This is a genomic window from Burkholderia sp. JP2-270 (assembly GCF_003233675.1).
GTDB classification, from domain to species: Bacteria; Pseudomonadota; Gammaproteobacteria; order Burkholderiales; family Burkholderiaceae; genus Burkholderia; species Burkholderia pyrrocinia_C.
In genome coordinates, this window is the sequence record NZ_CP029824.1 from 2387432 (window position 1) to 3310177 (window position 922746).

At 66.7% G+C, this 922746-nt stretch carries 799 protein-coding genes, 9 tRNA genes, 1 other RNA gene, 20 pseudogenes and 4 riboswitches (2 of these 833 only partly in view); of the genes and pseudogenes, 358 read left to right on the top strand and 471 right to left on the bottom strand.

Features of this window, described 5'->3' with window-relative positions:
• Together DM992_RS11340 and DM992_RS11345 are read right to left on the bottom strand one after the other, a co-directional pair.
• Positions 1 to 928, bottom strand: the 5' portion of a protein-coding gene (locus tag DM992_RS11340) for a glycosyltransferase family 39 protein (RefSeq protein WP_111016869.1). Its footprint begins 749 nt before the window's first position; the window shows 928 of its 1677 coding nt (coding positions 1-928); it begins with the start codon at positions 926 to 928; its stop codon lies beyond the left edge, outside the window.
• A gap of 123 nt (positions 929 to 1051) precedes the next feature.
• Positions 1052 to 1426: an Mth938-like domain-containing protein gene (locus DM992_RS11345; RefSeq protein WP_034181247.1), complete on the bottom strand. Its 375-nt coding sequence runs from the start codon at positions 1424 to 1426 to the stop codon at positions 1052 to 1054.
• A gap of 315 nt (positions 1427 to 1741) precedes the next feature.
• On the opposite strand from DM992_RS11345, the gene DM992_RS11350 reads away from it, so the two are divergent.
• The 6 genes from DM992_RS11350 (at position 1742) to DM992_RS11375 (ending at position 8127) form a co-directional block, all read left to right on the top strand.
• Positions 1742 to 2980: a pyridoxal phosphate-dependent aminotransferase gene (locus DM992_RS11350; protein WP_034181248.1), complete on the top strand. Its 1239-nt coding sequence runs from the start codon at positions 1742 to 1744 to the stop codon at positions 2978 to 2980.
• Positions 2981 to 3033: 53 nt separating this feature from the next.
• Positions 3034 to 4362, top strand: a complete 1329-nt coding sequence (locus DM992_RS11355) for a homoserine dehydrogenase (RefSeq protein ID WP_111016870.1) — start codon at positions 3034 to 3036, stop codon at positions 4360 to 4362.
• Between the two features lie 10 nt (positions 4363 to 4372).
• Positions 4373 to 5824, top strand: a complete 1452-nt coding sequence (gene thrC / locus DM992_RS11360; protein WP_111016871.1) for a threonine synthase — start codon at positions 4373 to 4375, stop codon at positions 5822 to 5824.
• 276 nt (positions 5825 to 6100) lie between these two features.
• Complete coding sequence (gene glp / locus DM992_RS11365) at positions 6101 to 7348, top strand: gephyrin-like molybdotransferase Glp (RefSeq protein ID WP_111016872.1); 1248 nt, start codon at positions 6101 to 6103, stop codon at positions 7346 to 7348.
• A 19-nt stretch (positions 7349 to 7367) separates the two neighbouring features.
• Positions 7368 to 7625, top strand: coding sequence for a molybdopterin converting factor subunit 1 (gene moaD / locus DM992_RS11370; protein ID WP_011352296.1), 258 nt, complete (start codon positions 7368 to 7370; stop codon positions 7623 to 7625).
• Between the two features lie 25 nt (positions 7626 to 7650).
• Positions 7651 to 8127 (top strand): molybdenum cofactor biosynthesis protein MoaE, encoded by a 477-nt coding sequence (locus DM992_RS11375; protein WP_111016873.1) that lies wholly within the window; start codon positions 7651 to 7653, stop codon positions 8125 to 8127.
• Between the two features lie 64 nt (positions 8128 to 8191).
• Here the strand turns inward: DM992_RS11375 and DM992_RS11380 are convergent, their stop codons facing one another.
• Complete coding sequence (locus DM992_RS11380; RefSeq protein ID WP_111016874.1) at positions 8192 to 8752, bottom strand: group III truncated hemoglobin; 561 nt, start codon at positions 8750 to 8752, stop codon at positions 8192 to 8194.
• Between the two features lie 251 nt (positions 8753 to 9003).
• Between DM992_RS11380 and DM992_RS11385 the strand changes: the two genes are divergently transcribed.
• Both DM992_RS11385 and clpB read left to right on the top strand, forming a co-directional pair.
• Positions 9004 to 9522 carry an Rrf2 family transcriptional regulator gene (locus DM992_RS11385; RefSeq protein WP_111016875.1) on the top strand — a complete coding sequence of 173 codons (519 nt, stop codon included), beginning with the start codon at positions 9004 to 9006 and terminating at the stop codon, positions 9520 to 9522.
• A gap of 141 nt (positions 9523 to 9663) precedes the next feature.
• Positions 9664 to 12261, top strand: coding sequence for an ATP-dependent chaperone ClpB (gene clpB / locus DM992_RS11390; RefSeq protein WP_111016876.1), 2598 nt, complete (start codon positions 9664 to 9666; stop codon positions 12259 to 12261).
• A gap of 115 nt (positions 12262 to 12376) precedes the next feature.
• Here clpB and DM992_RS11395 read toward each other — a convergent pair whose 3' ends face one another.
• A complete protein-coding gene (locus tag DM992_RS11395; protein ID WP_111016877.1) occupies positions 12377 to 12808 on the bottom strand; it encodes a YidB family protein in 432 nt (143 codons plus the stop codon).
• Between the two features lie 88 nt (positions 12809 to 12896).
• Positions 12897 to 13496, bottom strand: coding sequence for a helix-hairpin-helix domain-containing protein (locus tag DM992_RS11400; protein ID WP_111016878.1), 600 nt, complete (start codon positions 13494 to 13496; stop codon positions 12897 to 12899).
• Positions 13497 to 13782: 286 nt separating this feature from the next.
• On the opposite strand from DM992_RS11400, the gene DM992_RS11405 reads away from it, so the two are divergent.
• Both DM992_RS11405 and DM992_RS11410 read left to right on the top strand, forming a co-directional pair.
• Positions 13783 to 14244, top strand: coding sequence for a MerR family transcriptional regulator (locus DM992_RS11405; RefSeq protein WP_111016879.1), 462 nt, complete (start codon positions 13783 to 13785; stop codon positions 14242 to 14244).
• Positions 14228 to 14662 carry a carboxymuconolactone decarboxylase family protein gene (locus tag DM992_RS11410; protein ID WP_111016880.1) on the top strand — a complete coding sequence of 145 codons (435 nt, stop codon included), beginning with the start codon at positions 14228 to 14230 and terminating at the stop codon, positions 14660 to 14662. The genes DM992_RS11405 and DM992_RS11410 overlap by 17 nt, the downstream gene beginning before the upstream one ends.
• Before the next feature lie 19 nt (positions 14663 to 14681).
• Here the strand turns inward: DM992_RS11410 and DM992_RS11415 are convergent, their stop codons facing one another.
• On the bottom strand, positions 14682 to 16598 hold the full coding sequence (locus DM992_RS11415) for a sigma-54-dependent Fis family transcriptional regulator (protein WP_111016881.1): 1917 nt from the start codon (positions 16596 to 16598) through the stop codon (positions 14682 to 14684).
• Positions 16599 to 17135: 537 nt separating this feature from the next.
• Here DM992_RS11415 and DM992_RS11420 point away from each other — a divergent pair.
• From DM992_RS11420 to lipA, 6 genes are all read left to right on the top strand, one after another.
• On the top strand, positions 17136 to 18194 hold the full coding sequence (locus DM992_RS11420; RefSeq protein ID WP_111016882.1) for an NAD(+)/NADH kinase: 1059 nt from the start codon (positions 17136 to 17138) through the stop codon (positions 18192 to 18194).
• A gap of 59 nt (positions 18195 to 18253) precedes the next feature.
• On the top strand, positions 18254 to 19030 hold the full coding sequence (locus tag DM992_RS11425) for an SDR family NAD(P)-dependent oxidoreductase (RefSeq protein WP_111016883.1): 777 nt from the start codon (positions 18254 to 18256) through the stop codon (positions 19028 to 19030).
• Between the two features lie 77 nt (positions 19031 to 19107).
• Positions 19108 to 20091: a thiamine pyrophosphate-dependent dehydrogenase E1 component subunit alpha gene (locus DM992_RS11430; RefSeq protein WP_111016884.1), complete on the top strand. Its 984-nt coding sequence runs from the start codon at positions 19108 to 19110 to the stop codon at positions 20089 to 20091.
• A gap of 54 nt (positions 20092 to 20145) precedes the next feature.
• Positions 20146 to 21150, top strand: coding sequence for an alpha-ketoacid dehydrogenase subunit beta (locus DM992_RS11435; protein WP_111016885.1), 1005 nt, complete (start codon positions 20146 to 20148; stop codon positions 21148 to 21150).
• Positions 21151 to 21154: 4 nt separating this feature from the next.
• Positions 21155 to 22270 carry an acetoin dehydrogenase dihydrolipoyllysine-residue acetyltransferase subunit gene (locus DM992_RS11440; protein ID WP_111016886.1) on the top strand — a complete coding sequence of 372 codons (1116 nt, stop codon included), beginning with the start codon at positions 21155 to 21157 and terminating at the stop codon, positions 22268 to 22270.
• Between the two features lie 2 nt (positions 22271 to 22272).
• On the top strand, positions 22273 to 23238 hold the full coding sequence (gene lipA, locus DM992_RS11445; RefSeq protein WP_111016887.1) for a lipoyl synthase: 966 nt from the start codon (positions 22273 to 22275) through the stop codon (positions 23236 to 23238).
• A gap of 12 nt (positions 23239 to 23250) precedes the next feature.
• On the opposite strand, the gene DM992_RS11450 is transcribed toward lipA, so the two are convergent.
• From DM992_RS11450 to trxA, 8 genes are all read right to left on the bottom strand, one after another.
• Entirely contained in the window at positions 23251 to 24609 is a 1359-nt protein-coding gene (locus tag DM992_RS11450; protein WP_111016888.1) for an MATE family efflux transporter, read from the bottom strand.
• A 2-nt stretch (positions 24610 to 24611) separates the two neighbouring features.
• Positions 24612 to 26444, bottom strand: coding sequence for a glycosyltransferase family 39 protein (locus tag DM992_RS11455; RefSeq protein WP_111016889.1), 1833 nt, complete (start codon positions 26442 to 26444; stop codon positions 24612 to 24614).
• 144 nt (positions 26445 to 26588) lie between these two features.
• Complete coding sequence (locus DM992_RS11465; RefSeq protein WP_006753671.1) at positions 26589 to 26849, bottom strand: type B 50S ribosomal protein L31; 261 nt, start codon at positions 26847 to 26849, stop codon at positions 26589 to 26591.
• Positions 26850 to 27006: 157 nt separating this feature from the next.
• The gene (locus DM992_RS11470; protein ID WP_111016890.1) at positions 27007 to 27840 is read right to left on the bottom strand and encodes a M90 family metallopeptidase; all 834 of its coding nucleotides are present in this window, start codon (positions 27838 to 27840) and stop codon (positions 27007 to 27009) included.
• Positions 27841 to 27878: 38 nt separating this feature from the next.
• Positions 27879 to 29435 (bottom strand): MFS transporter, encoded by a 1557-nt coding sequence (locus tag DM992_RS11475; protein WP_111016891.1) that lies wholly within the window; start codon positions 29433 to 29435, stop codon positions 27879 to 27881.
• Complete coding sequence (locus tag DM992_RS11480) at positions 29432 to 29932, bottom strand: MerR family transcriptional regulator (RefSeq protein ID WP_111016892.1); 501 nt, start codon at positions 29930 to 29932, stop codon at positions 29432 to 29434. The genes DM992_RS11475 and DM992_RS11480 overlap by 4 nt, the downstream gene beginning before the upstream one ends.
• A 131-nt stretch (positions 29933 to 30063) precedes the next feature.
• Positions 30064 to 31326: a transcription termination factor Rho gene (rho, locus tag DM992_RS11485; protein ID WP_006478662.1), complete on the bottom strand. Its 1263-nt coding sequence runs from the start codon at positions 31324 to 31326 to the stop codon at positions 30064 to 30066.
• 194 nt (positions 31327 to 31520) lie between these two features.
• A complete protein-coding gene (gene trxA, locus DM992_RS11490) occupies positions 31521 to 31847 on the bottom strand; it encodes a thioredoxin TrxA (RefSeq protein ID WP_006402348.1) in 327 nt (108 codons plus the stop codon).
• 387 nt (positions 31848 to 32234) lie between these two features.
• Here trxA and ffs point away from each other — a divergent pair.
• From ffs to DM992_RS11540, 10 genes are all read left to right on the top strand, one after another.
• Positions 32235 to 32333: signal recognition particle sRNA small type (ffs, locus tag DM992_RS11495), an RNA gene on the top strand.
• 127 nt (positions 32334 to 32460) lie between these two features.
• Positions 32461 to 34815, top strand: a complete 2355-nt coding sequence (locus DM992_RS11500) for a DNA polymerase III subunit gamma/tau (protein WP_111016893.1) — start codon at positions 32461 to 32463, stop codon at positions 34813 to 34815.
• A gap of 98 nt (positions 34816 to 34913) precedes the next feature.
• Positions 34914 to 35240, top strand: coding sequence for a YbaB/EbfC family nucleoid-associated protein (locus DM992_RS11505; protein WP_006482124.1), 327 nt, complete (start codon positions 34914 to 34916; stop codon positions 35238 to 35240).
• Between the two features lie 31 nt (positions 35241 to 35271).
• Positions 35272 to 35868 (top strand): recombination mediator RecR, encoded by a 597-nt coding sequence (gene recR / locus DM992_RS11510; RefSeq protein WP_034181272.1) that lies wholly within the window; start codon positions 35272 to 35274, stop codon positions 35866 to 35868.
• 48 nt (positions 35869 to 35916) lie between these two features.
• Positions 35917 to 37122 (top strand): CaiB/BaiF CoA-transferase family protein, encoded by a 1206-nt coding sequence (locus tag DM992_RS11515; RefSeq protein ID WP_111016894.1) that lies wholly within the window; start codon positions 35917 to 35919, stop codon positions 37120 to 37122.
• 106 nt (positions 37123 to 37228) lie between these two features.
• Positions 37229 to 37990 carry a 5'/3'-nucleotidase SurE gene (gene surE / locus DM992_RS11520; RefSeq protein WP_111016895.1) on the top strand — a complete coding sequence of 254 codons (762 nt, stop codon included), beginning with the start codon at positions 37229 to 37231 and terminating at the stop codon, positions 37988 to 37990.
• Positions 37987 to 38916 (top strand): protein-L-isoaspartate(D-aspartate) O-methyltransferase, encoded by a 930-nt coding sequence (locus DM992_RS11525; protein WP_111017887.1) that lies wholly within the window; start codon positions 37987 to 37989, stop codon positions 38914 to 38916. Before surE ends, DM992_RS11525 begins: the two co-directional genes overlap by 4 nt.
• A gap of 5 nt (positions 38917 to 38921) precedes the next feature.
• A complete protein-coding gene (locus DM992_RS11530; protein WP_111016896.1) occupies positions 38922 to 39812 on the top strand; it encodes a peptidoglycan DD-metalloendopeptidase family protein in 891 nt (296 codons plus the stop codon).
• A gap of 11 nt (positions 39813 to 39823) precedes the next feature.
• A complete protein-coding gene (gene rpoS, locus DM992_RS11535) occupies positions 39824 to 40912 on the top strand; it encodes an RNA polymerase sigma factor RpoS (protein WP_111016897.1) in 1089 nt (362 codons plus the stop codon).
• 3 nt (positions 40913 to 40915) lie between these two features.
• A complete protein-coding gene (locus tag DM992_RS11540; protein WP_111016898.1) occupies positions 40916 to 41692 on the top strand; it encodes a 3'-5' exonuclease in 777 nt (258 codons plus the stop codon).
• Positions 41693 to 41729: 37 nt separating this feature from the next.
• On the opposite strand, the gene DM992_RS11545 is transcribed toward DM992_RS11540, so the two are convergent.
• The gene (locus tag DM992_RS11545) at positions 41730 to 42584 is read right to left on the bottom strand and encodes an endonuclease/exonuclease/phosphatase family protein (RefSeq protein WP_111016899.1); all 855 of its coding nucleotides are present in this window, start codon (positions 42582 to 42584) and stop codon (positions 41730 to 41732) included.
• Between the two features lie 218 nt (positions 42585 to 42802).
• Here DM992_RS11545 and rlmD point away from each other — a divergent pair, with 218 nt between their 5' ends.
• Positions 42803 to 44200 (top strand): 23S rRNA (uracil(1939)-C(5))-methyltransferase RlmD, encoded by a 1398-nt coding sequence (gene rlmD, locus DM992_RS11550; protein WP_111017888.1) that lies wholly within the window; start codon positions 42803 to 42805, stop codon positions 44198 to 44200.
• A gap of 63 nt (positions 44201 to 44263) precedes the next feature.
• Here rlmD and DM992_RS11555 read toward each other — a convergent pair whose 3' ends face one another.
• Positions 44264 to 44962, bottom strand: a complete 699-nt coding sequence (locus DM992_RS11555) for a Bax inhibitor-1/YccA family protein (RefSeq protein ID WP_006761414.1) — start codon at positions 44960 to 44962, stop codon at positions 44264 to 44266.
• Between the two features lie 249 nt (positions 44963 to 45211).
• Between DM992_RS11555 and ndk the strand changes: the two genes are divergently transcribed.
• The 17 genes from ndk (at position 45212) to DM992_RS11650 (ending at position 63919) form a co-directional block, all read left to right on the top strand.
• Positions 45212 to 45637, top strand: a complete 426-nt coding sequence (ndk, locus tag DM992_RS11560) for a nucleoside-diphosphate kinase (RefSeq protein ID WP_006478674.1) — start codon at positions 45212 to 45214, stop codon at positions 45635 to 45637.
• Positions 45638 to 45692: 55 nt separating this feature from the next.
• Positions 45693 to 46832 (top strand): 23S rRNA (adenine(2503)-C(2))-methyltransferase RlmN, encoded by a 1140-nt coding sequence (rlmN, locus tag DM992_RS11565; protein ID WP_034181281.1) that lies wholly within the window; start codon positions 45693 to 45695, stop codon positions 46830 to 46832.
• Between the two features lie 164 nt (positions 46833 to 46996).
• Complete coding sequence (locus DM992_RS11570) at positions 46997 to 48010, top strand: helix-turn-helix domain-containing protein (protein WP_111016900.1); 1014 nt, start codon at positions 46997 to 46999, stop codon at positions 48008 to 48010.
• 112 nt (positions 48011 to 48122) lie between these two features.
• The gene (gene ispG / locus DM992_RS11575; RefSeq protein WP_111017889.1) at positions 48123 to 49430 is read left to right on the top strand and encodes a flavodoxin-dependent (E)-4-hydroxy-3-methylbut-2-enyl-diphosphate synthase; all 1308 of its coding nucleotides are present in this window, start codon (positions 48123 to 48125) and stop codon (positions 49428 to 49430) included.
• 16 nt (positions 49431 to 49446) lie between these two features.
• On the top strand, positions 49447 to 50787 hold the full coding sequence (gene hisS / locus DM992_RS11580) for a histidine--tRNA ligase (protein WP_111016901.1): 1341 nt from the start codon (positions 49447 to 49449) through the stop codon (positions 50785 to 50787).
• 55 nt (positions 50788 to 50842) lie between these two features.
• The gene (locus DM992_RS11585; RefSeq protein ID WP_111016902.1) at positions 50843 to 51472 is read left to right on the top strand and encodes a tetratricopeptide repeat protein; all 630 of its coding nucleotides are present in this window, start codon (positions 50843 to 50845) and stop codon (positions 51470 to 51472) included.
• Between the two features lie 41 nt (positions 51473 to 51513).
• Entirely contained in the window at positions 51514 to 52659 is a 1146-nt protein-coding gene (gene bamB / locus DM992_RS11590; protein WP_111016903.1) for an outer membrane protein assembly factor BamB, read from the top strand.
• A 247-nt stretch (positions 52660 to 52906) separates the two neighbouring features.
• On the top strand, positions 52907 to 54244 hold the full coding sequence (der, locus tag DM992_RS11600) for a ribosome biogenesis GTPase Der (RefSeq protein ID WP_111016904.1): 1338 nt from the start codon (positions 52907 to 52909) through the stop codon (positions 54242 to 54244).
• Positions 54245 to 54399: 155 nt separating this feature from the next.
• Complete coding sequence (gene hfq, locus DM992_RS11605; protein ID WP_006399927.1) at positions 54400 to 54639, top strand: RNA chaperone Hfq; 240 nt, start codon at positions 54400 to 54402, stop codon at positions 54637 to 54639.
• 72 nt (positions 54640 to 54711) lie between these two features.
• Entirely contained in the window at positions 54712 to 55887 is a 1176-nt protein-coding gene (hflX, locus tag DM992_RS11610) for a GTPase HflX (RefSeq protein ID WP_204356116.1), read from the top strand.
• Positions 55888 to 55934: 47 nt separating this feature from the next.
• Positions 55935 to 57275: an FtsH protease activity modulator HflK gene (hflK, locus tag DM992_RS11615; RefSeq protein WP_111016906.1), complete on the top strand. Its 1341-nt coding sequence runs from the start codon at positions 55935 to 55937 to the stop codon at positions 57273 to 57275.
• 14 nt (positions 57276 to 57289) lie between these two features.
• On the top strand, positions 57290 to 58189 hold the full coding sequence (locus DM992_RS11620) for a protease modulator HflC (protein ID WP_034181289.1): 900 nt from the start codon (positions 57290 to 57292) through the stop codon (positions 58187 to 58189).
• Positions 58190 to 58225: 36 nt separating this feature from the next.
• Entirely contained in the window at positions 58226 to 58417 is a 192-nt protein-coding gene (locus tag DM992_RS11625; RefSeq protein ID WP_006478685.1) for a DUF2065 domain-containing protein, read from the top strand.
• Between the two features lie 99 nt (positions 58418 to 58516).
• Positions 58517 to 59665, top strand: a complete 1149-nt coding sequence (locus tag DM992_RS11630; protein ID WP_111016907.1) for an ATP phosphoribosyltransferase regulatory subunit — start codon at positions 58517 to 58519, stop codon at positions 59663 to 59665.
• A gap of 113 nt (positions 59666 to 59778) precedes the next feature.
• The gene (locus DM992_RS11635) at positions 59779 to 61125 is read left to right on the top strand and encodes an adenylosuccinate synthase (protein WP_072437237.1); all 1347 of its coding nucleotides are present in this window, start codon (positions 59779 to 59781) and stop codon (positions 61123 to 61125) included.
• A 6-nt stretch (positions 61126 to 61131) separates the two neighbouring features.
• A complete protein-coding gene (locus DM992_RS11640; protein WP_034181292.1) occupies positions 61132 to 61728 on the top strand; it encodes a phosphoribosyltransferase in 597 nt (198 codons plus the stop codon).
• A 274-nt stretch (positions 61729 to 62002) separates the two neighbouring features.
• Entirely contained in the window at positions 62003 to 63919 is a 1917-nt protein-coding gene (locus DM992_RS11650; protein ID WP_111016908.1) for a potassium transporter Kup, read from the top strand.
• Positions 63920 to 64184: 265 nt separating this feature from the next.
• Here the strand turns inward: DM992_RS11650 and DM992_RS11655 are convergent, their stop codons facing one another.
• The gene (locus DM992_RS11655) at positions 64185 to 66509 is read right to left on the bottom strand and encodes a Tex family protein (protein WP_072437239.1); all 2325 of its coding nucleotides are present in this window, start codon (positions 66507 to 66509) and stop codon (positions 64185 to 64187) included.
• Between the two features lie 159 nt (positions 66510 to 66668).
• On the opposite strand from DM992_RS11655, the gene DM992_RS11660 reads away from it, so the two are divergent.
• The 3 genes from DM992_RS11660 to DM992_RS11670 all read left to right on the top strand — a co-directional run bounded on the left by DM992_RS11660 (position 66669) and on the right by DM992_RS11670 (position 70018).
• A complete protein-coding gene (locus DM992_RS11660) occupies positions 66669 to 67421 on the top strand; it encodes a hypothetical protein (RefSeq protein ID WP_111016909.1) in 753 nt (250 codons plus the stop codon).
• A 76-nt stretch (positions 67422 to 67497) separates the two neighbouring features.
• Positions 67498 to 67713, top strand: a complete 216-nt coding sequence (locus tag DM992_RS11665; RefSeq protein ID WP_034181296.1) for a YdcH family protein — start codon at positions 67498 to 67500, stop codon at positions 67711 to 67713.
• A 55-nt stretch (positions 67714 to 67768) separates the two neighbouring features.
• On the top strand, positions 67769 to 70018 hold the full coding sequence (locus tag DM992_RS11670; protein ID WP_111016910.1) for an ATP-dependent DNA helicase: 2250 nt from the start codon (positions 67769 to 67771) through the stop codon (positions 70016 to 70018).
• A gap of 121 nt (positions 70019 to 70139) precedes the next feature.
• Here DM992_RS11670 and DM992_RS11675 read toward each other — a convergent pair whose 3' ends face one another.
• Positions 70140 to 70964 (bottom strand): outer membrane protein assembly factor BamD, encoded by an 825-nt coding sequence (locus DM992_RS11675; RefSeq protein ID WP_021163132.1) that lies wholly within the window; start codon positions 70962 to 70964, stop codon positions 70140 to 70142.
• A gap of 41 nt (positions 70965 to 71005) precedes the next feature.
• Between DM992_RS11675 and DM992_RS11680 the strand changes: the two genes are divergently transcribed.
• The 6 genes from DM992_RS11680 to phaR all read left to right on the top strand — a co-directional run bounded on the left by DM992_RS11680 (position 71006) and on the right by phaR (position 78107).
• Positions 71006 to 72208: an RluA family pseudouridine synthase gene (locus DM992_RS11680; RefSeq protein WP_111016911.1), complete on the top strand. Its 1203-nt coding sequence runs from the start codon at positions 71006 to 71008 to the stop codon at positions 72206 to 72208.
• 6 nt (positions 72209 to 72214) lie between these two features.
• Positions 72215 to 73054, top strand: coding sequence for a peptidoglycan editing factor PgeF (pgeF, locus tag DM992_RS11685; RefSeq protein WP_111017890.1), 840 nt, complete (start codon positions 72215 to 72217; stop codon positions 73052 to 73054).
• Positions 73055 to 73413: 359 nt separating this feature from the next.
• On the top strand, positions 73414 to 75279 hold the full coding sequence (gene phaC / locus DM992_RS11690; protein ID WP_111016912.1) for a class I poly(R)-hydroxyalkanoic acid synthase: 1866 nt from the start codon (positions 73414 to 73416) through the stop codon (positions 75277 to 75279).
• A 99-nt stretch (positions 75280 to 75378) separates the two neighbouring features.
• A complete protein-coding gene (locus DM992_RS11695; RefSeq protein ID WP_111016913.1) occupies positions 75379 to 76560 on the top strand; it encodes an acetyl-CoA C-acetyltransferase in 1182 nt (393 codons plus the stop codon).
• Positions 76561 to 76680: 120 nt separating this feature from the next.
• Positions 76681 to 77421 carry a 3-ketoacyl-ACP reductase gene (locus DM992_RS11700; RefSeq protein WP_111016914.1) on the top strand — a complete coding sequence of 247 codons (741 nt, stop codon included), beginning with the start codon at positions 76681 to 76683 and terminating at the stop codon, positions 77419 to 77421.
• Positions 77422 to 77540: 119 nt separating this feature from the next.
• Positions 77541 to 78107 carry a polyhydroxyalkanoate synthesis repressor PhaR gene (phaR, locus tag DM992_RS11705; protein WP_111016915.1) on the top strand — a complete coding sequence of 189 codons (567 nt, stop codon included), beginning with the start codon at positions 77541 to 77543 and terminating at the stop codon, positions 78105 to 78107.
• Between the two features lie 284 nt (positions 78108 to 78391).
• Here phaR and DM992_RS11710 read toward each other — a convergent pair whose 3' ends face one another.
• Positions 78392 to 78646, bottom strand: coding sequence for a hypothetical protein (locus tag DM992_RS11710; RefSeq protein ID WP_111016916.1), 255 nt, complete (start codon positions 78644 to 78646; stop codon positions 78392 to 78394).
• Positions 78647 to 79057: 411 nt separating this feature from the next.
• Here DM992_RS11710 and rimO point away from each other — a divergent pair, with 411 nt between their 5' ends.
• The 5 genes from rimO (at position 79058) to DM992_RS11735 (ending at position 84462) form a co-directional block, all read left to right on the top strand.
• Positions 79058 to 80419, top strand: coding sequence for a 30S ribosomal protein S12 methylthiotransferase RimO (gene rimO / locus DM992_RS11715; protein WP_034181306.1), 1362 nt, complete (start codon positions 79058 to 79060; stop codon positions 80417 to 80419).
• 3 nt (positions 80420 to 80422) lie between these two features.
• Positions 80423 to 81349: a sugar kinase gene (locus tag DM992_RS11720; protein ID WP_111016917.1), complete on the top strand. Its 927-nt coding sequence runs from the start codon at positions 80423 to 80425 to the stop codon at positions 81347 to 81349.
• A gap of 67 nt (positions 81350 to 81416) precedes the next feature.
• Positions 81417 to 82607 (top strand): beta-ketothiolase BktB, encoded by a 1191-nt coding sequence (bktB, locus tag DM992_RS11725; protein ID WP_111016918.1) that lies wholly within the window; start codon positions 81417 to 81419, stop codon positions 82605 to 82607.
• 18 nt (positions 82608 to 82625) lie between these two features.
• Complete coding sequence (locus tag DM992_RS11730) at positions 82626 to 83168, top strand: hypothetical protein (protein WP_111016919.1); 543 nt, start codon at positions 82626 to 82628, stop codon at positions 83166 to 83168.
• Positions 83169 to 83280: 112 nt separating this feature from the next.
• Positions 83281 to 84462: a cystathionine beta-lyase gene (locus tag DM992_RS11735; RefSeq protein ID WP_111016920.1), complete on the top strand. Its 1182-nt coding sequence runs from the start codon at positions 83281 to 83283 to the stop codon at positions 84460 to 84462.
• Between the two features lie 89 nt (positions 84463 to 84551).
• Here the strand turns inward: DM992_RS11735 and serB are convergent, their stop codons facing one another.
• Positions 84552 to 85397, bottom strand: a complete 846-nt coding sequence (gene serB / locus DM992_RS11740; RefSeq protein ID WP_111016921.1) for a phosphoserine phosphatase SerB — start codon at positions 85395 to 85397, stop codon at positions 84552 to 84554.
• A 202-nt stretch (positions 85398 to 85599) separates the two neighbouring features.
• Positions 85600 to 86541, bottom strand: a complete 942-nt coding sequence (locus tag DM992_RS11745) for a LysR family transcriptional regulator (protein WP_111016922.1) — start codon at positions 86539 to 86541, stop codon at positions 85600 to 85602.
• A 123-nt stretch (positions 86542 to 86664) separates the two neighbouring features.
• On the opposite strand from DM992_RS11745, the gene DM992_RS11750 reads away from it, so the two are divergent.
• The 3 genes from DM992_RS11750 to DM992_RS11760 all read left to right on the top strand — a co-directional run bounded on the left by DM992_RS11750 (position 86665) and on the right by DM992_RS11760 (position 89221).
• Positions 86665 to 87681 carry a zinc-binding alcohol dehydrogenase family protein gene (locus DM992_RS11750; protein ID WP_111016923.1) on the top strand — a complete coding sequence of 339 codons (1017 nt, stop codon included), beginning with the start codon at positions 86665 to 86667 and terminating at the stop codon, positions 87679 to 87681.
• A gap of 264 nt (positions 87682 to 87945) precedes the next feature.
• Positions 87946 to 88497: a DUF6013 family protein gene (locus tag DM992_RS11755; protein ID WP_111017891.1), complete on the top strand. Its 552-nt coding sequence runs from the start codon at positions 87946 to 87948 to the stop codon at positions 88495 to 88497.
• Positions 88498 to 88747: 250 nt separating this feature from the next.
• Complete coding sequence (locus DM992_RS11760) at positions 88748 to 89221, top strand: PliI family lysozyme inhibitor of I-type lysozyme (RefSeq protein WP_111016924.1); 474 nt, start codon at positions 88748 to 88750, stop codon at positions 89219 to 89221.
• Positions 89222 to 89269: 48 nt separating this feature from the next.
• Here the strand turns inward: DM992_RS11760 and fetB are convergent, their stop codons facing one another.
• Entirely contained in the window at positions 89270 to 90073 is an 804-nt protein-coding gene (gene fetB, locus DM992_RS11765) for an iron export ABC transporter permease subunit FetB (RefSeq protein WP_111016925.1), read from the bottom strand.
• Complete coding sequence (locus DM992_RS11770; RefSeq protein ID WP_111016926.1) at positions 90070 to 90771, bottom strand: ATP-binding cassette domain-containing protein; 702 nt, start codon at positions 90769 to 90771, stop codon at positions 90070 to 90072. The genes fetB and DM992_RS11770 overlap by 4 nt, the downstream gene beginning before the upstream one ends.
• A 152-nt stretch (positions 90772 to 90923) precedes the next feature.
• Between DM992_RS11770 and DM992_RS11775 the strand changes: the two genes are divergently transcribed.
• Positions 90924 to 93173 carry an AsmA family protein gene (locus DM992_RS11775; protein WP_111016927.1) on the top strand — a complete coding sequence of 750 codons (2250 nt, stop codon included), beginning with the start codon at positions 90924 to 90926 and terminating at the stop codon, positions 93171 to 93173.
• Between the two features lie 132 nt (positions 93174 to 93305).
• Complete coding sequence (locus tag DM992_RS11780; RefSeq protein WP_111016928.1) at positions 93306 to 94898, top strand: ABC-F family ATPase; 1593 nt, start codon at positions 93306 to 93308, stop codon at positions 94896 to 94898.
• 579 nt (positions 94899 to 95477) lie between these two features.
• On the opposite strand, the gene DM992_RS11785 is transcribed toward DM992_RS11780, so the two are convergent.
• The gene (locus DM992_RS11785; protein ID WP_111016929.1) at positions 95478 to 95744 is read right to left on the bottom strand and encodes a hypothetical protein; all 267 of its coding nucleotides are present in this window, start codon (positions 95742 to 95744) and stop codon (positions 95478 to 95480) included.
• 317 nt (positions 95745 to 96061) lie between these two features.
• Between DM992_RS11785 and DM992_RS11790 the strand changes: the two genes are divergently transcribed.
• Together DM992_RS11790 and DM992_RS11795 are read left to right on the top strand one after the other, a co-directional pair.
• Positions 96062 to 96397 (top strand): hypothetical protein, encoded by a 336-nt coding sequence (locus tag DM992_RS11790; protein ID WP_111016930.1) that lies wholly within the window; start codon positions 96062 to 96064, stop codon positions 96395 to 96397.
• A 120-nt stretch (positions 96398 to 96517) separates the two neighbouring features.
• Complete coding sequence (locus DM992_RS11795; protein ID WP_111016931.1) at positions 96518 to 97105, top strand: recombinase family protein; 588 nt, start codon at positions 96518 to 96520, stop codon at positions 97103 to 97105.
• Between the two features lie 24 nt (positions 97106 to 97129).
• Here DM992_RS11795 and DM992_RS42670 read toward each other — a convergent pair whose 3' ends face one another.
• A complete protein-coding gene (locus tag DM992_RS42670; RefSeq protein ID WP_275427576.1) occupies positions 97130 to 97348 on the bottom strand; it encodes an HNH endonuclease signature motif containing protein in 219 nt (72 codons plus the stop codon).
• Positions 97349 to 97351: 3 nt separating this feature from the next.
• On the opposite strand from DM992_RS42670, the gene DM992_RS42675 reads away from it, so the two are divergent.
• Positions 97352 to 97531, top strand: coding sequence for a hypothetical protein (locus DM992_RS42675; protein ID WP_162631561.1), 180 nt, complete (start codon positions 97352 to 97354; stop codon positions 97529 to 97531).
• Here DM992_RS42675 and DM992_RS11805 read toward each other — a convergent pair.
• Entirely contained in the window at positions 97512 to 98780 is a 1269-nt protein-coding gene (locus tag DM992_RS11805; protein WP_081938342.1) for an IS256-like element ISBcen18 family transposase, read from the bottom strand. The genes DM992_RS42675 and DM992_RS11805 overlap by 20 nt on opposite strands.
• A 272-nt stretch (positions 98781 to 99052) precedes the next feature.
• Here DM992_RS11805 and DM992_RS11810 point away from each other — a divergent pair, with 272 nt between their 5' ends.
• From DM992_RS11810 to DM992_RS11830, 5 genes are read left to right on the top strand one after another with little or no spacing between them, the layout of a single operon-like run.
• Positions 99053 to 99802 carry an FkbM family methyltransferase gene (locus DM992_RS11810; RefSeq protein WP_111016932.1) on the top strand — a complete coding sequence of 250 codons (750 nt, stop codon included), beginning with the start codon at positions 99053 to 99055 and terminating at the stop codon, positions 99800 to 99802.
• Positions 99803 to 100807 (top strand): phosphotransferase, encoded by a 1005-nt coding sequence (locus DM992_RS11815; protein WP_111016933.1) that lies wholly within the window; start codon positions 99803 to 99805, stop codon positions 100805 to 100807.
• A 1-nt stretch (position 100808) separates the two neighbouring features.
• Positions 100809 to 101687, top strand: coding sequence for a 4Fe-4S cluster-binding domain-containing protein (locus DM992_RS11820; RefSeq protein ID WP_111016934.1), 879 nt, complete (start codon positions 100809 to 100811; stop codon positions 101685 to 101687).
• On the top strand, positions 101684 to 102751 hold the full coding sequence (locus DM992_RS11825; protein WP_111016935.1) for an asparagine synthase-related protein: 1068 nt from the start codon (positions 101684 to 101686) through the stop codon (positions 102749 to 102751). The genes DM992_RS11820 and DM992_RS11825 overlap by 4 nt, the downstream gene beginning before the upstream one ends.
• A gap of 7 nt (positions 102752 to 102758) precedes the next feature.
• Entirely contained in the window at positions 102759 to 103964 is a 1206-nt protein-coding gene (locus DM992_RS11830) for a glycosyltransferase (RefSeq protein WP_111017893.1), read from the top strand.
• Here the strand turns inward: DM992_RS11830 and DM992_RS11835 are convergent.
• Positions 103921 to 104610 (bottom strand): CmcI family methyltransferase, encoded by a 690-nt coding sequence (locus DM992_RS11835; RefSeq protein ID WP_111016936.1) that lies wholly within the window; start codon positions 104608 to 104610, stop codon positions 103921 to 103923. The genes DM992_RS11830 and DM992_RS11835 overlap by 44 nt on opposite strands.
• 25 nt (positions 104611 to 104635) lie before the next feature.
• On the opposite strand from DM992_RS11835, the gene DM992_RS11840 reads away from it, so the two are divergent.
• Positions 104636 to 105595: a phosphotransferase gene (locus DM992_RS11840; protein WP_111016937.1), complete on the top strand. Its 960-nt coding sequence runs from the start codon at positions 104636 to 104638 to the stop codon at positions 105593 to 105595.
• Between the two features lie 18 nt (positions 105596 to 105613).
• On the opposite strand, the gene DM992_RS11845 is transcribed toward DM992_RS11840, so the two are convergent.
• The 5 genes from DM992_RS11845 to DM992_RS11865 form a co-directional block, all read right to left on the bottom strand.
• Positions 105614 to 106189, bottom strand: a complete 576-nt coding sequence (locus DM992_RS11845; protein ID WP_111016938.1) for a polysaccharide deacetylase family protein — start codon at positions 106187 to 106189, stop codon at positions 105614 to 105616.
• A gap of 147 nt (positions 106190 to 106336) precedes the next feature.
• Positions 106337 to 107146 (bottom strand): ABC transporter ATP-binding protein, encoded by an 810-nt coding sequence (locus tag DM992_RS11850; protein ID WP_111016939.1) that lies wholly within the window; start codon positions 107144 to 107146, stop codon positions 106337 to 106339.
• Positions 107139 to 108203, bottom strand: coding sequence for an iron ABC transporter permease (locus DM992_RS11855; protein ID WP_111016940.1), 1065 nt, complete (start codon positions 108201 to 108203; stop codon positions 107139 to 107141). The genes DM992_RS11850 and DM992_RS11855 overlap by 8 nt, the downstream gene beginning before the upstream one ends.
• Positions 108200 to 109120, bottom strand: a complete 921-nt coding sequence (locus DM992_RS11860; protein ID WP_239511269.1) for an alpha/beta hydrolase-fold protein — start codon at positions 109118 to 109120, stop codon at positions 108200 to 108202. Before DM992_RS11860 ends, DM992_RS11855 begins: the two co-directional genes overlap by 4 nt.
• 22 nt (positions 109121 to 109142) lie before the next feature.
• A complete protein-coding gene (locus DM992_RS11865; RefSeq protein ID WP_111016942.1) occupies positions 109143 to 110264 on the bottom strand; it encodes an ABC transporter substrate-binding protein in 1122 nt (373 codons plus the stop codon).
• Positions 110265 to 110425: 161 nt separating this feature from the next.
• Here DM992_RS11865 and DM992_RS11870 point away from each other — a divergent pair, with 161 nt between their 5' ends.
• From DM992_RS11870 to DM992_RS11915, 10 genes are all read left to right on the top strand, one after another.
• Positions 110426 to 111397 (top strand): helix-turn-helix domain-containing protein, encoded by a 972-nt coding sequence (locus tag DM992_RS11870; RefSeq protein ID WP_111016943.1) that lies wholly within the window; start codon positions 110426 to 110428, stop codon positions 111395 to 111397.
• A gap of 117 nt (positions 111398 to 111514) precedes the next feature.
• A complete protein-coding gene (locus DM992_RS11875; protein WP_111016944.1) occupies positions 111515 to 113722 on the top strand; it encodes a TonB-dependent receptor in 2208 nt (735 codons plus the stop codon).
• A 49-nt stretch (positions 113723 to 113771) separates the two neighbouring features.
• A complete protein-coding gene (locus tag DM992_RS11880; protein WP_111016945.1) occupies positions 113772 to 114956 on the top strand; it encodes an isochorismate synthase in 1185 nt (394 codons plus the stop codon).
• Positions 114953 to 116566: a (2,3-dihydroxybenzoyl)adenylate synthase gene (locus DM992_RS11885; RefSeq protein WP_111016946.1), complete on the top strand. Its 1614-nt coding sequence runs from the start codon at positions 114953 to 114955 to the stop codon at positions 116564 to 116566. Before DM992_RS11880 ends, DM992_RS11885 begins: the two co-directional genes overlap by 4 nt.
• 48 nt (positions 116567 to 116614) lie before the next feature.
• Positions 116615 to 117490 carry an isochorismatase family protein gene (locus tag DM992_RS11890; protein ID WP_111016947.1) on the top strand — a complete coding sequence of 292 codons (876 nt, stop codon included), beginning with the start codon at positions 116615 to 116617 and terminating at the stop codon, positions 117488 to 117490.
• Positions 117487 to 117813 carry a DUF2218 domain-containing protein gene (locus DM992_RS11895; protein WP_034181402.1) on the top strand — a complete coding sequence of 109 codons (327 nt, stop codon included), beginning with the start codon at positions 117487 to 117489 and terminating at the stop codon, positions 117811 to 117813. The genes DM992_RS11890 and DM992_RS11895 overlap by 4 nt, the downstream gene beginning before the upstream one ends.
• Positions 117814 to 117857: 44 nt before the next feature.
• Positions 117858 to 121772, top strand: coding sequence for a non-ribosomal peptide synthetase (locus DM992_RS11900; protein ID WP_111016948.1), 3915 nt, complete (start codon positions 117858 to 117860; stop codon positions 121770 to 121772).
• Entirely contained in the window at positions 121769 to 122563 is a 795-nt protein-coding gene (locus tag DM992_RS11905; protein ID WP_111016949.1) for a 2,3-dihydro-2,3-dihydroxybenzoate dehydrogenase, read from the top strand. The genes DM992_RS11900 and DM992_RS11905 overlap by 4 nt, the downstream gene beginning before the upstream one ends.
• 34 nt (positions 122564 to 122597) lie before the next feature.
• Entirely contained in the window at positions 122598 to 122735 is a 138-nt protein-coding gene (locus DM992_RS11910) for a hypothetical protein (protein WP_204356078.1), read from the top strand.
• Between the two features lie 35 nt (positions 122736 to 122770).
• A complete protein-coding gene (locus DM992_RS11915) occupies positions 122771 to 124009 on the top strand; it encodes an MFS transporter (RefSeq protein ID WP_111016950.1) in 1239 nt (412 codons plus the stop codon).
• A gap of 46 nt (positions 124010 to 124055) precedes the next feature.
• On the opposite strand, the gene DM992_RS11920 is transcribed toward DM992_RS11915, so the two are convergent.
• Together DM992_RS11920 and DM992_RS11925 are read right to left on the bottom strand one after the other, a co-directional pair.
• On the bottom strand, positions 124056 to 124607 hold the full coding sequence (locus DM992_RS11920; RefSeq protein WP_111016951.1) for a hypothetical protein: 552 nt from the start codon (positions 124605 to 124607) through the stop codon (positions 124056 to 124058).
• A gap of 206 nt (positions 124608 to 124813) precedes the next feature.
• Entirely contained in the window at positions 124814 to 125179 is a 366-nt protein-coding gene (locus DM992_RS11925) for a hypothetical protein (protein WP_034181339.1), read from the bottom strand.
• A 346-nt stretch (positions 125180 to 125525) separates the two neighbouring features.
• On the opposite strand from DM992_RS11925, the gene DM992_RS11930 reads away from it, so the two are divergent.
• The 3 genes from DM992_RS11930 (at position 125526) to DM992_RS11940 (ending at position 128988) form a co-directional block, all read left to right on the top strand.
• Positions 125526 to 126962: an aldehyde dehydrogenase family protein gene (locus tag DM992_RS11930; RefSeq protein ID WP_111016952.1), complete on the top strand. Its 1437-nt coding sequence runs from the start codon at positions 125526 to 125528 to the stop codon at positions 126960 to 126962.
• A 122-nt stretch (positions 126963 to 127084) separates the two neighbouring features.
• A complete protein-coding gene (locus DM992_RS11935) occupies positions 127085 to 128275 on the top strand; it encodes a nitronate monooxygenase family protein (protein WP_111016953.1) in 1191 nt (396 codons plus the stop codon).
• Between the two features lie 65 nt (positions 128276 to 128340).
• Positions 128341 to 128988, top strand: coding sequence for an OmpW family outer membrane protein (locus tag DM992_RS11940; protein ID WP_111016954.1), 648 nt, complete (start codon positions 128341 to 128343; stop codon positions 128986 to 128988).
• Positions 128989 to 129063: 75 nt separating this feature from the next.
• Here the strand turns inward: DM992_RS11940 and DM992_RS11945 are convergent, their stop codons facing one another.
• On the bottom strand, positions 129064 to 129267 hold the full coding sequence (locus DM992_RS11945; protein WP_006493160.1) for a DUF1289 domain-containing protein: 204 nt from the start codon (positions 129265 to 129267) through the stop codon (positions 129064 to 129066).
• A 519-nt stretch (positions 129268 to 129786) separates the two neighbouring features.
• Between DM992_RS11945 and DM992_RS11950 the strand changes: the two genes are divergently transcribed.
• From DM992_RS11950 to DM992_RS11965, 4 genes are all read left to right on the top strand, one after another.
• A complete protein-coding gene (locus DM992_RS11950) occupies positions 129787 to 130881 on the top strand; it encodes a polyamine ABC transporter substrate-binding protein (protein WP_047900781.1) in 1095 nt (364 codons plus the stop codon).
• Between the two features lie 87 nt (positions 130882 to 130968).
• Entirely contained in the window at positions 130969 to 132129 is a 1161-nt protein-coding gene (potA, locus tag DM992_RS11955; RefSeq protein ID WP_111016955.1) for a polyamine ABC transporter ATP-binding protein, read from the top strand.
• Positions 132126 to 133052 (top strand): ABC transporter permease subunit, encoded by a 927-nt coding sequence (locus DM992_RS11960; RefSeq protein WP_111016956.1) that lies wholly within the window; start codon positions 132126 to 132128, stop codon positions 133050 to 133052. The genes potA and DM992_RS11960 overlap by 4 nt, the downstream gene beginning before the upstream one ends.
• The gene (locus DM992_RS11965; protein WP_111016957.1) at positions 133049 to 133870 is read left to right on the top strand and encodes an ABC transporter permease subunit; all 822 of its coding nucleotides are present in this window, start codon (positions 133049 to 133051) and stop codon (positions 133868 to 133870) included. Before DM992_RS11960 ends, DM992_RS11965 begins: the two co-directional genes overlap by 4 nt.
• Positions 133871 to 133975: 105 nt before the next feature.
• Here DM992_RS11965 and DM992_RS11970 read toward each other — a convergent pair whose 3' ends face one another.
• On the bottom strand, positions 133976 to 135589 hold the full coding sequence (locus tag DM992_RS11970) for a DUF3472 domain-containing protein (RefSeq protein WP_111016958.1): 1614 nt from the start codon (positions 135587 to 135589) through the stop codon (positions 133976 to 133978).
• A gap of 151 nt (positions 135590 to 135740) precedes the next feature.
• A pseudogene (locus DM992_RS11975) lies at positions 135741 to 136034 on the bottom strand (TSUP family transporter); the annotation flags it as partial.
• Between the two features lie 191 nt (positions 136035 to 136225).
• On the opposite strand from DM992_RS11975, the gene DM992_RS11980 reads away from it, so the two are divergent.
• Genes DM992_RS11980 through DM992_RS11990 form a run of 4 tightly spaced genes read left to right on the top strand, consistent with a single transcriptional unit; the run spans position 136226 to position 141184 of the window.
• Positions 136226 to 136477 (top strand): PAAR domain-containing protein, encoded by a 252-nt coding sequence (locus tag DM992_RS11980; protein ID WP_111016959.1) that lies wholly within the window; start codon positions 136226 to 136228, stop codon positions 136475 to 136477.
• A gap of 19 nt (positions 136478 to 136496) precedes the next feature.
• Positions 136497 to 139577 (top strand): type VI secretion system Vgr family protein, encoded by a 3081-nt coding sequence (gene tssI, locus DM992_RS11985; protein ID WP_239511270.1) that lies wholly within the window; start codon positions 136497 to 136499, stop codon positions 139575 to 139577.
• Entirely contained in the window at positions 139546 to 140352 is an 807-nt protein-coding gene (locus DM992_RS42680; RefSeq protein ID WP_239511271.1) for a hypothetical protein, read from the top strand. Before tssI (DM992_RS11985) ends, DM992_RS42680 begins: the two co-directional genes overlap by 32 nt.
• Before the next feature lies 1 nt (position 140353).
• On the top strand, positions 140354 to 141184 hold the full coding sequence (locus DM992_RS11990; protein ID WP_111016960.1) for a hypothetical protein: 831 nt from the start codon (positions 140354 to 140356) through the stop codon (positions 141182 to 141184).
• Between the two features lie 267 nt (positions 141185 to 141451).
• On the opposite strand, the gene DM992_RS11995 is transcribed toward DM992_RS11990, so the two are convergent.
• The 3 genes from DM992_RS11995 to DM992_RS12005 are packed head-to-tail and all read right to left on the bottom strand — an operon-like array spanning position 141452 to position 144862.
• Positions 141452 to 142258 (bottom strand): sulfite exporter TauE/SafE family protein, encoded by an 807-nt coding sequence (locus DM992_RS11995; protein WP_111016961.1) that lies wholly within the window; start codon positions 142256 to 142258, stop codon positions 141452 to 141454.
• A gap of 18 nt (positions 142259 to 142276) precedes the next feature.
• Positions 142277 to 143947, bottom strand: coding sequence for a bifunctional protein tyrosine phosphatase family protein/NAD(P)/FAD-dependent oxidoreductase (locus DM992_RS12000; protein ID WP_111016962.1), 1671 nt, complete (start codon positions 143945 to 143947; stop codon positions 142277 to 142279).
• A 30-nt stretch (positions 143948 to 143977) separates the two neighbouring features.
• On the bottom strand, positions 143978 to 144862 hold the full coding sequence (locus tag DM992_RS12005; RefSeq protein ID WP_111016963.1) for an MBL fold metallo-hydrolase: 885 nt from the start codon (positions 144860 to 144862) through the stop codon (positions 143978 to 143980).
• A gap of 249 nt (positions 144863 to 145111) precedes the next feature.
• Between DM992_RS12005 and DM992_RS12010 the strand changes: the two genes are divergently transcribed.
• The 4 genes from DM992_RS12010 to DM992_RS12025 all read left to right on the top strand — a co-directional run bounded on the left by DM992_RS12010 (position 145112) and on the right by DM992_RS12025 (position 148162).
• A complete protein-coding gene (locus DM992_RS12010) occupies positions 145112 to 146509 on the top strand; it encodes a sigma 54-interacting transcriptional regulator (protein ID WP_162631639.1) in 1398 nt (465 codons plus the stop codon).
• 135 nt (positions 146510 to 146644) lie between these two features.
• Entirely contained in the window at positions 146645 to 147208 is a 564-nt protein-coding gene (locus DM992_RS12015) for a DUF2975 domain-containing protein (RefSeq protein ID WP_111016965.1), read from the top strand.
• 8 nt (positions 147209 to 147216) lie between these two features.
• Positions 147217 to 147441 carry a helix-turn-helix transcriptional regulator gene (locus tag DM992_RS12020; RefSeq protein ID WP_006488139.1) on the top strand — a complete coding sequence of 75 codons (225 nt, stop codon included), beginning with the start codon at positions 147217 to 147219 and terminating at the stop codon, positions 147439 to 147441.
• Positions 147416 to 148162, top strand: coding sequence for a hypothetical protein (locus tag DM992_RS12025; RefSeq protein ID WP_111016966.1), 747 nt, complete (start codon positions 147416 to 147418; stop codon positions 148160 to 148162). Before DM992_RS12020 ends, DM992_RS12025 begins: the two co-directional genes overlap by 26 nt.
• A gap of 71 nt (positions 148163 to 148233) precedes the next feature.
• Here DM992_RS12025 and DM992_RS12030 read toward each other — a convergent pair whose 3' ends face one another.
• The 4 genes from DM992_RS12030 to DM992_RS12045 all read right to left on the bottom strand — a co-directional run bounded on the left by DM992_RS12030 (position 148234) and on the right by DM992_RS12045 (position 155213).
• Positions 148234 to 149262 (bottom strand): MerR family transcriptional regulator, encoded by a 1029-nt coding sequence (locus DM992_RS12030; RefSeq protein WP_111016967.1) that lies wholly within the window; start codon positions 149260 to 149262, stop codon positions 148234 to 148236.
• Between the two features lie 121 nt (positions 149263 to 149383).
• Positions 149384 to 150940, bottom strand: a complete 1557-nt coding sequence (locus DM992_RS12035) for an efflux transporter outer membrane subunit (RefSeq protein ID WP_111016968.1) — start codon at positions 150938 to 150940, stop codon at positions 149384 to 149386.
• Between the two features lie 2 nt (positions 150941 to 150942).
• Positions 150943 to 154107, bottom strand: a complete 3165-nt coding sequence (locus DM992_RS12040) for an efflux RND transporter permease subunit (protein WP_111016969.1) — start codon at positions 154105 to 154107, stop codon at positions 150943 to 150945.
• Positions 154104 to 155213 carry an efflux RND transporter periplasmic adaptor subunit gene (locus DM992_RS12045; protein ID WP_111016970.1) on the bottom strand — a complete coding sequence of 370 codons (1110 nt, stop codon included), beginning with the start codon at positions 155211 to 155213 and terminating at the stop codon, positions 154104 to 154106. The genes DM992_RS12040 and DM992_RS12045 overlap by 4 nt, the downstream gene beginning before the upstream one ends.
• A 178-nt stretch (positions 155214 to 155391) precedes the next feature.
• Here DM992_RS12045 and DM992_RS12050 point away from each other — a divergent pair, with 178 nt between their 5' ends.
• The gene (locus DM992_RS12050) at positions 155392 to 156012 is read left to right on the top strand and encodes a TetR family transcriptional regulator (RefSeq protein ID WP_111016971.1); all 621 of its coding nucleotides are present in this window, start codon (positions 155392 to 155394) and stop codon (positions 156010 to 156012) included.
• 84 nt (positions 156013 to 156096) lie between these two features.
• On the opposite strand, the gene DM992_RS12055 is transcribed toward DM992_RS12050, so the two are convergent.
• Together DM992_RS12055 and DM992_RS12065 are read right to left on the bottom strand one after the other, a co-directional pair.
• Entirely contained in the window at positions 156097 to 157830 is a 1734-nt protein-coding gene (locus tag DM992_RS12055; RefSeq protein ID WP_204356117.1) for a ClcB-like voltage-gated chloride channel protein, read from the bottom strand.
• A gap of 103 nt (positions 157831 to 157933) precedes the next feature.
• The gene (locus DM992_RS12065; RefSeq protein WP_111016974.1) at positions 157934 to 159001 is read right to left on the bottom strand and encodes a YeiH family protein; all 1068 of its coding nucleotides are present in this window, start codon (positions 158999 to 159001) and stop codon (positions 157934 to 157936) included.
• Between the two features lie 112 nt (positions 159002 to 159113).
• Between DM992_RS12065 and DM992_RS12070 the strand changes: the two genes are divergently transcribed.
• The 8 genes from DM992_RS12070 to DM992_RS12105 all read left to right on the top strand — a co-directional run bounded on the left by DM992_RS12070 (position 159114) and on the right by DM992_RS12105 (position 167019).
• Positions 159114 to 160007: a LysR family transcriptional regulator gene (locus tag DM992_RS12070; protein ID WP_111016975.1), complete on the top strand. Its 894-nt coding sequence runs from the start codon at positions 159114 to 159116 to the stop codon at positions 160005 to 160007.
• A 161-nt stretch (positions 160008 to 160168) separates the two neighbouring features.
• Positions 160169 to 160933, top strand: coding sequence for a TIM barrel protein (locus DM992_RS12075; protein ID WP_111016976.1), 765 nt, complete (start codon positions 160169 to 160171; stop codon positions 160931 to 160933).
• A 28-nt stretch (positions 160934 to 160961) separates the two neighbouring features.
• The gene (locus tag DM992_RS12080) at positions 160962 to 161954 is read left to right on the top strand and encodes a sugar kinase (protein WP_111016977.1); all 993 of its coding nucleotides are present in this window, start codon (positions 160962 to 160964) and stop codon (positions 161952 to 161954) included.
• Positions 161955 to 162112: 158 nt separating this feature from the next.
• Positions 162113 to 163393 carry an MFS transporter gene (locus DM992_RS12085; RefSeq protein WP_111016978.1) on the top strand — a complete coding sequence of 427 codons (1281 nt, stop codon included), beginning with the start codon at positions 162113 to 162115 and terminating at the stop codon, positions 163391 to 163393.
• A 5-nt stretch (positions 163394 to 163398) separates the two neighbouring features.
• On the top strand, positions 163399 to 164364 hold the full coding sequence (locus tag DM992_RS12090) for an NAD(P)-dependent oxidoreductase (protein WP_111017894.1): 966 nt from the start codon (positions 163399 to 163401) through the stop codon (positions 164362 to 164364).
• A gap of 392 nt (positions 164365 to 164756) precedes the next feature.
• Positions 164757 to 165800, top strand: coding sequence for a LacI family DNA-binding transcriptional regulator (locus DM992_RS12095; protein WP_111016979.1), 1044 nt, complete (start codon positions 164757 to 164759; stop codon positions 165798 to 165800).
• A gap of 54 nt (positions 165801 to 165854) precedes the next feature.
• Positions 165855 to 166643, top strand: coding sequence for a YhfC family intramembrane metalloprotease (locus DM992_RS12100; protein WP_111016980.1), 789 nt, complete (start codon positions 165855 to 165857; stop codon positions 166641 to 166643).
• A gap of 13 nt (positions 166644 to 166656) precedes the next feature.
• Positions 166657 to 167019 (top strand): DUF3022 domain-containing protein, encoded by a 363-nt coding sequence (locus DM992_RS12105; protein WP_111016981.1) that lies wholly within the window; start codon positions 166657 to 166659, stop codon positions 167017 to 167019.
• A gap of 33 nt (positions 167020 to 167052) precedes the next feature.
• On the opposite strand, the gene DM992_RS12110 is transcribed toward DM992_RS12105, so the two are convergent.
• Both DM992_RS12110 and DM992_RS12115 read right to left on the bottom strand, forming a co-directional pair.
• Complete coding sequence (locus tag DM992_RS12110; RefSeq protein ID WP_111016982.1) at positions 167053 to 167484, bottom strand: PGDYG domain-containing protein; 432 nt, start codon at positions 167482 to 167484, stop codon at positions 167053 to 167055.
• 130 nt (positions 167485 to 167614) lie between these two features.
• Positions 167615 to 168160, bottom strand: coding sequence for a Spy/CpxP family protein refolding chaperone (locus DM992_RS12115; RefSeq protein ID WP_111016983.1), 546 nt, complete (start codon positions 168158 to 168160; stop codon positions 167615 to 167617).
• 392 nt (positions 168161 to 168552) lie between these two features.
• On the opposite strand from DM992_RS12115, the gene DM992_RS12120 reads away from it, so the two are divergent.
• Together DM992_RS12120 and DM992_RS12125 are read left to right on the top strand one after the other, a co-directional pair.
• Positions 168553 to 169017, top strand: a complete 465-nt coding sequence (locus DM992_RS12120) for an Lrp/AsnC family transcriptional regulator (RefSeq protein ID WP_006481526.1) — start codon at positions 168553 to 168555, stop codon at positions 169015 to 169017.
• A gap of 456 nt (positions 169018 to 169473) precedes the next feature.
• The gene (locus tag DM992_RS12125) at positions 169474 to 170574 is read left to right on the top strand and encodes a saccharopine dehydrogenase C-terminal domain-containing protein (RefSeq protein WP_034181371.1); all 1101 of its coding nucleotides are present in this window, start codon (positions 169474 to 169476) and stop codon (positions 170572 to 170574) included.
• A 100-nt stretch (positions 170575 to 170674) separates the two neighbouring features.
• On the opposite strand, the gene DM992_RS12130 is transcribed toward DM992_RS12125, so the two are convergent.
• Both DM992_RS12130 and cydX read right to left on the bottom strand, forming a co-directional pair.
• Positions 170675 to 171292 carry an ATP-binding protein gene (locus tag DM992_RS12130; protein WP_034181372.1) on the bottom strand — a complete coding sequence of 206 codons (618 nt, stop codon included), beginning with the start codon at positions 171290 to 171292 and terminating at the stop codon, positions 170675 to 170677.
• A complete protein-coding gene (cydX, locus tag DM992_RS12135) occupies positions 171289 to 171435 on the bottom strand; it encodes a cytochrome bd-I oxidase subunit CydX (RefSeq protein WP_111016984.1) in 147 nt (48 codons plus the stop codon). The genes DM992_RS12130 and cydX overlap by 4 nt, the downstream gene beginning before the upstream one ends.
• A gap of 179 nt (positions 171436 to 171614) precedes the next feature.
• Between cydX and corA the strand changes: the two genes are divergently transcribed.
• A complete protein-coding gene (corA, locus tag DM992_RS12140) occupies positions 171615 to 172592 on the top strand; it encodes a magnesium/cobalt transporter CorA (protein WP_111016985.1) in 978 nt (325 codons plus the stop codon).
• 13 nt (positions 172593 to 172605) lie between these two features.
• On the opposite strand, the gene DM992_RS12145 is transcribed toward corA, so the two are convergent.
• Together DM992_RS12145 and DM992_RS12150 are read right to left on the bottom strand one after the other, a co-directional pair.
• Entirely contained in the window at positions 172606 to 172893 is a 288-nt protein-coding gene (locus DM992_RS12145) for a YciI-like protein (protein ID WP_034181375.1), read from the bottom strand.
• Between the two features lie 324 nt (positions 172894 to 173217).
• Complete coding sequence (locus tag DM992_RS12150) at positions 173218 to 173706, bottom strand: adenosine-specific kinase (RefSeq protein WP_111016986.1); 489 nt, start codon at positions 173704 to 173706, stop codon at positions 173218 to 173220.
• Positions 173707 to 173833: 127 nt separating this feature from the next.
• On the opposite strand from DM992_RS12150, the gene DM992_RS12155 reads away from it, so the two are divergent.
• The 3 genes from DM992_RS12155 (at position 173834) to DM992_RS12165 (ending at position 177225) form a co-directional block, all read left to right on the top strand.
• Positions 173834 to 174820, top strand: a complete 987-nt coding sequence (locus DM992_RS12155; protein ID WP_111016987.1) for a cysteine synthase A — start codon at positions 173834 to 173836, stop codon at positions 174818 to 174820.
• A gap of 100 nt (positions 174821 to 174920) precedes the next feature.
• The gene (locus DM992_RS12160; RefSeq protein ID WP_111016988.1) at positions 174921 to 175409 is read left to right on the top strand and encodes a YbaK/EbsC family protein; all 489 of its coding nucleotides are present in this window, start codon (positions 174921 to 174923) and stop codon (positions 175407 to 175409) included.
• Positions 175410 to 175734: 325 nt separating this feature from the next.
• Entirely contained in the window at positions 175735 to 177225 is a 1491-nt protein-coding gene (locus tag DM992_RS12165; protein ID WP_111016989.1) for an ISNCY family transposase, read from the top strand.
• A 157-nt stretch (positions 177226 to 177382) separates the two neighbouring features.
• Here DM992_RS12165 and DM992_RS12170 read toward each other — a convergent pair.
• From DM992_RS12170 to DM992_RS12215, 11 genes and pseudogenes are all read right to left on the bottom strand, one after another.
• Positions 177383 to 177796 (bottom strand): annotated as a pseudogene (locus DM992_RS12170) (IS3 family transposase); the annotation flags it as partial.
• A gap of 44 nt (positions 177797 to 177840) precedes the next feature.
• Positions 177841 to 179109 carry an IS256-like element ISBcen18 family transposase gene (locus DM992_RS12175; RefSeq protein WP_081938342.1) on the bottom strand — a complete coding sequence of 423 codons (1269 nt, stop codon included), beginning with the start codon at positions 179107 to 179109 and terminating at the stop codon, positions 177841 to 177843.
• A gap of 63 nt (positions 179110 to 179172) precedes the next feature.
• Positions 179173 to 180303, bottom strand: a pseudogene (locus DM992_RS12180) (IS3 family transposase); the annotation flags it as partial.
• A gap of 182 nt (positions 180304 to 180485) precedes the next feature.
• Positions 180486 to 183137 (bottom strand): ATP-binding protein, encoded by a 2652-nt coding sequence (locus DM992_RS12185; RefSeq protein ID WP_239511272.1) that lies wholly within the window; start codon positions 183135 to 183137, stop codon positions 180486 to 180488.
• The gene (locus DM992_RS42685; protein WP_239511273.1) at positions 183131 to 183409 is read right to left on the bottom strand and encodes a hypothetical protein; all 279 of its coding nucleotides are present in this window, start codon (positions 183407 to 183409) and stop codon (positions 183131 to 183133) included. The genes DM992_RS12185 and DM992_RS42685 overlap by 7 nt, the downstream gene beginning before the upstream one ends.
• Before the next feature lie 83 nt (positions 183410 to 183492).
• Entirely contained in the window at positions 183493 to 184155 is a 663-nt protein-coding gene (locus tag DM992_RS12190; protein WP_105393592.1) for a LuxR C-terminal-related transcriptional regulator, read from the bottom strand.
• Positions 184156 to 184381: 226 nt separating this feature from the next.
• Entirely contained in the window at positions 184382 to 185341 is a 960-nt protein-coding gene (locus DM992_RS12195) for a fimbrial protein (RefSeq protein WP_204356079.1), read from the bottom strand.
• Positions 185342 to 185438: 97 nt separating this feature from the next.
• Positions 185439 to 187976, bottom strand: a complete 2538-nt coding sequence (locus DM992_RS12200; protein ID WP_239511274.1) for a fimbria/pilus outer membrane usher protein — start codon at positions 187974 to 187976, stop codon at positions 185439 to 185441.
• Positions 187977 to 188065: 89 nt separating this feature from the next.
• The gene (locus DM992_RS12205; RefSeq protein ID WP_343212382.1) at positions 188066 to 188941 is read right to left on the bottom strand and encodes a fimbria/pilus periplasmic chaperone; all 876 of its coding nucleotides are present in this window, start codon (positions 188939 to 188941) and stop codon (positions 188066 to 188068) included.
• A gap of 138 nt (positions 188942 to 189079) precedes the next feature.
• Entirely contained in the window at positions 189080 to 189577 is a 498-nt protein-coding gene (locus tag DM992_RS12210; protein WP_239511275.1) for a fimbrial protein, read from the bottom strand.
• A gap of 271 nt (positions 189578 to 189848) precedes the next feature.
• Complete coding sequence (locus DM992_RS12215) at positions 189849 to 190526, bottom strand: response regulator transcription factor (protein ID WP_111016992.1); 678 nt, start codon at positions 190524 to 190526, stop codon at positions 189849 to 189851.
• Positions 190527 to 190810: 284 nt separating this feature from the next.
• Here DM992_RS12215 and DM992_RS12220 point away from each other — a divergent pair.
• Positions 190811 to 192284 (top strand): annotated as a pseudogene (locus tag DM992_RS12220) (ISNCY family transposase).
• 243 nt (positions 192285 to 192527) lie between these two features.
• Here DM992_RS12220 and DM992_RS12225 read toward each other — a convergent pair.
• Together DM992_RS12225 and DM992_RS12230 are read right to left on the bottom strand one after the other, a co-directional pair.
• The gene (locus DM992_RS12225) at positions 192528 to 192878 is read right to left on the bottom strand and encodes a chaperone modulator CbpM (RefSeq protein ID WP_111016993.1); all 351 of its coding nucleotides are present in this window, start codon (positions 192876 to 192878) and stop codon (positions 192528 to 192530) included.
• A gap of 6 nt (positions 192879 to 192884) precedes the next feature.
• Positions 192885 to 193805, bottom strand: a complete 921-nt coding sequence (locus tag DM992_RS12230; RefSeq protein ID WP_111016994.1) for a DnaJ C-terminal domain-containing protein — start codon at positions 193803 to 193805, stop codon at positions 192885 to 192887.
• Positions 193806 to 194265: 460 nt separating this feature from the next.
• Here DM992_RS12230 and DM992_RS12240 point away from each other — a divergent pair, with 460 nt between their 5' ends.
• From DM992_RS12240 to DM992_RS12255, 4 genes are all read left to right on the top strand, one after another.
• Positions 194266 to 195999 carry an ABC transporter permease subunit gene (locus tag DM992_RS12240; RefSeq protein ID WP_111016996.1) on the top strand — a complete coding sequence of 578 codons (1734 nt, stop codon included), beginning with the start codon at positions 194266 to 194268 and terminating at the stop codon, positions 195997 to 195999.
• Between the two features lie 98 nt (positions 196000 to 196097).
• On the top strand, positions 196098 to 197348 hold the full coding sequence (locus DM992_RS12245; RefSeq protein WP_239511332.1) for a nitrate/sulfonate/bicarbonate ABC transporter ATP-binding protein: 1251 nt from the start codon (positions 196098 to 196100) through the stop codon (positions 197346 to 197348).
• A 142-nt stretch (positions 197349 to 197490) separates the two neighbouring features.
• Positions 197491 to 199236, top strand: a complete 1746-nt coding sequence (locus tag DM992_RS12250) for a bifunctional aminoglycoside phosphotransferase/ATP-binding protein (RefSeq protein WP_239511276.1) — start codon at positions 197491 to 197493, stop codon at positions 199234 to 199236.
• Between the two features lie 369 nt (positions 199237 to 199605).
• On the top strand, positions 199606 to 199980 hold the full coding sequence (locus DM992_RS12255) for a DUF3564 family protein (protein WP_111016998.1): 375 nt from the start codon (positions 199606 to 199608) through the stop codon (positions 199978 to 199980).
• Between the two features lie 127 nt (positions 199981 to 200107).
• On the opposite strand, the gene DM992_RS12260 is transcribed toward DM992_RS12255, so the two are convergent.
• Complete coding sequence (locus DM992_RS12260) at positions 200108 to 200419, bottom strand: hypothetical protein (protein WP_162631674.1); 312 nt, start codon at positions 200417 to 200419, stop codon at positions 200108 to 200110.
• Here DM992_RS12260 and DM992_RS41640 point away from each other — a divergent pair.
• Positions 200414 to 200848, top strand: a complete 435-nt coding sequence (locus DM992_RS41640) for a hypothetical protein (RefSeq protein WP_162631640.1) — start codon at positions 200414 to 200416, stop codon at positions 200846 to 200848. The genes DM992_RS12260 and DM992_RS41640 overlap by 6 nt on opposite strands.
• Before the next feature lie 130 nt (positions 200849 to 200978).
• Here the strand turns inward: DM992_RS41640 and DM992_RS12265 are convergent, their stop codons facing one another.
• The 7 genes from DM992_RS12265 to DM992_RS12295 all read right to left on the bottom strand — a co-directional run bounded on the left by DM992_RS12265 (position 200979) and on the right by DM992_RS12295 (position 210290).
• Complete coding sequence (locus DM992_RS12265; RefSeq protein ID WP_111017000.1) at positions 200979 to 201911, bottom strand: carbamate kinase; 933 nt, start codon at positions 201909 to 201911, stop codon at positions 200979 to 200981.
• A gap of 13 nt (positions 201912 to 201924) precedes the next feature.
• Positions 201925 to 202929: an ornithine carbamoyltransferase gene (locus DM992_RS12270; protein WP_111017001.1), complete on the bottom strand. Its 1005-nt coding sequence runs from the start codon at positions 202927 to 202929 to the stop codon at positions 201925 to 201927.
• 61 nt (positions 202930 to 202990) lie between these two features.
• A complete protein-coding gene (locus DM992_RS12275) occupies positions 202991 to 204214 on the bottom strand; it encodes an arginine deiminase (RefSeq protein ID WP_111017896.1) in 1224 nt (407 codons plus the stop codon).
• Between the two features lie 137 nt (positions 204215 to 204351).
• Positions 204352 to 205845: a basic amino acid/polyamine antiporter gene (locus DM992_RS12280; RefSeq protein WP_111017002.1), complete on the bottom strand. Its 1494-nt coding sequence runs from the start codon at positions 205843 to 205845 to the stop codon at positions 204352 to 204354.
• 478 nt (positions 205846 to 206323) lie between these two features.
• Complete coding sequence (locus tag DM992_RS12285) at positions 206324 to 207802, bottom strand: PAS domain-containing protein (RefSeq protein WP_111017003.1); 1479 nt, start codon at positions 207800 to 207802, stop codon at positions 206324 to 206326.
• Positions 207799 to 208251, bottom strand: a complete 453-nt coding sequence (locus tag DM992_RS12290; protein ID WP_111017004.1) for a response regulator — start codon at positions 208249 to 208251, stop codon at positions 207799 to 207801. Before DM992_RS12290 ends, DM992_RS12285 begins: the two co-directional genes overlap by 4 nt.
• Positions 208252 to 208262: 11 nt before the next feature.
• Positions 208263 to 210290 carry a PAS domain S-box protein gene (locus tag DM992_RS12295; protein ID WP_239511277.1) on the bottom strand — a complete coding sequence of 676 codons (2028 nt, stop codon included), beginning with the start codon at positions 210288 to 210290 and terminating at the stop codon, positions 208263 to 208265.
• Between the two features lie 385 nt (positions 210291 to 210675).
• Between DM992_RS12295 and DM992_RS12300 the strand changes: the two genes are divergently transcribed.
• The 5 genes from DM992_RS12300 to DM992_RS12320 all read left to right on the top strand — a co-directional run bounded on the left by DM992_RS12300 (position 210676) and on the right by DM992_RS12320 (position 217944).
• Positions 210676 to 211281: a LemA family protein gene (locus tag DM992_RS12300; protein ID WP_162631641.1), complete on the top strand. Its 606-nt coding sequence runs from the start codon at positions 210676 to 210678 to the stop codon at positions 211279 to 211281.
• Between the two features lie 165 nt (positions 211282 to 211446).
• Positions 211447 to 212946, top strand: a complete 1500-nt coding sequence (locus DM992_RS12305; protein WP_111017006.1) for an efflux transporter outer membrane subunit — start codon at positions 211447 to 211449, stop codon at positions 212944 to 212946.
• On the top strand, positions 212943 to 214016 hold the full coding sequence (locus DM992_RS12310; RefSeq protein ID WP_111017007.1) for an efflux RND transporter periplasmic adaptor subunit: 1074 nt from the start codon (positions 212943 to 212945) through the stop codon (positions 214014 to 214016). Before DM992_RS12305 ends, DM992_RS12310 begins: the two co-directional genes overlap by 4 nt.
• A complete protein-coding gene (gene rbbA / locus DM992_RS12315) occupies positions 214013 to 216817 on the top strand; it encodes a ribosome-associated ATPase/putative transporter RbbA (protein WP_111017008.1) in 2805 nt (934 codons plus the stop codon). The genes DM992_RS12310 and rbbA overlap by 4 nt, the downstream gene beginning before the upstream one ends.
• 2 nt (positions 216818 to 216819) lie before the next feature.
• Positions 216820 to 217944 carry an ABC transporter permease gene (locus tag DM992_RS12320; RefSeq protein WP_111017009.1) on the top strand — a complete coding sequence of 375 codons (1125 nt, stop codon included), beginning with the start codon at positions 216820 to 216822 and terminating at the stop codon, positions 217942 to 217944.
• A 40-nt stretch (positions 217945 to 217984) separates the two neighbouring features.
• Here DM992_RS12320 and DM992_RS12325 read toward each other — a convergent pair whose 3' ends face one another.
• Positions 217985 to 218506, bottom strand: coding sequence for a hypothetical protein (locus tag DM992_RS12325; protein WP_239511278.1), 522 nt, complete (start codon positions 218504 to 218506; stop codon positions 217985 to 217987).
• 440 nt (positions 218507 to 218946) lie between these two features.
• Between DM992_RS12325 and DM992_RS12330 the strand changes: the two genes are divergently transcribed.
• On the top strand, positions 218947 to 219459 hold the full coding sequence (locus DM992_RS12330) for a lecithin retinol acyltransferase family protein (protein WP_111017010.1): 513 nt from the start codon (positions 218947 to 218949) through the stop codon (positions 219457 to 219459).
• A gap of 101 nt (positions 219460 to 219560) precedes the next feature.
• Here the strand turns inward: DM992_RS12330 and DM992_RS42690 are convergent.
• Both DM992_RS42690 and DM992_RS12340 read right to left on the bottom strand, forming a co-directional pair.
• Positions 219561 to 219668 (bottom strand): annotated as a pseudogene (locus tag DM992_RS42690) (BON domain-containing protein); the annotation flags it as partial.
• 145 nt (positions 219669 to 219813) lie between these two features.
• Positions 219814 to 220263 (bottom strand): hypothetical protein, encoded by a 450-nt coding sequence (locus DM992_RS12340; protein WP_111017011.1) that lies wholly within the window; start codon positions 220261 to 220263, stop codon positions 219814 to 219816.
• A 319-nt stretch (positions 220264 to 220582) separates the two neighbouring features.
• On the opposite strand from DM992_RS12340, the gene DM992_RS12345 reads away from it, so the two are divergent.
• Positions 220583 to 221986 (top strand): MBL fold metallo-hydrolase, encoded by a 1404-nt coding sequence (locus DM992_RS12345; protein WP_111017012.1) that lies wholly within the window; start codon positions 220583 to 220585, stop codon positions 221984 to 221986.
• 84 nt (positions 221987 to 222070) lie between these two features.
• On the opposite strand, the gene DM992_RS12350 is transcribed toward DM992_RS12345, so the two are convergent.
• The 4 genes from DM992_RS12350 to DM992_RS12365 all read right to left on the bottom strand — a co-directional run bounded on the left by DM992_RS12350 (position 222071) and on the right by DM992_RS12365 (position 226313).
• Positions 222071 to 223111, bottom strand: a complete 1041-nt coding sequence (locus tag DM992_RS12350) for a zinc-dependent alcohol dehydrogenase family protein (RefSeq protein WP_111017013.1) — start codon at positions 223109 to 223111, stop codon at positions 222071 to 222073.
• A gap of 157 nt (positions 223112 to 223268) precedes the next feature.
• Positions 223269 to 225083 (bottom strand): alpha/beta fold hydrolase, encoded by a 1815-nt coding sequence (locus DM992_RS12355; RefSeq protein ID WP_111017014.1) that lies wholly within the window; start codon positions 225081 to 225083, stop codon positions 223269 to 223271.
• Entirely contained in the window at positions 225080 to 225826 is a 747-nt protein-coding gene (phbB, locus tag DM992_RS12360) for an acetoacetyl-CoA reductase (RefSeq protein WP_111017015.1), read from the bottom strand. The genes DM992_RS12355 and phbB overlap by 4 nt, the downstream gene beginning before the upstream one ends.
• Complete coding sequence (locus DM992_RS12365) at positions 225816 to 226313, bottom strand: hypothetical protein (RefSeq protein ID WP_111017016.1); 498 nt, start codon at positions 226311 to 226313, stop codon at positions 225816 to 225818. Before DM992_RS12365 ends, phbB begins: the two co-directional genes overlap by 11 nt.
• A gap of 210 nt (positions 226314 to 226523) precedes the next feature.
• Between DM992_RS12365 and DM992_RS12370 the strand changes: the two genes are divergently transcribed.
• From DM992_RS12370 to DM992_RS12380, 3 genes are all read left to right on the top strand, one after another.
• Entirely contained in the window at positions 226524 to 227363 is an 840-nt protein-coding gene (locus DM992_RS12370) for a universal stress protein (protein WP_111017017.1), read from the top strand.
• A 177-nt stretch (positions 227364 to 227540) separates the two neighbouring features.
• Positions 227541 to 228044, top strand: a complete 504-nt coding sequence (locus DM992_RS12375) for a universal stress protein (protein WP_111017018.1) — start codon at positions 227541 to 227543, stop codon at positions 228042 to 228044.
• A complete protein-coding gene (locus DM992_RS12380) occupies positions 228041 to 228874 on the top strand; it encodes a universal stress protein (protein WP_111017019.1) in 834 nt (277 codons plus the stop codon). Before DM992_RS12375 ends, DM992_RS12380 begins: the two co-directional genes overlap by 4 nt.
• Before the next feature lie 51 nt (positions 228875 to 228925).
• Here the strand turns inward: DM992_RS12380 and DM992_RS12385 are convergent, their stop codons facing one another.
• Positions 228926 to 229384 carry a universal stress protein gene (locus DM992_RS12385; RefSeq protein WP_111017020.1) on the bottom strand — a complete coding sequence of 153 codons (459 nt, stop codon included), beginning with the start codon at positions 229382 to 229384 and terminating at the stop codon, positions 228926 to 228928.
• Between the two features lie 346 nt (positions 229385 to 229730).
• Between DM992_RS12385 and DM992_RS12390 the strand changes: the two genes are divergently transcribed.
• Entirely contained in the window at positions 229731 to 230378 is a 648-nt protein-coding gene (locus DM992_RS12390) for a response regulator transcription factor (protein WP_111017021.1), read from the top strand.
• 304 nt (positions 230379 to 230682) lie between these two features.
• A complete protein-coding gene (gene fnr, locus DM992_RS12395; protein ID WP_111017022.1) occupies positions 230683 to 231456 on the top strand; it encodes a fumarate/nitrate reduction transcriptional regulator Fnr in 774 nt (257 codons plus the stop codon).
• A 34-nt stretch (positions 231457 to 231490) separates the two neighbouring features.
• Here the strand turns inward: fnr and DM992_RS12400 are convergent, their stop codons facing one another.
• Complete coding sequence (locus DM992_RS12400; protein WP_111017023.1) at positions 231491 to 232480, bottom strand: zinc-dependent alcohol dehydrogenase family protein; 990 nt, start codon at positions 232478 to 232480, stop codon at positions 231491 to 231493.
• A gap of 175 nt (positions 232481 to 232655) precedes the next feature.
• Here DM992_RS12400 and DM992_RS12405 point away from each other — a divergent pair, with 175 nt between their 5' ends.
• From DM992_RS12405 to DM992_RS12425, 5 genes are all read left to right on the top strand, one after another.
• The gene (locus DM992_RS12405; RefSeq protein WP_111017024.1) at positions 232656 to 233657 is read left to right on the top strand and encodes a nitroreductase family protein; all 1002 of its coding nucleotides are present in this window, start codon (positions 232656 to 232658) and stop codon (positions 233655 to 233657) included.
• A 42-nt stretch (positions 233658 to 233699) separates the two neighbouring features.
• Entirely contained in the window at positions 233700 to 234035 is a 336-nt protein-coding gene (locus DM992_RS12410) for a c-type cytochrome (RefSeq protein WP_111017025.1), read from the top strand.
• Between the two features lie 27 nt (positions 234036 to 234062).
• The gene (locus tag DM992_RS12415) at positions 234063 to 235001 is read left to right on the top strand and encodes an LOG family protein (protein ID WP_111017026.1); all 939 of its coding nucleotides are present in this window, start codon (positions 234063 to 234065) and stop codon (positions 234999 to 235001) included.
• Between the two features lie 144 nt (positions 235002 to 235145).
• Positions 235146 to 235406: a hypothetical protein gene (locus DM992_RS12420; RefSeq protein WP_111017027.1), complete on the top strand. Its 261-nt coding sequence runs from the start codon at positions 235146 to 235148 to the stop codon at positions 235404 to 235406.
• 171 nt (positions 235407 to 235577) lie between these two features.
• Positions 235578 to 237326 carry a SulP family inorganic anion transporter gene (locus DM992_RS12425; RefSeq protein WP_111017028.1) on the top strand — a complete coding sequence of 583 codons (1749 nt, stop codon included), beginning with the start codon at positions 235578 to 235580 and terminating at the stop codon, positions 237324 to 237326.
• Between the two features lie 86 nt (positions 237327 to 237412).
• Here the strand turns inward: DM992_RS12425 and DM992_RS12430 are convergent, their stop codons facing one another.
• Both DM992_RS12430 and DM992_RS12435 read right to left on the bottom strand, forming a co-directional pair.
• Positions 237413 to 237652 (bottom strand): hypothetical protein, encoded by a 240-nt coding sequence (locus DM992_RS12430; RefSeq protein WP_111017899.1) that lies wholly within the window; start codon positions 237650 to 237652, stop codon positions 237413 to 237415.
• A gap of 55 nt (positions 237653 to 237707) precedes the next feature.
• Positions 237708 to 238358, bottom strand: a complete 651-nt coding sequence (locus tag DM992_RS12435) for a BON domain-containing protein (RefSeq protein WP_111017900.1) — start codon at positions 238356 to 238358, stop codon at positions 237708 to 237710.
• 230 nt (positions 238359 to 238588) lie between these two features.
• Between DM992_RS12435 and DM992_RS12440 the strand changes: the two genes are divergently transcribed.
• Entirely contained in the window at positions 238589 to 239254 is a 666-nt protein-coding gene (locus DM992_RS12440; protein WP_111017029.1) for a nitroreductase family protein, read from the top strand.
• 101 nt (positions 239255 to 239355) lie between these two features.
• Here the strand turns inward: DM992_RS12440 and DM992_RS12445 are convergent, their stop codons facing one another.
• From DM992_RS12445 to DM992_RS12455, 3 genes are all read right to left on the bottom strand, one after another.
• Positions 239356 to 239790, bottom strand: coding sequence for an Hsp20/alpha crystallin family protein (locus DM992_RS12445; RefSeq protein WP_111017030.1), 435 nt, complete (start codon positions 239788 to 239790; stop codon positions 239356 to 239358).
• A 192-nt stretch (positions 239791 to 239982) separates the two neighbouring features.
• Positions 239983 to 240258, bottom strand: a complete 276-nt coding sequence (locus DM992_RS12450; protein WP_111017031.1) for a DUF1488 domain-containing protein — start codon at positions 240256 to 240258, stop codon at positions 239983 to 239985.
• Between the two features lie 49 nt (positions 240259 to 240307).
• Complete coding sequence (locus DM992_RS12455) at positions 240308 to 240781, bottom strand: universal stress protein (RefSeq protein ID WP_111017032.1); 474 nt, start codon at positions 240779 to 240781, stop codon at positions 240308 to 240310.
• A gap of 244 nt (positions 240782 to 241025) precedes the next feature.
• Between DM992_RS12455 and DM992_RS43505 the strand changes: the two are divergent.
• Both DM992_RS43505 and DM992_RS12465 read left to right on the top strand, forming a co-directional pair.
• A pseudogene (locus DM992_RS43505) lies at positions 241026 to 241527 on the top strand (phospholipid methyltransferase); the annotation flags it as partial.
• Positions 241524 to 242399: a lipid A biosynthesis lauroyl acyltransferase gene (locus DM992_RS12465; protein WP_111017033.1), complete on the top strand. Its 876-nt coding sequence runs from the start codon at positions 241524 to 241526 to the stop codon at positions 242397 to 242399. The pseudogene DM992_RS43505 and the gene DM992_RS12465, both read left to right, overlap by 4 nt.
• A 361-nt stretch (positions 242400 to 242760) precedes the next feature.
• On the opposite strand, the pseudogene DM992_RS12470 reads toward DM992_RS12465, so the two are convergent.
• From DM992_RS12470 to DM992_RS12490, 5 genes and pseudogenes are all read right to left on the bottom strand, one after another.
• Positions 242761 to 243210 (bottom strand): annotated as a pseudogene (locus DM992_RS12470) (DDE-type integrase/transposase/recombinase); the annotation flags it as partial.
• A 269-nt stretch (positions 243211 to 243479) separates the two neighbouring features.
• Positions 243480 to 243908, bottom strand: a complete 429-nt coding sequence (locus DM992_RS12475; RefSeq protein ID WP_111017901.1) for a hypothetical protein — start codon at positions 243906 to 243908, stop codon at positions 243480 to 243482.
• A 59-nt stretch (positions 243909 to 243967) separates the two neighbouring features.
• Entirely contained in the window at positions 243968 to 245506 is a 1539-nt protein-coding gene (locus tag DM992_RS12480) for a DHA2 family efflux MFS transporter permease subunit (protein ID WP_111017034.1), read from the bottom strand.
• Positions 245503 to 246870: an efflux RND transporter periplasmic adaptor subunit gene (locus DM992_RS12485; RefSeq protein ID WP_111017035.1), complete on the bottom strand. Its 1368-nt coding sequence runs from the start codon at positions 246868 to 246870 to the stop codon at positions 245503 to 245505. The genes DM992_RS12480 and DM992_RS12485 overlap by 4 nt, the downstream gene beginning before the upstream one ends.
• 9 nt (positions 246871 to 246879) lie before the next feature.
• The gene (locus tag DM992_RS12490; RefSeq protein ID WP_111017036.1) at positions 246880 to 248379 is read right to left on the bottom strand and encodes an efflux transporter outer membrane subunit; all 1500 of its coding nucleotides are present in this window, start codon (positions 248377 to 248379) and stop codon (positions 246880 to 246882) included.
• Between the two features lie 103 nt (positions 248380 to 248482).
• On the opposite strand from DM992_RS12490, the gene DM992_RS12495 reads away from it, so the two are divergent.
• Complete coding sequence (locus DM992_RS12495; RefSeq protein WP_111017037.1) at positions 248483 to 249319, top strand: helix-turn-helix transcriptional regulator; 837 nt, start codon at positions 248483 to 248485, stop codon at positions 249317 to 249319.
• A 120-nt stretch (positions 249320 to 249439) separates the two neighbouring features.
• Complete coding sequence (locus DM992_RS12500) at positions 249440 to 249802, top strand: hypothetical protein (protein ID WP_162631643.1); 363 nt, start codon at positions 249440 to 249442, stop codon at positions 249800 to 249802.
• Between the two features lie 680 nt (positions 249803 to 250482).
• Here the strand turns inward: DM992_RS12500 and DM992_RS12505 are convergent.
• The gene (locus DM992_RS12505) at positions 250483 to 251178 is read right to left on the bottom strand and encodes a hydrolase (protein ID WP_111017039.1); all 696 of its coding nucleotides are present in this window, start codon (positions 251176 to 251178) and stop codon (positions 250483 to 250485) included.
• Positions 251179 to 251358: 180 nt separating this feature from the next.
• Here DM992_RS12505 and DM992_RS12510 point away from each other — a divergent pair, with 180 nt between their 5' ends.
• Complete coding sequence (locus DM992_RS12510) at positions 251359 to 251916, top strand: TetR/AcrR family transcriptional regulator (RefSeq protein ID WP_204356119.1); 558 nt, start codon at positions 251359 to 251361, stop codon at positions 251914 to 251916.
• 370 nt (positions 251917 to 252286) lie between these two features.
• Here DM992_RS12510 and DM992_RS12520 read toward each other — a convergent pair.
• Both DM992_RS12520 and DM992_RS12525 read right to left on the bottom strand, forming a co-directional pair.
• Positions 252287 to 253263: pseudogene (locus DM992_RS12520) on the bottom strand (IS110 family transposase); the annotation flags it as partial.
• A gap of 65 nt (positions 253264 to 253328) precedes the next feature.
• Entirely contained in the window at positions 253329 to 254597 is a 1269-nt protein-coding gene (locus DM992_RS12525) for an IS256-like element ISBcen18 family transposase (RefSeq protein ID WP_081938342.1), read from the bottom strand.
• Between the two features lie 197 nt (positions 254598 to 254794).
• On the opposite strand from DM992_RS12525, the gene DM992_RS12530 reads away from it, so the two are divergent.
• From DM992_RS12530 to DM992_RS43390, 4 genes and pseudogenes are all read left to right on the top strand, one after another.
• Positions 254795 to 255442: a glutathione S-transferase family protein gene (locus DM992_RS12530; RefSeq protein ID WP_111017042.1), complete on the top strand. Its 648-nt coding sequence runs from the start codon at positions 254795 to 254797 to the stop codon at positions 255440 to 255442.
• A 92-nt stretch (positions 255443 to 255534) separates the two neighbouring features.
• Positions 255535 to 255754 (top strand): annotated as a pseudogene (locus DM992_RS12535) (transposase); the annotation flags it as partial.
• 49 nt (positions 255755 to 255803) lie between these two features.
• Complete coding sequence (locus DM992_RS43385; RefSeq protein ID WP_204356080.1) at positions 255804 to 256430, top strand: SLC13 family permease; 627 nt, start codon at positions 255804 to 255806, stop codon at positions 256428 to 256430.
• Complete coding sequence (locus DM992_RS43390) at positions 256318 to 257073, top strand: SLC13 family permease (protein WP_204356081.1); 756 nt, start codon at positions 256318 to 256320, stop codon at positions 257071 to 257073. The genes DM992_RS43385 and DM992_RS43390 overlap by 113 nt, the downstream gene beginning before the upstream one ends.
• Here DM992_RS43390 and DM992_RS12545 read toward each other — a convergent pair.
• Positions 256994 to 258154, bottom strand: a complete 1161-nt coding sequence (locus DM992_RS12545; RefSeq protein WP_111017043.1) for an IS30 family transposase — start codon at positions 258152 to 258154, stop codon at positions 256994 to 256996. The genes DM992_RS43390 and DM992_RS12545 overlap by 80 nt on opposite strands.
• A gap of 554 nt (positions 258155 to 258708) precedes the next feature.
• On the opposite strand from DM992_RS12545, the gene DM992_RS12550 reads away from it, so the two are divergent.
• A complete protein-coding gene (locus tag DM992_RS12550) occupies positions 258709 to 259416 on the top strand; it encodes an SDR family NAD(P)-dependent oxidoreductase (protein ID WP_111017044.1) in 708 nt (235 codons plus the stop codon).
• A gap of 31 nt (positions 259417 to 259447) precedes the next feature.
• On the opposite strand, the gene DM992_RS12555 is transcribed toward DM992_RS12550, so the two are convergent.
• The gene (locus DM992_RS12555; RefSeq protein ID WP_111017045.1) at positions 259448 to 260413 is read right to left on the bottom strand and encodes a LysR family transcriptional regulator; all 966 of its coding nucleotides are present in this window, start codon (positions 260411 to 260413) and stop codon (positions 259448 to 259450) included.
• A 214-nt stretch (positions 260414 to 260627) separates the two neighbouring features.
• Between DM992_RS12555 and DM992_RS12560 the strand changes: the two genes are divergently transcribed.
• The 4 genes from DM992_RS12560 (at position 260628) to DM992_RS12575 (ending at position 263142) form a co-directional block, all read left to right on the top strand.
• On the top strand, positions 260628 to 261092 hold the full coding sequence (locus DM992_RS12560; protein ID WP_111017046.1) for a RidA family protein: 465 nt from the start codon (positions 260628 to 260630) through the stop codon (positions 261090 to 261092).
• 275 nt (positions 261093 to 261367) lie between these two features.
• The gene (locus DM992_RS12565; RefSeq protein WP_111017902.1) at positions 261368 to 261787 is read left to right on the top strand and encodes an organic hydroperoxide resistance protein; all 420 of its coding nucleotides are present in this window, start codon (positions 261368 to 261370) and stop codon (positions 261785 to 261787) included.
• A 63-nt stretch (positions 261788 to 261850) separates the two neighbouring features.
• Positions 261851 to 262180 carry a DUF4148 domain-containing protein gene (locus DM992_RS12570; protein ID WP_111017047.1) on the top strand — a complete coding sequence of 110 codons (330 nt, stop codon included), beginning with the start codon at positions 261851 to 261853 and terminating at the stop codon, positions 262178 to 262180.
• A gap of 245 nt (positions 262181 to 262425) precedes the next feature.
• Positions 262426 to 263142: a GNAT family N-acetyltransferase gene (locus tag DM992_RS12575; RefSeq protein WP_111017048.1), complete on the top strand. Its 717-nt coding sequence runs from the start codon at positions 262426 to 262428 to the stop codon at positions 263140 to 263142.
• 48 nt (positions 263143 to 263190) lie between these two features.
• Here DM992_RS12575 and DM992_RS12580 read toward each other — a convergent pair whose 3' ends face one another.
• The 4 genes from DM992_RS12580 to DM992_RS12590 form a co-directional block, all read right to left on the bottom strand.
• Positions 263191 to 263646: a MarR family transcriptional regulator gene (locus DM992_RS12580; RefSeq protein WP_111017049.1), complete on the bottom strand. Its 456-nt coding sequence runs from the start codon at positions 263644 to 263646 to the stop codon at positions 263191 to 263193.
• A 128-nt stretch (positions 263647 to 263774) separates the two neighbouring features.
• Complete coding sequence (locus DM992_RS43395; protein WP_275427569.1) at positions 263775 to 263903, bottom strand: hypothetical protein; 129 nt, start codon at positions 263901 to 263903, stop codon at positions 263775 to 263777.
• On the bottom strand, positions 263900 to 264271 hold the full coding sequence (locus tag DM992_RS12585) for a GFA family protein (RefSeq protein WP_111017050.1): 372 nt from the start codon (positions 264269 to 264271) through the stop codon (positions 263900 to 263902). The genes DM992_RS43395 and DM992_RS12585 overlap by 4 nt, the downstream gene beginning before the upstream one ends.
• Before the next feature lie 184 nt (positions 264272 to 264455).
• Positions 264456 to 265556 carry a nitronate monooxygenase gene (locus tag DM992_RS12590; protein ID WP_111017051.1) on the bottom strand — a complete coding sequence of 367 codons (1101 nt, stop codon included), beginning with the start codon at positions 265554 to 265556 and terminating at the stop codon, positions 264456 to 264458.
• 438 nt (positions 265557 to 265994) lie between these two features.
• Here DM992_RS12590 and DM992_RS12595 point away from each other — a divergent pair, with 438 nt between their 5' ends.
• Positions 265995 to 267464: an MFS transporter gene (locus tag DM992_RS12595; RefSeq protein ID WP_111017052.1), complete on the top strand. Its 1470-nt coding sequence runs from the start codon at positions 265995 to 265997 to the stop codon at positions 267462 to 267464.
• A gap of 72 nt (positions 267465 to 267536) precedes the next feature.
• On the opposite strand, the gene DM992_RS12600 is transcribed toward DM992_RS12595, so the two are convergent.
• The 5 genes from DM992_RS12600 to DM992_RS12620 all read right to left on the bottom strand — a co-directional run bounded on the left by DM992_RS12600 (position 267537) and on the right by DM992_RS12620 (position 272208).
• Positions 267537 to 268430, bottom strand: a complete 894-nt coding sequence (locus tag DM992_RS12600) for a LysR family transcriptional regulator (protein ID WP_111017053.1) — start codon at positions 268428 to 268430, stop codon at positions 267537 to 267539.
• Between the two features lie 94 nt (positions 268431 to 268524).
• Positions 268525 to 269352: an alpha/beta hydrolase gene (locus DM992_RS12605; protein WP_111017054.1), complete on the bottom strand. Its 828-nt coding sequence runs from the start codon at positions 269350 to 269352 to the stop codon at positions 268525 to 268527.
• Between the two features lie 267 nt (positions 269353 to 269619).
• Positions 269620 to 270003: a VOC family protein gene (locus tag DM992_RS12610; protein ID WP_111017055.1), complete on the bottom strand. Its 384-nt coding sequence runs from the start codon at positions 270001 to 270003 to the stop codon at positions 269620 to 269622.
• A gap of 22 nt (positions 270004 to 270025) precedes the next feature.
• Positions 270026 to 270988 (bottom strand): hydroxymethylglutaryl-CoA lyase, encoded by a 963-nt coding sequence (locus DM992_RS12615; protein ID WP_111017056.1) that lies wholly within the window; start codon positions 270986 to 270988, stop codon positions 270026 to 270028.
• Positions 270989 to 271017: 29 nt separating this feature from the next.
• Positions 271018 to 272208 (bottom strand): CaiB/BaiF CoA-transferase family protein, encoded by a 1191-nt coding sequence (locus tag DM992_RS12620; protein WP_111017903.1) that lies wholly within the window; start codon positions 272206 to 272208, stop codon positions 271018 to 271020.
• A 269-nt stretch (positions 272209 to 272477) separates the two neighbouring features.
• Between DM992_RS12620 and DM992_RS12625 the strand changes: the two genes are divergently transcribed.
• A complete protein-coding gene (locus DM992_RS12625) occupies positions 272478 to 273443 on the top strand; it encodes a D-2-hydroxyacid dehydrogenase (RefSeq protein ID WP_111017057.1) in 966 nt (321 codons plus the stop codon).
• A 301-nt stretch (positions 273444 to 273744) separates the two neighbouring features.
• Here the strand turns inward: DM992_RS12625 and DM992_RS12630 are convergent, their stop codons facing one another.
• The 16 genes from DM992_RS12630 to DM992_RS12700 all read right to left on the bottom strand — a co-directional run bounded on the left by DM992_RS12630 (position 273745) and on the right by DM992_RS12700 (position 293350).
• Positions 273745 to 273957: a hypothetical protein gene (locus tag DM992_RS12630; protein ID WP_006497261.1), complete on the bottom strand. Its 213-nt coding sequence runs from the start codon at positions 273955 to 273957 to the stop codon at positions 273745 to 273747.
• A gap of 166 nt (positions 273958 to 274123) precedes the next feature.
• Positions 274124 to 276706, bottom strand: a complete 2583-nt coding sequence (locus DM992_RS12635) for an EAL domain-containing protein (protein WP_111017058.1) — start codon at positions 276704 to 276706, stop codon at positions 274124 to 274126.
• A gap of 57 nt (positions 276707 to 276763) precedes the next feature.
• Positions 276764 to 280468, bottom strand: coding sequence for a response regulator (locus DM992_RS12640; RefSeq protein WP_111017059.1), 3705 nt, complete (start codon positions 280466 to 280468; stop codon positions 276764 to 276766).
• A 45-nt stretch (positions 280469 to 280513) separates the two neighbouring features.
• On the bottom strand, positions 280514 to 281647 hold the full coding sequence (locus tag DM992_RS12645) for an ABC transporter substrate-binding protein (protein WP_239511280.1): 1134 nt from the start codon (positions 281645 to 281647) through the stop codon (positions 280514 to 280516).
• A 360-nt stretch (positions 281648 to 282007) separates the two neighbouring features.
• Positions 282008 to 282226, bottom strand: a complete 219-nt coding sequence (locus DM992_RS41650; RefSeq protein WP_162631645.1) for a hypothetical protein — start codon at positions 282224 to 282226, stop codon at positions 282008 to 282010.
• A gap of 82 nt (positions 282227 to 282308) precedes the next feature.
• Positions 282309 to 282746 carry a hypothetical protein gene (locus DM992_RS12650; protein WP_111017060.1) on the bottom strand — a complete coding sequence of 146 codons (438 nt, stop codon included), beginning with the start codon at positions 282744 to 282746 and terminating at the stop codon, positions 282309 to 282311.
• Between the two features lie 151 nt (positions 282747 to 282897).
• The gene (locus DM992_RS12655; protein WP_111017061.1) at positions 282898 to 283821 is read right to left on the bottom strand and encodes an ABC transporter permease; all 924 of its coding nucleotides are present in this window, start codon (positions 283819 to 283821) and stop codon (positions 282898 to 282900) included.
• Positions 283821 to 284690 (bottom strand): sugar ABC transporter permease, encoded by an 870-nt coding sequence (locus tag DM992_RS12660; protein WP_111017062.1) that lies wholly within the window; start codon positions 284688 to 284690, stop codon positions 283821 to 283823. The genes DM992_RS12655 and DM992_RS12660 overlap by 1 nt, the downstream gene beginning before the upstream one ends.
• Before the next feature lie 37 nt (positions 284691 to 284727).
• The gene (locus tag DM992_RS12665) at positions 284728 to 285807 is read right to left on the bottom strand and encodes an ABC transporter ATP-binding protein (protein ID WP_111017063.1); all 1080 of its coding nucleotides are present in this window, start codon (positions 285805 to 285807) and stop codon (positions 284728 to 284730) included.
• A gap of 49 nt (positions 285808 to 285856) precedes the next feature.
• The gene (locus tag DM992_RS12670; protein ID WP_111017064.1) at positions 285857 to 287032 is read right to left on the bottom strand and encodes an extracellular solute-binding protein; all 1176 of its coding nucleotides are present in this window, start codon (positions 287030 to 287032) and stop codon (positions 285857 to 285859) included.
• A gap of 303 nt (positions 287033 to 287335) precedes the next feature.
• Positions 287336 to 287899, bottom strand: coding sequence for an alpha/beta hydrolase (locus tag DM992_RS12675; protein WP_111017065.1), 564 nt, complete (start codon positions 287897 to 287899; stop codon positions 287336 to 287338).
• A 17-nt stretch (positions 287900 to 287916) separates the two neighbouring features.
• Positions 287917 to 289245 (bottom strand): MFS transporter, encoded by a 1329-nt coding sequence (locus DM992_RS12680; protein WP_111017066.1) that lies wholly within the window; start codon positions 289243 to 289245, stop codon positions 287917 to 287919.
• A 156-nt stretch (positions 289246 to 289401) separates the two neighbouring features.
• Positions 289402 to 290457 carry a 3-keto-5-aminohexanoate cleavage protein gene (locus tag DM992_RS12685; RefSeq protein ID WP_111017067.1) on the bottom strand — a complete coding sequence of 352 codons (1056 nt, stop codon included), beginning with the start codon at positions 290455 to 290457 and terminating at the stop codon, positions 289402 to 289404.
• A 117-nt stretch (positions 290458 to 290574) separates the two neighbouring features.
• On the bottom strand, positions 290575 to 291423 hold the full coding sequence (locus DM992_RS12690; RefSeq protein WP_111017068.1) for a TauD/TfdA family dioxygenase: 849 nt from the start codon (positions 291421 to 291423) through the stop codon (positions 290575 to 290577).
• A 10-nt stretch (positions 291424 to 291433) separates the two neighbouring features.
• Positions 291434 to 292414 (bottom strand): quinone oxidoreductase, encoded by a 981-nt coding sequence (locus tag DM992_RS12695; RefSeq protein WP_111017069.1) that lies wholly within the window; start codon positions 292412 to 292414, stop codon positions 291434 to 291436.
• Between the two features lie 18 nt (positions 292415 to 292432).
• Complete coding sequence (locus tag DM992_RS12700; RefSeq protein WP_111017070.1) at positions 292433 to 293350, bottom strand: universal stress protein; 918 nt, start codon at positions 293348 to 293350, stop codon at positions 292433 to 292435.
• Positions 293351 to 293599: 249 nt separating this feature from the next.
• On the opposite strand from DM992_RS12700, the gene DM992_RS12705 reads away from it, so the two are divergent.
• The 3 genes from DM992_RS12705 (at position 293600) to DM992_RS12715 (ending at position 298674) form a co-directional block, all read left to right on the top strand.
• A complete protein-coding gene (locus DM992_RS12705; RefSeq protein ID WP_111017071.1) occupies positions 293600 to 296293 on the top strand; it encodes a LuxR C-terminal-related transcriptional regulator in 2694 nt (897 codons plus the stop codon).
• Between the two features lie 353 nt (positions 296294 to 296646).
• A complete protein-coding gene (locus DM992_RS12710; RefSeq protein ID WP_111017072.1) occupies positions 296647 to 297771 on the top strand; it encodes a porin in 1125 nt (374 codons plus the stop codon).
• A 198-nt stretch (positions 297772 to 297969) separates the two neighbouring features.
• Entirely contained in the window at positions 297970 to 298674 is a 705-nt protein-coding gene (locus tag DM992_RS12715) for a glutathione S-transferase N-terminal domain-containing protein (RefSeq protein ID WP_111017905.1), read from the top strand.
• A 111-nt stretch (positions 298675 to 298785) separates the two neighbouring features.
• Here DM992_RS12715 and DM992_RS12720 read toward each other — a convergent pair whose 3' ends face one another.
• Positions 298786 to 299310, bottom strand: coding sequence for a MarR family transcriptional regulator (locus DM992_RS12720; RefSeq protein WP_111017073.1), 525 nt, complete (start codon positions 299308 to 299310; stop codon positions 298786 to 298788).
• 129 nt (positions 299311 to 299439) lie between these two features.
• Here DM992_RS12720 and DM992_RS12725 point away from each other — a divergent pair, with 129 nt between their 5' ends.
• Positions 299440 to 300618, top strand: a complete 1179-nt coding sequence (locus DM992_RS12725) for an MFS transporter (RefSeq protein ID WP_111017074.1) — start codon at positions 299440 to 299442, stop codon at positions 300616 to 300618.
• Positions 300619 to 300721: 103 nt separating this feature from the next.
• Here DM992_RS12725 and cobM read toward each other — a convergent pair whose 3' ends face one another.
• The 4 genes from cobM to cbiE are packed head-to-tail and all read right to left on the bottom strand — an operon-like array spanning position 300722 to position 304554.
• A complete protein-coding gene (gene cobM, locus DM992_RS12730; RefSeq protein ID WP_111017075.1) occupies positions 300722 to 301450 on the bottom strand; it encodes a precorrin-4 C(11)-methyltransferase in 729 nt (242 codons plus the stop codon).
• 43 nt (positions 301451 to 301493) lie between these two features.
• Positions 301494 to 302225 carry a cobalt-precorrin-6A reductase gene (locus DM992_RS12735; protein ID WP_111017076.1) on the bottom strand — a complete coding sequence of 244 codons (732 nt, stop codon included), beginning with the start codon at positions 302223 to 302225 and terminating at the stop codon, positions 301494 to 301496.
• Positions 302222 to 303310, bottom strand: a complete 1089-nt coding sequence (locus DM992_RS12740; RefSeq protein WP_111017077.1) for a cobalt-precorrin-5B (C(1))-methyltransferase — start codon at positions 303308 to 303310, stop codon at positions 302222 to 302224. Before DM992_RS12740 ends, DM992_RS12735 begins: the two co-directional genes overlap by 4 nt.
• The gene (gene cbiE, locus DM992_RS12745) at positions 303310 to 304554 is read right to left on the bottom strand and encodes a precorrin-6y C5,15-methyltransferase (decarboxylating) subunit CbiE (RefSeq protein ID WP_111017078.1); all 1245 of its coding nucleotides are present in this window, start codon (positions 304552 to 304554) and stop codon (positions 303310 to 303312) included. Before cbiE ends, DM992_RS12740 begins: the two co-directional genes overlap by 1 nt.
• 202 nt (positions 304555 to 304756) lie before the next feature.
• A riboswitch (cobalamin riboswitch) is annotated at positions 304757 to 304949 on the top strand.
• 107 nt (positions 304950 to 305056) lie between these two features.
• On the opposite strand from cbiE, the gene cobG reads away from it, so the two are divergent.
• From cobG to cobJ, 4 genes are read left to right on the top strand one after another with little or no spacing between them, the layout of a single operon-like run.
• Positions 305057 to 306421 (top strand): precorrin-3B synthase, encoded by a 1365-nt coding sequence (gene cobG, locus DM992_RS12750; RefSeq protein ID WP_239511333.1) that lies wholly within the window; start codon positions 305057 to 305059, stop codon positions 306419 to 306421.
• Positions 306414 to 307040 carry a precorrin-8X methylmutase gene (locus DM992_RS12755; RefSeq protein ID WP_111017080.1) on the top strand — a complete coding sequence of 209 codons (627 nt, stop codon included), beginning with the start codon at positions 306414 to 306416 and terminating at the stop codon, positions 307038 to 307040. Before cobG ends, DM992_RS12755 begins: the two co-directional genes overlap by 8 nt.
• Positions 307037 to 307771, top strand: a complete 735-nt coding sequence (locus tag DM992_RS12760; protein ID WP_034184173.1) for a precorrin-2 C(20)-methyltransferase — start codon at positions 307037 to 307039, stop codon at positions 307769 to 307771. Before DM992_RS12755 ends, DM992_RS12760 begins: the two co-directional genes overlap by 4 nt.
• On the top strand, positions 307768 to 309483 hold the full coding sequence (cobJ, locus tag DM992_RS12765; RefSeq protein WP_111017081.1) for a precorrin-3B C(17)-methyltransferase: 1716 nt from the start codon (positions 307768 to 307770) through the stop codon (positions 309481 to 309483). Before DM992_RS12760 ends, cobJ begins: the two co-directional genes overlap by 4 nt.
• Positions 309484 to 309489: 6 nt before the next feature.
• Here the strand turns inward: cobJ and DM992_RS12770 are convergent, their stop codons facing one another.
• Positions 309490 to 310692, bottom strand: a complete 1203-nt coding sequence (locus DM992_RS12770) for an MFS transporter (RefSeq protein ID WP_111017082.1) — start codon at positions 310690 to 310692, stop codon at positions 309490 to 309492.
• Between the two features lie 95 nt (positions 310693 to 310787).
• On the opposite strand from DM992_RS12770, the gene DM992_RS12775 reads away from it, so the two are divergent.
• A complete protein-coding gene (locus tag DM992_RS12775; protein WP_111017083.1) occupies positions 310788 to 311690 on the top strand; it encodes a LysR substrate-binding domain-containing protein in 903 nt (300 codons plus the stop codon).
• A gap of 194 nt (positions 311691 to 311884) precedes the next feature.
• Here the strand turns inward: DM992_RS12775 and DM992_RS12780 are convergent, their stop codons facing one another.
• On the bottom strand, positions 311885 to 314140 hold the full coding sequence (locus DM992_RS12780; RefSeq protein WP_111017084.1) for an Ig domain-containing protein: 2256 nt from the start codon (positions 314138 to 314140) through the stop codon (positions 311885 to 311887).
• Between the two features lie 502 nt (positions 314141 to 314642).
• Positions 314643 to 314966 (bottom strand): H-type lectin domain-containing protein, encoded by a 324-nt coding sequence (locus DM992_RS12785; RefSeq protein ID WP_162631646.1) that lies wholly within the window; start codon positions 314964 to 314966, stop codon positions 314643 to 314645.
• A gap of 391 nt (positions 314967 to 315357) precedes the next feature.
• On the opposite strand from DM992_RS12785, the gene DM992_RS12790 reads away from it, so the two are divergent.
• Entirely contained in the window at positions 315358 to 316713 is a 1356-nt protein-coding gene (locus DM992_RS12790) for a chitinase (protein ID WP_162631647.1), read from the top strand.
• A gap of 166 nt (positions 316714 to 316879) precedes the next feature.
• Here DM992_RS12790 and DM992_RS12795 read toward each other — a convergent pair whose 3' ends face one another.
• The 4 genes from DM992_RS12795 to DM992_RS12810 form a co-directional block, all read right to left on the bottom strand.
• Positions 316880 to 317623: an IclR family transcriptional regulator gene (locus DM992_RS12795; RefSeq protein WP_111017087.1), complete on the bottom strand. Its 744-nt coding sequence runs from the start codon at positions 317621 to 317623 to the stop codon at positions 316880 to 316882.
• A gap of 53 nt (positions 317624 to 317676) precedes the next feature.
• Positions 317677 to 318843: an acyl-CoA dehydrogenase family protein gene (locus DM992_RS12800; protein ID WP_111017088.1), complete on the bottom strand. Its 1167-nt coding sequence runs from the start codon at positions 318841 to 318843 to the stop codon at positions 317677 to 317679.
• Between the two features lie 112 nt (positions 318844 to 318955).
• On the bottom strand, positions 318956 to 320257 hold the full coding sequence (locus DM992_RS12805) for a citrate:proton symporter (protein ID WP_111017089.1): 1302 nt from the start codon (positions 320255 to 320257) through the stop codon (positions 318956 to 318958).
• 122 nt (positions 320258 to 320379) lie between these two features.
• The gene (locus DM992_RS12810; RefSeq protein WP_111017090.1) at positions 320380 to 321543 is read right to left on the bottom strand and encodes a CoA transferase; all 1164 of its coding nucleotides are present in this window, start codon (positions 321541 to 321543) and stop codon (positions 320380 to 320382) included.
• Positions 321544 to 321781: 238 nt separating this feature from the next.
• Here DM992_RS12810 and DM992_RS12815 point away from each other — a divergent pair.
• Positions 321782 to 322182 (top strand): annotated as a pseudogene (locus DM992_RS12815) (transposase); the annotation flags it as partial.
• 172 nt (positions 322183 to 322354) lie between these two features.
• Here DM992_RS12815 and DM992_RS12820 read toward each other — a convergent pair.
• The 6 genes from DM992_RS12820 to DM992_RS12845 all read right to left on the bottom strand — a co-directional run bounded on the left by DM992_RS12820 (position 322355) and on the right by DM992_RS12845 (position 329471).
• Positions 322355 to 322612 carry a hypothetical protein gene (locus DM992_RS12820; protein WP_111017091.1) on the bottom strand — a complete coding sequence of 86 codons (258 nt, stop codon included), beginning with the start codon at positions 322610 to 322612 and terminating at the stop codon, positions 322355 to 322357.
• The gene (locus DM992_RS42275) at positions 322609 to 323007 is read right to left on the bottom strand and encodes a colicin E3/pyocin S6 family cytotoxin (protein WP_111017092.1); all 399 of its coding nucleotides are present in this window, start codon (positions 323005 to 323007) and stop codon (positions 322609 to 322611) included. Before DM992_RS42275 ends, DM992_RS12820 begins: the two co-directional genes overlap by 4 nt.
• Positions 323000 to 323425: an SMI1/KNR4 family protein gene (locus DM992_RS12830; RefSeq protein ID WP_111017093.1), complete on the bottom strand. Its 426-nt coding sequence runs from the start codon at positions 323423 to 323425 to the stop codon at positions 323000 to 323002. The genes DM992_RS42275 and DM992_RS12830 overlap by 8 nt, the downstream gene beginning before the upstream one ends.
• Positions 323422 to 327054 (bottom strand): RHS repeat-associated core domain-containing protein, encoded by a 3633-nt coding sequence (locus DM992_RS12835; RefSeq protein ID WP_111017094.1) that lies wholly within the window; start codon positions 327052 to 327054, stop codon positions 323422 to 323424. Before DM992_RS12835 ends, DM992_RS12830 begins: the two co-directional genes overlap by 4 nt.
• Positions 327055 to 327144: 90 nt before the next feature.
• Entirely contained in the window at positions 327145 to 328413 is a 1269-nt protein-coding gene (locus tag DM992_RS12840; RefSeq protein WP_111017906.1) for an IS256 family transposase, read from the bottom strand.
• A 17-nt stretch (positions 328414 to 328430) separates the two neighbouring features.
• Complete coding sequence (locus tag DM992_RS12845; protein ID WP_111017095.1) at positions 328431 to 329471, bottom strand: hypothetical protein; 1041 nt, start codon at positions 329469 to 329471, stop codon at positions 328431 to 328433.
• Between the two features lie 334 nt (positions 329472 to 329805).
• Here DM992_RS12845 and DM992_RS12850 point away from each other — a divergent pair, with 334 nt between their 5' ends.
• The gene (locus DM992_RS12850; RefSeq protein WP_111017096.1) at positions 329806 to 330063 is read left to right on the top strand and encodes a hypothetical protein; all 258 of its coding nucleotides are present in this window, start codon (positions 329806 to 329808) and stop codon (positions 330061 to 330063) included.
• Between the two features lie 150 nt (positions 330064 to 330213).
• Positions 330214 to 330636 (top strand): NUDIX hydrolase, encoded by a 423-nt coding sequence (locus DM992_RS12855; RefSeq protein ID WP_111017097.1) that lies wholly within the window; start codon positions 330214 to 330216, stop codon positions 330634 to 330636.
• A 21-nt stretch (positions 330637 to 330657) separates the two neighbouring features.
• Here DM992_RS12855 and DM992_RS12860 read toward each other — a convergent pair whose 3' ends face one another.
• The 8 genes and pseudogenes from DM992_RS12860 to DM992_RS12895 all read right to left on the bottom strand — a co-directional run bounded on the left by DM992_RS12860 (position 330658) and on the right by DM992_RS12895 (position 340037).
• Complete coding sequence (locus tag DM992_RS12860) at positions 330658 to 330984, bottom strand: low molecular weight protein tyrosine phosphatase family protein (RefSeq protein ID WP_111017907.1); 327 nt, start codon at positions 330982 to 330984, stop codon at positions 330658 to 330660.
• A gap of 32 nt (positions 330985 to 331016) precedes the next feature.
• Positions 331017 to 331589, bottom strand: a complete 573-nt coding sequence (locus tag DM992_RS12865) for a DUF1993 domain-containing protein (RefSeq protein ID WP_111017098.1) — start codon at positions 331587 to 331589, stop codon at positions 331017 to 331019.
• Between the two features lie 172 nt (positions 331590 to 331761).
• Positions 331762 to 332214, bottom strand: a complete 453-nt coding sequence (locus DM992_RS12870) for a YaiI/YqxD family protein (protein ID WP_072440986.1) — start codon at positions 332212 to 332214, stop codon at positions 331762 to 331764.
• 91 nt (positions 332215 to 332305) lie between these two features.
• Positions 332306 to 332758, bottom strand: coding sequence for a magnesium chelatase (locus DM992_RS43510; RefSeq protein WP_343212419.1), 453 nt, complete (start codon positions 332756 to 332758; stop codon positions 332306 to 332308).
• 231 nt (positions 332759 to 332989) lie between these two features.
• Positions 332990 to 334060: pseudogene (locus DM992_RS12880) on the bottom strand (ATP-binding protein); the annotation flags it as partial.
• The gene (gene cobN / locus DM992_RS12885; protein WP_111017099.1) at positions 334057 to 337866 is read right to left on the bottom strand and encodes a cobaltochelatase subunit CobN; all 3810 of its coding nucleotides are present in this window, start codon (positions 337864 to 337866) and stop codon (positions 334057 to 334059) included. The gene cobN and the pseudogene DM992_RS12880, both read right to left, overlap by 4 nt.
• Before the next feature lie 6 nt (positions 337867 to 337872).
• The gene (gene cobW / locus DM992_RS12890; RefSeq protein WP_111017100.1) at positions 337873 to 338952 is read right to left on the bottom strand and encodes a cobalamin biosynthesis protein CobW; all 1080 of its coding nucleotides are present in this window, start codon (positions 338950 to 338952) and stop codon (positions 337873 to 337875) included.
• A gap of 26 nt (positions 338953 to 338978) precedes the next feature.
• Positions 338979 to 340037: a HoxN/HupN/NixA family nickel/cobalt transporter gene (locus DM992_RS12895; RefSeq protein ID WP_111017101.1), complete on the bottom strand. Its 1059-nt coding sequence runs from the start codon at positions 340035 to 340037 to the stop codon at positions 338979 to 338981.
• Between the two features lie 186 nt (positions 340038 to 340223).
• A riboswitch (cobalamin riboswitch) is annotated at positions 340224 to 340488 on the bottom strand.
• Between the two features lie 125 nt (positions 340489 to 340613).
• Positions 340614 to 340851: riboswitch (cobalamin riboswitch) on the top strand.
• Positions 340852 to 340960: 109 nt separating this feature from the next.
• On the opposite strand from DM992_RS12895, the gene cobA reads away from it, so the two are divergent.
• From cobA to DM992_RS12915, 4 genes are read left to right on the top strand one after another with little or no spacing between them, the layout of a single operon-like run.
• Positions 340961 to 341770 (top strand): uroporphyrinogen-III C-methyltransferase, encoded by an 810-nt coding sequence (cobA, locus tag DM992_RS12900; protein WP_204356083.1) that lies wholly within the window; start codon positions 340961 to 340963, stop codon positions 341768 to 341770.
• Positions 341767 to 342144 carry a cobalamin biosynthesis protein gene (locus DM992_RS12905; RefSeq protein ID WP_111017102.1) on the top strand — a complete coding sequence of 126 codons (378 nt, stop codon included), beginning with the start codon at positions 341767 to 341769 and terminating at the stop codon, positions 342142 to 342144. The genes cobA and DM992_RS12905 overlap by 4 nt, the downstream gene beginning before the upstream one ends.
• A 34-nt stretch (positions 342145 to 342178) precedes the next feature.
• The gene (gene cobO / locus DM992_RS12910) at positions 342179 to 342781 is read left to right on the top strand and encodes a cob(I)yrinic acid a,c-diamide adenosyltransferase (RefSeq protein WP_034184156.1); all 603 of its coding nucleotides are present in this window, start codon (positions 342179 to 342181) and stop codon (positions 342779 to 342781) included.
• Between the two features lie 2 nt (positions 342782 to 342783).
• A complete protein-coding gene (locus DM992_RS12915) occupies positions 342784 to 344088 on the top strand; it encodes a cobyrinate a,c-diamide synthase (RefSeq protein WP_111017103.1) in 1305 nt (434 codons plus the stop codon).
• A 37-nt stretch (positions 344089 to 344125) separates the two neighbouring features.
• Here DM992_RS12915 and DM992_RS42700 read toward each other — a convergent pair whose 3' ends face one another.
• From DM992_RS42700 to DM992_RS12930, 3 genes and pseudogenes are all read right to left on the bottom strand, one after another.
• The gene (locus DM992_RS42700) at positions 344126 to 344347 is read right to left on the bottom strand and encodes a type II toxin-antitoxin system RelE/ParE family toxin (RefSeq protein WP_239511281.1); all 222 of its coding nucleotides are present in this window, start codon (positions 344345 to 344347) and stop codon (positions 344126 to 344128) included.
• A gap of 125 nt (positions 344348 to 344472) precedes the next feature.
• Positions 344473 to 344715: pseudogene (locus DM992_RS12925) on the bottom strand (type II toxin-antitoxin system ParD family antitoxin); the annotation flags it as partial.
• 98 nt (positions 344716 to 344813) lie between these two features.
• On the bottom strand, positions 344814 to 345977 hold the full coding sequence (locus tag DM992_RS12930) for a M20 aminoacylase family protein (RefSeq protein WP_111017104.1): 1164 nt from the start codon (positions 345975 to 345977) through the stop codon (positions 344814 to 344816).
• A gap of 342 nt (positions 345978 to 346319) precedes the next feature.
• On the opposite strand from DM992_RS12930, the gene DM992_RS12935 reads away from it, so the two are divergent.
• Positions 346320 to 347393 carry a type IV toxin-antitoxin system AbiEi family antitoxin gene (locus DM992_RS12935; protein ID WP_111017910.1) on the top strand — a complete coding sequence of 358 codons (1074 nt, stop codon included), beginning with the start codon at positions 346320 to 346322 and terminating at the stop codon, positions 347391 to 347393.
• On the top strand, positions 347362 to 348267 hold the full coding sequence (locus DM992_RS12940) for a nucleotidyl transferase AbiEii/AbiGii toxin family protein (protein WP_111017105.1): 906 nt from the start codon (positions 347362 to 347364) through the stop codon (positions 348265 to 348267). The genes DM992_RS12935 and DM992_RS12940 overlap by 32 nt, the downstream gene beginning before the upstream one ends.
• Positions 348268 to 348315: 48 nt before the next feature.
• Here DM992_RS12940 and DM992_RS12945 read toward each other — a convergent pair whose 3' ends face one another.
• From DM992_RS12945 to DM992_RS12985, 9 genes are all read right to left on the bottom strand, one after another.
• The gene (locus DM992_RS12945; protein ID WP_111017106.1) at positions 348316 to 348732 is read right to left on the bottom strand and encodes a PIN domain-containing protein; all 417 of its coding nucleotides are present in this window, start codon (positions 348730 to 348732) and stop codon (positions 348316 to 348318) included.
• Positions 348729 to 348992, bottom strand: coding sequence for a type II toxin-antitoxin system VapB family antitoxin (gene vapB, locus DM992_RS12950; protein ID WP_111017911.1), 264 nt, complete (start codon positions 348990 to 348992; stop codon positions 348729 to 348731). The genes DM992_RS12945 and vapB overlap by 4 nt, the downstream gene beginning before the upstream one ends.
• A 252-nt stretch (positions 348993 to 349244) precedes the next feature.
• Entirely contained in the window at positions 349245 to 350264 is a 1020-nt protein-coding gene (locus DM992_RS12955) for a GNAT family N-acetyltransferase (RefSeq protein ID WP_111017912.1), read from the bottom strand.
• Positions 350264 to 351103 carry a formyltransferase family protein gene (locus DM992_RS12960; protein ID WP_111017913.1) on the bottom strand — a complete coding sequence of 280 codons (840 nt, stop codon included), beginning with the start codon at positions 351101 to 351103 and terminating at the stop codon, positions 350264 to 350266. The genes DM992_RS12955 and DM992_RS12960 overlap by 1 nt, the downstream gene beginning before the upstream one ends.
• Positions 351104 to 351189: 86 nt before the next feature.
• Positions 351190 to 353490, bottom strand: coding sequence for a TonB-dependent siderophore receptor (locus tag DM992_RS12965; protein ID WP_111017107.1), 2301 nt, complete (start codon positions 353488 to 353490; stop codon positions 351190 to 351192).
• 22 nt (positions 353491 to 353512) lie between these two features.
• Positions 353513 to 354889 carry a lysine N(6)-hydroxylase/L-ornithine N(5)-oxygenase family protein gene (locus DM992_RS12970; RefSeq protein ID WP_111017108.1) on the bottom strand — a complete coding sequence of 459 codons (1377 nt, stop codon included), beginning with the start codon at positions 354887 to 354889 and terminating at the stop codon, positions 353513 to 353515.
• A 32-nt stretch (positions 354890 to 354921) separates the two neighbouring features.
• Positions 354922 to 355956: a GNAT family N-acetyltransferase gene (locus tag DM992_RS12975; protein WP_111017109.1), complete on the bottom strand. Its 1035-nt coding sequence runs from the start codon at positions 355954 to 355956 to the stop codon at positions 354922 to 354924.
• Positions 355946 to 360946, bottom strand: coding sequence for a non-ribosomal peptide synthetase (locus DM992_RS12980; protein WP_111017110.1), 5001 nt, complete (start codon positions 360944 to 360946; stop codon positions 355946 to 355948). Before DM992_RS12980 ends, DM992_RS12975 begins: the two co-directional genes overlap by 11 nt.
• Before the next feature lie 9 nt (positions 360947 to 360955).
• Positions 360956 to 370618 (bottom strand): non-ribosomal peptide synthetase, encoded by a 9663-nt coding sequence (locus DM992_RS12985; protein ID WP_111017111.1) that lies wholly within the window; start codon positions 370616 to 370618, stop codon positions 360956 to 360958.
• 270 nt (positions 370619 to 370888) lie between these two features.
• Here DM992_RS12985 and DM992_RS12995 point away from each other — a divergent pair, with 270 nt between their 5' ends.
• Complete coding sequence (locus DM992_RS12995) at positions 370889 to 372634, top strand: cyclic peptide export ABC transporter (RefSeq protein ID WP_111017112.1); 1746 nt, start codon at positions 370889 to 370891, stop codon at positions 372632 to 372634.
• 179 nt (positions 372635 to 372813) lie between these two features.
• Here the strand turns inward: DM992_RS12995 and DM992_RS13000 are convergent, their stop codons facing one another.
• From DM992_RS13000 to DM992_RS13050, 11 genes are all read right to left on the bottom strand, one after another.
• Positions 372814 to 373836, bottom strand: a complete 1023-nt coding sequence (locus DM992_RS13000) for an iron-siderophore ABC transporter substrate-binding protein (protein ID WP_111017113.1) — start codon at positions 373834 to 373836, stop codon at positions 372814 to 372816.
• Complete coding sequence (fhuF, locus tag DM992_RS13005; RefSeq protein WP_111017114.1) at positions 373833 to 374633, bottom strand: siderophore-iron reductase FhuF; 801 nt, start codon at positions 374631 to 374633, stop codon at positions 373833 to 373835. The genes DM992_RS13000 and fhuF overlap by 4 nt, the downstream gene beginning before the upstream one ends.
• Positions 374630 to 376720: a Fe(3+)-hydroxamate ABC transporter permease FhuB gene (gene fhuB / locus DM992_RS13010; RefSeq protein ID WP_111017115.1), complete on the bottom strand. Its 2091-nt coding sequence runs from the start codon at positions 376718 to 376720 to the stop codon at positions 374630 to 374632. The genes fhuF and fhuB overlap by 4 nt, the downstream gene beginning before the upstream one ends.
• Positions 376717 to 377565, bottom strand: a complete 849-nt coding sequence (locus DM992_RS13015) for an ABC transporter ATP-binding protein (RefSeq protein ID WP_111017116.1) — start codon at positions 377563 to 377565, stop codon at positions 376717 to 376719. The genes fhuB and DM992_RS13015 overlap by 4 nt, the downstream gene beginning before the upstream one ends.
• Positions 377555 to 378574: a TauD/TfdA family dioxygenase gene (locus DM992_RS13020; RefSeq protein ID WP_111017117.1), complete on the bottom strand. Its 1020-nt coding sequence runs from the start codon at positions 378572 to 378574 to the stop codon at positions 377555 to 377557. The genes DM992_RS13015 and DM992_RS13020 overlap by 11 nt, the downstream gene beginning before the upstream one ends.
• Before the next feature lie 44 nt (positions 378575 to 378618).
• Entirely contained in the window at positions 378619 to 378861 is a 243-nt protein-coding gene (locus tag DM992_RS13025) for an MbtH family NRPS accessory protein (protein WP_006753776.1), read from the bottom strand.
• Between the two features lie 88 nt (positions 378862 to 378949).
• Entirely contained in the window at positions 378950 to 379618 is a 669-nt protein-coding gene (locus tag DM992_RS13030; protein WP_111017118.1) for an RNA polymerase factor sigma-70, read from the bottom strand.
• A gap of 205 nt (positions 379619 to 379823) precedes the next feature.
• Positions 379824 to 380846 carry a fimbrial protein gene (locus DM992_RS13035; protein WP_111017119.1) on the bottom strand — a complete coding sequence of 341 codons (1023 nt, stop codon included), beginning with the start codon at positions 380844 to 380846 and terminating at the stop codon, positions 379824 to 379826.
• Complete coding sequence (locus DM992_RS13040) at positions 380843 to 381589, bottom strand: molecular chaperone (RefSeq protein WP_111017120.1); 747 nt, start codon at positions 381587 to 381589, stop codon at positions 380843 to 380845. The genes DM992_RS13035 and DM992_RS13040 overlap by 4 nt, the downstream gene beginning before the upstream one ends.
• A gap of 16 nt (positions 381590 to 381605) precedes the next feature.
• Positions 381606 to 384059, bottom strand: coding sequence for a fimbria/pilus outer membrane usher protein (locus DM992_RS13045; RefSeq protein WP_111017121.1), 2454 nt, complete (start codon positions 384057 to 384059; stop codon positions 381606 to 381608).
• A 122-nt stretch (positions 384060 to 384181) separates the two neighbouring features.
• Positions 384182 to 384694 (bottom strand): fimbrial protein, encoded by a 513-nt coding sequence (locus DM992_RS13050; RefSeq protein WP_034184132.1) that lies wholly within the window; start codon positions 384692 to 384694, stop codon positions 384182 to 384184.
• Positions 384695 to 385285: 591 nt separating this feature from the next.
• On the opposite strand from DM992_RS13050, the gene DM992_RS41655 reads away from it, so the two are divergent.
• Positions 385286 to 385429, top strand: coding sequence for a hypothetical protein (locus DM992_RS41655; RefSeq protein WP_162631648.1), 144 nt, complete (start codon positions 385286 to 385288; stop codon positions 385427 to 385429).
• Positions 385430 to 385546: 117 nt separating this feature from the next.
• On the opposite strand, the gene DM992_RS13060 is transcribed toward DM992_RS41655, so the two are convergent.
• Genes DM992_RS13060 through DM992_RS13070 form a run of 3 tightly spaced genes read right to left on the bottom strand, consistent with a single transcriptional unit; the run spans position 385547 to position 391374 of the window.
• Complete coding sequence (locus DM992_RS13060; protein ID WP_111017914.1) at positions 385547 to 387016, bottom strand: efflux transporter outer membrane subunit; 1470 nt, start codon at positions 387014 to 387016, stop codon at positions 385547 to 385549.
• Positions 387016 to 390153 (bottom strand): multidrug efflux RND transporter permease subunit, encoded by a 3138-nt coding sequence (locus DM992_RS13065; RefSeq protein ID WP_111017122.1) that lies wholly within the window; start codon positions 390151 to 390153, stop codon positions 387016 to 387018. Before DM992_RS13065 ends, DM992_RS13060 begins: the two co-directional genes overlap by 1 nt.
• 15 nt (positions 390154 to 390168) lie before the next feature.
• Positions 390169 to 391374, bottom strand: coding sequence for a MexX/AxyX family multidrug efflux RND transporter periplasmic adaptor subunit (locus DM992_RS13070; RefSeq protein ID WP_111017123.1), 1206 nt, complete (start codon positions 391372 to 391374; stop codon positions 390169 to 390171).
• A gap of 149 nt (positions 391375 to 391523) precedes the next feature.
• Here DM992_RS13070 and DM992_RS13075 point away from each other — a divergent pair, with 149 nt between their 5' ends.
• Together DM992_RS13075 and DM992_RS13080 are read left to right on the top strand one after the other, a co-directional pair.
• Complete coding sequence (locus DM992_RS13075; RefSeq protein ID WP_111017124.1) at positions 391524 to 392171, top strand: TetR family transcriptional regulator; 648 nt, start codon at positions 391524 to 391526, stop codon at positions 392169 to 392171.
• A 338-nt stretch (positions 392172 to 392509) separates the two neighbouring features.
• Positions 392510 to 393775: a M23 family metallopeptidase gene (locus DM992_RS13080; protein ID WP_111017125.1), complete on the top strand. Its 1266-nt coding sequence runs from the start codon at positions 392510 to 392512 to the stop codon at positions 393773 to 393775.
• A 153-nt stretch (positions 393776 to 393928) separates the two neighbouring features.
• Here the strand turns inward: DM992_RS13080 and DM992_RS13085 are convergent, their stop codons facing one another.
• From DM992_RS13085 to DM992_RS13185, 19 genes are all read right to left on the bottom strand, one after another.
• Entirely contained in the window at positions 393929 to 394654 is a 726-nt protein-coding gene (locus DM992_RS13085) for an amino acid ABC transporter permease (RefSeq protein WP_111017126.1), read from the bottom strand.
• Positions 394655 to 394656: 2 nt separating this feature from the next.
• Positions 394657 to 395379, bottom strand: a complete 723-nt coding sequence (locus DM992_RS13090; protein ID WP_111017127.1) for an amino acid ABC transporter permease — start codon at positions 395377 to 395379, stop codon at positions 394657 to 394659.
• 94 nt (positions 395380 to 395473) lie between these two features.
• Positions 395474 to 396289: an ABC transporter substrate-binding protein gene (locus DM992_RS13095; protein WP_041489925.1), complete on the bottom strand. Its 816-nt coding sequence runs from the start codon at positions 396287 to 396289 to the stop codon at positions 395474 to 395476.
• 541 nt (positions 396290 to 396830) lie between these two features.
• Positions 396831 to 398135, bottom strand: a complete 1305-nt coding sequence (locus DM992_RS13105; protein WP_111017129.1) for an MFS family transporter — start codon at positions 398133 to 398135, stop codon at positions 396831 to 396833.
• A gap of 234 nt (positions 398136 to 398369) precedes the next feature.
• A complete protein-coding gene (locus DM992_RS13110; protein ID WP_111017130.1) occupies positions 398370 to 400049 on the bottom strand; it encodes a SpoVR family protein in 1680 nt (559 codons plus the stop codon).
• Entirely contained in the window at positions 400046 to 401314 is a 1269-nt protein-coding gene (locus tag DM992_RS13115) for a YeaH/YhbH family protein (protein WP_111017131.1), read from the bottom strand. Before DM992_RS13115 ends, DM992_RS13110 begins: the two co-directional genes overlap by 4 nt.
• Before the next feature lie 125 nt (positions 401315 to 401439).
• On the bottom strand, positions 401440 to 403362 hold the full coding sequence (locus DM992_RS13120) for a PrkA family serine protein kinase (RefSeq protein WP_111017132.1): 1923 nt from the start codon (positions 403360 to 403362) through the stop codon (positions 401440 to 401442).
• A gap of 555 nt (positions 403363 to 403917) precedes the next feature.
• Positions 403918 to 405699, bottom strand: coding sequence for a methyl-accepting chemotaxis protein (locus tag DM992_RS13130; protein ID WP_111017133.1), 1782 nt, complete (start codon positions 405697 to 405699; stop codon positions 403918 to 403920).
• 292 nt (positions 405700 to 405991) lie between these two features.
• Positions 405992 to 406921, bottom strand: a complete 930-nt coding sequence (gene rbsK, locus DM992_RS13135; RefSeq protein WP_111017134.1) for a ribokinase — start codon at positions 406919 to 406921, stop codon at positions 405992 to 405994.
• The gene (locus tag DM992_RS13140; RefSeq protein ID WP_111017135.1) at positions 406918 to 407949 is read right to left on the bottom strand and encodes a LacI family DNA-binding transcriptional regulator; all 1032 of its coding nucleotides are present in this window, start codon (positions 407947 to 407949) and stop codon (positions 406918 to 406920) included. The genes rbsK and DM992_RS13140 overlap by 4 nt, the downstream gene beginning before the upstream one ends.
• Before the next feature lie 35 nt (positions 407950 to 407984).
• Positions 407985 to 409004, bottom strand: a complete 1020-nt coding sequence (locus tag DM992_RS13145) for an ABC transporter permease (RefSeq protein ID WP_111017136.1) — start codon at positions 409002 to 409004, stop codon at positions 407985 to 407987.
• On the bottom strand, positions 409001 to 410614 hold the full coding sequence (locus DM992_RS13150) for a sugar ABC transporter ATP-binding protein (protein ID WP_111017137.1): 1614 nt from the start codon (positions 410612 to 410614) through the stop codon (positions 409001 to 409003). The genes DM992_RS13145 and DM992_RS13150 overlap by 4 nt, the downstream gene beginning before the upstream one ends.
• Before the next feature lie 145 nt (positions 410615 to 410759).
• Complete coding sequence (locus tag DM992_RS13155) at positions 410760 to 411710, bottom strand: sugar ABC transporter substrate-binding protein (RefSeq protein WP_111017138.1); 951 nt, start codon at positions 411708 to 411710, stop codon at positions 410760 to 410762.
• Positions 411711 to 412025: 315 nt separating this feature from the next.
• Positions 412026 to 412208, bottom strand: coding sequence for a DUF805 domain-containing protein (locus DM992_RS41660; RefSeq protein WP_162631649.1), 183 nt, complete (start codon positions 412206 to 412208; stop codon positions 412026 to 412028).
• 98 nt (positions 412209 to 412306) lie between these two features.
• On the bottom strand, positions 412307 to 413233 hold the full coding sequence (locus tag DM992_RS13165) for a CysB family HTH-type transcriptional regulator (protein ID WP_034184116.1): 927 nt from the start codon (positions 413231 to 413233) through the stop codon (positions 412307 to 412309).
• 75 nt (positions 413234 to 413308) lie between these two features.
• Entirely contained in the window at positions 413309 to 414367 is a 1059-nt protein-coding gene (locus DM992_RS13170; RefSeq protein ID WP_111017139.1) for a sulfate ABC transporter ATP-binding protein, read from the bottom strand.
• 13 nt (positions 414368 to 414380) lie between these two features.
• Positions 414381 to 415331, bottom strand: a complete 951-nt coding sequence (gene cysW / locus DM992_RS13175; protein ID WP_111017140.1) for a sulfate ABC transporter permease subunit CysW — start codon at positions 415329 to 415331, stop codon at positions 414381 to 414383.
• A complete protein-coding gene (gene cysT, locus DM992_RS13180) occupies positions 415328 to 416221 on the bottom strand; it encodes a sulfate ABC transporter permease subunit CysT (RefSeq protein ID WP_111017141.1) in 894 nt (297 codons plus the stop codon). The genes cysW and cysT overlap by 4 nt, the downstream gene beginning before the upstream one ends.
• 122 nt (positions 416222 to 416343) lie before the next feature.
• The gene (locus DM992_RS13185) at positions 416344 to 417381 is read right to left on the bottom strand and encodes a sulfate ABC transporter substrate-binding protein (protein ID WP_111017142.1); all 1038 of its coding nucleotides are present in this window, start codon (positions 417379 to 417381) and stop codon (positions 416344 to 416346) included.
• Between the two features lie 264 nt (positions 417382 to 417645).
• Here DM992_RS13185 and lexA point away from each other — a divergent pair, with 264 nt between their 5' ends.
• From lexA to DM992_RS13205, 3 genes are read left to right on the top strand one after another with little or no spacing between them, the layout of a single operon-like run.
• On the top strand, positions 417646 to 418293 hold the full coding sequence (gene lexA / locus DM992_RS13195) for a transcriptional repressor LexA (protein WP_009689103.1): 648 nt from the start codon (positions 417646 to 417648) through the stop codon (positions 418291 to 418293).
• A 26-nt stretch (positions 418294 to 418319) separates the two neighbouring features.
• The gene (locus DM992_RS13200; RefSeq protein WP_034184111.1) at positions 418320 to 418655 is read left to right on the top strand and encodes a hypothetical protein; all 336 of its coding nucleotides are present in this window, start codon (positions 418320 to 418322) and stop codon (positions 418653 to 418655) included.
• A gap of 29 nt (positions 418656 to 418684) precedes the next feature.
• Positions 418685 to 419389: a DUF2939 domain-containing protein gene (locus DM992_RS13205; protein ID WP_111017143.1), complete on the top strand. Its 705-nt coding sequence runs from the start codon at positions 418685 to 418687 to the stop codon at positions 419387 to 419389.
• Between the two features lie 87 nt (positions 419390 to 419476).
• Here DM992_RS13205 and DM992_RS13210 read toward each other — a convergent pair whose 3' ends face one another.
• Entirely contained in the window at positions 419477 to 419974 is a 498-nt protein-coding gene (locus DM992_RS13210) for a universal stress protein (protein WP_111017144.1), read from the bottom strand.
• A gap of 331 nt (positions 419975 to 420305) precedes the next feature.
• Here DM992_RS13210 and nodI point away from each other — a divergent pair, with 331 nt between their 5' ends.
• On the top strand, positions 420306 to 421220 hold the full coding sequence (gene nodI, locus DM992_RS13215; RefSeq protein ID WP_111017917.1) for a nodulation factor ABC transporter ATP-binding protein NodI: 915 nt from the start codon (positions 420306 to 420308) through the stop codon (positions 421218 to 421220).
• Between the two features lie 6 nt (positions 421221 to 421226).
• Positions 421227 to 422060: an ABC transporter permease gene (locus tag DM992_RS13220; RefSeq protein WP_105393106.1), complete on the top strand. Its 834-nt coding sequence runs from the start codon at positions 421227 to 421229 to the stop codon at positions 422058 to 422060.
• Positions 422061 to 422097: 37 nt separating this feature from the next.
• Here DM992_RS13220 and DM992_RS13225 read toward each other — a convergent pair whose 3' ends face one another.
• The 4 genes from DM992_RS13225 to DM992_RS13240 form a co-directional block, all read right to left on the bottom strand.
• Positions 422098 to 422520 (bottom strand): hypothetical protein, encoded by a 423-nt coding sequence (locus DM992_RS13225; protein WP_162631650.1) that lies wholly within the window; start codon positions 422518 to 422520, stop codon positions 422098 to 422100.
• Positions 422521 to 422621: 101 nt separating this feature from the next.
• Positions 422622 to 423680 carry a permease gene (locus DM992_RS13230; protein WP_111017145.1) on the bottom strand — a complete coding sequence of 353 codons (1059 nt, stop codon included), beginning with the start codon at positions 423678 to 423680 and terminating at the stop codon, positions 422622 to 422624.
• Positions 423677 to 424804 carry a tRNA 2-selenouridine(34) synthase MnmH gene (gene mnmH / locus DM992_RS13235; protein ID WP_111017146.1) on the bottom strand — a complete coding sequence of 376 codons (1128 nt, stop codon included), beginning with the start codon at positions 424802 to 424804 and terminating at the stop codon, positions 423677 to 423679. The genes DM992_RS13230 and mnmH overlap by 4 nt, the downstream gene beginning before the upstream one ends.
• A 64-nt stretch (positions 424805 to 424868) precedes the next feature.
• Entirely contained in the window at positions 424869 to 425822 is a 954-nt protein-coding gene (locus DM992_RS13240; protein WP_111017147.1) for a LysR family transcriptional regulator, read from the bottom strand.
• A 166-nt stretch (positions 425823 to 425988) separates the two neighbouring features.
• On the opposite strand from DM992_RS13240, the gene DM992_RS13245 reads away from it, so the two are divergent.
• Both DM992_RS13245 and DM992_RS13250 read left to right on the top strand, forming a co-directional pair.
• Positions 425989 to 427407 (top strand): M20 family metallopeptidase, encoded by a 1419-nt coding sequence (locus tag DM992_RS13245; protein WP_111017148.1) that lies wholly within the window; start codon positions 425989 to 425991, stop codon positions 427405 to 427407.
• A 35-nt stretch (positions 427408 to 427442) separates the two neighbouring features.
• On the top strand, positions 427443 to 428729 hold the full coding sequence (locus DM992_RS13250) for an MFS transporter (protein ID WP_111017149.1): 1287 nt from the start codon (positions 427443 to 427445) through the stop codon (positions 428727 to 428729).
• A 66-nt stretch (positions 428730 to 428795) separates the two neighbouring features.
• On the opposite strand, the gene DM992_RS13255 is transcribed toward DM992_RS13250, so the two are convergent.
• Entirely contained in the window at positions 428796 to 429848 is a 1053-nt protein-coding gene (locus DM992_RS13255; protein ID WP_111017150.1) for an NADP(H)-dependent aldo-keto reductase, read from the bottom strand.
• A gap of 184 nt (positions 429849 to 430032) precedes the next feature.
• Positions 430033 to 430470, bottom strand: a complete 438-nt coding sequence (locus DM992_RS13260; RefSeq protein ID WP_111017151.1) for a PaaI family thioesterase — start codon at positions 430468 to 430470, stop codon at positions 430033 to 430035.
• A 176-nt stretch (positions 430471 to 430646) separates the two neighbouring features.
• On the opposite strand from DM992_RS13260, the gene DM992_RS13265 reads away from it, so the two are divergent.
• Both DM992_RS13265 and DM992_RS13270 read left to right on the top strand, forming a co-directional pair.
• Positions 430647 to 431135 (top strand): helix-turn-helix domain-containing protein, encoded by a 489-nt coding sequence (locus DM992_RS13265; protein WP_111017152.1) that lies wholly within the window; start codon positions 430647 to 430649, stop codon positions 431133 to 431135.
• 338 nt (positions 431136 to 431473) lie between these two features.
• Positions 431474 to 432097 (top strand): phospholipase D family protein, encoded by a 624-nt coding sequence (locus DM992_RS13270; protein WP_034201824.1) that lies wholly within the window; start codon positions 431474 to 431476, stop codon positions 432095 to 432097.
• Between the two features lie 150 nt (positions 432098 to 432247).
• On the opposite strand, the gene DM992_RS42705 is transcribed toward DM992_RS13270, so the two are convergent.
• Positions 432248 to 432475 carry a hypothetical protein gene (locus DM992_RS42705; RefSeq protein ID WP_111017153.1) on the bottom strand — a complete coding sequence of 76 codons (228 nt, stop codon included), beginning with the start codon at positions 432473 to 432475 and terminating at the stop codon, positions 432248 to 432250.
• Positions 432476 to 432729: 254 nt separating this feature from the next.
• Between DM992_RS42705 and DM992_RS42710 the strand changes: the two genes are divergently transcribed.
• Positions 432730 to 432948, top strand: a complete 219-nt coding sequence (locus tag DM992_RS42710; RefSeq protein WP_239511282.1) for a hypothetical protein — start codon at positions 432730 to 432732, stop codon at positions 432946 to 432948.
• Between the two features lie 65 nt (positions 432949 to 433013).
• On the opposite strand, the gene DM992_RS13285 is transcribed toward DM992_RS42710, so the two are convergent.
• The 4 genes from DM992_RS13285 to DM992_RS13300 all read right to left on the bottom strand — a co-directional run bounded on the left by DM992_RS13285 (position 433014) and on the right by DM992_RS13300 (position 435131).
• Complete coding sequence (locus DM992_RS13285) at positions 433014 to 433487, bottom strand: VOC family protein (RefSeq protein ID WP_111017154.1); 474 nt, start codon at positions 433485 to 433487, stop codon at positions 433014 to 433016.
• A gap of 165 nt (positions 433488 to 433652) precedes the next feature.
• The gene (locus tag DM992_RS13290) at positions 433653 to 434192 is read right to left on the bottom strand and encodes an aspartyl-tRNA synthetase (protein WP_111017155.1); all 540 of its coding nucleotides are present in this window, start codon (positions 434190 to 434192) and stop codon (positions 433653 to 433655) included.
• 185 nt (positions 434193 to 434377) lie between these two features.
• Positions 434378 to 434617, bottom strand: a complete 240-nt coding sequence (locus DM992_RS43515; RefSeq protein ID WP_111017919.1) for a hypothetical protein — start codon at positions 434615 to 434617, stop codon at positions 434378 to 434380.
• Between the two features lie 205 nt (positions 434618 to 434822).
• A complete protein-coding gene (locus tag DM992_RS13300; protein WP_111017156.1) occupies positions 434823 to 435131 on the bottom strand; it encodes a phosphatidylserine/phosphatidylglycerophosphate/cardiolipin synthase in 309 nt (102 codons plus the stop codon).
• 197 nt (positions 435132 to 435328) lie between these two features.
• Between DM992_RS13300 and DM992_RS13305 the strand changes: the two genes are divergently transcribed.
• Complete coding sequence (locus DM992_RS13305) at positions 435329 to 436072, top strand: DUF695 domain-containing protein (RefSeq protein ID WP_111017157.1); 744 nt, start codon at positions 435329 to 435331, stop codon at positions 436070 to 436072.
• 722 nt (positions 436073 to 436794) lie between these two features.
• On the opposite strand, the gene DM992_RS13310 is transcribed toward DM992_RS13305, so the two are convergent.
• Positions 436795 to 437190: a hypothetical protein gene (locus tag DM992_RS13310; RefSeq protein WP_111017158.1), complete on the bottom strand. Its 396-nt coding sequence runs from the start codon at positions 437188 to 437190 to the stop codon at positions 436795 to 436797.
• A 314-nt stretch (positions 437191 to 437504) separates the two neighbouring features.
• On the opposite strand from DM992_RS13310, the gene DM992_RS13315 reads away from it, so the two are divergent.
• Complete coding sequence (locus DM992_RS13315) at positions 437505 to 437969, top strand: hypothetical protein (RefSeq protein ID WP_111017159.1); 465 nt, start codon at positions 437505 to 437507, stop codon at positions 437967 to 437969.
• Positions 437970 to 438064: 95 nt separating this feature from the next.
• On the opposite strand, the gene DM992_RS13320 is transcribed toward DM992_RS13315, so the two are convergent.
• The 9 genes from DM992_RS13320 to ssuD all read right to left on the bottom strand — a co-directional run bounded on the left by DM992_RS13320 (position 438065) and on the right by ssuD (position 444332).
• On the bottom strand, positions 438065 to 438580 hold the full coding sequence (locus DM992_RS13320; protein ID WP_111017160.1) for a GNAT family N-acetyltransferase: 516 nt from the start codon (positions 438578 to 438580) through the stop codon (positions 438065 to 438067).
• A gap of 642 nt (positions 438581 to 439222) precedes the next feature.
• A tRNA-His gene (locus DM992_RS13325) sits at positions 439223 to 439298 on the bottom strand.
• Between the two features lie 56 nt (positions 439299 to 439354).
• Complete coding sequence (gene dusA, locus DM992_RS13330; protein ID WP_239511335.1) at positions 439355 to 440341, bottom strand: tRNA dihydrouridine(20/20a) synthase DusA; 987 nt, start codon at positions 440339 to 440341, stop codon at positions 439355 to 439357.
• Between the two features lie 130 nt (positions 440342 to 440471).
• Positions 440472 to 440720: a hypothetical protein gene (locus DM992_RS13335; protein WP_111017162.1), complete on the bottom strand. Its 249-nt coding sequence runs from the start codon at positions 440718 to 440720 to the stop codon at positions 440472 to 440474.
• Positions 440721 to 440775: 55 nt separating this feature from the next.
• Entirely contained in the window at positions 440776 to 440973 is a 198-nt protein-coding gene (locus tag DM992_RS13340) for a hypothetical protein (protein WP_011351863.1), read from the bottom strand.
• Positions 440974 to 441116: 143 nt separating this feature from the next.
• Positions 441117 to 441332: a molybdopterin-binding protein gene (locus DM992_RS13345; protein ID WP_006400187.1), complete on the bottom strand. Its 216-nt coding sequence runs from the start codon at positions 441330 to 441332 to the stop codon at positions 441117 to 441119.
• A gap of 56 nt (positions 441333 to 441388) precedes the next feature.
• On the bottom strand, positions 441389 to 442348 hold the full coding sequence (locus tag DM992_RS13350; RefSeq protein WP_111017163.1) for an ATP-binding cassette domain-containing protein: 960 nt from the start codon (positions 442346 to 442348) through the stop codon (positions 441389 to 441391).
• Positions 442345 to 443157, bottom strand: coding sequence for an aliphatic sulfonate ABC transporter permease SsuC (gene ssuC / locus DM992_RS13355; protein WP_111017164.1), 813 nt, complete (start codon positions 443155 to 443157; stop codon positions 442345 to 442347). Before ssuC ends, DM992_RS13350 begins: the two co-directional genes overlap by 4 nt.
• A gap of 17 nt (positions 443158 to 443174) precedes the next feature.
• On the bottom strand, positions 443175 to 444332 hold the full coding sequence (ssuD, locus tag DM992_RS13360; protein ID WP_111017920.1) for an FMNH2-dependent alkanesulfonate monooxygenase: 1158 nt from the start codon (positions 444330 to 444332) through the stop codon (positions 443175 to 443177).
• Positions 444333 to 444672: 340 nt separating this feature from the next.
• Here ssuD and DM992_RS13365 point away from each other — a divergent pair, with 340 nt between their 5' ends.
• Positions 444673 to 445101, top strand: coding sequence for a hypothetical protein (locus DM992_RS13365; protein WP_111017165.1), 429 nt, complete (start codon positions 444673 to 444675; stop codon positions 445099 to 445101).
• A gap of 107 nt (positions 445102 to 445208) precedes the next feature.
• Here the strand turns inward: DM992_RS13365 and DM992_RS13370 are convergent, their stop codons facing one another.
• From DM992_RS13370 to DM992_RS13380, 3 genes are read right to left on the bottom strand one after another with little or no spacing between them, the layout of a single operon-like run.
• A complete protein-coding gene (locus DM992_RS13370) occupies positions 445209 to 446363 on the bottom strand; it encodes an enoyl-CoA hydratase/isomerase family protein (RefSeq protein WP_111017166.1) in 1155 nt (384 codons plus the stop codon).
• Between the two features lie 31 nt (positions 446364 to 446394).
• Complete coding sequence (locus DM992_RS13375) at positions 446395 to 446733, bottom strand: multidrug efflux SMR transporter (RefSeq protein ID WP_111017167.1); 339 nt, start codon at positions 446731 to 446733, stop codon at positions 446395 to 446397.
• 3 nt (positions 446734 to 446736) lie between these two features.
• A complete protein-coding gene (locus DM992_RS13380) occupies positions 446737 to 447234 on the bottom strand; it encodes a heme-degrading domain-containing protein (protein ID WP_011351856.1) in 498 nt (165 codons plus the stop codon).
• Positions 447235 to 447431: 197 nt separating this feature from the next.
• Between DM992_RS13380 and DM992_RS13385 the strand changes: the two genes are divergently transcribed.
• The 7 genes from DM992_RS13385 to DM992_RS13415 all read left to right on the top strand — a co-directional run bounded on the left by DM992_RS13385 (position 447432) and on the right by DM992_RS13415 (position 452720).
• Positions 447432 to 447508 (top strand) — tRNA-Met (locus DM992_RS13385).
• A gap of 181 nt (positions 447509 to 447689) precedes the next feature.
• Positions 447690 to 448235 carry an NUDIX hydrolase gene (locus tag DM992_RS13390; RefSeq protein WP_111017168.1) on the top strand — a complete coding sequence of 182 codons (546 nt, stop codon included), beginning with the start codon at positions 447690 to 447692 and terminating at the stop codon, positions 448233 to 448235.
• Between the two features lie 10 nt (positions 448236 to 448245).
• Positions 448246 to 449010 carry a leucyl/phenylalanyl-tRNA--protein transferase gene (gene aat, locus DM992_RS13395; protein ID WP_034184077.1) on the top strand — a complete coding sequence of 255 codons (765 nt, stop codon included), beginning with the start codon at positions 448246 to 448248 and terminating at the stop codon, positions 449008 to 449010.
• A gap of 33 nt (positions 449011 to 449043) precedes the next feature.
• The gene (locus DM992_RS13400) at positions 449044 to 449874 is read left to right on the top strand and encodes an arginyltransferase (protein ID WP_111017169.1); all 831 of its coding nucleotides are present in this window, start codon (positions 449044 to 449046) and stop codon (positions 449872 to 449874) included.
• Between the two features lie 97 nt (positions 449875 to 449971).
• Complete coding sequence (locus DM992_RS13405; RefSeq protein WP_111017170.1) at positions 449972 to 451009, top strand: quinone-dependent dihydroorotate dehydrogenase; 1038 nt, start codon at positions 449972 to 449974, stop codon at positions 451007 to 451009.
• A 101-nt stretch (positions 451010 to 451110) separates the two neighbouring features.
• Positions 451111 to 451905: a cystine ABC transporter substrate-binding protein gene (locus DM992_RS13410; RefSeq protein WP_111017171.1), complete on the top strand. Its 795-nt coding sequence runs from the start codon at positions 451111 to 451113 to the stop codon at positions 451903 to 451905.
• A 122-nt stretch (positions 451906 to 452027) separates the two neighbouring features.
• Positions 452028 to 452720 carry an amino acid ABC transporter permease gene (locus DM992_RS13415; protein ID WP_047900564.1) on the top strand — a complete coding sequence of 231 codons (693 nt, stop codon included), beginning with the start codon at positions 452028 to 452030 and terminating at the stop codon, positions 452718 to 452720.
• Positions 452721 to 452772: 52 nt separating this feature from the next.
• Here DM992_RS13415 and DM992_RS13420 read toward each other — a convergent pair whose 3' ends face one another.
• The 6 genes from DM992_RS13420 to rnr form a co-directional block, all read right to left on the bottom strand.
• Positions 452773 to 453759 (bottom strand): Gfo/Idh/MocA family oxidoreductase, encoded by a 987-nt coding sequence (locus DM992_RS13420; RefSeq protein WP_111017172.1) that lies wholly within the window; start codon positions 453757 to 453759, stop codon positions 452773 to 452775.
• A 101-nt stretch (positions 453760 to 453860) separates the two neighbouring features.
• The gene (locus DM992_RS13425) at positions 453861 to 454577 is read right to left on the bottom strand and encodes an FCD domain-containing protein (protein ID WP_034184071.1); all 717 of its coding nucleotides are present in this window, start codon (positions 454575 to 454577) and stop codon (positions 453861 to 453863) included.
• Positions 454578 to 454850: 273 nt separating this feature from the next.
• Positions 454851 to 455552, bottom strand: coding sequence for a ribose-5-phosphate isomerase RpiA (rpiA, locus tag DM992_RS13430; RefSeq protein ID WP_111017173.1), 702 nt, complete (start codon positions 455550 to 455552; stop codon positions 454851 to 454853).
• A 92-nt stretch (positions 455553 to 455644) separates the two neighbouring features.
• Positions 455645 to 456517 (bottom strand): N-acetylmuramoyl-L-alanine amidase, encoded by an 873-nt coding sequence (locus DM992_RS13435; RefSeq protein ID WP_111017174.1) that lies wholly within the window; start codon positions 456515 to 456517, stop codon positions 455645 to 455647.
• A 97-nt stretch (positions 456518 to 456614) separates the two neighbouring features.
• Positions 456615 to 457358 (bottom strand): 23S rRNA (guanosine(2251)-2'-O)-methyltransferase RlmB, encoded by a 744-nt coding sequence (gene rlmB / locus DM992_RS13440; RefSeq protein WP_034184068.1) that lies wholly within the window; start codon positions 457356 to 457358, stop codon positions 456615 to 456617.
• Between the two features lie 148 nt (positions 457359 to 457506).
• Positions 457507 to 459984 (bottom strand): ribonuclease R, encoded by a 2478-nt coding sequence (gene rnr, locus DM992_RS13445; protein ID WP_111017175.1) that lies wholly within the window; start codon positions 459982 to 459984, stop codon positions 457507 to 457509.
• 249 nt (positions 459985 to 460233) lie between these two features.
• Between rnr and DM992_RS13450 the strand changes: the two genes are divergently transcribed.
• The 9 genes from DM992_RS13450 (at position 460234) to DM992_RS13495 (ending at position 468581) form a co-directional block, all read left to right on the top strand.
• Positions 460234 to 460320, top strand: a tRNA-Leu gene (locus tag DM992_RS13450).
• A 287-nt stretch (positions 460321 to 460607) separates the two neighbouring features.
• Positions 460608 to 461597 (top strand): aliphatic sulfonate ABC transporter substrate-binding protein, encoded by a 990-nt coding sequence (locus DM992_RS13455; RefSeq protein WP_111017176.1) that lies wholly within the window; start codon positions 460608 to 460610, stop codon positions 461595 to 461597.
• A gap of 110 nt (positions 461598 to 461707) precedes the next feature.
• Positions 461708 to 461794 (top strand) — tRNA-Leu (locus DM992_RS13460).
• Between the two features lie 407 nt (positions 461795 to 462201).
• Positions 462202 to 462288 (top strand) — tRNA-Leu (locus DM992_RS13470).
• Positions 462289 to 462631: 343 nt separating this feature from the next.
• On the top strand, positions 462632 to 463879 hold the full coding sequence (locus tag DM992_RS13475; protein ID WP_111017921.1) for an ROK family protein: 1248 nt from the start codon (positions 462632 to 462634) through the stop codon (positions 463877 to 463879).
• Complete coding sequence (locus DM992_RS13480) at positions 463866 to 465419, top strand: sugar ABC transporter ATP-binding protein (protein ID WP_111017177.1); 1554 nt, start codon at positions 463866 to 463868, stop codon at positions 465417 to 465419. Before DM992_RS13475 ends, DM992_RS13480 begins: the two co-directional genes overlap by 14 nt.
• 42 nt (positions 465420 to 465461) lie before the next feature.
• Complete coding sequence (locus tag DM992_RS13485) at positions 465462 to 466499, top strand: ribose ABC transporter permease (protein ID WP_034184063.1); 1038 nt, start codon at positions 465462 to 465464, stop codon at positions 466497 to 466499.
• A gap of 84 nt (positions 466500 to 466583) precedes the next feature.
• Complete coding sequence (locus DM992_RS13490; protein WP_111017178.1) at positions 466584 to 467528, top strand: ABC transporter substrate-binding protein; 945 nt, start codon at positions 466584 to 466586, stop codon at positions 467526 to 467528.
• Positions 467529 to 467648: 120 nt separating this feature from the next.
• The gene (locus tag DM992_RS13495) at positions 467649 to 468581 is read left to right on the top strand and encodes a carbohydrate kinase (RefSeq protein ID WP_111017179.1); all 933 of its coding nucleotides are present in this window, start codon (positions 467649 to 467651) and stop codon (positions 468579 to 468581) included.
• 14 nt (positions 468582 to 468595) lie between these two features.
• Here DM992_RS13495 and DM992_RS13500 read toward each other — a convergent pair whose 3' ends face one another.
• From DM992_RS13500 to DM992_RS13510, 3 genes are all read right to left on the bottom strand, one after another.
• Positions 468596 to 470326: a SulP family inorganic anion transporter gene (locus DM992_RS13500; RefSeq protein ID WP_111017180.1), complete on the bottom strand. Its 1731-nt coding sequence runs from the start codon at positions 470324 to 470326 to the stop codon at positions 468596 to 468598.
• A gap of 24 nt (positions 470327 to 470350) precedes the next feature.
• Entirely contained in the window at positions 470351 to 470977 is a 627-nt protein-coding gene (locus DM992_RS13505; RefSeq protein WP_111017181.1) for a ParB-like protein, read from the bottom strand.
• Between the two features lie 130 nt (positions 470978 to 471107).
• Positions 471108 to 471650 (bottom strand): GNAT family N-acetyltransferase, encoded by a 543-nt coding sequence (locus DM992_RS13510; RefSeq protein WP_111017922.1) that lies wholly within the window; start codon positions 471648 to 471650, stop codon positions 471108 to 471110.
• A 279-nt stretch (positions 471651 to 471929) separates the two neighbouring features.
• Here DM992_RS13510 and DM992_RS13515 point away from each other — a divergent pair, with 279 nt between their 5' ends.
• From DM992_RS13515 to DM992_RS13530, 4 genes are all read left to right on the top strand, one after another.
• Positions 471930 to 473150 (top strand): MFS transporter, encoded by a 1221-nt coding sequence (locus DM992_RS13515; RefSeq protein ID WP_111017923.1) that lies wholly within the window; start codon positions 471930 to 471932, stop codon positions 473148 to 473150.
• A gap of 215 nt (positions 473151 to 473365) precedes the next feature.
• Entirely contained in the window at positions 473366 to 474184 is an 819-nt protein-coding gene (locus DM992_RS13520) for a TetR/AcrR family transcriptional regulator (protein ID WP_111017182.1), read from the top strand.
• A gap of 157 nt (positions 474185 to 474341) precedes the next feature.
• Entirely contained in the window at positions 474342 to 476096 is a 1755-nt protein-coding gene (locus tag DM992_RS13525; protein WP_111017183.1) for an AMP-binding protein, read from the top strand.
• Positions 476097 to 476125: 29 nt separating this feature from the next.
• On the top strand, positions 476126 to 477040 hold the full coding sequence (locus tag DM992_RS13530) for a DUF1571 domain-containing protein (RefSeq protein WP_111017924.1): 915 nt from the start codon (positions 476126 to 476128) through the stop codon (positions 477038 to 477040).
• A 27-nt stretch (positions 477041 to 477067) separates the two neighbouring features.
• On the opposite strand, the gene DM992_RS13535 is transcribed toward DM992_RS13530, so the two are convergent.
• Entirely contained in the window at positions 477068 to 477352 is a 285-nt protein-coding gene (locus DM992_RS13535) for a PXPV repeat protein (RefSeq protein ID WP_072441647.1), read from the bottom strand.
• Between the two features lie 296 nt (positions 477353 to 477648).
• Between DM992_RS13535 and hfq (DM992_RS13540) the strand changes: the two genes are divergently transcribed.
• Positions 477649 to 478230, top strand: coding sequence for an RNA chaperone Hfq (gene hfq / locus DM992_RS13540; protein WP_111017184.1), 582 nt, complete (start codon positions 477649 to 477651; stop codon positions 478228 to 478230).
• Positions 478231 to 478309: 79 nt separating this feature from the next.
• On the opposite strand, the gene DM992_RS13545 is transcribed toward hfq (DM992_RS13540), so the two are convergent.
• From DM992_RS13545 to DM992_RS13610, 14 genes are all read right to left on the bottom strand, one after another.
• Positions 478310 to 479017: a DUF2968 domain-containing protein gene (locus DM992_RS13545; protein WP_111017185.1), complete on the bottom strand. Its 708-nt coding sequence runs from the start codon at positions 479015 to 479017 to the stop codon at positions 478310 to 478312.
• A 56-nt stretch (positions 479018 to 479073) separates the two neighbouring features.
• Positions 479074 to 480465, bottom strand: coding sequence for a sigma-54 dependent transcriptional regulator (locus tag DM992_RS13550; RefSeq protein ID WP_111017925.1), 1392 nt, complete (start codon positions 480463 to 480465; stop codon positions 479074 to 479076).
• Positions 480466 to 480470: 5 nt separating this feature from the next.
• On the bottom strand, positions 480471 to 482282 hold the full coding sequence (locus DM992_RS13555; protein ID WP_204356084.1) for a TadG family pilus assembly protein: 1812 nt from the start codon (positions 482280 to 482282) through the stop codon (positions 480471 to 480473).
• A 12-nt stretch (positions 482283 to 482294) separates the two neighbouring features.
• Positions 482295 to 482612 carry a DUF3613 domain-containing protein gene (locus tag DM992_RS13560; RefSeq protein ID WP_111017926.1) on the bottom strand — a complete coding sequence of 106 codons (318 nt, stop codon included), beginning with the start codon at positions 482610 to 482612 and terminating at the stop codon, positions 482295 to 482297.
• Positions 482613 to 482635: 23 nt separating this feature from the next.
• The gene (locus DM992_RS13565) at positions 482636 to 483463 is read right to left on the bottom strand and encodes a pilus assembly protein (RefSeq protein ID WP_111017187.1); all 828 of its coding nucleotides are present in this window, start codon (positions 483461 to 483463) and stop codon (positions 482636 to 482638) included.
• A 29-nt stretch (positions 483464 to 483492) separates the two neighbouring features.
• Positions 483493 to 484491, bottom strand: a complete 999-nt coding sequence (locus tag DM992_RS13570) for a type II secretion system F family protein (RefSeq protein ID WP_111017188.1) — start codon at positions 484489 to 484491, stop codon at positions 483493 to 483495.
• A 4-nt stretch (positions 484492 to 484495) separates the two neighbouring features.
• On the bottom strand, positions 484496 to 485476 hold the full coding sequence (locus DM992_RS13575; protein ID WP_111017189.1) for a type II secretion system F family protein: 981 nt from the start codon (positions 485474 to 485476) through the stop codon (positions 484496 to 484498).
• Entirely contained in the window at positions 485469 to 486797 is a 1329-nt protein-coding gene (locus tag DM992_RS13580; protein ID WP_111017190.1) for a CpaF family protein, read from the bottom strand. Before DM992_RS13580 ends, DM992_RS13575 begins: the two co-directional genes overlap by 8 nt.
• Before the next feature lie 3 nt (positions 486798 to 486800).
• Complete coding sequence (locus DM992_RS13585) at positions 486801 to 488039, bottom strand: fimbrial protein (protein WP_111017927.1); 1239 nt, start codon at positions 488037 to 488039, stop codon at positions 486801 to 486803.
• Between the two features lie 72 nt (positions 488040 to 488111).
• On the bottom strand, positions 488112 to 489443 hold the full coding sequence (locus DM992_RS13590; protein WP_111017191.1) for a type II and III secretion system protein family protein: 1332 nt from the start codon (positions 489441 to 489443) through the stop codon (positions 488112 to 488114).
• 44 nt (positions 489444 to 489487) lie between these two features.
• On the bottom strand, positions 489488 to 490387 hold the full coding sequence (gene cpaB, locus DM992_RS13595; RefSeq protein WP_111017192.1) for a Flp pilus assembly protein CpaB: 900 nt from the start codon (positions 490385 to 490387) through the stop codon (positions 489488 to 489490).
• 95 nt (positions 490388 to 490482) lie between these two features.
• Complete coding sequence (locus DM992_RS13600; RefSeq protein WP_111017193.1) at positions 490483 to 490974, bottom strand: TadE family protein; 492 nt, start codon at positions 490972 to 490974, stop codon at positions 490483 to 490485.
• Complete coding sequence (locus DM992_RS13605) at positions 490974 to 491468, bottom strand: prepilin peptidase (RefSeq protein WP_111017194.1); 495 nt, start codon at positions 491466 to 491468, stop codon at positions 490974 to 490976. The genes DM992_RS13600 and DM992_RS13605 overlap by 1 nt, the downstream gene beginning before the upstream one ends.
• A gap of 92 nt (positions 491469 to 491560) precedes the next feature.
• Positions 491561 to 491734 (bottom strand): Flp family type IVb pilin, encoded by a 174-nt coding sequence (locus tag DM992_RS13610; protein WP_111017195.1) that lies wholly within the window; start codon positions 491732 to 491734, stop codon positions 491561 to 491563.
• Between the two features lie 677 nt (positions 491735 to 492411).
• On the opposite strand from DM992_RS13610, the gene DM992_RS13620 reads away from it, so the two are divergent.
• From DM992_RS13620 to DM992_RS13635, 4 genes are all read left to right on the top strand, one after another.
• The gene (locus tag DM992_RS13620) at positions 492412 to 494157 is read left to right on the top strand and encodes a collagen-like triple helix repeat-containing protein (RefSeq protein ID WP_111017196.1); all 1746 of its coding nucleotides are present in this window, start codon (positions 492412 to 492414) and stop codon (positions 494155 to 494157) included.
• 40 nt (positions 494158 to 494197) lie between these two features.
• Positions 494198 to 495547 carry a collagen-like triple helix repeat-containing protein gene (locus DM992_RS13625; RefSeq protein WP_111017197.1) on the top strand — a complete coding sequence of 450 codons (1350 nt, stop codon included), beginning with the start codon at positions 494198 to 494200 and terminating at the stop codon, positions 495545 to 495547.
• A 144-nt stretch (positions 495548 to 495691) separates the two neighbouring features.
• The gene (locus tag DM992_RS13630) at positions 495692 to 497377 is read left to right on the top strand and encodes a ShlB/FhaC/HecB family hemolysin secretion/activation protein (RefSeq protein WP_111017198.1); all 1686 of its coding nucleotides are present in this window, start codon (positions 495692 to 495694) and stop codon (positions 497375 to 497377) included.
• A gap of 165 nt (positions 497378 to 497542) precedes the next feature.
• On the top strand, positions 497543 to 498004 hold the full coding sequence (locus DM992_RS13635) for a DUF2147 domain-containing protein (protein ID WP_111017199.1): 462 nt from the start codon (positions 497543 to 497545) through the stop codon (positions 498002 to 498004).
• Between the two features lie 102 nt (positions 498005 to 498106).
• Here the strand turns inward: DM992_RS13635 and DM992_RS13640 are convergent, their stop codons facing one another.
• The 6 genes from DM992_RS13640 to typA form a co-directional block, all read right to left on the bottom strand.
• Entirely contained in the window at positions 498107 to 498517 is a 411-nt protein-coding gene (locus DM992_RS13640) for a transposase (RefSeq protein WP_162631652.1), read from the bottom strand.
• 144 nt (positions 498518 to 498661) lie between these two features.
• Complete coding sequence (gene zapE / locus DM992_RS13645) at positions 498662 to 499759, bottom strand: cell division protein ZapE (RefSeq protein WP_034184039.1); 1098 nt, start codon at positions 499757 to 499759, stop codon at positions 498662 to 498664.
• Between the two features lie 97 nt (positions 499760 to 499856).
• Complete coding sequence (lpdA, locus tag DM992_RS13650) at positions 499857 to 501287, bottom strand: dihydrolipoyl dehydrogenase (RefSeq protein ID WP_111017201.1); 1431 nt, start codon at positions 501285 to 501287, stop codon at positions 499857 to 499859.
• Positions 501288 to 501368: 81 nt separating this feature from the next.
• Positions 501369 to 502640, bottom strand: a complete 1272-nt coding sequence (gene odhB, locus DM992_RS13655) for a 2-oxoglutarate dehydrogenase complex dihydrolipoyllysine-residue succinyltransferase (protein WP_111017202.1) — start codon at positions 502638 to 502640, stop codon at positions 501369 to 501371.
• Between the two features lie 135 nt (positions 502641 to 502775).
• A complete protein-coding gene (locus tag DM992_RS13660) occupies positions 502776 to 505640 on the bottom strand; it encodes a 2-oxoglutarate dehydrogenase E1 component (protein ID WP_072441703.1) in 2865 nt (954 codons plus the stop codon).
• 320 nt (positions 505641 to 505960) lie between these two features.
• A complete protein-coding gene (typA, locus tag DM992_RS13665; RefSeq protein WP_034184035.1) occupies positions 505961 to 507787 on the bottom strand; it encodes a translational GTPase TypA in 1827 nt (608 codons plus the stop codon).
• Positions 507788 to 508114: 327 nt separating this feature from the next.
• Here typA and DM992_RS13675 point away from each other — a divergent pair, with 327 nt between their 5' ends.
• From DM992_RS13675 to DM992_RS13690, 4 genes are all read left to right on the top strand, one after another.
• Positions 508115 to 508606 carry a MarR family transcriptional regulator gene (locus DM992_RS13675; protein WP_111017203.1) on the top strand — a complete coding sequence of 164 codons (492 nt, stop codon included), beginning with the start codon at positions 508115 to 508117 and terminating at the stop codon, positions 508604 to 508606.
• An 87-nt stretch (positions 508607 to 508693) separates the two neighbouring features.
• Positions 508694 to 510190: an efflux transporter outer membrane subunit gene (locus DM992_RS13680; protein WP_111017204.1), complete on the top strand. Its 1497-nt coding sequence runs from the start codon at positions 508694 to 508696 to the stop codon at positions 510188 to 510190.
• A 52-nt stretch (positions 510191 to 510242) separates the two neighbouring features.
• Positions 510243 to 511460, top strand: coding sequence for an HlyD family efflux transporter periplasmic adaptor subunit (locus DM992_RS13685; protein WP_111017205.1), 1218 nt, complete (start codon positions 510243 to 510245; stop codon positions 511458 to 511460).
• A 29-nt stretch (positions 511461 to 511489) separates the two neighbouring features.
• Positions 511490 to 513049, top strand: a complete 1560-nt coding sequence (locus tag DM992_RS13690; protein WP_111017206.1) for a DHA2 family efflux MFS transporter permease subunit — start codon at positions 511490 to 511492, stop codon at positions 513047 to 513049.
• 101 nt (positions 513050 to 513150) lie between these two features.
• Here DM992_RS13690 and truB read toward each other — a convergent pair whose 3' ends face one another.
• From truB to DM992_RS13735, 9 genes are all read right to left on the bottom strand, one after another.
• Positions 513151 to 514083 (bottom strand): tRNA pseudouridine(55) synthase TruB, encoded by a 933-nt coding sequence (truB, locus tag DM992_RS13695; RefSeq protein WP_111017207.1) that lies wholly within the window; start codon positions 514081 to 514083, stop codon positions 513151 to 513153.
• 13 nt (positions 514084 to 514096) lie between these two features.
• Positions 514097 to 514495: a 30S ribosome-binding factor RbfA gene (rbfA, locus tag DM992_RS13700; RefSeq protein ID WP_034184029.1), complete on the bottom strand. Its 399-nt coding sequence runs from the start codon at positions 514493 to 514495 to the stop codon at positions 514097 to 514099.
• Between the two features lie 115 nt (positions 514496 to 514610).
• Positions 514611 to 517547, bottom strand: coding sequence for a translation initiation factor IF-2 (gene infB / locus DM992_RS13705; RefSeq protein ID WP_111017208.1), 2937 nt, complete (start codon positions 517545 to 517547; stop codon positions 514611 to 514613).
• Positions 517548 to 517638: 91 nt separating this feature from the next.
• On the bottom strand, positions 517639 to 519114 hold the full coding sequence (nusA, locus tag DM992_RS13710; RefSeq protein WP_034184027.1) for a transcription termination factor NusA: 1476 nt from the start codon (positions 519112 to 519114) through the stop codon (positions 517639 to 517641).
• Positions 519114 to 519572, bottom strand: a complete 459-nt coding sequence (rimP, locus tag DM992_RS13715) for a ribosome maturation factor RimP (RefSeq protein ID WP_011351796.1) — start codon at positions 519570 to 519572, stop codon at positions 519114 to 519116. Before rimP ends, nusA begins: the two co-directional genes overlap by 1 nt.
• 460 nt (positions 519573 to 520032) lie before the next feature.
• Positions 520033 to 521796, bottom strand: coding sequence for a 23S rRNA pseudouridine(2605) synthase RluB (rluB, locus tag DM992_RS13720; RefSeq protein ID WP_111017209.1), 1764 nt, complete (start codon positions 521794 to 521796; stop codon positions 520033 to 520035).
• A 60-nt stretch (positions 521797 to 521856) separates the two neighbouring features.
• Entirely contained in the window at positions 521857 to 522912 is a 1056-nt protein-coding gene (gene scpB / locus DM992_RS13725) for an SMC-Scp complex subunit ScpB (protein ID WP_111017210.1), read from the bottom strand.
• Between the two features lie 272 nt (positions 522913 to 523184).
• Positions 523185 to 524387, bottom strand: coding sequence for a pyridoxal phosphate-dependent aminotransferase (locus tag DM992_RS13730; RefSeq protein WP_111017211.1), 1203 nt, complete (start codon positions 524385 to 524387; stop codon positions 523185 to 523187).
• 75 nt (positions 524388 to 524462) lie between these two features.
• On the bottom strand, positions 524463 to 525365 hold the full coding sequence (locus DM992_RS13735) for a LysR family transcriptional regulator (protein ID WP_111017212.1): 903 nt from the start codon (positions 525363 to 525365) through the stop codon (positions 524463 to 524465).
• A 431-nt stretch (positions 525366 to 525796) separates the two neighbouring features.
• Here DM992_RS13735 and DM992_RS13740 point away from each other — a divergent pair.
• Positions 525797 to 526183: pseudogene (locus tag DM992_RS13740) on the top strand (transposase); the annotation flags it as partial.
• A 210-nt stretch (positions 526184 to 526393) separates the two neighbouring features.
• Positions 526394 to 526645: a hypothetical protein gene (locus DM992_RS42715; protein WP_111017213.1), complete on the top strand. Its 252-nt coding sequence runs from the start codon at positions 526394 to 526396 to the stop codon at positions 526643 to 526645.
• Positions 526646 to 526841: 196 nt separating this feature from the next.
• On the opposite strand, the gene DM992_RS13750 is transcribed toward DM992_RS42715, so the two are convergent.
• Positions 526842 to 527159 carry a hypothetical protein gene (locus tag DM992_RS13750; protein WP_111017214.1) on the bottom strand — a complete coding sequence of 106 codons (318 nt, stop codon included), beginning with the start codon at positions 527157 to 527159 and terminating at the stop codon, positions 526842 to 526844.
• 157 nt (positions 527160 to 527316) lie between these two features.
• Here DM992_RS13750 and DM992_RS13755 point away from each other — a divergent pair, with 157 nt between their 5' ends.
• The 3 genes from DM992_RS13755 to DM992_RS13765 all read left to right on the top strand — a co-directional run bounded on the left by DM992_RS13755 (position 527317) and on the right by DM992_RS13765 (position 528932).
• Positions 527317 to 528033 (top strand): YdcF family protein, encoded by a 717-nt coding sequence (locus DM992_RS13755; RefSeq protein ID WP_111017215.1) that lies wholly within the window; start codon positions 527317 to 527319, stop codon positions 528031 to 528033.
• Positions 528034 to 528253: 220 nt separating this feature from the next.
• Complete coding sequence (locus DM992_RS13760; RefSeq protein WP_034184020.1) at positions 528254 to 528538, top strand: hypothetical protein; 285 nt, start codon at positions 528254 to 528256, stop codon at positions 528536 to 528538.
• Positions 528539 to 528674: 136 nt separating this feature from the next.
• Entirely contained in the window at positions 528675 to 528932 is a 258-nt protein-coding gene (locus tag DM992_RS13765; protein ID WP_034184019.1) for a hypothetical protein, read from the top strand.
• A gap of 40 nt (positions 528933 to 528972) precedes the next feature.
• Here the strand turns inward: DM992_RS13765 and DM992_RS13770 are convergent, their stop codons facing one another.
• From DM992_RS13770 to DM992_RS13790, 6 genes are all read right to left on the bottom strand, one after another.
• Entirely contained in the window at positions 528973 to 529263 is a 291-nt protein-coding gene (locus DM992_RS13770) for a putative quinol monooxygenase (RefSeq protein ID WP_111017216.1), read from the bottom strand.
• Between the two features lie 546 nt (positions 529264 to 529809).
• The gene (bamC, locus tag DM992_RS13775; RefSeq protein WP_111017217.1) at positions 529810 to 531018 is read right to left on the bottom strand and encodes an outer membrane protein assembly factor BamC; all 1209 of its coding nucleotides are present in this window, start codon (positions 531016 to 531018) and stop codon (positions 529810 to 529812) included.
• A gap of 419 nt (positions 531019 to 531437) precedes the next feature.
• Complete coding sequence (locus tag DM992_RS13780) at positions 531438 to 531722, bottom strand: PAAR domain-containing protein (protein WP_111017928.1); 285 nt, start codon at positions 531720 to 531722, stop codon at positions 531438 to 531440.
• Positions 531723 to 531738: 16 nt separating this feature from the next.
• Positions 531739 to 532650: a hypothetical protein gene (locus DM992_RS41670; RefSeq protein ID WP_162631653.1), complete on the bottom strand. Its 912-nt coding sequence runs from the start codon at positions 532648 to 532650 to the stop codon at positions 531739 to 531741.
• Between the two features lie 37 nt (positions 532651 to 532687).
• Positions 532688 to 533842 (bottom strand): hypothetical protein, encoded by a 1155-nt coding sequence (locus tag DM992_RS13785; protein ID WP_162631654.1) that lies wholly within the window; start codon positions 533840 to 533842, stop codon positions 532688 to 532690.
• 10 nt (positions 533843 to 533852) lie between these two features.
• A complete protein-coding gene (locus DM992_RS13790; protein WP_111017219.1) occupies positions 533853 to 536525 on the bottom strand; it encodes a type VI secretion system Vgr family protein in 2673 nt (890 codons plus the stop codon).
• 540 nt (positions 536526 to 537065) lie between these two features.
• Here DM992_RS13790 and DM992_RS13795 point away from each other — a divergent pair.
• Positions 537066 to 538049 carry a hypothetical protein gene (locus DM992_RS13795; protein ID WP_111017220.1) on the top strand — a complete coding sequence of 328 codons (984 nt, stop codon included), beginning with the start codon at positions 537066 to 537068 and terminating at the stop codon, positions 538047 to 538049.
• 371 nt (positions 538050 to 538420) lie between these two features.
• Complete coding sequence (locus tag DM992_RS13800) at positions 538421 to 539821, top strand: site-specific integrase (RefSeq protein WP_162631655.1); 1401 nt, start codon at positions 538421 to 538423, stop codon at positions 539819 to 539821.
• Positions 539822 to 539965: 144 nt separating this feature from the next.
• Here DM992_RS13800 and DM992_RS13805 read toward each other — a convergent pair whose 3' ends face one another.
• The 4 genes from DM992_RS13805 to DM992_RS13820 form a co-directional block, all read right to left on the bottom strand.
• Positions 539966 to 540742, bottom strand: coding sequence for a nucleotidyltransferase (locus DM992_RS13805; RefSeq protein ID WP_111017222.1), 777 nt, complete (start codon positions 540740 to 540742; stop codon positions 539966 to 539968).
• 331 nt (positions 540743 to 541073) lie between these two features.
• Entirely contained in the window at positions 541074 to 541700 is a 627-nt protein-coding gene (locus tag DM992_RS41675; protein WP_162631656.1) for a hypothetical protein, read from the bottom strand.
• A 133-nt stretch (positions 541701 to 541833) separates the two neighbouring features.
• On the bottom strand, positions 541834 to 542697 hold the full coding sequence (locus DM992_RS41680; protein ID WP_162631657.1) for a nucleotidyltransferase: 864 nt from the start codon (positions 542695 to 542697) through the stop codon (positions 541834 to 541836).
• A 551-nt stretch (positions 542698 to 543248) separates the two neighbouring features.
• The gene (locus DM992_RS13820) at positions 543249 to 544520 is read right to left on the bottom strand and encodes a nucleotidyltransferase (protein ID WP_111017224.1); all 1272 of its coding nucleotides are present in this window, start codon (positions 544518 to 544520) and stop codon (positions 543249 to 543251) included.
• A 957-nt stretch (positions 544521 to 545477) separates the two neighbouring features.
• Here DM992_RS13820 and DM992_RS13825 point away from each other — a divergent pair.
• A protein-coding gene (locus DM992_RS13825; protein ID WP_111017225.1) for an IS5 family transposase occupies positions 545478 to 546295 on the top strand; the annotation gives its coding sequence in 2 pieces (ribosomal slippage) (positions 545478 to 545826 and positions 545826 to 546295; 819 coding nt in all).
• A 113-nt stretch (positions 546296 to 546408) separates the two neighbouring features.
• Here the strand turns inward: DM992_RS13825 and DM992_RS13830 are convergent.
• On the bottom strand, positions 546409 to 547758 hold the full coding sequence (locus DM992_RS13830; protein ID WP_091925825.1) for an ATP-binding protein: 1350 nt from the start codon (positions 547756 to 547758) through the stop codon (positions 546409 to 546411).
• On the bottom strand, positions 547758 to 548420 hold the full coding sequence (locus DM992_RS13835; RefSeq protein WP_091925822.1) for a response regulator transcription factor: 663 nt from the start codon (positions 548418 to 548420) through the stop codon (positions 547758 to 547760). The genes DM992_RS13830 and DM992_RS13835 overlap by 1 nt, the downstream gene beginning before the upstream one ends.
• 163 nt (positions 548421 to 548583) lie before the next feature.
• Here DM992_RS13835 and DM992_RS13840 point away from each other — a divergent pair, with 163 nt between their 5' ends.
• Genes DM992_RS13840 through DM992_RS13850 form a run of 3 tightly spaced genes read left to right on the top strand, consistent with a single transcriptional unit; the run spans position 548584 to position 550194 of the window.
• The gene (locus DM992_RS13840; RefSeq protein ID WP_091925819.1) at positions 548584 to 548958 is read left to right on the top strand and encodes a cytochrome b562; all 375 of its coding nucleotides are present in this window, start codon (positions 548584 to 548586) and stop codon (positions 548956 to 548958) included.
• A 43-nt stretch (positions 548959 to 549001) separates the two neighbouring features.
• A complete protein-coding gene (locus tag DM992_RS13845; RefSeq protein WP_091925816.1) occupies positions 549002 to 549568 on the top strand; it encodes a cytochrome b/b6 domain-containing protein in 567 nt (188 codons plus the stop codon).
• 23 nt (positions 549569 to 549591) lie between these two features.
• On the top strand, positions 549592 to 550194 hold the full coding sequence (locus tag DM992_RS13850) for an NUDIX hydrolase (protein WP_343212383.1): 603 nt from the start codon (positions 549592 to 549594) through the stop codon (positions 550192 to 550194).
• Between the two features lie 52 nt (positions 550195 to 550246).
• On the opposite strand, the gene DM992_RS13855 is transcribed toward DM992_RS13850, so the two are convergent.
• Positions 550247 to 550723, bottom strand: coding sequence for a hypothetical protein (locus tag DM992_RS13855; protein WP_162631658.1), 477 nt, complete (start codon positions 550721 to 550723; stop codon positions 550247 to 550249).
• 326 nt (positions 550724 to 551049) lie between these two features.
• Between DM992_RS13855 and DM992_RS13860 the strand changes: the two genes are divergently transcribed.
• Complete coding sequence (locus DM992_RS13860) at positions 551050 to 552000, top strand: universal stress protein (protein WP_111017227.1); 951 nt, start codon at positions 551050 to 551052, stop codon at positions 551998 to 552000.
• 12 nt (positions 552001 to 552012) lie between these two features.
• On the opposite strand, the gene DM992_RS13865 is transcribed toward DM992_RS13860, so the two are convergent.
• Positions 552013 to 554304 (bottom strand): heavy metal translocating P-type ATPase, encoded by a 2292-nt coding sequence (locus DM992_RS13865; protein WP_111017228.1) that lies wholly within the window; start codon positions 554302 to 554304, stop codon positions 552013 to 552015.
• A 228-nt stretch (positions 554305 to 554532) separates the two neighbouring features.
• On the opposite strand from DM992_RS13865, the gene DM992_RS13875 reads away from it, so the two are divergent.
• The gene (locus DM992_RS13875) at positions 554533 to 555150 is read left to right on the top strand and encodes a hypothetical protein (RefSeq protein WP_091925804.1); all 618 of its coding nucleotides are present in this window, start codon (positions 554533 to 554535) and stop codon (positions 555148 to 555150) included.
• On the opposite strand, the gene DM992_RS13880 is transcribed toward DM992_RS13875, so the two are convergent.
• Positions 555116 to 556081, bottom strand: coding sequence for a cation diffusion facilitator family transporter (locus tag DM992_RS13880; protein ID WP_239511336.1), 966 nt, complete (start codon positions 556079 to 556081; stop codon positions 555116 to 555118). The two genes, DM992_RS13875 and DM992_RS13880, sit on opposite strands and share 35 nt — an antisense overlap.
• Before the next feature lie 153 nt (positions 556082 to 556234).
• Positions 556235 to 556582 carry a carboxymuconolactone decarboxylase family protein gene (locus DM992_RS13885; protein WP_091925802.1) on the bottom strand — a complete coding sequence of 116 codons (348 nt, stop codon included), beginning with the start codon at positions 556580 to 556582 and terminating at the stop codon, positions 556235 to 556237.
• A gap of 211 nt (positions 556583 to 556793) precedes the next feature.
• Here DM992_RS13885 and DM992_RS13890 point away from each other — a divergent pair, with 211 nt between their 5' ends.
• Positions 556794 to 557186, top strand: coding sequence for a hypothetical protein (locus DM992_RS13890; RefSeq protein WP_091925799.1), 393 nt, complete (start codon positions 556794 to 556796; stop codon positions 557184 to 557186).
• A 97-nt stretch (positions 557187 to 557283) separates the two neighbouring features.
• Here the strand turns inward: DM992_RS13890 and DM992_RS13895 are convergent.
• From DM992_RS13895 to DM992_RS13920, 6 genes and pseudogenes are all read right to left on the bottom strand, one after another.
• Positions 557284 to 557538, bottom strand: a pseudogene (locus DM992_RS13895) (ATP-binding protein); the annotation flags it as partial.
• Between the two features lie 22 nt (positions 557539 to 557560).
• Positions 557561 to 558058: pseudogene (locus DM992_RS13900) on the bottom strand (response regulator); the annotation flags it as partial.
• Between the two features lie 24 nt (positions 558059 to 558082).
• Positions 558083 to 558820, bottom strand: coding sequence for a cytochrome b/b6 domain-containing protein (locus DM992_RS13905; RefSeq protein WP_091925797.1), 738 nt, complete (start codon positions 558818 to 558820; stop codon positions 558083 to 558085).
• Positions 558786 to 559307, bottom strand: coding sequence for a diheme cytochrome c (locus DM992_RS13910; protein ID WP_091925794.1), 522 nt, complete (start codon positions 559305 to 559307; stop codon positions 558786 to 558788). The genes DM992_RS13905 and DM992_RS13910 overlap by 35 nt, the downstream gene beginning before the upstream one ends.
• Before the next feature lie 12 nt (positions 559308 to 559319).
• On the bottom strand, positions 559320 to 559682 hold the full coding sequence (locus DM992_RS13915) for a DUF1924 domain-containing protein (protein WP_239511337.1): 363 nt from the start codon (positions 559680 to 559682) through the stop codon (positions 559320 to 559322).
• Positions 559683 to 559956: 274 nt separating this feature from the next.
• Positions 559957 to 560433 (bottom strand): hypothetical protein, encoded by a 477-nt coding sequence (locus tag DM992_RS13920; protein ID WP_091925788.1) that lies wholly within the window; start codon positions 560431 to 560433, stop codon positions 559957 to 559959.
• 231 nt (positions 560434 to 560664) lie between these two features.
• Here DM992_RS13920 and DM992_RS13925 point away from each other — a divergent pair, with 231 nt between their 5' ends.
• Positions 560665 to 561156 (top strand): CreA family protein, encoded by a 492-nt coding sequence (locus DM992_RS13925; protein ID WP_091925838.1) that lies wholly within the window; start codon positions 560665 to 560667, stop codon positions 561154 to 561156.
• An 81-nt stretch (positions 561157 to 561237) separates the two neighbouring features.
• Here the strand turns inward: DM992_RS13925 and DM992_RS13930 are convergent, their stop codons facing one another.
• The 4 genes from DM992_RS13930 to DM992_RS13945 form a co-directional block, all read right to left on the bottom strand.
• Complete coding sequence (locus DM992_RS13930) at positions 561238 to 561711, bottom strand: universal stress protein (RefSeq protein ID WP_091925785.1); 474 nt, start codon at positions 561709 to 561711, stop codon at positions 561238 to 561240.
• A gap of 102 nt (positions 561712 to 561813) precedes the next feature.
• Positions 561814 to 562980, bottom strand: coding sequence for an efflux RND transporter periplasmic adaptor subunit (locus DM992_RS13935; RefSeq protein WP_091925782.1), 1167 nt, complete (start codon positions 562978 to 562980; stop codon positions 561814 to 561816).
• Positions 562977 to 565346: an FtsX-like permease family protein gene (locus DM992_RS13940; protein WP_111017230.1), complete on the bottom strand. Its 2370-nt coding sequence runs from the start codon at positions 565344 to 565346 to the stop codon at positions 562977 to 562979. Before DM992_RS13940 ends, DM992_RS13935 begins: the two co-directional genes overlap by 4 nt.
• Positions 565340 to 566044, bottom strand: coding sequence for an ABC transporter ATP-binding protein (locus DM992_RS13945; protein WP_111017231.1), 705 nt, complete (start codon positions 566042 to 566044; stop codon positions 565340 to 565342). The genes DM992_RS13940 and DM992_RS13945 overlap by 7 nt, the downstream gene beginning before the upstream one ends.
• Positions 566045 to 566458: 414 nt before the next feature.
• Here DM992_RS13945 and DM992_RS13950 point away from each other — a divergent pair, with 414 nt between their 5' ends.
• The 7 genes from DM992_RS13950 (at position 566459) to trxC (ending at position 574903) form a co-directional block, all read left to right on the top strand.
• A complete protein-coding gene (locus DM992_RS13950) occupies positions 566459 to 566794 on the top strand; it encodes a metalloregulator ArsR/SmtB family transcription factor (RefSeq protein WP_091925774.1) in 336 nt (111 codons plus the stop codon).
• A gap of 386 nt (positions 566795 to 567180) precedes the next feature.
• Positions 567181 to 568215, top strand: coding sequence for an efflux RND transporter periplasmic adaptor subunit (locus DM992_RS13955; RefSeq protein ID WP_239511283.1), 1035 nt, complete (start codon positions 567181 to 567183; stop codon positions 568213 to 568215).
• Between the two features lie 21 nt (positions 568216 to 568236).
• A complete protein-coding gene (locus DM992_RS13960; RefSeq protein ID WP_091925771.1) occupies positions 568237 to 571440 on the top strand; it encodes an efflux RND transporter permease subunit in 3204 nt (1067 codons plus the stop codon).
• Positions 571441 to 571450: 10 nt separating this feature from the next.
• Positions 571451 to 571660 (top strand): DUF2892 domain-containing protein, encoded by a 210-nt coding sequence (locus DM992_RS13965; protein ID WP_091925768.1) that lies wholly within the window; start codon positions 571451 to 571453, stop codon positions 571658 to 571660.
• A gap of 40 nt (positions 571661 to 571700) precedes the next feature.
• Positions 571701 to 573071, top strand: a complete 1371-nt coding sequence (locus DM992_RS13970; protein ID WP_239511284.1) for a TolC family outer membrane protein — start codon at positions 571701 to 571703, stop codon at positions 573069 to 573071.
• Positions 573072 to 573163: 92 nt separating this feature from the next.
• Positions 573164 to 574435, top strand: coding sequence for an FAD/NAD(P)-binding oxidoreductase (locus DM992_RS13975; protein WP_111017232.1), 1272 nt, complete (start codon positions 573164 to 573166; stop codon positions 574433 to 574435).
• A gap of 48 nt (positions 574436 to 574483) precedes the next feature.
• Positions 574484 to 574903, top strand: a complete 420-nt coding sequence (gene trxC, locus DM992_RS13980) for a thioredoxin TrxC (protein ID WP_091925759.1) — start codon at positions 574484 to 574486, stop codon at positions 574901 to 574903.
• A gap of 381 nt (positions 574904 to 575284) precedes the next feature.
• On the opposite strand, the gene pstS (DM992_RS13985) is transcribed toward trxC, so the two are convergent.
• Both pstS (DM992_RS13985) and DM992_RS13990 read right to left on the bottom strand, forming a co-directional pair.
• On the bottom strand, positions 575285 to 576310 hold the full coding sequence (gene pstS / locus DM992_RS13985; RefSeq protein WP_091925756.1) for a phosphate ABC transporter substrate-binding protein PstS: 1026 nt from the start codon (positions 576308 to 576310) through the stop codon (positions 575285 to 575287).
• A gap of 815 nt (positions 576311 to 577125) precedes the next feature.
• Complete coding sequence (locus tag DM992_RS13990; RefSeq protein ID WP_091925752.1) at positions 577126 to 578310, bottom strand: acetyl-CoA C-acetyltransferase; 1185 nt, start codon at positions 578308 to 578310, stop codon at positions 577126 to 577128.
• Between the two features lie 532 nt (positions 578311 to 578842).
• On the opposite strand from DM992_RS13990, the gene DM992_RS13995 reads away from it, so the two are divergent.
• The 6 genes from DM992_RS13995 to DM992_RS14020 all read left to right on the top strand — a co-directional run bounded on the left by DM992_RS13995 (position 578843) and on the right by DM992_RS14020 (position 583836).
• Complete coding sequence (locus tag DM992_RS13995) at positions 578843 to 579388, top strand: aspartate carbamoyltransferase (protein ID WP_091925749.1); 546 nt, start codon at positions 578843 to 578845, stop codon at positions 579386 to 579388.
• 18 nt (positions 579389 to 579406) lie between these two features.
• Positions 579407 to 579886, top strand: coding sequence for a GNAT family N-acetyltransferase (locus tag DM992_RS14000; protein WP_091925746.1), 480 nt, complete (start codon positions 579407 to 579409; stop codon positions 579884 to 579886).
• Positions 579883 to 580251 carry an arsenite efflux transporter metallochaperone ArsD gene (gene arsD / locus DM992_RS14005; protein WP_091925743.1) on the top strand — a complete coding sequence of 123 codons (369 nt, stop codon included), beginning with the start codon at positions 579883 to 579885 and terminating at the stop codon, positions 580249 to 580251. The genes DM992_RS14000 and arsD overlap by 4 nt, the downstream gene beginning before the upstream one ends.
• A gap of 9 nt (positions 580252 to 580260) precedes the next feature.
• Positions 580261 to 582024, top strand: coding sequence for an arsenical pump-driving ATPase (gene arsA, locus DM992_RS14010; RefSeq protein WP_111017233.1), 1764 nt, complete (start codon positions 580261 to 580263; stop codon positions 582022 to 582024).
• Positions 582025 to 582105: 81 nt separating this feature from the next.
• Positions 582106 to 582345, top strand: a complete 240-nt coding sequence (locus DM992_RS42720; RefSeq protein WP_239511285.1) for an FAD-dependent oxidoreductase — start codon at positions 582106 to 582108, stop codon at positions 582343 to 582345.
• 657 nt (positions 582346 to 583002) lie between these two features.
• Complete coding sequence (locus DM992_RS14020; protein WP_111017234.1) at positions 583003 to 583836, top strand: DUF932 domain-containing protein; 834 nt, start codon at positions 583003 to 583005, stop codon at positions 583834 to 583836.
• Positions 583837 to 584049: 213 nt separating this feature from the next.
• Here the strand turns inward: DM992_RS14020 and DM992_RS14025 are convergent, their stop codons facing one another.
• The 3 genes from DM992_RS14025 to DM992_RS14035 all read right to left on the bottom strand — a co-directional run bounded on the left by DM992_RS14025 (position 584050) and on the right by DM992_RS14035 (position 586628).
• A complete protein-coding gene (locus DM992_RS14025) occupies positions 584050 to 584754 on the bottom strand; it encodes a protein mobD (RefSeq protein WP_111017235.1) in 705 nt (234 codons plus the stop codon).
• Between the two features lie 9 nt (positions 584755 to 584763).
• A complete protein-coding gene (locus DM992_RS14030; protein ID WP_080938721.1) occupies positions 584764 to 585225 on the bottom strand; it encodes a hypothetical protein in 462 nt (153 codons plus the stop codon).
• 1061 nt (positions 585226 to 586286) lie between these two features.
• The gene (locus tag DM992_RS14035; RefSeq protein ID WP_111017236.1) at positions 586287 to 586628 is read right to left on the bottom strand and encodes a helix-turn-helix transcriptional regulator; all 342 of its coding nucleotides are present in this window, start codon (positions 586626 to 586628) and stop codon (positions 586287 to 586289) included.
• A gap of 142 nt (positions 586629 to 586770) precedes the next feature.
• Between DM992_RS14035 and DM992_RS14040 the strand changes: the two genes are divergently transcribed.
• Positions 586771 to 587145, top strand: coding sequence for a hypothetical protein (locus DM992_RS14040; RefSeq protein ID WP_111017237.1), 375 nt, complete (start codon positions 586771 to 586773; stop codon positions 587143 to 587145).
• Positions 587146 to 587267: 122 nt separating this feature from the next.
• Positions 587268 to 587753, top strand: a complete 486-nt coding sequence (locus DM992_RS14045) for a hypothetical protein (RefSeq protein ID WP_111017931.1) — start codon at positions 587268 to 587270, stop codon at positions 587751 to 587753.
• A 225-nt stretch (positions 587754 to 587978) separates the two neighbouring features.
• Here DM992_RS14045 and DM992_RS14050 read toward each other — a convergent pair.
• Together DM992_RS14050 and DM992_RS14055 are read right to left on the bottom strand one after the other, a co-directional pair.
• Positions 587979 to 588055, bottom strand: a tRNA-Pro gene (locus DM992_RS14050).
• Between the two features lie 160 nt (positions 588056 to 588215).
• Positions 588216 to 588929: a methyltransferase domain-containing protein gene (locus DM992_RS14055; RefSeq protein WP_111017238.1), complete on the bottom strand. Its 714-nt coding sequence runs from the start codon at positions 588927 to 588929 to the stop codon at positions 588216 to 588218.
• Between the two features lie 94 nt (positions 588930 to 589023).
• Here DM992_RS14055 and DM992_RS14060 point away from each other — a divergent pair.
• Positions 589024 to 589215: pseudogene (locus DM992_RS14060) on the top strand (tyrosine-protein phosphatase); the annotation flags it as partial.
• Between the two features lie 349 nt (positions 589216 to 589564).
• A complete protein-coding gene (locus DM992_RS14070; RefSeq protein WP_111017932.1) occupies positions 589565 to 591775 on the top strand; it encodes a hypothetical protein in 2211 nt (736 codons plus the stop codon).
• An 81-nt stretch (positions 591776 to 591856) separates the two neighbouring features.
• Here the strand turns inward: DM992_RS14070 and DM992_RS14075 are convergent, their stop codons facing one another.
• From DM992_RS14075 to DM992_RS14140, 13 genes are all read right to left on the bottom strand, one after another.
• Positions 591857 to 592273 carry a MerR family transcriptional regulator gene (locus DM992_RS14075; RefSeq protein WP_111017239.1) on the bottom strand — a complete coding sequence of 139 codons (417 nt, stop codon included), beginning with the start codon at positions 592271 to 592273 and terminating at the stop codon, positions 591857 to 591859.
• 62 nt (positions 592274 to 592335) lie between these two features.
• Positions 592336 to 592722 carry an integration host factor subunit alpha gene (locus tag DM992_RS14080; protein WP_006486093.1) on the bottom strand — a complete coding sequence of 129 codons (387 nt, stop codon included), beginning with the start codon at positions 592720 to 592722 and terminating at the stop codon, positions 592336 to 592338.
• Between the two features lie 72 nt (positions 592723 to 592794).
• On the bottom strand, positions 592795 to 595224 hold the full coding sequence (gene pheT, locus DM992_RS14085) for a phenylalanine--tRNA ligase subunit beta (RefSeq protein WP_111017240.1): 2430 nt from the start codon (positions 595222 to 595224) through the stop codon (positions 592795 to 592797).
• Positions 595225 to 595320: 96 nt separating this feature from the next.
• Complete coding sequence (gene pheS / locus DM992_RS14090) at positions 595321 to 596334, bottom strand: phenylalanine--tRNA ligase subunit alpha (protein ID WP_162631676.1); 1014 nt, start codon at positions 596332 to 596334, stop codon at positions 595321 to 595323.
• A 283-nt stretch (positions 596335 to 596617) separates the two neighbouring features.
• Positions 596618 to 596977, bottom strand: a complete 360-nt coding sequence (rplT, locus tag DM992_RS14095; RefSeq protein WP_004192938.1) for a 50S ribosomal protein L20 — start codon at positions 596975 to 596977, stop codon at positions 596618 to 596620.
• Positions 596978 to 597007: 30 nt separating this feature from the next.
• Positions 597008 to 597205, bottom strand: coding sequence for a 50S ribosomal protein L35 (gene rpmI, locus DM992_RS14100; protein WP_004191477.1), 198 nt, complete (start codon positions 597203 to 597205; stop codon positions 597008 to 597010).
• A 190-nt stretch (positions 597206 to 597395) separates the two neighbouring features.
• The gene (infC, locus tag DM992_RS14105; RefSeq protein ID WP_071734130.1) at positions 597396 to 597920 is read right to left on the bottom strand and encodes a translation initiation factor IF-3; all 525 of its coding nucleotides are present in this window, start codon (positions 597918 to 597920) and stop codon (positions 597396 to 597398) included.
• A gap of 49 nt (positions 597921 to 597969) precedes the next feature.
• Complete coding sequence (gene thrS, locus DM992_RS14110; protein ID WP_111017241.1) at positions 597970 to 599877, bottom strand: threonine--tRNA ligase; 1908 nt, start codon at positions 599875 to 599877, stop codon at positions 597970 to 597972.
• 271 nt (positions 599878 to 600148) lie between these two features.
• Positions 600149 to 600225, bottom strand: a tRNA-Val gene (locus DM992_RS14120).
• 85 nt (positions 600226 to 600310) lie between these two features.
• Positions 600311 to 602542, bottom strand: coding sequence for a bifunctional (p)ppGpp synthetase/guanosine-3',5'-bis(diphosphate) 3'-pyrophosphohydrolase (locus tag DM992_RS14125; RefSeq protein WP_111017242.1), 2232 nt, complete (start codon positions 602540 to 602542; stop codon positions 600311 to 600313).
• A gap of 59 nt (positions 602543 to 602601) precedes the next feature.
• Positions 602602 to 602955 carry a RidA family protein gene (locus tag DM992_RS14130; protein ID WP_111017243.1) on the bottom strand — a complete coding sequence of 118 codons (354 nt, stop codon included), beginning with the start codon at positions 602953 to 602955 and terminating at the stop codon, positions 602602 to 602604.
• Between the two features lie 80 nt (positions 602956 to 603035).
• Positions 603036 to 603932, bottom strand: a complete 897-nt coding sequence (locus DM992_RS14135) for an alpha/beta hydrolase (RefSeq protein ID WP_111017244.1) — start codon at positions 603930 to 603932, stop codon at positions 603036 to 603038.
• Positions 603933 to 604064: 132 nt separating this feature from the next.
• Positions 604065 to 604970: a LysR family transcriptional regulator gene (locus tag DM992_RS14140; RefSeq protein WP_111017934.1), complete on the bottom strand. Its 906-nt coding sequence runs from the start codon at positions 604968 to 604970 to the stop codon at positions 604065 to 604067.
• A gap of 137 nt (positions 604971 to 605107) precedes the next feature.
• Here DM992_RS14140 and DM992_RS14145 point away from each other — a divergent pair, with 137 nt between their 5' ends.
• The 3 genes from DM992_RS14145 to DM992_RS14155 are packed head-to-tail and all read left to right on the top strand — an operon-like array spanning position 605108 to position 607439.
• Positions 605108 to 605665: an ester cyclase gene (locus DM992_RS14145; RefSeq protein WP_111017245.1), complete on the top strand. Its 558-nt coding sequence runs from the start codon at positions 605108 to 605110 to the stop codon at positions 605663 to 605665.
• Positions 605666 to 605676: 11 nt separating this feature from the next.
• The gene (locus DM992_RS14150; RefSeq protein ID WP_111017246.1) at positions 605677 to 606687 is read left to right on the top strand and encodes a polysaccharide deacetylase family protein; all 1011 of its coding nucleotides are present in this window, start codon (positions 605677 to 605679) and stop codon (positions 606685 to 606687) included.
• Between the two features lie 35 nt (positions 606688 to 606722).
• Positions 606723 to 607439 carry an SDR family oxidoreductase gene (locus DM992_RS14155; protein ID WP_111017247.1) on the top strand — a complete coding sequence of 239 codons (717 nt, stop codon included), beginning with the start codon at positions 606723 to 606725 and terminating at the stop codon, positions 607437 to 607439.
• A 141-nt stretch (positions 607440 to 607580) separates the two neighbouring features.
• Here DM992_RS14155 and DM992_RS14160 read toward each other — a convergent pair whose 3' ends face one another.
• Entirely contained in the window at positions 607581 to 608222 is a 642-nt protein-coding gene (locus tag DM992_RS14160) for a CoA transferase subunit B (protein ID WP_047900502.1), read from the bottom strand.
• Between the two features lies 1 nt (position 608223).
• Positions 608224 to 608928, bottom strand: a complete 705-nt coding sequence (locus tag DM992_RS14165; RefSeq protein WP_111017248.1) for a CoA transferase subunit A — start codon at positions 608926 to 608928, stop codon at positions 608224 to 608226.
• A gap of 223 nt (positions 608929 to 609151) precedes the next feature.
• Here DM992_RS14165 and DM992_RS14170 point away from each other — a divergent pair, with 223 nt between their 5' ends.
• Positions 609152 to 609697 (top strand): PAS and helix-turn-helix domain-containing protein, encoded by a 546-nt coding sequence (locus tag DM992_RS14170; protein ID WP_111017249.1) that lies wholly within the window; start codon positions 609152 to 609154, stop codon positions 609695 to 609697.
• A gap of 117 nt (positions 609698 to 609814) precedes the next feature.
• Here the strand turns inward: DM992_RS14170 and DM992_RS14175 are convergent, their stop codons facing one another.
• Together DM992_RS14175 and DM992_RS14180 are read right to left on the bottom strand one after the other, a co-directional pair.
• A complete protein-coding gene (locus tag DM992_RS14175; RefSeq protein WP_111017250.1) occupies positions 609815 to 610255 on the bottom strand; it encodes a thioesterase family protein in 441 nt (146 codons plus the stop codon).
• Positions 610256 to 610287: 32 nt separating this feature from the next.
• Positions 610288 to 611070 (bottom strand): SDR family oxidoreductase, encoded by a 783-nt coding sequence (locus tag DM992_RS14180; RefSeq protein WP_034184000.1) that lies wholly within the window; start codon positions 611068 to 611070, stop codon positions 610288 to 610290.
• A gap of 179 nt (positions 611071 to 611249) precedes the next feature.
• On the opposite strand from DM992_RS14180, the gene DM992_RS14185 reads away from it, so the two are divergent.
• Positions 611250 to 612923, top strand: a complete 1674-nt coding sequence (locus tag DM992_RS14185) for an electron transfer flavoprotein-ubiquinone oxidoreductase (RefSeq protein WP_111017251.1) — start codon at positions 611250 to 611252, stop codon at positions 612921 to 612923.
• Positions 612924 to 613073: 150 nt separating this feature from the next.
• On the opposite strand, the gene aroC is transcribed toward DM992_RS14185, so the two are convergent.
• The 3 genes from aroC to DM992_RS14200 all read right to left on the bottom strand — a co-directional run bounded on the left by aroC (position 613074) and on the right by DM992_RS14200 (position 616960).
• Positions 613074 to 614174: a chorismate synthase gene (gene aroC / locus DM992_RS14190; protein WP_111017252.1), complete on the bottom strand. Its 1101-nt coding sequence runs from the start codon at positions 614172 to 614174 to the stop codon at positions 613074 to 613076.
• A 253-nt stretch (positions 614175 to 614427) separates the two neighbouring features.
• Entirely contained in the window at positions 614428 to 616362 is a 1935-nt protein-coding gene (locus DM992_RS14195) for an MFS transporter (protein ID WP_111017935.1), read from the bottom strand.
• A gap of 142 nt (positions 616363 to 616504) precedes the next feature.
• Entirely contained in the window at positions 616505 to 616960 is a 456-nt protein-coding gene (locus DM992_RS14200) for a CBS domain-containing protein (RefSeq protein ID WP_006488504.1), read from the bottom strand.
• 157 nt (positions 616961 to 617117) lie between these two features.
• Between DM992_RS14200 and DM992_RS14205 the strand changes: the two genes are divergently transcribed.
• Entirely contained in the window at positions 617118 to 617435 is a 318-nt protein-coding gene (locus DM992_RS14205) for an Mpo1-like protein (RefSeq protein ID WP_111017253.1), read from the top strand.
• Between the two features lie 15 nt (positions 617436 to 617450).
• Here DM992_RS14205 and DM992_RS14210 read toward each other — a convergent pair whose 3' ends face one another.
• Positions 617451 to 618779 carry a YihY family inner membrane protein gene (locus DM992_RS14210; protein ID WP_111017254.1) on the bottom strand — a complete coding sequence of 443 codons (1329 nt, stop codon included), beginning with the start codon at positions 618777 to 618779 and terminating at the stop codon, positions 617451 to 617453.
• A 144-nt stretch (positions 618780 to 618923) separates the two neighbouring features.
• On the opposite strand from DM992_RS14210, the gene wrbA reads away from it, so the two are divergent.
• From wrbA to DM992_RS14230, 4 genes are read left to right on the top strand one after another with little or no spacing between them, the layout of a single operon-like run.
• Positions 618924 to 619544, top strand: coding sequence for an NAD(P)H:quinone oxidoreductase (wrbA, locus tag DM992_RS14215; RefSeq protein ID WP_111017255.1), 621 nt, complete (start codon positions 618924 to 618926; stop codon positions 619542 to 619544).
• Positions 619541 to 619933, top strand: coding sequence for a DUF2069 domain-containing protein (locus tag DM992_RS14220; protein ID WP_111017256.1), 393 nt, complete (start codon positions 619541 to 619543; stop codon positions 619931 to 619933). Before wrbA ends, DM992_RS14220 begins: the two co-directional genes overlap by 4 nt.
• Positions 619934 to 619951: 18 nt before the next feature.
• Positions 619952 to 621373, top strand: a complete 1422-nt coding sequence (locus tag DM992_RS14225; protein ID WP_111017257.1) for an FAD-binding oxidoreductase — start codon at positions 619952 to 619954, stop codon at positions 621371 to 621373.
• 25 nt (positions 621374 to 621398) lie between these two features.
• Positions 621399 to 622229, top strand: a complete 831-nt coding sequence (locus tag DM992_RS14230) for a metallophosphoesterase (RefSeq protein WP_111017258.1) — start codon at positions 621399 to 621401, stop codon at positions 622227 to 622229.
• 58 nt (positions 622230 to 622287) lie between these two features.
• Here DM992_RS14230 and DM992_RS42290 read toward each other — a convergent pair whose 3' ends face one another.
• Complete coding sequence (locus DM992_RS42290; RefSeq protein WP_165948056.1) at positions 622288 to 622452, bottom strand: hypothetical protein; 165 nt, start codon at positions 622450 to 622452, stop codon at positions 622288 to 622290.
• A 117-nt stretch (positions 622453 to 622569) separates the two neighbouring features.
• Entirely contained in the window at positions 622570 to 623511 is a 942-nt protein-coding gene (locus tag DM992_RS14235; protein ID WP_111017259.1) for a LysR family transcriptional regulator, read from the bottom strand.
• A gap of 156 nt (positions 623512 to 623667) precedes the next feature.
• On the opposite strand from DM992_RS14235, the gene DM992_RS14245 reads away from it, so the two are divergent.
• From DM992_RS14245 to DM992_RS14260, 4 genes are read left to right on the top strand one after another with little or no spacing between them, the layout of a single operon-like run.
• Positions 623668 to 625236 (top strand): efflux transporter outer membrane subunit, encoded by a 1569-nt coding sequence (locus tag DM992_RS14245; RefSeq protein ID WP_162631677.1) that lies wholly within the window; start codon positions 623668 to 623670, stop codon positions 625234 to 625236.
• A gap of 15 nt (positions 625237 to 625251) precedes the next feature.
• Positions 625252 to 627456 carry an FUSC family protein gene (locus DM992_RS14250; RefSeq protein ID WP_111017261.1) on the top strand — a complete coding sequence of 735 codons (2205 nt, stop codon included), beginning with the start codon at positions 625252 to 625254 and terminating at the stop codon, positions 627454 to 627456.
• Entirely contained in the window at positions 627453 to 627656 is a 204-nt protein-coding gene (locus DM992_RS14255; protein WP_011351756.1) for a DUF1656 domain-containing protein, read from the top strand. Before DM992_RS14250 ends, DM992_RS14255 begins: the two co-directional genes overlap by 4 nt.
• A gap of 12 nt (positions 627657 to 627668) precedes the next feature.
• Entirely contained in the window at positions 627669 to 628544 is an 876-nt protein-coding gene (locus DM992_RS14260; RefSeq protein ID WP_111017262.1) for an HlyD family secretion protein, read from the top strand.
• Positions 628545 to 628565: 21 nt separating this feature from the next.
• On the opposite strand, the gene DM992_RS14265 is transcribed toward DM992_RS14260, so the two are convergent.
• Positions 628566 to 630239 carry a methyl-accepting chemotaxis protein gene (locus tag DM992_RS14265; RefSeq protein WP_111017263.1) on the bottom strand — a complete coding sequence of 558 codons (1674 nt, stop codon included), beginning with the start codon at positions 630237 to 630239 and terminating at the stop codon, positions 628566 to 628568.
• 403 nt (positions 630240 to 630642) lie between these two features.
• Here DM992_RS14265 and DM992_RS14270 point away from each other — a divergent pair, with 403 nt between their 5' ends.
• Complete coding sequence (locus DM992_RS14270; protein WP_111017264.1) at positions 630643 to 631881, top strand: MFS transporter; 1239 nt, start codon at positions 630643 to 630645, stop codon at positions 631879 to 631881.
• Between the two features lie 66 nt (positions 631882 to 631947).
• Here DM992_RS14270 and DM992_RS14275 read toward each other — a convergent pair whose 3' ends face one another.
• The gene (locus tag DM992_RS14275; protein WP_111017265.1) at positions 631948 to 632745 is read right to left on the bottom strand and encodes a 5'-methylthioadenosine/adenosylhomocysteine nucleosidase; all 798 of its coding nucleotides are present in this window, start codon (positions 632743 to 632745) and stop codon (positions 631948 to 631950) included.
• Positions 632742 to 635105 carry a UvrD-helicase domain-containing protein gene (locus DM992_RS14280; RefSeq protein ID WP_111017266.1) on the bottom strand — a complete coding sequence of 788 codons (2364 nt, stop codon included), beginning with the start codon at positions 635103 to 635105 and terminating at the stop codon, positions 632742 to 632744. The genes DM992_RS14275 and DM992_RS14280 overlap by 4 nt, the downstream gene beginning before the upstream one ends.
• Before the next feature lie 213 nt (positions 635106 to 635318).
• On the opposite strand from DM992_RS14280, the gene DM992_RS14290 reads away from it, so the two are divergent.
• Both DM992_RS14290 and galU read left to right on the top strand, forming a co-directional pair.
• Positions 635319 to 638186, top strand: a complete 2868-nt coding sequence (locus DM992_RS14290; protein ID WP_111017267.1) for a valine--tRNA ligase — start codon at positions 635319 to 635321, stop codon at positions 638184 to 638186.
• Positions 638187 to 638273: 87 nt separating this feature from the next.
• Positions 638274 to 639158, top strand: coding sequence for a UTP--glucose-1-phosphate uridylyltransferase GalU (gene galU / locus DM992_RS14295; protein ID WP_111017268.1), 885 nt, complete (start codon positions 638274 to 638276; stop codon positions 639156 to 639158).
• A gap of 52 nt (positions 639159 to 639210) precedes the next feature.
• Here the strand turns inward: galU and DM992_RS14300 are convergent, their stop codons facing one another.
• From DM992_RS14300 to DM992_RS14330, 7 genes are all read right to left on the bottom strand, one after another.
• A complete protein-coding gene (locus DM992_RS14300; protein WP_111017269.1) occupies positions 639211 to 639825 on the bottom strand; it encodes a DUF4136 domain-containing protein in 615 nt (204 codons plus the stop codon).
• A 35-nt stretch (positions 639826 to 639860) separates the two neighbouring features.
• Positions 639861 to 642248: a CHASE2 domain-containing protein gene (locus DM992_RS14305; RefSeq protein WP_111017270.1), complete on the bottom strand. Its 2388-nt coding sequence runs from the start codon at positions 642246 to 642248 to the stop codon at positions 639861 to 639863.
• A gap of 10 nt (positions 642249 to 642258) precedes the next feature.
• On the bottom strand, positions 642259 to 643620 hold the full coding sequence (locus DM992_RS14310; protein ID WP_111017271.1) for a FecR domain-containing protein: 1362 nt from the start codon (positions 643618 to 643620) through the stop codon (positions 642259 to 642261).
• Positions 643617 to 644321 (bottom strand): response regulator transcription factor, encoded by a 705-nt coding sequence (locus DM992_RS14315; protein ID WP_006490421.1) that lies wholly within the window; start codon positions 644319 to 644321, stop codon positions 643617 to 643619. The genes DM992_RS14310 and DM992_RS14315 overlap by 4 nt, the downstream gene beginning before the upstream one ends.
• A gap of 267 nt (positions 644322 to 644588) precedes the next feature.
• Entirely contained in the window at positions 644589 to 645011 is a 423-nt protein-coding gene (locus DM992_RS14320) for a peptidase (RefSeq protein ID WP_111017272.1), read from the bottom strand.
• Between the two features lie 228 nt (positions 645012 to 645239).
• The gene (locus DM992_RS14325; protein ID WP_006402122.1) at positions 645240 to 645467 is read right to left on the bottom strand and encodes a sulfurtransferase TusA family protein; all 228 of its coding nucleotides are present in this window, start codon (positions 645465 to 645467) and stop codon (positions 645240 to 645242) included.
• A gap of 116 nt (positions 645468 to 645583) precedes the next feature.
• Positions 645584 to 646519 (bottom strand): LysR family transcriptional regulator, encoded by a 936-nt coding sequence (locus tag DM992_RS14330; protein ID WP_111017273.1) that lies wholly within the window; start codon positions 646517 to 646519, stop codon positions 645584 to 645586.
• A 109-nt stretch (positions 646520 to 646628) separates the two neighbouring features.
• Between DM992_RS14330 and DM992_RS14335 the strand changes: the two genes are divergently transcribed.
• Positions 646629 to 648149, top strand: a complete 1521-nt coding sequence (locus tag DM992_RS14335; protein ID WP_111017274.1) for a CoA-acylating methylmalonate-semialdehyde dehydrogenase — start codon at positions 646629 to 646631, stop codon at positions 648147 to 648149.
• A 57-nt stretch (positions 648150 to 648206) separates the two neighbouring features.
• Here the strand turns inward: DM992_RS14335 and DM992_RS14340 are convergent, their stop codons facing one another.
• From DM992_RS14340 to DM992_RS14375, 8 genes are all read right to left on the bottom strand, one after another.
• Entirely contained in the window at positions 648207 to 649091 is an 885-nt protein-coding gene (locus DM992_RS14340; RefSeq protein ID WP_111017275.1) for a MurR/RpiR family transcriptional regulator, read from the bottom strand.
• Positions 649092 to 649383: 292 nt separating this feature from the next.
• Positions 649384 to 650556: a Gfo/Idh/MocA family oxidoreductase gene (locus DM992_RS14345; RefSeq protein WP_111017276.1), complete on the bottom strand. Its 1173-nt coding sequence runs from the start codon at positions 650554 to 650556 to the stop codon at positions 649384 to 649386.
• A gap of 60 nt (positions 650557 to 650616) precedes the next feature.
• The gene (locus tag DM992_RS14350) at positions 650617 to 651552 is read right to left on the bottom strand and encodes a TIM barrel protein (protein ID WP_204356086.1); all 936 of its coding nucleotides are present in this window, start codon (positions 651550 to 651552) and stop codon (positions 650617 to 650619) included.
• A 61-nt stretch (positions 651553 to 651613) separates the two neighbouring features.
• The gene (locus tag DM992_RS14355) at positions 651614 to 652627 is read right to left on the bottom strand and encodes a Gfo/Idh/MocA family oxidoreductase (protein WP_111017277.1); all 1014 of its coding nucleotides are present in this window, start codon (positions 652625 to 652627) and stop codon (positions 651614 to 651616) included.
• A 59-nt stretch (positions 652628 to 652686) separates the two neighbouring features.
• The gene (locus tag DM992_RS14360; RefSeq protein ID WP_111017278.1) at positions 652687 to 653598 is read right to left on the bottom strand and encodes a sugar phosphate isomerase/epimerase; all 912 of its coding nucleotides are present in this window, start codon (positions 653596 to 653598) and stop codon (positions 652687 to 652689) included.
• A gap of 43 nt (positions 653599 to 653641) precedes the next feature.
• Positions 653642 to 654667: an ABC transporter permease gene (locus DM992_RS14365; RefSeq protein ID WP_111017279.1), complete on the bottom strand. Its 1026-nt coding sequence runs from the start codon at positions 654665 to 654667 to the stop codon at positions 653642 to 653644.
• Between the two features lie 27 nt (positions 654668 to 654694).
• Positions 654695 to 656290 carry a sugar ABC transporter ATP-binding protein gene (locus DM992_RS14370; RefSeq protein ID WP_111017280.1) on the bottom strand — a complete coding sequence of 532 codons (1596 nt, stop codon included), beginning with the start codon at positions 656288 to 656290 and terminating at the stop codon, positions 654695 to 654697.
• A gap of 67 nt (positions 656291 to 656357) precedes the next feature.
• Positions 656358 to 657284 (bottom strand): sugar ABC transporter substrate-binding protein, encoded by a 927-nt coding sequence (locus tag DM992_RS14375; RefSeq protein WP_111017281.1) that lies wholly within the window; start codon positions 657282 to 657284, stop codon positions 656358 to 656360.
• Positions 657285 to 657590: 306 nt separating this feature from the next.
• Here DM992_RS14375 and iolC point away from each other — a divergent pair, with 306 nt between their 5' ends.
• The 5 genes from iolC to DM992_RS14400 all read left to right on the top strand — a co-directional run bounded on the left by iolC (position 657591) and on the right by DM992_RS14400 (position 663912).
• Entirely contained in the window at positions 657591 to 659546 is a 1956-nt protein-coding gene (iolC, locus tag DM992_RS14380) for a 5-dehydro-2-deoxygluconokinase (RefSeq protein ID WP_111017282.1), read from the top strand.
• A 46-nt stretch (positions 659547 to 659592) separates the two neighbouring features.
• Positions 659593 to 661476, top strand: a complete 1884-nt coding sequence (iolD, locus tag DM992_RS14385; RefSeq protein ID WP_111017937.1) for a 3D-(3,5/4)-trihydroxycyclohexane-1,2-dione acylhydrolase (decyclizing) — start codon at positions 659593 to 659595, stop codon at positions 661474 to 661476.
• A 61-nt stretch (positions 661477 to 661537) separates the two neighbouring features.
• Positions 661538 to 662467 (top strand): myo-inosose-2 dehydratase, encoded by a 930-nt coding sequence (gene iolE, locus DM992_RS14390; RefSeq protein WP_111017283.1) that lies wholly within the window; start codon positions 661538 to 661540, stop codon positions 662465 to 662467.
• 52 nt (positions 662468 to 662519) lie between these two features.
• Positions 662520 to 663338, top strand: a complete 819-nt coding sequence (gene iolB / locus DM992_RS14395; protein WP_111017284.1) for a 5-deoxy-glucuronate isomerase — start codon at positions 662520 to 662522, stop codon at positions 663336 to 663338.
• A 79-nt stretch (positions 663339 to 663417) separates the two neighbouring features.
• On the top strand, positions 663418 to 663912 hold the full coding sequence (locus tag DM992_RS14400; protein WP_111017285.1) for a heme-degrading domain-containing protein: 495 nt from the start codon (positions 663418 to 663420) through the stop codon (positions 663910 to 663912).
• A gap of 61 nt (positions 663913 to 663973) precedes the next feature.
• Here the strand turns inward: DM992_RS14400 and DM992_RS14405 are convergent, their stop codons facing one another.
• The 8 genes from DM992_RS14405 to DM992_RS14440 form a co-directional block, all read right to left on the bottom strand.
• Entirely contained in the window at positions 663974 to 664720 is a 747-nt protein-coding gene (locus DM992_RS14405) for a glucose 1-dehydrogenase (RefSeq protein ID WP_111017286.1), read from the bottom strand.
• 161 nt (positions 664721 to 664881) lie between these two features.
• The gene (locus DM992_RS14410) at positions 664882 to 665589 is read right to left on the bottom strand and encodes an ABC transporter ATP-binding protein (protein ID WP_111017287.1); all 708 of its coding nucleotides are present in this window, start codon (positions 665587 to 665589) and stop codon (positions 664882 to 664884) included.
• Entirely contained in the window at positions 665586 to 666338 is a 753-nt protein-coding gene (locus tag DM992_RS14415) for an ABC transporter ATP-binding protein (RefSeq protein ID WP_111017288.1), read from the bottom strand. Before DM992_RS14415 ends, DM992_RS14410 begins: the two co-directional genes overlap by 4 nt.
• On the bottom strand, positions 666335 to 667564 hold the full coding sequence (locus DM992_RS14420) for a branched-chain amino acid ABC transporter permease (RefSeq protein ID WP_111017289.1): 1230 nt from the start codon (positions 667562 to 667564) through the stop codon (positions 666335 to 666337). The genes DM992_RS14415 and DM992_RS14420 overlap by 4 nt, the downstream gene beginning before the upstream one ends.
• A complete protein-coding gene (locus tag DM992_RS14425; protein ID WP_111017290.1) occupies positions 667557 to 668492 on the bottom strand; it encodes a branched-chain amino acid ABC transporter permease in 936 nt (311 codons plus the stop codon). The genes DM992_RS14420 and DM992_RS14425 overlap by 8 nt, the downstream gene beginning before the upstream one ends.
• 9 nt (positions 668493 to 668501) lie before the next feature.
• Positions 668502 to 668939, bottom strand: coding sequence for a thioesterase family protein (locus DM992_RS14430; protein ID WP_111017938.1), 438 nt, complete (start codon positions 668937 to 668939; stop codon positions 668502 to 668504).
• A gap of 139 nt (positions 668940 to 669078) precedes the next feature.
• Complete coding sequence (locus DM992_RS14435) at positions 669079 to 669615, bottom strand: NUDIX domain-containing protein (RefSeq protein ID WP_111017291.1); 537 nt, start codon at positions 669613 to 669615, stop codon at positions 669079 to 669081.
• Between the two features lie 121 nt (positions 669616 to 669736).
• Positions 669737 to 670990, bottom strand: coding sequence for a YbfB/YjiJ family MFS transporter (locus tag DM992_RS14440; RefSeq protein ID WP_111017292.1), 1254 nt, complete (start codon positions 670988 to 670990; stop codon positions 669737 to 669739).
• Between the two features lie 123 nt (positions 670991 to 671113).
• On the opposite strand from DM992_RS14440, the gene DM992_RS14445 reads away from it, so the two are divergent.
• Positions 671114 to 672028, top strand: a complete 915-nt coding sequence (locus DM992_RS14445) for a LysR family transcriptional regulator (RefSeq protein ID WP_111017293.1) — start codon at positions 671114 to 671116, stop codon at positions 672026 to 672028.
• Between the two features lie 232 nt (positions 672029 to 672260).
• On the opposite strand, the gene alaS is transcribed toward DM992_RS14445, so the two are convergent.
• Positions 672261 to 674885, bottom strand: a complete 2625-nt coding sequence (alaS, locus tag DM992_RS14450) for an alanine--tRNA ligase (RefSeq protein ID WP_111017294.1) — start codon at positions 674883 to 674885, stop codon at positions 672261 to 672263.
• Positions 674886 to 675139: 254 nt separating this feature from the next.
• On the opposite strand from alaS, the gene DM992_RS14460 reads away from it, so the two are divergent.
• Entirely contained in the window at positions 675140 to 676360 is a 1221-nt protein-coding gene (locus DM992_RS14460; RefSeq protein ID WP_111017295.1) for a CaiB/BaiF CoA-transferase family protein, read from the top strand.
• Between the two features lie 36 nt (positions 676361 to 676396).
• Here DM992_RS14460 and DM992_RS14465 read toward each other — a convergent pair whose 3' ends face one another.
• Positions 676397 to 676945 (bottom strand): alpha/beta hydrolase, encoded by a 549-nt coding sequence (locus DM992_RS14465; RefSeq protein ID WP_111017296.1) that lies wholly within the window; start codon positions 676943 to 676945, stop codon positions 676397 to 676399.
• A 166-nt stretch (positions 676946 to 677111) separates the two neighbouring features.
• Positions 677112 to 677321 (bottom strand): ornithine acetyltransferase, encoded by a 210-nt coding sequence (locus DM992_RS14470; protein ID WP_006497729.1) that lies wholly within the window; start codon positions 677319 to 677321, stop codon positions 677112 to 677114.
• Positions 677322 to 677573: 252 nt separating this feature from the next.
• On the opposite strand from DM992_RS14470, the gene DM992_RS14475 reads away from it, so the two are divergent.
• Positions 677574 to 679283, top strand: coding sequence for a glutamine--tRNA ligase/YqeY domain fusion protein (locus tag DM992_RS14475; protein WP_111017297.1), 1710 nt, complete (start codon positions 677574 to 677576; stop codon positions 679281 to 679283).
• A gap of 86 nt (positions 679284 to 679369) precedes the next feature.
• Here the strand turns inward: DM992_RS14475 and DM992_RS14480 are convergent, their stop codons facing one another.
• From DM992_RS14480 to DM992_RS14500, 4 genes are all read right to left on the bottom strand, one after another.
• Positions 679370 to 680590 (bottom strand): ISL3 family transposase, encoded by a 1221-nt coding sequence (locus DM992_RS14480; RefSeq protein WP_111015365.1) that lies wholly within the window; start codon positions 680588 to 680590, stop codon positions 679370 to 679372.
• Between the two features lie 142 nt (positions 680591 to 680732).
• A complete protein-coding gene (locus tag DM992_RS14490; RefSeq protein ID WP_111017298.1) occupies positions 680733 to 681203 on the bottom strand; it encodes an NUDIX hydrolase in 471 nt (156 codons plus the stop codon).
• Between the two features lie 11 nt (positions 681204 to 681214).
• Positions 681215 to 681601 (bottom strand): RT0821/Lpp0805 family surface protein, encoded by a 387-nt coding sequence (locus DM992_RS14495; RefSeq protein WP_111017939.1) that lies wholly within the window; start codon positions 681599 to 681601, stop codon positions 681215 to 681217.
• A gap of 108 nt (positions 681602 to 681709) precedes the next feature.
• Positions 681710 to 683050, bottom strand: coding sequence for a cytochrome c peroxidase (locus tag DM992_RS14500; RefSeq protein WP_111017299.1), 1341 nt, complete (start codon positions 683048 to 683050; stop codon positions 681710 to 681712).
• 221 nt (positions 683051 to 683271) lie between these two features.
• On the opposite strand from DM992_RS14500, the gene DM992_RS14505 reads away from it, so the two are divergent.
• Positions 683272 to 684858 carry an acid phosphatase gene (locus tag DM992_RS14505; RefSeq protein WP_162631659.1) on the top strand — a complete coding sequence of 529 codons (1587 nt, stop codon included), beginning with the start codon at positions 683272 to 683274 and terminating at the stop codon, positions 684856 to 684858.
• Between the two features lie 106 nt (positions 684859 to 684964).
• On the opposite strand, the gene DM992_RS14510 is transcribed toward DM992_RS14505, so the two are convergent.
• From DM992_RS14510 to DM992_RS14535, 6 genes are all read right to left on the bottom strand, one after another.
• Positions 684965 to 686419, bottom strand: a complete 1455-nt coding sequence (locus DM992_RS14510) for an alginate export family protein (protein ID WP_239511286.1) — start codon at positions 686417 to 686419, stop codon at positions 684965 to 684967.
• A 101-nt stretch (positions 686420 to 686520) separates the two neighbouring features.
• On the bottom strand, positions 686521 to 687216 hold the full coding sequence (locus DM992_RS14515) for a YoaK family protein (RefSeq protein ID WP_111017301.1): 696 nt from the start codon (positions 687214 to 687216) through the stop codon (positions 686521 to 686523).
• Entirely contained in the window at positions 687213 to 688127 is a 915-nt protein-coding gene (locus DM992_RS14520; RefSeq protein WP_111017302.1) for a glyoxalase, read from the bottom strand. The genes DM992_RS14515 and DM992_RS14520 overlap by 4 nt, the downstream gene beginning before the upstream one ends.
• A gap of 26 nt (positions 688128 to 688153) precedes the next feature.
• Positions 688154 to 688615 (bottom strand): DoxX family protein, encoded by a 462-nt coding sequence (locus DM992_RS14525; RefSeq protein ID WP_111017303.1) that lies wholly within the window; start codon positions 688613 to 688615, stop codon positions 688154 to 688156.
• Position 688616: 1 nt separating this feature from the next.
• On the bottom strand, positions 688617 to 690506 hold the full coding sequence (locus DM992_RS14530) for an amidohydrolase (protein WP_111017304.1): 1890 nt from the start codon (positions 690504 to 690506) through the stop codon (positions 688617 to 688619).
• An 18-nt stretch (positions 690507 to 690524) separates the two neighbouring features.
• Positions 690525 to 690692 (bottom strand): DUF1427 family protein, encoded by a 168-nt coding sequence (locus DM992_RS14535; protein WP_111017305.1) that lies wholly within the window; start codon positions 690690 to 690692, stop codon positions 690525 to 690527.
• 126 nt (positions 690693 to 690818) lie between these two features.
• Here DM992_RS14535 and DM992_RS14540 point away from each other — a divergent pair, with 126 nt between their 5' ends.
• Positions 690819 to 691742, top strand: a complete 924-nt coding sequence (locus tag DM992_RS14540; protein WP_111017306.1) for a LysR family transcriptional regulator — start codon at positions 690819 to 690821, stop codon at positions 691740 to 691742.
• A gap of 65 nt (positions 691743 to 691807) precedes the next feature.
• On the opposite strand, the pseudogene DM992_RS14545 reads toward DM992_RS14540, so the two are convergent.
• Both DM992_RS14545 and DM992_RS41685 read right to left on the bottom strand, forming a co-directional pair.
• Positions 691808 to 692493, bottom strand: a pseudogene (locus DM992_RS14545) (hydrolase).
• Positions 692474 to 692752, bottom strand: a complete 279-nt coding sequence (locus tag DM992_RS41685; RefSeq protein WP_162631660.1) for a hypothetical protein — start codon at positions 692750 to 692752, stop codon at positions 692474 to 692476. Before DM992_RS41685 ends, DM992_RS14545 begins: the two are co-directional and overlap by 20 nt.
• A 22-nt stretch (positions 692753 to 692774) precedes the next feature.
• On the opposite strand from DM992_RS41685, the gene DM992_RS14550 reads away from it, so the two are divergent.
• From DM992_RS14550 to DM992_RS14565, 4 genes are read left to right on the top strand one after another with little or no spacing between them, the layout of a single operon-like run.
• Positions 692775 to 693035 carry a XapX domain-containing protein gene (locus tag DM992_RS14550; RefSeq protein ID WP_072435775.1) on the top strand — a complete coding sequence of 87 codons (261 nt, stop codon included), beginning with the start codon at positions 692775 to 692777 and terminating at the stop codon, positions 693033 to 693035.
• Positions 693036 to 693060: 25 nt separating this feature from the next.
• Positions 693061 to 694641 (top strand): sodium:proton antiporter, encoded by a 1581-nt coding sequence (locus DM992_RS14555; protein WP_111017307.1) that lies wholly within the window; start codon positions 693061 to 693063, stop codon positions 694639 to 694641.
• Between the two features lie 46 nt (positions 694642 to 694687).
• The gene (locus DM992_RS14560; RefSeq protein WP_034183342.1) at positions 694688 to 695080 is read left to right on the top strand and encodes an OsmC family protein; all 393 of its coding nucleotides are present in this window, start codon (positions 694688 to 694690) and stop codon (positions 695078 to 695080) included.
• A 32-nt stretch (positions 695081 to 695112) separates the two neighbouring features.
• Complete coding sequence (locus tag DM992_RS14565) at positions 695113 to 696006, top strand: pirin family protein (RefSeq protein ID WP_111017308.1); 894 nt, start codon at positions 695113 to 695115, stop codon at positions 696004 to 696006.
• A gap of 54 nt (positions 696007 to 696060) precedes the next feature.
• On the opposite strand, the gene DM992_RS14570 is transcribed toward DM992_RS14565, so the two are convergent.
• Genes DM992_RS14570 through bcsB form a run of 9 tightly spaced genes read right to left on the bottom strand, consistent with a single transcriptional unit; the run spans position 696061 to position 710794 of the window.
• The gene (locus DM992_RS14570) at positions 696061 to 696258 is read right to left on the bottom strand and encodes a hypothetical protein (protein WP_111017309.1); all 198 of its coding nucleotides are present in this window, start codon (positions 696256 to 696258) and stop codon (positions 696061 to 696063) included.
• Positions 696240 to 697805 carry a cellulose biosynthesis protein BcsG gene (gene bcsG, locus DM992_RS14575; protein WP_111017310.1) on the bottom strand — a complete coding sequence of 522 codons (1566 nt, stop codon included), beginning with the start codon at positions 697803 to 697805 and terminating at the stop codon, positions 696240 to 696242. The genes DM992_RS14570 and bcsG overlap by 19 nt, the downstream gene beginning before the upstream one ends.
• Positions 697806 to 697832: 27 nt before the next feature.
• Entirely contained in the window at positions 697833 to 700370 is a 2538-nt protein-coding gene (gene bcsA / locus DM992_RS14580) for a UDP-forming cellulose synthase catalytic subunit (RefSeq protein WP_111017941.1), read from the bottom strand.
• Positions 700367 to 701146 (bottom strand): cellulose biosynthesis protein BcsQ, encoded by a 780-nt coding sequence (gene bcsQ, locus DM992_RS14585; protein WP_111017311.1) that lies wholly within the window; start codon positions 701144 to 701146, stop codon positions 700367 to 700369. The genes bcsA and bcsQ overlap by 4 nt, the downstream gene beginning before the upstream one ends.
• Complete coding sequence (locus DM992_RS14590; protein ID WP_111017312.1) at positions 701143 to 701364, bottom strand: hypothetical protein; 222 nt, start codon at positions 701362 to 701364, stop codon at positions 701143 to 701145. The genes bcsQ and DM992_RS14590 overlap by 4 nt, the downstream gene beginning before the upstream one ends.
• On the bottom strand, positions 701361 to 703328 hold the full coding sequence (bcsE, locus tag DM992_RS14595) for a cellulose biosynthesis protein BcsE (RefSeq protein WP_111017313.1): 1968 nt from the start codon (positions 703326 to 703328) through the stop codon (positions 701361 to 701363). The genes DM992_RS14590 and bcsE overlap by 4 nt, the downstream gene beginning before the upstream one ends.
• 9 nt (positions 703329 to 703337) lie before the next feature.
• Positions 703338 to 707246: a cellulose synthase subunit BcsC-related outer membrane protein gene (locus DM992_RS14600; RefSeq protein ID WP_111017314.1), complete on the bottom strand. Its 3909-nt coding sequence runs from the start codon at positions 707244 to 707246 to the stop codon at positions 703338 to 703340.
• A complete protein-coding gene (gene bcsZ / locus DM992_RS14605) occupies positions 707231 to 708460 on the bottom strand; it encodes a cellulose synthase complex periplasmic endoglucanase BcsZ (RefSeq protein ID WP_111017315.1) in 1230 nt (409 codons plus the stop codon). The genes DM992_RS14600 and bcsZ overlap by 16 nt, the downstream gene beginning before the upstream one ends.
• 3 nt (positions 708461 to 708463) lie before the next feature.
• Complete coding sequence (bcsB, locus tag DM992_RS14610; protein WP_111017316.1) at positions 708464 to 710794, bottom strand: cellulose biosynthesis cyclic di-GMP-binding regulatory protein BcsB; 2331 nt, start codon at positions 710792 to 710794, stop codon at positions 708464 to 708466.
• Between the two features lie 485 nt (positions 710795 to 711279).
• On the opposite strand from bcsB, the gene DM992_RS14615 reads away from it, so the two are divergent.
• Positions 711280 to 712302 carry a sensor domain-containing diguanylate cyclase gene (locus DM992_RS14615; RefSeq protein ID WP_111017317.1) on the top strand — a complete coding sequence of 341 codons (1023 nt, stop codon included), beginning with the start codon at positions 711280 to 711282 and terminating at the stop codon, positions 712300 to 712302.
• Between the two features lie 77 nt (positions 712303 to 712379).
• Here the strand turns inward: DM992_RS14615 and DM992_RS14620 are convergent, their stop codons facing one another.
• From DM992_RS14620 to DM992_RS14635, 4 genes are read right to left on the bottom strand one after another with little or no spacing between them, the layout of a single operon-like run.
• The gene (locus DM992_RS14620; RefSeq protein ID WP_111017318.1) at positions 712380 to 712832 is read right to left on the bottom strand and encodes a hypothetical protein; all 453 of its coding nucleotides are present in this window, start codon (positions 712830 to 712832) and stop codon (positions 712380 to 712382) included.
• On the bottom strand, positions 712832 to 714232 hold the full coding sequence (locus tag DM992_RS14625) for a phosphatase PAP2/dual specificity phosphatase family protein (protein ID WP_111017319.1): 1401 nt from the start codon (positions 714230 to 714232) through the stop codon (positions 712832 to 712834). Before DM992_RS14625 ends, DM992_RS14620 begins: the two co-directional genes overlap by 1 nt.
• Positions 714229 to 715998, bottom strand: coding sequence for a bifunctional alpha/beta hydrolase/class I SAM-dependent methyltransferase (locus DM992_RS14630; protein ID WP_111017320.1), 1770 nt, complete (start codon positions 715996 to 715998; stop codon positions 714229 to 714231). The genes DM992_RS14625 and DM992_RS14630 overlap by 4 nt, the downstream gene beginning before the upstream one ends.
• Positions 715999 to 716057: 59 nt before the next feature.
• Positions 716058 to 716663 (bottom strand): CDP-alcohol phosphatidyltransferase family protein, encoded by a 606-nt coding sequence (locus tag DM992_RS14635; RefSeq protein ID WP_072436404.1) that lies wholly within the window; start codon positions 716661 to 716663, stop codon positions 716058 to 716060.
• 463 nt (positions 716664 to 717126) lie between these two features.
• Between DM992_RS14635 and DM992_RS14645 the strand changes: the two genes are divergently transcribed.
• Together DM992_RS14645 and DM992_RS14650 are read left to right on the top strand one after the other, a co-directional pair.
• Positions 717127 to 717756 (top strand): lysophospholipid acyltransferase family protein, encoded by a 630-nt coding sequence (locus tag DM992_RS14645; protein ID WP_111017942.1) that lies wholly within the window; start codon positions 717127 to 717129, stop codon positions 717754 to 717756.
• Positions 717757 to 717793: 37 nt separating this feature from the next.
• Entirely contained in the window at positions 717794 to 718723 is a 930-nt protein-coding gene (locus DM992_RS14650; RefSeq protein ID WP_034183328.1) for a phosphatidate cytidylyltransferase, read from the top strand.
• A 44-nt stretch (positions 718724 to 718767) separates the two neighbouring features.
• Here the strand turns inward: DM992_RS14650 and DM992_RS14655 are convergent, their stop codons facing one another.
• The 3 genes from DM992_RS14655 to DM992_RS14665 all read right to left on the bottom strand — a co-directional run bounded on the left by DM992_RS14655 (position 718768) and on the right by DM992_RS14665 (position 722395).
• Positions 718768 to 719592 (bottom strand): topoisomerase IV, encoded by an 825-nt coding sequence (locus DM992_RS14655; RefSeq protein WP_111017321.1) that lies wholly within the window; start codon positions 719590 to 719592, stop codon positions 718768 to 718770.
• A 56-nt stretch (positions 719593 to 719648) separates the two neighbouring features.
• On the bottom strand, positions 719649 to 720416 hold the full coding sequence (locus DM992_RS14660; RefSeq protein WP_239511287.1) for a hypothetical protein: 768 nt from the start codon (positions 720414 to 720416) through the stop codon (positions 719649 to 719651).
• A gap of 149 nt (positions 720417 to 720565) precedes the next feature.
• Positions 720566 to 722395, bottom strand: coding sequence for a methyl-accepting chemotaxis protein (locus DM992_RS14665; RefSeq protein WP_111017322.1), 1830 nt, complete (start codon positions 722393 to 722395; stop codon positions 720566 to 720568).
• A gap of 274 nt (positions 722396 to 722669) precedes the next feature.
• Between DM992_RS14665 and DM992_RS43400 the strand changes: the two genes are divergently transcribed.
• The gene (locus tag DM992_RS43400; RefSeq protein ID WP_275427570.1) at positions 722670 to 722804 is read left to right on the top strand and encodes a hypothetical protein; all 135 of its coding nucleotides are present in this window, start codon (positions 722670 to 722672) and stop codon (positions 722802 to 722804) included.
• Between the two features lie 34 nt (positions 722805 to 722838).
• On the opposite strand, the gene DM992_RS14675 is transcribed toward DM992_RS43400, so the two are convergent.
• The 3 genes from DM992_RS14675 to DM992_RS14685 are packed head-to-tail and all read right to left on the bottom strand — an operon-like array spanning position 722839 to position 725846.
• Complete coding sequence (locus DM992_RS14675) at positions 722839 to 723150, bottom strand: hypothetical protein (protein ID WP_111017944.1); 312 nt, start codon at positions 723148 to 723150, stop codon at positions 722839 to 722841.
• Positions 723150 to 724508: an acyclic terpene utilization AtuA family protein gene (locus DM992_RS14680; protein ID WP_111017323.1), complete on the bottom strand. Its 1359-nt coding sequence runs from the start codon at positions 724506 to 724508 to the stop codon at positions 723150 to 723152. The genes DM992_RS14675 and DM992_RS14680 overlap by 1 nt, the downstream gene beginning before the upstream one ends.
• A gap of 39 nt (positions 724509 to 724547) precedes the next feature.
• Positions 724548 to 725846: a citrate:proton symporter gene (locus tag DM992_RS14685; protein WP_111017324.1), complete on the bottom strand. Its 1299-nt coding sequence runs from the start codon at positions 725844 to 725846 to the stop codon at positions 724548 to 724550.
• A gap of 97 nt (positions 725847 to 725943) precedes the next feature.
• Between DM992_RS14685 and DM992_RS14690 the strand changes: the two genes are divergently transcribed.
• The gene (locus DM992_RS14690) at positions 725944 to 726840 is read left to right on the top strand and encodes a LysR family transcriptional regulator (RefSeq protein WP_111017325.1); all 897 of its coding nucleotides are present in this window, start codon (positions 725944 to 725946) and stop codon (positions 726838 to 726840) included.
• A gap of 39 nt (positions 726841 to 726879) precedes the next feature.
• Here DM992_RS14690 and DM992_RS14695 read toward each other — a convergent pair whose 3' ends face one another.
• Together DM992_RS14695 and DM992_RS14700 are read right to left on the bottom strand one after the other, a co-directional pair.
• Complete coding sequence (locus tag DM992_RS14695; protein ID WP_111017326.1) at positions 726880 to 727464, bottom strand: flavin reductase family protein; 585 nt, start codon at positions 727462 to 727464, stop codon at positions 726880 to 726882.
• A gap of 131 nt (positions 727465 to 727595) precedes the next feature.
• Positions 727596 to 728021, bottom strand: coding sequence for a VOC family protein (locus DM992_RS14700; RefSeq protein ID WP_034183320.1), 426 nt, complete (start codon positions 728019 to 728021; stop codon positions 727596 to 727598).
• Positions 728022 to 728133: 112 nt separating this feature from the next.
• On the opposite strand from DM992_RS14700, the gene DM992_RS14705 reads away from it, so the two are divergent.
• The 3 genes from DM992_RS14705 to DM992_RS14715 all read left to right on the top strand — a co-directional run bounded on the left by DM992_RS14705 (position 728134) and on the right by DM992_RS14715 (position 732266).
• On the top strand, positions 728134 to 729024 hold the full coding sequence (locus tag DM992_RS14705; protein WP_111017327.1) for a LysR family transcriptional regulator: 891 nt from the start codon (positions 728134 to 728136) through the stop codon (positions 729022 to 729024).
• Between the two features lie 431 nt (positions 729025 to 729455).
• Positions 729456 to 730616 (top strand): porin, encoded by a 1161-nt coding sequence (locus DM992_RS14710; RefSeq protein WP_111017328.1) that lies wholly within the window; start codon positions 729456 to 729458, stop codon positions 730614 to 730616.
• Positions 730617 to 731027: 411 nt separating this feature from the next.
• Positions 731028 to 732266 carry a transglycosylase SLT domain-containing protein gene (locus tag DM992_RS14715; RefSeq protein WP_111017329.1) on the top strand — a complete coding sequence of 413 codons (1239 nt, stop codon included), beginning with the start codon at positions 731028 to 731030 and terminating at the stop codon, positions 732264 to 732266.
• An 84-nt stretch (positions 732267 to 732350) separates the two neighbouring features.
• Here DM992_RS14715 and DM992_RS14720 read toward each other — a convergent pair whose 3' ends face one another.
• The 12 genes from DM992_RS14720 to DM992_RS14775 all read right to left on the bottom strand — a co-directional run bounded on the left by DM992_RS14720 (position 732351) and on the right by DM992_RS14775 (position 751004).
• Positions 732351 to 734474 carry a DUF2235 domain-containing protein gene (locus tag DM992_RS14720; protein WP_111017330.1) on the bottom strand — a complete coding sequence of 708 codons (2124 nt, stop codon included), beginning with the start codon at positions 734472 to 734474 and terminating at the stop codon, positions 732351 to 732353.
• Positions 734475 to 734479: 5 nt separating this feature from the next.
• On the bottom strand, positions 734480 to 734959 hold the full coding sequence (locus DM992_RS14725) for a DUF3304 domain-containing protein (RefSeq protein ID WP_111017331.1): 480 nt from the start codon (positions 734957 to 734959) through the stop codon (positions 734480 to 734482).
• Positions 734956 to 735276 (bottom strand): DUF805 domain-containing protein, encoded by a 321-nt coding sequence (locus tag DM992_RS14730; protein WP_239511288.1) that lies wholly within the window; start codon positions 735274 to 735276, stop codon positions 734956 to 734958. The genes DM992_RS14725 and DM992_RS14730 overlap by 4 nt, the downstream gene beginning before the upstream one ends.
• 62 nt (positions 735277 to 735338) lie before the next feature.
• Positions 735339 to 736229 (bottom strand): DUF4123 domain-containing protein, encoded by an 891-nt coding sequence (locus DM992_RS14735; protein WP_204356087.1) that lies wholly within the window; start codon positions 736227 to 736229, stop codon positions 735339 to 735341.
• A 5-nt stretch (positions 736230 to 736234) separates the two neighbouring features.
• Positions 736235 to 739024 (bottom strand): type VI secretion system tip protein VgrG, encoded by a 2790-nt coding sequence (gene tssI / locus DM992_RS14740; RefSeq protein WP_111017334.1) that lies wholly within the window; start codon positions 739022 to 739024, stop codon positions 736235 to 736237.
• Between the two features lie 232 nt (positions 739025 to 739256).
• Positions 739257 to 739475: a hypothetical protein gene (locus tag DM992_RS14745; RefSeq protein ID WP_162631661.1), complete on the bottom strand. Its 219-nt coding sequence runs from the start codon at positions 739473 to 739475 to the stop codon at positions 739257 to 739259.
• Between the two features lie 31 nt (positions 739476 to 739506).
• Positions 739507 to 740433 carry a hypothetical protein gene (locus DM992_RS14750; protein WP_111017336.1) on the bottom strand — a complete coding sequence of 309 codons (927 nt, stop codon included), beginning with the start codon at positions 740431 to 740433 and terminating at the stop codon, positions 739507 to 739509.
• Positions 740430 to 744167 carry a type VI secretion system Vgr family protein gene (locus tag DM992_RS14755; RefSeq protein WP_111017337.1) on the bottom strand — a complete coding sequence of 1246 codons (3738 nt, stop codon included), beginning with the start codon at positions 744165 to 744167 and terminating at the stop codon, positions 740430 to 740432. Before DM992_RS14755 ends, DM992_RS14750 begins: the two co-directional genes overlap by 4 nt.
• A gap of 61 nt (positions 744168 to 744228) precedes the next feature.
• Entirely contained in the window at positions 744229 to 746628 is a 2400-nt protein-coding gene (locus tag DM992_RS14760) for a DUF2235 domain-containing protein (protein WP_111017338.1), read from the bottom strand.
• Positions 746625 to 747227, bottom strand: coding sequence for a DUF3304 domain-containing protein (locus DM992_RS14765; RefSeq protein ID WP_111017339.1), 603 nt, complete (start codon positions 747225 to 747227; stop codon positions 746625 to 746627). Before DM992_RS14765 ends, DM992_RS14760 begins: the two co-directional genes overlap by 4 nt.
• A 121-nt stretch (positions 747228 to 747348) precedes the next feature.
• Positions 747349 to 748206, bottom strand: a complete 858-nt coding sequence (locus tag DM992_RS14770; protein WP_111017340.1) for a DUF4123 domain-containing protein — start codon at positions 748204 to 748206, stop codon at positions 747349 to 747351.
• Between the two features lie 2 nt (positions 748207 to 748208).
• The gene (locus tag DM992_RS14775; protein ID WP_111017341.1) at positions 748209 to 751004 is read right to left on the bottom strand and encodes a type VI secretion system Vgr family protein; all 2796 of its coding nucleotides are present in this window, start codon (positions 751002 to 751004) and stop codon (positions 748209 to 748211) included.
• A gap of 493 nt (positions 751005 to 751497) precedes the next feature.
• On the opposite strand from DM992_RS14775, the gene DM992_RS14780 reads away from it, so the two are divergent.
• Positions 751498 to 751761, top strand: a complete 264-nt coding sequence (locus DM992_RS14780) for a PAAR domain-containing protein (protein ID WP_111017342.1) — start codon at positions 751498 to 751500, stop codon at positions 751759 to 751761.
• Between the two features lie 38 nt (positions 751762 to 751799).
• Positions 751800 to 753197 carry a hypothetical protein gene (locus DM992_RS14785; RefSeq protein ID WP_111017343.1) on the top strand — a complete coding sequence of 466 codons (1398 nt, stop codon included), beginning with the start codon at positions 751800 to 751802 and terminating at the stop codon, positions 753195 to 753197.
• 36 nt (positions 753198 to 753233) lie between these two features.
• Here DM992_RS14785 and tssF read toward each other — a convergent pair whose 3' ends face one another.
• The 3 genes from tssF to DM992_RS14800 form a co-directional block, all read right to left on the bottom strand.
• Positions 753234 to 755087 carry a type VI secretion system baseplate subunit TssF gene (tssF, locus tag DM992_RS14790; protein ID WP_111017344.1) on the bottom strand — a complete coding sequence of 618 codons (1854 nt, stop codon included), beginning with the start codon at positions 755085 to 755087 and terminating at the stop codon, positions 753234 to 753236.
• A 295-nt stretch (positions 755088 to 755382) separates the two neighbouring features.
• On the bottom strand, positions 755383 to 755712 hold the full coding sequence (locus DM992_RS14795; RefSeq protein WP_111017345.1) for a hypothetical protein: 330 nt from the start codon (positions 755710 to 755712) through the stop codon (positions 755383 to 755385).
• Positions 755713 to 756034: 322 nt separating this feature from the next.
• Positions 756035 to 756781: a MipA/OmpV family protein gene (locus DM992_RS14800; protein WP_111017346.1), complete on the bottom strand. Its 747-nt coding sequence runs from the start codon at positions 756779 to 756781 to the stop codon at positions 756035 to 756037.
• 246 nt (positions 756782 to 757027) lie between these two features.
• Between DM992_RS14800 and DM992_RS14805 the strand changes: the two genes are divergently transcribed.
• Together DM992_RS14805 and DM992_RS14810 are read left to right on the top strand one after the other, a co-directional pair.
• Positions 757028 to 757753, top strand: coding sequence for a response regulator (locus DM992_RS14805; protein ID WP_034183314.1), 726 nt, complete (start codon positions 757028 to 757030; stop codon positions 757751 to 757753).
• A complete protein-coding gene (locus DM992_RS14810) occupies positions 757754 to 759130 on the top strand; it encodes an ATP-binding protein (RefSeq protein WP_204356088.1) in 1377 nt (458 codons plus the stop codon).
• A 64-nt stretch (positions 759131 to 759194) separates the two neighbouring features.
• On the opposite strand, the gene DM992_RS14815 is transcribed toward DM992_RS14810, so the two are convergent.
• The 10 genes and pseudogenes from DM992_RS14815 to wecB all read right to left on the bottom strand — a co-directional run bounded on the left by DM992_RS14815 (position 759195) and on the right by wecB (position 772180).
• The gene (locus DM992_RS14815) at positions 759195 to 760235 is read right to left on the bottom strand and encodes an iron ABC transporter permease (RefSeq protein WP_162631662.1); all 1041 of its coding nucleotides are present in this window, start codon (positions 760233 to 760235) and stop codon (positions 759195 to 759197) included.
• On the bottom strand, positions 760232 to 761224 hold the full coding sequence (locus DM992_RS14820) for an ABC transporter substrate-binding protein (RefSeq protein ID WP_111017347.1): 993 nt from the start codon (positions 761222 to 761224) through the stop codon (positions 760232 to 760234). Before DM992_RS14820 ends, DM992_RS14815 begins: the two co-directional genes overlap by 4 nt.
• The gene (locus tag DM992_RS14825; protein WP_204356089.1) at positions 761221 to 761997 is read right to left on the bottom strand and encodes an ABC transporter ATP-binding protein; all 777 of its coding nucleotides are present in this window, start codon (positions 761995 to 761997) and stop codon (positions 761221 to 761223) included. The genes DM992_RS14820 and DM992_RS14825 overlap by 4 nt, the downstream gene beginning before the upstream one ends.
• Positions 761998 to 762017: 20 nt before the next feature.
• A complete protein-coding gene (locus DM992_RS14830) occupies positions 762018 to 764108 on the bottom strand; it encodes a TonB-dependent siderophore receptor (RefSeq protein ID WP_111017946.1) in 2091 nt (696 codons plus the stop codon).
• A gap of 231 nt (positions 764109 to 764339) precedes the next feature.
• On the bottom strand, positions 764340 to 765329 hold the full coding sequence (locus DM992_RS14835) for an NADPH:quinone oxidoreductase family protein (protein ID WP_111017348.1): 990 nt from the start codon (positions 765327 to 765329) through the stop codon (positions 764340 to 764342).
• A 148-nt stretch (positions 765330 to 765477) separates the two neighbouring features.
• On the bottom strand, positions 765478 to 767307 hold the full coding sequence (locus tag DM992_RS14840; RefSeq protein WP_111017349.1) for an acyl-CoA dehydrogenase: 1830 nt from the start codon (positions 767305 to 767307) through the stop codon (positions 765478 to 765480).
• A 102-nt stretch (positions 767308 to 767409) separates the two neighbouring features.
• A pseudogene (locus DM992_RS14845) lies at positions 767410 to 767553 on the bottom strand (class II aldolase); the annotation flags it as partial.
• 70 nt (positions 767554 to 767623) lie between these two features.
• Positions 767624 to 769948: a xanthine dehydrogenase family protein molybdopterin-binding subunit gene (locus DM992_RS14850; RefSeq protein WP_111017350.1), complete on the bottom strand. Its 2325-nt coding sequence runs from the start codon at positions 769946 to 769948 to the stop codon at positions 767624 to 767626.
• Positions 769945 to 770406: a (2Fe-2S)-binding protein gene (locus tag DM992_RS14855; RefSeq protein ID WP_111017351.1), complete on the bottom strand. Its 462-nt coding sequence runs from the start codon at positions 770404 to 770406 to the stop codon at positions 769945 to 769947. Before DM992_RS14855 ends, DM992_RS14850 begins: the two co-directional genes overlap by 4 nt.
• 556 nt (positions 770407 to 770962) lie before the next feature.
• Positions 770963 to 772180: a UDP-N-acetylglucosamine 2-epimerase (non-hydrolyzing) gene (gene wecB, locus DM992_RS14860; protein WP_111017352.1), complete on the bottom strand. Its 1218-nt coding sequence runs from the start codon at positions 772178 to 772180 to the stop codon at positions 770963 to 770965.
• A gap of 1326 nt (positions 772181 to 773506) precedes the next feature.
• On the opposite strand from wecB, the gene DM992_RS14865 reads away from it, so the two are divergent.
• Positions 773507 to 774601 (top strand): hypothetical protein, encoded by a 1095-nt coding sequence (locus tag DM992_RS14865; protein WP_111017353.1) that lies wholly within the window; start codon positions 773507 to 773509, stop codon positions 774599 to 774601.
• A 49-nt stretch (positions 774602 to 774650) separates the two neighbouring features.
• Entirely contained in the window at positions 774651 to 776468 is a 1818-nt protein-coding gene (gene glmS, locus DM992_RS14870; protein ID WP_111017354.1) for a glutamine--fructose-6-phosphate transaminase (isomerizing), read from the top strand.
• Between the two features lie 152 nt (positions 776469 to 776620).
• Here glmS and DM992_RS14875 read toward each other — a convergent pair.
• Positions 776621 to 776837: pseudogene (locus DM992_RS14875) on the bottom strand (transposase); the annotation flags it as partial.
• Positions 776838 to 777398: 561 nt separating this feature from the next.
• Positions 777399 to 777728, bottom strand: coding sequence for a DUF1330 domain-containing protein (locus DM992_RS14880; RefSeq protein ID WP_111017355.1), 330 nt, complete (start codon positions 777726 to 777728; stop codon positions 777399 to 777401).
• 63 nt (positions 777729 to 777791) lie between these two features.
• On the opposite strand from DM992_RS14880, the gene DM992_RS14885 reads away from it, so the two are divergent.
• Both DM992_RS14885 and DM992_RS41690 read left to right on the top strand, forming a co-directional pair.
• The gene (locus DM992_RS14885; protein WP_111017356.1) at positions 777792 to 778250 is read left to right on the top strand and encodes a MarR family winged helix-turn-helix transcriptional regulator; all 459 of its coding nucleotides are present in this window, start codon (positions 777792 to 777794) and stop codon (positions 778248 to 778250) included.
• 36 nt (positions 778251 to 778286) lie between these two features.
• On the top strand, positions 778287 to 778499 hold the full coding sequence (locus DM992_RS41690) for a hypothetical protein (RefSeq protein ID WP_162631663.1): 213 nt from the start codon (positions 778287 to 778289) through the stop codon (positions 778497 to 778499).
• 98 nt (positions 778500 to 778597) lie between these two features.
• Here the strand turns inward: DM992_RS41690 and DM992_RS14890 are convergent.
• Both DM992_RS14890 and DM992_RS14895 read right to left on the bottom strand, forming a co-directional pair.
• Positions 778598 to 778674 (bottom strand) — tRNA-Arg (locus DM992_RS14890).
• Positions 778675 to 778852: 178 nt separating this feature from the next.
• Positions 778853 to 779683, bottom strand: coding sequence for an undecaprenyl-diphosphate phosphatase (locus tag DM992_RS14895; protein ID WP_111017357.1), 831 nt, complete (start codon positions 779681 to 779683; stop codon positions 778853 to 778855).
• A 479-nt stretch (positions 779684 to 780162) separates the two neighbouring features.
• On the opposite strand from DM992_RS14895, the gene DM992_RS14900 reads away from it, so the two are divergent.
• From DM992_RS14900 to DM992_RS14920, 5 genes are all read left to right on the top strand, one after another.
• On the top strand, positions 780163 to 781074 hold the full coding sequence (locus DM992_RS14900; protein ID WP_111017358.1) for an aldose epimerase: 912 nt from the start codon (positions 780163 to 780165) through the stop codon (positions 781072 to 781074).
• 132 nt (positions 781075 to 781206) lie between these two features.
• Complete coding sequence (locus tag DM992_RS14905) at positions 781207 to 781908, top strand: peptidoglycan DD-metalloendopeptidase family protein (protein WP_111017359.1); 702 nt, start codon at positions 781207 to 781209, stop codon at positions 781906 to 781908.
• Positions 781909 to 782275: 367 nt separating this feature from the next.
• The gene (locus tag DM992_RS14910) at positions 782276 to 783895 is read left to right on the top strand and encodes an acyl-CoA synthetase (protein WP_111017360.1); all 1620 of its coding nucleotides are present in this window, start codon (positions 782276 to 782278) and stop codon (positions 783893 to 783895) included.
• A gap of 71 nt (positions 783896 to 783966) precedes the next feature.
• Positions 783967 to 784290 carry a DUF2288 domain-containing protein gene (locus DM992_RS14915; protein ID WP_111017361.1) on the top strand — a complete coding sequence of 108 codons (324 nt, stop codon included), beginning with the start codon at positions 783967 to 783969 and terminating at the stop codon, positions 784288 to 784290.
• A 10-nt stretch (positions 784291 to 784300) separates the two neighbouring features.
• Positions 784301 to 785671 (top strand): MATE family efflux transporter, encoded by a 1371-nt coding sequence (locus tag DM992_RS14920; RefSeq protein ID WP_111017362.1) that lies wholly within the window; start codon positions 784301 to 784303, stop codon positions 785669 to 785671.
• A gap of 19 nt (positions 785672 to 785690) precedes the next feature.
• Here the strand turns inward: DM992_RS14920 and DM992_RS42295 are convergent, their stop codons facing one another.
• Positions 785691 to 785867: a hypothetical protein gene (locus tag DM992_RS42295; protein WP_204356090.1), complete on the bottom strand. Its 177-nt coding sequence runs from the start codon at positions 785865 to 785867 to the stop codon at positions 785691 to 785693.
• Between the two features lie 136 nt (positions 785868 to 786003).
• Between DM992_RS42295 and DM992_RS42300 the strand changes: the two genes are divergently transcribed.
• On the top strand, positions 786004 to 786174 hold the full coding sequence (locus tag DM992_RS42300; protein WP_174419115.1) for a hypothetical protein: 171 nt from the start codon (positions 786004 to 786006) through the stop codon (positions 786172 to 786174).
• Positions 786175 to 786385: 211 nt separating this feature from the next.
• Here the strand turns inward: DM992_RS42300 and DM992_RS14930 are convergent, their stop codons facing one another.
• Entirely contained in the window at positions 786386 to 787192 is an 807-nt protein-coding gene (locus DM992_RS14930) for a GNAT family N-acyltransferase (protein WP_111017363.1), read from the bottom strand.
• 170 nt (positions 787193 to 787362) lie between these two features.
• Positions 787363 to 787824 (bottom strand): phosphohistidine phosphatase SixA, encoded by a 462-nt coding sequence (sixA, locus tag DM992_RS14940; RefSeq protein WP_162631664.1) that lies wholly within the window; start codon positions 787822 to 787824, stop codon positions 787363 to 787365.
• 161 nt (positions 787825 to 787985) lie between these two features.
• On the opposite strand from sixA, the gene DM992_RS14945 reads away from it, so the two are divergent.
• The 3 genes from DM992_RS14945 to DM992_RS14960 all read left to right on the top strand — a co-directional run bounded on the left by DM992_RS14945 (position 787986) and on the right by DM992_RS14960 (position 790965).
• A tRNA-Pro gene (locus tag DM992_RS14945) sits at positions 787986 to 788062 on the top strand.
• A gap of 1068 nt (positions 788063 to 789130) precedes the next feature.
• The gene (locus DM992_RS14955; protein WP_111017366.1) at positions 789131 to 789757 is read left to right on the top strand and encodes a glutathione binding-like protein; all 627 of its coding nucleotides are present in this window, start codon (positions 789131 to 789133) and stop codon (positions 789755 to 789757) included.
• Between the two features lie 95 nt (positions 789758 to 789852).
• On the top strand, positions 789853 to 790965 hold the full coding sequence (locus tag DM992_RS14960) for a pyruvate dehydrogenase (protein WP_111017367.1): 1113 nt from the start codon (positions 789853 to 789855) through the stop codon (positions 790963 to 790965).
• Positions 790966 to 790988: 23 nt separating this feature from the next.
• Here the strand turns inward: DM992_RS14960 and DM992_RS14965 are convergent, their stop codons facing one another.
• Positions 790989 to 791714 (bottom strand): LuxR family transcriptional regulator, encoded by a 726-nt coding sequence (locus DM992_RS14965; RefSeq protein ID WP_111017368.1) that lies wholly within the window; start codon positions 791712 to 791714, stop codon positions 790989 to 790991.
• 1248 nt (positions 791715 to 792962) lie between these two features.
• On the opposite strand from DM992_RS14965, the gene DM992_RS14970 reads away from it, so the two are divergent.
• The 8 genes from DM992_RS14970 (at position 792963) to DM992_RS15005 (ending at position 799570) form a co-directional block, all read left to right on the top strand.
• Positions 792963 to 794093, top strand: a complete 1131-nt coding sequence (locus tag DM992_RS14970) for an aromatic ring-hydroxylating dioxygenase subunit alpha (protein WP_239511289.1) — start codon at positions 792963 to 792965, stop codon at positions 794091 to 794093.
• Positions 794094 to 794122: 29 nt separating this feature from the next.
• Positions 794123 to 794599: a cupin domain-containing protein gene (locus DM992_RS14975; RefSeq protein WP_111017370.1), complete on the top strand. Its 477-nt coding sequence runs from the start codon at positions 794123 to 794125 to the stop codon at positions 794597 to 794599.
• Positions 794600 to 794795: 196 nt separating this feature from the next.
• A complete protein-coding gene (locus tag DM992_RS14980; protein ID WP_111017371.1) occupies positions 794796 to 796001 on the top strand; it encodes an aminotransferase class I/II-fold pyridoxal phosphate-dependent enzyme in 1206 nt (401 codons plus the stop codon).
• Complete coding sequence (locus DM992_RS14985) at positions 795994 to 796509, top strand: DUF6190 family protein (protein WP_239511290.1); 516 nt, start codon at positions 795994 to 795996, stop codon at positions 796507 to 796509. The genes DM992_RS14980 and DM992_RS14985 overlap by 8 nt, the downstream gene beginning before the upstream one ends.
• Positions 796499 to 797305: a dihydrodipicolinate synthase family protein gene (locus DM992_RS14990; RefSeq protein WP_111017372.1), complete on the top strand. Its 807-nt coding sequence runs from the start codon at positions 796499 to 796501 to the stop codon at positions 797303 to 797305. The genes DM992_RS14985 and DM992_RS14990 overlap by 11 nt, the downstream gene beginning before the upstream one ends.
• Positions 797302 to 798141 (top strand): iron-containing redox enzyme family protein, encoded by an 840-nt coding sequence (locus tag DM992_RS14995; RefSeq protein WP_239511291.1) that lies wholly within the window; start codon positions 797302 to 797304, stop codon positions 798139 to 798141. Before DM992_RS14990 ends, DM992_RS14995 begins: the two co-directional genes overlap by 4 nt.
• Positions 798142 to 798290: 149 nt before the next feature.
• Positions 798291 to 798551 (top strand): Rieske 2Fe-2S domain-containing protein, encoded by a 261-nt coding sequence (locus DM992_RS15000; protein WP_111017373.1) that lies wholly within the window; start codon positions 798291 to 798293, stop codon positions 798549 to 798551.
• A 263-nt stretch (positions 798552 to 798814) separates the two neighbouring features.
• Positions 798815 to 799570 carry an inositol monophosphatase family protein gene (locus DM992_RS15005; RefSeq protein WP_239511292.1) on the top strand — a complete coding sequence of 252 codons (756 nt, stop codon included), beginning with the start codon at positions 798815 to 798817 and terminating at the stop codon, positions 799568 to 799570.
• Between the two features lie 27 nt (positions 799571 to 799597).
• On the opposite strand, the gene DM992_RS15010 is transcribed toward DM992_RS15005, so the two are convergent.
• The gene (locus DM992_RS15010) at positions 799598 to 800062 is read right to left on the bottom strand and encodes a MarR family transcriptional regulator (RefSeq protein WP_111017375.1); all 465 of its coding nucleotides are present in this window, start codon (positions 800060 to 800062) and stop codon (positions 799598 to 799600) included.
• Positions 800063 to 800245: 183 nt separating this feature from the next.
• On the opposite strand from DM992_RS15010, the gene aceE reads away from it, so the two are divergent.
• From aceE to DM992_RS15040, 5 genes are all read left to right on the top strand, one after another.
• Positions 800246 to 802918: a pyruvate dehydrogenase (acetyl-transferring), homodimeric type gene (aceE, locus tag DM992_RS15015; RefSeq protein ID WP_111017376.1), complete on the top strand. Its 2673-nt coding sequence runs from the start codon at positions 800246 to 800248 to the stop codon at positions 802916 to 802918.
• Between the two features lie 183 nt (positions 802919 to 803101).
• Positions 803102 to 805057, top strand: a complete 1956-nt coding sequence (dxs, locus tag DM992_RS15020; protein WP_111017377.1) for a 1-deoxy-D-xylulose-5-phosphate synthase — start codon at positions 803102 to 803104, stop codon at positions 805055 to 805057.
• Between the two features lie 107 nt (positions 805058 to 805164).
• Positions 805165 to 806133 carry an HPP family protein gene (locus DM992_RS41695; protein WP_162631665.1) on the top strand — a complete coding sequence of 323 codons (969 nt, stop codon included), beginning with the start codon at positions 805165 to 805167 and terminating at the stop codon, positions 806131 to 806133.
• Between the two features lie 429 nt (positions 806134 to 806562).
• Positions 806563 to 807480 (top strand): hypothetical protein, encoded by a 918-nt coding sequence (locus tag DM992_RS15035; protein ID WP_111017380.1) that lies wholly within the window; start codon positions 806563 to 806565, stop codon positions 807478 to 807480.
• A gap of 375 nt (positions 807481 to 807855) precedes the next feature.
• Positions 807856 to 808290 (top strand): hypothetical protein, encoded by a 435-nt coding sequence (locus DM992_RS15040; protein WP_111017381.1) that lies wholly within the window; start codon positions 807856 to 807858, stop codon positions 808288 to 808290.
• Positions 808291 to 808401: 111 nt separating this feature from the next.
• Here DM992_RS15040 and ppx read toward each other — a convergent pair whose 3' ends face one another.
• A complete protein-coding gene (gene ppx / locus DM992_RS15045) occupies positions 808402 to 809916 on the bottom strand; it encodes an exopolyphosphatase (protein ID WP_111017382.1) in 1515 nt (504 codons plus the stop codon).
• 279 nt (positions 809917 to 810195) lie between these two features.
• Between ppx and ppk1 the strand changes: the two genes are divergently transcribed.
• Positions 810196 to 812259, top strand: a complete 2064-nt coding sequence (ppk1, locus tag DM992_RS15050) for a polyphosphate kinase 1 (RefSeq protein WP_111017383.1) — start codon at positions 810196 to 810198, stop codon at positions 812257 to 812259.
• Positions 812260 to 812389: 130 nt separating this feature from the next.
• On the opposite strand, the gene phoR is transcribed toward ppk1, so the two are convergent.
• The 11 genes from phoR to DM992_RS15110 form a co-directional block, all read right to left on the bottom strand.
• Positions 812390 to 813709, bottom strand: a complete 1320-nt coding sequence (gene phoR / locus DM992_RS15055; protein ID WP_111017384.1) for a phosphate regulon sensor histidine kinase PhoR — start codon at positions 813707 to 813709, stop codon at positions 812390 to 812392.
• Positions 813710 to 813766: 57 nt separating this feature from the next.
• On the bottom strand, positions 813767 to 814468 hold the full coding sequence (gene phoB, locus DM992_RS15060) for a phosphate regulon transcriptional regulator PhoB (protein WP_027787869.1): 702 nt from the start codon (positions 814466 to 814468) through the stop codon (positions 813767 to 813769).
• A gap of 32 nt (positions 814469 to 814500) precedes the next feature.
• Positions 814501 to 815205, bottom strand: a complete 705-nt coding sequence (gene phoU / locus DM992_RS15065) for a phosphate signaling complex protein PhoU (RefSeq protein WP_111017385.1) — start codon at positions 815203 to 815205, stop codon at positions 814501 to 814503.
• Positions 815206 to 815223: 18 nt separating this feature from the next.
• Positions 815224 to 816072, bottom strand: coding sequence for a phosphate ABC transporter ATP-binding protein PstB (pstB, locus tag DM992_RS15070; RefSeq protein WP_072435860.1), 849 nt, complete (start codon positions 816070 to 816072; stop codon positions 815224 to 815226).
• 15 nt (positions 816073 to 816087) lie between these two features.
• The gene (pstA, locus tag DM992_RS15075; protein WP_111017386.1) at positions 816088 to 816981 is read right to left on the bottom strand and encodes a phosphate ABC transporter permease PstA; all 894 of its coding nucleotides are present in this window, start codon (positions 816979 to 816981) and stop codon (positions 816088 to 816090) included.
• Complete coding sequence (gene pstC / locus DM992_RS15080; RefSeq protein ID WP_111017387.1) at positions 816978 to 817964, bottom strand: phosphate ABC transporter permease PstC; 987 nt, start codon at positions 817962 to 817964, stop codon at positions 816978 to 816980. The genes pstA and pstC overlap by 4 nt, the downstream gene beginning before the upstream one ends.
• Positions 817965 to 818058: 94 nt before the next feature.
• Positions 818059 to 819093, bottom strand: coding sequence for a phosphate ABC transporter substrate-binding protein PstS (gene pstS / locus DM992_RS15085; protein WP_111017388.1), 1035 nt, complete (start codon positions 819091 to 819093; stop codon positions 818059 to 818061).
• 445 nt (positions 819094 to 819538) lie between these two features.
• Entirely contained in the window at positions 819539 to 820894 is a 1356-nt protein-coding gene (gene glmM, locus DM992_RS15095) for a phosphoglucosamine mutase (protein ID WP_111017389.1), read from the bottom strand.
• A 28-nt stretch (positions 820895 to 820922) separates the two neighbouring features.
• A complete protein-coding gene (gene folP / locus DM992_RS15100; protein WP_111017390.1) occupies positions 820923 to 821864 on the bottom strand; it encodes a dihydropteroate synthase in 942 nt (313 codons plus the stop codon).
• A gap of 28 nt (positions 821865 to 821892) precedes the next feature.
• Positions 821893 to 823791, bottom strand: coding sequence for an ATP-dependent zinc metalloprotease FtsH (gene ftsH / locus DM992_RS15105; protein ID WP_111017391.1), 1899 nt, complete (start codon positions 823789 to 823791; stop codon positions 821893 to 821895).
• Between the two features lie 166 nt (positions 823792 to 823957).
• On the bottom strand, positions 823958 to 824620 hold the full coding sequence (locus DM992_RS15110; protein WP_111017392.1) for an RlmE family RNA methyltransferase: 663 nt from the start codon (positions 824618 to 824620) through the stop codon (positions 823958 to 823960).
• A gap of 193 nt (positions 824621 to 824813) precedes the next feature.
• Between DM992_RS15110 and DM992_RS15115 the strand changes: the two genes are divergently transcribed.
• Positions 824814 to 825341: a YhbY family RNA-binding protein gene (locus DM992_RS15115; RefSeq protein ID WP_111017393.1), complete on the top strand. Its 528-nt coding sequence runs from the start codon at positions 824814 to 824816 to the stop codon at positions 825339 to 825341.
• A gap of 48 nt (positions 825342 to 825389) precedes the next feature.
• On the opposite strand, the gene DM992_RS15120 is transcribed toward DM992_RS15115, so the two are convergent.
• The 8 genes from DM992_RS15120 to gloB all read right to left on the bottom strand — a co-directional run bounded on the left by DM992_RS15120 (position 825390) and on the right by gloB (position 835895).
• The gene (locus DM992_RS15120) at positions 825390 to 825848 is read right to left on the bottom strand and encodes a DUF4149 domain-containing protein (protein WP_111017394.1); all 459 of its coding nucleotides are present in this window, start codon (positions 825846 to 825848) and stop codon (positions 825390 to 825392) included.
• A gap of 14 nt (positions 825849 to 825862) precedes the next feature.
• Entirely contained in the window at positions 825863 to 826339 is a 477-nt protein-coding gene (gene greA, locus DM992_RS15125; protein ID WP_021163362.1) for a transcription elongation factor GreA, read from the bottom strand.
• A gap of 118 nt (positions 826340 to 826457) precedes the next feature.
• On the bottom strand, positions 826458 to 829712 hold the full coding sequence (gene carB, locus DM992_RS15130) for a carbamoyl-phosphate synthase large subunit (protein WP_111017395.1): 3255 nt from the start codon (positions 829710 to 829712) through the stop codon (positions 826458 to 826460).
• A 49-nt stretch (positions 829713 to 829761) separates the two neighbouring features.
• Positions 829762 to 830421: a leucine efflux protein LeuE gene (gene leuE / locus DM992_RS15135; RefSeq protein ID WP_111017396.1), complete on the bottom strand. Its 660-nt coding sequence runs from the start codon at positions 830419 to 830421 to the stop codon at positions 829762 to 829764.
• Between the two features lie 37 nt (positions 830422 to 830458).
• Entirely contained in the window at positions 830459 to 831604 is a 1146-nt protein-coding gene (gene carA, locus DM992_RS15140; RefSeq protein WP_111017397.1) for a glutamine-hydrolyzing carbamoyl-phosphate synthase small subunit, read from the bottom strand.
• 390 nt (positions 831605 to 831994) lie between these two features.
• The gene (locus tag DM992_RS15150) at positions 831995 to 833212 is read right to left on the bottom strand and encodes an MFS transporter (RefSeq protein ID WP_111017398.1); all 1218 of its coding nucleotides are present in this window, start codon (positions 833210 to 833212) and stop codon (positions 831995 to 831997) included.
• Positions 833213 to 833368: 156 nt separating this feature from the next.
• Positions 833369 to 834937: a transglycosylase SLT domain-containing protein gene (locus DM992_RS15155; RefSeq protein ID WP_111017399.1), complete on the bottom strand. Its 1569-nt coding sequence runs from the start codon at positions 834935 to 834937 to the stop codon at positions 833369 to 833371.
• Positions 834938 to 835088: 151 nt separating this feature from the next.
• Positions 835089 to 835895, bottom strand: a complete 807-nt coding sequence (gloB, locus tag DM992_RS15160; protein ID WP_111017400.1) for a hydroxyacylglutathione hydrolase — start codon at positions 835893 to 835895, stop codon at positions 835089 to 835091.
• Positions 835896 to 835913: 18 nt separating this feature from the next.
• On the opposite strand from gloB, the gene DM992_RS15165 reads away from it, so the two are divergent.
• Genes DM992_RS15165 through dnaQ form a run of 3 tightly spaced genes read left to right on the top strand, consistent with a single transcriptional unit; the run spans position 835914 to position 837951 of the window.
• A complete protein-coding gene (locus DM992_RS15165) occupies positions 835914 to 836738 on the top strand; it encodes a class I SAM-dependent methyltransferase (RefSeq protein WP_111017401.1) in 825 nt (274 codons plus the stop codon).
• Complete coding sequence (gene rnhA, locus DM992_RS15170; protein WP_111017402.1) at positions 836735 to 837178, top strand: ribonuclease HI; 444 nt, start codon at positions 836735 to 836737, stop codon at positions 837176 to 837178. Before DM992_RS15165 ends, rnhA begins: the two co-directional genes overlap by 4 nt.
• Positions 837179 to 837216: 38 nt before the next feature.
• Positions 837217 to 837951: a DNA polymerase III subunit epsilon gene (dnaQ, locus tag DM992_RS15175; protein ID WP_111017403.1), complete on the top strand. Its 735-nt coding sequence runs from the start codon at positions 837217 to 837219 to the stop codon at positions 837949 to 837951.
• Positions 837952 to 837978: 27 nt separating this feature from the next.
• Here dnaQ and DM992_RS15180 read toward each other — a convergent pair whose 3' ends face one another.
• Positions 837979 to 838311 carry a YnfA family protein gene (locus DM992_RS15180; protein WP_111017404.1) on the bottom strand — a complete coding sequence of 111 codons (333 nt, stop codon included), beginning with the start codon at positions 838309 to 838311 and terminating at the stop codon, positions 837979 to 837981.
• Between the two features lie 541 nt (positions 838312 to 838852).
• On the opposite strand from DM992_RS15180, the gene proP reads away from it, so the two are divergent.
• Positions 838853 to 840337, top strand: a complete 1485-nt coding sequence (gene proP, locus DM992_RS15190; protein WP_111017405.1) for a glycine betaine/L-proline transporter ProP — start codon at positions 838853 to 838855, stop codon at positions 840335 to 840337.
• 109 nt (positions 840338 to 840446) lie between these two features.
• On the opposite strand, the gene DM992_RS15195 is transcribed toward proP, so the two are convergent.
• Together DM992_RS15195 and DM992_RS15200 are read right to left on the bottom strand one after the other, a co-directional pair.
• On the bottom strand, positions 840447 to 840644 hold the full coding sequence (locus DM992_RS15195) for a hypothetical protein (protein ID WP_111017951.1): 198 nt from the start codon (positions 840642 to 840644) through the stop codon (positions 840447 to 840449).
• Positions 840645 to 840837: 193 nt separating this feature from the next.
• Positions 840838 to 841467, bottom strand: a complete 630-nt coding sequence (locus DM992_RS15200; RefSeq protein WP_111017406.1) for a glutathione S-transferase — start codon at positions 841465 to 841467, stop codon at positions 840838 to 840840.
• A 165-nt stretch (positions 841468 to 841632) separates the two neighbouring features.
• Between DM992_RS15200 and DM992_RS15205 the strand changes: the two genes are divergently transcribed.
• Positions 841633 to 842856 carry a polyhydroxyalkanoate depolymerase gene (locus tag DM992_RS15205; protein WP_111017407.1) on the top strand — a complete coding sequence of 408 codons (1224 nt, stop codon included), beginning with the start codon at positions 841633 to 841635 and terminating at the stop codon, positions 842854 to 842856.
• On the opposite strand, the gene DM992_RS15210 is transcribed toward DM992_RS15205, so the two are convergent.
• From DM992_RS15210 to madL, 11 genes are all read right to left on the bottom strand, one after another.
• A complete protein-coding gene (locus tag DM992_RS15210) occupies positions 842843 to 843508 on the bottom strand; it encodes a phosphoribosyltransferase family protein (RefSeq protein ID WP_111017408.1) in 666 nt (221 codons plus the stop codon). The genes DM992_RS15205 and DM992_RS15210 overlap by 14 nt on opposite strands.
• A gap of 125 nt (positions 843509 to 843633) precedes the next feature.
• Positions 843634 to 844155, bottom strand: a complete 522-nt coding sequence (locus DM992_RS15215) for a phospholipase D-like domain-containing protein (RefSeq protein ID WP_111017409.1) — start codon at positions 844153 to 844155, stop codon at positions 843634 to 843636.
• 106 nt (positions 844156 to 844261) lie between these two features.
• Positions 844262 to 845194: an acyltransferase domain-containing protein gene (locus DM992_RS15220; protein WP_111017410.1), complete on the bottom strand. Its 933-nt coding sequence runs from the start codon at positions 845192 to 845194 to the stop codon at positions 844262 to 844264.
• Positions 845191 to 846057, bottom strand: coding sequence for a triphosphoribosyl-dephospho-CoA synthase MdcB (gene mdcB, locus DM992_RS15225; protein WP_111017411.1), 867 nt, complete (start codon positions 846055 to 846057; stop codon positions 845191 to 845193). Before mdcB ends, DM992_RS15220 begins: the two co-directional genes overlap by 4 nt.
• Complete coding sequence (mdcG, locus tag DM992_RS15230; protein WP_111017952.1) at positions 846054 to 846722, bottom strand: malonate decarboxylase holo-[acyl-carrier-protein] synthase; 669 nt, start codon at positions 846720 to 846722, stop codon at positions 846054 to 846056. The genes mdcB and mdcG overlap by 4 nt, the downstream gene beginning before the upstream one ends.
• Positions 846709 to 847416, bottom strand: a complete 708-nt coding sequence (gene mdcE / locus DM992_RS15235; protein WP_111017412.1) for a biotin-independent malonate decarboxylase subunit gamma — start codon at positions 847414 to 847416, stop codon at positions 846709 to 846711. The genes mdcG and mdcE overlap by 14 nt, the downstream gene beginning before the upstream one ends.
• 108 nt (positions 847417 to 847524) lie before the next feature.
• Positions 847525 to 848448: a biotin-independent malonate decarboxylase subunit beta gene (locus DM992_RS15240; RefSeq protein WP_111017413.1), complete on the bottom strand. Its 924-nt coding sequence runs from the start codon at positions 848446 to 848448 to the stop codon at positions 847525 to 847527.
• Positions 848445 to 848759 carry a malonate decarboxylase acyl carrier protein gene (gene mdcC, locus DM992_RS15245; protein WP_034183256.1) on the bottom strand — a complete coding sequence of 105 codons (315 nt, stop codon included), beginning with the start codon at positions 848757 to 848759 and terminating at the stop codon, positions 848445 to 848447. Before mdcC ends, DM992_RS15240 begins: the two co-directional genes overlap by 4 nt.
• A gap of 10 nt (positions 848760 to 848769) precedes the next feature.
• A complete protein-coding gene (mdcA, locus tag DM992_RS15250; RefSeq protein WP_111017414.1) occupies positions 848770 to 850416 on the bottom strand; it encodes a malonate decarboxylase subunit alpha in 1647 nt (548 codons plus the stop codon).
• A 131-nt stretch (positions 850417 to 850547) separates the two neighbouring features.
• Positions 850548 to 851315, bottom strand: a complete 768-nt coding sequence (madM, locus tag DM992_RS15255; RefSeq protein ID WP_111017415.1) for a malonate transporter subunit MadM — start codon at positions 851313 to 851315, stop codon at positions 850548 to 850550.
• Between the two features lie 11 nt (positions 851316 to 851326).
• Positions 851327 to 851722, bottom strand: coding sequence for a malonate transporter subunit MadL (madL, locus tag DM992_RS15260; protein ID WP_034183253.1), 396 nt, complete (start codon positions 851720 to 851722; stop codon positions 851327 to 851329).
• Positions 851723 to 852050: 328 nt separating this feature from the next.
• On the opposite strand from madL, the gene DM992_RS15265 reads away from it, so the two are divergent.
• Together DM992_RS15265 and DM992_RS15270 are read left to right on the top strand one after the other, a co-directional pair.
• Positions 852051 to 852899 carry a LysR substrate-binding domain-containing protein gene (locus tag DM992_RS15265; protein WP_034183252.1) on the top strand — a complete coding sequence of 283 codons (849 nt, stop codon included), beginning with the start codon at positions 852051 to 852053 and terminating at the stop codon, positions 852897 to 852899.
• Positions 852900 to 853079: 180 nt separating this feature from the next.
• Entirely contained in the window at positions 853080 to 853358 is a 279-nt protein-coding gene (locus tag DM992_RS15270; protein WP_111017416.1) for a DUF4148 domain-containing protein, read from the top strand.
• 40 nt (positions 853359 to 853398) lie between these two features.
• Here DM992_RS15270 and DM992_RS15275 read toward each other — a convergent pair whose 3' ends face one another.
• On the bottom strand, positions 853399 to 854316 hold the full coding sequence (locus tag DM992_RS15275; protein ID WP_111017417.1) for a 3-hydroxyacyl-CoA dehydrogenase NAD-binding domain-containing protein: 918 nt from the start codon (positions 854314 to 854316) through the stop codon (positions 853399 to 853401).
• Positions 854317 to 854560: 244 nt separating this feature from the next.
• Between DM992_RS15275 and DM992_RS15280 the strand changes: the two genes are divergently transcribed.
• Together DM992_RS15280 and DM992_RS15285 are read left to right on the top strand one after the other, a co-directional pair.
• Positions 854561 to 855001 (top strand): Hsp20/alpha crystallin family protein, encoded by a 441-nt coding sequence (locus DM992_RS15280; RefSeq protein WP_111017418.1) that lies wholly within the window; start codon positions 854561 to 854563, stop codon positions 854999 to 855001.
• 16 nt (positions 855002 to 855017) lie between these two features.
• Positions 855018 to 855428 carry an Hsp20/alpha crystallin family protein gene (locus DM992_RS15285; protein ID WP_111017419.1) on the top strand — a complete coding sequence of 137 codons (411 nt, stop codon included), beginning with the start codon at positions 855018 to 855020 and terminating at the stop codon, positions 855426 to 855428.
• Between the two features lie 120 nt (positions 855429 to 855548).
• Here DM992_RS15285 and DM992_RS15290 read toward each other — a convergent pair whose 3' ends face one another.
• Together DM992_RS15290 and DM992_RS15295 are read right to left on the bottom strand one after the other, a co-directional pair.
• Positions 855549 to 855860, bottom strand: a complete 312-nt coding sequence (locus DM992_RS15290) for a zf-TFIIB domain-containing protein (protein WP_111017420.1) — start codon at positions 855858 to 855860, stop codon at positions 855549 to 855551.
• Positions 855861 to 855951: 91 nt separating this feature from the next.
• Positions 855952 to 856707, bottom strand: a complete 756-nt coding sequence (locus DM992_RS15295) for a TerC family protein (protein ID WP_111017421.1) — start codon at positions 856705 to 856707, stop codon at positions 855952 to 855954.
• Positions 856708 to 856815: 108 nt separating this feature from the next.
• Here DM992_RS15295 and DM992_RS15300 point away from each other — a divergent pair, with 108 nt between their 5' ends.
• Both DM992_RS15300 and DM992_RS15305 read left to right on the top strand, forming a co-directional pair.
• The gene (locus DM992_RS15300; protein WP_111017422.1) at positions 856816 to 857709 is read left to right on the top strand and encodes a LysR family transcriptional regulator; all 894 of its coding nucleotides are present in this window, start codon (positions 856816 to 856818) and stop codon (positions 857707 to 857709) included.
• Positions 857710 to 857924: 215 nt separating this feature from the next.
• Complete coding sequence (locus DM992_RS15305) at positions 857925 to 859049, top strand: DUF2242 domain-containing protein (protein ID WP_111017423.1); 1125 nt, start codon at positions 857925 to 857927, stop codon at positions 859047 to 859049.
• Positions 859050 to 859421: 372 nt separating this feature from the next.
• Here DM992_RS15305 and DM992_RS15310 read toward each other — a convergent pair whose 3' ends face one another.
• Positions 859422 to 860342: a pyridoxal-phosphate dependent enzyme gene (locus tag DM992_RS15310; RefSeq protein ID WP_111017424.1), complete on the bottom strand. Its 921-nt coding sequence runs from the start codon at positions 860340 to 860342 to the stop codon at positions 859422 to 859424.
• 157 nt (positions 860343 to 860499) lie between these two features.
• On the opposite strand from DM992_RS15310, the gene DM992_RS15315 reads away from it, so the two are divergent.
• Both DM992_RS15315 and DM992_RS15320 read left to right on the top strand, forming a co-directional pair.
• A complete protein-coding gene (locus tag DM992_RS15315) occupies positions 860500 to 861411 on the top strand; it encodes a LysR family transcriptional regulator (RefSeq protein WP_111017953.1) in 912 nt (303 codons plus the stop codon).
• Positions 861412 to 862154: 743 nt separating this feature from the next.
• Positions 862155 to 863360, top strand: a complete 1206-nt coding sequence (locus DM992_RS15320) for an MFS transporter (RefSeq protein ID WP_111017425.1) — start codon at positions 862155 to 862157, stop codon at positions 863358 to 863360.
• Between the two features lie 48 nt (positions 863361 to 863408).
• Here the strand turns inward: DM992_RS15320 and DM992_RS15325 are convergent, their stop codons facing one another.
• Genes DM992_RS15325 through DM992_RS15335 form a run of 3 tightly spaced genes read right to left on the bottom strand, consistent with a single transcriptional unit; the run spans position 863409 to position 867070 of the window.
• Positions 863409 to 864431 (bottom strand): histone deacetylase family protein, encoded by a 1023-nt coding sequence (locus tag DM992_RS15325; RefSeq protein ID WP_111017426.1) that lies wholly within the window; start codon positions 864429 to 864431, stop codon positions 863409 to 863411.
• Between the two features lie 25 nt (positions 864432 to 864456).
• Entirely contained in the window at positions 864457 to 865728 is a 1272-nt protein-coding gene (locus DM992_RS15330; protein ID WP_111017427.1) for a Zn-dependent hydrolase, read from the bottom strand.
• Positions 865729 to 865759: 31 nt separating this feature from the next.
• Positions 865760 to 867070 (bottom strand): MFS transporter, encoded by a 1311-nt coding sequence (locus tag DM992_RS15335; protein WP_111017428.1) that lies wholly within the window; start codon positions 867068 to 867070, stop codon positions 865760 to 865762.
• A 192-nt stretch (positions 867071 to 867262) separates the two neighbouring features.
• On the opposite strand from DM992_RS15335, the gene DM992_RS15340 reads away from it, so the two are divergent.
• Positions 867263 to 868219 carry a LysR family transcriptional regulator gene (locus tag DM992_RS15340; protein WP_111017429.1) on the top strand — a complete coding sequence of 319 codons (957 nt, stop codon included), beginning with the start codon at positions 867263 to 867265 and terminating at the stop codon, positions 868217 to 868219.
• Between the two features lie 58 nt (positions 868220 to 868277).
• Here DM992_RS15340 and DM992_RS15345 read toward each other — a convergent pair.
• The 7 genes and pseudogenes from DM992_RS15345 to DM992_RS15375 form a co-directional block, all read right to left on the bottom strand.
• Positions 868278 to 869346 (bottom strand): annotated as a pseudogene (locus DM992_RS15345) (porin).
• A gap of 164 nt (positions 869347 to 869510) precedes the next feature.
• On the bottom strand, positions 869511 to 870941 hold the full coding sequence (locus DM992_RS15350; RefSeq protein ID WP_111017430.1) for a cytosine permease: 1431 nt from the start codon (positions 870939 to 870941) through the stop codon (positions 869511 to 869513).
• A gap of 479 nt (positions 870942 to 871420) precedes the next feature.
• Positions 871421 to 872050 carry an NAD(P)H-binding protein gene (locus DM992_RS15355; RefSeq protein WP_111017954.1) on the bottom strand — a complete coding sequence of 210 codons (630 nt, stop codon included), beginning with the start codon at positions 872048 to 872050 and terminating at the stop codon, positions 871421 to 871423.
• Between the two features lie 391 nt (positions 872051 to 872441).
• On the bottom strand, positions 872442 to 873833 hold the full coding sequence (lpdA, locus tag DM992_RS15360) for a dihydrolipoyl dehydrogenase (RefSeq protein WP_111017431.1): 1392 nt from the start codon (positions 873831 to 873833) through the stop codon (positions 872442 to 872444).
• A gap of 5 nt (positions 873834 to 873838) precedes the next feature.
• Positions 873839 to 875188 (bottom strand): dihydrolipoamide acetyltransferase family protein, encoded by a 1350-nt coding sequence (locus tag DM992_RS15365; protein ID WP_111017432.1) that lies wholly within the window; start codon positions 875186 to 875188, stop codon positions 873839 to 873841.
• 1 nt (position 875189) lies between these two features.
• Positions 875190 to 876230, bottom strand: coding sequence for an alpha-ketoacid dehydrogenase subunit beta (locus DM992_RS15370; protein WP_111017433.1), 1041 nt, complete (start codon positions 876228 to 876230; stop codon positions 875190 to 875192).
• Positions 876231 to 876232: 2 nt separating this feature from the next.
• Positions 876233 to 877465, bottom strand: coding sequence for a 3-methyl-2-oxobutanoate dehydrogenase (2-methylpropanoyl-transferring) subunit alpha (locus DM992_RS15375; protein ID WP_111017434.1), 1233 nt, complete (start codon positions 877463 to 877465; stop codon positions 876233 to 876235).
• A gap of 1012 nt (positions 877466 to 878477) precedes the next feature.
• On the opposite strand from DM992_RS15375, the gene DM992_RS15385 reads away from it, so the two are divergent.
• From DM992_RS15385 to DM992_RS15415, 7 genes are all read left to right on the top strand, one after another.
• Positions 878478 to 879503 carry a substrate-binding domain-containing protein gene (locus DM992_RS15385; RefSeq protein WP_111017435.1) on the top strand — a complete coding sequence of 342 codons (1026 nt, stop codon included), beginning with the start codon at positions 878478 to 878480 and terminating at the stop codon, positions 879501 to 879503.
• A 74-nt stretch (positions 879504 to 879577) separates the two neighbouring features.
• Positions 879578 to 880606 carry an ABC transporter substrate-binding protein gene (locus DM992_RS15390; RefSeq protein ID WP_111017436.1) on the top strand — a complete coding sequence of 343 codons (1029 nt, stop codon included), beginning with the start codon at positions 879578 to 879580 and terminating at the stop codon, positions 880604 to 880606.
• 17 nt (positions 880607 to 880623) lie between these two features.
• Entirely contained in the window at positions 880624 to 881448 is an 825-nt protein-coding gene (locus tag DM992_RS15395) for an ABC transporter permease (protein ID WP_111017437.1), read from the top strand.
• A 10-nt stretch (positions 881449 to 881458) separates the two neighbouring features.
• Positions 881459 to 882361 carry an ABC transporter permease subunit gene (locus DM992_RS15400; protein ID WP_111017438.1) on the top strand — a complete coding sequence of 301 codons (903 nt, stop codon included), beginning with the start codon at positions 881459 to 881461 and terminating at the stop codon, positions 882359 to 882361.
• 21 nt (positions 882362 to 882382) lie between these two features.
• Positions 882383 to 883414 (top strand): ABC transporter ATP-binding protein, encoded by a 1032-nt coding sequence (locus DM992_RS15405; RefSeq protein WP_111017439.1) that lies wholly within the window; start codon positions 882383 to 882385, stop codon positions 883412 to 883414.
• A gap of 87 nt (positions 883415 to 883501) precedes the next feature.
• Positions 883502 to 884326, top strand: coding sequence for a phosphodiesterase (locus DM992_RS15410; RefSeq protein ID WP_111017440.1), 825 nt, complete (start codon positions 883502 to 883504; stop codon positions 884324 to 884326).
• Positions 884327 to 884511: 185 nt separating this feature from the next.
• Positions 884512 to 885711, top strand: coding sequence for an MFS transporter (locus DM992_RS15415; RefSeq protein WP_111017441.1), 1200 nt, complete (start codon positions 884512 to 884514; stop codon positions 885709 to 885711).
• Between the two features lie 21 nt (positions 885712 to 885732).
• Here the strand turns inward: DM992_RS15415 and DM992_RS15420 are convergent, their stop codons facing one another.
• Positions 885733 to 886905 (bottom strand): EamA family transporter, encoded by a 1173-nt coding sequence (locus tag DM992_RS15420; RefSeq protein WP_111017442.1) that lies wholly within the window; start codon positions 886903 to 886905, stop codon positions 885733 to 885735.
• 388 nt (positions 886906 to 887293) lie between these two features.
• Between DM992_RS15420 and DM992_RS15430 the strand changes: the two genes are divergently transcribed.
• Entirely contained in the window at positions 887294 to 887584 is a 291-nt protein-coding gene (locus DM992_RS15430; RefSeq protein ID WP_111017443.1) for an XRE family transcriptional regulator, read from the top strand.
• Between the two features lie 60 nt (positions 887585 to 887644).
• On the opposite strand, the gene DM992_RS15435 is transcribed toward DM992_RS15430, so the two are convergent.
• The 3 genes from DM992_RS15435 to DM992_RS15445 form a co-directional block, all read right to left on the bottom strand.
• Entirely contained in the window at positions 887645 to 888433 is a 789-nt protein-coding gene (locus DM992_RS15435; protein ID WP_111017444.1) for a molybdopterin-dependent oxidoreductase, read from the bottom strand.
• 29 nt (positions 888434 to 888462) lie between these two features.
• The gene (locus tag DM992_RS15440) at positions 888463 to 889095 is read right to left on the bottom strand and encodes a cytochrome b/b6 domain-containing protein (RefSeq protein WP_111017445.1); all 633 of its coding nucleotides are present in this window, start codon (positions 889093 to 889095) and stop codon (positions 888463 to 888465) included.
• Between the two features lie 170 nt (positions 889096 to 889265).
• Positions 889266 to 889532, bottom strand: coding sequence for a pentapeptide MXKDX repeat protein (locus tag DM992_RS15445; protein WP_111017446.1), 267 nt, complete (start codon positions 889530 to 889532; stop codon positions 889266 to 889268).
• Between the two features lie 269 nt (positions 889533 to 889801).
• A riboswitch (TPP riboswitch) is annotated at positions 889802 to 889918 on the top strand.
• Positions 889919 to 890042: 124 nt separating this feature from the next.
• Here DM992_RS15445 and thiC point away from each other — a divergent pair.
• The 5 genes from thiC to DM992_RS15470 all read left to right on the top strand — a co-directional run bounded on the left by thiC (position 890043) and on the right by DM992_RS15470 (position 895745).
• Positions 890043 to 891974 carry a phosphomethylpyrimidine synthase ThiC gene (thiC, locus tag DM992_RS15450; RefSeq protein ID WP_111017447.1) on the top strand — a complete coding sequence of 644 codons (1932 nt, stop codon included), beginning with the start codon at positions 890043 to 890045 and terminating at the stop codon, positions 891972 to 891974.
• A 259-nt stretch (positions 891975 to 892233) separates the two neighbouring features.
• Complete coding sequence (locus DM992_RS15455; RefSeq protein ID WP_111017448.1) at positions 892234 to 892449, top strand: glycine zipper 2TM domain-containing protein; 216 nt, start codon at positions 892234 to 892236, stop codon at positions 892447 to 892449.
• A gap of 215 nt (positions 892450 to 892664) precedes the next feature.
• On the top strand, positions 892665 to 892913 hold the full coding sequence (locus DM992_RS15460; protein WP_111017449.1) for a hypothetical protein: 249 nt from the start codon (positions 892665 to 892667) through the stop codon (positions 892911 to 892913).
• A 140-nt stretch (positions 892914 to 893053) separates the two neighbouring features.
• Positions 893054 to 893980: a DMT family transporter gene (locus DM992_RS15465; protein ID WP_111017450.1), complete on the top strand. Its 927-nt coding sequence runs from the start codon at positions 893054 to 893056 to the stop codon at positions 893978 to 893980.
• A gap of 484 nt (positions 893981 to 894464) precedes the next feature.
• Positions 894465 to 895745, top strand: a complete 1281-nt coding sequence (locus DM992_RS15470) for an EAL domain-containing protein (protein WP_111017451.1) — start codon at positions 894465 to 894467, stop codon at positions 895743 to 895745.
• A 67-nt stretch (positions 895746 to 895812) separates the two neighbouring features.
• Here DM992_RS15470 and arfB read toward each other — a convergent pair whose 3' ends face one another.
• The 4 genes from arfB to recC are packed head-to-tail and all read right to left on the bottom strand — an operon-like array spanning position 895813 to position 905553.
• Complete coding sequence (gene arfB / locus DM992_RS15475) at positions 895813 to 896217, bottom strand: alternative ribosome rescue aminoacyl-tRNA hydrolase ArfB (protein WP_111017452.1); 405 nt, start codon at positions 896215 to 896217, stop codon at positions 895813 to 895815.
• Positions 896214 to 898511 (bottom strand): AAA family ATPase, encoded by a 2298-nt coding sequence (locus DM992_RS15480; RefSeq protein ID WP_111017453.1) that lies wholly within the window; start codon positions 898509 to 898511, stop codon positions 896214 to 896216. The genes arfB and DM992_RS15480 overlap by 4 nt, the downstream gene beginning before the upstream one ends.
• A complete protein-coding gene (recB, locus tag DM992_RS15485; protein WP_111017454.1) occupies positions 898508 to 902218 on the bottom strand; it encodes an exodeoxyribonuclease V subunit beta in 3711 nt (1236 codons plus the stop codon). The genes DM992_RS15480 and recB overlap by 4 nt, the downstream gene beginning before the upstream one ends.
• The gene (recC, locus tag DM992_RS15490) at positions 902215 to 905553 is read right to left on the bottom strand and encodes an exodeoxyribonuclease V subunit gamma (protein WP_111017455.1); all 3339 of its coding nucleotides are present in this window, start codon (positions 905551 to 905553) and stop codon (positions 902215 to 902217) included. The genes recB and recC overlap by 4 nt, the downstream gene beginning before the upstream one ends.
• Positions 905554 to 905736: 183 nt before the next feature.
• Here recC and DM992_RS15495 point away from each other — a divergent pair, with 183 nt between their 5' ends.
• Together DM992_RS15495 and DM992_RS15500 are read left to right on the top strand one after the other, a co-directional pair.
• Positions 905737 to 908028 (top strand): FUSC family membrane protein, encoded by a 2292-nt coding sequence (locus tag DM992_RS15495; RefSeq protein ID WP_111017456.1) that lies wholly within the window; start codon positions 905737 to 905739, stop codon positions 908026 to 908028.
• 296 nt (positions 908029 to 908324) lie between these two features.
• Positions 908325 to 909692, top strand: a complete 1368-nt coding sequence (locus tag DM992_RS15500) for an amino acid permease (RefSeq protein ID WP_111017457.1) — start codon at positions 908325 to 908327, stop codon at positions 909690 to 909692.
• Positions 909693 to 909840: 148 nt separating this feature from the next.
• On the opposite strand, the gene DM992_RS42305 is transcribed toward DM992_RS15500, so the two are convergent.
• A complete protein-coding gene (locus DM992_RS42305; RefSeq protein ID WP_006476417.1) occupies positions 909841 to 910002 on the bottom strand; it encodes a hypothetical protein in 162 nt (53 codons plus the stop codon).
• A gap of 242 nt (positions 910003 to 910244) precedes the next feature.
• Between DM992_RS42305 and DM992_RS15510 the strand changes: the two genes are divergently transcribed.
• The 3 genes from DM992_RS15510 to DM992_RS15520 are packed head-to-tail and all read left to right on the top strand — an operon-like array spanning position 910245 to position 913741.
• Positions 910245 to 911288, top strand: a complete 1044-nt coding sequence (locus DM992_RS15510; RefSeq protein ID WP_111017955.1) for a Fe(3+) ABC transporter substrate-binding protein — start codon at positions 910245 to 910247, stop codon at positions 911286 to 911288.
• Complete coding sequence (locus tag DM992_RS15515) at positions 911278 to 912966, top strand: iron ABC transporter permease (protein ID WP_111017458.1); 1689 nt, start codon at positions 911278 to 911280, stop codon at positions 912964 to 912966. The genes DM992_RS15510 and DM992_RS15515 overlap by 11 nt, the downstream gene beginning before the upstream one ends.
• A gap of 4 nt (positions 912967 to 912970) precedes the next feature.
• Positions 912971 to 913741: an ABC transporter ATP-binding protein gene (locus DM992_RS15520; RefSeq protein WP_111017459.1), complete on the top strand. Its 771-nt coding sequence runs from the start codon at positions 912971 to 912973 to the stop codon at positions 913739 to 913741.
• Positions 913742 to 913788: 47 nt separating this feature from the next.
• Here the strand turns inward: DM992_RS15520 and DM992_RS15525 are convergent, their stop codons facing one another.
• From DM992_RS15525 to DM992_RS15540, 4 genes are all read right to left on the bottom strand, one after another.
• Complete coding sequence (locus DM992_RS15525) at positions 913789 to 914259, bottom strand: Lrp/AsnC family transcriptional regulator (RefSeq protein ID WP_111017460.1); 471 nt, start codon at positions 914257 to 914259, stop codon at positions 913789 to 913791.
• A 239-nt stretch (positions 914260 to 914498) separates the two neighbouring features.
• Positions 914499 to 915140, bottom strand: coding sequence for an NAD(P)H-binding protein (locus DM992_RS15530; protein WP_111017461.1), 642 nt, complete (start codon positions 915138 to 915140; stop codon positions 914499 to 914501).
• Between the two features lie 134 nt (positions 915141 to 915274).
• Positions 915275 to 915730: an Rrf2 family transcriptional regulator gene (locus DM992_RS15535; protein ID WP_111017462.1), complete on the bottom strand. Its 456-nt coding sequence runs from the start codon at positions 915728 to 915730 to the stop codon at positions 915275 to 915277.
• A gap of 91 nt (positions 915731 to 915821) precedes the next feature.
• Positions 915822 to 916250 carry a hypothetical protein gene (locus tag DM992_RS15540; protein WP_111017463.1) on the bottom strand — a complete coding sequence of 143 codons (429 nt, stop codon included), beginning with the start codon at positions 916248 to 916250 and terminating at the stop codon, positions 915822 to 915824.
• Between the two features lie 194 nt (positions 916251 to 916444).
• Between DM992_RS15540 and DM992_RS15545 the strand changes: the two genes are divergently transcribed.
• The 5 genes from DM992_RS15545 to DM992_RS15565 form a co-directional block, all read left to right on the top strand.
• Positions 916445 to 916780 carry a hypothetical protein gene (locus tag DM992_RS15545; RefSeq protein WP_111017464.1) on the top strand — a complete coding sequence of 112 codons (336 nt, stop codon included), beginning with the start codon at positions 916445 to 916447 and terminating at the stop codon, positions 916778 to 916780.
• Between the two features lie 252 nt (positions 916781 to 917032).
• Positions 917033 to 918226: an ammonium transporter gene (locus tag DM992_RS15550; protein WP_072435941.1), complete on the top strand. Its 1194-nt coding sequence runs from the start codon at positions 917033 to 917035 to the stop codon at positions 918224 to 918226.
• A 165-nt stretch (positions 918227 to 918391) separates the two neighbouring features.
• Positions 918392 to 920356: an alkaline phosphatase PhoX gene (locus DM992_RS15555; RefSeq protein ID WP_111017465.1), complete on the top strand. Its 1965-nt coding sequence runs from the start codon at positions 918392 to 918394 to the stop codon at positions 920354 to 920356.
• Positions 920357 to 920988: 632 nt separating this feature from the next.
• Entirely contained in the window at positions 920989 to 921813 is an 825-nt protein-coding gene (locus tag DM992_RS15560; RefSeq protein WP_111017466.1) for an IclR family transcriptional regulator, read from the top strand.
• A 255-nt stretch (positions 921814 to 922068) separates the two neighbouring features.
• Positions 922069 to 922746, top strand: partial view of an MdtA/MuxA family multidrug efflux RND transporter periplasmic adaptor subunit gene (locus DM992_RS15565; RefSeq protein ID WP_111017467.1) — the 5' portion only. The gene runs 681 nt beyond the window's last position; only the first 678 of its 1359 coding nucleotides appear in the window; the start codon lies at positions 922069 to 922071; its stop codon lies off the right edge, out of view.

A 922746-nucleotide genomic window follows, 5' to 3' on the forward strand; every position in this document is an offset into this window, starting at 1 on the left:
AGATCAGCAGCACGAGCATCGGCGAGAAGCCGTTCGGCTGGCGCGGCATCCGCAGCGCATGGCGGATGCTCTGCCACGCGACCGACAGCCACGGCAGGAAGCCGACCAGCAGCACGGGCACGAAGTAGTACAGCGGCCCCGGGCGGTTCTGTTCCGGGGTCAGGTAGCGGCGGAACTGCTGGACGATGAAGAAGAAATTGAAGAACTCGGGGTTGCGCTGCTGGACGAGCACGAACCACGGCGTGACGATCGCGAAGAAGATCACGAGGCCGCTCACCAGGTACAGGCGCTTCCACAGCGCCCAGTCGCGCGCGATCAGCGTATAGAGCACGAGCACGGCACCGGGCAGGATCAGGCCGACGAGGCCCTTCGACAGCACCGCGAACGCCATCGCGGCCCAGCACGCCCACATCCAGCCGCGCACCGCGGCCGGGCGCAGCCCGGGCCGCTGCGCGAGCAGCAGCGAGCACAGCGACAGCGCCATCCAGAACGCGAGTCCCATGTCGAGCGCGTTGAAGTGGCCCATCAGGTTCCAGTACGGCGAGCTTGCGAGCACGACGGCGGCGAGGAAGCCCGACAGCGGGTTGAACAGGCGCGCGCCGGTGAAGCCGACGAGCAGCACGCCGGCGAAGCTCACGACGGCGGTGTAGAGGCGCGCCTGCCATTCGCCGATGCCGAACCACGCGAACGTCAGCGCGTTCAGCCAGGTCTGCAGCGGCGGCTTCTCGAAGTACTTGTAGCCGTTGTAGCGCGGCGTGATCCAGTCGCCGGTGACGAACATCTCGCGCGCCATCTCCGCGTAGCGGCCTTCGTCGCTCGGGATCAGGTGGCGCAGCCCGAGCGGCGCGAACCAGACGATCGCGAGCGCGACGAGCAGGAGGGCGAGCGTGATGCGATTGAGCGGTAGCCTCGACGGCATATCGTTCATGGGTTTTCAGCCTGTTGGTTGTTGTGACGGGCCGCCGGCGGGTTGCGCCGGGGGCGGGCGGCCTGGCCGGGCCGATCCGGGGATCGACCCGCTGCGCCGGCCCGAGTTTTACCGCATCGGGGATTAACGTTCAATTAAGAGCGCAGCGGCGACTTTGCGGCCCTCGGCCATCAGGATGTTGTAGGTGCGGCACGCGGCCTGGAAATCCATCGTCTCGACGCCGATCCGCCTGGCCGTGAGCGCGGCGACCAGCCGCGGGTGCGGGAAGCGCAGCCGCGCGCCGCTGCCGAAGATCACGAGTTCGGGCGTCGGGTCGAGCAGCATCGCGAAATGCTCGGGCGCGAGCGCGTCGAACGACGACACGGGCCATGCCTGGACCGGCGCGCCGGGCAGCACGATGACGCTCGTTTCATGGCGTTCGAGATTGACGTCGACATAATCGGGGCCGTAGCCGGTGACGGTGTTGAGCGCGCCGCTCGCGTCCTGGTGCAGTTTCAAATCGGTATTCCGCGGTTCCGTAGGGGGAATGTGTCGCAGGGCCGCACGGGCCCGGGGCGGCCGGTTTCGCGCGCTGGTGCACGCGGGACGCCTGATGGCGCGGCCCGGTGCGGCTATGGTGCATTGCGAAAGTCGGCCAAAATCCGCTAAATTATAACTTTTTGGTCGCCCCCGGGCGCCACTTGCATCGCGCGCTGCCACAAGTCGTGTGCGATCGCCCGCTTTTTCCCAGTCTAGACAGCGCGCACAGACCGGCCGCTTTCCAGTTTTGATCCCGTCCCCCGGCCGCAAGGCCAACCCAGGAACCGTGTCGTCGTGAAACCGATTCAGAAGTCGAACAAGCTGCTCAACGTCTGCTACGACATCCGTGGCCCGGTGCTCGAGCACGCGAAGCGCCTCGAGGAAGAAGGCCACCGCATCATCAAGCTGAACATCGGCAACCTCGCGCCGTTCGGCTTTGACGCACCGGACGAGATCATCCAGGACATGATCCGCAATCTGCCGGCGTCGTCGGGCTATTCGGATTCGAAGGGCGTGTTCTCGGCCCGCAAGGCCGTGATGCACTACACGCAGGAAAAGGGCGTCGTGGGCGTCGGCCTCGACGACATCTACATCGGCAACGGCGCGTCCGAGCTGATCGTGATGGCGACCCAGGCGCTGCTGAACGACGGCGACGAAGTGCTGCTGCCGGCACCCGACTACCCGCTGTGGACGGCGGCGGTGAGCCTGTCGGGCGGCACGCCCGTGCACTACGTGTGCGACGAGCAGAACGCGTGGATGCCCGATCTCGACGACATCCGCCGCAAGATCACGCCGAACACGAAGGCGATTGTCGTGATCAACCCGAACAACCCGACGGGCGCGCTTTATTCCGACGAATTGCTGCTGGAGCTGCTCGAGATCGCGCGCCAGCACGGGCTGATCGTGTTTGCCGACGAGGTCTACGACAAGATCGTCTACGACGGCCTCGAGCACACGGCGATGGGCTCGCTGTCGGAGGACGTGATCACCGTCACGTTCAACAGCCTGTCGAAGAGCTATCGCTCGTGCGGCTACCGCGCGGGCTGGATGGCCGTGTCGGGCCTCGGCGGCGACAACCGCCGGCGCGCGAAGGATTACCTCGAGGGGCTCGGCATCCTGTCGTCGATGCGCCTGTGCGCGAACGTGCCGGGGCAGTTCGCGATCCAGACGGCGCTCGGCGGCTACCAGAGCATCAACGAGCTGATCGTGCCGAGCGGGCGCCTGTACAAGCAGCGCGAGCTCGCGTACGACATGCTCACGTCGATTCCCGGCGTGACCTGCGTGAAGCCGCAGGCCGCGCTGTACATGTTCCCGCGCCTCGATCCGAAAATCTATCCGATCCAGAACGACCAGCAGTTCATACTCGACCTGCTGCTCGAGGAGCGCGTGCTGCTCGTGCAGGGCACGGGCTTCAACTGGGCGACGCCGGACCACTTCCGCGTGGTCTTCCTGCCGAACCTCGACGACCTGACCGATTCGATCAACCGGATCGCACGCTTCCTCGACGGCTACCGCAAGCGCCATTCGGCCTGAGCGGGCAGGACCACACGGAACCCATTACTTCTTACTCATCGATCACACGCAGCATGGAACCGATCAAAGTTGGCCTGTTGGGCTTCGGCACGGTGGGCAGCGGCACCTTCACGGTGCTGCGCCGCAACCAGGAAGAAATCAAGCGACGCGCGGGGCGCGGCATCGAGGTGACGCGCATTGCCGTGCGCAACCCGGCCAAGGCGCAGGCTGCGCTCGGCGGCGACGCCGGCGCCGCGCAGATCACCGACGATTTCAATTCGGTCGTCGACGATCCGTCGATCGCGATCATCGCCGAGATGATCGGCGGCACGGGCATCGCGCGCGAGCTCGTGCTGCGCGCGATCGCGAACGGCAAGCACGTCGTGACGGCGAACAAGGCGCTGCTCGCGGTGCACGGCACCGAGATCTTCGAGGCGGCGCGCGCGAAGGGCGTGATGGTCGCGTTCGAGGCGGCCGTCGCCGGCGGCATCCCGATCATCAAGGCGCTGCGCGAAGGCCTGACCGCGAACCGCATCCAGTACATCGCAGGCATCATCAACGGCACGACCAACTACATCCTGTCGGAAATGCGCGACCGCGGGCTCGACTTCGCGACCGCGCTGAAGGCCGCGCAGGAGCTCGGCTACGCGGAAGCCGATCCGACCTTCGACATCGAAGGCATCGACGCCGCGCACAAGGCGACGATCATGAGCGCGATCGCATTCGGCGTGCCGGTGCAGTTCGACCGCGCGTACGTCGAGGGCATCAGCAAGCTCGACGCAACCGACATCCGCTACGCGGAAGAACTCGGCTACCGGATCAAGCTGCTCGGCATCGCGCGCCGTGCCGAAAACGGCATCGAGCTGCGCGTGCATCCGACACTGATCCCGGAAAAGCGCCTGCTCGCGAACGTCGAAGGCGCGATGAACGCGGTCGTCGTGCACGGCGACGCAGTCGGTACCACGCTGTACTACGGCAAGGGCGCGGGTGCGGAGCCGACCGCATCGGCGGTGGTCGCGGATCTCGTCGACGTCACGCGCCTGCATACGGCCGACCCCGAGCATCGCGTGCCGCACCTCGCGTTCCAGCCCGACAGCCTGTCGAACACGCCGATTTTGCCGATCGAGGAAGTCACGAGCGGCTACTACCTGCGCCTGCGGGTGGCCGACCAGACGGGCGTGCTCGCCAACATCACGCGCATCCTCGCCGAATCGGGCATTTCGATCGACGCGCTGCTGCAGAAGGAATCGGAGCAGGTCGACGGCGCGAACGGCGAGACCGACATCATCCTGATCACGCACGAAACGCTCGAGAAGAACGTCAACGCGGCGATCACGCAAATCGAAAGCCTCGCGACGGTCGTGTCGAAGGTGACGAAGCTGCGCATGGAAGCGCTGAACTGAGGCGGAAGACATGAACTACATCTCCACGCGCGGCGCCGGCATCGGCGAGCGCCATACGTTCTCCGACATCCTGCTCGGCGGTCTCGCGAAGGACGGCGGGCTCTACCTGCCGGCCGAGTATCCGAAGGTGTCCGCCGACGAGCTCGCGCGCTGGCGCACGCTGCCGTACGCGGATCTCGCGTTCGAAATCCTGTCGAAGTTCTGCGACGACGTGCCGGCCGACGACCTGCGCGCGATCACGCGCCGCACGTACACGGCCGACGTGTACAGCAACACGCGCCACGGCGAGAACGCAGCCGACATCACGCCGCTGAAGACGCTCGGCACCGAGAACGGCGCGCCGATCTCGCTGCTCGAACTGTCGAACGGTCCGACGCTCGCGTTCAAGGACATGGCGATGCAGCTGCTCGGCAACCTGTTCGAGTACACGCTCGCGAAGCACGGCGAAGCGCTGAACATTCTCGGCGCGACGTCGGGCGACACGGGCAGCGCGGCCGAATACGCGATGCGCGGCAAGGCCGGCGTGCGCGTGTTCATGCTGTCGCCGCACAAGAAGATGAGCGCGTTCCAGACGGCCCAGATGTTCAGCCTGCAGGATCCGAACATCTTCAACCTCGCGGTCGAAGGCGTGTTCGACGACTGCCAGGACATCGTGAAGGCCGTGTCGAACGATCACGCGTTCAAGGCGCAGCAGAAGATCGGCACGGTCAACTCGATCAACTGGGCGCGCGTCGTCGCACAGGTCGTGTACTACTTCAAGGGCTATTTCGCGGCGACGCAGTCCAACGACGAACGCGTGTCGTTCACGGTGCCGTCGGGCAACTTCGGCAATGTATGCGCAGGCCACATCGCGCGGATGATGGGGCTGCCGATCGCGAAGCTCGTGGTCGCGACCAACGAGAACGACGTGCTCGACGAGTTCTTCCGCACGGGCGCGTATCGCGTGCGCAGCGCCGAGAACACGTATCACACGAGCAGCCCGAGCATGGACATCTCGAAGGCGTCGAACTTCGAGCGCTTCGTGTTCGACCTGCTCGGCCGCGATCCGGCGCGCGTGATGCAGCTGTTTCGCGACGTCGAGGAGAAGGGCGGCTTCGATCTCGCGGCGAGCGGCGATTTCGCGCGCGTCGCGGAGTTCGGCTTCGTGTCGGGCCGCAGCAGCCACACGGACCGCATCGCGACGATCCGCGACGTGTTCTCGCGCTACGACACGATGATCGATACGCACACGGCCGACGGCGTGAAGGTTGCGCGCGAGCATCTCGACGCAGGCGTGCCGATGGTCGTGCTCGAAACCGCGCAGCCGATCAAGTTCGGCGAGACGATCCGTGAAGCGCTTGATCGCGAAGCCGAGCGGCCGGCCGCATTCGACGGGCTCGAGGCGCTGCCGCAGCGCTTCGAGGTCGTGAAGGCCGACGCGCAGCAGGTGAAGGATTTCATCGCCGCGCATACGGGCGCGTGACGCACGGCCGGGCCCGCGGGCCCGGCTGCGCAGGACGGCCGGAATGCCGATTCGTCGAACGGATCGGGGTTCCGGCCGTTTCGCTTGGTGGCGCGGTGCAGCGTTAAGCAGGCGTTCGACAGCCCGCCGCGCGTCTGCAGTCGAACGTCGCGCGAAACAGGTGCCAGACCCGTGCGTTCGCGACGATCACAGTTTTCGCATGTCGGCCATGTCGCGCGCCCGCGCGACGGCGTCGCTACAATGACGTATTGACTCCAACGTTCCCCGATTCCATCGATGTCGAACCCGAATCCCGCGGCGCCGCGCGCGCCGATGCTGTCGACCGCCGAGGCGCTTGCCGCGCTGCTCGATGCCGCGAAGCCGCTGCCCGGAACCGAAACCGTCGCCACGCTCGACGCGCTCGGCCGCGTGCTGGCGGCCGACGTGAGCTCGCCGCTCGACGTGCCGCCGATGCATACGAGCGCGATGGACGGCTATGCGGTGCGCGTCGCGGACCTGCTGCACGGCGAGCGGCGTCTGCCGGTGTCGCAGCGGATTCCGGCCGGTCATCCGGCCGTGCCGCTCGCGGCCGGGACGGCCGCGCGGATCTTCACCGGCGCGACGGTGCCGCCGGGCGCCGATGCCGTCGTGATGCAGGAGCAGGCATCGGCCGATGGTGATGCGGTCGAGATCCTGCATACGCCGAAAGCCGGTGAATGGATCACCGCGCAGGGCGCGGACATCCGGCTGGGCGCGGTGATCCTGCCGGCCGGCACTCGGCTCACGCCGCAGGCGCTCGGCCTTGCCGCATCGGTCGGCTGCGCGCAGCTGTCGGTCGCACGGCGGCTTCGCGTCGCGGTGTTCTTCACCGGCGACGAGCTGACGATGCCGGGCGAGCCGCTGAAGCCCGGCGCGATCTACAACTCGAACCGCTTCACGCTGCGCGGGCTGCTGGAGCGGCTCGGCTGCCACGTGACCGACTACGGGATCGTGCCCGACTCGCTCGCCGCGACGCGCGACACGCTGCGCGAGGCCGCGCGCGATCACGACGTGATCCTGACGAGTGGCGGCGTATCGGTCGGCGACGAGGATCACGTGAAGCCGGCCGTCGAGTCCGAAGGGCGGCTCGCGCTGTGGCAGATCGCGATGAAGCCCGGCAAGCCGCTCGCGTACGGCGCGGTGCGGCGCGGCGACGATCGCCCCGATGCGCACTTCATCGGGCTGCCCGGCAACCCCGTATCGAGTTTCGTCACGTTCCTGCTGTTCGTGCGGCCGTTCCTGCTGCGCCTGTCCGGCGTGCGCGACGTCGCGCCGCGCGCGCTGTCGCTGCGCGCCGACTTTTCGCAAAGCAAGGGCGACCGGCGCAACGAATTCCTGCGCGCACGCGTCAATGCGGCCGGCGGCCTCGATCTGTTCCCGAACCAGAGCTCGGCGGTGCTGACGTCGACGGTCTGGGGCGACGGCCTGATCGACAATCCGCCGCAGCACGCGATCAGCGCCGGCGAGACCGTGCGTTTCATTCCGTTTTCCGAACTGCTGTCGTAACGCGACGGCTTCCCGAACCATGAAGATTCAGCTGAAATTTTTTGCAAGCGTACGAGAAGCGCTGGGCGTCGCCGACGAGCAGGCCGACGTGCCGGACAGCGTAACGACCGTCGGCGACGTGCGCGCGTGGCTGCGCGTGCGCGGCGGTGCTTGGGCAGAGACGCTCGCCGAAGGGCGCGCATTGCGCATGGCGTGCAACCACGAGATGACCGATCCCGACACGCGGCTCACCGAAGGTTGCGAGGTCGCGTTCTTTCCGCCGGTGACGGGCGGTTGAGCTTGGCACTGGACCGGAGCGTGTGATGGCAACGATACGAATCCAGACCGACGACTTCGATCTGAACGCCGAAGTCGCGGCATTACGCGCGCGCAATCCGAAGATCGGCGCGATCGCGTGCTTCGTCGGCACCGTGCGCGACCTGAACGAAGGCGATTCGGTCGCCGCGATGGAGCTCGAGCACTATCCGGGGATGACCGAGAAGGCGCTCGAGAAGATCTCCGCCGAGGCCTGCCGGCGCTGGCCGGGCATCGACGTCGCGATTGTGCATCGGGTCGGCAGGCTCCTGCCGCTCGACCAGATCGTGATGGTGGCGACGGTCGCCGCGCATCGCGGCGATGCGTTCGCGTCGTGCGAATTCGTGATGGACTACCTGAAGACCGAAGCGCCGTTCTGGAAGAAGGAAACGACGCCGGACGGCGAGCGCTGGGTCGATGCGCGCAGCACCGACGATGCGGCGCTCGCGCGCTGGGGCGTCGAATCGGGCAACGCGCCGCGCTGAGCGCGGCGTCCGCGCGATGCGGCGATGTGCCGCATGTGTAATCGTCGCGCGCGATGTGTACGCGTTACGCGTCCGGATCGGCGTTGCGCCCGATGATCTTCGTCGGAACCGGTTCGCCGCGGGCACGCGACGGCAATGCGTGCGGATCGTCGCCCGCGTCGCGGCGGCGTGGCGCGATCGCATCGAGCAGCGCCTGCTGCTCGGGCGGAATCCGGTAATCCCAGCCGAACCGGCTCAACTGCAGGCTCTGCGCGATCCGCAGTGCGGGTTCCATGAAGCGGATCGCCGCAGGCGGCGCGTAGCGCGCCTCGACGGTCTTCAGGAACAGCGACAGCCAGCGGCTGAAATGGGCCGGCTCGATCCCGTCGAGCGGCTGGTGCGCCTGCTGCACGTTGCCGCGGTAGCCCTTGGTGCCGAGCACGAGGCTCGACCAGAACGTGACCATCTTCGGCAGATGGTCGTCCCAGCGGCCGGCCAGCTTCGCGTCGAACACGGGCCCGAGCAGCGGATCGGCGCGCACGCGGTCGTAAAACGCGTAGACGAGATCGCGGATGTTGTCTTCGGTCGGCTCGGCATCGCGAGGGCGGGCCGGGGCGGTTTCGGGCGAGGCAGGCAGGGCGGTCATGGCAAAAAGGGCCGGGAGATCGAGGCGACGACGAAGCGGCGGCGCGGGCAACGCGCAGGACGCCGGCAGAATTTTGACGCAAAATAGCGTCCAACAACCCCTGAAAACGTGCGGATGTAACGCATCTTATTGCGCGCGCGCCATCCGGGCAACCCGGGGCCGCGGAACGGGACCGTCAGCCGGCCCGGCGCGCGTCCCGACCGGCCCGGCCCGCGCAATCGGGGCACGATCGATCTTTTCCGTATTCGCCCATGAGACTCACCGACTACACCGACTACTCGCTGCGCGTGATGCTGTACCTTGCCGTGCGCGGCGAGGGGCTCGCGACGATCCAGGAGATCTCGGATGCCTACGGTATCTCGAAGAACCATCTGATGAAAGTCGTGCAGCAGCTCGGCGAGTTGGGATGGGTCGACACGGTCCGCGGCCGCAACGGCGGGCTGCGGCTGTTCCCCGAATCGCTGCTGCTGACGGTCGGCCAGGTCGTGCGCGCGACCGAGAACGACTTCGCGCTGGTCGGCTGCTTTTCGACCGACGGCAGCGAGTCGCGCGGCTGCGTGATCGAGCCGCAGTGCCGCCTGAAGGGCGTGCTGGCGGCCGCGCGCGATGCGTTCTTTGCCGAGCTCGATCGTCACACGCTCGGCGAACTGGTCGAACCCGCGTCGCCGCTTGCTGCGTTGCTCGGCATCCGTCCGGTCGCGCTCGTGCGCGCTGCGCCGTCACCGGACGAATCGCCTGCGCCCGTCGAACCGTCGTCGACGGGCGGCTGACACGCGAGCACCGCGTCCCGCCTCCGGGCCGCGGCGTTGCCATCCAGCGTTTTTTTTGCGCTGAATCAACCCGAATTTCGCTTGAAAGCCGCATAACCATCCTCATCTTGGTGTTAATCGAAAATTGGAGGTCTCGACAAAATGAGAATCGACAAACTCACCACCAAGTTCCAGGAAGCACTCGCGGACGCGCAAAGCCTTGCGGCAGGCCGCGACAATCAATACATCGAACCCGTTCACGTACTGGCGGCGCTGGTCGCGCAGCACGACGGTTCCGCCCGTTCGCTGATGTCGCGCGCGGGCGTTCACGTGCAGGCGCTGCAAGGCGCGCTGAACGAAGCGATCTCGCGCCTGCCGCAAGTCACGGGCACGGGCGGCGACATCCAGATCGGCCGCGAGTTGGCCGGGTTGCTGAACCAGGCCGACAAGGAAGCGCAGAAGCTCAACGACACGTTCATCGCGAGCGAGATGTTCTTGCTCGCCGTGTCCGACGACAAGGGCGACGCCGGCAAGCTCGCGCGCCAGCACGGCCTCACGCGCAAGGCGCTCGAGGCCGCGATCGCCGCGGTGCGCGGCGGCTCGCAGGTGCACAGCCAGGATGCCGAAAGCCAGCGCGAGGCGCTGAAGAAATACACGGTCGACCTGACCGAGCGCGCCCGTTCGGGCAAGCTCGATCCGGTGATCGGCCGCGACGACGAAATCCGCCGCTCGATCCAGATCCTGCAGCGCCGCACGAAGAACAACCCGGTGCTGATCGGCGAGCCGGGCGTCGGCAAGACCGCGATCGTCGAAGGGCTCGCGCAGCGGATCGTCAACGGTGAAGTGCCCGAGACGCTGAAGGGCAAGCGCGTGCTGTCGCTCGACATGGCCGCGCTGCTCGCCGGCGCGAAGTACCGCGGCGAGTTCGAGGAGCGCCTGAAGGCCGTGCTCAACGACATCGCGAAGGATGAAGGCCAGACGATCGTCTTCATCGACGAGATCCACACGATGGTCGGCGCGGGCAAGGCCGAAGGCGCGATGGATGCGGGCAACATGCTGAAGCCGGCGCTGTCGCGCGGCGAGCTGCACTGCATCGGCGCGACCACGCTCGACGAATACCGCAAGTACATCGAGAAGGATGCCGCGCTCGAGCGCCGCTTCCAGAAGGTGCTCGTCGACGAGCCGAGCGTCGAGGCGACGATCGCGATCCTGCGCGGGCTGCAGGAGAAGTACGAACTCCACCACGGCGTCGACATCACCGACCCGGCGATCGTTGCCGCGGCCGAGCTGTCGCATCGCTACATCACCGACCGCTTCCTGCCCGACAAGGCGATCGACCTGATCGACGAAGCCGCTTCGAAGATCAAGATGGAAATCGATTCGAAGCCCGAAGAGATGGACAAGCTCGACCGTCGGCTGATCCAGCTGAAGATCGAGCGCGAAGCCGTGAAGAAGGAGCAGGACGAAGCGTCGCAGAAGCGCCTGCAGCTGATCGAGGAAGAGATCGACCGCCTCGGCCGCGAATACGCGGACCTCGAGGAGATCTGGACCGTCGAGAAGGCCGCGGTGCAGGGCAGCGCGCAGCTCAAGGAAGAGATCGAGAAGGCGCGGGCGGACATCGCGCGGCTGCAGCGTGAAGGCAAGCTGGAGAAGGTCGCGGAGCTGCAGTACGGCAAGCTGCCGCAGCTCGAGGCGCAACTGAAGCAGGTCACGCAGGCCGAAGAGCAGGAGCAGCACAACCCGACGCGTCCGCGCCTGCTGCGCACGCAGGTCGGCGCCGAGGAAATCGCGGAAGTCGTGTCGCGTTCGACGGGGATTCCCGTGTCGCGGATGATGCAGGGCGAACGCGAGAAGCTGCTGCACATCGAGGAAAAGCTGCATGAGCGCGTGGTCGGCCAGCACGAGGCGATCGGCGCGGTGGCCGACGCGATCCGTCGTTCGCGCGCGGGTCTCGCCGATCCGAACCGTCCGTACGGCTCGTTCCTGTTCCTCGGCCCGACGGGTGTCGGCAAGACCGAGCTGTGCAAGGCGCTGGCGTCGTTCCTGTTCGATTCGGAAGAGCACCTGATCCGCATCGACATGAGCGAGTTCATGGAGAAGCACAGCGTCGCGCGGCTGATCGGCGCGCCGCCGGGTTATGTCGGCTACGAAGAAGGCGGCTACCTGACGGAAGCCGTGCGCCGCAAGCCGTACAGCGTGATCCTGCTCGACGAGATCGAGAAGGCGCATCCGGACGTGTTCAACGTGCTGCTGCAGGTGCTCGACGACGGCCGCATGACGGACGGGCAGGGGCGCACGGTCGACTTCAAGAACACGGTGATCGTGATGACGTCGAACCTCGGCTCGCAGGTGATCCAGGCAATGACCGGCGCGCCGCAGGACGAAATCAAGGACGCGGTGTGGCTCGAGGTGAAGCAGCATTTCCGCCCCGAGTTCCTGAACCGGATCGACGACGTCGTCGTGTTCCATGCGCTCGACCGCAGCAACATCGAGTCGATCGCGAAGATCCAGCTGGCGCGCCTGCACGACCGGCTCGCGAAGCTCGACATGGCGCTTGACGTGTCGGAAGCGGCGCTCGAGCAGATCGCGAAGGTCGGCTACGATCCGGTGTTCGGCGCGCGGCCGCTGAAGCGCGCGATCCAGCAGGAGATCGAGAACCCGGTCGCGAAGCTCATCCTCGCGGGCCGCTTCGGTCCGAAGGACGTGATTCCGGTCGACGTCAACGACGGCAAGTTCGTGTTCGACCGCGTCGTTCACTGAACGCCGGCCACCGGCCGCACGCCCGGTTCGCGCCGGGCGCGCAAAAACAAACACCCCGCCTCGGCGGGGTGTTTGCATATGGAGCGGCCCGATTGGGCCATGAAGCGGCGCGGGCTCAGGCCTGCTTGCTGCCGCCGAACATGCCGGCGAGCTGCGTCAGCGTGCCGAGCACGTTCGACGTATCGATCTGGCCGCCGGTCGGCACTTCGCCGTTCGGCGTCGCGCTGTTGACGACGTGCGGCAGCACCTGTGCGAGGATCGACGAGGCCTGACCCGGATCGATGCCGACCTTGCTCGCGAGCGAGCCGACGACGTCCGAGCCGAGCACGTTCTGCAGCGTGTCGGCCGAGATCGGCTGGTTCTCGCCGGTGCCGACCCATGAGCCGATGACCTCGCCGGCGCCGCCTTTCTGGAACTTCTCGATCAGGCCGTTCAGGCCGCCCGGCTGGTTGTTGATGAATTCGAGCGCGGTCGCGATGAGCGCGCTTTGCGAGTTGCCGCCGGCCTGGCCGCCGATCAGACCGCCGACGATGTCGAGGAGACCCATGATTCTTTCACCTTACTGAGAAGGGCGCCGTGACGACGGCGCCCGTTGAACGAATGCCGCGCGCACGCCGTCGCGCGCGCGGCGCACATCAGGCGCCCGACGCCGCGGCGGCGGAGGCTGCCTTGTCCTTCTTGCTCTTTTTCTTCGAACCCTTCGCCGCCTTCGCGGACGATGCTGCGGCCGGTGCGCTCGCACCCGCGTCGGCGGATGCCGCTGCGGCCGCTGCCGCCTTTTCCTTCTTGGACGCGCGCTTGGTCTTGGCCGGCTTCGTTGCCGCATCCGGCGCGCTTGCCGCCGGGGCAGGCGCCGTGGCCGTCGTGCCGGCCGTCGCCGTGGTGGACGTCGATGCGGTGCCTGCCGACGTCGTTGCCGACGTCGTCGCGGCCGGCTTCGACAGCTTCACACCCTTCGGCGGCGTCGACGAGCCGCCGATCGTCAGGCCGTTTTCCTCGAGATGCCCGACCGATTTCGTGCCGAGGCCCTTCACCCGATTTGCGAGATCGTCGGCGTCCTTGAACGGGCCGTTCTTGGTGCGTTCGTCGATGATCGCCTTCGACTTCACGGGCCCGAGACCCTTCACGGCTTCGAGCGCGGCCTGGTCGGCCGTGTTGACTTCGACGGCCGCGGCAAGGCCTGCGGCGAGCGACAGCGATAGCGCGACGAACAGCATCAGCAGCTTTTTCAGCATGGCAAGGGCTCCCTGGTTCTGACGGATGAATGGCTGTTGCAACGGACGGCGGGGCGAGACCCGGCCGGGCGTCGCCGTTAAGCATAGGACAAATGCGTGCCCTTTTTAAGACAAGCTGACCGAATCTTGCTGAAGGCTTGCGTCGCTGTAAAGGCCGAAAGCCGCGCCGGGCGGCGGTTTTGACCATTCTTTACGGTGTCGAGGGGGTATCGCGGCTTATCGCGACGCTGGCTGTTCGACAGGGCTTGACTTAGAGTGAACTCTAACTCCTAACCTTGTTCCTGCCATGTCGAAAACCGTATCCAAACCTTCCGCCGCCGGTCCGCTGACGATCGGGCAAGTCGCCGAGCTGACCGGCGTGTCGACGCATACGTTGCGGTATTACGAGCAGGCCGGCCTGCTGCGCGCGATTTCGCGCACGGCGGCCGGGCACCGGCTCTATGCGCCGGCCGACCTTGACTGGCTGGCCTTCGTGATGCGCCTGAAGGCGACCGGCATGCCGATCGCGCAGATGCAGCAGTTCGCGGCGCTGCGCGCGCAAGGCGAGCCGACGTTCGGCGCGCGGCGCCGATTGCTGGCTGCGCATCGCGACGCGGTGCGCGCGCATATCGCGGAGCTGCAGGCGAGCCTCGACGCGATCGGCGACAAGATCGCGTACTACGAGGCGCGGGAACGCGATACGGAACGACGGGCGACACCTTCTCACTCTCAATCGGAACAGGACGGACACAATGGAACGACTCGTTGAAGATCGCTATACGCGCGGCTGGAACAAACTGAAGGAAATCGACGGCGAAGTGGGCGAACGCGTGATCGCGGCGCTTGCACCGATCGCGCCGGATTTCGGGCGGCTCCTGGTCGAGTTCAGTTTCGGCGACATCTACAGCCGGCCGCAGCTCGACCTGAAAGCGCGCGAGATCGCGACGATCGCGGCGTTGGCCGCGCTCGGCAATGCACAGCCGCAGTTGAAGGTGCATATCGAGGCCGCGCTGAACGTCGGTTGTACGCGCGACGAGATCGTCGAGGTGTTCATGCAGATGGCCGTCTACGCCGGTTTCCCGGCCGCGCTCAACGCGCTGTTCGCCGCGCACGAGGTATTCGCGCGGCGCGACGAAGCGGCCGTCGAGACCGGGAACGTGAGCGAAGCGGCCGCGCATGCGGCATGATGCCGGTCGCGCCCGCGCGTCACGCGCGGTGCGGTGCGACGATCCGGTGCTTCGCGATGCGCCGATACAGCGTCGCGCGCGAGATGCCGAGCGCCTGCGCGGCCGCGTCGGGTCGCCAGCGGTGCGCGGTGAGCGCAGCGACGATGCGGCCGCGTTCGTCGTCGGGCAGTGCGCCGGCCGGGGCGCCGCCGAGCTGTGCGGCGATATCGGCCGGCAGGTCGCGCCGCGTCACGCGCGCGGCGTCGCACACTGCGCACGCATAGCGCAGCACGTTGCGCAGCTGCCGTACGTTGCCGGGCCACGGATAGGCGGCGAGTTGTTCGGCGAGCGTCGCGTCGAGCGTGAGCACATGGCCGGTCGCCTGCGCTTCCTCGGCGAACACGGCGGCAATCACGTCGCGCACGTCTGCGCGCTCGCGCAGCGGCGGCAGTTCGAACGTCGCGCCGCTCAGCCGGTAATACAGATCTTCGCGGAACGTGCCGTCGGCCACCATGCGCGCGAGATCGCGGTGCGTCGCGCAGATCACGTCGAGATCGACGCGCACTGGCGTGTCGCTGCCGAGCGGCACGACCTCGCCATCGGCGAGCACGCGCAACAGGCGTGTCTGCAGCGCGAGCGGCATGTCGCCGATTTCGTCGAGAAACAGCGTGCCGCCGTCGGCGAGCGCGATCTTGCCGCGCGCGCCGTGCTTGCGCGCGCCGGTGAACGCGCCGGCCGCATAGCCGAACAGTTCGCTCTCGATCAGCGCTTCCGGCAACGCGCCGCAGTTGACGGCGACGAACGGCCGTGTGCGCCGCGCACCGGCATCGTGGATCGCGCGCGCGAACACTTCCTTGCCCGCACCGGTTTCGCCGAGCACGAGAATCGGCAGCCGCTTGCTCGCGACTCGCAGCGCGAGCTCCGCCTGTTGCGCGATATGCGCGTCGCTGCTGTGCAGGAACGGCGTCAGCGCGCCGACGTGGCGCGGCGCGGTGCCCGCGCGCCGCGATACCGTGCCGGGCTCGCGGCCGGCGCGTCGTAGCGGCGCACGCAGCCGCGCATAGAGCGGTGCGCCGGTCGCGCGCAGCCGCAGCGCGACGATCGTATCGAGCCGCGCAGCATCGCGCAGCGGCATCTCGGTTGCGTCGAAGATCTCGTCGATATGGCGCGGTTCGCGCAGCGCCGGCAGCGCGTCGCGCGCGTGCCGGTTCGCGGCGACGATATTGCCGCATTCGTCGAACGCGATCAGCCACTCGGGTTGCGCTTCGACGTAGTGACGGTTCGGATGCCCGAACAATATCCAGTGCTGTGCGGTGCTGTGCACGAAGTAGCCGTCCTCGATCAGCGCCGCGCTTTGCCGCACGAGCTGGTAGACGAGGCGCTGGCTGTCGCGGCCGTCGGGCGAATGGACGGCCGACGCGTCGAGCACGCCGATCAGTTCGCCGGCCGGCGAGAAGATCGGCGCCGCGCTGCAGGTGAGCGTCGTGAACGCCGCGCGAAAGTGATCGGTCTTGTGCACGGTGATCGGCGCGAGGTCGGTCAGCACGCTCGCGACGCCGCATGTCCCTTCCTCGCTTTCCGACCAGCACGAGCCGATGTGCAGCCCCGCATGGCGGAAGTCGTTGCGGCGCTCGCGGTCGATCCGGTAGTCGATCGTCACGCCGTGCGCGTCGGTCAGCATCACGCAGTAGTCGGCCACGCGGATCATGTCGTGCAGCCGCGTCAGGCACTGGCCCGACGCGCGCAGGAAGGCTTCTTCCTTGTCGCGCACTTCGCGCAGCTCGGACGCGGTCAGCACGCGCGGGCCGATCGACGAAGCGGGGTCGAGGCGGTAGCGCTCCAGCGAACGTTGCCACGACGACACGAGGCGCGCGGAATCGGCCGGCGCGGGCAGGCGTCCGGCGAGCGCGCCGAGCACACGGTCGGCGTGCTGGGCCTGGGGGACGGCGTAGGGCATGGTCGGCTCCGGTTCCGTACGGCGGGGAATTCGATGCTCTTGTAGCACATCCGGCCCGGCGGATCACATTGCATCGCAGCACGCGGCGGGCGTGAGACGTTCGTCTCACCGGTATCGCGGCCCGTCTCGCGAGGTTGAGACGCAAGACTGCGTGCCGCGCGGCGGTCATCTGGCATGACGCAGCGTGCACCGCGCCGCGATACCGCAGGGTTTGCGGGCAGGACGGCGCGCTTGCGCAGGCCCCGCGACGAGCGCGGCGTCGCAGCGACGACGTGAGACGCACGCACGGATTCGCCGCGTGCTGCGTCGTCACGGTCGCGAACCCGGAGCACATGCATGCCCGCCGCGCCAGCGTGCGCGCGGGTTTCGCGGTCATTGCACACACGATGGCACGCCGCTTGCAGATATCACGTGCAAGCCCGGCGCAGTCGCGTCGGCGACGACGATCCGCAGCCCGTCGATGGCAGCGGACAAAACAGGCAGGACCGTGGCGGGCGCCAATGCGCCGGTGCCGGTCAACTGGATGGAGACAAACCCGTGACGACGCCCGTTACCGTCGGTGTGATCGCGAACCCCGCATCGGGGCGCGACATCCGCCGCCTCACGACGCATGCATCCGTGTTTCCGACGGCGGAGAAGGCGAACATGATCGTGCGTCTGCTGGCCGGCCTCGGCGCGATGGGCGTCGAGCGCGTGCTGACGCTGCGCGACCGGACGGGCATCGCGACGCTGCTGCTGCGCGCGCTCGACACGCATCGCGCGGTTGCGCCGCACGAGCGCTGGCCCGAGGTCGAGTTCGTCGATCTGCCGATCACCGATACCGTCGCCGACACGCAGGCCGGCGCCGCGTACCTGCACCGGATGGAAGTCGCGCTGATCGTCGTGCTCGGCGGCGACGGCACCCATCGCGCGGTTGCCGCGTTTTGCGGCGCGACGCCGCTCGTCGCGCTGTCCACCGGCACCAACAATGCCTTTCCCGAACATCGCGAGGCGACCGTCGCAGGCGTCGCGGCAGGACTCGCCGCGACCGGCGCCGTGCCGGCCGAGGTCGCGTTCACGCGCAACAAGCGGCTCGTCGTGCGTTGCGTGGCGGGTGCACAGCCGGGGCGCGAAGAGATTGCGCTCGTCGACGTGTGCGCGGCGCGACAGCGCTTCATCGGCGCCCGCGCGATTTCGGGGCCCGACGATATCGACTCGCTCTACCTGACGTTCGCGGAACCGGACGGCATCGGCCTGTCCGCGCTCGGCGGCGCATGGGCGCCGCTCGAGCGCAGCGCGCCGCACGGGCTCGCGATGCGCTTCGCGCACGAGGGCAAGACGGCCGGCACGCCGCTCGTCGCGCCGATTGCACCGGGCCGCGTCGACCGCGTCGTGATGCGCAGTTGCGAGCGGCTCGAACCGGGCGCGTGGCAGACGATCCCGTTCGAGCGCGGCACGCTCGCGTTCGACGGCGAGCGCGAGATCGAGGTGGCGCGCGGCGATCGCTACGAGATTTCGCTCGACTGGCGCGGGCCGCTGACGGTCGACGTCGGCCGCACGCTGCGCTACGCGTCTTCGCGGCAATTGCTCCGCGATGGCGGCACATGGCGCGACTGATCCTCCGTGTTTCCGAACGACATTTCGATATCCATAACGAACATCAAGGAGACGTTGTCATGACAGCCCCACTCGAAGGACAGGTCGCCATCGTCACGGGCGGCGCGCGCGGCATCGGCCGCGGCATTGCGCTGACGCTCGCCGGTGCGGGCGCCGACATCCTGCTGGCCGACCTGCTCGACGATGCGCTCGATGCCACCGCGCGCGAGGTGCGCGCGCTCGGCCGCCGCGCGGCGGTCGCGAAGGTCGACGTCACGCAGGCCGCGCAGGTCGACGCGATGGTCGCACGGGCGCTAGCCGAACTCGGCCGGCTCGACATCCTCGTGAACTGCGCGGGCGTGATCAGCATTCATCCGGTCGAAGCGCTGACCGAGCGCGACTGGGATTTCGTGATGGACGTGAACGCGAAGGGCACGTTCCTGGGCTGCCGCGCGGCGCTCGCGCATCTGAAGGCGCAAGGCCGCGGCCGGATCATCAACGTCGCGTCGATCGCCGGCAAGGAAGGCTTTCCGAATCTCGCCCATTACAGCGCATCGAAGTTCGCGGTCGTCGGCTTCACGAACGCGCTCGCGAAGGAGCTCGCGCGCGACGGCGTGACCGTCAACGCGATCTGCCCGGGCATCGTGCGTACCTACATGTGGGACCGGCTGTCCGACGAATGGAAGACCGACGGCGAATCGGTCGAGGAGTCGTGGCAGCGGCACCAGTTGACGCTGATCCCGCAGGGCCGCGCGCAGACGCCCGAAGACATGGGCCGGCTCGCGCTGTTCTTCGCGACGATGGACAACGTGACCGGCCAGGCCGTGAACGTCGACGGCGGCTTCACGTTCCACTGACGGCCGCAGGCCGTGCAATCCGTCGCCGCGGCACGGCCGCGGCGGCATTCGCAGTCAGACCTACCCAGGAGACACACATGACCGTTTCGACCCAGCTCAGCAGGGACAAGCTGCTGGACGCATACCGGCTGATGCGCACGATCCGCGAATTCGAGGAGCGCCTGCACGTCGAATTCGCGACCGGAGAAATCCCCGGCTTCGTTCACCTGTACGCGGGCGAGGAGGCGTCCGCGGTCGGCACGATGCTGCACCTCGGCCTTGCCGACTACGTCGCGACCACGCACCGCGGCCACGGCCATTGCATCGCGAAGGGCGTCGACGTGCGCGGGATGATGGCCGAGATCTACGGCAAGAAGACCGGCGTATGCCACGGCAAGGGCGGCTCGATGCACATCGCCGACCTGTCGATGGGGATGCTCGGCGCGAACGGGATCGTCGGCGCGGGCGGCCCGCTCGTGTGCGGCGCGGCGCTCGCGGCGAAGCACCGGAAGACCGGCGGCGTCGGCGTGTGCTTCTTCGGCGACGGTGCGTCGAACCAGGGCGTGATCTTCGAATCGATGAACCTCGCGTCGGTGTGGCGGCTGCCCGCGATCTTCGTCGCCGAAAACAACGGTTATGCGGAAGCGACGTCGTCGAGCTGGTCGGTCGCGACCGACAACATCGCCGATCGCGCGAACGGCTTCGGGATGCCGGGCGTGATCGTCGACGGCTTCGACTTCTTCGCGGTGCACGAAGCGCTCGGCGAGGCCGTCGAGCGTGCGCGCAACGGCGGCGGCCCGACGCTCGTCGAGGTGAAGTTCACGCGCTATTTCGGCCATTTCGAGGGCGATGCGCAGACCTACCGCGCACCCGGCGAGGTGCAGAAGCTGCGCGACGAGAAGGACTGCCTGAGGCATTTCGAGACGCGCGTCGTGCGTGCCGAAGCGCTGACGACCGACGACCTGCGCGCGGTCGACGCCCAGGTGAAGGCGCTGATCGACGACGCGGTCGCGCAGGCGAAGGCCGCGCCGCTGCCCGACGCGGCCGACCTGCTGACCGACGTCTACGTGTCGTACCCGTGAGCGTGGCCTGACACCGCAGCCGGCACGGCGAACCGAACATTCCAGGAGACAGACATGGCAAGGAAGATCACTTATTCGCAGGCGATCAACGAGGCGCTCGCGCAGGAGATGGCGCGCGACGACAGCGTGATCGTGATGGGCGAGGACAATGCGGGCGGCGCGGGCGCGCCGGGCGAGGACGACGCGTGGGGCGGCGTGCTCGGCGTGACGAAGGGGCTGTTCCACAAGTTTCCGGGCCGCGTGCTCGATACGCCGCTGTCCGAAGGCGGCTACATCGGCGCGGCGGTCGGCGCGGCCGCGTGCGGGATGCGGCCCGTCGCGGAACTGATGTTCATCGATTTCATGGGCGTGTGCTTCGACCAGATCTTCAACCAGGCCGCGAAATTCCGCTACATGTTCGGCGGCAAGGCGGTGACGCCGGTCGTGATCCGCGCGATGTACGGCGCCGGGCTGCGCGCGGCCGCGCAGCACTCGCAGATGCTCACGTCGCTGTTCACGCACATCCCGGGGCTGAAGGTCGTGTGCCCGTCGACGCCGTATGACGCGAAGGGGCTGCTGATCCAGGCGATCCGAGACAACGATCCCGTGATCTTCCTCGAGCACAAGCTGCTTTACACGCGCGAAGGAGACGTGCCCGAGGAGTCCTATGCGATTCCGTTCGGTGAGGCGAACGTCATGCGCGACGGCGACGACGCGACCATCGTCACGTACGGCAGGATGGTGCATCTCGCGATGGATGCGGCCGCGAAGCTTGCGAAGGACGGCATCCAGGTCGACGTGATCGACCTGCGCACGACGTCTCCACTCGACGAGGAAACGATTCTCGAAAGCGCGGAGCGCACCGGGCGCGTGGTGGTGGTCGACGAAGCGAACCCGCGCTGCTCGATCGCGACCGACATCGCCGCGCTCGTCGCGCAGCGCGCGTTCCGAACGCTTAAGGCGCCGATCGAGCTCGTGACCGCGCCGCATACGCCCGCGCCGTTCGCGAGCGTGCTGGAAGACCTGTATATCCCGTCCGCCGATGCGATTGCGCAGGCGGTCCTGAAGACGAGGAGCTGACACGATGTCGATTCACATGATCACGATGCCCAAGTGGGGGCTGTCGATGGAGCAGGGGCAGGTCAACGGCTGGCTGAAGGCGATCGGCGAGCGCGTGACGAAGGGCGACGAAGTGCTCGACGTCGAGACCGACAAGATCTCGTCGGGCGTCGAATGCGCGTTCGACGGCACGCTGCGCCGGCAGGTCGCGCAGGAAGGCGAGACACTGCCGGTCGGCGCGCTGCTCGGCGTTGTCGCGGCGGCCGACGCGAGCGATGTCGACATCGATGCGGCGATCGCCGAGTTCCAGCGCGATTTCGTGCCGAGCGCGGCGTCCGACGAGGCGGCGGGCCCGCAGCCCGAGAAGGCGCAGATCGGCGGCCGCACGGTGCGCTTCCTGAAGCTCGGCGACGGCGCGGGCACGCCCGCCGTGCTGATCCACGGCTTCGGCGGCGACCTGAACAACTGGCTGTTCAATCACGCGGACCTCGCCGCGCACCGGCCCGTCTGGGCGCTCGATTTGCCCGGTCACGGCGAGTCGGGCAAGGCGGTCGACACGGGTAGCCTCGACGAGCTGGCCGACGCGGTGCTCGCGCTGCTCGATGCGCAGCACATCGACCGCGCGCACCTGATCGGCCATTCGATGGGCGGCGCGGTCGCGATGGCCGCGGCCGAACGCGCGCCGCAGCGCGTTGCGTCGCTGACGCTGATCGCGAGCGCGGGGCTCGGGACCGACATCAACCGCGCATACATCGACGGCTTCGTCGCCGGCAACAGCCGCAACACGCTGAAGCCGCACCTCGGTGCGCTGTTCGCAGACAACGCGCTCGTGACGCGGCAGCTCGTCGAGGATCTCGTCAAGTACAAGCGGCTCGAAGGCGTGCAGGCCGCGCTGGAGAAAATCGCGAACGCCGCGTTCGACGGCGCGGCGCAGCGGCGCGTGTTCCGCGACCGGCTCGCGTCGCTCGCGCCGCGCACGCTCGTGATCTGGGGCGAGCGCGACCAGGTGATCCCCGCGCAGCACGCGCAGGGCTTGCCGGACGGCGTGCGCGCCGAGGTGATCGCAGGCAGCGGGCACATGGTGCAGATGGAGGCGGCTGCCGACGTGAACCGCCTGATCGTCGCGTTTCTCGGAGACTGACGATGGCCGCCGCGCTCGAACGACCCAGCCTCACGGCGCTCGGCCAGCCGGGCGCGAGAAGCCGCGACAAGCTCGCGCGCATTCCGGTGCGCGTCGAGCCCGCGGCCGGCGCGGCGCTGCCGAAGCCGCCGTGGCTGCGCGCGCGGCCGATGATGAGCGCGGCGGTGGCCGACATGGCGGCCGTGCTGCGCGACCATCGGCTGCATTCCGTCTGCGAGGAGGCGATGTGCCCGAACATCGGCGAATGCTTCGCGCAGCGCACCGCGACCTTCATGATCATGGGCGGGCTGTGCACGCGGCGCTGCCCGTTCTGCGATGTCGCGCACGGCCGTCCCGAGCCGCTCGATCCCGACGAGCCCGCGCGGCTGGCCGATGCGGCCGCGGCGCTCGGGCTGCGCTACGTCGTGATCACGTCGGTCGACCGCGACGACCTGCGCGACGGCGGCGCCGCGCATTTCGCCGCGTGCATCGCGGCGGTGCGCGCGAGCGTGCCGGGTATCGGCGTCGAGGTGCTGACGCCGGACTTCCGCGGCCGCGTCGCGCGCGCGCTCGACGCGCTGTCGTCGGCCTGGCCGGACGTGTTCAACCACAACATCGAGACGGTGCCGTCGCTGTATCGCGCGGCGCGGCCGGGAGCCGACTATCGCGGCTCGCTCGAACTGCTCGCGCAGGCGAAGGCCGCGCGGCCGACGCTCGTGACGAAGTCGGGGCTGATGCTCGGGCTCGGCGAGCGCGACGACGAGGTGAGCGACACGCTGCGCGACCTGCGCGCGCACGAAGTCGACGTGCTGACGCTCGGCCAGTATCTGGCGCCGTCCGAGCACCATCTGCCGGTGCGGCGCTACGTGAGCCCGGACGCATTCGCCGCGTGGCGCGAAGAGGCGCTGGCGCTCGGTTTCAGGGAAGTCGTTGCCGGTCCGCTCGTGCGATCGTCCTATCATGCGGCCGACGTGCTGGCGGATGCGTAGCGGGCGGGTGCGTCAGGCCGGCTGAGTCGATACGTGCGCGCGGCTTATGTGGCGCAGGTAGAACACGAGCCCGGCGCCCGCCATCATCAGGCTGACCGTGTTCGCGAACCAGAAGCCGCGCGCGCCGGTCAGCCATGCGGGCGCGATGCCGCCCACGTCGAAGCCGAGCATGTAGCCGCCGCTGAGCCCGACGCCCCACAGCGCGACCGCATAGATCACGGTCGGCACGATCGCGACCTTGTACGCGCGCAGCACGAACGCCGACGTGACCTGCAGTGCATCGAACACGTGGTAGCACGCGACGATCGCGACGAGCGGCAGCGCGGCCGCGGCGACGGCCGGGTTCGGCGTATAGCCGCTGACGATCAGCGGGCGCAGCGTAAAGACGAGCACGCCGTATGTCGCGGCAACGCCGCACGCGAACATCACGCTGTGCCGGCCGAGCAGCCGTGCTTCTTCGGGGCGCCCGGCGCCGAGCGCGCGCGCGACCAGCGTCGAGGCCGCCACGCCGATCGATAGCGGCGTCATGTACAGCACCGCGCCGATGTTGCCGGCGATCTGGTGGCCGGCGAGCGTCGTCGTGCCGAATTGCGCGATGAACAGCGCCATGCACGTGTACGACGTGACCTCGATCAGGTACGACAGGCCCATCGGCACGCCGAGTTTCAGGATCGCCTTCTGGCGCTCCCAGACGGGCCAGCAAAAGCGCGAGAAGATCGCGAGCGGCGCGAACACGTCGAGCTTCGCGAGCAGCGTGTAGCCGATCAGCGCGAGCGCCCAGTTGATCAGCGTGCTGGCGAGCCCGCAGCCGGGGCCGCCGAGCGCCGGCACGCCGAGCCCGCCGAAGATGAACCACACGTTGAGAGGAAACTTGAGCAGCAGCGCGCCGATCTGCAGGATCATCGCGAGCCGCGGCTTGCCGGCCGCGTTGGTCAGCGCGTTGTAGATGCGGAAGACGAGGCTGGCGGGCAGCCCGTACGACAGGATGCGCAGGTAGTCGACGGTGCGGTCGTGCAGCGCGGCGGGCGCGTGCGCGACACGCAGCAGCGGCTCGGGAAAATGCAGCAGCAGGAAGCCGGGCACCGCGAGCAGCAGCGCAAGCCACATCGCCTGGCGGACTTCCTCGCCGATCTCGGCATAGCGTCGCGCGCCGTACAGTTGCCCGGTGATCGGCTGCAGCGCGGACAGGATGCCCGTCAGGCCGATATAGATCGACACGTAGATCGACGATCCGAGGCCGAGCGCGGCGAGATCGGTGGCCGAGTAGCGGCCGACCATCGCGGTGTCGATCACGCCGAACGCGATGATCGCGAGCTGGCCGACCAGCACCGGCCACGCGAGACCGACGATCCGGCGGATGTCGCCGAACATCGTCAATCGGCCGCCTGGCGGCGCGGCGGGCGCCGCTTGACGGGCGTCTTCGGCCGTTCGATGCGCTCGTACAGGCGGAAGCGTTCGTCGCGGTCGGCGACGCGGCGGCCTTCCCATACGAGACGCCACACGTATTGCGACATCGCGCTCGGCTCGCCGAAGTCGGAACGGTCCTGGCGCAGGATCACGTCGCAGTCGCCGGAGAAATCGAAGTGCATGTTGCCGAAGTACGCGAAGGTCGCGATCTGCGCATCGCCGAGCCGCACCGGCGAGATGCACTCGTAGTCGGACGGCAGGTGCAGCGCGATCTGCTGCGCGACGTCGCGATAGGTCCGGCCGTAGTTGACGATCGGCAGCCACAGCGTCATCAGCAGTACCCACATCAGCGTGGTGCCGGCGCCCGACAGCACGACGCTGCGCCACAGCACCTTCGGCTGCCGCGAGACGCGCCAGCGCACGAGCACGCACCAGCACACGGTGACGATCACCGCGCAGATGAACGACAGGATCTTGAAATGCGGCTCGTAGCCCGGCACTAGGCGCGCGAGGTTGCGCGCGAGCGGATGCGGGAAGCCCGTGAGCGACGCGAGCCACACGAGCCATACGAAGGTGCCGAGGATCGTGAAGCTCAGCACCGCGAACCAGTCGAACGCGTTGATCGCGCCGCGCTTGAGGGTCGGCAGCGCGAACGTCGCGAGCACCGCGAGCGGCGGCAGCAGCAGCATGTACATGCGGTTCGACTGCTGGCTCTGCAGGATCACGAGCGCGACGAGCGGCACGGCGACCGACAGCGGAATCGCGATATGGGCGCTGCGGCGCATGCCGGCCCAGCTCCACCACGCCCAGATCGCGAGCGGCCACGCGGGCCACGTGAACAGCGGCAGGTTCTTCGCCGCATACGCGAGCACGGCGGTCGGCGGGCCCGAAAAGCGCATCAGGCTGCCGTGGAGCCACTGGTTGAAGAACCAGGCGGCGTCGTCGGGCGCCGCGACGAACGCGGCAAGCGGCCACAGCGCGAAGATCGCAGCCGCGAGCGGCACGCCGACCAGCGGCAGCCGCAGGTTGCGCATCTCGGGCGTGACGAGCCACAGCGCGGCGGTGCCGGCAAGCAGCGCGACGACCAGCACGGGGTTGCCGGACAGCGCGACGAGGCCGATCGCGAGGCCCCACCACAGCGCGCCCTGCATCGGCTTGTCGATGCCGCGCACGATCCCGTAGACGAGCATCGCGATCCACGCGAACTGGGCGACCTGCGGCGTCGTCTCGTGCCCGCGTTCCGCGAGGCCGAAGCATGCGACGAGGACCAGCAGCGCGCCGTCGGCGAGCGTGCGGCCGTAGTCGCGCGGCTCCGGCTCGCCACCGAACGCGTACTTGAACGGCTGGACCTCGGCGCGCCGGCCCAGCAGGTAGGCCGCATACCAGACGAACGCGCACGCGACGCAGAACAGCACGCCCGTGTCGACGCGCGACGCGTTGCTCGCATCGACCCACGGGCCGAGGCCGCGGATCGACAGCGCGCCGAGCCAGTAGCCGAGCGGCCCGTCGGTCGTGATGAACTTGCCGACGAGGTTCGGCAGCAGCCAGTCGTGCCAGCCGCCCTTGGCCATCGTCCACATCACGCCGAAGCCCGCAGCGTCCTCGTTCTTCCACGGGTCGCGGCCGAACAGGCCGAACGCGGCATAGACGAAGCAGAGCGTGAGCAGCAGCCAGCGCGGCAGCGCACGCGTGGCGGAGGCGGTGAGACGGACGACAGGCTTCATGCAGATGAGCGTTTTGTTATGGGCGGGCGGTCGGCGCGGGTGCGCGCGGTCGAGCCGGTTTCGAGCATCCGGCATTGTAGACGCGCCGGCTGCTGCGCGTCAGGTCGTTGGTCGGACGCCGGCCGGCGTTTTCCCGGCGAGCGGAGACAAAAAAGGGCAGCCTGGGCTGCCCTTTTGTGCGATACCGGTGCGTTGCAACCACCGGATGCGGTGCGAAGCTTACTTCGCCTTGCCGCTGGCGCGTACGCCGAACTTGTTCTTGAACTTCTCGACACGGCCTGCCGTGTCCATGATCTTTTGCTGACCCGTGTAGAACGAGTGCGATTCCGACGACACTTCGATCTTGGCGAGCGGGTAGGTCTTGCCGTCGAGTTCGATGTTTTCGCGCGTCTGGATCGTCGAGCGCGTGATGAACTTGAAGCCGTTCGACATGTCTTGGAAGACGACTTCGCGGTAGTTCGGGTGGATGCCTTCTTTCATGGTCTTTCCTTGGTGAGAGCGGTAGCCAACCCGCCGCTTGCCGTGTCGGAGCGCGCACATTGCGCATGCCAGACGACGCCAAGCCCGGCGCGAGCCACTTGCCTAAGGTCGAAAAACGGCGATTATGCCAGAAAATCAGATGGTTGACGAATAATTTTCATGGTGCGTCGAGCGCGCCGGTGCCCGCCGGATCCTGCCGGTAATAGCGGGCGAGCAGCCGGTACAGCTCCGGAAATTCGGACTCGAACGCTTTCGGCCGCACGAACAGCGCCTCGCTGCACACCGCGAAGAATTCCGACGGGTGGTCGGCCGCATACGGATCGATCAGCGATTCCCGCTCGAAGCGCGCCCACGCGCGCTCCGGCACCGCGTCGACGCGTGCGCAGAACTGGTCGTACGCATGTTCGAACACGTCGGCCCACGCCTGCGCGTCGAGGTGCGGCGCGTGCCAGCGGCGAAACAGGGGCGGATAGCCGTCGGCTGCGCCGTTGACCATGTCGATCTTGTGCGCGAACTCGTGGATCACGACGTTGTACGCGTCATGGCCGTCCGTCATCTGCGCGTCTTCCCACGACAGGATCACGGGGCCGCCTTCCCATGCCTCGCCGCTCGCATCCTGCTCGACTTCGTGGACGACGCCGTCCTCGTCCTGCACGGTCTTGCGGATCACGAATTCGCCCGGATACACGACGATGCCGACCCAGCCGTCGTACAGCGACAGGTCGAGATTCAGCACCGGCAGGCACGCCTGTGCGGCGATCGCGACGATCATCGCGTCGGTCAGTTCGAGCCCGTGCGCGGTCGAAAACGATTTCTTCGCGATGAACAGGCTCGTCAGCTCGCGCAGCCGGCCGAGCGCGCCGGGCGACAGCGTCGCGAGGAACGGCAGGTGCTCGACGGTGTCCTGCCACAGCGCGTCGGGGATCGGGTGGCTGCGCAGCGCGCGGTCGCGGCGGCGGTCGTCGAACCAGCGGGTCAGTTTCGAGAGCATGGAGGCTGCGGACGGAAATCCAAAGCCTGTCTTTTAACTCAATCGATCTCTTTTTGCCATGCCGCGAAGAGGCCGCCGACGAGCGCGACGCCCGCCAGGAAGTAAAAGCCGTCGAGCGACGCGAGGAACGACGCCTGTTGCGCGACCATGCGGGCGATGGCGGCGATCGCGAGGCCGTGCGCTTCGTTCGGCGCGTGCCCGGCGGCCGCATAGCTGCTCGTGAGCGCGTTTACGGTCTGCTGGAACATCGCGTCGAACACGTTCGCGCGCTCGACGAGCCGCGTCTGGTGCATGGCCACGCGGTGCTGCTCGACGATGATCACCGACGACGTCGCGAACGAGATCGTCAGTTGCCGCACGATGTTCTTCAGCCGGTAGCCGTGCGTGTATTCGTCGATCGCGAAGATCCGGAACGTCAGGTTGGCTACCGGCAGCACGATGAAGAGCAGCAGCAGCCCGCGCAGCAGCAGCGGGACGATCAGCGCGGCTTCGCCGACCTGCGGCGTCATCCGCGTCATCCACAGCGCGGCCGTGACGGCGATCGCGAACCCCGGCACGACGAACCACTTCTTGTGCGTGACGAATTTCGCGTAGCGCAGGTACGCGAACAGCGCGGTGGCCGAAATCAGTGACATCGTGCCGACCAGGCGCCCGGCGTTCTCGACCGGATAGCCGAGCCCGCCTTCGAGAAATCGCGACGTCAGGTAACTGAAACCCGTCGTCTCGTAGTAGTAGAACATGTAGAGCAGCAGCCCGACCTGGAACGTCCGCTCGCGGAACGCATGCAGCCGCACGAGCGGCGTCGGGTGATGCCACTGGTGATACGCGAACCACGTGAGGGCGCCGATCCCCGCGATCGTCAGCAGGATCAACATCGGCGAGCCACTGTAGAGCTGGTAATGCACCTGCTGCAGCACGATCTGCAGCGCACCTTGTGCGAGTGCGAACACGACATACGGCCAGAAGTGTCCGGAGCCGCGTTCGTCGTCGGGTGTCCGGCCCGAATCGGGCAGCGTGAGCAGCGCAAGGATCGCGAACGCAATGCCGGCGGGTGCCGTGCACGCGAACAGCGCGCGCCACGTCGAATGCGCGACGAGCAGCCCGCCGACGATCGGCGCGAGCGCGCTGCCGAGCAGGATCATGATCAGGAACGCGCGCGTCGCGGGCGGTCGTTCCTGCGCCTTGAAGCTGATCTGGATCAGGATCCGGCACGCGCCCATCATCGGGCCGATGAAATAGCCCTGGAAACCGCGCGCGAACGCGAGTTCCAGCGACGTGTCGGCAAGCGCGGCCGCGATCGCGCCGAACGAGAACATCAGCATGCAGCCCGCGACGTAGCGCCGATGCCCGAGCCGGTCGACCCACCATTGCTGCTGCAGGATGCCGAGCACGGCCGTGATCGCGTACGCGCTCGACGACCACACGAGTTCGTCGGGCGATGCGTTGATGCCGCCCGCGATGTAGCTCGCGAAGAACGAGAAGGCCGCGTTGTCGAAATAGTCGATGCCGGTGACGAGCGCGAGCGCCCACGGGAGCAGGTCCGCGCGCAGATTCGCGCGGCTCCACAGCGGCGAGCGGCCGGGCACCGCGTTCATTCGCGATCCTTGCGAGTGCGCCGCGCGCCGGCTTCGGCCCGTCGCTGCGCGATCAGCGCATCGGGGTTTTCGCCGGCGAGACGCCGCTCGACGTAGTCAATGTCGTGCTGCAGTTCCTTGCGCAGCGCGACGGCTTCCTTCAGTTCGCGCTGGACGGCCGCGATTCGCCGGTCGAGCGTGCCGATCTGCTCGGCGAGGCCGGTGCGGATGTCGCGCAGCGACGCATCCGAATAGCGGCGCCGGCCGTCGCCCGTTTCTTCCAGCGGGCGCTTCAGCATTTCGGTGATGCCATGCAGCGAGAAGCCGAGCGAGCGCAGCCGCAGGATGCGCGCGAAGCGTTCGAGATCGGCTTCGTCGTAGAGGCGGTAGCGGCCTTCGCTGCGCGACGGCGTGACGAGCCCGCGTTCTTCGTAATACTTCAGCGTGCGCGGCGTGACGCCGAGCCGCGATGCGGCATCGCTCACGGTCAGCAGCGGGGTGGAGGCGTCGTTCGGCATCGGGAGGAGGGGGATTCGATCGGGGCGATGACGCGATTATAGATCAACCTGTACGTTCACGTTCAGGTTGGGGCCGAAAAACGGCCGCCGGGCAGGATGCACGGGCGGCCGTTCGTTGCGGGGCGGGGCGATCAGCCGCCGCGGCGCATCAGGTCGAAGAACTCGGAGTTGCTCTTCGTCTGGCGGATCTTGTCGAGCAGGAATTCCATTGCCTCGACTTCGTCCATGTCGTGGATGAACTTGCGCAGCACCCAGATCTTCTGAAGGATCTCGGGCTTGATCAGCATTTCCTCGCGACGCGTGCCCGACTTGTTCAGGTTGATCGACGGATACACGCGCTTTTCCGCGAGGCGGCGCTCGAGGTGCACTTCCATGTTGCCGGTGCCCTTGAACTCTTCGTAGATCACGTCGTCCATGCGGCTGCCGGTTTCGATCAGCGCGGTGCCGATGATCGTCAGCGAGCCGCCTTCCTCGATGTTGCGCGCAGCGCCGAAGAAGCGTTTCGGACGCTGCAGCGCGTTCGCGTCGACACCGCCCGTCAGCACCTTGCCCGATGCCGGGATCACGGTGTTGTATGCGCGTGCGAGACGCGTGATCGAGTCGAGCAGGATCACGACGTCGTGCTTCATTTCGACGAGGCGCTTGGCCTTCTCGATCACCATTTCGGCGACCTGGACGTGGCGCGTGGCCGGTTCGTCGAACGTCGATGCGATCACTTCGCCGGCGACCGAGCGCTGCATTTCGGTCACTTCTTCAGGGCGCTCGTCGATCAGCAGCACGAACAGGATCACGTCCGGGTGGTTCTGCTTGATCGCGTGTGCGATGTGCTGGAGCATCACGGTCTTGCCCGACTTCGGCGACGCGACGAGCAGGCCGCGCTGGCCCTTGCCGATCGGCGCGATCATGTCGATGATGCGGCCCGTGACGTTTTCCTCGCCGCGCATTTCGCGCTCGAGCGACAGCGGCTTGTTCGGGTGCAGCGGCGTGAGGTTCTCGAACATGATCTTGTGTTTCGAGGCCTCGGGCGGCTGCCCGTTGACTTTGTCGACCTTCACCAGCGCGAAGTAGCGCTCGCCGTCCTTCGGCGTGCGGACTTCACCTTCGATGGTGTCGCCGGTGTGCAGGTTGAAGCGGCGGATCTGCGACGGGCTGATATAGATGTCGTCGGTGCTCGCGAGGTACGACATTTCCGGCGAGCGCAGGAAGCCGAAGCCGTCCGGCAGCACTTCGAGCGTACCGTCGCCGAAGATCGTCTCTCCCGTCTTGGCGCGCTTTTTAAGAATGGCGAACATCAACTCCTGCTTGCGCAGGCGGTTCGCGTTTTCGATCTCGAGGCCATTGGCCATTTCGATCAGTTCGGACACGTGCAGAGACTTGAGCTCGGATAAATGCATACGGAGAACCCGCCAGGGAGGAGAAGCGACGAAAGAAATAAGGGAGGAGGGCGAGCGGAAGCGCTCAGAGACTTAAATGCGTCTTGTAGACGTTTTTTGATTCTAGCATAGGCCGATTCGCGCTTGAGCGGCCGATCGGCGGCTTGACGACGGACGTGTTGCCGGTTGACAACACGTCCGCGGAACTGCCGGTATTACAGGTGGCTGTCCAGGAATGCGGTGAGCTGCGACTTCGACAGCGCGCCGACCTTCTGCGCGGCGGCCGCGCCGTTCTTGAACAGGATCAGCGTCGGGATGCCGCGCACGCCGAACTTCGCGGGCGTTGCCTGGTTGTCGTCGACGTTGATCTTCGCGATCTGCAGCTTGTCGCCGTAGTCCTTCGCGACTTCATCGAGGATCGGGGCGATCATTTTGCACGGGCCGCACCATTCGGCCCAGAAATCGACGAGCACGGGCTTGTCGGACTTGACGACGTCCTGTTCGAACGATGCGTCGCTGATGTGTTTGATCTGTTCGCTCATTGGGTCAATACCTCTTACGGTTCGGGGACTGCCTGCTTGCGCGTTGCGGCGTACCGGCTGCCGTAGGCTGCCGGCCGCTGCGGCAGGTCACTCCGCTCCCCGGAATGGAGGGGCGTAAGCGCTGCGTGCCGCGGCTCGCGGGTCGTTCGGGCGTCATATTAGCCTAAATTGCTATCTGCTGCGGGCAGCGATAGTAGCCGCTACGCGAGTAGGGGTACGACGCGACGTTCGACCGTTGTGCCCTGCAGGTGGAGGTCGGCCCGCGAATTACAAGGGGCGGCTATATGTAGCGATTCGGGTGGCTGGACGCGTGCCGACCGGCATGGTTTTCGCATTGGTGCGAACAAACGGTCGCATTCATCGGGAAGCGGTGATAGAATATGCCGTGACGGGCCTCCTCGCATGGTGGGGCGGTGAACCTGGTCAGGTCGGGAACGAAGCAGCCACAATCGTTTTCCGCCAGTGCCGAGGGTCGGGCTCGTCACCTTCCTTCTCGCCCCGTTCGCAGGGCGTTTTTTATTTCCGCGTCACACTCCGTTTTACCTGCGCTTTGCCCGTCTTTCGCACCGTTTCGCGTGTCGGCGCAACGCAGCGTTACTGATACAATTTCCCGATGACCTATCAAGTTCTCGCACGCAAGTGGCGTCCGAAGGATTTCGCTTCGCTCGTCGGCCAGGAGCATGTCGTCAGGGCGCTCACGCACGCGCTCGACGGCGGGCGTCTCCATCACGCCTATCTGTTTACCGGAACCCGCGGTGTCGGCAAGACGACGCTGTCGCGGATCTTCGCGAAGGCACTCAACTGTGAAACCGGCGTCACGTCGCAGCCGTGCGGCGTGTGCCGTGCCTGTCGCGAGATCGACGAGGGGCGTTTCGTCGATTACGTCGAGATGGATGCCGCGAGCAACCGCGGCGTCGACGAAATGGCCGCGCTGCTCGAGCGCGCGGTGTACGCGCCCGTCGATGCGCGCTTCAAGGTCTACATGATCGACGAAGTGCACATGCTGACGAACCACGCGTTCAACGCGATGCTGAAGACGCTCGAAGAGCCGCCGCCGCACGTCAAGTTCATCCTCGCGACGACCGATCCGCAGAAAATCCCCGTCACCGTGCTGTCGCGCTGCCTGCAGTTCAACCTGAAGCAGATGCCGGCCGGGCACATCGTGTCGCATCTCGAGCGGATCCTCGGCGAAGAGCGGATCACGTTCGAGCCGCAGGCGCTGCGCCTGCTCGCGCGTGCCGCGCAGGGCAGCATGCGCGACGCGCTGTCCCTCACCGACCAGGCGATCGCCTATTCGGCGAACGAGGTGACGGAGTCGGCCGTGTCGGGCATGCTCGGCGCGCTCGACCAGACTTACATGGTGCGCCTGCTCGACGCGCTCGCGGCCGGCGGCGGCCCGGAAATCCTCGCGATTGCCGACGAGATGTCGCTGCGCAGCCTGTCGTTCTCGACCGCATTGCAGGATCTCGCGAGCCTGCTGCACCGGATTGCGTGGGCGCAGTTCGCGCCGGGCTCGGTGCTCGACGAATGGCCGGAAGCGGCCGACCTGCGCCGCTTCGCGGAGACGCTGAGCCCCGAGCAGGTTCAGCTGTTCTATCAGATCGCGACGGTCGGTCGCGCGGAGCTCGGCCTTGCGCCGGACGAGTACGCCGGTTTCACGATGACGCTGCTGCGGATGCTCGCGTTCGAGCCGGCCGTTGCAGCCGGCAGTGCGCCGGGCGGCCAGCCGTCCGTGCCGCGTGCCGTGCCGGGTTCGCGCGCTGCCGCGGCTTCGACAGCTGCGGCGAAGCCGGTATTGGCTGCACCTGCCGACGCAGTGCGTCCGCAGGCTGCCGCACCGGCTGCCCCCGTTGCGCCGGTCGCGCCGGTCGTGCGTCCGGCGCCGGCACAGTCCGTCGACGAGGCGAGCCGGCCGGCCGTGAAGCCGGCTGCGGCTCAGGCATCCGCGCCGGCTCCGGTTGATGCACAAGTTGTCGAGGCGCCGCAGCCGGAAGCGAATGCGGCGCCGGCCGGCGATATGCCGCCACCGGCCCGCAAGGAACCCGAGCCACCTGCCGCTGCTGCCGTTGCGCAACGAAACGACGAGCCGGCTGCGCCGGCCGAACCGGTGCCGCGCGCCGCGCCGGAGCCCGCCGCGCGTCCGGCGTCGCGCGCAGGCGGTGCCGCCGCCGCGCTCGACGTGCTGCGCAACGCGGGGATGCGCGTGTCGTCCGACCGTGCGCGGGCAGGCGCCGCGCCGAAACCGGCGGTCCAGCCGGCCGCCGAGAAGCCGGCCGCGCCGCGTCCTGCCGTGCAGGTGCCGACGCCGCGCGCTGCCGCCCGTGCGCCGCAGGCGGCCGATTCGCGCCAGGCGTCGCCGCCGTGGGAGGACATCCCGCCGGATGACTATGTGCCGCTCAGCGCCGACGAGATGTTCGGCGGGCCCGACGATGGCTTCGTCCCAGTGTTCGACAGCGGCCCCGACGATGTGCGCGTTTCGCCGAAGCCGGCGGAGGCCCGTCCGGCCACGCCGGTCGACACGCGACCGTTGCCGCCCGCGATCGCGCTCGATCCGGTCGGCTTCGACGGCGAGTGGCCGGCGCTGGCCGCGCGGCTGCCGCTCAAGGGCGTCGCATACCAGCTCGCGTTCAACAGCGAACTGACGGCCGTCGATGCGACGACATTGAAACTTTCCGTGCCGGTGCCGCAGTACGCGGACGCCGCGCAGGTCGCGAAGCTGAAGGCCGCGCTGGCCGACGCACTGGGCAGGCAGGTCGAAGTGGCGGTCGAGGTCGGGCCTGCACGGCGCACGGCGGCAGCGCTCGATGCGGCCGCGCGCGCGGCTCGCCAGCGCGAGGCCGAGCAGGAGATTCACGGCGACCCATTCGTCCAGCAGCTCGTGCGCGACTTCGGTGCCCGTATCGTCGAGGGTTCGGTGCGTCCGCTCGCCGATTCGGCGCCGGACGGCCCGCCGCCGACGCTGCATTGAACTGACCGCACCCCGACAGGCACAATCACGCCCGCACACACTGGCCGGCACGCCGGGCGTGCCGGTTTTCACACGATCAAGAAAGAAGGAGTATTCCCATGTTGAAAGGCAACCTCGCCGGACTGATGAAGCAAGCGCAGCAAATGCAGGAAAACATGAAGAAGATGCAGGAGCAGCTTGCGCTGATCGAAGTCGAAGGGCAGTCGGGGGCGGGCCTCGTCAAGGTGACGATGACGTGCCGCAACGAAGTGCGTCGCGTGTCGATCGACCCGAGCCTGCTCGCGGACGACAAGGACATGCTCGAGGATCTCGTCGCGGCTGCGTTCAACGACGCCGTGCGCAAGGCCGAAGCGACGTCGCAGGAAAAGATGAGCGGCATGACGTCGGGCCTGCCGCTGCCCCCGGGCTTCAAGCTGCCGTTCTGAGCGCGGCGTCCTTGCCACTGTTTGCCGCCGTATGAAACAGCCGTCCGCCCTGTCCGCTCTCGTCGAAGCACTACGCGTGCTGCCCGGCGTCGGGCCGAAATCCGCGCAGCGCATGGCGGTCCACCTGATGCAGCACGACCGCGAGGGCGCGGAGCGGCTCGGCCGGTCGCTGCTGTTCGCGACCGAGCACCTGCAGCACTGCGAGAAGTGCAACACGTTCACCGAAGCGCAGATCTGCGAGGTCTGCAGCGACGAAGAGCGTGATCCGACGCTGCTGTGCGTCGTCGAGACGCCTGCCGACCAGATCATGCTCGAGCAGACGATGACGTACCGTGGGCTGTATTTCGTGCTGATGGGGCGACTGAGCCCGCTCGACGGGATCGGTCCGAAGGAAATCCATTTCGACCGCCTCGTGCGGCGCGCGTCCGACGGAATCGTGAAGGAAGTCGTGCTCGCGACCAACTTCACGAACGAGGGCGAAGCCACCGCGCACTACCTCGGCCAGACGCTGAAGGCGCGCGGCCTGGCGGTCACGCGCCTCGCGCGCGGCGTGCCGGTGGGCGGCGAGCTCGAATACGTCGACGCGGGCACCATCGCCCGCGCGATGCTCGACCGCCGCACGATGTAAGCCGGGCGCCGCCTGCCGGCGGCGCCGTTCCTCATGCCAGGGAGACACATGAGCACCAGCCAGGGCCCGCTCGCGGGCGTCAAAGTGCTCGAATTCGGAACGCTGATCGCGGGGCCGTTCGCGTCGCGGCTGTTCGCCGAATTCGGCGCGGAAGTGATCAAGATCGAGGATCCGAACGGCGGCGACCCGCTGCGCAAGTGGCGCAAGCTCCATCCGGAGCAGGGCGGCACGTCGCTGTGGTGGTCCGTCCAGGCGCGCAACAAGAAATCGGTCACGCTCAACCTGAAATCCGATGCCGGCAAGGCGATCGCGCGGCAGCTCGCCAGCGAGGCCGACATCGTGATCGAGAACTTCCGTCCGGGCCTGCTCGAAAAGCTCGGGCTCGGTTACGACGTGCTGTCGGCCGACAACCCGGGCCTCGTGATGGTGCGCCTGTCCGGCTACGGGCAGACGGGCCCGTACCGCGACCGGCCCGGCTTCGGCGCGATCGCCGAATCGATGGGCGGCCTGCGCCACATCACCGGCTACCCCGACCTGCCGCCGCCGCGCATCGGCATCTCGATCGGCGATTCGATCGCCGCGCTGCACGGCGTGATCGGCGCGCTGATGGCGCTCCATCACCGCAAGGTCAACGGCGGCGCGGGACAGGTGGTCGACGTTGCACTGTATGAAGCCGTATTCAACATGATGGAAAGCGTGGTGCCCGAATACGGCGTGTACGGGATGGTGCGCGAGCGCACCGGCGCGTCGCTGCCGGGCATCGTTCCGTCTAATACCTATGCGTGCCGCGACGGCAGCATCGTGATCGGCGGCAACAGCGACCCGATCTTCAAGCGGCTGATGAGGGCGATCGACCGCGACGACCTCGCCGACGATCCCGCGCTCGCGCGCAACGACGGGCGCGTGCCGCGTACGCAGGAAATCGACGATGCGATTGCCGAGTGGCTCGCGCCGCGCACGATCGACGATGCGCTCGTCGTGCTCAACGCAGCCGACGTGCCGGCCGGGCGCATCTACAGTGCCGCGGACATGTTCACCGATCCGCAGTTCGTCGCGCGGCAGATGATCCAGCGCTTCAAGCTCGCCGACGGCACCGAGATTCCGCTACCGAACATCACGCCGAAGCTGTCGGACACGCCGGGCGAAACGCGCTGGCTCGGGCCCGAGCTCGGCGAGCATACGGACGAGGTGCTGCGCGGCCTCGGCTACGACGCGCAGGCGATTGCCGCACTGCGCGACGCGGGCGCGATCTGAGCGCGGAACGCCGCCGCTCGATGCGGCGGCGCAGCGTGCGCAATCGCCCGTCCGCGGCCGCCGGACTGTCGCTCTCGCGCCATCTTTCCTCGGTTACAATCGCCGGATGCGAATCCTACTCAGCAACGACGACGGCTATCTCGCCCCCGGTCTCGCCGCGCTCAGCGAAGCGCTGCAGCCGCTGGCCGAACTCACGGTGATCGCGCCCGAGCAGAACTGCAGCGGTGCATCGAATTCCCTCACGTTGTGGCGGCCGCTGTCGATGCAGCGCGCGACGGGTACGGGTTTCTTCTACGTGAACGGCACGCCGACCGATTCGGTGCACGTCGCGTTGACGGGGATGGCCGACGCGAAGCCTGACCTCGTCGTGTCGGGGATCAACAACGGCCAGAACATGGGCGAAGACACGCTCTATTCGGGGACAGTTGCAGCGGCCACCGAAGGCATCATGTTCGGCGTTCCCGCCATCGCATTCTCGTTGGCCGACAAGGGCTGGACCCATCTGGCGGACGCCGCGCGCGTCGCAGCGGAAATCGTCGAGCACTTCCTCGCGAATCCGCTGCCGGGCCAGCCGTTGCTGAACGTCAATATTCCGAACCTGCCTTACGACGAACTGAAGGGCTGGAAGGTCACGCGCCTCGGCAAGCGTCATCCGTCGCAGCCGGTGATTCGCCAGACCGACCCGCGCGGCGAGCCGGTCTACTGGATCGGGGCGGCGGGCGCGGCGCTGGACGCGAGCGAGGGCACCGATTTCCACGCCGTCGCAAACGGTTTCGTGTCGATCACGCCGCTGCAGCTCGACCTCACGCATACGCAGATGCTGCCCGCGACGCGCGAATGGGCGCGCGCCGGAGGGCGGGCTTCATGAGCGGCGAGCGCGCGAAGCGGTTCCCGCTCGCGCTCGAAGATCTCAAGCGAGCGCCACGCAAATCGGAAGGTCGGGCCGGTGAACGCCATGCGGCGGTCGCGGTGCCGAAGGCCGCCGACAAGGCCGCCGCCGTGCTGAAACCGGTTGCGGTGAAGCCGGCTGCCGGGCGGGCGCCGCTGTCCGGTTCCGCCGCGAAGCCTGCGACCGCGCCGAAGCCGACCGCGTCGAAGCCTGCGCTGCCGAAGCCGGCCGCGCCGAGCGTTGCGCCGGCCGGCGCGTTCGCGCTCACGTCGGAACGTGTGCGCGAGCGGATGGTCGAACGGCTGCGCGCGAACGGCGTGACCGACGCGCGTGTGCTGGAAGCGATGGCCGCGGTGCCGCGCCACATGTTCGTGGATCCTGGGCTTGCGACGCAGGCCTATGAGGATTCGGCGTTGCCGATCGGCCATCAGCAAACAATTTCAAAGCCGTCGGTCGTCGCGCGCATGATCGAGCTCGCGATGGCCGGCCGCACGCTCGAGCGCGTCCTCGAGATCGGCACGGGCTGCGGCTACCAGGCCGCCGTGCTGAGCCACGTGGCACGCGACGTGTATTCGATTGAACGCATCAAGCCGCTCTACGAGCGCGCGAAGCTGAACCTGCGGCCGCTGCGCGTGCCGAACATCCGTCTGCACTACGGCGACGGGCGTGTCGGCCTGCCGTCCGCGGCCCCGTTCGACGCGATCGTGATCGCGGCGGCGGGGCTCGACGTGCCGCAGGCGCTGCTCGAGCAGCTTGCGATCGGCGGGCGGCTCGTCGCGCCGGTCGGCGCGCAGAGCGGGCAGCACCAGGTGCTCACGCTCGTCGAGCGCGTCGCGCACGCGCAATGGCGAGAGTCCCGGCTTGATCGCGTTTTCTTTGTCCCTTTAAAATCCGGAGTGATTTGAAACCGATGAGTATGTTGCGCGCGATGCAAAACAACCGATCCAGGGAACCGCTCACGTTCGCCCAGCGCGCGATCTGTGTGGCTGCGTTCTCCACGCTACTGGCCGCCTGTGCGACGCGGCTCGACAACGCGCCCGTCGTCGACCGCTCCGGGTCGCTGGGCACGACGGCCGCCGCGCAGCCCGCGGTGCCGCTCGGGCCGCCGCCGCCGGGTTACTACCGGGTGAAGCCGGGCGACACGCTGTACCGGATCGCGCTCGAGAACGGGCAAAACTATCGCGACATCGCGTCGTGGAACAACCTGACTAACCCGAACCAGATCGAAGTCGACCAGTTGCTGCGCGTTGCGCCGCCGGGCGGCGCTGCGGTTGCGGGTGTCCCGGCTGCGGGCGCACCGATCGCGGGCGCCGCCGTCGCGACTGCGCCGCTCAGCAGCGGTCCCGCGACGCCGGCCGCCGGCACGTCGTCCACGCTCGCAACGCCGCCGGCTGCGGCAACCGGATCGAGCGACACGGCGGCGACCCCGAGCGGCCCCGTGACGTTCGCGTGGCCCGCGCGCGGCCCGGTGCTGAACGGGTTCGACGACGCGAAGAACAAGGGTGTCAACATCGGCGGCACGGCCGGCGAGGCCGTGAAGGCGGCGGCCGATGGCCGCGTCGTCTACTCGGGCAACGGCCTGCGTGGCTACGGCAACCTCATTATCATCAAACACGATGCAACTTACCTCACGGCGTATGCACACAATCGCGCTTTGATGGTAAAAGAGGGGGACGCGGTAACGAAGGGGCAGAAGATCGCCGAGATGGGTAACAGCGATGCCGACCGCGTGATGCTGCATTTCGAGGTTCGCCGGCAGGGTAAGCCTGTCGATCCGCTGAAGTATTTGCCGCCTCAATAACCGAGACGACCATGCCGAAATCGAAGCGCCACGAGCCGCAAGCCGAGTCTGAGAAGATCAGTCGTGCCACGCAAGCATCGGCGGGGCGAGCTGGCGCTTCGACGGACGATGACGACGACGTCGCGGAAAACGAACGAGATCTCGAGGCACGCGACGCCGAGGCGGACGGTGGCGACGACGAGCGGGAAGGCCGCGCGGAAGCCACGCCCGACGTCGACGATTTCCGCACGCTGCTGCAGGCCGAACTCACGGCCGACACGATCCAGCATTACCTGAACCGCATCAGCGTGAAGCCGCTGCTGACCGTCGAGGAAGAGCAGCGCTATTCCCGGCTCGCCAAGGCCGGCGAATTCGAGGCGCGGCAGGTGATGATCGAGCGCAACCTGCGTCTCGTCGTCAGCATCGCGAAGGGGTATCTGAACCGCGGCGTGCCGCTGCTCGACCTGATCGAGGAGGGCAACCTCGGCCTGATGCACGCGATCGAGAAATTCGACCCGACACGCGGTTTCCGATTCTCGACCTATGCGACCTGGTGGATCCGGCAGAGCATCGAGCGGGCGATCATGAACCAGGCCCGCACGGTGCGCCTGCCCGTGCACGTGATCCGCGAACTGAACCAGGTGCTGCGCGCGAAGCGCCACCTCGAAAAGAATTCGATGTCGACGGGCGAGGCGGCCGAGCGCCGCGAAGCCAGCATCGACGACATCGCCTATCTCACCGGCAAGACCGCCGAGGAAGTCACCGACATCCTCGCGCTCAACGAGCACACGGCGTCGCTCGATGCGCCGCTCGACCTCGATCCCGCGAGCAGCCTGCTCGACCTGCTGCCCGACGACCAGAGCCAGTCGCCCGACGCCGAGGTGCAGCACCGCGAGCTCGAGACGCTGACGCGCGCGTGGCTGTCGCGGCTGTCCGACAAGCATCGGCACGTGATCGAGCGCCGCTTCGGCCTGAACCACATCGAACCTGCGACGCTCGAAGAGCTTGCCGACGAGATGGGGCTCACGCGCGAGCGCGTGCGGCAGATCCAGCAGGAAGCGCTGGTGCGCCTCAAGCGGTTTTTCGCCTCCAACGGCGTGCGCAAGGACGCCGTTCTGTAACCGATGACTCCGATTCTTGTTTTTGACATCGAGACGATTCCCGATGTCGACGGCATTCGCCGTCTGGAAGACCTGCCCGCGACGCTGGGCGATGCCGCGGTGGCCGAACATGCGTTCGCCGCACGGCGCGAGAAGACCGGTAGCGATTTCCTGCCGCATCACCTGCAGCGCATTGCGGCGATCTCGTGCGTGTTCCGCGACAACAACGGCTTTCGCGTCCGCTCGCTCGGCACGCCGCAGGACAACGAAGCGACGCTGATCCAGTCGTTTTACCGCGTGATCGAGAAATACACGCCGCAGCTCGTGTCGTGGAACGGCGGCGGCTTCGATCTGCCGGTGCTCCATTACCGCGCGCTCGTGCACGGTATCCCCGCGACCCGCTATTGGGATCTCGGCGAGGACGACCGCGAGTTCAAGTGGAACAACTACATCTCGCGCTATCACTCGCGGCATACCGACCTGATGGATGTGCTCGCGATGTATCAGGCGCGTGCGAACGCGCCGCTCGACGCGCTCGCGAAGATGTGCGGCTTTCCGGGCAAGCTCGGGATGGACGGCAGCCAGGTGTGGCCGGCGTTCCAGGACGGGCGGATCGAGGAGATCCGCAATTATTGCGAGACCGACGTCGTCAATACGTACCTGCTGTATTGCCGATTCCAGTTGATGCGCGGCGGCCTGACGCAGAGCGAGTATGCGGACGAGATCCTGCTCGTGAAGAACGCGCTCGCGCAGGAACCGGCGTCGCACTGGGCCGAATACCTGGCCGGCTTCGCCGCGTAGCGCGGGCGGGCGGCGCCGCGCTACGCGGCCGGCGCGATCAAGCGAGTTCGAGCAGCACTGGCTGGTGATCCGACGCGCGCACGTCGCCGTCGATCTCGCAGCGCACGACGCGCGGCAGCAGCGTATCCGTCACGAACACGAAGTCGCACGCGAGCGGCCCCTCCGACCATTGCACCGTATCGTAGACGCCGGCTGTCGGCGGCGGCGTGCTGCCGGGATGCCGCGCGACCCATGCGTCGACGAAGCGCGGGGCGTCGGCGATCGGCTCCAGGAAGCGCCGGTACGCGTCGCTGTCGAACGCGCTGTTGAAATCGCCGCAGACGATCGCATCGCGCGGCTGGCCGGTCGCGCTGAACGGTCCCTCGGCAGTTTCGGCGGGCGCGGGCCGTTCCGCGTGCGCGCAGGCCTCGCGATGCCGGTCGCGCAGCGCGTCGACCTGCGCAAGCCGCTGGCGCGCCGAATAGTATTCGAGATGCGTGGTGACCACGCGCAGCGGGCCGAACGGCGCGTGCAGCTCGACGTCGAGCGCGATGCGCGGCATCGACGGCGCGCCGGCGTCGGCCGGCCACGGCAGCAACTGGCGCAGCACGCGCCCGACCGGCAGCCGGGTTGCGATCGCATTGCCGAACTGGCGGCGCGGTGCGCCGGGTTCGAAGGCCGGCAGGTCCGCGCCGACGGCTTCGACGATCGTATAGCCGGCCAGCAGTACCGCGAGTTCGGCGAACTGGTCGGGGCCGGGCCGGCCGGGCAGTGCGCCGAAGCCGCGCGTGAGCTCCTGCAGGCACAGCACGTCGAAATCGCCGAGCCGGCGGATCGCCGCGACGGTGCGCGAAAGGTCGACTACGCCGTCGGCGTCCCGACCCCATTGGATGTTCCAGTCGATCAGTTGCATGGTCGAATCTCCTGCAGGGCGGATTTCGGGTTCCCGCCCTCTCCTGAATGGTTCGCATCCCGCCGGCTGCGAGCGTTCATGAGCTATCCGCCTGGCCGTCCCGGCACAATGCCGTGCCGTCTATGCTTAAGTGTCGGCGCTTGCCCGATGCAAAGCGGCCGATGCGGGCATTCGTCGTCTACAATCTCGCCTTCTTCAACGTTTGTCAGGAAAAGCTGGTGTCCGAAGCCGTCCCCACTTCTGCGCGCAAATCGAAAAATGCGCCCGTCGCGCCCGGGATCGCCCCGGTTCTCGAGATCGAATCGCTCGACATGGAAGCGCGCGGTGTCGGCCGCACGATGACCGAGGACGGCGAGCCGGGCAAGGTCATCTTCGTCGAGGGCGCGCTGCCCGGCGAGCGCGTGACCTATTCGAGCTACCGCCGCAAGCCGAGCTACGAGCAGGCGACGGTTGTCGATATTCTGCGCCCGAGCGTGATGCGCACGCAGCCGAAGTGCAAGTTCTTCGGCACCTGCGGCGGCTGCTCGATGCAGCATCTCGAGATGCGCGCGCAGGTGGCGGTCAAGCAGCGCGTGCTCGAAGACAACCTGTGGCACCTGGCGAAGCTGCGTGCGGAAACGATGTTCGCGCCGATCCACGGCCCGTCGTGGGGCTACCGCTACCGTGCGCGCCTGACCGTGCGCAACGTCGCGAAGAAGGGCGGCGTGCTGGTCGGGTTCCACGAGAAGAAGAGCAGCTATGTCGCCGACATGACGAGCTGCGAGGTGCTGCCGCCGCACGTGTCGGCGATGCTGGTGCCGTTGCGCCGGCTCGTCGAGGGGCTGTCGATCCGCGACCGGATGCCGCAGATCGAGCTCGCGGTCGGCTCGGAGGTCACGGCGCTCGTGCTGCGCGTGCTGGAGCCGATCAACGCGGACGACGAAGCGTTGCTGCGCGCGTTCGCGGACGAGCACAAGGTGCAGTTCTGGCTGCAGCCGAAGGGCCCCGACACGGTGACGCCGTTCTATCCGCTCGACGTGTCGCTCGACTATACGCTGCCGGAGTTTGGCATCCGCATGCCGTTCAAGCCGACCGACTTCACGCAGGTCAACCATCAGATCAACCGCGTGCTGGTGGGCCGCGCGCTGCGCCTGCTCGCGCCGTCGCGCGACGACCGCGTGCTGGACCTGTTCTGCGGGATCGGCAACTTCACGCTGCCGCTCGCGCGCCTGTCGCGCGAGGTGATGGGCATCGAGGGCAGCGAAACGCTGACGACGCGTGCGCTCGCGAATGCGCGCGAGAACGGTGTCGACGGCCATACGACCTTCGCGTGCCGGAACCTGTTCGAAGTGACGGGCGACGACCTCCGCGCGCTCGGCGCATTCGACAAGTTCCTGATCGATCCGCCGCGCGAAGGCGCGCTCGCGGTGTCGAAGGCGCTGGCCGAGATTGCGCAAAGCGGCGAAGGCCCGCTGCCGAAGCGGATCGTCTACGTGTCGTGCAACCCGTCGACGCTGGCGCGCGACGCGGGCCTGCTCGTGCACGAGGCCGGCTACCGGCTGAAGGGCGCCGGTGTCGTGAATATGTTCCCGAACACGTCGCACGTCGAATCGATCGCGCTGTTCGAGCGCGACTGAGCCGGGCGGTGGGCGTAAAAAAACCGGCCCTCGGGCCGGTTTTTTCATGGTGCGTGGCGAACGTCAGTTGCGGTTGCCGCCGAAGATGCCGAGCAACGCGAGCAGGTTCGTGAACACGTTGTACAGGTCGAGGTAGATCGCGAGCGTCGCCGAGATGTAGTTCGTCTCGCCGCCGTTCACGACGCGCTGGACGTCGAACAGCATGTACGCCGAGAAGATCGCGATCGCGAGCACCGACACGGTGAGCATCAGTGCCGGCAGTTGCAGGAAGATGTTCGCGACCGACGCGAGCAGGATCACGATCACGCCCATGAACAGCCACTTGCCGAGCCCCGAGAAGTCGCGCTTGCTGACGGTGGCGATCGTTGCCATCGCGGCGAAGATGATGCCGGTGCCGCCGAACGCGAGCATGATCAGCGACGGGCCGTTCGAGAAGCCGAGGATGAAGCTCAGCAGCCGCGACAGCATCAGGCCCATGAAGAACGTGAAGCCGAGCAGCACGAACACGCCGGCCGCGCTGTTCTTCGTCCGCTCGATCGCGAACATGAAGCCGAACGCGATCGCGAAGAACGCGAGCAGGCTCATCATCGGGCTCGTGGCCGCGAACAGCGAGAAGCCCGTCGCGACGCCGACCCAGGCGCCCAGCACGGTCGGCACCATCGATAGCGCGAGCAGCCAGTACGTGTTCCGCAGCACGCGGTTGCGAACCTCGGCGGTGCTGACGGAACCGCCGCGACCGAAATTGTACGGATAGTCGTTCATGGTTTCTCCTAACATGGAACGCGTGGGCGTCCGGGGCCGGTTCGGCGCGCGCGGTGTGCGGCGCAGCAAACCGGAGCAGCTATGGCTAAGATACGTTCCGCGTCGCGAGGTTTCAATGGCTGCGCGGCGCAAAACATATGGATTCAGAACCTTTCACGCGTGTAAGGGTTCAATCGCAATGATACACGGGATCGTGCTACAATAGCGGATTCATTTGAACCTGTAACTTCTTAATTTCTTGGAGTTTTTATGGCAATCGAGCGCACCCTGTCGATCATCAAGCCGGATGCGGTGGCAAAGAACGTGATCGGCCAGATCTACAGCCGTTTCGAAGGCGCCGGCCTGAAGATCGTCGCATCGCGCATGGCACACCTGTCGCGTGCTGACGCAGAGAAGTTCTACGCGGTTCACGCAGCGCGTCCGTTCTTCAAGGATCTCGTCGATTTCATGATCTCGGGCCCGGTGATGATCCAGGTTCTGGAAGGCGAAGGCGCGATCCTGAAGAACCGCGACCTGATGGGCGCAACGGATCCGAAGAAGGCGGAAAAGGGCACGATCCGCGCCGACTTCGCCGACAGCATCGACGCGAACGCCGTGCACGGCTCGGACGCAGCTGAAACGGCTGCCGTCGAAATCGCGTTCTTCTTCCCGGAAATGAACGTTTACTCGCGTTAAGCTCTGGCTGGCAGCAGGTAGGCAGGATTCAGCGCACGCGGCAAGGCAGCACATCATGACGAGCGAAACTTCCGTCAATCTTCTCGACTTCGATGCCGAGGGTCTTGTCGCGTACTGCGGCAGCCTCGGCGAGAAGCCGTTCCGCGCCAAGCAGTTGCAGCGCTGGATCCACCAATACAACGCCGGCGATTTCGACGGCATGACCGATCTCGCGAAGTCCCTGAGGGAGAAACTCAAGGGCCGCGCGTCGATCGTGATGCCGGATATCGCCAGCGATCACGTTTCCACCGACGGCACGCGCAAGTGGCTGATCGACGTCGGAAACGGCAATGCGGTCGAAACCGTGTTCATCCCGGAAGAGACGCGCGGCACGCTGTGCGTGTCGTCGCAGGCCGGGTGCGCGGTCAACTGCCGCTTCTGTTCGACGGGCAAGCAGGGCTTTTCCCGCAACCTGTCGACAGCCGAAATCATCGGCCAGCTACGGATGGCCGAATTTGCGTTGCGAGCGTCGCTGGGCCGCGCGCCCGGCCCGAACGGCAAGGCCGAACGGGTCGTCACCAACGTGGTGATGATGGGCATGGGCGAGCCGCTCCTGAATTACAGCGCGGTCGTGCCTGCGATGCGGCTGATGCTCGACGACAACGCGTACGGCCTGTCGCGCCGCCGCGTCACGCTGTCGACGTCCGGTGTGGTGCCGATGATGGACCGCCTCGGCGCCGAGCTGCCGGTCGCGCTGGCCGTTTCGCTGCACGCGCCGAACGATGCGCTGCGCGACGAGCTGGTACCGCTCAACAAGAAGTATCCGCTTCGCGAGCTGATGGCCGCGTGCCAGCGCTATCTGAAAGTCGCGCCGCGCGACTTCATTACGTTCGAATACTGCATGCTCGACGGCGTCAACGACACCGAGGCGCATGCGCGCGAACTGCTGGCCGTCACGCGTGACGTGCCGTGCAAGTTCAATCTGATCCCGTTCAATCCGTTTCCGGAATCGGGCCTCATCCGCTCGAAGCCGGAGCAGATCAAGCGCTTTGCACAGGTCCTCATCGACGCGGGTGTCGTCACGACCGTGCGCAAGACGCGCGGCGACGATATCGATGCCGCGTGCGGCCAGCTGGCCGGCGCGGTGAAGGACCGCACGCGCCTCGCGGAACGAACGGGCGCAGCAGCAAAAATCATCGAAGTTCGGGCGGTTTGACGGGGGCGCCTAGCCGAGGATGCCCGAACCTCTTGGCGGTACAACACGCGAATAGCGATCGGTCGCGGCGCCACGGCGCCGCGCATGGTATGAACAGTTGCGGGTGCCGGCCGGCGGGAGCCGGCGGCGGCCGCCAGTGAAGAAGAATCGACGCGAGGACAAGGATGAGTGAGCCGCAGCCGACTAACGGCGCAGAGACGAATGCCGCAAGACCGGCACCGGCGGGACTGGAATCGCTGGCGGCAGTCGGCAGCAGGCTGGCGCAGCTTCGGGAGACGAAGGGCTGGACGGTCGACGACGTATCGGCGCGGCTCAAGGTCGCACCGCAGAAGCTTCGGGCGCTCGAGGCCGGCGACATCAGTCATTTGCCCGGCGTGACGTTCGCGCTCGGTGTCGTGCGCAGCTACGCGAAGATGCTCGGCGTCGACCCGGAACCGTTCGCGCAGGCGCTGCGCCGCGAGCGCGGGGTGCCGGAAGTCGATCTGTCGATGCCCGCATCGTCGGGGACGGATCTGCCACGCGGCCGCGTGTCGATTTCGCTGGGCGGCTCGTCGCACCACCACCCGTGGCTATGGGGCACGGCGATCGTCGTCGTCGCAGTGGTTGCCGTACTGATGTGGCACACTGGCGGCGATTCGTCGAGCCTGCTCGCGCGCTTCAAGGGCGGCGACGCGGAGCATGCGTCGGCTGCGAGCGCGTCGGCGGCATCGTCGTCTTCCGTCGAAGAGGCGGCCGCGCACGGCACGTCGGCCGTAGCAGCCAATGAGGTTCCGGCCCCGGCCGCTGCATCTGCCGCCCCGGCACAGATTGCGTCCGCTGTCCCGGCGCCCGCGGCTCCGGTCGCGGCGGCTGCATCGCAGCCCGTCGTGGCAGCGACGGCCGCGAGTGCCGCTACGCCGGCCGAGCCGGCGAGTGTCGCGGTTGCGGCTGGCCAGTCGATGGTCGAACTGAAGGTCAAGCAGGATTGCTGGTTCAGCGTGCGCGACAAGAACGGCAAGGAGCTGTTCTCGGCACTGGTGCGGGCCGGCGAGACGAAGCAGGTCGCCGGCGACGGGCCGTTCAAGGTCACGATCGGCAACAAGGCAGGTCTCGACTCGGTCGCGTTCGACGGGAAACCTGTCGATCCGGCAAAATATTCGGCGGCGCGGGGTAATGTGGCGCGGTTCACGTTGCCCTGACGTCAAGCGCCGTGGCGAAGGCCTGTCGTCGATATCGGCAGGCCGTGATGGCACGGCGCTTTTTCAATTCATGCGCCGCGTTGCGGCGCATTCCGCGTAAATGGATCTATCGATGCAATCCGAAGCTCAATCCCCACGCAGCAGTCAGATTTGTTCAACCGAGCCGGTGTTCGGCGGGCATCAGCCGCGCCGCGTGTCGCATGCGGTGGATGTTCGTTGGGGCGGGCAGCTCGTGACGATCGGCGGCGCCGCGCCGGTGCGCGTGCAGTCGATGACGAATACCGACACGGCCGATGCGATCGGCACCGCGATCCAGATCAAGGAACTCGCGAACGCGGGCTCCGAGCTGGTGCGTATCACGGTCAACACGCCGGAGGCCGCGGCCGCCGTGCCGGCGATCCGCGAGCAGCTCGACCGGATGGGCGTGACCGTGCCGCTCGTCGGCGATTTCCACTACAACGGCCACCTGTTGCTGCGCGACTACCCGGGCTGCGCGGAGTCGCTGTCGAAGTACCGGATCAACCCCGGCAACGTCGGTCAGGGCGCGAAGCGCGATACGCAGTTCGCGCAGATGATCGAGGCCGCGGCCAAATACGACAAGCCGGTGCGGATCGGCGTGAACTGGGGCAGTCTCGACCAGGACCTGCTCGCGCGCATGATGGACGAGAACGGCGCGCGTTCGCAGCCGTGGGACGCGCAAAGCGTGATGTACGAGGCGCTGATCCAGTCGGCGATCGGTTCGGCCGAGCGTGCGGTCGAGCTGGGTCTCGGCCGTGACCGCATCGTGCTGTCGTGCAAGGTCAGCGGCGTGCAGGACCTGATTGCCGTGTACCGCGAACTCGGCCGCCGCTGCGGCTTCGCGCTGCATCTCGGGCTGACCGAGGCGGGCATGGGCTCGAAGGGCATCGTCGCATCGACGGCCGCGCTCGGCGTGCTGCTGCAGGAAGGGATCGGCGACACGATCCGCATCTCGCTGACGCCGGAACCGGGCGCGTCGCGCACGGGCGAGGTCATCGTCGGCCAGGAAATCCTGCAGACGATGGGCCTGCGCTCGTTCGCGCCGATGGTGATCGCGTGCCCGGGCTGCGGTCGTACGACGAGCACGCTGTTCCAGGAACTCGCGATGCAGATCCAGAACTACCTGCGCGAGCAGATGCCGGTCTGGCGCAAGGAGTACCCGGGCGTCGAGAAGATGAACGTCGCGGTGATGGGCTGCATCGTCAACGGCCCGGGCGAATCGAAGCACGCGAACATCGGCATCAGCCTGCCGGGTTCGGGCGAAAACCCGGCCGCGCCCGTCTTCATCGACGGCGAGAAGGTCAAGACGCTGCGCGGCGAGCGGATCGCCGAGGAATTCCAGCAGATCGTCAGCGACTACGTCGCACGCAACTATGGCCGCGCCGACGCGGCAGTGAACTAATTCGTCAACACACACGATGACTGAACAGAAACGCAAGATCGAGAAACTCACCGGCGTCAAGGGCATGAACGACATCCTTCCGCAGGATGCCGGCCTGTGGGAATTCTTCGAAGCCACCGTGAAATCGCTGCTGCGCGCATACGGCTACCAGAACATCCGCACGCCGATCGTCGAACACACGCAGCTCTTCACGCGCGGCATCGGCGAAGTCACCGACATCGTCGAGAAGGAGATGTACAGCTTCACTGACGCGCTGAACGGCGAGAACCTGACGATGCGCCCGGAAAACACCGCGGCCGTCGTGCGCGCGTCGATCGAGCACAACATGCTGTACGACGGCCCGAAGCGCCTGTGGTACATCGGCCCGATGTTCCGTCACGAGCGTCCGCAGCGCGGCCGCTACCGCCAGTTCCACCAGGTCGGCGTCGAGGCGCTCGGTTTCGCGGGTCCCGATGCGGATGCCGAGATCATCATGATGTGTCAGCGCCTGTGGGATGACCTCGGCCTGACCGGCATCAAGCTCGAGATCAACTCGCTCGGCCTCGCCGAAGAGCGCGCCGCGCACCGCGTCGAACTGATCAAGTACCTCGAGCAGTTCGCCGACGTGCTCGACGAGGACGCGAAGCGCCGCCTGTATACGAACCCGCTGCGCGTGCTCGACACGAAGAATCCCGCGCTGCAGGAGATCGCTCAGAACGCGCCGAAGCTGATCGACTTCCTCGGCGACGAATCGCGCGCGCACTTCGACGGGCTGCAGCGCCTGCTGCTCGCGAACAACATTCCGTTCAAGATCAACCCGCGTCTCGTGCGCGGTCTCGACTACTACAACCTGACCGTGTTCGAGTGGGTGACGGACAAGCTCGGCGCGCAGGGCACGGTCGCGGCCGGCGGCCGCTACGATCCGCTGATCGAGCAGCTCGGCGGCAAGCCGACCGCCGCGTGCGGCTGGGCGATGGGCATCGAGCGCATCCTCGAACTGTTGAAGGAAGAGGATCTGGCACCCGAGCAGGAAGGCGTCGACGTGTACGTCGTGCACCAGGGCGAGACCGCTCGCGAACAGGCGTTCATTGCGGCGGAGCGGCTGCGCGACACGGGCCTCGACGTGATCTTCCACTGCAGCGCCGACGGCGCGCCGGCGAGCTTCAAGTCGCAGATGAAGCGGGCCGATGCAAGCGGCGCGGCATTCGCGGTGATCTTCGGCGAAGAAGAGGTCGCGAACGGCACGGTGGGCGTGAAAGCACTGCGCGGTGCAGGCGAAGACGGGGAAAAGAACGTTCAGCAGACCGTACCGGTCGAAAGCTTGACCGAATTCCTAATCAATGCGATGGTTGCATCCGCCGAAGACGGCGACGACTGATCGCGCTGGCAATCGCTCGACAAGAAAGGCCTGAACAGGAAGGAATCGCTCGCCGATGAGTTATCACGACGAACAAGAATCGATTGAAAGTGTCAAGGCGTGGTGGGCCCGCTGGGGCAACCTCACCACGTGGATCGTGCTCGCGGCGCTCGTCGTCGCGGCCGGTTTCAACGGCTGGAACTACTGGCAGCGCCGTCAGGCTGCCGAGGCGTCCGGGCTGTACGAGCAGGTCCAGAAGGCCGCCGCCGCGAACGACAAGGCGACGATGGCTCGCGCGGCCGCCGACATGGAAGACAAGTTCGGCAGCACGCCGTATGCGCAGATGACGGCGCTGGCGGCCGCGAAGGTGCTGTATGCGGCCGGCGACTCCACGGGTGCGAAGACTCAGCTGCAATGGGCCGTCGATCACGCCAAGGACGACGAGTACAAGCAGATCGCGAAGCTGCGTCTCGCATCGCTGCTGCTCGACGAGAAGGCATACGACGCGGGCCTCGCGCTGCTGTCGGGTACGCCGCTCGATGCATTCAAGGGCCTCGTGGCCGATCGCCGCGGCGATCTGCTTGCCGCGCAAGGCAAGACCGACGATGCGCGCGCCGCTTACAAGCTGGCGCTCGACGGCCTGTCGAAGGACGACCAGTCCGCGCGCCAGCTCGTGCAGTTCAAGCTGGACGCGCTCGGCGGCTGAATCCCGGTCCCCTCAACCTCTTAACTCTGCTTCGCTAACCGATGAATTTGCTGAAACGTTACGCTGTGCCCGTTGCCTGCGCGGCGGCTGTCCTGGCATTGGCGGCCTGCTCGTCGTCGAAGGATGCACGCCGCGTGCCGACGCCGCTCACCGAGTTCAAGCCCGTGATGGACGTGCAACAGGTCTGGAAGGCGAGCGTCGGCAAGGGCGGACGCTACCTGTTCTCGCCGGTGGCCGTGGGCGACGCCGTCTACGCGGCGGGCGAAAACGGTTCGGTCGAGAAGATCGACGCGAAGACGGGTCAGACGATCTGGCGCTCGAAGGTCGATTCGGACCTGTCGGCCGGCGTCGGCAGCGACGGCAACCTGACCGCGGTCGGCGCGTTGAAGGGCGGCGTGTTCGTGCTGGGCCCGGACGGCAAGCCGCTGTGGAAGACCAGCGTGCAGGGCGAGATCTTCTCGCCGCCGCTCGTCGGCAACGGCCTCGTGGTCGTCCGCACGATCGACGGGCAGGTGATCGCGTTCAACGCGCAGACGGGCGAACAGAAGTGGAACTATCGCAACCGCGCGGTGCCGCTGAACCTGCGCGTGTCGGCCGGCATGACGTTCGCGGGCGATGCAGCGGTGCTGGCGGGCTTCCCGGGCGGTGGTCTCGTCGCGATCAACCTGCAGACGGGCGAGCCGTTCTGGCAGACCCCCGTGTCGTTCCCGAAGGGCGTGACCGAGGTCGAGCGCATCAATGACGTCAGCGGTCCGCCGACGCTCGTGGGCGCGCAAGCCTGCGCGGTGACGTTCCAGGGTCAGCTCGGCTGCTTCGATGCGAACTCGGGCCGCCCGCTGTGGGAAAAGGCGTTCTCGAGCCGCAGCGGCCTCGCACAGGACGATTCGGTGGTTGCCGGCGGCGACGACTGGTCGGTCGTGACGGCGTACGACGCGGCGTCGGGCAACCAGCTCTGGCGCAACGACAAGCTGAAGAGCCGCGACGTCGGCGTGCCGTACCTGCTCGGGCATGCGCTCGTGATGGGCGACTACCAGGGCGTCGTGCACTTCCTGTCGCGCGAAGACGGCAGCTTCATCGCGCGGATGAAGACCGACGGCAGCGCGATTACGGCCGCACCGGTCCTCGCGGGCAATACGCTCGTCGTGCAGACGAAGGACGGCGGCCTGTACGGGTTCCGTCCGCGCTGACGCGCACGAAACCTGCGCGGCCGTGGTGCGGCGGGCTTGTCCCGCGCGCCCTGGCCGCGCGACATGAAGGCGGCCGGTGTTCCCGGCCGCTCGGTATTTGAAAGGCAGTTCGAGACGAAAGACGACGGCGCGCAACACGCGCCCGGCGCGCGCATCCGGCGCGGCGCGAATTCGTGATATTTTCATTCAGCGCAGCCGCCCGCAGCAGCGGGCCTCCCGCTGCTGCGCTTCACCGTAGAAAACATAGATGAAACCGGTCATTGCCCTCGTTGGGCGCCCCAATGTGGGGAAATCCACGCTGTTCAACCGGCTCACGCGCTCGCGCGATGCGCTGGTTGCCGACTTGCCGGGCCTGACGCGCGATCGCCATTACGGCGAAGGGCGCGTCGGCGAGCGGCCGTACCTGGTCGTCGATACGGGCGGCTTCGAACCCGTCGCGAAGGACGGCATCCTGCACGAGATGGCGCGCCAGACGCGGCAGGCGGTTGAAGAGGCTGACGTCGTCGTGTTCATCGTCGACGGCCGCAACGGGCTCGCGCCGCAGGACAAGTCGATCGCCGACTACCTGCGCAAGACCGGCCGGCCGATCTTCCTCGTCGTCAACAAGGCCGAGGGGATGAAGTACACGGCGGTCGCGACCGACTTCTACGAGCTCGGGCTCGGCGACCCGCGCGCGATCTCGGCCGCGCACGGCGACGGCGTGACCGACATGATCAACGAGGCGCTGGAAGTCGCATACAGGGACCAGCCCGAAGAGGAAGACGAGAACGACCCGTCGCGCGGCATCAAGATCGCGATCGTCGGCCGGCCGAACGTCGGCAAGTCGACGCTCGTGAACGCGCTGATCGGCGAGGACCGCGTGATCGCGTTCGACATGCCGGGCACCACGCGCGATTCGATCTACGTCGACTTCGAGCGCAACGGCAAGAAATACACGCTGATCGATACGGCCGGCCTGCGGCGCCGCGGCAAGGTGTTCGAGGCGATCGAAAAGTTCTCGGTCGTGAAGACGCTGCAGTCGATTTCCGACGCAAATGTCGTCATTCTTCTTCTGGATGCGCAGCAGGACATTTCCGACCAGGACGCGCACATCGCCGGCTTCGTCGTCGAGCAGGGCCGCGCGCTCGTGATCGGCGTCAACAAGTGGGACGGGCTCGACGAGCACGCACGCGATCGTGCGAAAGCGGATTTGACCCGCAAGCTGAAATTCCTCGACTTCGCGAAATCGCACTTCATTTCGGCCGCGAAGAAGACGGGCATCGGCACGCTGATGCGCTCGGTCGACGACGCGTATGCGGCGGCGATGGCGAAGCTGCCGACGCCGAAGCTCACGCGCGCGCTGATCGAGGCCGTCGAGTTCCAGCAGCCGCGCCGTCGCGGCCCGGTGCGTCCGAAGCTGCGCTACGCGCACCAGGGCGGCCAGAATCCGCCGATCATCGTCATCCACGGCAACGCGCTCGACGCTGTGACGGAAACGTACAAGCGCTACCTGGAAAACCGGTTCCGCGAAACTTTCTCGCTGACCGGGACTCCATTGCGCATAGAGTTCCGTTCGTCGAACAATCCGTACGCGGACAAGAGCTGAAGCACGCCTGTTACACGTGTCCCGCAAGGGATAGGCCGCAAGGCCTATGCGCGGGGCGGGGCAGGCAAAATCGGCTATAGTGTAGCGATTGGCGCCGGATCTCTTTTTCTTCGCCGCCAATCCAGATCAACCTGCAAAAAAAGATGGAGTACGCCATGAGCAACAAAGGGCAATTGTTACAAGACCCGTTTTTGAACGCACTGCGCAAAGAGCACGTTCCCGTTTCGATCTACCTCGTCAACGGCATCAAGCTCCAAGGGAACATTGAATCGTTCGACCAGTACGTCGTGTTGCTCCGTAATACGGTGACCCAGATGGTCTACAAGCACGCCATCTCGACGGTCGTGCCGGCGCGCCCGGTGAATTTCCACCCGGACGCGGAAGCTTCGTCCTAACCTATCGCAGCGGCCGGCATCCGGTCGCCGCGAGCGACCGATGCCAGCCGCCTTATCTTGACACCCGATAATTTGATCAACGCAGCGCTCGTCGGCATCGATTTCGGCAAGACCGATTTCGAAGCCAGTCTCGAAGAACTCAGTCTTCTCGCCTCCAGCGCGGGGGCCCGTCCCGCCGTCACCCTCACGGGTCGTCGCGCCAGTCCCGATGCCGCGATGTTCATCGGCAGCGGCAAAGCCGAAGAACTGCGGCTTGCCTGCGACGCACACAACGTCGAAATCGTCATCTTCAACCACGCACTGGCACCGGCCCAGCAACGCAATCTGGAACGGGCACTTAACAGGCGGGTCGTCGATCGCACGAGCCTCATCCTCGATATCTTCGCGCAGCGCGCCCGCAGCCATGAAGGCAAGCTGCAGGTCGAGCTCGCGCAGCTTCAATACCTGTCGACGCGGCTCATTCGCGCATGGACTCACCTCGAGCGGCAAAAGGGTGGTATCGGCCTGCGCGGCCCCGGCGAAACCCAGCTCGAAACCGACCGCCGGCTGATCGGCGAGCGTATCAAGATGCTGAAGTCGCGGCTCGACCGGCTGCGCCGGCAACACAGCACGCAACGTCGGCAGCGCGCGCGCAGCGGCACGATGTCGGTGTCGCTCGTCGGCTATACGAACGCGGGCAAGTCGACGCTGTTCAATGCGCTGACGAAAGCGCAGGCCTACGCGGCCGACCAGCTTTTCGCCACGCTCGATACGACGTCGCGGCGCGTGTACCTCGGCGACGAGGTCGGCCAGATCGTCGTGTCGGATACGGTCGGGTTCATCCGCGAGCTGCCTCACCAGCTCGTCGCGGCGTTCCGCGCGACCCTCGAGGAAACGATCCACGCGGATCTGCTGCTGCACGTGGTCGATGCATCGAGTGCGGTCAGGCTCGAGCAGATCGAGCAGGTCAACGGCGTGCTGCACGAGATCGGCGCGGACACGATCCGGCAGGTGCTGGTGTTCAACAAGATCGACGCGGTGCCCGAGCTGGCGGCCCGCGGCGACGCGGTCGAGCGGGACGAGTATGGTAATATTTCGCGCGTCTTTTTGAGCGCGCGCACCGGTCAGGGTCTTGACGCGTTGCGTGCCGCCATCGCCGAGATTGCCTCCGCGGAACACCTTCCCAGCGCGATGTTACCCAGCGGCGCGCTTGACGGCGCGTCCGCTGAACCACACGAAGACCGCACGATTTCCGAACACGGGCGCTAACCGGTCCCGGCCGGTTCGCCGGCGTCTAATCTGGTGAACAAACTCTGGTGAACGAATACAACGAGCGGAGTACCTGGCGGCGGATGCGCGCCTTGCTGTCGATCAACGATCCCCGCTGGGGACGCGGCGAAGGCAATGGCAAAGACGGATCCCGTCCCCGTGCGAACGAATCGAAGCGTCCGCAAGGCGGCGACGGCGAAGGTCCGCCCGATCTCGACGAGATGTGGCGCAACTTCAACCGTCGCTTGAGCGGCCTTTTCGGCGGCAAGGGCGGCAACGGCTTCCGTCCCGACAACGGCCGGGCCGCGCGGGTCGGCGTCGGCATCGTGATCGGCGTGCTGGTCGCGGTCTACGCGGGCAGCGGGCTGTTCGTCGTGCAGGACGGTCAGACGGGCGTCGTACTGCAACTCGGCAAGCTGTCGGGCACGGTCGGCCAGGGCGTGCACTGGCGCGCGCCGTATCCGTTCGCGTCGCACGAGATCGTCGATACGTCGCAGGTCCGCTCGATCGAGATCGGCCGCAACAACGTCGTGCGTCTCGCGAACGTGAAGGAAGCGGCGATGCTGACGCGCGATGCCGACATCGTCGACGTGCGCTTCATCGTCCAGTACCGGATTCGTTCGGCAACCGATTACCTGTTCCGCAGCGTCGATCCCGAGCGCAGCGTGTCGCAGGCCGCGCAGGCCGCGGTGCGTGCGATCGTCGGTACGCGCAGCGCGGCCGACGTGCTGAACCAGGACCGCGACGCGCTGCGCGAGCAGCTTTCCGCCGCGATCCAGCGCGATCTCGACCGCTACCAGTCAGGGCTCGAAGTGACGGCCGTCACGATGCAGAGCGTCGCCGCACCCGAGCAGACGCAGGCCGCTTACGGTGAAGTCGCGAAGGCGCGCGACGAGCGCGAGGCCGCGAAGCGCGCCGCGCAGGCATACGCAAACGACCTGCTGCCGAAGGCGCAGGGCGATGCCGCGAAGCTCGTCGACGAAGCGAAGGCGTATTCCGATCGCGTGGTCACGGAAGCCGAAGGCGATGCCGATCGCTTCAAGCAGGTCTACGCGCAGTACTCGAAGGCGCCGGCGGTGATCCGCGAGCGGATGTACCTCGAGACGATGCAGGAAATCTATTCGAACGCGACGAAGGTGTTCGTCGGCAACAAGGGCGGCAACAGCGTCGTGTATCTGCCGCTCGACAAGCTCGTCGAGCAGGGGCGGCAAAACGCCGCGACGTCCACCGGCGCGACCGCGCCCGATGCGGCGTCCGCACCGGCGGCTGTCGCGCCGTCGGCAGCCGTACCCGCGAGCGCGGCATCGGCCGCCGCGGCGTCGGGCGGCGACGTGCTGCGATCGCGCGAAGGTTTCCGCAGCCGGTCGCGTGAAGACGATCTGAAGTAACGGGAGCGCAGAACATGAACCGAATCATTGCGCTCGTCGTCGCAATCGTGATCGTTGCCTTCGCGGCTTCCTCGACGGTCCTGACCGTCGATCCGCGCCATACGGCCGTGCTGTCGGGCCGCGACGGCGCGCAGCCCGAACTCGCCGGCCCCGGTATCCATTTCAAGCTGCCGCCGCCACTGCAGACGGCCACGCTGATCGACACGCGCCTGCAATCGCTCGAGTCGTCCGATCCGCTGCAACTGGCAACGGAAGACAAGCACGACCTGCTTGTCGCGTATGCGGTGAAGTACCGGATCAGCGATCCGCTGAAATATTTCACGGCGACGGGCGGCGATCCGGCGGCGGCTACCGAACGCCTGGCCGGTGTGCTGAAGAGCGCGCTCGGCGACGCGTTCGGCAAGCGTGCGCTCGACGACGCCCTCGGCGGCCAGCGTGCGATCGCCGATGCGGCTCGCGACGCGGCGAAGGCGAAAGCGTCCGGCTTCGGCGTCGACGTGGTCGACGTTCAGTTGACGCGCGTCGACTTGCCGGCTGCGCAGACGGATGCCGTCTATCAGCGGATGATCGGCGCGCTGCGCGATCAGGCGGCACAGGTGCGTGCGGAAGGTGCGTCCGACGTCGAGCAGATCAAGGCCGATGCCGAACGCGAACAGCAGGCCGTGCTCGCGAACGCGTACAAATCCGCGCAGACGATCAAGGGCGAGGGCGACGCGAAGGCCGCGACGATTGCCGCCGACGCGTTCGGCCGCGATCCGCAGTTCTATCAGTTCTACGCGAGCCTGCAGGCCTACCGGAAGACGTTCAAGCGCAACGACATCATCGTCGTCGATCCCGACAGCGAGTTCTTCCGCTTCATGCGCAGCCCGACGGGCGGTGCCGCACCGTCGGCGCCTGCTCCCCGCAAACACTGACCTTGGGGCGCCGCGTCGAGCGGCGCCGTCGCTCGCATGGACCTGGCTGGCTCGTTGTTGCTCGCAGTAGCGCTGATGCTGATCATCGAGGGGGCGTTTCCCTTCGTGTTTCCCGTCGCCTGGCGCGACACGTTTCGTAGAATAGCTGAGCGGCCGCCGCATCATATCCGGATCGGCGGGCTGATCGTGATGGTGCTCGGGCTCGTGCTGCTGCTGCTCGCTACTTGATCCGGACGGCGCATCCGCCGTTCGTCCGCCCGATCCGAATTTTCGATTCACATTGCGGCGCGCGTATCGCGCGCTGTTTCCCGTCGTAGGACCGTACCGATGTCGACCTGGTTACTTCCCGAGAATATCGCCGACGTACTGCCGTCGGAAGCGCGCAAGATCGAGGAGCTGCGCCGCAGGCTGCTCGACCGTTTCCGTTCGTACGGCTATGAAATGGTGATGCCGCCGCTGCTCGAGTATCTCGAGTCGCTGCTGACGAGCGGCGGCGCCGATCTGCGCCTGCGCACCTTCAAGCTGGTCGACCAGCTGTCGGGCCGCACGCTCGGCCTGCGCGCGGACATCACGCCACAGGTCGCGCGGATCGACGCGCACCTGTTGAACCGTCAGGGCGTGACGCGCCTCTGCTATGCGGGCCACGTGATGCATACGCGTCCGCGCGGCCTGCACGCGACGCGCGAGCAGATCCAGATCGGCGCCGAAATCTACGGGCATGCCGGACTGGAAGCCGATCTCGAGATCCAGCAACTGATGCTCGACGCCCTGCATCTCGCGGGCCTGTCGCGCATCCGTCTCGACCTCGGCCACGCGGGCGTGCTCGCGGCGCTGCTGGCGCGCGATGCGCAGGCAGCCGAGCGCGGCGAGTCGCTGTATGACGCGCTGTCGGGCAAGGACGTGCCGCTGCTGAACGAACTCACCGACGATCTCGGTGCCGATACGCGCGCAGCGCTGCGCGCGCTGCCGAACCTTTACGGCGATGCAAGCGTGCTCGCCGAGGCGCGCGCACGGCTGCCGGTGCTGCCCGAAATCACGCGGGCGCTCGACGATCTGGCACAGCTCGCCGCGCAGGCGAAGGGCGCCGAAGTGGCGATCGACCTCGCCGACCTGCGCGGCTACGCGTACCACAGCGGCGCGATGTTCAGCGCGTACATCGATGGCGTGCCGAACGCGATCGCGCGCGGCGGCCGCTACGATCATGTGGGTCAGGCATATGGCCGCGCCCGTCCGGCCACGGGCTTCTCGCTCGACCTGCGCGAGCTCGCGCGGATTTCGCCGATCGAGGCGCGCGGCACCGCGATTCTCGCGCCGTGGGCGCAGGACGACGCGCTGGGCGCGGCCGTCGCGGCGCTGCGCGATGCGGGCGAGGTCGTGATCCAGGCACTGCCGGGCCACGACCACGTGCTCGACGAGTTCGCATGCGACCGTTCGCTCGTCGAGCGCAACGGCGCATGGGTGGTCGAACCCCGATAAACAGGCGTTCGCGGGCCGAGCTTCGGCGTGCATATCGTTGAAGCGAAACGGAAAAATTCGGAAACGCCCGCGAACATAGGTAGAATACGTTTTTAACCAGCTAACGAATCAACATGTCTGCCAGCGCAGTGAACGTGACTCCCGGGCGCAATGTCGTCGTTGTGGGAACTCAATGGGGTGATGAAGGCAAGGGCAAGATCGTCGACTGGCTGACGGACCACGCTCAGGGCGTCGTGCGTTTCCAGGGCGGCCACAACGCCGGCCACACCCTCATCATCGGCGGCAAGAAAACGATCTTGCGCCTCATTCCGTCGGGCATCATGCGTGAAGGCGTCGCCTGCTACATCGGCAACGGCGTCGTCCTGTCCCCCGAAGCACTGTTCAAGGAAATCGGCGAGCTCGAAGAAGCCGGCGTGAACGTGCGCGATCGTCTGTTCATTTCCGAAGCCACGACGCTGATCCTGCCGTACCACATCGCGATCGACCAGGCGCGCGAAGCGCGCAAGGGCGCGGGCAAGATCGGCACGACGGGCCGCGGCATCGGCCCCGCGTACGAAGACAAGGTCGGTCGCCGCGCGCTGCGCGTGCAGGACCTGTTCGACGCGAAGACTTTCGCCGACCGCCTGCGCGAAAACCTCGATTTCCACAACTTCGTGCTGACCCAGTACCTGGGTGGCGCGGCCGTCGACTTCCAGGCCACGCTCGACACGATGCTCGGCTATGCCGACCGCCTGAAGCCGATGGTGGCCGACGTGTCGCGCCGCCTCTACGACGCGAACAACGCGGGCCAGAACCTGCTGTTCGAAGGCGCGCAGGGCACGCTGCTCGACATCGATCACGGCACCTATCCGTTCGTCACGTCGAGCAACTGCGTCGCGGGTGCGGCGTCGGCTGGCGCGGGTGTCGGTCCGCAGAAGCTCAACTACATCCTCGGCATCACGAAGGCGTATTGCACGCGCGTCGGTTCGGGCCCGTTCCCGAGCGAACTGTACGATGCGGACAACCCGCAGCGCCAGGACCAGGTCGGCGTCACGCTCGCGAACGTCGGCAAGGAATTCGGTTCCGTCACCGGCCGTCCGCGCCGCACGGGCTGGCTCGATGCGGCCGCGCTGCGCCGCTCGATCCAGATCAACGGCGTGTCGGGCCTGTGCATGACGAAGCTCGATGTGCTCGACGGCCTCGACGAAGTCAAGCTGTGCGTCGGCTACAAGATCGACGGCAAGGATGTGGACATCCTGCCGCGCGGCGCGGCCGATGTGGCCCGTTGCGAGCCCGTGTACGAAACGTTCTCCGGCTGGAAGGAAAGCACGGTCGGCATCAAGACGTGGGAAGCACTGCCGGCGAACGCGCAGGCCTACCTGACCCGCGTCCAGGAAGTGGCTGGCGTGCCGGTCGACATGGTGTCGACGGGCCCGGACCGCGACGAAACGATCCTGCTCCGCCATCCGTTCAAGGTGTAACCGCAGATGACGCAGCAAATCACGATGACGGCGGCAGACTTGATGACCGATCCGCGCAACGATGACAAGAACCTGTGGGTAGGCTGGGACGAATATCATCGCCTGATCGAGCTGCTCGCGCTCGAGGTGCACGCATCGGGCTGGAAGTTCGACCAGATCCTGTGTCTCGCGCGCGGCGGCCTGCGCGTCGGTGATCAACTGTCGCGCATCTACGACGTGCCGCTCGCGATCCTCGCGACGAGTTCGTACCGGGAAGCGGCCGGCACCGAGCAGGGCGACCTCGACATCGCGCAGTACATCACGATGACGCGCGGCAACCTCGCGGGCAACGTGCTGCTGGTCGACGATCTCGTCGATTCGGGCGTCACGCTCGCGCGCGTGCAGGAGCACCTGAAGGAGCGCTATCCGGCCGTGACGGCCGTGCGTTCGGCCGTGCTCTGGTACAAGGGTTGCTCGAAGGTCAAACCCGACTATCACACGCAATATCTGCCGACGAATCCGTGGATTCATCAGCCGTTCGAGGAGTGGGACACGGTTCGCCCGCACAACCTCGAGGCGTGGATCAAGCGCGGTCGCGCGCAGCGCGACGGTTCGGGCGCGTAAGCGGCCAGCCGATCGAAGGAAAGCCTTGTACGGCGCCGCTTGCGGCGCCGTTTTTCGTTGCGGCACCGTTTGCGCGGCGCGGCGTGCCCTGCGTATCCGGTAGGCAGACGGCGCCGCCCCGGCTATGATGGCAGCCCTGCCACAGCTCGCGCCGGATTGCATGCGCAGCGTGGATCACGTGGTTTCACGGCAACAGAGCAGGGCGGCGTTTCACGGGGGCGCGAGTAGAATAGCGCTCGTTTTGTCCGACCCGGACCCGATTATTACGCTTCATATGAACGACACGATCCACGCGACCGACGCAGCACACGCGCCGCACTCGACGCAACAACACTCGATGCGGGCGCTAGCGATAGCAGCCATCGGCGTCGTGTTCGGCGACATCGGCACCAGCCCGCTGTATTCGCTCAAGGAGGCGTTCAGCCCCGCGCACGGCATTCCGCTGACCGAAAGCTCGATTCTCGGCGTGATCTCGCTGCTGTTCTGGGCGATCATTCTGGTGGTCGGCGTCAAGTACCTGCTGTTCGTGATGCGGGCAGACAACAACGGCGAAGGCGGAGTGCTCGCGCTGATGGCGCTGTCGCTGCGGCCGCTCGACTCGAAAACCCGCGTCGCGGGTGCGCTGATGGCGCTCGGGATATTCGGCGCATGCATGTTCTACGGGGACGCGGTGATCACGCCGGCGATCTCGGTGATGTCGGCCGTCGAAGGTCTCGAAATCGCGACGCCGCACCTGTCGCACCTCGTGCTGCCGATCACGATCGTGATCCTGATCGCGCTGTTCTGGATCCAGCGCCACGGCACCGCGCTGGTCGGCAAGCTGTTCGGCCCGATCATGGTGCTGTGGTTCGTCGTGATCGCGGCGCTCGGCGTGTACCACATCGTGCGCGTGCCGGGCATCATCGCGGCAATCAATCCGTACTACGCGGCGTCGTTCATGGCCGATCACCTGCTGCAGGCCTACGTCGTGCTCGGCTCGGTCGTGCTGGTGCTGACCGGCGCGGAAGCGCTCTACGCGGACATGGGTCACTTCGGCGCGAAGCCGATTCGCCTCGCCGCCTACGGGCTCGTGATGCCGTCGCTCGTGCTGAACTACTTCGGCCAGGGCGCGCTGCTGATCCAGAACCCGAAGGCGATCGAGAACCCGTTCTTCCTGCTGGCGCCCGAATGGGGGCTGCTGCCGCTCGTCGTGCTGTCGACGGTTGCGACCGTGATCGCGTCGCAGGCCGTGATCTCGGGTGCGTATTCGCTGACGTCGCAGGCGATCCAGCTCGGCTACGTGCCGCGGATGAAGGTGCTGCATACGTCGGAACTCGCGATTGGCCAGATCTACGTGCCGGTCGTGAACTGGCTGCTGCTGTTCGTGATCCTCTGCATCGTGATCGGCTTCAAGAGCTCCGACAACCTCGCGGCCGCATACGGCATTGCGGTGACGGCGACGATGGTGATCACGACCGTGCTCGCGTGCGTCGTGATGGTGAAGGTGTGGAACTGGAACCGGGTGCTGGTCGGCGCGATCATCGCGGTGTTCCTCGCGATCGACCTCGGCTTTTTCGGCGCGAACCTGCTGAAGGTCGCGCAGGGCGGCTGGCTGCCGCTCGGCATCGGCGCGCTGCTGTTCTTCCTGCTGATGACCTGGTACAAGGGGCGGCACATCGTCAAGGAACGCACGGCAGCGGACGGTATTCCGCTCGAGCCGTTCCTGCAGGGGCTGCTCGCGCATCCGCCGCATCGCGTGTCGGGCACCGCGATCTACCTGACCGGCAACGACAAGCTCGTGCCCGTCAGCCTGCTGCACAACCTGAAGCACAACAAGGTGCTGCACGAGCGGACCATTTTCCTGACGTTCGTCACGCGCGACTTTCCTTACGTGCGGGACGACAAGCGCCTGAGCTCACGCGATGCGGGCGGCGGGCTGTACATCGTCAAGGCCGAGTACGGTTTCAACGAGACGCCGGACGTGAAGGCCGTGCTCGAGGAATTCGGCCGCGCGCACGACATGACGTTCGAGCTGATGGATACGTCGTTCTTCCTCGCGCGCGAAACGGTGGTGCCGACGCATCTGCCCGGGATGTCGATCTGGCGCGAGCGCGTGTTCGCGTGGATGCATCAGAACGCCGCGAAGCCGACCGACTTCTTCTCGATTCCGGCGAACCGCGTCGTCGAGCTCGGTACGAAGATCGAGATCTGACCGGACGCGGCGCGCGGGCTTCCTGGCCGTGTGCCGCGTCTGTCGACCGCCCGGACTCGCCGCGATCGTCTGCATCGCCGGCCGTCACCGCGAGAGCAAACGCAGCCGCATCGCGCTGCGTGTTCCGTGCAAGCCAAACCATCCAATCAGATAGCCGACTGCGTGCGTGCAGACGCCAGCGAGCGTCGAGCCGTGCGCGTTCGCGGCAGCAATAAAAAAGCCCGCCTTGTGGCGGGCTTTGCGTACGTCGACGGCTTTCGCGCGCTCAGCGCTTCAGCTTTGCGAATGCCGCGGCCATCGCACCGGCCGGTTCTGGCTCGCGCGAACGCGGCGGGCGTGCGGCGCCGCGTCCCGCGTTGCCGCGATCCTGGCTGCCGCGCGACGACATGCCGGGTGCGGCCGCATCGTCGTCGAGGCGCATCGTCAGCGCAATGCGCTGGCGCTTCACGTCGACATCGAGCACCTTCACCTTGACGACCTGGCCGGCCTTCACGACTTCGTGCGGGTCCTTGATGAACTTCGTCGACATCGCGGATACGTGGACAAGGCCGTCCTGATGGACGCCGATATCCACGAATGCGCCGAACGCGGCGACGTTCGTCACGACTCCTTCGAGCGTCATGCCCGGCACGAGATCCGACACCTTCTCGACGCCTTCGCGGAACGTCGCGGTCTTGAATTCCGGGCGGGGATCGCGGCCCGGCTTTTCCAGTTCGGACAGGATGTCGCGCACGGTCGGCAGACCGAAACGTTCGTCAACAAATTCCGCGGGGGACAGGCCCGACAGCGCTTCGCGGTTGCCGAGCACGTCGTCGATGCGCTTGCTGATCTTTGCGAGCATCCGCTCGACGACCGGATAGGCTTCCGGGTGCACCGACGAGCGGTCGAGCGGATTTTCGCCGCCGTTGATGCGCAGGAAGCCGGCGGCCTGTTCGAACGTCTTGTCGCCGAGGCGCGGCACCTTGCGCAGGTGCTCGCGCGACGGGAACGGGCCGTTCGCATCGCGGTAGTCGACGATGTTGCGCGCGAGCGTCGCGTTCAGGCCCGACACGCGCGCGAGCAGCGGGGCCGATGCCGTGTTCGCGTCGACGCCGACCGCGTTCACGCAATCCTCGACGACCGCGTCGAGCGAGCGGGCGAGTTCGCGCTGGTTCACGTCGTGCTGGTACTGGCCGACGCCGATCGCCTTCGGCTCGATTTTCACGAGCTCGGCGAGCGGGTCCTGCAGGCGGCGCGCGATCGACACGGCGCCGCGCAGCGACACGTCGAGCTCCGGGAATTCCTTCGCCGCGAGCTCGGACGCCGAGTAGACCGACGCGCCGGCTTCCGACACGACGATCTTCTGCAGGCGCAGCTCGGGGTGTTTCGCGATCAGTTCGCTCGCGAGCTTGTCGGTTTCGCGCGACGCGGTGCCGTTGCCGATGCTGATCAGTTCGGCTTGCGTCTGCGCGGCAATGCGCGCGAGTTTCGCGATCGAGCCGTCCCAGTCGCGGCGCGGCTCGTGCGGGTAGATCGTGTCGGTCGCGAGTACCTTGCCGGTGCGGTCGACGACCGCGACCTTCACGCCGGTGCGCAGGCCGGGGTCGAGACCGATCACGGCCTTCGGGCCGGCCGGCGCCGCGAGCAGCAGGTCGTTCAGGTTGCGCGCGAATACGCGGATCGCTTCGGTTTCGGCGGTTTCGCGCAGTTGCGTGAGCAGTTCGTTCTCGATATGCGGCTGCACCTTCACGCGCCAGCACCAGCGGCATACGTCGGACAGCCATTTGTCGGCCGGGCGGTTCTGGTTCGCGATGCCGAAATGGCGCGCGATCATCGCCTCGCCGGGATGCGGCACCTGCGCGTCGAGCTCTTCGCCGAGGCCGAGCTTGACCGTCAGCACGCCCGCGTTGCGGCCGCGGAACAGCGCGAGTGCGCGGTGCGACGGCACGGTCTTGATCGTTTCCGCGTAGTCGTAATAGTCGCGGAATTTCTCGCCTTCCTCGTTTTCCTTGCCCTCGACGACAGCCGACGACACGACGCCCTGGTTGTGCAGGTAGTCGCGCAGCTTGCCGAGCAGCTCGGCCGTCTCGCCGAACTGTTCGGACAGGATGTCGCGCGCGCCGTCGAGTGCGGCCTTCACGTCGGCGACGCCCTTGTCGGCGTCGACATACGCGGCCGCCTCGGCCTGCGGGTCGAGCAGCGGGTTCGCGAGCAGCGCCTGCGCGAGCGGCTCGAGGCCGGCTTCGCGGGCGATCTGCGCGCGCGTGCGGCGCTTCGGCTTGTACGGCAGATAAAGGTCTTCGAGCACCTGCTTGCTGTCGGCCGCGTCGATCGCGGCGCGCAGTTCGTCGGTCAGCTTGCCCTGTTCGTCGATGCTCGACAGGATCGCCGCGCGGCGATCCTCGAGTTCGCGCAGATACAGGAGGCGTTCCTCGAGCTGACGCAGCTGCGTGTCGTCCAGGTTGCCGGTCACTTCTTTGCGGTACCGGGCAATGAACGGAACGGTCGAGCCTTCGTCGAGGAGTTGCACGGCCGCCGCGACCTGGCGCGGCTGGACGGACAGTTCGGTGGCGATGCGCTGTACGATCTTGAGTGCTACGGTTTCCGTCATGTCGTGGATGATCTGCCTGCTGAAATCGCGGCGCGGGCCGGCAGGCCCGGAGCGGCAGGCTGCACGGCGGCCCGACGGGCCAGATGCCGCGGGTGGGTGAAGCGGGGCATTTTGCCATAAATGGCGGAGCGTCCAGCCGGGGGTGATAGAATTTGACACATGTCCCGCAGCTTTCCTACGACGTTGCCAACTTCCCGCATTTCTCTCGCCGCGCTCGGCGCAGCGCTCGCCGCGGCTTTGTCTGCCGGGCCTTCCGGTGCGTTCGCGCAGGCTTCTGGCGCAACCGCGCCGGCCGCCACCGCAGCCGCGCCCGTTACGACCACAGCCGCACCGGATTTCGACGCCCGTCAAAAAGTGCTCAATCAGCGCTCCGCGGAAAACGATTATCGTTATGCGGTGGCCGAGCACGATTGCTACAGCAAGTTCTTCGTCAATCACTGTCTCGGCAAGGCACGCGACCAGATGCGCGACGAGCGGGCGAGCATCCGCCAGGAGCAGCTTGCGCTGAACGACGAGCAGCGCGCGGTGCGTGCGCAGCAGCGCGACCAGCAACAGGCGCTGAAGCAGGCGCAGAATGCGGCGGAAGCGCCGCAGCGCGCGGCGAACGACGCGGCGAACGCGGCTGCGTTCCGCGACAAGCAGGAGCAGAATGCGCTGAAGCAGGCACAGCGCGGCGCGGAGGGGCCGCAGCGCGCGGCGAGCAAGCAGGCATACGACCAGAAGCAGGCCGACTTCCAGCGCAAGCTCGACCAGGCGCACCAGCAGGCGGCGCAGAAGGCGCAGGAGCGTGCGGACAACGCCGTGCGCTACGAGCAGAAGCAGAAGGAAGCCGCGCAGCACAAGGCCGATGTCGAGCGGCGTCAGCAGGAAGCGGCCGAGAAGGCCAGGCAGCAGCAACAGCAGGGGCAGTAACGTGTTGGATTGATCGGGATCAGTCTCGTGCGCGTTGGCACGCCAGCCGGCGCGCTGCTTCGATGAGGAGGCAAACATGCAAAACCGTCTCACGGAACAGCAGCAGGAATTGCACAACCGTTTGGCTGCATTGCAGGAGCAGCACCAGCAGCTCGCTCGGGAGATCGAGCTGAAGGAAGGACACTCCGACATCGACGACATCACGCTGCACCGGCTGAAGAAGGAAAAGCTGGCAGCCAAGGACAAAATCATTTTGCTGCAATCGCAGCTGGAACCGGATAAGCGCGCCTGAGCGCGGCCTGGCAAGCGCCGGCGCCGCTCGGGCGCTGGACACAGGAACGCTTGCCTTGAATTCACCGCTTGAAGCCACCCCCGATGCCCGGCGAGACGCGTCGTCCGCCGGGCGCGTTCGTGCGCCCGAAGGCACCTTCGAGCTGAGCCGCAAGCGCGTCGACGAACTCGACACGATCTTCGGCGAAGGCGGGTTGCTGGCGCGCGCGCTCGACGGCTATCGGCCGCGTACTTCGCAGATCGAGATGGCGCGTGCGGTAGCGTCCGCGATGGAAGCGTCCGCGCGCCGGATGCCCGAGCCCGAGATCTTCGAAACCCGCAAGCGGCCGGCGCGCCGCCTCGGCGACGGCGACAAGACGGCCGGGCCGGCGGCGGACGATGCCGCGGCCGCCGAGTCCGACAGCGACGCAGGCGACAACACGCTGATCGTCGAAGCCGGTACGGGTACCGGCAAGACCTATGCGTATCTCGTGCCGGCGATGCTGTGGGGCGGCAAGGTGATCGTGTCGACCGGCACGAAGCACCTGCAGGACCAGTTGTTCCAGCGTGACATCCCGACCGTGCGCAACGCGCTCGCGGTGCCGGTGACGGTCGCGATGCTCAAGGGCCGCGCAAACTACCTGTGCCACTACTACCTGCAACGCACGGCCGACAACGGCCGCCTGCCGTCGCGGCAGGACACGGCCTACCTGCAGGAAATCGTCCGCTTCGCGAAGCTCACGAAGAGCGGCGACAAGGCCGAACTCGCGAGCGTGCCGGAAACGGCACCCGTGTGGTCGATGGTCACGTCGACGCGCGACAACTGCCTCGGCCAGGAATGCCCGCACTACAAGGAATGCTTCGTGATGCAGGCGCGGCGCGAGGCCCAGCAGGCCGACGTCGTCGTCGTCAACCACCACCTGTTCTTCGCGGACATCATGCTGCGCGACACGGGGATGGCCGAACTGCTGCCGAACGCGAACACGATCATCTTCGACGAAGCGCACCAGTTGCCGGAGACGGCGACGCTGTTCTTCGGCGAAACGCTGTCGACGACGCAGATCCTCGAGCTCGCGCGCGACACGGTGGCCGAAGGCCTGAGCCATGCGCGCGACGCGGTCGAGTGGGTGAAGCTCGGCGGCGATCTCGAACGGGCAGCACGCGACTTGCGCCTCGCATTCGCGAACGACCAGATCGTCCGCATGTCGCTCGCGCAGCTCGGCGACGATCATCCGATGTTCGGCGCGCTCGACGCGCTCGAGGCGGCGCTCGATGCGCTCGCGTCGGCGCTCGCGAGCCAGGCCGAACGGGCGGAGTCGCTCGGCGCATGCCTGCGGCGCGCACGCGAATTGCAGGACCTGCTGGCCGGCTGGGTCGCGCCCGGCGCGGCGGAAGCGGCCGCGAAGGCCGATGAGGCAGCGGCCGGCGACAAGGCGGCGTCCGACGGCGATCCGAACGAGAAGGTGCGCTGGGTCGAGGTGTTCGCGCATACCGTCCAGTTGCACGAAACGCCGCTGTCGGTTGCACCGATCTTTGCGAAGCAGCGTGCGGGCGTGCCGCGTGCATGGGTGTTCACGTCGGCCACGTTGTCGGTGCGCGGCGATTTCACGCACTACGCAGCGCAGATGGGCCTCAGCTCGCGTCGTTCGATGACGCTCGCGAGCCCGTTCGACTACCAGTCGCAGGGGCTGCTGTACGTGCCGCGCAACCTGCCGCAGCCGTCTTCGCCCGCGTTTACCGATGCCGTCTTCGATGCCGCGCTGCCGGCGATCGAGGCGTCCGGCGGCGGCGTGTTCATGCTGTGCACGACGTTGCGCGCGGTCGACCGGATCGCGTCGAAGCTGCGCGACGTGATCGAGTCGCGCGGCTGGAATACGCCGCTGCTCGTGCAGGGCGATGCGAGCCGCACCGAGCTGCTCGATCGCTTCCGCGCGTACGGCAACGCGATCCTGGTCGGCAGCCAGAGTTTCTGGGAAGGCGTCGACGTGCGCGGCGACGCGCTGTCGCTTGTCGTGATCGACAAGCTGCCGTTCGCGCCGCCCGACGATCCGGTGCTGGCCGCGCGGCTCGACGCGCTGACGAAGAAGGGCTTGAGCCCGTTCGCCGTGCACCAGTTGCCGCAGGCCGTGATTACGCTGAAGCAGGGCGCGGGCCGGCTGATTCGCGCGGAGACGGATCGAGGCGTGCTGATGATCTGCGACACGCGGCTCGTCGACAAGCCTTACGGGCGCCGGATCTGGCAGAGCCTGCCGCCGTTCAAGCGGACTCGCGAGATCGCGGTCGTTCAGGACTTCTTCGACGAGCATCGCTCGGAAAAACGCATGTGACGGCACGCGCGGCGACCGCCGTGCGACCGCACCTGTGCCGCCGGAATGCGGCGCCAACAAAAAACCCGGCTCGATGGCCGGGTTTTTTGTTGGCGCAACTGGCGTTGCGTCGCGCAGTGTTTTAGAACTGCCACCACGACTTCTTCGCACCGGGGCGCGAATGGCCCGTCACGTACGGGCTGTCGGGGAACGTGCCCGCGAGCACGCGCTTCGTGTCCTCGGCAAGTTGCGGCTGGTTCAGCTTGCCGTACGACAGGATCATGATGTGCAGCGCGTCTTCGATCGCCGGCGCGCCCTTGTAGTCCTTGATCGCGAGCTGCGCGCGGTTGATGGCCGCGACATACGCGCCACGACGGTAGTAGTAGTCGGCTGCGTGCACTTCGTGCGACGCGAGCGCGTTGACGATGTAGCGCATCCGTGCGGCCGCGTCGGGCGCGTACTTGCTCTTGGGGAAGCGGTCGACGACGACCTTGAACGCATCGTACGATTCGCGCAGCGCCTGCGGATCGCGCTCGCTCATGTCCTGGCCGGAGAAGCGGCCGAACAGGCCCAGATCGTCGTTGAAGTGGATCATCCCCTTCAGGTAGTACGCGTACGGGATATCCGGATGATCGGGATGGAGCTGGATGAAGCGGTCGACGGCCTGGTCGGCGGCTGCCGCTTCGTTATCCTTCCAGTTGCAGTATGCAACGTTGATCTGCGCCTGTTGCGCGAAATGGCCGAACGGATCGCGACCTTGCAGCGATTCGAAATATTTCGCGCACTTGCCCCAGTCGCCGCCGGACAGTGCGTCCTGGGCCTCTGAGTATAATTTGTTGTTCGACCAGGTAGCCGTCTCGTCCTGCTTCTGCGGCAAGCCGTGGCAGCCGGCGATGAGGGCCGCGGCCGCTACCGCCGCAGCCCGGGCGGCGACGGTTCTGGCCGTACGTTTGGTCGAATTCATCATGCTCGCATGTCCTAGCTTCAAGTCTCGGTGACCCAGTCTAAATGACCCGTTCAAGTTCGCAGAATGCCCAGCCGGGCACACCAAATCGCGAAGATTATAGCCCAAGCGGTCGGCCCGCCGACGCTGCCTCGGGGGATTCCCTCGATGACGATCTGACCGGCGACGCATTGCAACCGTCCGTAGCGCCGTCCGCGGCGGGCGATGACGCGCCGCGCGTCGTCGAAGTGCCGCTGTCGCTCGCGGGCGAACGCCTCGACAAGGCGCTCGCCCAGCTGTTCCCCGAATTCTCCCGCAGCCGCCTGCAGAGCTGGATCGAGGCGCAGCGCGTGCTGGTCGACGGCGCGCCGGCGAAGATCCGCCAGCCGGTGCCGCTCGGCGCGAAGATCGAGCTCGTGCCCGATCTGCTTCCCGAGCAGCTCGCGTTCACGCCGGAACCCGTGCCGCTCGACGTCATCTACGAGGACGACGCGCTCGTCGTCATCAACAAGCCGGCCGGCCTCGTCGTGCACCCGGCGGCCGGCAACTGGAGCGGCACGATCCTGAACGGCCTGCTGCATCGCTACGGCGACGCGGCGGCCGGCCTGCCGCGCGCGGGGATCGTCCACCGGCTCGACAAGGAAACCTCCGGCCTGATGGTGGTGGCACGCACGCTGGCCGCGCAGACGGACCTCGTGCGCCAGCTGCAGGCTCGCACGGTGAAGCGCCGCTATTTCGCGCTCGTGTGGGGCACGATGCCCGAGGAAGGCACGATCGACGCGCTGATCGGCCGCGATCCGCGGGAGCGCACGCGCATGGCCGTCGTCACGGGCGCGTCGGGCAAGCCCGCGCGCACGCATTTCCGCACGGTTGACACATGCGTGTGGCAACGTCAGCCGGTTTCGGCGATCCAGTGCGACCTCGAAACCGGCCGCACGCATCAGATCCGCGTGCACTGCGCGCATGCCGGGCACCCGTTGCTCGGCGACCCCGTCTACGGACGCGCGCGCGGCAAGCGCTCGGTCGCGCCGCTGCCGGGCGGGTTCGCGCGACAGGCGCTGCATGCCTGGCGGCTCGGCCTCGTGCATCCGGTCACGGGCAAGGCGATGCAGTGGCGCTGCCCGTTGCCGGACGACATGAACGCCCTCGTCGCGGCGCTCGGCTTCGGGCAGGGCGACGAGGAATTCGACGACGACGGTGTCTACGACGATGACGATTTCGGTGGCGAGTATCACGACGATGAGCCGTACCTGGACGATGAGGAGTGAGTGCCGATGACGAACCTGGCGCCGTTGACGTGGCAGGACTGCGTGCAGCCCGACTGGCAGGTGTCGCCGCGCGTGCGCGCGCTGATCACGACGCGCGACGGCGGCGTGAGCGAAGGCCCGTACGGGCGCTGGCAGGACGGTGCCGCGTTGGCAGGGGGGATGAATCTCGGCCTGCATACCGGTGACGATCCCGCCCATGTCGCCGGGAATCGCGCGCGCTTGCTCGCGCTGGCCGGCCAGCCGAGCGCGGCATGGCTCGAGCAGGTACATGGCGCGCAGATCGTGCGCGCGGACGAGGTGATCGCGGCGGCGCCCGCGGCTGCGGCGCCGGTGCGGGCCGACGCGAGCGTCACGGACCGGACGGGCGCCGTCTGCGTCGTGATGGTGGCCGACTGCCTGCCCGTGCTGCTGTGCGACGCGCAGGGCCGCGCGGTCGGCGCCGCGCATGCGGGCTGGCGCGGGCTCGCGGCCGGCATCGTCGAGCAGACTGCGGCGCGCGTCGCGGCGCTCGCGGGCGGCGCGACGGACACGCTTCATGCGTACCTGGGGCCGGCGATCGGCCCGCGGGCGTTCGAGGTCGGCGCCGACGTGCGCGACGCGTTTCTCGACACGGCCCCGCAGTCGGAGCATGATGAAACCCGTCGTGCGTTCGTCGCGATCGACGGCACGCCCGGCAAGTTTCTGGCCGATCTCTATGTGCTCGCACGCCTGCGTCTCGCGCGTGCGGGTGTGGAGCACATAAGCGGCGGGACAGCCTGTACGGTCACCGAACGCGCGCGCTTCTATTCGTACCGGCGCGACCGTGTGACGGGCCGCATGGCGGCGGCGATCTGGCTGGCAGATTGACGCATGCGCATGCGCGCATGGTTTTGTTGCGTCGCGAAATCGGTTATCTCGATATTTAGACGGCAATGCGGCGTTGCATGCGCGGTCGAATGAAAAATCCCGAAGTCAAGTCGGCCAAAATGTTTTATGTTTCGCCGAAACCCTTGTCCTGTCTGTTGCACACGGATTATCTCTGCGCGGAAATGTTCAGCGGTTTGACATGGCGCTTCACATGGGGAAAACGATAATGATAAAAATACCGCACTGCGGCAGAATCTGGAGACGCCTCTCCAGAGCATGACGGCCCGGCTCGCAGCCGGCACGCCGCGCGCGAGCAGGATTTCACGATAGACGCTCACGAATCACCGGTAAGGCAGGTAATGACAGCATCGAAAAATTCGTCGACGTCCGCTCAGGCGGGCACTTCCACGGGCAGCACCGGCTTCGATCCGGTCGCCCAGCCGATGCAGCAGATGTTCGAATCGTGGTTGAACGCGTGGCGCGGTTTTGCAGATCCGGCGCGCGCCGCGACTGCGTCGGCCACCGTCAATCCGTTCGCGACATTCCAGTTCCCGACTTCGTTTCCGTTCCAGGTGCCGTCGATGCCCGATCTGGGCAGCATGGCGTCGCCGTTCGCGGGGCTGAAGCTGCCGGTTGCCGCGATTCCGCCCGAACGGCTGCAGACGCTGCAGGCCGACTACGCGCGCGATTGCATGACGCTGATGCAGCAGGCGGCCGCCGCGAAGCTCGAATCGCCCGAACTGAAGGACCGCCGCTTCAGCGGCGATGCGTGGAAGGCGTCGCCGGCGCATGCGTTCGCGGCTGCCTGGTATCTGCTCAACGCGCGCTATCTGCAGGAACTGGCCGACGCGCTTCAGACCGATCCGAAGACGCGCGAGCGTATCCGCTTCACGGTCCAGCAATGGACGGCCGCCGCCGCGCCGAGCAACTTCCTCGCACTCAATCCCGACGCGCAGAAATCGATTCTCGAGACGCAGGGCGAAAGCCTGCGGCAGGGGATGATGAACCTGCTCGGCGACCTGCGGCGCGGCAAGATTTCGCAGACCGACGAATCGCAGTTCGTGGTCGGCAAGAACCTCGGGTGTACTGAAGGCGCGGTCGTCTACGAGAACGACCTGATCCAGTTGATCCAGTACGCGCCGAAGACGGACAAGGTGTTCGAGCGGCCGCTGCTGATCGTCCCGCCGTGCATCAACAAGTTCTACATCCTCGACCTGCAGCCCGAGAATTCGCTCGTCGCGCACGCGCTGTCGAACGGCCATCAGGTGTTCCTCGTGTCGTGGCGCAATGCGGATGCATCGGTCGCGCACAAGACGTGGGACGACTACATGAACGAAGGGCTGCTCGCGGCGATCGATGCCGTGCAGCAGGTCAGCGGCCGCGAACAGATCAACACGCTCGGCTTCTGCGTCGGCGGCACGATGCTCGCGACCGCGCTGGCGGTGCTCGCCGCGCGCGGCGAACACCCGGCCGCGTCGATGACGCTGCTCACCGCGATGCTCGACTTCACCGACACGGGCATTCTCGACGTGTTCGTCGACGAGGCGCACGTGCAGATGCGCGAGCAGACCATCGGCGGCAAGAACGGCACGCAACCGGGGCTGATGCGCGGCGTCGAGTTCGCGAACACGTTCTCGTTCCTGCGACCGAACGACCTCGTGTGGAACTACGTCGTCGACAACTACCTGAAGGGCCGCACGCCCGCGCCGTTCGATCTGCTGTACTGGAACAGCGACTCGACGAGCCTGCCGGGCCCGATGTACGCGTGGTACCTGCGCAATACCTATCTCGAGAACAAGCTGCGCGAGCCGGGCGCGCTGACCGTGTGCGGCGAATCCGTCGACCTGTCGCTGATCGACGTGCCGACCTTCATCTATGGCTCGCGCGAGGATCACATCGTGCCGTGGCAGACGGCCTACGCGTCGACGTCGATCCTGTCGGGCCCGCTGAAGTTCGTGCTCGGCGCGTCGGGTCACATCGCGGGCGTGATCAATCCGCCAGCGAAGAAGAAGCGCAGCTACTGGGTCAACGACAGCGACCTGCCCGAAGCCGCGGACGACTGGTTCGCCGGTGCGGCCGAGCAGCCGGGAAGCTGGTGGACGACCTGGGTCGAGTGGCTCGATCAGTACGGCGGCCGCAAGGTGGCGCCGCCCGCCAAGCCGGGCTCCGCGCAGTTCCCGGTGATCGAGCCGGCGCCGGGGCGCTACGTATTGCAGCGCGATTGACGAAAACCGGACAGCGGCGCACGCTGTCCGATGCACCGCAGTTTTTTTAACAGGGCCGGTAACGATGCGCCGTGTCGTGCGGGTCTGGAGGAAAGGGAAATGACGGACGTAGTGATCGTATCGGCCGCGCGGACCGCGGTCGGCAAATTCGGCGGCTCGCTTGCGAAGATTGCGGCGCCTGAGCTGGGCGCGACGGTGATCCGCGCGGTGCTGGAGCGTGCGGGCGTGAAGCCCGAGCAGGTCAGCGAAGTGATCATGGGCCAAGTGCTGACGGCCGGCTCGGGGCAGAACCCGGCGCGGCAGTCGCTGATCAAGGCCGGGCTGCCGACGGCAGTGCCGGGGATGACGATCAACAAGGTGTGCGGCTCGGGCCTGAAGGCCGTGATGCTGGCGGCGAACGCGATCGTCGCGGGCGACGCGGAGATCGTGATCGCGGGCGGCCAGGAGAACATGAGCGCGTCGCCGCACGTGCTGCCGGGCTCGCGCGACGGGTTCCGGATGGGCGACGCGAAGCTGGTCGACACGATGATCGTCGACGGGCTGTGGGACGTGTACAACCAGTACCACATGGGCATCACGGCGGAGAACGTCGCGAAGGAATACGGCATTACGCGCGACGAGCAGGACGCGTTCGCGGCGCTGTCGCAGAACAAGGCTGAAGCGGCGCAGAAGGCCGGGCGCTTCAACGACGAGATCGTTCCGGTGTCGATTCCGCAACGCAAGGGCGAGCCGCTGCAGTTCGCGACCGACGAGTTCGTGCGTCACGGCGTGACGGCGGAATCGCTGGCGGGGCTGAAGCCGGCGTTCTCGAAGGACGGTACGGTGACGGCGGCGAACGCGTCGGGCCTGAACGACGGCGCGGCGGCGGTGCTGGTGATGTCGGCGCAGAAGGCTGCAGCGCTGGGCCTGACGCCGCTGGCGCGGATCAAGGCGTATGCGAACGCGGGCGTGGATCCGAGCGTGATGGGGATGGGCCCGGTGCCGGCGTCGCGGCGGTGCCTGGAGCGGGCGGGCTGGACGCCGGGCGACCTGGACCTGATGGAGGTCAACGAGGCGTTCGCGGCGCAGGCGCTGGCGGTGCACAAGCAGATGGGCTGGGACACGTCGAAGGTGAACGTGAACGGCGGGGCGATCGCGATCGGTCACCCGATCGGCGCGTCGGGCTGCCGGATCCTGGTGACGCTGCTGCACGAGATGGCCAAGCGCGATGCGAAGCGCGGGCTGGCGTCGCTGTGTATCGGCGGCGGGATGGGCGTCGCGCTCGCGGTCGAGCGTCCGTAACCGGTCATCCGTAACCGGCGAACCGAATCCGGGCGCCGGCCGATTGCGGCTTCGGCCGGCGCCACGTGAAGTCAGAGGGGGCCTCGGCAGCTCTCGAAACCAAAAAATGGAGTGAGATTTATGTCTCAGCGAATTGCGTACGTAACGGGCGGGATGGGCGGCATCGGCACCAGCATTTGCCAGCGTCTGTCGAAGGACGGCTTCAAGGTCGTCGCGGGCTGCGGCCCGAACTCGCCGCGCCGTGTGAAATGGCTCGAGGACCAGAAGGCGCTCGGGTACGATTTCATCGCTTCGGAAGGCAACGTCGGCGACTGGGACTCGACCAAGGAAGCATTCGACAAGGTCAAGGCCGAAGTCGGCGAGATCGACGTGCTGGTCAACAACGCGGGCATCACGCGCGACGTCGTGTTCCGCAAGATGACGCATGAAGACTGGACCGCCGTGATCGACACCAACCTGACGAGCCTGTTCAACGTGACGAAGCAGGTGATCGACGGGATGGTCGAGCGTGGCTGGGGCCGGATCATCAACATTTCGTCGGTGAACGGCCAGAAGGGGCAATTCGGCCAGACCAACTATTCGACCGCGAAGGCCGGCATTCACGGCTTCACGATGTCGCTCGCGCAGGAAGTCGCGACGAAGGGCGTGACGGTCAACACCGTGTCGCCGGGCTACATCGGCACCGACATGGTGAAGGCGATCCGTCCTGACGTGCTGGAGAAGATCGTCGCGACGATCCCGGTGCGGCGTCTCGGTGCGCCGGAGGAAATCGGTTCGATCGTCGCGTGGCTCGCGTCGAACGATTCCGGCTTCGCGACGGGCGCCGACTTCTCGCTGAACGGCGGCCTGCACATGGGCTGAACGCCCGGGCTGCGCGGGCCGGGTGGCCGCGCAGCCGGGTGTGTTCCGAAGGCCCCCGCCTCCCGGATTCGGGCGGCGGGGATTCGTCACTTGCGCTACGCTGCACTGAAAGGCGTTACATGACTACTACAAAGAAGACGGCCGAACGGCTCATCAAGAAATACCCGAACCGCCGGCTCTACGATACCGAGACAAGCACGTACATTACGCTCACCGACGTGAAGCAGCTCGTACTGGAGCAGGAGGACTTCAAGGTCGTCGATGCGAAATCCAACGAAGACCTGACGCGCAGCATCCTCCTGCAGATCATCCTCGAAGAGGAAAGCGGCGGCGTGCCGATGTTCTCGTCGTCGATGCTGTCGCAGATCATCCGTTTCTACGGTCACGCGATGCAGGGCATGATGGGCACGTACCTGGAAAAGAACATCCAGGCGTTCATCGACATCCAGAACAAGCTCGCGGATCAGTCGAAGAACATGTACGACACCAATGCGATGAATCCGGAAGTCTGGTCGCAGTTCATGAACATGCAGGCGCCGATGATGCAAGGGATGATGACGAGCTACATCGAGCAGTCGAAGAACATGTTCGTGCAGATGCAGGAACAGATGCAGAACCAGGCGAAGTCGATGTTCAGCACGTTTCCTTTCAAGCAGCCGGGTCCCACGGAGCCGGAGAAGAAGTAGCGATTTTGCGGCAGGCCGGCCGCGGCGGCGCGAGCCGTCGAAGGGCCGACGCCGTGAAGCGTGGTGCGCTGCGGCCGATCGTGTGCTCGGGCACGACGATGCGCGGCTGCCGCCTGCCGGAAGGTGCCGCCGACGGTCGTTCGTGATCGTCGGCACCGCATGCCCGTGCCCGGGATGCCGGGTCTTGGGTGAGGCCGTTTCCGAAATGCTGGCTTCGTGCAGGCGGAAGGCTCCGTCAGGACGGCCGGACAGATACCTGGCTCGGTGTGTTCGCCCGCCTTCGCTCACAGCTCCGAACTGAAATCCTGGTGATCGTCCGGCGGGGGAAGGTCGAGAACGAGCTTGACCGCGCTGTAGTTGGCCTTCAGCGAAAACACGCGGCCGATCACGAGAAACGTCTGCTGCGCATTCTCGATCTCGACGAAGTCGCCGGGTTGCGGCACGTGGGCACCCTGGTCGTAGGAAAAGCTCGTGCTGGTTTGCTCATCGATGGCTTCTGCCGCGTGCTGGGTGAATTCGATCGTGATGTGGGTGGTCATGCGAGCCCCGTTGGGTGGATGGAAGAGAGTGAAGGCTTCGATTTTCGCATAGCGGCGGTGCACTTCCGCGGCGCTGCGCACGGCGCTCGATGCTACGTGGCGTCGGGTTCATCGTGGAATGAGACAGGTTCGAATTTTTCGCCGCAAAAGGAAGAGAGCACGGACGCGAGGGGCCGGTGTCGTAGCAGCCGGGGCAGGAACTGGCGCAGGCGATCCAGGGGGGCGTCGTACTCTGCGGCAGTCGCTCGCCCCGAAGTGAAAGGGTCGCATCAAACTCCGATTCATGACCCGCGGCCCGTCTTGCGGCGTATTCGAACTGGCGGTTCATGGCGCCGCCAGCCGTTCATTTTGGCTCGCCGCCCCTAAATCGCTGTAAACTCACGCTTTTGCGGCCACGCCCCCACATTCCAGATGTCCCAATCCCCCAAAGTAGGCTTCGTTTCGCTCGGGTGCCCGAAGGCGCTCGTCGATTCCGAACAAATCATCACCCAGTTGCGCGCCGAAGGTTATGAAATCTCCGGCACCTACGACGGCGCCGACCTCGTCGTCGTGAACACCTGCGGCTTCATCGACGAAGCCGTGCAGGAAAGCCTCGACGCGATCGGCGAAGCGCTGACCGAGAACGGCAAGGTGATCGTCACCGGCTGCCTCGGCGCGAAGTCGAGCGCCAGCGGCTCGAACCTGATCGAGGAAGTCCATCCGAAGGTGCTCGCCGTCACCGGCCCGCATGCGGTGGGCGAAGTGATGCAGGCCGTGCATTCGCACCTGCCGAAGCCGCACGACCCGTTCGTCGACCTCGTGCCCGCGGCCGGCATCAAGCTCACGCCGCGCCACTACGCATACCTGAAGATCTCCGAAGGCTGCAACCACCGCTGCACGTTCTGCATCATCCCGTCGATGCGCGGCGATCTCGTGTCGCGTCCGGTCGCCGAAGTGATGCTCGAGGCCGAGAACCTGTTCAAGTCGGGCGTGAAGGAACTGCTCGTGATCTCGCAGGACACGAGCGCTTACGGCGTCGACGTGAAGTACCGCACGGGCTTCTGGAACGGCAAGCCGATCAAGACGCGCATGACCGACCTGGTCGCCGCGCTCGGCGAACTCGCCGCGCAGTACGGCGCATGGGTGCGCCTGCACTACGTGTATCCGTATCCGAGCGTCGACGAAGTGATTCCGCTGATGGCGGAAGGTCCGTTCAAGGGCCACGTGCTGCCGTATCTCGACGTGCCGTTCCAGCACGCGCACCCCGAAGTGCTGAAGCGCATGAAGCGTCCGGCGAACGCCGAGAAGGTGCTCGAGCGCGTGCAGAAGTGGCGCGAGATCTGCCCGGACCTGACGATCCGCAGCACGTTCATCGCGGGCTTCCCCGGCGAGACGGAAGAGCAGTTCGAAACGCTGCTCGACTTCATCCGCGAGGCGGAGCTCGATCGAGTCGGCTGTTTCGCGTACTCGCCGGTCGAAGGCGCGACCGCGAACGAACTCGACGGCGCGCTGCCCGACGACGTTCGTGAGGAGCGCCGCGCGCGCTTCATGGAAGTCGCCGAGGAAGTGTCGGCGAACCGCATCCAGCGCAAGGTCGGCAAGACCCTCAAGGTGCTGATCGACGAAGTCGGCGAAGAAGGCGGGATCGGCCGCACGGCAGCCGATGCGCCGGAGATCGACGGCGTCGTTTATGTCGAGCCGGCGACGAAGGCATCGAAGCGCTACAAGGTCGGCGATTTCGTGTCCGTGAAGATCACGGGCGCCGACGGCCACGATCTGTGGGGCGAGGTGTAAGCGATGACCGCCGCATTTCCGGAGATCCTCGCGCTCGGCGAGGCGATGATCGAATTCAACCAGTCGCAGCCGGGCCGTCCGGAATTCCTGCAGGGCTTCGGCGGCGACACGTCGAACTTCTGCATCGCGGCGGCGCGCCAGGGCGCGTCGACGGGCTTCGTGTCGGCGATCGGCGACGATCCGTTCGGCCGCCTGCTGGCCGACATGTGGCGCGCCGAGCACGTCGACACGACGTACGTGCGGTTCGATCGCACGGCGCCGACCGGCGTGTATTTCGTCACGCACGGCGTCGACGGCCACCAGTTCGACTATCTGCGCGCGGGCTCCGCGGCGAGCCGCTACGCGGCGGGCGACCTGCCGCTCGACGCGCTGGCGGCGGCGAAGGCCGTGCACCTGTCGGGCATCAGCCTCGCGATCAGCACGGCCGCGTGCGACGCCGCGTTCGCGGCGATCGACCATGCGCGCCGCAACGGTGTGAAGGTCAGCTTCGACACGAACCTGCGCCTGAAGCTGTGGCCGCTGCCGCGCGCCCGTGCGGTAATGCGCGAGGCGCTGCGCCAGACGGACATCTGCCTGCCGAGCTGGGACGACGTCACGGCGCTCACGGGCGCGAACGACCGCGACGCGATCGTCGACGCGATGCTCGAGCACGGGCCGCAAGTCGTTGCGCTGAAGCTCGGCAAGGACGGCGCGTATGTCGCGACGCCGAACGAGCGGCGCGTCGTGCCGGGCTTCGCGGTCGAGGCCGTCGATGCGACGGGCGCGGGCGACTGCTTCGGCGGCGCCTTCGTCGCGCGGATCGTCGCGGGCGACGATCCGTTCGCGGCCGCACGCTATGCGAACGCCGCGGCGGCGCTGTCGACGACGGGCTACGGCGCGGTCGCGCCGATTCCGCACCGCGATGCGGTGGAGCGCCTGATGCAAGGCTGACGCGGCACGCGCACGCCGGCCACGGCCCCGCACGATCGATTCATTCGAAGAAGGATGAGGAGGCAACATGCAACGTGAAGTGGTGGTGGTGAGCGGCGTGCGTACCGCGATCGGCGATTTCGGCGGCAGCCTGAAGGACATCGCGCCGACCGAGCTCGGTGCACAAGTCGTACGCGAAGTGTTGCTGCGTGCGCAGGTGTCGGGCGACGAGGTCGGCCATGTGGTGTTCGGCAACGTGGTGCATACGGAGCCGAAGGACATGTATCTCGCACGCGTCGCCGCGATCAACGGCGGCGTCGCGCAGCATGCGCCGGCGCTCACGGTCAACCGACTGTGCGGCTCAGGGCTGCAGGCGATCGTGTCGGCCGCGCAGGGCGTGCTGCTCGGCGATGCGGACATCGCGATCGCGGGTGGCGCGGAGAGCATGAGCCGCGCGCCGTATGCGATCCCGGCCGCGCGCTTCGGGCAGCGCATGGGCGACATGCGCGCGGTCGACATGATGGTCGGCGCGCTGAACGATCCGTTCCAGACGATCCACATGGGCGTGACGGCCGAGAACGTCGCCGCGAAGTACGGTATTTCGCGCGACGCGCAGGACGCGCTCGCGCTCGAATCGCACCGTCGCGCGTCGCTCGCGGCGAAGGCCGGCTACTTCAAGGCCCAGATCCTGCCGATCGAGCTGATCGGCTCGAAGAAGGGCACGCCGGTCGTGTTCGATCGCGACGAGCACGTGCGCCACGACGCGAGCCTGGACGACTTCTCGAAGCTGCGACCCGTGTTCGTGAAGGAGAACGGCACGGTGACGGCCGGCAACGCGTCGGGCATCAACGACGCAGCGGCGGCGGTGCTGCTGATGGAGCGCAGCGTTGCCGAGAAGCGCGGCGCCAAGCCGCTCGCCCGCCTCGTTGCATATGCGCATGCGGGTGTCGATCCGGCCTACATGGGGATCGGTCCCGTGCCGGCCACGCAAAAGGTGCTCGAGCGCGCGGGGCTGACGGTTGCCGATCTCGACGTGATCGAGGCGAACGAGGCATTCGCCGCGCAGGCATGCGCGGTGACGAAAGAGCTGGGTCTCGACCCGGCAAAGGTGAATCCGAACGGGTCCGGCATTTCGCTCGGTCACCCGATCGGGGCGACGGGCGCGCTGATCACCGTCAAGGCGCTGTACGAGTTGCAGCGCATCGGCGGCCGATACGCGCTCGTGACGATGTGCATCGGCGGCGGGCAGGGCATCGCCGCGATTTTCGAGCGAATCTGAAGCAAGGAGCAACGCAAGGTGGGTCGATATTCGGAATGGCAACGGGCGCTTGTCGTCGCATGCGCGCTGGCGGCGGGCATCGCGCTGCCGGGCACGGTCGCGGCGCAAGCCGTCGCGCCGGGCGCGCAACAGGATGAGGCGGCACCCGCGCGGCCGCTGCGGCCGAATCCCGAATTCGCGCGGCTGCCGCGCTACGAAGGCACGCTCGGCGACCGGCCGATCGTCGTGCATCTCGGCCCGAAGACGGACGAGGAAGGCGTGCACGGCGAATACCAGTTCGCCGATACGGGCGAGGTCGTCCTGCTCGCGGGCGATCGCGATGGCGATACGCTCGAGATCGAGGAATCGAACGACGGCACGAACATCTCCGGCGTATGGATCGGCCGCTTCGACGCGACGGGCGACCTGAAGGCCGACCGGATGAACTCGGACGAGTCGGACCCGCAGCCCGTCGTGCTGCGCCTGGCGCCGGGCAAGCGCGCGGCGCTGCAGGTGCGCGACGGCCGCGTGCAGGAAATCGAGACGGTGGGCTCGGTCGTCAATCTGCGCACCGACGACTGAGCCGCGCTGGCTCGGCGTGTGCGGCGCGTATTGTACCGGGCCAAATGCCCCGATTTTGGCTAATCTAGCGACATATTCCGCAACCGAACGGCCTTGTGCCCGGCTTCCTGTCATGACTGCATCCACTCCCAAGCGCGCGCTGCAAACCCGCATCGTTCAACCCGACGACGTCATTCCGGACGGCTTCCGTTCGTTCGTGCCGCCGGTCGCGCGTGCGTCGACGGTCGTGTTCCCCGATCTCGCGACGATGCGCTCGCTCGTCTGGCACAACGACAACCAGTGGCGCTACGGGCTGCATGCGACGCCGACGTCGCTCGCGCTCGCGCAGCGGCTCGCCGAGATCGAGGGCGGCACGCACGCGCTGCTGCAGCCGTCGGGCCTCGCGGCGATCATGAACGTCTACTTCGGGATCGTGAAGGCCGGCGACGACGTGCTGATTCCGCACAACGTGTACGGACCGAACGCCGATTTCGGCAACTGGCTCGCGAAGGATTTCGGGATCGCCGTGCGCTTCTACGATCCGCTCGTCGGCGCCGGCATTGCCGATCTGATCCAGCCGAACACGCGGCTGATCTGGATCGAGGCACCCGGCTCGGTGACGATGGAGGTGCCCGACGTGCAGGCGATCACGGCGGCTGCGAAGGCGCGTGGCATCGTCACCGCGATCGACAACACCTATTCGGCCGGGCTCGCATTCAAGCCGTTCGAGCACGGCGTCGACATCTCGGTGCAGGCGTTGACCAAGTACCAGTCGGGCGGCAGCGATGTGCTGATGGGCGCGACGATCACCGCGGACGCGGAGCTGCACGCGAAGCTGAAGCTCGCGCGGATGCGTTGCGGGATCGGTGTGTCGGTCGACGATTGTTCGCTCGTGCTGCGCAGCCTGCCGAGCATGCAGGTGCGTTTCGACGCGCACAGCAGGAGCGCGCTCGCGCTCGCGCAATGGCTGAAGGCTCGGCCGGAGATCGCTTCGGTGCTGCATCCGCAGATCGCCGACTGCCCCGGACATGCGTCGTTCACGCGCGATTTCACGGGCGCGGGCGGGCTGTTCTCGGTGGTGTTCGACGCGCGCTACAGCGCGGAGCAGATCGACCGCTTCGTCGAGTCGCTCGAACTGTTCGCGATCGGCTGGAGCTGGGGCGGCGCGTGCAGCCTCGCGATGCCTTATGACGTCGCGTCGATGCGTCCGGACTGGCCGCATCGCGGCACGCTGGTGCGTTTCTATGTCGGTCTCGAGGACGAAGCCGACCTGCGCGCGGATATCGAGCGCGCGATGCAGGCCGCACTCGGCTGATCGCAGGCCGATAACGTCCCGCGGGGAAAAACGAAACGCCGGCGCGATGCAACATCGCGCCGGCGTTTTTCATTCGGGGTCGTGCGGGATCAGAACAGCCGCAGCAGCCCGTCGAGGCCGACGTGATCGAACGCGACCGTCGCCGCGTCGCGCACGACGGGCTTCGCGTGGAACGCGACCGACAGCCCGGCTTCGGCCATCATCTTCAGGTCGTTCGACCCGTCGCCCATCGCGATCGCGCGGTTCGGCTCGAGGCCGAGCGATGCGCACGTGTCGCGCAGCAGGCGCGCCTTCACGTCGGCGTTGACGATCTCGCCGAGCACCTTGCCGGTCAGCTTGCCGTCGACGATCTCGAGCGTGTTCGCATGCGCGTAGTCGAGGCCGAGGCGTGCCTTCAGCCGCTCGGTGAAGAACGTGAAGCCGCCCGACACGAGCAGCGTCTTCATGCCGGCGGCCTTCACGCCGGCAAGCATCGTCTCGGCGCCCGGCGACAGTTGCAGCCGTTCCTCGTACACGCGCGCGAGCGCCTGCGCATCGAGCCCGGCCAGCAGCGCGACGCGGCGCGTGAGGCTTTCGTTGAAGTCGCGGATTTCGCCGCGCATCGATGCTTCGGTGATCTCGGCGACCTGCGTCTTGAGCCCGCAGAAATCGGCGATCTCGTCGATGCACTCGATCGTGATCAGCGTCGAATCCATGTCCATCACGGCGAGCCCGAAATCGCCGAGCGTGCGGCCGGCCTCGACGAACGCGAAGTCGAGTGCGTGCGTGCCGCAGTACGCGTCGATGTCGAGACGTTGCGCCGGGTTCGCGTTTTCGATGCGCAGCGCGTGATCGTCGGTCTGCACGATGCGGGTGCCGCGCGACAGCGCGAGCAGCGGTTTGTGATGGGCGTCCGACAGCGGCGCAAGACTCTGGATGACGAGGTTGTGGGTCATGGCGGGATGATTGGGAGGCGAATGAAATGCGTGCGCGGCCAACGGGCGGCCGCTTGCGGGCGCGGGCCCCGTTCGGCTGCGGGCCATTGCGTCGCGAACGCGCCATTGTAGCCGGTTGGCCGGGCCGGGCGGTCGCGGCGGGTACGAATCCTGAGGCCCGACTCGAACCGGCACGCCCACAGAGCGAGCCGAACGCCGGCACCTATCGCCCGTCCGCGCGGTCCCAGTACGGCGGATCGCCGAAATGTTCGGCCAGGAACGCGATGAACGCGAGCGTCTTCAGCGGCACGTGCGCGCGGCTCGGATAGACGGCCCAGATCGCGACATCGTCGGCGAACGGATAGTCGTCGAGCACCGTGACGAGCGCACCGCTCGCGAGCAGCGGGCCGACGTCCCAGGTCGACTTGATCGCGATCCCGAAGCCGTCGACCAGCGCTTCGCGGATCGCCTCGCCATTGCTCGCGACGAGCCGGCCGGCGACCCGCACGGTCAGCGGGCCTTGCGGCGTCGCGAACGACCAGTCGCGCTGGTCGCCGAGGATCACGCACTCGTGCTGCGCGAGGTCGGCCGGATGGCGGGGCGTGCCGCGTTCGGCGAGATACGCGGGCGAACAGCACAGCACGCGGCGGTTCACCGCGAGCTTGCGCGCGACGAGCGTCGAATCCTTCAGCGCGCCGAGGCGGATCGCGACGTCGTAGCCGTCGTCGACGAGATCGACGATCTCGTCGGACAGCCGCAGGTCGAGCGACACCGACGGATAGCGGCGCAGGAACGCGGGAATCACCGGCGCGACATGCTGGCGGCCGAACGACGACGACATCGACACTTTCAGCCGCCCGTACGGCTCGCTGCGGCCGCGGCCGACCGACGCGCGCGCGGCGTCGGCGGCCGACAGCAGCGCGTCGGCGCGCGCCATGAAGACCTCGCCGTCCTGCGTGAGGCTGATGCGGCGCGTGGTGCGGTGCAGCAGCCGCGCGCCGAGCTGGCGCTCGAGTTGCGCGATGCGCGCGCTCGCGACCGCGGCCGACACGCCGAACTCTCGCCCGGCCGCGGTGACGTTCGCGAGCAGCGCCGCGCGCACGAACAGCGCGACGTCGAGCAGGTCGAGCGGCTTGTCGGGTGCCGCAATCGGATCGGATGCCATTATTCTGAAATTCCTGAAAATGTTTCAGGAAATATATCGGTTTTCTCGAATGATCGGGTTGCCTACGATGACGTTCATCGGGCTGCGCCGCGGCCCGGCCCTTTTCCTGAAAGGAGTTTCGTGATGAAAGCCGTTGGACTGACCCGCTATCTGCCGATCGACGACCCGCAGGCCTTGCTCGACGTGGAGCTGCCGCAGCCCGTGCCGGGCCCGCGCGACCTGCTCGTGAAGGTCGAGGCGATTTCCGTGAACCCGGTGGACACCAAGGTGCGCGCGCCGAAGCCGCAGGTCGAGGACACGCCGCGCGTGCTCGGCTGGGATGCCGCCGGCACGGTCGTCGCAGTCGGCGCGGACGTCACGCTGTTCCGGCCCGGCGACGAAGTGTTCTACGCGGGCAGCATCACGCGGCCCGGCGCGAACAGCGAATTCCATGCGGTCGACGAGCGGATCGCCGCGCTGAAGCCGGGCACGCTCGACTTCGCCGCCGCGGCCGCGCTGCCGCTCACCGCGCTGACCGCGTGGGAAGCGTTGTTCGACCGGCTGCGCGTGTCGCCGCAGGGCGCGGACGCCGGCAAGTCGGTGCTGATCATCGGCGGCGCGGGCGGCGTGGGCTCGATCGCGATCCAGCTCGCGAAGGTGCTCGGCAAGCTGCACGTGATCGCGACCGCGTCGCGGCCGGCGTCGGCCGAATGGGTGCGCTCGCTCGGCGCGGATGCGGTGGTCGACCATTTCGGCGACCTGCCTGCGCAGTTGCGCGAGGCCGGGCATCCGAACGTCGACTACGTGCTGATCTTCAACGACACGGATCGCCATTTCCCCGCCGCGGCGGAAGTAATCCGGCCGCAGGGCGGCATTTGCACGATCGTCGAGAACGAGAAGCCGGTGCCGGTCGAACTGCTGAAGGCGAAGAGCGCCGCGTTCCACTGGGAGTTCATGTTCACGCGCGCGATGTTCGAGACGCCGGACATGATCGAGCAGCACCGGATCCTCGGCGAAGTCGCGCGGCTCGTCGACGGCGGCACGCTGCGCACGACGCTCGGCGAACAGCTCGGCGCGATCAATGCCGCGAACGTGCGCCGCGCGCACCAGTTGCTCGAAGCCGGGCGCACGATCGGCAAGCTCGTGCTGAGTGGCTTCTGAGCGCCTGCAAACCCGTCGCGTCGTGCGAAGCCCTTCGAGGAGGCATCCCCCAACGGGACTTCCTTCGGGTTGGAAAACCTGCGGCGGCCCGGCGCTTTCTCGAGAGCCGGCATTGCGCGTAGGGTTGCAACGCCGCGAACGCAAGCGGGGTAACACCCGATGCGTTTGCGGCGCATTGCATGCCGCTTGGCGGTAGACTGGCAACGCATCATGCATCGAAAACCGCGCGGCACGCGCGTGCCGCCGCATTACAAGGAGGTCAGCATGAGCCAACGCAGCTTGTCAGTCGCCGCATCGTGGTCGGCCGTGTTCGCGGTGGCGTGCGTCAGCGCGAGCGTATTCGCGGCGCCGCCGGTCAAGGGCAGCCTGAAGGGCGGCGGTACGGGGCAGTTCGAATACACCGTCAAGGTCGACTCGAAGACCTTCGGCAATATGCAGGAGACCCGCAAGATCCGCTCGGGCGAGACGGACGACTTCAACTGGAAGTCGGTGCCGCCGAGCGGCGCGGTCGCGTTGCCGGACGGCTGCCCGAACGCGGACAACCTGCCGCGCGACGCGAACGGCGCGATGGTGCGCCAGACCCAGGTGCGGCTCGCGCCGTCGATCGACGCGAAGGGGATCGCGAACGTGCAGATGAGCTTCCAGGCGGCCGCGCCGAAGGGCACGCGCGCCGTGACGGCCGGCGGCAAGTCGCTGCAGTGCCCGGACGTCGTGTCGGTGAGCCAGGTGAAGTGGGTGTCGATTCCGACCAACGGCGGTTCGAAGTCCGTGACGATGAGCGACGGCACGAAGGTGACGGTGTCGATCAAGCGTTGAGCAGCGTGCGGGCCGGCGTTTCGTCCGGTGCGCGCGCAACGGATTCGACTGGCGCGACGAGCAGGGCGGCACGTGAGCGTTTCGTGCCGCAGTCACGATGCTTTCCCGCGACCAGCTTCGCGCTGCAGTGCCGCGGCAACGGCATGGCAGCCGTTCGCCGCGCGTCGGTGCAGCGTGGCGACCTGCGTGACGTCATGCGGATGTCACGTTATGCTCTGCCGCATCATCACCTTCCTGTCACGATATCCCGATGAAATTCCGAATGTGCATGCTGTTGTCGGCCGCTGCGTTCGTCTCCGCGCACGCGCAGGCGGCCGACGATTGCAGTTTCGTGAAGAAGGTCGAGCTGCCGTCGCGGCAGCAGGTGGCGGTCGTGTCGAGCGGCGCACTCGAACCGTGCTCGACCGGCAGCTACGCGGTGCGCGTGTATTCGACCGCGCATGCCGCACCCGGCTTCGATACCGACGACTACGTGACGGGGGCGTTGCATGCGCGCGATGGCACGGTTACCGATGCATACGCGGCCGACCTCGGCACACGCGCGCCGCAGGCGCTCGTCGTGACGACGCGCTCGGCCGGCAGCGGCGGTTATGTCGGCGCGCAGGCCTATGTGACGACACCGCGTGCGGTGCGGCTCGTCGCGTCGGTCGACGGGCTCGCGCCCGACGCGGACATCGCGGCCGCGTTGCGGCAGGCGATCGGCAAGCGCCGCGGCGTGCGCTGACGCGCTGACCGCGCACCACGCGAACGCAGTGCGCGGCGCCGCCGCGTGTCAGTGCGCGCGCTCCTCGAGCCGCGACGCGAGAAAGCGGTGATCGGCCGAGAACAGCCGGCGATAGGTCATCAGCACCGCGCCGACGGTGCCGAGCGCGGACGCCGCGGCGATCAGGAACATGATCACGATCTGGTAGCGCACGGCCTGCAGCGGCGACTGGCCGGCCAGCACCTGGCCCGTCATCATTCCCGGCAGGCTCACGACGCCGACGACGGCCATCTGGTTCAGCGTCGGCAGCATGCCCGCGCGGACGGCCTGGCGCGCGGCGTCCTGCGCGGCTTCCCAGCGCGTCGCGCCCAGCGCGAGCGCAGTCTCGACGCGGTCGCGGCGTGCGGTGAGTTCTTCCATCATCCGCTCGACGCCGAGCGACACGCCCGTCAGCGTATTGCCGAGAATCATCCCGAGGATCGGAATCGCGTATTGCGGTGCGTACCACGGACGGATGCGGATCACGACGAACAGGCCGACCGCCGCGACGAACCAACTGCTGAACCAGATCGACGCGATGCTGTCGATGCGCTGGCCGCGGTACGTGCGCTTGCCGCGTCCGGCGCCGGCGAAACCGGCGATCAGCGTCATCAGCGCGGTGAGCGGCAGCACGACATACCAGTGCGGATGGCCGAACACCCAGCCGAGCACGTATCCGATCGCGAGCAACTGCACGACGGTGCGCACGGCCGCTAGCGCGAGCTTGCGGCCGAGGCCGAGCGACAGCGCCGCCGAGATCGCGCCGTTGATTGCGACGAGCGCGGCGGCGATGCCGACGTCTACGAGGCTCAAGTCCTGCAGTGCCGGGCTCATCGCGCGGCCTCCATCTGGTTTGCTGCGTGCAGCACGCCGGCCTGCATCACGAGCCGCGTCGTGCCGATCCGCGCGGCCTGGGCCGGATCGTGCGAGATCCACATGTACGCGCGAGCGTCGGGCGCTGCGTCGAACCACGCACCGACGAGTGCTTCGATCGCGCGCGCCGATTCGGGATCGAGCGCGGAGGTCGGCTCGTCGAGCAGCAGGACGTCGGGGTCGAGCTGCAGCACGCGCAGCAGCGCGGCGATCTGCGCTTCGCCACCCGACAGGTCGCTCGCGCGCTTGTCGAGAAAGTCGGGGCCGCGGCCGGCACGTGCGGCGAGCGCTTCGGCGCGCGCGCGATCGAACGCGACGTCGCGATAGATCGCAAGCGAATACGGATAGCGCAATTGCGATTCGACGGTGCCGTCCATTTGCGCGGGGCGCTGGCGCACATATGCGATGCTGCGCCGGTAGCGCGGGATCGCGCTGCGCCGGATCCGGCGGCCGCGCCACAGGATGTGGCCGCCGTCGAGCGGATCGAGCAGCGCGAGCGCGCGCAGCAGCACGCTCTTGCCCGACCCGGACGGTCCCGTGATAGCAATGCGCGATCCCGCGGCGAGACTGAAATCGGTCGGGGCGAGCAGGGCCTTGCCGCTGCTGGCGTCGCGCCGCGTGATGCGCTGCGCGTCGATGAGGCCGGTGGGGGCTGTCATGTCACAAATGAAAAAAAGCGTTAATGGTGCCGAAAGGTCGCCGTGCCGTGCGTCATAATACCGATTGAAAAGCCGCGAGTGTCGTGCGCCGTTCGTCCACGCAAGCGGCGCGGCATGGTGCGGCAACATTTCAGAACAACAACGGAACCGCCATGACGCTAACCCGAGCCATCGGCAAATCGGCTGCATGGATCGTCGGTATCGTCGCGGTGCTCATCGCGGCGGCCGGCGTCTTTCTCTTCATATTCGACTGGAACCGCGCGAAACCGTGGGTCAACGAACAGGTGAGTGCCGCGCTCGGCCGCCCGTTCGCGATCAACGGCGACCTGAAGGTCGGCTGGCGTCGCCCCGACGGCGAGACCGGCTGGCGCGCCTGGGTGCCATGGCCGAGCTTTTCGGCCACGCAGCTCGAGATCGGCAACCCCGACTGGGCGAAGGCGCCCAAGTTCGTCACGCTCGATGCCGCGCGCTTCGATCTCGCGATCCTGCCGTTGCTCGCGCACGAAATCGTCATTCCGTCGATCGACGTCGTGAATCCCGCCGTCGACCTCGAGCGGCTCGCCGACGGCCGCAACACGTGGACCTTCCAGTTCAAGCAATCGGCGCAGCCGTCGCCGTGGAAGGTACGGCTCGACAGCTTTGGTTTCGCGAAGGGCACCGTCACGTATCGAGACGCGATCACGAAGGCCGATCTGACCGTCGCGATCGATACGCTCGGGCAGCCGATTCCGCTCGGTGACGTGCTGAAGGAGCAGGAACAGACGTCGCGTGCAGCGTCCGCGCAGCGTGTCGGCAAGCACGGCGCCGCGCAACTGAGCGCGAAGGCAAACGCGGAAGCCGCGTCCAGCACTTCGGCGGCGCAGGCTGCGGGGGCGTCGTCATCCATGGCGGTTGCGCCTGCATCGGCGGCTGCGGCGTCCGCGGCGTCCGGCGCAAGCGGCACCGCGGCGCCGGCGAAGCCGTCCGGCCCGACCTATGCGTTCGGGCTGAAGGTCGACGGCCGCTACAAGAACGTGCCGATCAGCGGTACCGGCAAGCTCGGCGGCGTGCTCGCGGTCGAGGACACGTCGCGGCCGTTCCCGCTGCAGGCCGACGTGAAGGCCGGCGACACGCGGCTCGCGATCGTCGGCACGCTGACCGACCCGCGGCATCTCGCGGCGCTCGACCTGCGCCTGTGGCTGCAGGGCACGTCGATGTCGCACCTCTATCAGCTCACCGGCATCACGCTGCCCGACACGCCGCCTTATGCGACCGAAGGGCGTCTGGTCGGCAACTTCAAGCCGAAAGCGAGCACGTTCCGCTACGAAAACTTCAACGGCCGCGTCGGCGGCAGCGATCTCGGCGGCACGCTCTTGTATGCGCAGCGCGAGCCGCGGCCGAAGCTGTCGGGCGAACTCGTGTCGAACCTGCTGCAGTTCTCCGATCTCGCGCCGGTGATCGGCGCGGACACGGCCGCGAGCAAGGCGAAGCGCGGCGACACGACGCGCCAGCCGCCGGGCCGCGTGCTGCCGGTCGAGACGTTCCGCACCGACCGCTGGCGCGCGCTCGACGCGGACGTGAAGTTCACCGGCCGCAAGCTGATCAAGAGTTCGAACCTGCCGATCACCAACCTGTACACACACATCGTGATGCAGGACGGCGTGCTGTCGCTCGAACCGCTGCAGTTCGGCGTCGCGGGCGGCACGCTCGCGACGACCGCGCACCTCGACGGCAGCGGCGCGCCGCTGAAGGGCCGCTTCACGGTGGCCGCGCGGCACCTGAAGCTCAAGCAGCTGTTCCCGGCGCAGAAGGTGATGCAGTCGGCGCTCGGCGAGATCAACGGCGACGCGTCGCTGTCGGCGACCGGCAACTCGCCGGCCGCGCTCGCGGCGACGTCGACCGGCGAAGTGAAGGCGCTCGTCACCGACGGCCGCATCAGCCGCCTGCTGATGGAAGCCGCGGGGCTGAACGTCGCGAACGTCGTCTACGAGAAGCTGTTCGGCAATCGCGACGTGAACATCAATTGCGCGGCGATCGACTTCGTCGCGACCAACGGCATCCTCGACCCGAAGGTGTTCGCGCTCGATACCGACGACGCGCTGATCAACGTCGACGGCCCGATCAGCCTGCGCGACGAAACGCTCGACCTGAAGATCCATCCGCACACGAAGGGTTTCCGGATCTTCTCGCTGCGCTCGCCGCTGTACGCGAAGGGCACGTTCAAGAACCCGGACGTCGGCGTCGACGCGGGTGCGCTTGCGCTGCGTGCCGGCGCGATGATCGGGCTCGGCCTGATCAATCCGTTCGCGGCGCTGATTCCGCTGATCGCGCCGAGCAACAACAAGGACGTGCCGTGCTCGGAACTGTTCGGGCAGATGAACGCGAAGGCGGCGCAGAGGGCGGCCGCGAAGGCCGGCAAGTGAGGCGGGCGGGCACTGGCGGGTGCCCGGCGCGGAGGGCGGATTGGCGGGGCCGGAACGGCATGGTCGGCAGTTTCTCCGACACCTGCTAAAATACACGGTTTTCCGTCGATTTATCCTTTAACGGGACCTGCCGTGCTTTCTACTGCCAACATCACGATGCAATTCGGGCCGAAGCCCTTGTTCGAGAATATCTCGGTCAAATTCGGCGAGGGCAACCGCTATGGTCTGATCGGCGCGAACGGCTGTGGCAAGTCGACCTTCATGAAGATCCTCGGCGGCGACCTCGAGCCGAGCGCCGGCAACGTCGCGCTGGAGCCGAACGTGCGTCTCGGCAAGCTGCGCCAGGACCAGTTCGCGTACGAAGACGTGCGCGTGCTCGACGTCGTGATGATGGGCCACACCGAGATGTGGGCCGCAATGACCGAGCGTGACGCGATCTACGCGAACCCGGAAGCCACCGACGACGACTACATGCACGCGGCCGAACTCGAGGGCAAGTTCGCCGAATACGGCGGCTACGACGCCGAGGCGCGCGCGGGCGCGCTGCTGCTCGGCATTGGCATCGAGGAGAAGTTCCACAACGGCACGATGAGCGACGTCGCGCCGGGCTGGAAGCTGCGCGTGCTGCTCGCGCAGGCGCTGTTCTCGAAGCCCGACGTGCTGCTGCTCGACGAGCCGACCAACAACCTCGACATCAACTCGATCCGTTGGCTCGAGCACACGCTCAACGAGTACAACTCGACGATGATCATCATCTCGCACGATCGTCACTTCCTGAACTCGGTGTGCACGCACATGGCCGACATGGACTACGGCACGCTGAAGGTCTGGCCGGGCAACTACGACGACTACATGCTCGCATCGGCACAGGCGCGCGAGCGCCAGGCCGCGGCGAACGCGCGTGCGAAGGAGCGCGTGGCCGAACTGCAGGACTTCGTGCGCCGCTTCTCGGCGAACAAGTCGAAGGCCCGCCAGGCGACGAGCCGCGCGAAGCAGATCGACAAGATCAAGATCGAGGAATTCAAGCCGTCGTCGCGCCAGAACCCGTTCATCCGCTTCGAGTTCGAGAAGAAGCTGCACAACGTCGCGGTGGTTGCGGAAGAGATCACGAAGAAGTACGAGCGCACGATCTTCCAGAACTTCAACCTGTCGGTGCAGCCGGGCGAGCGGATCGCGATCATCGGCGAGAACGGTGCGGGCAAGACGACGCTGCTGCGTTCGCTGCTCGGCGCGCTCGAGCTCGAGCACGGCACGGTGAAGTGGTCCGAGAACGCGAATGTCGGCTACATGCCGCAGGACACGTACGAGGAGTTCCCGAACGACATCACGCTGATGGACTGGATCGACCAGTACCGCAAGGACGGTGACGACGAAACGATGGTGCGCGGCACGCTGGGCCGCCTGCTGTTCTCGTCGGACGACATCAAGAAGTCGGTGAAGGTGCTGTCGGGCGGCGAGAAGGGCCGCATGATCTGGGGCAAGCTGATGCTCGGCCGCCACAACGTGCTGCTGATGGACGAGCCGACCAACCACATGGACATGGAATCGATCGAGTCGCTGCAGATCGCGCTCGAGCAGTTCGAAGGCACGCTGATTTTCGTGTCGCACGACCGCGAGTTCGTGAGCGGGCTGGCGAACCGGATCATCGAGGTGCGCACGGACGGTACGCTGTTCGACTTTGGTGGCAACTACGAGGAATTCCTGACGAGCCAGGGGCAGGAGTAATTCTGCCGGGTTGTCCCAAGACCACCGTTCATGTGTCCCGGATTGTCCCACGGAATTGTCCCGTTGGGACAGCAGCGGGGCGGTTCTCTAGGGGACACTAGACGGAACGTGTAGGTGATTCCACCAGAAACACAAAAGGCCCACATCGGCGTTTGTCGGTGTGGGCCTTCTTGCTTCGTAGCTGGAGTATTGTCGCGGCCGGGATTGGTGGCTAACGGTGTTCTCCAAGGATGTAATGACGCTCACTTGTTCTTGCACTTGGCGCAGAGATAAACGCGATTTCCGTTTGCATCGGTACGAAACCAAACCTGTTTCCGACCAGAGCTATTCCAGCCCCGTAGTTCAACATTGCATCTGGAGCAGACTTTGGGGCCAAACGTTGACCCAGGCTTGTTTCTAAAAAGGTACGATAACAGCAAGAATGGAACGAGAACGGCGATAACAATGCCCGTAAAGATGTCCATAGCGCTCTGAAGCCTTCGAGTATGTGGGGGCGTAAAGAGCTGCTGACGTGTCCCGTGTATATGAAGCTCATGGCTTCATCCCCAGGTCTTGTGGGCAGCTCCTATTAGGGGGCTGTCAATACGGGGACTTCGTTCCCCACTGGCCGGTATATGGATTTTGGTTTCCTTGGGTGGACCAGTTATCCAGTTTTGTATCGTTCGGGTTGGTCTGGTAGTGGCCCTGAACGTAGGTACCGTTTGAGCGCGTGTAGCCGTTGACGTAATGCTCCCCGGTAGACGACCCGTAGAGATTCGAGCCGGATGAGCGGTAGCCGTAGCTGGAGGTATGCGCGTGTGCTGCGCCTGCGCTTACAAGAAGCGCGGCGAGAATGATCTTCTTCAAGGTGGTCCCCTATAGCGTATCGGAAGTAGTTATCCTGCGCGTAGCAAATCCACGGCGCGGTGCTCTGATACTACACCGACCTTCCTGCTAATTCGACTGGGGCTCTCATGGGTCTCAAATGTTGGCCGGGAAAATCTCAGAGGGTATCTGATAAAGTCTCGCCGCGAAATTCCCCCCGGTGGCCCTCCCGATTCTCGCGGGCCCGCCATCATGATGCGCATCAGGGTAACGCGCGCGATTCCTGACGCGTGGGCGCGCGTTTCTCCAGCGGCGAACAACGTATGATGCCTGCATCCAAATGAACGGGGTAGAGAGCTATGGCGTTCCACCATCTCGACCGCTATGCGCGCGACAATGAGGCCACGAAGGCAATCTTCGAACACTTCCGGAATGTGATTACTGCTGCGGCCGTGGGTGCGGCCGGTGCGTGGCTCACCAAGCACGCGGCATTCAACTCTTTCCGTGGTTTCGTGAACTTCATAAGCGGAGCAATGCTTGGGTTCATTTCATTTGGCTTGATTTGGATAGTCATCACTAACGCAAGCTACAGACTGGCCTCTGCGGGGTTTTCAAAGAAATGGGCGCTTGTCCTTTGGGGTGGGTATTGCGCCTTTGCTGTTACGGGCTTGCTGTCCTACGCGAACGGTCATTAAGAGCTAGGTACTAAACCGTTCCCTTTCGGACATGGGCTGTCAGGTGTGTACGAAAGTGAGCTTGTAAACTATTCGGACATAGCATAAGATTCGTACATCTCTTTCGTACAGGCTTCCGCTATGTCCCGCGTCTTCGCTTACTGCCGTGTGTCCACCCATGATCAATCCACCGAAAACCAGCGCCTAGAGATTGAGCGCGCCGGGTTCGCTATCGACAAGCGGCGCATCGTGGAGGAATCCATCAGCGGCTCTGTAGCTGCCTCCGAGCGCCCCGGCTTCACTCGCTTGATTGACCGCATGGAATCAGGCGATATCCTGGTCGTGACCAAGCTGGACCGGCTGGGCCGCAATGCGATGGACGTACGGGCCACGGTGGAGGCACTGGCGGGCCAGGGGGTGAAGGTCCATTGCCTTGCCTTGGGTGGGGTGGACCTGACTAGCGCAGCAGGGAAGATGACGATGCAGGTACTGAACGCCGTAGCCGAGTTTGAACGGGACCTGTTGATTGAGCGGACCAATGCAGGCATCCAGCGAGCGCGTACCGAGGGGAAGCAGTTCGGCAGGCCATCGGCATTGACCAGTGAGCAGCAAGCGGAGGTGGCTGGGCGGCTGGCCAAGGGGGAGGCTGTAGCGGCGCTGGCGCGGGACTTTAAGACCAGCCGTCAGACCATCATGCGGCTACGGGAGAAGGTGCAAGCAGGCGGCTGAGGAACTGGCTACTCCAGCCTTCAATTAGCCATAGTGCTGCTCTCGATGGCAATTCGGACAAAGGGCGATGGCATTGGCCACAGTGTCATGCCCGCCTTGTGCAAGGGGGAGCACGTGATGGACCTCTAGATAGGGCCGCCCCGTGGACTTCCTTTGAAATGGGGCTGGTTTCCCGCATCCACCGCAGATAGAGCCTATCCTAATGTTTGTGTGTGAGGCATAAACTGATGGCCAAGGAGCCACGTTATGCCACGCAAACGCAAGGAAGAAGTGACGATTGAACCGGGCAAGGGTTTGAACCTGGACCCGGAACTGATCAAGCAACTGGTACCCGGCACGCTGGATCGGGCGACGATCAACGAGGAACCTGTCCGCATTTTTGTGGGCGAGGCGGTTGAACAACAGGTTATCCACGCGCCTGCGTAAACCGTTCGCCGAACAGAATAGCAAACTGGTTCATCGCTGATTTCCAGTCGAAGGCGGCCCTCACGGTCTTGGCCAGTACGTTGCGCAGCGCCAGCCAGAGCAGCTTGATGGCCGCCTCGTCGTTCGGGAAGTGACCGCGCGTCTTGATGATCTTGCGCAATTGCATGTTCAAGCTCTCGATGGCGTTTGTCGTATAAACGACTCGCCGAATTTCCGGCGGGAACACGTAGAACGGCACGACGTGCTCCCACGCGCGTTGCCACGACTGCACGATCGTCGGGTACTTCGCGCCCCAAGGTCCGTCGGCGAAGTCTTGCAGCGCTTGCCTTGCTGCCTCTTCGCTGGCAGCCGCGTAGATCGGGCGCAGCGCCGTGGCGAGTACCTTGCGGTCCTTGTAGCTGGCGTATTCGAGGCTATTGCGGATCAGATGCACGATGCAGGTCTGAACGGTGGTCCGCGGATAGGCCGCGCTGATGGCTTCGGTTAGCCCCTTCAGGCCATCGACCACGGCGATCAGGATGTCCTGGCAGCCGCGCGTCTTGAGTTCATTGAACACCTTGAGCCAGAACTTGGCGCCCTCGGTCTGCTCGATCCAGAGGCCCAGCACATCGCGCTGGCCATCGGCTTGGATGCCCAAGGCCAGATAGACGGCCTTGTTGCTGACCACCCCGTCGTCGCGGATCTTGACCCGCAGCGCATCGAAGAACACGACCGGATACATCGCCTCGAGTGGGCGGCTCTGCCAGCTCAGCGCTTCGGCCATCACCTCGTCGGTGACCGAGCTGATGAAGTCGGGCGACACTTCGGTGCCGTATTGCTCGGCCAGAAACCCTTGAATCTCGCGCACGCTCATGCCACGCGCGTACATCGCAATGATGCGTTCGTCGAAGCCGGTGAAGCGGCGCTCGTGCTTGGGAATCAGGATCGGCTCGAAGCTGCCGTCACGGTCACGAGGGACTTCGACACGAACCGGGCCGCGATCCGTGATGACCGTCTTGCCGCTGGCGCCGTTGCGCTCGTTGGCTTGTCCGGCCGGCTTGGACTGGCCCGACGGGTAGCCCAGATGCAGATTCATCTCGGCGCCCATCGCCCGTTCGATGATCGCCTTGTTGAACGCCAGCATCAGATCCTGAACCTCGGTCGGCGTCATCGGCCCCTTGACCAACTGGTCCAGCAGTTCCTTGGGCAACTCAGGCAGCGGCCCGCGGGCCGCTGCCTGACGCGCTACGGTTTGCCTCTTCTTCTTCATCGGCATATCCATGACTTTTATACCTCATGATATGCCCCGCCCACGAAATGACGGATAGGTCCAGGCAGTACGAAGCGCGGCGCATGGAGGAAACTGCCGGAAACGCATCAGGCCCGTATCGACAGCATTGTCGATGCGGGCTTTTTCATTTCCGCCGCCGGCAAAGCCGCACAGCATCGCGCACTCCAGTTTCCTCCGATCAATCGACTTCGGGTAAATTACCCTCCGAACACCAATCCCCATTCCCCGTCCCGACCCGGAGCCGCCCCTCGATGCAGGACCATCCTCTCCCGCTCGACCTGTCCGGCCTTGCGCCAAGCCTGTACGCGCAGGGCACCGAGGAAAGCATCCTCGCGCGGCTGATGGAGCGGATCGCGCCTACGAATCGCTTCTGCGTCGATATCGGCGCGAGCGACGGGCTGCGCAACAGCAACACCGCGCGGCTGCTGCGCGAACAGGATTGGGCGGGCGTGCTGGTGGAAGGCAGCGCGTACCGGTTCGGCAAGCTTGCCGCTCACTACGCGGGCGCGGAGCGCGTCCGTCTGCATCACGACCGCGTTCAGCCCGACACGATCGACGAGTTGCTCGCCGATGCGAACGTGCCGGCCGACTTCGACCTGCTGTCGATCGATATCGACGGCAACGATTACTGGGTGTGGCGTGGCCTGCAGGCGTTTCAGCCGCGCATCGTCGTGATCGAATACAACCCGTACTACACGCCGCCCGAATGCTGGGTCATGTGCTTCAATCCGGACCACGAATGGGACGGATCGACCTATTACGGCGCGAGCCTCGAATCGCTCGTTCGCCTCGGCAGGCAGAAGGGCTATGAGCTCGTCTGCTGCGACGACATGGGCAACAACGCATTCTTCGTGCGGCAGGACCTGTACCCGCTGCTCGGCATCGCGAACAACGCTCCGTCGGTGCTGTTCCGGCCGGCGATGTACAAGCTGCGCTACGTCGGGCACAACACGTTCCTGAGCGGCCATCCGTATCGGCACGGGCCGGCCGAGCACATCTGAATGAATCAGCCCGCCGTCATCTTCGACGAAATCCGCGACGCCTATGCGCTCGGCCAAAGCGGGCCGCCGCGGCAGGTCGGCGAACGCGTGTGGCGCCTGCCGACCGACGACGGCGGCGTGGCGGTCAAGCTCTATGCGCCGGAGCATCACGCGCGCGCGGCCAAGGAAGCCGCCGTCCTCGCACATTTCGAGACGCACGGCGATGCGCGCTTCCGTGTCCAGACGCTGAAACGCACGACGGCCGGCGAACCGCTGTGGACGGGCACCGGCGCGCACGCGATGCTGACGCGCTGGGAAGCAGGGCAGTTCAGAACTTACGACACGTTTTCGCCGGCCGAGTGGGATGCGCTCGGCGCGAGTCTGGCGGCGTTGCATTTGAGTCTCGAACGGCTTCATCTGCAGTCGCTCGACACGATCCGCGCGCGGCTGATCGCGATCGACGCGGACGCGGTGCGCCGCAGCCTGCTGGAAGCGCTGGATCGCGCGCGCTCGAACGACGGCGCCGCGAACCTGCGCCGCTATGTCGAGCTCGCGCTGCGCGTGATCGACCGCTACTATCCGGGCAGCGTCGAAGCGTTTCCCGCCGACGATCCGCAGCACCCGATCCACAACGACTACAACCAGTTCAACTATCTGTTCGCGGACGCGGACGCGGGCACGCCGCCGCCGCTCATCCTCGACTGGGAAGCGTCGATCGGCGCGCCGCGCGAGTACGAGCTGGTGCGTTGTCTGAATCATCTGCCGCTGGAGGCGCCGCACCTGGCGGAAGCCTTTGTGCGCGCGTATCGGCGGGTCCGGCCGGTTGATCCCGCGCGCATCGTATGGGCCGTCGATGCCGCGTGTCTGCAGCACGCGCTCAAGCTGTGGGTCGTGCAAGGCTGGCTCGACGATCCGGCGCGCTTCGCCGCACACCTGAGCGGGGCGGTGACGATGGCGTCCGCGATGGTGGACGCGCGCGGCCGTCTCGTCGATTTCTTTTCCCGTTGCGTGGAAGCAGGAAGCTGAAGTGAATGCGAATCCGAACCGGGCCACGAACCCGCTGCCATCCGGCGAGCGGCAACATGTCTTCCCGCCGCCGCTGGATCGCGATTACCGCGTCGAAGACGGGCGCGTCAGGACGCGCTCGCTGGAAGCGCATATCGTCGATCACTGCAACCTGACCTGCGCGGAATGCTGCTCGCTGTCGCCGCTCCTGCCCGAGTGGCATGCGAGCCCCGATTCGATCGAGGCCGATCTGCGCATGGCCGCGAAGGTCTTGAGCCCGCGCATGTTCAAGCTGGTCGGCGGCGAACCGCTGCTGCATCCGGCGCTCGTCGAGCTGATCGAACGCGTGCGCGCCACGGGCATTGCGCCCGTGATCTCCGTCACGACGAACGGCCTGAAGCTCGGCGAGATGCCGGACGCGTTCTGGCAGTCGGTGGATGCGCTGACGATCTCGCGCTACCCGAAGCCGTCGCTTTCGCCCGACCTGATCGCGCATGTCGAGCACCAGGCCGCGCGCTTTAACGTGCGCCTGAACTGGAAGGTGCAGGACGTGTTCACGACGATGAATCGCGCTCAGCCCGGCACGGACCGCGACGACGCACAGCGCCTTTATCACGATTGCTGGATCCGCGAGCGCTGCCATATGATTCGCGACGGCATGTTCTACACGTGCACGCGTCCCGCACATTTCCATACGCTGTACAAGGGCGAGAAGGATTTTCAATCCGATGGCCTGCCGCTGCGCGACGGCGCCGGCATGCTCGACGCGATGCTCGCCTATCTGCAACGCGAGGCGCCGCTCGAAGCGTGCCTGCATTGCCAGGGCGGCAGCGCGCCGGTGGCGCCGCATCGCATCCTCAAACGTATCGAAGTGGACACCTTGAAGGCTCGTTATCCATGATCGTCGGCACGCGCGACCCGTTCGGTTTCGATCGTCTGCACTACCACCCGCGCAGCGGCGTGTCGGCGTCCGGCATCCGGGCCGTACTGCATGCGTCGGGGCAACCGGCCGGCGCGCCGGACAGGGCCGCCATCGCGGGCTACCTGAGCGGCGAGCGTCTCGTTGGCCGCACCGTGCTGCGCGACGTGCTGGCAGTGCCGCCCGGCCATGCGCTGATCCGTTCGCCGCAAGGGCTGGCGGTGCAGCCGGCGCCCGAGCGGCCGCAGCGCGGCGATCTGGAAACCGTGCTGCGCGCATCGCTGCAACGCGCGCTCGACAGCGGCAAGCGCGTCGCGCTGGCGCTGAGCGGCGGGCTCGATTCGGCGCTGCTGCTCGCGTTGCTGCGCGAACTCGGCGCGCAGCGGCACGTGACGTCCTACATCCTCGCAACCGACATGCCGGACTATTGCGAACGCGATGCCGCACTCGAACTGGCCGCGCAGATGCAGGCGACGGTGAAGATCGTGCGCGCGAACGAGGCCGATTTCGTGGCCGCGCTGCCGAGAACGACCCACGCGGTGGAGGAGCCGATGTTCAACCTGCATCCGGTCGCGAAGCTGCTGCTGGCCGACGCGATGGCCGCGGACGGCATCGAGGTGGCCATCACCGGCGACGGTGCGGACCAGGTGCTGCGCCGCGACCGGTCGGCCAACTATCTGCCGCTGTGCCATGCGTTGTTCGATGCGGCGTCGGTCGACCTGCATCCGCCGTTTGTCGACGCCGCCGTCGTCGCGCATCTGACGAGCATCGCACCCGACCCGAACAAGCAGTGCCTGCGCGATCTCGGGGCGCGCCTGAACCTGCCGGACCGTCTCGTGCACGGCCCCAAGCGCGGGCGGCTCGCGCCGGCGATGAACCTCGCTGCGCTACTTGATCGCGACTGCACGCTCGCGCTTGCCGACACGCTCGGCCTTCCCGCACCCACGCTGCAGGCGGATACCGAGCGCGTGCTGTGGGCGACGCTGACGCTGATCCTGGATCATCTCGGCCACTTCCACTTCGATGCCGCGCATCGACCAACCTGAGCCGCTCATGAAACGCATCCTGTTCTGCGTGGTGCCCGAAAAAGGGCACGTCAATCCATGCATCGGTCCGGCCCAGCATTTGCGCGCCGCCGGCTGCGACGTCGCGTTCTACGCGCCGGCCGACATCAGCGCGCAACTCGACGGCGCCGGCGACTTCGCGTTCGTCGGGCCGCGCGAGACGCCCGAACGCCACGACCTGTCGCGCGGCGCGAGCTTCGCCGCGAACATTCGCGACGCCGACTGGCTGCGGCACTGGATCCGCACGCTGCTGATCGACCTTGCGCCCGCGCAGGTGGACGGCATCCGCACGGTGCTGCGCGAATGGCGGCCCGACGTGGTCGTGATCGATCCGCTGCTCTATGCGGCGGCGATTGCCGCCGAGCTGGAAGGGCTGCCGTGGGTCTCGATGTCCAATTCACTGAATCCGGTGCTGCCGGACGATCTCGATTCGGAACTGCTGCGCACGGTGCGCTGGCTCGCGCCGGAACGCACACGCCTGTTCGCACGCTACGGTCTCGACGCGCGCTTTCGCGGTTGCGACATCCTGTCGCCACATCTGACGCTCGCGTTCACGACCGATGCGCTGGTCGGCGCGCCGCCGCCGGGCGTCGAGCTGGTCGGCCCCGCGTTGCCGTCCGGCCCGCGTGGCGACGAGACGCCGTTCCCGTGGGAACGCCTCGACGCGGATCGCCCGCTCGTCTATATGTCGCTCGGCAGCCAGCTTTATTGCCATCCGGACGTGTTCGCGAAGGTCATTGACGCAACGCGCGCGACGTCGGCGCAACTGGTGCTGTCGGTGGGCGAACTGGTCGATTCGGATCTGCTGCCGGCCGGTGACGAGCGTGTCGTCGCGGTGCGTTATGTGCCGCAACTGGCGCTGCTGCGGCGCACGCATGCGTTCGTCAGCCACGGCGGCGCGAATTCGGTGATGGAGTCGCTCGCGTGCGGTGTGCCGATGCTGCTGTCGCCGTTCTGCAACGACCAGTTTCATTCGGCGCACTTCGTCGAGCGGGCCGGCGCCGGGTGCGTGCTGGATCTGCAGCAGGCCGGCGTCGCTGGCATTACCGCTGCGCTCGAACGCCTGCTGCGTCCCGGGCCGCTGCGCGAGCACGCGGCGCGCATCCGTGCGAGCTACGCGCGCGACGGCTCGGCGCAGGCCGCCCGCCTGATCAGCGAACTCGCTTCAGGAAGCCGCCTGGCGACAGCGTCATGAGCACGCGGTCCTCGATGTCCTCGTCGACCTCGAACCGGCTGTCGCGGGCGAGAAATTCGCGCACGGCCGTTGCCGGGTTGTTGCCTTTGCCGTACGGCTTGCCGTCGAACATCGATGCCGGCAGATATTCCATGATGGTGTCCATCACGATCGCATAGCTGCCGGGCGTCACGAGCGATGCATAGCATTCGAGTTCGCGCAGCACGTGCGCGTGCGTATGTGTGAGATCGAGGATCGCCATCACGCGTGCGTCGTCGCCGATCCGTGCGCGCACCGACGCGAGCGTGTCGGCCGCGCACGATTCGCCTTCGATCAGCACCATGCGATGGGCGAGCCGGTGCGATTGCAGGCGCTGCCTGACCTCGTCGCGCAGGCGCGGCTCGATCGCGACGACGCGGCCGCGATCGCCGTTCAATTCCAGCATCGACGCGGAGAACACGATGCCGCCGCCCGCGGCGATACCGGTCTGCACGATGCAGTCGGGGCGCTCGCGCCAGATCAGTTCCTGGAGCGCGAGCATGTCGCCGGGCAGATGGAAGAAGCGCTCGCCGAGCCAGCGCGTCTGGAACAGATGGTCGAATTCGGCAGCGCGCTTCAGCCATTCGATGTTGATGTCCCGCATACGGGCCGAAGGACGCTCTGACATGGTCAATGCAACGAGTAGGAGTGACGTGAAAACGCTGGAACCCTGGCTTCGCCGGCACTGGAACCTCGGGCCGGCGCGCCTGCAGGCACTGTCGTCGGGCCATACTAACAAAACGTATCTCGTCGAGTGCGATTCGGAGCGCGTGGTGCTGCGCGTGTCGTGGTCGGGCAAGCCGGTCGAGCAGGTGCATCGCGAGGCGTCGATACTCGGCGATCTCGGCCGTTCGCGCACGGCGCCGATGCTGCCCGCGCTGCCGCGCCTGCGGCCGACCGTGGATGCGCAGTCCGGTGTGCAGGCCCCCGATGGAAGCTGGCTGCATCTGTTCGAGCATATCGACGGCAGCCCCGGCCTGCCCGACGATGCGCAAGCGGGTGCGATCGATGCGATGCGCGCGCTCGCGCATCTGCATTCGGCGCTGGCGGCGATCCCTGTGAGCGAATCCGCGCCGATGGCCTGGTTGGCGGCGCGCCATGCGCGTGTGTCGGCGCGTGCGATGCCGTCGTTGCCGGGCGACTTGAGTAGCCATTACGACACGATGATCCGGCGGATCGGCACGCATCTCGCCGCCGCGTCCCGCTGGCTGACGGGGCCGGTGCGTTGGCTGCACGGCGACTATCACGCGGGCAACCTGCTGTACGTCGGGCGTGCGGTGAACGGCGTGCTCGATTTCGATGATGTCGGGCAGGGTGCGCAATGGCTAGAGGCGGCCTTTGCGCTGTTCGCGCTGTCGCGTGATGCGGGCAGGGACGATCGCTTCGTTTTCGATGCGCAGCGATGGGAGGCCGGCCTGCAAGCCTATGCAGCGACGCGGCCCGATGCTGCGCCGGACTGGATGCGCGCGAACCGCGATGCGTTGATGTCGCTGTTCTGCGCGGACCAGACGCTGATCCATCTGGAAGCCGCGCAACGCGGCCTGTGGATGCCGGGCCCCGGCATCGGGTTTCTCGGCGGCTGGCGGCAGTTGCTGGACGGTGCGGCGCCCTGAAGCTGGCCGGCCACCGCGTCAGTTTTGTCGATTCAGGAACAGGCGCACGGCTTCGACCGTGTTGGGCCGCGCTTCGCCATGCTGCGATCCGTCGTGCATGCAGAACAGCACGTCGCGATGTCGTGCCGAGCTGTCGGCGACATGCGCGCGCATTGCGTCGAACAGCGCCTCGGGCGTCGGCGCCGGGCGCTGCCAATCGTCGAGGATTGCGGTCCAGCCAGTGTGTTCGCGTTGAAGGCGTGCAAGTACGCCGGCGCGATTGTCCTGCGGCATCAGCCCGTAAGGCAGGCGCAGCGGGATCGTATCCGGTGCGGGCATACCGGCCCGGCGATACGCGTCGCGAATCAGCGCGTCGGTTGCATCGATTTCGGTGATCAGCACGTCGTCCGCCAGCGCGCCCGGCCTCGCGTGCGTATGCGTGTGATTGCCGAGCCGATGGCCTTCGCGCGCCATTCTCGCCGCGATGTCGAGCGCGCCCGCGAGATTCTTGCCGAGCAGGAAGAAGGTCGCTGCGCACGAGGCGTTGCGCAGGACGTCGAGCAAGGCTGGCGTCGACGGGCCGGGGCCGTCGTCGAAACTGAGGTGAATGGACATCGCGGGGAGAGCGCGCGCGTGAGTGGAACCGGAACGATAGCGCAATCCGGCGGCTGACCGGTCGTGCGTCGTCAGCGAGCGCAAGCGTGCGGGCGCAACACGGCCGGGCGATACCGCCCGTGCTCAAGCGCTGAATCGCTGAATCGCTCAATCGTCGCAAGCAAGCGCCGGCTCGTCCGGAATCGCTCGCTCCGCCAGCGCGACATAATCGCCCGACGCCGTGCGCTCGACCCTTGCATCGACACGGTACGCGCGTCGCAGGTTCGGCGGCGTCAGCACGTCGGCCGGTGCGCCGTCCGCGACGAGTCCGTCGGCGCTCAGCAGCACGAGCCGGTCGCAGAAACGCGATGCGAGATTCAGGTCGTGCATCGCGATCAGCACGATCGCGCCGCGCCGGCGGGCCGCTTCGCCGACCGCCTCCAGCGCGAGCAATTGCCAGCGCAGGTCGAGCGCGCTGGTCGGTTCGTCGAGCAGCAGCAGCGGCGTGTCGCGCACGAGCACCTGCGCGAGCCCGACCATCTGCCGCTGGCCGCCCGACAACCGGTCGAGCGACGACATCGCCAGCGGGTGCAGCCGCAGCCGCGTGAACACCTGTTGCAAACGCCGGTCGCGCGTCGCGTCGGACAGGCCGCCGCAGGTGGCGCGCAACGCGCTGCGCACGGCTTCGTACACGAGCAGCGACGACGGTTGCGGCAAGGTCTGCGGCAGATAGCCGACTTGCCGTGTGTGTTCGCGGCGCGACCCGCATAGCAGGTCGAGGCTGCCGAATGCCGCGCGACCGGTCGCGGACGCGAGCCGCGCCAGCGCGCGCAGCAGCGTCGACTTGCCGACCCCGTTCGGCCCGAGCAGCCCGATCGTCGTGCCCGGCTCTACCGGCGCGAGCGACAGCCCGTCGAGCACGACCCGGGCGCCGTAGCGGACGCACAGCGCGTCGAGATGCAGCATCGACTCAGCCATCGAGCCTCCTGCGCCGGCTGACGAGCAACATGAACAACGGCACGCCGACCAGCGCGGTGATGATGCCGATCGGCAGTGTCACGCCGGGGATCAGCGTCTTGCTGAGCACGGACGCGCCGGCCAGCATGATCGCGCCGGCGAGCGCCGCGCCCGGCAGGTAGTAGCGATGCTCGTCGCCGACCAGCAGCCGCGCGACGTGCGGCCCGACGAGGCCGACGAAGCCGATCGTGCCGACGAATGACAGCGCCGTCGCGGACAGCAGGCTGATGCGCGCGAGCGCGACGAGCCGCAGCCGCTCGACCGCGATGCCCATGCTGCGCGCCTGCTCGTCGCCGGCGCGCAGCGCCGTCAACGACGCAACGTCGACGCTCGCCCACAGCGCGCAGGCGGCGAACACGCAGGTCAGCAGTGCGATCTTGCCCCACGTCGCGCGGGCCAGGCTGCCCATGCTCCAGAACACGATCTGCTGCAGCGCATTCGCGTCGGCGATGAACTGCAGCAGCCACAGCAGGGCCTCGAAGCTGAACATCAGGCCGATGCCGAACAGTACGACGGTTTCGGTCGACGCGCCGTGGCGCCACGCGAGCCAGACGATCAGCAGCGTCGCGACGCTCGCGCACGCGAACGCGCCGAGCGACAGCGCGACGTTCTCGTTCCACAGCACGAGGTGCCAGCCGGAAATCACGACGAGCGACGCGCCGACGCTTGCGGCGGCCGACATGCCGAGCGTGAACGGGCTCGCGAGCGGGTTGTTCAGCACGGTCTGCATTTCGGCGCCGGCGAACCCGAGCGACGCACCGACGAGCACGGCCATCAGCGCATACGGCAGGCGCACGTCCCACAGGATCACGCGCTGTTCGAGCGGCAGCCCGTCGGGCCGGAACAGGCCGCCGACCAGGTCGGCGACCGGAAACGACGACGGGCCGGTCGAGACATCGACGACGAGCAGCGCGACGAGCACGCATGCGAGTGCGGCCAGCGCACCGACACGCCGCGCGGCGACCGCGCGGTAGCGGAGTCGCAGCGACGGAGGCGAAACGGGTGTCGTCGTGCTCATGCGGCCGCTCCGGACGCAGGCTCGACAACCACGCGTGACGCAAGCACGAGGCTCGGCAGCACGACGCCGCCGTGATCCTCACCGTTGATCAGCCGGAACGCGGCGTCGAGCCCTGGGCGGCCACCCACGCGCGCGACGAAGTCGCGGGCGGAACTGACCTGCTTGCGTGCCTGCTGGCGGCGCATCCGTTCGGCGTCGGGGTTTGGAGCGCCTTCCTCGAGGCTGCCTGCGGTCACGAGGACGCTCAGCGGTGGTGCGAGCGGGGCGATTTGCGCGGCGAACCGGTCGGCATAGGGCAGCAGCGCGCGCTCGCCCCACCAGATCGACGGGCTCGCGGCCACGTAGCGCCGAAACAGGTGCGCGCGCGTGAGCATCGCGTACAGCGTCAGCAGGCCGCCGTACGAGTGGCCGAACAGCGTCTGCCGCTCGGGATCGACCGGCAACTGGCGGGCGAGCCACGGCTGCATGTCGTGCTCGATGAAGTCGAGAAAGCGGTCCGCGACGACGCCGCGGCCGTTCGGCAACGGCGCAAGCGTGTAGTCGTCCGCGCGTGCGGCCATGTCGTAGGGCCCGTCGACCGGATAGCCGATGCCGATCACGACGGCTTCGGCGTCGCGCGCGCCGTCGGGCCGCGCGCGGAGATTGCGGACGAGCTGCGCCGCGAGCGGGAACAGCGCATTGCCGTCGAGCACGGTGAGCACCGGATGGGGCGCCGAGCCTGAACGCTCGGCCGGTAGCGAGACGAACAGACGCCGCGTGCGGCCGGCGATCGTCACGTCGAACTGGCGGCTGTTCGGCACGACGACCGGCAGTGCGGCGTCGAGGCCGGGCCACGCAGGCGCATCGGCGGCGCGCGCGGGCGCGAGCCGGCCGCCGAGCGGGCCGGCCAATCCGGCGACGAGCAGGGAGCGGCGCATGGAGGAGGCGGGCATCCGCATGTCAGGACCCTTCCTGCGCCCAGTATTCGCCTTGCAGCGGAACAGGCTGGAAGCGTCGCACCATCGTGTCGAACGTGGTGCGCGGATCGAGATCGGCGAACAACGCCGGATGCAGCCACTTGGCCATCGCCTGCACGGCGACGACGTTGAACGGAGAATTATAGAAGTGATGCCAGATCGCATACGCGCGCCGCTCGCGGACCGCGCGCAGTGGCGCGATCTGCGGCCGCTTCAGCGACCGGTCGAGCGAACGGACGGCGGCGTCGTGCGGCACGCCGGCGCCGAGCGCGATGCGTTGCGGCGCGCTTTGCAGTGTCTGGAGCGAGCCGATCGCGGTGCCGATGTAGAAATCGGGTTGGCGGCTCAGCAGGTATTCGGGGTTCAGCGTGCCGCGCTCGCCGGGCACGCGGCCTTTCGCGACGTTGTTGCCGCCGGCGGCGTCGAGCAGGTGGCCCATCATGCCGGTCATCGTGTCGCAGCAGTCGCCCGACAGGCCGACGCGGCTTTCGAGGAACACGCTCGGCGCGGCCGGGCGCGCGGTCGCGAGCCGCGTGCGGACGAGATCGAGCTGCTGCTGCCAGTACGCGTTGAATTCCGTCGCGCGCTGCGGCGAGCCGAGCACCTGGCCGAGCAGCGCGATGCTGCGCGGCGTGTTGGCGAGCGGGTCGTGCCGGAAGTCGACGAACACGATCGCGACGCCGGCCGCCTCGAGCCGCGCGAGCGTTTCGCGATCGCGCTCGCCGGGGCCGTGGCCGCCGCCGAGCCCGAAGATCGCGACCTGCGGACGCAGCGCGAGCGCGCGCTCGTCGCTGAAGCTGCCGGACTGCGAGCGTCCGATGCGCGGCACGTCCTTCAGGCGCGGGAAGCGCGCGAGCCATTGCGTGTAGCTTGCGGAATCGAGTTGCTCGAAATCACCCATCATGCCGACGAGGCGGCGCGTCGGATCGTCGCCGTCGACCACCGCCAGCGCCGGCAGCAGGCGACCCTCGCCGAGCAGCACGCGCTCGACGCGCGCAGGAATCCGGACTTGCCGCCCGGCCAGGTCGGTGACGGTCGTCGTGTCCGCCTGCGCGGCATGCATCACGAGCCAGCCGCACAGCGATACACCCAACATGGCCCACATTCCGCTTGTTTTTTTCACGCGACTCCCGATACGATATAAATGAGAACGATTCGCATTTGATTGTAGCCGAGCCGAGGCCGTGACAGGGGCATCGGCCATTTGATCGAACACCAAAATAGTTTGCGCGGGCGCAAGAGGCCTGTGCGCGGGGGTATGACGACATGACAGCGCTGACGCCAGCCGCTTCCCATTCCGATCGCTATCGACACGACGCGCACGTCGCGCGGATCCGCGAGGTGCGACCGGGGCTGCGGATCCATTCGGACGACGCAACCGACGAATTCGACGCCGTGATGTCGGGGCAGTGTTCGCAGGGCCTGCATCTCGTGCTGCTGCTCGAGGGTGCGCTCGACGTGTCGTACGGCGATCGGCGCGTGGTGTTGACGACGGACGGGCGGCGCACCGGCCGCACGGACCGCGAAGCCGCGCGGCCCGCGGTGCGGATGCAGTCGTTCCTGCTCAATGCGGTCGAGCCGGACACGTTCCGCAGGCGGCTCAGCAAGGGCGGTTACGCGCGGCGGCTGAGCCTCGCGATGTCGGGCGAATGGCTCGGCCATCTGCAGGCGGCCAGCCGCGGCGTCCTGCCGGAACGGCTCGACGCGATGCTGTCCGCGCATCTCGCGATCCGCTTCTGGCAGCCGACGCCGCGTGCGACGGCGCTCGCCGAACAGATCGTGCGGCCGCCCGCCTATCAGCCGATGCTGCAGGCGATCTATCTGGAGAGTCGCGTGCTCGAACTGCTCGCCGAGGCCTTCACGCCGCTCGAGTCCGGTGCGGCGCAGACGGCGGACGCGTCGCTCGGTTCGCGCGACTATCGGCGGATGGCCGAGTTGCGCGCGTTCCTCGCGAGCGACGCGGCGCAGGAACTGTCGCTCGATGACATCGCGCGGCACGCCGGGATGAGCGCGAACGCGATGCAGCGCCAGTTCCGCGCGGCCTATGGCACGACCGTGTTCGACTTCGTCCGCGAACATCATCTGCAGCGCGCGCGGCTCGCGCTCGAGCGCGATGCGGTGAGCGTCAAGCAGGCTGCGGCGCTGGCCGGCTACACGAGCGCCGCGAACTTCGCGACGGCCTACAAGCGCCGCTTCGGCGTCACGCCGACGCTGGCGCGACGCAGCGACCGGCGCTGACGACGGCCGGCGACGGCGCTCAAACGACTTCGATGCTTACGCAAAGATTTCGGTTGATTACATGTTTAATAATAAGAATGAGAATCAATCACATCATGAAACATCGAAAGCGCCACCATGTCGAATCAAGCTGCAAGCTTTGCATTCAAGCCGGTCGTCGTTGCCGGCCTGTATCTGATGGGCGCGTCGTGCGCGTGGGCGCAGACGCCTGACCCAACGGCGGAACCCGCCGCGGCGTCCTCTGTCGCTGCCCGATCCGCCGCCGCCGGACCGGACGACCGGGCCAAGCTGGCCGGATCCGCGCCGCCGGAGGCTGCCGCCGATCCGGCCGCGCTGAAGGAGATCGTCGTCACGGCGAGCCGCCGCGACCAGGCGATCCGCGAGGCGCCCGCGAGCATTTCGGTGATCAGCCGGGAAGACATCGACGCGAAGCCGTACACGTCCGTCGCCGAGATCGTCGCCAACGTCGAGGGCGTGAGCGTCGTCGGTGCTTCGCCGAACGACCAGGACATCTCGATTCGCGGGATGCCGGGCGAGTACACGCTGATCCTCGTCGACGGCCGCCGCCAGAACACGCGCGAAACGATGAACCGCGGCACGGCCGGCGTGCAGTCGAACCTGATGCCGCCGCTGTCGGCGATCGAGCGGATCGAGGTCGTGCGCGGGCCGATGTCGTCGTTGTACGGCGCCGACGCGATGGGCGGCGTGATCAACGTGATCACGCGCAAGGTGCCGAAGCGCTGGGGCGGCACGATCACGGCCGGCAGCGTGTGGCAGCTCGAATCGAACCAGGGCGACACGCAGAGCGTCGACTTCTGGCTTGGCGGTCCGCTGAAATCCGACGTGCTCGGGCTGCAGGCGTCGGGGCGTCTCCTGCATCGCGGCGAAGACGACATCTACTACCCGAACAGCGGAACGAGCGGGGCGAACGGGCAGCGGATCGGCAGCTTCGATGTGAAACTGTCCGCGAAACCCGCGAGCAACCAGGACGTGAGCGTCAATATCGGGCGCGAGCAGCTTACCTATCTCAGCACGCCGGGCAAGAGCGCCGCGCCGCTTACGCCGCGCACGGCGGCCACCGCGCTCACGGAGACGCGTCATATCCGTGATTACTGGGGCATCACGCACGACGGCCGCTGGGGCTTCGGCGACACGACGGTATCGCTGTACGGCGAGCGCGGCGTGCAGGACCAGTGGACGCCGGCCGGGCGTTTGCCGGCGAGGCCCGCACTGACCGACACGATCCTCGAAGCCAAGGCCGCGATCCCGTGGTGGGGCGAGCGCAACATCCTGACCGTGGGCGGCCAGCACATCTGGTCACGGCTGTCGGGCGTCAGCGTGCAGGACGCGGTGCCGAAAGGGCACGGGGCCAATGCGGATCGTGTCACACGCAACGCGTGGGCGCTGTTCGGCGAGAACGACTACTTCTTCAACGACCGCTTCACGCTGACGACCGGCGTGCGGCTCGATCACGACGACCGCTACGGCAGCCACGTGAGCCCGCGCATCTACGGCGTGTACCAGCTCAGCCGGGCGTGGACGGTGCGCGGCGGCGTATCGACCGGTTTCCGGCCGCCGTCGCTGCGCCAGAGCACGGCCGGCTACTGCATGACGTCGGGCGGTGCGGCGGGCGCGACGCCCGGTACGCTGTGCGGCAATCCGGAACTCAAGCCGGAGACGAGCTTGACCGAGGAGCTCGGCGTGCGCTACGACCTGGGCGACACGTACGCGGGCCTGACGCTGTTCAACAACCTGTTCAAGAACAAGGTGGCGAGCTACGACACGGGCAAGCCCGATCCGCGCTCGCCGGGCCGCAACATCTACGTGTACGACAACATCGACCGGGTCAAGCTGTACGGGCTCGAGATCGGCGCGGGCACGCGCCTGTCGCGCACGCTGAAGGTGTCGGGCGCATACACGCTGACCGAGTCGCGCCGCGAAGGCAGCGGCGAGAAGGCGTTCAACGGCAGTTCGCTCGACGGCTATCCGCTCGACAAGACGCCGAAGCACAAATTCAACGTGCAGGTCGACTGGACGCCGACAGCCAAGCTCGATCTCTACGCGACGGCGAACTATATCGGCAGCGAATACTGGGCCGCGTTCCGCAACGGTGCGCAGGGCGTGCGCGAGCGGCCGTCGACGACGACCTTCGATCTCGGCGGGCGCTACCGGATCGACAAGCGTTTCTCCGTCAATTTCGCGGTGCTGAATCTGACCAACAAGATGGTGCCGATCGACGATCGCACGCGCACGACCGGGCTGAGCGGCAACTGGCTCGTCGACCAGGGGCGCCGCATCGCGGTCAGTCTGACCGCCGAAATGTGACGGCATGGCCGGCGCGCCGCGCCGGCTCGTTCAATCTGGAGGCAATGTCATGAATGCGATTTCCCGGCCTGACGAACTATTAGTAATCCATAACGTGTGGGATGTGTATCGGGCGGATGCCCCGCTGTTTCTCGCAACGCCGGCGCATACGCTGCTGGCCTGCGATGTTGCGGCGGCGATCCCGCATGCGGACGCGCCGCTCGCGGCGCGCGTGAACGACGCGTTGCGCCGCGAGCGGGCCGACGGCCGCATGGGTGCGGCGGTAGTCGGCGCTGTGCCGTTCGACGTCGACACACCGGCCGCGCTGCGGGTCGCGCGCACGATGCTGCGCGCGCGGCCGCTCGGCGCGCTGCGGGCAGCCGGCCCGGCCGGCACGCGCTACGCGACGCGCGAGGTGCCGTCGTCGGATGCCTATGCGGACGCGGTCGCGCAGGCGGTCGCCAGGATTCGCGCGGGCGAGCTCGACAAGGTTGTGCTGGCGCGCACGCTGGAGGCGACCGGCGACGCGCCGGTCGACGTTGCGGCGCTCGTTACGCGACTCGCGTCGTGCAATCCGCACGGCTATACGTTCTCCGTGGATCTCGGCGGGGGCCGCACGCTGCTGGGCGCGAGCCCGGAACTGCTCGTGAACCGCTTCGGCGGCATCGTGCGCGCGAATCCGCTGGCAGGCTCCGCGCCGCGCAGCCGCGATCCGGTCGAGGACCGGCGTCGCGCGCAGGCGCTGCTGGCGTCCGCGAAGGATCTCGACGAACACCGGGTCGTCGTCGAAGCCGTGCGCGACAGCCTCGCGCCGCTGTGCCGGCGGCTCGACGTGCCGGCGCGCCCGTCGCTCGTCCATACGGAAACGATGTGGCATCTGTCGACCGAGGTGTGCGGCGAAACCGACGCGGATGCGCTGACACTCGCACTTGCGCTGCATCCGACGCCCGCCGTCTGCGGCGCGCCGCGCACGGCGGCGCGCGACTGCATTCGCGATGCCGAGCCGTTCGATCGCGGCTTCTATGCGGGGATGCTCGGGTGGGTCGACGCGCACGGCGACGGCGAGTGGGTCGTCACTATTCGCTGCGCCGAAGCGTTCGACCGCACGCTGCGGCTCTATGCGGGCGCGGGCGTGGTCGCCGAATCGACGCCCGACGGCGAACGCGCGGAAACCGCCGCCAAGTTCCGGACCATGCTGGATGCGCTCGATATCGATCGAGATGCCGCATCGGGCGCCGCGCGGGAGGCTGCATGACGTCCGCGAACTGCACGCCTTGGCCGGACGCGTTCGCCAGCGCGTACCGGCAGAAGGGGTACTGGCTCGGTCAGTCGTTCGCGCAATGGTTCGGCGAGCGTGTCGCGCGGCACGGCGAACGCATCGCGCTCGTACAGGGTGACCTGCGCTGGTCGTACCGGACGTTTGCGGCGGAAGCCGAACGCACGACCCGCGCGCTGACCGCGTGCGGGATCGTGCCGGGCGACCGCGTCGTCGTGCAACTGCCGAACTGCGTCGCATTTTTCGCGGTGACGTTCGCACTGTTCCGGATCGGCGCGCTGCCGGTGTTCGCGCTGCCCGCGCATCGCCGGCGCGAGATCGGCTACTTCTGCCGGCACGCGGGCGCGCTCGCCTATGTCGCGGCGGAGCAGTACGACGGGTTCGACTACCGGGCGCTCGCGAGCGAGATCCGCGCCGATGCGCCAACACTGCGTCACGTGCTGTTCACGGCGCCCGGCAATACGCGCGTCGCGCTGCCGGAGGCGACGCCCGACATCACGCTCCCGCCGGGGCCCGGCGCGCACGAGATCGCGTTCCTGCAATTGTCGGGCGGCAGCACGGGTACGCCGAAGCTGATCCCGCGCACGCATGACGACTACCTGTACAGCGTGCGCGAGAGCGCGCGCATCTGCGGGCTGACCGAGCACAGCGTCTATCTCGCGGCGCTGCCGGCCGCGCACAACTATGCGCTGAGTTCGCCGGGCTCGCTCGGCGTCTTCGATGCCGGCGGCACCGTGGTGCTGAGCGACAGCGCGAGCCCCGACGTCGCGTTCCCGCTGATCGAGCGCGAGCGCGTGACAGTGGCGGCGCTGGTGCCGCCGCTCGTGCCAGTGTGGCTGGCCGCGGCCGGGCAGCGGCGCGGCGCGCTCGCGAGCCTCGAACTCGTGCAGGTCGGCGGCGCGCGCTTCGATCCCGCGCTCGCGGCGCGCGCGGCCGACGGCTTCGGCGCGCAATTGCAGCAGGTGTTCGGGATGGCCGAAGGGCTCGTCAACTACACGCGGCTCGACGACCCGCGCGACGTGGTGATCGCCACGCAGGGGCGCCCGCTCTCGCCGGACGACGAGATCCGCATCGTCGACGACGACGACTGCCCGGTCGAACCCGGTGAGGTCGGCCATCTGCTGACGCGCGGCCCGTACACGATCTGCGGCTACTACGACGCAGCCGCGCACAACGCGCGCGCGTTCACGGCGGACGGCTTCTATCGCACTGGCGATCGCGTCCGCCTGACGGCGGGCGGCCAGCTCGTCGTCGAGGGGCGCGCGAAAGACCAGATCAACCGCGGCGGCGAGAAGATCCCGGCCGAGGAGATCGAACACCTGCTGCTCGCGCATCCGGGCGTCGTCGACGCGGCGCTGGTCGCGATGCCTGACCCGTATCTCGGCGAACGCAGTTGCGCATACGTGATTCGCGGCGCGCCCGCGCCGGCCGCGGCGGACCTCGTCCGATTCGTGCGCGGACAGGGCGTGGCCGCGTACAAGGTGCCCGACCGGATCGAATTCGTCGATGCATTCCCGAAAACGCCGGTCGGCAAGATCGACAAGCGCGCGCTTCGGCAGCACATCGCGGATCGGCTCGCTGCCGCTTGACGGGCGCGGCGGCGCCCCGTCGATTCCTCCATTCCAATGCAATCCATCATGGCCATTCCGAAAATCGCTTCCTATCCGATGCCGGCCGAGCTGCCGGCGAACAGAGTGAACTGGCGGTTCGACCCGCACCGCGCGGCGCTGCTCGTGCACGACATGCAGGACTACTTCCTCGACTTCTACGACCGTGCGGCCGCGCCCGTGCCGACGCTCGTCTTGCATGTGCGCCGCCTGATCGATTTTGCGCATGCGGCCGGGATGCCGGTCTACTACACCGCGCAGCCGGCGACGCAGGCCGCGGCCGACCGGGCGCTCCTGACCGACATGTGGGGGCCGGGCCTCACCGCGCAGCCGTCGCGTGCGGCGATCTGCGACGCACTCGCGCCGGCGCCTGGCGACACGGTGCTCGACAAGTGGCGCTACAGCGCATTCCGGCGCTCGCCGCTCGAGACGCGCCTGCGCGAGCAGGGACGCGACCAGCTCGCTATCTGCGGGATCTATGCGCACATCGGCTGTCTGATGACCGCCTGCGACGCGTTCATGCGCGACGTGCAGCCGTTCTTCGTCGCCGACGCGCTCGCGGATTTCTCCGAGCGCGAGCACCGCATGGCGATCGACTACGTGGCCGGCCGCTGCGGGATGGCGGTGACCACGAACGCGCTCGTCGGCGTCGCGTCAGCGGACGACGCGGCACCGACGCTCGCCGCGATCGCGGCGCAGGTCGCCCGCAGCCTGCGGATGCCTGCCGCCGACCTGCGCGAGCATGGCAACCTGGTCGATTGCGGGCTCGATTCGATCCGGATGATGACGCTCGTCGAGCGGTGGCGCGCGCAAGGCTACGACGTCACGTTCGTCCAGCTCGCAGAGCAGCCGACGCTTGGCGCATGGACGCGGGTGCTGCAGCGCGCGGCGCAGGTGAGCGCATGACGGCGCGTCCGGCGATGTCCGATGCCCGTCCGGCGCCGTTCGTCAGCACGGCGGAGGTGTCGGTGCCGCAGGCCGACCGCGTGCTGTTCAAGCTGTGCAAGCACTACGCGATCAAGGTGCCCGTCGTGTTCGACGAACATCGCGCGACCGTCGATTTCCCATATGGCGTTTGCCGGATGCTGCGCACCGACGACGTGCTGCAGCTTCGCTGCGAAGCCGATTCCTCGGAGCAGCTCGAGCAGATCCAGTACGTGATGGACGAGCACCTGGGGCTGATGGCGCGCAACCGGGCGCTGGTGGTCGCATGGGAGCGGGGCGCGTGATGCGGCCCGTCTCCGGCTCAACGAACCTCGGAGCAAGCCCGCTCATGAAAAACGAATCATTGCCGATCCGCGCGACGTCCGCGCAATACGGAATCTGGGTCGCGCAACAGGTCGACCCCGACGATCCAGGCTATCTGACGGCCGAGACCGTCGAGCTTGACGGCGCGCTCGACGTCGCCGCGCTGACCGACAGCGTCGAGGCCGTGCTCGATCACGCCGACGCACTGCACATGCGGTTCGCGTGGCAAGACGATGCGCTGTGGCAGGCGCGCCGGACGCCGCGCACGCGGCTGCCGCTCGTCGACCTGTCGGCGCAAGACGATCCCGTGCAGGCGGCGTACGCGTGGATGAAGGCGTCGCTCGCGATCTGCTGCGACGTGACGGCCGATCCGCTGTACCGCACCGCGCTGCTGCGGCTGTCGCCGACCCGCCACTGGTGGTATCTGCAGGTGCATCACATCGCGCTCGACGGCTTCGGCTACGGGCTGCTGCAGCAGGCCGTGGCTGCCCGCTACAACGCGCGTGTCGGCGGCGGACCGCTACCGGCGCTGCCCGACTGGCGGATCGATCGCGTGGTGGAGGCCGAGGCGCGTTATCGCGGCGCCGGCGGCTTCGATGCCGATCGCGCGTTCTGGCGCGAACATCTGCGCGACGTGCCCGCGCCGCTCGTGCTCGCGCCGAAGCAGGACATCGCCCCGTACGCGCTGCGCGCGACGCACGTGCTCGACGCGGAGCGCGTGCACGCGTTCCGCGCGGCCGCCGAGCGCGTCGACGTCGACTGGAATGCGTGGCTGCTGTGCGCGGTCGGCATCTGGCTCGCGAAACAGGGCGGCCAGTGCGACCTGACGCTCGGGCTGCCGGTGATGAACCGGCTCGGCACGCCGGCGCTCGGCGTGCCGTGCATGGCGATGAACATCGTGCCGTTGCGCATGCATGTCGACGCCAGGCGCTCGCCGCGTGCGCTCGCGCGCGAATGCGCGGAGCGCCTGTGCGCGATCCGGCCGCACCTGTATTACCGGTATGGCTGGATTCGCGGCGATCTCGGGTTGCTGGAACGCAACGCGTTCCTGTTCAACCAGGCCGTCAACGTGATGCCGTTCGAACGGCAGGTCGCGTTCCACGGGCTCGCGAGCGATACGCGCGCGGTAAGCGGCGGCCCGGTGAAGGATCTGAACGTGACGCTCGCCGTGCGCGGCGGCGCGTGGCATCTGGCGCTGGAAGCAAACCCGAACGCATACGACGAGGCCGTGCTCGCCGCGCAGGCGCACGATCTTTCCGCGTGGCTCGACGCGTTCGCCGGACAGGCGCCAGACGAACCCGTCGGCGCGCTGCTCGACGGGATGCCCGCGCCGTCGATCGTGCGCGGTGCGCCGCTCGCCGGACCGTGCGACGACGTGCTCGCGCGGATCGAACGCATCGTGCTCGACATGCCGGCGCAACCGGCGATCGAGGCCGGCGACCGGCGCATCGACTATCGCGCGCTGCTCGCCGATGCCGATGCGCTTGCGGCGGAACTCGGACGACGGGGTGTGGCGCGCGACGCACGCGTCGCGATCGCGGCACCGCGCGCGCCCGACGTGATCGCGGCGATGCTGGCCGTGCTGAAGGTCGGCGCGACGATCATGCCGATTGATCCGGACGGGCCGCCGCAGCGCGTCGCGGCGATGCTGGCGGATGCAGCGCCTGCGCTGGTGATCACGCGCGATGAGTATCGCGAATGCGCAGGCGGCCGGCCGGTGCTCGATCTGGACGCGGCGCGTGTGCCGTCGCCGCACGACGTGGCGTGCGTGGCGCCCGACGCGGCACAGCCCGCGTACCTGCTGTACACGTCGGGATCGACCGGCCAGCCTAACGGCGTGCTGGTCGGGCGCGGCGCGCTCGCGCATTTCGTCGCGAGCACGCGCGACCTGTATCGCATCGGTCCGGGCGACCGGGTGCTGCAGTTCGCGCCGCTGCATTTCGATGCGAGCTTCGAGGAGATCTTCGCGACGCTTTGCAATGGCGCGACGCTCGTGCTGCGCGACGACGCGATGCTCGACTCGGTCGACGCGTTTACGGCCGAGATCGAACGCCGCCGCATCACGGTGCTGGACCTGCCGACCGCGTACTGGCACGTGCTCGCCCACGCACTGGACGTACGCCATGCGCAACGCCTCGCCGGCGTGCGCCTGACGATCATCGGCGGCGAGGCCGCGTTGCCGGAGCGGATCCGGCGCTGGCATGCGCACCTGCCGAACCAGGTGCTGCTGAACACCTACGGGCCGACCGAAACCACGATCATCGCGACGGCCGCGTGCGTGAGCGGCCCCGGCGCGGTCTGGCGCGACGGCGAGCCGGTGCCGATTGGCACGCCGCGCGCGGGCGTCGACGCGCAGGTCGTCGACGAGCGCCTGTATCCGGTGGCCGAGGGCCGCACGGGCGAACTGGTGCTGTGCGGCGACGCGCTGGCGCTCGGCTATCCGGGCAATGCGGCGCTGACGTCCGCGCGCTTCGTCATGCTGCCGGGGAGCGGCGCGCGCGCCTACCGCACCGGCGATCTTGCCACCGTGCGCGATGGCCGGCTGGTGTTCGACGGCCGGATCGACCACGAGGTGAAGATCAGCGGCGTGCGCATCGATCCGCGCGAGATCGAGGACTGGCTGCTGCGCACGCCGGACGTGCGCGAGGCAGCGGTCGTCGCGCTACGCGGCGACGCCGACGTGACGACGCTCGCGGCGTTCGTCGCCGGGGTCGACGACACGGCCGCGCTGCGCGCGCAGCTCGCCGACGCGCTGCCGGCCGCGGCGATTCCCGACGCGTGGCACGTGCTCGAACGGCTGCCGCGCAACGTCAACGGCAAGACCGATCGCAACGCGTTGCATCAGCTCGCGATGGCGGGTCGCATCGGCGTGGACGACGATCCGCGCGCCGACGCGCTCGAACGGCAGGTGATGCACGCGTGGCGCAGCGTGCTCGGCGGCGTCGCGCTGACGCCGGATTCGAATTTCTTCGACATCGGCGGCAAGTCGTTGCAGGCGATCCAGGCGAGCGCGCGGCTGGCGACCGCGCTCGGCCGCGACGTGCCGGTGTCGATGCTGTTCCGCCACGCGACGGTCGCGGCGCTGACGGCTGCGCTGCGCACGCCGCTGCCATACCGGCCGCGGGCGGCGCGCGACGCGTTCGCGCCGCATCTCGCGATTCAGGCGGCGGGCGGACCCGCGCAGCGGCTGATCTGCATCCACCCGGCCGACGGCCTCGCGTGGAGCTACCTGCGGCTCGCCGCGTACCTGCCCGACACGACGATCGACGGGCTGCAGCTGTCGGTCGATGACACGAACTGTGCGGCCGATTTCGACGCGCTCGTCGACACCTACGTGCGGCGCGTGCGTGCGCTGCAGCCGAACGGTCCATACCACCTGCTCGGCTGGTCGCTGGGCGGCGCGCTCGCGTACGCGGTCGCGGCGGCCCTCGAACGCGCAGGCGCACCGGTCGGCGTGCTCGCGCTGATGGACAGCTATCCGTCGTCCGCGTGGACGGCACAGCCGCAGCCGGAGACGGGCGACGCGCTGCGGATCCTGCTGACGGTGAACGGCGATTTCGACACGGCGGCGTTGTCCGACGCGCTGCTGCGGCAGCGCCTGCTGCGCGCGAACAGCCCGTTCGCAGCGCTCGGCGGCGCAGGGCTCGACGCGCTGGTCGACGCGACGCTGCGGCAGATGCGCCAGTTCCGTGCGGCGCCGACCCCGCATTACGGTGGCGAACTGCTGCTGTTCAACGCGACCCGCAAGCGGCCCGGCACTCCGGCACCCGACAGCTGGGCCGCGCACCGGCCGGCGGCGTTGCCGGCCTGCGTGGCGCTCGACTGCTCGCACGACGGGATGTCGGATCCCGAACCGATGGCGGCTATCGGCGCCGCGCTGACCGAACGGCTCGCCGCGTGGGCCGACATCGAAACCGATACGAGGAACTTGAATCGATGAGCAGGGAACCCGATATGACATTTCCGGCGGGCGTGGCCGTCGTGACCGGTGCGGCGCGCGGGATCGGCGCCGCCGTGGTTCGCGCGCTCGCCGCGCGCGGAGTCGACGTCGCCGCGTTCGACGCCGACGGCGACGCGCTGGCGCGTGCGACCGGGGATCGCCCGCCGGCGCCGGGCCGCGTCCATCCATTCACGGTCGACGTGGCCGACGCGCGTGCAGTGCGCGCGACAATCGAGCACGTGGAGGCGACGGTCGGCCCGATCGGCATGCTCGCGAACGTCGCCGGCGTGCTGCGGCTCGCGGCCGCGACGTCGCTGAGCGACGACGACTGGGCGCATTGCTTCGCGGTGAACACGCACGGCGTGTTCCATCTGTCGCGCGCGGTCGCACAGCGCATGATCGAGCGGCGCGCGGGCAGCATCGTGACCGTCGGGTCGAACGCGGCGCTCGTGCCGCGCACGCAGATGGCCGCGTACGGTGCGTCGAAGGCCGCCGCGCATCAGCTCACGCGCTGCCTCGGCCTGGAGCTGGCCGGCTACGGCATTCGCTGCAACATCGTCGCGCCGGGTTCGACCGACACGCCGATGCAGCGCCAACTGTGGCGCGGCCCGGAAGGCCCGGCGGGCGTCATCGCGGGTTCGCTCGAAACCTATCGCACGGGCATCCCGCTCGGCCGCATCGCCACGCCGGGCGACGTCGCCGGCACCGTGCTGTTCCTGCTGTCCGACGCCGCGCGCCACGTGACGCTGCACACGTTGTGCGTCGACGGCGGCGCGACGCTCGGTGTGTGACGGCACGGCCGCCGTCCGTTTCCGGAGCATCGTCATGAAACATATTCCGGCTTGGGTCGAACGAGGCGCGGCAGGCGCGTTCGCGTTGCCGCGTCACGAGGAACGGCTGCGCGTCGGCGCGCGGCTGCCCGTGCCCGATGCGCCACGCGGTGCCGGCGTCCGTTCGCGTTGACGCGCGACGCTTACCTTCTTTCATCGGAACACCTTATGTCGACGACTTCCGCTGACTCCGTGCCCACGCCGGCCGATGCCGGCGTGTCTTTCCTGCCGCTGCTGTTCGTGAATTTCGCGATGGTGGCCGGCACCTACGCATTCGTCACGATCGCCGGGCCGATGGCGCGGCGCATGCATCTCGAGCCGCTACATGTCGGCGCGATCATCGGCATCGTCGGGCTCGTGTGGATGATCGCCGCGCCGCGCTGGGGGCGCGCGGCGGACACCCGCGGGCGGCTGCCGGCGATGCGCGCTGCGATCGGCGGCTTCGTCGCGAGTTCGCTGCTGCTGGCCGGCTACGTTGGCTGGGCGTTGCGCGATGGCGTCAGCGCCGTGCCGCCGGTATGGGTGGGCTTTGTCGCGCTGCTCGTCACGCGCGCGGCGATGGGCGGCTGCTATGCGGGGCTGCCAGTCGCGGCCATGGCGTGGATCGCGGACCGGACACTGGCCACGGGGCGCGCGGCCGCGATCGCACGATTCGGCGCGGCTGGCGCGATCGGGATGGTGCTCGCGCCGCCGCTCGCGGGTTGGCTGGCCGGGATCGACATGACGCTCGCGCTCGCCGTTTTCGCGCTGCTGCCGCTCGCCGGACTGGCGGGGTTGCGACGGCTGCGCGACGACGGCGAGCATGCGGTGCGGCAGGCGCCGCCCCGGCTGAAGCCGACCGATCCGCGCCTGCGCCTGCCGTGGTGCAGCGCGTTCGCGCTGTACAGCGCGGTGATGATTGCGAACAGCGTGCTCGGCTTTTACGCGATCGACCGGCTGCACGTGCGGACGGGCGACGCATCGATGGTGGTCGGCTACGCGCTCGGCAGCGCCGGCATCGGGCTGATCGCGACGCAGTCGCTGGTCGGCCGCCTGCGTTCGGTCGCGCCGCTCCAGTGCCTGCGTTGGGGCGCGCTGGCAGGGGGCGCGGGGTTCGTGTCGGCGCTGGCCGCGGAGGCCGCGTACCCGCTGCTCCTGTGCGCGAGCTACTTTGTGGCGGCGTGCGGGATGGGCGCCGCGTTTCCCGCAGTCGCGGCGCTCGCGAGCACGCGCGTCGAAGCGCACGAGCAGGCCGCGTGCGCAGGCGCGATGTCGATGGCGCAAGGGCTCAGCATGGTGGTCGCGCCGCTGGCCGGTACGATGCTGTACGAACTGCATCCGGCAGCGCCGTTCGTGTCGATCGGCATGGTGCTCGCGGTCGTGTTCGTCGCGGCATGCGGTGACCGGGCACGCGCGCCGGCGGCGTGACGGTTTTCGTGAGTGCTGCGCGAATCGGTTGCCGGTTATTTGACTGTTATTCGACTGGCGCAACGACCAGCGGACAAGTGCTGACCGGACGCAGCCGCGTGCCGGTCCATTCGTAGAAGAACCGGGCCGCCTTCGCGTTGTCGTCGCCGCAATCGTCGTTGAAGCAGCCCGCGATGATCAGCAACGCACTGCCGGCGCGAAAATCGACGCGTTCGTCGTCGTTGCCCATCACGCCCGCGACGGCCTTCACGCCGGGCATCGTGTACGTCGCGCCCGAGTACATGTCGACGATCGCGAAATTGCGGCAATCCGTTCCGCAACCCCAGATCGCGACGCGATAGTGGCCGGCAAAATTGGCCGGTTGCGTGAATGCGTCACGAATGACGGTGCGGTACAGGCGCGCTTCCTTGGTGGTTAGCCTGGGCGACGCGGCCGGCTTGCGCGGTGCGCTTGCGGCGGGTGCCGGATAGCGGTCGAACGACGGCGACGGGCATGCCGCGGCAGCCGTTGCCGCGGGCGCCGCATGGGCCGCGCCGGAACCGGCAATCAGCGCGGCCGATACGCCGGCGATCAGCAGAAATCGATAGGCGAGCGCCACGCGAGCATCCTTCGGGTTCGAGGTGGGATTGGGCCGGATGGTCCGAACGACAGGCGACGACGATTCCATGACGCTTCGCGTGTGTCCGCGCAGGGGGCGGTGCTGGCGTACCTACGCTGTCAGTCAGGCCGCTACTTCCGCATCGACGAAAAGACCGTCGCGCAGAGCGGTGCCGCGGCTCGCACGCGTGCGGCTCGAAACGCAGCTCAGTCGGCCAGCCGCTTGTCCGCGAGCGCCTTGCAGCAATCGTCGTACACCCATTGCACGAGTTTCGCCCGATAGTCGAGATCGTCGGTATCGACGATTTCCTCGACCGCGTCGCGCGCCCATGGCGCGTCGACGAACCCGGCGTGCCGCTTCGCGATGTCCTGCGCGAGCGCCGCGAGCTTGGCGATCGCGAGCCAGTCGGCCTGGCGGTGATGGCGATCGAGCCAGCGGTGCGCGGCCTGGACCTGGAACGTGGCGTCCGGCCACGACTCGTTGAGGTAAAACGCGCCGAGATTGCCGCAGGTGAGCCAGCAAAGCAGCTCCAGGCGGTCTTGCGAGCCGAGGGTATGGGATGCGTCGGACATGGCAGCGCTCACGAATTGCATCGATTCCGGGCGGCGCCGGTCGCAATGAGCCGGTGCCGATAATAAAAACATAGCACGATGCGGGCCCGACCGCGCACCCGGGCGGATGCTGACATGGCGGCGGCATGGCGAGCGCCGGGCCGGCGGTCACGCCGACGGCGCAGCGAGGGTGCGGCAGAGGCCGGAGTCCTTTCGAACGGCTGTCAATCGTCACACCAGTCGACCGCTGCGCTCGTTAGAATGTCGGCTTCCCGCGAAGCATCGGGCTGGAGCAGGTGCCGAGACAGCTACGCCAGCCGACCTAAGCTTCAAGGCGCCAACTCTGGCCAACAGGAGACGGAACACGATGAAAATCTACGACCAGTTCTATATCGACGGCGCATGGCGCAAACCGGCCGGAACGGGCACGATCGACGTGATCGACTCGGGCACCGAGGCAGTGATCGGCCGGATTCCGGAGGGCATCGCTTCCGACGCGCAGGATGCGATCCGCGCGGCGCGCGCGGCCTTCGATGCGTGGGCGGCCACGCCGGCCGCGACGCGCGCGGGCTACCTGCGCAAGATCGTCGAGCATCTGCAGGCGCGCAGCGAGGAACTCGCGCAGTCGATCACCGGCGAAGTCGGGATGCCGATCAAGCTGTCGCGCGCGATCCAGGTCGGCGGCCCGATCTACAACTGGAAGGCGTATGCGAAGCTCGCCGAGTCGTTCGAATTCGAGGCACGGGTCGGCAACTCGCTCGTGGTGCGCGAGCCGGTCGGCGTGGTCGCGGCGATCACGCCGTGGAACTACCCGCTCAACCAGATCACGCTGAAGGTCGCGCCGGCGCTCGCGGCCGGCTGCACGGTCGTCCTGAAGCCGTCCGAAGTCGCGCCGCTCAACGCATTCATGCTCGCCGAGGCGATTCACGAAGCGGGCCTGCCGGCCGGCGTGTTCAACCTCGTGTGCGGCTACGGTCCGGTCGTCGGCGAAGTGCTGGCTACCGACCCGGACGTCGACATGGTGTCGTTCACGGGCTCGACGCGCGCCGGCAAGCGCGTGGCCGAGCTGGCGGCCGCGGGCGTCAAGCGCGTCGCGCTCGAACTGGGCGGCAAGTCGGCGTCGCTGATCCTCGACGATGCCGATTTCGCGACGGCGGTGAAGGGCACGGTCAACGCGTGCTACCTGAACGCGGGGCAGACCTGCTCGGCGCACACGCGGATGCTGGTGCCGGAGGCGCGCTACGAAGAGGCGCGCGAGCTTGCGAAGGCCGCGGCCGAAACATATGTCGCGGGCGATCCGCGGCAGGACGCGACGCGCCTCGGCGCGCTCGCGTCGGCCGTGCAGCAGCAGCGTGTGCAGGCGTACATCCAGCGCGGGATCGACGAAGGCGCGGAACTCGTGACGGGCGGCCCGGGCCTGCCGGAAGGGCTCGCGAAGGGCTTCTTCGTGAAGCCGACCGTGTTCGGCCGCGTCGATCCGAAATCGACGATCGCGCAGGAGGAGATTTTCGGGCCGGTGCTGTCGATCATCACGTATCGCGACGAAGACGAGGCCGTGCGGATCGCGAACGATTCGCCGTACGGGCTCGGCGGCGCGGTATGGGCCGGCAGCGACGAGCGTGCGATGAGCATCGCGCGGCGCATCCGCACGGGGCAGGTCGACATCAACGGCGGCACGTGGAACGGCGCCGCGCCGTTCGGTGGCTACAAGCAGTCGGGGCACGGCCGCGAGAATGGCGTATACGGGCTCGAAGAGTATCTCGAGTACAAGTCGATGCAGTTGAAGCCAGCGAAGCCGGCCTGAGCGCTTCGCGCCTCAGGAACCGGAAACGGCACGCTCACGTGCCGTTTTTTATTGACGGCCGTCAAGGTGCGCGGCAGTGAATCATCGATCATCGCGGTTCCGATGTTCCGACGAGGTATCCGATGACCGTACGCACTTCCTTTCCGCCGCTGACGATACGCGGCCGCACCTTGCTGCCTGTCGTGCAGGGCGGCATGGGCGTCGGCATCTCAGCGCACCGGCTGGCGGGCAGCGTTGCGCGCGAAGGCGCGGTCGGCACGATCGCGAGCATCGACCTGCGCCACCATCACGCGGACCTGCTCGCGCGTTGCCGCGCGCAACCCGATCGCGCGACGCTCGAGGCCGCGAACCTCGCCGCATTGGCGCGCGAGATCCGTCTCGCGAAGACCTACAGCGAAGGGCGCGGGATGATCGCGGTCAACGTGATGAAGGCGGTCAGCGCGCATGCGGACTACGTGCGAGTCGCGTGCGACGAAGGCGCCGATGCGATCGTGATGGGCGCGGGCCTGCCGCTCGATCTGCCCGATCTCACGCAAGGACACGACGTCGCGCTGATCCCGATCCTGTCGGACAGCCGCGGGATCGCGCTCGTGCTGAAGAAGTGGATGAAGAAGGGGCGCCTGCCCGATGCGATCGTGATCGAGCATCCGGCGCATGCGGGCGGCCACCTCGGCGTCACGCAGATCGACGACATGCACGACGCGCGCTTCGATTTCGCGCGCGTGCTCGACGAGACTGCACAGGTGATGGCGTCGCTGGGCCTCGCGCGCGACACCGTCCCGCTGATCGTGGCGGGCGGGATCAACAGTCACGACATGGTGCGTGAGGTGCTCGCGGCCGGTGCGAACGGCGTGCAGGTCGGGACGCCGTTCGCGGTGACGGAAGAGGGCGATGCGCATCCGGACTTCAAGCGCGTGCTCGCCGACGCGGCGCCTGACGACATCGTCGAATTCGTCAGCGTGACGGGGCTGCCCGCGCGCGCGGTGAAGACGCCGTGGCTCGATCGTTACCTGCGCAACGAGACGCGCATCCGCAACAAGCTCGGCGCATTCAAGCAGCGCTGCCCGACCGCGCTCGAATGCCTGAGCGTATGCGGCTTGCGCGACGGCATCGAGAAGTTCGGCCATTTCTGCATCGACACGCGGCTGGCGGCCGCGCTGCGCGGTGACGTCGCGAACGGGCTGTTCTTCCGCGGCCGCGAAGCGCTGCCGTTCGGCCGCGCAATCCGCAGCGTGCGCGATTTGCTCGACCTGCTGCTGACGGGCCGTGCGACCGAGCCTGCGGCAAACCGTCCCACATTTACGCTGGCTTGATGGACATCAAGATAAGGAAAAGACCCTACTGGGAAAATGGAAACCATTCTTTGGGGGTCCGTACCATGCATAAAACGATTCGAACTTTAGTCGCCGCCGCCGCCGCCGCCGTCGCGGCAAGCTTCGTCGCGATGCCGTCGGTGTCGCACGCGGCGTCGCCGGGCGACGGCATCAACCAGGGTGACGTACTGGTCCGGCTGCGCGCGATCAGCATCCAGCCGAACGAGCGCGCGAGCGACGCGCTCGGCGCGCTCAACGTCGGCGTGAACAACGCGATCGTTCCCGAGCTCGACTTCACGTACATGATCCGCGACTACCTCGGCGTCGAGCTGATCCTCGGCACGTCACGGCACCAGGTGACGTCGAGCATCGGTAACCTCGGCGGCGTGGGCGTGCTGCCGCCGACGCTGCTGCTGCAGTATCACTTCAACCATGCCGGCAAGGTGCGTCCGTACGTCGGCGCGGGGTTGAACTACACGTACTTCTACAACAACGGGCTCAATGTCGGCGGGCAGGGCGTGTCGATCAACAAGAGCAGCTTCGGCCCCGCACTGCAGTTCGGCGTCGACGTGCAGTTGACGAAGAAGGTGTTCATGAACGTCGACCTGAAGAAGATCTGGATGAGCACCGATGCGACGCTCGGCGACAAGGGCATCGGTACGCTGCACATCGATCCGTTGATCGTCGGCGTGGGCGTCGGGATGAAGTTCTAGACGCAGAAGGAAAAGAACAGAGTTGGGGTTCGCGGCATGGCGGTCGTCATGCCGCTTTTTTTATGCGCGATGGATTTACAGCTTGTCGTACTGGAAGCGCATCGCAGTGCCTTCGCGCGTGATGCGCTCCCACACCGCGCGCTTTTCGTCGTCGCTCAGGAACACCCAGTTCGACACTTCGGCGGCCGTGCGGCCGCAGCCCTTGCAGACTTCGTCGAAGAGGGTCGAGCACACGCCGATGCAGGGGCTGTCGGGCAGGTCGTGGAGATTGGAGGCCATCGGAAGGGTTCGCGCAGTTGAATCGTCAGCCGCCATTTTAATGCATCGTGGCCGCTCGGCCCGGCGGGTGTGGCCGACATGCCGCGTCGGCGCATCGTCGTGATGGTGCGGCCGGTCGGCTCGGCGCAGCAGCACGGCAACGCCTGGCCCACGGGGCGGCCAGCCAGGCGCCGGTGAGCGAGGCGCGAGGTGCGCCGCGATTTCACCGGTGAAACGGCGCCGTGCCCGGCCGTCGGGCGCGCGATCCGCGCAGCCGGCGAACGCGGTTGCGCCGCTGCCTGTTTTTCCCGGTGGACAGCCGTGGATTACCCGATAGAATTCCCCCTCGGAATGCCCGACCGCACGGGCGGCCTGACTGGCCGGCGGCGGTAATCTGTTCCGTTTGCGCGACACCGGCATGATTTTTTTGTGACGGAGCGCGAATGGTGGTAGTTTTCGGGGTTTTCGAGGGGCGGAGCACCAGAATGCGCCGCCGTGACGAGGCAGCCGGACAAACGGTCCGGCCGGAGGGAGAACGGGATGAAAGCAAAGGTAGTGGGCCGGTTCGCAGCGCTCGCGCTGTGCGTGGGTGCATCGGCGGCAGCGGCGAAGGATACGCAGCTCAATGTCTATAACTGGTCGGACTACATTGCGAAGGACACGATCCCGAACTTCGAGAAGCAGGCGGGCGTCAAGGTCCGCTACGACAACTACGACAGCGACGACACGCTGCAGGCGAAGCTGCTGACGGGCAGCTCGGGCTACGACATCGTCGTGCCGACCAGCAACTACGCGGGCAAGCAGATCGCTGCCGGCATCTTCGCACCGCTCGACAAGTCGAAGCTGCCGAACCTCAAGTACCTCGATCCGCAACTGATGGCGCTCGTCGCGGGCGCGGACCCGGGCAACAAGTACTCGGTGCCCTGGGCGTACGGCACGACGGGTCTCGCGTACAACCTGACCAAGGCGCAGCAGGCGCTCGGCAAGGTGCCGCTCGACAACTGGGACATCCTGTTCAAGCCGGAAAACATCTCGAAGCTGAAGACCTGCGGCGTGTCGGTGCTCGACGCGCCGGACCAGATGTTCGCGGCGACGCTGCACTACATCGGCAAGGATCCGATGAGCACGAATCCGGCCGACTACAAGGCCGCGATGGAAGTGCTGAAGAAGATCCGCCCGTACATCACGCAATTCAACTCGTCGGGCTACATCAACGACCTGGTCGGCGGCGACATCTGCTTCGCGTTCGGCTGGTCGGGCGACGTCGTAATCGCGAAGCATCGCGCGATCGAGGCGAAGAAGCCGTACAAGGTCGAGTACTACATTCCGAAGGGCGGCGCGCCGGTGTGGTTCGACGTGATGGCGATCCCGAAGGACGCGAAGAACAAGGATGCCGCGCTGCAGTGGATCAACTACATCGAGGATCCGAAGGTGCACGCGGCGATCACGAACGCGGTGTACTACCCGAGCGCCAACGCCGAGGCACGCAAGTACGTGCGGCCCGACGTCGCGAACGATCCGGCCGTCTACCCGCCGGCCGACGTCGTGAAGACGCTGTTCCTGCTCAAGCCGCTGCCGCCTGAAATCCAGCGCCTGCAGACGCGTCTGTGGACCGAGCTGAAGTCGGGCCGCTGACGCGAGCCGGCGTTCCCCCAGCAGTCATGAAGCCCCTGGTGCCCCCGGGGGCTTTGTTCGTTAAACGCAGGAGAGAAGCAGCACATCATGAATAGCCAGTCGGGTGCGCCGGTCGCGGGCGCACCGTTCTCCGTTTCCTCCTCCGGCGCCGATACGCGCGCCGAGAACTTTGTCCAGATCGTCGACGTCGTGAAGAAATTCGGCGACACCGAAGCCGTGCGCAGCGTCAACCTGACCGTGCGCCGGGGCGAGCTGTTCGCGCTGCTCGGCAGCTCGGGCTGCGGCAAGTCGACGTTGCTGCGGATGCTCGCGGGCCTCGAGACGGTCACGTCGGGCAAGATCCTGATCGACGGCGAGGACCTCGCGCAGATGCCGCCGTACAAGCGGCCCGTGAACATGATGTTCCAGTCGTATGCGCTGTTCCCGCACATGTCGGTCGAGTCGAACGTCGCGTTCGGCCTCAAGCAGGAAGGCGTGCCGAAGGCCGAGCTGAAGGAGCGCGTGCATGCGGCGCTCGAACTCGTGCAGATGAGCAAGTACGCGAAGCGCAAGCCGCATCAGCTCTCCGGCGGCCAGCAGCAGCGCGTCGCGCTCGCGCGTTCGCTGGTCAAGCGGCCGAAGCTGCTGCTGCTCGACGAGCCGATGTCCGCGCTCGACAAGCAGATCCGCCAGCGCACGCAGATCGAGCTCGTCAACATCCTGAACAAGGTCGGCGTCACCTGCATCATGGTCACGCACGACCAGGAAGAAGCGATGACGATGGCGAACCGCCTCGCGGTGATGAGCGAAGGGCAGATCGTGCAGATCGGCTCGCCGAACGAGGTCTACGAATATCCGAACAGCCGCTTCTCGGCCGAGTTCATCGGCTCGACGAACCTGTTCGACGGCGTGACCGTCGAGGACGAACCCGACCACGTGTACATCGAATCGCCGGAGCTGCCGAGCCGGCTGTACGTGAGCCACGGGATCTCGGGCCCGCTCGGGATGCCGGTCACGGTGTCGGTGCGCCCCGAGCGGATCGCGCTCACGCGCAAGCCGCCCGAAGGCGCGTTCAACTGGGCGCGCGGCAGGATCAGCAATGTCGCGTACATGGGCGGCTATTCGCTGTATCACGTGAAGCTCGACGCGGGCAAGACGGTGATCGCGAACGTATCGAGCCTCGCGATTTCGGAGCTCGACACGCCGTCGCTCGGCGACGAGATCTACGTGCGCTGGAGCGCGACCGCAGGCGTGGTGCTGACGTCATGAGCGCGTTCAAGTCCCTGCTCGAGTGGCCGGTGCGGCGCTTCAACCTGACGGGCGCCACGGCGGTCGTCGCCGGGCCGTTCACGTGGCTCGTGCTGTTCTTCCTCGTGCCGTTCGTGCTGGTCGTCAAGATCAGCTTCGCGGAGCTGCAGCTCGGCATCCCGCCGTACACGGAGCTCGCGTCGTACGCGGACGGCGTCGTGCACGTCGCGCTGAACCTGTCGCACTACGCGTTCCTGTTCACGGACAGCCTGTATTTCGCGACCTACGTGAACTCGGTGTGGGTGGCCGCGGTCACGACGCTGCTGTGTCTGCTGATCGGCTATCCGATGGCGTATTACATCGCGCGCTCGAACCCGGCGACCCGCAACCTGCTGATGATGGGCGTGATGCTGCCGTTCTGGACGTCGTTCCTGATCCGCGTGTACGCATGGATCGGCATCCTGAAGAACAACGGGCTGCTGAACAACTTCCTGATGTGGATCGGCCTGACCCATACGCCGATCGAGCTGTACCGCACGAACTACGCGGTGTACATCGGGATGGTGTATTCGTACCTGCCGTTCCTCGTGATGCCGCTCTACGCGCACCTCGTGAAAATGGACCTGCGCCTGCTGGAAGCCGCATACGACCTCGGCGCGAAGCCGTGGAAGGCGTTCGTGCAGATCACGCTGCCGCTGTCGAAGAACGGCATCATCGCGGGCTGCCTGCTGGTGTTCATCCCGGCGGTCGGTGAATACGTGATTCCGGAACTGCTCGGCGGCGCGAACACGCTGATGATCGGCCGCGTGATGTGGAACGAGTTCTTCAACAATGCGGACTGGCCGATGGCGTCGGCGGTGACCTGCGCGATGGTGCTGCTGCTGCTCGTGCCGATGGCGATGTTCCAGCATTTCCAGGCGAAGGAGCAGGGGGGGCGCCGATGAAGCCGAATCGTTACCTGCAGTTCGCGGCGCTGTTTGCCGGCTTCGCGTTCCTGTACATCCCGATCATCAGCCTGATCGTCTATTCGTTCAACGAGTCGAAGCTCGTCACCGTGTGGTCGGGCTTCTCGTTCCGCTGGTACTCGGCGCTCGTCGAGGACGACGAACTGCTGACGGCCGCGTGGCTATCGCTGAAGATCGGCGTGCTGACCGCGTTCGCGTCGGTGTTCATCGGCACGTGGGCCGGCTTCGTGCTCGCGCGGATGGGGCGTTTTCGCGGCTTTGCGCTGTTCAGCGGGATGATCAACGCGCCGCTCGTGATTCCCGAGGTGATCCAGGGGATCTCGCTGCTGCTGCTGTTCATCGAACTCGCGAAATGGATCGGCTGGCCGGCAGAGCGCGGCATCTTCACGATCTGGCTCGGCCACGTGATGCTGTGCATCTCGTATGTCGCGATCATCGTGCAGTCGCGTGTGCGCGAGCTGAATCCGTCGCTGGAAGAAGCCGCGCTCGATCTCGGCGCGACGCCGCTGAAGGTGTTCTTCACGATCACGCTGCCGCTGATTTCGCAGGCGCTGATCGCGGGCTGGCTGCTGTCGTTCACGCTGTCGATCGACGACCTCGTGCTGTCGGCGTTCCTGTCGGGCCCCGGCTCGACGACGCTGCCGCTCGTCGTGTTCTCGCGCGTGCGCCTCGGGCTGAATCCGGAGATGAACGCGCTCGCGACGCTGTTCATCGTCGCGGTGACGGCCGGCGTCGTGATCGCGAACTTCGTGATGCTGCGGCAAGAGCGCAAGCGGATGGTGGCATTCGCGACCTGACGCGCAGGTTGCGGCTGCAATGAAAAACGCCCGGTGCCGACGACGAGTCGGGCCGGGCGTTTTGTTTGGGCGGCCTGCGTGCCGCTCAGCGCAGGTCGTCGCCGGTCAGTACGCGAAGCTCTTGCCGGGCGTCGTCCAGACCGCAGTGGCGGCCGAGCACGGTTGGAGGCTCAGCGTGTCGCCGGCGGCGGGCGCGAGGCAGCGGCCCGTCGGCTGCGACACGAGCTGTGCCGAACCGGGCGCCGTGCCGGCCTTGACGAGCCATTGCTGATCGGCCTCGCCGGCGACGCAGGTGCGCAGCAGCGTGCCGTTGCCCGCGCTCGGTGCCTGCGCGGTGAGGCAGTAGCTGTACTTGGTCTGCAGCGTGCCGTCGCCCGCGGCGACCCACAATTGCGGATTGAAGTGCGTGCCGCCGGAGGCGCGCACCGACGCGAGCGTCGGGCAGGCGCCGAGCACCGCGGCATTGCCGTCGCGCAGGCCGCCCGATGCGGTCAGGCAAGCGCCATTCGCCTTGACGAGGCCTGCGGCCGACTGCTGCGGGCCGCCGATCAGCGTCGCGACGCCGTTCGATTCGGATGCATTTGCGTAGGCGGTGGGACACGTCTTGTTGACCGTGACCGACGGGACAGGCACCGTCACCGGATTGCCGAGCCCATCGTAAGCAGCCACGCTGAATTGCGCGTTCGTATATGCAACCGACGCGCAGCTCGTGCGACTCGAATTCCAGTCGAAGTACTCGACCCACTGGCTGATCGACGAGACTGGAACCTGCGTTTGCGTCGTGCCGACGTAGATGCTGCCGATGTCGAAGCTGTCGCCGGTCGCGCCGCCCGTCACGTCGGTCACGTTGCTCTTGAACCAGCCGGGCCCCTGGCTCGTGTCCGGCGTGATGCGGAAGCGGTACGTGTGGCCGGCCTGCCACTCGTAGCGATAGCGGCATTGCGCGCCGGCGCTGCCATCCGTCGCCGAGCCGCTGACCGTGCAGTAGCTGCCGGCGCCGATGCCTGCGCTCGCGGGTGTGCCGGGTTTCGCGGCGGTGGCGCCCCACAGGCTGAACAGGAATTGCTTGCCCGTGCCTTCGCTGGCAGACACCAGTTCGGTCGACTGCAAACCCGTGTAGCCGTGCAGCGAGTTGACCTGGTTCGACCAGTACACGTTGGAGTTCGGGCCCGGGTCGGTCCGCGGCGTGATGAACAGGTCGAGGATCGCGACGCTGCGCACCGTCGACGGAAACCACGTGTTGCTGTAAAGCCCCGGCGTCGCGCCGAGGAAGCCGTTGAGCGTCGGTGCGGTGCTGGCCGACAGTGTCGCGAGGCCAGGCGCCGTGCTGGCCGCGATGCTGAAACCGCGCGCGCCCGGTGGCGGCAGGGACGCGACGGGCGGTACGCCGAGCGTGAAGGTGAACGTGCATGCGCCGCCTGCCGGCACCGTCGCGCCGGTCAGCGCGAGCTGCGCGGTGCCGTCGCTGGCCAGCGTACCGCCGCACGCGCTCGTGAAACCGTTCGCGGTGAAACCGGCGGGCATGCCGATGGAGAGGCCGGCGGCAGCCGGTTCGGTGCCGGTGTTGGCGAGTTTCAGCGTCGCCTTGTCGGTGCCGCCGACGGACGGCGACAGGCTGGCGAGCGTCAATGTCGCCGTGTAGGCGGGCGCGGCGAGCGCAGTGAGCGGAGCGAGCATCAGCGCAGCGATTGCCGCGCGGCTGACGGACGGGACGAGCATGGCCGGACTCCTGAATAGTTATTCGTTTTCGACGCGCGACGGACGGGCGCGCGGCGGCGAGTCTAGCATGCGGTCCTGACAAATTCGCGACGGATGAGGCGCGTCGCGAGCCGGGCGCGGGATCGGTTCCGCACCCGGATGCTGAGCCGGCTTATGCGCCGAACACCGCCTTCGCCAGCATTCCGAGCGCAACGCACACGAGCACGGCCGCGAAGCCGGCCTGCACGTGTCGCGCGGCAAGGTGCCGCGATGCACCGCGTCCGGCGGCCATGCCGAGCGCGGTCGCGACGGTGAACCACAGCGTCACGTCGAGCGGCGCGCGCGTGCCCGATACGAGCGTCGCGAACACGCCGCCGGCGCCGACCAGCGCGATCACCATCAGCGACGTCGCGACGATGCCGTGCATCGACACGTTCGTGAACTTGCGCAGCATCGGCACGATCACGATTCGAGAGTGGATCGGGTATTCATGCGAATACGAAAAATCCTAATTTCTTTAATTAATTCGTATAAAGCTGAATTTATTACTGGATATGTTGATTGCATTTATCGAGAGATGGAAATAGTCATCTCAATAATTGCGCGGTGCTTCGGCGCGAGGTAAAAGGACGGTTTCATTCCTCGCACGGGGCATCGATGAAAAACGCACAAGGCCGCGAAATGGTTCGCCTCGGAGACGCCACCGATCATGGCGGTGTCGTTACCGAAGCCGCCGATGATCTCAAGCATCTCGGCATCGGCGTGGCATTGGAAGGCCACGGCGTGACATGCCCGAAATGCGGCGGCATCTTTCCGCTGCTGGCGAGCGGCCCGCGCACACATCATGGTCGTCTGGTCGCGTATCGCGGCGACAAGACCGGCTGCGGCGCCACGATCGTCGGTGCTTGAGCAGAGAGGACCAGCAACCATGTCGACTCTGCCCCAAGCACGCACCCTGTCGATCTCCGGCGCAGCCTTGCCGACCTATGGAATGAATGCACTCCCGATATTCGTTCCGGTGCGGTTGCAGGGCACCGAAACGATTGGCCGCATCGACGAATGCCGTTATCTCGTTACGCTGCGCACCGACGATGCCTATGCATTCTCCCCGAGCATCACGTCCAATCTCGATCTGGATAAAGTGGTCGGTACCGAGGTCACCGTTTCGATCCGGTTCGAAGGCAAAGGGCAATTCATACCGGGCCTTGCAGGCAGTGCCGGACTCGGCAATATCGGCGCAGGAACGCGCGAAATCACGGGGTTGGTCGTGGCGGCCAGAATTGCCGGTCAGGACCGCGACTCAATTCTGTACGAACTCGAACTGCGCCCATGGCTCTATCGTGCGACGCTGACGCAGGATTGTCGGCTCTTTCAGGATATGACCGTCGTCGACATCACTGATGCGGTGCTGTCGAAATATCCGTACACGGTTGAAAAGCGTCTCGCGGGCGTATTTCGAGGAATCTATCCAAAGCGCGACATGCAGCGTCAGGCGTTCGAATCGGACTGGGCGTTCCTGCAGCGACTGTGGGAGGAATGGGGCATTTGGTGGTGGTTCGAACACGACGGCGGCCATCATCGCCTGGTCTTGTGCGACACGATGGGTGGCCACCAGCCGCACGGTGCGGCCTACGAGACGCTGCGCTACCTGCCACCCGACAGCAAGCGCATCGACGAAGAACACATTCATGCGCTGTCGGTGACGAGTCGGCTCACGGCCGGCTGTGTCACCGTGACGGACTACGACTACACGCGTCCGCGCGCGAAGCTGGCTGCCACTGAAGAGAATCCGCGCGGAACTGCCAGCGCGGACGGTGAGATTTACGCCTGGGGCGACTACAGCCAACCGCTGGCGGGTGCACAAGGTCTTGCAGGCCAGCCGAACGATGCGGATCGGGAAGCACGCCATTTTGCGCGCGTGCAACTCGAGGCGCAGCGCTGTGCGGGGCTGCGCGCCCATGGCGCGGGCAACCTGCGCGGGCTGACGGTCGGGCGCACGTTCACCCTGACAGGCTACCCGCAGCAGTCCGCGAACCGCGAATATGTCGTCGTGTCGTGCGCGCTCGACATCGAGGAAATCGGCAATCGCGCAGGCATCGCACAAACATACCGCGTCGAAACGCAGTTCGAACTGCTGCCGGCGAACGAGCCGTTCCGGCTCAAGCGCAGTGTCGACAAGCCCGTGTTAAGCGGCCCGGAGAAGGCCATCGTCGTGGGGCCGGCCGAGCAGGAAGTCTGGACGGACCAATACGGCCGCGTAAAGGTGCAGTTCGAGTGGGATCGTGACGGCAAGCACGACGAGCATTCGGGCATCTGGCTGCGCGTGCTGTCGCCGTGGCAGGGCGTGGACATGGGTGCGACATTCATTCCGCGCATCGGCCATGAAGTGGCGGTATCGCACTACTGCGGCGATCCAGATTTGCCGATGATTGTCGGCAGTGCCGTGAACGCGCTCCGTCAACCGGCGCTGCACGTGCCGGACTATCAGGCGGTATCGGTGATTTGCGGCAAGGAATTCCACGGCACTTCATCCGGCCATCTGGCGATCGACGATACGCAGGGGCAAATCCAGACGCAGATTGCGAGCGATGCGGGCGCCTCTCAACTCAGTCTCGGGAATATCCGGCGCATCGTGAAGAAGAAGGGGCGGGCGGATGCGCGCGGCACGGGTTTCGACCTGCGCACGGATTATTGGGGTGTCGTGCGGGCGTTGAGGGGCCTGTTCGTCCCGACAGACGGCCAGACGGGCGGCCCAGGCCACGCGAAGGACGCGCGTGAGGCAATCGGCCGGCTGACGCGGGCACGAGAACTGCAAGATAGTCTGTCCGCGCTGGCGCAACAGCATGAGACGCAGCAGCATGATGCAGACCAGAGCGACGTGGCGCGAGCGATCAAGGCCCGTAACGACGCGATCAAAGGGAATCCATCGGGCGATCCGGATGACTTCCCGGAACTGACGGAAGCCGACATGGTGCTGGCAGGATCGGCGGGAATCAGTTTCGCGGCCGAGCGCAACGTTCATATCGCGAGCAACGAGGATGTCGCGGTGACGAGCGGTCGGCATGTTGGCCTGGCGGTCGGCCGGTCGCTGTTCGCGAGCGTGGCGAATGCGTTCTCGCTGTTCGTGCACAAGGCGGGAATAAAGCTGATTGCCGCCGCTGGCAAGGTGCGTATCGAAGCGCAGACCGATGGCATCGACGTGACGGCCAAACAGTCGGTCACCATCACAAGTACCGCCGACAGCATTCATCTGCACGCGGCGAAGGAAATCGTGCTGCACGCCGGCAGTACTGAGGTGCGTATCGGTGAACAGGGCTACGTGGTTCGCACGGCCGGCGAACATACGGTCTATGCGGGCAGCCACCAGACCGATGCTCCTCAGATTCGGCCGATGCGCCTGCCGGTCACGCCGGACAATCCGGGGCTGTTCGCTGCACACTTTGTGTTGATGGAACACGACAGCGGCTTCGCGCTATCGCAGCAGCCATACCGCATCACGCTCGACAATGGGCGCGTGATCGAGGGGGTAAGTAACGAGCATGGTGAAACGTCGCTGATTACCGACCATGACGTTGCGTTCGGGACCGTCGAGTTACTTGCCGCAAGCGATCCGGACAAGGTGATTGCGGTCAATCATGCGGCGATCGTGCGCGACAACACGACGCCCTACACCGCTACCGCGCCGAACGCCGACAAGCGGACCGCGAAAATCAGGGGCAAGACGGCGAGCACGCCGGAACAGGGGGGCGACGTCCGAGAATCAACCGCCAACGTTTGCGACATGCGATCCGCTCAACTTCGGGCTGCGCTTCCATCACTTCATCGACGGGGCCAAGCAGAACGATGTGAAAGGGAATCGGCCGCGCAACGATGTCGTGTATCCGGTGACGAAAGCCTATACGGCGGCGATCAAGGACGCGCTCAAGGGCATTCCGTGGAGTCGGTTCAGAACAGTAAGTGGTGGAATATCGAACGACTTGAAAGACAGGATTATCGATACGATTCGTGAAATATTGAGAGTGGCGCTAGCCTCTGGGCCATTTGGCCTACCCGAAGGCACTGTTAATGACGCGATGCTATCAAACGGAGCGATGCCGATCATTGACATTGTCAGCGCGCAACAAGGGCAAGTTCGTTACAACATGCGCCCGGATGTTAGTGCATCATTTGTTCAGAAAAACTGGGCCATTGCCATTCAGGAGAAAGAGGTCGAAAAAATTATTGCGACTGCGGATGATGCGGGGGCGTTGGATGGTCGAATGAAATCATTCGCTGACATGCTTTACCATGAGGCACGACACTGCCAGCAGGCATTTTGGATGATGGCGCTGCTTCAACAACATTCCGCGGATTATGAAATATTTACGCAGATGTTCGGTGTGTATAAGGCATATACGAAAAAAGGTGCCTGTGATGCAGCCAAAAAAATCAACATCCCCAATGACAACCTCGTTACTACAGGGCTGCATCGGATGCTGATGTTTCACTACTACTGGATGATCTCGTACATGCAGGACCAAGCGGGTGGAGCCTATGTGAAGCCCGATGTTCCAATTGCGCAAGCCGAAGTGTGCAAATTGTTGAGCGTGCCGCCTGAGACGGCAGCAAAGATGGTGCGTTTCGAGGAAGGCTACCGGAGTCAATTGCATGAAGAAGTTGCGTATGCGTGTGCAGAGGTGGTGCAGGCCTATTGGGACCGTCCTGATCGCGCTCTCGTGTTCAACCCCGGCACATGCACAGCAGACTATGCCGCTGCCCTCAAAGCCGTTGACGCAAGGAGTTGACATGACGAGCCAAGCTGACGAACAGCGTGCGATGGTCCGCAGCATCCTGAAAACGGCAATGGCGATCCTGCGCGACGACAAACCATTTGATCCTGAAGGCACAGTCTTCGGGCGGGTGTACGCGGCAAAACCGCATCCCCCCGCCGAAGGAAGACTTTACCGTTATGCCAATCCTGTGTTACCTAAAGCGAGAATTGAATTTTCCACTGGCGATGATCCCGAAGATTATAGTGTTGACCGTTCGAAGGTGATGATCGTCCCGGCAGGAGTAAGAATTCTCCTCGACCCAATGATCGCTGGCCTGCCCGATACGGAAATCAAATCTCTTCTTCAATTGGAGGATTATTGGGTGGATCATCAAGGTGAAAAAAATTATGGGAATGAAATGATGGGGCGCACACCTGATTCCCCTAATGCTCAGACGTTTCGCTACCGAGCAAAAGATATCCCCGGTAGTAAATTTCCCGTCGACGTAGAACTATTTTATGCAAATCCCCTGGATGGCTCGTTTCCACAGATGCTGGGCGAAATCACGATAAGTCGTGACTACAAGATTTTGACACCCGAGGAACGCGAGCAGCGTCGCCTTGAACAACAACAGGTGAAGCGGCAGAAGTACGGCGAAATGGACCTGTGCACCGGGATGATTTGTCCAGAAACCGGTATTTGGGAAGGATGGTCGGATAACGGGCCGACCGACGCGTTGCTTGTTCACGCTGGTAGAAAGTTTCCCGAGGTGCGAACCATTCACTTTCGCGAACAATGGTATTCCCCTCATGCTCCGGGGCGATGGATGTGGCTAAAGGACGATTCGGGGTGGAGACGGGGCTGACCGACATCCCACTCGCTTCTCGTAGGGACAGACACAGTTGGAGGTGGCGGAGGACTCTCCGGGGGGTATCGTGGCAAAAGCGCCACGGAAGCTGAAACCGCCCGCCCCACTTTTCTTTCGCCGAAATTCGATTCCCGGCTGAAAATTCCAGGGTTGATTTGTTGATTTGGCCGTTGAAAATCCGACGGACCTTTTGGTATCTGCGCGAGACGGACTTCTGATATGAGTGAGAGGGGGCGCCGGTAACCCGGCGTCCGTCTCCATCGTTCACGCGCCGAACACCGCCTTCGCCAGCATTCCGAGCGCAACGCACACGAGCACGGCCGCGAAGCCGGCCTGCACGTGTCGCGCGGCAAGGTGCCGCGATGCACCGCGTCCGGCGGCCATGCCGAGCGCGGTCGCGACGGTGAACCACAGCGTCACGTCGAGCGGCGCGCGCGTGCCCGACACGAGCGTCGCGAACACGCCGCCGGCGCCGACTAGCGCGATCACCATCAGCGACGTCGCGACGATGCCGTGCATCGACACGTTCGTGAACTTGCGCAGCATCGGCACGATCACGAAGCCGCCGCCGACGCCGAGCAGCCCCGTCATCAGGCCTGTTATCGCGCCGGTCGACGCAAGCGCGAAGCCGACCGGCCAGGACCACACGAGACGGCCCGTATCGGGATTCACGCGGCCGACGCACAGCGGCGACGCGTTCGCGTCGACGGGGGCGTGTCGCAGGGCCTGCCGCAGCAGGCGGCCGGCGACGATCAGCATCGTCAGCGCGAACAGTGCGAGCAGCAGGCGCTGCGGCAGCACGTGCGCGAGCCGCACGCCGAGCGTGGTCAGCGGCACGCCGGCCACGGCCATCAGCAGCGCGGCGCGATAGCGCACGAGCCCGCGGCGGAAGCCTTCGAGCGCGCCGAGCGCGGCACTGCCGGCCACCGCGACGAGCGCGACGGGCGTGGCCTGCTGCATCGGCCAGCTCATGCCGACGACGAGCGCGGGCACCGCGAGAATGCCGCCGCCGGCGCCGGTCAGGCCGAGCACGGCGCCGACGAAGCCGCCGAGTACGAGGGAAATCAGCATGACGTCATCGGGCTCCGCTCAACGTGCGATCGCGGGCTTCGCGAGCCATTCGCGGCCCTTGAGCATCGCCTTCCAGTAGAGCGGCGGCAGCACGCGCTCCTTGAGCAGCCACGCGAGCCGCGACGGGCGTTTGCCGTCGATCAGCCAGGCGGGGAAGGTCGGCGCGACCTTGCCGCCGTACAGGAATTCGGCGAGCACGATCTTGCCGCGCTCGACGGTGAGCGGGCACGAGCCATAGCCGTCGTACGCGGCGTCGCCGTGCGCGCGGCCGAGCGATGCGAGCAGGTTGTGCGCGACGACGGGCGCCTGCTTGCGGGCGGCCGCGGCCGTCTTCGCATTGGTCGTGTTGGTGGCGTCGCCGAGCGCGTAGATGTCCGGAAAGTGCTTGTGCCGCAGCGTCGCCGGATCGACGTCGATCCAGCCGGCCGCGTCGGCGAGCGGGCTCGAACGCACGAAGTCGGGCGCCTTCTGCGGCGGCACGACGTGGATCATGTCGAACGAACGCACGACGGTTTCCTTGCCGCCGTCCGGCAGCGCGCGCACGAACGTCGCGCGGCGCGCGGGCCCGTCGATCGCGACGAGGTTGTGGCCGAACGACAGCGCGATGTCATAGCTTTTCACGTACTCCATCAGCGCGGGCACGTAGTCGGCCACGCCGAACAGCGCGCCGCCCGCATTCAGGAACTCGACGTTCGCGGCCTCGAGGCGCCCCGCGCGCCGCCAGTGGTCGCACGACAGGTACATCGCCTTCTGCGGCGCGCCCGCGCACTTGATCGGCATCGGCGGCTGCGTGAAGAGTGCATTGCCGCCGCGGAACGTACGGACGAGCTCCCATGTGTACGGCGCGAGATCGAAGCGGTAGTTCGACGTGACGCCGTTGCGGCCGAGCGTGTCGGCGAGGCCTTCGATGGCGTGCCAGTCGAGCTTGAGCCCCGGGCACACGACGAGCTTGCGGTAGCCGATGCGCCGGCAGCCGTCGAGCACGACCGTGTGCGTGTCGGGCTCGAAGCCGGCGACGGCGGCCTGGATCCGGTGTACGCCGCGCGGCAGCAAGTCGGTCATCTGGCGCGCGGTGGTCTCGGGCCGGAACACACCGGCGCCGACCATCGTCCAGCCAGGCTGGTAGTAGTGGACGTCGGCCGGATCGATCACCGCGATGTCGAGCGACGCGTCGCGCGCGAGCAGGCTCGATGCGACCGCGATACCGGCCGCGCCCGCGCCGACGATCACGATGTCGTGCCGCGCATCGACGGCCGGCGGCGCCGGCCTGCTGCCTTGCGTGACGCGCGACGCGAGCGCGCGCAGGTCGTAACCGGCCGCATCGGCCGTCGCGACGATGTCGTTCAGCGGGCGCAGGCCCGCTTGCGACAGCGCCCACAGCGTGGCCGAGCGCGTGCCGCTGCGGCAGTAGGCGAGCACCGGGCCGTCGAGCGATGCGACGAGCGCGCCGAACTGCGCGGCCTGATCGTCGGTCACCTTGCCCGTATCGACCGGCAGGTAATGCACGTCGATGCCGAGCGGCGCGGCGGCCGCGCGGATCTCGGTGACGGTCGGCTGGTCGGGGCCTTCGCCGTCGGGCCGGTTGCAGACGATCGCGCGGATGCCCGCCGCGTGCAGCGCGGGCAGGTCGGCCGCCGCGATCTGCGGCGAGACCGACAGCGCGTCGGTCAGCTTGCGGATGGTGGTCATGTCGGGGGTCTCGGTTGGGGGCGGCGGCGCTCAGATCGCGTCGAGCGGGATCTTCAGGTAGCGCACGCCATTGTTTTCGGGCTCCGGCAGATGGCCGGCGCGCATGTTGACCTGCACGGACGGCAGCATCAGCACCGGCATGTCGAGCGTCGCATCGCGCGCGGTGCGCATCGCGACGAAATCGTCCTCGGTCACGCCGTCCTTCACGTGCACGTTCGCGCGGCGCTGTTCGGCGACGGTCGTCACGAACTGCACGTCGCGGCCGCCCGGCTGGTAGTCGTGGCACAGGTACAGGCGCGTGTCGGGCGGCAGCGCGAGCACGCGGGAGATCGAGCGGTACAGCGTGCGCGCGTCGCCGCCCGGGAAGTCGCAGCGGGCCGTGCCGTAGTCGGGCATGAACAGTGTGTCGCCGACGAACGCCGCGCGCTGCGTCGCGTCGTCGACGCAGTAGGTCATGCACGCGGGCGTGTGGCCCGGCGTGTGCAGCGCGCGGATCGTCAGCGCGCCGAGCGCGAGCGTGTCGCCGTCGTCGACGAGCCGGTCGAACTGGCGGCCGTCCTCGGCGAAGCCGGGGCCCGCGTTGAACAGCGCGCCGAAGACGTGCTGCACGCGGCGCACGTGCGAACCGATCGCGATCCGGCCGCCGACCCGTGCCTTCAGGTAGGGGGCGGCCGACAGGTGGTCGGCATGCACGTGCGTCTCCAGCAGCCAGTGCACGGTCGCGCCGAGTTCGGCGACGCGCGCGATCAGCCGGTCGGCGCTCGCGGTGCGCGTGCGGCCGGATTTCGGGTCGTAGTCGAGCACGCTGTCGACCAGCGCGCACGTGCGGCTCGCCGTATCGAGCAGGAGATAGCTGACGGTGTGGGTCGCCGGGTCGAAAAAGCCTTCGACCGACAGCGTGGGGGCGTTGCTCACGGGGTGTCCTCGATCGGGTTCTGCATTTGCAATCGGGATCTCTGACTCAAGAAGCATGCCAACCGGCACAGCGGCACCGGCCGATAGGCCAGAGACTTGATTCGGCTCGGGTTTTCGGCACGGCCACGACGATACGCGGGCGTTGGCGCTAGCCGGTCGATCATGTGGACTGCCATATCTGGCAGTGTCGTGGCAGAATTGGCAGTCAGCCTGGCAGTCCGTCCGGCAGCACCGTCACCGAGCGTCCGCATGAATCCGCACGACACCATCCCGATCGTTCCCTCGCCGCGCCGCGATGTCACGCCCGACGTCCGCGCACTCGTCGCCTATCTCGAGCAGGACCCGCAGCCGATGATCGTCGTCGATCCCGACTACCGCATCCTCGCGGCGAACGATGCGTACCGGCGCCAGTTCGGCGTGGCGGGCGTCGAGCACGTGGGGCGGCATTGCTTCCAGGTCTCGCATCACTACGACGTGCCGTGCGACCAGGCCGGCGAGCATTGCCCGATGAAGCAGGCGCTCGAATCGCGCGGGCTGAACCGCGTGCTGCACATCCATCACACGCCGCGCGGCCCCGAGCATGTCGACGTCGAGCTTCGGCCGATCTTCGATGCTCACGGCAACGTGATCGCATATGTCGAGCGGCTGACGACGGTGCGCAGCGCGTCGGCGCAGCCGAGCGCGGAAGGACTGGTCGGCGGCGCCGACGCGTTCAACGCGGCGCTCGGCGCACTGCAGCGCGTCGCGCCGTCGCTGTTGCCGGTGCTGCTGCTCGGCGAATCGGGCACCGGCAAGGAGCTGTTCGCCCGCGCGCTGCACGAGGCGAGCGATCGCGCGATGGGGCCGTTCGTCGTCGTCGATTGCTCGGGGATCGCCGAGACGCTGTTCGAGAGCGAACTGTTCGGCTATGAGAAGGGTGCGTTCACGGGCGCGAACCAGCGCAAGCCGGGCCTCGTCGAGACCGCGCAGGGCGGCACGCTGTTTCTCGACGAGATCGGCGACGTGCCGCTGCCGATGCAGGTGAAGCTGCTGCGGCTGATCGAGTCGGGCACGTTCCGGCGCGTCGGCGGCGTCGAGGCGCTGCGCGCGGATTTCCGGCTCGTTGCGGCCACGCACAAGCCGCTGCGCGAGATGATCGACGACGGCCGGTTCCGTCAGGACCTCTACTACCGGATCAACGCGTTTCCGATTCCGCTGCCGGCACTGCGCGAACGGCAGGGCGATGTCGCGCTGCTCGCCGAATCGATCCTGCGGCGGATCGCGAACGCGCGCGCGAATGCGGGCGACGCGGGCGCGCGGCCGTTCGCGGCCCGGCCGTTCGTGCTGACCGAGCGCGCGCGTGCGTGCCTCGACGCTTATGCATGGCCGGGCAACATCCGCGAACTGCGCAACGTGCTCGAACGTGCATGCCTGTTCGCGGACGACGGGACGATCCGCGTCGAGCACCTGCCGGCCGAACTCGTGGCGGCATCGGCGGCGCAGCAGGATGGCGCGGGCGCGGCGGGCGCGCTGACGGATGCGGAACTGGCGCGGATCGCCGGCGAATTCGCCGGCACGCGCAAGGCGCTGGCCGAGCGCACGGGGATGAGCGAGCGCACGTTGTACCGGCGGTTGAAGGCGCTCGGGCTGGGCACGCGCGGCGGGTGAGCGGGTGTTTCGGTGTCTCGACGGGGAACATGCCCGGCAATCATAAATTCATGTCATGCGAAAAATAATTATCGTTTTACAATAATTAACGACGTACAATCGATGCGTGTTCACCACCATCGAAGAGGATGTCGCATGCATTCCGATCGCATTGCCCGCATCAGCCAGCGCATGGCTGCCGTCACGCTGTGGTTCATCGTCGCCATGCTGGTGCTCAACGCCGCTTGCTGGGCGTTTCCGTCGCTGAGCGCGGCCGACTCCGGGCCCGGTTTCGTATTCGGCCTCACGGACTCGGTGATGTCGAACCTGCGCGTGGATGTCGCCGCATTCCCGTGGTGGCAAAAGGCGGTCGGCATCCTTCTGTCGAGCGTGCCGCTCGTCGCGCTCGCGAACGGCCTGCGCCATCTGCGCGCGCTGTTCCGGACTTACGCGCGCCGTGACTATTTCTCCGCGCAGGCGGCAGCCCATCTCGGCAAGACGGGCCGTGCGATCGGCCTGTGGGTGCTGCTGAGCCTGTTGTGCGAACCGCTCCTGAGCGTGTGGGTGACGATGCGCGAGCCGGTCGGCCATCGCGTGGTCAGCATCGGCTTCAGCATGCCTTACGTTGTCGCGCTGTTTACGGCGGCCTGTATTGCGGTGATCGCGCACATTCTCCGGCAGGCGAGCGAGCTCGACGCCGAACATCGGCAGTTCGTCTGAGGCGCGCCATGACGATCGTGGTCAAGCTCGACGTGATGCTCGCGACCCGCAAGGTCCGCTCGAAGGATCTCGCGGCGGCGGTCGGCATCACCGAACAGAACCTGTCGTTGCTCAAGCAGGGGAAGGTCAAGGGCATCCGCTTTGCGACGCTCGAGGCGATCTGCCGCTATCTCGATTGCCAACCCGGCGATCTGCTCGCGTTCAGCGATGACGGCGGCGGCGAGCCTGACTGACGCATCGCCGTGGCGTACGGCCGACGCGGCGGCGCGACGGCGGCGACTGGGCGTCGTCGCGGTGGCATGCGCAATCGCGGCGTCGATCCACGTGCTCGGATGGTTCGTGCTGCGCTGGGCGTCGACGACGACCAGTGCGGCGAGGCCCGAGGTCGGGGCGCCGGCCTGGCCCGCGCTGAGCGTCGTGTTGATTCCGGCGCGGCCGGTGCAACCGCCGGCAACCGGCGTAACCGGCGTAACCGGCGTGGCCGGACGCACCGGACGCACCGGACGCACCGGACAGAACGGGCAGGTGCGCGGCAATGGTCGATCGCCGGAACGTTCCGGCGCCGCCGCGAACGCGCGCATGCCGGCGCGTTCGCTTCCGGAGGCATTCGGGGCGCTGCATGCACGAAGCGACGCGCCTGCCGGTGTCGCGCCGGATGGACGCGACAACCGGCCGGCTAACGCGTCGATGCCCAATGTCGACTGGGGGCGCGATCTGGCATCGATCGGCGCGCGGCGCGCTTCAGGGCGCAGCGCTGCCGACGCGGCGATCGACGCATTGGGTGCGTCGTCCGGTCACGTAGCGCCGCGTCGCGATACCGTCGGCACCAGGTTGGCCACGGGGATGTCGGACGCGCACCGCGTCGACTGCCGGAGCGCGTATTCGGGTGCCGGCCTCCTTGCGTTGCCGATGCTTGCACTGGATGCGGTTCGCGATACCGGCTGCAAGTGGTGACGCGGGTGGCCTGCCTCGCGGGCTTGGCGGCGGCGCGCAGGCGACCTGCATGCCGCCCGCCACGTCACTGATCAGTGCGCCGGCACCAACTGCGCCATTGCCTCGCGGATAAAACCGAGCAGCGTATCGTCGACCCACGCGTCCTTCGTCAGAGCCGGCTCGTTCATCATCGCGTGACGGAATTTCGCGTGCGTGGCCGGATCGTGGCCCGCATAGCTGCAGAACAGGTCGAGCCAGCGCTGCGCGAGCGCTCGGCCTTCCGGCGAAGCGGGCGTCGCGCCCGCGTCGATCGCGTCGCGCACGTCGGCCATCAGTTGCGGCCATTCCATCGCGCGTTCGCCGTAGTGCGCCCGCATGAAGCGGATTTCGTCCGGCGCGAGATATTTCTCGAAGATCCGCATCTTCGTTTCGGCGGTCGCGCGCAGCACGTAGTCGCGCAACGCGATCGAAATGCCGATCTTCGACTGCATCGCCGGTTCGCGCTCGTGCATCAGGTTCAGCTTCGCCAGCAGGCGCGGGTCGTTGTTCGTGTCGCGCACGAGCAGCGTCATCCAGCGGCCGGCGAGCGCGCGCACGCGCTCGTCCTCGGGCGGCACGCCCGCGTCGTGCAGCGCGCGCACGTCGGCGACGAGCGCGATCCATTCCGCGTCGCCCGCCTGGCTCTTGCGATACATCGGCATGCGCGCAAGTTCTTCCTCGGAAAAGTATTTGTCGTACACGGTCATCAACTCCAGTGTGGCGAGCCAATCGGCCAGTTCCGGCTCCGTGCCCGCGGCGAGCTGCGCGTGCAGGCTCACGAGCCGCTCGCGCAGCTGCGCGGTTTGCGCGAGCTGGCGGTCGAGCAGCACGATCTGCTTCGCGACGAGATCGACGAGCGGGGTGCCGGGCTGGTTCAGGTAGTCGCCGATTTCGGTGAGCGACAGTCCGAAGCGACGCAGCGCCTGGATCTGGTGGAGCCGGGCGATGTCGTGGCGGTCGTACAGCCGGTAGCCGTTGTCGGCGCGTGCCGAAGGCGTCAGCAGACCGATCGCGTGATAGTGATGAAGCGTGCGGACGGTCAGTCCGCTGCGTTTCGCCAGTTCTCCCACTTTCAGCTGCATTCGTTGCTCCGTTCGGTACGCACACTGGAGTTTCGAACGTTACGCTACGTGAGGGTCAAGCGGAAGATCGAAAATCGGGCGCGCGCCGGGTTGACCGCGCGCGCCCGAGCGACGGGCCGGCTTATTGCGGCGAAGGCGCGGTGACGGGCGCGGCGGCGCGCGCTTCCTTGCCGGTTGCGTTGTCGCCGGCTTCCTTGCCGGTTCTGCCGGCCTTGTCGGCCGGCGGCGTGCCCATCGCCTGATAGAGCCGCGCGGTATCCGCGAACCGCGCGCCGGTCGCGCGGATTTCGTCGAGCCGCGCGTTGCGGTACTGCAGCTCGCTGGCGCGCGCGGCCGACGGCGGCAGCGCGCCGAGCCGCACGCGGGCGGCCGCGTCGTCGTATGCGCCGCGTGCGGACAGCGCGGCGCGGGACGATGCGTCGAGCGCCTCCGCATCGTGCTCGAGCGCCGCGAGCGAATCGGCGACGTTCTGGAACGCGCCGAGCACGGCCTGCTTGTACTGGTCGACCGCGGCTTCGTAGGTGGCCTTCGCCGCGCGGCGCTGCGCGAGCAGCGCGCCGCCGTGGAAGATCGGCTGGCTCAGCGACGCGCCGACATTCCAGATCGCGCCGGCGCCCGACAGCATGGTCGGCCAGCTGAAGCCGCCTTTGCCCATCGCCGCCGACAGCGACAGTTGCGGGAATAGCTGCGCGGTCGCGACGCCCACTTCCGCAGCGGCGGCCTTCAGCCCCGCGTCGGCCGCCTGGATATCCGGGCGGCTTTGCAGCAGGTCCGACGGCACGACGACGGGCACCTGCTCGGGCAGGTGCAGATCGGCGAGCGTGAGATCGGCCGGCGGCCGGTCGGGCGTGCGGCCGACCAGCACCGCGAGCGCATGGCGCGCCGAGTCGCGCTGCTGGCGCAGCGCGGGCAGGCTTGCCGCGAACGTGTCGGCGCTTTGCCGCGCGTTCAGCGCGTCGCTGCGCGACGCCGAGCCGAGCGCGTAGCGGCGTTCGGCGTCGTGCGCCTGGTCGTTCGCGAGTGCGACGAGCCGCTCGGTCGTGTCGATCTGCGCGTTGAGCACCGATACCGTGATCGACGCGGTGACGATGTTCGCGGCCAGCGCGCGCCGCGCGGATTCGAGCTGGAACGCACTGACGTCGACGCGTTTCGCGAGCGCGCGATTCGCGAAGCGCGAGACGCCGAACAGGTCGACCGTGTAGCTCGCCTGCAGCTGCCCGACGAACGTGTCGTACAGCAGCGTCGGTGCGCCGAGCGCCGGAATCGGCACGCCGAGCGCACGCTGGCGCGTGGCCTGGCCGACCGCGTCGATCGACGGCAGCATCGAGCTGCCGATCTGCCCGCGCAACTGTTCGCGCGCGGCATCCAGCGAATGCGATGCTGCACTGAGCGTCGGGCTGTTGCGCAGCCCTTCGTCGACGAGCGCGTTCAGCGCATCGGAGCGGTACTGCTTCCACCAGTCGGGCACCGGCTGCGCGCCCACTTCGAACTGCTGCGCGACGCCTTGCGCGGACACGGTCTGCTCGACTTGCGGCACGGCGCCGTAATGCGCGGGCGACGGCATCGCGGGCGGCTCGCCGCTCGGCGCGAACCACGCGCAGCCGGCGAGCGGGCCGGCGAGGCTCGCGGCTGCGAGCGCGCGCACGGCTTGGGTTTTCAGGTTCATCGACACATCCATGGTCAGGCTCCCGACGGCGCGGCCGGCGTGCTGCCGTCATGCGGCGGGCCGTCCTGCGGGTCGCGTTCGTCGCGCTTCACGCGGAACCACGTCGCGTACAGCGCAGGCAGGTAGAACAGCGTCAGCACGGTCGCGCTCGTGATGCCGCCCATCAGCGCGGTCGCCATCGGCCCGAAGAAGTTAGAGCGCAGCAGCGGGATCAGTGCGAGCACGGCGGCCGCGGCCGTCAGCGTGATCGGCCGGAAGCGCCGCACGGTCGCGCCGATGATCGCGTCGACGCGGCCGTGGCCGACCGCGATGTCCTGCTCGATCTGGTCGACGAGGATCACCGAGTTGCGCATGATGATCCCGAACATCGCGATCACGCCGAGCATCGCGACGAAGCCGAACGGCTGCCCGAACAGCAGCAGCGTGGCGACCACGCCGATCAGCCCGAGCGGCGCGGTCAGCACGACCATCAGCACGCGCGAAAAGCTCTGCAGCTGGATCATCAGCAGCGTGAACACGGCGATCGCCATCAGCGGCATCTGCGCGTTGATCGAGTTCTGCGCCTTCGCGCTTTCCTCGACCGAGCCGCCGATGTTGATCTGATAGCCGACCGGCAGCTGCGCGCGCAGCGCGTTCAGCTTCGCGTCGACCGCATGCGTGACGTCGATGCCCTGTGCGCCGGCGCGCACGTCCGACTGCACGGTGATGGTCGGCTGGCGGTCGCGCTCCCACACGACGCCGTATTCGAGCGTCGGCTCGAAGCGGCCGAGCGAGCCGAGCGGCACCGGGCCGTTCGGCGTCGGCAGCGCGAGGCCCGCGAGCTTCGCCGGATCGACGCGGTCGGCCTGCGGCGCGCGCAGGTCGACCGCGATCAGCTTGTCGCGCTCGCGGTACTGCGTGACCGTCGTGCCGGACAGCGTCATCGCGAGGAAGCTCGACACGTCCTGCGACGTCACGTTCAGCTCGCGCGCCTTCTTCTGGTCGATCTCGAAGCGCACCGAGCGCTCGGCCGGCTCGTCCCAGTCGAACTGCACGTTGACCGTGCGCGCATCGCCGCGCATCGTCGCCGCGACCTTCTCCGCGATCGAGCGGACCGTCGCGATGCTGTCGCCGCTCACGCGGAACTGCACCGGATAGCCGACCGGCGGGCCGTTCTCGAGCCGCGACAGCCGCCAGCGCACGGCCGGGAACTTGTCGCGCAGCGTGGTTTCGAGCCAGGTCGCGAGCTTCTCGCGATCCTCGACCGATTTCGCGGTGATCACGAACTGCGCGAAGTTCGGCAGTTGCAGCTGCTGGTCGAGCGGCAGGTAGAAGCGCGGCGCGCCGCTGCCGACGAAGTTCACCGAATGATCGATCTCGGGGCGCTTGTCGATCACCTTCTCGAGGCGTTCGGTTTCACGCAGCGTCGCCGCGAACGACGCGCCCTCGGGCAGCCGCAGGTCGACCAGCAGCTCGGGCCGGTCGGAACTCGGGAAGAACTGCTGCGGCACCAGCGAGAAGCCCATCAGCGACACGACGAACAGGGCGCCCGTGATCAGCAGCACGACGAAGCGCCGCTCGATGCACCAGTCGACCCAGCCGCGCAGCCGCCGGTAGAAGCGCGTGTCGTAGATGTCGTGCTCGTGGTCGTCGGGCAGGTGCGCTTCGTGCGCCTGCCGCTTGCGCTCGGGCAGCATGTGGTAGCCGAGCAGCGGGATCAGCACGACGGCCGCAAACCACGACGCGATCAGCGCGATCGCCGACACCTCGAAGATCGAGCGCGTGTATTCGCCGGTGCTCGATTTCGCGAGCGCGATCGGCAGGAAGCCCGACACCGTGACGAGCGTGCCCGTCAGCATCGGGAACGCGGTGCTCGTGTATGCGAACGCGGCGGCGCGCGCGCGGCTGTAGCCCTGCTCGAGCTTCACGGCCATCATCTCGACCGCGATGATCGCGTCGTCGACGAGCAGCCCGAGCGCGAGCACGAGCGTGCCGAGCGACACCTTGTGCAGCCCGATGTCGAACAGGTACATGAACAGGGCCGTGACCGCGAGCACGACCGGAATCGAGATCGCGACGACCATCCCGGTGCGCAGGCCGAGCGATACGAGGCTCACGACCAGCACGATCGCGACGGCTTCGGCGACCGCCTCGAGGAAATCGTCGACCGAATGCGAGACCGCATGCGGCATGCTCGATACCTCGACCAGCTTGAGGCCGGCCGGCAACCGCGCCTGCAGGTCCTTCGATTCGGCGTCGAGCGCCTTGCCGAGCCGGATCACGTCGCCGCCCGGCTGCATCGTGACGCCGATGCCGAGCACCGCCTTGCCGGCCGCACCTGAGCCGGCCGCGCGCATCTGCGTGACCGTCGGATCGTCGTAGCCGCGCTTGACCGTCGCGAGATCGCCGAGCCGGAACGTGCGGCCGTTGATGCGGATCAGCGTATCGGCGATCGCGTTGACGTTGTCGAACTGGCCGCTCGGCCGCACGAACACGCGATCGTCGGCGGTCGTCAGCACGCCGGCCGACGAGATGTCGTTCTGCGCGTTGATCGCCTGGCCGAGCTGCTGCGGCGAGATGCCGAGGCGCGTGAGCTGCGCGTTGTTCACCTCGATGAAGATCCGCTGGTCGGGGTCGCCGAAATAGTCGACCTTGCCGACACCCGGCACGCGCAGCAGCACGGTGCGTAACTGGTCCGCGTAGTCGTGCAGCTGCGCGGGTGAGAAGCCGTCGCCTTCGAGCGTCCAGATGTTGGTGTAGACGTCGCCGAATTCGTCGTTGAAGAACGGGCCCTGCACGCCGGGCGGCAGCGTATAGCCGATGTCGCCGACCTTCTTGCGGATCTGGTACCAGGTCTCGGGCACGTCCTTCACGGGCGCCGAATCCTTCATCGTGAAGAAGATCAGCGATTCGCCGGGGCGCGAATCGCTGCGCAGGAAGTCGATGGCCGGTGTTTCCTGCAGCTTGCGGCCGATCCGGTCGGTGACCTGTTCCTGCACCTGCCGTGCGGTCGCGCCGGGCCAGAACGTGCGGATCACCATCACGCGGAACGTGAACGGCGGGTCTTCGGACTGCGCGAGCCGCGTGTACGCGAGGATGCCCGCGAGCGTCGCGAGCGCGATCAGGTAGACGACGAGCGCCTGGTGGCGCAGTGCCCACGCCGACAGGTTGAACCGGCCTTCTTCGCGGGAGGTGCTCACGATGCGAAGTCCTCCGGGTGCAGCGGCGCGATCGGGCGTACCTTCTCGCCCGCGCTGACCGTATGCACGCCCTGCAGCACGACGCGCTCGCCCGGCTGCAGCCCGTGCGACACGGTGACGGTGCGCTCGTTGAAGCGAGCGACGTCGACGCGGCGCAATTCGAGCGTGTCGTCCTTCTTGCGCACGACCCACACGGCCGGTTGCGCGCCGTCGTGGAACAGCGCGGTCGCGGGCAGCGTGATCGGCTGCGCGTCGCCGGCGGCCGGCGCGCCGTCGAATGCGACGTTCGCGGTCATGCCGAGGCGGATCGCCGGATCGGGCGCGGCGAGCGTGAGCTTCACGCGATACGTGCGGCTTTGCGGATCGGCGGCCGGCGCGATTTCACGCACCTTCGCGGCGAACTGGCGGCCCGGCAGCGACGGCAGCGTGACGGTCGCCGCATGGCCGGGTGCGAGCGACGCGAGCGCGGCTTCGGGCACGTCGCTGACGACGTCGACGTCGCCGGACCACGCGAGCTGGTAGACGGCCTGGCCGGCCGACACGTTCTGGCCGGTGTCGGCCTGTTCGGCGGTGATGTAGCCGGCATGATCGGCGACGAGCGTCGCGTAGCGGAGCTGGTTCTTCGCGAGCGCGAGCTGCTGTTGCGCCTGGTCGCGCTGCGCGAGCGCCGACGTGTAGCTGTTCTGGGTCTGCTCGAGTTGCGCGGTCGCGATCAGGTTTTCATGCGCCTGCGCGCGGTCGCGGTCGAGCTGCTGCTTCGCGAATGCGAGGCTGTGCGTCGCGGCATCGAGCTGCGCCTGCGCGCTCGCGGCGTTTTTCTCGACGTCGGACGGGTCGAGCAGCGCGACGACCTGGCCGACCTTGACCGTATCGCCGAGCCGCACCTTGCGCTCGACGATCTTGCCGGCGATGCGGAACGACAGCGGCGTCGCGTAACGCGGCTGGATTTCGCCGGGCAGCGTGCGCGCGACCGCGGCGGCATCGGCATGTGCGGGCAGCGCGACGACGGGACGCGGCGCGGGCGGCGCGGATTCTTTCGGATGACAGGCGGCGACGAAGAGCGCCACGCCGATCAGCAGCGCAGCGCGGGAACCGGAGCGATTCACGAAACCCCCAGGTGAGATGGAGCGGAACGAAGCCGGCAAGCGCGGCGGGCGCTTGCCCCAAGCGGCGCCGGCAGCGGCGCGCGGACAACAATTTCAGAAACTGCTGCGGATTCTAATACATACCTGTATCTGAATGCAAAGATGAATCCGAAGGGGTAATGGTGCTAGACTGCGCGCCATGAAACCACAGCGCTTAACTCGCGAGCAGAGCAGGGACCAGACGCGCGAACGTCTGCTGAAAGCCGCGCATCGTATTTTTCTGAAGAAAGGCTTTGTGGCCGCGAGCGTCGAGGACATCGCGGCCGCGGCCGGCTATACGCGCGGCGCGTTCTACTCGAATTTCCGCAGCAAGTCGGACCTGCTGCTGGAGTTGCTGGAGCGCAACCATGAGGCGGTGCGGTCCGATTTCGAGGCGATCTTCGACGAGGGCGGGACGCGCGAACAGATGGAGTCGATGGCGCTCGCGCATTACCGGACGCTGTTCCGCGACGACGAATTCTCGCTGCTGTGGGGCGAAGCGAAGCTGCAGGCCGCGCGCGACGCGAAATTCCGCGTGCGCTTCAACCAGTTCCTGCATGGCAAGCGGCTGCAGATGGCCGACTTCATCCAGCGCTTCGCCGAGCGCTCGGGCACGCCGCTGCTGCTGCCGGCAGAGACGCTCGCGTTCGGGCTGATGTGCCTGTGCGACGGCGTGCAGTCGTACTACACGGCCGATCCGCAGCACGTGCCGGCCGACGTGGCCGAATCGGTGCTTGCGGGGTTCTTCGCGCGGGTCGTGCTGGGGCGCGCGCCGGACTGAGCGGGGAAGCGGGCGTCGCGTTCGCTCGCGGCAGGCCGGATGCGATGAAGCGGTGCGATGCGGCGAGAGCACGCATCGTGCGCGTCAACGCTCGCCGGTCATCCGCCGATACGCGTCGAGCAGCGACGTCTTGTAGACGACGCCCGCGAGCGTCGGCTCGGCTTCGCTTTCGATCACCGGCAGCCGTTCGCCCTGGAACGCCATGAAGCGTTCGAGCGCCGTCGCGAGCGGCATGTCGGGCGTGAGGAGCGGAAACGGCGTATGCGCGTAGTGCGCGGCCGTCTTGTCGGACGTGTCGCGCTTGTCGAGCAGGTCGGACGTGATGTCCTTCAGCGCGACCGCGCCGCGGAAGCGCCCGGCGTCGTCGGTCACGTACAGGTACTTCACCGGATATTCGAGAAACACGCGCGTCATGTCGGCGACGCTCGCGGTGAGCGGCACGACCGTCTGCGCGGGCTGGATCAGCTCGCGCATCTGCGTGGTGCGCAGCCGCAGCCGTTCCTGTGCGTCCTGGTAGTGGTGCAGCGTGATCTCGTACATCGACGTCGTGCCCGTCGCGCGTGCGACGAAATACGCGAACACGCACGATACCAGCAGCGGCAGCACGACCTGGTAGCTCAGCGTCATCTCGAAGATCATCAGGATCGCCATCAGCGGCGCCTGCGTGGCGCCCGCCATGAACGCGCCCATCCCGACGATCGCATACGCGAAATACGCCGACGTATGGCCGGGCCACAGCGCTTCCATCGCGAGCCCGAACAGCGAACCGAACACCGCGCCGACGAACAGCGTCGGCGTGAAGACGCCGCCGATCGCGCCCGAGCCGGCCGTCGCGGTGGTCGCGATCACCTTGAACACGAGTACCGCGACGAGCGCCTGCCAGGTCCACGGCGAATGAAGGATGTGGTTCACGACGCTGTAGCCGTTGCCCCACACGTCCGGAATCCACACCGAGATCACGCCGACGACGAGGCCGCCCAGCGCGAGCCGCACGGGCAGCGGCACGGGCAGCCGCTTGAACTGGTTCTTCGACGCGTCGAGCAGGTGCAGGAACTGCGGCGCGAGCACGCCGCACAGCGCGCCGAGCACGACGAACAGCAGTACCTCGGGGCCCGTGACGGCCGGAAACACCGGCATTTCGTACGGCGGCCGGTAGCCGGCGAATTCTCGCATCACGATGTTCGCGACGACCGACGCGACGACCATCGGCCCGAAGCTCTCCATCGAGATCGTGCCGAGCACGATCTCCGATACGAAGAACGCGCCTGCGATCGGCGCGTTGTACGCGGACGTGATGCCGGCAGCTGCGCCGCACGCGACCAGCAGGCGCAGGCGCGGCGGGTCGAAGTGCACGAAGCGGCCGACGAGCGACGCGGCAAGCGCCGCGAGCTGCACCATCGGGCCTTCGCGGCCGATCGAGCCGCCGCTGCCGATCGTCAGCAGCGACGACACGCTGCGCCACAGGCTCTGCCGCACGGGCACGATGCCGTTGCCGAGCGCGACGGATTCCATGTAGTCGGTCTTGCCGGACGGCTTGTCGCCGCGTGTCGCGAGCAGCAGCACGCAGCCGGCTAGGAAGCCGCCCGCGGCCGGCATCCAGAACCGCACGTACCACGGCAGGCTCTTCGCCATCTGGACGAAGCTGCCGCTGTGCCCGGAGATCAGGTGCTGCATCAGATCGATGCCTTCGCGGAACGCCATGGTGGCGAAGGCGCCGCCGACGCCGACGATGGCCGACCAGATCAGCATCGTATGGGCGTCCGACAGGCGGAACAGCGTTTGGGCGCGAGTGCGCAGCTTCAGCAGGAACGAGAGCACGGCTGAAAGGGGGCGATGGAAAACGACGCGAAGCATAGCACCGCGCCGCGCCCGCGGGACCATCCCGTCGGGCGCGGCGCGCGAAGTGTTGCGGACAGGCGGCTCACCCAAGCCAGTGCTGCACGGCCCAGGTGATCCCGTAGCCGCCGGCGATCAGCCACACGTACAGGATCAGGCCGGTTACCAGTGCGCGGGGGCCGGCTGCGCGGATCTGCGACACGCGCGTCTCGATGCCGAGTGCGGTCATCGCCATCGTCAGCGCGAAGGTGTCGAGCACGTTCAGCGTATGCGTGACGTCGGTGGGCAGCACGTTCAGCGAATTGACGATCACGAAGCCCAGGAAGCCGAGCGCGAACCAGGGCACGGCCACCTTGCGCCTGCCTTGTGCACCGCCGGCCGTCGCGCGGGCCGAGCGGGCGAGCCACCAGCCGAGCACGAGCAGCACCGGAACCAGCAGCATCACGCGCGTCATCTTGACGATCGTCGCGATGTGCGCGACCTGCGGGCTGATGTCGCTGGCTGCGCCGACCACCTGAGCGACTTCGTGGATCGTGCCGCCGAAGAACAGGCCGAGGCCGGCCGGATCGAGGTTCAGCAGCCCCGCGTGATATGCGATCGGGTACAGGAACATCGACAGCGTGCCGAACAGCACGACGCTGCCCACGGCCATCGCGCTCTGGTGCGGCTTCGACTGCAGCGTCGACTCGAACGCGAGCACGGCGGCCGCGCCGCAGATCGCGCTGCCGGCGGCGGTCAGCAGCGCCGCGTCGCGGTCGAGCTTCATCAGCTTCATGCCGGCCCAGGTGCCGATCACGAGCGTGCTGACGACGACCAGCACCGAGACCGTCAGGCCCGGCAGGCCGACCTGCGCGATTTCCTGCAGGCTCACGCGCAACCCGAAGAACGCGACCGCGATGCGCAGCAGCTTGCGCGCGGAGAAATTGACGCCGGCCGCCCAGCTGGCCGGCATGCCGTCGCGCAGCGCATTGCCGTACAGCGCGCCGGCGACGATGCCGACGATCAGCGGCGACAGGCCGAGCCCCGCGATCGCGGGGAGCTCGGACAGGCTCGTGACGGCGGCGGCGAACAGCGCGACGAACAGCACGCCGTTCAACTGGCCGCGCATCGACGGCGCGGCATGGCTGAGATGAGGAGTCGGGGCAGTGGACATGGAAGCACCGTGATGGAGCGTGTTGCGATGCTGTAATCCTAATTTTGTTATATCGATATGAAAAATTGTGATTTGTGACGTAAACTATCCGGAAAGCCGATAATTCAACCCCATGACCCCGGATCAACTGATAACGTTCGCGGCCGTCGCCGAACACCTGAACATCAGCCGTGCCGCGTTGGCGCTGCACCTGTCGCAGCCGGCCGTGTCGGGCCAGTTGCGGCTGCTGCAGGACGAATTCGGCGAGCCGCTGTACCAGCGCGACGGCCGCGGCATCCGGCTGACGCCGGTCGGCGAACAGCTCGCGCAATACGCGAAGGCGCAGCGCGACACGTTTGCGCAGGCGCGCGCGTTTCGCGACGCGGTGCGCGGCCTCGAGGCCGGCACGCTGCGGATCGGCGCGAGCACGACGCCGGCAAGCTACCTGCTGCCGTACCTGATCGCGGCGTTCCAGCCGCGTGCGCCGCGCGTGACGATCCATACGATGAGCGGCAATACGGCCGACGTGGTCGCCGCGCTGCCGTCGCTCGACATCGCGATGATCGAAGGGCCGCCCGGCGAGGCGCTGCCGCCCGGCACGGTCGTGCATGCGTGGCACGAGGACGAGATCGTCGCGATCGTGCCGGCCGGCCATCCGCTGGCAGCGCCCGGCTATGATGCGGGCGTGACGCTCGATGCGCTCGGCGCCCATCCGCTCGTGCTGCGCGAGGAGGGCTCCGGCGTGCGGCAGCTCGTCGAGCGCGCGTTCGCGCACGGCGGCGCGCCGATGCGTGTCGCGTTCGAGATCGCGGGCGTCGAGGCGGTGAAGGAGGCCGTGCGTGCCGGGATGGGCGTCGGGTTCGTGTCCGCGATGTCGCTGCGTCACCAGGATGCGGCGCTCGTGTTGCGCTCGCTCGCGCCCGCACCGCTCACACGTCATTTTTCCATTCTCGTGCCGCATGGCGGCGCGCCGTCGCGGGTCGCCGCGCAGTTCCTCGAAATGAGTCTCGCGCAGGATCTCGCATAGGCGGCCGAAGCCGATCCGGAACCACACGATGCGCGCCGTCGGGCGCGCGTTCGCGTGGCGCCCGGCCTTAGGGATTTCCTCTATGGCGTGTGTCCGAAGCGAAGCGCACCATCCTTCTCAAGCAAATGGAACCGGTTCCATTCCGGTAAGAAAAGGGCAAAATGGCAGACATCGTGATCGTGGCGAGCGCATTCGGGACGGACCGCGTGCGCCAGGAGGGCCACAGCGCATTCGTCGCGACCGCGGCGGCATCCGGTGCGACCGGCTTCGAGGTGAGGCGCGAGCTGTTCGCATCGGACGACGACGCGACGCCCGGCGCGCTGGCCGCGCTCGGCGCGCAACTGGCCGGCCACGGGCTGTGGTCGGTCTATTCGACGCCGGCCACGCTGTACACGGAAACGGGTGCGCTCGATGCCGACGCATTGCGCGACGCGCTCGCGCAAGCCGACGCGCTTGGCGCGCGCTTCGTGAAATTCCAGCTCGGCGGCTTTGCAGGCGACGCGCACGCGGCCGACATCGTCGCGCTGTCGCGCGGCGCGCGTGCACGGGTGGTGGTCGAGAACGGCCAGCTTCCGGTCGGCGGTGCGCTCGCGCAGTTCCGCGGGCTGTTCGATGCGTTGGCCGCGGCGGGCATGCCCGATGCGCTCGGGATGACGTTCGACATCGGCAACTGGCAATGGCCGGGCGAAGCGCCGCTCGACTGCGCGCAGATGCTCGCGCCGCATGTGGAATACATTCATTGCAAGGCGGTCGCCGGCGAGGGCGCGCGCCGTTTCGCGGCCGCGCCGGCGCCGAACGACCCGCTCGTGACCGGCGTGCTCGCGGCGCTGCCGCTGCATGCGCCGCGCGGCATCGAGTTTCCGTTCGACGCGGCCGACCTGGCGGGCGACGCATGCCGTCGCGTTGCGTGGCTTGCAACGGCGTGACGGCAGAAGGATCCTGAGGAGTTCACTCATGAAAGCAGCACTCGATGTCGTGACCTACGGCGAGGCGATGGCGATGTTCGTCTCGACCGAGCCCGGCCATCTCGCGCATGCGGCGCAATTCACGAAGCGGATCGCGGGCGCCGACCTGAACGTCGCGATCGGCCTGTCGCGGCTCGGCTTCCGGGTCGGCTGGATGAGCCGCGTCGGCCGCGATTCGTTCGGCGGCTACGTGCTCGACACGCTCGCACGCGAAGGCATCGACGCGTCGTGCGTGACCGTCGATCCGCGTTACCCGACCGGTTTCCAGCTGAAGTCGCGCAACGACGACGGCAGCGACCCGACCGTCGAATATTTCCGCAAGGGCTCGGCCGCAAGCCACCTGTCGTGCGACGACTACGTGGCCGACTATGTGCTCGGTGCGCGCCACCTGCATCTGACGGGCGTCGCGCCGGCGATCTCCGCGACGTCGTGCGAACTCGCGTTCCAGCTCGCACGCGAGATGCGCGCTGCCGGCAAGACGATTTCGTTCGACCCGAACCTGCGCCCGACGCTGTGGCCGTCCGCCGACGTGATGGCGAAGACGCTGAACGCGCTCGCGACGCTCGCCGACTGGGTGCTGCCGGGCCTCGCCGAAGGGCGGCAGCTCACCGGGCACGACAGGCCGGCCGACATCGCGGGCTTCTATCTTGCGCAGGGTGCGCGCGGCGTCGTAATCAAGCTCGGCGAGCAAGGCGCGTACTTCCGGACGGCCGACGGCTGCGAAGGCACGGTCGCGGGCGAGCGCGTCGAACGCGTCGTCGACACGGTCGGCGCCGGCGACGGCTTCGCGGTCGGCGTGGTCAGCGCGCTGCTGGAAGGCCGCAGCGTCGAACAGGCCGTCGCGCGCGGCAACCGGATCGGCGCGCTCGCGATCCAGGTAATCGGCGATTCGGAAGGCTTGCCGACGCGCGAAGCACTCGACCGGCTCGAAAATGTCAGCAATCGCGCCGATCGCTTAGAGGAAACCGTCACCGCGCAATGAGAGGCCGAACACGGCACAATCCGCGGATCCATTTCGTGCATCAAGCACCGCTTTGCGTGAGACCGGACGGCAAAGCAGGCGACCGGAGCGGTGCGGAAGCACCGGCTTCTGCCGCGAAGCGCTGAAGCGTCAGCCCGGTCAACAAAGGAGACATACTGATGACAACCAATCTCGCAGCACGACGCTGGTGGACGATCATGCCGATCGTGTTCATCACGTACAGCCTCGCCTACCTCGACCGCGCGAACTACGGGTTCGCGGCGGCAGCCGGCATCAACCAGGACCTCGGGATCAGCAAGGGCCTGTCGTCGCTGATCGGCGCGCTGTTCTTCCTCGGCTATTTCTTCTTCCAGATTCCCGGCGCGATCTATGCCGAACGCCGCAGCGTAAAGAAGCTCGTGTTCGTCAGCCTCGTGCTGTGGGGCGGCTGCGCGGCGCTCACCGGCGTGGTCAGCAACATCCCGTCGCTGATGGCGATCCGCTTCGTGCTCGGCGTCGTCGAGGCGGCCGTGATGCCGGCGATGCTGATCTACATCAGCAACTGGTTCACGAAGAACGAGCGCTCGCGCGCGAACACGTTCCTGATCCTCGGCAACCCGGTCACCGTGCTGTGGATGTCGATCGTGTCGGGCTATCTCGTGCACGAATTCGGCTGGCGCCACATGTTCATCGCCGAAGGCGTGCCGGCCGTCCTCTGGGCCGTGTGCTGGTGGTTCCTCGTGCAGGACAAGCCGGCCGACTCGCCGTGGCTTACCGCGCAGGAAAAGCGCGACCTCGACGCCGCGCTCGCGGCCGAGCAGGCGGCGATCAAACCCGTGCGCAACTATGGCGAGGCGTTCCGCTCGCCGGCCGTGATCAAGCTGTGCGCGCAGTATTTCTGCTGGAGCATCGGCGTGTACGGCTTCGTGCTGTGGCTGCCGTCGATCGTCAAGAACGGCTCCGACCTCGGGATGGTCGCGACCGGCTGGTTGTCCGCGCTGCCGTATCTTGCGGCGACGATCGCGATGCTCGCCGCCTCTTGGGCGTCCGACAAGGTCGGCTCGCGCCGCGGCTTCGTATGGCCGTTCCTGCTGATCGGCGCGGCCGCGTTCGCCGCGTCGTACGCGCTCGGCTCGTCGCATTTCTGGATCTCGTATGCGCTGCTGGTGGTCGCGGGCGCCGCGATGTACGCGCCGTACGGCCCGTTCTTCGCGATCGTGCCGGAGCTGCTGCCGAAGAACGTCGCCGGCGGTGCGATGGCGCTGATCAACAGCATGGGCGCGCTCGGCTCGTTCGTCGGCTCGTACTTCGTCGGCTACCTGAACGGGGCGACCGGGTCGCCCGTCGCGTCGTATGCGTTCATGAGCGCCGCGCTCGTCGCCGCGGTGATCCTCACGCTGTCCGTCAAACCCCAGGCGCGCGATGCGCATCCGCTCGCCGCGCCGCTGCAAGGAAAATGAAACAGATGAAGCCTCGTATCGTCGCGTACAAGCCGCTGCCCGATGACGTTCTCGCGTACCTGCGCGAGCATGCGGACGTCGTGCAGGCCGACGGTGCCGACGCGCTCGCCGATGCGCTCGGCAGCGCGGACGGCGCGATCGGCGCGAGCCTGAAGGTCACGCCGCAGATGCTCGACCGCGCACCGCGGCTGAAGGCCTGGTCGACGATCTCGGTCGGCTACGACAATTTCGACGTCGCGGATCTCACGCGGCGCGGGATCGTGCTTGCGCATACGCCGGACGTGCTGACCGAGTCGACCGCCGATACGGTGTTTTCGCTGATCCTGGCGTCCGCGCGGCGCGTGGTCGAACTGGCCGAGTGGGTGAAGGCCGGCCACTGGCATCGCAGCATCGGCCCGGACCTGTACGGCACCGACGTGCAGGGCAAGACGCTCGGCATCGTCGGGCTCGGGCGGATCGGCGGCGCGGTTGCACGCCGCGCGGCGCTCGGCTTCCGGATGCAGGTGCTGTACGCGAACCGGTCCGCGCATGCCGAAGCCGAGACGCAGTACGGCGCGCGGCGCGTGACGCTCGACGAACTGCTCGCGCAGTCGGATTTCGTGTGCGTGCAGGTGCCGCTGTCGCCGGAAACGCACCACCTGATCGGCGCGGCCGAATTCGCGAAGATGAAGCGCGGCGCGATCCTGATCAATGCGTCGCGCGGGCCGGTCGTCGACGAAGCCGCGCTGGTCGACGCGCTGCGCGCGGGCACGATCCATGGCGCGGGGCTCGACGTGTTCGAGAAGGAGCCGCTGCCGACGGATTCGCCGCTGCTGCAGATGAAGAATGTCGTCGCGCTGCCGCATATCGGTTCTGCGACGCACGAGACGCGCCACGCGATGGCGCGCTGCGCCGCGGAAAACCTGGTCGGCGCGCTGGCCGGCACGCTGCGCGCGAATCTCGTCAATCCGGACGCGCTCGCGCGGGCCTGAGCCGCCGTCGGGAAACGGGAAGACAGCCGGCCGGCGGGGTGTCGGCGCCGTTAGAGTCGACGGTCTTGGTGCCGGAGGGCTGGCTGCGTTATGATCGCCCGCTTGTCGCATCGATGGCTCGGCAACGCTGCCGGCGGCGGACGTCCGCGCCAGGTCCGGTGCGGCCGACTGCTTTTTGCACGTGGCTGGAGCGGGCGCCGATGCGCCGGCGCCGATCGACCGCGAGCATGGGGCCAGCGTAAGCGCCGAAGGGCTGACGCTGATCGACCGCGAAGCATGGGACCAGCGTAAACGCTGGTCGACAGAGGAGTCCGCCGGGTGGCTTACGTTTCCAACAACAAAGGTCCGTCCGCTCACGAAGCGGCACGGATCGTACGTCGCGAGGCACGACAGTGACCGATTCGCATCCTTCCACGCCGCGTCCGGCGACGATCAGCGATGTCGCACGCGAGGCCGGCACGGGCAAGACCAGCGTTTCGCGCTACCTGAATGGCGAAACGCATGTGCTGTCCGTCGATCTGCGCCAGCGGATCGAGGCGGCGATCGCGCGCCTCAACTACCGGCCGAACCAGATGGCGCGCGGGCTCAAGCGCGGCCGCAACCGGCTGCTCGGCATGCTTGCGGCCGACCTGACCAATCCTTATACCGTCGAAGTGTTGCAGGGCGTCGAGGCCGCGTGCCATGCGCTCGGCTACATGCCGCTCATCTGCCATGCGGCGAACGAGGTCGAGATGGAGCGCCGCTTCCTGCAGCTGCTCACGACCTACCGTGTCGAAGGGCTGATCGTCAACGCGCTCGGCGCCGAAGAGGACGTGCTGCGCCCGCTGCGCGGCGCCGGCATCCCGGCCGTGCTCGTCGACCGGACGGTCGAGGGCTTTGAGGCCGACCTGATCGGCCTCGACAATGCCGATGCGATCGAGACGGCGCTTGCGCACCTGATCGAGCACGGCTTCGACGCGATCCATTTCGTCGTGCAGCCATTCGAGCACGTCAGCTCGCGGCGCGTGCGCGAGGCCGCGTTCCGCGCGGCGTTGGGCGCGCGCGGGCTGCCGGTGCCGGCGACGGTCGTGCTCGACCTGAACGAGCCGGCCGCGGCCGCGGCGGCGCTCACCGACCTCGATACGCGCATAGACGACGCAACGCGGCGCGGCGTGCGCGCGGCGCTGTTCGCCGCGAACGCGCCGGTCGCGCTCGCGATCGCGCGGCACCTGCGCGCGCGTTTCGGCGCCGCGTGGCAGCAGAAGGCCGCGTTGCTGTCGATCGACGATCCGGAATGGGCCGAGTTGATCGGCATCACGACGATCCGTCAGCCGACCTACGAAATCGGCTACAAGGCCGTCGAATTCGTGCACGAGCGGATCGACGGCGCAGCGGGCGACGTGCGCGTCGCGATGCTGCCGGGCGAGCTGATTGTGCGCGCGTCGACCGCAAGCTGAGTATCATGCGGGGCACGCAGCGCGTCAGGTGCGCTGCCCCGAACAAGGAAATACATGACTGTCGCTCCCGTCACGCTGGCGGTGCTGATTGCCGCCACGCTGATCATCGCGCTGCTGCCGCTCGTCCTCTTCCGTATCCTGCGCAAGCCGCTCGCGCTCAACCGCCGCGACACGATCGTCGGCGTCGCCGTCTTCACGCTGTTCGCGATGATCGTCGAACGCGCATTCCACGGTCTCGTGCTGAGCCGGACGCCGGCGGATGGCTGGCTGACGCAGCCGCTCGCGTTCGTTGCCTACAGCGCGCTCGCGACCGCCGTATTCGAGGAAGTCGGCCGTTATCTCGGGATGCGTTTCCTGAACCGGCGCTACGGCACGTCGGCCGGCGACGGTCGCGCAATCGGCTACGGGATCGGCCACGGCGGCGCCGAAGCGTGGTTCGTCGGCGTACTCGTGTGGGGCCAGTGGTCGTATCTCGCGTGGCTGGCAAGCCGCGGCCAGCTTGAGACGCAGCTTTCCGACCTGCCGGGCGATACCGTCGTGCGGCTGCACGTGATGCTCGCGACGTTGTCGGTGCAGTCGATCCTGCTGTTGCTGCTCGAACGCTGCGCGGCGTTCGTGCTGCAGCTTGCGCTGTCGGTACTGGTCTGGCGCGGCGTGCGCGCCGGCCGTACGGGCGTGTTGCCGCTCGCGATCGTGCTGCATGCGCTCGCCGCGGCGCCGGCGCTGCTGTATCAGGTGCGCGTGCTGCCGGCTGCATGGGTCGAGGCCGCGTATTTCGTGCTGGCCGCGATCCTGGTCGCCGTGATGGTGAAGACGTGCCGGCCGCCGCGTACGGCTGCCTGACGGGAGAGACGGGATGGACGACTATCTGATCGAATGCCAGAGCGCCGAATTCGACGCGCTCGCGCGCGTGATCTGCGATCTCTTTCCGGAGCAGACGCGCTTCGCCGAAAGCAGCGACGAGCGCGGGCGGCTCCTGTCCGTGCACTGGCTCGCAATGCGTTTCGGCGCGACGCCGAAGCGGATGACGCTCGATATCCGCATCGTGCCGGCCGCGCTCGCGCGTTATCTCGCGCTCAAGCCGATGCAGCGCGCGCGCAGCCATGCGGTGCTGCATGCGTATACCGAAGCGATGCTCGGGTCGCTCGAGGAGCGACACGCGGCCGGCGAGGCCGTCGAGCGCAACGCGGAACTCGAACTCGACGAAGACTTTGCGTAATCCGCCGCGCCGGCATCATGCCGGCGCGGCGGATTACGCGTCGCGGTAGACCTGCGCGAAGCGCTGCGCCTGCACGACGCCGTAATCGCCGGGTGCGTACTGCATTACCCAGTCGCCGGCGACACCGCGCAGCGTGTCGCCGTTTTCCGAGCGGGCGATCGTAAACGGCTCGTCCATCCGGCGTGCGAGCACGACGGCCGGCCGGTTCCGGTAGGCGCCCGGTGTGCCGTGCGCGAGTGCCGGATCGGCGGGCAGGTATTTGGCGTCGAAGCGCGCGCGCGACACGACCCAGCGGTCGCCGGTCGAGCCCGTGATCAGCGCGTCGCCCGCGACATAGCGGTTCGGGCCTTCGAGGCTCATCAGTTCGCCGTCGGCGTGCGCGAATGAAACGGCGACGGTTTCGTCCTTGACGACGTGACGGGCCTGCGGGTCGGTACGCAGATCGATGTGCTTGAGTTCGAGCATGGCGAGGAGGTGCGGGAAAAGCCGGGAGCTTATCCCGAATTCGGCGCGCCGTGTGATGCGCGCCGATCGCCGGCAGGACGCGCGGCGCCGATCGGCCCGGACGGGCAGCGCGGCGCCGGCGGGGAGGGCGTCAGGGTTGCGCGGGTGCGCTTGCGGCCGGCGCGGCTGCCGCCTTGCCTTCCTTGCCCTTCGTCTTGCCCTTGCCGCGGTGCTCGCCGCCGTGGTGCAGCCAGTTGCGGAACGTCGTGTCGGCCAGCGCCTTCTGCTCGGCCGGGAAGCTCTCGTAGAGCGGCGCGAATGCGTCGGAGAGCTTCTTCGCGCCGTCGGCGTTCGCCTGCGACAGTTCTGCATACTGCTTCATGTCGTCGAGCGCGGAGACGTCGTGCTTGGCCATCCGGTCGCGATAGAGGCGGCCCATCGTTTCGCCGTTGTCGCGCATCGTGTCGGCGAACGTCTTCCATTGCGGTTCCTGCGCCGACGTGATCTTCAACTGGTCGTGCAGGTACTTGATGCGCTGCTCGATGCGCGCTTCGTGGCGTGCCGCGCGCTGCTCGGCGCTCGGGGCCGACGCCGCGGCCGTCGTGGCCGGAGCGGGCGCTTGCGGCTGCGCCGGGGTTTGCGCGAACGCGCTGGCTGCAACGGCGAGCGTAGCGAGGGTGAGCGAGATTTTCTTCATGGTTGGCTCTCCGGGTGGTGTCCTGCGAGCGGGCGCGGCGGCAGTTGCCGCAAGCACGCATCTCGCGTCGCACATTATTAGTAGCACGTTGCGCGCAGCGCGGTAGTGAATGCGACACTTGCTTACATCCGATACGAATCGAAATTGAAAGGGACATAGCGGTCGGTGCGGGGCTGGCGATGGTCCGGCACGTGCCGGCGACCGGCTCGACAAGTGAGCGGCAGGCGCGATCCGGATGCGGCCGTTGCGCACGAACAAGGCAGCGAGACCGCATGACGGCGCGCGATTGCACAGTCGTGCAGTCGTGCGATGCCGTTTGGGCGTACCGGCGTTCGGCGCTATCATCGCGTCACCTTCCACTTAGCCGGCGCATCGCACGCCGGCCCGGCCTCATGCGTCCACCCCGCCTCGACCAACTCGACGATCTCGACCGGCAGCTCGTCGCGCTGCTGCAAGCCGATGCGCGCGCAAGCGTCGCGGATCTCGCGCGCCAGCTCGACGTCGCGCGCACGACGGTCGTCGCACGCATCGCGCGGCTCGAACGCACCAACGTGATCGCCGGCTACAGCGTCCGGCTCGGGCAGGACGTGCTCGACGCGAGCATTTACGCGTATGTCGGCATCATCCTCACGCCGAAGTTCGGCAAGGACGTGTTGCGCAAGCTCGACCGGATGCCCGAAGTGCAGTTGCTGTGCGCGGTGAGCGGCGAGTACGACTACGTCGCGTGGCTGCGCGCCGATTCGCCCGAACGGCTCAACGACCTGCTCGACCAGATCGGCACGCTCGAAGGCGTCGAACGCACGACGACGTCGATCATCCTGTCGCGCAAGATCGATCGGGGGACGATCGGCGGGTGATGCGTGCCTCGCGACATCGCATTTGATGTCGCAGTCGAACATTTCGCACGGATATCTGCGTGATCCGCGAGCACATTCGTGCGCGCCGAATGCACGAGCCTCCACATATTTGACACCGCCGTGCCCGATGTTCCGCAGGGGCGCAGACGGCCGTTTCCACGCGTCGTTCGACGCATCCATGCCGCATTCGCTTGCGTATTTCCGCGCATGACGAGCGCGCGTCGTTCCTCCTTCTTTCCGCCTTCGAGAACGCAGGCCGTAACGGTCCGCTTGCGGCACGAGCTATACGCGATTTTTAGATGATTTGGTCGTTTAGACGAAATGAATCGTCATTGCGTCGAAATTATAGGTCGTTTCGCATCATTCTTCGTCTTGGAACTGATTTTGCGCGTCCCTAAACTGTGTTCATGGCTCAACGCCGTCCACAACACCAACCCATCATCAGGAGATAAGCGCATGAAAATCGCCATCGTCGGCGCAGGTCTGATCGGTCACACCATTGCTCACATGCTGCGTGAAACGGGCGACTACGAAGTCGTCGCGTTCGACCGCGATGCGGATGCGCTCGCAAAGCTGTCGCGCGAAGGCATCGCGACGCAACGGGTCGATTCGGCCGATGCGAACGCGATTCGCGAAGCAGTGAAGGGCTTCGATGCGCTCGTCAACGCGCTGCCTTACTACCTCGCGGTCAATGTCGCCGCCGCCGCGAAGGCTGCCGGCGTCCATTACTTCGACCTGACCGAAGACGTGCGCGCGACCCACGCGATCCGCGAACTGGCCGACGGTTCGGACCGTGCGTTCATGCCGCAATGCGGCCTCGCGCCGGGCTTCATCGGCATCGCCGCGCATGAACTCGTGAACGGCTTCAGCGAAGTGCGCGACGTGAAGATGCGCGTCGGCGCGCTGCCCGAGTATCCGACCAACGCGCTGAAGTACAACCTGACGTGGAGCGTCGACGGCCTGATCAACGAATACTGCCAGCCGTGCGAAGCGATCCGCGACGGCCGCAAGCAGTGGGTGCAGCCGCTCGAAGGCCTCGAGCACTTCTCGCTCGACGGCACCGAATACGAAGCGTTCAACACGTCGGGCGGCCTGGGCACGCTGTGCGAGACGCTGTCGGGCAAGGTCGAGACGCTCGACTACAAGTCGGTGCGCTACCCGGGCCACCGCGAGCTCGTCCAGTTCCTGCTCGAGGACCTGCGCCTGTCGACTGACCGCGACACGCTGAAGTCGATCATGCGCCGCGCGGTGCCGTCGACGAAGCAGGACGTCGTGCTCGTGTTCGTCACGGTGACGGGCGTGAAGGACGGTCAGCTCGTGCAGGACGTGTTCACGCGCAAGATCTTCGCGAAGGACGTGTGCGGGATGCACATGAGCGCGATCCAGATCACGACGGCCGGCGCGATGTGCGCGGTGCTGGATCTGTTCCGCGAGAAGAAGCTGCCGCAGAGCGGTTTCATCCCGCAGGAAAAGGTGTCGCTGAAGGCGTTCCTGTCGAACCGCTTCGGCAAGCTGTACGAAGGCGGCACGATGGAGCGCGTGCACGCGGTGGCCTGACCACCGGCCAGTCTCAGGCACGAGGGCCGTACGACGCCGGGAGCGCAGCAGCGCTTCCGGCGTTGTTTTTTGCGGGGAGAGAGAAGGGCGCCGGTGCCGGTCAGGCCGGCAGCGGCGGGACGATCGTCGCGGCGGGCGCGGGCGGCACGATACGGTACAGCAATGCGTCGACGTCCGCGTCGGACGGCGCGGTGTTGTCGAACATCACGATGCCGTCGCACTCGTGGCCGGTCGGTACGAAACGGCGCTGCCGGTATTCGTCCCAGTGCGCAAGCTTGTACGCGTCGTTCGGGTTGCCGCGCGCGACGATCCGCGCGTGCGCGACGTCTTCCGACGTGTGGACCCAGACGACCGTCAGCGTGACGTCGGGCGCGATGCCGAGCCACGCGCGGTCGAGGATGCGCCGGTCGCGCACTTCGCGCGACAGCGGGCCGACGACGATCGCGCTGATGCCGAGCGCAAGATTTTCACGCGCCGTGTCGAGCAGGCCGTGGTATTCCGGATCGCGCAGATGTTTCAGGTACAGCGGGCTGTCGCGGTCGTTCGGATCGTCGGTGAGCGCGCCCATCGCGGCCGAGCTGTAGCGGCCGTACAGCGTGTCCTTGTCGAGCAGGCAGAAAGCTTCGCCGGTCGCGCGCATCAGCGGCCCGATGAGCCGCTTCGCGAGCGTGGTCTTGCCGGTGCCGGCGTGACCGCAGAAGAACACCAGGTGCGTCACGAATATTTGCTCCCCGACCCCTGGCTCGACGCGTCGCTGCGCTTGTCGCCGCGCGAGAACACTTCCGCTTCCAGCCACATCGCGTTGATGATGCCGAAACCGAGTGCCACGCCGATGCCTAGTATCCACGAGAAATACCACATGGGTCTGTCTCCTTGACGGTTGGGCCGCACGGCCGTGCGGTGTACGTGCCGCAGTGCGTTGGTGCGCGTGCTGCGGTGCACGCAGCACGATCATGACCAATATCGGTGTGCCGCGCAAGCCGGGCCGACCGTGCAGCAAAACGGTAAACTGATGCGCAAACGGCAACATCACGGACAACATGCTGATCAACTGTGCTGCATACCAGGACGGCCGCAAGCTGGCCGATATCGATATCGACGCCATCAGCGATTACGTGTCGAAGCCCGAATGCTTCGTGTGGGTCGCGCTGAAGGATCCGACGCCCGACGAAATCGACCTGATGGGCGAGGAGTTCGGGCTGCACGAGCTCGCGCTCGAGGATGCCCGCAAGGGGCATCAGCGGCCGAAGATCGAGGAGTACGGCGATTCGCTGTTCGCGGTGCTGCATATGGTCGAACTCGACGGCGACGGCGAACTCAAGGTCGGCGAGCTGAACGTGTTCGTCGGCCCGAACTATGTGCTGTCGATCCGCAACCACACCGAGCAGGACTTCCGCGATGTGCGCAAGCGCTGCGAGCGCGAGCCGCATCTGCTGCAGGAAGGCTCGGCGTTCGTGTTCTACGCGCTGATGGACCAGGTCGTCGACCGCTATTTCCCGATCCTCGAAACGCTCGGCGCGGAGCTCGAGGAACTCGAGGACCGCATCTTCACGAAGGCCACGCCCGCGTCGTCGCGCGCGATCATCGAGGATCTCTATTCGCTGAAGCGCCGCCTCGTGTTGCTGCACCAGCACACGGCGCCGCTGATCGAGCCGCTCGCGAAGCTCACGGGCGGACGCATTCCGCAGATATGCAGCGGGATGGAGCATTACTTCCGCGACGTGTACGACCATCTGCAGCGGATCGTGAAGACGATCGAAGGGCGGCGCGAGATGGTCGTGACGGCGATCCAGGTCAACCTCGGAATGATCTCGCTCGCCGAGAACGAGGTGACCAAGCGGCTCGGCTCGTTCGCCGCGCTGTTCGCGATTCCGACGATGATTGCCGGCATCTACGGGATGAACTTCGCGAACATGCCCGAGTTGCACCTGAAATACGGCTTCTACGGCTGTATTGCCGTGATGGTCGTTGCCGATTTCGCGCTGTGGTGGCGCTTCAAGCGGGCAGGGTGGCTGTAGCCGTTCTTCGTGCCTAGCGCGGCGCGTGCTTGCCGACCACGACGCGCCACGGGCGCACGCGCCAGGATTTCACGAGGCCGTTCTGCACGTACGGATCGGCGCGCGCGAACGACTCGGCCGCTTCCGGCGAATCGCCTTCGAACACGAGCACGGCCTGATCGGCCGGGTCCGACAGCGCGCCGGCCAGCACGAGTTCGCCGCGCTCGGTCGCGGCCTGCGCGAGCGCGAGATGTTGGGCGCGGAACGGTTCGCGACGGGACAGGTAATCGTCGACGAGTTCGTAAATCAGCTGGTAATGCATGCGTTGCTCCGGGAAGAGTCGGCGGCTGTGGCCGGTGGTGTATCGGCGCGCCTGCCGGTCAGTCTGCTGCGGCCAGTATAGGACAGCCGGCGGCGGCCGCGCGACGCAAGCGAAAGCGTATCCTTGCTCTCAAAAATGCAACTAACGGTCTATTGATCCTGCGCCCTGAAACCCCCGTCGCCAACGCGCCATTGATGCATGGGCTTTTGCAGCTTGTCCTACAAAGCCGAGGCACGAAGGTCCGTCCGATGCCGCCGCAGCGTCTGCAGGACAGGGCCCGGCAGAAGAGACAGGATCATGACCCGTCCGCCCCGGCGGCCCACGCTACGCCTTGTATCCGATCGTGCGCAGCAGATCCTTGCGCCAGCGCACGTCGTCGTCGTTCTCGACGCCGAGCGGCGGAAAACCGTCGACGACGCCGACGATCCCGCGTCCTTGCGCGGTTTCCGCGACGATCACGTCGGTCGGGTTCGCGGTTGCGCAGTAGATTCGGCAGACCTCCGGCACGGCCTTGATCGCATTGAGCACGTTGACCGGATAGAAACCGTCGCCGAGGAACACGATGAAAGCGTGACCGGCGCCGATTGCGCTGGCGTTGCGGCACGCGAGTTCGACGAGTTCCGCATCGGTGCCGGAACGACGCACGAGCCGCTTGCCCGATGCCTCGCAGAACGCAAGCCCGAAACGGATGCCGGGCACGGTGCCGACCAGCGTCTCGTGGATGTCCTCGACGGACTTGATGAAATGCGACTGGCCGAGGATGAAATTCATGGCCTCGGGCTTGTCGACGGCGACGGTTTGCAATTGCAGCATGGCGGACCTCGTCTGGCGATGCGGCGCGCGCGCCGCAATAGGCTCTCCAAGCTTAGTACGCGGCGGCCGGCGCGTCCTATTCTTCGTTGTGTATGGTGCCGCGAGCGCGAGCGCAAAGGAGGGGAGCATGGATGTGCGACAGGGCTTCGTCGACTGCGTGGGGCGCACGCCGCTGATCCGGCTGGCGAAGCTCAGCGCGGAAACGGGCTGCGAGATCCTGGGCAAGGCGGAATTCATGAATCCGGGCGGCTCGGTGAAGGATCGCGCGGCGCTCTACATCATCCGCGACGCCGAGCAGCGCGGCGCGCTGAAGCCGGGCGGCACCGTCGTCGAGGGCACGGCGGGCAACACGGGCATCGGTCTTGCGCATATCTGCGCGGCGCGCGGTTATCGCTGCGTGATCGTGATTCCCGACACGCAATCGCCGGACAAGATGGCGATCCTGCGCACGCTCGGCGCCGACGTACGCCCGGTGCCGGCAGCGCCGTACCGTGATCCGAACAACTATCAGAAGATTGCCGGGCGGCTCGCGGACGAACTCGACAACGCGGTATGGGCAAACCAGTTCGACAACGTCGTCAACCGGCAGGCGCACTACGAGACGACCGGGCCGGAAATCTGGCGCGACTCGGCGGGCACGGTCGATGCGTTCGTCTGCGCGACCGGCACGGGCGGTACGCTGGCGGGCGTGAGCCGCTACCTGAAGGAGCAGAATCCGGAGGTCCGGATCGTGCTGGCCGATCCCCACGGCAGCGGGCTCTACGGTTACGTGAAAACGGGCGACCTCAGCGCCGAAGGCAACTCGATCACCGAAGGCATCGGCTCGACGCGCGTCACCGCGAATCTCGCCGGTGCGCCAATCGATGACGCGGTGCGGATCGACGATACGCAGTGCGTGAAGATGGTCTACCGGCTGCTGCGCGAAGAAGGGCTGTACGTCGGCGGATCGAGCGGCATCAACGTCGCGGCGGCGGTCTGGCTGGCTCGCCGGATGGGCCCGGGGCACACAATCGTGACCTTGCTGTGCGATCGCGGCGATATCTATCGAGCACGGCTTTTCAACCGCGAATGGCTGCGCGAAAAGGGGTTGGAACCTGGATTGGAGCCCGTATGACGAGGGGGCGAGGCGGCGATTTCCATCGGCCCGAATGCGAACTATGCTGAACGAATCCGGTGCGAACGCCGTTCGCTCGATTCGTCAGACGAGGTGTGCCATGTCCGTGTCAGCCACCCTGCAGGATTGCCTGCGCCAGAAGTCATCGCGGTACGAAGTCCTGTACCACCCCTATAGCCATACGAGCATGGAGACGGCCGCCGCCGCGCATATTCCAGGCGATCGCCTCGCGAAAACCGTGCTGCTCGAGGACGACGAGGGTTACGTCGCCGCCGTGTTGCCGACGACGCATGCAGTGCGCCTGTCGGATCTCTGGGTGAAGACGGGGCGCCATCTCGTGCTCGCCCGGGAGGTCGAGTTGCGCGAACTCTTCAAGGATTGCGACATGGGCGCGCTGCCGCCGGTCTGCATGGCGTACGGGATGAAGACGTTCCTCGAGGAACGCCTCGCGCAGCAGCCGGACGTCTATTTCGAGGCCGGCGACCACGAAGCGCTGATCCACATGACGCAGGACGAATTCCTGACGCTGATGGAAACGGCCGAGCGCGCGCATTTTTCGCACAGGATGCAAGGGATGATGTCGTCCTGATGCGAGCGGTTGTTGTGGCTGGTTGGGGACGACGACGGCCAGGAGGGTCGTCGTGAGTCGCCATGTGTCCTTGATTTCGAGGTGGAGTTCGACGTTTTGGCGGGAAAGAACAGCGGCGGGAGGCTAGAGAGACGCGATTGGGGCGTTGTCTGGCGACGATTTTAGTGAGGTTTTTGGATGGATATCATATTTGACATAATCATAGTTATCGAACATTTTGATTGTAGTGGCTAGATTGAAATGTCCGCTTTTGGCTACATAGAAATGTCCGCTTTCGGGCCGCGTAAGCTGACCGGTCGCCGGGTATCCGGCGCCGGAGGCTGCGATGGCTGCAACGGAGCGGATCACGATGACGATGCGAGAGCTGGACCGATTCAAGGTCATTCAGGACGTAGCCGACGGCAAGCTCAAACCATGGCGTGCAGCGGAACGGCTGGAATTGACGAGCCGGCAGGTCCGCCGACTGGTCGCCCGGTTACGTGAGCACGGCCCGGTGGGATTGGTGTCGGGACACCGGTCGAAGCCCGGCAACCGCCGCCTGGATCCAGGAGCCGCTGACCGGGCGCTGTCGATCATCCGTGATCGCTACGCCGATTTCGGGCCGACGCTGGCCTGCGAGAAGCTCTGGGAGTGTCACGGCATTCGGCTGGCCAAGGAGACGGTCAGGAAGCTAATGACGGAGGCTGGGTTATGGATTCCGCGTCGGCAACGACCGCCGAAGGTCTATCAGCCGCGTGCGCGCCGGGCGTGCCTCGGTGAATTGATTCAGATCGACGGCAGCGATCATCGGTGGTTCGAGGAACGGGCGCCGGCCTGCACGCTGCTGGTGTATGTGGACGACGCAACGAGCCGGCTGATGATGCTGCACTTCACGCAGACCGAATCGACGTTCAGCTACTTCGAGGCAACACGGGCATACATCGAACGGCACGGCAAACCTGGGGCGTTCTACAGCGACAAGGCCAGCGTATTCCGCAACGTGAAGCCAGGAAAGACCGGTAACCGTGTGACGCCGTTCGGCCGCGCGATGTACGAGCTGAACATCGACACGTTCTGCGCGAACAGCAGCTCGGCCAAGGGGCGCGTCGAGCGCGCGCATCTGACGTTGCAGGACCGCTTGGTCAAGGAGATGCGATTGCGCGGAATTAACACGGTGGCCGACGCCAACGCATACGCGCCCTCCTTCATGGCCGCCTACAACACACGCTTCGCGAAGCCGCCGAAGAGCGACTTCAATGCACACCGGCCGCTGCGGCCCGACGAGAGTCTGGACGTGGTGCTGACATGGCGTGAGCCGCGGAAAGTGACGAAGTCGCTGACGGTACAGTATGACCGGGTGATGTACTTACTGGACGACACGCCGGAGAACAGGAAGCTGATCGACCGGCAGATCGAGGTGTGGGAGTACCCGGATGGACGGATCGAGCTCCGTGCTGACGATCGCGTGCTGCGCTGCCGGCAGTACGATCGTTTGGCTGAAATCGATCAGGGTGCCGTCGTCGAGCACAAGCGTTTGAGCCATGTGTTGCAGGTCGCGCAAGCGCTTCAGGCGCAACGCGATAACCGCCGAATCGGTAAAGCGCCGTCTCGAACGCATCGTGGCGACTCGACGCGGACTAACCGAAACGAGGCCGAGCCGGGTAAGAAGAAGCAACGCAAGATCACACAGGCCGACGTCGAGCATGTGATCGTCGATCTGGCGCAACGTCGTCAAACCGCCAAGCCAGCGGACAAACCTGGCCGTCGGTCTGCAAAAGCTGAGGAAGCGAGCGTAAGCGCCCTGCCCGTTCAGGCGCCGACCTTCGACACTGCGTAACGGTTAAAGCGAAGAAAGAGACGCAGCAAAACCAACCTTAAAACCGGACATTTTTAAATAGCTGGCAGGTGGACATCTGAATCCGGGTATGACATTGATGTGTAGCAGCCATATCCTAATGTCGTGTTCGGGGGTGCAGCGGAATTCTTGGACTGGTTTATGTCGTCAGCCCGAGGCTCTCCCGGTATTCAATCGGACTGAGTGCGCCAAGCGAGATCTTGATCCGTTTCTCGTTGTACCAGCGAATGTACGAGTCAACCACCTCAATGAACTGGTCGGTGCTCACGGTCCGCCAGTCTCGAGAGTAAAACAGTTCCGTTTTCAGCCTTCCAAAGAAGCCTTCGCACGCCGCGTTGTCGGGCGAACAGCCCTTGCGCGACATTGAGCGAATCAGCTTGGCCTCACGTATCCGGGTAAGCCAGCCCGGCCAGCGATAATGCGCACCGCGATCTGAATGGACCACGGGCCGGCTGTTGCTGCTATCGATTGCTTCGATGGCAGCATCGAGCATCGTATTCACAAGCTCGGCGTCTGGCCGCGTACCGATCGACCAACTGATCACCAGTCCATCGGAACCTGTCCGCATTTTTGTGGGCGAGGCGGTTGAACAACAGGTTATCCACGCGCCTGCGTAAACCGTTCGCCGAACAGAATAGCAAACTGGTTCATCGCTGATTTCCAGTCGAAGGCGGCCCTCACGGTCTTGGCCAGTACGTTGCGCAGCGCCAGCCAGAGCAGCTTGATGGCCGCCTCGTCGTTCGGGAAGTGACCGCGCGTCTTGATGATCTTGCGCAATTGCATGTTCAAGCTCTCGATGGCGTTTGTCGTATAAACGACTCGCCGAATTTCCGGCGGGAACACGTAGAACGGCACGACGTGCTCCCACGCGCGTTGCCACGACTGCACGATCGTCGGGTACTTCGCGCCCCAAGGTCCGTCGGCGAAGTCTTGCAGCGCTTGCCTTGCTGCCTCTTCGCTGGCAGCCGCGTAGATCGGGCGCAGCGCCGTGGCGAGTACCTTGCGGTCCTTGTAGCTGGCGTATTCGAGGCTATTGCGGATCAGATGCACGATGCAGGTCTGAACGGTGGTCCGCGGATAGGCCGCGCTGATGGCTTCGGTTAGCCCCTTCAGGCCATCGACCACGGCGATCAGGATGTCCTGGCAGCCGCGCGTCTTGAGTTCATTGAACACCTTGAGCCAGAACTTGGCGCCCTCGGTCTGCTCGATCCAGAGGCCCAGCACATCGCGCTGGCCATCGGCTTGGATGCCCAAGGCCAGATAGACGGCCTTGTTGCTGACCACCCCGTCGTCGCGGATCTTGACCCGCAGCGCATCGAAGAACACGACCGGATACATCGCCTCGAGTGGGCGGCTCTGCCAGCTCAGCGCTTCGGCCATCACCTCGTCGGTGACCGAGCTGATGAAGTCGGGCGACACTTCGGTGCCGTATTGCTCGGCCAGAAACCCTTGAATCTCGCGCACGCTCATGCCACGCGCGTACATCGCAATGATGCGTTCGTCGAAGCCGGTGAAGCGGCGCTCGTGCTTGGGAATCAGGATCGGCTCGAAGCTGCCGTCACGGTCACGAGGGACTTCGACACGAACCGGGCCGCGATCCGTGATGACCGTCTTGCCGCTGGCGCCGTTGCGCTCGTTGGCTTGTCCGGCCGGCTTGGACTGGCCCGACGGGTAGCCCAGATGCAGATTCATCTCGGCGCCCATCGCCCGTTCGATGATCGCCTTGTTGAACGCCAGCATCAGATCCTGAACCTCGGTCGGCGTCATCGGCCCCTTGACCAACTGGTCCAGCAGTTCCTTGGGCAACTCAGGCAGCGGCCCGCGGGCCGCTGCCTGACGCGCTACGGTTTGCCTCTTCTTCTTCATCGGCATATCCATGACTTTTATACCTCATGATATGCCCCGCCCACGAAATGACGGATAGGTCCGTCCATCGAAGCAATCGATGACCGGCGACAGATAGACTTTACCGGCCGGAATCTGGAACTCTGTGATGTCTGTGAGCCATTTTTCATTCGGTGCTGCGGCGCGAAAGTCCCGGTTGATAAGGTTCTCTGGAGCCGGACCGATTTCTCCGGCGTAAGAGCCGTATCGACGTCGCCTCGCTGTGGCTGCGCTTAGCTGTTCCTGCTTCATCAAGCGCTGCACGACCTTCTCCGAGATGAAGACTTTCTGTCTGCCAAGTGCCGCGCGCACTCGGCGATATCCGTAGCAGCGGTGATTCAGTTCAAAGATATCTGCGATGGCAAGGCGTACACCGGCATACTTGTCGGCAGCTTGTATCCGTGCCCGGTGATAGAAGTAGGAGCTACGGGCGAGCCCCAGTTCAGCAAAGAGCTCCGGCAGCGTGTAAGTCTGTTTCAGGGCATCGACCAGCGCCGTCTTCTCCCGATTCGTCAGGAGTTGCGGGTTGACGCCCAGGCCTTTTTTTATTATTTCATTGGCCTTCTTCAGAATGTCGTGTTCGATCTGGAGCTTTCGAATGTCTCGTCGGAGTGATTCGATCTGCTGCTCCAGCGTCGCTTTCTCCGAGGTTTGCGGCGGATCGTTGCGGCGTGTCATGGCTGAAACGACCTCCTGATCGAGTAACCGATTTCTCCAGTTGTACAGTGTTGGCCGGCTCACGCCAATCTTTTTAGCAACTTCCTCTGCGCTTTCTCGTCGAGTGCATAGATCGATGACCGCTGTCCGTCTGAGCTCTGGTGTATACCGAACACCCGACGCCTTCCCGAGAACGCGCTTCTTTCGCTCTGGATGCAGCTCGTCGAGCCAGGCGACGAGCGTTCCGCGTCCCGGATACCCCAAACCCTTTGTCGTTGCTGCCAGACACTGGCCATGGGTCATATAGTGGTCTGTGGCCGCCTTTTTTTGTTCTGCCGAATAGCGCGGCCTCAGGCAGATACGTTCCTTCGGCAAGTCCAGACATCGCTCGTACATCTGATACCAGCGTTCGAGCGATTTCGTTGTGGGATAGCCTAGTTGACGAACGGTCGCGGTAAGGCGCTTTCCAAGCTTCAAGTAGAGCTTGACTGCTCGGATGCGTTCTTCGTATGAGTACATGGACTAGCTCCCAAATAGTCCAAGAATTCCGCCGCACCCCCTTCTGGCTATTTACAGATGTCGTGTTTTTGAGCTGGCAAGCTGCCTGCTTCTGCGGATATGCGGGAGCCGGCCATGAATCCAGCCGACCGACTCAAGGTGATCCTGGTGATCGTCGAGATGGGTTCGATGCCCGAACGTTCTCACGCGCCCAGGGAGTCGAGCGCGTTGGTCAATTCGTCGTGCAGCGCGGGCCAAAGTTCCACGAACACGCCGAGGCCCTCGTCGTGGACGACCTGTTCCAACCCGCCGCACAGCTCCGCGAGCACGCCATGTCCGACCGACAGGAAACCGCCGCTCAGCGCATGTAACTCGCGCACGACCGTCTGCGCATCCTGCCCGGCCAGCGCGCGGTCGATCGATTCGAGCGACGCGAGCGTCACCTGATGCATCGCGGCCATCACGGTTTTCGGCAATTGCGGATGATCGTTCGCGGCGCGCGTCTGCACGCGCGCATATCCGCCGCGGACATGCGCGCGGAACGCCCGCTCCAGCGCACGCAACGATACCGGCTTCGGCAGCAGCGCGCGAATCGCGGCGTCCGCACAGCGCTTTTCCTCTTGTGGCCCGGCGTGCGCCGTCATTGCGACGACGGCCAGTTGCGCATCGCGCTCATGTATCGCGGCCGCCAGCGTCCAGCCGTCCATATCGGGCAGGCCGAGATCGGTCAGCACGACGTCGAAGCCGCCGCGTGCAAGTGCAGCCAGCGCCTGCTCGCCGCTTTCGACGATCGTCGCGTCGACGCCCAGTTCGCGGAATTGATCGGCCAGCAGCAGCCTGCTAGCGGGGTGATCCTCGACGGCGAGTACGCGCAGCGGCATGGCGTTGCCTCCCGTCAGCGGGGCCGTGTCGAGCAAGTCATGCGCCGCGTCGGCTGCGGGCGCATCGGCCGCAATCGCCAGTGGAACGCGAACGCGAAACTCGCTGCCCTCGCCCGGCTTGCTGCGCACCTCGATCTCGCCGCCTAGCGCGTCGACGAGGCGCCGGCACAGCGCGAGACCGAGCCCCGTGCCGCCATACTCGCGATGGATCGATTCGTCGGCCTGCTGGTACAGCTCGAAGATCGTCGACTGCGCCGACTGCGAAATGCCGATGCCCGTGTCGACGACGCGTATCTCGACCGCGTCGCGCCCGGCCGCGTACAGCGCCACGCTGCCGCACTCCGTGAACTTGATCGCGTTACCAAGCAGGTTCCCGACGATCTGGCGGATCCGGATCGGATCGCCGACGCGGAACGGCGCCATGTCCGGCGCGATGTCGCATTTCAGGTCCAGCCCTTTCGCGATGGCGAGCGGCCGGAACGACTGCGCGACTTCGCGCAGCAATGCCGCACAGTCGAACGGCACCGCGTCGATCCGCAATTGCCCGGCCTCGACCTTCGACAGGTCGAGCACGTCGTTGAGGATATGCAGCAGCGCAGACGACGACGAACCGACGATCTCCAGCCGCCTGCGCTGCATATCAGCGAGCGGCCCGCGCTTCATCAGCTCGAGATTGCCCATCACGGCGTTGAGTGGCGTGCGGATTTCGTGGCTCATCGTCGCGAGGAACACCGACTTCGCGCGGTTCGCCTGATCCGCCGCATGCCGGGCCGCGACAAGGGACTGCTCGGCCTGCTTGCGCGCGGTGATGTCGTTGACGGTCGCGAGCAGCGCATCCGCGCCGCGATATCGGACGCGCGCGATGTTGACGAGCAGATGCATGTCTTCCGCGCCGTCGCCCGCCTCCGCGAGCGCAATCTCGTGGCCAACGATCGCCCGTCGCCGCGCCGGGGCGTGCGGATCGGGCGATTGTGCGAACGTCCGCCAGATTCGCAGCGACAGCGGCTCGCCCGCCGCGCCGGTCTCGTAGCGCGCCATTGCTTCGTTTCGCAGCAACACCGTGCCGTGCGCTTCGCCGATCAGTGCAAGACCGATCGGCGCCGTGCGGATCAGCGTGCGGTTGAGCTGCTCGCTTTCCTTCAGACGCGAAGCGCTACGGTAGGACGGCGCGAGAATGCGCCGGTTGACCAGCACGATCCCGCACCACAGGAATGCCAAACCGAATAGCGCGACGCCGGCAATCTCGAACAGGCGAGCCGCGACGCCGCGCATCACGGTCCGCATCGAATAGACGTAGACCAGCGTCCAGTCCGTACCCGGAATCGCATCGCGGATCACGAAGCGCCCGTCGCGAAACTGTTGCTCGATACCGCTTACGCGATCGCCGCCCAGTACGTGCGCGAGCGTCGTCACATCGGCTCGCGGTGCCGCGGACAGCAGGATGTTCCCGGCGCGATCGACGACTGCGAACGCGCCGCCGCGCGATTCGTCGCCCAGTTCGTCCAGAAGGCGCTCGGGACGTATCGTCTGGACGAACAGCACGATCGGTCGGTCACGGCTGTCGAACGCCCAGGATGCGATACGCAGCCTCCGTTCCCCCGTGACGATACCGGCGCGCGGCGGCAGCCAGATCACGCCTTCCGGCGCACGCTCGGGGTAAGTCGCCGCGTCGCGCACCATCGTCGCAACGTCGGGCCACGCCTGCGACAGCAGCGACGGCAGCCGTGCTGCCTGCGCCGGCGGCAGCGCCGAGCGGGACGTGACGTGCAACGACAGCGTGACGAAGCGGCCATCGGCGCCGATCATGTAGACCGCGTTCGTCAGCGGCTCCGTCTTCTTGACCCACCTGCCGCCCTGGAACACCCGCTCGCTCATCGCGAGCAGCGGCCCGTATTCGCTCGCCGGATGCGCGGCATCGACGATGGCCTTCAGCGCGAAGGACCGGTTCAGCTCGTACAAGTCGTGTGTCAGCAATCCCCCCGCGCGACGAACGCCCGCTCGAGCTGCGGCGTCGGGCGCGCGTGCTCGTTCCACCCGCCTTGCGCCGTCGCCACCTGTTGCTTCAGCAGCGCGCTGTTTTCTGACATGCGGACCAGCAGTTGCGACTTCACAGTGAGGAAGTGCGCCCGCAACGCGGCCTGATAGTCGCCGAACTCGCCACGCGCCACCGCACCCGCGCATGCCAGCATGAAGATGCCTAGCACCACGCCGCCGCCGGACAGCAGCCGGCGCTGATACGCGCGCATCCAGTCCGGATCGAATTGCCTGCGGCTTGCAGGACGTTTCGGGCGGTGCAGCCATCCGCGGAGCCTGCGCATGCCAGCGCGGCTCAGTCGGTCGACCGGAGGTCGCCGCTTTCCGACGGTTCAAGCGCGCCCTCGTACTTGATCAGGTCCGCGTCGCGCGTGATGCCGAGCTTGCGCATCGCGGCCAGTTTCTGAGCGCTGATGGTCTTCTTGCTTCGATGCAGTCTGTCGGCGATTTCTGTCACCTTGTAGCCTTCGCGGAACAGCCGGACGATTTCGGATTCGCGTTTCGACAGGGTGCTGCCGCCGCCGGCATCGGCCGTTTCAAGGAGCGACGCGATCGTCGGTGACAGATAATGGCCGTTCGAGTACGCGGCATGCACTGCGGCAACCATGTGCGACATCGCGTCGGATTTGCTCGCGATGCAGTGCACGCCGAGCTGCTGCAGCGCGCGAAAGACCGCGGGGGAATTGAGCATCGTCACCGTCACGATCCGCAATTTCGGGAAGCGCCGCGTCAGGAACGCGACCAGCGCCTGGCCATCGCCGTATTGCCCGGGCGGCATCACGTAGTCGAGCACAAGCACGTCGCACGGTGTCGTATCCAGTCGGTCAACCAGTGCGGCCGTGTCCGACACGACCGCGACGACTTCGATCGTCGGCATACCGCTCAAACCCTGCGCAACGCCGTGACCCGTCACCGGATGGTCATCGGCGACGACCACTCGAACCGAGAATTCGTCCATCGTGCACCCGCGCTCAGAAATATGGCGCGCACTAGCGCCATGTTGTGCTTATTCGATACTCATTTCGCCCGGATTATATCTCGATAAGTTGGCTTGACCTGGACTTGCCGGTCATCTCGGTCGCGATCGCGCAGCAGCATTCGAAACGCAATCTCTCAAATGCGAGCGGCGCGACTTGCGCCGGGGCGGGACCAGGCAGCTTCATGGCCCTCCCGGCGCAGAAATGTTACTGGTAGTCCAGCAGCACGGTCATCGCGCCGTTCACCGTGCCGGGCTCGATCGTCGCGTCGGTCTTGATGTAGGACGCCTGCATCGGAATCGCATACGAACCGCCCGTCGCCGTGTCGTAGGCGTCCACCTTGATCGAGGTGCCGAACGTTGCAGGCACGCCCTTATCGTCCGCGATCCGGATCTTCACGCCGCTCGCGGTCGAATCGGCTGCAAGCGGCAGCACGCCGGGCGAGCCCGCGATCACACCACCGATGGGATCGAGCGTATAGCCGATCTGGTTGTATCCCTTCGGACAATTGTTGACCTTGATCTGGAAGCTGTGCGCACCAACCGTCGAACCGACACCGCCAAACTCGAACAGCGACGCATTAGGCAACTTCACGCTCTGCGCCGGCACCGAGCACGTGCCGTCGATCGTCTTGATTTCTCCTTGCACATACACTGCTAGGAACCAGGCCGGTCGGATGTCATCGTTGCCAATACCGAAAGTGTGTGAACACTGTCCATAGACACGGAGTGGGCCAGTACCCATTGCTCTGTTATCGCGGATCAATTGCACCTCGAGCGGCTGACTGGTCTCGACCTCGCCAACTCCTTCGAGTCCGCTCGCGTATGCTTTCCCATTGACCAACACGCGGGTCGACACCCCCGACACGATGGTTGTGACCAGCGGCCCGGGGGCAAGGCCGCAGCCATTCGGATAGTTTTTCAGCTGCCGAATCACGCACTTCGACTCGCCACACGCCTCCTTCGGCGTAATGTAATGACGCGCAAGCACAGTGCCTTCAGGCGAGGATTTCGGAACGTTCATTGTTTTGTTGAATGCGAATACCACGCCGCCGGCGGCCACCGATGCGGATGGCGAGGCACCCACTGCAATTGCCGCCACACACAGCAATGCGGCCTTCGTGCGCAAGCATCGGGCGCGCTCGCGGTGAATCATGATGATCGTCACTTTTTTCCTTCCGTAATTCGCCGCAAGACAGCGGCATTGCGATGGCGCAAATCAAAGCAGTCAACGCCTTCCTTCCAGATTTCGGATACCTTGATATTCATCTTGGCGCTTCGCACGTGGCTTCAATCCGCCGGATCGCGCGCTTCGTGTCTCCGCCGGCTACTGGCAGGACATACTTGATCGAGCACAATGCCTCGTGCTCGTCGCTCCAACGCACGCTCAACGCGCCGCTCTCGTCGAGCCCGCGCGCGAAGATCCGGCTGCCCTGCCCAACAACGCCGATTTCCTTACCTCTTTCGTCGAGCACCGCAGCACCGAACGGAATTGCGGAACCGTCCGCACGACGCGCGTCGATCACCGCCGACTTTCCCGACACCGTCGGGAATGCCAGCAACGGCACTGCACCGGCGCGCGGCGCGATCTGCTGCGTCGTCATCTTTATTTCCACGTCCGTTGACAAGCCTTCCGGGTCTATCTCGACTGCGTTCATCGAGTACGGCGTCAGGTACGGCACGACTGCATAGCCGCGCCAGTCGACCCGCGCGCCCGGCGAATTGAGCACGCGCGCACCCGCCGCATCCGGCGCCTTCACGATCGCGAACGTTTCCGACAGCGGCTGCGCGAGCGTCACTCCGCCGGGATGCGCAACCATCCCGCCGCGGATGCCGAGCGAACCCTGCTCATAGCCGGTGCCTGCACCCGCTGTCGCCGACACTTCGCCGTATGCCGCGCGATAGACGATCGTGCCACTGCCGTCGTTGCTCGCGCTGCCGCCGCCGGACGACCGGTTCCCCGTCGCGCTGTACGACAGTCGATCGTCGCTTAGCGCCGAGCCGGACAGCGTCGCGAGCGCCTGCATCTGACCGTTCGTGTTGCGCGAGAAGCTGGTTGTCGCCATCGTCGACGACGTCTTGCCGAGCGGGATCGTCGCGCTCACGTAGTACTGCGTTTCGTTGTTACCCATGCTGCTTTGCTGGCGCAGCACGGACACGCCGTAGCTGACTCCTCGGAACGTGTTCGAATAGGACGCGGAATAGCTGACGTCCGAACCGCCGCGGTTCCAGTAATTCATCGCGGACACGGTGAGCGCCAGCCGGCCGCCGCGGTCGCCGAGCGACTGGTTGACCGACAGCGATGCACGGCTGCGCTGCCGTGCGACCGCATCGACCGAGCCCTGGTTCTCGACGCGCTCGCGCACGAGCATCGCGTCGTTCAACCCGAAATAGCCGCTCGTCGAGTAGCGATAGGCGGCAATCGTCACGTCGGTCTGCGTTTGCGTGATCGATTTCGAATAGCTGACGCGCGCGCTCGTGCCGGTGAAGCGCTTGACACCCGGTACCGCGGTGCTCGCCTGCGTGACGTCCATCCCGATCGCTCCATACGGCGTGTTGAACGCGCTGCCTAGCATCGCCGACAGGTAGCCTTGCGCGATGGTTACCCCGCCGTATCCGGTGATCAAGTTCGTGATGCCCTGCTGCCACGTGCCTTGCATGAACAGCGGATTGCGGTCGCTCTGCATATTGCGCACCGTCCCCGCGACGAAGCTGTAGCGGTGGACGCCCGGCCGCAACGACATCGGCACCGCTGCATATGGCACGCTGAACTGGTGTACGGAGCCGTTGGCTTCCGTCACCGTCACCTTCAGATCGCCGCCGTAGCCGGTCGAATAAAGATCGTCGATCTCGAACGCGCCGGGCGCGACCGTCGTCTCGTAGATTGTCACGCCGTTCTGGCGGATCGACACTTTCGCGTTGCTGTTCGCGACACCGCGCACAACCGGCGCATAGCCGCGCATCGATTCCGGTAGCATCCGATCGTCCGACGCGAGCTGCATGCCGCGGAACTGTGTTGAATCGAACAGCTCGCCCGTCGTGTACGACTCGCCGACGGTCAACTGCGCCTTCAGCGCCGCGAGGTCACGGCGCGCATAGGTCGCAATGTTCTGATACTTGCCGCCACTCGCCGTCGCCCAGTTGTATGACCCTTCGTGCCGGAAATGCCACCTGCCCAGGTTCACGCCTGCCGTCAAGCCGACGTAACCCTGCGTGATCGTCGGGCCGCCGGAACCGCGGCGCGTATAGAGGTTCGCGTTGTAGTTCAACATCCCCGCCGTCACGCCCGCGTCCCAGCGGTCGGGGCCGACGTACCCGCGCGGACTTCGGCGTAGAGCGGTCTGCGGAATGCTCAGGCGAAGCCGCTGCTCGTCGAAAACAAAGGTGGCCGTCGCGTCCGGGATCGCGTCCGGCAGCTCCATGCACGCGCGTTCGTCACGCAATTGTGCGAGCGTGCCCGCGGGCAATCGTTCGACATCGACGCCAACATCCTGCAGCAACGCCTCGTCGAAACACGGTTGCGCATCGGTCGAACGCGCGGAAGCGCGAAACTTGATCCGGGCGCTCGTGACGAGGTTGTCGTTGACGTAGACGTCGACGCCATACATGCCCGGCAGGACCGCGTTGCCCTTTTCGAAGCGCGACAGATCGCCCACGCTGCGTCCGTTGCCTGTCAGGAAGCCGCTGTCGAACTGGACGCTCGCCACCTGTGTCGCCGCCGCTTGCGCGTCGACATCGGCGGTCGACGAAACCGGCGCAGCATCGGCGGATACTTGCCAGCCAGCAATCGTAGACAGTACCATCGAGTAGAGCAGGTTCAGGGGTGGCGCAGAACGCAAGCCGCCGCCGCTTTGAAGAAGCCAATTCATATTTACCCCGGATTTGATTCGGATCACGAAATACAAGGCACATTCGTCGAGAATGTATGTAGCGCGAGCGCGCGCAGATCCGAACAGAAATCAGAATGTGCGGACCTCGCACACGCCCCCGGCTCATTGGAGCCGGCAGGCACGTGTCCGGCATCAGTCGTTCGGCTTGTCGCCGATAGTGTTTTTCTTGGGCGACTTGATCGCACCCCAGTCGTCGATGACGCTGTATTCGACCACGGCGCGCGAAGGGGGGCACTCAGACCCGGAACGGGAAACACGGCGGAATCCCGCGCCCGGACGAAACCTGGCTGCAGCGTGTACTTGCGTCCCTCTGCGTCGAGCTCGATAGCGCCGAGGTTGACGACATACGGACCGGAATTCGTCGCCTTGAGCTCGACGCCGCGCCCGCCCTGCTGCGAGACGACCTGCCAGCGCAACTGGTCGGCCGCCGCGGCGGCACTGCCCGGCAATCCTGCAGGGCGATACATCACCTTGATACGTGTACGAAACGCGAGCTGAATCCGATTCGCCTCGTCGTTGCCATCCGCTTTCGGCGGCACCTCCAGGACGTTGAGCCAGAACAGCGACTCACGGTCCGCCGGCAACGGCTCGCCCGTGTACAGCATCCGCAACGACTGCCCCTTGCCCGGGTCGAGGCGGAACATTGACGGCGTCAGCACGAACGGCACAGCGATCTGTTCCGGCGACTGTTTCTCGTTGCCGGTGTCGATCCACGCCTGAACGAGCGCCGGCGAATTGCCATCGTTCAGCAGGCGGACTGTCACTTCGCGACTCTCGCCGGGAAAAATGACGCGCGTGCCGGTAATGACGACGCTTGCATGTGCGTGGTGGGCCCACAGGGACACGCACAGGGCGAGTGCGGCCAGGGATTTCGGCATCCTCCAGTTCATAGTTCAACTCGTTAGGTAGATCGTAATCAAGCGCCGCCTCCGGGGAGAGTGCACCTGAAAAATGGGGCGAGGTGGAAACGGGAAACCACCCGGCGTGATGCGGAGCGATTTCCCTGTGGGCGCTACTTATTGGTAGTCGAGCGAGTATTGGATGCGCGAGTTCGCGGAACCGGCCGTCGACTTCCCGGTTGCGTAGTATTCGGCGAAGTAGTTCAGCGTTGCACCACCGTCCTTCAGCGCGACGACCTGCGAGTTCTGCTGCGAACCGGCAACGCCCGCCTTGATCGCTTGTTGCGCGTCGTTCAGCAGGTTGATCTGGACGTTCGACGCCACCGTGTCTTCCGCGCCGGCGGACACGAGGTTCAGGCGGCCGCTGGCCGAATCGACCGTATCGCCGGCTTCGAACACAGTCGCCACCTTCGTCGAATCACCCGTGCAGCCGCTCAACTGAATCGAGAACGGTGTACGGCCCGCCACGTCGCCGGCGTTCGAAAGAGCGCTCGCTGACACGCTCGGCAGCTTGACCGTCATGTCCTTCGCGCCGGTCGCACCACCGCCCGCGCCGATCGTGCAGGTCGTCGCGAGCACCGTGCCGTTGAACGAGATTTGCCCGTCAGCGGCCATTGCAGGCGCTGCTGCAGCGACAAAAGCCAGAATTGCCGCACCCCGCGCGACACGGCCGATATTAATTTTCTTGTTCATGATTTTTAATCTAATGATCCAGACTGATGATAAAAATTATATTTTCCGAGCAACACATCAATTCGATACGCGAATCGATATCGCCCGACCATATGAAACAATTAAATCTACGATCTAGCGATATGACCTCCAAGAATTTGCAAACGAATGACCACTTGCAAAACGGGCGAGCGTCGCTCCCTCGAGTCCGGTATCACTGAAACTCGAAACGACTCGCACTCGCCTCGTCGATCAGATCGAGACAGGTCGCGCAGCGGATCAGCTCAACGTCGCTCGTCACGCCCAGCTTCTTCATTGCGTTGACCTTCTGCGCGCTGATCGTCTGCCTGCCTTTCTTCAAACGCTCGGCGATCTGACTGACCGACAGACCGGACAGATAAAGCCGGATCACCTCGATCTCGCGCGGAGATAGCTTCGATGCACGCTTGTTTCCGCCGTCGTTGACCGTTTCGAGCGAGCGCTTGATCAACGGCGACAGGTATTTCCCCCCGCCGTAGCACGCATGTATCGCGGTGACGATATGGCCGATGTCGTCGAATTTGCTGACAACGCTCGCCACGTTCCGCTCGAGAATCGAACGGATGATGACCGGATTCTCGTACGTGACCATTGCGACGATCCCAATCTCCGGATAGGTGCGCCGCAGATAGCCGAGCAGTGCCAGCCCTTCCATCTGCCCATTGCCGCGCATCGCGTAATCGACGAGCGCGACGTCGCAACGAATTTTCGACATCGATGCTATCAATTCATTTGTGCTTCTACATATTCCTACTAGATCGATCGCACTGGTACTGCCTGCGATATATTCCATTCCCGCGAGCGACAACGGCCTGTCATTCGCGAACACGGTCTTCACGCTGAATTTTCCCATTTGCAATTCGCGTTGGTCTTGAAAATGTTTTTATTCGCTACAAATTCCGAAACCCGGCATATCAAGCCCGAGGTCTCCGAGCGATATTTCTTGATCGGTATATTAATAATTGCTTACAGGGATGGATATGGGACCAATGCTCGATCTAGGACTCGGACCATAAGACTCGTCCTATATTTGACAGAATTTGACGGTCGGATGGATCGCATGTAGTAGCTTTCTAGAAATGTCGTGTTTTGACCTCGGTATGCTTGCCGGTTCCTTGCGGGACCACGGAGCCGGCCATGTATCCAGGTGCACTGGTGACACTGAACATGTTAGAACTCGACCGTCTGAAGGTAATCCAGGCTGTGGTGGACATGGGACTCAATCCCGGACGCGCGGCCGAACGACTGGGCGTGACCGTGCGTCAGGTCCAGCGCCGCGAGTCTGGCGCCGCCGGACTGGCTTCGCGCAAACGTGGGCGTCCCGGTAATCGGCGGCTGGATGAGGATCTGGCTCGACGGGCGCTGATGATCATCCGTGACCGCTATGTCGATTTCGGGCCGACGCTGGTCTGCGAGAAGCTGTGGGAGTGCCACGGCATTCGCCTCGCCAAGGAGACAGTGCGCAGGCTGATGACGGACGCCGGCTTGTGGGTGCCGCGCCGGCAGCGACCGCCGAAGGTCTACCAGCCGCGCGCGCGGCGCGCGTGTCTGGGCGAACTGGTGCAGATCGACGGCAGTGAGCATCCGCGGTTCGAGGACCGGGCGCCGCAGTGCACGCTGCTGGTGTACGTAGACGATGCGATGCGACGAGCCGGCTGATGCACTTGCACTTCACGACGACCGAGTCGACGTTCAGCTACTTCGAGGCGGCGCGCGCGTATATCGAGCGCCACGGCAAGCCAGTCGCGTTGTACAGCGACAAGGCCAGCGTGTTTCGCAGTGTCAAGGCGCATGAAACCGGCCGCAGTGTGACACGCTTCGGCCGGGCGATGTACGAACTGAACATCGACACGTTCTGCGCGAACAGCAGCCCGGCCAAGGGGCGCGTCGAGCGCGCGCATCTGACCTTGCAGGACCGGCTGGTGAAGGAACTGCGGCTGCGTGGGATCAGCACGGTGGCCGCCGCGAACGCGTATGCGCCCTCCTTCATGGCGGCCTATAACGCGCGCTTCGCGAAGCCGCCGCGCAGCGACTTCAATGCGCCCGGCCGCTGCGGGACGACGAGGATCTCGACACGCTGCTGACCTGGCGGGAGACGCGCCGCGTGACGAAGTCACTGACGGTGCAATACGACCGGGTCATGTACCTGCTGGACGACACGCCGGAGAATCGGAAGCTGATTCATCGCTACATCGAGGTGTGGGAGTACCCGGATGGGTGCATCGAGATTAGACCCGAGGGCCGCGTGTTGCCATGCCGGCAATACGACCGGCTAACCGAAATCGATCAAGGTGCGATCGTCGAACACAAACGCCTGAGTCATGTGCTGCAGGTGGCACAGGTGCTGCAGGAACAGCGCGACAACCGACGTGCGTCAGGATCACCGTCGCGTACCAATCAGGGTGTCGCGGTCCGCAAACCCGAACGCCTGCACGGCACGAAGAAGCCGCGCGAATTTACGCAGGCCGATGTGGATCGCGTGATCGTGGAACTGGCGCAACGCAGGCAAACCTCAAAGCCACCTCGCAAACCGGGTCGTTGGTCTGCAAAGGACAGCGGATCCGACGCAAGCGCCCTGCCCGTTCAGACGCCTTCCTTCGACACTGCGTAACGAATGAACCAGGACAAACAGGCAGCAAAACCAACCCTAAAACCAACCTCAAAACCGGACATTTCTATTTAGCTGGCGCCACGACATCTTGAAATGGCTACGACATTAGATGTAGGTCCCAAGGTCAGATGTCCGCTTTTGGCTACATAGAAATGTCCGCTTTCGCGCCGCGTAAGCTGTCCGGCCGCCGGTCCGGTCGGCAAGCGCTTGCAGCCGGTTCATGTCGTTGAGTTGGAAGTCGAATCAGGCGCGGCCCGCGGGCGGCCCCGATTCCCGATACGTGGCCGCGGCAGCCCGGGTGCGAGCGCGCAGCGCATCGATCTCGTCGAGCAAATCGAGCGCGAGCGCGATGCCGGGCGGGTTGATCATCAGGTCCCGGGACAGGCGCTGCGCGATCGCGACACGGCGCAGCACCGACCCGCTGAAACGCCACTCTCGCGGACAGGCGCCGATCGGATCGAGCGCGCCCTCGGCGACCCACAGCGTCACTTCCTCCTCGGACGCGCCGCTTATCCGGCACAGCTCGATGAACGTCAATTCGACGCACTCGTCGATGACCTGTCCTTGCAGATAAGCGGTTTCGGATTCTTTCATGATGCATCACCCGTAAAAGTGCGCGCGCGGGTCGAAATCGAACGACTGGCGCATGGTGTCGTAGGCTGCCTTGCTCCGCTCGCTGTTGGCGGGCGGCAGCACGATATTCAGCTTCACGTACAGGTTGCCGGGCGGATCGCCGGGGATACCCTTGCCTTTCAGTCGCAGCCGTCTTCCGGATGGAGAATTCCCGGGCACGGTCACCGCGACCTCGCCGTCGGGCGTCGGCGTCGTGACCGTTGCGCCGAGTGCCGCTTCCCACGGCGCGACCGGGAGATCGACCGTCACATCCCGGTCGTCCACCTGAAACCGCGGATGGTCGCGAAACACGATCTCGAGATACAGGTCGCCGGGCGCACCGCCGCCATGCCCTGCACCACCCTGTCCCGCCAACCGGATGAACTGTCCGGCCCGGATGCCCTTCGGGATGGCGACATTCAGCGTCCGCGGTTGCAGTCGTACGTGACCCTGTGGGTCGACGACCGGCACGCTCAGCGAAATGACACGCTGCGCGCCGCGATACGCGTCTTCCAGATCGACGACGAGCTTCGCGTGGTGATCGCGCCCGGTGTTGAGCGGTCGATCCGGCCTGGTCCGCCCGGCGGCGAAGATTGACGCCAGATAGTCGTCGAAGTCGGGCGGCGCACCGGCTCCGCTGAATTCGAACCCTTCGTCCCAGTTCGGCTCCGGGCGAAATGCCTCGCCGCCATGCCATCCGGCGCCGAGTCTGTCGTAGGCAGCCCGCTTCTCGGGGTCCTTCAACACCTCGTAGGCCTGCCCGACTTCCTTGAAATGCATTTCGGCATCCTGATGCTTGCTGACGTCGGGGTGATATTTGCGCGCGAGCTTGCGATACGCCCGCTTGATGTCGTCCTGCGTCGCGTCGCGCGCCAGGCCCAGCACTTCGTAATAGTCTTTGTATTCCATGAGAAAGATCTGGCGGTAAGAGCGATGGACCGGTCGGCGCATGCGTCGCTGCAGCCTGGCCGAGGCGGCGCTCCGTGCCGCGAATTCCGGCATGGCGCGGCACGGCGGTGCGAACGTGTCGTCCACGCGCGTTTACGCACCCTCCTTCGCAGCGTATTCAGCGATCCTGCAACGGGGATTGATCCATCTCAACGCGCCCGCCGATGTCGCGACGGACCCGCGGCGCGCATGAACGAAGCTTCCAGGGCGGATTCGCCATCGCGGCGCATGAGCCGGGCGTCTGCGCGTGCAACCGGCCGGGCCGGATCGCGCCTGCCGACCCCTCATCCACTCGCATGAACCCGATCCGCCCCCCCGCGTCATCTGCCGTCCCGAGCGGCACCGGCCATGCTTGACCCATGTCAACAGGCCGCCGGCCAGCGTGGTCGACGATGTGACGAAACCGAACGGGGGACCTACTTTGGAGCACCATGCGGACATCCTGAACGGCGGACACTGGCACCCGCGCGCGTCCGACTGGCGCGACCCGCTTGCCGTCCTGCTGGTGCTTGGCCTGGTGGTGCTCGTCGGCGCCGGCGCGCGGCAAATGGTCGGCCCTCTCGTGATCGCGCAGCACGCGAGCGTCACGCTCGCGCCCGACGCATTGCCGGGATACACGCTGCGCACGGTGACGCGCATGCTGGCCGCGCTGTTCGCCTCGCTGTGTTTCACCTTCACCTACGCGACGCTCGCCGCGAAGAGCCGCCGCGCCGAAATGGTGCTGATTCCGCTGCTCGACGTCCTGCAATCGGTGCCGATTCTCGGTTACCTGTCGTTTACGGTGGTGTTTTTTGTGTCGCTGTTCCCCGGCAATCTGCTCGGCGCCGAACTGGCGGCGATTTTCGCGATCTTCACGAGTCAGGCATGGAACATGGCTTTCAGTTTCTACCAGTCGCTGCGGATGGTGCCGCACGATCTGGACGAAGCGAGCCGCAGCCTGCGGCTGTCGGCATGGCAACGATTCTGGCGGCTCGAAGTGCCGTTCGCGATGCCTGGCCTGATCTGGAACACGATGATGTCGATGTCGGGCGGATGGTTCTTCGTGGTTGCCTCCGAAGCGATTTCGGTCGGCAACCTGCAGATCGCGCTGCCGGGTGTCGGTTCGTATGTCGCGCGAGCGATCGAGCAGCGCGATCTCCGCGCGGTCGGCTATGCGATTTTCGCGATGACCGTCGCCATCGTGCTCTACGACCAGTTGCTGTTTCGGCCGATGGTCGCCTGGGCCGACAAGTTCCGCTTCGAGCAGACGGCCAGCCGAAGCGCGCCGCACAGCTGGGTGCTCGATCTGCTGCGGCGCTCCAGCCTGATTCGACAGGCAAGCGCGCCGCTCGGCTCGATCCTGCAGCGGGCCGCGCATGCGCGCCTCGCGTTGCCGCGGCATGCGCTCTCGCCGCGTCTGCCCTTGTCCCGGCGCGCGGGCGACGCGATCTGGCTGGCCTCGTGCGCCGCCGGCCTCGCTTGGCTGGTCTCTGTCTTGCTGCGCGTTGCCGTGCCGCGCCTGGTGTGGAGCGATGTCGCCGTCGTCGCGCACGACGGCCTGCTGACCTTGGCGCGGGTCGTCGTGCTGATCGCGATCGCGTCGATCATCTGGGTGCCGCTCGGGGTGCTGATCGGACTGCGGCCAAGGATGACGGAGCGCGTGCAGCCGATTGCGCAGTTTCTCGCGGCATTTCCCGCCAATCTGCTGTTTCCGGTGGCGGTGTTCCTGATCGTGCGCTTCGGCCTCGCGCCGAAGATCTGGCTGAGCCCGCTCATGATCCTGGGCACGCAGTGGTACATCCTGTTCAACGTGATCGCGGGCACGACCGCGCTGCCGAACGATCTGCGGGAAGCCGCCGCGAGCTTGCGCCTGCGGCCGCATGCGTGGTGGTGCAAGGTGGTGCTCCCCGGCATTTTTCCGTATTACGTCACGGGTGCGATCACGGCATCGGGTGGCGCGTGGAACGCCAGCATTGTGTCCGAAGCGGTCAGCTGGGGGCCGACTGCGCTCGACGGAGGCGGGCTCGGCGCCTATATCGCACACATGACCGTTGCGGGCGACTACCTGCGCATCGCGCTCGGCATCACGATGATGTCGATCCTGGTGATTGCCACCAACCGCCTGCTGTGGCGTCCGCTCTATGTGTATGCGGAACGCCGCGCCCGACTGGATTGAGTCCGCCCATGTCCGAGCTTACGCCTGCTTCCATCCAGCCCGACGCCGCGCCGGCAATTCGCGAAGCGCCGCCCGTGATCGAACTGCACGATATCTGCATGTCGTTCGCCAAACCCTCGGGCGCACCGCTGCCGGTACTGGCCGGCGTCGACCTGACGCTGCGCGAAGGCGAGATTCTTGGCTTGCTGGGGCGGTCGGGGTCCGGTAAATCCACGCTGCTGCGCATCGCGGGCGGCCTCATCAAGCCCTCGTCCGGCCAGGTCCGTTATCGCGGCGCGCCGCTCGCGGGCCCCGCGGAAGGGATCGGGGTCGTGTTCCAGACGTTCGCGCTCTACCCGTGGCTGACCGTGCTGGACAACGTCGAGTTGGGACTGGACGCGAGCGGCTTGCCGCGCGACGTCGTTCGCCGGCGCGCGTTGTCGGTCATCGAGCTGATCGGTCTCGACGGCTTCGAGTCCGCGTTTCCACGCGAACTCTCGGGCGGCATGCGGCAACGCGTCGGGTTTGCGCGCGCGCTGGTCGGCGAACCGGCGCTGCTGTTGATGGACGAGCCGTTCTCGGCGCTCGACGTGCTGACCGCCGACACGCTGCGCCTGGATTTCCTGGATCTCTGGGCCGCGCGGCAGTTGCCGACCAAGGCGGTATTGCTCGTCACGCACAACATCGAGGAAGCGGTCCAGATGTGCGACCGCGTGCTCGTGTTGGGCGCGCATCCCGGCCAGATCGTCGCCGAACTCGGGATTCCGCTGCCGCATCCGCGCCAGCGTCTCGACAGCCGGTTCCAGGCGCTCGCTAACGAAATCTATGCCATCCTGACCGCGCGGCTCGTCGAATCGCTCGATGCGCAGCGCAAGGGACTGCCCGATTTCACGCGACGGCTTCCGGTGGTGTCGAGCCACCGCGTCGACGGCTTCATCGAGACACTCGCCGCCGGCTCGACCAACGGCTACACCGAACTGTCGAAGCTCGCCGGGCCGCTGCTCAAGGTGAACGAACTGCTGCCCGCGGCCGCCGCGCTGCATCTCCTGGCGTTCGCGGAACTGCACGACGGAGCGATACGGCTGACCGCCGCCGGCCGGATCTATGCGCAGGGACATGCGGCCGACCGCAAGCGGCTGTTGCGCGAGCATCTCGAGCATTTCGTCCCACTTGCCGGCCACATCCGGGCAATCCTCGACGAGCGAGACGGGCACCGGGCGCCGCGCGAGCGTTTCGAACTCGAACTGGAAGATCACCTGAACCGGCAGGACGCCGCGGATACGCTGCGAACCGTCATCGACTGGGGCCGCGCGTCGGGACTCTACACCTACGACGACGCGACCCGCATGTTCGGTGCCGGCGATGACTAGGCGCGAAACCCGCCGGAACCGCACCGGCGCGCCCGTCCGTGGACTCGCGCGGATACGTCGGAGAGCCCGGACCGGGGCGGCAGCCGCATCCGGCAGCCGGACGCCCGCCGTTCGCGATTCGTTGTCGGATCCCAGGGAAATCATGTCGCTTGCCGTGCTCCCCCGCCGTTTGGGCCCGGTGCGAAAGCGGAACCAGTTGCGGGCCGCCCGCCGTCACGCGCGGCGGATCGACATGGCGCTGCGGCGCGCGTCCACCTACCCGCACCCCGCCGGCCGGATCGAACGAATCGAGACGCATCTGTCGGTGGTCTACCTGGCCGGACGTTTCGCCTACAAGCGGCTCAAGCCGCTCGACCTGGGCTTCGCCGACTTCAGATCCCTCGCCGCGCGGCGGCGCAGCTGCGCCGCCGAGCTGGTCCTGAATCGGCCGCTGGCGCGCGAGCTCTATCTGGCCGTCATGCCGCTCGAACGCACGCGGCGCGGCTGCCGGCTTGCCGGCGGCGATACGCGTGCGGTGGCGGCCATCGACTATCTGGTGAAGATGCGCCGTTTCGACCAGGCCGCGCTGTTTTCCCGCCTGCTTGCGGCGGGAGCGCTCACGAACGCTGATATCGACCGTGCCGCGGCCCGGCTCGCGAGCTTTCATGCGCGCGCCAGCAATGACGTGCCGTCCGCCGCGTTCGGCAGTGCGGCCTTGCTGCACGCGCAACTCGACGCCGTGCTCGCGCCGCTCGCGGTCGGGCCCATGGCCCTGCCGGCCGCGCTGCGGGACAGCTATCGACACGGCTGCACGGCACTCGCCCGTCATCTCGACGCGCGCCGCGCGGACGGCTTCGTGCGCGCCTGCCATGGCGACCTGCACCTCGGCAATCTGGTCCGCCGGGGCACCGACGTGTTGATGTTCGACTGCATCGAATTCAGCGACGCGCTCCGCTGGATCGACGTCGTCAACGACCTGGCCTTCCTGGTGATGGATCTGTGTGCGCACGGCCGCGCCGATCTCGCCCGTCGCCTGCTCAATCGCTGGCTGGAGGCGACCGGCGATTTCGCCGGCCTCGCGGCGCTGCCGCTGTACGTCGGCTATCGCGCGCTGGTGCGCGCGCAGGTGGCCGTGCTGCGCGCCGGTTCGGGCGGCCCGCGACTCACGTCGGCGCAAAACGACGACCTGCGCGCGGCCGGACGTTACATTGCGCTCGCCGCGCGCGTCGCAGACCGGCCGCCGCCGTATCTGCTGCTATGCCACGGCGTGTCCGGTTCCGGCAAATCCGTCGCAAGCCGCGCACTCGCCGATCTGATCGGCGCGGTCCGCGTGTCGAGCGACAGCGAGCGCAAACGCACGCATCCGCTCGCCCCCGTCGCGCGCGGCGCATTGTCCGACAGCGCCTATGCGGCGCGCGCCATCGACGCTCAATACGATCGGCTGCGCGAGATCGCGGAGACCACGCTGCGGGCCGGCTACCCGACGATCGTCGACGCCACCTTCCTGGCCCACGCCCGCCGTGCGCGCTTCGTCGCGCTTGCCGGGGCGCTTGGCGTACCCGTGTTCATCCTCGATTTACGCGCCGGCCGGACCTGCATGGCCGAACGCGTCAAGCGGCGCTGGCTGGCCGGAAACGACACGTCCGATGCCGGGCCCGCGGTGCTGGACGCGCAGTGGCGCGACGCCGAGCCGTTGACGCCGGACGAAGCGGCGATCTCGATTCCCTTCGACACGGAGGTGCCGATCGACCGGTTCCTGTCGCCGGGATACTGGCGGCCGCTACTGGCCGCGTTGCACGCGGAGCGGGTGCGCGCCGCCGCGGACGCGACGAAGCATCCGCGCGTCGGATCGTTTCCGGGGACGGCGCCGGCAAGACGGCTACCGAGATCGCTCAGGCCCCATGCGTGAGCACGAAGACCGTTGGCATCCCCCTGCGGCCGTTCTCCAACCCCTGGCTGACTTTCCATCCCTGCCGATTCCAGCCCGGCCGCGGGCCAGTTCGAGAGGAGCCGGTCGGCGAGCGCGTTCCGGCGTTTGACCTGCATCAATCGCCGGCTCGGAGCCACGCATAAACTGAGTCGGACTACTTGCCGGACACCGCGCGATGACTGCCGTTCCAATGCCACGCTGAGACCGGGCGGCCGCGCGCGCCGGGGCGACACTGCTGCCCGTTGTCCTCCGAGGACGCGCATACGCTGATTCGCCGGGTCATGAGCCAGTAAAAATCGCGACCGCCGGTGACGGCGACCGCCCTCCTTCGTCGATTCGGAGCCCATCGTGCGGATCACGCTGCATCTCGATACTTTTGCCTGCGACACACCTTCGGCCTATGCCATTCTCTGGATCGACACGGCCACGCGCCGCTGGTCGCGCGAAGGTCATGCAGGGATGGACCTGCCCGCGTGGGGGACACTCGTCCACGAAGGCAGCGCCACCCTGATGACGGGGCCCGACAACGCGGGCACCCTGTGCTGGCTCGACGATTTCGATCTCGATGCACCGTCCGGGCTGTTCGAAGGCCAGGCCGGATGCGTGCGCTGGCTGCGCGACGCCGGGCAGGCGCCGGTACCTGGCGAGTGGCACGTGCAGTGGGTCGACGAGACGGCGGAGATGCCGGAACACGAGGTATTCACGGGCGACGAAGAAAGCTAGCCGGACCTGGGCTGCCGACCGCGCCGGTTCCATCGCGGCGGATCGACACACGCGTGGCGAACCGTTGTGAACCGCCGCGGGCCGGTGCATCGGGCCATGACGAATCGCTCCCGATGCGCGGGACGTATCAGCGAGGGTTCTCGTGTATTTCAGTGGCCGCGGCCGTGCCGAGCTGCCGCTCGGCAAGGTCGAAGGCCCGCTCCAGCGCGTCCATGGGGTCCGCGCCCGCCATGTGCGGAACGGGACGTAATTCCCCGTTGCGCGTGATCAGATCGAGCCGTACGTCATACCTCGGCTGGCGAGTCGACGCACCCATGGCCTCGATCGCGAGATGGCAGCCGGCCAGTTGCTTGCTGAACTGCTCGAGGCGCATCAGCTGGATGCTCGCTTCCGCCTCCAACTGAGTCGACCCGGCGAAGCCGAAGTAGGCGATTTGCATCCAGATTCCCATGTTCAGCTCCTGTTGATTGCGCCGATTGATGGCGAGAGCCGGTTCATCAGTGTGGTGCGCTCGCAATACTCGATTTCGTACTCGTACGTCCATCTTCCATGGTGGCGGCACGGCCTCGTTGATGTGCGTCAATCGACGGACACCGCCGCACGCTGCCCGACAACCGGCGCCGGTCGCGCGACGAACCGGCGGCTCGCGTCGACCGTGGTCAAGCAACGGATCGCACGCTTTCACCGTGAAACCGGACAGGCTGGAGTGCCGCAGGAGCCGCGACGAAGAAACCCGCACCGATCGCTGCGTCGCAATCGCCTCGGTCCGGCGGCATCAGGCGGGGCCGGGGCGCTCAAGCGCACGCCGGCCCGCTGGGTGCGCGGGGCGGACAACCGAATCTTCGGCGACACGCAGGGATGGACCTGAACGAACGTCGGGTCGGCTTCGACCGGGGCCGCGCACCGGCATGCGCCTGACGGAATCGGAGAGCCGATTCGTCACTCCGTCGTCGGCAATGCTCGGCTCCGCAACTTGGCAATCAGCAGCGCGCGAGGCCTCATCGCTCCACGAACATGCTTGCCTGACTGACCAGAACCGACGTGCCCGCCGTGTCGTCGACGAGCCGCGCGATATCCGGGAGCGCGCCGATTACCGCACGTCGCCCGGTTGTCCGCGCAAAGTCGCAGACTGCCTCGACCTTGGGCCCCATGGATCCGGCCGCGAACTGCAGCGCCGCGAGCGCTTCCGGCGACGTGCGCCGGACCAGGCGTGCGTCGGGCGTGCCCCAGTCGAGGTACACGCCCGCCACGTCGGTTGCGATCACGAACAAGTCCGCGTCGAGTTCGCGCGCGAGGAGCGCCGCACTGCGGTCCTTGTCGATCACCGCCTCGATTCCCCGGTGCCGACCGTCGTTCGCTTTCACGACGGGAATGCCGCCTCCGCCCGCGCAGATCACGATGGTCCGGGTCGCGAGCAGCGCGCGCACCGGATCGATCTCCAGAAAGCGCAGCGGTCGAGGGCTCGGCACGGCACGACGATAACCGCTGCCGTCGGCGACGATCGTCCATCCATTCGAACGCGCCGCTTCGGTCGCAGCCGTCTGCGTCAGCACCGGGCCGACCGGCTTGTCGGGCCGGTCGAAGGCGGTATCGGACGCACTGACCTCGACCATCGTCAGCAGCGTCGCGCAGGGGCGCGATGCAGACAGCCGGTTGCGCAATTCGAGTTCGATCAGGTAACCGATCATGCCTTCGGTCTCGGCGTCGAGCACGTCGAGCGGGAAACGTTCGGCAACCGGCACCTGCCCGGACAATGCCGCGAGCATGCCGACCTGCGGGCCGTTGCCGTGCACGATCACGAGTTCGTTGCCGTGCGCGATGCCCGCGAGCTGGGCGGCAGCCAGTCTCACGTTTTCCTGCTGCGCGGCGGCGGTCATCGCCTCGCCGCGTCGCAGCAGCGCGTTGCCACCCAGGGCGACCACGATACGCATCGGTTCCCCTCCCCTAGCTCGCCAGCGTCGCGACCAGCACGGCCTTGATCGTATGCAGCCGGTTCTCTGCCTGCTCGAAGACGATGGACGCGTCCGACTCGAATACCTCGTCGGTGACCTCCACGCCGTCGGTCAATCCGAAGCGATCCGCGAGCTGCTTGCCCACTACCGTATGAGCGTCGTGAAACGCCGGCAGGCAATGCATGAACTTCACGCGCGGGTTGCCGGTTGCCGCCAAGAGCGCGGCGTTCACCTGGTAGGGCAGCAGCGTACGGATGCGTTCGACCCACGCCTCCTCGGGCTCGCCCATCGACACCCACACGTCCGTATAAATGAAGTCCGCGCCTTTCACGGCCTCCGCGGGCTGCTCGGTCAGCGTGAGCCGGGCGCCGGTTTTCGCGGCGATCTCGCGGCATTGCGCGATCAGCTCGTCATGCGGCCACAGATGCCGCGGCGCGCACAGGCGCACGTCCATGCCGAGCTTTGCGCCGACGATCATCAGCGAATTGCCGGTATTGTTGTGCGCGTCGCCGATGTAGCAATACGCGATCTCGTGCAGCGGCTTGTCGCTGTGTTCGTGCATGGTCAGCACGTCGGCCAGCATCTGGGTCGGATGGAATTCGTCGGTCAGCCCGTTGTAGACGGGCACGCCCGCATACTGCGCGAGTTCCTCGACGATTGCCTGGCCGAAGCCGCGATACTCGATCGCATCGTACATGCGGCCCAGCACACGCGCCGTATCCTTCATCGATTCCTTGTGGCCGATCTGCGAGCCGGTCGGGTCGATATAGGTGACGTGCGCGCCCTGGTCGTGCGCGGCGACCTCGAACGCGCAGCGCGTGCGCGTGGAGGTCTTCTCGAAGATCAGCGCGATGTTCTTGCCGGTCAGGCGCGGCTGCTCGGTTCCCGCATATTTCGCCCGCTTCAGGTCGCGGGACAGGTCGAGGAGATAGCGGATCTGGCGCGGCGTGTAGTCGATCAGCGTCAGGTAGCTGCGGTTGTGTACGTTGAACATGATGAGATTCCGTCTGTCGATATCGGCGCAAAATGCGCGGTCGAATGCGCGGTCGAATGCGCGGTCAGAGCGCGATCGGATCGCGCGCCACCGGGCAGCTGAGGCAATGGCTGCCGCCGCGCCCGCGGCCGAGTTCGCCGCCCGGCAGCTCGATGACTTCGACGCCGGCCTGGCGCATCTTGCGATTCGTGTAGGTGTTGCGGTCGTACGCGAGCACGACGCGGCGATCCAGCGCGAGCACGTTATTGCCGTCGTCCCATTGCTCGCGTTCGCTCTCGTAGCGGTCGCCCCCCGTCGTCAGCACGCGCAGCGAGCCGACGCCGAGCGCGTTGGCCACGACTTCCAGGAACCGGCCGTCGTGGCGCTCGTAGCGCACCTGCCCGAGCGCGTCGCCGGGGTACAGGCTCGTGCAGCGGATCTCGTCGGCCACGTCCGGATAAATGCTGACGAAGTCCGCGTCCAGGAAGGAGAACACCGTGTCCAGATGCATCGACGCGCGCGACTTCGGCAACTGGCAGGCGATCACGCGCTTCGCGCCGTGGCCGGCAAACAGTGCGCGCGCCACCTGCGTCACGGCTTGCGGGCTCGAACGCTCGCCCATGCCGATCAGCACCACGCCGTTGCCGATCGCCATCACGTCGCCGCCTTCGAGCGTCTGGGCGCCGTGGTCGACGTCGGGATTGCCCCACCAGGTGCGAACCTGGCCTGCAAAACGCGGATGGAACGCATAGACCGCGGCGAGCAGCAGCGTTTCCTTGCGTCGCGCCGGCCAGAACATCGGATGCAGCGTCACGCCGCCGTAGATCCACGCGCTCGGATCGCGCTGAAAGATCAGGTTCACGAGCGGCGGAATCACGAAGTCGGACCGCTCCAGATAGCCGCCGAACAGGCCGCGGGCGTCGAACGGCAGCTCCGATTTGGCGACGCCGCCGATCAGTGCGTCGGCAAGCCGCTGCGCCGGCATCGATTCGAGCCATAACCGCAGCTCCCGCAGCATGCCGGTGCCGACCTCCTCCTCGGTGATGCGGCGATCGAGGATCCAGTCTCGCGCGCCGGTATCGAGGCAGACTTCGGCCAGCAGGTGCTGGAATTCCAGCACTTCCACGTCCCGTTCGCGCAGCACGCGCACGAAGGTCTGGTGATCCTCGATCGCCTTGTCGACCCACAGCACGTCGTCGAACAGCAAGGAGCCGCAGTTGGCCGGCGTGAGCCGCCGATGAGCGAGGCCCGGCGCGCAGACCATCACGGTGCGCAGCTTGCCGGCTTCGGAGTGAACGCCCAATGTCATGGTTTGATTGTCCTTGATCCTGAAGTAGTGGTTCGATCGCGACGGCGGTCGGGAGTCGCATGCGGCCGTCGCGTCCATGCCCGCCGTCGCGATTCCGGATCACGCTGTCGAAACCCGGAAGCCGGCGGGCGCGCGCATCAGCCGACCGACACGATGCCCGTCGCGAACAGCACGACCGCGCTCACCGCGACCGCAAGCAGCACGACGGCCGCGACGCGTTCGCGAGCGGTAAAGACGTTCGACTGCGGATCCTTCTCGCGCTGCGCATACCAGAACACCGGGATGCCGACCACGAAGAAGATGGTGGACATCAGCAGATAGGTCGGGCCGGCCGCATAGAGCAGCCAGGCCGCATAGACGGTTCCCAGGACGCCGGTCCAGATCGACGCGCGCTTGCCCTCGCCCGCCCGCTCGCGAAAGCTCTTTTGCGTGGCGCACTTCCACAGAAAGCCGGTGCTCGCGAGATACGGCGGCAGGATCATGACCCCGGCCACGCTGATGAGCCATATCCACGCGTCATGCGCGAACAGCACCACGAACATCATGACCTGCATCACCGCGCTCGACAGCCATAGCGACGGCGCGGCCGCGTGATGCCGGTTCTCGCGGGACAGAAAGCGCGGGAAAATGTTGTCCTTGGCAGCCGCATAAGGCAGTTCGGCGACGAGCACCGTCCACGCGAGCCAGCAGCTCAGTACCGAAAACAGCAACGCGACGACGATGAAGATCGCACCCCAGTGCCCGACGAGATGCTCCAGCACATACGCGGAGGACGGATTCTGCAGGCCGGCCAGCTGGTGCTGGGACATGACGCTGAACGGCAACGCCGAAAGCAGGAAGTAGAGCGTCGTGCAGACCGCGAGCCCGATGAACGTCGCGGTACCCACTTCGTGCTGGTTGCGCGCCCGATCGGACACGACCACGGCGCCCTCGATGCCGATGAACACCCACAGCGTGACCAGCATCGTGCTTTTGATCTGCGCGAGCGTGCTGCCCAGGTGTTGCTGCTGCCCCCAGACGTCGAACGAGAAGTGCCCTTTCTGGAAGAACAGCGCGATCACGACGATCGCGATCGACAGCGTGACGATGTTGACGACGCTCGCCATCGTGTTGAGGATTGCCACCCGCTTCACGCCGGAGAGCACCATGAAGTGCAATACCCAGATCAACAGCGAACCGCCCACGATCGACTGCCAGTTCTTGCCGTCGAGCGCCGGAAAGAAATATCCCAGCGTCTGCATGATCAGCACCGCGAACGCAACGTTGCCGAATGCGGAACTGAGCCAATACCCCCATGCCATCTCGAAGCCGGCGAACTTGCCGAAACCTTCTCGTGCATAGGAATAGATGCCCGCGGTCAGGTCGGGACGCTGGTCCGCCAGCGTGCGGAACGCGTTGGCCATGAAGAACATGCCGACGAGCGTGATGGCCCATGCGATCGCAATGGCGCCCAGGCCGGCGCCCGCGGCCATGTTCTGCGGAAGGTTGAAAGCACCGCCGCCGATCATCGAGCCGACGACGATGCCGCTCAACAGCAGCAGGCCGAGCTTGCGCGTTTCCGGGCCGCCTGCCGCCGGCTTCGATGGCTGCTTGCCGTCGACCGGCGGTTTTTCGACTACAGGTTGGCTCATACCAGTTCTCCGAATGCGTTGACTTGGCCTCGCCACGGAATGCGACTGGATCGCTGCGACGTCGCACCGTAACGGGCGCTCTTCCCGGCTGCCGGCAGCGCAACCGGACGATGCGTTTTTCGTCAATGCGAACGGTAAACGCGTCGGTAACTAACCGTGGTCCAATCTGGAAAAATTGGAGTCCTACTTATGTCGATCGATGTGATTCGGATCGAAGAAAACCGGATATCGACGGCATCACTCGACAGGCAAGAGGGGTACGCCGGCGCAGACGCAACGCCGACCCCGCGAGCGCGGCGAGCAGATCGTGGCGCCCACCGATTCCAATGACGATAGTAGGTACCGAATCGCCGGTGTCGGTTGACTCATGTCAAGGGGAAACCAGGGTGCGGCAACGCAGACGGGCGGGGAGCCCGCAAGCGGTCGGCGGCGGATTGGCGAACGAGCCCACTTCGGGCGCCCGATTCCATGGGGCCGTTCAATCGGGCTCGTCGGCCTCCACCGCTGTCAGCGGCATCCTGATCCTGACCGCGAAGCCTTGCCCGGGCGCAGTCTCGATGTGCACTTCTCCGCCCAGCCGCTCGGCACGCTCGCGCATGCCGAGCAAGCCATACGACTTCAATCCGGGGCGCACGTCGCTCGCGGCACCGCGGCCGTTGTCCGCGATCGTTACGAAACAGTACGGTTCCTCTCGCGAGATGCCGATCGTGACCTCGGTCGCGCCCGAATGGCGCGCACTGTTCGTCAGCGCCTCTTGCACCATCCGGAACACGGCAGTCGCACTCTCGCGGTTGAATGCAATCCGGTTCGCATCGATGCGCCTGATTACGCGAACGCCATACCGTGACGAGAAATCTTCGATCAGCCAGTCGACGGCGGGAACCAGCCCGAGATCGTCGAGCATCCTCGGTCGCAAATCCGCCGCGATGCGCCGCACCGAAGCGACGATCTGGTCGATCATCGAATACAGGTTGCGGACCATTGCCTCGGGCGATCCGGCTTCCGCACCGTTGAGCTTGTTTTCGAGAACCGCGGTCGCCATCTTGAGTGCGGTCAACTGCTGCCCCAGGTCGTCGTGCAGCTCGCGTGCGATGCGGGCCTTTTCCTCTTCCCGCGCCAGCAGAATGCTGGCCGACAGGCGCTTCAGTTCCTCGCGCGATTCACGCAACTGCTCGTCGGCGTGCCTGCGATCCGAGATGTCCATGATCCAGCCCACCATCCGGTAGGGCTCGTCCGTGCTGTTCCACAACGCCTGCCCTCTGGACTGGATCCACCGGAACTCGCCGGACTTGGTACGGACGCGGTATTCCACGTCATAGGTACATTCGTGCAACAAATGCCGATCGAGGATCGACATCACGCGGTTGATATCGTCGGGATGGATTGCATCGAGATGCGCGCGCGCATCGTTCGGCAATTCGCGATCGTCGTAACCCATGATCTCGTGGAAGTGCGCCGAAAGATACATGGCGCCGGTGAGCAGATTCCAGTCCCACAGTCCGGCTGCGGCACCGCTCACCGCGAGTTGAAACCGCTCTTCGCTCGCGGCCAGCGCAACCGACGCGCGGTGCCGCTCGATCGCGTAACGGATCGCGCGGCCCAGCAGAGCGGATTGAATGTCTTTCTTGAGCAGATAGTCCTGTGCGCCCTCCTGGATCGCCAGCAATCCCGACGACAGATCGTCAAGGCCGGTGAGCACGATAATGGGCACTTCCGGTTTTGCCGCATGAAGCCTGCTGAACGTGTCGAGGCCCTGCGAATCCGGCAGGCCGAGATCGAGCAGCGCAACGTCGAAGTGCTCTGCGTGGAAATGATCGACCGCCTGCGACAAACGCTCGACATGGCGCAGAACCGACACGAAGTCCTGCACTTCGGAGAGGGTTTCCCGAATCAGGAATGCATCGGTCGGACTGTCCTCGACGAGCAGGACCCGAACCTCGTTGAGCGGCGTATTCATTGCCTGGCGGGCGGCAGCGTGACCACGCCGAACCAGAAGTCGCTGATTCGGCGCACCACATCGGCGAACTTCGTGAAGTCGACCGGTTTGGTGATGTAGCAATTGGCGTGAAGACCGTAGGACTTCACCACGTCCTCTTCCGATTTCGAGGTTGTCAGGATAACGACGGGAATCTTCCGCAGTTCGGGGTCGTCCTTCAGTTCCTGAAGGACTTCGCGGCCGCTCTTCTTCGGGAGATTCAGGTCCAGGATGATGAGGCCCGGCCGGCGTGCGCCCTGGTACGGCCCTTCCCCGCGGAGGTACGACATCGCGGCCACGCCGTCTTCGACGACCTTCAGCGGGTTGAGGACCTTGTAGTACTCGAGCCCCTCGCGGGTCATCATCACGTCGGTGGGGCTGTCCTCGACGAGCAGGATGTCGACGAGACCGTCAAGCGATTCGATTGGCATTGGCTCTCTCCTCAAATGACTTCGGCGTTCGGACCGGTCCGCGCCCCGGCGGGCAGCGTGAAAAGAAAGGTCGCGCCCTTTCCGGGCTCGGACTCGACCCAGATCCGGCCACCGTGACGCTCCACGATGCGCTTGCACAACGCAAGTCCGATACCGGTGCCGGGATAATCGCGACGCGTATGCAGGCGCTGGAATATCAGGAAGATACGCTCGAAATACTGGGCATCGATCCCGATTCCATTGTCCTCGACACGGAACAGCCATCCATCGGCGCCCGGTTCCGCCCCGACCCGGATCTGCAGCGGCCCGTCGTTGCGGCGGAACTTGACCGCATTTCCCACCAGATTCTGAAACAGCAACGTGAGCTGCGACGGAATCGCCTGCACGGTCGGGAGGAAACCGCGGTGAACTTCGGCTCCGGCCTCCTCCAATGCCACGGCGAGATTGTTCAACGCATTGTCGAGCGCGGCGGCGCACTGCATCGACTGGAACGGATTGTCGGATCGGCCCACGCGCGAATACGCGAGAAGATCCTCGATCAGCGCCTGCATGCGGGTGGCGCCTTCGACGGCATGGCCGATGTATTCGTCGGCACGCGCATCCAGTTGCCCCTGGTAGCGGCGCTGCAGCAACTGCAGCGGCCCGGCCACGGCGCGCAGCGGTTCCTGCAGGTCGTGCGACGCCACGTACGCGAACTGCTCCAGATCGCGATTGGAACGGGCCAGTTCGTCGGTGCGTTCGCGCAACGCTTCTTCGGCACGGATGCGTTCCGTAATGTCGACGATCGCCGCCAGCACGAACATGCCCTCGTCCGTTTCGATCGGATTGAGCCCGATCTCGACCGGCAGTTCGGTACCGTCGCGACGCAACCCGGTCAGATGCCTGCCCGCCCCCATGGGGCGACTCTTCGGCGCGGCGAGGAAGGCTGCGCGGTGGCCGGGATGCTGGTCGCGGAACCGGGCCGGCACCAGCCGCTCGATGCTTTGACCGACCAGCTCGTCGCGCGAGTAGCCGAATACACGCTCCGTCTGAGAATTGACTAGCACGATCTGGCCGCCGCGGTTCACCATGACCATCGCATTCGGAGCGGCCTCGACGACCAGCCGCAGGCGTTCTTCCGCCCGCTTGCGTTCGCTGATATCCGTGGAAATGCCGCCGATCGACACGATCCGGCCGCCGAAATCCTTGATCGGAAAACCGACCGACAGAAACGTATGCAGTTGTCCGTCGACGATTACGGTTTCCTCGGTTTCGACGACCTCGCCGGCAAGCACCCGATCATCGGCTTTTCGATACATGGCCGCGCGCTCCGCCGGAAAAAGCTGATCGTCCGTTTTGCCGGATGCATCCTGTCGGCGGATATGAAATACGTCCTCGAAGCGCCGGTTCACCAGTACGTAGCGACGATCCGCTTGCTTGACGCTGATTACCGTCGTCGCATTGTCGACGATGGATTGAAGCTGCTGTTGACTATCGCGTATCGCCAGCTCCGCGCGCTCGTGTTCGGCTACCTTGCGACGCAGCGCTTCATTGACGCTTTCGAATTCCGCGGTGCGCGTCGCAACCCGTTGTTCGAGCTCGTGAGTGAGCGCCCGCAGCTGGCTCTCGGCTTCCTGGCGGGCCGCGATCTCTCGCACCAGATCGCGGTTCGCCTGATCCAGCTGCATCGGGCTCGGCAGCGCAAGCGCCTTCGGCATCAGGGGCCATATGACGACGGCGGTGGCGAGCGATGCCGCCGCGGTAATGGTCTTGACGCTCGCGTCCAGCCAGTACACCGGCTGCCAGATATCGAGAATAGAAATCAGGTGCGTGGTGCCGCACGCCAGAATGAATACGGCGAACATCAGGAACAGCCAGCTGAACGGCAGGTCCGTACGACGACGCGCGAATATCCACAGCGCGACGGGTATCGAATAGTAGGAAAGCGCGATGATTGCGTCCGCAACCACGTATGTCCAGATCAGCCCGGGCGACCACTGGAGGCAATAACCGTGCGGGGCAAAGCCTGAAGCCACAAAGAATCGAGCAATCGTTTCCACGCGCAATGCTCCTTCCTGGTTGGACCGTCCGGGGCGGGGCTCGGGTTGGCCGGCAGTTCCGATACGTCCACAGTCTTGCGAAAAATGATGACGGCATTCTGCCGGCCAGGATGCGAATTTTCGGCTGCCATGCGGTGCCTGACACTATATACAAACCGTCGACGCATCGTGCAAGAAGCAAGCCAGGCGAATGCTTTCGAAACCGCGTGCAGCGCCGAAATCGCGCATCGGGCGGCTCATGTCGCCGGATCGCCCGCTCGAGCGTGCCTTTCCCGTTCCCGCCACGAACGGCCGGGTTGACGGGAATCAACCGGAAACCGGCATTCGGTACCCAAAATCGAGTCCAGCTGTCCGAGACAAACGCGACCGCACATCGGGAATCGACATGAAGACGCTTTCGGTAGCGCTTATTGCCCTTGCGCTGGCGCCGACCAGCGGCAGCCTGTCGCTATTGCGAGACGGCGACAACAGGGTCGCCCTGGCACTGAATGGCGTCGTCGGCACGTACGACGAGCGCGCCGCGATCGTCGCCGATCTCCTGCGGGTCGAATCCCGCGGAACGAAGGCTTCGAATATGCAGCTGGCAGCCGTGCGCAGCGCTTACGCGACGGTGGCCGGCACGCCTGCCGCGGCTGCGTCGCTTCGGCAGGGCGACGCTCTGAGCTACTACGACGACGCGCAATTCAAACTCGAAATCGCGGTCTCGCGTTTGCTGGCCGTGTCGGATTCAGACCGCAAAATGCTGGCCGACAAGCGTTACCGCGCATTGAAAGTCCGTCTTCGGTCCATCGAGCTGCGGATCGGCATCGCCCGTGAGCAATATGACAATGCCGTCGCCCTCTACAACGCCAGGCTGCATACCTTTCCGACGCGCGTCTCGGCGCGTGTGCTGGGCTTTCGTGAAGATCGGACGTTTGCCGATATCGCTTCCCACACGCCGCTGCCGCGCGGGTTGCTCATGCCCGGCGCACGCAGTGACCCGTGGGTTTGATACATGCCCGGCGCAGATGTCAAGCGAGGCGCCGCTCGAAACGCATCTCCGCCGAAGTGACTCAGATCAAGGGTTAGAACCGTAATCGTCGGATATAAATGACCCCGAAGCGGCGACGCCATGAGGCGGCGCCATCCCGTGTTTCCGAATTCGCCGAGGCATTCCATGCGCGCCATCGCGCTTCCCGCTGACCTCCACATCGCCGTTGCGCGGTGCGTGCGTTTCGTTGCGATGACAACGGGCGCGGGACTGCTTTCGGGATGCCTGTCGCTTGCGCCGCCAGACGAGCGTCCCGCCGCGCCGATCCCAGTCGCATTTCCGGATCCATCCGCCAACGCCAACGCCCCGGCCGCGGCGCAGGTGCCGGCGTGGCAGCAATACTTCGTCGATGCGCGTCTTCGCGCGTTGATCGCGCAGGCGCTGACCGACAATCGCGACCTGCGCGCGGCCGTCGCGCGCGTCGAACAGGCACGCGCCGTCTACGGCATCCGCCGCGCGGACCAGTGGCCGTCGATCGATGCGGGCGCGGCCTACGCACGGTTTCGTGCACCGGGCGGCTTCCTGTCTCCGACGCCCATGATCGGCCAGGTCTACGAGGTTCGGCTGGCCGAGACGCAATGGGAGATCGATTTCTGGGGCCGTGTGCGCAACCTGAAAGACGCGGCGCTCCAGCGCTACCTGGCGAGCGATGCGGCGCGGCGAGCCGCGACGCTGAGCGTGATTACCGCGGTCGCGGACGCGTACCTGACCCTGTGCGAACTCGACGAACGCATCGCGCTGACCCGCGCGACGATCGACACGCGGCGCGAATCGCTGCGGATTTTCCGGCTTCGTCATGCGGCCGGTGCGATCTCGCGACTCGACCTGACGCAATCGGAGATCCTGCTGCAGCAGGCGGAATCCCTTGGGGTCCAGTTGCAGCAGGCACGCGCATCGGCTGCCGACGCGCTGGCGCTGCTCGTCGGCGGGCCACCGGATCTGCCCGACGCGCCGCTCGCGCTAGACGACGGCGCCGTGACGCCGTCGCTCGCACCCGGCCTGCCCTCCTCGCTGCTCGCCAACCGTCCGGACGTGATTGCGGCCGAGCACGAGCTGCAGGCGACGCGCGCGAACATCGGCGCGGCGCGCGCCGCATTCTTTCCCCGCATCGCATTGACGAGCTCGATCGGCTCGGGCAGCAGCGCGCTGCACGATCTGCTGTCGTCCGGCTCCGGCGTATGGTCGATCGTCCCCACCGTGACGCTGCCGCTCATCGACGGCGGCCGAAATCGCTCGAATCTCGCCCTTGCGCATGCGCAGCGCGACGAGGCGCTCGCGAAGTACGAAAAGACGCTGCAAGGCGCCTTCCGCGACGTGTCCGACGCGCTCGCGTCCCGCTACTGGCTGGCCGACCAGGTACGTATCGAGCGCGCCACGCTGGCCTCCCAAACCGAACGGGCGCGCCTGGCGAAGCTGCGCTACGACAGCGGCGCCACACGGTTCCTCGAAGTGCTCGACGCGCAACGGGACCTGATGAACGCGGAGCAGCAATGGGTGATGGCGCGCCGTGCGCTGCTGTCGAGCCGCGTCGCGCTGTACGGCGCGCTCGGCGGCGCGACGCACGAGGACGACGAGGTCGCCGCGTCGCCGATCAACACTTCGACCGATCCGGATTCCAGACGATGAAAACCATCAAGCGCCCTCTTCTGATCGGTGCAGGCGCCGCCGTGCTCGCGATCGGCCTGATCTACTACGGATGGACACGCTGGCGTGACGGACACGCGGATGCCGGCCTGGTGAGCGGCAACGGCCGTATCGAGGCGACCGAGATCGACGTCGCGACCAAGCTGCCGGGGCGCGTCGCCGCGATGCTCGTCGACGAAGGCGACTTCGTGAAGGCCGGGCAGCCGCTCGCGCACATGGACGTCGTCGTTTTGCAGGCGCAGCTCGACGAAGCGCGCGCCAGGGAGCAGCAGGCGGTGAACACCGCGGCGAGCATCGACGCGCAGGTCGCGCAGCGGCGCAGCGACAAGGCAGCGGCGACGGCTGTCGTCGTGCAGCGGGAAAGCGAACTCGATGCGGCGACGCGGCGGCTCGCGCGTTCCGAGACGCTGTCGCGCGACGGCGCGTCGTCGCTGCAGGAGCTCGACGACGATCGCGCGCGAGCGGGCAGCCTGCGGGCAACCGTGAGTGCAGCGCGTGCGCAGGCGGAAGCCGCCCAGGCCGCGATCGACGCCACGAAGGCCCAGCTGGTCGCGGCGCGCTCCGCCGTGACGGCCGCGCAGGCGACCGTCGCGCGCGTGCAGGCCGACATCTCGGACAGCGACCTGACGTCGCCGCGCGACGGGCGCGTCCAGTATCGCGTGGCCGAATCGGGCGAGGTGCTGCCGGCAGGCGGCAAGGTGCTCAATGTCGTCGACCTGTCGGACGTCTACATGACGTTCTTCCTGCCCGAAACGGTCGTCGGTCGAGTGCCGCTCGGCGCCGACGTGCGGATCGTGCTCGACGCCGCGCCGGAATATGTGATTCCGGCACGTGTGTCGTACGTGTCGAGCACCGCGCAGTTCACGCCGAAGACGGTCGAGACAGCCACCGAGCGGCAGAAGCTGATGTTCCGCGTGAAGGCGCGCATCGACCGCGATCTGCTGCAGCGCCATCTGAAGCTCGTCAAGACCGGGCTGCCGGGTGTCGCGTGGCTGAAGGTCGATCCGGACATGGCGTGGCCCGAGCGCCTCGCGATCAGGGTGCCGCAATGAAATCGATGTCGCCGGCCGGCGCCGACGCCGGATCGACCGAAGGCCCGCCTGCTGCAGGCGCACCCGGCACGGTCGTACGGCTGTCGGGCGTGTCGTTGCGATACGGCGGCAAGTACGCGCTCGACGACGTGACGCTCGAGATTCCGTCCGGCCGCATGGTCGGGCTGATCGGGCCGGACGGTGTCGGCAAGTCGAGCCTGCTCGCGCTCGCTTCCGGCGCGCGCGAGGTCCAGCAGGGTCAGGTCTGGACCCTCGATGGGGATCTGTCGTCACGGCGCCACCGCGAACGCGTCTGCCGGCGGATCGCGTACATGCCGCAAGGCCTGGGCCGGAACCTGTATGCGACGCTGTCGGTCGAGGAAAACCTGCAGTTCTTCGCGAGACTGTTCGGCCACGATGCGGCGGAGCGTCGCCGCCGGATCGACGCACTCACGCGCAGCACCGGCCTCCACCCGTTCCTCGACCGTCCCGCCGGCAAGCTGTCCGGCGGCATGAAGCAGAAGCTCGGCCTGTGCTGCGCATTGATCCACGATCCCGACCTGCTGATCCTCGACGAGCCGACGACCGGCGTGGATCCGCTCTCGCGCGCGCAGTTCTGGGATCTGATCGGACGCATTCGCGCCGCTCGCCCGGCGATGAGCGTACTGGTCGCCACCGCGTACATGGACGAAGCCCGGCGTTTCGACTGGCTGATCGCGATGGACGCCGGCCGCGTGCTGGCGACCGGCAGCCCCGGCGAACTGCTCGCCCATACCGGTTGCGACACGCTGGAAGCCGCGTTCGTCGCGTTGCTCCCGGACGCGCGCCGGCGCGGGCATCAGCCGATCCGGATCGCGCCCTTTCAGCCCGATGCTTCGGCCGGTTATGCGATCGAGGCCGAGGCGCTGACGATGCGGTTCGGCGATTTCGTCGCGGTCGATCACGTGAGCCTGCAGATCCGCCGCGGCGAAATCTTCGGTTTTCTCGGCTCCAACGGCTGCGGCAAATCGACGACCATGAAGATGCTCACCGGGCTGCTGCCCGCATCCGAAGGCACCGCGACGCTGTTCGGCCGACCGGTCGCCGCGGACGACATCGACACCCGCCGGCGAGTCGGCTACATGTCGCAAGGGTTTTCGCTGTACGGCGAACTGACCGTCCGGCAGAACCTCGTGCTGCATGCGCGCCTGTTCGGCGTACCGGAGCCGGAGGTGTCCGGGCGGGTCGCCGAAATGGTCGAGCGCTTCGGGCTCGCCGACGCGCTCGACGCGCTGCCCGAGCGGCTGCCGCTCGGCATGCGGCAGCGGCTGTCCCTGGCGGTGGCGATGGTGCACAAGCCGGAACTGCTGATCCTCGACGAGCCGACGTCGGGCGTGGATCCCGTCGCACGGGACGATTTCTGGCGACTGATGATCGAGCTCGCGCGGCACGATCGCGTGACGATCTTCATTTCGACGCACTTCATGAACGAGGCCGAGCGCTGCGATCGCATCTCGCTGATGCACGCGGGCCGGGTGCTCGCGAGCGCCGCGCCCGAGGAACTGGTTCGCATGCGCGGCGCCGGCACGCTCGAGGAGGCGTTCATCGGATACCTGACCGATGCGCAGCAAGCGGACGGCGCGTTGACGGAGGCTCCGTCCGACGCCGGCTGGCTTGCCGCGCCGCCCGAGGCGGCCGGCACAAGCCACCGGGCCACGTGGTTCAGCCCGGCGCGCGCCGGCAGTTATCTGTGGCGCGAGGTGCTGGAGCTGCGCCGCGACCCGCTGCGTGCGACGCTGGCGCTGTTCGGTTCGCTCGTGCTGATGTGCGTGATCAGTATCGGCATCAGTCTCGACGTCGACAACCTGACGTTCGCGGTGCTCGACCGCGACCAGTCGATCCTGAGCCAGGACTACGCGCAGAACCTCGCCGGCTCGCGCTACTTCGTGCCGCGCGCACCGCTCGCGGATGATCGCGACATCGATCGCCGCATGCGCGGCGGCCACCTGTCGCTCGCGATCGAGATTCCGCCCGGGTTCGCACGCGATGTCGCGCGCGGCCGGCGCGTCGAGATCGGCGCATGGGTCGACGGTGCGATGCCGATGCGCGCGGAGACGATCCGCGGCTATGTCGCCGGCATGCACGAGAACTGGCTGCGCGATCAGGCGAAGCGCCGGCTCGGCGCGTCGCTCGTCCCCGCGGTCGACGTCGCCGTCCGCTATCGCTACAACCCGGACGTCAAGAGCCTGCCGGCGATGATTCCGGCGATCATGCCGATGCTGCTGCTGATGCTGCCCGCGATGCTCACGGCGCTCGCCGTCGTGCGGGAACGGGAGCTCGGGTCGATCGTCAACCTGTACGTGACGCCGGTCACGCGGGCCGAATTCCTGCTCGGCAAGCAGGCGCCCTACGTGATGCTGGCGATGCTGAATTTCCTGCTGATGGTCGTGTTGGCCGACGTCGTGTTCGGCGTGCGGATCAAGGGAAGTTTCGCGACGCTGGCGGCCGCGGTGCTGATATTCAACGTCGTGGCCACGGGCATCGGGCTGTTCGCGTCGACCTTCACCCGCAGCCAGATCGCCGCGATCTTCATGACGATCATCGGCACGCTGATCCCCGTCGTGCAGTTCTCGGGCCTGCTCACGCCGCTGTCGTCGCTCGAAGGCAGCGGCAAGTGGATCGGTACGATCTACCCGGCCACCTACATGCTCGCGATCAGCCGCGGCGTTTACAACAAGGCGCTCGGGCTGGCCGACCTGTCGTCCCAGTTCTGGCCGCTGCTCGCGGCGGCGCCGGTCATCCTGATCATGACCGGTCTGCTGCTGCGCAAACAGGAGCGCTGACCATGTCGCGCCTGCTCGCCATTTTCCGGCTCGGGGTCAAGGAACTCTGGAGCCTCGCCCGCGACCCGATCCTGCTCGCGCTCATCGTCTACACGTTCAGCGCGTCGATCTACGTCGCCGCCACCGCTCGCCCGGAAACGCTGCACAAGGTGCCGATCGCGATCGTCGACGAGGACGCGTCGCCGCTGTCGGCGCGCATCGTCGCGGCGTTCTTCCCGCCGCAGTTCGCGGCGCCGCCGATAATCGACGCCGTCGCGGCCGATCGCGGTCTCGACAACGGCGACTACACGTTCTCGCTCGACATTCCACCGGACTTCCAGCGCGACGTGCTGGCCGGCCGCCATGCGACGATTCAGCTCAACGTCGATGCGACGCGCATGACGCAGGCATTCACCGGCAGCGGTTACGTCCAGCAGATCGTGTCCGGCGAGATCGACGCGTTCGTGCGGCGCTATCGCGGCACGCCGCTGCCGCCCGTCGATCTCGCGATGCGGATGCGCTTCAACCCGAATCTCGACGAGGTATGGTTCGGCGCGTTGATGGAACTGATCAACAACGTGACGATGCTGTCGATGATCCTGACCGGGGCGGCGCTGATCCGCGAGCGCGAGCACGGCACGATCGAACATCTGCTGGTCATGCCGGTGACCGCGGCGGAAATCATGCTCGCGAAGGTCTGGTCGATGGGGCTCGTCGTCACGGTTGCGGCCGTCGCATCGCTGACGTTCGTGGTGGGCGGCGCATTGCACGTGCCGATTCCGGGCTCCGTGCCGCTGTTCGTCGCCGGGATGGCGTTGCACCTGTTCGCGACGACGTCGATGGGGATCTTTCTTGCGACGCTCGTGCGCAGCATGCCGCAGTTCGGGATGCTGCTCGTGCTCGTGTTGCTGCCGCTGCAGTTGCTGTCAGGCGGGCTGACGCCGCGAGAAAGCATGCCGCTGGCCGTGCAGGACATCATGCTGGCCGCGCCGACCACCCATTTCGTCGAGCTGGCGCAGCGCATCCTGTATCGCGGCGCCGGCTTCGATGCGGTATGGGTACAGTTCGCGGTGCTGTTCGCGATCGGATGCGCGCTGTTCCTGCTGTCGCTGATGCGGTTCCGCAAGACGATCGGCCAAATGACGTGACCGACCCGGCGCGCGGCGCTGCGCCGCGCGCGCTGTCGCACTATCGTGGAGGCGTTCCCTGTGCAGACGACGGATCATCGAGCGAGCGGAAGCGTTGCTGTATCTCGAGGATCTTCGTCGCGCAGCCGTCGTATTGCCAGCCCGGGCCGCCATTGCTGTCGTACATGCCTTTGCACATCGCCTTGAGCCGGATCGTCGAGCGCCCGTCTGCCGATGCTGTACGGGACGCCCAGAGATAGACGTTTCCGGCCAGACGCGGCTGCGCGGTTTCGATCAGGTCCGGGCCGAATCGCGTGATCCGGGTCGACGAATGTCTTTCGATGAAGTCCCGCGTGCGGTTCCACGCTCGATCGCATTCGGATTGCGTCGCACACCGCAGCAATGCCGTCTGGCGCGTCTCGAGCAGTTGCGTTTCCTTATTCCTGAACGCGGCGGTACGCTCCTCTCCCGCGCAAGCGCTCAACGCGAGCAGCACGCCAACCGCCAACCATCGTCGTTTCATCGCCAACGCCTCGCACCGCCGTGAGTTCCATACGCAAACGCGCGGCATCGGCTGGATCATCCGGCTGCCGAACGTGCCGCAACTGGTCGGCTCCGCGCACCACGTGCGCAAGCCTTGGTGTCGACTGTATGGGGATGCCGACGGGCGCGGTTGACACACATCAAGCACGTCGGGGACTCGGGCCGCATCTCGTCGCCTGGCCGGGAAATGTCGCGGCGGCCCGTCATGCGTGCCGCGACGAGGTGTACCTCGTCCGCGCTTGCCCGATCAGCGGCCAGCCGTCGCGCCTGTCAGTCATCGTGTCCTGCCGTGTCGGAAATTTCCGACATCATGGCCGCACGTCGGACAACAAGTTCAGACCGCGCTGATTGCTGCATCCTGCCCCGCTGCCAATACTGAAGGCGTGACAAGGCATCACGCATTCAGCGGCCGGGCGGCGCATTGCGCCATGCCGGGGCCGGCCCAGGGCCGGCCAGCACCGCGGGATTCAGGAGGAGCCAATGAACCACCCGACTTCAGCGCAATCCGGCGGCTTGGCGGCCGGCAACGAATGGCCCGTCGGCGCGCACCTCATGACCCGGCGCCCAGGCTATGCGCATCACGGCATCTACATCGGCGACGGCCAGGTGATTCACTACGCGGGGCTGTCACGCCGGCTCAGCGGCGGCCCGGTCGAAATCATCTCCGTCGACCGCTTCGCGGCCGGTTTCGAACTGGCGATCATCCGGCACGCGGCCGCCTCATACAGCGGATCGGAAGTCGCCCGCCGCGCGGCGTCGCGCCTCGGCGAACGCCGTTACCGGCTGCTCACGAACAACTGCGAACACTTCTGCCGGTGGTGCCTGTTCGGCGCGGCGCGCAGCGAACAGGTGGAAGCCTGTCTGCGCAACCCGGCCCACGGGATAGCGGTCGCCGTGATACTGGTCGCCACCGTCATGGCCGGCAAGCTGCACATGGCGATGCCCGATGCAAGCTCCAGGCATCGGAATCCGTCGCGACAATGTGCCGCTTAGCGTGGCCCGCCGCCGTGATCGATATCACGGAGGTCTCCGGCGGCGGAGCGGCTCGTGCTGCAATGGAACCGGATGACCAGCGTGAGAAATCGCTCCGGCCGGGCGACGTTCAGCCGGTCGACGACTTCCCGGACACCGTTGACCGCCCCTGCCGCCCCGCACGCAGCGTGACGCTTCGCCGGCGACGCGACCTTGCCCGTCAGCGAGACGCGTGACGATACCGTCGGTCGCGTCGATCGAGACAGCCCGTTCGCGATCCGCGCAGACAGCGTGCGACGGCGCGGCGCTCGATGCGCAGGCGCACGAGATGGCGGGGGCCTAGGGGCAAGCTGGCTGACCCGGCGCGGCGGCGGTTCAGCCCGCTGGCGCCGTGACGTCGGGCCGGCGCCACGGCGGCAGTTCGGCCCAGCCGAGCGGCGCGTACACGGTGCCGCCGGCCGCCTCGATCCGCTCGACGAACGCGCCGAGCGCGATCCAGCCCGGCACGACGAGCGTGGTGCCGTCGACGAAATCCTCGCTGCGCAGCCACGGCGCGGCCCCGCGGTTGATCTGCTCGACGCTGCAGGCATGCGCATGCAGCCCCGTCTCGGGCGCCAGCAGGCGCGGTGCGTCGAACGCGACCCGCAGCAGCTGGGTGCGCGAATCGCTGTAAGGGGGTTTCGCAAAGTCCTGATACGGTACGTCCGCCCAGCCTTCGCCGCATTGCTCGTCAAGCGGCAGACAGGTGAACCACGCCCACGGGCGGCGGACGAAGCACAGCCGGTAGCCGGCGCGCGCGCCGTCCAGATTCGCGATCAGCGTCATGATGGGTTTCGTCCTGAAAATCTCGTCGCGCCGACACGCACCCTGCCTCGCGCGAGACGGGCGCCCGGATTGCCGGGCCGCAGCGCGGCCATTGCGGAGGAAACCACTATCGTACCGACGTCAGGCGCGGGCGTTGATCGGCGTCAAGCCCGCGATAGGGCGCGCCCCGCATGCCGGACGGCGGCTCGCCGCCATTCCTCCGTCGAATCGCCACCGCCGCGCACGCGGATACGGCAATCCCTGACTTCAGTCAACGCGATTGCGCGCACACGCGATGTAATCGGAACACTGAACTCCCCAACTCCCGGCGAGGCAAGCCATGAAGCTGACTTTTCTCGGTGCGACCGAAACCGTGACCGGATCGAAGTATCTGGTCGAGCATCGCGACCGGCGCGTCCTGGTCGATTGCGGCCTGTTCCAGGGCACGAAGAACCTGCGGCTGCGCAACTGGAACCCGCTGCCGATCGCGCCCGACACCCTGGATGCGGTGGTCCTCACGCATGCGCATCTCGACCACACCGGCTACCTGCCGGTGCTCGTGCGCGACGGGTTTCGCGGCCCGGTGTACTGTACGCAGGCCACGGCCGAACTCTGCGACATCATGCTGCGCGACAGCGCGCGGCTGCAGGAGGAAGAAGCCGATTTCGCGAACCGGCACGGCTATTCGAAGCACCACCCGGCCCAGCCGCTCTACACGACCGACGATGCGCAACGCGCGCTGCACCTGATGAAACCCGCCGCATTCGACGAATGCGTCGCACTGGGCGGCAGCCTGTCGTTCCGGCTGCTGCCCGCCGGTCACATCCTCGGCGCGGCCAGCGTCGTCATGCACTGGGATCACAAGGTACTGGCGTTCTCCGGCGATCTCGGCCGCTATCACGACCCGATCATGCAGCCGCCGACGCCGCCGGCGCATGCGGATTACCTGGTCGTCGAATCGACGTACGGCGATCGGCTGCATCCGGCATCGGACCCCGAGACCGAGCTGGCAACGCTGTTCGAAAACACCTTCTCGCGCGGCGGCGTGGTCGTGATCCCCTGCTTCACCGTCGGCCGTGCGCAGGAGATCCTGCACTACATCGCGCGCCTGAAAGCGGCCGGCCGCATGGCGCGCGTGCCGGTGTTTCTCGACAGCCCGATGGCGACGGACGTGACGGAGATCTATCGCCACCACATCCTCGAGCACCGGCTGACCCTGTCGGAAGCGAACGCGCTCGGCCACGCGGCGACGATGATCCGCACGGTCGACCAGTCGAAGGCGATCGCCGACCACCAGGGGCCGATGGTCATCATTGCCGGAAGCGGCATGGCGACCGGCGGACGCGTGCTGCATCACCTGACCCGCTATGCGCCCGATCCGCGCAACACGATCGCGCTGGTGGGCTACCAGGCCGCGGGCACGCGCGGCGCGGCGCTGGCGGCTCATGAGCCGACACTGAAGATTCACGGGGAGTATGTGCGCGTGCGTGCCCGGGTCGAGTCGATCGCGACACTGTCCGCGCATGCCGACTACGAGGAAATCCTGCGGTGGCTCGGCACGATGCAGCGCGCGCCGTTCCGGACCTTCGTCACGCACGGCGAGCCGGCGGCGGCCGATGCGTTGCGGCGGCGCATCGCCGAGACCCTGCACTGGCCGTGCGAGGTGCCGACCTACGGGCAGACCGTCGATCTCGACGAAGCCGAGCGCGACGACACGCGCGAACCGGCAACGCTGTCATCCTGACGGCGACGCGCGGCGCACGAACGCCGCGCGTGCCCCGTCATCCGGCTCGGCGGGCGCCCGCTCCCGCCGCGTTGCGCGCTGCCATCACGCCACTTCGATGATGACCTTCAGCGCATGCGTTTCCGCGGCGCGGCCGAACGTGTCGTACGCGCGCTCGACGTCGTCGAGCGAAAAGCGGTGCGTGATCAAACGCTTCGGATCGAGCCGCCCCGCGCGCACGGTCTTCAGCAGCATCGGCGTGCTGACCGTATCGACGAGCCGGGTCGTGATCGCGATGTTGCGATCCCACAGCTTCTCGAGATGCAGGTCGGCCTTCACGCCATGCACGCCGACGTTCGCGACGACGCCGCCCGGCGCGACGAGCGACGTGCACATCTCGAACGTCGCCGGAATCCCGACCGCCTCGATCGCGCAATCGACGCCGACGCCGTCGGTCAGCTTCATCACGTCCGCGACAGGGTCGCCATTGGCGCCGTCGAAGCAATCGGTCGCGCCGAAGCGCCGCGCGACCTCGAGCCGGTTGCGGTCCGGATCGATCATGATGATCTGCGCGGGCGAGTAAAACTGCGCGGTCAGCAACGCCGCCAGCCCGATCGGCCCCGCGCCGACGATCGCGACCGAACAGCCCGGCTGCACCTTGCCGTTCAGCACGCCGCATTCGAACCCGGTCGGCAGGATGTCCGACAGCATCACGAGCGCATCCTCGTCCGCGCCGGGCGGAAGCCGGTACAGGCTGGTCTGCGCGTGCGGAATGCGCACGTACTCGGCCTGCGTGCCGTCGATGCGGTTGCCGAGGATCCAGCCGCCCGTCGTGCAATGCGAGTACAGGCCGCGCCGGCAGTATTCGCACCGGCCGCACGACGTGATGCACGAGATCAGCACGTGATCGCCCGGCTGCAGCGTGTCGACCGCCGCGCCGACCTGCTCGACGATCCCGACGCCCTCGTGGCCGAGGACGCGGCCGGGCTCGCACGACGGTACGTCGCCCTTCAGGATGTGCAGGTCGGTGCCGCAGATCGTCGTGCGCGTCACGCGGACGATCGCGTCGGTCGGCGCCTGCAGCTCCGGCATCGGCCGCCGTTCGAGCGCCTTGCGCCGCGGCCCCTGGTATACGAGTGCTTTCATTGCGTTATCTCCGTCGAAAGGGAGGTTCGTTCGTTGATCGGGCCCGGCGTGCGCGTTGCAGGCCGGCATCGCGTGCGCCAGCAGCGCTGCCGATGCGCAGGCCCGATCCCGCCGCGACGACGAGCGGCGCGATCGAGATTGCTGCCGGTCAGGTTCTTCATGTTTCGAGCACGTAAGTGCCGGGCGCCGCTCCCAGGCCGGCGTCCGGCGTGCGTGCCGGCACGTCGCCCGACGCGTGCGCGCGCAACCAGTCACGCCAGCACGTCCACCACGACCCGTCGACGGCGCGCGTTTCGTTCACGAAGTCGTGCTGGCTGCGGTAAGGCGCGCGCGGTTCGCGGGTGGCGCGGCGATAGTGGCGGCCCGGATGGCCGGGTTCCGACACGATGCCGGCGTTATGGCCGCCCGAGGTCAGCACGAAAGTCAGCGCGTTGTGCGTGAGCAGGTGCAGCTTGTAGACGGAGTGCCACGGCGACACGTGATCGCGCTCGGTCCCGACCACGAACATCGGCACGTCGATATCCGACAGCGCGACCGGCCGGCCGTCGACGCAATAGCGGCCTGCCGCGAGGTCGTTGTCGAGGAACAGCCGCGTCAGGTATTCCGTGTGCATGCGGTACGGCATGCGCGTGACGTCCGCATTCCACGACATCAGGTCGTTCGGCTTCGTGCGCTTGCCGAGCAGATACTCGCTCATCATGCGCGACCAGATCAGGTCGCGCGCATTCAGCAGCTCGAACGTGGCGGACATCTGCGAGCCGTCCAGGTAGCCTTGCCGCCACATCAGCGCGTCGAGTGCGGACAGCTCGCTCGCATCGACGAACAGGCCGAGTTCGCCGGGTTCGCTGAAATCGGTCTGGGCCGCCAGCAGCGTGACGGAACGCAATGCGTCGTGCTGCCGCCCGTCGCGCGCGAGCGCCGCCGCGCCGATGGCCAGCAGCGTGCCGCCGAGGCAGTAGCCGACCGCGTGGACGGCTTCGCCGCACCGCTCGCGAACGGCGTCGAGCGCGGCGAGGCAGCCGTCGCGCAGGTAATCGTCGAGCCCGAGATTGCGCGACCCCGCGCCCGGATTGCGCCACGAGATCGCGAACACGGTGTAGCCCGCGGCGACCAGGAAGCGGATCAGCGAATTGTGCGGCTGCAGGTCGAGGATGTAGTACTTCATGATCCACGACGGCACGATCAGGATCGGCTCGCGTGCGACACCGGCCGTCGTCGGTTCGTACTGCAGCAATTCGCACAGTGCGTTGCGCCATACGACCCGGCCCGGCGTGATCGCGACGTCGTGCCCGGGCAGATAGGCCCGCGCATCGCGCGGACGGGCGCCGCCGGCGCGATCGATCTGCGCGCCGAGATCGTCCAGCCAGTGCCGTGCACCGGCCGCGAGATTGGCGCCGCCGCTGCGTATTGTCGCGTCGAGCACGACCGGATTGGTCGCAATGAAATTGCCCGGCGAGCAGGCGTCGAGCCATTGCCGCGCGGCGAACCCGACGAGTGCCTCGTGATGCCGCTCGACGCCCCGCACGCCGTGCGTCGCATCGTGCCACCAGCGCTGGATCGACAGGAAGCCGTCGCGATAGGCGCAAAACGGCCAGTTCGACCACGCCGGTGCGGCGAAGCGCGGATCGGCCTGCCCGGCATGCACCGCCAGCCCGGCCTCGTCCGGGGCGTCGGCCGCGCCGTTCGCCGCCGGCAACGGACCGGCCGCGAGCCATGCCTGCCAAGCCAGTTCGAAGCACTTTCCGGGCGACACGGCGAGGTGCGCACCCCAGTCGATCATGGCCAGCGCCAGCGACACGGGCGAGAGGCCGAGTGTCATCGTGGCCAGGCTCGCGTGCGCCGCGCGATCCCATTGTTCGGCCGGCGACGCTTCAGGCCGCGCGCAGGTGTCCGGACGCGAAACCTGCGCGAGTTCACCGGCGGCGGCGGCCGGACGGCGCGTGACCGGCACGCGGATGACGGAATCATTCATCGCATGTGCATGCCGCCGTTGACGTCGAATTCCGCGCCGGTCGCGAATGCGCCCGTGTCCGAGCACAGCCACGCGACGAGCGCCGCGATCTCGTCGGGGTTGCCGAGGCGCCCCACCGGAATCTGCGGCAGGATTTTCGTGTCGAGCACGTCCTTCGGCACCGACTCGACCATCGCGGTCGCGAGGTAGCCCGGCGACACCGTGTTGACCGTCACGCCGTGTCGCGCGAGTTCGAGCGCGAGCGCCTTCGTGAAACCGTGAATGCCCGCCTTGGCGGCCGCATAGTTGGCCTGCCCGTACGCGCCTCTCGAGCCGTTCACGGAGCCGACGTTGACGATGCGGCCGAAGCCGGCTTCGATCATGCCGGGCACGAACGGCTTCGTCATGTTGAACATGCTGTCGAGATTGGTGCGCAGCACCGCGTCCCACATGCTCTTGGTCATCTTCACGAAGCTGGCGTCGCGCGTAATGCCGGCGTTGTTGACAAGCACGTCGACACGACCGAATTGCGCGAGCACGCGCGCCGCGCAGTGCTGGCACGAGTCGTAGTCGGCGACGTCGACCTCGAACGCATGGAAGGTGCGCCCTGCTTCGCGCTCGTGCGCCAGCCAGGTCGCGATATGGTCGTTGTGCTCCGTGTGCGACACGGCGACGGTCATGCCCGCGGCATGCAGACGACGGCTGATCGCGGCGCCCAGGCCGCCCGTGCCGCCCGTCACGAATGCGACACGGTCAGCGCACATGATCGTGCTCCTGCGTCGCATTCGCGCCGGCCATGTCCGTCATGCCGCGCCCGAACGCCGCCATCCATTCGTGCCACGGCATGCTCGCTTCGTTGACCACGGCCAGCCGGCTCACGTCGGGCAGCCAGTCGGTCTGGTAGCGCGACAGCAGGTCCGCGCCATACTCGCGCAGCCAGGTGCGCCAGACCCCCGCCTCCTCGTATTGCGTGCGCATGCCCCATTCGACCGCGTCCTGCCAGATCGCGGCGCTTGCGATCGCGTAATCGCGCATCACGCGCTGTGCCGCCGCGCCGAACTCGGTCCATTCCCGCGTTTCCGCGAGCGCCTGCTGCAACTGCCGCGCCGCGTCGCGATCCCGCTCGATGCGCCGTCCCGTCAGCGCATGCCATTCGTGCTGCCAGTCGCGATTCAGCGCGAACAGGCGCAGCGCGATGTCGCAGGCTGCCCGGCACGCGCCGTTCGGTGTCGTCAAAGCGTCGGTGGTCATCGTCTTCCCTCTGTCGATTCGGTCGAAGTGGCGGCACCCCGGCTGCACCCCGGGCGGCACCCGTCTTGCGCCGCCTGCCCGGTACCGGCCGCGACCGCCTCACTGTGCGGCTGTGCGGCACGGCGGCCGTTGATCTGCGTCAAGCGCGCGGGAAGCCCGCTTCGTAGACTGAATTGCAATGGCGGATACACCGTCGATGGAGCGATCCCGATGAGCTACAAGAGCATGGTCGTGCATCTCGATACGAGCCTTCGCGCGCATTCGCGCCTCGAGTTTGCGTTGCGTCTCGCGCGGCGCTTCAAGGCGCACCTGACCGGGGTGTTCGCGATCTATACACCGGAGCCGACTTCGTTTTACGTGATGGCCGGTTCCGCCGATTACTTTCGCGAACAGCGCGACCAGCGCGACGAACGTCTCGCCGCGCTCGAACGCCTGTTTCATGCCGAAACGGCTCGGGCCGGCGTATCGTCGGCCTGGATTCGCGCCGATGAGCGCGCCAACCTCGCGGTGCCGCGTCTCGCGCGTCTCGCGGATCTCGTGATCGCGGGCCAGAGCGACCCGAACGATCCCGAAACCTATATCGACGACCAGTTTCCGGAAACGCTCGTGCTGTCGGCGGGGCGTCCGGTGCTGTTCGTGCCGTATGCCGGGGAATTCCCGTCGATCGGCGAGCGCGCGCTGGTGGCGTGGGACGGCAGCCGCGAGGCCACGCGCGCCGCGCACGACGCGCTGCCCTTTCTCGAGCACGCGAAACGCACGACGGTCGTCGCGGTGGTCGACGGCGATTCCGAAGCGGCGACTACCCGCATTCCGGCAGCGGATGCCGCGCTGATGCTTGCGCGTCACGCACCGGACGTCAACGTGCTCGACATCGATAGCGGCCCCGGCACGTCCGTCGGCGACACGCTGCTGTCGCGCGCGTACGAAACGGGCAGCGATCTGCTCGTGATGGGTGCGTACGGCCATCCGCGCTGGCGCGAGCTGCTGATGGGCGGCGCCACGCGCACGGTGCTGGCGTCGATGACGCTGCCGGTGCTGATGTCGCACTGAGCGCGCCGATGCGTACGCTCGCGCTGCTCGTCGTCGAGCCGACCGACGAAGCGTGGATTGCCGCACGCGATGCGGTGCGGCTGCTGCGACGCGACGGCGCCGCTTGATCCAGATCAGCGCGATCGGCGCGCGTGCGCCGATGATGAAATCGTTGACACGCGTTCAGAGGGAACCGCCATGTACTCGAACATTCTGGTCGCGCTCGACGGCAGCGAAACGTCGTCCCGCGCGCTCGACGCCGCACTGATGCTTGCGTCGGAATCGGGCGCGCGGCTCACGCCGGTCTACGTCGTCGATTTCCTGGTGCCGGCCTACGACATGTACGGCTACGATCCGTCGATCCTGATCGACGCGTTCCGCGAGGAAGGGCTGCGCGTCACCGACGACGCGGCCAAGCGCATGGCTGCGCGCGGCGTCACCGGCACGCCGCGGATCGCCAATGTCGATCCGGGCGGCGAAGACGTCGCGCAGCGGATCCTGATCGTTGCGAAGGAAGCCGGCGCCGACCTGATCGTGATGGGCACGCACGGCCGGCGCGGCTTTCGCCGCGTCGTCCTGGGCAGCGTCGCCGAGCGGGTGCTGCGGCGCGCCGCGTGCCCCGTGCTGATGATTCCGGCGAGTTGCACGCCGGTGCCCGCCGCCGCGCCCGGCGCTGCGTCTACCGAAAAGGAACCGTCATGAGCTACAAGACCTTGCTCGTCCATCTCGACGACAGCGATCGCTGCGCGACGCGCGTCGAACTGGCGCTCGAACTCGCAGGACGCTGGAACGCGCACCTGATCGGCCTGTACGTGGTCTGCCAGGATCTCTTCGAACCGTTGCGGCGGCCCGACGAGCCGCTCAAGCTCGCGGTGTACGAGCGCCTTTGCGAACAGCGGCGCAAGGACGCGGAGGAGAAATTCCTCGAAGCCGCCGAGCGCGCGGGGCGCAGCGTCGAATGGCAGGCGCCCGCCGGCACCGCGACCGACGCCGCGATCCTGCATGCGCGTCATGCCGACCTGCTCGTGCTCGGCCAGGAGGATCCCGACGACCGCCTGACGCACGTCGCGCGCCATTTCATCGAGGACGTCGTGATGGGCAGCGGCCGTCCGGCGCTCGTCGTGCCGTACGCGGGCGACGTGCGCAAGATCGGCGAGAACGTGCTGATCGGCTGGGACGGCGGGCGCGAAGCCGCGCGCGCGATGGCCGACGCGCTGCCGCTGCTCGCGCGTGCGCGCTTCGTCAACGTCGAGACGGTCAGCCACGGGCAACCCGATCCGGACAAGACGCCGGCAGGCGTGGACGTCGCCGCATATCTGGAGCGCCACGGCATCCGCGCATCGTTCTCGACGACGACCCGCCCAAGCACGGTCGGCGTCGGCGCGACGCTGCTGAACCGGGCCACCGACCTTCACGCGGACCTGATCGTGATGGGCCTGTACAGCCATACCCGGATGCACGAGCGCGTACTCGGCGGCGCGACGCGCACGATCCTCGAAACCATGACGGTGCCGGTGCTGCTGTCGCACTGAGCATGAACGGCGCGGGGCGGCCTCATTTGGCCGCCCCGTCTTCCTGGCGGGTCACGCCGCGCCCGGATCGTCGCGGACCAGCAGCACGGGCCGGTCCGCGGTGCGCAGCAGCGACTCGGCGACGCTGCCGAGCAACGCCCTGCGAACACCCCGCCGGCCGTGCGTCCCCATCACGATCAGGTCGGCATCGCAGTCGGCGGCCGCGCGCGCCAGCACCGACGATACGTTCTCTCCACATGCGTCGATCGTTTGCGCGGTGCCGCGCACCCCGCACAGCCGGAACGCGGTCTCGGCATCGGCGACCGCCGTCGCCGCGCGGTCTGCCCCTACTCCGCCCGGGTCGCTCCGATCGACATAGCCGCTGTCGATATTCGTCAGCCGCGGCGTATCCGACACGACGCACACGGCGATGACGAGGCCGCCCGACGCGCGGGCGAGCGCTATCGCCTCGTCGAGCGCGAGCCGCGCGCCGCGACTGTCGTCGAGCGCGGCGAAGATCCGTTCATACATGGCGCCTCCCGGTTCATCCATCCGATCCGGCCGGATCGGAATCTTCAGTCTGGGCCCGCCGCAGTCCGGCCCGTTGACACCGATCAAGCGGGCCTCGCGCCGGACATGGCGGCCCCATGCATGCGCGCCGATTGGCGAACACCTGCAAAACGCGCACAATTCAGTCGTTCGTCCGCAACGGCGGATCGGCGCACGCAAGCGCATTTGCCGGAATGGCGTCCGGGCATCGAAGGCGGTCATCATGACCGCAGCCGGACGTCGGACGATCGGGATGCCGGAATCGAGGGCAGGATCAACGATCGCCGCCGCGTGGCCGTTCCATGCGATCCGGCTAGGGGTATGTCGCATGATCAGGGTACTCATCGCCGACGACCACGCGCTCGTCCGGGACGGCCTCCGATACATCCTGCAGAACGCAACCGGTTTCGAGGTCGCGGGAGAGGCGCGCGACAGCGCTTCGACCGTGACGCTGATCCGCCGCACCCCGGCACACGTGCTGGTGCTCGATCTGTCGATGCCCGGCCGCAACGGCATCGAACTCATCCGGCAGATCAAGGACGAAAAGCCGGCCCTGCATATCCTCGTGCTGACGATGCATGCCGAACAGCAATATGCGGTGCGTTCGTTTCGCGCCGGCGCATCCGGCTACATGACGAAGGAAAGCGCGAGCGCGGAGCTGGTGGCCGCGTTGTCCAAGATTGCATCCGGCGGCGTCTACGTGAGCCTCGCGATGGCGGAGCAGTTCGCGCAAAGCCTCAACGAGCCGGCAGAACTGCAGCCGCACCAGCGCTTGTCCGATCGCGAGTTCGACGTGTTTCGGCGCATGACTTCCGGCGAATCGATCTCCGAAATCGCGCAGGCGCTGTCCGTCAGCGTGAAGACCGTGAGCACTTACAAGACACGCATCCTCGAGAAAATGCAGATGCCGAACGATGCGGCGCTCGTGCGTTACGCCGTACGCCACAAGCTGTTCTACGACCCGGACGAACTCTGAGCGCGACAAGATGCCGCACGCTTGTAGGAATTTCCCTACAGCCCTTCTTCATCACCTACTTAATCTTCAATTTCGGCTGATTTCATTCGCGCGTCCGGCTGTCCATACTCCCCGTCAACAAAAGCAAACACGCGTGCCTCCCGAAGCGGCCCGGCGGCGCAGTCCTGCCTCGACTGCATCGTCGTCCCGCCGCCCCGGCGCGGCGCGTCCTTGATGAAACCGGCGGAGTTTCAGGCCGCCCGTACGGCGGCCAGCGCAACCGCGCGAACGTGATTCGCCGCCGCCCAACAAACCGGAGCAGATCATGCAGAGCCATGCCGAAGTGTCGATGCCGCCGCAGTCCCGCCCCTTTATTCCGCTGCACCTCACCGAGCGGTCGGACCAGCCGAAGCGCGCGTCGTCCCGCTGTTCTTCATGCGCGCTGCGCTCCGTTTGCCTGCCCCAGGAACTGACGCCCGACGATTTCGTGCGGGTCGACGCGATGATCTGCACGACGCGTCAAGTCAAGCGCGGCGACACCCTGTATCGGGCCGGCGATACGTTCAACAGCATCTACGCGGTGAGAACCGGATCGTTCAAGACCGTCGTCATGCATCGCGACGGCGACGAGCAGGTGACCGGCTTCCAGATCGTCGGCGAATCGCTCGGGCTCGACGGCGTGCACACCGGGCACCACAACGGCGACGCGATCGCGCTCGAAGACAGCACCGTCTGCATCATTCCGTTCGGCCAGCTCGAACAGATGTGCCGCGAAGTACGGACGATGCAGCATCACGTCTACCAGATGATGAGCGGCGAGATCGTTCGCGAGTCGGCGTTGATGCTGCTGCTCGGTACGATGAGCGCGGAACAGCGCGTGGCCGCGTTCCTGCTGAATCTCTCCACGCGTTTCAAGGCACGCGGCTATTCGGCCGCGGAGTTCGTGCTGCGGATGACCCGCGACGAGATCGGCGAGTATCTCGGCATGAAGCTCGAGACGGTCAGCCGCATGCTGTCGAAGTTCCAGCAGAAAGGGCTCCTCGCGGCGCAGGGCAAGCAGATCCGCATCGTCGATTCGGAAGGGCTCGCGCGCATCTGACGCCGCGGATTTCCCGGCTCGCACGTCGCGCGGTTCAGCCGCGCGTGTCGAGCACGGCGGCGCCCGATAGATGCCCCGTGCGCAGGTCCGAGAGCGCGCGGTTCGCGTCGGTCAGCGCATAGCGCGTTGCTTCGACCCGCAGCGGCGTCGCGTCGGCGATCCGCATGAACGCGACGGCATCCGCGCGCGTCAGGTTGGCCACCGATGCGATGCGGCGCTCGCCCCACAGCCACGCATACGGAAAAGCCGGGATGTCGCTCATGTGAATGCCGCCGCACACGACGATCCCGCCCTTGTCGACGGCGCGCAGCGCCGCCGGCACCAGCGCGCCGACCGGCGCGAAAATCAGCGCGGCGTCGAGCGTCTCGGGCGGCGATTCGTCGCTGCCGCCTGCCCATGCCGCTCCCAGCGACAGCGCAAGTTGCTGCGCAACGGTATCGCCGGGTTTCGTCAGCGCGAACACCCGGCGCCCTTCGTGATGTGCGATCTGCGCGACGAGATGTGCTGCCGCGCCGAACCCGTAGATCCCGATTCGCCGCGCGTCGCCGGCCATGCGCAACGTACGGTAGCCGATCAGGCCCGCGCAAAGCAGCGGTGCGGCCTCCTGGTCGGCGTAGCGCTGCGGCAGATGCACGCAATAACGGTGGTCCGCGACGGTGCGCTCGGCATAACCGCCGTCGATCGTATAGCCGGTGAATCCGGGGCTGTCGCACAGATTCTCCCGTCCGGCGGCGCAATACGCGCAATGCCCGCAGGTCCGGCCGAGCCATGGCACGCCAACCCGGTCGCCGACCGCGAAACCTGTCACGCCCGAGCCCAGCGAGCGCACCGTCCCGACGATTTCATGCCCCGGAATCAACGGCAGCTTCGGATGCGCGAGATCTCCGTCGACGACGTGGAGATCGGTACGGCATACGCCGCATGCGTGCACGTCGATCAGCAGCTGGCCCGCCGCGGGCCGTGGGTCCGGCACGTGTGCCTCGCGCAAATCCGGTGTCGTACCGTCGAACATCATCGCAAGCATGTGAACCTCCCCGCGCGATCGGCGTCGCGCGCTTCGCCTGTTCCAAGCGTAAGCGCCTGGAACCGTGTCCGTACGATTCGGTAACGCGGGCTTGACGTGGGTCAACGGCCGCCGGCCGGTTGCTGACAGGATGAAATGGCGTACCGCCGCTGGCCGGCCCCCTGGAGATTGCCGAATGATATCCGTTACCCCCGTTGCTGCAAGCCCCCGCCTCGACGATCGACTGCGGTCGCTGGTGGGCTACGCAGTGCTGGCGCCGTCGAGCCACAATTCCCAGCCGTGGCGGTTCATCGTCGACGGCACGACAATAGCGGTCTGCGCGGACCGGGTTCGCGCGCTGCCCGTGGTCGATCCGTTCGATCGCGAACTGATCATCAGTTGCGGCGCGGCGCTGCTCAACCTCCGCGTCGCGCTCAATCATGCCGGGATCGCGCATACGATCAGCGCGTTCCCGTCCGACATCGATCCCGACGTCCTGGCGCTCGTGCGCGTGTGCGACGACGGCTACACCGATGCGGAGCTGGGTACGCTGTTCGCCGCGATTCCCGAGCGCGTCACCACGCGCGCCCCGTTCGAATCCGAACCCGTTCCGGACGCGCTCCAGCACGCGCTGATCGCGGCGGGCGCCGCGGAAGGCGCGGACGTGGCCTGTGCCGACTCGATCGCGCGGCGCGCGCGGGTGGCCGAGGTGATCGCCGACGCGGATCGCCAGCAGTTTGCCGACCCGCGGTTCCGGCGCGAACTGGCGAGCTGGATCGATCCGCGCCGGCACGTCGACGGCATGCCCGCGTTCGCGGCCGGCGTGCCGGCGCTGCTGGATTTCGCGGCGCCGATCGTGACGACCGCGGTGCGCACGTTCGATCTCGGCAACGGCCTGGCCGCGCTGCACCACCAGCTCGTCGGTGCGTCGCCGCTGATCGTCTGCATCGCGACGGCTCGCGACGATCGCGAGGCCTGGCTCGCCGCCGGGCAAGCGCTCGAGCGCATGCTGCTGGTCGCGACGCGGGCGGGCTACACGGCGTCGTACCTGAACCAGCCGATCGAGACGGCCGGACTGCGCGCGCAGCTGTGCGACATGCTCGCGCTCCGCGGGCATCCGCAACTGCTGCTGCGCATCGGGCGCGGCCCGCATGCGCCGCATTCGCCGCGCCGACCGCTCGACGAAGTGATTTCCTGATCGCGCGCCGCGCCCGCTTTCGTCCTGACGAGGAAAAAAACCATGAACGTCACGCGCCCACTCGCTGCCTGCATGCTCGCCGCGACGGCGGGCATCGCGGCCGCCCAGACGGCGGTGCCCGAACCGACCGCGCTCGTCGATGCACAGCACTGCATGTTTTGTCATACATCCGACATGCCGTTTCTCGCGCCATCGTTCCATCAGATCGCGGAACGTTACCGGGGCGTGCCGCGCGCCCAGGAGCAACTCGAAATCAAGCTGCGTCTCGGCGGCCGCGCGCATTGGGGCGATACGCCGATGCCGTCCGCCGCCGAGCGCGGCGGGCCGCTGACGCGTGACGATGCCCGTCAACTGGTGCAATGGGTCCTGAGTCAGTAACGGGTCTTGTCAGTTACCCCGTCCACCATGAGCGCCGTCCAACCGACCGCTGTCAGGGCCCGGCAACGTCGCACGCGAACCTCACGCCCGCTGGCGCCGCGGATGCGGCGCCGGGCCGACACCGCGAACTGCATCCAGGCCGATGAAGACACGGCGCTCCTGAAGCGCCCCGGCATGCGGGGCATCCGGCTGCAACTCGACTACTGGAAAGCCGAGGAGCGCCTGCAGCAGGAACGCATCGGCCACACGATCGTGATTTACGGCAGCACGCGCATCGTCGCGCCTGCCGAGGCCAATTCGCGGCTGCGCGAAGCGAGCCGTGCGCTGGCCGAGCGGCCGCACGACGCTCGCCGGCGCCGCGCCGTCGCGATCGCGAGTCGTCTGGTCAAATACAGCGCCTACTATCGCGTCGCGCGCGAATTCGGGCGCATCGTCGGCCGTGCCGACCGGCGCACCCGTGCGGTAAGGCTCGCGGTGATCACCGGCGGCGGCCCCGGCATCATGGAGGCCGCCAATCGAGGCGCCTACGAAAGCGGCGCACCGAGCATCGGCTTGAACATCGAACTTCCGCGCGAACAGGCGCCCAATCCCTACCTCACGCCGGCCCTGTGCTTCCGCTTTCACTATTTCGCGATCCGCAAGCTGCATCTGCTCGAGCGCGCGAAAGCCGCCGTGTTCTTCCCGGGCGGGTACGGCACCTGCGACGAGTTGTTCGAGGTGCTGACGCTCCTGCAAACCCGGAAGATCGCACCGCTGCCGGTCATACTCGTCGGCGAAGCATACTGGCGCCGCGTCGTCGATTTCGCTTTTCTCGCGGACGACGGGATGATCGATCGCAGCGATCTCGACTTGTTCGCCTATTGCGAATCCGCACAGGACATCTGGCACGCAATCGGCTGCTGGTATGCGCAACGGCGATCGCGGCCGCCACGGCGCGCGACTTCACGGGCGAGCCGCGCGATGTAGGAATCGGCCGATTTCATTTGTCCATTTCCTACACGCGGTTCGGGGCTGCCTGATTGAATCCTGCGGGAGCGGAAACGATACTGGATGCACGACGACCGGTTGTACCGCACATCGATTCCCGGTCGTTCGCTCAGGAGAGCCGTCATGCCACATGCGATGTCTTGTTTCGAACCGGGAATCGGGGCAACCGGCCGCACCGGCACCTCCAGGTCCGCTGCGCCCACCGCGCAGGGATGCGCGGTACCCGATACGCAGACGCTCCTCGCACTTGCGCGCGAAGCCGGCATGATGGTCATGCTCGATGCGCAGATCGGGCGCGAACGCTACGAAAGCGTGACGGGATCGCTTGCCTCGCTGGCCCGTTTTGCCCAGGCGCTGCAGCTTTCGGCGCTCCAGGCTGCGTGATGTCGCGACGCCGGTATCCGGTCAGGCGGCAGCGGTCCCGTCATCCGGCGCAATGGCGCTTCCCGCTCCAGCGTTTCGCGCGCCTGTTGCGGTCCGGCGGCATCCCGTCGAATGCACGCTTGCCGGAGCAAGCCATGTCCGTCGCCCCGGCTGCTCCCTGACGAAGCCGCGATGAACCGGCCTCTTTCCGGACGCATCGCGCGCATGCTCCCGGGAATCGCGCTGCTCGCGAACTACCGGCGTGCGTGGCTCTCGCATGACCTGTATGCGGGCTTGGCGCTCTCGGCGGTGCTGGTGCCGGTCGGCATGAGCTACGCGCAGGCGGCCGGCCTGCCCGCCGTCACCGGGCTCTATGCATCGATCGCCGCGTTGCTCGCCTATGCGGTGCTCGGCCCGAGCCGGATCCTCGTGCTGGGCCCGGATTCCGCGCTGGCCGCGTTGATCGCAGGGGCCATCGCACCGCTCGCCGACCATGATCCGCAGCGGGCGATCGCGCTGTCCGGCGCGCTGGCACTGGCGGCCGGTACGATCTGCATCCTGCTCGGTACGCTCCGCCTCGGGTTCGTCACCGATCTGCTGTCGCGCCCGATCCAGTACGGTTACCTGAACGGCATCGCCATCGCCCTTGCAGTCGGCAGGCTGCCGGAGTTGTTCGGCATGTCCGTGCCGGGCAACGACGTGTTCTCCGGCGTGTCGCACATCGTGCGAGCCCTCGTCGAGCACCGGTTTTCCATCGATGCCTGTGTGCTGGGCGTCGGCGTTCTTGCGGCGATTTCGGCAATGAAACGCATGATGCCGCGTCGGCCCGGCGTATTGATCGCCGTGCTGGCGGCGACCCTGGCCGCACGCGTATTACCGCTGCACGGGGTCGCGACGGTCGGCGCGTTGCCCGCCGGCGCGCCCACCCCCCATCTTCCGGTCGTCTCGCTCGCCGATGTGACCGCGCTCGCGTCCGGCGCGGTCGCCGTTGCACTGGTGTCGTTCGCCGACATCAGCATGTTGTCGCGCGCCCTTTCCGCTCGTGCGGGCGATACGCCGGACCGCAACCAGGAACTGGTCGCATTGGGGGCGGCCAATCTGCTGGCCGGCGTGATGCAGGGCTGCGCGGTCAGCAGCAGCGCGTCGCGTACGCCAGTCGCGATTGCCGCGGGCGCGCAAAGCCAGGTCACGAATCTCGTCGCGGCAGCCTGCATCGTGTTACTGCTCATTGTCGCGCCTGCGCTACTGACGCTCGTCCCGCGTGCGGCGCTGGCTGCCGTCGTGATCTATGCCGCGTTCGGCATCGCCGACGTGCGCAGCGTGGTCCGACTGTATCGGATGCGCCGCGGCGAATGCCTGATTTCAGTGCTGTGCCTTGCGGGCGTCGTCGGCATGGGGGTCGTACCCGGCGTGCTGCTCGCGAGCGCGCTGTCGCTGCTGTCGTTCGTCTGGCGGGCCTGGCATCCATACGATGCGGTGCTTGGCCGGCTGGCGGGCGTTCGCGGTTATCACGACATTGCGCGGCATCCGGACGCCGTGCAAATACCCGGGCTCGTGCTGTTCCGCTGGGATGCCCCGCTCTTCTATGCCAATGTCGAGATTTTCTGCGAGCATCTGCGCGCTGCGCTCATGCGATCGGCGGGCCCGGTCGATCGGATCGTCGTCGCGGCAGAACCCGTGACCGATATCGATGTCAGCGCGGCGGACCGGCTCGTGGCGCTTTGCCGGGAACTCGGCGAGCAACGCATCGCGCTGAATTTCGCGGAAATGAAGGGCCCGGTGAAGGATCGCCTGCGCGCTTACGGCTTGTTCGACGTATTCGGATCAGCCAGCTTCTTTCCGACCGTGACCGACGCCGTCGCGCATCATGTCCAGCGGCAAAGCGAACGCGTCGAGCGCCCGTCGTCACCGGGTCCCGCACGAGATCCAGCGGACGACTAGCCACATGAATGCGTGCGATGGCGCGTGCCGCACCGCATGACCCGGGAAGTCGGCATCGATGCGACACGCCAGCGACGGCCGGCGATTCAGACTGTGAAGGTGTTCGATTTCCTCATCTCGACCCACGTCATCCCGGCTCGCAGCCCTTCGACCGCGGCCTCGCGCTCGGTGGCGTGGGCCCTGTTATGCGCGAACGTGTGTTCGCAAGCGCCATCCGGCGACGTGAGCGTCACATGGATCCTGCAACGATAGCCGCCGGTTTCGGCGGCGATCGTCTCGATCGCCACCGACCAGTCCGCGTCATGTACCTCGCCTGACACTGTCATCTCACTTCCCTTCTTCATCCGTGCGGACTGCGTAGCCGGTCGCCGCTGGTCGGGTTCACTCGACGACCAGGTCGTCGACGACGGCACGCACGCCTCGTGCGGACCACGCGGCACCGCGCACGGCCTTGCGTTCGGAGAACGAGCCGACCTTGCCGGAAAGCCGCACGGTGCCGTCGCGCACCTCGATCGAGATGTGCTTCGCCTCGCGCTCCGCGTGGCGCATGATCGCGCGCTTGATGTCGCCGCCGATGTCGGCCGATCCGACCGCCCCCTGCACGCTGATGTGGTCGGTCACGCCGGTCACGCTGCGCATCTGCGAGATCGCGCGCACGGCCGCATGGCTCTGGTATGCCCAGTCGACCTTGCCGGACAGCGTGATCCAGCCGTGCTCGACCTGCACCTTGACCGCATCGTCGTTCAACCCGACCGTCCAGTGCAGCACCGAACGCACTGCGTTGGCGATGTCCTCGTCGGTGCGGACGTCGTCGTTCGGCAGATGCACGGTCATGTCGACGACGAGCGCCTTGACGCCGGCCACGCGGTTCGCCGCGCGCTCGATCGCCAGTTTCTCCGCATAGCTTGGCGGGTGACCCGAAATCGTCACGATCCGGTCGGCTACCTCGACACCGATGCGTGTCGCGTCGATCGCCGGGTCCGACTCCAGTTCATCCTCAACGTCCTGCTTCAACTGCTTGTCGGTTTTCATCGCGTGCACTCCTGTGAGCCGCGGCGTGCCTGTCCGCCGCATAGAGTCAGATTTGCACACGCGCGGCACCGGATCGCTGATGCAGGTCAACGGATATCTCGCGCCGCACGCCGCGGGCTGCGCGTGCGTCGCTTGACGAAGGTCAAGCCGGGGCTGCCCGGCCGCCTTATCGTGAGATCGCCGACGCGCGACGTTCCAGGCACGCGCGGCGATGCTCGAAGGAGACTCAAATGTCGGAACAGCAACTGTTGACCTATTCGCCGGCGCCCCCGGCACTGCCGGCACCGCCACAAGGGGAGTCGCCGGCCATCGTCGATCTGCCGCGCCCGAACCTCGACGGCGGCATGCCCTTGATGGCGGCACTCGCCGCAAGAATGAGTTCCCGCGAATTTGCCGCCACGCCGCTCCCGCCCGTGACGCTCGGCACGATGCTGTGGGCCGCGAACGGCGTCAACCGGCCGGCGAGCGGCGGCCGTACGGCGCCCTCCGCGCACGCATTCAACGAAATCGACGTCTATGTCGCGCTGCCACATGGCGTCTATCGTTACGACGCACCCGCGCACCGACTCGTGCTGAAACACGCGGTCGATGCGCGCAACCTGACGGGTTACCAGGACTTCGTCGGACGCGCGCCGCTGGATCTCGTCTACGTCGTCCGGACCTCCGCGATACTCGACATGCCGCCGCAACAACGCGACGTATTCTCGGCGATCGCGGCCGGGGCCATCGCGCAGAACGTTTCGCTCTACTGCGCGGCGGCCGGCCTCGGGACGGTCGTGCGCGGCTGGATCAACCATCGCGTGCTTGCCGACGCGCTGCGCCTGAACGAGGACGAACTCCCGATCCTCGCGCAGACCGTCGGTTACCGGGCTGGCGGTACGGTGTCCGATGCGTGAGCGGACCTGCGGCCGCTTCACGATGAAACGGCGCGCGGATTGCCCGCGCGCCGGTTTCCCGCTTCGGGCGATGCATGCATCGCCCGGTGCCTGCCGTCCGCTCAGCTGATCGTCAGTTTCTTCTGCCCGGCCGGCGTCTTCTTCGGCAGCGTCAGCGACAGAACGCCGTCCTGATACGCTGCCGTCGCGTGCGCGTCGTCGATCTCGCCGGGCAGCGAGAACGAGCGGCTGATCGCGCCGCTGTAGCGCTCGCGCCGGATTACGCGCTCGCCTTCCTTCTGCTCTGCGTTGCGTTCGATCTTTGCGTTGATCGATACGGTCCGGCCCGTCACCTGGACGTCGATGTCGTCCTTTGCGACGCCCGGCAGTTCCGCGTTGACCTTATAGGCGTCGTCGCTTTCCGTGACGTCGATCTTTACGGACGCGAGATCGGGTTCGTCCGTCAGCGTCATGCCTCGCAGTGGCCTGAACAGCCCCTGAAACAGGTCGGAGACGGGGTCCATCGAAAACGGATCGTAGCGAGTCAGGTTGCTCATGATGTGCACTCCTCGAACGGTTGAGTTGAGTTGAGTCGACCCGGCGCGTTCGTCCTGACGGTGCCGGACCGGAATGCGGGACGCGTCGCTGCGACATGCGCCTGTCGCGCGGGGAACGAACCGTCCTGTCAGGAATCCAGCGTAGACGTGCGGGCCGGCTGCGGTTTGATACGCGTCAACGGCGCGAGCCGGTTACGTACAGAACCGGAAAAATCCGCTGTGGAGCAGGATCGGCCGGCCGCCGACCTCCTCGAGCATGCGGCGCGCCGCGCATTCGATGGCGGGACGATTGCACGAGAATGCGGCCACGAGATCCGGCTCCCGAGGCGACGCGGCGAGGAAATGGTCTTCCAGTGCCGCAGCCGTGATCGCGCATTGCACGCGCCGGCCTTCGACCAGCGCGGGAAAGGACAGCGCGGGCTCCTGCCCGGAATACGCCGGTGGTTCGACGGGAAACAAGATTTCCATGACGGTCTCCTGACAGAATCGCGCACCGAACGGTGCCTGCGCAGTTGCGCTATGCGGCCGCAACGGCTGCACGCGTCGCGTCGTCGCCGCGCACGAGCAGTACCGGGCAACTCGACCCGCGCAGGAAGCGCTCCGCGACACTGCCGAGCATCGCGCGGCGGATGCCGCGGCGCCCATGCGTGCCGAGTACGGCCAGATCGATTGCATGTTCGGCGACATAGCGCTGCAGGCGTTCCGCAACATCCTCGCCGAGCTCCGTTTCGACGATTTCCGTATCGCCGTTCACCCCTGCGCGCGCAATCGTCCGCTCGACGTCTCGCAGCACCGCTGCACCGTCGTGTCTGACCTCCTCGATCAATGCATTCGGGTCGAGTCGTCCGGCGTAGCTGAGCAAAATGGATTTGTCGACGACGAAAACGGCAAACACGCGGGCCTGGTGCAAGCGGGCCATCTTCAGGCCTTCGTCGAGGGCTTGTCTGGACGAAGCACTACCGTCTACGGCGACCATGATATTCGTGTACATACGGACCTCGCAGGATGGACTGGCGTACATGCGACGTTTGGACTTGCCTCCATCATCGGCGCGCGACGAGATCGGACGTTGACCGAAGTCAACGGTGCGAAAATCGACAAAATGGATTGAGGTTCGCGAAACGATACAGGGATGCCGAACGAGATGCGGCACCCTGCGGGGCCCGGTCTTGATGAAGGCAGATCGGCGATAGCCGGCGCGGCAGGCCGTGAGTTTCAGGGGGAGCCGCTCCGGTTTCGCGAACGCCCTTCGGCATCGGCTTCCCGCGTTGCGGATCATGCCGATGGATGCGGCCCGACTCGGCGTGACGGGCGACTTCTTCGGCGGGGAGCGCACACATGTTATCGTGAGCGGATTGCCACATCGTCGCGATGCCGGTCGAACCGGCTGCCGCGATCGTTCCCTGCGCCTTCGCGCGCCACCTGGCTGCCGGTGGCGCGTTCCATCGATTCACGTATGTGCCGCGCGGCCCGAACCCGGCGCGCTATCTGAAGGCCATGCGCATCCGCGCCGTCCGGGGCGGCATCGCGTGGATGAATTTTCCGCCCGCCATCGTGTATCGCTTCGAACGTCGGATCGAAGCGGTCGGCCATCATCGGCCCGGCGCGCGGCCGCCGTCAGAGGTGGTCGCGCAAGCACCTGCCCTGCACGGTCTCGACACAACCCGATTTCCCCGTACCCCATCACTCGACTCGAGCGGCGCCGGGCAGTCATCAGACGGAAGTCCATCATCATGAACGCTCTCGGGTATTGGCTGCTGTTCGGCCTCCTACGGTTCCTGTCCATTCTTCCGTACTCGCTGGTCGCGAGAACCGGCCGCGGCATCGGCGCTGCGCTCTACCGGATACCGAGCCGACGCAAGCACGTGGTGCATGTCAACCTGCAACTCTGCTTTCCGCTGAAGACCGACGAGGAGCGCGACGTGCTCGCGCGTGCCCATTTCGAACATGTCGTCCGGAGCTACCTGGAGCGCGGATTCCAGTGGTTCGGCAGCGCGCGGTCGCTCAATCGCCTGGTCGAGATGGACAGCCGCATCGATCTCCACGATCCGGATGCGCCGCCGACGATCTTCATGGGTTTTCACTTCGTCGGCATCGAGGTGGGCTGCATGCTCTATTCGTCGTCGCTGCCCGTGGCGGCACTTTACACGCGCATGTCGAATCGTCGCGTATGCGATCTCGCCAAGCGTCAGCGCGGGCGCTTCGGCGCCGAGATGATCGAACGCAGTGCGAGCGCGAAACACCTCGTCAGACTGCTGCGCGCGGGCACCCCGGTGATGCTCGCCGCGGACATGGATCACGGCACGACAGGTTCGGTGTTTGCGCCGCTGTTCGGCGTGCAGGCCTGCACGTTGACGTCGGTATCGCGGCTGGCGAAGCTGAGCGGCGCGCGGGTCGTCCCGTTCGTGACGGAAGTGCTGCCGGAATTCCGCGGCTACAAGCTGACCATCTTCGAGCCGCTCGACAGCTATCCGACCGATAACGAGTCGTTCGACGCGCGCACGATGAATTCCTTTCTCGAAGAGCAGATCCTTCGATTTCCCGAGCAGTACTACTGGGTGCACCGACGGTTCAAGCATCGTCCGGCAGGCGAGCCAGGCGTCTATTGACGGCTGCATGCCATGAGCGGCAAACCCCGGCGCTGGCGCACAGATACGAATTTTAATGATATTTGCCATGCCATAACGGGCCGACTTCTCGCTGCTCTACGACTGCTGTAAATCCGGCGGCAGCGGCTGCTATGACCCGCTGTGCTTGCCGACCGGCGCCGAGGCCTGCCGATCGATGCAGCGCTGTTGATTGCTTGCCGTACACCGAAATAATGTCGTCACCGTTTGCGAAGCAAAAATGTCAATTCGCCGACCGTTGTCGAGCGAGGATGCGAAACCCTCGTGAATTCATGAGGTTGGATGCTGCGCATTAAAGTCGTCACCTGGCGTTGCCCCTGTAACTCAGGACACTCGGACACTGCTAGGTTAAAGACACCGCAGCACGCCTGAACTCCCGAGGGGAACGGTATTTCAGAGCCTTGTGCGGGTGACGCTCATTGTCAAACTCGAAGGCAACAGCGAGATGCGAGAGCGCAGTTGGAACGTCCGGCTTGTCTATAAAGGCAACGTAATCATGCTTCGTCGTTTTCACGAACGATTCGGCCATGCCGTTGCTTTGTGGCGAGCGCACCGGCGTGTTCAACGGCTCCAGGCCCAGCTCGCGCGCAAAGCTGCGCGTTCGATGGTCAATGTAGGCCGAGCCGTTGTCCGAGAGCCATTGGACGGGCTGCGCGGCCTGCGTCGTGCCGAAGCGCTGTTCGACGGCAGCCAGCATCACGTCGCGAACCACATCGCCGCTATGCCCGCCCATGGCTGCGGCCCAACTAACCGATTCCCGGTCGCAGCAGTCCAGCGCGAACGTTACGCACAGCGCCGTCCATCCGGGCACGCCGCTGCTCCACTTGCGCGCGAGATCGAACGACGCGCCGGTGAACGGCAACACGATCAGTACGACCTTGTCGAACCCCATCCCGGCGGCCGCGTCGGTCATCCGCTGCCATGACGCGTCCGTGTCGCCGGGCACCAACCATTTCAGACAATCCAGTCCTTTCATACAAGCCACCCCGCTTATCTAGTTGGAATCTGCATTCAGGCGGACTTGCGCAACCGGTTCGAGGCGTTGCGCGCGAACGGACCGCGCTAGACCGCATCAGTCAGGCGTCGCCGGCCCGCCTGCTTCGCGTCTTCGAGCGACGCCGTCACGTCGAGCGGAATCCCGAACGCCTTTTCGATGCCGGACGCGTTCGCGATGGCCGCTTCGCGCTCCTTCGGGTCCGGTTCGATCGTGACGAGCGCGCGGCAGACCTCGGCGAGCGCGGCGCGGTTCTGCTTGAGCCACATTCCGCGTTCCTTGCGGTCGTCGTGCGGTTCGTCCGGGCGGGCCGGCGGAAAGATCATGACAAACGGCTCGCCGTGCCGCATCAGCGTGTGCATGTCGTCGAGCCAGCGCTGCGCGTAGCCGGCCGTGATCGCATCGTTGCGCACGACGACGAGCGGAAATTCCGTGACGTCGAACACGGCACGCGTCGCCAGGTCGGACGGCGTTTCTCCAGCGTGGTGGGTATGCATCGGGTCAACCTCCATCGAATTGAACAGCATGGGTCGGAACGGGCCGCGCGGCGCCCGCTTCATCGTTTCGCGACGGCGCCGGGGCCGAACGGCGGGCGGGCGAGCCACACCACCGCGATCACGGCGAGATACACGCAGCCGAGCGCGAACGAAATGTCGTTGAACGAAATCTGGTAGGCCTGCGCATCGACCAGCTTGCCCAGCAGCGTCGCCGCGCGCTGCGGATCGCCGCCGCCGAGCCGCGCGACTTCGGCCCGCACGGCCGGATCGAACGCGCTCACGTGTTCGCTGAGCCGCGCGTGATGCAGGATCGCGCGCCGGTCCCACAGGAACGACGTGATCGACACGGCGAAGCTCGCGCCGAGCGTGCGCAGGAACGTCGACAGGCCAGAACCGGCGGCGATCTCGTCCGGTTTCAGGTCGGACAGCAGGATGCTGTTGATCGGCATGATGAACAGCGCGAGGCCGAGGCCCTGCAGCAACTGGATCAGCGCGATGTGCGTGCAGTCGATATCCGGCACGAAGCCCGCGCGCAGGAACGACGAGGTGCCGAGGATCGCGAACGCGCAGCACACGAGCACGCGCATGTTGAAGCGCGGTGCGTACTTACCCATGAACGGTGTCATCAGCACGGGGATCACGCCCATCGGCGCGACCGCGAGCCCGGCCCGGAACGCGGTGTAGCCGAGCGTGCGCTGCAGCCATTGCGGCACGATCACGTTGACCGCGAAGAACGCCGAATACGCGAGCACGAGCGTCAGCGTGCCGGCCGCGAAGTTGCGATGCGCGAACAGCCGAAGGTTCACGATCGGATTCGGTTCGTTGAGCTCCCAGATCAGGAACAGCGCGATGCCGAACGCGGCGACCACCGACATCACGACGATGAACGACGAGTTGAACCAGTCGGCTTCGTTGCCCTTGTCGAGCACGATCTGCAGCGCACCGACGCCGACCACGAGCGCGGCGAGGCCGACGTAGTCGACGCGCGCGGCGACGGTCGTCTCGACGCGCGCGCGCATCTGCGCGAATACGCACATCGCGGCGAACACGCCGATCGGCAAATTGATCAGGAACGCCCAGCGCCACGAGTAATGCTCGGTGACCCAGCCGCCGAACACGGGGCCCGCGATCGGCGCGACGACGGTGACCATCGCGATCATCGACAGCGCGAAGCCGCGCCGCTGCGGCGGGTAAATCGACAGCATCAGCGCCTGCGTGGTCGGGATCATCGGCCCGGCCACCAGGCCCTGCAGCGCGCGGAACGCGACGAGTTGCGGCAGGTTTTGCGCGAGGCCGCACAGCAGCGACGCGAACGTGAACGCGAGCGTCGCCCACACGAACAGCCTGACCTGCCCGATGCGCTTGACGAGAAACCCGGTCAGCGGCAGCGCGATCGCATTGCTGACCGAGAACGTCGTGACGACCCACGCGCTCTGCGTCGTGCTCACGCCGAAGTTGCCGGCGATCGTCGGCAGCGACACGTTCGCGACGGTGCCGTCGAGCACCTGCATGAAGACCGCGAGCGCGAGGCCGAAGGTCGTCAGCGCGACGCTCGACGGACAAAAGCCGGCATCGGCGGACGCCATCGGGCCGCTCATCGCACACGCTCCGCGCGCACCGCCGCGGGCAGGTTCGCGTGCACGACGTCGGCGATCAGGCTGTCGGCGCGCGCGAGCTCGTCGCGGTACACGTCGGTGCGGAACACGGGCGCGCGCTGCTCGCGATGCGACAGCATCGCACCGCTGCGGTCGTGCTGGTCGACGCGTGCGTGCATCGACAGGCCGATCCGCAGCGGATGCGCGTCGAGCTGGGCCAGATCCGTCAGTTCGATGTGCACCGGCAGCCGCTGCACGATCTTGATCCAGTTGCCGGTCGCGTTCTGCGCGGGCAGCAGCGAGAACGCGCTGCCGGTACCGACGCCGAGGCTCTGCACGCGGCCGCTGTAGCGCACCGCGTCGCCGTACAGGTCGGCGGTCAGTTCGACCGGCTGCCCGATGCGCATGTGCTCGAGCTGCTTCTCGGTGAAGTTCGCGTCGATCCACAGTTCGCGCAGCGGCACGACCGCGAGCAGCGGCACGCCGGGCGACACGCGCTGCCCGACCTGCACCGTGCGCTTCGCGACATAGCCGGTGACGGGCGCGACGATGTCGGTGCGGGTGCGCGCGAGGTACGCGGCGCGCAGCCGTGCGGCCGCGGCCTGCACGTCGGGATGCGACGCGACCGCGGTGTCGTCGACGAGCGCCTTGCTCGTCTGATGCTGCTCGCTCAACATCGCGAGCGCGCTTTGCGCGGCCGCGTACGCGCTTTGCGCGGACGTCAGCGTATCGCGTGCATGCGCGAGCTCCTCGCGCGAGATCGCGCCGGAGCGGCCGAGATCCTCGCGGCGGCTGTAGTCGGCCTTCGCCTTGTCGAGCGCGATGCGTCGCGCATCAAGTTCGGCGCGCGCGCCGTCGATGCTGTTCGCGAGCCCGCGCTCGTTGCTGTACAGGCCGCGCACCTTGCGTACCGTTGCCGCGAGGTCGGCCTGCGCGGCTGCGAGCGCGATCTGCGCGTCGCTCGCGTCGAGACGGACGAGCGGCGTGCCGGCGCGCACGAGATTGCCGTCGTCCGCGTCGATCGACACGACGGTGCCCGTCACCTGCGGCGTCAGCTCGACGACGTTGCCTTGCGCGTATGCGTTGTCGGTGGCTTCGTACCAGCGGCCGACGAGCACGTACCAGATGCCCCAGCCGACGATGCCGAGCGCGAACACGGCGACGAGCGCGCGCACGAGGTGCTTGCGTCGCGCGGGCGGCGGCGGTGTCGCGGGCGCGGCGCCGCCCGGTGCCGGTTGCGTGCGCGCGTCCGGGCCGCCCGGCGCGCGCGGCGCACCGGTGTGGTCGGCCGCCGGGTTCTGGCGGGCGCTGGCGGGGTCGGCGGCTGCGGGCCGCGCGGGAGTCTGCAGGGTGTTGTCGCTGCTCATGGTTCGATGTCAAGGACGGTGGGAAGGAGTGACGGCGAGCGCGACGTCGTCCGGCTCGGCGCGGAAGCCGCCGCCGAGCGCGGCCACGAGCTGCAGCGACTGGTCCGCGCGCTGTGCGCGCAGCGCGGCGACCTCGCGGCTCGCGATCAGCAGTTGCTGGCGCACGACGAGCGCGTCGAGGTAGCTGCCGACGCCGGCCCGGTAGCGCGCGTCCGCGAGCCGCCACGCATCGGTGGCGGAGTCGAACGCAAGCTGCTGCGCATCGGCCTGCACGGCGAGCGAGCGCAGGCGGTGCAGATCGTCGGCCACCTCGCCGATCGCACCGATCAGCGTCTTGTTGTAGCCGGCGACCGCGAGGTCGTATTGCGCGTCGCGCCTGCGCAGCACGCCGCGCCGCTCGCCGCCGTCGAAGATCGGCAGGCTCACGGCCGGACTGACGTTGTAGGTGCGTGACGCGGCCTGGAACAGCGATGCGCCGCCGCGTGTCGCGAGCCCGATCAGCGCGGTGAGACTGACGTTCGGCAGGAACTCCGCGCGGGCGGCCGCGACGTTGCGGCTCGCCGCCTCGACCCGCCAGCGCGCGGCGACGAGGTCGGCGCGCCGGCCGAGCAGCGCGGCCGGCAGATCGGCCGGTACCGCGAGCGCGGTGGCCGACAGCGGCGCGGGACGCACGAGTTCGAGCCCGCGATCGGGGCCCGCACCAAGCAGGATCGCGAGTGCGATGCGCGCGCTGTCGATCGTCAGCGCCGCGCGCGCCTGCTCGCGCGTCGCGGCCGCGACCTCGCTTTCCGCCTGGCGCCGTTGCGCGACGTTGTCGATGCCTTTCGATACGCGCTGGCGCGTCAGCGCGAGCGCTTCGTCGGCACGCTCGTATTCGGCACGCGCGACGTCCTGCTGATCGAACGCGTACGCGAGGTTCACGTATGCGCGAGCGACGTTGACGGACAGCAACACGCGCGCGGCCTGCGCATCGATCCGCGCGGCACGCGCTTCGCCGAGCGCGGCTTCCCAGGCGGCGCGGCGACCGCCCCACAGATCGAGATCCCAACTGAAGCCGAGATTCATCTCGCGCGTGTGGCTGAAGAAGCCGCCGCCTTCGCCCGTCGAGAACTGCGTGCCGGACATCCGTTCGCCCTTCGCGCTCGCACGGCCGACGACTTGCGGCACACGTGCGGCCTGCGCTTCGATCACCAGCGCCTGCGCTTCGCGTGTGCGCGCATCGGCGGTTGCGAGATCGGGATTGCCAGCGAGCGCTTCGTCGATCAGCGCATTCAGTTGCGCATCGTTCAGCGTGCGCCACCAGTCGGCGGCCGGCCAGTCAGCGGCCGGCGCATGCGCGAGGCTGCGCGACGACGCCAGCGTATCGGCGCCGCGCAGCGTGCCGGTGGGCGCGAGCCCGTCGCGGCTCGCGCACGCGCCGAGCACGGCGAGCGCCGCGGCGACGGCCATCCGCGACACGACGCGCAGCGCGCCGGCATCGCGTGTCCAGGGAGCAAGTGCTGCATGCATCGCATTCCTCTGCTTCGTATCGGTTTGAACACGACATGCATTGTTGGACGCACCCTGACAAAGCTGATAATGTTGTTTAGACAAAAAATAATGAATTCCGGCCATGCCCATCCGTGATGCTTCTCCGCCGCGCGACGTACAGCGCGCCGACATCGATCCGAGCGAACGTGCGGACGGTCCGTCGCTGATCGCCGTCTGGGGTGAAGACGACGGCAGCAACGCGTATCAGCTCGGCACCCGCGAGGTCGACTGGCACAGTCATCTGCGCGGCCAGGTGTTCTGCGTGGAAAGCGGCTTCGCGCACGTGCGCACGCCGCACGGTTCGTGGCTGCTGCCGCCGCATCGCGCGGGCTGGATTCCGCCGGGCGAGCAGCACAAGGTCAGCATCAGCGGTGCGCTGAGCGGCTGGAGCGTCGTGATCGCACCGGCCGCGAGCCGGCGGATGCCGGGCCAGCCCTGCGTGATTGCGATTACCGACCTGATGCGCGCGCTCGTGCGGCGCGCGGTGTCGTGGGCCGACCAGGACCGGCTCGACATCGAGCAGGCGCGCATCAGCGTCGTGCTGCTCGACGAGATGCGCCGCGCGCCGCACGAACCGCTGCACTTGCCGATGCCGCACGACCGGCGGCTGCTGCGGATCGCCAACGCGATCCTCGGGCAGCCGCATGACAGCCGCACGCTCGAAGCGTGGGCGGAATGGGCCGGCTTGTCCGCCCGCACGTTGAGCCGGCTGTTCGTCGCGGAAACCGGCACGAGCTTCGCGCAATGGCGGCAGCAGGCGCGTCTCACGCACGCGCTCGAGCGTCTCGCGAACGGCGACAGCGTCGCCAACATCGCGGACGCGCTCGGCTACGCGACGCCCAGCAATTTCATCGCGATGTTTCGCCGCGCGTTCGGCGATTCGCCCGCGCATTACTTCGCGAAGCGCAAACAGCCGTAGCGCGACGCGGCTGCGCACCGCCCCCTATCACCCCTGCCAGTACTGCGCCTGCATCGACGCCGCCATAGTCGCCGTGCGACCGGCCGGTCGGTCGCGCAATACGCCATGTGGCGGGTGTCGATGTCGAATGCCGTCGGATCGGACAACACGCCGATCGTCTCAGAGCAGCAACTCGCCGATCATCTGGCCGCCGGCTGCAAGCCGGCCACACAGTTCCGGATCGGCACCGAACACGAGAAGTTCGTCGTCGCTCGCGCGACGCACTCGGCCGCGCCCTACGACGGGCCGTCCGGTATCGCCGCGGTGCTCGAGCGGCTGCGCGGTGACGGGACGCCGATCGTCGATGCCGGGCGGATCGTCGGCGTGATCCAGCGCGATGGCGCGGCGATCTCGCTCGAACCGGCCGGCCAGCTCGAACTGTCGGGCGCGCCGCCCGATACGCTGCACGACACGCATGCCGAATTGCATGCGCACCTCGCGTAGACCGAAGCAAAGTTGTCAACGTTTGCGAAGTAAAAATGTCACTTCGCCAGCCTTCGGTGCGCGAGAGGTAAGAAACCCTTCTGAATTCATGAGGTTACGGGCCGCGAATTAAATTTGTCACCGGCTGGCGCGTTGCGAAGACCGTTGTCAACGGCCCAAAGTCGCGCGAAGGGCCTCCATGCGTTCGCCGAATCCGGAGTTTGAAGCAGCAATCGAACTATCGTGATAAGAAAAGTTATCCGGATGGATGCATTGATTTATCCAACTGCGTGTGCCGTGACAGACAAATCTGGATGCAATGTTGGTCGTATTCAGACCTTGTTGCCGGGAACGACGGTTTTGCCGATTGCCAGCGCGCAGTAACCGTAGACCAAAATAAAGTCGTCACCGTTTGCGAAGTAAAGATGTCACTTCACCGGTCGTCGCGAAGACCGTTGTCAACTGCTCGTCGCCCTGTCGCAGCTTATCTCGTTACTACGCCGTACTACGAGGTCCACAGCGCCACGTGGCTGATTCCATCGCCACGCTGCGCTGGTGTATCGCTGCATACATCGCGCGCCGGCTCCAGCGATGTCCGTCTTGTTCAGTGTCCAGTGCTGATCTATTGACACAGTAAGATTAAAAGACCACGTACGATCAAGCGAATCCGGTGCATCTAAAATCCTGCGCACCTTTTCACGCTACCAAGGCAAAGGTACGGCTTCTCCGTTCGCACGTTCTCCAAAATATAGTGATGGCAGAAAGCGCGAAAGAAACGTGAACTCCGTATAGCAATGACGCATTAGCGCGAGGCCCATGGCATCCGTCGGGCTGTTCCCCGCGGATGAGTCGTCAAGGCCCAGCACGAAACGGCTGCGCAACACGCATCCCCAATCGGTGTCGCGAGCCACATGCAGCATTTGGCCATTGAGCGGGTCGCCCGAATCACCGAGCTGCACATGCTCGCCAAAGCCAATTCTGGCTGCGACCACCGCCGACACATGCGCGTCGCTCAGTGCTCGCCTCAACATCATTGGGTCAAAGATGGTAGCGGGATCATGGAACTTCAGCTTCGCAGCCACCGGAGGAATCTCCGCGAGCGATTCGACCGCGTGAATGCTTGCGCCGTAATAGTTCTCGCCCTTGCGCCATTTGTCGTCCCACCCACGGTGTTCGACGTGATCGACCGGATGCCACCACTTGATGTGCTGTGTCGTCTCGAAGAACTTGAACCACCAATCGAACATACGCCCTTTGCAACCGTGCAGATCTGTTCGCACGGCGACCATTAACGCTCCGCTCTCCAAACGTTGAACACCTGTTTCAATCATCATCGGTGACGGGTCAAGAAGTGCCGAATGATCGAGCCAGGGGGTAGCGCTTCGTTTCGAATCCATGTGTGTACTCCATTGACGGGGTACGGTGAGTATATGGGAAACGCACGCCGTTTCCAAATATGGGGCATACTCTCATCTATCATTGTTTGAGGGGTAAAGATGACCGTCGAAGCGCGACGTGGGCGAGGTCGGCCTGCGCAACCAGACGAGGAAATTCGGCAGCTTGTGGTCCGAAGCGCGATGCAGCTACTGTTGGACGTTGGGTACGAATCGACGACGATGGAAGCGATAGCGGCGCATGCCGGCGTGGCGAAAAAGACCGCCTACCGATTCGGCGCAAATCGAGATGAGTTGATCGGAATGGCTGTGCGCGAGTGGACAGACTTGTATGCGCCAGCACTATTCGTCCAGCCCGACTCTGCTCAGGATGTATCCCGTGTGCTGCGAGATATCCTCGAGAGCATTTGTGCGCACGTGTTGTCGGACTCTGCGGTGAGGATGTTCCGCCTCCTGACCACAGAGTTTCCTGGAAAGGAATCACTGCTCGTGCAGTATCAGCGCAATGGTGTCGAGCGCGGTCGGAAGATGCTCTCGGAATGGTTTGCGACACAGCACGAAAGGCGGCTGATACATGTGCCCGACGCAGCAGTGCTGGCAAAGCTGCTGCTTTCGATGGCAGTTGCGGAGCCATTGCGCCAGATCGCACTCGGCGTTCAACCGCCGTTGCCGGCGGGCAGCATCAAGGCCCATCTCGACGGTTGCGTCGCCTTGATATTGCCGTTAATCCAGCAGCAATAGTGATTGGGCTTCGGGTCGCAGATCGTCCGCCTCCCAAAGAGGCCCCGCCCCCAAGAATCCTCAGAGGATCCAAAATTGGGACTCAATCTCTGCCTTGCACTTTTGCAATGTCGCCTTCAGGGCGGGCAGATTGCGTTCGAACCGAATCGTCGGCACAGCAATCGACACTGCGAAACGGTCGTTGACGCCGCAGTTGAGCACCGCCACAACGCCGCAGCCCCCTCTTCATGCTCTTGCCTGTCGAAGGCAATCCCCGTTCGACGCATACTCTCGATGTCTTTCAAAAGCAAAAGTGCATCGATGCTGGTGATGGTTCTTGATAACTACCAATATCAAGAACCAATAAAGGGGGTTGCCCCTATGTGTTTCGTCAAGCGTTAGGGGCTGACTTGGGTTGGTAAATGGTGCCGTCGCGCAGCATGGCGAACAGAACGTCGCAGCGTCGCCGTGCCAGTGCGATGAGGGCCTGGTTGTGGCGCTTGCCTTGCTGGATCTTGCGCGAGTAATAGGCGCGTGAGACTGGGTCTCGTAAGGCAGCAAAGGCTGAGAGGAACAAGGCGCGCTTGAGCACCTTGTTGCCCCGTCTGGATGGGTGCTCGCCACGGATCGACGAGCCTGAGCGCCGGGTTACCGGGGCAAGGCCAGCATAGGCTGCCAAGTGTGCAGCCGAAGCGAAGGCTTTGTTGGTAACTTCGGTCAGGAGTCTGGCGGCGGTCCTGACGCCGACTCCCGGCATGCTGGTCAGGACCGGCCAAAGAGGGTGAGCAAGCACCAGTCGTTCAACTTCGGCAGCGACCTCGTCGCGTTGCTGACGCAAGGCCGCAAGCTGCTGGGCCAAACGGGGCATGACGATGGTGGCGGCTTGCGTGCCGGGCACGGTCACGGCTTGTTCGCTCAGTGCCTGAACGATCTCGGCCGCTAAGCCTTTCCCCATGCGAGGAGCGAGCTTGGTCAGGCGATCGGCGAGCGTCTTCTCGCTGGTGCCGGCAAGCGCGGCGGGCGACGGATAGCGCTCAAGCAGATCGAGTACCGCTGGATGGTCAAGGCGCGGTCCGAGAACACGCTCGAGCGCCGGATGGATCTGAGTAAGCAGGCCGCGAATGCGGTTGCTGGTTTGTGTGACCTGGCGGCGAGGTCGTCATCGAAGCCGCAGAGCATGGTGAGTTCGGCGAGCTGCTCGTCGGCCAGTCGAAGCGAGCGCAGCGTATGCGGCATCGAGCGAGCGGCTTCGGCGATGATGGCGGCGTCGCGGGCATCGGTCTTGGCTTCCCCGGCGTGCAAATCAGCGATGCGGCGCATGGCCAGTCCGGGCAGATAGGCGACGAGTACGCCTTCAGCGCGGGCGACGACTATGCGGCACTTCTTCCTCGAACCTGTCCGCATTTTTGTGGGCGAGGCGGTTGAACAACAGGTTATCCACGCGCCTGCGTAAACCGTTCGCCGAACAGAATAGCAAACTGGTTCATCGCTGATTTCCAGTCGAAGGCGGCCCTCACGGTCTTGGCCAGTACGTTGCGCAGCGCCAGCCAGAGCAGCTTGATGGCCGCCTCGTCGTTCGGGAAGTGACCGCGCGTCTTGATGATCTTGCGCAATTGCATGTTCAAGCTCTCGATGGCGTTTGTCGTATAAACGACTCGCCGAATTTCCGGCGGGAACACGTAGAACGGCACGACGTGCTCCCACGCGCGTTGCCACGACTGCACGATCGTCGGGTACTTCGCGCCCCAAGGTCCGTCGGCGAAGTCTTGCAGCGCTTGCCTTGCTGCCTCTTCGCTGGCAGCCGCGTAGATCGGGCGCAGCGCCGTGGCGAGTACCTTGCGGTCCTTGTAGCTGGCGTATTCGAGGCTGTTGCGGATCAGATGCACGATGCAGGTCTGAACGGTGGTCCGCGGATAGGCCGCGCTGATGGCTTCGGTTAGCCCCTTCAGGCCATCGACCACGGCGATCAGGATGTCCTGGCAGCCGCGCGTCTTGAGTTCATTGAACACCTTGAGCCAGAACTTGGCGCCCTCGGTCTGCTCGATCCAGAGGCCCAGCACATCGCGCTGGCCATCGGCTTGGATGCCCAAGGCCAGATAGACGGCCTTGTTGCTGACCACCCCGTCGTCGCGGATCTTGACCCGCAGCGCATCGAAGAACACGACCGGATACATCGCCTCGAGTGGGCGGCTCTGCCAGCTCAGCGCTTCGGCCATCACCTCGTCGGTGACCGAGCTGATGAAGTCGGGCGACACTTCGGTGCCGTATTGCTCGGCCAGAAACCCTTGAATCTCGCGCACGCTCATGCCACGCGCGTACATCGCAATGATGCGTTCGTCGAAGCCGGTGAAGCGGCGCTCGTGCTTGGGAATCAGGATCGGCTCGAAGCTGCCGTCACGGTCACGAGGGACTTCGACACGAACCGGGCCGCGATCCGTGATGACCGTCTTGCCGCTGGCGCCGTTGCGCTCGTTGGCTTGTCCGGCCGGCTTGGACTGGCCCGACGGGTAGCCCAGATGCAGATTCATCTCGGCGCCCATCGCCCGTTCGATGATCGCCTTGTTGAACGCCAGCATCAGATCCTGAACCTCGGTCGGCGTCATCGGCCCCTTGACCAACTGGTCCAGCAGTTCCTTGGGCAACTCAGGCAGCGGCCCGCGGGCCGCTGCCTGACGCGCTACGGTTTGCCTCTTCTTCTTCATCGGCATATCCATGACTTTTATACCTCATGATATGCCCCGCCCACGAAATGACGGATAGGTCCTCTTCCTCGGAACACGCCTGCTTCAGCTAATGCTCCCCGAGATTGAAGAACGCAACAGGCACACTTGCCGCATCAACTGGCGTCCTCCATTGCTAACATAATGCCGGCAGCTCAACCCTAAACCGGAATCAGACCATGTCCTACATTCTGTATTACACACCGGGTGCGGCAAGTATGGCGGTGCACTGGATGCTACTTGAACTGGGCGTACCCTTTGAAACAAGGCTCGTTGACATTGACGCGGGTGCGCAGCGCAACCCTGAGTATTTACGCTTGAATTCCTCCGGTCGCGTGCCAACTCTCGTAATCGATGGCATTCCACGAGGAGAATCGACCGCATTGCTGATGCTCCTTGCTGAACGACATCCTGAGTCCGGGCTTGCACCACAACCGAACTCACCTGAGCGTTCCGAGTGGTTCGAGACGATGATCTATCTCGCGAACACGTTGTTACCGGCGATGCGAAGCTGGTTTTATGCGGAGGTCGACGGTGAACCAGGAAACGCCGCAGCAGTGAAGGAGTTTGCGCGTGGGCAAATCGAAGGGGCCATGGAGCATCTAAACAGTTTGCTCGAGGATGGTCGCCAGTATCTGATCGATACTCACTTGAGTACCGCCGACTTCCTGGCGCTCATGCTTATGCGGTGGACGCGCAATATGCCGCGCCCGGCGACATCGTGGCCGAACCTCATGGGCTACATACAGCGACTTCGTGGAAGGCAGATGTTCCTTGAGCTAAATGCGCGGGAAGGATTGACAGAATGGTTGAACCCGACGCCGTGAGAGGGTGAAAGCCTGGCAGATTCGAGTACTTTACGCCGTCACCTCCGCTGGATAGGCGCCGTAGAATGACCGCTTACTTCGAACGTACCACGCCCGCGAGCACGGGCCGGCCGTCTTACCACCCGGCCCTTCTGCTCAAACTCTACATTTACGGCTATCTCAGTCGCGTGCAGTCAAGCCGGCGTCTCGAGCGAGAGTGTCGTCGCAATGTCGAACTGATGTGGCTGACTGGCGCGCCTCGCGCGGGACTTCAAGACGATTGCCGAGTTCAGACGCAGCAATGGCGCTGGCATTCGCAATGTATGCCGACGCTCTCTTCTGGCGGACCGATCCCGGACAGGCACGCACCGCGAGCATTGCCATGTTTCGCTCCGCGTCTGAACTCACGGCCATCGTCATATTCCTCGCCACCTATCTGGTCGTTGCCATCGGCAGGATCCCCGGCCTGCATCTTGACCGTGCAGGTGCGGCCCTGCTCGGCGCGAGCCTGATAGTTGCCTGCGGCATCCTGACGCTGCCGGAAGCGTACCAGTCAATAGACTTCGACACGATCACTCTGCTGCTCGGGATGATGATTGTGGTGGCGAACCTGCGGCTGTCGGGTTTCTTCCGGCTGCTTAACGGCTGGGACGTGACATGCGCGCACCATCCGATCATCCTCTTGACAGCGGTGCCGTTCGTCTCGGGTCTGTTTTCTGCGTTTCTCGTCAACGACACAGTCTGCCTGGTGCTCACGCCGCTGGTGCTCCAGCTCGTCAGGCAACTGCGACGCAACCCGGTACCTTACCTGCTTGCGGTTGCAATGGCGTCGAACGTCGGCAGTACCGCGACCATCACCGGAAATCCGCAAAACATGATTATCGGCAGCCTGTCACATGTGCCCGTCCGGGACGTTCGCCGCGACGCTGGCGCCGATCGCGGTCATCGGCCTGCTGCTCACCGTAGCGCTGATCATGCTCTCGTTTCGTGGCGAGTTTTTCACCCGTGACAGGCTCCACGCCGAGCCTGAGCCCTCCCGTGAGAATCGCCCACTGGTGATCAAATCGGTGAGTACGACGCTCGCGATGTTGGTCGGATTCTTCGCCGGCCTGCCGGCACCCAAGGTGGCGATCGTCGCAGGTGCGCTGCTGCTGATCACGAGACGGGTGAAGGCCGCGAAAGTCTACCGCGAGATCGACGGGCCATTGCTGATTATGTTCGCCGGGCTCTTTATCGTGGTCGCCGGACTCGAGAAAGCCGTGCTGTTGCCGCAACTCATTGCTGCGGTTAGTCGCAACCATCTCGACAGCCTGCCGGTCCTCAGTGGCGTCACCGCCGTGCTTTCCAATATCGTCAGCAACGTGCCGGCGGTCCTCATCCTCAAGCCGTTCATTGAGCATCTGCCGAACCCTCAGCACGCCTGGCTTACCGTGGCGATGACCTCCACGCTCGCCGGCAACTTCACCATCCTGGGCTCGGTCGCTAACCTAATCGTCGTGCAGGGCGCACGCGCACAGAACGTCGAGGCTCGCGCACCACAGGCCAGCGGCATGACTGTTGCACCTTGCGGATTCAACCCGTCGATGCAACGAATTGATGAAATCGCTCAGCCCGTGTATCGAAGTCTAGTGTCTTTCGTGGATGTTCATTGAGCCGCCTGGCTATGGCGTTGAGCTTGGCCCGAGAATCGGTCGAGAGATCGATCCCCTTGGGGAAATACTGTCTCAGGAGCCCATTTGTATTCTCGTTCGAGCCACGTTGCCAAGGGCTCTGCGGATCGCAAAAATAGACCTTGATGTCGGTGGCCACGGTGAAGCGCGTGTGATCGGCCATTTCTTTGCCTCGATCCCAGGTCAGTGATTTGTATAGTTCCTGTGGAAGCTTGCCGGCATGTCGGATCAGAGCATTGATGACCGCTTCCGTATCATTACTGGCAACCTTCACCAGCATCACGAAGCGGCTCTGACGCTCGACGAGCGTGGCAATCTGGCTGTTCGCGCTGCCGAACAGCAGATCGCCTTCCCAGTGGCCCGGTATCGCACGATCATCAACGGTCGCGGGGCGTTCACCAATCGGGACGGTGTCGCAGATTCTGCCGTGGTCGTCGGTCTTCATCGTGTGATGACGCGAACGACGCATGGCTCGCGAGCGCCGTAAATGCTCGAGCAATTCCTTTTTGAGTGCACCGCGAGCTTGTATATAGAGGCCGCGGTATATGGTTTCGTGTGACACCTGATAGTCCCTGTTGACCGCGTACACGTGCTTAAGCCAACCGGATATCTGCTCGGGCGACCACTGCAGCCGGAGCTTGCTTGCCACGACTTGGGCGAGTTCGCGGTTTCTGACGAGCTTGCAGACTTGGGGGCGACGAGCGCGCTCCCAAGCAAGTTCGTCAGCATTGTTCGCCCGGTAGTCCTGTACACCTCCGTTTCGCTTGAGCTCGCGGCTAATGGTGGACGGAGCGCGTCCGAGCCGATTCGCAATCGCGCGAATCGAATCACCAGCAACCACTGAGCGCGAGATCTCCTCCCGCTCGGCAAAGGTCAGCGCCAATCTTGGCCGGCGCCGTTTCTTCGGCTGTATACCGCCCGTTTCGGCCAGAATCCGTTGTACCGAGGAATGGTTCCGATCAAACAACTGGGCGATCTGCTGCAGCGACTCACCCTTGCGCCAGCGCTCCCGCATTAACGCTTTCTGACCGTCTGTATAGTAGATCCGCCGCCTCTGTTTCATTGCAACACTCCTCGCTGCTATGCAGCCTCAGTGTGTTGCATCGACGGGTTGAATCCGCAGCCGAGAACAGTCGGAAGCAGTCGGCCCCGGATGTCCCGCAACGCTGCTTTTCCAGCATAGGTGAACTGAGCGCGAGGCAGAGAGCGTCCCGTCTGAGCTCAGCGTTTCGACCGCCCGTGCGATGCGTCGGGAATCGGTCTAGAAATCAGGACTTTACCGCCGGAACGCTTGGTCCACTACGCGAGTTGACAAATTTAATGCTGACGTAGGCGAGTTGACGACATTATTTTGATGGGACCGTCAATAAAGTCGTCAACTCGCGGGCTGGAAGCCTTGATCCACGAGGATTCTGGAGTGACAGAATTAATTTGCTCTACGCTATCAGAGCGCCACGCGTCAAACCCGGCCCCTCCCCGCATTTGTTCCCGCGACGCAAGACTGTTGCTCCACGGTGGGTGTTCGAAATCGTGATCAGCGCGCCTACAGTTCGCTCATCGGATTCATCGATCCGGTCGGCACTGAAGCCGAACACCATTCACCTGTCGAGGCATGTCATGAGCACATCCAAAGTCATCATCGTCACCGGCGCATCGCAAGGCATCGGCGCGGAAACGGTCAACGCGTTTCGCGCACGCGGCCATCGCGTCGTCGCGACTTCCCGTTCGATCGGGCCGTCGAACGATCGCGATCTCGTCACCATCGCGGGCGACATCGGCGATCCGGCCGTCGCGCGACGCGTGGTCGATGCCGCGATCGAACGCTTCGGCCGCGTCGACACGCTCGTCAACAACGCCGGCGTGTTCATCGCGAAGCCGTTCACGCAGTACACCGCGGACGACTACGCGCAGATCACGAGCGTCAACCTGAACGGCTTCTTTTACGTCACGCAGCGCGCGATCGCCGCGATGCAGCAGCACGGCAGCGGGCACGTGGTCAGCATCACGACGAGCCTCGTCGATCACGCGAACAGCAACGTGCCGTCGGTGCTCGCGTCGTTGACGAAAGGCGGATTGAATGCGGCGACGAAATCGCTCGCGATCGAGTACGCGAAGGCCGGCATCCGCGTCAATGCGGTGTCGCCGGGCATCATCAAGTCGCCGATGCATGCGCCCGAAACGCATGCGACGCTCGCGTCGCTGCACCCGGTCGGCCGCATGGGCGAGATGAGCGACGTCGTCGACGCGATCCTGTATCTCGACTCGGCGCCGTTCGTCACCGGCGAGATCCTGCACGTCGACGGCGGCCAGAGCGCCGGGCACTGAGCATCGGCATCGAAAGAACGAGCCGGCGTGCCTATCGCGATGCGGCGGCTCGTTTGGTGCGCGCGCCGCGCGCCTGCCCGGCGGGCCCGCGCTCCAGATGCTCGACGAGAAAGTCGACGAACACGCGCACGCGCGACGACAGAAAGCGCGCATGCGGGTACAGCAGCATGAACGGCCGCGACCGGCCGCCGAGGCCGGGCAGCACCTCCACGAGCGTGCCGGCGCGCAGATCCTGTTCGACGATGAAGCGGTAGGTCTGGAACAGGCCGGCACCGCTGCGCGCGAGCGTCACGCCGGCGAGGACGTCGCCCGACGTACTGTAGCTGCCGGTCGTCGCGATATCGATCTCGTCCGACCCGTCGTCGAACAGCCAGGGAATCGGCCGCCCGCTGCTCGGCAGCTCGAACTGGATGCATTCGTGCGCATGCAGATCGTCGATGACGGTTGGCGTGCCCGTGCGCTTCAGGTAGCCGGGCGTCGCGACGATCACGAGTTCGGCGTCCTCCAGCTTGCGCGCGACCAGGTTCGAATCGGCCGGCGCGCGGCCGCGGATCGCGAGATCGAAGCCTTCTTCGGCGAAGTCGATGTTGCGGTTGCTCAGGTGGGTTTCGACGCGCACGTCCGGATAGCGCTCGCGAAATGCGGGCAGCAGCGGCAGCACGCGATAGTGCCCGTACGGCGTCGGCATGCTGATCCGGAGCACCCCGGCGGGTGTCGCCTGCTGCCCGGTCGCTTCGCGTTCTGCGTCGACGAGCTGCGACAGCGCATCGCGGCATTGCTCGAAATAGCGCCGGCCGGAATCGGTCAGGCGGATCTGCCGTGTCGTGCGCACGAACAGCCGCACGCCCAGACGCTCCTCCAGCCGCGCCACCGACCGGCTGACGGCGGCCGGCGTGACGCTCGCCGCGGTTGCCGCCAGCGTGAAGCTGCCGAGTTCGGCGGCGAGACAGAACAGCTCGATGCTGCCCAGCAGCAAGTCGTCGAATTTGCGTTGCATGGTGCGGTTCCTGCCGTCTCCGGTGTGGGGCGCGCAATGAAGCAACGAGTGTGCATGAATATCGCGCGGGAAACCAGCGAGCGCGCGTGGCGTGATTCGTTACATCGTGTCCCGAATCAATTGCGCCGCTGACATTTACCGGCTTCGGCCGCATGACTAGAGTGACCGACAGGCAATACCGATCGACCATCCATTTTCCCGCAAGGAGAACAACATGACCATCGAACAGAAGCTGGCCGAACTCGGCCTCGCGTTACCCGAACCGCCGAACCCGCTCGGCAGCTATACGGCCGTCAGCGAAGCCGGCAACCTGCTGTTCGTATCGGGACAACTGCCGCTCGTCGACGGCAGGATCGCCTATACCGGCCGCGTTGGCGAGCAGTTGAGCGTCGACGAAGGCCGCGATGCCGCGCGGCTTGCGGCGCTGAACGTGCTCGCGCAGATCCGCAGGCATCTGGGCGGGTTCGACCGCCTGCGCAAGATCGTACGCGTCGAGGGGCATGTGAGCTCGGCCGACGGATTTTACGGACAGCCCGCCGTGATCGACGGCGCGTCCGACCTGTTCGCCGCCGCGCTGGGCGGCAAGGCGGGACACGCGCGCTCGGCATTCTCCCAGCGCCAGTTGCCGGCCGACGCGGCCGTCATCCTCGTCGTGATCGCCGAGATCGACCCGGCCTGACGTATCGGCCGCCCCGTGGGGAGGCAATCCACTCCGCGGGCGTTTCCGCCCGCCCTGCCCGGCGGTCGTCGCCTGCCCCGTTAACGCGCATATCGGGGCTCGATCGGCCGAAAGCCTTGTCCGGCAAAGCCCGACACGTTCCGGATACATTGAAATACAAAATATCGTATGCGATTTAATCGAATACGCTTGACATGGGTGTTTGCCTCGACGAAACTCCATCGCATGCGATCGAATCGCATCTGAAAAAAACCTGCCAACTGACGGAGCAAATGATGAGCAAGATCGAAAAAGTGCTGTACACGGGCAAGACGCATACGACTTCGGGCGGCCGCGACGGCACGGCTCGCAGTTCCGACGGCCGCCTCGACATCCAGTTGTCGTCGCCGGGCAGCGCCGGCAGCGGCACCAACCCGGAACAACTGTTCGCGGCCGGCTGGTCGGCCTGCTTCATCGGTGCGATGCAGCTTGCGGCGCGCGCCGCGAAGGTGACGCTGCCGGCGGATCTCGCCGTCGACGCCGAAGTGGATCTCGGCACGGCCGGCAACGCGTACTTCCTGCAGGCCCGGCTGAACGTGAGCGTGCCGGGGCTCGATCGCGACGTCGCACAGCGCATCGTCGATGCTGCACACCAGACCTGCCCGTATTCGAAGGCGACGCGCGGCAACATCGACGTCGACATCCGTATCGCCTGAACATTGCATCGGGCGGCCGAGCGCCGCCCTGCCGAATTCCCGACTTCTTTTCCATTGAGGTGAATGATGAATAACCGATTGATCGCCGCCCTTCTCGTCGCTGTTTCTGCCGCTGTTGCCGCACCGGCGTTTGCCAGCGAAAGCACCGTGACGCGCGCGCAGGTGCGTGCGGAACTGGCCGCGTTGCAGCAGGCCGGCTACTTGCCGAACCGCCCCAACGACCCGAACTACCCGGACAATCTCCAGGCGGCGCTGAGCCGGATTCGCGACAACTGGGTAGCCGCGGCCGATACGATGGCGTCCGGTTATGGCAACGATGCCGACGGCGCGACGCAGTCCGGCAGCCGCAGCGCGGTTCGCACGGCCGAGCGCTCGATCTATTTCGGTCATTGAGCATTGCACGACGGAATCGGCCGTCCACGTCCGTCACATAAAGCGCATGCGATGTAATCGCGTGCGCTTTTTTATTTGGGGCGACTGGATTTGCATCGCCGCTTTCCGGGCATGGATAGCCGAAGACGAAGAAGGTCAGTAATGCGCGCCGCGGAAATGACGCGATCCATGTCGCTGCAGTGCTACCCGCTCGCCCGATCCGGTCTATTCTGTGCGGCACGCAATCTTCAATCGAGGAGCAGCCGATGCCGGAAGCCACAAGCGGAAACACGACAGGCGATGCACACCCGCTCGACCATGTCGTCTGGAACGCGCTCACGGGCAAACAGCGCCGCTTTGCGCTCGGCAGCGACCGCGCGCTGCGGTTTCCCGCGGCCATTGCACCGTTCGCCGCGATCGCCGACGCGAGCCCGGCATCGTTCGACGCGTTGCGCGAACTGATCGCTACGCACGGGCCGGCGGCGCTGGTCACACCGCACGAAATCAGGCCGCCGGCGGGATTGTCGGTGATCCGGCGCGCGACGTTGCTTCAAATGATTTGGCAACGGACACCTGACCCGGCGCATGCATCGGAGCATGTCGCGCTCGCCGAAGCCGACGTGCCGGACATGCTCGCACTGACCACGGCCGCGCAGCCCGGCCCGTTCGGCCCGCGCACGATCGAGCTTGGCGACTATATCGGCGTTCGCAGCGAAGGCCGGCTGGCGGCGATGGCCGGCGAGCGGATGCAGGTCGACGGGTATACCGAGATCAGTGCCGTCTGCGTGGATGCCGCGTTTCGGCGGCAAGGGCTTGCGGCGCGGCTGATCCGGTCGTTGATTGCGGCGATCGGTGCGCGCGCGGAAACACCGTTCCTGCACGTCCTCACGTCGAACCAGGTCGCGATCGAGCGCTATCTCGCGCTTGGTTTTGTCGTCCGTCGCGAGATGAACCTGCTGGTGCTGGGCGACGAACACGCGTGACGACGCGGCCGACGCAATACGCGCGTCGGCCGCTTGTCGCCAGTGTGTTTAGTCTTCGGTCGACCGGATCAGGTTGCCGCGCAGCGTGACGATCGCCTTCTGCACCTTCGCGAATTCGTCCGGCTTCAACCCGGTGGCTTCGACCAGGTTCATGTCGAGCCCCTTCTCGCGCACGCGCCGGCCGCTCTTCGTCAGGCTGACGAGCACCTGCCGTTCGTCCGACGGATCGCGGTGCCGCTCCAGGTAACCCATCGCCTCGAGCTTCTTCAGGATCGGCGTCAGCGTATTGGATTCGAGGAACAGCTTCTCGCCGAGCTGGCCGACCGTCTGGTTGTCCTGCTCCCACAGCGCAATGATCGTGATGTATTGCGTATAGGTGAGGCCGAGCTCTTCGAGGATCGGCTTGTACGCCTTGCCGAACGCGAGGTTCGCCGAGTAGATCGCAAAGCACAGGAACTCGGACAGTTTCGGCGCGGCGGGCGATGGTGCTTCGGTCGTTTTCATGAACTTCCTCCAGCGACGCGAACGGCCGCAGATACACGCATTATATGTCGCGTGCGATCTTATCGGAAGCATGACAAATCGGTATCGATGAAGCTCCGGGATGGTGCAACGCGGCCGGATCGCCGCCGTCAGTGCTGCCTGCGTCGCTTGCCGGTCTGCAGGCGGCTTTCCGACAGCAGCGAGCATTGCACCGGATGCGCGATCTCGGTCGCGAGCCCGCCCGCGGCAAACAGCAGGATCATCAGCCAGCGTTTCATGCGTCCTCCACGATCGACAGGCTTGCGCCGTTTGCGACCGTTGCGTCGAGCGCATACGGATCGACGCCGTCGAGACAGCCGAGATTGACGCGCCAGCATGCGGGGTCCATGCGTGTCTGATGGAACGGATAGACGCCGCAGCGGCTGCAGAAATAGTGGCGGGCCGTGCGCGTGTTGAAGCGGTAGCACGTCAGTGCGCCCTCGCCTTCGACAATCTTCAGGCCTTCAGCGGCGAACATCGGGCTCATCAACGCGCCGCGGCGGCGGCACAGGCTGCAGTTGCAGCGAACCGCCGGCGCAATGGCCGCTTTCACTTCGAATTTGACGGCCCCGCAATGGCAGGACCCTTTGAACCAGGTTGCAGACATGATGTGCCCTCGAAGAAGTCATGCCTGCTTTATAGCGGACGCCCGAACCTGCTTTGTATCGCACTGTATCCACGGTTCGCGCAGATACAGAGCATTGCAAATCGGCGGCGGGCGGCGCACGTTCGGCGCGGCGATCCGCGGCATGATCGCCGGCACGTGCGTGCGGCTTGCGGCCCGAGCGCGATCAGTCCAGCGCGTGCTGCAGGCGCTCGATCGCGTCCCGCGTTTCGCGTTCTAGCGTCGCGAAGAGCTCGGCGGCCGGCAGCGGGCGAACGAGCGGCGCCGCCTGCCCGGCCCACTGCGCGCCGTAGCCGAATTCGCCCTGCGCCTTCGCGGCCGCATGCAGCGCCTTGCCCGCGTCGTATGCGATCGGATACGCGGGCGTGGCCGGCGCGTGCGGGTCGTCGCCGAGCGCAGTCAGCCGGTTCGCGATGCCGCGCGCGATTCGGCCCGAGATCGCGGAGGTAAATGTCGTGCGGCGCGCCGCGTCGCCGAGGATCGCGTGGCGATAACCGTCGTCGATCGACGTCTCCGGGCATGCGACGAACGCGGTGCCGAGCTGCGCGGCCTGCGCGCCGAGCGCAAGCGCGGCGGCGATGCCTGCGCCGTCCATGATGCCGCCGGCGGCGATCACGGGCAGCGCGCATTCGCGCACGATCAGGCGCGTCAGCGCGAACGTGCCGAGGCGGTCGTCGTGGGCGGTCGAATCGAACACGCCGCGGTGCCCGCCGGCTTCGATGCCCTGCGCGACGATCGCATCGATGCCGGCGGCGGCGATCTGCCGCGCTTCGTCGAGATTCGTCGCGGTCGCGAACAGCGTGATGCCTGCTCGCTTCAGCGCGGCGATCACGTCTGCGGACGGCAGCCCGAAATGGAAGCTGACGACGGCCGGCTTTTCTTCGGCGAGCATCGCCTGCATTGCGTCGTCCGCGACGAAGCTCGTATAGATCTCCGACAGCGACGCGGGCGGCGTTGCACCGTATGCGCGGAACGCCGGCGCGAGCCAGTCGAGCCACGCGCGTTCGACGGCCGCGTCGGCGCGGGCCGGGCGATGGCAGAACACGTTGATGTTGAACGGCCGGCCGGTGAGCACGCGCGTGTCGCGGATCATCTTGCGCGCGCCGTCGGCGTTCGTCGCGCCGACGCCGAGCGAGCCGAGTCCGCCCGCGTTCGACACGGCGGCTGCCAGCGCCGGCGTGCTGACGCCGGCCATCGGCGCCTGGACGATCGGTGCGCGAATGCCGAGCGCGCGCAACAGCGTCCGGTTATCGGTCGGGTGATTCATGTCGGTTACCTCCTGGTGACGGTCGAATCGCGAACATGCGGCATTGGCAGAGCACGATAACCCCGTGCTCGTGTTTCGTGGGGCGGCGTTCTTGCCGGCGTCCGCGCAATGCGCGTCATGGTTTTCCCGGCCCGCCCGGTTGCAAGGGAACGAACCGGATCCGGTGCGCAACTGCGCGCCGCGCAGGCCGCACCGGCCTGCGGCGCGAATGTCGCCCGCCGCGCGTTCGTACCCTTTCTGAGCAGGAAAGGACGCTTGAAACATCCGCAATTATCGCGTGCCGCGGATTCGCCCACCATGTGTCGGCGATCGGTGCAGCCCGCGCAGCCGGCCCTTTCATGGGCGTTGCGGTGCGTGCCGCCATATCGTGCGGCCGGACGATGCCGGCCGCGAACGGCCGGGCCGCGCGCCACGGCATATCGATAATCAGGAGACACGATGAACAGCCAATCCCTCGATCTGGGCGGCAACGCGGGTGGCCCCGCGTCCGCACGACCGCCGGCCGCATCCGCCGGCGTCGGCGTCGGCGCCGATGCGGCGGCCCTCCCCGCGCGCCGCGTCACGCTCGGCGATTTCATGGACGACCTGCCGGTCGGTGCATTGCACCGGTTCGTCGTATGGGTGATCGGCATCGGGCTGTTCTTCGACATGTACGAGATCTTCCTCGTCAGCACGATCGGCTCCGCGCTGCAGAACGAATACGGGTTGAGCCGGCAGAGCACCGATTTCAAGCTGCTGCTGGCATCGGCATTCATCGGGATGTTCGTCGGCGCGATGTGCCTCGGCAGCCTCGCCGACCGCATCGGCCGGCGCAAGGCGTTCCTGCTGACGCTCGTGTGGTACAGCGCGTTCTCGCTGGTCGGCGCGTTCTCGGTGAATGCCGACATGCTCGTCGCGTGCCGCTTCCTGACCGGCATCGGCGTCGGCGCGATCTATCCGGTCGCCGACAGCTTCCTGTCCGAAATCCTGCCGAAGGAAAAGCGCGGGCGGCTCGCCGCGTGGGCCTATACGACTTCCTATGTCGCGGTGCCACTCGTCGGCTTCCTCGCGCTGTGGCTGAACCCGATGCATGTGGCCGGCGTGGCCGGCTGGCGCATCATTCTCGCGATCGGCAGCCTCGGCGCCGTGTACGTGCTGCTCGTCCAGCATCGCCTGCCGGAGAGTCCGCGCTGGCTGCTCGCGCAAGGCCGCACCGGCGACGCGCACGCGGCGCTGCGGCGCTTCGCGGAAGGCACCGGCGTGCACGTGCCCGAGCACTTCGCGGAATCGACCGAGCCGCAACGGCCGCTCGGGCTCGGCGAGCGCATCGCGCTGCTGCGCCGTGCTCCCTACGGCGCCCGCTACCTGATGCTCGCGATCTTTCACCTGTTCCAGGGCTTCGGCTACTACGGCTTCGGCACGCTGGCCGGCACGGTCGTGAAGAGCCGCGGCTTCGACGTGACGGACAGCACACTTTTCATCGCGCTGTCGTTCGTCGGTTATCCGATTGGCTCGCTGCTGTCGATTCCGCTGCTCAACTGGATTGAACGCCGCACGCTCGTGATCGCGTCGATCCTGTCGATCGCCGTATTCGGGCTGTGCTTCGCGTACTCGGGCAATACCGCGCTGATCGTCGGCTTCGGATTGCTGACGACCTGCGCGTCGAACGTGTTCAGCAACGCATATCACGTGTACCAGGCCGAGATTTTCCCGGCGCGCGTGCGCTCGACGGCGATCGGCAGTACATACTCGCTGTCGCGCATCGTCAGCGGCGGGCTGCCGTTCGTGCTGCTGCCGGTGCTCGGCAGCTACGGCGCGGGCGCGATGTTCGGCGTGATCTCGGCCGCGCTCGGCATCGTCGCCGTCGCGCTGCGCGTGCTCGGGCCGCTGACCACGCGGCGCAGCCAGGACGAAATCAATCCGGTGTAATGCGGTGTGAGGCGGCCGCGACCGGCACGGGGCGCACGCACGCGTGCCCGGTGCGTCGCCGTTTCTGCGCAGTCAGCGCGCCGACATGAAATCGAACAGCTTCGCGATGTCGGTAGTCAGCACGGTGCCGGCCTTGACGCCGACCCACAGCGTGCGCGTCGCCCACGCGTCGTCGAGCTTCACGACACCTAGCCGCGCCGCGCGCTCGCCGGTCACCGCATCGCGCGGCAGCACGCCGATGCCGAGCCCGGCCTCGATCATCCGGCTCACGCCGTCGAAATTCGATACCTGGATCCGCACTTTCAGCGAGCGCTCGGCCGCGAACGCGGCGTCGGTCATGCGTGCGAGCAGCGAACTGCCGTCGCTCAGGCCGACGTAATCCTCGTCGAGCGTATCCGCGAAGCGGATGCTGTCGCGTGCGGCGAAGCGATGCGCGCGCGGCACGAGCAGCACGAGCTCGTCGCGCCGGTACAGCCGCCGTTCGATGCCCGGTGCCGGCACATTGTCGGCGAACACGCCGAGATCGGCCTTGCCGGACCCGAGCGCATCGACGATCTCGTGGCTCAACCGCTCCTCGAGACTCACCTTGATGCCCGGGTTGTCGGTGAGGAACGCTGCGAGATCGGCGGGCAGGAACTGGACGATCGCGGAGGTATTGGTCCACACGTGGATATGGCCGCGCACGCCGGCGACGTAATCGCTCATCTCGTGCGCCATCCGGTTGACCTGCTCGATCACCTTCGCCGCATGGTCGAGCAGCGCGCGGCCCGCGGGTGTCAGCTCGACGCCGCGGGCATGCCGAATGAACAGTGCGCTGCCGGTCACGCTTTCGAGTTCGGCGATGCGCTTGCTGACCGCGGACAGCGTGAGCTGGCCGTGTTCGGCCGCCTTCGTCAGGCTGCCGTGTTCGGCGACGAGCGCGAACACGCGCAGCGACTGCAGATCGAAATGAAGCGGGTTCACCATGTCGTGGTCCTGGGAAGGCCGTACGGCGCGCGCCATCGTCGCGGCGGCCTGACGCCGATCATACGCCCGGCCATGCATGCGCGATACGGCGCGGCTAGCGCGGCGCGATCGCCTGCAACGCGGCGAGCATCGCACCGTCCGGCTTCGCGAGATCGTCGAGCACCGCGAAGTGCTGCATGCCGAGCAGCCGCACGTGTGCGATCCGTTCGCCGGCCGCTTCGCAGGCCGACGCATATTCATGCGCTTGCCGGATGAGTTCGGGCAGTTCGGCGTCGCCGACCGCGACGACCGTTGGCGCGCCGGGCCCGATGTGACGCAGCGGGCTGTACGCGTCGACCTCTTGCGCGGTGAGCTGCAGCTTGTCGTTCAGGCAGCACAGCGAGATCGGTTCGAGATCGACGAGCGGGCTGATCGCGAGCGCTGAAACGACGGCCGGATGCGCGCGATGCATGGCCGTCAGGTGACCGCCCGCCGAATGGCCGCTCAGGTGGATCGGCCGCTGCGCGGTGCCGAGGCCGTCGGGATCGCCGGCGAGATGGTCGAGCAGCGCGCCGATCTCGCCGACGATGTCGGTCATCGTCGCGACCGGCGCGAGCGTGTATTCGGCGAGCACGACGTCGAAGCCGCGCGTGAGCGGGCCGCTCGCCGCGTACGCGAAATCCTCTTTCGTGCAGTGTTGCCAGTAGCCGCCATGAATGAACACGAACAGCGGCGCGTCGGGCTGCCCGCACGGCAGCCAGTCGAAGCGCTGCGCGGGGAGCGCGCCGTAACGCAGGTCGCGGCGGCCGGGTGTCGCATCGTACAGCGCCGCGCTACGCGCCTGGCACGACGCGAGCAATGCCGGGAAATCGGGAACGGCCTTCGTGTTCAGGTAGGCGGCGTCGAGCGCCGCACGGTCCATGCCGCGATAGAGGATTGTCATTCGGGGAGTGTCCGGGGCGGGTTGCGGAGGTGCGGGGCAGGTTCGTCATGCCTGCTGCGAAGGCGTCGGCCGAACCGACGCGCTAGCACCATTATCCGCAGCGCGGCCGGGCCCGGCTATCCGGATTCGGCGGGTGCGGCGCGGGCCTGTCCGCTTTCGGCGAAAGACTGCGACGCCGCGCGCGCATCGTGCCGGTGCCCGCGCAACCGGGCGGATCGATGCGCCGAAGCGGCGCGGCCGGCCGCGCGACAGGCCGGCCGCCGCCGGTCAGATCAGCTCGGAGATCTCGATCAGGTTCAGGTCGGGGTCGCGCACGTAGACCGAACGGATCTTCTGCGTTGCACCCGTGCGTTCGACGGGCCCTTCGACGATCGGCCATTCGACGCGCTTCAGGTGCGCGATCACGTCGTCGAGCGGCACCGCCGCGATGAAGCACAGGTCGAGCGCGCCGGGCACCGGCACATGCGCTTTCGGTTCGAACTCCGCGCCGCGCACGTGCAGGTTGATCTTCTGGTTGCCGAAGCGGAACGCAAGCCGGCCGGCGCCGAAGGTTTCGAGCTGCATTTGCAGCACCTCGGTGTAGAAATGCTTCGTCCGGTCAGGATCGACGCAGGTCAGCACGAGATGGTCGAGGTGATCGATCAGCGCCATGGAATTCGCTCCTTGTTCCTGTTCATGAGAATGCGCGTTGCGCGGGCATGTGGCCGGCGTCGGTACGCGGTGGCGGATGAAGATCCGAGCGGCGCCCGGCCTTCAGGATCTGGCTCGGCACGTCATGCCCGATCAACGCGGGCAGCCGTGCCGACGCGGCCAGCACGCACGCGAGGTCGATGCCCGTATCGTAGCCGTCGAGTTCGAGCATGTGCACGAGTTCCTCGGTGCACGCGTTGCCGGTCGCGCCCGGCGCATACGGGCAGCCGCCGAGCCCGCCGAGCGACGCGTCGAAGCGGTCGATGCCCGCGTCGAGCGCCGCGAGCGTATTCGCGAGCGCCATTCCGCGCGTGTTGTGAAAATGCAGCGTGAGCTGCAGCGCGCCGAAGCGCTCGCGTGCGCGCACGGACAGATCGCGCACTTGCGACGGAAACGCCATGCCGGTCGTGTCGCACAGCGTGAAGCCGTGCACGCCGAGATCCGCGAAGCGCTGCATCCACGCGAGCACGGCCTCGGCCGGTACATCGCCTTCCATCGGGCAGCCCATCGCGGTCGACAGCGACACGTTGATCGCGACACCCGAGCCGTGCACCGCGTCGATCACGTCGCGCAGCTGGGCGAACGACTGCTCGCGCGTCATCCGCAGGTTCGCGCGGTTGTGGCTCTCGCTCATCGACATCACGAGGTTCACTTCGTCGACGCCGCACGACAGTGCGCGCTCGGCGCCGCGCACGTTCGGCACGAGCACCGTATAGACGACGCCCGGCGAGCGCGCGATGCCGTGCATCACGGCCTCCGCGTCGCGCAATGCGGGGATCGCCTTCGGCGACGTGAACGACGTGACTTCGATCTTCGCGTAGCCGCATGCGCTCAATGCATCGACGAGCGCGATCTTGTCGTCGGTATCGACGAACGCCGCTTCGTTCTGGAAACCGTCGCGCGTCGCGACTTCGTGGATGTAGAGCCGTTTGCGTGGCTTGCTCATGATGTCTGTTCCTGTCTCCTGTTGCCGGTTCAGATCACGCCGCGCGTGCGCCAGTCGCCGCGCGTCGCGGCATCGATGCCGATCGATTCGAGTACCGCATCGGTATCCGCGCCGAGCGCGGGCGCCGCGCGTTCGATGCGCCCGGGCGTCGCGCCGAGTTTCGGCACGATGCCCGGCACCTGCACGGGCGTGCCGTCGGGCAGCGCGGCGTCGACGATCATGTCGCGCGCGCAGTAATGCGGATCGGCCGCGATGTCGGCCACGTCGTAGATGCGCCCGGACGGGATGCGCGCGTCGTTCAGCGCGGCCAGCACGTCGTCGAGGTCGTGGCGCGCGCTCCACGCGCCGATCGCCGCGTCGATGCGCTCGACCTGCGCGACGCGGCCGTCGTTGTGCGCGAGCGCGGGATCGTTGCCGAGATCGGGCCGGCCGATCAGCTCCATCAGGCGCCGGAAGATGCTGTCGCCGTTGCCGGCGATCAGCGCGTACCTGCCGTCGCGGCAGCGGTATGCGTTGGTCGGCGCGATGCCGGGCAGGCTGCTGCCGGCCGCCTCGCGCACCGCGCCGAACGCCGAGTATTCTGGCAGCAGGCTTTCCATCATGTTGAACACCGATTCGTACAGCGCGACGTCGACGACCTGCCCGTTGCCGCCCTGCTGCTCGCGATGCCGCAGCGCGAGCAGCACGCCGATCACGCCATGCAGCGCCGACAGCGAATCGCCGAGCGAGATGCCGACGCGCACCGGCGTGCGGCCGGGTTCGCCGGTCAGGTGCCGCAGGCCGCCCATCGCTTCGGCGATCACGCCGAAGCCGGGACGGTCGCGGTACGGGCCCGTTTGCCCGAAGCCCGACACGCGCAGCATCACGAGCCCCGGATTGATCGCGGACAGCACGTCCCAGCCGAGCCCCCAGCCTTCGAGCGTGCCGGGCCGAAAATTCTCGATCAGCACGTCGGTCTCGGCGACGAGCCGGCGCACGACGTCCTGCCCTTCGGGCGTGCGCAGGTCGAGCGTGAGCGAGGTCTTGTTGCGCGACTGCGCGGCCCACCAGACCGACGTGCCGTCGTGCAGCAGCCGCCATTTGCGCAGCGGGTCGCCGAGGCCGGGCGGCTCGATCTTGATCACGTCCGCGCCGAATTCGGCGAGCATCCGGCCCGCGAACGGCCCGGCGATCAGTTGGCCGAGTTCCAGCACGCGGATGCCGTCCAGGGGGCGTGTCATGACTGTCTCCGATGAAATCGTGTTGTCGATGACGGCGATCATGACGGCGTTCGTGCACCGCGAAAATCGATCGATGCTCAACCAGCCTTTCCGAAACGGAAAGGCGCGCGTCGGTGCGATCGCGGCGTTCGTTCCCGCACGGCGTGCGTCAGCCTTTCCATCCGGGAAAGCGCGCTCGCGCAACGGTCAAACGACGCCGTGCGCGCCGCCGGCAGAATCGAAGCCGTTCCGCGCCCGCCGGGCGCCTGCCACCGTCAGCGAGACCCGCCATGTTTTCCGTTTCCTCTCCCGCGAAGATCGTGTTTCTCGATCGCGCGACGCTGTCGCCGCAAACCGTGCTGAAGCCATTCCCGTTTCCGCACGAATTGCATGCGTTCGAACGGACGAGCGCGCACGAAGTCGCGCCGCGCATTGCCGACGCCGATATCGTCGTAACCAACAAGGTGCGGCTCGACGCGGCGACACTCGCCGGTGCGCGGCGCGTGCGAATGATCGCGATCGCCGCGACCGGTACCGACATCGTCGATCTCGACGCATGCGCGTCACGCGGGATCGTCGTGAGCAACATACGCGGGTATGCGGTCCGCACGGTGCCCGAGCATACGTTCGCGCTGATCTTCGCGCTGCGCCGCAGCCTCGTGGCTTACCGCGACGCGGTGCGCGCGGGGCGCTGGCTCGACAGCGGGCAGTTCTGCTTCTTCGATCATCCGATCCGCGACCTGGCCGGCTCGACGCTCGGGATCGTCGGCGACGGCGTGCTCGGGCGCGCGGTGGCCGGCATCGCGCGTGCGCTCGACATGCGCGTGCTGTTCGCTGCGCACGGCGATGCCGCAGGCGACGACTACGCGCCGCTCGACACGCTGCTGCGCGACAGCGACGTGATCACGCTGCACTGCCCGCTCACGCCGGCAACGCGGCATCTGATCGATGCGGCCGCGTTCGCGCGGATGGCGCGCCGGCCGCTGCTGATCAATACCGCACGCGGCGGGCTCGTGGACGAACGCGCGCTGGTCGACGCATTGCAGTCGGGGCAGATCGCGGGCGCCGGGTTCGACGTGGTTACGCAGGAGCCGCTGCCGGCCGTGCATCCGTTCCACGCGATCCTGTCGCATCCGGCGTTCATCCTGACGCCGCACGTCGCGTGGGCGAGCGACGACGCGATGCAGGCGCTCGCCGATCAGCTCGTCGACAACGTCGCCGCGTTTGTGGGCGGCGAGCCGCGGCATGTCATGTGATTCGTGTGATGCTTGCCGGTGCGGGCGAGCGTAGCAACCGCGCAAACAGCACGGCCCCGCTCGATTGCTCGAAGCGGGGCCGACTGAATCCGGGGGCTGCTTGCGCCAGCGACTCGGCACGTGACGGGTTCGTGCATCCGCCCTGTCTTGCGGCCGGTTTCTGAACGCCTGATGGACACTACCTCAGGGAATTCGAACCGCCAACGCTGTAGGGCCGGTCTGAAACCGAACGGGACGAATCATGAAAGACGTCCGTTTCGGCTGCAGCGCACCGCTCGGCACGCCGCGCCCGACGCGGATTTCAGTAAGCGGACATCTCGACGCAAGGATCGACCTTGGACGGCGAGCAGATGACCGAGTACTTGGCGCTCTCGCGCATCAGCGCTTCGCCTTCGTGCAGCGCGATCTTGATCTCGGGGTGACGCTCGTACGCGAGGAATGCCGAGCACACGACCGCGGACATCACGACGAGGGAAAACACAAATTTTTCAAGGGTTTGGAAACGTTCTGGCATGGTTCGACCTTTCTCTCAGCCAGCGATTATACCCCGAGATAAGGGTTTTCCCTATATCGCCGGACCCATGCCGCGGATCACCGTGATCGTCCCCTTTTTCGTCGCCGTTTCGCCTGCCAGTTCGCGCCCGGGCACCGGGCGGGATGCGCGCGCGTCGCGGCGTCGCTCAAGCGCGATCGCGGGGGTCGGCCGCTTCGACGGGCCTGACGGAGGACGGGCGCATGCCGATGCGGGCGGCGTCGAGGCCGATCCGGTTGTGCAACGTGCTGCGCTCGAAGCGCTTGAACGACTCGGCAATGTGCTGGCGCAGCAGCGCGACGTCCCACGGTTTGATCAGCAGCTTCTGGACCGATCCGTCGCCGGGCGTGGCGGCGATCGACTGCCCTTCGCCATGGCCGGACAGCAGGATGCGCACGATGTCCGGATAAAGCGCCTTGACGCGCTGCAACAGGTCGATCCCGGACAGGCTCGGCATGCGGAAGTCCGACACGATCACGCCGACGCGATGTTGCGCGAGCAGGTCGAGCGCTTCGGCGGGATCGGTCGTGCCGAGCACCTCGTAGCCGTCGCGGCCCAGCGCCTGCCTGAGCGTCTGCAGGACGGCCGGGTCGTGGTCGACCAGCAGCAGCGTCCGGTGCAGCAGCTCGCGCTGCCGGCAATGCTCGGGAAGCTCCGAGCCGGCGGAGAGCATGCCGGCAATTTCCTCGCCGGTGACCGGATGGCTGAAGTAATAGCCCTGCATCGAATGGCAGCGGTGCCGGTTCAGGAACGAAAGCTGCGCTTCCGTCTCCACGCCCTCGGCCACCGTCTCCATGTGCAGCGACTCCGCCATCGCGATGATCGAGCGCGTCAGCGACGCGCCTTCCGCGCTCGTGGTGACGTCGCTCAGGAACGACTTGTCGATCTTCACGACATCGATGGGCAGGTCCTTCAGGTACGACAAGCTGGAATAGCCGGTGCCGAAGTCGTCCAGCGACAGCACGACGCCGAGCGCCTTCAGTTCGCGCAGCGTGTGCGCGATCGCGTTGCAGTCCTGCATCAGCACGCTTTCGGTCAGCTCGAGTTCGAGCCAGGCCGGTTCCAGGCCGGTATCCCGCAGCGTCCTGCGCACCACGTCGGCCATGTTCTGCTGCCGGAACTGGCGGGCCGACAGATTGACGGCGATCCGTAGCGGCGGATGCCCGTCCTGGCGCCACGCGACGGCCTGCGCGCAGGCCGTGCGCAGCACCCATTCGCCGATCGGCAGAATCAGCCCGGTTTCCTCGGCGATCGGGATGAAGCGGTCGGGCGGGATCACGCCGATGCCGGGGCGGCGCCAGCGAATCAGCGCCTCGACGCCGCTGATCTGGCCGGTCTTCAGGTCGACCTTCGGCTGGTAGTACAGCTCCAGTTCGCCGTTCGCGACGGCCTCGTGCAGCGCGTTTTCGAGTTCGGCCTGCTCCTCCACGCGGGCGCCCAGCTCGCGCGTATAGAAACTGTAGCCGTTTCGCCCGCGTTCCTTCGCGCAATACAGCGCGGCGTCGGCCGTCTTCAGCAGCGTCTCCGCGTCGGCGCCGTCGGTCGGACAGACGCTGACGCCGATGCTCGTCGTCACGTGCAGGTCGTGTCCGTCGAGCACGAACGGCGCGCCGAAGGTGCCCAGGACCTTGCGGGCGACCGCGTCCGCATCCGTCGCGGTCGACAGGTTGACCAGCATCACCACGAACTCGTCGCCGCCGAGCCGCGCGACCGTGTCGCCGTCCCGCACGGAAGCCTTGAGCCGGGCCGAGACGGCCCGCAGCAGGCCGTCGCCGACCGAATGGCCGAAAGTGTCGTTGATGTGCTTGAAGCGGTCCAGGTCGAGCACCATCACCGCGACCAGGTGTCCGGTGCGCCGCGCCTGCGACATCGCCTGCTCCATGCGGTCGCTCAGCAGGTTGCGATTCGGCAGGCCGGTCAGCGCATCGTGGTTGGCGAGGTATTCGATGCGCCCCTGCTGCATCTTGCGCTCGGTGATGTCCTGCACGATGCCGCGCAGGATGATCGCGTGATTCAGGTCGCGCCCCGCCTCCGCCTGGTGCAGCACGTGGCGCTCGGTGCCGTCCGGGTGAATCAGCCGATGCTCTAGCGAGAACGGGGCGCCCTCGGTGCGCAGGCTCGTGAACGACTGGATCAAAAGCGGCTGCTCGTCGACCGGAACGGCTTGCAGCAGCCGATCGAAGGTCGGCGGCGTGCGCTCGGGGTCGAGGCCGAGGATGCGGAACAGCTCCGGCGACCAGCTGCCGTCGGTCCGGCCGGCCTGATACTCCCAGTTGCCCAGATGCGCGAGCGCCTGCGCATGCGTCAGGCTGATCTCGGTGGTCGCGAGCTTTTCGAGCGTCGCGGCGGCGCGCAGCAGGTAGCGGATCCGGTAGCCGAGCAGCTTCCAGCGCATCGGCTTGGAGACGAAATCGGTCGCGCCGGCGTCGAAGGCACTGGCGATCGATGCGTCGTCGTCGTTGCCCGTGAGCATGACGATCGGCACGCGGCGGCCTTCCGGCAGCGCGCGCAGCCGGCGGCAGCACGCGAAGCCGTCGCCGCCGGGCATCTCGACGTCGAGCAGCACCACGGCGGGACGATGACGCAGGAACGCGTCGATGCCCTCCTGCGGCCCGGTCGCTTCCTCGACGCGAAAACCCTCCGGTTCGAGGGTCTCCACGACCAGCAGGCGCGTCATCGCATCGTCATCGACGATCAGAATCACCGGCGCATCGGCATTTTCCTCGTTCACGTCCGTTCTCCTGTTTTCGGCCCGCCGCGATCGCCACCGCGATCGTCCGGCGGCCGCTCAACCCTCTACCATGCGTTCCGCCGTCAATGCGGCCTGCGCGTGCCCGAATTCGGCGTCCGTGCCGGCGACGAGGCCGGCTGCCGCGGCGACGTCGGCGGCGCGCGCCAGCTGCTCGATCGCCTTGCAGCGGGCCGACAGCACGTGCGCGCCGACGTTCGCACTGCTCGATTTCAGCGTATGGGCGGCCAGCCTCAGCGCATCGGCATCGCCCGCTTCGACGGCCGCGCGCATGTCGCGGATCAGCCGCGGCGCATCCAGCGTGAACTGATCGATGATGCGGGTCAGGATATCGGGGCGGCCCGGCCGCTGGAGCGCGCGCAATGCGTCGAGCGCCTTGCGGTCGATCACGTTCGCGTCGACGTCCGGATCGGGGATGGCTGCCGCGCCCGCTTCGACGCCCGCTTCGGTAGCCGCTTCGACGCCCGCCCGGGTTCCCGCGTCGCCGCTCGTGATGGCCGGCCCGGACGCCGTGCCGCGGGCATGGCGCGCGAGCATCTGCAGCAGCGCATCGCGACGGAACGGTTTTCCCAGGTAGTCGTCCATGCCGGCGGCCAGGCAGCGCTCCCGGTCGCCGCTGAGCGCATTGGCCGTCAACGCGATGACCGGCAGACGCGGCGCACCGGTTTCCGCTTCGTGCCGACGCAGCCGCCGCGTCGCCTCGAAGCCGTCCAGCAGCGGCATCTGGCAATCCATCAGGACCACGTCGAACGCGTCTTCCGCCAGCATCTTCAGCGCCTGCCGGCCGTCTTCGGCCACGGCCACCCGATAGCCGGTGTCCTCCAGCATCGCCAGCGCGATCTGCTGGTTGACCACGTTGTCCTCGACCAGCAGCACGCGCGCCGATTCGGCGTCGGGCTGCAGCGCCGCGTCCGGCCCGGCTTCGTCGGACACCGGCGCGGCCAACGGCAGCGGCGGCGGCCTCATATGCATCGCCGATGCGATGGCCGTATAAAGCTCCGCGCCATGGAGCGGCTTCGTCAGCCGGGCGTCGATGTCGAGTTCGCGCGCGACCTGGATGCTGTCCATCATCTCGAACGCGGTCAGCGTGACGATCCTGAGCGCACGCAGCGACGGGTCGTGGCGGATGTGCTGCACGAGCGAGATGCCGTCCATGCCCGGCATCCGCACGTCGACGATGGCCAGATCGAACGGCGCCCCGTCGGCGACGGCCGCCCGCAACTGCGACAGCGCATCGTCGCCGCCGATGGCCGTCGCGACGCACAGCTGCCATTCGATCGCATGTTCGACGAGCACGCTGCGATCGGTCTCGCTGTCGTCCACGATCAGCACCTTCAATCCCGCCAGCGACGACCTTGCGCCCGCCGCGACGTCGACCACGCCCGACACCGGCTCGAGCCGCACGGTCACGGTGAACACCGAGCCCTTGCCGGGCGTCGATTCGAGCGTGAGCGTGCCGCCCATCATCTCGGCCAGCTGGCGGGAAATCACGAGCCCCAGCCCGGTTCCGCCGTATTTGCGCGCGGTCGAGCTGTCGGCCTGCTGGAACGGCCGGAACAACTGCGCGGCGACGTCCGGCGCGATGCCGATGCCGCTGTCGGCGATCGCGAACACGACGCGGCCGTCGTCCGTATACGACACGGCCAGCTCGACCTGCCCGCGTTCGGTGAACTTGATCGCATTGCCGATCAGGTTCGTCAGGATCTGGCGCAGCCGGACCGGGTCGCCGCGCATCCATTGCGGCACGGTATCCGCCTTGCGGAACACCAGCGCAAGTTCCTTGCGCTGCGCATTGGGCTCCAGCAGCGCGACGACATCGTCGAGCAATTGATGCAGGTTGAAATCGATGCGCTCCAGCGTCAGCTTGCCGGCCTCGATCTTCGAAAAATCGAGTATGTCGTCGATGATGATCAGCAGCGTCTGGCCGGATCGATACACGGTGTCGACGAACTTGCGCTGCTTCGACGTCAGGCGCGTGCGTTGCAGCAGCTCGGTCATGCCCAGCACGCCGTTCATCGGCGTGCGGATCTCGTGACTCATCCTCGCGAGAAATTCCGATTTCGCCGAATTCGCGGTTTCGGCCGCGGCGATCGCAGCCTGCAGGTCGATGTCGCGACGCTCGATTTCGTCGAGCATCGTGTTGAAGCCGGCGATCAGGGTCGCGACTTCGTCGCGGCCCTTGTGGGACATGCGCAGGGACAGGTCGCTGCCGCTGCGGATGCGGGCCATGGTGCGCGTCAGATTCCCCAGCGGACGGGAGATCGACGTGCCGAGGCGATGACTGATCACGAGGCTGCCGATCGCGAGCAAATACGACACGGCGACGATCATCGCGATGGCGCTCGTCACCGCGCGATTGACCTGCGACACGATGCTGCGCTGCTGCAGATCGACGCGCACGGCCTCCTGTTCCGTATAGGCCGCGAGGCGATTCGCGGTCGTCTCCACGTCCGCGATGATGCGCTGCATGTTCGCGTCGTTGGACAATATGTTCGACTGCACTGCGAGGATGCGGCGTGCGGATCCGGCCAGTTCCGCGGCCAGCGGAACCACATCCTGCGCGCGGCTCGACTCGCGCTGCCCGCTCGCGACGAGCGCATCGCGCAGCGCACTCGCGGCGGCGGCGAGCTTGCCGATATTCTCCCGTGCATCGGCGTCGGCACGCTTCAGATGCTCCGTGCTTTTGCTTTGCGCGACCATGCGAAGGTCGGCCGCCAGTTCCTTGATGCCGCCGTTGACGACGGTCGACAGATACCTGATCCGGGCCGCTTGCCGCTGGAACGCGATCGTTTCGTCGAGACGCTTTCGCGCCTTGACGATCCGCAGCGCGAACGGGTCGGCGATTTCCGCCAGCTTCGTATCCAGTGCATCGAGGGACTGCAGGATCTTGTCCTCCCTCGCGTGGTAGCGCGTCGCGACGGACGGCTCCACGAACATCCTGCCGCGCAGCGCGACAAGGCTGTCGTTGCCGTCGAGGATGTCGGCCGCCACGCGCCCGAGCGCATTCGCGACGTCCTGCGTCGTGGCGGCCTCGAGGTTCGGCGCCGCGATCGCCAGCGCATTGCGCGCACCGCCGATGGCCGCCTGCATGCGCTCCCGCAGCGGAGCGAGCCGGTATCGGCTTGGCGCGGCGTCGACATGATCGGCAACGCTGACGATGTCCTTGACGTTCATGCGAACCTGGTCGAGCGCGTGAATCGTCCGGTTGTAGGCGGTGTTGGCCGCCAGCGCGTCGCTCACCGCCGCGCTGGCCTGATTGTCCAGCCGTTCGGTTTCGGCGCGGATCGTGCCCAGAAATGCGTCGCCCCGTGCCTGGACGCGCTCGATCAGACGGGTTTCGGCGCCCAACCGCGCATCGTCCCGCAGACGCTGGCCGACGCCTTCGCTCATCGAGCGCAGCATCGTGCGCAGGTCGGTGGACGGCGCGTCGACGCCGTGCCCGTCGATCGCGCGCACGGCGGCCGTGATGGCCGCAATCCGCTGCAATTGCGTTTCGATCTCCGCCGTCGAGCGCTCCTGCTCGGACGCGTCCTGCGCCTGTTCGAGCCGGCCGAAATCCACCGCGAGCTCCGCATACGCGCGCTGGAGTTCGTTGCTGCGCACCTGCAGCGGCAGCGATTCCGTCGTCAGCGTGCTCACGCCGGACGCAATGCCATGCACCGCGATCAGGCTGGTCGCGGAAATCGCCAGCGCACCCAGCAGCATCAGGCTGGTGCCGGTGACAAGCTTGGCCTTGATGTCCATGCAGCCTCCGGGATCGGGACGGCCCGCGCGCGGCCATCCGGCTGGTTATCTGGCCGGCGCGTCCACGGGCGTGATGCGGCCGTGCGCGATTTTCGAGAGGAACACCGCATTCAGCGCCTGGTGATTGTCCGTGCCCAGATCGGCGACCAGGCCGCCCAGGTCGAGATGCCGGATCGATTCGAGCGCCTGCTTCAGCGCCGCCCGGGTCGGCGACGGGCCGGCGCGCTCGAGGCCGATCAGCATGATCTTCGCGTCGATGCAGCCCTCGATGTGCACCACGCCCGCGTGTTCTCCCGGAAAGCGCCGCTCGATCAGCCGTGCGCAGTCGCGGATCACGTCCCGGTCGCTCTGGGGAAGCGGCACGACCTGCGAGATCAGCATGCCGTCCCCTTCGTCGCCGATCAGGCGCAGCAGGTCGTCGGTGCCGACGAACGATACCGACGCGAGCCGGGCCTTCAGGCCTTCGCGACTCGCCGCGCGAATGAACGCGGCAATCGGCGTATAGGGGCCGGCCATGACGACGACATCCGGCTGGCCGTCCAGCAGCGACGCGAGGCCCGTGTCGACCGCCGTGGTTCCGCGGCGGAACGTGCCGGTCGCGACGACGTCCAGGCCATGGCGCTGCAGCGCCAGCCGCGTGCCCGCCAGCACCGCGAGCCCGAAGCCGTCGTCCTGATAGAACACCGCGAACCGTTTCGCGCCGTCGTGCGCGATGAAATGGTCGACCAGCGCGCGGGTCTCGTCTTCATAGCTGGCGCGGATGTTGAAGACCTCCGGCACGACCGGCTTGCGCAGCGCCATCGCGCCGGTGAACGGGCCGACGAGCGGAATGCCGGCCTCCCGGATGATCGGCAGCACCGCAGTGGTCGTCGGCGTGCCGACATAGCCGAACAGCGCGAACACATTGCCCCGTTCGATCATCTCCAGCGTGCCGTCGACGGTCCTGTCGGGTTCGTAGCGATCGTCGCCGACCACGAGGTCGATCTTCCTGCCATGCACGCCGCCGCGCGCGTTCACGTCGTCGAACACCGCTTGCGCGCCCGTCAGCAGCCCGCGCCCGAGGCCAGCCGAATTGCCCGATTGCGCGTTGACCATCCCGAGGCGGATCGTGCCGTCGGTCACGCCGGGCTCCGCCGCGACGCAGGCGCCGGGGCCGGTCATCGCGGCAACGCAGGCCATTAGCGTCAGTGTCCGGCACAACGCCGCGCTTCGCGCATGCCGGCAGACCGCGAGGCCGTGTTCAGGCCCGACGGAAGGCGCCGTCCATCCCGGGCCGCGCGGGCTCGGCGATCGAACGATCGGTGCAAACGGCCGGCGGCCGGCACGGGCAAGCGCGTGCAATACATGCGGAAACCGGGTACCAGAACACATTCCTGCGGCAGACACGCCATTGCCCATGCTGGGTTCCCCTTCCGCCCCCGGTTTCTTGATCCGGCCATGCCCGCCGCATGCCGGATTACCGACGCGGTACGAAGCAATTAGTCATATATATAGATTGCATCAAATACGACTGCAAGCCGGAGGGCGATTAAACGCGGATTATCGACGGCACTGCACTTCACGCGCGGAACGTTGTCGCGCGGAGATTGCATTTTGTTTTGCTTTCAGAATTTCGATTTGATTTTTAATTCGCCATTCTTTTTCTTGAATTCGCTTATTCGAATCGCGATGAATGCGCGTTGCGGCGGCGCGATCCGGTCCCGATTCGAAAACGGAACCGGCCCGCGACCCGCAATGCGGCGGGAAGCTCGCCTGCACGGCGCGGATGTCCTGATCGTCGGATGGTTAAACCGGAGTCCGCGGCGCGCCGGAACAGACTGCGAACGACGCCGCGGCGGCGTCACTTCGGCGCCGACGCGCCGCTGGCCGCATTGCCGGGCCACGCCTTGCCGATCTGGTCGATCAGCGATTTCGCGGTGCCGGTCGCGAGCGCCGCGTCGACGCCCGAGGTCTGCCACGAACCGTCGGCGGCCTTCACGAAGGTCAGGTTCGCGCGCGACGGCGAGTAATCGGCATTGCGCCACGTAACGACGACGTCGCACGAATACGTGCGATCGCCGAGCTTCTTGCAGTCGCCGTCCGGCTTCGCCGACACGACATCGGCCGACACCGGCAGCGGCTGGCCGAACAGCGCGTTCAGGCCGCCGTGGTTTTCCGCTTCGAGCGCGCGGCGCACCGCCGCGTCGACGTCGTTCGATCCGGGACCGTCGTGGAGCAGGTTGCAGGCGGCCAGCAGCGTCGAGGCACAGCCGAGTGTCAGCAGCGTTTGAAACTTCATGGATATCCGTTGTCGGTTGAACGTCGGGTGGCGCGCGGGAACACGTTCGCCGGGCCGGTATGCCGCGTAGTCTGCAACGTCCTCGTATCGTTCGCGGTATCCATTTGTAACCAATTGCACGGACGCGATCGCCCCGCTGCTGCGCCCGTGCCTACCGCCGCTCCTGCTTCACGCGGCTGACGAGCTGCGTCGGGCTCACGAACTGCAGTGCGATCACGACCCACACGAGCGTGATGGCCATATAGATCATCGCCATCGCGTCGATCGACTGCGGCGCGCGCACGCCGGTCGAGAACACCGCGTAATACAGCGCGACGACGAGCGTCTGCGTGCTCGGGCCCGCGGTGAAGAACGTCAGCTCGAACATCCCGATCGTGCGCACCAGCACGAGCAGCCCCGCCGCGAGCATGCCCGGCACGAGCAGCGGCAGCAGCACGTAGCGGAAATAGCGCCACGTATTCGCGCCGAAGATGCGCGCGGCGGCTTCGAGATTCGGATCGATCTGTTCGATGAACGGCGTCATCACGAGGATCACGAACGGCAGCGCCGGCACGAGGTTCGCGAGGATCACGCCCGACAGCGTGCCCGCGAGCCCCGTCTTGTACATCACGGTCGCCATCGGAATCCCGTACGTGACGGGCGGCACCATCAGCGGCAGCAGGAACACCAGCAGCGCGAAGCGCTTGCCGCGAAACTGCACGCGCGCGAGCGCATAGGCGGCCGGCACGCCGAGCGCGATCGACAGCAGCACGACCGCGCCGACGACCTCGACGGTCACCCACAGCACGCTCGCGAGCTGGAAGTCCTCCCACGCCTTCGCATACCAGTGCAGCGTGAAGCCCTGCGGCAGCGGCGTGCCGAACCAGCGTGTCGCGACCGAGTTCACCGCGACGGTCGCGATCAGCAGCATCACGTTCAGCAGGAAGAACGCCATCAGCCCCCAGACGAGCGCCTTCCACGCACGGCCGGCGAGGTTGCTTCTCATCTTTTGCGGTTGCCTCGCATTGACGGGCCGTGCATCGGGCGAGCCCTGCTTCGGCGGCCAGGCCGGCGCGGCACGATTGTCGGTCGCCATCAGCCCTTGCCCCCCGTCACCGGTCCCGTATAGAAGAAGCGGCGCGCGCCGAGCATCGATGCGACCACCAGCAACTGCACGAAGCCCATCACGATCGCGATCGCCGACGCGAGCGAATAGTCGTAACTCTCGAACGCGGCCTCGGCCGCCGCGATCGAGATCACGCGCGTCGGCCCGGCCGGCGCGCCGAGCAGCACGGCCGACGGGAACACCGAGAACGCCTGCACGAACGACAGGCACGCGGCCATCGTGAGCCCCGGCACGAGCAGCGGCAGGTAGATCTGCCGGAACTGCTGCCACGGGTTCGCGCCGAGCGTCGCGGCCGCGCGCGCGAGCGTCGGGTCGATGCCGCTGATGTACGACAGCATCAGCAGGAATGCGAACGGAAAGCCCGACACGATCAGCGACAGCAGCACGCCCCAGTAGTTGTGCGTGAGGCGCACTTCGTCGGTGTACAGGTGCAGCCCCTGCAGCGCCTGCGGGAACCAGCCGTTCGGCCCGAAGTACGTGAGCATCCCGTCGGCGACGAGCACCGTGCCGAGCGTGACGGGAATCACGAGCAGCGTCGTGACGAACTTCTGGTACGGCGAATGGCGGCGCAGCGCGAACGCGACGGGCACCGACACGCCGACGTTGATCAGCGTGGCCGGCACCGCGAGCTTCAGCGTGACGAGCACGGTCGGCCACATCGCGGTATCGGTGAAGAACTGCACGTAGTTCGCGAGCGCACCGCCGCCGTTCGTCGGCTGGAACGACAGCACGAGGCCGTATGCGAACGGATAGATGAACAGCGCGACGATGAACCCGAGCGCGGGCGTGACGAGCCAGGCCTTCGCGTCGCGCGGCGTGCCGGCCGCGAGCGCACTCATGCAGCCTCCCGGCGGGACGGCGCTGCGGTCGGGCTGCTCATGTCGCGTCTCCCGCATAGACGAGCGTGCGCGACGGCGCGACGCGCAGCCGCAACCGTTCGCCTTCCGAGAATTCGCCGGCGACGCGCGCCCAGATCGAACCGAACGGCGCTATCGCGCGAATCAGCGAATCGCGGCCGCCGTATTCGACCGTTTCGACCGTCGCGTCGAACGCGTTGTCGCCGGCGTCGTCCGCGCGCTCGATGTCGTCGGGACGCAGCGCGACCACGACGTCCTTCGCGTCGAAGCCGGCCATCGGCACGCCCGTCAGGCGCACGCCGCCGGCGGCGACGTTCACGCAGTCGCCGGCCATCCCTTCGAGCGTGAACGGCAGCACGTTGCGATAACCCATGAAGCGCGCGACATGCAGGTTGCGCGGGCGCGTGTAGACGTCCTTCGGCGACGCGACCTGCTGCACCACGCCCTCCTTCATCACGACGATGCGGTCGGCCATCGACAGCGCCTCGTCCTGGTCGTGCGTCACGTAGATCGTCGCGCGTTCGAGCTGCGTGTGAATGCGGCGGATCTCGGCGCGCATCTCGATGCGCAGCTTCGTGTCGAGGTTCGACAGCGGCTCGTCCATCAGCACCAGCGGCGGCTCGATGACGATCGCGCGCGCGATCGCGACGCGCTGCTGCTGCCCGCCCGACAGCTGCCCGGGCAGCTTGCCCTCATGGCCGACGAGCTGCACGAGTTCGAGCGCCTGCTGCGCGCGCCGCCGTGTTTCCTGCTTCGCCATGCCGCGCATCTTGAGGCCGAAGCCAACGTTGTCGAGCACCGACATGTGCGGAAACAGCGCGTAGTTCTGGAACACCATGCCGAAGCCGCGGCGCTCGGGCGGCAGCACGTCGATGCGCGTGTCGTCGAGCCAGATGCCGCCGCTCGTGAGCGGCTGCAGCCCCGCGATGCAGTTCAGCGCGGTCGACTTGCCGCAGCCCGACGGGCCGAGCAGCGCGATGAACTCGCCGCGCCGGATCTCGAGGTCGAGCCCGTTCAGCGCGGCGACCTGCGCGCCCTCCGCATTGGTGAAGCTGCGGCACACGCCGTCGAGCCGCAAGCGTTCGAAACTGTGCTTCATTACGCAAACTCCAGGCACGCGGGCGCCGCGGCGCCCGCCGGTTCAAGCGTCACTTCGACTTCTGCGAACCGATCTCGCGATCCCACTTCTGGAACGCGGCGACCATCGCCTGCGCGCTGAGCGGCTGCACGTGCGGACGATCGGCGAGCAGCTTCGCGTATTCGGGGCGGCCGAACTTGCGGATCACCTCCTGGCTGTGCGCGGGCGCCATCTCGAGCGTCACGCCCTTCACCGCCGGGCCCGGATAGAAATAGCCGTCGTCGTAGGTCATCGCCTGCTGCGCCGGTTCGAGCAGGAAGTTCATCAGCTTGAACAGCACGTCGAGCTTTTCCTTCGGCACGCCCTTCGGGATCACCATGTAGTGCGCGTCGTTGACCCACGTCATGTTGTCGAACGCCTGGACCCGGAACTCGGCCGGCACGATGCCGAGCGCGCGCGGGTTGAGGTCCCAGCCGGTAACGGTCACGGTCATGTCGCGGGTGCCCTCGCCGAGCTCCTTCATCACGGCCGACGTGCCGCCCGGGTAGTACGGGACGCAGTCGTTCAACGCCTTCAGGAACGCCCAGGTCTTGTCCCAGCCGTTGATCGGGTCCTGCGGGTTCTTGTCGCCGAGCACGTACGGCAGCCCCATCAGGAACGTGCGGCCGGGGCCCGAATTCGCCGGGCGCGCGTAGATCAGCTTGTTCGGGTGCGCCTTGCACCACGCGAGCAGCTGGTCGGGCGTCTTCGGCGGGTTGCTCACCTTCGCCGGGTTGTATTCGAGCAGCGGGCCGGCCGGCATGTAGGTGACGGCGAGGCCGAAGCCCTGCGCGAGATCCTGCATCCTGCGCGGGCCGGGCGCGTACTTGTCGAGCACGCCGGGGAACGCGGCTGCGTCGTCGGGCAGCAGTTTCTGCCACAGGTTCTGTTCGATGCCGGCGGCCAGCGCGTCGGTGCCCGTCAGCACGAGATCGATGTCGGAGCGTCCGGCCGCCTGCATCGCCTTGATCTTGCCCGGCAACTGCGGCGCCGGCGCATTCGTGAACGTGACGTTCGATACGAGGTTCGGGTTCTTTTCCCTGAAGGCTTCGATGGCCTTCTGCGTGAGCTGCAGGTTGCCCGCGACGTCGACGATATTCAGCGACACGGGCGCGGCAACGGCCGTCGCGGCCCCTGCCGCCGTCAGCGTGAAGCCCAGCGCGACGGCAATCCGGCGGGCACGGCGCGCGATCGTGGTTGTGTTCATGTCTCCTCGCTTCGGTCGGTGGATGGGACCTTTCTTTCGGGAAATCATGACGGCGTTATACGATGTCGGTCAACAAAAAACCATGATGCGCGGGGCGGGACTTTCCCTGACAAAAACCTTCCGCTGGTTGACGATCTGTGTGCCGACCGATTTTTGGGAACGTCGCGGCGTCGATTGTGCGGTGTGTTAGGACGTCGTATATCAGCAAGCGGAGAAATGGAATCGGTTCGGGGCGGCGCGGCCGCCCGACGGTGACGGGGGCGCGCCGGAACCGGATCGGGCCGCTGCGTTGCGGATCGGTACTCAGGTTGTGCCGACGGGTGCCACATCGCCAATCAGCCGTTCCGCGTCACGCCACTCCCCATACCCGGATGCCGGGTTCAGGTGCCCGACCTCGCCGAGATCGACGAGCCGGCTGCCCCACCCGGCCGCCAGCGCCTCGACGCGTTCGAAGCACGCGAGCGGATCGTTGCGGCTCGCGGCGACGATGCTCGGGAACGGCAGCCGTGCGGTCGGCACGGGCGTCCAGCCGTGCGCATCGATCGCTTCCGGGGTTGGATAGCCGTCGGGCATCGGCGTATCGAGATCGGCCGGCGCCGCGAGCAGCGCGCCGTGGATCTCACGCGTGGCCTGCCGTGCCCAGTGCACGACGATCATCACGCCCGCGCTGTGCGCGACGAGAATCACGGGGCCGTCGATCGCGGCCAGCGCCGCGACGCGCGCGGCGCGGCTCAGTTTGTCGGCTTCCAGCGGCGCGACGGAGCGTGCGTTCGGCAGGCGCCGTTCGAGGTGCGTCTGCCAGTGGTCTTCGACGTGATCGCGCAAGCCGGGCACGATCAGGATGGTGGGCGTGGTCGCCAGGGTCATGCAGCCTCCGGGTGGGTTCAGGAAAGGTGTGTCGCGCGCCGTTCGCGTTCGACGCGCACGAGATCGGCCGCGTAGCTCGCGCGTCCGATCGCGAACAGCACGGCGGCCGCGAGCGGCACGACGGGAATCCATTGCAGTGCAACGACCAGCCCGGCGCGATCGGCGACCCAGCCCGTCAGCAGCGGGCCCGGCGCCATGCCGAGCAGGTTGTTGGCGAGCGTGAGCGTCGCGAATGCCGATGCATGGATCGCGGCCGGCGTCAGGTTCGCGACCATCGCGCCCGATGCGCCGGACGCGCCCGCGCCGACCAGCATGCCCGCGCAAATCAGCGCGAGCTGCAGCGGCCCGGGCGGCAGCCGGAACGCGACCGCGAGGCAGGCGCCCGTCAGCACGCAGTACGCGATCGCGGTCAGCCATTTGCACGAACCGTCGGTGCGGCCGACGCGGTCGGTGACGATGCCGCAGCCGACCATCCCGACGCCCGCGAGCAGCACGAAGCCGGCCGCGAGCACGGCGGCACGGTCGGGCGCCATCGCGTAGTAGCGGTTCAGGTAGCTCGGCAGCCACGCGAACAGCGCGCCCGGCACGAACAGGTGCAGCCCGCTGCCGAGATACGCGCAGATCACCGAACGCGACGCGAACAGCCCTGACATCAGCGCACGCACGCTGCCGCGCAGGTCGCGCGGCGCGTCGGCATTGCGCCGGCACGGCTCGACGCGGCACGCGGCGAGGCGCCGTTCGGTCACCACGCAGCGATACGCGACAAGCAGCACGATGCCGAGCGCGGCCATCACGCCGAACGACCAGCGCCAGCCGAGATGCGCGCCGACCAGCCCGCCGAGCGCCATCCCGAACACGGAGCCGAACGCGCCGCCGGCCATGAACGCGCCGGTCAGCGTCGCGCGCAGGCGGGCCGGAAAGATGCTGAGGATCAGCGCGACGCCGACGCTGCCGTACGCGGCTTCGCCGAGCCCGACGAGGCCGCGCGCCGCGAGCATCTCGGCGTAGTTGGTCGACAGCGCGCAGCCGAGCGTCGCGACGCTCCACAACGCGGCCATCAGCACGATGCTGCGCACGCGCCCGAAGCGGTCGGCAAGCACCGACAGCGGAAACGTCAGCAGGCCGACCAGCAACGCGACGACGCCGGATAGCGAACCGAGCTGCGTGTCCGACAGATTCCACGCGTGCTTGAGCAGCGGAAACACTGCGTTGAGCACCTGCCGCGACATGTAATCCGACAGCAGCAGGCCGACGGTCAGCCCGAACACGAGCCACGCGTACGCAGGCGCGCGCCGCTCGGTGGCCGTCAGGTCCTGCAGCGACGGCTCGACATGATGAATCAACATGCGTGTCTCCTCCGGCACCGGTGCGGCAACGCGCCAGCGCGGCTTGCGCGGCCCCGCCCCGTTCGTCGGAGCTTGCCTCGCGCGCTGCGCGAGGGTGGGTGCCGCACCACATCGATCGGCGGGCGGCGCTCGCGGGCCGCCCGGATGCGCGGCGCGTCAGGCCGCGCGCAGCGGCACGCTCACCTGGCCCGGCCGGCGGTTCGGCGCCATCCCGAGCTGCGCGAGCGTTTCGTCGATACCGTCGTACTGCACGCCGATCCGGTAGATCGCCTTCGCTTCCTTGCCGGTCGCGATGTCGCGGCCGAGTTCGCGCGCGATTCGCGCGCACTGCTCGACCTGCTGCACCGACATCATCCGGTTGCCCTTCTGGTCGATGATCGTGTCCTCGATCCCGCAGCGCGGATGCAGGCCCAGCGCCATTGCGATCGTGTTGATCGGCAACACGTTCTTCATCAGCGATTCGAGCGTGATGCATGCACCGTCCGGGCAGCGCCGCACGAATTCCATGAAGTTGTACGGATTCGGGCCGTCGAAGCCGCCGCCGATGCCGACCCACGTGACGTTCAGCGGGCCGCGATAGACGCCGCGGCGGATGATCCGTTCGAGCGTTTCGAGCGCGTGCATGCCGGTGAGCTGGAAATGCGGCTGGATGCCGGCCGCCTGCAGGCGGCGCAGGTGTTCGTCGACCCAGCCGGGGCCGGCCGGCACGGTCATCTCGCGGTACGCGTCCCACAACGCGGTTTCGTTCAGCGACGTGCCGGCGATGTCGTTGCGGTTCATCAACTCGGTGATGTTCATCTGCACGGTGTTGATCGCGACCGTCACCTGGTCGGGCTTCGGGCTCAGCTCGGCGAGCATGTGCCGCGTGTCGTCGGACAGCCATTTCGCTTCCGCGCCGTCGCCTTCCGGCGCGAACGAGATCGAGCCGCCCACCTGCAGGATCATGTCGGGCACCGCGTCGCGCAGCCGGCCGAGCAGCTCGTTGAACTTCGACAGCCGCTTGCTGCCCTTGCCGTCGAGCTCGCGCACGTGCAGGTGCAGCACCGTCGCGCCCGCGTTGTAGCAGTCGACGGCCTTCTGCACGTGCTCGTCCATCGTCACCGGAATGTCTTCCGGAAAATCGGCGGGCATCCATTCGGGGCCGTACGGCGCGACCGTGATGACTACCTTGTCCTGGTTTTCCGGGTGCAGCGAATCGTCGAGAAATTGCATGTCGTCCTCCAGTGGAAATCGTTGTATTCGGGCGTACGGGCGTGCGTATCCCGCCGCGCCGGGCGGCGGGCCCGGCGCGTTGTGTGGGGTTGCGAATCGGTTAGGGGGCGGGCGCGCTCAGAACGGCACGTCGCCGACGATGCCCGCGCGCTCCATCTTGCGCACGCACGGCGGGTAGTCCATCACCGCGTAATGCTGGGTGCTGCGGTTGTCCCAGATCGCGACGCTGTTTTTCTTCCAGCGCCAGCGCACCTGGTATTCGGGGATGTAGGCCTGGCAGATCAGGTATTGCAGCAACTGGCCGGCGCCGGGGTTCGCGTCCTGCCCGAAGCGCACGCGCTGCGGTGTGTGGAAGTTCGTGAAATGCGTCGTGAATGCATTCACGTACAGCACCTTCTCGCCGGTTTCGGGATGCGTGCGCACGACCGGATGCTCGGCGTCCGGATACTGCGCCTTCAGCGCGAGGCGCTTGTCGATCGGCATCGCCGCGCCGAAGCTCGCCTCGATGCTGTGGCGCGCGCGCAGCCCGTCGATCTGCTGCTTCACGTGTTCCGGCAGGCGCTCGTACGCGAGCACCATGTTCGCCCACATCGTGTCGCCGCCGACCGGCGGACCTTCGATGCAGCGCAGCACGCAGCCGAACGGCGGCGCCACGCGCCAGCTCGCATCGCTGTGCCACGCATTCTCGTAGCGGTCGTTCGGCTGGTCGGGCGACTTGTAGATCCGCACGAGCCCCGGGTGCTCGGGATCGCTGCCGGCGACCGGATGATCCTCGAGTTCGCCGAAGCGCCGCGCGAACGCGACGTGCTCGGCGCGCGTGATGTCCTGGTCGCGCAGGAACAGCACGCGATGCCGGAGCAGCTGCGCGCGGATCTCGGCGAACAGGCCGTCGTCGTGCACGGCGTCGGCGAGGCTCACATCCAGCAGTTCCGCGCCGATCGCGCAGGTCAGGGGTTCGACTCGCATGCGCGTCTCCTCAGACGATGAACACGGACGAACCGGTCGTCCTGCGCGATTCGAGATCGCGGTGCGCCTGCGCGGCGTCCTGCAGCGCATAGCGCTGGTTGATCTCGATCCGGATGCGGCCGGCCGCGACATGCGCGAACAGTTCGCCGGCCAGGTCGTTCTTCTCGGCCGGGTCGGCGATGTAGTCGGCCAGTGCCGGGCGCGTCAGGTACAGCGAGCCCTTCATCGCGAGGCGCTGCGGATCGAACGGCGGGATCGGTCCCGACGCGGTGCCGACGCACACCATCAGCCCGCGCCGCTTCAGCGAATCGAGCGAGCCTTCGAAAGTGTCCTTGCCGACGCTGTCGAACACGACGTCGACACCGGCGCCGTCCGTCAGTTCGCGCACGCGTTGTGCGACATCGTCGCGGCTGTAGTCGATCGTATGGTCGCAGCCGTGCGCACGGGCAATGTCGGCCTTGCGTGCGCTGGACACGGTGCCGATCACCTTGAGCCCGAGCAGCTTCGCCCATTGCGACACGATCAGCCCGACGCCGCCGGCGGCCGCGTGCAGCAGCAGCGTGTCGCCCGGCGCGAACGCGTGGATGCGGCGCAGCAGGTAGGCGGACGTCAGACCGCGCATCGTCATCGCCGCGGCGGTGTCGCACGCGATGCCGTCCGGCAGCCGGATCAGCGGCGCGGCCGGGATCAGCCGTTCGGTGCTGTACGCGCCGAGCGTGTTGACGAAGCCCGTGTAGGTCACGCGATCGCCGGCGGCCACGTTCGTCACGCCGGCGCCGACGGCCTCGACCACGCCGGCCGCCTCGACGCCGATGCCGGACGGCAGCGGCACCGGATACAGGCCGCTGCGGAAATAGGTATCGGCGAAGTTCAGGCCGACCGCCTCGTGCCGCAGGCGCACCTGGCCGGGGCCCGGGTCGCCGACGCCGACTTCTTCCCAGCGCAGCACGTCGGGGCCGCCGGTTTCGTGGAATCGCACTGCATGTGCCATCTTGTTCTCCGTATGGTGTCAGTCGGATGCGCGTCGCGCATCGTCGGGTTCGTTCGCGCCCGGCGGCGTCGCGGCTGCGCCGCCCGCCTGCGGCTCGTCCAGTTCGGCCCAGTCGGCGTCGCCCAGGTAGCGCCGCGCGGCCGGGAAAATCACGCCTTCCATCCGCCCCATCTGCTCGAACGCGCCGTGCGCATAACGCGCGAGCGCCATGTCGAACGCGGCCGACGGCAGTCCGCCTTCGGCGATCCGCGCCAGTGCGTCGAGCGCTTGAGCGTCGCGCTGCCGCTGGCGGTCGAGTTCGTCCAGTTCGGCCGCGACACACTCCGCACGGGCGCGCAATGCCGCGAATAGCCGCGCTTCGGCACGGCTGCCGAAGCGCGCGTGCTGCAGCGCGGCGAGCGACGCCAGCACACCTTGCGCACCGACTGCTTGCCGCTGCGGCCCGTTCGCGGCTTCGCCGCACGCCATCAGCGCTTGCAGCAGCACGCCGACCGCGCGATGCGCATCGAGGCAGCGCGCCATCACGCGCGCCTCGGCCGGCGAACGCTGCGACGTGCATACGAGCACCGGCACGCCGCTCGTCGCGAGCAGGTGCTGGCGACGAGCGCAGGTTGCCGTATCGGCATCGTTCGGCAGCGCCGCGACGCAGATCAGGTCGCAGCCGAGCTCGCCGGCAAGCGCGCCGGGCGATGCGTCGCCGGCCGCCGGGTGGCCGGCCCCCGCGATCGCATGAGACAAGCCCTGCGCCCGTGCGGCGGCTTCCACTTTCGCACCGTGTTCCGGCAGCCGCGCTCCGGATAAACGCGAGTCCGGCGCGGTGCCGGGCAGCACGAACGTGACCCGCGCGCCGACCGCGCGCGCCAGTTCGAGCGCATGGCCGATCGCGTCGATGCCGCCGGGCGCGCCGTCGACCATCACGAGCAGATGGCGGTACATCGCGCCGCTCCGCTTATCCGGCGGTCGGCGCGCTGCGCCGCGCGCCGGTCGAATCGATCTTCATGGGTGCCCTCCTCGTGGCGTTCGTCATTCGTCATGCATCGGAACCCATGCTATCGGCACGGCGCCGGTGCGGCCCCACTCGTCGCGGGGGGGATTGACGCGCGAACGCGGTTCGACCGATCCTTGCCCCACGCCCACCCCGGACGCTGGCCCGCACGGCACCGCCGGATTCCGACTGCTGCCCCGATGGCCCACCCACCCGATCGCGCCGACGCGCCCCCCACCGAACTGGTCCTGAAGACGACCGCGCCGCGCGTGCCGGCGCAGTTGCTCGCCCGTGCGCGGCTGAGCCTCGCCGCGCCGGCTTTCGACAGCCGTCCGGTCACGCTCGTGCAGGCGCCGGCCGGCTACGGCAAGACGTCGCTGCTCGCGCAATGGCGCCGCGAATACCTCGCGCTCGGCCGCGCGGTCGTGTGGCTGTCGGCCGACGAGCGCGACGACGCGCCGCGGCTGCTGCAAGGGCTCGTGCAGGCGGTGCGCACCGGCTGCGCGCGGCCCGGCTTCGGACGCCTGATCCCTGGAGGCGCGGCCCGCGCGCTGGACGGCCTGACCGCGTGGCTGGCCGAGGTCGCGCAACTGTCGATCGACGCGCTGCTGATCGTCGACGACGCGGAGCGGCTGCCGGCCGCCGGCCTCGACGCGCTGACCTACGTGCTGCACAACGCGCCGCAAAACCTGCATGTGGTCGTCGCGGCGCGGCGCGGGCTCGATCATGCGGCCGGCGACCTGCTCGCCGGCGGGCAATGCACGCTCGCGGGCCCCGACTGGCTGCGCTTCACGCTCGACGAGACGATCGCGCTGGTCGGTGCGCGCTTCGCGCAGCGCGTCGACGCCGATGCGTGCGCGCGGCTGTTCGAACGCGTCGACGGCTGGCCGCTCGGGCTGCAGCTCGCGATGGCCGCGATGGCGCGCTCGGCCGATCCGCGCCAGGCGGTCGACGCGCTCGCCGCGCGCGTGGACGGCACGCGCGACCGGCTCGTCGAGCTGCTGCTCGCGAACCTGTCGGCCGACGACACCGCGTTCCTGACGCGCACGAGCGTCGCCGATCGGCTGCATCCGTCGCTGTGCGCCGCGCTGCTCGACGATGCGGGCGCGCCCGACCGGCTCGCGCGGCTCGCGCGCGACACGCCGCTGTTCATTGCATCGGACGATTCGGACTGGTGCCGGCTGCATCCGCTCGTGCGCGACACGCTGCGCGACCGCCTGGCCGCGGGCCCTGACGCCGAGCGCAGCGTGCTGCATGCGCGCGCGGCTGCCTGGCTCGACGCGCACGGGATGACCGAGGAAGCCGCGCGCCACGCGTATGCGGCCGGCCAGGTCGAGGCCGCGTACGCGCTCGCGCAGCGCTGCCTCGAGGATGCGATCAAGCAGGGCCGCATCAACGACGTGCTCGACTGGCTCGCGCTGCTGCCCGACGCGGAGCTCGACAAGCGCCCGACGCTGCGGATCGCGGTCGCCTGGGCACTGGCGCTCGGCGAGCGCCATGTCGAGGCGCAGCGCCAGATCGCGGGCATCCTGGCCGACCCCGGCACGCCGGCCGCGATGCGCTACGAATGCGCGCTGATTCTCAGCGCGGCCGCGTATTACGCCGACGAAATCGATCGCTTCGTCGAACTGTTCGAACCGTGGGCCGACTTCACGCCGCCGGCGGCGACGTGGCTCGCGCAGATGCACGCGAACCGGCTGTCGGCGCGCGCGATCATCGGCGGCGAACCGGCGCAGGCGCGCCGCTTCCAGCAGGCCGCGCCGCGCAGCGAGACGGCGGCCGGGTTCGGCTACGTCGCGCGCTGGGGCGAGCTGATCACCGGCCTGAGCTACCTGCGCGAAGGCCAGATCCGGCTCGCGGACGACGCGCTGTCGCCGGCGCTGGCGCGCGCGGAAGCCGATCTCGGCCGCCGCCATCCGCTGACCTGCATGCTCGCGGCGATGTGCGCGGCGATCGCGTACGAGGCCGACCGCGTCGACCAGGCCGCCGCGCTGCTCGCGAACCGGCTCGACGTGCTCGAACACGCGGGCACGCCCGACACCGTGCTGCTCGGCTATTGCACCGCCGCGCGCATCGCGCTGCTGCGCGGCGTCGAGCACCGCGCGATCGACCTGCTCGAGGCGCTCGACGCGATGGGCGTCGCGCGCCGGCTGCCGCGCCTGTCGGTCGCGAGTCTCGCCGAGCAGGTGCGGATTCATGCCGCGCGCTATCGCGAGGCGACCTGCCATGCGCTCGTCGAGCGGATCGACGCGATCGCCGCGGCCGAGTTTCCGTCGCACGGGGCGCTGTGGCGGCGTCCCGTCGTGCTGCTGCAGGCGACCGCGCATGCGGGTGCGGCGCTCGCCGCGCGCCGCTGGGACGACGCGTGCGCGGCGCTCGACGAAGCGGCCGTGCTGGCCCGCGAAATGAGCATGGGGCGCGAGCGCATCGAGATCATGGCGCTCAGCGCGTTCGCACTCGAACAGTCGGGGCACGGCGGCCGCGCGCTGCTCGACGAGGCGATGAACCTCGCGGACATGTTCGGGCTCACGCGCACGCTCGCCGACGCGCATCCGGCCGTTGCCGACTGGGCGCGCCGCGTCGGCGACGAGGCGGCCGCCGGCGACGGCACCGCGCGGCACGCGCTGCCGCAGCCGCGCATCGTGCCGCCCGCGCCGCGCGGCACGGCCAGCCCGCGCGCGGTGCCGAGCGTCGTGCTGACACCCAAGGAGCGCGCGATTCTCGAACTGCTCGCGCGCAACCTGTCGAACAAGGAAATCGCGGTCGCGCTCGCCGTCGGCGAGGAAACCGTGAAGTGGCACCTGAAGAACCTGTTCGGCAAGCTCGACGCCAGCTCGCGCAAGCATGCAGTGCGCCGCGCGCTGGTGCTCGGGCTGCTCGAAAACGCGCCTTGACGTCGGCGTGAAACCACCTGCTCCACCCGCATTGCGGCGCCGTTCGTCGTTGCAATTGCTGCGGCCATTGCGCCTCCCCTCTCCTTGCACGCGCCCAAAGGAAGTCCCCTTGGGCGACGGGCTGAAACGCAGGTTCGCAAGCCCGTTATTGGCGTGAGCAGACCCTAACCCCGTTCGATTCTCCGCAACCCTGCCCCCCGCGCATGGGGGGGAGCGGCCGCCCGCCGTTGCGTAGTCTTTCCGCACGGCTCGCGCCGGCGTCGCATCCCGCGCCTTCCCGCCTGCCCCGATGCTTCCCCGCTTCACCCGGCCGGGCTCGATCCCGTCCGGTCCAATACGACCCTGGAGACTTCATGAAGACGAAACTGGCCGCGCTCGCGGCGCTTGCCGGCTGTTCGGCGCTCGCGCACGCGCAATCCTCCGTCACGCTGTACGGCGTGGTCGACACGGGCCTGCTGTACCAGAGCACGTCGGCCGCGTCGTTCAGCCCGACCGCGCCGAATACCGGCAAGGTGTTCCGCATGAAGGACGGCGGCATCTATTCGAGCTTCTGGGGCATCAAGGGAAGCGAGGACATCGGCGGCGGCTACAAGATCAACTTCAAGCTGCAGGGTTCGTTCGACAGCGGCACCGGCAAGCTGCAACTGAGCGACACGCCAGGTGCCGTCGCGATCTTCAACCAGGTCGCGTCGCTCGGCGTGTCGGGCCCGTTCGGCACGTTCACGGCCGGCCGCCAGATCGTGCCGATGATCTACGCGATGGCCGACACCGACGTGCGCAATGCGCAGTTCTTCGGCAGCGTGCTGACCGCGTGGCTCGGCCTGAACACCGCGGCCGGCTGGCCGGGGACCAGCACCAACGGCGCGATCGGCGCGCTGTACGACAGCAATGCGCTCGTCTACCAGTCGCCGACCTTCGCGGGCGCGTCGATCGCGCTCGAATACGCGCCGGGCGGCGTCGCCGGGCAGTTCCAGGGCGGCACGCGCGAATCGGTCGTGCTCAGGTATGCGAACTACGGGCTGAACGCATCGGCCGTCTACTACAACGGCCACGACACGAACCCGACGCCGGGCGTCGCGCCGACCGGCGTCGACAACAACCGCTTCATCTACGTCGGCGCGAAATACACGATCCGCGATTTCTCGGTGTCGGCGTCGTACGGCAACGGCAGGAATCCCGCGCATGCCGACCGCGTGAGCCTCGACATGCTGTCGGCAGGCGTCGGCTACCGCGTCACGCCCACGCTGCAGGTCACCTCCGCCGTGTACTACCTGAAGGACCGCAATCGTTCCGAGAACCGGTCGACGGCGGTCGTGCTCGCGGCCGACTACAGCCTGTCGAAGCGGTCGATGGTCTATGCACAGGTCGGCCGCGTGAACAACCGCGGCACGATGGGCCAGATGCTCGTGTACGGGCAGCCGGTCGCGCCGGGCGTCGGCACGACGGCCGCGATGATCGGGCTGCGGCACAACTTCTGACGACGCGACGACCTGACGCGGAACGGACGTGGCGGCGCCCGAGGGCGAATCCCGGCCGCCGCCTGCATCGATTCCGGGGATCGGCTACAGTTGGCGTTTTTCGGCGCGCTCCGGCGCCGTCGCCGCGCCGCGGACCGTGCGCGAGCGCGGCGGCACGGCGGAGCGCGGATCACCCACCTCGTCGACGAGCGAACCTCCATGCCCGACCTGTCCGCCTTCCCGATCACGCAAAAGTGGCCGGCCCAGCATCCCGACCGTCTCCAGTTGTACTCGCTGCCGACGCCGAACGGCGTCAAGGTGTCGATCATGCTCGAGGAAACCGGCCTGCCGTACGAGCCGCATCTCGTGAGCTTCGACACGAACGACCAGTTGTCGCCCGCATTCCTGTCGCTGAACCCGAACAACAAGATCCCGGCGATCATCGATCCGAACGGCCCCGACGGCAAGCCGCTGCCGCTGTTCGAATCGGGCGCGATCCTGATCTATCTCGCGGACAAGACAGGCCAGCTGATCCCGAAGGATCTCGCCGGCCGCTACGAGACGATCCAGTGGGTGATGTTCCAGATGGGCGGCATCGGCCCGATGTTCGGCCAGGTCGGCTTCTTCCACAAGTTCGCCGGCCGCGACTACGAGGACAAGCGCCCGCGCGACCGCTACGTCGACGAGTCGAAGCGCCTGCTCGGCGTGCTCGACGCGCATCTCGCGAACCGCAAGTGGATGATGGGCGACACGTACACGATCGCCGACATCGCGATCTTCCCGTGGGTGCGCAACCTCGTCGGCTTCTACGAAGCGGGCGATCTGGTCGGCTTCAGCGAATTCCGGCACGTCGCGCGGGCGCTCGACGCGTTCGTCGCACGTCCGGCCGTCGCGCGCGGGCTCACTATCCCGGCACGCAGCTGACCGGCGGCGCGGGCGCGCCGTGTGCGGCCCGCGATCCGCGCAGCCCGCCGCATTGCGCGGCGGGTATCGCTTCCTTCCGTTCGGCGCATTCGCGCCCGCCGTGCGCCGGCGCTACTTTCCGCCCGGCCCTTCCGGTCGTTCCGGCGCTCCGTCGGCCAGCCCCGCCAGCAGCTTTCCGAGCAATTGCGACAACTGCGCCTGTTCCGCGTCCGACAGCACGGCCAGCAGCGCGCGCTGGTTGTCGATATGCGCGACGACCGCTTCGTCGATCAGCGCGCGGCCGGTTTCCGTCAGCGCGACGAGCGTGCCGCGCCCGTCGGCCGGGTTCGGCCGGCGCTCGACCCAGCCGGCCTTCTGCAGCCGGTCGATGCGCGCGGTCATCCCGCCCGACGACATCATCAGCGCGTCGTACAGCGCCGTCGGCGTCAGTGCGAACGGCGCACCGCCGCGCCGCAGCGTCGCGAGCACGTCGAATTCGCCCGGCTGCATCCCGTAGCGCGCAAACAGCGGATTGAGACGGTCGCGCGCGATCACCAGCGCGGCTTCCTGCAGCCGCCCCATCACGACCATCGACGACGCGTCGAGATCCGGACGCTCGGCGCGCCATTGCGCGAGCGCATGCGCGGCTCGATCCATTAACCCTCCTCGGCTCACCAGTTATCTTGACGTCGAGATAAATCGGCGTTTATCTTGATGTCGAGATACTTTACATGAAAACGCACGGCGCCCGGACGGACGCCGTGCACCGATACCGAGGGCCTGTCGATGAATCGCTTCACTTCCCCCGGATGGCGGCTCGCCGCCATCGTGCTCGTCGGGCTGAACCTGCGGCCGGCGCTCGCCGCGGTCGGCCCGCTGCTCGACATGATCCAGCGCGCGACCGGCATCGGCGACGGCGCGGCCAGCCTGCTGACGACGATCCCGATCGTGCTGATGGGGCTCGGCGCGCTGAGTGCGCGGCGCCTGCAGCGCGTGACGGGCATCGCGGGCGGCGTATGGCTCGGCGTCGCGCTGATCGGGCTGGCCTGCGTGTCGCGCATCGGCGCGCAGCACGCGTGGCTGCTGCTCGCGAGCGCTTGCTGCGCGGGCGTCGGGATCGCGATGGTGCAGGCGCTGCTGCCCGGTTTCGTGAAGGCGCATTTCGCGACGCGCGTCGGCGGCGCGATGGGCGTCTATTCGACGTCGATCATGGGCGGTGCGGTGCTCGCGAGCGTCGTCGCGCCGTTCGCCGCGGCGCGCTGGGGCTGGCTCGCCGCGCTCGCGGGCTGGGCGCTGCCGGCCGCGGTGGCTGCACTCGCGTGGCCGCTGGCGAGCCGCGGCGGCGATGCGCTCGCGGCCGGGCCGGCTTCGGCGTCGGCTGCGCAGCCGTCGCGCTCGCCGCGCGCATGGCGGCTCGCGCTGTTCTTCGGGATCGCGACGGGCGCGTACACGCTGGTGCTCGCGTGGCTGCCGCCGTACTACATGCGGCTCGGCTGGTCGCCGACGGCGGCCGGCAGCCTGCTCGGCGGCGTGACGCTCGCGGAAGTCGTCGCGGGGCTGACGATTTCCGCGACGATCGACCGCCTGCCCGATCGCCGGCCCGCGCTGCATGCGGCGATCGCGTCGCTGTTCGTCGGCTTGCTGGCGATGCTGGCCGCGCCCGAAGCGCTCGCGCTGCCGGCCGCGCTGCTGCTCGGCGCAGGGATCGGCGCGCTGTTCCCGCTGTCGCTGATCGTCACGGTCGACCATGCGGCAACGCCGGCCGACGCCGCAGCGCTGACGGGGTTCGTGCAGGGTGTCGGCTACCTGATCGCCGGGTTGTTCCCGTTCGCGGCCGGCGTCGTGCGCGAGCATCTCGCGGACCTAACGCCCGCGTGGGTGGCGATGGCGTGCCTGTGCGTCGTGCTGTTCGCGCTGGCGGCGGGTTTTGCGCCGCGGCTCGCGCGGCGTGTTGCGAGTGCATAGGCGGTTGGCTGCGCGTCAGTTCATCGTGTCGCGCTCCGCGAGAAACCGCCGACAAGCGCGTTCGGACCGGCACCGCGCCGCACTCCGGCCGGCGCAAGCGTGATCAGCCCGCGCTTGCGTACAGCGTCGAATCCGCGAACCCTTCGGCGTCGAGCACGCGCCCGATCAGGATCAGCGCGGTGCGCTCGATCTGCGTGCCCTGCACCTTGCCGACGATGTCGGCCAGCGTGCCGGTCACGCGCTCCTCGTCGGGCCAGCTTGCGCGATAGATCACCGCGACCGGGCAATCCGCGCCGTAATGCGGCAGCACTTCGTCGACGATGCGCGCGAGATGGCGCACGCCGAGATGGATCGCGAGCGTCGCGCGGTGCGCGGCGAGCGCGCCGAGCGCCTCGCCTTCCGGCATCGTCGTCTTGCCCGCGAAGCGCGTGAGGATCACCGTCTGCGCAATGCCGGGCAGCGTCAGCTCGACGCCGAGCGTCGCCGCGCACGCGGCCGTGGCCGTCACGCCCGGCACGATTTCGTACGGAATCCCGAGCGCCTTCAGCCGGCGGATCTGCTCGCCGATCGCGCCGTACAGCGACGGATCGCCCGAATGCACGCGCGCGACGTCCTGCCCTTTCGCATGCGCGGCGGCGAGCAGCGCGACGATCGCGTCGAGGTCGAGCTCGGCCGTATTGACGACCTGCTCCGCGCGATGGCCGTCGAGCACGGCCGGCGGCACCAGCGAGCCCGCATACAGGATCACCGGGCAGGTGCGCACGAGGCGCTGGCCCTTCACCGTGATCAGCTCCGGGTCGCCGGGGCCCGCGCCGATGAAATACACCGTCATCGAAAAATCTCCGTCAATTCGTTGGATGATCGGCCGCGCGGCGTCACGCGCGCGCGGCCGGATCGAGCGCGTCGAGCAGCGCGGCGGCCGAGTCGAACGTGCGGTCGGCGTCGGGCAGCGGCGGCCGGCGCAGCATCACGACCGGCAGCCGGCGTTCGCGCGCGACGTCGAGCTTGGCCTCGGTGGCCGCACCGCCGCTGTTCTTGCTGACGACGACGTCGATCCCCATCAGCGCGAACAGCGCGCGCTCGCCATCGAGCGTGAACGGCCCGCGCGCGGCGACGATCTGCGCGCGCGCGTTGCCGGGATGCGCGTCGAGGCAGCGCACGAGCCAGAACTGGTGCGGCGGAATCGCGTCGAGATGCGCGAGCGGTTCGCGGCCGAGCGTGAAAAGCGGCCGCTTGAACGGCGCGAGCGCGGCCTCGATGCCGGCCCAGTCGTCGACCATCCGCCAGTCGTCGCCGGGTTGCGGCGCCCATGGCGCGCGTCGCAGCGCCCACAGCGGCACGCCCGCGTCGCGCGTCGCGGCAGCGGCGTTCGCGCTGATTCGTGCGGCATACGGATGCGTCGCGTCGATCACGAGGCCGATGCCGGCGCTGCGCAGATACGCGGCCAAGCCGGCAGCGCCGCCGAAACCGCCGACGCGCACGTCGCAGCGCAGGTCGTCGGGCACCTTGCCGAGGCCGGCCAGGCTATATACGTGGTGCGGGCCGAGTGCGCGCGCGATTTTCAGCGCATCGCCGGTGCCGCCGAGCAGCAGGATGCGCGCGCTCATCGCGCCTGCCCGACGAAGCGGCCCTGCCGGTCGATCGCGAACATCTCGACGGCGACCGATGGCGGCACGATATCGCGCGCGACGCGCAGCGCCTGCGCGCAGACGAGATCGCCGAGCGGCACACCGGCGGCCAGCGCGAGCTTCAGTGCTTCCTGGCTCGTGTTCGCGGCGCGCATCGCCGCCTGCAGCGCATCGCTCGCGCCGGCCTCGGCCGCCCACTGCGCGAGCAGCGGCAGGTCGATGCTCGAATGGCGGCTGTGCAGGTCGAGGTGGCCGGCCGCGAGCTTGCTGAGCTTGCCGAAGCCGCCGCACATCGACAGCCGCGCGACCGGCGCGCGCCGCAGATGCTTGAGCACCGCGCCCGCGAAATCGCCCATCTCGACCAGCGCCATGTCGGGCAGGTGGTAGTGCGCGCGCATCGCGTCCTCGCTCGTATTGCCCGTGCACGCGGCGATATGCTGGATGCCGTTCGCACGCGCGACGTCGATGCCCTGGTGGATCGACGCGATATAGGCCGAGCACGAGAACGGCCGCACGATGCCGGTCGTGCCGAGAATCGACAACCCGCCGACGATACCGAGACGCGGGTTCATCGTCTTCAGCGCGAGCGCTTCGCCGCCTTCGACGCCGATCGTCACGTCGAAGCCGCCCGCGTAGCCATGCTCGGCTGCCAGCGCTTCGAGGTGCGTCGTCATCATCCGGCGCGGCACCGGGTTGATCGCCGGTTCGCCGACCGCCAGCGTCAGCCCCGCACGCGTGACCGTGCCGACGCCCGGCCCCGCGTGAAAACGCACGCCGGGCGCCGCCGCGAGCGCGACGCGCGCGAAGATCAGCGCGCCGTGCGTGACGTCCGGATCGTCGCCGGCATCCTTGATCGTGCCGGCTTCGGCGCCGTCGGCCGTGATCCGGCAGAACTCGAGCCGCATCATCACGCGCTGCCCCTTCGGCAGCACGATCTCGACCGCATCGTCCGCGTGGCCCGCGAGCAGCAGGCGCGCGGCCGCGAGCGACGTCGCGGTCGCGCAGCTGCCGGTCGTATAACCGAAGCGCAGCGGCGCGTGATGTTCGGGGGTTTCGTCGCGCATCACGCGTCCGTCGGGTTCGTCGGTTCGGCCGTGGCGGCCGCGTCGGGCTTGCGCACCTCGTACAGCGTGACAGGCAACGGCTGCCGCCACGTGTCGAAGCGGCCGAGCGGTTCGGCATGCGCGAGCGACACGCGCGTGAGCGTGCCGCCGTGCGCATCGCGCCACGCGGCGAGCGCCATCTCGCCCTGCAGCGTGACCGCGTTCGCGACCAGCCGGCCGCCGGGCTTCAGCGACGACCAGCACGCGTCGAGTACGCCAGGCGCCGTCGCACCGCCGCCGATGAAAATCGCGTCCGGCGCGGCGAGTCCGGCGAGCGCATCGGGCGCGCGCCCCGCGACGAGCTGCAGGCCCGGCACGCCGAGCGCGTCACGGTTGTGCTCGATGTAGCGCTGCCGCTCCGCATGCGCTTCGATCGCGATCGCCTGGCATGACGGATGCGCGCGCATCCATTCGATGCCGATCGAACCGCTGCCGGCGCCGACGTCCCACAGCAGCTCGCCGGGTGCGGGCGCGAGGCGCCCGAGCGTCATCGCGCGCAGGTCGCGTTTGGTCAGCTGGCCGTCGTGGCGGTATGCATCGTCTGGCAGGCCGGGCGTGAGCGCGCGGCGCGGCGCGTCGGGGCCGGCCTGGCAGTCGAGCGCGACGAGATTGAGCGCGGCCGTTTCGTCGACGTTCCAGTCCTGCGCAAGGCCGTCGACACGCCGCTCGAGCGGGCCGCCCAGATGTTCGAATACGCTGATGCGCGTCGGCCCGAAGCCGCGCGCGGCGAGTTCGGCCGCGACGGCGGCCGGCGTGCGGCCGTCGGCACTCAGCACGAACAGGCGCCGGCCCGGCAGCAGGTGGCGCGCGAGCGTCGCGAGCGGACGCCCGACGAGCGATACCGCGCCGATGTCCTGCAGCGCCCAGCCGAGGCGCGCGGCCGCAAGCGACAGCGACGACGGCGCGGGCAGCACGCGCCATTCGTCGGGGGAAAGCCGGCGCGCGAGCGTCGCGCCGACGCCGAACAGCATCGGGTCGCCGCTCGCGAGCACGCAGACGGGCGACGGGCGGCGCGCAAGCACGCCCGCGACGTCGAACGGCGACGGCCACGTTTCGCGCGCGGCCGGCAGCCGCGCGGGCAGCATGTCGAGATGCCGCTGCGCGCCGACGACGAGCGTCGCGTCGAGCAGCGCGCGCCGCGCGCTGCGTCCGAGCCCCGCGTAACCGTCGTCGCCGATGCCCACTACCGTCAGCCACGCCGTCATGCACCCTTCCCCATCGTTCGATTCCATCGTGTCGCCGCGCGGCCGAAAAAGGGCCGGCGCAGCCGTCCGCATTGCGAAAGACGGCATGGTACCGTGTTCCATCCCGCGTTTCACCTGCCGACCCGCCGGCGCCGGGCCAACCTCCGCTTCGTCCGCCGAGAACGGCTTTCCGGTCGCGAACCGCGGTCGAAATCGGGTATCCTACGGCCGTTCGTTCGCCGGTGCCCTTCGGGGCCGAAGAGGGAACACAGGGCGCGCCGCGCGCCGCTGTGGCTGCCCCCGCAACTGTAGACAGCGAGCCGATCTCCCCCCTCACGCCACTGGTTCGACCGGGAAGGCCGGGAGCCGGCGCCGACCTGTCAGCCAGGAGACCTGCCGGCCAGAAAGTGCGTGCGTGCCAGTCGGCGTCGGGCGGGGTGTACCGATGCGTTGGCGCGCGGCGCGACACTGTTCCGATACCCCGTTGAGTTCCGCCCCCGATTCGATTCCTGCGTCGCCCGTCGTGCGCCCGTCGGCCTGCCCGGGGCTCGTGCGCGTCGTCGCGGCTGCCGACGGCGGGCTGTGCCGGATCAAGCTGCCGGGCGGCCGGCTCGATGCGCGCCAGGCGCGCGCGATCGCCGCCGCCGCGCGCGCATACGGCTCCGGCGCGATCGACGCGACCAATCGCGCAAATCTCCAGCTACGCGGCATTCGCGACGGCGGGGCCGACGCGCTGACGCGCGCGTTGCTCGACGCGGGGCTCGGCCCGCGCGCCGTTGCCACCGCAGACTCGACCGCCGATGCGGCCGCGCTGGCCGCGAGCGACGACGTCCGCAACGTGATGCTCAGCCCGCTCGCCGGGCATGACCCCGCCGCGCTCGTCGACAGCCGCGCGCTCGTCGTTCCGCTGCTCGACATGCTGGCAAGCGAACCGCGCCGCGGCGAGCTGTCGCCGAAATTCTCGATCCAGCTTGACGGCGGCGAATCGATCGCGGCGCTCGATCATCCGCACGACATCTGGCTCGCCGCATGGCGCCGCGACGACGGCGCGGTGCGCATCGCGGCCGGGCTGGCCGGCTGCCCGCCGGTCGCGCACGACGATCCGCCTGCTTCGGTCGATGTGTCGCCCGACCAGAGCGTCGCGCTCGTGCGCGCACTGCTGCTCGCGTTCCTCGATCTCGCGCCGGCCGACGTCACGCGGATGCGTGCGCTGCTCTCGACGTGCGGCGAACGCGCGTTGCTCGAACATGCGCGGCACTACCTGCCCTTCCCGCTCACGGCCGATCCAGCGCTCGCCGGCTGGCAGCGCATGCGATCCGATTCCGCACTGCGTTTCGGTGCGCGTCCGTCGCTCGACGCGGCGCGCTGCAGCGTCGGCGCGCAATTCGCGCTCGGGCGGCTCGACGCGACGCAACTGGAACGGCTCGCCGCATTGGCCGAAACCGACGGCGACGGCACGCTGTCGATGACGCCGTGGCAAGGCATGTTCATCCACGGCGTGTCGCATGCACGCGCACCGGCCACGCTCGATGCGCTCGCAACGCTCGGCTTCGTCTGCGCATCGTCGGACCCGCTTGCGACGCTCGTCGCGTGCACCGGCAGCGCGGGCTGCGCGAAAGCGCACGCCGACACGAAACGCGACGCGCTCGCGCTCGCCGCACGCATCGGCCATCCGGTCGACGTGCACCTGACCGGCTGCGAGCGCCACTGCGCGCTGCCGCATCCCGCGGCGCACACGCTGGTCGCGGTGGCGCCCGCGCACTACGACCTCTACCGGCGCGACGCCGCCGCGGGCCTCGGCGCCCCGCTCGCGCGCCATCTGACGATTGACCAGGCCGCGGCCCGACTGACGGACGCGCGGCATAGCCAGGACACCACCGATGCTTGACTACATTCGCGACGGGCAGGAAATCTACCGCCAGTCGTTCGCGACGATCCGCGCCGAGGCCGACCTGTCGCAGGTTCCTCCCGACCTCGAGAAACTCGCGGTGCGCGTGATTCACGCGTGCGGGATGGTCGACGTCGTCTACGACCTGCGCTTCTCGGCCGGCGCCGGCACCGCGGGCCGTACGGCGCTCGCGGCCGGCGCGCCGATCCTGTGCGACGCGAAGATGGTTGCCGAAGGCATCACGCGCGCACGGCTGCCGGCCGGCAACCCCGTGATCTGTACGCTCGGCGAGCCGGAGGTGCCCGACCTCGCGCGCCATCTCGGCAACACGCGCTCGGCTGCCGCGCTCGAACTGTGGCGCCCGCATCTGGCGGGCAGCATCGTCGTGATCGGCAACGCGCCGACCGCGCTGTTCCACCTGCTCGACATGATCGACGCCGGCGCGCCGCGCCCCGCGCTGATCCTCGGGTTCCCGGTCGGCTTCATCGGCGCGGCCGAATCGAAGGCGATGCTCGACGCCGACAGCCGCGGCGTACCGTACGTCGCGCTGCTCGGCCGGCGCGGCGGCAGCGCAATGGCGGCCGCCGCGGTCAACGCGCTCGCGACGGAGGTCGAATGACGACCGCGCGCGGACGCCTGTTCGGGGTCGGCGTCGGCCCCGGCGACCCCGAACTGATGACGATCAAGGCGCTGCGCGTGCTGCAGGCCGCGCCCGTGGTCGCCTATTTCGTCGCGAAGGGCAAGAAAGGCAATGCGTACGGCATCGTCGAAGCGCACCTGCTCGACACGCAGACGCAACTGCCGCTCGTCTATCCGGTGACGACCGAAGCGCTGCCGCCGCCGCTTTGCTACGAGACGGTGATCGCCGACTTCTACGATACGGCCGCCGAAATCGTCGCGGCGCACCTCGACGCGGGCCGCGACGTCGCGGTGATCTGCGAAGGCGACCCGTTCTTCTACGGCTCGTACATGTACCTGCACGACCGCCTCGCACCGCGCTACGACACCGAGGTCATCCCGGGCGTGTGCGCGATGCTCGGCGGCACGGCCGTGCTCGGCCAGCCGCTCGTCTATCGCAACCAGAGCCTGTCGGTGCTGTCGGGCGTGCTGCCCGAACACGAGCTGCGCGCGCGGCTCGCGCAGGCCGACGCGGCCGTGGTGATGAAGCTCGGCCGCAATTTCGACAAGGTGCGGCGCGTGCTCGACGAACTCGGGCTCGCGAAGCGTGCGCTGTACGTCGAGCGCGCGACGATGGCGAGCCAGCGCATCGTGCCGCTCGACGAAGTCGACCCGATGGCGTCGCCGTACTTCTCGCTGCTCGTCGTGCCGGGGGAAAAATGGCAAGGATGACGACCCCGCCCGCGATCGTGATTCTCGGCGCGGGTGCACTCGACACCGCGCGGCGCATCCAGGCGCGCTACCCGGGCGCCCGCGTGCACGGACTCGCGTCGCGTGTCGATGCCGACGAGCCGTTCGACGAACTCGGCGCGCACCTGCGCGAACTCTATGCGCGCGGCCTGCCGATCGTTGCGCTGTGCGCGGCCGGCATCGTGATTCGCTGCGTCGCGCCCGCGCTGGCCGACAAGGGCGTCGAGCCGCCGGTGCTCGCGGTCGCGGAGGACGGCTCGGCCGTCGTGCCGCTGCTCGGCGGGTTGACGGGCGTCAACGTGATCGCGCGCGAACTGGCCGAATGGCTCGGCGTCGCGCCGGCGATCACGACGAGCGGCGAACTGCGCTTCGGCGCATGCGTGCTCAATCCGCCCGAAGGCTATGCGCTCGCCGATCTCGCGCAGGGCAAGCGCTTCGTGTCCGACCTGCTCGCGGGCGCGTCGACGCGCATCGACGGCGCGGCCCCGTGGCTCGACGACGTCGCGCTGCCGCGCGACGACACGGCCGCGCATGCGATCCGCGTGACGCCCGACGCATGGCGCGGCACGCAAGACGAACTCGTGATCCATCCGCGCAGCGTGGTGGTCGGCGTCGATGCGCAAACCTTGCACGCGAACGAAGCGCTCGCCGCGCGCATCGAAGCCGCGCTCGACGCACAAGGGCTTGCGCGATTGGCGCTCGCGGCCATCGTCGCGCCCGCATCTTCGATCGGCGAAGCCGCGCTGGAGGAAGCAGCGCAAACGCTCGGCGTGCCGCTGCGCTTCGTCGATGTCGATATCGACCATCACGCGCAAGCCGATGCGGCCACGCTGCTCGGCCGCGCATTGCGTGTCGCGCATACGCTGCGCGCAGCGTCGAACGGGCTCGCGTGCGCGGTCGCATCGCATCCGGTCGATCCCGCCACGCTCGGCCGTGCACGCGGCCGCCTGACGGTGCTCGGCCTCGGCCCGGGCAGCGCCGCGTGGCTCACGCCGGCCGCGCGCGCCGCGCTCGCGCAAGCGACCGACATCCTCGGCTACACGACCTACGTGAACATGGCCGGCCCGTTCCGGGCGGACCAGCGCGTGCATGGCACCGACAATCGCGAAGAGATGCAGCGCGCGCGTCATGCGTTCGAACTCGCGGCCGAAGGCCGGCGCGTCGCGGTCGTGTCGTCGGGCGACCCCGGCGTGTTCGCGATGGCCGCGGCCGTGCTCGAAGCGCTCGACGAGTCTCGCGACCCGCAATGGGCCGCGGTCGACCTGTGCGTGGAACCCGGCGTATCGGCGTCGCTCGCGACGGCCGCGCAAGCCGGCGCACCGCTCGGCCACGACTTCTGCGCGATCTCGCTGTCGGACAACCTGAAGCCGTGGGACGTGATCGAGACGCGCCTGCGGCATGCGGCGCAAGCCGATCTCGTGATGGCGTTCTACAACCCGATCTCGCGTGCGCGGCCGTGGCAGCTCGACCGTGCGCTCGATGTCGTGCGCGCGCATCGTGCGGCCGATACGGTGGTCGTGCTCGGGCGCGACATCGGCCGGCCGGGCGCGACGCTCGCGACGACGACGCTCGGCGCGCTGCGCAGCGACCAGGTCGACATGCGCACGATGGTGATCGTCGGCTCGTCGACCACACGGCGTTTCGCGATCGACGGCGGACGCGAATGGGTCTATACGCCGCGCTGGTATCGCTGAACGCGGCTAGCGTGTGAAGCGGGCGCCGCGCACGTCGGCATGCCCGGTGCCGGCTGCGCCCCCGGTTCGCCAGAACCGGTACACGAGCACGCCGACGATGGCCTGCGCCACGACGACGAACGCGACGCAGCCGGCCCATCCCCACCGATGCCAGCCCGGTAACGGCAGGATCGACCCGAGACTGCCGCCGAAGTAATAGCAGGACAGGTAGATGCCGATCGCCGTCGAGCGTGCCGTGGAAGCGGCCTGCGAGATGAATGCGTTGGCCGATGCCTGTTCGACGAACACGGCGGTCGAGCTGAGCGCGAGGCCGGCCAGGATCACCGGCACGCTGTCGGACAGCGTCAACAGCGCCCCGCCGATTGCAAGCGCGGCCGCGGCAAGCCCCGGCGCGCGCGGCCCGCGACGCCGAGCGAGGCGCCCCGCGAGCGGCGTCACCACCACCGCCACCAGAAACACCGCATAGATCGCACCGATCTCGACCGTGCCGAAGCCGAACGGCGCACGGGCAAGCCGCAAGCCGACGAACGTGAACGTCGCGACTTGCGACGCAAGCACGCACGCGCCGATCGCGAACGAAGCGAGCAGCGGGCCGCGCGTGACGACGCGCGATGACGGCCCAGTGTCTGCCTCGTGGCCGGAACGCCGCGCGAGCCTGCCGGCCGCCGGCAGGCTCGCGTAAATCGCGACGCCCGCGACGAAACACAGCGCCGCGACGATATCGAGCGCGTGCCGCCAGCCCCACATCGACGTCAGCAGGTTGGTCGCGAAACGCCCTGCAAAACCGCCGAGCGTCGTGCCGGCGACGAACAGCGCGCCGATCTCGGCCGACGTGCCGTGATCGAAGCGCTCGCCGATATACGCGATCGACAGCGCGAAGATGAACGGCATCAGCAGCCCGGCGGCAAAGCGCGCGCCGAGAAACGACGCGAAACTTGCCGCATGCGCGGACCATACGACCGGCAGTGCGACCGCCACCGCCGCGAGCGAAATCGCGACGCGCCGCTCGATGCGCGCGGCCAGCGTGCCGACGAACGGCGCGATAATGGCGACGGCCGTCGTGGTCGCGCTCACGCCCTGCCCCGCGCGCTCAGCACTGACGCCGAAAGTCGCCGCGAGTTCGTGCAGGATGCCCTGTGTCGAATAGAGATTGAGAAACGCGGCGAAGCCGCAAAGAAAGAACGCGATGCGCGTGATCCGGTCGTTCATCGGGGCTTGCCTTGTCATCGATGACGACAGTCTGACGAACGCGCTGCACGTACGCCAATACCGTTTTCATCGCGATTGATACCGGAACGACAACAATGCTCGACCTGCGCCGCCTCCGCTATTTCGTGGTTGTTGCCGACGAACTGCACTTCGGCCGCGCGGCATTGCGCCTGCGTGTCGCGCAGCCGCCGCTGACGCGCCATATCGCTGCGCTCGAAAGCGAGCTCGGTGTCCGGCTGTTCGAGCGTTCGACGCGCGCGGTGCGGCTGACGCCGGAAGGTGCGTTGTTCCTCGAGCATGCGCGCAATGTCGTCAGCGCGGCCGCCGAGGCCGAGGCGAGCGCTCGCAAGATCGCGCAAGGCATCGCCGGGCGCATCGTGATCGGCTATGCGAGTTCGATTCCGATGTCCGACACGTTCTCGGACGTGATCCGCGCCGCGAGCCGGACGATGCCCGACGTCGAGCTCGCGTTCCGCGAAGCGGCGACCGCCAGCCAGCGCCAGCAGATCGCGGACGGCGCGATGGACATCGGCTTCGGCTGGGTATGGGACGGCGCGCCCGGCGTAGCGGTTGCGTCGCTCGTCGTGTCGCGCGAGCCGCTCGTCGCGGCCGTGCCGGCCGGCAATCCGCTCGCGCGCCGTGCGAGCGTCGACGTGGTGGAACTCGCGGACGAAACTTTCGTGACCTTTCCGCCCGGTTACGGTTCGGCATTCACTGCAGCGCTGGACGACCTGTGCGCGCAGGCCGGATTCGCGCCGCGCATCGGTGCGACCGCTGCGCAGATCACGACGCTCGTGTCGCTGGCGGCCGCCGAACGCGGCATCGCGATCGTGCCGGGTTTCACCGCGACGCTGCAGCGTCCGGGCGTCGTGTACGTGCCGCTCGCCGGCACGCGCTCGGTCGAGCAGATCGTGTCGTGGAGCGAGCCGTTTTCGTCGGCGTGCGTCGAACGCTTCGTCGCGCTCGCGCGCTCGCTTGTGCAACCCGCATCGGCGTGATGCGGGTCAAACGACCCGGATCGCTCCTCCCCCGTGGTTCCGGTGTTCTGGCCGCGCAACACCTTCTTCCACACCGATCACGTTCGCCAAAACGGCTGATCGCCCTCACCGAATTCCGCAGGTATCGCCGGAATGACGCGCGTCCCGAATGCCGGCGCAGTCGCCCGCGAATTCGATGAGGGCTGCTCGATACTTCAGCGCACCACGATGGTGTAAACCGCACGCGCGTCAGCCAGTCCCCCGTCATTCGTGGCCGTGACGGTAAACGTGTAACTCCCGGTCTTCCTGGGCGTGCCAACAATCCCGCCAGTATCCTGATTGAACTGGAGGCCTGGGGGCAATCCCCCGCTGGTCACCGTGAAACGGACGGTCGCAGGCGTATTCGTCGTGATTTTCGCTCCGTATAGCGTGCCTTGAGCGGCGACTGGCAAGACTGCGGGGGCCAGTTGCGGTGTCGGCGCCGATACGGTCTGCGGATTGCCGATCGGGACGCCTGCGGAATTTACCTGCCGCAACGACCAACTTTGGCCGGGGGTAATGGCCTCCAGGGTCCAGTAGGTAGTCTGGTCGCGAAGCGCGGCCCTTTGCTTTTCGGTGAACGCGCCGAGATTCCTGGCTGTTTCCCACTGCTTGATCTTGTCGAGAATTTTCGGCGCCGAGAGCAGGCTTGCCACCGTGCCCTGGAAGCCTATGCCAGCGTTGAGCGCCGCGCCGCGTGCGAGCATGGTTTCGATCCGGGTCAACGAGACGCCTGTGATATCGAACCATCCAAGCATGCCCGGCAGGTAGTTGGCCTGGTAGAAGACGTTGTTGCGGTATAGCTGATCCATATCCGAGTTGGTCCAGTTCGCCCGGGTCAGCACATCCCACGCATTCGAGGTCATCCGGCTTGTCTCGCTGATGTATCCATCGTGCCCGGTCTGGGCAGCGTAGGTGCCGTTTATCAACCGGGCAATTCCAAAGCTGCCCCAGCCGGTATCACTGGCGGATTCCACCCCGTCGAAGGAGTGGTACCGGATGCCGACGTTGTTCCTGATGGCACCCAGTCGGGTGGCGATCTCGTCGATGATGCCGAGGCCGCCGGTGGCCCCGCCATACGAATTCACGATCACCCTCGCAACGGGCGTGCCACGCACGGCTTCGGCGGGGAAGGAGCCCCACTCGCCGCGGGTCAGTCCACTGACTTGCCATTCATTGACCTTCCTTTGGGCATCGATGAACGAGATGAACTCATTGCCGATACGCAGCATCTTCTTGTTGATCCCGTCCCGCACCGGCACGCATCCGTTCAAGTAGAGCATCGTGCTCGTCATGCTCAACTGCCGGGACAAAGCGGCTTGACCGCCCAAGGCCAAACGAGGGTCCGCAGGCGGTGAAACGTAGGGATCGGTGAAGGTGGACTCGCCGGCGCTGATGAAGTCCGACATGGTATGAACGCCGACGCGGACACCGTGCTCCTTTGCAGTTTCCACAAGCTTTTCAGCCCCGTTGTCGCTGCCGCCGAAGGTGGAGTCGAACTGATAATGCCCGGTGGATTTCCAGGGGCCGAGATCGTTCTCTGGCGAGTAGATGTAGTTGATTCCCGCACTGTTGGCGAGGCGGGCAGCCTTGTCGACATTGCCGGTGTCGAGATCGTCCAGCACGAAAGACGACTGGCCGCTGGCCTGCGCCACTTTCTGCCACTGGCCATTCTGGGTCGGATACGGGAGGTTTTCACCCGAAGCAATGAACGACAATAGGGTCGTCACGAGCTCCGGCGCGCTGCCGTATAGCGCAATCTTCGATCCGATTACCGAGCCTGCGCGGTCGAGTGGGCCGAGCGGGATCGGATAGCCATTGGGGTTGAGCCGATCGCGCCGGCGCGTATAGTCAAACGTAAAGGCTCGCAGCACGGCCCCCCATGACGTCTTTGCCGCCACGCTCCACGGTTCCATCGACGCCACGTACAGATTGTACGGATTGGCGATAACGTCGCTTTCCCAGCCGTATTGCGGATATTCCCTGGGCCACGCGCCTTCGGTGCGGTCGTTGAGCGGCTTGAGGCCGATGGCGAATTCGTTGTCTCGTACAACGCCCGCGGCTTCGCCGACGGTCTGGTTGATCGCGACAGGCAACGGTCCCCACAGCAGCGTCTGAACGTCGCAAGCGGGTTCGATCAACACGCGGGTGACTTCAAAGGTGGCGTAGCCGTTCTTCTGCAGGACGCGGACATCGACCTCGAACTCGAGGCCAGTGTCATTCACGAAGGACAGCGTGTTGTCAGCGGAGGACCACCGGACGCGAGCGGGCATCACCAGTATTTCGTTGATCACGAGTCTGACGAGCGGTACGGACTTCCCGGGCGAGATGTAGTCACGGCCGCTGCGGGAATCGATGAGTTCGACGATAGCGCCGGTGGAGTCCAGGCCTAGCGTCAAGTAGCCAGCCGGAATGTGTAGAGTGCTTGTCATTTTTCGACTTTCCTGACGAAAATGGGAGGCACGAGCGGCGCAGATGCACCAGTGCACCCTTCCTTGGCGTGCCGTTAGCCAATGTTCAGAACACCGAATCGATGCTCATGACGTACCTGCAGCGGTGGTCGGCGGATACCCCGGACATTGGACGTAGCTGATCCGGCCGACGGATTCGAGCGCTCCCGCCTGCCGTCGACGGCGGCCGTCTTTCATCGAAAGGCGACCGTGCCGGCTTTCGAAGCGCGATCCTTTACGGCATCGGGATCGCGGGATCTGCGTCGTGAGCCTTGCGTCCAACAACACACCGCGACCGCCTCAACAGCCCTCGCCGACGCAAGCCACCTGCGCGGAGCATGCGGCGCGACAAGCGACGCCGATGGCGGCCAGCCGCAGTGAATGGCTGCGGCTGGCCAGCCGCCGAACTGCCTGGTCAAACTTCCGGCGGTGGAGCCGGCGCAGTTAGAAAAGAGGCAGAGGTCGCATTATTCCGGTTCGATTTTTATTGGCTCGGAACTTCGGCGATATACGAAACGTAGAGGTTTTGCCCCCAATCGCTGCCCGAATAATTGGGGAACACCCTATCTTCGCGGGTGATGTTGACGTTGAATCCGGTCGTCGTGACTTTGGTCACCGTCACCGAGAACGTGTCCGGATAATTGGATGCGTCGTTGGGGTCCTGGAGGGCCGTCACGATAACAATGGGAGCGGTCGAAAACGTGCCCGGAAACTTGATTTGCGCCTTGAAAGGCGGGTTGAGCCAGGGATCCCGGTCACCGCCTTGAACGCTTCCGACTGCCTGCTTTGCTACGATTCTTTCCAGCATTTTGAGCTCCTTATGGATAAGACGACGTTGCATCGTGGATGAGCCGCGCGCGAAAGCACTCCGCTCGAAGACAAAGTTATGCCGCGCGTAAGGCGAAAGCGATTACACGGGATTACACGATTGAAGCGGCTGTCACGGCTCGTCGAACGTGACATTTTTATTTCGAAAGCTGTGGCAAGTTTTTCTTGGTCTACGCCCGGCGCATGACGGAACGGTATCGAATCGGCAAGATCGTTACGTATCGGGAATCAAATAACAAAAAGAACTCCTGACGATTCACTATTCGGCGCGAATCATCCAAGATGGGCACGCCGCCGGCCGCGGCATATCCGATCGTCCGCCCGGCGGCGATACGCGGGCCAGCGTATCCCTCTTCCACTTGGAGAACACAATGAACAACAACGTGTTGCAGCGTTTCATCCCGCGTGCGCTTGCCGCGGGCTGTCTGCTCGCCGCCGCGAGCGTGTCCCAGGGCGCCGGCGTCTATGCGCCGTTTGTCGACGTGACGCTCTATCCGACGCCGCTGGTCGACCAGATCGGCGTCCGGCAAGGCATCCAGCAGTTCACGCTCGCGTTCGTGGTCGCGGGCAGCGGCTGCGCGCCGTCGTGGGGCGGCGTGCAGCCGATCGGCAACGGCGCGAGCGGCGGCCTGCTCACCGCGCTGTCGACGTCGATCGCGAGCTATCGCGCGAAAGGCGGCGAAGTCGCCGTGTCGTTCGGCGGTGCGAACGGCACGCCGCTGATGCAGGCCTGCTCGACGGTTCCCGCGCTGAAGACCGCCTACCAGACGGTGATCGACACATATGGCCTCACGCATATCGACTTCGACATCGAAGGCGCGTCGCAGCAGGACACCGCCGCGGTCGCCCGCAACTTCCAGGCCGTCGCGCAACTGCAGTCCGACTACGCGGCGAAGGGCAAGCCGCTGCACGTCACGCTGACGCTGCCGACGATGCCGACCGGGCTCACGCAGGACGGCTTAAACGTCGTCAACGCGGCGATCGCGAACAAGACGACGTTCGACGCGGTGAACCTGATGACGATGGACTACGGTCCCGCGAACATCGACATGGGCGCGGCCGCGATCAGCGCCGCGCAGGCGCTGTATTCGCAGCTCGACACCGCGTTCAAGTCGGCCGGCCAGCCGAAGACCGGCGCGCAACTGTGGCAGATGGTGGGGGTGACGCCGATGATCGGCGTGAACGACGTGCAGGGCGAGATCTTCACGCTCGCGAATGCGCAAAGCGTGCTGAACGCGGCGGTCAACAACGGCTACGGGTTCTTCGGCAACTGGTCGGTCGGCCGCGACCAGCCGTGCCCGAACAACGGCGCGTATGCGTCGCCGACCTGCTCGGGCGTCGCGCAGCAGCCGTACGCGTTCGCGGCGATCTTCCGCAAGCTCGACGGCAAGTGGGGCGCGGGCGTCACGCAGGACCCGAACTACGGCGGCGGCTCGGACGGCGGCACGCCGCAGCCGGGCGCGCCCTGGGCGGCCGGCCAGGTCTATACGGCCGGCGCGACGGTCACCTACCAGGGCACGACCTATCAGGCGCAATGGTGGACGCAGGGCGACGTGCCCGGCCAGGCGGCCGTGTGGAAGCCGGTCGGCGGCGGCTCGCCCGTGTGGTCGGCCACGACCGCCTACCAGGGCGGCACGTGCGTGATGTACCAGGGCGCGAAGTACTGCGCGAAATGGTGGACCCAGGGCGACAACCCGAGTGCAGGCGGCGTATGGGTGAAGTCGTGATGGCGCAACGCACCGGCGCGTGATGCGCGGCGGGCCGTTTCCGGCGCGGCAGGATCGAATGCCGGAACGGCTCGTCATGAAAAACATCCCAAAGCTTGGCTCGGTGCCCGACTTTTGCGGTGCAGTTCAGGCGCTGGCCCGCTACCGGCCCTCGCGTGCCGCCGCCCTACCCGCGCGCGTGCTCGGCCAGCAGCCGCGCCTTCGCGTCGACCAGCAGCGCCGCATGGGTGTCGCGATGCTGGCGAATCCGCTCGGTCGGCCCGACGACCGACAGCCCGTACCAGTCGCCGTCGAGCGTCAGCGCGACCGCGATCGCCGACAGCTCGGGCGCGCTTTCGCCGAAGTTCTCGGCCCAGCCGAGTTCGCGAAACCGCGCGGTTTGCGCGACGAGCGCCGGCAGGTCCGCGACCGTCGCGTCGGTGAAGCGCTCGAACGGCAACTGCACGCCGAGCGCCTGCTGCGCGTCGCCGGCGAGTTCCGCGAAGATCGCCTTGCCGATCGAATTCGCGTGCAGCGGACGCAGTTCGCCCGGCTGGCGCGTATAGCGGATCGCCTGCTCCGATTCGACGACGTCGAGGTACGTGACCGACAGGCCCTGGATCTTGCCGAGCACGGCCGTCTCGCGGCTCGCGTCGCGCAGCGCGACGAGATGCGGATGCACGATGTCGACGACGGGATCGGTCGCGTCGATCGCGGCGGCGATCGTCTGCAGGCGGCGCGTCGGGTAGTAGCCGCCGCGCTTGCGCACTTCGTACAGGTAGCCGCGGCTCACGAGCGTGCGCGCCATCGCGAGGCAGCTCGACGCCGGCACATTGAGCAGGCGCGCGAGTTCGGTCAGCGGCAGCGGCCGCCGTTCGGCGGCGAACAGCTCGAACAGGTCGAGCGTGCGGGCAACGAGTTTGACGTCCATGACGAGCGCTTGATTCGGAACGGGAAACCGCGCGCCGGGCGGGCCGCCGCGCGTCAGTAAGACTTCGGCAGCCCGAGCACCTTCTCCGCGATGTAGCACAGGATCAGTTGCGGGCTCACGGGCGCGAGCCTCGGAATCATACACTCGCGCAGGTAGCGCTCGACATGGTATTCCTTCGCGTACCCCATCCCGCCGTGCGTCGCGATCGCCGTCTGGCATGCGTGGAACGCAGCTTCCGCGCCGAGGTATTTCGCCGCGTTCGCCTCCGCGCCGCACGACTGCCCCGCATCGTAGCGCGTCGCGGCCTTCATCACCATCAGCCACGCGGCCTCGAGCTGCATCCACGCCAGCGCGAGCGGATGCTGGATCGACTGGTTCTGCCCGATCGGCCGGCCGAACACGACGCGCTCGCATGCATATTGCGTCGCGCGGCGCAGCGCGGCCTGCCCGAGCCCGATCGCCTCCGCGGCGATCAGGATCCGCTCGGGATTCAGCCCGTGCAGCAGATACCGGAAGCCGTCGCCTTCGTTGCCGATCAGGTCGTCGCGCGACACGCGCAGGTTGTCGATGAACAGCATGTTCGAATCGACGGCCTTGCGGCCCATCTTCTCGATCTCGCGCACCTCGACGCGCGAACGGTCGAGATCGGTATAGAACAGGCTCAACCCGTCGGTCGGCTTCGCGACCTGGTCGAGCGGCGTCGTGCGCGCGATGATCAGCATCTTGTTCGCGACCTGCGCAGTCGAGATCCAGATCTTGCGCCCGCTCAGCACGTAGTGATCGCCGTCGCGGCGCGCCTGCGTGGTCAGGTGCGTGGTGTCGAGGCCCGCGTCGGGCTCGGTCACCGCGAAGCACGCCTTGTCGCGCCCGGCGATCAGCGGCGGCAGGAAGCGCGCCTTCTGCGCGTCGTTGCCGAACACCTGCACCGGGTTCAGCCCGAAGATGTTCATGTGGACGGCCGACGCACCGGACAGGCCGGCGCCCGACGCACTGATCGTGCGCATCATCAGCGCGGCCTCGGTCATCCCGAGCCCGGCGCCGCCGTAAGCCGGGTCCATCGCAATGCCGAGCCAGCCGGCCTCGGCGAGCGCCGCGTGGAAAGCGGCCGGAAACCCGCCCTCGCGATCGCGTTCGAGCCAGTAGTCGTCGCCGAAGCGCGCGCAGATTTTTTCGATCGCGCTTTCGATCGCGCGCTGGTCGTCGGTCAGGTCGAACTGCATGGACTGCTCTCCCGGAAAACGTGAACGGCCGCGCCGTTCTCAAGAAAACGCCGGGCAGCCCGAAGGAAGCTCCCTCGGGGGGCCTGGCGCGAAGCGACAGGTCCGGGCGCGCTCATAACGGAAACACGCCCGTCGCGACCGCGGCGAAGACCATCAGCACGGTGGCGGCGAACAGGAACGGAATCGTGAATTTCTGGTGCTCGGCGAGCTCGACGCCGGTCAGCCCGACGATCAGGAACGTCGCGGGCGTGAGCGGGCTCACCGGAAAGCCCGTCGTCATCTGGCCCAGCAGCGCGGCCTGCGCCATCTGGATCGGCGGCACGCCGAGCAGCTTGCCGCTTTCCGCGAGCACCGGCAGCACGCCGAAATAAAACGAATCGGGGTCGAACAGCAGGCTGAGCGGCATCGACAGCAGCCCGAGCACGAACGGCATGTGGCGCGCATGCTCGACCGGCACGTGCGCGACGACGACTTCCGCCATCGCCTTCAGCATCCCGGTGCCGGACATGATGCCGGTGAACGCGCCGGCCGCGAGCAGCACGCTCGCCATCATCAGCGCGGCCTTCGCATGCGCGTCGATCCGCTCGCGCTGGGCCTGCACGTCCGGGTAGTTGATCACGAGCGCGGCAACCGTGCCGAGCATGAACATCACCATCGGGTCGACGATGCCCGACACCAGCGTGGCGAGCACGACGAGCGTCAGCGCGAGATTGATGCGGAAGCGGCCTGGCCTGCGCAGCGCGCGTTCGGCGTCGGTCAGCTCGCGCGGTGCGACCGCGAGCGACGCCGCGCCGGCGCGATCGAGCCCGAGCCGTTTCGCCTCGCGCGCGCCGAGCCCGTACGCGGTGCCGAACACGAACACGAGCCCGACGATCTGCACCGGAATCATCGGCATGAAGATCGCCGAGCCGGGAATGTGCAGCGCGGCCGACGCGCGCAGCATCGGCCCGACCCACGGCAGGAAGTTGACACCGGCCGCCATCGACGCCACGCACGCGAGGATGCGGCGATCCATCCCGAGCCGCGTATAGAGCGGCATCATCGCGGGCAGCGTGACGAGAAACGTGACGGCGCCCGAGCCGTCGAGATGGATCAGCAGCGCAAGCAGCGCCGAGCCCATCACGATGCGCGGCGGATGGCAGCCGATCACGCGCAGTACGCCCGCGATGATCGGGTCGAGCATCCCCGCATCGGTTAGGATTCCAAAAAATAGAATCGCAAAAACGAACATCCCGGCGATCGGGCCGATGTTCTGTACGCCGTGCACGATGAACTTGCCGGTCGTCAGCCCGAAACCGGCCGCGAGCGACGCGGCCACCGGCACGACGATCAGCGCCACGAGCGGCGACAGCCGCTTCGTGATGATCAGGCCGAACAGCGCGACGATGGCGATCGCGCCGATCCATGCGAGCATGATGCGTCTCCTCTTCAGCCGGTGCTCCGTGCGCGGGGCGGCGTGCTGTCCGAATGGCGTATGGCCCGCGCTGCCGTGCGCCGCTGTCGGGCGCGCGGCACGGCCGGCAGCCGCGCTGCCGGTCAGCCCCGGCGGTTGGCGTGATCGTTATCGGCGTCGGCGAAAACCTGCGCCGCATGTTCGTTCAACGCTGGCGGCGGCCGGCGGTACGTGGCCGGCGTGCGGCCGAGCTTGATCGGCGACGCGATGCCGCGATGCCGGCCCAGCTCGACCTTCATCTGCCGATGCGCGACATGCGGATGGTCGAGCGCCGCGTCGAGCCCGAGCACGGGCGCGCACGGCACGCCGCGACGCATCAGTTGCTCGGCGAGCGCTGCGCCGTCGTGTCCGGCCAGCGCCGTTTCGACGAGCGCGCGCAGCGCGGCGCGGTTCGCACTGCGCGCGCGGTTGTCCGCGAAACGCGGATCGTCTGGCCAGTCGCGCGTGCCGAGCACGTCGCACAGCGCCGCGAACTGCCCGTTGTTGCCGACCGCGAGAAAGATGTCGACGGTGGCCGTCGGAAAGCTGTCGTACGGCGTGATGTTCGGGTGCGCGTTGCCGGTGCGTACGGGCGCGTTACCCGAATGGAAGAAGTTCGGCGTATGCGGATGCAGGATCGACAGCGCACAGTCGAACAGCGTCGCTTCGACGAACTGGCCGCGGCCGCTCGCGTCGCGCTCGCGCAGCGCCATCAGCACGCCGAGCGCCGCGTTCAGCCCGGTGACGAGATCGACGATCGGCACGCCGACGCGCAGCGGCGCGCCGCCTGCTTCGCCATTGACGCTCATCAGCCCCGCGAGCGCCTGCACGGCCGCATCGTAGCCGGGCAGCCCGCCGAGCGGGCCGTCCGCGCCGAAGCCCGACACACGGCAATAAACGAGGCGCGGAAACCGCGCATGCAGCGCGTCGAAACCGAGCCCCCAGCGCTCCATCGTGCCGATCTTGAAGTTCTCGACGACAGCGTCCGCATGTTCGAGCAGGCCGAGCAGCCGCTCGCGGTCGTACGGCTGCGTCAGGTCGAGCGAGACGCCGAGCTTGTTGCGGTTCACGCCGAGGAAATACGACGCGGTGTCGCCGTCGAACGGCGGGCCCCACGTGCGCGTCTCGTCGCCGGACGGCGGTTCGACCTTGATTACGTCCGCACCGTGGTCGGCGAGGATCTGCGTCGCGTACGGGCCGCCCAGCACCCGCGACAGATCGACGATGCGCAATCCCGCCAGCGCGCCCTGCTGCTCCCGTTCCGCCATGTGTCCCGCTCCTGGTTCCGGTTGATCGGACTGCCGGTTCCGGCGGCCGGCGCCTGCGGCGCGACTTTCGGGATTCGGCGAATAATTCTTGTGTGTGAATTTATATTCACACCCGGGAATTATGTTGTCAAGCCCGGATGCACCCGGTGTCGCGAGCAAATGAATTCCGCCACACCCCATCTGTAGCACGTAGTTTGTCCGGTTTTTGGGTGAGCGTGACGTCACCGAACTAAAGACCGATCAAAGACAGGCCGTCCGCCAGCAGAAGTCCAGACCCGTTGCCGATGCGTCGCACGCCTGGATGGAGAGACCCGGCGCGAGCTCGTCGTCGAAGGATCGGCGATCGCGAAGGTGCTCGACTACAGTCTGAAGCGCTGGGAAGCGCTCAAGTGCTATCTCGATGACGGGCACGTGCCCATCGACAACAACTGGCTGGATAACCAGATTCGTCTATGGGCAACCAGCCGTTCGAACTAGCTGTTCGCCGGCTCACTGCGTGCGTGGCAACGCGCAGCCGCGATCATGAGCCTGATCCGGTCGGCTCAGCTTAACGGCCACGACCCGTACGTCTACCTGAAAGACGTGCTCACCCGACTGCCCCCGCATCGTGCCGACGACATCGCTTTGCTGCTTCCACATCACAGGACGCTCGCCGCGGCTTGTGATCAGCGACACCCCACGGGCCGGCCCACCCCACGAGCATCGGTGCCTTTACCGGATGCTTACTCGTCTCCGCTACCTGGACGTCGAGCTTCAACTAATCACACAGACGCACCGACGACAAGGGCCGCTCACGCGGCCCTTGGCTGATTTAGTCAGTCGCATCTACGCAAGACAAGTAGTAGACGTAGCCGTCCGCATCAAAATCAGACGCAACGAACTTGCGCAACTTCTTCAGCTTCTCGTCATCTAGCTCGACCTCTTCGTACATCAGATCATCCCTTTCAAATCCACAGATATCTTGCAGTTCATCTAAAGATGGATTGATTACGAATGGAATCTCAAAGAGCGAGAACTCGTTGCCCTTCTCAAATCGAGAGATGAAACGCTGAACGGGATGCAGACTCATGGCTCAACCCTCCGGGTTCGCACCGGCCCTTTGCCTGGAATTGGTTCGCCCGAATTTGGATCGAATGCTCCCATGTGATTGCCTCGCTTATCGTAGCGCTCTACTTCCCCATGTTGATAGTCCCATTCACAAATGCACCCCTTGGACTCTTTCCAGCGAGCGCGCTTCTTCTCCGGAATTCCCGGAATTGGTGTTTTCGGCGGAACCCGTACAGCCTCAGGGAACCCCGGCAAATTCTTCGGTGCCGGGATGTACTTGCTCAGACCAAGCGGATCAATCCACTCGATCGGATTGGGCGCGTATTGATACCCGTTCAGTCCACCTGCCAGTCCGATCGGATCCTTCGAGATGAAGCGGCCGTTGCCCGGATCATAGTACCGGTACCGGTTATAGATCGTTGCCCGTTATGTGGCCGTCGCGGATGCGGGTCAGTCCGTCCACGAGGTCGCTAGCCAGCGCTTTGACTTCATCCTCAGCGAGCGCACCGAGCGGCACAACAACGAAACGTTCGCCGCTCCGGAGATCCAAAGCAAAGCAGTAGTCCCCACCGTCCGTACCGATGCCCACGAAGCCTTGGCCCATACGCGTCGTGATCGAGTACAGCGTGTTGAGTTCGACGACTTGCTCGACGGTCCACATGGACAGGTAGAGGTCACCAACATCGCCTTCGCCCCCATCCGCCCAAACAAGGAAGTCCTTATAGTCCAATGGAAGCGAGAGGCCCAGGGTGGTTTCCAGGTTCGCGACTGCCGCCAAGGTGGATGGGGCGTTTCTGCGAAAGCCCGCGCCCAGCAACGCGGTGAAATCCGTCATTTGATGGCTCCGAGTTTGTCCAAGTATTTGTACGCCTTCTTCAAGGCACTCTTCCGGCAGTCGTCCGAGATCCCAGCAGCCCGCATGTCTTGCGACGAATAGTTGAATTGATCCTGGATGCTGGTAGCCCACGGGTCCTGGCCTGCAGCCGTCATTGCGTCGCGACGCGCGTTCTGGCTATCGCTGATCGCTTTATGGATCGGGTTTTGTGGGATGAGAATTGCAGGAGCTTCACGATAGTTGTACCCCTCAATTTCGTTCGCCTTAGCCCAACGATCCTGAATGATGTGGTGGCTCTGATAACCAGACGGTCGGGGGCTCGGTTGATTACCGTGTGGCTCAACGCCGCATGGGCACCCGCATCGCTTCGCGAGACCAAGCGGATCAATCCAGCCCGTTGGATTATCAGCGTATTGATACGCGTTCAAGCCGCCTGTCAATTCAATCGGATCTTTACTGATGAACCTACCACTGCCCGGATCATAGTACCGATACCGGTTATAGTGCAGCCCCGTCTCAGCATCGAAGTACTGCCCCGCGAAGCGCAGCGGATTGGTAATCCCCTCCTTCCGTGCTGCTTCGGTGATCGCTTCCTGCGCTTCACCCCATGCCTTATACCGCGCTGACCATGCGATTTCACCCGCCTCGTCAGTCACCTCCTGCGGCGTGCCGATCTGATCACAATGGTAGTACGCCAGCGGCGCACTCGGCGGGCCGCTTTCGCTCCGCGCCATCGGCACACTCGCACGCGCCAGCGGCGTGAAACTGTCCGGCTCGTACACGTAGTGCACGATCTCCTGGCGCGCGCCCACCGTCTCATAGGCCAGCAGGTCGCCGTCCCACCCGTACAGCGTCAATCCGTAGCCATGCTCCCGCGCCAGTCTGGCCCGCTCCGCGTCACGCCAGCCGCTACCCGCGCTCGACCGGTGCGGCACCTGCGCCTCGGTGTGCTTCGCGATCCGCCGGCCGAGCGCGTCATAGACGTACTTGGCCCGCATCCTTCGGTCGACTGCACCGGACATCCGTCCCAGCGCACTCCATTCGAATACGGTCGGCTCGCCGTTACGCGTGCGGCGCGTCAGATTGCCTCGATCGTCGTATTCGAAGTGCGTGCCGGTGTACTCCCTCAGCAGGTTGTCCAGCAGCGGCGCCGACCGTTTGCCGCCTTCTGCACCGATGCCATGCTGATCGCGCTCGGTTGCCTCCACGAGGTTGCTCGCCGGGTCGAATGCAAACGTCTCCACGCCCAGCGACGACTGCGCACGCGTCAGCCGGGCGATCGGATCGTAAGCGTACTGAATCTCGCCGCGCCGCATGTCGGCGATCTGCGTCAATTGCCCCGCCTTGTCGTACTGATAGCGGCGCTCCATGACCTTGCCGCTCGTGCCTTGCAACGTCTGGCGCGCCAGGCGTCCCGCCTGGTCGTATTGCGTCGCCTGCTTCAGGCCGTTGCCCAGATCGCGCAGCGTCTCTCGATGCGCGTCGTCGCGCTCGAAGTTCGCGACTGTTTTTCCGTCCAGCAGCAATCCGTGCACGTGCCCGGAACCGTAGGTCAGCCAGTCCAGACGCCGCCCATCGGGCCGGATCGTGGCGATGCGCGTCCCGATTTCATCGTACTCGTGCCGCCAGACCTGTTCGAAACCGTAATCGCCGCCGGGATCGCGCGCACCGTTCTCGTCGAATGACGTGTTCAGATGCTCGCGCACCAGATAGCCAACCGGATCGTGGAAACGCCGCACCAGCGCATCGTCGTTCAGCGCCGTCACCAACCGTCCGAAGCCATCGTATTCGAACGACTCGCGCTCGACCTTCCCGTCCATGGGAGGCGTCAGGTAGACGGCATTGCCCTCGGCGTAGCGAGCCGCCCAGCCCGATCGATGGGTGATCCGGCCCATCGCGTCGTAACCGAACTGCTGCATGACACCGCCTGCCAGGCGGTTGCCGATCCGGCCCGTGCGAGTATCGCGGTAGTAGCGCGTTGACTTGCCGTCGAAATCGCGTTCGGCGCTCAATCGGCCGAAGGCGTCGTAGCCGAACGTGTATTCCCGGCCGTTCTCGTTGCGCAGCAGCGTGATCCGGCCCTGCCGATCCCAGCCGTACTCCAGCGCATCGCCGTTGGCGTTGGTTCGCTTCGCCAGCAACCCCGCCCGCGTGTAGCTGTAACGCGTCTGTCGATTCAGCGCGTCCGTATGCGTCAGCAACCGCCCCTCGGCATCGCGCTCAAACGTCTCGCGGCTACCGTCCGAGCCGACAATCCACGCCAGTTGACCCGCTTCATAACCGTAACGGGTCGTCTCACCGGCCGAGTTCTGCTGCTGGACGAGCCGCCTGCGCGCGTCGTACTTCCACGTCGCGGTCTTGCCCGAACAATCGGTGTAGCTTTCGATCTGGCCGTCGTCGCGCCACGCGATCCGCTTAGTTCCACCCTTCGGGTCAGTAATCGCGACCGGCAATCCAGCCCGGTTGTATTCGTATTGGGTAACGCGCCCGAGCGGGTCGGTCGCCTCGGTCATGCGGCCCTTGCTGTCGTAGTAGCGTTGCCAGCGATGACCTTCCGGGTCCTGCAGACCGGTCATGTCGCCGCGTCTATCGTAGACGTAATACGCAGTTCGGCCGTCCTGCTGCGTATGCGAGGTCAAATGCCCGGCGTCGTCCCGCGTAAAGGATTCCTGCGTTCCGTCGGGGAATATATGCTGCGTGACGTGTTTCGCTGTGTCGCGATAAAACCATTCTTCCGTGTTGTCCGGATACACGATCCGGTACACGTAGCCGTCGATGTCGTAGTACTGCTGCGTCGTATTGCCCAGCACATCCGTAACAAAGGTCAGGCGCAGCCGGTCGTGCCAGGTCAGGCGCATATCGAACGTGCCGTCGTCGGCCCATTCGTGAACGGCCTTCGCGTCCAGGTGCGTGCCGTCCCATTCGAGATTCATACCGCGCCCGGTCCGGTCGGCGTAGCGTGTAACGAGGTGGTGTGCATAGGCGTAGCTCCACGAAGCGCCGTCCTCGTCGGTCGCCTCGACCAGATCGCTCGCCTCGTCATAGCGGTAGTGCGCAAGCATGCGCGCGGGCCTCTCGTCAGCCACCAGTTCGATCCGCGTCACACGTCCCGCTGCGTCGTGCGTCAGTCGGGCGACATCACCCGTGCTGCTGACCAAGCGAACCAGCCGGTCGTTATCCCATGTCAGGCTGGCGGCGTTGCCCGAACGGTCCTCGATCCGCGTCAGCCGGAAGTGCTTTCCGTGCTGCACGTAGGTTTCAGTGATCGTCTCGGCACGCACCACCTGGATTCCACCGTCGGCCATCCGTGACACGACGCAAGATTCGATCCGGTCGTGATGGGGCTGGAACACGTCAAACGACGGATACGCGACGCTGCGGCCTGTCGCGTCGTGATACGTCCATCCGTCGCCGCGTGGCTCGAAGCTGACGTGATAGGGCGTCGTCCAGCGCGGGCCGAGCGGGCCGCCTACGTCGTGCGCGCCAAAGTTCGAACGATAGGTGCGCGCCCATTCGATCGGCACGATGCCCGGCAGCACGAAGTCGGTATGCGTGAACGACTCGTCACCCAGCGCGTAGCTGATCGAGTTTTTGCCGCCTTTGGGCGGCTGGCCGACTTGACAGGCCACGCAGTCCGACGCACCCGGTTTCCTGGCCTTGGCCTGATCCTTCGCGGGAACCTGTCCGCATTTTTGTGGGCGAGGCGGTTGAACAACAGGTTATCCACGCGCCTGCGTAAACCGTTCGCCGAACAGAATAGCAAACTGGTTCATCGCTGATTTCCAGTCGAAGGCGGCCCTCACGGTCTTGGCCAGTACGTTGCGCAGCGCCAGCCAGAGCAGCTTGATGGCCGCCTCGTCGTTCGGGAAGTGACCGCGCGTCTTGATGATCTTGCGCAATTGCATGTTCAAGCTCTCGATGGCGTTTGTCGTATAAACGACTCGCCGAATTTCCGGCGGGAACACGTAGAACGGCACGACGTGCTCCCACGCGCGTTGCCACGACTGCACGATCGTCGGGTACTTCGCGCCCCAAGGTCCGTCGGCGAAGTCTTGCAGCGCTTGCCTTGCTGCCTCTTCGCTGGCAGCCGCGTAGATCGGGCGCAGCGCCGTGGCGAGTACCTTGCGGTCCTTGTAGCTGGCGTATTCGAGGCTGTTGCGGATCAGATGCACGATGCAGGTCTGAACGGTGGTCCGCGGATAGGCCGCGCTGATGGCTTCGGTTAGCCCCTTCAGGCCATCGACCACGGCGATCAGGATGTCCTGGCAGCCGCGCGTCTTGAGTTCATTGAACACCTTGAGCCAGAACTTGGCGCCCTCGGTCTGCTCGATCCAGAGGCCCAGCACATCGCGCTGGCCATCGGCTTGGATGCCCAAGGCCAGATAGACGGCCTTGTTGCTGACCACCCCGTCGTCGCGGATCTTGACCCGCAGCGCATCGAAGAACACGACCGGATACATCGCCTCGAGTGGGCGGCTCTGCCAGCTCAGCGCTTCGGCCATCACCTCGTCGGTGACCGAGCTGATGAAGTCGGGCGACACTTCGGTGCCGTATTGCTCGGCCAGAAACCCTTGAATCTCGCGCACGCTCATGCCACGCGCGTACATCGCAATGATGCGTTCGTCGAAGCCGGTGAAGCGGCGCTCGTGCTTGGGAATCAGGATCGGCTCGAAGCTGCCGTCACGGTCACGAGGGACTTCGACACGAACCGGGCCGCGATTCGTGATGACCGTCTTGCCGCTGGCGCCGTTGCGCTCGTTGGCTTGTCCGGCCGGCTTGGACTGGCCCGACGGGTAGCCCAGATGCAGATTCATCTCGGCGCCCATCGCCCGTTCGATGATCGCCTTGTTGAACGCCAGCATCAGATCCTGAACCTCGGTCGGCGTCATCGGCCCCTTGACCAACTGGTCCAGCAGTTCCTTGGGCAACTCAGGCAGCGGCCCGCGGGCCGCTGCCTGACGCGCTACGGTTTGCCTCTTCTTCTTCATCGGCATATCCATGACTTTTATACCTCATGATATGCCCCGCCCACGAAATGACGGATAGGTCCCTTCGCGGGCTCGACTGCATTGCCCGGATTTTTGAGCTTGGCTTGATTCGGTTTGTGCTCGGTGACCGTGGCGGCAACCGGATGCTTGTGCTTCTCGTAAAGGGCGACCGCTCGTTGCAGAATGCGCAGCATCGACAGGATCGACGCGGTGTTATTCGGGTCGACCAGCGCCAGAATCTCGCGCTTGGCAACGGGAACCATGCTTTCAAGCCAGACGGCAGCCCGCGTCATCCGCTCCTTGCCAATCGCACCCGTCGTCAACTCGGCCACGGCATTGGCCTCGCTCTTGACGCCCGCCTTGTAGGCTTCCCAAACGGCGGAGAACAGTTTGTCGTACTGGTGCAGCGGATCGCGCCTGAGCTCGGCAAGGTCGGCCTCGGCACGTTTCAGGTTCTCGTCGGGCCGCAACAGATGGCCTGCCGCCAGCGCGCGCAATACCTTGGCGAGTTCGGCGAGGATCGACGCGATCTTGGCGGCGCTCTCTTTGAGAAATTCTTCCAGTCGCTTGATCGCGCCATCGGCGAACGCGCTGAATTCGCCCATCAGCGTGGAACTGAAGTGGTTCGCCAGCACGGCCGAGACAGCAGCCGGTATCTCTTTGACTTCATGCTTGACCGCCTGCCGGATCACCGCGAGCGTCGGGCGCAGCGTCATGCGCGCCGGTCCGGTTCCGGGCGCCGGCAGCGAGCCGATCAGGTCGATGCCGAGTTCGGCCCAGGCGAGTGTGGATTCGAGCTGGGATCGCCGGGCGTTTCGCTGCTGATACATCGTGACGACGTCGCCGCACAAATCAACGGCCGCCATGATGTTGCCGAGTACGGGCAGCGAACCCGCCACCTGCTCAAGTCGCTGGAGCGTGACCCAGCCGCCCGAGATCTCTTGCAGCCACCCGTCGAACCGGGCAGCCCCGGCGTGAAGATCAGCGACACCGATCTGATCGATTGGCACGATGGCCGTGTCGATGAACGATTGCAGCGATTGCGCATTACCCGTCATGCATTCCCCGGTGCTCTCAGTCGGCATCAGGGTGGTCTGAATGCCGAGCTATCTGGTCTTTGGTGATACTTGCTGTGTCGGTCAAACGTCGCACGGGCAAGCTGAAATGTGAAGCCCAGTATTGGTAGCGCAGAAAGTACGACATCGTCCATCGGTCGAATCTGAATTTGTTAATTGTTTGATATTTAAGCCCGAATGCACCCGGTTGCCGCGCGGATAACGCCGCCGGGAACAAGTGGGGACGACACCAGAACTCGGGCCGGTTGCGCCGTTGCCCCACCGTTCGTTAAGCTGACGAAAATCGTTCATCTCAAAAACGCAAGGCGAAATATTCATGAAACGGATCCTGCTGGCGGCCTTCATGCTGGCGTCGACGCTGGGCGTCGGACACGCGCAAACCCGGACATTCAATTTCGGCGAAGGACAGACGCAGATGCCGGCCGCGGCACCGCAGGCCGCCGCGCCGACCGCACGGCCCGCGCCCGCACGCCGGCACGTGACGGCGCCGCCCCATCACCGGCGCGCCGTTCACCAGCGCCGCCATTCGCGCCACGCGAAGCCGACGCGCAGCGGGATCTACACGCACGCATGACACGGCCCACGCGGCGCGACGCCGTGCACGGAACTGTCACGAACGGCCGGTAAGATCGCTGCGGCCGCCTGCATGCCGTCGCGGCCCGCGGCCGGACAACGAGCCGCCGACGCGCATTTTCTCCACGATTCAGCACCTGTTTTGCCGAACATGAGTACCGGGCCGGACACCCTCGCCGTCATCAAGGAAAGAGCCACGATCGTGTGCTGCCAGCGCAGCAGCGTGCTGCTGGTCGCCCGCACCGCGTCGCGCTGGTCGCTGCCGGGCGGCACGATCCGGCGCGGCGAGACGCCGCTCGAGGCCGCGCAGCGGGAACTCGCCGAGGAAACGCGGCTGGAGGGGCTTGCGCTCGACTACGCGGTGCAATTCGGCGGGCTGACGAAGCTGCATCACGTGTTCGTGGCCGACGTGCCGGCGCACCTGACGCCGCGCGCGAGCAACGAGATCGCCCGCTGCAAGTGGTTCACCGTCGACCGGCTCGAAACGCTCCATGCAAGCGTGCCGACGCGCAAGATCATCGAGCTGCTGCGCCTCGACTGCTTCTCGGCGATCGCGAACGGCCCGCTGCGCTGACGTCGGTGTCGACTGCGCCGGTCACGCGCGCAGGAACGGGCCGGCCTTGCGTTCGAGCAGCGCGACGAGTTCGGGCTGCATGAACGCATAACGGTCGGGGATATCGAGGCAGACGATCTTCTTGTGCTTTAGCCGGGCACCGAATTGCGCCGACAGCCTCGCCTTGTGCGCGCGCTCCATCACGAAGACGATGTCGGCCCAATCGAGCTGCTCGGCGGACAGGCGCGTATCCGCATCGGGCGCGAGGCCCGCGGAGTCGGTCTCGACACCCGGCCACGCGGCGAATACCGCTTCGGCCGTCGGGCTGCGCAGCCGGTTGCGGCTGCAGATGAACAGTGCCCGTGTCATGCCGCTTCGCTGCCTGCCGGCCAGCTCGCCAATCACCCTTGCGGAATCGTGCCGGGCCGCACGTACGCGAGCATGTGCGGCACGTAGTCGGCCTTGCCGAGTTCGACGCCGTGATGACGCAGGATCGCGTAAGCGGCGATCGCGTGGAAGTAGAACTGCGGCAGCGCCCAGTCGCGCGCGTATTGTTCACCCGTCATGTCGAACGCAATGCCGTTCGGCTGTTCGAGCGCGATCGGCAGCGCGGCGCCGCCATCGAGCGCATCCGGCGCGAGTTCGCCGAGAAACGCGAGCGTGCCCGCGATGATCGCCTGCGCGTCGCTCAGCGAGCCGGGCTGCGCATCCGCGTTCCATCCGGCCTCCCGCAATGCCAGCAGCGCAGCCGGCAGCGCCTCGCCGCGCAGCCGGTAGACCGGCTCCATCGCCTGGAAACACGAGAATCGCACCTGTGCGGCGAGCGGATACATGTCGGCCGTCAGCTTCAGCGTCATCGCCGCATCGGGCTCGCCGCCCGCGGCCTGCCGGTGCGCGACAGCCTTGTCGAGCCACGCGGACTGCGCGCGCAGCATCTGGGTAAACGTCGGAACGAGAAGTTGGGTCGGTGACACGCGTGTGCTCCTGTGTGGTGGTTCGCGCCACGATAGCAGCGTCGGCTGACACCTGCATTCCGACCTGGGCTGCGCACACGATCCGATGCAGATTCGACGCATTGCCGCATGGCGCGTGCGAGCGTTTCCGTATGCGGAACGATCGATTGCGCGTGGTCGCCGAAACGCGGCCTTACGGCTTGCCGTATCGCGCCAGGAACCGGTCGAGCTGCGATGCAAACGTCTTGCCGTCGCGTGCGCTGAACGGCGCCGGCCCGCCCGTGTCGATGCCCGTGCTGCGCAACTGATCCATCATCGCGCGCGTCGACAGGCGTTCCTCGATGTTCTCGCGGCTGAACCAGTTGCCGCGCGGGTCGAGCGCATGCGCGCCCTTGTCGAGCACGGCGGCGGCCAGCGGGATGTCGGCGGTGATCACGAGGTCGCCGGCCTCGGCCAGCTCGACGATGCGCGCGTCAGCCACGTCGAAGCCGGCCGGCACCTGCACCGCCTTGATGAACGGCGACGGCGGCGTGCGCAGAAACTGGTTCGCGACCAGCGTCACGCGGATTTCGGCACGACGCGCGGCGCGAAACAGCATGTCCTTGATGACGGCGGGACACGCGTCGGCATCGACCAGTACTTGCATGGCGGGTTTTCCAATGGGGAGAAGCAGAAGCGGCGATCATATCGCACCGCCGGCCGCGGCCTTGCGCCGGCACGCCGCCCGGTCGGCCCGATCAGCCCGCGAGGCCCATGCAAAGCGCATCGGCCATCACCCACTGCGCGCCCCACGCATCGGCGAGCCGCACGCCCTGCCCGATCCGCACGGCCGCGTCGTCGAAGTCGACGAACACGACGTGATCGGCCGCCGCGGGTTTCGCCGGCATCTCGCGCGTGCGGCCGTCAGACAGCACCCACAGCCAGCGCTGCTTGTCGGGCGCACGCCGCGCTTCGCGCGCGAGCAGCTGCGCGGCGGCCGCGATGCCGTCCGCGAGCGGCGTGCCGCCGCCGCCGTCGACCGGTTCGAGCCAGCGCGCATTCCACCAGCGCGGCACGGCCGGGCCGAAGCGCCGCGCGGCGCCGTTGCCGCCGAAGCAGATCAGCGCGGTTTCGACGCGGTCGCGCGCCGCGCGATCGAAATACGCGACGATCAGCCCCTTCGCCAGCGCGAGCCGGTCGTGCGACAGCATCGACGCCGAACAGTCGAGCACGAAGCAATGCAGCGCGTGCGGCCTGCCGGCCCGCTTCCGGAAGCGCAGATGGCCGAGGTGCAGCGAATCGCCGCGTTTCGCGGCGAGCGTCGCGGGCCACGCAACGGCCGTGCCGGCGCGCGCCGTGCCCGGCACGCGCGAGGCTGCGCCTGATTGCCATCGAGGACCGCGAACGGTGTTCGCGGCGGCGCCGGCTCGATGGCTCAGCGTTTTTTTTAGCGGCAGCGGCACGACGCTTTTCACGTCGCGCAGCCCGGCGGGTTCGGGCGGCAGGTAGCCCCAGTCGCCCTGCGATGCGGCGGTATCGTTCTTCGTCGCTCCCGGTTGGTTCTCCGGCCGCTGGCGCGCATCCGGCGGCGAGCGATCGTCACGTTCGCGGTCCGGCTGCGGCGCGCCGGACGATGGCGGCGTACCCGCATGGCGCCGGTGCCGCAGCACCGCTTCGGCCACGCGCTCCACATGCGACACCGTCACCGCGTCGGCCTGTTCCAGCGCGGCGAGTGCGCGCGCGGCGCGCAGCATCACGAGATCGGCGCGCAGCCCGTCGACGGCCGCGTCGATGCACAGCGCACTGACGCGCGCATGCACCGCATCGTCGAAATCGAGCATCGCCAGCCGCGCTCGCGCCGCATGAATCCGGTCGCCGAGTTCGCGCTGCGCGGCTGCATGACGCGCGCGGAACGCGTCCGGATCGAGATCGAATGCAAGCCGCGCCTTCACGATCCGCTCGCGTTGCGCGGCCTCGAAGCAGTTCTCCAGCTCGACCATCAGCCCGAAGCGGTCGAGCAACTGCGGACGCAGTTCGCCTTCCTCGGGATTCATCGTGCCGACCAGCACGAAGCGCGCGTCATGCGCGTGCGATACGCCATCGCGCTCGACGATGTTCACGCCGCTCGCGGCGACGTCGAGCAGCGTATCGACAAGCCCGTCGGCGAGCAGGTTCACCTCGTCGACATACAGCACGCCGAGATGCGCGCGCGCAAGCAGGCCCGGCCGGAAGCGCACGCCGTTTTCGGCCAGCGCATGCGCGAGATCGAGCGTGCCCGTCACCTGTTCGTCGCTCGCCGACAGCGGCAGCGTGACGAACTGCCCTTCGGGCAGCAGTTCCGCGAGGCCGCGCGCGGCGGTCGATTTCGCGGTGCCGCGCGGGCCGCTCACGAGCACGCCGCCGAGCGACGGATCGATCGCGGCGAGCAGCAGCGCCTGCTGCAACGCGTCCTGCGCGACGAGCGCCGCAAACGGAAAGACCGCGCGCTCGCGGTGCAGCGTCGGATCGGTCATCGCCGTCCTCCTTCCTGGAGTTGTTCGCTTTCGAGCCAGACCGCTTCGATCCGCTCGCGATAGTCGCCCGGCTGCTGCCACAGGCCACGCTGCATCGCCTCGACGAAGCGTTCGCAGATGCCGTGCAGCGCCTTCGGGTTGTGCCGTTCGAGGAACCCGCGCGTGTCGTCGTCGAACAGGTATGCGTCGGCGACGAGCGCGTACTGGTGGTCTGACAGCACGCGCGCGGTCGCGTCATAGCCGTACAGGTAGTCGACGGTCGCGGCCAGCTCGGCCGCGCCCTTGTAGCCGTGGCGCTTCACGCCGTCGAGCCATTTCGGGTTGACGACACGCGAGCGGATCACGCGCGCGATCTCCTCGCGCAGCGTGCGCATCTTCGGCGCGACCGGATTCGCATGGTCGCCGTGGTAGATGCTCGGCTGCTGCCCCGACAGGTGCCGCACGGCCGCCGTCATGCCGCCCTGGAACTGGTAGTAGTCGTTCGAATCGAGGATGTCATGCTCGCGGCTGTCCTGGTTCTGCACGACGACGTCGATCGTCGCCAGCCGCTCGCCGAACACGTCGGGCGCGGCGTCGCCCGCGCTGTTCTGCGCGTAAGCATGGCCGCCCCACTGTCGGTAGGCCTCTGCCAGATCGGCGTCGGTCTGCCAGCGGCGCTGGTCGATCAGGTCCTGCAGGCCCGCGCCGTAGCTGCCCGGCCGCGCGCCGAACACGCGCCAGCCGGCGCGGCGCCGCGCTTCGTCGGGCGCCACGCCCTGCGCGATCCATTTCGCGCGTTCGCGCTCGATGCGCGCGCGGATCGGGTTCAGCTCCTCGGGTTCGTCGAGTTCGGCGACGGCCTGCACGGCCGCGTCGAACAGGTGCATCAGGTTCGGGAACGCGTCGCGGAAGAAGCCCGACACGCGCAGCGTCACGTCGATGCGCGGCCGGTCGAAAATCTCGATCGGCAGGATCTCGAAATCGGTCACGCGATGGCTGCCGTGCGCCCATTTCGGCCGCACGCCGAGCAGCGCGAACGCCTGCGCGATATCGTCGCCGCCCGTGCGCATCGTCGCCGTGCCCCACACGGACAAGCCGATCGCGCGCGGATAGTCGCCGTGATCCTGCAGATGGCGCTCGATCAGTTGCTGCGCGGATTTCAGGCCGAGCGACCACGCGGCCTGCGTCGGCACCGCGCGCGTGTCGACCGAGTAGAAGTTGCGCCCGGTCGGCAGCACGTCGGGGCGGCCGCGCGACGGCGAGCCGCTCGGCCCCGGCGGCACGAAGCGGCCGTCGAGCCCGCGCAGCAGTTGGCGCATTTCCTCGCCGCCGCATGCGTCGAGCGCGGGCATCAGCGTCGAGCGGACGCGTTCGATCACCGCGAGCGTATGCGGCCATTCGCCGGGCGGCGTCGCATCGGTATGGGCGTCACCCGATACCGTCGCGCACAGCCCGTCCAGCCATTGCTGCGCGAGCCGTTCGAGCCGCTCGCGCGTATCGCCCGCATGGCGCCACGGCGATGCATCGAGCGCCTGCAGGATCGCCGGCCGCGGGCCGGCCCACGGCGCGGCCCAGTCGGCCGACAGCGGATCGAAATCGTCGCCGAGCGTCAGGTCGCGCGCGAGCGCGCCGATCAGCCCCGCGCGCTCGCCCTTGCCGTCGCCGACCGGAAAGCGCGCGAGCGCAAGCAGCGTATCGCGCCGCTGACGATCGGCCGGCGACACGCCGAACACGTGCAGCCCGTCGCGAATCTGCGCTTCCTTCAATTCGCACAGCCATGCGTCGACGCGCGTCAGCAGCGCATCCTCGTCGCCCGCGTCGCGCGGCGGCGATACGCTCAGTTCGTCGTGCAGCCGGTGTTCGGCGATCGTCGCGAGGATCGTCTTCCTCAGCAGCTTCGCGCGCCGCGCATCGACCATCAGCGCTTCGTAGTATTCGTCGACCTGCCGCTCGAGATCCTGCAGCGGGCCGTAGTTTTCCGCGCGCGTGAGCGGCGGCATCAGGTGATCGACGATCACCGCCTGCGCGCGGCGCTTCGCCTGGCTGCCCTCGCCCGGATCGTTGACGATGAACGGATACAGGTGCGGCAGCGGCCCGAGCGTCAGGTCGGGCCAGCATGCGTCGGACAGCGCGACGCTCTTGCCCGGCAGCCATTCGAGGTTGCCGTGCTTGCCGAGATGGATGACCGCGTCGATGCGATACGCATCGCGCAGCCAGAAATAGAACGCGAGATACGCATGCGGCGGCACGAGATCCGCGTCGTGGTAGCTCGCATAGTCGTTCTCGCCGCGCGAGCGCGACGGCTGGATGCCGACGAACACGTTGCCCGCGCGCCAGCCTGCGATCGTGAAACGCCCGTGGCGCAGCGTCGGGTCGGCTTCGGGCGGCCCCCAGCGCTCGTTCAGCGCGGCGCGCACGGCCGCCGGCAGCCGCGCGAAATGCGCGACGTAGTCGGCCAGCGCGAAGCTCTGGAACGCCGGGCGCAGCGCATGCACGGCCGCGTCGTTGGTCACGCCTTCGGTAAGCCGCGCGATCAGCGCATCGCCGTCGGGCGGCAGGTCGGCCACCGCGTAGCCCGCATCGCGCAGCGCCGCGAGCACGCGCAGCGCGGACGCCGGCGTGTCGAGCCCCACGCCGTTGCCGATCCGCCCTTCGCTTTGCGGATAGTTCGCGAGGATCAGCGCGATGCGCTTGCTCGCGTTGTCGAGCGTGCGCAGCCGGCACCAGCCGCGCGCGAGCGCCGCGACGAACGCGATCCGCTCCGCATCCGGCTGGTAGCGCACGACGTCGACCTCGGTGTGCGGGCAGCGATAGGCGAGCCCCTTGAAGCTCACCGCGCGCGTGACGATGCGCCCGTCGACCTCGGGCAGCGCGATGTGCATCGCGATGTCGCGCGCATGCAGGCCCTGGTTGTCGGCCACCCATGCGTCGCGATTGCCGCCGGACAGGATCACCTGCAGCACCGGCGCGTCGCCGGCGAGCACGTCCGGCTCGGCGGCATCGATCGCGCCGGCCGCGAACGCGGTCGTGTTCAGCACGAGCGCCACGCCGTGCATGTCGCAGAGCTGCGTGATGACCTCGCGGCTCACCGCGTCCTTCAGCGACGTCACCGCGATCGGCAGCGGGTTCAGCCCTTCCTGAACGAGTGCGTCGGCCAGCGCGTCGAACACGGCCGTGTTCGCGGCCTGCCAGTGCGCGCGATAGAACAGGATCGCGACGACCGGCGCGCCGGGCGTCCAGCGCGGCCGCCAGTCGTCGACGCTCGCGCGGTCGCGCGCCGGGTGATACAGCGCGGCGGCCGGCAGCGGACGCGGCGGCTCGGGTTCGTCGCCGAAGCCGAGCGTATGGAAGGCGATGCTGCGCAGCAGTGCTTCGGCGTTGTGCACGCCGCCTTCGCGCAGGTAGCGCCACCACAGCCGGCACAGGTCGGGGGCGACCGTGCTCTTCGCGACGAGGTTCGGGTCTTCCTGCAGGTCGCCCGAGAACATCGCGAGCTGCTGAGCACGCTTCGACGCGAGCGACACGGCCTGCTCGATCCCGTACGGCCAGTATGCTTCGCCGCCGAGATGATCGATCACGACCGTCTTCGCATGACGCAGCACGTCGTCGACATAGAAATCGACGGACGCCGGCTGCCGCAGGAACGTGACGTTCGCGAGCCGCACGCTCGGGAAGCCGGCCGGCAATTGCGGCACGACGCTCGCGAGCAGCGACAGCGTCGTGTCGGCCGAACTCAGGATCACGATGTCGGCCGGTTGCTGGTCGATCCGGACGACGCCCTGCGTATCGTCGACGAAGCCGCCCGGCGTGGTGCGCAGCAGATGCATCGTGCGTTACGCCTGTTGCGGTTCGGCCGCGCACGCGGCGTCGAACGCGCGTTGCAGCGCGGCCGCGTCGAGATCCTCGCCGATCAGCACGAAACGGCTCGCGCGCGTTTCGCCGTCCTGCCAGCGGCGGTCGAAATAGCTGTCGAAGCGGCGGCCGACACCCTGGATCACGAGCCGCATCGGCGCGCCGGGCAGCGCGGCGAAGCCCTTCGCGCGGTAGATCGTGTGTGCTTCGACGACGCGCTGCAGCGCGGCGATCGTCGCTTCGCGCGAGCCCGCGTCGCCCGACACGACCACCGAATCGAAATCGTCGTGATGGTGATCGTGATCGCCGTCGTCGGCCGAGCCGTGATGGTCGTGGCGCAGGTGGATCGTTTCTTCCGACGCCGATTCGAGCCCGAGCAGCATCGCGAGGTCGAGCTCGCCGCGCGTCGCGCGCACGATCTTCACCTGCGGCGGGATCTCTTCGCGGATCGCGGTTTCGATCTGCGCGAACTGCGCGTCGCCGACGAGATCGGCCTTGTTCACGATCACGAGATCGGCGGACGACAGCTGGTCGGCGAACAGTTCGTGCAGCGGCGATTCGTGGTCGAGGTTCGGGTCCGCACGGCGCTGCGCGTCGACTGCCTGCGGGTTTTCCGCGAACTGGCCGCTCGCGGCAGCCGGCCCGTCGACGACGGTCACGACCGCATCCACCGTGAAGCTGTTGCGGATCGTCGGCCAGTTGAACGCCTGCACGAGCGGCTTCGGCAGCGCGAGCCCCGACGTCTCGATCAGCACGTGGTCGATGTCAGCGCGGCGCTCGACGAGCGCTTCCATCACCGGATAGAACTCTTCCTGCACGGTGCAGCACAGGCAGCCGTTCGCGAGTTCGTAAAGCTGGCCCGACGCTTCGTCCTGCGCGTCGTCGCAGCCGATGCCGCAGCCCTTGAGGATTTCGCCGTCGATGCCGAGCTCGCCGAATTCGTTGACGATCACCGCGATGCGGCGGCCTTCGGCGTGCTGCAGGATGTGGCGCATCAGCGTCGTCTTGCCGCTGCCGAGAAAGCCCGTGACGATCGTGACGGGCAGCTTGCGTAGAGTCATGGAATATCCAGGGTCGTAAGGGGGAGTCAGGCCGAGATCGTCACGTCGATCTCGTCGTAGCGCTTTAACCGGTAGATCAGGGCCGACACGAGCCAGCATGCGAGGAACAGGCCGATCACGACGTAGCCGAGCATGCCGAAGTGCGACGCCACCATCGACGCGAAGCCCCACACGGGGCCCTGCAGCGACAGCTTGTCCGCGAGCAGCGCGAGCACCTCGATGCCGCCGATCAGCGCGGCGACCAGCACCGACACGAAGGTGATCGTCATGTTGTAGTAGATCTTGCGGATCGGCCGCACGTACGCCCAGCGATACGCGCCCATCATCAGGATGCCGTCGGTCGTGTCGACCAGCGTCATGCCGGCGGTGAACAGCATCGGCAGCGCCATCACGGACCAGAACGACAGGCCGCCCTGCACCTGCGCCGCCGAGATGCCGAACAGCGCGATCTCGGTCGCCGTGTCGAAGCCGAAGCCGAACAGGAACCCGACCGGATACAGGTGCCAGCTGCGCGACACGAGCCGGAACAGCGGACGGAACAGGCGCGCGAGCACGCCGCGCTGGTTCAGCAGCAGGTCGAGATCGGCGTCGACGATCGGCTCGCCGCGCCGTGCGGCGCGAAACGTCCGGTAGACGGAAATCAGGATCAGCAGGTTCGCGATCGCGAGCACCAGCAGGAAGAACGCCGACACGCTCGTGCTGATCACGCCGCCCCACGCTTTCATGCTCTCGAAGCGCGCGAGCGACGCGGCCGTGAGCGCGACCACGACCGACATCACGATCACGACCGTCGAGTGGCCGAGCGAGAAGAACAGGCCCGCGCCGAGCGGGCTGCGGCCCTCCTGCATCAGCTTGCGCGTGACGTTGTCGATGGCCGTGATGTGGTCGGCGTCGACCGCATGGCGCAGCCCGAACACGTATGCGAGCAGCGCGGTGCCGAGCAGCACGGGCTGACCGTGGAAGGCGGCGAACGCCCAGATCCACGCGCCTGCGTTGAACGCGAGCAGCAGCGCATAGATCGCGACGATCTTGCCGCGCAGCCCGGACGGGCTGTCGTTGAACAGGCGAAACAGCGAATCGAGCATGACGCTCCTTTGCGAACGGTCGACATGAAGAATGCCAACACGGCCGTCGCGGCTCGCCCCGCGCGGTCCGGCCCTTCATCGGGCCGGATCATGCGCGCTCGCACGGGCGGTCGGACGACGGGAATCGGGAAACGCTCGGGTGTCGGGCATGCTGCGGCCGTGGACGATGCGCCGCCTCCCCGCGGCGCTGAACCCCAACGTTTAGGCCGGTATCCGGGCTGACGAACACGCCGCTTCGCCTTCCCGGATGCGCAGGGCATCCAGTGGCGGTCGTCCGCATGCGCGCGGCATGCGGCGAAGCGGCGCTGCATCGCGGCGGGCACGATGCGTTCGCTTACCGTTGCGGGGGCAGCACAGGTTGGCTCGACTGCGACGCAGGCAGGCTCCCTGTTTCCCGTTTAACTGCGTGCGCCGGAGGGCGCGCGCGAGCACCAAAACGCGTGCGAGTGTAGGCGTCGGGGGCGGGAGCGTCAAGGCGGCGCGGCTTTCCGAACGGCGTCTTGCATGGCCGCGGCGCCACGCCGGAGGCCGCTTCCGGCATCGTCGCGGCGGGTTCGCGCGGGCGTACCGCTGTGCTATCGTAGCGCCGCGTTCGGTGCTCGCATGCGCATTCCGCGCATGCAGTTAAACGGGAAACAGGAGGCGGACGACCGCCCGGCCTGTGCTGTCCCCGCAACGGTACGCCGCCCGCGCGACGCGCTTCCCCGCGCACGCGCCCATGCCGCCCACGATGCCACTGCCCGTCAGCCGGGCGGGAAGGCCGCGGCCTGGCAAGCGGCCAGCCCGGATACCGGCCGACGCAAGGGGCGAGCCCGATGCTCGCCGAACGCCCGATCCGCGGGGGACGGATGGGGTGCGCATTCCGCCCGCGTTCGCGCGGGCTTCGCCCGATCCGTCATGCATTGCCTGCTCGCCGGCCGCCGATGTGCCGCCCGCCTTCCCCTTTCCACTGTCTCGACACGGTGCGCGCCGTGCCGCGCGCGATGAGCCGCGCCTGGCTCATCGGCGCGGGCCCCGGCGACGCCGACCTGCTGACGCTCAAGGCCGTGAGCGCGATCGGCGCGGCGGACGTGCTGCTCGTCGACGATCTCGTGAACCCCGACGTGCTGCGCCATGCGCGTGCCGACGCGCACATCGAGCATGTCGGCAAGCGCGGCGGTCATGCGTCGACGCCGCAGGAAGCGATCGTTGCCGCGATGCTCGCGCACCTGCGCGCCGGCCGCAGCGTCGCGCGGCTCAAGGGCGGCGATCCGTTCGTGTTCGGCCGCGGCGGCGAGGAACTGGCCGCGCTCGGTGCGGCCGGTTTCCCGGTCGAGGTCGTGAACGGCATCACCTCGGGCATCGCCGCGCCGGCCGCGCTCGGCATTCCGGTCACGCAGCGCGGCGACGCGCAGGGCGTGATCTTCGTCACGGGCCACGGCGCGGGCGCCGACGAGCCCGACTGGCGCGCGCTTGCGGCCACGCGCATGACGATCGTGATCTATATGGGCATCCGCCGGCTCGACGCGATTGCGGCGGCGCTGCGTGACGGCGGCCTGCCCGGCGATACGCCGTGCGCGGCGATCGAGAACGCGACGCGCCCCGAACAGCGGCATGTGCTCGCGACGCTCGACACCGTCGTCGAACGCGTCGGCGCGACCGGCATCGGTTCGCCGGCGATCGTCGTAATCGGCCGCGTCGCGGCGCTTGCCGACGATCCGTCGGTGCGTGCGGCGCTCGGCGGCAGCGCATGATGCGCGTCGCGCTCGGCGTCGGTTTCCGCGCGGGCGTGACGGCCGCGCAACTCGATGCCGCGATCCGCGCGGCGCTGGCGCTCTACCCGGCCGCCGAACCGGCGCTCGTCGCGACGCTCGCCGACAAGGCGCGTGCCCGCGCGCTGCGCACGCTGTGCGCGCGACGCGGCTGGCCGCTCGTCGCGTTCGACGCGGCGCAACTCGCGAGCCGTCCCGAACTGGCCGCGAGCGGCCCGTCGGACGCCGCGCTCGCGCGCTTCGGCGTCGCGGGCGTGGCCGAGCCGTGCGCGCAGCTCGCGGCACCGCACGGCCGGCTGCTGGGCCCCAAATCCATCCGGAACGGCGTGACGGTCGCACTCGCCGGCCCGCTCTGAACCCTTTCTTTCGCTTTCGACAGGACGATTCCCGATGAAGACCGACTCCGAATCCCATCAGCGGATGGCCGAACGCCGCCGCGCCGGCCACGAGAAGAAGCAGGCCGCCGCCACCCATGAAAAAGGCCTGCTGATCGTCCACACCGGCAACGGCAAGGGCAAGAGCACGGCCGCGTTCGGCATGGCCGTGCGCGTGCTCGGCCACGGCATGCGGCTCGGCGTCGTGCAGTTCATCAAGGGCGCGCTGCACACGTCCGAGCGCGACTTCCTCGGCGCGGTCGCCGAATGCGACTTCGTGACGATGGGCGACGGCTACACATGGAACACGCAGAACCGCGACGCCGACATCGCGACGGCGCGCAAGGGCTGGGACGAGGCGCGCCGGATGATCGAAAGCGGCGACTACCGGATGGTGATACTCGACGAGTTGAACACCGTGCTGAAGTACGAATACCTGCCGCTCGACGAAGTGCTCGCGACGCTCGTCGCACGTCCGGAGTCGGTGCATGTCGTCGTCACCGGGCGGCACGCGCCCGATGCGCTGATCGACGCGGCCGATCTCGTCACCGAAATGCGGCTCGTCAAGCATCCGTACAAGGAGCAAGGCGTGAAGGCGCAGCGCGGCGTGGAGTTCTGAGCGTGCCGGCCTGCCCCGCACTGTTCGTCAGCGCGCCCGCGTCCGGCCAGGGCAAGACGTCGGTGACGGCCGGCCTCGCGCGGCTGCACCGCCGGCTCGGCCGCCGCGTGCGCGTGTTCAAGACCGGGCCCGATTTTCTCGATCCGATGCTGCTCGAACGCGCGAGCGGCGCGAGCGTGCATGCGCTCGACCTCGGGATGGTCGGCGAGGCCGGCTGCCGCGCACTGCTGGCCGATGCCGCGCGCGATGCGGACCTGATCCTGATCGAGGGCGTGATGGGGCTGTTCGACGGCACGCCGAGCAGTGCCGACCTCGCGGCCGCGTTCGGCGTGCCGGTCGTCGCGGTGATTTCCGCGAAGGCGATGGCGCAGACCTTCGCGGCAATCGCGTTCGGGCTCGCGCGGTTCCGGCCGGGGCTGCCGTTTCACGGCGTGCTGGCGAACCGCGTCGGCTCGGCCCGGCATGCGGAATTGCTGCAACAGGCGCTGCCCGCCGACCTGCGCTGGCTCGGCCACGTGCCGGCCGATGCGGGCATCGCGCTGCCGGAGCGGCACCTCGGCCTGCACCAGCCAGCCGACATCGACGACCTCGAGGCGCGGCTCGAGCGCGCGGCCGACGTGCTCGAGCAGACGGCGCTCGCCGAATTGCCGCCTGCCGTCGCGTTCGCGGAACCGGACGTCGCGACGCCGCTGCCGCGTGCGCTCGCCGGCAAGCGGATCGCGGTCGCGCGCGATGCGGCGTTCTCGTTCATCTATCCGGCGAATCTCACGCTGCTCGATGCGCTCGGCGCGCAGTTGCGGTTCTTCTCGCCGCTCGCCGACGAGCCGGTGCCGGGCGATTGCGACGCGCTGTTCCTGCCGGGCGGCTATCCGGAACTGCATGCGGCCACGCTCGCGGCGAATGCCGAAACCGCGCGGTCGATTCGCGCGCATGCGGCCGCAGGCCGGCCGATCGTCGCGGAATGCGGGGGGATGGTGTATCTGTGTGAATCGCTGACCGACGTGGACGGCTCGACGACGCCGATGCTCGGCCTGCTGCCGGGCCAGGCAACGATGCAGCGCCGGTTCGCGGCACTCGGCATGCAGCAGTTCGATACGCGCACCGGGCCGATGCGCGGCCATACGTTTCATTATTCGCGGCTCGCGACGCCGCTGGAACCCGTCGCGAACGCCACGCGCCCCGACGGTGCGCCGGGCAGCGGCGAAGCCGTCTATCGCAGCGGCTCGATTATCGCAACGTACATGCACATGTACTGGCCGTCGAATCCAGATGCGGTCGTGGCGTTGTTCAGCGGAGAAGCGTTCTAGATTGCTCGATGCTGCGCCCGGATCGAGACGGCACAAGTCATGCCGGGATTGCGGGGCACTTTGCGACGATCACGCCACTCGACGTGCGCGGCCACAGATGTCGTTCGATATCCATCCGCTGATGCAGGGCCCGAATCACATCGAGCGCGTCATCTGTTTCGCGATAGAACACGACGTGGGAACCCGCTGCGTACCGGAAATACCCGTCCCGAACAATGCAAGTCCGGCCAGCCTTTTTCCCGCGCGCCAGCGCTTCCATCGTCCCGATCGGATCACGGTGGTAGTGGTCCGCACTGCTCGTGCGATCAATGCTCGCGGGTATAACGCCAAATGTCTTCGAGATCGAGTTCGGCCAGCGGTTTCAGCCGAAGCTGCCTGCCTTTGACCGTCATGCGTGACCCGCGTGCGGACCAGGAAGGCCTCGCTGTCGAATGGCTTGGGCACCCCTGATGCCTCACCGGCCTTCAACGCTTCTTGCAACACGCGCATTTGCGTTTCGTGCGGCTCGAGGGGCCGCAAACCGGCTCGCACGACGTCGCTTGCAGAAGCGTATCGCCCCGATTGCACTTGAGCGTCGATGAATTCGGCGAAGTGATCGCCGAGGGAAGCGGGTGTATTTCGCGACATGAAACCCCTCCTTTTCAAGGCGATCAACACATACCGAAGTTTGGTACATGTCGTATTCGGACGCTGTGACAACCGCGCAGCATGCATCGCGTCCTCCGTCACACCAGGAACGCCTCGGCCAGCTTGACCCAGTACGACGCGCCCGTCGGCAGCGCAGCGTCGTTGAAGTCATAGCCCGGGTTGTGCACCATGCAGCCGCCCTCCCCGTCGCCGTTGCCGATGATCAGGTAGCAGCCCGGCCGCTTCTCGAGCAGGAACGCGAAATCCTCGCTGCCGGTAAGCGGCACCATCCCGTCGATCAGGTTCGCATCGCCCACCCACTCGCGCGCGACGTTGCGCGCGAACGCGGTCATCTCCACATCGTTGACGAGCACCGGGTAGCGGCGCTGGTAATCGATCGTCGCGGTCGCGCCGAACACGGCCGCCTGCGCATGCACGACTTCCTTGATGCGCGTCTCGAGCAGGTCGCGCACCTCCGGTTTCAGCGCGCGCACCGACAGGCGCATCTGCGCGCGGTCGGGGATCACGTTCGGAGCGTCGCCCGCGTGGATCGCACCGACCGTGACGATCGCCATGTCGAGCGGCGACACGTTGCGCGACACGATCGTCTGCAACGCCAGCACGATCTGCGCGCACACGACGACGGGATCGACCGCCTTGTGCGGCACCGCGCCGTGGCCGCCGCGGCCCTGCACGTCGATGACCACGGTATCCGACGACGCCATGAACGGCCCCGGCAGAAAACCGAACTTGCCCGTCGGGAAGCCCGGCATGTTGTGCATCGCGAAGATCGCGTCGCACGGGAACCGCTTGAACAAGCCTTCGTCGAGCATCTTCTTCGCACCGCCGAGCCCTTCCTCGGCCGGCTGGAAAATCAGGTTCAGCGTGCCCGAGAAGCAGCGCTCGCGCGCGAGATGCTTCGCGGCCGCGAGCAGCATCGCCGTGTGGCCGTCGTGGCCGCATGCGTGCATCTTGCCGGCGATCGTGCTCTGGTACGACAGGCCCGTCGCCTCGTGGATCGGCAGCGCGTCCATGTCGGCGCGCAGGCCGAGGCGCTGGATGCCGCTGCCCACCTTCAACTGCGCGACGACACCCGTGCCGCCGAGCCCGCGATGCACCGCGTAGCCCCACGACTGCAGTTGCTCCGCGACGAGGTCGCTCGTCGCGAATTCCTCGAAGCCCAGTTCGGGATGAGCATGGATGCGGTGCCGAATCTCGATCATTTCGTCGGCGAGGCCTGCGGGAATCACGCTGTGCGTCACGGTGTCGTCTCCTGTGTGCGGTGGGGAATGTGCAGGCAAGGATAGTCGGCTCGCCGGCAACCGTGAAGACGGAAAGTCGTTACGGTGACAACCCATGGTTGCCGCATCGGGCACGTTGCGCGATAAGCGTAAACCGGTTATCCGGACGACTGTCGCCCACGATCCGGACATACGAAACTGTGCGCTCCGCATCGATTTTCCGTGTATGAGGATCTGGCGATGGCTGCTCAGACATCTGAAATATTTCCTACACATCAAAGGCTTGAGGATATTTGTTCACTTTTTGACGTTTGTACATTTTTTGTGTACGCTGACGAAGAAGTGAACAAGCGATCGCCTCTGATGCCCGAGAATGCCCCCCTACCGATGTCGGAACAGCATGTGCTCGACGAAGCCTGCGCCGCGTTCGAACGCGCGACCCGGCGCTTCAGCGCGCGGCCCGTGCGGGTGCCGGCCGCGTACAACGCGCGTGCCGACGCGATGATCCGCTTCGACGTTGCCGGGCAGGCATTCGAGATGCCGGTCGCCGTGAGCCTGCGCGTCGAATCGCTGCCGGGCGCACTCGCGGAATTGCGCCGCCGCGGCGGCGCTACCGCGAAGCCCGGCGAACGGCCGCTGATGCTGGTCACGCCGTATCTTTCGGCCGAACTGGCCGCCGGCCTGACCGACCAGGGCATCCCGTTTCTCGACACCGCCGGCAACGCATGCCTGATTCAGCCGGAGGCGACCGTGATGATCGCGGGCCGGCCGAAGCCCGCACGCGCACCGCGCCGGCAGGCGTCGCGCGCGACGACGCCGAAGGGACTGGCCGTGATGTTCGCACTCGCGACGCAGCCGGGCCTCGTCGCGCAACCGTATCGGGCGATTGCCGCCGCGTCGGGCGTCGCGCTCGGCACGGTCAATCTCGCGATGGACGATCTGATCGCGCGCGGCCTCGTCGGGCAGCGCCGCAACGGCGAGCGCCTGATTCCCGACTGGCCGCGCTTCGTGCAGGAATGGGTCGCGCTGTACCCGAGCCGCTTGCGCGCGAAACTGTCGAGCCGACGGTTTGCCGGCCTCGCACCCGACTGGTGGCGCGGCTTCGATTTCGCGTCGGTCGATGCGCGGCTCGGCGGCGAACCGGCGGCCGACCTGCTGACGCACGACCTGAAGCCGGCCGCGATCACCGTCTATACGCACGGCGCGGTGTCGAACCGCCTGCTGCTTCAGGCCCGCCTGCGTCCGGACGAGCGCGGCGACGTCGAAATCCTCGAAGCGTTCTGGCCGCGCTCGCCTGCGCTCGACTGGCGCGAGCAGGATGTGCCGCTCGTGCCACCGCTCCTGATCTACGCGGATCTCGTCTCGTCCGGAGACAGCCGCAATCTTGCCGCCGCCGAACGGATCCATGACCGATACCTCGCCCATCCGCCCGCTTGAAATCGATGCGCGCCGGCCGCTCGAGCCGGCGGCGGTGGCGCTGCTGCAAGCGGTCGGCAGCGCCTGCGCGCGCCTCGACGCGGCGTTCGTCGTCGCCGGCGCAACCGCGCGCGACATCCTGATGTGGCATGTACACGGCATCCGGCCGGTGCGCGCGACGCGGGACGTCGACGTCGCGGTATGCGCGGTAAGCTGGCCGTTCCACGAGCAGCTCGTCGATGCGCTGGTCGCGACCGGGCAATTCACGCGCGCGCCGAAGCAGCAGCAGAAACTGCTGTTCGAAAGCGGAACGCACGGTTTTCGCACGGAGCTCGATCTCGTGCCGTTCGGGCCGCTCGAAACGCCGCCGGGCGAGATCGCGTGGCCGCCGGGCGGCGAATTCGTGCTGAACGTGCTCGGGTTCCAGGAAGCGGTCGACACGGCGCAGCCGGTGTCGATCGACGCGCGCACCGTGGTGCCGGTGGCCAGCCTGCCGGCGCTCGCGCTGCTGAAGTTGCTCGCATGGAAGGACCGGCGCGCGCGCCAGAACAGCGACGCGTACGACCTGCTGTTCCTGCTGCGCAATTATCACGACGCCGGCAATCGCGAGCGCATCTGGGAGGCCGCGCCGGACCTGCTCGAGGCGCATGCGTTCCAGCCGGGCCTCGCCGCCGCAGCACTGCTCGCGCGGGATGCGAAGCGGATTGCTTCGCCGCACACGCGCGACGCCATCCGCGCGCTGTTGTCCGACGCAGCGACTTACGCGGCGCTCGGCCAGGATCTGCTGGCACGCGCGTTCGCGCAATTGCCTGGCGAATTCATCGATGACGCCGACCGGTATCTCGACGCGTTCCGCAACGCCTTCCTCGTCGATACGCCCGCATCGCACGCATGACGCGCCGCTGCGGAACAGCAACGTCATCGCGCTTTCGCCGCACTGCGCTCAGGCCGCCCAGTCTTCGAGCGACAACCCGGCGACACGGCCGAACTCCCGCCCGTTGTTCGTGACGAGCACCGCGCCGGCCGCGATCGCATGCCCGGCGATCGACGCATCGTTCGCGCCGATCGGCGTGCCTCGCGCGGCGAGATCCGCGCGAATCGCGGCCGTTGCGTCGACGGCCGCCGTATCCCACGGCAGCACGCCATCCAGCCGCGAAACAAACGCCGTCACGAGTTCCGCATGCTTCGGCGACGCCTTCCTGCCCACGGCCACGAACCGCATTTCGGCATAGGTGATCGCCGACACGACGATCCGGTGCCGAGCGTTGACGCACGACTGCAACCGCGACAGCACCACCGGCGGCCGCTCGCGCATGATGAACGAACAGATATTCGTATCGAGCATGTAGAGCGTGGTCACCGGCCGGACTCCGTCGGCGCGTCGGCGTCGCCGGACAGGTCGAAGCGGCCGGACTCGATGACGGCCGGGCGTTCGGCGAGGAATTCGGCGTCGGCCAGCGGTTCGTTCGCGAACGAGAGCCACGTGGGGCGCACGGGGCGCAGCAGCAGCGTGTCGCCCTCGCGGCGGATCTCGAGTTCCGTCACCCCCTCGAACTCCATGTCCTTCGGGATGCGGATTGCCTGGTTACGGGCGTTCTTGAAAATGGAAACGGTGCGCATGAGCCACTCCATGGGAGTACGATGCGCCCACTCCAGACATATGTCGGCATATGTCAATTTGACGGGATGCGAATCGGACGTCGCGCCCCACGCTGTCGCGGGTGTTTTTGCCATGCTGCCATTGCCTGTCGTCGATGAGGAGAGCGATCCATTCTTCACGACGCAGGCCGCGCAGTCCATATCCCGGACGGCCGATGCAGGCGCAATGCACGGCCGCGCGCAGCGTCGCGCCGACGCTGCGCGCCCGCCCCGTCACGGCAACCGGAAAGTGTCGAAGAATGTATCGCGCTCGATCACGGTGAGCGCCGCGCGCTTGTGCGGGAAGTCGAATTCCTTCAGCGTGTAGAACCCGAGCCGGTGCATGTACGCGATGTGCCGCACGTGATCGACGCGCGGCTCGCCGACGAGCCGCTGCGTGCGCGGTTCGTCGACGAACATGTAGTGCAGCACCCCGCTCCACCACGCATGCAGCTTGCCCGCGCTCTGGAAGCGCGAGTCGCCGATCAGCAGGTGCAGCCCGCGATCGTAGTCGTGCGCGTCGTAGAACGGCGCGAGGCGGTCCTCCTTCGCCCAGTAGAACTCGAAATAGCCGAACGGCGTGTCGTCGAAATAGCCGATCATCGGGTGCATGTGCGGATCGGCGAGCCGCTCGGCGAGGTACGCCGCATGCTCGTCGCGCGTGCCGCGCTGGTCCCAGAAATGCGCGACGCGATCGAGGTTCATCCAGCCGCTGAACAGGTCCGCGTGCGCGTCGATATCGATGGTGCGCAGGCTGAACGTCATCCCGACCTGCGGCATGTGGCGCGCATAGATCTCGCCGGCCGGCGACGGCGGCCGCACCGGGTGCCGGTGGCCGTTCGTGATCGCGTAGCGCAGCGGCATCCCGCCCGACGCGGGCGCCCTCAGCCACGGCCGCGGGTTCTGCCAGAACGTCGTGCGCGACACGTTCAGGCGCAGCGTGTCGCCGGCGACCTGCGCGCCGTCGATCACGCCCTCGCGCACCGCGCGCGCCACGTACGACGCGACGGCCGCCGGATCAGTGCCGGCGAGCGGCACCGAGATCGTTGCCGCGTCGTACCGCGTGTCGGTATTGAACAGCTCGACGAACGCTCCGAGCAGTGCGTCGGTCGGATCGTCGGGCCGCCAGGCGTCAAGCGTGCGCTCGGCGATCGGTGCCGTCTGCCCGTGCGCGGCGCCGTCCCGCGCGGCCGCCACCTCGCCTTCGACGGCATCCGCGGCGCCGGCGGCCGGTTTCGTCAGCGTGTCTTCCATCACAGTGCTCCCGCGTCGTGGCGGTCGGCGAGCACGTGAAGCCCCCGCTCGAGCGCCGGAAACAGGCTGCGCTGGAAGTTGTTCCAGCGCAGTTCGAGAATCGTGTCGTCCGGCGCGATCGGCGTGTCGAGCACGTCGCAGATCACCTCGCCGGAATCGATGCCGTTGTCGACGTAGTGGAACGACGCGCCCGTCATCGTCACGGGCTCGACGGACGACGTCGCGCCGCTCGCCCAGTCGACCCGTTCGCCGCGCGCGCCGTGCAGCGCGTCGAGCGTCGCCCACGCGCCGCGCCGCTGGTACGGCGAATCGTCGGCCGTGATGCCCGGGTGGATGTTCGCGATGCGCCGGTGAAAGCGCGCACCGGGCCGCACGAGTTCGTCGAGGATCACGAGCAGCCCGTCGAGCACGACGACGTCGGCGTCGAGTTCGAGCAGGCGCTCGAGCAGGCGGCGCTCGAACGCCTGTTTGCCTGCCACCCGTTCGCGCGCGTCGCGCGGCAGCCGCCGGTACGTCGACGGAATCGAGCAGAACAGTTCGTCGACCGGCCGGCCCTGCACCGTCAACCCTTCCGGCAGGATCCACGGCCGGCCCGGCGTGCGCGCGAAGCCGTAGTCGGCCACCTTCGCGCGGTCGGCCGGCGAACCGTCGTCGTCGTCGACGATCACGCCCCGGAGCGTGTAGCGCTCGCCGAGCGGCGAGTCGTTCAGGCGCTCGACGAGGAATTCGAGCGGCGCCTTCATGTAGCGCGTGCCGCCCTGATAAGCGACCGGCTGGCCGGCACGATCGGCCGCGCCGTTGCGCAGCGACTGGATGTAGACGAGATTTTTCTTCGGCATGGATGCGTCGTGGAAAAGCGGACGAAGGCGCCGCGGCCGGCCCGCGCCGGCCACGAAGGCCGGCCGGCGGGCCGCGGCGCGCAACGTCACCAGTTGTATTTCGCGGTCGCGATCACCGTGCGGTCGGTGCCGAAAACGCAGACGTTGGCCGACTGGCAACCGCTGATGTAATGGCGGTTGGCCAGGTTCGTCCCGTTCACGGCGAAGCGCCAGTTACGCGTGTCGTAATGCACGCCCGCGTCGAACAGCGTGACGCTCGACACCGTCAGCGCGTTGTCGGCCGCACCGGCCGACGCGCTCTGGTAGCGAACGCCGCCGCCGAGGCCGAAGCCCGCGAGCGGCCCCGTGTGCCACGTCCAGTCGGCCCACATCGACGCCATCTGGCGCGGACGCGGAATGTCGACCGGCCAGTTGTTCAGCGACACGTCGTTCGCCTTGACGTTCTTCACGTCCTGGTACACGTACGACGCGATCAGCGACAGGTTCCGCGTGACCTTGCCGGTCGCGCTCAGCTCGATCCCGCGCGAACGCACCTCGCCGGTCTGCACCGACTTCGTGCCGGTAGTGTCCTGACTCGGCAGCGCCGGCGTGACTCCGTTGGTCTGGTTGATCTGGTAGATCGCCGCGTTCAGCATCAGGTTCTTGCCGGGCGGCTGCCAGCGCAGGCCGGCCTCGATCTGCTTGCCGCGGGTCGGCTGCGGCAACCCGCCGCCGAGCAGGTTCACGCCGATCAGCGGATTGAACGACGTCGCGTAGCTGACGTACGGCGACAGCCCGTAGTCGCCCTGGTACGTGAGGCCGACGCGGCCGGTGAACGCCGTCACGTCCGCCTTCGTCTGCGTGCCGCCCGCGCGATCGTCCATCCGCATGTTGACCCAGTCCTCGCGGCCGCCGAGCGTCAGCGTCCAGCGGTTCCACTTGACCTGGTCCTGCGCGTACAGGCCGAACGTGTTCATCGTCGTGTACGTGTTGGTGCGGAACGTCGACGCCGGATCGAACACCGCCGTCGTGACGGGTGTGTACACCGGGTTGTAGATGTTCAGCGGCGACGCCGCGGCGAGCCATTCGCTGTCGGTCGCCGTCTGGCGGTTGTACTGGAAGCCGAGCAGCAGCGTGTGCTGGAGCGGGCCCGTCGCGAAGCGGCCTTCCACGTTGTTGTCGATGTCGAAGCGACTGTAGTTCATCTGGAACACGCCGGCCCAGCGCGACACGTCGGTCGTGCTGCCCTCGACGAAACCGTTGCCGAACACCGAGCCGTTGTCGAGCGACAGGTGCATCAGGCGCACGTTCTGCCGGAACTTCCACGCCGAAGTCAGGTTCTGCTCGAACTGGTAACCGACCGACCACTGCTTCTTGCGGTAGTAGTTGAAGTTCGGGTCGCCTTCGTACACGTCCTTGTTGATCTGGCCGTCCGGGTTCGGCAGCACCGTGCCCTGCGCGGGCAGGAAGTTCGACGAGATGTCGCCCCAGTCCTGCAGGTAGGTCGCGGACAGCGTCAGCGACGTATCTGCGTTCGGGCGCCAGCGGAACGACGGCGCGAGCGCGACGCGCTGGTCGTTGTTCGGGCCGGTCAGCGCATTGCCGTCGCGCGCGACGCCGACGAAGCGGTACGCGTACTTGCCGTCGGCATCGAGCTTGTCGCCGACGTCGATCATGAACTGCTTGCGCGCGTAGTTGCCGATCTGCACCCCGGCTTCGCGCACGCGCTCGCCGTCGGCGAGCTTGGTCTGCACGTCGATGATCGCGCCGGGGTCGCCCGCGCCGTACAGCACCGAGGTCGGCCCGCGCAGCACGGTGATGCTGTCGATCATGTACGGATCGACGCGCCAGCTCGCGAGGTTGATCGTGTTCGGCACCTGCAGCCCGTTCACGTAGGCGGTCGGCGTGAAGCCGCGCAGCGCCGCGTACCAGTCCGAACGGTTGTCCGAACCGTACGACGAGAAGCCCGGCACGTAGCGCAGCGCCGCGTTCACGTCGGTCGCGCCGGTCATCTCGATCTGCTGCGCGGTGACGACGTTGACCGTCTGCGGAATCTCGTTGATCGGCGTGTCGGTCTTCGTGCCGGTCCTGCTGCGCTTCGCGACGAGCCCGACCGTGCCGTCGCCTTCCGAGGCCGCGTTGACGGTGATCGCCGGCAGCGTGCCGTTCTGCGCGCCGTTCGTCGTGCCATTTTTCGCGCCGGTCGACGCACTCGCTGCCGCACTGGCCGCCGCGCCGTTTTGCGCACTGCTGGCCGACGCCGCGGCGCCAGCGTTGACGGCCGGTGCCGTCTGGGCGTAAGCCTGCCCCGCCGCAGCCGCACCGAACGCCACGCTCGCCGCGGCTGCGATCGCACGCAAACGCGTGCCTGTTGCCCACTCCATCTTTCTCTGCTCCACTTTTTTCATGCGGTTTCCGACCGCGCCTTTGTCAAAGAGCGAAAGCCATCCGGCCCGCGCTCACCCCGTTTTCCTGTCGTTTTTCGTGCGACTCCCGGGCCGCGCCATCGTCGTGGGCGGGCGCGAGCCCGTCTTCGAGCGACGCGCAGATCTCGTCCGCGCGGCGCGCCAGTACCGACAACAGCGTGTCGGACAATCCATGGCTGTCTTCGCAGCAGCCTTGCAGGTAGATGCGCGGCGCAAAGTGCTCGGGCGTCGCGAGCAGGTAGTCGCGCGTCACGTCGCCGCGCGTGAGCGCATCGCCCAGGTGCGGCGCGAGCCCTTCGAGCAACGCCGAATGCGTGTCGCGGCGATAGCCGGTCGCGAGCACGAGCGCGTCGAAGCGCTCGACGCGCGTGGCGCCGCTCATCCGGTCGCGCAGCGTCAGCTCGATGCGGCCGTCGGCGGTGCGCACCGCGGCCTCGATCGCGCTGTTTGCAAGCAGCGCATGACGCGGCGTGCCGTCGATGCGCTGCAGGTACAGCATTTCGTAGATCTGCTCGATCAGCGGCCGGTCGACCACCGCGTAGTTCGTGTCGCGATAGCGCTCGAGCAGCGCGCGACGCGCGTCGTGCGGCTGCGCATAAACGACGTCGGTGAACTCGGGGCTGAAGATCTCGTTGACGAACGGGCTGTCGTCGGCCGGCTTCAGCGCACCGGCGCGCATCACGAGGCTCGCGTCGACGTGCGGGAAGCGGCGCGCGAGGTCGATGAACACCTCGGCCGCGCTCTGCCCCGCGCCGATCACCGCGACGCGCCGGCGCTCGCCGTCCGGCGACGCGACAAGCCGGTCGATATCGGTCAGATACGACGACGAATGGATCACGCGGTCGCGGCCCAGCGCGGCGAACGCATCCGGAATCGCCGGCGTGCCGCCGACGCCGACCGACAGCGCGCGCGTAACGCGCTGGCGCTCGTGGCCCGCGGCATCGCGCGACAGCACGCGCAGCGCGTCGATCCGTGCGCCGTCGCCGCGCACCGGCTCGATCGCCAGCACGGTCTCGCTGTAATGGACACGATCGTCGAACGCATCGGCGACCCAGCTCAGGTAGTCGTGGAATTCGACGCGGGTCGGATAGAAGTTCTTCAGGTTGACGAATTCGTTCAGGCGGCCGCGTTCGAACAGGTAGTTGATGAACGTGTAGCGGCTTTTCGGATCGCGCATCGTGACGAGATCCTTCAGAAACGAGATCTGCATCCGGCAGTCGTCGAGCAGCATCCCGCGATGCCAGCCGAATTCCGGCTGACGCTCGACGAAGCAATGGGCGAACGTGCGTGCGCCGGCGCGCTCTGCGAGGCGAATGGCCAGCGCCAGATTCGACGGCCCGAAGCCGACGCCGATCAGGTCGAATACGGTTTCTCTCTGCATGTCTCAGCTCCCTTGTCGGTGAATCCGGCCCGTCAGACGTGACGGCCGGAGAAGAACGTCTCGCGCAGCGTGCGCATCCACAGCGGCTGCGCGTCGGCCAGCGCGAGACGGCGCTGCCGCGCGAAGCCATGCCGCGCGAGATGGTCGGCAACCCGCGCATGGCCGGCAGGAACGGCACAGCCGACCGCTTCGGTACGCGGATCGTCGAGAAACAGGTAATGAACGACGGACGGCAGCCAGCCCGCCACGCAATGCGGGCCGCGCCAGCGCGATTCGCCGACCAGCATCCGCAGCCCGCGGTCGTAGTCGCGCGCCGCGACGTGCGGCGCGAGCGTGTCTTCCTTCAGCCAGACCGCCTCGAAGTACGCGAACGGCTCGCCGTCGAAGCAGCCGACGAGCGGCGTCACGTGCGGATCGGCGTCGGGGGCGCCCCCTTGCGCGCCGTCTGCGCCGGGCTGCGCGCCCGGCCAGCCGTCGCGCACGCGCGGCTCGTCGAACCAGCGCGCGAGCCGCCCGGCGTCCTCCGCCGGCTGCCAGCCGCGCAGCGTGAAGCGCACGCCGAGCGCCGGCAGGTCGCGCGCGTAGACGTCGCCGCGCGGCGCCGGCGGCCGGCGCGGATGACGCCGGCCGTCGGTAAGCATCGGCAGCGTCGCGCACGGCAGGTGCGTGCCGACGAGCCACAGATCGGCCTGCTGCGCCCAGCCGTCGCGCATGCAGCGGCCGCCGTCGGCGAGCACGCCGCTCGCGCGCAGCGCGTCGAGCGCGACCGCCGGCCATGCGGCCGGGTCGAGCCGGATCGCCGCATGGTGCGCGCCGTCCGAAAACGCCGCGGACAGCGCGGCCAGCAGCGCGCGCCGCTGGTCGGCCGGCGCCGCGCGATGGTTGTATGCGACGAGGCGCAGCGCGCCGTCGTCGGCGAGTTGCGCGCGCAGCAACTGTGCGCCGATGCCGTGGCCCTGCGCGACGCGGATCTCCGTGCCGTCGCGCACGGCGAACAGGCCGTCCGCGAACGCGAGGCGGCACGTATCGGGCATCGTGAATCCGTCGGGACGCACTTCAGCCAGCATGACGCTCCTCCTGTCCTGTTTCCGCGCGCGCATCGAGCCGTGCGCCGAGTGCCGCGAGCGTCGGCGACGCGAACACGTCGGCGACCGTCAGCGCGTGACCGGCGCGGCCGGCCGCGTCGACGAAGCGCACGACGTCGAACGACGTCGCGCCGGCTTCGAACAGGTCCGCGCCGGGCTCGGGCGCGGCCGTCGAGAACGTGTCGGACCACAGCGCCGCGAGCGCGGCAGCCGCGTGCGACGGCGCAGCGGCGTGTTCGTCGCCGCTTGCCGGCGCGATGCAGGACGCCTGCGCGACGGTGACGGCACGCGTATCGGGCGCGCCGAGCGCCGCTCCCGACGCGCCGGCAAAGCGCGCAACTTCGTCGTGATAGAGATCGACGAGCGCATCGACGAAACCGCGGTCGAGCAGTTCGTCCGCATACGAGAACGCGGCGCTCACGCGGCCGTCCGGATGCTCGACGACGTCCAGCTCGAGCGTGAACACGACGCGATGGCGCACGTCGTCGAATTCCGCCAGCGACAGGCCGGCCCAGTCGCGCGCGGCCGCACCCGTCGGGCGCAGGTAGTTGAACATCACCTGGAACAGCGGATTGGCCTGCGCGGCACGCGGCGCGCGCAGCGCCGCGACGACGTCGGCGAACGGCACGTCGGCATGCGCATACGCGGCGAGCGCCGTATCGCGCACCTGTGCGAGCACGTCCGCACGGCGCGCGGCCGGGTCGATCCGCGTACGCACGACGACCGAATTGATGAACAGGCCGAACGCAGCGCGTGCCGCGTCGCCCGTCAGCTCGCGCGTCGACGCAAGCACGCCGACCGGCTGGTCGGTCGCACCCGTCGCGCGGAACAGCGCGGTGTTGAGCGCCGCGTGCAGCACCATCGGCAGCGTCGCGTGCGCGGCCGACGCGGTGTCGCGTGCGGCGCGAATCAGCGACGCGTCGAATTCGAACGCGATGCGCGCCGCGCGCCATTGCGGCACGGCCGGCGCATCCGCGCGCTGCGGCAGCACGCGCGACGGCAGATCGGCCAGCGCGTCGCGCCAGTATGCGACGCGGGCCGGATGGCATGGTGCGGGCAGCACGAGCGGTACGACCCGTTGGGCGGCCAGTTGGACGGCTTCGTCGACCGGTGCGTCGCCGCCGCGCACGCGGGCGACGTAGCGAGCGCGAACCGCATCGAGCCACAGCTCGATCGATTCGCCATCCGACACGATGTGATGGATCGTCACCGACAGCACGTGGTCGTCCGTGCCGAGCCGCAACACACGTGCGCGCCACAGCGGCGCATCAGCTGCGAGGTCGAACGGCGTGAGTGCGTCCTCGTCGGTCAACGCCGCCGCGCGGGCAAGCGCATCGGGTTGCGCCGACAGGTCGACGACCGGCAATTCGACCGGCGCCGCCACGTCGATCCGCTGGCCCGGCAGCACGCCGTCGCGAGCGACGAGCCGCGCGCGCAGCGCCGGATGCACGGCCGCCGCATCGGAGAACGCGGCGCGCAATGCATCGATGTCGAGCGGGCCGCGTACGCGCAGCGCGACCGGGATGTTGTACGCGGCGCTGTCCGGCTGCGCGCGCCACAGGAACCACTGGCCCAGTTGCGCGGGCGACAGCGGCCACACGCCATTTGCATCGGGTTTGACCACCGCAACGCCCGGCGCCGCAGCGCCAGCATGCGCGGCGCGCGGCGCGTCGGCCACCTGCAGCGCGTACTGCGCGAGCACGGGTGCCTCGAACAGCGCGCGCACCGGCACGTCGCGGCCGAGCCGCTCGGCGACGCGCGTCGCGACGCGCACCGCGGCAAGCGAATGGCCGCCGAGATCGAAGAAGTGATCGCCGCGGCCGACGCGCTCGAGATTCAGCACGTCGCACCAGATCGCCGCGAGCGCGGTTTCGTCGCCGTCGTGCGGCGCCTCGTACGCACGTTCGACGCGCACGGGCGCCGGCAGCCGCGCGCGGTCGACCTTGCTGTTCGCGTTGCGCGGCAGCGCGTCGAGCACGATCAGTTGCGCGGGCACCATGTAGTCGGGCAGCGTGCGGCGCAGGTGCGCGTCGAGCATCGCGGCTTCGACGGGCTGCGCGGCCGCCTGTGCACCGGCGGTCAGTTCGACATACGCGACGAGCTGCGCAAGCGCCCCCTGTCCGTATACGACCGCGCACGCTTCGCGCACCGCATCGTGCGCGGCCAGCTGCGCCTCGATCTCGCCGAGCTCGATGCGCAATCCGCGCAGCTTCACCTGGTGATCGACGCGGCCGATGAAGTCGAACACGCCGTCCGCGCGGCGCCGCACGAGGTCGCCGGTGCGGTACAGGCGCGCGCCCGGCGCACCGTACGGGTCGGGTACGAAGCGCTCGGCCGTCAGCGCCGGGCGGTCGAGATAGCCGCGCGCGACGCCGATCCCCTCGCCGCCCAGGTACAGTTCGCCGATCACGCCGACCGGCAGCGGATGCAGCCGTTCGTCGAGCACGTGCGCGGTGCGCGCGCCGACCAGCGTGCCGATCGGCAGATATGCGGCGTCGCCCAGCTTCGCGAGATCGTCGCCGGGCCGGAACATCCACAGCGTCGGCGTGATGACCGTCTCGGTCGGGCCGTAGCCGTTGACCACGCGCACGTTCGGCAGCGCGCGGCGCAGCATCGCGAATGCCTCGCGAGACGTCGCCTCGCCGCCGACGGTCAGCGAACGCAGCGTCGGCGGTGCGCCGTGCGCGAGCGCCCATTCGGCGAGCTGCGCGGCGCAGCCGGGCGGCACGTAGGTCATCGTCACGCCGTCGCGGACCATCATCGCGCAGGTCTGCGCGGGCGGCCACAGCACGTCGGCCGTCACCGACACGGCGGCGCCCGACATGTATTGCGAAAACCACCCTTCGTGCGCGCCGTCGAAGTTGACCGACTGGAACAGCAGGAACACGTCCTGCTCGCCCGCGCCGTAGCGCTCGGCAATCGCCGCGCAATGCAGCGCGAACGACGCATGATCGACGATCACGCCCTTCGGCTTGCCGGTCGAACCCGACGTATAGATCGCGTAGGCCGCATGGCCCGGCAGCACGTCGGGCAGCGCGACGCCGGCGGCTTCGTCGAGCGCATCGACTTCATCGGCGCGCCACACATGCAGTTCCGGCAGCTCGGGCAACGACGCGGCGCTCGCGCCATCGGTCAGCACGTGCGCGATGCTCGCGTCGCCGACGATCTGCGCGAGCCGTTCGCGCGGATGGGCCGGATCGAGCGGCACGAACGCGGCGCCGGACTTCAGCACCGCGATCAGCGCGACGAGCAGGTCGACCGAGCGCTGCAGCGCGACGCCGACGCGCATCTCCGGCCGCACGCCCGCCGCAACGAGATGACGCGCGAGGCGCGCCGCGCGTGCATCGACTTCGCCGCGCGTCAGTGCACGATCGATATCGGCAACGCCGCGTGCGTCGGGCCGCGCATGCGCATGCGCGGCGATGCGCACATGCACGGGCACGAACGGTTCGGCTTCGGTCGCGCCCGCCGGCGCGTTCCACGCAAAGAGCTGCGCGCGCTCGCCGGCGGGCAGCCAGTCGAGATCGCCGACCGGCAGGTCGGGGCGCGCGAGCGCATCGGCGAGCAGCGTGACGAAGCGCGCGGCCAGCCGCGCGATCGCGTCGGCGTCGAACAGGTCGAGCGCATAGATGAACGCGGCGTCGAACGTACCGTCAGGCGTTGCCTCGACGGCGAGCGTGAGATCGAATTTCGCGGACGGCGTGCCGGACGGCAGCAACGCGGCGGCTGCCGCGCCGAGCGCCGGCAGCGCGCGGCGCTCGCCGTAGGCTGCCATCACCTGGAACAGCGGATGATGGCTTGCGCTGCGCGGCACGCCGAGCGCGTCGACCACCTGCTCGAACGGCACGTCCTGGTGCATCTGTGCGTCGAGGAGCGCGCGCTGCGTGCGCGCGACCAGCGACGAGAAATCGCCGTGCGCGGGCACGTCGACATCGATTGCCAGCGTGTTGACGAAGAAACCGATCAGGCCGGCGACTTCCGCGCGTTCGCGGTTCGCGGCCGGCACGCCGACGCAGATCCGCGCGTCGCCGGTCGCGCGCGCGAGCAGCACATCGAGCGCGGCGAGCAGCACGGCGAACGGCGTCGCGCCCGACGCGGCCGCGAACGCACGCAGTTGCGCGCCGATGCGCGCGTCGAGCGAAAACACATGGCGGGCACCGCGCGCGCTGCGGCGCGCCGGCCGCGCAGTCGCGCCCGGCAGCGTCAGCACTCCGCGCTGCGGGTCGAGCCGTTCGCGCCAGAACGCGAGCTGGCGGTCGCGTTCGCCGGCGTCGAGCCAGCGGCGCTGCCACAGCGCGTAGTCGGCATACTGGATCGGCAGCGGCGCGAGCGGCACCGGCTTGTCGGACGCATACGCGCGGTAGAACGCCGCGAGCTCTTCCAGCATCACGCCCGACGACCAGCCGTCCGACACGATGTGGTGCACCGTCAACGCGAGCCAGTGATGTGTCGCGTCGAAGCGGACCAGGTGCGCGCGCAGGAGCGGCGGCGTACCGAGATCGAACGGCTCGGCTTCGTCGGCCGTCGCGACGGCCTCCGCGCGCGCGGTGCGCTGCGCGTCAGGCAACGCTTGGAGATCGGTTTCGCGCCACGGGCAGCGCAGCGGCGCGTGGATCGTTTGCGCGACACCGTCCTGCGCTTCGTCGAAGGTCGTGCGCAGCGCTTCGTGGCGCGCGATCAGCGCGTCGCACGCGAGACGCAGCGCATGCGCGTCGAGCGCGCCTGTCAGCGCCAGGCGCTCGGTGATGTGATACGCGTCGGGCGCGTCGATCAGCCGCGCGTGCAGCCATAGCCGCGTCTGTGCGAACGACGCCGGCACGCGATCGCTGCGCGGCGTGCGCGGCGGAATCGGCAGCACGCGGAAGTCGATGCCGGCCGCGCCGAGCTTGTCGATGAAGACCGCGCGCTGCGCGTCGGGCAGTTGCGCGAAACGCGTCGCGAGCGCGAGCCAGTCGGGTTGAACCTTCGTCATCCGTCGTCCTTATTGGGTTTCCAGTTCGCCGAGCAGCGCGTCGATCGCGCTCGCCGCATCGGTCGCGCCGCGCGCCGCGCAGGCCGCGTCGATCGCTTCCGCGCAGCGCGCGAGCGTGCGCGTGTCGAACAGCGTGCGCAGCGGCAGCGCGAGCCCCCAGTGCAGGTTCGCCTGCGCGTGGGCCTGCGTCGCGAGCAGCGAATGGCCGCCGAGCAGGAAGAAATCGCCGTCGCGGCCGATCGCGTCGACATGCAGCACGCGTTGCCAGATATCCGCGAGCGCGCGTTCGGTATCGGTCGCGAGTTCGACGGCTTCGGCCGCTTCGCGCACCGGCGCGGGCAGCGCATGACGGTCGCACTTGCCGTTCGGCGTGACGGGCAATGCGTCGAGTTCGATCAGTTGCGACGGCACCATGTAGGCCGGCAGTTGCGCGCGCAACGTGTCGAGCAGCGCCGCACGGTCGAGCGGGCCCGCGTCGCCGCGCGCGACATAGCCGATCAATTGCTCGTCGCGCACGATCACGACCGCATCGTTCACGCCGGGCGCCGCGCGCAGCAGCGCCTCGATCTCGCCCGGCTCGATCCGCTGGCCGCGCAGCTTCACCTGCGTGTCGACGCGGCCGAGGTAGTCGAGCGCACCGTCGGCGCGCCGGCGTGCGAGGTCGCCCGTGCGGTACATGCGTGCGCCCGGCACGAACGGATCCGGCACGAAACGCTCGGCGGTCAGCCCCGGGCGGCCGAGATAACCGCGCGCCAGGCCCGCGCCCGCGAGATACAGCTCGCCGGTCGCGCCGGCCGGCACCGGCTGCCATGCGGCATCGAGCACATGCAGCTGCAGGTTCGCGATCGGACGGCCGATCGGCACCGCGACCGCATTCGCATCGTCGGGGCCGCAGGTCCAGTGCGACACGTCGATCGCGGCTTCGGTCGGCCCGTACAGGTTCACGAGCGTCGCGTTCGGCAGCAGCCGTGCCATCTTCGCGACGAGCTCGGGCGCAAGCGCCTCGCCGCTCGCGACGATCAGGCGCACGCTGTCGCATTGCGCGGCGGCCGAGAAATCGTCGAGGTATGCGGCGAACGCGGCGAGCATCGATGGCACGAAATGCAGCACCGTCACGCCGTGCGCATGGATCGCGGCCGCGAGACGCGCCGGATCGCGATGGTCGCCGGGTGCGGCGATCGCGAGCTTCGCGCCGATCGCCAGCGGCCACACGAATTCCCAGACCGACACGTCGAAGCCGAACGGCGTCTTGTGCAGCACGACGTCGTCGCGCGTCAGACGGTATGCGTGCTGCATCCACGCGATCCGGTTCGCGAGCGCGCCGTGCGTGTTGCCGGCGCCCTTCGGCTTGCCGGTCGAGCCCGATGTGTAGATCAGGTATGCGAGTTGGGCGTCGTCGATGGCGATGCCCGCCAGCGCTTCTTCACCTTCCCCCGCTTCATCGGCGAGCAGGTCCGCGAGCGTCAGCAACTGCGTCGCGGCACCGTCGCCAAGCGCGGCCTCGACCTCCTCGCGCAGGTGCGCCTGCGTGATCGCGACGGCCGGCCGCGCGTCGCGCAGCAGGTACGCGATGCGCTCGGCCGGATAGTCGGGATCGACCGGCAGATACGCCGCACCGGCCTTCAGCACGCCGACGAGCGCCATCACCATGTCGAACGAGCGCTCGACGCACAGCGCGACCGGCGTGTCGGGCCGCACGCCGCGCCGGCGCAGCGCGGTCGCGATGCGCGACGTGCCGACGTCGAGTTCGCGATAGGTCGCGCGATGCACGCCGCCGTGCACGTCCGCGTATTCGAGCGCGATCGCGTCGGGCGTCGCCTGCGCCGCATCGGCGAATTGCAGGTGCAGCGGCTGCCGTTGCGAAGCCGGCCACGACTGCGCGGTGTCCTGCGCAAGCGCCAGTGCGTCGCGGGTTGCGTCGTCGGCGATCGACAGCGTGCCGAGCAGCGCGTCCGGCGTGCAGGCCAGCGCATCGAGCGCACACGCGAACGCACGGTGCCAGGTCTCGACTTGCCGCGCATCGACGCGCGCTGTGTCGTAGCCGTAGTCGATCGTCAGCGTCGCACCGCTCTCGATCACGAGCGTCAGCGCAAAATCGGTCGCTTCGATGCTGCGCACGCCGCTCATCGCAAGCGCGCGCGGATCGGCGTCGCGCGCCGTGTCGTCCACCGGGTAGTTCTCGAATACGACCAGCGTATCGAACAGTGCGCCGCCCGCGCCACGCGCCCAGCGCTGGATGTCGGCGAGCGGCGTGTGTGCATGCTCGGCCGCCGCCGCATTCTCGCGTTGCAGCTTTTGCAGCCAGTCGGCTACGCGTTGTTGCGGTGCGGGAGCGGTGATGACCGGCAGCGTGTTGATGAAGAGGCCGAGCACCGTGTCGACGTCCGCGAGCGTATCGGGGCGGCCCGCGACGGTCGCGCCGAACGCGACGGCCGGCTGGTGCGTCATCCGCTGCAGCGCGAGCGCCCACGCGCCCTGCACCAGCGTGTTGACCGTCAGCTTCAGTGCGCGTGCCGTCTGCGCGACGCGCGTCATCGCATCCGCATCGATCGTCGCGCGCCACGTGACCATGTCGGCGTCCGCGCGGTCGGCCGCGCGTTCCGCGATCAGCGTCGGCGCGTCGAGCCGCGCGAGGCGCTCGGTCCAGAAGCGTTCGTCGGCATCGCGGTCGCGCGTGCCGAGCCACGCGATGAAGTCGCGATAGCGCAGCGCCGGGCGGCTCGCGAACGGCGACACCGCATCCGGGTCGCGATAGTCGCGCAGCACGTCCGCGAGCAGGCGCGCGGTGCTCCAGCCGTCGAGCAGCACGTGGTGACGCGTCCACACGACGCGCCATGCGTCGTCCGTCACGCGGATCAGCGTAAGCCGCATCAGCGGCGGCTCGCGCCAGTCGAAACCCCGTGCGCGGTCGGCCGCGAGCCATGCGTCGAAATCGGCGTCGAGCGTGTCGCCGCGCGTGCGCCAGTCGAGCTGCTCGACCGGCATCTGCGCGTGGCGATGCACGCACTGCAGCGGCGCGGCTTCGTCGGGCATCACGCTCGTGCGCAGGATGTCGTGACGTGCGACGGACGCGTCGAACGCGTTGACGAGACGTTCGGCATCGAGCGCGGTCGCGGTCGCGACGAGCTGGTTCACGTAGCTTGCGTGGCCGGGCGCGAACAGCGCATGGAACAGGATGCCCTGTTGCATCGGCGACAGCGGATACACGTCGTCGATCGTGCGCCAGTCCAGCGGCGTGCGTTCGATCGCCGCCTGAGTGAGGCCGGCGGCCTGCGCGAGCGGGAAATCGCCCGGTGTCGCGCCGCCGCCGCGATGTGCGACGCGCGACGCGCAGGCATCGACGAGTTCCCGCAGCGCGGCCGCGAAGCGTTCGGCGAACGCGTCGATCGTCGCGCGCTCGAACTGCGGCGCGCCATAGACCCAGTGCACTTTCAGCGTGCGTGCGCCATCGCGGTCCGTGTCGAGGTATGCGTGGATCGCGAGCGTGTTGCCGAGCGGCCCCTGCGGATCGCGCTCCACGCCGGTACCGCCGAAACGCGGCACGAGCGTCGCGTCGCGCGGCGCGTCGAACTGGCCGAGATAGTTGAACGTGACGCGCGGGCGCGGGACGGCGGCCAGCGCCGCGCGCGTCGCCGCATCGCCGTAGTGTGCGAGCACGCCGAAGCCGAGCCCCTTGTGCGGCACCGCGCGCAGCGTGTCCTTGACCGCACACAGCGTGTCGCTCGCGGTCGCTTCGACCGGCAGGGTCACCGGGTAGTGGCTCGTCAGCCAGCCGATCGTGCGGCTCGCGTCCGCATCGTCGAACAGTGCCTCGCGACCGTGCCCTTCCAGTTCGACGCGGCACGATGCCGAGCCGCGCACGCCGGCCAGTGCCAGCGCGAGCGCCGCGCCCAGCAGTTCGATTGTCTGCGTGCGATAGGCCGCATGCGCATCGGTCAGCGCCGCACGCGTCAATGCCGCGTCGATCGTCTGCACGACGACGGCTGCATCGGCATTCGTCGCCGCTGCATCCGGATGATCGGGCACGAGGTCGTCGCCCTGCGCCATCCCGGCCCAGTACGTGGCTTCGGCCGCGAACGGCGACGCCGGTTCCGTCGCGGCGCGCGCGAGCCGTGCGGCCCATGCATCGGCACGCAGGCCCGGCTGCGACAGCCGGACCGGCGTGCGTTCGCACGCGGCGCGGTAGGCCGTGTCGAGATCGTCGAGCAGGATGCGCCACGACACGCCGTCGACGATCGCGTGGTGAATCGCCAGATAAAGCTGCGTCGAGCCGTCCGGCAGCCGTGCCGCGCACGCGCAGGCGAGCGGCCCGCGGCCGAGGTCGAGACGGCGCTGCAATGCGTCGAAACGCGCGAGCGCGTCGGCTTCGTCGCGTGCGGCGACTTCGACGAACGGCAGCGCGTCATATGGCTTCGCGGCATCGCTCGCGTGCCACGTGCCGTCCACACCAAGCGCGAAGCGCTGGCGGAACGCGTCGTGATGCGTCAGCAAAGCATCGAATGCGCGCGCGAACGCGTCCGCGTCGAACGGCCCGCGCACATCGAACGCGACCGACTGGTTCCAGTGGCCGCACTGCGGGATGTCGAGCGCGAAGAAGCGTTGCTGAGCCGGCGTCAGAATTGGCGCGGCAGCCGGTGTCGCCAATGCGGGTGCCGTGGCTGGCTGCGCGGTAGCAGTCACGTCCTCGGTCTTCGCGATTCGCGCGAGTTCAGCCACCGTCGGGCCATCGAACAATTGCTTCGGCGTGAAGCGCACGCCGCGCTTGCGCGCACGGGCAATCACCTGCAGCACGAGGATCGAATCGCCGCCGAGTTCGAAGAAGTTGTCGTCGCGGCCGACCTGCGGCGCCTTCAGCACGGCCTGCCAGACTTCGGCGAGTACCGTTTCGACCGCGCCCTGCGGCGCGTCGCCGGACGCGAGCGCGACCGGCGCGGCCGCCAGTTCGCGCAGCGCCGCGCGATCGATCTTGCCATTCGCGGTCACCGGCAGGCGCGCGAGCACCACGAACTGCGCGGGCACCATATAATCGGGCAGCTTCGCGGCGAGCGCCGCGCGCACGGCGGCTTCGTCGAATGCAGCGCCGTCGCGCATCACGACGAAGGTCGCGAGCCGCAGGCGGCCGTCGTGCTCGATCGCGAGCGTTTCGGCTTGCGCGACCGGGCCGGCCGCGCGCACGGCCGCACTCACCTCGCCCGGTTCGACACGGTAGCCGCGGATCTTCACCTGATCGTCGATGCGGCCGAGGAACGCGAGACGGCCGTCCGCGCGCAACCGCACGCGGTCGCCGGTGCGATACAGCCGCGCGCCGGGCGTGAACGGATCGGGCACGAAGCGTTCGGCGGTCTGCGCCGGCCGCCCGAGGTAGCCGCGCGCGACACCCGGCCCGCCCAGATACAGCTCGCCCGTCGCGCCGGCCGGCACGCATGCGCCGAACGCGTCGAGCACCAGCGCACGCGCATTTGGCAGCGGCAGGCCGAGCGGCACGCCGCCCGCGGGATCGCGCGCATCGGCGGCGATCGATACGGTATCGCACGCGATCGCGCCGACCGTCGCTTCGGTCGGCCCGTAATGGTTGATCACGCGGCAGGCCGGCGCGAGCGCGGCCAGGCGCGCAACGAGCGCCCATGCGAGCGTTTCGCCGCCCGTCACGAGCGCGTGGCGCGGCAGCACATCGGCCGGCACGCGCGCGTCGAGCAGCGCCTGCAGGTGGCTCGGCACGATCTTCAGCACGCCGACGTCGCGGCGGCGCATCTCGTCCGCGAACAGGTCCGGATCGAACGCGCATGCGGCCGGCAGCAGGTGCAGCGTGCGGCCCGCGCACAGCGCGCCGAACAGCGTCGTGTGCCCGAGATCGGCCGCAACGGTCGACACCATCGCGAACGATGCGTCCGGTGCGAACGCGAGTTCGTCGAGCATCCCCTGCACGTAGTCGGCCAGTGCGCCGTGCGACACGACGACGCCCTTCGGCGTGCCGGTCGAGCCCGACGTATAGATCAGGTATGCGCCCTGTTCCGGATGCGGTGCGACGCGCACGCCGGCCGCATGCGCGAACGTCGCGTCCTGTGCGAGCGTGTCGACGTCGAGCGGCTGAGCGTCGATGCCGGCCGGCCACGCGGCCGTATCCGCGACGAGCGCCCAGCGCGCGCCGCAGTCGGCTGCCGCCGCGGCGAGTCGTGCGGCCGGCTGTGCGGGATCGAGCAACACGGCGAGCGCACCGGCCTTCAGCACGCCGAGCAGGCCGACGACGAAGCGCGCGGAACGTTCGATGCAGACGATGACGGACGCTTCGGCGGCGACACCGCGCTGCGTCAGCGCACGCGCGATTCGGTTCGACGTGTCGTCGAGTTCGGCGAACGTCAGCGCCGCCGACGCATCGGCGAGCGCGACGCGATGCGGATACGCGGCCGCCTGCCGCGCGAACGCGGCGACGATGTCGGCATGTTCGACACGCAGCGCGCGGCCGTCGCGCGGCTGCCGCGACGCGGCCGAAGCGTCGCACGGCAGCGCGGCCGTCGCGCGTTGCGGATCGTGCGCGGCCGCGCCGACGAGCGCCGCATAGCTGTCGAGCCACGCACGCGCGGTGTCGGCGTCGATGCAGTCGGTCGCATAGGCCGCGACCAGTTCAATCCCGTTCGCGTCGTCGGTGAAATCCAGCGCGAAGTCGAAACGCGCGGCCAGATCGGGCCCCGGCGTAGCAACAGCGGTCGCACCCGGCAGCACGCTGTCGTGCCGCGCGTCGAACTGCTGCGCGAATTTCACGCGCAGCCATTCGTCGCCGCGCTTGACCGGCGGCTTCACCGCATCGACGACGCGCTCGAACGGCACGTCCTGGTGCGCGACCGCGTCGAGCGCTGCCGTGCGCGCCGCGTCGACGAGCGCGCGGAACGGCAGCGTCGGCGCCACGCGCACACGCAGCGCGACCGTATTCAGGAACAGCCCGAGCAACGCGCGCGTTTCAGCGCGCTGGCGATGCGCGACCGGCACCGCGACGACAACGTCCGTTTCGCCGGTCAGGCGCGACAGCCATGCGTCGAGCGCGGCCAGCAGCACCGTGAAGACGGTGGCCTGTGCGTCGCGCGCGAGTTGCCGCACGTCGGCCGCGACCGCGTCGGGCAGGCGCACCGACACGCGTGCGCCCTGCAGCGTGCGCGCGGCGCCCGGCTGACGGTCGACCGGCAGCGCGATCGGGCCCGGCACGTCGCGCAATGCGCCACGCCAGTAGTCGAGCTGGCGTTCGCCCTCGCCGCCGGCCAGCATGTCGCGCTGCCAGTCGGCGTAGTCGGCGTACTGGATCGGCAGATCAGGCAGCGACGGTTCACGGCCTTCCGCATACGCGCTGTATGCAGCCGAAAGCTCGTCGAACGCGCAGCGCGAGCTCCAGCCGTCGGTGATCGCGTGATGCGCGGTCAGCAGCAGGCGGTGACGGTCGTCGGCGAGCGCGGCGAGCGTCGCGCGCAGCAGCGGGCCGCGTGCGAGATCGAACGGTTCGGCCGCATCGCGCTCGGCGAGCCGCGCGGCTTGTGCGTCGCGCGCGGCCGGCGGCTGGTCGCGCAGGTCGATGTCGGCGATCGACACCGGCAGATGCGCATGAATCCGCTGCATCACGATGCCGTCGTCGTTGTCGACGAGCGTCGTGCGCCACGCCTCGTGCCGGCCGATCACGTGATCGAGCGCGCGCTGCAGCGCGTCGCGATCGAGCGTGCCGTCGATCGTCCAGTGCGCGGCGATGTGATATGCGGCGCTCGCATCACGCGTTTGCGCGAGCACCCAGAAGCGTTGCTGTGCGAGCGACGCGGCACGGTCGACATGCGGCGCGCCCGATGCGGCCGCATCGGCCGGCGCGCGGCGCGCGGAAATGGCGGCCAGTGGCTCGCCGGTCTCACGTTCCGCGCGATCGACCGTTTCGGCCAGTTCGGCGAGCACCGGATCGGCGAACAGCGTATCGAGCCGCAGGTTCACGCGCGATGCGGCGCGAATTGCGGCCTGCAACTGCATCGCGGCGAGCGAATCGGCACCCAACGCAAAGAAATGGTCGTCGCGGGACGGCGCGACGTCGAGGCCGAGCAGCGTCTGCCAGAGGCCCGCAAGTTGCTGCTCGGTCGGCGTGCGCGGCGCGGCGCCAGCGCGTTGCGTCGTGTCGCGCGCGGCGGCAATCCACTCGCGCAGCGCCGCACGGTCGATCTTGCCGTTCAACGTATACGGCAGCGCATCGCAACGCACGAACCGGTGCGGTTGCCATGCCGCCGGCAGTTGCGCGGCCACGTGCGCCTTCAGCGCCGCATCGTCGGCCGCCGCGCGCAGCGCGACGCACGCGATCAGCCGCGTCGGCCCGTTGCCGGTTTCGGCGACCACGGCCGCGTCGGCCACGGCCGGGTGCGAGCGCAGGCACGCGGCGATTTCCGCGGGCTCCACGCGCACGCCGCGCACCTGGACCTGATCGTCGAGGCGGCCGAGATAGTCGAATGCGCCGTCGTCGCGCAGGCGTGCGAGATCGCCCGTGCGGTAGACGCGCGCGCCCGGCTCGCCGTCCGGATCGGGAATGAAGCGTTCGGCCGTCAGCGCCGGGCGGCCGTGATAGCTGCGCGCAATACAGACGCCGCCGAGCAGCAGCTCGCCCACGCCATCAGTCTCACCGCCATCAATGCGCGCGACGCGCGGGCCGATCACGCGGCCGATCGGCAGCGACGCATACGCGTCGTCAGCGGCCAGCACGGGCGCCTCGCCCGGTTCGACCGGCCACAGCATCGGCGAGATTACGGCCTCGGTCGGCCCGTAGCCGTTGATCAGGCGTACCGACGGAAACGTGCGGCGCACGAACTCGAACGCCTGCTGCGGCAGCGCTTCGCCGCCGAACGCGAGCACGCGCAATGCCGGCGGCACGCCGTCGCGCGCGGCGACAGCCGCAAATTCGCGCAGGTACGCGGGCGGGAACGCGGCGACGTTGACCGATTCGCGCATCATCAGCGCATGCGCGGCGTCGGGCGCGAACGGCTGCGGCGGCGCCACGACGATACTGGCGCCGATCGCGAGCGGCGCGAGCCAGCACTCATGAGCCGCGTCGAAATTGACCGACGCGAAATGCAGCAGGCGGTCGCCTGCGTCGATCGGCAGCGCGGCCGCAAGCGCGTCGCAATGCGCGGCGAGCGGCCCGTGCTCGACGACCACCGCCTTCGGCATGCCGGTCGAGCCCGACGTATAGATCATGTAGGCGGCCGAACGCGGGTGCACGGGTACCGCTTCGTCATCGGCAACGAGGTCCTGCCCGCCCGCCGCTTCGTCAGCCGCGTCGAACGCATGTTCGAACGGCGCGCCGAGCGCCGCGCGGCCGGCTTCGTCGACGATGCAGTGCCGCAGCTGCGCATCCTGGACGATCCAGTCGAGGCGCGCGGCCGGATGCCGCGGATCGAGCGGCACGAACACGCCGCCCGCCTTCAGCACGGCCAGCAGCGCGACGAACAGCTCGCACGAGCGCTCGACGCAGACGCCGACCCGCACTTCCGCGCCGACGCCGGCCGCACGCAGTTGCCGCGCCAGCCGCGACGCACGCGCGTCGAGCGCACCGCGCGACAAGCGCAAGTCATTCTGGAAAGGTACCGCGATTGCCGGTGCGTCGGGCGCAACGCGCGCCAGTTCGCGGATTCGGTGATGCAGCGCAGTCGGGAAACTCGTCATGTGCGTGAAGTCCTTCGGTCCGGCCGCTTCGGCCAAGTCTCGGGGCCGCTTGGGGCGGCTTCACTGGTGTGACGAACGGCGCCGCCGATTTTTTACCGTTTTGCGCTCGAAGCGTGCGTGACCGTCTTTTTTTGCTGGCGCTGCTAAATATTTGCACGGCCCGTTCGTCTATCAGGAAGGAAAGCAGGAACGGGCGCCCCCGCCCGCCGCTTTCGCTTCAGTTTTTCCGTTTCCGCGTATTCGCTTGCCTTCCCTTTACCGACGTTGCCGATGACTGCTGCCCACGAGCCTTCTTCCCCGCCGTCCCTCGACGCCTCGCCCGCCCGCCCCGCGGCGCGCCTGATCCTCGCGCTGTTGCGCGAAAGCCGCGCATCGCTCGCGCTGGCGCTCACCGCGTGCGTGCTGAACGGCATCGCGAGCGTGCTGCTCGTCGCGACGCTGAACCGCGCGCTCTCGCAACCCGGTGCGGCCGATGCGTCGCTCGCGTGGCGCTTCGCGTTGTGCGCGGTAATCGCGCTCGTCACGCGGATCGTGTCGGGCACGCTGTTCGCGCGCCTGTCGCAGGACACGATGGCGCGGCTGCGCGTGCATCTCGCGCGGCGCGTCGGCGCGGCCGAGCTGCGCGACATCGAGCGGATCGGCGCCGCGCCCGTGCAGTCGGTGCTGACCGACGACGCGACCAACGTGTCGATGCTGTTCTTCGCGCTGCCGAACCTGGTCATGCACGGCTCGATCGTGTTCGGCTGCCTCGGCTATCTCGCGTGGCTGTCGTGGCCCGTGTGCGTGCTGGCGCTGGCCGCGATCATCGCCGGCTCGCTCGGTTATCACACCGGCGACCGCCGCGCGATCGCGTCGCTCGAAGCGGCCGGCCAGGCGCAGGACCGCCTGTTCGGCTATCTCGGCTCGCTGTTCTCCGGCGCGAAGGAACTGAAGCTGCACGATGCGCGCGCACGCCAGTTCGTCGACGGCCAGCTCGGCGCCGCGATCGGCGAAGTGCGTGACCACCGCCGCCGCGCGTTCAGCGCGTACGCGGTCGGCGTCGGCTGGATCATCTTCCTGTTCTACGTATTCCTCGGCGTGGCGTCGTTCTGGCCGCAGCTCGGCGTGCATGCCGATCCGGGCACGGCGGCCGGCTATGTCGTCGTGTTCCTGTTCATGCTCGTGCCGCTCGACGGGCTCCTGAACAACCTGCCGACCGTCAACGCGGCACGCGTGTCGCTCACTCGGATCGAGGGCGTGATGGCCGAATTCGGCGCGCTGCGCACGGTGCCGCCCGCGGCCGACGCGCCCGACGTGCCGCCGGCCGGCACCGTCACATTGCGCGGCGTCACGCACGCGTATTTCCACGAGCGCGACGAACGGATGTTCAGCATCGGGCCGATCGACCTGACGATCAACCCGGGCGAGCTCGTGTTCATCGTCGGCGGCAACGGCAGCGGCAAGACGACGCTCGCGAAGGTGCTGACGGGGCTCTACGAGCCCGAGGAAGGCACGATCGAGGCCGACGGCCGCACGATCGGCTGGCGCGAGCGCGCCGCGTACCGGCAGCGCTTCAGCGCGGTGTTCAACGATTTCCACCTGTTCGATGCGCTGCTCGGCATCGTCGATCCCGACGATCCGGCCCGTGCGCAGGCCGATGCGCGGGCGAACGCGCTCGTAGCGAAGCTGGCGCTCGACCACAAGGTGAAAGTGGTCGACGGCGCGTTCTCGACCCGCGCGCTGTCGACCGGGCAGCGCAAGCGGCTCGCGCTCGTCGTCGCGTATCTGGAAGACCGGCCGTTCTACCTGTTCGACGAATGGGCGGCCGACCAGGACCCGTCGTTCAAGGCCGTGTTCTACGAACAGCTGCTGCCCGAGCTGCGCGCACGCGGCAAGGCCGTGATCGTGATCACGCACGACGATCGCTATTTCGACCTCGCCGACCGGCTGCTGAAGCTCGACAACGGGCGCATCGTCAGCGACACGATGCCCGCGCGTTTGCGTGCTCAGAATGGTGTCGACGCGCTGAGCGTGTAAGCCCATTCATGAATCGATCGCCGACGCGCCGCAACGGCGGTGCGTCGGCGGTGTCGGGTTCAGAACGGAATATTGCTGGATAGCGGCGACAAGGAAAGGCCAGGGCATTGACGTCACGCCGATTACAACACCCTGCCCGTCGAAACAGCGTGATCGATGCCCGACAACCGTCCGCGCACTCAACGCGCGGCCGGCAGCTTCAGCATCGTATCGGTCATCACGTCGGCCAGCTTCAGCGCCGACATCGGTCCGCCGAACCCCCAGATATTGCGTTCGACGAGTGCGATCCGGCGGTCGCGCAGCGCGGGCACGAAGCGCCACACCGGCGAATCGAGTTTCGCCGACAGCGGCACGTCCATCCCCGACGCGGTCACGAACAGCACGGCCAGGTCGCGCTGCGTGAGCAGGTCGGCCGACGTCACGTACAGCGTGCCTTCCCGCGTCGGCTGCTTCGGCCACGGATCGAGCCCGAGCGCACGCGCGAGGCCGGCCGACGTGCTGTTGCCCGTATAGGCCCAGTAACGGTCGGGCAAGCCGAGATCCTGCAGCAGTGCGATGCGCTCGCCGTTGCGGCCCGCTGCCGCGAGCCGCGCCGCATTGCGCGCGATCCCCGCGTCGAGTTGCGCATCGACCGCCTGCGCACGCGCGTCGCGCCCCGTCACCGCGCCGATCGTCCGGAAGATCTGCCGCATCCAGTCGAGCTGCGTGACGGGCACGCCGCCGTCGGAAACATTCGGGCTGAACTGGAACAGGATCGTCGGCGCGATCCGGTCGAGCGCGTCGAAGATCGGCGCATGCCGGAAGCCGACGCCGATGATCAGGTCGGGCTTGACCGCCGCGATCGCCTCGAGCCCCGGCTCCTGCCGCGAACCGATGTCGGTCACGTGCGCGAGCCGGTCGCTCTGGTAGCCGAGCCAGCCCGGATAGAACGCGGTATCGGCCATCCCGACCGGCACGAGGTCGAGCGCGACCACGCTTTCCGCGAACATGAAGTCGAGCGCGACCACCCGCTGCGGCCGCGCGGGCATCTTCAGGCTCGCCTGCGACACGACGGGGTTGCCGGCCAGCGACACGACGCCCGGCGTGCCGGGTGCGCCGCCGGCGACGGCAACCGCACCGGCCGACGCGGAAAACACGCCGCAGCACGCGGCACCGAGCGCGGCGAGTGCGCCCAACGCGTGCCGGCGGCCGGCATGCGTCACCGGATCGCGTCCTGCCCGGCGAGCGCCGCGTCGTCCATCGTCAATAGCAGGGGGCAGCTTCCACACAGTTGCGTTTCTCCAGGAATTTCGTAGCGCAGGCAGCACACGCGGCGCGCGCGGAACGGCGTCGGCAGCAGCGGCGAGCGCGGCACGGCGTCGCGCACCGGCATGCGTAGCGGATTCGGTTCGCACGCGAAGCACGTCGAGCCGAACAGCCAGCCCGCGTCGCGCACGGGATCGGCCGCGCAACGCAGCGAACGACAGGTGTCGAGCAGATAGTCGAGCAGATTGCCCGCGTTGCTCCACAGCACGCGCGGCGTAACGCGGCCCATCGCTGCGAGCAGATCGATCACCGCACCGAGATGCGCGACCAGCCCCGCATAGCGCGGCGCGGGATCGTCGCACGGCGCGCCGAGCGCGTCCGCCGCGAAATACAGCGCGGCGGGCATCCCGTCGTCGAGCGCGACGAACGTGCGTTCGGGCGTCATGTCGAGCGGCCGGCCGAGCGTCAGCGCGGCGACGACACCCGCCGGCCCCGCGCGACCGAAATAGTATTTGCTCCATTGCGAGATCAGCGCGCGCGCATGCTGTGCCGGATCGCCGCCGTAATGGCGGACCATCGCGTCGAGCACGGCATCGCGATGCTCGGGCAACGCGCTGACGGGCACGACGATGCGGCCCGGCGCGTACGCGTCGTCGGGCATGCCGAGCCAGACGACGTCGAGGTGTTCGGCGAACGGTTCGGGCGCGAACGCCGAGAAGCGCGTGGCGCGCACGCCGTCGAGCGACGGCGTCATCGCCCCGCGCGCCGGGCGCGGCGCCCCTCGAGGATCAGCAGCCCGAGCAGGTACGGCGCGCCGATCAGCGCAGTCAGCACGCCGGCCGGCACTTCGCGCGGCGCGACGACCGTGCGCGCCGCGAGATCCGCGGCACCGAGGATCAGCGCGCCGCACGCGGCCGCGAGCCACAGCCGCGTGCGATGCCGGCGCGCGCCGAGCATCGTCGCGACGTGCGGCGCCATCAGCCCGATGAAGCCGACCGGCCCGACCGCCGCGACGGCCGCGCACGCGGCGAGCGTCGCGATCGTCAGTGCGAGCGGCCGCAGCGCGGCCACCGGCAGGCCGAGCGCGGCCGCCTGGTCGTCGCCGAGCGCGAGCATGTCGAGCAGTCGCGCAAGCCACGCGAACACGGGCACCGCGAGCACGCACCACGGCAGCAGCATCGACACCTCGCCCCAGCTGCGGCCATAGGTGCCGCCCACGAGCCATACGACGAAGCGCGCGGGCTGCACGCTTTGCTGCGTGATCAGCCATTGTGCGAGCGTCGTCCACAGCGCGCCGATCACGATACCGGTCAGCGCCACCGCGAGCGGCGCATAACGATGCCGGTGATTCAGCGCGAGCGTGATCGCGAGCGACAGTCCGCCGCCGATCAGCGCGGCCGCCGCGAGCGTCACGTGGCCCATCAGCGGCCACGTCGACAATGCGAACAGCGTGACGAGCCCCGCGCCCTGCGTGACGCCGAGCACTTCGGGGCCTGCGAGAGGATTGCGCACGACGCTCTGCATCGCGACGCCGCTCACGGCCAGCAGCGCGCCCGCGAGCAGCGCACACAGCAGGCGCGGCATGCGCAGGTCGATCAGCATCCGCGCGAGCGCATCCTGGCCGGACAGCGCGGCGGACCAGCGCGCGGGCGACAGCCATTCGGGGCCGGCCGACACGCCGACCAACACCACCAGCGCACCGGCCACGACGAACAGCGCCGTGCGCAGCGGCCAGCCAAGCCGTTCGAGCCAGCCGACGAGCCGCGTCGAGCCGCCGCCCGCCGTACGTTCGGCATCCGCATGCAGCACGCCCGACCACGCGGCGCCGCGCCGGATCATCGCGAGCATCAGCGGCGTGCCAATGAGCGCGATCGCGACGCCGGTCGACAGCGTCGCGTCGAGTCCCGACGCGAGCACCGCGCTGTCGGTGACGAGCACGAGCGCGCCGCCGGCGAGCGCCGACAGCGGCACCAGCACGCCGAGGCGCGCCGCGCGCGCACCGCGCACCTGGCGCAGCAGGTTCGGCGCGACGAGGCCGACATACGACAGCGGGCCCGCGATACTGACGGCCACGCTCGTGAACGCGACCGCGACGAGCGTGGCGGCGAGCCGCGTCGCATCGACGCGCACGCCGGCCGCGGCCGCCGCATCGTCACCGAGCGTGAGCGGGTTCAGCGGCCGGATCACGAACGGCAGCGCGACCAGCGGCACGACGAGCCAGCGCGCGGCAAGCGCGAGGCCCGTCGCGCCCGGCTGGTAAAGGCTGCCGTTGGTCCACAGCGCGGCGCCCGCGATGTTCTGCTCGAAGAACGCGAGCACGAGCGTCGACAGCGCCGCGAACAGCAGCATGCACACGCTGCCCGCGAGCACGAGCCGCAACGGCGTCGCGCGCCAGCCGCCTGCCGCGACGATCGCGACTGCAGCGGCGGCCAGCCCGCACACGAACAGCAGCGGCACCGATGCGACGCCCGCCAGTGCCGGCACGAGCATCGCCGCAAGCAGGCCGAGCTGCGCGCCGCCGGTCACGCCGAGCAGGTCGGGCGACGCGAGCGGATTGCGCGTGAGCGACTGGAACAGCGCACCCGCGATGCCGAGGCAGCCGCCCGCGACGAGCGCGGCCGCGACACGCGGCAGGCTGAGGTCGAACAGGAACACATGCGCGAGCGCGGCGCCGTCACTGCCGGGCGCCGCCGCCCACCACACGCGCAAATCGGGTGTGACGCGCAGCGCCGCGAGTATCGCGATCAGCGCGACGAGGCCGATCGCAATCATGCCGGCCCGGCCGGTGGCAGAGCCCCGCCCCGTCGCCGCGAGGCGCTTGCGCATCGCGAACGTCGTCATACGGCGAGATCCCGATCGAAGACGCCGGCCGCCTGCGGCGCGCCGGCCGTCGACGGCCCGTAGGCCGGCACGCACATCGGCGCACCCGTCTGCGGATGCGCGAGCTTCAGCATCTCGACGCCGAACGCCGCGCGCAGCCGCGCCGGATCGAGCATCGCGTCGGGCGAGCCCTGCGCGACGAGGCGGCCCGCGCGCATCAGCACGATCTCGTCGCTGTACGCGGCCGCCTGGTTCAGGTCGTGCAACACCCACACGATCGTCAGCCCGCGCGCGCGGTTCAGCGCGCGCAGCGCATCGAGGATGTCGAGCTGGTGATGGATGTCGAGATAGGTGGTCGGCTCGTCGAGCAGCACGATCGGCGCCTGCTGCGCGAGCGCCATCGCGATCCACGCGCGCTGGCGTTCGCCGCCCGACAGCGCGCCGACGTCGCGACCCGCGTCGTCGGCGAGGCCGCTGGTCTCGAGCGCCTCGTCGATCGCCGCATGGTCGGCGCGCGACAGGCCGCGCAGGAAGCCGCCGTACGCGTAGCGCCCGTACGCGACGAGTTCGCGCACCGTGAGGCCCGACGGAATCTGGTTGAACTGCGCGAGCATCGTCAGCTCGCGCGCGAGCGCGCGACGGCGAAACGACGCGAGCGGCGTGCCGTTCACTTCGACATGGCCGGCACGCGCGGGCTGCAGGCCCGCGAGCGTGCGCAGCAGCGTGCTCTTGCCGCAGCCGTTCGGCCCGCACAGCGCGGTCACGCGGCCGGCCGCGATCGACAGGTCCAGCCCGTCGATCACGACATGGTCGCGATAACCCACCGTCAACCCGCGCGCGGCAAGCGCGGCGGTGCTACGCGTCATCGGTCCTCCGCTCGGTCGCGCGCGGGACCGTGTAACTCTGCGCCATTGCGACGACGACCTTGCGCGGCCCCTCGAACGGGTCGCGCGCATGCGCGGTCAGCATGTTGTCGAGCATCAGCACGTCGCCCGTGCGCCACGGGAACACGATGCGCTGCTGGTCGAGCACGCCGCGGATCTGCGCGAGCGCATCGGCCTCGAGCGGCTCGCCGTCGCCGTAGTACACGTTGCGCGGCACGTTCTCGATCCCGACCGCATCGACGAGCGCTTCCTGCATGTCGTCGTCGAGCGCGGACAGATGAAACAGGTTCGCCTGGTTGAACCACACGCGGTCACCGGTGCGCGGATGGTGCGCAACGGCCTGGCAGCGTTCGCGCGTGCGCAGCAGCAGTTCGCCGTCGTCGTCGGTGCGCCACGCGCATTCGATGCCGCGCGCCGCGCACATCCGCTCGACCTCGGCCGGCTCGTCGGTGCCGAACGACTGCTGCCACGGCAGGTCGAGCCCCTGCCCGAAATTGCGCACGTACAGCAGCTCGCGCCGCTCGAAACGCGCGACGAGCGCCGGATCGAGCGCACGATACACGGCGCGGCTGTCCGCGATCGGCGTCGCGCCGCCCTTGGGCGCCGCGAGCGCGCAGTGGAACCAGATCCGCAGCGGCCATTCGCGCGTATACGACTGCTCGTTGTGCAGCGGAATCGCGCGGTGCGGCGGGTATTCGGTCGACGTGTAGACCGCGCCTTCGACCTGGCTGCGCGGCGTCGACGCATATTCATAGCCGATCAGCGGATCGCCGAACGATGCCGCGAACTGCTGGAACGCGTCGATCGACGGCACGTGAAAGCCCGTGAACAGCACGCCGCCCGCCCGTTCGAGCGTGTCGGCCGCGATCTCGCGCGCCAGCGGCGCGACTTCGTCGATCGACATCCCGTCGCTGCCGCGCGGCGACACGACGGTGGGCAGCCCCGGCTCGATATGCAGGTCGTCGAGCGTCGGCAACGAAAGCAGGGTCATGCAACGTCCTCTTCAGGTAGTGCGCCGGAACCCGGCGCAGCGGGTCACGAGGCGCGCGTCGCGCGCTCGCCGTCCATTGCACGGCGCAGGCTCGCGGGGCGCATGTCGGTCCAGACGGTTTCGATGTGCGCGAGACAGTCGGCCTTCGGGCCGCGCACGCCGACCTCGCGCCAGCCGGCCGGCACGGGCCGGAACGTCGGCCAGATCGAATACTGTTCTTCGTCGTTGATGACGACCGTATAGACGAGATCGTCGGTGTCGGCGGAAGGCGTCGTGGCTTGCGTCATGATCGGAAAAAAGCAGGAGACGGTTGAAGGATGCGAAGCGACGGATTTCGCCGCTCCTGTCTGATAGACGATTGGCCGGCGCGTTTTTTTACCGGCGCCGCGCGCGGCCGCCCAGGAACACCGGGCACGCGACGCCGCGATGGCACGCGTCGAGGCATTCCGCGCAGTGGCGCTCCGCGTCGCGCACCATGAAATGCACGAGCGTCTGCGATACGTTCAGCGCGCGCGCGGCGGTCTGCAGCGTCTCCTCGCGCAGCCGCACCATCTCGAAGGCCGCGCGGCTGCGTGCCGGCAGGTCGTCGAGCGCGGCCCAGACACGCCGCAGCGTATCGCGCGTCATCAGCGCGGCTTCGGGCGTCGGCTCGGGCGACGGCACGTCGAAGCCGTCGTCCTCTTCCGTGTGATAGACGTTTTCGAGGCTCTGCCGGCGGCACGCGTCGATCGACGCATTGCGCACCATCCGCGTCACGTACGCGACCGGCTGGCGCACCGCGTCCTGGTTCGGGAATTCGACGAGTTTCACGAATACGTCGTGCACGACGTCCTCGGCACGGCTCGCACAGCCGACGAAGCCGCGCGCGACATTGACGAGCATCGCACGATGCGAAATCAGCACGTCGAGCAGCGCGCCCTGCGCGCGGGACTCCGCCGCACGGCGCGCGCGCGGTGCGGCGCGCGACGGCAGGTCCGGATAACTGCCGAGGAACGGGTTCGTCGTTGCCGCCGTGGGTCGGTCGAGCACTTCCGCCATCGCCATCGATCTGCTCCGTCAAATTCTGAGATAGCGCAATTTAACGTAAACGCAAATCATTCTCAATCCGATTACCGGATACCCCTTCCGGCTGTCAGGATTTGTCTGAACAATTGACGGGATCGTTGTTCGAGCGAACGCGATCGTGCAATGCCGGCGCCGGCTTGACGGCTTGCGGCCGACCGTCCGGCGCCGGCCGCGCACGCATGCGTCAATAGATGAACAACCGGATCGTCGCCGTCGCATCGAATCGCCCGATCTTCGGCGGCCCGAACGACTTCAGCACCGCGTCCATCAGCACGCTCTGATTCATCACGTTGGACGGAAACTGCGTCAGCGTGAACTGTTCGTTGAACGGAATCGCCTTGCCCTGGCTGTCTTCGATGCCGATGCCGAAATTGCTGTCCTTCGCGGGTACCAGCAAACCGTTCCGAACCGGATAGCTCGTTTCGAAGTACCCGTCGACGCGCACCGCGACGTTGCATTTCTTGGTCAGCGACAGCGAGAATCGCTTGCGGGGCACCGCCGGCAGGAAGCCGTTGCCGACCGCCTGCACCTGTCCGAAATTGACGATGCCCGGTTCCGGCGTCACGAGTACGTCGACGAAGCACGGCGTCGGCTTGAGGTTGCGCAGGCCGCTCAGGCGGTACTGGAAACTCGTGCCGAATGCATTCAGCCCGAACTCGCCGTCGAACTGGAACACCGTATAGATGTCGCTCGGCGGCTGAACCCAGTTGCCCTTCTTGCGCACGACGACCTGATAGTCGATGCTGATGCGCGTCTGCTGGCAGCGCCCGCGGTCGAAGTCGTACCTGCTGCACGGCGGCACCGAATACCCGGTAAACACCCCACCGCCGCGATTGCTGGTCTTGTCGAAATAGTCGACGCCCTTGTAGCGGATGCCGATCTCGAGCCCCCATGCGGCAGGGTTCGTGCGATTCGGATTCGCGTAGAAGTAAATGTTGTCGACGACTTTCAGGCTGCCGTCGTCACCCAGGTCCTTGTAGCAATACCCCGACGTCGTGCGCACCGGCGACACCCAGATCACGTAGCCGTCCGGCGCGTCGGTCGGATACGACGCAACGCCGCCGATCGGCTCGGTCAACGAAGTCGCGCCGCTGTTGGTCAGGCAGCGCAGCGCCCATGCGGGCTGCACGGCCGCGACCAGCAGCACGAGTACGACCCAGCGCAACCATGCCGCCGGCGATTCCCGATGACGCACTCCCCCGCTCATTTCTTCACGCTCTTGCAAGCTCCCGCCTCGCACGCATACTCGACCGCCACCTGGCCGCCGTAATCGTCGATATGCGTGACGAACAGCGTCGACGGCGTCGCGGCCTTGAACGGCACGTCGGCCGTGCTCATCGGGCTCACCATCACCGGCTCGATCGGCACCGGCGTCTTCTGCGCGCCCGAGCTCACGTCGACGACCGTCACGTGATACGGCGTCGGGTTGTCGAACACCAGCTTGTGCGCGGCCGTGTCGACGCGCAGCGTCATCGGCAGCGTCCAGTCCTCGTCGCGCGCGGGCTGCACGGCCTTCGGCCGGTAGAACAGCTTCATCTGCGTATGCAGCGCGATCTGCAGCGTGTTCGGCGTATCGGTCTTCGGCGGCACTTCGCGGATGTTCAGGTAGAACACCGATTCGCGATCGGCCGGCAGTTCGGTGCCCGGCAGCTTCGCGATCCGCAGCACGTTGCGCTCGTTCGCCTCGACGCGCTGCAGCGGCGGCACGACCATCAGCGGCGACGTGATCTTGTTGCCCTTCGCGTCCTCGAGCCACGACTGCACGAGATACGGATACGTCGTGCTCTTGTTCGTGATCGTGACGATCGCGGCCTGCTCGCCTTCGTTGAAGATCACGCGCGTGCGGTCCGGCACGATCGCCGCATGCGCGGCACCCGCGAGCAACGCGCCGGCGGTCGCGAGTGCGCACGATGCGCGGCGCGGGAAGGAAAGGGAAAGAGAGTTTTTCATCGCAGGATCCGTGGATTCATCGTTCGACCCGTGCGGCCGCTGCGTGCGACTCGCCGGGCGTCTGGCACGTCACCGGGATCGGCGTGCCTTCGAGTTGGAGCTGGTTCGGCAGCGCATCGACCGTGCAGAGCGTGCGTTCGCCCGCGCGCACCGCGAGCGACGACTTCGGCTGAACCTGCGTCAGGAACGCCGCACCGCCCTCGCCGACGATGCCGAGTTCCTTGCCGTTCGCCGCGTCCTGCACCGATGCACCGAACGGCAGCGGCTTGCCGGCCGGGTCGGTCAGCGTCAGGTACAGGTTGCTGCCGCGCGCGGCGGCGAACTTCACGAAGCCGATCGCGCCGTCGGTCAGCACCATGCGCTGGATCGGGTTCGTCACCTGCACTTCGAGCGGCAGCTTCTCGACGTTGACGGTCGCGTCGTACACGTTGTACGGCGAGATGCCGTCGAGCACCGCATAGCCGCGCGAATCGGTATGCGTGAGCGTGCCGGACAGCGGCACGTCGGGCACGCCGTCGGTCGACACCAGCAGCCGCGTATCGCCCGCGTTGCCGTTCGCGTGCGCGGACACGCCGTACTGCGTCGCGACGAACGAACCGTCGACCTCGAGCGACGCGGCCGCATACGCATTGGCGAGCGTCGACGCCTGTGCCGTGAGCTGGTACGCCGACGAGCGCTGGCGGAAGCTCGCGTTCGCCGATGCGCGGCCGTCGGTCGCACCCGCGTTGACCTGGTAGGTGCGGCCATCCGGATCGTCGTAGATGTAGCCCGCGTTCACGCTCGTGCTGCCGCTGCCCGTCGTCAGGTTCGACGTGACGGTGTGGCGGCCGCCGATCGGCAGCGTCGCGGTGACCGAGAACTGGTTGCCGCTCGCGCCCGCGCTCTGAGTGCGAAACGCCGACACGCTGACGTTCAGGTTGCGCAGCGCGCCGATCGAGAACGCACGCGTCAGCGTGAGGCCGACGCGCTGCTCGGACGAGCGCGCCCAGTAGGTCGTCTGGTCGTACGAGAAATAGGTCGACGTGTCGCCGAAGCGCTTCGACATCGTCGCCGAGTAGCGCTGCTTGCTGTTCGCGAGGCCGTACGCGGTCGGGTCGCCCGTGAACTGCGCGAAGTTCGTGTAGTCGCGTTCGGAGAAGCGGTAGCCGAAGAAGCGCACGTCGGCGTCGAGCCCGTCGAAGTGCTTCGAGTAGTTGACGCGGTACGAGTTGCCGTTGCGCGTCGCGCCGTTCCACCACAGGCGCGCCCGCGCATGCGTGACGTCGGCCGACACCGCGCCGAACGCGCCGAAATCGCGGCCGACGCCGAGCGCGATCGACGTATAGCCCGATGCGGCGATGAAGCCGCCGTACACCGTGACGTCGAGCGGCAGGCCGTACGCGATTTCGCCGAAGCCGAAGAACGGCGTGATGCCGGCGCCGCCGAACAGGCGCGGCTTGCCGACGGCGGCCTTGTAGCGCAACTGCCCGGTGCGCGCGAGGAACGGCACGGCGGCGGTCGTCACCTGGAAGCGCTGCACGCTGCCGTCCTCTTCCTCGACCGCGACGTCGAGCGTGCCCTGCACGCTCGTGTTGATGTTCTGCAGCGCGAACGCGCCCGGCGACACGCGCGTCACGTACAGCACGCGGCCCGCCTGCGACACGGTCACGGTCGCGTTGGTGCGCGCGACGCCTGCGATCAGCGGCGCATAACCGCGCAGCGAAGGCGGCAGCATGCGGTCGTCGCTGCGGATCGACGCGCCCGTCAGCGCGAACGTGTCGAAAATGTCTGAGCTCAGGTAGTCGTCGCCGAACGTCACCGTCGACTGGATCGACGGCAGCGCGCGAAACGCGTAAAGCCGGCTGAAGCGGAACGTGCGGTCCGCGTACGCCGTGTTGCCCACGTTCGACTGCGCCTGGTAGTCGCCGCGAAAGCGCCATGCATCCCAGTTCGCGCCGATCGTCCCGTAGGCCTGGATCGAATTCGTCTGCCCGCCGCCCGCACCGAAGTTGCGGTTCGTGTTCGCGATCACGCGATAGTCGAGCATCGCGCCGGGGATCCCTTCGGACCAGCGCTCCGGCGGCAGGTAGGTCGAATCGGTGAATTCGAGCGCGGCCTGCGGAATCGTGATCTTGAGCCGCCCGTCGCTCTTCAGGTAACGCACGGTCGCCCCCTCGATCGCACCGAGGTCGACGCAGCGTCCGCCCTGGAAGCGCGGCAGGTCCTTCGCGAGCGACGGCTTCAGCCCGAACTGCGCGACGAGCTCCGGCCGCAGGCACGGCTTGCCCGCGCCGGACGCGTCGACGGCGATGAACTCGACGGATTGCAGCCCGTAGAACAGGTCGTTGACCTGCACGTCGAGCATGTACTCGCCCGGCAGCGTGAAGTCGGCCTGCGAGAACTGCGACAGGTCGACATTGCTCGTTCCGTCGATGTCGAGAAACGACGCATTGAATTCCGTCGCATGGCTCTGGCTGCCGACGACCAGCACGGAGACGCAAAGGAAGGAATGTCTGATTCGCACGCGGCGCTACCGGAAGTCCGAGGAGAAGGAAACAGGAAGGAAAGAAGAAGGAGGAAGGGATGCACGCACCCCTCCTCCGATACGGACGCTTACTGGTAGCGGACCGTGAAGTTCGCGACGCCGTCGGCGGTACCCGGCGTCACGCCGGCTGCCGTCGCTTCGTACATCGCTGCGAAGCGTGCGATGTTCGTGCCGTTTTGCAGCACGGTCGGGGCCTTCTGCTCGGCGCCGTTGTCGAGGTATTCACCCGACGCGGCCTGCAGGCGGATGCCGACGTTGGTTGCCGAACCGATCGTGGCGAGCAGCTTCGGCTGGCCAGCGCTCGACGTGCCCGTGAACGTGAAGTAGGCGTTCTGCGCGATGCTCGTGTCGCAGTCGGTCAGCTTGATGTCGAAGTTGGTCGGCGTGGACTTGTCGCCTGCCTGCTTGAACACGTTGGTCGGCACCTTGCCGAGGTTCACGGTCTGGTTGACCGAGCCCGAATCGATGCCGCATGCGCCCGCGACGATCTCGCCCGTGAAGTTGATCGTGCCGGTGCCCGCTGCGAAGGCCGAGGTCGACAGGGCCGCGAGTGCGACAGCGGTCAGGAGGGATTTTTTCATGACGTTTCCGTGAGAATTGCAAAGGGAATGGACGACGTGGCGGATACAAAAGGCAGCGTGTGGTTGGCTCCCGTCCGTCACGAGGCGGCATTATCGAGATAGTCACGAAAGTTTTTTGTAAATCATTGTTAAATGTCTCTGACAATGTTCGATTCACACCCAGCAAATCACATTTCCTCCCGGCAATCTTCAATCCACCCGGTTTATTCCGAAACACTCTTTTGCTCCACGGAACCGATTGAAGATTAACGATATTTTTCTCAGATAATCCACACACCCTCCTCGCCCTTGCTGGCATTGGTTCACACAGGACTCAATCCGAAAGAGACAAAACATTATCCAATTCCGCCATCGTTGCCGGACGGCAACACCGACATCAAATCATTTTCAACTGACAGGAAATTAACTCCGACTTTCACCAACCCTGATCCGTTGCGCAAACGATTGCGAAAAGAATGCAAACGTTTTACCGCGACGCTTTGCCATTCTCATTAATTCCAATACACAAATTAATGCGACCGTCAATTACCGATCGAGAATCAGGCATTTGCGCGGCCGTCGGCACGCGATGTGCGGGTCTGGATGGACGAGATGAAAAAGGAAGATGCGCGGCGCACGTTTGCGCCGGGTGGCGACACGATCGGTCGCCGGATGCCGGCCGTTCCGGAAGTTCTCCTTCCGCACTGCCGCGGGATGCAAAACGGTCTGGATGACTTGCCCGAAGGCGGAAGCTAGCGCCGATAGCGATCGGCGATACAGCGGGCAACGATGTCGATCGAAACGGCGGCCGCAAGTCGAATCGTGCGGCCGCCGTTTCGTTGCCCGGCGCGCTGCGGCGTCAGGCGACGCATATCATGCGGAAGCCGCGACCTCCGCCGACGCCGAGCCCGGCGCCCAGCCGCCGCCGAGCGCGCGATACAGCGCGATCGCGTTCGCGAGCCTGAGCTGCTTGAGCCGGATCAGCTCCTGCCCCGACTCGTACGTGCTGCGCTGCGCGTCGAGCAGTTCGAGATACGTTGCGACGCCGCCCGCATAACGGCGCTCCGCGAGCTTCAGCCGCGCACCGTCCGCCGTGTAGACGTCCTGCTGCGCGGCAAGCTGGCGATCGATCCAGTCGCGCGCGGCGAACGCGTCGGCCACTTCGCGGAACGCGGTCTGCACGGCCTTCTCGTATTCGGCGACCGCGATGTGCTTGCGCGCGTTCGCGACGTCGAGGTTCGCGCGATTGCGTCCGCCCGCGAAGATCGGCAGCGTGATGCGCGGCGCGAACGTCCACACGCTCGTGCCTGCCGCGAACAGGCTCGAGAACGCGTCGCTGACCGAGCCGTAGTCGGTCGTCAGCGCGATGCGCGGGAAAAACGCCGCGCGTGCGGCGCCGATCTGCGCGTTCGCGGCCTTGAGCCGCGCCTCGGCCTGCCGGATGTCCGGCCGCCGTTCGAGCAGCGCGCTCGGTGCGCCGGGCGCCACGGGCGCGATCGACAACATGTCGAGCACGGTCGCGTCGCCGGGCACGTTGCGCGCGAAATCGCCCGCGAGCAATTGCAGCGCCCGCACGGCCTGCGCATGCTCGCGCTGCAGCGCGGCCTGCGACGCACGCGCGGACGCCACCAGCATCTCGGCCGAGCGCAGCTCGATTGCATCGCTCGTGCCGGCCGCGTAGCGGCGCTGCGTGAGCGCGGCCATGTGCACGCGCGCATCGAGCGTGCGCTGCGCCAGCGCGAGCTGCTCGTACAGCGAGCGCTCCGATACATACGCCCCCGCCACTTCGGCGATCACGCCGATGCGGACCGTGCGCTGTGCGTCGGCCGTCGCGAAATATTCGGCGAGCGCCGCATCGGACAGGTTGCGCACGCGGCCGAACAGGTCGAGTTCGTACGCGCTGACGCCGACGCCCGCCCGATACAGCCCGCTGATCGCGCTTTCGCGCACGACCGGGTCGTACTGGCGCGTGCGTTCATAGCCGAGATTCGCATCGACCGACGGCATCAGGTCCGCGCGCTGTACGCCGTACAGCGCGCGCGCCTCCTCGAGCCGGCCGGCCGCGATCCGCAGGTCGCGGTTGTTCGCGAGCGCCGCGTCGATCCACGCCTGCAGCGCCGGATCGGTGAAATACGCATGCCAGTCGTCGAGCAGCGCGGCGTCGGCAGGTGTCGTATCAGACGCCGCAGCCGGCTCCTGGCTTCCGTCGGCCGGCGCATAGGTGGCCGGCACCGGCGCCGCCGGCCGCTCGTAACGCGGCGCGAGCGAGCAGCCGGCGAGCGCGAGCGTAGCGGCCAGCGCGAGCTGCGCCCGCAGCACGGCGCGTGCATTCAGCGCAAACATCATCGGGACCCCTCCATCGTCGCCGGCTGCGCGCCGCCGCGCCGGCGCGGGCCGACGTCGAACAGGCGGCCGACGATCACGAAAAACAGCGGAACGAGGAACACCGCGAGCACGGTCGCCGTGATCACGCCGCCGAGCACGCCGGTGCCGATCGCCATCTGCGCGCCGGATGCCGCGCCCGATGCGAACGCGAGCGGCAGCACGCCGACGCCGAACGCGAGCGACGTCATCACGATCGGCCGCAGCCGCAGCCGCGCGGCTTCGAGCGCGGCGTCGACGAGCGACATGCGCTGCGCGACCAGATCCTTCGCGACTTCGACGATCAGGATCGCGTTCTTTGCGGACAGCCCGATCGTCGCGATCAGCCCCACCTTGAAATAAATGTCGTTCGGCATCATCCGCAGCGTGACGCCGAGCACCGCGCCGATCACGCCGAGCGGGACGACCAGCATCACCGCGAACGGGATCGACCAGCTCTCGTAGAGCGCCGCGAGCGCGAGGAACACGACCAGCACCGACAGCGCGAACAGCATCGGCGCCTGCGCGCCCGACAGCCGCTCCTCGAACGACTGCCCCGACCACGCGTAGCCGATGCCGGCCGGCAGCTTCGCGGCGATCCGCTCGATCGCGGTCATCGCCTCGCCGCTGCTGTGGCCTGCCGCGGCCGAGCCGTTGATCGTGAACGACGGATAGCCGTTGTAGCGCGTGAGCTGCGGCGGCCCCATCGTCCAGTGCAGCGTCGTGAACGCCGCGAGCGGCACCATCTCGCCGCGCGCGTTGCGCACGCGCAGCTTCTTCACGTCGTCCGGGTCGAGCCGGTGCAGCCCGTCGGCCTGCACGACCACGCGCCGCACCTGCGTGCCGTGCATGAAGTCGCCGATATAGTCCGAGCCGAACATCACCGCGAGCGTCGTGTTGATCTCGTCCATCGATACGCCGAGCGCCGACGCCTTCGCGCGATCGATGTCGAGCTTCAGTTGCGGCGCGTCCTGCGTGCCCGCGAACATCAGGTCGGCGAGCGCGCGATCCTTGCCGCCCGCCGCGAGCAGCTGCTCGCGCGCGGCGCTGAACGTCGCGTAGTCGAGCCCGCCGCGGTTCTGCAACCGGAAGTCGAAGCCGCTCGACGAGCCGAGATCGGGCAGCGCCGGCGAATTCATCGCGAACACCGTCGTGTTCGGCGTGCCCGCGAAGCGCTCGTTGATGCGCGCGACGATCGCCTGCACATGATCGCGCGCGGCCTTGCGCTCCTTCCAGTTCTTCAGCATGACGAAGATCATCCCGCCGTTCGGCCCTTCGCCGTACAGGTTGAAGCCGCCGAGCGCGAACGTATACGCGGCCGGCTCGTCGGTGCGGATATACGACTCGACCTCGCGCACGCTCTGCATCGTTTCCGCGAGCGGCGTGCCCTGCGGCCGGATCACCATCACCATGAAGTTGCCCTGATCCTCGTCCGGCAGGAACGCGGTCGGCAGTTGCGTGAGCATCAGCGCCGCGGCCGCGGTCAGCGCGCCGTACACGACCAGCCAGCGCAACGGCTTTTTCAGCATTGCGCCGACACGCGTCGCATAGCGCTGCGTCGCACGCGCGACGAAGCGGTTGAACCAGCCGAAGAAGCCGCGCTTCTCGTGATGGTCGCCGGACACGGGCTTGAGCAGCGTCGCGCACAGCGCGGGTGTCAGCGACAGCGCGAGGAATGCCGAGAAGCCGATCGACACCGCGAGCGACAGCGCGAACTGCCGGTAGATGTTGCCCACCGCGCCGCCGAAGAACGCCATCGGCACGAACACCGACGTCAGCACCACGGTGATCCCGACGATCGCGCCGCTGATCTGCTTCATCGCCTTGACGGTCGCGTCGTACGGGTCGAGCCCTTCCTCGACCATCAGCCGCTCGACGTTCTCGACCACCACGATCGCATCGTCGACGAGGATGCCGATCGCGAGCACCATCCCGAACATCGTCAGCACGTTGATCGAGAAGCCGACCGCATACATCACGCCGAACGTGCCCGCGAGCGCGACCGGCACGACAAGCGTCGGGATCAGCGTCGCGCGCAGGTTCTGCATGAACAGGAACATCACGAGGAACACGAGCACGCCGGCCTCGATCAGCGTGGTGACGACCTTGTTCATCGACACGCGCACGAACGACGAAGTCTCGTACGGAATCTGGTACTTCACGCCCGGCGGGAAAAACGCGGACAGCTCGTCCATCGTCGCGCGCACGCGCTTCTCGGTGGACACCGCGTTCGAGCCCGGCGCGAGCTTGATGCCCATCCCAGTCGCGACCTTGCCGTTCACGTACGACGGATAGTTGTAGTCGTTGCCGCCGAACTCGACGCGCGCGACGTCGCGCAGGGTCAGCGCGGAGCCGTCGGCCTGCGTGCGCAGCGCGATCGCACCGAAATCGGCCGGCGTCTTCAGCGGCGCGTCGGCGAACACGGTCGCCGCGATCGGCGCGCTGGCCGGCACCGCGCTGCGGCCGATGTCGCCGATCGTCACGCGCGCGTTGTGCGCGCGCACCGCCGACGCGATGTCCGACGCGGTGAGGCCGTGCCCGGCCATCTTCACCGGGTCGGGCCAGATCCGCATCGCATATTCGGCGCCCCAGAACTGCACCTTGCCGACGCCGTCGACGCGGCGCAGCGCCTGCACGACGTTCGCGGACGCATATTCGCCGAGCTGCACGTCGGTCATCCGGCCGTCGTCCGACGTCAGCGACACGACGAGCTGGATGTTGTCGGCGGCCTTCTCGACCTGGATGCCGTCGCGGCGCACGGGCTCGGGCAAGCGCGCCTCGACCGTCTTCAGCCGGTTCTGCACTTCGACGGCCGCGAGATCGGCATTTACGCCCTGCTTGAACGTCAGGTACAGCGACGCCGTCCCGGCGCTGCTCGTCGCGGACGTATACATCAGCCCCGGCGCGCCGTTCATTTCGCGCTCGATCAGCGCGGTCACCGATTCCTCGACGACCTGCGCTGACGCACCCGGGTATGTCGCATAGATGCTGACGACGGGTGGCGCGATGTCCGGGTATTGCGCAACGGGCAGCGCGCGGATCGCGAACGCGCCGCCCAGCATGATGAAGATTGCGATCACCCACGCGAAGACAGGGCGATCGATGAAGAAACGTGCCATGGTGGTTTGAACCGGTCAGGTTTGACGGGCGGCCGCGTGCGAAGCGGCCGCTGCCGGCGCCGCCTTCGACGGCGGTGCCTTCTCGACGGGCTTGACGGCCGTATCGGGCGCGAACTGCGCGGCGTTGTCGACGATCACGCGCTCGCCGCCCGTCAGGCCGCGCGTGATGCGCCAGTCATGGCCGCTCATCTGGTCGGCCGCGACCTCGACGTCCTTGACCTTGCCGTTCGCGCCGACGACGCGCACCGACGTGCGATCGGTCGTGCGCAGCAGCGCGTCGCGCGGCACAAGGATCGCCCGCTGGTCGACCGCCGTGTCGAGCGCGATCCGCACATATGCGCCCGGCAGCAGCTCGCGCTCCGGATTCGGGAACAGCGCGCGCATCGCGACGGTGTCGGTGGTCGGATCGACCGCGAGATCGCTGAACAGCAGCTTGCCTTTCAGCGGATACGCAGTGCCGTCCGCACGCAACAGCGTCACCGCGATGTCGTGCTGCGCAATGCCCGTCGCGCGGCCGCTCTTCACCGCGCGGCGCAGCGCGTCCACGTCGGCGGCCGGCTGCGAGAAGTTCACGTAGATCGGATCGAGCTGCTCGACGGTCGTGAGCGGCGTCGCCTGGTCCTGGCCGACGAGCGCGCCTTCGGTCACGAGCGCGCGCCGTGCGCGGCCCGCGATCGGCGCGGTGACGGTCGCATAGTCGAGCTGCAACTGCGCACGCGCGAGCTCGGCCTTCGCAGATACAACCCCGGCTTTCGCCTGCGTGTCGTCGGCGACGGCCTCGGTATGGTCGCGCTCGCTGACCGCGCGGTCGCGCACCAGATCGTCGTATCGGCGGCGCTTGTCGCTTGCCGCGAGCGCGGCGGCCTGCGCCTTCGCGAGCGCCCCCTGCGCGGCGTCGCGCGCGGCCTTCAGCGGCGCGGGATCGATGCGGAACAGCACCGCGCCCTGCTTCACTTCCTGGCCTTCCTCGTAGGTGCGTGCGGTGACGATGCCCGCGACTCGCGCGCGCACTTCCGCCTGCCGGTACGCGTCGAGCCGGCCCGGCAATTCGACGGTCATCGGCACGGCCGTCGGGCGTACCGTGACGACGGTCGCCTGCTTCGCGGTCTCTTTCTCCGCGTCCTGCTCGCCCTTGCCGCATCCGGCCACGGCGAGCGCGGCCGCCAGCGTGAACGGCGCCAGCCGGCGGCAGCGCGACAGGAAGCAATTGTTGTTATTCATGGTGACCTCGGATCGTTCGCCGCCGATAAAATGCGGCGGCTCAGGGTGACCGATTATAATCAGTCACGACTGATTAAATAAACGCTGTTTCAATCTGACCGCCACACTGTCTCAATAAAACGACAGCGAATTGTAAGGAAACTCACGACATGGCCCGCAAGACCCGGGAAGAATCGCTCGCCATCAAGCACCGGATCCTCGACGCCGCCGAGCTCGTGCTGCTTGAGAAAGGCGTCGCGCAAACTGCGATGGCGGACCTCGCCGAGGCCGCCGGGATGTCGCGGGGCGCCGTCTACGGTCACTACCGCAACAAGATGGAGGTATGTCTCGCGATGTGCGACCGCGCGTTCGCGCGCACGTCGGAAGGTTTCGACGCGAGCGACGGCCTGCCGCCGCTCGCCACGCTGCGGCGTGCCGCGTCGCACTATCTGCAGGAATGCGGCGAGCCGGGCCCGATGCAGCGCGTGCTCGTGATCCTCTATACGAAGTGCGAGCAGAGCGAGGAAAACGGCGCGCTGCAGCGGCGCCGCATGCTGCTCGAGCTGCAGATGCTGCGAATCACGAAGGCGCTGCTGCGCCGCGCGATCGCGGCCGGAGAACTCGCTGCCGATCTCGACGTGCATCTGGCCGCCGTCTATCTCGTGTCGCTGCTCGAAGGCGTGTTCGCGTCGATGATCTGGACCAACCGGCTGCGCGGCAATCTGTGGAACGACGCCGAAGCGATGCTCGACGCCGGCTTCGACGCCGTCCGCACGTCCGTCGCGCTGCGCGGCCGCGCGCAAAAATTGCCGGACTGACGAAAATTATCGTAACAAATTCTGATTTAACCCGATTTACCGCACTGCGAAACGAATGAGCTGACCCCCTTTAAAATTTTTAACGTTTCGCGGAACATCGGTAGACTGGCGCTGTCATCATTCTTTAGCGTCTTCGTGATAACCGGGTTCGACCCGGTAAACACGCCGCCGTTCGAAGCGGGGCCGCCCCGCGCGTTGGGTCGAACGGAAACGACACAGGCCCCTGGCGGGGCCTGTTTTGTTGCACGCCCGCCGCCCGCCCCGTCGCCATTCGACGGTTGAGCCGCCGGCGGCCCCTGCCCACACCCCTTTGAACCGCTTTCCTGGATGTGGACACCTTGGTCAAGCCTGCCGCAACCCCTGATGCTTTCGCGCCCGGCCGCACGCAGCGCGTCGTGCGCGCGCTCGTGCCGGCCGCCGTGCTCGGCGCCCTCGCCGCCCTCGGCCTTGCCGCCGCGCTGCCGGCCGTGTCGCAACTGCCCGGCGCCGTCGACTCCGGCACGGCCGTGCTGCCGCAGCGCGTGCTGTCCGACACGCCGTTTCCCACCGCGCAGCATTTCGTGTCGAGCGAGCTCGCCCGCACGCTCGGCGAGCGCAATGAATACAGCGAACACAACGACCGCAGCCCACAGCCGGGACTGTTCGCGCCGCTCAGCGCACACCGCAACGACATGCTCGGCTATGCGAGCCTGTTCCAGCTTGCGCCACCCGAAAACCAGCACGGGATGCGCGCGGGCGACATCGAGCTCACGCTGTCCGATACGCTGAACCGGCTCGACGTGCCGCCCGAGGTGCGCATCCAGCTCGGCGATCTCGTCACCGGCAAGGTCGCGATGCGCGCGAGTGCGCAGCGCGGCGACTATTACCGCGTCGCGTTCGATACGACCGACGGCACGCCGCGCCTCACCGCACTCGAACTGCGCGTCGCCGGCCGCACGTTCGGCGCGATCTGGTTCCGCGCGCCGGGTGCCGAGCACGGCGCGTACTACACGCTCGACGGTTCGCCGCTCGAAGCCGCCGCGTTCACGATGCCGGTCAAGTGGACGCGCATCAGCTCGTTCTTCGGCGAGCGCGTCCATCCGCTGTCGCAGGCGATGGCCTTCCACACGGGCGTCGATCTCGCCGCGCCGTCCGGCACGCCCGTCGACGCGGCGGCCGATGGCGTCGTGTCGTTCGTCGGCACCGATCCGGGCGGCTACGGCCGCTACGTGATCGTCGATCACGCGGACGGCTACTCGACCTACTACGCACACCTGTCCGCGTTCGCGCACGGCCTCAAGACCGGCGAAACCGTGAAGCAGGGCCAGCGGCTCGGCTCGGTCGGGATGACGGGCGCCGCAACGGGCCCGCACCTGCATTTCGAAGTGCGCGTCGCAAACGATCCGGTCGACCCGCTCGTCACGCTCGCGAACGCGCAGACGGCGCTGTCCGACATGCAGCTCACCGCATTCCGCCAGGAGGCGGCGCAATGGCGCTTCCGCCTCGCGTCGATCAATACGGCGCCGTTCGCGTTCGCGCAGAACGACGGGCCGCTGTGGGGCGATTTCGCGACCGACAAGTCGACGCTGCGCGCGGTCTTCAACACACATTACTCGGCGTCGTGACGTGCGAGCCGACCGCCGTCGCGCCGGAAGCGGCAGCGCAGGCGGCCGGCCATCGACCGCTCCTGTCCGTACTGCACGCCGGGCCCGACCTGTCCGCTGCGGATATTCGCTAGCGCGTCCTCACCGGCCGTTCGCCACGGTTGCGGCACACCGTCACCGCGCGGGCTCCGTGCGCTCGGCCGCCGCCTGCTCGACGCGTTCCGCACGCTGGCCGCGCGACAACAGCCAGCGCGCCGCGCCGTCGAGCGACGTGCACAGCACCAGATAGATCGCCGCGACGAACAGGAAGATCGGCGCCGGATACACCATCAGCCGGTTGTTCACCTGCGTCGCGACGAACGACAGTTCCGGCACGCCGACGATATACGCGAGCGACGTGTCCTTCACGAGCGCGACCCACTGGTTGACGAACGACGGCGTCATGATCCGGATCGCCTGCGGCAGCAGCACATGGCTCACCGTCTGCCAGCGCGTGAGCCCGAGCGACAGCCCGGCCTGCCATTGGCCGTCGCCCGCGGCGGCGATGCCCGCATGCACCGCATGCGCGAGATACGCGCCGCCGACGAGCGCGAGCGCGCAGACGACCGTCGCGAGCCCCGGCACATCCATGTGCAGCAGCACGGGCATCAGGAAGTACGTCCAGAAGATCAGCATCAGCACGGGAATCGCGCGGAAGAACCCGATGAACGCGAGCAGCAGCACGCGTACGGGGCCGCGCGCGAGCGCCATTGCGACGCCGAGCGCGATGCCGAGCACGGCCGATGCAACGGCCGACGCGATCGCAAGCACCAGCGACAGCGCGGCGCCGCCGAGCGGACCTTCCGGGAACGCGCCGACAAGCAGGTACGGCAGGTTGGAGAGCAGCAGCGAAAAATCCATCGTCAACGCCCCGCTCCAAGCCGGTTGCGCCATTGCGTGGCCGCGTACGCACCGGCCTCGATCGCGGCCACCGCCGCGACGTACAGCAAGGTCGCGACACCGAACGCGGCGAAGGTCTTGAACGTTTCCGTTTCGACCTGCCGCGACGCATACGACAGCTCGGCCACGCCGATCGCCATCGCGAGCGACGAGTTCTTCACGAGATTCATGTATTGGCCGAACAGCGGCGGCAGCGCGATGCGCACGGCCTGCGGCAATACCACGTAGCGCAGCGACTGCATCGGCGTGAGGCCGAGCGCCGCCGACGCGTCATGCTGCGCGCGGCGCACGCCGCGCAGGCCGGCTTCGCATTCCTCGGCGACGAACGCGGCCGTATACGCGCTCAGCCCGATCCAGCCTGCGACAAATTCGAACGACGGCCATGCGAGCGCGAGCGGGCCCGCGCTCACTTCATGACGCGCGTTCAGCCACGCGATCCACGAGTCGGGCAGCAACGACGCGACACCGAAATACCAGAACAGCAACTGCACGAGCAGCGGTGTGTTGCGGAACGCGACGACATATGCGGCGGCCACCATGCGCAGCGCCGTGCCGCGCGCATGCCGCATGACCGCGAGCAGCAGCCCGCCGGCGGTCGCGGCGACGGCCGACGCGGCCGCGAGGCCGAGTGTCAGCAGGAAACCCTGCCAGAGCCAGGACAGATATTTGGGAGCCAACCCGAGCATGCTGGGGGACGTGCGCGAAGCACGCGATCGGAACAAAACGGAAAGCGCCGCGCTGCCGATGTTCCGGCAAATCGCGGCGCGCGTGCGGCGTGGATCAGGTCTTGTCGCCGATGCGGAAGATGCGCGTGAGCGGCGTCTTCGTCGTCGGCCCGAACCATGCGTCGTAGATCTGCACGGCGCGACCGTTCGCCTCGAGCCCCTTCAGCGTATCGTTGACGAAGCCGAGCAGGCGCGTCTCACCCTTCGGCACGCCGACGCCCATGTAGTCGTTCGAGATCGTGAACGCGGGGATCTCGTAGTTCTGCTTGTCGGGTACGTTCGCGAGCAGGCCGATCAGCTTCGGGCCGTCCTGCGTGATCGCCTGCACGTTGCCGGCGCGCAGCGCGGCGAACGCGAACGGCGTGTCGTCGTACGCGACGATCGTCGCCTTCGGGAATTTCTCGCGCAGCGTGATCTCGTTCGTCGTGCCCTTGTCCGCGCCGACACGCAGGCCGTTCAACTGGTCGGCCGATTTCAGCACGCCCTTCTTCGCGAGAAACTGCTGGCCCGACGAGAAATACGGAATGCTGAAGTCGACCTGCTTCGCGCGCTCGTCGGTGATCGTGAAGTTCGCGAGCACCAGATCGACCTTGCCGGACGTCAGGAACGGAATGCGGTTCGCCGGGTTGGTCGGCTGGAGTTGCAGCTTCACGCCGAGCTTGTCGGCGAGCGCCTTCGCATAGTCGACGTCGAGACCGACGATGTGGTTGTTCTTCGCATCGACATAACCGAACGGCGGGTTGCTGTCGAACGTCGCGACGCGCAGCACGCCGGCCTTCTTGATGTCATCGAGACGGTCCGCATGCGCGACGGTGCCTGCGGTGACGAGCGCGGCCCCGACGAGCCACGTAGCGAGAGTGTGGATTTTCATGAGCACGACCTGATTTGTTATGAAGGCCGCCGCGGATCGCGCGGCGGCCGGTTCGAGGAACATCGCGACGAAGTGTGGTGTCGCGAAGCCGCTAACGTATCAGCGCATGCGGCGAATCCGAACCAACAAATGGTGCTTTGCTCAGCGGGTTTCGTGATGAGGCAGGCGAGCCGCGCGGCGGCACGCCGCGCACAAAAAAAGACGCCCGCTGCGGACAGCGGGCGCGAATCCCAGTCAAGGAGGTGTCACACGAACTACGGGTTCAGATTAAGGAAATTGCTCGTAACGGACAACGAATCGATTTCGATATCGATATGACGTGCCCCCCCCGACGCGATGCCGAGGAGGTCTACCTGCGCGATCGTCCGGTTCCCCGCATACGGCCCGTCGCGCTCGCCGAGCGTCGAGCAGATGCTCGCATGGCTGGTCGAGCATGTTCGATCACGCGCCGCCGCACGCATAGTCGCGCGCCGCAAAAAAAAACGTCCCGCCGGCTGGCGGGACGTTCGTCACGATGCGACTGCGCGCGATGCGCAATCGATCACGGTTCGTTGCGCAGATACCCTTCCTTGCTCGGATCGCGCATCCGCCACGACACGATCAGCGAGATCGCGCACAGCACCGTCACGTACCAGTAAAAGGTTTCCTCGCTGCCGACCGACTTGAACCACAGCGCGACATACTCGGCCGAGCCGCCGAAGATCGCGTTCGCGACCGCGTACGACAGGCCGACGCCCATCGCGCGCACTTCCGGCGGGAACATCTCGGCCTTGATGAGGCCGCTGATCGACGTGTAGAAGCTGACGATCGCCAGCGCGACCGTGATCAGCACGAACGCGGCCACCGGGCTCGTCACGTCCTTCAGCGCATGCATCAGCGGCACCGTGCCGATCACCGCGAACGAGCCGAACAGGATCATCGACGTGCGGCGGCCGATCTTGTCGGACAGCGCGCCGAACACCGGCTGAATCAGCATGTAGACGAGCAGCGCGACGGTCATCACGTTGCTGGCCGTCTTCGCGTGCATGCCGGCCGTATTCACGAGGTACTTCTGCATGTACGTCGTGAACGTGTAGAAGATCAGCGAGCCGCCGGCCGTGAAGCCGACCACCGTCAGGAACGCGCCCTTGTGCCGCCACACGCCGCGGATCGTGCCGGCGTCCTTCTTGTCGCGCGATGCGCTGGTCGACGTCTCGTCGAGCGATTTCCGCAGGTACAGCGAGATCAGCGCGGCCGCCGCGCCGACGACGAACGGAATGCGCCAGCCCCACGCCTTCAGTTCGTCGGTCGACAGCGTCTGCTGCAGGATCACGAGCACCAGCAGAGCACACAGTTGACCACCGATCAGCGTCACGTACTGGAACGACGCGAAGAAGCCGCGCCGGCCCTTCAGCGCGACCTCGCTCATGTAGGTCGCGCTGGTCCCATATTCGCCGCCCACCGACAGGCCCTGGAACAGGCGCGCGACCAGCAGCAGCGCCGGCGCGAGCGCGCCGATCTGCGCATAGGTCGGCAGCACCGCGATCACGAGCGAACCGCCGCACATCATCAGCACCGAGATCATCATCGCCGCGCGACGGCCGTGACGGTCGGCGATGCGGCCGAACAGCCAGCCGCCGATCGGGCGCATCAGGAAGCCGGCCGCAAACACGCCTGCCGTGTTCAGCAGCTGCGTCGTCGTGTTGCCGCTCGGGAAGAACGCCGGCGCGAAGTACAGCGCGCAGAACGAGTAGATGTAGAAGTCGAACCACTCGACGAGGTTGCCCGATGAGGCGCCGACAATGGCGAACACGCGCCGCCGGGTGTCATGCGCGGACAGCGCAGCTTGGTCGGTCTGGACGTCCATGGATTGGTCTGTTCCTTTTAATGCTTTCTGGGCGAGACGGCTTGAGGCCGCCGCGTGCGGTCGCACGTGGCACCGGTTCCGGCGGCACGGCGCTACGGGATTTTAGCGAAATGTAAAGTAACAGGCTTTCCGGGTTCGTCCGGATGTAGAAAATTTTTCTCCCGCCGCGCGTTCGTCATATGAAAACGCCAGCCCGCAGGCTGGCGTCCGATGCAAACTATTCGAAAGCGGCGCTCACACGCGCACCTCCGGCGGCACGTAGCGGCACTCGTAGCGCTTGCGCACGGTGCCCGCCTCGTCGACGCTTTCCAGGTACACGTCGAACTGCCACAGCCGCGCCATATGCTTGAGCACTTCGTCGCTGTCGTTCGACAGGTGGCGGTTGTCGGTCATGAAGTGGCGCAGCGTGAGGCTGCGGTCGCCGCGCGTGTTCACGGCCCATACCTGGATATTCGGCTCGCGGTGATGGATGTCGTACTGCCGCGACAACGCCTGCCGCACGTACTGGTAGCCGGAATCGTCATGGATTGCCGACACCTCGAGCGAATCGCGCATGTCGTCGTCGAGCACCGAGAAGAGCCGCATCTCGCGGATCAGGTTCGGCGACAGGTACTGTGCGATGAAGCTCTCGTCCTTGAAGTTGCGCATCGCGTAGTGCATCGCCGGCAGCCACGGCGTGCCCGCGATCTCCGGAAACCACTTGTAGTCCTCTTCCGTCGGCGCTTCGCAGATCCGCCGGATGTCGCTCATCATCGAGAAACCGAGCGCGTACGGGTTGATCCCGCTGTAGTACGGCTTCGTGACGGGCGGCTGGTAGACCACGTTGCTGTGCGAATGCAGGAACTCCATCATGAAGCTGTCTTCCAGCTTGCCCTGGTTGTACAGCGTGTTCAGCAGCGTGTAGTGCCAGAACGTCGCCCAGCCTTCGTTCATTACCTGCGTCTGCCGCTGCGGGTAGAAATACTGGCCGATCTTGCGCACGATGCGGATCACTTCCCGCTCCCACGGCTCGAGCAGCGGCGCGTTCTTCTCCGCGAAATACAGCAGGTTCTCCTGCGGCTCGGGCGGATAGCGGTCTTCCTGCTCCTCCATCAGCTCGGGTTTCTTGCCCGGCAGCGTGCGCCACAGCTCGTTCACCTGCGACTGCAGGTACGCCTCGCGCTCGCGCCGCAGCGCCGCTTCCTTCGACAGCGACGGCTTCTGCGGCCGCTTGTAGCGGTCGACGCCGTAGTTCATCAGCGCATGGCACGAATCGAGCAGTTCCTCGACGCGATCGAGCCCGTAGCGCTCCTCGCATTCGGCGACGTAGTTCTTCGCGTACACGAGATAGTCGATGATCGCGTGCGCGTCGGTCCACAGCCGGAACAGGTAGTTGCCCTTGAAAAACGAGTTGTGCCCGTACGCCGCGTGCGCGATCACGAGCGCCTGCATCGTCATCGTGTTCTCTTCCATCAGATACGCGATGCACGGGTTCGAATTGATGACGATTTCGTACGCGAGGCCCATCTGGCCGCGGCGGTAGCTCTTCTCGGTCGCGAGGAAGTGCTTGCCGAACGACCAGTGGCGGTAGTTGACGGGCATCCCGACCGACGCATACGCGTCCATCATCTGTTCGGCGCTGATCAGTTCGAGCTGGATCGGGTAGATGTCGAGCTCGTATTGTTCGGCGACCTGCGAGATGTGCGTGTCGTATTCCTCGAGCAGTTCGAACGTCCAGTCGGACGGGCACGGCAGCGGCTTGCGTTCGGCAACGTTCATACGCGCTTCCTTTTGCCCGGAACCGGGCAAGTCGGCGGCCGGCGGCAAGGGTTCGGCCTGCGCGCGTTGCTGCGATGCGGCAGGGCCGGCCGTGTCGTCGCCGGAAGGGCGCGGCTCGTAGCCGCGCGACTCGCTGTGCAGATGGCGGGTCGTCATGACATTTCCACCTGCTTTTCGAACAATTCGCGAAACACCGGGTAAATGTCGGCAGCCGATTCCACTTTTTTCATCGCGAGATGCGGTTGCGACAGTGCCAGTTGCGCGTATTCCAGCCACAAATTCTGCTCTTCCGGCGCGACCTGGATATACGCGAAGTAACGCGTCTTCGTGAGGATATCCTCTTCCAGGATTTTGCGACACTTGGGCGAATCGTCGGTCCAGTTGTCGCCGTCGGACGCCTGCGCGCCGTAGATGTTCCACTCGGTCGGCGAGTAGCGCTCGTTCTGCACCTTGCGCATCAGTTCGAGCGCGCTCGACACGACCGTGCCGCCGCTCTCGGTCGAATGGAAGAAGGTATCCTCGTCGACTTCCTCGGCGCGCGTATGGTGCCGGATGAACACGACCTCGATGCGCTCGTAGTTGCGCTTGAGGAACAGGTAAAGCAGGATGAAGAAGCGCTTCGCGAGATCCTTGCGCTGCTCGTCCATCGAGCCCGACACGTCCATCAGGCAGAACATCACGGCCTGGCTCGACGGCTGCGGCTGCTTCACGCGGTTGATGTAGCGCAGGTCGAACGGATCGATGAACGGAATTCGCCAGATGCGCCCCTTCAGGTGATGTATCTCGGCCTCGAGCGTCGCGATTTCCGCGCGGCGGTCTTCCGGATCGCTCTTCATCGCTTCGAGCCGGGCCTCGAGTTCACGCAGCTCGTTGACGAGCGGCGAGCCGAGCGCGATGCGCCGGCCGAGCGCGCTGCGCAGCGAGCGCACGACGTCGATGTTGTTCGGCGTGCCTTCCGCCGACCAGCCCGCGCGCACGTTCTTCCAGCTCGGCACCGTCAGCAGATGCGTCTTCACGAGGCGCGGCAGTTCGAGATCGTCGAAGAAGTACTGCATGAACTCGTCGCGCGACAGCTCGAACACGAAGTCGTCCTGCCCTTCGCCCTCGTTGCTGGCCTGACTGCCGCCGCCGCCCGAACCGCCCTGCGGACGCGGGATCTTGTCGCCGCGCACGTAGTCCTCGTTGCCGGGGTGCACGTATTCACGACGCCCGCCCGGCCCGTGCCGGAAATTCGGCTCCGCGATGTCCTTGCGCGGGATCGTGATGCTCTGCGTGCTCTGGATATCCTTGATGCTACGGTCGCGCACCGCGTCGGACACGGCACGACGAATGTAGTTCTTGACGCGACGCAGGAAGCGTTCGCGATTGGCGATACTCTTGTTCTTGCCGGCCAGCCTGCGGTCGATGATTTGATGAAGCACTGCCGGTCTCCCGCTCGAAAGTCGATATGCCGGAACGCTCGCCGCACATGCCGTCTCCCGTCATGCGGGCGGCGTCCCTGAAAGCGCCCGTACGGCCTCGCCGCACGGGCTCGGTACCGCGCGCGTCATGACGACTTGCGCACGCGCAGGTACCAGTCGCAAAGCAGCCTCACCTGCTTCGGCGTATAGCCCTTCGCGACCATCCGGTTTACAAAGTCCTCGTGCTTGCGCTGCTCCTCCGCCGAACCCTTTGCGTTGAACGAAATCACCGGCAACAGTTCCTCGGTGTTCGAGAACATCTTCTTCTCGATTACGACGCGCAACTTCTCGTAGCTCGTCCACACGGGGTTCTTGCCGGCATTCGCCGCCCGTGCACGCAACACGAAGTTCACGATCTCGTTGCGGTAATCCTTCGGATTGCTGATGCCGGCCGGCTTCTCGATCTTCTCCAGTTCCGCGTTCAGCGCGGCGCGATCGAAGCTCTCGCCCGTATCGTGATCGCGGAATTCCTGATCCTGGATCCAGAAGTCGGCATACGTGACGTAGCGGTCGAAGATGTTCTGGCCGTACTCCGAATACGACTCGAGGTAGGCCGTCTGGATCTCCTTGCCGATGAAATCCGCGTAGCGCGATGCGAGCACGTCCTTCACGAAAGACAAGTACTTCTGCTCGGTTTCCGGCGGGAACTGCTCGCGTTCGATCTGCTGTTCGAGCACGTACATCAGGTGCACGGGGTTGGCTGCGACCTCGCTCGAATCGAAGTTGAACACGCGCGACAGGATCTTGAACGCGAAGCGTGTCGACACGCCCGTCATCCCTTCGTCCACGCCCGCGTAGTCGCGGTATTCCTGGTACGACTTCGCCTTCGGATCGGTGTCCTTCAGGTTTTCGCCGTCGTATACCTGCATCTTCGAGAACAGACTCGAATTCTCCGGCTCGTGCAGGCGCGACAGCACCGAGAACTGCGACATCATCTTCAGCGTGCCCGGCGCGCAGACGGCCTCGGCGAGCGACGAGTTGCGGATCAGCTTCTCGTAGATCTTGGTCTCTTCCGACACGCGCAGGCAGTACGGCACCTTCACGACGAAGATCCGGTCGAGCAGTGCCTCGTTGTTGCGGTTGTTGCGGAACGCCTTCCACTCCGACTCGTTCGAGTGCGCGAGGATGACCCCGTCGAACGGAATCGCGCCGAAGCCCTCGGTGCCCTTGAAGTTGCCTTCCTGCGTGGCGGTCAGCAGCGGGTGCAGCACCTTGATCGGCGCCTTGAACATTTCGACGAATTCGAGCAGGCCCTGGTTCGCGAGGCACAGGCCGCCCGAGTAGCTGTACGCATCGGCATCGTCCTGTGCATACTGCTCGAGCTTGCGGATGTCGACCTTGCCGACCAGCGACGAGATGTCCTGGTTGTTCTCGTCGCCCGGCTCCGTCTTCGCGATGCCGACCTGCCGCAGGATCGACGGATAGCGGCGCACGACGCGGAACTGGCGGATGTCGCCGTTGTATTCGTGCAGGCGCTTGACGGCCCACGGACTCAGGATGCTTTTCAGGTAGCGGCGCGGAATGCCGTACTGTTCCTCGAGGATCGGGCCGTCTTCGTCGTAGTCGAACAGCCCGAGCGGCGATTCGTTGACGGGCGAACCCTTCAGTGCATAGAACGGCACGCGCTCCATCAGTTGCTTCAGACGCTCGGCGATCGACGACTTGCCGCCGCCCACCGGGCCGAGCAGATAGAGGATCTGCTTCTTCTCTTCGAGCCCTTGCGCAGCGTGGCGGAAATACGCGACCACCTGCTCGATCACTTCCTCCATTCCGTAGAACTCACGAAATGCGGGATAGACCTTGATGACCTTGTTCGCGAAGATCCGCGACAGGCGCGGTTCGTTGCGGGTATCGATGTGTTCAGGTTCCCCGATTGCTGCCAGCATGCGTTCACCAGCCGTCGCGTACGCGGATGGATCGTTCTTGCAGAGCGCGAGATACTCCTCCAGCGAGAGCTCTTCCTCTCGCGTTCTTTCGAAGCGGTTCGCGAAGCTGCTGTAAATATCCATGCTACCTCCCTCGCCTGAGTCTGAAGACGTGCCTGCCTTCGTACGACTGCGCAGAAGCAAGCGCGTTCGAATTCATCCTAAACCCTTTCTTATTTTTTTTCACGAACTCTTCGTATGAAGTTCGTCATTCTCGACAACACCGCTTGGACAACGCATTTCGTCGTTTTACAATCGACCTCCCGAGCCGCAGAAACGGCATCCGCCGCGTCTCGTCGAACAACGGAACCTCTTGTGCGTTGGACACTTCCGACGTCGTCGCTTCCCCCCCTCATCTCTATACGTTCGAGCCGTCGTTTACGACGACACGCTGCGCGCACCGTTACAAATTTTTTTCGCAGCGCCCCTTACGGAGATACCCGTACGACGGATGCGGGAACACGACCCGCACCGTTGCGCGTATTGCGCGCATCCGTCGGCGCGGGTCGCTCGATGCATGCGACGATGCGTGACCGTTCACGCGCGCTGTCATATTTTGTCCGCCGCCGAAACGACGACGCCCGCATGTCGCGGGCGTCGTTCGTCACCAAATGGGGATAGATGCGCGGCACGCGCGAATCAGAAGGTCTCCCAGTCGTCGGCGCCGGCGCCGGCAGCGACCGGCGCCGCTGCGGGGGCTGCGGATGCAGCCACGGGCTTGCGTGCCGGCGTCGCCGCAGCCATGCGCTTCGGCGGTGCATCGCGATCGTCGCGCGCAGCAGCCTGCTGTGCCGGTGCCGGCCCGGCGACCGCCGCCGCGGGGGCGCGCGCAGCGTGACGCGCTGCGACCGGCGCGACGGCGCCCGGGCGTGCCGCTTCGTCGTCGAGCTGGAATACCGACGCCGTTTCACGCAGGCGCGCGGCCTGTTCATCGAGCGACTGCGCGGCGGCCGCAGCTTCCTCGACGAGCGCCGCATTCTGCTGCGTGACCTCGTCCATCTGCGCAACGGCGCGCGCCACCTGGTCGATCCCGCCGCTCTGTTCCTCGGACGCCGCGGCGATTTCGCCCATGATGTCCGTCACGCGCTGCACCGCACCGATCACGTCGCTCATCGTGCGCCCCGCTTCGTCGACCAGCGTGGAACCCGACCGGATGCGCTCCACCGACGCGTCGATCAGCGCCTTGATCTCCTTGGCCGCGGTCGACGAACGCTGGGCGAGGCTGCGCACCTCGCCCGCGACGACCGCGAAGCCGCGCCCTTCCTCGCCCGCGCGTGCGGCCTCGACGGCCGCATTCAGCGCAAGAATGTTGGTCTGGAACGCGATTCCCTCGATGATCGCGATGATGTCCGCGATCCGGGCCGAGCTGTCGTTGATCTCGCCCATCGTGCCGACCACCTGGCCGACCACCGTATTACCCTTGTTTGCAATCTCCGACGCATTCGCGGCCAGCGCGCTTGCCTGGCGTGCATTGTCCGCGTTCTGTTTCACGGTGCCGGTCAACTGTTCCATGCTCGACGCGGTTTCCTGCAGCGCAGCGGCCTGTTCCTCGGTGCGCGACGACAGGTCGATGTTGCCGGCCGCGATCTGACGGGCCGCGGTCGCGATCGACTCGCTGCCGCCGCGCACGGTGCGCACCGTTTCGACGAGCCCGCGCTGCATCTTCGCGAGGCCTTCGAGAAGCTGGCCCATCTCGTCGCGCCGGTGCACGACGATCGGCCGGCGCAGGTCGCCTGCGGAGATCGCGTCGAAATGCGCGAGCGCGTCCGCGATCGGACGGCCGATCGCGCGGCTCAGCGTCAGCCACGACAGCAGCGCGGCGCCGATGCCGGCCGCGAGCGCGACGATCGACAGCACCCGCATCGTGTCGTATACCGATTGCGCATGATCGAAGCCCGCCTTCGCGGCGGTGAACTGGAAGTTGCGCAGTGCCTCGCCCGCCACCGAGAGATCGGTGTAGCTCGCCTGGAGCTGCTTCGCGCCGTCGCCGATGCGATCGCGCTGGTCGGACCCGACGATGCTGGCGAACGCGTCGCAACTGCGTTGGAGCGCCTGCCGCTTCGCGGCGACATCCTGCGCCAGGCGATCCTCGTCCGCGTCGCGCGGCAGCGCGAGGTATTTCTGCCACCACGCGTCGGACTGCGTGCGCATCGCGCGGCTGCGCTCGATGGCCACCGCCGAGTCGGGCGTGCCGGACAGCAGCGCCGCGCGGTCGAGCGCGAGGCGCTCGCGCGCGGCGAACATTTCCGCGACCGCCACGTCGACCGCACTCGGCATCTGGTTCGTGAAAATCTCGCGAGTCGAGTCGTTCGCACGCGTCATCCCGTACAGCCCGAGCACGCCGGTTACGCCCAGCAGCACCGCCAGAAACGCCATCGTCAAACCGATGCGGGCACGAATCGTCAGGTTCCTGAAGACCATCATCCTTCCTGTGTTGCGTCGTCATGAACGGGCCAGGCCCGTTGGCTCGAAGCATTGCTTCACTCGGTGCATTTACGACCGATTGGCGCACAACTTGATGGTTTTCACAGTATTTTTTCGAATTATTCGTCTGTTTATTGCGAGCAACTGAATAATCGGCGCGAGATCCGGGCGACGACAAACTGGATCGGAGAAGGCTTTGCGCGATGCCGGCCAGGGGGCAGCAGGCAGGAGGTACGGCCGGCCGTCTCGTGCGACGGGCCGGCCGTGATGCGGAATCGGGGATCTAGCCCTATTCGGCCAGTTCCGCGAGTGTCGGAATCGACGGCTGCGCGCCCGCTCGCGTGACCGACAGCGCCGCCGCGCGTTGCGCGAAGCGGATGGCCGCGTCGACGTCCGCGCCGGCCGCGATCCGCGCGGAAAAGCCACCGATGAAGGTATCGCCGGCCGCCGTCGTGTCGACGGCCTGCACGGCCGGCGCCGGATAGTGCCGCGCGATGCCGTCGGCCGTCAGCGCGAGCACGCCGCGCGCACCGAGCGTGACCAGCACGTTGCGCGCGCCGCCGGCCTGCAGCGCACGCGCGGCGGCTTCCGCGTCGGCCGGATCGCGTACCGGCAGCGCGGTCAGCGCGGCCGCCTCGACCTCGTTCGGGATCAGGTAATCGACCAGCGGCAACCAGCCGTCCGGCAGCGGCGCGACGGCCGGGGCCGGATTGAGCACCACCGTGCGGCCGAGCCGCCGCCCGGCCAACACCGCCGCGAACACCGCGTCGGGCGGCGTCTCGAGCTGGCAGATCAGCACGTCGGCCGACGCCAGCGCGGCTTCGTGCCGTGCGATCGTATCGGTCGTGACCTCGCCGTTGCCGCCCGCGACGATCACGATCGCGTTCTGGCTCGCATCGTCGACAACGATCAGCGCGACGCCGGTCGACGCCGACGCGCTCGTCGCGAGCCCCGTGCAGTCGATGCCCTCGGCTTCGAGGCCGGCGCGCAGTGCCGCGCCGTGCGCGTCCGCGCCGACGCAGCCGATCATCGCGACCTGCGCGCCGAGCCGGGCGGCGGCAACGGCCTGGTTGCCGCCCTTGCCGCCCGCCGCCTGCGCGAACGCGTGCCCGGCGAGCGTTTCGCCCGGCAGCGGCAACCGCGGCGCACGCACGACGAGATCCATGTTCAGGCTGCCGACCACCGTCACGCGGCCGGCGCCCGCAGCGGGCGCCGTCATGCGCGACCGCCCGATGCGGCCGGTTCGCGGTAGATCGCCGTCGATTCGCGCAGCACGAGGCGCGGCGACACGACGCGACGGCGGCTCGGCACGGCCGTCGAGCCGCCGCCGATCCGCTCGATCAGCGTCTGCGCGGCCATTTCGCCGAGCGCGCGCACCGACTGGCCGACCGTCGACAGCGCAGGATACGTGTAGCGGGAAAATTCGATGTCGTCGAAACCGATGATCGAGCAGTCGTCGGGCACGCGCATCCCGCGCTCGGCCGCCGCGCGCAGCGCGCCGACGCCCATCAGGTCGTTGCCCGCGAAGATCGCGCTCGGCCGCACCGATTCGAACAGCCGCGACGCCGCGTGATAACCGCCGAGGCACGAGAAATCGCTTTCCGCGATCGCGCCCGGCACGATGTCGACCCCGCGCTCGGCCATCGCGCGGATGAAGCCGTGCACGCGCATCGCGCTGACGGCCGTGTCGGTCGGCCCGGTGATGCAGCCGATCTTCGCGTGCCCGAGCTCAAGCAGGTGGCGCGTCGCCAGGTACGCGCCGCGTTCGTGGTCGATCTGCACGAGATCGGCCGCGAGCCCCTCGATGTTGCGGTCGACGACGACGAGCGGCGCATGCGTGTCCGCGAGCGTCTGCGCCAGCACCGCATCCTCGCCCGCCGATGCGACGATCAGCCCGTCGATGCGCTTTTCCTGCAGCACGCGCAGGTAGTTGCGCTGCTTCACGGGATCGTCGTCCGAGTTGCAGAAGAACACGCAATAGCCGTTGGCCGCGCACTGATCCTCGATGCCGCGCGCAAGCTCCGCGAAGTACGGATTCGTGCTGTTCGGCACGACGAGGCCGATGGTCGCCGTCGACCTCGCCTTCAGCGAGCGCGCCACGGCCGATGGCACGTAGTTCAGCTCGCGGATTGCGCCCTCGACCTTCGCACGCACATCCGCGGACACCGGCCGCGAATTGTTCACCACGTGCGAGACGGTCGTAAACGACACGCCCGCCATGGCCGCCACATCCTTGATCGTCGCCATTTCCCGTTTCTCTCTGGTCTGTTCTGTCTGTCTTTCTACCGCACGCGCGCGCGCCTGCTGCGATACGTATCGAGCACGACCGCCACCACGATCACCGCGCCGGTGATGATCCGTTTCGTCGGCTCGTTCGCGCCGATCTGCGCCAGCCCCGCGGCCAGCACGGAGATGATCAACACGCCGAAGAACGTGCTGATCACCGAGCCGCGCCCGCCCATCAGGCTCGTGCCGCCGATCACCACGGCCGCGATCACCTGCAGTTCGAGGCCCGCGCCCGCGTTCGGATCGGCCGCCTCGAGCCGCGAAATCTGGAACAGCGATGCGAGCCCCGCGAGCGCACCCATCAATGCGAATACGAGGATTTTATACGGCCGCGGGTTAACCCCGGCAAGTCGGACGGCTTCCTCGTTCGTGCCGATCCCGACGAGATAGCGTCCGAACACGGTGCGCGTGAGCACGAACTGGGCCGCGATCATCACCGCGACCGCGATCAGGAATGCCGGCGAGATGCCGAGCGCGATCGGGTTCGACAGGAAATCGAACGCGTCGCCGATATAGGCCGTGCGCGAATTCGTCAGCTGATACGCGAGGCCGCGCGCGGCCTCCAGCACGCCGAGCGACACGATGAACGACGGGATCCGCCAGCCGACCGTGACCGCGCCCGTCAGTGCGCCCGTGACGGTTGCGACCGCGATCCCGATCAGCGCGGCCGGCAGCGGCCCCCACTGCCATTTCAGCGCGGCGACGCTGACCATCGACGCGGCGAGCGCGAGCACCGAGCCGACCGACAGGTCGATCCCGGCGATGATCAGCACGAAGGTCATCCCGACCGACATCACGACGAGATCGGGAATCTGGTTCGCGATCGTGCTGAACGTGTCGTAGGTCAGGAAATGCGAACTCAGCGCCGAAAACAGCGCGATCATCGCGGCCAGCGCGCCGGCGAGCCCGAGATAGTTCGACAGGCCCAGCCGCGTGCCGGACAGCATGCGCGCGCGGCGCCCCGTCATGTCCTGCTGCGCGCCTGCATCGGTCGGGGATACGGGAGGCTGGGTCATTGCTGTCGTCCTGTCGTCGAAATGCCGGGAGCGGCGCCCTGCGCCGGCCCCGCGTCCGGATGCTGCGCGCCGCCCGGCGGCGTTTCGCGGCCGAAGCCGGCGAACGCCGCGGCCAGCAGCGCATCCTGGGTCCAGTTGCCGCGCTCGAACACGGCGGTCATGCGCCCGGCCGACATCACGCCGATCCGGTCGCAGATCAGCATCAGCTCGCGCAGGTCGCTCGACACGACGACGAGCGCGCGGCCTTCGCGCGCGAGCGCGCCCATCAAAGTGTAAATCTCGAATTTGGCGCCGACGTCGATCCCGCGCGTCGGCTCGTCGAACAGCAGCACGCCCATGTCGCGCGCGAGCCAGCGGCCGATCACGACCTTCTGCTGGTTGCCGCCCGACAGCTCGCCGACCGCCTGAGCGGCACCGTGCGTACGGATCCGCAGCGCGTCGATCTGCCGCTCGGCGAGCGCCGTTTCGCGCGCGGTGTCGACGATGCCGCCGCGCGCGAGCCGGTCGAGCTGGCCGAGCGACACGTTCGCGGTGACCGACTGCGACAGCAGCAGCCCTTCACCCTTGCGGTCCTCGGTTATCAGTGCGATGCCATGCTTCACCGCATCGACGGGCGAACCGATCCGCGCCGGTTTCAGCGGCTGGCCGACCGCGATCATCCCGGCATCAGGCGTATCGGCGCCGTAGATCAGCCGCAACAATTCGGTGCGCCCCGCGCCGATCAGCCCCGAGATGCCGAAGATCTCGCCCGCGCGCACCTCGAGCGACACGTCCCGCACGGCCGACCCGCGTGTGAGGCCCGACACGACAAGCCGCGGCGCGCCGATGTGGCGTTCGCCGAGATCGATGTGCTCGCCGATCTCGCGCCCGACCATCAGCGTGACGAGCCCGTCGGACGTCGTCGCCGCCATGTCGCCCGCATGCACGAGCCGGCCGTCGCGCAGCACCGCGACGCGCTCGGCGACGCGCGCGAGTTCCTCGAGCCGGTGCGAGATGTAGACGATTGCGACACCGCGCGCCTTCAGCCGGTCGATCTGCTCGAACAGCAGCGCGACTTCGCGCGCGGTCAGCATCGCGGTCGGCTCGTCGAGGATCAGCACGCGGCAATCACCGATCAGGTTGCGTGCGATCTCGACCATCTGTTGATGGCCGATGCCGAGCGCGCCGACGGGCGTATCGGGATCGACCGCGTCGAGCCCGACCTGCGCCATCGCGGCACGCGCGTCGTCGCGCAGCCGCGCGCGGTCGATGATCCCGAAACGCCGCGGCAGGTGGTTCAGGAACAGGTTTTCGGCAACCGTCAGTGTCGGCAGCAGGTTCAGCTCCTGCATCACCATGCGCACGCCGAGCGCCTCGGCCTGCGTGCGGCTCGCCGGCGCATACGCGTGGCCGCCGAGCTGCATCGTGCCGGCGGTCGGTTCGACGAGCCCGCCGATGATCTTCGACAGCGTGCTCTTGCCGGCGCCGTTCTCGCCCGTCAGCGCGAGCGCCTGGCCCGCCGCGAGCGTCAGCGTGACGTCGGCGAGCACGGGCTCGGCATAGGTCTTGCCGATGCCGGATACGGATAGCACCGGGGCGGCTGAACGGGAGGGTTGGAAGGTCGGTTCCATCGCGATCCTGGTTGCGGCCGCGCGCACGCGGCGCGCGGGTGTGACGCTCACTAGTGCATGTGCATGCAGTGGCCGTGATCGCGCTCACACCGGATAACGGCCGCCGCGCCGGATTCTTGAGGGCGGCAGCCGCACCGGCGCGGCGTCACTTCGTCACGAGATCCACCGGCGTCTCGACCACGCCGGACATGTCGGCCTGCTTGCGATGCTCGGCGATCGCCTTGAGCGCCGTGTCGATGCCGAACACGGCCTGCTTCGCCGCGTATTGATCGGCGGTCGCGAGCACGCGGCCGTCCTTCAGCATCGGCTTGATCGCGTTGATGTTGTCGTAGCCGACCACGGCCACCTTGCCCTGCTTGCCGGCCGCGCGCACGGCCGACACGGCGCCGATCGCCATGTTGTCGTTGCCGCACAGCAGCGCCTTCAGGTTCGGGTATTCGTTGAGCATCGCGGCGGCCACCGCATTGCCCTTGTCGATCTCCCATTCGCCGGACTGCACCGACACGACCTTCATCCCGCCCGCCTTCATCGCGTCCTCGAAGCCGGCCGTGCGCTGCTGCGCATTGGTCGTCGTGGACACGCCTTCGAGGATGCCGACCTGGTCGCCCGCCTTCAGCTTCTTCGCGAGGTAGTCGCCGATCTTGCGCGCACCCTTGCGGTTGTCCGGGCCGACGAACGGCACGTTCAGGTTCTTCGACTTCAGCACGTCGGGATCGAGCCGGTTGTCGATGTTCACGACGATGATGCCCGCGTCGACGGCCTTCTTCACGACCGGCACGAGCGCCTTCGAATCGGCCGGCGCGAGCACGATAGCGTCGACCTTCGACACGATCATCTGCTCGACGATGCGGATCTGGTTCGCGGTGTCGGTCTCGTCCTTGATGCCATTGGTGATCAGGTCGAACTGATTCGCGTTGTGTTTCTGGTATTCCTTCGCGCCGGTTTCCATTGTCAGGAAGAACTCGTTGGCGAGCGACTTCATCACGAGCGCAACCTTCGGCTTGGCCGCAGATTGCGCGTGGACGGCCGGTACGGCGGCGACCGCGACGGCGGCGAGCGCGGCGGTCAGGAAGCGACGGCGAAAGCGGACATTCATACACATCTCCTGGCGACTGGCCCGAAGGGCCGGACTGTTGTTTTAATGTAAGCAAACGTTTGCGCCACATTACCCGGACAATGGCCATCGATGCTGCTGTCGGTACCGCGGAATGGAAGCGAGGCAGACGGCCGACTGCCTGACGCGTGCTGTCGTTTACGCGCCGCCGCCGGCTGGAAGCCGGCGGAGTGAAGGCTATGCTGTACCGATTCGCTTCGGCGCGCAACCTGTCTGATCAATATTTAAGGGTTTTTTCGGAGTGCGCGATCGTGCGTCGCGACGCGCAAAAGCCACACTTGCGCAGGCCGCCGCGCATCACGCCCGGTCCTGCGGCACCGGCTCGTCTTCATCGGCCGACGGCGGCTCGCCGAAGCGGTTCGCATGCGGCGTGCCGGCGACGAAGCCGTTCATCACGAACAACGCGATCGCGCCGACGATCGGCGCGAAATGCAGCAGCATCAACCAACCCGACTTGTCGATGTCCTGCAGCCGCTTCACGGCGACGGCACATCCGCCGCTGCGCCGCGCATCGCCTCCGGCGAGCGCATGCCGCGCCGCCCGGGGCAACAGCCCGGACGGCGCGCGAAGCGCTGCCGTCAGACGGCTTCGCGCAACATCCCCGCGATTTCCGCTTCGTTCAGGTGCGGCGCGAACATTTCGATCAACCGGTACGCATACGCGCGCAGGAACGCGCCCTTGCGCAGCCCGACCCGCGTCGTGCTCGCCTCGAACAGGTGCTGCGTATCGAGCGCGACGAGGCCCGTGTCGCGCTGCGGATCGTAGGCCATCGCCGCGACGACGCCGATCCCCATCCCGAGCTCGACATAGGTCTTGATCACGTCCGCATCGATTGCGGTCAGCACGACGTCGGGCACGGCGCCTGCCTGCGCGAACGCCTGGTCGATGTGCGAGCGGCCCGTGAAATCCTGGTCGTACGTGATGATCGGGTACTCGGCGATTTCGTCGAGCGTCAGGTTCTCGCGGCCGACGAGCGGATGGCCCTTCGGCACCACAACCGTGTGGTGCCATGAATAGCACGGGAACGTGACGATGTCCGGATAGCGGTCGAGCGCCTCGGTCGAGATGCCGAGATCGGCCTCGCCGTTCAGGATCATCTGTGCGATCTGCTGCGGGCTGCCCTGACGCAGCGCGAGATGCACCTTCGGGAACACGTCGGTGAACTGCCGGATCACCTTCGGCAACGCGTAGCGCGCCTGCGTGTGCGTCGTCGCGACGACGAGGTGGCCGCTGTCCTGGTCCGCGAACTGGCGTGCGACGCGGCGCAGGTTCTCGGCGTCGAGCAGCATCCGCTCGATCAACTGATGCACGGCCTTGCCCGGCTCCGTGAGGCCCGTCAGCCGCTTGCCGCGCCGAATGAAGATGTCGACGCCCAGTTCATCCTCGAGATCCTTGATCTGTTTCGACACGCCCGACTGCGACGTGTACAGCACGTTCGCGACTTCCGTCAGGTTCATGTTCTGGCGCACCGCTTCGCGCACGAACCGCAATTGCTGAAAATTCATGGGTATGCCTCTTAGGCTGTCGTTGTTTGATTGTCGAATCGGGGCGAATTCCGCCCCCTGCCCTGCATTCTCGCTTCAATGCGCGGGAAACACGCGCACCGCGCGCGGCACGGCCGTCGCGCCGTCGCCGACCTGCAGCGAGAGCGCACGCCATGCATCGCGATCGAGTTCCGCCTCGAGTGCGCCGCCCGCGCGCGCCTCGAGCTCGACGCGCACCGAACCGCCCAGCGGGATCACGCGGCGCACGTCCACGGCGATGCCGTCCCGGTGCCCGTCGCCTGCCGGCCAAAGCTGCAGGTCGTGCGGCCGCACGTATGCGTTCGCGGGGCCCGCGAAGTCGGCGTCGACCTCGATCGGCGCAGCGGCACCCTCGGCGACGAAGCCGCGCCCGGCGACCGTGCCCGGCAGCCGGTTCGCCGCGCCGAGAAACTCGTACACGAACGCGCTCCGCGGATGATCGTAGACGTCCTGCGGGCTGCCGACCTGCTCGACGTGGCCGCGGTTCAGCACGACGATCCGATCGGCCACCTCCAGCGCCTCCTCCTGGTCGTGCGTGACGAAGATCGTCGAGATGTGCAGGTCGTCGTGCAGACGGCGCAGCCAGCCGCGCAGCTCCTTGCGGACCTTCGCGTCGAGCGCGCCGAACGGTTCGTCGAGCAGCAGTACCTTCGGCTCGACCGCAAGTGCACGGGCCAGCGCGATGCGCTGGCGCTGGCCGCCCGACAGCTCGGACGGATAGCGCTGCGCGAGCCAGTCGAGCTGCACGAGCTTCAGCAGTTCGTGCACCTTGTCGCGAATCGCCGCTTCCGACGGCCGCTCGCGGCGCGGCTTCACGCGCAGCCCGAACGCGACGTTCTCGAACACCGTCATGTGGCGGAACAACGCGTAATGCTGGAACACGAAACCGACCTGACGATCGCGCGCGCCGACCGACGCGACGTCGAGCCCCTGCAGCACGACCTGGCCGGCGTCCGCGTGCTCGAGGCCCGCGATCACGCGCAGCAGCGTGGTCTTGCCGCAGCCGGACGGCCCGAGCAGCGCGACCAGCTCGCCGGGAGGGAAATCGAGCGACACGTTGTCGAGCGCCGTGAAATCGCCGAAGCGCTTCTGAAGGTTACGGACGGTGATACCCATTCTGGTTGCCTCTTTACGATTTCGACGAAACGGCGGCGACAGGGCCGGCATGTGCGGGAACGGCGTCGCGCGCGCCGGCCAGTTCGGCGGCGAGATGACGCTCGGCGAGCAGCTTCAGCGCGAGCGTGACGAGCGCGAGCAGCGCCAGCACCGACGCCACCGCGAACGCCGCCGCGAAGTTGTATTCGTTGTACAGGATCTCGACGTGCAGCGGCATCGTGTCGGTCACGCCGCGGATGTGGCCCGACACGACCGACACCGCGCCGAATTCGCCCATCGCGCGCGCGTTGCACAGGATCACGCCGTACAGCAGGCCCCACTTCACGTTCGGCAGCGTCACGCGGCGGAAGATCTGCCAGCCCGACGCGCCGAGTACGCGCGCGGCTTCTTCCTCGTCGGTGCCCTGCGCCTGCATCAGCGGAATCAGCTCGCGCGCGACGAACGGGAACGTGACGAAGATCGTCGCGAGCACGATGCCCGGCACCGCGAAGATGATCTGCACGTCGTGATCCTGCAGCCACGGCCCGAGCCAGCCCTGCGCGCCGAACAGCAGCACGTACACGAGGCCCGAGATCACCGGCGACACGGAGAACGGCAGGTCGATCAGCGTCGTCAGCAGCGCCTTGCCGCGGAATTCGAACTTCGCGATCGCCCACGATGCGCACACGCCGAACACGAGGTTCAGCGGCACCGCGATCGCGGCGACGATCAGCGTCAGCTTGATCGCCGCCCATGCGTCGGGATCGGCCAGCGATTCGAGATAGAAGCCGACGCCCTTTCTCAGCGCCTCGACGAACACCGCGGCGAGCGGCACGACGAGGAAGAACGCGAGGAACACCAGCGCGATGCCCGTGAGCAGCCAGCGCACGACGCGCGACTCGCTGACGGGGTCGAGCCGTTTCGCGGCGCGCCCTTGCGCTGCCGACGGCGGGGTTTTCAGCACGACGGTGGCCTCCTGGCTCATTGCTGGCCTCCTGCTGCGGTTGCGGTGACGGTCGCGGGCGCGGGGCCGCTTGCGCCCTTGCTCGTCCTGCGCTGCAAATACCATTGCAGCGTGTTGATCAGCAGCAGCATCAGGAACGACACGACCAGCATCACGACCGCGAGCGCGGTCGCGCCCGCATAGTCGTATTGCTCGAGCTTCGTGATGATGAGCAGCGACGTGATCTCGGATTTCATCGGCACGTTGCCGGCGATGAAGATCACCGATCCGTATTCGCCGAGCGCGCGCGCGAACGCCAGCGCAAAACCGGTCAGGAGCGCCGGCAGCACGGCCGGCAGCACGACGCGGCGGAACGTCAGCCAGCGCGACGCGCCGAGGCACGCGGCGGCCTCTTCCTGCTCGCGCTCGAAATCCTCGAGCACCGGCTGCACGGTGCGCACGACGAACGGCAGCCCGATGAAGGTCAGCGCGACCAGCACGCCGGCCGGCGTGAACGCGATCTTGATGCCGAGCGGCGCGAGATACTGGCCGACCCAGCCGTTGGTCGCGTAAACGGCCGCAAGCGAGATGCCGGCGACCGACGTCGGAAGCGCGAACGGCAGGTCGACGATCGCATCGACGAGGCGCTTGAACGGGAACGTGTAGCGCACGAGCACCCACGCGACGAGGAAGCCGAACACGGCGTTGATCAGCGCGCCGCCGAGCGCGGCCGAGAACGTCAGCCGGTACGACGCGAGCACGCGCGGCGACGTGACGGCGGTGACGAACTGGCCCCACGACAGCGTCGCGGTTTTCAGGAACGTGGCGGCGAGCGGAATCAGCACCACGAGGCTCAAATAGGCCACCGTGATGCCGAGCGTCACGCCGAAACCGGGCAGCGCGCTCGGCTTGCGAAAGGTGTACGTCGTCATCGGATGCTCTTGCTGGGTCGATGCTGCTCATGGGCCCGACGCAAACGCCGGCGCGATGAACTGCGCCGGCGGCCCGTCGGGGATGCGGCGCGCTGTCATGGCGCGCCGCTGTCGTTATGGCGTTACTGCGGCTTGTAGATCGAGTCGAACACGCCGCCGTCCGCGAAATGCGTCTTCTGCGCATTCGTCCAGCCGCCGAACGTGTCGTCGACCGTGTACAGCTTCAGCTTCGGGAACTGCTTCGTCAGTTCCGCCGGCACGTTCTTCGAACGCGGCCGGTAATAGTTGCGCGCCGCGATCTCCTGGCCCTGCGGGCTGTACAGGAAGTTCAGATACGCGTCGGCAAGCTTGCGCGTGCCCTTCTTGTCGACCACCTTGTCGACCACCGCGACGGGCGGCTCGGCCAGGATGCTCACCGACGGCACGACGATCTCGAACTTGTCGGTACCGAATTCCTTGACCGACAGGAATGCCTCGTTTTCCCATGCGATCAGCACGTCGCCGATCCCGCGCTGCACGAAGCTCGTGGTCGCGCCGCGCGCGCCCGAATCGAGCACGCCCGCGTTCTTGTAGAGCTTCGTGACGAACTCCTTCGCCGTCTGCTCGTTGCCGCCCGGCTTGTGCACCGCATACGCCCACGCGGCCAGGTAGTTCCAGCGCGCGCCGCCCGACGTCTTCGGGTTCGGCGTGACGATCGAGATGCCCGGCCTGGCCAGGTCGTCCCAGTCCTTGATCCCCTTCGGGTTGCCCTTGCGCACGAGGAACACGATCGTCGACGTGTACGGCGACGCGTTGTCGGGCAGGCGTTTCTGCCAGTCCTTGTTGACGAGCCCCTTGTTCGCGAGTGCGTCGATGTCGTACGCGAGCGCCAGCGTGACGACGTCGGCCTGCAGGCCGTCGAGCACCGAGCGCGCCTGCGCGCCCGAGCCGCCGTGCGACTGCTTGAAGTTGACCGTCTCGCCCGTCTTCGCCTTCCACTCCTTGCCGAACGCCTGGTTGAAGTCCTGATACAGCTCGCGCGTCGGGTCGTACGACACGTTCAGGAAGGTCGTATCGGCCTGGGCGTGCGTCGCGACGCCCAGTGCCGCCGCCGCGCCCAGCGCGAGTGTTGCGATCAGGCGGCCCACTCCGCCCACCAGCCCCGTATTGCGCTTCGCCATCCTTGGTTCTCCAGTGTTGTCGGTATTGCGATGTCGGGCCAGTCTAGCGAACGGCTTACATGATTAAAAATAATCGTTCCTCATTTTTTAATACTCAAAAGTGCTAACGCATACGGGATGGACGGTTGCGGCAGATGAACCGGCGCCCGGACGTCGCGAAATCGCGCCGGAACCGGCGCGATCGCGTCGAACCTCAAGTAACGCTTGAAATTCCGGAAGTACTGTATAAAAATACAGCTCACTGTCTATCCATACAGTTGAGCCATGACCAAACTCACCGCCCGTCAGCAGCAAGTGTTCGACTTGATCCGTCGCGCGATCGAGCGCTCCGGATTCCCGCCCACCCGCGCCGAGATCGCGGCCGAACTGGGCTTCAGCTCGCCGAATGCGGCCGAGGAGCACCTGCGCGCACTGGCGCGCAAGGGCGTGATCGAGCTGGCCGCCGGCGCATCGCGCGGCATCCGCCTGCTCGGCATCGACGACGCGCCGCACCAGTTCACGCTGCCGCACGCCGGCCTGATGCAACTGTCGCTGCCGCTCGTCGGCCGCGTCGCGGCCGGTAGCCCGATCCTCGCGCAGGAGCACATCTCGCAGCATTACGCGTGCGATCCCGCCCTGTTCTCCAGCAAGCCCGACTACCTGCTGAAGGTACGCGGCCTGTCGATGCGCGACGCCGGCATTCTCGACGGCGACCTCCTCGCCGTGCAGAAGCGCACCGAAGCGAAGGACGGCCAGATCATCGTCGCGCGTCTCGGCGACGACGTCACGGTCAAGCGCCTGATGCGCCGGCCGGGCGGTCTCGAGCTGATCGCGGAGAACCCGGATTACGAAAACATCTTCGTCAAGGCCGGCAGCGCGGAATTCGCGCTGGAAGGCATCGCCGTCGGGCTGATCCGATCAGGCGAACTCTGACATTCCGTCTCGCTGAGGAGAACATCATGGAACGCCTTGCCCGTCTGCTGCCTTTCCGTCAATTCGGTCGCCTGCGTCATCTGCGCGGCCGCACGCCTTGCGCACCGCTGTCCGCGGCAGCGCCTGTGAAAGAAGAAGTCGCAGTCGAACGGCAGGCGTCCCTGCTGCCGTCGGCGCTCCCCGCTTTCGCGCGGGTATCGCTGAACGCCGGCCTGAATCATGCGGAACCCGCGCGCCGCGCGCCCGTGCGCGTCTATCACGGCCGGTCGCGTCTGATCATGGTCGGCACGATCGATGCCGTGTGCCGGATGATCGATCGCTGCATCGCGGAGGAACGATCGGCCGCGCAAGGCGGTCTCTGATTGCGGAACATTCCCGCACCGGAGGCAACGTGACCGGATCTTCGGGCCGCACATGGCGGCTCAAGCCCCTGCTGATCGTCGTGCTGGCCGTCGCCGTCATTGCGGCGATCGGTTATGCATACGCATCGCCATACGTCGCGGTCGGTCGCCTGAAATCGGCGATCGATTCGCGCGATGCGCAGGCCATCAGTGAATATGTCGATTTTCCGTCGCTGCGCATCAGCCTGAAGCAGCAGGTCACGGAAGAGTTGATGCGCCGGATCGACGCGGTGAAGAAGGAGAATCCGTTCGCGGTGATCGGTGCGCTGATCGGGTCCGCGCTGATCGGCCCGCTGGTCGATGCGTACGCGACCCCGGAGGGCGTGGCTGCGCTGATGAGCGGATTGCCGCCGCGCGGCAATCCGGGCGAGCGTCCGCCCGAATGGTCGAATCTGCCGCAAGACAATGCACCGGGCAGCGCACCGCCGGCCAATCCGGCTCCGGCGAGCGCAGCCGTTCCGGGCAGCAACGCAGCCGCGGCTGCATCGTCGCCGGCACCGGCCGCTACCGCGCCGGCCAGCGCGAACGATGTAACGCATACGCCGCATCGGCAGCAAGCCAGCGCCGGCTACCGGAATGTCGATGAATTCGTCGTGACCTACCAGCGCAGCGCCGATGGCACGCGCTATGCGGCAGTATTCCACCGCTTCGGGCTGTTTTCGTGGAAGTTGTCCGCGATCGACCTGCATGCGTAGCCGGCCGCGGCCGACGCCTGCGCGGCTGATGCGGCGCGGCGCCTGACCGGCGCGAATCGCTGATCAGGCCGTCATCGCGTCATCGGATCATTTGCCGCTCGCCGTGGCCGCATCACGCTCGCGCGCGATTTCGGCCTTCTGCTCTTCCGCCGACGAACACGCAACCAGAATGCTGCAGCTCACGCGATCGAGCAGTTGCGTATTGCCCGACCCCATCCACCATCTCGACAGCCCGCTGCGGCACCGGTGGCCGACGACGACGAGGTCGACCTTCAGCTCCGACGCGAGATTCGCGATTTCGTCGATCGGGTAACCGAACGCGAAATGGCCTTCGGCCTGCACGCCGCGCTCTCGAAGCCAGTTCACGCCTTCCTGCAGGATTTCGCGCGCGGTTTCCTCGAAGCGGCCGCACGCGACGTCGGTCAGCAGACCCGCGCTTTGCGCAATGCTCGAACGCATGTCGACAACCGACAGCAAGTGCGTTTCGGCCTTCAGGTCCATTGCGAGATTGGCGCCGCAACGCAATGCCTTGCGTCCTTCGAGCGTGCCGTCGTAACACAGCAAAATCTTGTTGTAGCTAGCCATGAAACCTCCCTATCGCGACAACGAGCCTACGCATTCATCATGGTGCGCCGCAATTCAGGACGCAAGGGATGGAAAACGCTGATTCGCCCCGCTCGGCGCGTGCGCGATGATGCAGTGCACGATCGGTGCGCACATGCATCGCGCCGTGCAGGCATGCGCTGAAGAGACGCAGCCGATGCACTAGAATGGCCCGTTCGTACTCCAGCAGGCCAGAACATGCCGGCGTCGCGCGCTTCGGTCATGCCCGTGTGACACGCATTCGCCCGATCCGTTCGCAGACCGGCCACGCATCGGGCGGCGGCACGCGCCCGCTTACAACGACAACATGCCCATGTCAGTCGCACCGATCGATCTCCGCAATGTCGAAAAGCGCTATGGCGACAAACTCGTCGTCAACGGCCTGTCCTTCAACGTACAGGCCGGCGAATGCTATGGCCTGCTCGGGCCGAACGGCGCCGGCAAGACCACCACGCTGAAGATGCTGCTCGGCCTCGCGTATCCCGATGCAGGCACCATTTCGCTGTGCGGCGAACCGGTTCCATCGCGTGCGCGGCATGCCCGCCGGCGCGTCGGCGTCGTCCCGCAGTTCGACAATCTCGACCCCGACTTCACTGTGCGCGAGAACCTGCTCGTGTTCAGCCGCTATTTCGGGATGTCCGCACAAGCTGCACGCGCACTCGTGCAGCCGCTGCTCGAATTCGCGAAGCTCGAAAACAAGGCCGATGCGAAAGTCGGCGAGCTGTCGGGCGGCATGAAGCGCCGCCTCACGCTCGCCCGCGCGCTCGTCAACGATCCCGACGTGCTGGTGCTCGACGAGCCGACGACGGGCCTCGATCCGCAGGCGCGGCACCTGATGTGGGAGCGGCTGCGCTCGCTGCTCGCGCGCGGCAAGACGATCCTGATCACCACGCATTTCATGGAAGAAGCCGAACGCTTGTGCGACCGCCTGTGCGTAATCGAGGAAGGCCGCAAGATTGCCGAGGGCGCACCGCATGCGCTGATCGAATCGGAGATCGGCTGCGACGTGATCGAAATCTACGGGCCCGACCCGGCCGCGCTGCGCGACGAGTTGTCGGCGTTCGCGAAGCGCACCGAGATCAGCGGCGAGACGCTGTTCTGCTACGTGAGCGATCCGGAGCCGCTCAGCGCGCGACTCAAGGGTCGCTCTGGGTTGCGCTATCTGCATCGCCCGGCCAATCTGGAGGATGTGTTCCTGCGGCTCACGGGCCGCGAAATGCAGGACTGATCGACCATGGATGTCCGCAACTATTCCACCACCGCACCTTCGGCACCGCCGCGCGAATCGCGCTTCGCGATCGCGATGCCGGCGAACGCAACCAACTGGGTCGCCGTATGGCGGCGCAACTATCTCGTCTGGCGCAAGCTCGCGCTCGCGTCGATGTTCGGCAATCTTGCCGATCCGATGATCTATCTGTTCGGGCTCGGTTTCGGGCTCGGCCTGATGCTCGGCCATGTCGACGGTGTGTCGTATATCGCGTTCCTCGCGGCCGGCACGGCCGGGTCGAGCGTGATGATGTCCGCGAGCTTCGAATCGATGTATTCGGGCTTCTCGCGGATGCATGTGCAGCGCACCTGGGAAGCGATCATGCATACGCCGCTCGCGCTCGGCGACATCGTGCTGGGCGAGATCGTCTGGGGAGCCAGCAAGGCCATGCTGTCGGGGGCCGCGATCATGCTCGTCGCGGGTGCGCTCGGCTATGCGCAATTTCCGTCGATGCTCGCGGCGCTGCCCGTGATCGCGCTCGCGGGCCTCGCGTTTGCCAGCGTCGCGATGATCGTCACGGCGCTCGCGCCGTCCTACGATTTCTTCATGTTCTATCAGACGCTCGTGCTGACGCCGATGCTGCTGCTGTCGGGCGTGTTCTTCCCGATCACGCAGTTGCCGCCGGTCGCACAGCACGCCGCGCATGCGCTGCCGCTCGCGAACGCGGTCGAACTGATCCGGCCCGCGATGCTCGGCCGGCCCGCGACGGACGTCGCGTTGCACGTTGCGGTGCTTGCCGGCTATGCGGTCGGTGGATTCCTGCTGTCCGCGTGGCTGTTCCGGCGGCGGATGATGCGCTGACGGCCGGCGCGCGCGGCGCCGGCTTCATGCGACGACGTTACTCGTCGTCGTCGCTCCACGGAATCTCGACGTCGGTCAGGAACGCGACGGTCGCGAGCGGGCCCCCTTCCTGGCGGCCGAGCTTGCCGTCCGCGCGATGCCATTCGACGCGGAACTGCGTGCCCGGATCGTCGGCGATCAGATAGACCGAGCGCAGCTCTTCCTTGTCGGCTTCGTCCACCGGGCCGTCGAACGACACCAGCATCTTCTGCGGCCACAGCCCGTTGACGGGATCGTAAATGCGATCGCCCTGCGGGATGTCGATGCTGGCGTCGACGCCGATCGTTGCGGAGGCCTCGATGATCATCGTGCCGAGTGCGTTCAGCACGGCAGTCGCCCGCGCGGAATTGGCCTGGCGGATCGCGAGATCGCCGCGCGTCAGCGCCTTTTCGAGTCGAGGATGAATCTTCGGTTGGGTCATGCGTTTTCCTGTTTGCTTCTTGTAAAGGGCGCCGCACGCGTGAAGCCGCGGCGCCGGATGAATACGACGATCGCGCCAGCCCGGCGCGCCGCTCGCGCGCGTCAGAACCCGAACGCGACCGCGAGCAAGCCGCTCACGATCCCGAACACGACGACGAGGGTCGCGACGATCGCCAGCATGTAGGGCTTGAACGAACGCGCGAGCATTGCGAGCGACGGCACGCTGATCGGCGGCAGCGTCATCAGCAGCGCGGCGGCCGGGCCGACGCCCATGCCGAGCGACAGCATCGCCTGGATGATCGGCACCTCGCCCGCCGTCGGGATCACGAACAGCATGCCCGCGACCGCGAACGCGACGATCCAGCCGAGATGATTGCCGATGTCCGGGCCGATGTGCGGGAACAGCCATGCGCGCGCGGCGCCGAGCAGCAGCACGAGCACGATGTATTCGGGCACGAGCCGCACGGCCATGCGAGCAAGCAGCTTCATCCAGCGGACGAACGGATTGCCGGCCGCGGCCTGCTCGGCCGCCAGCGCGGCGAGCTGCGCATCGTCGACGCTGCGGTCTTCAGGGCGAGCAATGCGGTTCAGCAGATAGCCGATCCCGAACACCATCGCGATGCCGAGCACGAGGCGCAGCGCGCTCCAGTGCCAGCCGAGCACGAAACCCATGAAGACCAGCGCCGCCGGGTTCAGCACCGTGTTGCCGAGCCAGAACGCGACCGCACCGCCCGGCGACGCATGGCGGGCACGCAGCCCCGCGACGACCGGCGCCGCGCAGCACGTGCACATCATCCCGGGCAGCGACAGCAGGCCGCCCGCGGCGACGCTGCCGAAGCCCGTGCGGCCGAGCACGCGCGCGACCCAATGCGCGGGCAGCAGCGCCTGCACGGCCGAACCGAGCAGCAGGCCCAGTACCATCGCCTGCCAGATCGCCTTGCCGTATGCCCACGCGTAATCGAGCGCAGCCTTCAGCGACGGCTCCGGTGCGGCCGCCGACGTGCCCATCAGGATCGACTGGCCGATCGAATGGTGCTCGGCGGCAACGAACGCCTTGTTGTAGTACGGGAACCATTTCACATAGAACAGTCCCGCGACCGCGATCAGCAGGAAGGTCATCCAGCCGAGGGCCGGATTGGGTTGGGTGCGTGTGGTCGTCATCGTGTAGTCGTCGATTGGTCTTTATCGGTTTCGGATTTCGCGCCTGCCGCAAGCGCGGCCGACGCGGGCAGCCCGGCCTGCGCGAGTTGGGCCAGCAGCGTGCTTGCCTGATCGCGCACGTCGGCCGCGTTGGGCCGCAAAGCGAACGTCAGCGCCCGGTTCGGCTTGCCGTACGCCGTGCGGTAGGTGCGCGCATAGGCGGGATCGTAATGCTTGTCGATCAGCAAGGTGAACAGTTCGGCCCGCGCGTTCGCATCGATCAGCGCGTTCCAGTGCGCGACCTCTTCGCGGCTGTGCAGGCCGATCAGCCGATGGAGCTGCGCCTTGAACGCGGCCGGTTCGTCGAACAGGTGGCCGTAATCGTCGAGCAGGAACGCAATGCGCTCGTCGTGCGCCGCTTCGACCTGCACCCACGGCCCCGCGTGAAACGCGTCGATCAGCGCGATCGGCAACTGCACGAGCCCGATCTTGCGGCTTTCCGATTCGACGAACACCGGCCATTCGGGGTCGAAACGTCCGAGCGTTTCGACGAGCCCCGAATCGAACCCCTTCTGCGACGGCTGCGGCGTGCCCGGCAGCGCGCCGAGCAGCGAGCCGCGATGGCACGCGAGCGCCTCGAGATCGAGCGTCTGCGCCCCCGCGTCGCGCAGCGCGTTCAGCAGGCGCGTCTTGCCGCAGCCCGTGTGGCCGACGAGCGCGATATAACGAAAGCGCGTCGGCAGCGTGTCGAGCGTCGCGCATACCGAGCGGCGGTATGTCTTGTATCCGCCGTCGAGCTGGCGCGCCTGCCAGCCGATCAGGTTGAACCATGCCGTCATCGAGCCGGAGCGCTTGCCGCCGCGCCAGCAATAGATCAGCGGCCGCCAGTTGCGCGGACGGTCGGCGAACGTCGTGTCGAGATGGCGCGCGATGTTGCGCGCGACCATCGCCGCGCCGACGCGGGTCGCCTCGTACGGCGACACCTGACGGTACATCGTGCCGACGAGCACGCGCTCTTCGTTGCTGAGCACGGGCGCGTTCAGCGCGCCGGGAATATGGTCCTCGGCGAACTCGAGCGGCGTGCGCACGTCGATGATCTCGTCGAACTCGCCGGCGCGATCGAGGGTGACAATCAGGTTCTTCAATTTGGCGTCGAACAGGGGCGATGCGGCTCGGTGAGCCGCATGGGCGCGGAAGGCGGATTGACGATTATCTCACGGGCCGGCGTCTCGGGCCGCGCGCGGCAGACGGCGGCGACGATGCGACCTGCATCGCGTCGATCAGATGGTCGCGGAACGCCCGCACCGACGCCGGCAGATCGCGCCCCGCCATCGTCTGCACCTGGATGCTGCGCTCGCGAAGCTGCGGGTTCGTCACGGGCACGACGACGAAGCCGTCCGCATCGAAGCGGTCGCGCACCGACAACAACCCCGTGAACATCACAGCGCCCGTGCGCCGCGCGTAGCCGTACATCGCCGCGGTGTTGTTGCTCGTCAGTTCGGGCTCGAGCAGCAGCCCGTCGAGCGCGCACGCGATGTCGATCAACTGGCGCACCGTCGTGCCCGCCTCGGGCAGCACGTGCGGGTAACGCGCGACATCGGCAAGCGACACCGCGGCGCGCGGCGCGAGCGGATGGTCATGCCGCACCAGCGCGAAGATCGGCGCGCGCTCGGTATGCTCGACGCGCACGCCCTTCTCCGGCGCGAGGCTGAAGGTCAGCGCGATGTCCACGTCGCCGTCGCGCACGCGCCGCGTCGCGTCCGCCGGCGACACGACCCACACGGAGAAATCGACGCCCGGGTGGCGCGCCTTGAAGCTCGCGAGCGCGCCGGGCAGGAAATCGATCGCGAACCCCTCCGAGCACGCGATCTTCAGCAGGCTGCCGTGCAGCGCGTCGAGCCCGCCGATGTCCTTCATCACATGCTCGGCCTCCAGCAGGCTGCGCTGCGCGAAGGCCAGCAGCCGCTCGCCGGCCTCCGACAACGCCATCCCGCGTGGCCGGCGCTCGAACAGCGGCGCGCCGAGCTCGCTCTCGAGCTTCGCGATCTGGCGGCTGATCGCCGACACGGCCACGTGCAGCCGCGCGGACGCGTCGCTGATCGAGCCGGTGCGCGCCACCTCGACGAAATACCGCAGCGCCAGGCCATGCAGGAAAGCCGCCATCGTTCTGTCTCCGCGCCGTTCCCGGCCGCGCTGCTTTGCCTTTTCGGCAAAGGAAGGTTCGAAATTCGATCATTGTGACAAAAAAAACGGCTTTCTAGAATCGATCGCACTTCACGCTGCACGCGCGATATCCGCGCACGCCGCCAGCCGACAGAGGAGACCCGACTTGAGCCGTACCGCCGCCATCCAGCACGCGCTGAACCAGTTCGAATCCGGTGCGTTCTTCACGACCCTGAGCCGTCGCGTCGGCCTGCGCACCGAGAGCCAGGAAAGCGGCACCGAAGCCGCGCTGCGCGCCTACCTCACCGACGAGATCGCGCCCGAAGCCGCCCGCCTCGGCTTCGCGTCGCGGATCGTCGACAATCCCGTCGACGGCGGCCCGTTCCTGCTCGCGTCGCGCCACGAGGACGACGCGCTGCCGACCGTGCTGATCTACGGCCACGGCGACGTCGTGCGCGGCTACGACGCGCAGTGGCGCGCGCCGCTGTCGCCGTGGACGCTGACGGCCGACGGCGACCGCTGGTACGGCCGCGGCAGCGCCGACAACAAGGGCCAGCACACGATCAACCTGGCCGCGCTCGCGAGCGTGCTCGACGCGCGCGGCGGCCGGCTCGGCTTCAATGCGAAGCTGCTGATCGAGATGGGCGAGGAAACGGGGTCGCCGGGCCTCGACGCGCTGTGCCGCCAGGAGCGCGACGCGCTTGCGGCCGACGTGCTGATCGCGTCCGACGGCCCGCGCATCGCCGCCGCGCGTCCGACCGTGTTCCTCGGCTCGCGCGGCTCGGTCAACTTCAGGCTGAGCCTGCGCGCCCGCGACGGTGCGCACCACTCCGGCAACTGGGGCGGGCTGCTGCGCAATCCGGCGATCGTGCTTGCGCATGCGCTCGCGAGCCTTGTCGACGCGCGCGGCGCGATTCGCGTCGCGGGGCTGCGCCCGCCGCCGATCCCCGCCGCCGTGCGTGACGCGCTCGCCGACCTTTCCGTCGGCGGCGGCCCCGGCGATCCGGCGCTCGACGCCGATTGGGGCGAGCCCGGCCTGTCCGCGGCCGAACGCGTGTTCGGCTGGAACACGTTCGAGATCCTCGCGTTCAAGGCCGGCAACCCCGAACACCCCGTCAATGCGATCCCGCCCGCAGCGTATGCGCACTGCCAGTTGCGCTTCGTCGTCGGCACCGACTGGGAAGCGCTGCATGCACACCTGCGCGCGCACCTCGATGCGCACGGTTTCGGCGACATCGAGATCGACATCGAACGCGGCGCACCGGCGACGCGCGTGCCGCCGGACGATCCGTGGGTCCGCTGGGCCGTCGCGTCGCTGGCGCGGACCACCGGCAAGAAGCCCGCGATTCTGCCGAATCTCGGCGGCACGCTGCCGAACGAAGTGTTCGCCGACACGCTCGGGCTGCCGACGCTGTGGGTGCCGCACTCGTACCCGGCGTGCTCGCAGCACGCGCCCGACGAGCACCTGCTCGCAAGCGTCGTCAGCGAGGGGCTGCAGATGATGGCCGGCCTCTTCTGGGATCTCGGCGACGACGCACCGCCCGTTCGCCGCGCGGCGCCCGCCGCGGCCGGCGCCGCCCTGTAACGCGCTTCGCCCCTTTCTCGGGACCTGCACACACGATGAATACGACTACCCTGACCTCGCAGGAAGCCGCGCGCCCCAGCGCCGCGAAGATCCGGCGCATCATCTTCGCGGCATCGATCGGCAACGCGCTCGAATGGTTCGACCTGATCGTCTACGGCTTCTTCGCGGTGACGATCGCCAAGCTGTTCTTCCCCGCGACGAGCGAAGCGACGTCGCTGATGCTGACGCTCGGCACGTTCGGGCTGTCCTACCTGATCCGGCCGATCGGCGGCTTCGTGCTCGGCGCGTACGCGGACCGCGCGGGCCGCAAGGCGTCGCTGCTGCTGTCGATCGCGATGATGATGGCCGGCACGCTGCTGATCGCGCTGATGCCGACCTACGCATCGATCGGCATTCTCGCGCCGCTCGGGATCATGCTGTCGCGGCTGATGCAGGGCTTTTCCGCAGGCGGCGAATTCGCGAGTTCGACCGCGTTCCTCGTCGAACACGCACCGCAGCGACGCGGTTTCATGTCGAGCTGGCAGTTCGCGAGCCAGGGCCTCGCGACGCTGCTCGCATCGGGCTTCGGCGCGCTGCTGACGTCCACGCTGACAACCGCGCAACTCGAAAGCTGGGGCTGGCGCGTGCCGTTCCTGTTCGGTCTCGCGATCGGCCCGGTCGGGCTGTACATCCGCCGATACGTCGACGAAGGTGTCGAGTTCAAGACGCAGGCACGCTCCGAAGCGCCGGTGCGCGAGCTGTTCGCGGACCAGAAGTTGCGGCTGCTGCTGTCGATCGGTGCGCTGGTGATCTCGACCGCGATCAATTACATGGTGCTGTACATGCCGACCTATGCGATCAAGCAGCTCGGGCTGCCCGCATCGACGGGCTTCGCGGCGACGCTCGCGACCGGCTTCGTGCTGACGCTCGTCACGCCGGTCGTCGGCCATCTGTCCGATCACACCGGGCGGATCCGCATGATGGCGGTCGCGGCCGTCCTGATGCTCGTCACCGTATGGCCGACGTTCGCGTGGCTCACGCGCCATGCGTCGTTCGCGACGATGCTCGCCGCGCTGGTCTGGATCGGTGCGCTGAAAGCGATGTACTGCGGCGCGCTGCCGGCGCTGATGGCCGAGCTGTTTCCGTCGCAGACGCGCGCGACGGGCCTCGCTGTCAGCTACAACACGGGCGTCACGCTGTTCGGCGGCTTCGCGCCGTTCGTCATCACCTGGCTGATCAGCACGACCGGCAACCGGCTGTCGCCGGCGCTCTACCTGATGGGCTGCGCGCTGCTGAGCCTTGCCGCGCTGTTCGTCGCGCGCACGCGGCTCAAGATGCGGTAACGCAACCGACGACGGCGCGCCGATGCGGCCCGTCGCGGCATCGCTGCCGCGCGGGCCGCACGCCGTTTACGGCGCCGGGTTCGGCTGCAGTTCGTGCAGCGCGTCGATCTCGGCGAGGATCTCGTCGGACAGCTTCACGTCGATGCTGCCGATGTTCTCCTTCAACTGCTCGAGCGACGTCGCACCGACCAGGTTACTGCGCACGAACGGCCGGCTGTTGACGAACGCGAGCGCGAGTTGCGCGGGCGACAGCCCGTGACCCTTCGCGAGCGCGACGTAGCGCGACGTCGCTTCGACGGCCTGCGGCTTGCTGTAGCGCTGGAAGCGCTCGAACAGCGTGATGCGCGCGCCGGCCGGACGTGCGCCGTTCTCGTACTTGCCGGACAACCAGCCGAATGCGAGCGGCGAATACGCGAGCAGGCCGACGCCGTCGCGATGCGTGAATTCCGACAACCCGTTCTCGAACGTGCGGTTCAGCAGGCTGTACGGATTCTGGATGCTCGCGATGCGCGGCAGCCCGAGCTTCTCGGCCGCACGCAGGAACTGCGCGACACCCCACGGCGTTTCATTCGACACGCCGATTGCCCGCACCTTGCCGGCCTTCACGAATTCCGCGAGTACGCCGAGGGTTTCCTCGATCGGCACCGTGTACGCGTCGTCGACCCACGGATACGCGGGACGGCCGAACGTCGTCGTACTGCGATCGGGCCAGTGCAGCTGGTAGAGATCGACGTAGTCGGTCTGCAGCCGCTTGAGGCTGCCGTCGAGCGCCTCGGTCAGGTTCTTGCGGTCGAACTGGTTGCCTTCGCCACGAATATGGCGCGGGTTGTGCGGCTGCCGTGCCGGGCCCGCGATCTTCGTCGCGAGCACGATCCGGTCGCGCTGCGCGCGATGCTGCGCGAGCCAGGTGCCGATGTACTGCTCGGTGCGCCCCTGCGTGTCGGGCTTCGGCGGCACCGGATACATCTCTGCGGCATCGATCAGCGTCACGCCCTGCGCGATCGCGTAGTCGATCTGCTCGTGCGCGTCGCGCTCCGAATTCTGTTCGCCCCACGTCATCGTGCCGAGACCGACCAGGCTGACCTCGATGCCCGAATCGCCGAGTGTGCGGTATTCCATGCTGTTCCTGTCGCGTCGGTGGAAAGCAGGAACGCTATCACATTGAAACGACTGCTTCAGACGTGCGCCGCGGACGCTTACAGGCGGCCTTCGGCACTGCCATGAATGCGCGGGCAACGGCCTTGCAACCTGCGTCGCACATCTGCGGCATCCCCCTGCAGCCAGCCCCGCCTGCCGCCGTTCGTTACTGAGGCCGCTGAATGAAGCAGGTCGCCGACGCATGCGCGACGATCTTGTCGTCCGGCGTCTTCAGCGTGCCCTCCGCGACGCCCAGCGAACGCGACAGGTGAATCACGCGCCCTTCCGCGATCAGGTCGACGTCGCGCGGCACGGGCCGCAGCATCTTCACATGCAGATCGACCGTGCCGTAGCCGACACCCGCGTCGAGCATCGAATGAACCGCGCAACCCGTGACCGAATCGAGCACCGTCGCGGCGAACCCACCGTGCACGCCGCCGAGCGGATTCAGGTGCCGACCATCCGCCCGCGCCGAAAACTTCACATAGCCGAGCTCGATGTCCAGCGGACGCATCGGAATCGTCTCCGAGATCGACGCGAGCGGCACATCGCCCACCACCGCGGCGCGCAGCAGATCGAGACCAGACAGGGAAAGCGGATTCATCGGGTTGTCTCCGGGTTGAAAGCGCGTCGCCGCGCGAGTAAGTTCTAAATAGGAACTCATTATTGACAACGATACCGGTCGTTGTCAACGCAGCCGCGCCCGTTGCAACCGAAGGCGGGTTCTATAATCGAACCCGCTATTTCGCTGAACCGCCGCAAGACGCAAGAGACTCGACGATGAAATGGGATGACATCGGCACGCTGAACTGTTCGGTCGCGCGCACGCTCGCCGTACTCGGCGATCGCTGGACCATGCTGATCCTCCGCAACGCGTTCCTCGGCTGCCGCCGTTTCGACGCGTTCCAGGCGCAGCTTGGCCTCACGCGCCATGTACTGGCCGAACGCCTCGCGCGGCTCGTCGACGAAGGTGTGCTGGTCAAGCGCGCGTATCAGGAGCGCCCGCCGCGCTTCGAATACCGGCTGACGGAAAAAGGCCTCGGCCTGTACCCGGCCCTGCTCGCGCTGATGGCGTGGGGCGACCGCTGGAAGGACGACGGCCAGGGGCCGCCGGTACAGTTGCGTCACCGCACCTGCGGCCAGTTGATGCATGCGGTTACCGTGTGCTCGGCCTGCGGTGAACCGCTCGACGCACGCGACGTGCAGCCGGAGCCCGGGCCCGGATGGATCGCGCCCGACGAAACCGGGGCGCCGGCGGTCGAGGATTGACGCGCGGCATGCGCATGACTGCCTGACGCACACGAGCCGCGTTTTGCACGCGTGCTTCTGCCACGGGCCTCACCAAGCCTGCACGCCCGCTCGCCTGCGCGCGTGCATTGCCTGCGCGCCGATGTCTCGCAACGGCATATGCAATCGCACGCCGTCGTCAGCGACATCCATCGATCGACCTGATCGCGCACGCAGATGCCACGCAACGCAACTTTGCGTCATCGCCTCCGCCGCCAGCGATCACCGCGCGGGCAATCCATTTGCATCCGCGCGTGACCGCGCCGTCGCGTCTGCGTTACACTCACGGCCCGCTGTCTCGAAATTGTTCGCTGTCCAAGATGTTGTCGCGCAATCGCCTCGCCGCTGCCTGCCTCGCCGCTTCCCTGCTCGCCACACCGTTCGCCGCCTTCGGCAAGACGCAAAGTGAATCGCTGCTGCAGCAGGCGATCGACCTTGTGTCGCGATGGCTGCCGGCGCCTACCCACGAAGCACCCGCGACACAGGTTGTCGAATCGGCGTTCTCGCCCGACGGCGGCGCCGAGGCACTCGTGCTGAAAGCGATCGGCGCCGCGCGCAGCTCGATTCGCGTCGCCGCGTATTCGTTCACGTCGCCGCCCGTCACGCGCGCGCTGCTCGCTGCAAAGCGACGCGGCGTCAATGTCGCCGTGGTCGTCGACGACAAGGGAAATCGCGCGAAGAGCAGCAAGCAGGCACTGAACCTGCTCGTCAACGCTGGCATCCCGACGCGCACGATCGACGCCTATGCGATTCATCACGACAAGTACCTCGTGATCGACGCCGAGCACGTCGAGACCGGTTCGTTCAACTACAGCGCGTCGGCGGCCAGCCGCAATTCCGAGAACGTCGTCGTGGTGTGGAACAATCCGCAACTCGCGTCACGCTACCTCACTCACTGGCAAAGCCGCTTCGACCAGGGCACGCCGTACCGCTCCAGCTACTGACGCACGCCGCGCTTTCTCACGGCCCGCGACACGTCGCATTCGATCCGTCGCGTTACCGATGATCGTCGAGCGCGGCGCGGGTATCAATTCGGCCGAATGGCCAGCACGCCGCGTCGCGCATCGAACGACACGCGCGACGGTCCGCCGCGCTCAATGGATTTCAGGCAACCGCGCGGTCGCGGCACCAACCTGTGTGGTCGGCATACAGCGGTTCGCGTGCCCGTCCACACCGCTTGCCGCCGACGTCGGCAAACCCTGGGCGCCGCCGGGCAGCGCGTTGCCCACGCAATCCGTGCTGAATACCAATGTGTTCTGAACCATCGGATAAAGGAGATACAGCGCAAACGCGAGATACCCCGCGTACAGGATTCGAACCATGGTGCGATGGGATGCGATGAACGATTGTCTTCGCCCTGTTTACGGCACTGCGACGCGCACCTTGAGGCATCGCGCAAACGATTCCGCATCGGGACGCAACGCTGGCCCATGGCGCCCGCTTCTCGCCGCATCTTCACTGATCCATGCGGAGCCGAGAACGCCCGTCGCGGAACCTGCGGCTTGGCAACGCGCCGAATCATGCGCATACGATCCGATGACCGGCCTTGCACGGGGCAAGGGGCAACGACAAACCCATGCAAATCGCACCGAAACCGGCCGACGTCGCCGAGCCGGTCGAACGCAGGGCGGAAGCGCTCAAGTTGCGCAACATGGCCGACGCGCGCGGCTACGCGATTCGGTTCAGCGTCGGCCACGCCGCCTGCGATTCCGCGCCATCACGCGGTGGCCGGCCTGCTCGCATCGGCCGATCACCGTACGAGCACAAGCATCGCGGCACGACGGCCGGCGCCTGACCGCCGGCGAACCCGGGGCGGCGCATACCGCCGCCCCGTCGTTCAACCGCGGTTGCGTGGCCGCGTCAGCTTCCGCACGGCGGTGCACTGGCCATCGCGTCCGCGATCTGCTCGGGCGTCAGGTCGCGCTGATGCGTCGCGAGCGACCAGCGATGCCCGAACGGATCCTCGACCTGTCCGTAGCGATCGCCCCAGAACATGTCGGCCGCCGGAATCGTGACGGTCGCGCCGGCCGCGACAGCCTTCGCGATCGCCGCATCGGTATCCGGCACGTACAGGTGCAGGCAGACCGCCGTACCTTTCAGCGCCTTCGGCCCGAGCGCGCCGTGCTCGGGCATTTCATCCACCAGCATCAGTGTCGAATCGCCAATCGCGAGGCACGCGTGCGCGAGCCTGCCGTCAGGCATCGCCAGGCGAAACTGCTCGCTCGCATTGAATGCGCGCTTGTAGAAGTCGATGGCTGCTACCGCGCCGGCGCAGATCAGGTGCGGCGTCAGCGTGCGCATCCCTTCCGGGATCGGTTTGACGGACGTGGACATGGGTGTCGCTCCTTCAGTCGGTTGTCGTATCGGGAAACGGGACGGACGCGCGATGCGCACGCCTCCGATACCACGACGGACGAACCCGGCAGAAATCGACACGGCGTCCGACATTTTTTGTTTTCTTGAGTGCCGGGTCGTTCGAATCTCGCTCATCGGGCGCAATCAGCCAGTTCGGTCGACCCGATCGACCTGCCCGCCGAACTGCCGGCGGCATGCTTCCAGCAACCCGGCCACAGTGTCGAGCGGAAGATCGGCAAACCGGGCGATCGGCAGCATCACGCCGCCCGGCATCTTGGTGCGCGACGAATGCGCCGAGAACTGGTAGCCGATGTAACGATTTCCGGCGACGCGGATGATCCGGAACTCAGTGACGTCGCGCCATTGCGTGACGGGTTTTTCGCGTGCGGAGCCGATCAGCCTGAAACCCGTTTCGTCGATATGCAGCGCCATCTTGCGTTGCGACGAGACGAAGAAGGCGACACCCGCCAGCGCCAGCAGCGCGGCCAGCGCCGCGACCGGCCAGAGCGTCGGGGCGGCCGCATAGCCGCACAGGCTCGCCGCGGCCAGCACCGCGCAGGCGATTGCCCTTCTTTTCAGGCTCCGGCTGTCCACCGCCAGCGTTACCGGCAACGGGCCGATGACCGTTCCCGCGACGGGATCGGCGTGCAAGCCGGAACCGTTCGTTTCGCGTTCGTCGTTCATCGTTCAATTACTCGCATCGACGGCAATCGGCCCTTCAAGGTCGGGCGCCATATCAAGGCTCCGGGGAACGAGCCGAAAAACAGGGATTGGCGACGGGAAATCGTTGCGGAGCGGGAAAGTCGTGCGTCGACACGCGCCAACAGTCTTTCATTCGCAGAGAACGGGCACCGCTCCGTCAGCACCGGTCAATTGCACACTTTGACGGTGCCGTTGGTCGTGCATTGACCGACGGCCCAGTGACTCTGCCCTGCCAGATGAGGCACCTGGCCGATGCCGCGGATAGGCGCTGCCGGCGACGACGCCGGCACGGCTGCCGACGCGGTCTCGGGCGACGGCTGTACAGGCGTCGGCCTGGACGCGGTCTGGCAGGCAGCGAGCGCCAGACAAAGCGCGGATGCCAACGGGGCGATGACAGGTCTGGACATGATCTCGTGCACGTTTGCGCTATTCGCTTTTGGTACCGGCCCGCCGCACATCGCGCGGCCCGTCAAACCGTTCGGTGCGATCGGCAATGCAGCACGACGGTTCTTCGATACTACTCCTCGCGTTCAACGTTGTGCGGGCCGCCTTTCGGCCGGGCGCCGCAATCAATGCGGCGGCGCCGACTACCGCCAGCACGCGTCGTCCCCGTCAGATCTGCGGAAGATCCCGCAACGTGCGCGACTCGCTCGTTGCATCGATGTCGAGTTCGATGCCTTCCGACGAATCGCGATACAGCACGCGTTTCAGTCTGGGCCCGATCGCGGTGGCATCCGATGCCGAGAAGATCGCGCGGACATCGTTGCCGGAAGCGAGTGCGCGCGCCACTTCCGCCACCGGCGCCTCGCTCGGCGTCGCCGCCCACGACCGGTCGGCCGGATTCACGGCCGCCCAGCGCACATGCGTCACGCGCGCGCTGAGCGGATCGATTCGGACACCATTCACCGCAAACATCGACATCGGAATCTCCTTCGAATTTTTTGCGGTCCGCTTTTGCGGCCCGTCACGCAAATGCGCAGGATCACGGGCAGCCCCGGATCTCGCATACGTTACCCGCGGGGCTGCCATCACGCGCGCCTCTCCGGCGAACGCGATTTTCGATGATACATTGGGACGCTTTGAAACCGTCAACAGACAATCGTGCACGGGAGAAACACATGACCGACGCCTGGGGAACCTTCCCTGCCAGAATGGGCGACCATCAGGCTTTCATCAGCTTCAACCACAGCTTTGCGGAAATCGCGGAAGGCGATCCGCGCACGTCGCTGCTCAGCGTGCGCGTCCCCTTCGCGCATCCGACGCCCGAAGGGCTGCCGACCGGCGACGAGTTCGCCGATCTCGCGAAGATCGAGGATCTGCTGGACGCCACGATCACCGCGAAAGGCGGTGTGCAGGTCGGCCGCATCACCGTCGACGGCAACCGGGATTTCCTTTTCTACGTGCCGTTCGACGAAGAGGCGGCGGCGGAGCTCGTCGACTCGCTGGCCGAACAGACAGCCTACGCGCTGCAGTACGCACACCAGGACGATCCGGACAAGGAAGCGTACTGGCAGACCCTTTACCCGACCGACGACGACTGGCAGATCATGCGCGACATGCGCGTGCTGGATGCGCTGCGGCAAAAAGGCGACGTCAGCGACGTGAGCCGGTGCGTGATGCACTGGGCGTACTTCCCGGACCCGAGCGACGCACACCTGTTTGCAGACTGGGCCGAAGCGAAAGGCTATCCGGTCGAATCGGTCGCACCGACGGAAGACGGCAAGTCGGCCGTGCGGTTTTCGCACGAAGGCACGATGGCGCTGGCCGACATCACGCGCCATACGATCGCGATCAATCGCGAGGTGCGTTCGCTCGGAGGGGAATACGACGGATGGGAAACCAGCGTCGAACAGGTTGGTTGAGCGGGTCGACATGCCTGTTGCGCACGACGTGACGCTACGCGTTCGGCGCAAAAAACATCCCGGCAGCGTTGCTGCGCGCTGCCGGGATCAAGGCATCGCCGGCCGAAACCGGCGATGGGCCTGAGGGTTCGCTCAGGCACGAGGAAAGCGATTCGTGCGAATCAGGCGAACGGATGTCGGGGTGCGCCTGGTTCGATTGCGCAGCCTGCCGAACGCCTGCCCGGTTCCGCCGACGCGGCTCTCCGGCGTCGGGCGGGCAAAAAGCCCCCGCTCCTGCGCGAGCGAGCGGGGAAACCGTTGACCGGGCCGGGGAAGAACGGTCAACCGGCCAAATTGTGATCGCGGGCCGCGCGACGGTCTGTGCGGCAACTCACCCTCTGTCGACAAGGTGGCGGCGTCAGGCAGGCCACGCATGCCGCGTGGCGTCGCGGTCCGAGCGCAAGACCTGCGACCGGCGCGCGCCCTGTCCGACCGGCAGCGGCAACGATCGCGCCAGCCGTCAGCAGCGTTCTTCTTTTCATGTTTGAAGTTCGATTTTGTTTTAGTTCAAGCGGACGTTTTTCAGAAGAGACCCAGTTTCCGTTAAGTCGCGGGCGATGTCAAAGCAGGATTATTCTATTTTTTCGAGAGCCGTGATTTCGGCTTCATTTTCTCGCACCGATTTTCGTGAAACCATGTTTCACGAACGCAATAACCAGCGGCAGGCAAACCCGGTTTCGTCATTACGACGAGACGCTGGAAAACCAGTCGGCGACCATATCGATCCAGTCGACATCGCTGACGATTTCAATGACCGTTTCGCCGACGATTTCGGCAGTCGATGGGTCTGTTGACGTCGCCCCGGCGGCAACCGTGTTTGCCTTCGCAATTTCGGCCGACGCGCCGGACCTCGGGTCGGCAAGCCGCTCCAGCCAGTCGACGATATTTGCACGCGCATCCTCTTCATCGGCGAAGTCATTCCGCTCGAGAAAGCGGTCGAACACGATCCACGCGAGCGTCTTGCTTCGCGAATCGGATTCCAGTTTCCGGTCGACAACGCCCGTCCGGCCGGACTCCCTGATTTCGAGTGTCGCCGTAAAACAGTAATCGAGATATTCGATTTCAAGTTTCGACGACATGGTTTTCTCCGGTCAATCTGCCCTTTCCGTTCTTTTGCTGATCTGCGCCTGTCCGGCTTTGCGACGCTGTATGAAGCATGCATGAATTTCGCGCGGCGCGTCCTTTCCGCCGGCAGTATCGTGATATAGCCGCGATCTGTCGATATCTACCGCCGACGCATGACCGCATCCGCTTTGCCAATCGCGCCTTCCGCGCTTCCGGTTCCACTGCGAATCGTTCCGTTTTCCTATTCCGGGTATCGACCTGCACCCGCTGCCGTAATCGCGCTGCTAAACTCCGGCCACAAAGACCGCTTGCGCCACCAGAGGAAATAATGACGCTCGCCCGCGCACAACTGAATGGCGTCGATGTCTGGATTATCCAGCTTCCCGGGCACGCCCCCTATGCCTATACGCACCTCAAGCGGGTATTCCCGTCAGACGACTCGCGACATCGGGTCGTGACGATCAACCTGACGAAACTGCTGACATGCGCCGACCGCGACACCACCGACTATGTGCTGCCGGCGGTTCAGTACTGGGCTCCCGGAAAAGCCGCGGGTATTCGCGAATTCCTCGATCCGGACCAGGACAAGATTCCGGACATGCCGCTCATCACGTTTCGCGAGACAAGAACGCGAATGCTGCTCGGCATCCCCGGCCTGTCGAAAGTCGGCGTCGCGTCATTCCGCAACGGCCAGCATCGCGCACGCTATCTTGCCTATGCAGGTGCGACGACGCTGCCTGTCGAGGTGCACGAGACGGAGGCCGATTTGCTCGTGCGATATTGCGGCGAGTAGCAGACGAGCAAGTTCGGCTTTCGCCTGGTGCGGTTCCGTAGGGGCCGGGAATGGCTGTATATCGTGCGGCCGTTCGTTCGGATCGCGGCAAGCCGCTAGGCCTGTATCGCATAGATCCGATCGGTGACCTCCGTCTGGCCGATCAGGCTCGTTTCGATACCCGCCAATTGCCAGCCGTTGTGCTCATAGAAGCCGATCGCGCGCACGTTGTCTTCCAGCACCGACAGATGGACCTTGTCCACACCGATTGTCCGGGCCCACGCACGAACGGCTTCGATCATGCGTTTGCCCGTACCGCTGCCGCGATGCGAAGGATGGACGTGCAAGCAGTCGAGCAGCACTCCGCGCGTCGGATCGACCGGGCGTTCGGCACTGACGAAGCCGACCGGCTCGCCGTCCGACTCGGCGATCAGCACGAGACCCCACTCATTTTCATTGCGATCGAGATATTTCCGCCACCGGACCGCGTGTTCCGTCGGCACCTCGTCGGACAGATAGGCCGCCGGAAGGATATGGCTGTATGCGGTTTGCCAACTCAAGGTGTGCAGACGAGCGATGAGGTGCGCGTCGTGCGCTGTCGCGGCGCGAAGCGTGGTTCGTGTTTCCGGCATCGGTTGGCAACTCCTTCTGCCTGTTTCTGTTGATCGGAATGTCTCGTCGCAAAATATACCGTTCTTTGAAACATGCATGCAGTGACGGCTCGCCGCCGGGACATCTGCGTGCAGGCAAAAAAAATCCCGACGCCTTCACTGGTCGCCGGGATCGAACGGCCCTGCAAGGCATGAGGGCACGAGGAAGACAACACATTACACGCGTGCAAGACTGTTGCGCTTTGTCGGTTCGTGCCAAATCCCTGCGCTATTCCGCCAAATTTCCGGTTTCCGTCGCCGTAAAGAAAAAAGCCTGCTCACGCGAAGCGCGAGCAGGCAAGAAAACGGATCAGCATTCGAGGCACGAGGGCTGTCCTGGGAAGATAACGGCACGGCGCGCGCAAACCTTAGCCGAGAAGGGCGCGTCGCTCGCGATTGGGTGAGTGTGTTGTCAACGAAACGCCAAAGAAAGATGAGGCACATAGGGTCCCGGCCCGTTGACGGTTTTGCGATCCGCGCCGACGACACGAAAAGAAGCGGTGCTTTACGCGCTATACAGCCCCTCGTGAAGAGGCTTTGCGAAAACCGGCTACACGGTGGTTATACGCACGCTGGAAAGCAAAAAGCCCAGTTCATCGAACTGGGCTTTTTGCTTGAATTTGTTGGGGTGGCTGATGGGACTCGAACCCACGACGACAGGAATCACAATCCTGGACTCTACCAACTGAGCTACAGCCACCACTGATACTGCCTTCCGCTCTTCGCTGTTTTTGTTTCAGCAGCGAAGAAGCAAGATTATACGAAGTCTTTTGAATCTTGCAAAGCCTTTTTTTCAAAAAATTCTTCGGCTTCGTTCAGATGCGCGCGCGCCTCGTCGAACACGGCCAGATCGCCGCGCGCGAGCTTCTTGTTGTCGGACAGCACGCGACGCCAGCCGCGTGCGCCGGGCACGCCGCGATACAGCCCGAGCGCATGCCGCACGATCGCGCCGAGATAGGTCCCGCGCTTCAGCTCGGCCGCGCAGTATTCGATCAGTTGCGCTTCCGCTTCTTCGCGCGTCGGCACCGCGCCCGTCGATCCGTAGAAGCGCGCATCGACCTCCGCGAGCACGTACGGGTTGTGATACGCCTCGCGGCCGAGCATCACGCCGTCGACATGCTCGAGATGCTGCGCGACCTCGTCCAGCGTCTTGATGCCACCGTTGATGACGATCTCCAGCGACGGAAAATCGCGCTTCAACTGATACGCATACTCGTACTTGAGCGGCGGGATCTCGCGATTCTCCTTCGGCGACAGCCCCTTCAGGATCGCGTTGCGCGCATGCACGACGAACGTTTCGCAGCCGGCCTCGGCGACCGTGCCGACGAAGTCGCGCACGAACGCGTAATCCTCGACTGCGTCCACACCGATCCGGTGCTTGACCGTAACCGGCACCGACACCGCATCGCGCATCGCCTTCACGCAATCGGCGACGAGCTGCGGCTCGTTCATCAGGCACGCGCCGAACGCGCCGCGCTGCACACGCTCGGACGGACAGCCGCAATTCAGGTTGATTTCGTCGTAGCCCCACTGCTCGCCGAGCTTCGCGGCGCGCGCGAGATCGTCGCGTTCGCTACCGCCCAGTTGCAGCGCGACCGGCGATTCGTTCGGCGTGAACGCGAGATGCCGCTGGGCATCGCCGAACAGCAGCGCGCCCGTCGTGATCATCTCCGTATACAGCCACGTATCGCGCGTCAGCGTACGGTGGAACGACCGGCAATGGCGATCGGTCCAGTCGAGCATCGGCGCGACGGAGACACGGCGGGGAGGAAGCGAGGACGGTACGGACATGAAATTCGGGCAACAAGCCAGGCGGCGCGGAAACAACCCGGCATTTTACCGCAACACGGGCCGCACCTGCCCGGCGCCCGCGCTAGTCGCCCTCACCCAGTTCCGCATCGACCGCCCGCCGCGCCTCGTCGAGCACACGCTCGATCACGCGCCGTTCGGTCAGCAGCAGCCCGTCGACCTTGACGAGCCGCCAGTCGATCCGCACGGTGTCGCCCTGCAGCACGCGGTAGTGCGCGTGCTCGCCGTCCCAGACCTGCTCGGTCTTCACCTCGATCTCGAAGCCGCGGTACGGCTCGCTGAAATCGCCGAGGTCGCTGCCTCTCGGTTCCATCGCACGCTCCGTAGCGACGCGGCGCCGGGCCGCCCGTGCAGCCGGCGCCGCGCACTCAATCGTATTCGTCTGACAAAAAGGATTTGCCGTCGGCCGTCAGGTCGACGCGGTCGGCCGCCGCCTGATAGATCAGCCCCTCGTTCAGCAACGCATAGACGACGTCGCCGAAAGCGGCAGGAACCGGCCGGCTTTCGCCGAACTGGTCGATCCACTTCAGCGCCTCGATGGCTTCGGGGGAAAGGATGGGGGTCATGCGTTGCCCTCCGGCATCGGTGTCGTTCCATCCTAACACTTCGTCCGGACGCCGAATACCGAGGCAAACGCGCTGCGGGAACGCCGGACGACGCCAACGGGCAGGCTGCCCGCCGGCGCCGTACCGGCGCAGGAAACACACGCTCAGAGACGCGCGATCGATACTTCGGTCGACTTCACGAGTGCGACGACTTCCGCGCCGACCTTCAGTTCGAGTTCGTCGACCGAGCGGGTCGTGATCACCGACGTGACGATGCCGAACGGCGTCTCGACATCGACCTCGGACACCACCGGCCCGCGAATGATCTCCTTCACCTTGCCTTTGAACTGGTTACGCACGTTGATTGCAGTGATGCTCATCGGGTTGATCGCTCCGAAGAAAAAGTCTCAGGACGGGCGGCCGGAGCCGCCCGGATTTAAACGGCCCAGCGGATCTGCCCGACCGGTCGAACGTTGTCTGCTTCATGCACCGCGCCCTGTTCGGCCGCGCCAGGCCCGCCGGCGAGCACGCGCTTCAGCACGCGGTCTTCCAGCGCCGCAAACGCCGCCGATGCGCGAGCGCGCGGCCGGTCGAGCAGTACGGGCTGGTCGAGCGCCACACGCCCCTGCTCGATGAGCAGGATGCGCTCGCCGAGCGCGACAGCCTCCTGCACGTCGTGCGTGACGAGCAGCGCGGTGAACCGATGCTCGCGCCACAAGCGCTCGATCAGCGCATGCATCTCGATGCGGGTCAGCGCGTCGAGTGCACCGAGCGGCTCGTCGAGCAGCAGCAGTTGCGGCCGGTGCACGAGTGCGCGCGCCAGTGCCACACGCTGCCGCTGGCCGCCCGACAGTTGCGCGGGCCAGTCGTTCGCCCGCTCCAGCAGGCCGACTTCATCGAGCACCGCACGCGCGTCGTCGCGCGCGCCGCGCCCGAGGCCGAGCATCACGTTCTGCAGCACGGTCTTCCACGGCAACAGGCGCGCATCCTGGTACATGATCCGCGTATCGAGCGCACCGCCGCCGTCGCCGCGCGTCACGAGCGCGCCGCTGCTCGGCTGTTCGAGTCCCGCGACGAGACGCAGCAGCGTCGACTTGCCGCAGCCGCTGCGGCCGACGATCGCAACAAAGCTGCCGCGCGCAATGCCGAGTTCGACGTTGTCGAGCACGGTGCGCGCGCCAAAGCGCTTGCTGACGCCCGACAGCGTCACCGCGTCGTCGGGTGCCGGGCTTCCCGCACGCCGCCGCGCGAGCGGAACGACGGATGCGCTGCCGTCACGATCGAGAATCGCCGCGTCGCGCGCGTCGCCGTCCGAGACGCGTGCCTGCGCGAGCTCGGCCTCGAGGTCTGCGCCGGCGAGCGGGCCGTAGGCGGCCGCCGAAGTCGTCGCATTCATGCCTTTGCTCCTGATTGGTAAGCGGGGTGCCAGCGCAGCGTCACGCGCTCGAGCCATTTCGCCAGCACATCGGCCAGCTTGCCGAGCACCGCGTACAGCAGGATGCCGACCACCACCACATCGGTTTGCAGGAATTCACGCGCGTTCATCGTCATGTAGCCGATGCCCGACTGCGCGGAGATGGTTTCCGCGACGATCAGCATCACCCACATCAACCCGAGCGCGAAGCGCACGCCGACGAGGATCGAAGGCAACGCACCGGGCAGGATCACGTCGCGGTACAGCGCGAAGCCGCGTACGCCGTAACTCTTCGCCATCTCGATCAGGTTCGGGTCGACCGAGCGGATCCCGTGATACGTATTGATGTAGATCGGGAAGAACACGCCCAGCGCGACGAGGAACAGCTTCGCCTTCTCGTCGATGCCGAACCACAGGATCACGAGCGGAATCATCGCGAGCGCCGGGATGTTGCGGATCATCTGGATCGTCGAATCGAGCGCGACCTCGGCAGCCTTCGACAGGCCGGTTGCAAGCCCCAGCGCGAGGCCGACGCCGCCGCCGATCGCAAAACCGAACAGCGCGCGCCACGTGCTCACCTTCACGTTCGCCCACATTTCACCCGACGTCACGAGCGACCACGCCGCCCGCACGACCGCAACCGGCTCGGGCAGCACGCGGGTCGACAGCCAGCCGGTGCGCGCACCGACTTCCCACACAACCAGCAGCGCGAGGGGCACGAGCCACGGCGCGACGCCGCGCCATGCGCGGGCGGCCACAGCGGCACCAGCCGTCGACGTTTTCGTTGTCATCGCAGGCCTCCCTTCGCTCAGCTCTGGCTTGCCTTCGGCAGATAGTTGTTGCCGACGATCTCGCCGAACGGCCCCGACAGCGGGCCGGCCGGCCGCTCCGCGCCCTTGCCCTTGATCAGCGGGAACACGAGTTCGGCAAAGCGATACGACTCCTCGAGATGCGGGTAGCCGGACAGGATGAACGTCTCGATGCCGAGATCCGCGTATTCGCGCATGCGCTCGACGACCTGCTCGGGATTGCCGACGAGCGCGGTGCCCGCGCCGCCGCGCACGAGACCGACGCCGGCCCACAGGTTCGGATACACCTCGAGCGCCTCGCGGCCGCCGCGCTTGCCGCCGTGCAATGCGGCCATCCGGCGCTGCCCTTCGGAATCCATGTTCGCGAATGCCTTCTGCGCACGCGCGATCGTATCGTCGTCGAGGCGGCTGATCAGGCGCTCGGCATCACGCCATGCTTCGTCCTCGGTCTCGCGCACGATCACGTGCAGGCGAATGCCGAACTTGATCTTGCGGCCGCGCGCCTCCGCGCGGGCACGGATGTCGGCGATCTTCTTCGCGACCGCCTCGGGCGGCTCGCCCCAGGTCAGATAGGTATCGATATGATCGGCGGCAATCGCGTGCGCGGCCGGCGACGAGCCGCCGAACCACAGCGGCGGATGCGGACGCTGCACGGGCGGATAAAGCGCCTTGCCGCCCTTCGCCTGCAGGTGCTTGCCGATGTAGTCGAAACCGCCGTTGTCGTGCGACGCTGCAAGCAGCCCGCGCCAGATATTCAGGAAGTCGTCGGTGATCTCGTAACGCGTATCGTGATCGGCGAACAGGCCGTCGCCTTCGAGTTCGGCCGCATCGCCGCCGGTCACGACGTTGATCAGCAGGCGGCCGCCCGACAGGCGGTCGAACGTCGCGGCCATGCGCGCCGACAGCCCCGGCGACGCGATGCCGGGACGGATTGCAACCAGGAACTTCAGGCGCTGCGTGGCCGGAATGAGGCTCGACGCAACGACCCACGCATCCTCGCAGGAACGACCGGTCGGCAGCAGCACGCCTTCGTACCCAAGCGTGTCCGCCGCGACGGCGACCTGCTTGAAATAATCGTAATCCGCGGCGCGCGCGCCTTCGGCCGTGCCGAGGTAGCGGCTGTCGCCATGCGTGGGGATAAACCAGAACACATTCATCTGCTGCTCCTGCTTGACTGTTCTTGCCGAAATTTGAAAAAACGTCCCCCTGCTCGCGTCGCGGACGAGCGACGCATGCATGGTGTGCGTTCGAATCGGGATGGTTCGCCGGTCAGGCCGTGCAGTGGGCAAATACGCGATTGCACGGCTGTTTCTGGGAAATCAGTCTAGGGACCGGCGCAGGGCTTTGGAACGATTTTTTTGAGCTTAGGTTTTCCGCTTTCGTGATTAGCACGACGCTGGAGCGAATATCGCGGCTGCCCGGCCCTATAATGACGCAACTATCCGAATAACTCCGCGCGAACGGCCCCGGCCGGGCGCGCCTGCGGTGCACTCATCGATGCAGAAAGTCATCCTGCCGTTCCTGTCCGGCTTCCTTGCCGCCCTGTTCTTCCGCGAGGCCACGCTCGCCCTCCTTCACACAGCGGACCTGATCGCCGCGGCCGGCTTCTCCACGCAGCCGTTCGCGCCGCTCGGCATTCCTGAATTTGTCGCGAACGCGCTGATCAGCGCGTGCTGCGCGATCCCGATGGCATGGCTGTTGCGCGTGTCGCCGGAACGCGAGGCGTCGTGGATCGGCGCACTCATGTTCGGCGGCATCGTGCTGACCGCTGCACGCGTGTTCGCGATCGATCCGCTGCGCGGCATCTGGCCGTCGGGCAACATGATGCCCGTGCTCGCGGCCGGCTTCGCGGCGAACGCGGTGTGGGGCTTCGGCGCACTCGTATTCATGCGCGCGTTCATGTCGGACGACGCGGGCAACGAGTAACTCCGGAACGGGCTCTGCGCCCCTCGACCGCAGACCGATCGACGTCCATAAACGAAAAGGCCGCCTGCACATGCAGGCGGCCTTTTCGTTTATGTCGCGCGGCCGGGTCAGTCGTTCAAATTCCGCAGCGGATGCGTGTCGGATGTCCACGGGCTGTCGAACATCGCGAGCACCTCTGCCCCATCGATGTCGGCGGCCGACTTGAAGCGCCAGGCCGGCTGGTGATCCTTGTCGACGATCAGTGCGCGCACGCCTTCGATCACGTCGCCGCGCGCGAACGTCGAGCGCGTGAGATCGAGATCGCGCCGCAGGCAATCGGCCATCGTCGCGCCGCGTGCGCGTTCGACGACTTCGAGCGACACGGCCATCGACAGCGGCGACAGCTGGCCGCGCATCGCGTGGGTCGCCTTCTCGACCCACCCGTCGACGGCCGCGCAATCCGGCTCGGCATCGAGCGACGCGAGGATCGCGTTGATGTCGGGCTGCGCGAAATGGCGGTCGATCCCGGCGCGCGCATCGGCCAGCGCCGACGTGTCCGGCGTCGGCACGACCTTGTGCGCGGCAGCCGCGTCGGCCACGCAGGCGACGGCCTGCGCACCGCTGTCGATGCGCGCGCTGCGCAGCGTGTCGAGCAGCGCCGGCAGCGCGGCATCGGACAGATAGACGTCGGCGAGCTGCGCGTACAGCGCACCGGCCGCGTCGAGCGTCGCGCCCGTCACGGCGAGATAACGACCGATCGCGCCGGGCGTGCGCGCGAGAAACCAGCTCATCCCGACGTCCGGGAACAGGCCGATACGCGTTTCGGGCATCGCCATCTTCGTCGAGTCGGTCACGACGCGCAGGCCGCCCGTATGCCGCGCCGCCTGCGAAATACCCATGCCGCCGCCCATCACGACGCCGTGCATCAGCGCGATATAAGGCTTCGGATAGGTGAAAATCGTATGATTCAGCGTGTATTCGTCGATGAAGAACGCGTCGATCGCATCGCGGTCGCCGCGCTGCCATGCATCGTGGAAAAAGCGCACGTCGCCGCCCGCGCAGAAGGCGCGTGGATGCGGACTGTGCACGACGACGGCAACCACGTCCGGATCGTCGCGCCACGCGTCGAGCGCCTGCTGCATCAGCCGGATCATGCCGACCGACAGCGCGTTCAATGCCTTCGGCCGGTTCAGTTCGAGAAAACCGATGCGGTTCGCGACATAGGCGCGCACGTCAGGCTGGGCGGATTCGGCGGAAACGACAGCGGAAGTGGAATCGGTCATGAGGGCTATCCGGCAAATGGCAGTCGCACGTTCAGTGCGCCTGCATCTTCGAGAACAGGTTCAGCACCACGACGCCCGCGATGATCAGCCCGAGGCCGATCACCGCCGGCACGTCCGGCACCTGACGATAGAGCAGCATCGCGACGAGCGTGATCAGCACGATGCCGGCGCCCGACCAGACTGCATAGATGATGCCGACGGGCATCGTGCGCAGCGTCAGCGACAGACAGTAGAACGCGATGCCGTAACCGGCGACGACGAGCGCCGACGGCCAGAGGCGCGTGAAGCCGTCCGCCGCGCGCAGCGCGGACGTGCCGACCACTTCCGCGACGATCGCGATCGCGAGCCATGCGTATCCGGGAAGCTGCATCGCTCAACTCCTTGCGAGGGCCAGCACGGCGTAATCGTGGCCGAGCTCGGCGCACAGCGCCTCGACGACGAATTCGTGGTCCGCGCGCTGCGGCAGCCCCGACGCGGTGATCGAGCCGATCACGCCGGCACCCGCGACGGTCAGTGGAAACGAACCGCCGTGCGGCGAATATTCGGCGATCGGCAACCCGTGCTTGTCCGCCAGCGTGGCGCCGGCCTGCTGCATGCGCAGGCCGATCGCATACGAGCTGCGGCGGAAATGCGCGACGACGTTGCGCTTGCGGCGCACCCAGTCGGCGTTGTCGGGGGTCGCACCGGCAAGCGCCGCGTAGAACAGCGGCTGGCCGAACGTGACGATGTCGATCGCGATGGCATGGCCGCGCGACGTCGCGAGCGCATGCATCCGGTTGCCGAGCGCCCACGCGCGGGCCGGGTCGAAATGGGGAAACACGAGCGCCTGTTCCTGCGCGCCGATCGATTGAAGATCGTGAGCGATGTCCATGAATCCGTCGATGCAATAAGGTGAGCCGCAGCGGTGCCGATGCGATCGCGCACGGCGCCGCTGCCGAAGAGACGAAACAAACCGCTCGATTCTAGCGCACGCGCCCACCGTCCCGTCCCCGCAAGACGCGACACGCGATTGTCAGAAAGTGCTTGCGCGCGCTCGGGTAACTCCTTATAATTCATTTCTTCGACGGACGCGGGGTGGAGCAGTCTGGCAGCTCGTCGGGCTCATAACCCGAAGGTCGTAGGTTCAAATCCTACCCCCGCAACCAACGTCCAGATTCATGCAAAAAGCCCGGCCCAGCGCCGGGCTTTTTGTTTTTCCGCACCCGATCCTCTCGCCCTCTTCGCGCACGCACGCCGCTTCGCGTGGCACGCCGCCCGCATGTGCAGGCGTTCGAGAATGCCGCGCCCCGGTGATACACTCGCATCACCTCGTCCCTTCCACTCGACATGAAATTCTGCTCCGTCTGCGGTCACGAAGTCATCGCGCGCATTCCTCCGGGCGACAACCGCGAGCGCTTCGTCTGCGATCACTGCGGCACGATCCATTACCAGAATCCGCGCAACGTCGTCGGCACGGTCCCGGTCTGGGGCGATCAGATCCTGCTGTGCCGCCGCGCGATCGAACCGCGCTACGGATTCTGGACGCTGCCCGCGGGCTTCATGGAAATGGGCGAGACGACGGCCGAAGCCGCCGCGCGCGAAACGCTCGAGGAAGCCGGCGCGCGCGTCGAGGTACAGAACCTGTTCACGCTGCTCAACGTGCCGCACGTGCACCAGGTCCACCTGTTCTACCTCGCGCGGCTCACCGATCCGGGTTTCGAAGCCGGCGAGGAAAGCCTCGAAGTGAGGCTGTTCGACGAAGCCGACATCCCGTGGGACGAAATCGCGTTCCCGACCGTCAGCCAGACCCTGCGATTCTTCTTCTCCGATCGCGCCGCCGGCGACTATGGCGTGCACACCGGCGATATCTTCCGCTCGCTGCGCAACGGCTGAGCCCGCCCCCATGGTCCCCTGGCTCGGCCCGGACGATCCGTTTCCGCCCATCGAACGTGCGCTCGGTCCCGCGACCGGCGCGCCCGGGCTGCTCGCCGCGAGCGCCGACCTGCTGCCGTCGCGCCTCATCGACGCGTACCTGCGCGGCATCTTCCCGTGGTACTCGGACGGCCAGCCGGTGCTGTGGTGGAGCCCCGACCCGCGCATGATCCTCGTGCCGGCCGAATTCAAGGTGTCGCCGTCGCTGCGCAAGACGCTGAAGCGCGTGCTGCGCGAGCCCGCATGGGAAGTGCGCGTCGATCACGACTTTCCGGGCGTGATGCGCGCCTGCGCGCAGGCGCCGCGCCGCGGGCAGCGCGGCACGTGGATCACGGCGGAGATCATCGACGCCTATACGTCGCTCTACCGCTCCGGCAACGCGCACAGCATCGAGACGTGGCACGACGGGCGCCGCGTCGGCGGCCTGTACGGCGTGTCGTTCGGGCGGATGTTTTTCGGCGAATCGATGTATGCGGATGCCACCGACGCATCGAAAATCGCGCTGGCCGCGCTCGTCGCCCACCTTCGCGACCAGGGGCTGGAGATGATAGACTGCCAGCAGAATACGTCGCATCTAGCGTCGCTCGGCGGCCGCGAGATCGCACGCAAGGCCTTTGTCGCTCACGTGCGCCGCGCGGTAGCCGAACCGCCGATTCCGTGGCAGTTCGACAAGCGCGTGCTCGCCGCGCTGACGGGCCCCGCCGAAACGGCGGCGCCCTCCGGGATCGAGCGCTAGCGCGGCACTCCTTCCCTGCATCGAGAGCTGCCCATGACTCACCCGACTGAGCTGCCGCTTTCACCGCTTTCGGCGCTGCAATTCTATGCAACGGCGCCCTATCCGTGCAGCTATCTGGACGGCCGTATCGCGCGCTCGCAAGTCGCGACGCCGAGCCACCTGATCAACTCGGACATCTACACCGAACTCGTGAAGGCCGGCTTCCGCCGCTCGGGCGTCTTCACCTATCGCCCGTACTGCGACGGCTGCCGCGCCTGCGTGCCGGTGCGCGTGCCCATCGACGCGTTCGTGCCGTCGCGCACGCAGCGCAGGATGTGGAAACGGCACCGCGCGCTCGTCGCGACGGTCTCGCCGCTGCACTACGACGAAGAACACTACGCGCTCTACATGCGCTACCAGTCCGCGCGCCACGCCGGCGGCGGAATGGATCGCGACAGCCGCGATCAGTACGAGCAGTTCCTGCTGCAGAGCCGGATCAACTCGCGCCTCGTCGAATTTCGCGACCTCGACGCGCCGGGCGGCGAGCCCGGCAAGCTGCGCATGGTCAGCATGATCGACATCCTCGGCGACGGGCTGTCGTCCGTCTACACGTTCTTCGAGCCCGACGACCGGCACACGAGCTACGGCACCTACAACATCCTGTGGCAGATCGAGCAGGCGAAGAGCCTCGGGCTGCCGTACGTGTACCTCGGCTACTGGATCCGCGAGAGCCCGAAGATGGCCTACAAGGCGAACTTCCACCCGCTCGAAGGGCTGATCGACGGCCGCTGGAAGATACTCGATCCGGAACGGGTCGACCTGCCGCCCGTCGATTCGGCACTGGCCCGCGCGCCGCTACCGGGCGGGCATTCCGGCTCGGGCTGACGCGCGCCGCGGGGCTGCGAAGCGAAGCACGCCCCTGCCGCGCAACTCCCGGTAAAATAGCGGGTTGTCATTCATTCCGGCTGCCCGCCCAATTCCCGTGTTCAGTTCCCTTTATCCGCTGGCCCGCGCATCCCTGTTCAAGATGGATGCGGAAGACGCTCACCACCTCACGCTGCGCGCGCTCGGCGCGGCCGGCCGCACGGGCCTCGCCTGCGCGCTGTCGGCCCGTGTGCCCGACGCGCCGCGCACCGTGATGGGGCTCACGTTCCGCAACCCGGTCGGCCTCGCGGCCGGCCTCGACAAGGACGGCGCGGCCATCGACGGCCTCGCGGCGCTCGGCTTCGGCTTCATCGAGGTCGGCACGGTCACGCCGCGCCCCCAGCCGGGCAACCCGCGCCCGCGGATGTTCCGCCTGCCGCAGGCCGAAGCGCTGATCAACCGGATGGGCTTCAACAACCACGGCGTCGACCAGTTCGTGAAGAACGTCCAGGCCGCCCGCTATCGCGGCATCCTCGGCCTGAACATCGGCAAGAATGCCGATACGCCGATCGAACGCGCGGCCGAGGACTACCTGTACTGCCTTGAGCGCGTGTACCCGTTCGCGAGCTACGTGACGATCAACATCTCGTCGCCGAACACGAAGAACCTGCGCCAGCTGCAGGGCGCGGGCGAGCTCGACGCGCTGCTCGCCGCGCTGAAAGACAAGCAGCAGCGTCTCGCCGACCTGCACGGCAAGCTCGTGCCGCTCGCGCTGAAAATCGCGCCCGATCTCGACGACGAACAGGTCAAGGAAATCGCCGACACGCTGCTGCGCCACAAGATCGAAGCGGTGATCGCCACCAACACGACGCTGTCGCGCGCGGCCGTCCAGGGCCTGCCGCATGCGGACGAAGCCGGCGGCCTGTCGGGCCGCCCGGTGTTCGACGCGTCGAACGAAGTAATCCGCAAGCTGCACGCCGAAGTCGGCAGCGAAGTGCCGATCATCGGCGTCGGCGGCATCTTCTCGGGCGAGGACGCCCGGGCGAAGCTCGCGGCCGGCGCGTCGCTGGTCCAGCTTTATACGGGCTTCATCTACCGCGGCCCCGCGCTCGTCTCGGAATGCGTGAAGGCGATCGCCCGCGAGCGCACCGCGTAATATAGCCATAAACAAACGGCATTTATCGATCGATTGCATTTTTGCTATCATCGGTCGCACTATCGGAACAGAGCCCCAGCCGGGGCAAGGAAGCTCAGACGATGAAATTTTCGCTGCTGAAGAAGCTGCTGGTTGCGGGCCTGATCGGTTCGTCGTTCGCCACCGCCACCGCACATGCGGCCGACCTCCTCGACCAGGTGAAACAACGCGGCACGCTGCGGATCGGCCTCGAGGGCACGTTCCCGCCGTTCAACTCGAAGAACCCGCAAGGTGAGCTCGTCGGCTTCGACGTCGACGTCGCGAAGGCCGTCGCCGCGAAGCTCGGCGTGAAGGCCGAGTTCGTGACGACCGAATGGAGCGGCATCATCGCGGGCCTGCAGGCCGGCAAGTTCGACGTGATCGCCAACCAGGTCGGCATCACCGACAAGCGCAAGGAGACGCTCGACTTCTCGCCTGCGTACACGTATTCGTCCGCACAACTGATCCAGCGCAAGGACGACTCGCGTGACTTCAAGTCGCTGGAAGACCTGAAGGGCAAGAAGCTCGGCGTCGCGCTGGGTACGAACTACATGGACATGGCGAAGTCGGTGCCCGGTATCGACGTGAAGACGTACCCGGGCGCTCCCGAGTACCTGCGCGATCTCGCGGCCGGCCGCCTCGACGCAGCGCTCAACGACCGCCTGATGCTCGCGTACCTGACGAAGAATTCGCAACTGCCGCTGCGCCCGGGCGCGAACGTCGGTTCAGCGAACCCGTCGGGCATCCCGTTCAAGAAGGGCAACCCGAAATTCCAGAAGGCGATCGACGACGCGATGGCCCAGCTCGCGGCCGACGGCACGTTCACGAAGATCTCGGACAAGTGGTTCGGCATCGACGTGACGAAGCCGATCAAGTAAGCACGCCTGCATTTCCCGCCTGACGGCGGGCCGGACAGGGCGGCATCCGCAACGATGCCGCCCTTTGCTTTATTCGTCCGGTTTATGATTGCGCTTTCGCGCACGCATCCGATTCGTATTCCATGTCGACAACGTCCCTGCTCGTCCAATCGCTGCCGGTGCTCGCACAGGGCGCCGTACTGACCGTCAAGTTCGCCGTGCTGTCGATGGTGTTCGGCCTGCTCGGCGCCGTCGTGCTCGCGATGATGGGCATCCGGCAAAGCGAGCCGCTCGACGGCTTCGAACGCATCTGGGTCAACGCGCTCGCGGGGCTCGCGCGCGCGTACGTGAGCCTGATGCGCGGCACGCCGCTGCTCGTGCAGATCTTCGTCATCTACTACGGGCTGCCGAGCCTCGGCATCTCGCTCGACCCGACGCCGGCCGGCGTCATCGCGCTGTCCGCGAACGTTGCGGCTTACATGTCCGAAAGCATGCGCGGCGCGATCAACGGCATCCACCGCGGCCAGTGGCTCGCGTCGTACAGCCTCGGGCTGTCGTGGGGGCAGACGCTGCGCTACGTGATCGGCCCGCAGGCGCTGCGCATCGCGGTGCCGAGCCTGTCGAACAGCCTGATCAGCCTGATCAAGGACACTTCGCTCGTGTCCGTGATCACCGTGACCGAACTGCTGCGCAGCGCGCAGGAAGTGATCGCGGCGACCTACCAGCCGCTGCCGCTCTATCTCGCCGCCGCGGCCGTGTACTGGATCCTGTGCCAGATCCTCGAATGGGCGCAGCGCTGGTACGAAAAGCGCCTGTCGCTGCCGTCGCGGCACTGAGCGCACGCCATCCGCCGGGCCGCGTACGCGGGCCCGGCACCTTCGTTGCCGCCTACTCGCCCGAATAGCGCACGCCGAGCGCGGCACGCGCGGCATCGGTCATCGCGATCATCTGCCGCGAATGGTCGTGCGTCATGATCGGGCTTTCGGTTTCGCCCGCGCGCAGCAGGTCGCAGAAATGCGCGGTCTCGTAGTTCAGCCCGCCGCCGTCGACCGGTGCGTCGAGTTCGACGGTGCGCCCGTCCGCATAGCGGATCGTCGCGCGCGCGGGGTTCCACCACTTCTCGTGAATGGTCACGTGCCCGCCGGCCGCGGCGATCAGCGCGTCGCCGCGGCCCATCACGTCGAGCCCGCAAAAGAGCTGCGCGATCCCGCCGTTCGCATGCAGGCTGTTCAGGCTCGCGAACATGTCGACGCCCGTCGCGCCGACGCGGCCGAGCGTCTGCACGTCGAGCGCCGCGCCGAGCCAGTCGACCGCGAGAAACGCCTCGTAGATCCCGATGTCGAGCAGCGCGCCGCCCGCGCGATCGAGGCGATAGACGGAATGGTCGCCAGGTACCGACGACGACGCACACCCTGCACGCACGAGCCGGATTTCGCCGATCGGGTCGTCATGCAGATGCGCGCGCAACTGACGGTACAGCGGAAAGAACGGCGGCTTCATCGCTTCCATGAAGAGCCGACCGGCGTCGCGGGCCGCACGCAGCACGGTGTCGAGTTGCGCCGCGTTCAGCGTCGCGGGTTTTTCGCACAGCACGGCCTTGCCGGCGGCAAGTGCGGCCAGCGTGTACTGCGCGTGACTGTCATGGAGCGTCGCGATGTAGACCGCGTCGATGTCGCTCGCGAGGAGTGCTTCGAGGCTCGCGGCAGGCGTGCCGCCGCATGTCTCGCAAAAGGCTGTCGCTGCATCGGCGCGGCGGGCCCAGGCACCGGTGAGCGTGGCGCCCGGCACGTGCGCGAGGCTTTGCGCGAAGCGGCGCGCGATGCTGCCTGCGCCGACGATGCCGAAGCGCACCGGGCGGTGGTCGTTGTCGTTCATCCTGATCTTCCGTGTCGGTCGTATGACGGTGGCCGGCACGCTGCCGACCGGCCGTCATGATAAACGGCTCGCCGGCACACGGATGAGCAACGCGAGCAGCATCAGGCGCGCATGGGTACGTCGACGGAGAAATCGCGCGAGATCTCGTCGGCGCTGAAATCGATCAGCGCGAGCGAGGCCGCTTCGGCTTCGCGCGGATCGCGCCGCTCGATCGCATCGACGACACGCGCATGCGCCTTCACCGCGATCTCGTGCGCGCCTTCCTTCTGCACGACGCGCGGATTCACGAGACGCACCGCCCCGCGCACGATCGCCGCCATCTGCTGGAAGAACTGGTTGCCGCTCGCCTGCACGATCCGCGTGTGCAGCAGCTCGTCCGCCGTGTCGTAGCCGGGATCGCCGGGCTGCAGCACCTTGAACGCATCGAACGCTTCACGGATCCCCGCGATGTCGGCCGCGGTCGCACGCACCGCTGCCTGCGCGGTCGCGCGCGGTTCGATCAGCATTCGAAATTCGATGACGTCGCGCATGAACTGCGGATCGGGTTTTGCCCGAAATCGCCAGCTCACGACGTCTTCGTCGATCATTCGCCAGTCGCGCATCGGCCGCACGCGCGTGCCGACTTTCGGCCGCACGTCCAGCATGTCGCGCGCAAGCAACATCGACAACGCTTCCCGCATTACCGTGCGACTCACGTCGAACTCTTTCGACAGCACGTCCTGTGGCGGCAAGATGCCGCCGTACTTGTCTTCGACGATACCCGAGACAAGCCCATCCATCACTTTGGCGACCAGTGACCGGTCTTTGCCCTGCTCCATGACACCTCCCCGTGCGTCGATTTGCGAACACCTGCTCCGCAGTTCCGCCGGCCCTGGTTACTACTGTTCTTATGATCTATAAGTTGATGAGTTCGAGGATATTTCGCTATCTGGTAAACACCTGACAGGGTTATCCCTCTTTTTGACGGGGTGATTTATAAGGCTACAAAAAAGGCCCGGGAAGCGCGCTGCGCCTGCCGGGCCGTGATTTCCACAAGATTTAAACATGCAATCCATTACGGGTCCCTGACGCCGTTACGGACTGCTTCTCATTCAACTCGATTCGGCCGAATAAACGATCGTTTCAACGCCGTTTTCCGTGCCGAGCAAGCACAGATTCGCGCCGCGCTCGGCAAACAACCCGACGGTCACGACGCCCGGCCATGCGTTCACCTGCGCTTCGAAGCCGCGCGGATCGGTGATCTTCAGCCCCTTCACGTCGATGATCTCGTTGCCGTTGTCGGTGATGTACGGTGCGCCGTCCTTCGTCACGCGCAGCACGGGCACGCCGCCGAGCGCGGTCACGCGCCGGCCGATCGCCGTGCGCGCCATCGGCACGACCTCGATCGGCAGCGGGAACGCGCCGAGCACCGGCACGCGCTTGCTGGCGTCGGCGATGCAGACGAACGTGTCGGCCACCGACGCGACGATCTTCTCGCGCGTGAGCGCGCCGCCGCCGCCCTTGATCATCGCGCCGCTCGCATCGATCTCGTCGGCGCCGTCGACGTACACCTGCAGCGAGTCGACCTCGTTCAGGTCGAACACCTTGATGCCGTGCGATTTCAGGCGTTCGGTCGTGGCGACGGAGCTCGACACGGCGCCGCGATAGCGCGACTTGACGACGGCGAGTGCGTCGATGAAGCAGTTGGCGGTCGAGCCGGTGCCGACGCCGATCACGGCGCCTTCCGGCACGTTCTGGATCACGTAATCGGCGGCGGCCTGGCCGACGAGGCGTTTGAGTTCGTCTTGAGTCATGGCGTGGTAATGCTGTGGGATTGCGGAAAAACCGCCAGTTTACCGGACTCGGATGACGGCCCGCGTTTTTCGACGCGCGGTGCGCCGGGCGTTCAGGGTGCGCCCGCCGCGGGCGCATTGTCCGCCGGTTGCGCGCCGGGGAAGTATTTGTCGAGCAACGCCTGCGCGATCGCGTCGCTTTCGGCGTCCGGATTGCCCGCATAGTCGGACGGACGGAAATGCATCTGAAACGCTGCGAATACGCGCCGCGTGCGCGCGTCGAGCACGCCGTCGGTCGGCACGTCGTAGCCGTAGCGCGCGAGCTTGAGCTGCAGTTCGCGCACGTCGACCAACGCGTGCGGATCGCGGCCGCCAAGCCGGGCGGCCACGGTCGCATCGTCCGGCCATGCGCCGACGCCGGCCAGTGCGAGCGCATGCCACGGGAACAGCGGCCCCGGATCGATCTTGCGTTGCGGCGCGATGTCGCTGTGCCCGACCACGCGCGTCGGCGGGATCGCGTAGCGTACGACGATGTCCTTCGACAGGCGGGTCAGCGCATCGATCTGTTCGGACGAATACGGCTGCCAGGTGCGATTCTGCGAATCGAGCGGCCCGCGGTTCACGTTTTCGATGCCGATCGACGCCGCGTTCAGTTCAGTCGCGCCCTGCCACTCGCTGACGCCCGCGTGCCATGCGCGCATCGATTCCGGAACGAGCTGGTAGACGACAGGCATCCCGTGTTCGATGCGCGGCTGCGGCGGCACGACGTAATGCACGCTGACCGAATCGCCCGTCAGCGTGCGCAGCGACTTCGCTTCGCCGCTTTCGGTGTAATGCATCACGAGAAAGCGGATCCGCGAATCGGCACCGCGCGCGTACAGGCTCGTGTCGGCGTAGTAGGTGCCGCGTTCGACGAGCGACGGCGACGTGCAGGCAGCCAGCAGGCATATCACGGCGCATGATGCGCCGAGGCGAAACAGGGTCATCGGTCGCGAGTTCCGGAGAACCGCGTGCCGCATCGCATCGCGACACGCGTCGTTCGGGTCATGCCCGGCTCGCGCATATCGCGCGAGACAGGATGCGTCAGCCCTTCACGCGCCGCTGGCGCACGGCTTCGTACAGGCACACGCCGCTTGCGACCGACACGTTCAGGCTTTCCACGCTGCCGGCCATCGGGATGCTCATCACCTCGTCGCAGGTGTCGCGCGTGAGCCGGCGCATGCCTTCGCCCTCCGCGCCCATCACGAGCGCGACGGGGCCGTCGAGCTTCGTGTCGTAGAGCGTCGCCGACGCCTCGTCCGACGTGCCGATGATCCACACGCCGGCCTCCTTCAGCTCGCGCAGCGCGCGCGCGAGGTTCGTCACCGTGATGTACGGCACCGTATCGGCCGCGCCGCTCGCCACCTTGGCCGCGGTCGCGTTCAGGCCGACCGCACGGTCGCGCGGCGCGATCACCGCGTGCGCGCCGGCCGAATCGGCAACGCGCAGGCACGCGCCGAGGTTGTGCGGATCGGTGACGCCGTCGAGCACGAGCAGCAGCGCGGGGCCCTGGATGCCGTCGAGCAGCTCGGACAGGTTCTGCGCGAGCGGCACGTCCTCGACACGCGCGACGACGCCCTGGTGGCGCTCGGTATGGGCGAGGCCCCACAGGCGCGTTTCGTCGGCCGCGATCAGCCGCACGCCCGCTTCCTTCGCGGTGTGCAGGAAGTCCTGCATGCGGCGGTCGCGGCGCGTCTGGTCGTACAGCACCTCCGCAACCGTCGATGCATCGTGCCGCAAGCGTGCGGTCACCGCATGAAAACCGTAAAGAACCTTCAGACGTGACATGACTGGAACAACCTTCGATCAAACGTGCGGCCGCGCGACACGCGCAGCCGCGATCCATGGAAAAGGAAAGCGCCGCGTTGCCGGCCGATGACCGGTGACGCGGCGTCTCTCGATACTGCGGGGCGCGCGCATGCGCCGCCCCGAACACTCAATACTTCTTGCGGGCGCGCGCCTTCTTCGCGGTCGGCTTCGCCGCCGCACCGCCGCTGCCACCACCGCCGCTCTTCTTGCGTGCGGCACGCGCTTCCTTCACCGCGACGCTCGGTGCGCTTGCGGCCTTCTTGCGGCGAGGCGCGAGTTCCTCCGCCTGCGGCAGCGCACGCACGCGCGGGCCGTTGCGATCAGCACCGGCACCTGCGCCTGCGGCCGCCGGCGCGGGCGACGGGCGCAGCGCCTTCACCGGCGTATCGCGCACGAGGCGGAAATCGATCTTGCGCGCGTCGAGGTCGACGCGGCTCACCTGCACGCGCACGCGGTCCGACAGACGATAGCGGATGCCCGTCCGTTCGCCGCGCAGCTCGTTCTTGATCTCGTCGTACTGGAAGTAGTCCGAGCCGAGTTCAGTGACGTGCACGAGCCCTTCGATGAACAACGTATCGAGCTGCACGAAGATGCCGAACGACGTGACGCCGTTCACCATCCCGCCGTACTCCTCGCCGAGCTTGTCGCGCATGAAGTAGCACTTGAGCCATGCCTCGACGTCGCGCGACGCTTCGTCCGCACGCCGCTCGTTGGCCGAGCAGTGCAGGCCGAGCTCTTCCCAGATCGCCGTGTTCGAGCGCGAGCGGTTGCGCGCTTCGTCGTCTGCCTGCTGCATCGCGCGGGCGCGCGGCGACAGCGCGGTGTTCAGCTCGAAGCCCTCCGGCGCCTTCGGCACGTACTTCTTGCCGGACAGGATCGAATAGATCGCGCGGTGCGTGAGCAGGTCGGGATAACGGCGGATCGGGCTCGTGAAGTGCGCGTACGCCTCGTACGCGAGACCGAAGTGGCCGATGTTGTCCGGGCTGTAGACGGCCTGCTGCATCGAGCGCAGCAGCATCGGCTGCAGCATCTGCGCGTCGGGCCGGTCGCGGATCTGCGCCATCAGCGCCGCGTAGTCGCTTGCATGCGGCTTGTCGCCGCCGCCGAGCGACAGGCCCATGCCGCGCAGGAACGCACGCAGGTTCTCGAGCTTCTCCGGCGTCGGCCCCGCGTGCACGCGGTACAGGCCCGGATGCTTGTTGCGCTTCAGGAAGTCGGCCGCGCAGACGTTCGCGGCCAGCATGCATTCCTCGATCAGCTTGTGCGCATCGTTGCGCTGGCGCGGCACGATCTGCTCGATCTTGCCCTGCGAGTTGCAGACGATGTAGGTCTCGGTCGTATCGAAGTCGATCGCGCCGCGCTTCTGCCGTGCGGCGAACAGCGACTTGTAGACGCCGTACAGGTTCTGCAGGTGCGGCAGCAGCTCCGCGCGACGCGCGGCCTCCGGCCCCTTCGTGTTCGACAGCACGGCCGCCACTTCGGTGTACGTAAGGCGCGCAGCCGAATGGATCACGGCCGGATAGAACTGGTACGCCTTGATCTCGCCGCGCGCGGTGATCACCATGTCGCATGCGAGCACGCAGCGGTCGACTTGCGGGTTCAGCGAGCACAGGCCGTTCGACAGCTTCTCCGGCAGCATCGGGATCACGCGGCGCGGGAAATAGACCGACGTGCTGCGCTCGAGCGCGTCGGCATCGAGCCCGTTGCCCGGCTGCACGTAGTACGACACGTCGGCGATCGCGACGATCAGCCGGAAGCCGTCGCCGCGACCGACCTTGACCGGCTCGCAGTAGACGGCGTCGTCGAAGTCGCGTGCGTCCTCGCCGTCGATCGTCACGAGCGGCACGTCGCGCAGGTCGACGCGAAACCGCAGGTCGGCCGGCCGTACCTTGTCGGGCAGCGCGGCAGCTTCGTCGAGCGCCGGCTGGCTGAATTCATGCGGCACGCCGTACTTGCGCACCGCGATTTCGATTTCCATGCCCGGATCGTCGATGTCGCCGAGCACTTCGACGACACGGCCGAGCGGCTGCGAATGACGGCTCGGGAAATCGGTCAGCTCGACGACGACGACCTGCCCGACCTTCGCCTTCTTCACGTTCTGCGTGATCAGGATGTCGTGGCCGATGCGCTTGTCTTCCGGCGCGACGATCAGCGCGCCGTTCTCGTTGAGCAGGCGGCCGATCACGCGCTTGTTCGCGCGCTCGGTGACTTCGACGACATGCCCTTCCGGCCGGCCGCGGCGATCGTAGCCGACGATCCGCGCGAGCACGCGGTCGTTGTGCATCACCTTCTGCATTTCGCCGTTCGGCAAAAACAGGTCGTCCTGGCCGTCGTCGCGGATCACGAACCCGTAGCCGTCGCGATGCCCCTGCACGCGCCCTGCGACGAAATTCGACGGATGGGTCAACTGGTAGTGGCCGCGCTTGTCGAGACGGATCTGGCCGTCGCGCTCCATCGCGGCGACACGCCGGAAGAACCCTTCGCGCTCCTGACGCTTGATCGACAGTGCTTCGGCGATGTCGTTGGCAGCCAGCGGCGCATCGCTCGTACGCAGCACGCCGAGAATTTCTTCACGGCTCGGAATGGGGTACGGATATTTGCTCAAGGGTTTGTCGATGATTGTTCTCGTTGCGTTGACTGATGGTGCACGGCATCAACATAGAGGTGTCCGTCAGACAGTTCTATATTGACGGCGGCGGGTCATTCTATCACCCGCCTGTGTCGCCAAATAACGGGAATGCCGCGGGCAGGCGCGACAGCGGCCGGTTTGCGATGCATCGCAAAAAAGTGTTGACACGAATAATTGGGGCGCTATAATTTCGCTTCTTTGCAGCAAGCAGCTACTGCAAAACGTGCCCAGGTGGCGGAATTGGTAGACGCACTAGGTTCAGGTCCTAGCGGTGGCAACATCGTGGAGGTTCGAGTCCTCTCCTGGGCACCACTTGTTTTTCTAAAAAGGTCGGCTTTTAGCCGGCCTTTTTTCATTTCCGGCTCAAAAAAAAGAGTGGCCGGCACAGCTCGTCGAACTCGGCCTTCGTGAATTTCCGCAGGCGCGCGCATTGAGCACCTTCGGCGCGATCTCCGGAATCTGCGTGGCGACCGCCTGCCCCGCTTCCTTATGCCCGCCAGTCGGATCGATAGCAGAATTTATCGGTTATCGCCCACCCTCCCCGTTGGTACGTTAGCCGGCCCGCTTCATTGCAACGAACCCAACGAGGAGCACGATTCATGACGTCGATGAACCGCCGCGCGTTCGCGCGCGCGATGCTGGCCGCAGGCCTCACTGCGGCGGGCGTCCGAACGCACGCCGAGACCACGAATGCCGCATTGCGCATCGGCTACCAGAAGTCGTCGACGCTCATCACGCTGCTCAAGACGCGCGGCACGCTCGAGCAGGCGCTTGCGCCGCTCGGCCGGCGCGTGTCGTGGCACGAGTTCGCGAGCGGACTGCCGCTGACCGAAGCGCTCAACGTCGGCGCCGTCGATTTCAGCGCCGACGTCGCCGATACGGTCCCGGTCTTCGCGCAGGCCGCGCATGCGCGTTTCGTGTACGTCGCGCAGGAAGCGCCGTCGCCGAAGGCACAGGCGATCGTCGTCAAGCAGGACAGTACACTTCGAACGATCGCCGATCTCAAGGGCAAGCGCATCGCGGTCACGAAGGCGGCCGGCAGCCACTACCTGCTGCTTGCCGCGCTCGCACGCGCGAAGCTCGCGCCCGCCGATGCCGCGATCCACTACCTGACGCCCGCGGACGGCCGCGCGGCGTTCGAGCGCGGCAGCGTGGACGCATGGATCACGTGGGATCCCTATGTCGCTTCGGTCGACCGGAATCCCGACGTGCGGATTCTGGCCGACGGCAACGGACTCGCGTCGTACCAGCGCTACTACCTCGCATCGAGCAGTTTCGCCGCCGCGTGGCCCGACGTCATCCAGATCCTGTTCGACCAGTTGTCGCAGGCCGGCACGTGGCTGCGCGATCACCCTCAGGAGGCCGCGAATACGCTCGCGCCGATCTGGGGGCTCGACGCGGCGACGATCGCACGCGCGAACGCGCGACGCAGCTACCTCGTCCGCGCAGTCGTCGCGCAAAACTTCGGCGAACAGCAGAAGATCGCCGACACGTTCCTCGCGGCCGGACTGCTGCCTGCACGCGTCGATACGGGCCAGGCGCAGCGCTGGAATTTCGCGGCGAAACGCGCGGATCCGGTCGGTGCGTGAGACTCCGTCGCACGAGGACGCAATATTTTTATCGCTTCGGATGAAATTGTGTTGACAGACTTCGAAGACACGCTAGAATAGCGGTCTTCGCATCGCAGCAAGCGAAACGTGCCCAGGTGGCGGAATTGGTAGACGCACTAGGTTCAGGTCCTAGCGGTGGCAACACCGTGGAGGTTCGAGTCCTCTCCTGGGCACCACTTATTTAAAAAGGCCGGCTTTTAGCCGGCCTTTTTTCATTTCCGGTCCCGCATCGGCCCCACCCATCCGCCAGCCGGACGACCCTCGAAACAGTGCTGCCCGGCCATCGGCGTCAGGCACCGTTCCAGCGTTTCGCGGCAATCGCGACGCGCTCGCCAAGCAGTTCGGCCGTCTTTCGATCGCTCTCGAGAATCGCATCGCCGCCCTCGTCCGCATTCGCCTGTGCCATCGCACCGAGGAACCGGCGACAATCCTTCGCATCGGGATCGACCGGCAGCGATACCCGAACACGGCGAATCCGGCACGCGCCCCCCTTCTCGCCCCCTCAGCGACTGTGCAAAATCTGTTGACAAGCCGTTCAGGCACGCTATAATTGCGGTCTTTCGCATCGCAGCAAGCGAAACGTGCCCAGGTGGCGGAATTGGTAGACGCACTAGGTTCAGGTCCTAGCGGTGGCAACATCGTGGAGGTTCGAGTCCTCTCCTGGGCACCACTTGTTTTCTAAAAAGGTCGGCTTCTAGCCGGCCTTTTTTCATTTCCGGCCCCGCATCATTCACACCACCCGGTTGCTCGGCGCGGTGCGCCCCCTCCCATGCCATCTTCCGGACGGGCAAAAATCGTCGTCGCTTCCGCAGCGAAACGCGCCCGTCACGCGAATTTCAAAGTTTTCGCCCCGGGTTCCGCCCCCCCCATTTCCCGAGACCCACCCCGCCCCCCCTCATCCACGGCAAAGACCGGGATTTCCCTAGGCTGACATATCGGCGCTCACGCGGTTAAATAAATCAACGTGATTTATTTAATGCGCTGCCGCACGGCGCAACATGGAAGGAGACGCCATGAGAAGCCCGCACATCGGCCAGGGAAGCAATTCGGCCAACGTGCGCCGTTACAACGAGCGCCTGCTGCTGAAGACGCTGCGCCGCGCAGGCAGCGCGTCGAAGGCCGATCTTGCGCGTCTCGCGAGCATGACGGGCACGGCGGTCGGCAGCATCATCGCGTCGCTCGCCGATGCGAAGCTGATCGAATTCGCTGGCCGCACCGAAGGCCAGCGCGGCCAGCCGGCATCGTTGATTCGCCTCGACCCGCGCGGTGCGTTCGGCATCGGCGTCCATCTCGACCGGATGCGAATCGAGACGGCGCTCGTCAACTTCGCGGGCGACGTGCTCGGCCGCCGCTCGCACGACATGCTGCTGCCTCCGCCCGCCGACGTGCTCGAGATCGTGCGTCACGACATCGACGCGATGCAGGCCCTGCTCCCCGACCACGAACGTGCCCGCCTGACCGGCATCGGTGTAGCGCAGCCTTACAACCTCGGCGCGTGGATGCGCGAACTCGGCCTCGCGCCCGATACGTTCCGCGCATGGGAAGACGTCGATTTCGCGAGCGACCTCGGTCGCGCGCTGTCGCTGCCCGTGTTCGGCGAAAACGACGGCAACGCGGCCGCGATCGCCGAGCTGTTCTACGGATACGGCCGGCAGTGCGACGACTTCGTCTACCTGTTCATCGGACCGGCGATCGGCGGCGGCATCGCGATCGACGGCGACTGCCTGCGCGGCGTGACCGGCAATGCGGGCGACATCGCCGTGATTCCCGTGCCGCCGAGCCGGCTGGCGTCCGCGCCGCCGCCGCGCGGCCCGTGGGACATCCTGCTCGCGCGCGCCTCGCTGCACGCGCTCGTACGCCATCTGCGCCATCACGGCGAGACGGTCGAGAATCGCGCCGATCTCGAAGCCTGCATTGCCCGCGGCCTGCCGGCCGTCGACGAATGGATCGACGACTGCGTCGACGCGCTCGCGCCGGCGTTGCGCGCAGTGCTGTGCGTGGTCGATGCGCCGGTAGTCGTGATCGACGCCGATACCGACGCGGGCCTGCTCGACGCGGTCACGACGCGCCTGCGCTCGGCACTGGTTGCCACCGCGCCCGAAGCGCGCGGCACGCCGACGCTCGTGCGCGGCACCTTCGGCGCCGACGCCGGCGCGATCGGCGCGGCCACACTGCCGATGTTCTTCAACTTTTCCCCGCGGGCCGGCATCCTCAAGGGCGCCCGCACCGACTCGCAGGAGGTCAACCATGTCGCGGTCTGAGTCGCCCCGCCCGCTGCTCGAAATGCGCCGGATCAGCAAGACGTTCCCGGCCGTGCGCGCGCTGGACAATGTCAGCCTGACCGTCTATCCGGGCGAGATCCACTCGCTGATGGGCGAGAACGGCGCCGGTAAATCGACGCTGATGAAGATCCTGTCGGGCGCATACCGCGCCGACGCCGGCGGCGAGATCCTGATCGACGGCGAACGCAGCGACATCGACGGCCCGCTCGCCGCGCGCGATGCCGGCGTCGCGGTGATCTACCAGGAACTGTGCCTGTCGCCGAACCTGACCGTCGCGGAAAACATCTACGTCGGCCGCGAACTGCGGCGCGGCAACCGGCGCTGGGGCACGATCGACCGCGCGGCGATGGCGCGCGGCTGCCAGGACGTGCTCGCGCGCCTCGGTGCATCGTTCGGCCCCGAAACGCTCGTCGACACGCTGTCGATCGCCGAACAGCAGCTCGTCGAAATCGCGCGCGCCGTGCACACCCGCGCACGCATCCTGGTGATGGACGAGCCGACGACGCCGCTGTCGTCGCGCGAAACCGAGCACCTGTTCCGCCTGATCCGCCAGTTGCGCGAGGAAGGTCTCGCGATCATCTACATCAGCCACCGGATGGCGGAGATCTACGAACTGTCCGACCGCGTGTCGGTGCTGCGCGACGGCGCATACGTCGGCACGCTCGAACGCGAGTCGCTGTCGGCCGAGCGTCTCGTCGCGATGATGGTCGGCCGCGACATCTCCGGCTTCTACAAGAAGGAACACGCGCCGTACGACCCCGGCCACCTGCTGCTGTCGGTGCGCGACATCGCCGACGGCGCGCGCGTGCGCGGCTGCAGCCTCGACCTGCATGCCGGCGAGGTGCTCGGCATCGCCGGGCTCGTCGGCGCGGGCCGCACCGAACTCGCGCGGCTGATCTTCGGCGCCGAACCGCGCGTGCGCGGCGACGTGAAACTGGGCGACCGCCCGTTCGGCACGCACTCGCCGCGCGACGCGATCGACGCGGGCCTCGTCTACCTGACCGAAGACCGCAAGCGCCAGGGCCTGTTCCTCGACATGAGCGTGCGCGACAACATCAACATTTCCGTCTGCAACCGCGATGCACGGCTCGGCGCGCTCGACCTCGCACGCGGCGCCGAACGCGCGCGCGACGCGATTTCCTCGCTGTCGATCCGCGTACCCCACGCGAACGTCAACGTCGGCGCGCTGTCGGGCGGCAACCAGCAGAAAGTGCTGCTGTCGCGCCTGCTGGAGACGAAACCGCGTGTACTGATCCTCGACGAACCGACGCGCGGCGTCGACATCGGCGCGAAATCCGAGATCTACCGGATCATCAACGAACTGGCCCGTGCCGGCGTGGGCGTGATCGTGATCTCGAGCGAGCTGCCGGAAATCATCGGCGTCGCGGACCGCGTGCTCGTGATGCGCGAAGGCGAGATCGCGGGCGAACTCGGCGGCCACACGCATACGCCCATCACGCAGGAAGCCATCATCGCGCTCGCGACCGGCTCGCAGGCCGAACTCGCCGACGCGCACTGAGCCGCGCTCTTTCATTTGACTCTTACAATTCAGGTTACCGAAATGATCAACCCGACCAAGCAGCGGAACCTCGCTTCCGCGACGGCCCATCCGGTGGGCGATCGTACTCCCCAGTTGCGCACCGCCGATCATCGCGCACGCATGCAGTCGCTGATACGCACCGCCGGCATGCTGCCGGTGCTGCTGGTCCTGTGCGTCGGCTTCGGCTTCCTGACCGACGGCTTCTTCACGCTGCAGAACCTGTCGATCGTCACGCAGCAGGCATCGATCAACATCGTGCTCGCCGCCGGCATGACCTTCGTCATCCTGACGGGCGGTATCGACCTGTCGGTCGGCTCGGTGCTCGCCGCCGCGGCCGTCGCCGCGCTGATCGCGTCGACCATTCCCGGCTGGGGCTGGCTCGGCGTGCCTTTCGCACTCGTCGTCGGCCTCGTGTTCGGCGCGATCAACGGCGGCCTGATCTCGTTCCTGCGCCTGCCGCCGTTCATCGTCACGCTCGGCGCGATGACGGCCGTGCGCGGCGTCGCGCGCCTGATCGGCAACGACACGACCGTGTTCAACCCGCAGTTGCCGTTCGCGTTCATCGGCAACGGCACGATCCTCGGCGTGCCGTGGCTCGTCGTGATCGCGTGCGCGGTGATCGCGATCTCGTGGTTCATCCTGCGCCGTACCGTGCTCGGGATGCGGATCTATTCGGTCGGCGGCAATCCGGAAGCCGCACGCCTGTCGGGCATCAACGTGCGGGCGATCCAGATGTTCGTGTACGCGGCATCGGGGCTGCTCGCGGGCCTCGGCGCGGTGATGTCGGCCGCGCGGCTCTATGCGGCCAACGGCCTGCAGCTCGGCCAGTCCTACGAACTCGACGCGATCGCCGCGGTGATCCTCGGCGGCACGAGTTTCGTCGGCGGCGTCGGCTCGATCGTCGGCACGCTGATCGGCGCGCTGATCATCGCGGTACTGACGAACGGACTCGTGCTGCTCGGCGTGTCCGACATCTGGCAGTACATCATCAAGGGGCTCGTGATCATCGGCGCCGTCGCGCTCGATCGCTACCGCCAGCGCGATTCGGCGCGCACCTGACACCGTTCCCGTCCGTTCAACCTTGCGGCGCAGGCTGGCACGCCTGCGCCCGCCTACCAACCAACCTCACGGAGACACAACGACATGTTCAAGCACAAAGCCGCCCTGACCGCCGTCGCCTGCGCGCTCGCATTCAGCGCTTCCGCCGCGCACGCAGCCGACAAGCCGCTCAAGTCGATCGGCGTCACGGTCGGGTCGCTCGGCAACCCGTACTTCGTCACGATCGTCAAGGGCGCCGAAGCGCGCGCGAAGCAAATCAACCCGAACGCGAAGGTCACGGCCGTGTCGGCCGACTACGACCTGAACAAGCAGTTCACGCAGATCGACAACTTCATCTCCGCGCACGTCGACATGATCCTGCTCAACGCGACCGATCCGAAGGCGATCGAGCCGGCGGTGAAGAAGGCGCAGGCGGCCGGCATCACGGTCGTTGCGGTCGACGTCGCGGCAGCCGGCGCAAACGCGACCGTGCAGACCAACAACGTGAAGGCCGGCGAGCTCGCGTGCGACTACATCGCGAAGAAACTCAACGGCAAGGGCAACGTGATCATCGAGAACGGCCCGCAGGTGTCGGCCGTGATCGATCGCGTCAACGGCTGCAAGACCGCGCTCGCGAAAAACGCGGGCCTCAAGCTGCTGTCGAGCGACCAGGACGGCAAGGGCTCGCGCGAAGGCGGGATGAATGCGATGCAGGGTTACCTGACGCGCTTTCCGAAGCTCGATGCGGTGTTCACGATCAACGACCCGCAGGCGATCGGCAGCGATCTCGCCGCGAAACAGCTGAACCGTCCGGGCATCGTGATCACGTCGGTCGACGGCGCGCCCGATATCGAGGTCGCGCTCAAGTCGAACACGCTCGTGCAGGCGTCGTCGAGCCAGGACCCGTGGGCGATGGCGCAGCAGGCCGTCAACGTCGGCTACGGGATCATGAACGGCCAGAAGCCGGCCAATCCGATGATCCTGATCGAGCCGACGCTCATCACGCGCGACAACGTGAAGACCTACAAGGGCTGGAGCTCCCCGCGCTGATCGCGCCGCCCGTCCGCCGAACCGGGCGGTGCCGGGCCGCGTCGCCGCGCGCGACGGCCCGCGCCGCCCGCCCCGCCCGCTCACACCAACCGCTGCACGGCCGCGCCACAAGGTTTCAACATGACGACGACGCTCCCCCGCCTGATCGTATTCGGCGAAGCGCTGACCGATTTCATCCGCGACGACGCGCAGCGCTGGCACAGCGTCGCCGGCGGCTCATGCTGGAACGTTGCGCGCGTCGGCGCGCGACTCGGCGCGCCGACGGCCTTTGCCGGCACGGTAAGCCGCGACATCTTCGGCGACGAACTGATGCGCAAGAGCGCCGACGCGGGGCTCGACATGCGCTTCATCCGGCAGGTCGACCGCGCGCCGCTGCTCGCGATGGTCGTATCGAAGCAGCCGCCCCACTATTTCTTCATCGGCGAGAACAGCGCCGATCTCGCGTTCGACCCGGCGGACCTGCCCGCCGGCGCACTCGATGCGGCCGAGATCGTGCACATCGGCTCGCTCGGCGTCGTGCGCGAGCCGCTCGCGTCGCGCCTGATCGAGGTGGCGCAGGCCGCGCGCGCGGCCGGCAAGCGGATCTCGTTCGATCCGAACTACCGTGCGCCGATGGCCGCGCCGTCGTATCGCGACACGCTGCGCCGGCTGGCCGCGCTCGCCGACTGGATCAAGGTGTCCGACGAGGATCTTCACGGGCTGTTTCCCGAACTCGACGAAACGGCCGCACTCGCGCAACTGCGCGCGTGGGCGCCCGATGCGACGATGCTCGTCACGCGTGGCGCATCCGGCATGCAGCTCCTGCATCGCGACACCGTGCTGTTCCAGCCCGCGTTCCCGACCGAGGTCGCCGACACGGTCGGCTGCGGCGACGCCAGCATCGGCGGCTGGCTCGCGAGCCAGCTTGCGCGGCCCGATGCATCGGCCGCCGAGCATCTGCATTACGCGGCCGCGTGCGCGGCGGTCGCCTGTGCGCACGCAGGCGCCTATGCGCCGACGGCCGCGGAAGTGGCCGGCATGATCGACGGCACCGTCGCCTCGCTTTCGCAATAGACCGCGCCGCCTCGTCACGCGGCGGTCGTTCCGTCGCCGCCGTCCCGCGGCATGCCGGCCTGCAGCAGTTGAAGACTTTCGTCGACGCTCAGTTCGGACATCGCACCCTCATGCAGCGTATCGTCCGCCGCACGGCGCAATGCGTGCAGCGCGTGCATCTTGAGCCTCACGATCGCGAGCCGCAGCCCGCGCGCCGTGCACTCGGCCGCGAACGTGCGCAACGATTCGATCGTCGTACCGTCGACATCCGGCGTTTCCTCGAGGCTCAGCATCACCGCATGCGTGTCCGGCGCGGCCTTCATCAGCGCGCGCACGCGATTCAGCATCCGGTCCGCGTTCGCGAAGAACAGCTGCGCCTCGGGCCGCACGATCAGCACGCCCGGCACCGGCTTCGCGTCGGCATGGCTCGCGATGTCGACGAAGTCATGGCTGTCGCGCAGCCGGCCGAGCACGCTTACGTTCGGCTCGGACAGCTTGCGCAGCGTCAGCAGCAGGCTCACGCCGATGGCCGCCAGCAGCCCGTGCAGCACGCCGAGCACGAGCACCGCAAGCAGCGCGGCGATCACGACGAGCCGGTCGCGATGCCAGGCCCAGTACGGCTTGAATACGGACGGATGCAGCGAGTGGCTGACCGCGAAGATCACGATCGCCGCGAGCACGGGCTCCGGCGTGCGTGCAAGCTGCGGCAGCAGCAGCCAGACGATCAGCGCGACCACGCCGGCCGCCCACAGGCCGGCGAAGCGCGACTGTGCGCCGGCCGCCTCGTTCGCCGACGTTGCCGAATAGCCGGCGCCGACCGGCATCCCGTGCAGCAGGCCCGACACGAGGTTCGCGCAGCCGAGCGCGACGAGGTCGCGGTTCGGCGACACGCTGTCGCCATGCTTCAGCGCGAAGTTGCGGATCGATCCGTACGACTCCGCGTACAGGATCAGCATCAGCGCGAACGCGAGCTCGACCGTCTGCATCCACGCGTTGCGGTCGAGCTGCGGCAGGCCGAATTCGATGTGCCGGAAATCGATGTTGCCGACGATCGCGATCCCGTATCGCTGCCAGTCGATCGCATAGCCGACAGCGATCGACAGCACGATCACGACGAGCGTCGCGGGCACGCGCGAGCGGCGCCCGAGCACGAACAGCAGCGCCAGCGCGGTTGCGCCGAGCACGACGCTCGCGAGGTTCGCATGCAGGGCGCCGGTGATCAGGTCGAGCACGACATGCGGCGCATCGCCGTGCTGCACGGAAATCGCGAGAATCTTCGGCAACTGCTTGATGACGATCGTCAGTGCGAGCCCGAACGTGAAACCGCGCAGCACGGGCCGCGCGACGAAGTCCGACATGCCGCCGAGCCGCGCGGCGCCCGCCAGGATGAACAGTACGCCCGTCATCGCGACCAGCGCCGCCGCCAGCGCGAGCTGTTCGGCAAGCGTCATCCCCGATTCCGCGAGCACGGTCGCCGCGAGCACGGCAGCGGAAGACGACGTCGACGACACGATCGCGAAGCGGCTGCTGCCCGTGAGCGCATAGACGACGAGCCCGGCCAGCAGCGCGATGAGACCGGCCTGCGGCGGCAGGTTGGCCAGCCCCGCATACGCGACCGCCTCGGGAATCAGCAGGCCCGCGATCGACAGGCCCGCCAGTGCATCGAGGCCGATGCGCCGCGCAGGCGGCGGCGAGGCCGCGTCGAGCGCGGTGAAATGATCGGCATGCTGCGGGCCGGCATCGGGGCGGATCGGGGCGATCGTCATGAGGCGGTCGGCGCCGTGCGCCGGTCAGGGTTTGACCGCGATGACGCCCGACCAGCCGGGCAAATAACGCGCATCCTGGTCGTGCGCGCGGTGCAGCGCGACGTCGAGCGCTTTCGCGAAGTTCTTGCGAATCTGGTCGAGCGACACGTGCTGGCGCAAGTAATCGGCCCACAGGAATTCGCTGAACGGCGTCGCGTCCTTCGCATAGCCGCCCGCCGTGCGCAGTTCGCCTGCAAGGCTGCGGTACGGATCGTCCACGAGCCCCGTCAGCACCTTCGGCAAATGCGCGTAGTCGCGGCGCGCCCCGTCCGCGCCGAACGGATGCACCCACTGGTTATGCTCCATCATCCGCCAGAAGATCGTGTCGTCGAGCCACGACAGATCCTTCAGCAGCATCGCGTTCACGCGCGACTCGCCCTCCTCGATCAGCGCGAGACCGAGATGGTGATGATCGGTGATGTAGTGCAGCCCGTCCGGGCCGAGGACGGCCGGGAACCAGTGCGATTCGATCGCGGCCTTGCGCGCGCGCTTGTCGAGTGCCTTCCAGTGCTTGCGCTTCGCCTTGACTTCGCGATAACCAACCGTCATCTGCGTCGGACGCAGCGTGTCGAGCCTGACGGGAATGAGATGAACGTCGCGGCCGAGTGTCATGGTCGTACCCCATGTTGCGAAATTCCGGCAACGATACTCCTGATCGCGCGAGCCGTTAATACGTCATGACCTCGATACGCCGGCGATTGACGATCTCCGGCAACCGCACACGCGTGCGCGCGATGCCGCGCTACGCGCGCAGATCGCTGCGCTCGAGACGATGGCGAATGTAAGGGATGCCGTCGTGCACGACGCTCACGCGACGCATCCCGAGCTTGCGCGCGACGTTCAGCGAACCGCTGTTGGCCTCGGCGATATCGGCGATCACGCGCGGCAGGCGCACGGTATCGAATGCGTGCCGCACGACGGCCGCCGCGGCCTCGCTTGCGATGCCGCGGCCCCATGTCGTGCGCACGAGCCGCCAGCCGATCTCGACGTCGCGCGCACCGTCCGCATAGTCGGGAATCAGCAGGACCCAGCCGATGAACGCATCGGGTTCGGCCTTCTCGAAGATCGACCAGTAGCCGAGTCCCGGCGGATAGTCGCGCGTGATCCGATGCGTGACGAAGCGGCGATGCTCGACGGGATCGCGCCACGGGCCCGCGATATGCCGTGTGACCTCGGGATCGCGATCCATCGCGATGCACGCGTCGAGATCGGCCAGCACGCGCGGACGCAGCCACAGCCTGGCGGTTTCGAGCACGGGCAGCGCGGCATCGGAACGTTCGTTCATCGGGACTCCTGATTCGGTGACGATGCGCATCGAGCGCATTACAGAACAAATACAAAACGCCTTCCGGAATGATACAGATGCCTGTCGCCGGTCCGGCGCGGCTTCGTTTCAGTTTCCGAAACAGTTCATTTCGTAGGGATTATTCCCGATTCGGCGTTATCGCGCCCCACATCGCGCGGCGTCGCGGCCTACACTCGATCAGTGCCCGCGCACCGCGCAAGCCGGGCCGGCATCCGCATGCCCATCGTGAGCGCGCAAGCCAACGAGGAGACCTCGGACATGAGCTGGACCCGCGAACAACGCAACGTCACGATCGCCGCCTACCTGGGCTGGACGCTCGACGCGTTCGATTTTTTCCTGATGGTTTTCGTGCTGAAGGACATCGCCGCCGAATTCGCGTCGACGATCCCCGCCGTTGCGTTCGCGCTCACGCTGACGCTCGCGATGCGCCCGCTCGGCGCGCTGATCTTCGGCCGGCTCGCCGACCGCTTCGGCCGCCGCCCGACGCTGATGGTCAACATCGCGTGTTATTCGCTGCTCGAGCTCGCGTCGGGTTTCGCGCCGAGCCTGACCGCGCTGCTGGTGCTGCGCGCGCTGTTCGGCATCGCGATGGGCGGCGAATGGGGCGTCGGCTCCGCGCTGACGATGGAAACCGTGCCGACCCATGCGCGCGGTTTCGTGTCGGGACTGCTGCAGGCCGGCTATCCGAGCGGCTATCTGCTCGCGTCCGTCGTGTTCGGCCTCTTCTACCAATACATCGGCTGGCGCGGCATGTTCATGGTCGGCGTGCTGCCCGCGCTGCTCGTGCTGTACGTGCGCACGCACGTGCCCGAATCGCCGGCGTGGAAACAGATGGAGAAACGCCCGCGCCCGAGCCTCGGGACCACGCTGAAGCAGAACTGGAAGCTCACGATCTACGCGATCGTGCTGATGACCGCGTTCAACTTCTTCTCGCACGGCACGCAGGATCTCTATCCGACGTTCCTGCGCGAACAGCATCACTTCGATCCGCATACCGTGTCGTGGATCACGATCGTGCTGAACATCGGCGCGATCGTCGGCGGACTGTCGTTCGGTGCGATCTCGGAACGGATCGGCCGGCGCCGCACGATCTTCATCGCCGCGCTGATCGCACTGCCCGTGCTGCCGCTGTGGGCGTTCTCGAGCGGCCCGGTTGCCCTCGCCGCGGGCGCATTCCTGATGCAGATCTCGGTACAGGGCGCGTGGGGCGTGATTCCGGTCCACCTGAACGAGATCTCGCCCGACGAGATCCGCGCGACCTTCCCCGGCGTCGTCTACCAGCTCGGCAACCTGCTCGCGTCCGGCAACGCGACGATGCAGGCCTCGCTCGCCGTTTCGCACGGCAACAATTACAGCTTCGCGCTCGCGCTCGTGGCCGGCATCGTCGCCGTCGCGATCGCCGTGCTGATCCTGTTCAGCCGCGAGCGGCGCGGCATCGACATGACGCAATCGGTCAATACGCGTAGCACGGTCGGCTGAACCCGCACATTGACGCATCGCACCATCGCGCACGCCCCGCCCCCTCGGGGTCGCGCGCCACGCTTGCCGCAGTTGCACATCGAACTAGAGGGATTTGTCCAGATTCCCCGCTTGCCCGCTCCGCCCGCGTTTTTTTATCTTAATAAAAACGACTGTTTGAATCAGATAATCAAATCACCTGTTCGCGGCCGGGCGACCGGCATGGGAGGCGGAACATGGCAGTAAGTCAGGAGGGGCGGTCATCCGCGGGACGGCCGTCCGGGGCGCGGTCATCCGGCCCTCGGCAAACCGGCGGGACGAAGGCGCGCATCCTCGATGCGGCCGAGGACCTGTTCATCGAGCATGGCTTCGAGGCGATGTCGATGCGGCAGATCACGTCGCGCGCGGCGGTCAACCTCGCGGCGGTCAACTACCACTTCGGCAGCAAGGAAGCGTTGATCCACGCGATGCTGTCGCGCCGGCTCGATCAGCTCAACCAGGAGCGCCTCGGCATCCTCGACCGCTTCGATGCGCAGCTCGGCACGCACATCACCTGCGAGCACGTGCTCGGCGCGATGTTCATTCCCGCGCTGAAGGCGTCGCGCAACCCGGACCGCGGCGGGCCCGGGTTCCTCCGGCTGATCGGCCGCGCGTATACCGATCCGTCGCCGTTCGTGCGCAACTTCCTGACCGCGCACTACGCGAGCGTCGCGGGCCGCTTCTTCGACGCGTTCCAGCGCGCGTTGCCGCACCTGCCGCGCACGGAGCTCGGCTGGCGGCTGCACTTCGCGATCGGCGCGCTGTCCGGCGCGCTCGCGGGGGCCGAGACGGAAAGCCTGATCGACGAGTTCTCGCAAGGCCGCACGATGAACGACGTGCAGATGATCGCGCGGCTGTCGTCGCTGATCGTCGCCGCGCTGAAGGCGCCGATGCCCGACAGCGCTCAACTGTCGATTTTCGCGGCGGTGCTCGACGACGCGGGAGCAAGCGAAGCGTTCGGGCTGCCGTCGGGTGCGGCAGCCGCGGAGACTGCGACGCTGCATTCCGCGAACTGAGCGCGCGAGGCCACGCGCGACTTCCTGTTCACGAATCGATTTAAACGCGGGATCATGCGGCGCGTCGAGGCGCCCGTGTTGATCGCCCGTGAAGCATGGGGCACTGGCAGGCATCGAAGCGCCTGCCCGCGCCGAAAGCAAAGACCGGAGACACGTCATGTCATCTTCCGCAGCAACCGCAGCGGCCCAGGTTCCGCCGAACACCGACGGTATCTGGTACGCGTCATACCCGCCCGGCGTACCGCACGAAATCGACGTCACTCAATACGCATCGCTCGCGCAGTTCTTCGACGAATGCACGACACGCTTCGCCGAGCGCGTCGCCTACGTGAGCGCAGGCGCATCGATGACCTATCGCACGCTCGCGCAGAAAGTCGACGCATTCGCGTCGTATCTGCAAAGCCTCGGCGTGAAACCCGGCGACCGCGTCGCGATCATGCTGCCGAATACGTTCCAGTATCCGGTCGCGCTGTTCGGCACGCTGAAGGCCGGCGCGATCGTCGTCAACGTGAACCCGCTCTATACCGCGCGCGAACTCGCGCACCAGTTGAAGGACAGCGGTGCGCAGACGATCGTCGTGTTCGAGAACTTCGCGAGCACGCTGCAGGAGGCGCTGCCGGAAACGCAGGTGAAGAACATCGTCGTCACCGCGCTCGGCGACCTGCTCGCCGACGGCTTCAATGCGAAAGGACGCCTGATCAATTTCGTGCTGAAGCACGTGAAGAAGCTCGTGCCGGCCTACCACCTGCCGCAGGCGATCCGGCTGCGCTCCGCACTCGCGCTCGGCGCTCGCGTCAAACCGCAGCCGGTGCAGATCACGCGCGACGACCTCGCGTTCCTGCAATATACGGGCGGCACGACCGGCGTCGCGAAAGGCGCGATGCTCACGCACGGCAACCTGATCGCGAACCTGCTGCAGGCGAAGGCATGGATCGCCGACCAGGTCTCGGGCGAAGTCGAAACCGTGCTCACGCCGTTGCCGCTCTATCACATCTATTCGCTGACGGTGAACGCGTTCATCTTCATGGGGCTCGGCGGACGCAACATCCTGATCGCGAACCCGCGCGACATGAAGATGGTGATGAAGATCATCCGCAACGAAACGTTCACGGGAATCACCGGCATCAACACGCTGTACAACGCGTTCCTCGACAACGAGGAATTCCGCAAGCGCGACTTCTCGAAGCTCAAGCTCGCGATGGCAGGCGGGATGGCGATGCAGCGCGCGGTCGCGGAGCGCTTCCAGCAGGTGACGGGCCGGCCGGTGGTCGAAGGCTACGGACTCACCGAATGCTCGCCGATCGTCACGATGAACCCCGTGAACCTGAACGACATGGCCTCGTTCAGCGGTTCGATCGGCCTGCCCGCCCCGTCCACCGTCGTTCGCTTTCGCCGCGAGGACGGTACCTGGGCCGCCATCGGCGAGCCGGGCGAGCTGTGCGTGCACGGTCCGCAGGTGATGCGCGGGTACTGGCAGCGCCCCGACGAGACGGCCAAGGCGATCGATGCCGACGGCTGGCTCGGCACCGGCGACATCGGCGTGATGGACGAACGCGGCTTCATCCGCCTCATCGACCGCAAGAAGGACATGATCCTCGTGTCGGGCTTCAACGTGTATCCGAACGAGATCGAGGAAGTGCTCGTGATGCATCCGGGCATCAGCGAGGCCGCCGCGATCGGCATTCCCGACGAGGTGCAGGGCGAACGGATCAAGGTGTTCGTCGTGCGCCGCGACCCGTCGCTCACCGTCGACGACGTGCTCGCGCACTGCCGCAAGAACCTGACCGGCTACAAGATGCCGAAATTCGTCGAGTTCCGCGACGCACTGCCGCAGACGAACGTCGGCAAGATCCTGCGCCGCGCGCTGCGCGACGAGGAACTCGCCAGGATCAAGGCCGCGAAGCAAGACTGAACGATCCATCGCTCCGGGAGATGCTGTCGATGAACGCAGGAAAGAAGCGCAGCGCGCGGCATGCCGCCGTGGCAGTCGCGTGCATGCTGTCGCTCGCTCTGCCGGGCCTGCATGCGCAGGAAACGGCCGACGCCGCGAGCGTGGCACAGGAGGTCGCGCTGCCGGCGGACCTGGCGAAAATCACGCGCGAGCCGGTCGCGCAACAGGCGCGCTGGCTGCGCACGGCCGCGCAGCACGGCACGCTCGCGCAGCTCGATGACGCGACGCTCACGACGCTCTTCAAGGCGCTCGACCCGCTCGCCGTGCCGCTCTATATCCGTAGTGGCCCTAACGGCTATCCGTCGTACCAGTTCACGATGGTGCGTCAGGAGCGCATCAGCGGGAAATGGTCCGACACGCCCGACCGCATGCTCGTGAAAACCACCCGCGAGCCGCTTCGGGTGTACGCGAAATGGCTGCCGGGCGGCGCGCATGCCGGACAGGAGACGATCTACGACACGACGCAGCGCAAGGACGAGATGTATGGCCATCTCGGCGGCCTGCTCGGCAAGATTCCGTTGTGGACGGCGCTCGACGGCGCGCTCGCGCGCGCCCAGTCGAATCACCAGGTGAAGGATCTCGGCACCGAGTTCATCACGAACCTGTACCTGACCGAAGGGAAGAAATACCAGGAAGCCGGCGTGCAGCGGCCGATCCGGGTGGAGGCAAAAACGATCGGCGGCGTGCGCGTCGTCGCGCTCACCTACGAAACGCCGACCGGCCGGCCGCAGTTCTACGCGAAGAAGGAAGTCCTCGGGCTCGACTTGCACGCGCCCTATTTCCGGACCGTCGAGTCCTACGACAACGACGGCAAGATCTTCGAGCGGATCGTCATCGAGAAAATCGCGCCGGCGATGCTCGACGACACCGCATTCGACCCGAAAAACCCCGACTACGCGTTCTGATGCGCACCGGCGGGGCCGACCTCGGGTTCAATCGTCGTCGTCGTCGCCGTGGTGCTTGCGCCAATGCTTGTAATAGTGCTTGCGCCACTTCCGGTAGCGATCGTCGTCGTCATCGCCGTAATAGCCGTATCCGTAGCCCGGATAGGCGACCACGGCCGGCTGCGGCGCCACATAGACCGGCGCCGGCTCGACATAGACCGGCGCGACCGGTACGCCGATGCCGACCGACAGGTCGACATGCCCCGCCATTGCACTTCCGGAAGCCAGCAACGCCATGCCCCCGACCAACCCTGCAACTTGACTCTTGTTCATGCTCCGGATCCCTGATAAGCCGGCCCGCCCGGCTCGCGCGACCAAATGTAAGCGCCGGGCGCGCACCGAGGTGATACGGCGCTGCGAGAGTCGTAACGCGACGTAACGAAACGGCTTTGGCCGTTCGGCCGAATCGCGAAAATGCGCCGGAACGTCTATAGTGGGTTACGGTTCGACACAATCACGACTGCGCGCTTCCCTATCGAACAGGGTAGAATTCCGCCAAACGCCTTGTGGACGAACACGCCACACACACGCACAACATATTCTCTGACGCAGGCTCCTGCCGCACCTCAATGGCCAATCCCGCAGAATCCCATCCGCAAAACGACTTCATCAATTCGGCGCGCAAGGAACGTAAGCGTGTTGAAATCTATCTCGTCAACGGCATTCGTCTGACGGGATGTATCGAGTCGTTCGACCAGTACCTGGTGATGCTGCGCACCCCCGTGGGTTTGCAAGGCATCTACAAGCGCGCGATTTCCACGATTCAGCTCGACACGGGCGGCTCGCGCCCGGGCGGCGGCGGCCCCCGCGGCCCGCGCACCGGCGGGCGCCCCGGCGGCCGTGAAGGCGGCGGCCACAGCCCGTACGGCTCGCACGGCGGCCCGCGCGAATCGCGTGGCGACGGCGGCGGCTACGGTTCCCGCGAACCGCGCGAAGGCTATGGCTCCCGCGAGCCGCGTGAAGGTTACGGCTCGCGTGAACCGCGCGAAGGCTACGGCGCACCGCGCGAACCCCGTGAGCCGCGCGAAAGCTACGGCGCGCCGCGCGACACCGGCGACGCGTCCGGCAACACAACACCGTCGGATGCACGCGGCGGCAACGGGCCGGTGATCGTCACGCGCCGCCGGCGAATCGTGCCGGACGGCCAGTAAAACAAAAGGGCAAGCCAACGGGCTTGCCCTTTTCTCTTGTGCGGCCGGCGCGGCATGTCGCCGCACCGCCATTCTCGGCTCAGCGTGCCGTCCTCGGCAGGCCCGCGTCGGCCTCGCGCTGCAGCGAGCGCACCTGCTGCTGCAACGCGCGCAGTTGCGACTGGAGTTCGGCCTGCTGCGCCTGCAACGCGACCGTCTCGCTGCGTACGCTCTTCTGGCGATCCGCGACCGCTGCCTGCTGCTGGCGTGCGATCGAGATATCGGCCTGCAGACGCCGAGCCCGGTCCTGCGTGACTTCGATCTGCTTGTCCATTTGCGCCTTCTGCGACTCCAGCTTCGTCGCCCGAAGTTCGTTGACGGCCAGCCGCTCCGCCTGACGCGAGAAGTCGCGATAGATCGCTTCCGCCCGCGTTTCGTCATAAGTCTTGATCACGCGCCAGAATGCCTTCTGCTGGAACAGCGCGACGAAGTACGCACCGTCCTTCACGTTGAACAGCAGGCTCGCACCGTAGCTGCCGTCGTAGCTCGTGCGCATTTCCGTCAGCGTGTGCGCCTGGATCTGGCGCTGCAGATCGTCGACCGTGCTCGGCCCCGTCGTCTCGCCCGCCTGTGGCTGCACCGACGTCTGGACCTGCGAATCGATCACCGGAATCGCAGCCACAGGCGCCGACGCCTGCTGCACCGCCGGCGAATCGCTGCCTGCCAGCCCCTGCGCGTAAGCGCCCTGCATGCCCCCCACCATGGCGAACAACACACACGCCCGCCCCAACCCCGTCATATGGCTCATGAAGTTTTTATTCCCCGCCCGAGTCGTTGTAATCCAGCGCGATTTTATCTCATTAATTATTCGCTTTCGCGTGTCTCGGGCTCTTCGTCGAAGATCTGATATTTGCGCATTTTTTCCCACAACACCTTGCGGCTGATGCCGAGCTGCTGCGCAGTATCCTGACGCCGCCAACCGTTTGCGTCGAGCGCCGCGATGACGCGATTGCGCTCGTTCATGTCCCACTTGCTGCGATCGACGAAGACCTCGGCCGCACTCTCCGCCGGCACCGGCTGTGCCGAGCTGCGCGCGTGCGCAATCAGCCGCTGCAGCCGCGCGGCATCCCAGCCGCCCGTCTGACGCACCGTTACGCCGACACGCTCGGCGAGATTGCGCAATTCGCGCACGTTGCCGGGGAAATAGCTGTCCGCGACCGAATCCGTCAGCCAGTACGGCAGATCCGACAACTCGGCGAGCCGGTCCTCGCCGACGACCTGCGCGACGAACGACTTGAACAGCGCGATCTTGTCGACCGCGCCGCGCTCTTCCAGTGACGGAATGCTCAGCTCGATCACCGCGAGCCGATAGTAGAGATCCGCTCGGAACAGGCCTTCCTTCACGAGCTGCGGCAGCTTCTTGTTGCTCGCCGCGACCAGACGGAAATCGACCTTGACCGACGTCGCCGCGCCGACGCGCAGCACCGCGCCGTCCTCGAGCACGCGCAGCAGCTTGACCTGCTGGTACAGCGGCAGATCGCCGACTTCGTCGAGGAACAGCGTGCCGCCCGCCGCCTGCTCGAAATAGCCTTTATGCGCAACAACCGCGCCCGTGAACGAGCCTTTCGCATGGCCGAAGAACAGCGATTCGAACAGCCCGTCCGGAATCGCGCCGCAGTTCACCGGTACGAATTCGCCGTGCCGGTAGCGCGAATGCTTTTCGTGCAGCAGTTGCGCGATGCGCTCCTTGCCGACGCCGGTTTCGCCGTGCAGCAACACGTTGGTGTCGCAGTCGGCGAACGTATCGACTTCGTGCAGCAGCGCCTGCATCGATTCCGAGTGTGCGACGAGCTCGGACGGCTGTAACGTTTCGGCCGCGTGCGCACGCAGTTGCGTGACGAGCTTGCCGATCATGCCGCGCAGTTCGGCACACGTGAAGTCGAGCGGCAGGATGTGCGAATACTCGGGCGGATACTGCGACGCGTCGTGGTCGCGCGCCGCGCCGACCCAGACGACCGGCATGCCGATATTGGCCTGCCAGTCGCGCAGGAACGCCGCGCCGGTTTCGATCATCGACACGCTGATGATCGCCAGCGACGGCCGCAACGCGGCGCGTTCGGGCGAAATCTCCGCGTTGTCGGCACGGATCACTTCGACGTCGAAGCTCGCCATGCACCGGGCGACGCGGTCGACGATGTCCGCTTTGCCTTCCCAGACGTAGAGGTCGAGTTCTGCGATTGCGGGGGCGTTTCTCATCTTCATCAGTAAACCGTTTGGGCGACCCCGCAACTAAGCGAGATCTGATGGACCGTCGCTGCGCCGACCTGAACGCCGAGCAGATTCAACAGTGGAACGAGGACAGCGTCCAGACTCGAAAGGAGCGGGCCGATCGGGTTTGTCAGAAATGTCAGCAACGTAGACAAGAACGTTGACGGAAGCGACAGAAGATTCACTCCACCCAAGCCGATGTTGGCGGTGATCTTCGCGACCGCGAGTTGACTCAGAGCGGAGCTGAGGGCCGAACCGAGCGCATTTGAGTTCACCGTCCAATAGTTTGCATCGGTTCCGGATACGCCATTGAACGTATGCGATCGAGACGCGCCTTGCACCGAGACCGATACGTTGGACATCGAAGCCGTCAACTGTGCAAGGCCGAGCACATTCGCGTTGATGATCTGCGCAGGCGACGAACAACTGTAGCTTGACGACAAGCTGATCTTGCCGGACGCATCGAGCGGCGGCTGGCCAATGCACAGATTGGCAACGCCCGGTTGCGCGGTAATGACGACAGCGCTCGTTGCCTGCGTGGATGCACATTGTGTCGAGTTCAGCCACGCGGTGCCGGTGCCGACTTGCAGGTAGATCGGAAGATTGACGTCGACGCCCACATTGATCGCTCCCAGCAACGCCCCGACGACGGGCAACTGCGTCGTGCCGAGATCGACGTTGAGATACACCCCCACAGCGGCGGTGGATGCCTTCGTCCGCAAAGTGCCGGTCGTGGGATCGATGCCGCCCTCCCCGATGCCGATAGACGGGGGACTAATGATCTGAACCTGCAGTTGCGTGCCCGTCAGTCCGCCGAGATTCAGCGACGGCACGTTGACTGTCACTGCCGGCTTGCCGGCCGCAGCGATCTCCGCACCGACGAGCAACAGATCGAGCAGATCCACCTGTGCGTCGAGTGCAGCCTGCGTATTCGCGAGCGCGACGTTGAGCAGGCCACCTGTCCCACCCAGGCTGATCGACGTGCCGGGAACCTTAGCGGCCAGGATCGCCTGCAATGCACCAAGGCTCGCCTGCAGGTTTGCGTTCGCGACGGTCGTCCGCGTCGCCGCGTCCGCCATCAACTGGAGCAACTGAGGCAACGTGAGCTTCAGTGCAAGTAGCTGATCGACCGTGCCGACACCCGCCGCGACGACAAGGTCGCCCACCTTCACGTTCGTGCATGCAAGTGCCTGATACGAGCCAATATTGAGGTTCAGGCTCGCGCCGAGCAGCGCCGCGATCAGCCCGTTTACGAGGCCTGGATTGCCGGACGTCGGTACCGAGCCGCCGGTGCAACCGACGCCACCGAGCGCCGCAATGGTTGCGCCGACCGAGAACGTATCGATGTTCGTCGAGCGCGCGGTCGATACTGCCGACACCGTTCGATCGGGTCCGACAAAGAAGAATGGCACCTGTCTTGTGATCGTCACCTTGACCGCATTCAATTGCGTCGTTCCGGCACCCGCGGACGCAAAATAGCTCGGCGCCGGGTTGACCGCCGCGTCCCAACGACCACAGACGATCGCAAGCGTGTCGCCTTTCGACGGGTTCAGCCCGTTCGACTGCGCATTGCTGTTCGCGGTCGTTCCCGGCTGCGAGCATGCATCGTCCATTCGCTGCACGGCCGCAAGCGCAGCCATGTCGGCGATCCGCTGCACGTCGCGACGCTGATAAAACAGGTTGCCAACACCGATGACACCGAGCGTCGTGACGGCGACGAGCAACCCGATGATCGCCATCACCGAGAATGCGCCGCGCTGTCCTGATGCGCGCCGACGCGCACGCCCACCGTACCGGGTATTCACTATCTCGCTCCGTCAGTGTGCGAGTTCGCCGCCGGCCGGACCGCCACTACCACTGCCGCCGCTCGTCGTCGACATCGTACCGAACCACGTCGGAATCGGCGTCTTGAACGTGTCGAGATAGCGCTGGTACGCATACGTTCCAGCAGCACCATCAATCGGCTGCGGTGCGGCGGCCACGCGATTCGAGCGCTGCAGCTCGAACCATGCATTCGTCGAATGGTCGATCTCGGACGCCGGTGCACTGCTTTGCGCATAAGCGCTACCCGCACAAAGCAAACTCGCGAGTGCTACGCACGCCGCACTCATGCGAATCGATGAAAGGTGAAACATGATGGCCTCCATGAATATCTTCGTTATCGCGCAAAACGCTGCAGCAGCGGCACGGAAAGATCCAATCCGTCGCCGCTTGCGACCGGCTGTGCTGACGTGCCGTGCGGCGCTCGCATGGCTGCAAGTTGCTTCGCGCGCGCCGCAGCGGCAATTTTCGCCGCATCGTCGCGAATCTCGTTGCGCACCGCGGGCGATAGTTTTTGCTGATCCATCAGCCGACGCGCGTCCTTCGCACGGCCGCTTGCAAGCAGGTACAGCGCCAGATTGCTGAGGATTTTGGGGCTCTTCTGATCGAGTTCGGCCGCCTTCAGCAGCGGCACGCGCCCGGCCTGCAGGTCACCGTCGCGCATCCGCGCATACGCGAGATCGGACAGCGTCGCCGCATCGGTCGGTGCAAGTGCGCATGCCTGATCAAGTTGCTGCGCGGCAAGCGCGAAGTCTCCTTGCACGCCTGCGATCAGGCCGAGCCCGCGATATCCGCGCGCGGCAAGCGGCGTCGTCAACAGTTTCGTGTATGCGGCTATTCCGGCGTCGTACTGACCAGTCGCTCGCAATGCATCCGCACGAAGCAGGATCGTGTCCGGCGAGATGCCATATTGCTTCTCGTACTGATCGATATGCGCAAGTGATGCGAAATAGAGCCCCTGACCTTGCATCCGCTCGATCAGCCCGAGATACATGCCCGGCGTATCCGGCGGGGCATTCTTGTCGGCGGCCGCCTGCATCAACGCGCCACGTTCGGCCTGCGCCCCGATTCCGTAACCAGATTCCTTGAACAGCGAACACCCGCTGGCAAGCAGCGCAAGCGCTGCCGCACCTGCGATCGTGCGGATCCTTCCAAATCGATTCATCTCGTGTTGCTCCTTCCCTTCACACCGCGTCAACGTTGGAACGCGGCAAGCGCGGACAGCACGGTCATGATCCCCGGCCCCGCGGTGACGATCAGCAACGCGGGCAACAATGTGACGATCATCACGCCAGTCATCTTTACCGTCAGGCGACCGATCCGCTCACGCAGCAATGCTCGCCGCCCTTCGCGTAGCCGGTCGCCGAACTGCTTCAGCGGCTCCTGTACCGCGCCACCGTGCTTGTCGACCTGAATCAGCAAGCGCACGACTGCGCGCAGATCCTCGTTGTCGAAACTGTTCGTGAGCCGTTGCAATGACTGTTCACGGGTACGCCCGGCCGCAAACTGCCGCTGTGCAACGCCAAGCTCCCACGACAGTACCGGCAGCATCGTCCGAAAATCGTGCGTGATGACCTGGATGCTCTGATCCAACGACAGGCCGACGCCCTGCAGCAATCTCAGCATGTCGACAAGGAGCGGCAATTCGGCCGAAACGCCTTGCCGGCGCTCAGCTGCCCGTCGGCGCACGTAGATCTTCGGCAACATAAATCCGATTACAAACGCGACGCAGGTCGACAGCAGCCAGCGTGATCCCGAGGCCCGACCAGCGAGAAGTCCCCCGACGAACACCGGCAGCCCGACCGCGAATGCGATTCGCGCACTGAGAAACAGGCCACGTGCCCGAGCTTCGACGAAGCCGCACTGCTCCAGCATTTGACGATCTTCGTCGGCAAACAGATAGCGGCCGACGCCAGTGTCGAGCCATCGCATCCCGGCGTCCTCGAGACACTCTCGCAACCTCGCAAAACGCGTACGCGTCGCAGGCGGCACGGCGACCTCACGCCTGGGCTCGGCCGAACCCGCGCGCGCCGCGGCCGCTTCAACCGCAGCCGTGCGGCGATCGAGCGCCTTCAGCAGCGTGCGCTCGGCACGCTGCTGCAGCGTCACGCGAACGATCGCAAGCGCCGCGAGCAGCAGCATGCCGATCGCTCCAAGCACGAGCGCAAGCGCGCCCAAACGATTTGCCTCCATCTCGTCACCTCAACCGCGCAAGCCGGTACAGCCAGAAGCCACCAGCCCCCTGCAGTAGGAATGCAAGGTAGATCAGTCGACGCCCTGCGTCGTCGCTCCACATCGCGGTAAAGTACCGCGGGCTCGTTGCGACGACGAAGCTGCCGATAGCGATCGGCAGCAGCGCGAGTATCCACGCGGATAACCGTGTTTCCGCCGACATTGCTGACAGTTCGCGCTCCGCCTGCTCGAGATCGCGCATGAAGGTCGACATCCGGTCGAGCATCACGTCCGCGCGCCCGCCGTATCGGACCGACAGACGCAGCACCGCGCCGACCAGTTCAAATTCGCGGATACGATATATGCGTGCGATGTGCAGCATCGCGCGATCGATCTCGGCGCCCGTACGCAACATCCGCGACACATCGTCAAGACAGCGACGAAGCGGCATCTCGGTCGTCAACAGCGCAGCCTGGAACGCGGCCGGCACGCTGTTGCCGAGCGTAACAAGACGCACGATCCCGTCGAGAAACGACGGCAATTGCCGGACGATCTTCAGGCGACGTCGACCAATGCGGGACGCGAGCCACAGTGCGACGAGCGCCGCGCCCGCGACGAGTGCGGCCACTGCCGCGATCAGACTGCCAACCACCCATGCCCACAGCGCAAGCAACGCGATGATCGCGAGTACGAGTACCAGGCCGACGCGCACCTCGTCGAGACCCGCCCGGTCGGACAGCGCCCCCCATGCGTCGAGCATTGGCGCTCGCCAGCGAGCGAACCCGCTTTCGGGTTCCTGTGCGCTCGTTGCGGCGACCGCCGCGCCCCGCCCGCGACGCGCATCGTCGGCCGGCTGCGCGGCGCGCCCTCCCGGCCCGATCCGGCTGTCGAAGAATCGCTGTGTATGCACACGCCCTTCCCGCACATGGCTTCCGCGCCAAAGCAGCAGCCCCGCCGCCGCGCAAATCAGCGCGAACATCAGCGCGAGCAATGCCGCGCTAGACATTGAAGCCCCCGTTACGCCCGAAGCCGCCGCTCGACACGAGTGCGCTGCGGAAACGCGCGAGTTTCGGCGAATGCGGATGAATGCCGAGCGATTCCCAATGATCGATCTCGTCGCCCTCCGGGGTGACACGCGCCTCGTAGCGATACAGTTCCTGCGTCGATACGATATTGTCGGACATCCCGGTGACCTCGGTGATCGAGAGGATACGTCGGCGACCGTTCGACAACCGGCCGATCTGCACGATGAAGTCGATCGCGTTTGCGATCTGCCTGCGCAGACTTGCCTCGGTACCCTGAAAACCCGCAAAACCGGCAAGCATCTCGAGCCGGTACAGGCATTCACGCGGTGAACTCGCGTGCACGGTACCCATCGACCCGTCGTGACCCGTGTTCATCGCCTGCAGCATTTCGAGTACTTCACCACCACGCACTTCGCCGACGATGATCCGATCCGGACGCATCCGGAGCGTGTTGCGCAACAGGTCGCGAATCGTCACGATGCCGCTGCCGTCGAAGCCGCCTGGACGACTTTCGAGACGCACGACGTGCGGATGATTCAGCGACAATTCCGCCGTGTCTTCGATCGTCACGACCCGCTCCGCTTCGGGAATATGAAAGGCCAGTGCGTTCAGCAGCGACGTCTTGCCCGAACTGGTACCGCCCGACACGAGAACGTTGCAGCGCGCCTCGACTGCTGCCTCGAGCAGTCGCCCGATTTCTTCGTTGTACGTCCCGTTACCGAGCAGATCGGCCGGCCGCAGCGGATCCTTGCGGAACTTGCGGATCGACACGATCGGGCCGTCGATCGACAGCGGTTCGATGACGACGTTGACGCGCCCGCCGTCCGGCAGCCGTGCATCGACCATCGGATTTGATTCGTCTAGCCGCCGGCCGATCGGGGCGAGAATCCGCCTCACGATCCGCAGCAGGTGGGCATTGTCGGTAAAGCGGATCGGCAGCTTCGCCAGGATTCCGTGCCGCGACACGTAGATGTCTTTATAACCGTTGATCAGGATGTCTTCGACATACGGATCCGCAAGCAGGTCCTCGATCGGCCCGAAGCCGGCGAGTTCCTTTGTCAGCGCCTCGGCAACCGCACGTACCTCGCTCTCGTTCAGCGGAATGCGTCGCAGCCGCACGAAACTGTCGATCTCGAGATCGACGAACTGATTGATCGCCTGTCGCGACCACCGGCCGAATTCGGCGCCCAGTTCCTCGATCCGCGTAAGCAGATGCTCGTGCGCGGCATTCTTGATATCGTGGAACTGCTGTGTTTGCGAGAACGGCGCCGCGCCGTCGGCAAATTGAATGTCGTGTGCCATCGCTTACGACCGCTTCGTAGAGGATTGAATGATTCGTTTCAGTGCTGCGAGGCCGCTCGCCGCACGCGGCGCCCCGCCCGGTGCCACTTCTCCAGCCAGGCGATCGACAAGGGGACCGAGCGCGCGTACGTACGGATCGCGTTCCGCGATTTCTGCTATCAGCTTGCCCTGATTCGCCGCATGACCGATCGGCACGCGTCGTGACGGCAGTGTCGCGATGAGCGGCAAACTCAGTCGCTCGGCGATCTGCGCGGGCAGCATCCCGAGATCCGCGTCGAACTGGTTGACGACGAGCCGGATCCGGTCGGTCACTGCACCCGCATCACGCAGCCCGTCCAGCAGTTCGACTGCAGACACGACCGATGCGACGCCCTGGTCGCAGACGAGCCACGCTTCATCCGCGAGATTCACCACCTGCCCGACGAAATCGCGATTCGAGAAACCACCGAGATCGACAATCTGATTATCGAAAAACGCACGCAGCCGATTCAGCAGCCCTGAGCACGACGCAGTCGCCACGTCGCGCAAATCGGCAAGATTCTGCGGCAGTGTCGTCAGCGCCACTCCGCTCGGGTGACGCGCAAGCGCTGTCGTCACGAATGTGCGATCGATACGGCGCAGGTTGCGTACCGCCTCGACGAAATGAAATTCGCAGCGCGTATTCAGGAACAGCGCGCCATCGCCTGCCGGCAACCCCAGGTCAAGGAATGCCGTTGCACGTGCTGGTTCCGCGGGCCGTCGCTGCGTCAGCACCGAAAGATTCGCGGCGAGCGTGCTCACCCCCATCCCGGCACGTGCGCCGAGCAACGCCGTCACCTTGCCGTGACGACTCGCCGGCTCGCCGACATTGTCGAGCAACACGCGGGTAATTCGCAGGGCCTCGTCCGCCGGTGCAGAAAAATCGACGAAATCACGCACGCCGGCACGCAATGCGGCAAGCGCGCTTTCCGGCTGCGAGACCGAACCGAGCGCAACGACGGGTACGTCGGGATGCGCCGCGCGCACTGCTGCAACGGCCGTGCTCGCCGCCGCACAATCGCCGGAGAAATCGATGAATACCAGCGCGGGATTCAATACGCCGATACGCTGCGACAGCGATGCGCCATCGAGCGGTGACGCCTCGACCGCACCAGTCGAGATCAATGACTGGGCAAGCCATTGCACATGCTCGACGCGCGCGGAGGCACACACGAAGTGGTCCGTCACATCAGGCTCAGCCAACGGAAAGGCTCTCGCGTTCATGTTGAACACTCCCTATGAGGCGAGGTATGGCGCTGCGCATGATCGCCTGCGCTGCCTCGAAGTTCGGCGCACTCATTTCGAGAACCCCGGGCCGGCATCCGGTGATGCAAAACCGCCGAGATAGGAGCGCCACACGGGACCGTCACGTTGCTCGGACAGTTCACCCGGCGTCGCGGGCAGTTGCGCGCCCTGCGCAATCGGGGCGACGAGATGCGGCGTAACGATGATCACGAGCTCCTTATCGTTCTGCTGATAACTCAGGTTCTTGAAGAACGCACCGATGATCGGCAAATCGCCAAGGAATGGCACCTTGTTCACATTGGAGGTTGTCTCGCGATCGATCAATCCGCCGATCACGAAGCTCTCGCCATCGCCAAGCTCGACCGTCGTGTCCGCACGGCGAGTCGTCAATGCTGGCACCTGGATTCCGTTGATCGTGATCGAATGCACGAAATCGAGCTGGCTCGATTCGGGTGCGACCTTGAGGGCGATCCGGCGCGGACTCAGCACGGTCGGCGCGACAGTCAGTCCCACACCGTACGGCTTCCATTCGATCGAGATCGTACCGAGCGACTGCGGGACGGGTACTGGGATCTCGCCGCCCGCAAGAAAGTTCGCACTCTGGCCGGACAGTGCGACAAGGGTTGGTTGCGCGAGTACGCGCGCGAGATTGTTCGCTTCGAGAATCGACAGGTCGGCGAACAGCCCGTGCGAGACCGAATTCACCACGAGGTTGAATGCCGAGGAGATCGGTACATTTGTGTTGTACGTGAGCGAACTGCCCGGCGAACCGGTAATCGACGTCAGTCCGCTCGGCGCAAATGCTCCGAACGAAAAACCGTTGCTTTGCTTGAAGAAATTGAGGCCCGCCTGCTTCAGCACCGAGCGGCTGAATTCGACGACACGCACATCGACCTGGACGACGTTCTTGCCAGCGATTGTCGACGCGTCGAGCGTCGTCCCATCCTTGCCACCGAGACTCTTCGCCGCGTGGACAGCCCGCTGATGTCCGTCGAGCGTCGCCGACGAGCCGCCGATTACAGTTGTGCCTCCATACGTATTTACGTTCGGCGACGCACCATCGAGCAATGCGCGCGCCGCGCCGCTCGTCACGTTCACGTTGTAGATTGTCGGCTCGTCACGACCTCGCTCCCATATCATCACGTTCGTCGACCCGGCACTCTTTGCAACGAGCAGCACGCCGCCGCGACCGCCCTTCACGACCAGCACGTCCGCGACCGACGGATCACCGACAGCAACCCGCTGCAGCGTGCGCCCGGTCGCGAGTTGCCGTTGCGCACCGATCGCCAGACTGATCGTCCCGCTTGTTTCAGCCGCGTACGACTGCGGCTGAGTAGTCAGCGCGCCCAGTGCAATAACCAATGCAATCAGTTTCTTTTTCATTGTGTTGGAGGCATCGAACCGCCCCTTCTCCATCTTGGTCCGGCTCAATAGGCGACCGTTTCGGTCCGCCCCCCCCGAATCACTTCGATACTGCCGCCGCTCGCGGACCGCGTTGCGACGCGCGCAACAGCACGCGGCGCAGGCGCCGTCGTGCTCTTCGACAATTCTCCGAGCATCACGCCCGCCGCCGCGAGCGTCGACGGGCTCCTGCCGTCGCTCCCGCGAACCGCCACAGTCTGCGTCGCAACGTCGTCATCACGCGGATTCCGGAGAGCGAGCACGAGCCGGCCGCTTTGCTCGGCCAGCGTCAACGCATCAACCTGCGCCGTCGGCACCGCGAGCACGGCCGTCCGCATGCCAACGACGGAACCGTTCGAGCTGTCCCGTTCCGTCGTCGCGTCGCCGAATGACAGCACACGAATCTTCGACATCAATAGCCGCGCCTGCGTATTTGCAATCTCCGCCGCCGACATGCCGCCCATGGCGGCGCCTACCCCGTCGCGCTTCAGGTTAACGAACACGTCGACGTAGTTGCCAGGTCGCACGCGATTGCCGACGGCATTGGTCTCATCGACCTTGATCGCGACCGCTCGTTCGCCGGGCTCGATCTGCTCCGCGAGACCGGCAGACAGCGCACTCGCCACAACGGGAGCCTGTGCGGGAATATCGGCGGCCGGCACACGACCGACGAGCGGCAGCGGATCGGCGAACGCGCCCTGTGGCGCTGCGGTCGACTGCTGGACCTTCAGCGCATCAGCCGGAATCGGCTGGCCGGCAGGCAAAGGCCGCGTCGCCACGACAACGGGCACGCTTTGCATTGCAACCGTCGATGTAACGGGTGTAATGGCAGCAGGCTTGCGTCCGAGCATCCAGGCATAGATACCTAACAGGACCGCTATCGCGATCAGCAAGCCCGCAATGATCTTCGTCAGATTGTTGGCCATGATGTTGTTATATGTTTCCGCTACTCACGATTGGAATCTCCGCGTTGCGCTGGCGACCGGATACCCTGAAACCTGGCGAGTCGCCATCGCCGTTTCTAAATAATGTTGACTGGGCTGATTTGCACCATCGCCGTTCCTGTAAGCGTAGACGGCACTGGCAGCAGCGAGCCGAGCAACGGAAACGACGGAATCAGCGGACGCGTAGCATACGGATAGGTCAATGTGATCTGCACGCAGTACATTGACGCGTCGTACGTACAATTGCCTTGCTGCGTCGGCGTGCATGTTGCACCCTGCAGCCAAGTGGTCAAATTCGTCGCGGCCGTACAGGCTGCGGTCGCCCGCGCCGCGAGCGCAGCTTGTTGGGTCGCCTGCTGCGTCGCGGCCGCCCCCACCTGCCGATAGTTCAGCGCGGCTCGTGCACCTTCCGTGGCCGCAAGCGTGAGGTTCTGCTGTGCGGCAAAGATCATTCCATACGTGATGATCGCGTACAGAATCAGGAAGAACATCGGCAACATCAGTGCGAACTCGACAGCCGTCGCACCACGTTCGCAAGACCGCACCCCGTAAGCAGAACGAAGCGCCATTATTGAATCCCCCCGGTCGCGATCCGGTACAAGAGCCACAGCGCGGCTGGAATGACGAGAAACGCGGCATACGGAGACGACCGAAAACCGGCGATTGTCATCGTCGGCGAACGAGGCTGCCAAAGCGCGGACACCGGCGTCCGCGTCGCGACAATCAGCGCACAAACGTGCGCAAATGCAAGCAGACTCGCAACGATCCAGAGCCACAACAGCCCATGCGCGCCGCACCATGCGCCAAGCGTCGCGAAGACCTTGACGTCCGCAGCTCCCATCACACGCAACACGAAAAATGGAAACAGGCAAACGCATCCGATCAGCGCGCCAATGAACGCCTGACTCACGCCAATGCCGAATGGATTATGTCCGGAGAACAAAAATGCAGATGCGAATCCACCGATCACCAACGAATTGGGGATGCGTCTGTGGCGAATATCCTCGAGCGCGACAAGCACCGCCCACGCGAGGAAAACCCCGACGCCGGAAAGCAGGATCATTGACGCCCGAGCGGCAAAAAATTACGTACGCGGATTGCCGCAGCAATCCGCGCCCTCAACAAACGCAGGGAGACGGGCTAATGCCCGCTTCGTTAACTCGCCTTCGGCAGCTTGCCCGCAATGTAGTCGAATGCCCCCGAGATACCACCGGTCAATGTGCCCAGAGCGGTAACAAGAGCGACTGCGATAAGTCCGGCGATGAGGCCGTACTCGACTGCGGTAACCCCGTCTTCTTCCCGAAGGAAGCGAATCATCATTGCTTTCATTTTATTCCTCGTGCCTGTATTTACGTTCTTTGGCCTTTTATACGCATACACCCCGCATATCTGGCCGTTGCCCCGCGCTGTTCGCCACATCTGCTGCAACGACAACTGGGTGCGCTTTCTTTATATATCGCCCCAAAGGGCATGTCTCACGATTTGATGCAAGTTAACATTCGCGATAGCAACCCTCCTCGAACGTTGTGTACCGAACCGTACATTTGCTTACATCTGCTCCGGATTCTATATCCGATCCCATTTAACTTCCAACCTCTTTTAGCGGCTTGGATCGAAAAAAATGACCGTGGGCACGACGTATTTGTACGGTGTTTCGGTAGGTCTTACACATAGGATTTACGATAGGTTAGATGTACACACCTAATCCACCAGTAAAACAATTGCCTCGTCCACCAAGCCTGCCTGGGCCCCACGTTACGGCGCGCGCGTAACGCCAATGTTGTGACGTTACGTTACGAAACGTCCGAAACCGTTCTCGTTCATCTGCACTTAAACAGATTCAACAATCTTTCAATTTCCAGAACTTCCTTTTCCGACAAGGAATTGCCTCGTTTAAAACCTGTTGCCGAACCGTCGGGCATCGAAATGGCACGACAGTTGCAGAGTAGTCCTCGCATCACTCAACACAACGGCAGTTCACAACACATTTTTAATGCGAGGACAACATGGACATTAAGGTTATCCCTCATGGCGTGTTCCGGACGACTCTGATCGCGGCCACCGTTGCAGCCATGCTTTCCCTCTCCGCGTGCGGCGGCTCCGGCTCCATCAGTCAGGGCCTTGGCGGTGGCGGCTCGAGTTCGGGCGGTGGCGATTCGATCTCAACGTCGGGTGGCGGCACCTCCGGCGGCACGTCGGGTTCAACGAGCGGCAGCACGTCGGGCAGCACCAGCGGATCGACCAGCGGCAGCACGAGCGGTACGACGAGCGGCAGCACCAGCGGCTCGACGAGCGGAACGACCAGCGGCACGAGCGGCACCTCGGGTGTGTCGTCGAACGCGGTGGGAACTGTCCTCGCAAGCAGCAGCAATCTCGTCACGGGTGTCGGCGGAACCGTCTCGGGTCTCGGCTCCGTCATCGCCAACCAGTCGCTGCCAGGCGTCAACCCGGCCACCACACAAGCCGCGGGCGGCATCGTGCAGAGCGTCGGCGGCGCAGTCACCGCGCTCGGCAACGGCCTCGGCAGTGGTCTCGGCCAGCTCGGCGCGACGAAGGATCCGATCGGCACCACGGTCGCCAGCACGGGCGGCGTGGTCAACCAGCTCGGCGGCGCAGTCACGCAGACCGGCAACCTGGTCACGAGTCTCGGCAGCGGCCCGCTGTCGCCGCTCGCACCGGTCACGGGTGCCGTCGGCGGCCTCGTGTCGACACTCGGCGGCGCCGTGTCGAACGGCGGCACCACTCTCACCAACGCGCTGTCGACCGGCCCGATCCAGCAGGTCACGCAGACGGTCAGCTCGGCCATCACGCCGATCACGACGATGGTCGGCCAGACGACCCAGACGATCGGCACGGCAACCGGCCTCGGCGCACCCGTCAACACGCTGCTCGGCACGGTCGGCAACGGCCTGAACCAGGCCGGTGCGCTGCTCGCGTCGGCAGGCGGCAACCCTGTCACGACGGGCCTTGGCAACACCGTCTCGGCGACGGGCAATACCGTGAAAGCCGTCGGAGGCCTGCTCACGGGCGGCACCGGCGGCGTGACCAACCCGCTCGCACCGCTCACTGGCCTCGTCTCCACGGTTACCGGCACACTCGGTGGCGCAACGGCTGGCGGCAGCGGCCCGCTCGCACCGGTCACCGGCCTCGTCTCCACGGTCACCGGCACACTCGGTGGCGCAACGGCTGGCGGCAGCGGCCCGCTCGCACCGGTCACCGGCCTCGTCTCCACGGTCACCGGCGCACTCGGTGGCGCAACGGGTGGCGGCAGCGGGCCGCTCGCACCGGTCACCGGCCTCGTCTCCACGGTCACCGGCGCACTCGGCGGCGCAACGGGCGGCAGCGGCGGCCCGCTCGCACCGGTCACCGGCCTCGTCTCCGCGGTCACGGGCGCACTCGGCGGCGCAACGGGCGGCAGCGGCGGCCCGCTCGCGCCGGTCACGGGCCTCGTTTCGACGGTCACGGGCGCGCTCGGCGGTGCAACGGGCGGTACGGGCGGAAGCCCGCTCGCGCCGGTCACGGGTCTCCTCGGCGCAGTCACGGGCGCACTCGGCAGCGCGACGGGCGGCGCAGGCGGCAGCAGCCCGCTCGCACCTGTGACGAATGCGGTGTCCACGGTCACCAGCACGGTCGGTGCACCGGCATTGACCGGCGGCACGGGCGCCGTCACGAGCTCGGGCTCGTCGTCGAATCCGCTTGCGCCCGTCACGTCGCTGATCGGCGGCCTGCTCGGCGGCACGCACGGCAAATAAACCGATATCCATTCATCGACAAGACAGCGAGGAGTTCATCATGTCCCTGCAACGTTCTCTCACGACGGCCGCCCTGCGCCAGTGGCGCATGCCCCTCACCGCTTTCGCCGCAGCCTGCCTGCTGGCCGCCTGCGGCGGCGGCGGCGTCAGCTCGCCGCCGACCAGCAACAATGGCGGCTCGTCCAGCGGCACGAGCGGTACGTCCGGCACGAGCGGTACCAGCGGCACGACCACCGGCACCAAAGGTGTCGTCAGCACGGTCGGCCAGACGGCCAGCGACCTCGGCAGCACGGTCGGCAACATCAGCCTGCCGGGCCTCGGCGACGGCGTAACGAAGGGTGTCGGCAGCACGGTCGCCAGCACCGGCACGATCGTCGGCGCAGCCGCCGATGCGGTGAGCAACGGGCTGGGACAGATCGGCTCGACGAAGGATCCGGTCGGCACGACGGTTGCCGGTCTCGGCAATGTCGTCGGCGCGACGAGCAACACGGTGTCCGGGCTGAGTTCGACGGTCAAGGCGCTCGGTACGGGCCCGCTTGCGCCGCTCGCTCCCGTCACGACCCCGGTCGGCACCGTGCTCGACACGGTCGCCAACGGCCTGACGGCTGCCGGCACGACGATCGGTTCGACGCTGTCGTCGGGTGCCGTGCAGCAGGTCACGCAGCCGCTCAGCTCGGCGATCACGCCGCTCGTGATCACCGCCGGTCAGGTCACGCAACAGGTCGGCACGACGACCGGCCTCGGCCAACCCGTCTCGGGCCTGCTCGGCCAGATCGGCGGCGCGATCAGCTCGGCCGGCAAGCAGGTCGGTAGCACATCGAACCAACCGCTCGTCGGCGATGTCGGTCAACTCGTGACCGCGGTCGGCAACACCGTGACCAACGCGGGTGGTCTCGTCAACCCGAACGGCCCGAACGGTGCAGCACCGATTCCCGGCCTGATCACGAGCCTCGTCGGCGGTTCGACAGCTGGCGTCCAGAACGGCACGTCGTCAGGCTCCGGTTCGACGAACCCGCTCGGCGGCCTGCTGTCGGGTCTCGGCTCGACGCCGCTCGGCTCGCTCACGGGCGCACTCGGCGGCGCAACGGGCGGCACGAGCAGCGGCCCGCTCGCTCCGGTCACGAATCTCGTATCGACGGTCACGGGCACGCTCGGCGGCGCAACGGGCAGCGCAGGCAGTGCAAACCCTCTCGCGCCTGTCACCGGTTTACTGAATACTGTCACCGGAGCAGTCGGCGGTGCAGCCGGGTCCGGGGGCTCGAGCCCGCTTGCACCGGTCACGTCGCTGATCGGCGGCGTGTCGGGTACGGCATCGTCGGGTAGCGGTTCGACGGGGCTGCTCGCACCGGTAACGGGGTTGCTGGGCACGCTGGGTAGCGTTGGCAAGTAAGGACGACGGTCGCAGCGTCGCAGCCGGAGCGAACGGCGCGGCCGTACAAATACACCCGGCATAGCGGCACGCGTCGCGCGACACCCAGGTGTCGCGCGACAGCATTAGCAAGAAGATGAAAAGCAAGGCCTACGAGGAAGAACAATGAAATCCAGACTCGACAGATGGATGATGCTGCTCGCCTTCGCGGCAGCAGGCACGGCACACGCACAAACGCGCGTCGCGGGTAACCCGCTCGACTCCCTTCCCCAGATCAACGCACCGAAGACCGGCCCGAACGTCACCGTGCAGGTCGCACCCCAGGCGCCGCAACTGCAGGAGCTGCTGTCGCGACACCTGACGCCGGCGACGTTCCAGGTCGAAGGCGTGAAGTCGGTGCCGTTCGAGGAAATCTCGCGCCGCTTCACCCCCCTCGTCGGCAAGGACATCACGATCGGCGAGTTGATCGAAACCGCCAACGGCGTGACGAAGCTGTATCAGGATCGCGGCTACGCGCTGTCGTTCGCGTTCGTTCCCGCGCAGACGTTCGAGAACGGCGTCGTGCGAATCACCGTCGTCGAAGGCTATGTGTCGGACGTCAAGGTCACCGGCAAGCCCGGCGCAATGGAACCGAAGATTCGCGCGATCGCCGCGCATATCACTGCAGATCGCCCGCTGCGCCGCGCGACGTTCGAGCGCTACGTGAACACGTTCGGCCTGCTGCCCGGCCTCACGGTGAAGGCGAACGTGCCGCCGCCGCAAACCACCGAAGGAGCCACGACACTCGAACTCGCGGTCGATCGCAAGCCGTTCAACGTCAGCACCGGTATCGACTTCAATCACCCGGGCGTCCAGGGTCTCATCACCGCCACAGAAAACGGCCTGACGTCGTTCGGCGAGCAACTGAGCATCTCCGCGCTGGCGCCGCCGGGGCGTGACAAGCAGACCTACTTCGCGTTCAGCGGCGCGGTACCCGTCGGCAGCAGCGGCCTGATCACGCGCCTCGACGCAAGCACCTATCGCGGCAAGCCGACCGACAACCCGGGGCTGCCGTCATATGTCGAACGCACCGTCAAAAACGAGAAGCTCGGTCTTTCGGCATCCTATCCGTTGCTGCTGAACAACCAGCGCAGCCTGCTCGGCACGGTTTCAGGCTACGCATCACATAACGAAGACCGTTATCAGAACCAGATCAACGGCGCGACGCTCGACACGCGCTCGCAGGTCCGCGTGCTGCAGATGCAGCTCGACTACACAAGCGTTTCGCCGAAACAGGTACAGAAGCTGAGTGTCAACGTCGCGAAGGGGTTCAACATCCTCGGCGCGTCGAAAGCGCAGGACGTGACCGTCGGCACGACGACGACCTCGGCGGACAGCCCGATTTCGCTGACCTTCGTCCGCACCGGCGCGACCTTCACGCAAACGAACGAATGGCCGTTCCGGATCGGCACGTCGGTTTCGCTGACCGGGCAATACAGCCCCGACTCGCTGCCTACGTCCGAACAGATCTCGTTCGGCTCGACCCGCTACGCGCTCGGCTACCAGCCAGGCGAAACGTCGGGCGACTCGGGCTGGGGGATGTCGCTGGAGGTCAACCGCGGCTTCTCGCCAGGCTGGACATACCTGAAATCCGTCACGCCGTACATCGCGTACGACATGGCGCGCGTGTACCTGCACGCGGGCACGCCGTCGCCGAACCGCATGTCGTCGGTCGGCATCGGCGTGCGGTTCACGGACAGCCGTTATTACAGTCTCGACCTGAACGTCGCAAAACCGGTTGGCGACGCGCCGGTCGAAAGCGCGTCGCGCAGCCCGCGCATCAACGCCGCATTCTCGTATCAGCTCAACTGATCGGTCGCGAACAGCTCGCATCACGCGGGCTGTTTCGAATAGAGTCCCCTCTATCAAACGTGGCGCGCGGTTTCACGTATTCTGGCGAAGCTCGCAACATGCCCGCCCCATGCAGGCGGTCGTGCGGGCGAATCGCACACGACATGCAAAACAAGGAGGATGACAATGATTCAACTGACCCGTCCGTTGCGTGCAATCGCCGTCGCCGGCGTACTGCTCGCCTGCGCAGCACCCACGTTCGCTCAGGCCGACAACCCCGTCGGCATGTGGCAGACGATCGACGACAACACGCATCAGCCAAAGGCACTCGTGCAGATCGCCGAGGACGGCGACGGTTCGCTGGCGGGCAAGGTCGTCAAGGGCCTCGGCGCGAACGATACGCCTGATCGCCGCTGCACCGCCTGCACGGACGAGCGCAAGGATCAGCTCATCAAGGGCATGACGATCATCAAGGCGATGAAGAAGGACGGCGACCACTGGGACGGCGGCAACATTCTCGACCCGGAAAACGGCAAGGTCTACAAGTGCAAGATGACGCTTGAAGATGGCGGCCAGAAGCTCGTCGTGCGCGGTTATATCGGCGTGTCGCTGCTCGGCCGTTCGCAGACCTGGGTACGCCAGCAATAACGCAGCACGCGCTGAAATGCGCGGCTCGATAAAAAATCGGCCTGCGACAAAGTCGTCAGGCCGATTTTCTTTTGGTACGGGCGCAGAAGCAAACGACGGACATCACGCCGCGTGCTTCAACGTGTCCGAAACATAGCCGCCCGGCGCACGACACGCGGGCGCGATGCTGCTACGCGCCTCCGCTGCCTTCGATTGCGTATGCTTGCGCATCCGTGTGGACAGTTCGTTGCACAGACTCATGCCCGAATCGCCATAGAGCTCACGCATCACGCTCAACAACGTGCCCGTCTCGTGCCATACCTTGAAGCGGCGATGGCATGTCTGATACGAAGGGTAACGGCGCGGCATGGCGGACCATGTTGCGCCGCTGTAGATCACCCAGAGCACGCCGTTCAGCACGGCACGCGTATTGGCTAACGGTCGGCCGCGCAACTCGGTGCGCGGCTGCATTTCGGGCAGAAGCGGTGCGACGCAGCGCCACTCATGGTCGGTCAGATCGCGATACGGTGTCATGGACATCTCCAGCCTTGGTAACCATGACACAACGATATCGGCTCACCTCAACAATGAATATAAGACAAATCCGAAAATACCCCGAGATTTCATCGATTTGACCGGAATTGACGTTTGAATCGCGCCAATTACCGAGAATCGCAATCAGGTCAGCGAAGTATCGACGATACGGCGCGGCGTTTCAAGATACTCCTTCGACTGCATCTCGACGATACGCGAAACCGTGCGCGCGAATTCGTTCGCCATCGGGCCTTCGACGTACAACTGCTCCGCCGGCACCGCCGCGGACATCAGCAGCTTGACCTTATGGTCGTACAGCACGTCGATCAGCCAGGTAAAGCGGCGCGCCTCGGACGCCATCCGCGGCGACATCTGCGGCACCTCGGACAGCACGATCGCATGGAAGCGGCTCGCGAGTTCGAGATAGTCGTTCTGCGATCGCGGGCCGCCGCACAGCGTCGCGAAGTCGAACCATACGACGCCGTCCGCCTTGCGCAGCGCCTTCAGCTCGCGCTTCTCGATATGCAGGATCGGGCTTTCGTCGGGTACCGCGGCGAGCTTCGCGAACGCATGGCGCAGTTCGCGATCGGCGTCGGCGCCAAGCGGCGTGTGATACATCTGCACCTGCGCGAGCGTGCGCTGGCGATAGTCGACACCCGCGTCGACGTTGAGCACGTCGAGCTTTTCCTTGATCAGCGCGATCGCCGGCAGCATGCGGTCGCGATGCAGCCCGTCCGGATACAGGTCGTCGGGATCGTAGTTGGACGTCATCACGAACTGCACACCGTTGTTGAACAGGCGATCGAGCAGACGGTACAGGATCATCGCGTCGGCAATGTCCGACACGTGGAACTCGTCGAAGCAGATCAGCCGGTAACGCTTCGCAATGCGCCGCGCGAGTTCGTCGAGCGGATCGGCCTGCCCTTTCAGCTCCTCGAGCTCGCGGTGCACTTCGCGCATGAATTCGTGGAAGTGCAGGCGCGTCTTGCGCTGCACGGGTACGACCGCGTAGAAGCTGTCCATCAGGAAGCTCTTGCCGCGACCGACACCGCCCCACATGTAGACGCCGCGCGGCAGGTCCGGATGAATGATGAGCTTCTTGAACGCGTTCGAGCGGCGCGCCTTGTATTCGACCCACTCGTCGAAACAGCGCTGCAGGCGATCGACCGCGGCGCGCTGCGCGGGGTCGGACTGATAGCCGCGCGTGGTCAGTTCGCGCGTGTAGTATTCGGTGACGTTCATCGGGCAAACCGGAAAGAACGAAGGCGAGCGGGAAACCCCGCCCGCCTTCGTCATGAGACGGCTGCGCCGGCCGAGGGCCGGCTGGCGCTTACCGCGCTCAGCTGTTCAGCGAGCGCTTGTCGACGGCGAGCGCCGCTTCGCGCATCACTTCCGACATCGACGGGTGCGGATGGCAGATGCGGGCGATGTCTTCCGACGCCGCCTTGAATTCCATCGCCACCACGGCTTCCGCGATCAGGTCCGACGCGTTCGCGCCGATCACGTGCACGCCGAGCAGTTCGTCGGTCTTCGCGTCCGCGATCATCTTCACGAAACCGTCCGGTGCGTTCATGCCGAGCGCGCGGCCGTTGATCGAGAACGGGAACTTGCCCGACTTGATCTCGCGGCCTTCCGCCTTCAGTTGCTGCTCCGTCTTGCCGACCCACGCGATTTCCGGGTAGGTGTAGATCACCCACGGAATGCAGTTGTAGTCGATGTGCGGCTTCTGGCCGTCGATCACTTCCGCGACCAGCACGCCTTCATCTTCCGCCTTGTGCGCAAGCATCGGGCCGCGCACCACGTCGCCGATCGCGTACACGTTCGGCACCGCCGTGCGGCAGTGGTCGTCGACGTCGATGAAGCCGCGCTCGTTCGCCTTCAGGCCGATTGCCTCGAGGCCGAGGTTGTCGGTGTTCGGCACGCGGCCGACCGACACGATCAGGCGGTCGGCGTCGAGCGTCTGCGCGTTGCCGTCCTTGTCCGTGTAGGCGATCGACACGCCGTTCGCGGTCGTCTTCACTTCGCCGATCTTCACGCCGAGATGGATGTCGAGGCCCTGCTTCTTGAACAGCTTGGCCGCTTCCTTCGCGAGCGCTTCGTCGGCTGCGCCGAGGAATGCCGGCAGCGCTTCGAGTACCGTCACTTCGGCACCCAGGCGACGCCACACCGAGCCGAGTTCGAGGCCGATCACGCCTGCGCCGATCACGGCGAGCTTCTTCGGCACCGAGTCGAACGTCAGCGCACCTTCGTTGTCCGACACGATCTTGTTGTCGACCGGGATGCCCGGCAGGTGACGCGCCTTCGAGCCCGTCGCGATGATCACGTTCTTCGCGGTGACGACTTCGGCTTCACCCTCGCCGCTCACTTCGATCTGCACGCCGGCGTCGGTCTTGCCGGCGAACTTGCCATGGCCCTTCAGCCAGGTGATCTTGTTCTTCTTGAACAGGAACTCGATCCCGCTCGTCATCTTCTCGACGATCGCGTCCTTGCGGCCGATCATCTTCGCGATGTCGATCTTCACGCCGTCGACCGTGATGCCGTGGTCGGCCAGGTGATGCGACGTGTTCTCGAACTCTTCCGACGACGCGAGCAGCGCCTTCGACGGGATGCAGCCCACGTTCAGGCAGGTGCCGCCGAGCTTCAGCGCGCCGGCCGGGTTCTTCCACTTTTCGATACAGGCAACGGTCTTGCCCAGCTGCGCGGCGCGGATCGCGGCGATGTAGCCGCCGGGGCCGGCGCCGATCACGACGACGTCAAATTCCTTGGACATGGAAATCCTTTCTACTTGTACGTCCGCACGGTCGCGCGTCTGCGCGCCCGTGCGGAGCGGGTCAATGCGGTGAAACTCGGCTTACAGGTCGAGCAGCAGGCGTGCCGGATCCTCGAGCGCATCCTTCATCGCGACGAGCGACAGCACGGCTTCGCGGCCGTCGATGATCCGGTGGTCGTACGACAGCGCCAGATAGTTGATCGGACGGATCACGATCTGGCCGTTTTCGACAACCGGACGCTCCTTCGTCGCGTGCACGCCGAGGATCGCCGACTGCGGCGGGTTGATGATCGGGGTCGACAGCATCGAGCCGAACACGCCGCCGTTCGAGATCGAGAACGTACCGCCCGTCATTTCCTCGATCGACAGCTTGCCGTCCTTCGCCTTCTGGCCGAATTCGGCGATCTTCTTCTCGATGTCGGCGAGGCTCAGTTGATCCGCGTTGCGCAGGATCGGCACGACGAGGCCGCGCGGCGAGCCGACGGCGATACCGATGTCGAAGTAGCCGTGGTAGACGATGTCGTTACCGTCGATCGACGCGTTCACGAGCGGGAACTTCTTCAGCGCATGCACGGCCGCCTTCACGAAGAACGACATGAAGCCGAGCTTCACGCCATGTTCCTTCTCGAACTTGTCCTTGTACTTGTTGCGCAGTTCCATGACCGGAGCCATGTTGACTTCGTTGAACGTCGTCAGGATCGCGTTGGTCTGCTGCGATTCGAGCAGACGCTCGGCGATACGCGCACGCAGGCGCGACATCGGCACGCGCTGTTCCGGACGGTCGTTCAGCCAGGTCGTCGCCGACGCCGGTACCTTCACTTCCGGCAGCGACGGCTTCGCAGCGGCCTTGGCCGGTGCGGCGGCCGGAGCGGCCTTCGGTGCGCTGCCTGCTGCCAGCGCGTCGCCCTTCGTGACGCGGCCGTCGCGGCCCGAACCTGCGATGTCGCCTGCCGACAGGCCCTTCTCGGCCAGCAGCTTCGATGCGGCCGGCGATGCGGTGGCCGACGATGCCGCTGCGGCAACCGGCTGTGCTGCCGGTGCGGCTGCAGCAGGCGCTGCTGCCGGCTTGACTTCGGAGGCGCCCGCCGCTGCTTCTGCCGCACCTGCCTTCGCTTCGGTGTCGATCGTCGCGATCAGCTGATCGGCAACCACCGTGTCACCGTCGTTCTGCAGCACTTGCGCGAGCACGCCCGCGGCCGGTGCCGGCACTTCGAGCACGACCTTGTCGGTCTCGAGTTCGATCAGGATTTCGTCTTGCGCGACTGCTTCGCCCGGCTTCTTCTTCCACTGCAGCATGGTGGCTTCCGAAACCGACTCCGAAAGCTGGGGGACTTTGACTTCTACGATAGCCATGTGATTTTCCTGGATGCTTAATCTGGGTAATGACGAGGTTCGTGCGACTCCTTCGGCCGGTGCGGCGCGCGACGCGCCCGGCAGGCCAAAAGAGACGGGAAAGCGCCGCGCGCCTTCCCGTTTCGCTTCCGCCGGTTATTTCGCGATCGATGCGCTCTTCAGGCGGCCGAAAGCACCTTCGATCAGGGCCTTCTGCTGCTCGTAGTGCTTCGCGTAGTAGCCAACCGCCGGCGAGGCCGAAGCCGGACGGCCGCTGTATGCCAGCTTCTGCCCTTCCTTCATGCCTTCCTTCAGATGGTGCTCGACGTAGAACCAGGGGCCCTGGTTCTGCGGCTCGTCCTGCACCCAGACCACTTCAGTCGCGTTCTCGTACTTCTTCATTTCGGCTTCGAACTGCTTGTGCGCGAACGGATACAGCTGCTCGATACGGATGATCGCGACGTCGTTCGCCTTCGCTTCGCGGCGATGTGCGACGAGGTCGTAATACACGCGGCCCGAGCATGCGAGCACGCGCTTGACCTTCTTCGCGTCGATGCCGCCGTCGGTTTCGCCCAGCACCGGCTGGAACGAACCCTTCGCGAGTTCCGACAGGTCCGACACCGCTTCCTTGTGACGCAGCAGCGACTTCGGCGTTGCGACGATCAGCGGCTTGCGGAACAGACGGATCATCTGGCGACGCAGCAGGTGGAAGATCTGAGCCGGCGTCGTCGGCTGGACGACCTGCATGTTGTGATCCGCGCACAGTTGCAGGAAACGCTCGATTCGGGTCGACGAGTGTTCCGGACCCTGGCCTTCATAGCCGTGCGGCAGCAGCATCGTCAGACCCGACACGCGGCCCCACTTCACTTCGCCCGACGAGATGAACTGGTCGATCACGACCTGCGCGCCGTTGACGAAGTCGCCGAACTGCGCTTCCCACAGCACGAGCGTGTTCGGCTCGGCGGTCGAGTAACCGTATTCGAAGCCCAGCACCGCTTCTTCCGACAGCACCGAGTCGATCACCGTGAACTTCGCCTGGCCTTCGGCGATGTTCTGCAGCGGCACGTACGTGCCGTCGTTCCAGCGCTCGCGGTTCTGGTCGTGCAGCACCGCGTGACGGTGCGTGAACGTGCCGCGGCCCGAGTCCTGGCCCGTCAGGCGCACCGAGTAGCCCGATGCGACGAGCGACGCGAACGCGAGGTGCTCGCCCATGCCCCAGTCGAGCGGCTGGTCGCCGCGCGCCATGTTGCGGCGGTCGTTGATCACGCGCTCGACGAGCGGGTGGACCTTGAAGTTTTCCGGGACCGTCGTGATGCGTTCGCCGAGGCGCTTCAGTTCGGCGAGCGGCACGGCCGTGTCGGCCGCATCCGTCCACTTGCGGTTCAGGAACGGAACCCAGTCGACCGCGTACTTGCTCTTGTAGTTCGACAGGACCGGGTCGACCGTGTGGTGACCGTCGTCCATCGCCTTGCGGTACGCCTTCACGTAGTTGTCGGCGTCTTCCGCGGTGATCACGCCCTGCTGCACGAGCTTCTCGGCGTACAGCGCACGGGTGCCCGGGTGCTGCGCGATCTTCTTGTACATCAGCGGCTGCGTGACGGCCGGCGTGTCCTGCTCGTTGTGGCCCAGCTTGCGGAAGCAGACGATGTCGATCACGACATCCTTGTGGAACTGCATCCGGTAGTCGATCGCGATCTGCGTCGCGAGGATCACCGCTTCCGGATCGTCGCCGTTCACGTGCAGCACCGGCGCCTCGATCATCTTGACGACGTCGGTACAGTACAGCGTCGAGCGCGCGTCGCGCGGGTCGGACGTCGTGAAGCCGATCTGGTTGTTGATGACGATGTGCAGCGTGCCGTGCGTGCCGTAACCGCGCGTCTGCGCGAGGTTCAGCGTTTCCATCACGACGCCCTGGCCCGCGAAGGCCGCGTCGCCGTGGATCTGCACCGGCAGCACCTGCAGGCCGTCTTCGTCGCCGCGGCGGTCCATCCGCGCCTTCGCGGAACCTTCGACCACCGGGTTCACGATTTCGAGGTGCGACGGGTTGAATGCAAGCGACAGGTGGACCGGGCCGCCTTCCGTCGACACGTCCGACGAGAAGCCCTTGTGGTACTTCACGTCGCCGGCCGGCAGGTCGTCGACGTGCTTGCCTTCGAATTCGGCGAACAGATCAGCCGGCATCTTGCCGAGCGTGTTGACGAGCACGTTCAGGCGGCCACGGTGGGCCATGCCGATGATGATTTCCTGCACGCCGCGCTTGCCCGCATGCTGGACGACTTCGTCCATCGCCGCGATGAAGCTTTCGCCGCCTTCGAGCGAGAAGCGCTTCTGGCCGACGTACTTCGTGTGCAGGTAACGCTCGAGGCCTTCAGCGGCCGTCAGGCGATTCAGGATGTGCTTCTTCTCGTCTGCCGAGAAGTTCGGCGTCGCGCGGGTCGACTCCAGGCGCTCCTGCCACCAGCGCTTCTGTTCCGGGTCGCTGATGTACATGTACTCGGCGCCGATCGTGCCGCAGTACGTGTCGCGCAGGCCCTTGACGATATCGCGCAGCGAAGCCTGGTCGAAACCGAAATACAGGTTGCTCGCGCTGTACGTCTGGTCGAGGTCGCCTTCGGAGAAGTCGTAGAACGCGGGTTCGAGTTCGGGAATGGCGGGACGTTCGCGACGCTTCAGGGGATCCAGATTGGCCCATTGCGAGCCAAGGAAGCGATAGGCGCTGATGAGGGACTGGACGTGAACCTGCTTGCGTGCCGCAGCCAGATTGGTGCCGCTTTCGCGCGGGATGAAGGCATTGGCCTTCGCACGCTCGGCAAACGATTCGACGATCGGGAAATGCGCGACGTCATTGGCATTCGAACCGTCCGTTGCAGGCACATTCTGCAGCGCGTCAAAATACTCTCGCCAATTCTCCGGCACCGACGCCGGATTGTTGAGGTATGCATCGTACAGTTCTTCAACGTACGAAGCATTGCCGCCGAACAGATAAGAGTTCAGCTGAAACTGCTTCATTACATCTGACATTTTACGCTCACCTTTCTTCGAGCTTCTCGAGAAATAGCGGGTTACTCAACCTTCCGCGACACGGCCTGACCGTTTAGCGGATTGCGAATCAAGTCTTGCTTGGAAGGACCTAAAACTTGCGTGCGCGCAGCATATCACAGAACCGATACCGTAGTTCACGGCGAAATGTGCCCGAAAGCACCGCGCGACGGGGTTTTGCCGGATTGCCACGGCCCGCGGGAACAGTGTTTTGCAGACAATCCGGTTGCGCGTCGCGCAGACGCAAAAAAAGGCCGCCCGGAGGCAGCCTTTTTTGTCATGCACGGGAACGGTCGAAACGCTCAGTCGACCGCGCCTTCGCGGCTCGCGCGGCGACGCTCGTGCTCCTTCAGGAAGCGCTTGCGCAGGCGGATCGACTGCGGCGTCACCTCGACGAGCTCGTCGTCGTCGATGAACTCGACCGCGTATTCCAGCGACATCTGGACCGGCGGAACGAGACGGACGGCTTCGTCGGTGCCCGACGCGCGCACGTTGGTCAGCTGCTTGCCCTTGATCGGGTTCACGACGAGGTCGTTGTCGCGGCTGTGGATGCCGATGATCATGCCCTCATACAGCGCGTCGCCCGGCTTCACGAACATGCGGCCGCGATCCTGCAGCTTCCACAGTGCGTACGCCACGGCCGCGCCGTCGTCCTGCGAGATCAGCACGCCGTTGCGGCGCTCGCCGACCGAGCCGTCCTTGACCGGAGCGTACGAGTCGAAGATGTGGCTCATCAGGCCCGTGCCGCGCGTGAGCGTCAGGAATTCGCTCTGGAAGCCGATCAGGCCGCGCGCCGAGATCTTGTATTCCAGACGCGTGCGGCCACGGCCGTCCGACGCCATGTCGAGCATCTCGCCCTTGCGGCGACCGAGCTCTTCCATCACGCCGCCCTGGTGTTCGTCCTCGACGTCGACCGTCAGCAGTTCGTACGGCTCGTGCTTCGCGCCGTCGATTTCCTGCATCACGACGCGCGGACGCGACACGGCCAGCTCGTAGCCTTCGCGACGCATGTTCTCGACGAGAATCGTCAGGTGCAGTTCGCCGCGGCCCGACACTTCGAATACCGTTTCGTCGCCGGTATCCTTCACGCGCAGCGCGACGTTGTGGTTCAGCTCCTTCATCAGGCGGTCGCGGATCTGGCGGCTCGTCACGAACTTGCCTTCGCGGCCTGCGAGCGGCGACGAGTTGACGAGGAAGTTCATCGTCAGCGTCGGCTCGTCGACGGTGATCATCGGGAGCGCCTCCGGCGTATCCACCGCGCAGATCGTCGCGCCGATACCGACATCTTCAATACCGTTGATCAGCACGATATCGCCCGCTTCGGCCGAGTCGACCTGCACGCGCTCGAGACCCTTGAACGACAGCACCTGGTTGATCTTGCGGCTCAGCACGTCGCCTTCCGGGCCGAAGCGCATCACGACCGGCTGGCCCGGCTTGATGCGGCCGCGCGTGATGCGGCCGACGCCGATCCGGCCGACGTACGTCGAATAGTCGAGCGACGTGATCTGGAGCTGCAGCGGCGCTTCCGGGTCGGCCGGGCGGACCGGCACGTGCGCGAGGATCGCCTCGAACAACGGGCGCATGTCGCCTTCGCGCGTGGCCGGGTCGAGCGACGCATAGCCGTTCAGGCCCGATGCGTAGACGATCGGGAAGTCAAGCTGCTCTTCCGTCGCGCCGAGCTTGTCGAACAGGTCGAACGTCTGGTTGATGACCCAGTCGATCCGCGCGCCCGGGCGGTCGATCTTGTTGACGACGACGATCGGCTTCAGGCCGAGCGCGAGCGCCTTCTTCGTGACGAAGCGCGTCTGCGGCATCGGGCCCTCGACCGCGTCGACGAGCAGCAGCACCGAGTCGACCATCGACAGCACGCGCTCCACCTCGCCACCGAAGTCCGCGTGCCCCGGCGTGTCGACGATGTTGATGTGCGTGCCTTCGTATTCGACCGCGCAGTTCTTCGCGAGAATCGTGATCCCGCGCTCCTTTTCGATGTCGTTCGAGTCCATCACCCGCTCCGCAATCTGCTGGTTCTCGCGGAAGGTGCCGGACTGGCGGAGCAGTTGGTCGACGAGCGTAGTCTTGCCGTGGTCGACGTGGGCGATGATGGCGATGTTGCGAAGGGCGCGGGTCATAGAAACCTGGAAATCGTTTGAACGCGCAAGCGCGCCCGCTCGTTTTTTCACGGGCGCGCGCGTTGCAGCTGGGAAAGCCTCAAATTATAGCACGTGCGAGTGTCTAAAGCTGGCTGGCACGTTGCAACGCAGCACGCCGGCCGGCCCGGCCCCTCCTCGAACGCGCAGATCTGCCGAAGGCGTCACCTCCGGCAGTCCGAAAACCCTTATCACGGTAAGGGATTCTTCCCACGCGAAGCACGCCCCTTGCCGTTCGATTAACATTTGCCGCGGCAAGCAATTGTACCTATACTACTGCCTAGTCAACTATTGCAGCTTCAGGGTTTTATGTCGGATTCTCCTACCCAACCGCCCGCTTCGCCGCTGTCTTCGTATCAGATGAACGACAGCGTCGGTTATCTGATGTCGCGCGTGAAGTCCGTGATGACCAACCTCGTCACGCAACGCACGCAGGAAGAGCTCGGTATCACGGGCACGCAGGCGAGCATGCTGTTCATGATCGCGGTCGGCAAGTGCTCGACGGCCGCCGAGCTCGCACGCGAATACGGGATCGACGCGAGCGCGGTCACGCGCCTGCTCGACCGGGTCGAGAAGCGCGGCCTGCTGTCCCGCGTGCGCAGCATCGAGGATCGGCGCGTCGTGCGCCTCGAACTGACCGACGAAGGCCGCGCGCTTGCCGAACGGCTGCCGCCCATTTTCCGCAGCGTGCTCGACCAGTTGCTGGACGGATTTACGCCGGAGGAAGTCGGGTTCCTGAAGAGCATGCTGCGCCGCATTCTCAGCAACTATTGCGAGACGGCCGGCGGCAGCATCACGTAATAGTTGCCATAACAATTACTTTTGACAGATTAATGTAAGGAAATCCTTGCAGTGTCCATCATTCATTCCGAGTCAGGGGTCAGCGCGATGAAACCCTCCCCGTTGTCCGTGCGCGCCGGGTCGTGCCGCGCCGCCGTCGCTGCCGCGGTCGCCGCACTGGCGCTGGCGGGCTGCGCGAATTACATCGGCATCAAGAGCGACAAGCAGATCGCCCCCGCGTCGCAATTCGAATCCGCACAAAGCCTGCCGGCCCAGGGCGGCCAGTGGCCGGCGCTCGACTGGGCCAACCAGTTCGGCGATCCGCAGTTGCCGAAGCTGATCGACGAGGCCCTTCAGGGCAATCCGTCGATCGCGCAGGCGCAGGCGCGCATCGCGAAGGCATCGTCGTACATCGAATCGTCGCGCTCGAACCTGCTGCCGAAAGCCGAAGCCAGCTACTCGTGGACGCGCGAGCTGTATTCGTCGAACGCACTGTTCCCGCCCCCGTACGGCGGCCAGTGGTACAGCGAGAACAACGCGCTCGCGAGCGCATCGTGGGAACTCGACCTGTGGGGCAAGAACCGCGAACGCCTGCACACCGCCGTGTCGCAGGAAAAAGCGGCCGAAGCCGACATGCAGCAGGCGCGCATCACGCTCGCGTCATCGGTCGCGCGCACCTATAACTCGCTCGCGCAGCTCTACGCGCTGCGCGATATCGCGCAACGCGAGATCGCCAACCGCGAGACGGTCGGCAAGATCACCGACGGCCGCGTGTCGGCCGGCCTCGATACCAACGTCGAACGCCAGACGGCCCGCGGCAATATCGCGACGACCCAGGCTTCGCTGTCGGATCTCGACGGCCAGATCACGACGGTGCGCTACCAGCTCGCCGCGCTGCTCGGCAAGGGGCCTGATCGCGGGCTGCAGATCGCGGCGCCCGTGATGAATCCGAGCGGCGAAGTCGCACTGCCCGGCAACCTGCCGGCCGATCTCGTCTCGCGCCGCCCCGACATCGTTGCCGCACGGTGGCAGGTCGAGGCCGCGATGCACGACGTCAAGGAAGCGAAGGCCGAGTTCTACCCCGACGTGAACCTCGCGGCCGGCTTCGGCTTCGATGCGTTCGGCTGGGGCAAATTCCTGAACTTCGCGAGCCGTCAGGCGCAGTTCGGCCCGGCGATCCATCTGCCGATCTTCGACGCCGGCGCGCTGCGCGCGCAGCTCAAGGGCCGCTACGCGGACTTCGACCTGTCGGTGGCGAACTACAACCAGACGCTGATCGGCGCACTGAACGACGTCGCGACGCAGGTCGCGTCGATCCGGGCGGTCGATCGCCAGATGGGCGACGCGCAACGTGCGCTCGACGCGTCGACGCGCGCCTACGATCTCGCCGTGATCCGCTACAAGGCCGGCCTGTCGCCGCAACTGCAGGTGCTGACCGCGGACAGCAACCGCCTCGCGTCGGAGCAGACGGTGACCAACCTGAAGATGCGCCGGCGCGACATGCAGCTCGCGCTGATCAAGGCGCTGGGCGGCGGGTTCGATGCGACCGGCACGCCGCTCGCCGCGCCCGACGCCGACAAGCCGACCAAACAGGCCGCCAACTGATCCGGCGCCACCACTACGCAGACACTCGAAATAACGGACGGAGAAAATCGCCATGAGCGACCCTCAACAAAACGCCGCCAGCGCACAGCCGCAAAACAACGGGAAGCGCAAGCGGATGATGACGCTGCTCGTCGCGGTCATCGTGATCGCGGCCATCGCGTACGGCCTGTACTACTTCCTCGTCGCCCGCTTCCATGAAGGAACCGACGATGCGTACGTGAACGGCAACGTCGTGCAGATCACGCCGCAGGTCACCGGCACCGTGATCGCCGTGAAGGCCGACGATACGCAAACGGTCAAGGCCGGGGACCCGCTGGTCGTGCTCGACCCGGCCGATTCGCAGGTCGCGCTGCAACAGGCGGAAGCCAACCTCGCGCAGACGGTGCGCCAGGTGCGCGGCCTGTTCGTCAACGACGACCAGTACCGCGCGCAGGTCGCGCTGCGCCAGTCCGACCTGTCGAAGGCCCAGGACGATCTGCGCCGCCGCGTGGCCGTCGCGCAGACGGGCGCCGTGTCGCAGGAAGAGATCTCGCACGCACGCGACGCCGTGAAAGCCGCGCAAGCATCGCTCGATGGCGCGCAGCAGCAGCTCGCTTCGAACCGCGCGCTGACCGCGAACACGACGATCGCGTCGCACCCGAACGTGATGGCCGCCGCAGCGAAGGTTCGCGACGCGTACCTCGCGAACGCGCGCAACGTGCTGCCGGCGCCTGTCACGGGCTACGTCGCGAAGCGCTCGGTGCAGGTCGGCCAGCGCGTGTCGCCGGGCACGCCGCTGATGTCGGTGGTGCCGCTGAATGCCGTGTGGGTCGACGCGAACTTCAAGGAGGTCCAGCTCAAGCACATGCGCATCGGCCAGCCGGTCGAGCTGACGGCCGACATCTACGGCTCGTCGGCCGTCTACCACGGCAAGGTCGTCGGCTTCTCGGCCGGCACGGGCTCGGCGTTCTCGCTGTTGCCGGCGCAGAACGCGACCGGCAACTGGATCAAGGTCGTGCAGCGCCTGCCGGTGCGTATCGAGCTCGATCCGAAGGATCTCGACAAGCATCCGCTGCGCATCGGCCTGTCGATGCAGGTCGACGTGGACATCAAGGACGAACGCGGCGACCAGCTCGTCAACGCGCCGAACACCGTCTACGAGACCAGCGTGTTCGCGAAGTACGGCGACGAAGCCGACGCCGAAATCGCGCGCATCATCGCCGAAAACGCGGGCGGCAACGCGTCGGCGCCGGCCGCGGCGAAGCAAGGCAGCGCCGCGAAGATGATGTAACCGCTCCGACTCCGGAAAAAACAACCGAAATGGCACAGGCTCCTGTCTCCTACCCGCCCTTGCAGGGCGGGCAACTCGTGCTCGGGACGATCGCGGTGTCGCTCGCGGTGTTCATGAACGTGCTCGACACGTCCATCGCGAACGTCGCGATCCCGACCATCTCCGGCGACCTCGGCGTGTCGTCCGACCAAGGCACGTGGGTCATCACGTCGTTCGCGGTCGCGAACGCGATCTCGGTGCCGCTGACGGGCTGGCTGACCGACCGTTTCGGGCAGGTCCGCCTGTTCCTCGCGTCGATCATCCTGTTCGTCATCTCGTCGTGGATGTGCGGCCTCGCGCCGACGCTGCCGTTCCTGCTCGCGTCGCGCGTGCTGCAGGGTGCGGTCGCCGGCCCGATGATTCCGCTGTCGCAATCGCTGCTGCTGTCAAGCTATCCGCGCGCGAAGGCGCCGATGGCGCTCGCGTTGTGGTCGATGACGACGCTGATTGCACCGGTCGCGGGCCCGATCCTCGGCGGCTGGATCTCTGACAACTACTCGTGGCCGTGGATCTTCTACGTGAACATCCCGGTCGGCATCGCCGCGGCGCTCGCCACGTGGTCGATCTACCGCTCGCGCGAATCGACGGTGCGCCGCGCCCCGATCGACGGCGTCGGTCTCGCACTGCTGGTGCTGTGGGTCGGCTCGCTGCAGATCATGCTCGACAAGGGCAAGGATCTCGACTGGTTCGCATCGACGACGATCGTCGCGCTCGCGCTGATCGCGATCATCTCGTTCGCGTTCTTCGTCATCTGGGAACTGACCGCCGAGCACCCCGTCGTCGATCTTTCGCTGTTCCGGATTCGCAACTTCACGGGCGGCACGGTCGCGCTTGCGGTCGGTTACGGGCTCTACTTCGGCAACCTCGTGCTGCTGCCGCTGTGGCTGCAGACCCAGATCGGCTACACGGCGACCGACGCCGGCCTCGTGATGGCGCCGGTCGGGCTGTTCGCGATCCTGCTGTCGCCGCTGACCGGCAAGTTCCTGCCGCGCACCGATCCGCGCTACATCGCGACTGCCGCGTTCCTCACGTTCGCACTGTGCTTCTGGATGCGCTCGCGCTATACGACGGGCGTCGACGAATGGTCGCTGACGCTGCCGACGCTCGTGCAGGGCATCGCGATGGCCGGCTTCTTCATCCCGCTCGTGTCGATCACGTTGTCCGGCCTGCCCGGCCACCGCATTCCCGCGGCATCCGGCCTGTCGAACTTCGTGCGGATCATGTGCGGCGGCATCGGCACGTCGATCTTCCAGACCGCATGGGATCATCGCAACAACTTCCATCACGCGCAGCTGGTCGAGCAGGCGAACGTGTACAACCCGACGTTCAACCAGGCCGTCACGCAGATGGGCAATCTCGGGCTGACGCAGGACCAGGCGCATGGCCTCATCAACAACCAGGCTACGCAGCAGGCCGCGCAGCTCGGCGTGAACGACCTGTTCTACATCTCGGCCGTGATCTTCGTGCTGCTGATTGCGCTGATCTGGATCACGAAGCCCGAACGCGCAGGCGGCGGCGATGCCGGTGCGGCAGCGTCGGCGGCACATTGAGCGCCGCCCGACACCGCGCCACCGCACGCACGCCAAACAAAAAGCCCGGTCGAAATCGACCGGGCTTTTTGTTGCGCCGACGGCGCGCTCGCGCCGCTGCGTCAGGCTGCCGTCACGACGAGCCGTTCCGGTGCGAGCACACCGTTCGCCTTGCGCGCCACGCCGAGCAGCCGCGTTGCATCGTAGACGCGCACGCGCTCGCCGTCAGCCGCATCGATCGGCCCGAGCTCCGACAGCGGCAGGCGTTGACCATGCAGGAACCGCTTCGCGCACGCGTCGTCGAGACGAACGGACGGAAACGTCGACAACAATGCATCGACCGGCTGGAGCCACGCATCGCGCGCCGATTCATCGGCGTCCGACAGCGCATCGAGCGTCACCGCATGCTCGAGAGTCAGCGCACCGACGCCCGTGCGACGAAGCATCGTCAGATGCGCACCGCAACCGAGCGCCTCGCCGATATCCTCCGCCAGCGTGCGCACATAAGTGCCCTTGCTGCAGGTCACGCGAAACGTCACGTCGGGCATCTCGCAGGCAAGCAGGTCGAGCGCATGGATCGTCACATTGCGGCCTTCGCGTTCGACGGTCTGGCCCGCGCGTGCATATTCGTACAGCGGCTTGCCATCGCGCTTGAGTGCCGAATACATCGGCGGCACCTGCACGATCTCGCCGGTGAAGCGCGCGAGCGCGGCCTCCACCGCTGCTCGGTCGCATTCGACCGGCCGCGTGTCGATCACTTCGCCCTCCGCGTCGCCGGTGGTCGTGCGCAGGCCGAGGCGCATCGTCGCTTCGTAGGTCTTGTCGGCCTCGAGCAGATCCTGCGAGAACTTCGTCGCCTCGCCGAAACACAGCGGCAGCAGGCCCGAAGCCAGCGGATCGAGCGTGCCGGTGTGGCCGGCTTTCTTCGCGAGAAGCAGCCGCTTCGCGCGAATCAGCGCATCGTTGCTCGACAGGCCGACCGGCTTGTCGAGCAGGAGGACACCGTCCAGCGCGCGCCGGGGCACGCGCGGGCGTTGGGATGCTGCATTCGTCATAGGCCGGTCGAGTTCAGTCGTCCTTGGTCGGCGCGTCGGCTTCGTCGTCGTCCTTCGCACGCGTCGAATTCGCTTCCTTGATCAGGCGCGACATTTCCACGGCCTTCTCGATCGTCTGGTCGTAATGGAAGTGCAGCGTCGGCACCGTATGGATGTGCAGACGCTTGAACAGCAGGTTGTGCAGGTGCCCCGACGCGTGGTTCAGCGCCTCCTGCGTCTTTTCCGGATCGCCGGTGAGCGCCGTGAAGTAGACCTTCGCGTGCGCGTAGTCCGGCGTGAGCTCCACGCTCTGGATGGTCACGATGCCGATGCGCGGGTCTTTGACCTCGCGCATGATGAGTTCGGACAGATCGCGCTGAATCTGGTCGGCGATCTGAACGTTGCGATTGGGAGAAGTCCGTTTCCTGGACATGATCGATCCGTGATCCGATTATCAGGATGAAGCGGCAGGCCATTATTGGCGCGCCACTATGAAAATGGGCGGGACAGGCCCAAGCCTGCCCCGCCCATGAGCCGATGCGCGACGGTTACAGCGTACGCGCGACTTCGGTCACTTCGAAGACTTCGAACTGGTCGCCTTCGATGACGTCGTTGAAGTTCTTCACCGACATACCGCACTCGAAGCCTTGCTTCACTTCCTTCACGTCGTCCTTGAAGCGCTTCAGCGATTCGAGTTCGCCCGTGAAGATCACGACGTTGTTGCGCAGCACGCGAACCGACGACGAGCGCTTGACGATACCGTCCGTCACCATACAGCCGGCGACCGTACCGACCTTCGGTACCTTGAAGACCTGGCGCACCTCGACCATGCCGGTGATGACTTCGCGCTTCTCCGGCGCCAGCATGCCCGACATTGCCGCCTTCACCTCATCCACTGCGTCGTAGATGATGTTGTAGTAGCGGATGTCGATGCCGTTCGACTCGGCCAGCTTGCGCGCCTGTGCATCTGCACGCGTGTTGAAGCCGATGATGACCGCCTTCGATGCCGTCGCGAGGTTGACGTCGTTTTCGCTGATGCCGCCCACTGCGCTGTGCACGATCTGCACGCGCACTTCGTCGGTCGACAGCTTGAGCAGCGACTGCACGAGCGCTTCCTGCGAACCCTGCACGTCTGCCTTGATAATGAGCGGCAGGTTCTGTACTTCGCCTTCGCCCATCTGCTCGAGCATGCTTTCCAGCTTCGCGGCCTGCTGCTTCGCGAGCTTCACGTCACGGAACTTGCCCTGACGGAACAGCGCGATTTCACGTGCCTTGCGCTCGTCCGGCAGCACGATCACTTCCTCGCCCGCACCCGGCACTTCCGACAGACCCTGGATTTCGACCGGGATCGACGGGCCGGCTTCCTTCGTCGGCTTGCCGTTCTCGTCGAGCATCGCGCGCACGCGGCCGTAGGCCGTACCCGCCAGCACGATGTCGCCGCGGTTCAGCGTACCGGACTGCACGAGGATCGTCGCGACCGGGCCCTTGCCCTTGTCGAGCTTCGCTTCGATCACGATGCCCTTGGCCGGCGCTTCGACCGGTGCCTTCAGTTCCAGCACTTCGGCCTGCAGCAGCACGTTCTCAAGCAGATCGTCGATGCCGGCACCCGTCTTCGCCGACACCGGCACGAACGGCGAATCGCCACCGTACTCTTCCGGCACAACACCTTCCGCGACCAACTCCTGCTTGACGCGCTCGGGGTTCGCATCCGGCTTGTCGATCTTGTTGATCGCGACGACGATCGGCACGCCACCCGCCTTCGCGTGGGCGATTGCTTCCTTCGTCTGCGGCATCACGCCGTCGTCGGCCGCCACCACCAGCACCACGATGTCGGTCGCCTTCGCGCCGCGTGCACGCATTGCCGTGAACGCCTCGTGACCCGGCGTATCGAGGAACGTGATGACACCGCGCGGCGTATCGACGTGATATGCGCCGATATGCTGCGTAATACCGCCTGCTTCGCCCGCGGCAACCTTCGCGCGGCGGATGTGGTCGAGCAGCGAGGTCTTGCCGTGGTCGACGTGACCCATCACCGTGACGACCGGCGGACGCGGCAGCTGCTCCGCATCGGTGGTCGTTTCGCCTTCGACGAGCAGCGCTTCCGGATCGTCCAGCTTCGCGGCAACCGCGCGGTGGCCCAGTTCCTCGACGACGATCATCGCCGTTTCCTGGTCCAGCACCTGGTTGATCGTGACCATCTGGCCCATCTTCATCATCACCTTGATGACTTCCGAGGCCTTGATCGACATCTTGTGCGCGAGATCGGCAACCGACACGGTTTCCGGCACGTGCACTTCACGCACGATCGGCTCGGTCGGTGCCTGGAACGACGATGCGCTGTCCTGGTGACGGCCGCGGCCCTTAGGGCCACCGCGCCAGCCGCGGTCGACGCCGCCGCTCGAATCGCCGCGCGTCTTGATGCCGCGGCGCTTCGCCGCGTCATCCTGCCAGCCGCCCTTGCCTGCGCCCGGCTTCTTGTTGCGGTCGCCCGCGCCTGCCGGTGCCTGCGTCGCGGCCGGTGCTGCGCCGGCCGGCTTCTTCACCGCCGGACGCGCCTGCGCACCTTCGGGCTTCGCCGGCTTGTGCAGCGTGCCCTTCGCTTCGGCCGGCTTCGGCGGCTCGACCGGCTTCGGCGGCTCGACTGCCTTGACCACGGCCTTGCGCGGCGTGTTCATCATTTCGCGGATCGCGCGCGCTTCGGCCTCGGCGGCCGCACGGCGCTTGCTGATCTCTTCCTGCTCGGCGCGCGCCTTGTCCGCCGCCTCGCGGGCAGCATCCTCGGCCTTCTTCGCCGCTTCGCGCTGCGCCGCACGTTCGGCAGCCGCGCGGGCTTCGGCGGCCGCGCGCGCTTCGTCCTGCGCGGACTGCCCACTCGGTGCTTCCGGCTCGGCCGCGGCGGCCTGCTGCGCTGCCGCCTGCTGCTGTGCCGCAGCGGCTTCGGCCGCGGCACGCTTCGCCGCAGCTTCTTCCTCGGCGCGACGGCGCTCGGCTTCAGCCGCTTCCTCGCGGGCACGGCGCTCGGCCTCCTCGCGCTCGAGGCGCTCCTGGCGCTCGCGCAGTTCCTGAGCCTGCTTCTCGAGCAGCTCGGCCTCGCGGCGCGCTTCTTCCTCGCGACGCTTCAGTTCTGCATCGTCGTCCGCTTCGGCGACCTGCGCCTGACCCTGTTCCGCGCCATCGCTCACGTCGTCGCGCTTGACGAACGTGCGCTTCTTGCGGACCTCGACCTGAATGGTGCGAGCCTTGCCCGTCGCGTCAGATTGCTTGATCTCCGACGTATGCTTGCGGGTCAGCGTGATCTTGCGCTTGTCGCCGTCGGTTGCGCCGTGCGACTTGCGCAAATGATCGAGCAGACGCGCCTTGTCCGCTTCGGACAGCGCATCGTCTTCACTCGCTTTCTGGACGCCCGCTGCCTGCAGCTGTTCGAGCAGCACACCAGCAGGCATTTTCAGTTCCGCGGCAAATTGGGCTACGTTGTTACTCGCCATTCATTCCTCTTAGTGCAAGGACCGATTCCTTGCTGTTAGCATCGGGTCAGGCCATACGGCCGCCATCAAATCAGTGCGCCATGGTCATTTCTCACTGGAACCAGTGTTCACGTGCTTTCATGATCAACGCCTTAGCGGCATCCTCTTCCATCCCGGTCAGGTCGACCAGTTCATCCACTGCAAGCTCGGCGAGATCGTCTCGCGTCTGCACACCATGTTCGGCCAGCTTCGCGAGCAGCTCCGGCGTGACGCCGTCGAGGCTCTTCAGATCCAGCGCTGCGTTCTCGACCTTTTCTTCGTTCGCGATGGCCATCGTCAACAGCGCGTCGCGTGCGCGGTTGCGCAGTTCGTGCACGGTGTCCTCGTCGAACGCCTCGATTTCGAGCATTTCGTTGAGCGGCACGTAAGCGATCTCTTCGAGGCTCGTGAATCCTTCGTCGATCAGGATGTCGGCAACTTCTTCGTCGACGTCGAGACGCGCCATGAACAGCGCACGCAGCCGGTCGCGCTCTTCACCCTGCTTCAGGGCGGATTCGTCCGGCGTCATGATGTTGATCTGCCAGCCGGTCAACTCGCCGGCAAGGCGAACGTTCTGACCGCTGCGGCCGATCGCGACAGCCAGCTCGTTCTCGTCGACGACGACGTCCATCGAGTGCTTTTCTTCATCGACGACGATCGACTGGACAGCTGCCGGCGCGAGCGCGCCGATCACGAACTGGGCGGGATCCTCCGACCATAGCACGATGTCGATGTTTTCGCCACCGAGCTCGTTGCGCACGGCCTGCACGCGCGAGCCGCGAATGCCGACGCAGGTGCCGATCGGATCGATCCGCTTGTCGTATGCGATGACGCCGATCTTCGCGCGCACGCCCGGGTCGCGGGCCGCCGCCTTGATCTCGAGCAGGCCCTGCTCGATTTCCGGCACTTCCATCTCGAACAGCTTCATCAGGAACTCGGGCGCCGTGCGCGACAGCTCGATCTGCGGGCCGCGCGCGGTGCGGTCGACCTTCGCGATGTACGCGCGCACGCGGTCGCCCACGCGCAGGTTTTCCTTCGGGATCAGCTGATCGCGGCGCAGCAGCGCTTCGACACGGCCCGATTCGACGATGAAGTTGCCCTTGTCGAGGCGCTTCACCGTGCCCGTCATGATCTTTTCGCCGCGCTCGAGGTAATCGTTCAGGATCTGCTCGCGCTCCGCGTCGCGCACCTTCTGCAGGATCACCTGCTTCGCGGCCTGCGCGCCGATGCGACCGAACTCGATCGACGGCACGGGTTCCTCGACATATTCGCCGACTTCGACATCGGGCTTCTGCTCACGCGCTTCGAACAGCAGGATCTCGCGATCCGGCTCCTGCAAGCCTGCCTCGTCGGGCACGACGAGCCAGCGACGGAAGGTTTCGTGCTCGCCGCTTTCGCGATCGATATGGACGCGGATTTCGGCGCCTTCGTCGAACAGCTTCTTGGAAGCGGACGCGAGCGCAGCCTCGAGGGCGCCCAGCACCACATCCTTGTCGACGTTTTTCTCGCGCGCCAGCGCATCCACCAGCATCAACACTTCGCGACTCATTATTTGCGGCTCCTAAAGTCAACTTGCGGAATCAGGCGGGCTTTGTCGATATCGGCCAGCGTGAAATCCAGCATGGCCGCCTCGCCCTTCTTCCCTTCAAATTCCAAACCGATCGTTTCGCCATTCGGCGCGTGCAGAATGCCCCGGTACGTCTTGCGCCCGTCCAGCGGCTTTTTCAAGGTCACGGATACTTCGCTGCCGGCGAAGCGCTCGAAGTCGGCCAGCTTCTTCAACGGGCGGTCGAGCCCCGGGGACGAGACTTCGAGCCGTTCGTAATCGATGTTTTCGACCGTCAAGACGTGCTGGAGCTGACGCGTGACCTTTTCGCAATCTTCGAGCGAGATGCCGGCAGGCTGATCGATATAGATGCAAAGCATGCCGCGCCCGGTGCGCTCGAGATCCACCAGCTCGTAGCCGAGCCCGGTGACCGTGGTTTCTATCAGTTCCGTCAGTTGCACAGTGTCCTCTCAGGTGTTCGCGCCCGCCGCTCGCGATTCACCCGCGGGCGCGCGCCTTAGCCGGCGCAGGAAGCGCTACCCGAGATGCCTAACCGTTTCAGCAAAAAAAAATGGGCGGAACGCCCATCTTTCTTACTGGTGGTCGCACCTGAGCCGCACATTGAATCCGTACGCCCAGCGACTCCGCGATTATAGCGATTTTTGGTGCAAACGCCAAGCCAGCCGGTGAAAGCAGCGTTTCGACTGCCTTTACGGACCGAAAATGCGAAATCGAGCTGCCCGATCAACCGGCGCAATCCGGCCGCGCCGGAGATCGGGCATGCCGGCTGCCATCCAGCGGCACGCGGCATATATATACAGTCGAAATCAAAAAACACAACGCGTAGCGCCGACAAAACCGGACGGATGCCGATCCTGCCGGCACGCCGGCCGCTTTGCGCCGCCGCATGCCGCGATACGTTCAGCGACTGCGCGTGCGGCTACGCTGAGGACGCGGGCCGCCGCCGTTGCCGGCGCCTTCGGCACGATTGCCGTTCGGATTGCGGTTGCCGCCCTTGCTGCCGCCTCGCTTGCCGCCCGCCGGGCCCTCACGCTTGGGGCCCGCGCCGTACGACGCGCGGTTGCCGTCGACATCACGGCCGCCGCCAGGGCGGTTGCCATCTCGGCCGCCACCGCCCGAGCGGTTGCCGTCACGGCCTCCGCCAGCACGGTTGCCGTAGCCCGACGGCGCAACCGGCAGGCTGCCGTAGCCGCTCAGGCCCGGCAGACCCGGCCCGCCGCGACGGCCACCGCCACGGCGCGGCTGATCGAGCTGCCCGTGCGTCGTCAGCACCGGCTCGCGACTGATGAAGCCCATCGACGTCAGCATCGGATCGGGCTGGCGGCGCTCTGCCTGACCGGCACCGCCGCGCTTGCCTTTCTCCTCGGACGGCGCCTTCAGGCCGACGGTCGCCATCAGCTTGCGCACCTGCGCGTCGTCGAGCTCCTCCCACCGGCCGCGCTTCAGACCGCGCGGCAGCGGGATCGGGCCGTGACGCGTACGGATCAGGCGGCTCACCATCAGGCCGGCCGCCTCGAACATCCGGCGCACTTCACGGTTGCGGCCTTCGGCCAGCGCGACGTGATACCAGTGGTTCGTGCCTTCGCCGCCGCCATCGCGGATGCGCAGGAAATTGGCGGGGCCGTCATCCAGCTCGACACCGTGCAGCAGCTTCTGGCGGTTGCCTTCGGTGAGCTCGCCGACCACCCGTACCGCATACTCACGCTCGACGCTGTAACGCGGATGCATGAAGCGGTTCGCGAGGTCGCCCGACGTCGTCAGCATCAGCAGACCTTCGGTATTGAAGTCGAGGCGGCCCACCGCAAGCCATTTCGCCGTCTTCATCGGCGGCAGGCGGTCGAACACCGACGGACGGCCTTCCGGATCCGCATGGCTGACGATTTCGCCCGTCGGCTTGTGGTACAGCAGCACGCGCGGCGGCTTGTTCGGCAGCTTGCGCTTGACCGGCTTGCCGTTGATCCGCACCTGGTCGGTCGGCATGATGCGCTGGCCGATGTGTGCGGGCTCGCCGTTCACCGACACGCGGCCGGCGACGATCAGTTCTTCCATTTCGCGACGCGAGCCCATGCCCGCTTCCGCCAGCACCTTGTGCAGCTTCGGCGCGTCGTCGTCCGGCGACAGCACGCGCTTGTTCGCCGGCTGGCTGCGGCCGCGACGCAGCATCGGCGCACGCACGCCGCTCCCGCCCGCGGAGTTGTCCGCGTCGAATGCGGGCGACGTCACGTATGCGAACAGCTCGTCCTGGGACGCATCGCCCTCCGCCTTGGCCGAGCCGCCTTCAGCCTTCGGCGCGCCGCCACGGCGGCCCTGGCCGCCCTGGCCACCTTGTGCACCCTGGCCGCCCTTGGCAGCGCCTTCGCGCTTGCCGGCCGGCTTGCGGCCGCCCTTGGCGGCGCCTTCCTTCCGCGGCGCGCGCGCGGGCTGCGCTTCGACGGCCTCGGCCGGCTGCGCGTCCGCGCCTTCGCCACCCTGCGGCTCGCCCTCGGCGCCCTTCGACTTGGCCGCCGCGCGACGCCGCGCGATCAGGCTGCGCGGGCCTCGCCGCAGACCGCGGCGGGGACGCTCGTCGCCACCTGCGGCCGAAGCGTCCTGCTCCGGTGCATCGTCGGCACGCGCCGCCTGCACGGCAGGCGCGGACGATTCAATATCGTGGATATCTGTCAAAACAACCTCAAAATGTCAGGTCTCGCGCCCGGCGCGGGCGCGGCAAGAAGTTGGCCGCGTTCAGGCGCGACGCTGTTCGGGTTCTGCTTCGTCGTCCGGCAGCGCGTCGGCGCCGATGGGCGCACTGGCGCTTCGTACGGCATCGGCGAGACTGTCGGACGTGTCGTCCAGCATCTCGCCGTCCGCGGGACGGGAACGGGAGGCGTCGGCCTGGCCAACCTCGCCGGGCATGTCGCCGGCCGCTTCCGCTCCGTCTCCGGCAGCCGCTTCGGCGGCCGGCTTGCGATCTTCCTCGCTCCGATCCGCGCGCAACGGCTCGGGCTGCACATCGGTCGGCACTGCTTCGGCGCCAACCTGTTCCGTTTGTTCCGTTTGCCGGCGATCAGCATCGAGCGTATCGCGGTTCGGCATTTCCTGCGTTGACGCGACATCGGTCGCGGCATCCCCCGGCAATTCGGCCAATTGGCCGGCGGACGCTTCATCCGCCTGCACCTGCGGCACGTCGTCTGCTGCGTCACCGGCTTGCGGCGTGTCGTCGGCAACCAGTACGCCGCCGTCGAAGTCCATTGCCTGCTGCGCAAGCAGCGCGGCCTCGATGTTCGCGGCCGGCTCTTCGAGCGCCGGCAGGTCGTCGAGCGCCTTCAGGCCGAGATCGTCCAGGAACTGCTTGGTCGTCGCATACAGCGCCGGACGCCCCGGCACGTCACGATGACCGATCACCTCGATCCAGCCGCGATCCTCGAGTTGCTTGACCACCTGCGTATTGACCGTGACGCCGCGAATCTCTTCGATGTCGCCGCGCGTGACGGGCTGCCGGTACGCGATGATCGCGAGCGTTTCGAGCACCGCGCGCGAATATTTCGGCGGCTTCTCGGGATGCAGGCGGTCCAGATAGTGACGCATCGCCGGCTTGCTCTGGAAGCGCCATCCGGTCGCCAGCGCCACCAGTTCGACGCCGCGGCCGGACCAATCCTGTTTCAGATCTTCGAGCAACGTGCGGACCGTGTCAGCCGACACGCCGTCGGCAAAGAGCTTGCGCAAATCGCCGAGCTTCAGCGGTTCCTGCGCGCAGATCAAAGCAGTCTCGAGGACGATCTTCGCCTCTTGGGTATTCATGCAGCTAGGCCAGACCCTGTGGTCAAACGAACCGGATCAACAAACAGACGAAAGGAACGGAAGACGCGCTCGCCCGATTCTGATCGGTCATATTGATGGGAGCACGAACCGGGGGCGGCGAACCAACTTCAGGCCAGGCCCAAACCGGACGGAACAGCACGGCTCAACGACGGAACCGCGTGACTGAGCGCCATATTACGCAAAATTGCCCGGTGCGTAAAGATGAGCAGATTTACCCGCCGCCAGTGCGCCGCGCCCGCTCCGGCCCCGCTTCAGCGGGCAGCCGCGCCGCGCGCGAGGAACCGCCGCAGCCGCTCGACGCCCGCGTCGAGTCGTGCCGGATCGCATGCGTAGCACCAGCGCACGAATCCTTCCCCCTCCGGGCCGAATGCCAGCCCGGGCGCAAGGCCGAGCCCCGCATCGCGCACCAGCGTCTTGCAGAACGCGAGACTGTCGGCCGCGCCCGGCAGGCGCAGGAACAGGTACATCGCGCCCGGTGGAGGCGGCACCTCGACGCCCGGCAGCGTCCGCAGCGCGGCGACCAGGTGATCGCGCGCTTCGCGCAGCGCCGCGACGAACGACCGCACGAACGGCTCGCCGTCGCGCAGCGCGACCTCGCCCGCGGCCTGCACGAAGCCCGGCGCACACGACGTGTTGTATTCGACGAGCTTCGACAGATCGCCCATCACCGATGCCGGCGCAATGAGCCATCCCAGCCGCCAGCCCGTCATCGCCCACGCCTTCGAAAACGAATTCACGACAACGACCCGCTCGTCGCGCGATGCGATATCGAGGAACGACGGCGCGCCGTCGTCGCCGAACGCGAGCCGTTCGTACACCTCGTCGGCGACCAGCCAGATGCCGTGACGGCGACAATGGGCCAGTACGGCCTGCTGATCGTCGCGCGACATCATCCAGCCGGTCGGGTTGTTCGGCGAGTTGACCAGCAGCATCCGCGTATCGGGCGTCAGCGCGGCGAGCAGCCGCTCGAGATCGAGCTGCCAGCCCGCGCCGCCGTAGTCGAGCGGCACGCATTCGACCTGCGCGCCGAGGATCTTCGGAATCTCGACGAGATTCGGCCAGAGCGGCGTGACCGCGACGACACGCTCGCCCGGGCCGACCAGCATCTGTGCAGCCAGCATCAGCGCGCTCACGCCCGAACTCGTCACGGCCACCGTGTCGGCCGCCGTCGCACCGTGACGCGCGCTCACGTAGGCCGCGATTGCATCGCGCAGCGGCGCCGTGCCGAGGTTGTGCGTGTAGAAGGTCGCGCCGTCGCGCAGCGCCGCTGCCGCGGCGTCGCGGATGAAATCCGGCGTCACACGGTCGGACTCGCCGAACCAGAACGGCAGCATGTCCGGCACACCGAAGCCGGCGTTCGCCACCTCACGGATCAGCGACGGACGCAGCGCGTGCACCGCGGCACGCGCCGCCGGCTCGTCGGTCGTCGGGGAAAAACCTGCGGAATGCGTCATCGAAGACCACCGCCCAGGAACACGATCCACGTAGTGTACCGGCCCTCAAGCCGGGCCGCCCCGTGTTCGCACACGTCAGTCGAGGTCTTCCGCCCTCGCCGGCATCTGCCGCACGAGTTCCCAGATCGCCTGCGCCGCGGGCGACAACGACCTGTCGCGGCGACGCACCAGTTCGACCGTGCGCTCGGTGCGCGGCGTGAGCGGCCGCGCGACGAGTGTCGAGCCGGCCGGCAGCGGCAGCGACAGCCACGGCTGCACGCTCACGCCGACGCCGGCCTCGACGAGCCCGAACACGGTCGCCGAATGCCCGAGCTCCTGCATCACCGTCGCATTGACATGATGGGCGGCCAGCGCGGCATCGATCAGCGGCCGGCTTCCCGACGCGTGATCGAGGAGCACGAGGCGCTCGCCGTCCAGCGCCGTCCACGGCACCTCGGAACGCGCCGCGAGCGGATGGTCGGCACGCGCGACGAGGCAGAACGAATCGGTCATCAGCGGTTCGCAGACGAGATCGGCGACCGTAAGCGGCCCGATCACGACGCCGAAATCGACTTCGCTCGACTTCACCTTGCGCAGCACGTCGCTCTGCACGTCGTCTCGCAGGCCAAGCGTCACGAACGGAAACTGGCGCTCGGACGATGCAACCACGCGCGGCATCAGCCTGCAGGCGATCGTCGGGCTCGCCGCGACGATCACGCGCCCGCGGCGCTGCTCACCGATCTCGCGTATCTCGCGCAGCGTGTCGTCGAGATCGTCGATCAGACGCGACACGCTCGCGATCAGGTTCACACCGACGTCGGTGAGTTGCACGTCGCGCGTCGTGCGGTCGATCAACTTCAGCCCAAGCTCGGCCTCGAGCTCCCGCACGCAGCGGCTGACCGCGGACTGCGTGAGCCCGATCTCGTCGCCCGCGCGACTGAAGCTCTTGAGCCGCGCTACCTCGATGAATACGCGAAGCTGGCGCAGCGTGACGTTCATCTCCTGACCTCATCAATCGTCGATATCGATGCACGATTTTAATGCGTGAATCCGGCTTCGATGCGCGAATCCGGCACCGGCCGCACATGTTTCGCTGCGGTGCAATACACAAGCAAACGCACGCAGCACGGGCGAACTGCACAAGATTGGTGATTGTCCCGATTTGCTGGCGGGTTATTTTGGCGTCTTATACGCCCCTAGCTGACTTAGCCGTTAGCTCGCTGCCAAGCGGCTCTCGAGGGATTCGCCTCCGACGTGGCACGCTTCGTGCATTACCTGGCGCACAGGGCGTAGGTTTCGTCGGATGGAAAGGCAGAAACGCCGCTGCCGGCCAACCGGACGCCCCCACCCGGCACTCGACGATCGAGTGCTTGAAGAGTGCGCGGCGCAGGGCAGCGCACCGGAGTTAGCTTCGCTGAGGTGAGGACATGATGCTGTTCGACGATTTGAGAGATAACGAGTGGGCGCTGGTCGAAGGTCTGTTTTGCTCGGAACCCGCACGGAGTGAACGGCGCGGCCGCCCCCGGGTGGAAGCACGCTCGGTGGTAAACGCCGTGTTGTGGGTGCTGTCGACGGGTGAAGGCTGGTCGAAGCTGCCGGGCCGCTATCCGTCGCCGCCGACCTGCCGCCGTCGCTTCGACGAATGGCAGGCGGACGGCACGCTCGCCGAAATCGTGAAGCGACTCGGCACGAGCGGCCGGCAGATCTCGCTGCGCGGGCGCATCGGCGCGAGCGCCGCGAAGCCGCCCGCACCGCCGAGCCGCGACCGGCTGCGCGGCGCCTTCTGGACCAATCCGGAATCCTGGCGCGCGCCCGTCAAGATGGCGTAACGAATGCTCGATCGGGCGGCTTCGGCCGCCCGGTTTCTTTCCGCGACGCGATCTTTTCGCGAAGCCTGCGTTGCTGTCGAATACCGTTGTCGTGCCGCGATACAACTATTTACCAATATTTACAGCAAGCCTGCACTCCCACGCTTACCTTAGCGAAATATCAACAGGCCGCACCGACGGCTTGAAGGGAGCCCCGCCATGAAACCAATGTCACTGCTCGTCGCATGCGGCATTGTCATTTCCCTGGCGCTGGCCGCTCCAGTTCACGCCGACGATCGCGCGAAACCGCCTCATCGCCAGCAGGATCACCGCAATACTCTCCGCCAGCCGCCGTCGGCCGCCCCGTCCGGCCGGCAAACCGTGCCGCGCGGCGACCTGCGCGGCGACATCGCCAGCAATGCGCGGGCGCGCATCGGCTCGCAGCCGTCCGACATGCCGCGTCATCCGTAGTCCTGCCAATTTCAGGATATCGTCGAAGAAAATGCCCGCTTTCGGGAACTGCGCCGCATACGACGAGTCAACATCGTTGCCATGAGCACAGCGTGGCAACAGCAAAAGTATCCGGTACGCCCGTATCCTCGCGATACGGGCTTTTTTTTGACGTCGCCGGCTTGCGCGGCGACGCCCGAGGCGGGATGGTCCGCCGCTACAGGCGGCTTTCGAGAATCGCCACGGCGCTGGCTTCGCTCAATACGTAGTCGTCCATGCGGCGATCGGTCCAGGAAAGTAATTTCTCGTCGCGCTCGAGGCGCGAAAATTCGGCTCGACCACTGTCGGTCAGCACGGCGATGTCCACCGGTGCGTGAAAACCCGGCGCGGGGGCAACGGTCTTCTGCCTGACCGTGTCCATCAACCCGAGCGAACGGAGATACTCGAACACGCCCGGGCGGCGTGCCCACGGTACCTGGCGGTACTGCACTCGTCTCAATGCGTCGAGCACCGCTTCGTTGGAATACGTGGCCATCTCGATTCTTTCTTAAAGTGCAGCGACAATGCGAAGCGGTGCGCCGGGCAGGGTCTCCGCCCGCCGATACCGCCACCGATTCTGGAGGCCGACGTTCGGCGTCGCTTCAGGGCCGGATCGTCAGCCGTCCATAAAAAGACACCATACCCCAATCAAATTGATTCTGTTCGATTCATTTGTACTTCTCTTCATCTGTTTCATGCTCTGCCGCAAGCGGCGACGAGTCATCTCGATCGCCGCCGTTGCGCTGTTCTGGCTGCTCGCGACAGGCTGGCTCACCGCGCCGCTGATCGCGTGGAGCGAAGCGGGCGTCGTGCCGGTCGAGCACCCGGACATGCATGGGCGAACCACGCTGATTCTCCTCGGCACCGGCACACGCCGCACCGACTCCGGGCTGCAGCCGCCGCCCGATGGCATCGCGCGCATCCACAAGGTGGCGGCGCTCTATCGCGAGTGCCGGCAACAGGCCGAGCGCTGCACCGTATTGATGTCGGGCGGCGACCCGCAGCATCACGGCGAAACCGAGGCGGCCGTATACGGACGCCAGCTCGTCGCGGAGGGCGTCGCCCCCGGCGACCTCGTTCTCGAACCGAACAGCCGCACAACCTACGAAAACGCGAAATTCACTGCGTCTATACTACGCCCACAGTATGACGACGCACGCATTCTCGTCACCTCGTCGTATCAGATGCGCCGCGCCCTGCTCGATTTCCGCCGATTCGGCATCGATCCGCAGCCCGTTTATGCGAATCGCCGGCGCGCGCAAACGGGCTGGCTGCCACGCTGGCGCAATGTGGCCAACGCCGAGCAGGCGCTGCACGAGCTGGTCGGCATCGCGCAATTCCACGTCTACCGATGGCTCGGGTGGTTCTGACAACTGCGCGGAAAGGGGAGCGGAATGGCAGTACTGCCCAGGATGGCAGGCGCGTGACGAAGTGCGCGAAGTGTTGCGCGACTTCAACGCGGCCTTGCGTCGCGCCAAGATCCGGTGCACATTGATCCGTCACTTTTGTTACACTCGACACGCACTCGTTTGCAGTCGCCAGACAAAACGGCAACATTCGGGTTCATCACCACTTAGCGGAGGTAAAGCAATGAAGAAGACGTCCCTGGCTATCCTGGTAGCGATGTCGGCGCTGACTGGCGCAGCGTATGCGCAAGAGAGCACGGAAATCAAGACCATTACCGATCCGGCCAAGATCTCCGAGATCGAGCAGCGCGCACAGGCGCTGCAGCAGCAGCAAGCGGCTGAAGCCGCTCAGCCGGCGATGCAGGAAGAGCATCACCACGGCAAGAAGGCTGCTCACCACAAGGCTGCTGCGAAGAAGGCCGGCAAGAAGGCTGCCAAGGCCGCTCCGGCAGAAGCTGCCAGCCAGTAAGTTCGGCGATACCGCACAAGCGAAAAGCCGAATCCGGGCAACCGGGTTCGGCTTTTTTGGTTGCGGCGCCCGCGCGCTGTGCTAAAGTCGCGCACCGAAATTTTCCACCCGTGCGCACCCCGGTGCGGAGGACAGCATGAGCAACATTCAACTCGACATCGAGTGGACCGAAGCCGCCACTCGCCAGATCAAGCAACTGATGCCCCGCGGCTCGGCCGACGCATTCCTCGCGCTGCCGCCGATCGAGTGCCTGCCGATGGAGGGCGATGTGCTCTTCCTCGGCCCGCAAGGCAAGCAGCAACCGTTCATCGTCGCCGAGCGCCAGTATCATCACGACGGCGACGCCGACTGGACGATCATCCTGATCCTCGACGTACCCGGCACGTCGCACTGACGCACTGCTGCGACCGGATATGTCCGGTCGCCCGCCCTGCTCAGACGAGCCTCGACAGCACGCGGATTTCGGAACTTTCGATCCAGTCCGCGGCCGCTTCGCGATAAGCGAGAATGTGCACGGATCGCGCATGGGCGGCCAGCGCCTCCTCGCTCTCCCAGCGCTCGACGAACACGAACCGAGCGGGCTCCTTCAGATCCCGGTGCAGGTCGTACTGCAATGCACCGGCTTCATTGCGGGTCGGCTCGACGATCCCTTCAAGCACTGTGCGCAGCTTTTCCTCGGCGCCCGGCTTCGCCACGATCAGCGCCACGACTGCAATTTCCGCCATTCCCGACTCCTTCATTCAGAAAAGTCCGAGCATACGCGAATCACGCATCGTGCATCGGCCGCGCCGATGCAGCACTGCACGACGGCCAAAAAAATAGCCCGCGCTTCAGAGAAGCGCGGGCGAAACCGTCGCCCTACGAGGATAGGCGACGGGGCCATCGAGATCCGCACGCTGGCGCGCGGATCGTCATCAGTTGCGCCGGCACTTGTGGTGCCGGCATTTGAAAACGTCGATACCGTTGATCGAGCGCTCGCGGCGCACGCCCGGCATCTGACGCCACCCTCCCTGCCCTAACGATTCCAACATATAAAGCAGTTTGCGTGCCAAGCATCGAACACCGGCCATACCATTGATTCATAAGGACAATTTTTCGGTCGACAACAATGTGACACGTGTTCTGCCGCCGTAACGCACGGATGTTACGTAACGTCACGATGAGGGACCGAACCTCTCGCACATGCGCGCGCAAGCCGCACGCCGGCGAGCGGCCATAAAAAAAAGCCCGCCGAATGGCGGGCTTTGCACGGATGCGGGGAAACGTCGGGATCAGCGGAGCTGATTCACGAGCAGCCCCATGATCTGACGAGCCGGCGACGACGTGTCGATCGCACCCGAATCGTCGACGACCGCGACGCGCGTCTGGTCGGCTGTGAGCGCCTTCACGTTGACGCGGTACTGCTTCGCCTGCTTTTCCTTCTTGCCGTGGAACAGTTGGCTCCAGAAGCCCTGCTCGGCCGAGCTCAGGTCCTTCGGATCGACATAGCGCACGAAATACAACCCCTTCGAGCGATCGCGATCGTCGACCGTGAAGTTCGCGCGATCGAGCGCGAGACCGACGTGCAGCCACGATCGGTCGTACGGCTCGCCGAGCGTGACTTCGGACGGCACGGCCGCGTCGGCCGCATCGTTACCCTGCGCCGACGTGCGCGAAACGTTCTGCGCGGCGATCGCGGCAGCAGCCTTCGACGATGCGTCGGTGTCGGCCTTCTTGTCCTTCGGCACCGCGTTGTCCTTGATGTTCGCGATCGGCGGTTCACCGTTCTTCGCACGCTGCTCGTTCTGCGCGAGCACGGCCATCAGCCGCTTCAGGTATTCGGTCTCGAGCGCCGGATCGTTCGGCTTCGGTTCCCACTTGCTCGAATCGTTGTTCGCGCCGGTGATCGCCTCGCGCATCCCCTTCTGGCTGATGAACACGTAGGTGCCGCCGTTCGGTGCCGAATCGAGACGCGTGCGGTATTTGTTGCGCTCGGCCGTCACGTACGAGTTGCCCATCGCCTTCGAGATCACGCTGCGGATCAGGCCGTCGTTGATCTGCGGATGGGTTTCGTTCCAGTCGGTTTCCATCACGCCCTTGTCGCGCTGGTCGACGACGAGCAGGAAGCCCTGCTCCTGCCAGAAACGACGCACCTGCGGCCAGATGGCGGCCGGCTGCTTGCCGTCGATCACGAGCCAGCTCTCAGTGCCGTCGCGCTGGATATGCATGCCGGCCACGGCCGGCGCGACGGTGTCCAGCGCAGGTGCTGCCTGCTGGACCTGCTGAAGCGCAGACAGGGAAGTCGCGCCGCCCTGGGGCGGCAGCGAACGCTGATCGGCCGTCTCGTCGAGCATGTTGGGCGGCACTGCGAGCGACGCTTCCTTCGATTTCGAATCGCTCTTGTAGTCCACTTTCGTGGGCGACGACGTACCGCAACCGGCGACGAGCGCGCCAGTGGCGAGCACTGCAGCGAACCGCATGGTAAGACGAAGATCAGTCATGTTCGGGGAATCCTCTTCCGCTAAATCACGGCGCTTTCCGTGGATCAACCTTGCATTTTACCGGGGCCACGCCGCGATGTGCAAAAAAGCGACCGGCAAGAAAAAACCCGCGTCAGCATGAACTGACGCGGGTTCTTGTCTGGTCGGGGCGAGAGGATTTGAACCTCTTCGAACCCACGATGGAATAAGGCTCTCCGGGTAGTGTGCCGGTCAAAACCACCATGCCGATTGACACAGTTCGAGGCAGTATAGCACGAGCAAGCGCAGACCCGTGATGGCAGCCTGGCGCGGCTCTTACAAGGAGTCCGCCATCTCAAGGGCTCGGGCGCCCCGGCTCCTGCCCTTTAAGAGTGCGCAAGCACAAACATTGTTGAGTAAAAAACAGGGGCCCTACGTGTGCGAACCATAATTGAAGACCGTCAGTCGTTTGGCGCAGGCTGCGCGATCAGGACCGCACCACAAGTTGTTTTATGACCCTCCAGCGCCATCGGCTGCCCAAAATCCTCACACCCGTCCACCCCTTCGGCAATTTCAAACAGATGCGGCGCACAAAGCGGACAAGTCACCTGATCTCCCTTGCGGGCAATGGGAATCTTCGCTGTGCTCCAAGTCGAAGACGGACTACCCGAAATCACCTTGCCGCCGTGGCTTGTCGCATCACCAACCACAATCTGCGCTCGTCCGTGCAAATTTGCTCGTTGCATCGATTGCCCCTCCAGATCAATGAGCGGCACCCGCCCTGTCCGAAAAGTCCGGAGCCTCGAACGGCGGAGCCTGATACGTCGTGTCGATCGTGTAGCCGGAAGCTTTCAGTTCAGCTTCTTTCTTTGATCGCTCGTTCCCTGCCGGTTTCAACTCGTTAGATATGAGTTTCTTCCAGTTTCTTCTACGTTCAACACTATCTGTAAAGTATGGGGTGTAGTGATCAGATGCGGTACTGACTTGAATGTCGGTCAAATAGTATCCCATTCCAGGAGATCCGGATGGTTGATGGGATAGCGATAAAGTAAGAAACACTCCGTCAGCATAGAAAATCCATCGCGGCTCAACGGCAATCAAGCTCTTCCATTCTTCCATCGTCGGCATATAGGTGGAATCCAATGAGTAAAGAGTTCCGGATTCCGAGGCGGCATACTTCATGGCCTCTCTGCCAATGAGGCGAGGGGATGCGGCATATATATACCTTTTCCATCCGGCGGCTCGCAGTTTGCCAAGCAGGGACATGACTTTTTCGCGTCCCTCTTCATCTGAAATTGTTTTTGATGACGAGATATTAAAATTGACATCCCAATTATCAACGCCATCCTCGGGGCTGTCTTTGTCGCCCAAGCCAGTTACAATCATGGCGTTGTCGATATCGAAGGAATAAGGCCCCTGAATATATTTTACCGATCCGAGTTTCGTTGTATCATCCCAGTGCATTTGGTATGCATATACGCCAGATGGATGATTCATCATGGAAAAACCCTGATTCTGGGCATTGGATTTCCCATCGGCCCCGAACTTTATCGTGACAACTTGAGGCGTCATTGGCCTTTCCTTTTTCTCTTGAATGTTCATCAATGCAATAATTGCGAAACATGCGGAAAGGGCCGCCAAAGCGCATGCAAATATTTTCATCGGCTTTCGCATGAATTGCTCGAATAATGGTGTGCGATCAGTAAGTCAATCATGTTAAGCCGCCCATTGCGGCAATTGCTTTTAGTTCGCTTAGCATGTAATTGCGCTGCTTTTGCATGAGAAAGTGAAATAATTTCCCGGTGTCTTTAATCCACGCCATTCGTTGCTTGTAATCTTCAAGGATTAGATCCTTCGGGGCGTTGGAGCGATACTTCATGTCGGACGTTTCATCTTGGGCCGTGAAGCTCAGTTGCAAAGGTGGGATTAACGCGTGGAACGCACGCGCCGGCGCAGCCCACCATTTTTCCGAGCTGGTCGCTTGATCCATAGTTCGCTGAAATTTAAGCTTGCCGATGAATTCCGCGTCATTATATATCAGCCCTTGCAATACTTCGCCCTGCTCATGTTGTGCCATTACCCAAAGATGGTTGAAGGCAAAGTTGTTTTTAAAGGTGCTGTCGGTCGTTTCTTCCCATTGCTTGACCAAATTGAAGCCGATGGACACTCGCGGAGTCCATTTGAAATATCCCGGATTCTCCGAGTTGGAGCCAAGGAATTTACCGGATCCTGCATCGTCCATTGAGGCGCTGGCTTCATTGATCACCGGGCACTTTGGAACCACGTCGCCCGCCCACTGCTGTCGCATCAGGTTCTTCTGCACGGTGGGATGGTATTGCCGACTGTCACGTTGCTTGGCGCAATCCTGGAACGCCACTGGGTCCGCCGCATATCCGTAGCACCAGACGAGAAGATCGTTATAAATCCACAGATTACCTTTTCCCAATCCTTCATGGACGATACCCATGCCGGGCATCTTGTCTACCTGCCAGCTTTCCAAATTAGCTGAAACCTGTTTGGCTGCAAACGCACCTAGACCAGTCCAATAAAACCGACCAAGCTTGTCCTTTTCTCCGAGATGAAAATCCTCAAGAAACATGCGTGCGTAGCTTGATGCCACGCGACGGGCTCTTGCCCCATAGTTTTTTCCGACAAACGATGCATCGCCGGGTTCAATCTTGGTTTCTGAAATGGAATGCGAACTGAATCGATAATCGGGCGTTCCATCCTTCAGGACGGGAGTGCGTGTATCCAGTTGGGCCATCGCATATTGATGGGCGAGCGACCAGATGATTTTGCAATCGCAATTCGCGTCAATGCACGTATTGCTTTTTGGGTTGGTAGTATCTTCTGCAAGATTGGCCATCTTTTAACCTTTATTTATCTGCGTCCGCGAATAATTCGTCCCAGTGAATGCCAAATTTAACATTTTCTTCCTGAGCTGTATTCAAGGTTGCCGATCGGCCGAGATTATTGGTCTGGAAAACATGCTCTCCGGAGTCGGACGTCATTCGATAGGCAACACCCGGCAGAGATCGCCCTGAGGGGGTGAGCATTCTGAAAGTTTGGTCGTTCGCCTCGACGGCGGGTGTACCGTTCGACGCAACCCCCATCGGCTTGGGCGGCATATTGCTTACTTGAGCGTTAACCTCATAAACGCCACCACCCACCGTAATCTTGCCGGTTTTCAGGCTGATATAACTATCGCCACCGTGCAGCATCACTTCATCCGTCGCCTTGATCGTGATCCGGTTCGCTGTCTGTGTAATTTCAAGCTTTGCGAGCAGATTGAGGTTTTTCTGCAGAGCCTTGATGTCGATATCACCGGCGTAGGACACCATCCGGATCCCTAGCTTGTACGCAAACAGCCGGATCGCGTTTCGGGCAGTAGCTAACAGGCTGCTGCCGCTGCTGACGCTAACATGAGCGCCGCCCGTTAGCGCCATATGTTCACCGCTCGCAAGGTGGGTACTGCCAGCCGTCGTCGCCTCAATTCCGGCCGGTGATGCGAGAACCAAATGGGGCCTTGACAGTTCCGGAAACGCGTCGCTCCCTTGCCCCCCACCCGCCCCTCTGATCTCATCGCTCTGTTTCCGAAGTGCCTTGGCAACCTCGGGCTGGTCCTGCGCATCCTGCGCTTGCGCTTGGACGGCCGCATTGGCAAGCGTATCGTGCAAGTCTCTCGCTTGTACCAAACGCTGCACCGTCTCGCCCATGTCCTTCACTGCGGACACCGCACCCGAGCGAGCTTCGGTTGTCACCAACATCCCTTGGTTCGCCCGCAGCACGCCCCACGAGTCGGTTGCTAGTTCCCAACCGATTCCGCGTGCTTCACCACGCCCTTCATTGCCTTCAATGCGCGTGTTGTACCCGACCACTAGGCGAGACCGCTCGTGATCGCTCGCGACTTGCACTTGAAGTTTGCCCGGCGTGTCGTCGGCAACGATATGGTTCGCCATCGTACTGGCCAAATCTCGCGAACGTAGGCCAGACAAGGCTTGGTTATCCGGGAGCTTCCATTGGACAAAATTGACGCCGTTCGGCACGCGGCCCGTGATAAGAGGGCGATCGGGGCATCCGTCCAAGAACGACACGACGACTTCATCGCCGATACGTGGGACATGGATCATTCCGAATCCCTGACCCGCCCACGGATGGCTCACACGCACCCAGCACGAACTCCGCGTATCGCGTTGCCCGGTTCGATCCCAGTGGAATTGGATCTTGGTTCGACCCAACTCATCGGTATATATATTCTGCTCTCGCGGACCAACCACCGTCGCAGTTTGCATTTGCATGACGGGCTTGCGGTGCTCGAACGGGCTTCGGAAAGGCACGGATTTACGCTGCGCCTCTAACTCAACCAGAAAAAAGCCCTCGGAGCCATCATGATGGAGTACGCGGGATGGCCGTGCTCCGTCCTGATTCGCCGACGCCTCTGCCAATTGGCGTTGCAAACTACCTGGGAGATTTGCGTGATGGTTTGAAACTGGGAGATTGTTCTCGATCAGCCAAACCACTTCGATAATGGCGAACTCGTTACGCTCAGCGGATTCAAGATCGTGTTGTGGATGCCCGACAAGGGTAAATGACCGTCCCGCATCAGCGCTGCGCAGTCCGCCAGTGCCGTAAAACCGCTTGGCACGAGACTCCCACTCTTCCATGCGAATTTTAGAGAGGTGATCCCCACGCTCCTGCTCAAGATACGTATACGGGCCGGTGTATTCGTACATCTCCAACTGTTCCGGTAGTTCATGGGACATCGTCGGGATGTTGGTACCCTTCGGATTCGCGAGCGGTGAGGGACTCTTGTAGTCGAACGTGCGAGTGGTCAGCGCGGCGCTATGGAGGGTGCGCAGGCCGGACCAGTGGATCAACCCATCGACCTCGCTATTCACTCCGTCGCGCGAGAACTGCACTGAACGCGCAACAAGCGGCTCACATGAATCCAAACGATCCGTAATGGTCAGGCTATGAGATTTTCCGTCACTGGCCTGCGTCCAAATGCTGAAGAGCCCCTCCTCCTCCATCAACCGATGAACGAAATTCCAATCGTCCTCATACTGCGTGCAATATGATCTCAGCGGAAGCGGCTTCGAGAGTGCAAAATTGAATCGGCCTCTCGCCTGCGAATGTACGTTGAATACGTCCCGGAGGATTTCATCGACCGGTTTGTCCTGCCAGATACGTTGATCGCGGCGAAATTTCAGAAAATGCATCCACGAGGCGAAGCTGATTTGGAAACTGGTTAGTCCGCCTTCCGACCCCAGCCGCCGCACTGCATAAACGTAACCGTGCCGTGGAAGGTAGGAGTGATCGGCCTGCTGGAGCCATAGAGTAACGGGCTGGCCTATCAGCCTCGTCAGCTTGAGATCGCTGCGTGTCGACGCCACATCGAGCGTGAAATCGTAATGTCGTCCAATTCTGGACCGACCTACAGTACGCGTAGGCAGTAGTACATTGTCCCCGAGCGGGGTGTCGAGTTTCAGTAAACGATCCTGTTGGATCGGTCCGCCTTGAATCGCCCTCATGATGTCTTGCACACTCATCCCGATCCTTTTATTACTTTTAGCTTACTTGTTGCCAAGATAGCCCAGGTTCTCTCGCCGAGTATTCTACAGCTGAATAGCTAGTGCTTCCCCTTACTCGTGCCTCGTTGTCTGTCAACCAATGCAAAACCAATGAAAGGTTTTCGACAGCATCGGCACCAATGTCATCGATGAGTGGCCCATGTCAATCTCAGCCGTTCCGGCCGCCCCTCACGGAACCGCTGTCGGACTGTTGGGCGGGCAGTCACGCCCATTCCGCAACGGAATGGCGCAATGTGCCGAAGGCGAAAGGTCAAAGGCGATAGGTGCGCCAGCGCGGCGAACGCCGGCCCTCAGCATTCCGAGGCCAACACAAACTGCATTGGTCCCCAGTGACGGACCTCGCCGGGAACCATTGCCTCTCGCTGGACATCACGCTGTCAAACGAAATATCGACTCATACGAGCCAATACCAATTCAAACGCTTATGAATACCTGTCATAAATTCAGCAGAAACGCTAGATAAAGACAAGTAACGCGTAAGCGGCGACGGGGGACGTGATGCTTGAGAAAATCATTCGCGTGGATAACGTAGGGGTGTTCAAAGCGGGCGTGCCGTCGGCTGTCGAACTGAAGAAGGTCACGGTTGTCTATGCCGACAATGCGCGAGGCAAGTCAACACTATCGGCCTTGCTCCGCGCCTGCGGAGCTGGGGATGCACAAGCCCTTCAGGCCCGCAAAACCATCGGTGCGACAGGCGCTCAGGCCGTTCATCTTCGGTTTCAAACTTCCAGTGGCGGTTCGACCGTTTTGTTCGATGGCAACGCGTGGTCGGCAACAGCCTCAAACCTTCATGTCTTCAATCAAGAGCTTGTTGAGCGGAACGTCTACGCCGGCACGGCGGTGACGCCTGATCAACGCGCATCTCTGTTGGAGCTTGCATTGGGCGCCGACGCGGTTGTCCAACGCGAAGAATTCCAGAAGGAGTCAGAAGCGCAGCGAAGCGCCGTCCAATTGGTCAATGCAGCTGAGGCAGCCCTGCAGGGCTATCACCGGGGCACAACGCTCGCGGCGTTCCTAGATTTGCAGCCTGTCACCGATGGCCATGAACTGCTTGCCTCACTCGACAAGCAGCTAAGCAAAGCCCGCAGCGTCCAACAAATCCTAGGGCGTCAGGGCTTTCGCCCCCTCAACGCACTGACTTACGACTTCGAAAACATTCGCACAATCCTTCGGTCGCACTTTGAAAGGCTACAGGAGGATGCGGAAACAGAGGTGAGAAAGCACTTCGACGCGCATCTTGGACAAGAGACAGAGCGGTGGGTCAACGAAGGGCTTCGCCACAAGCCAGAGGAACACTGCCGTTGCCATTCCGCGATGATCTCGTGCGCCCTCGTGCCGGCCTCGGCTCGATTGCTTGTCCTGAGACTCGCCCGAAACGCATCGGCCTTCGGCTTGCCGGTCTTGGGATTGCGGAAGTGTTGTTGCAGGTCTTTGGGCACGCCGATCCGGAGGTGGAACACGGACGAGCCGGGGCGCAAATAGACGCCAGTGGGAAGGGTTGCCAAGTCAGTCATCTCCGCATTGTTGCACGGCGGAATTGACACACCAAACTGACACACCCGGAAAATGGAAAGGCCTGGAAAGCTACGCCAGATAAGGAAACCCTTTACTGACAAGCTTTCCAGGCCTTGATTCCTGGTCGGGGCGAGAGGATTTGAACCTCCGACCACCTGCACCCCATGCACGTTTTTGTTGCTTCCGTCGAGTTCCCCTGGCGTCCGCGGAAACACCATAATTCATTGATTTTAATGGATATTTATGCAAAAACTTGCCCTGGCAATTCCATTACAATACGACCCAAGCTTCCTGATCTGTGGGGGCAAATGTGGGGGCAATTTTCCCCGGAGGCTGCAATGAGCACGCTCACCACGAAGGAATTGCAAGGGCTAATCCCGGCTGACAATGGCCGTCGTCTGTCCGATGGACACGGTGTTTTTGGTGTGGTCCGTGCCGGGGTGAAGGGCATATCGGTTCAATTTTCATTGCGCTATCGAGCGAGCGGCGGCGTCCGCGAGATCCGTCTCGGTACGTTTCCGAAGGCGAGCCTGCGCCAGATCAGAGATGCCCGCGACCGTGCGCGTGCACGCATTAGTTCCGGAGAAGATCCGCTGGAACAGAGACGCATCGAAAGGCTGAAAAGACTAGTCGACGTGAGCGCAGAAGTCCGCACCCTCGAGGACAAGCTCGCGCGTAGGACGTTCAAACAGCGATTCAACGAGTGGGCCGACTCCGCCCTGCGGAAGCGGGCAGACAACGGACAAGAAGTCCGTCGAGCATTCAAAAAGGATGTCCTTCCATTGATCGGCGACATCGCGATGGAAGACGTCCGCCGCTCTGACATCATGTCGTCACTGGACGCGATTGTCGCGCGAGGCGCGAACCGGCTCGCCAATCGGACTCTCACCGATCTCAAACAATTCATCAAATGGTGCCAGGCGCGGGAGTACGTTTCCGCCAATCCTCTGATGATGGTCTCAAAGAAGGATGTCGGCGGGACAGACGCCGAACGAGAACGAACCCTTTCCGATCACGAGATCGGCGCCTTTCCGAAAGCACTGGAGTCCGCGAACGTGCCGGAGATGACAAAGCACGTATTGATGTTGATCTTGGCGACCAACGCACGCGTGGGCGAGATCATTAAGGCACGCAAGCGCGACATCAACCTTGAACTTCGGACTTGGCGCGTCCCGGTTGAGAACGCGAAGAACGGGGATGCACACGTTATATTTTTGTCTGACTACGCCACAACGCACATGAGCGCACTCCTCCAACTGTCCAACAGTAAGGAATGGCTGCTACCGGCCCGCCGGCACAAGGACAAACCGGAAACGCACATTGACCTTAAAAATATCACCAAGCAAGTAGCTGACCGCCAGCTAGTCTTCTACAAGCGTGGCGCACATTCGAACCGAACCGCTAAAGCGAACTCCCTCGTTCTCGGCGACGAGAAATGGACTCCGCACGACCTACGCCGAACAGCCGCCACCTTGATGCAGTCGATGGGAGTATTGCCCACCGTGATCGACAAATGTATGAACCACCGCGAGCAGAACCGCATGAAACGCATCTATCAGCGGTATCCATATACGGTCGAGAAGCGCGCCGCATGGCACCTGCTGGGGGCACGACTGGAACAACTGACGGCTCTGGATCGATCTGCTGAGCGAATTGAGCATAACGGGGGCACGGAAATGAGGGAACACGCCATGCAGACTGCCGCGATCGACGTCTCGACATCGGAGCCGGGGGGGTAGTCGGGATTTTCCAGCTAAGACTGGGACGGAAATTTGGGCTAGCCTCGGCCCCGCCGGCGGAACCCACTGCCCTGTCTAGCCTGCACAGATGCGCTTACCTCGCGCAAGAATCCCGCTCGATGCCCGCCTTACTCACGGAAGCGTCTACAGCCGAAAGAGCCTTCTGATTTCGGTTTCGGCTTCCTGCCCCATTGCGCCCAGCTCGTAATACTTCGTGTTAGCAACGATCTTCTTCGCACGCTTGATTTCGTCATTAACCCATTTCGGCTGTGACGAACTTGTGCTCAGACTGTCAATGACGGAAAAGAAGTAATCCTTTAGACCAGTTCTCCACCAGAAACCCTGCTGACACACCCATTTCTCCATAGAAAACGACGGGAAAGGATACCCACTAGTGGCATTCCAATACTTGAACAATCGGATTGTAGGTTTGATCAACGAACAATGATCCTTGTTCCGGGCCTCAAGAGTACGGTTGAAGTCGTTGGGATAGGTACTCTGCCAGTGACCAGGCCCATGCGGGATACGCAGCCCGCCGAGCCAACTCAGCGTCGCAGGCACCAGATCGAACTTGATATGGTTGAGCTCGAGAACAATCGTCGGAGAAGACTGGAAAATTTCAGAGGTACGGTAATTGTCTTCGACGAAAATTTTCAAACGGTTCAAGTAAGTCTGCGGAAGAAATCCACCATCACCGAAGACAACCATGTAGTCAATGTCAGATTTTCTATCCATTGACCGTGGCAAGATTGTCCCTCGCGTCGAAGAGCCGAAGCAAAAATGCTTCTTGATTACCTCGCCCTCAAAATGAGTGGCCAGCCTGGACTTCAGAGTCGAAATAGAAGTAGAAATTGATGATAGCTCTCTCGGCGAAAGCACGGCCTTGCTGGCGGTGTCGTTCAAAAAGCTCAGCACTGACATCTAAGAAACCTCGATATAAAGGCCTTACGCCGATGTGTGGTCGATTTAACTGCTTGGCGCCGTCTCACCTGCGGAAGTGCTCGACACATCAGCTGCTCTGTTCGTCGCCCTGAGATAGCGGTTTAACCCCGCTAGCTAAGGAACTTCGTGCGCAGGGATGGCACAATCTTGCCTCTCAGGTCGCGAGCATTATCCACACCACTGGAGGCGACGTCGCTCTTGAGTGAGGCCCGCTCGGAGACGACCACCCCGCCAACGGAAGCTGCGTCTGTTGTCACTCTGATCATCGCACTGTTCGCTGTCCTTATGCACGGCAACGCACCTTGAAACATTAAATATTCAGAGCCCGCCGCCTCTCATCCCATTCATTCGTCAAATCATCGTTCTTCTTTTTGAAGATTCGACTGGAAAGAGTAATCGCCGCAACAGCCTTCGTCGACTCGTACACGCTAAATTGCTCCACCGCGGATGCGTTAAAAATCATCTCTTCAGGCTTATTCAAAAATAGAGAATAAAGCCGCTCATAGACCGATTCGCATCGAGATCTGAAATACTCAAGTCGAATACAACGAACGACGATCTGCTCACCAAAGATGGTGGCCGCTGCAATCGCCGCGAAAGCCAAATCTTCCTCTCGGAGCATAAAAATAAAAACGATAATTGCCAGCAAAGCCTGGATTCGCGTCCAAAGACACATCTCCTTCGCAATTTCCATACTAAAGAAACAATTCTCAAGCGTAGTTGCCGCCAATCTACTATGCCCATTAGGTAGAGGATTATTGTAATACCCCTTGGTTGCATGCTGGGCCAGCGGCACCCCGAAGCTATTCGAAAGCTGATCTGCTGCTCGCGCCTGTGTCGCCCGAGGAAACAAATAAAGCCTTGCAACCACACCAATCGCAAAACTGACAAATGCCAAAACTACGAGTGCCAACTGAAGAAAATTGTATAGCTTCACACTACTCTCTCGACTTACCGTGACGAGAAAAACCGAAATTCCAGTCGCCACAATAAATATCACATTCCCCCAAAACTCCGCCGCTTCCAGAGGACTATAATATCGCTCCCGAATGGGATCATGCCTATTTACGTTAGCCATACGATGGAAATTGATTTCCAAAAATACCACGCCATTGATTTATTGCTTGCTCGCCAGCCCCCAACATGCCCATAAACCAAGCGGTATTGGCAGCATCCCGAGCCTGCACAAGCTTTCTGTATAGAGTCAACCGTTCCCCTACAGCGAGATAGTTATCGACTTGATCGCCATCGTAAGAATACGGCCCCAGAACAGCACTCGCCAGCACGCGAAAGAAAACAAACACCGCCTGTGGCAGCGCCGCAACGTCGACAGACGTAAGTTGCTGCAGTGCTACGCACTCAATATGATAATTACGAAGCAGGTTCCCGTGAAGAGAGTTCCAATGCTTTAGAATTTTTATAACCTTTCTAAAATTTGGCCCACAAACCGCTGCCTGCGTATCGATGGCACCAACGTGATCCTTTGGACGAGATCTTATCCATGTTTCGGTGTTCATATCCGGAACATTTAGGAACAAAGCCTCATCGTATCTCACCCCATCATGGCTGGTAAAGAATACCGGCACCACGTCGACATCAGGAAACGAGCTATATTTCAGCGTAACCGCCTGACCGTTTCGCCGAACGCTAGGTTTTGCATTCAATGCCTGACGAACCGCAAGAAGAACCTGTGACGGCGGCTTGTTGCAGCAGTGTTTTCCGAAGTGGAGCACAACGAATATGTCAAGATCCGCCGTTTTTAAAGACGTGAATTTTGGAATCGATCCGCCCGCGAAGCCATCAATCACATCAAACCGATTTCCAAGCAATCCGACAATGTGGTTTCGTCGAATCGCTGCCAATGCACGGAAATCACCAGAAAGATTGATTCTCTGATAGAACTCCAAAAACGCACTGTCAACCGTGTATGCCACGCTTTCCCCATCTTGGTCTGATCACACACATTTCCGCTATGACCGCCCACTCGATGCCGCCCGCATACGCCACTCGCGATCGATCGATAAGCGCGCGCATATTTGTCGAGAGTGCGTAGTTCTATCCGGATGGGTACCTCCGCCGCTCCACTCCCCTGTCAGCAGCCAATCTTCGAAATATCCAAGCCACTCTACCGTCCACGCAAGTTGAGATCCGACCAAGTCCATCTGAGGCGCCCATTCGCGGTACTGCGGCGAAAACAGACATAGATGGGTACCGTGACCTTTGTGTCGATAGGTGTGGGGTAACCGTCGCCCCGAAGCCAAGATCGACAAATCCGGATGCAACACGAAGACGTCCGGCGCAACATACCCCTTCCGAACCTTCAGCAAACACTGATAGAGTCGTGAAAAATCGCCCGGCGCAACCGAAAAGCTGTATCTCAATTCTCGCCCGGAAAAAATTCTGGCGACCGCTCCCGGCAACGCAAGCCGCTCAAGCTCCAGTTGCCTCTGGGGAAGCGTCGGGATAATCACCTGTCCTGGTCGCATCAATCACCATGGAAATTGTGAGCGCGCGCCGGCAACGTCCTCGTCGCGGCCGTCGACGTCACCAGAGCAACCCGACTAGCAGCGCGATTGCTCTCGCGCGTATTCGACAGCTCCACTTTCAACGTGCTCGCAGACCGCGCGCCGAACGCGCCCTCGACGATGCTGATCAGCACATCGTTGCCCAAGTTGTGTTCGACCGCCTCTTGCAGCTTGCCAAGATCGCGCGCCAGAACGCCAATCCAACCTTCGAACGCCTCTTGCCTGCCTTCCTCGTTCATGGCACTCGCCAAGTTGTCCTTAGGGGCCGACGGATTCGGCAAATTCCACTCCTCCAAACCACTCGGCAACATGGTTCGATGAACCAAACTCGGCATCAACTTAACCATATCGGCGAGCAGGTCCAGCGGACTATCGTGCTGAATCGGCGCAAGCCGAGCATAGGCCAACGCCGCCAAGGTCGTGACGAAGACCGAGGTCGGGGCAAGCTTCTTTAGCGCTTCGCTGACCGAGAATTTGCTGTTCCGGTGCAGCTTGAGCAGTTGCACAAAGCGACAAAGCAGGCGATTGAACACTTCATCGGCATCTGCCAACGGCACAACCTCAGCGCGATCGGCGGCGTCCATTGCTTTCGCGACCACGATGCGCTCGCGGAAAACTGGCGAAACCGCTGCGGCTCGATCGAAATGTTTGGCATATCCCAGCGGATTCGTCGATTCGAACGTCATCACCGCACGATCCGGGATCAGTGCATGAGTTTCGCCAAACGGTGCCGACAAAAGCGGCGCCTCAATCACCGGTGCGATATCTGCGCTCATGCCGTCCGCGTATCCCAACGTGACACACCGCTCCCACCGCCGAATACTCAGGCCATGGTAGTCGGCATATCCTTTTAAGGCCCAGTAAAAGTCGTTGATGAGTGCAGCAGCGCCGCCGTGCGTCATGTAGTGACCACGAGCCTCCGAACTCAGCAACGCGATCAGATCGACGTCGAAACCATCGGTCGAGGTTCGCAGCGGACGCACCATAGTGCCGAGCTGTCGAGAACCATGCGGATGGATTTTGATGAGCAGGTCGGCAAATTCCTTCCGATTCGCGAGGAAGTCGGCGGTACCCTCATAAGAAGACGCCAATCGCTCAAGCTGGGTGGCGGTGGGCTCATGATCACGTGCGATCGCATCAACCAGAAAGAAAAAGCGACGGGACAGATCAGACGTCGAGGGGCGGCGAAATCGCGCCGTCAACGGATCGGGAATTGCAGTAGGTTCGGCCATCTTTTCCCCATTTGCTTAAAAAGAGCCGGCACCCAAACGAAATACTAGATATAGTGTCGACTAGGCTGATTCACCCCAAGTGTAGTGCCATTTTTACGTGACACCAATCCAACCAAACACGAGCATCAGACTTTTTTGTAACAAAACAACACGCAATCGTTTGCGCATGGTAGCGCGTATTTTCTTGTTCGGAGCAGCACCGGAAGCCTCCATTTCCAGATTGATCTTTGTCTCTCCGGGCGAACAAAAATCCAATTCCTTTGCGGAACAGGGGCTAAGCGTCAGCGAGGCTAGTAACCCGGAAGCAGAGTGAAAAGGAGGCCGCTGACGATGTCCGTCAGGCTGACCAAAATGGCACCGGGCAAGTGGTCCGTCACAAGACATTCCCGGCACGCAAAGATAGCAGCATGATTGGGCAGCTATCGCATCCAAAGCAGCAGGCGACGAAGCGGCAGCAGCGACAAGAGCTGCACCTGATTTGCAGTAACCGTCAAGATATATAAGCGCTTGGGTGCCGGCATAGGCGACCGGTGCCTCATGGCTGCGAATTCAACCGGTCGATGCAACAGCTTGATGGAGCCGCTCAGCCCGTGTATCGACGGCTAGAAGGCCGTTGAATTGCTGTCCGGCCGGACATATTTTCCCTTCCGCCGTTCGCGGCGATCACCGCGAAGTGTTCGATTTCAGCTCATTCGTGCTGGATTTCAATGTGAACGGATCAACGTGGAGGGCTTCCCGGCGTCCATTCCGGTACTGCTGGTGCGCTCCAGACGGTACGGCATATGAATCCGGGTATGACATTAAAAAATACGCCAGTGTTAATTATGTAAAATTAATTCGAAATCCGAATATATTGAGTTTTTACTTAAGAGGCCAGTTCAAAAAGGCCCTCGAGGGGCTGTTAACTTCACCGGCGAGCTGTTAACCTCAAGCATCTGAGCAACCGGATCATGAGGAATGCAAGCGCCGATCGTTGATGACGAATTGTGGGTACTCATCGAATCATTGCTCCCGCCGCCGAAACCGCGACGCTCGAAGAATCCAGGGCGGTTTCCGGTTCCGGACCGGGCAGCATTGAACGGCATCCTGTTCGTGCTCAAGACCGGTATTCGATGGAACCATCTGCCAACCCAGCTCGGCTTCGGTTCGGGGGCGACCTGTTGGCGCCGACTTCGCGACTGGCACGAAGTCGGCGTGTGGGATCGCCTCCACGAACTATTGCTCGCCAAATTGCGGGCGGCCGACCAGATCGATTTCTCACGTGCGGCCGTCGACTCATCATCGGTACGGGCTGTTGGGGCGGGCCAAAAACTGGCCCGAACGCCACGGATCGCGCGCGACCTGGCTCCAAGCACCACATCGTCACCGACGCCAACGGCACACCTCTGGCCGCGATCCTGACTGCCGCGAACGTCAACGATGTGACGCAGTTGCTGCCGCTGATCGACGCGATTCCGCCGATTCGCGGCCTGCGCGGCCACCCGATTCAACGGCCTCGCGTGGTTTACGCCGATCGCGGCTACGACTCCGAGCGGCATCGCCAAGCCCTGCGCAATCGCGGCATCCAGCCGATGATCGCAAAGCGCCGCGCCGAACACGGTAGCGGACTTGGCCAGTATCGTTGGGTGGTCGAACGCACGCACTCCTGGCTCCACAATTTCCGTCGCCTACGTACTCGCTTCGAGCGACGCTCTGACATTCACGAAGCATTCCTCAAACTCGGTTGCTCGCTTGTCTGTTGGAACATCCTCAGGCGTATCGAGCAGCCTTTTTGAACTGGCCTCTAAGGGATGCCTTGAACGTCGCATGCGAATCTAATACATGGGAGATAGCGCGGATGGCGCGAATCAACTTTCGATCGTCCACGCCGAGTGACGGCAAACTCAGGTCAAGCCGACACAGGTAACGTGACACGAACGCCGAACCCTCCGCCGTTCAACCCGCCGGTATATCTCAGGCTCCCGCCCAGTTTTGCCACGATGCGCGCGACGATGGACAGGCCCAAGCCGCTGCCGCTTTCATCGTGGTCCGCGCCGCGAAAGAAGCGATCCTGCAGTCGGCACAGATCTTCATCCGGGACGCCAGGGCCGTCGTCCCGCACCTGAAGGCTAACCGAGCCGGCACCCTGCCACGATGCGATTTCGACGGTGCCCTGTTCACAACCGTACTTGATCGCATTCTCGACGAGGTTATCGAGCAATACGCGGACCAACGTCGGCGGTGCATGGGCGACGACCGGACCGTCGACGACGGATATCAGCGACATCCGCTTGTGGTCTGCACGCGTCTGGTAGTCGTCAAGGCAGGTCTGCACCACGCGCGCGAGATCGACGTCCTCGCTGGGCAACTGCACGGTCTCGTCGAGTCGCGCCAGGGCGAGCAACTGGTCCGCCAGATGCGTGCTGCGGTCAACGCCCTCGACGACCCGTTGCATCGCGCGTCGCTGCCGATCCGGATCGCGTGCCGTGAGGGCAACCTGCGCCTGGACCTTGAGCGCGGCGAGCGGGGTCTTGAGCTCGTGCGCTGCGTCGCTGGTGAACGCGCGTTCGCGATCGATCGAGTCACGCAAACGCTGCAACAACGTGTTGAGCGCGGCGACCAACGGCCGCACTTCGTCGGGAATGCCGATCGTGCCGATGGCGTCGAGGCTGCCGGGCGAACGTGCGTCGATCGCTTCAGACAACGTGCGCAGCGGCGTCAGGCTGCGGCCAATGGCCAGCCAGATCAGTACTGCCAGCACGGGCAACGCGAATGCGAGCGGCCGTGCGACGCGACGCGCGACCTCGGCGGACAGATCCGAACGACGCGTACGTTGCTCAAAGATGCGCACCGTACGGCCACGCGCGGCATCGGTCAGCACGTAGGCGTGCCACTTCGGATTGCCAAGTCGGATCGGGCTCGATGCCGCAGCCGGCAACACCGGCAGATCGAGCGAGGCCAGCCCGGGACTCGCGGCCAGGATTCGTCCGCCGGCGTCGCTGACCTGATACAGCATCCGCGGCGAGGCATCGTCGTCGCCATCGTCGTCTTCTGACGAACCGAGCGCGATGTCCGCAAAGGCCGGGAGATCGGAAGCATTGAGCGCGGCGAACGCCCGGGCGATCTGCTGGATGCGGGTCTCGTCCCACTCCTCCGCTTCGTGAATTGCCTGACGGTAGCTCGACACCAGCGAGTAAGCCCAGATCACCACGACACCCGACAGTACGAGCAAGGTGAGCCGTTGTCGGATCGAACGCATCACGATTCCTTCTCCACCACGTACCCGACGCCACGAATCGTCCGGATCAGGTCGGCGCCTAGCTTCTTGCGCAGATTCGACACGTGTACTTCGATCGCGTTGCTTTCGATCTCTTCATTCCAGCCATAGAGGCAATCCTGGAGCTGTGCGCGAGAGAGCGGACGGCCCTGGTTCGCCAGCAACTCGACCAGCAACGCGCATTCTCGCGACGTCAGTGCGATCCGGTCGGTGCCGCGCGTGGCCGTCATCAGCGCGGGATCGACCGACAAGTCGCCGTATTCGATTGTGTCTGTGCCGCGGCCCTGCGAGCGCCGTACGAGCGCACAGCAGCGGGCAATCAGCTCGGTCAGGTCGAACGGCTTGCCGAGGTAGTCGTCGGCGCCCGCACTCAAGCCGCTCACACGGTCAGCCACCGTGTCGCGGGCCGTCATCACCAGCACCGGCGTATGGTCGCGGCGCTTGCGAATCCACTTGAGCAGTTCGGTTCCGGACATGCGCGGCAGGCCAAGATCGAGCACGACGAGGTCGTACGGCGTGGTTTCGAGCGCGAGTTGCGCATGCCTGCCATCGTGCGCCCAGTCAACCGCCATGCCGGCCTCAATTAGGCCGTCCTCCACCCCGCTTCCGATCAGCTTATTGTCTTCCACGAGTAACACCCGCATGACGTTGCATTCCTGTTGGTCCGGACATGACGTCCATTGCCGCACGATAACCGCAGGCGCGGGCCCGCATCAAGCGGGGCGGGAAAAATCAGGCCCTTAAGAATCCGTTAACGTCGGCGCCATAAGGTCGCGGTCATCAACATACGCAATCGAGCCGACAACCATGAACAGCCTGTCATTCAGACTCCGTTTCTGCGCAACGCTGGGCGTGCTGCTTTCCGTGGCAGCCGCCCCCGCCCACGCCGGCGAAATCAAGACGCTGATGCGGGACATGAAGCATGCGATGCAGGGTGCGATGAACAGTCGGACGATTCCGGAAATGTCCGGCTACGTGACCCGGCTAGAAAGCGATGTGCAACAGGCGAGCCGCCAGCACTATCGCAATGACCAGCCGACCTACGATGAAGGCATGCGCACGTTACGCGATGAACTGACCGTCGTCGACCGGGCCATCGAAGCAAATGATCTACCGGACGCAAAGCAAGCGTTGCGGCGAATCAACGGTTCGAAAAAACACTATCACGACCTGCTCGGCTAACCTGGGCCTGGCACGCTTTCGACACTCAACAGGCATTCCCGTCATGAACACCGCTACCCGTTATCCGCTGTCGATCAGCCTGCTGCACTGGCTGCTGGCCGCCGCGCTGATCGGCAACCTGATCATCGGCTTGCTGCTGGACGACAACGAGGACCTCGTCGGCCTGCACAAGTCGATCGGCGTCGCCATTCTCGTACTCGTGGCGGTTCGCATCGTGAATCGCCTGCGCATGCGTCGCCAGCTGCCGCCGTCGGTCAATCCGGCCGGCACACTGAATCATCTTGCAGAACGCTGCGTCCACGGATTGCTCTATGTGCTGATGCTCGCCATTCCCGTGCTCGGGTGGATGAAGACAAATGCGGCTGGACACACCGCCAGTTGCTTCGGACTCGTCTCGCTGCCGACGCTGGTACCCAAAAGCCACGAACTGTCGCACTGGTTGGGAGAACTGCACGCGCTGACGGCTTACGGCCTGGCTGCACTGGTTGGCTTGCACGTGCTAGGCGCGCTCGCACACAAGCTTTTCAAGTCCGAGAACGTGTTGTCGCGCATTCTGCCCTTGCCCACGCGCGCCGCGCGACACACGCTTTCTTCTGGTGACCGCAACTGAGCGACATACACAACGGTCAGCGGATGCTCACGCACGTCGTAGCAAGCGACATCATTCGCACATGCATTGCGCAAATGCATGCGGCAGTGTCGATATTTCCGCTTGTTTTGCAAAAGGTGAGCCATTCACGCGAAATCTTCCCGGAACCTGCGATACTCTCGCCCCCTCTTACATTCATACTGGCCGACGTTACTGATTTAATGTGTCCCCGATTGAACTCCGCTGGCGTCACGGAACGCGCGACCATTATTTGTCGCTCCCAGGAAAACGTACTGCTAGTAGCGCGAACGGGATCACGATGGACGCTGCCGGGCGGCATCATTAAGTCGGACGAATCCCCTGCGGAGGCGGCGAGTCGTGAACTCGAGGAAGAAACCGGCTTGATTGGGTTGAAACTGGCCTACGCTTTTCAGTTCGTTGGGTCGTCGAAGCTTCATCGTGTCTTCGTCACCGACGTTCCCACCCAATCAGATCCGCGACCTGGCAAAGAAATCAATTTGTGTCAGTGGTTCCGGTATGTCGACGTCCAGTCACTTCCAACTAGCACGCCCACGCTAAAGATTGTCGACCGTCTCTATAACCATTCTTGCGCGAACATGGCCGAGTCGCTTGCAATCGGTGTTTAACCCGGATTTCGTCATCCAACGAATCCATGCGATAGCAGGTCGCCGAACGCATTCAGAACATGTGCTCGTAATTCAGTCGAACGTGAACCGTGTCGGCACTGTCTCGGCGTTTTACCGACAGATCGATGTGATACCGGCCCGCCCACGGCATGTCGAAGTAGTTGCCGTACGTCGCCATGCCGTTGACCTTCAACACCGGCAAACGCTTGACCTGAATCTTCGGCCTGGCCTTCGATGCCGGTGCGGTCATCCTGGCGATGACCATCGCGTTGTCGATACGCGCGCCGGTCCTGGCGTCGAACAGTGCAACCACGAGGTGATAGCTGGCCAGATTCTGTGCGGCTTTAGTATCTCCTGGAGCACTCCCCTCTTCCGGCACGCGCGGTGCCTTCTCTGCCGGAACGATGCCGAAGTGAACGGTCAGGCCGTGCGTCGTCACGCTCCGGCTGGACGAGTCGGCGGCCGCCACACTCGTCGTTGCGCCGAACAACATCTGCGCAAGCACGATCAACATTGCCAGCTTTCGCATGATCATTTCTCCCTTCAGGTAGCGGCACGCATTGCGGTTGTGCAGACGCCAAGCCTTTCCCGAACGTCGCAGCCTCGCTTGAATGCTGCTGCCGTCCGGCCGTCCCCCGTTTGACTCATGTCAACGCGGCGGCGGCCATGCGCTCGAGCGGCCTGCGAACGAACGTCTCCTGTTGGTCGACGAACTGGAACTGGCATATCGCGATCGAGCCGCCTTCTCGCCCGGCATCGAGAAGGGAAGGTAGTTGACGAAGGTCAACCTGTCAGAAGCCGCCCGTGCGAAAAATTATCGTGTACGAGAACGTCAGTCGCCATAGGGAGACATTCATGAACATCGGCACTTCACCCGTCCAGGCCATCCGCGCTCCTCAGCGAGTGCTGATAGCCGTCGACGGTTCGACCGCATCCGCCCATGCACTCGCGTATGCCAAAGCGCTCCTCCCATCGAATGCAGCGGTGCACATCGTCAGCGTTGCGGAAAATCCGAGAACGCTCGTCCCGCTCGGATCGAAAACCATGGCGTTCCTCGAATCCGCGCGCGTCGAATTGCTCAGGGATGCTTCTGATGCCCTGTCGCGCGCCAAAGCCGCACTGGATCGCGACGACCTCGTCATCGACACGGAAGTCGTCGACCTGGCCGCCCATGGCGGGGATGTCGTGAATGCACTGGCCGACAGCGTGCAAACCTGGCAGGCCGAACTCCTGATCGTCGGTGCACGTCAGCATCATGGCTTGCTCGGATGGGTCGAAGGGACGGTTTCCGGCCCGCTCGGCAAACTCGTCGGGTGCCCGCTGCTCATCGTTCCGGAAGGTTTCGCGTCGGTTGCCGAGCACGTGCCACGGCGGATGCTGTTCGCCGTCGACGGAAGCGAGATTGCACTCGACGCATTGCGGACAGGGTTGACATTCTCGCGGGCCGACACCGAATTCCGTGCGATATACGTGGTTGATCCCCCCCCAATGCTGGGCGACTTCGTCCTTGGCGGGGCACTGGAAGAAGCATTGATCGGCGAAGGAAATCATGTGCTCCAGGGTGCCACGGCCATACTCGAACGCACGGCCAGACATGCGCAGTCGCAACTCATTCACGCAGATCGAACCGGCGGGGACGTTTCCCATCTGATCGTGCGCGACGCACTCGAATGGAATGCGGACATGATCGTCATGGGCACTCACGGGCGGCGAGGCGTCACGGGCTGGCTCGTCGGCAGCGTGGCCGGGCGCGTGGCGCGCATCACGAAGACGCCGGTCCTGCTCGTCCATGCGTCGCGTGCGTGACGCGCTTCGTCGTCACGCATCCGCACCCACGGCGTGGAACAGCTCCTCCTCCTGGGCGCAATGCAGGCGCACGATCGCCTCCAGCCCGTACAGCAGGCGTTGTATCGCCTGAACCTGCATGGTGTTCGTTCCGTCGCGCGGCAGGTCGGCGACCATCTGCCTGAGCGATCGGACCATCCTGAAGATCTCTCGGTGTGCGCCGCTCATCGCCGCCAGCGGATCTTCACCGCCGAGCAGCGGCGCAAGACGCGCATAGACCTCCAGATCGTCAGCCCGTTCGTGCGGCAGCAGCCGTTCGTCGAGCGAATCGATCATGTGGACCAGCTCGCTGGCGATGGCGGCCCCAGATAGTCCCGGCAGACGATCCGCGAGATCCCTGATCTGGTCCAGCAACGGTGACAATGCCGTGTGCTCGCGCCTGAGTTGCTCGACGTCGATATCCGCCAACCCGGCGCCCATCGGCCTCGGGCGCACCATCAACACGCGCAGCGCATTGACGATGACGACGACGTCGACGACTTCCTGAATCACCGCGCCGGCAATCGGCGGCAGGAATCCCGCCGCCGCGATCGTCATCGCGACGACCGACAACGACATGCCGATCACCACGCTCTCGAGCGCGATCCGGCGCGATCGACGCGCGATACGTATCGCGTCCACGAGTCGATCCAGCCGATCGACCAGCAAGACCACGTCGGCGGCTTCGGATGACGCGGCCGCTCCCCGCGCACCCATCGCGATGCCGACGTCGGCTGCAGCCAGCGCCGGCGCGTCGTTCACGCCGTCGCCGACCATGATCGTCACGCCCTCCTTGCGCGCGGCCTGAATCGCGACGAGCTTGTCCGTGGGCGTCTGCTCGGCACGCACGTCGATGACACCCAGCAGTTCACCGACGGCCTGGGCAATATCGCGCCGGTCGCCGGTCAGCATGACGAGGCGCTCGACGCCTTCGCGCTTGAGCAGCCGCAATGCCCGCGGTGTTTCCAGCCGCACCTGGTCGGCCATTTGAATCGCGCCGATCATGACGCCATCCACGCCGACGAATACGGCAGCCCCGCCCTCGCTGACGACGCGTGCCAGGAATGCGCCGCTCCACGGCGCATTCGTCGCGAATGCTGACACGTATTCGAACTTGCCGATCGCAACGGTCCTGTTGTCGACCCGGCCCGTCACGCCTTCGCCGGCCGTTTCGATGACGGCCGACGGCAGCGACAGGTCGATGCAACGTTCGTGCGCCGCGACCGTCAGCGCGTCCGAGATGACGTGGCCCGACGCTTGGGCCAACGACGCAGCGAAACGCAACACATCGTCCGCTGCGACGTCAGCGCCGCACTCGATCGCAACGATGCGTGCCCGTCCTCCCGTCAACGTTCCGGTCTTGTCGAAGAACAGAGTTGTCGCTTGTGCAAGACGCTCCAGCGCACCCCCGCCTTTGACCAGAATGCCGCGTTTCGAACAACGCGACATGCCGGATACGATGGCGACCGGCACGGCGAGGATCAATGGACACGGCGAGGCCACGACGAGCACGGCAAGCGCACGTGTGACGTCGCCGGTCAACAGCCATGCGATTCCCGCGGCGAGCAGCGATGCGAGCACGAAGAATGCGGCGTAGCGATCCGCGAGACGCACGGACGGGCTGCGCTCGCGTTGCGCACGCTCGACCATACGGACGATGCCGGCAAACGTGCTGTCGCTCGCCGTCGTGCGGGCAATCATTTCGAACGGGGCGCCTGCGTTGACCACGCCGCTGCATGCGTTTTCCCCGGAACGGCGTCGCAGGGTGGACGATTCGCCCGTCAGCATGGACTCGTCCAGTTCCGCGTCGCCGGTCAATGTGCCGTCGACGGGCACGAACTCGCCGCTCCGCACCAGCAGCCTGTCGCCGGGGACTAGGGTGTCCGGCGCAACCGAGCGCCATTCCCCGTTCTCGAAACGGGTTGCCTGCCGGGGGGCGCGGCCGAGCAGTGCGCTCATCTCGCGTTGCGCGCGATCCTGCGCATACCGCTCCAGCGTCCGTCCGCTCGCCAGCATCAACGCAATCACCGCCGCCGCAAGCGTCTCGTCGAGCACGACCGCCAGCGCGATCGCGAGCCACGCGAGCACGTCAATGCCGGCCTGCCGCCTCATCACGGCCTTGACCAGCGAGACCGTCAACGCGAGCAGGACCGGCAACGTCCCCAGCAGCCAGGCGAATCGTGCGAGCGACGGCTGGCCGAACGCCACGCATACGCCGCCGCCGGCGAGCGTGGCGGCCGCCAGAATCAGCAACACGAGATCGATCGACCAGGGGACTCGGGACATGGCCATTGCTCCGATCGCCGTGCATGGTGGTGTTCGCCGCATCCGGTTTCGGTTGCGGACGGCGTGGCATCAGTCTAGGAAGCGCCGCGCTTTGAGCATTGACATGGGTCAGGACGGCGTGCCTCCCGTGAACGACCGGCACGCCGCGTTGCTTGACGTGAGTCAAGCCATCGGCCCCTTTCCTCAGCAAAATTGAGCCGTGACACCGGATGGCCTGGAGTCGATATCGTGCTGACGCTGGCTGTACTCTTCGTGCTGATTCTTCTGCTGAATCTCATGCCGGCGTTCGCCCCACCCACATGGATGGCGATGTCATGGGTCGGGTTCAACCTGCCCGACGGCAATCCGTTCATCTTTGCCGTTGTGGCGGCCGGCGCGGCGACGACCGGCCGTGTCATTCTGGCAACCTTCGCGAGATCGCTCGTCCGCTCCCGCTGGATGCGGGAATCCGACCGCGAAAATATCGACGTCGCCACGCGCTGGCTGCGACAGCATCGGACGCTCACCGCCGGCGCGTTCTTCTTCTATGCCTTGAGCCCGCTGCCGTCGAACTACCTCTTCATTGCATACGGGCTTTCCGGGTTGCCACTCAGAATCATCGCGGTGGCATTCTTTATCGGCCGTGCAACGACCTATGCGATCTGGGCACATCTCGGTCGCTTTGCATCGACCCGGCTAGACGTGGAATCGGAACTCGAAGGCACGTATCTCGGCGGCTACTTCGTCGTCACGCAACTGGTCCTGCTCGGCCTCGTCTTCGCGTTGATGAAGCTCGATTGGCGTGCGCTCGTCAACGAACGCCGGCTGACGTTCAGACGCGGCCATCATCCGCGCGGCTCCGATTGACACACGGCGCACGCGATCTTTCGATCGGGTGCATCGGCCAGCCGATCCCGGATGCGACCGCGGGGAGGCTCTCGCGGCTCCGTGGATCGACGTGGGTCATGACATTCAGGACACGGTGATGCTTCATCACGCGCGCACGCGCGTCCACCGCGATGTCGTGCCCTTGCGCGACAGTGAGATCGGCGTCGATGTCGAGATGCACGTCCACGAGGATCAAATCGCCGGTCTTGCGCGTGCGCAGGTCATGCACGTCGAGCACGCCCCGTGTCGCAACCAGCGTTGCCCGGATCGCCTGCACTTCTTCAGCGTCGGCCGCCCGGTCCATCAGATCATGCAATGCGTCCCAGCCGAACGTGGCGCCCATTTTCACAATCATCCCGCCGACGATCAGCGCGGCGACGGGATCGAGCAGCGGGTAGCCGAACAGGTTGCCGACGATGCCGCACGCAACCACCAGCGAAGATGCGGCATCGGAACGCGCGTGCCATGCATTTGCGACCAGCATGCTCGACTTCACCCGCGTTGCGACCGCTAGCATGTAACGGAACAGACTCTCCTTCGCGACGAGCGCAAGGATCGCCACCCATAGCGCCGTGACATGGACGCGCGCGATCGTCTCCGGATGCTCGAGCTTCTGGATCGCGGACCACAGCATCCCGCCCCCCACCACCAGCAGGATTGCCGCGAGTGCGATCGACGCACCGGTTTCGAAGCGCTGATGGCCATAAGGGTGCATTTCGTCGACGGGCTTGCGGCTATGGTGACCGGCCAGCAGCACGACGAAATCCGCGACGAGGTCGGACAATGAGTGAATCCCGTCCGCCACGAGGCCCTGTGATCGGGACAGGATGCCGACCGCCACTTGTCCAATGCTCAGTGCAAGGTTGACCGCAACGCTCACCCAGGTACTTCGCGTGGCCGCGGTGGCCATTGCAGGCGTCGCTTCCGCGACGGCTTCCGAAACAAGGTTAGATTGCTGTGACATCATGACTCCGGTCACGTTCCAAGGTTGACCAAAGTCGGATAGTCGCAAGCGGACACGAAGGCCCATACGCGCGTCTCTGGTAGCGACGGTCGCCGGCATTTACGTCGAAAGCTCGTCGAACGCCACCAGCGCATGTGCCGCATACATCATCGACGGACCGCCCCCCATGTAGACGGCGACACCAGCAACCTCCTCGACCTCCTCACGCGTCGCCTTCAGCTTGATCAGCGATTGCATATGGAAGCCGATGCAGTCGTCGCAGCGGCACGAGATCGCGATGCCCAGTGCGACGAGTTCGCGGGTCTTTTTCGTCAGTGCGCCATCTTTGGTAGCGGCCGCGCCCAACGCGCCGAAGGCGGACAGGAGTTCTGGCTGTGACTGCCGAAGCTTGCGCATCTGCTCGGCGACTTCGGCGGTTCTTTCACGGTAACGCAACGAGTTCGACATGGCTGGGCCACTCCGAAGCGAGAGAATCTGGACGGCTCACGACGCTTCGCTTCTGCGACGGGCAATGATGCACCGCGCGTCTGACAACGGCGTGATCTCGGGCATGTATTCCATGGTATTGACGGACGCTCGGCAAGACTTGATCTGCGACAAAGGCCCCCCCGCCCGTTCTGCGTACCGTTGGACTCATGCAAACGACCTGGAGACCATCATGTCCAGAGCAAACAGGTTCACCGTTTCGTTCCTGATCGGCGTCGCGATTGCAGTGATGGCCGGCCTTGCGGACGCCCAGCCTCGCCAGCCTGCTCGTGGCCCCGCTGTCGAGTCGGGAGGCATGATTTATGGCAGTCAACTGATGACGACGGCCGAACGGACCGAGTACCGTACGCGAATGCTCGCGGCAGCGTCGGATGCGGAGCGCGAGAAAATCCGCGCCGAACATCATGCCGAGATGCAGAAGCGTGCGAAAGCGCGCGGAATCAAGCTCCCCGACGCGCCCCCCATGCGCGGCATGCATCGCGGGCAAGGAATGGGGATGGGCATGGGGCCCGGCTACATGCATGGCTGGCCCAGCGGCCCCGCGAGCGGCGCTGCCGGGCAGTGATCGCGCGGTTCGGCACATCCGGCAACGAGCGCGTCGAACCATTCGCCTCCGGCCGTTCTTGCGCACAACCGCCATGCGGCCAAATTGACCTGTCTTCTCAGTCATGCGCATGACGGGCCAAACGCGTAGCCGAATTGGGTTCGCCAGGCGCTGGCCACGACACTGTCACGCGTAGCCCGCCAAGTACGGTTGATCGGTCAACCTGAATATCGGCGTCATGCGCCGCCGCGATTCTCCGCACGATCGACCACCCAAGGCCGCTGCCACTTGGCCCGGTTCCCGCAGGCCGAAAGAATCGCTCACCCAGTCGGTACAGATCGTCGTTGCCCATGCCCGGGCCATTATTCTCGACCCGACGCATGGTTCGATGGTCTCACCCGGCCGGCATTCAGCATCAGGATGTGCAACAGGTCGAACTCGCGCATGGACAGCGAGACGGCCTCGCCAGCGCGGCGTGCAGTTCGCGACGCGGGCTCCAGCTCAACGTCCTGCGCGTGGAGTTGCTCTGTCGGGCGGCCGTGGGACCGCTGCACCAGAGCCCCTCAGACGCGCACCGAGCTCGTATAGGTCCACGGGCTTGATACGTAATCGTCCGCCCCTATGTCAGGGGCCTTTATTAGGTCCGGTACGGCGTCGCGTGCGGTCAGGATCGGCAACGCAATACCGCTGCGACGAATATGTTGCAGGACATCGATCCCATCCATGAGCGACAGCCCGAGATCGAGGACGGCCGCGGCATGAACACGCGCGCGCAGCTCGCGCTGGGCCGCGTCGCCGTCATGCACCCAGTCGACCTGGAACCCTTGCTGGCGCAATCCGGCGCGAATCCCGTCTCCGAGCAGGACATCGTCTTCCACGAGCAGGATACGCACGATCAGGCACTCCGCCGGTGGCCGTCAGTCGTCATCCCGGCCCATCGCATTCGCAGGGCGGCCGGCGTCCGTCGCGACGGGCCGGTCCGCTTGAAGGGGCTGCGGCGCCGCATGCCATTGCGCCCACCACCAGCCGATCACCGCCGCTGTCATGACGACGGCAATCCCCCACCAGGCACACCGGATGCCGTCGAGCGGCGCACCGCGCTTGTAGCCGGTCACCATCGACCCGGTCAGATTCTCCCGATGCACGACGCTGCTGACGAGCACGGCGGCGAGATGCACCGCAACGAGCGCGAGCATCACGTTCGCTGCGCCTTCATGAAGATCACCGAACGATTCGCCGTTTCCGGTGTAGGCCGCCCAGCCGGTGACCCCGGTGACGACCGTCATCGCCAGCATGGCGACGATCGCGACCGCGCCCGCCGGATTGTGGCCGACGTGGTGCTCCGGCCTCCCTTTCGCAAGGCTCAGCACGTAGCGGAAAACGGCCGCCGTGGAACGTACGAACGACGAGAACCGCGCATGACGCGGGCCGACCACGCCCCATACGACGCGAAACGCGACGAGCGCCAGCATCGTGTATCCGAACGCGACGTGCATCAGTCGCCAGCGCTCGCTCTCGGCGGTCAGCCACGCGCCGGCGAAGGCAACCACCGTCAACCAGTGGAACGCACGAAGCGGCGCGTCCCAGACCAGTATCCGGGCAGGACGCGAGCGCGTCGTTTCACCGTGAGCCCGGGATGCGGACGAATCGTTCATCGAAATTTCCTTTGTCTGCTTGCGTATGACATGCGGCGCAATTCGACAGCCGCTTCACTGCGGGGCTGCGCCACACGGACGCGGGAACCTCGTCGTGCGAGGCGACGAACCACGCCGACCGGGTAACCCGGTCTTCCGGCGGACGGCGAGCCGCGGCGCCCGTTGCCGCGTGTGCCGTCAGCCAGCTTTCCAGTTGCCCGATGCTCGTCGGATCCAGCGTTGCATCGGTGCCGAAGTGGTGATCGAGACCGTTCAGAATGCGGCGCCACGACTCGGCGGGCAGCGCCTCGGGCGGATAGGCGACATGGCAGGTCGCGCACTCCTGCTTGTACTTGGGGAGCAACGGAATCACGACGCCCCGCATGTCGTCTTCGGCCAGCGCCGCGCGCGGCAGCAGCGACATCAGCAGCAGCGCGAGCACGCTTGCGCGCACATATCGGACGGGAGCAATTCCGCGCAAGGAGGTTGTCGTGTCAACGTCGTTCATGATTGTTCGCCATCAGGGTTTCAGGCTCATGAGCCAGCTCAGGACGTCAGCCTTTTCGATTGCCGAACATTCACGCCCGACGACGTCCTTGCAGTTTCTGCGGAACCATTTTTCGGTCCGCGCCTTGTCCGTGAACCGTGCCGGATTGAAGGCAGGAGCAAGCGGCTCGATGGTCTTGCTGGTGACCACGTGCCTGCCTTGGCCGGTCGGCGTACTTCCATGACAGGTCGCGCAACCCCAGTCGCGCCCGTGTCGGGACGTGAAGAACTGCTGCCCTCGCGACGGCACGGCGCTTGAGCCTGCCTTAGCCGTATAGCCGTCCAGCAACCGGGCAGACGTTTCGGCGTAGGCACACGCGACGGCTGCAAGCAGCATCGATACAGAAACGCATGGATAACAAAGCGCGCCAATGGAACGGGATATCCGCATCGTGATTCTCCTGGGCGATGCGTTCATGTTCGGGCGGATTCCTTACCGCATTCTTAACGTCCCGGCGTGCGTCAGCCGGAACGATGTCACACAACTGCGCAATCGAATCGACCGCTCGGAGAATCCCGGAAAAGCCTGCTGTAGCGACGCGCTGATACAAACGATTTTCAGCTCGCCAAACACCTGAGGAGAACGGGCCAGTCATACAGATCGACCGGCATCATCGCGGCATCTGCCGGCTCGCCTTTGCGCAGCCAGAGCATAGGCGCATGACGTCGTGTCGATCAGGGTCTTCCCAGTAAAACCGGATATCGACGCCTCGATGAGAATCCACCCGTACCTGTTTCGTCTCATGAATATGACGATCGCGTGCCGACACCGTGTAGCGACCCGCCGGCAAGCGCACGTACAGGAACGGGCCCGTCGTTTGTACGGTGAGAACATGCCGCATACCTTCCAGGATGCTGACATCCACGTCGGACAAATACTCGCCTGTTTTCGACGCGAACGTCATCCTCAGGTTATAGCGGGAAGCCGCCTCGCGGAACGCACCTACTTCGTCTGCACCGATGCCACCCGTTACGTATGTAACCCCGCCGTGCTCAACCGGTGTCAAAGAAGTATCGGCATAAGTACCTGTTACCGTCGCAAGAAGACAAATTGACGCGCACAGCGCGCCGATGATTCTGGTCGGCATGATTCTCTCCGCCCGCGCATGACGTCTTTCAGATCGATTTCCGACCGGATATTCCGCGTGTAACGCGACTGTCGAGGCGCCGTGTGCGAATCTCGTTGAACTCGTGGTCAGGATCCCGCTGTTAGGCACTTCGATCTTGACTCAAATCAATCGATCATTCGACACGGAATCTAGTCTGGTTATCAATCGACTTCGCGTCCCGAAGCCAACGTAGTGCTACGGATTCCGATGATGATTCATACCCGAGCAAGCGCGTATATTGCCTCAGTTTCTCTCGCGCTCCTTACCGCCTACAGTTCGAACGCCGAAGAGCTAGCGCGGATACCTGCGCATTCGCAGCGTTACGGCACCCACATCGGCATTTCCGCGTACGACGACCCGCTACTCAAGGGTGTGACGTGTTTCATTTCCGGACCGGTCTCGAATCGTGATCGACGCAATCTCCATGACCGAAATACCGGAGGCACGGCAACGTCGGTCTCTTGCCATCAAGTCGGACCGCTCTCGACCACGGCACGCGTGCCGCAACAGGCGCAGGTGTTTGACGAATCGATCGATCCGGTTTTCAGATCGATACACATAATTCGGATTCTGGATATTCGGCGTCTCGTTGTGTTGTATTTCTCGTTCGCCAAGAGTGATCTGGCGGGCGATCTGCCCGGACACGTGGACGTCGTCCGGTTGCCCGCAATTTTCGGAAATCAGGATGCGGCAGGCAAGTGAATCGAGCGCCGGTCCGCGGCGAGTCGTCCGACAGCTTGCACAATCATCGCAAGCCATCAACGCACACTGTCCGTGGTGGCGTTAAGCTGTCGCAGAGGTGGCGCGTGCAACATCGTTACCGCGCACGAGCAGGACCGGACAAGTCGATCCGCGCAGGAAGCGTTCCGCGACACTGCCGAGAAAGAGTCGCCGCACACCGTGTCGCCCGTGCGTCCCGATCACGACCAGATCAATTGAGTTGTCCACAACGTAGCGCTGAAGGCGCTCCGGGACATCCTGACCGGCCTCAGTCTCGATGATTTCCCTGTCGCCGCGTAACGCTGCGTTCGAAATCGCCTGAACGGCATCTCGCAACACCGACTCGCCATAGTGCCGGATCTCATTGAGTAATTCGTCAGGCTCCACGCGCCCGCCATATGCGAACAGGGTGGATCTGTCGACGACGAACACGACGAAGAGGCTGGCGCCGCACAATCTGGCCAGCTTGATACCTTCGACAAGCGCCTGTTTCGATGACGGGCTGCCATCCATGGCGATCATGATTTTCGTGTACATGCAAACCTCGCTCAATGACTGAACCCGCTCGCTGCGCCCATCCTCATCATCGACGCTCGCCGGGCCCTTGTGTTGCGCCAGGTCAACGGTTTGAAATCACGTCTAGCGCGACCGAACCGGCATGTTTTCCGAAAGTGTGGTCGGTGGGTACACGACGACGGTTTTTCCGACCTGCAGGCCAGCGAGCACTTGAGCGGCCTCCGTGTTGCGCTGTCCGATCTGAACGATCTGTCGTATCGCCCGTCCGTGATCGACCTCGAACGCGCACCACTGCTCCGCGCACCGGAACAACGCCCCGACCGGTATGCTCAGCACATCCATGCGCTCCCAGATGACGATTCTGCCCTGCACGCGATAACCGTCGCTCAACCGGCCGGGCGGCGTGGTCAGGTCTGCAATCACATGCACGCGCTGTTCTTCCACGCCGAGCGCCGAGATCTTCGTGAATGCGCCAGGCTCGACGACACGCACCCGTGCGCCGATCGGCGATGCCTCGCCCCAGTCTTCCACGGAAACGCGCATGCCCGGGCTGATCTTGACCGCGTCGGTCGACAGCACGTCGACGACGACTTCGTAGCGCGAAGGATCGGCCAGCAGCATGATCGCGGTGCCTGCGGGCACGACGTGCTCGCTCTTTTCGTCGACACGCAGCAGCACCGCGTCGACCGGAGCACGAACCTTGACGGGCTGCCCTGCCTCGAGTGCCTCGAGATTCGCCACGGCAGCCCGAACTTCGGCGGCTGCGGACTTCTCGCGTGCGGACGCTGCTTCGAGATCGCTCCTGCCAGTTGCCTCGATGGCGCGCAACTGCTCCATGCTTTGCCTGGAAATTGCGCCTGCGTCGACCAGAGTCTGGCCTCGCTCGCGTTCCCGGCGCGCCTGCGCGAGATCGGCACGGGTATGCTCGACACGCGCCTGCGCCTCACGCAGTGACGCCTCCGCAGCCTCCACGCGTGCACGCTGCTGGGCACTTTCGCCGGGGGTCATCGGCACGGGCACAAGCACCGCGATCACTTCTCCGGCTCGCACCCGGTCTCCTTCACGCAGCGTCACGCGCAGCAAGCGGCCCGTGATCGGTGCCGTGACCACGTAGCGATCATGCGCGCGAATTTCGCCATCCTCGTCGATCGTGACCCGGAGCGGACCGGTCGTCACCTTCGCTGTATCGACAGCGGTCGGCGCCGGCCAGAACGCATAGCCGAGCGCGAACGCGACCGCGAGTGCGCCGGACGCGAAGAACAGGAGCGGGCCCTTGCTGGCGCGCGTCATGATTCCCTCGCCTTGAGCACAGCGACGATGTCGAGACTTCCGATCTTCCGTGCCACCAGCCAACCCGACGCTGCCACAGTGCTCGCGGTCACCAGAAATGCCTGCGCGAATGTCGCCGGCTGCACCACGAGCGGCAGGCGATACAGATCCGTTGCAAGCCGATCCGCCAGGAACGCGCATACGCCATAGCCTAGTAAGAGACCGGCCGGCGTCGCAAGCGCGGCGAGGAGGAACTGTTCACCGAGCAGAATCCATGCAACCTCCATGCGCGTGAATCCGAGCACGCGCAGCGACGCCAGCTGCTGCAGGCGCTCCGAATAGGCGATACGCATTCCGTTGAATGCGACACCGAATGCGATGATGCAGGCGAACGTGAAATTGATGGAGGTCGAAAGCCGGACGCTTTCATTCATGATCTTGCGAAAGCTGTCGATCACCGACTGTCGGACGGCCACTGCGTTGACGGCGGGCATGCGCTTGAGCGTGGCGTACAGACGATCGGCCGCGCGCGCGTCGATCTGCAGCCAGGCGCCGGACCAGTTGCCGCCTTCTCCGAGAAGACGCGCGAGAGCCTGCTGGTCCATGTAGGCGCGAACGCCGACCAGTTCTCCGACCCGTCCCGCGAGCATGACCTGCCGCGACTGGCGCTTGCCTTCCAGCACCTCCACGGTGACCCGGTCGCCCGTGTGCACGCCGAGGGTGTCGGCGAGTTGCGACGAAATCACGATGCCGTCCGGCGGCACGCGCATCGGCAGGCTCCGCTCGTCGACCAGTCGATGCATCTGCGCCGCCGGCGCGATCCCGCTCAGCGACAAGCGGCGCGATCGATATCCGGCAGATATCCGGACGGGGACGTCGCGAAACGGCTCGACGCGCAGCACGCCGGGAAGTCGCTGGAGCGCGTAGATGGCTCGATGGGACAACGGCTGTCCGAATGCGACGGTCACGTCCTGCCGTTCGACGCGCTGAAACTGAACGTCGAACAGATAATCGATTGCGTCGAAGAAAAAGCCGCCCGTTACGAGAATCGCACTTGCACAGGCCATCGCAACACACGACAGCAGCGATTTGAGCGGTTGCCGCGTAATGTTGCGGGCGATCATCCGCCACGTTACGCCGAGATGGCGGTACAGGCCGAACCGTTCAAGCCACCCGGCCGCGAACGCAGGCGGCAGCGGCGCTCGCATTGCCTCCACGGGCATCAACCCGGCGGCCTTCGTCACACCGGCAGCCGTCCCGACCAGCGCGGTGGCGAAGCTCACGATGGCAGCGAGGATCGCGACATGCGCGTCGACATGGTATTCAAGATGCGCGAATCGGTAGTACCGCGCGTACAGCGCGGTCAGCGACGAGCCCAGCGCCAGACCGGCGGCATAGCCAACGGCGGCCCCCGCCGCGGCGATCAGGCACGCGAACTGAAGGTAATGCAGTGCGACCCGGGCGTTTCCGTATCCGAACGCTTTCATCAGACCGATCTGCGTGCGCTGGGTATCGACCAGCCGGTTCAGGACGTTCTGAAGCAGAAACATGGTTACACAGAAGAAGATGGCCGGAACATAGGTCGCCGTGATCCGGTTCTGCGCGATCTCGTCCGAAATGAACCGGTTCGAAACCTGATCGTCTCGCGTTATCGTGCCGAGCCCGCCGTAGGCAGCCAGCTCGCGATCGACCTGCGCGACAACGCGTGGCACGATCGCACTGCCATCGAGCGATAGCACGAGGTCGTTGAATGCGCCGTCCATCCGGAAGGCGGCCGATACGGCTTCGGTGCCCATCCAGAGCACGCCATAGTGGCGATTGTCGGGAAAGATGGAGCCGGCTCCGGTTTCGTATACGTATTCCGGTGAAATGGCGATGCCGACGATCTGGAGCCGCTTCCAGCGTCCGTTCAGCACGGCACCGATGAGCTGCCCCGTGCGCAGGTGGTTCGCGTCTGCGAACGCGGCGCTGACCAGCACTTCGTCGTCACGGCCTGGCGCGACGTACCGGCCGCGCTGAAGATGCAGCAGATCGAGCGACGGCCCGCCCCGTTCGGGAACCGAGACCAAATGACCGGTAGCCGGTTCGGCGAGCCCAGGCACGTCGAGCGTCACATCGGCAACCATGCGTGCGTCGACTGCGGCAACGCCGGGCAATGCCGCTATTTGCGTCGCGACCGCAAGCGGTGCGCGCTTCAGGTGCACGAACAGGTCGGCGAACCGGTGTGACGCATAGTATTCCTGTTGCGCCCGCAGCAGGACCAAGTACGTGCTGCGCATCGCGACGAACGAGGCCACGCCGCACGCAACGACCAGGACTGCCGCCACCGCCTGGGCGCGCATGCGCCACAGATCGCGCCCCGACAGACGTGTCAAGGTGCTCACCATGTGAGACCCCGGGCATCCGAACGTCGCACATTGCGGTGCTCTTCGACGATCGTGCCGCTACTCATGCGCACGACCCGGTTCGCCATCTCCGCGATAACGGCGTTGTGGGTCACAACTATGGTGAGCGTGCCGAACTCTCGGTTGACCCGCTCCAGCACGTCGAGTACGAGCCGCCCGGTGCGAAAATCCAGCGCGCCCGTCGGTTCGTCGCACAGCAGGACGTCAGGCCGCTTGGCAACCGCTCGAGCTATCGCCACACGCTGCTGCTCGCCACCGGACATTTGCGAAGGAAAGTTCCCGGCCAGCGAATCGATGCCGACCATGCGCAAGGCGTCATCGGGATCGAGCGGATGCTCTGCGATATCGGTCACGAGCGCGACATTCTCGCGAGCAGTCAAGCCGGGTATGAGGTTGTAGAACTGGAACACGAAACTGACGTGCTCACGCCTGAACCGGGTAAGTTCGCGCTCGGTTGCGGTTGAAAGACGATGGTCGCGGTAATTGATGATGCCGCTCGTCGGCGTGTCGAGTCCGCCCATCAAGTTAAGCAGTGTCGATTTGCCGCTACCCGACGTACCGAGCAGCACCACGAACTCGCCAGCTTCGAGTTCGAGCGTGACGTCCTTGAGCGCATGGACGCTGACGCTTCCCATCGGATAGATCTTGCTGACTGCCTGGATGGAAAGGACAGTCTCCATTGCGCACTCCAGACGAAAGCTTGCGAGTGCAGATCACGTTAGCGATTCACCCGGCTCGCCGATTGATCTGTGTCAACGGCCAACTCCACGATCATCCCGTCCGCCCGTGCTCGCACTCGAAGCATGCGATCGCCGGGAAAGCCGATTGTCGCGTCACGGGAGCTCGGGCAATGTCGACCACGATCCTTGTCCGAGATCAAATGGCGCCGGCCTCGCGTACCTAGAGTCGAATCGGACGAGCATCGTCGATGCGGCGCTCCGGCACGAACGGACGCGCCGAAGGAACGATGCATCCGGCGCCAGCTTCGGTACATGCATGGTACCGTTGGCCGACGTCGGCGTTCCGAATTCGCCTCCGGATCGATTCAGGCCGGCGATCAAACGGCAGGCGCCGTGACAGCAAGGAAGAAGGCCATGACCGTATCTCTGCCGCCCCAGGCGCTTGCGACGCTGCGCGATTCCGCAGCGAAGGTCGCGTCGCTGCTCAAGGCACTCGCACATCGCGACCGCCTGCTCCTGCTGTGCCAGCTCGCGGAAGGCGAGCGCAACGTGCAGGAACTCGAGCATCGCGTGGGCGTTCATCAGCCCAGTCTTTCCCAGCATCTCGGCGTGCTGCGTGCGGAATCGATCGTGTCGGCGCGACGCAACGGGAAGTACGTCTACTACCGCCTCGCCGACGATGAGATCAGACAAATCATGAAGACCTTGTCGATGCTTCATCACGTCGCCCCTGCAAAGCGGCTTCACTAACAGCGTCGGCGTCCGTCGATGCCGGGCCTTCACGTCGGCGAATCCCGGCCGAATGCAAGCGTTCGTGCGCAGCACCGTCGCGCGTCTGGCGCGAATGAACCGCCGGGAATCGGCCGTTGATCTGCATCAAGCCCCCATTGCCGGCCCGATCCACTATTGACTTCACGACATGGGTGGGGTGATTGGCGGAAGCCGACAACGCCCGTGCAATCGGGCAGCCGTGCATGACAGGATCTCCGGCAGGCAACGGCGACGTGTTTTACCCGCGATGCCCGAAACGGCCAGTCATCCGGACGAACGCGTTTGCCGAGGCCCCTATGCAGGTAAAGCGCTGGACCATTGCAGTGATGCTTGCCCGTGCGGAGTGCGCTGTTTCGCGCGTCGCCGTGCGAACCGGCCTCGGGTGGCCGATCGTGTTTGCCTGCTCGATCGCACTGCCGCCGCAATGGGCCCATGCGCAGTCGCTCGCTACGCTCGTCGTCGCGCAGACGACACAGTTCGACGAGTTCGTTTCCGAAGCCGTGATCGAATCGGCCAGGCAAACGACCGTCGCCGCGCAGGTCGCCGGCCGCATCACTGCGATTCAGGTCAAGGCGGGCGATCACGTCGACACCGGACAAATTCTCGTCACGGTCGACCAACGCGCAACCGATCAACAACTCGCCGCGGTTCGTGCGCAGGTCGGCGCGGCACTGGCAGAAGCCCACGTCGCGCAGCGCGAGATGGAGCGCACCAAGTATCTGTTCGACCGACAGTACGTCAGCCAGGCGGCACTAGATCGCGCCAGCGCGCGCTACAAGGCAGCGGCGGCGATCGCAAACGCGCGGCAGGCGGATGCACGCGCGGCCGCGGTCGAGCCGACATTGCGCAAGATCGGCGCTCCCTATCCGGCCGTGATCGCCAGCGTCAACGTCGAAATCGGATCGATGGCGATGCCGGGGATGCCCCTGCTCACGCTGTTCGACCCCGTCGCGCTGCGCGCCGTGGCCACCGTACCGCAATCGCGCCTACCGGCGCTGCACGAGCGTGCCCCCGTCCGGATCGAACTGCCCGACCTGCCCGGCTCGACGCAATGGCAGACGGCGACGGCCGTCACGGTCCTGCCGCTCACCGACCCGCAAAGCGATGCGGCCCAGGTGCGCCTGGGCCTGCCGGCATCGGCCGGCGACATTCGGCCGGGCATGTTTGCCCGCGCGTACTTTCCAATAGGCGATGCGCACCGGCGGCTGCTCGTTCCGCTATCCGCAGTTGTTCACCGTACCGAAGTGACCGCGGTCTATGTCGTCGGAAGCGATGGCCGCGTCGCGCTGCGACAGGTACGCGTCGGCAAGGCATTCGCCGGCCAGGTCGAAATCCTGGCCGGCCTGTCGCCGGGCGAGCGGATCGCACTGGACCCGCTTGCGGCGGCCGCTCGACAGTGATGCCGGGATGGAATCCATGCCATGAGCACGCCTCGTCTCGGTCTGTCCGGCAGAATCGCCGCTTTCTTCCTGCAACACCGGATCACTCCGCTGGTTGCGCTGGTGGCGCTCCTGCTCGGCGTGTTCGCGATGGTCACGACGCCTCGCGAAGAAGAGCCGCAGATCAACGTTACGATGGCCAACGTGCTCGTGCCGTTTCCCGGCGCGAGCGCGCACGACGTCGAGCAGATGGTGGCCGGGCCCGCCGAGCAAGTGCTGTCGCAGATCAACGGCATCGAGCACGTCATGTCGGTCTCGCGGCCGGGGCTTGCGGTGCTGACGGTTCAGTTCAAGGTCGGTGTGCCGCGTACCGAGGCGCTGGTCAGGCTGTACGACACCGTGTTCTCGAACCAGGACTGGCTGCCGCGAAATCTTGGCGTGCTGCCCCCGCTGATCAAGCCGAAAGGCATCGACGACGTGCCGATCGTCGTGCTCACGCTCTACGGCACGCGGCCCGATGCCAATGCATTCGATCTCGAGCGCGTCGGTCATTCGATCGAGGCCGAACTCAAGCGCGTGCCCGGCACGCGGGAAGTCACGACGATGGGCGGGCCGCAACGCGCCGTCAACGTGCTGCTCGATCCCGCCCGCATGCGCGCCGCGCGGGTCACGATCGACGATCTGCGCCGCGTACTCGCCACCGCCAATGCGGGTGCGTCGGTCGGCGATCTCGTGCGTGACAATCGTGCGATCCATGTCGAAAGCGGCCCAGTACTCGCCGATGCGCGCGACGTCGGCAACGTGATCGTGGCCGTACATGACGGCCACCCCGTATCCGTCGACGACGTGGCCGATGTGCGCGACGGCGCGCCCGCGCCCACCCGCTATGTGTGGGAGGGTCTTGCCGGCGCGCATCCGGCCGAATACCCGGCCATCTCCGTCACGGTGACCAAGAAGCCGGGCGAAAACGCGGTCGCCGTCGCGGCAAACGTGCTGAAGCGAGTCGACACGTTGCGAAACACCGTTATCCCGGGCGATGTGAGAATCGAAGTCGCGCGCGACTACGGTGTCACCGCCAACGCGAAAGCACTGAAGCTGATCGAGAAGCTCGCCTTCGCCACCACATCGGTCGTTGTGCTGGTGCTCGTCGCGCTCGGCTGGCGCGAGGCGCTCGTGGTCGGTCTCGCGGTCGTCCTGACGCTCACCGCCACGCTGTTCGCATCGTGGGCATGGGGCTTCACGCTGAATCGCGTCTCGTTGTTCGCATTGATTCTCGCGATCGGCATTCTCGTCGACGATGCAATCGTCGTCGTCGAAAACATTCATCGCCACCATCTGCTCGAGCCGGAAGCGCCCGTCGCGTCGGTCATCCCACGCGCGGTCGACGAGGTCGGCGGCCCCACGATACTCGCGACACTGACCGTGATCGCGGCGCTATTGCCGATGGCATTCGTCACAGGTCTCATGGGGCCGTACATGAGCCCGATACCGATCAACGCGAGCATGGGAATGGCGATCTCGCTGTCGGTCGCCTTCGTGGTGACGCCGTGGCTGTCACGCATCTGGCTGGCGCAAGTACGGCCCAATGCGAAAGGCGGCTTGCATGCGAAGCTCGAACCGCTGTTTGGCAGGATCTTCGCGCCGTTCCTCGACGATGCGGCTGGCGCGCGGCACCGCAACCTGCTGTGGCTGGCCATTGCCGGTGCGATCGCGCTTTCGCTCACGTTGCCGGTGTTCCAGTGGGTCGTGCTGAAGATGCTGCCGTTCGACAACAAGTCCGAGTTCCAGGTCGTTGTCGACATGCCGGCCGGCACGCCGCTCGAACGGACCGCGGCAGTCCTGCACGAAATGGGCGCGTACCTTGCGAGCGTCCCGGAAGTGTCCACCTACCAGGCGTACGCAGGCCTGTCGGCCCCGATCAATTTCAATGGCCTCGTCCGCCAGTACTATTTGCGGGCAGGCGGCAACGTGGGCGATATCCAGGTCAATCTGGTCGGCCAGTCCGGGCGCCGGCAGCAAAGCCACGCGATCGCGACCGCCGTGAGACCGGCGCTCGAGCGCATCGCCGAGCGCAGCGGTGCACGCGTGAAAGTGGTCGAAGTGCCGCCGGGGCCGCCCGTGCTTGCGCCCATCGTCGCCGAGGTATACGGCACCGGGACAGACGAACGAAACCGCGTGGCACGCGAGGTTCGTCGTGTCTTCTCGACGACGCGCGGTGTCGTGGACGTCGACGACAGCACGGTTGCCGCGGCCCCGCAACGCGATTTCGATCTCGACCGCCGCAAGGCCGGCCTGCGCGGCGTCTCGCAGGCTGACGTCGCCAGCACGCTCAAAGCGGGGCTGACCGGCAACGACGTGACCTACCTGCACGACGGCAGCAAATACCCGGCTGCCGTTCGGCTCGTGTTGCCTGCCACGCTCGAAGGCGATGCGTCGGCGCTGCTGGCGCTGGCGGTCCGCGGCAGCGACGGCCAGTTGATTCCGCTGTCGGAACTCGTACGCGAACGGAGCAGCCGGATCGAACAGCCGATCTACCACAAGGATCTGCTGCCCGTCACCTATGTCGTCGGCGACATGGCCGGCAGGATCGACAGTCCGCTGTACGGGATGTTCGAGATGCGCGACCGCCTGTCGAAGCTCGCGACGCCCGGTGGCAGTCCGCTCGGCGAATGGTTCATCCGGCAGCCCGACGACCCGTACCGCTCGTTCGCGATCAAATGGGACGGCGAATGGCAGGTGACGTACGAAACCTTCCGGGACATGGGCATCGCATATGCGGTCGGACTCGTGCTGATCTATCTGCTCGTCGTCGCGGAATTCGGCTCGTACCTGACACCGCTGATCATCATGGCGCCGATCCCGCTGACGATCATCGGCGTGATGCCTGGACACGCGCTGCTCGGCGCGCAGTTCACTGCGACGTCGATGATCGGAATGATCGCGCTCGCCGGAATCATCGTGCGCAACTCCATCCTGCTCGTCGACTTCGTGAACCTTCAGGTCGCCGATGGCGTTCCCTTCAAGGATGCCATCGTGCGATCGGCGGCGACACGCGCGCAGCCCATCCTGCTCACCGCATTCGCCGCGATGATCGGCGCGTTCTTCATCCTTGACGACCCGATCTTCAACGGCCTGGCGGTATCGCTGATCTTCGGGATCCTGGTATCGACGCTGCTGACGCTCGTCGTCATCCCGTTGCTCTACTACACCGCCTACCGGCAGCGCCCTCTCGCTGTCCATCGTTGAGGAGACGATCATGACATCCTGGCAAATCACGCGAATCGTCGCGGGCATGTTGATCCTGGTTTCATTGGCCATCGGCGCGTCCGCCAGCCCGTTGTACGAGAGCAGCTGGTGGCTCTGGCTGACCGCCTTCGTCGGGGCGAACCTGTTGCAGAGCGGCTTCACGCAATGGTGTCCGATGGAAATCTTCATGCGCAAGCTCGGCGTGAAGGGCGGCGCCTGAGCGCTGGCGACAAATCTCCCGGCTCACGATGGTGACGATCATGACGCGCACCGCACGCCTGCTGATCCTGCTCACGCTTGCCTGGATTCCGCTTGCACGCGCGGAAACAGACCTGTTGGCCGCCGCGAAGGACGCCCTAGCACACGATCCCGGCTATGCGGCCGCACTTGCCCAGCATCAGGCCGACGCGACCAAGCGCCGACAGGGACACGCAGGTTTCCTGCCCCAGGTCGTGGCGACCGGGAACGTGCGTTACGGAACCGTCGATCAGGAAACCACCGGCGCACATTTCTCTGGCGGCGGCTTCGGTTCCAGCAACGGCATCGCTTTCGACACGCGCGCGGCCGGTGCGACCGGCGCCGGCTGGGCCATCACGATCAAGGAAAACCTGTTCAGCGCCGAACGAAACGCCGTCGCCGTCCAGATGAATGCAGCCGCTGACGCCGGCGACGCGCAACTGGCCGAGGCCCGTCAATCCGTGATGCTCGAAGTCGCGCAGACCTACTTCGCCATCCTGCTCGCGGAAGACGACGTAGCCGCGCTGAACTCGACCAGGGCCGCGGCACTCGAAGCTCGCGATATCGCACGTGCTCGCTTCGAGACCGGTGATGCGTCGATCACGGACGTCAGGGACGCAGAAGCACGCGCGGACCTCGCGAACGCGCAGCTGATCGCTGCGCAGACGGCGCTCGACCTGAAGCGCGCCGAACTTCGCGACGTCACCGGCAATGCCGACACTGCGCTGCGTCACCTTGGCCGAACGTCGACGCTCGATGCCATCGATGCGGGCGACTTCGCTGACTGGCAAGCGCGCGCGATGACGGGCAACCCGCTGATCGCGCTGCGCAGGCTGGGCATGGAAAGCGCAAGGGCGGAGGCAACAAGGTATCGCCCCGGAGCCGGGACGACGGTCGACGCGTTTGCATCGTACATCGGCGATCGGACGAACGGCACCGGCTATGGCGGAAACAGTTCGATGCGCAGCAACAGCGCGGTCGTCGGCGTCATGGTGACCATTCCGCTGTACACGGGGGGCTTGCGCAATGCCAAGCGCGATGAAAGCGCGGCATTGCTGCGCAAAGCCGGGTTCGACGAGGAAGCCGCGCGCATCGCGGTTGCGCGCGAGGTCAGACAGGCGTTTCTGGGCCTGCGTAGCGCAATGGCGCAAGTCGCCGCCCTTGCGCTGGCATTACGTTCGGCCGAACGCCAACTGAATGCGAACCAGACGGGATTCGAGGCCGGCGATCGGCCATCCATCGACGTGCTGAATGCGCAACAGGCGCTGTATACGACCCGCCGGGATCTCGCAGCCGCCCGTTATCAGGTTGTGATGAACCGATTGCGGCTCGCTGCCGCCGCCGGTGAGCTCGATGAGACGCTGCTGGCACGGATCAACGGCTATCTTCAATAGCCGGGCCACCGGCATTCCGGTTTCACGCGGCGGTGCGCATGGATTTTCATCTGAACCGCTCCAGCAGGCAATCAAATCCAGGAGGAGACGATATGGCTCAAATCGTGATAGTGGGCGCCGGACTCGGCGGCCTGTCGATGTCCTTTGCGATGCGCAAGGCCGCGCGGACGGACGACTCGGTGATGGTGCTGTCGGAGAGCACACGATTCCATTTCGTGCCGTCGAATCCGTGGGTAGCCGTCGGGTGGCGCAACCGCAACGACATCTCGGTCGATCTGCAGCCCATACTTCAGAAGCGAGGTGTAGGCTTCGATGCGGGCGGCGTGAAACGGGTTCATCCGGAGCGAAACGAAGTCGAACTGGCAAGCGGCGACACGGTCGCGTACGACTACCTGATCATCGCGACGGGCCCGAAGCTCGCGTTCGACGAAATCGACGGGCTCGGTCCGCAGGCCAACACGCAGTCGATCTGCCATGTCGATCACGCGGAAGCGGCGGCGACATCCTGGGATGCGTTTGTCCGAAACCCCGGCCCCGTGGTGGTGGGGGCAGTACAAGGCGCGTCCTGCTTCGGGCCGGTCTATGAATACGCGATGATCATGGATACCGATCTTCGCCGGCGCAAGATCCGCGACCGCGTACCGATGACGCTCGTTACCCCCGAACCGTACGTCGGCCATCTGGGACTGGGCGGAGTCGGCAATTCGAAAGGCATGCTCGAGTCGACGTTGCGCGAGCACGACATCAAGTGGATCTGCAACGCGAAAACGAATCGCGTGGAGCCGAACACGCTGTATGCGACCGAACTCGACGATCTCGGGCACGAGCGGCGCACGCACGAACTGCCATTCGGCTATTGCATGATGCTGCCTGCCTTCAGAGGCGTCGACGCAGTGTCCGGCATCGGCGATCTGACCAATCCGCGCGGCTTCGTGCTGATCGACGAATTCCAGCGCAACCCGACGTACCGGAACGTGTATGCAGTCGGCGTGTGCGTCGCGATCGCGCCGCTCGAGCCCACGCCGGTCCCGACCGGCGTGCCCAAAACCGGATTCATGATCGAATCGATGGTGCATGCCGCGGCGGAGAACATCCGTGCTTCCCTCGACGGTCACGAACCGTCGGCGCGCGCGACATGGAATGCCGTCTGCCTGGCGGATTTCGGCGATCGCGGGATCGCGTTCGTCGCACTTCCGCAGATTCCACCACGCAACCTGAACTGGTCGAGCAAAGGAAAATGGGTGCACGCGGCAAAGATCGCGTTCGAGAAGTATTTTCTCCATCGCATGAGAACCGGCGCGACCGAGCCGGCATACGAGCGCCTGCTGCTAGACATGCTGGGCATCAGAAAGCTGAAACACTGAGCGAGTCGGCTCACGCGGTACTCGTCGCACGAGCAAGGAGGGAACGTCATGCATATCGTCTGCAGTCGCTGCTTCGCCGTCAATCGGCTCGATGTTGACCGTCTTGGCGAACACCCGTTGTGCGGCACATGTGGCGCGCCCCTGCTAACGGGCGAGCCAGCGAACCTTGATGAGCGCCATTTCGCCACGTTCGTGGGCCGGAACGACCTTCCGGTGGTGGTCGATTTTTGGGCCAGTTGGTGTGGGCCATGCCAAGCGATGGCGCCGCAGTTCGCCGCGGCCGCGCGGCGTTTGACCGGCTCCGTGCTGTTTGCCAAGGTGGAAACGGACCATGCACAACACATTGCCGCTCAATATCGAATCCAATCGATACCCACCGTTGTTCTGTTTCGCAACGGAATCGAACGCAATCGCCGCACTGGCGCGATGTCGGGCGACCAGATCACTCAGTGGGTGACGTCTGTCTAAGTACATTGGTAACGAGGCACAGAAGTTCGATTGCGCATCGAAATCGAAGACCACTGACAGGCGGTTCCCCGCGGACTTTCTCGTTCCACTAAGTCTCGCGGAAGCCCTGCTCTTCAACAATAGATGACCGCCTGAATCATAGGCGTTCGGGCTCTGGTCAGACGGTCCGACGGTGCGGCAGATGGGGCAAAAAAATCCCGGCAACTGCCGGGGCCAATGCGTGAGTACTACTGCAGGCGATTCAAGGGGCAACCGTCGGATTGCCCCCTGTCTCCACGCACGACGTGTCGCGTACTAAACCGACGCGCTTGCGATACGGCGAGCACGCGTCATGATTGATGCCGCTGCGAATGGCAGCGGGGACGTGCAGATCACCGACGGTTACCGCGCGATCGGTTTTCCCGCGGCGTCCTTGATTTTCGCGGCCCACTGCGATTGGATCTCCGCGACGACAGACTTCGGCAGCGAGATGTAATCAAGATCCTGCGCAGCTTGATCGCCGTTCTTGAACGCCCAGTCGAAGAACTTCAGCGTCTCCGCACCTTGCGCCGGCTTGTCCTGCGTCGTGTGCAGAAGTACGAAGGTCGCACCGACAACCGGCCATGCGTCCTTGCCCGGCTCGTTCGTCAGGATCTGGTAAAACGACTTCTTCCAGTCTGCGCCGGCGGCAGCGGCCTTGAAGGTTTCCGTCTGCGGCTGAACCACTGCGCCCGACGCGTTTTTCATAGACGTGTAGTCCATGTGATTTTGCTTCGCATAGGCCCACTCGACGTAGCCGATCGCACCCGGCAGACGCTGCACGAACGCCGCAACGCCGTCGTTACCCTTGCCGCCGGTACCCGTCGGCCAGTTGACCGTCGTGCCTTCGCCTACCTTCGCGTTCCATTCCGGGTTCACCTTCGACAGGTAGTTCGTCCAGATGAAGCTCGTGCCCGAGCCGTCGGCGCGGCGCACCACGGCAATGTCCGTATCCGGCAGTTTGACCTTCGGATTCAGCGCGGTGATTGCCGGGTCGTTCCACTTCTTGATCTTGCCCAGATAGATGTCGCCAAGGACCTGGCCCGAGAGAACGATCTCGCCCGGCTTGATGCCGGGCAGGTTCACTGCGGGCACTACGCCGCCGACGACCGTCGGAAATTGGAGCAGGCCGTCCTTGGCCAGTTCGTCATCTTTTAGCGGCGCGTCCGAGCCGGCAAAATCGACGGTTTTCGCGTTGATTTGCTTGATACCACCGGACGAACCGATGCCTTGGTAGTTAACCTTGCCGCCTCCCGACTTCTGGTAGGCGTCGGCCCACTTCGTATAAATCGGAGCGGCGAATGTGCTCCCTGCGCCTGTAATGTCCGCAGCGTGGGTGCTTGCTGTGAAAGCGGCTAGCACAAGGCCGGCAAGGACAGAAATCCTCATATCATCTCCAGTTCGACGCCAATTCGTCGGGTGCCGAGACGATAGAGACCCAATGTGACTAAAATGTGACGGTACGTCCATTTGGTCCTCGCTCCCACCTCGCACCGCGCGAGTGGGCCGCCTTGTTGATTTCCACCGAGTCTTAACCCACCGGGGATGCGCGGACATCAACATGAAGATTTCACTACGGGCGTGCTTCTTCCGGTTGATGGCGGGACAGCAGCTGGACGTTGAGTTTACGTGCGCCAGCGGCACTGGCACCGGCATCAACAGATCAAAGCGTCGGCAACGGCCGGATTTCCAGGACGAATCCACCGAAGAGGTACGGTTTCATGGGGCAGATGCACTGACAAACTCCCGTCAACCGGCGAAGGCTCCCCCGGTTGACCTTACAGCGCTGCGTTCATAATCGACTGGCCGCAGTCGCCGGACTAGGGATCGGTATCAAATGACTATTGGTGGCCGGGCAAATCGGTTGAAAGATTGCGAACGGCCGATTTACGATGGAGAGCCGACGGCTGAACGTCTGCTCGATCGCAAGCGCGAACGACGCCTCATGGCCGGAGGTCGCCCTACGTCTCCGCGCCCGGGCTCGGCCGGCGGCAGCCGACCCATATCCGTCTCTTCTGCGAACACTGAGGCCAATGACAGCTTTGTGCCTATAAGGGGACGTCCGCACGGTCACATTGCAGATGACCGTCACCGCACTTCTACGAAGAGCGATGTCGTGCGGTGTAGTGCTCTTGCGCACATGTCGTTGGGCGGTTCCCCTATTCAACGAATCGTGGCTTTCGGGCGCAGCCGTTATGCGGTTTTCACAGAAGTTCGAGCGCCAGCGCGATTCCCTGTCCTCCGCCAATGCATAGCGTCACGATACCGCGCCGGCCCCCACCACGCTGCATCTGGTGCAACAGCCGGGTGGTCAGTACGGCCCCGCTCGCACCGATCGGATGTCCGTGCGCAATGGCTCCGCCCTCCACATTTACGATGTCTTCCGCGAAACCGAGTTCACGCGAGCAAGCCAAGGCGATCGCCGCGAACGCCTCGTTGATTTCCACGCAATCCACGTCGGCGACAGACCAGCCAGCGCGTGCGATGGCCTGTCGCACTGCCGGAATGGGGCCGAGTCCGAACAAACTCGGCTCCACCGCTCCCACGCCGTAACTGACCAGCCGTGCCATCGGTGTCAGGCCATTGCTTTCGGCCCAGGCGCGCCCGGCGACAAGCATCACAGCCGCCCCACTGTTCAAGCCGGGCGCATTGCCCGCGGTAATCGTCCCGTCCTTGCGAAAAGCCGGCTTGAGCTTGGCAAGCGATTCGGCGCTGGTGTCTGGCCGGTTGTGCTCATCGCGGTCAAAGACCGTCGCTCCCTTGCGACCTGGAATCTCCAGCGGCGCGATCTCGGCATCGAAGAGACCTGCGGCCTGGGCCTTCGCGAAACGCTGCTGGGAGCGAAGCGCCCATCGATCCTGGTCTTCTCGCGAGATGCCGCACTTCATGACGAGATCCTCGGTGTGCCAACCGGAATGCTGACCGCTGAAAGCATCGTTGAGTCCATCGAGCAGCATGCTGTCGAACAGTGTCACATCGCCCATCCGCGCGCCCCAGCGTCCCTGCGGCAACAGGTAGGGGGCGCGGTCCATGCTTTCCATACCCCCTGCGACCGCGCAGTCGATCATGCCGGCCCAGATTTCGTTGGCCGCGCTGGCAATTGCCTGCGCGCCTGACCCACACACGCGGTTAACCGTGAGCGCGGGAACTTCGACCGGCAAGCCTCCAGCAATGCCAGCCTGCCGTGCCGGGTTCATTTTCACACCCGCCTGAATGACGTTGCCCATTACCAGCGATTGAATCTTGGCAGGCGGCAATCCGGCGCGCTTGAGGCTTTCGCGGATAACGGCAGCGCCAAGCGTTGGTGCCGCTACGTCCTTGAGCGTCCCACCATAGGTTCCTATCGCGGTGCGTACCGGGCTGCACAAGACGACGTCAACGTTGCTCATGGCATTACTCCTCAAAGGAATCGTACGAACTCAGGGTGGTACGGCAGATCGTGCCCGCAATGCGGTTGCGGGGGGATGCTGTCAAAGACGGTGCCGTATTTCTTCAAGCTTGGATGCTGCAATCCTGTACGGTGGCGTGGTCATCGGGACAGGTCTGTTCGCGGACGAAATGTGCCTTTCATGATGTCCAGGGGCGGTCCTAGCCATCTTGACGTGTATCAACGCGCCCACCATCATCGCCCGGCAACCTGAATCACGGTGATGAACGAGCCACCATCAGCGACAGATCAGGGAGGTTGCCTTGAAAGACATCGATCGGGGTTACGGGGCCGTCGCGCGGACGGTGCGGCTCCTCTCCCTCGTGTCTGCGGTCGCAGTCGCTGCGATTGCCATGAATTCACGTAGTCGCGATCGCGTCATGTCGGTATCCACCCGGTAGAGCAAAGAAGCGCGTGCCCGCCGTATGATTTCACTCAACCGTCGAACAGGATGCCGGCGCCAGGCTCCGGCACGATTCCAGGTGGGATATTCCATGAAACGCCGTTCAGCAACAGTCGTCGCTGCATCGATTCTGGCCCTGCTCGGCATGGTGGTTGTTTCGCCGTTCGCCCTTGCCGATGCCACCGCACGCCAGAAGGAGGTCGCGCAACACGGCGCGAACGTGATGCTGTTCTCGCTCGCGGCCACCACCCACATCTTCACGAAGACGGCCGACGGCGGCATCCAGCGGGTCGTCACGAAGCGCCCCGACGCGCGGCAGACCGCGCTGATCCGCGGACATCTCGCCGCGATCGCCCGTCGCTTCTCGGCGGGAGACTTTGGCGCGCCTGAGCAGATCCACGGCAACGACATGCCGGGCCTCGCTGTATTGCGTGCGGCCCGACGCGGTGAGCTGACTATCGACTATCACGACGTGCGCCGCGGCGGCGAAATCGTGTATCGCAGCGAGCAGCCTCGTCTTGTCGCCGCGCTGCACGACTGGTTCGATGCCCAACTGTCCGACCACGGACACGACGCGATGGCCGGGCACGATCCGGGCGCGATGCATCACCATCCGGCAGACGCTTCGACGCCATGAACGCAGCGGAGGATTGAAATGAGTACGCCGGTTGAGGACATTCGCCGGGCAACCGCCACGGACTTCGACCGTATCCGCGCGTTGCTGGATACCTGCGGGCTACCGGCGAGCGACCTCACGGCACGGAGCCTCGACGGCTTCCACGTCGCCGTGCGCGACGCCGGGATCGTCGGGGTGGCGGGACTGGAACAAGCCGGCGACGCGGCCCTGTTGCGTTCGATCGCCGTTCACCCGCGCCTGCGCGCATCCGGTCTGGGTACCCGTCTTATCGACGCTTCCGTTGCGCTAGCGCAAACGCGATCGCTGCGCGCGCTTTACCTTATTCCGAATGATGAAGCCGCCCGCACCTTCTTTGCGCGGCGCGGCTTCACGCAGATCGAGCGAACCCAAATTCCCGAGCTGATTCGCGGTCTGCCCGAATTCACGCACCTTTGCCCGCAGACGCATCCGTGCTTGTGGAAACCGCTGCATCCCGATTGTGCCGAGGCCCTGCCATGAAGAAACTCGAAGTGTTCGATCCCGCGATGTGTTGCTCGACGGGTGTTTGCGGTGTCGATGTGGACCCCGTGCTGGCGCAATTCGCCGCGGACCTGAAATGGGTCGAGGCACACGGCGTCACCGTGTCCCGCTACAACCTGGGCCAGGAACCGCAGGCGTTCGCCGCCAACTCCGCGGTGGTCAAGGAAATGGAAGCCGGCATGGAACGACTGCCGATCCTCGTGATCGATGGTCACATCGTATCGACGGGCATGTATCCGTCGCGCCAGCAGCTTGTGCGGAAACTCGGCATCGCGCTGACCACGGCGGAAAAACCACACATCAAGGCCGGCAGCTGCCGCGTGCCGGGCTCAGGCTGTTGCTAGAGAGCGACCATGTCCCTGCCTGAAACGCAAACCCGAAATCTCTTTTTCACCGGAAAAGGCGGCGTCGGCAAGACTTCGCTTTCCTGTGCCACCGGTCTCGCCATGGCAGATGCCGGCAAGCGGGTGCTCATCGTCAGCACGGATCCGGCCTCCAATCTCGACGAGGTACTCGGCGTCGGCTTGAGTCAGTTGCCGACGCCGGTGCCCGCCGCGCCGGGCCTGTTCGCGTTGAATATCGACCCCGAAGCGGCCGCGCAGGCCTACCGGGACAGAATGGTCGGACCCTATCGCGGCGTCTTGCCCGCGGCGGCGATCCGCAATATGGAAGAGCAGTTTTCCGGCGCCTGCACGGTCGAGATTGCGGCCTTTGATGAATTCTCCAAACTGCTCGGCGACCCGGCCGCGACGGCCGATTTCGATCACGTAATTTTCGATACGGCGCCGACGGGGCACACGCTGCGCCTCCTGACCTTGCCTTCGGCGTGGAACGAGTTCATCTCGTCGTCGACGGGCGGTGCCTCCTGCCTCGGGCCGTTAGCCGGACTGGAAAAGCAGAAGGCGCTGTACGCGGCGACCGTCGAACGCCTGTCGAGCGCAGCGCAAACGACCGTCGTCCTGGTGAGCCGGCCCGAAGTCGCCGCACTGCGCGAAGCGAATCGCACGCGGCACGAGCTGGCCGAACTCGGTATTCGCAACCTGGTGCTGGCGATCAACGGCCTCTTTGCCACAGACCGCACCGACGACGCGATTGCGACCGCCATGGCGCAGCGCGCGCAACAGGCGCTGGCCGACATGCCGTGCGAGTTGGCTGGCTTACCGCAGACGCGCATTCCGTTTCTGCCGCGCGGCACGGTCGGGCTGGACGCGCTGCGCGACATGGCGCATCCCGAGCGTGTGCGCATGCCGACCGAACGCCGGATGCCCGAAACCATCTTGCCGCCGGACCTGGGCGGCCTCGTCGATGAGCTGTCGGCGGCGAGCCACGGCGTGATCATGACGATGGGCAAAGGCGGCGTGGGCAAGACCACGGTAGCGGCGGCAATCGCAGTCGCGCTGGCGGGCCGCGGACACGACGTGATCCTCTCGACCACCGACCCGGCCTCGCATGTGGCCGCGACCGTCGATGGCGTCGTGCCTCGGCTGAGCGTCACTCGCATCGACCCGGTGCGCGAAGTGCAGCAGTACACCGAAGAAGTGCTGGGCAAAGCGGCATCCCATCTCGATGCGGGCGGCCGGGCGATGCTCGAAGAAGATCTGCGCTCGCCCTGCACGGAAGAAATCGCCGTCTTCAGGGCTTTCGCGCGCACGGTCGATCAAGGCAAGTCAGGCTTTGTGGTGCTGGACACCGCGCCGACCGGGCACACCATTCTGCTGCTGGACGCAGCAGAGGCCTATCACCGCGAAGTGATGCGCACCCAGGGCGACATGCCAGAGTCGGTCCGCCAGTTGCTGCCGCGTTTGCGCGACCCGAACTACAGCCGGATTCTCATCGTCACGTTGCCGGAAGCGACGCCCGTTCACGAAGCGGAACGGCTGAGCGCCGACCTCGCGCGCGCGGGAATTACGCCGTACGCGTGGGTCATCAACCAGTCGTTGCTGGCGAGCGGTACGACCGACCCGATGCTGTGCCAGCGGGGCACTTACGAGGTGCCGTTCGTGCGCCGCGTGGCGGACGATCTGGCGCAGCGCACCGCGCTCATTCCGTGGCTCCCAGAGGCACCGGTCGGGCCAGTTGGCCTCGAGCACGTGATTAAGTCGCGGGCGACCGAGTAGTGCAGTGCACCGCCCACCGCTTTTAAGCTCAATGGGCCGCGTGACCGCCGGAATTCGAATCAGGAGATGGGACGAAAGCGCATGCCTGCAGACCTTGAAGTTGTAGTCATCGGCGGTGGCCAGGCCGGGCTTGCCACCGCCTACTTCCTGTGTCGTGCGGGGCTCGACTATCTCGTGCTGGATATGCGTCGAAGATCGAGGTGTCGACCACGATCGCGCGCCAACCTGATTCGCGGCAATCAGCGAGACGATGCGTGGATCGATAGCTTTCCAGCGAGAGCGCCACTGTCAACGCGACATGCCGTGCTTTGCGCCTGCTGACCCTGGCCTCCCGCAATTCATTCCAACTCAGCGTGACGACCGAGCTCACAACGCCGGCGACGCCGCCAACTTTCAGCAGATCCATCCAGCCGCTCTGCTTCAGATACTCGATCCACTGAAGCCCCATACCCACCCCCATGTCCTTACGTCGGCCCCAGTATACGGGGCGGCTAACTTCCGATGCCTATGTGATTCCGAGCGAAAGTGAACTTGGGCGATCGAATTCCCGAATCCTGACCCGATTCACGCTTACTGCACCGTTCGCCCCGAGATCCAAGACACCTCAATCACTTACGCTCCGGCCGCGAAAGTTGTTCACAGCGTTGCCCCCAGAGACTGTGAATAACCGGGGCTTCGTCATTCTTCCCGTGAAACTCCTGCCTTGGCCTGCGCCTGGCACCTTATTTCCTGCCCTGTCCCGCGACCGTAGCCAAGCGCTGGACGGCATCAAGGGGCGAGGGACCGGGTTGCCCGCACCATCCCTCGCCTCCTTCCTTGACACCGTCCAGCGCTCGGCTCCTTGGATCGCACGGGCAGGAAACAGGGTGTCAGGCAAAAGCAAAAGCCAATCCCGAGTTCCACCGGGAGCGTTTTCCGCGTGAGCGGCACGGTCATCCCACAGCCCGCCGTTCAACCCTTTTTGCTGTGGAGATTGCCATGCAACTCGCTTCTTCTTTCCATTACAGTTCCCCGATGCTTCGGGCCGACTCACCCCTCTCAGACGACCAGATTCGCCGCGTTGCACCGTCCATCTTCGGCGACGGCAAGCACGAAAGTCGCTCGGAGCGCTACACCTACATTCCGACCATCGACGTATTGCGAGGCCTGCGTAATGAAGGATTCCAGCCATTCATGATCTGCCAAACGCGCGTGCGCGATCAGGGCAAGCGCGACTACACGAAGCACATGCTTCGCCTTCGCCACGCCGAGCAGATCAACGGCGACGAAGCCAACGAAATCGTGTTGCTGAACTCGCATGACGGCACGAGTAGCTATCAGATGCTCGCCGGCTTGCTGCGCTTTGTCTGCCAGAATGGCATGGTTGCGGGCGACAACGTCGCCGATATTCGCGTGCCGCACAAAGGAAACATCATTCAGAACGTCATCAATGGTGCGTTCGACGTGCTCGACGGTTTCGAGCTGATTCGCGAACAAAAGGAAGGCATGCGCGACGTTTCGCTGAACCGTGACGAGCAGCATGCGTTCGCCCGCTCCGCGCTCGCGCTGCGCTACGATCCAACCGATGCCGAGGCTCCTGCCCCGATCACCGAAAGCCAGTTGCTCGCTCCCCGCCGTTTCGAGGATCGCCGTGACGACCTCTGGACGGTGTTTAACCGGGTGCAGGAAAATCTCACGAAAGGCGGGCTGCATGGACGCTCGCGCACCGGGCGTGCAATGTCCACACGCCCCGTTACCGGAATCGACCAGAACGTAAAGCTCAATCGCGCCCTATGGATGCTGGCCGACGCCATGCGCCAAATGAAAGTGTAAGTGCCGTAGGGCGGCATCGCGTCGCCCTACTCAAACCAATCCCGTCAGGATAACTATTCGATTTTTTCCTGACAGGCTCTCCTTAAGTCCGTCATATAAGCCATATCACTGCTAGCAAACGGTAGTTGGCGAAGTTTGCGCGGCTCCCGAATATTCTCACCGACCGGGACGTCCCGACCTCGAGTAACAGGCGCGCGAGCGCACCGGGCGACCTCACCGCGCCAATTGCACATGATCTGTCAGCTTGGCGAACATCGTGCCGTATATCGCACGCCAGCGCAGCAGTTCCGCCCGCTCACCAATATGCATCGTTTGCGCCGCCTTCCCGACCGACAGGCGCTGGCTACGTAACTCGTCCGCGACGCGATCCGCAAGGTCGGGAAAATCCAACGATTGGCCTTGTGCTTCAACGGCGTTGCGTAATTGCGAGTCCCGATAAAGGGTGAATTTATCTGGCGAACCAAAGTAGCCATTGCGCACAACATGCGTGATTGCGTTGGGGAACGTCGCGCCGAACTTGAGCAGCAATTCGAGACTATCGCGTTGCCGGTTGATGACCCACAACACGACCAGACGCCGGGCGAGCTCATCGAGCGCGCTAGCGAGCGTTCCTCCGTACTGCTCGACACCCGCCTGACTCCGGGCTGCCGTGTTGACGACAACGATCGCGTCCCGGTGCGTATCGCAGAAGTTAACAAAGTCGATCCAGCCGCTGACGTCGTCCAAATTACATGACGCGCACTCGATTTCGGCATGGACCGCCTTCATGACATCAGGATTGGACGTGTCCGTCTCCACCAGCACGACGTTGATGTCCGTGCGTTGCAGATAGTCGACCAGTGCCAGCGTCACAAAACTCTTGCCGACACCACCCTTGCTACCACCAACCATATAGATGGGGGGATTTTGCCTTGCCATGTGAGACCTCTACAAGTTCTCGGTATCCGGGCTGATCGGAAATCCAAGAAAGCCCTGTACCTGTTGCCCCGGCCTGGTTGTCCCCGTGTTCTCTTTCTGCTGCAATCCCGTGCGCGGCGGGTTGTCGCGTGACGCATTGGCCCGTGCTGACTTCCTGCCTCGAGCAGGCGCTGTCGCCTGCTCTCGTGCCGTGTCTCGATTGCCTCGCCGAACCCTTCCCTTTCCGTCCGCACGGCGCATCGCATATCTCAGCGAATTGAGATTCACGTCGATGCCGTCTTGCGCGGCCTGCTCTATCAGTTCATACAACGTATATCCCTTCTCCCGCGCCGCCACGATCTGTGTCTGTATAGATTTGACACCGTCCCCGACCTTGACAGGTTGCGCGTCTTTCGGTTTTTCCGGCAGCGCATCCAGCCTACGACCGAACGCTGCCCACTGTCCTCGAGTAAATCTTCTGGCAACCGACATGACGACCTCCGACGCACACCCTTCACTGCATCTTGCGCACGCGTTTACGCTCCGTCAACCCTCGTTCTATGTCGTTTTCGAAGCAAACAGAATGTAGAGGAATGCATAGGAATATGACGGAAAAAGAAATATTTTTGCTCTCGTCAGACGCCTCATCTGACTTCTCATTCGCGCGCGTATGGACACGAATTGCAGTGAACACTGCTGCCCGTCGATTCGCGCTGAATAGCAATCCACAACGCATTCGATGCCACCGGCGCGCACTCGGCATTCACCTCTTCTGCCCGGTCCTTTCAACGCCAGCGCAACACGCGTGCACCGGCGTTACGCAGACATTCACCGCCGCGCCACTGCGGACCAAACTCGGGTACCACCGGCACGACCCGACGCGGTGCGTCGGACGCACCAATCACTCAAGACATGCTTTCAGGCATTCACCATGCGTTTACACGTGATGCGCTCGAGATCATGCGATCGTGTATGCCCGGCTCACTTCTTGACACCGCTGCATCAAACGCGCCGCACACGGCAACTATACGGACGCAATTTCAGAATGCGCATAGCTTGCACATCACGCATACGGAAGTCACGCTCGGCAGAGAATACAAGATGAAAAATGAGTGACTGCAGGATAGGCTTGCGCCGGTTCTGGGCGCCATGCACCTCTGCACTGCGCGGAATAGACGTTAGAGCGATGAAACGCGGCTTCGCGACCGGTGGAAGTTCGGCTACTGTCCGGCTGCGCCCTCGGCTCTGCAATAGTCCGCATCACCCTTCTGACAACATATGTCAATGGTGAGCAGCACACACTAGGAAGTACATCGAGTCCGGGCCATCGCAGGTGATACCGCCAGTCCATATCTAATGAGGCCGGTCGCCATCATAGTGCTGTCCGTTAAGGTTGGCTGTGTCGAAGACGCCGGTCATCGTTTCTAGGCAGGGCCGTTGACGGGACTTCTTCTAGCCGAAGAGACATTGGCCCTACACGACGTCCCGAATTCGTCTACAGATCACGATCGTCAGATCGTACGATCCGTGAACGTGCCGACCTCTTAGTTCCCCTACGAATCACCGTTCTTTTTCACACGGTGGGTTGATCCCCCCATGGTGTCCATAAGCGCCAGCATTGCAATGCGCTGATCTGCGTCGAGAGCCCTGTATCTAGTCAGGATCTGCTGTTCCTCAACAGTCGATGCAAGCGTCGCGACCCTCCCGGTAAGCAAGTAGTACACGTCCACGCCGGCAGACGCCAGTCCGACGAGGTAATCGGAATTCGGTCGGCGCGTCCCTCGCTCGTAATGAAACTGAGCCTGCTTGTGGACCCCGCCCAGCTCTGCAAATTCGGGCTGGGTCAAGCGCATGCGCTTGCGTTCCTGCTTGAGGCGTGTCTGGAAATCATCCATTTGTCATATTTCGTTCGTTGACAATGGTACAAACGAGTACTAATCTCGTCATACCATTTGACTTCTCGATGTTACCGCACGTTGTTGAGCGGGGCCCCATCATGCCTGCTCGCACAAGCGGCGAATCGGTCCGGAGGAAACCATGGCCAACTACATACTCCGCGGCGCGCTACCGGTCGGTGCCCACTTTCGCCATGCACACGCCGAAAACCTCGCCAGCAAGTTGACCGAACAGGTCAATGTCGATGTTTATTTTGCCACCGACACAGTTGCGCACTGTCTAGTCATCTGCCTCACAGGCGGACTATTACCGAACGCATGGCTCGCGGTGGAAAAAGTGCTTGCCGACTTTGCGCAGAAACACGCAAGCGCCGCTGCAATTTTCACAAGGAATTGGGCCGGCGACGTTTCATTCTTGCCGCTCGGCCTAGACCGGCATATCGACCTCTCCCGAGATTCCATTATCTGGACTCGCACACCAGAGCATTGCCCGTCGACGGCGCATGGCGACTCCTGACTTTTCTCCCGAACGCCCAGCACGGCAGCACGCCGTCGCATGGTCGCTGGCCGCCTGTCCCACGCCGGAGCATCCAGTCAGTCGCTTAACCTGTCCGGCGAAACATCAGCGGAGTGACGATCATGGAGATCGAAGATGCCCTAGACAAGGGCGAATATGTATTGTGCGGCGCGATGCCAGTGGACACAGATATGGAGCTCGAGCATCTCGAAAGCGTTCGTCGGCACTTGGGCGGCATTGCAGACGTATATCTCACGCGTGACGATGCAGCGAACACGGTCGCAATCCGCGTATCTGGATCCATTTCGCGTGACGATGCGAAAGTAATCGACCGACGGATCCAGAAATTTGCACACGATCATTGCAGCGCCGGGGCCATCCTGTGGCGCGGATGGAACAATTCGTGGAAATGGTTCGTGGTGGGGCTGGATTGGCAAGCTCAATGCCTGCTGAAGCTTGCAGCAGCTGAGGCGCAGTTCGAGCGCCTTGAGGAAAGAGGCTTCGATTTCATTTTCTGGGTCCATTTGGCTGCGGCCTCCGACAGCGGTCACAATCAACGTGGCACCTCGGTCGGTCGCCTTTCAATTGAGGCAGAAAGGCTGGAGTGACTTGTGATCAGTTTTACGACAGCGGCAACGTCGACAGTGCTGCACAAGTTGTGCGGGGGCGGGCGACGTCGCTACAGCCGGAATACCGATCGGACGCCGCCTCGCTCGGTGGAAGTCCGTGCCGTTCCCGCGAGAACCACTCAACGTGTGGGGGCAAATGTGGGGGCAAAATCCGCCCCAAATGGAAAAGGACTTACGGCTTTCACCGTAAGTCCTTGATTTTCCTGGTCGGGGCGAGAGGATTTGAACCTCCGACCACCTGCACCCCATGCAGGTACGCTACCAGGCTGCGCTACGCCCCGAAAGAAGAAAAGTATAACAGACACTTTTCCGATTTAGAATCGGGTCGCATGCATTTTGTGAATGTTCTTGTGAAATTTTTTGGCGTGCCGGTGCCGATACGAGTGAAGCCGCGCATGCTGGCGCGATCTGCGCTCCCACTGCACGGCGTCCGCATCGCATTCACCGCTTGCGCGCAACGCAGATGACCGTCAGGCCGGCAACGCGGTTGAACCGGAACATCGGCAACTCGACGCGACAGATCGTCTTGAGCAAGCCGTTGACGAACGGATGGTGCCGGCGCAATTGCGACGCCGGCTCGCGCGGATGCCGACGCGCCCGCTCGCCCAGCCGCAGCGCTGCCGCGAGCGGAAACGTGAGGCCGAAGTAATAGGCGCCGCGCTCGACGTCGAGCCCCGCACGACGAACCACATCCTCGAGACCGCCGAGCGTATACCTGCGCTTGTGCTCGAGAAAATCGTCATGGCCGCTCCAGAGGAACTTGAACGCGGGAACCGTGATCAGGAACCGGCTGCCCGGAGGCGCCCCCTTCACATACTGCGCCAGCAGCCCGACATCGTCGTCGACATGCTCGAGCACGTCCATCAGCAGAACGAGATCGGCATCGAATCGCTCGACGGACCGCCGAAAGTGGATGGGCTTGCCGGCCGTCTCTTCGTCGGTATCGTCGGCGTAGCTCGTATCGACACACCACGCTTCCGTCGCCTGCGTGCGTTCGAGCAAGTGCTTCGAGAAGAAGCCGGAGCCTGCACCGACGTCGAGTATCCGGTTCGCGCCCGGCGCGCCCAGGAACCGACGGATCGCGCTCGCCTTCGACGCGTAGTACCAGTGATCGCCCACACCCGCACCCAATACGTCGACTTCCTTCAGATCCATGACGCTTCCCCATGATGGCCAAGTGTTCTGATCCGTACAGCCATAAAGCTGATCTTACCTCGCCGTTGCCGCCAATCGCACCTGTCGACGCCGCACGGCCGGGAAGGATCGCACCGGCTGGGCGACCGCGATTCTGCACACGATCCTCGGCCTCTCCCGGCAAACGATTTTCGCGGACTACCTGCTGACCAAGGCGTCGTACGGCTCGATGACGTCGTACATCGTGAACGGACTGCAACTCGACCAGGCGACGCTGAACGCAACCCGGCAGCGCATGCTGGTCTGATCGGCCCCGCAGGCGAGCACGACGGTGCCGGATCGCACGCCTGCTTCGACCACATCGTCTGCCGCTTCACGAATCCTTTGAAAACCCGCGCCGGCCAAGGCTGGCAGCGGGTTCGCCCGTTCGTCGAAAAACACGTCGGCCGAGGGTCCGCACAAACCAAACGACCGTTTGATCCGGCCGCCCCGCCACCCCGAATCCATTGTCCCGCAACTCGTCGGCCCGCCGCGCCCGGGCGCCCGTTGTTTGGTAACGCCGCTCTAGCGCGCTATGACACACTGCACGGCATCGACGCTCGCGCCGTGCGGTGGCGTGCGCCGCCGTCGATCACGACAAGACATGGAGACAGACGATGCGGAATGCGGTCCGGCGCGGCCATCGCTCGCCTTTGGCAATTTTCGACTGGATTTCCGGCCCGCGACGCGCGGCCGCCCCGGTCTCGCACAAGACAGCCCGCGTGTTCGGCTGCGGCGCGCTGGCGCTCGCGCTGCTCTGCACCGGTTGTGCGGAATCGTCCGCGCAGCGCGACGGCAACGCGTCGGTCGCGTCGACGAAGATCGAGCGCACCAAAGCCGAACGCCTCGCCCGCGAGCAGCAGATCGCGCGCACCGTGCCGTCGCTCGCATCGATCGGCCTCACGCAACCGCGCCCGTTCACGCTGCGCGACTCGGGCCAGAACGGCGCGATGACGTTCCTGCGCGACGTCGACTTCCGCATCGTCAACAACCTCGGCTTCTTCATCCATCGGTTGTCGGCCACGCTCGTGCCGACGCAGGCCGGTGCGCCGATCGTGTTCGACGATCCGACCAGCTTCGAGATCGACGTGCACGAAGGCACGGTCACGCTCGACAACGCGAAGCTGACCGCCCTCTTCAATACCTATATCTTCGGTTACCGCAACGCACCGCTGCGCAAGCTCGCCGTGTCGGCCGGCGACGGCGTGATCCACCTGCAGGGCGAAATGCAGCGCGACGGCTGGGTGCCGTTCTCGCTGACCGGCACCCTCGCGATCCGCGACGGCAGCCAGCTCGTGTTCCACCCGACCGGCGTGCGCGTGTCGGGCATCAACGCGCAGCCGGTGATGCGCGCGGCCAACGTGAAGATGGCCGACCTGCTCAAGGTCCAGACGCCGATCGCGCAGCTCGCCGGCGACGATCTCGTGATGTCGGTCGACAAGCTGATGCCGCCGCCGCGCCTGAAGCTCACGATGACCGCGCTGCGCGTGACGTCGGCCGGCCTCGACCTCGCGCTCGACGACGGTTCGCACGCGGGCTTCGCGATGCCTGCGAACGCGCCGCAGCAGTCGATGTACATCCGCGGCGGCGACGTGAAGTTCATGCGTTCGATGCCGATGAACGCGGACATCCTGATCGGTCCGGTCGATTCGACGAAGCGCGACCAGAATTTCGTGTTCGACCTGTATCACTATCGCGACCAGGTGTCGGCCGGCTACTTCAATTTCGACGAAAGCGGTGCGATGGCCATCCGCATGCCTTCGTACACGGGGCCGGCCAGCGGCGCGCTGCTCGGCAGCGCGACCGCACGCCTGAACGACAGCTTCCTCGCCGCGCAGCAGAATGCGCTGCGCGACGCGCGCCAGCACTGGGAAGCGTACGCGCTCGCGGCGGACACGGCGCGACCGGGCATGCAGAAGGTGGCGATACGGCGCACGTCGACCACGCCGTTCAACGAACGGCACGTGTCGAACCGCAACCCGACGATCCATCTGCGCAACGTCGACTTCAACCTGTCCGGCGATATCGGCTTCCATGTCGAGGATCTCGACGTCGAACTCGTGTCGAAGCGGCCCGGCGAGCCCGTCGACCTCGACGATCCGAACCAGTACGACATCCGCATTCTCGGCGGCACGGTCGTCGAGTCGTGGAAGGCAATGTCCGCGCTCTTCAACAACTACCTGCTCGACTACTCGCCGCGTTCGCTGAACGACCTGCAGCTCAGTGCGGACGGCCAGAACCTGCGCGTCCAGGGCGGCATCAAGCTGTGGAATCACGTGCCGGGCGTCTGGCTGCCGACCGACATGAAGGGCTCGCTGGCGGTACTCGACGACCGGCACCTCGCGTTCAAGCCATCCGAGGTGTCGGTGCTCGGCATTCCGCAGGCGAAGCTGCTGCGTTCGCTCGGCATCGAGCTCGCTTCGCTGACGCCGCTGCAGCGCCGCGGCGCGGAACTGCGCGGCGACACGCTCGTGCTCGACCAGTACACCGTGTTCCCGCCGCCGGTGCTGAACGGCAAGCTCCGGCAGGCAACGGTCGAGCGCGACGGGCTGCGCCTCACGTTCCGGCGGGCGGCGAGCGCGCCCGCGCCGAAGCGGCCGCAGATCGATGCGCCGAGCTACATGTGGATGGAAGGCGGCGACATGAAGATGTTCAACGTGCTCGAACTGAACGTGCGCGCGCTGATCCGGAATTCGGCCGAGGCCGGCCCGATGCGTTTCGACCTGTACGGCTATCGCAGCCAGGTCGCGCAGGGCTCGGTGAGAATGCTGCCGGACGGCACGCTGGTCGTCGACATGGGGCAGAAGAATCCTCTCGCGTCGCGCTGATCCGCGTGCGCGACGCGCGTGAAAAAGCCCGGTGGCGCTTCGCCGACCGGGCTTTTCATTTCGTCCTTCGTACTTCGCGCTTCAGTCGTGCTTCAGTCCGTCGATCACGTCGAGCAGCGCCTGCCGCAACGCGATGACGTCGACGGTTGCGCCCGGCTTGCCGGGCACGCGCGCGTCGACGGCCTGCACCTCGGCGGATTCGACCGGTTCCGCTGCGGCCCGCCCGCCGCTCGGCGAATCGAGCCGGTTGCGTGCACCGTTGATCGTGAACCCCTGCTCGTACAGCAACTCGCGAATCCGCCGGATCAGCAGCACTTCGTGATGCTGGTAATACCGACGATTGCCGCGCCGCTTCACCGGCCGCAGCTGAGTGAATTCCTGTTCCCAATAACGCAGCACATGCGGCTTGACCCCGCACAGTTCGCTGACTTCGCCGATCGTGAAGTAGCGCTTCGCGGGAATCGGAGGCAAAACGACTTTCTCAACCGTGGTGGTCATCGTCGGTTAACCGTCGGTAAAGGGTGCGCGGCGGCCGCGCGGAGACGTCAGCGCGCGGGGCGTTACTCCGCGCCGTTTTCGACCAGCGCCTTCAGCTTCTGGCTCGCGTGGAAGGTTACCACCCGGCGGGCCGCGATCGGAATCGCCTCGCCCGTCTTCGGATTGCGGCCCGGACGCTGCGGCTTGTCGCGCAGCTGGAAATTGCCGAACCCCGACAGCTTGACGCTTTCGCCGTTTTCAAGCGCGTCGCGGATCACCTCGAAAAACGCCTCGACCATGTCCTTCGCTTCACGCTTGTTCAGCCCGACACTGTCGAACAGCAGCTCCGCCAGCTCCGCCTTCGTCAGCGTGGGCGTCTCGGTAGACGCCGGCGCCGAAGCGTCGCGGTTCATGGCGCTGCGTTGCGCCGTCAGGAGGGCTTCGAATTCACTCGAGGTCATGTCGTTCATATCTGCCATACAGCGCGTTGAATCAAAACTTACGATGGGAAAAAGCCGCCCGCAAGCGGGCGGACCCTCTCCTTAGCCGCGCAGGCGCGCACCGGCACGAGCCATCCGCTCGACCAGCGTCTGGATCGCCTGATCGACGACCTCGTCCTGTAGCGTGCCAGCCGCGTCCTGCAGCGTCACGCGGAAGGCAAGGCTCTTCTCGTGCGCGGCAAGACCACCGGAAGTATTTGATTTTGCACGAAATTCGTCGAAGAGTACAACCTTCTGAACGAATCGGCAGGCTTCTTCGGCAAGCGCCTTCTTCATTTCGTCGAAAAGTGCCTGAACCTCGACCGCCTGATCGACGACAACGGCGATATCGCGACGTACCGGCGGGAATTTCGACACGTCGGTCGGCGCGGGCAGCGCACGCGCAATCAGCGCGTCCGCATCGATCTCGAACATCACCGGCGCGTGCGGCAGCTCGTACTTCTGCATCAGGCGCGGGTGCAGCTCGCCGATCCAGCCGACCGCGCGGCCATCGACCTCGATCCGCGCGCTGCGGCCCGGATGGAGGGCCGGATGCTCTGCCTTCACGAAACGCGCGGCCGCGGGCGCGAGCAGTGCCTCGAGATCGCCCTTCACGTCGAAGAAATCGACCGCGCGGGTCGCTGCGCCCCACTGCTCGTCGAGTGCCGGACCGTACGCAAGCGCACCGACACGCTTCGGCTGCGCATGACCTTCGACGGCCAGCTCGCCGGCCTTCACCGACGGATCGGCGAGGAACACGCGGCCCGACTCGAACACGCGCACGCGATCGGCGCGCCGGTTCAGGTTGTGGCGCAGCACGGCGATCAGGCTGCCGAACAACGTCGTGCGCATCACCGAAAGCTGGCTCGCGATCGGGTTCAGCAGCCGGATCGGGTTGTCGTTGCCTGCGAAATCGTGCTCCCACTCCGCATCGACGAAGCTGAAGTTGACGGTTTCCGCATAGTCGCGCGCGGCGAGCGCATGACGGATATCGTGGATCGAGCGCCGCGTCTCGTTGGTCGCACGCATTTCGCTCGTCGCGACCGGCGGACGTGCGGGGATCTTCTCGAAGCCGTAGATACGCGCCACTTCCTCGATCAGGTCTTCCTCGATCTCGATGTCGAAGCGGTGCGACGGCGGCGTCACGAGGAACGCGTCGTCTTCGCGCTCGAACGGCAGGCCGAGGCGCGTGAAGATGCTGGCGATTTCGTCGGCGCCGATCTTCACACCGATGATGCGGTTCGCGCGCGACACGCGCATCTTCACCGGCGCGCGCTGCGGCAGGTTCACGGATTGATCGTCGACCGGGCCGGCCTTGCCGCCGCAGATCTCGAGAATCAGCTGCGTGATGCGCTCGACGTGCTCGACGGTCGTCGCGTAATCGACGCCGCGCTCGAAGCGATGGGCCGCATCGGTCGAGAAGTTGTACTTGCGTGCACGGCCACGGATGCTGTCCGGCCACCAGAACGCGGCTTCCAGGTAGATGTTGGTCGTGTCGAGCGTGACGGCCGTGCTGTCGCCGCCCATGATGCCGGCCAGGCTTTCGACCTGGCGGTCGTCCGAAATCACACCGACCGTTTCGTCGAGTTCGACCGTGTTGCCATTGAGCAGCTTCAGCGATTCGCCGCGCTTGCCCCAGCGCACCTCGATGCCGCCGTGGATTTTGTCGAGATCGAACACGTGCGACGGGCGGCCGAGCTCGAACATCACGTAGTTCGAGATGTCGACGAGCGCGGACACGCTGCGCTGGCCCGAACGCTCGAGGCGCTCGACCATCCACTGCGGCGTCTTCGCATGCGCGTTCACGCCGCGGATCACGCGACCAGAGAAGCGGCCGCACAGATCGGGAGCGGCAATGCGCACCGGCAGCGTTTCGTCGAGCTCGACGCGCACCGGGCGGATGTCGACCGGCGTCAGCGGCGCGCCGGTGATCGCGGCCGTCTCGCGCGCGATGCCGAACACGGACAGGCAGTCGGCCTTGTTCGGCGTCAGCTTGATTTCAAAGATCGTGTCGTCGAGATTGAGCGTCTCGCGGATGTCCTGACCGACCGGCGTGTCTTCCGGCAGGATCAGCAGGCCGCTGTGATCCTCGGACAGCTTCAGCTCGCGCGCCGAGCACAGCATCCCCTGGCTCTCCACGCCGCGCAGCTTCGACAGCTTGATCGCGAACGGCTTGCCGCCCTCTTCCGCCGGCGGCAATTCTGCGCCGACCAGCGCGACCGGCACCTTGATGCCGGGCGCCACGTTCGGCGCGCCGCAGACGATGTTCAGCGTCGCGCCGGTGCCGGCGTCGACCTGGCAGACATTGAGCTTGTCCGCATCCGGATGCTTGACGACTTCGAGCACGCGGCCGACGACGATCTTCGACGTCGGCGGCGCAGCCTTGCTCAGCGATTCGACTTCGAGCCCCGCCATCGTCAGCGCGTGCGACAGTTCGTCGGTCGTGAGCTGCGGGTCGACAAAGGTTCTCAACCAGGATTCAGGGAATTGCATGGATGTCTACGTTCGAAACAGGTTAGATCGACGCCCGGGCCCCATCGGATCGTCCGTCGGGGCGTGCTCGGGCACAGGTCGGCGCGGCGAGCGGCGTTATGCGAACTGGCGCAGGAAACGCAGGTCGTTCTCGAAGAACAGCCGGAGATCCTGGACACCGTAGCGCAGCATCGTCAGGCGCTCGAGGCCGCTGCCGAACGCGAAGCCGATGTAACGCTCGGGATCGAGGCCCATGTTGCGAATCACGGTCGGATGCACCTGCCCCGAGCCGGAGATCTCGAGCCACTTGCCCGCGTTCTTGCCTTGCTCGAACATCATGTCGATTTCGGCCGACGGTTCCGTGAACGGGAAATACGACGGACGGAAGCGCACGAGGATGTCGTCGCGCTCGAAGAATTTTTTCAGGAAGTCGGTATAGACGCCCTTGAGGTCGGCGAAACTGATGTTTTCGTCGATCCACAGCCCCTCGACCTGATTGAACATCGGCGAGTGGGTCGCATCGCTGTCGACGCGATACGTGCGGCCCGGCGCGATCACCTTGATCGGCGGACGGTTCATGCGCGCGTAACGCACCTGCATCGGGCTCGTGTGCGTGCGCAGCAGCAGCTGGCGGCCGTCGGCGTCCTTGCCTTCGACATAGAAGGTGTCCTGCATCGAACGCGCCGGATGGTTCTCCGGGCTGTTCAGCGACGTGAAGTTGTACCAGTCGGTCTCGATTTCGGGACCGTCGGCCACGTCGAAACCGATCGAGCGGAAAATCTGTTCGACGCGCTCCCAGGTGCGCATCACGGGGTGCAGGCTGCCTGCACCGGCGCCGCGACCCGGCAACGTCACGTCGATCGCCTCGGCGGCGAGGCGCTGGTTCAGCAGCTCGTCGGCGAGTGCCTGGCGACGTGCGGTCAACGCGGCTTCAACCTGCTGCTTCACGACGTTGATGCGTGCGCCTTCGGTCTTGCGTGCTTCGGGATCGAGCTTGCCGAGGCCCTTCAGCAACTCGGTCAGCGCACCCGACTTGCCGAGAAATCGTGCTTTCTCGTTTTCGAGCGTGGTGATGTCGGCAGCCTGTTCGAAGGACTGCTGCGCGTCGGCGACAATCTGGTCCAGATCCATAGATCCCATCATTTCCAACGTCATTCGGTCTTGGCGAGCGAAATCGCCCGTCAACAAAAAACGGCCCCCACGCTCTCTGGCTCTGCATGGGACCGGAGTAAGCGCCAAAGGCGCCAACTCCGGATCGACACGTTCGCTGCCCCCCCGAGGGGGCGATCGGCCCTCTTGGGGCGACCCAGCGAGGGCCGATAAAAAAAGGGGCTCGGAAGAGCCCCGTTTTCGCTGCAGCGGCCGAGACTACCGGATCGTCGCTGCAACTAACCACGCAGTGCTAATTTCGCAATTAGGCTGCAACGGCGGCTTTCACCTGCTTGACGATCGCAGCAAAAGCAGCCTTGTCGAACACCGCCATGTCGGCCAGCACCTTACGGTCGAGTTCGATCGACGCCTTCTTCAGGCCGTTGATGAACACGCTGTAGGTCATGTCGTGCTGGCGAACTGCCGCGTTGATACGCGTGATCCACAGTGCGCGGAACACACGCTTCTTGTTGCGGCGATCGCGGTACGCGTACTGGCCAGCGCGCATCACCGCCTGCTTGGCGATGCGGTAGACGTTATTGCGGCGGCCGCGATAACCCTTGGCCAGGTTGATGATCTTCTTGTGGCGGGCCCGTGCGGTTACCCCACGTTTGACTCGAGGCATGTTTCTCTCCTTAGAGTATCGATTGAGGGGTTACGCGAACGGGAGCATCGCGCGGACGGAGTTCAGATCGGAATCATGAACTGCCGTTGCGCCGCGCAGATGGCGCTTGTTCTTCGTGGTTTTCTTGGTCAGGATGTGGCGCTTGAAGGCTTGACCGCGCTTGACGGTACCGCCCGGACGCACCACGAAGCGCTTTGCAGCGCTCTTCTTGGTCTTCATCTTAGGCATGACGAATAACTCCAGTTTATTAGATGGCGATGGGTGTGCGGTTGGCTTGCGCCCTTGACCCGCCCTTCGAAACCCAGTCCACTTGTGTACGGCGTACCGCTTGCGCAGCCGCCGTCATTGTTGGCGCGCCGCCCTGACCGGGCAACGCGCCGAACCACTTCCGAACCTGCGCGCGAAGCGCGCGAGCCCGTTACTTCTTTTTCTTCGGCGAGAGCACCATGATCATCTGGCGCCCTTCCATCTTCGGCATCTGCTCGACCTGGCCGACTTCCTCGAGATCCGTGCGCAGACGCTCAAGCATCCGCATACCGATTTCCTGGTGAGCCATTTCGCGACCGCGGAAACGCAACGTGATCTTCGTCTTGTCGCCCTCTTCGAGGAAGCGCACGAGATTGCGGAGCTTGACGTTGTAATCCCCGTCATCGGTACCCGGGCGGAACTTGACTTCCTTGACCTGGATGACCTTCTGCTTCAGCTTCGCTTCGTGCTGCTTCTTCGATTCCTGGTACTTGAACTTGCCGTAATCCATCAGACGGCAAACCGGGGGAACCGCTTGCGGCGCGATTTCCACCAGGTCAACATCCAGTTCTTCCGATTTACGGAAAGCATCAGCGAGTTTTACGATACCGAGCGGTTCGTTCTCGATCCCGACCAGACGCACTTCCGGCGCAGTGATTTCACCGTTGATGCGATGCGACGACTTATCAGTAGCGATGTTACGTTTCCTCTAAAAATTAAAAAAACGAGCCGCGCTGCCAGGGCGGTTACTTGAACGAGCGCAGGTCTTCCTGCAGACGCTCAACGAAGGCATCGACCGGCATCACGCCAAGATCGACGCCGCCACGGGCACGCACGGCTACCGTTTGCGCATCACGCTCCTTATCGCCCACGACGAGGAGATAAGGCACCTTTTCCAGCGTGTGCTCGCGTATTTTATAGCTAATCTTCTCGTTGCGCAAATCGGCCGTCACTCTAACCCCTTGTTTTTGCAACGATTGGGCCAGAGATTGTGCATATTCGACCTGACTTTCGGCAATATTGAGCACAACAGCCTGCATCGGCGCGAGCCAGACCGGCATTGCACCAGCGTGGTGCTCGATCAAAATGCCGAGGAATCGCTCCATCGAACCGACGATCGCACGGTGCAGCATCACGGGCCGGCGACGGCTGTTGTCTTCCGCCACGTACTCGGCGCCGAGGCGTTCCGGCAGCATCATGTCGAGCTGCAGCGTGCCGCACTGCCACGAACGGCCGAGCGCGTCCTTGATGTGGTACTCGATCTTCGGACCGTAGAACGCACCCTCGCCCGGCAGCTCTTCCCACTGGAGGCCGCACGCCGTCAGCGCTTCACGCAGGCCCTGCTCGGCACGGTCCCACGTTTCGTCGGAACCCATGCGCTGCTCCGGACGCAGCGACAGCTTGATGTCGATGTGGTCGAAGCCGAAATCGCCATACACGCTCATCGCGAGCCTGTTGAACGCGATCGACTCGGCAATGATCTGGTCTTCCGTACAGAAGATGTGCGCATCGTCCTGCACGAAGCCGCGCACGCGCATCAGGCCATGCAGCGCGCCCGACGCCTCGTTGCGGTGGCACGAGCCGAATTCCGCGTAGCGCAGCGGCAGGTCGCGGTACGAACGCAAGCCGTGCTTGAACACCTGCACGTGCCCCGGGCAGTTCATCGGCTTGATCGCGTAGTCGCGCTTCTCCGACTCCGTCGTGAACATGTTCTCGCGATAGTTCTGCCAGTGGCCCGACGCCTCCCACAGCGAGCGATCCATGATCATCGGCGTCTTGATCTCGAGGTAGCCGGCTTCGTTCACGCGGCGGCGCATGTACTGCTCGACCTGCTGCCACAGCGCCCAGCCCTTCGGATGCCAGAACACCATGCCCGGCGATTCTTCCTGCATGTGGAACAGGTCGAGCTGCTTGCCGAGCTTGCGGTGGTCGCGTTTTTCCGCTTCCTCGAGCATGTGCAGGTACTGATCCTGGTCTTCCTTCTTCGTCCAGGCCGTGCCGTAGATGCGCTGCAGCTGCTCGTTCTTCGAATCGCCGCGCCAGTACGCGCCTGCGACCTTCATCAGCTTGAAGACCTTCAGCTTGCCGGTCGACGGCACGTGAGGGCCGCGGCACAGATCGGTGAAGCCGCCGTGCGAATACAGTTTGATTTCGTCGTTCTGCGGAATCGACTCGATGATCTCGGCCTTGTACTTCTCGCCGAGGCTGCGGAAGTAACCCGCAGCCTCGTCGCGCGACACGACACGGCGCGTCACGGGCTCGTCCTTCTTCACGAGCTCCTGCATGCGCTTTTCGATCTTTTCGAGATCTTCCGGCGTAAACGGACGGTTATACGAGAAGTCGTAATAGAAACCGTTGTCGATCACGGGGCCGATCGTCACCTGCGCATCCGGATACAGGTCCTTCACCGCGTACGCGAGCAAGTGCGCCGTCGAGTGACGGATGATGTCGAGGCCGTCGGCATCCTTGTCCGTGACGATGGCGAGCGACGCGTCGCGGTCGATCACCGCGGACGTATCGACGAGTTCGCCGTCGAGCTTGCCACCAAGCGCAGCCTTCGCAAGGCCGGGACCGATCGAGGCTGCGACCTCGGCAACTGTCACCGGATGCTCGTATTGTCGAACTGAGCCGTCAGGCAAGCGTATCGAAACCATAGCAATCTCCGTGATGCCGACAGTGGGCGGCAGACCAGGCACGCGATGTAAAAGTCACGCGCGGAATTTTCGCGACAAAAAAAATGCGGCCCCGCTTTCGAGGGGCCGCATTCGATACTTCACTCAAACTGAAAGGGCGAAAACGTTCCTCGACTAGCGTCGCTCCGAAGTGATTTCGGTCAACGTTCGCGGTGTCATAACCGTATTCGCCTTGTTCGCGTTGAGCTATTTACTGCATCGAACACCCGAAGACCGGGCATTCTCAATTCGTTGGTAGGCTCGATTGGACTCGAACCAACGACCCCCACCATGTCAAGGTGGTGCTCTAACCAGCTGAGCTACGAGCCTAGAGAAGCTGAAATTATATGGAGCTGCTATCGGTTTGGCAAGCGTTTTTATGCGGTCGCAGCAAAATAACGGTGTTCCAACCCCATCATGCCTTGCGACCGGCCCGCACGACGCCCTGCACCTCACCGAGCAGCGTGCAGGCGCGCTGGACTTGCGCCGAGTTCGACACCTCGACCGTGAACTGCATGAATGCCGCATTGCGGCGACTCTGCGTCTTCACGCCCACCACGTTGATCTTTTCGCGTGCGAACACTTCGGAGATGTCGCGCAGCAACCCTTGCCGGTCGCTCGCCTCGATCATCAGGTCGACCGGATAGACGGACGCGCCGCGCCCGCCCAGCACGTCGGCCGACCAGGTCGTCTGCAGCACGCGCTCCGGCGCGCGCTCGACCATCCGGCGAAACGTCGGGCAGTCGCTCCGATGGATCGACATCCCCTTGCCGCGCGTGACGAAGCCGCTGATCGGATCGGGCGGTGCCGGCCGGCAGCAACGCGCGAGCTGGGTCAGCAGCGCGTCGACGCCCACCACCAGCACGCCGGTCGACGCACCGTGCGCAACGCTCGCGCCGCTGCTGCGCTTCTCGAAATCGGCGGGCGCCTCGGGCGCCGGCTCGGGCGGCGGCGCATCCGACAGCGCATGCTCGACGTTGCGCAGGCTGAACTCTTCCTTGCCGACGACCGAGAACAACTCCTCGGGCGACTTGAAGCCGAGCTTCGCGGCGAGGTTGTCCAGGTTGACCGACGTCTTGCCCTCGCGCTGCAGCGTCTTTTCGACGAGCGCCCGGCCATGCGAAACATTTTCTTCCTGCTCGATCGAGTTGAACCACGCCCGCACCTTCTGGCGCGCGCGCGAACTCTTCAGGTAACCGAGCTGCAGGTTCAGCCAGTCGCGCGACGGCCCGCCCTCCTTGACCGCGACGATCTCGACCGTCTGGCCGTTCGCGAGCGGCGTGTTCAGCGGCACCATCACGCCGTCGACGCGCGCGCCGCGGCAACGATGACCGAGCTCGCTGTGCAGGTGGTACGCGAAATCGACCGGCGTCGCGCCCTGCGGCAGCGCGATCACGCGCGCCTGCGGCGTCAGCACGTAGATGTGGTCGTCGTCGAGCGACGTCTCGCGCAATTGCGCCCACGCCTGGTCGCCCGATACCCCCGGGCCGTCCTCGACATCGTCCTTCCATGCGAGCAACTGACGCAGCCACGCGATCTTCTCGTCGTACTTGTCGCTCGCCGAGAACTGGCCGCCGTAGCCGCGCGCGCCGGCCTCCTTGTAGCGCCAGTGCGCGGCAACGCCGTATTCCGCGAAGCGGTGCATCTCTTGCGTGCGGATCTGCACTTCGAACGCACGGCCGTCATCGCCGATCACGACCGTATGCAGCGACTTGTAGCCGTTCGGCTTCGGCCGCGAGATGTAGTCGTCGAACTCCTTCGGCACCGGCTGCCACAGGTGATGCACGATGCCGAGCACCGCGTAGCAATCCTTGATGTCGGGCACGATCACGCGAAACGCGCGCACGTCGTACAGCTCGGCGAAATCGAGCTCCTTGCCGCGCATCTTGCGCCAGATGCTGTAGATATGCTTCGGCCGGCCGCTCACGTCGGCCTGGATGTGCGCGTCCGCCAGCTCGTGCTGCAGCCGACCGATCGCCTGCGTGACGTACGCCTCGCGTTCGATGCGCTTCTCGTCGAGCAGCTTCGCGATCCGCTTGTAGGTGACGGGGTCTTCGAAGCGGAACGCGAGATCCTCGAGCTCCCACTTCAGCTGCCAGATCCCGAGGCGGTTCGCGAGCGGCGCATAGATCTCGAGCGTCTCGCGCGCGACGTCGGGCGGCGGGTCGATCTTCGCGGCCGCGTAGTAGCGCAGCGACTGCAACCGCGATGCGAGCCGGATCAGCACCACGCGGATGTCCTGCGCAAACGCGAGCAGCATCTTGCGCAGCGCCTCGATCTGCGTGCGCCGCTCTTCCGCCGCGTCGCGCCCGGCGTCGGGCACCGCGTTCTGGGCGCGCAGGCTGACGGTGCCGAGCCGCAACAGCTTGCGCACGTCCGACACGAGTCGCGCCACTTCGTCGCCGAAACGTTCGGTGAGCTCGCGCTCCGGGTCGTTCAGGTGCGGCGTCAGTACGAACAGTGCGGCGGCCTGCATCGCGGACGGATCGACGTTCAGCGTGCGCATGATCGACGCCGTGCCCGCCGAGTGATCGGCGAGCAGTTCGCCGGACGACAGCCGTGCGTCGCCGGCCCGCTCGCGCACGAACGCGAGCACGTCGTCGAACGACGGTGCCGCGACGGGAGAAGTGGAAACGGACTCGGTCATTGCACGGCCTGACGGAATGCGGTCATCGTCTGTTGATGCTCAGCTCTACTCTGCCCCGCTCAGCTCCGCTGCGCGGCGACGACCACGATCTCGACGAGCAGCGCCGGATCCGCGAGCTTCGCCTCGACGGTGGCGCGCGGCGGCGTGTTGCCCGGCGCGACCCATGCGTCCCACTCCGCATTCATGCCTTCGAAGTTCGCCAGATCCGAGATGTAGATCTGTACCGACAGCAGATGCGCCTTGTCGCTGTTCGCTTCGGCGAGCAGGCGGTCGATGTGGCCGAGCACTTCGCGCGTCTGGCCCCTGATGTCCTGCGCGGTGTCTTCGGCGATCTGGCCGGCCAGATACACGGTACCGTTATGGATCGCGGTTTCGGAGAGACGGGCCCCGACGTGATGACGAATGACTGCCATGGAATGTTCCGGTCGTGAGTGGGTGAAGAATCGGACGACGACACGGCCCGCGTGCCGCCGAACCGCATATTATGACTCGTTTATGCGCCGCCTTCGACGAAAAACCGCCGCGCGAGCGCAATCTGGTCGGCGCCGATGAACGCCGGCGCGTGGCCCGCACCCGGAATCTCGGCCTGCGTCACATGCCGGCCGCGACGCATCATGTCGACCACCGTCTCGCGCGACAGCAGGTCGGACGTCTCGCCGCGCACGACGAGCAGCGACGCGTCCGTCGTCTCGATGGCACGCCACAGCGCGGCCTCGCCGAGCGCGGCCAGTTCGGGCGTGGTCGCCTTGAACGGCTCGGCGATGCGCGGATCGTAGCGCATCGTCCAGCCGCCTTCGGGCAGCTCGCGCAGCAGCGGCCCGTTGATCTCGCGCCACTCGTCGGCGGTCAGCGCGCCGAACGGCAGCGACAACGACGTCAGATAGTCGACACCCTCCTGCTCGGTCGCAAAGCACGGCTGCACGCCGAGATACTCGCCGATGCGCGTCAATGAATCGGGTTCGATGCGCGGGCCGACGTCGTTGACGATCATCCGCCGCAGCGGCGAACCGGGCAGCCCCGCGAGCGCGATGCCGATCAGGCCGCCCATCGACGTGCCGAACCAGTCGACCGATTCGACGTCGAGCCGCGCGATCAGCGTCACCATGTCGGCCACGTATTGCGGGATCGCATAGAGCCGCGGATCGGCGAGCCAGTCGGACCGGCCGCGCCCGACGACATCGGGGCAAACGACGCGATAGGTATCGGACAGCGCGGCAGCGAGCCGGTCGAAATCGCGCCCGGAACGGGTCAGGCCATGCACGCAAACCAGCACGCGCGGGTTGGCGGGGTCGCCCCATTCGGTATAGGCGACGTGGTGAAGGCCGGCAGCGCTCGCACACTGCACGCGCCGCTGGCGAGGAACCGGGAGACTCGCTGGGGTCGTTGGCATCGTTGGCATCCTGTCGAACGGGGGTGAAGCGGCGGGACAGCGCTTGCGCCGCCCGGTGCGAACGATTGTAAACCGCTTCGGAACGGCGAGTCGCCACAAGGCCGCGCAAGCGATACGTCGTTCGCGGCGCGCTCAATCGCTGCGGTGCCACGCCGCCCGCAAACGCTCGCGCAGGAAATCGACGAAGGCCCGCACGCGCAGCGGCACGTGGCGGCCGCCGGGATAAACGGCATGCAGCGGCGCGGCAGGTGCGGCGAAGCCCGGCAGCACGCGAACGAGCCGGCCTGTGTCGAGATCGGCGCCGACGTCCCAGATCGACTTCAACGCGATACCCGCCCCTTCCAGCGCCAACGTGCGCGCCGCGCCGCCGTCGTTGGTCAGCAGCGCGGCCGTCACCTCGACGGCAACGGCGCCTTGCGCACCGTCGAACCGCCATTCGGCACGAGGCTGTTCGCCCATCACGATGCATCGATGCGCAGGCAACTCGGCCGGATGGGTCGGCACGCCGTGCGCCGTGAGGTAGCTCGCCGACGCGCAAAGCACGCGATGATTCGGCGCGAGCTCGCGCGCGATCATCGTCGAGTCGGCGAGCCTGCCGATCCGTACGGCGACGTCGATTTCGTGCGCGAGCAGATCGACGATCGCGTCGGTCAGCATCAGTTGCACGGCCAGTTGCGGATGTTGCTGCTGAAACGCCGCAACGAGCGGCGCGATCCGCAGACGGCCGAGTTCGCCGGGCGCCGTCACGCGCAACACGCCGCTTATCGTGCCGCGGCGATCGCGCATCAGCGTTTCGGTGCGCTCGACCTCGGCCAGGATACGCAGCACCTGCGCGTGAAATTGCGCGCCGTCGTCGGTAAGCGTCTGCTGTCGCGTCGTCCGGTGGAGCAAACGCACGCCGAGCTGCGACTCGAGATGCGCGAGCCGCTTGCTGACGACGGACAGCGACAAGTCGAGTTCGCGCGCTGCCGCCGACAGGCTGCCAGCCGACACGATCCTCGCGAAGGTGTCGAGCGCCGGGAGATCGTCGATCAGCATCGTGACGCCCGATCGATCCACATCTTTCCTTTTTTCGAATAATCCATTCTCTTTTCGCCCGTATTTGGGTGTTAAACGGAAACCTACCATACCTGTTCCGCGTCGTCGCATGACGCCATCCACAGGAAAACCGAAACATGTCGATCCGCCCTCCGTCGGCCGCCCGCCCGATCGCCCGCGTGCTCGCCGCAGCCGCCTGCGTCGTCGCGCTGTCGCCCGCCGTGTCCCGCGCCGCCGACCTCGTCGCGCCGCACCGCCTGACCGTCGCGTCGGACCTGCCGGCCGCGCAAGCACGTGCGCAAATCCTCGCCGCGCGCCGTTACGGCACGTTCTGGGACACCGGAGATGCGGCACTGGCCCGCACGGCACTCGCCGCCGACTTCAACGACCGCACGCTCCCGGCCGGCCGCGAACAGGGTGTACCGGGGCCGCTCGCGGCATCCCGCACGATGCGCGAAGCGATCCCGGACCTGCGTTGCGACATCGAACAGATGATCGTCGCGGGCGATCGTGTCGTCGTGCACCTGCATTTTCGCGGGCATTTCACCGGCGCCTTCCACGGAACGACAGGGCGCGGACAGGCGGTCGATTTCATCGCGACCGACATCTACCGGATCGAACGCGGCCGGATCGCGGAGAACTGGCATATCGAGGACAACCTGACGCTGATGCGCCAGCTCGGGCTCGTGGGCTGAAGGAGGAGACGATGACTCGCAGCGACTACGATATGTCCGCGCCTCTGCCGCGCCGCACGTTTCTGGCGCAGGCCGGCGCCGGGCTGGCAGCCGGCGTCGCACTTGCCGCAGGCGCCGCCTCGCCGGCCGCGGCGTCGCCCGGGCCAGCGCCCGCAGCGCCGGACGCAGGCCCGTTCTGGCCCGACGGCACGCGCCTGGCAATCTCGATCTCGATGCAGTTCGAAGCTGGCGGGCAACCGCCCAAGGGCGCGGACAGCCCCTTCCCGTCCGTCGCGTTTCCACCGTCCGTGCCGGTCGATCTCGCGTCGGCCACCTGGTTCGCATACGGCTACCGGGAAGGGATTCCGCGCCTTCTCGACCTGTGGGACCGCCACGACGTGAAAGTCACGTCGCACATGATCGGGGAAGCCGCGCGCCGCCATCCCGAACTGGCCCGCGAGATCGTCGCGCGCGGCCACGAAGCGGCCGCGCACGGCCCGACCTGGCGCGCGCAATTCGCGATGAGCCGCGACGACGAACGACGCTTCCTGACCGAAGCGCGCGACATGGTCGAGGCGGTAACCGGCACGAGGCCGATCGGCTACAACTGCAACTGGTTGCGGCGCGGGCCAAACACGCTGTCGTTGCTGCAGGAACTCGGCTACGTCTATCACATCGACGACGTCAGCCGCGACGAGCCGTTCATCGAGACCGTGAACGGGCACGATTTCGTGGTCGTCCCGTACACGCTGCGCAACAACGACATCCTGCTGATCGAAGGCCGCAATTACTCGCCGACGATGTTCCTGGAGCAGATCAAGCTCGATTTCGACCAGCTCTACGCGGAGGGCGGGCAGCGACGCAGGCTGATGTCGATCAGCGCACACGACCGGATCAGCGGCACGCCGCAGATGGTCCGTGCGTGGGACGAATTCCTGCGCTACGCGCGATCGCATCCGGGTGTCGCGTTCATGCGCAAGGACGAGATCGCGCGTTACGCGCTCGGCAGCGCGGCGACACTGCGCGAAACCGAGACGATCTGACCGGATTTCTTTCTTCTCAACGGAAACGAACCATCATGAACGATTCATTCAACGGCAACGCGGTGCTCGTGGTCGGCGGGAGCTCCGGGATCGGCGCGGCCGCCGCGCAGGCATTCGCACAACGCGGCGCACGCGTGACGATCGCTTCGCGCGACGCACGCAAGGGCGAGGCAGCCGCGGCCGCTATCGGCCACGGCACGCGCTTCGTATCGCTCGACATCACGCGAACCGACGAAGTCGACGCATTCTGCGCACGCGCCGGCCGATTCGACCATGTCGTGATTTCCGCCGCCCAGACCGCAACGGGCCCGGTCCGTTCGCTCGCATTCGACGCCGCGCAGGCCGCGATGGACAGCAAGTTCTGGGGCGCGTATCGCATCGCGCGCGCAATCGACATCGTCCCGGGCGGCTCGCTGACGTTCGTGTCGGGGTTTCTCGGCGTGCGACCGAGTGCATCGTCGGTGCTGCAGGGCGCCATCAATGCGGCACTCGATGCACTGGCCCGCGGCCTGGCGCTCGAACTGGCCCCCGTACGCGTCAATACGGTGTCGCCCGGCCTGATCGCCACGCCGCTGTGGGACAAGCTCGCGACCGACGCACGCGACGCCATGTTCGCCGGCGCCGCGCAGCGGTTGCCGGCGCGCCGCGTGGGCCGGGCCGAGGATGTCGCGAACGCGATCGTCTATCTGGCGGCGACGCCGTACTCCACCGGTTCGACCGTGCTCGTCGACGGCGGCGGCGCAATCGCGTAGTACGTCGAGAAAGGTCCGCGACACGGGCGCGGCCGCCATGAAAACGCGCATCGTGCGCGCCAAAAGACAGCGCCCCGCATGCATCGAAGCATGCGGGGCGCCGTAGCCGCGCAACGGCGCGCGGCGCCAAGCTCCGTCGGCTTACGCGACCGCGCTCACGTCGAGCGGTGCGCCCGTCTTCGCCTGGATCTCGTCGGCGCTCACGCCGTCGGCGAGCTCGAGAACCTTCAGGCCGGCCGGCGTCACTTCGATCACGCCGAGATCGGTGATGATCAGGTCGACCACGCCGACACCTGTCAGCGGCAGGTTGCATTCGTCGAGAATCTTGTGCTGGTCGCCCTTCGCGACGTGCTCCATCAGCACGACGACGCGCTTCACGCCCGCGACGAGGTCCATCGCGCCGCCCATCCCCTTGATCATCTTGCCCGGGATCATCCAGTTCGCGAGGTCGCCCTGCTTGCTGACCTGCATCGCACCGAGGATCGCGAGGTTGATATGGCCGCCGCGGATCATTGCGAACGAGTCGGCCGACGAGAAGATCGACGAACCCGGCAGCGTCGTGACGGTCTGCTTGCCGGCGTTGATGAGATCGGCGTCGACTTCGTCCTCGGTCGGCGACGGGCCGATGCCGAGCAGCCCGTTCTCCGACTGCAGCCACACCTCGACGCCTTCCGGCACGTGGTTCGCGACGAGCGTCGGCAGGCCGATGCCGAGGTTCACGTAGAAGCCGTCCTGCAGTTCCTTCGCCGCGCGCGCGGCCATCTGGTCACGATTCCAGGCCATGTCAGTCTCCTTTCGCGCGTACGACGCGTTGTTCGATGCGTTTTTCCGGCGTCGCGTTCAGCACGATGCGCTGCACGAAAATCCCCGGCGTATGGACCTGGTCCGGATCGAGTGCGCCGTTCTCGACGATCTCCTCGACCTCCACCACGGTGATCTTGCCGGCCATCGCGCACATCGGGTTGAAGTTGCGCGCGGTGCGGCGATAGATCAGGTTGCCGGACTTGTCGGCCTTCCAGGCCTTCACGAGCGCGACGTCGGCCGTCAGCGACGGCTCGAGCACGTAGTGGCGATCGCCGAACTGGCGCGTTTCCTTGCCTTCCGCGATCACGGTGCCGTAGCCGGTATTCGTGAAGAACGCGGGGATGCCCGCGCCGCCTGCGCGCAGCTTTTCGGCGAGCGTGCCCTGCGGCGTGAATTCGAGCTCGAGTTCGCCGGCCAGGTACTGGCGCTCGAACTCCTTGTTCTCGCCGACATACGAGGAAATCATCTTCTTGATCTGGCGCGTTTCCAGCAGCAGGCCGAGACCGAAACCGTCGACGCCCGCGTTGTTGCTGATGCACGTGATGCCCTTGACGCCCGAATCGCGCAACGCGCCGATCAGCGCCTCGGGAATCCCGCACAGGCCGAAGCCGCCCACCGCGAAGGTCTGTCCGTCGCGGACGATCCCTTCCAGCGCGGCAGCCGCGCTTGGATAGACTTTGTTCATCTGTTGTCCCTTCCTCTATGGAAACCAGCGAAACCGGTTCACGCGCCCACGTGGGCCGCAAGCCCGCCGCATCATTCTATGCATGCGCGGCGATGCGTGCGTCGAGGCGCGCTGTTTTTATGTCGCGGCGAACTGCCGCGAGATGCCTGAAAGGGTACGATGCGGCGCGGATGCGGCACAATACGCAAAAATACATAAGCGTTTGCCTCCGGTTGCCTGCGCCATGCCCGCTCTCGATTACCAGACTGCCTTCCACCTCGCGCCGCTCGGCCTCGTGATGTCGCGCGACCGCGTAATCGAGGACTGCAACGACGCGCTCGCGTCGATCTTCCGCTGCGCGCGGGCCGACCTGATCGGAAAATCGTACGAGGTGCTCTACCCTTCGACGGACGAATTCCAGCGAATCGGTGAGCGCATCTCGCGCGTGATGGCCGCGAACGGCATCTATTCGGACGACAGAATCATGAAACGGGCTGACGGCGAGCTGTTCTGGTGCCACGTGACGGGCCGCGCGCTCGACCGCACCGCGCCGCTCGCGGCCGGCGTCTGGACCTTCGAGGACTTGAGCGCGACGCGCCGCGTCGCGGTCGAACTGACTCCGCGCGAGCGCGAGATCGCCGCGCAACTCGCGACCGGCAAGACCAGCAAGCAGATCGGGCGCGTGCTCGACATCAGTTCGCGCACGGTCGACATCTACCGCGCACGGCTGATGCGCAAGTACGGGACGAACAACACGCCGGAGCTGGTGCAGCGCTTGCTCGGGCAGTGAACGGGCAGCAAACGGCAGCGCCCGGATGACAATCGGCCGCGCATGGCGGCCGATTCAGGTAACAAACGGGCATCGCGACTCACCGGCGCGACGGCGCCGGCCTCGCCACATCGGCGCTCAGCCGATTTTCGTCGCGAGCGCGCGCTCGATCGTGTCGCGCAGCAGTTGCGGCAGCGGCACCGACTTGCCGAGCGCATAGTCGACCCACACGCAGCGCGCGTTGCCGCGCGCATAGACGTGCTGCGGATCGTCCGCACGCGTAAGCTCGAAACCGGTGTCGAAACTGCTTCGGCCGGGTTTCGCGGCCGACATCTTCGCGATCACGTCGCCCGGATAATGCAGTTGCTTGAGGAATTCCATCGACGCCGTGACGATGACGGGCCCCTGCCCCTCGCCGTTGCCGCCGGCGATGCCGAGTTCCTCGAACCACGAGATCCGCGCCTGCTCCATGTAGCGGAAATAGACCGTGTTGTTCACGTGGCCGAACGCGTCCATGTCGCCCCAGCGGATTGGCATCGACATCTCGAAAACGGGTGAGTAATCGCTTGTTGCGCTCATTGCAGTCTTTTTTGTTGCTGAATGTCATCCGCTCAGGCGAGGCCGAAGCCGTCGTCGGCGGAGATGATCGAGCCATTGATGAACTGCGACTCGTCGGCCGCGAGCAGCAACAACAGCCCGTCGAGATCCTGCGGCTTGCCGACGCGCCGGCGCGGCAGCATCGACTGCAGCTTCTGGCCCTGCTCGGTTTCCCACAGGTAATGATTGATTTCGGTATCGATATAGCCCGGACAGATCGCGTTGACGTTGATCCCGTGGCGTCCCCATTCGAGTGCCATCGCGCGCGTCATCTGCACGACCGCCGCCTTGCTCATCGCGTACAGCCCGATCTGCGGAAACACGCGCAGGCCGGCCACCGACGCGATGTTGATGATCCGGCACGGCGGCTTGCCGTTACCGTTGCCGTTCGCGCGCATGATCATCCGCTTCGCGACTTCCTGCGCGACGAAAAACGCGCCGCGCGTGTTGGTATCGAACACGAACTCGAAATCGGCCGGCGTCACGTCGACGAGCTTCTGCATCGTCGACACGCCGGAATTGTTCACGAGGATGTCGATCGTGCCGGCTTCCGTCTCCGCGTGCGCGACCGCCGCCTTGATGCTCTGGACGTCGGTGACGTCGAGCGACACGACGTGCGCGGCCCCCCCTGCCGCCTCGATCTCCGCGCGCAGCTCCTTCAGGCGCTCGACGCGGCGGCTCGCGAGCACGACCTTCGCGCCGGCCTGCGACAGCACCTGCGCAAAACGCTGCCCGAGGCCGCTAGACGCGCCCGTGACCAGCGCAACCTTGCCTTCCAGATTGATCGATCGACCCATTTGCACATCCCCTTTCGATGTCATTTCGCCAGCCCGGGCAACACGGCCCGGGCGGCATAACCCTAGCACAAAAAATAGAACGATCGTGCTAATCTAGACGCATGCTGTTGCGGCAAGCGTTTCGTTTCGCAGACAATACGCTCCCGAATAAAAGCATTCTAACGGTTAGAGGAACGCCAATGACCCCCGCAAGCCTCATCGAGCAATACGGCCCGCGCGAATCGATGGAATACGACGTCGTGATCGTCGGCGGCGGCCCCGCCGGGCTGTCGGCGGCGATCCGGCTCAAGCAGCTGGCCGCCGAGAAAGGCACCGAGATCGGCGTGTGCGTGCTCGAGAAGGGGTCCGAGATCGGCGCGCACATCCTGTCGGGCGCGGTGATGGACCCGCGCGCGATCACCGAACTGTTTCCCGACTGGAAGGAACAGGGCGCGCCGCTCACCGTCGAGGTGACGGAGGACCGCTTCCTGTTCCTGTCCGAGAAAAGCGCGGTGACGACGCCGAACTGGGCGCTGCCCGAGAACTTCAAGAACCACGGCAACTACGTGATCTCGCTGGGCAACGTCACGCGCTGGCTGGGCCAGCAGGCCGAAGCGCTCGGTGTCGAGATCTTCCCGGGCTTCCCGGCGGCCGAGATTCTCTATAACGACGACGGTTCCGTGAAGGGTGTCGCCACCGGCAACATGGGCGTGGGCAAGGACGGCGAGCCGACCGAGAACTTCCAGCTCGGCATGGAGCTGCACGCGAAGTACACGTTGTTCGCCGAAGGCTGCCGCGGCCATCTGGGCCGCCAGCTGATCTCGAAGTACAAACTGGATGCGAACGCGGATCCGCAGGCGTACGGGATCGGCATCAAGGAGCTGTGGGAAATCGATCCCGCGAAGCACAAGCCGGGCCTCGTGATCCACACGGCCGGCTGGCCGCTGAAGTCCGATACCTACGGCGGCTCGTTCCTGTATCACATGGACAACAACCAGGTCGTGGTCGGCTTCGTGGTGGGCCTCGGCTACACGAACCCGTACCTGTCGCCGTTCGAGGAATTCCAGCGCTACAAGACGCACCCGTCGATCCGCGCGTTCCTCGAAGGCGGCAAGCGCGTGTCGTACGGTGCGCGCGCGATCACCGCGGGCGGGCTGCTGTCGCTGCCGAAGACGGTGTTCCCGGGCGGCGCGCTGATCGGCGACGACGCGGGTTTCCTGAACGCATCGCGGATCAAGGGCAGCCACGCGGCGATCAAGACCGGCATGCTGGCGGCCGACGCCGCGTTCGACGCGGTGCAGGCCGGCCGCCAGAGCGACGAGCTCAACGCATACCCGGACGCGTTCAAGCAGTCGTGGCTGTACACGGAGCTGTACCGCGCGCGCAACTTCAAGCAGTGGATGGCCAAGGGGCTGTACCTGGGCACGCTGATGGTCGGGCTCGAGCAGAAGGTGATGGGCGGCAACGTGCCGTGGACGCTGCATCACCAGCACGCGGACCACGAGATGCTGAAGCCGGCGTCGCAGTGCGAGCCGATCGAGTATCCGAAGCCGGACGGCAAGCTGACGTTCGACCGGCTGTCGTCGGTGTTCATCTCGAACACGAATCACGAGGAGAACCAGCCGGCGCACCTGACGCTGAAGGATGCGAGCGTGCCGGTGAACGTGAACCTGCGCACGTACGCGGGGCCGGAGGGACGCTTCTGCCCGGCGGCGGTGTACGAGTTCGTGAAGAACGACGACGGCAGCGATCGGCTGGTGATCAACGCGCAGAACTGCGTGCACTGCAAGACCTGCGACATCAAGGACCCGACGCAGAACATCGTGTGGGTCACGCCCGAAGGCGGCGGCGGGCCGAATTATCCGAACATGTAAGCTGCCGGAACGCGCCGCCATGAGCGGCGCGTTTTTTTAGGGCCGCTGCAAACCGCTGCAAACGAAACGGGGCGCTGCATTACGCAGCGCCCCGTTTGCATTCATCGTTCGACGGTCGAGACGACGCGCACCGCGCCCCGCCCGCTTGCGTCAGGTCGCGCTGCCCGCGATCTTCGGCGTCTGCGTCTCGACGTCACCGCACTGCGCGCGATGGCGCAGCGCGTGGTCGATCAGCACCAGTGCGAGCATCGACTCGGCGATCGGCGTCGCGCGGATGCCGACGCACGGATCGTGGCGACCGAAGGTTTCCACCGTAGCCTCCTCGCCGGCCTTCGTGATCGAGCGGCGCGGCGTGCGAATGCTCGACGTCGGCTTGATCGCGATCGACACGGTGATGTCCTGTCCCGTCGAGATCCCGCCGAGCACGCCGCCCGCATGGTTGCCGACGAAGCCGCCCGGCGTCAACTCGTCGCCGTGCACCGAGCCGCGTTGCGCGACGCTGTCGAAGCCCGCGCCGATCTCGACGCCCTTCACCGCGTTGATGCTCATCATCGCCTTCGCGATGTCCGCATCGAGACGGTCGAACACGGGCTCGCCCCAGCCGACCGGCACACCCGACGCGACGACGTCAATGCGCGCGCCGATCGAATCGCCGTCCTTGCGCAGCGCATCCATGTAGGCCTCGAGTTCGGGAACGACCGCCGCGTTCGGCGAGAAGAACGGATTCTCGCGCACGTGCGACCAGTCGACGAACGGCACGTCGATCTCGCCGAGGCCGCTCATGTAGCCGCGCACCTCGACGCCGAAGCGCTCGCGCAGCCACTTCTTCGCGACCGCGCCCGCGCCGACGATCGGCGCGGTCAGGCGTGCGGACGAGCGGCCGCCGCCGCGGTAGTCGCGGATGCCGTACTTCTGCCAGTACGTGTAATCGGCATGGCCGGGACGGAACGTCTCGACGATGTTGCCGTAGTCCTTGCTGCGCTGGTCGGTGTTACGGATCAGCAGCGCGATCGGCGTGCCGGTCGTCACGCCTTCGAACACGCCCGACAGGATCTCGACCTCGTCGGCCTCCTGCCGTTGCGTCACGTGCCGCGACGTACCGGGCTTGCGGCGATCGAGCTCGACCTGGATGTCGGCTTCGGTCAGCCCCATCCCCGGCGGGCAGCCGTCGATCACGCAGCCGATCGCGGGACCGTGCGATTCGCCGAAGGTCGTGACAGTGAAAAGCGTGCCGAGGGTATTGCCGGACATGATGGAACCGCCCAAAGAGAAATGGACAAACCGATGCGCAGCCCGGGCCGCAGGCAGGTCGATCGTTTGCCGGTCGAGAAAAAGAGGTAAGCCGCTATTATGCCAGCCGTCCCGACAAAGCGTGCCGCATGAGACGCACGCCGGGCGCACGGTACGTGCGCGCGCAGCCCGGGCGGTGCGGCCGCAAGCCCGTTCCGGCCCGGTTGCAGGCGAAATACTCGCCCGGCGCGATACCGGCGGGCACCCCGCCCGCCTACTTCCGCGCGCCGCGCAGCTCGGTCACCGCGGCTTGCAGCGACTCGGGCGTCGCGACCGACGCCGGAATCGGCTCGCCGACCGCCAGCGTCAGCCGGCTCATCACGCCGCGCTTGATGGGCCGCGGCATCCGCGCATCGGAATGCCGTGAGAAATAGCTGCCCCAAAGCCCGCGCAGCGCCATCGGAATCACCGGCGCCGGCGTGCGGCTCAGGATCTCGGTGATGCCGTGGTGGAACGTGTTGATGTCGCCCGTCTTCGTCAGCTTGCCCTCGGGGAAGATGCACACGAGTTCGCCGTCCTTCAGCGCGGCCTCGCACGCGTCGTACGCGCGCGCGAGCATCCCGGGATCCTCGTGGCGCGGCGCGATCGGGATCGCCTTCGCATGCCGGAACACCCAGCTCGCGAAGCGCGTCTTGAAGATCCGGTGATCCATCACGAAACGGATCGGGCGCGGGCTCGCGGCGGCCAGCACGAGCGCATCGACATAGCTGACGTGGTTGCAGACGAGCACGGCCGCGCCCTCCGCCGGGATCCGCTCCGCGTGCACGAGGCGAATCCGGTAGAAGGTGTGCACGAGCACCCACGCGACGAAGCGCAGCAGGAACTCGGGCACGAGCAGGTAGATATACGCCGCGACGACGACGTTCAGCAGCGCGGTGACGAGGAACAGGCCCGGGATGCCGACGCCGGCCTTGGTCAGCCCCATCGCCATCACGGCCGACAGGATCATGAACAGCGCGTTCAGGATGTTGTTCGCGGCGATGATCCGCGCGCGGTGCGTCGGTGCGCTGCGGCTCTGGATCAGCGCGTACAGCGGCACGCTGTAGAAGCCGCCGAACATCGCGAGCAGGAACAGGTCGGCGAGGATGCGCCAGTGGCGCGCGCCAGCCAGGAATTCGCCGACCGACAGCAGGTGGCCGGGCGACGGCAGCGCATGGCTCGCGAAATACAGCTCGATCGCGAACACGCTGATGCCGATCGAGCCGAGCGGCACGAGGCCGATCTCGACGCGCCGCTGCGACAGGCGCTCGCACAGCAGCGAACCGAGGCCGATGCCGACCGAGAACGTTGCGAGCAGGATCGTGACGACGTCGGGGCTCGCGGACAGCACGTCCTTCGCGAAATTGAAGAACGACGTGAGGAACGTCGCGCCGACGAACCACAGCCACGAGATGCCGAGCAGGCTCAGGAACACGGTGCGGTTCTGCCGTGCGAGCCCGAGGTTGCGCCAGGTCTCGCTGAACGGATTCCAGTTGATCACGAGATCGGGCTGCGGCGCCGGCGTGGACGGCACGCGCTGCGCGACAAGCCGCCCCGCGAGCGCGATGACGACGACGCTCACCGCGAGCACGCGCTCGCCGCTGCCTTCGATGCCCGCGGCGGCACCGCCGATGATCGTGCCGATCAGGATCGCGATGAACGTGCCCATCTCGACGAGACCGTTGCCGCCGACCAGTTCGTGCTCGCCGAGATGCTGCGGCAGGTACGAATACTTGACGGGCCCGAACAGCGTCGAGTGCATCCCCATCATGAACGTGCACAGATACAGCAGGGGCGCGCTGTGCGTGACGAAGCCGGCCGCGCCGACCAGCATCAGCACGATCTCGAAGGTCTTCACGAAGCGCGTGAGGGTCGCCTTGTCGTACTTGTCGGCGATCTGGCCGGACGTCGCCGAGAACAGCACGAACGGCAGGATGAAGATCGCGGAAATCAGGAATGCGGCGGTCTTCGCGTCGACGCCGGAGAACCGTGCGGTGTGATAGGTGACGAGCGACGTGAAGCCGATCTTGAAGACGTTGTCGTTCAGCGCGCCGAGGAACTGGGTCGTGAAGAACGGTGCGAAACGGCGCTCGCGCAGCAGGTCGAACTGCGATGCGTGGGCGCGCTGTTCGTCGCGCCGCCCCGAAGTGGCTTGCGTTTGATCGCTCATGCGGAATACGCGCGCGTCGTCTTGGCGAAGCTGCGCGGGCCTTGTCGTGTTGTCGTTGAAAAAACGGCGGCGCAGGACAAACCTGCGCCGCCGCATGCCGGATGACGACGCCCGCGCGTCAGGGCGCCGGGCGCGGCGTGGTTCACGGCTTGTGCGCTTCGGCTTCCGATTCCGGCCAGTCGCGGATGTACGCCTTCAGCATCCGGTTCTCGAAGCTCTGCGCCTCGACGACCGTCTTCGCGACGTCGTAGAACGAAATGACGCCCATCAGCACCTTCTTGTCGAGCACGGGCATATAGCGCGCGTGACGCTCGAGCATCATCCGGCGCACTTCGTTGACGTCCGTTTCCGGCGTGCACGTGAGCGGCTCGTCCATCACCTTGCGCACCTGCACGTCGCCGATCGCACCGCCGTTGACGTGCAGGCGCAGGATGATCTCGCGGAACGTCAGCATCCCGACGAGATCGCCGTACTCCATCACGACGAGCGAACCGATGTCGTGCTCGGCCATCGTATCGACCGCTTCGCGCAGCGGCTTATCGGGCGTCACCGTAAACAGCGTGTTGCCCTTCACTTTCAGAATATCGCTGACGCGCATCGTAGTCCCCTCATGCTTGAATGCAAAACCTCTTTCGATCCTATCGGAAAGCCTGTCAAAAGGAAAGCACGGGCCGGCGCGGCGGGCCGCCGCCGCTTGCGGACACCGGCCGCCGGCCGCACAATGGCCGCATGAACAGCGGCCCGAGGAGACGGCCATGGCGCATACGCATTCGGAGCAATTCGCCAGCTTCGCTGATTTCTACCCGTATTACCTGAACGAACACCAGAACCTGACGTCGCGGCGGCTGCACTTCATCGGCTCGCTCGGCGTGATCGGCTGCGTCGCGATGGCGATCGCGACAGGCAACTGGCTGTGGCTGCCGGCGGCTGTCGTCTGCGGCTACGGGTTCGCGTGGGTCGGACACTTCTTCTTCGAGAAGAATCGCCCGGCCACGTTCCGGCACCCGATCTACAGCCTGATGGGCGACTGGGTGATGTTCAAGGACATCTGCATCGGCAAGATTTCACTGTAGCCGCCGGCCCCGCATTCACGCGGGCCGCGGCGGCCGCGCGTGCGGGTCGGGCACGCCGTCCGGCGCCTGCCCGGGGACACCCGCCGGCTGTGCGCCCGCGAGCCGGTGCTCAGCGATCAGCGACGCGAGCGACACGTCGAACCGCTCGTTCGACAGCACCTCGAGCAGCGCAGCGCCATCGACATGGCTGCGCCGCCGCTGCAGCTGGTAGGTCAGCTCCGTGCGGTCGATCACCAGCACGTCGAACAGCTGCGCCAGGGTCAACTGCTCCGGGTTCGCCAGCAGGACGTAGCGCGGCGCGGCATCGCCGCCGTCCAGCCGCGCGACCCATTCGCGTTCCTCCATGGTCGTCAGCAGCCGCTGCGCGGTTTCCATGTCGCAGCGCAGCATGGCCGCGAGCCGCAGCGCCGCGTACCCGGGCTTGCCGGCCGCGCGCGCCTCGGCAAGCCGCGCGAGCAGTTCGAGCGCATCGAGCAGGTCGCTGCCCGGATAGTGGATGCGATGGAACTGGCCGACGCGGATCGCCGGCAGCGCGGACGCCACCATCGCGCCGAGCAGCGCGACGAACCAGCTGAGATACACCCACAGCAGGAACACCGGCAGCGCCGCGAATGCACCGTACACGGCCGTATAGGTCGGAATGCGCCGCACGTAGTAGCCGAAGCCGCGCTTCGCGAGTTCGAACGCGACAGCCGCGAACAGCCCGCCGATCACCGCGTCGCGCCACGCGACCGTGCAGTTCGGCAGGTACACGTACAGCAGCGTGAACGCGAGCACCGTCAGCGGCAGCGACGCGAGCGCGAGCAGCCACTCGACGATCGACGTCGACGGTGCGGCGCCGGTGAACGCCAGCGACTGCGTGAACAGGTACGACGAGATCGACAGGCTCACGCCGAACAGCAGCGGGCCGAGCGTGATCAGTGCCCAGTACGCGAGCACGCGCTGCGCGAACGGCCGCGGCTTGCGCACCCGCCAGATCAGGTTGAACGCCGATTCGATCGTCATCATCGTCATCACCGACGTGACGACGAGCGCGATCAGGCCGGCGGTCGTCAGCCCCTTGGCCTTCGACGCGAACTGGTTCAGGTACTTGAAGATCTGGATGTTGAACTGCGCAGGCATCAGGTGATCCGCGAGGAACCCCTGCAGCGACAGCTGGAACGACGCGAACATCGGGAACGCGGTGAACAGCGCGAACGCGACCGTCACGAGCGGCACGAGCGCCAGCATCGTCGTAAACGTCAGACTGCCCGCCACTTGCGGGATGCGATCCTCGGCGCTGCGCCGGGCCGCGAACTGCGCGAGGCGCTTGAGGGTGTCGAGATCGACGCTCAACTTCGGCAAACGGCTTCTCCTTCTCGGTGCCGCGCGCCCGAAGGCGCGCCGCCGCCGCGCTGCGCGACGGCTTCAGCCCCTATAATAGCCGCTCGATCCAGCAGGGGCCGACTGCACCGGGCACGCGCGCGGCCGCACGCGGCTCCGTAGCCCATGAAAGACATCCTCGTCCTCTATTACAGCCGTCACGGCGCCACGCGCGATCTCGCGCTCGCGATCGCCAACGGCATCGACAGCGTGCCCGGCATGCAGGCACGCATCCGCACCGTACCGCCCGTGTCGACGGTCTGCGAAGCCAGCGCCCCCGACATTCCCGCCGACGGTCCGCCCTATGCGGAACTGCGCGACCTCGAGGAATGCGCGGGCCTCGCGCTCGGCTCGCCGACCCGCTTCGGCAACATGGCCGCCGCGCTCAAGTATTTCCTCGACGGCACGACGCCGCAATGGCTGTCGGGCGCGCTGACCGGCAAGCCGGCGAGCGTGTTCACGTCGACCGGCAGCCTGCACGGCGGCCAGGAATCGACGCTGCTGTCGATGATGCTGCCGCTGCTGCATCACGGGATGATGATCGTCGGGATCCCGTACACCGAATCCGCGCTCAGCACGACCCGCACCGGCGGCACGCCGTACGGCGCGTCGCATGTCGCGCAGCACGGCCGCGCCGATCCCGAAGGGCTGTCGGCGGACGAAAAGGCGCTCGCGGCCGCGCTCGGCGTGCGGCTCGCACGCGCGGCGGCGGCCCTCTCCAACGCCCAGGCCGCCGAAGCCGCATGAACGCCCCCGCCCGCCCCGCCGTCGCTGCCCGGCCGCGCTGCGCTCTGGCCGCCGTCGCATGCCTCGTCGCACTGATCGCGCTGTCGCTCGCGTGGGAGCTGTGGCTCGCGCCGCTGCGCCCCGGCGGCTCCGCGCTGATGCTGAAGGCCCTGCCGCTCGCGCTCGCACTGCCCGGCGTCTGGCGGCGTAACATCTATACGATGCAGTGGGCGAGCATGCTGATTCTCGTCTATTTCGCCGAAGGCATCGTGCGCGGCATGTCCGATCGCGGGTTGTCCGCGACGCTCGGCTGGTGCGAGACCGCGCTTGCCGTCGGCTTCTTCGTGGCGGCGCTGGCGTACGTCGCGCCGTTCAAGCGCGCGGCGAAAAAGTCGCGCGCCGCGTCCTGACCCTTACGCGACAAGGTAATGATGTCCTCCGAAGCTTTCGTTTCCGCGTGCCGCGACGCGATCGGCGCCGACCATGTGCTGACCGATCCGCACGATACCGAACCGTTCCTGACCGACTGGCGCCGCCGCTACAAGGGTGCCGCGTGCGCGGTGCTGAAACCCGCGAACACGGCCGAAGTCGCCGCACTCGTCAAGCTGGCCAACGCGCACGGCATCGCGCTCGTGCCGCAAGGCGGCAACACGGGCCTCGCCGGCGGCGCGACGCCCGACGCGAGCGGCAGCCAGGCCGTGCTGAGCGTCGCGCGCCTGAACCGCGTGCGCGCGCTCGATCCGCACAACAACACGATCACCGTCGAAGCCGGCGTGATCCTCGCCGACGTGCAGGCACGCGCCCGCGAAGGCGGCCGGCTGTTCGCGCTGAGCCTCGCGGCGGAAGGCAGCTGCACGATCGGCGGCAACCTGTCGACCAATGCCGGCGGCACCGCGGTGCTGCGCTACGGCAACGCACGCGAGCTGTGCCTCGGGCTCGAGGTCGTGACGCCGCAGGGCGAGATCTGGGACGGCCTGCGCGGGCTGCGCAAGGACAACACCGGCTACGACCTGCGCGACCTGTTCATCGGCGCGGAAGGCACGCTCGGGATCATTACCGCTGCCGTGATGAAGCTGCATCCGCTGCCGGCCGCGCAGGTCACGGCGCTCGCCGCGCTCGAATCGCCGCACGCGGCGCTCGACTTCCTCGCGCTCGCGCAGCGCGCGGCCGGGCCGCTGCTGACCGGCTTCGAGCTGATGTCGGATTTCTGCATGCAACTGGTCGGCAAGCACTACCCGCAACTGCGCTACCCGTTCGCGCAGACGCATTCGCAGACGGTGCTGCTCGAACTGTCCGACAATGAAAGCGAAGCGCATGCGCGCGGGCTGTTCGAGAAACTGATGGAAGAAGCGTTCGAGGCCGGGCTCGTGGTCGACGCGGTGGTCGCTGAAAATCTCGCGCAGTCGCGCGCGTTCTGGGACCTGCGCGAGCACATCCCGCTCGCGCAGGCCGACGAGGGGCTCAACATCAAGCATGACATCGCGGTGCCGATCTCGTCGGTCGCGCGGTTCATCGACGAGACCGACGCGGCGATCCAGCAGGCTGCGCCGGGCGCGCGGATGGTCACGTTCGGCCACCTCGGCGACGGCAACCTCCACTACAACGTGCAGATGCCCGAAGGCGGCGATCCGAAGGCGTTCCTCGCCGCGTTCCAGGCGCCGATCAACCGGATCGTCTACGACAACGTGCACCGCCACCACGGCACGATCAGCGCGGAACACGGCATCGGCCAGTTGAAGATCGACGACGCGCAGCGCTACAAGTCGCCGGTCGAAACGACGCTGATGCGCACGCTGAAGACCGCGCTCGACCCGCGCGGCCTGATGAATCCCGGCAAGGTCCTGCGCTGAAGCCGCCCACTCCGGAGCGAAGCCCGTGAAAGTCCGCGTACTGTCCGACCTGCATCTCGAAAGCAACCAGCCCGACGCGATCGCACATGCCGACGCGGATCTCGTCGTGCTCGCCGGCGACATCCACAATCACGCGGAAGGCCTGCGCTGGGCCGCCGAGACGTTCGACCCGGCCGTGCCGGTGATCTACGTGCCGGGCAACCACGAGTACTACGACGGGGAATTCGGCGCGCTGGAGGCGGCGATGCGCGACGCGGCGCATGCGCTCGACAACGTGCATTACCTGAACAACGGCATCTACGTCGATCCCGAACAGCGCGTTCGCGTGCTCGGCACGACGCTGTGGGCGGATTTCTCGCTGTTCGGCAGCGACGAAGCCAGCATCGCCGCCGCAATCGAAGCCGGGCTGCGCGTGATGCTCGATTTCAAGGGATTGATCCAGGTGACCTGGCCGCACGACGCGGCGCTGCATGCGGCACCGGGCGCGGCGGAACGGGATTTCTCGCCGGCCGATGCAATCGCGCTGCATCGGCAAGGCCGCGCGTGGCTGGAAGCGCAGCTCGCGGTGCCGTTCGCGGGGCGGACGATCGTCGTCACCCATCATGCGCCGCACCGGCGCTCGCTGGCGGAACGCTATGCGGAAGACCTTGCGTCGGCGGGGTTCGTCACGGATATGGCGGAACTCGTGCGGCCGCCGGTGGATTTGTGGATCCACGGCCACACGCATACGTCATTCGACTATGTTGCGGACGGCGGCACGCGCGTGGTATGCAATCCGCGCGGCTACATCCGCCGGCGCACCGGCGAACTGGAAAATACCGCGTTCGCGTGGGACAAGGTCGTCGAGCTCGGCTGAACGCCGGCCCGCCCGGCCGCGTTGCGCGGCCTTCTCCGACCCGGCTGATATGGCCCGATCAGCGGTCGCTGCGGCGCGATCCGTGCTGCGCCGCGCGCACGCGCACCGGCACCGGCTTCATCCGTGCCTTCGCCTTCATCGCACGCAGCAGGTCGCGGGTCGCCGCGGCGGCAGCGGCCGCGCCAAGCAGGACTCCAAGGCCGATCATCAGGTGCGTATCCATTGCTACTCCGGGGTGACGTATCTCAATTACTTTAACAGTATCAAACTGTCTGACACGCGTTCGTAAAGAAATGTTGCATGAAGGACAAATCTCGTCAGATTGCGGTCAACCGCGCCGTCATGTCGCACGCGTGTACTGTTCGAGCGCTGCTTCGTCGGCGGCGAGCGTGGACGGCAGCTCGTCGCGCAGGAAATCGACCCAGGTACGGATTTTCGCGTCGAGGTACTGACGCGACGGATACAGCGCGTAGATGTTCATCACGTGCGACCGGTACTCGGGCATCACGCGCACGATGTGCCCGCTGCGCAGCCAGCCGATCGCCGAATAAAGCGGCAGCCCGCCGATCCCCATCCCCTCCCGCACGGCCGCCGCGAGCGCCTCGGCGACGTTCACGCGAAACGGCGGCGCCGTGATCGGAACGACCTCTTCGCCGTTCGGCCCCGCCAGCGCCCATTCGTCGTAGTGAAAGCCCGGCGCGACCATCCCGAGGCACACGTGCTGCGCGAGATCCGCCGGCCGCTGCGGCACGCCGTGCGCCTCGACGTAGCCGGGCGATGCGCACACGACGCTGTAGCTCTCGCCGAGCCGCTGCGACACGAGCCCCGAATCGGGCAGGTCGCGACCGACGACGATTGCAACGTCGTACCCCTCGTCGAGCAGGTCGGGCATCCGCTGCGCGAGCGTCAGCTCGACGTGCACGTCCGGATAGCGCTCGCGATAGCGCGCGATGGCCGGCACCAGGTAGTGCTGGCCGAGGCTCGTGAAACAATGGACCTTCAGCTTGCCGGACGGGCGCGCGTGCGCATCGCCGGCCTCGGCTTCGGCCTGGTCGACGTACGCGAGGATCTGCTCGCAGCGCTGCAGGTAGCGCTCGCCGGCTTCGGTCAGCGCGATCCGGCGTGTCGTGCGGTTCAGGAGGCGCGTGCGCAGGTGCGCCTCGAGATCCGAGACCGCGCGCGACGCATAGGCGGTGGTCGAATTCATCTGCTGGGCAGCCGCGGTAAAGCTCCCCGCGTCGACCACGCGGACGAATACCCGCATGTTTTGTAACGTATCCATCCGATTACCCGTTTGAATCCGGAAGGATTGTTGCACAGAGGCGAACAAGTATTGTCTCAGGATTCGTAAAAATGACTTGCACCCTTGTCCATTTATTCAGGAATCACTGAAAAATATAATCGCATCCGACTATCTATATCCGAAAGGGAGAAAATCGTGCAGTCTCCGGCGACAAAAGGGACGCTCGCACTGGCGGTTCTTGCAGTCTCATTAATAATGGCCGGATGCGCGAGCATGGGCGACAACAAGCCGCAGTCGGCCCGCATCGAAGCAAACGCGCTCGACGCCGGCGCCGCGATCCGGGCGGCCGACCGCGACGCGGGCTGGCCCGCGGCCGACTGGTGGCGCGCCTACCGCGATCCGCAGCTCGATTCCTGGATCGCCGCCGCCCAGGCCGGCAACCCGACGCTCGCGGCCGCCGAGGCACGCGTGCGCGAAGCGCAGGCGATGGCGCGCGTCGCCCGCTCGGCCGAACTGCCGCAGATCAACGGCAATCTTTCGCTGATGCGCCAGCACTGGCCCGACAACGTGTACTACGGCCCGGGCCCGCTCGCGAACACCGATACCTGGAACAACACCGGCACGCTCGGCCTGTCCTACCACCTCGACCTGTGGGGCAAGGACAAGAACGCGACCGAGCGCGCGCTCGACACCGCGCATGCGACCGCCGCCGACGCGCGCGCGGCGAAGCTCGAACTCGAAGTCAACGTCGTGCGCGCGTATGTCGGCATGTCGATGAACTATGCGCTGCTCGACCTCGCGCACGAAACGTTCGAACGCCAGCGCTCGCTCGCCGATCTCGCGCGCAAGCGGCTGCAGGCCGGCCTCGGCACGCAGCTCGAAGTGAGCCAGGCGGAATCGACGCTGCCCGACTACGAGCGCCAGATCGACAGCTATGAAGAAGCGATCCAGCTCGCGCGCCACCAGCTCGCCGCACTGGCCGGCAAGGGCCCGGGCGCCGGCGACGCGATCAAGCGGCCGCAGCTTGCGCTCGACGCGCCGGCCGGCTTGCCGTCGGCGCTGCCGGCCGACCTGCTCGGCCGCCGCCCCGATGTGGTCGCGGCGCGCTGGACGGTCGACGCGCAGGCGCGCGGCATCGATGTCGCGAAGGCCTCGTTCTACCCGAACATCGACCTGCTCGCGACGGTCGGCGGCTTCGGCGTGACCGCGCCGTTCACCGACTTCCTGCGCGCGATGAACGGCGGCTGGACGGCCGGCCCCGCGCTGTCGCTGCCGATCTTCGAAGGCGGCCGGCTGCGCGCGCAGCTCGGCGCGGCGAATGCCGGCTACGACCAGGCGGTCGAGCGCTACAACCAGACGATCGTCGGCGCGCTCAAGGACATCGCCGACCAGGTCGTGCGGATCCGCTCGCTCGATGCGCAGAAGAAGGACGCCGCGCGCTCGGTGGCCGCCAACGACCGCAGCTACCAGTTGTCGCGCGAGGGCTTCCGCCGCGGGTTGACCGATTACGTGAACGTGCTGATCGCGCAACAGCAGTTGCTGCGCGCGCAGGAGACGGCGGCCCGCATCGATGCGGAACGCCTTGCCGCACACGCGCAGTTGATGGCCGCGCTCGGCGGCGGCGTCGAGACGGGCAAGGACGTTCCGGCGGACGACCAACCCGCCGCCGGCGCCAACACGTCGGGCGCGAAGGCCGCGGCGGCCGTTTCCCGGCCCGCGCAGGTCGCCGCTGCCGGCGCGTCCGGCGCACCGGCCGCACGGTAACGCGGAGCGACCGCCATGTCAGCCTCCTCCCCCGCTTCCACGCACGCCGGCAGTCCGCTCGCGGCCTGGTCCGCCGCGTTCGGCGACTGGGCCCGCAGCGACGGCGCCGCGTGGCTCTACCTGTTCAAGGCGCTGCTCGCCGCGTTCATCGCGACCGGCGTGTCGATGCGGCTCGACCTGCCCGCGCCGAAAACGGCGATGACCACGGTGTTCATCGTGATGCAGCCGCAAAGCGGCGCGGTGCTCGCGAAGAGCTTCTACCGCGTCGCCGGCACGATCTTCGGGCTCATCGCAACGCTCACGTTCGTCGGCTTGTTTCCGCAGCAGCCGCAACTGTTCCTGCTGGCGGTCGCACTGTGGGTCGCGCTGTGCACGGCCGGCGCCGCACGCAACCGCAACTTCCGCAGCTACGGCTTCCTGCTGGCCGGCTATACGACCGCGCTGATCGGGCTGCCCGCGTCGCAGCACCCGGACGGTGCGTTCATGAGCGCGCTGACGCGCGTTGCCGAAATCATGGTCGGGATCGTCTCGGCCGGCGTGGTCAGCGCGCTCGTGTTTCCGCAGTACACGGGCGAACAGATGCGCACGACGGTGCGCAAGCGCTTCGGCAGCTTCGTCGACTATGTCGCGGCGGCGCTGTCGGGCAAGCTCGACCGCGCGCATATCGAAACCATCCATACGCGCTTCGTCGCCGACGTGGTCGGGTTCGAGGCCGCGCGCAGCATGGCCGTGTTCGAGGATCCGGATACGCGGATGCGCAGCGGCCGCCTCGCGCGGCTGAACAGCGAGTTCATGAGCGCATCGAGCCGTTTCCATGCGCTGCACCAGTTGATGAACCGGCTGCATGCGGCCGGCGCACAGGCCGCGATCGACGCGATCGAGCCGTACTTCCGCGAGATCGCGCCGCTGCTGCTGACGCCCGCGGGCGAACCCGTGCGCACGTCGACCGACGCGGGGCACGCGGCCGAGCAACTGCTCGCATGGCGCGACGCGCTGCCGCGCCGCATCCGCGCGACCCGTGCGGCGCTCGAAACGCAGCCGGACTTTCCGCTGCTCGACTTCGATACGGCCGCCGAACTGCTGTACCGCTTCATCACCGACCTGCACGAGTACGCGGCGACCTATGCGTCGCTGTCGACCGCGACGCACGAACGCGAGCGCTGGATCGAACGCTACGAGCCGCGCACCAACATGACGGCGATGGTGATCGCAGCGATTCGCACCGCGACCGTGATCCTCGTGCTCGGCTGGTTCTGGATCGAGAGCGCGTGGCCGAGCGGCGTGACGCTCACGCTGACGGCGGCAGCCACCTGCGCGCTCGCGTCGTCGACGCCGCGCCCGACCGCGATGTCCGCGCAGATGGGCATGGGGACGGCACTCGCCGTGTGCACGGGCTTCCTGCTGACGTTCGGCATCTATCCGCACATCGACGGCTTCCCGCTGCTGTGCGTCGCGCTCGCGCCGCTGCTCGCGATCGGCATCTTCATGACGCTGAAGCCGAAGCTCGCAGGCTACGGAATGGGCTACCTGATCTTCTTCAGCTTCCTCGCCGGCCCGGACAACATCACGCACTACGACCCGACCAGCTTCATGAACGACGCGCTCGCGCTCGTGCTGTCGATGCTGGCGTCGGCGATCGCGTTCGCGGTGCTGTTCCCGCCGACCGCGCCGTGGCACAAGAAGCGGCTGTTCGCCGACCTGCGCCACCAGGCCGTCGCGGCCTGCCACGCGCGGCTCGCCGGCTTGCGCACGCGCTTCGAGAGCGGCGCGCGCGACCTGATGTACCAGGCCCACACGCTGTCGGCCGACCAGCCCGACGTGCAGCGCGACGCGCTGCGCTGGATGTTCGCGGTGCTCGAAACCGGCAACGCGGCGATCGACCTGCGCCACGAGCTGGCAATGCTGCCGTCCGACCCGCGCTATGCGCCGGCGATGCCGTGGCGTCGCGCGATCGAGACGATGCGCGGCTCGCTGTCGACGCTGTTCGCGAAACCGAGCGCTGCGCGCTTCGATGCGACGCTCGCCGCGACCAATGCCGCAATCGACGCGACCCGGCAGACGCTCGACGCGTTCGAGCCGACGCGCGACGAGCGCCACCGGCTGCAGCGCATCCTGAGCCATCTGCATTTCGTGCGCACCGCGCTGCTCGATCCGGAATCGCCGCTCGAGCCGCTCAACCGCAACCGCCCCGTGCGTCCCCAACCAGGAGCCTCGTCATGATGCCGCGTGAAATCGCCATTCTCGATGCCTACATGCCCACGGTGGTGCTGATGTTCGTCCTCGGCGCGCTCGCGACCTGGGCCGTCGACCGCCTGCTCGCCTATACAGGCCTCTACCGTCTGGTCTGGCACCCGTCGCTGTTCCGGGCCTGCCTTCTCGTCTGCATTTGCGGCGGACTGAGTCTTGCCGTTTACCGTTGATTCCGAACCATCATGATTCTCAGAAAACTCTTCGGCTTCGTCGCGACCGCCGTCATCCTTCTCGTCGCGATCCTGATCGGGCGCTCGCTGTGGGTGCACTACATGGACGATCCGTGGACGCGCGACGGGCGCGTGCGCGCCGAGATCGTCAACGTCGCGCCGGACGTGTCGGGCGCGATCGTCGAGCTGCCCGTGCATGACAACCAGCTCGTGAAAAAGGGCGACCTGATCATGCAGATCGACCCGTCGCACTACCAGATCGCAGTCGAGCAGGCGCAAGCGGCGGTCGCCGCCCGCCGCGCGGAACTGCAGATGCGCCGCGACGACGCGGCCCGCCGCGCGGATCTCGATGCGCTCGTCGTGTCGAAGGAAAACCGCGAGAACGCGGCGCACAGCGCGTCGAGCGCCGATGCGCAGTACCAGCAGGCAATCGCCGCGCTCGACGCCGCGAAGCTCAATCTCGAACGCACGCGCGTCGTCGCGCCGGTCGACGGCTACGTCACGAACCTGCAGACGTTCAAGGGCAACTACGCGGTGGCCGGCCAGGCGAAGCTCGCAATCGTCGACAGCCACTCGTTCTGGGTCTACGGCTACTTCGAGGAAACCAAGCTGCCGCGCGTGAAGATCGGCGCGCCGGCCGAGATGCGGCTGATGAGCGGCGGCGTGATGAAGGGCCACGTCGAAAGCATCTCGCGCGGCATCTACGATCGCGACAACCCGCAAAGCCGCGACCTCGTCGCGGACGTGAACCCGACCTTCAACTGGGTGCGCCTCGCGCAACGCGTGCCGGTGCGCATCCGGATCGACGAAGTGCCGGCCGACGTGGTGCTGTCGGCGGGCACGACCTGCACGGTCATCATCGATCCGGGCAAGCAGAAGAAGTCTTGATGACCGGACGGCCTGGCGCGCTCAGGCCGCGATGCGAAAACGCCCGACCAGCGACTTCAACGCCTGCGCCTGTTCGTCGAGCGCGTTCGCGGCAGCCGCCGCCTGTTCGACGAGCGCCGCATTCTGCTGCGTGCCGGCGTCCATCTGCGTGACCGCGCGGCCGATCTCGTCGATCCCGGCGCTCTGCTCGTCCGATGCCGCGGAAATCTCGCCGATGATGTCCGTCACGCGCTTGACCGCGCGCACGACGTCGTCCATCGTGCGGCCCGCGTCATGCGCGAGCGCCGCGCCGTTCGCGACGCGCTCCACCGATGCGCCGATCAGCGCGCGGATCTCCTTCGCCGCGGTCGCCGCGCGCTGCGCGAGCAGGCGCACCTCGCCCGCGACCACCGAGAAACCGCGCCCCTGTTCGCCGGCGCGCGCAGCCTCGACCGCCGCATTCAACGCGAGAATGTTGGTCTGGAACGCGATCCCCTCGATCGTGCCGATGATGTCGCGAATGTTCTTCGCGCTGTCGTCGATCTCGCTCATCGTCGCGACCACGCGCCCGACGACTTCACCGCCCGCTTCCGCAACGGCCGACGCATTGGCCGCGAGCGTGCTCGCCTGCCGCGCGTTCTCGGCGTTCTGCCGCACGGTCGACGTGAGCTGCTCCATGCTGGCCGCGGTGCGTTCGAGTGCGACAGCCTGCTGCTCGGTGCGCCGCGACAGGTCGAGATTGCCGGTCGAGATCTCGCCGGACGCGGCCGCGATGGCCTCGGCGCTGACGGCGATCTCGCCGACGGTCGCCGCGAGCCCCGTCTGCATCTCGGCCAGCGCGCGCACCATGCTGTCGCGGTCGTGCCGGCCGAGCGCGATCGGCCGCGTCAGGTCGCCGCGCGCGATGTCGGCGGCAATCGCCTTCGCGTGCGCGGGCTCGCCGCCGAGCTGCGACGCAAGGCGCCGCACGACGCGTTCGGCGATCGCGATCGCGAGCACGATCAGCGCGGCCGTCATGATCGCGATCATCGCGAACGACGACGAGAAGATGGTGGCCGACGCATCGAGCGTCGCCTTCGATTTCTCGCCGCGCGTCTTCACGAGTTCGGCGACGAGCTTTTCGAGCTTGCCGGTTTCGACCAGCAGCGACACGTCCTGCGTGCCGACCTGCCAGTTCATCTGCGACAGGTCGAGCGGCTGCGCGCGCACGAGCGCGACGAAATCGCGCAGATGCGCGCTCCACGTGCCGACGGCCGTCGAGAACGCACGCAACCGCGCCGAATCGTCGGCGTCGGCCGGATCCGCGTAACGCTGCAGCGTGCCGAGCGCCTGGCCGATCGACGCGAGCCCCGCGCCGACCTCCGCGCCCAGCTCGTCGCGCTCCTTCGCGGTGGTCGCGGTCAGCAGCATCTTCTGCGCACGGCTCGCCCGCAGCACCTCGGCCCGGACTTCCTGCGCCGCGCGGCTCGCGACATGGCCCTGCTCGTAGACCGACGAGATCGACGCGTTCAACCGGCTGATCTGCCACAGCGAAAACACGCCGATCGCAAGCGTACCGGCCAGCAGGATCGCGAACGCGGCGCGCAAGGTCGCCTTGACGGTCCACGGCCGGCGCTCGCGACGCGCCGCGCGCGGGCGCCGTGCGGCGCGACCGGCGGCAACGTCGGGTGCGGCGGCGGCCGCACCCGGCTGCGGATGCAATGATGCTGCTTTCATCGATATATCCCCGTATGGATCACGCTGCCGGAAAGGTCGGTCCCGGCGGTCCGCGATGGCAGGCCATGCCGCGCGTCCTGCGCCTGCACGGCGGGTAGCCGGTGCCGGGCGCGGCGCACCTGTGGTCATTGGGTCGTTCTACGGCCGCCACCGCCGTTTCTTGAGTCCGGTAAAACACGCACCGGGCCCCGGCGCGGCCTCGCAGTCAGGCAGACGCGCCGCCAGCGTTATACCCGGTCAAAAAAACGGGCAGCAGACGATCTGTCGGATGAATGTCCGATTCGCGATAAAACTTGGCCTGACATTCTCGATACGCCACATTACACTTCTTTGACGCATCAACGATTCCAAACGCGCCGATCCCCATCAGAGCGCGCCCGCTACCTCAACTCGTTCAGCTCACATGGAAACCAGCCTCGACACCGGAGCCGCCGGCGCAGCCGCCGCGCAGCCGTCCGCGCCCCCCGCATCGCGCACCGTCTATCCGGTGCTCGGCGCGATCAGCTTCTCGCACATGCTCAACGACATGATCCAGTCGTTGATCCTCGCGATCTATCCGATGCTCAAGAGCCAGTTCGCGCTGTCGTTCGCGCAGATCGGCCTGATCACGCTCACCTACCAGATCACCGCGTCGCTGCTGCAGCCGCTCGTCGGCCTCTATACCGACAAGCGTCCGAAGCCGTATTCGCTGCCGATCGGCATGGGCTTCACGCTCGCGGGGCTGCTGCTGATGTCGGTTGCGACGACCTTCCCGATGCTGCTGGTGGCCGCGGCGCTGGTCGGCTGCGGCTCATCGGTGTTCCATCCCGAATCGTCGCGCGTCGCGCGGATGGCGTCGGGCGGCCAGCACGGGCTCGCGCAGTCGGTGTTCCAGGTCGGCGGCAACGCGGGCTCCGCGCTCGGGCCGCTGCTCGCCGCGCTCGTGATCATTCCGCACGGCCAGCACAGCATCGCGTGGTTCTCCGCGGCCGCGCTCGTCGCGATGGTCGTGCTCACGCAGATCGGCCATTGGTACAAAAAGCATCCGTCGATGAAGAAGAAGGCCGCGGCGGCCGGCCACCCGACGCTGTCGCGCGGCCGCGTGATCGGCGCGATCGGCGTGCTGGTGCTGCTCGTGTTCTCGAAGTACTTCTACCTCGCGAGCATCAACAGCTATTTCACGTTCTACCTGATCGACAAGTTCCACCTGTCGGTGCAGGCCGCACAGATCCACCTGTTCGTGTTCCTCGCGGCCGTGGCGGCCGGCACGCTGATCGGCGGGCCCGTCGGCGACCGGATCGGCCGCAAGTACGTGATCTGGGTGTCGATCCTCGGCGTCGCGCCGTTCACGCTGCTGCTGCCGTACGCGAACCTGTTCTGGACGAGCGTGCTGACCGTGATCATCGGCATCGTGCTGGCGTCGGCGTTCGCCGCGATCCTCGTCTATGCGACGGAACTGATGCCCGGCAAGGTCGGGATGGTCGCGGGCCTGTTCTTCGGCTTCGCGTTCGGCCTCGGCGGCGTCGGCGCGGCCGTGCTCGGCCAGCTCGCCGACGCGACGAGCATCACGTTCGTCTACAAGGTGTGTTCGTTCCTGCCGCTGATCGGCGTGCTGACGGTGTTCCTGCCGAACCTCGAAAGCAGCCGGCGCAAACAGGCGTGACAAGCCGGCCGCGGCGTGCGCGCCGCGGCCGGCCCAAAGGTTTGTACGGAGAAAACGACGGCGGCTTCAGGCCGCCGTCGTCGCATGCAGCGTCAGGAAACGCTTGAGGATGCCGGACGAATAGCTGCTCGCGATCGCCGACAGGAAGTGCGAGAACGACTGCGTCGCGTGATCGTCGGCCGTATCGGAGATCGTGCGCACCAGCGCGAACGGCACGTCGTGCTCCGCGCACACCTGCGCGATCGCGGCGCCTTCCATTTCGACCGCGAGCGCGTCCGGCAGCGCGTCGCGCAGCGTGACGACCTCGCGCTCGCTCGACACGAAGCGGTCGCCGCTGATGACGAGCCCTGCGTGCAGCGTCGCGCCGGCGAGCCCGAAGCGCTCAGCGAACTGCGCCCCCTCTTCCGCGACGAACAGCGTGCACGCTGCCCTGAGACGGGCCGTCAGTGCCGCGTCGGTCGCGAAGCGCGTGATGCCGAGCAGCGGCACCTCGTAGCGCGGAAAGAGCGGCGATGCGTCGAGATCGTGCTGCAGCAGCATGTCGGCCACGACGACATCGCCGACGCGCACCGTGCGCGACACGCCGCCCGCCACGCCGGTAAACACGACACCCGCCACGCCGAACACGTGGATCAGCGCGCTGACCGTCGCGGCGGCCGCGACCTTGCCGACCCGCGCGAGCGTGACGACGCAGGCCGCGCCGTGCACGGTGCCGACGTGGTAATCGCGGCGGCCGAACGTGACCGTCTTCATCGCGCCGTCGGCGCGCATCGCGGCGATCAGGTCGCCGAGTTCCTCGGGCAGCGCGGCCAGAATACCGAGCGGGCGCGTCGCAGGCATATCAACCATGTCGATGCTCGTCATTCCACCGCCTGCAGTTTCGCGACCGCGAGCGCGAGCCACTTCTCGCCGTGCCGCTTGAACTTCACCTGCGCCTTCGCATCGGTGCCGCTGCCTTCGAGCGCGGTGACCGTGCCTTCGCCGAACTTGGTATGGAACACCTGCTGGCCGACCCGGAAGCCGGCGCCGGCCGCGCGCTGCTTGTCCGCGAACGCGGGCAGCGGCGCGGACACCGCCGCATCGACGATCTGCTCGCGACTGCCGCCGCCCGGCCGCGCGAACCAGTCGCGCCCGTATCCTGCGTTGTCCGAACGCCCGCCCCAGCGCGAACCGGCCTCGACCTTCGGCGTCAGCCACTTCAGCACGTGCTCCGGCAACTCGTCGAAGAAGCGCGAACGCACGTTGTAGCGCGTCTGGCCGTGCAGCATCCGGCTCTGCGCGAACGACAGGTAGAGCCGCTCCTTCGCGCGCGTGATCGCGACATACATCAGCCGGCGCTCTTCCTCGAGGCCGTCCGATTCGAGCACGCTGTTCTCGTGCGGGAACAGCCCTTCCTCGAGGCCCGTGATGAACACGGCCGAGAATTCGAGCCCCTTCGCCGCGTGCACCGTCATCAGTTGCACGGCATCCTGCCCGGCCTGCGCCTGGTTGTCGCCGGCCTCCAGCGACGCATGCGACAGGAAACCGGCGAGCGGAGTCATCGTGTCGGGGTTCTGCGCGGGATCGCCGGGCGACGCCGGATCGAGTACCTCGACCGCCGGATCGTCCGTCGCCGTGCCGAGTTCGGGCGCCGCGATCGCGCCCGCGCGCAGCGGGATCGAGCGGGCCGGCGTGTCGAGCCCGTAGCCTTCCTCCGCGACGAACGCAGTGGCCGCGTTCACGAGTTCCTGCAGGTTCTCGAGACGGTCCTGCCCTTCGCGCTCGCCCTGGTAGAAATCGGCGAGGCCGCTCGCGCGCACGACGTACTCGACCGTGTCCGGCAAGTTCATCTGCTGCGTGTCGGCGCGCATCTTCGCGACCAGGTTCGCGAACCCGCCGAGACTCGTGCCGGCCTTGCCCGTCACGTACGGAATTGCAGCGGCCATCGAGCAGCCGTACAGGCGCGCGGCGTCGGCGAGCTGCTCGATCGAGCGTGCGCCGATCCCGCGGGTCGGGAAGTTCACCACGCGCACGAACGCCGTGTCGTCGTTCGGGTTGTCGATCAGGCGCAGGTACGCGAGCGCATGCTTCACCTCCTGACGCTCGAAGAAGCGCAGGCCGCCGTACACGCGGTACGCGATGCCCGACGACATCAGCGTGTGCTCGATCGAGCGCGACTGCGCGTTGCTGCGGTACAGGACGGCCACTTCGCTGCGCGCCATCCCGGTGTTGATCAGCGAGCGGATCTCTTCGACGATCCAGCCGGCTTCCTGCGAATCGGTGCTGGCCTCGTACACGCGCACGGGCTCGCCGTGGCCCGCGTCGGTGCGCAGGTTCTTGCCGAGGCGGTGCGCGTTGTTCGAGATCAGCTGGTTCGCCGCGTCGAGGATGTTGCCGTGCGACCGGTAGTTCTGCTCGAGCTTGATCAGGTTGCGCACGCGGAATTCGTCTTCGAAATCGCGCATGTTGCCGACGTTCGCACCGCGGAACGCGTAGATCGACTGATCGTCGTCGCCGACCGCGAAGATCGCGTTCTGGCCGCCCGCGAGCATCTTGAGCCACGCATATTGCAGCTTGTTGGTGTCCTGGAACTCGTCGACGAGGATGTGCTTGAAGCGCGCCTGGTAGTGCGCACGCAGCGGCGCGTTGTACGCGAGCAGCTCGTAGCAGCGCAGCAGCAGCTCGGGGAAATCGACGACGCCCTCGCGCTGGCACTGCTGGTCGTACGCCTGGTACAGCTCGACGAACTTGCGGTTGAAGTTGTCGGTCGCGTCGACCTTGTCGGGACGCAGCCCCTGCTCCTTCGCGTTGTTGATGAAGTACTGGACGTTCTTCGGCGGGTACTTCTCGTCGTCGACGTTCGCCGCCTTCATCAGCCGCTTGATCGCGGACAGCTGGTCGGCCGTATCGAGGATCTGGAAGGTCTGCGGCAGGCCGGCGTCGCGCCAGTGCGTGCGCAGCATCCGGTTGCACAGGCCGTGGAACGTGCCGATCCACATCCCGCGCGTGTCGATCGGCATCATCGCCGACAGGCGCGCCATCATCTCGCGCGCGGCCTTGTTCGTGAAGGTGACGGCGAGCACGGTGGGCGGCGACGCGTAGCCCTGCTGGATCAGCCACGCGATGCGCGTGATCAGCACGCGGGTCTTGCCGCTGCCCGCCCCTGCGAGGATCAGCGCCGGTTCGTTCGGCAACGTGACGGCGGCGTGTTGTTCGGGGTTCAGATTGGCGAGCAGATCGGGCATGGAGCGGCGGCGGACGGGCGAGAAAAATGCGGACCCGACATTATAAGTCGGCCGCGCGCTGCCGTTCCCGATCCGTTCGGTCGCACGCCGCAAGCGCGTTGCGGCCGCTTCGCGACAAGCCTGCGCCGGCAATGCGATGGCTGGTCGATGTGCATCCATTTATAATTGTCGGATTCGGCATCCAATTCACGCATTTTTCGGCAGATTTCCAACATGAGCGACAACACGCTTGCGAAGAGCTTCGAGCCCCACACCATCGAGTCCCAATGGGGGCCGGAGTGGGAAAAACGCGGCTATGCCGCCCCGGCGTTCGATCCGTCCCGCCCCGATTTCGCGATCCAGTTGCCGCCGCCGAACGTGACGGGCACGCTGCACATGGGCCATGCGTTCAACCAGACGATCATGGACGGCCTCGCCCGCTATCACCGGATGCTCGGCGAGAACACGCTGTGGGTGCCCGGCACCGACCACGCGGGGATCGCCACCCAGATCGTCGTCGAACGCCAGCTCGACGCGCAGGGCGTGTCGCGCCACGACCTCGGCCGCGAGAAGTTCGTCGAGCGCGTGTGGGAATGGAAGCAGCAGTCCGGTTCGACGATCACGGGCCAGGTGCGCCGCCTCGGCGCATCGACCGACTGGTCGCGCGAATACTTCACGATGGACGACAAGATGTCGGCCGCCGTGCGCGACGTGTTCGTCACGCTCCATGAACAGGGCCTGATTTACCGCGGCAAGCGCCTCGTCAACTGGGATCCGGTGCTGCTCACCGCGGTGTCGGATCTCGAAGTCGCGAGCGAAGAGGAAAACGGCCACCTGTGGCACATCCGCTACCCGCTCGTCGACGGCTCGGGCTCGCTGACCGTCGCGACCACCCGCCCCGAGACGATGCTCGGCGACGTCGCGCTGATGGTCCATCCGGAAGACGAGCGCTACGCACACCTGATCGGCAAGCTCGTCACGCTGCCGCTGACCGGCCGCGAGATCCCGGTGATCGCCGACGACTACGTCGACCGCGAGTTCGGCACGGGCGTCGTGAAGGTCACGCCCGCACACGACTTCAACGACTACCAGGTCGGCCTGCGCCACAATCTCGCGCCGATCGAGATCCTGACGCTCGACGCGAAGATCAACGACAACGGCCCCGAGCAGTATCGCGGCCTCGACCGCTTCGACGCGCGCAAGGCGATCGTCGCCGATCTCGACGCGCTGGGTTTCCTCGATTCCGTGAAGCCGCACAAGCTGATGGTGCCGCGCGGCGACCGCACGGGCGTCGTGATCGAGCCGATGCTGACCGACCAGTGGTTCGTCACGATGACGAAGCCGGCGCCGGAAGGTACGTTCAATCCCGGCAAGTCGATCACTGAAACGTCGCTCGACGTCGTGCGCAACGGCCAGATCAAGTTCGTCCCGGAAAACTGGACGACCACCTACTACCAGTGGCTCGAGAACATCCAGGACTGGTGCATCTCGCGCCAGCTGTGGTGGGGCCACCAGATCCCCGCGTGGTACGGCGAGAACGGCGAGGTGTTCGTCGCGCGCAGCGAGGAAGACGCGCGCGCGAAGGCCGCCGCGCAGGGCTACACGGGCGCGCTGAAGCGCGATGAAGACGTGCTCGACACGTGGTTCTCGTCGGCGCTGGTGCCGTTCTCGTCGCTCGGCTGGCCGAACGAGACACCTGAACTGAAGCATTTCCTGCCGTCGTCGGTGCTCGTCACGGGCTTCGACATCATCTTCTTCTGGGTCGCCCGGATGGTGATGATGACCACGCACTTCACGGGCAAGGTGCCGTTCCACACCGTCTACGTGCACGGCCTCGTGCGCGACGCGGAAGGCCAGAAGATGTCGAAGAGCAAGGGCAACACGCTCGACCCGATCGACATCGTCGACGGCATCGATCTCGAGACGCTGGTCGCGAAGCGCACGACGGGCCTGATGAATCCGAAGCAGGCCGCGACGATCGAGAAGAAAACGCGCAAGGAATTCCCGGACGGCATCCCCGCGTTCGGCACCGACGCGCTGCGCTTCACGATGGCGTCGATGGCGACGCTCGGCCGCAACGTGAACTTCGACCTCGCGCGCTGCGAAGGCTATCGCAACTTCTGCAACAAGCTGTGGAACGCGACGCGCTTCGTGCTGATGAACTGCGAAGGCCACGACTGCGGCGCCGACAAGCCGGAAGTCTGCGGCGCGGGCGACTGCGGCCCCGGCGGCTACCTCGACTTCTCGGCGGCCGACCGCTGGATCGTGTCGCTGCTGCAGCGTACCGAGGCCGACATCGCGAAGGGCTTTGCCGACTACCGCTTCGACAACGTCGCGACCAGCATCTACAAGTTCGTGTGGGACGAGTACTGCGACTGGTATCTCGAACTCGCGAAGGTGCAGATCCAGAACGGCACACCGGAACAGCAGCGCGCCACGCGCCGCACGCTGCTGCGCGTGCTCGAGACGGTGCTGCGCCTCGCGCATCCGGTCATCCCGTTCATCACCGAAGCGCTCTGGCAGAAGGTCGCGCCGCTCGCGGGCCGCTATCCGCAGGGCTTGGCCGAGGGCGAAGCGTCGCTGATGACGCAGGCATATCCGGTTGCCAACCTGCAGAAGATCGACGAGGCGTCCGAGCAGTGGGCGGCCGACCTGAAGGCGATCGTCGACGCATGCCGCAACCTGCGCGGCGAGATGAACCTGTCGCCGGCGACGAAGGTGCCGCTGCTCGCGGCCGGCGATGCCGAGCGCCTGCGCTCGTTCGCGCCGTACGTCCAGGCGCTCGCGCGCCTGTCGGAAGTGCAGATCCTTGCGGACGAAGCGACCCTCGACAAGGAAGCGCACGGCGCGCCGATCGCGATCGTCGGCCCGAACAAGCTGGTGCTGAAGGTGGAAATCGACGTCGCGGCCGAACGCGAGCGCCTGTCGAAGGAAATCGCGCGCCTGACGGGCGAAATCGCGAAGTGCAACGCGAAGCTCGGCAACGAGGCATTCGTCGCGAAAGCGCCGCCGGCCGTGGTCGAACAGGAGCAGAAACGCGTCGCCGAATTCCAGAGCACGCTCGAGAAACTGCGTGCGCAGCTCGATCGGTTGCCTGCGTAACAATCCGTAAGGCCGTTTGCGTTCACTATAATGCGGACGTGAACATACATCGTCTGACAAGTCGATTACAGGAGTAAAGGTTCGATCATGTTGAAAGTCACCAAGGCGGTATTCCCCGTTGCCGGCCTCGGCACGCGGTTCCTGCCGGCAACGAAGGCGAGCCCGAAGGAAATGCTGCCGGTCGTCGACAAGCCGCTGATCCAGTATGCAGTCGAGGAAGCGATCGCCGCGGGCATCACCGAGATGATCTTCGTCACCGGGCGCAGCAAGCGCGCGATCGAGGATCATTTCGACAAGTCGTACGAGGTCGAAGCCGAGCTCGAGGCGCGCGGCAAGGAAAAGCTGCTCGAGCTCGTGCGCAGCATCAAGCCGAGCCATGTCGACTGCTTCTACGTGCGTCAGCCGGAAGCGCTCGGCCTCGGCCATGCGGTGCTGTGCGCGGAGAAGCTGGTAGCCGACAACCCGTTCGCGGTGATCCTCGCGGACGACCTGCTCGACGGCAACCCGCCGGTGATGAAGCAGATGGTCGACGTATTCGACCACTATCACAGCTCGGTGATCGGCGTCGAAGAAATCCCGCCGTCGGAAACGAAGTCGTACGGGATCGTCGATGGCAAGGAATGGGAAGAGTCGATCGTCAAGATGTCGGCGATCGTCGAGAAGCCCGCGCCGGAAGTCGCGCCGTCGAACCTCGGCGTGGTCGGCCGCTACATCCTGAAGCCGCGGATCTTCGAACACCTGCGCGCACTGAAGCCGGGCGCGGGCGGCGAACTGCAGCTCACCGACGCGATCCAGGCGCTGCTCGCCGACGAACAGGTGCTGGCCTACAAGTATCAGGGCACGCGCTACGACTGCGGCAGCAAGCTCGGCTACCTGAAGGCGACGGTCGAATTCGCGCTGCGCCATCCCGAAGTCGGCGCGGAATTCGACGCATACCTGCGCACGCGCGGCGGCGCGCAACCGGCCGCCTGAGCGCGGCAAGGGCTTGCCCCGGCGGGCCCGCCCTCACCTCGCCGGCCGGCGCTCAGCGCGCTTCGGCCGGCTTCATCGAGACGACGCCCGGCATCCCGCCCGCGTCGTCTTTTTTCGTCTTCACGAGCCAGCCGCCGCCATCGCCGAACGGCACCTTCGCGAGCGCGCTCTTCACGAGCGCCGGCGCGGCCTGCTGCGTGCCCGGTTCGCGATCGCGCAGCGCGGCCGTCACGCGATAGACGTCGGCGCCCGATTTCGCATCGACGAAACGCAGCGTCAGCACGTGGCGATACACGCTACCCGCGAACGGCAGCGCGAACGGCGACGGCCCGTCGACCGTCACACACGCGCTGCTCGCGGCGCCGCACTGGTCGGCGATGGCCGCGACCGCCGCCGGCTGCGTCGCATACGCGATCGACAGCCGGTAGCGCGCGTCCTTGAGCGGCTGCGCATCGAAACCGCGGCCCGCAAGTTCGTCGCGCACGAGCGCCTCGATCTGCCGGTATTCGGCATCGTTGGCCTGCGCGGCCGTCCGGACGAAATCGTAGCCGTGCGCGCCGGATGCGAATGCATTCGGCTGCCCGACCGCACTCACGCCGCTCGTTACGCCGGCGCAACCCGTCAACAACGACGCCGCAAGCGCGGTCGCTGCCCATTCCTTTCTCATGGCTTTCCCCAGTCCTGCCGTCGCGCCCGGCCCTGTCAGGCGGACGGCTCGTCGATCGCGGGCAGCGACACCGTCACCGCGGTGCCGACACCCACTTCGCTGTCGACCGACACGCTGCCCCCATGGCGCGTGACGACCGTCTTCACGAACGCCATGCCGAGCCCGGAACCCGAGATCTCGGGCCGCTCGCCGGCATGGAATCGCTTGAAACGCTCGAACAGATGCCGCTGATCTTCCGGCGCAATGCCGTACCCCTGATCGCGAATCGTACAGAACATCCGCTTCGACGCGTGCTCGACCGTCAGCGTACACGTGATCACGGTGTCGGACGGACTGTATTTGACTGCGTTGTTCAGCAGGTTCACGAACGCCCGCGTGATCAGCGAACGGTCCGCGCGCACCCAGCACATGTCGGTGCCGACGTCGGTGTCGATGCGGATGTGCTTCGCCTGCGCCTGCGGCCATACCTCGTCGCTCGCATCGATCAGCACGTCGACGAGGCTCGTCACTTCGAGCTGGTACGCCTGCGACTCGGCGCGCGCCAGCTGCACGAACTCGTCGGCAAGCGACAGCGCGCGGTGCGCGTAGCGCTCGACCCGCGCGAGCAGCCCGCGCATCGCATCGGTCTCGACGCGGTCGCGCTCGATCTCGACGAGCGCGAGGATCGAAGCCTGCGGCGAGCGCATGTCGTGCGACAGCAGGTGCAGCGCTTCCTCGCGATGCCGCTCGGCCGCGTGCAGTTCGGTCACGTCGACGAGGCCGGCAATCCAGCCCGTCACGCGGCCCTGTGCGTTCGTGCAGGCGGCGTAGCGTAACAGATGGTCGAGCCCGTCGCGATCGCGCACCTCGATGCCGCGCGCCATCGCGTCGTGCTCGGCCTCGAGCGTCGGGTCGAGCGCGGCCGGCCAGTGCTCGCGGATCGCCGCTTCGTGTTCGGCGTTGCCGTCGACGGTCTTCATGAACGTCAGCTCGCCGAGCGCGGCGCGCAGCGGCCGCCCTTCCGGCAGCGGCAGCGCGAGCCGCGACCCGTAGCGCTTCGCCGCATGGTTCGCGATCAGCACGGTGCCGGCCAGGTCGGTCACGAAGATCGGCTCGGGCATGCTGTCGAGGCTGTCCCACACGAAGCGCTTCATGTCCTGCACGCGCTGCGCGGCTTGCGCCATCAGCGCCATCTGCCGTTCGAGCGCGTCACCGCCGACGCTACGCGAGCGCGGCGCCTCGGGCAGCAGGTGCGGCTCGTCGGCAAGCCGCTGCAGTTCGCGGCGCAGGTACGACATCGTCATTTCGAGGCGCCGCCAGTTCCAGATCGGGTAGACGGCGATCAGCCCGAAGATCGCCGGTGCCGGCGACAGCCAGATGCGCGCCTCGAACAGCAGCGCCATGCTCGCGACGACGGCGAGCGCGGCGAGGCTCAGCGTCAGCAGCAGCGCGCGCCACGGCGACAGCATCAGGAAGCCGCCCAGCAGCCCGGCGAGCGGCAGCAGCGACGCGGCGAACAGCCCCGCGCGCGACACCGGCGAGATCGCGCTGCCGGTCGCCAGCATGTCGAGCACGTTGGCGTGGATATACACGCCGGCGAGCGGGCCGAAATCGCCGGATACGGGCGTCGCGAAGCGGTCGTACAGCCCGGAAGCGGTCACGCCGACGACGACGATCTTGCCGCGCAGCGCGTCGGGCTTCACGCGCCCTTCGAGCACGTCGTCGAACGACAGCGTCGGATACTCGGGCGTGCTGCGGCTGAACGGGATCAGGTAGCGGCCGTCGCCGGCCGCATCGCGCGCCAGGTCGTGCGCGGTCGCGCCCGGCGCGCCGCCGGCCGGATGCAGCCGGCCGGCCTGGATCGCGCGGTACACGGGCACCATCAGTTGCGGCCAGCGCACGCGGCCGTCGCTTTCGAACAGCGCGACGCTGCGCACGATACCGTCGCGATCGACTTCGAGGTTGATGTGGCCGAGCCCCGTCGCGCGCGCCGCGAGCGCGGCCACCGGCGGATCGACGGTACGCGTGCCGTCCGCCTGCTCGGGGCTCAGCAGCACGGGCAGGAAGGTCGGCACGTGGCTCATCGCGTCCGCGAACGCGCGATCCTCCGGCGACGGCTCGGTGAACAGCACGTCGTAGACGACGGCGGCCGGCTGCGCGCGCGCCAGCGTGTCGAGCAGCCGCGCATGCACGTCGCGCGGCCACGGCCAGCGGCCGAGCGCCGACACGCTCTGGTTGTCGATGTCGACGACGACCACGTCGGGCGACAGCGGCAGGCTGCGCAGCATCAGCAGCCGGTCGTAGATCAGCCCGTCGACGCTCGACGACAGGCGGCCGAGCGCACATGCGAGGATCACCGCGATCCCGAGGCAGCCAATCGCGATCCATTCGATCAGGAAGCGGCGGCCGAGGTGCCGCCGTGGGGAAACGGAGTCGGGTTTCATGCGCCGCGGATCAGCGCGACAGCGTGAACGCGCTGACCGGACTGGTCTTCTCGTAGAACTTGCCGCCTTCGAACTCTTCGACGGTCACCGCCCAGAAATAATCGCCCGGCGGCAGGTGCGCGACGGTGATCCGGCGCGCACGCAGGCCGACCTGGTCGACGACCGGTGCGCTCAGGTCCTTCGAGCGCGACAGCACGAACCGGTAGCGCGCGTCCTTGCCCGAGCCGTTCGGCGACCAGCGGAACTCGTAGCCATCCGCGCCGGGCGACGCGCTCGCGTCGAGCCCCATCACGCGGCGCTCGAACGCATAGGTGCGCGGCAGCCCCTCGAGGCCGTTGGCATCGATCGCGGCGATCCGCACGAAGTAGTTCCCGTTCGGTACGTCGCGGAAGACCGCGCGCGGCGAATCGGTGCGCGTTTCGCGGAACAGGTCCAGCAGCCCCGCATCGTGTGCGAGCTGCACGCGGAACGCATGCGCGTTCGCCTGCGGCGCGACCTCGAATGCGACGTCGGGCTCGTCCTGCACCTTGCCGGGATGCACGAGTGCCGGCGCGGCCAGCAGCGCGACGGGCGCGCCGACCGCGCCGGACGACGTCGCGACGCTGCCGAAGTTCGCATGCACGAGCGTCGGGCTGGCCGATTGCCGGCCGCCCGCGACGCCGACGGTGCCGTCGAGCACTTCGACGCGCGTCGACGCATTGCCGGCCGCGTCGTAGTTCACGCGAAAGCGCGTGCCGCGCACGCCGGCCACGACCGACGGCGAGCGGATCTGGAAGCGGTCGTCGCGTTTCTTCAGATGAGTGACTTCGCTGTCGACCGAGCCGCGCGTGAGTTCGAACTGGCGATCGAGCGTACCGATCAGCACGGTGCGGCGCAGCGCCTTCAGGTCGAGCTGGCTGTCGGGCGGCAGGCTCATGTGCGTGCCGTCGGCGAGTTCGAGCGTCACGAAGCCGTTCGCGCCCGTGCGCACGCGGTCGCCCTCGACGAGCGTCGCATCGTTCGCCAACGGCGCGTACGCGTCGCCGGACGCGCGCTCGGCCGTGCCCTGCACCGCGACGACGCGCGCGGTCAGCTTTTCCTTGCGCAGGCGCGCGACCGGCAGCTTCAGCGCGACGCCGGGCTGCAGGTGCTTCGGCGCGGGCACGCCGTTGATCTGCTGGAGCAGTTGCCAGTCGTCCGCGCCCTGCAGGTAGCGCGCGGCGACGTCGTACAGCGTGTCGCCCGCCTGCGTGCGGTAAACGACCATCTTGCCCGCGGCAGCGGGCGGCTGCGCGGCCGCATGCTGCGCGGCGACTGCAAACGTGACCGCGCAGGCCGTGCGCAGCGCCATCGTGCGCAGGTTCGCCGTACGCTGCGAGATTCCCGCGGTCACTCCGGTTCTCCCTGGCCGACCCGCTCGAGCCGGTAGCCGTAGCCGTAGATCGGCGCGAGGCGATAGCCGTTTTCGGGCCGCAGGCCGAGCTTGGTGCGCAGCATCGAGATGTGCGTGTCCATCGTGCGCGACGGGATGTCGGTCGCCTGCTTCCACACGAGATCGAGAATGTGCGCGCGCGACAGCGGCCGGTCGAGATGCTGGAACAGCAGCAGCGCGAGCTCGAATTCCTTCTGCGTCAGGCTCACGGCCTTGTCGCCGACGTAGGCCTGCTTCAGGTTCACGTCGAAACGGAATTGATCGAATTCGCGAACGGTCGCCTCGGCGTTGACCGGATACGCGCGGCGCAGCAGCGAGCCGATGCGCGCGCGCAGGATCGGGCCCGACACGGGCTTGACCACGTAGTCGTCGGCGCCGGCATTGAGGATCTGCGTGATACCCGCCTCGTCGTCGCGGCTCGTCATGAAGATGATCGGCAGGCTGTGCTCGGTCTGGTTGGCTCGCACCCACTTGAGCACTTCCTCGCCGGACATGTCGGGCACGTTCCAGTCGAGCACCAGCAGATCGAACGTTTCGCGCTGCAGACGCTTCTTCAGGGCCTTGCCTTCCTTGAACGCATAGCACGTATGGCCAACGGCAGTCAGCGTTTGACTGACGAAATCCGTCTGGGCCGGATCGTCATCCAGTACAGCAATTCTCATAGCACCCCGCAAATCGAAATCGATTCGTCCAGTTCAGCTCCCCGCACCCACCCTGCAGCACAATGCGCGCAGTTTCCGGATGGCGGCCGGTGAGCCGTCGTTCGCCGCTCGCGCCACCTGCGCAAACCGGCGACCCCGGCAAAAATATCTCAAAAACGGGGCGCGGACGAACCGGCGATTTCATCATAGTAGTATGAAATTCGCCAAGAAATTGCGCGGACTACCGTTCTTTCTTCGAATAATCCTTCCCGTCGCGCAATCTGACGCCTAATCGACGCCCGCGATGCCGGCCACCGGTTCGGCGAAATCGTCGGCCGGCGGGCGTTGCGACAGCGCCGGTTGCGCAAGCATCCGCTGCAACTGTCCGCGCACACGCTCCCACGCGCTGGCCGCGTAGTCGGGCTGGCCCGCCGCCCACGCCTGCGCCAGATCGAACACGCGTTCGATCGTCGCACCGCAGTAGGTCGGGCCCGAGCCGTCGTCCTGCGCGGCATCGCGCAGCCGCTCGTCGAGCCACTCGGCCAGCCACGGCATCTCGGCCGCGGCCGAATCCGCGTAGGCCTCCAGCGCGGCACGCGCGTGGCGATCCAGTTGCGGATCGAGCTCGATACGGCTCAATTCCGACACACGCTCGGACGCAATGCATTCCGCTCCGGACGGACTTCGAAGGGTCCCTGGTCTGAAGGACATGTCCTCTCCCCGTTGTACGACGGTACCGCCAGGCATGGCCCCCGTGCCCGCCGTACGACGTACCGTGGCCGGCGCCTCCGCTGGGAGCGGACGACCGGCCGGGTCAGTATACGCAGCCGGTCACGAAGCGAGGTTTAAGAATTGTCAGAAGCTCGACCGGCCTGTGCCGGGCGTTGCCGGCCCGTGCACCGCGAGCGGACGCCGCGGCCGGGCGCGCGAGGCGGGCCGTCAGCGGCGGCGCATCAGGAACACGAAGGTCTTGTCCTGCGTCGTCGATTCGACGATCTCGTTGCCCGTCTGCTTCGCGAACGCGGCGAAATCGCGCTGCGAGCCGGGATCGGTCGCGAGCACCTTGAGGATCTGCCCGCTTTCCATATCGGCAAGCGCTTTCTTGGCACGCAGGATCGGCAACGGGCAATTGAGCCCGCGCGCGTCCACTTCCTTGTGAATCTGCATCGGCTGTCGACCTTCGAATGTCGCGCCACACGAGGCGCGGGAGGAAGCCGCGATTTTACCGCAGCGCCGCCGCGCCCGCCCGGACAGCCCACGGCGCAGCGCGGCGGGCACCGGCGTCACGTTCCGGAAAAGCCGCCCGCGAGCCGTTCGCGCAGGTGCCGCACGAGCGCGCGCACCGCGCTCGGCACGACCGGGCTGTACGGGCGGATCGCGAAAATGTGATCGCCGAACGCGCCCGACGGCCGCCAGCCGTCGAGCAGCGCGACGAGCCGGCCGGCGTCGAGATCGCGACGCGCGCTGAAATCGGGCAGCAGTGCGATGCCGAGCCCGCCGAGCGCGGCCTCGCGCATCGCCTCGCTGTTGTTCGCCGCGAAACTGCCGCGCACCGGCACGCTCACGCGCTGGCGCCGCCGGCCGTCCGGCTCGAAGCTCCATGCGGCCGGTTCGTTGTCGCGCAGGTAGCACAGGCAGCTGTGGTCGACGAGTTCGCCCGGGTGCCGCGGCACACCGCGTGCGTCGAGGTAGTCGCGGCTCGCGACGAGCAGCGAGCGCGTGTCGCACAGCTTCCATGCGACGTGGGTCTGCGGCGCGGTGGTCGTATGGCGGATCGCGAGGTCGAAGCCCTCCTGCGTCAGCGAATGCAGCCGGTCCGACAGATCGAGCTCGATGTGCACGCCCGGATACTGCCGCAGGAAATCGGGCAGGTGCGGCACGACCTGCTGGCGCCCGAGCGCGACCGGCGCCGTCACGCGCAGCAGGCCGCGCGGCTCGCCGGCCAGGTCCTTCACGCGCGCGAAATGCTGCCCGATCGACTCGAACGCGTCGCGCGTGCTGTCGACGAGCGACTGGCCCGCGTCGGTGAGCCGCACGCTGCGCGTCGTGCGGCGCACGAGCGGCACGCCGGCCGCCTTTTCGAGATCGGCGATGCGCTGGCTCATCGCGGCCTTGCTGATGCCGAGCCGCTGCGCGGCGGCCGTGAAACTGCCGGCCGCGGCCAGCACCGTCAGCGAATGGATATGCGGCCAGAGCGCCTGGACATTTTGCTGATTCATCCGTTGATTATTCAGAATTCTGAACAGTGAATCAAGTTTCGCGGCCTTCTCCCGCGCTGCCGGTTTCCCTAGACTAGGTTCCGTTCCCCCCTCATTCCCAGGAGACACGATGAATCCGGTTCCCGCATACACGTCCGACGCCGACGTCGGCCACTATGTCGACGGCGCGCCCGTCGCCGGCCGCAGCGGCCGCTTCCAGGACGTCCTCAATCCCGCGCTCGGCCGCGCGGTGCGCCGCGTGGCGCTCGCCGACGACAGCGAAGTGCAGCAGGCCGTCGCATCGGCCAACGCCGCGTTCCCGGCCTGGGCCGCGACGCCGCCGATCCGCCGCGCGCGCGTGCTGCACCGCTTCCTGCAGCTAATGAACGAGCACCGCGACACGCTCGCGGCGATCATCACGGCCGAGCACGGCAAGGTGTTCTCCGACGCGCAGGGCGAAGTCGCGCGCGGCATCGACATCGTCGAATTCGCGTGCGGCGTGCCGCAGCTGCTGAAGGGCGACTTCACCGACCAGGTCAGCACCGGCATCGACAACTGGACGATGCGCCAGCCGCTCGGCGTCGTCGCGGGCATCACGCCGTTCAACTTCCCGTGCATGGTGCCGTGCTGGATGTTCCCGGTCGCGATCGCGACCGGGAACACATTCGTGCTGAAGCCGAGCGAGCGCGATCCGTCGGCGGCTCTGTTCATCGCCGACCTGCTCACGCAGGCCGGGCTGCCGGCCGGCGTGTTCAACGTCGTGCAGGGCGACAAGGGCGCGGTCGATGCATTGCTCGACCACCCGGACGTGCAGGCCGTCAGCTTCGTCGGCTCGACGCCGATCGCGGCCTACGTGCAGCAGCGCGCGGTGCAGTCGGGCAAGCGCGTGCAGGCGCTCGGCGGCGCGAAGAACCATCTCGTCGTGATGCCCGATGCGAACATCGAGCAGGCAGTCGACGCGCTGATCGGCGCCGCGTACGGCTCGGCCGGCGAGCGCTGCATGGCGATCAGCATCGCGGTGCTGGTCGGCGACGTGGCCGACCGGATCGTGCCGGCGGTAGCCGAGCGCGCACGCAAGCTGGTGATCGGCGACGGCATGTCGCCGGAAGTCGAGATGGGCCCGATCGTCACCGGCGAAGCGCTGAAGCGCATCGAAGGCTATATCGAGCAAGGCGTGAGCGAAGGCGCGCAACTGGTGGTCGACGGGCGCGGGCTGCGCGTGCCGGGCCGCGAGGCGGGCTTCTTCACCGGCGGCACGCTGTTCGATCACGTGACGCCCGACATGCGGATCTACAAGGAAGAAATCTTCGGGCCCGTGCTCGGCTGCGTGCGCGTGAAGGATTTCGGCGAAGCGGTCGACCTGATCAACGCGCACGAATTCGGCAACGGCGTGTCGTGCTTCACGAGCGACGGCGGCATCGCGCGCGAATTCGCGCGGCGCATCCAGGTCGGCATGGTCGGCATCAACGTGCCGATTCCGGTGCCGATGGCATGGCACGGCTTCGGCGGCTGGAAGAAGAGCCTGTTCGGCGACATGCATGCGTACGGCGAGGAAGGCGTGCGCTTCTACACGCGCCAGAAGTCGGTGATGCAGCGCTGGTCGTCGAGCATCGGCAAGGGTGCCGAATTCGCGATGCCGACCGCGAAGTAAGCCGGCCGGTGTGCCGCCCGCCGATCGGTTGTGCGGGCGGCGTACCGGCAGGGTGGGTCAGCCGGCTTTCTTGCCGTGCGCACCGTCGGCGGTCGGCAGGTACGACAGTTCGAGCCGGTACGCGAGCGCGACGAACAGGCTCTGCGCGAGGCCCATCGTGGCCGTCAGCGCACGGAATCCGAACGTCTCGCTGTCCTGCACCATCAGCGTCACCTCGGCCTCCCGCGCGAGCGGGCTCATCCGGCTGTCGGTGATCGCGATCAGGCGCGCGCCGCGCTGCACGGCCTGCTGCGCGACCTGCACGGTCTCGTCCGCATACGGCATGAACGAGATGACGATCATCACGTCGCCGTTGCGCACCGACCGGATCTGCCCGAGATGCATGCTGCCGAGCGCGCTGAACAGCCCGATGCGCTTGTCGGTGTGCTGCAGCGCATAGTCGAGATACACGGCGATCGGAAATGCACGCCGCGAGCCGGCGATCCAGATCGCCTGCGTGTCGGCGAGCAGCTCGACGGCTTGCGCGAGCGCCTGCGGGTCGAGCGTCTGCCGCAACTGCTGCATCCCGGCAATGCTGCCCTTGATGAATTCGTCGGCGATCTGCTCGGGCTGCAGGCTCGACGAGCCCGATTCGATCACGTCGCGCAGCCGCAGGTTGTATGCGCGCCCCGGCGCGATCTGCTGCGCGAGCCCTTCGCGGAACAGCCGCTGCATCTCGGAGAAGCCGGAGAAACCGAAATGCTTCGCGAAGCGCACGACGGCGGACGGCTGGACGCCGCACGCTTCCGCAAGGGACTGGATGCCCTCCAGGCCAAGCTGGTCCCGATGCGTTTCCACGTGGCGCGCAATGACCTTCAGGCGATTGCTGAGGCCGTCGTATTCCCGCGTCAGGTGCTGCAGGAACTGCTCGACGGTGGCAGGAGGTTTCTCGGATGAACTCATCGGATGGCGCGAAGTTGACGGCCCCGATGCGCGCGCGATGCTGACGGACGCGGCCCGAGGCTCACCTGGATACATGCATGAAGGGCGAATTTAATCACGTTTGCGGCACGGCCCGCGCCGCGCGCTTCGCTCCCACGCGCTCGATCATCACCTGCACACGCTCCACGGCAAGACTGGAAACGATTGTCCAATGCTCTCGCGGCGTCGTAAAGATTAGGGCGTCTACCGAGACCATCGAGGCCGACGGCCGGCGCGAAGCGGCGCGCAGTGCGCCGCATCCGGCCTGCCCTGCTCAGCGATAGTCGACCCACACGCCGCCCGCGTCGGCGGAACGCACGCAGTTCTCGACCCATCGGACGCCTTCGACGCCCGCATGGACGTCCGGAAAACGGATGCCCTTCAGCGCCGCGGCATCGCCGCGATCGGCCGCATCCATCGCGAGTGCGAAGCGCTGATAGAGATTGGACCACGCCTCGAACAACCCTTCCGGATGCCCGGCGCCGATGCGATCCTCGCGCAACGCATTCGGATGCAGGTAACCCATTCCGCGATCGAGCACCTGCGCGGGCTGCCCCTGCACTTCGTAGCGCAACTGGTTCGGATGCTCGTCCCACCATTCGACGCTCGCCTTCGAACCGATCACGCGCACCTTCTGGCCGTGCATCGAACCCGCGTTCACCGCGCTCGACCACACGTAGCCGATCGCGCCCGTGTCGTATTCCATGATCGTGAACGCATTGTCCTCGAGCGGCGCGCGGCTCTTCACGAAGCTCTGCCGCGAACACATCAGCCGCCGGATCTTCAGCTCCGGCGCCATCACCTCGGAGATGTACAGCGGATGCGTGCCGATGTCGCCGAGCACGTAGCTCGGGCCCGCGAACTTCGGATCGACGCGCCAGCGCGCGGCCGCGCTCGCGGCCTCGACGCCTTCGCTGTGGAAGCCGTGCGCGAACTGCATCTGCACGATGCGGATCTCGCCGAGATCGCCGCGCGCAATCATCTCGCGCGCCTGTTCGATCATCTGGTGACCCGAATAGCCGTACGCGACGCCGACGATCCGGTTCTTCTCGACCGACAGGCGCTGCAGCGTCTCGGCCTCGTCGGTCGTGAAGCACAGCGGCTTCTCGCAGACCACGTGCAGCCCCGCGTTCAGCGCGGCGCGGCAGATCTCGAAGTGCGTGTTGTTAGGCGTCGCGATCGACACCGCGCGAATGCCGTCCGGGCGGCGCGCCTCGGCCTCGAACATCGTCGCGTAGTCGGGATAGCAGCGCTCGGCCGCGACGCCGAGCTTCACGCCGAACTGGCGGCCGCGTTCGGGATCGATGTCGAACGCGCCGGCGACCAGCTCGAAACTGCCGTCGCGCAGCGCGGCCGACCGGTGGCTGTAGCCGATCTGGCTGCCGAGTCCGCCGCCGACCATGCCCCAGCGAATCGAGTGTCCAAGCAGAATCTGTCCGTCAATCATGATGGTGGTGTTCCTGGTCCGTGTTCAGGTGTTCGGTGGTTCAGGTGTTCATGCGAACGTTCATGCGAAGCCGGCCGACGCGAGAAACGCGCGGCTCGCGGCGACGTCGCGCAGGCTCGTGCCGGCGTTGCGCGGGTCGCGCTCCTGCTCGATCGTGATGTAGCCCGCGTAGCCGATGTCGTCGAGCGCGCGCCGGATCGACCGGTAGTCGAGCACGCCGGTGCCGATCGGGCACATCACGCCGCGCGCGCATGCGGCGAAGAAGGCGATGTGCTCGCCCATCACCGCGTCGTACACGGCCTTGTCGATATCCTTGAAATGCACGTAGTCGACGCGCGCAGCATGGCGGCGCAGCCAGGCTTCCGGGTCCATGCCCGAGTAGTACAGGTGCCCCGTGTCGAGACAGAGGCCGACCGTGTCGGCCGGCAGGTCGGCGACGATCCGGTCGATTTCGTCCGCAAACTCGATGTAGCCGCCCGCGTGCGGATGGATCACCGCGCGCACGCCGAACTCGTCGCGCGCGATCGTCGCGATCTGCCGGATATGCTCGACCATCCGCGCCCAGCGTTCGCCGGACAGCCGCGGCGCGCGATCGGCGTGGCCGGCCGCGTAATCGCGTTCTTCGTGCCCCCAGTCCATCACGACCAGGTACGGCGCCGCGTAGCGCTGGCCGTCCTGCGTCGGCAGCTTCGGCAGCCGCGTGATCAGCGCGCAGATTTCGCGCGTCTGGCGCAGCAGGTTCGGCAGGTTCTCCGGCGATACGAGATCGTCGAAGATCGTGCCGGCGGTAATGCTCAGGCGCTGCCGCTCGAGCTCGGCGCTCACCACGTCGAGTTCGAGCGGGATATAGCCGTACGGCCCGAGCTCGATGCCCGAGTAGCCGGCCTGCGCGGCCTCGGCGAGCACGTGCCGCCACGGCGGCAGGTGCGGGTTGTTCACGTCGTCGACGCCCCAGCAGCACGGTGCGCAGCCAATCTTCATCGTCTTCATCGTCATGTCGGTCAGTCCGTCAGGAAAGCGGCGCGCGGCCGCAGAATCGTCGCGACGCAGCCACGGTTCAGCCGCGATAGAACGCGGGGCGTTCGGCCATCGCGATCGGTTCGACCGCGCCGCTCTTTTGCGCCCGCACGCACGCGTCGGCCGCAACCGCCGCCGCGTAGCCGTCCCAGGCCGACGGTCCCGTCAGCGCACCCTGCCGTACGCCGTCAATGAACGCCTGCAGCTCGACGTCGTACGACGCGATGAAGCGCTCCTTCCAGTCGGTCATGATGTCGACCGATTGCTGCGCTGCGCGCTTGAGCCCCACGGCCGGCGGGTCCGGCAGCTTCGCGATGCCCTGCTCGCCGACCACCTCGCACTGGATGTCATAGCCGTACTGGCAGTTCACGAAAATCTCGACGTCGATGCGCACGCCGCTCGCGGTTTCCAGCAGCACGATCTGCGGATCGGCGAGATGCGCGGACGCATGGCGCGTCTTCTTCGGATAGACGACCTGCGCGCTCGCGTAATCCTCGCCGAGCAGCCAGCGCAGCACGTCGAGTTCGTGGATCAGCGTGTCGGTGATCGCCATGTCGGTCGTATAGCGCTCGCCGACCGACTGGTTGCGGTGCGCGCAATGCAGCATCAGCGGCGCGCCGATCTCGCCGCTGTCGATCACGCGCTTCAGCGCACGATAGCCTTCGTCGTACGGCCGCATGAAGCCGACCTGCACGAGCCGCTTGCCGTGCGCGACCTCTGCCTCGACGATCCGCATGCAGCCGTCGGCCGTCACGGCGAGCGGCTTCTCGCAGAACACGGGCTTGCCGTGCGCGATCGCGTCGAGCACGAACGCTTCGTGCGTCGGCCCCCACGACGTGACGAGCACGGCCTGTACGTCGGCGGCCGCGACTACTTCATGGCCGTCGCCGTAGACCTCGGCATCGAGCCCGACCTTCTCCACCGCATCGCGCGCCTGCTGCGGATCGATGTCGTTGACGGCCACGACGCGCGCGCCGGACAGCGTGCGGGTCAATCTGCGGATATGGTCCTGGCCGATCGCGCCGCAGCCGATCACGCCGATTTGCAAGGTCATCTATGAGTCTCCAGTCGTTCATCAACGGCGCGGCCCGTGCCGCGCCGGTCGGCAATCGGTCAGCGCGCCGTGCGATCGAAATGACGATCGATGTAGCGCTGGATCGTGTCGCGCATGTAGCGCGACGACGCTTCCGCGCGGTCCTCCCACGCGAACACGCACGACGACATCACGCCGTCGAAGCCCGCGGCGCCGAGCGCGCGGAAAAACACGTCCCAGTCGATCTCGCCCTGCCCGATGTCGAGATGCTGGTGCACGCGGATCTGGTTCGAACCAGGCGGGTTCACGATGTAGCGCAGCTGGCTGCTCTTGCGGTGGTCGAAGGTGTCGGCCACGCGCACGTGCGCGAGGATCGGTGCGGCCTGTGCGATCATCGCGGCCATGTCGTCGCCGTAGTAGAACGTGTGCGGCGCGATATACGACAGCTTCAGCGACGGCGAGCCGAGGTTCGTCACGATGTCGATCGCCGGCTGCAGCTGCTCGATCCAGTCCTCCGGATGCGGCTCGACCGACAGCACGATGCCCTCGCGTTCGAGAATCGGCAGCAGCTCGTCCATCGAACGGAACCACGCGGCTTCGCACAGCTCCTTCGGGTTCGCGCCCGGCCGCTCGCCGACCGAGCGCTCGGGCGACGCGCCGCGCCCGAACTCGGACACCATCAGCGCGCACTCCATCTCGACCGCGACCTCGATCGCCTTCTTCCAGCAGCGCACGGCCCATTGACGCTCGTCCTCGAACGGACTCGCCCAGCGGTACATCGGCTGCAGCGACGCGAGGCCGACGCCGCTCCCACGCATCGCGTGGCGGAACGCGGCCATGCGTTCGCGCGTCGCGCGCGGCATCACCCACCAGTCGAGGAAATCGCTGCGCGGCGACAGCTCGATCTGGTCGTAGCCGAGCTCGGCCACCGCGTGCGGCAGCCGGTCGAGCGGCAGGTGGCGAATCATGTAGGGGTCCAGCGCGATCTTCATCAGGCATCCTTGTCGATATGGAATTCCGGTCGGACAGACCGGGTCAGCGACGCTTCTTCTTGTTGCGATACTGATCGGCGATCACGGCCGCGACGATGATCGCGCCCTTGACCATCTCCTGGTAATACGCGTCGATGCGGATGAACGTGAAGCCCGATGTCATCACGCCGAGGATCAGCACGCCGATCACGGTGCCCGTCACGCGGCCGAGGCCGCCCGACAGCGACGTGCCGCCGATCACGACCGCGGCGATCGCATCGAGCTCGTACATCACGCCCATGCCCGACTGGCCCGAGATCGCGCGCGCGGCCGTCACGGTGCCGGCGATCCCGCTCAACAGGCCCGCGATCGCATAGACGAACACCAGGTGACGCGTGACGTTGATGCCCGACACGACGGCCGCGTGACGGTTCGCACCGATCGCGTAGGTATACTTTCCGAAGCGCGTGTAGCGCAGCACGACGTGGAAGATCGCGGCGATCACGAGAAAGATGATCACCGGATTGGCGCCTGCGCCGATGGCCGCGAACTGGTCGGTCAGCATCGACACCGGCATCCCGTTGGTGAACCATTTCGCGAACCCGCGTGCGGCGACCATCGTGCCGAGCGTCGCGATGAACGGCGGAATGCCCGTCATCGCGATCAGCGAGCCGTTCAGCAGGCCGACCAGCAGCCCGACGCACACGCCGGCCAGCACCGGCCAGATGATCGGCAGATCGGTCAGGTGCGGGAACACCGCGCGCGGAAAGTCGGACACCTGCGCGAGGCTCGCCGACACGACCGCCGCGGCCGCCACGACCGACCCCGACGACAGGTCGATCCCGCTGGTGATGATCACGAGGTTCACGCCGACCGCGATGATGCCGATCACGGCCATCTGCAGCACGATGATCTCGAGCCGCTCTGCGTTGAACAGGAAGCTCTGGCCGACGACGATCCAGCCGACGATCTCGAAGAACAGGCTGATGCCGACCAGCACGAGAAAGATGCTCAGCTCGGGCGGCCACTTCGTGTGCCGCGTCTTGATTGTCATGGTCTGCGCGTCCGCGACCGGATTCAGGTTGCCCATTTCAGTTGTCTCCAATCTTGTTTCGGCTCAACGCGACGCGAGATCCATGATGCGGACCTGGTCGGCGTCCTTGCGTTCGACGATGCCTGTCATGCGCCCTTCGTGCATCACCATCACGCGGTCGCTCATCCCCAGCACCTCCGGCATCTCCGACGAGATCATCAGCACCGCGACGCCCTTGCCGGCGAGCGCGCTGACGAGCCGGTGGATCTCGGCCTTCGCGCCGACGTCGATGCCGCGCGTCGGTTCGTCGAGGATCAGGATGCGCGGCTGCGTGAGCAACCAGCGGCCGATCAGCACCTTCTGCTGGTTGCCGCCCGACAGGTTCTGGATTTCCTCGTGCAGGCCGGGCGATTTCACGCGCAGCATCCGGCTCATTTCCTCGCAGTCGCGCTTCAACTGTGCCTGCTGCACGAAATTGAACTTCACGTAGCGGTTGCTGAGCACCGCCGCTTCCATGTTCGCGAGCAGGTCGAGATTCAGGAAGCAGCCGGTGTCCTTGCGGTCCTCGGTCAGGAACGCCATCCCGTGCTTCATCGCCTGCGCGGGCGTCGCGATCCGCACCGGCTTGCCGTCGATCCGGATCTCGCCCGACGTGGCCGGCACGACGCCGAACAACGCCTCCGCGACGTTCGAGCGCCCCGAGCCGACCAGGCCCGCGACGCCGAGGATCTCGCCCGCGCGCAGCTCGAAGCTCACGTCGCGGAACACGCCGTCGACGCCGAGGTTCTTCACCGACAGCACGACGTCGCCGATCGGCACCTCTTCCTTCGGGAACATCTGCGTGATCTCGCGCCCGACCATCATCCGGATGATGTCGTCGCGCGTGACGTCGCTCGACGCATGCGTGCCGATGTACTTGCCGTCGCGGAACACCGAGAACTCGTCGGCGATCTCGAACAGCTCGTTCATCTTGTGCGTGATGTAGACGATGCCCTTGCCCTGCTCGCGCAGCTGGCGAATGATCCGGAACAGGTGCGCGACTTCCTTGTCGGTCAGCGCCGACGTCGGCTCGTCCATGATCAGCACGTCCGAGTCGAACGACACGGCCTTCGCGATCTCGACCATCTGCCGGCTCGCGACCGTCAGCGTGCGCACGTCCGTTTCCGGATCGATGTCGATCGACAACCGCTCGAACAGCGCGGCCGTGCGGCGGCGCAGCTCCGCATGATCGATCAGGCCGAAGCGGTTCTTCGGTTCGCGGCGGATCCAGATGTTCTCCGCGACCGTCATGTACGGCATCAGGTTGAGTTCCTGGTGGATCATCGCGATCCCGCGGTCGAGCGCATCGAGCGGACCGTTCAGCACGACGGGTTCGCCGTTGATCAGGATCTCGCCCTGATCGGGCGTGTAGACGCCCGCGATGATCTTCATCAGCGTCGACTTGCCCGCGCCGTTCTCGCCCATCAGCGCATGGACAGTGCCGCGGCGCACGCGGAACTGCACGCCGTCGAGCGCGACGACGCCGGGAAAGGACTTGCCGACGCCGCGCACCTCGAGCACGCAGTCAGCCGCGGAAGGGGCCGGCGAACCGGACGATCCGGATGCGCCGGGCGATCCTCCGGATGAAGCGGCCGGCGCGTCGACGCCGGCCATCGGGCGCGCGGTCCTGGCTGTAAACATGGACGTTCCTCGACAAGTCGCTCGAACCCGGCCAGGCCGGGCCCGCGCAGTTCAACGGAAAAGCCGGTCAGTGCTTGGCGTACTGGTTCATGTTCTCGGGCGTCACGAGCTCGAACGGCACGTTCACGAAACGGTCGACGCTCTGCTTCTTCGCGAGCTTCAGCGCGGCGGCAACCGACTGCGCGCCCTGCCCGATCGCGTTCTGGTACACGGACACCTTCAGCTCGCCGCTCTTCATCGATGCGAGGCCGTCCGGCGTCGCGTCGATGCCGGCGACGACGGTCTTCGGCGTCCACTTGCGCGCGGCCTTCAGCGCGTTGATCGCACCGATCGCCATTTCGTCGTTGTTCGACACGATCGCGTCGAACTTGGTCCCGGAGCTCAGCCAGTTCATCGTGATGTCCTGGCCCTGCGTGCGGCTCCACTTGCCTTCGCGCTTGTCGACGATCTTCATGCCCGAGCAGTCCTTCGTCGCGATCACGTCCTCGATGTCCTTGGTGCGGGCGCGCGCCGATTCGTTGGACAGCTCGCCCATCAGCACGAGGAGGTCGCCCTTGCCGCCGAGCAGCTTGCACACCTGGCGCGCCTGCAGCGTGCCCGACTGCTTCTCGTCGGACGCGACGACCGCGACGCCGGCCGGCAGCTTGTCGAAATCGACCGGCTTGCGGTTCACGTAGACGAGCGGGATCTTCGCCGCCGTCACCATCTTCGTGATCTTCGGCGTCGCGTCGGTGTCGACCGCGTTCACGATGATCGCGTCGACCTTCTGCGCGATCATGTTCTGAACCTGGCTCAACTGCTTGCCGACGTCGTTGCCGCCGTCCTCGATCTGCACCGTCGCGCCGTCCTTCTTCGCCGCGTCGGCGATGCTGTTGCGCAGGATCGTCAGGAACGTGTCGTCGAACGACGCCATCGTCACGCCGATCTTCTCGGCGTGCGCGAGCGGCGCAGCCAGGATCGCGGCGGCCGCGACGGCCATCAGCTTGGTCTTCATGATCACTCTGTCTCCTCATCTCCGGGGGGCGGAAGACGGCGCGTTGCGCGCCGCCGGGCCGAGTCCGATACGGACTGAAGCATCCGGATGAAACTGTAGATCACTTCCTCGAAAATTTGGAAATTTATTTCTACGTGATTTCACCTAGGGAACTGTATTTCCAAAAAGTCTAGACTGCGTCCGTAGCCCGATTCCTTGCGGCAGGCAGCCTCGCGTCGTGCAGCGCACGTCGCGGACCGCCGCCGGCGGATCGGCCCCCTAAACCGCCGGCAGCGCCGAACGCCGGCCGCGAGCGTGATACGTGATATGAGCCTGCTGAACTTTCCGAGTGACCGCCCCATCGATCTCGCCTGCCTCGGCCGCGTGGCCGTGGATCTCTATGCGCAGCAGTACGGCAGCCGCCTGGAGGACGCGCGCAGCTTCCAGATGTATCTCGGCGGCTCGTCGGGCAACGTCGCGTTCGGCGTCGCCCGGCTCGGGCTGAAGACCGCGATGATCTCGCGCGTCGGCGACGAGCAGATGGGCCGCTTCGTGCGCGAGACGCTCGAGCGCGAAGGCTGCGACACGAGCCAGCTGCAGACCGACCGCGAGCGCCTCACCGCGCTGGTGCTGCTCGGGCTGAAGGATCGTGACACGTTTCCGCTGCTGTTCATGCGCGAGAACTGCGCGGACATGGCCGTGCGCGCCGACGAGATCCGCGAGGACTTCATCGCCGGCTGCCGCGCGCTCGCGATCACCGGCACGCATCTTTCGACGCCGGCCACGCGCGAAGCGTCGCTGACCGCACTCGGCTACGCGCGCCGCCACGGCGTCGTGCGGATTCTCGATATCGACTATCGGCCCGTGCTGTGGGGGCTGACCGCGCGCGGCGCGGGCGAGAACCGCTACGTGCCGGACGCGCAGGTGACGCGGCAACTGCAGCAGGTGCTCGGCGAATTCGACCTGCTGGTCGGCACCGAGGAGGAATTCCTGATCGCGGGCGGCGTGCCGCACGACCTGATCGGTTCGTTGCAGGCGGTGCGCGGGATCACGAACGCCACGCTGGTCGTCAAGCGCGGCGCGCTCGGCTGCTGCGTGATCGAGGGCGACATCCCCGCGCGCATCGACGACGCGCCGACCTTTCTCGGCGAACGCGTCGAGGTGCTCAACGTGCTCGGCGCGGGCGACGCGTTCCTGTCGGGCCTGCTGTCGGGGCTGCTGCGCGGCCGCGACTGGGCCGAATCGACGCGCATCGCGAACGCATGCGGCGCGATCGTCGTGTCGCGTCATGCGTGCTCGGCCGCGATGCCGACGCCGGCCGAACTCGCGCACTGGTTCGACGGCAGCCGCAATCCCGTGGTCGACGCGGACCGCACGCTCGCGCACCTGCATCGCGTCACGGTGCCGCGCCGCGAATGGGACGACCTGTGCGTGATGGCGTTCGACCATCGCAGCCAGTTCTACGAACTCGCGGTGCAGGCCGGCGCGGACGAAGCGCGGATCAGGACGCTGAAGCGCCTGCTGGTGCGCGCGGCCGAACAGGTCGAGCGCGATCGCCATATCGAAGGCCACGTCGGCGTGCTGATCGACGGCGGCGCTTACGGCAGCGACGCGCTCGCGTCGGCCACCGGGCGCGGCTGGTGGGTCGGCCGCCCGGTCGAGCTGCCGGGCTCGCGGCCGCTGCGCTTCGACGAGACGCGCTCGGTCGGCTCGTCGCTTACGCACTGGCCGACCGAACAGGTCGTGAAGTGCCTGGTCCACTACCACCCCGACGACGACGTCGACCTGCGCGTCGAGCAGGAGCAGCGCGTGCTGGAGCTGTGGGAAGCCACGCGCGCCAGCGGCAACGAGCTGCTGCTGGAAGTCATTCCGCCGCGTGTGGTCACGCCGGCCGGCACCGAGGACGATGCGGTGCTGCGCGCGGTCGCGCGCTTCTACAACCTCGGCGTGATGCCCGAATGGTGGAAGCTCACGCCGCTGAGCGCCGACGGCTGGGCGCGGCTCGCCGCGCTGATCGCCGAGCGCGACCCGCATTGCCGCGGCGCGGTGATCCTCGGGCTGAACCAGCCGCTGCAGTATCTCGTCGACAGCTTCCGCTCGGCGACCAACCCGATCGTCAAGGGCTTCATGGTCGGGCGCACGCTGTGGGCCGATGCGTCGCTGAAGTGGTTCGCCGGCCGGATCGACGACCAGGCGCTGATCGACGAAGTCGCCGGCAACTTCGCGCAGCTCGTTGACGCGTGGCTCGGCCGCCGGGGTGCCGCGCGCGCCGCCGCGGCCTGAGGCGCGTGCCGTCATGACCGATCCGATCCTTCTTCACCGACCGACGATGACCCCTACCGTGAGACTGACCGTCAGCCAGGCGCTCGTGCGCTACCTGGCCGCCCTGCGCGCCGAAGTCGTCCAGCCCGACGGCCGCACCGAGATCCTGCCGTACTGCGGCGGCGTGTTCGCCATCTTCGGCCACGGCAACGTGGCCGGGCTCGGCGAAGCGTTGCATGCCGGGAAAGACCGGCTGCCGACGTTCCGCGCGCACAACGAGCAAGGGATGGCCAACGCGGCCGTCGCGTTCGCGAAAGCGAATTTCCGCCAGCGGATGATGGCCGCGACGTCGAGCATCGGCCCCGGCGCGACCAACATGCTGACGTCGGCCGCGCTCGCGCACGTCGGCCGGCTGCCGCTGCTGCTGCTGCCCGGCGACGTGTTCGTGTCGCGGCTGCCCGACCCGGTGCTGCAGCAGGTCGAGGATTTCGAACAGGGCGACGTCAGTGCGAACGACTGCTTCCGCCCCGTCACGCGCTACTTCGACCGGATCACGTCGCCCGAGCAATTGCTCGTCGCGCTGCCGCGCGCGATCCAGGTGATGACCGACCCCGCGCAGTGCGGCCCCGTGTGTCTCGCGCTGCCGCAGGACGTGCAGACCTTCGCGTACGACTGGCCCGAGGATTTCTTCGCGCCGCCGGTGATCCGGATGCGCCGGCCGCCGGCCGACCCGCTCGAACTCGCCGATGCGCTCGACGTGCTGAAGGCCGCGAAGAAGCCGCTGATCGTCGCCGGCGGCGGCGTGCTGTACAGCCAGGCGTGGGACGCGCTGCGCGCGTTCGCCGACACGCATGGCGTGCCGGTCGCCGAATCGCAGGCCGGCAAGGGCAGCCTCGCGTGGGATCACCCGCTGAACCTCGGGTCGATCGGCGTGACGGGCTCGCCCGCCGCGAACCGCGCGGCCGCGCAGGCCGACGTCGTGCTCGCGGTCGGCACGCGGCTGCAGGATTTCACGACCGGCTCGCACGCGCTTTACGGCGACGCGACGCTGCTGAGCCTGAACGTGCAGCCGTTCGACGCAGGCAAGAAACGCGGCCGGCAACTGGTTGCCGATGCGCGCACGGGCCTCGGCCAGTTGTCCGCCGCACTGGCCGGCTGGCGCGCCGACGCGGCATGGACGGCCGCCAACCGCGACCAGGCCGCCGCGTGGAACGCGCGCGTGACCGACCTGACGACGCGCGTGCCGAAGGACACGCTGCCGTACGACGCGGAAGTGATCGGCGCGGTGCGCGATTCCGCGGCCGACGCGGGGTGCGACAGCGCGCGCGACGACCTCGTCGTGTGCGCGGCGGGCACGCTGCCGGCCGAACTGCACAAGCTATGGCGCAGCGGCGTGCCGGGCAACTACCACATGGACTATGCGTACTCGTGCATGGGCTACGAAGTCGCGGGCGGCCTCGGCGCGAAGCTCGCGCGGCCCGAGCGCGAGGTTATCGTGATCGTCGGCGACGGCTCGTACATGATGCTCAACGCCGAGCTCGCCACTTCCGTGATGCTCGGCCGCAAGCTGATCGTCGTGATCCTCGACAACCGCGGCTACGGCTGCATCGAGCGGCTGCAGCTGAATTGCGGCGGCGCGAGCTTCAACAACATGCTCGACGACTGCGTGCCGGAAGGCGGCGAGCGCTCGACGATCGACTTCGCGATGCATGCGCGCGCGATGGGCGCCGACGCCGTGCACGTGCGCGACGTCGGCGAGCTGCGCAGCGAAATGAAGCGCGCTCGCGCGGCGAAGACGAGCCAGGTGCTCGTGATCGACACCACACACAAGCGCACGACCGACGACGGCGGCGCATGGTGGGAAGTCGCGGTGCCGCAGGTGTCCGAGCGCGCCGGCGTCGAGCAAGCGCACCGTGCGTATCTCGACGCAAAGACCCGGCAGCGGCGCTGATGCCGCGCGCTGCCTGCCCACCCGCCCCGAGAAAAACACATTCGAACCAAGGAAACACGTCATGAGCTGGAACGTCCGCATCGGTATCAATCCCCTGTCGTGGATGAACGACGACCTGCCGTCGCTCGGCGGCGAGACGCCGCTCGAAACGGCGCTGAAGGAAGGCGCCGAAATCGGCTATGCGGGCTTCGAGCTCGGCAACAAGTTTCCGAAGACGGGCCCCGAGCTGAAAGCGAAGCTCGCCGAGTTCGGGCTCGTGTGCGTATCGGGCTGGTATTCGGGCTTCCTCGCGGAAGTCGAACCGGGCATGACCGACGCCGATGCGGTCGCCGCGGAAATCGAACGCTGCCGCGCGCACATGACGAAGCTTCAATACAACGACGTGAAGGTCGTCGTCTACGGCGAATGCGCGGGCACGATCCAGGGCAGCATCGACACGCCGGTCGCGAAGCGGCCGCGCTTCGTCGACGATGCGGCATGGCAGCGCTACGCGGCGCGCCTCGACGCATTCGGCGCGCACCTGCTCGCGACCTACGGAATCAAGCTCGCCTACCATCACCACATGGGCGCGTACGTCGAGTCGCCCGACGACGTCGACCGGCTGATGGCGCTGACCGACCCAGCGAAGGTGTTCCTGCTGTTCGACACCGGCCACGCATATTTCGGCGGCGCGGCCGACCCGGTCACGCTGCTGAAGAAGCACGTGTCGCGCGTGGTTCACGTGCACTGCAAGGACGTGCGTGCCCAGGTCGTCACGCAGGCACGCAACGATGGCTGGAGCTTCCTGAACGGCGTGATCAACGGCACCTTCACGGTGCCTGGCGACGGCGCGCTCGATTACGAAGCGACGCTGCGCACGCTGAAGGACGCCGGCTACGAAGGCTGGCTCGTCGTCGAAGCCGAGCAGGATCCGGCCGTCGCGCCGAGCTACGCGTATGCGAAAAAGGGCTATGAATCGCTGCGCGCGATCGTCGACCGGTTGAGCGCATGAGCACGCAAGTGCCCGAACGCTTGAGCCCTACTCTATTGCGGAGCCCCATCCCATGACGATTTCTCCCCTGCTGGTCAAGGCATCTGCCGACCGCGAAATCTGCAACGTCACGCCCGAATCGGCCGGCTGGAAGCATGTCGGTTTTCGCGCGCTGCGCCTGAAGGCCGGCGACACCGAAACGCTCGACACCGGCGCGCGCGAGCTGTGCGTCGTCGTGCTCACGGGCACGGTGCGCGCGAACGTCGACGGCGCAACCTACGATGCGCTCGGCAAGCGCGACAGCGTCTTCGAAGACGTGTCGCCGGACGCGCTGTACGTGCCGGGCGGCAAGAGCGTCACGCTGGCCGCGACGCGCGATGCGGAAGTCGCGCTGTGCACCGCGCCGTACGCGAGCGGCGACAAGCCGGTGCAGCGTCTCGACGGCGAACGGATGCGCCGCTCGGTGCGCGGGCAAGGCACCAACACGCGCTACGTGTGCGACATCCTGATGGGCGACAACCCGGCGGCCGAGCGCCTGCTCGTCGTCGAAGTCGTCACGCCGGCCAGTCATTCGAGCAGCTATCCGCCGCACAAGCACGACCGCGACGCGGCACCGGACGAAACCTCGCTCGAGGAAACGTATTACCACCGGATCGACCCGCCGCAGGGCTTCGCGTTCCAGCGCGTGTACACGGACGACCGCAGCCTCGACGAAGCGTGTGCGGTCGAGAACCACGACGTCGTGATGGTGCCGCGCGGCTATCATCCGGTCGTCGCGCCACACGGCTACAACCTGTACTACCTGAACGTGATGGCCGGGCCGAGCCGCGCGTGGGCGTTCAAGAACGATCCCGCGCACGAGTGGATGCTCGACGCGGCACCGAAGCGCTGAACGAACGACGGGCGAGCGCGCGGCCCGTCGCAAGGCGACGCCGGCGCGCGAACACGACTTGCGACGATACGGAGCCGCCATGGTGACGACCTTCCTGCGCATCGATCACGCGCCCTTCGACGACGACGCGCCGCACACGGCGCTGCCTCGCTTCAATGCCGACGTCGCGCGCCGGCTCGGGGAAATCGCGGTCAATGTCGCATCGCGCCGCGGGTTGCCGATCGCGGTCGGCATCGTCGGCGAAGCGGCACCGCTGTTCTACTGCGCGCTCGACGGCAGCCGTGCGGAAGACAGCGACGCGATCCGCCGCCGGCAGAACACGGTGCTCCGCTTCGGCCTGAGTTCGCTCGAGGTCGGCGCGCGCTTTCGCCGGGCCGGCTGGTCGCTGCGGTCGCAAGGCCTGTCGGACGACGACTATGCGCTCGACGGCGGCGGCGTGCCGTTGCGAGTCGCCGGTGCCGGCCTCGTCGGTGCGATGACGATCGCGGGGCTCGACTCCGAACGCAATCACGCGCTCGTCGTCGAGAGCCTGCGCTGGCACGTCGGCGCGAACGCGCTGGCGATGATCGCGTAACGACGCAATCGGCACCATCGGCGCACGCGCGCCGATGGTGCCGATTTGCCGTATCGCGGGATCAGTTCAATCCGCCGCTCACGACGAGGTGTTCGCCGGTCATCCAGCGTGCGTCGTCCGACGCGAGGAACACGGCGACCGATGCGATGTCGTTCGGCTCGCCGAGGCGGCCGAGCGGCGTCTGGCCCAGCACCTGCGCTTCGAGATCGGAACCGATGATGCCCGCGCTGTGCGTGCCCTCGGTCACGATCATGCCCGGGTTGATCGCGTTCACGCGGATCTTGCGCGGGCCGAGCTCGAGTGCGAGCACGCCGGTGATCGCGTCGACCGCGCCCTTCGTGCCGCTGTAGACGGCGCTGGCGGGCGGCGTGATGCTGGTCACTACCGAGCTGATGTTGATGATGCTCGCGCCTTCGCCGAGATGCTTGACGGCCGCCTGCGTCGTGAGCAGCACGCCGAACACGTTCGTATCGAACTGCCGACGGTAATGTTCTTCGGTGATCGCTTCGATCGGCGCGAATTCGTACACACCGGAATTGTTGACGAGCACGTCCAGACGGCCGTACGTGTCGATCGCCGTATCGACGATGCGCTGCGCGTCTGCTGCCTTCGACACGTCGCCGCCGACCGCAACCGCGCGGCCGCCGGCTTCGACGATCGCGCTCACCACCGCGTCGGCGCCCGCCTTGCTGCTCGCGTAATTGACGACGACGGACGCGCCTTCCGCGGCCAGCGCCCGCGCGATCGCGGCGCCGATGCCCTTCGATCCGCCCGTGACGATCGCTACCTTGCCTGCCAGCTTGCTCATGATTTCATTCCTCAGTCAGATGACTATCGATGGATGGCGCCGGTTGCCGCATCGATGCGGCGGCCCGGCATGACTGGCAATTTAAGGTGCCGCGCGGCGGCGATAAAGCGGCTCGACGCGAATTGTCTGGCGGGGCCGGCCGAACAATCGGTTCGGCGCCGTCAGCCGGCGCTCAGCCATGCGTTGGCGATGTCTCCGCCCAGGCCATCGAGCGCGCCGTCGTAGACGATCCGTCCGCGCCCCATTACCGCGACGCGCGTCGTCAACCTCGGCGCAAGCTGCAGTCGCTGCTCGATCAGCACGATCGCGACGCCGTCCGCCTGCAGTGCGGCGAGGCACGCACCGACTTCGTCGACCGCGAGCGGCGCGAGCCCTTCGGCCGGTTCGTCGACGATCAGCATGCGCGGGCGGCCGGCGAGCGCACGCACCAGCGCGAGCACCTGCTGCTCGCCGCCCGACAGCCGCCCGGCCTTCACGTCCGCGCGCGCGGCCAGCAGCGGAAAGCGGTCGAACAGGCGTTCGAGCGCCGCGCGTTCGGCCGCGCCGTGCGTGCCGCGCAGCCCGAGCTTCAGGTTGTCGCGCACGGTCAGCAGCGGAAACACGTCGCGGCTTTCGGCAACGTAAGCGACGCCGCGCCGCGCGATTTCGAACGTGCGCGCGCCCGCGCATTCGGCGCCGGCGATGCGCACCGAGCCGGCCGTGCGCACGAGCCCCATCACGGCCTTCGCGAGCGTCGAGCGACCCGAGCCGTTGCGGCCGAGCAGCGCGAGCGTCTCGCCCGACGCGAGCGCGAGATCGACGCCGTCGAGCACGGGCTGCATCCCGTACCACGCGCGCAGGTCGCGGATGTCGAGCAGTGCGCTCGTCATACGCTGCCCTCGCCGAGATACGCGGCGCGCACGGCCGGATCCGCGCGGATCGCATCGGGCTCGCCGGTCGCGACCACCGCGCCGCGCACGAGCACCGTGATGCGTTCAGCGAAGCCGAACACCGCATCCATGTCGTGCTCGATCATCAGCACCGTGCGGCCCTGCGTCGTCGCGCGGATCAGCGCGATCATCCGCGCCGCCTGCGCGCGGCTCATGCCGGCCGTCGGCTCGTCGAGCAGCAGCGTGCGCGCGCCGCTCGCGAGCGCGATCCCGAGATCGAGCGCGCGCTGCTCCGCATAGCCCAGTTCGGCGGCCGGCGTGTCGCGCTGCGCGTCGAGACCGATGTCGTGCAGCACGCGCGCGGCCGCGAGATCGACCGACGCCGATTCGCGCAGCCGGTTCCACCAGCGCCGCCGCTCGGCCGGCGCATGCAGCGCCGCGCAGCGCAGGTTGTCGAACACGGTCAGCCGCGCGAACGCGCTCGTCTGCTGGAAACTGCGGCCGATGCCGAGGTGGCTCGCGACGACCGGCCCGCGCCCGCGCAGTTCGACGCCGTGCAGCACGACGCGCCCGCGCGTCGGCCGCGTCGCGCCCGCAATCACGCCGAACAGCGTCGACTTGCCCGCGCCGTTCGGCCCGATCAGCGCATGGCGCTCGCCGGTCGCGATGCTCAGCTCGACGCCGTCGAGCACGGTCTGCGCACCGAAGCACTGCGTGACGCCGTGCAGCGCGATCGCGTTGCCGTTCATCGCCCGCCCCCCCGCTTGCCGACCTGCATGCCCTGCGCGAGCCGCGCGCGCCAGCCCCACAGCAGCGTGCCGATGCCGGCCGCCGAACACGCGACGGCCCAGCCGGCCGGCGTATCGGCGTCGATGCCCCAGGCGCCGAACGCGAAGCCCGTGCCGTCGTCCTGCGCGAAGCGCCACGCATAACCGAGTTCGGCCGCGCAGACGATCGCAACGCCCCAGAACACGCACGCGCCGACGCCGCACAGCATGCGCCACCGCTCGGCAGCCGGCGCGCCGCGCCGCAACGCCTGCGCGAGCGCTTGCGCGATGCCCGCGATCCCGCGCGGCGCAGCCACGACGATCACGACGAACAGCACGCCGAGATATAGCGCCCACGCGCGCGACACGCCCGCGACGACGATGCTCAGCGCGGTCAGCATGGCCGCGCCGGCCGCCGGCCCGAAGAACGCGCCGGTACCGCCGATCACCGCGGCGATCAGCACGGTCGCCGAGCGCGCCATCGACACGCTGTCGGGTGTCGCTATTTCGACGTCGATCAGCGTCAGCGTGCCGGCGATGCCCGCGAAGAACGACGCGCAAGTGACCATCGCGAGCCGCACGCGGCGCGGATCGGTGCCGAGCGCGGCGACCCGCGCCGGGTTGTCGCGCACCGCGTTCGCGAGCCGCGCGAGCGGCGTACGCGTCAGCGCATGCATCGCGAACGCCGACACGAAGCACCATGCGGCGATCACCGCGTACGCCTGCACCGGCGCGCCGAAATGCCAGCCGCCCCACGGCGTGCCGCTCGCGCGATCGATCGGCACGCCGCCGATGCCGCCGAACCACGCGGGCACGCTCCACGCGGCGGCCGCGACGCATTCGCCGAGCCCGAGCGTGATCATCGCGAACGCGGTGCCTGAACGGCGCGTCGCGAGCAGCCCGGCGACGAAGCCGAAGCCCGCGCCGGCCGCGCCGCCGACGAGCGGCAGCAGCGGCAGCGGCCCGCCGAAGCGGTTGAACCAGTGCGCGGCGGCGAATGCGCCGAGGCCCGCGAACGCCGCATGCCCGAACGACAGCAGCCCGGTCGTGCCGAGCTGCAGGTTGTACGACAGCGCGAGCACGACGAGCGCGGCCGTCTGCGCGAGATAGCCGAGCATCGCGCCATGCGGCCACAGCCACGCGGGCAGCGCGACGCACGCGGCGAACAGCGCCCAGCGCGCCAGGCCGGCGAGCGCGCGGCTACGCATCGGCACGCTCGCCGAACAGCCCGCGCGGCCGTGCGACCAGCACCGCGACGAGCAGCAGGTACGGTACCAGCGGCGCCAGTTGCGCGATCGACACCGCGGCCACGCTGTCGGGCAGCGCGACGCCGGCCCATTGCGCGAGGTCGCGCAACGACGTGTCGCTCGCGGCCGTGAAGGTCTGCGCGAAACCGACCGCGAGCGACGCGGCGAACGCGCCGCCGAGCGAGCCGAGCCCGCCGATCACGACGACCGCGAATACGACCGACCCGACGGTCTCGGCCAGCGCGGGTTCGATCACCGCGAGCGGCGCGCCGATCACGCCGGCCAGCGCCGCGAGCGCGGTGCCCGCGCCGAACAGCGCCGTCATCACGCGCGGCACGTCGTAGCCGAGCGCCTCGACGGCCGCGCGATGCGTGAGCGCCGCGCGCACGACGAGCCCGATGCGCGACACGCGCAGCAGCGCGCCGAGCGCGACCAGCATCGCCGTGGACATCCCCATCATGAACAGCCGGTAGCGCGGCAGCGCGAGGCCGAATACGGTCACGGGTGCGCCGTCGAACAGCGGCGGCACGGGCGCCGGCAGCGGCGCGAGGCCCCACAGCAGTTTCGCACCCTCGCCGATCAGGTACGCAAGGCCGAAGGTCAGCAGCAGCTCGCTCGTATGGCCGCGTGCCTGCACGCGGCGCAGCAGCCCGCGTTCGCAGCCGGCGCCGAGCAGCCCGACCGCGAGCGGCGCGAGCACGAGCGCGGGCCAGAAGCCCGCTCGCGCCGCGATGCTGTAGCCGACATATGCGCCGAGCATGTAGAAGCTCGCATGCGCGAAGTTGAGCACGCCCTGCACGCTGAAGATCAGCGTGAGGCCAGCCGACAGCATGAACAGCAGCAAACCGTAGCTGAGGCCGTTGAAGGCCTGGAGCGCGACCGCGTGCACCGCGAACCGTCAGGCCGCGAGCGGGTCGAGCGCGGCGCGCAGCGCGTCGGGCAGCGGCACCGGGCGGCGCGTGCCGCGATCGACATACACGTGCACGAAATGCCCCTGCGCGGCGGGCGATGCGTCGCCTTGCGCGAACAGCCCGACCTCGTAGCGCACGCTCGACGTGCCGAGCTTCGCGACGCGCAGCCCCGCGTCGACCGACTGCGGAAACACGAGCGGCGCGAAGTAGTTGCACTGCGTCTCGACGACAAGCCCGATCGTCTGCCCGTGCTCGACGTCGAGCACGCCCGCGCGGATCAGGTACTCGTTCACGACCGTGTCGAAGTAGCTGTAGTAGACGACGTTGTTCACGTGCCCGTAGACGTCGTTGTCCATCCAGCGGGTCGTGATCGGCAGGAAGTGGCGGTAGGCGTCGCGCGGACGCGGCTGCGGCTTGTCGGACATGGCGATGGCGGTCAGGACGATAGAGGCGATGAAGACGAAGCGCGGCGGCCGGGTGGCACGGCGCGCCGGCAACAAGCGAAGCGCCGCGTCGCGGTCGCGCGCGGCACGGCGGATGAAACCCTGCGGACGGTTCGGCCCGTCACTGCCCCGGCCGGTCGACGAATTCGAAATCGAGGCCGCGCGCACGCATCCAGTCGGCGAGCGCGACGCCCGTGCCGGCGCGCCACGGGCGCAGCTGCGGCGGATCGACGAGCCGGTATTCGAGCAGTTCGGGCGACAGCGCGACCGTGCCCGACGCGCGCACGTGATACGCGATGATCAATTCGTTCTTGCGGATGAATTCGTAGACGCCGACGAGCGACACATGCTCGGCCTTCAGCGCCGTTTCCTCGAATACCTCACGCGCGATGCCGTCCTCGGGCGTCTCGCCGTTCTCGAGGAAACCGGTGATCAGCGCGAACATCCCTTCGGGCCAGGCCGCGTTGCGCGCGAGCAGGATCTTGCCGTCGAGCTCGACGATCGCGGCGACGACGGGCAGCGGGTTGTTCCAGTGAACATAGCCGCAGGTGTCGTCGGGGCACGCCTGGCGGACGCGGCCGCCTTCATGTTCGGGATCGGCGCGCTCGGTCAGCGGGCTCGCGCAGCGCGGGCAAAAGCGGTAGTCGGCGGTGGTCATCGATGGGGATCTGGCGGACGCCCGGCGGCCGCCTGCCGGCCGCCCGCGCACCCGCTCGGCGCGGGAAAGGCCTCATTCTAGCGAGTTTGCCCGTGCCGCAGACGATCCGGCCCCGCAGGCGTCAGGGTCGCAGGCGGCCCTTCGCGGCGATCGCCGCGAAGCCGGCGGCGCCCGCGAGCAGCGCGGCCACCGCGACCCACAGCGCCGGCGAAAACGACCCGAAGCGCGCGGCAAGCGGCGCCGCGACGAGCGGGCCGAGAATCTGCCCGATCCCGTACGACGCGGTCGCATAGCCCATCAGCCCGGCCGCGCGCTCGCCGTGCAGGCGCCGCGCCTCGCGCATCGCGAACAGCGTGATCGCGGTGAACGGCAGGCCGAGCAGCGCGCTGCCGACCGAAAAGCCGAGCGCGTTCGGCCACACGATCCCGGCCGCAATGCCGAGCGCCTGCGTCGCGCAGCCGGCCGCCAGCAGCAGCCGGTTGTCCCAGTGCCCGGGCAGCCGCGCGGCGGCGATCGCGCCGACGATCAGCGCCGCGCCGAACATCGGCCAGAACAGGTCGGGCCACGGCGAGCCGGCCGGCAGCACGGCGCGCGCGATCACGGGCAGGAACGTCGCGGTGATGATGTAGCCGAAGCCCGGCGTTCCGTACAGCACGACGAGCCACGCGGCATCCGCGCGATGGCGTCGTGCGTCGGCCGTCGCCGCGGAGGCTGCCGCAGCTGCGGCGGCCGCATGCGGCGCGGCACCGGCCGCCGGCACGGCTGGCGCCGGCGCGACCGCAAAGGTGCGCCAGATCGCGACCGACAGCACGGCCGACAGCGCCGCGAAGCCGAGCCAGCCCGACGCCGCCGGCCGGCCGGCCAGCGCGCTGCCGATCAGCCCCGTCAGCACGATGCCGACGCCGGGCCCCGCGTAGATCACCCCGCTCCACTCGGGCGCGTGCAGCTCGGCGAGGCGCCGCAGCCCCCATTGCGACATGAACACGAACGTCCATGCGCTGACGACGCCCGCGACGAAGCGCACCGCGAGCCACACGGGCAGCAGGTGGCCGACGCCCATCGCGGCGGTGAGCAGCACGGTGGCCGCGAGCCCGAAGCGGACCATCCGCGCCGGCGCGACGCGCAGCGCCGCGCAACTGACCGCGCCGGCGAAGTAACCCGCGTAGTTCGCCGATGCGAGCCAGCCGCCGGCCTTCAGGCCGATCGAGCCGTCCGCGAGCATCAGCGGCAGCAGCGGCGTGAACGCGAAACGGCCGACACCGAGCACGACGGCGAGGCCGACCATGCAGGCCAGCGCGGCCGCTCGGGCGCGTCGGTCGGCCTGATCGGACGGAAGCGCGCCGGCGGCGGCGGTCGGGGCATCGGAGCGGGACATGGCGGCATGGGCCGGCGCACGACGCGCCGGCCGGATCGGAAACCGGAATGGGTCCATCGTAGCTTGACCAAACGTTCTTGAAAAATGAATAATTAAGAATCCATTCATCGCTTGGAGAGAATCATGGACCTGGCGGCGCTGGCGATTTTCCGGGCGGTCGTGCGCGAGAACGGCGTGACGCGCGCGGCGGCGAAGCTCAATCGCGTGCAGTCGAACGTCACGACGCGCATCAAGCAACTCGAGGAAGAACTCGGTGCGGCGCTGTTCGTGCGCGATGGCCGCCGGCTCGTGCTGACGCCGGCCGGGCACACGCTGCTGCCGTATGCGGAGCGCCTGCTCGCGCTCGCCGACGAGGCGCGCGACGCGGTGCGCGAAGACACGCCGCGCGGGCGGCTGCGGCTCGGCACGATGGAAAGCACCGCCGCGAGCCGGCTGCCGACCGTGCTCGCGCGCTATCACCATGCGTGGCCCGACGTGTCGCTCGAGCTGGTGACGGGCACGACGGGCTGGCTGATCGGCAAGGTGCGCGACTTCGAGATCGACGCCGCGCTGTTCGCGCGCCCGCCCGCGCCGGACACGCTGCCCGACACGTTCGAGACGGTGCCGGTCTTCCGCGAGGATCTGGTGCTGCTCACGCCGCGCGGCCATCCGCCGGTGCGCACGCCGCGCGACGTGATCCTGCCCACGCTGATCGCGTTCGAGCGCGGCTGCACGTATCGGAAGTACGTCGAGCAGTGGTATGCCGCGCATGGGACGAAGCCGGCGCGCGTGCTCGAGCTCGGCTCGTATCACGCGATCGTCGCGTGCGTCGCGGCCGGCGCGGGCATCGCTGTCGCGCCGCGCTCGGTGCTCGACCTGCAGCCCGAGACCGGCAACATCGTCGCACACACGATTCCCGAACTCGAAGGGATCGATACGCTGCTCGCGTGGCGGCAGGGTTATGCGTCGGCGGCGCTCGCCGCACTGCGAGACGCGCTTGGGGAGGCCGCGCGGCAGCCGGACGCAGCGCAGAAGCCGCGCGTGGCGCTGCCGGCCTGACGCGATCCGCCGACGAACGCACGACGACGCACCCGCCGCCCGTCTGCAGGGCTGGCTACCGCTCGTGCGTCAGGCACGGCGGCGGATCAGCCACCCGCACCCCGTGCAAACGCAAAACGACCCGACCGGCCAATGGCCGATCGGGTCGTTTCGTTTCATGCGATTCCGTCGAAAGAACCGCGCGGTGCCGGCCGGCGCTCCGCCCTCGCGGGCGCCGCGCCGGCCAGACCGATCAAAGACGCTCTTCGACCCAGCCCTTCACACCGGCCAGTGCGCCCGGCAGGTTCGCCGGCTCGGTGCCGCCTGCCTGCGCCATGTCCGGACGGCCGCCGCCCTTGCCGCCGACCTGCTGCGCGACGAAGTTCACGAGCTCGCCGGCCTTGACCTTCTTGCTCGCGTCGGGCGTGACGCCCGCGATCAGGCTGACCTTGCCGCCTTCGACGGCCGCCAGCACGATCGCCGCGCTCTTCAGCTTGTCCTTCAGCTTGTCGACCGTTTCGCGCAGCGTCTTCGCGTCGGCGCCGTCGAGCGTCGCGGCCAGCACGTACACGCCGCCGATTTCGACGGCCTGCTGCGCGAGCTCGTCGCCCTGGCTCGATGCGAGCTTCGACTTCAGCGCGCCCAGTTCCTTCTCGAGCGACTTCACCTGGTCCTGCACCTGCGCGATGCGCTGCGTGAGCTCCGACGGCTGCGCCTTCAGCGCGGCTGCCGCTTCGTTCACGCGGGCGTCGAGATCCTGCACGAAGCGCACCGCGTTGTCGCCGGTGATCGCCTCGACGCGGCGGATGCCGGCTGCGACGCCGCCTTCGACGACGATCTTGAAGAAGCCGATGTCGCCGGTGCGGTGCACGTGCGTGCCGCCGCACAGTTCTCGCGAGAAGCCGAGGTCGAGCACGCGCACTTCATCGCCGTACTTCTCGCCGAACAGCGCCATCGCGCCGCCCTTCACCGCTTCGTCGTACGGCATCACGCGCACGATGCCCGGCGCGTTCGCGAGGATTTCGTTGTTGACGATCTGCTCGACGCGACGGATTTCGTCGTCCGTCATCGGCGCGTTGTGCGCGAAGTCGAAACGGGTTTTTTCCGCGTCGACCAGCGAACCCTTCTGCTGCACGTGCGCGCCGAGTACCTCGCGCAGCGCCTTGTGCATCAGGTGGGTGGCCGAGTGGTTGCGCTGCGTGCGCGCACGACGGTGCGCGTCGATTTCCGCGCGCAGCACGTCGCCGACCTTCAGCGTGCCCTGCTCGAGCGTGCCGTGGTGGCCGATCACGTCGGCCTGCACCTTCAGCGTGTCGGCCACCGCGAAGCGCGTCGACGCATTCGCGAGCACGCCCTGGTCGCCGACCTGGCCGCCCGATTCCGCATAGAACGGCGTGTGGTCGAGCACGACGACCGCATCCTGGCCGGCCTTCACTTCGTTGACCGACGAGCCGTCGACGTACAGCGCGACGACCTTCGCGTCGTCGAACGCGATTTCCTCGTAGCCGTGGAAGGTGGTTTTCGCGCCCGTGTATTCGAGGCCCTGCGTGGCCTTGAACTTGCCGGCCGCGCGCGCCTGCTCGCGCTGGCGCGCCATCGCATCGTCGAATGCCGGCTCGTCGACCGTCATGCCGCGCTCGCGGCATACGTCGGCCGTGAGGTCGAGCGGGAAGCCGTAGGTATCGTGCAGCTTGAACGCGAGTTCGCCGTCGAGCACCTTGCCGCCCTTCGCCTCGACGTCGGCCAGCGCGCCCTCGAGGATCGACATCCCGTGCTCGATCGTTTCGAAGAAGCGCTCTTCTTCCTGGCGCAGCACGTCGGTCACGCGCTGTTCGGCTTCCTTCAGCTCCGGATACGCGCCGCCCATCTCGGCGACGAGGTCGGCCACCAGCTTGTGGAAGAACGAACCCTTGCGGCCGAGCTTGTAGCCGTGGCGGATCGCGCGGCGCACGATCCGGCGCAGCACGTAGCCGCGACCTTCGTTGCCCGGAATCACGCCGTCGACGATCAGGAACGAGCACGCGCGGATGTGATCGGCGATCACCTTCAGCGAGTTGTTGTTCAGGTCGCTGATCTCGGTCACGCGCGCGGCGGCCTTGATCAGGTTCTGGAACAGGTCGATCTCGTAGTTGCTGTGCACGTGCTGCAGCACCGCGGCGAGGCGCTCGAGGCCCATGCCGGTGTCGACGGACTGCTTCGGCAGCCGCGTCATGTTGCCCTGCGCGTCGCGGTTGAACTGCATGAACACGAGGTTCCAGATCTCGATGTAGCGGTCGCCGTCTTCTTCAGGCGACCCCGGCGGGCCGCCCCACACGTCCGGGCCGTGATCGTAGAAGATTTCCGTGCACGGGCCGCACGGGCCCGTATCGCCCATGGTCCAGAAGTTGTCGGACGCGTAGCGCGCGCCCTTGTTGTCGCCGATCCGGATGATGCGCTCGGCCGGCACGCCGACTTCCTTCGCCCAGATGTCGTACGCCTCGTCGTCTTCCTGGTAGACGGTGACCCACAGCTTTTCCTTCGGCAGCTGGTAGACCGTGGTCAGCAGCTCCCACGCGAAGCGGATCGCGTCGTGCTTGAAGTAGTCGCCGAACGAGAAGTTGCCGAGCATCTCGAAGAACGTGTGGTGACGCGCCGTGTAGCCGACGTTCTCGAGGTCGTTGTGCTTGCCGCCCGCGCGCACGCTGCGCTGCGCCGTCGTGGCGCGCGAATACGGGCGCTGGTCCGTGCCGAGGAAGACGTCCTTGAACTGGACCATGCCCGAGTTCGTGAACATCAGCGTGGGGTCGTTACCGGGCACGAGGCTCGACGAGCGGACGATCGTGTGACCCTTCGATTCGAAGAATTTGAGGAATTTCTCGCGGATTTCGGCAGCTTTCATGGCGTGCGGGGACAGTCTGGCAAAGACGGCTTCAAACGCCGGCGCCCCAGGCGGGGCGCGCGGCGGCATGGATTCGGAAACGTTCGATTATACGGGATCGGGGCCGGCTTCCGGGCAAAGCGCCGGCAAAGCGGCTCGGCCATTCGGCCGGCCCGGCTGGGCCACCCGGATGGCCGATTCGACTTAAGATGCTCGGCATGCCAATCGGCCTTGCCGAACAACGGAGGCCAGCCATGAAAGGAGACGATTCGACGATGGGTGCCCTGAGCCATATCCGCGTGCTGGACCTCACCCGCGTGCTCGCGGGCCCGTGGTGCGCGCAGACCCTCGCCGATTTCGGCGCGGACGTGATCAAGGTCGAGCGCCCGGGCGCCGGCGACGACACGCGCCACTGGGGGCCGCCGTACCTGAAGGGCGCGGACGGCACGGATACCGCCGAGGCCGCGTACTACCTCGCGGCGAACCGCAACAAGCGCTCGGTGACGATCGACATCGCGACGCCCGAAGGCCAGCAGATCGTGCGCGAACTCGCCGCGCAAAGCGACGTCGTGCTCGAGAACTACAAGGTCGGCCAGTTGAAGAAATACGGGCTCGACTACGAATCGCTGCGCGCGGTGAAGCCCGATCTCGTCTACTGCTCGGTCACCGGCTTCGGCCAGACCGGCCCGTACGCGCACCGCGCGGGCTACGACTTCATCGTGCAGGGAATCGGCGGCTTCATGAGCATCACCGGCGAGCGCGACGGCGAGCCGGGCGGCGGCCCGCAGAAGGCTGGCGTCGCGATCGCCGATCTCGCGACCGGCCTCTACTCGACGATCGCCGTGCTCGCCGCGCTCGCGCACCGCGACCATACGGGCGAAGGCCAGTACATCGACATGGCGCTGCTTGACGTGCAGGTCGCGCTGCTCGCGAACATGAACACCAACTTCCTCGCGAGCGGCAAGCCGCCGATGCGCTGGGGCAACGCGCATCCGAACATCGTGCCGTACCAGACGTTCCAGACGAGCGACGGGTGGATCATCGTCGCGGTCGGCAACGACGGGCAGTTCCGCAAGTTCGTCGAGGCCGGTGGCCGGCCCGAACTGGCCGACGACGAGCGCTTCGCGACGAACCCGTCGCGCGTGCGCCACCGCGACACGCTGGTGCCGATCCTCGCGGAGATGGTGAAGGCGCGCGGCAAGGCCGACTGGATCGGCGTGCTCGAAGCGGCCGGCGTGCCGTGCGGGCCGATCAACGATCTGGAGGAAGTGTTCGACAACGAGCAGGTCGTCGCGCGCGGGATGCAGGTGTCGCTGCCGCACCCGTGCGGCGCGGACGTGCAGCTCGTGCGCAACCCGATCCGGATGAGCGCGACGCCGCCCGACGCGCGCACGGCCCCGCCGCTGCTCGGCGCGCAGACCGACGACGTGCTGCGCGACATGCTCGGCTACGACGACGAACGGATCGCGGCGCTGAAGGCGAAGCAGGCGATCTGACGATCGGCCGCGCTTCAGGCGCTCGCGCGGCGGCGACTAGCGCGCGAGCGCGTCCAGCCAGCCGCGCGCGGCCGGCCAGTCGCCGAGCCCGCTGTCCGCATTGATGTGGCCGCGCGGGCCGATGTCGCGGAATTCACTGCCCCACGCATGCGCGCAGCCGCGCGCGAACGCGAGCGAGCCGTACGGATCGTCGCTGCTCGCGACCACGCAGGTCGGAAACGGCAGCCGCTCGTGCGGCACCGGCCCGAAGCCGTGCGCGTCGGCAGGAAACGCCGGCCCGGCGGGATCGGGCAGCGCGACGAGCAGCGCGCCGCGCACTTTCGCGAGCGCAGCCGGGCGCGCATAACGCGTCGCCCACCACGCGGCGGTCAGCGTGCCGAGGCTGTGGCCGGCGATCAGCACGGGAGCGCGCGCGGCTTCGACTGCGCGATCGAGCGCGAGACACCAGCCGTTGCGGAACGCGCGGTCCCAGTCGGGCATCGCGACGCGCGAGAAGCGCGCATCGGCGCGCTCCCAGCGGCTCTGCCAGTGAAGCGGGCCCGAATTGGCGTAGCCCGGCAGGACGAGAACAAGGGGGGTGCTCATGGAAGGATTCGTCGACGAATGGCGTGGTTTTGTGAAGTCGACGAAGTGTCGCACACCCTCCTCTCCCTGATGCTGCCTGTCAAAAAAAACGGAAAGGTGTGCAGCGGGTCGTGACGCGCTCAGGTCGGCGTCACGACCGGCCGGCGCTCGGTCGCGCCGGCTTCGATCAGCGTACGCCGGCGCCGACCAGGCCGCCTGCCGCCGCGCCGGCAACCGTGCCGACCGGGCCGCCCGTGATCAGGTAGCCGAGCGCGCCGCCCGCGGCCGCGCCGATACCGGCATTGCGTTGCGTATGCGTCATCGCGCATGCACCGAGTTGCGACAGCGCCGCGACGATCACCGCGGTACGAACGAGAAAAGTGGTCTTCTTCATCATGATTATTGGCTTCCTCCCGCCACGCAATTACGCGAATGGCGGCATTGAATCGGTGAAGCCATCATAGGAAAACCCGAACGGCGCGAGCAATCCGATTTACGTCGTGTTACAGCCGACACACTATCGAGATATTGCGGCACGCATTGCGAACGCGACGGCCCTCACCCGCAAGCCGCGCGGGACGGACCCCGGTCAGGTAGAATTACGGGATTAAACCGGCGCGACGCGCCGACACAACCTGACGCCAACCGCATGAGCACCGAACGCAACGACGCCCCCGCGGCTTCCAACTTCATCCGCAACATCATCGACGACGACAACCGCACCGGCAAATGGGGCGGCCGCGTCGAAACGCGCTTCCCGCCCGAGCCGAACGGCTATCTGCACATCGGCCACGCGAAGAGCATCTGCCTGAACTTCAGCGTCGCGCGCGACTACGGCGGCGTGTGCCACCTGCGCTTCGACGACACGAACCCGGAAAAGGAAAGCGTCGAGTACGTCGACTCGATCGTCGACGCGGTACGCTGGCTCGGTTTCGACTGGCGCAAGGACGCGGTCGACCACCAGTATTTCGCGAGCGACTACTACGACAAGCTGTACGAATTCGCCGAGCTGCTGATCAAGCGCGGCAAGGCGTACGTCGACAGCCAGAGCGCCGACGAAATGCGCGCGAACCGCGGCTCGCTGACGGAAGGCGGCAAGCCGTCGCCGTTCCGCGACCGCACGCCCGATGAGAACCTCGACCTGTTCCGCCGCATGAAGGCCGGCGAGTTCAAGGAAGGCGAGCACGTGCTGCGCGCGAAGATCGACATGGCTTCGCCGAACATGAACATGCGCGACCCGGTGATCTACCGGATCCGCTACGCGCACCACTACCGCACCGGCGACGCATGGTGCGTGTATCCGATGTACGACTACACGCACTGCATCTCGGATGCGCTCGAAGGCATCACGCATTCGCTGTGCACGCTCGAGTTCGAGGATCACCGCCCGCTGTACGACTGGGTGCTGAACGAACTCGCGGAAGCCGGCATGTTCACGCGCCCGCTGCCGCAACAGATCGAATTCTCGCGGCTGAACCTCACGTACGCGATCACCAGCAAGCGCAAGCTGCTGCAGCTCGTCACCGAAGGCCACGTCGACGGCTGGGACGACCCGCGGATGCCGACGATCGTCGGCGTGCGCCGCCGCGGCTTCACGCCGGAGAGCATCCACCTGTTCTGCGAGCGGATCGGCGTGACGAAGATCGATTCGTGGATCGACATGAGCATCTTCGAAGGCGCGCTGCGCGACGACCTCGACGACAAGGCCGCGCGCACGGTCGCGGTGCTCGATCCGCTGAAGCTCGTGATCGACAACTATCCGGAAGGCCAGGAAGAAGCGTGCACGGCGCCCGTGCATCCGCATCACCCGGAACGCGGCGTGCGCACGTTCCCGATCTCGCGCGAGCTGTGGATCGAGCGCGAGGATTTCGTCGAGAACCCGCCGAAGGGCTATTTCCGCCTGTTCCCGGGCAACAAGGTGCGCCTGCGCTACGGCTACGTGATCGAGTGCACGGGCTTCGACAAGGATGCCGACGGCAACGTGACGGCCGTGCACTGCAACTACTTCCCGGACAGCAAGTCGGGTACCGAAGGCGCGAACACGTACAAGGTCAAGGGCAACATCCACTGGGTCAGCGCGAAGCATGCGCAGCCGGCCGAAGTGCGGATCTACGACCGCCTGTTCAAGGAGCCGCATCCGGACGCTGGCGGCGCGAACTTCCTCGAGGCGCTGAACCCCGATTCGAAGAAGATCGTGCAAGCGTACGTCGAGCCGGGCAACGGCGACATCGCGCCGGAAACGCGCCTGCAGTTCGAACGGCACGGCTACTTCGTTGCCGACCGTGTCGATTCGAAGCCGGGCAAGCCCGTGTTCAATCGGATCGTCGGGCTGCGCGACAGCTGGGGCAAGCCGGCCTGACGGCCTGCTCCGCGCGCGGCGCGCGGCCTCGGGCCGACGTCGCGCGACCATGAAAAAACCGGCTCGAGGGCCGGTTTTTTATTGGTTCATCGAGGATTACCGGGGAACGCGGCGCGGATCTTGAGGAAGAAGTATTCCTCGTCGCGGTACCCGTAAGCCCTGCGTTTGATGACCTTGATGGTGTTGTTGATGCCTTCGACGACGCTGGTATTGAGCGGATGGCGGCAGCGGGCGAGGATGCCGTGCCAATAACCCTGCAGACGCTGAGCAAACAGTTGCAGCGCGGCAATCCCGCTTTGCCGGGCTTGCTCGATCCATTGCTCCCAGGCTTTCTGCGCCCAAGCTGGCTTCTGGTAGAACCAGAGCCGTTTGAGTTCGTCGCGTAGCAGGTAGACGCACAACAACGGCTGATTGGCGGCCAGCAGTTCCTTCAGATGCACGGCCTGTTCCTGCTTCAGGTTGCGGCGGTTGCGCAGCAGCAGCCATCGACTGGACTTCAGAACCTTCCGGGCCGGCCGGTCATGGCGTAGCTGATTGGCCTGATCCACCCGTACCCGATCGATCACCTCGCGCCCGTACTTGGCGACGACGTGGAACAGGTCGTAGACCACCTCGGCTTGCGGACACTGCGCCTTGATCTCCAGCTCGTAGGCCGTGGTCATGTCAATCGCGACCGCTTCGATGCGCTCGGCGACGCCTGCGGGAAGTTGTTCGAAGAAGGCCCTGGCCGTCTCGCGAGAGCGCCCCTGTCCGATCCAGAGCACTTGCCGGCCGATCGGATCGACCACCACCGTGGCGTAGCGATGGCCTTTATGGAGCGCGAACTCGTCCATCGCCAGATAGCGGATCGTTGACCAGTCCGGCTCGGCCACGCGTGCGCGTAAGCGCATCTTGTCGATCGATTTGACCGTATGCCAGCCCAGGTCGTAGAAGGCCGCTACCGCCTGCACGCTGGCCGCTTGCAGCAGCTTCTCGCAGGCCTTGGCGAATCGCTCGGTCACCCGCTGGTAGCGGCCCAGCCAGTCCAGCTTCTCCAGCCTCGGCCCGCCGCAGCGTTCGCACCAGACCCGGCGACGAGGCACATGCAACACCACCCGGTACTCGAACAGCGGCAGATCGCGCACGCGCCGCACCGTCGTTTCATGAGTCTGCTGGCAACGCGCTCCGCATTGTTCGCAGTACATGACCTTGCTGACCGGCTTCAAGTACAGCGACAGCGTGCGGCTATCGCCCTCCGGCCACTCCACCCGCTCCAGCCGATAGCCTGTCCAGCAACCCAGTGCCTGAAGTGCCTTGCGATCGAGCAATTCTTCCTCCTGACCTCCATAAAGTCAGGCGTCAGGTTACGCAATCGCTCTCCAAGGCTCCACGGTTTCCTGCGATGAACCTTTTTATTGCATGCATCGAAGCGGAGCCATGCAACGCAGCGGCGGAAGCCAGCGCGTTCCTTCATGCGCCCGACAACCGCCGATGCAGTTCCGCGAGCGACAGCTTCGTGCGGAACAAGCGCGCGAGGCTGCGACTCGCATACGTGTCGATATCGCCCGGCGCGGTCCAGCGATACGCATCCATCTCGGGAATCATCGAACCGTCGCGACGGCTCGGGAACAGCGACGTGCACGTGCACAGCGCGGGATCGATCTCGCCGTCCGCCACCTGCACCGCGAACAGGTGCAGGTCCTTGTCGTGCCGGTACGCGAAGCGGCCGAGATCGAGCAGCCGGGCCGGCGCGAATTCGATGCCGGTTTCCTCGAGCAGCTCACGCAGCGCCGCGTCGGCCGGCGTCTCGCCGGGCTCGCCCTGCCCCTTCGGGATATCCCAGTGCGTGGTATCCGTCGCGTGCGCGAGGAACACGCGGCCGGCCGCATCGAGGATCACGACGCCGCACGACACCGTGCGCGGCGCGTCGCCCCGCTTCATCACACGCGTGCTCAGCGCTTCTGCAACTGCCACTTGCCCGCGGCCGTCTTGCAGTAGACCGGCTTGAGCGTCATCGACTGGCCCTTCGCGGTGATGTCGGTGGTGATTTCGCGGCAGGTCTTGCCGTCCGTCTCGGTCGTGGTCGGCGTGAGCTTCGCTTCGATCTGCGTGCGGCTGCCGCTGTTCTGCCACGTCGTCGTCTCGCCGTCCTTGCCTTCGTCACGCACCTTCGCGGCAGCCTTCGACAGCGACGCGGTGTCGGCCTTGCTGAAATAGCTGAGCGGCGTGTCGTTCAGGAAGTTCAGGTTGTTCTGCGCGTGGGCGGGCAGCATCGCGGCAACGCACGCGGCGCCGGCCAGCACACGCGTGACGACGGAAAGGGATGCACGCATCGACATGTTGTTCTCCTTGGATGTTCGATCGAACGGCGCGGCGCATGCCGGCGAACCGGCACGCGCCACGCCCGTCAGCGAGCGAGCATAGCATGCGTGCCGCATGCGACGCTTTTAGCGGGCCGCCTGCGTCGACCCGGGTTGATATCCGTCAGTCAACGTGCCCAGGAACGCGATCACGTCCTTGATCTCGGCCGCGTTCAGCGCCGGCTGCTCGCCGCGCTTGCGGTCGAACGGCGGTTCGCGGTTGATGTTCGGCCAGTAGCGCTTCGGCAGGTCGTCGTAGATCTGCACCTTGCCGTGCACGACCGGGTAGAACTTCTCCGGATGAATGTCGCGCTCGACGTAGAAGCGCATCACGTCCTCGAGCGAGTGATACACGCCGTTGTGGAAGAACGTCTTGCGCAGCGCGACGTTGCGCAGCGACGGCGTGCGGAACAACCCGCAGAATTCGTCGCGGCCCTTCAGGTCGGTGCGCTCGGGGCCGCACGCGCCGAGATCGTGAAAGCGCGGGTCGCGGTTGACGGGCAGCGCGCGGTTGCGCGGCACCGCGATCGCGATCAGCCCGAAGTCGCTGAACTGCGGCGGGCCGCCTTCGAGCGTGCGCTGGCTGATGTGGCAGCTCGCGCAGTTGCCCTTCTTCTCGTCGTTGAACAGTTGCAGACCGTGCAGCTCGGCGGGCGTGAGCTGCGCGCGGCCGGCCAGGTACGCGTCGTACTTGCTCGTGTACGGATCGAACAGCGCCGGCTGCTGCTGGAACGCATCTAGCGCACGCAACACCGCGTCGAAGGCGGCCTGATCGTCGCCGAGCACCCGCTCGCCGAATGCCTTGCGGAACGCGTCCGCATACGGCGCCGCGCGCACCGCCTGTGCAACCCGCGCCGGCGAGCTGCTCATCTCGAACGGCGACAGCAGTGGAATGCGCGCCTGCGCGTCGCGCGTGTCGACGCGGCCGTCCCAGGTCAGCCCGCCGGTCGGGCCCGCGTCGATGCTTTCGTCGCCCTCGTCGGGCGAATCGTGGAAGTGCTCGCTGAACGGCGGGATGCCGCGCAAGTACTTCAGCGACGGCGCCGCGCGGAACCCGGTGCGATGCATGTCGTCGCCGCCGAGTTGCACCGACAGCGCGTTCGGCGGCCCGAACGCATGTTCGGCGCTGTGGCACGTCGCGCACGCGAGCTTGCCGGAGCCCGACAGCGACGGATCGAAAAACAGTTGCTTGCCGAGCGCCGTCATCTGCTTCACGCCCTCGAACACCTGCGCACGCGTCTGCGGCTGGCTGGCCGGCGCGACCGCCGGCGCGGCCTGGGCGGCCGGCACGACGGATGCGGCCGGCGAACTCGCGCCGGGACGCGCATCGCAACCGGCCAGCGCCGCGAGCCCGGCAGCCAGCGCCAGGGCCGCCGCGGCTTGGATCAACGATCGCGCGGACGCAAAGGATTTCGGGGTGGTGGGCATCGTCGTTCTATGGGTAGCGGTGGGCAATCGGCCGGAGCTTATGTCAGTTCCGTGACCATCGCGTGACGTTCCGCCGACAGTCAATTGAAAGCGCCCCTACACCCGCCTGTCAAACGGGTTCCAGATAATGCGCGCAGCCGGTCGGCGCCCGGCGCCTGTCGCGCCGGCACTACGCCAACCCGGTTCCCACACGCGACCAACGACGAAAGAGAGAACATCGCATGAAGAAGCACGCCTGGATTCGCTATACGCCGATCGCCCTCGCGGCCGCGCTCAGCCTGACCGCCTGCGGCGGCGACGACGTCACGCAACAGGGCCTGTCGGCCGTCAAGAACGTTGTCGTGATCTATGCGGAAAACCGCAGCTTCGACAACCTGTACGGCAACTTCCCGGGCGCGAACGGTCTGCAGAACGCGACGGCCGCGAACTCGGTGCAGAAGGATCGCGACGGCTCGACGATGGCGACGCTGCCGAAGGTCTGGGGCGGTCTGACCGCGACCGGCATCACGCCGGCGCTCACCGAGGCGATGACGGCGAACCTGCCGAACGCGCCGTTCGCGATCGACGATCCGAAAGGCTTCAACCAGCCGATGAGCATCGCGACGCGCGACATCGTGCACCGCTTCTACCAGGACCAGATGCAAATCAACGGCGGCAAGAACGACATGTACGCCGCGTGGACCGATGCCGGCGGCCTGACGATGGGCCACTACACGCCGGACCCGTCGAAGCTGCCGCTGTGGAAGATCGCGCAGCAGTACGTGCTCGCCGACAACTTCTTCATGGGCGCGTTCGGCGGCTCGTTCCTGAACCACCAGTACCTGATCTGCGCGTGCGCGCCGTTCTATGCGAACGCGAACACGAGCCCCGCGGCAGGCAAGATCGCCGTCCTGAACGCGGACGGCAAGTCGCTGAAGGTCGCCGCGAATTCGCCCGCGTCCGCGCTGAGCGGCCCGCCGAAGTTCGTCAACGACGGCGCGATCACACCCGACTTCTTCGCGGTCAACACGATGCAGCCGCCGTATCAGCCGAGCGGCAACAAGGCGGCCACGGGCGGCGACCCGCTGCTCGCCGACCCGGCCAACGCGTCGACGATGCCGCCGCAGACGGCCACCAACATCGGCGACCTGCTGACCAATGCGAACGTGTCGTGGGCATGGTATAGCGGCGCGTGGGGCCAGGCGCTGCAGGCGAGCCAGAACGGCACGTCGAACGTGATCTACGGCGCCGACCTGTCGACGCCGAACTTCCAGCCGCACCACCAGCCGTTCAACTACTTCGCGAACCAGGCGCCGGGCACCGCGAACCGCGCGCAGCACCTGCTCGACGGCGGCGCGAACGGCGCCGAGTTCATCAAGGCGATCGACGCGGGCGCGCTGCCGGCGGTGACGTTCTACAAGCCGCAGGGCAACCTGAACGAGCACCCGGGCTACACGGACGTCACGTCGGGCGACCAGCACATCGCCGACGTGATCGCGCACCTGCAGGCGAGCCCGCAGTGGAAGAACATGGTCGTGGTCGTCACGTACGACGAAAACGGCGGCTTCTGGGATCACGCCGCGCCGCCGACCGCCGACCGCTGGGGTCCGGGCACGCGCATTCCGGCGCTGATCGTGTCGCCGTATGCGAAGAAGGGCTTCGTCGACCACACGCAGTACGACACGGGCTCGATCCTGCGCTTCATCACGCGCCGCTACTCGCTGCCGCGCCTCGCGGGCCTGCAACAGCGCGACGACGCGCTGAAGGCCAACGGCGCGCAGCCGATGGGCGACCTGACCAACGCGCTCACGCTGTCGCCGAACCTGTAACGGCATCGCGACGAACGGGCCGGCGGCGCGGCCGGCCCGGACGAACGAAGGGCGGCTTCATGGCCGCCCTTTTTTCACGAGTGCGTGCCGTTGTCGCGCCCCTTCGTCACCAGCCGTACTTGAGCTCGACGCCGACATAGTCGGCGTTGTGTCCGCCCGCCTGCCGGATCGCGTCGCCGACCTGGAAATGCACGGCTTCGATCGCGCCGATCAGGTTCGCGGCGATCGTCCAGTCGGCCCGCAGCTGCACGTACATCCCCGTCCACAACCCGCCCTTGCCGGCCGTGCCCGGCACCACGGCGTTGCCCTGCTGGTAGACCGCGTCGCCGGTCGTCTCGCGCCACTGGAAACCGAGCGCGCCGAGCAGCGCCAGGTTCGGCGACGGCTTCAGCGTCACCGACGGCTTCACGTGGATCAGGTTCGAGTAACCGGTGAAGCCCGCGAGCGTGAAGTAATAGCCGTTCGGAAACAGCGGATTGAAGGTGCCGATGCGTCCGTCGTGCGGATGCCGGTCGCCCGAAGCCGCATCGACCTGCAGCGCGACGCGCGGCGACCACGGTGCGTCGAGCCGGTAGCCTGCGATCGAGCCGAGCGCCCACGCACGGATCGAGCTGCTGCCGACCGTCCCCGTCTGCAGCATCGTTTCGAGATCCCAGTCGAAGCGGCCCTGCGTGCCCGTGTAGCGCAGGTCCCACACGTCGCGGCGTTCGGCGCCGCTCGCATCGAGAAAGCGCGCATTGCTGCGGTTGTAGCGCGACCAGTAGCCCGACAGGTCGCCGGGCCCGACCGCCTGCCGCTCGAAGCGCACGCCGCTGAACGTGAGGTCGCGGTTCGACACGTCGTCGAACGCGGACACGGTGCGGTTCTGCACGGGCTGCGTCGCATACGCGATGAAGCGCCACTTTTGATATTCGTAGTCGGCCCACAGCGCATCGAACGCCTGCCGCACGTTCGGGCCGTCGCGCGCGGCGATGAAACGCTGCAAGTCGAACGCCATCTCCTGCCGGCCGACGCGGAACTTGAACGTGCCGCCGCCGAGCGCCCCCGTGTAGGTCGCGAATGCCTGTTCGAGATCGAGCGGGTTCCTGTCGACCGGCGAGATCGTGTTCTTGCCGAACGCACGGTCGTCCTGCAACTGCACGAAGAACTGCCAGTGCTGGCCGAGATGCGCATCGGCATGCACTTCGACGCGCTGGATCAGGTACGTGTCCGATTGCGCGGAGCCGATCCCGAACAACGGCGCGTCGTTGGTCTCGAGGCGCTCGCGCAGGTTCACGCCGAGCGAAAGATAGGAGGACGGATCGTTGCCGAGCGGGATGTATTTCAACCCGTCGAGCGGCGCGCGCGGCACGCACGGATTCGCGAGCACCGACCAGTCTTCCTGCCAGCGGTTGAACAGCACGGTCGGCCGCTTGGCCGTGCACGTCGATGCGGGTGCGCTGTCGGCCGCCGCCGGTGCAGTCGCCGTGTCCGCGAACGCCGCATCGGCACCCGCGAGCAGCAGCCCCGCGACAACCGACGCGCGGGCAACCCGGTCGAAGCGGCTGCCTCGGGTCGTCACGGCACGCTGCCCGATGGTCGCGGCCGTCCATTCGCGACCGCGTGCATCGGTCCGGCCCGCTCGCCCGCCGCGATCGCGACGCGTCCCTCTATGCCGCACGATCATGCATGCTCCTGCGTGCCGGTACGGGCGGACACCCCCGCGCATGCCGCCAGCACCGCGAGCGTGCCGGCGGGCACAAGCAGCGCCCAGAACCCGACTTGGCGAAAACCCAGCGCGCCGCATATCGCGCCGAGCGCGAACGCGACGATCGCCGGCAGCATCTTCGCGAAGCGCGCGCGTGCCGTCGTGCGCACGCTGTCGGCCGTGCCGGCGGACAGCAGGTCGACGACATCGAGGATCGCCTGCGTGACGTTGCCGGTCATCACCGTGTTCGGCACGCCGGCGCGCGCGATCACGCGCGGATGCGCGTTCTGCACGCCCATCGCGAACGTGCCGACGAAACCGGCCACCAGCACCGGCAGGCTGTCGGATTGCGTGACGGGCGTCGCCCACACGCCGGCCGCGCAGAAGCCGAGCAGCAGTACGGCCTGCACCGTATGCAGGGCTCGCGCGCCCTGCCATGCGGGCCGCGCGGAAAGCGCGCGCGCAATCAGGCTGCTCGCGACGACGCCGCACACGAACGCAGGAAACACGCTGAGCTTCAGCAGGATGCCCTGCCCGAACCCCGCGACGCCCGCGCCGATCAGCACGAAGTTGCCCGTCACGTGCGCGGTGAACAGCCCGAACAACGCGACGAAGCTCAGCGTATCGACGAAGCCGGCCACCGCGGAAAGGATCGTGTCTTCGTGCTTCATCGCGCCGCGCTCGCGTGGATCTCGGCGACGTAGCCGCCCGGGAACTGCACGAGCGCCGCATCGCGCCCGTCCGCCGTATACGACGGCACCAGCACGGTCACGCCCGCGGCCTGCGCCTGCTTCAGCGTCGCGGCCAGATCCGGCACTTCGTAGCCGGTCATCTCGTGTCCGTACGGGTACGGCAGTTGGCCGTCCGTCACGAGCACGGTCATCTTGCCGAAGCCCGACGTGATGCGAATGCGGCGATAGGTGTCGTTCGGCCGGCCGATCTCGATGCCGGGCGCCTTGAGGTTGTCGGACACCACCTTGCCGTTCGAGAACTTGACGAAATCATGGACGAACTTGCGCACGCTCTGCGGCGACACATACACGCGGTTCTCGGGGATCGTCTGCAGCGCCGCGTAGTTCGGCGCCTGCGTGTGCCAGTACAGCTGCATCTTCACGCCGCCCGTCCACGCGATCACCGCATCGCGGCCGATCGGATCGGGGAACGTGTCGACGATCACTTCCGCGCCATGCTCGCGCGCCACCTTCATCGCCGCATCCATGTCGGTGACGAGATAACCCGTGCGCTCCGCGCCGAACGGCCAGGGCACGGGCGTCTTGAAGCCGAACACGGAGATCGTGCCCGCCGGCGTGAATACGAGTTGCGACATCGTCTGGCTCGGGGTCGGCGTGACCTGGAACACGCCCTGCTTCGACTTGCTGCCGCCGAACGTCGCGACGAAGCTGTCGGTGAAGCGATCGAAATCCTCGGGGGCGACGTATACGTGCGTCGTGTCGTATTGCGGCCCGACGGCAAGCGTCGGCGTGGCCGCCGGCGGCACGGGCGGCTTTGCGTACGACGCCGGCGCCGCGACGAGGCCGGCGGCGATCGCAAGCGCGAGCAAGGCGGAACGAATCGTTTTCATCACAGGATTTCCTTGTTGTTTCATCGTCATCGAGTGGTACGGCCGTCGCCGGCCGGATGCTTCGCATCGGCGAGCACGGTCGCGAGCACGAGTGCGGCGATCAGCCCGAGATGCTCGAAAAAGCTGTTGAGCGCCATGAAATGCTCGGCGCCCGTGCGGTTCCAGAAGTCGTTCGCCACCGCCATCGCGACCAGCGTCAGCATGCCGAGGGCGCCGGCGCCGAGCCACGTGAAGCGGTTCAATACCACGCACAGCGAGCCGGCGATCTCGACCGTGATCGCGAGCGCCGCCCAGAACGCGGGCGGATGCAGGCCGAAATGCGCCTGCTCGGCGACCGCGCCGTCGAAATCCAGCGCCTTCGCGACGCCGCCGATCAGGTAGGCGGACACCAGCGCGAGGCGCACGAGCGGCAGGACCCACGGCTGCGCCAGCAGCGCGCGGACCCACGCCGGGTTGGCGAAGCCGCCGGAGTTGATCGGGGCCGCCATATCAGACCGCCCAGCACGAACAACCGAACGCGCCCCAGAAGCCCTTCGCGTCCGACGTCGGCAATGCACTGCCCCATGCGCTCGCATGCGCATGCGCGTGCACGTTGCATGCGCTCGCGCAACCGCACATCGCGGCGGCCGCCGCACGCTGCAGCGGTGCGCCGTTGCGCTGCGTCGCGCCCCAGCCGCCGTAGCCGCCGTACTCGCGCACCGGCGACCAGTCCGGCATCGCGGGCGGAATCGGCGCATCGTGCGACGCGAACGGCCCCGCGCCCCATACGATCTTGCCGCCGACCACCGTCAGCAATGCGGTCGTATCCACGATATCGTCCTCCGCGCATGTGAAGAAATCGCGATCCGGGACCATCAGGTCGGCAAGTTGCCCGACCGCGATGCGCCCTTTCTTCCCCTCTTCGTTCGAAAACCACGTCACGTATTCGGTCCACATCCGAAGTGCGGTCTCGCGATCGAGCAGGTTGCGCTGCGGGTACATCCGCAACCCGCCGACCGTCTTGCCCGTCACGAGCCACGCGAGCGACACCCACGGGTTGTACGACGCGACGCGCGTCGCGTCGGTGCCGGCCGAGACCTTGAGCCCCTTGTCGAGCATCTTCGCGACGGGCGGCGTCGCTTCGGCCGCCTGCGCGCCGTAGCGCTCGACGAAGTATTCGCCCTGGTACGCCATCCGGTGCTGCACCGCAACACCGCCACCGAGCGCCGCGATTCGATCCATCGATTTTTCCGAGATCGTTTCCGCATGATCGAAGAACCAGTTCAACCCGTCGAGCGGAATTTCGCGGTTCACCTTTTCGAACACGTCGAGCGCACGGCTAATCGTTTCGTCGTAGGTCGCATGCATGCGCCACGGCCAGCGGTTCTGTGCGAGCACGCGCACGACGCCTTCGAGATCGTCTTCCATCTGCGCCGGCAGATCGGGACGCGCGACGCGGAAATCCTCGAAGTCGGCCGCCGAGAACACCAGCATCTCGCCCGCGCCGTTGTTGCGGAAATAGTCGGTGCCGTCGTGATACTTGACGCTCTTGGTCCAGTTCACGAAGTCTTCCTTCTCGGCGTTCGGCTTCTGCGTGAACAGGTTGTACGCGATCCGGATCGTCATCTCGCCCGCGTCGTGCAGCTTGCGGATCACCTCGTAATCGTCAGGATAATTCTGCGAACCGCCGCCCGCATCGATCACGCCCGTCACGCCGAGGCGGTTCAGTTCGCGCATGAAGTGGCGCGTCGAGTTGTACTGGTATTCGAACGGCAGCTTCGGCCCCTTCGCGAGTGTCGCGTAGAGGATCGTCGCGTTCGGGTTCGCGAGCAGCAGCCCGGTCGGATTGCCCGCGGCGTCGCGCAGGATCGTGCCGCCCGGCGGCTCGGGCGTATCCTTCGTGTAGCCGACCACGCGCAGCGCGGCCGCGTTCAGCAGCGCGCGGTCGTACAGGTGCAGGATGAACACCGGCGTATCGGGCGCGGCCGCGTTGAGTTCCTCGATCGTCGGCAGGCGCTTCTCGGCAAACTGGTGCTCGGTGAAGCCGCCGACCACGCGCACCCATTGCGGCGCCGGCGTGATCGCGACCTGCCGCCTGAGCATGTCCATTGCGACCGCGAGCGACGGAACGCCGTCCCAGCGCAGCTCCATGTTGTAGTTCAGGCCGCCGCGAATCACGTGGCAGTGGTTGTCGATCAGGCCCGGCAGCACGGCGCGGCCGTCGAGATCGACGACCTTCGTCGCGCGGCCCGCGAGCGGCACGATCTCCGCATTGCCGCCGACCGCGACGAAGCGGCCGTCCTTGATCGCGACGGCGGTGGCGACGGGGTTCGCACGATCGAGCGTCGTGATGCGCCCGTTGTGCAGGATGAGATCGGGTTGAGTATCGATTGCGCTCATGAAGTGTCCTCGATGCGGTCAGAAGCCGAGCCAGTGACGGACCGGCGCGATGCCGCCTGCGCCGATCAGCATGCCGGCGAGGCCGACCAGCGCGATCAGCGGCGGTGCCGGCGAGCGCACCTTGATCACGCTGTACACGACGCCGATCAGCACGCCGGCGCCCAACGAAAGTAGATAAGATTCCATAACGATTTTTCTCCCTGGCCGGATTAGAATCAGCTGCATCGAGCGCCCGCCTTCGCGGTGCATCGCATCGGCGGCACGACCCGCTGCCGCCGAACCGGTTTCGCTTCCCTGCCCCCCGTTCCGACCATGCAACACCTTCCTGATCTCGAAGCCTGGGCCATCTTTGCCCGTGTCGCGGAAACCGGTTCGTTCGCGAAGGCCGCCGACCTGCTCGGCGTGTCGCAACCGACCGTGTCGAAGGCGATCGCGCGCCTGGAAAAGCGTCTCGGCGCGATGCTGCTGTACCGCACGTCGCGCAAGCTGTCGCTCACGCCGACCGGCGAACTGCTGCGCGACCGCGCGATCCGCCTGCTCGCCGATGCGGAGCTGATCGAGAGCGAAGCGTCCGCGCACGCGCTCGAACCGCACGGCCTCGTGCGCGTGAATGCGCCGATGTCGTTCGGGGTGCGCCATCTGTCACCGGTGCTGCCCGCGTTTCTCGAGCGCTACCCGCGCGTCGACATCGACCTCGTGCTCACCGATCACATCGTCGACATCGTGTCCGGCGGCTTCGACGTCGCGGTCCGCATCGCGGAGCTCAGCGATTCGTCGCTGCGCTCGCGCCGGCTCTGCGCGGTGCGCCGGCCGCTCGTCGCAGCGCCCGCGTATCTCGACCGGCGCGGCCGCCCCGCGCACCCGCGCGAGCTCGAACAGCACGTGTGCCTCGCCTATACGAACCTGCCGACGCCCGAGCACTGGCGCTTTCGTCACCCGGCATCGGGCGAGGAGGTCGGCGTGTCCGTGCACGGCCGCATCCGCACCAACAACGCGGACGTGATCGTCCCCGCGCTCGTCGCCGGACACGGCCTCGCGCTGCAGCCCGAGTTCCTGGTGTGGGAAGAGATGCAGCGCGGCGAGCTCGAGGAAGTAATGGGCGACTGGAAGATCGCCGACATCAACGTCAACCTCGTCACACCGCCCGGCATGCTGCGCGCCGCGCGCGTGACGGTGCTGCTCGAGTTCCTCGCCGAACACTTCTCGCACGCGCCGTGGGCGCTGCCGGTGGCCTGAACCCGCGGCGGCCGACGGCAGGCGATCGCCGCGTCCATCGCGACGATCGCGGCAGGGGCGGCCCGTTACTTCGCCGGTACGGGCGGGATCGACTCGTGCGGCGTCAACGTACGCTCGGCCGCCTTGTGGACCATCGTGTACGCGTAATCGACGCCCATCCCGTACGCGCCCGAGTGCTCCTTCGCGATCGCCATCACGGCGTCGTAAGTCTCGCGGTGTGCCCAGTCGCGCTGCCACTCGAGCAGGACCTGCTGCCACGTGACCGGCACCACGCCGGCCTGCACCATCCGCTGCATCGCGAAATCGTGCGCGGCCTGCGACGTGCCGCCCGATGCGTCGGCGACCATGTAGATTTCGTAGTCCCCTTCGAGCATCGCGCACAGCGCGAACGTCGTATTGCAGACCTCCGTCCACAGGCCCGACACGACCACCTTCTTGCGGCCGTTTGCGGCAAGCGCGTCGCGCACCTTCTGGTCGTCCCACGAGTTCATCGACGTGCGCTCGAGCGTCTTCTGGTTCGGGAACACGTCGAGCAGCTCGGGATAGGTGTGACCCGAGAAGCTCTCGGATTCCACCGTCGTGATCGTGGTCGGGATGTTGAACACCTTCGCGGCCTTCGCGAGCCCGACGACGTTGTTCTTCAGCGCCTGGCGGTCGATCGACTGCACTCCGAACGCCATCTGCGGCTGCTGGTCGATGAAGATCAGCTGGCTGTTCTGGGGGTGAGTACTTCAAGCTTCGGGTTGCTCATGGCGCGTGTCGTCCTGTGAACGGAAAAAGGAGGGCCTGCCTCGACCGTCGAAACGGGAGGCGCCGGGCGTGAATTGCGCCGGATCGGGATCGTCATCCGGCTCGCAGTATTTAATCTGCAAACGCGCGGCGCGAACACCCAAGAAACGGAATCGATCCGATTCCGGAATCGATACCCGTTCGAGGCCGCCCGCCCTTTTTTTCTTCACGCAAACCCGATACGCTTTCGGGATCTTGACGGCGTGCCCTGCGCCGCCCATCGGCCATCACGGAATGCTCACCATGAAACCGTATTTCCTGTCGCTGCTCGCCGGCATCCTCGCCGGTGTCATCTACGGTGCGCTCGGCGTGAATTCGCCGGCGCCGCCGATCATCGCGCTCACCGGCCTGCTCGGCATGCTGGCCGGCGAACAGATCCTGCCCGTCGCGCGCCGGATGCTTTCCGGACACCGGCTTAATACCGCGTGGCGCGACGCGCAATGCAGCCAGCACATGTTCGGCGCGCTGCCGGGCGGCGCCGCGAACGACCGCAAGCCGTCGTGATGCACACCGTCGCCGCAGGCCGCGCATGACCAACGTCGAGCTGTTCCATTACCTGCTGCTGTTGATCTGCGGCGCGGGCGCGCTCACGTGGCTCGCCGAACGAATCTCGATTCCGCCGGCCGTCGTGCTGCTGCTCGGCGGCTGCGCGGTGGCGGTCGCCGGCAAGCGCGTGCCCGACATGGACCCGGCGCTGCTGCTCGCGGCCGTACTGCCGCCGCTGCTGATGTCGAGCGGGTTCTACACCGCGTGGAAGGAATTCAGGCAGGAGCTCGCATCGATCGCGTCGCTCGCGCTCGGCGCAGTGGCGTTCACGACCGTCGCGGTCGCCGTGGCCGTGCATGCGGCAAACCCGGCGCTGCCGTGGGCCGCGTGCTTCACGCTCGGCGCGATCGTGTCGCCGCCCGACGCGGTCGCCGCGAAGGCGATCCTGCAGCGCTACCCGCTGCCTGCGCGGCTCGTCGCGGTGCTCGAAGGCGAAAGCCTCGTCAACGATGCATCGGGCCTGCTGCTGTACCAGATGGCCGTGTCGGCCGCGCTCGCCGTGTCGATCACGGCCGCGAGCGCCACCGGCCTGTTCTTCTCGCTGACGCTGATCGGCATCGCGGTTGGCCTCGCATGCGGCCACGCGATGTGCTGGGTGCTGCCGCGCCTGCGCGACCCGATGCTCGGCATCGTCGTGACCTTCGCGATGGCGTGGGGCAGCTACGGGATCGCGGAAGCCGTCGACGGCTCGGGCGTGCTGTCGGTGGTGACCTGCGGCCTCGTGCTCGGCGTGCGCCAGCATCGCGTGTTCGACGCCGACCTGCGAATCAAGGCGAAAGCGACGTGGGAAGCGATCGTGTTCGTGCTCGACGCGCTCGTGTTCATCCTGATCGGTCTCGCGCTGCACGCGATCCTCGCGCGCGTGAACCACGAAGGCGCGGTGCTGATGGCCGGCCTGCGCGTCGCGCTGCCCGCCACCGCCGCCGCGATCGGGGCGCGCGTCGTGTGGGTGTTCGTCGCGATGTGGCTGCCCGGACGCCTGCGCGCGCCGCGCGCGGGCCATGCGCGGTGGTCGTGGCGCGAAGCGGTCGTGCTCGGCTGGTCGGGCATGCGCGGCGTCGTGAGCCTCGCGGCCGCGATCGCGCTGCCGAGCAACTTCCCCGGCCGCGACCTGATCCTGTTCAGCACGTTCCTGCTGATCATCGCGACGCTCGTCGTGCAGGGCGGCACGCTCGCGCCGCTGATCCGCGTGCTGAAGCTGCGCCCGGCCGCGCGGCACACGATGTCCGAGCACGCGGTGCGCGCGCATACGTTCGGCGCGGCACTCGCCGAACTCGACGCGCTCGAGCAGCGCGGGTCGAACCTCGAGCGCCCTTCGCTCGACCGCCTGCTCGCCGAATACCGGAACCGCGTCACGTTCAACGAACGCGCACATCGGCATGGCGCCGAACCGGCCGACATGCGCGCGCGGATGCTGCGCGTCGAACTCGAACTCGTCGGCGTGTCGCGCCAGGCACTGCTCGACCTGCATCGCGACGGCAAGGTCGACGACACGGTGCTGCACCGGATCGAATCGGAGCTCGATTTCGAGGAACTGCGGCTGCAGCGGCTGCTCGAACCGTAACGTCCGGCCACGCCGCCGGCCCTCCCCTTTCCCCCATGGAACTGCAATGAGCGAACTGTCCGTCGAAGCGAGCATCGGCTCGGTCGATTACCTGGTCCACTTCAGCGATGGCGTCCACCAGTGGCGTGCCGACGAACCGGCGCCGCTCGGCGGCGGCGATGCGGCGCCGACGCCCGTCGCGCTGCTGCTGTCGAGCCTCGGCGCCTGCACCGCGATCACGCTGAAGATGTATGCGCAACGCAAGGGCTGGCCGCTCGCCGAAGTGCACGTGAAGCTCGCGCACGAATCGGGCAGCGCAGGCAGCACGATCGTGCGCCGCATCACGCTCGAGGGCGACCTGTCCGGCGAGCAGCGCGAGCGCCTGCTGCAGATCGCGAACGCGTGCCCGGTACACAAGATCCTCACGCATCCGATCACGATCGACACGGCGATCGCCTGATCGCCTAGCGCCTCGACCACGAGATCCCCATCATGTCCGCATCGATCAAGACCCTGCTCACGCCGCGCGAAAGCGACATCGGCAACCTCGTCGTGCGCCGCGTGCTGCCCGCGCGCGCCGCGCGCCTCGTCGGCCCGTTCATCTTCTTCGACGAGATGGGCCCGGCCGTGCTGCCGGCCGGCCGCGGCATCGACGTGCTGCCGCATCCGCACATCGGGCTCGCGACCGTCACCTACCTGTTCGACGGCTCGCTGATGCATCACGACAGCCTCGGCTTCCGGCAGAAGATCGTGCCTGGCGACGTGAACTGGATGACGGCCGGCCGCGGCATCGTGCATTCGGAGCGCTCGCCCGACGAGGACCGCCCGCGCGAGCAGCCGGTCCACGGGATCCAGACCTGGGTCGCGCTGCCGGTCGAGCACGAGGACACCGCGCCCGCGTTCGTCCACCACGCGGCCGACACGCTGCCGTCGTTCACGCGCGACGGCGCGAGCGTGCGCGTGATCGCGGGCACCGCGTTCGGGCTCGCGTCGCCGGTCGCCGTGTTCTCGCCGACGCTCTATGCGTATGCCGAATTCGCGGCAGGCGGCCAGCTCGCGCTCGATGCGGAGCATGACGAGCGCGGCGTGTATCTCGTCGATGGCGACCTCACCATCGACGGCACGCCGCTCGCCCCCGCGACGATGGCCGTGCTCGAACCGGGCGCAACCATCGCGCTCGCCAGCGCGAACGGCGCGCGCGTGATGCTGCTCGGCGGCGCACACCTGCCGGGCGAGCGTTTCATCGAATGGAATTTCGTGTCGAGCGAGCGCGCGAAGATCGAAGCGGCGCGCGCGGCATGGGCCGCGCAGACCTTCGGCAAGGTGCCGGGCGAGGAAGACGAATGGACGCGCCAGCCGGAACGCAGGGTGCGGCCGGCAGAATAGGCAGGTTCGCTCACAGGCAGGCGACGGCCGGCACGCATGCCGGCCGTCGTTCGTTTACCGCTTCAATCCCATCAGTTTCGCGAGCGTCGGCCAGCGATCGAGCGCTTCGACGAACGCGCGCCGCGCCTGCTCGTCGACATACCGTTCAGGGTCCAGCGCGGGAAGATGCCGCGCGAGGCCGAGCACGTCGTTCGGCTGCGACAGGCGATCGTCGTCGCCGTCACCGGGAAGAATTACTGTTCGTCGATCCATACGCCATCCGGAGTTTTCACCGCGTAGCCCGCGGCCGTCTGCATCGTCACCGTGCCCTCGTTCTCGCCGACCATCCGCGTGCGCGGCAGGTCCGCCGCGTATTGCGCGAGCGTCGCGCCCGGCTTGAACGGACTGTTCGACACGAGGTTCGACAGCAGCTGCGCGAGGGCGAGGAAGCTGGTCGGCTGCTCGATCACGGTCGTCGCGCCATGGTTGCCGGCAAAGCCGACCAGCCGCACGCCGACCGGCCCGTGCACGATGCGCGGCGTCGGGATCTCGCGCAGGCCGGCGACCTGGTTCTTGTCGCCGCGCAACGCGGCACCGTGCTCGGGCACGAACACGATCACCGCGCGGCGGCCCGATTGCGCGATCAGGTCGGCGAGACGGTCGAAGTCGCTCATCAGCTTCGTCGCGCGCTGCGGATACGAGTCGATGCTCGTCAGCGAACTGCCGACCACGCGGTTGCCGTCGTGCAGGCTGATCGTGTTGTAGTACAGCGCGACGGGCCCCTGCACCGCCCCGCGCTGCGCATACCAGTTCGCGAGCGTTCCGTAGTCGTCCTTGATCGCCGAGCCGTCGAACGCGTGCATCGCGACGGGCGCGGCCGCGTTCGAGACCATCGGCGCGTCGGCCGCGCCGATGTTGTCGTGGATCACCTGCAGGAAGTTGTCGAAATGGCCGTCGTGATTCAGCAGCGACTGCACCGTGTAACCCGCGCCCGCGAGTTGCGCGAACAGATGGCACTGCTGCGGCGCGGCTTTGTACAGGTCCTCGTGCGCCTCCTGCCCGCAGCTCGCGCGCAGCACGCGGATCGCCGCCGGGCCGCTGTAGCTCGCGGCGGTGCTGAAGTTCGTGAACAGGTAGTCGAAGTGGCTCAGCATCGGGTGATTGCGCACCTTCGCCGCATCGAGATCGTCCCACGACAGCGAGCAGACGTGCAGCACGATCACGTCGAACTGCGCGGCCGGATCGTTGCCGAGATGGCCGAACGCGACCTGCCGCTGCGACTCCTGTGCGCGGAACGTCGCGAGCGCGGCGTTGTGGTCCTCGGGCTGGTCGGCGCGCCCCGTCGTCGTCGTGCCCGGCGCGTTCGCCTGCTGCGCGGCCGGTGCGACCACGCGCGCCATCAAGCCGCTGCCCGCTTGCCACAGCGGCATCACGATCAGCGCGACCAGCACGAACGTCGCGACGCGCAGCCAGCGGTTGACGATGAAATAGACGATCAGCGCGCCGGCCACCGTCAGCACCAGCACGGGCGGCAGCAGGCGCGGCAGCAGTTCCATCCAGTAGTCGAGACGGAACGTGCTCATTTCGCGCGCGGCCTCGACGAGGCGTGCGAGCGGCGGCGCATGCATCTCGCGCGCGAGCAGCGGCACCGCGATCGCGATCGCCGCGAGCTGCCGGACGATGCGCCATGCACGCCGCCGCACCGGCGCGCTCGCCGCGAGCGCCACCGCGAACGCGAGGTTCGCGAGCCACAGCGGCTGCAGGTGCCCGGTCGCGAACAGCGCGAACTTAAGGATGAAATACAGATTCCAGAACGCCATCTAACCCACTCCATGATGAGCGCCGCGTCAGTCGCGCGCCCGATCGAGTTTCGGCGCCAGCATGGCCTGCAGGCCGCGCGCCGCACCCTTCCACATCCGTACATAACCGTCCACGCCGATGCGCAGCACTTCCTTCAGCCCGCCGAGCGGCGTGTCGACGCGCGTGCCTTCGTGCCAGTCGAGCCACGCATCCGCGCGGCCGAACGTGCATTGCACGAGCTGGCGCTCCTGTTCGAGCGTCAGCGCATCGAAACTCACGCCGACGTGGGTCGGCGTCACGCGGCTCACGCGCACCGGGAACGGGAACGGCCGGTCGCCGCGCGTCACGCACACCGTCAGCGTGTCGCCGACGGCGAGCGGCAGCCCCGGCACGGCTTCGAGGCCGAGACCGCCGGTCGAGTAGTCGCTCGTGAAGCACGCGGCAGTCGTTCCGTCGGCGAGCAGCAGCGTGGCCGGCACGCGCATCGCGATCCGGTGCGTGACGCGCACCTGCTTGGTCTCGCGCGCGACGGCCAGCGCCGCACCGAGCATCGCGAGGTTGTACACGGTCCAGCCGAGCGTGATCAGGATCGTCGACGCCTCGTCGCCCTGGTCGGCCACCAGCCGCCACAGGCCGGCGACGATCGCGAGCACGTTCAGCGCGAACAGCACGAGATACGGCTTCGACGTCGACCAGTCGACATAACCTTCGTCGATCTTGCCGCCCTTGTCGGTCACGTTGAACTTGCCGTGCTTCGGGCTGAAGAACGCGACGGTGGTCGGCAGCGCGATGTACCACGCGAGCACCGATTCGTAGACCTCGGCCCAGAACGAATGGCGGTAGCGCCCCTGCATTCGTGAGTTCGCGACGTTCGCGAGCACGAGATACGGGATCACGTAGCTCGCGAGCGCGAGCGACGACGCGTTGATGAAGTACAGGTGGAAGAACAGGTACGCGAGCGGGATCGTCAGGAACACAAGCCGCGGAATCCCGTAGAAGAAGTGCAGCATCGCGTTGCCGTAGCAGATCCGCTGGATGAAGCCGAGCCCGCGCCCGAGGAACGGATTGTCGATGCGGAAGATCTGCGCCATCCCGCGCGCCCAGCGCGTGCGCTGCTTCACGTGGCCCGCGAGGCTTTCGGTCGCGAGGCCGGCCGCCTGCACGGTCGGCAGGTACGCCGACGTATAGCCGCGCCGGTGCAGCTTGAGCGCCGTATGCGCATCCTCGGTCACGGTTTCCACCGCGACGCCGCCGACCTCTTCCAGCGCGCTGCGCTTGAGCACCGCGCACGATCCGCAGAAGAACGTCGCGTTCCACAGATCGTTGCCCGACTGCACGAGCCCGTAGAACAGGTTGCCCTCGTTCGGGATCTCGCGGAACGTGCCGAGGTTGCGCTCGAACGGATCGGGCGAGAAGAAATGGTGCGGCGTCTGCACGAGCGCGCACTTCGGGTCGCGCAGGAACACGCCCATCGTCGTCTGCAGGAACGAGCGCGTCGGCACATGATCGCAGTCGAAGATCGCGATGTATTCGCCGTGCGTCTTCGGCAGCGCGCGGTTGATGTTGCCGGCCTTCGCGTGGAGGTTGTCGTCGCGCGTCAGGTAGTCGATGCCGGCCTCGGCCGCGAACGCCGCGAACTCGGGGCGCCGGCCGTCGTCGAGCAGGTAGACGCGCAGCTTCGCCGTCGGCCAGTCGATGCTCTGCGCGGCGAATACGGTCGGCTTCACGACCGACAACGGCTCGTTGTAGGTCGGGATGTAGATGTCGACGGTCGGCCAGGCGTCGGGATCGTCGGGCAGCGGCACGATCGGCCGGTCGAGCGGCCACGCGGTCTGCACGAAGCCGAGCAGCAGGATCATCCACGTATAGGCTTCGGCGCCGTACAGCAGGTAGCCGGCGACCGCTTCGACCGGGCTGCGGAAGTCGAGCGTCTGCGTCGTACGCCACCACACGTAGCGCACCGCCGCGAGCAGCGCGAGCGACGCGAGCGCGAGCGTCGGCAGGTGGCCCGGCAGGCGGCGCAGCGCGAGCGCCAGCACCGCGACGATCGCGAAGAACGCGAACTGCGCGCCGGGCATCAGCGGCGACATCCCGGCCGCGGCCCACAGCAGCGCGCCGGCCACGAGCAGCAGCGGCGCGAGCCAGCGGCGCCGGCCGACGCCGTTTGCGCGCGCATCGAGCCAGCTGCCCCAGCGCGCCCACGGCAGGCGTTCGAGCATCGCGTCGATGCGCCGGCCGACCGCGCGCCCGGCCACATAGACCGGCACGACGAACGTATCGAACCACGCGAGCGGATCGCGCGCGGGCCGGCCGTCGGCCGCGCGCGGCGCGCGCACGATCGAGCGCCACAGCCATTCGCGCGGGCTGAGCGGCTGCAGCACGCCCCAGTCGTGCGCGAGCCGCAGGAACGCGGCGCGCGCCCGGCGGCGCACGGGATCGGGCCGGCCCGGCGGCGGTGCGTGGAAGAACAGCCGCACGACCCAGTCGAGCAGCGTGCGCTCCGCCGGCAATCCGATGCCGCGCGCGAACCAGTCGGCCGCGCGGCGGCCGAACGCGCGCAGCCGGGGCGCGAAGGCGGCCTTCATCGCGCCGCTCCGGTGCGACCGGCTGCTGCCGCCGCCAGCCACGCATCGACCCAGTTCGCGATACCGTTCAGGTCGTGCGACGCCTGCGAATACGGCGCGTCGTCAAAAATCCAGCTGCCTCGCGCAAGCGCTTCGGGCACGGCGGCGTCGACGTGGATCCGCTGTTCGAGCATCGACGCCGGCCCCGCGACCGCGCGCAGCATCGCGATCGCGTCGCGCTGCATGTCGCGTGCCGGATTCAGCCGGTTCACGACGATCTGCAGTTCGCCGCCGCCGGCACGCAGCGCACCGAGCCGCGCTGCCGTCGTCGCGCAGGCGGTCGGTTCGGGCGGCACGACGACGAGCGTCAGGTCCGCGCGGCGAATCGCCTGCTCGGCCTGCGGCGACGGATAGCGCGCGGTGTCGACCAGCACGACGCCATCGGCCGGCAGCGCGATCTCGTCGAGCGCGCGGGACAGCCATGCCGGGTCGGCAGCGAGCCGCGCATCGCACGCGGCCGCGCCGGCCGCGTCGACTTGCCCGTACGGCACGAACAGCACGCCGTCGGCATTGCGCCACGTATGCGCGTGCCACGGCTCGGCGCCGCCGAGCACGCTCTGCGCGAGGCCGTGCCCGGCCAGCGAGTCGAGGCCGAGCGTCGCGCCCATCAGGTTCTGCGCATCGAACTCGACGGCGACGACCTGCCGGCCGCGGCGCGCGAGCAGCACCGCGAGCGCGGCCGCGAGCGTCGTGCGGCCCGCGCCGCCCGTCGTCGATGTAATGGCGATCGTCTTCATCGCGCCGCCTCGTCGCCGCGCTCGGCGCCGGGTTCGGCATCGGGCAGCAGCCGCCCGCGCAGCGCAACCGGCACGAGTTCGCACGGCACCGCGTCGCGCCGGTCGATCCCGCGCGGCGCCTGAAAGCCGCGGCCGATGCCGAGGTGCTGCGCGACGATCCAGACAGGCACCGCGATCACGATGCCGACGACGAATCCGATGACGAGTTCGGCGATCATGCGCCCTCCGGCTTGCGCAGCGGCATCGCGCTGCGGATGGCACTGCGCGTTCGCGCGGCGGGGTTGGCGGAAATGGCGGGCAGCGGTGCCGGCGCGTCTGCGTCCGCATCCGCGGTTTGCGGCTGCGCGTCGCGGTGCATCGCGGTTCCGTTCGCATCGGCCACGTCGAGCGCTTCGTCCGCCGCCGCACCGCTGTCCGCGCGTGCCGATACCGCCGGCGCACTCGCCGCGCCCACCGGCTGCTTGAGCGCGAACAGGTCGCTGTAGTCGGCGATCGGCGCGCGCCGGTTCTCGGCCTTCAGCGCATCGAGCTCCGTGTCGATGCTGCCCCGCCCGAGGCACACGACGCGATCGGACAGCGTGTCGACCGGCACGTCGAAGATCCGTGCGAGCGCGTCTTCGGCGTCGACCGGCTCGCACGCGAACAGGAACATGTACAGGTGCCCTGGATCGGCGGTCACGACGTCGCCTGCGCGGCGCGGCCGGCAGTGCCGCAGCGCGTCGACGTGCGACACGCCCGGCAGCAGCGCGATCTTCGCGAGCGTGTGCGGCAGCGCGAGCACGGCGCCACGATCGAGCACCGCGCGAGTCCGCAGGCAGAACGCGCCGACCGGCAGATAGCCGAGCACCGAATCGCCGAGCGCGGCCGCAAGCGCCGCGCGATAGTCCGCCGCGACGGGCCGTGCATAGAGCTGGCCGCGCAGCGCGTGCACGGCGGCCTGCATCCGCGACACCGGCAGGTCGCGCGCGACCACGCGGTTCGCGCCGACGCTCAGCAGGAGCATCTCGAACTGCTGGCGCAGCACCTCGCCGCCACGCTCGACGACCGCGATCTTCAGCGCGCCGCCGCACTGCCGACGCAGCGCGTGCACGTCCGCGCACAACGCTTCGAGCTGTGCATGCGAGCGGAATACGAGCACCGCGGTCGCGGCCTGGGCATGCGCGCAGGCCGCGACGACGGCCGCGTTGTCGTCGACGATTTCCCAGTCGCCGGGCGCGCGGTTCGCACCGTCGAGCACCGCGCGACTGACGACGACGCGATCCTCGTCGATCGCGAGCTTCATCCGGCGCGCCGGCTCGGTCGCGCCGCCATCGATGCTCGCCGACAGCCGGCCGCCCGGCGCGAAACGCAGCGGCCGCACCTCGCCGGCCGCGAGCGTGTCGCCCGCGCGCCAGAAATCGACGATCCACAGCAGTTCGCCGTGCGTGCGCTGCATCTGCGCGACGCCCGAGAAGACGCCATGGAAACCGCTGCGCGGCGCGCGATCCGCACCGCGCACGAGCGGCGGATCGTCAGTGCGCACCTCGGTGCCCGCACGCGCCGCTTCGGGATCGAGCAGCAGCACGAGCGCGATGCGGCGCGTACGGCACCAGGCGGCAAGTGCCTGCGCTTCGTCGGCAAGCACGCCCGGATCGTCCCAGCTGAACCAGCGCTGCGCGCCTTCGACGAAATACAGCGAACGCGCGCGAAAACCGTAGCGCTTCATCGCGCGCAAGCCGCCGGTCAGCCGCGCGAACGGGCCCGGCGCCGCGCGGCGCGGTGCGGCGCCGGCCGCGCCGGCACCTTCTCCATCGGCCGGCTCGGCCGCCGCCGGCATCGCCAGCACGCTCAGGTTGCGCGGCCAGCCGGCCGGCTGCACGCCGCCCGCAAAGCCGCGCGCCTCCATTTGTTCGGCGACGCGCGCCGCGTCGCGCGCGAGCACGACCGTGACGTCGCGCGTGCGCGCCTGCCGCGCGCTCTCCCACACGAGCGCGTCGCACGCCGGCGTGCCGCCGGCCGCGTAGATCGCGTACAGGCCGCCCGCTTCCAGTTGCGTCCATGCATCGGGCAGGCCGTCGATCGCGAGCCGGCTCAGCGTGCCGACACGGCCGCCGGCCGGCCCCATGCGCAGCAGCGCACGCAGGCGGCCCAGCAGGCCGGCGGCGCCGAGCGCGGGACGGGTGGCATCGATTTCCGTATTCACGACGTTCCCCTAGTAATCCGAATAAAGCCGCACCGGCGTCGGCGTGACGAGCCAGCTGGGCTGCGCGCGCGCATCGAACGCATAGCGCAGGTACACGAGCGCGGAACTCGGCGCGTAGTCGTGCGACCGGTCGACATGCAGTTGCGCGCCGACGCTCAGGTGCGGGTTCACGCGGTACTCGACGATACCGTTCACGCCGTACGAGAACGACACGCCGCGTGTCGAGCTGCCCGCGTACACGAACCCGGCCGCGACCTGCGCGGCCCGCTGGTCCGAAAACGTCGGGTAAAACAGCGAATCCTTCTCGTAGCTGTTCGAGATTCCGCCCGTGACGGTCAGGTCCCACGACAGCGCGTCGCGCCGCCCCGCCCATTCGATCGGCACGCCGAGCGACAGGTAGCGCTGCGGGCTGTAGTAACCGCCCTGCCCGTACGTGTAGTAGCGCAGGTTCTGCGCGTAGTGCCACGCATTGCCGACGAGCCCGGTGCTGACCTTCATCGTCGCGCGCTCGTACACGGGCATCGTGAACCCGGTGCGCAGCGTGACTTCCGCGTTGCGTTCGACGTTGCGGCCGGACAGCACGCCCGCGCCGAGTTCCGCGAACAGGTTCGTGCGGCCGACGTCGACCGATGCGCGCAGGTTCACGCCGTCGCGGCGCACGCCGCCCCAGACCGCCCCCGTCCACGGGTCGCGCATCCCCGCGTACGACAGCACGCTGCTCGTTTCGGGCCGCCGCGACGCATTCACGCTGAAGCTCGCCGGGCCCGCGTCGAAGCGGTAGCGCACGCCGCCGACGAGGTAATGCACGGGGAAACCGAGCGGCGACGTGCCGAGATCGAAGCGCCATGCATCGGTGCGATAGCCGGCGCCGAGCGCGACGCCCGTCGTCGACTGGTGCAGCGAGCCCGGCGGATTCGCAATCAGCGCAGCGGCCGGCTGATTCGACTGGAACGGGGGCGGCAGCCCGTTCGATGCCCTGAGCGCCGCGTAGGTCCCGAAGGTCTTCAGCGAATACGCGTTCGGGTCGCTCGTATCGAGCGTGCCCGGGTCCAGATGCACGGTGTCGATCTGCGCGAACACATGCCCGTCGTAGCGGATCGGCATCTGCAGGTAGATCGGCACCTGCTGCGCGCGATACGACGAGATGCCTTCGTCGCCCGACTTGTACGCGGGCATCCAGCCGGTCTCGATCTCGGGGTTCCGCCGCTGTTCGAGATCCGCGAACGCGGCCTGCGCGGGCGTCAGGCCGTCGCGGCCGGGGCTCACGCCCGCCGTGCGTTCCTGCGACCGCGACAGCCGGTACAGCGACGCCGCGTCGTCATAGCGGCCCTGTGCCTCGGCCACGCGTCCGGCCGCGACCGTCACGTCCGCACGCGCCGGATACGCGGCCTGCAGCCGGTCGGTCACCGGTGCGGCTTCGTCCGGACGGCGCAGCGCGTTCAGGCGGCGCACGGCCGACAGTTGCGTGTCGACATCGTCGCCCGGCGTGCGTGCGAGCACGGCCTGCACCCGCGCGAGCGCGGCCGCGCGGTTGCCGCTGTCCTCGTCGATCCGCGCGAGCGCGAGCTGCGTATCGGCATCGTCCGGCGTGCGCGCGACGACCGGCGCAAGCGCGTCGCGCGCCGCGCCGTAATGGCCTTGCGCGCGTTCGAGATCGGCCAGTTCCAGCGCATGGCGCTTGTCCGCGCGGCCGGCCGGGCTCGTGCGATCGAGCAGCGCACGCGCCTGCGCGTAGTCCTGCCGCGCGATCGCATCGTCCGTCTGCCGCAGCACGAGCCGCAGCGACTGGTCCTCGAGCCTCGCCGTCTGCGCGGGCGTCAGCGACGGTTCGCGGCGCAGCGCGGCGAGCCACTCGGCGAGTGCGTCGTCGCGCCCCGCGCTGCCGAGCAGGTCGCCGTAGCGCAGCCGCACGTCCGCATCGGCTTCGCGCGGATGCGCGGCGATCCAGTCGCGCAACGGCGCGAGGCCGCGCTCGGGTTCGCCCGCGTCGATCCACTGCGCGCCGATCGCGGCGAGCATGTCGGGATCGTCCGGCGCGCTCGCCTGCGCATGCGCGAGCGATGCCGCGAATGCCGCACGATCGCCGCGCCCGCGCGCGCCGCGCGCGTCGGCCAGCGTGCTTTCCGCGTCGAGCTTGCGCGCGAGCGCGCGCATCCCGTCCGAGCGGTGCGCGTCGTCGACGGATGCGAGCGCGGCCTGCGCACCCGCGACGTCGTCGAGCGAATTGCGGTACAGCGCCGTTGCATAGCGCATCTCGGGCGTATCGCTTTGCGCGAGCCCTTCGTCCATCACCGTGCGGCCGAGCTGCGGCAGCCCCATGTCGCGATACAGGCGCGCGAGCGCGAAGCGCGTCCACGGCGCGTCGGGCGCCGCACGCACGGCCGCCTCGTAGCGTTGCGCGGCGGGCCCGCGTTCGCCCTTGCCCGCGAGCGCGCGCGCCTGGTTCGCGAGCAGGTCGGCGCGCAGGCCGTCGAGCGCACGGCGATCGTCGCGGCCCGTCACGCGCCCTTGCAGCGCGTCGAGCAGCGGGCCGATCCGGTCCGCACGGCCGGTGTTTTCATACAGCGTCTCCGTGCCGCGCACGGCCGACGGGTTCGGCGAACGGACGGCCAGCAACTCGCGCAGCAACGGCTCCGCGCGCGCCCAGTCGCGCTGCGCGAGCAGCGCATCGGCAAGCTGCAGCTTCGCATCCGGGCTGTCCGGCTGCATCGCGAGCGCGGCACGCGCCGCACGCTCGGCATCCTGCGGCCGGCCCGCGGCTGCAGCCGCGCGGCCTTGCGCGAGCAGCCCCCAGAACTGCGCGGTGCGTGCCAGACTCTGCCATTTGCCGCGCTGGTCGGTCGCGAGTGTCGCGGCCCGCGCGAACAGCGCGCGCGCCTCGTCGTGCCGCCCTTCGCGCAGGCGCAGCAGGCCGAGCCCGCCGACCGCATCGGCGTCGTCCGCGCGCGCTCGCGCGGCGCGGGCGAGCAGCGGATCGGCGGCCGCAAGATCGCCGCGCGCGAGCGCCTGCAGGCCGCGCTGCTGCGCGATGTAGCCGGGATCGCGTTCGAGCCGGCGCTGCGCATCGCGCCGGCTGTCCAGTTCGGCAGCGCGGTCGCGGAATTCGGTGTCGTCCGGCACGAGCGCGAGATACGCATGCAGCGCGTCGAGATACGCCGGATCGCTGCCGGCCGATTGCAGCACGCGCCGCCACAGGGCCATCGCCTCCGTATGGTCGGCGTCGTCCCGCTTCGCAAGCGACCATGCGATCCGGTTCGCCTCCGCGCGCGTGTCGGCACGCTGGTTCAGCAGCCGCGCGAGCGCCATCGACGCGCTCGTGTCCTGCGGATTGGCCGCGGCCGCGCGGCGCAGCGCGGCGATCGCCGGCTCGCGACCGCCCGGCGCATTCGACACGATCTGGTAATACTCGGCACCGAGCGCACCCGACGGCGCACCGTTCGGAAACAGCGCGACGATCCGCCGGGCCGCCTCGTCGGCGCGGCCGCTGCGCGCGAGCAGGCGGATCTGCGCCATCTCGCCGCGCCCGCTCGTCGCGACGCGGTATTCGTCGGCCACCCGCCGCGTCGCGGGCGCCTTCGGCGACTGCGCCTGCAGGCGCGCAAGCGCGGCCTGCGCACCCTTCGCATCGCCGAGCCGCAACAGCACACGGACCTGTTCGGCAAGCAGTTCGGGATCGCCCGGCGCGATCAGCAGCCCCTTGCGCAGCGCATCGTGCGCGAGGTCGTCGCGATGCTTGACGCCCCACATCCGCGCGGTATCGAGCTGACGCTGCGCATCGGCGGAAGCGGTAGCCGCCGGCATGGCGGTTTTCGGCATCGGCGCGGCGGCTGCGGTGCCCGGCGCGGCCGCGCACACCGACGACGCGAGCCAAGCGAATCCCGCGACGTGCGGCGCGGCGCATTTCAGCGGGCGGCGCACGAACGGCCTCCCCAGCGGGCGTCGAGCGTGCCGTCCGCGCCGAACCTGTAGCGTCCGTCGCGCCAGCCGAGGCCGAACAGCGTCAGCACGCTCGTGTAATAGCCGGGCGCCGACTGGCGCGCGAGCATATCGACGCGAGCCGCCTGCGCATCCGCGAGCGAATGCTGGCCGCGCGCGTCGAGAAACGGCACGGCCGCCGCCGAGAACCCGCCGTTGCCGTCGTTCGGCCCCGCGGCGCCCGTCGTCGTATCGACCTTCTCCGGCGGCGCGCCATGCGCGGCGATATGGTCGGCGAACGGTGAGAAACGCGCGAGCAACGGCGCGGCGAGCGGATCGGCACGGTCGAGCATGCCGGCCCACAGGTACACGCGGATCGCGTTGTACGCACTCTCCGCATGCGTCTGCGGATCGGGCCCGAAGCCCGTGCCCGCGCGATACAGCGCCCAGTCGGGCGAAAAACCCTTCGGCGCCGTGTCGAGCAGCACTCGCCCGGTACTGGATGCCAGCGCGGCCCAGCGCCGGTCGTCGGGCAGGCGTGCGCCGAGCGCGCGGATCACCTGCGGCGGCGAATAGCTCGGGTTCACGCGCCACTGGCCGTCGGGCAGCCTGAAGCCGGTCGGCCCGGGCAGCAGCGTGACGCCGAGGCCCGGCACGGTCGCGGTTTCCTCGTCGAGCACGCGCTTCGCGAGCAGCGCGCCGCGCGCCGTGTAGCTGCGCTCGCGCCACAGCCGCCCGGCCTCGACGAGCGCGTACGCGATCCACAGGTCGGCGTCCGACGCCGCGTTCGCGTCGAGCACGCGCCACGCGCCGTCCGGTGCGCGGCCCCACAGCCAGGCCGGCAGGTGCGCGCTCAGGTCGCCCTGCGCGAGGTTGTTCTCGGTCCATGCGAGGATCGTGTCGAACATGCGCCGGTCGTTCGCGACCAGCGCGAAGAAAAGCCCATATGCCTGCCCCTCCGACACCGTGCGTGAATCGGCCGAACCGACGTCGATCACGCGGCCGTCGGCCGAGATGAAATCGCGCTTGAACGCGTCCCAGCGCGGCCACGGCGCGCCGCATCCGGCGGCGGCCACATCGGTCGCGCTGGCGCCCGCGGCCTGCGCGCGAGCGGCCATGCCGCCCGTCGCGCACGCCATCGCAGCCGCCAGCGCGAGCGCCGCGCCGACGCGCTGCGCCGGCCGCATTGCCCGTCGCTTCGCCATAACCCGCGCCATCCGTTACATCCCCCGTCGACGCGCGGCGATTCTCTGCAGCACGCTGAACACGCCGAGCGCGAGCAGCAGCCCCGCGACGACGCCGACCGCGCCGAGCACGACCGGATGCCGCGCCGCCTGCGTCCAGACACGCGCATACCACGGCACGAAGCCGACCACGTACGGCTCGCCGACGCGCAGGCTGTCGACCTGCCCCGGCCGCACCAGCGCGAGGTCGCCCTGCAACTGCGACACGAGGCCCGAGTTCTCGAACACGTTCAGCAGATCGCCGAGGCGCGCCTGGTCGGTCGCCGTCAGCGCGACGACGCTGCGGCCATGGCTGCCCGGCAGCTCGAAACCGGCGAGCGCCGCGAGCGGGCCCGTCTGCTCGATATGCGCGCCGCCGTCGGGAAGGCCGACGCCGTTGCGCCAGCGCTCCTTGACCGTGAACGCGACGCGCGTCGCGCCGTCGCCGCCCGCACCGCCCTGCTCGCCGATCGCGAGCGGCAGCGCCGAGCGCCAGTGCGCGAGCAGCGGCGACGCGGGCGAGCCGTCGATCACGAGCAGATCCTTGCTGCCCGACAGCGCGGCGACGTCGCCGGGCCGCGCGACCTGCACGCGCAGTGCCGGGAAACCCGTCCACTCGCCCATGTGGCCGAGCATCGTGAGGTAGGCCTCGAGCTCCTGCGGCGACGGCCGGTCGGGCATCACGATGGCAGTCTGCGACAGGTCGGCGAAGCGCGTGAACGGAAAACCGCTGTTCGCGAAATACGCGAGGTTCGGCAATTGCGCGTAATGGACGAAGTGCGAGAAGTCGATCGTCGAATCGGGATCGATCGCCGCGCGCTGCGGCTCGGTGGCCGTGCTCGAGCACAGGCCCGTCTTCTGCGAATCGAGCGTGAAGCGGAACTGCAGCTGGTTGCCGCTGCCGACGCGGAACGCCGGGATGTCGACATCGCTCGTCACGCGCCCTTCCGGCACCGACAGCAGCGGCAGCTGCATGCGGCCGCGCGCGTCCTCGGCATGGGCCGGCCCGAGCCGATACGACTTCACGAGCTGGTCGTTGATCTCGACGGCGAGCGTCGAGTTGTCCTGCACGGTCGGCGCCGTGTAGCGGTAGCGCAGCGTGATCGGCACGCCCGAGCCGTTCCATGAATGGAGATCGGCCGGCACGCGCAGGTTCAGGCGGATCGCGTCGGGCGTCGTGCCGCGCGCTTCCAGTTCGCGCAGATCGGACACGAGTTCGCGGAACGCGATCGGCCGGTTCACCGGCAGCCAGCGCGGCGCGTCGTACGGCTTGCGCGGCGCGCCGAGATCGACGTGCGCGGCCGTCGCCGCCGGCCCCGACAGCGCCGCGCGGCCGAGCACGAGCGTCGCGACCGCGTCGTCGACCTCGGCCGCCGTGCGGCCCGTGACGACGAGCAGCTTGCGCCCCGGCGCGGCCGGGTTGTCGGCGACCGCGAGCAGCGGACCGTTGACCGACGGCAGCGCGAGGCCGGCCGGCAGCGTCGCGACCGTGCCGACCACCACCGCCTGGTCGTCGGCCGGCAGCGAGGACGACACCGGGAAGCGCGCATGCCGGTAGTCGGCCAGCGCGCCGAACCACGACGCGAGCACGCCCGCGCTGCGCAGCGTCGCCGAATCGGGCGACCCCGGCAGTACGAACGGCAGCCGCACGCGGCCGTTGTCGCGCCGGTCGAAGAACGGCGCGGGCAGCAGCGCGAGATCGTTCGGCAGGCGAACCGGCGATTCGTCGAGGATCAGTTCGCTCGTCGGGCTCACGTCGGCCCACAGCGCCGAGTTCGACGGATCCTCGCAATGGTCGAGCGTGTAGTGCGCGATCAGGCGCAGGCCGATCTGGTTGAAATCCGAGAAGTAGCGCGGATCGATCGGGATGTCCTGCGTGACCGCGCGGCCCGCGCGCGCGGCGTCGAACGGGACGGTCGCGATGACCTCGCCGTTCACCGACACCTTCAGGTGCGACATCGGGAACACGAGCGACGGCGAATACGCGTAGGTCAGGCGCAGCCGCGCGCCCGTGACCACGCGGTCGAGCCGCACGCCCGCGTGAATCGTGCGCGCGTCGTCGGCGCCGCGCAGACGCAGCGGTTCGAACGCGCCGAGCGACGCGAACGGCAGGCGCACGGTCGTCGCCGGCAGCCCGGCGGACGGCGCGCTGGCCGCCGCCGGCGCGGCCGCGAACACCGGCGCATCGCCTGGCGCCGCCGCATTACCGGCACTGGACGCAGCAACGGCCGCCGGCATCGCCTGGATCGGAGCGGCCGACAGCACGGCCGCGTGAAAAGCGCCGGCCATGGCGATCGACAGGACGAGCAACGACGCGGCCGGCTTCATGCGCCGCTCCGTTTCGTCAGGGTCATCCGGTCGTCCGTCGCATCGAACCCGACGCGCGCAAAGCAGCTATGCCCGTGAATGAACATCCCCACTGCTTCCCCTCATATCAATTGACTGGCCCGATTCATTTATCGAAACGAAGCAGCACATTCTTTAATCGGCTGTCGTCGTGTTTGCGCGCGCCTGGCACCGGCACGCGCTCATTCGTCACACTATCTCAAAAATAGGATAAAACTTACCCCGATTCGCGACAGTGAAGCGAAAAAAACCTCAATCCGGTCGGAAATGCTGCGCAAAAGGAGCGAGTGGCAAAATATTCGCCATTGCTGCCGGCGGGACCGAACGGCATACTGCCGACGCGGCCGGCCGGGCCGGCATGCCGGCGGCGGTCCGTTGCAGACCGCCCGCAAGGCGCTGCCGCGGGGCGGCGCGTATGCTACCGCACTCCCGCACCGCCTGATGATCTTTCTTCGCGGAAAAACGACTTGGATCAAATCGTCGACACTGTCACCCCGTCCCCCGACACGCTGCTGCGCATCATCGCGGTGCAAACCGAGATCGCGAAACTCGGTCTCGACCTCGGCAGCGTGATGGCCTATGTGGCCGAGCAAGTGCCGCTGCTCACCGGCGCGAGCGCCGCGGCGGTCGAATTCGCCGAAGGCGACGACATGGTGTACCGCGCGGCGTCGGGCACGGCCGCCGGGATGCTCGGCCTGCGGCTGCGACGCTCGGGGAGCCTGTCGGGCCTGTGCGTGCAGCGCGGCGAGTTGCTGCACTGCATCGATTCGGAAACCGATCCGCGCGTCGATCGCGACGCGTGCCGCCGGGTCGGGCTGCGCTCGATGCTCGTGATGCCGCTCACGCATGCCGACACGACGGTCGGCGTGCTGAAGCTGATGTCGCCGGACGTCGACGGCTTCTCGCAGGCCGACGCCGGCACGCTGCGGCTGACGGCCGGGCTGATCGCCGCCGCGATGTTCCACGCCGCGCGCAACGAGGCGAACGAGCTGTACCTGCGCGCGACGCACGACGCGCTCACGGGCCTGCCGAACCGCGCGCTGTTCTACGACCGCCTGCGGCAGTCGATGCATACGGCGCTCCGCGCGAACGGCCGGCTTGGCATCCTCAACATCGACATGGACGGGCTGAAGCCGATCAACGACGGTTTCGGCCATCGCGCGGGCGACGCCGCGCTGCGCGAGATCGCCACGCGGATGATCGGTGCGGTGCGGCGTTCGGATACGGTCGCGCGCGTCGGCGGCGACGAATTCGCGGTGATCCTGCCGAACGTCGGCAACCGCGACGATGCGCACACGCAAAGCACGCGGCTCGCGCGGCAGGTCGGCGAACCGTTCGAATTCGAGGGACACGCACTGCAGCTGGGCGTCAGCGTCGGGATCGCGATGCTGCCCGACGATGGCACCGACATGAACGCGCTGATCGAGCATGCGGATCAGGCGATGTACGAAGCCAAGCGGACGCGATCGCAGCGTGCGACGCGCGCATAACGCAGGCCCGAAGGAAATCCGCTTGAGGGGCGCGCGGAAAGCCTCGTTCGCCAGCCCGTTGCGAGCGTGAACAGGCGCTACCCCACCTGCGGCACCGCGATCGCGAGCCCGACCACGACCCACTGCACGACCGCAACGAGCACGCCGGCCCGGCACAGCCCGACCGCGCCGCGCACGCGCGCGTCGAGCGCGCGCCCGGCCTTCGCCGCATCGATCCAGCCGAGATCGGCGAGCGCGCGGTCGAGCGCCGCGAGCCCGTCGTCGACCGACGCATCGCCCGACGCCGCCCGCGCCAGCGCGGCGAACAGCCGGCGGTCGATCTCGATGCGCACCGCGTACCACAGCGCCGCGATCCCCGACCCCGTGCTGACGACGGCCAGCAGCACGCGCGCGATCGTCGCCGGCGCCCAGCCCGATGCAATCCACCAGCCCGCGCCGGCCGCGGCCAGCGCAGCCGCGATTGCCCACGCGCCCGCATCGAGCGCGCCGCGCGCGGCGGCAATCCGGAACGGTGCGGACGGATCGCGCATTACACGCCTCCCGCGCTGCGACGGCGATCGATCCAGTGCTGCAGCACGGTCACGCCGTCGTCCGACCACACCGCGTGCGGCCGCACCTCGCGCACTACGGCAAGCGCGTCGCGCGCATCGCCGAGCCCGCGCCGCGCGGCGAGCCACGCGGCCGCGCACAGCACGCTGCGCCCGTAACCGAGCGCACAGCAGACCAGCACGTCGCGCCCTTCGCCGTGCAGGCGCTCGAGCGCCGCGACTGCCTCCGCGAGCTGCGCTGCAGTCGGCGCGACGAGGTCGAGCTGCGGCACGGCCGCATACGCGAGCGACGCATCGGCCGCCACCCAGCGCGGCATCTCGGCGGTCAGGTCGACCAGCGCCGTGAAGCCGTGGCGCCGCACGTCGCGCGTCGTCGGCGTGCGGCCGATCGACACGCGCTCGTCGATCCGCACAGGCGCCGGCTGACGGTACGTCCACAGCCGCGAATTGACGAACGCGCCGGCGATCGTCGGCGCGAGCAGCCAGCGGATGAAGACCGGGAAACGCCCGTGCGCATCCTTCTGAAAGGCGCCGGGCGCGCCGCGCCGGTAGAGCCACGCGACGCACGCGAGCGCCAGCGCAACCCACCCGGCCGCCAGCGCCCAGCCCGGCGCGTGCGGCACGCACCACAGCGCCACGAGCGCGACCAGCGCCGCGCCGAGCGCATAACGACGCGCGAGCGCGCGGCCCGCCGCGCCCGGCGACGCATCGGCGCCAGGCAGCCGGCCCGCGGCATCGCGCAGCGGAAACAGGAACAGCGCGAGACAGCCGACGGCCGCGCCGGTCGGCACGTCGATCGCGTGATGCTGGTAGGTCGTCAGCACCGACACGCCGATCGCCGCGAACCACAGATGCAGCACGACGCGCGCGACCGTGCCGTGCAGATGCTTCGCATAGACGGCCCACAACACGACGAGCAGCCCGATGTGCAGCGACGGCGCCTGGTTGAACGGCTTGTCGAACCCCATCAGCAGCGTGAACAGCGCGCCGGCCGCGCCGCCCGGCTCGGGCCGCTCGAAACCGAAGCGCAGCGGCCACGCGATGAAGCACGCGACCGACACCAGTTGCACGGTCAGCAACCGCTTCACGTGATCGAGCAGGTCGTCGCGGCGCGTCCAGAAGAAGAACGACAGCGCATACAGTAGATCGATCGACCAGTACGGCACGATCGTCCACGGCACGAACGGGATCGCGTGCTCCCAGCCGAACGCGAACGTCGGCACCGTGGCGCGGTGCGCGGCGAGCCAGTTCGCGAAGCCGTACGTCGAGAAGAACACGGCGCCCATCGCCGCAAGCCAGCCGAAGCGCAGCGCGAACGACGCGTCGCGCGCGCCGGCCGCCGGCTCGGCGAGGCCGTTCGCGCCGCCGCCGAGCGCACTCATGACGCGTCGACCCGCTGCGCGAGACTGACCGTGAAGATGCCCATCTCGTCGATCCGCTGGTCGAGCTTGCGGAACCCCGCGCGCGCGACGAGTTCGTCCATCTCGGCCTGCGAGCGGCGGCGCATCACCCAGGTCGCCTCGCCGCGGTGATTGTTCAGCGCGCGCGCGATGAATTCGAGCTGCGGATGCCACGGCTGCCCCGTATAGACGAGATAGCCGCCCGGCGGCACGGCCTGCGCGAGCCCGCGCAGCGAACGTTCGATCAGCGCGTTCTCGCCGAACAGTTCATAGAGACCCGACACGATCGCGAGCGTCGGACGCGGCTCGAGCGTCGCGAGCGACGTCTCGTCGAACGCGTCGCCGCGCTCGAAGCGCGCGATCGGCTCGAGCCCGCGCTGCGCGATCAGCACGCGCCCGGCCTCGACGTTCGGCGGGCTGTAGTCGCGCAGCGTGATGTCGTCGGGCGCCGCGCCGTCGCGCTCGGCGGCCGTCGCGATCGCGTCGAGCACGTAGCGCCCGTGGCCGGCCGCGACGTCGACGATCCGCACCGGCGTGCCGCGGCCGCGCAGGCGGCCGATCGCCGCGCCGATCAGTTCCTGCAGATGCACCTTGCGCTGGCGGATGCCGACCCAGCCCGGCGAATCGAGATACGTACGGTCGATCAGCGCGCCGACGCCGAGCCGCCCCTGCGCGCGGTTGCGGTATACGTAATCGAGCGTCGAACCCGAATCGAAGCCGAGCCGCAGCCCGAGCGCGATGCCGTCCGACAGCGCGCCGCCCGCTTTCAGGCCGGCGCGCGTGAGCGCCCAGTAAGCACGCGCGAACACGTTCGCGGGCGGCCGGCCGAGCGCCGCGTATTCGTCGTGGAACGCGCCGCGCCGGTCGGCGTCGGCGAGCGACACGCGCGGGCTCGGCGCATCGAACTCGCTCAGCACGAACGCGCGCAGCGGCGCGAGCGCCTGTGCGCGGTCGCGCTCGCCGAGCGTGTCGTGATAGAAGCCCGGCAGCACGATGCGCTCCTTGCGCGCCGAGCCGAGCCGTTCGAAGAAGCGATCCTGCGGGCCGCGATGCACGACCCAGTCGGCGCCCGAGATCAGCAGTTGCGTCGGCACGGTGATCGCGGCCGCATCCGCGACGATCCGCTGCGCGGTGTCGTGCAGGTCGAGCAGCATGTTGACTGCGATCGGCCGCGTGATCAGCGGATCGGACGCGTAGCTCGCGATCCGCTCGGGATCGTGCGTGAGGAATTTCGGCTTCACGTAGCTGTTCACGTAGAACAGCCCGCGCAGCTTGTGCATCAGCCGCAACCCCGGCCGCGCGAACGGTACGTAGAGCTTGATGTGGAACGCCGGCGACGCGACGACGAGGCAGCGGATCGGCGGCGCGTAGTCGTGCACCCAGGTCGCCGCGAGCACGGCGCCGACGCTCTGGCCGACCACGGCCATGTCTTCGATCGCGATGCCGTGCGTGTCGCGGATATGCTCGACGAAGGTCTGCAGGTCGCGCACCGATGCGGCCGCGCTCGGGCTGTAGCCGCGCGCGCCGGGCGAACGGCCGTGGCCGCGCGCATCCCATGCGAAAAACGCGAAATCCGGCAGGTCGAGCTCGTCGACGAGGTGCGCGACGCGCGCCGAATGCTCGTGGCCGCGATGCAGCAGCACGATTGCGCCGCGGCAGCGCGGGCCCGTCGCGGGCCAGTGACGATAGAACAGCGTTTCGCCGTCGTGCGTGATGAAGTCGGCCTCGCGGGCCGTGCGTGCGCTCATGTGATCTCTCTCGTTTCGTTATTCGAATCATGTGGCGCCGCCCTCCGGCGCCTCGTAGGTCAACCGCCCTTTTCGGCGATGCCGGCCTGCACGCGCCGCACCACCGTCACGATCGACAGCACGATCAGCAGGCGCCACAGCCACGCGGCGATGCTGCCGACCGGCAGGCCGAAGCCGATCCACAGCGCGAATGCGCCGAGGGCCAGCGCGCGGTCGCTCTTGCCGAACGGGCCGTCGTAGCGGCGCGTTGCGCCGACGAGCGGCCCGATCAGCCCAGCGCATTCGACGATCACAGCCGTCAGCGCGAACAGCCAGACATCCGCCGGAGCGAACGCGGAAATGGCGAGGAACGGCAGCACGAGCGCGACATCGGACACGATGTCGCCCAGCTCGTTCAGGTATGCGCCGAGCGTGCTCTTCTGCCCGTGTTCGCGTGCGAGCATGCCGTCGATCGCGTTGAGCGCCATCCGCGCGAACAGCCACAGCGGAATCAGCAGGAACAGCACGCGGGCGAATACGCCGAGCCCGGCGAGCGCGCCGACGACGATCGAGCCGCCGGCCGCGAACAGCGTGACCTGGTTGGCGGTGACGCCGCGTTCGGCGAGCGAATTCGCGAACGGACGCAGACGGTCCTGGAATTTGGGTTTGAGTGCGTAGAGGCTCATCGTTTCGTATTCGTATTTTTCGCGCGGCGCAGTCGGACACGTTTGCCGCCGCCATGCCCACGGGCGGCGAAACGGCCTTCGTCGGCCTTCAATGGACGGCCCTCATCGTCGCCGAGCCGCTCCGATGCGTCAAGCATGCGCCCGGCCCGCCCGGGCGGCGCCAATCTGGCGTTTTTGACGGAAACTCGCGATAATCCGCTGGCCCGATCGCAGCGAAGATCCATTCGAACTGCAAACGGGCGCTCGTGCAATGGCCGATCATCACGCCGCCGACCGGCACATTCGCCGCTACGCAGCGTGGTGTGACGGCGAACCGTCCGATTATCGCGGACCTGCGACAGGCAGCCACGAACTTGAAAAAATTTAAACAAAGGCCGTCCGGCGCGCATCCTGCCTCGCCGGCATTCCGGGATCCCGTGCGCCGCACCTGCGGCCGGGCATGCAGGCAGGAGGCACCGCGCCGATGAACATCGTCAACGTCTGGCAGCGCGACTTCCTGCTGTCCATCGTGCGGCTCGTCGCCGGCGCGTATCCGGTCTGGCATCAGGCGCCGCCGTCCCCGACGCAGAAGATCTATTTCTCGAACCATACGAGCCACATCGACACGCTCGCGATCCTCGCCGCGCTGCCGCGCGACGTGCGCGCGGTCGTGCGGCCGGTCGCCGCGCGCGACTACTGGGACAGCAGCGACATGAAGCGCCACATCGCGCAGAAGCTGCTGAACGTGGTGCTGATCGACCGTCACCGCGAATCCGGCGGCGACCCGCTCGAGCCGGTGCGCGACGCGCTGCGGCAAGGCCACTCGATCATCATCTTCCCGGAAGGCACGCGCGGCGCCGACGTGCTGCCGCAGCCGTTCAAGAGCGGGCTGTTCCATCTCGCGACCGAGTTCCCGAACGTCGCGCTCGCGCCGGTCTATCTCGAGAACCTGCAGCGCATCATGCCGAAGGGCGCGATCTGGCCCGTGCCGCTGATCTGCAAGGTGCACTTCGGCGCGAACGATGCGCTCGGCGACCAGGAAGACAAGCCGGCGTTTCTCGCCCGCATGCGCGACGCGGTCGTCGCGCTCGCGCCGCAGCGGCCCGCGGGCTGAACGCGGCGCCCTCCTCTCCCTTTCTCCGGATATCCCCATGCGAACTCTCTTCTGGGAACTGGTCGCGGGCGTCACGGGCGTGCTCGTCGTCGCCACCGTGATCGGTGCGATCCTCGGCGCGCGCAGCGGCGGCACGAGCTCGACCATCGTCAACCTGAACCAGCGCATCCGCGCGTGGTGGGCGATGATCGCGATCATGGCCATCGCGATCGGCCTCGGCAACAACGTCACGTATCTCGTGTTCGCGCTGCTGTCGTACCTGACGCTGCGCGAATTCATCACGCTCACGCCGACCACCGCGAGCGACCACACGACGCTCTTCATCGCGTTCTTCGTCGCGATCCCCGTGCAGTACCTGCTGCTCGGGATCAACTGGTACGGGATGTATTCGATCTTCGTGCCCGTGCACCTGTTTTTCGCGATGTCGCTCGTGTCGGCGCTCACGCAGGACACGCGCGAATTCCTGAGCCGCAACGCAAAGATCAACTGGGCGCTGATGGTGTGCGTGTACGGGCTGAGCCACGCGCCGGCCGTGCTGATCCTCGACATTCCTCGCTACGCGGGGCAGAACGCGCTGCTGCTGTTCTTCTTCCTGGTCGTCGTGCAGATCAGCGACGTGCTGCAGTACGTCGTCGGCAAGCTGTTCGGGCGCCGCAAGATCGCGCCGCAGCTGTCGCCGTCGAAGACCGTCGAAGGCTTCGTCGGCGGCGGCCTGCTCGCGACGCTGTGCGGCGCGTCGCTGTATCGCGTGACGCCGTTCAGCTTCGGCGCGGCGTTCGGGATCTCGCTCGCGATCGTGATCGCAGGCTTCGTCGGTGGGCTCGTGCTGTCGGCCGTCAAGCGCTCGCTCGGCACGAAGGACTGGGGCTCGATGATCGCGGGCCACGGCGGGATGCTCGATCGCGTCGACTCGATCTGTTTTGCCGCGCCGGTGTTCTTCCACCTGGTGCGCTATCTGTACGTGTGATGCGCGGAGGGCGCGACGCGGCCTTCGCGTCGCGCTGCAACCACTCAATACCCTTCCCGCACCGCCTTCGGCACGACGTAGCGGCCGCGCGCCGCGTCGAATTTCACCACGTAGCGCGCCCGGACCGCGCGATCGCCGCGCGTGCCGGTTTCGGTCACGATCAACGGATAGACGGCGCCGGTGCCGGTCAGGTCGGGCGTGATCCCGAAGCGCAGCGCCTCGCAGCGCGCCTGGACGTTCGCGCATTCGTTCGACTCTGCATTGTCGAGCGCCTCGTTGATGCGCGCCGCCGCAAGCACCAGCGCATCGCCGTACGGCAGCCAGATCGAGCGGATACGTTGCGTATAGCCTTGTCGCGAGTCGCCGTCGCCGATGACGAAACCGAACAGGTGCGGCCCAAGCCGCTCGATGCTCGGCGTGCCCGGCTCGCCGCGCGTGCCGGACGCGATGTCCGTCTTCTTCAACACCGCTTCGAGCCCCTTGCCGTCCGGCGAGGGCTTCAGCACGTACAGATCGACCGTGCCCGGCGTGGCGTCGCTGTCCATGCCCGGCATTCCGTCCTGCACGGCCGCCTCGGTCTCGCCGCACATCGCGAGCAGATACCGCGGGCCGTCGGCAGTCGCAACGCGCAGCGAGCCGCACGGCGAATAGATGGAATCGCCTGCGTCCGGCTGCCAGCCCTTGCGGTCCGCGCGCCACGTGCCGTAGCTGTCGCTAATGAACTTCTGCAACTGACGGTCCGGATGAATCGGATCGGCCGCGTGGACGGGCGACGACGCGGAGAGCGCGGCGAGCACGGCGAGTGCGGCAAGTGCGGCTAGCGAAGCTGCGAACGGCTCGCCGCGTTTTTTTCGGTGCTGGACAGTCATGACGAGGTCCGGTCGGATTGGAAAAGCGTGTAACGGACGGTTGCGGGCGCACACGATCAGGGTCGCCGCGGCGCGCTGCCGTTGCCGTTGCCGTTGCCGTCCGGCTTCAGCCGCGCAGTTTGCACCCACCCTTCGGCAATGCCGTTCGTGCGCGGATTCAAATAGACGACCGACGTGAAACGGCCGTAGTCGATTCGCGCATCGACGTGGTCATGCTCTACGATGAACAACCCGTCGATCCGGCATGCGTCATCAGGCGCGGAAAAGAACGGCAGGCGCCCCTTGCCCGTCACGACGCGGCCCGTATCGCTGCCCGTCACGTAATCGCCCTGCGCTTGCGCACGGCGGTTCAATGCGTCGCAATCGACGGTGCCGTGCAGCGGTGCGGCCGGTGCAGCACACGCGGACACGAAGCGCGACAGCGCATGCCGGTCGATCGCCAGCACGTCCGGCCGGTCGGGGTCGCGCGTAACGTCGAGCGCACGCATCGCTTGCGTATCGAGCGTCACCCAGCCGATCGTCGCATCGCGGTTCGGCGTGCCCGGGTGGTCGGGCGTGACGAACAAGCGAATGCGCAAGATGTTGCCGTCGCGCTCATCCACATTGGCGTGGATCGCGCGCCGGTCCATCGCGGTCTGCCGCAGCGCCGGCACGATCAGTTGCGTCAACTGCTCGTCGCACGATGCCGGCTGCGCGGCAGCAACAGCCTGTGCGGCCGTCACGCCTACGCACGCCAGCGCGGCGCGCACAGCGACGGCCGCCAACCGGCGGCGACGCCCGGCCTCGCCATTCGCGCCGGCCGGCGTTACGATTTTGTTCTTCATTGCAGGACCCGGTCGATGCGCGCGGCCCGCGCCGCGCGCGCGGGCATGCACCCGCGAGCCCGTAGCGTACACGCACGGCGCCCGTTCCGCCGGCCCGTTCCCGCCCCCTTCGTGCATCCCTCTTGTAGGCTTCGGCAACCGCAGCCGGATCAAACCGATACCGTCTCGGCCCGGTGCGAACTCGCGAGCTTGAATTCGCCGACCGTCTGCGCGAGCTGCGCCGCCTGCTCGCGCAACAGCGCCGCGGCGGCAGCCGATTCCTCGACGAGCGCCGCATTCTGCTGCGTCGAGTGATCGAGCTGCGACACGGCCTGGTTCACCTGCGCGAGCCCGGTGCTCTGCTCGTTCGCCGCGACCGTCATTTCCGCGATCACGCTCGTGATGCCGCGCACGCCCTCGACGATCTCGTCCATTGTCGCACCGGCCGTCTGCACGAGCCCCGAACCGCCCTCGATCTTCTCGACGGACGACTGGATCAACTGCTTGATTTCCCTGGCCGCCACCGCGCTGCGTTGCGCGAGCGTGCGCACCTCGCCCGCGACCACCGCGAAGCCCCGCCCATGCTCGTGCGCGCGCGCCGCCTCGACGGCCGCATTCAGCGCGAGGATGTTGGTCTGGAACGCGATGCCGTCGATCACGCCGATGATGTTCGAGATCTCGGCCGACGCCTTCGTGATCTCGCCCATCGTCGTGACCACCTCGCTCACCACCTCGCCGCCGCGCACGGCGACACCCGACGCCGATTCCGCCAGCCGGCTCACCTGCGTGGCCGCATCGGCCGAATTGCGCGCCGTACCGGCGATCTCCTCGAGCGCCGCCGCCGTCTCCTGCAGGCTCGATGCCGCAAGTTCGGTGCGGCTCGACAGATCCTGGTTGCCCTGCGCGATCTCCGCGCTCGCCACGTTCACGGATTCGCTGAAGCCGCGAATCTGCAGCAGGATCGCACTGATCTTTTCGGCAAACATATTGAAGGCGTGCGCGATCTGCGCGGCCTCGTCGCGGCCGTCGGCCGGCAGCCGCTTCGTCAGGTCCCCGCTCCCGCTCGCGACGTCGGTCAGCGCGTCGCGCACGAGCAGCACGCGCTTGAATGCCGCGTTCGTCAGTGCGCCGACGAGCGCTGCCGCGACGCAGGCGACGACGAGGATCGCAACGAGCGTCGTCGTCGCGACGGCCCGCATGCCGGCCGTCACGTCCGACCGGTCGAGCGCCATCACGAGCGACCAGTCCGTCCCGGCGATCGGGCGCGCGCGGAGCAGCTTGGTCACGCCGTCCACGTCGATCGCCACCGGTTCGGTCGCCGCCTGCAGGCCGGCGAGGCGCTCCGGCGTCAGCTCGGGCGACAGCTCGGCGGCCGGCTTCATGATCAGATCGGTCTTCGCACCCGCGATCAGGCGCCCGCTCTTGTCGACCAGGAACGCGAAGCTCGACGGCGTCGGGTGCATCGATGCCACGATCGCGCTCGCGCGCTCCATGTAGAGGCTGGCCGCGAGCACGCCCTTCAGCGTGCCGCCGCGAACGATCGGTGCGGCGAACGCAAAGGCCGGCTTGCCGGTCGACGCGTCGCGGTACAACGCCGTGACGACGAGCCGGCCGGCCTCGACCGCCTGCTTGAACCACGGGCGCGCGGTCGGATCGTAGCCGGCCGCGAGCGGCACGTTCGAGAACGCCGTGCGGTCCGGCAGGCCGAGCGTGAGCACCTGGAAGCCGCCCGATTTGCCGAGCAGCGTCAGCGCCGGCAGCGGGTCGCCTTCGCCCGGCGCCAGCGTGTCCGCGAGCGCCTGGGTCTGCTGCGCGCGGCTCGCGACCCACTCGTCGAGCGCGAGCGCGTGGCCGGTCAGGACGGACTGCAGGTTCTGGTCGATGGTCGTGTCGTTGTGCTGCTTGACGACGTAGTACACAAGGCCGCCTGTCACGGCCAGGGCCGTGACCACGATGGCGACGCAAGTCGCCAGAATCCGGGCGCGAATCGATGACAGCATGATGACGGTGATCTCCGGTTGCCGCGTTGTTTTCGATTGGTCAAATGGACACTCAATCGTCCTTAACGACCGCGCGAGACTCAACTTGAGGTCCGACTGGTCTGACCGCGAAAAAAATAGCGAAACCGGGCCCGGCGAAAGCACGCGAGATCAATACCCGCGACGGGTCAACATGCCGACGCGATGGGAAAAACGACGGTTGGGCGCATACTCGGGCGTTCCGACATTCATCGTTGCGGGGCCGGCGCGCCGGTCTCGCCCACCGAAATCGCCCATGAAACTGAAGCTCGACATCGTCCAGCTCGCCGCGTCGCGTGCGGTCTACGATTATCGAAAGGACCAGCGGCCGCACATCGCCGGCGAGCGCATCGAACACGCGGACGGGCGTCGCGAGCTGCTGACTCCGTGATGTCGTGCCTGCGCTCCGGCGGCGACGTATGGCGTCACGCCGGATCGGGCACGTCGATCGCCAGCAGCGCCGAACTGACCGACTTGCCGTGCGCATCGAGCGCGAGCGAGCGCGTCACGCCGCCGCCGAGCGCATCGCGCAGCACGAAATTGAACGCCCCCAGCGCCGGCAATTCATAGCGCACGACTTCGCCGTGCACGATTCCCGCTAGCCAGGCCTTCACCTTGTCGGCATCCAGATGCGTGCGCAGATGATCGTAATGACGCGGATCGCGGCAGATGACCGACACGTTCAGCGTATTGCCCTTGTCGCCGGTGCGCGCATGCGCGAGTTCACGCAGTTGCATCATGCCTCCACGAATGAAAACGACGGTGTCACCGCCGCGCGCGGCAGCAGCACCGACTGCACCGCGATTACCTCGCGCGTCGACTTGAACGCGCCGCCGCCGCCGGCCGGCCCGTTCGTATAAAGCGTCTCGACTTCGTTGCCGATCCGCGCCGCTTCATCGGCGCTCGCCGCACGTCCGGCCACCCGCACGCGCACTTCGGCCGGCTCGCCGCGCACGGCCGGCGTCGCGTCGCCATACAGCGAATCGACGCCGATCAGGTCGAAACGCAACTCGGTCGCCGCGACGCCGGTCAGCGCCAGCCGCTCGCGGACGATGTCGAGCGCGAGCCGCGCGCGTTCGAGCGCGCCGGGGCCGCCGTACGAGATCTGGCCTTCGCCGATGTAGCCGTCGATGTACGCCACCGACACCTTCAGCGTATCGGGCCGCACGGTGCCGCGCCCGCCCGTCACGCACACGCGATCCGTCGCTTCCTCGGCAACCGCGACGCGCGTGAAATCCGCGACGACGTCGGGCTGCAGATACCGCGCCGGATCGTGAATCTCGTAGAGCAGTTGTTCCTTGCAGGTCGCCGCGCTCACGCGGCCGCCCGCGTGCGCCACCTTCGTGATCACGACCGAGCCGTCCGCCGCCACTTCGCCGATCGGGAACCCGAGCCGCGCGAGATCCGGCACGTCCTTGTAGCCTGGATCGGCGAAATAGCCGCCCGTCACCTGCCCCGCGCATTCGAGCAGATGGCCGACGACCGTCGCCTGCCCGAGCGTGTCCCAGTCGTCCATTCGCCAGCCGAACGCGTGGATCAGCGGCGCGGCGAACAGCGACGGATCGGCGACGCGCCCGGTCAGCACGACGTCCGCGCCAGCCGCGAGCGCGTCGACGATCGGCGCGGCGCCGAGGTACGCGTTCGCGGACACGATGCGATTGCGATACGCGGCGACTTCGTCGCCCGATTCCTCGAAACGGAACGCGCCGCGCATCACGACGTCGAGCACGTCGTCGCCTTCGACCGCCGCGACTTTCAATTGAGCGATACCGAGCGATTGCGCGATCTGCGCGGTACGTCTTGCCGCCGCGAGCGGGTTCGCCGCACCCATGTTCGACACGATGCGCACGCCCTTCGGCACGGCGATCGGCAGCACCGCACGCATGCGCGCGTCGAGCAGCGGATCGTAGCCGAGCGCCGGATCCTTGCGGCGCGCCTGCTGCGCGATCGCGATCGTGCGCTCGGCCAGGCATTCGAAGACGAGATAGTCGAGCTGCCCGTGTTCGGCCAGTTCGACCGCGGGCTCGATCCGGTCGCCCGAGTAGCCGGCGCCCGCGCCGATGCGCACGCGCCGTTCAGGTTGCTTTGCTGTCATGTCCGTACCATCGTCCGGCGGGCGCGCCGCCGGGAAAAATCAAAAGATGCCGAGCACGACGCACGCGATCGTCATCACGATCGAGGCACCGAACAGCAGCGGGAACGTGAATTTCTGATGCTCGGCCAGCTCGATGCCGCACAGGCCGACGACCAGGAACGTCGCGGGCGTCAGCGGGCTGACCGGAAACCCGGTCGTCATCTGGCCGAGCAACGCGGCCTGCCCGACCTGCACGGCCGGCACGCCGAGCTGGCCGGCCACCTCCGCGATCACCGGCAGCACGCCGAAGTAGAACGAATCGGGATCGAACAGCATGCTGAGCGGCATCGACGCGAGGCCGAGCACCACCGGAATATGGCCGGCCATCGACGGCGGCACGAAGCCGACCGCGGACTGCGCCATCGCCTTCAGCATCCCGCTGCCCTGCATGATCCCCGTGAATACGCCGGCCGCGAGCAGGATGCCGGCCATCATCAGCGCCGCGCGCGCATGTGCGTCGACCCGCTTCCTCTGCATGTCGACGTCCGGGTAATTCACCATCAGCGCAATGCACAGCCCGACCATGAACATGATCGCCGGCGGAATCTTCTCGCCCATCACGACCATCGTGCCGAGCACGACGAGCGTCAGCACGAGGTTGAACCAGAACAGGTGCGGCCGGCGCAGCGCCTGCTCGTCGGGCGTCAGTTCGCGCTTCGGCAGCGGGATCGATGCATCGTCGCGCGTGAGGCCGAGCCGCTTCTCCTCGCGCCGCCCGAGCCAGTACGCGACGCCGAACACGAACACGAGCCCGACCGCCTGGACCGGGATCAGCGGATTGAACAGCGCCGACACCGGCAGGTGCAGCGATGCCGACGCGCGAATCATCGGCCCCGTCCACGGCAGGAAGTTGATGCCAGCGGCCATCGACACGGCCGCGGCCAGCACGCGCCGGTCCATCTTCAGCCGGTCGTACAGCGGCAGCACGGCCGGAATCGTCACGAGAAAGCAGACGGCGCCCGAGCCGTCGAGATGGATCAGCAGCGCGAGCAGCGTTGTACCCATCACGATGCGTGTCGGCCGCGTGCCGACCGCGCGCAGGATGCGGTCGATGATCGGGTCGAGCGTGCCGGCGTCGGTGATCGTCCCGAAATACAGGATCGCGAACACGAACATCCCGACCACGGGCGCCAAGCCCTTCAGCCCGTCGATGACGAACTTGCTGGTATGCAGCCCGAAGCCGCCGATCAGCGACGCCGCGATCGGCACGACGATCAGCGCGACGAGCGGCGACATCCGCTTCGACAGAATCGCGGCCAGCAGCACGACGATCGTGCCAAGCCCGAGTAACGGCAGCATCCGTGTCTCCTACCTTGTCTTTTGTTGGAGACGAGCGTAAGGTCGGCGCAGCGATAGCACAATTGAAATGATTTGATCGCAGCAATCACGAATCGTTATGGATCTGAACCTTCGCGACATCCGCGCGTTCGTCACCGTCGCGCACGCCGGCAACTTCACTCGTGCGGCCGCGCGCCTGCACCTGTCGCAGCCGGCGCTGACCGTGCAGATTCGCCGGCTCGAGGAAATCGTCGGCGCGCGCCTGTTCGACCGCAACAGCCGCAGCGTCGCGCTCACGCAGACCGGGCGCGAGCTGCTGCCGCTGCTGCAGCGCTCGCTCGACGACATGGAGCGCGTGCTGCGCGATGCGCGCGCGCTCGGCGAAGGCGCGAGCGGCACGGTGCGGCTCGCATGCCTGCCGACCTTCGCGTCCAGCGTGCTGCCGGAGCTGATCCAGTCGTTCCGGCGCGACGTGCCGCGCGCGGGCTTCGAGATCCGCGACGGCGTCGCGAGCCTCGTCACTGCGCTCGTGCGCAACGAGGAAGCCGATCTCGGGCTGACGGGCGGCGACGCGCTCGATGCGTCGCTGGAGGTTCTGTACACGGGCGCCGACCGGCTCGTCGCCGTGTGCCCGAAGGATCATCCGCTTGCGCGCAAGCGCCGCGTGAGCACCGCCGACGTCGCGGGCGTGCCGCTCGTGCTGACCGCGCAGGGCACCAGCGTGCGCAGCGTCGTCGACGCCGCGCTGGAAGCGGCCGGCTGCACGCCCGACATCGCGTGCGAGCCGACCTACATGATGACGGCCGTCGCGATGGTGCGCGGCGGCCTCGGCGTGACGATCCTGCCCGCGACCGCGCGCGAGGTGCGCGCCGAACCGGAGCTGGTTGCGAAGCCGATCGACGATCCCGCGTTCGTGCGGCCGGTCGCGCTCGTCACGAAGCGCGGGCGCACGCTGTCGCGCGTCGCGCAGGCGTTCGCCGAAGCGATGCTGGCGGAATTTAGAAAGCGCGCGTGAACCGCGCGCCCGGATCGGCAAAGGAAGCCTGCGTGACGCTTATTGCGCGTCCGGATCGACGTGCAGCGATTCGCCGATCGCATAGAAATTGCCGCCCGCGATGTAGTGCAGGCTGCGCAGCGCAGGATCGGCCGATTCGAAATACCAGTGGCCGTCGCGGAATACGCGCGTGTCGGACCACGCAGCGACCACCTCACCGATGAACAGGTCGTAGGTCTGCTGGTTGTGCGGCTCGGGAATCAGCTTGCACGCGAGCCAGCCCGAGCAGCCGGCGACGAACGGCAGGTCGTGGCCGTCGACGTCGAACAGCCTGACGCCCGCTTCGCGCAGCTTGTCCGGCCGCTCCGCGAGACTGTGGCTGCCGACCGCATGCGTGAGCTGCAGTTGCGCGGCCGTCGGCACCTGGATCACGAACGTGCCGCTGCGCTCGACGAGCTCGCGCGTTTTCGCGGCTTTGTCGAGCACGACGGTCAGCTTCGGCGGCAGGAAGTCCAGCGCGCACGCCCACGCGGCGGCCATCACGTTGTCGACGCCGTCGTGGCGGGCCGATACGAGCACGGTCGGGCCGTGATTGAGGAGACGATAGGCTTTCTTCAGCTCCACCGGAGCGATGTGACTGTCCATACGGGTTCCTTGGAGAACGGCGCGCACGGACGGATGCCGTGCGGCGCGGCGTCTGCCGGAGCGCTTGCGCGCGGCCCGGCGAAGGCCGCATTCTCGCACCCAATTTCAATCGGCGCCGACAGCCCCGTGCATCACTTCGCGAACAGTTGTCCGATATCGCGGAACGCCTTGAACTCGAGCGCATTGCCGCACGGATCGAACAGGAACATCGTCGCCTGTTCGCCGACCTGCCCCTTGAACCGCACATACGGTTCGATCGCGAAGGTCACGCCGAACGATTTCAATCGCTCGGCCAGCGCTTCCCAGCTCGCCCAGTCGAGCACGATCCCGAAATGCGGCACCGGCACGTCGTGACCGTCGACGGCATTCGTATGCGCGCCTTCCTGCGATGCGGTCTTCGGGTGCTCGTGAATCACGAGCTGGTGCCCGTAGAAGTCGAAGTCGACCCACTGCGTGCTCGAACGCCCCTCTTCCAGCCCGAACACGCGGCCGTAGAAATCGCGCGCGGCCGGCAGGTCGTAGACAGGAATCGCCAGGTGAAACGGGGAAAGACTCATGGTTGCCTCGTGAAGGAGCGCTCGCGTGGCGCGAGGATCGCACCATGGTAGACAACGCGAAGAGAAAATTAAATCAATATATAGTTTTGCGATTCACAAACGGAATTGATCAATGATCCGCGAGCTGAAAACCCTCGTCGCCGTCGCCCGGGAAGGCACGTTCGCGGCCGCGGGCAACCGTATCGGGCTGACGCAGGCAGCCGTCAGCGCGCAGATGCAGCGCCTCGAAGCCGAACTCGGCTTCGCGCTGTTCGACCGGCAAGGCCGCTCGGCCCGTCTCAACGAGATGGGTCATCACGTGCTCGACCAGGCGCAGGCGCTGATCCGCCAGTACGAGAACCTGAGTTCGACCACGCCCGGCTCGCCGGCCGCCGTGCGCGTGACGATCGGTGCGATCGCGTCGGTGCAGAGCGCGCTGCTGCCGGCCGCGCTGGCAGATTTCCATCGCCGGCATCCCGCGTGCCGCACGCGCGTGATACCGGGGCTGTCGATCGAGCTGGTCAACCGCGTCGATGCGGGCGAGATCGACATGGCCGCGATCATCCGGCCGCCGTTTTCGCTGCAGAGCGACCTGCACTGGACGACGCTCGCGCAGGAACCGTTCCGGCTGATCGTGCCGCGCGGCGTGAAGGGCAAGGATTGGGCCGCGCTGCTCGCGAGCGAGCCGTTCGTGCGCTACGACCGCGCGTCGTTCGGCGGCCGCCAGGTCGATCGTTTTCTGCGGAAGATGCACATCGCGGTGCGCGACACCTGCGAACTCGACGAGCTCGACGCGATCGTCAAGCTGGTCGAGAACGGCGTCGGCATCGCGATCGTGCCGCAGACCGCCGTGTATCGCCGCTGGCCGGCCGGCGTGCGCGCGATCGACCTCGGACACCACACGTTTCACCGCGACATCGGGCTCGTGCATCGCGCACGGCGGACGATGTCGGAACCGGCTCAACTGCTGGCGCGGTTGATTGAAGAGGCGTCGCGGCGGCGCCCGCCGCCGCAGGCGGCCTGAGTCGTGCGCCCGCCGACGGCGCGGTCGTTGCGGATCAGCGCCGTACGCATCGGCAATGAAATCGGAATTGAGCAGGAAACCGCGGGGCCGTCGCCGGCGTCGCTGCACTAACACATTCATTCCAGCCCGGCCAATTCAATTCATTAAATAATTAATTGACGGATCAATAACAATATCCCGAGCACTGCAATCCCCCTGAAAATCGCAGCAGATTATTAAAAAAATCCGCACAATGAAATGGCGAAATCTTGAAATTACAAGCAATTGATGCGCGATCTACAACAATTCAAATCCCTCAATAATAAATTCCGGAGGATATATCCGTCTTCCTCAACCAACAAAAGAGAATTTCATTTTTACCGTTTTATTCCTGACCTGTAGTCTCCTGCCATTCCGGATAGCGAACACAAGCCAATGCGCAAGGAGATGAAATGAAACGCACGACCCTCTCGCTGATTTCCGTCGCGTCATTCGCGGCAATGCCCGTCGCGCATGCGCAGTCGAGCGTCACGCTGTATGGCGTGATCGACACGTCGATCACCTACGTGAACCATGCGCAGGGCAAGGACAACGCGTGGATGCTCGGCAACAGCAGCGCGGGCAACCTGGCCGGCAGCCGCTGGGGCGTGAAAGGCACCGAGGATCTCGGCGGCGGGCTGAAGGCGCTGTTCCAGCTCGAGAACGGCTTCGACCCGAGCAACGGCCGGCAGGGCCAGGGCGGCCGCCTGTTCGGCCGCCAGGCGTTCGTCGGCCTGGCGAGCGACCGCTACGGCACGCTCACGTTCGGCCGCCAATACGATCCGCTCGTCGACCTCGTGCAGGGCATCACCGCCGACAACTATCTCGGCAGCGTGTTCGCGACGCCGGGCGACGTCGACAACTACGACAACAGCTTCCGCGTCGACAACGCGGTGAAGTACACGTCGGCCGTCTATTCGGGCCTGCAGTTCGCGGCGATGTACTCGTTCGGCGGCATCGCCGGCAGCACCGGCTCCGCGCAGTCGTATTCGGCCGCCGTGTCGTACAACAACGGGCCGTTCAGCGTCGCGGGCGGCTATTTCCACGCGACCAACAGCCCCGCGTCGAACGGCCCGCGCAGCGGCTGGACCAGCTCGTCGGACGGCACGTTCGACGGCCCGATCAACAACGGTTATGCAAGCGCGCACTCGATCGGCATCGCGCGCATCGCGGGCCAGTACGTCGCCGGCCCGTTCACGTTCGGCCTCGGCTACAGCAACGCGCAGTACCGCCGCGATGCGAGCTCGGTGTTCGGCTCGAACGAGCACTACAACACGGGGCAAGGCTTCGTGAACTACCAGGCGACGAACGCGCTGCTCGTCGGCGTCGGCTACAGCTATACGCGCTCGGGCGGCGACACGTCGGCCACCTATCACCAGGTATCGGCCGGCGCGGACTACAACCTGTCGAAGCGCACCGACGTCTACCTGACCGCCGCCTACCAGCACGCGAGCGGCCAGACCGGCGACGGCAACGGCGGCTCGATGGCCGCGCAGGCATCGATCGGTTCGTACGGCTATGCGGGCACGAGCTCGCAGACGATGGTCAACCTCGGCCTGCGTCACCGCTTCTGATGCGAAGCGGCCGGTTGCGCGCCGCGCGGCCGGCCGGAACCGCATGCACCCGCACGGCGGCTTCGGCCGCCGTTGTCTTTCGGTCGTCTTTTCATCGCCCTTTCCGGCCCGGACACCGATTGCCGGGCGATTTCCATTCCGCTTGATTCAGCGCCGTTTTCCCGGCATGACTGACGCGATGCGTCAGTATTCAGCGCGTCGCCACTGCACCGGCATTCGCCGAAAAGGCGGCCATTTTTACCGATCCGACTTCGTCGCGACCGCTGATCCGACGCGATAAAAAGACGGCACGAGCGCCCGGGCAAATGCAAAGGAAAGTTTGACGCGAGCCATTTGCCTGCTCGCTATGGCAAACTTCGCGTCTCTCGTCATTTCCTTGCATCGGGCGGCCGGATTCCGCCCCATCCTGCCATGCCGTGTCAGACAACCCGTTCGATCAGCCGCGGAACGCTGAAGGTCGCCTCGACGATTGCAATGTCGTGCGCGCTGCACGGCGTCGCGCGCGCCGATTGCCTCGACGACGCGGCCGCGTTCCAGCACGTGAGCGTCGCCCTGATGCGCGGCATCGCGCAGGTCGAATCGGGGATGAATCCGAACGCCGTCAACACCAATACGAACGGCACGGTCGACATCGGCCTGATGCAGATCAACAGCACATGGCTGCCGACGCTCGCGCGCGAAGGCATCACGCGGGAGAGCCTGTTCGATGCATGCACGAACGCGTATGTCGGCGCGTGGATCCTGTCGCAGAACATCCGCCAGCTCGGCCCCAACTGGAACGCGATCGGCGCGTACAACTCCGCGTCGCCCGACAAGCGCCTCGCGTATGCGCGCAAGGTCTATGATGCAATCCGGACCATGCCGGATTCGCCGGATACTCCCATGCCCATCCTTCCACCGTCCTTTACGCCGCCGCAACAGCAACAGGCGTACAACCCGTTCGCGAGCCTGAGCGTGTCCGCCCCGCAGCAGGTCACGCGTCCGCGCACGATATCGTCGGCCCCGCCGCCGCCACCGCAAGGCGGCCCCGCCGGCCCGGCCGGTACGTACAACTTCGGATGGACGGTCACGGGCGCGGACCAGGCGAAGCCGACCCAGGTCTTCGACGACGGTGCGCGGATCTACGTGCAGTTCAGCGACATGAAGCACGTGCCGGCGATCTTCACCGAAACGTCGTCGGGCCGCGTGCTGATGTCGTGGGAGCTGCAGTTTCCGTATGCCGTTTTGACGCGCCCTGCGCAAACGTTGATCTTCCAGCTCGGGCCGTTCGAGGCGCGCGCGCAGCGTGGCGCGGCCGGGGGCGCGGGCATGACCGCGCAGACGGGTACGACGGCGCAGCGGCCCGGTGCGGCGACGGCTGCCGATTCGCATTCGAAGAAGTCCGCCGATGCGGCAGCGACTACAGCGGCCAATTCGGCGGCAAAGCGCACGGCATCGACCGATGCGCTCTGGTATCTGAACACGCCGTCGACGTCGGGATCGTCATCGACCGCGACCGTGGCGAATACCTCGACCACCTCGAACACGGCCGCCACCTGGCCCACCGCCGTGACTTCGGCCACACCGCCCGCCCCGACGCCGCAGGCGCCGGCCGCGACGCCACCGGCTCCGCGCGTCAGCACCGACGCGCTCTGGTATATCTCGAAATAACGCACGGGCCGGTCGCAGCCGCCCTCGTCGCGGAAACGACGCCGGTCGCTCGGCGGCAACCGGCGTGCTTCCGCCAGCTGCCGCCTATCGGGCGACCGTCGTACCTGACGGCGTCGATACAGATGACACCAGCGAGTGGTAGACGTCAGCAACCCGGTCCAGGAATGTCTTGTCGGGAGCGGTCGCGATTTTCTGCATCGCCCGGGTATTCATGTAGTTCTTGATCGAGACGAGATGGCTCCACGCCGCCTCGATGTCGCTCTCGGCCATGCTGTCGTGCACGTGCTTCACGAACAGCGGATACATCGCCTCGACCTGCGGCAGGCGCGAGCCCGGATTGTTCCAGAGCCAAAACAGCGCCTGCGCCTGCGGGTCGGTGTTGAACATCGACGCCGGCAACTCGCCGTCGATCTGCTTCATCGCCTGCTTCTGATCGAAGCCGGACATCGGGCGCGTACCATGCTGCTTCTGGTAGTCGATTTCGCGCACCAGCTTCTCGTAACGCCCATACGCCAGCGGGTTGGCCGCGCCCCCCAACCAGCCCGGCTTGCGCTGTTCCGCGGCCGCGCGGTTTTCCGCGCGGTCGTACCACATGCGCAACCACTGGATATACACGACCATGTGGCCCTTGAGCTCGCCCTGGATGTCCTTCGGCAGGTCGGTCACGACGACCGGGCGCGGCGGCGTCGTATCGGGCACGCGGCAACCGTCCGTCATGTCGGGCACCGGCTTGGGATTGAGGAAATCGAGCGGCCCGGTCGACGGCTTGAGCGCCGCCGACCGATAGCCGATGCCCGCGCCCAGCGGCGACAGCGGCGGAATTTCGCGCGTCGTCGACACGAGCTTCTTGACGGCCATCCGGTAGTCGAGCTGGAAGCCCTGGACCTCCTGCGGCGCGACGATCTGCTGATACAGCGCACCGTCCTCGTTCGCCAGCGCGGTCAGGCTCGGCATCGGGATACCGGCACCGTATGCGCGGTGGTACATCATCTCGAGCGGCAGGCGCGCCAGCTTGTCTGAAATGCCGTCCTCGCCTTCGATCGCACCGCCGCCGACATCCACCTGCGCGCCCGGAAACAGCCGCTCCTGCCGACGGCCGCGCATGTCTGCCGGATCGACGCCGAGCATCGTCAGCGGCTTGTACACGCGCAGTTCATGCGCAGCCGCGTAGTGCACGCATTTCTCGATGTCCGGCGACAGGATCAGATCCGACGACACCGCATTGCTCAACGGAATGTAGCCTGTCAGCAGGTTGTCGTCGAAGCGGTTCGTCACGCAGTCGAACAGCCCCATGAACTTGATCTTGACCGCCACGCCGTCGTACTTGCCGCCCTTGCAGGTTTCCTCCAGCAGTTGCTTGGCAAAAGCCAGCGCGAGGCCGCCGCCCATGTCGTAACCGAAGATCGCGACGTGAATCTTGTTCACCGTGCCCGCTTGCTTCGCTCCGGCCACTGCTGCCTTGAAATCCTCGTCCGCCGCCTTCAGGCGCGTATCGACGCCCGTATTGAACAGGGCGGCGCCCAACTTCGTGTCGCGCGTGAGCTGGAACGACTCGGCCAGCGCACCGAGCGTTTCCTTGCCGACCTCCTTCAGGACGGTCTTCGGAATCCGGTACGGATATTTGACGACATCGCGCCAGAAACCCCTCCATTCGCGCTTCAGGTAACGCAACGCGCGGTTCTTTTCCGAACCCGGCCGCGCGACCGCACGCTCGATCCGCTTCCGCGCGTCGCCCACGCCTTCCTTCGCCTTGTCGAGCACCGTGTCGAACGTGTCGCCAATGCGGCTACTCAACGTAGGATTCCCGGTCCTGCCGCTCTGCTTCCATGCATCCTCGACCGTCTTCATGCCCTTTTCCCTGGCCTTGCCGACGGTCATTTCCTTGAACTTGTCGCCGGCCTTTTCGCCGGCGGTATCGAGCGCCTTGTCCTTCAGCACCTGCCGAAGCACACCGGCTTCGGGGTCGAAGTCGGCGCCGAGGCCCGGATAGTAGAAGCGCCGCATGTTCTTGTTCTTCTTGTCGTACGCGGCGTTGAACAGTTTCAGGATGTTGGTTCGCGGCCCGTCCTTCTCACCGAAACCGAATCCGTCGAAATAGAAGCTGACCCACAGCATGTGCTCGCACGCGGGACACATCTGCTCGGCTTCCGCCTTGACGCGATCCGTCTCCGCGGACGCGGCGTCCTTCTTCAGGTTGATTTCGGCCATGGCGCTCACTTCTCCTGCGTCGGCTTGAGTTCGGGCGCGTTCATGTCGTCGACCCACTGCAGCTCGGCGGTGCCGTTCTTGCGGAAATACACGCGCAGATAGCGCGACGTCGGCGATTCCGGCTGCGGAATCGTCACGTCGATCGTCTTGCGCTCGGGCTGAACGCCGCGCTGAATATCGTCCAGCGGCTGCGCGAACTCCCAGAACAGCTTCACCTTCTGCCCCGGCGTCACCTTGCAGCCGCATGCGAATCCGCCGCCGCCGCCGAATGCCTCGCCGTCTTCCCGCGCCGACGGATTGCCGAAGCATCCCGACTTGTGTTCGTTGTCGAGCCAGAACTCGTGAAGCTTGCGGCCGTATTCGTTGTATCCGGTGACGCACACGTTGTGCGGCTCCGCCGACGCATCGACACCGTGCTTGCTGCATGCCGCGAGCACACCCAGCCCGACCAGCGCCAAAACGTGCATTCCTGCCCTGAATTTCATCGATACCCTCGCAAACTTGCGTCGTTGTTGCTTGCTTCCGGCAATGACGGATCGAACCGGTTACGTGCGTCGTCGCCCCGGACGAACCCGTTCATCGCAATCGCGATGAACGCGCCGACGACGGGGATCGCATGGACAAGCGTCCACCATCCGGACTTGCCGATGTCGTGCCAGCGCCTGACCGATACCGCCACGAGCATCCAGACCATCACGATCGCGAATGTCCAACCGACGACATCGATAAATGTTGCCATGCGCTGCGCGAACGGCAGATCGGCGAGTGCATCGATCAAGGAACCGGCGATCAGCAGCGGCACGGTCACGCTCCACCATTGCATGCGTCCGGCGCGGCCGCTGAACGAGAACAGTGCAGGCATGCTCATCGTTGCACCTCCGGTTCCGTCGCTGCGCCGGCAGCATCGTCCTGTTCGATCAGACGGTCGAGCAACGCGTCGCACAACGCATCGTGATCGGTCCGGTGCGCCGCGATGCACGCCGCGACGATCGCATCGTCGAGCCGCACATGGCGGTACATCGCCAGCGTCGCACCGATCCGGTAAGCCAGCCGATCGTCCTGCAGCCCCTGTGCATCCAGCACGCCGAACAAGTTTCGCATGCTCGCATGCGTTTCGAACGGATCTGCATCGACGGGGATCCGGCCGTTGCGCCGCAATTCGGCGATCACGGCGTCCGGCCTGCTGTCGTGGCGCAACGCGTCGAGTTCGCGTGCGTCCACGCGGGCGTAGAAGATCCGTTCGTGCCGGCGCGGATGCCGTACCGTGCCGACAGTTCCATCGCGGCGCACCCAGGTCCACGACACGCACGGCGACAGCAGCGCCTGATAGCGCGACGCCGACAGCGCGCCCGACAGCGTCTGAAACACCGCCGCGTCGTAGAACCGCAGCAGGCCGTCGCGATCGTCGGGTAGCGTCACGCGCGTCCTGACGCCGAGTTTCGCCGCGAGTTCGTCGATCGGATAGACGCTGACCAGCGACAGAAACGCAAACGGCCGTCGCGCGAGTTGCCGTTCGAGCAGCGCCGAAACGTGAGGCGCCCGATAGTCGCACAACAGCGCGCAGACTTCCGGGTGGCTCGCCTCGGGCTGGCCGGCCAGCACGTTGTGAACCTGCCCTTGCGCGATCAGTTCGCGCCAGGGCGCCGCATTGATCGGCAGTTGCGATGCGTCGGTCAACAGATAGCGATGCGCATCCGGCGCTGCGGCGTGCTCGTCGGCGCCCGCCCTTTCCCAGGTCTGAACCAGTGGAGTCATCGCCGTCACCCGCGCGTGGCGATCGCTTCGTGGCGATGCGCGAGATCCCGCATGCATTCGACGCAAGCAGGTTTGTTTACCGACGGCAACTGCACGTTCGCGGAACGCGGACCGGTCAGCGTGTGCTGGGCGGCATGAAACGTCGCCTTGCCCGGCGCGCCGATCACGATGTCGTTGCCTTCCATCTTCAGGAACGCGTTGGCGGCCGTCAGCAGCAGCCGCTTCGGCGCTTGCAGCGCCACGCTCGCCTGCGCGCTCGACACCGTCACCGCGCGTTGCGCATTGGCGTCGAGCGTCCCGGCGTTCTGCGCCTGCACGGTGACAGCGCCCGTCGCCGCATGCAGCGAGATGCCGACGGCCGACACCGGGCGACTGCCGCCCGGCGTGCCGTGTGTGTACAACGCGATACCCTCCTTCGCGACGATGCTCGACTTGCCCTGGACCGTGACCTGCACGTCCCGTCCGGCGCTCAGCACGGTTTCCGTGCCTGACGTCCAGACGTGGCTTTTCGCCGTCAGCGCGGCGACGCCGGCCGCACCATGCGCGACGAGATGCGGATGCTTCCATGCGACCGCGCCGCCGCCTCCGGCACCGGCCGTGCCGTTACCTTCGCGCGTTGCGCCGATCGATGCCTGACTCCGCTGCAAACCATCGATTGCGGCGAGCGGCGCCGTCCCGCTGCCGGGCGCCGCCGCGCCGGCGCCCGGCTCCGCGCCCTGCTTGCGCGCGAAGTCCGCGAGCCCTTGCAGCATCTCGCGTTGCTGCGCGAGCACCTGGCTCGCGGCGCTCGCGTCCATCTGGTTCACACCGGGCGCCGTGCTGATCAGCAAGCCGGCGCCGGCCCGCAACGCGCCGGCCGCCTGGGTCGACAGTTCGGCGCCGTAACCACGATCGGCCAGGCGCCGGTTGTCCTGCACCTGCTTGATGTGCCCGAGCGACAGGCCGCTACCGTGATCGGTCGTGTAAAGGCGCGCACTCGACTGGCCTGCGGTGTCGTCGAGCATGAATTGCCGCGAGCCGCCCGCACCGGTTTGGCTTGCGCTCATGTCCTGCGTCTTGAACCCGGTCAGCACGGCCGCATGATCGTTGCCGGCAAACCAGGCCGCCGCATTGGCCGTGCTGCTGCTCGGACCGCCCGCCAGCTTGTTGTGCTGCGCATCCGCGTTGCCCTGCCCGTTATAAAGCGCCGCGACCGCGACCGGCCGGTCCGGCTGGCCTTCAAGCCACTCGGTCCAGACTTCCTGCCCGACGCGCGGCACGCTCACGCCGCCCCAGTTGTCGCCGCCCACGGGCGTCACCATGCGCGTCCAGGTGCCGGCGCCATGATCGGCCGGCGCATTCGCGGTACGCGGATGGTCCTCGCGACTCGCGGAATTCTGCCCACGCTGCGCGTGATGCTGGATTCGGATCCGATGATCGCGTTCGGTGTGGACAGGGTCGCCCGCGCCGACCACGATGGTCGTCTGCGCACCCGGCATCACCGCGACCGGGTGCACGCGCGCACCATGTCCGTTCGGCGCCAGCGGTCGATAAGACTGGTCGAACGGCAGTGCGGCGAAGCGGTTCCGATACACCTCGTCGCCGTCCACGAGCGTCCCGCCGTCGTGCGTCGCGGAATCGAATGCGGCATGCAGCGCCTGCGCGGCACCGTGTGCGCCGGGCACCGCATCGAACATCGTCGGAATGCTGCCCAGCCGTTGGGCGATCGCGCCATGCACGTCGGCCCCTACGTTGGCACGCGCGTCGTGCTCGACGTGCAGGCACACGAACGCGCTCGACGTGCTGAACGACGGATGCTGCGACATGGCGAACCGCAGCCCCGGCCGCAGATCACGACGCGTGCCGCTGCCTTCAGCCTGCAGCGCCGCCACGCGCTGCGCGTCGAGTTGCTGCTGTGCGCGCTGGTCGCCGATCGCGGCAGTCTGGAATGCGTACGGGCCGGCGATATCGCGATCCTCGCCCGGCACGACCGCGCCAGTCGCGCGCACGCCGGCGGGACGTGTCGACAGGCTCCGATGATCCCAGCTTGCGCGCGCGACGCGGCCGATGCCCCAGCGGCGCGCATTCAGGAACTGCCGGATGCCGCCACGCGGATCGCCGTCGCTCGTCTGATGGAATCCGACGACTTCGGGCTGATCGGGCGCAAAGCGCTCGTTCGTGTCGGCGAGGACGAGCGTGTGCTTGCCGAGGCTCGCCGACTGCGCGTCGCCTTCGTGTTCGAACCAGTAGAAGATGCCTTCTTCCGCCCACAGTCGTTCGAGAAATGCGAAGTCCGATTCGCCCGCCTGGGCGGTCAGGCTGCGTTTCGCATATTTCGCCGTATCGGCGAGCGCCCAGCGCCACGCCGGCACGATCGCACCATACGCGTAGTGCGCGAAGACCTGCTCGCTGATCTCGACGACGCTCGCGTTCACGAAGTTGTAGCTGTCGACGCGCTGGTGCAGCAGCGCCAGCCACGGTTCGACGACGAGCCTCACGCGCGCGAGCCCGCCGTTGTAGCCGACAAGCTCCGCGGCGATCACGTGGCCGTGGAACGGACGACGCGCGTCCTGCCCGTCCGCAGCCTGCCATTCGACGAGGATCGGCGCGCCGATCAACTTGTCGAGCGGAACGTCGGGACGCTCGGTCAGCGCGGTGACCTGGAACCGGAAGCCGCCGCGATCGAGCGACTCCCATCCGTGCAGGCTCTCGGCGACGAGTTTGTCCGCGCCGAGCGGCGTGGTCAGCCATAGAAACCGGTCGTGCTGGGACCAGCCGCCGAAGAATGCCTGGATGAGATCAGATTGGGTCGACATGATGGGTTCGTTCGGAGTTCGCGGGGAGCAGTGCTTTCAGTTCCTGGAGTCGAAGCATCGGTACATGCATTACCGTTCGGTCAATTCGACGGCGGGTAGTGCGTCCATCCGTGTAAATGCGTTGCCTTTCATTTCTGTGGGCGTCTGGATGTATTCCGGCCCGGGACCGAAGCGATTTCGTGATTGGCCAGAATCCGCTTGACCTGCTCGATCTCCGGCCGGTAGCGATAATTCAGTTCTCCCGTATATTTTCCAATGCCCAGATAGCGCCCTGCGAACCGTGATCAAGGTCTCTTCCGCGCGAATAGCAGGAAAGTGTCTTGTCGTCATCCGTGATAACCATGGCCGGCGCGGGATTGGTCTGCCCGGACCCGCTGCGGATCTCGAAATGGCCGCGCTCGTGTTGCGCAGCCGCCATGCCCGTCATGCCAAGCATCAATGTCATCACCATCAGGACCCCTGTAAAGCGCATCACGTCAGGGTCACTTCCCCGTCAGGTTCACGTTTTCCAGCCGGTTCATCGGCGTGAAGATCCGCCCGTCCATTTCCTGCGGACGCAGGATGTCGACGTTCATCTTGCCGACGAAGACGTAGTTGCCGGGCTCGACACGGCGCATAGGCGAACGGTTGTCATAGGTCAGATCTGCAAAAGGCACGAGAAACTCCACCTTCTCGTTCTGGCCGGGCTTGACGACGATTTCGCGCCGATAGTGGCGTGATGCGTCACTCAGATATTTGCCGACCAGCCTGACGTCGAAACCCACGAGTTTGTTGCCGCCGCCGATCTCCACGTATTGCACATCGGGCCTCGCCAGATCTGCCGACCAACGATCAGGACCGTCGATCGTCACATCCTGCTTGCCATCGTTTGCGAACGTCACGTCGACGGCAAGATGGTCTGCAGTGGATCGCACCGAAAATTCCGGATGCAGATTGATCTCCGGCGTGCCCTGCGCCAGCAGATCATGGGCAAGGTCATAAAGCACCGAAAGGTTGTCGTTGAATTGATCGTCGAACTGATAGTTGTACGTGCCCTCGTAATGGTGGCCGTCCTTGTCAAACGAATAGACGAGCACGGACCCCTTATTGATTGCACGGATCTGGGGGATTGTCCTGCTGCTCAACGTCGCCTTCACCGTATCGACATGCTGGCGATAGGTTCCCGTGAGATCCGCCGTATATTTCCCGATTCCGACGTAACGCGATTGCGGCATCGGATCGATATCCCGTCCGCGCGAGAAATACGACACCCTCTTGCCATCGTCCTTGAAAACCATCGACGGCGACGGATTCATCTGCCCCAGTCCACTACGAATCTCGAAATAATCCGGACGATCTTGTGCGAGCGTCATTTCCGCCACCCCGAAAGAAATCGTTGACATCACCAGGAACAGGATCGAGCGCTTCATTTCAGCACCTCCCATTCAATCCCGGTTTTCTTGTTGAACCAGTCACGGAAGCTATACATGTAGTACTTCGCAATTTCCGGCTTCTCCGTGTACACCCCCAGGCCCATCAAGTTCGTGGGGGTGTCGCGCTGCCAGTTGTCGACAAGCTGGGCCATCTTCACGTCGACCAGGTGTTGCGAGTTGATGTATTTGCCATACACCGATCCGCCATCCAGGAAATACTCATCGGGCCAGCCGAACAGGTGGCCGGCCTCGTGCGCGATCGCATTCTGCGTATTTATCGGCACGTACCGATTCTCCCGGCCGTTCCACTGGACCTCCACTTCCCCCCAGTTCGCCGAATCCGCCCGGGTCGCCATCGGAAACAGATTGATCTCCGCATGGCATCGTCCGATTTGAACCAGTTCGACTTCCAGTTTCAGCTTGACCTTGCACGTACATGCACGACCAAGCGGGCATTCTTTCGGCTGCATCGAATAGTTCCCTCTATTCAGCCCGTCCTCGATGCGCTTCTTGAAGCCCGATATGGGACCCAGCCCACCCGGCCGGTCCACGATCCTCGTCACCCGGTCTTTACGGATTCCATCGCTGTTGAACGGCACCGAATACGGCTTGCCCGTCGATGGATCCATGTAGACGGCCCCGTTATTGATCCAGTATTGGTCCTTCAGGTTGACCTTGATATAGACGGTCGCCGTCACGGTCGCCGTCGCGGGTGCGTATCCGATATCGTACGAATCCTCCGTGCCGGAAAAATTCAGCCAGATTCGTTTCTTGTCCCTAAGTACCGGCTTGCCGTCCTCTCCCGTCTGGTAATAGCTGACGCATCCGGCATCAACCGTATGAAGCTCTGCCGGGATCGCGGGGACGTGAAGATTGCAGGGCCCGCTTTGCGCAGCCGGGCCTTTCTTCGGCATGCCTTCCAGTTCGCTGGAAACCGGCGGCGGAGTCGAATAACCGAGCGACGGGCCGGACGCCGTATTCTGTCCCGATGAAGCGGGTACCGGTGCAGGCATGGATCGACTCGACTCGTCTGCAAATGCCTGCGGGACAAGCGGCAAGTTTCCTGCTCCCGGGACCGGCATGTCGGCCATCAAAGCCGTCGCGCCCGACGCTGCCCCGCTCCATGTCGCCGCCCCTGCCGCACCCGCCGCACTGCCCCCAGCCGCCACCGCCCCTCTCCCCGCCGGACTCGCCGCCAACGCCTGCACCAGGAAATCGCACGGATCGCCCTGCGGCAGCACCGGCAACGCCGGCAGCTTCACGCTCGCCGCGCGCGGCCCCGGGAACGGATGCCCGCCCGCCTTCACGGCGAACTGCCCCGGCGTCTCGACGACGATGTCGCTGCCTTTCAACGTGATCCGGTTCGGTCCCTGCTGCAGCACGATCGCATCCTGCGCGAGCACGTCGACACGCTCGTCGGTCGACGTCACGCGCACGGTGTGGTCCGCGAGAATCTCCATCGTCGACGCATGCGCCGCGACGCTCACCGGCCCTTCGCCCGCGATCGCCTTCAGCCCGCCGGCAACGCTGTACAGGCTCATCGCATCGCCGGTCGCCGCCGCCACGGTCGCGCCGGCACCCACGTGCGCATCGCCATGCGATGTCACATGAACATGCTGCGTCGCATACGACACCGCGCTGTCCGGCGTCGTCACGACGATGTTCTCCGGCGACTCCATCAGCACCGCGGGCGTCGCGAATCGCTCGACGGGATCACCGCCGTCGCGCTGCGTCCCGTTTGGCTTGGTCGCGCTCTGGCCGCTCACGCTTCCCGCATATTTGCCGTCCTGCGCGGGATCGATCGCCTTCAGGAAATCCGACTGTGCCGCGTTCGCGGTCAGGCCGACCGCCTGCGCGCCGGTGGCCGCCGTGTCGAGTTCCTGCGCGGTTTTTTCGGCTTCCTTCAACTGCTCCACGCGCTCGGCGACATCCATCTGTGTCGACGCACCGAGCCGGCGTGCGGTACTCGACACCAGCACACCCGCACCGGCCCGCACGACACCCCATCCGTGCGTCGCCAGTTCGAAGCCTTCGCCGCGATAAGCACCGCGCATCGTGCCCTGCTGGTCGATCAGATAACCCTGCGCCAGGCGCGTGCCGGCCGTCGAATTGTTCAGCTCGTGGCGCAGCTGGCCGGCCGCATCGTCCATCACCCAGCGGCTGCCCGGCTGCCCGTCGAGCGTTTGCGTCTGCAGGCCCGTCAGCGTTCCCGAATGGTTCGCGTCGCTGCCCTCACCTGCGGAGAACGGCGGGCGAACCCGGCCGCCATACACCTGGCCGAGCATAACCGGCGCATCGATGTTGCCCGACTCGAAACCGATCACCACTTCCGCGCCCACGCGCGGTGCGAACGCATGACCGAAATTCGGCCCGGCAGCCTGTTCGGCGACCCGGACCAGAATGCCCGAGCGATGATCGCCAGGTGCATGGCCGGCCGGATTGGACCGGCTCGCCGTATCGGTCAACCCGCCCGGCAACGGCGCGACACCGCGCATCCACGGAAACTGGATGCGCACCTGGTGATCGCGCGTGCTGCTGACGCGGCCGCCCGGCTCGCCCACGACGATCGCGGTCTGCACGCCGTGTACCGTCGGCCGATCGCGGAACGGCGGCACGATCGGCGTGCCTTCCGGCACCGCGACGAACCGGTTGCGGTACAGGCCCTTCTCGAGCTCGCCGCGCCCGAACAATTGCCCGATCTGCGCGCCGAGATTGTTGACTGCCTCGTGCTCGACCGACAGCGGCACGAACCTGACGGTACCGCCCATGTAGTCGTTCAGCGTATGCACTTTGCCGACCTCGAGCGTGCGCGACGAACCGCCGCCATGATGGACGCGCTTCGCAAGCTGCAGCGCGTCGAGACGCTGTTCGGCGTAACGCTGCGCGTCGCCGCTCGTGTCGAAGCGGCCGGCACGCTGGCCGTCGTAGATCTCGCGCACCGGCAGCGCGGGAGCATCGGCGTCGGCAGGCTGCTGCGCATGACCTGCGAGCGCATGCAGTTCGCTGGCTTTCCAGCTAGTCGCGACCACGCGATCCGGCACGAGCTGACGCCGGTCGGAGAATTGCGTCATTACGCCGTCCGGATCGCCGACGTCCTGCGCGTTGAACGCGATTGCACTGCCGTCAGGCAGCCGCGCATGACGGTCGAACACGACGACGGCATGGTCGCCCGACGGCGCCTTCCCGGCGTCCTGCCCATGCTCGATGCGAAACGACAGCCCCACCTCCGACAACTGGCGCAGGACGAAATCCAGATCGGTTTCGCGATACTGGCCGCGCAAGCGAAACGTACGCAGAGGCTCAACCAGTTCATAGCGCCGATGCGCTTCGGGGTAGTCGCCGAACACGCGCTCACAGATCCCCTCGGCATCGAGGTCGACGAAATACAGGCAATTGCGGCGCAGCTGCAGCAGCGCGAGCCACGACTCCATCGTGAGCCGATAGCGCGTGAACTCACCATCGCTCTCGGCATAGGCGGCATGCGTGACGTAACCGTTCCAGCACCGCTCGCCCGCCGCCGTCGCGAGCCGCACCCGCGCGGCGCTGCCGATCAGCGGCGCCAGGTCGAGAAACGGCTCGCTCGACAGGACATCGATCTCGAACCTGAACGATTCGCTGATCCCTTCGCGACCGTGAAAGCGCTCGACCACGAATGCGCCCGGCATTGCGGTATCGATCTGGATATGGCGGGTCGCTTGCCCGTAACCCGTTAATGCGGCAACAAGATCCATGTCGTGTCTCGGCGATCGTGCGCGAATGTGCGTCGCGCCGGCTGGTTCGTATCGAATCGGTTCATCGGAACAACTTGCTCATGTCGACGTTGCGCTGCATCTGCATGCGCATCGCCTCCATGTCTTCCTGCACGGTCGGCACGTGCGGCGCATCCCAGCGCACGCCGTTCACGTAGACGGTTCGCCAGCGCAGGTACCCCCATACGAAGGAAAACTCGCGCCCTGAATCCTGCAGCGCGAGACCGCCGGTGACGTTCGGATCGGTCAGGATGGCACTATCGCTCGGCGCGGTCGCGTCCTTGGCCGCGCGGGCTTTCTGCGCAGCCTGCTGCGCGGCATCGTAGCGTTTCAGGATGTCGGTCTGCTGCGCCGTCAGCGGCGTACGCGGTTCGGGCTCCGGCGCCACGTTGGCAATAGGCCCGAGCCCCAGCGCGCCCGCCCCCATCATCTGCATGATCTGCGACGGTCCCGGCACGCCGAGTTCCTGACGTTTCTTCCAATCGGCATGCTGGCGTGCGAAATCGGCCTGCCGGGTCTTCAGCGCCTTGATCTGGTTGTGGTTCCAGACGTCGTCGTCATCGCCGAGCGGCTTGAACCACGCGCGCGAGTCGTGCATGAAGTTGTCGTACAGCGCGCTGATCGGCGCTTCCGGCGGCCCCATGTTCCAGTCGCCCCTCACCTCGAGCCACTGCTTCCATTTCTCGTCGAGCTGCAGCTGGAAGAAATCCTCGGCACGCTTGGCGCTCACACGCACCAGTGGGCCGACGAACGGAATCGCGGATTCCAGGCCCGCGGCAATCGGCAGAATGGTCGGGGAAATGACGGCCGCCGCCTTCGGGTTCTGCGTGATCTTCCGGCTGACCGTGTTGCCCGCGTACCGGCTCACGGTCGGGCCGCCGTCCTTCTCGCACTCGAGCAGGTCGCGCCACTCGAGCCGCAATTCCTCGTTCGCACTGTCGAGATCGACGGCATCCTGCGGATAGGCGGCCTTGGCGGCGACATACGACGGTTGCGAACGCAAATTGTCGAGCCGCATCTTGCGCCAGCGCAGGTAAAGCCCGTAGTGCGCGCGCATCAGACCCGGCGTGCCGTGTTCCTTCGCGTAGTAGTAGTCCGCGCTCGTGCTCACGTACGCGGAGAACGCACGCTTGAGCGCAGGAGAAATCGCGAACGCCGCTACCGCTTCGGCGGCGACGCCCGGCCCCTTGATATCGAGCGGAACACCTGCCTTGCGCGCTTCGCGATACATGTCGAGCAGCGGCACCTGCGACAGCTTGTCGGCATCGCCCGTGCCGCGCCCCTGCTCGCCCGGCCCGTAACCGCCGCCGACGTCCGAATGCACGCCCGGATAGACGATCTCCTCGCGCCCGTCCAGCGACGCATCGATCAGGTCGAGCGGGAACGACCCGCGCGGCTCGTGTGCGGCGACCATGTGGATGCAGCGGTGCACGTAATACGGCACCCCCATCAGTTCCTTGCGTCCCCAGCCGCCGTGCCCGTCGAACAACGTCGCGGCCGTGCTTTGCGCAATGCCGACCGACGCGACCGTATCGAATAGGCCGAGAAAGTCGTACGACACGGGTACGCCGCACAGGCTGAAATCGGGGTCCAGCGCATCGGCCAGCCAGTTCGAGAACGTGCGCGCCTCGGCTGCGCCGCGCGAAAAGCCGAACACGTACAGGCGAATGCGCTGCAGCTTCGGCTTGCCCTTGACCAGTTGATCGCCGACGCGCTCCTTCAGCTGCGTGCAGCGGGCCCGCAACGCGCTGCGCCGCTTGTCGTCCCACGCCCGCATCGTCGCCGTCCAGTTCGCCGTATCGACCTCACCCTTGAGCTGCGCCCAGATCGTGTCGTGATCCCAGGTCAGTTCGATCCCGTTCTGCTCGGCCGCCATCAGCTTGAGCGCGCCGGCGCTCGAACTCCCGCGCGCGTTGATGTCGCCGAGGCTGCCCGGCTTCGGCGACGTGCCGCCGAGATTGATGCCCTTGAAATTCAGATCGACGCTGACGGCCTTCGCGAGCTCCTTGTCGCTCTTGCCGAGCGCCGCGGACAACGAATTGCCGAACGCGTGCGCATGCACGACGTTGTGGATCTGCAGCAGCGCCCAATTGATGCGCCCCTCGCCGGCCCATCCTGTCGCGGCGCCCGCCGCGGCCTGCAGGCCGACACCCTGGTCGCCGATCTCGTCGACGAACGGCGTTCCGACACCCGCCACGTAAATGGCGCTGTGATACTTGTCGCGCGGAAAGACATCGAACAGACGCGCCACGTTGCTGTGCTTGCCGCCTGCCCGATCGCGATCGGCGTTGTTGCGCGTGCCGTCGAAGAAGACGCCGACATGCAGCGTCTTGCAGCAGCTCATCCCGTCGTCGTCGTGAAGCCGGCGCATGATCGCGTCTTGCTCCGCCTTGGTCACGACACCGACGTCCTGCCGGTCAGCGCTCGCGAATCGAAAGCTCATGGCGCGATCCTCTTGTCGGGATTCGGGCACTGCGGATCGCTGTTGCGCAGCGTGAAGTTCTCCGGACAGGCTTCATCGGGTGCCTGAAGATTTTCGGGAAAGCCGCGGTAGCCGGGCATCCACTGCGACGCGTAGACCTTGATTCGATCATGCGGAAAGAACAGGACCCACAGGAACCCGTCGGAGAATTCGTCGTAGCGCTCGACCGGTACGACCCGGCTCGCGAGCGCCTTCGGATCCTTCCGGTACAGGTTGTCGTCCCGCCACTGCACGTTGACGGTCAGCCCCGGGCGCCATTTCCTCGGCAACGCAACGCAGCAGATGATCGCGCCGCCCCCGCTGCCGATGCGCGACGGAACCGTCCCGCCCCAGGTGCCGTCGACATAGAACGCACCGACCGGAACGTCGGTGTAGTTGAGGGCATTCAGTTTCAGCCCCATCGTTTCGGGTGCCGACGCCGGCGCGACCGATCCGGCCTGCGCACCCTGCGCGGGCGGTGACGCATCGGTCGCGCGCGAGCACCCGGCCGTTCCCAGCAAGATGGTCACGAACATCAGAAGCCGAGCGGCAAACGTCGTGGAACCGGCATTCAAACTCATCTCTTGATCCTCTTGTCCGACGCCGTCCGGCGCGGATCGCTATCAACTGCGTGATGCACCCGCCGCATGCGTCGTCGGCATTCCGCGGCCGTCGTACGCATGCGCGCGAACCCGCATCGCCCTATGCGGACGACCTTGCCTGCACCTGCTCCGTCACGAGATACCCGGCCATCTCGAGCGCATCGAGTGCGGCCCGCGGTGCCGCCGCGGGCGGCCCGTCGTGAAGCGCCCACGCCGCGCTCACGCATGCGTGGGCTTGCGACGGCGTTGCCACCAGCCGGCCGAAGCTTTCCGGACGCTGGCGCACATGAAAAATCAACGTGTCGACCTTCGCCGCCTGCCGCAATCGTTCGACTTGGTTCTGGTCGAGCACATACGGCTCGCCGCTGTGCGCGGCGTTCGCGCCGCTACCCGACACATCGCCCGCGGCGTCGAGATCGAGCGCAACGAGCGTCCCGGTGCGGTCGAACGCCCACCACGCGTCGATGCCGGCCGTGAAGCGGCGACGCTGCGCGAGCGTGAGTGCCGCGAGCCAGGCCGGCAGGCAACGCGTATCGGCGAAGCGCACGAGAAACGCCTCGTCGTCGGAGGCAGCGCTCGCCTCCATCTGGCCACGCAGATGCGCGGCGAGCGCATTCGTGTCGCGCGCGCCGTGCAACAGGCTCACCATCGGCCGCCCGGACGTCTCGCGCAGCACGATCTCGAGCATCGCCATGCGCGCGGCCGCGTCGGCAGGCAACGGCACGAGGCATGGCGAAATCGACATCAAGTCTTCGCCGTCGTACACGCCTTCGTACAACACGACGACGGCATCGTTGCGATCGACCTCAGGCATCCGGTCACGCAGCGCCGGCGCGAACCCCATGTCGAGCAGCAGGTGCCAGCGGCCACCGGCCGGCACGTGCTCAAATAGCTCGCGCAGCCGGTCTGGTATGTCGTCGGGATAGCGGTCGATCCAGTCGGTCGTGTCGATCGTCATGTTCAGATCGCCTTGCCCGCCAGCGCGCTGCCGGACTGCATCGCATGAAGCAGGCATTCGACGCAAACCTTCTCGGGAAATTGCGGCAGCGGCGTGTTCAGTTGATCGGGGCCCACGAATGCGTGTTGCGCGGCATACACGACGAACTTGCCCGGACAACCGAAGGTGACGTCACCGCCTTCGATCGTCACGTGCGCGCCGCCGCTCACCGCGAGATGCACGGTTTTCTTTGCGGCGATCTCGACGTCCGCACTCGCAGACGCGACCTTCAGGTCGTCGCGCGCACGCATGCCGAGCACGTCGCGCTGCGCCTGCAAGGTCAGCCCGTCCTTGCCGGCGATCACGCTCATGCCGACGCCGCTCGCCTGGCTCGCACCGGCCAGCCAGCCGATGCCCTGCCCGCTTTGGATGCGCAACTGCCGCGCGGCGGCAAGATTGAAGTCCGCGCCGCTGCCAAGCGACAGCGTTTCGCCGGCCGCCCATTGCAGCGCCTGCCCCGCAATCAGCCCGTGGCCACCCTTTGCCTCGATGCCGAGCACGGCGTCGCCCGTATGCGGCAACGCATTGCCCGTCGATCGCTGCGCCGCGTCGGCCGACGCCTGCTCGTAGCCGTTCGCGCCGACCGTCGTCGCGAAACTCCGAGCGAGCGCATCGAGCGGCGCGGCACTGCCATTCAATGACGATTGACCGGCTTGCTCCACGCCGCGCTGCGCGGCGAACGGCAGTGTCCCGTGCGTATCCGCCGTCTTGTCGAACCGCCCGACAAGCGCGACGTGTCGCGCGAGCAGCGCCTGCAGCGCGGATGCATCGCCCGCCGGCTGAGCGGCGCCGGCAGGCGCATAGCTCGAAACCAGCACGCCGCGCGTCGCGCGCATGGCGCCGTACGCGTCTGAACGCAGTTCGACACCCTGACCGCGAAAGCTGCCGAGATAGTTGTCGGACTGATGACGCAGATGACCGAGGTTGAGCTGCGTCGCCGCGTGGGTCGTCGCCATCTGCAGGCGTCCCATGCCGTCGGTATCGTCCGCGACAAGCTGATTGTGGCCTTGCCCGTCGAAGCCCTGACTCTTGAAGCCCGAAAGCGCACCTGCGTGATTGTGGCGATCCGCACCGCCGCCGGCGCCATGCCACGCCGGGCTGTGCCCGCTCGCTAGGTTGCCCTGCGCGCTCGGCGCATGATCGGCCGCCTGCGTGTAGATCGATGCGTCGAGCGGCTGTCCGGCCGCGCCGCCCGGGGACGGCGGCTCGCCGCCTTCGCCGCGGCCGTTGAACAGGCCGCCGAGCACGATCGGCCGATGGACCAGCCCATGGTGAAACTGCACGAGCACCTCATGGCCGATGCGCGGCACCTGCTGGAGCCCGTGCCCGTCGCTCGCGAGCCGTTGAATGGCGCGCGTCGGATACGTGCCCGCATCGTCTTCCGCCTGCCAGTGGAAACGAACACGCAACCGCCCCTGCGCATCCGCGTGCACCGGCCCCGTCGCACCGGGTCGCGCTTCGCCGGCCGGACCGACGACGATCGCGGTCTGCGCACCCAGTGCCGTCGGAACCGGATTGAGCCGTTGCCCGGTCTCGTCGGCCAGCGTGGGGCGCCAGATCTGTGCTCGCGGCACCGCATCGAACCGGTTCGCGTAACCGCCGGCCTTCGCTTGCCGCAGCACACGCGGATCGAGATCCTGTACCGGCAACGGTCCGAGCTGCCGCTCGACGGCTTCCATGACGGTAGCCGGGAGATTGTTGATCCCGATATGCTCGATGCGCGTCACCAGAAAATCCTCGGGCGGTGCGGCGCCGCGCATCGATTGCCACCCGGAATCGACGACTTTCAGCGCGCGTCCGGCACGCGCCGTGCGCAGCGTGCCATAGCCGGTCCAGAAACACGCGCGCGATACGATCGCATCGACATGCCGCCGCGCCGTGTCTTCCGCTTCACGCAGGCTGTCGAATGCCTCCGGCCCGACGTCGTCGTAGAGTTCGCGTGCGCCGTTCGGCCTGCCGAGATTCGCGCTCGCGGTAGTCGCCTGGTTCGCGCGGTAGTCGCTGCTGATCAGCGTGACGCGATCGGCCGTCAGCGACAGTGACTGCCCGATCCCGAGGATCACGTCGTCGGCGTCGGTCGCCGTCCCGCTCGACCGGCGCGGCACACCGCCGCGCAGTGCCGACGTGTCGTCCTCGGCCAGTTGCGCGCTGTCGTCGAAGACCAGCATCGCATGCCCGGCGGGTGCCTCCTCATCCTCGACGAAACAGAAACCGAGGCCGGCCTCCGCCAGCAGATGCCGTACGAATTCGTAGTGCGTATGCGTCCGGTATTGCACCCGGTATGCACAGGTACCCAGCGCATCGATACGCCGGCCCGCGTCCGGCGTGAGGCGCCATCGCGCGATACCCGCGTACGGCGCGAACACCGTGTCGAGCACGTCGGCAAGCGTCTGGTTCACGAAGGTTCGCTCGTCGCGCGCATGCATCAGCGCCGCGAGCCAGGGCACGATCTGAAGGTGGTAGCGCGCGAGCCCCCCGTCGTAACCGATGCACTCGGCCTGAGCCACGAGTCCGCTGCGCAGCGTCGTCGTTCCGTTCGACAGCGTGGTGCGAATCGCGGCACGCTGCCCGAGCATCGCGTCGAGATCCAGTGCGGGATCCGTCGACAGCGCATGGACGTTCCACTGAAAGATATCGGAGAGCGATTCAAGACCGGTCCAGCGTTCGATTTGAAATGCGGCAAGCGCACCGGATCCATCCAGCGAATACAGGCGATTGAATGCGCCGAAAAGAGACGCAAATTCCGTGATGACGCTCATGCGCTTCCCGCTCTCTCAGGATTTGACGTTTTTAAATGCATATTGCTGCGACGAACACGGGACGATGCACGATCATCGACATCGCGATCGCAATGCCGAACCGGAAGGAAACACGCGCATTCCCCTGAAACGCCCCGGTACACGGAGCGGCCCCTTCATCAAGCAGAACTCGCACGGGCTGGACCGGATGGTGCGACCCCTATTTTAAGCTTACTATTTTAAATTACGCCGTCGCGCTCCGCCATAGGCAAACCATCCTAGGCTTAAAAATGCGAAGCCTTGACGCGCGGGCTTCACGCACGATAATGACTGCCGTCGGATCGACGGATACGTAAATTTCAGCCGAAACAGGTATTTATTTCCGTAAGGTAATAAATGCCTGATTTCATCGCCATCGATTCAAAAGATGCTGTCGGTAAAATCCGCCGCTGCCCTGCACCGGGCGGCGCAGTCCGGTCGCGTTGACAGCAATCCAGCCAGGAGGTCCATCCGGATGACAAAACCCTTCATCGTCCTTGGCGACAAGCACAGCCACGGCGGCACCGTGACCAGCGCGTCCACCGTGTCGTCGGTCGACGGTCGCGGAATCGCGCGCCGAAACGACACGGTGACGTGTCCGGTACACGGGCCGAACTACATCATCGACGGCGACGACACGATGATCGTGCAGGGCGAAGGAGTCGCACGCGACGGCTACAAGACGGCCTGCGGCGCCGTCCTGGTCGCGAGCCGATCGACGGGAAACGACGGAACCTGACACACGACGTCAGCAAGTCACACGAGGAATCGACGGGAATGATCACGGGGTTGCGCAAAACGGCGTTCGTCGCCGCGATATTCGTTGCGGTGTGGGCGGCCGTCCTCATATGGTGGAAGATGACCCGCCACGCGCCGACCGCAAGGGAACTGCTGTTGTGCGGGCTCGTGCTGCCGGCGGCGCTCGCCATTTGCGTTGCATGGATGCGCCGGTCGCTCGGTCAACGTCCGTCGATCGCCGCCGCGGCACCGGCGACTTCGCTCGCGCCCCGGGACGTACCGGCTGCGGAAAATTCCGCGTCGCTCACATGGTCGGCCCTGCTGCTCGACAGCAGCCTCCGACTGCCGATGGGCGCGACGACCGCCGAAATCGATGCAGCGGCACGGGAAGAACGTCCGGTCGCGCTGCATCCCGAACTGCAACGCCCGGACGGAACCGGTGTATTCGCGAGCACCGTCGAATCGGTTTCTCTGGACCGGTTCGATGAAAGCCTGCTCGTGCCCGGCGCGCAGGGAACACTTGAGGACGAGCACTGGCGCGGACTGCTGCTGGCCGCCGATGCGCTCGACGAATTGCGCGAGCGACATGCCGTGCTGTCCGGCGCGGGCCCCGACACGCCGCCGCTCAGGCTCCATCTGCTGATTCCGGAACGCTGGCAACCGGTCGCGGCAACGCTCGCCGCATGGCTCGATGCCCATACGGCGCGCGAAGCGGTCGCACCCGGCATCGTGCGCGCGCAACTGCGCACGGTCGCCGATCCCGTACAAGCGTGGGCCGTCGTCGACGAACTGATTCAGGCGTTGCACCTGCAACCGTCCGCCGACCTTCACGTCGTGCTCGCCTTCGACTCCACCGCCAGCCAGGACGCCGTCGACGCGCTGGATCGCGCGGACCGTCTCTATGGCCGAGATCGTCCGAACGGACTGACGCCCGGCGAAGGTGCGTGCGCGCTGCTGCTCGCACATCCCGACGCTTCGCCCGCAACGCCCGTGCCTTCGATTCATCGTCTCGTGTCCGCGCGCCGCCCGGCTTCCGCCGATCACGGCAAGGCCGAATCTGCGACGCTCGGCCAGTTGCTCGCCGCGGCGGGTACCCGGTTGTCGACGCTGCACCCTGCCCTGTCGGCGCCCGGACTCGTCACCGACGCCGATCAACGCAGCAGCCGTCGCACCGAAGTCGTGACCGTCATCGAACAGACATGGGGAGACGATGCCGCCGAGCGCAGCCGGCACCTCGGGCTCGCCAACGGTGCGAGCGGCGCAGCGCTCGCGCTGACTGTACTGGCCGCCGCCGCGGATCGCGCGACGGAGGAACGGCAGGCGATGTTCGCCGCATCGGTCAGCGATCCGCTCGCACGCGGCGTGATGCTCGTCACGCCCGCTATCACGGTCGATACCGCTGAGCCCGCGCCGCAATCCCGGATGACCGCCGCGTGACCGGCCGCCCCGACCGGCGCCGCCCGCACGTGCCGCCTACAACAGCATCGAGGTCCCGGACCGCCGTCGACAGCGACACAGCTCGGCGCCGGTTCGGCCGGACACCATCACCAGCTGCGTGAATGCATTCTGCGCCGCATATTCGCCAAGCAAGCGGTCCAGCGCCTGTGCAAAGGCGTGGACGCCCGTTCCCGCGAAACCGTCCTCGTTCACGACGACGCGAATCTCCAGCCCGCGAACCACGCTCGCGAACGGCTTGCTCGACACCCACGCGGTCACGGCCTTGTGCGTGACGTCGATGACGCTGTCGATCTGCCGGACGGTCGCCGGCGAGCGGGTCACGTCGTGCAGCGCAAGTGCGTCGCGTATGGCGGCGGCGCCTCCCGACAACCGCATCGGATTAGCGGACAACATCGACACGAGCCGCCACATCGCACCGCGGTCGCCGCCAAACCGCCGCGACTGCGTCGGCCGATGCAGCAGACCGATCCGTCGCGCAAGCGTACCGCCCTCGAGCAGCAACTCGCCCTGCGGCGTGCCCGGCGTCAGTTCCGCCGGCAGGTCGCGATTGCTGCAGGTGACCTTCAGCGCAACTGCGGACGGCGCCGGAACCGGGCGAAGCGAACGGTCGACGAAGCCGAGCGTCATCTCGCGTCCGGGCTCGCGCTTCGCGACGAGTGCGTCCCGATGCGTGCGCCAGTACAGCGCCGCGTTCGGTGCGAGGCCGCCGTGATACAGCGCATGGAGCGGACGATAGCCGATCGCGCGCTCGCCCTGCGGCGTGGTTTCGATCTGCGTTACGGCGTCGACCGACTGTATCTCGCAGGCAAAGGCGTTCTGGTCGTCGACGACCAGCGGGTACATTTCCGCGTCCGGCGAGGCGGCATCGGCCTGACGCCCGAGCTTGCCGGCCGCGTCGAACAGATTGACGACCGGCGTACAGCCGAGCAGCACGTGCTCCGTGCCGAGCGCGCCCAGCACACGCGCTGTCGAAGAGTCCGCCCCGACGCCCTTCAGCAGCAGATGTAATGTGAACCGCCGGCCACCGATACGCCCTGCTTGGCGCAAGTCGCAATCGAAGAAGCCGAATTTCTCCGGAAAGGCGAAGTATTCGGTCAGCAATGAATGAGCAGGATGACCGACAGTCGGCGGCGAAATCAGGCTCTCGTCCTGCGCGAAACCGATGGACAAAAACGGCACCCGGTCGAGCGCCACCCAGCGTCCGCTGTCGCCCGGTTCGACGAACGCCTGCAGCGCGCGAATCGTCAACGCGTCGCGCAACGCAGCGCTGAAGAGCGGTTCGCCCTGAACATACAGACGCGCGACGTCGAGCTTCAGGTCCGCGACCGATGCATGCGGAGACTGGATCTCGAAGGCAAGCGAGATCTGCGCGCTAGTGTCCGGCAGCAGCCTGAGCGCACGCGGCACCTGCGCAACCGCGTGAAAGCGCGCGGCCGCCAATCGCAAAGGCGACAACGTCACGTCGTATGCTGTCCGGAAGAAGATTTTCGTGCCCTTCACTGGCCGGCTGTACAACTCGGTGCCGCGTGGAATCACGATGCAAGTCGACATCTGCGCGGCACGGCTCGCGTCCATCTCGAAGCGTGCGACCGAGCACGACGGGAACGGTTGCAGGAAGTGCGGATACAGCGCGTTGGCCAGCGCGGTCGTGAATTCCGGGTAGTCATCGTCGATACGGCGCGACGCGCGTGCGCCGAGCAGCGCAAACGATTCGAACAGGCGCTCGACATGCGGGTCGTCGCTGCTGGCGTCGGCACCGCTCGTGAGCTGCATGCGGGTCGAAATCTTGGGGTAGCGTCGTGCGAACTCCTTAGCCCAGTGGCGCAGAAGGTTCAGCTCACGCTCATAGAATGAAAGCAGGTCATCCATCGGCGAGTGTCGAAAACGCGTCGCGCGCCGACCCGTGGCTGGCCCTGGCAGGCCGCCCGGCGTGCCGGGAACGCGCACGTGGTCTCCGTGCGGCAGGTTGGCATGCGGTCGAGGCGCCCCACTCTACCGGATTGCCTCCGTGCAGTCCACGATTCATCCGGCGCGAACGCGCGCGACAGACGATGAATCGCCGCGAATGCGCCAACCGGCTTGCGACACGCCTGTCACATGCCGACGACACTCACCCGCCATGCCGCATCGGCGGCCGCAGGCGATTCGCCGCCGGCGCACCCCATCACCCGCGCCGCACCCAGATCACCTTCCCGTCGCGAATGCCGAGATTGCGGCGCTCCGGTCGGTAATCCATCGTGCCCGGCAACGCCTTGCCGTCGCGCTCGAGCACGCGCCACAGGCAGCCGTCGAGTTGCGCGGCCGCATCGGCCTCGGTCTTGCCGACCAGCGCATCGTCCTGCGCCGCGTCCGCCTTGCATGCAAGCGACGCGCCCGCCTGCCCGCCATTCGCCGGCGTGCTGCCCGCGCTCGTGATCTTCGTGTTCATGTCCGCGCATCCCGCAAAAGTTGCGCCCGCAACCAGCGCCATCATCATCGCGATCGTCTTCTTCATCGATTTCTCCCTGTCGCGCCCGGCGTGGCAGATGTGGCGTTCCTCGCGGGCCGGGCGTCACATGCGTGATCGGTTCCGCGCGTCGCCAGCCGTTTCCCGACGGATGCCGGCCGGCGAACCTCGGCCTCGCGCACCCCGGCCGCGCCGATTCGGCGCACCGGAGCCGCGGGCTCGGCCTGACGCCGAAGCCGCCTGCATGTTACCGCACGCGATCGGCCGCCACGACGCGTCGACGACGCATCGAGCCGTGTGCGCGGATCGATCGCACCTGCCCCTGCACGCCGACGCAATGCGGCATTCGGGATCGCCATCGGCGACCGGTTCAGAACTTGTAGGTCACGCCCGCCATGCCGTAGTAGTTGCTGCGCGACTGGACGATCGGACTGTCGCCGTAGCGGCCGAGCAGCCGTGTCACACCGCCGGTCGCAAGTACCGACCAGTGCCGCGACAGGTTCCAGTTCCACGCGACCGCCATCGACGCGCTGTCGATCCCGCCGCTCGTCGAATACGGCCTGAACCGGCTCGTCATCGATTGTGCATCTGTCACGCCGTAGAACGTCTGCGTGTAGCGCCCCGAGCCCGCGTGCACGGTGCCCGTCACGACGATCTCGTGCTGCGATGTCTTGAACACGGGCACCGCGAGATCCATGTGTCCCGATACGCCGCGCGACGTGTGCGTCACGGGCGTGTCGATCGTGACGCTCAGTTCGGCCGCATTGAAAAGCGTCACCCCGGCGCGCACGCCGACCAGCACCGAGCCCGGAATCCGGCCCATGCCCTTCAGGTAGTCGGAGCCCGGCAGGTCGAAGCGGTTCTCGTCCGCGCGGCCCGCATCGTAGCTCACGGCCGCCGACACGAACACACCGTGCGGCAGGTCCAGCCGGTAGCCGGCGCCCTGCGTAGCGTCGATGAAGAAGCCGTTGCCGAACGTCGCGGAAAACGACGGCGCGACGACGCCGCGATACTGGTTGCTGCCCTGGTAGCGCGGCGCGAAACCACCGCCGAGCGAGATCGAATACTGGTTTTCCGCGTGGGCGGCGGCAGCGAGGGTCAGGCCGGCGAGCGGCATGCAATAGCGGTAGCGGCGGAGAGTTGGGCGCACAATATTGAGATAAGAGTGACGGAGCCCGCAGTCTATGTGCCGCCCAGCGCGCAGACTGTCCTGAATCTGCGGCGAATCTGTGCTCAATTGTGTTCGATTGTTCGAGAATGTCGTACCGCTGCCCGGGCAGCCGGTACGCCGGATAGAATTCGCGTGCCGCGCCGCATACCGGCCTGCCGGGGTATGAGATCGCGCGTGCATCCTGAGGAGACCATGAACGACAATCCGCTCAAATACCGTGTACTGCTGATCGAGGACGACGACCGCCTCGCGCAGCTCGTCCGCGAATATCTCGACGGCTATGAATTCGCGGTGACGGTCGTGCGGCGCGGCGACCTCGCCGTCGCGGCGGTACGCGAGCACCAGCCTGCCCTCGTGATACTCGACCTGATGCTGCCGAACCTCGACGGCATGGAAGTCTGCCGGCGCATCCGCGCGTTCACCAACATCCCCGTGCTGATCCTGACCGCGCGCGCGGACGTCTACGACCAGGTCGCGGGCCTCGAGACGGGCGCCGACGACTACGTGACGAAGCCGATCGAGCCGCGCGTGCTCGTCGCGCGCGCTCGCGCGCTGCTACGCCGCGCGCAGCCGGTCGCAGCGGAAACGCCGGTTGCCGCACCCGAAGCGCTCGTGTTCGGCGAACTGTCGATCTCGCCGCCGAACCGCACCGTCACGTGGCGCGGCGAGCCGGTCGACCTGAAGACCGCCGAATTCAACCTGCTGCTGATCCTCGCGCGCGCGGCCGGCACCGTACTGAGCCGCGACGACATCCTGAAGCAGTTGCGCGGAATCGAGTTCGACGGGCTCGACCGCTCGGTCGATTCCGGCATCTCGAAGCTGCGCCGCCGCTTCGAGGATGCGTCATCGGAGCCGCACAAGATCAAGACGATCTGGGGCCGCGGCTACCTGTTCAGCCCTTCCGCGTGGGACGAATAAATGCTGCGTCCGTTGATCAGGCTGTACCTCATCGTGATCCTGTTCGTCGCCGCGTCGATCGTGTTCATCCAGCTGTCGTTCGACCGGATCTTCTACGAGCGCGTCACGCAGGCGCAGCGCGACTCGTTGACGACCTACTCGTTCGTGCTCAACGACTACCTCGAACGCCATCCGGGCGGGCAGCGCCTGCTCGCGCTGCGCGAGCTCGCGAAACACGGCAACGAAGGGTTCGGTTTCCTGTCGATGGCCGCCGCCCGCGCGCAACTGAGCGGTGCGCCGCTGCGCGATCTCGATGCCGGCAGGATCGCGATCAGCTACAACGGCAAGGATTACTACATGCCGCTCGCGGACGGCTCGGTGCTGCATGCACGCCCTGTCGAGGCATCCGATCTCGACATCAAGATCTATGCGTACCTGCTGCTCGCGCTCGCCACGCTGTTCGCGGTGGTGCTGTGGATTCACTATCACTGGCGCGACCTGCGCAAGCTGCAGGATGCCGCACGCGCATTCGGCGCCGGCACGCTGTCGACGCGCGTGAAGCTGTCGGGCAAGTCGAACATCGACGAGCTGTCGCGGCAGTTCAACGACATGGCCGAGCGCATCGAGGCATCGATCAAGCAGCAGCGCGAAATGATGCACGGCATCTCGCATGAACTGAAGACGCCGCTCGCGCGGCTCGAATTCGGGCTCGCGCTGCTCGCCGAACCCGACGAAACCGACCGGATGCGCGAACGCCGCGACGCGCTGCAGCGCGACGTGCGCGAACTCGACGAGCTCGTCACCGAGTTGCTGACAATCGGCCGGCTCGAACAGGGTGCTAGCCAGCTGGTGCCGATGGAGATCGTCGTCGATGCGCTGATCGACAGCGTCGCCGGCAACGTCGCGAACGACATCGCCGATCGCGGGATCGCGCTCGACGTGTCGACGCTCGGCACACCCGCGACCCACGTATGCGACCCGAAGCTCGTCGCGCGCGCGCTGCTGAACCTGATCCGCAACGGCGCGCGCTACGCGTCGCGCAAGGTGCTGCTGGCCGCTGCCGGGGACCGGTCCGGCGCGCTCGTGCTGAGCGTCGATGACGACGGCCCCGGCATTCCGGCCGCCGAGCGCGCGCGCGTGTTCGAACCGTTCCAGCGGCTCGACTCCAGCCGCGACCGGCAGACCGGCGGCTTCGGGCTCGGGCTCGCGATCGTGCGGCGCGTCGCGCTGGTGCACGGCGGCGACGTGCGGCTCGAGGATTCGCCGCTCGGCGGCGCACGCTTCGTGATCACGCTGCCCGCACGTACGCTGCCGGACAGCTTCTTCGACGTGACGGCAGACCTCGCCCATGCCGGCGCGCCCGGCGACGGTACGAGCATCGCCGCGCCGCCGCGCTGAAGCGCACGACAGGGCAGCGCCCCGCCCTCGCCTGACGGTGTGCCGCCAGCGCGTGCGCTGCCGCTCAGCGGCGGCGCAGCAGCGCGACGAAGAACAGGCTGCCGAACAGCGCGGTCACGATGCCGATCGGCAAATCCTCCGGTGCCGCGAGCGTGCGGGCCGCGACATCGGCCCACACGAGCAGGATCGCGCCCGTCAGCGCGGCGACCGGCAGCAGCCTGCCGTGCTCGGCACCGACGACGCGACGGCACAGATGCGGCGTCACGAGCCCGACGAAGCCGATCGCGCCGCTCACCGCGACCATCGCGCCCGTCGCGAACGATGCGACGACAAACACCTCGCGCCGCATCCGCGCGCTCGGCACGCCGAGCGAGGCCGCCGCGACATCGCCCGACATCAGCGCATTCAGTTCGCGCCGTCGCGCATACAGCACGCCGCCGGCGAGTGCCGCGCATACGGCCGGCACCGGCAGCAGATCCCAGCGCGCGAGCCCGACGCCGCCGAGCATCCAGAACAGCACCGACGACGCGGCGCGTTGGTCGCCGAGATACAGCAGCAGGTTGCCGAACGCGGCCATCATGAACGACACCGATACGCCCGCGAGCAGCAAGCGATCCGATTCGAGCCGGCCGCGCCGGTAAGCGAGCGCGACGACGCATGCGGTCGCCGCAAGCGCGCCCGCGAAGGCGGCGGCCGACAGCGTGAACGGGCCGAACGCCGCGCCGGCCACCACCGTGACCGCGACTGCGCCGAGCATCGCGCCCGAGCTCACGCCGAGCAGATGCGGATCGGCGAGGCGATTCGCGGTCGCCGCCTGCAACGCGACACCGACCGCCGCCAGCGTCGCGCCGACAATCGCGGCCAGCAGCGCACGCGGCATCCGGATCAGCCACACGATGCTGTCGTCGCCCGCGCCCGCCGCAAGCGCGCCGGCAGCGCCGAACGCCGACGCGATATGCGCGGCGACGATCCGCACCGCGACCGGCATCGCGATCGGCGCGGGACCGAACGCGGCCGACACGACGATCGACACGATCAGCAGCACGGCCAGCGCCGGCAGCACCACCCGCATACGGGGCCGCGACGCACGCACGGCCGCACTCATCGCGCCGGCCCGGCGAACGCGGCCGGATACAGCGCTCGCGCGAGCATCTCGACGGCCGCGACGTTCTCGGGGCCCGGCGTCGCCGCATCGTACGGAATCACGACGAAGCGCCGGTCGCGGATCGCGGCGACGCGCGCGAGCGCCGGCTGGCTCAGCAGGAACTGCTGCTTCTGCGCGGCCGTCACCGCCGAATAGTCGACGATCACGATGACCTGCGGATCGCGCGCGACCACGCTCTCCCAGTTCACCTGCGTCCAGCTGCGCGGCACATCGTCCATCACGTTGCGCGCGCCGGCCGCCGCCAGCAGCGCGGTCGGCATCGCGAGTCCGCCCGCCGTCATCGGCTTGTCGGTGCCGCTGTCGTAGACGAACGCGCGCAGCGGCTCCCGGCGCCCGATCGCACGCGACACCGCCGCGAGACGTGCGCGCATCGCGGCGACGACCTGCGCGGCGCGCGCATCGACACCGAAAATCCGGCCGAGGTTGTCCAGGTCGCGGAACACGTCGTCGAACGACGCGGCTGATTGCTTCATCACGTGCGAGCACGATTCGGTCAGTTCATACGTACGGATGCCGAACGGCGCGAGCGTCGCGGGCGTCACCTGGCCGCCGACATGCATCCCGTAGTTCCAGCCGGCGAGATAGAAGTCGGCGCGCGCGGCGGCCAGCACCTCGAGCGACGGATACTGGCTCGCCAGTTCGGGCACGCCGCGCAATGCGTCGCGCACGCGCGCGGTGCCCGTCTTCCAGCCGCCGATGCCCGTATAGCCGACAAGCCGGTCCTTCAGGCCGAGCACGAGCATCATCTCGGTCAGGTTCACGTCATTGCTTACCGCTCGCGTCGGTGCGCGCTCGAAGGTCACGTCGCGATCGCAGCTGCGCACGGTGACGGGATAGGCGAGCGCGTGAACGGCGGCGCAGCCGAGCACGGCAGCGGCGACCAACCGGCGGGATACGGAGGACAACACAGAAAACGGCATGGCGGTCATTCCGGATGAAGCGGCGTGATGCGCGGCCGGCCCGTGACGGGATGCCGATCGACGAGCGCGGCGACGCCGAACACGTCGCGCAGCAGCGCTTCGGTCAGCACGTCGTCCGGCGCGCCGGACGCGACGACCCGGCCGTGCGCGAGCACATGGAGCCGGTCGCAATACGCGGCCGCGAGATTGAGGTCGTGAATCGTCGCGAGCGTCGCGATTCCGAGGCGCCGCACGCGCGCGAGCAGTTCGAGCTGGTGACGCAGGTCGAGATGGTTGGTCGGTTCGTCGAGCAGCAGCAGCTCGGGCTGCTGCACGAGCGCACGGGCCAGCAGTGCGCGCTGCTTCTCGCCGCCCGACAGCGACGCGAAGCGTTGCGAACGGCGCGCGGCGAGGCCGACGTCGTGCAACGCGGATTCGACGATCCGGCGATCGTCGGCCGACTCCGCATCGAACGGCCGCTTGTGCGGCGTGCGCCCCATGCCGACCAGTTCGTCGACCGTCAGCCCGAAATCGTCCGGGCTCTCCTGCTGCAGCACCGCGATCCGCTGCGCGACCGCGCGCGGCCGCATGCGCCACACGTCCTGCGCATCGAGGGCAACATCGCCCGCATCGGGCCGCGCGTAACGGAACACGCAGCGCAGCAGGCTCGTCTTGCCGCTGCCGTTCGGGCCGACCAGCCCGACGAACTCACCTGCGGCGACGCTCAGCGTCACCGCATCGAGCACGGCGAGCGCGCCGCCGGGAGACCAGCTCACGCGATCGATTTCGAGCATGTGCGCCACGGAAGGCTCGCCGCGCCGCACTAGAAGCGCATCGTCGCGACGAGCTCCGCCGAACGCGACGGACCGAGCAGCCATTGCTCGCCGCCGTTCGACGTCGTCACCGCGTACGTGCGGTTCGCGAGATTGCGCAGATACAGCGCCAGCTCGGTGCGCGATGTCGGCTGCCAGCGCAGCGACGCATCGAACACCGTGTACGACGGCACCTGCAGGCGGTTCGCATCGTCGCCGTATGTCGCGCCGACGTAGCGCACGCCCGCATTCGCCTGCCAGCGCTCGGCGAACGCCCAGCCGAGCCACAGGTTCGCCGTCTGTTGCGGCACATTGGACGGCACGTTGCCGGCGCGCGACACCGTGGTACCGCCAGCCACCTGGTTGAACGCGTCGTAGCGCGCGCGCAGCAGCGCGACGTTCGCATCGATTGTCCACCCGTGCGGCAGCCGCGCGCCGCCCGTCAGCTCGACGCCGCGCGACGATTGCCGGCCGACCTGCCGGCACAGCGCGGGATTGACCGGATCGGTGCTGAGCAGGTTGCGCTTCGTGATGTCGTACACGGCGAACGTCCAGTACGCGCGGCCGTCGAGCAGCGTCTGCTTGACGCCGGCTTCCCACTGTTCGCCGGTCGCAAGCCGGTAGTTCGCCTGCGACGCGGACAGCGTCACGAGCGAGCCGAGGCCCTCCGCGCCGGTCGTGTACTGCGCGTACGCGCTGAGTGTCGGCGCGACTTCGAAAACGAAACCCGTGCGCCAGCCGACGTTCGCGAAGCGCTTGTCGAAGCCCGCGCCGCTCGCCGCCTGCTCGCGACGGAACGCGATGTGGTCGTATCGCAGGCCGCTTAGCCACGCGAGCCGCGGCAGCACTTCGAGCCGGTTCTCGGCGAATACCGCAGCCTGCCGCGCGCGCGTGCCGAACTGCGGCACCGTCGGGTCGGCGCTCGCGAACATACCGGGATCGAAGCCGTGTGCGGCCACCGTCGATTCGCCGCCGTACGGCGAATTGTTGGTGCCGTCGAACATGATCTGGCTGAACTCCGTGCCGATGACGAAGCGGTTCGCGCGGCCGAACAGCACGCCGTCGAAACGCGCGCTCAGCCGGTCGCCGATCTGCCGCTGATGGTGGCCGATGTCGAGATAGTCGCCGCGCGTCACGAGCCCGGCCGCAGGGTCGAGCGCGTACGATTCGGCGTTGCGCCAGTGGCGGTTCGACGTCAGGTAGTAAAGCTGGTTGTCGATCGTCACGCCGGCCGTGGGCCGGTAGCGGGCCGACAGGCGTGTCCACTGGTCGTAGTACGCGATCGTCGCATCGCCGACGTTGTAGTTGAGCTTGCGCAGCGACGGATCGAGCACGCCGTTCGGCGCGGGCACGCCATAGTAGGTCGCCGGCATCTGGCGGCCGTAGTCGTAGTCGAGCGTCAGCGTGAGTTGCGGGCTCACGTCGAATCTCAGCGCGCCGCCGACCGCCGTCGTGTGCGTGTCGGCCCGCTCGGCGAGACCGTTGGCGCGTGCATCGCTCGCGTAAAAGCGGTACGACAGCCGCGGGCCGAGCGCGCCCGTCGTATTGAATGCAACGCGCTTCGCGCCGTCGGGGCCGACGCCGACCTGCAGCGTGGTTTCGCGCGTGCGCTGCGGCCGCTTCGACACGACGTTCACGACGCCGCCGATCGCCCCTTCGCCGTACAGCACCGACGCCGGGCCGCGCAACACTTCGATGCGCTCGACCGACCACGTATCGAACGGAAACGTGATCGTGCCGGCGGCCGGCATCAACCGCACGCCGTCCAGCAGCGTCATCACCGATTCCTGGCCGCTGAAACCGCGCACGCTCAACGCGGTGCCGCCATTGCCGGGCGCCATCGCGCTCGCGATCCCTGCCGTGCGCGTGACCGCATCGAGCACCGTGCGATCGCCGCGCGCTTCGATCGTGTCGGCCGTGACCGTCTCGACGCTCGCGGGCGTATCGAGACTCGCCAGCCCGAGCCGCGAGCCCGTTTCGAGCGGCTGCGTCAGCGGGTCGGCCGGCGCCGGGTGCGCGGTGACGCTGATCGCCGGCAACGCGTGCCGGTCGTCCGCTGCGGGGGCTGCCGCCTCGGCAGCCACTGCGCCGGACGACGCCATCGCGCAACCCAGCAGGGTCGTGCAGCCGCGCGCCGCGCGTGCGCGCCAGGCGCCGGTGATCCGGCGCGACGCGGCACGGTGCCGCTCCTCGCGCGCCGGGTTGTTTCTGAATTTCGTCACGTCGTATCGATCTTCGTGTGGTGTCGTCGCCGGCCGGGTTGCCCGGCACGGCCGGCCTACGACGAAAACGTCAGATGATACAATATATCAATTTACTTCGTCAGGATTTTGTCAGCCTGGGCCTGCGTCCGGCAGGATCACCACCTTGCCCTTCACCTGCCGGTTCGCCATCCGCACGATCGCGTCGGCCGCGCCGGCCAGCGACACGCGCTCGGTGATCGCGGGCCGCACCTTGCCGGCCGCGAACCACTCGGCGAGCAAGCGCATGTTCGCGACATGCTGCGCCGGGTCGCGGCGCACCGCGTCGCCCCAGAACACGCCGAGAATGTCGCGCTCCTTGAGCAGTGCCAGATTCAGCGCGATCTTCGGGATCTCGCCGGCCGCGAAACCGACCACGAGGAACCGGCCGTGCCATGCGGTCGCGCGCAGCGCCGCCTCGCTGTACGCGCCGCCCACCGGATCGTAGACGACGTCGGCGCCGCGCCCGCCGGTCAGTTCGTCGACGCGGCGGCGCAGGTCTTCGGTCGAGTAGTCGATCGTCTCGTCGGCACCCGCGGCGCGGCACAGCGCCAGCTTGTCCGCACTCGACGCTGCCGCGATCACGCGCGCACCGAGCGCCTTCGCAATCTCGATCGCGGCGAGCCCGACGCCGCCCGCCGCGCCCAGCACGAGCAGCGTCTCGCCCTGTTGCAGGCGCGCGCGCTGCTGCAATGCGTGGAGCGACGTGCCGTACGCGAGCACGAGCGCCGCGCCCTGCTCGAACGTCATGCCAGGCGGCAGCGCGGCGATCTGGTGCACGTCGGCCACGCACTGTTCCGCGAACCCGCCGTGCCCGGTGAACGCGACCACGGAATCGCCGGGCCGCCACGCGGTCACGCCTTCGCCGACTGCATCGATCACGCCGGCAAACTCGGCGCCTGGCGAGAACGGCAGCGCCGGCTTCACCTGATACAACCCCTGGACGATCAGCGCGTCGGGGAAATTGAGCGACGCCGCCTTCACCTGAATCCGGACCTGGCCCGCGGCCGGTTCGGGAATCGCGACGTCCTCGATGCGCAAGCGGTCGATCGGGCCGAATGCGGTACACAACAGGGCTTTCATGCTCTCCTCTCTCCTTGCGCGGCGTGGCCGGGCATCGGTACGGTTGGCGGGATACGTCCGAACGTCCGGTTCATGACGAATACGCGGTGGCCGGCGGAATCGGCATCCGCCGCATCGTCGGCATTCCGGAATGTCGGTGCGGCGACGTTCAGAACCACGCGTCGCGCATGTCGAGCGTCGTCGTGTCGACGCTCGACAGCAGATCGAGCTGTGCATCCACCTTCGGCAATTCCCAGCGGAAAAAGTAACGGGCCGCCGCACGCTTGCCGTCGTGGAAATCGCCGTCATGCCCGTGCGCGGCGAGCGTCACGTCGAGCCACAGCCACGCAACGACGAGATGGCCGAACGCTTCGAGATAGACGCTTGCATTCGCGAGCCGCTTCTGAGGATCGCCGATCGCGCCCAACTGCTGCGTGAGCTCGCACAGCCGCGCCCAGCGCTGCGCCAGCGCATCGGCCTGCTCGCGTGTGGCGGCATCCAGCGCCCGCGCGCGTTCGACGGTCGCGCGGATGCGCGCGTCGAGCGCGCGCAGCAATGCACCGTCTTCCTGCGCGACCTTGCGGCCCAGCAGGTCGAGCGCCTGGATCCCGTGCGTGCCTTCGTGAATCGGATTGAGGCGATTGTCGCGATAGAGCCGCTCGACCGCGTAGTCGCGCGTGTAGCCGTAGCCGCCATGCACCTGGATCGCGAGATCGTTCGCGGCGAGGCACCACTGCGACGGCCAGCTTTTCGCGATCGGCGTCAGGATGTCGAGCAGGCGCGTGGCATTTGCGCGCACCGTCGCATCTTCATGCGCGCGCCCTTCGTCGACCAGCTTCGCGCAATACAGGATCAGCGCGAGGCCGCCTTCGACATAGGCCTTCTGCGCGAGCAGCATGCGCCGCACGTCCGGATGCTCGACGATCGGAGCCTGCGGCGCCGCGGCGTCCTTGCCGGCCGGCCCGAGCGGACGCCCCTGCGGCCGGTTGCGCGCGTAGTCGAGCGCGTGCAGATAACCCGTGTAGCCGAGCGCCACCGCGCCCGCACCGACACCGATGCGCGCCTCGTTCATCATGTGGAACATGTATGCAAGGCCGTGGTTCGGCTTGCCGACCAGATAGCCGATCGCACCCGCACGCCCTTGCGGACGATAGCGCGTGCCTTCGCCGAAATTCAGCAGGCAGTTGGTCGTGCCGCGATAGCCCATCTTGTGGTTCAGGCCGGCGAGCACGACGTCGTTGCGTTCGCCCGGTGCGCTGCCGTCGGTTCCCGGCAGATACTTGGGCACGATGAACAGCGAGATGCCGCGCGTGCCGGGCTGCACGCGGCCGTGTTCGTCGGGGATCTTCGCGAGCACCAGGTGGACGATGTTCTCCGTCAGTTCGTGTTCGCCGCCGGAAATCCACATCTTGTTGCCGGTCAGCCGGTAGCGCGCGCCGAGCGGCGAATCGCGTTCGAAATCCGCGCGTGTCGCGAGGTCGGACAGCGACGAACCGGCTTGCGGTTCGGACAGGCACATCGTGCCGAGGAAGCGCCCCTCCAGTTCCGGGCGCGCGAACGCGTCGATCTGCGCGGCGCTACCGTGCGCGACGAGCAGGTTCGCGTTGGCGACGGTCAGGAACGGATAGGCGGCAGTCGCGATGTTCGCGGCCTGGAAGAACAGGAACGATGCGGCTTCGACCAGCTTCGGCAACCGCATGCCGCCGAGCGCTTCGTCGTGACCCGCGGCGATCAGCCCGGCGTCCGCAAAGGCTCGCACGGCCGGTTCGACTTCCGGGATCAGCGTCACGCGCTCGCCGTCGAAATGCGGCTCCTCGCGGTCGCCGCGCGCTGCGTGCGGCGCGAACAGATCCCCGGCGATCCGCTCGCTGGTGTCGAGCACCGCATCGAAGGTCTCGCGGCTGTGCTCCGCATAACGCGGCAGCGCGACGAGCGCTTCGGCATCGAGCCAGTCATACAACAGGAACGCGAGATCGCGTCGCGACATCAACAGGCTCATCGTGCCGTCTCCCGGGGTGCCGGCCTTGTCAGCCGAATGAATGGATTCGTGATTGCAAGTGCTGGCAGGAATTTAGCACGGTCGTTCGCAAACAACAACGACGGGCACGCGCGCGGAAATGCGGGTGAACGCCAGATCGTCCCAGCCGAACAGCGCGGTAAGGCGACAGGCCGCCGCCAGGTTGACCCGCGCATCCCATTCGGCGGGAGACACCGCCTGCTTCAGGCTGACATCGGATGAGGCCACGTCGACACGCCTTGTTCAGGGATCGATGCGAGCCGGGCCGCTCGATGCGGCCCGGCTCAAGGGTATTGCGTCAACCTGCCTGCGGCTTCGCGAGCTGATCGGCGACAGGCAGGCTGCGGATGCGCGTGCCGGTCGCCGCGAAGATCGCATTGGTCAGCGCCGGCGCGACGGGCGGCAGGCCCGGCTCGCCGACGCCGCCAAGCGGCGTCGCAAAATCGTCCGGCGCGACGAGATGCACGCGGATTTCGCGCGGCGCCTCGTTCATTCTCAGCACCTGGAAGCCGTTGAAGTTGCTCTGTTCAGGATGCCCGTCCTTGAATGTGATCTCGCCGTGCAGCGCAATGCCGAGCCCCATCACCACCGCCCCCTCGAGCTGCGAGCGCACGCGTTCCGGATTGACCTGCGGCCCGCAGTCGATCGCGATGTCGACGCGCGGCACCGAGATCTTGCCGTCCGCACCGACCCGCACCTCGCACACCGCGGCCGTGTACGACACGAAGCTGCGATGCGCGGCAATTCCGAGCCCGTGCCCCTTCGGCAGCTTGCGTCCCCAGCCGGCTTCGCGCGCGACCGTCTCGACCACGCGCCGCAGCCGCCCGGTGTCGATCGGATACAGCGCGGGATCCTCGCCGTAGTTCACGTTCTTCACCGCGATGTGCGGCTCGAAGCGCCGTGCGGGCCCGATCAGCTCCAGCAGGAAATCCTTCGGGTCGCGGTCGGCCGCGTGCGCAAGCTCCGACACGAAACTCTGGATTCCGAACGCATGCGGGATGTTGTAGACCGAGCGGAACCAGCCGATCCGCGTATGTGCTTGCGCGGCCGGATTCTCGATCAGCACGTTCGGAATCGCGAACGGCAGATCCGCGATCCCTTGCGCGAGCTCGCCCGGCTGCTCGTGCGCGACGCCGGCCCTGAACGTCGACTGGATCGACGGCGCGACCGTGCGATGTTGCCATGCGACCACCCTCCCCGATGCATCGATCCCGCCGTCGAACGCTTCGAGCGACACCGCGTGGAAATAGTCGTGCGCGATATCGTCCTCGCGCGTGAACGTCAGCTTGACCGGTGCGCCGACCGCCTTCGACAGCAGCGCCGCCTCCACCACGTAGTCCGGTTTCGACTTGCGGCCGAAACCGCCGCCGAGCAGCGTCACGTTGACCGTCACGCGCTCCGTCGGCAGTCCGAGCGCCTTCGCGATCTCGTCGCGCGTGGTCTGCGGCGCCTGCGTGCAGGTCCATACTTCGCAGCGGCCGTCCGCGACTCGTGCGACGGCCGCGGGCGGCTCCATCGTCGCGTGCGCGAGATGCGGGATGTAGTACGTCGCGCGCACGCGTTTCGCGGCGCCGGCGAGCGCCGTGGCCGCGTCGCCGTCGTTGCGGATCACGTCGCCCGGCTGCGCGGCGGCCGCTTCGAGCGTCTTGCGATACGCGGCCGAGTCGTAGTTCGCGTTGGGTCCGTGCTTCCAGTCGATCTTCAATTGCGCACGCGCCTGGATGGCCGTCCACGTGTCGCGCGCGACGACAGCTACGCCGCCGAGCGGCTGGAAGCCGGACGGCAGCGCCGTCGACGCGAGCTGCACGACCTTGACGACGCCCGGCAGCTTCTCGGCGGCCGCTGCGTCGAACGACGCCACCGTGTCGCCATAGGCCGGCGGTCGCGCGACGACCGCGTACAGCATGCCGTCGAGCCGCGTGTCGATCCCGTAGTGCGCGCGGCCTCCGACGATGTCGCGTCCGTCGATCAGGGCGGTTTTGCCCTTGCCGATATAGCGGAATTCGGCCGGCGCTTTCAGCATCACTGTGCCAGGATCCGGCACCGGCAGCGCGGCCGCTTTCGCCGCGAGTTCGCCGAAGCCGAGCTTGCGCCCGCTCTTCGTATCGACGACTTCGTGCACCGTCACCTTGACCTGGCGTGCGTCGACGCCCCACGCCGTCGCGGCAGCCTGCTCGAGCATCGTGCGCGCGGCCGCGCCCGCACGGCGCAGCGCGGCGAAACTCTGCCGCAGGCTGCGCGACCCATCGGTGTTCTGGTTGCCGTAGCGCGGCTCGTCGCCGACCGCCTGCGCGACCTTCACACGCGCCCAGTCCGCACCGAGTTCATCGGCCACCACGAGCGCGACGCTCGTGCGCACGCCCTGCCCCATCTCGGAGCGGATGCAGGTCACGGTGACGGTGCCGTCCGTTGCGATCGCAACGAACAGGTGCGGATCGTCGCGCAACCCGTGCGGCATCCCGGCGCCGCCGTATTGCGGATTCGCGCTGACGGGCGGCTGCATCGGCACGGCCGCGCGCGCGAGCGACGGCACGCCGAACGCGAGCAGCAGCCCGCCGGATGCGAAGCCGAGCAGCAGCGCGCGGCGGCTTTCGTTGTGGACGGAGAGTTCGGGTGCGCTCATGCGGCACCTCCGCGGCGCACGGCCAGCCGGATCGCCGCGCGAATGCGCGTATAGGTGCCGCAACGGCAGATGTTGCCGGACATCGCATTGTCGATGTCGGCGTCGGTCGGATGCGGATTCGTCTTCAGCAGCGACGCGGCCTGCATGATCTGCCCGGACTGGCAGTAGCCGCATTGCGCGACGTTCAGTTCCTGCCATGCCTGCTGCAGCGGATGCGTCAGGTCCGTCGACAGTCCCTCGATCGTCGTCACGCGTTTGCCGGAAGCGGCCGCGACCGGTGTGATGCACGAACGGATCGCGACACCGTCGAGATGCACGGTGCACGCGCCGCACAGCGCCATGCCGCAGCCGAACTTGGTGCCGGTGTGGCCGAGGACATCGCGCAGGTACCAGAGCAACGGCATGTCGGGATTGCCGTCGAAATGCTGTTCGCTACCGTTGACGGTCAGCGTGATCATCGTTCACCTCCTGGTTGCGACGCTCGCGTCCGGCAGGCATCGAGTGGGGATTCGAACGGCGCGGCGCACATTCCGAACAACCAGGCAGGCGTGGCGCCGTTTCGTGGATCGCGTCGCCTGCAGACACGATCGGGCCGATGCCGCAAACGAGGCTGTCGTCCGGTTGCCTTCGCAACATTTCGATGACATCCCGGTCAACCGCTCGTCCGCATGGATCGCCGATCGCATTATCGAACCATTTCGAATTTGCCGTCGGATCGACGCGATTCGAGAGTTTTAGGCAATCAAGGAAGGAAGTTCAGCCGGGAAAGGAGTGTTGCGACAGATCATGCCAGTCGGTGACGTCGCCGGTTGCTTGTGCGTCAGCGTCCCGATGCGCGGCGGAAGGCGTTTCTTTTTCGTTCTCGTACGCCGCCCAGCGCGATCAACCGGCCGAGAAACAGGAAATTGTCGATCGCGCAATCGCGTAAATGCAAAGGTCCGGTCGGCCTCCAGGGCCGGACCGGACCTTTGCACGACCGCATCGAACGGCTCGGACTCTACCGCCCGATCACGTTCATCGCGACCTCAACGCCTGCAACCCCAGCGTGAGTGCGTTATACGGCATTTCCGCGGCCCCCATCGAAAAACTCGTCGTCTTCGCGGTCGCCCCCGACGTACGCATCAGCGCGTGAACGATCCGCTCGCTCGCATGCCCGTCGCCATACGGATTGCTCGCGCGCGACATTTCCTCGTATGCTCTCTCGTTGTCGAACAGCCTCGACGCCTCCCAGACGATCCGCTCCTGATTGGTGCCGACGAGCCGTGCGGTGCCGGCCTGGATCGCTTCAGGCCGCTCGGTCGTGTCGCGCGTGACAAGCACCGGCTTGCCCAGAGCCGGCCCTTCCTCCTGAATGCCGCCCGAATCGGTGATGATGAAATGCGAGCGCGACATCAGGAATACGAACGACAGATATTCCTGCGGATCGATCAGGTAAATGTTCGGCACGCCGCCGAGCAGCGCGCGTGCCGGCTCCCGCACGTTCGGGTTCATATGCAGCGGATAGACGAACTGCGCGTCGCGATAGCGGTTCGCGAGCGTGCACAACGCCTCGCAGAAATGCCGGAACGGCTCGCCGAAGCTCTCGCGGCGATGGCCGGTGATCAGCACGACACGACGCGACGGTTCGAGGAACGGAAAACTCGCGGCAACCTTTTCCGTCAGCTCGGCATTGTGGTCCAGCATGCGCTTGACCTCGTGCAACGCATCGATCACGGTGTTGCCGGTCAGCACGACCGCGCCCCCCGGCACGCCCTCGCTGAGCAGGTTGTCGCGTGCCTTCCCGGTCGGCGCGAAATGCCACGACGATACCGCATCGGTCACGCGACGATTCAGTTCCTCCGGCCACGGCGACCAGATGTCCCCGCTGCGCAAACCGGCCTCCACATGCCCGACCGGCAGGTAGCGGTAGAACGCTGCGAGACTGACCGCGAGTGTGGTCGTCGTATCGCCGTGCACCAGCACGACGTCCGGACGCAATTCGTCGAAGACCACGCCGATCGCCTGAAGAATACCGGTCGTCACGTCGGTCAACGTCTGACTTTGACGCATCAGGTCGAGATCGTAGTCGGGCTTGATGTCGAACAACGTCAGCACCTGATCGAGCATTTCCCGATGCTGCGCGGTCACGCATACCTTGACGTCGACATCCGTTTGCGCCTTCAGCGCGCGCACCAGCGGCGCCATTTTGATGGCCTCCGGCCGAGTCCCGAACACAAGCAAGATCTTTTTCATCGTTATCCTCGTTTAGCCACCTCGCGCCGAATGACCCTGCTCGTGGCGCGAAGCATGTATTCAGGCGGCGCCTCCCGCACTCGCACGCGATCAACGCGTAGCGACGTCGCGGGGCGAGCGCGCCGTCCTGTCCGCGCGGTCTCCGCCACGCGAATCGTCGTACTACCGGCGTCCCGTTGCACTTGATCGGTCACGTCATGAGTCGTTCCTCGCTGGGCCGTGCGTCACGTCTGTTCGTCACGTCACTACCACTACAGCAATATTCAAACCAACCGCCCTGCGGCCGGGTTCGGTTCGTTCGGCGCACGCGGCGCACATGCCGCGCGTGCGGAATGTTTCACAACTGCTACGAGCGTCGCACCGCCCGGCGAGCGTGGCATGGGTAAACATCCGGTCGGTCGCACGATCCATCCGGCGACGTCGTCCGATAAATAACGAATTCATGTCGAGCGCCCATTACGCCCCGGACCTCACGCATCCTTCGAAACGCTTTGCGTCGCCTCGATTCGCAACCTTTGTCGGTGCAGTGCGCGGCGAGCAATCCACCGCTCGGCCACGGTCATGAACGGAGGATTTCCCGACATGCGGCGTCGTTCGCGCCGCATGAGTCGGCGGGAGGGAAATGTTGCGAATGTGTAACGCAAATCCGGAACCGGCGGTTACATCCGAGTCCGGTCCATCCGGCGCTCGCAGCAGCGAGCACCGCCCCGGCTTCCCGGTCTATGCATGCGCAGCGGATCGCGCGTGATGCGCCGACCGCGCAAAGCCGCACCCGGCAAGGCGGCACCGGTTCGGCAGACAAATCGCCCGCCGCATGACGCATGCGGGCCGCAACGTCGACCGCGTGCGGTCGCACCGCTTGCGCACAGGCTGATTCGTCGGTGAATCAAAATCCGCCGCCGTCGCCCGGTCCGCATTCGCAGCCTGCCCTCCCGCCCCTTGCTGCACGGCGCATCGCGGCCGATGGCTCACGCCTTGCTTAATACCGGACAGGTGTGTCCTGAAGTACTCGCACGACAGCGGACAGACGGAGGCGCCGAAGCAACGAAGCCGGGAGGCGACGCGACGCGTCCGCCAGGGGCGAAAGACAGCCGCCCCTGCGCGACGAACGTGCCGTCGTTTCCCGTCGACATCCGCGCGATCCGCGGGCCGCCTCAAGCGCTCATGCGACGAACCGGCTCGTGAGCGCGAATAGCGGCACCAGCCTCACGTTCACCAGCACCAGGGTGCACTGAGCCACAACGTCGACACGCTCGCCAGGCGCGACGCGGCCAACGCCGCACCCGGCGACGATTGCGAAGGACCACCGCGCAGGAGCCCCCGATCATGAACCGGCCCGCGCTTTTCCCGGCTGCACGTGCATGCGTGACGGCCGCCGCCCGGCTGCTCCGCCGGTGGCGTGTCGCCTGCTGTGTCGCCGCGTGCGGCTTCGCGCTGCACGCGAGCGCCGCCGAGCTCCTGCTCAACGGGCTGTACCAACGCCCCGACGGAGCGATCACCGTGCGCCTGAATGGGGCCGGCATCGATCCTTATTTCGCGGCGAAGGCGCTGCTTGCCGCCTCCGATGCGCGACTCGACGCGCATCAAGCCGCACTCGCATGGATCGCCTGGCTGTTGCCGCGTCAGCGTCTGGACGGCGGCTTCGATCGCTACTGCGTGAACAACGGCCGGTACAGCCCATGCGCCGAAGCGGATGCCGACGACGCAATGATGGCGACCTGGATCGAACTGCTCGCCCGTTTCGCACCGCCCGACGGCATGCCTGCCGCATGGGCACTCAGCCTGAGCCGCGCAGGCGCGCATCTGGACACCCTGCTCGACAAGCCAGCCGGCGTCTATCAGATCTCGTCGTCGCAACACGTCGCGCTGCTGATGGACAACGTCGAGGTACACAGCGCGTTCCGGGCGCTTACGGCGTACTACGTCCGGCGCGCCGACTACATGCACGCAGGCCCGTGGAGCCAGCGCGCCGACCAACTCGCGTCGGCGATCCTGAAAGTGTTCTGGCTCGGCACGCAATCCGGCTTTCGCGCAAGCACGCAGCGAATCGGTGGTACGAGCTTTTATCCGGCGAAAGTCGCACAGATATTCCCGCTCCTTTCTGATATTCAGGTTCCCGAACAATCGAGCGAGATGATCTATTCGCAATGGATGAAGAAGTACGGCAGGACGTGGCAGCAACTCGCCGGCACCGATTATCCGTGGGGCTTGATCGCGCTGGTCGCGTTCAAGATGAACGACCGGAGCACGGTCGCCTGCTGGCATACGCGATCCGGCCCATACCGCCACGGCGCACACTGGAACGTACTGGAGGAGTCGCTATATCTGGCATTCGAAAGCAGGATCGTCGAGCCCGTCACACCCGCTCAATGCGGATTCACGACGGCGACGGCAACGCCAACGGCAACCGCATCGCGCTGATGCAAGGGCGCGCGCGGTCCATGATGATCAAATTGGAAGGAGACGTGTGATGTGTGGCATCGTCGGCGCGGTCGCGCAACGGGACATCGTCCCGATTCTGATTGAAGGTTTGCGTCGCCTCGAATATCGCGGCTACGATTCATGCGGCGTCGCAACGGTCGTCGACGGCCAGGCGCGCCGCGAACGCAGCGTGTCGCGCGTCGCCGATCTCGACGCGCACGTGCGCAGCACCGGCCTGACCGGCAGCACCGGCATCGCGCACACCCGCTGGGCGACGCATGGCGCACCGGCAACCTGCAACGCGCATCCGATCTTCTCGCGCGACGAAATCGCGCTCGTTCACAACGGCATCATCGAGAACCACGAAACGTTGCGCAAGCAACTTTCAGACGAGCACTACGAGTTCGACGGCCAGACCGACACCGAGGTCGTCGCTCACCTGATCCACAGCAAGTATCGCGGCGACCTGCTCGCCGCCGTGCGCGATGCGACGTCGCAGCTTCACGGCGCCTATGCGATCGCCGTGTTCAGCAAACACGAGCCGCAGCGGCTGATCGGTGCGCGGGCCGGCTCCCCGCTCGTCGTCGGCGTGAAGGACGGCGAATGCTTTCTTGCGTCCGACGCGCTCGCGCTCGCCGGCATCACCGACCGCTTCATCTTTCTCGAGGAAGGCGACGTCGTCGAGTTGACGACGGGCGGCGTGCGGGTGCTCGATCGCAGCGGCGCCTCAGTCGAGCGCGCGATACAAACCGTTTCCTCCGCGCAAGGCGTGGTCGAACTCGGGCCGTACCGGCATTTCATGCAGAAGGAGATTTTCGAACAGCCGCAGGCGGTGGCCGCGACCATCCCGGATGCGGGGTTGTTCGATCCGGCCGTATTCGGCCCTGACGCCCCGCGGGCGTTCGGGCAGATCGACAATGTGCTGATTCTCGCGTGCGGCACGAGTCACTATTCCGGCCTGACCGCGCGCCGCTGGCTCGAAACGATCGCGCGCGTGCCCGCTCAGGTCGAAATCGCGAGCGAATACCGTTACAGCGACGCGCTCGCCACGCCGAACACACTGGTGGTGAGCGTGTCGCAATCCGGCGAGACCGCCGACACGCTCGCCGCACTCAAGTACGCGCAGGCGCTCGGCCATATCGACACGCTGGCGATCTGCAACGTGCCGACCAGCGCGATGATGCGTCAGACGGGCCTGCGGTTCCTCACGCGGGCCGGCCCGGAAATCGGCGTCGCATCGACCAAGGCGTTCACGACGCAGCTCGTCGCGCTGTTCATCCTCGCCGTGACGCTCGGGCGGCTGCGAGGTTACGTCGACGACGCGCAGCTCGCGCGCTATACGATGCAGCTGCGGCGGCTGCCGGACGCGCTCGACGACGTACTCGGGCTGGAGCCGCAGATCGAGCGCTGGGCGGCGGAATTTGCGCAGCACGAGAATGCGCTGTTTCTCGGGCGCGGGCTGCATTATCCGATCGCGCTCGAAGGCGCGCTGAAGCTGAAGGAGATTTCGTATATCCACGCGGAAGCGTATCCCGCGGGCGAGCTGAAGCACGGGCCGCTGGCGCTCGTCACCCATACGATGCCCGTCGCGACGATCGCGCCGAACGATGCGCTGCTCGAAAAGCTGAAGTCGAACATGCAGGAAGTGAGGGCGCGCGGCGGGCAGCTTTACGTGTTCGCCGATGCCGATACGCGGATCGATAATAGCGAGGGGGTGTCGGTGTTGAGAATGCCGGATTATTACGGGCTATTGTCGCCGATCCTGCATGTGGTGCCGTTGCAGTTGCTTGCGTATCACGCGGCATGTTTGCGCGGTGCGGATATCGACAAGCCGAGGAATCTGGCGAAATCGGTGACGGTGGAGTAATGGGGTTGTGTAACCCGGGGCGGGTGGCAATCTGGATTAGAAGCGTTTACACGTAAATGTTTCTAATCCTACAACGAAAAATTACCCACTTTGGAGGGGAAATTCCGAAAAATGGAGGTATCCGGAATTCCGCGTGTGCGGCGGGTTAGGACTCAGATTCCGATGTTGAATCGCTCAGGGTAAAGCAGCGCAAACCGCGTCATCGCGCTTTTCCAATCGTGCCGGGAGCCGGTCCACTTGGCAACGACGTTGCGCAGGGCCAACCAGATCAGCTTGAGCGCGGCCTTGTGCGACGGGAAGTGGCCGCATGCCTTGATGATCTTCCGAAGCTGCATGTGCAGCGACTCAATGAGCGTTCGTGGTGTAAATCCGAACGAACGATGCGCAGGCATTGAGCATACCTCTTCTCGAGCGCTCGAATCGCCGAATCGGTCGGTGTCGACTCGAAATGCGACAAGGTCGATGCGCTCGCGCCCCGTATCCCCCGGCTCCTGCGTTCCGACTGCAAGCACGTGGCATCGGTCTCGCCTTTCGTCTCGAACGCGGAATACCCGCGGCGAGCATCAACGCGTTGGGCAACCTACCCATTTTGAATATCTCATCAGGTCACAAAAAATGAATATCAATCGAAGGGGCGAAATCCCGAAAGACATTTCGCCACAGTGACATACCCCGATTTCATGAAAAATGTCAAAATAACAGGCCAGCAATTCGGAAAATTTTCCGATTTGACACTTCACAATTTTTCACTTTAATAACATCGGCATTTCCTACGTTAAAATTAATGCCGTGCAAGCAGCGAACCGCCTCTTTCGCAATCCATCGAGAAGAAAGAGCTCTCAGAAATAACAGGGCGGCAAATTTCACACTGCATTGCAGTCTTCGTCCCAGTCGGACCTTGACCCGAAATACCCCATAGGCAGGGCCCCACTATACCTCCGGGCAAGTCGACAGGCTCTTGAATAGGCTCGCTTGCGTTTCGACGATGAACATCCGCGCTTGCTGGGCCTCCTGACGCTCGATCTTGATCGGTGCATACCTCTCGGAATTGTAGAAGGCTAGTGCTTGCGCAAGCGTGGGAAATTCAAATACGCCAGCCATCGGCAGCGGCACCTCACTCCCCTCTAAAGTCTGCACAACAGGACCGAAATGTAGAATCTTGCCGCCCGCCTCCGCTAGCGCTGCCTGAAAGCGTGGAGCGAGCGCTGCCTGCTTGGCGGAGTCGATGACGCGCAGATTGACGTGTACGTATGCTGGCATTGTTCCCTCACTAATAATGCATATACATTATTTAGCACCAGAGAGGTTGTCAAGGAGATACATGTGAACGAGTTTGATCCAGAACCGTTGAAGGGCGTCGCAGCGGAATGCCCGGGCTTTCAGGCTCGTGCGACGGCGCGTGCACTCACGCGTTATTACAACGCCCGCTTCAAGCCGCTCGGGCTGACGGCCGAGCAATTCAGCCTCTTGGTTGGAATAGGGGCTGACGAGGGTGCGACAGTCGTCGAACTTGCCGACAGGGCCGGGGTCGATCCAACCACCCTCAGCCGAAATGTTCAGAATCTGGCGAGCCGAGATTTGGTCCGAGCTGAGGGCGGACGTGGCCGTGCTGGAAAACGGTTAGCTCTGACGACATCCGGGCGGCGACTCATGGCAGAGGCACTCCCGGTGTGGAATCGGGCCAAGGGGGATCTAGCCCGTCGCATGGGCGATGAAATGCTTCGTTCAGCAAGGCAAGCGATGGCAGAACTGGCCAAGGCGACAGAACCCTCAACCACCTAACTCGTTGTCCGGATACGGACAGGCCTAGGAGCAGACATGAATACAACGGAAGGAATCAGGAGACTGTCACGCGTAATCGCTGGCCTCGGATGGTGCTGGGCCGCCTTAATGGCGTTAATAGCGGTCGCTTCAGGCTTTGGTGGTGGCGACAAAGGCATCGCTCTTTTTGCCGCGGTAATCGGGGTGCTTGGATGGGGCTTAGCAAAAGCGGTCGCCTGGGTGATTCTTGGCTTTGCTTCGCCGAAGTAGCAACGCGGCTATCTCGAATTGACCAAATCCGGTTACACCATGGTTACATGGTCTACGGCATTGACTCAAGGGGGATTTTCGCAAGTGCTTGATTTGACTGGCCCGCCCTACACGATTCGAACGTGTGACCTACGGCTTAGAAGGCCGTTGCTCTATCCAACTGAGCTAAGGGCGGTCGAGGAGAAAAGACACGGCCTGACGCGGACCGCATTCGGCACGGGGCTTTGAGCAACGGTAGCAGCAACGACACCACCCAACTCAAGCCCCCGAAACAAAACGGGCCCGGCATGAAACCGAGCCCGAAATTATACCCGATCATCGCGTCACATCACGCGAGACCAGCCATCGCGGCATCAAACCGGCTGCGGATGCAGCATGAACCAGCCGAGACAGAACACGCCGGCGATCACGCAATACACCCCGAACGACGCGAGCCGGCCGCGCCCTTCGAAATAGCGCATCAGGAACCGTACGCTCAGGTACGCCGCGATCGCCGTCAGCACGCCGCCGAGCAGTGCATCGGCGAGCTGGCCGCGCGCATGGAACAGCTTCGGCAGTTCGAGCACGCCCGCCGCGAAGATGATCGGCGTGCCGAGCAGGAACGAGAACTCCGCCGCCTTCTCGGCCGTCAACCCGGCGACATTGCCGGCGATCATCGTCAGCCCGCTGCGCGAGAAGCCCGGGATCAGCGCGCCGATCTGCGCGAGGCCCACGAAGAATGCCTGCTTGAACGTCATCTTCTCGGGCGCCTGATGCGCGCGGCTACGCTGGATGCGATCGCCGAGCCACAGCAGCACGCCGTTCACGATCAGCGCGATCGCGACGATCCGCAGGTCATGAAACACGCGTTCGATGCGCTTCTCGAGGAGCAGCCCGACGATGCCGGTCGGAATCGTGCCGATGATCAGCGCCCACATCAGGTGCCCGTCGTCGTTCTTTCGGCCGCCGAGCTGCGCGAAGAAGCCGCCGATCAGCGCGATCCAGCGCGCGCGGAAGTACCACAGCAACGCCAGCGCGGTGCCGAGATGGAGCGCGACGAGGAACGGCAGCAGTTGCGGCGCGTGCTTGTCGATATGCATGCCGAACAGCGCCGGCACGAGCAGCGTATGGCCAAGGCTGCTGACGGGGAAGAGTTCGGTGACGCCCTGCAGGACGCTCAGGAATACCAGAAACCAGAGACTCACGCGTCGGTCCTTTTAGTGGAGATTAAGCGGGAAGAAAGACGGACGACGCGATGCGCGTCCGAAAAAACGCGCCCCGATTATGCCGAGCCAGGATTACTGCGCCAAGGCATTTGGCCGGATATTGCGGCAATGCACACAAACGCTTGCAATTTGTAAGCACGCAGAAAGCAAAAAGCCCGCCATTTGCATGGCGGGCCTTTCGATTTCGGCAGGAATTGCCGTCAGCGGCCGAGCTGATAGAAAAATAATACCGTGCTGCCGGTGAACATGCCGAACAGTGCGATACCCATTGCCATTGCCAGATCCATGGCCCCCTCCACGAAGTGTCATGACCCGGCAACATCACCGGTTTAGAGGCATTATCCAGACCGTTGACAGTCTTAAAAACTCGCAATTTCCCGAGAAGGGTTTTCCCCGACCCGCCGCGGCCCGATAATGGAGCGCGCCGTGTCCCGTCCACCCGCCCAACCCGATTCGCCATGCCGATCTTCCAGCAACACGACATTCACGAACTTCACGCCGGCCCGTCGCTCGTCCGGGTCGCCCCGCAATTCGGCGGCCGCCTGCTGTCATGGCACGTCGACGGCGAACCGGTCATCTTCTGGCCGGGAACGGCCGACTGGAGCAACCTCGCGCGCGTGCGCGGCGGCAATCCGCTGCTGTTCCCGTTCCTCGGCCGCCATCGCGTCGACGGCGAACTCGGGCGCTGGCGCGATGCCGCCGGCGTGGTCCGCGATCTGCCGATGCACGGCTTCGCGCGCGACCTGCCGTTCGCAGCACACCCGTCGGCCGACGGCGCCGCCTTGTCGATGACGCTCGACGCGAACGACGCGCTGCGCGCGAGCTACCCGTTCGATTTCCGGTTCGAGACGACCTACCGGCTGGCCGACGCGCATACGCTCGAAGTCGCGCTCACGACGACCAATCGCGGCGATGCGCCGCTGCCCTACTACGCCGGCCACCACTTCTATTTCGCGCTGCCGCACGGCGAACGCGCCGAAACCACGCTCGAGCTGCCGCCCACGCGCCGCTGCGCACAGCGCGCGGACGGTTCGATCAGCACGCCCGAGCCGGGCGAAGCCCGTTACCGCCTCGACGATCCGGACATCCTCGACCGCTTCCACTGCCTCGACGGCGAGCCGTCCGCGCCGGTGCGCATCGTGATGCCGGGCCGCCGCCGCACGATCGAGATCGCGCTCGACGTGCCGGGCTCGATCCCGTGGTACGCGGTCACGACCTGGACCGAAAAGCCGGATTCAGACTTCTACTGCGTCGAACCGTGGCTCGGCCTGCCGGATGCGATCCACAACGGCCTCGGGCTGCGCATGCTCGCGCCCGGCGCGACCGAAACGGCCACGCTGCGAATCCGCGTGATCCCGCTCGCAGGCTGAAACGGGCGCGCCGAGACGGCGCGCGATGGCCTCGACCAAGGCCCCAAACTGCGGTGCGCGGGTCGAACCCGTTAAAATCGGACGTTTTGTGTTGCCTGCCGCGTCGTGCGCGGCAGGGTCTTGCGAGGTTCAATGTTCGGAACAACAACGAAGCGACTCTTCGCAGCCGCCTGCGCCGCCCTGCTCGTCGCGTGCGGCTCCGCGCCTGTCGGCCCCGGGTTCTATCGCGTCGAGCGCGGCGATACGCTCTACAAGATCGCGCGCGACAACCGCACGTCGGTGCAGAACATCGTGCGCTGGAACCAGATGACGAACCCCGATGCGATCGAAGTCGGCCAGGTCCTGCGCGTCGCGCCGCCGCCCGGCACGACCACCGCATCGACGCCGTCGACCACCGGCACCGGCAGCGCGGGTCGGGCCCGCCCCGCGCCTTCCGCGCCGGTCGAATCGGCCGTCAAGCCAGCCACGAGCATTTCGCTGGTCTGGCCGGCGGCCGGCAATGTGGTCCGCACGTTCGACGGCTCGAAATCCAAGGGTATCGACATCGCGAACTCGCCGGGCACGCCGGTGGTCGCGGCCTCGCCGGGCGTCGTGGTCTATGCGGGTAACGGGCTGCGCGGCTACGGCAACCTGATCATCCTGAAGCACAATGCCGACTACCTGACCGCATACGCGCACAACCGCACGCTGCTGGTGAAGGAAGGCCAGTCGGTCACGCAGGGGCAGTCGATCGCGGAGATGGGCAACAGCGACAGCGATCGCGTCGCGCTGCATTTCGAGTTGCGCTACGGCGGTCGCTCGATCGATCCGTCACGCTACCTGCCCGCGCGCTGAGCGAGCGACAGCCGGCGCGCGATGCCAGTGCGCATCGCGCGCCGTCTCGGGCAAAATCGGGAAGGTCGAATCAGCGCTTGCGCAGACGGCCGGTAAACCGGCCGGACAGCGGATCGACGTGGCGGGCAAACGCCACCAACGCGCCGATTCCGATCAGGCTGAACCCCGCAGCAATCAGAAGTAAATCCATGGTCCTATCACTGTTGTGTCGTGATCTTATGCGTCATTGCGGAATCGTGCACTGAGCCGCGGCTATCGAACGAGCCCGAACATTCCCTATCAGCAGTCACCATTGTCGATTCGTCTACATGAAATCCTGATGTAATCCGTTCATCCGACGCCACGTTCGACACCCAGGAGACCCGCGATGCTGCCCGCCGCCGACCGCTACGACGACCTGCTCGCCCGTTTCGGCTGGGCCGTTCCGGCCCGCTACAACATAGGCGCGGACGTCTGCGACAATTGGGCCGACGGCAGCGGGCGCCTCGCGCTGATCCACGAAACCGCGCAAGGCGACGTGATTCGACTCACGTTCGACGACCTGAGGAATGCTTCTAACCGGCTCGCGAACAGCTTTGCGCGCGCCGGCCTGCGACGCGGCGACCGGATCGGCATCTTTCTCGCGCAGGGCCCGGAAACGGCGATCGCGCATCTCGCCGCATACAAGCTCGGCGCGATCGCGGTGCCGCTCTTCACGCTGTTCGGCGTCGATGCGCTCGAATACCGGCTCGCGAACAGCGAAGCATCCGCGCTCGTCACCGACGCGGCCGGCTACGCGAAAATCGCGTCGCTGCGTGCGCAACTGCCGGCACTGCATACCGTCTACTGCATCGGCGACGATGCGCCCGACGCGCCGGGCGTGCTGCGCTACGACGCGGCGCTGGCCGCCGAAACGCCCGACTTCGAGCCGGCCGATACGGCCGCCGACGATCCGGCGATGATCATCTATACGTCCGGCACGACCGGCAAACCGAAAGGCGCGCTGCACGCGCATCGCGTGCTGCTGGGCCACCTGCCGGGTGTCGAGATGTCGCAGCAATGCTTCCCGCGCGATGCGCGCCTGTTCTGGACGCCCGCCGACTGGGCGTGGATCGGCGGCCTGCTCGACGTGCTGCTGCCGTCCTGGCATCACGGCGTGCCCGTGCTCGCCCGCCGCTTCGAGAAGTTCGACGGCGACGCGGCGTTCGCGCTGATGGCACGGCACGGCGTGACCCACGCATTCCTGCCGCCCACCGCGCTGAAGCTGATGCGTACCGTCGCGGCACCGCGCGAACGCTACGCGCTGTCGCTGAAATCGGTCGCGAGCGGCGGGGAATCGCTCGGCACCGAGCTGACGGCCTGGGGACGCGACGCGCTCGGCGTGACGATCAACGAGTTCTACGGGCAGACCGAATGCAACATGGTGCTGTCGTCATGTGCGGCGCTGTTCGATGCGCGGCCGGGCGCGATCGGCAAGGTGGTGCCCGGTCACGCTGTCGCGATCGTCGACGCGGACGGCACGCCGCTGCCGCCCGGCATCGAAGGGCGCATCGCGGTGCGCCGCCCCGACCCGGTGATGTTCGTCGAATACTGGCGCAATCCCGGCGCGACCCGCGACAAGTTCGCGGGCGACTACCTGCTCACCGGCGATACGGGCGTGATCGACGCGGACGGCTTCGTGCGCTTCGTCGGCCGCGACGACGATGTAATCACGAGCGCCGGCTACCGGATCGGCCCGGGCCCGATCGAGGACTGCCTGCTCACGCATCCGGCGGTGCGGATGGCGGCCGTCGTGGGCGTACCCGACGCGACGCGCACCGAGATCGTCAAGGCGTTCGTCGTGCTGAACCCCGGCCACATCGGCGACGATGCGCTCGTCAGCGCATTGCAGGCCCATGTGCGCACACGCCTCGCCGCGCACGAGTATCCGCGCGCGATCGCGTTCGTCGACAGCCTGCCGATGACCGCGACCGGCAAGATCGTGCGCCGCGCGCTGCGCGACGCGTAGCCGTCCGCCGCCCGCTCGGGCCGCCGGCCGGATGGTTTATAGTGGCGCCACGCAGTCTTTCCAAGAAACCGATGTCCTCTGAACGCCAATCCGCCGCGGGCGCGTCGCACAGCCCGCTCTACGCCAAACTCCTCGGCGAGACCGCCAAGATCGACTGGTGCGATCTCGAGCGCTTCTTCGCGCAGGGCAAGCTGCTGTCCGTCGCGCGCGACCTCGATCTCGTCAGCGTCGCGGAAGCGATCGCCAGCGACGAAGCCGAACAGGTCACGCGCTGGCTGTCTGCCGGCCTCGTCGCGCGCATGCCGGCCGAAACCGCCGCCGACTACGCGGCGCGCAACCCGGAGCTGTGGGCGGTCGTCGTGTCGCCGTGGGTCTGCGTGCAGGAACGCGCCTGACGCGCCCGCCATGTCCGAATCCGCGTTACCGCACGCGGCCGGCCCTGGTTCGGCCACCGTCACGCATCGGCGCGTCCTCGCGCTCGCCTTCCCGATCGTCCTGGCGAACCTGACCCAGCCGATCCTCGGCGCCGTCGACACGGCCGTCGCCGGCCACCTCGACGGCGCGCAGTATCTCGGCGGCGTCGCGCTCGGCGGGCTGTTCTTCAATTTCGTGTTCTGGGGCTTCGGCTTCCTGCGGATGGGGACGACCGGCCTCGTCGCGCAGGCGCACGGCGCCGGCGATGACGCCGGCATCCGCCTGAACCTGCTGCGCGCGCTGATCGTCGCATTCGCGCTCGGGGCCGCCGTGCTCGCGCTGCAGGTGCCGCTGCTGTCGTTCGCGCTGACCGCGCTCGGCGGCAGCGATGCCGTCCGTGCGACGGCGCTCGCGTACAGCCACGCGCGGATCTGGAGCGCACCGTTCGCGCTCGCGAACTACGTCGTGCTCGGCTACCTGCTCGGCGTGCAGCGCGTCCGGCTCGCGCTGGTCGCGCAGGTGTTCATCAATGCGGTGAACATCGGCGCCGTGCTGCTCTACGTGTATGGCTTCGGCTGGGGCATCGCCGGCATCGGCGCCGCGACCGCCACCGCGGACGCGTGCGGCTTCGCGCTCGGCGCGTGGATGCTGTGGCGGCTGCGGCCGCGCGGCCTCGGGCCAATTGCCGCGCGTGCGCTCGCCGACCGCGTGGCGCTCAAGCGGCTGATCGTGCTCAATCGCGACATCTTCCTGCGCACGCTGTGCCTGCTCGGCGCATTCGGCTGGTTCGCGCACCTCGGTGCGAAACAGGGCGACGCGACGCTCGCGGCGAACGCGCTGCTGCTGAATTTCCAGACCTTCATGGCGTACGGCCTCGACGGCTTCGCGCATGCGGCCGAGGCGCTCGTCGGCGCGGCGGCCGGCGCGCGCGACCGCCGCGCATTCCGGCAGGCCGTGCGCGTCACGTTATTGTGGTCGGCACTCGGCGCGCTGCTGTTCGCGCTCGTTTACTGGGCCGGCGGCGGCTGGATCGTCGCGCGCCTGACCGATCAGGCCGAGATCCGCGCAGTCGCGCTGCGCTACCTGCCGTGGGCCGCGATCTCGCCGGTCGTATCCGTCTGGGGCTTTCTGCTCGACGGCGTGTTCATCGGCGCCACGCAGACGCAATCGCTGATGCGCGCGATGGTCGTGTCGTTCTCGATCTTCATCGCGGCCACGCTCGCCGCCGTCGGCACGTTCGGCAATCACGGCCTCTGGTTCGCGCTGCTGCTGTTCATGGCCGCGCGCGGCGCGACGCTCGCGCGCTACCTGCCGGGGCTGGTGCGGCGCATCGCCGCCGACGCGCACCCCGCACGCGCCTGACTGCCGCCCAGGCCGACCGTTACTGCACGGGCTTCGGCGGCGGCGCGTCGAGCATCGACGGCGGCGTCATGTCGGTCGGCACGCCGTGATAGTCGGCCGGATCTTCCGGCGGGTGGCCGCGGCGGGCCTGACGAGGATCGCTGGTGCAGCCGGCGAGAATTGCTGCGGCCAGCACGGCCAGCATGAAACGGGTCATCGGGTATGGCTCCGGAAATCGGCGCGCCCATCGCGCGCCGGGACCGCGCCGAGTCTAGCGGAAATCCGGTTTCGGGGTCGCGCCGCGCATGTCCTACTATGTACGCATGGCGCTGTGCCGTGGAAAGGAGGCTGCCATGTCGTCTGAGGAAATTGCGGGCCTGATCGGCCTGTTTATCGGCCTGATGGTGCTGGCCGCGCTGTCGTACTTCGAGGCGCGCGAATACAAGCGCAGCCATGACGGCGAAGGGATGATCCACCACTGGATGGCGGAACACCACCTGCTCGACTGGCGGCGCAAGCACTGAGCGAACCGCCCCGCCGTCCGGCCCACGTCGAACCCGGGCCATTCGCGAACGTGCCATCTCGTGGCACGGCGGGAACTGCGCATCGTCGAAATTAACAGGGCTGGATAGACGCACGTTGACCGAATACATGAACGCCGTCGCGCGGCAGGCTGCCGCACGACGGCGTTTGCTCGCGCACGCCCGGGACCGGGCGCGCCGCGATTCAGGCGGCTCAGCCCAGGAAGTGGCGGGCGTAGCGCGCGTTGATGTCGGACAGGCGGAACAGCGTCAGGAAATCCGCGCAATTGAAATCGGGATCCCAGGCCGGCGCGCCGCAGATCTTCGCGCCAAGACGCAGGTAGCCCTTGATCAGCGGCGGCGGCGCCACGGCGACGCCCGTCTGCAGTTCGTCGACCGGCAATGCCGTGTGCGGGAACGCGCGGTACTCGGGCGCCGTCAGCGAGCTCGCCGGCAGCGACTGGTACAGGTTCGCAGCATAGTGGCCGCCGTCGGCCATCGACACGCTTGCGCAGCCGAGCATCGTCTCGTAGCCGTTCTGCATCATGTACGCGCCGAGGCCACCCCACAGCGCCATGATGACGGCACCGCTGCGGTAGTCGCTGTGCACGCACGAGCGGCCGACCTCGACCATCTTGCCGCGCAGGTGCGTGAGGCGCGACAGGTCGAATTCGCCTTCGGCGTACAGGCGGCCGACACGCGCCGCCTCGTGCGGCGGCAGCACGCGATACGTGCCGACCACCTTCAGCGTATCGAGATCGCGAACCAGCAGGTGGTCGCAGTACGCATCGAACGGATCGACGTCGAGACCGGAGGGGCCGCTGACCTGCGCGCCCATCTCTTCGGCGAACACGCTGTAACGCAGACGCTGCGCTTCGCGCAATTCGTCTTCCGTGCGGGCCCACGCCGCACGCAGGCGGTACTCCGATGTAACGGTTTCAGCAGCGCGCGGCAGGTGCCGCCGCGACGTGTCGAGGGGCAGCGAGGCAAAGGGGAGCGTAGGCGTCGGCAGTTCTCGCATTAGGCTTTCCTGGTCGTAAGGAATAAGGCGACATGCCCGCCAATGTAGTAATCGGCCGTGACCGTTATGTGGCACGACCATGTCCTTTCAGTGACGTGTCGCCGAATTGACTTTAGCAGAAAGCTTGCGAAGCCGTCTGATGAATCCCGTTAATCCCCGTCAGGCCTGCTTTACACGAGTTCCGGCGTCAATACTGCCCGCAGCACGGCCTGCCGGCTGCCGTCACGCGTGCGGCTCGCGAGCCACACGATTCCACCCTTTTTGACACTCCAGCTGTCGTCGCTGCCGGCGATCAGTTGCGCAGCGACGCTGCCGAGCGTCGGCTGGTGCCCGACGATCACGACCGTCGGCGCGATGCCTTCCGGCCAGCCGGCCGCCGCCAGCACGTCGTCGACACCGCCGCCTGGCGCGAGCGCGTCGACGGTCCGGTACTGGTCGGTCAGCGCCTCGACGGTCTGCACGGTGCGGGCCGCCGGGCTCGCGAGGATCACGGCGTTCGTCTCGAGCCGGCCACGCAGCCATTTGGCCATCGCCTGCGCGTCCTTGCGGCCGCGCACGGTCAGCTGGCGCGCGAGATCGCTCGCCGCGTAGTCTTCGGCTTCGGCGTGGCGCCACAGGATCAGGTTCATCATGATGTTCTCCTTGCTTCGGCGAACGGCCGCGCGCGCATGCGTGCGGGCCGGCCGATCATCCTCTGAATTGTCGCAAATCGCGGGCCGCTCGCCGCCGCGGCATTTACCCGCATATATTGATTGACCGATTCGGTCATTCGACGTTATTATCTTTGGCTCGTCGGAGCGTAGCGCAGCCTGGTAGCGCATCTGATTTGGGATCAGAGGGTCGTAGGTTCGAATCCTATCGCTCCGACCAAGGAATCAAGGGGTTACGGTAAACACCGCAGCCCCTTTTCCATTTCTGGCTTCATGTAACCTACACGTAACCCGGTTTGGCGTACATCGATCAATCCCGATCCCTCTCAACTGAGTCGCCGCCCCACTCCCGCAGCAACCCCGCCAACAAACGCACAGCCTGAACCGATCTTGGGCGACGACTCCATAAACGGAGACCGGTTATTCCTGTCGCGGGGGGCTGGGAGCGCAGCCGGAAGGTCGTCCATCGCCTGCGGAAGGTGCATCGATGCGCCAAAGCCGCTTTCAGCAAGCTTTTCCGGTGCGTCGAGCAGGCGCTCATAGTCTTCTCCGCGAACCACACGTTCAGTGTTGCACCGTTAAAGCGTGGAATGGCCTGCTCCCGAAGACCCTTATAGTCCTCGCCACAGTCGCGCCTGTGGCACCCAAAGGCGAGCGTCGGCACCAGCGTCGTTACGTGCAGAAGGTCATCGTGCATTGCCAGTATGACGTGCGCGAGAACAACTGCGACATGACCGACTTCTCCACGGCCATCCTCGAGATTTCAGCGTCGCGCCTTTGTATGGCGAGTCGCAACGTCATACGTCGGGCCCGCACCGGGGTCACTTCCGGCAACACAGAGAGGCCTCGCAGGACGTCTGCCCAAGCGAGCACGTTCTTGAGCACTTCTGCGACTGCCTTTCGGAGCTTGCCGCGCGATATGCCCGCAGTGACAGTTTTCAGGAAATCGCGTATCTCGCCGGGTATTCAGCGCTGAGGTAGTTTCCGACAATTTCCAGGAACGCCTCCCTGCGCCCATGAGCGATTACCGTCATCGAGCGCAAGCTCAAGCAGCAAACCAGCGACAAGCGTACCGCTATTCGACAGCCCGAGAAGCCGGTGAACGGCGCGACGTCTCGTCGCCGACGACGCATTCCGAGACGCAACGATATCTGCTGAGGTCAGCGGGACTCGCAGCAGGCATGACGGTGCGGCTGCCACCCCTTCGCGCTTGCGCCGATATCGGATCCCCGATACGATTGCATTTGCAATCGATATGCATATCGCCCCATACGAAGGCAATTCCACCATGACCACCCACCGTCTAACGCTCTATACCGCGGACACCCCAAACGGACAGAAGATCTGCATCTTCCTGCGCGAAGCCGGGCTGGACCACGAACAGATCACGCTCGACCTGTCGAGCGGCGATCAGCGCGCCCCGGCTTTCCTGACGCTCAACCCGAACGGGAAAATCCCGGTTCTCATCGATCATGAAACGGGCATGACCCTCGCGGAATCCGGTGCGATCCTGACTTATCTTGCGTCCCGGCACGGCTGCTTCTGGTCGACGGATGCACACGAACAGGCCGTCATCAATCAGTGGCTGTACTTCCAGGTCGGCTCGATCGGTCCGATGCTGGGTCAACTCTGGTGGTTCAGGCACGGCTCGAAAACCGGCAATACCGAGGCGCTTCAGCGCTACACCAAGGAAACCCATCGTCTGTATGGTGTCGTGGATCGCCAGCTCGAAGCTCACCCCTATCTCGCGGGTGACCGTTACACCATCGCGGACATCGCCGCGTTTCCGTGGTTGCGCACTTATCACGAACTGGACATCGACCCGGCGCCCTATCCCAACGTGCGACGCTGGCTGGACCAGATCGAAACGCGCAACGCCGTTCGCGACGCGCTCGACGCCGTCAAGACCGTCTGACTCCGCGCCTTTCGCCTGACGCGCGATCGCCGCGACGGCACGCGTGTCGTTGCCAGCGCACATGATTTGGTCAAGCCTACCAACCAGGTTTCAGAATGGACACGATGCTTCTCAAACGCACGCGGGACACGGAACAGGCCGCCAAGGTCTGCATTCGAATTATCGAAGGCGGCCCGAAGAGCGGCACCCGGCACGACTCGCCGCTCCTGACCGCCTCCGAGCTGATCCGGTCCCTGCACCAGGATGCCGCCGTCGACGGGCAATTCTGGTTTGTCGACGATCGCGCCGACGAGCCGCAACGTAGCGCGGCGATCGGCGCATGGCCTCTGTGGATCAGCGAACGGGCCCGCAACGACGAACGTCCGCTGTTCTATCTGACGCAGTCGCCCACGTCCCGCCATCTGTCGACGCTCACCGCCCATACTGCCGGACGCGGCATCATCCTGAACGACATCGAATCCGCGCCTTCGCGCTGGAGCAAGGGCGCGCATCCATGGCTGCCGCTATGGCTCGCGTCCAACCGCCAGTGCATGCCGTTCGACCCGGCTTGCGGCGAAGAAGTCAAGGCCATCCTGGCGGGCGCGCTGCACGATCTGTACATGAGAGGAGAACCGGGCTTCTGCTACATGACGCTGCACGACGAACCCGTCGAGCAGTTGAGCTGCGACCGGACTCACGCGTATCTGGGCATGTACCGCCTGCCGGGGCCCGCCAGCGCCGCGCCCCGCATCAGGCTGCTGGGCGCGGGGCTCGCGCTGCGCGAAGTCCGTGCCGCGGCCAGGATGCTCAAGGACGACTGGGGCATCGACAGCGAGGTCTGGAGTTGCCCGAGCTACACGCGGCTCGCGCGCGACGCCGCCCATGCGCTGCGCTGGAACGCCACTCCCGGCGGTCACGCGCGGCAGACGTCGCACCTGCATGCATGCCTCGAACGAAAACGCCTGCCCGTGATCGCGGTGACGGCCTACGTGGAGTTCGTGCCGGCTCAGCTGGGCGCTTATCTCGACGTGCCCTTCACCGCGCTCGGCGCCGATACGTTCGCATTGAATCAATGCCCCGACCGCAACTGGATCACCTACTGCGCGCTGAACACGCTCGCCCAGCAGGGGCAGCTTGCCACCCAGGAACTGGCCAGGGCATTGGACCTGTACGGGCTCAACACATTCGCGCTGAAGCGTCCGGGGTTCCGCGCCGCCGCCCGATCGTGAGCGCCATGCCGTCCGCCCGTGCGTCATGTCTCGCTCAGCGCCGACAGGCCCAACCTCGACGCCACGATCACGGCCTGCTTGGCGGTCGAGACGTCGAGCTTCTGGACCACATTGGCCATGTGGTACTTGACGGTGCGTTCGCGGATGCCGCACAGATCGGCGATCTCGTTGTACGAACGCCCCATCGCGGCCCAGCGGAGCACGGTGCGCTCGCGCAGGGTCAGCGATTTGACCAGATGCGTGGTGGTGGGCGGTTTCGAGCTGACCCGGCTGTAGAACATCACGAGCGCGAGCTGAATCGCCCCTTTCGCCGCTTCGATCTGCGCCTGGAACTCCGGCCGTCCGCCCCGGTTGAAGAGACTGAGCACGCCCAAATACTGATAAGGGTCATGCACGGTGAAGACATAACCATCGTGAAGCTCGAATTCCCGGCGGAGTGCATCGAATTCCCTCCGGTCGGGCGTCTCGTTTTGCCTGAATGCATCGGCCCACGGAAAGGGCGCCACGCACTGGATCGCCTGGACGAAAACCGGATCGATGCGATGCAGCGCCCGTCGATGATATTCCTGCTGTAACGCGGCGGGATAGCTTGAAAGGAAACAGGACATCTCAAGGGAGTTCTTGTCGATGACCGCGTAAATGAAAGGGCAATCGATCTCGACCGGAAGATGTTCGATCAGAACGGCCAGGCTGGGATCTTCGCCTAACCGGATCAACGGATAATCCTTATTCATTTTTCCGTAAATCATGAATAACCCATCAAAGTTCGGGCGCGGCGCTCGATTGGCGCATCGGGCCATCAAGCATCGTGCCGGCTGAGCTTGTCATACCTCTACGCGAGACGTGCGCAATCTCGCAGCCACCCGGCCGCGCTCCGTCCCGCCTGTTGAAACGACGCCGGAAAGCATCCCTCTCGCGCATCCAACTGTGCTATGCGGGTGGGGCTCTTCACTTCCCGGTGCTTACGGTTGCGTGGGTCCGCTCGCCGGGCGCGTCGGCCGTCGGAGCGTTCGGCCGAGCGAACGCGGACTACAAAATACGAAATCAAAATGATCGGTTGCTTTGTTTTCAGTAACAAACATTTCTGCAACGCAACCTGCGCTAGCGACGACTGAGAATAGGGACATAGGTATACAGTGTCCTATTTTATTGATTTTACTGGAACACGGGCGACTACCGCTGCATGAACAATACATGAACAGTGACCAACTTTGTTTGCTGTCTTTCTGAAATGTGTCGGCCGCAGGTGCAGGGCCCGTCGGCGGCTGCGTTCGCGAAATCGTCCCGCGCTGATTGTCGATGCGTGCCGTGTAGAGCGTCTCGCACTCGCCGGCTTGTCCCGTTGCCGCAGTGGAAACCAGACGGCGCGGCGGCAAGGCATGCCATGCCGTCCGGATCTCGAGTCCGCTCGCGGCACCGCAATAATCCGGCAAACCGAAATGCCTGAATGTTTCCGGAATATTTCAACCGGCCTTTCTTAGAAGAGATTGGTGCAGGCCAGCACTTCCAAAAAACACCCTTCACCACACACCACTTAAATACTGCACGACCGGTCCAATTAATTTCCATCGACAAACCTGAACCTAGGTACAGTTTTATAATTTCCAAGTTTGGATCAAGATACGCATCAAGACATTTAGATAACAGTAGCCATAAAAAACCTCATGGAATCGACGGAGCGTAAATTCTTCCATGCATGCCGGGCTGAATAATATTTCCAGCACCAGGATTTACACAGCGAATAGCTGAACCCAAAAATAAAATCTCCCGGGTTTCAAGGGATCACGTAGGCTGGATCGGTACGTTCAGCCTCGTGGCGATGCGTGTTGGGAAACGGCGCGCCGCTAGTTTCAGCTGTCGCTGCAGAATGCACCACCCCACCGCGAACGGGATTGCCACCCGCCTGCGCGTGATCGGATTCAACGATTTTTAGTTCAGCACGGAGGAGACGGAGCGAGTGTCGCCAGGTCCTGTTGCAAAAACGACCAGGCAATGTGATGAATGGGCCGCACCTGACATGGGGCGAATCCCAATCTGAAATCATTCAACGCCGCCCATCATCGTGGCGTAAAGACATTTATAAAATCGATATGCTGACGACTCAACACCCCGCATTGCGGTGCTTCTGGTATCCGGTAGCCAAGGTCGCGGACCTCAACGATGCGCCTCGGGCCATTACGCTGCTCGGCGAAGCGCTCGTCCTCTGGCGCATTGGCGAAAACGAATTCGGCGTGGTGAAGGACAAATGCCCGCACCGCTCGGCGAAGCTGTCGAACGGCTGGATCGACCAGGGCAATCTGGTGTGTCCTTATCACGGCTGGACCTACAATGGCGGCGGATCATGCGTGCGCATTCCGCAATTACCGCAACGCAAGCCGTCGGAACGGATCGTCGTGCAGAGCCATCGCTGCAAACCGAAATACGGTTATGTCTGGGTCGCACTCGACGAGCCGCTGCATGATATTCCGGAATTTCCCGAGGCCAGCAATCCGCAGTTCTATCAGATCGACGAATTCATCGAGGTCTGGAATTGCAGCGGGCTGCGCATCTTGGAAAACGGGCTCGACAATTCGCACTTCGCGTTCGTCCACCGGAAGACCTTCGGTCTGGCCGAGATGCCCGAACCGGCGCCCGCGCGCTACGAGGACACGGATCTCGGGTTCAACATGTACAGCGACGTCCTCGTCAACAACCCCGGCCCGCAAAAAGACAACCTCGACATCAAGAGCGAACAGACGACCCGCTACATGGAGCACAACTGGTTCGCGCCATTTGGCCGGCGCATGCGGATTCGCTACCCGAACGACCTGGTGCACACCATCATCACCTGGGCCACGCCGATCAACGACCGGCAGTCGCTGTTCATTCAGTTCGCATTCCGTAACGACGGCGCCAGCAACCCGAATCTCGCGGACATCATCGCGTGGGACCGCGCCGTCACGAGCGAGGACCGCGTCGTGCTGGAGTCGACGGACTGGAATACCCCGCTGGATCTCAATGAAGAGTTTCACATGGCGTCGGATATGCCCGGCATCAAGATGCGACGCAAGATCAACGCCATATTCGAGCAGTTCGGCAACCAAACGTCGAATCAGCATGCCGACGTCCTGGATGTCAATGCGTATTAATTCACGCCATAACAAGGAGAAGATATACCATGAGCGGCTTCGGTAAGATCATCGTTTCCCCCAAACAAGAAAACAAGGTCATCCGTGTGCTCGACACCGTCGACATCACCATCCGGATGAGCCGTCAAAGCACGGGCGGACGATTCGCCGTCTTCGAGGAATGCGTGCCGCCGGGCTACGGGGTCCCGACGCACATCCACAAGAACGAAGACGAGATGTTCTACATCGTCGAGGGCACGTATCACATCTGGTGCGAGGGCCGGGCCCTCGTCGCCACCCCCGGCGACACGGTGTTGCTGCCGCGCGGCATCCCCCACTCGTTCTATAACGCCGGCGATACGGTCAGCAAGACCATCAACACCTATCTGCCCGGCGGGTTCGACGAATTCGTCGAAGTATTGTCGACCATGGGCAACGACATCGACCTGACCAACCTCGGCGAACTCGGCGTCAAGTACGGGATCTCGTACTCGTCGCATTGCCCGTGGGAAGACAAGGCCGCGTGAGCACGAACGAAGCATAAATCGAAGCCTTGCGCCGGGCCATCCCGCCCGGCGAAATCTCGGGAACCCGTCCGTCGACGTGACGGGCCCCGAGCAGCCGCCATCCCCCCCTGCAAAACACGCAGAGGGATGCTTCGCGCCTTCATACCAAATAGCGCGATTGAGCGGGACAACGCTAGAAACCTGAGAGACTAAAATCATGGACATCATCTTCGCCGAGCAAGACTCAACCGAAGCCGGGCTCGACAACCGCGCCAAGGAAGATATCACGCAACACGAAATCTCCGCCTTGAAGACGCGGTTCAATCTGGCCGATGCGCATACGCATCAGGGACAAAGCCCGACGCAGCAAGCCATCGTCAACAGCCTGCCGTCGCTCTGGCACAAGGCGCAGTCGCAAACCCAGCATCAGAGCGAGCGGGATTTCATCGAGGCCTTCTATACGCTGCACGGCCAGCGCCGCGCGCTGGAACGCAAGGACGAGATCTACCTCGTCTACGCGGCCTCGATCGCGATGCACATCACGGCCACCTTCCTGCGCAAGCGCAATCTGCGCGTCGGTCTGATCGAACCGTGCTTCGACAACCTGCATGACCTGCTGAAGCACATGGAAGTGCCGATGTCCGCGCTCGACGAATCGCTCTTCGAACAGCGCGACCGGATCTATGCAAACCTGCAGCGCCATGCATCGCAGGTCGACGCAATCTTCCTGGTGGACCCGAACAATCCGACGGGCACCAGCCTGCTGGCCGACAATGGCGAATCGTTCCACGAAGTCGTCCGGTACTGCAAGGATCACGGCAAGATCCTGATCCTCGACTTCTGCTTCGCATCGTTCATCCTGGCTGCTGGCGACCGACGGATCGACGCGTACGCGATCCTTGAGGATGCCGGCGTGAGCTACATCGCGATGGAGGATACCGGCAAGACGTGGCCGCTGCAGGACGCGAAGTGCGCCACGGTGATGTCGAGCCGCAATCTCAACAGCGAGTTCTACGGCATCGTGACGAGCGTGCTTCTCAACGTCTCGCCGTTCATCCTGAATCTCGTGACGCAGTACATCCGGGACAGCGCGACCGACGGCTTCGCTTCGGTCCGCGACGTACTGGCGGTCAACCGCGCGTGCGCGATCCAGCATCTGCACGGCAAGATGCTGTCCTACTGCGAACCGAAGATCGAGACGAGCGTGGCCTGGCTGCGGATCGTCGACGAGCGCATCACGGCCGACCGCCTGCATGCCCATCTGCTGAAGTACAACGTCTATGTGCTGCCCGGCAAGTACTTCTACTGGAAGAATCCGGAGCGCGGACAGCGCTTCATCCGCATCGCGCTCGCACGGGATCCCGAAATGTTCAAGCAAGCGATGGCCGCGATGAAAATGGCGCTGGAGGACTACCATGTCTAACGCACTGCCGTTCATCGACGCCTCTCTATTTCTGGGGATGCATCACAGCGATCCCGTAATCCGGACGCGCTCGGTCAACTTCTTTCTCGACCACTATCCGACCGGCGTGCGGATGAACTTCGAGCAGATCGGCATCTGCGACTCGATCATCTGGCAGCAGCCGCGTCTGACCCAAGACGACTACTACCCGTTCATGGACGTCCTGCACACCGACATGAGCATCATCCGGCAAGGCTACGATACGGGTCATCTGCAGACCGCCCTCTCGGACGACCGGATCGCCCATCTGCGGACGGAACAGAAGCTGCTGGTCGCGCAAGTGCTCGCGAGCGCCGCCACGCTGTATACGCACGACCCCGCGCTCAGACAGTTGCGCTGCCTCGCCGACCATCTCGGCGAATTCGACGACGCGCCGGTCACGCGGCGTTTCCCCGGCGACCTCGACGCGCTGTACCAGCGCTCGACGTCCTTCTCCCTGTCGGGCGAGGAGTGGTCCCATGTCGACTAAGCCCGCGATCTACGTGCCGCTCGTCACGCCGCTCAACGACGCAGGCGAAGTCTGCAAGACCGGCGTGTCGCGGCTGCTCGCGAATACGCAGCGTCATGTGACCGGTTTCATCGCCTGTCTCACGTCGGGCGAAGGCTGGCTGCTCGACGAAGCCCGCTGGGAAGCGATGCTTCGCACGACGCTGTCCATCGCCGGCAGCAAACGCGTGATCGCCGGCATCGAACGGCCCACGACGGCGGAGGCGGTCCGTTATGCGATCAAGGCCCAGAAGCTCGGCGCCGAGGCGGTGATGTTTCCCATGCCGTTCGGCGCGGCCGTCACGCAGGCCGAGATGATCGCGCATTTCGCAGCGGTGCATGAAGCAACCGACCTGAACCTGTACATCTACAACGAAACCTCGCTGTCGCAGAACACCGCACACCTCGATACGCTGCTCGAGATCGCGCGACTGGCCCGCGTCGTCGGGATCAAGGATTCACCGCCGGAACTCAGAACCCAGGCCGACATCGATGCGCTGCGCGCGCATGGACTGGTCTACTACCTGGGCTGGGAACACTGGCTCTCCACCGGTCTCGACTCGGATGGACAGACGGTCTCGCTGGCGAATCTCGAACCCGCCGTGTGTTATCTGGCCGCCCGCTCTTCGGATCCGGCGATCCGCGCGTTCATCGGCGAACTGACGGTGAAGTACGGCCTGGACCAGGAAGACTGGTATCGCCACATCAAAGAGGAACTGATGGTACGAGGCGTACTCGCATCGAATCGAACCGTGGAAGTCGAGGTCAATCAATCATGAGCAGTCTTCAAAGAGCCCTGTATCTGTCCAATCGCGCGCAGACGAAGCAACTCGTCCCGATCAGCGAGCCACTCCTTCAGTTTGAACGCGACTGGACCTCGTCGATCATCCGCGAGGCGGTGATCGGCGAACTACCGACGGATCTCGACGGCCTCAAGCAGCGACTCGCGGCGCTCATCAAGCAGGACGAAGAGGACGAGGTCGAGAGCATCAACTATGTAGCCGACACGATGTCGCTCGACGAATTCCGGATTCTGGTCCAGGAATTCGCCCCCGACGGCCTCACGGAAGCACAGGTGTTTTACTACCTGATACCGAGACTGTCGCTCGAAGCCCAGATGCCGATGCTGCGCATGATGGTCGACGAATTCGGCTCCGGGAACCTGCAGCGCTCGCACACCACGCTCTATATCAAGCTGCTGAACGAGCTGGGCCTGCCCACCGATCTCGCCTACTACATCGACAACGTGTCGCCCGCCGCATTCGACTTCGTCAACATGTTCTTCTGGCTGACGGTCCGGGCCGACGATCCGTCGTATTTCGCCGGCGTGATCACCTACTTCGAGAGCATCATTCCGTCGTTCTTCCAGTGCTACACGAAGGCCTGTGAACGCCTGGCGGTTCGCGAGCATCATTACTACAGCGAACATATCCATATCGATGTGTTCCATGCGATCGAAGGTCACCGCCTACTGCGCGCGATGGACAAGACCGGGCAACTGGACTGCGCGAAGGCGTGGCAAGGCGTGTGCTTCGGCCGCGAGATCACCAACCGGGCCTTCGAGTCGGCCGTGAACAAGGCACGCCAGCAGGTCGCCTGTTCGCCGGCGCTCTAGTCGCCCGGGCGGATCGACTTCCGCCCGGCTCGGGCGGCGTCGTTGCGGCAATGGCATTCCACTGACAACCCTCTATTTCGGAGCAGGGGGCACCGGGGCGTTGCACGCGAGCCGTCGGCGGGACGGCGCCCCGGTTTCCAGATACGCATATGAACCATACAGACGACTATGTCGAGGATGAAACCTTCACGATCCACCTCGACGACTTCGACGTGACCATCCCGAAGCACTGCCCGCATCGCCAAGGCTGGCTCACGCATGGCGTCATCAATCGGGAAAAGAAGACTATCGCCTGCCCGCTGCATTTCTCGCAGTTCAGCCTCGAAACGGGCGAGCGGCTGAGCGGGCCGTCCTGCGGCGATCTCGTCGTGGTGGTGTCGAAGCCCAAGGAAGCCGCGTCCGGGAACTAGCGACGCCTCGGCGCTTGCGCCAGAACAGCGGTACCGGCCGCTGGCTTGCCCATGACGCGCGGCCTCCCGCACGCGCGGCACGTCGCGGCCGGGCCGCCTGTCCCCACAGGCATCGCGCTAATCCGACCGGCGCCCCCCCGGCGCCCCGGCTTCGTTCCCTCCCCCCAACACCGTTCCATGTCCATCTGTGAAAATGGAGTTTTATTATGTTTAATATAACTAATAAATTTCCGGAACACGAAGCGCGCCAATACCTCGATGCGATGCTCAAGCCGACCCACGATGCGGGCAAGCTCGCCCGGCGCCGGTTCTTCTCCGAAATTCGCGTGTCGGAGAAAATGGATTTCTGGAACATCGCGATCGATGTCCATGGCGCCTGCGAGAATCTGCTGATCAACGGCATCCACGGCATCAATCGCTCGCACGCGATTCACTCGAAGCGCACGCGCACGCGGCACGGCGCATCCGACTGGAGCTGGATCGTCGATCCGCTCGACGGCATCCCGAACTACATCTCGGCCATTCCGCTGTTCGGCGTCACGCTGACCCTATGCTACGCCGGCGAGCCGGTCGCCGCGATTCTCTACGACGCCTATCAGGATGAAACGGTTCACGGCATCCGGGGCGGGTTGATCTTCCACAATCACACCCCGCTGCGGGATCTGCGACCCGATGCGTCGCTCGGGAATTCGACCATCGGCTGGACCCAGGGCTATGCGGTCCGGCATGACCCGGTCGCCAGACAAGTCCGCGACGTCGTCGAGCAGCATTCGAATCGCCTGCTCGCAACCGGATCGCATGCGATCGATACGATCAAGATCGCAACCGGCAAGTTCGGCGGCATCGTTTCATTCGATGCGGACGCCAATCCGCTCTGCGCGGCGCGCGTCATCGTCCCCGCGCTCGGCGGCAAGGTCACGCGCTTTTCCAGGGGGGGCGAGGATCGCCGCTTCATCATCGGCGCCTCGCCCTATGTCACCGAACTGTCGGTTCACATCCGACAGGCGATCAACGAATGAGCCACCGGCGCGGCGCGCGCCGCGCGCTCAGGTCGTTGCTTTCCCGGCGGTATAGGATTCGCGTGTCGCGTGCGCCGAGCGGTCGAGCGCGCTCGCGAACTGCCGCCGCTGCTCGGCATCGAACTCCGACAGAAACAACTCGGCCACGGTGGCTTCGTAGATCTTCCACATCTTGCGGCGCAACGCTCGGCCTTCCTTGGTGATCGATACGAACGCGGCGCGTCCGTCTTCCGCCGAACGGGCTCGCGTGACGAGCCCCTCGCCTTCCAGACGATCGACGAGACGGGTCAGATTGTAGCGCTCGACGGCCAGCGCATCCGCCAGCTCGTGCATCCGGCGCGAACCCTCCGGACTGCTTTCGATTCCCCACAGGATGTCATACCACGCGTAGACAGGCAGGTCCGCCTCGGCAAGACGTCGTTCAATTTCACGAATCAATCGCCGATGCGCGCGGACAAAGGAGAACCAGAGATCAGGCTCATGGTTAGGCAAGATGTCGCTCCTGAAAATCTGATTGTAGTTGCAATTCTACTCCGTGCCGATACAATCCATAGCGTTGCAAATGCAATTCATCGCCGGCCAGACGACCTTTCTCGCGTGGCGCGCAGTCCTCGCAGCCTGCCGTTCCTCCCTGCAGTGGTTAGGCCCGACCCTCTCTTTCAATGGAGCTATGTCATGAACCAACCGTCCACGCTATCGGACGTTGATCCACAGGAAACCCGCGAGTGGCTGGAAGCAATGCAGGCAGTCGTCGAGGTGGAGGGACGTCCGCGCGCGCACTACCTGATCGATCAATTACTCGATTTCGACGTGGGCGCCCACGGTGACCTGTATGCCCGCGTGACGACGCCCTATGTCAACACGATCCCGGTGCGACAGCAGCCGCACTATCCGGGCGACATCGCCATCGAACGTCGGCTGGGCGCCTATATCCGCTGGAACGCGATGGCGATGGTGCTGCGCGCCGGCAAGCATTCGAACGTAGGCGGTCATATCGCGACCTATGCATCGGCCGCGGTGCTCTACGAGGTCGGCTTCAATCATTTCTTCCGCGGGCGCACGGATAAATTCGACGGCGACCTCGTATACATCCAGGGCCATTCGGCACCCGGGATCTACGGTCGCGCCTACATGGAAGGCCGGATCACCGATGCGCAGCTGGAAAACTTCCGCCGCGAGGCGGGACGTGACGGCGTGTCCTCCTATCCGCATCCCCGCCTGATGCCGGGTTTCTGGCAGTTCCCCACCGTCTCGATGGGTCTGGGGCCGCTTACGGCCGCCTATCAAGCGCGCTTCATGCGCTATCTCGAGTATCGTGGCCTCAAGGAACATCAGGGCCGCAAGGTCTGGGCGTTCCTCGGCGACGGCGAGATGGACCAGCCGGAATCGCTCGCCGCGATTTCGCTCGGCGGACGGGAGCGCCTCGACAACCTGATCTTCGTCGTGAACTGCAATCTGCAGCGGCTGGACGGTCCGGTGCGCGGCAATGCCAAGGTCATGCAGGAACTCGAAGGCACCTTCCGTGCTGCGGGCTGGAACGTCATCAAGGTGGTGTGGGGCAGCGGCTGGGACCGCCTGCTGCAGCGCGACAAGACCGGCCTGCTACGCAGGCGAATGATGGAGTGCGTGGACGGCGATTACCAGACCTTCAAGTCCCAGAACGGCGCGTATGTGCGTGAGCACTTCTTCGGCAAGTATCCCGAACTGCTGGAGCTCGTGGCCGACCTGTCGGACAACGAGATCTGGGCGCTCGCGCGCGGCGGTCACGATCCGGAGAAGGTCTACGCTGCGTATGAGCGCGCAATGAACCACAGCGGCCAGCCCACGGTGATCCTCGCGAAGACGGTCAAGGGCTTCGGAATGGGCGAAGCAGGCGAAGGTCAGAACATCAACCACCAGCTCAAGAAGATGAGCGCGGACGCCGTGAAGGCATTCCGCGACCGCTTCTCGCTGCCGCTTACCGACGCGCAGCTCGAGGAGATGCCCTATCTGAAACCGGAGCCGGGCAGCGAGGAGGCGCGCTATTTCGAGCAGCGACGCGCGAGCCTGGGCGGCCATGTGCCGGCCCGCTTCAGCGAGGTCGAGCCGCTCGACGTGCCGCCGCTGTCGGCCTTCGCCGCGCAGCTGAAGGACAGCGGCGAACGCGGTTCGTCCACCACCATGGCGTTCGTGCGGATTCTCACCACGCTGCTGAAGGACCCGAACCTGAGCAAGCAGATCGTCCCGATCGTGCCCGACGAATCACGGACCTTCGGCATGGAAGGCCTGTTCCGCCAGATCGGCATCCATTCGTATATGGGTCAGCTCTACACGCCGCAGGATGCCGGCCAGTTGAGCTACTACAAGGAAGCCAAGGACGGACAGATCCTGCAGGAAGGCATCAACGAGTCGGGCGCGATCTCGTCGTGGATCGCGGCGGGCACCTCGTACAGCACGCACGGCCTGACCACGATCCCGTTCTACATCTTCTATTCGATGTTCGGGCTGCAACGGGTCGGCGATCTGGCCTGGGCGGCCGGCGACGCACGCACGCGCGGCTTCCTGCTCGGCGCGACCTCGGGCCGCACGACGCTGATGGGCGAAGGTCTGCAGCACGACGACGGCCATAGCCACGTACTCTCGTCGGTCATCCCCTGCTGCGTGTCCTACGACCCGACCTTCTCGTACGAGCTGGCGGTGATCATCCAGGACGGCCTGCGGCGCATGTACCAGGAACAGGAAGACATCTTCTACTACATCACGCTGCTCAACGAGAACTACCCGCACCCCGCTCTGCCGGAAGGCGCGGAAGCCGGCATCCTGAAGGGGCTCTACCTGTTCCGCGAAGGCGCGGCGACGGCGCCGCAAGCGCCGCGCGTCCAACTGATGGGCAGCGGCTCGATCCTGCGCGAAGTGATCGCGGCGAGCGAACTGCTGCTGCAGGACTTCTCGATCGCGAGCGACGTGTGGAGCGCCACGAGCCTCACCGAACTGCGCCGCGACGGCCTGCAGGCGGAGCGCTGGAACCTGCTCCATCCGGAGGACGAACCCCGCACCGCCTACGTGCAGCAGACGCTGCGCGGACACGCCGGCCCGCTCGTCGTCGCGACCGACTACATGAAGATCGTGGGCGACCAGATCCGGCCGTTCGTCACGGACCGCCGCCTCGTGTCGCTCGGCACCGACGGCTTCGGCCGCTCGGACACGCGCGAATCGTTGCGCACGTTCTTCGAGGTGGATCGACACTTCATCGTGCTCGCCGCGCTGAAGGCGCTGGCCGACGACGGTGCGATTCCGCGCGCGCGGGTCAGTGAAGCGATCCGCCGTTACGGCATCGACCCCGAGAAGCTCGATCCCGCAACCGTCTAGTTGTTTCGTCACGCGAATTGCAACACGCACGCGACAGCGCCGGCATCCGGCCTGTCGCGTGGCGGCGTTTCAGGGTACCCGGCAACGCTTCACTCCCGACGCGACCGTCTGCCGCCACCCGGCATCCGGGTGAATCGGGATCCAGCAGTGCGGACGCGCGCGTCTCCCCACGACGGAACGACCATGTACGACTTACTGAAAACCATCGATGACCCGGCCGCCCTGCGCCGCCTCGACCGTCAGCAGTTGCAGCCGCTCGCGGACGAACTACGCGCCTTCGTACTCGAGAACGTCTCGCAGACAGGCGGCCATCTGTCCTCCAACCTCGGCGCGGTCGAACTGACGATCGCGCTGCACTACGTCTTCGACACGCCGCACGACCGGATCGTCTGGGACGTCGGCCACCAGACCTACCCGCACAAGATCCTGACCGGCCGGCGCGAGCAGATGCGCACGCTGCGCCAGCGCGGCGGCATCTCGGGCTTTCCGGTCCGCACCGAATCGGAATACGACACGTTCGGCACCGCGCATTCGAGCACGTCGATCTCCGCCGCGTTCGGCATGGCGGTCGCGTCGAAACTGCTGCGTCGCAACCGGCATTCGATCGCCGTGATCGGCGACGGCGCGATGACCGCCGGCATGGCGTTCGAGGCGCTCAACAACGCCGGCGTCGCCGACGACGTGCCGTTCATCGTGATCCTCAACGACAACGACATGTCGATCTCGCCGCCCGTCGGCGCACTGAACCGGCACCTCGCGCGCCTGATGTCCGGCCGCTTCTACGCGACCGCGCGCGCCGGGGTCGAGCGCGTGCTGCGCGTCGCGCCGCCGATGCTCGACCTGGCCCGCAAGCTCGAGGAACACGCGAAGGGACTGATCGCGCCGGCCACGCTGTTCGAGGAACTCGGCTTCAACTACATCGGCCCGATCGACGGCCACGATCTCGATTCGCTGATCCCGACCTTGCGCAACATCAAGGACCTGAACGGCCCGCAGTTCCTGCACGTGGTGACGAAGAAGGGCTTCGGCTACAAGCTGGCGGAAGCGGACCCGGTGCTGTACCACGGGCCGGGCAAGTTCAATCCGGCCGAAGGGATCAAGCCGTCGACGACGCCCGCCAGGAAGACCTACGCGCATGTGTTCGGCGAGTGGCTGTGCGATGCGGCCGCGCTCGATCCGCGCGTGGTCGGCATCACGCCGGCGATGCGCGAAGGCTCGGGCATGGTCGAGTTCGAGAAGCGCTTTCCGGACCGCTATTTCGATGTCGGCATCGCCGAGCAGCATGCGGTCACCTTTGCGGGCGGCCTCGCGGCCGAAGGCATGCGTCCGGTCGTCGCGGTTTATTCGACCTTCCTGCAGCGAGCCTACGACCAGCTGATCCACGACGTCGCGCTGCAGAACCTGCCCGTCGTGTTCGCGATCGACCGTGCGGGCCTCGTGGGCGCCGACGGCGCCACCCACGTCGGCGCCTACGATATCGCGTATCTGCGCTGCATTCCGAACATGACGGTGATGGCGGCGTCCGACGAGGACGAGTGCCGGCAGATGCTGTACACGGCCCTGCAGCAGCCGAACCCGACCTCCGTGCGTTATCCGCGCGGCGCCGGAACCGGCGTCGCGACGGTCCGGCAGATGACGGAGATCCCGCTCGGCAAGGGCGAGCTGCGCCGTGCGACATCGCAGCCGGCCGGCCGGCGCATCGCGCTGCTCGCGTTCGGCACGATGGTCGCGCCGGCGCTGGCGGCGGCGGCGGCGGAACGGCTGGACGCGACGGTGGCGAACATGCGTTTCGTGAAGCCGATCGATGCCGAGCTGATCCGTCAACTGGCGGAAACGCACGATGCGCTCGTCACACTCGAGGAAGGCTGCGTGATGGGCGGCGCCGGATCGGCCTGCGTGGAAGTGCTGCTGGCGCGTGACACGATGCCGCCCGTGCTGCAGTTGGGCCTCCCCGATCAGTTCATCGACCACGGCGACCCGGCGAAACTGCTCGTCGAATGCGGCCTCGACGGCGCGGGCATCGAGCGGTCGATCCGCACGCGCTTTCCAGCGCAGTCGGGCGGGACCAGTGCGCCGAGCGGGCCCACCGTCATGCACCTCGACCCAGCCGCGCTCGCCAGGCGCTCGGCAAGCATCTGATGCGACAGAAACGAACCGGGCCGCGTTCGCGCGAGGCGCGGCCCGACGCTGCCGGCGTTCGTTTCGTCCGATAGCCCGAACCTCATCTCACAGGCCCCGCAACCGATATGACTCAAGCCCGTTCCATCAAAAGCACGCTGCCCGCCGCGTGCCTGACCGTGCTGTATCTCTGCTTCGTCTCGACCGTGGGAAAGGTCGTCCACAATGAATTCGCGTTCTTCCCCGAACTGGCGGCGCTCGGCTACGGCATGTTCATGCGACCGGCCGGGCCGTGGGCCCGCTCGCCGCTGATGGTGGTCACGACCACCGCTGCCACCGCGCTGTGGGGCGTGGGCATTGCGAGCCACCTGCCCTACGGGATCCCCGCCGCGATCCTTTGCATCGCAGGCTCGATCCTGATCGTGAAGGCGATGAAGTCGCCGGTATTTCCCGCCGTGCCCGCCGGCTTCTTGCCACTGGTGTTCAACGTGACGAGCCTGCACTACTGCGCGTTCATCATCTTCGATACCGGCCTGCTGGCGCTTCTGTCGATGGCGTACCGATTCTGGTGGCAAGGCAGCTTCGGAAGACCGGCCGCGCCGCCGGCGAACCCGCCCGCGCAGACGCTGGCAGCCGGCAAGGTCGCGCGCTGGATCACGTTCGCGTGCGTCCTCGCGTTCACCTATTTCCTCGCGGCTCGCACCGACCTCCGGCTGATCCTGTTCCCGCCGCTGCTCGTGATCGCATACGAAACGCTGGTGCGTCCGGAAACCTGCCCGTGGGCGCGGCGCACCGCGTTCCTGCCGGCGATCTGCGTGGTGACGGCGGGCTTCGGCTGGGCCAGCATCGCGCTGTTCGACACCGGACCGCTGTCGGTGCTGTGCGCGCTGGGGGCCAGCATCGTGTTCATCCGCGCGATCGACGTGTTCATCCTGCCGGCGCTGGCGATCTCGGTCATTCCACAGATCATGCCGCATACGGACTGGAAATACCCGGTGGCAATCGGGACCGGCACGGTCGTGGTCGTCGCGGCGCGCGCGGTGCTCGGCACGCTCAGGCAGTCGCAGGCGAGGTCGGCGGAATCGGCGTCGTCGTAAGCGGGGGCGCTCGCGCGCCGCGCGCCGGTTTTGGCGCCGTCGCTTTGCATCCCTGCACGGAACAGGCCAATAAAAAACCCGCGAGCGCGGCAGCACTCGCAAGTTTTCGGCGCATCGGAACAAAGCGCCTGGAATCGTACGTGGTGGAGGCCATTGCGGAAGTGCATCCGCCGGATTTTGGCCAACATGCTCACTGTAGCCACTCCGGTTTTTCCTGCCTGGCGTCCTAGGCGCACATTCGGACATGTGCGGTAATTTTCGATGAAAAAACTTGCTGCAAACGGGTCGGTTTTGATCGGCTATCGACACGCCGCTCGACTCCTCGCGTGCTTGATTACCACGGAACCGCTCAAATCTTCGTACTTAATGCAGCCAACCCAGTCACGCCGAATACTTCACGCTGCAGAAGAAAAACTCAACGAGGTGTAAATGGATTCAGCACAAGACAAGATCACCGGCGAAATCGTCGAAGCCGAACAACTCTGGCTCATCCCCGAGGTCGACAAGGACCGATACGTATGCCGTGGATGCGGAATCAAGCTCACGCCCGCCGCTTATCGACCGGAGAATGTGGTCCGCCCATACTTTACTGCGCGAGACGGCGATCACAAGCCGGAGTGCGATGTGGACGGAGAGAAAAAGCTCGTCGCCAAGGGCAAGAAGAAACGCCTAAGCACGCCGAAGGAAGGGTTTCCTGCGCCATATCCGTCCAAGCTGGTCCTGCGCGATCTTCGCGCAATCACAGGCGGACCTGGCGGCGGCGATAATGACGTGACGGGAGGCGGCGGCACCAGACGGACAAACGACGGCAACAGCGGCACATCAACGCCGAACCGTCGACGCGTCGCGAACACGATTCGCCCGATCTGTCGGGCCTTCATCAATTTTCCCTACGATCGTGATCTCGAACTGGATGTGCCTGGCATTGATGCGACGAAATATCTGTCCGTATTCAAGAAGCTGAAATGGGACGAACTGGCTCGCTATCCGGACGCCCGGATCTTCTATGCCGCGATTCGGTGGAGCAAGCCCCTGGAGACTGAGGAATTTCTCGAAGTCACCGTTGACGCCGGCGAGCGCGATCCGGAAAAGCGGCTTGCGCTTGGTCACCGGGTACGCGTCGAATGGGCCGATTGGAGCAAGGCAAAGCGCACATACGTGCGCAATGAGATCGAAGCCGCTCGCAAAGAGGCTATTGCGGCAAAAGACAAAGGCACCAAGGAGAAGGGTTACCTGTTCTTTGTAGGCGAGCAAGACAACCACGACGCGACGCTGTTTCGTGTTTCCGATCACCGGCTGATCTGTTGCCTGGTCGACGAAATCACATACCCGCCGCTAAACAAATAGGCCAACGGACGCGGGTCTGTTTCCCCCCTGCGACTTGGTACTCTCCTGGCGGCCCACTGGCTCCATCGGAAAGCCGCTTCAACGACATAATGCGATTTAAGACGTCGATCCATATCGATACCCGATTTGGGTCAAAGGGTCGAAGCCTTTCGCTCCAACCCAAGGAATCCGGGGTTATAGGAATTTTCCGCCAACCCCTCTTCCGTTTACGGGCGTTTTTACAAGCGCTCGATCGTCCCCGTTTTCCGTGCTTGCGGCGGTGCGCCCTGAGCACGGATCACCCGCTGCGGCGACGCGCCCGCGCCGCCACGCCCAGCGCGCGCACGGAACTTGCGGGAACACGCGATAATACGTGTGAACAACCCGCATCCGCGCATGAAAAACAATATCCTCGAAACCGCTCTGTGTGCGTTGCTGCTCGCACTCGCCACCGCCGGCAACGCTTCGGCCAAGGCGCTCGACGGCGCGCTCGACTGCCATTCGACGGGCCACAAGTTCGTCGCACCGCTGCTCGCCGCCGGCGACATCCAGTCGGAGCCCATGCATGTCGAATCGAATTCGGTCAATGCGTTCCGCACGAACCGCTCGCTGACGGCGTACGGCTTCGGCGTCTATGTCGTACTCGGCTACCAGGCGAACGACCCGATCTTCCGTCCGGGCGACGGCACGCCGATCGGCGATTGGGCCTACGGTGTCGTGGTACGCGGTACGAAGAGCGCGGTCGAGGAAGCCGTGCGCAAGGCCGGCAGCGACGCAACCGTCCAACAGGCGTTTCCGTTCCTGACCGCGATCGTCTGCTCGTCGGATTGAGCAGACCGGCGGCACCCGCGTTGCGCGGCCCGTAACGATGATCGTGCGGCGCGGCACATCCCTCGCCGCCCAGAGCACCTTCCGGGCCCGCTCCAGGCCGCTATCGACCTGTCACGCGCCGGTATAAACCACGCGATACGGGATACCGACCTTCTCCCACTCCGCCGCCTCCTGGCTGAGGCTGTAGTCGGTCAACGGGTTCTGCTCGACCCAGGCGCTCGGCAGACGCACCTCGTACCCGCCCTTCTTCATCTGCGAAACGGAAATATCGGGCAGCCCCGCATCGGTCCGGCGCCGGCACAGCAGCGCCGCGAGCCGCAGGCAGAACAGCAGCGGCCACTCGACCTCGCGCGCCTGCGACAGTTTGCCGAGCTTGCCCGCATGGCCGAGTACGAGCGCGGCAAGCCGCGCCTGGTCGGTGCGCGAGAAACCCGGCATGTCCGCGTTGCTCGCGATATAGGCCGAATGCTTGTGATACGCGCTGTGCGAGATCGACAGGCCGATCTCGTGCAACGCGGCCGCCCAGCCGAGGAACATCCGGCCTTCCTCGCGCGCTTCGTCATCGGCTTCGTCGAGTTCGTCGTAGAAACGCGCCGCGAGCGTGCCGATCCGCTCGGCCTGCGCACGATCGACACCGTAGCGGCGAGTAAAGCCCTCGACAGTCACCGCGCGCATGTCTTCGTGCTGCGTCCGGCCGAGCAGGTCGTACAGCACACCGAGACGCAGCGCGCCGTCGGTCGTATCGACGTAGTCGACGCCGAGCTCCTCGAACACCGCGAGCATGATCGCGAGACCGCCCGCGAGCACCGGCACACGGTCGGGCTTCAGCGCGACCAGCTTCAGCCGGTTGACGTTCTCCGACTTGATCAGCGCGCGCTTCAGCCGCTCGAGGCCGCCGCGCGAAATGCCGTGCGTGACGCCCGGATCGTTGAAGCCGTTCGCCTCGACGAGCTCCGCGAGTGCACGCGCGGTGCCGGACGAACCGATCGCCTGGTCCCACCCGGCCTTCTTGTACTCGCTCGAAATGATCTGGATCTCGCGCTTGGCCGCGAGTTCGGCTTGCCGCATCGTGTATTCGTCGACGTTGCCGGCCGGAAAGAAGGTGCGGCTGTGGCTCACGCAGCCGATATAGAGACTCTCCATCACGATCGGCGTGTAGTGCGAGCCGATGATGAATTCGGTCGAGCCGCCGCCGATGTCGACGACGAGCCGCTTGCCGGCGCTCGCCGGCACCGAGTGCGCGGCGCCCGCGTAGATCAGCCGCGCTTCTTCGCGGCCTGCGATCACTTCGATCGGGAAACCGAGCGCCGCTTCGGCCTCGCCGAGAAATTCAGCCGCGTTCTTCGCGACGCGCAGCGTATTGGTCGCCACCGCGCGCACACGATCCGGATGAAAATCGCGCAGGCGCTCGCCGAACCGCTTGAGCGCCTCCCAGCCACGCTCCTGCGACGCGCGATCGAGCATCTTGTCGCTCGACAGGCCCGCGGCCAGCCGAACAGGCTCGCGCAACGCGTCGACGGGATAGATCTGGCTGCCCGCCGACGTTTCCTCGACGCGGCCGACGATCAGCCGGAAGCTGTTCGAGCCGAGATCCACGGCAGCCAGCAAGTGGGGGGTTGTAACCATCAGATTGGGGCTCCGTGCGCGTTCGCCCACGGCAGCCGGTCCGGCAACCCAGGGCGATCAATCAAAGGCGACATTTTAAGCGTGGAACGCTTGCCATTGCCACGCTTCACGGGCATGCACACTGCTCAAGTGTATATGGCCGAAACATTTATGCGACGAATCGGTTAGGGCGTAGAATTTGCCGATATAAAATCATTATCGTCATCAGCACGTCATCGTACCGTGAGAGTTTCCGAGCGTCCTTTCGAATCATCGCCTGAATCACCCCCTACTCTGCCGATGTCCGTCCGCTACCCGCTTCTCAATCGTGAACTCGGCATCCTCGGTTTCAACGAGCGCGTGCTGGCCCAGGCAGCCGATCCGCAAGTTCCGTTGCTCGAGCGCCTTCGCTTCATCTGCATCACCAGCAGCAACCTCGACGAATTCTTCGAAGTCCGGATGGCCGGCCTTCAGGAACAGATTCGCGACAACCCCGGCGCGCTGACGCCCGACGGCATGTCGTTACAGCATGCTTACGATCTCGTCGTCGAACGCGCGCAACGGCTTGTCCATCGACAGTACACGATGCTGCACGAAACCGTGCTGCCCGCGCTCGAACAGGAAGGCATCTACTTCCATGCGAGCGATTCGTGGAACGACGAGCAGCTCGAATGGGCGCGACACTACTTCCTCGACGAACTGCTGCCCGTGCTGACGCCGATCGGCCTCGATCCGGCCCACCCGTTCCCGCGCGTGCTGAACAAGAGCCTGAACTTCGTCGTCGAGCTCGAAGGCCGTGACGCGTTCGGCCGCCAGGCCGTGATGGGCATCGTGCAGGCGCCGCGCGCGCTGCCGCGCGTCGTGCGCATGCCGCACGCGCTGTCGGGCTTCGAGCACGGCTTCGTGCTGTTGAGCTCGTTCATGCAGCGCTTCGTCGGCGAACTCTTTCCGCAACTCGTCGTGAAGAGCTGCAACCAGTTCCGCATCACACGCAACAGCGAACTGTTCGTCGACGAGGACGAAATCACGAACCTGCGCGTCGCGCTGCAGGGCGAACTGCCCGCGCGTCACCTCGGCAACGCGGTGCGCCTCGAGGTGTCGGCCGACACGCCGCAGCACATCGTGCGGCGGCTGCTCGAGGAAAGCGAACTCCGCGACAAGGACTGCTATCGCGTGGCCGGCTCCGTGAACCTCGTGCGCCTGATGCAGATTCCCGATCTCGTCGATCGACCCGACCTGAAATTCGCGCCGTTCACCGCATCGACCCCACCGGCGATCGCGAACGCGCCGACGATGTTCGATGCGATCGACGACGGCGACATCCTGCTGCATCATCCGTACGAGAGCTTCCAGCCAGTGCTCGAACTGCTGCAGCAGGCCGCGAAGGACCCGAGCGTCGTCGCGATCAAGCAGACGATCTACCGCACCGGCACCGATTCGCCGCTGATGGACGCGCTGATGGAAGCCGCGCGCAACGGCAAGGAAGTGACCGTCGTCGTCGAGCTGCTCGCGCGCTTCGACGAGGAAACCAACATCAACTGGGCATCGCAGCTCGAAGCCGTCGGCGCACACGTCGTGTACGGCGTGGTCGGTCACAAGTGCCACGCGAAGATGATGCTGATCGTGCGGCGCGTCGTGGAGGCCGGCAAGGCGACGCTGCGCCGCTACGTGCACCTCGGCACCGGCAACTACCACCCGCGCACGGCGCGCCTCTACACCGACTTCGGGCTGATGACGGCCGACCAGAAGATCTGCGAGGACGTCCACCACGTATTCCAGCAACTTACCGGAATCGGAGGCGAACTCACGCTGCACGAGCTGTGGCAGTCGCCGTTCACGCTGCATCCGCGCATCATCGAATCGATCCGCGCGGAGATCGACAATGCGCGTGCCGGCAAGCGCGCGCGCGTCGTCGCGAAAATGAACGCGCTGCTGGAGCCGACGGTGATCGCCGCGCTGTACGAAGCGTCGCAGGCCGGCGTGAAGGTCGACCTGATCGTGCGCGGCGTCTGCGCGCTGCAGCCCGGCGTGCCGGGGCTGTCGGAAAACATCACGGTGCGCTCGATCGTCGGCCGCTTCCTCGAGCACCACCGGATCTACTATTTCCACGCGGGCGGTGTCGAGGACGTCTATCTGTCGAGCGCCGACTGGATGGACCGCAACCTGTTCCGCCGCGTCGAAGTCGCGTTCCCGATCCGCGAGCGCAAGCTCAAGCGACGCGTGATCGCCGAAGGCCTGTCGGTGTGCCTCGGCGACAACCAGTCGGCCTGGCAGATGCTCAGCGACGGTCACTACCGCCGGCGCCGCGCAGGCAAGACGATCCGCAACGCGCAACTCGGGCTGCTCGCGAAATTTTGCTCGTGAGCCTGCCGTGCGGCGCGAGTCGCGCCCCGCACGGCCAATGAAAAAGCGCAGCTCACATACGCGGGCTGCGCTTTTTTTCTTGCCTGGCGTGCCGCCGCTCGCGGAACGAGCGACGGATGCCGTTACGCGATCATGCCTCGTACGCGGCCGGCCGGATCGCGATGACGCGCGAGCCCGGGAACCGCGCAGTGAACGTGCTGCCGCGCCCTTCCTCGCTTTGCACGTACAGGTGCGCATCGTGCCGCTGCAGCACGTGCTTGACGATCGCGAGCCCGAGCCCCGTGCCGCCTGTATCGCGCGAGCGGCTGCGGTCGACACGATAGAAGCGCTCGGTCAGCCGCGGCAGGTCGGCGGCCGGAATGCCGAAGCCGCTGTCCGTGACGGAAAACACGCCTTGCGCACCCTCGCGCCGCCACGACACGGCGATCTTGCCGCCGTCCGGCGTATAGCGAATCGCGTTCGTGACGAGATTCGCGAACGCACTGAACAACTCCGTCTGCGCGCCCGTGACGCCGAGCGTCTCGTCGATCGAGAACGCGATGTCGTGATGCCCGTTCGACAGCGTCTGCGCATCCTCCTTCAGATGGTCGAACACGGCGCGCATGTCGATCGCGCGATCGACCGGCGGCTTGCTCTCGCCTTCCAGCTTCGCGAGCACCAGCAGGTCGGTAACGATGTGCCGCATCCGCGACGCCTGCTGCTCCATCATCTCGAGATAGCGTGCGCGGTCCTCCTCGTTCAGCGGCAGCTCGCGCATCGTCTCGAGGAAGCCCGACAGCACGGTGAGCGGCGTCTTCAATTCGTGCGACACGTTCGCGACGAAGTCGCGCCGCATCGCGTCGGTACGCTCGAGCTCGGTGATGTCCTGCGTGAGCAGCAGCTTGCGGTTCTCGCCGTACGGAAACACCTGCACGGCCAGCACGTTCTGCCGCGCGCCGCCCATGCCGCGCATCACGAGCGTCTCGTCGTAATGCTGCGCGTTCAGGTAGCGGACGAACTCGGGATGACGCACCAGGTTCGTGACGTGCTGGCGCAGGTCGCGCTTCGCATCGAGGCCGAAATGGACCTCGGCGATCGCGTTGCACCACTCGATCTGGTCGTGGTCGTCGAGCATCGCGACGCCGTTCGGCGAGGCCTGGATCGCCTGGATGAAGCGCGAATGCTGCTGCTCGACCTGCCGCACCTGCGCATGCCACTGCTTCGCGAGCTTGTGCAGCCGATAGTAGATCTCGCCCCAGATGCCCGGTGCGCTCGGCACTTCGCCGTAGACCGGCGCATCGAGCAACCGCCACAGACGCTGCGTATGGAAGGTGCTGAAAAAGCCCTGCGCGATCAGCATCACGGCCACGAACACGAGGCCCGCGGTCGGGCCGGCAAAGACGCCGACCAATACGCCGATCAGCACGAGCAGCACGAGCGACACGAGAAAGCGCGCCCAGATGATGTTCATGATTCAGCGCCCGAAAGAATGAACGGCATGCCGTGGCACACGGCATGTCCGGATACGTTACGCGTGCTTGGCGAGCCGGTAGCCGCTGCCGCGCACGGTCTCGATCATCGCATCGCAGCCGGCCGGCTTCAAGGCTGCACGCAATCGTTTGATGTGTACGTCGACGGTGCGCTCTTCGACGAACACGTGGTCGCCCCACACCTGGTCGAGCAGTTGCGTGCGGCTGTGCACGCGCTCCGGATGCGTCATGAAGAAATGCAGCAGGCGGAATTCGGTCGGGCCGAGATCGAGCTTGATCTCGCTGCCTTCCGCATGCGCGGCGACGCGATGCGTGGCCGGATCGAGGCGCAGCCCGTTGATCGACACGACGTCCTCGGTCAGCTGCGGCGCACGACGGCGCAGCACGGCCTTGATGCGCGCCATCAGCTCCTTCGGCGAGAACGGCTTCGTCACGTAGTCGTCCGCGCCGATCTCGAGGCCGAGCACCTTGTCCTGCTCGTCGCCGCGCGCGGTCAGCATGATGATCGGGATGTGCTTGGTCCGTTCGTTGTTGCGCAGGTCGCGCGCGAACGCGATACCGGACTTGCCCGGCAGCATCCAGTCGAGCAGCACGAGATCGGGCAGCACGTCGCTGATCAGGTTCTGCGCCTGTTCGGCGTTGTACGCGCGGATCGGGCAATGACCGGCGTGCTGGAGATTCACCGAGATCAGTTCGGAAATCGCGGGCTCATCTTCAACGACGAGAATGTTGCTGGGCATCGGCACCTCTTTTCTTCCTGTACGTTGTCGCGTTAACTGTTGGCTTCGCGGTCGAGCGTGTCGCGCGGCTGGTGCCGCACGTCCGTGCCCTTCACGATGTAGATGATGAATTCGGCGATGTTCTTCGCGTGGTCGCCGATCCGTTCGATCGCCTTTGCGATGAACAGGTATTCGAGGCCGACCGAGATCGTGCGCGGATCTTCCTGCATGTACGACACGAGCTTGCGCACGAATGCACGGAATTCCAGGTCGATCTCCTTGTCGTCCTTGACGATCTGCGCGGCCGCCACCGTATCGAGACGCGCAAACGCGTCGAGCGCGCGGCGCAGGATCGACACGGCCATCTCGCCCGACACCTTGATCTCGGCGATGTTGACCGCGCGCGCGGCCGGCTCGTCGACCAGGCGACGCACGCGCTTCGCGATCTTCTCGGCCTCGTCGCCGGCGCGCTCGAGGTTCGTAATCGTTTTCGAAATCGACATCAAAAGACGCAGGTCGCGCGCGGCAGGCTGCCTCCGCGCGATGATGTTGCCGCATTCCTGGTCGATCTCGACTTCCATCGCGTTCAGCGTTTCCTCGGCCGTGATCACCTTCTCCGCCGCATCGCGATCGAATTCGTTGAGTGCGTGCATCGCGCCGACGATCTGCGACTCGACGAGCCCGCCCATTTCCAGAACTTTCGACGACACGGCATTCAGGTCCGCGTCGAACTGGCTCGACAGATGTTTATCCGACATGGCTGTTGTTCTCCGTCATCAACCGAAGCGGCCGGTGATGTAGTCTTCCGTTTCCTTGCGTACCGGCTTGATGAAGATCTTTTCGGTTTCACCGAACTCGATCAGCTCGCCCAGGTACATGTAGGCCGTGTAATCCGAGCAGCGTGCGGCCTGCTGCATGTTGTGCGTGACGATCACGACCGTGTAGTCGCTCTTCAGCTCCGCGATCAGTTCCTCGATGCGGCCCGTCGAGATCGGGTCGAGCGCCGAGCACGGCTCGTCGAGCAGCAGCACTTCCGGACGGATCGCGATGCCACGCGCGATGCACAGACGCTGCTGCTGGCCGCCCGACAGGCCGTAGCCGCTCTGGCCCAGCTTGTCCTTCACTTCGTTCCACAGCGCGGCCTTCGTGAGCGCCCACTCGACGCGGTCGTCCATTTCCGAGCGCGTGAGCTTTTCGAACATCTTCACGCCGAACGCGATGTTGTCGTAGATCGACATCGGGAACGGGGTCGGCTTCTGGAACACCATGCCGATGCGCGCGCGCAGCAGCGAGATGTCGCGCTTCGTCGTCAGCAGGTTCTCGCCGTCCATCAGGATTTCGCCTTCGGCGCGCTGCTCCGGATAGAGCGCGAACATCTTGTTGAACGTGCGCAGCAGCGTCGACTTGCCGCAGCCCGACGGGCCGATGAACGCCGTCACCTTCCCTTCGGGAATGCGCAGGTTGATGTTCTTCAGCGCATGGAACTTGCTGTAGAAGAAGTTGAGGTTGTTGACCTCGATCTTCGCGTTCAGCGGCGCGAGCGGGCGATCGTTCGCCGCGTCGTGCGTGCCGGCGGGCGCTGCGGTGCGCTCGACGGGATTCAGGTGGCTCTCTGCCATATTCATCGGATTGCTCCGCCGTTACTTTTTCGAGAAGACCGAGCGCGCCAGGATGTTGAGTCCGAGCACCCCGAGCGTAATCAGGAACACGCCCGCCCATGCGAGCGACTGCCATTCCGCGAACGGGCTCATCGCGAACTTGTAGATCGTCACGGGCAGGTTCGCCATCGGCTGGCTCATGTCCCACGAGAAGAACTGGTTCGACAGCGCGGTGAACAGCAGCGGCGCCGTTTCGCCGGCGATCCGCGCGACCGCGAGCAGCACGCCCGTGATGATGCCGCCCACCGAGGCGCGCAGCGTGATCTTCAGCACCATTCGCCACTTCGGCGTGCCGAGCGCGAAGGCTGCTTCGCGCAGCGCGTTCGGCACGAGCTTCAGCATGTTCTCGGTCGTGCGGATCACGATCGGGATCTGCAGCAGCGCGAGCGCGATCACGCCGGCCCAGCCCGAGAAGCGCCCCGACTTTGCAACGACGAGCGCGTACACGAACAGGCCGATGACGATCGACGGCGCGGACAGCAGGATGTCGTTGATGAAGCGGATCGTGCTCGCCAGCAGGTTCTTCTGGCCGTATTCGGCGAGATAGACGCCCGCGAGGATGCCGATCGGCGTGCCGACCAGCGTGCCGAAACCGCACAGCAGCAGGCTGCCGACGATCGCGTTCGCGAGACCGCCGCCTTCGGTGTTAGGTGCCGGCGTCGACTCGGTGAACAGCTGCAGCGACAGGCCGCCGATACCGAGGTGCAGCGTCGTGTACAGGATCCACACGAGCCACAGCAGGCCGAACGCCATGGCGCCGAGCGATGCGGCGAGCGCGATCGCGTTGACGGCCTTGCGCTTGCGCTGCAGGCGCTCGCGCATCGCTTCGAGCGCGGCGCCGTCCGGCCCCGGGAAATTCATGATGGGCTCGCTCATTTCTTGCCCTCTCCCTTCTCGAGACGAAGCAGCAGCAGTTTGGAGATGGACAGCACGATGAACGTGATCACGAACAGGATCAGGCCCAGTTCCATCAGCGCGGACGTATGCAGACCCGGCTGCGCTTCCGCGAATTCGTTCGCGAGCGCCGACGTGATGCTGTTGCCCGGCGCGAACAGCGACACGCTGTCGAGCAAGTTCGTGTTGCCGATCACGAACGTCACGGCCATCGTTTCGCCGAGCGCGCGGCCGAGGCCGAGCATCACGCCGCCGATCACGCCGGTCTTCGTATAGGGCAGCACGACCTTCCACATCACTTCCCAGGTCGTGCAGCCGATCCCGTATGCCGATTCCTTCAGCAGCACGGGCGTGACCTCGAACACGTCGCGCATCACCGACGCGATGTACGGGATGATCATGATCGCGAGAATCACGCCGGCCGCGAGGATGCCGATGCCGATCGGCGGGCCGGAAGTCAGCGGCCCGAGCACCCACACGTCCTTGAGCAGGCGGCCGAGCGGCTTCTGGAAGTATTCGGCGAAGATCGGCGCGAACACGAGCAGGCCCCACATGCCGTATACGATCGACGGAATCGCGGCCAGCAGCTCGATCGCGATGCCGAGTGGACGGCGCAGCCACACGGGCGACAGCTCGGTGAGAAACAGTGCGATGCCGAAACTGACGGGCACCGCGATGACGAGCGCAATGACCGACGTCACGATCGTGCCGTAGATCGGCACGAGTGCGCCGTAGATGTCCGAGTTGGGGTCCCACTCGGATTGCCACAGGAAGCCGAGGCCGAACTTCTGGATGGTCGGCATCGACGCAATGATCAGGGAAACGATGATCCCGCCCAGCAGCAGCAGGGTCACGATCGCGGCAAGCCATGCGAGGCCGCCGAACAGAACGTCGCCGAGGCGGCTCGGCGCGCGCTGCTGCGCACTGCCGGGCGATCGGGAGGACGTGTATGAAATATCAGACATGGGTGCCTGCTTTTGATTGCCGGGCGCCGTAACGCCCGGCTTTACCGCACACACTGCCCGACCGGCGCGGCCGGGCAGCGAACCGCTGCAATGCTTACTCGGCGGCGACCGGCTTGCCCGATGCGTCCGTCACCTTCGTCTTCCACTGCTTGCGGATTTCCGTCTCGACCGTCGCCGGCAGCGAGATGTAGTCGAGGCTGTCCGCAGCCTTTTCGCCGTTCTTGAACGCCCAGCTGAAGAACTTCAGCGTTTCCGCGCCCTGCTCCGGCTTGTCCTGCTTCGCGTGCAGCAGCACGAACGTCGCGCCGACGACCGGCCATGCTTCCTTGCCCGGCTGGTTCGTCAGGATCTGGTAGAACGACTTCGACCAGTTCGCGCCGGCGGCAGCCGCCTTGAACGTTTCGGTCTTCGGCTCGACCACGGTGCCCGTCGAGTTCTTCAGCGCGGTGTAGGTCATGTTGTTCTTCTTCGCGTACGCCCACTCGACGTAGCCGATCGCGCCCGGCAGGCGCTGCACGAAGGCCGCGACGCCGTCGTTGCCCTTGCCGCCCGTGCCCGTCGGCCAGTTGACCGTCGTGCCTTCGCCGATCTTCGACTTCCACTCGTCGTTGACCTTCGACAGGTAGTTCGTCCAGATGAAGCTCGTGCCCGAGCCGTCAGCACGGCGGACGACGGCGATGTCCGTATCCGGCAGCTTGACCTTCGGGTTCAGCGCGGCGATCGCCGGATCGTTCCACTTCTTGATCTTGCCGAGGTAGATGTCGCCGAGCACCGGGCCCGACAGCGTCAGTTCACCGGCCTTCACGCCCGGCACGTTGACGACCGGCACCACGCCGCCGACCACCGTCGGGAACTGGAACAGGCCTTCCTTCGCGAGCTCTTCATCCTTCAGCGGAGCGTCCGAACCGGCAAAATCGACCGTCTTCGCGTTGATCTGCTTCAGGCCGCCCGACGAACCGATACCCTGGTAGTTGACCTTCGCGCCGCCGGACTGCTGGTAGTCGGCAGCCCATTTCGTATAGATCGGCATCGCGAACGTGCTGCCTGCGCCCGTGATGTCGGCAGCTTGCGCGGCAACGGCGAAAAGCGCGCCAGCCAGGCCGGCAATCGCGGTTTGCATCAATTTCATGAGACCTCCAGTGTGTGAGCGGATGACTACGGCACCGCGAAGGTTAGGGGCTCCTCATGACGGTAATGTGACAATCGATGAAACTGGCGTGACAGTAACATGACTGGTTGAAAGGGAGTATCGGGGGCGGCGCCTGGGCGGCATCGGTACGGCAGAGGCGGCAAGAATTGCCTGCCAGGCGAGGACGGAACGGACACCCGTTTTTCGGGTGCGCCAGCGGATCGTAGCGCAGCGTCGGCGGGACGGGAAGCCTTTGCCCGCGGTGGGCGCGACATCAGGGGTCGGAAGATATCTTCAGTCAGCCGATGCGTTGATCGACGCAACACACTATAGGTAGCGCAAACCTTTGCGTCTGACGAAATTGCGGCGCCCGAAGGCGCCGCATGCCGATTCACCGGAGAACCGGCGCGCGGGCGGCAGGAGCGCCCCGCGCCGGTATCGTGCGTCAGGTCGTCGCCGCGCGCACCGCGTCGGCGATCGTCTCCGCATGGCGGACCGCATCGGCCGCCTGCTGCGCTTCGACCATCACGCGCAGCACGGGCTCGGTGCCCGATGCGCGGATCAGCACGCGGCCGCTGCCGGCGAGCGAGGCTTCGGCTGCGTCGATCGCGGCGCGGATCGACGTGCTGCCCTTCCAGTCGGCGCCCGGCTTCATCCGCACGTTGATCAGCTTCTGCGGAAACAGCGTGACGCCATCGAGCATCTGCGCGAGCGTTCGGCCGCTGCGCTTCAGTGCGGCCAGCACGAGCAGCGCCGACACGATGCCGTCGCCGGTCGAATGCCGGTCGAGCGACAGGATATGGCCCGAGCCTTCCGCACCGAGCTGCCAGCCGTGCTCGCGCAACTGCTCGAGCACATAGCGGTCGCCGACCGCCGCGCGAACGAACTTCACGCCCTCGCGCTGCAGCGCGACTTCGACGGCGAGGTTCGTCATCAGCGTGCCGACCGCGCCTTCGACCTTGCCGTCGGTCGCGATCCGGTCCTTCACGAGCACGTAGAGGAGTTCGTCGCCGTTATACAGGCGCCCGGTCGAATCGACGACCTGCAGGCGGTCCGCATCGCCGTCGAGCGCAATGCCGAGATCGGCGTGGTTCGCCCGCACCGCGCGCACCAGCGCGTCGGGCGCAGTCGCGCCGACGCCGTCGTTGATGTTGAAGCCGTTCGGTGCGACGCCGATCGGGATCACGTCCGCGCCGAGTTCGTGGAAGACGTGCGGCGCGATCTGGTACGCGGCACCGTGCGCGCAATCGACCACGAGCTTCAGCCCGCGCAGGTCGAACGCGGCCGGGAACGTGCTCTTGCAGAACTCGATGTAGCGGCCGGCCGCATCGTCGAGGCGGCGCGCCTTGCCGAGGCCGTCGGACGACGCGCATTCGAGCGGCTTGTCGAGCCACGCTTCGATCGCGGCTTCGGTGTCGTCGGGCAGCTTGTTGCCGTCGGCGGAGAAAAACTTGATCCCGTTGTCGTGGTACGGGTTGTGCGACGCGCTGATCACGACGCCGGCCGACAGGCGCAGTGCGCGCGTCAGATACGCGACACCCGGCGTCGGCATCGGGCCGGCCAGCATCACGTCGACGCCGGCCGCCGAGAAGCCGGCCTCGAGCGCGGCTTCGAGCATGTAGCCCGACACGCGCGTGTCCTTGCCGATCAGTACCGTCGGCCGCGAGCCTGCCGCGACGTCGGCCGAGCTGGCCAGCACCTTGCCGGCTGCATAGCCGAGGCGCAATACGAAATCCGGCGTGATGGGCGCCTCGCCCACCGTGCCGCGAATGCCGTCCGTGCCGAAATATCGACGTCCCATAGCGAATCTTCCTCCTTCGTCTTCTGACTTATCGTTGCCGCGCGGCTTCGCGCACGGCATTCCATACTTTCAGCGCATCGACCGTCGCCGCGACGTCGTGCACGCGCACGATCGCCGCACCGCGCTCGATCGCGCACAACGCGGCCGCCAAGCTCGCCGCGACGCGCTCCATCGGCGGCTTGCCGCCGATCACCGCGCCGAGCATCGACTTGCGCGACATGCCCGCGAGGATCGGATACGCACGCCCGTCGGGCCGCGCGGGCGCCGTCTCCGGCAACGCGGCCAGCAGCGCATAGTTGTCGTCGACGACCGCCTTGCCGAACCCGAAGCCGGGATCCACGCAGATCCGCTCCGGCGCAATGCCCGCGTCGCGCAGCGCCTGCGCGCGCGCGGCGAGAAACTCGCGCACGTCGGTCACGACGTCGCCGTAGTCGGGCTCGCCGACCTGCATCGTCTGCGGCTCGCCGAGCATGTGCATCGCGCACAGCCCGCAGTCGCCGTCTCGCACCGCGTCGATCGCACCCGGCTGGCGGAACCCCCAGATGTCGTTGATCAGGTCCGCGCCGGCGGCCAGCGCCGCGCGCATCACGGCCGGCTTGTAGGTGTCGATCGACAGCGGCACATTCAGCGGCCGCAGCGCCTCGACGAGCGGGATTACGCGCGCGAGCTCCTCGTCGAGCGGTACCGGCGGCGCACCGGGGCGCGTCGATTCGCCGCCGATATCGAGGAGGTCCGCGCCTTCGGCGATCATGCGCTCGGCCTGGCGCAGCGCATCGTCGCGCGCGAGAAAGCGGCCGCCGTCGGAGAACGAATCGGGCGTGGCGTTGAGAATGCCCATCACGAGCGGGCGCTCGAACGTCAGTACGAAGCGGCCGCACTGGAGCGGCGCGGGAATGGATGGAGTAACAGCGGAATCGGACACGAGCGACTGGCGTGGTTGAATGCAAAACGGGCCGGTGTGAAGCCACACCAGCCCGTGAACGGTGCTAAAGCGGAGGTTATGCCGCCGGCGAAGCAGGCGCCGGCGCGCTGCCGGGCTTGACCTCGGCGCTGCTGCCGCCGCCCGACGAATCGCCGCCGACGGCCGGCGAGCTCTTCGGCGAGCGCGGCGGACGGCCTTCCATGATGTCGTTGATCTGATCGGCGTCGATCGTCTCCCACTCCATCAGCGCGGCCGTCATCGCTTCGACCTTGTCGCGGTTCTCTTCGAGCAGGCGGCGCGCAAGGTTGTACTGATCGTCGAGCACGCGGCGGATTTCCGAATCGACCTTCTGCTGCGTCGCTTCCGAGATCGTGCGCGTGAAGCCGCGGCCGAACGGCGACGCATCGTTCTCGTCGTCGACGTAGACCATCGGCCCGAGCGCATCGGTCATGCCGAAACGTGCCACCATCGCGCGCGCCGTCTGCGTTGCCTTGTTGAAGTCGTCCGAAGCGCCGGTGCTGACGAGATTCATGAACAGCTCTTCCGCCACCCGGCCACCGAACAGGATCGCGAGGCGGTCCAGCAGGTAGTCCTTCGAGTACGTCTCGTTGTCATGCTCCGGCAACTGCCACGTGACGCCCAGCGCACGGCCGCGCGGGATGATCGTGACCTTGTGAACCGGATCGGCCTTCGGCAGCAGCTTCGCGACCACCGCGTGGCCCGACTCGTGATAAGCGGTCGCGCGCTTCGCTTCCTCGCGGATCACGGCCGACTTGCGCTCCGGGCCCATGAAGATCTTGTCCTTCGCGTCCTCGAAATCCTGCATTTCGACGATGCGCTTGCCGCGGCGTGCGGCGAACAGCGCAGCCTCGTTCACGAGGTTCGCGAGATCGGCGCCCGAGAAGCCCGGCGTGCCGCGTGCGATGACTGCCGCATCGACGTCGTTCGCGATCGGTACCTTGCGCAGGTGCACGCGCATGATCTGCTCGCGGCCGCGGATGTCCGGCAGACCGACGTAGACCTGACGGTCGAAACGGCCCGGACGCAGCAGTGCCTTGTCGAGCACGTCGGAACGGTTGGTCGCGGCGATCACGATCACACCCGAGTTCGCCTCGAAGCCGTCCATCTCGACCAGCATCTGGTTCAGCGTCTGCTCGCGTTCGTCGTTGCCGCCGCCCATGCCGGCGCCGCGATGACGGCCGACCGCGTCGATTTCGTCGATGAACACGATGCACGGCGCATGCTTCTTCGCCTGCTCGAACATGTCGCGCACACGGGCCGCGCCGACACCGACGAACATTTCGACGAAGTCCGAACCCGAGATGCTGAAGAACGGCACCTTCGCTTCACCTGCGATCGCGCGGGCGAGCAGCGTCTTGCCGGTACCCGGCGGGCCGACGAGCAGCACGCCGCGCGGAATGCGACCGCCCAGCTTCTGGAATTTCTGCGGATCGCGCAGGAAGTCGACGAGCTCGGACACTTCTTCCTTCGCTTCGTCGCAGCCCGCGACGTCGGAGAAGTTCACCGCGTTGTTGTTCTCGTCGATCAGCCGCGCTCGCGACTTGCCGAACGAGAAGGCGCCGCCTTTGCCGCCCCCCTGCATCTGCCTCATCATGTAGAACCAGAACACGATGATCAGGATCGTCGGCCCGAGGTAGTACAGCGCGGACATCAGCGCGTTCGGCTCGTCGTCGGCCTTGCCGCTGACCTGCACGCCGTACTTCATCAGATCGCCGACCATCCAGATGTCGCCGGGCGACACGATCTGGTATTTCTGGCCATCAGCCGGAGTGACGGTGAGGTTGCGCCCCTGAACGATAACGTTCTTGACCTTGCCGTTCTTGGCGTCGTCCATGAACTGCGAATAGGACACGCCTTCCTGGACGCGGGGCTTGTCGAACTGCTTGAACACCGTAAACAGCACCAGTGCGATCACCAACCACACCGCTGCCTTCGAAAACATGTTGTTGTTCAAAGCACCACTCCTTCACTCGTAGACGAGCGCCTACATTTTCCTTGCGGCGCCCCTCGGTCATTCTAATCCAGTCCGACCACCCTCGCCATAAGCATTGACAACCGCCGCGATAGCGCTTCGCTTGTCTGGCAAGGGCCGGAGCCCGTTTGCGGCACCCCGCTGCGCATCAGCGCGGATGCTTCAGATGCCGACCCAAAATGAACGTTTCGGACGATTTGTCGCGGGACGCCTTGGGCTTGCGCGGCGCGACGGTCTTAAACTGCTGTTTGAATTTCTCGACGATCTGGCTGTAGCCGCTGCCATGAAAGCATTTCACGAGCAGCGCACCGTCCGGCTTCAGATGGTTCTGCGCGAATTCGAGCGCCAGATCGCAGAGATGCTCGATGCGCGCCGCGTCCGCCGAGGCCACGCCGGAGAGGTTGGGGGCCATGTCCGAAATAACAAGGTCCACCGCGCGGCCTTCGAGCACTTCCTCGAGCTGGTGGAGCACTTCGTCCTCGCGGAAGTCGCCCTGGATGAAGTGGACGTCGGCGATCGGCTCCATCGGCAGCAGGTCGAGCGCGATGATCGTGCCGTCGATGCCGCCTTCGCGCTCGGTGTCGCGCTTCTTGCCCTGCGCGAGCTTGTTGCGGGCATACTGGCTCCAGCTGCCCGGCGTCGCGCCGAGATCGACGATCACCTGGCCCGGACGGATCAGCTTGTCCTGCTCGTCGATTTCCTTCAGCTTGTACGCGGCACGCGCGCGATAGCCCTCCCGCTGCGCCATTTTGACGTACGGGTCGTTGATGTGGTCGTGCAGCCAGTGCTGGTTAAAGCGGTTTTTTGCCATTCGAGAGAGAGATTGCTGCCATTTGCTTCGTGAAGCCGCGCTTTTAGCGGATAATACGCGTCTTCTTCGCGCGGCTGCGGCCCCTTTTCAGGCCCAAGCCGCGATTTTACGTGGTTTCGGCGCACGGCTGACGCGGTAACTTCCCGCGATCGCTTTTCAGGCCGCGTGCCCTTATTTAGATTTCGACATTTCCATGCCCGCCCTTTCGCTTTCTCCCGCCGAGCGCTCCGCGCTGCGCTCCCAGGCCCATGCGCTCAAGCCCGTCGTGCTGATCGGAGCCGAAGGGCTGACCGACGCCGTGCTGAAGGAAATCAAGGTGCACCTCGCCGCGCACCAGCTGATCAAGATCCGCGTGTTCGGCGACGAGCGCGACGAACGCGTCGCGATCTACGACGAGATCTGCGACCGCCTGAGCGCAGCGCCGATCCAGCACATCGGCAAGCTGCTGGTGATCTGGAAGCCCGAGGCTCCTGCAGCGGCCCCGGCCCGCGGCCGTCGCGCCGGCACGCTGCCGAGCGCGGCCGAAGCCGCCGACGACAGGAAAGGCCGCGCACCGCGCACGGTCAAGGTCGTCAAGGTGTCGCCGAACGCGAGCCCCGTGCGTCGTCCGAAGCCGACGAAGGTCGTCGTGCGCGGCAACGAACGCGTGACGGCGGGCGGCAACGTGAAGCGCGCGAAAAAGCGCCAGGCAAGCACCAAGCGGCCGTTCCAGGACAAGTAAATTGCGTACGCGGCACGGTCGCACCGTGCCGCGCTGCTCGCGCCGCGCTCAGGCGTCGCACGCCGGCAGACGCCAGATCAGCATCAGCCCCAGCACGCTCTCGACGAGATAGAACACGCTCGACACGCCGTGCAGCATCCCGAAGCGACTCGCGTACGGCGAGTTCGCGATATCGGTGCCCGCGTCCATCGCGGCCACTCGCAGCGCGTTCATGAACGGCTGCAGCGCGAAATACCCGACCAGCACGCACACGACCATCGCGGCGACGATCCAGCGCACGCGGCGATATTCGCCGCTGCCGCGCCGCACCTGCTGGTTCGACAACGCGAGCAGCAGCACGCCGCACACGACACCGAGGATCGCCTCGATACGGAACAGCTGGGCGGCGACCGAGCCGGCCGTCATCCGCTCCAGCGTCTTGAACAGCACGGGCGCGACCGCATACCCGATCGTCAGCAGGCTGCCGACCCACACGGCCGACAGCAGACGGAACACGCGATGCGGCATCACGTCGCCCCGCTTCAGATGTAGCTGACCGAGATGATTTCGTATTCGCGCACGCCGCTCGGCGCCTGCACGGCCGCGACGTCGCCTTCGGACTTGCCGATCAGTGCGCGTGCGATCGGCGAGCTGACCGAGATCAGGCCGTGATCGATATCGGCTTCGTCGTCGCCGACGATCTGGTATTTGACGGTGTCGCCCGACTCGAGATCCTCGAGCTCGACCGTCGACGCGAAGACCACGCGGCCTTCGGCATCGAGCACGGTGGGATCGATGACCTGCGCGGCCGACAGCTTCGATTCGATTTCCGCGATACGACCCTCGATGAAGCCCTGCTTTTCCTTCGCAGCATCGTATTCGGCGTTTTCGGACAGATCGCCCTGCGCGCGGGCCTCCGCGATCGCGTTGATCACGGCCGGCCGCTCGACGGATTTGAGGCGCTGCAATTCATCGCGCAGTTGCTCTGCGCCACGCTTTGTCAACGGAATGGTGCTCATAAACGGCTCAATCGCTAAAAACGGCTTTAAAAAAAATCACCGCGATTAAGCGCGTTTCCGATGAACCGGAAACACCGCTTAACCGCGGCACGTATTGCTTCGACAGGTAACTGACTGCTTAGTTTAGGCGAGCGTGAAGACCTTGTAAATCATAGACTTCCAGATCCTTCAGGTAACGCAGGCCTTCGACGGCCGCGCGCGCGCCCGACATCGTCGTGTAGTACGTGACCTTGTGCGCCTGCGCGCTCATGCGGATCGAACGCGAATCGGCGATCGCCTGGCGCGTCTCGTCGACCGTCGTGAACACGAGAGCGATCTCGCCGTTCTTGATCATGTCGACGATGTGCGGACGGCCGTCCTTCACCTTGTTCACGACCTTCACCGGCACGCCGGCCGCTTCGATCGCGGCAGCCGTGCCCTTGGTCGCGACGATCGGGTAGCCGAGGTCGTGCAGCATGCGCGCGACTTCGACGGCCTTCGGCTTGTCGGCGTCCATCACGGTCAGCAGCACCGTGCCCGACTCCGGCAGGCGCGAACCGGCCGCGAGCTGCGACTTGAACAGCGCTTCGCCGAACGTCTGGCCGACGCCCATCACTTCGCCGGTCGAACGCATTTCAGGCCCGAGGACCGGATCGACGGTCGGGAACTTCACGAACGGGAACACCGCTTCCTTCACGCTGAAGTACGGCGGCTCGACTTCCTTCGTCACGCCCTGCTGCGCGAGCTTCTGGCCGACCATCGCGCGCGCCGCGATCTTCGCGAGCGGCAGGCTGGTCGCCTTCGACACGTACGGCACCGTGCGCGACGCGCGCGGGTTCACTTCGAGCACGTAGATGATGTCCTGCTTCGAACCGTCCGCCTGCGGCACCTGCTGGATCGCGAACTGCACGTTCATCAGGCCGACCACGTTCAGCGCCTTCGCCATCGCGCCCGTCTGGCGCTTCAGCTCGGCCACGGTTTCCTTCGACAGCGAGTACGGCGGCAGCGAGCATGCCGAGTCGCCCGAGTGGACGCCCGCCTGCTCGATGTGCTCCATCACGCCGCCGATGAACACGGCTTCGCCGTCGCAGATGCAGTCGACGTCGCACTCGATCGCGTCGTTCAGGAAGCGGTCGAGCAGCACCGGCGAATCGTTCGACACCTTCACGGCCTCGCGCATGTAGCGCTCGAGGTCGCGCGGCTCGTGGACGATTTCCATCGCGCGGCCGCCCAGCACGTACGACGGGCGCACGACCAGCGGATAGCCGATTTCGGCCGCGAGCGCGAGCGCTTCGTCTTCGGCGCGTGCGGTGCGGTTCGGCGGCTGGCGCAGGCCGAGGTCCTGCAGCAGCTTCTGGAAGCGTTCGCGGTCTTCGGCCGCGTCGATCATGTCCGGCGACGTGCCGACGATCGGCACGCCGTGCGCCTCGAGGTCGAGCGCGAGCTTCAGCGGCGTCTGGCCGCCGTACTGGACGATCACGCCGACCGGCTTTTCCTTGTCGACGATCTCGAGCACGTCTTCGAGCGTCAGCGGCTCGAAGTACAGGCGGTCAGACGTGTCATAGTCGGTCGACACCGTTTCCGGGTTGCAGTTGACCATGATCGTTTCGTAGCCGTCCTCGCGCATCGCGAGCGCCGCGTGCACGCAGCAGTAGTCGAACTCGATGCCCTGGCCGATCCGGTTCGGGCCGCCGCCCAGCACCATGATCTTCTTGTTCGTGGTCGGCTGCGCCTCGCACTCTTCCTCGTAGGTCGAGTACATGTACGCGGTTTTCGTCGCGAATTCGGCCGCGCAGGTGTCGACGCGCTTGTAGACCGGGCGCACGTTCAGTTCGACGCGACGCTTGCGGACGTCTTCCGGCGTCGCGCCGAGCAGCTTCGCGAGGCGGCGGTCGGAGAAACCGCTCTGCTTCAGGTAGCGCAGCTCGTCGAACGTCAGCGACGCGAGCGTGCGGCCCGCGAGCGCCTTTTCCTTCAGGATGATCTGCTCGATCTGCTCGAGGAACCACGGGTCGATCGCGGTTTCCGCGAAGATTTCCTGCGCCGTCATGCCGATGCGGAATGCATCGCCGACATACCAGATGCGGTCCGGGCCCGGCTCGTGGATCTCGATCGCGATCTCGTCGCGATCGGTCGACTTCTCGTCGAGACCGTCGACGCCGACTTCGAGGCCGCGCAGCGCCTTCTGGAACGATTCCTGGAACGTGCGGCCGATCGCCATCACTTCGCCGACCGACTTCATCTGCGTCGTCAGGCGCGAATCGGCTTCACGGAACTTCTCGAACGCGAAGCGCGGGATCTTCGTGACGACGTAGTCGATCGTCGGCTCGAACGACGCCGGCGTCTGGCCGCCGGTGATTTCGTTCTTCAGCTCGTCGAGCGTGTAGCCGACCGCCAGCTTGGCGGCGACCTTCGCGATCGGGAAGCCGGTCGCCTTCGATGCGAGCGCCGACGAACGCGACACGCGCGGGTTCATTTCGATGACGACCATGCGGCCGTCCTTCGGGTTGATCGAGAACTGCACGTTCGAGCCGCCCGTGTCGACGCCGATCTCGCGCAGCACCGCGAGCGATGCGTTACGCAGGATCTGGTATTCCTTGTCGGTGAGCGTCTGCGCCGGCGCGACCGTGATCGAGTCGCCGGTGTGCACGCCCATCGGGTCGAGGTTTTCGATCGAGCAGACGATGATGCAGTTGTCGGCGCGGTCGCGCACGACTTCCATCTCGTATTCCTTCCAGCCGAGCAGCGATTCCTCGATCAGCAGCTCGCGCGTGGGCGACAGGTCGAGACCGCGCTTGCAGATTTCCTCGAACTCTTCGCGGTTGTACGCGATGCCACCGCCCGAGCCGCCGAGCGTGAACGACGGACGGATCACGACCGGGTAGCCGCTGCCGCCGGTGCCCGCCATGATCTCGGCGTGCACCTTGGTCGCCTCTTCCATCGAATGCGCGATGCCCGACTTCGCGGAGCCGAGACCGATCTTGGTCATCGCTTCCTTGAACTTCTGGCGGTCTTCCGCCTTGTCGATCGCTTCCGGCGACGCGCCGATCAGCTCGACGCCGAACTTCTCGAGCACGCCGTGGTGATGCAGGTCGAGCGCGCAGTTCAGCGCCGTCTGGCCGCCCATCGTCGGCAGGATCGCGTCCGGGCGCTCCTTCTCGATGATGCGCGCGACGACTTCCCACGTGATCGGCTCGATGTAGGTCACGTCGGCCGTGTTCGGGTCGGTCATGATCGTCGCCGGGTTGCTGTTGACGAGAACGACCTTGTAGCCCTCCTCACGCAACGCCTTGCAAGCCTGCGCGCCCGAATAGTCGAACTCGCACGCCTGGCCGATGATGATCGGGCCGGCGCCGATGATGAGGATGCTTTTGATGTCTGTGCGTTTTGGCATGGCTTGTGAATTCAATAAGTAATCGTTGTCGTGGGTCGGCCGGCAGCGCTCAGCTCATGGTCGCGAGCGCAAGCTTCACCGAGAAACCGATGAACAGGCCGCCCACGCTGCTCGCCGCGCCTGCCGCAAGCTTGCGGCGGCGGCGGAAGTGCTCGGCGAGCCGCGCACCCGCGAAGATCAGCGTGCTCAGGTACAGGAAGCTCGCGCATTGCGCGATCGCCCCGAGCACGACGAACGACAGCGCGGGATGCGGGAATGCCGGGTCGACGAACTGGATGAAGAACGAGATGAAGAACAGGATCGCCTTCGGATTCAGCAGGCTCACGATCAGCGCCTTGCGAAACGGCTGCTCGCCGTCGACCGCGCGCGGCGCGTCGGCCGGCGCATGAGCCGGCGTGCGCAGCTTCTGCCACGCGCTGCGCAGCATGCCGGTGCCGATGTAGAGCAGATACGCGGCGCCGCCGTACTTGACGACGGAGAACAGCAGCGGATTCGCCTTCAGCAGCGACGCGACGCCCGCGGCCGACAGCACCATCAGCACCGTGTCGCCGACGAATACGCCGCAGGCCGCGCGATAGCCGGCCTTCACGCCGCGCTGCGCCGCGAGCGACAGCACGTACATCGAGTTCGGCCCCGGCAGCAGGATGATGAAGATCACGCCGAACACGTAGGTCCAGATATCCGTGATGCCGAGTGCGTGGCCGAACATGATGCGAATCTCCCGTCCTTCGGTTGCGTCGGTTGCGTTAGGCGTTGCGCTGCTTCGCCGCGTCCATCAGCGCGGTGAAACGGTCGAACAGATAGCCGATGTCGTGCGGGCCCGGCGACGCTTCCGGGTGGCCCTGGAAGCAGAACGCCGGCTTGTCGGTCAGCTCGAAGCCCTGCAGCGTGCCGTCGAACAGCGACACGTGCGTCACGCGCGCGTTGGACGGCAGCGAATCCGCATCGACCGCAAAGCCGTGGTTCTGCGACGTGATCACGACTCGACCGTTGCCGAGATCCTTCACCGGATGGTTCGCGCCGTGGTGGCCCGTCTTCATCTTCAGCGTCTTCGCGCCGACCGCGAGGCCCATGATCTGGTGGCCGAGGCAGATGCCGAAGGTCGGCACGCCGCGCTCGATGAATTCCTTCGTGGCCGCGATCGCGTAATCGCACGGCTCCGGATCGCCGGGGCCGTTCGACAGGAAGATGCCGTCCGGATTCAGCGCAAGCGCATCGGCCGCGCTCGCCTGTGCGGGCAGCACCGTCACGTGGCAGCCGCGTTCCGCGAGCATGCGCAGGATGTTGTACTTGACGCCGAAATCGTACGCGACGACGCGGTACTTCGGCGCTTCCTGCATGCCGTAGCCGCTGCCGAGGCGCCATTCCGTCTGCTTCCACTCGAACGGCTTGGTGGTCGACACGACCTTCGCGAGATCCATGCCCGCGAGGCCCGGGAACGAGCGCGCGAGCTCGATCGCCTTCGCTTCGTCGTCCGAGCCGGCCAGGATGCAGCCGTTCTGCGCGCCCTTGTCGCGCAGGATGCGGGTCAGCTTGCGGGTGTCGATGCCGGCGATCGCGACGACGCCTTCGTCGCGCAGGTAATCGCCGAGCGTGCGGTCCATGCGGAAGTTCGATGCGAGCGTGGGCAGATCACGGATGATCAGGCCGGCGGCATGGACTTTCGTGGCTTCGACGTCTTCGGCGTTGACGCCGACGTTGCCGATATGCGGGTAGGTGAGCGTGACGATCTGGCGCGCGTAGCTCGGATCAGTCAGGATTTCCTGATAGCCGGTGATCGCGGTATTGAACACGACTTCGCCGATCGTATGGCCTTCGGCCCCGATCGAATAACCACGAAAGACCGTGCCGTCGGCGAGTGCAAGCAAGGCGGGAGAAAAAGACGGCAACACGGGAGGCTCCTTGGGGAACACCCTGCTGCCGACCTGTTTACCCTGCCGCGCGAGCGCCGCGCTGCGTGGGCGCGCGTAGTCGCTAGCTGGACGCGGCCTGCGTTGTCGAGACGCGAACCCGGCGCGTGGCGCACGAGGCTTCGCGGCATCGCCCGGCAGGCGGCGTGCGGCGGATGAACGGGATAAATGAGGTAGGCGCTAGGGTGCGAGGTTGATCAGCACAAACTTTCAAATTATAGCCCGAAAATGGCCCTATCTTCAATCGATATGGCCGTCCGATCATGCGCGCGCCGCCACCGGCAGCGCGGTACGGCACACGCGCCACGGCGCACGCTCGACGTGCTGCGGCCCCGTTTCCGCAGCCGCCCCACCCACCAGCGTACCGCCGGATCAGTGCGCTTGGCCAGCGCCGCGCGCGGGCCACACGTACCAGACCGCGCTCGCGAGCTGCAGCGCAAGCAGCACGCCCCATGCGGTGAGGTGCGCGGCGGCCGGATAACGGCCGTCGAGCGCGGGCCAATGCGACAGCACCGCGCCGACACCGATCTGGAACGCAAAGATCAGCACGAAGATCACCAGCGTGAGCGTCGTGTTCGCGCGGCCGATCAGGTGGGCGGGAAAGTGCCCGGCCATCACCGCGTAGGTCAGGATGCCGACGCCGCCGAACATCCCGTATGCAGCCCACAGCACGGACGGCGGCAACGGCATGCGCGCGACGATCGCGACCTGCGTCGCGACGAACAGCGCCATGCCGCCCCCGCAGAATGCGTAGACGGACACGCCGCGCCGCTCGAGCACGCGCGCCGCGGCGCCGAAGCCGACGCAGCCGGCCATCATCGCGAAGCCGAGCACCGACACGAGGCGCGCGGCATGCGGCGCATCGAACCCCGCGACGTCGCGCAGGTACGGCCCGACCCACAGCGACTGCATCGCGTAGAACACGCCCTGCGTGACGACCGAGAACGACGAGATCTTCCAGAACGCGCGGCTGCTCAGGATGTGCCACGTGCCCTTGAACTGGCTGACGAGCCCGCCCTGGTGGCGCACCTGCCTCGCTTCGGGCGCGCCGAAGCCGATCGAGGCCGCGACGATCACCGTCAGCACCGCGAGGCCGAAACAGATCGCGCGCCAGTTCGTCCAGCCGAGCAGCCAGGTCAGCGGTGAACCGACCACGACGCCGCCGAGGCCGCCAACCGCCATCACGAGGCCGTTGACGAGCGGCAGCCGACCGACCGGAAAATGCTGCGCGAGCGCCTTGAACGCCGCGCCGAGACATACCGACACGCCGACGCCGATCAGCAGCCGGCCGACCATCATCGTGCCGAGGCCGTGCGCGGCACCGAACACGGCGGCGCCGGCCGCCGCGAACAGCAGCATGCCGGCCGTCACGCGGCGCGGGCCAAAGTGGTCGAGCATCACGCCGGCCGGGATCTGCGCGCCCGCGAAACCGAGGAAATAGAGACTGGTGAGCAGGCCGAGATCGGCGGCCGACAACCCGAGCTCATGCGTGACGAACGGCGCGAAGCCCAGATTGACGCCACGAAACACATACGACACGAAATACCCGATCGAAAACAGCGCGAGCACCCTCACCTGCACCGATGACATCGCTCCCCTCGTTATTTGAAGACTGTCGACGCGGCGCCCCGCACCGCGCACAAACAAAAACGCCGTCACCTCGGTGACGGCGTTTCGTTGCAATTCGTCGGATGATAGCGCAATCGCGCGACCCGGGCCGGCCGCCCGCCGCGCTTCGCAGCCGCGTTACTTCTTCTTGCCCTTGGCCGGCGCGGCCTTCGCGGGTGCAGCTTTCGCCGCCTTGGCCGATTTGGCCGCCGGCTTTGCCGCGCCGCGCTTCGCGCCGTGCGACTTGCCGCCCACCGCCAGGCTCGCGCGCTCGATGCGCGCACCACCGACCGACGTCGCGATCCGCTCCGGACCGGGTTCCGCCGGCATCGAACGGCCGACCGGCACGTGCAGCACCAGCGCCTGGCCCGGCATCGCGAGATCGCGGTGCGTGCGGTTCCACGCCTTCAACTGGCCGACCGACACGCCGTAGCGGCCGGCGATCGCCGCCATCGACTGCTTGCGGCGCACGCGGATCAGCATCTTGCGCGTGTCGGGTACGTCGGGCTCCATCGCGAGCGCACCGTTTTCGGCGACGTCGGCGCTGATGTCCTCGTCGTCGTCATCGCCGCGCGGCACGACGATCGTCGAGCCCGGCTTCAGGCGCATGCCGGCCGGAATCTTGTTGACCGACATCAGCGTATCGGCGTCCACGCCGATCTTCTCGGCGATCGCGGCCGGCCGCGCACGTTCGCTGACCGTATAGGTGGTCCACGTCGAAAGCTGGCCGTTGTATGCCTTCAGGTTCTTCTCGAACGCGGACGCGTTGTCGAACGGCAGCAGGATCTGCGGTTCGGTCGCGCCGAGGATCACCGGCTTCGAGAACGACGGGTTCAGCGAGCGGAATTCGTCGAGCGACAGGTTCGCGAGCTTCGCGGCGACCGCGACGTCGATGTCGCGCGACGTCGTGACCGTCACGAAATACGGGTGGTTCGGGATGTCCGGCAGCGTCAGGCCGTACTGCTTCGGGCTCGCGATGATGTTCTTCACCGCCTGCAGCTTAGGCACGTAGTTGCGCGTCTCGTTCGGCATCCGCAGGCTCTGGTAGTCGGTCGGCAGGCCGGCCGCCTGGTTGCGCGCGATCGCGCGCTGCACGTTGCCCTCGCCCCAGTTGTACGCGGCCAGCGCCAGATACCAGTCGCCGAACATGTCATGCAGGCGCGACAGGTAGTCGAGCGCGGCGCTCGTCGACGCGAGCACGTCGCGCCGTTCGTCCTGCCACATGTTGCGCTTCAGGTTGTACGTGCGGCCCGTGCCGGGCATGAACTGCCACATGCCGGCCGCCTTCGCGACCGACAGCGCCTGCGGGTTGAACGCCGATTCGATGAACGGCAGCAGCGCGAGCTCGGTCGGCATGTGACGCGCCTCGAGTTCCTCGACGATGTGATACAGGTACTTCTGCGAGCGCTCGGTCATGCGCTGCACGTAATCCGGACGCTGCGTGTACCAGGTCGTCTGCATGTCGACGAGGTCGCTCTGCAGGTCGGGCATCTGGAAGCCGCGACGGATGCGCCCCCACAAATCGGAATCCGCACTGGTCAGGTCGCCGACGGATTGCTTGTCGACGTCGACAGTTTCTTTGGCGGTGGCTGATTTACGGAGGTAGTTGGACGTCGCCTGCGGATCGGCGGCGTTGTTGGCGACAGGAGCCTGGCTCGCACAAGCGGCGAGTAGCAGGACCACCATCGCACTCAATATAAGTCGCATGAAAATCTCGGCTTCCGACGGCTGGAAATTGCTGGCGATACTACGGAAGTGCGTGCTTCACGTCAATAAAAACACCGAAAACTCAGCGAAATCCTACATTTGGAGCAATTTTTACAGACACCGCTTGAGCTTTGGAGTCCTCCGAAAATCATCATCTGAACCGGTTTTTCCACTCGCGCATCAGCGTGAACGCCGCCAGACGATCCGGCACCGTTTCGTGAAGCTCGGCCTCGAGCGTCGCATGGATGGCGGCGCTGTCCGCGCGCATGAACGGGTTTACCGCGCGCTCGTGCGCGATCGTCGTCGGCAGCGTCGGCACGCCGCGCGCGCGCAGCGCCTGCGCGTCGTCGCGCCACGCGGCGAGCGCCGTATTGCCGGGCTCGCACGCGAGCGCGAAGCGGATGTTCGACAGCGTATATTCGTGTGCGCAATGCACGCGCGTGTCGTCCGGCAGTGCCGCGAGCGCGTCGAGCGACGCGAGCATCTGCGCGGGCGTACCCTCGAACAGGCGGCCGCAGCCGCACGAGAACAGCGTGTCGCCGCAGAACACGTGCGGCACCGCCGCGCCCTGCCCGGCCGCCTGGAAGTAGGCAATGTGGCCGCGCGTATGACCGGGCACGTCGAGCACGTCGAACGCGACGGCCGGCGCGTCGAGCGTCACGCGATCGCCGCCCGAAAGCGGCCGCGTGACCACGCCGATCGCCTCGGCCGCAGGGCCGTAAACGGTGAGCGGCGCATTGTCCGGTTGGCTGACTCGCAGCGCCTCGACACCGCCGACATGGTCGGCGTGATGGTGCGTGAGTAAAATAGCGGTCAACCGCCAGCCTCGTTCGGCAAGAACCCGGCGCACGGGCGCGGCTTCACCCGGATCGACGGCGATCGCATCGCGGCCGTCCGAGACGAGCCAGATATAGTTGTCTTCGAATGCCGGCACCGGCACGTATTCCAGCTCGTTCATGGGCGCGCAATCATCGTTATGCCTGATCGTCAAATTATAGACTGGCCCGCCTGGACCGACTCGCCTCCCGGCCGCTACGTGCTGGACTGGGAGCAGGCGCAGCTCGACCGGATCGTGTCCGACGTATTCGGGTTCCACGCGCTGCAGCTCGGCCTGCCGCAGCTCGACGCGCTGCGCGAGAACCGCATGCCGTATCGCGGCCTCGTGCTCGATCCGGCGAGCGGCGCGAGCGCGCCTTACCAGTATCCGTGGGCGCGCGAAGCGCACGCGCCGGAGCACGCGCCGGAGCACGCGCCCGCCGATCGCAGCACGACGTGGTGCGACCTGCTCGACCTGCCGTTCGAGTCGCAGAGCGTCGACCTGATCGTGATGCCGCACACGCTCGAATTCACATCCGACCCGCACCGCCTGCTGCGCGAGGCCGAGCGCGTGCTGATGCCGGAAGGCCAGCTCGTGATCACCGGCTTCAATTCGCTCAGCCTGTGGGGCATGCGGCAATCGTTCGGGCGCATGGCGAACCGCCCGTTCGTGCCGGCCACGCGCGACCAGATCGCGTTCATCCGGCTCAAGGACTGGATCAAGCTGCTCGGCTTCGACCTCGAACGCGGCCGCTTCGGCTGCTACCGGCCGCCGCTCGTCACCGACAAGTGGCTGGCCCGCTACGGCTTCATGGAGGCCGCGGGCGACCGCTGGTGGCCGATCTTCGGCGCCGTCTACATGGTGACGGCCGTCAAGCGCGTGCGCGGCATGCGCCTCGTCGGCCAGATCAAGATGAAAAAACCCGTGCTCGCGCCAGGCCTGACGCCCGCGGCCTCCCCGACCACCCATCAAGAACATTCATGACAACCGATACGATCGACATCTATACCGACGGCGCCTGCAAGGGCAACCCCGGCCCGGGCGGCTGGGGCGCACTGATGCGCTACGGCGACCGCGAAAAGGAACTGTTCGGCGGCGAGCCCAACACGACCAACAACCGCATGGAGCTGATGGGCGTGATCGCCGCGCTCGAGGCGCTGAAGCGGCCGTGCCAGGTGATCGTGCACACCGATTCGCAATACGTGCAGAAAGGCATCAGCGAGTGGATCCACGGCTGGAAGAAGAAAGGCTGGGTCACCGCGGCAAAGACACCGGTGAAGAACGCCGACCTGTGGAAGCGGCTCGACGCGCTCGTCGCGCAGCACGAGGTCGAGTGGCGCTGGGTCAAGGGTCACGCGGGCCATCCCGAAAACGAGCGCGCGGACGCACTCGCGAATCGCGGCGTCGAATCGCTCACGGCCTGAACGCCGGCCACTCCCCTGTTTCCTTCGTTTTCCCCGACATGCGCCAGATCATTCTCGATACCGAAACCACCGGCCTGAACGCCCGCACGGGCGACCGCCTCATCGAAATCGGCTGCGTCGAGCTGCTGAACCGGCGGCTCACCGGCAACAACCTGCACTTCTACGTGAACCCCGAGCGCGACAGCGATCCGGGCGCACTGGCCGTGCACGGCCTCACGACCGAATTCCTCAGCGACAAGCCGAAGTTCGCGGAAGTCGCCAGCCAGATCCTCGACTTCGTGAAGGACGCCGAGCTGATCATCCACAACGCACCGTTCGACCTGGGCTTCCTCGATGCCGAATTCGCGCGGCTCGACCTGCCGCCGTTCACCGAACATTGCGGCGGCGTGATCGACACGCTCGTGCAGGCCAAGCAGATGTTCCCCGGCAAGCGCAACTCGCTCGACGCGCTGTGCGACCGCTTCGGCATCAGCAACGCGCACCGGACGCTGCACGGCGCCCTGCTCGACTCGGAGCTGCTCGCCGAGGTGTATCTCGCGATGACGCGCGGCCAGGACAGCCTCGTGATCGACATGCTCGACGACGCGGGCGCCGACGGCGGCGCCGCGAACGGCCAGCGCGTGTCGCTCGCCGCGCTCGACCTGGTCGTGGTGGCCGCGACCGACGACGAACTCGCCGCGCACCAGGCGCAGCTCGACGAGCTCGACAAGTCGGTCAAGGGCGCATGCGTGTGGCGCAAGTCCGCCGACGCGGGTGCCGCCGAAGCGGCCTGACGCACGCGGCACGCACTGCGGCCGCGCTTACGCGCGCGGCTGCAGCGCGATGACCGCCATCCCGCCGAGCGCGAGCACCGCGCCGGCTACATCCCAGCGGGTCAGCGCGATACCGTCAACCACCCTCAACCAGACCAGCGCAACCGCGATATATACGCCGCCGTACGCGGCATACGTGCGCCCCGCGGCGCTCGGGTGCAGCGTCAGCAGCCACGCGAACAGCGCGAGCGACAGCGCGGCCGGCACCAGCAGCCAGACCGGCCGGCTGCCCTTCAGCACGAGCCACGGCAGGTAACAGCCGACGATTTCGGCCAGCGCGGTGGCGGCGAACAACGCCGCGATCCTCATCAGTTCGGTCATCCGGTTCCTCGTGAATTCGACCCGTCGCCGGGGAACTGCACGGCCCCGCCGCGCGCCGCCGATCATACCCGAGCAGGCTGCCCCGGACGCCCCGCCAGACGGGCGCTTCCCGGCAATTTGCACGATCATCCGTCATCGTGCTATCATGTCGCCTGTTTCAACATTCAATCTCTGTCTATTCGATTTCGAGAGAAGTCCGTGCGCGCATTGCGGGCCGGCGCTTCGACTGAAATTGCACCCACAGGAAAGCCCGCCCGACAGGCCCGCTTTTCTCGTTTCGTTGCCCCTTTCGGGGCGCTTGCCGGAACGCCGGACCTCCGTCCGCACCGGCATCTGCCGCCAGCATCACGCGGCCCATTCTTCATGAGCGCACTGTCGCGACGGCCCATCGGGCCCGCGTCGAAGCAGTCCCTTACGGCCCTTTGCTGCCCGTTGCGCAGTAAGTGCTTAATGGCCTGCCCCGACGCGCCGCACACGACACCGCGCTTGCAGGCAAACCGTGTCGGACGGCCCGCCCGTTCCGGCGCAGTCAAAGGAGTGCATGACCTTGACCGCAACACACGTCAGCCCGACCGCTGCTTCTTCCTCCACTTCGTCCGGCGACGCTCCGCTCGCCGCGGACGACATAACCGTCGTCGACCAGAGCCTGCTCAAGCGCGCCGTCAGCGCGATGGCCATCGGCAATGCGATGGAATGGTTCGACTTCGGCGTGTACAGCTATATCGCCGTCACGCTCGGCAAGGTGTTCTTCCCGTCCAGCAGCCCGTCCGCGCAGCTGCTCGCGACCTTCGGCACGTTCGCGGCCGCGTTCCTCGTGCGCCCGCTCGGCGGCATGGTGTTCGGCCCGCTCGGCGACCGCATCGGCCGCCAGCGCGTGCTCGCCGCGACGATGATCATGATGGCCGTCGGCACCTTCGCGATCGGCCTGATCCCGAGCTACGCATCGATCGGCATCATGGCGCCCGTGCTGCTGCTCGTCGCCCGCCTCGTGCAGGGCTTCTCGACCGGCGGCGAATACGGCGGCGCGGCCACCTTCATCGCCGAATTCTCGACCGACAAGCGCCGCGGCTTCATGGGCAGCTTCCTCGAGTTCGGCACGCTGATCGGCTATGTGATGGGTGCGGGCGTCGTCGCGCTGCTGACCGCGTCGCTGTCGCAGGAAGCGCTGCTGTCGTGGGGCTGGCGCGTGCCGTTCCTGATCGCCGGCCCGCTCGGCCTGATCGGCCTCTATATCCGGATGAAGCTCGAGGAAACGCCTGCGTTCAAGCGCCAGGCCGAGGAGCGCGAAGCGCAGGACAAGGCCGTGCCGAAGGCGCGCTTCCGCGAAACGCTGATGCACAACTGGCGCGCGCTGCTGCTGTGCGTCGGCCTCGTGCTGATCTTCAACGTGACCGACTACATGGTGCTGTCGTACCTGCCGAGCTTCATGTCGTCGACGCTGCACTTCGACGAATCGCACAGCCTCGTGCTGGTGCTGCTCGTGATGGTGCTGATGATGCCGATGACGCTCTTCGCCGGCCGCCTGTCCGACAGGATCGGCCGCAAGCCGGTGATGCTCGCCGGCTGTGTGGGGCTGCTCGTGCTGTCGATCCCGTCGATGATGCTGATCCACACGGGCACCACGGCGTCGGTGTTCGGCGGCCTGCTGGTCCTCGGCGTGCTGCTGTCCTGCTTCACCGGCGTGATGCCGTCGGCGCTGCCGGCGCTGTTCCCGACCGAGATCCGCTACGGCGCGCTCGCGATCGGCTTCAACGTGTCGGTATCGCTGTTCGGCGGCACGACGCCGCTGATGACCGCATGGCTCGTCGACGTGACGCACAACCTGATGATGCCCGCGTACTACATGATGGGCGCCGCCGTGATCGGCATCGTGTCGGTAATCGCGCTCGCGGAAACCGCGCGCCAGCCGCTCAAGGGCTCGCCGCCGGCCGTCGCGACGCGCCGCGAGGCGCACCAGCTCGCGCGTCAGATGCGCGAGGACGACGACTCGGAGATGTACGGCGTCGTGTCGCCCGCACGCGCCTGAGCGTCGCCCATGAAAAAGCCCCGGCCGAAGCCGGGGCCCTATCGAATCCGATCCGCCCGACCGGCTTGCGCCGGCCGGGCTTTTTTTCATCCTTTGGCTGCGAGCACCCTCATGCGTGCGCTTCGCCGTGACGGCAGAAGATCAGCGCGCGCGAGCGAGACACCGCCGCCTGCGCGCCGCGTGCCGCGACGATCAGCCCGACCTGGCCGAGATTGAAATCGCGCTCGACCATCAACTGCGTCAGCGCGGCAAGCGGCAACACGACGGACGGGTGGTACAGGCTTGATTCGATCAGGGCTTTCATCATCGGCTCCATCTGGCAGTGCGTGATTCGATGGAGTGGATTCTAGGGACCGGCCGCTTCCGGATAAACGGCGCGAATGCGAAGTCACTTGTCGGCCACCGAGAACAATCGGCAGCGGCTTGCCGGGCACGGCCGAGCGGCCGGCAGGCAACGGCGCGGGGGCGGCCTCGCGCCTCGCCGCCAAGGGCCGCCAGGCCTACACGAGCGGCGTTTCGACGAACGCCGGCAGCGCTTCCGCACGCGCCGAATGCGCGGCGAGTGCCGGATAGCGGGCCGGATCGATTCGCTCGAGCGCCGGGTAATCGGCCGTCATGAACTGCGTGAAGCGCCATGCCACCGCGACCGTCACGTCGGACTGCAGCAGGCGCGCGCCGCCGAACCAGCCGTTCGCGGCCGCGACGAGCGGCTCCAGCTCGCCGTACGCGCCCTCGAGCTGGCTCAGCACGCGCTCGAGCCACGGCGCGTGCTGCTTGTCGGACGGGCGCAGCGCCTGCTCGTAGACGACCTGCACGGTCTTCTCGGCCGCCGCCAGCGCGAAACCGACCGGCACGAGCGCGCGCAGCCGCGCGTCGGCGGCGTCGGGCAGCAGGCGCCGCTCCGGCACGACCAGGTGATCGAGATAGTCGACGATCAGCGACGAATCGATCAGCGTCGCGCCGTCGTCGGTCACGAGCGTCGGCGCCTTGACGACCGGGTTGACCGCCCTGAACTGCTCGAAATGACGAAACACCGAGATCGATTCGTGTTCGAACGGCAGGTCGAGCAGCTTCGCCGAAATGGCGACACGGCGCACGAACGGGGAATCCAGCATGCCGATCAGCTTCATCGCAAACGCTCCGCTTGAGGGGAATGGGACCGACGACTGTAGCAGCGTCGCGAGACGTCGCCTAGCGTGCTCGTACGGCGGTCCGCTTGATACGTATCAACGCCCCGCTGCCCGGCCACAGTGACCATAATGCAGATTCACGTCCCATCCGCCCCAAGGTCCGCCATGTGGTATGCCCTCGTCGAGCAGCAGCGGGAATGGATGCGCGCCTGGCGCGCGGCGACGCGGCACGCGTTCGACGGGTGGCCCGCGGCGACGCTGCCACTGGCCGCGTCGTCGTGTTATGACGACCTGTTCGAGCCGCTGCTCGGGCAGCCGGCCGGGCCGCCGCGTTTCGACCTCGGGCGATCCGCCATCGGCGAACGGATCGCCGCGCACACGCCGTTCTGCGACCTGCGGCGCTTCACGCGCGCCGATGCGCGGCGCACGGTGCTGCTGTGCGCGCCGCTCGCCGGGCACGCGGCCGTGATGATGCGGGAAACCGTCGAGACGCTGCTCGCCGACGGCGACGTCTGCGTGACCGACTGGCGCAATGCGCGCGACGTGCCGCTCGCGTCGGGCCGCTTCGGGCTCGACGAGTATGTCGCGACGCTCGACGGCTTCGTCGACGGGCTCGCGCTCGACGATCGGCCGCTGCACGTCGTCGCCGTGTGCCAGGCGACCGTGCCGGCGCTCGGCGCGCTCGCGCTGCGCGCCGCGCGCGGCCTCGCACCGCCCGCGAGCATCACGCTGATCGGCGGCCCGCTCGACGCACGCCTGAATCCGAGCGCGCTCGGCACCGCGGCGGCCACCCGCTCGCTCGGCTGGTGCCGCCGCCACCTGATCGACATCGTGCCGCCCGGCTTCGCGGGGCACGGCCGCCATGTGTTCCCGACCTATCTCCAGCAGGGCGAGATCGCGCTGATGTACCCGCAGCGTTTCATGTCGCTGGTCGAGGCGTATGCGCTGGCCGCGTCGCGCTTCGACATGGCCGCACTCGCCGGCGCGCGGCGCGCGCTGCTCGAATACACGGCGCTGCTCGACATGCCGGCCGAATATTTCCTCGACACGGTCGACATCGTGTTCCAGCGCATGTGCCTCGCGAACGGCACGTGGGATGTTGGCGGCCGGCGCGTCGAGCCGGGCGCGCTGCGCGGCGTCGCGCTGCTGACCGTCGAAGGCCAATGCGACGCAGTCACGGGCGCCGGCCAGACGCATGCGGCACTCGACATGTGCAGCGGCCTCGCGGCCGACGAGCGCTATCGCGTCGATATCGACGATTGCGATCACTACGGGCTGTTTACCGGCGCGCGCTGGCGCGGCAATGTCCATCCGATGCTGCAGCGCGTGTTCGCACTGGCCGAGGCCGGCCGCCCTCGCCCGCGCTCGCGCCGGATCAGGCGGACGTGATGCCGCGCTGCGTGCGTGCCGCGTCGAGCAGCGTACGCACCTCGTCGTCGCTCGTTTGCCCGAAGCGCGCGTAGAACTGACTGATCCCGAAGAACGGGCGCGGCTGCGATACCGAGACGAACGCGTCGGCCAGACCGTCGAACGCATGCTGCGCGCCCGCCGGCGCGACCGGCGCGGCCGCCACGATCCGCGCCGGGTGGCGCTCGCGCAGCGCCTGCAGCGCGGCACGCATCGACGCGCCGGTCGCGACGCCGTCGTCGACGACGATCACGATCCGCCCGTCGACCGGCAGCGGCGGCGCAGCGCCGCGATACAGCGCTTCGCGGCGATGCAGCTCGGCCGTCTCGCGCACGATCACGTCGGCGAGCTGCGCGTCGGTCACGCCCATCGAGCGGATCACGGAACGCTGCAGATGCATCGCGCCCCCCGTTGCGATCGCGCCCATCGCGAGCTCGGGCTCGCACGGCACGCCGAGCTTGCGCACGACCAGCACGTCGAGCGGCGCGCGCAGCGCGCAGGCGACCGGATACGCGACGGGCACGCCGCCGCGCGGCAACGCGAGCACGACGACATCGCTACGCCCCGCGTAATCGCTCAGCGCGTCGGCCAGTTGGCGGCCCGCATCGGCGCGATCGGCAAAACACTCGGTCAAGATCGGCTCCCTGCCGTTGCGCCGGATGCGCGAAACCCGCGCCGGCGCCTGTCAACGAGCATGGTTCATCGGCGACGCAGATGCAAGCGGGGTCACACCGGCGTGCACGACGCCGAAGGAAAGGGTCAGAGGCCGCCGGCCTGCCGGTACAGCCGCCAGAACGACTGTGCGTAGGATTGCGCGAGCTCGGGCGCGCGCTGGAACACGTTGACCGTCTCGGCATGCGCGGCCGCGCCGTCGGACAGCGTCGTCAGCGCGACGCTGTCGTCGACGATCACGAAGCGCGGCGCGGGATCGCCGTGCCGCGAATCGATCGCCACGTCGATACCCGCGGATTTCAGATAGCCTGCGCCGCTGTACCTGCCCGCGCGCGGCGAGCGCACGAGCACGACGCGCACCTCGATCCCGCGCGCACGGGCCGCGCGCAGCGCGCTCGCGACGGCGGGCGGCACTTGCGTGTAGCCGGCCAGCAGTACGCGGCGCTGCGCCTGTTCGATCAGGTCGACGGTCGCATCGGCCGCCGCGTTGTCATACGAAAAGTACGTGCCGACCGAGGCGGCATCGGACGGAATCCGGCTGGCGTGGGCGCTCGCCGCGCAGCAAAGCGCGGCGAAAAAGAAGGCGGCTGGTCTCATGGCGGGCGCCATTGTAGCGACGCCATTTCGCGTTGCAAGCGTCGCCTGCAACGCTGCTGCGCCGGCGCAACACACAGTGCGCGGCGGGGGTGTTGCAGGCCGGTTTTCGCGCCGCCGGTCAGCCGGCCGCGATGCGCACGAGCCAGTTCGTCACGCCGTCGACGGAACGGAAATCCGCGAGGCTGCGCGCCGGCAGCGCGGGATACGCACCGCCTGCCATCTCGGCCAGCGCGCGCCCGGGGCCGAGTTCGAGAAACGCGGTCGCACCGGCCTCCACGCAGGCGGCGAGACAAGCCGCCCACTCGACCGGCTCCGCGATCTGCCGCGCGAGCTTGTCGAGGCCCGCGTCGACATCGAGCACCGACGCGCCGTCGATGCCCGAAAACAATCGCGTGCCGGGCAGCGGCCGGCGCACGCGCACATCGACAAGCGACGCGCGAAATACCGGCACGGCCGCTGCGAGCCGGCGCGTATGCGACGCGATCCGCACGCATACGGGCGCGACGCGCAGCGCACCGGCGCGCGCGGCGCCGTCGGCCACCGCATCGACATCGGCCTGCCGCCCCGCGACCACGAAAGCGTCGCCGGGGTTTGCAATCGCGATCGCCGCGTCGCGGCCGTCGCACAACTGCGCAAGCTGCGCGCGCGTCAGGCCGCGCACGAACGCCATCCGCTCGTCGCCGCCGCTCGCCGCATCCATCGCGCGCGCGCGTGCGTCGGCCAGATCGAGCGCGTCATGCGGATCGATCATTCCCGCGACGCTCCACGACGCGACCTCGCCGACGCTGTAGCCCGCGACGCAGCGCCGGCGCGGCCACACCGCGTCGAGCAGCGCGGCCGCCGCAAGCGCCTGGACGGTGCAGAGAATCTGCGCGGCGCGGTTCTCGCGCAGCGCGTCCGGTCCGGCCTGCCGGACCCAAGCGCGCGGATCGTCGCCGACGAGCCGGCCGGCATGCGCGAACAACGCATCGGCCTGCGGCGCCGCGCCCGTCAGGTCGAACATGTCGGCGCGCTGCGCGCCTTGTCCCGAACAGAGGATCGCCAGCGTCATCGCGCGTCCCCGTCGGCTTCGAGCGCATCGACGAATACGCTCATCGCGAGCAGATCGGCCGCGCCGCCCGGGCTCAGCCGGCGCGCAACGAACGCACGATGCGCGGCCACCGCGCGCAGCCGCCAGTCGCGCGCGCGCACGCCGCCGCGTGCGACGAACGCCCGTGCGGTCGCCCGCGCGAAATCGAGGCCGGCCTGCCCGCCCCGGTGCAGCAGGTTCGTATCGTCGAGCGCGGCGATCAGCGCGAAGCACGCAGCGACGCGCGCGGCTTCCGGATCGTCGGGCCGGTCGCACTTCGCACGGCGCAGCGCGGGCAGCCCGATCGCGTATACGGTCGCGAAACCTTCGGCCGCTTCGCGACGCGCGCCGCCGACGCCGTAGCGTCGGCTCGCGCGCTCGCCGTGGCTGTCCGGCAAGCGCGGGCCGCCGAGAATATCGGTGCCCCAGCGGCGGGAGACGAACGCACCGAGCGTCGTTCCGCCCGGCACGGCCCCCGGCATCGCGCGCCGGCCCGCGGCCGCGCACAGCAGCCCGAGCCCGAAAATCGCGCCGCGATGCGTATTGACGCCGCCGGTCGCCGCGAGCATCGCGTGCTCGGCACGCAGGCCGATCTTGCGCAGCACGGCCATGTCCGCATCGCGCGCGCCCGCGTCGGCGAGTTCCGCGAAGTACGGCCGCAGCACGGCGGCGCTGCGCGCGAACGTCGCGGCATCCATGTCCGAGTGACTGCCGGTGTCGACGTGGCTGACGAGCCCCGGCTTCGGATAGGTGTCGATCTCGAGCACGAGACTGCGCTCGGCCAGTTCGGCGATGCGCTCGGCAGCGGGCGGCGCCGGTACGCGGCAGGCGGCCCATGCGCTCATCGCGCGTCTCCGGTGAAGGCGCCGGCAGGCATCAGTTCGACGGCGAGCGCAGTCTTGACCGCGACTTCGGGCAGCCGCGCGTGCAGTTCGCGCCAGTTGACGCCCGCGCCGTCGGCGCGCAGCAGTTCGCCGTCGATGCGCATCGGCGCGCGCGCGTCGATCGCCGCGAGGCCGTCGAGCAGCGGTGCGAGCGACGCGGCATTCGGCAGCGGAAACACGATGTCGAGATCGGAAGACTCGCCCAGGTAGCGCTCGCGCGTCAGCGCCTGCCACGCGAGGCTGCCGAACACGCGGCCCTGCACGCCGCAGCGCGCACCGAGCGCATCGAGCTCGCGCAACGGCGCTTGCCATGCGTCGGGCGCGGCGGCGAGCACGTCGGCCAGCGCGGGCAGCGGGCCGACCGTCGCGAGCGCGTCGGCAGCGACGTTCAGCGCAATGCGCCGCTTGCCCGCGGCAGGCGGCAGCGGCAGGCCGAGCGGCACGCGGCCGGCATCGGCCTCGTCGGGCGACGCGCGGCGCACGATCAACGGCCAGCCGCGTTCGGCCCACGCGCGCACGAGCGGATCGGCCGCGAGCGCGGGATCGCGCGCGAATGCCGCGCCCCACCCCGCCGCCGTCAGCGTGACGAGCGTGTGGCGGCGCAGCGGCATCTCAGCGTGCGGCACGCGCGAGTTCCTCGACGCGCCGCGCGACGTCGGCCGCAACCGGCCGGCCGCGCGCCGCGCGCCGGTCGATGCGGTCGGCCGGCTTGCCGAGCCATTCGCGGACCTGCCCGTCGAGCGCGCGGGACGGATCGAGCACGGCATCGACGGCGCCCATCTTCACGAGATTGTCGAGCCCGGGCGCGAACACGGGCGTCGAGCGCGCCATCTCCTTCAGCACGTCGATCGGCAGCTTGGTCACGCGCGACATCGACGGCAGGTCCATCACCTCCGGCTCGGCGCCCGGCACCGCGAGCAGCGTGCGCGTCGCGAGCGCGGTCGCGATGAATGCGCCCGCGGCCGTGTGGCCGTACAGCACGCCGATCGTCCGGTGCCCGGCGAGATCCGCGTGCATCAGGCACTTCGCGAGATGCGACAACCCTTCGTTCAGGCCGAGCAGTTCGTCGCGCTTGCTCATTCGCTGGCTGTCGCTGTCGACGAGCACGACGATCGGCGTGTCGCCGCCGCGCGCGATCGTGTCGAGCACGCGCGACGCGAGCGTCAGCGCCTCGTCGATGCCGAACGGCAAACGGTCGGCGACGCCGATCACGTCGACGCGCGTGCCGGCCAGTTCCGCGTGGCCCGTCAGCAGGCCGCCGGTGCGCACGATCGAATGGCCTGTCGGAAACAGCGAGTTCAGGACTTCATCGAGCGTCATGCTGCCTCCCGCCGGGCCGCCCCACGGAGGGAGCCGTACATGGGACCGGAGTAAGCGCTGAAGCGCCAACTCCGGTCGACAGCGAACGAAGTGAGCGTGGGGGTCGTTTCATTTCGGCTCCTGTAACTGGTCGGCGAGTTTCGCGAACGCATCGTCGGGCATCCCGGGAATCGCTTCGGGCGTGTCTGCGCCGAGCGCACGCCATACGTCGAGCGCATCCTTGCATGCACCGAACCGTTCGACACGCGCTTCGAGGCGCGCCTGCTCGGCACGCAGCATCGCCGCATCGAACGTCGGCGCATGGCCGATCAGGTCGAGCGCCGCCGCACGGAACGCATCGGGCGTATCGGCGACGTAACGGTCGGCACCGCCGATCAGCCGCCGGTGCTTGCCGCCCATCGTGCGCCAGATCAGCGCGCGGTCCTTCGCGTCGAATTCCTCGACGCCGCGATTCGTCTCGATCACTTCGGGGCCCGACACGCTGATGCGCCCCTGCTCCGACACCGCGAGCGCCGAACAGCACGCGGCGAGCAACCCGCCGCCGCCGTAGCAGCCCGCGCGCCCGCCGATCAGCCCGATCACCGGCACGCCGGCCGCGCGCGCGTCGACGAGCGCACGCATGATCTCGGCGATCGCCAGCTCGCCCGCGTTCGCTTCCTGCAGCCGCACGCCGCCCGTATCGAACAGGATCAGCACCGGCTTGCCGACTTCGCGCGCGGCGCGCAGCAAGCCGGTGAGCTTCGCACCGTGCACTTCGCCGAACGCGCCGCCCATGAAGCGGCCTTCCTGTGCGGCGACGAACACCGGCCGGCCGTCGAGCCGGCCGTGGCCGACCACCATCCCGTCGTCGAACTGCTGCGGCAGGTCGAACAGCGGCAGGTGCGGGCTCGTCACGCGTTCTGCCGGGCCGAGGAATTCGCTGAAACTGCCCGCGTCGAGCAGCCCGTCGATGCGCTGCCGCGCCGACGCTTCGTACCAGCTCGCACCGTTCGCGACGAACGCGGGCGCGTCGTGGATCACGTCGGTCATCATGCGTCTCCCTCGATCGCGCGCACGGCCTGCGCGAGCCGCAGCGACACCATGTCGGGCCGTGCGCCGCCGTCGTTGATCGACAGCTTCAGGCCGCCCGGCGTACGCCGCTCGACGAAATCCGACACGACGGCCTGCCACACCGCGCCGAAGCCGACGGCCGCGGTGCGGATGTCGATCTCGCATTCGTTGCCCGGCAGCACGCGTTCGACGAGCACTTCGAGATTGCCGGACGCGACCACGCCGACGAGCGCCGCGGCCAGCTCGCCCTTCGCGCGCTCGCGCGCGGTGAAGCGATAGTTCAACTGTTCCATGCCCTCTTCCTTACCAGTTGCGGAACCGGGCCGGCGGCGCATAGAGCCCGCCCGACCAGTGCACGAGATCCTTGATCGAGCGCGCGGCGAGCCAGCGGCGGTCGGCATCGAGCGGATCGATGCCGAGATCCTCCGGGCGGCGGATCACGCCGCGCTCGCGCAGCCGCTCGACCATCTTCCGGTCGCGGCCGCGGCCGATCTCCGTATAGCCGGCGACGCCGCGGATCGCGTGCTCGCGCTCGTCCTTGTCGCGGCACATCAGCAGGTTCGCGATCCCTTCCTCGGTCACGATGTGCGTGACGTCGTCGCCGTAGACCATGATCGGCGCGAGATCGAGCTGCAGCTTGTCGGCCAGCTTCAGCGCATCGAGCTTCTCGACGAACATCGGCACGTTCTTGTCGCCGAACGTCTCGCCGATCTGCACGACGAGCTTGCGGCCGCGCCGCAGCGCCGCCGGCGTGTCGGGGTCGGCTTCCGCGCCGGCCTTCAGCCACGGCTCGCTCGGATGACGCCGCCCGCGTGCGTCGCTGCCCATGTTCGGCGCGCCGCCGAAGCCGGCGATCCGCTCGGCCGTGACCGTCGACGAATGGCCGGACAAATCGATCTGCAGCGTCGAGCCGATGAACATGTCGCACGCATAGAGGCCGGCCGTCTGGCAGAACGCGCGGTTCGAGCGCAGCGACCCGTCGGGGCCCGTGAACCACACGTCGGAGCGCGCGCGGATGTAGTCGTCCATCCCGACCTCGGAGCCGAAGCAGTGGACCTGCTCGACCCAGCCCGATTCGATCGCCGGAATCAGCGTCGGGTGCGGATTGAGCGCCCAGTGCGTGCAGACCTTCCCCTTCAGCCCGAGCTTCTCGCCGTAGGTCGGCAGCAGCAGCTCGATCGCCGCGGTGTTGAAGCCGATCCCGTGGTTCAGGCGCTTGATGCCGTACGGCTCGTAGATGCCCTTGATCGCGAGCATCGCGGTGAGGATCTGCGTTTCGGTGATCGCGGCCGGATCGCGCGTGAACAGCGGCTCGACGTAGAACGGCCGGCCGGCCTCGACGACGAAATGCACGCGGTCGCCGGGGATGTCGACGCGCGGCACCTTGTCGACGATGCGGTCGACCTGCGCGATCACGACGCCGTCCTTGAACGCGGTGGCCTCGACGACGGTCGGCGTGTCCTCGGTGTTCGGGCCCGTGTACAGGTTGCCGTCGCGGTCGGCGCTGACCGCGGCGATCAGCGCGACGTGCGGCGTGAGGTCGATGAAGTAGCGTGCGAACAGCTCGAGATAGGTGTGCACCGCGCCGAGCGCGATCTTGCCGCCGAACAGCAGCTTCGCGATCCGCTGCGACTGCGGGCCCGAATACGCGAAGTCGAGACGCTTCGCGATGCCGCGCTCGAACACGTCGAGATGCTCGGGCAGCACGACGCCCGACTGCACCATGTGCAGGTCGTGCACCTTCGCGCTGTCGACGTCGGCGAGCGCCGTCGCGAGCAGGTCGGCCTGCTTCTGGTTGTCGCCTTCGAGGCACACGCGGTCGCCGGGCCGCAGCACCGCTTCGAGCAACGCCACGGTGTCGCGCGCATCGACCCGCTTGCCTTGCGCGTAAACCGCGCCGGCCGCGAGGCGTGCATCGCGCGCCTGCCGCGCGTGATTCCATCCCGTCATGAACAGTTCTCCCGCTTCGATGGTTCAGCGGCATTCTAAGCCTGGCGCCGCCGCCGATTGATGATGTTGACGAATGCGACTCAGAGGTCGCCGCGATGGATGCGGCCCGCACGCGGGCCGCATCCATCGACCTAGCCGCCGACCAGCGCGCGCGTCGTGAAGAACAGCACCGACGGGCCGAGCAGGCAGCCGACGCCCGTATGGAACGTCGCGACCAGCGCGCCGTACGGGACGAGCCTGCGGTCGGTTGCGGCGAGCCCCGCGCTCACGCCGCTGACGGTGCCGGCGAGGCCGCCGAAGATCATCGCGGAGCGCGGCGTCTTCAGGCCCATGAAGCCGGCCGCGACCGGCGTGCCGACCATCACGATGATCGCCTTCACGAGCCCCGTCGCGATGCTGAGCGCGATCACGTCGGAGCTCGCACCGATCGCCGCGCCCGTGACGGGCCCGACGATGTAGGTGACGGCGCCCGCGCCGATCGTCGTCATGCTGACCGCGTCGGTGTAGCCGAACGCGCGCGCGATGCACGCGCCGACGATGAACGGCAGCACGGTGCCGAGCAGCAGCGACACGACGCCGACGAGCCCGGCCTTGCGCGCCTCGGTCGGCTGCACTTCGAACGCGGTGGCGACGATCGCGAAATCGCGCAGCATCGCGCCGCCCATCAGGCCGACGCCCGCGAACAGCGGCACGTCGGCGATTCCCTTCTCGCCGCCGGTGAACGCGCCGCCGACATACGCCAGCGCCAGACCGATCACGATCGCGATCGCGGAGCCGTGCACGCGGCCGAACGTGAGCTTGCGGGACGCGATCGACGACAGCCACATGATCAGGCCGACCAGCGCGAACGACGCGACGAGCCCGTTGTGGGCGACGACTTTTTCGAGCATCTGCAGCATGGCGGCCTCCGTTACTGTTCTTCGAATTGCGGCACGCCCGCGAAGGCCGTGTCGTCGCGCCCCATGCGCACGAGTACCGCAATGCAGCATGCGCAGATCGCGACCGCGCCGACTGCGGCCAGCAGCGCGACCGGGCCGCCCTTCAGCGCGGCGACGACGTTCTGGTTCGCGGCCATCGCGACGACGACCGGGATGTACATCGCGCCCCAGAAGCCGACGCCGGCCTCGGTCTCCTTCGGCAGCCAGCCGCGCCGGTGCAGCCACAGGCGCAGGCAGATCAGCAGCAGCATCGCGATGCCGACGCCGCCGACGTTGGTCTTCACGCCGATGGCCGTGCCCAGCAGGTCGCCGAGGAACAGTCCGGCCAGGTGGCAGAACGCCAGCAGCGCGGTTCCGTAGATGATCATGAGTCGTCTCCAGTCTCTTCGTGACGGGCGCCTGACGCGTGCGGGAGGCGGGCCCGCACGCCGATCCCGTGCGCGGACTTGTCTCCTGCGGCGGTGCGCCGCGGCCCGGCGGCTCGTCGTGCGGGCGCGTTCTCGGGCGGTCGATGGAATGATGCGGTTTCGGGCCGGACGCCGGATGCCGTAGACTGACCGAAGCAGCCGCCGGCACGACGCGGGCCACGCGTCCGGTTCGTCCGTTTCACGGGCCGCACCGGGGCGTGATCCGATACTAGCGCCGCAATATCCGGCCATTTATGAAGTTGTCGAAACCGATTCAGTGGATTTAGCAATGCGCCCGTTACCGCCCGAGCTGCTGCGCAGCTTCGTCGCCGTCGCCCAGTCCGGCAGCTTCACCGCCGCGTCCGAGCGCGTGAACCTGTCGCAGTCGACCGTCAGCCAGCACATCCGCCGCCTCGAGGAGCTGCTCGACCGGCCGCTGTTCGAGCGCGACACGCGCAACGTGCACCTGTCGCAGCACGGCGACGCGCTGTTCCGCTACGCGGTGCGCATCCTCGAACTGATGGACGAGGCCGTCACGTCGGTGTGCGGGCCGCCGCTGTCGGGCAAGGTGCGGCTCGCGATGTCGGAGGATTTCGCGTCGACGCACCTGACCTCTGCGCTCGCGAGCTTCGTGCAGCGCAACCCGGAAGTCGAGCTCGCGATCTCGACCGGGCTGTCGGGCGACCTGTTCGATGCGCTCGACGAAGGCCGGCACGATCTCGTGTTCGCGAAGCGCATCGCGGGCAGCCGGCGCGGCCGCGTGATCCGCAGCGAGCCGCTGTACTGGTGCACCGGCCCCGATTCGCGGATCACCGGCCACGAGGCCGTGCTGCCGCTCGCATTGCACCCGGAGCCGAGCGTGTCGCGGCGCCGCGTGCTCGAAACGCTCGACGCGATCGGCCGGCCCTACCGGATCGCGGTGGTGAGCAGCAGCATCGCGGTACTGCGCGCGGCCGCGAGCGCGGGGCTCGGCGTCAGCGCGTTCGCCGGCTACGTGATCCCGGCCGGGCTCGCGCGGCTCGACGCGGGGCTGCCCGAGCTCGGCGAACTCGAATACGTGATCGACCGGCCGGCGGCCGCGTCGCGCTCGACGCTCGCGCTCGAAGCCACGCTGATCACGGCGGCCGCGGAGTTGTAGCGGCAACAGCAGCGACGGCGGGCGACACGCATGCGCGGCCGTGCCCGCAACTCAACTGACAGCTTTGCCCGGAACGCGTCATCGTCCGCGCAGCGCCCGCTCGCGACAATGGGGCCCATCGGAACGCACGGCAAGCCGCCGCGCGCATCCGGTGTCCAGTCCCCTTGATCGGAGCGCACCATGAACGTCTTGCGATTCGCCGTCGCGACCGCCGCAGCCGCCGTGCTTTCCCCCGCCTTTGCCCAGACCGATGCCACCGCGCCCGAACAGGGCCTGACACGCGCGGAAGTCATCGCCCAGTTGAAGCAGGCCTATCTCGACGGCGAACTGCCGACGAACGACGGCAACTACCCGCCGAGCGCCGCGACGCGCGCGCGCAACCGCGAACTCGTGCAGGCCGCGAGCCCCTCGTGGCTTGCGCAGACGCCGCAGGCACCGCAAACGGCGTCGCAGCAGTAGCCGGCCTACGGCCCGGCCGATACGCGCCGCTGCGACGCGGTCAGGGCAAGAAGCTGCGGCGCCGCGCGTCGATCAGCTCGACGAGCAGCCGGTCGCGCTCGGCCGCCAGTTCCTGCATCGAATGCTCGCCCTGGATCGCGCGCAATTCGTCGATCAGCTTGCGGTCGACGTCCGGATCGAACGACGGCGTGCCGAGGTCGTCCCACCAGCTCGTGATCGGCCCCGACAGGTGTTCGAGGAAGTGCGCGATCCCGCCCGCGCCGCCGCCGAGGTGATAGGTCAGGCACTGCCCCATCAGTCCCCGGCGCAAGCCTGGGCCCCATGCGACCGCCTTGTCCGCATCGGCCACGCTCACGACGCCTTCGCCGACGAGGTGATACACCTCGCGGAACAGTGCGGCCGCGAGCCGGTTCGCGACGTGGCCGGCCATCTCCTTGTTGAGGACGATCGTCTGTTTGCCGAGCGCATCGTAGAAATCCTTCACGCGCGCGATCACGTCCTGGCCGGTCGCGTCGCCGCCCACCAGCTCGACGAGCGGAATCAGGTGCGGAGGATTGAACGGATGCGCGATCAGGCAGCGTTCCGGGTGATTCGCGCACGCGGTCTGGATGTCCGACATCTGCAGACCCGACGAACTCGACGCGATCGGCACATGCGCGGGCAGCACGTCGTCCATCTGCCGGTACAGCGCGCGCTTCAGGTCGAGCCGTTCCGGGCCGTTCTCCTGCACGAAATCGACGCCGTCGAGCGCGCGCACGAGATCGGCGTCGAACGACAGCCGTGTGGAAAGTTCGGCGGTCCGGTCGCCGAGAAACGCGGCCAGCGCGTCGCGCAGCCGCGCGTCGGCCTGCGGCGCAGGATCGGTCGCGACGATGTCGAAGCCCTGCGTCAGATAGAAAGCGGCCCAGCTCGCGCCGATCACGCCGGCGCCGACGATCGCGATGCGTCGAATGTCCATGGTTGTCCCGTCTCGTTGGTCTGCCGATATCGCGGCGATTGCCGCATCGAATCGCACGGGCACGCGTTGACGCAGGTTGCAGGTTCCCTCTTGAAATGCGCTCCGACGGCCACTAATTACCCGGTACCGGGCAGTGCTCCATGCAACGCACTGCCCCCGTTTCGACCCAGTGGAGCCACCCGTCGCGCCCGCCGCAGGCGTCGCGCCGTCGCGTCTCCCGCGTTCCCTGTTCCGGAGGACCATCATGAGCGGTATCCATAGCGGCCACGACCTGTTCGACGAATTCGCCCGCGTGCAGCGGCAGGTGGCGAACCTGTTCGGCGAGCTCCCGTCCGGCATCCGCGCGGTGCGGCCGGGCGCATTTCCCGCGCTCAACGTCGGCGCCACCGACGATGCGATCGAGATCGTCGCGTTCGCGCCCGGCATGGCCGCGGCCGATTTCGACGTGTCGATCGACAAGGATCTGCTGACGATCAGCGGCGAGCGCAAACCGGCGCCGCGCGGCGAAGGCGACGACGTGCGCACGTACGCGCAGGAGCGCTTTCACGGCACGTTCCGCCGCGTCGTCGAGCTGCCGCAGAATGCGGACGCCGACAACGTCAGCGCGCGTTACGAAAATGGCTGCCTGCTGATTCGCGTCGGCCGGCGCGAAGCATCGAAGCCGCGTGCGATCACCGTTCAGTAATCTTCAGGATACCGACATGAACACGAACCCGACCCTGGCCGAACGCCACACCGCCACTGCCCGCCCGGCCGCCGCCGAAGCCGCGCGCCGGCCCGCGATCACGCCGGCCGTCGACATCGTCGAGAACAATCTCGGCGTCACGCTGCGGGCCGACCTGCCCGGCGTGCCGCGCGAGAACCTCGACGTGAAGGTGCACGACAACACGCTGACGATCGAAGCCGACACGCACATCGACATGCCGGCCGAACTGCGCGTACGGCATGCCGAAGTCCGCGCGCTGCGCTATGCGCGTACGTTCGTGCTGAGCCCCGATCTCGACACGTCGAGGATCGACGCGAACCTGCGCGACGGCGTGCTGACGCTGACGATTCCGCGTCGCGAGGAAACACGCCCGCGCCGCATCGACGTGACGGCAGGCAACGCGTAAGCGTTGGCGCGCCGATGCACGACATGTTGCGACGCGCATGAAAGAGCCCCGCCGGGCGCAATACCCGGCGGGGCTCTTTTGCAACGGGCGACGCGCGTGCGTGCGCGTCGTGTTCCGGACTCAATCGAAATCGAACAGGTCGAACATCGATTTGCGGCGGCGCTGGCCGTCGTGCCGGTGACGGTCGTCGTGCGAGCGGCCGTCGCGCCCCCAGTTGTCGCGATCGCCCGGCGCGTGGGTGTGGGCGTGGGCGTCGCGCGAAACAGGCGGCTCGTCGCGCCGCGCCAGCGCAGCGCCGCCCTCGCGGGCGATCAGCTTGTCGAGTTCGCCGCGATCGAGCCACACGCCGCGGCACGTCGGACAGTAGTCGATCTCGATCGACTGGCGCTCGGCCATCAGCAGGTCGGGCATCTTGCAGACAGGACATTTCATCGCGTTTCTCCTTTCCGTGCGAATTCCAGACGAATTCCGTATGAAGGCGCGCGAGCCGGCCATTGCGGCGGCCGGCATCCCGCGCGCTGGCTCAGTGGCCTTCCACCCGTGCCGCGCGCTTCGCCTTCGCGCGCCGCGCCAGCATGTTCATGCCTTCGACGAAAGCCGAGAACGCCATCGCCGCGTAGATGTAACCCTTCGGCACGTGCGTACCGAAGCCTTCGGCGATCAGCGTCATGCCGATCACGACCAGGAACGACAGCGCAAGCATCACGATGGTCGGGTTGCGGTCGATGAAGCGTGCAAGCGGCTGCGCAGCGAACAGCATCACGGACACGGCGACGATCACCGCGACGAACATGATCGGGACGTGCTCGGTCATGCCGATCGCGGTCACGATGCTGTCGATCGAGAACACGATGTCGAGCATCACGATCTGGCCGATCGCGGCCCACATCGTCAGGCCGGCCGCGCCGCCGGAACCGCCGCCGCCGTCAACGTCGTGCGACACGTGGTGATGGATCTCGGTGGTCGCCTTCCACACGAGGAACAGGCCGCCCGACAGCAGGATCATGTCGCGCCACGAGAACGCGTGGCCGAAGAGCGTGAACACGGGTTCGGTGAGGCTCGCGATCCACGCGACGCTGCCGAGCAGCGCGAGGCGCATCACCAGCGCGAGCGCGATGCCGAGGCGCTGCGTGCGGGCACGCTGCGCTTCGGGCAGCTTGTTGCTGAGGATCGAGATGAAGATCAGGTTGTCGATGCCGAGCACGACTTCCATCACGACGAGCGTCAGGAGCGCGGCCCAGACGGCGGGGTCGGCGGCAAGCGTCAGCAGGTAGTCCATGAAATGGGCCGATACGAAAGTGGAAAGCCCGATGATATGCCGACCCGGACTTCGAAAAAATCAGAGAGAATCTGATTTTAAGTTCGGTTTTTTCGAAGTTTCGATCCGATGCTCAATTTCCGACATCTGTACTATTTCTGGGTCGTCGTGAAGGAAGGCGGCTTCGCGCGCGCGGCCGGGCGGCTCGACATGGCCGTGCAGACTATCAGCGCACAGGTGCGCGAGCTCGAGAAATCGCTCGGGCACCAGTTGTTGCGCCCGGCCGGGCGCGGCGTCGCGATGACCGACGCGGGCCAGGCCGCGTATGTGCGTGCCGAGGCCATCTTCGAGATGGGGCGGCTGATTCCCGACGAAGTGCGCGCAGCGGCCAGCCAGCCGACCGTGCGGCTCGCGGTCGGCCTCGCGGACGGCATTTCCAAGCTTGCCGCGCATGCGATCCTCGCGCCCGTGCTCGACACGCCCACGCTGCGGCTGCTGTGCCACGAGGGCGAGCACGATGCGCTGCTCGCGGAACTCGCGCTGCATCATCTCGATCTCGTGCTGGCCGGCCAGGGCGCGCCGTCGGGGTCGAACCTGCGCGTGACGAGCGAGCGGCTCGTCGCGTCGCCGGTCGACTGGTATGGCCCCGCGGCACTCGTCACGCCGGCCGCGCGGCAACGCTTTCCGCAATGCCTGGCCGACCTGCCCGTGCTGCTGCCGACCGCGCATTCGGCGCTGCGCGCGCGCCTCGACCGGTGGCTGGAAGGCGAACGGATCGTGCCGCGCGTGGCCGGGGAATTCGAGGACAGCGCGCTGATGGCCGTGTTCGCGGCGCGCGGCCTCGGCGTGTTCCCGCTGAGCGAGCTCGGCGCGAACGACGCGTCGCTGCTGCGCGGCCTCAGGCGGCTCGGGCGCGCGGGCGACGTGACCGAGGAGATCCACGCGATCCGCTCGCGGCGCGGCGAACATCATCCGCTGACGTCGCGATTGCTGGCTTGCGCGCGACCGTCGCCGGACGGCTAACGCCTGTTCGCGATCGTTCTCGCCGGTAACCCGTCATGGGCGGAAACAGCCGCCGAAGCGAACGTGACATCAAACGAAACTATAATGACGCCCCGGCCATCCGAGATTGCCACGCGCCCATTGCCGGCCCCGCCCTTGCGCGACGGCCGCCATCCGGTTGCCGCGCGTCGCGCGCAACCCCGCGCGACATCTCGCCGAGCCTTCTGAAAGACGCCATGCACAACCGATTTCGCCTGTTTTCCGTTTCGTGCGCGCTCGCGGCCGCAGCCGTGCTGGCGGCGTGCTCGTCGCCGCCCAAGCCGATCTACCAGCAGGAACAGTTTGACGCGGCGACCAGCCCGTATGCGCATACGTTCCACTCGAAATCCGACGCGACCTGCGAGGCCGCGCGGCGCGCGCTGTTGAGCCAGGGTTATGTGGTGTCGTCGTCGCGCAACGATGCGGTCGACGGCAGCAAGAATTTCCAGCCGAACAACGACATGCACGTCGTGATCGAGTTTCACGTCGTGTGTGCGGACGCGAACGCGGACGGCACGTCGAGCATTGCGTACGTGAACGCAGTGCAGGACCGCTACACGCTGAAGAAGTCGAATACGTCGGCCAGCGTCGGCCTCAGCGTGTTCGGCTCGCTGTCGCTGCCGATCGGGTCGAGCGACGATGCGCTCGTCAAGACCGCGAGCGAGACGATTCCCGCCGGCGTGTTCTACGAGCGCTTCTTCAATCTTGTCGACCATTTCCTGAAGATCGACCCGGCCCGCCGCGACCGTGCCACCGTGAAGGCCGCCGAAAAGGAAGCCGTCACGCCGCTGCCCGAACCCGCGCCGACCCCGCAGGGCGAACCGCTGAAGATGACGACGCCGGTCGTGCCGACGCCGCCCGCGGCGCCGGTGCCGCTGTCGGTGCCGGGTGTCGCGCCCGGGTCGGGCGCGAACGCCGTGCCGGCCGCGGCGTCGGCCATTGTCGCGCCGGCTGCAATGCGCGCGGCCGCGACGGTGGCGGCGTCCGGTTCGGTGGCGGCATCGGCTTCCGCACCTGCGTCAGCTTCCGGTTCGGTGCATGCGTCGGCTTCGGCTCCCGCACCGGCTTCCGCGCCTGCACCCGCTTCCGGCACGGCGTCGCCGCCTGCCAGCGCGGCATCGACGCCCGCCATTGCGGCGCCGGCCGCCGCCAACCCGGCATCGACCGTGCCGGCGCCTCGGGCCGCAACATCCGCATCGGCATCGACATCCGCGCCGTCGAGCGCGTCGCATACGCCGGCGGACAAAACGCCCGCCCCCGCCGCAGCGGACCCCGTCGCGTCATCCGCGCCGTCCGGCGCGAGCGCACCGGCCGCGAACTGACCGGCCGTCCGGACTGGCCGCCCGCCTGGCTGTCCGACCGGCTGTCCGACCAGCTGTCCGACCGGCTGTCCGACCGGCTGTCCGACTGGCTGTCCGACTGGCTGTCCGTATCATCGCGCCCGGCCGCATCCGGCGCAGCGCGACGATACGTATCCCCTTCCCCTTCATCCGCCGCAGGAATTTCCGCGCGCCCGTTAGCTGCCTGCCGGCAGCGTTTCCGCCATTGACATAACGGGATCGCGACGCCGGCGCGACGACATCCGAATCCGGGTATGACACGCTTCGCGGCAACTGCATGGCCGATGCCCGCAGTCGCCGAAATCGACGACCGTCCTTCCGTCACCCGACCAACCCGCGTGCCGGCTTCCCCGCTTACCGCAACGTCGCGCGCAGCGTCTGCAGATGCTCGACGGTCGCCGTCACGCCGCCGCAGACGATCACGGCGATGTCCGATGCCGACGTCAGCACCGGCACCGGCCGCTCGAGCGCGGCCAGTGCGGCGCCGCATGCGGGCTCGACGACGATCCGGTGTTCGTCCAGGAACCGCAGCGACGCGGCCACCGCGTCCGCATCGGACACCACGACGGGATGGATGTCGTGCCGCGTCGCCCATTCGACCGCCGCGTCGCACGGCCGCTTCGCGCCGAGCGACGTCGCGATGCTCGCGATCGCCGGCAATTCGACCGGGCGCCCCTGCGCGACCGAGCGCGCATAGCAGTCGGCGCCTTCCGTTTCGGCCGCGACGACCGGCACGTCGTGCCAGCCGTTGCGCGCCAGCCCTTCGAGCACGCCGCACAGCAGCCCGCCGCCGCCGACCGCGAGCACGACCGCGTCGGGCTTCGGGCCGACGGCCGCCATCTCGTCGATCATCGTCGCGTGCCCCTGCCACAGCACGCGATCGTCGAACGGATGCACGAACGCGTCGTGCTCGCCGAGCGCCGACTGCGCGAACGCGTTCGCCTCGGCCCAGCTCGCGCCGTGCACGACCAGCTCCGCGCCCTCGACCAGGATCAGCTCGCGCGCGCGCGCCGACGCGCTTTCCGGCACGACGACCAGCACCGGCACGCCGAGTTCGCGGCCGCAGTACGCGACCGCGATGCCCGCGTTGCCGCCCGACGACGACACGAACCGCCGTGCGCCGGCCGCGTGCCGCGCTTCGCAGACGGCGCCGATGCCGCGCAGCTTGAACGAGCCCGACGGCTGCAGCGCGTCGAGCTTCAGCCGGATGGTCCTGCCGAGCCGGCGGGATGCGATTTGCGAGCGGATATAAGGGGTCGGGATATGAAGCGACATGGGGCGGGACACGATCGGAACGGAGGGAAACACACGCGACTCGTGAACGAGTGCGGCAACGACGGCCATCGTACGGCACGTACGCCATGCTTTCCAATACCATCGAATAGCGTTTGTTATGCTTCACAGGCATAACAACGAATCGGAAGGGCTGCGCATGCGCCAGATCGAACTGCGTCACCTGCGTTACTTCGTGGCCGTCGCGCAAGCCGGCAGCGTGATGGCCGGCGCCCGCGCGGCCGGCATCGTCCAGCCCGCGCTGTCGCGGCAGATCCGCGAACTCGAGGACGCGATCGGCACGCCGCTGCTGATCCGCCGCACCACCGGCGTCACGCTTACCGCGGCCGGCGCGAGCTTCCTGAAGGATGCGACCGGCCTGCTCGCGACGCTGCAGGACAGCCGCGAACGCGCGCTGCGCAGCGCGGCCGGCCAGCTCGGCGAACTGCGGCTCGGCGCGCTGCCGAACTGCCTGCCGCTGCCCGTCGTCGCGAACGTGCTCAAGGCGTTTCGCGACGCGTGCCCGGACGTGAAGCTGTCGATCGCGCCGATGCTGTCGGCCGAACAGGCGAGCGCGCTGGTGCGCGGCCAGCTCGATGGCGGGATCATGGCGTGGCGTCGCGACGAGGCGCCGCACCTGTCGGGCGTGCGGCTGCTGAGCGACCGCTTCGTGCTCGCGATGCCCGCGCCGCCCGGCGGACGCTTCAACGCGCCGCGCACGCTGGCCGACGTCGCGAACGAGCCGTTCGTCTGGTTCGACGCGCAGCGCTCCGCCGCGCATCACCGGTTCCTGATGGCGCAGTGCCGGCAGGCCGGCTTCACGCCGCGCATCGCGCAGGTCGGCAGCGACATCCCGACGCTGATCGGCCTCGTCGCGGCCGGGATGGGCTGTGCGTTCGTGCCGGAAAGCGCATCGCCGACCTGCCCGCGCACGGTCCGGCTCGTCGCGCTCGACGAACTCGCGAGCCGCTTCGATATCGAGTTCGTGTTCGACGGCGCGGCAGCGGTACCGTCGCCCGTCGTCGCCCGGTTTCTCGCGGCCGTGCGCGAGGCGGCCGGCGAACCGGATTGACCGGGCGCCGCGCGTCGGATACCGGTCAGGCGCGGCAAGCGCTCGAGCGATGCGATTCGCGCCACCGGCCGGCGAACGGAGTCCGCCCTCCGTCAAATCGACCTTCTAGCCGTTGCCACGCGCCAGGCAGCGCCATCGAGCCCGCCCGCGAACGATCCTTTAAGAGATGACGACGGACGTCCCGGCGCCCGCATTTTTAAATTGACACCCAAAACGGCCGTTTAACGCCATTTCGAATTGTCATGCACCGAAATATACTTCGCGCGCATCCAGTCCTCGTGCCAAAGAGAGGATGCGTTTCCGCCCCGGTCACGGTCCCCCTGTGGCCGGGGCTTTTTTGCCCGCGCGCCGCGCCGGCAAAGGGTTTGCGGCCGCGCCGGGTTCTAGCCAGTGCATGAACGCCCCCGTTCGATCCCCCGGGCACACACCGCTGCGCAGTCGCCGGCCGGCTCCCGGAACGCCGCGCCAAACGAGCGCCGATCCGCCGCGAACCACCGCCGGATCACGATCCCCCAACCGGAAGCCGCGCCCTTCTCGTTACGAAAATCTTTCGAAACAGACTCCTTCGTTCGCCCGCACCGCCCGCGGGCCTCGCGCGCACGTCGAACCCGCTCCGCATTGTTGACATGAAATCAAGATAATTTCGTCCGCATGCGGCTTTTTCCGCAAAAATAATACAGGCACACTTCGCGCTGTCCTCGACGGCCCCGTGCTGTTGTCCCTCGATTACAGGAGCCCATCGCGTGAACGCCACGACTTCCTCTCCTTCCCGCCCGGGCGGCAGCGCCGCGCTGCCGCTGCTGGCGCTCGCCGCCGGCGCGTTCGGCATCGGCACGACCGAGTTCTCGCCGATGGGCCTGCTGCCCGTGATCGCCGACGGCGTGCACGTGTCGATCCCGCAGGCCGGCATGCTGATCAGCGCGTATGCGATCGGCGTGATGGTCGGCGCACCGCTGATGACGCTGCTGCTCGCGCGCTGGTCGCGCCGCTCGGCACTGATCGCGCTGATGTCGATCTTCACGATCGGCAACCTGCTGTCGGCCGTCGCGCCGGGCTACACGACGCTGCTGCTCGCCCGCCTCGTGACGAGCCTCAACCACGGCGCGTTCTTCGGGCTCGGCTCGGTGGTCGCGGCCAGCCTCGTGCCGCGCGACAAGCAGGCCAGCGCGGTCGCGACGATGTTCATGGGCCTCACGATCGCGAACGTCGGCGGCGTGCCGGCCGCGACCTGGCTCGGCCAGATCATCGGCTGGCGCATGTCGTTCGCGGCGACCGCGGGCCTCGGCCTGATCGCGATCGCCGGCCTGTTCGCCGCGCTGCCGAAGGGCGAAGCCGGCAGGATGCCCGACCTGCGCGCCGAGCTGTCGGTGCTGACGCGCCCGGTCGTGCTCGGTGCGCTCGGCACGACCGTGCTCGGCGCCGGTGCGATGTTCACGCTCTACACGTATGTCGCGCCGACGCTCGAACACCTGACCGGCGCGACGCCCGGCTTTGTGACCGCGATGCTCGTGCTGATCGGCGTCGGCTTCTCGATCGGCAACATCGCGGGCGGCCGCCTGGCCGACCGCTCGCTCGACGGCACGCTGGTCGGTTTCCTGTTGCTGCTGATCGCGACGATGGCCGCGTTCCCGCTGCTCGCCAGCACGCATGCCGGCGCCGCCGTCACGCTGCTCGTGTGGGGTATCGCGACGTTCGCGGTCGTGCCGCCGCTGCAGATGCGCGTGATGCGCGCGGCCCATGAAGCACCGGGCCTCGCGTCGGCCGTCAACATCGGCGCGTTCAACCTCGGCAACGCGGTCGGCGCGGCAGCCGGCGGCGCGGCGATCTCGGCCGGCTTCGGCTACTCGGCAGTGCCGCTCGTCGGCGGGCTGATCGCCGCGGCCGGACTCGCGCTCGTCGTGCTGCAGATGACGCAGCGCCGCCGCGCACCGGCCGCCGCGAATTCGTAATCGCGTCCCGTCCCGCGCCGGAGGCGCACGCCATCCGGCGCTGCTGCGTCAGCGCGCGCCGGCGAACCCGCCGAAGAAGGCACGCGCGTTCGCGTCGAGGCTGTCGAGGTGATAACCGCCCTCCTGCACGATCACCGTCGGTAACCCGAGCGCGCCGATCGCGCCGCCGAGCCGCCCGAAGCCGTCGGTCGTGACGGCGACCTGCGATTGCGGATCGTCCTTGTAGATGTCGAAGCCGAGCGCGAGCACGAGCGCGTCGGGCTCGAACCGCGCGAGGGCGCGCAGCGCGTCGTCGAGCCGCTCGAAGAACGCCGACTCCGGCGCGCCGTGCGGCATCGGCAGGTTGAGGTTGAAGCCGTCGCCCGCCCCCGCGCCCGTCTCTTCCTCGTAGCCGGCGACGACCGGGTAGAAGTTGGTCGGATCGCCGTGGATCGATACGTACAACACGTCGTCGCGCCCGTAGAAGATCTCCTGCACGCCCTGCCCGTGATGCATGTCGGTGTCGAGGATCGCGACGCGCCGATGGCGGCCGAGCAGCGACTGCGCGGCGATCGCCGCATTGTTCAGGTAGCAGAAGCCGCCGGCCGCATCGCGGCGCGCATGATGGCCGGGCGGCCGGCACAGCGCGTAGGCCTCGCGTGCGCCGTCGTTGACGTCGGCCGCGGCCGCGAGCGCGCCTTGCGCGGACCAGTACGCGGCGCGCCACGTGTTCGCGCCGACCGGGCAGCTGCCGTCAGCAAGGTAGCGCGCGGCTTTCGCGAGCACGCCGCGCAGCGGGTTCGGCTCGCGCACGAACACGTTCGACATCACTTCGTCGCCCCAGTCGTCGGGCATCTGCTTCCAGTCGCGGTGCGCGTCCTCGAGAAAGCGCAGGTAGTTCATGTCGTGCACGGCCGCGATCGGCGCGGTGCCGCGGTCGGCCGGCTCGCGCACGTCGAAGTCGAGCGAGCGCACCGCGGCGACGAGCCGCGCCGCGCGCTCGGGCACTTCCTGCGGTTCGCGCATCTGCCCGCGCGACAGGTAGCTGCGCGGATGGTGCAGCAGTTGTTCGGGATGGAAATAGGTTTTCATCGTTCGTCCTCGTCGGTTCGCCGCGTCATGCATCGTGCGCGGTGGTCACCGCTTCGGCGCGTACGGCGACGCCGGCGCGCGCCAGCACCGCATGGAGCAGCACGTTCGTGCCGCGCGTCACGTCGTCGGGCAACGCATCCTCGGCTTCGTTGTGCGACAGGCCGTCGACGCACGGGATGAACACCATCGCGGTCGGGAAGCAGCGCGCGAGCAGGATCGCATCGTGGCCGGCGCCGCTGACGATGCGCTCGTTCGTGTAGCCGAACGCGGCCGCCGCCTGCGCGACCAGCTCGATGCAGTCGCGATCGAACGGCGTCGCCGCGCTGCGCCAGCAGGTATCGATCGCGACCTGCACGCCGCGCGCGGCGGCGACGCGCATGCACGCATCGCGCAGGTCGCGCTCCATCGCATCGACTTCAGCATCGTCGTGATCGCGCAGGTCGACCGTGAACGTCACGTCGCCGGCGATGGTGTTGCGCGACGCGTTGCGGATCCCGACCTGCCCGATCGTCGCGAGCCCGCGCGGCGCGTAGCCGGCGACGATCCGCTCGAGTTCGAGCGCGATCTGCGCGCTCGCGAAATACGCGTCCTTGCGATACGGCATCGGCGTCGTGCCCGCGTGCGAGGCGACGCCCGTTACCGTCACGTCGAGCCAGCGGATCGCCTGCCCGCCCGTGACGATGCCGATCGTCGTGCCGTTCGCCTCGAGCACGGGCCCCTGCTCGATATGGGCTTCGAAATACGCATCGACCGCGCCGCCCGTCGCGCGCGTGCCGCGATAGCCGCATGCATCGAGTGCCGCGCCGAGCGTGACGCCATCGGCGTCCTGCTTCGCCAGTGCGTCGGCGAGCGGCAACGCGCCGGTGAACACCGCCGAGCCGAGCATCGCCGGCGCGAAGCGCGCGCCTTCCTCATTGGTCCACGACACGATCTCCAGCGGCTTGTCGGTCGCGATGCCGGCATCGTTCAGCGTGCGCACGAGTTCGAGCGCGGCGAGCACGCCATATACGCCGTCGAAGCGGCCGCCTTCGGGCTGCGTATCGAGATGGCTGCCGACCAGCACCGGCGCGGCCCGCGCATCGGTGCCGTCACGCCGTGCAAACAGGTTGCCGGCTGCATCGACGCTCACCGTCATCCCAGCGTCGCGGCACCATTGCGCGAACAGGTCGCGGCCGCGGCGGTCGTCGTCGGTGAGCGCGAGGCGCCGCACGCCGCCGCGCGGCGTCGCGCCGACGCGCGCCATGTCGGCCAGGCTCCGCCACAGACGCGCGCCGTCGATTTCCAACAGGTTTTTCATTTGCATTCCGGATGAATTCGTTGGTAGAGGCTCAATGCGAACCGAGCGCTTCGGCAGCGGCCGGCTGCGCCGCCCGGCGCGCGTCGAGCGCGACGATGCAGAGCAGCGAAATGCCGGCAAGACACGTGTAGAACACCGCGAGCGGCCACCACTGACCCGTGAAGCGATGCGCGAGCCACGTGCCGACGAGCGGCGTCAGGCCGCCCGCGATCGCGCCGCAGATTTGATAAGCGAGCGAGATCGCCGAATAGCGCACGTGCGCGGGAAACACGTCGCTCACGAAGCCCGCGATCACCGAGTAGAAACCGGCCATGCACACGACCGCGAGCGCGATGCCTGCGACGAGCGACGCGGACGTGCCGCCCTGCACGAGCATGAACATCGGATACGGCGACAGCATCGCGAGCAGCGCCGCGAGCTTCAGGAAGCGCGCGCTACCGATCCGCTCGGCGATCCATGCGGCGACCGGCTGCGCGACGAACTGGATGATCGCGACCGCGAACAGGCTGTCGAGGATCAGCGAGCGCGATACGCCGACGTACTGCGTCGTGTACGCGATCATGAACGTGTTGGTGAAATAGACGCCCGCGATCCCGATCGTGTTCGCGCCGATGCACAGGGCCACGAGCCCCGACGCGGAACGGAACACTTCGGCGACCGGCAGCTTCACCGTGCGGTTCGCTTCCTTCACGCGTGCGAATTCCGGCGACTCGTTCACGCCGAGCCGGATCAGGATGCCGACCACGAGCAGCACCGCGCTCGCGAGAAACGGCAGGCGCCAGCCCCATGCGAGGAAGTCGGCCTTGTCCATCGACGTGACCGCGCGGAACGCGATCAGCGACAGGATCAGCCCGGCCGGGCTGCCGAGCTGCGCGAACGACGCGAAGAACGTGCGGCGCCCCTGCGGCGCGTGCTCGCCCGCCATCAGCACCGCGCCGCCCCATTCGCCGCCGACCGCAATCCCCTGCACGACGCGCAGCACGACGAGCAGCACCGGCGCGAGCATGCCGACCTTCGAATAGTCGGGCAGCAGCCCGACGCAGACGGTCGCGACGCCCATCATCATCAGCGTCGTCATCAGCGCCTTCTTGCGGCCGATGCGATCGCCGAGATGGCCGAAGATGACGCCGCCGAGCGGCCGCGCGAAGAAGCCGACCGCGAACGTCGCGAACGACGCCATCGTGCTGACGAACGGGTCGTGCGACGGGAAATAGAGTTCGCCGAACACGAGCGCGGCGGCGGTCGCGTAGATGTAGAAGTCGTACCACTCGATCATCGTGCCGATGAACGCGGCCGTCGCGGCGCGTCCCGGCTGGCGGGCGGAAGGAAGGGACTGGGTCATGCGGGCTCCTGATGCGCGCCGCGTTGCGGGCGACGCGCAATATCGTGGTGACGGCCGTCTGTCGCGGCCTCGCGCCGCACGCTGCGGCACCCCTCCTTTATCGGCGACCGCAAATCATTAGTCAAATTTCAAGTTATTATTCACTGTATAAATTCAATTTATGTTCGACCCGACGCCTCGCCCGGAGACCCGATGCGCCCCGACCTCGCCCCGTTCCTGAACGACCGTCTCGACTGGAACCTGCTGCGCACCTACCTGGTGATCATCCAGGAGCGCAGCGTGAGCCGCGCGGCCGCGCGCCTGCATGTGACGCAGCCGGCCGTGAGCCAGGCATTGCGGCGGCTCGAGGACACACTCGAGCGCCGGCTGATCGAGCGGCGCGGTGCGCACTTCGCGCCGACGCCGGCCGGTGAAGCCGTATACCGGATCGCAAGCGACATCTACGGCGGCATCTCGCGCCTCGAAACGGAAATCGACGACAGCACCGCCGACCTGACCGGTTCGATCCGGCTGCTGACGGTGAGTCGCATCGAATCGCCCGTCTACGACGAATTCCTCGCGGACTTCCATCGCGCGTATCCGCGCATCGACCTGCAGATCGAGGTGATGCGCTCGTCGGACATTCTTTCGTCGCTGCTGCAGAAGACGGCCACGGCCGGGCTCGGCCTGTGCCGCACGCCGCACGACAAGCTGGAGATGCGCTGCTTCCTGCGCCAGCGTTATGCGATCTACTGCGGCCGCCATCACCGGCTGTTCGGGCAGACGCAACTGCGGATGGACGATCTGCTCGCGGAGAATTTCGTGTCGTTCACGAGCGACCAGATCGGCGACAGCCTGTCGCCGCTCACCGTGTTCCGCGACCAGAAGGGCTTCACGGGGCGCATCGTCGCGTCGTCGCCGAGCCTCGAGGAAGTGCGGCGGCTGATCTTCGCGGGCTACGGGATCGGCTGCCTGCCCGAGCACATCGTGCGCGACGATATCGCGCAGCAGCGGCTGTGGCGGCTGCCGCCCGACGACGGGCTCGTCGATGTCGACGTATTCCTGCTGTGGCATCGCGAGCGCAAGATGAACGCGGCCGAGCACGCGTTCCTCGACGCGATGGAGCGCTGCATGCAGCGCTATTCGCTCGCGGAGCGGCTGGGGAAATAACGGCGCGAATGCGCCCCGGGAAAGCGCCGGGCGCACACGGCCCGGCGCGTCGACAACGTCAGAAGCGATGCACGATGCCGAGCTGCACGCCGCGCGCATTCGCGCCCGGATACGCGAGCGGCAGGCCGGGGTTCGCCGCGCCCGCGAGCGTGTAGCCGGCCTGGTTGCGGTTGCGCAGGTACGACAGCGCGCCGTAGAAGCTCGTGCGCTTCGACAGGTCGTACTCGTACATCAGCCCGAGCTGGTCCGCGTTGTTGCCCTGCGACGACTGGTCGTGCAGATACGCGTAACCGAGCGCGACATAGTTCGCCGGGTTGAACTGGTACTTGACCGACAGCCCGTACACGCGCGAACCGATCCCGAGGTCGGCCCACTTCACGCGGAGAAACCGCCGTACACGGTCGCCTTGCCGATCGCGTACGATGCGCCGGCCATGATCGTGCGATCGGTCGTGGTCGCCGTCGCGTTCTTCAGCTACTGGCCCGCGACGAACGCCGCGAACGGCCCGTGTTCGTAGGTCAGGTCGAACTGCCGGCTGGAGCCTGCCGAGCGCGCGCCGCCCGCATCGCCGAACCCGAAATACAGCCCGCCGTGGAAGCCTGCGATCTCCGGGCTCTGGTACGACAACGTATTGCTGGTGCGGAACGCGAACACGGTCAGGTTGTCCATGCCGGACGCGTGCGTGACGCCGCCGAACGCATCCTGGCCGCCCTGGTCGTTGAACAGCGGTGAATTCTGCCGGCCCGCGCGCACCTTGCCCCACTGCCCCGCGATGCCTACCCACGCCTGACGGTTGAACATGCTGCCCGAACTCGCAAGCGTGCCGTCGTTCGGGTTGAAGCCGTTTTCCAGCGCGAACTCGATTTTCTGCCCGCCGCCGATATCCTCGCCGCCCTTCAGCCCGAAGCGGCTGCCCCACTGGCCGCCCGAGTTGATCGCTGCCGTATAGCCGTTGCCCGTATTCACGTATTGCACGAATTCGTCGATCACGCCGTACAGCGTGACGCGTCCTGCGCGAACGCAGCCCCCGAGCCGCAAAGGCACGCGGCCGCGACCGTCATGCGAAGAACGGCATGCGGCGGCCGTACCGGGGAGGCGTTCCTGCGGCATTTCATTTGCTTAGTCATACTATTTATCTCACGAGAATGAAACGACGCCGGGCCCGGCAATCGTGCGCACCGGCGTCGCAAGACAAGAAAGATGATGGATTGCCCGGCGCAGGCCACGCCGGGCCCGGCTCGACGTGCCGCTCAGGCCGGCAGCCGGCCGGCACGATCCGCGAGACGCGTGGTCAGTGGTGAACTTCGCCGCGTTCGAGCGGCAGGATCAGGCGCTCGGGGATGCTGCGCCGCGACGCGCGTGCGCCGACGTAATACAGCACGGCCGGCACGATCAGGCCGAGGATCCACGAGATGTCGGTGCCGCCGAGCGCGTCGACGAGCGGCCCCGTGTAGATATGTGTCGACATGAACGGCAGCTGCACGAGGATGCCGACCACGTAGATCGTGATCGCCGTCGCATTCCAGCGGCCGTAGCGGCCATCCGGATCGGACAGCGCCGGCACGTCGTAGCGCGAGCGCGTGAAGCAGTAGTAGTCGACCAGGTTGATCGCGCTCCACGGTGTGAAGAACGCGAGCAGGAACAGGATGAACGCGGTGAATTCCTTCAGGAACGAATGGCGGCCCGCGAGCGCGATCAGCGTCGACACGCAGATCATCCCGAAGATATACACGAGGCGGCTCTTCGACGACACCGCACCCTTGCCGCGAAAGCCGCTGACGATCGTCGCCATCGACATGAAGCTGCCGTATGCGTTGAGCGCCGTCACCGTCACCTTGCCGAACGCGATGCTGAAGTACAGCAGCGCGGCCACGGCGCCCGTCGAGCCGAGACCGACGATATACGCCACTTCATGATGCGCGAACTGGCTGCCGGCCAGCGCGGCCGCGAACACGCCGAACACCATCGCCGCCTGCGCACCGATCACCGAGCCCAGGCCGACCGCGAGAAACGTCGCGACCGACGACGTCGAGCGCGGCAGGTAGCGCGAATAGTCGGCGACGTACGGGCCGAACGCGATCTGCCACGACGCCGACAGCGACATCGACAGCAGGAAGCTCGCAAGCGAGAAATGCCGGTTCGCGAGCAGCGCGCCGACGTCGTGGTTCGCGAACAGCTGCGAGAACATGTAGACGAACGCGACGATGCCGACCACGCTCGCGATCCGGCCGACGAAGTGGATCGCGCGATAGCCGAACACCGTCAGCACGACGATCACGGCCGCGAACAGCAGGATGCCGGCCGCGTCGTCGACGTGCAGCAGTTGCGCGACGGCCTGCCCGGCCAGCACCGAGCCGCTCGCGGAAAAGCCGATATACATCAGGCACACGAGCACGATCGGGATCATCGCGCCGTACACGCCGAACTGCACGCGGCTCGAGATCATCTGCGGCAGCCCGAGCTGCGGCCCTTGTGCGCCGTGCAGCGCCATCACCGCGCCGCCGACGAGCTGGCCGAGCAGCAACGCGACCAGCGACCAGAACACGTCGCCGCCGAGCACGACGGCGAGCGCACCCGTGACGATGGCCGTGATCTGCATGTTGGCCGACAGCCACAGCGTGAACTGGCTCAGCAGCCCGCCGTGGCGCTCGGCGTCGGGAATGAAGTCGATCGAGCGCACCTCGATCAGGCCGCCGGCTTTTCCACTGGGATTCGTTGACACGGGGGAAATCTCCACAATACTCAGGACCGCAAATGGTTTGAGAAAGACAGGAATCTGCGAGCCGCCCTTTCGGCTCTTCGGGGGCGGGGCGCCGTGGATCGCCGGCATGCGCCACGCACGCACGGTTTGCACGCTGGCGCGCAAGCGGCACGACGTGTGCCGACATTGCCAGCGGATGCTCTTGTATACACAACTTGCGAGATATCGGTGATTACCCGATATCCGTCGATTTTCGAAATTGTCCGAACGACCGGGACGTGTCCGACCGGTTTTTCGTAAGTTCGAAGTTTGAAAAATGAAAGGCATCGCGCTTGCCGGTCGAATTCCAGCTTGCGATGCCGAGGAACTGCGACGGCAGCGAAGCGCTCGATGCATTCACCGCGGCGCTCGCCGAACAGTTCGGCAGGCTCGACGGTCTCGCGGGCCCATAGCCGACGCGTGCCGCGCGGCGGCGCCGGCGGCTCACCGCCCGTTCGGGTTCAGACGAGCCGATCCGATGCGACGACCCGCACACCCGGCCGCGCATCGATCGCAGCGTCGACCAGCGCGCGCGCAATCCGCGACGCGGGATTCACGCGCCACTTCGCCGGCAACACGGGTCGGGCGACGTTCAACGCGAACACCAGCAGCCGCTCGCCGAGCCTGAATTCGTCGCGGCTGCCGCCGATCAGGCCCGGCCGCACGTAAGTGAGCGACGCGAACCCGACGCCGGCGAGCGCCTGTTCGACCTCGCCCTTGACGCGGTTGTAGAAGATGCGAGACGCCGGATCCGCGCCAAGTGCAGAATTCAGCACATAGGCCGGCGTGCCATGCCGGTGGGCGAGCTGCGCGACCGCGAGCGGATAGTCGTGATCGACGCGCCGGAATGCCGCCTGCGAGCCGGCGGCGCGCATCGTGGTGCCGAGCGTGCAGATCACCGCATCGGCCTGCCACCAGTCGGCCGCGTCGGGCAAACGATCGAAATCGACCTCCAGCGCGCGCATCTTCGGATGCGGCGACAACGGCCGGCGCGCAAGGACGACCACGTGATCGACCCGTGCATCGGCAAGCGCGACTTCGAGGACGTGGCGCCCGACGAGCCCGGTCGCGCCGACGAGCAGCAGTTTCATGTCCGGTTCTTCCGTGTGGAGCCGGCGTTGGCGGGCCGCGAGCGGCCCGGTTTCCCGGCTATCGACATGATGGTCTGCCAACCCGGCGCCGGCAACCGTCCCGCATCTCGGAAAATTACGGGCTGCGCTCGTTGCATACCTCGAATCGGCCGCGTCATGCTGCCGGCTTCGGGCCATCGCATCTCAGATCGCTAAGATCACGGTTATTAGATATTTGTGCGACGGGCGATATAAACCCATTCGCGGGCTTTTTTTGCGTCGCCCAAGCCGTGGGACCGATTCGGATTTGCTTCGACGCAGGAACCGGCACAGCTCGCAGCAAACGGCACGACAACCTGAAAGCCGCCGATGCGCGCGTTGCGCACCGGCGGCTCCGTTTCAGGACGACGCGTCAAACATGCAACGCATGCCCCAGCGCTCGCAATGCCGCCTCCGGCAGCGCTTCGCCCAGCGTCGGATGCGCATGAATCGTGCCGCCGATGTCTTCCAGCCGCGCCCCCATCTCCAGCGACTGCGAGAACGCCGCGGCCAGCTCCGACACGCCGCGCCCGACGGCCTGCCAGCCGACGATCAGGTGGTTGTCGCGCCGCGCGACGACGCGCACGAAACCTTCGGTTGCCTGCAGCGTCATAGCGCGCCCGTTCGCCGCGAACGGAAACGACGCGCTCAGACAATCGACGCCGGCCGCGCGGGCGTCGTCCGGCGACCAGCCGGCCGTCACGATCTCGGGATCCGTGAAGCACACGGCCGGGATCGAAGCCGGCACGAACTTGCGGCGCCGGCCGGCGATCAGCTCGGCGACCATCTCGCCCTGCGCCATCGCGCGATGTGCGAGCATCGGCTCGCCGGCGACGTCGCCGATCGCCCATACGTTGCGCATCGACGTCCGGCATTCGTCGTCGATCCACAGCGCCCGGCCGTTGCGATCGAGCGGCAGCGCTTCGAGCCCGAAGCCGTCGACGCGCGGCCAGCGGCCGACCGCGACCAGCACGCGATCGGCCGGCAGCGTCCGTTCGGCGCCGTCGGCCGCCTGCACGCGCACCGCGCCGTGCTCCGCGAGCCCGAGCACCTTGTGGCCGAGCCACAGCCCGACGCCGAGCCGCGCGAGCGAATCGGCAACCGGCCTCGCGAGCTCGGCATCGTACGCAGGCAACACGCGCTCCGCCGCTTCGACGACGCTGACGTCGACACCGAGCTTGCGATAGACGATCCCGAGTTCGAGCCCGATATACCCGGCCCCGACGACGACCAGCCGCTTCGGCAACGTCGTGGGCGACAGCGCCTCGGTGGACGACACGACATGCCCGCCGAACGGCATCGACGGCAGTTCGACCGGCTCGGAGCCGGTCGCGAGCAACAGGTGTTCGCAACCGATCCGCGCCGTGTGGCCGCCGGCGACGACGTCGACCGTCTTGCCGTCGACCACGCGCGCGTCGCCGTGCAGCACGCGCACGCCGTTCTTCTTGAGCAGCGCGCCGACGCCGCGCGTCAGCCGGTCGACGATGCCGTCCTTCCACGCGACGCTTTGCGCGATGTCGATCTCGGGCGTGCGCACGCGGATCCCGAGCGCCCCTTCGCCGGCCTGGCCGCAAGCCTGTTCGAACGCGTCGGCCACGTGGATCAGCGCCTTCGACGGAATGCAGCCGATATTCAGGCAGGTGCCGCCGAGCCGGTCGCGCTCGACCAGCACGGTCGGAATGCCGAGCTGGCCGGCGCGGATCGCGGCGACGTAGCCGCCCGGGCCGCCGCCGATCACGAGCAGCGTGGTGTGTTCGTTTTTCATTACGCTCACTCCACGAACAGCAGTGCCGGGCGTTCGAGCACCCCGCGCACGGCCTGGATGAACTCGGCCGCGTCCGCGCCGTCGACGACGCGATGGTCGAACGACGACGACAGGTTCATCATCTTGCGCGCGACGACCGCGCCGTCGCGGATCATCGGCCGCTCGACGATCCGGTTCACGCCGACGATGCCGACTTCGGGATGATTGATGACCGGCGTCGACACGATGCCGCCGAGCGCGCCGAGGCTCGAGATCGTGATCGTCGAGCCGCTCAACTCGTCGCGCTGCGCGCGGTTCGCGCGCACCGCATCGGCGAGCCGCGCGATTTCAGCGGAAATCGACCACACGTCACGCGCTTCCGCATGACGCAGCACGGGTACCGTGAGGCCCGCATCCGTCTGCGTCGCGACACCCATGTGCACCGCGCCGTAGCGCGTGACGACGCCCGCTTCGTCGTCGAAGCGCGCGTTGATCTGCGGGAAATCGCGCAGCGCGATCACCATCGCGCGGATCAGCAGCGGCAGCGGCGTGAGCCGGCCGCGCGTATCGCCGTAGCGGCGGTTCAGGTCCGCGCGCAACGATTCGAGCTCGGTGACGTCGATTTCCTCGACGTAGCTGAAGTGCGGAATGCGGCGCTTCGCCTCCTGCATCTTGCGCGCGATCGCGCGCCGCAGGCCGATCAACGGCACTTCGGTTTCGTCGTTGCGTTCGTCGTAGCCATGCGCTTGCGACGCACGCGCCGCAGCGCCGCTCGTCTTCGCATAAGCATCTAGGTCCGCGTGCAGGATTCGCCCGGCTTCACCCGTGCCGCGCACATAGCGCAGCTCGATGCCCATGTCCCACGCACGCTGACGCACGGCCGGCGACGCGAGCGGCCGTTCGCCCGGTGCGAGCGCCGCGCGCGGCTGCGCCGCAGGTTCGGCACGGTCCGCACGACGCGGCTCCGCGGGGGCGCGGTTCGCCGCACGATCCGGCGCCGCAATGGCCGCAGGCGCTGCCGCCGGCGCGTCGGCCACCGGCACCGGCTTTGCCGCCGCTGTCGTTTGAACCGGCGCCGCGTCCGCCTTCGCCTTCGCATCCGGCGCGGGCGCACCCTGCTTCAGATTGCCGTCGCCTTCGACCTCGAGGCGAATCAGCTCGCTGCCGACCGCCATCATCTCGCCGATCCGGCCGCCGAGCTCCAGCACCTTGCCCGACACCGGCGACGGAATCTCGACCGCCGCCTTGTCGGTCATCACGTCGGCGAGAGGCTGGTCTTCCGCGATCGTCTGTCCGACTTCCACATGCCAGGCCACCAGCTCGACCTCGGCGATCCCTTCGCCGATGTCCGGCATCTTGATGACATGAATCCCCATTTCACGCCTCCATCACGCGTCGCAACGCTTCGCCGACCCGGGCCGGGCCCGGAAAGTACGCCCATTCCTGCGCATGCGGATACGGCGTGTCCCAGCCCGTCGTGCGCTCGACCGGCGCCTCCAGGTGGTAGAAGCAATGTTCCTGAACCAGCGACACCAGTTCCGCGCCGTAGCCGCAGGTGCGCGTCGCCTCGTGCACGACGACGCAGCGCCCGGTCTTGCGCACCGACGCGACGACCGTGTCGAGGTCGAGCGGCCACAGCGTGCGCAGGTCGATCACCTCCGCGTCGATGCCCGTCTCCTCGGCCGCGGCGAGCGACACGTGCACCGTCGTGCCGTACGTCAGCACCGTCACGTCGTTGCCGGGCCGAACCACGGCGGCCGTATCGAGCGGCACCGTGTAGTAGCCCTCGGGCACGGCGCTCGCCGGATGCTTGAGCCACGACGTGACGGGCCGTTCGTGGTGGCCGTCGAACGGTCCGTTGTACAGCCGTTTCGGCTCGAGGAAGATCACCGGATCGTCGTTCTCGATCGACGCGATCAGCAGCCCTTTCGCGTCGTACGGATTCGACGGCATCACCGTGCGCAGCCCGCACACCTGCGTGAACATCGCCTCCGGGCTCTGGCTGTGCGTCTGGCCGCCGTAGATACCGCCGCCGCACGGCATCCGGATCGTCATCGGCGCGGTGAACTGGCCGGCCGAGCGATAGCGCAGCCGCGCGCCTTCCGACACGATCTGGTCGGATGCCGGGTAGAAATAGTCGGCGAACTGGATCTCGCACACCGGGCGCAGCCCGTACGCGCCCATCCCCACCGCCACGCCGACGATCCCGCCTTCCGAGATCGGCGTATCGAACACGCGCGACTTGCCGTATTTGTTCTGCAGTCCTTCGGTACAGCGAAACACGCCGCCGAAATAACCGACGTCCTGCCCGAACACGACCACGTCGCCGTCGCGCCCGAGCATCACGTCCATCGCGGAGCGCAGCGCCTGGATCATCGTCATCGGCTGCGTCGCCGTGCCTGTCTCGAGTTGCGCCATGGTCATGCTCCCAGTTCCTGGCGCTGACGGCGCAGATGCGCGGGCAGCTCCTTGTACACGTCGTCGAACATCGAGGCCGGCGACGGGATCCGGTCGTCGGCCAGCGACCCGTATTTCTCCGCTTCCTTCTGCGCGGCGATCACCTCGGCCTCGAGCTCGGCCGTCAGCGCGTCGTGCGCGCTGTCGGACCAGATGCCCTTGACGATCAGGTGGCGCTTGAAGCGGGCGATCGGATCGCCGAGCGGGAAATGGGCCCAGTCGTCGCTCGGCCGGTACTTGGTCGGGTCGTCCGACGTCGAATGCGCACCGGCGCGGTAGGTCACCCACTCGATCAGCGTCGGGCCGAGATTGCGGCGCGCGCGTTCGGCTGCCCAGCTCGATGCCGCGTAGATCGCGAGGAAGTCGTTGCCGTCGACGCGCAGCGATGCGATCCCGCAGCCGACGCCGCGCCCCGCAAACGTCGTGCCTTCACCGCCCGCGATCGCCTGGAACGTCGAGATCGCCCACTGGTTGTTGACGACGTTCAGCACGACCGGCGCGCGGTACACGTGCGCGAACGTGAGCGCGGTGTGGAAATCGGCTTCGGCCGTCGCGCCGTCGCCGATCCACGCGGACGCGATCTTCGTGTCGCCCTTGATCGCCGACGCCATCCCCCAGCCGACCGCCTGGATGAACTGCGTCGCGAGATTGCCGGAAATCGAGAAAAAGCCTGCGTCGCGATCCGAGTACATCACGGGAAGCTGGCGCCCTTTCAGCGGGTCGCCTTCGTTCGACATGAGCTGGCAGATCATCCGCTCGAGCGGCACGTCGCGCGCGATCAGGATGCTCTGCTGCCGGTAGGTCGGGAAGCACATGTCGCCGTCGCGCAGCGCCATCGCATGCGCGGTGCCGATCGCCTCTTCGCCGAGGCTCAGCATGTAGAACGAGATTTTCTTCTGGCGCTGCGCGATCATCATGCGCGCGTCGAAAATGCGGGTCTTGAGCATCGCGCGCAGCCCGGCGATCAGGCGCGCATCGTCGAGGTCCGGCGCCCACGGGCCGAGGGCGTTGCCGTGGTCGTCGAGCACGCGCACGAGGCTGCGGGCAAGATTGGCGGTGTCCGCCGCGGCAACGTCGATCGGCGGGCGGCGGACCGCGCCGGCCGGCGATAGATGCAGATAGGAAAAGTCCGTCTTGCAGCCCGGGCGCCCGGTGGGCTCCGGCACATGCAGACGCAATGGCTCTGACAGGCTCATCGTGTCGTCTCCACGCTCGATTGTGTCTCACGCTGATAGGCGCGCGCGGCCGGTTGCCGGCCTGCGCGCGGGCTGGCGCGCGGATAAGCGCGCCAGCCTTGGAAATCTATGCAATGCCGCGCCGGCCGTCGATGACCAACCCGCTCGATCGCGGTGAGCATATTTGCCATGATAGGCGCGGGATGGCGGGATGGTATGCCTGTCGCGGCTGGCGGTCGCGCGCGCTTGTGTCAGTTGCATGGTCATCGCGTCCGGCGCGATGCCGCAAAAACAAAAAACCCGCGAGCGCTCGATCTCTCGCGGGTTTTCGTACCTTCATGGAATCGCGTGGAAGCGATCGTGGTGCCGGGGACCGGACTTGAACCGGCAAGCCAATTAAGGCGGCGGATTTTCGTCACACTGCTTCTTTCAAAGCCGGCGTCGCGTGGGCGATGCCGTTCGTGCGCTGGACTATGCCTTCGCCGTCGCGCGCGGGCGCAATCGCCGCCCATGCGCCTTAGGCGCCCCCCGTCTAGTCTCTACACCTTCCTCGCGGGAGCCGCGAGGCTTGGCTCGGCGTTGCCTCGATGCGAGCATCAGGGGTTTCGCCGAATTTGAAGGGTTCTGCACCGACCGTTTCCGGCCGGGCACTCAATCGTTTAAGTCCGCTATGTTTACCAATTTCATCACCCCGGCAAGAGGGCGGACGCGATTCTACCATTGCTTGCGCATACGTTCCCTTATTCGGGCGACATGCGTCGGGACGCGACGTACGTGCGCGCGCCATCGCCGCTCGACACACCATCGCATCGCACGCACCCTCCAGTGTAATCGGCGCCAATACGACACTGCCCGCGATTTCGTCCCGCGCCGCAACATCCGCCGATACAATCGAGTCCGCCTTGTCCGACGGCCCCAAACCGTCTGACGTTTGTATCGCACCTGTTGTGAAACAAGCGTCGCGTACGTCATCGCGAAGTCACAAACGTTTTCGATAATCCCCCTGCCGAAAACGTTTACATCGCGCTACTTCATGACCTCGACCATCAAGGACGTCGCTGCCCTCGCGGGCTTCTCGATCGCCACCGTCTCGCGCGCGATCAACGCACCGCATACCGTCAGCCCCGCCACGCTGCAGACGATCCGCACCGCGATCGACACGCTGCAGTTCCGCCCGAGCCCGCTCGGCCGGCAATTGCGCGGCGAACGCACGCGGCTCGTCGGCGTCGTCGTGCCGACGCTGTCGAACCCGGTGTTCGCCGATTGCCTGCAAGGCATCGACGAGCTCGCTACGGCGGCCGGCTTCAAGCTGATCCTGATGACGACCGAGTACGACGCGGCGCGCGAGCGTCACGCAATCGAGACGCTGCGCGAGCAGCGCGTCGAAGGGCTGATCCTCACCGTCGCCGACGCGGACACGCACCCGCTGCTCGACATGCTCGACCGCGACGGCCCGCATTACGTGCTGATGCACAACGACACGCAGCGCCGCCCGTCGGTATCGGTCGACAACCGCTGCGCCGCCTATGACGGCGTGCGGCTGCTGACAGCGCGCGGTCACCGCCGCGTGCTGATGCTGGCCGGTTCGCTCGCCGCGTCGGATCGCGCGCGCCAGCGCCATCTCGGTTATGCGCAGGCACTCGAGGAAAGCGGCGTCGCCACGCTGCCGCCGGTCGAAGTCGACTTCAACGCACCCGAGCTGCCCGACGCGGTGCTCGCGCATCTGACCTCGCGCGCCACGCGCCCGACCGCGCTCTTCTGCAGCAACGACCTGCTCGCGATGGTCGTGATGCGCGGCCTGCGCCGCGCGGGCTTCTCGATCCCGGACGACCTGTCGGTGCTCGGCTTCGACGGGATCGCGATCGGCGAACTGCTCGCGCCGCCGCTCGCGAGCGTCGCGACGCCGAACCGCGACATCGGCCGCCACGCATGGCGGCGTCTCGTCGAATGCATCGGCGGCGCGACGATCGAACGCACGTCGCTGATCCTGCCTCATGCCGTACGCGACGGCGCGACGGTCGCACCGCCTGCCACCGACCTGCAATTGCGCAAGGCCTGAACGCACGGGCCGCACCACTAAGCACGCCGACCACCACACCACCCCAGCGCCACACACTCGCCCGGAGACCCACCGTGTCCTTTCGCCTGACCTCGCTGCTGCGCGCGCTCGCCGCGCCGCTCGCCTGCGCCGCGCTTTTCGCCGGCGCACCCGCCGCCCACGCCGACGAAACGGCGATCTGCTACAACTGCCCGCCCGAATGGGCCGACTGGGCCGCGCAGATCGCGGCGATCAAGCAGAAGACCGGCATCCGCGTGCCGTTCGACAACAAGAACTCGGGCCAGTCGATCGCGCAGCTGATCGCCGAGCAGAAGAGCCCGGTCGCCGATGTCGTCTACCTCGGCGTGTCGTCGGCATTCCAGGCGAAGGACAAGGGCGTGATCGCGCCGTACAAGCCCGCGCACTGGAACGACATTCCCGCGAACCTGAAGGACCCGCAAGGCTACTGGTTCGCGATCCACTCGGGCACGCTCGGCTTCTTCGTGAACAAGGACGCGCTCGACGGCAAGCCGGTGCCGCGCTCGTGGGCCGATCTGCTGAAACCCGAATACAAGGGCATGGTCGGTTATCTCGATCCGTCCAGCGCATTCGTCGGCTACGCGGGTGCGGTGGCCGTCAACCAGGCGCTCGGCGGCAGCGTCGACAACTTCAAGCCGGCGCTCGACTGGTTCCGCAAGCTGAAGGCAAACGCGCCGATCGTGCCGAAGCAGACCGCGTATGCGCGCGTGCTGTCCGGCGAGATTCCGATCCTGCTCGACTACGACTTCGACGCGTATCGCGCGAAATACAAGGACAACGCGAACGTCGAGTTCGTGATTCCGAAGGAAGGCACGATCGCGGTGCCGTACGTGATGAGCCTCGTGAAGGGCGCGCCGCACGATGCGAACGGCAGGAAGGTGCTCGATTTCGTGCTGTCGGACGAAGGCCAGAAGCTGTGGGCCAACGCGTACCTGCGCCCGGTGCGTGCGCAGACGCTCGGCGCCGATGTCGCCGCGAAGTTCCTGCCGGCGAGCGAGTACGCACGTGCGAAGCCGGTCGACTTCGGCAGGATGGCGGCCGGTCAGCAGGCGTTCGGCCAGCAGTACCTGCAGGTGATGCAGTAAGCAGCAGGACGCAACCGATGCTCGATCTGACTTTCCCGCTGCGCTGGCGCGTCGCGCTCGTCGCGCCGGCGCTCGCGATGTTCGCCGCGTTCTGGCTGCTGCCGATGGCGGCGCTCGTGCAGGTGTCCGCCGACGGCGCCTTCTTCTCGCAATACGCGGCGCTGCTCGGCAATGCGCGCTACATGAAGAGCCTCGGCGAGACCGTCGCGCTGTCCGCGGGCGTCACGCTCGCGACGCTCGCGCTGTCGACGATCTCCGGCCTGCTGCTCGCGCGCCGCGAATTCGGCGGCAAGCGCGTGCTGCTCGCGCTGCTCACGTTCCCGCTCGCGTTCCCGGGCGTCGTCGTCGGCTTCATGGTGATCATGCTCGCCGGGCGCCAGGGGCTGATCGGCATGCTGTCCGCGAAGCTCACCGGCGACAAGTGGGTGTTCGCGTATTCGGTCGCGGGCCTGTTCGTCGGCTACCTGTACTTCTCGATTCCGCGCGTGATCGTCACCGTGATCGCGGCCGCATCGAAGCTCGATGCATCGCTCGAGGAAGCCGCGCGCTCGCTCGGCGCGTCGCCGTGGCGCATCTTCGTCGACATCGTGCTGCCCGCGCTCGCGCCGGGGCTGATCGCGGCCGGCGCGATCTGCTTCGCGACCGCGATGGGCGCATTCGGCACCGCGTTCACGCTGGCCACCGACCTGAACGTGCTGCCGATGACCATCTATACCGAGTTCACGCTGAACGCGAATATCGCGACGGCGGCCGGCCTGTCGATCGTGCTCGGCATCGTCACCTGGGCCGTGCTCGCACTCGCGCGCCGCTTCACCGGCCACACCGCCGCCGCCGCGGCCTGAGGATTCCTGCATGCAATCGCTTTCCGGCTCTTCCGCGCCTTCGCCGGCGCCCGCTTCCGCTTCCGCGCAGGCGAACGGTGTTGCGCGGCGCACGCCGCGCGTCACGGGCGCGCGTGCGATCGCCGCGCTTCAATGGAGCGTCACGCTGCTGCTGTGCGCGTTCCTGATCGTGCCCGTCGTGATGTCGGTGCTCGCGGGGCTGACCGTCAACTATTTCCGCGGACTGTCGAGCGGCCTCACGCTGCGCTGGCTCGAACAGGTGTGGCAGCAGTATCACGGCTCGGTCGCGCTGTCTTTATACGTCGCGTTCGCGACGCTCGCGATCGTGCTCGCGGTCGGCGTGCCGGCCGGCTATGCGCTCGCGCGCAGCAAGAGCCGCGTCGCGCGCGCGATCGAGGAGGCGCTGGTGCTGCCGGTCGCGCTGCCGGGCCTCGCGTCGGCGCTCGCGCTGCTGGTCGTGTACGGCGGCTTCACCGCGTTCCGGATGAGCCTGTGGTTCATCGTCGTCGGCCACGTCGTGTTCACGCTGCCGTTCATGGTGCGCGCGGTCGCGGCCGTCGCGGCGGGCGCCGACCTGCGCACGCTCGAGGAAGGCGCGGCCAGCCTCGGTGCGTCGTTCGTCACGCGCTTCGTCACGATCGTGCTGCCGAACCTGCGCCCCGGCATCGTCGCGGGCGCTCTCGCGGTGCTCACGCTGTCGATCGGCGAATTCAACCTCACGTGGATGCTGCATACGCCCGACACCAAGACGCTGCCCGTCGGGCTCGCCGATACCTATGCGTCGCTGCGCCTCGAAGTCGGCAGCGCGTACACGATCCTGTTCCTGCTGATGACGCTGCCGCTTCTCGTCGCGATGCAATGGCTCGGCGTCGATCCGTCCGGCACGCGTGCGCTCAAGCGCCGCCCGCGCTGACCCGCTGACCCTTTCGCTGACATGAAACTCGATTCCACTCCCATCACCCTGACCGGCTGCGCGAAGACGTTCCGCGGCACGCGCGTGCTCGAACCGCTCGACCTGTCGATCGGCGCGGGCGAAACGCTCGTGCTGCTCGGGCCGTCCGGCTGCGGCAAGACCACGACACTGCGCCTGATCGCGGGCCTCGATATGCCGGACGCCGGCGGCACGATCGCGTTCGGCAACGACGACGTGACCGCACTGCCGATCGAGCGCCGGCAGGTCGGCATGGTGTTCCAGAACTACGCGCTGTTTCCGAACCTGACGGTGCGCGGCAACGTCGGCTACGGGCTGAAGATTCGCAAGACCGAACCGCGCGCACTGCGCGAGCGCGTCGACGAACTGCTCGCGATGATGCGGCTCGACGCGCACGCGGACAAGCCGATCGATCAACTGTCGGGCGGCCAGCGCCAGCGCGTCGCGCTGGCGCGCGCGCTGGCGGTGCGGCCGCGCGTGCTGCTGCTCGACGAACCGCTGACGGCACTCGACGCGAAACTGCGCGACGTGCTGCGTCGCGAGATGAATGCGCTGCTGCGCGAGCTCGGCGTGACGACGGTCTACGTGACGCACGATCAGGCCGAAGCGATGGAGCTCGGCGACCGGATCGTCGTGATGGGCGCGGGCCGCATCGAACAGATCGGCACGCCGCGCGACATCTACTACCGGCCGGCCAACCGCACGGTCGCGCAGTTCATCGGCACGCTGAACCGGCTTGGCGGACAATGGCGCGATGGTGCGCTCGTGACGACGGGCGGCGCGATCGTCACGCCGCATGCGGCCGACGAGTGGTTCTTCCGCCCCGAGGATGCGCAGCTCGCCGATCCCGCGCATGCGCCGCTGCGCGGCACGGTCGGCGCGTGCGCATTCCTCGGCGAGCGCACGCGGCTCACGATCGAGCACGCGGCGCCCGACGCGCTCGTGATCGACGTGCCGGGCCGCATCGCGCTCGCGCACGGCACGGCGGTCGGCATTACGATTGCACCGGAAGGCCTGATCGCGCTCGGCGCTTGATGCACTTCGAATGCACCACGCATGCACGCCCCCACCGCGGCGCATGACGCCGCACCCACAATAACCAGACGATTCCGAGAACCGACGATGCTGCTAGCTCAAATCAGCGATCTCCACATCAAGCGGCCGGGTCAGCTCGCGTACCGGCGCGTCGACACGGCGGCCGCGCTCGCGCGCTGCATCGCGAGGCTGAACGCGCTCGTGCCGCGCCCCGACGCCGTGCTCGTCACCGGCGACCTGACCGACTTCGGCCACGACGACGAATACGCCAACCTGCGCGACCTGCTCGCGCCGCTCGAGATTCCGTACTACCTGATGATCGGCAATCACGACGACCGCGCCGGGCTGCGCCGCGCGTTCGCCGATCGCGCCGAACTGCAGGACGGCGAATTCGTGCAGTACGCACTCGACGTCGGCGCGGTGCGCGTGCTCGCGCTCGATTCGCAGGTGCCCGGCGCGAGCCACGGCGACCTGTGCGACGCACGGCTCGCATGGCTCGCCGCGCAGCTCGCCGCCGCGCGCGATCGCCCGGTGATCGTCGCGCTGCATCACCCGCCGTTCGTGTCGGGAATCGGCCACATGGACGCACTGCGCCTCGCACCCGCGGCCGCCGCGAAACTCGACGCGCTGCTGCGCGGTTATCCGAACGTCGAGCGCGTGCTGTGCGGTCACGTGCACCGCATGATGTTTACGCGTTTCGGCGGCACGCTCGCGTCGGCCGTGCCGGCGCCCGCGCACCAGGTCGCGTTCGACCTGCGGGCCGATGCGCCGTCCGCGTTCCGGCTCGAACCGCCGGCGTTCGCGGTGCATCATCATGCGCCGGATACGGGGATGACGTCGCACCACGTGTATGTGGACGAAGGCGCCGGGCCTTATCCGTTCTATGAGCCGACGGGGGAGCTGGTCGACTGACTGCATGAAGAACGTGCGATGACGGGCGGCCGGTCATGCCGCTTGTGCCGGTTGTGCCGGTTCGTCGCCGCCCGGCAGGATTCACGTTGCTCCGGTATGATCGGCAGCCTCGGCCGACGCCCGGCCCGCCTGCGCACCCGACGCGTGCGCCGCGCGCCGCGCCGCCCAACTTCGCCCGCGCAGCCATGTCCACCGCCTCCACCGACCGTCCGACCGACGCCGCCTCGCCCCACTACTCGCGCAGCCTGCTGTTGCTGCTCGCGACGATCGCGGGCGTGTCCGTCGCGAACATCTACTACAACCAGCCGCTGCTCGACAGCTTCCGCTCGGCCTTTCCCGACGGTGCGTCGTGGATCGGCGCGGTGCCGACCGCGACGCAGCTCGGCTATGCGGCCGGAATGTTCCTGCTCGCGCCGCTCGGCGACCGTTTCGACCGCCGCGGGCTGATCCTGATGCAGATCGCCGGCCTGTCGGTCGCGCTGATCGTGGCGGCCGCCGCGCCGTCGCTGGCCGTGCTCGCCGTCGCGAGCCTCGCGATCGGCGTGCTCGCGACCATCGCGCAGCAGGCCGTGCCGTTCGCGGCCGAAATCGCGCCGCCCGCCGAACGCGGGCACGCGGTCGGCACCGTGATGAGCGGCCTGCTGCTCGGCATCCTGCTCGCGCGCACGGCCGCCGGCTTCGTCGCCGAATATTTCGGTTGGCGCGCGGTGTTCGCCGCGTCGGTCGCGGCGCTCGTCGCGCTGGCCGCCGTGATCGTGCTGCGGCTACCGCGCAGCTCGCCGACGTCGACGCTGCCGTACGGCAAGCTGCTCGGCTCGATGTGGCATCTGGCGGTCGAACTGCGCGGGCTGCGCGAGGCGTCGCTGACGGGCGCCGCGCTGTTCGCGGCGTTCAGCGCGTTCTGGCCCGTGCTCACGCTATTGCTCGCCGGCGCACCATTCCATCTCGGCCCGCAGGCAGCCGGCCTGTTCGGGATCGTCGGCGCGGCAGGCGCGCTTGCGGCGCCCTACGCGGGCCGCTTCGCGGACACGCGCGGCCCGCGCGCGATCATCTCGCTTGCGATCGCGCTGCTCGCGCTGTCGTTCGTGATCTTCGCGCTGTCGGGCTCGAGCCTCGTCGGGCTCGTGATCGGCGTGATCGTGCTGGACGTCGGCGTGCAGGCCGCGCAGATCTCGAACCAGTCGCGCATCTATGCGCTGAAGCCCGAGGCGCGCAGCCGCGTCAACACGGTGTACATGGTGTGCTATTTCATCGGCGGCGCGCTCGGCTCGTCGGCCGGCGTCGCCGCATGGCGCGCGTTCGGCTGGACCGGCATGTGCGCGGCCGGGCTGCTGTTCACCGCGCTCGCGGGCTGGTCCCACCATCGCGGCGGCCGGCGCGGCTGAGCGCGACCGGCCACGGCTGCGTCACGCGTCGGCACGCGGCGCGGCCGGTTCGCCGGCGGGCGGCGGCGCAAACGCCTGCGCCGGATCCATGACCACCGCCGGATCCATCACGGCAGCCGGCGTCGGCACCGCCAGCGGGACGGCGGAAGGCGCCAGGATGGGCGCCGCCTCCGGCAGCGCGATCTGATCGGGTGCGGACGCAACGTCCGCCGTCGACGCGGCCGCCACGACCGGCGAACCGGCAGCCGCCGCGCGTGCCGCGGGCCGGCGCGCCGGATCGAACACGAACGACAGCCCGACGCTGCCGAGGATCGCGACGGTCGCGACCACGGTCGCCATCGTCACCGGTTCGCCAAGCAGCAGCGCACCGAGCGCGACCGCGACGATCGGGTTCACGTACATGCAGCTGCTCGCGATGATCGGGCTCGTGTGGCGGATCAGGTAGCCGTACGCGACGTACGCGGCCATCGTGCAGAACACCATCAGGTACAGAAACGCGAACACGGGCCCGATGGCCAGCTGCTCGACGCGTTCGCCGAGCAGCCAGGCGACGAGCGTCGACATCAGCCCGCCGAGGCCGATCTGCAGCGACGTGGACAAAAACAGGTCGGACGGCAGCTTGAGCCGCGTCGCGAGATGCGCGCCGCCCGCCCAGAACAGCGCGCCGGCCAGCACGCAGATCGTGCCGAGCGCCGAGTTCGCGGCTGCCGCGCCGCCCGAATTCAGCACGACGATGCCGACCATCCCGAGCGCGACGGCCGCCCACTCGCCCTTCGTCACCGGCCGACCGGCCACCGCCGCGATCACGGTCGCGAACAGCGGCACCGTGGCCACCATTACCGCGGCCGAGCCGCTGCTGACCGTGCGCATCCCGAGCGCGATCGTGCCCGACGACAGCGCGACGAGCATCGTTCCGACGATCGCCGAATTGCGGATCTCCAGCAGCGTCGGCCATTCCGGCTTGCGCCGCAGCGCGAAGACGAACAGGCCGATCCCGCCGAGCAGGTTGCGCAGCCCCGACAGCAGCAGCGGCGGGAACGACTGCAGCGCGAAATGCAGGCCGCTGTAGGTCGAACCCCAGACGAAATAGATGAATACGAGCGCCAGCGCGACGCGGCCGCCGCGGCTTTGCGGCAGGCGGACCCGGAACGAAAGGCGGGAGAAGAAATCGAGGAGACGGTCGAGCGGGGTCATCGTGCAACCCGCCCGCACATCGCACCGCGTGCTCCGCTGAAAGACGCCGGCAATGCCGGCAAGCGGTCCTGGCGGGACCGGAAAGGCAGAGCGAACATGCGGAACGACATGGCAGTGCGAACGGCGACGAAAGAGAACCGGCAAGCGGCGGCAGAGGGACAAAAAACGCGCGCAACCGCTTCGGCTGCGCACGCTCGGCATTATGGCATCACGGATTCGAAAGCATCGTCAGACCTGCCTGAAAGGATAAGGACTGACGTTTCGGCGCGACATTTCTCGGCCGGCGGACCGGTGAAATCCGGGGCCGGATGCGCGATGCACGCACGAACAAAACCGATATCGACCTGGCCGCCCGGCGTTATCGCACGCTGATGATGGCGTTGAAACGATGACCAATGAACGTTACACGAACGTCTGGGACGCAATCGAGGGTCAGCCGGCCGAGGCCGGGAACATGAAGCTGCGCTCCGAACTGATGATCGCGCTCAAGCAGCGCATCGCACAGCTCGAGCTCAGTCAGGCCCGGGCCGCGCAACGGCTGGGCGTCGCGCAGCCGCGCGTCTCCGATCTGCTGCGCGGCAAGATCAACCTGTTCGGGCTCGACGCGCTCGCGAACATGGCCGCGGCAGTCGGCCTGCGCGTCGATCTCTCCAGGTGCACGCATCCGCATGACGCGTGACGCCCGTGACGCGATGCAGCGCGGCACGCGCATGCGCCGCGATGCCGGGCCATGCGCCGCTCACGATCCGCCGAACCAGTTGTATCCCTGATCGACCCAGTAGCCGCCCGGAAACGTATCGGTCACGAAGATTTCCATGATGTGCTTCGGGTTCTTGTAGCCGAGCTTGGTCGGCATCCGCAGCTTCATCGGAAAACCGAATTCCGGCGGCAGCCGGCGGCCGTCGTAGTCGAACGCGAGCAGCGTCTGCGGATGCAGCGCGGTCGGCATGTCGATGCTCTCGTAGTAGTCGTCCGCGCACTTGAAGCCGACGTATTTCGCGCGCGTGTCGGCGCCGGCGCGCGCGAGGAACGCGCCGAACGGCGTGCCGCCCCAGCGGCCGATCGCGCTCCACCCTTCCACGCAGATATGCCGCGTGATCTGCTCGGCGTGCGGCAGCGCATACAGCTCGTCGAGCGTCCACACGCGCTTGCCCGTCACGCGGCCGGACAGCACGAGCCGATACGTCGACGCGTCGACGTGCGGCACGTCGTCGATCCCGTAGTACGCGTTGAACGGGAACGGCCGCGTGATGTCGGCTTCGGTGTAGGTCGGCGCGAGCCGTTCGCCGCTGAACAGCCAGGCCTGCACGCGATCGTTCATGCGCGACACTTTCTCGAGGAACGTGTTGACCGACGCATCGTCCTGCAGCGTGCAGCCGGTCAGCATCGTCAGCCCGCCGAGCGTCAGCACGCGCCGGTTGAAGAGCCGCCGCGACGGCATCTCGAGCGCGCGGCGCACGTCGAGTTCGAGCGACTTCCGGTCGAGGGTCCAGCGCGGCTGGCCGCGCCTGTTTTCGGATTCCGACATGATGATTTCCTTCGCCCGCGGCTCGCGGGTCAGCGGCCGCGCAGCATCGCGAGCAGCGAGCGCGGCACCAGCAGCGCCATTGCGACGTGTACGACAAAAAATGCGACGAGCAGCGACATCGCCCAGAAATGCACGACGCGCGCGTTGTCGTAACCGCCGAACAGCTCGCGCAGCAGCGGGAACTGCACGGACTTCCAGATCGCGAGCCCCGACAGCACCAGCACGACGAGATCGACGATCGCGGTCAGGTACGCCGCGCGCTGCACCGCGTTGTAGACGCTCAGGTCGGCATGCGACAGCCGCCCGCCGAGCGCGGCGCGTACGTCGCGCCACACGGACGCCGGCGTGACGGGCAGCATCTTGCGCACAAGGCGCCCGGTCGCGAGCGACATCGCGAGGTAGAACAGCCCGTTGCCGACGAGCAGCCACATCGCCGCGAAATGCCATTGCAGCGCGCCGCCGAGCCAGCCTCCGATCGTGATGCCGTGAGGAAACGTGAACGGCGGATAGATCGGCGACGCGTCGTAGATGCGCCAGCCGGACAGCGCCATCAGCACGGCCGCGAGCGCGTTGAGCCAGTGGCTCGCGCGCACCCACAGCGGATGGATCGGGCGCGCGGGCGGCGTGGCGGCCGTGCGCCCTGTGGCGGGAACGGTTTGCATGATGAAAACTCCCGGAATGAGGCGACGGAGCGCGAGACGGGGCCGGAGACCGGCCACGCCGCGCATGCGCTGAACGTGCGGCGTGGCGCGTGCCGCGCGTCGGCCGGCACCGCGTGCCGTCCCGGCACGCAGCGGCGACATGCGCGTCGGCCGCGCTCCGTCCGTTTCCGTCAGTTCGACGGTGCCATCTTGTCGCCCGACGTCGGCTTGCCCATCGAGTCGTGCGACATCGCGTCCTTCTTCGTCGCGTCCTTCTTCGTCGCGTGCTTCTTCATGGCGTCCTTCTTCATCGCGCCGTCCTTGGCCATCGCGTCGTGGCCCATCGCGTCCTTCGACATCGACGATCCTTCCTTCGACATCGCGTCGTTCTGCGCATACGCACCCGTTACGACCATGGCGAAACCGGCGACACAGGCTGCGATCAGTACTTTTTTCATGACATCTCTCCGAAACATGGGTTTGAGGAACCGAATAGACGGACGACGTCACGGAAAATGACAGCCGATCTGAAAATATTTTTTTTGCCGGCCGGACAGCCCGCCATGCTGCACCGCTCATCCGCCGCCGACCGGGCTGCCGGACCGGACGACAACCGAGCGTGTTGCGGCGCACCCGCCTGCCATGCAGCCCGCCATAGCGCGACTGCCCCGGGATAATCACTGTACGCCCGGTTGAAACCGCCGCAAACCCGGTGTATCGTGTGCCCTTGCTAACGCGGGGGTCCTGCAATGCGTTCGGTCAAACAACCGGCATTGCGGGTGAGAAATACCCTTTGAACCTGATCTGGATAATGCCAGCGCAGGGAAGCGTACGGATTTCGCCGCCATCCTTCTGACGAAATCCGCCGCCTCACCAAGCCTCGTCTCCTGCTTAGCTCGAGCCCCACATTCGTCAAGGGCTCCGGGCAAGCGCCGAAGCGCCTGTCCGGCGCTCACACAGGAGATCGCATGAACGCCAATCCGAAGTTTCTGTCCGCCGACGCCCACGTCGATGCCGCTGCCGTCGCGCCGCTGCCGAATTCGCGGAAAGTCTATGTGACCGGCTCGCAGCCCGACATCCGCGTGCCGATGCGCGAAATCACCCAGGCCGACACGCCGACCGGCTTCGGCGGCGAAAAGAATCCGCCGATCTACGTGTATGACACGTCGGGCCCCTACACCGATCCGGAAGCGAAGATCGACATCCGCGCGGGCCTGCCCGCGCTGCGCCAGCGCTGGATCGAAGCGCGCGGCGACACCGAAGTGCTCTCCGGCCTGTCGAGCCGGTACGGCCTCGAGCGCGCGGCCGATCCGGCCACCGCCGACCTGCGTTTCCCGGGCCTGCACCGCAACCCGCGCCGCGCGCAGGCCGGCAAGAACGTCACGCAGATGCACTACGCGCGTCAGGGCATCATCACGCCGGAAATGGAATACATCGCGATCCGCGAGAACCAGCGCCGCGCCGAGTACATCGAGAGCCTGAAGTCGAGCGGCCCGAACGGCGCGAAGCTCGCCGCGATGATGGGCCGCCAGCATCCGGGCCAGGCGTTCGGCGCTGCTGCGTTCGGCGCAAACGCGCTGGCCGAGATCACGCCCGAGTTCGTGCGCGAAGAAATCGCGCGCGGCCGCGCGATCATCCCCGCGAACATCAACCACCCGGAATCGGAGCCGATGATCATCGGCCGCAACTTCCTCGTGAAGATCAACGCGAACATCGGCAACTCGGCCGTCACGTCGTCGATCGGCGAGGAAGTCGACAAGATGACGTGGGCGATCCGCTGGGGCGGCGACACGGTGATGGACCTGTCGACCGGCAAGCACATCCATGAAACGCGCGAGTGGATCATCCGCAACAGCCCGGTGCCGATCGGCACGGTGCCGATCTACCAGGCACTCGAAAAGGTCAATGGCAAGGCCGAGGACCTGACCTGGGAAATCTTCCGCGACACGCTGATCGAGCAGGCCGAGCAAGGCGTCGACTACTTCACGATCCACGCGGGCGTGCGCCTGCAGTACGTGCCGCTCACCGCGAACCGGATGACCGGCATCGTGTCGCGCGGCGGCTCGATCATGGCGAAGTGGTGCCTCGCGCATCACAAGGAAAGCTTCCTGTACGAACACTTCGAAGAGATCTGCGAGATCATGAAGGCGTACGACGTGAGCTTCTCGCTCGGCGACGGCCTGCGTCCCGGCTCGATCTACGACGCGAACGACGAAGCGCAGCTCGGCGAGCTGAAGACGCTCGGCGAACTCACGCAGATCGCATGGAAGCACGACGTGCAGGTGATGATCGAAGGCCCCGGCCACGTGCCGATGCAGCTGATCAAGGAGAACATGGATCTCCAGCTCGACTGGTGCAAGGAAGCGCCGTTCTACACGCTCGGGCCGCTCACCACCGACATCGCACCGGGCTACGACCACATCACGTCGGGCATCGGCGCCGCGATGATCGGCTGGTTCGGCACCGCAATGCTGTGCTACGTGACACCGAAGGAGCACCTCGGCCTGCCGAACAAGGACGACGTGAAGGAAGGCATCATCACGTACAAGCTCGCCGCGCACGCCGCCGACCTCGCGAAGGGTCACCCGGGCGCACAGGTGCGCGACAACGCGCTGTCGAAGGCGCGCTTCGAATTCCGCTGGGAAGACCAGTTCAACATCGGTCTCGATCCGGACAAGGCGCGCGAATTCCACGATGAAACGCTGCCGAAGGATTCGGCGAAGGTCGCGCACTTCTGTTCGATGTGCGGCCCGCACTTCTGCTCGATGAAGATCACGCAGGACGTGCGCGAATTCGCGGCGCAGCAGGGCGTGTCGGAAACCGAAGCGCTGAAGAAGGGGATGGAAGTGAAGGCGGTCGAGTTCGTCAAGACCGGCGCCGAGATCTATCACCGTCAATAAGCGGACGAGCGAACGCGGCGATCCGCACCCGACACGCATCGCGATGCACGAAGCCCGCTTTCGAGCGGGCTTTTTTACGCATGTCGGGTGCCGCGCGCATGTCGCGTGCCTAGCGGCGCACGAGAAACAAATGATTACGAAACCGCGCGAGGCTTAACAAGTCCTTACAGCAGCGGCGCGGGACGGCGCGTAGATTGGGGGCATGCGTGACCGCCAGTCGGTCGCGCGTCCTCCGTTCACTACCGCAAGGACAACGATCATGAATTATTCGATTCGGCGTATTGGGGTATGCGCACTCCTCGTCGCGACGGTGGCAAGCCTGTCGGCCTGCGATTCGATGACGAGGCGCCAGCGCGACACGGCAATCGGTGCGGGTGTCGGCGGCGTCGCCGGCGCAGCGATCGGCGGCAACGCGCTGTCGACGCTGGGCGGCGCGGCGGCTGGCGGCATCATCGGCAACCAGATCGGCAAGTAAGTCGGCCAGACGCAGGCCGGGTGCGGTCGGCTAGCGCGGCGCAACATTTCGACCAGACGGCGTTTCCGCAGTGCGGAAGCGCCGTTTTCGCATGCGGCGCTGCAACACGGGCAGCAGCGGCCGGAAATGATCCGTTACCGTTTTGCCCACCGTGTCATCGGCGCGCGGCCTAAGCTTAAGCATCTGCCGATTGCCGGCTCCGCCGGAGAGACATCATGAACAGGACCCTCGTCGCCGCGGCGCTCGCCTGCACGACGCTCGCCGGCTGCTACTACCCGTACGGCTATTATCCTGGCGGCTATTACACGGCGGCACCGGTGCAGCCGGCGCCCGTGTACGTCGATCCGGGCCCCGCCTACTACTATCCGGCGCCTGCGTACGCGCCGGCGTGGGGCGGCTATTGGGGACCGGCGGTGTCGCTCAATTTCGGTTTCGGCGGACGCGGCGGCCGGCGCCATCACTGATCGGCAACGCCGCCGGCAGCCGACCCTCCCGCCGGCAGCCGGCGGCATTCCCGTTTCTTGCCATTTCATCGAATCGTGAAACGACGGCGCGGTAACGCGGTGTAAGATCCTCCGCATCCCGTCCCTCTTCCTCACGATCGATGTCGCCCAAGAACGCCATTCTGCTGACCGTGCTCGCTGCCCTGTGGGGCGCGTCGTTCCTGTTCATCCGGATCGGCGTGATCGATTTCGGCGTCGCACCGCTGATGGCACTGCGCGTGGGCATCGGTGCGCTGTTTCTCACCGGCTTTGCGCTGACGCGCTTCAAACCCGCCGAACTCGGCGCGCGGCTGCGCCGTCACGCATGGCCGTTGTTCGTCGTCGGCGCGCTGAACTCGGGCATACCGTTCTGCCTGTTCGCGTTCGCCGAACTGACGCTGTCTGCCGGCCTGACGTCGGTGATCAACGCGACGACGCCGCTGTGGGGTGCGCTCGTGGCCTACCTGTGGCTGAAGGACAAACTGTCGCTGCCGCGCGCGCTCGGCCTCGTGATCGGTTTTGCCGGCGTGATCACGCTCGTGTGGAACCAGATCGCGAATGCGCACGGCGACACGGGCGCCGGCGCGACCGCGCTTGCCGCCGCCGCGGCGCTCGGCGCGACGCTGCTGTACGGCATCGCCGCCAATTACACGAAGCGCAAGCTCAGCGGCGTCGATCCGCTCGTCAACGCGACCGGCAGCATGATCGGCTCGACCGTCCTGCTGCTGCCGTTCGCGATCGCCACGTGGCCGGCCGCGTCGGTCGGCGCGCACGCATGGGGCGCCGTGCTCGGCCTCGGCATCGCATGCACGGGCATCGCGTATTTCATCTTCTTCTACCTGATCGCGCATGTCGGCCCCGCCCGTGCGATCACCGTGACGTTCGTGATCCCGGTGTTCGGCCTGCTGTGGGGCGCGCTGTTCCTCGACGAACACGTGTCGGCCGTGATGATCGAAGGCTGCGCGATCGTACTCGTCGGCACCGCGCTCGCGACCGGCGTGATCAAGCGGATTCCCGGTCTGGGGCCGCGTAGCGGCGAAGCGACCTGAGGATCCGGGCGCCCGGGCTGCCGGCCGTCGTGCGGTGACCGCCGACGGCCGAGCGCAACCGGTCCCCCCTGGCGCGCCGGCATTCATCCGACGGCGACACCCGCCCGCGCGCGGGGCTGTGCCCGCCGCGGGTTTTCCCGCGCCATCACGCACGCCATGCGGCCGCGACGCACGGTCATGCCACCGCCCCATGCCACCGGATTGTCATGTGCTTGCACGGCGCCCTCCGCTTCGTGGCAGTGATGCACTGCGCGCACTCGGGCGGCGCCGGTCATCGCAGCGCGCCGCCATGGCCGCGGCCGCGTACCGCGTGCGTGTGGAGTTTCCCTGATACGCGCGCCGCCGCATTCCCGTTACACTCGGAACACTCATCCGCAGAAGGCGGTCACGATGCCCCACGTTCTTTCGCGTCCGCCTGCGCATGCGACTGCTTCAGTGTGGCAGCGCACTGCCGCCCAGCCGCTCGCCCCTGGGCACCGTTGACATGAAGCCCGCCCACGACCTGTCGCTCGATTCCCTGCTCGAACGCCTCACGCTGACGCCCGGCGGCTGGCTCGCCACCTATCGCACCACGACGCTGCGCAGCGTGTTCCAGCCCGTGCTGTCGATCACGCACAAGCGCGTCGTCGGCTACGAGGCGCTGCTGCGCGTCGTCGACGCGAACGGCGCGCTGGTCTCGCCCACCGCCCTCTTCGACAAGACGCGCGCCGACGCCGATGCGCTGCTGCTCGACCGGCTCGCGCGCTGCCTGCACACGGCCAATTTCGTCGCGCAGGGCATCGGCGACGGCTGGCTGTTCCTGAACGTGACGCCGCGCGTGCTCGATTCGGGCCTCGTGCAGCGCGAGTTCGTCGAAGCGCTGTGCCGGCATTTCGGGTTGCCGCCGAACCGCATCGTGCTGGAAGTCGTCGAACAGCCGTCGCGCGACGAAGCCGCGCTCGCCCGCACGATCGACATGATCCAGCATCGCGACTTCCTGATCGCGATCGACGATTTCGGCACGGGATTCTCGAATTTCGACCGCGTGTGGCGCGCACGGCCCGACATCGTCAAGCTCGATCGTTCGCTCGTCGAGCGCACAACCGGGTCGGCCGACGACCGCCGCATCATGCATCACCTCGTGTCCATGCTGCACCAGGCCGGCGCGATGGTGCTTGCCGAGGGCGTCGAAAGCGACGACGCGCTGCAGGCGCTGATGGAAGCCGACATCGATTTCGTGCAGGGCTTCCAGTTCGGCCAGCCCGACACATCGATCGCGCACGCGAGCGCAGCCGCGCCCGCGATGCTCGACGCCGCGTGGCAGCGCTTCATCGCGCGCCGGCACACGCCGGCCGTCGCCGAGCAGCCGGGCTTCGACGCGATCGAGCGGCTCGTGCTCACCGGCGCGGCCGCATTTTCCGCGAGCGGCAACCTGCAGGATGCCGCGCAACGCGTGTTCGCGGTGCCGGCCGCGCGCCGCGTGTTCGTCACCGACGAAATCGGCGAGCAGTTCCTGCCGTCGATCGGCGCGCCCCCCGACGACGGCCACGCGAGCGCCACCCGCCTGTCGCCGCTGTTCCCGGAAACCCACAGCAACTGGTCGCGCCGCCCGTACTTCCAGCGCGCGATCGCCGCGCCCGGGCGCGTCGCGCTGATGGGCCCGCACTTCTCGCTGACGGAAGGCCGCGACTGCTATACGGCCGCCGTCGCGATCCGCGCGCAGAGCCGGCTCGTCGTGTTCTGCGTCGACTTCGTGCTCGACAGCGCGGGAACCGTGATGCGCTAGCCAGCAGGCGCGGCGGGCGCTCGCCTGCGATGCCCGTCGAGCGTGCGGCCCTCCGGCCATCCATTCGTCAGTCGACCACCTTCCCTCTGCCCGACTTCACCGCGCTGCGGCGCGACTTGTGCTCGAGCCGCCGCTCCTTCGACGCACGCGTCGGCCGCGTCGCGACCCGCGCACGCGGCGTGAACGCGACGCTGCCGATCAGCGTATCGAGCCGCGCCAGCGCGGCTTCGCGATTCTTCTCCTGCGTGCGGTATTCCTGCGACTTGATCACGACGATGCCGTCGCGCGTGATGCGCTGGTCGGACAGTGCGAGGAGCCGCTCCTTGATGACCGGCGGCAGCGACGACGCGCGGATGTCGAAACGCAGGTGGATCGCGCTCGACACCTTGTTCACGTTCTGCCCGCCCGCGCCCTGCGCGCGCACGGCCGTCCATTCGACTTCGGCCGGATCGAGCGTATAGCGGATCATCATCGCGAAGCCTCCATGCGGCGCCGTGCGAGTGCCTCGTCGACGCGGGCCGCGAGGCCCGAATCGCGCTGCGTGCGCGTCGCGACCGCCTGCGCCAGCACGCGCCGCGGCCCGATCACCTGCACCCGCGTACGCGCCCGCGTCACGGCCGTATAAACGAGCTCGCGCGTAAGCACGCGGCCGAACGATGCCGGCAGCACGAGCGCGGCTTCGTCGAATTCCGAGCCCTGCGATTTGTGGACCGTCAGCGCGAACGCGCTTTCGTGCGGCGGCAGCGCGGCTGGCGACACCGCACGCGCGGTGCCGTCCGCGCGCCTGAACCACACGCGCAGCACGCCGTGCGCGTCGGGCAGCGCGATGCCGATGTCGCCGTTGAACAGCCCGAGCGCATAGTCGTTGCGCGTCACCATGATGGGCCGCCCGGTGAACCAGTGCGCGCCGACCGCGAGCGGCACGCGCGCCGCATGCCGCACGTGCGCGGCCACGAGTGCGTTGACGTGCTCCGCGCCGCGCAAGCCGCTGCGGGTCGCGCACAGGATCCGGAACCGGTTGAGCGCGTCGAACAGCGGCAGCGGATCGGGCACCGGCGCGGCCAGCGCGTCGCGCAACGCATCGAGGTAGGCGCCGAACCGCCGCGCGAGCCGCTCGACCGTCGACGACGCGAGCGACTCGCCCGCATCGTCGTGGAACGATGCGGCAGCCGCGTCGTCCGCGGGCAGCGCATCGAGCGCGGCCTGCACGTCGCCGCGGCGGATCGCGAGCGACAGCCGCCCGATCGGCGAATCGAGGCCGAAGCGGTAATTGCGTTCGAGCCACACGACGCAGTCGGCGAGCGGCGCCGGTGCGGGCGTGGCAGGCGCCACGGCGGTTTCGCGAGGCAATGTCGACGTGACCGACGCAAGCGCCGCGTCGCCTGCGTCGAACGGCGGCAGCTCGACGGCGTCGAGCCACGCGAGTTCGTCGACCTCGATCCATGCGGAGGCATTGCCCGCATTACCGATATCGCCGGTATCGGTCAATGCCGGACCGGCGGACGAAGATGGCGCGACGTTGGCCGCGGCAACCGCGTCGTCCTGCGGTTCGTCGTCGAACAGCGACGCCTGTCGCGCATCGGCGCGCGGACGCGACGCGCGTTTTCGTGAAGCAGCGGCGGATACCGAAGCGGAAGCCTGGGCCTGGGCCGCAGTGGAAGCCGGATTCGCAGCGGGCACAGTCGCCGCCGTTTCGTCCGGCACCGGCAACGCCGCGACGAACGCCGCCTCGTCGATACCAAGCGCCTGCGCGATGCGCGTGCGCGCCGCGGCGGTAAACGCCGGCCGCGCGCTCAGCTCCGCGAACACGGCGCCCGCCTCGACCGCGGCCAGTTGATCCTTGTCGCCGAGCAGCACGAGCCGCGCACCCGGCGCGAGCGCGTCGAGCAGGTGCGCGGCAAGCGCGACGTCGATCATCGACGCCTCGTCGACGACGATCAGGTCGTACGGCAGCGGATTGTCGCGATGATGCCGGAAGCCGGCCGCCCCGCCGCCGCCCAGCAGGCGATGCAGCGTGTACGACGTGTCGGGCAGGCGCGCCGCGAGCTCGGGCGGCAGGTCGCCGGCCCGTGCATGCAGCGCTTCCTGCATCCGCTGCGCGGCCTTGCCGGTCGGTGCGGCCAGCGCGATGCGCAACCCCGGGTGCGCATCGAGCAGACAGGCCAGCACGCCGACAACGGTCGTCGTCTTGCCGGTGCCGGGGCCGCCGCTGACGATCGTCACGCGGCCCGTCAACGCGACGATCGCCGCGACGCGCTGCCAGTCGACTTCGCCGGTCGCGGGCCCGAAGTAACGCGCGAGGTTGTCGCGCAACCGCTCGGGCGACAGCCCGTCGTCCGGCACCGCGACGCCCGCCTGCGCAACAAGCGCATCGGCCAGCCGCCGTTCGTAATCGAAATAGCGCGACAGGTACAGGTGGTCGTGCCGATCGACGATCAGCGGCCGCTCGTCGCCGCGCGCGAGCGTGCCGAACGCGACCACGCCGCTCGCGGCGAGCGCCGCGCGGATGTCGTCGAGCGGCTCTTCGTAGCGCTGCGCGAGCGCGCCGAGCGCGACGCATACGTGGCCGCCCGCGGTCGCGCGGCTCGTCGCGAACGCCGCGCGCGCCGCCCAGCGCGCGGCGGCGGCCGGCGCGCCGGCGCGCCGCGCGAGGTCGCCGATGCGGCGCGCGAAGCCTTCCGCGAGCGCGATGCCGAAATCGGCGGGCTCGGGCAGCCGCGCGACGAGGCCGCCGGTAAATTCGAGCGCATCGTCGGATGCATTCATGCGCGGCCCCCTTCCATCATCCGGTCGAGTGCGTCGACGAGCGCGCGTTCGGGCCGCCGCGCATGCACGCCGGCCGGCTCGCCGCCGCTGCGCCAGTCGGGCCGCACGCCGCGCACGAACAGGTACAGGTAGCCCGCGATATGCGTGTCGTAGTCGTAATCGGGCAGCCGCCCGCGCAGGTAGCGATGCAGCGCGACCGTGTAGAGCAGCGCCTGCAGGTGATACGCATGATCGGCCATCGCGACGTCGAGCGCGCGCGGGCCGTACGCGTCCGGCGTCGTACCGAGATGGTTCGACTTCCAGTCGACGATCCAGAAGCGGCCGTCGTGTTCGACGATCATATCGATGAAACCCTTGATGAATCCGGCGAGCATGCCCGCCTCCAATGCAACGTCCGGGTAGCCGTGCGCGACCAGCAGCCGACGCAGGGCCGTCAGGTCGAGCGACGGTGCCGGGAACAGGAAGCCCATTTCGTCGAGCCGCTTCGCGGGATCGAGATCGGCGAGCCGCATGCCCGGCACGAGCTCGGTGCGCACGACATCGTCGACGAGCCGCGCCATCATCGCCGGCAGACGCGTCGCGAGTTCGGGCTCGGCCTCGACCGGCCGGTCGTGCAGCGCGCCAAGCGCGGCCTTGTGCCACGACTCGGGCTCCGTGAACCGGCTGAGTTCGAACAGCCGGTGCAGGCACTCGCCCGCCGCCGCGCCGCGCGGGAACACGAGGATGTCGTCGTCCGGCGGTTCGGGTGCAACCGTGTCGGCCAATATGAACTCGCCGTCCGGCATCGCCGCGGCAAGCGCATCGTGATCGGGCCGCAGCTCGTCGTCTGGCACGGCCGCAACGCCGGCCTCCTCGCGCGCCATCGACGCGGTCAGCGAGCTGAAGCTCGCCATCCGCCACGCATCGCGCAGCGCGCGCGTCGCCTGACGCGCCGCGAGCGTCTGCGACGCGTCGTGCCCGGCCGCGAGACGCTCGCGGCGCGCGGGCACCGGCAGCGGCGCGACGCTGACCGGGCCGCCCGCGAGCGCAAGCCACGCGGCATCGAGCGCGGCTTCGTCGGGCGGCTCGTCGAGCCACGCATCGAACGACTGGCCGGCGCCGGCGACGAGCCAGTTGAGCACGCTGCGCCGCGCTTCGCGCGTCGAGCGCGACGACTGGTACGGCCCGGCGACGACATAGCAGCGATAGACCGCGCGCGTGAGCGCCACGTAGACGAGCCGCGCGCGTTCCGCGGCCTGCTCGCGCATCGCCTGCCGCGCCGCGTGCGCGGCCGCCTCGCCGTCACAGCCGTAATGCAGCACCGCGTCGCCCGCGTCGTCGTGATACTCGCGCGCATCGGGCAGTGCGGACGACGGCGGCTCGCGCAACCCGCCGTCGTTCAGGAACGGACAGAACACAATTGCGTATTCAAGTCCCTTCGATTTGTGCACGGTCACGATCTGCACGAGGTTGCGATCGGATTCAAGACGCAGCTGCGCCTCCTCGCCGCCGCCGTCGAGCCGTTGCGCGGCGAGCCAGCGCAGCGTCGGCGCGATGCCCGGCTGCGCCGAGGCGCGTGCCTGCGTCAGTTCGGCCAGGTGGTTGATGTCGGTCACGCGGCGTTCGCCGTCCGCGCCGGCCATCAGCCGCTCCGCGATCCGCAGCTCGCGCGCGAACGTGCGCCACATCACCGCGAAACCGCGCTCGCGCCACAGCAGCCGATACCGCGAGAAACGTTCGACCCAGCTCATCGCATCGGCACTGTCGGCCGCAGACGCTTCGTGCGACGCATCGCCGTCGCCCTGTTCCATCCGCCACAGCGCGCCGGCATCGAGGCCGAACCAGTCGGCCGCGAGCGCCGAACGCAGACGCCGCAGGTCGCCCGGCGCATCGATCGCCGCCAGCACGCGCTCGAGCTGCTCGGCGTCGCCGGTCGAGAACACCGAGGCCTGCGCCAGTTCGACGCTGCCGATGCCCCACGTGGCGAGCACACGCTTCACGAGGCTGCCCTGCCGGTGCGTCTGCACGAGCACCGCGATGTTGCCCGGCGACAGCGGCGTGTCGCCCAGCCGCACGCGCCCTTCGCGCGCGCCGCGCATCAGCCGCGCGATCTCGGCCGCGCAGGCCTGGGCGGCCTGTGCCTGCGCATCGCGCTTGAGCAGCGTGCCTTCGCCGCCCGGCAGCGCCCACACCCGGAAATCGCCGGCCGGGCCCGGATCGGTTTCGTCGACAAACGGCGCACGCACGCGCGTGGCGGCACGCACCGCGTAATAGTCGAGCCCGTCGAGCACGAACGCGCGCGGATTCGACATGAAGAAGCGGTTGCACGCATCGACGATCGCAGGCGTCGAGCGCTGGTTGACCGCGAGCGTGTAGCACGCGCTCGCGCTCGCGCGCGCCGCAAGATAGGTATGCAGATCGGCCGCGCGGAAGCTGTAGATCGCCTGCTTCGGATCGCCGACGAGGAACAGCGGCCCGCCCGGCGCGAAGATCCGGTTGAAGATCGCGAACTGCAACGGGTCGGTATCCTGGAACTCGTCGATCAGCGCGGCCGGATAGCGCGCGCGCAGCGTCTCGGCGAGCCACGGATGCGCATGCAGCGCGTGATACAGGTTCGCGAGCAGATCGTCGAACGACACGACGCGCCGCGTACGCTTGCGCTCGGCCAACTCGCCGGGCGCCATGTCGAGCCATTCGGCGATCAGCGCGAGCCAGCGCGCGCGCTGCGTTGCCTCGGCTGCCGCCACGGCCGCTTCGAGCGCGTCGGCCACGTCGAAGAACGCGTGTTCCGGCGTCGCGCCGCCTTTTTTCGTCGCTTTCACGAGCGTGGTGCGCGTGAGCTTCAGTGCGGCCTTCGGCAGCGCGGCCGTCGCGTCGCCTTGCGCGAAATGCGCGGCCCATGCGTCGAGCGCGTCGGCAACCGCGTCGGGCTTGTGCGAGCGCTGGTTGAGCGCGGGCTGCGCGGCGCGCAGCAACGCATCGATCGCATCGCGTTCGGCCGCCCACATCCGCGCCGCCTCGGCAAAGCATTCGGCCGCGGCGGCCTCGGCCGATTCGTCCGGCTCGGTCACGCCGTCCCAGCGCAGCGCGGCGAGCGGCTTCTTCAGCCGGCGCGCGAGCTGCGTATCGAGCGCGTCCGGGCCCGCACCCGATTCGACGAGCCAGGTCGCGAAGCCCGGCCAGCGCGCGGCCGCCGGTTCGACGCGCGTGCGCCAGAAGTCCGCCGCGAGTTCGAAGCGCAGCGACGCGTCGTCGGCCTCCATGTCGAATGCGAACGGCATCGCGGCCGCGAACGGCGCTTCCTGCAGCGCGCGCTGGCAGAACGCGTGGATCGTATGGATCGCGGCCTGGTCGAACGCGCGCAGTGCACGCCGGATCCGCTTCGCGGCTGTCTCGGGGTCGAGCGCGCCGTCTTCGCCGAGCGTGGTCTCGAGCAGGCGCGCGATGAACGGATCGCCGCCGTCGTCGCCCGTGTCGAGCACGTGCGCGAGCTGCGCGAGCCGGCCGCGAATCCGCTCGTGCAGCTCGGCCGTTGCCGCCTTCGTGAAGGTCACGACGAGGATTTCGTCGGCGCCGAGATCCTTTTCGAGCAGCAGGCGCACGTACAGCGCGCAGATGTTCCAGGTCTTGCCGGTGCCGGCTGACGCCTCGATCTGGTTGACGCCGTCGAGCGGGCACGCGAACACGTCGAGTTCGAGCGCTGGCTGCGGCTGCGACACGGCGCTCATGCGACCTCCTTCAGATGTTCGACGAGCGGCTCGAACACGAGCCGCGCGAGCGTGCCGAACGGCTCGTCGAGCGACGCGTGCGCGCCGCGCCATGCGATCGCGATGGCCGGATCGTCGGCTTCGCTCACGACGCGCTCGTTGATCCAGACGCTCGCGGCCTTGGCTTCGCCGTCGGACACCCTCGCCCACGCGCTGCGCGGGAAAAACCGCAGCGGCATGCGCCGCCCTGCGCGAAACAGCGCGGCAAGCGGCGCGAGCCGTTCGAGCGGCGCCGCGACGGGCGTCAGCTCGAACGCACCGCCGCTGCCGAACCACAGCGTGCGGCGCGGGCCGCCCGGTTCGACCGCGCAGTAGACGAGATGCGCGAGCCACGCGGACAGGTAGTCGCGCGCGCTCGACCGTGCATAGCGGTAGATGATCTGCCCGGCCGGCGTCAGCCGGTTCAGCGTGCCGTGCAGTTCGAGCGGCGCGCTGACCGCGTCGCCCGACAGCATCGCGTCGTCGGCGCCGAACAGCGCCTGTTCCGTATCGGGCCATGCGGGCGCGATGACGAGCGAAAACGGCCGCCGCTCGATGCCGTCGGCCAGCGCACGGCGCACGTTCGACGCAAGCTGAGTCATCGAGCCGAGCGCCTGGTCGCGCCACACGGCGCCCGTCGCGCCGCCCGGCAACTCCGGGCTCGCGTCCGCAATGCGCAGCGCATGATCGTGCGCGGCCCCATCATCCGATTCGATCAGGAGCGGCAGCACGCGTTCGGCGAGCGCGTCGCTGCCGGCGAAGTCGAGCGCGAACGGCTCCGTGTCGAGCAGTTCGGCCTGCGCATCGGCGAGCACGATGCCGAGCCGTGCGCGCAGCAGCGCACGCGCGGGATGCCGCCAGAAGCGCTCGAATTCGCTGAACGCGACGGGCTCGACCGGTTCGGCCGGCAGCGGCTGCGCGAAGAACGGCAGTTCTCGCGAGCCGTCGCGCGACGCGTCGGCGGCCAGCAGCGATGCGAGCGTCGCGCGCTCGGCGTCATAGGAAACGAGCCCGCTGCCGGGCTGGAAGTACGCGGCCGCGAACGGTTGCAGCGGATGCTCGACGATGAACGCGCGCCGCGCGGCATCGACCGCGTCCGGCGCCGCGTCGGGCCCTGCCGTGACGAGCGCGAGATGGTCGAGCAGTTCGTCGACGAGTGCCGCGGGCGGCAACGGCGCGTTGTCGCGAATGCTGCGGCCCGTATACGCGATCAGCAGCCGATCGCGTGCGGCGAGCAGCAGGTCGAGAAACAGGTTGCGCTCGTCGTCGCGGCGCTGTCGGTCGCCGAGCTTCGGCAACACGGCCATCAGGTCGAATTCGTCCGCGCGCGAGAGGCTCGGCAGCACGCCGTCGTCCATCCCGAGCAGGCAGACGACGCGGTACGGCAGGCCGCGCAGGCTCGTCAGCGACGAGAACGTGACGCCGCCCCACGGCACCCCGCCGCGCGCCGGATCATCGAGCGCCGCGGCAAGCCCCGCGCGGACGACGGCCGCCGGCAGCGCTTCGTCGGGCGCGCCCTCCGTCATCGCGGCCAGCATCGTGTCGAGCGCGTCGCGCACGCCGGCGAGCGCATCTGCATACGCGGCGCCCGAATCGAAGAAGCGCGCCAGCGTGTCGGCGAACAGCTCGCTCCAGCCGCGCGGCGTGTGCGATTCGGCGAGCCGCCGCGCAAAGCCGTCGAGATCGTCGGTAAAACGCGCCAGCCGGCCGAGCAGCTCGGCCTCGCTGCCCGTGGCCGCCTCGATCGGCAGCCACGCGCCGACCGGCGCCGCGCCTTCGGGCATCGCATAGCCGAGAAAGAGCCGCGCGAGTGCATCGGAGAACGTATGGCGCGGCGCAGGCACGGCCGCGTCGTCGCTCGCGCGCGGCGACAGCCCGCGCCGCGCGCCGGCGGCCGCGAGCCAAGTCTGCACCGTCTCGAGCGCGGCCGCGTCGATGCCGTAGCGCGCAGCCACCGCATCGACGCGCAGCCATTCGACCAGCTCCGGCGCGCCGACCTGCCGCTCCGGCAGCGCGAGCCAGTCGAGCAGCACGCGCGCAACCGGGTTCGCCTGCGACGGCGGCAGGCCGGTGATCCGGTAAGGCACGCGCGCGCCGCCGGCGCCGGCCGTGCCGAATACCGCATCGATCAGCGGCCCGGCCGCCGCGAGATCGGCCACCGCGACGAGCACGTCGGACGGCTGCAGGCTCGCGTCGGCATCGAACCACGCGAGCAGCCGGTCGTGCAGCACCTCGAGCTGGCGTGCGAGGCTGTGGCACACGTGCACTTCGATCCCGCGTTCGGCCGGCGCATCGCCGGCTTCGGCCTCCGGCTGCAGTTCGAGGATCGCGTTCTGCACGCGAGCGAGCCACGTCGGCGCGGGATTCTCGACGAAACGCGACGCATCGCTCGACGCGGCACTTTCGGTCAGCTCATGCAGCAAGTGCAGTTGCGCCTGCGTCTGCCGGCCCCACTCTGCGAGCAGCGGATGGCCGACTTCCTGGTAGTCGAGCCGGCCGGCCGCATCGAGCGCCTCGGCATGCGCGGCGGTCACGATGTCGAACCAGAATTCGCGGCACGGGTTCAGCGCATAGACGCGCACGTCGATCCAGCGCGACAGCTCGCGCAGCAGCGCGACGTGCAGCGGCGGCATCGTCGGTAGTGCGAACACGCTGACCGATTCCGGCCAGTCGGCGCGCGCGACCGCGTCGGCATCGAGATGGCGCGCTTCGACGAGGAAGCGGTGCGCGGGCGGCGTGCCGCTGTCGCTCAGTTCCGCGAGCAGCGCGCGCCACAGCGCGGCCTGCCAGCGCTCGTCGTCGCGTGCGGCGTCGCCGATCCCGCGCGGCGCGCCGTCGCCCGCGAGCACCGACTCGCCGGCCTGCCACGCGGCCAGCCATTCGGGGCGATAGGTCAGGTAATGATCGAGCACGGCCGCGACGCGATGCGCGAGCTCGTAGCGCATCGCATCGTCGGAGGCGGACAGATACGCGGCGAGCCGCGGCGACGCGAGCCACGGCGCGCCGTCGGCCGCCTGCGCGAACAGCCGGTAGCAGCGCCACACGAGACGGTCGGGCGCGAACGGCGAACGCGCGGGCACCGTCAGCACGCGGCCGATCTGCGCCCACAGCCACTGCGCGAGATACGTGAACTCGACGTTCGCGCACACGCCGTTGCGCGCGGCGATGTCGAGCTCGAGACGGCGGCGCAGCGCCGCGCTCGGCACGATGACCTGCTGCGGCGCCCACGGGCCGTTGCGGGCCGGGAACGCTGCCAGATCCTCGAGCAGCGCATCGGCCAGCGTTTCGTGACGATTCGAATAGAAGAGATGGAGCATGAGGCGGGCGTCGGAACCTCGCGCCGGCCGGGCCGGGCGAACAGGGTCCCCAAGGATAGCAAATGGGCCGCCGCCGCGAGCCTCGGCCGGAAAGCCAGGTTTTGCGGACCGCGAAATACGATAGACTCGTCGCCAGTCAAATACGCCGCCCCCGAGCCTCTTCGTCTGCCATTCAGCCCATCGATGCGCTATTCGGTCGAAATCAGAAAATTTCTCTACAGCCAGTACTTTTTCGGCGGCCTGCGGATCGCGGTCGGCGTTTCGCTGCCGGCCGTGCTGTGCCTGATCGTGTTTCACAACCGGGAGCTCGGCTTCACGATCTCGACGGGCGCGCTCGGCGCGTGCGTCGTCGACATGCCGGGCCCGCTGAAGTACAAGCACAACGAAATGCTCGCGTGCAGCGTGATCGGCTTCCTCGCCGCGCTCGCCACCGGCCTCGCGACACCGAACATCTTCGCGCTGTGGCTCACGATCGTGCCGCTCACGTTCGTGCTGTCGCTGATCGTCGTCTACGGCAACCGCTGGCCGCAGATCAGCTTCGCGACGCTGTTCATGATGGTGATGACGCTCGAGGAGCAATTCACGCCGCTGCAGGCGCTCATCAACGCCGGCTGGATTCTCGCGGGCGGCCTCTGGTATACGTATTGGGCCACGCTCGTGTCGCGATGGCAGGCGCGCCGGATCGAGCAGCAGGCGCTGGCCGAAAGCCTGTTCGCGTGCGCCGACTACCTGCTCGCGCGCGCGCAGTTCTACGATCTCGATGCCGATCTCGACGAGTGCTACCGCAATCTTGTCGCGCGGCAGATCACCGCGGTCGAAACGCAGGAAACCGCGCGCGACATCGTGCTGCGCAACCTGCCGAAGCTGCGGCGCGGCAAGCTCGATCCCGGCCGCACGACGATGTACAACCTGTTCATCAACAGCGTCGACCTGCACGAGCTGTTCGTCGGCGCGCACACCGACTACCCGCTCGTGCGCAACACGTTCGGCGGCTCCGACCTCATCATTTTCTATCGCGACCTGATCCGCAAGGCGGCCGCCGATCTCGAGGAGATCGGCCTCGCGGTGCTCGAAAACCGCGCGCCGCATTCGCGGATCAGCGTGAAGGCCGAACTGCGCGCGATCGAGTACGAGATCGAGCTGATGCGCAAGAAGAACTTCGCGGCCACCAACGCGGAAGCCTATGCGGCCGTGCTCGCGACGTTCCGGCGCATCTGGAGCGCGACACGCCTGATCGAACGGATGCGCCGCAACCTGGCGGGCCACGCCGATCCTCAGCAAACCGAACTGAAGATCGACAAGGCGCTCACGCGCTTCCTGCAGCGCCGCCGGATGTCGCCGCTGCTGATCTTCTCGAACCTGAACATGAGCTCGCCGAGCTTGCGCCACGCGCTGCGCGTGACGATCGCGGTGGCGGTCGGCTTCTGGCTCGGCCGGCTGCTGCCGCTCACGAACGCGTACTGGATCGTGATGACGACCATCATCATCCTGAAGCCCGGCTATTCGCTGACCAAGCAGCGCAACGCGCAGCGTATCGTCGGCACGCTGATCGGCTGCGCGGCGAGCATCGCGCTGATCTACACGGTGAAGGAGCCGCACCTGCTGATCGCGATCATGTTCGGGTCGATGGTGATGAGCTACAGCCTGCTGCTGTTCAATTACGCGGCGAGCGTCGTATTCACGTCGTCGTACGTGCTGCTGATGTTCCATCTGCTCGCGCCGGGCAGCATGCGGATCATCGGCGAGCGAGCGATCGACACCGTGGTCGGCTGCATGATCGCGATCGCCGCGAGCCGGCTGTTCCCTTACTGGGAATACCGGCTGATGGGCAAGCAGGTTGCCGACATGCTCACGGCGACCCGCAAGTATTTCGAGGCCGTGTGGCGCGTCGGGCGCGGTGCGTCGCCGCCGCCCGTGCCCACCGCCGACGGCGCGGCCGTGGTGCCGGTCATCGCCGCTGCGGTCGAGACGCCGGCCACGAGCCTCGACGACGACTACCGCTACCGCCTCGCGCGCAAGGACGTGCATATCGCGTTCGCGAACCTCGGGCAGGCGTTCCAGCGGATGATGATCGAGCCGAAGGCGCACCAGCGTTTCGTGCCCGAGCTGAACGACCTGCTCGTGCAGACGCACGTGCTCGGCGCGCAGATCACGGCCGCCGCGCCGCTGATCCGCAATGCGTGCTCGGCCGACAGCGGCCTCGTCCACGACGACGCGCTGCAGCGCGGCCTCGCGGCGGTGCTCGACAATCTCGAGAAGGCCGAGGCCGGCGAGCCGCCGCCCGCCGATCAGCTCGACGCGTCGAAGCAGATCACGCGCGATCTCGACGCGATGGTCGTGTCCGCGGAAAAATCCGATGCGGTCGGCGCCGAACTCACGCACGACCTGAAGGTGCTCGCGCACCAGTGCAAGCAGATGCTCGCGTCGTCGCTGCTGATCCGCAAGGACGCGAGCGTGATCCGCCTGCCCGCCTGACCCTGCCCGACCGTTCCCGCCGATGGCCGGCCCCGCGCACGACGCGGCGCGGCCGCCGGCGTTCCCCGATCCAGCGATCCCCCGAAGCATGACCCATACGCTCCACGCGGCCCGCGCACCCGCCGCGCGACCGCCCCACACCCTATTCCGCGCGTCGCGCCAGTCAGGGAATACCCGATTCCGGTCACCCGGCCCGGCTTGTTATCATTCGTTCACATTCAAGTTGTATAGACAACTTGGCGCAGTCAGACCGGTCCCGCTCGCCCGGTCCGTCGCATAACGATATCGGAGACTCGATGAAAAACTTGCAGCGCCACCTGAGCGCGCGGCACATCCGCTTTCTCGCGCTGGGCTCGGCGATCGGCACGGGCCTGTTCTACGGCTCGGCGTCCGCGATCCAGCTCGCGGGCCCGGCCGTGATCCTGGCGTACATCCTCGGCGGCGCGGCCGTCTACATGGTGATGCGCGCGCTCGGAGAGATGGCCGTGCGCGAACCCGTCGCCGGCTCGTTCGGCCACTACGCGACCGAGAACCTCGGCCCGTTCGCGGGATTCGTCACGGGCTGGACCTACACGCTCGAAATGGTGATCGTCGCGATCGCCGACATCACCGCGTTCGGCATCTACATGGGCTTCTGGTTTCCGGATGTCCCTCAATGGATCTGGGTGCTCGCGGTCGTCGCGATCATCTGCGGGCTGAACCTGTGCCACGTGAAGGTGTTCGGCGAGCTCGAGTTCTGGCTGTCGATCATCAAGGTCGGCGCGATCGTCGCGATGATCGGCGGCGGCGTCGCGATCCTGCTGACCGGCATGCACTTCGGCCATTCGGCCGACGTGCCGACGTTCGCGAACCTGTGGAACCATGGCGGCTTCCTGCCGAACGGTATCGGCGGGCTGATCGCGTCGCTGTCGGTCGTGATCTTCGCGTACGGCGGGATCGAGGTGATCGGGATGAGCGCTGGCGAGGCGAAGGACCCGGAGCGCGTGATTCCGCGCGCGATCAACGCGGTGCCCGCGCGCATCCTGCTGTTCTACGTTCTGACGATGGTCGTGCTGATGTCGATCGGCCCATGGACGGGCGTCGGCGGCAACGGCAGCCCGTTCGTGCAAATCTTCTCGGCGCTCGGCGTGAAGTCGGCCGCGACGATCCTCAACCTGGTCGTGATCAGCGCGGCGATTTCGGCGATCAACAGCGACATCTTCGGCGCGGGCCGGATGATGTTCGGGATGGCGCGGCAGGGCCAGGCGCCGCGCGTGCTGACGACGACGTCGCGACACGGCGTGCCGTGGGTCACGGTGCTCGTGATGGCGGGCGCGCTGCTCGTCGGCGTGCTGCTCAACTACCTGATGCCGAAGGACGTGTTCCTGATGGTCGCGGCGATCGCGACGTTCGCAACGGTGTGGGTATGGCTGATGATCCTGCTGTCGCAGGTTGCGATGCGCCACCGCCTGTCGAGCGCCGAAGTCGCGGCGCTGAAGTTCAAGGTGCCGCTGTGGCCGGTCGCGCCGGCACTGACGATCGCGTTCATGGGTTTCGTGATCGTGATGCTCGGCTGGTTCGAGGATACGCGCGTCGCGCTGTATGTCGGCACAGCGTGGCTCGCACTGCTCGCGGCCCTGTTCTACGCCCGGATCCGCCCGAACTTAGCGCCTGCGTCACGTTGACGCACGGCTGACCCGCCCGCGCGGCGCGCCGGCTTCGGCGCCCGCTTCTTTCCCCTGCTTCGCACGGCGCCTGCCGCGCCGGAAGCCGCGGGCTGCGCCCTTTCGCATGCACTCCGTACGCGGCCCGACCGGGCCGCGCACCGACACGTCAATGCGATGCCGCGCTCGCGGCCTCGGCCGGATGGGCCTCGTCGTACGCGTGCTTCTGCGAAATCGCGTTGTACAAGATCGTCCCGATCACGAGCAGCACGGCCACGACGATCAGGATGCTCACGTTGCGGACAGGGTTCTTCTTGCGCTGATCGTTCATGGTCGGGGCGATTCCGTCAAATTCGTCGAAGCGGGCATTCTACGCGCTTGCGCCCCCGCCGCGACGCCCCGTTTCCGATCCCCGTCCCTGTCTTCCCTACCGCGTGCTGCAAGCTTTCATTTGATAATCATTCCCATTTCGATCTAGAATCCAGAGTCTTTCACTCTGTAATGTTCCGGATCGCTCGGGCGGCAGGCGCGCCCCGGAACGCTCCCTCGTCCACCTGCCCCACCGGAGTCTTCATGTCGAACCCGCGCACCCGCCTGCTGCCGCTCGCCGGCGCCCTCGCCCTTGCCGCGGCCGCATTCGCGCCGCTGGCCCACGCAGCCGAGGAAGTGAGCCTGTACACCACCCGCGAGCCGAAGCTGATCCAGCCGCTCATCGACGCGTTCACGAAACAGAGCGGCGTCAAGGTCAACACGGTGTTCGTGAAGGACGGCCTGCTCGAGCGCGTGAAGGCCGAAGGCGCGCAGTCGCCGGCCGACGTGCTGATGACGGTCGACGTCGGCAACCTGCTCGATCTCGTCGACGGCGGGCTCACGCAGCCGGTGCGCTCGAAGGCGCTCGACGACGCGATTCCCGCGAACCTGCGCGGCGCGAACGGCGACTGGTATGCACTGTCGCTGCGCGACCGCGTGCTGTACGTCGAAAAGGACCTGAAGGTCGATGCGTTCCGCTACGAAGATCTCGCCGACCCGAAATGGAAGGGCAAGGTCTGCATCCGCTCGGGCCAGCATCCGTACAACACGGCGCTCGTCGCCGCGATGATCGCGCACGACGGCGAAGCCGCGACCGAGAAGTGGCTGCGCGGCGTGAAGGCGAACCTCGCGCGCAAGGCGACGGGCGGCGACCGCGACGTCGCGCGCGACATCCTCGGCGGCATCTGCGACGTCGGTCTTGCGAACGCGTACTACGTCGGTCACATGAAGAACGCCGAGCCGGGCACCGACGCGCGCAAGTGGGGCGACGCAATCAAGGTCGTACGGCCGGCGTTCGCGAACGCGAAGAGCGGCGGCACGCACGTGAACATCAGCGGCGCGTCGGTCGCGAAGCACGCGCCGCACAAGGCCAACGCGGTGAAGCTGCTCGAATACCTCGTGTCGCCGGAAGCGCAGGCGCTGTATGCGCAGGCGAACTACGAATACCCGGTGCGCGCGAACGTGAAGCTCGACCCGGTGATCGCGAGCTTCGGCGCGCTGAAGGTCGATCCGCTGCCGCTGGCGGACATCGCGAAGCATCGCAAGCAGGCGAGCCAGCTCGTCGACAAGGTCGGCTTTGACAACTGACGCATCGTTCGCCGGCGCGCGCCGCCAGCCGTACCGGCCGCGCCTGTGGCCGCGCGCGGGCAGCCTGTGGCTGCTCGCGGCGCTGGCGATCGCCGCGGCGGTCGCGGCGCCGCTCGCGGTGCTCGTGGCCGCCGCGTTCGACGCCGATCTCGCGCACTGGCGGCATCTCGCCGAATTCGTGCTGCCGCAGGCGCTCGTCAATACACTGCTGCTGCTCGCGGGCGTCGGCGCGATCGTGTCGATCGTCGGCACGGGCTGCGCATGGCTCGTCACCGCATACGACTTTCCCGGCCGCCGGATGCTGACGTGGGCGCTGCTGCTGCCGCTTGCGGTCCCCACCTACATCGTCGCGTTCGCGTATCTCGACCTGCTGCACCCGATCGGCCCCGTCCAGGGTGCGATCCGCTGGCTGCTCGGCTTCGACGGCCCGCGCCAGTTCCGCCTGCCCGACTTGCGTTCGCTGCCCGGCGCGATCTTCGTGCTCGGCTTCGTGCTGTATCCGTATGTGTACCTGAGCACGCGCGCGATGTTCGTCACGCAGTCCGCGAGCCTGCTCGAAGCCGCGCGCACGCTCGGCGCGGGACGCGTCGCGACGTTCTGGCGCGTCGTCGTGCCGCTCGCGCGGCCGGCGATCGCGGTAGGCGTGAGCCTCGCGCTGCTGGAAACGCTGAACGACATCGGCGCGTCGGAATTCCTCGGCGTGCAGACGCTGACCGTGTCCGTCTACACGACGTGGATCACGCGCTCCGATCTCGCCGGCGCCGCGCAGATCGCGCTCGCGATGCTCGCGATCGTCGTCGGCATGATCGTGCTCGAACGCTACGGACGACGCCGCCAGCGCTACGCGCATGGCCGGCGCATGCGGCCGATCGCGCCGCGCCGCCTGACGGGCGCGGCCGCGTTGGGCGCCGCCGTGCTCGGCTGGCTGCCCGTGCTGCTCGGCTTCGGCGCGCCGGCCGCGTATCTCGCGGCCGAGACCGGCAAGCGGCTGCATCTCGTCGGCGGCGTGTCCACGCAGTTGATGACGGGGCTCGCGAACACGCTGACGATCGCCACCGCCGCGACTGCCGCGACGCTCGCCTGCGGGCTCGTCGTCGCATGGGCCGCGCGCGCGCAACGCGACAGCGCCCGCGCCGGCCCTGCCCGCGTGTGTGCGCGGATCGCGAGCCTCGGCTACGCGGTGCCGGGCACCGTGCTCGCGATCGGCCTGCTGATCCCGTTCGCGGCGGCCGACCGGCTGTTCGGCGCGGCGCTCGGCCGCGACGGACTGTTGCTGATGGGCTCGGCAACCGCGCTCGTCATCGCGTACACCGTGCGCTTTCTCGCGATTCCGGCCGGCAGCATCGAGGCCGGCCTCGCGCGCATCCCGCCGTCGCTCGAACAGGCATCGCGCTCGCTCGGCGAGACGGCCGGCGGCACGCTGCGCCGCGTGCACCTGCCGCTGCTGCGGCCCGCGCTGACGACGAGCGCGCTGCTGGTGTTCGTCGACGCGATGAAGGAACTGCCGGCAACACTGCTGCTGCGTCCGCTGAATTTCGACACGCTCGCGACCTGGCTGTATGCGGAAGCCGCGCGCGGCACCTATGAGGAAGGCGCGGTCGCCGCGCTCGCGATCGTGCTGGCCGGGCTCGTGCCCGTGATCCTGCTCGCCCGCACCCGCCACAAGATCGGAGCCTGATACCGTGAACCTGCTCGAACTCGATGACCTCCACCTCGCCTACGACACGCCGCAAGGCCGCCGCACGGTGGTCGACGGGCTGAGCCTCGCGCTGCCGCGCGGCGACATCGGCTGCCTGCTCGGCGCGTCGGGCTGCGGAAAAACCACCGTACTGCGCGCGATCGCCGGCTTCGAACCCGTGCGCATGGGGCGCATCGTGCTGGACGGCACGCCCGTCGCGGCGCCGTCGCTCGATGTGCCGCCCGAGCGGCGGCGCATCGGCATGATGTTCCAGGACTATGCGCTGTTCCCGCACCTGAGCGCGGCCGACAACGTCGCGTTCGGTCTGCGGCGCATGCCGAAGGCCGAACGCCGGGCGCGCGTCGCGGAGATGCTCGAACTCGTCGGCCTCGCCGAATCCGGCGGCGCCTATCCGCACGAACTGTCGGGTGGCCAGCAGCAGCGCATCGCACTCGCGCGTGCGCTCGCGCCGTCGCCGGAGCTGCTGCTCGACGAGCCGTTCTCGAATCTCGACGTCGATACGCGCGAGCGGCTCGCGTTCGAGCTGCGCGACATCCTGAGGCGCACGGGCCACACCGCGATCCTCGTCACGCACAACCAGGCCGAAGCGTTCGCGATCGCCGACCGGATCGGCGTGATGAAGGATGGCCGGCTCGCGCAATGGGACACGCCGTACGCGCTGCATCACCATCCGGCCAGCCCGTTCGTCGCGGATTTCGTGCGCCGCGATGCGCTGGCCGACGAACGTGCGCGCGCGCTGGCACGCGGCCGCTGAACCCGCGCCGCCGGCGCGATCAGCAACGGCGCCGCGTCTGCAGCGCGTCAAGCCGGCTCGGCATGATCGCGCACGGGCAGCGCGGTCGAATACTTGATCTGCTCCATCGCGAACGACGAGCTGACGTCGAACAGCGGCACTGCGCGAATCAGTTGCTTGTAGACGCGGTCGTAATCGTCGATGCCCGCGACGACGACGCGCAGCAGGTAATCGGTCTCGCCGCTCATCCGGTAGACCTCGACGACTTCCGGCATGTCGCGCACGGCCTGCGTGAAACGCTGCGCCCATTCCTCGGTGTGCTGGTTCGTGCGGATCGCGACGAACACGGTCGTGCCGACCCCGAGCTTGCGCGGATCGCACAGCGCAACCTGCGCGCGAATCGCGCCGGTTTCCTTCAGCCGCTGCACGCGCTTCCAGCACGGCGTCTGCGACAGGTTCACGCGCTGCGCCAGTTCCGCGATCGGCAGCGTGGCATCCGACTGCAACAACTCCAGCAGCTTGCGATCGATGGCGTCCATTTCTCCAGTCCCTCGTAGATAGAAATTTATTCTATGCATCCTGCACAACGGGGAACAATATGAAAACCACCTCGCCGCGTCGACCGGTATAAATACCAATCCGGTATGCGTGAATCCGCCGCGCAGACGATCGCGCCGGCACGCGTCCCTCCATACGAAAAAGGCGACTCCACCCTTCCGGGTGGAATCGCCTCATGTATCGTCCGTTGCGGCTCGCGCGGCACCGGCCGCTACGCCGCTCAATACGCGACCGTCGCAATCTCGCGCACGAAGCTGCCTTGCTCGAGCGCGTCGACGAACGCGACCGCGTAGTCTTCCGCCGAGATCTTGCTGTTGCCCTGCGCGTCCGCGATCAGCTTGCCGACGCCGGTGCGGAACGTGCCCGTCCGCTCGCCCGGTGCGATCAGCGCAGCCGGCGCGAAGAACGTCCAGTCGAGATCGCCGACCGTCTTCAGGTAGTCGAGCGCATCGCGGTGCGCGAACGCGACCGCCTTGTACGCTTCCGGAAAGCCTTCGCTGTCGACGAGCTGCTTGCCGGGCGCGACTTCGAGCGAACCGGCGCCGCCCACCACGACGAGCCGCTTCAGGCCCGCCTGACGCGTGCCGGCGACCAGCGCCTTCGCGGCCGCGACGACCTTCGCCGCGTCGTCCTGCTTCGGGCCGTACGCGCTCGCGACGACGTCATGGCCCGGCAGCGCAGCCGCGATGCTGGCCGCGTCGAACAGGTCGGCCGCTTTCGCGGTGATACCGTCGCCGGCCGCGGCGGGATTGCGCGACAGCGCGGTCACGCGATGGCCGCGCCGTGCGGCTTCTGCTGCGATGCGCGAGCCGATCGTGCCGGTGGCGCCGAACAGCGCGATATTCAAGGAACGTTGCGTCATATCGATTCTCCACAAAGAAAAATATGTAACTAAATTAATTACATATAAGACCGAAAAAAAAGCGGGGCGAATCCCCCGTTACGCCGATCGCCGCACCCACGCGCCGCCCGGCCTCCTGCCCTGCCTGCAGCCGCTCACCCGCCGGCGCGCCCCGCGTGTTGCTTGCGCTGCTCCGAATCCAGCACGTCGGCCGTTACGTCGGCCAGCGTGCGCGTGGCGAGCGATGCCTCCATCGCGCGCTGCGCGTCGCCGATGTAGTCGATCAGCACGCCCTGGATGTGCCGCCCGACGAGACACGCGGGATTCGGCGCCTCGCGGTGCAGCGCGAACAACTGGGCATCGTCGACCGCTCGATACACGTCGAGCAGCGTGATCTCGCCGGGCTCGCGCGCCAGCAGCGCGCCGCCGCCCGCGCCGAGCTGCGACGTGGTCAGCCCCGCGGCCGCCAGCATTGACAGCAACCGGCGGATCAGCGCCGGATTCGTGTTCACGCTGCCCGCGATGATGTCGGACGACAGCGGCGCGCCTTCCTGCATCGACAGCAAGGCGAGCACGTGGATGGCAAACGCGAACCGGCTGCTGGTATTCATTCCTCACTCACTCGGCGACGCCCGCCCGTACCGCAGCCGGCGACAATGTGTAACCATAATAATTACATTTTACGGATCATGCAAGCCCGCATCATTCTCCGCTTGCGGGCTTCGCGCCCGACGCGTTCTGCTGGCTCCACTGCTGGAGCTTCTTGCCGGCTTCCGCCATCTTCGCTCCGGCTTCGGAAGCCGCATGCGCGACGACCGCGGAAGCCGCCGCGTCGATCTGCGCCTGCGCGGCGGACGCGAGACCGCTCGCGGACAGCGGCGGCACGGCCGATGCCGCGGACGCGATGCCGGCCTTCGCGGCGTTGAGCTGCTGGTTGACGGTGCTCGCGACCTGGTCGAGCGCCTTGGCCGCGCTATTCGCGGCATCGGCGGCCGCGCTCGCGGCCGTATCGGGTTGGGCGACCGGCGTGCCGGACTTTTCGCAGCCCGCGAGCAACAGCAGCGCACCGGCAGCCACGGCCGCCAGCGCGAACCCGGGTGCGCGACGCGCCCGCGATGTCTTCATGTTCATCAGCAATCTCCGGCCGTGCGTCGCACGGCCTCGTGGTTGGACCGACGTCGATGATACCGCCTGTTGAACAGGCCAAATGACGACCCGTGATTAAAAATGCCTTTCAATTTCGGATTAGTCTGATTCAATCGCAGGCACGACGCCACTAAAGTGGACACGCGTCAATCCGCTTCGTACGTGTCCCCTTTTCCCTCATGGCCTTCCTCGTCGACTGGTTCATCGCCCTGGCCGCGCTGCTCGCCGCCACCCTGTTCCTGTGCCTGCGCCCGCCGTCGGCGCGCCGCCTCGCCGAAGCCGGACGCTCGCGCCGCGTCGCGTCCGCGCGCTTGCTCACGCAGGCCGTGATCGGCTTCTGGACGGCCGCGCTGATCGTCGCGCAAGGCATCCTGGGCCCCGACGGCGACGGCCAGTCGCTCGCGGGCTTCGCGGCGCTCTCGTTCGCCGCGCTCGGGCTGACGACCGTCGCCACGTACTGGTCGGCATGCGCACTGCGGCTGCGCCGGCCGCGCGGACTGTTCGCGCGCCACTGACGCGCCAGATCAGTGCGTAACGGCATACGCCACCGCACCACGCCGCACCTGTCCGCACCAGTTCAGCACGCCACGCACCACCTGCGTGCGTACGGCACGGCCCCGGCCCGCACCGAACGTGCGTCAATACCGGGCACGATTCATCGGAATGCCCCGCCACGCGGTGCCGGAGCACCAATTCAACGCAGTCGTTCACCAAGTTGGCTCGATACTTGCATTCCTCGCCCGTTTTTTGCGCAAGGAAGCCACGGCATGGATGGACTGAAATCCGGCGTCGACACACTGTTCCTGTTGATCGGCGCCGTCATGGTGCTCGCGATGCACGCGGGCTTCGCATTTCTCGAACTCGGCACGGTCCGCAAGAAGAACCAGGTCAACGCGCTCGTGAAGATCCTGGTCGACTTCTCGGTGTCGACACTCGCGTACTTTCTCATCGGCTACACGATCGCGTACGGCGTCGAGTTCTTCGACGACATCGGCACGCTGTCGCAGCACAACGGCTACGCGCTCGTGCGCTTCTTCTTCCTGCTGACGTTCGCTGCGGCCATTCCCGCGATCGTGTCCGGCGGCATCGCCGAGCGTGCGAAGTTCAATCCGCAGCTCGTCGCGACGCTGATCATCGTCGGCTTCATCTACCCGTTCTTCGAAGGAATCGCATGGAACGAACGCTACGGCGTGCAGGCGTGGCTCACGCACGCGTTCGGTGCGCCGTTCCACGATTTCGCGGGCTCGGTCGTCGTGCATGCGTTCGGCGGCTGGGTCGCGCTGCCGGCCGTGCTGCTGCTCGGCGCGCGCCACGGTCGTTATGCGAAGGACGGCCGGATCGCCGCGCACCCGCCGTCGAACATCCCGTTCCTCGCGCTCGGCGCATGGGTGCTCGCGGTCGGCTGGTTCGGCTTCAACGTGATGAGCGCGCAGACGCTCGACAAGATCAGCGGCCTCGTCGCCGTGAACTCGCTGATGGCGATGGTCGGCGGCACGCTCGCCGCGTGGATGGCGGGCCGCAACGACCCGGGCTTCACGTACAACGGGCCGCTCGCGGGCCTCGTCGCGGTGTGCGCGGGCTCCGACGTGATGCATCCGATCGGCGCGCTCGTCACGGGCGCGGCGGCCGGCGCGCTGTTCGTCGCGATGTTCACCTGCGTGCAGAACAAGTGGCGCATCGACGACGTGCTCGGCGTGTGGCCGCTGCACGGGATGTGCGGCGCGCTCGGCGGCCTCGCGGCTGGCGTGTTCGGTCTGCCCGCGCTCGGCGGTCTCGGCGGCGTGTCGTTCCTGTCGCAGCTCGTCGGCACGCTCGGCGGCATCGCGATCGCAACCGCCGGCGGCACACTCGTCTACGGCGCGCTGAAGGCGACCGTCGGGCTGCGCCTCGACCGCGAAGCCGAATTCGACGGCGCGGACCTGTCGATCCACCGAATCTCGGCGACGCCTGAACGCGATTGAACGCCTGACGAACGCCCGCTGCAGCATTACGTTTTCAATTCAAAAAACTTTCATAGAGCGTCCTTACACTTCCGTCCAGTTTTCACTTTGCCTTCGCGGAGCTTGCCGAACGCCTGCTTCCGCTTCGCGAAGGCCATTCTTCCAACAACTGAAACTGGACTCCACATGCCCGCGTTGCCCAATGCTGCCCGTCGTCAGGCCCTGAAGATCCTCGCCGGCGCGCCGATGCTTCCCCTTTCCGGCCTCGCGCTGCCGGCCCTGCTGACGGGTTGCGGCGGCGACGACAATCCGACGTCGACGCCAGCCCCGGTCGCCGCCGCGTATACGTCGGCGACGTTCTCGGCGATGGCCGCACCCACGCTCGACAACGCGGCCGCGATGGCCACGACGACGGTCGGCTCGACGCTGTCGGTGTCGTTCTCGGACGGCTCGTCGCGCAACTTCAAGCTCGCGTACCGGCCGTTCTTCGTGACGGGCGACATGGTGCCGGACGGCAAGGGCGGCACGACGCTCGCGGGCGGCTACTACGACATCAACAACCAGCCGATCATCGATCGTTCGGTAGCCGGCAAGGAGCGCCAGTTCTATTCCGATTGCCCGGACGGCAGCTCGCTGCTCACGCTGAAGAACGCGAACGTGCCCGGCGTGAAGGGCAACACGGTGTTCGCGGTCGTGCAGTTCGAATACACGACGCGCGACCAGGCCAGCGCATCGCAGTACGGCCAGCTGCCGTCGCCGATCGCGGTGCTCACGCTCGACCAGGATCCGGCCACCGGCGCGCTGAAGGTCGTCAAGTACCACAACGTCGACACGTCGAACGCGCACGGCCTGTGGATCACCTGCGGCGCGAGCCTGTCGCCGTGGGGCACGCACCTGTCGAGCGAGGAGTACGAGCCGGACGCGACGAAGGCCGCGACCGACGCGCAGTTCAAGGCGTTCAGCAAGAACACGTTCGGCGACGAGACGAAGGCGAACCCCTACCACTACGGCCACCTGCCCGAGATCACCGTGAACGCGGACGGCACGGGCACCGTGAAGAAGCACTACTGCCTCGGCCGCATCTCGCACGAGCTGATCCAGGTGATGCCGGACCAGCGCACCGTGATGATGGGTGACGACGCAACCAACGGCGGCCTGTTCATGTTCGTCGCCGACAAGGCGGCCGACCTGTCGGCCGGCACGCTGTACGTCGCGAAGTGGGCGCAGACGTCGTCCGCCGGCGCGGGCACGGCAACGCTCACGTGGATCAGGATCGGCCACGCGACGAGCAGCGAGATCGAAGCGCTCGCGAACACGCTGAAGGCGTCGGACATCATGGACCTGACGACCACCGATCCGAACGATGCGAGCTACACGAAGATCCACTTCGGCGGCAAGTTCAACTGGATGCGCGTGAAGCCGGGGATGGAAAAGGCGGCCGCATTCCTCGAGACGCACCGCTACGCGGCGCTGCTCGGCGGCAGCATGGCGTTCACGAAGCTCGAAGGCACGACCGTGAACGCGAAGGACAAGATCGTCTACACGGCGATGTCGCGAATCGAGACGTCGATGGTCAAGGGCAACGCAGTGTCGCGCGACGTCGCGGTCGACAAGAAGATCACCGCGGGCGCCGTCTACGCGCTGAACCTGAAGGGCAGCCAGCGCGACACGACGGGCAGCGCGATCGACAGCGAATGGGTGCCGGTCGACATGGGCGCGCCGGCCGCGCTCGTCGGCGAGGATCTCGCCGCGGCCGACGGGCTCGGCAACCTCGCGAACCCTGACAAGATCGCGAACCCGGACAACCTGAAGTTCTCCGAGAAGCTGCGCACGCTCTTCATCGGCGAGGACTCGGGCATGCACGTGAACAACTTCCTGTGGGCCTACAACGTCGACACGAAGTCGCTCGCGCGCGTGCTGTCGTGCCCGGCCGGCGCCGAATCGACGGGCCTGCACGCGGTCGACGAGATCAACGGCTGGACATACGTCATGAGCAACTTCCAGCACGCGGGCGACTGGGAAACGCCGCTGCACGACAAGGTCAAGCCGACGCTCGACCCGCTCGTGCGTGCGAACTTCAAGGACCGCTTCGGCGCCAGCGTAGGCTACCTGACAGCCGAGCAGACCAGCATCAAGCTCGCGAAGGCCTGACCGCTTCGCGCGAGGGGGCCTTGCGCGCCTGGCCGGCGCACCCAGCCGGCCGCCCCTAACCGGGCGTCCCTAACCGGGCGTCCCTTTCTTCATCACCGTTCATTCGTCGGCGCTCCACGCCGGTTTGTGCGCGATGCCCAGTGCGGGCATCGCGCTTTTTTTTGCGCGCGCGAATCGAACCCGCCGCGAATGCATCGCACGCAAGCAGGCTCCGCCGGACGTTCGGACGGGCGTTTTCTACGATCGGGGGATAATACGGGCCTGACGCGTCCGGGCGGACGGGCAAAAAAAAGCGCCACGGAGACCGTGGCGCTAAAAAAGTTCTAGCCATTCCGAGGGCCGTGCTAGAACCTGAGAGACTGCGCGAAACACCGTTGCCGGCTAAACTCTTGAAACGATGTTTCGAAAACGTGAGACATTCTTTCCGTTTCCGCCCGACAAGTCAAGCGGTATTTGCACCGGCTCATGCACTTTCCAGCAATGCTCATTTGAGCGTTTTCCTAATAAACCAAGGGTGAACCCGCAAAATCTCATCCAATGACCGGTTCACCCACAAAACATGCATCTTTTGACAATCATCCTACAATACCAACAAAATTGAAATCGAGTTTCGGAAATAGAGAGAATCCCTCGTGTCGACAACTGTAACCCCTTCCGCGTCCCGGGACCGTGAATCGTCGCCCGACGAGATCACCGCGCTCGCGCGCGGCCTTGCCGTGCTGCGCCGCATCGCGGCTGCCGACGCGCCCGTCAGCAACCGCGAGCTGACCGAACTGACCGGCATCCCGAAGCCGACCGTGTCGCGCATCACCGCGACGCTCGTCAGCGCCGGCTTCCTGTTCCAGTTGCCCGACAGCGAGCGCTTCGTGCTCACCGCGTCGGTGCTCGAGCTGAGCCACGGCTTCCTGCGCAACTTCGACATCCGCGCGCGTTCGCGGCCGTTCATGATCGAGCTGGCCGAACACACGTCGCTGTCCGTTCACCTTGCGGTGCGCGACCGGCTCGACATGGTCGCGATCGACGTGATCCGGCCGCGCTCGGCCGTGCTGGTCACGCGCCTCGAAATCGGCTCGCGGATGGACATCGCGCGCACGGCCGTCGGCCGCGCATATCTCGCGGCACTCGAGGACGACGAACGGCGCTTGCTGCTCGATTCGCTGCGCACGACGGCGGGCGACGACTGGCCGCATGTATCCGCGAGGCTCAATCCCGCGCTCGACGAAGCGATGCGCGAAGGCCACGCGATCGCGATCGGCGAATGGCGCGAGGGCCTGAATGCGGTCGCGGCCGGTTTCGTCGGCCCGTCGGGCCAGCGCTATTCGGTGAATTGCGGCGGTGCGTCGCACCAGTGTCCGCCCGAATGGCTACAGGAACATGTCGTTCCCGCACTGCACGAATGCATCGCGAAAATCACCCGCGAGATCGGCGGCGCGCCGGCCCGGCGCATCAGCGTGTAATCGTTCCGTCATCGTGCCGACGCGTTCTGTAACGACCGTAACCCGTTGAAAGATAGACCGCTGGACTGTAACGGGGGCGGCACGTAGGATCATGCCCATCGTCGCGCCGCATTCGCGGTGCGCACAGCTCTTTTCCCGCGCGGGTCGGGAGGGCACCGGACCGAGCCGGGTTGCCCCTCCCGGCACCGCTCGCCCACGCGCGGCCAAGAGCAGTCCGATTCCCGGCACGCCGCGCCGTCTTCCTGACAGAACACGATGCATAACGAACAAAATCCCACGCCTCCTTCGAAAGATCCCGCCTCTCCCGCAGCACGGCGTCCGCGCCGCACGCTGATGATCGGGACGCTCGCGGTCGTCGTCATCGGCGGCCTGCTGTGGTGGCACCCGTGGAATCGCACGTCGGCGGTCCAGCCGGGTGCCGGCAGCGCGGCCCAGGGCGCGAGCGGTGCCGGCGGCCATCGCGGCCGCGGCGGCCCCGCCGCGATGGCGAACGTTCCGCAGCCCGTGCAGGTGGCGACCGCAACGCAGGGCGAGATGCCGATCGTGCTGTCCGCGCTCGGCACCGTGACGCCGCTCGCGAACGTGACGGTGAAAACGCAGTTGTCGGGCTATCTGCAGTCGGTGTCGTTCCAGGAAGGCCAGATCGTCAAGAAAGGCGACTTGCTCGCGCAGATCGATCCGCGCCCGTACCAGGTGTCGCTCGAAAACGCAGAAGGCACGTTCGCGCGCGACTCGGCACTGCTCGCGACGGCGCGCCTCGACCTGAAGCGCTACCAGACGCTGCTGTCGCAGGACTCGATCGCGTCGCAAACCGTCGACACGCAGAAATCGCTAGTCAAACAATACGAAGGAGCGGTGAAGACCGACCAGGCCGCGATCGATTCCGCGAAGCTGAACCTCACGTATGCGCGCATCACGGCGCCCGTGTCGGGC

Bases quoted from the DNA above. Each gene is read 5' to 3' on its own strand.
- DM992_RS14080 (WP_006486093.1), bottom strand. From the start codon at position 592,722: ATGAACGACATGACCTCGAGTGAATTCGAAGCCCTCCTGACGGCGCAA.
- DM992_RS42290 (WP_165948056.1), bottom strand. From the start codon at position 622,452: ATGGATACGCACCTGATGATCGGCCTTGGAGTCCTGCTTGGCGCGGCC.
- DM992_RS14430 (WP_111017938.1), bottom strand. From the start codon at position 668,939: ATGTCCGACAAGCCGCAGCCGCGTCCGCGCGACGCCTACCGCCACTTC.
- DM992_RS12030 (WP_111016967.1), bottom strand. From the start codon at position 149,262: ATGCAGCTGAAAGTGGGAGAACTGGCGAAACGCAGCGGACTGACCGTC.
- DM992_RS14330 (WP_111017273.1), bottom strand. From the start codon at position 646,519: ATGAATCAGCAAAATGTCCAGGCGCTCTGGCCGCATATCCATTCGCTG.
- ndk (WP_006478674.1), top strand. From the start codon at position 45,212: ATGGCAATCGAGCGCACCCTGTCGATCATCAAGCCGGATGCGGTGGCA.
- DM992_RS14760 (WP_111017338.1), bottom strand. From the start codon at position 746,628: ATGAGCTTTCGATTCGCGAGCGCTGACCGGCAGGACGTCGGTGTCGTG.
- DM992_RS11540 (WP_111016898.1), top strand. From the start codon at position 40,916: ATGACTCCGATTCTTGTTTTTGACATCGAGACGATTCCCGATGTCGAC.
- DM992_RS11775 (WP_111016927.1), top strand. From the start codon at position 90,924: ATGACGCTAACCCGAGCCATCGGCAAATCGGCTGCATGGATCGTCGGT.
- DM992_RS12735 (WP_111017076.1), bottom strand. From the start codon at position 302,225: ATGAGCGCGCGCATCCTGCTGCTCGGCGGCACCGGCGATGCGCTGAAA.
- DM992_RS11385 (WP_111016875.1), top strand. From the start codon at position 9,004: ATGAGACTCACCGACTACACCGACTACTCGCTGCGCGTGATGCTGTAC.
- DM992_RS12700 (WP_111017070.1), bottom strand. From the start codon at position 293,350: ATGTACCGCCATCTGCTCGTGATGGTCGACGGCGCGCCCGGCGGCATC.
- mdcC (WP_034183256.1), bottom strand. From the start codon at position 848,759: ATGGAACAGTTGAACTATCGCTTCACCGCGCGCGAGCGCGCGAAGGGC.
- DM992_RS14160 (WP_047900502.1), bottom strand. From the start codon at position 608,222: ATGGCCTGGAATCGTGACCAGATGGCCGCGCGCGCGGCGAAGGAACTG.
- DM992_RS12420 (WP_111017027.1), top strand. From the start codon at position 235,146: ATGCCACATGCGATGTCTTGTTTCGAACCGGGAATCGGGGCAACCGGC.
- iolB (WP_111017284.1), top strand. From the start codon at position 662,520: ATGACGATTTCTCCCCTGCTGGTCAAGGCATCTGCCGACCGCGAAATC.
- truB (WP_111017207.1), bottom strand. From the start codon at position 514,083: ATGACGAATGCAGCATCCCAACGCCCGCGCGTGCCCCGGCGCGCGCTG.
- DM992_RS11570 (WP_111016900.1), top strand. From the start codon at position 46,997: ATGAGTGAGCCGCAGCCGACTAACGGCGCAGAGACGAATGCCGCAAGA.
- DM992_RS11905 (WP_111016949.1), top strand. From the start codon at position 121,769: ATGAGCAGGGAACCCGATATGACATTTCCGGCGGGCGTGGCCGTCGTG.
- cobO (WP_034184156.1), top strand. From the start codon at position 342,179: ATGAAGACCGACTCCGAATCCCATCAGCGGATGGCCGAACGCCGCCGC.
- lexA (WP_009689103.1), top strand. From the start codon at position 417,646: ATGACCAAACTCACCGCCCGTCAGCAGCAAGTGTTCGACTTGATCCGT.
- DM992_RS12115 (WP_111016983.1), bottom strand. From the start codon at position 168,160: ATGAAGAAAATCTCGCTCACCCTCGCTACGCTCGCCGTTGCAGCCAGC.
- DM992_RS12860 (WP_111017907.1), bottom strand. From the start codon at position 330,984: ATGACACGGGCACTGTTCATCTGCAGCCGCAACCGGCTGCGCAGCCCG.
- DM992_RS11620 (WP_034181289.1), top strand. From the start codon at position 57,290: ATGAACCGAATCATTGCGCTCGTCGTCGCAATCGTGATCGTTGCCTTC.
- DM992_RS12645 (WP_239511280.1), bottom strand. From the start codon at position 281,647: ATGGCCTGCGTTGCCGCGATGACCGGCCCCGGCGCCTGCGTCGCGGCG.
- ssuC (WP_111017164.1), bottom strand. From the start codon at position 443,157: ATGACAACGAAAACGTCGACGGCTGGTGCCGCTGTGGCCGCCCGCGCA.
- DM992_RS12975 (WP_111017109.1), bottom strand. From the start codon at position 355,956: ATGCTGGCTGAAGTGCGTCCCGACGGATTCACGATGCCCGATACGTGC.
- DM992_RS11910 (WP_204356078.1), top strand. From the start codon at position 122,598: ATGAAACATATTCCGGCTTGGGTCGAACGAGGCGCGGCAGGCGCGTTC.
- DM992_RS14500 (WP_111017299.1), bottom strand. From the start codon at position 683,050: ATGCCCACCACCCCGAAATCCTTTGCGTCCGCGCGATCGTTGATCCAA.
- DM992_RS12960 (WP_111017913.1), bottom strand. From the start codon at position 351,103: ATGCCGAAGAAAAATCTCGTCTACATCCAGTCGCTGCGCAACGGCGCG.
- DM992_RS11825 (WP_111016935.1), top strand. From the start codon at position 101,684: ATGATCGTCGGCACGCGCGACCCGTTCGGTTTCGATCGTCTGCACTAC.
- DM992_RS14820 (WP_111017347.1), bottom strand. From the start codon at position 761,224: ATGACCGCCATGCCGTTTTCTGTGTTGTCCTCCGTATCCCGCCGGTTG.
- DM992_RS14375 (WP_111017281.1), bottom strand. From the start codon at position 657,284: ATGAAGACCAAGCTGATGGCCGTCGCGGCCGCCGCGATCCTGGCTGCG.
- DM992_RS15530 (WP_111017461.1), bottom strand. From the start codon at position 915,140: ATGACGCAACGTTCCTTGAATATCGCGCTGTTCGGCGCCACCGGCACG.
- DM992_RS13435 (WP_111017174.1), bottom strand. From the start codon at position 456,517: ATGACCCTGTTTCGCCTCGGCGCATCATGCGCCGTGATATGCCTGCTG.
- infB (WP_111017208.1), bottom strand. From the start codon at position 517,547: ATGGCGAGTAACAACGTAGCCCAATTTGCCGCGGAACTGAAAATGCCT.
- DM992_RS13765 (WP_034184019.1), top strand. From the start codon at position 528,675: ATGAGCAACATTCAACTCGACATCGAGTGGACCGAAGCCGCCACTCGC.
- DM992_RS13845 (WP_091925816.1), top strand. From the start codon at position 549,002: ATGAACACCGCTACCCGTTATCCGCTGTCGATCAGCCTGCTGCACTGG.
- DM992_RS14880 (WP_111017355.1), bottom strand. From the start codon at position 777,728: ATGCCAGCATACGTACACGTCAATCTGCGCGTCATCGACTCCGCCAAG.
- DM992_RS12245 (WP_239511332.1), top strand. From the start codon at position 196,098: ATGTCGTTCGCCAAACCCTCGGGCGCACCGCTGCCGGTACTGGCCGGC.
- DM992_RS11440 (WP_111016886.1), top strand. From the start codon at position 21,155: ATGTCGATTCACATGATCACGATGCCCAAGTGGGGGCTGTCGATGGAG.
- DM992_RS13200 (WP_034184111.1), top strand. From the start codon at position 418,320: ATGGAACGCCTTGCCCGTCTGCTGCCTTTCCGTCAATTCGGTCGCCTG.
- DM992_RS12215 (WP_111016992.1), bottom strand. From the start codon at position 190,526: ATGGGAAAATTCAGCGTGAAGACCGTGTTCGCGAATGACAGGCCGTTG.
- DM992_RS13035 (WP_111017119.1), bottom strand. From the start codon at position 380,846: ATGAGCGGGGGAGTGCGTCATCGGGAATCGCCGGCGGCATGGTTGCGC.
- DM992_RS12610 (WP_111017055.1), bottom strand. From the start codon at position 270,003: ATGGCGCTGATCGATCACCTCGACCATCTCGTGCTGACCTGCGTCGAT.
- DM992_RS13660 (WP_072441703.1), bottom strand. From the start codon at position 505,640: ATGTCAGATGTAATGAAGCAGTTTCAGCTGAACTCTTATCTGTTCGGC.
- recC (WP_111017455.1), bottom strand. From the start codon at position 905,553: ATGCTCCATCTCTTCTATTCGAATCGTCACGAAACGCTGGCCGATGCG.
- wrbA (WP_111017255.1), top strand. From the start codon at position 618,924: ATGAAAGACATCCTCGTCCTCTATTACAGCCGTCACGGCGCCACGCGC.
- bcsB (WP_111017316.1), bottom strand. From the start codon at position 710,794: ATGAAGCCGGCCGCGTCGTTGCTCGTCCTGTCGATCGCCATGGCCGGC.
- DM992_RS12415 (WP_111017026.1), top strand. From the start codon at position 234,063: ATGAGCGCCGTCCAACCGACCGCTGTCAGGGCCCGGCAACGTCGCACG.
- pstC (WP_111017387.1), bottom strand. From the start codon at position 817,964: ATGTCTGATATTTCATACACGTCCTCCCGATCGCCCGGCAGTGCGCAG.
- DM992_RS11810 (WP_111016932.1), top strand. From the start codon at position 99,053: ATGCAGGACCATCCTCTCCCGCTCGACCTGTCCGGCCTTGCGCCAAGC.
- DM992_RS42710 (WP_239511282.1), top strand. From the start codon at position 432,730: ATGCAAATCGCACCGAAACCGGCCGACGTCGCCGAGCCGGTCGAACGC.
- DM992_RS14155 (WP_111017247.1), top strand. From the start codon at position 606,723: ATGAACGATTCATTCAACGGCAACGCGGTGCTCGTGGTCGGCGGGAGC.
- DM992_RS14810 (WP_204356088.1), top strand. From the start codon at position 757,754: ATGCTGCGTCCGTTGATCAGGCTGTACCTCATCGTGATCCTGTTCGTC.
- DM992_RS14910 (WP_111017360.1), top strand. From the start codon at position 782,276: ATGCTGCCCGCCGCCGACCGCTACGACGACCTGCTCGCCCGTTTCGGC.
- DM992_RS14995 (WP_239511291.1), top strand. From the start codon at position 797,302: ATGAGCAGTCTTCAAAGAGCCCTGTATCTGTCCAATCGCGCGCAGACG.
- trxA (WP_006402348.1), bottom strand. From the start codon at position 31,847: ATGAGCGAACAGATCAAACACATCAGCGACGCATCGTTCGAACAGGAC.
- DM992_RS14130 (WP_111017243.1), bottom strand. From the start codon at position 602,955: ATGGCAGTCATTCGTCATCACGTCGGGGCCCGTCTCTCCGAAACCGCG.
- DM992_RS12325 (WP_239511278.1), bottom strand. From the start codon at position 218,506: ATGATCCAGCCGATGCCGCGCGTTTGCGTATGGAACTCACGGCGGTGC.
- DM992_RS12380 (WP_111017019.1), top strand. From the start codon at position 228,041: ATGAGCTACAAGACCTTGCTCGTCCATCTCGACGACAGCGATCGCTGC.
- DM992_RS11515 (WP_111016894.1), top strand. From the start codon at position 35,917: ATGAGCACCAGCCAGGGCCCGCTCGCGGGCGTCAAAGTGCTCGAATTC.
- DM992_RS11845 (WP_111016938.1), bottom strand. From the start codon at position 106,189: ATGTCCATTCACCTCAGTTTCGACGACGGCCCCGGCCCGTCGACGCCA.
- DM992_RS14770 (WP_111017340.1), bottom strand. From the start codon at position 748,206: ATGACGATCGACACGACCGACTGGATCGACCGCTATCCCGACGACATA.
- pheS (WP_162631676.1), bottom strand. From the start codon at position 596,334: ATGGATCTGGACCAGATTGTCGCCGACGCGCAGCAGTCCTTCGAACAG.
- DM992_RS11885 (WP_111016946.1), top strand. From the start codon at position 114,953: ATGACGTCCGCGAACTGCACGCCTTGGCCGGACGCGTTCGCCAGCGCG.
- DM992_RS14315 (WP_006490421.1), bottom strand. From the start codon at position 644,321: ATGAGAATTGCTGTACTGGATGACGATCCGGCCCAGACGGATTTCGTC.
- DM992_RS11865 (WP_111016942.1), bottom strand. From the start codon at position 110,264: ATGTGGGCCATGTTGGGTGTATCGCTGTGCGGCTGGCTCGTGATGCAT.
- phoB (WP_027787869.1), bottom strand. From the start codon at position 814,468: ATGCCCAGCAACATTCTCGTCGTTGAAGATGAGCCCGCGATTTCCGAA.
- DM992_RS11700 (WP_111016914.1), top strand. From the start codon at position 76,681: ATGTCTCAGCGAATTGCGTACGTAACGGGCGGGATGGGCGGCATCGGC.
- DM992_RS12285 (WP_111017003.1), bottom strand. From the start codon at position 207,802: ATGAATACGCCGCTCAACGAGGTTCGGGTCCTGCTCGTCGAGGACAGT.
- recB (WP_111017454.1), bottom strand. From the start codon at position 902,218: ATGAGCGCCGTGTCGCAGCCGCAGCCAGCGCTCGAACTCGACGTGTTC.
- DM992_RS15220 (WP_111017410.1), bottom strand. From the start codon at position 845,194: ATGACGCTGGCGATCCTCTGTTCGGGACAAGGCGCGCAGCGCGCCGAC.
- DM992_RS14655 (WP_111017321.1), bottom strand. From the start codon at position 719,592: ATGACTGTCCAGCACCGAAAAAAACGCGGCGAGCCGTTCGCAGCTTCG.
- DM992_RS12090 (WP_111017894.1), top strand. From the start codon at position 163,399: ATGAAGCCTCGTATCGTCGCGTACAAGCCGCTGCCCGATGACGTTCTC.
- DM992_RS14400 (WP_111017285.1), top strand. From the start codon at position 663,418: ATGGTGACGACCTTCCTGCGCATCGATCACGCGCCCTTCGACGACGAC.
- DM992_RS13365 (WP_111017165.1), top strand. From the start codon at position 444,673: ATGCAGAAAGTCATCCTGCCGTTCCTGTCCGGCTTCCTTGCCGCCCTG.
- DM992_RS13865 (WP_111017228.1), bottom strand. From the start codon at position 554,304: ATGTCCCGAGTCCCCTGGTCGATCGATCTCGTGTTGCTGATTCTGGCG.
- DM992_RS11545 (WP_111016899.1), bottom strand. From the start codon at position 42,584: ATGCAACTGATCGACTGGAACATCCAATGGGGTCGGGACGCCGACGGC.
- DM992_RS13880 (WP_239511336.1), bottom strand. From the start codon at position 556,081: ATGGCCACCGCGGCCACGCGAAGTACCTGGGTGAGCGTTGCGGTCAAC.
- DM992_RS13585 (WP_111017927.1), bottom strand. From the start codon at position 488,039: ATGAACGCGAGAGCCTTTCCGTTGGCTGAGCCTGATGTGACGGACCAC.
- DM992_RS15005 (WP_239511292.1), top strand. From the start codon at position 798,815: ATGCTCAAGCCGACCCACGATGCGGGCAAGCTCGCCCGGCGCCGGTTC.
- DM992_RS11770 (WP_111016926.1), bottom strand. From the start codon at position 90,771: ATGACAGCCCCCACCGGCCTCATCGACGCGCAGCGCATCACGCGGCGC.
- DM992_RS14460 (WP_111017295.1), top strand. From the start codon at position 675,140: ATGGGTGCCCTGAGCCATATCCGCGTGCTGGACCTCACCCGCGTGCTC.
- cysW (WP_111017140.1), bottom strand. From the start codon at position 415,331: ATGAGCCAGGAGGCCACCGTCGTGCTGAAAACCCCGCCGTCGGCAGCG.
- DM992_RS11930 (WP_111016952.1), top strand. From the start codon at position 125,526: ATGAAAATCTACGACCAGTTCTATATCGACGGCGCATGGCGCAAACCG.
- DM992_RS12575 (WP_111017048.1), top strand. From the start codon at position 262,426: ATGCCGGAAGCCACAAGCGGAAACACGACAGGCGATGCACACCCGCTC.
- DM992_RS13305 (WP_111017157.1), top strand. From the start codon at position 435,329: ATGACCGACGCCTGGGGAACCTTCCCTGCCAGAATGGGCGACCATCAG.
- DM992_RS43385 (WP_204356080.1), top strand. From the start codon at position 255,804: ATGTTTCGCTCCGCGTCTGAACTCACGGCCATCGTCATATTCCTCGCC.
- DM992_RS12510 (WP_204356119.1), top strand. From the start codon at position 251,359: ATGCAGCTACTGTTGGACGTTGGGTACGAATCGACGACGATGGAAGCG.
- aroC (WP_111017252.1), bottom strand. From the start codon at position 614,174: ATGTCCGGCAATACCCTCGGCACGCTTTTCACTGTCACGACCTTCGGC.
- DM992_RS14550 (WP_072435775.1), top strand. From the start codon at position 692,775: ATGAAACCGTATTTCCTGTCGCTGCTCGCCGGCATCCTCGCCGGTGTC.
- DM992_RS14755 (WP_111017337.1), bottom strand. From the start codon at position 744,167: ATGGATCTTGTTGCCGCATTAACGGGTTACGGGCAAGCGACCCGCCAT.
- DM992_RS13545 (WP_111017185.1), bottom strand. From the start codon at position 479,017: ATGAGCCATATGACGGGGTTGGGGCGGGCGTGTGTGTTGTTCGCCATG.
- DM992_RS13855 (WP_162631658.1), bottom strand. From the start codon at position 550,723: ATGCGAAAGCTGGCAATGTTGATCGTGCTTGCGCAGATGTTGTTCGGC.
- DM992_RS42715 (WP_111017213.1), top strand. From the start codon at position 526,394: ATGAAACCAATGTCACTGCTCGTCGCATGCGGCATTGTCATTTCCCTG.
- DM992_RS42720 (WP_239511285.1), top strand. From the start codon at position 582,106: ATGCCTGCAGACCTTGAAGTTGTAGTCATCGGCGGTGGCCAGGCCGGG.
- DM992_RS14435 (WP_111017291.1), bottom strand. From the start codon at position 669,615: ATGACCACCGCCGACTACCGCTTTTGCCCGCGCTGCGCGAGCCCGCTG.
- DM992_RS14355 (WP_111017277.1), bottom strand. From the start codon at position 652,627: ATGACCTTGCAAATCGGCGTGATCGGCTGCGGCGCGATCGGCCAGGAC.
- DM992_RS11795 (WP_111016931.1), top strand. From the start codon at position 96,518: ATGTCCCGCGTCTTCGCTTACTGCCGTGTGTCCACCCATGATCAATCC.
- trxC (WP_091925759.1), top strand. From the start codon at position 574,484: ATGCATATCGTCTGCAGTCGCTGCTTCGCCGTCAATCGGCTCGATGTT.
- DM992_RS14165 (WP_111017248.1), bottom strand. From the start codon at position 608,928: ATGAACAAAGTCTATCCAAGCGCGGCTGCCGCGCTGGAAGGGATCGTC.
- DM992_RS15375 (WP_111017434.1), bottom strand. From the start codon at position 877,465: ATGAGCCTGTCAGAGCCATTGCGTCTGCATGTGCCGGAGCCCACCGGG.
- DM992_RS14265 (WP_111017263.1), bottom strand. From the start codon at position 630,239: ATGAAAGCAGCATCATTGCATCCGCAGCCGGGTGCGGCCGCCGCCGCA.
- DM992_RS14250 (WP_111017261.1), top strand. From the start codon at position 625,252: ATGTCAGCCTCCTCCCCCGCTTCCACGCACGCCGGCAGTCCGCTCGCG.
- DM992_RS13580 (WP_111017190.1), bottom strand. From the start codon at position 486,797: ATGGCACACGACATTCAATTTGCCGACGGCGCGGCGCCGTTCTCGCAA.
- DM992_RS13940 (WP_111017230.1), bottom strand. From the start codon at position 565,346: ATGGTGAGCACCTTGACACGTCTGTCGGGGCGCGATCTGTGGCGCATG.
- DM992_RS12785 (WP_162631646.1), bottom strand. From the start codon at position 314,966: ATGCTGGAAAGAATCGTAGCAAAGCAGGCAGTCGGAAGCGTTCAAGGC.
- hisS (WP_111016901.1), top strand. From the start codon at position 49,447: ATGACTGAACAGAAACGCAAGATCGAGAAACTCACCGGCGTCAAGGGC.
- DM992_RS11735 (WP_111016920.1), top strand. From the start codon at position 83,281: ATGACTGCATCCACTCCCAAGCGCGCGCTGCAAACCCGCATCGTTCAA.
- DM992_RS13030 (WP_111017118.1), bottom strand. From the start codon at position 379,618: ATGGCGATGGCGGAAGTGCTCGACCGACCCACGGCGGCAACGACGAAC.
- DM992_RS14795 (WP_111017345.1), bottom strand. From the start codon at position 755,712: ATGAAGAAGACGATCGCGATGATGATGGCGCTGGTTGCGGGCGCAACT.
- DM992_RS12690 (WP_111017068.1), bottom strand. From the start codon at position 291,423: ATGCGAGTCGAACCCCTGACCTGCGCGATCGGCGCGGAACTGCTGGAT.
- DM992_RS11395 (WP_111016877.1), bottom strand. From the start codon at position 12,808: ATGGGTCTCCTCGACATCGTCGGCGGTCTGATCGGCGGCCAGGCCGGC.
- DM992_RS15535 (WP_111017462.1), bottom strand. From the start codon at position 915,730: ATGAATACCAGCAGCCGGTTCGCGTTTGCCATCCACGTGCTCGCCTTG.
- DM992_RS14220 (WP_111017256.1), top strand. From the start codon at position 619,541: ATGAACGCCCCCGCCCGCCCCGCCGTCGCTGCCCGGCCGCGCTGCGCT.
- DM992_RS11940 (WP_111016954.1), top strand. From the start codon at position 128,341: ATGCATAAAACGATTCGAACTTTAGTCGCCGCCGCCGCCGCCGCCGTC.
- DM992_RS14960 (WP_111017367.1), top strand. From the start codon at position 789,853: ATGGACACGATGCTTCTCAAACGCACGCGGGACACGGAACAGGCCGCC.
- DM992_RS15405 (WP_111017439.1), top strand. From the start codon at position 882,383: ATGAAACTCGATTCCACTCCCATCACCCTGACCGGCTGCGCGAAGACG.
- DM992_RS14700 (WP_034183320.1), bottom strand. From the start codon at position 728,021: ATGAGTCTTTCCCCGTTTCACCTGGCGATTCCTGTCTACGACCTGCCG.
- DM992_RS12390 (WP_111017021.1), top strand. From the start codon at position 229,731: ATGATCAGGGTACTCATCGCCGACGACCACGCGCTCGTCCGGGACGGC.
- DM992_RS11650 (WP_111016908.1), top strand. From the start codon at position 62,003: ATGAACGACACGATCCACGCGACCGACGCAGCACACGCGCCGCACTCG.
- DM992_RS11410 (WP_111016880.1), top strand. From the start codon at position 14,228: ATGGAACGACTCGTTGAAGATCGCTATACGCGCGGCTGGAACAAACTG.
- DM992_RS13340 (WP_011351863.1), bottom strand. From the start codon at position 440,973: ATGACCCCCATCCTTTCCCCCGAAGCCATCGAGGCGCTGAAGTGGATC.
- DM992_RS15305 (WP_111017423.1), top strand. From the start codon at position 857,925: ATGCACAACCGATTTCGCCTGTTTTCCGTTTCGTGCGCGCTCGCGGCC.
- DM992_RS13565 (WP_111017187.1), bottom strand. From the start codon at position 483,463: ATGAATCGATTTGGAAGGATCCGCACGATCGCAGGTGCGGCAGCGCTT.
- phoR (WP_111017384.1), bottom strand. From the start codon at position 813,709: ATGAACATCATCTGGGCGCGCTTTCTCGTGTCGCTCGTGCTGCTCGTG.
- DM992_RS12500 (WP_162631643.1), top strand. From the start codon at position 249,440: ATGTCGAATGCCGTCGGATCGGACAACACGCCGATCGTCTCAGAGCAG.
- DM992_RS12225 (WP_111016993.1), bottom strand. From the start codon at position 192,878: ATGAAAGAATCCGAAACCGCTTATCTGCAAGGACAGGTCATCGACGAG.
- alaS (WP_111017294.1), bottom strand. From the start codon at position 674,885: ATGAAAGCTGCCGAAATCCGCGAGAAATTCCTCAAATTCTTCGAATCG.
- DM992_RS12070 (WP_111016975.1), top strand. From the start codon at position 159,114: ATGACCCCGGATCAACTGATAACGTTCGCGGCCGTCGCCGAACACCTG.
- DM992_RS14145 (WP_111017245.1), top strand. From the start codon at position 605,108: ATGTCGATCCGCCCTCCGTCGGCCGCCCGCCCGATCGCCCGCGTGCTC.
- DM992_RS13685 (WP_111017205.1), top strand. From the start codon at position 510,243: ATGAGCGACCCTCAACAAAACGCCGCCAGCGCACAGCCGCAAAACAAC.
- DM992_RS12905 (WP_111017102.1), top strand. From the start codon at position 341,767: ATGATGCGCGTCGCGCTCGGCGTCGGTTTCCGCGCGGGCGTGACGGCC.
- lpdA (WP_111017201.1), bottom strand. From the start codon at position 501,287: ATGTCCAAGGAATTTGACGTCGTCGTGATCGGCGCCGGCCCCGGCGGC.
- DM992_RS43390 (WP_204356081.1), top strand. From the start codon at position 256,318: ATGTGCCCGTCCGGGACGTTCGCCGCGACGCTGGCGCCGATCGCGGTC.
- DM992_RS14815 (WP_162631662.1), bottom strand. From the start codon at position 760,235: ATGAGTGCGGCCGTGCGTGCGTCGCGGCCCCGTATGCGGGTGGTGCTG.
- DM992_RS13285 (WP_111017154.1), bottom strand. From the start codon at position 433,487: ATGTCCACGTCCGTCAAACCGATCCCGGAAGGGATGCGCACGCTGACG.
- DM992_RS12000 (WP_111016962.1), bottom strand. From the start codon at position 143,947: ATGACCACCATCCGCAAGCTGACCGACGCGCTGTCGGTCTCGCCGCAG.
- DM992_RS12105 (WP_111016981.1), top strand. From the start codon at position 166,657: ATGGACGACTATCTGATCGAATGCCAGAGCGCCGAATTCGACGCGCTC.
- rbbA (WP_111017008.1), top strand. From the start codon at position 214,013: ATGAAATCGATGTCGCCGGCCGGCGCCGACGCCGGATCGACCGAAGGC.
- DM992_RS12550 (WP_111017044.1), top strand. From the start codon at position 258,709: ATGAGCACATCCAAAGTCATCATCGTCACCGGCGCATCGCAAGGCATC.
- DM992_RS12775 (WP_111017083.1), top strand. From the start codon at position 310,788: ATGCTCGACCTGCGCCGCCTCCGCTATTTCGTGGTTGTTGCCGACGAA.
- DM992_RS13425 (WP_034184071.1), bottom strand. From the start codon at position 454,577: ATGGAGCAGGGCAAAGACCGGTCACTGGTCGCCAAAGTGATGGATGGG.
- DM992_RS15040 (WP_111017381.1), top strand. From the start codon at position 807,856: ATGAAAAACAATATCCTCGAAACCGCTCTGTGTGCGTTGCTGCTCGCA.
- DM992_RS12200 (WP_239511274.1), bottom strand. From the start codon at position 187,976: ATGGTACTGTCTACGATTGCTGGCTGGCAAGTATCCGCCGATGCTGCG.
- DM992_RS13835 (WP_091925822.1), bottom strand. From the start codon at position 548,420: ATGCGGGTGTTACTCGTGGAAGACAATAAGCTGATCGGAAGCGGGGTG.
- DM992_RS14405 (WP_111017286.1), bottom strand. From the start codon at position 664,720: ATGAGCAAGCTGGCAGGCAAGGTAGCGATCGTCACGGGCGGATCGAAG.
- DM992_RS11405 (WP_111016879.1), top strand. From the start codon at position 13,783: ATGTCGAAAACCGTATCCAAACCTTCCGCCGCCGGTCCGCTGACGATC.
- DM992_RS13490 (WP_111017178.1), top strand. From the start codon at position 466,584: ATGTTCAAGCACAAAGCCGCCCTGACCGCCGTCGCCTGCGCGCTCGCA.
- DM992_RS11660 (WP_111016909.1), top strand. From the start codon at position 66,669: ATGTCCCGCAGCTTTCCTACGACGTTGCCAACTTCCCGCATTTCTCTC.
- DM992_RS14470 (WP_006497729.1), bottom strand. From the start codon at position 677,321: ATGATGAAGAAGACCACTTTTCTCGTTCGTACCGCGGTGATCGTCGCG.
- DM992_RS11890 (WP_111016947.1), top strand. From the start codon at position 116,615: ATGGCCATTCCGAAAATCGCTTCCTATCCGATGCCGGCCGAGCTGCCG.
- DM992_RS14340 (WP_111017275.1), bottom strand. From the start codon at position 649,091: ATGAGTTCATCCGAGAAACCTCCTGCCACCGTCGAGCAGTTCCTGCAG.
- sixA (WP_162631664.1), bottom strand. From the start codon at position 787,824: ATGATGAACCTGATCCTGTGGCGCCACGCCGAAGCCGAAGACTACGCG.
- DM992_RS12850 (WP_111017096.1), top strand. From the start codon at position 329,806: ATGAAACGGATCCTGCTGGCGGCCTTCATGCTGGCGTCGACGCTGGGC.
- pstB (WP_072435860.1), bottom strand. From the start codon at position 816,072: ATGAATATGGCAGAGAGCCACCTGAATCCCGTCGAGCGCACCGCAGCG.
- DM992_RS14185 (WP_111017251.1), top strand. From the start codon at position 611,250: ATGACCCCCGCAAGCCTCATCGAGCAATACGGCCCGCGCGAATCGATG.
- DM992_RS12065 (WP_111016974.1), bottom strand. From the start codon at position 159,001: ATGTCCACTGCCCCGACTCCTCATCTCAGCCATGCCGCGCCGTCGATG.
- DM992_RS12495 (WP_111017037.1), top strand. From the start codon at position 248,483: ATGCCCATCCGTGATGCTTCTCCGCCGCGCGACGTACAGCGCGCCGAC.
- DM992_RS12075 (WP_111016976.1), top strand. From the start codon at position 160,169: ATGGCAGACATCGTGATCGTGGCGAGCGCATTCGGGACGGACCGCGTG.
- DM992_RS12265 (WP_111017000.1), bottom strand. From the start codon at position 201,911: ATGCGTATCGTGGTCGCCCTGGGTGGCAACGCGCTGCTGCGACGCGGC.
- DM992_RS12740 (WP_111017077.1), bottom strand. From the start codon at position 303,310: ATGCGCGACGAAACCCCCGAACATCACGCGCCGCTGCGCTTCGGTTAT.
- DM992_RS13800 (WP_162631655.1), top strand. From the start codon at position 538,421: ATGAGCACGCTCACCACGAAGGAATTGCAAGGGCTAATCCCGGCTGAC.
- DM992_RS13570 (WP_111017188.1), bottom strand. From the start codon at position 484,491: ATGGAGGCAAATCGTTTGGGCGCGCTTGCGCTCGTGCTTGGAGCGATC.
- DM992_RS13420 (WP_111017172.1), bottom strand. From the start codon at position 453,759: ATGAACGACAACGACCACCGCCCGGTGCGCTTCGGCATCGTCGGCGCA.
- DM992_RS13630 (WP_111017198.1), top strand. From the start codon at position 495,692: ATGAAATCCAGACTCGACAGATGGATGATGCTGCTCGCCTTCGCGGCA.
- DM992_RS13950 (WP_091925774.1), top strand. From the start codon at position 566,459: ATGACCGTATCTCTGCCGCCCCAGGCGCTTGCGACGCTGCGCGATTCC.
- DM992_RS13380 (WP_011351856.1), bottom strand. From the start codon at position 447,234: ATGGACATCGCTCACGATCTTCAATCGATCGGCGCGCAGGAACAGGCG.
- fhuF (WP_111017114.1), bottom strand. From the start codon at position 374,633: ATGACGCCGTCGCTCGACGGCGTGCGCGCCACGCGCTTCTCGGCGTTC.
- DM992_RS14650 (WP_034183328.1), top strand. From the start codon at position 717,794: ATGCGAACTCTCTTCTGGGAACTGGTCGCGGGCGTCACGGGCGTGCTC.
- DM992_RS14140 (WP_111017934.1), bottom strand. From the start codon at position 604,970: ATGCTGATCGACGATCTCCCGGCGCTCGACACCTTCGCGAGGATCGTG.
- DM992_RS14685 (WP_111017324.1), bottom strand. From the start codon at position 725,846: ATGCTGCCGTTACTCGGGCTTGGCACGATCGTCGTGCTGCTGGCCGCG.
- DM992_RS11815 (WP_111016933.1), top strand. From the start codon at position 99,803: ATGAATCAGCCCGCCGTCATCTTCGACGAAATCCGCGACGCCTATGCG.
- DM992_RS15180 (WP_111017404.1), bottom strand. From the start codon at position 838,311: ATGACCGAACTGATGAGGATCGCGGCGTTGTTCGCCGCCACCGCGCTG.
- DM992_RS11830 (WP_111017893.1), top strand. From the start codon at position 102,759: ATGAAACGCATCCTGTTCTGCGTGGTGCCCGAAAAAGGGCACGTCAAT.
- DM992_RS11585 (WP_111016902.1), top strand. From the start codon at position 50,843: ATGAGTTATCACGACGAACAAGAATCGATTGAAAGTGTCAAGGCGTGG.
- DM992_RS15285 (WP_111017419.1), top strand. From the start codon at position 855,018: ATGAACACGAACCCGACCCTGGCCGAACGCCACACCGCCACTGCCCGC.
- cobN (WP_111017099.1), bottom strand. From the start codon at position 337,866: ATGCATCTGCTGCGCACCACGCCGGGCGGCTTCGTCGACGATACGCAG.
- DM992_RS12280 (WP_111017002.1), bottom strand. From the start codon at position 205,845: ATGAGCCAACCTGTAGTCGAAAAACCGCCGGTCGACGGCAAGCAGCCA.
- DM992_RS13255 (WP_111017150.1), bottom strand. From the start codon at position 429,848: ATGGAATACCGCACACTCGGCGATTCGGGCATCGAGGTCAGCCTGGTC.
- DM992_RS12570 (WP_111017047.1), top strand. From the start codon at position 261,851: ATGATGAATAACCGATTGATCGCCGCCCTTCTCGTCGCTGTTTCTGCC.
- DM992_RS15275 (WP_111017417.1), bottom strand. From the start codon at position 854,316: ATGGACATTCGACGCATCGCGATCGTCGGCGCCGGCGTGATCGGCGCG.
- DM992_RS14835 (WP_111017348.1), bottom strand. From the start codon at position 765,329: ATGAAAGCCCTGTTGTGTACCGCATTCGGCCCGATCGACCGCTTGCGC.
- DM992_RS12365 (WP_111017016.1), bottom strand. From the start codon at position 226,313: ATGACCACCGACGCTTTGACGACACCGAACGGCGCGTGCCGGGCAGCC.
- DM992_RS14750 (WP_111017336.1), bottom strand. From the start codon at position 740,433: ATGAAGCGCTCGATCCTGTTCCTGGTGATGTCAACGATTTCTTTCGGG.
- DM992_RS13995 (WP_091925749.1), top strand. From the start codon at position 578,843: ATGAAACGCCGTTCAGCAACAGTCGTCGCTGCATCGATTCTGGCCCTG.
- DM992_RS13095 (WP_041489925.1), bottom strand. From the start codon at position 396,289: ATGAAAATCCACACTCTCGCTACGTGGCTCGTCGGGGCCGCGCTCGTC.
- DM992_RS14365 (WP_111017279.1), bottom strand. From the start codon at position 654,667: ATGGGCAACCTGAATCCGGTCGCGGACGCGCAGACCATGACAATCAAG.
- DM992_RS14170 (WP_111017249.1), top strand. From the start codon at position 609,152: ATGCCCGCTCTCGATTACCAGACTGCCTTCCACCTCGCGCCGCTCGGC.
- lipA (WP_111016887.1), top strand. From the start codon at position 22,273: ATGGCCGCCGCGCTCGAACGACCCAGCCTCACGGCGCTCGGCCAGCCG.
- tssI (WP_111017334.1), bottom strand. From the start codon at position 739,024: ATGTCGACCCAATCTGATCTCATCCAGGCATTCTTCGGCGGCTGGTCC.
- DM992_RS13110 (WP_111017130.1), bottom strand. From the start codon at position 400,049: ATGACGACCCGCCATCTGCACAGCGAGTCGCGCGGCTACGAGCCGCGC.
- DM992_RS14410 (WP_111017287.1), bottom strand. From the start codon at position 665,589: ATGACGAGCGCACTGCTCGACATCCGCGACCTGCGCGCGTGGTACGGG.
- DM992_RS15155 (WP_111017399.1), bottom strand. From the start codon at position 834,937: ATGCGACTTATATTGAGTGCGATGGTGGTCCTGCTACTCGCCGCTTGT.
- DM992_RS14620 (WP_111017318.1), bottom strand. From the start codon at position 712,832: ATGCGCGATCCGTCCGCACCGTTCCGGATTGCCGCCGCGCGCGGCGCG.
- DM992_RS12430 (WP_111017899.1), bottom strand. From the start codon at position 237,652: ATGACAGTGTCAGGCGAGGTACATGACGCGGACTGGTCGGTGGCGATC.
- DM992_RS13040 (WP_111017120.1), bottom strand. From the start codon at position 381,589: ATGAAAAACTCTCTTTCCCTTTCCTTCCCGCGCCGCGCATCGTGCGCA.
- DM992_RS15115 (WP_111017393.1), top strand. From the start codon at position 824,814: ATGCCCGCCCTTTCGCTTTCTCCCGCCGAGCGCTCCGCGCTGCGCTCC.
- scpB (WP_111017210.1), bottom strand. From the start codon at position 522,912: ATGAATACCCAAGAGGCGAAGATCGTCCTCGAGACTGCTTTGATCTGC.
- DM992_RS14625 (WP_111017319.1), bottom strand. From the start codon at position 714,232: ATGAGTGCGCTCGGCGGCGGCGCGAACGGCCTCGCCGAGCCGGCGGCC.
- DM992_RS12940 (WP_111017105.1), top strand. From the start codon at position 347,362: ATGACCGATACCTCGCCCATCCGCCCGCTTGAAATCGATGCGCGCCGG.
- DM992_RS12120 (WP_006481526.1), top strand. From the start codon at position 168,553: ATGCGTCCACCCCGCCTCGACCAACTCGACGATCTCGACCGGCAGCTC.
- DM992_RS12955 (WP_111017912.1), bottom strand. From the start codon at position 350,264: ATGGAAGACACGCTGACGAAACCGGCCGCCGGCGCCGCGGATGCCGTC.
- DM992_RS43400 (WP_275427570.1), top strand. From the start codon at position 722,670: ATGAAACTGAAGCTCGACATCGTCCAGCTCGCCGCGTCGCGTGCGGTC.
- DM992_RS12705 (WP_111017071.1), top strand. From the start codon at position 293,600: ATGGCCCACCCACCCGATCGCGCCGACGCGCCCCCCACCGAACTGGTC.
- DM992_RS14025 (WP_111017235.1), bottom strand. From the start codon at position 584,754: ATGGCAAGGCAAAATCCCCCCATCTATATGGTTGGTGGTAGCAAGGGT.
- DM992_RS13455 (WP_111017176.1), top strand. From the start codon at position 460,608: ATGACGTCGATGAACCGCCGCGCGTTCGCGCGCGCGATGCTGGCCGCA.
- DM992_RS12965 (WP_111017107.1), bottom strand. From the start codon at position 353,490: ATGAAAAAAGTGGAGCAGAGAAAGATGGAGTGGGCAACAGGCACGCGT.
- bktB (WP_111016918.1), top strand. From the start codon at position 81,417: ATGCAACGTGAAGTGGTGGTGGTGAGCGGCGTGCGTACCGCGATCGGC.
- DM992_RS11695 (WP_111016913.1), top strand. From the start codon at position 75,379: ATGACGGACGTAGTGATCGTATCGGCCGCGCGGACCGCGGTCGGCAAA.
- DM992_RS12110 (WP_111016982.1), bottom strand. From the start codon at position 167,484: ATGCTCGAACTCAAGCACATCGATCTGCGTACCGACCCGCAGGCCCGT.
- aat (WP_034184077.1), top strand. From the start codon at position 448,246: ATGGTCCCCTGGCTCGGCCCGGACGATCCGTTTCCGCCCATCGAACGT.
- DM992_RS15395 (WP_111017437.1), top strand. From the start codon at position 880,624: ATGCTCGATCTGACTTTCCCGCTGCGCTGGCGCGTCGCGCTCGTCGCG.
- DM992_RS12440 (WP_111017029.1), top strand. From the start codon at position 238,589: ATGTCGGAACAGCAACTGTTGACCTATTCGCCGGCGCCCCCGGCACTG.
- DM992_RS14855 (WP_111017351.1), bottom strand. From the start codon at position 770,406: ATGATCACGCTGACCGTCAACGGTAGCGAACAGCATTTCGACGGCAAT.
- DM992_RS13150 (WP_111017137.1), bottom strand. From the start codon at position 410,614: ATGGAACCGACCTTCCAACCCTCCCGTTCAGCCGCCCCGGTGCTATCC.
- DM992_RS12305 (WP_111017006.1), top strand. From the start codon at position 211,447: ATGCGCGCCATCGCGCTTCCCGCTGACCTCCACATCGCCGTTGCGCGG.
- DM992_RS15540 (WP_111017463.1), bottom strand. From the start codon at position 916,250: ATGAACATGAAGACATCGCGGGCGCGTCGCGCACCCGGGTTCGCGCTG.
- DM992_RS12845 (WP_111017095.1), bottom strand. From the start codon at position 329,471: ATGACGGGTAATGCGCAATCGCTGCAATCGTTCATCGACACGGCCATC.
- DM992_RS12210 (WP_239511275.1), bottom strand. From the start codon at position 189,577: ATGGCCGCTGACGGGCAAATCTCGTTCAACGGCACGGTGCTCGCGACG.
- cbiE (WP_111017078.1), bottom strand. From the start codon at position 304,554: ATGACGGCGTGGCTGACGGTAGTGGGCATCGGCGACGACGGTTACGCG.
- DM992_RS12355 (WP_111017014.1), bottom strand. From the start codon at position 225,083: ATGAATGATTCCGTCATCCGCGTGCCGGTCACGCGCCGTCCGGCCGCC.
- DM992_RS12370 (WP_111017017.1), top strand. From the start codon at position 226,524: ATGAGCTACAAGAGCATGGTCGTGCATCTCGATACGAGCCTTCGCGCG.
- DM992_RS12350 (WP_111017013.1), bottom strand. From the start codon at position 223,111: ATGAAAGCACTCGTATACCAGGGGCCGCGGCGCAAGGCGCTCGAACGG.
- DM992_RS11745 (WP_111016922.1), bottom strand. From the start codon at position 86,541: ATGGCATCCGATCCGATTGCGGCACCCGACAAGCCGCTCGACCTGCTC.
- DM992_RS13270 (WP_034201824.1), top strand. From the start codon at position 431,474: ATGTTGTCGCGCAATCGCCTCGCCGCTGCCTGCCTCGCCGCTTCCCTG.
- DM992_RS13820 (WP_111017224.1), bottom strand. From the start codon at position 544,520: ATGGCCGAACCTACTGCAATTCCCGATCCGTTGACGGCGCGATTTCGC.
- DM992_RS14035 (WP_111017236.1), bottom strand. From the start codon at position 586,628: ATGGATGATTTCCAGACACGCCTCAAGCAGGAACGCAAGCGCATGCGC.
- cobM (WP_111017075.1), bottom strand. From the start codon at position 301,450: ATGACGGTGTATTTCATCGGCGCGGGCCCCGGCGACCCGGAGCTGATC.
- DM992_RS13890 (WP_091925799.1), top strand. From the start codon at position 556,794: ATGTCCAGAGCAAACAGGTTCACCGTTTCGTTCCTGATCGGCGTCGCG.
- DM992_RS13225 (WP_162631650.1), bottom strand. From the start codon at position 422,520: ATGACCCAACCGAAGATTCATCCTCGACTCGAAAAGGCGCTGACGCGC.
- DM992_RS15290 (WP_111017420.1), bottom strand. From the start codon at position 855,860: ATGAAATGTCCTGTCTGCAAGATGCCCGACCTGCTGATGGCCGAGCGC.
- DM992_RS15280 (WP_111017418.1), top strand. From the start codon at position 854,561: ATGAGCGGTATCCATAGCGGCCACGACCTGTTCGACGAATTCGCCCGC.
- DM992_RS12810 (WP_111017090.1), bottom strand. From the start codon at position 321,543: ATGGCGGAACGGGAGCAGCAGGGCGCGCTGGCGGGATTGCGCATCGTC.
- DM992_RS15440 (WP_111017445.1), bottom strand. From the start codon at position 889,095: ATGCAAACCGTTCCCGCCACAGGGCGCACGGCCGCCACGCCGCCCGCG.
- arfB (WP_111017452.1), bottom strand. From the start codon at position 896,217: ATGATGATCCGCTATACGCTCGATCCGGCCGAAGTCGAATGGACGGCC.
- DM992_RS13780 (WP_111017928.1), bottom strand. From the start codon at position 531,722: ATGCAACGAGCAAATTTGCACGGACGAGCGCAGATTGTGGTTGGTGAT.
- DM992_RS13790 (WP_111017219.1), bottom strand. From the start codon at position 536,525: ATGAGTGTGCAAGACATCATGAGGGCGATTCAAGGCGGACCGATCCAA.
- DM992_RS14725 (WP_111017331.1), bottom strand. From the start codon at position 734,959: ATGAAATTCAGGGCAGGAATGCACGTTTTGGCGCTGGTCGGGCTGGGT.
- DM992_RS14045 (WP_111017931.1), top strand. From the start codon at position 587,268: ATGGAGATCGAAGATGCCCTAGACAAGGGCGAATATGTATTGTGCGGC.
- DM992_RS14280 (WP_111017266.1), bottom strand. From the start codon at position 635,105: ATGCCCGATCTGCTCGCCAATCTGAACCCCGAACAACACGCCGCCGTC.
- DM992_RS13500 (WP_111017180.1), bottom strand. From the start codon at position 470,326: ATGACGATCGCCCCGATCCGCCCCGATGCCGGCCCGCAGCATGCCGAT.
- DM992_RS15385 (WP_111017435.1), top strand. From the start codon at position 878,478: ATGACCTCGACCATCAAGGACGTCGCTGCCCTCGCGGGCTTCTCGATC.
- DM992_RS14415 (WP_111017288.1), bottom strand. From the start codon at position 666,338: ATGAACGGCAACGCGATCGCGCTGCACGGCGTCACGCAGTGCTTCGGT.
- DM992_RS42705 (WP_111017153.1), bottom strand. From the start codon at position 432,475: ATGGTTCGAATCCTGTACGCGGGGTATCTCGCGTTTGCGCTGTATCTC.
- DM992_RS12985 (WP_111017111.1), bottom strand. From the start codon at position 370,618: ATGACGAGTTTCCCGACTGCGCTGCATCACCGAATCCGCGAACTGGCG.
- dxs (WP_111017377.1), top strand. From the start codon at position 803,102: ATGTACGACTTACTGAAAACCATCGATGACCCGGCCGCCCTGCGCCGC.
- DM992_RS12755 (WP_111017080.1), top strand. From the start codon at position 306,414: ATGCTTGACTACATTCGCGACGGGCAGGAAATCTACCGCCAGTCGTTC.
- DM992_RS12405 (WP_111017024.1), top strand. From the start codon at position 232,656: ATGATATCCGTTACCCCCGTTGCTGCAAGCCCCCGCCTCGACGATCGA.
- DM992_RS13085 (WP_111017126.1), bottom strand. From the start codon at position 394,654: ATGGATTTTTCGCTGCTGCTCTCCAACCTGCCGTACCTGCTTGTCGGC.
- DM992_RS13400 (WP_111017169.1), top strand. From the start codon at position 449,044: ATGACTCACCCGACTGAGCTGCCGCTTTCACCGCTTTCGGCGCTGCAA.
- DM992_RS12250 (WP_239511276.1), top strand. From the start codon at position 197,491: ATGTCGCTTGCCGTGCTCCCCCGCCGTTTGGGCCCGGTGCGAAAGCGG.
- bamB (WP_111016903.1), top strand. From the start codon at position 51,514: ATGAATTTGCTGAAACGTTACGCTGTGCCCGTTGCCTGCGCGGCGGCT.
- DM992_RS13220 (WP_105393106.1), top strand. From the start codon at position 421,227: ATGGATGTCCGCAACTATTCCACCACCGCACCTTCGGCACCGCCGCGC.
- DM992_RS13990 (WP_091925752.1), bottom strand. From the start codon at position 578,310: ATGAGCAACGTTGACGTCGTCTTGTGCAGCCCGGTACGCACCGCGATA.
- DM992_RS14775 (WP_111017341.1), bottom strand. From the start codon at position 751,004: ATGAGCGTCATCACGGAATTTGCGTCTCTTTTCGGCGCATTCAATCGC.
- DM992_RS14540 (WP_111017306.1), top strand. From the start codon at position 690,819: ATGCAACACCTTCCTGATCTCGAAGCCTGGGCCATCTTTGCCCGTGTC.
- DM992_RS13495 (WP_111017179.1), top strand. From the start codon at position 467,649: ATGACGACGACGCTCCCCCGCCTGATCGTATTCGGCGAAGCGCTGACC.
- iolC (WP_111017282.1), top strand. From the start codon at position 657,591: ATGAGCCTGCTGAACTTTCCGAGTGACCGCCCCATCGATCTCGCCTGC.
- DM992_RS14465 (WP_111017296.1), bottom strand. From the start codon at position 676,945: ATGAGCACCCCCCTTGTTCTCGTCCTGCCGGGCTACGCCAATTCGGGC.
- pgeF (WP_111017890.1), top strand. From the start codon at position 72,215: ATGACGAACCTGGCGCCGTTGACGTGGCAGGACTGCGTGCAGCCCGAC.
- DM992_RS13020 (WP_111017117.1), bottom strand. From the start codon at position 378,574: ATGACCCTGCTTTCGTTGCCGACGCTCGACGACCTGCATATCGAGCCG.
- DM992_RS12445 (WP_111017030.1), bottom strand. From the start codon at position 239,790: ATGAGCAACCTGACTCGCTACGATCCGTTTTCGATGGACCCCGTCTCC.
- DM992_RS15435 (WP_111017444.1), bottom strand. From the start codon at position 888,433: ATGTCGGAATCCGAAAACAGGCGCGGCCAGCCGCGCTGGACCCTCGAC.
- DM992_RS11480 (WP_111016892.1), bottom strand. From the start codon at position 29,932: ATGCCGAACGACGCCTCCACCCCGCTGCTGACCGTGAGCGATGCCGCA.
- DM992_RS15300 (WP_111017422.1), top strand. From the start codon at position 856,816: ATGCTCAATTTCCGACATCTGTACTATTTCTGGGTCGTCGTGAAGGAA.
- arsD (WP_091925743.1), top strand. From the start codon at position 579,883: ATGAAGAAACTCGAAGTGTTCGATCCCGCGATGTGTTGCTCGACGGGT.
- DM992_RS12165 (WP_111016989.1), top strand. From the start codon at position 175,735: ATGGCTGCAACGGAGCGGATCACGATGACGATGCGAGAGCTGGACCGA.
- DM992_RS14275 (WP_111017265.1), bottom strand. From the start codon at position 632,745: ATGACGAGCATCGACATGGTTGATATGCCTGCGACGCGCCCGCTCGGT.
- carB (WP_111017395.1), bottom strand. From the start codon at position 829,712: ATGCCAAAACGCACAGACATCAAAAGCATCCTCATCATCGGCGCCGGC.
- pheT (WP_111017240.1), bottom strand. From the start codon at position 595,224: ATGCAATTCCCTGAATCCTGGTTGAGAACCTTTGTCGACCCGCAGCTC.
- DM992_RS14780 (WP_111017342.1), top strand. From the start codon at position 751,498: ATGACAAAACCCTTCATCGTCCTTGGCGACAAGCACAGCCACGGCGGC.
- DM992_RS12015 (WP_111016965.1), top strand. From the start codon at position 146,645: ATGCATTCCGATCGCATTGCCCGCATCAGCCAGCGCATGGCTGCCGTC.
- DM992_RS11430 (WP_111016884.1), top strand. From the start codon at position 19,108: ATGACCGTTTCGACCCAGCTCAGCAGGGACAAGCTGCTGGACGCATAC.
- DM992_RS41670 (WP_162631653.1), bottom strand. From the start codon at position 532,650: ATGCGAAAGCCGATGAAAATATTTGCATGCGCTTTGGCGGCCCTTTCC.
- DM992_RS13730 (WP_111017211.1), bottom strand. From the start codon at position 524,387: ATGACGCATTCCGCAGGTTTTTCCCCGACGACCGACGAGCCGGCGGCG.
- DM992_RS11375 (WP_111016873.1), top strand. From the start codon at position 7,651: ATGGCAACGATACGAATCCAGACCGACGACTTCGATCTGAACGCCGAA.
- DM992_RS13185 (WP_111017142.1), bottom strand. From the start codon at position 417,381: ATGGCGAAGCGCAATACGGGGCTGGTGGGCGGAGTGGGCCGCCTGATC.
- DM992_RS13530 (WP_111017924.1), top strand. From the start codon at position 476,126: ATGAACGCAGGAAAGAAGCGCAGCGCGCGGCATGCCGCCGTGGCAGTC.
- DM992_RS12480 (WP_111017034.1), bottom strand. From the start codon at position 245,506: ATGAGCGGCCCGATGGCGTCCGCCGATGCCGGCTTTTGTCCGTCGAGC.
- iolE (WP_111017283.1), top strand. From the start codon at position 661,538: ATGAGCTGGAACGTCCGCATCGGTATCAATCCCCTGTCGTGGATGAAC.
- DM992_RS12530 (WP_111017042.1), top strand. From the start codon at position 254,795: ATGTCCTACATTCTGTATTACACACCGGGTGCGGCAAGTATGGCGGTG.
- DM992_RS14635 (WP_072436404.1), bottom strand. From the start codon at position 716,663: ATGAGCCTCTACGCACTCAAACCCAAATTCCAGGACCGTCTGCGTCCG.
- DM992_RS13860 (WP_111017227.1), top strand. From the start codon at position 551,050: ATGAACATCGGCACTTCACCCGTCCAGGCCATCCGCGCTCCTCAGCGA.
- DM992_RS12665 (WP_111017063.1), bottom strand. From the start codon at position 285,807: ATGAAGCACAGTTTCGAACGCTTGCGGCTCGACGGCGTGTGCCGCAGC.
- DM992_RS12615 (WP_111017056.1), bottom strand. From the start codon at position 270,988: ATGAGCAAGCCACGCAAACGGCTCTACATCCACGAAGTCGCGACGCGC.
- DM992_RS12600 (WP_111017053.1), bottom strand. From the start codon at position 268,430: ATGGTGAACCCGCTTCATTTCGATCTGCAGTCGCTGCGCGTGTTCGCG.
- DM992_RS13410 (WP_111017171.1), top strand. From the start codon at position 451,111: ATGAAATTTTCGCTGCTGAAGAAGCTGCTGGTTGCGGGCCTGATCGGT.
- DM992_RS14370 (WP_111017280.1), bottom strand. From the start codon at position 656,290: ATGTTTACAGCCAGGACCGCGCGCCCGATGGCCGGCGTCGACGCGCCG.
- DM992_RS13515 (WP_111017923.1), top strand. From the start codon at position 471,930: ATGAGCTGGACCCGCGAACAACGCAACGTCACGATCGCCGCCTACCTG.
- DM992_RS14675 (WP_111017944.1), bottom strand. From the start codon at position 723,150: ATGCAACTGCGTGAACTCGCGCATGCGCGCACCGGCGACAAGGGCAAT.
- wecB (WP_111017352.1), bottom strand. From the start codon at position 772,180: ATGAAAAAGATCTTGCTTGTGTTCGGGACTCGGCCGGAGGCCATCAAA.
- glp (WP_111016872.1), top strand. From the start codon at position 6,101: ATGTCGAACCCGAATCCCGCGGCGCCGCGCGCGCCGATGCTGTCGACC.
- rbsK (WP_111017134.1), bottom strand. From the start codon at position 406,921: ATGACGGCGCCCGCTGCGGGCGCCGGCCGCGTGACGGTGGTCGGCAGC.
- DM992_RS13165 (WP_034184116.1), bottom strand. From the start codon at position 413,233: ATGAATTTTCAGCAATTGCGGTTCGTGCGCGAAGCGGTGCGCCAGAAC.
- bcsZ (WP_111017315.1), bottom strand. From the start codon at position 708,460: ATGGCGCGGGTTATGGCGAAGCGACGGGCAATGCGGCCGGCGCAGCGC.
- DM992_RS13375 (WP_111017167.1), bottom strand. From the start codon at position 446,733: ATGCAGCTTCCCGGATACGCATGGCTCGCGATCGCGATCGTCGCGGAA.
- DM992_RS14965 (WP_111017368.1), bottom strand. From the start codon at position 791,714: ATGATTTACGGAAAAATGAATAAGGATTATCCGTTGATCCGGTTAGGC.
- DM992_RS11450 (WP_111016888.1), bottom strand. From the start codon at position 24,609: ATGTTCGGCGACATCCGCCGGATCGTCGGTCTCGCGTGGCCGGTGCTG.
- DM992_RS13680 (WP_111017204.1), top strand. From the start codon at position 508,694: ATGAAACCCTCCCCGTTGTCCGTGCGCGCCGGGTCGTGCCGCGCCGCC.
- DM992_RS42305 (WP_006476417.1), bottom strand. From the start codon at position 910,002: ATGAACGATCAGCGCAAGAAGAACCCTGTCCGCAACGTGAGCATCCTG.
- DM992_RS14030 (WP_080938721.1), bottom strand. From the start codon at position 585,225: ATGTCGGTTGCCAGAAGATTTACTCGAGGACAGTGGGCAGCGTTCGGT.
- DM992_RS12275 (WP_111017896.1), bottom strand. From the start codon at position 204,214: ATGACATTGGGCGTTCACTCCGAAGCCGGCAAGCTGCGCACCGTGATG.
- DM992_RS13075 (WP_111017124.1), top strand. From the start codon at position 391,524: ATGGCCCGCAAGACCCGGGAAGAATCGCTCGCCATCAAGCACCGGATC.
- DM992_RS13535 (WP_072441647.1), bottom strand. From the start codon at position 477,352: ATGAACAAGAGTCAAGTTGCAGGGTTGGTCGGGGGCATGGCGTTGCTG.
- DM992_RS14865 (WP_111017353.1), top strand. From the start codon at position 773,507: ATGAACCGGCCCGCGCTTTTCCCGGCTGCACGTGCATGCGTGACGGCC.
- DM992_RS13830 (WP_091925825.1), bottom strand. From the start codon at position 547,758: ATGCGTTCGATCCGACAACGGCTCACCTTGCTCGTACTGTCGGGTGTC.
- DM992_RS41685 (WP_162631660.1), bottom strand. From the start codon at position 692,752: ATGGGCGGCGCAGGGCACGCCGTCAAGATCCCGAAAGCGTATCGGGTT.
- DM992_RS12855 (WP_111017097.1), top strand. From the start codon at position 330,214: ATGAGTACCGGGCCGGACACCCTCGCCGTCATCAAGGAAAGAGCCACG.
- DM992_RS12485 (WP_111017035.1), bottom strand. From the start codon at position 246,870: ATGAGCAGCGACAACACCCTGCAGACTCCCGCGCGGCCCGCAGCCGCC.
- DM992_RS13930 (WP_091925785.1), bottom strand. From the start codon at position 561,711: ATGTACACGAAAATCATGATCGCCATGGATGGCAGCCCGTCATCGAAA.
- DM992_RS11925 (WP_034181339.1), bottom strand. From the start codon at position 125,179: ATGTCCGACGCATCCCATACCCTCGGCTCGCAAGACCGCCTGGAGCTG.
- DM992_RS13590 (WP_111017191.1), bottom strand. From the start codon at position 489,443: ATGAAAAAGAAACTGATTGCATTGGTTATTGCACTGGGCGCGCTGACT.
- lpdA (WP_111017431.1), bottom strand. From the start codon at position 873,833: ATGAAAAACGAACACACCACGCTGCTCGTGATCGGCGGCGGCCCGGGC.
- DM992_RS15295 (WP_111017421.1), bottom strand. From the start codon at position 856,707: ATGGACTACCTGCTGACGCTTGCCGCCGACCCCGCCGTCTGGGCCGCG.
- DM992_RS11380 (WP_111016874.1), bottom strand. From the start codon at position 8,752: ATGACCGCCCTGCCTGCCTCGCCCGAAACCGCCCCGGCCCGCCCTCGC.
- DM992_RS12695 (WP_111017069.1), bottom strand. From the start codon at position 292,414: ATGGCACATGCAGTGCGATTCCACGAAACCGGCGGCCCCGACGTGCTG.
- rho (WP_006478662.1), bottom strand. From the start codon at position 31,326: ATGCATTTATCCGAGCTCAAGTCTCTGCACGTGTCCGAACTGATCGAA.
- galU (WP_111017268.1), top strand. From the start codon at position 638,274: ATGTTGAAAGTCACCAAGGCGGTATTCCCCGTTGCCGGCCTCGGCACG.
- DM992_RS12375 (WP_111017018.1), top strand. From the start codon at position 227,541: ATGTACTCGAACATTCTGGTCGCGCTCGACGGCAGCGAAACGTCGTCC.
- DM992_RS14175 (WP_111017250.1), bottom strand. From the start codon at position 610,255: ATGAGCGCAACAAGCGATTACTCACCCGTTTTCGAGATGTCGATGCCA.
- DM992_RS12080 (WP_111016977.1), top strand. From the start codon at position 160,962: ATGAAAGCAGCACTCGATGTCGTGACCTACGGCGAGGCGATGGCGATG.
- DM992_RS12595 (WP_111017052.1), top strand. From the start codon at position 265,995: ATGAACAGCCAATCCCTCGATCTGGGCGGCAACGCGGGTGGCCCCGCG.
- DM992_RS14225 (WP_111017257.1), top strand. From the start codon at position 619,952: ATGATGTCCTCCGAAGCTTTCGTTTCCGCGTGCCGCGACGCGATCGGC.
- mdcE (WP_111017412.1), bottom strand. From the start codon at position 847,416: ATGACGCTCGATGAAGTCCTGAACTCGCTGTTTCCGACAGGCCATTCG.
- DM992_RS13120 (WP_111017132.1), bottom strand. From the start codon at position 403,362: ATGGATATTTACAGCAGCTTCGCGAACCGCTTCGAAAGAACGCGAGAG.
- DM992_RS13735 (WP_111017212.1), bottom strand. From the start codon at position 525,365: ATGAACGTCACGCTGCGCCAGCTTCGCGTATTCATCGAGGTAGCGCGG.
- hfq (WP_111017184.1), top strand. From the start codon at position 477,649: ATGGCCAATCCCGCAGAATCCCATCCGCAAAACGACTTCATCAATTCG.
- DM992_RS12330 (WP_111017010.1), top strand. From the start codon at position 218,947: ATGAACCACCCGACTTCAGCGCAATCCGGCGGCTTGGCGGCCGGCAAC.
- DM992_RS11720 (WP_111016917.1), top strand. From the start codon at position 80,423: ATGACCGCCGCATTTCCGGAGATCCTCGCGCTCGGCGAGGCGATGATC.
- DM992_RS43510 (WP_343212419.1), bottom strand. From the start codon at position 332,758: ATGCTGTCGCACGACCGGCTCGCGCTGGCGAAGGGGCTGATCGTCGCG.
- DM992_RS11630 (WP_111016907.1), top strand. From the start codon at position 58,517: ATGTCGACCTGGTTACTTCCCGAGAATATCGCCGACGTACTGCCGTCG.
- DM992_RS15410 (WP_111017440.1), top strand. From the start codon at position 883,502: ATGCTGCTAGCTCAAATCAGCGATCTCCACATCAAGCGGCCGGGTCAG.
- glmS (WP_111017354.1), top strand. From the start codon at position 774,651: ATGTGTGGCATCGTCGGCGCGGTCGCGCAACGGGACATCGTCCCGATT.
- arsA (WP_111017233.1), top strand. From the start codon at position 580,261: ATGTCCCTGCCTGAAACGCAAACCCGAAATCTCTTTTTCACCGGAAAA.
- DM992_RS12970 (WP_111017108.1), bottom strand. From the start codon at position 354,889: ATGCAGAGAGAAACCGTATTCGACCTGATCGGCGTCGGCTTCGGGCCG.
- DM992_RS12450 (WP_111017031.1), bottom strand. From the start codon at position 240,258: ATGGAAATCTTGTTTCCCGTCGAACCACCGGCGTATTCCGGGCAGGAG.
- DM992_RS13975 (WP_111017232.1), top strand. From the start codon at position 573,164: ATGGCTCAAATCGTGATAGTGGGCGCCGGACTCGGCGGCCTGTCGATG.
- fnr (WP_111017022.1), top strand. From the start codon at position 230,683: ATGCAGAGCCATGCCGAAGTGTCGATGCCGCCGCAGTCCCGCCCCTTT.
- DM992_RS11990 (WP_111016960.1), top strand. From the start codon at position 140,354: ATGACGAGCCAAGCTGACGAACAGCGTGCGATGGTCCGCAGCATCCTG.
- DM992_RS12035 (WP_111016968.1), bottom strand. From the start codon at position 150,940: ATGGATGTGTCGATGAACCTGAAAACCCAAGCCGTGCGCGCGCTCGCA.
- cobW (WP_111017100.1), bottom strand. From the start codon at position 338,952: ATGACTCTACGCAAGCTGCCCGTCACGATCGTCACGGGCTTTCTCGGC.
- DM992_RS11935 (WP_111016953.1), top strand. From the start codon at position 127,085: ATGACCGTACGCACTTCCTTTCCGCCGCTGACGATACGCGGCCGCACC.
- DM992_RS15265 (WP_034183252.1), top strand. From the start codon at position 852,051: ATGCGCCCGTTACCGCCCGAGCTGCTGCGCAGCTTCGTCGCCGTCGCC.
- DM992_RS13290 (WP_111017155.1), bottom strand. From the start codon at position 434,192: ATGAACGACGAACGCGAAACGAACGGTTCCGGCTTGCACGCCGATCCC.
- DM992_RS13960 (WP_091925771.1), top strand. From the start codon at position 568,237: ATGAGCACGCCTCGTCTCGGTCTGTCCGGCAGAATCGCCGCTTTCTTC.
- DM992_RS13065 (WP_111017122.1), bottom strand. From the start codon at position 390,153: ATGGCACGTTTCTTCATCGATCGCCCTGTCTTCGCGTGGGTGATCGCA.
- DM992_RS14530 (WP_111017304.1), bottom strand. From the start codon at position 690,506: ATGAGCGCAATCGATACTCAACCCGATCTCATCCTGCACAACGGGCGC.
- DM992_RS11625 (WP_006478685.1), top strand. From the start codon at position 58,226: ATGGACCTGGCTGGCTCGTTGTTGCTCGCAGTAGCGCTGATGCTGATC.
- phaC (WP_111016912.1), top strand. From the start codon at position 73,414: ATGACAGCATCGAAAAATTCGTCGACGTCCGCTCAGGCGGGCACTTCC.
- DM992_RS11835 (WP_111016936.1), bottom strand. From the start codon at position 104,610: ATGTCAGAGCGTCCTTCGGCCCGTATGCGGGACATCAACATCGAATGG.
- DM992_RS15465 (WP_111017450.1), top strand. From the start codon at position 893,054: ATGTCGCCCAAGAACGCCATTCTGCTGACCGTGCTCGCTGCCCTGTGG.
- DM992_RS11980 (WP_111016959.1), top strand. From the start codon at position 136,226: ATGAAAAACGCACAAGGCCGCGAAATGGTTCGCCTCGGAGACGCCACC.
- DM992_RS13620 (WP_111017196.1), top strand. From the start codon at position 492,412: ATGGACATTAAGGTTATCCCTCATGGCGTGTTCCGGACGACTCTGATC.
- DM992_RS11640 (WP_034181292.1), top strand. From the start codon at position 61,132: ATGACGCAGCAAATCACGATGACGGCGGCAGACTTGATGACCGATCCG.
- DM992_RS12160 (WP_111016988.1), top strand. From the start codon at position 174,921: ATGTCCGTGTCAGCCACCCTGCAGGATTGCCTGCGCCAGAAGTCATCG.
- DM992_RS13905 (WP_091925797.1), bottom strand. From the start codon at position 558,820: ATGAACGATTCGTCCGCATCCCGGGCTCACGGTGAAACGACGCGCTCG.
- DM992_RS14900 (WP_111017358.1), top strand. From the start codon at position 780,163: ATGCCGATCTTCCAGCAACACGACATTCACGAACTTCACGCCGGCCCG.
- rpoS (WP_111016897.1), top strand. From the start codon at position 39,824: ATGCCGAAATCGAAGCGCCACGAGCCGCAAGCCGAGTCTGAGAAGATC.
- DM992_RS12870 (WP_072440986.1), bottom strand. From the start codon at position 332,214: ATGCAAGTACTGGTCGATGCCGACGCGTGTCCCGCCGTCATCAAGGAC.
- DM992_RS14270 (WP_111017264.1), top strand. From the start codon at position 630,643: ATGGAAACCAGCCTCGACACCGGAGCCGCCGGCGCAGCCGCCGCGCAG.
- tssF (WP_111017344.1), bottom strand. From the start codon at position 755,087: ATGGATGACCTGCTTTCATTCTATGAGCGTGAGCTGAACCTTCTGCGC.
- surE (WP_111016895.1), top strand. From the start codon at position 37,229: ATGCGAATCCTACTCAGCAACGACGACGGCTATCTCGCCCCCGGTCTC.
- DM992_RS13415 (WP_047900564.1), top strand. From the start codon at position 452,028: ATGTCGACAACGTCCCTGCTCGTCCAATCGCTGCCGGTGCTCGCACAG.
- DM992_RS12435 (WP_111017900.1), bottom strand. From the start codon at position 238,358: ATGAAAACCGACAAGCAGTTGAAGCAGGACGTTGAGGATGAACTGGAG.
- rplT (WP_004192938.1), bottom strand. From the start codon at position 596,977: ATGCCTCGAGTCAAACGTGGGGTAACCGCACGGGCCCGCCACAAGAAG.
- DM992_RS13210 (WP_111017144.1), bottom strand. From the start codon at position 419,974: ATGGCTAGCTACAACAAGATTTTGCTGTGTTACGACGGCACGCTCGAA.
- thrS (WP_111017241.1), bottom strand. From the start codon at position 599,877: ATGGTTTCGATACGCTTGCCTGACGGCTCAGTTCGACAATACGAGCAT.
- bcsQ (WP_111017311.1), bottom strand. From the start codon at position 701,146: ATGAAGACGATCGCCATTACATCGACGACGGGCGGCGCGGGCCGCACG.
- potA (WP_111016955.1), top strand. From the start codon at position 130,969: ATGAATAGCCAGTCGGGTGCGCCGGTCGCGGGCGCACCGTTCTCCGTT.
- DM992_RS12050 (WP_111016971.1), top strand. From the start codon at position 155,392: ATGAAACCACAGCGCTTAACTCGCGAGCAGAGCAGGGACCAGACGCGC.
- DM992_RS12720 (WP_111017073.1), bottom strand. From the start codon at position 299,310: ATGGATCGAGCCGCGCATGCGCTCGCGCAATGGCGCGCCGAGCGTCCG.
- DM992_RS12505 (WP_111017039.1), bottom strand. From the start codon at position 251,178: ATGGATTCGAAACGAAGCGCTACCCCCTGGCTCGATCATTCGGCACTT.
- DM992_RS14980 (WP_111017371.1), top strand. From the start codon at position 794,796: ATGGACATCATCTTCGCCGAGCAAGACTCAACCGAAGCCGGGCTCGAC.
- aceE (WP_111017376.1), top strand. From the start codon at position 800,246: ATGAACCAACCGTCCACGCTATCGGACGTTGATCCACAGGAAACCCGC.
- DM992_RS13300 (WP_111017156.1), bottom strand. From the start codon at position 435,131: ATGTCGATGTTTGCGGTGAATGGTGTCCGAATCGATCCGCTCAGCGCG.
- DM992_RS11900 (WP_111016948.1), top strand. From the start codon at position 117,858: ATGAAAAACGAATCATTGCCGATCCGCGCGACGTCCGCGCAATACGGA.
- DM992_RS13840 (WP_091925819.1), top strand. From the start codon at position 548,584: ATGAACAGCCTGTCATTCAGACTCCGTTTCTGCGCAACGCTGGGCGTG.
- leuE (WP_111017396.1), bottom strand. From the start codon at position 830,421: ATGTTCGGCCACGCACTCGGCATCACGGATATCTGGACCTACGTGTTC.
- cpaB (WP_111017192.1), bottom strand. From the start codon at position 490,387: ATGGCCAACAATCTGACGAAGATCATTGCGGGCTTGCTGATCGCGATA.
- DM992_RS12565 (WP_111017902.1), top strand. From the start codon at position 261,368: ATGAGCAAGATCGAAAAAGTGCTGTACACGGGCAAGACGCATACGACT.
- DM992_RS13060 (WP_111017914.1), bottom strand. From the start codon at position 387,016: ATGTTTGCGCTGAATGCACGCGCCGTGCTGCGGGCGCAGCTCGCGCTG.
- DM992_RS14665 (WP_111017322.1), bottom strand. From the start codon at position 722,395: ATGCTGTCATCGATTCGCGCCCGGATTCTGGCGACTTGCGTCGCCATC.
- DM992_RS13945 (WP_111017231.1), bottom strand. From the start codon at position 566,044: ATGGAGACTGTCCTTTCCATCCAGGCAGTCAGCAAGATCTATCCGATG.
- DM992_RS13315 (WP_111017159.1), top strand. From the start codon at position 437,505: ATGACGCTCGCCCGCGCACAACTGAATGGCGTCGATGTCTGGATTATC.
- DM992_RS11455 (WP_111016889.1), bottom strand. From the start codon at position 26,444: ATGCCGGATGCTCGAAACCGGCTCGACCGCGCGCACCCGCGCCGACCG.
- DM992_RS11950 (WP_047900781.1), top strand. From the start codon at position 129,787: ATGAAAGCAAAGGTAGTGGGCCGGTTCGCAGCGCTCGCGCTGTGCGTG.
- pstS (WP_091925756.1), bottom strand. From the start codon at position 576,310: ATGAGGATTTCTGTCCTTGCCGGCCTTGTGCTAGCCGCTTTCACAGCA.
- DM992_RS42685 (WP_239511273.1), bottom strand. From the start codon at position 183,409: ATGCGCGCGTATCAGCGCCGGCTGCTGTCCGGCGGCGGCGTGGTGCTA.
- DM992_RS12840 (WP_111017906.1), bottom strand. From the start codon at position 328,413: ATGAAGAAGAAGAGGCAAACCGTAGCGCGTCAGGCAGCGGCCCGCGGG.
- DM992_RS15330 (WP_111017427.1), bottom strand. From the start codon at position 865,728: ATGAAAAACCTGTTGGAAATCGACGGCGCGCGTCTGTGGCGGAGCCTG.
- DM992_RS14555 (WP_111017307.1), top strand. From the start codon at position 693,061: ATGACCAACGTCGAGCTGTTCCATTACCTGCTGCTGTTGATCTGCGGC.
- rimO (WP_034181306.1), top strand. From the start codon at position 79,058: ATGTCCCAATCCCCCAAAGTAGGCTTCGTTTCGCTCGGGTGCCCGAAG.
- DM992_RS13145 (WP_111017136.1), bottom strand. From the start codon at position 409,004: ATGACCCAGCCTCCCGTATCCCCGACCGATGCAGGCGCGCAGCAGGAC.
- DM992_RS12310 (WP_111017007.1), top strand. From the start codon at position 212,943: ATGAAAACCATCAAGCGCCCTCTTCTGATCGGTGCAGGCGCCGCCGTG.
- ssuD (WP_111017920.1), bottom strand. From the start codon at position 444,332: ATGAATGTGTTCTGGTTTATCCCCACGCATGGCGACAGCCGCTACCTC.
- DM992_RS13770 (WP_111017216.1), bottom strand. From the start codon at position 529,263: ATGGCGGAAATTGCAGTCGTGGCGCTGATCGTGGCGAAGCCGGGCGCC.
- DM992_RS14440 (WP_111017292.1), bottom strand. From the start codon at position 670,990: ATGTCCCGCTCCGATGCCCCGACCGCCGCCGCCGGCGCGCTTCCGTCC.
- DM992_RS14565 (WP_111017308.1), top strand. From the start codon at position 695,113: ATGTCCGCATCGATCAAGACCCTGCTCACGCCGCGCGAAAGCGACATC.
- hfq (WP_006399927.1), top strand. From the start codon at position 54,400: ATGAGCAACAAAGGGCAATTGTTACAAGACCCGTTTTTGAACGCACTG.
- madM (WP_111017415.1), bottom strand. From the start codon at position 851,315: ATGCTGCAGATGCTCGAAAAAGTCGTCGCCCACAACGGGCTCGTCGCG.
- DM992_RS14990 (WP_111017372.1), top strand. From the start codon at position 796,499: ATGTCGACTAAGCCCGCGATCTACGTGCCGCTCGTCACGCCGCTCAAC.
- DM992_RS12400 (WP_111017023.1), bottom strand. From the start codon at position 232,480: ATGCTTGCGATGATGTTCGACGGTACGACACCGGATTTGCGCGAGGCA.
- DM992_RS14630 (WP_111017320.1), bottom strand. From the start codon at position 715,998: ATGAGCGCACGCACGGCCCGCGAGGCCGACTTCATCACGCACGACGGC.
- DM992_RS15240 (WP_111017413.1), bottom strand. From the start codon at position 848,448: ATGATGACCGACGTGATCCACGACGCGCCCGCGTTCGTCGCGAACGGT.
- DM992_RS12790 (WP_162631647.1), top strand. From the start codon at position 315,358: ATGAACAACAACGTGTTGCAGCGTTTCATCCCGCGTGCGCTTGCCGCG.
- mdcA (WP_111017414.1), bottom strand. From the start codon at position 850,416: ATGACGGGATGGAATCACGCGCGGCAGGCGCGCGATGCACGCCTCGCG.
- DM992_RS13915 (WP_239511337.1), bottom strand. From the start codon at position 559,682: ATGCTGCTTGCAGCCGTCGCGTGTGCCTACGCCGAAACGTCTGCCCGG.
- DM992_RS13350 (WP_111017163.1), bottom strand. From the start codon at position 442,348: ATGAATGCGACGACTTCGGCGGCCGCCTACGGCCCGCTCGCCGGCGCA.
- DM992_RS12175 (WP_081938342.1), bottom strand. From the start codon at position 179,109: ATGAAGAAGAAGAGGCAAACCGTAGCGCGTCAGGCAGCGGCCCGCGGG.
- DM992_RS13130 (WP_111017133.1), bottom strand. From the start codon at position 405,699: ATGGTCTTCAGGAACCTGACGATTCGTGCCCGCATCGGTTTGACGATG.
- DM992_RS11995 (WP_111016961.1), bottom strand. From the start codon at position 142,258: ATGCTGATTTCCCTCGTACTCGGCGGCTTCGTCGGCGCCGTGCTCGGC.
- DM992_RS13910 (WP_091925794.1), bottom strand. From the start codon at position 559,307: ATGAACGACGTTGACACGACAACCTCCTTGCGCGGAATTGCTCCCGTC.
- DM992_RS13560 (WP_111017926.1), bottom strand. From the start codon at position 482,612: ATGTTTCACCTTTCATCGATTCGCATGAGTGCGGCGTGCGTAGCACTC.
- DM992_RS13885 (WP_091925802.1), bottom strand. From the start codon at position 556,582: ATGTCGAACTCGTTGCGTTACCGTGAAAGAACCGCCGAAGTCGCCGAG.
- DM992_RS12145 (WP_034181375.1), bottom strand. From the start codon at position 172,893: ATGCATTACCAGCTGATTTACGAACTCGTCGACGATTACCTGTCCCGT.
- dnaQ (WP_111017403.1), top strand. From the start codon at position 837,217: ATGCGCCAGATCATTCTCGATACCGAAACCACCGGCCTGAACGCCCGC.
- DM992_RS11465 (WP_006753671.1), bottom strand. From the start codon at position 26,849: ATGAAAGAAGGCATCCACCCGAACTACCGCGAAGTCGTCTTCCAAGAC.
- DM992_RS12155 (WP_111016987.1), top strand. From the start codon at position 173,834: ATGGATGTGCGACAGGGCTTCGTCGACTGCGTGGGGCGCACGCCGCTG.
- DM992_RS13795 (WP_111017220.1), top strand. From the start codon at position 537,066: ATGCTTGAGAAAATCATTCGCGTGGATAACGTAGGGGTGTTCAAAGCG.
- DM992_RS15400 (WP_111017438.1), top strand. From the start codon at position 881,459: ATGCAATCGCTTTCCGGCTCTTCCGCGCCTTCGCCGGCGCCCGCTTCC.
- DM992_RS15150 (WP_111017398.1), bottom strand. From the start codon at position 833,212: ATGTCATCGGTGCAGGTGAGGGTGCTCGCGCTGTTTTCGATCGGGTAT.
- DM992_RS14200 (WP_006488504.1), bottom strand. From the start codon at position 616,960: ATGCGCGTCAGCGATATTCTGAAAGTGAAGGGCAACACGCTGTTTACG.
- DM992_RS15445 (WP_111017446.1), bottom strand. From the start codon at position 889,532: ATGAAAAAAGTACTGATCGCAGCCTGTGTCGCCGGTTTCGCCATGGTC.
- DM992_RS13525 (WP_111017183.1), top strand. From the start codon at position 474,342: ATGTCATCTTCCGCAGCAACCGCAGCGGCCCAGGTTCCGCCGAACACC.
- tssI (WP_239511270.1), top strand. From the start codon at position 136,497: ATGTCGACTCTGCCCCAAGCACGCACCCTGTCGATCTCCGGCGCAGCC.
- DM992_RS11530 (WP_111016896.1), top strand. From the start codon at position 38,922: ATGAGTATGTTGCGCGCGATGCAAAACAACCGATCCAGGGAACCGCTC.
- bcsA (WP_111017941.1), bottom strand. From the start codon at position 700,370: ATGAAGGCCGCCTTCGCGCCCCGGCTGCGCGCGTTCGGCCGCCGCGCG.
- DM992_RS11635 (WP_072437237.1), top strand. From the start codon at position 59,779: ATGTCTGCCAGCGCAGTGAACGTGACTCCCGGGCGCAATGTCGTCGTT.
- DM992_RS11500 (WP_111016893.1), top strand. From the start codon at position 32,461: ATGACCTATCAAGTTCTCGCACGCAAGTGGCGTCCGAAGGATTTCGCT.
- DM992_RS14525 (WP_111017303.1), bottom strand. From the start codon at position 688,615: ATGGCGGCCCCGATCAACTCCGGCGGCTTCGCCAACCCGGCGTGGGTC.
- DM992_RS15525 (WP_111017460.1), bottom strand. From the start codon at position 914,259: ATGGACGCCATCGATCGCAAGCTGCTGGAGTTGTTGCAGTCGGATGCC.
- DM992_RS13265 (WP_111017152.1), top strand. From the start codon at position 430,647: ATGAAATGGGATGACATCGGCACGCTGAACTGTTCGGTCGCGCGCACG.
- DM992_RS41655 (WP_162631648.1), top strand. From the start codon at position 385,286: ATGAAAAAGGAAGATGCGCGGCGCACGTTTGCGCCGGGTGGCGACACG.
- DM992_RS14970 (WP_239511289.1), top strand. From the start codon at position 792,963: ATGAATGGGCCGCACCTGACATGGGGCGAATCCCAATCTGAAATCATT.
- cysT (WP_111017141.1), bottom strand. From the start codon at position 416,221: ATGACGACGTACACCTTTCGCAAGCCGAGCGCGCTGCCCGGTTTCGGC.
- madL (WP_034183253.1), bottom strand. From the start codon at position 851,722: ATGATCATCTACGGAACCGCGCTGCTGGCGTTCTGCCACCTGGCCGGA.
- DM992_RS12545 (WP_111017043.1), bottom strand. From the start codon at position 258,154: ATGAAACAGAGGCGGCGGATCTACTATACAGACGGTCAGAAAGCGTTA.
- DM992_RS13070 (WP_111017123.1), bottom strand. From the start codon at position 391,374: ATGAATAACAACAATTGCTTCCTGTCGCGCTGCCGCCGGCTGGCGCCG.
- DM992_RS12995 (WP_111017112.1), top strand. From the start codon at position 370,889: ATGACTGCTGCCCACGAGCCTTCTTCCCCGCCGTCCCTCGACGCCTCG.
- DM992_RS12560 (WP_111017046.1), top strand. From the start codon at position 260,628: ATGACCATCGAACAGAAGCTGGCCGAACTCGGCCTCGCGTTACCCGAA.
- rnhA (WP_111017402.1), top strand. From the start codon at position 836,735: ATGACAACCGATACGATCGACATCTATACCGACGGCGCCTGCAAGGGC.
- DM992_RS13600 (WP_111017193.1), bottom strand. From the start codon at position 490,974: ATGGCGCTTCGTTCTGCTTACGGGGTGCGGTCTTGCGAACGTGGTGCG.
- DM992_RS15555 (WP_111017465.1), top strand. From the start codon at position 918,392: ATGCCCGCGTTGCCCAATGCTGCCCGTCGTCAGGCCCTGAAGATCCTC.
- DM992_RS11470 (WP_111016890.1), bottom strand. From the start codon at position 27,840: ATGCTCTCGAAACTGACCCGCTGGTTCGACGACCGCCGCCGCGACCGC.
- DM992_RS13480 (WP_111017177.1), top strand. From the start codon at position 463,866: ATGTCGCGGTCTGAGTCGCCCCGCCCGCTGCTCGAAATGCGCCGGATC.
- cobJ (WP_111017081.1), top strand. From the start codon at position 307,768: ATGACGACCCCGCCCGCGATCGTGATTCTCGGCGCGGGTGCACTCGAC.
- DM992_RS12660 (WP_111017062.1), bottom strand. From the start codon at position 284,690: ATGAGTGCGCTCGCGGCCGGCACGCCGCGCGACGCGAAGGCCTGGCTC.
- DM992_RS43515 (WP_111017919.1), bottom strand. From the start codon at position 434,617: ATGTCCAGACCTGTCATCGCCCCGTTGGCATCCGCGCTTTGTCTGGCG.
- DM992_RS13015 (WP_111017116.1), bottom strand. From the start codon at position 377,565: ATGACGCGTAGCACCGCCGCGCTTGCCGCGCGCGGGTTGACGGTGGGT.
- DM992_RS13155 (WP_111017138.1), bottom strand. From the start codon at position 411,710: ATGAATGTCCGCTTTCGCCGTCGCTTCCTGACCGCCGCGCTCGCCGCC.
- DM992_RS12685 (WP_111017067.1), bottom strand. From the start codon at position 290,457: ATGCAATTTCTCGACGATTCGCTGCACCCGGAAAACCAGGACAAGGTA.
- DM992_RS12455 (WP_111017032.1), bottom strand. From the start codon at position 240,781: ATGTACACGAATATCATGGTCGCCGTAGACGGTAGTGCTTCGTCCAGA.
- DM992_RS12725 (WP_111017074.1), top strand. From the start codon at position 299,440: ATGAATCGCTTCACTTCCCCCGGATGGCGGCTCGCCGCCATCGTGCTC.
- DM992_RS42295 (WP_204356090.1), bottom strand. From the start codon at position 785,867: ATGACCCGTTTCATGCTGGCCGTGCTGGCCGCAGCAATTCTCGCCGGC.
- DM992_RS14905 (WP_111017359.1), top strand. From the start codon at position 781,207: ATGTTCGGAACAACAACGAAGCGACTCTTCGCAGCCGCCTGCGCCGCC.
- DM992_RS11870 (WP_111016943.1), top strand. From the start codon at position 110,426: ATGACAGCGCTGACGCCAGCCGCTTCCCATTCCGATCGCTATCGACAC.
- pstS (WP_111017388.1), bottom strand. From the start codon at position 819,093: ATGAAATTGATGCAAACCGCGATTGCCGGCCTGGCTGGCGCGCTTTTC.
- DM992_RS14850 (WP_111017350.1), bottom strand. From the start codon at position 769,948: ATGAGCGCACCCGAACTCTCCGTCCACAACGAAAGCCGCCGCGCGCTG.
- typA (WP_034184035.1), bottom strand. From the start codon at position 507,787: ATGACCCGCGCCCTTCGCAACATCGCCATCATCGCCCACGTCGACCAC.
- DM992_RS42675 (WP_162631561.1), top strand. From the start codon at position 97,352: ATGCCACGCAAACGCAAGGAAGAAGTGACGATTGAACCGGGCAAGGGT.
- DM992_RS15545 (WP_111017464.1), top strand. From the start codon at position 916,445: ATGGCCTTCCTCGTCGACTGGTTCATCGCCCTGGCCGCGCTGCTCGCC.
- recR (WP_034181272.1), top strand. From the start codon at position 35,272: ATGAAACAGCCGTCCGCCCTGTCCGCTCTCGTCGAAGCACTACGCGTG.
- ppx (WP_111017382.1), bottom strand. From the start codon at position 809,916: ATGGTTACAACCCCCCACTTGCTGGCTGCCGTGGATCTCGGCTCGAAC.
- DM992_RS12670 (WP_111017064.1), bottom strand. From the start codon at position 287,032: ATGAACACAACCACGATCGCGCGCCGTGCCCGCCGGATTGCCGTCGCG.
- DM992_RS13105 (WP_111017129.1), bottom strand. From the start codon at position 398,135: ATGGACGTCCAGACCGACCAAGCTGCGCTGTCCGCGCATGACACCCGG.
- DM992_RS13485 (WP_034184063.1), top strand. From the start codon at position 465,462: ATGATCAACCCGACCAAGCAGCGGAACCTCGCTTCCGCGACGGCCCAT.
- DM992_RS13390 (WP_111017168.1), top strand. From the start codon at position 447,690: ATGAAATTCTGCTCCGTCTGCGGTCACGAAGTCATCGCGCGCATTCCT.
- DM992_RS14690 (WP_111017325.1), top strand. From the start codon at position 725,944: ATGGATCTGAACCTTCGCGACATCCGCGCGTTCGTCACCGTCGCGCAC.
- DM992_RS12290 (WP_111017004.1), bottom strand. From the start codon at position 208,251: ATGCCAATCGAATCGCTTGACGGTCTCGTCGACATCCTGCTCGTCGAG.
- DM992_RS13610 (WP_111017195.1), bottom strand. From the start codon at position 491,734: ATGAAAGCAATGATGATTCGCTTCCTTCGGGAAGAAGACGGGGTTACC.
- DM992_RS15110 (WP_111017392.1), bottom strand. From the start codon at position 824,620: ATGGCAAAAAACCGCTTTAACCAGCACTGGCTGCACGACCACATCAAC.
- DM992_RS11425 (WP_111016883.1), top strand. From the start codon at position 18,254: ATGACAGCCCCACTCGAAGGACAGGTCGCCATCGTCACGGGCGGCGCG.
- DM992_RS14000 (WP_091925746.1), top strand. From the start codon at position 579,407: ATGAGTACGCCGGTTGAGGACATTCGCCGGGCAACCGCCACGGACTTC.
- DM992_RS15270 (WP_111017416.1), top strand. From the start codon at position 853,080: ATGAACGTCTTGCGATTCGCCGTCGCGACCGCCGCAGCCGCCGTGCTT.
- DM992_RS11860 (WP_239511269.1), bottom strand. From the start codon at position 109,120: ATGCGCCGCTCCCTGCTCGTCGCCGGATTGGCCGGCCCGCTCGGCGGC.
- DM992_RS11915 (WP_111016950.1), top strand. From the start codon at position 122,771: ATGTCGACGACTTCCGCTGACTCCGTGCCCACGCCGGCCGATGCCGGC.
- DM992_RS15195 (WP_111017951.1), bottom strand. From the start codon at position 840,644: ATGATGAAAGCCCTGATCGAATCAAGCCTGTACCACCCGTCCGTCGTG.
- DM992_RS12980 (WP_111017110.1), bottom strand. From the start codon at position 360,946: ATGACGAAGGTTCAACCCGACTGGCTCGCGCTCGCGACGCGTTTCGCG.
- DM992_RS15370 (WP_111017433.1), bottom strand. From the start codon at position 876,230: ATGGCGCAACTCGAGACAGGCACGGCGACGCAGCCGATGACGATGATC.
- DM992_RS12640 (WP_111017059.1), bottom strand. From the start codon at position 280,468: ATGGACATCAAGGCCAAGCTTGTCACCGGCACCAGCCTGATGCTGCTG.
- DM992_RS15500 (WP_111017457.1), top strand. From the start codon at position 908,325: ATGAAAAACTTGCAGCGCCACCTGAGCGCGCGGCACATCCGCTTTCTC.
- DM992_RS14180 (WP_034184000.1), bottom strand. From the start codon at position 611,070: ATGGGTCGATCGATCAATCTGGAAGGCAAGGTTGCGCTGGTCACGGGC.
- DM992_RS15000 (WP_111017373.1), top strand. From the start codon at position 798,291: ATGAACCATACAGACGACTATGTCGAGGATGAAACCTTCACGATCCAC.
- DM992_RS14830 (WP_111017946.1), bottom strand. From the start codon at position 764,108: ATGGCGTCGTCCGGCGCAGTGGCTGCCGAGGCGGCAGCCCCCGCAGCG.
- greA (WP_021163362.1), bottom strand. From the start codon at position 826,339: ATGAGCACCATTCCGTTGACAAAGCGTGGCGCAGAGCAACTGCGCGAT.
- DM992_RS14660 (WP_239511287.1), bottom strand. From the start codon at position 720,416: ATGAAGAACAAAATCGTAACGCCGGCCGGCGCGAATGGCGAGGCCGGG.
- DM992_RS13230 (WP_111017145.1), bottom strand. From the start codon at position 423,680: ATGACGACCACACGCACCCAACCCAATCCGGCCCTCGGCTGGATGACC.
- DM992_RS14765 (WP_111017339.1), bottom strand. From the start codon at position 747,227: ATGAGTTTGAATGCCGGTTCCACGACGTTTGCCGCTCGGCTTCTGATG.
- DM992_RS14535 (WP_111017305.1), bottom strand. From the start codon at position 690,692: ATGGAATCTTATCTACTTTCGTTGGGCGCCGGCGTGCTGATCGGCGTC.
- mdcB (WP_111017411.1), bottom strand. From the start codon at position 846,057: ATGAGCGCATGGGCCGCCTGCCGCGTACCGGCGCCGCCCGCTGCCGAG.
- DM992_RS41690 (WP_162631663.1), top strand. From the start codon at position 778,287: ATGAATACAACGGAAGGAATCAGGAGACTGTCACGCGTAATCGCTGGC.
- DM992_RS12895 (WP_111017101.1), bottom strand. From the start codon at position 340,037: ATGCTCGATTCGCTGTTTCGCCTGTTCAACGACAGCCCGTCCGGGCTG.
- DM992_RS15550 (WP_072435941.1), top strand. From the start codon at position 917,033: ATGGATGGACTGAAATCCGGCGTCGACACACTGTTCCTGTTGATCGGC.
- DM992_RS12190 (WP_105393592.1), bottom strand. From the start codon at position 184,155: ATGGACGAATTCTCGGTTCGAGTGGTCGTCGCCGATGACCATCCGGTG.
- DM992_RS14645 (WP_111017942.1), top strand. From the start codon at position 717,127: ATGAACATCGTCAACGTCTGGCAGCGCGACTTCCTGCTGTCCATCGTG.
- DM992_RS14785 (WP_111017343.1), top strand. From the start codon at position 751,800: ATGATCACGGGGTTGCGCAAAACGGCGTTCGTCGCCGCGATATTCGTT.
- DM992_RS13335 (WP_111017162.1), bottom strand. From the start codon at position 440,720: ATGGAACCGAGAGGCAGCGACCTCGGCGATTTCAGCGAGCCGTACCGC.
- DM992_RS12770 (WP_111017082.1), bottom strand. From the start codon at position 310,692: ATGAACGACCGGATCACGCGCATCGCGTTCTTTCTTTGCGGCTTCGCC.
- moaD (WP_011352296.1), top strand. From the start codon at position 7,368: ATGAAGATTCAGCTGAAATTTTTTGCAAGCGTACGAGAAGCGCTGGGC.
- DM992_RS11790 (WP_111016930.1), top strand. From the start codon at position 96,062: ATGGCGTTCCACCATCTCGACCGCTATGCGCGCGACAATGAGGCCACG.
- fhuB (WP_111017115.1), bottom strand. From the start codon at position 376,720: ATGACGACGTTCGCGATGCGCAAGCGCCTCGCGGCGACGGGGCGGGGC.
- DM992_RS12425 (WP_111017028.1), top strand. From the start codon at position 235,578: ATGAACCGGCCTCTTTCCGGACGCATCGCGCGCATGCTCCCGGGAATC.
- DM992_RS12230 (WP_111016994.1), bottom strand. From the start codon at position 193,805: ATGGAATACAAAGACTATTACGAAGTGCTGGGCCTGGCGCGCGACGCG.
- DM992_RS14985 (WP_239511290.1), top strand. From the start codon at position 795,994: ATGTCTAACGCACTGCCGTTCATCGACGCCTCTCTATTTCTGGGGATG.
- DM992_RS13575 (WP_111017189.1), bottom strand. From the start codon at position 485,476: ATGTCTAGCGCGGCATTGCTCGCGCTGATGTTCGCGCTGATTTGCGCG.
- DM992_RS15335 (WP_111017428.1), bottom strand. From the start codon at position 867,070: ATGACCCAGTCCCTTCCTTCCGCCCGCCAGCCGGGACGCGCCGCGACG.
- DM992_RS14745 (WP_162631661.1), bottom strand. From the start codon at position 739,475: ATGGTGATGACATTGATGCTTGGCATGACGGGCATGGCGGCTGCGCAA.
- DM992_RS12025 (WP_111016966.1), top strand. From the start codon at position 147,416: ATGACGGCGGCGGCGAGCCTGACTGACGCATCGCCGTGGCGTACGGCC.
- DM992_RS13925 (WP_091925838.1), top strand. From the start codon at position 560,665: ATGATTCATACCCGAGCAAGCGCGTATATTGCCTCAGTTTCTCTCGCG.
- DM992_RS13475 (WP_111017921.1), top strand. From the start codon at position 462,632: ATGAGAAGCCCGCACATCGGCCAGGGAAGCAATTCGGCCAACGTGCGC.
- DM992_RS11750 (WP_111016923.1), top strand. From the start codon at position 86,665: ATGAAAGCCGTTGGACTGACCCGCTATCTGCCGATCGACGACCCGCAG.
- DM992_RS13250 (WP_111017149.1), top strand. From the start codon at position 427,443: ATGAATACGACTACCCTGACCTCGCAGGAAGCCGCGCGCCCCAGCGCC.
- DM992_RS41695 (WP_162631665.1), top strand. From the start codon at position 805,165: ATGACTCAAGCCCGTTCCATCAAAAGCACGCTGCCCGCCGCGTGCCTG.
- DM992_RS15460 (WP_111017449.1), top strand. From the start codon at position 892,665: ATGAACAGGACCCTCGTCGCCGCGGCGCTCGCCTGCACGACGCTCGCC.
- DM992_RS11665 (WP_034181296.1), top strand. From the start codon at position 67,498: ATGCAAAACCGTCTCACGGAACAGCAGCAGGAATTGCACAACCGTTTG.
- DM992_RS14445 (WP_111017293.1), top strand. From the start codon at position 671,114: ATGGACCTGGCGGCGCTGGCGATTTTCCGGGCGGTCGTGCGCGAGAAC.
- DM992_RS14205 (WP_111017253.1), top strand. From the start codon at position 617,118: ATGGCGCATACGCATTCGGAGCAATTCGCCAGCTTCGCTGATTTCTAC.
- DM992_RS42300 (WP_174419115.1), top strand. From the start codon at position 786,004: ATGTCGTCTGAGGAAATTGCGGGCCTGATCGGCCTGTTTATCGGCCTG.
- clpB (WP_111016876.1), top strand. From the start codon at position 9,664: ATGAGAATCGACAAACTCACCACCAAGTTCCAGGAAGCACTCGCGGAC.
- DM992_RS11400 (WP_111016878.1), bottom strand. From the start codon at position 13,496: ATGCTGAAAAAGCTGCTGATGCTGTTCGTCGCGCTATCGCTGTCGCTC.
- DM992_RS14515 (WP_111017301.1), bottom strand. From the start codon at position 687,216: ATGAAGCACGAAGACACGATCCTTTCCGCGGTGGCCGGCTTCGTCGAT.
- DM992_RS13965 (WP_091925768.1), top strand. From the start codon at position 571,451: ATGACATCCTGGCAAATCACGCGAATCGTCGCGGGCATGTTGATCCTG.
- DM992_RS11760 (WP_111016924.1), top strand. From the start codon at position 88,748: ATGAAATTCCGAATGTGCATGCTGTTGTCGGCCGCTGCGTTCGTCTCC.
- DM992_RS12655 (WP_111017061.1), bottom strand. From the start codon at position 283,821: ATGGCGACCGACAATCGTGCCGCGCCGGCCTGGCCGCCGAAGCAGGGC.
- DM992_RS43395 (WP_275427569.1), bottom strand. From the start codon at position 263,903: ATGAAACGCTGGCTGATGATCCTGCTGTTTGCCGCGGGCGGGCTCGCG.
- DM992_RS12630 (WP_006497261.1), bottom strand. From the start codon at position 273,957: ATGCCAGAACGTTTCCAAACCCTTGAAAAATTTGTGTTTTCCCTCGTC.
- DM992_RS11755 (WP_111017891.1), top strand. From the start codon at position 87,946: ATGAGCCAACGCAGCTTGTCAGTCGCCGCATCGTGGTCGGCCGTGTTC.
- DM992_RS14305 (WP_111017270.1), bottom strand. From the start codon at position 642,248: ATGAAACCCGACTCCGTTTCCCCACGGCGGCACCTCGGCCGCCGCTTC.
- DM992_RS14570 (WP_111017309.1), bottom strand. From the start codon at position 696,258: ATGGATCGACGAACAGTAATTCTTCCCGGTGACGGCGACGACGATCGC.
- rbfA (WP_034184029.1), bottom strand. From the start codon at position 514,495: ATGTCCAGGAAACGGACTTCTCCCAATCGCAACGTTCAGATCGCCGAC.
- DM992_RS13635 (WP_111017199.1), top strand. From the start codon at position 497,543: ATGATTCAACTGACCCGTCCGTTGCGTGCAATCGCCGTCGCCGGCGTA.
- DM992_RS12780 (WP_111017084.1), bottom strand. From the start codon at position 314,140: ATGACAAGCACTCTACACATTCCGGCTGGCTACTTGACGCTAGGCCTG.
- DM992_RS11475 (WP_111016891.1), bottom strand. From the start codon at position 29,435: ATGAACGCGGTGCCCGGCCGCTCGCCGCTGTGGAGCCGCGCGAATCTG.
- DM992_RS12085 (WP_111016978.1), top strand. From the start codon at position 162,113: ATGACAACCAATCTCGCAGCACGACGCTGGTGGACGATCATGCCGATC.
- DM992_RS15355 (WP_111017954.1), bottom strand. From the start codon at position 872,050: ATGAAACTGCTGCTCGTCGGCGCGACCGGGCTCGTCGGGCGCCACGTC.
- DM992_RS13370 (WP_111017166.1), bottom strand. From the start codon at position 446,363: ATGACCGATTCCACTTCCGCTGTCGTTTCCGCCGAATCCGCCCAGCCT.
- DM992_RS12100 (WP_111016980.1), top strand. From the start codon at position 165,855: ATGACTGTCGCTCCCGTCACGCTGGCGGTGCTGATTGCCGCCACGCTG.
- DM992_RS14715 (WP_111017329.1), top strand. From the start codon at position 731,028: ATGCCGTGTCAGACAACCCGTTCGATCAGCCGCGGAACGCTGAAGGTC.
- DM992_RS12465 (WP_111017033.1), top strand. From the start codon at position 241,524: ATGAACGCTCTCGGGTATTGGCTGCTGTTCGGCCTCCTACGGTTCCTG.
- DM992_RS14495 (WP_111017939.1), bottom strand. From the start codon at position 681,601: ATGTCGATGCGTGCATCCCTTTCCGTCGTCACGCGTGTGCTGGCCGGC.
- DM992_RS12710 (WP_111017072.1), top strand. From the start codon at position 296,647: ATGAAGACGAAACTGGCCGCGCTCGCGGCGCTTGCCGGCTGTTCGGCG.
- DM992_RS13935 (WP_091925782.1), bottom strand. From the start codon at position 562,980: ATGACGCGCGCCAGCAAGGGCCCGCTCCTGTTCTTCGCGTCCGGCGCA.
- DM992_RS13625 (WP_111017197.1), top strand. From the start codon at position 494,198: ATGTCCCTGCAACGTTCTCTCACGACGGCCGCCCTGCGCCAGTGGCGC.
- DM992_RS12795 (WP_111017087.1), bottom strand. From the start codon at position 317,623: ATGGACGTCAAACTCGTTGCCCGCACGCTCGACCTGTTCGAGCTGTTC.
- DM992_RS11710 (WP_111016916.1), bottom strand. From the start codon at position 78,646: ATGACCACCCACATCACGATCGAATTCACCCAGCACGCGGCAGAAGCC.
- DM992_RS11960 (WP_111016956.1), top strand. From the start codon at position 132,126: ATGAGCGCGTTCAAGTCCCTGCTCGAGTGGCCGGTGCGGCGCTTCAAC.
- der (WP_111016904.1), top strand. From the start codon at position 52,907: ATGAAACCGGTCATTGCCCTCGTTGGGCGCCCCAATGTGGGGAAATCC.
- DM992_RS15120 (WP_111017394.1), bottom strand. From the start codon at position 825,848: ATGCCGCATCGCGTGTTCCGTCTGCTGTCGGCCGTGTGGGTCGGCAGC.
- DM992_RS14490 (WP_111017298.1), bottom strand. From the start codon at position 681,203: ATGAAGCGGGGCGACGCGCCGCGCACGGTGTCGTGCGGCGTCGTGATC.
- DM992_RS14590 (WP_111017312.1), bottom strand. From the start codon at position 701,364: ATGATCGCCGAACTCGTCATCGGATTCGTCGTCGGCATCGTGATCGCG.
- DM992_RS14235 (WP_111017259.1), bottom strand. From the start codon at position 623,511: ATGGATACGTTACAAAACATGCGGGTATTCGTCCGCGTGGTCGACGCG.
- odhB (WP_111017202.1), bottom strand. From the start codon at position 502,640: ATGGCTATCGTAGAAGTCAAAGTCCCCCAGCTTTCGGAGTCGGTTTCG.
- DM992_RS12935 (WP_111017910.1), top strand. From the start codon at position 346,320: ATGCCCGAGAATGCCCCCCTACCGATGTCGGAACAGCATGTGCTCGAC.
- DM992_RS11555 (WP_006761414.1), bottom strand. From the start codon at position 44,962: ATGAACGACTATCCGTACAATTTCGGTCGCGGCGGTTCCGTCAGCACC.
- rlmN (WP_034181281.1), top strand. From the start codon at position 45,693: ATGACGAGCGAAACTTCCGTCAATCTTCTCGACTTCGATGCCGAGGGT.
- DM992_RS14335 (WP_111017274.1), top strand. From the start codon at position 646,629: ATGAATCCGGTTCCCGCATACACGTCCGACGCCGACGTCGGCCACTAT.
- bcsG (WP_111017310.1), bottom strand. From the start codon at position 697,805: ATGGCGTTCTGGAATCTGTATTTCATCCTTAAGTTCGCGCTGTTCGCG.
- DM992_RS13760 (WP_034184020.1), top strand. From the start codon at position 528,254: ATGAAGAAGACGTCCCTGGCTATCCTGGTAGCGATGTCGGCGCTGACT.
- ispG (WP_111017889.1), top strand. From the start codon at position 48,123: ATGCAATCCGAAGCTCAATCCCCACGCAGCAGTCAGATTTGTTCAACC.
- cobA (WP_204356083.1), top strand. From the start codon at position 340,961: ATGTGCCGCCCGCCTTCCCCTTTCCACTGTCTCGACACGGTGCGCGCC.
- DM992_RS12410 (WP_111017025.1), top strand. From the start codon at position 233,700: ATGAACGTCACGCGCCCACTCGCTGCCTGCATGCTCGCCGCGACGGCG.
- DM992_RS15165 (WP_111017401.1), top strand. From the start codon at position 835,914: ATGCCTGATCGTCAAATTATAGACTGGCCCGCCTGGACCGACTCGCCT.
- DM992_RS14350 (WP_204356086.1), bottom strand. From the start codon at position 651,552: ATGACGATGAAGACGATGAAGATTGGCTGCGCACCGTGCTGCTGGGGC.
- DM992_RS13605 (WP_111017194.1), bottom strand. From the start codon at position 491,468: ATGATCCTGCTTTCCGGCGTCGGGGTTTTCCTCGCGTGGGCGGTGCTT.
- proP (WP_111017405.1), top strand. From the start codon at position 838,853: ATGACCTTGACCGCAACACACGTCAGCCCGACCGCTGCTTCTTCCTCC.
- DM992_RS14135 (WP_111017244.1), bottom strand. From the start codon at position 603,932: ATGCCAACGACCCCAGCGAGTCTCCCGGTTCCTCGCCAGCGGCGCGTG.
- DM992_RS14055 (WP_111017238.1), bottom strand. From the start codon at position 588,929: ATGGATCTGAAGGAAGTCGACGTATTGGGTGCGGGTGTGGGCGATCAC.
- DM992_RS15415 (WP_111017441.1), top strand. From the start codon at position 884,512: ATGTCCACCGCCTCCACCGACCGTCCGACCGACGCCGCCTCGCCCCAC.
- gloB (WP_111017400.1), bottom strand. From the start codon at position 835,895: ATGAACGAGCTGGAATACGTGCCGGTGCCGGCATTCGAAGACAACTAT.
- DM992_RS14020 (WP_111017234.1), top strand. From the start codon at position 583,003: ATGCAACTCGCTTCTTCTTTCCATTACAGTTCCCCGATGCTTCGGGCC.
- DM992_RS11965 (WP_111016957.1), top strand. From the start codon at position 133,049: ATGAAGCCGAATCGTTACCTGCAGTTCGCGGCGCTGTTTGCCGGCTTC.
- DM992_RS14125 (WP_111017242.1), bottom strand. From the start codon at position 602,542: ATGACCGAGTCCGTTTCCACTTCTCCCGTCGCGGCACCGTCGTTCGAC.
- DM992_RS12150 (WP_111016986.1), bottom strand. From the start codon at position 173,706: ATGCTGCAATTGCAAACCGTCGCCGTCGACAAGCCCGAGGCCATGAAT.
- DM992_RS12585 (WP_111017050.1), bottom strand. From the start codon at position 264,271: ATGTCTGCAACCTGGTTCAAAGGGTCCTGCCATTGCGGGGCCGTCAAA.
- DM992_RS15420 (WP_111017442.1), bottom strand. From the start codon at position 886,905: ATGACCCCGCTCGACCGTCTCCTCGATTTCTTCTCCCGCCTTTCGTTC.
- DM992_RS11895 (WP_034181402.1), top strand. From the start codon at position 117,487: ATGACGGCGCGTCCGGCGATGTCCGATGCCCGTCCGGCGCCGTTCGTC.
- DM992_RS11875 (WP_111016944.1), top strand. From the start codon at position 111,515: ATGTCGAATCAAGCTGCAAGCTTTGCATTCAAGCCGGTCGTCGTTGCC.
- DM992_RS13170 (WP_111017139.1), bottom strand. From the start codon at position 414,367: ATGGGTATCACCGTCCGTAACCTTCAGAAGCGCTTCGGCGATTTCACG.
- DM992_RS14955 (WP_111017366.1), top strand. From the start codon at position 789,131: ATGACCACCCACCGTCTAACGCTCTATACCGCGGACACCCCAAACGGA.
- DM992_RS14710 (WP_111017328.1), top strand. From the start codon at position 729,456: ATGAAACGCACGACCCTCTCGCTGATTTCCGTCGCGTCATTCGCGGCA.
- DM992_RS13240 (WP_111017147.1), bottom strand. From the start codon at position 425,822: ATGGCGGCTTTCCTGCATGGCCTGGCGCTGCGGTATTTCGTCGAGGTG.
- phoU (WP_111017385.1), bottom strand. From the start codon at position 815,205: ATGTCGGATAAACATCTGTCGAGCCAGTTCGACGCGGACCTGAATGCC.
- DM992_RS15200 (WP_111017406.1), bottom strand. From the start codon at position 841,467: ATGAAGCTGATCGGCATGCTGGATTCCCCGTTCGTGCGCCGTGTCGCC.
- DM992_RS12715 (WP_111017905.1), top strand. From the start codon at position 297,970: ATGCCCGACCTGTCCGCCTTCCCGATCACGCAAAAGTGGCCGGCCCAG.
- DM992_RS15035 (WP_111017380.1), top strand. From the start codon at position 806,563: ATGGATTCAGCACAAGACAAGATCACCGGCGAAATCGTCGAAGCCGAA.
- phaR (WP_111016915.1), top strand. From the start codon at position 77,541: ATGACTACTACAAAGAAGACGGCCGAACGGCTCATCAAGAAATACCCG.
- DM992_RS11970 (WP_111016958.1), bottom strand. From the start codon at position 135,589: ATGCTCGTCCCGTCCGTCAGCCGCGCGGCAATCGCTGCGCTGATGCTC.
- DM992_RS13345 (WP_006400187.1), bottom strand. From the start codon at position 441,332: ATGAGCATCACTGCAATCAACGTGCGTAACCAGTTCAAAGGCAAGGTG.
- DM992_RS15340 (WP_111017429.1), top strand. From the start codon at position 867,263: ATGCGCCCCGACCTCGCCCCGTTCCTGAACGACCGTCTCGACTGGAAC.
- DM992_RS13090 (WP_111017127.1), bottom strand. From the start codon at position 395,379: ATGCTCGGGTTGGCTCCCAAATATCTGTCCTGGCTCTGGCAGGGTTTC.
- DM992_RS13675 (WP_111017203.1), top strand. From the start codon at position 508,115: ATGTCGGATTCTCCTACCCAACCGCCCGCTTCGCCGCTGTCTTCGTAT.
- ppk1 (WP_111017383.1), top strand. From the start codon at position 810,196: ATGTCCGTCCGCTACCCGCTTCTCAATCGTGAACTCGGCATCCTCGGT.
- DM992_RS11675 (WP_021163132.1), bottom strand. From the start codon at position 70,964: ATGATGAATTCGACCAAACGTACGGCCAGAACCGTCGCCGCCCGGGCT.
- rlmB (WP_034184068.1), bottom strand. From the start codon at position 457,358: ATGTCACGTCTGAAGGTTCTTTACGGTTTTCATGCGGTGACCGCACGC.
- DM992_RS12345 (WP_111017012.1), top strand. From the start codon at position 220,583: ATGAAGCTGACTTTTCTCGGTGCGACCGAAACCGTGACCGGATCGAAG.
- DM992_RS42700 (WP_239511281.1), bottom strand. From the start codon at position 344,347: ATGGAAGCGCTGGCGCGCGGGAAAAAGGCTGGCCGGACTTGCATTGTT.
- DM992_RS13850 (WP_343212383.1), top strand. From the start codon at position 549,592: ATGCTCACGCACGTCGTAGCAAGCGACATCATTCGCACATGCATTGCG.
- DM992_RS13805 (WP_111017222.1), bottom strand. From the start codon at position 540,742: ATGTCAGTGCTGAGCTTTTTGAACGACACCGCCAGCAAGGCCGTGCTT.
- DM992_RS12580 (WP_111017049.1), bottom strand. From the start codon at position 263,646: ATGAAAACGACCGAAGCACCATCGCCCGCCGCGCCGAAACTGTCCGAG.
- DM992_RS13970 (WP_239511284.1), top strand. From the start codon at position 571,701: ATGACGCGCACCGCACGCCTGCTGATCCTGCTCACGCTTGCCTGGATT.
- DM992_RS12020 (WP_006488139.1), top strand. From the start codon at position 147,217: ATGACGATCGTGGTCAAGCTCGACGTGATGCTCGCGACCCGCAAGGTC.
- DM992_RS13260 (WP_111017151.1), bottom strand. From the start codon at position 430,470: ATGAATCCGCTTTCCCTGTCTGGTCTCGATCTGCTGCGCGCCGCGGTG.
- DM992_RS14975 (WP_111017370.1), top strand. From the start codon at position 794,123: ATGAGCGGCTTCGGTAAGATCATCGTTTCCCCCAAACAAGAAAACAAG.
- DM992_RS12680 (WP_111017066.1), bottom strand. From the start codon at position 289,245: ATGTTGATTCATCATGTCGAGCCGTCGCTGCAGGACCTGACGGCCACC.
- vapB (WP_111017911.1), bottom strand. From the start codon at position 348,992: ATGCGCACCGTTTCCATTTTCAAGAACGCCCGTAACCAGGCAATCCGC.
- DM992_RS14260 (WP_111017262.1), top strand. From the start codon at position 627,669: ATGATTCTCAGAAAACTCTTCGGCTTCGTCGCGACCGCCGTCATCCTT.
- DM992_RS12805 (WP_111017089.1), bottom strand. From the start codon at position 320,257: ATGCTCGCATGGATCGGCGCGATCGCCATCGTCGCGCTGTTCGGCCTG.
- serB (WP_111016921.1), bottom strand. From the start codon at position 85,397: ATGACCCACAACCTCGTCATCCAGAGTCTTGCGCCGCTGTCGGACGCC.
- DM992_RS13505 (WP_111017181.1), bottom strand. From the start codon at position 470,977: ATGACACTCGGCCGCGACGTTCATCTCATTCCCGTCAGGCTCGACACG.
- DM992_RS14800 (WP_111017346.1), bottom strand. From the start codon at position 756,781: ATGCCGCTCGCCGGCCTGACCCTCGCTGCCGCCGCCCACGCGGAAAAC.
- DM992_RS11945 (WP_006493160.1), bottom strand. From the start codon at position 129,267: ATGGCCTCCAATCTCCACGACCTGCCCGACAGCCCCTGCATCGGCGTG.
- DM992_RS13320 (WP_111017160.1), bottom strand. From the start codon at position 438,580: ATGCCGGAAACACGAACCACGCTTCGCGCCGCGACAGCGCACGACGCG.
- DM992_RS14695 (WP_111017326.1), bottom strand. From the start codon at position 727,464: ATGGACAGTCACATCGCTCCGGTGGAGCTGAAGAAAGCCTATCGTCTC.
- DM992_RS14150 (WP_111017246.1), top strand. From the start codon at position 605,677: ATGACTCGCAGCGACTACGATATGTCCGCGCCTCTGCCGCGCCGCACG.
- pstA (WP_111017386.1), bottom strand. From the start codon at position 816,981: ATGAGCGAGCCCATCATGAATTTCCCGGGGCCGGACGGCGCCGCGCTC.
- DM992_RS15315 (WP_111017953.1), top strand. From the start codon at position 860,500: ATGCGCCAGATCGAACTGCGTCACCTGCGTTACTTCGTGGCCGTCGCG.
- DM992_RS14325 (WP_006402122.1), bottom strand. From the start codon at position 645,467: ATGCAGATTCACAAGGAAGTGGACGCGCGCGGGCTCAATTGCCCGTTG.
- DM992_RS12555 (WP_111017045.1), bottom strand. From the start codon at position 260,413: ATGCAACGCAAATTCGACGACTTGCTGCTGGGCAGCATCGAGCTGTTC.
- DM992_RS15455 (WP_111017448.1), top strand. From the start codon at position 892,234: ATGAATTATTCGATTCGGCGTATTGGGGTATGCGCACTCCTCGTCGCG.
- DM992_RS12475 (WP_111017901.1), bottom strand. From the start codon at position 243,908: ATGCATACCCACCACGCTGGAGAAACGCCGTCCGACCTGGCGACGCGT.
- DM992_RS14290 (WP_111017267.1), top strand. From the start codon at position 635,319: ATGAGCGACAACACGCTTGCGAAGAGCTTCGAGCCCCACACCATCGAG.
- DM992_RS12800 (WP_111017088.1), bottom strand. From the start codon at position 318,843: ATGCAGTTCGACCTGACCGACGACCAGCGCGCGATCGAAAGCGCGATC.
- phbB (WP_111017015.1), bottom strand. From the start codon at position 225,826: ATGTGCGCTGACCGTGTCGCATTCGTGACGGGCGGCACGGGCGGCCTG.
- DM992_RS12675 (WP_111017065.1), bottom strand. From the start codon at position 287,899: ATGACCCTGGCGACCACGCCCACCATCCTGATCGTGCCCGGCTTGCGC.
- DM992_RS12260 (WP_162631674.1), bottom strand. From the start codon at position 200,419: ATGCAAATCGCCTACTTCGGCTTCGCCGGGTCGACTCAGTTGGAGGCG.
- DM992_RS14915 (WP_111017361.1), top strand. From the start codon at position 783,967: ATGTCCTCTGAACGCCAATCCGCCGCGGGCGCGTCGCACAGCCCGCTC.
- DM992_RS12010 (WP_162631639.1), top strand. From the start codon at position 145,112: ATGAATCCGCACGACACCATCCCGATCGTTCCCTCGCCGCGCCGCGAT.
- DM992_RS14680 (WP_111017323.1), bottom strand. From the start codon at position 724,508: ATGACAGCAAAGCAACCTGAACGGCGCGTGCGCATCGGCGCGGGCGCC.
- iolD (WP_111017937.1), top strand. From the start codon at position 659,593: ATGACCCCTACCGTGAGACTGACCGTCAGCCAGGCGCTCGTGCGCTAC.
- DM992_RS11805 (WP_081938342.1), bottom strand. From the start codon at position 98,780: ATGAAGAAGAAGAGGCAAACCGTAGCGCGTCAGGCAGCGGCCCGCGGG.
- DM992_RS14320 (WP_111017272.1), bottom strand. From the start codon at position 645,011: ATGTCCTTCAGACCAGGGACCCTTCGAAGTCCGTCCGGAGCGGAATGC.
- corA (WP_111016985.1), top strand. From the start codon at position 171,615: ATGCTGATCAACTGTGCTGCATACCAGGACGGCCGCAAGCTGGCCGAT.
- DM992_RS15365 (WP_111017432.1), bottom strand. From the start codon at position 875,188: ATGGGGATTCATGTCATCAAGATGCCGGACATCGGCGAAGGGATCGCC.
- bamC (WP_111017217.1), bottom strand. From the start codon at position 531,018: ATGACTGATCTTCGTCTTACCATGCGGTTCGCTGCAGTGCTCGCCACT.
- DM992_RS14705 (WP_111017327.1), top strand. From the start codon at position 728,134: ATGATCCGCGAGCTGAAAACCCTCGTCGCCGTCGCCCGGGAAGGCACG.
- DM992_RS12490 (WP_111017036.1), bottom strand. From the start codon at position 248,379: ATGCATGCAGCACTTGCTCCCTGGACACGCGATGCCGGCGCGCTGCGC.
- DM992_RS12760 (WP_034184173.1), top strand. From the start codon at position 307,037: ATGACGACCGCGCGCGGACGCCTGTTCGGGGTCGGCGTCGGCCCCGGC.
- DM992_RS14195 (WP_111017935.1), bottom strand. From the start codon at position 616,362: ATGAGCGATCAAACGCAAGCCACTTCGGGGCGGCGCGACGAACAGCGC.
- DM992_RS15495 (WP_111017456.1), top strand. From the start codon at position 905,737: ATGCGCTATTCGGTCGAAATCAGAAAATTTCTCTACAGCCAGTACTTT.
- DM992_RS14560 (WP_034183342.1), top strand. From the start codon at position 694,688: ATGAGCGAACTGTCCGTCGAAGCGAGCATCGGCTCGGTCGATTACCTG.
- DM992_RS14040 (WP_111017237.1), top strand. From the start codon at position 586,771: ATGGCCAACTACATACTCCGCGGCGCGCTACCGGTCGGTGCCCACTTT.
- DM992_RS13750 (WP_111017214.1), bottom strand. From the start codon at position 527,159: ATGGCCACGTATTCCAACGAAGCGGTGCTCGACGCATTGAGACGAGTG.
- DM992_RS12340 (WP_111017011.1), bottom strand. From the start codon at position 220,263: ATGACGCTGATCGCGAATCTGGACGGCGCGCGCGCCGGCTACCGGCTG.
- DM992_RS13140 (WP_111017135.1), bottom strand. From the start codon at position 407,949: ATGGCGACGATCAAGGATGTGGCGGCCATGGCGGGCGTGTCGTTTACG.
- DM992_RS14345 (WP_111017276.1), bottom strand. From the start codon at position 650,556: ATGATTGACGGACAGATTCTGCTTGGACACTCGATTCGCTGGGGCATG.
- DM992_RS13310 (WP_111017158.1), bottom strand. From the start codon at position 437,190: ATGTCGTCGAAACTTGAAATCGAATATCTCGATTACTGTTTTACGGCG.
- DM992_RS14300 (WP_111017269.1), bottom strand. From the start codon at position 639,825: ATGAGAAAGGAATGGGCAGCGACCGCGCTTGCGGCGTCGTTGTTGACG.
- DM992_RS11850 (WP_111016939.1), bottom strand. From the start codon at position 107,146: ATGGCTGAGTCGATGCTGCATCTCGACGCGCTGTGCGTCCGCTACGGC.
- DM992_RS13025 (WP_006753776.1), bottom strand. From the start codon at position 378,861: ATGACGCAAGCCACGACGCCTTCCGCCGACACCGACGATCTCGTCTAT.
- dusA (WP_239511335.1), bottom strand. From the start codon at position 440,341: ATGCTCGACTGGACCGATCGCCATTGCCGGTCGTTCCACCGTACGCTG.
- DM992_RS12205 (WP_343212382.1), bottom strand. From the start codon at position 188,941: ATGCCGAAATCCCTGGCCGCACTCGCCCTGTGCGTGTCCCTGTGGGCC.
- DM992_RS12525 (WP_081938342.1), bottom strand. From the start codon at position 254,597: ATGAAGAAGAAGAGGCAAACCGTAGCGCGTCAGGCAGCGGCCCGCGGG.
- DM992_RS13520 (WP_111017182.1), top strand. From the start codon at position 473,366: ATGGCAGTAAGTCAGGAGGGGCGGTCATCCGCGGGACGGCCGTCCGGG.
- DM992_RS15325 (WP_111017426.1), bottom strand. From the start codon at position 864,431: ATGAAAACCTATTTCCATCCCGAACAACTGCTGCACCATCCGCGCAGC.
- DM992_RS11680 (WP_111016911.1), top strand. From the start codon at position 71,006: ATGACCCGTTCAAGTTCGCAGAATGCCCAGCCGGGCACACCAAATCGC.
- DM992_RS14360 (WP_111017278.1), bottom strand. From the start codon at position 653,598: ATGAAGATCGCGCTGGACCCCTACATGATTCGCCACCTGCCGCTCGAC.
- DM992_RS14920 (WP_111017362.1), top strand. From the start codon at position 784,301: ATGTCCGAATCCGCGTTACCGCACGCGGCCGGCCCTGGTTCGGCCACC.
- DM992_RS11655 (WP_072437239.1), bottom strand. From the start codon at position 66,509: ATGACGGAAACCGTAGCACTCAAGATCGTACAGCGCATCGCCACCGAA.
- DM992_RS15215 (WP_111017409.1), bottom strand. From the start codon at position 844,155: ATGGCGCCCGCCATGAGACCAGCCGCCTTCTTTTTCGCCGCGCTTTGC.
- DM992_RS13550 (WP_111017925.1), bottom strand. From the start codon at position 480,465: ATGAGAAACGCCCCCGCAATCGCAGAACTCGACCTCTACGTCTGGGAA.
- nodI (WP_111017917.1), top strand. From the start codon at position 420,306: ATGTCAGTCGCACCGATCGATCTCCGCAATGTCGAAAAGCGCTATGGC.
- DM992_RS15205 (WP_111017407.1), top strand. From the start codon at position 841,633: ATGTGGTATGCCCTCGTCGAGCAGCAGCGGGAATGGATGCGCGCCTGG.
- DM992_RS13050 (WP_034184132.1), bottom strand. From the start codon at position 384,694: ATGAAAAAATCCCTCCTGACCGCTGTCGCACTCGCGGCCCTGTCGACC.
- DM992_RS12385 (WP_111017020.1), bottom strand. From the start codon at position 229,384: ATGTATGAACGGATCTTCGCCGCGCTCGACGACAGTCGCGGCGCGCGG.
- DM992_RS14075 (WP_111017239.1), bottom strand. From the start codon at position 592,273: ATGACCACCACGGTTGAGAAAGTCGTTTTGCCTCCGATTCCCGCGAAG.
- DM992_RS14070 (WP_111017932.1), top strand. From the start codon at position 589,565: ATGCGGAATGCGGTCCGGCGCGGCCATCGCTCGCCTTTGGCAATTTTC.
- DM992_RS12620 (WP_111017903.1), bottom strand. From the start codon at position 272,208: ATGACACGCCCCCTGGACGGCATCCGCGTGCTGGAACTCGGCCAACTG.
- DM992_RS15470 (WP_111017451.1), top strand. From the start codon at position 894,465: ATGAAGCCCGCCCACGACCTGTCGCTCGATTCCCTGCTCGAACGCCTC.
- glmM (WP_111017389.1), bottom strand. From the start codon at position 820,894: ATGGGACGTCGATATTTCGGCACGGACGGCATTCGCGGCACGGTGGGC.
- DM992_RS14805 (WP_034183314.1), top strand. From the start codon at position 757,028: ATGAACGACAATCCGCTCAAATACCGTGTACTGCTGATCGAGGACGAC.
- DM992_RS11355 (WP_111016870.1), top strand. From the start codon at position 3,034: ATGGAACCGATCAAAGTTGGCCTGTTGGGCTTCGGCACGGTGGGCAGC.
- DM992_RS11435 (WP_111016885.1), top strand. From the start codon at position 20,146: ATGGCAAGGAAGATCACTTATTCGCAGGCGATCAACGAGGCGCTCGCG.
- DM992_RS14505 (WP_162631659.1), top strand. From the start codon at position 683,272: ATGAAGAAGCACGCCTGGATTCGCTATACGCCGATCGCCCTCGCGGCC.
- DM992_RS14720 (WP_111017330.1), bottom strand. From the start codon at position 734,474: ATGGCCGAAATCAACCTGAAGAAGGACGCCGCGTCCGCGGAGACGGAT.
- fetB (WP_111016925.1), bottom strand. From the start codon at position 90,073: ATGAGCCCGGCACTGCAGGACTTGAGCCTCGTAGACGTCGGCATCGCC.
- rpmI (WP_004191477.1), bottom strand. From the start codon at position 597,205: ATGCCTAAGATGAAGACCAAGAAGAGCGCTGCAAAGCGCTTCGTGGTG.
- DM992_RS14255 (WP_011351756.1), top strand. From the start codon at position 627,453: ATGATGCCGCGTGAAATCGCCATTCTCGATGCCTACATGCCCACGGTG.
- thrC (WP_111016871.1), top strand. From the start codon at position 4,373: ATGAACTACATCTCCACGCGCGGCGCCGGCATCGGCGAGCGCCATACG.
- DM992_RS13920 (WP_091925788.1), bottom strand. From the start codon at position 560,433: ATGCCGACCAGAATCATCGGCGCGCTGTGCGCGTCAATTTGTCTTCTT.
- DM992_RS12820 (WP_111017091.1), bottom strand. From the start codon at position 322,612: ATGAGTCTGCATCCCGTTCAGCGTTTCATCTCTCGATTTGAGAAGGGC.
- DM992_RS15480 (WP_111017453.1), bottom strand. From the start codon at position 898,511: ATGAATGCATCCGACGATGCGCTCGAATTTACCGGCGGCCTCGTCGCG.
- DM992_RS11855 (WP_111016940.1), bottom strand. From the start codon at position 108,203: ATGAGCACGACGACACCCGTTTCGCCTCCGTCGCTGCGACTCCGCTAC.
- DM992_RS14420 (WP_111017289.1), bottom strand. From the start codon at position 667,564: ATGCGTAGCCGCGCGCTCGCCGGCCTGGCGCGCTGGGCGCTGTTCGCC.
- DM992_RS15510 (WP_111017955.1), top strand. From the start codon at position 910,245: ATGTCGAACCCGCGCACCCGCCTGCTGCCGCTCGCCGGCGCCCTCGCC.
- DM992_RS11415 (WP_111016881.1), bottom strand. From the start codon at position 16,598: ATGCCCTACGCCGTCCCCCAGGCCCAGCACGCCGACCGTGTGCTCGGC.
- DM992_RS14930 (WP_111017363.1), bottom strand. From the start codon at position 787,192: ATGCGAGAACTGCCGACGCCTACGCTCCCCTTTGCCTCGCTGCCCCTC.
- rpiA (WP_111017173.1), bottom strand. From the start codon at position 455,552: ATGACTCAAGACGAACTCAAACGCCTCGTCGGCCAGGCCGCCGCCGAT.
- DM992_RS15310 (WP_111017424.1), bottom strand. From the start codon at position 860,342: ATGTCGCTTCATATCCCGACCCCTTATATCCGCTCGCAAATCGCATCC.
- DM992_RS14840 (WP_111017349.1), bottom strand. From the start codon at position 767,307: ATGAGCCTGTTGATGTCGCGACGCGATCTCGCGTTCCTGTTGTATGAC.
- DM992_RS11525 (WP_111017887.1), top strand. From the start codon at position 37,987: ATGAGCGGCGAGCGCGCGAAGCGGTTCCCGCTCGCGCTCGAAGATCTC.
- nusA (WP_034184027.1), bottom strand. From the start codon at position 519,114: ATGAGTCGCGAAGTGTTGATGCTGGTGGATGCGCTGGCGCGCGAGAAA.
- zapE (WP_034184039.1), bottom strand. From the start codon at position 499,759: ATGAACGTCACCGAATACTACACGCGCGAACTGACCACGCGCGGCTAT.
- thiC (WP_111017447.1), top strand. From the start codon at position 890,043: ATGAACGCCAATCCGAAGTTTCTGTCCGCCGACGCCCACGTCGATGCC.
- DM992_RS12125 (WP_034181371.1), top strand. From the start codon at position 169,474: ATGAAAATCGCCATCGTCGGCGCAGGTCTGATCGGTCACACCATTGCT.
- DM992_RS11880 (WP_111016945.1), top strand. From the start codon at position 113,772: ATGAATGCGATTTCCCGGCCTGACGAACTATTAGTAATCCATAACGTG.
- DM992_RS15430 (WP_111017443.1), top strand. From the start codon at position 887,294: ATGACCAATGAACGTTACACGAACGTCTGGGACGCAATCGAGGGTCAG.
- DM992_RS11505 (WP_006482124.1), top strand. From the start codon at position 34,914: ATGTTGAAAGGCAACCTCGCCGGACTGATGAAGCAAGCGCAGCAAATG.
- DM992_RS14735 (WP_204356087.1), bottom strand. From the start codon at position 736,229: ATGACTCCACTGGTTCAGACCTGGGAAAGGGCGGGCGCCGACGAGCAC.
- DM992_RS12650 (WP_111017060.1), bottom strand. From the start codon at position 282,746: ATGAAGTTTCAAACGCTGCTGACACTCGGCTGTGCCTCGACGCTGCTG.
- DM992_RS13640 (WP_162631652.1), bottom strand. From the start codon at position 498,517: ATGACACCGTATCGCGATCTGACCGACCATGAGTGGCGCTGCGTCGCA.
- DM992_RS12300 (WP_162631641.1), top strand. From the start codon at position 210,676: ATGAAGACGCTTTCGGTAGCGCTTATTGCCCTTGCGCTGGCGCCGACC.
- DM992_RS12605 (WP_111017054.1), bottom strand. From the start codon at position 269,352: ATGACAATCCTCTATCGCGGCATGGACCGTGCGGCGCTCGACGCCGCC.
- cydX (WP_111016984.1), bottom strand. From the start codon at position 171,435: ATGTGGTATTTCTCGTGGATACTAGGCATCGGCGTGGCACTCGGTTTC.
- DM992_RS14475 (WP_111017297.1), top strand. From the start codon at position 677,574: ATGAGCACCGAACGCAACGACGCCCCCGCGGCTTCCAACTTCATCCGC.
- DM992_RS14520 (WP_111017302.1), bottom strand. From the start codon at position 688,127: ATGAAAACGATTCGTTCCGCCTTGCTCGCGCTTGCGATCGCCGCCGGC.
- DM992_RS13785 (WP_162631654.1), bottom strand. From the start codon at position 533,842: ATGGCCAATCTTGCAGAAGATACTACCAACCCAAAAAGCAATACGTGC.
- DM992_RS12590 (WP_111017051.1), bottom strand. From the start codon at position 265,556: ATGAATCACCCGACCGATAACCGGACGCTGTTGCGCGCGCTCGGCATT.
- DM992_RS13690 (WP_111017206.1), top strand. From the start codon at position 511,490: ATGGCACAGGCTCCTGTCTCCTACCCGCCCTTGCAGGGCGGGCAACTC.
- DM992_RS12320 (WP_111017009.1), top strand. From the start codon at position 216,820: ATGTCGCGCCTGCTCGCCATTTTCCGGCTCGGGGTCAAGGAACTCTGG.
- DM992_RS12625 (WP_111017057.1), top strand. From the start codon at position 272,478: ATGTTTTCCGTTTCCTCTCCCGCGAAGATCGTGTTTCTCGATCGCGCG.
- DM992_RS12830 (WP_111017093.1), bottom strand. From the start codon at position 323,425: ATGACGGATTTCACCGCGTTGCTGGGCGCGGGCTTTCGCAGAAACGCC.
- DM992_RS13510 (WP_111017922.1), bottom strand. From the start codon at position 471,650: ATGAACGAACGTTCCGATGCCGCGCTGCCCGTGCTCGAAACCGCCAGG.